Below are 922,746 nucleotides of genomic sequence, written 5' to 3' on the forward strand. Positions count from 1 at the left end.
GTCCGCGCCGCCTACCTGATGCCCACGGTGCACAATCCGCTGGGATGGACCCTGGATTCGACGCAACGGGCACACCTTGTCGAGATCGCCCGACGCCACGACACCCTGCTGATCGAGGATGGCACCTACGCCTTCCTGGACGTCGACGCCCCGGCCGCACTGCAGACCATGGCCCCGGAGCGCACGTTCTACCTGGCCGGCCTGTCCAAGAGTGTCGCGACAGGGCTGCGCTTCGGATATCTGGTCGCACCGAAGGTCTACGCCGCCGGGGTGACGAGCAGTCTTCGGGCAACCGGGTGGGGTGTTCCCAGCGTGGTGACGGCACTGGCCACCGGCTGGATCGCCGACGGGACGGTCGCCCGGCTGGAGACGGTTCGTCGAGACGATGCCCGGGCGCGGCAGGATATCGCCCGGAACGCGCTGCGCGGCCTCGCCTATCGCGCCAACCCCGCATCGATGTTCGGCTGGCTGGAGTTACCCGGCGAGGTCCGCGCGGACCTCGCCGCCGCCCACCTCGCCCGGGCAGGAATCCTGGTGTCGACAGCAGACGCGTTCGACACCACCGGCCACTGGCCGCACGCGCTGCGCCTCGCCCTCGCCACCGCGGCCCTCGACGACCTCGGTCCGGTGCTCGACACCTTGCGCACAACCGTGCTGTCGGTCCCCTGGTGACCCCGGGGCCCGCCAAGGCTCAGCCGTCGGCGGCCAACTCGGCTACTCTGCGCACGGCCCGCTCCAGAGCGAAATCCGCATCGGCCGCCGCGCCCTTGACATCGGCATTGAGCGCGGCAACGACCCGGATGGCCTCGGCCACCCGATCCCGCGACCAGCGTCGGGATTGTTTCTGCGCCTTCTGGATACGCCACGGCGGCATGCCCAGTTCACCGGCGAGCCGGTAGGGGTCTCCGGTGATGGGGCCCACGCGGGCGATGGTGTGCACCGCCTCGGCCAGCGCATCGGCGAGCACGACATGCGGTTCCCCGCTGTGCATCGCCCAGCGCAGCGCCTCGGCGGCGCCGGGAACGTCACCGGCGACCGCCTTGTCGGCGATCTCGAAGCCCTTCACATCGGCTTTGCCGCTGTGATACTGCCGGACCGCGGCGACATCGACCTGCCCGTCGGTGTCGGCGACCAGCTGGGAGCAGACCGCGGCCAGTTCGCGGATATCCGAGCCGACGGCATCGAGGATCGCCGTGACGGTGGCGTCATCGACCTTCATCTTCAGCGTCCGGAACTCACGGCGGACGAAATCGGCACGCTCGGCCGGTTTGGTGATCTTGGCGCACGGATGCACCTCGGCGCCAAGCTTTTTGAGCTGATCGGCCATCGCCTTGGCCCGACCACCGCCGGAGTGCACGACCACGAGCAGGGTGCCCGGCGGCAGGTCGGCGGCGGAGCTGAGGATCAGCGCCACCGCATCCTTGCCCGCCTCGGCAGCGGCCTCCAACACCACCACGCGTTCCTCGGCGAACAGCGAGGGACTGAGCAGTTCGGCCAACTCGCTGGTGCTCACCTCTCCGGCCCGGAGCCGGTCCACCGGGACGTCGACGGTGCCTGCCCGCTTGCGTGCCGCGCGCAGCACTTCGGCAACCGCCCGTTCGACCAGCAGTTCCTCGTCGCCGAGCACCAGATGCAATCCCTCGGTCACCCCGTGATCGTTTCATGCCGAGCCGACGATGCCGGAGACGGTCCACGCCAGCAGGCAGCACAGCCCCGCGATCGAGAGGCCGCGGCCCCACCGCCACCGCCAGGTCACGATCACCGCGATCGTGGCCGCCGCCACCAGGGCCATGCCGGGCGCACCGGCCGGGACGGGCACCGTGGCATCGGGCAGTGCGGCGATCCGCTCGGCAACGACGAGCAGCCACCAGAGCTCGGGGCCGGTGAACCGGACCAGCAGCTCTGCCACGGGTGCGCAGACCGCCGACACTGCGGCGGCCGCGGTCCCGATCAGTGTGATCGGCGGGATGACCGCGCCGACAAGCACATTGGCCACGACCGCGAAGACGCTGACATTGCCCGAGATCCCGGCGACGAGCGGGGCGGTGACCGCCTGCGCCGCCGCCGCGATGCAGACCGCATCCGCCATCGGCTTGGGCCAGCCCCAGCCGACCAACCGGCGCGACCAGCCGGGGGCGATCACCACCAGCGCGGCCGTCGCCGCCACCGAGAGCGCGAAGCCGATATCGACGGCCAGTTGCGGGGCCACCATCATCAACGCGATCACGGCCGAGGACAACACCGGGATCGCCTGCCGCCGGCGGTGCGAGACCACCGCGAACAAGCCGATGCCGCCCATCACCGCGGCACGCAACACGCTGGCCGAGGGTTCCACGACGATGACGAACGCGATGAGCACCACGAGCGCCAGCCCGGCCGCCAGCCGGGGACCCACCAGCGCCGCCGACAGCAGCGCCGCACCGCACACGATCGTGACGTTCGCGCCGGACACCGCGGTCAGATGGGTGAGACCGGCAACCTTGAACGCCGCGGCCGTGGTGGCTGTGACCGCCGAGGTATCGCCGAGCACCAGGGCGGGCAGCATCGCAGCCTGGTCGGCGGGCAGTACCCGGCGGGCCACGGCGGAGAACCGATCCCGGACGTGCCCGGCGAGGCGACGAACCGCGGGCGTCTCCCCCAGGGTGGGGCGACCTGTCGCGGTGAGTACCGCAACGGTCAGGTCGGCGCGCAGCGGGCGTCCGATCCGGGCGGTGAAGGTGGCGGGGCGACCCACGGCCAGGGCGGCGAATTCTGACACCGGCGCGAACACCACCACCATCCCCGCTGACGGCGTGCCGTCCACCTCGCGCAGGCCGGCCCGAAACATCATCCGACCGCGCCCCAATGAGCGTGGAGACTCGGTGGCGGCGATCGTCACGACCGACCGGTCCCCGTATCTCTCGGCGATCGGATGGTGGCGCACCTCGGCACTGCGCAATGCGACCACCACACCGAAAGCGGCACCCATCACCGCGACGGCGGCGACACCGGCCACACCCGCACGAACTGCACCCCTGCGGGTCAGCACGCCGGTGATGGCACAGGCCACCAGCACCACCGCACACGGCGCCAGTCCTGGCCATACGATTCCCGCGGCCGTCACCGCCCAAGCCGTCAGCGCCGCGGGGACCAGTCGCACATCGACCGGACGCTCCTGGGCATCCGCCGTGGCCATTCACGCGACCACCAGATCACGCAGCTTGTCCAGCCGGGCCGGACCGATCCCGTCCACCTCGCCGAGTTGGTCGACACTGCCGAACGGACCGTTGGCATCTCGCCACGCGATGATCGCAGCGGCGGTCACGGGCCCGACTCCCGGCAACGCGTCCAGATCCTCGGCGGTCGCGGTGTTCAGGTTCACCTGACCACCGCCCGCCGAACTCCCCGAACCTGTTGTCGCGGCGGTCGACGCCGGCCCGGGCTGACCAGACGATTCGGCCGCCGCGCGCACCGAGCTACCCATCGGCGACGGTGATCCCGGCGCCGCCGCGAGACCGACGATGATCTGCTCACCGTCGGCCACCCGTCGGGCCATGTTCAGACCGACCAGATCGGCACCGGCGAGCGCTCCCCCGGCGAGTTCCACCGCATCGGCAACCCTGCCGCCGGCCTCCAGGGTGACCAGCCCCGGCTTGTTGACCAGGCCAACGACACTGACCACGACCGGCCCCGGGGGCGCGGGCGAGGGTGAACTCGCCGTCGACACCATCTGCACCGGCGGCAGATTGGCCGCACTCACCGGGTGATCCGGACTCCGCACGACGGTGAACACCGTCACCAGCACGGCCATGACGCCGACGCCGACAAGCGCCATGACCCCGGCCCGTCCCGGATCGGCGCGCAGCGCAGCCATGCGATCGGCGAGGGTTCGCGACGCTGGTCCCTCCGGAAGCCAGCGCGCCAGCGCGGCATCGGACTGCTGATCGGCATCCTCGGGATCGACCGCATCGGCGCCGCGATCGTGGCCGGCGCCGATGCGTCGAGAGAGTCGCTGGGCCGGCGATTCGGTGTCCATGCGCCCGACGGTAGGCCGGACCGATGACCGGAACACCCGGTCACGCCGCCGGAGTCAGTGGGCTGTGGATGAAGGCGGCATTGTGGATAACCGGCGAGTGCCTGCCGTCATTGTCCGTGCGAGGCAAGCACCGCGATCTGTGGGTGCTCGGGACCGTCGACAAGCAGATAGGTCACCGCCACGCGGCCCAACTCGGCACCCTCGACATCACAGCGTACGAATGCCCCGCGGTAGAGGGCCGACGAGGCGTTCAGTTCGGTGACGGCCGCGCTGAGCAGTGTCGTGGACTGATATCGCTGGGACCGCAGCGCGTCGACCTGGCCTTCCATGACCGCGACCACCTGGTCGATGGTGGTGAGGCTGACCGCACCGGCATCGGTGGTCAGCGTGAGCGGTACCGCGTAGCAGTCCACCAGCTCGGCCATCGGCTTCGCACCGCGGACGACGGCGGCGAACACGTCCACATAGCGGTCGAACCATGCCTGCACGGTCGTGGAATCCATTGCCATAGCGAGAGTTTAGGTTGTGTCCCGACGGGAGTCGCGCCTCGACGGGCATCGAAACCGACGAAACCGGCCCGTCGCTGAACATATCGGCAATAGTGTTCACTCCATGTCTGACTCAGCGCGTGCGACCGGCGCCCTCCGCGTCATCCAATGGACCACCGGCAACATCGGGCGTCGCTCACTGCACGCCATCATCGGGCGCGACGACATGGAACTGGTGGGTGTGTACGCCCACGGTGCCGACAAGGTGGGCGTCGATGCCGCTGAACTCGCCGGCTGGCCGACCCCCTCCGGCATCAAGGCCACCAATGACATCGGCGAGCTGATCGCCCTGCGGCCTGACGCCTGCTGTTACAACCCGCTGTGGCCCGATATCGACGAATTGGTGGCCCTGCTCGAGTCGGGCATCAACGTCTGCTCCAGCGCCGGCTGGATCACCGGCGGCAAGCAGACCCCGCACGACCTCGAACGGATCAAAAAGGCCTGCGCCACCGGCAATTCCACCATCTTCGGCAGCGGCGCGCACCCCGGGATGACCAATATGGTCGGGATGGTGCTCTCCGGCTCCTGCGAACGCGTCGACGAGATCCGGATCACCGAATCGGTGGACTGCTCGACCTACGAGTCCGCCGAGACCCAGACCGCGATGGGCTTCTCACAGGATCCCGATACGCCGGGCCTGGCCGAGAGCGTGCGCCGCGAAAGCGAGGTCTTCGCCGAATCCGCCGCCATGATGGCCGACGCCATCGGTGCGAAGCTGGACCGGATGACCTTCGACGTCACCTTCACCGCCGCGACCGGCGACTCGGACCTCGGTTTCATGACGATCCCCAAGGGCACCGTCGGCAGCGTCTACGGCTACCACCGAGGTTGGGTCGGTGACCACAACGTGGTCAGCGTCGGCTTCAACTGGACCATGGGCGACCAGGTCACCCCTCCCAAACCGCTGGAGCACGGCCACGTCATCCAGGTCTTCGGGATGCCCAACATGCGCACCGTCCTGCACTGTCTGCCGCCCAAGGACTGGACCGAACCCGGCTTCATGGGGCTCGGGATGATCTACACCGCGCTGCCGGTGACCAACGCGGTGCCCGCGGTCGTGGCGGCTGCCCCCGGTATCGCCACGCTCAAGGATCTACCCCCGGTGACGGGGCGGTTCAGTCCGCGAGGCTGACGCAGGCACCGACCGCGCCGCCCCCGACATGCACGGCGAGCACCGCCCCCATATCGGTGACCGTCAGCCCCTGCAGTTGCGGTAAGCGGTCGGTCAGCGCCGCGCCCAATGCGGCGGCGGCGTCGTGATTGTCGACGTGGTGCACCGCCACGGTCGCCGGCCGCTCCCCCACCGCCGCGGCGATCGCGTCGACCATCGCGGCATGTGCCTTGGACGTGGTGCGCACCCTCTGCGCCAGCACCAGCCGGCCGTCGACGTCCAGATGCAACAGGGGCTTCAGCGACAAAGCGGTACCCAACCACGATGCACCCTTGCCGATCCGGCCGCTGCGTCGCAGATTGTCCAGGCGGTCCACCACGATGAACACGCGCCCGCGCGGGATCGCTGCTCGCGCGGCGGCCTCCACCGCGTCCAGCTGGGCGCCACCGGCCGCCGTCCGGGCCGCCGCCTGTGCAACGTAGCCGACACCCATCGCCGCCGACCGCGAATTCACCACGCGCACAGCAGAACCGAACTCGCGCGCCGCCGCGACCGCCGTGGAGAAGGTGCTCGACAGCGCCGCGGACAGATGGACGGCAACGACACCGTCACCACCGCTGTCGGCCAGCGCCTGCCGGTAGGCCTGCGCCAGTTCCGCAGGAGAGGCACCGGAGGTGGTCACGTGGTGACGTTCGTGGATGTCGTTGGGGATCTGGTCGATACCATCGCAGAGATCGCTGCCGTCGATCAGCACGTGCAGCGGCACCTGACGGATCGACCACCTTACCAACACATCCGGTTCCAGTCGCGCGGATGAGTCGGTGACCACCTGAACGGTCATGGAAGCGAGCGTTTTTCAGGTTGGTACGCGCCGGCCTCGGCGAGTGCGGTGAGCATCGACTCGGCCACCGCGGCGTGCGCCTCGAAGTTCCAGTGGATGCCGTCCGGGTTGCCCTGCCCGCTCATCACGTATTCACCGACGGCGGCTTTGAGATCGACCACCGGAACCCGGTGCTGCGCAGCCCATCCGGTGATCGCCGCGACGGTGGCATCCCGCCAGCGGTGCGACTTGCCATAGGTCTCGGCGATGTGCACCGAAGGAACTGTCGCCACCACCGGTATCCCCGGCCGGTTGAAGTCGATCGCCGACCGGGTCTGTTCCAGGTACTCGACGCTCAGATGGGGCGGAAGCGCGGGCCGGGCCACCGGCGAGAGCCGCGGCTGTAACCAGCCGTAGCCGTCCCGGGCCCACCGCCGCAGCATCGGCGGGCGCACATAACGGATCAGTTCCCGCAGCGCGGTCGGCAGCGGTGACGGTAGCGAGTCCATCCCGCAGGTCGCGAAGATCACCGCGCCTGCGCGCGGCAGCGCCGCCCACGAACGCGGGTCCTGGGTTGCCGCCCACCACACGTCTCGGCAGGTCCAGCCGATCCTGCCGATCAATTCGACGTCCCAATCCAGTTGCTCGGCAACGATATTGGGCCATATTCGCGGATCGTCGGCGGGTAGCCCGCCGGTGGGTCCGTAATAGGACAGCGAATCGCAGAAGACCAGCAGGGTCCGGCGCTGCTCAGAGGACATCATTGGCCACCTGCGCGGAGGCGTTCCAGACATCCAGGCGCCAGGTGAGCCTGCCGTCGACAGGATGTCCCGACAGCTGCGCCCAACTGGCGTTGCCCATCCCGCCGAGGACGGGCCAGTTGTCGACCGGCAGGTCCAGCAGCGCCCCGGTCAGCGCGGCGATCAGACCCCCGTGCGCCACCAGCACCACCGGTCGGTCGGAACCGTCGGCGCCCCAATCGGGTTCGGCCACCAGCAGCTCGTCGACCAGCGGTACGCTGCGGGCGGCGACATCGACCCTGCTTTCGCCGCCGTGCGGAGCCCACCGGGCATCGTCACGCCAGGCCAGCCGGGCACCGGGAGCGCGCTCGTCGACCTCGATGTGGGTCAGACCTTGCCAATCCCCGAGATGTGTCTCCCGCAACCGCTGATCGACCCGCACCGGCACCCCGGCGCGGTCCCCCAGTGCGGTCGCGGTGTCCAGCGCGCGACGTAGATCCGAGGACACGATGGCCACCGGTTGCCGTTCGGCGAGCACCTCGGCCGCCGCGGCGGCCTGCTGACGTCCGAGCTCGGTCAGGTCGGTATCGAGCTGACCCTGCATCCGGCTGCCGGCATTCCACTCGGTCTGCCCGTGGCGCAACAGGACAAGGCGACGCACCGTCACTGCGCGCCGTCCCGCGGATCACCGAGATCGACCGGGACCGTCGGGCAATCCCGCCACAGCCGCTCGAGGGCGTAGAACTCGCGCTCCTCGGTGTGCTGGACGTGCACCACGATGTCGACGTAGTCCAACAGGGTCCAGCGGCCCTCACGGGTGCCCTCGCGGCGGGCCGGCTTGTGACCGGCCGCGCGCATCTTGTCCTCGATCTCGTCGACGATCGCGTTGACCTGGCGCTCATTGGACGCCGAGGCGATCACGAAGCAATCGGTGATGACCAACTGCTCGGAGACGTCGATCACGACGACATCGTCGGCCAGCTTGTCCGAGGCGGCACGGGCCGCGATCGTGGCCATCTGTACTGCTTCTGCCGTTGCGGTCACGACCTGGCCTCCTCGGCGGTGGGTGTGTAGAGATTGCGTTTGGATACGTACTGGACCACCCCGTCGGGCACCAGGTACCAGATGGGGCGGGACTGCTGGGCGCGCAGCCTGCAGTCACTCGATGAGATCGCCAGGGCCGGGATCTCCACCAGCGACAGCGCGTCGTCGGGGAGCTCCTCCATCGCCGCGGCGATATGCTCCCCGTCGAGTTCGTAGCCGGGCCTGCTCACCCCGACGAACCGGGCAAGGGAGAACAGTTCCTCCCAGTTCTGCCAGGACAGGATCGAGGCCAGCGCGTCGGCACCGGTGATGAAGTACAGATCGGTGTCCGGATTCAGCGCCGCCAGGTCACGCAGCGTGTCCTTGGTGTAGGTGGGGCCGCCGCGGTCGATGTCGACACGACTGACCGAGAATCGCGGGTTGGCCGCGGTCGCAATCACCGTCATCAGATAGCGGTCCTCCGGCGCGGTGACCGCGCGGTCGCGCTTCTGCCAGGGCTGGCCGGTGGGAACGAACACCACCTCGTCGAGGTCGAACTGATCGGCCACCTCGCTGGCGGCCACCAGGTGCCCGTGATGCACGGGGTCGAACGTCCCGCCCATCACTCCCAACCTGCGTCGCGTGGCCACGAACAGGCAGCTTACGGGAGTGATCACCGCGGCCCGCACATGGCGAGCGTGCGCGGAGTCCGCCACCGGACCGGCGTGTCGACGAACGGACACGCACGCTCACCGGAAACGGCGGCGGATCAGACGGGGAGCAGACCGTCGATCACCGAGGCCAGCTGCTTGGCCGACCGGCACTCGTGCATGGGGATCAGGTCCTGGTAGCGCGGCACGGCCGAGTCGCCGCTGCCCCACAGGTGCCTGGGCTCGGGATTGAGCCAGTGTGCATGCCTGCTGGCGTTGACCATCCGGGTCAGCAGCTCGCTCTCGGGGTTGCGGTAGTTGTTGCGGGCGTCACCGAGGATCAGCAGCGACGAGCGCGGCGAGAGCACATTCGGGAAGTTCTGGGTGAACGAGACGAAGGCATGCCCGTAATCGGAATGCCCGTCGCGGGTGTAGACACCGGCCTCCCTGGTGATGCGCTGCACCGCGACGGCAAGGTCGGCCTCCGGACCGAACATGTGGCTGACCTCGTCGGTGGTGTCGATGAAGGCGAACACCCGCACCCGGGAGAACTGCTGGCGCAGTGCGGATACCAGCATCAAGGTGAAGTGACTGAAGCCGGCCACCGAACCGGACACATCGCAGAGCACCACCAGCTCGGGTCGGGCCGGGTGCGGTTTCTTCAACACGACATCGATCGGCACTCCGCCGGTGGACATCGATCTGCGCAGCGTCTTGCGTAAATCGATCTCACCACTGCGCGAGCGGCGGCGTTTGGCCGCCAGCCGGGTGGCCAGCGTGCGGGCCAACGGTTGCACGGTCTTGCGCATCTGGCGCAGCTGTTCGCCGGAGGCCCGCAGGAACTCGACGTTCTCGGACAGTTGCGGCACCCCGTACATCTGCACGTGGTTCCGGCCGAGCTGTTCGGCGGTACGGCGCTTGGTCTCGGCTTCCACCATGCGACGCAGCTGGGAGATGCGTTGCGCCGCCAGCGCCTTGGCGATCTCCTGCTGGGTAAGAGTCGGTTCCTCACCGTAAGGGGCCAACAACCCGGCAAGCAGCCGCCCTTCCAGATCGTCGAGGGCCATCGATTTGAGCGCCTGATACGACGAGTAGGACGGTCCGCGGCTGGAGTTGTACCGGCCGTAGGCCTCCACGATGCGGGCGATCATCGCCGTCAGCCGGTCGTCGAGGTTCTCCAGTTCGGCATCGGAGCCCAGCATGTCGACCAGCGCCTGGCGCATGCTCTCGATATCCGCCTCGGGCGGGCCGGTCGGGTCCTTGGCGTCACGCACGTCGGCGTCGGCCTCGTCGATCACCGTGCGATCGCCCAGCGCCGCGGGCCACCACAGATCGAACAACGCGTCATAGGTATCCCGGTGCTCCGGGCGGCGCAGCACCGCACACGCCAGTCCCTCGCGCAGCGCGCCGCGATCGCCGAGACCGAGCACGTTCATCACCCGGCCGGCGTCGACGGTTTCCGACGGCCCCACCGCAATACCGGACCCGCGCAGCGCCTCGACGAAATCCACCAGGTGGCCGGGGATTCCGTGCGGCGCCAACGGCTGTGGCGGGCGGGTGCGTCGGGACATCAGTTCAGCCTCAGCTCTCCCGCCGCCTTGATCTGATCGGACTGGTTCTTCAGGATGACACCGAGGGTGGCGGCGATCATCTCGTCGTCGATGGTGTCCATGCCGAGCGCCAGCACCGTGCGGCCCCAGTCGATGGTCTCGGCCACCGAGGGCAGCTTCTTGAGCTGCATGCCACGCAGCACACCGATGATGCGAACCAGTTCGGCCGCAATCGTTTCCGGCAACTCCGGGACACGGGAGAGCAGGATGCGCCGCTCCAACTCCGCGTCGGGGAAGTCGATGTGCAGAAACAGGCAGCGCCGCTTGAGCGCCTCGGAAAGTTCGCGGGTGGCGTTGGAGGTCAGCACCACCAGTGGCGCCCGCTCGGCCTTGATGGTCCCCAACTCCGGCACGGTGACCGCGAAGTCGGAGAGCACCTCCAGCAGCAGACCCTCGATCTCGATATCGGCCTTGTCGGTCTCGTCGATGAGCAGCACGGTCGGATCGGTGCGCCGGATGGCGGTCAGCAGCGGCCTGCTGAGCAGGAATTCCTCACCGAAGACATCGGTCTTGGTCTGATCCCAGTCTCCGGCGGCGGTGCCACCCGCGGTGCCCGCCTGGATGCGAAGTATCTGCTTGGCGTGGTTCCACTCGTAGAGCGCCCGGGATTCGTCGACCCCCTCGTAGCACTGCAGCCGGACCAGTTCGCTGCCGGTGGTCTGCGCGATCGCGCGGGCCAGTTCGGTCTTGCCGACGCCGGCCGGTCCCTCAACCAGCAGCGGCTTGCCGAGCCGATCGGCAAGGAACACCGCCGTGGCAGTGGCCTTGTCGGGCAGATACCCGGTCTCGGCGAGTCGCTTGGCGACATCGTCGATATCGGCGAACAGGGGCGCTGGGCGGGCGGGGACGCTCAACATGGTCTCTTTTCTGTCTGGTCCGTGTGATCAGGCCGGACGGGTCTGACCGTCACCCCAGACGATCCATTTGGTCGAAGTCAGTTCGGACAACCCCATCGGGCCGCGGGCGTGCAGCTTCTGGGTGGAGATCCCGATCTCGGCGCCGAACCCGAACTGCTCACCGTCGGTGAACGCCGTCGACGCGTTCACCATGACCGCCGCGGCGTCGACCTGCCCGGTGAAGCGTTGGGCGGCAGCCAATTCGGTGGTGACGATGGCCTCGGTGTGTCCGGTGCCATAGGTGTTGATGTGGTCGATGGCGCCATCGACACCGTCGACGATCTGCACGGCGATGTCCATCGAAAGGAACTCAGCGCGCAGTTCCTCCTCGCTGGGGTCCAGGTGCACCGTCACCCCGGCGTCCTGCAGGGCGGTGACCAGCCGGGGCACCGCGGTATCGGCGACCGCGCGGTCCACCAGCAGGGTCTCGGCGGCATTGCAGACACTGGGCCGACGGGTCTTCGCGTTGAGCAGGATTCGCTCGGCGACGTCGAGATCGGCCGCGGCGTGCACGAACACGTGGCAGTTTCCGACGCCGGTTTCGATGGTCGGCACGGTGGCATCGCGGACCACGGCATCGATCAGCCCGGCACCGCCGCGCGGGATCACCACATCGACCAGACCGCGCGCCTGGATGAGGTGGGTGACGCTCGAGCGGTCCTCACTCGGCAGTAGCGCAACGGCGTCGGCGGGCAGGCCTTCGGCGACCAAGGCCTCGCGCAGCGAACCCACCAGAGCGGCATTGGAACGCGCCGCCGACGAGCTACCGCGCAACAGCACCGCGTTACCGGACTTGAGGGTCAGACCGAAGGCGTCGACGGTGACGTTGGGCCGCCCCTCGTAGACGATGCCGACGACCCCCAGCGGTACCCGCTGCTGGCGCAGCTGCAGACCATTGGGCAGGGTGCTGCCGCGCAGCACCTCCCCGATCGGGTCGGGCAGTCCGGCCACCTGTCGCAGACCGGCGGCGATGCCGTCGACCCGCTGCGGGTTGAGGGCGAGCCGGTCCAGCATGGCCTCGGCGGTCCCGGCGGCGCGGGCGGCATCGAGGTCCTCGGCGTTGGCCGCCAGGATCACCGCGACCTGGGCAAGCAGGCTGTCGGCTGCCGTGTGCAGAGCGCGGTTCTTCTCGGCGGTGCTCAGGGTGGCCAGGCGGCGCGACGCGATGCGGGCCGCGACGGCGGCATCGTGGACCTGCTGCTTGAGATCGAGGACCTGCGCGCTCATTGAGCCAGCGTATCGAGCATCGGCCGAGATGGAGCGGTGGGGGTTACGGTGAGCTCATGACCCGGGTGTGCGTGGTGGGCAGCGTGAACATGGATCTCGTCTTCACCGTCGACACCCTCCCCGAGCCCGGCGCCACCGTGCTCGCCTCGGCGCTGGCGCACTCGCCGGGCGGCAAGGGCGGAAATCAGGCCGTCGCGGCGGCCCGCGCCGGCGCGTCGGTGAGCTTCGTCGGGGCGGTCGGCGAGGACGCCGCGGCCATCGATCTGCTGGCTCATCTGGAGGACAACGGGGTCGACGCCGGCGGCGTGGTCCGCTTGCCGATGCCAAGCGGAACGGCGGGCATCGTCGTCGACGCCCGCGCGGAGAACATGATCGTCGTGGCGCCCGGCGCCAACGCGCACCTGACGCTGGACTCGCCCCGCAGCCGCGAGTTCGTCGCGGGCTGCGAAGTGCTGCTGGTGCAGCTGGAGATTCCGCTGGAGACGGCGTTGGCGGCCGCCCGGATGGCCAAGGACAGTGGCGCGACGGTGCTGCTGAATGCCTCCCCGGCCGGCGGTGACCCGGACCGCCTCGCCCGCATCGCCGAGGTGACCGATGTCGTCATCGTCAATGAAACCGAGGCGCAGCAATGGAACTGGCCGGTCCCGAATCTGGTGACCACGCTGGGCTCGCGGGGTGCGACACTGCGCAGCGGGTCGGGCGAGATCCAGGTGCCCGCCCCCGCGGTCGAACCGGTGGACACCACCGGCGCGGGCGATGTGTTCGCCGGCGTGCTGGCCACCGCATGGCCCCAGGGAGCAGAACGCGCGATGCGGTGGGCGTGCGCGGCAGGCGCGCTGGCCACGACGGTTTCCGGCGCGGGTGGTTGCGCACCGACCGCGGAGGCCATCGAGGACGCACTCGACTGAGCGCAACCCGCTGACGGCCGTCGTCCGGCCCGTCAGCCCTCGGGGATATCGCGTTCGATGGCGGTCAGCCAGATTCGCGCCGACATGTCCGACGGCGCCCGCCAATCCCCACGCGGGGACAGTGCCCCGCCCGCGGAGACCTTCGGGCCGTTCGGCAGCGCCGACCGCTTGAACTGGGAGAACGAATAGAACCGTTGGGCGAACACCGTCAGCCACCGCCGGATCTCGGCCAGCGAGTACTCGGGGCGCTTGTCCAGCGGATAGCCCAGCGGCCAATGTCCCCGTTCGGCGTCATGCCAGGCGTGCCAGGCCAGGAAGGCCACCTTGGCGGGGCCGAATCCGTAGCGCAGCACCTGGAAGAGCGAAAAGTCTTGCAGCACATAGGGACCGACCTTGGCCTCGCTGCTCTGGACCTCCTCGTCCTCGCCGGCCGGGACCAGTTCGGGAGTGATCTCGGTGTCCAGCACCGACTGCAGCACCTCGCCGACGGACTCGTCGAACTCCCCGGAGGAGATGACCCAGCGGATCAGGTGCTGGATCAGCGTTTTCGGTACGCCGCCGTTGACGTTGTAATGCGACATCTGGTCACCGACCCCGTAGGTCGACCACCCCAGCGCGAGCTCGGAGAGGTCGCCGGTGCCCAGCACGATGCCGCCGCGCTGGTTGGCGAGTCGGAAAAGATAATCGGTGCGCAGGCCGGCCTGCACGTTCTCGAAGGTGACGTCGTAAACCTTCTCCCCGCGACCGAACGGGTGGTCCATCTCGGTGAGCATCAGCTGGGCGGTATCGCGGATGTCGATCTCGGCGAAGGTCACACCGAGCGCTTCGCTGAGCGCGATGGCATTGCCCTTGGTCCGGTCGCCGGTGGCGAAACCCGGCATGGTGAAGGCGAGGATATCGCTGCGCGGACGGCCTTCCCGGTCCATGGCACGGGCGGCGACGATCAGCGCGTGGGTGGAGTCCAGCCCGCCCGACACCCCGATGACGACCTTCGGGTAGTTCAACGCGCGCAGCCGCTGCTCAAGCCCAGATACCTGGATGTTGTATGCCTCGTAGCAATCCTGTTGCAGCCGTGCGGCATCCGAGGGAACGAACGGGAAGCGCTCCACCCGCCGGAGCAGGCCGATATCACCGGTCGGCGGGTCGAGGGTGAACTCGATGCGACGGAAGTCCGCTCCGCCGCGGCGAGCTTCGTGTTGCGCGTTGTCGTCAAAACTGCCCATCCGCAACCGTTCGGCCCGCAACAGCGACACGTCGACGTCGGCGGTGCTGCGGCGCTCGCCCTTGGGGAAGCGCTCCGACTCGGCCAGCAGAACCCCGTTCTCGTAGATCATGGTCTGCCCGTCCCAGGCCAGGTCGGTGGTGGACTCCCCCTCCCCGGCGGCGGCGTAGACATAGGCCGCCAGGCACCGCGAGGATGCCGATTTGGCGAGCAGTTTGCGGTCATCGGCGCGGCCGATGGTGATGGGGCTGCCCGACAGGTTGGTCAGCACGGTCGCCCCGGCCAGCGCGGCGCGCGCGCTCGGGGGCACCGGCACCCACATGTCCTCGCAGATCTCGACGTGCAGGACGAAATCGGGCAGATCCGCCGCCTGGAACAGCAGGTCCGGCCCGAACGGCACGGTGGCACCGCGCACCCGTATGTCGCCCGCGAGCCCGTCACCGGGGGCCAGCTGACGTTTCTCGTAGAACTCGCGGTAGTTGGGTAGATAGGACTTCGGCACCACACCCAGGACGGCACCGCGATGGATCACGACCGCGCAGTTGTACACCCGGTTGCGATGGCGCAGCGGCGCACCGATCACCAGCACCGGCAGCAGGTCCACGGATGCGGCGACGACCGTCGCCAGGGCCTCCTCGACGGCGTCGAGCAGGGTGTCCTGCAACAGGATGTCCTCGATCGAGTAGCCGCACAGCGTCAGCTCGGGAAAGACCGCCAGCCCGACGCCGTCATCGTGGCACTCACCGGCAAGCCGCAGTACCGATTCGGCGTTGGCGGCGGGATCGGCGAGCGTGGTGTGGTGCGTGCAGGCGGCCACCCGGACGAACCCGTGCCGGTAGGCGGAGTAGAAGTCCACCGTGCCATTCTGGCATTGTCGGCAAAACCGGAGTTCACATCGCGGGCTGCGTGCGCCAGTCGGCTATCACGGTGGCCAGGCCCTCGGCCAAAACCGGTAGTTGCGGCACCAGAACCACACAGCTGATGAACTGCAGTGTGCGCGCGGTGTCCATCAGGTGTTGGACGGCTGGGTCGGTCCTGCGCAGACCGAGCGCCTCGGCGGCCTCGTCGTATTCGGCGACGGCCTCGGGCCCGAGCATGGCCAGGTCCCACTCGACCGGGCCCACACAGACGTCCTCGAAGTCCGCGAACTTGACTCCGGTGGTGGTGCGGATGACGTTGTGCGACGGCGCATCTCCCTGAAGCGCCTGGACTCCGACATCGGGGTGTCGGGTGGCGAAGGCGGCGGCACTGCCCAACACCGCCGACACATCGGCGAACTGGCCACGGACCCGGTCGATGTCCTTGCTGCTCAGCAAGTCCGAGGGCGCCAGCCGGTCGAACATGCCGGGCGCGGCCTCGGTGAAGGGCGCCAGAAAGGGCAGCGGCGCTGGATAACCGGCGAGCCCGGCATGCAGTTCGGCGCTCTTGGCGATCGGTACGCCGGCATACGGCTGGTGATCGGGTGCGACATCGGCGAGCGTCCAGAACGTCATGCCGAACTCACCGCACCGGACCGGGGCGCGCGGCACCAACGGGCTGGGCGGCACGACCGGCACGCCGTGGGAATCCAGCCAGGCCACGACGTCGAGTTCACGTTGCTGGCGCGCGGTCTGCAGCCCCGGGGTGTAGCCGGGCGGCAGCACCACCGGGACACGGGCCACGACCGGGGCGGGCTCCAGATGCGCCACGACCGAGAAGACGTCGTGCAGGACGGTGGCGCGCTCGACCTCCAGCCCCGCCGCGCGGCCGGCCTCCAGCGCGGCGTCGGCGGCCCGACGGGTGCGGTCGGCGAGCTGGTCGGCGGTGAGCGGGCGCCCCGGCCCCTGGGCGGATCCTGCCGTCATGGGTCCACCCTGCCACGGCGGCCTATCCTCGAATTCATGGAAGCCCCGGAACTGGTCGCCGCGCTGGCAGGTCGTCGGATCGCGGTGCTCACCGGTGCAGGCATGTCGACCGACTCGGGCATCCCCGACTACCGCGGGCCGGACTCCCCGCCGAGCAACCCGATGACCATCGCCCAGTTCCGTTCGGACGCCGTGTTCCGACAGCGCTACTGGGCGCGCAACCACATCGGGTGGCGACATATGGACTGGACGCAGCCCAATGCCGGCCACCGCGCGCTGGCCGCACTGGAGGCTGCGGGGGTGCTGACCGGGCTGATCACCCAGAATGTGGACCTGCTGCACACCAAGGCCGGCAGCCGCACCGTGGTCAACCTGCACGGTACCTATCAGCAGGTGATCTGCCTGCAATGCGGATTCACCATGAGCCGCACAGCGTTGGCCGACGAACTGGAAGCGCTGAATCCGGGTTTCGCCGACCGCGCCGAAGAGGTCGGGGGCATCGCGGTGGCGCCCGATGCCGACGCCGTCGTCACCGACACCTCGAGCTTCCGGTACCTGGACTGTCCGCGCTGTGCCGGCATGCTCAAACCGGATATCGTCTACTTCGGCGAGAGTGTGCCCAAAGAGCGTGTTGGACAAGCCTTCTCGTTGGTCGATGCCGCCGATGCACTGTTGGTGGCGGGTTCGTCGCTGACGGTGTTCTCCGGATACCGCTTCGTGCGGCACGCAGCCGCCGCCCACCTGCCGATCGCGATCATCAACCGGGGGCCCACCCGCGGTGACGATCTGGCCAGCGTCAAGGTCGACGGCGGGTGCTCGGAGCTGCTGACACTGCTGGCCGGTGAGCTGCCGCTGATGATGGCGGCGCGCTGACGATCACGCCCCAGCGCGCCGCCATCGGCTAGAAGCTGCAGGGCAGCGAGCGGACCGCGTGCACGAAGTTGCCCGCGACATAGGACGGTTCGCCGACCTCGAGATCGGGAATCTGGCGCAGCAGTTCGCCGAAGATGGCCCGCAGCTGCGCCCTGGCGACATGGGCGCCGAGGCAGAAGTGCCGGCCACCGCCGCCGAATCCGACGTGCGGGTTGGGGTGTCTGCTGAGATCGAGCCGGTGCGGGTCGGTGAACACCTCGCTGTCCCAATTCGCCGATGAGTAGAACATGACGACCTTGTCCCCGGCGGTGATGGTGCGCCCGCCGAGTTCGTATTCGGTGGCAGCGGTACGCCGGAAGGTCATCACCGGGCTGGCCCACCGCACGAACTCCTCGACCGCGGTGCCGATGCGGTCGTCGAAATCGGCCATCAGCCAGGCGCGTTGATCGGGGTTGTCGGTCAGCGCCTTCATCGCGTGGCTGGTGGTCTGGCGGGTGGTGTCGTTACCGGCGACCGCCAGCAGCACGAAGAACGCCGCGACCTCCTGATCGGTCAGGCGTGATCCCTCCACCTCGGCCTGGACCAGGGCGCTGAGCAGATCGTCGCCCGGGTTCTCCCGCCGCTCGGCAGCAAGCGCGAGTGCCACCTGGTGCAGGTACATCTGGTTGGCCACCAGGACCTCCAGCGGGTGACGGCCCGCCAGGTACTCCGGATCGGCCCAGGAGACCAACGCATCGGCCGCCGCGGCCACCTGGTGGCGCTCGGACTCGGGGATGCCGACCATGTCCGACAGGGTGCGGATGGGCAGTTCCTTGGCGCACAGGTCGACGAAATCCGCACCGCTGCCCGCGGCCTTCAACTCCGAGACGATATCGGCAGCGTTGGCCTTGATGGAGTCTTCGATACGGCGCACCTGACGCGGCGTGAACGCCGAATGCACCACCTTGCGGATCTGGGTGTGTCGCGGCGGATCCATCGCCAGGAAGGACTGCGAGGCCTCCAGCAGTTCCTGCGGCACGTTCTCGAACAGCACCCCCTGCCCGGATAGGAACACCTCGCTGTTGCGGCTGACCTCGACGACGTCGGCATGGCGGGTCACCGCCCAGTACCCGCGGTCTGCCGGGTCGGGCATCAGCGAATCCTCGACCGGCGGATGCCAGCTCACCGGGCGCTCGGCCCGCAGCTCGGCGAACGCGACCTCGCGATCGGCCGCCGTGGTGGCCCAGAACGCGCGGGAGGACAGGTCGATGGGGTCGAAAGCACGCTCGGCCGTTGTGATCGGTGACACAGTCATGCTGGCGACAATAAGTCTAGACAGACCGTCTAGTCAAGGAAGCCGCGCAGCCGATACGCTTACCCCATGGCATCGGTGACGCGGGCAGGTCGCAAGCCCCAGGTCAAACGCCAGGAACGCCGCGAACAGATCGAGCGCCAACTCCTGGAGGCGACGGACCGGCTGATGGCCGACGGCGCCAGCTTCACCGAGCTCAGCGTGGACAAGCTGGCCACCGAGGCCGGTATCTCCCGGGCCAGCTTCTACATCTATTTCGAGGACAAGGGCGATCTGCTGCGCCGGTTGGCCACCCAGGTGTTCGGCGACCTGACCGCCGATGCGGCGCAATGGTGGACGGTGGCCAGCCGGCGCGACCCGACCGATATCCACGCATCGATGACCCGGCTGATCGGAAGCTATCGCACGCACCAACCGGTGCTGGTTGCGCTCAGCGAGATGGCCGCCTATGACGCCCAGGTCGGTGAGACCTACCGCGAGCTGTTGACCGGCATCGCCGCACAGTTCACCACCGTCATCGAAGAGGGCCAGGCCGACGGGTCCATCCGCGCCAACCTGCTTCCCGGCCCGACCGCGAGCAGCCTGGTGTGGATGGTCGAGCGGTCGTGCCAACAGAACCTGCCGAACCAACCGCCGGAATACGATCCTCAGCTGGCGACCGCACTGACCGAGATCATCAGGGGCGCACTGTATCTGGACGGCTGAGCATCAGAAGCGCTCGGGGTGCCAGTAGACATCCTCGGCGGTGCCGGACAGAGCATGGTCGACGGCCTGGCGGCCCTGTAGGTATCCGTAGTCCTGGTTTGACGACTCGTAGCGCCACCCGCCGAACCGGCCGCGACTGTAGATGCCATGCGCCAGCAACAGTTTGTCGGCCTCACGCAGCAGATCATCGCGTCCCAGCGTCGGCACCGGATAACCGAAACCCAGTGTCCTGACGAATCGCGAAGCGATCCGTTCGGGGTCCGCGCCCAGCTTGCACAAGGACTCCACCACACCGTCCACGGCCACCTCGGCAGGCACCGGCTCATGCGCGAAAATCGGTACCTCAGAGAGGATGTTCCACCGCCCCGCACCCGCATTGGACCCGTCGTAATTGCTCAGCATCGTGGCGCGGTACCACGGCACCGTCTCGTCCGGGCAATACAGCCACGTCTTGTCGGCCAGCGCTTCCGGCGGCTGCCCGGTGAAGCCGATACCTACCGCATGCAACCGACTGGCCCGTAGCGATTCAGCGCGATCGATCCGGCCGACCCATCGCAGCGCGCTGGTGATCGGCGCCGTGCTGACGCAGTACCGGAATTCCACGGTCGTCCCGTCATCGAGCCGAGCGACCCGTGCCACCGCATCCACATCGAGCACCGCCGTGTTGAGCCGCACCGAGTTCGGTGTCATCAGCCGATCGTGGACGGCTTGCCACAGCGCACCCGTCCCACCGACGGGATACGGAAATGTCGATGCGGCAGGGGTCGTGGCACCGGCCAGCGCCAGTGTGGGGACATTGCGGGCCGTGCTACCGCTGCGCAGCGAGGTCCATTGGTCGTCGATCTGATCGAGCGGCAGCGTCCACATCTTGCGGTTATAGGGCTCGAAGAATTCGTCGTACAGCCGCCGGCCGAAGTTGTTGCGGTAGTAGTCGGCCAAGTTGTCCACGGGTCCGTCTGGGTCCAGATCCGTTGGCAGCTCGGTGAGTTGCTGCTGGATGGGGGTCGGGACCAGACTCTGGGGACCGTCGCCACGCAGCCATACCCAGCCGTTGCGCCACACATGGTTCAACGCGATCCCGCTGGCCTCGACCGCCCGGTCGAAATCGGGGAAATGACTGTGCAGCACGTGCCCGCCCAGATCCCAGGTGAATCCGGCATCGTCGGTGACCGACGCCGACATCCCGCCGACCTGAGGTCCGGCATCGACGACGAGGTGGTCGATGCCGAGTTCGGTCAACCTGACCGCGGCGCCGATACCGGTGCTACCAGCACCGATGATGAGAAATGTTGGCACAGACTAGAAATCGACGACCTGGCGGATCGGCTCGAATCCCTCGGCGAACGGGCGCCTGCACAGGAATCCGTAATGCTCGGCCGAGCTGCGCACCCATGAGGCGCTGACCTTCTCGCTCGCCTCAGCCTGCGACACATGGCACATCAGCGCCTCGATCTTCTTATCGAGGCAGTCGGAGATGTCGATGAACGAGGTCGGGTTGAACCCCACCGCCGACGGACCGCCGTAGGCCATGATCGTCGACACCCAGCGCGCGGCACCCATGGTGCACCGCGACACGACGCGATGATCCTGGTGACTGTCGTTGGCCATGTGGGTGTAGACCACCGTCGCCGACACCTTGTCGATGGCGTCCTCGATCAGATGCACCAACTCGAATTCCTGCAGCGAGACCCGGCAGTCCAGGAAACCCTCGCCCCAGATCAGCTTGTCGATCCCCAGTGCATCGGCGGCTGCCTGCTGTTCGGCGACCCGCTGCGACGATCTGCCGGGACCCTCTTCGCCACGGGTGACGACGAGCATCGTCACCTGATCCCCCGCAGCAACGTGTTTGGCCAGCGCGCCCCCGCAGCCCAGCTCGATATCGTCGGGATGCGCCCCGACCGCAAGAACCGAACGACGTGTCATGCCCCCAGCTTCCACTTTGCTGACACCAAATTTGTGCGAGCATACCCCGGCGTACGTCCGAATGTCCGACTTAGCTCAAAGGAGGGCGTTTGCGGCGTTTATCCGATCGATTGCGCGAAATGGCAATTTTGACCAAAAGTACCAGCAAGTGAAGTAATTGACGGGTGACCTATTTGCTGAGCGATATTAGCTGACCGGTGCGGATACAGGATCCGGCGTCGGTGCTGCGGCGACGCGTCACACCGCGACCAGGTCGTCGGCGTGCACCGCCGGCCTGCGCAATTCCGGCGGAAGGTCGGGGGTCGACCGGCCGATCATCGCGGCGAGTTCGACCGCGTCATAGGCGACCACCCCGCGGGCGGCGACCGCGCCGTCGGGTCCACGCAACTCCACGACGTCACCGCCGTGAAAACGGCCCGACACCGCGGTGATCCCGGCGGGCAACAGGGAGCGCCGCCGCGTGACGACCGCCCGCACCGCGCCCTCGTCGAGGGTCAGAACACCGGTCGCCTCGGCGGCGTAACGCACCCAGAACCGGCGCGCTGACATCCGCTCCGGTCGTGGCGCGAACACCGTGCCCACCGACGCGTCGGACAGTGCTGCGGCGGCATCGGCGGCCGCGGCCAACAACACCGGCACACCGGCGTCGGCTGCCAGCAGCGCCGAGGACAGTTTGGAGGCCATCCCACCGGTGCCCAGGCTGCTGCCCCGGCCCGCCACGACTCCGTCGAGGTCACCGTCGGCGGCCACCTCGGGGATGAAGCGCGCCGGATCATCGGCGGGTGCCTTACGCGGATCCCCGTCGTACAGCCCGTCGATATCGGAGAGCAACACCAAGGCGTCGGCACCGACCAACTGTGCGACCAGCGCCGAGAGCCGGTCGTTGTCGCCGAACCGGATCTCATTGGTGGCGACGGTGTCGTTCTCGTTGACGATCGCCACCGCGTGCAGCGCGCGCAACCGGTCCAGGGTGCGCTGAGCGTTGTTGTGCTGCACCCGCATCGCGATGTCGTGCGCGGTCAACAGCACCTGGCCGACCGTGCGGTCGAAACGGGCGAACGCCGTGCTCCAGGCATTCACCAGCGCCACCTGACCGACGCTGGCGGCGGCCTGTTTGGTCGCCAGGTCGGTGGGTCGCCGGGACAGCCCCAGTGGCTCGATTCCCGCGGCGATGGCACCGGAGGACACGATCACGACATCGGAGCCCGCCCGCATCCGGCCCTCGATCGCCTCCACGAGGGCGGCCAGCCTGCCTGCGTCGAACACACCGGTGGGCGTGGTCAGCGCGGTGGTACCGATCTTGACGACGACGCTGCGGGCGGTCCTGATGGCGTCCCGATGCACCGAGGGCGTACTACTCATTCCCGGTGCTCCCGACGCGCCTTCCGTGCCGCCTTGCGCTCGTCGGCCGATACCCGCTCGGTCTGCTCGAGGCGCACATCAGTGCCGCGGCCGGACATCATGGTGTCGACACCGGCCGGGGTTTGCGGCTCCCAGTCGAAGGTGACATCGCCGATGGTCACCGCGCACCCAGGAGTGGCGCCCTGCTTGACCAGTTCGTCCTCCACCCCCAACCTGGCCAGACGGTCGCCGAGGTAACCGACGGCCTCGTCGTTGTCGAATGCGGTTTGCGCGATCCAGCGTTCGGGTCGGGTGCCGCGCACCACGAAACCGCCCTGACCGTCCGGGGTGACGGTGAAGCCCGTCTCGTCGACCGCGACGGGGCGGATCACCGGTCGACGGGGTGCCACCTCGGGCTGCGCAGCCCGATACGCCGCGACCATCTCCCACAGCCCGAAGATCAGGGGGCGCAGGCCATCTCGGCTGACAGTCGATATCTCGAACACCGGCCAGCCGTACTTCTCGACGACGTCCTCGCGCACAAACTCGGCGAGCTCACGCGCATCTGGCACGTCGATCTTGTTGAGCACCACCGCCCGCGGCCGGTCGGCAAGATCACCGAGGGTGGTATCGCCTTGCAGGGTGGGCTGATAGGCCGCCAACTCGGCCTCCAGTGCGTCGATATCGGAGATCGGATCCCGGCCTGGTTCCAGGGTGGCGCAATCCACGACATGGACAAGCACGGCACACCGCTCGATGTGGCGCAGGAAATCCAGGCCGAGACCGCGACCGTCCGAGGCGCCGGGGATGAGGCCGGGCACGTCTGCGACGGTGAAGGTGTTCTCCCCCGCCGACACCACACCCAGGTTGGGGACCAGCGTGGTGAAGGGATAGTCGGCGATCTTGGGCTTGGCCGCCGAGATGGTGGACACCAGCGACGATTTCCCGGCCGAGGGGAACCCGACCAGGCCGACATCGGCGACGGTCTTGAGTTCAAGGGTCAGATCGCGGATCTGACCCTTCTCTCCCAACAACGCGAAACCGGGGGCTTTACGGGCACGGGATGCCAACGCCGCGTTGCCGAGTCCGCCGCGGCCGCCCATCGCGGCCTCGAACCGGGTGCCTGCGCCGACGAGATCGGCGATCAACTTGCCGTCGGCGTCGAGCACGACGGTGCCGTCGGGCACATGGACCTCCAGGTCGGCGCCTGCAGCCCCGTCGCGGTTGCTGCCGGCACCGGGCTTACCGGACGGAGCGACGACATGCGGGTGGAAGTGGAAATCGAGCAGGGTGTGCACCTGGGGGTCCACCACCAGGACGACACTGCCGCCCCGGCCGCCGTTGCCGCCATCGGGGCCGCCGAGCGGCTTGAATTTCTCTCGGTGCACCGAGGCGCATCCGTTACCGCCGTTACCGGCCTGGGCGTGGATGACCACACGGTCCACAAACCGAGGCATTGGAGAATCCTTCCGAGAAAACAGTGAAGCTGCTGCGAGCGTTCCCTAGAGAACTCGCAGCAGCTTCACTGTTCGCAGTACGGTCCTTGAAGGCCGTTCTTGATAACTCAGGCCTCCGAGCGCACGAGGCGGACGATGTTCACCGTCCGGCGACCGCGCTTGGCGCCGAATTCGACCACACCGGGGGCGGTGGCGAACAGGGTGTCGTCGCCGCCACGACCGACGTTCACGCCGGGATGGAAATGGGTGCCGCGCTGACGGACGAGGATCTCGCCGGCCTTGACGACCTGGCCGCCGAAGCGCTTGACGCCGAGCCGCTGGGCGGCTGAGTCGCGACCGTTGCGTGAGCTGGATGCGCCCTTCTTATGTGCCATGTCTGACGACCCCTTACTTGATTCCGGTGACCTTGAGCACGGTCAGCTGCTGACGGTGCCCCTGGCGCTTGTGGTAGCCGGTCTTGTTCTTGAACTTGTGGATGCGGATCTTCGGGCCCTTGGTGTGCTCCAGGACCTCGGCGGCGACGGCGACCTTGGCCAGGTCGTCGGCCGAGGTGGTCACCTTGGAACCGGCGACGACCAGGGCGACCGGCAGCGAGACAGAGGCGCCGGGCTCGGACTCCAGCTTCTCGACCTTGACAATGTCACCGACGGCGACCTTGTACTGCTTGCCGCCAGTCTTGACGATTGCGTACGTGGCGTTCTCGGCTGCCATCGTGGATCTACCTCTGCTTCGTTCATCTGGGCGCGCGCATTATGGAGCATGCACGTGCGGGTCTTGGGTGCGGGCCGAGCCAGCAGTTGCGGCTGCAAGCCCCGCGACAACTGGTCAAGGGTACGTGAGCAGCGTGGAGAGGGTCAAACCGGCTGCTCGCCGTCAGTCCTCCCCTACCGGCGGGCCTGCCGGACGTGCCGCAGCACGGCGGCGCGGCCTGCGTGCCGGGGCCGCAACGACGGGCTGGACTTCGTCATCCGAGTCTTCGTCGTCAGAGTCGTCGTCGTTCGAGTCCTCGTCGTCCTCGAAGTCGTCGTCCTCATCCGAGTCGTCGTCCGAATCGTCATCGTCTGAGTCGTCATCGTCTGAGTCCTCGTCGTCGTCGAGGACGTCGATATCGTCGTCGATCCCGACCACGACGTCATCGTCATCGTCGTCATCGGAAGCGTCGTCATCGGAAGCGTCGTCATCATCGGAAGCGTCTTCGGTGTAGTCCGAATCGTCATCGTCCGAATCGTCGTCGTCGGACTCGTCATCATCCGAATCGGCCGATTCCAGGTCGTCTTCGACGGGTCCGCTGTCGAACCCATCGCCGCCCCGGCCCTGATCTTCGGTCTGTTCGGTGCCGTCGACCTCGACCGACTCGTCGGTCTGGTCTTCGTCGCCCTCGTCGCGACCGGCCGCAGCCATCGCCTTGAACATCGGATGCTCACCGGAAGCGTGCGACGGCACCTTGGCCATCTGGATGGATTCCTGCGACTCCTCGGGCTTGCCGCCCTTCTTCCCGCGCTTGCCGCGGCGGCCACCACCGCCACCGTTGCCACCACCGGAGTCCGACTTGCGGCCGTTACCGTTCGGCGCCCCCGAATCGACCGGATCGGCATGCAGCACGATTCCGCGCCCGGCACAGTGGCTACAGGTCGTGGAAAACGCCTCGATCAGCCCGGTGCCCAGCTTCTTGCGGGTCAGCTGCACCAGCCCGAGCGAGGTCACCTCGGAAACCTGATGGCGGGTCCGGTCCCGGGCCAGGGCCTCGGTGAGCCGGCGCAGCACCAGGTCGCGGTTGGACTCCAACACCATGTCGATGAAGTCGATGACGATGATCCCGCCGATGTCGCGCAACCGGAGCTGGCGGACGACCTCTTCGGCCGCCTCCAGGTTGTTGCGGGTCACGGTCTGTTCCAGGTTGCCGCCGGAACCGGTGAACTTGCCCGTGTTGACGTCTACGACGGTCATCGCCTCGGTGCGGTCGATCACCAGCGTGCCTCCCGAAGGCAGCCAGACCTTACGGTCCATGGCCTTGGCGAGCTGCTCGTCGATGCGGTGCACCGCGAACACGTCCGGCCCGTCCGGCGAGCTCGGCTCATACTTGGTCATTCGCGGAACGAGTTCCGGCGCCACCGAATTCACGTAGTCGTTGATGGTGTTCCACGCCTCGTCACCGGAGACGATCAACCCGGAGAAATCCTCGTTGAACAGGTCCCGGATGACCTTGACGAGCACATCGGGCTCTTCGTAGAGGGCCACGGCGGCGCCGGCCTTCTTCGCGGTCACCTCGGCGGCACTCGCCTCGATCTGGGCCCATCGCTCCTGCAGCCGATTCACGTCGGTGCGGATATCGGATTCCTTCACGCCCTCGGACGCGGTGCGGATGATCACGCCGGCACCGGCCGGGACGACCTCCTTGAGGATCTCCTTGAGGCGCTGGCGCTCGGTGTCGGGCAGCTTGCGGCTGATCCCGGTCGATGACGCCCCCGGCACGTAGACCAGGTAGCGACCGGCGAGCGACACCTGGGTCGTCAGCCGCGCACCCTTGTGCCCGACGGGATCCTTGCTGACCTGGACTACGACGTAATCGCCGGGTTTGAGGGCCTGCTCGATCTTGCGCTGGGCGCCGCCGAGGCCGGCGGCCTCCCAGTTGACCTCGCCCGCGTAGAGCACACCGTTGCGGCCGCGGCCGATATCGACGAAGGCCGCCTCCATCGATGGCAGCACGTTCTGGACGATGCCCAGGTAGATGTTGCCGACCAGGGATGCCGACGCGGCCGATGTCACGAAGTGCTCGACGACGACACCGTCCTCCAGCACCGCGATCTGGGTGTACCGCGCGCCCTCGTGCGGCGGTTCGGTGCGGACCTTGTCGCGCACGATCATGGTGCGCTCGACCGCCTCGCGCCGGGCCAGGAACTCGGCCTCGCTCAGGATCGGCGGGCGGCGACGACCGGCATCGCGGCCGTCGCGGCGACGCTGCCGTTTGGCCTCCAGTCGGGTCGAGCCCGAAATGCCCTGGATCTCGTCGGGATCTTTCCCGTCGCGCGATGAGGCCGCCTTGGACCGCGGCGCGCGCTCGTGCACGACGGTGTTGGGCGGATCATCCGGAGAGCCGTTGTCATCGGAATCGGCCGAGCCGGACTTGCGGCGACGGCGACGCCTGCGGCGACGGGTACCCGCCTCGCCGGTGCCGTCCTCACCGTTGTCTTCGTCGGAATCCTCGCCGTCCCCGGCATCACCGGAATCTTCGGCGCCTTCGGTCGCCGACTCCGCGGACTCGCCGTCGGCGTCGGTCTCGGCATCTGCATCGCTGTCATCGCCGTCCTCGGCGTTCTGCTCACCGCGACCACGGCCACGGCCACGGCGACCGCGGCGGCGACGCCGCGCGGCGGGACGTTCGGAATCGTCACCGTCACCGTCGGCATCATCGACGTCGCCGTCGGTATCGGCGTCCTCGGGATCGGCGGCCGGTTCGGCTGCCGCGGGACGCGGTGCGAATTCGACAGGCTGCGGGGCCACGAACAGCGGCATGTAGGCGGCGGGCTCTTCGGCTGGCGGAGAACTGGGCGGCGCTTCGAGCAGCAGCCGGGACTCGGGTTCCTCGACCGTCGGTGCCGCGAACACGGTGTCGGTCGCCGGCACCTCGGTGATGGTCTCCTCGACGACGACCACCTCGGTCGGGGTGCTGACCTCGACGACGGTGTCGGCGACGACGGTCTCAGCGACGGGTGCCGCCTCGGCCGGGCTCTCAACCGCCGGGCTCTCAACAGCGGAGGCGGCCGCCTCGGCGTTGAGCACCTCACGCACCCGCTCGGCCTCTTCACGGGCAACCGTGGAGTGCGGGCTGCGCGCGCGACCGTCGAGCTGGGCCAGCGCGTCCACGATCCGCTTGCTGGTGGTGCCGAGCACCCTGGCCAGGGAGTGGACTCTCAGCTTCGCCGGCAGTTCCTCGCTGGGTGCGGTGTTTTCGGATAGGTCTTTGTTGGGGGCATCTTCGGCCACGAATTCTCCTCAAGCCCCCGGGCGCGTCCGATGACGCGGCCACGCGAGGGCTTCCGCTATGGGTCCGGGGAACTTCTCCCGAACTTGTTATGGTCTCGCCCCGAGGGATCCATGACGAACCCGTTCGGCGCCTGGCTGAATGATGGCTGGACGCTCTGGCGCCGCACCGCTTGCGCGATGGTCGCACTCGTCGAAGTCTTCATCCGGGTTCCCGGCCCCAGTTGGGGCCGGTCTCCCGAGGCAAGTATCCCATATCGCGCGCCCGGATCTGACCAAGGCGGCGAAAGCGGGCGCTAAGCGCCGGTCAGACCGGGGAACCAGAGCGCGATTTCACGCGCAGCCGACTCGGGCGAGTCCGAGCCGTGCACCAGGTTCTCCTGGGTCACCGTGGCGAAGTCGCCGCGGATGGTGCCGGGGGTGGCCTTCTCGACCGGATCGGTGCCACCGGCGATCTGACGGAACGCGGCAATGGCTCGCGGGCCCTCGACGACCGCGGCCACAACCGGCCCGGAGGTGATGAATTCCAGCAGCGATCCGAAGAACGGCTTGCCGTCGTGCTCGGCGTAATGCTGCCGGGCCAGGTCGTCGCTGACGGTCTTGAGTTCCAGCGCCGCAAAGGTCAGGCCCTTGCGCTCGATCCGGCCGAGGACCTCACCGATCAGGTTCCGCTGTACGCCGTCGGGCTTGATCAACACGAGAGTCCGCTCAGTCACGGCGCACAGCCTACCGGGCAGTAACGACTACTCGGCGTCGGGTCGGCGGGCGGCCTGCTGCGAGGGCAGCTGACCTCGATCTTGGCGCCGCTTCACCTCGGCGCGCAGGTAGATGATCAGCGCCCACACCGCGGCGAACACCACGCCGATGAAGCCGATGGCGGCGTGTATCAACGCACCGGCGATCAGCACGAATTGCACCCCGAGGTTGACCCAGATGATGCCGGGCCTGCCCTGCACGCCCGACATGAGCACCAGCACTACGGCGGCACCGATCAGGAAACCGCCGCTGGCCGCGGTCAATCCGGTCGCACCGTTGGCCACCACCGGCAGCGCCAGCAGCGCCACGATGGCCTCCAGGATCAGGGTGCCGGCCATGATGCCGCGGAAACTCTTCCACGGATCGGGCGGAGTGGCGGGTGGGGTCGGACGTTCGTCGGCGTCACTCATATGACGGCCTCGCAGGCTCGGCCGTCACGTGTCCGACTGTCTACTCGCTCGCACGCGTCGCTCATGTCAGGCGGGGTCCTTCCCGAACAGGGTGCGGGCCGCACCGGCGGTGACGACCGAACCGGTGATGACTATGCCGCTACCGGAGAAACCCTCGCCATCGTTGCCGGACTCCTCGACCAGCGCGGTGGCTGCCTCGATCGCGTCCGGCAGCGTGGCGGCGGTGAGCACCCGGTCCGGCCCGAAACGTTCCTCGGCCCGCGCCGCCAGCGTCTCGACATCCAACGCCCGCGGTGAACCGTTGTGCGTCACCACGAGCATGTCGAACGCCGGCTCAAGGGCTGCCAGAACGCCGTCGACATCCTTATCTGCCATCACCGAGATCACACCGACCAGATAACGGAAGTCGAACTCGGCCGCCAGCGCTTCGGTCAGGGCGGTGGCACCGGCCGGATTGTGCGCGGCATCGACGAACACCGTCGGCGCACTGCGGACACGTTCAAGCCGGCCCGGACTGGCCACCGACGCGAATCCGGCCCGCACCGCGTCGATATCGAGCTGACGCTGTGAACCGGCGCCGAAAAACGCCTCGACCGCTGCCAGCGCGAGGACCGCGTTGTGAGCCTGATGCTCACCGTGCAACGGCAGGAACATCTCGTCGTACACACCGCCGAGGCCCTGCAGGGTGAGCAGCTGACCACCTATCGCGATCTGACGATCCAGCACCGCGAATTCCGAATCTTCGCGTGCCACAGCGGCATCGGCACGTACCGTCTCGGCGAGCAACACCTCCATCGCCTCGGGAGGCTGCCGCGCGATGAGGGCCACGGTGTCGGTCGGGATGAGCGCATCCTGCTGCTTGTGGATGATCCCGGCCTTCTCCCCCGCTATCTCGGCGATGGTGTCCCCGAGATAGTCGGTATGGTCCAGCCCGATCGGGGTGATCACCGCGACCGGGGCCTGCACGACATTGGTCGCGTCCCACCGCCCACCCAGTCCGGTTTCGATGACGGCCACGTCGACGGGTGCATCGGCGAAGGCCGCGAACGCCATCGCGGTGAGCACCTCGAACTTGCTCATCTTGGGGCCACCGCCGGCTTCGGACTGCTGGTCGACGAGCTCGACGAACGGCTCGATCTCGCGGTAGGTCGCCACGTATTCGGCTGGGCTGAGCGGCTTTCCGTCGATGGAGATGCGTTCGACCGCGGACTGTAGATGCGGGCTGGTGGTGCGACCTGTGCGCCGGTGCAGCGCGATCAACAGCGCGTCGATGATGCGGGCCACCGAGGTCTTGCCGTTGGTGCCGGCGATGTGGATCGAGGGGTACGCGCGCTGGGGGGCACCCAGCAGTTCCAGCAGCGCGACGATCCGCGTGGTGCTTGGCTCGATCTTGGTTTCCGGCCAGCGCTGATCGAGCAGGTGCTCGACCTGTAGCAGAGCGGCGACCTCATCGGGGGTGGGCTGGCTCATACGCGATCCGCTCCGCTGCTCGCTGGTCTCATTTCAGATCGGCGAGTCGCGCGGTGATCCGCTCGACCTCCTCGGCCGCCAACTGCTGACGTCCCTTGATCTTCTCGACAACGGCCTCGGGCGCCTTGGCCAGGAACTCGGCGTTACCCAGCTTGCCGGTCGTCTGCGCGAGTTCCTTCTGCGCAGCGGCCAGATCCTTCTCCAGGCGGCGCTTCTCGGCGGCCACGTCCACGGTCCCCGAGGTGTCCAGCTCGACGGTCACCGTGCCGTTGGTCAACCGCACCTCGACCGCTGCCGAGGCGGCGAAATCCTCGGCGGGGTCGGTCAGCCACGCCAACGCGGTGACCGCGGGCAGCTGTGACTCGATATCACTGGCATCCAGGCCCGCCAGCCGGGCGGGCACCTTCTGACGGTCGGCCAGCCCCTGATCGCTGCGGAATCGACGCACCTCGGTGACCAGCTTCTGCATATCGGTGATGCGTCGGGTCGCGGTGGCGTCCACGCTGTGCGCCGTGGCCGTCGGCCACTCGGCGATGACCACGGACTCACCGCCGGTGAGGGTCTTCCACAGCGTTTCGGTGACGAACGGCATGACCGGGTGCAGCAGCTTCAGCAGGGTGTCGAGCACCGCGGCCAAAACCGCGCCGGTGTGCGAATGACCCTGCGAGAGCTGAACCTTGGCCAGTTCCAGGTACCAGTCGCAGAACTCGTCCCAGGCGAAATGATAGAGCGCCTCGCACGCCCGACTGAACTCGTAGGCCTCCAGCGCGGCATCGGCCTCGGCACGCACCTCCTCCAGGCGACCGAGGATCCAGCGATCGGCATCGGTGAGCTGATCGGCGCTCGGCAGGTCTGTCAGTTCGGCGCCGTTCATCAGGGCGAACTTGGTGGCGTTGAACAGTTTGGTGGCGAAGTTGCGCGAGGCGCGGGCGTGGTCCTCACCGATGGACAGGTCGCCGCCGGGGCTCGCGCCGCGGGCCAGGGTGAACCGCAGCGCGTCGGCGCCGAACTTCTCCACCCAGTCCAGCGGGTCGATGCCATTGCCCTTGGACTTGCTCATCTTGCGGCCGAACTCGTCGCGGATCAGGCCGTGCAGGAAGACATTCTGGAACGGGACCTGCGGCCTGCCGGTCGACGGGGCCGGTACGGCGTCGTCACCGGAGACGAAGGTGCCGAACATCATCATCCGCGCCACCCAGAAGAACAGGATGTCGTAGCCGGTGACCAGAACCGTTGTGGGATAGAACTTCTGAAGCTCGGGCGTGGCCTCGGGCCAGCCCATCGTCGAGAACGGCCACAGCGCCGAGGAGAACCAGGTGTCCAGGACATCGGGATCCTGTTCCCAACCCGGCGGTGGGGTCTCATCGGGGCCGAGGCAGATCTGCTGACCGTCGGGACCGTGCCAGATCGGTATGCGATGGCCCCACCACAACTGTCGCGAGATGCACCAGTCGTGCATGTTGTCGACCCAGGCGAACCATCGCGGCTCAAGGCTGGCGGGATGGATCACGGTGTCGCCCTTGCGGACCGCGTCACCGGCGGCCTTGGCCAGGGCCTCGACCTTGACCCACCATTGCAGGCTCAACCGGGGTTCGATCGGTTCACCGCTGCGCTCGGAGTGGCCGACGCTGTGCAGGTACGGCCGCTTCTCGGCGACGATGCGCCCCTCGGCGGCCAACGCCTCGCGCACCGCCACGCGCGCGGCGAAGCGGTCCATACCGTCGAAGCGCGTCCCGGTGCCCGTGATGGCACCGGTGGTGTCGAGGATCGACGGCATCGGCAGGTTGTGCCGCAACCCGATCTCGAAGTCGTTCGGATCGTGGGCAGGGGTGACTTTGACTGCGCCGGTGCCGAACTCGGGGTCGACGTGGGCATCGGCCACGATGACGATCTCGCGGTCCAGGTATGGATGCGGCAGCGTGGTGCCCACCAGCGCGCGATAACGCTCGTCATCGGGATGCACCGCCACCGCGGTGTCACCGAGCATGGTCTCCAACCGGGTGGTGGCCACGACGATGTGCGGCTCGTCATCGTTCATCGAGCCGTACCGGAACGAGACCAGCTCGCCCTCGACGTCCTCGTACTTCACCTCAAGATCGGAGATGGCCGTTTGCAGCACCGGCGACCAGTTGACCAGGCGCTCGGCCTGATAGATCAGCCCCGCGTCGTAGAGCCGTTTGAAGATGGTGCGCACCGCCCTGGAGAGACCCTCGTCCATGGTGAAGCGGTCGCGGCTCCAGTCGACACCATCGCCGAGCCGGCGCATCTGCCCGCCGATCGTGCCGCCGGACTCGCGCTTCCAGTCCCAGACCCTCTCGATGAAGAGCTCGCGCCCCAGGTCCTCTTTGGTCTTGCCGTCGGCGGCGAGCTGCTTTTCCACCACCGACTGGGTGGCGATGCCGGCATGGTCCATACCCGGCAGCCAGAGCACCTCGTAGCCCTGCATCCGGCGCCGGCGGGTCAGCGCATCCATCAGCGTGTGATCCAGGGCATGCCCCATGTGCAGACTGCCGGTCACATTCGGCGGCGGCAAAACGATCGAATACGGCGGTTTGTCGCTACCGGGATCGGCGGTGAAGTAGCCGGCGTCGACCCAACCCTGGTACAGGTCGCTTTCTACCGCACCCGGCTCCCAGGATTTGGGCAGGGCATCGGCACGCGAGGAGGGGCTGGCAGTCACCTGGCCATTCTAGGAAGGCCGGTCGGGCAGATGCCGACGGCCCACCTTTGACCCTGGCCGGGCGCGGCCCGGCTCAGTCGAGCCGCGCCGTCTCCAGGGTGACCCCGGCCGCCGGCAGCCGGGTCAACAGCGCCGAACCGGCCGCTGCCGCCGGCGTCAACACACCGCGCAGATCCGAGAGCTGGTCGCGGTCCAACGCCAAGGCCAGCCCGCATTCGGCGAGCAGCACGGCGGTGGCCTTGTACCCGGGATCGCCCTGCTGGGCGATCGTCGCCCGGTACCGGGCACCGGTGCTGGTCGTGGTGTAGGTCTCGATGCGGTAGTGCCCGTTGTCGCGGGTGCGCTCGCTGGGCCCACTGCCCGGCTTCGGCAGGATCCGCTCCAGCAAACCCGCGGGCACCTTGTTGATATACCGGCTGCCGAGGCTGAAGGTCGCCACGCTGGCGGCGGTCTCCAACGCCGCCGCCGCCGGTGCGAGGACCGAGGAGCCCAGGCTCATCTGCTCGGCGTAGCGGAAGTTGCGACCGTAAGCCCAATCGAGCAGCGCATTGCTGCGCCGCACGATGCGCGAGTTCGGCGCGGCCATCGCGAAGGCACCGGTCCAGATGCCGTCGAGTTCGGGCGCGATATCGCGGCCGCGGCGCCACGGGTTGTCGGACTGATGGCCCAGTTCCGGTTCCGCGCCGCGATCGGTGGTCAGCGTGTACGGATCTTCCAGGTCGCGGCGGGCCTGCGGGTCTTCGGCCGCGGTCCGCATGAACTCGATCATCGAGGCCGCGGTCCCGCCGGAGACCCCGCCCGCGAAGGTGCGCAACACCAGGTTGGTCTCGGTGAGCTCACCGGCACCGTCGGCGGTCACCCGGTCGTGCAACGCATACACGCTGATATCCGATGGCACCGAGTCGAATCCGCAGGAATGCACGATCCGCGCGCCGGTGTCGATGGCCTGCTTGTGGAACTGTTCGGCGCTGTCCCTGATGAACAGCGTCTCACCGGTGAGGTCGGCGTAATCGGTGCCGGCAGCGGCGCACGCCTGCACCAATGGCAGCCCGTACTTGGTGTAGGGGCCGACGGTGGTGATGATCACCTGGGTGCGGGCCGCCATATCGGCCAGAGTCGACGGCGAGTCGGCGTCGGCCTCGACGAGCTGCCAGTCGACAGCCTTGGGCCCGAGGCTGTCGCGGACGTCGCGCACCTTGGTCAGCGAACGTCCGGCCAGCGCGATCCGGGCGCCCGAGTCGGCCAGCGCCAGGTACTGCGCGGTGAGTTTCCCCGCAAAGCCGGTGGCGCCGTACAGGACGATGTCGAATTCGCGCTGCGGAGTGGTCGGAGAGGTCGGCGAGGTCATCTACCCGAAGCTACCCGAGGAGCTCGGGCACAAACATGTCCCGCCCGAACAGGTGGTTGCCCAGGAACGCCGAGATCACCTGGTACCAGATCTTCGTGTGCTGCGGAGCTGCGACCCAATGCCCCTCGGACGGGAAGTACAGGAACTGGTGCGGGCTGGTGCCGTCCTCGTCGGCGGGAAGACCGGACCGGCTGAGCAGTTCGTACCACAGTCGCAGACCTTCCCCGATCGGCACGCGGTAGTCCTTGTCACCGTGGATCACCAACATCGGAGTGCGGATCTCGCCGACGTGATGGTGCGGTGAATTCTGTTGTGTCATCTGCTCGGTCATCTCGCGCTCCCACCAGTACGCGCCGTCGGTGGTGGGTCCGAACTGATCCAGTGCCCACAGGCTGGCGTGACTGACGATCGCGGTGAACCGGTCGGTGTGCCCGGCGATCCAGTTGGCCATGTACCCGCCGAACGAGCCCCCCATCGCGCCGGTGCGCTGCCGATCGATGCGGGGGTGCTCACAGGCGGCATCGGTGGCGGCCATCAGATCGGTATAGGGCGGCCCACCCCAGGCACCCCAGCCGCGTTGGATGAAATCCTGGCCGTAGCCGGTGGACAGCGCCGGGTCCGGCAGCAGCACCGCATACCCCTCGGCCGCCAACAGCCACGGGTTCCAGCGCCAGTGCCAGGTGTTCCAGCTGCCCAGTGGACCACCGTGCACCCACAGCAACAACGGCGCCGGCTCGGTCCCGCCGGGTAGCACCAGCCAGGAGTGCACCGAGGCGCCGTCCGGCGACTGGGCGGTCAGTTCCTCCACCGTGCCCGGCAGTTTCGGCAGCTCGACACACGGCAGGACGGTGACGGTCCCGTCGGGATCGATGCGTACCGGGTGCGGGGGCGCCAGGTAGGAGCTGCGCAATGCGAAGATGACCCCGCCCGGGGCGGTGCACACATCGCTGTAGGCGTAGGCGTCATCGGTCAATCGGGTCACCGTGCAGGTCGCGGGGTCGACGGCGAAGATCGGATGCCTGCCGAAGTCATCCGCGGTGACGATGAGCCTGCTCCCGTCGGCGCTCCACGTCACCGAGGCCGGCCACCGGTCCCATTCGGTCAACTCGGTCCATGCTTGTCCGATTTCCGCCCAGCACAGGGTGATCCGCGGCGCCTGCTCGGGTGTCGAAGTGGTTTCGCGCAGAAAGGCCACGCGTCGACCGTCCGGGGCGAGTGCGGGCGCCTCGAGGTCCGCGCCGGCATCCTCGGCGATCACGGTGCGCTGCCCGGTCGCAGTGTCGATACGCACGATCTGCGAGCGCAGCGCCACCCCGGCCACCGGCTCGTTCCAGCTGCTGACCAGGAAGGTGCCATCGGCACTGACGTCCAGTGCGGTGTCCCGCAGCGCCGCGCCGGGCTCGGGTGTGAGATCGCGCTTTCCGTCGGTGTCGAACAGGTGCGGCAGTTCGGGGCCCAGATCGTGATCCCAGTGCCGAACCGGATAGCCGCGGTGCAGAATCGCCGAGACCTTGTTGTCCTTGCGCAGCGTCCGCAACCTCTCGTCCTCATCGATGCCGGCGGCCGAGCGCAGCAGTGAGGTGGTGACCACCGTTCTCGGTGCGTCGCCGGCGACGTGCACGGCCGACACCCCACCGGGCAGCGACAGTTCCTCGATCGCCTCGCCACCCTCTTTGGGCAGTCGCCACAGCGCAGCCGGTGCCGACTCCTCCCCCGACGTGGGGCGGCTGGCAAGGAACAGCAGGTCCCCGTCGGAGGTGAAGACCGGCGCCGACTCACCCTTTCCGCCGCGGGTGAGCCGCCGGGCGGAGCGAATTCCGTCGGGATCCAATTCCCATATCGCCGTGCGATATTCGGTGCCCTCGGCGCTGAGCTCACTGACGGTGGTGACCAGCCGGTCACCGGCGGGGCTGACGGCCAACTCCGCGACCCTTGGCAGGGCGAGATAGCTGTCGAGATCGTCGAACGGTGTCATGCTGCCACCGTAGTGGGCGACTCACACGACGTCGGTGACCGTTCCGGCCAGGTCGGTGCGGATCTGCTTGCTGCTGCGCTGGCCCTGGACGTTGAGCAGGATCTGCACCTCATCGGTGAAGGGCAGGTTGCGCTTGACGACCACGGACTGCACGGTGCCATCGACGATTCCGCTCGCATCGACCGCGCTGTCGATCGCGGTGACGATGGCACTGGTCGGCACCTCGGCGACCGAGAAGAGGTTCTGCCGCAACGCTTCGTCGTCATCGCCGTAGTCGACGGGCCGCAGTGGTCCCACCGCGCCCGCGGTGTAGGTCCACTGATTGAGCTCGGTGGGGGCGGCGGGATCCACGGCCTGCACGGTGACCGACAGCTCGGTGAACACCAACTCCACCACCTGCATCGGGTCGGCACCCACCTTCGCGGCGATGGCCGCCATGGCCTTGTCGATGGACTCGGCTTCCAGCATGTCCTTGCTCGCGGTGTCCCCGAGTTGCTCGACCGCGGTACTGGCGGCGTCGGTGAGTTGTTGTAGCTGATCGATTTTCGCGCAACCGCTCACCAACGTGATGGACAGAACGGCGAGGGCGAGGCCGGCGCCGAGACGCGGGTATCTGGTCATGACGGCGACTGTGCCGCCATCCGTCGGCTACCGATCCCAACTTTGACACACGCGCGGTCTTCACAGGGATTTAACAGCCGATGACCGCCGGGACACATCCGCGCGGTTACTTTCATCTCGGTACACCGTCAGTACCTCACGGCCACTGCGGATAAACCCCGGTTGCCTCTCATCCCCCACACCCGAACGGCGGAGGTTGTTTTGACACCCGAAGTGGAGGACGCCCTCGCGACGATGGCGTCAGTGAACAACGAATTCTTCTACTGGATGTCCATCGCGTTGATGATGCTCATCCACGCCGGCTTCCTGGCCTACGAGGTCGGCGCATCCCGGTCGAAGAATGTCCTGGCCACGGCAATGAAGAACCTGCTCGCCTTCGCGACCATCGTCGCATCGTTCTATTTCGTCGGCTGGTTCCTCTACAACGCCATGCCGAGTGGATTCATCGAGTTCAACGATGCGGCCAAGGCCGCCCTGCCGTGGGGCGACAACATGGGTCCGAACACGGCCGACTCGGCCAGCGGCATCTTCTGGGGCGCCTTCGCCCTTTTCGCGGCGACCACCGGCTCGATCATGTCCGGCGCTGTGCTCGAACGCATCCGGACCAGTGGCTTCCTGGTGCTGACCGTATTGGTCGGCTCGATCACCTGGATCATCGGCGCCGCCTGGGGGTGGCACGGCGCCGGCTGGATGCTCACCAAACTCGGTTTCCACGACGTGGGAGCGGCGGGCTGTGTGCACATGATCGCCGGCTTCGCGACGCTGGGTATCCTCATCAACCTGGGCCCACGGATCGGGCGATTCCTGCCTGACGGCACACCCGTCACGATCCGTCCGCACAATCTGCCGCTCACCATGCTCGGGTTGATGCTGATCTTCACCGGTTTCTTCGGCTTCCTGATGGGCTGCGTCATCTACGCCGGTGACGGCTTCACCACCATCTACGCCAGCCCGACCACGTTGAGCGCCTTCGCCTTCAACACCCTGATGGGTCTGGCAGGTGGGATCATCGGCGCCTATCTGACCTCCCGCGGTGAGCCCTTCTGGACTATCTCCGGCGGCCTGTGCGGCGTGATCGGTGTGGCATCGGGTATGGATCTGTACCACCCTGCGCTCGGGTTCGTCATCGCCTTCGGAGCAGGTGCGCTCGCGCCGTTCATCGGAAAACTGTTGGAACGCTTCAAAATCGACGATGTCGTGGGTGCGGTCTCGGTCCATGGCGGGATCGGGATGTACTCGGTCCTGATGGCCGGTGTGTTCCTGTCCGGATACCCCAACACCGACGGCAACCCGTCAGTGTCGCTGTGGGGCCAGATGGTGGGCGCGGTGGTGTTCGCCACCCTCGGATTCGTCCCGACCTATGTCGTATCGCTACTGCTGAAGAAGGTCGGACTGTTGCGCATTCCGGCCGCGGTCGAAGAACAGGGCCTCGATCTCAGTGAGGTTCCCGCGACGCCGTACCCCGAAGGCATCCCGGTCACCACCATGCCGCTGAACGGCGGCAAGGCATTGCTCATCGCGGAGGTGAAGTAGATGTTCAGTCCCATCGAAAACTACGACGAAGCCGGTGTGGTGTTCACCTTCGGCGGATACTCGATCGGCGTGTGGCTGTTCTTCATCCTGGCCGTGCTGCTGTTCGTCGGGTTCTTCGTCCGGATGATCCAGCACGAGAACAAGGCCTACAAGGCGATCATCGAACATGCTCCGGTGGAGCCCGGACCGGCCGCCGAGGGTGAACCCACGGCGTACTGAGCCCGGCATCTCGACAGCAGAGAATGCCCGGATCGTCAGGCGATCCGGGCATTCTCGTGTGTCCGTCAGCCCGCCGCGCGCAGCCACCCCACCGCGCGGTCACGGTAGCCGATGATGCCCTTGTAGTCGGCCATGTCATCGGGCAGGTCGGCCAGTACGGCAGCGGTGCGCACCCGCCATGGCTCCACCGCGGCGATATCGGCGAGCGGAAGCATGTAAGTGCGGATCAGGAAACAGATCGCGCCGGACTCCGGTAACCGGATCAGATGCTGGACCTCGACCCTCAGATGGACGAGCCTGCCGAACTCCTCGTCCCCCACCTGGGTGATCATGGCCCGGTCCGGTCCCCACTCGGGGTAACGCTCGGTGGAGACGTCAAGGCGACGTCCGATGGTCAACGTCCAGTTGGTGCGCCGGTAGGTTTCGCCGGGCTGTAGCCGCATCAGGAACTCCCTGGCCCGAGAGATCACCCCGGTGGCCCGCAGTCGCGGGACCGGCCCGTGGATCTCCAGGAAGGTCATCCCGACATCGAAGCCGAAAGACCAGTCGGCGGCGAAGGTCACCACTCCCGCGTCGCCGAACAGATCGCCCTCACGCTGGTCCAACAGCACGATGTCCTCCTGGACCTGACCGGCGATATAGGCCAGCGGCTCGGCCGGAAGCGAACTGTCATCGCCGAGCACGAAGGTCTGGTCGATACCCAGTCGCTGGTTGCGCCAACGCCAACGACCTCCGTCACGGCTCAACGACATGCCGTCGGGATAGGCGGCCGCCATCTCGCGCATCAGCGTCAGCATCACATCCCAGCATGCCGGCCGCATGTGCGGCAGCACCGCGTACCGAGACGGATCGGCTGCGAGAACCGCTGCCCGCTCGGCCAATTCGTGTTCGTACTCGCTGTCGATGTCGACAACGCGCTCGCCCCAGCGCCCCGCCGGGGTGGCGACCGGCGCACCCGCCGGTTCCACATTCGTGGTGTAGCGGTAGCTGTCCGCCGAAAACGGATAGGGGAAGTTCTCGATCAGGTCGGTCGACGAGATCATCCCGGTCGTCACAATGCCACCTCCAGTGTTCCGCCGTCACCGCGAGACACACACGCCATCAGCGTGTCGCCCGCTTGCCTGTCTTCGTCGCCGAGGAAGAGGTCCCGATGGGTGATCGCACCACCGGCCACCGGTATCCGGCATTCGCCGCATACGCCCTTGCGGCACAAATTGGGAACGTCGAATCCACGCTGTTCCAACACCTCGAGCAAGGACACCCCCGCCTCGACGGTGAACTGTTCGCCCGTCGAGGCGATCCGCATCGTGAAGGGTTCACCCGGGTCCAGCGCCGCCGAACCGAAGTGCTCGAGGTGTATCCGGCTGTCCGGCCAACCGAGTTCGACGGCCGTTGCCGTGACATCGGCGATGAACGCGGCGGGGCCGCAGACGTAGAGGTGTGTGCCGAACGGCTGGCCGGTGAGGGTGGTGCGCAGTGTCGAGTCGAATCCGGTCCGGCCGGTATGGATCGAGACATCATCGGCGAGCCGGGTGACGGTGTCGACGAACACCCCACGCCCAGGTCGATGGACATAGAGCAACTCGGTGCGTCTGCCCCATACGCGCGACGACCGCAGGTGCGACACCATCGGCGTGATACCGATGCCCGCGGCGATCATCAGGTGCTTGCGGGCCCGCAGCACCGGTGCGAACGCACTGCGCGGCGGGCCGGCGATCAGGGTGTCGCCGAGGACAACCCGTTCGTGTAGCCACATCGAGCCGCCGGACCCGCTGGCACACCGGAGCACGGAAATTTCATAGGAATCCGGCGCAGTGCCGTCCCCGGTCAGCGAGTAGGCGTTGGCGACCGTGCCGCACTCGAGCACGATGTGGCTGCCCGGAGCGAAGGACGGCAGCGGTACGCCGTCGGGATCGCTCAATGTCAGCGTCCGAACGCCCTCGATGCTGTCATCGATGCCGGTGACAACGAGCTTGAGGGTTCTCATGCCGGCAACTCCTCGGCATCGGCCATGAATCCGAGGTAGGTGCCCCGCCTGCGCGAAACGTGATAGTAGACAAGGAGATTACGGCAACAACCGGCACACTGCGTGACATCCTCCAGATCCACCACGACGTGGTTGACGGTCGAACAGTGCACGCACTGCACCGATCGCGCAGCCACCTCGGTACTGGCGAACGTCATCTCGTCATCGGCGACGCCAAGCGCCACCGCCTCGGCCCGCAACGCCAGACAGGCGTGCGCGGGACCTGCCACCATCAGACGCCAGCCAACTCTCGCATCTTCCAGGTCGGTCCGCAGCGCGGTGACGGCGCCGGCCATATCGGCGGCCCGATGCACCCGAACCGCCGATTGCGCTGCCACCGAGGCGATCTGACGCTGCCACTCGCGAGCCACCGCGATGGCCGCACTGTCGAGGGTGATGACGGTCCAGGATCGGCCTCCGGTGTCCGCCGGCGGTGTAGTCGGCACGACGGCCCACCCGGGCACGCTGGTCACGTCCAGATCGGGTTTCATGAGCCCCTTTCGGTACACCATGAGTTGACTTAGTTGCCTTTGAGGAAACCACGTGTGCGTTTCGTCGGTGTGACCCGAATGTCTCGGCTCGTTGACACTTACTCTCGGGCCATGCCACAACGCTTTCTCGTCGTCGGTGCCGGAATCGCGGGCCTGGCCACCGCCGTGGCGCTGCGCAGGGTCGGCCACGACGTAAAGGTCATCGAGGGACGCTCCGACACCGAGACCGGGGCGGGTGCGGGTATCAGCATCTGGCCGAACGCGCTGGCCGCACTCGACAACCTCGGTGTGGGCGACGAGGTGCGCGCCGCCGGTGGACGGGTCGGCGCCGGAGCCGTCCGCTGGTATGACGGTCGGTGGTTGCGGCGTCCGGCTACCGACCGGATGGTGCGAGCACTCGGCGAACCGCTGGTGGTGATCCACCGCCGAACACTGACCGACATCCTGGCCGGCGCGCTGCCCGCGGGCACCGTGACGTATGACTGCACGGCGGTGCGGTTGCAGACGACACCTGGGGCCGCTGGCGTCGTGCTGTCCGACGGCACGACGCTCAGCGCAGACGCGGTCATCGGAGCCGATGGTGTCGATTCGATGGTCGCCCGCCACCTCAACGGAACCCTGGCCAAGCGCTATGCCGGCTACACCGCCTGGCGCGGTATCGCCGAGCACGCACTGGAACCGGAGCTCGCCGGCGAGACGATGGGACCGGGGCTCGAGGTCGGTCACGTTCCGCTGGGCCCCCGTCACACCTATTGGTTCGCCACGCAGCGCGCGCCCAGGGGCGCCGCCGCGCCGGACGGCGAACTGGCCCACCTACAGAAGGTGTTCGGCGGATGGCCGGAGCCCATTCCCGCGCTGTTGGCCGCGACCGACCCTGCGGCGGTGTTGCGCAACGACCTCTACGACCGCGCCCGCGCCCGCCGTTGGTCGAGCGGACGGGTGGTCATCGTCGGGGATGCCGCCCACCCAATGCGCCCCCACTTGGGACAGGGTGGCTGCCAGGGCCTCGAAGATGCGGCAATCCTGTCCGCCATGACTGCCCGGGGTGTCGATCTTCCGGCTGCCTTCACCAGGTTCGCGGCGTTCCGCGGCCGACGGGTACGCGCACTGGTCGGCGAGGCGCGCGCGATCGGGCAGATCGTCAACCTGCGGCCCGCGCTGCTGAGCGCGGCGGCCAGTCGGGCGTCGACGTTGGTGCCGGAGACCCTGCTGGCCCGGCACCTGTCGAGCATCGCGGGGCGCTCGGCATTCGTCATGCCGGTGTAGGTGAACAGACCCGTCGTCAGCGCGGCTGGAACGTGCGTCCCACGTTCTCCAGCGCCATGCACATCTGACGGAAGTCCAGGATTCCCAGCACCGCGCCGCCGCGGATGGCCTGGCATCCCGTGGCCGTTGCCACCGGCGCGGGAGCCTGCGGCAGGGTCGGCGTCCCCCAGACCGCGGGCGCGGCGCCGCGGGAACCGCACTTGGGCCACGCCTTGAGCCCCTGGGTGCGCAGCACGTTCTCGGCAACCCGGATCTGCTCGGCACGTGAGGCACCGGCCGGCGACCCGACGCCACCATTGGCATTCCAGGTGGCCTGCTTGAACTGCAGCCCGCCGTAATGACCATTGCCCGAGTTGACCGCCCAGTTGCCACCCGATTCGCACTGGGCGATGGCATCCCAGTTCACGGTGTCGGCGCTTGCGGTCGCGGTGAGGATCATCGGCGCCACGGACAGGCCCATGGCCGCGGCGATCACCCACAGTGCCTTGGTGACGACGTTTCTGACGGTGCTGCTGAAGCTGATCATTGTGCGGTCCTTCCCCGACCGGTGACACGGACCGCGATTCACGTGGAGAGCATGTGTGCGGCGCGGTTGTACCGTTTGTCGAGTGACGGATATCACCCGTTACGCAGGGGGCGGAAGTTTTAGCAGTTCCTTATGTGACGACCGGTATTTGTGAGAAAACAATGGCGCCGAGCGTAAAGCCCAGCGCCATTGTCGAAAATCGGCTATGTAATTCAGCCCCGGCGGCCGCACGAGGGCCACGCGCCGATGCCCTGGCTGCGCAGGACATTCTCCGCGACGCGGATCTGCTCTTCGCGGCTTGCGGCGTGCGGAGCACCCGATCCGCCGTTGGACTGCCACGTGCTCATGGTGAACTGCAGGCCACCGTAGTAGCCGTTACCCGTGTTGATCGCCCAGTTGCCGCCCGACTCGCAAGCCGCGACGGCATCCCAGTTCACGGAGTCCGCATGTGCGGTTCCGGTCGCCAGCATCAGGGGGGCTGCACTCAGCGCCCCGGCAATGGCGGCCATCCCGAACGTCTTGCGGATATTCTTCAACGTCGATCCTCTCGCGAAGCGCGCGCCAAAGAACACGTCCGCAACGAATGCGAACGCGGCATGCCTGAAGTGTCAGGCGGCGAATTTGGGGCGTGCCGTCTCGGTCAGGCACGACAGTGGGAGACAAATCGGTGTCTTGCCGGATGACTCACCCGACGACCAGCGAGCACTCAGCGGCTCACATCGGCCCACTCACACGCAGATGCTTGGATATGAAATTGTTTGCTCCCAGCGGAGTTGAAAGTGAACGTACAAAAGTCCGATGGCGAAGTCACTTCGGTGTCGAACGTGTCGCGTTCAGATCACGAGATGATCACGACGACCGAAAGCCGATAAGTACGCAGGTCAACCGGGAATTACTAGCGCAAGGCTAAACCGCAGGTCGAGTCGCCATCGGTGGGGTAGATCACACACTTTTTGTGGCCCCGACCACATATATGGACATGCCATGCGCCGGTTGACGGCCTGCGTACCGGCTCGGATACCCGATATCGGCGTTTCGACACCTGCTCCACACGTTGATCCACGGACGATTCGCTACGCACCACCCTATCCCCGAGAATCGGAATGAATGCGTAAAGCATTGCTGCACAAAGTTTTAACTACAACGCGGTGGATACGCCAACCGCGGCCAAACGCAGCAACATTGGAGCTGCGCTGTCCCAATAACTCATCCCCACAACGCTTTTCAATGAATATCAGCCAGCGCCGGAACAGATGGTCGCCGCTCGGCGACACCGGGACGGCGTTCGGCCACTTTTTCACGCACAGGCAACAGAACCGATAGCCTGCGAAACGCGAAATTCGGACTCCAGAAGGCACATTCACATCACCGCTGTGAGCATCGGAATCGACTGCACTGCACGATATTTCGTTCCGGCATACTGTCGACGCCCGGACATGCGGGCACATTCGGCGCTCGAATTATCACACTTTGCGGCACACACTATTGCCGCTGAAAATTCCCGCAAAGGGATATTCGGATGAATTCGGCAGCAAAGCCGTCTTAATTCCGAATTTGCTGGTTGCCGCGATGTGGCTCAGACCGACAGGTCGTAGGGGCTGTTGACATTGGTCAGCGCCCGCTGGGGCTCGGTGACGATGCGCTGGCTGTCGACGGCATCGACAAGTGCCCGCATGCTGCGCTCTCCCCCAGCCACCAGATCATCGGCAACGGTCGCCAACGAGGTGCGGTAGAGCCCAGCAAGATAGTGGTCGCGACCGTCCCACACCAGTAACACAGCGGCCTGGGTAGTCCGAGCGGGCTCCAGCAGCCCGTCGATGAACGCAGCTGTCAGGTGGGGCATATCCACCGCACAGAGAAAGGCCCACTCGGCGCCGGCGTCGGCGGCCGCACGTAGCCCCCTGGCCGTCGCAATCAGCGGACCAAGGCCGCGCACCTCGTCGCGCAGAATCTGGGCGGGCACCGTCGGCAACGCCTGCCCCGGTGCCGCCACGACGAAGACCGGATCGCAGCGAGCGGCCACCGTGTCGACCACGCGCTCGACGAGCGTGCGCCCCTCGAACACCAGGGTGGCCTTGTCGCGGCCCATCCTCCGCGATGCGCCCCCGGCCAGCACAACGGCGGCCGGTGCTGTGCGCGGAGTCACACCAGCAGGTTAGTCCACCGACCAGGTGTCTTTACCGCGAAGCAGCGATTGCAGCGCAGCCGTGTCGTGCACCTTGGCCTCCCGCGCGGCCGCCACCTGCTGGCGAGCAGCGTCGTCATAGGTGGGCTTGTTCACCTGCCGGAAGATGCCCATGACCATGTGATCGAGGTTCTGCTCGCTCAGCCGCGACAGCGCGAAGGCATAGGCGGGATCGTCGATGGTGGCGTCGTGCACCACGATCTGATCGGCAGGCACGTCGGCGGTCTTGGCGATCTCGAGGCCGAAACCGGACTTCACCACGGCGTACTCACCGTCGGCACCGAACGTGATCGGCTCACCGTGGGTGATGTTGATCAGCCGGTCCTCGGCCCCCTCCTTGCGCAGGGCGTCGAAGGAGCCGTCGTTGAAGATCGGGCAGTCCTGCATGATCTCGACCAGGGCGGCACCCCGGTGCTGGGCGGCGCCGCGCAACACCTCGGTCAGACCCTTGCGATCGGAGTCCAGTGCCCGGCCGACGAAGGTGGCCTCGGCGCCCAGCGCCAGCGACACCGGGTTGAACGGATAGTCCAGCGAGCCCATCGGGGTTGACTTGGTGACCTTGCCGACCTCGGAGGTCGGCGAGTACTGGCCCTTGGTCAGACCGTAGATCCGGTTGTTGAACAGAAGGATCGTGATGTTGACGTTGCGGCGCAGCGCGTGGATCAGGTGGTTGCCACCGATGGACAGCGAATCGCCATCGCCGGTGACGACCCACACCGAGAGATCCTCGCGGGCCAACGCCAGGCCGGTGGCGATGGTGGGCGCGCGGCCGTGGATCGAGTGGAACCCGTAGGTCTCCAGGTAGTACGGAAACCGGCTGGAGCAGCCGATACCGCTGACGAACGCGATGTTCTCGCGCCGCAGGCCCAACTCGGGCAGGAAGTTACGGATGGTGTTGAGGATGACGTAGTCACCGCAGCCGGGGCACCAGCGGACCTCCTGGTCGCTGGTGAAGTCCTTGCCCTTCTGCGGCTGGTCCGTGGTCGGCACCAGCGCCGTCTTGCTGAGGGCTTCGGTCAGGCCCAGGTCAGAGCCGATGAACTGGGTCGATGCGCGATCCGCTTCGCTTCTCGCTGTTGTCATGCTCCCGCTCCCACAGATTCCACGGTGGCCGCGGCCAGCCGTGCGAACTTCGCCTTGTCAGTTTCCTTCTCGCGCAATGTGCCGTCCAGCGCCGAATCGATGATGCCCTCGACCTCATCGGCCAGGAAGGCCATGCCCTCGACCTTGGTCACCGACTGGACATCGACCAGGTACTTGCCGCGCAGCAGCAGGGCCAGCTGGCCGAGGTTCATCTCCGGCACAACCACCTTGGGGTACTTGCGCAGTACCTCTTCGAGGTTGGCCGGGAACGGGTTGAGGTGACGCAGCTGGGCGTGCGCGACCTTGATGCCCTTGCGTCGGGCCCGTCGGCACGCCTCACCGATGGGGCCGTACGAGCTTCCCCACCCCAGCATCAGCAGCTCGGCATCGTCGGTCGGGTCGTCGACGACCAGATCGGGCACCGTGATGCCGTCGATCTTGAGCTGACGCAGCCGCACCATCAGGTCGTGGTTCTTGGGTTCGTAGGAGATGTTGCCCGAACCGTTGGCCGCTTCGAGACCGCCGATGCGGTGCTCCAGGCCCGGGGTGCCCGGCACGGCGAACTGGCGGGCCAACGTCTCGGGGTCGCGGGCGTAGGGCTCGAACGGCTCGCCGGACTTGGCGAACTTGTGCTCGATTGCCGGGTAGGTGCTGATGTCCGGGATGCGCCACGGCTCGGAACCGTTGGCGATCGCGCCGTCGGAAAGGATGATCACGGGTGTGTGGTACCCGATGGCGATCCGCACGGCTTCCACGGCGATATCGAAGCAATCCGACGGTGAGCACGGCGCCAGCACCGCGACCGGCGATTCACCGTTGCGGCCGTAGAGCGCCTGCAGCAGGTCGGCCTGCTCGGTCTTGGTGGGCAGGCCGGTGGACGGGCCGCCACGCTGGACATCGATGACGAGCAACGGCAACTCGGTCATCACGGCCAGGCCGATCGCCTCGGACTTCAGCGACACACCCGGACCCGAGGTGCTGGTCACACCGAGCGCGCCACCATAGGAGGCACCGATGGCGGCGCCGATGCCGGCGATTTCGTCCTCGGCCTGGAAGGTCAGCACGTTGAAGTGCTTGTACTTCGACAGCTCGTGCAGGATGTCGCTGGCCGGCGTGATCGGGTACGTGCCGAGCACGACCTGGATACCGGACAGGTGCCCTGCGGCGACCACACCGTAGGCCAGCGCGGTGTTGCCCGAGATCTGGCGGTACTCGCCGGACTTCAACTTGGCCGGAGCCACCTCATAGGTGGTGGCGAACGCCTCGGTGGTCTCGCCGTAGTTCCACCCCGCCTTGAGTGCCAGCACGTTCGCCTCGGCGATCTCGGGCTTACGGGCGAACTTCTCCCGGATGAACGCCTCGCTGGCCTCCAGCTCGCGGCCGTACATCCACGAGAGCAGCCCGAGCGCGAACATGTTCTTGGCGCGCTGGCCATCCTTCTTGGTGGCGCCGATCGCTTCGACGGCACCGAGGGTCAGGGTGGTCATGGCCACCGACTGCACGACGTAATCGGACAGTTCCTCGTTCTCCAGAGGATTGGCGTCATAGCCGACCTTGGCGAGGTTGCGCTTGGTGAACTCGTCGGAGTTGGCGATGATCAGGCCGCCGCGCGGCAGGTCACCGACGTTGGCCTTCAGCGCTGCCGGGTTCATCGCGACGAGGACGTCGGGACGATCGCCCGCGGTCAGGATGTCGTAGTCGGCGATCTGAATCTGGAACGACGACACACCCGGCAGGGTGCCCTGTGGTGCCCGGATCTCGGCGGGGTAGTTCGGTTGGGTCGCGAGGTCGTTGCCGAAAAGGGCGGCCTCCGAAGTGAAGCGATCGCCGGTAAGCTGCATTCCGTCACCGGAGTCGCCGGCGAAGCGGATGACCACTTTTTCCAGCTTCTGCCGCGGAGCGCCGGTGCTGCCGTTCTGACCCACGACTTCCTGCCTTTCACACCCCGGCCGGTGGCGCGTGGCCAGGCGGGCGTTACGTCAAAAACTTTTGGTGTCACTGCGAGTAACCAGTATGGCACTTCTCTTAGGGTGTCCATTGCCACGCTCGTCGGCGACACGCAGGTGGCGACCCGGAAAACTCACTGGTCAGCGACGTGCAACATGTGGCGGTCCACACATCCTGTGGTTTTCGTCACTCCTTGAGTGCGTCATTTCCTAAGGATCTGGTTACCGATCAGTAGCCTTCGGCGATGCGCGGGCCCACCCAAGTTGACACCTGTCAAGTCTGCGCAGGTCAGGCCTTGGTCGACGGTATCTGCGCGCGTTTCTGCAGTTCGCGCGCGACCAGTTCGCTGGCGATCTCCACCGCCCGCACCGGCTCGGCCCCGGCCGCGCGATGCGCCACGTAGCTCGCCGTGAACATGTCGCCCGCACCCGTGGTCTGCACGTCCATCACGCGCCATGCGGCGGGCACCCGAACCACCGCGCCGTCCCGGTAGATATCGCAGCCCTCGGACCCGTAGGTGACCAGGATCTCCGGCACCCCCAGACGGGCCGCGGCCGCCAGGTCGAACGCGCCATCGGCAACGATCACGGCCTCGTCCTCGGCCAGCTTGAGCACGCTGAGGTGACGCAGCAGCTCCGGGGAGAAATCACGGTCCAGCACAAGCGGTCCGACCCGATCCGCGCGCACCAGACCCTGACCGTCATAGGCGATGCGGTGACCGCGCGCCGCCAGATGGGCCAGCGTGTCGGCCGGGAAATCCGTCCGCAGCAGCGGCGCCAGGTGGATCCAGGTGGTGCGCGGATCATCGGCGTCGATATCACCGGGGCGCCACACCGGCCCGATCGCCGAGACGCTCATCTGCCGGTGGTCGGTGTCGTCATAGTCGAGGCTGAATGCGCTGGTGCGATCGGCGGGAAGCAGCCGCACCAGCGCACCGAACCGGTCGAGCACCGGGCCGAAGAGTTCGTGATGACGTTGTTCGCCCATGGCCGCGATATGCGTGCTGCCCGGCGCCGATTGCAATGCCACCCCGGCAAATGATGCGCAGCCCCCCGGACTCGGGGCGGCACCGTTGATGACATCGATGGCGAGGTTCCCCAGCACCGTCACGCCCGGGACCAGCTGTGGCGCCATCAATCCGAATCCCCCGCCTGCGGTATGTCGTGTGGTCGACACACGGGTGACGTGGCCGAGCGGTGAAATGGTAGTCCGCATCGGGCGCTTTCAGCGATTCCGCAGCGCGGCCCCGTCCTCACCGATCCCGAGCCGGACCTTCCCACCCGGGCACGTTATAGGGCGTGATGACCTGGATCGGCGCCGGGCGCACGGCCTCCTCTGGCAGCGCGCGGTGCCGGGACAGGATCACCCGCATGGCGAGGCGGGCGTCGGCCCGCAGATCGTTGTGCAGCACCACCGACAACTTGCCCTGGCGCAGCAATCTGCGGTTGTCGGCGTCGAGATCGTGCGCGACGAAGACCCGGCACGCGCGCCCGAGCTTGTCGAACGCGGCGACCGTCGCGGCGTTACCTCCCCCGGGGGAGTAGACGGCCTCGATACCGGGGTGGCGACGCAGCGCGTCGAGCACCAACGCCTCGGTGCTGGCGTCGATGCCATCCCCCTCGCTGACTTCGACGATCTCACGACGGGATCCCCGCAAGCCGGCCCGAAACCCCACCTCCCGTTCGCCTTCACCACGAAACACCGTGCGACTCAGCGTGATCAGCACACCGGACGGTCGCTCACCCAGCCACTGGTCGACGAGGTAGGCGGCCGTCAGCCCTGCGCCGTGGTTGTCGATGCCGACATAGGCGCTGCGGTCGCTGTTGGCCACATCGGAGGTGTAGGTGACCACCGGCACCCCGGCTGCCACCAGCCGGTCGACCTGTTCGGCAACCTCGGGCTCGTCCTGCGCCTTCAGGATGACACCGTGACTTCCCTTGATACGGCCCAGCACCTCGACCGTGTCCGCGGCCGAGCCGGATTCCCACAGGTGGAAGCGCGCCCGCACCGCCGCAGGCGCGAACGCGGGAAGCTCGGCCTCCACGGCGGCCCGGAACGCGTCGGAGAACCGTTGCGGTGTCTGCATCACGATGTCGATCAGGTAGCGACGGCCGTTGAGTCGCAACTGGGCGCGCTGCTTGTCCAGGTCGGCGATGGCCTGCAGCACCTCGGCTCGGGTGTTCTCCCGGACCCCCGGACGGTCATTGAGGACACGGTCGACCGTCGCTTCACTCAGACCGCACTGCTGGGCGATCTCACGAACCTTGTAACGGTGCATGCCCTACCTCTTCCGCGAGCAGACGTAAACCTGCGCGGTGTGCGCAATTTCAGGCAGTTCTGCGTCTGCTCACCGATATTGGTGATGGTTTTTTGATGGTTTTCTGCTGTTGATTGCGTCCGATGTCACAGCAAGACTAGCCGTGGTGTGCACCTTCGACGCACCGGACGAATGGAGAACCCCATGACCACCATCGGTGTGATCGGACTGGGCCGCATCGGCGCATTCCACACCGAAACCCTTGCCGGACTCGACGGGATCGACAGGCTGGTGATCACCGACGAACGCGCCGACGTGACGGCGGCGGTGGCCGCCAAGCACGGCGCCACGGCAGTCGGGTCCGTCGAGGAACTGTTGGCATCCGGTATCGACGGCGTCGTGGTCGCCGCCGCTACCCCGGCGCATGCCGAACTCACCCTCGCCGCGGTCGAGCGCGGCATCCCGACGTTCTGCGAGAAGCCGATCGCCTCGACCGCCGCCGAGAGCGCTCGGGTCGCCGAGACCATCACACGCACCGGGGTGCCGGTGCAGGTGGGCTATCAGCGCCGCTTCGACGCCGCGTTCGCCGCGGCCAAGGCCGCCGTCGACGACGGCAGCCTCGGCATCCTGCACACCGTCCGCAGCACCACCATGGATCCCGCTCCCCCGCCGCTGGACTATATAAAGGGCTCGGGTGGCATCTTCCGGGACTGCGCCGTCCACGATTTCGACGTCGTCCGGTGGATCACCGGCCAGCAGGCCGTCGAGGTCTACGCGACCGGCTCGGTGCAGGGCGACCCCCGGTTCGCCGAGTACGGCGATGTCGATACCGCCGCGGTGGTCGTCCGATTCGACGGTGGCGCACTGGGAGTCATCTCCAACGCCCGCTACAACGCCCGCGGCTACGACTGCCGTCTCGAGATCCACGGTTTCGACGATTCGGTGGCCGCCGGCTGGGATCAGGGCGCACCACTGCGCAATGTCGACCCGGCCAACAAGTTCCCCACCGGCCCCGCGCACAACTTCTTCATGGACCGTTTCACCGAGGCGTTCCGCACCGAGCTGGCTGCTTTCGTCGAGGTCGCCGAGGGCGGCCCGGTCCGCGGGGCGACGGTCGCCGACGCCGTCGAGGTGGCCTGGCTGGCCGAGGCCGCCACCGAGTCCCTGCGCCGTGGTACGCCGGTGCGCATCGACGACGTCAAGGGGAAGGTGACCGGCGCATGAGCATCAAACTTGCCGGAGCGCCCATTTCCTGGGGTGTCTGCGAGGTTCCCGGCTGGGGCTTCCAGCTCGAACCCGAACAGGTGCTGGCCGAGATGCGCGGTGTCGGGCTGACCGCCACCGAACTCGGACCGGAGGGCTTCCTGCCCACCGACGCCGAGGAACTGAAGTCCGTCCTGGCCGAGCACCAGCTCAGCTGCGTGGGCGGCTTCGTCCCGGTGGTCCTGCACCAAGTGGATCACGACCCGGCCGAAGACCTTGCCGGACCGCTGGATTCGCTGATCGCCGCCGGCGCCGGTGTGGTGGTGCTGGCCGCCGCCACCGGTGCCGATGGCTACGACTCGCGGCCCGTGCTCGACGACACACAGTGGAACACGTTGCTGGCCAACCTGGACCGGCTGGCCGCCATCATCGCCGACCGCGGCCTGTTGGCCGTGCTGCACCCCCATGTCGGCACGATCGTGGAAACCCGCGCCGAAGTCGACCGGGTGCTCACCGGCTCGTCGATCCCGCTGTGCCTGGACACCGGACACCTACTCATCGGCGGCACCGACCCCCTGGAGCTGGCCAAGGCCGTCCCGCAGCGCATCGCGCACGCCCATCTCAAGGACGTCGACGCGGCGTTGGCCGCCAAGGTGCAATCCGGCGAACTCAGCTACACCGCGGCCGTCAAGGCGGGCATGTACACCCCGCTGGGGACCGGCGATGTGGATATCGAAGCCATCGTCGGTGTGTTGCGCGACAACGGGTTCGACGGTTGGTTCGTGATGGAGCAGGACACCATTCTCGACGGCGCACCCGGCGGTGACGGACCGGTGGCCGATGTGCGAGCCAGCGTCGCCTTCCTCAGCGGCATCACGGCCTGATACCGAAAACTCTGAAACGACATCGCGACCCGACAACCGTCGGGTCGCGATGTCGTTCGAGCGGTCAGTGCGTCAGATACCTGTCGGCAAGACCGGTCAACGTCTTCTCGATGCCCTGGGCATTCCGTTTCTGCATGCCGAGTAGCTCGATGACGAACGGCACTTTGGCCGTGGAGTAGTCGAAGGTCTCGGTGACCTTGGTGATGCCCGGACTCACCTCGGCGAACTCCCAGCGCCACTTGTGACCGAGCGGATGCTGCCACTCGACGATCTCGTTCTCCCTGACCGTCGTCACCTTCGATGTGATCTTGTAGGGCAGCCCGTACTGGGTCATGCCGACCGTGAACTTGTCGCCTTCGGACAACCGGTGTGGGCCCTTGACCTCGACGTCGCGAACAGTGCCCGACCCGTCGATCTCGTGGTGCCGGTGCGGGTCGGCGATCTGCTCGAACAGCGTCGCCACCGGTGCGGTGACCTGCACGCTACGGCTGACGGCCTGCTTTCCGGCGTCTTCTGTCTTCAGTGTCGTCGTCATGGCCGTCGTTATACCCGCGCACGCAACGGCCTACACGACGCGGCCGGCGGTACCGGGATGCTTCAGCGGCCGAGCTCGTGGCTGAGCGCCTCGAGCTCGTCACCACCGGCCATCTGCTGGGTCAGATGCTCCAGCGTGATGTCGTCATACGTGCAATCCAGCTTCTGACGGCCGCGGTTGAGCAGCACGAAATGGTCCCCGACCATGTGGGCATGGTGCGGGTTGTGCGTGATGAACACGACGCCGAACCCGGCCTCCTTGGCCGCGGTGATGTATTTGAGCACCACGCCGGACTGCTTGACGCCCAGGGCCGCGGTCGGCTCGTCAAGGATCAGCACCCGCGCACCGAAGAAGACCGCCCGTGCGATGGCGACGCACTGACGCTGCCCGCCGGACAGTGAACCGATCGGTGCGTCGACATCGGGCAGTTCGATGCCCATCTTCGACAACTCGGCCAGGGTGGTGGCCCGCATCGCGTTGGCGTCCAGCGACCACGGGAACGACTTCTTGCGGACCTCTTGGCCCAGGAAGAAGTTGCGCCACACCGGCATCAACGGGACGACGGCCAGGTTCTGGTAGACCGTCGCGATGCCCTTGTCCAGCGCGTCGGCCGGCGAGGAGAACGTGGTGGCCTCGCCATCGACGAGCAGTTCACCCTCGGTCTGCTGATGCAGGCCCGCGATGATCTTGATCAGCGTGGACTTTCCGGCGCCGTTGTCGCCGAGAATGCCGGTGACCTCGCCGGCGTGTACCCGCAGGCTGATGTCCTTGAGAGCGGTGATGTTGCCATAGGACTTGCCGACATTGCGCAGCTCGACCAGCGGCACCTTCTTCCCGTCCGAGACTGCGTTGCTGGGGGTTTCGACTGTTGCGGTCATCAGCTCACTTCTTCGCTGCGTAGTTACGGAAGGCATTGTTGGCGATCACCGCGAACAGCAGCATGCCGCCGAGGAAGAACTTGAACCAGTCCGGGTCCCAGCCCGCATAGACGATGCCCTGGTTGGTCATACCGAAGATGAACGCACCGATGGCGGCGCCGATCGCGGTGCCGTACCCACCGGTGAGCAGGCAGCCACCGATGACCGCGGCGATAATGTAGAAGAACTCGTTTCCGATGCCCTGGCCGGACTGCACGGTGTTGAACGCGAACAACAGGTGCATGCCGACGAACCACGCGCAGAACCCGACGAACATGAACAGCCCGATCTTGACCTTGGTCACCGGAATGCCGATGGCGCGAGCACTTTCGGCGTCGCCGCCGACGGCGAAGATCCAGTTGCCGATCCTGGTCTTGAAAAGCACCCAGGTGGCGACCAAGGTGAACACCAGCCACCACAACACGGTGACCCGGATGCCGACACCGAAAACGGTGAAGCTGGAGGAGAACACCTTCTGTGCAGAGTCCCAGCCGGCCATATCGCTGACGCTCTGAGTGGCCACCTGTCCGGCAACCAGTTTGGTGACGGCCAGGTTGATACCGGCCAGCATGAAGAACGTGCTCAGCGTGATCAGGAAGCTGGGAATCTTGGTCTTCATCACCAGGAAACCGTTGAAGAAGCCCACCACCAACGACAGCACCAGCGCCAGCGCGGCCCCGACCCAGAGGTTGAGGTGCAGGTTGTAGGCGAGCATCGATGCGGCCAGCGAACTGAACGTCACCGCGACACCGGCCGAGAGGTCGAATTCGCCACCGATCATCAGCAGCGCGACACCGCAGGCCATGATGCCGATGGTGCTGCTGGCGTAGAGCACGGTGGCCAGCGACGACGCTTCGCGGAACGGAGCCGCCACGACGAGGAAGGCGACGAAGATTCCGATCGCGCCGATACCGGCACCCATCTCCGGACGGATAAGTATGCGCTGTAGCCGATTTCGTTCCTTGACGCGTTCGTCGCGGACGACCTTGTGGTTCTCGAGGGTCACCTCGGTCTGGGTGGACATCTCTGCTCTTTCCGACACTGCTAGCGAGTTCCGCCCTTGGCCAGTTCGGCCACGGCGTCGATATTGGTGTTGTCGATGAAGGCGGGGCCGGTCAACGTCGGTTTGCCGCCACCGATGACGTTCTTGTTGTTCAGGTAGAGCCACAGCGAGTCGACGGCGAGGTAGCCCTGAAGGTAGGGCTGCTGGTCGACCGCCCACTGGATGTCGCCGCCCTTGATGGCGTCGACCAGCGCCGCGTTGGTGTCGAACGTGCCGATCTTTGCCGAGCTGTTGGCGTTCTTGGCCGAGGTGACCGCGGTCAGCGCGAACGGAGCGCCGAGGGCGACGATCATGTCGATGGCCGGATCCTGCTGGAGCTTGGCGGTGATGGTCGATTCGACCGAGGGCATGTCCTTGCCGTTGACATTGAGGATTTCGGTGGCCCCGAAGGTGTTCTTCATACCTGCGCAGCGGGCCTCGAGGTCGACGTTCCCCTGCTCGTGGATGATGCAGATGGCTTTCTTTGCACCATCTTTGGCCACACGCTCGCCCGCCCCCTGGCCGGCGATGTAGCCGTCCTGACCGAAGAACTCCTGCACACCCATGTCCTGCCAGGTGTCCATGCCCGCGTTGAAGGCCACGACGGGGATTCCCTTGGCCGCGGCGGCCTGGACCGCGGCGCGCATGGCGTCGGGTTTGGCCAGCGTGACCGCGATACCGTCGACATTGGCGTCGACGGCACTTTGGACCAGGTTCGCCTGGTTGGGCGCCTCGGGATCGCTGGAGTAGCGGAGCTCGACGTTGTCCTTCTTCGCCGCCGTCTCGGCGCCCTTGCGAATGAGGTCCCAGAAAGAGTCACCGGGCGCCTCGTGGGTGATCATCGCGATCGTCACGCGCGGGGTGTCGACCGTTCCGCCGCCCGAACCGTTCCCACCCGCGGTGTCCGGGTTGCCGCCTGTCGACGAGCAGGCCGCCATCCCGAGCGCCAGCACGCCCACCCCGGTCAGTGCCGCCCAGCGGCGCAACGACCGGATTCCTCGACTATTCGCGCGAGCGGTCATCCCTAGCTTCTCCTTCGTCCCGCATCCGGGCCTCGTGAACTTCGGCGTTCTGGCGGCCCCGGCCCTACCGGCGGCGTGCCACCGTTGATGTAATACGGCTCACACCCGAAAGTCAACACTTTGTCCTGACATTAGGACTGCAGGTCATTTGCGTGACTGCGCAGAGGTCACCTGTCGACGAGTGTGGTCTCGAAGTAGTACCGCGACGCCCGGTAGCAGTGACTCCCGAATTCGACCGCGCGCCCGGAGTCATCGAAAGCCGTCCGGCTCATGGTCAGCAACGGTGCTCCGACCTTCTCTTCGAGCAGCCGCGCCTCGGTGCGTTGCGCCGGCCTCGCACCGATGCGTTGCCGGGCCAGCCGGATGTGCACACCTCTGCCGCGCAAGGCCTGATACAACCCGCTCGCCTCGAGTTCGCCGGCGTCCGGGGCGATCTCGGCGGGTAGATGGTTGGTCATGATGGCCAGCGGCTCTCCGTTGGCATACCGCAACCGCTGCACGGTGACGATCTCATGGTCGGTGGAAAGATTGAGCTCGGCGGCGATCTCGTCGTCGACGACGCCTCGGCGGTACTCCAACAGTTGCGTTGTCGGATCCTGGCCCGATTTTGCGAGATCGTCGAAGAGGCTGGTCAATTCGACGCGCCGGTGCACGGGGTTCTGCACCACCTGGGTGCCGACACCGCGCTTTCGGACCAGCAGCCCCTTGTCCACCAGCTCCTGGATGGCACGGCGGGTTGTGGGCCGTGACAGCGCCAATCGGCCCGCAAGGGACAACTCGTTCTCGAATCTGTCGCCCGGGGCGAGTTCCCCACTGCGGATCGCCGCCTCGATCGCCTGGGCGAGCTGGTAATAGAGGGGCACAGGGCTTGACCTGTCGAGTTCGACCGCTAGGGGCACGTCCACTCCGATTCCGTCGGCGATGATCAGCAAGACTAACCGACCCTGTCCACTATGACCGAAAGTTCGAATGTCAGGACAAACTGTTGACATTGATAGGCGATCGGGGGCACAGTGCTTTCGACAGAGCCCTGCACCCACTTCGGGAGATCACGTGTCGTCAGCACCGCAGCCATCAGCCGATCCGTTCGATGTCATCGCCGTCGGCCGAAGCGGTGTCGACATCTACCCGCTGCAGACCGGTGTGGGACTCGACGAGGTCGAGACGTTCGGTAAGTTCCTCGGCGGCAGCGCTGCCAACGTCGCCGTGGCCGCCGCGCGACTGGGCAACCGGACCGCCCTGATCTCGGGAACCGGTGATGATCCGTTCGGAAGGTTCGTCCGCAACGAGTTGGGCCGCCTCGGAGTCGACAATCGCTACGTGGGCATCCACGGCCGCTACCCCACGCCGGTGACCTTCTGTGAGATCTTCCCGCCCGACGATTTTCCGCTCTACTTCTATCGCAAGCCCTCGGCGCCGGATCTGCAGATCGAGCCCGGCGAGATCGACACCGATGCCGTGCGCACCAGCCGGTTGTTCTGGGCCACCCTGACCGGCCTGTCCGAAGAGCCCAGTCGCAGTGCGCATTTCCATGCGTGGACCGCACGCGGCCGAAAGCCGCTGACCGTACTCGACCTCGACTACCGGCCGATGTTCTGGGCCGACCCCGCCGCAGCACGCGAGCAGGCCGTGCGTGCCCTCGGCCACGTCACCGTCGCCGTGGGCAATCGCGAGGAGTGCGAGATCGCGGTCGGCGAAACCGTTCCCCATCGCGCCGCCGATGCGTTGCTCGATCTCGGGGTGGAACTGGCCATCGTCAAACAGGGCCCACGCGGCGTGCTCGGCAAGACCAGGCACAGTTCGGTGACCGTCGCACCCAACGACGTCGACGTCGTCAACGGTCTGGGTGCCGGCGACGCGTTCGGTGGCAGCCTCATTCACGGTCTGCTGCGGAACTGGCCGCTGGAGAAGACCCTGCGTTACGCCAACGCCGCCGGTGCCATCGTGGCGTCCCGGTTGGAATGTTCGACGGCCATGCCCACAGCCGCCGAGGTCGCCGAACTCGCCGAGCAGAGCGCCGTGGAGGCCGTCAATGTCTGACGCCCTGTGCCGCGATTACACCGAGGTCACCGAGTTGCGCGCGGCCGATCCAGCCTCGGTGACGAAGGCGTGGCATGCCCGCAGTACCCGCCCCACGGTGCGGGGCGACGGCAGGCTGATGATCGTGGCGGCCGACCATCCGGCACGCGGCGCGCTGTCGGTCGGCGCCAGGGCGACCGCGATGAACAGCCGCATCGACCTACTCGACCGGTTACGGACGGCATTGGCCGATCCCGGTGTCGACGGCGTGCTGGCGACCGCGGACATCCTCGACGACCTGGTGCTGCTGGGAGCGTTGGAGGACAAGGTCGTGTTCTCGTCGCTCAACCGTGGCGGCCTGGCCGGTTCGGTCTTCGAACTCGACGACAGGATGACCGGCGCGACCGCGGCCTCGACCGCCGACGCCCGCATGAACGGCGGGAAGATGTTGTGCCGCATCGATCTCGACGATCCCGGCACCGTCTCGACGCTTGCCGGCTGCGCGCAGGCCGTCGACCAACTGGCCGCCCACGGGTTGATCGCCATGCTCGAACCGTTCCTGTCCACCCGAGTCGACGGCAAGGTCCGCAACGACCTCTCCCCCGACGCGGTGATCAAGAGCGTGCACATCGCCCAGGGTCTCGGCTCGACATCGGCGTACACCTGGCTCAAGTTGCCCGTTGTGCCTGAGATGGACCGGGTGATGGAATCGACGACGATGCCCACCCTGCTGCTCGGCGGTGATCCGACCGACCCGGATGAGGCCTTCGCGACGTGGGCGTCGGCGCTGGCCCTGCCCGCGGTACGCGGTCTGATCGTCGGGCGCACCTTGCTCTACCCGCCCGATGACGACGTGGCCTCCGCGGTCGCCGGTGCCGTCGGATTGGTGCGGTGATGAACAGCTCCTGGTACATCCCGGCGGGGTCGGCCGACACCCCGTACTCCGTGGCCATCACCCCCGAATCGGCGGGCTGGTCCGAATGCGGACTGCACGTCCTCGAGCTGGGCACCGATGGTTCGGTGGCGTTGCAGACCGCCGAGACCGAGGTGATGATCCTGCCGCTGTCGGGCGGGGGCTCGGTCGTATGCGGTGATGACGTGTTCGAACTCGGCGCGCGCACATCGGTTTTCGATGGTCCGGCCGATATGGTCTATCTGGGCACCGGGCAGTCGTATGCGGTGACCGGACACGGGCGCATCGCCGTCTGCGCCGCTCGCGCCGCCCGGGCCCTGCCCAATCGGCGGCTGGCCGCCGCCGATGTACCGGTCGAGTTGCGCGGGGCTGGCAACTGCAGCCGACAGGTGCACAATTTCGGTACCGCGGACACCTTCGAGGCGGATTCGCTGATCGCGTGTGAGGTCATCACGCCCGGCGGTAACTGGTCGAGCTACCCGGCCCACAAACACGATGAGGACAGCGACGTCGAGACCCAGCTAGAAGAGATCTACTACTTCGAGATCGACGACAGCCCCGCCGGCACAACGGGATTCGGCTATCACCGCGTGTTCGGCACACCATCCCGGCCCATCGAGGTACTCGAAGAGGTCCGTTCCGGCGATGTGGTCCTGGTGCCGCACGGCTATCACGGCCCGTCGATCGCCGCACCCGGTCACCACATGTACTACCTGAACGTCATGGCCGGATCCGGCCCCGAGCGGGCGTGGCGGATCTGTGACAACCCCGACCACACCTGGCTGCGCGCCAGCTGGGACCACCAAGAGATCGATCCGCGCCTGCCGATGCGCACGAACCGAGGAGTCTGACCGTGGTGTCCACCGCCCCGAAAGCAGCCGACAAGCTCGCGGATACCGAAGCCACCGTCCGTCTCACCGTCGCGCAGGCCACCATTGCGTTCCTGGCCGCCCAGTACGTCGAGCGCGACGGCGAACGCACGCCATTCTTCGCGGGGTGTTTCGGCATCTTCGGACACGGCAACGTCGCCGGTCTCGGGCAGGCGTTGCTGCAGGACGAGATCGAGGCGCGGGCTGCCGGCCGCGCGCCACGCATGCCCTATGTGCTGGGCCGCAACGAGCAGGCGATGGTTCACAGCGCCGTCGCCTATGCGCGGCAGAAGGACCGGCTGCAGACCTGGGCGGTGACCGCCAGCGTCGGACCCGGATCGACCAATATGCTCACCGGTGCCGCGCTGGCGACCATCAACCGGCTCCCGGTGCTACTGCTGCCCGCCGACACGTTCGCCACCCGGGTCAGCTCACCGGTGCTCCAAGAGCTCGAGCTGCCGTCCTCCGGTGATGTCACGGTCAACGATGCATTCAGGCCGCTGTCACGGTACTTCGACCGGGTCTGGCGCCCCGAGCAGCTGCCGGCGGCCCTGCTCGGGGCGATGCGCGCGCTCACCGATCCCGTCGAGACGGGCACGGCCACGGTGTCCATCCCGCAGGACGTCCAGGCCGAGGCCCATGACTGGCCGCAATCGCTGTTCGCCGAACGCACCTGGCATATCGCACGTCCGCTGCCAGAGCGTGCGGTGATCGCCCGGGCGGCTGCGCTCATCGCCGCGGCACGCCGGCCGTTGATCATCGCTGGTGGCGGAGTGCATTACTCCGGTGCGGAGTCGGCGCTGGCCGCCCTTGCCGAGCAGACCGGCATCCCGGTGGCCGAAAGCCAGGCCGGTAAGGGATCGTTGCACCACGATCATCCGCAGGCCGTCGGGGCCGTCGGCTCCACCGGTAGCACCGCGGCCAACGCGCTGGCCACCGATGCCGATGTGGTGATCGGGATCGGCACCCGTTACAGCGATTTCACCTCCGCCTCGCGCACCGCCTTCAACAACCCGCAGGTTCGTTTCGTCAACGTCAATGTCGCCTCGCTGGACGCGGTGAAGCAGGGCGGCGTGAGCGTTGTGGCCGATGCGCGCGAGGCGATCGAAGCCCTCGACCCCGCGCTGTCGGATTACCGCATACCGGACGACTACCGTTCCCGCGTCACCGAACTGGCCACCGAATGGGATGCGGCGGTTTCGGCTGCCTTTGCCACCGAGGACGGCGCGCAGCTGAACCAGAATCAGGTGATCGGACTGGTCAACTCCCTGTCGGACCCGCGCGACGTGGTGGTGTGCGCGGCTGGTTCGATGCCCGGTGATCTGCACAAGTTGTGGCGGTCACGTGACCGCAAGAGCTACCACGTCGAGTACGGCTACTCCTGCATGGGTTATGAGATCGCCGGTGGTATCGGGGTGCGCATGGCAGCGCCGGATCGCGACGTGTTCGTGATGGTCGGCGACGGTTCGTATCTGATGATGGCCACCGAGATCGCGACCGCGGTGCAGGAAGGCGTCAAGGTGATTCCGGTGCTGGTGCAGAATCACGGATTCGCCTCCATCGGCGGGCTTTCCGAGTCGCTGGGCTCACAGCGCTTCGGCACGGCCTACCGTTACCGCGGCGCCGACGGTCGCCTCGACGGCGAACGGCTGCCGGTGGACCTGGCCGCCAACGCCGCGAGCCTGGGTGCCGATGTCATCAAGGTCTCGACGGCCGCCGAATTCACCGATGCGGTCAAGGTCGCCAAGGCCGCCGACCGGATCACCGTCATCCACGTCGAGACCGACCCGCGGGTCTACGCGCCCGATAGCCAGTCATGGTGGGACGTACCGGTATCCCAGGTGTCGACGTTGGAGTCGACCCAGCAGGCCTACCAGCGCTATGTGGAATGGAAGAGGGTGCAGCGCCCGTTGATCGCGCCGTCGGACGGCTGATCGCCGGGTGCGGGGGCTGCGGTCACCAGAGGCCCGGACAGGCCTGACCCCCACACCCGGCGATGTCTGCGGTCACAGGATGTAGAGCATCTCCTGATAGGTCGGCAACGGCCACAGGTCGTCGGCCACCACACCTTCGAGTGCGTCGGCGGCCGCCCGCACGGCGTCCATCGCCGGCAGCAACACCTTCTGTGCATGGGTGGCCTCGTCGAGCGCAGACCCCGCGGAGTGGTCCGACAGCCCGGCCTTGAGCGCACCGACGGCCGCGGTCAGGTCGGCAATGGGTCCCGAAACCGCCTCCAGCAGCGTGGTATCCGCATCCAGACCGGCCGCCTTCAGGGTGGCGACGTTCTGCGCCAGCTCGGTCTGATAGCGGACGGCAGCGGGCATGATCACCGTGGTGCCGAGTTCCAGTGCCAGCTTGGCCTCCACCGCGATGGTCAGCGCATACTGCTCCAGGCGCACCTCGTAGCGGCTGTGCAGCTCACGTTCGTTGAACACCCCGTACTTCTCGAACACTGCGATGGCCTCCGGGGTGATCAGCTCCGGGATGGCGTCCAGCGTGGTCTTGAGATTCGGCAGACCACGCTCGGCCGCCTCGATCTGCCAGTTCTCCGAGTAGCCGTCACCATTGAAGACCACCGCACCGTGCTCGGTGATGATGTCGGTGAGCAACTGCTGCACAGCGGCATCGAAGTCGGTGCCGTCGGCGACGGCCTTCTCCAGCACAGTCGCCATATAGTCCAACGAGTCGGCCATGATGGTGTTCAACACGATCATCGGCACCGCCACCGTCTGCCCGGAGCCGGGCGCGCGGAACTCGAAACGGTTGCCGGTGAAGGCAAACGGGCTGGTGCGGTTGCGGTCGCCCGGATCGGTGGGCAGCTGGGGCAGGGTGTCGACGCCGATGTGCATGACGCCCTTGCCCTTCGACGAGGTCGCCGCGCCCTTGGCGATCTGCTCGAACACGTCGGCCAGCTGTGCGCCGAGGAAGATCGAGATGATGGCCGGCGGCGCCTCGTTCGCGCCGAGCCGGTGGTCGTTCGTGGCAGACGCCACCGAAACCCGGAGCAGCCCAGGGAATAGGTGGACGGCCCGGATGACGGCGGCGCAGAACACCAGGAACTGTGCGTTCTCGTGGGGGGTGTCACCGGGAACCAACAGGGAACCGAGTTCGGAGTTGCCGACCGAGAAGTTCACGTGCTTACCGGAACCGTTCACACCGGCGAACGGCTTCTCGTGGAACAGACACTCCATGCCGTGTTTGCGCGCGATGGTCTTGAACACGGTCATCAACAGCTGCTGGTGGTCGGAGGCGATATTGGCCCGTTCGAACATCGGCGCCACCTCGAACTGCGCAGGCGCCACCTCGTTGTGCCGGGTCTTGGCCGGGATACCGAGCTTGAACAACTCCCGCTCGGTGTCCATCATGAAGCCCAGCACCCGCTCGGGCACCGCGCCGAAGTAGTGGTCATCGAACTCCTGACCCTTGGGCGGCTTGGCGCCGAACAGCGTACGGCCGGCGTTGATCAGGTCCGGCCTGGCCAGGAAGAAGTGCCGGTCGATCAGGAAATACTCCTGCTCGGGACCGCAGAACGAGACGACCTTCTCCAGGTTCTTGTGCCCGAACAGTGTCAGGATGCGCTCGGCGTGCACACCCATCGCCTGCTGGCTGCGCAGCAGCGGCGTCTTGTAGTCCAGGGCCTCCCCGGTCATCGAGACGAAAACCGTTGGAATGCATAGGGTGTTGCCGTTCGGGTTCTCCAGGATGTAGGCGGGGCTGGTGACATCCCAGCCGGTGTAGCCGCGGGCCTCGAACGTGCTGCGCAGTCCGCCGGAGGGGAAGCTGGACGCGTCGGGCTCACCCTGGATCAGCGTCTTGCCCGCGAACTCGGCCAGCGTCTGTCCATCGGAGACAGGCTCCAGGAAGCTGTCGTGCTTCTCGGCGGTGAGCCCGGTCATCGGGTAGAACACGTGCGCGTAGTGGGTCGCGCCCTTGGACAGCGCCCAGTCCTTCATCGCCGAGGCGACGGCATCGGCGACGGCAGGGTCGAGGGTGGCGCCCTTCTCGATGGTCGCCACGACCGATTTGAACACCGACTTGGGCAGCCGCAGCTGCATCTCGGCCTTGGTGAAGACGTTGGCACCGAAGATCTCTCCGGGAGCCTCGGCGGGGTCGAAGCTGATGGCCGGCGGCACATAGGCCTCGACGTTGTTGATGGCCTGGAGCCGGACTGCGTTACCGCTCAATGTAGTTCCTATCGCTGCACGTGCTTGACCGGCCAACGGTAGGAATATTCGATGCCGATTCTGTTACGCGCGCGTCAACGTCTGAATGCGTGGCTCGCGTCCGCGAATGGTCAGGCTCAGAAAGAACTTCTGCCCCATTGCTCCCTGCTGTCACTTTTCGTCCGAATTTGTCAGACATAGCACGTATGTTCGAATCATGACCACAGCGACGGTGCCAGCGATGAAGGCGGTAGCGGCCTTACGCGCCGCCTACGACGCATTCGCCGCCGCCGATCTCGGGACCTTGTCCCGGGACGATCTGATCGCTGTACTGGATGAGGTCGAGACGCTGACCTGCCGGTTACCCGCGCAGTGGCATCGGATGCTGGCCGCCTTGCAGGCCGAGACGACGGCCCGCGAGATGGGTGCGAAGTCCTGGAACGAGGTGTTACGGATCCGCTGGCGGCTCTCGACCCCAGAGGCCGGCCGGCGTCTGCATGAAGCCGCCGACTTGGGTCCGCGACGATCGTTGACCGGCGAACCCCTACCCCCACTTCTGCCGGTGGTGGCCGTCGCCCAGGCAGCCGGTCTGATCACCGCTGAACACGTCAAGATAGTGCGTGAGGCGGTGCGCGACCTGCCCGGCTCGGTCAGTACCGCCGATCGTGAGAAGTTCGAGGTCGCCCTGGTGCGCGACGCCGTCGGCGTAGGGCCCAAGGCGCTCGCCGCGTCCGCGGCCGACCGGCTGTTTCTGTTCGACCAGGACGGCCCGATGCCCGATGAGCACGAGCGGAAACGCAAGCGCGGGGTGACCGTCGGCACCCAACGCCGCGACGGGACCACACCGGTAGCTGCCAACTTCGATCCGGAAGCGATGGCCGTGTGGGAACCTCTCTTCGCGAAGTTCGCCGCCCCCGGGATGTGCAACACTGCCGATGACGAGCCATGCACTTTCGGCACCCCGAGCCAAGATCAGATCGACCACGACTACCGCACCCACGCTCAGCGTCAGCACGACGCGATGATCGCCATCGGACGTATCGCCCTGATGTCCAACCTCGGTCAACTCAACGGCCTACCGGTGGCGGTGATCATCCGCACCACCCTGCAGGAGTTGCACTCGGTGGCCGGGATCGGCACCTCCGGCGGTGGCACGAAGGTCCCCATCCGCGATGTCATCCGGATGGCCGGACATGCCTCGCACCATCTGGCGGTCTTCGACGGCGTCACCGGTGCCGCCCTGAACTACTTCCGTACCAGGCGAACCGCCAGCCCCGCCCAGCGCATCATGCTGATCGCCCGCGACGGTGGCTGCACCAAACCGTGCTGCACCAACGGTCCGTACTTCTGCCAGGCCCACCACGGAAAGGCCGATTTCGCCCGCGGCGGCAACACCAATGTGGACGAGATGACGCTGGCGTGTGGCTGTGACAACCGGATGGTCGACGAGAATGGCGGCTACACAACGACATTCAACGCTCGCAACGAATGCGAATGGCACCCGCCGCCGGCATTGGATCACGGCCAGGCCCGGGTCAACTACCACCACCGACCGGAACTGCTGCGCCACCCGCCGGACGATGGTTCGGAATGGGCCGACAGGATCGCGCAACTGGACCGACTGCTGTTCCCAGCCGCGTATCCGCCCGAGGATGCGTCCGAGGACCGGTGTGACGACGCCCGCTGGCCCGAAGACGATGGCGACGACCTCACCGAGGAGAGGTTGCTCGAACAGTTCCGCGCAGTCACCGCCGATATCGACTTCTGGGAGATGGTCACCGGCGACCACCATCGCGGCGGTACCGGTCTGCGTGGACCATGACTCACCAGCCGACGAGGTGGTCCTCGATATTCAGTCCGGCGGCCACCTCGACCAGCGCGGCCGCCACGATGGAGGCCGGCACCCGGTCGAGCACCACGAGGCCGATGGCCGGTTCGGCACCGTGCTGCACCATCGGTCGTGCGGAAAAGCCCTGCGGCAGGCCGAGCGTCGGCAACCAGGCCGTCGATGCGATGGTCGCCCGGCCCGAACCAGTGAGATGGGCATACAGCGCGTCGACCGAATCCGCCTCCACGGCAGGGCGATACTGCACACCCTCGGCGGCCATATTGGCGTCCAGGATCCGGCGATTGCGCATGGTCGTGGTCAGCACACACAACTCCAACTTCGCCGCATCCACCCAGGCCACCTCGGGAGCCGCCACCAACGGATGGTCCGCGGGAGCCAGCAGCACATACCGCTCCCGATACAGCTCCACCGAACGGGTGCCCGGCGGTGCCTCGTCATCGAGATACGTCAGCCCCGCGTCGATCTCGAAATCGGCCAACCGCCGAGCGATCTCCCGCGATGACAACGCCTCGATGCGCACCGAGGCCGCCGGGTTGCGCGCCAGGAACTCCGCGGAGATGAATGGGCTGACCGGCACAGCCGTCGGAATTGCGCCGATGCGGGCGGTGACGGTCAACCGCCCGCGCATCCGGTCGATATCGGTGAGCATGTCATCACGCTCGGCCACGATGCGCTGGGCCCAGGCCACCACCCGGCGCCCCTCTTCGGTGAAACCCTCGAAGCGGTGGCCGCGCTGGACGATGACGATGCCGAGGTCCTTCTCCAGCCGGCGGATGGCCACCGACAACGTCGGCTGACTCACGTGGCACCGCGCCGCCGCACGGCCGAAATGCCGCTCGGCGGCCAGCGCCAGCAGGTAGTCCAGATGCTGCAGCTGGATATCGTTACCCATCGATAGCAAGCGTCTATCACTGCATGTGAAATGGCAAATATGATCTGGCCTGCACCGGACGCGGCCGGGTCTAGGTTGGAGTCATGACCGATGTCGACGCCATGTACCACGAGGACGATCTGGTCGTCAGCCCCCCCAAGGACGAGGCCGCCGGCGTCAAGGCCGTGATGGTCAGCATGCAGCGCGCCCTCGAACAGATGGGCCCGCTGCGCACGGCGGCCACCCTGACCAGACTCAACCAGCGGCACGGCTTCGACTGTCCCGGCTGCGCCTGGCCCGAGGAGCACGGCGGCCGCAAGGTCGCCGAATTCTGCGAAAACGGCGCCAAGGCGGTCGCCGAGGAGGCCACCAAGCGGACCGTCACCGCCGATTTCTTCGCCAGGCACACCATCGCCGACCTGTCCGAGAAGCCCGAGTACTGGCTGTCCCAGCAAGGCCGACTGACCGAGCCGATGGTGTTGCGGCCGGGCGACGAGCATTACCGTCCGATCGGCTGGGATGAGGCCTACCGGCTGATCGCCGACGAGATGCGGGCCCTGGACAGCCCGCATGAAGCGGTGTTCTACACCTCGGGACGCACCAGCAACGAGGCCGCCTTCCTCTACCAGCTCCTGGTCCGCAGCTTCGGCACCAACAACCTGCCCGACTGTTCGAACATGTGCCACGAGTCGTCGGGCACCGCGTTGATCGATTCCATCGGTATCGGCAAGGGCTCGGTCACCGTCGAGGACCTCACCGTTGCCGACCTGATCGTCATCGCGGGCCAGAATCCGGGCACCAACCACCCGCGCATGCTCTCCATCCTGGAGAAGGCAAAGGCCAACGGCGCCAAGATCATCGCGGTCAACCCCCTTCCCGAGGCCGGGTTGATCCGGTTCAAGGATCCGCAGAAGGTGCGCGGCGTGGTGGGTGATGGTGTGCCCATCGCCGACGAGTTCGTGCAGATCCGCCTCGGCGGGGACATGGCGCTGTTCGCGGGACTGGGCCGGTTACTGCTCGAGGCCCAGGACGCGGCAGGCGATACCGCACAGATCGTCGACCGCGACTTCATCGCCGCGCACACGGCCGGATTCGAGAGCTACGAACGCCAGACCCGGGCGGTCGATCTGGACACCGTGCTGGCCGCCACCGGTATCGAGCGCGCCCAACTCGAGACGGTGGCCCGCATGATGGCCACCTCCCAGCGCATCATCGTGTGCTGGGCGATGGGCCTGACCCAGCACAAGCACGCCGTGCCCTCCATCGCCGAGATCACCAACCTGCTGCTGATGCGCGGGATGATCGGCAAGCCCGGCGCCGGCCTGTGTCCGGTCCGCGGGCATTCCAACGTCCAGGGCGATCGCACCATGGGCATATGGGAGAAGATGCCCGATTCGTTCCTGGATGCTCTCGACGCCCGGTTCGGCATCGTCAGCCCGCGGGAACACGGCTATGACACCGTGGATGCCATTCGCGCCATGCGCGACGGCCGGGCAAAGGTGTTCATCGCCATGGGCGGCAACTTCGCCTCGGCCACCCCCGATACCGAGATCACCGAGCAGGCGCTGCGCAATTGCGCCCTGACCGTGCAGGTTTCGACCAAACTCAACCGCAGCCACCTCGTGCACGGCCGGACCGCACTGATCCTGCCCTCGCTGGGCCGCACCGATCGCGATGTCCAGGCCGGCGGCAAACAGCTTGTGTCGGTAGAAGATTCGATGTCGATGGTGCATCTCTCCCGCGGCAGCCTGCACCCGCCCAGCGATCAGGTGCGCAGCGAGGTGTCCATCATCTGCCAGCTGGCGCAGGAGCTGTTCGGTCCGGAGCATCCGGTGCCGTGGCGCACGTTCAACGCCGACTACGACACCATCCGCGACGCCATCGCCGCCGTCGTGCCCGGCTGTGAGGACTACAACCGCCGGGTCCGCCAACCGGACGGGTTCCAACTCCCGCATCCACCACGGGATTCCCGCGAGTTCCCGACGATCACCGGCAAGGCCAACTTCGCCACCTACCCGCTGGAATGGGTACCGGTGCCGCCCGGCCGTCTGGTCCTGCAGACCATGCGCAGCCACGATCAGTACAACACCACCATCTACGGTCTCGACGATCGTTACCGTGGCGTGAAGGGTGGCCGCCGAGTGGTGTTCGTCAACCCGGCCGATATCGCCGCGTTCGGCCTGACCGAGGGTGACATGGTCGACCTGGTATCCGAGTTCGAGGGCCAGGAGCGCAGGGCCGAGGCGTTCCGTGTGGTCGCCTACGCCACCCCGGTCGGCAACGCGGCGGCATATTACCCGGAGACCAATCCGCTGGTGCCGCTGGACCACGTTGCGGCCCGGTCGAATACGCCGGTGTCCAAGGCGATCGTGGTGCGCCTGGAGAAGGCGGCCGCCCAGCCCACGGGAGGCGGCCATGGGTAGGGTCACCACCCGGGTGCGGGCCCAACACGTGACCGCCGGCGGCGCCGGCAATCCGGGCGCCGTCGACAGTGCGGTCGCCCGGCCCGAGACACTGGCCGTCGAGGAGCCGCTGGAGATCCGGGTGAACGGCACCCCGCTGACCGTGACGATGCGCACGCCGGGATCCGATGTCGAACTGGCGCAAGGATTTCTGCTCACCGAAGGCTTGATCGGACGCCGCGCCGACATCGCCACCGTGCAGTACTGCAGCGGTGCGGGACCAGACGGACTGAACACCTACAACGTGCTGGACGTGACGCTGGCACCCGGTGTCACGTTGCCCGATGTCGATGTCACCCGAAACTTCTACACGACATCGTCCTGCGGTGTCTGCGGCAAGGCATCGCTGGAGGCGGTGCGGTTGAGCAGCAAGCACGGGCCCGGCGACGATCCGGTGAGTGTCGGCGCCGAAACGTTGGCGGCGTTACCCGACCGGTTGCGCGCACGCCAGAAGGTGTTCGCCGCGACCGGCGGTCTGCACGGAGCGGCCCTGTTCGATATCGACGGCCAGCCGCTGGTGGTCCGCGAGGACATCGGCCGGCACAACGCCGTGGACAAGGTGATCGGCTGGGCGCTGGAGTCCGACCGGGTGCCGCTGACGGGCACCGTCCTACTGGTCAGCGGACGCGCCTCGTTCGAGTTGACCCAGAAGGCGGTGATGGCCGGGATCCCCATCCTCGCTGCGGTATCGGCGCCCTCGTCGTTGGCGGTCGATCTGGCCAGCCAGTCGGGTCTGACGTTGGTGGCGTTCCTGCGCGGGGACTCGATGAACGTCTACACCCGGCCCGACCGGATCGTCTGACCAGCGCCACGGACCGAACGTAAAAGCCCCCGCCGATCCGGCGAGGGCTTTTACGTTATGGCTGCTAGGCGCTCTTGTCGCGACGCTCGCTGCGCGACGGCTTGCGCGGCACGATGGTCGGCAGCACGTTGTCCTGCACGGTCTCCTTGGTGACGACCACCTTGGCGACGTCATCGCGGCTGGGGATGTCGTACATCGCCGGCTGCAGGACCTCTTCCATGATGGCGCGCAGGCCACGGGCACCGGTGCCGCGGTGGATGGCCTGATCGGCGATGGCGTCCAGGGCTTCCGGCGTCATCTCCAGTTCCACGCCGTCCATCTCGAACAACCGGGTGTACTGCTTGACCAGGGCGTTCTTCGGGGTGGACAGGATCTGGACCAGCGATTCCTTGTCCAGGTTGGTCACCGAGGCGACGACCGGGAGGCGGCCGATGAACTCGGGGATCAGACCGAACTTGATCAGGTCCTCGGGCATGACCTCGGCGAAGTGGTCCTGGGTGTCGATCTCGGCCTTGGAGTGCACCTCGGCACCGAAACCCAGGCCGCGCTTGCCGACCCGGTCGGAGACGATCTTCTCCAGGCCCGCGAATGCACCGGCAACGATGAACAACACGTTGGTGGTGTCGATCTGGATGAACTCCTGGTGCGGATGCTTGCGGCCGCCCTGCGGGGGCACCGAGGCCTGGGTGCCCTCCAGGATCTTCAGCAGCGCCTGCTGCACACCCTCGCCGGAGACGTCACGGGTGATCGACGGGTTCTCGCTCTTGCGGGCGATCTTGTCGACCTCGTCGATGTAGATGATGCCGGTCTCGGCGCGCTTGACGTCATAGTCGGCGGCCTGGATCAGCTTGAGCAGAATGTTCTCGACATCCTCGCCGACATAGCCGGCTTCCGTCAGGGCCGTCGCATCAGCGATCGCAAACGGGACGTTGAGCATCTTGGCCAACGTCTGCGCCAGGTAGGTCTTACCGCAACCGGTGGGACCGAGCATCAGGATGTTGGACTTGGCGAGCTCCACCGGTTCGGCACGTGAGTCGCGGGACTTCTCCTGCGCCTGGATGCGCTTGTAGTGGTTGTAGACGGCTACCGCGAGCGTCTTCTTGGCGGTGTCCTGACCGATGACGTAGCCCTCGAGGAACTCGCGGATCTCGGCGGGTTTGGGCAACTCATCGAGCTTGACGTCGTCGGCGTCGGCCAACTCCTCCTCGATGATCTCGTTGCACAAGTCGATGCACTCGTCGCAGATGTAGACACCGGGCCCTGCGATGAGCTTCTTGACCTGCTTCTGGCTCTTTCCACAGAATGAGCACTTCAGCAGGTCTCCGCCATCTCCAATGCGCGCCATGTGGGAGGGTCCTACTTCCTGTTTGCAGTCACTCAAAGGTGGGTTTCCCCGGGTATCAACCCGACGCTACCCGTTCATTCCGTCACGGTGCGACCGAAGGGCCGAATCGCGTCGGTGGTATTTGTTCGCGTGCAGGAGAACATATCTCTCCTGATGCCTTGCCACCCGGCGGCACGCTGACCGTGTCCCTGGCGTGTCGCCGCCGTGACTCGATCGCGGTGAAAACACCCAGGTCGCGCAGTGCAGCGCGCCGGTGTCCACAATACCGTCGGCGGCGACTGGCAAACATCGGCGGTTCGCGGTCAGCGTGGCCCCAGCCCGCCCGGACCCACCGGCCCCGGCCCGACGGGACCCGGTCCCACCGGCCCCGGGCCGACCGGTCCGACACCTACGGGACCGACCACGCCGCCGACGCCGACCGGTCCGGCGGGTCCGACGACGGGGTTCACCCCATAGGGCAGGCACTGCACCACCGCCGGGTTCCAGTACGTGCCGGCCGGGCACACCGGTTCCTCGGCCTGACTCACCGCTGGGTTGGCCACTGTCAGCCCTATCGCGGCGGCGATCCCCGCCACGCCCCATGCCAGCTTGTGCGCACTCATCACAGCCCACTCCCCTCGGTCCTGCCCCGACCTGACGACAGCTTCGCACCGCGCGAGCGTGCGCGCAGCCTTTTTGACGCACACGTCAGTAGACGGCATCGCCGAAAGCACTCACCCCGGTCCGCATCGCGAACCGGGGTGAGTGTGTGCGCTGTGATCAGGCGTTCTGGGCAGACAGCTTGCGGTACTCCAGCACCGTGTCGATGATGCCGTAATCCTTGGCCTCGGCGGCGGTGAGGATCTTGTCCCGGTCGGTGTCCTTGCGGATGACCGCAGGATCCTTACCGGTGTGCCGAGCCAGGGTGGTGTCCATCAGGCTGCGCATGCGCTCGATCTCGGCGGCCTGGATCTCCAGATCCGACACCTGACCCTGGATCGCCCCGCCGACGGCGGGCTGGTGGATCAGAACGCGGGCGTTCGGCAACGCCAGCCGCTTACCGGGGGTACCGGCGGCCAGCAGCACGGCGGCGGCCGAGGCGGCCTGGCCGAGGCAGACCGTCTGGATGTCGGCGCGGACGTACTGCATGGTGTCGTAGATCGCCATCAACGAGGTGAACGAGCCACCCGGGGAGTTGATGTACATGGTGATGTCGCGATCAGGATCGAGCGATTCGAGCACCAGCAGCTGGGCCATGATGTCGTTGGCCGAGGCGTCATCCACCTGGACGCCGAGGAAGATGATGCGCTCCTCGAACAGCTTGTTGTACGGGTTGGACTCCTTGACACCGAAGCTGGAGTGCTCGATGAACGACGGCAGGATGTAGCGCGATTGCATCGGGTTCATTTGATACCTGCTCCTGGTCCCTCGCCGTTGACGCTGACACTGGTGATGATGTGGTCGACGAAACCGTATTCCAGGGCCTCCGAGGAGGTGAACCAGCGGTCGCGATCGGCGTCGGCTTCCACCCGCTCCAAGGACTGACCGGTGAACTGGGCGTTGAGCCGGTTCATCTCCTTCTTGGTCAGTGCGAACTGCTCTGCCTGGATGGCGATATCGGCGGCGCTACCACCGATACCGGCCGACGGCTGGTGCATCATGATCCGGGCGTGCGGCAGGGCGTACCGCTTGCCCTTGGTGCCGGCGGCCAGCAGGAACTGACCCATCGACGCGGCGAGGCCCATGGCGTAGGTCGCCACATCGCACGGCGCCAGCACCATGGTGTCGTAGATGGCCATACCCGCGGTGACCGAGCCACCGGGTGAGTTGATGTAGAGGTGGATGTCCTTGGTGGGGTCCTCCGCGGCCAGCAGCAGAATCTGCGCGCACAACCGGTTGGCGATGTCGTCATCGACCTGGGTGCCCAGGAAGATGATCCGCTCGGCGAGCAGTCGCTCGTATACCGAATCGATGAGGTTGAGCCCCGACGTGCCACCACGCATGTCAGTCACGGCTGGATACCTGCTTTCTTCGAGTTGTCGTACTCGTTCACCGACATTAACGAACGCGCGGCGAAGAGCACGCCCCGACAGGCGCGCTTTCGCTCACAGCGTCACTCCGAGGAGTCGTCGCTCTTCTTGTCGGACTTCTTCTTGGCCTTCTTCTTGTCCTTCTTCTCCGACTTCTCGGCGGCATCCTCATCGGCGGCGGCGTCGGCGTCGGCGGCCGGCGCCTCGACGGCCAGATCCTCGGCTGCCTCGGCCTCGGCGGTCTCCTCGCCACCGGCCGGGCCGAAGAACTCGGCGGTGTCGACGACGTTGCCCTCGGTATCGGTGACGGTGGCACCGGAGACGACGGCGGCGATGGTCAGGCCACGGCGGACATCGGCGAACATCGCGGGCAGCTGGTTGTTTTGCTGCAGCACCTGCAGCAGCTGCTGCGGCTCGATGCCGTACTGCCGAGACATCAGCACCAACCGCTCGGTCAGATCGGCCTGGCCGACCTGGATGTCGAGCTTGTCGGCGACGGCGTCCATCAGCAGTTGGGTCTTGACGGCCTTCTCGGCCTCGTTGCGGGTGTTCGTGTCGAACTCCTCGCGGCTGCTGCCCTGCTCAGTGAGGCTCTCGTTGAACTTGTCCTCATCGTGGTCGAGACCGTGGATGGCGTTGTGCAGGGTGTCGTCGATCTGCGCCTGCACGATCGCCTCGGGCAGCGGCACCTCGACATCGGCGAGCAGGGCCTCGAGGGCCTTGTCACGGATCTGCTCGGCCTGCTGGATGCGCTTGACCCGCTTGACCTGCTCGACCAGGCTCTCCTTGAGCTCGTCGATCGTGTCGAATTCGCTTGCCAGCTGCGCGAACTCGTCGTCGGCCTCGGGCAGCTCGCGCTCCTTGACCGACTTGACGGTAACGGTGACCTCGGCCTCCTGGCCGGCGTGCGGGCCGGCGGCCAGCGTGGTCGTGAAGACCTTGGACTCACCGGCCTTGAGCCCGATGATCGCCTCGTCGAGGCCGTCGATGAGCTGGCCGGAACCGATCTCGTGGGACAGGCCCTCGGTGGCGGCCTCGGGCACCTCGGTGCCGTCGACAGTGGCCGACAGGTCGATGGAGACGAAGTCGCCGTCGGCGGCGGCGCGCTCGACACCGGTCAGGGTGCCGAAGCGGGCACGCAGGTTCTGCAGCTCGGTATCGACCTCGTCATCGGCGATCTCGATCGGGTCGACGGTGATCTTCAGCGCGGTCAGGTCGGGCAGCTCGATCTCGGGGCGGATGTCGACCTCGGCGGTGAACACCAACTCCTCGTTGTCCTCGAGCTTGGTGACCTCGATATCGGGCTGGCCGAGGGGCTGGAGCTCCGCGGAGGTGACGGCCTCGCTGTAGCGGCTGGGCAGCGCGTCGTTGACGACCTGCTCCAGGACCGCGCCGCGGCCGATGCGGGCCTCGAGCAGCTTGCGGGGGGCCTTGCCGGGACGGAATCCGGGCAGCCGCACCTGGCCGGCCAGCTGCTTGAACGCGCGGTCGAAGTCTGGCTCCAGCTCGGTGAAGGGCACCTCCACGTTGATCCGGACCCGGGTCGGGCTCAACTTTTCGACGGTGCTCTTCACTGCGTTACTCCTCGTAGATGGTTCGGTGTTGCTCGTACGGTCGGGGTGACAGGATTTGAACCTGCGGCCTTCCGCTCCCAAAGCGGATGCGCTACCAAGCTGCGCTACACCCCGTGCCTCTTCGTGCCTGTCTTCGGTCGACACGCACGCACGCCGACCACGCGAGATACTACGGGCATGTGTCGCGACGCCATCAATTGGATTTGATCGCGCCTTCGCTAGTACAGTCTCCGATGCACCGCATGCGGGCGTAGCTCAATGGTAGAGCCCTAGTCTTCCAAACTAGCTACGCGGGTTCGATTCCCGTCGCCCGCTCAGACGCAGAACGGTCCTACCGGCGGAAACGCTGGTAGGACCGTTTTTCGTGGGGTTCACGTACGGGTCAGCCGCCGAGCTTGGTGGCCAGCTCGGGGCACTCGTACTTGACGGCCACCGTGACGATCGTGGTCAGCACATCGGGTGACAGCCGGCTGCCCATCTGGATCAGCACATCGACCACATCGGAGACCGAGTCGTTGAAACGGCTCTCACCCATGATGCAGGCCAGTGACAGCTGATCGGCGATCGCGTCGTCGGGCCCGTCGATACCGGCGGCGCGCACCTCGTCCAGGGCCTGTTGCGAGACACCGGGTGTTCTGGTGGGCGGCGCCTTCGTGGTGGTCCGCTTCGGTGCGCTCGACGTGTACGGCGTGAGGTCATCCGGTGCCGTCGCCACCCCGGTGGTGCTGCTGCCGCACCCGGCGATCAGGACCGCCCCGGCCATCCCCCATGCCGCAACCGCCGTCTTGCCCATCGTCGCGTTGCCCATGTTTCCTCCCCCGCCCCGCCGTGCCGATACAACCGTATCGCCGCCGTGAAGGGTCAGCGGTCATCATGGGCGAGATCGTTGACGACGGTGATCGGCAGCAGCACCCGTTCGGTGCGGTGCGCGGAGAACCCGGCATAGAACAACCGGACGTGGACGAACCATCGGATCGACGAGTGCACCGCACTGGCCGACGGAGCCGCCTCGATGGGCACGGGCAGATGGAACGGCAGGACCACCTGACTGTCACGTGCCAGCCGGATCCGGTCGCCGACCAGGACGGCCGGGCCGTCGAGTGCACCGCCGCGCGCGGCCCGAGGTCCCGACGGATGCGACAGCCGGCACTTGCGCCAGCAGACCGCCACGTCACCGTCCGGCAGATCGGCCGTCGGCGCCAACCGCAGCTCACCGCGTATTGTGCTGCCCGCCAGTACGATACGGTCGTTCAGAGTGATGTCGATGACGGTCGCCCCATCGCCGGCGAGCGTCTCCACCGCCCCCTGCTCGGCCGAGACATCGGCCGGTCCCACCAACACGTCGAACTCCCCGTGCGCGTCGATATCGCGGCCGCCGCGCTGCACCACCACGCGGCAGGACCACCGCACCAACTCCGGCGAGGACGGCGGCGCCCACACCGGGACGGTGAAACGTGAGGTCACCGCCAGCGGTCGGGCCGGTTCGACGGTCAACGGCTCCTCGGCGATACCGACCCAGTCGTCGGCATCGCGTTCGCCGCTGCTGTTCGCACCGACGCCGCCGAACAACCAGGCGGCGCTGTCCGCGTCGGCCAGAACGGAGTCGGGCCGCCCGGCCCAGTGATACCGGTAGTAGTTGGTGTAACCCCACTGCAGCACCGCCGTCCGTACCGAACCTAGCGGCCGCCCACTGGACACCACCGCGGTCACGGTCTGCCCCGGTGTCAGTACCGCGGGTGCGATATCGACGTAGACCACAGGCGGGCGCCCGAAGGGGTTCATCAGGGCGGAGCTACTTGGCCTGGCTCGCGGCGTACTCGTCGGGCCTGTTGCGCTTCATCCACGCGCGCACGGGCCAGAAGATCACCCACAGCACCGCGTACCCGGCACCGTAGAAGGCCAAGGCGATCGCCATCCCCACCACCCACGCCGGGTAGACGATGATCAGACAGAACTGCACCACCTGTTTGAGCACCGGCGGCTGACCGTCCGCCATCGCCAGCACCGACCGCGGATGCAGCGCCTGCAGCATCCGTCGCGTCGGTGACACCTGCGGTGTTTCGGGATCATCTGTCGACACGGCCGTCTCCTGCGATCATCTGTATGCCTGCGGCTGGACTACCCGACGCTAGCGCCGTGGGGTTGGATCTTCGTTGGACCCGTCGGGAGGTGTCGGTGCAGTATCAGGTTCTGGGCTCGGTGTCCGTCACCGACGGCGGAGTCGTGCTGTCCCTCGGCGGATTCCGTCAGCGTGCGGTACTGGCGGTCCTGCTGCTGTCCGTCGACCGCACCGTCGATGTCGACACCCTCGTCGAAAATGTCTGGGACGGTGCACCACCGGCCAAACCGCTGACCTCGCTGCGCGCCTATGTGGCCAATCTTCGGCGCATCATCGGCGCGGACCGACTGGTCACCGCCGACCACGGTTACCGCCTACGGCTGGGCTCGGACTCGTTGGACAGCAGGGTCTTCGAGTCACTCGCCGGCCGGGGTCGGCGACTACTCGACAGCGGCGACCCGGCGGCGGCCCACCGTTGCCTGTCGCGGGCCCTGACATTGTGGCGGGGCCAGCCGCTGACGGACTTTCGCAACAGTTCCTGGGCCGAACACGAGATCCAGCGCTTGACGGCGATCCGCGCCGATGCCGTCGAGGCCTGCTATGAGGCCGCCCTTCTGCTCGGCTCGGCCGATGAGCTGATCACCGGTCTGGTGAGCGAGATCGCCACGTACCCGATGCGCGAGCAGCTCTGGGCGCAGCTGATGTTGGCGCTGTATCGCGCCGGGCGACGCTCGGATGCGCTCGCCGAGTACACCCGCCTGTGCCGGCTGCTCGACGAGGAACTCGGCGTGCAACCCAACGCCTCGGTGGTACAGCTGGCAGATGACATCCGCACCGAGTCGGAGGCACTCCTCTGGCGGGTCCCCACACCTCGGCCCGCGGTGCGCCGGCCGGCGGACGGGACCCGAATCTTCGGTCGCACCAGGGAACTGACTCGACTGCACGACATGCTCGGCGCCGGCACGGTGTCGGTGCTCGTGGGTGAAAGTGGTGTCGGCAAGACGGCGCTGGCAGCCGAGCTCGCCCGCTTCGCCGACGAACTCGGGATGCCCGCCGTCTGGGTCGGACACGCTGCCGGTATCCCGACCCCGCCGACGTGGGCCTGGAGCGAAGTGCTGCGTGCCGTGTCACCGGAGCACCCAGCCGAGACGGCCTTTCCGGCCGAAGGTTTCGCCCGCGTCCGCGCCATCGCCGACGCGGTGGCGGGCGCCGTATCCGGCCCCACGGTGATCGTGCTCGATGATCTACATCGCGCCGATGAGACGACCCATCAGGTACTGGAGCTACTCGCGGTCGATGCCCATCGCAGACCACTGTTCGTCCTCGCCACCTGGCAGGACGGTGCACCGGATCAGCCTATGCGCGCAACGGATTTCGACCGGGTGTGGGGACGCAGCGATGTCACCGTGATCAGGTTGCGGGGACTCGACGACACCGCCACCGCCCAGCTGATCGAGAACATCTCCGGCCTGGTGCCCCGGTCCGAGCTGGTCAGCTCCTTCGAAGAGCGCACGGGCGGAAATCCTTTCTATATCAAGGAACTCGCCCGGCTGCTCCATGAGAACGGCCAGTTGAATCCCACCACCGCGAACATCTCGGGATCCGATGTCCCCGATGCCGTGGCCGGTGTCATCCGGCGGCGCACCGCTGCCTTACCCGCCGCGACGCGCTCCGTCCTGGACGTCGCGGCACTGCTCGGTGGTGAGTTCGAGATGGCCGTCGCCGCCGGGGCACTCGGTCTCGATGAGCGCGAGATCACCGTCCGCTTGGACCAGGCGCGCGATGCCGGACTGATCGTCGACGCCGGTCCGGGTCGGCTCAGATTCGGGCACGGCCTGGTGCGCGACGCGCTCGCCGCCCAGCTGCGCGGCTCGGCCCGAGCCGGCATGCACGCGGACATCGCACGCGCCTACGACGGTCTCGGCCGCACCACCTTCGACCATGTACTGGCCGCGGCCGAGCACGCGTGGCATGCGCACAACGCGTTGGATCCCGACGTTGCGATCGCGCTGTTGGATCGTGCACGGTCGGCCGCGTGGTCGAGGTCCGGCTACCGCCAGGTGGCCCAACTGTGTGCGAACGCGCTCGACATATGCGACGCCCTCCCACCTGGCGCCGACCGCCTGGACAAACAGGCCGAGCTGTGGCTGCAACTGGTCGCGGTGCGGGCGGTGACCGAGGGGCAGACCTCACCAGCATTGCGCGAGGCGCTTCGGAACCTGAGCGAATTACGTTCTCAGGAAAGTCAATTCACCTTGGAGGCGGCGTTCAGCTGCCTGGAGGCCAGCGGCGCGGGCCGCTACCGCGAGGCCGGCGCCATCGCCAACGCGCTGATCGCGGTCTATGCCGACAATGCCGAACCGACGGCAGGTTCGGCGGGTTACTACCTGTCGGGCCTGGTGTCGTTCTTCACCGGCGATATCGACGCCGCCGCCACAGCCATCGATATCGTGGTGGACGGGCTGCCGGCCGTCGACTGGCAGCGCCTCGGACATCTGGCCACCTTCGACGTGCGCGGCCACGGAATCGGAGCATGGCTGGCCGCGTTGCGCGGCGACACCGCCGCGGTGGACGTCTGGATCCATCGCGGTATTGCACTGGCCGATGCCCGCAACGATGTGTTCGGGCGGTCGATCGTGCGGATATCTGCGCTGCAGACGCGCGCGATCACCGGTGCTCACGACGGTACAGCCGAGCTGGCCGACGCGGTGCACACCGAACTCCGAGAGCATGGCATCGACCAGTTGGCGGCCTCGGCTCGGGTGATCGGCGCCTGGGCACGCGCACTGGGCCCGGGCAGGCCCGACACCGCCGACGAGCTCCGCGACGCCATTGCCGAACACGCCCAGGACGGTACCCGGATCTTTCTGCCGATGTACTACGCACTGCTGGCCGACGTCGAGAAAGCCTGCGGACGAGTAGACATCGCACACGGTGTGTTGGAGTCGGCATCCTCCACGGCGGCGGCCACCGGGGAGCGCGTTTGGGACGCGCAACTGGCGGCACGCCGTGATGCGCTGCGTACCGCCGTCACATCCTAGGGCGAGATCGTCGTCTGGTTGTCGACCAAATCGGTTGCCGTGGTCAGGATTTCCGACTCGGACTCGGCCGAGTAGGCATTCAGCTGCAGCACATACAGACCGTCCTGGCCGGGTATGACCACCGTCTTCTGGGCGATCATGCCCTGCGTGCCGTCGGCGTCATAGTGACCACCCAACGCGACCGCGTCGAACCCACCCAACGAACTGCGCGCCCCCTGTTCGGGACCGTCGAAGCCGGGGATGTTGTTGAGTTCCCCCGAAGCCAGCTCCAACACCTCTGCGGGATCGACATTCCCGGTCAGCTTGGACAGGATCGCCAAGATTCTCGGCGGATTGTCCGGCACCGCGCTGGAGGTGTAGACGATGGCTCCGTAGGGCGCCACATCACCCAACTCGTCCGTCGGCTCCCAACCGTCGGGCACCGGAAGATCGATCACGGGTCCGGGATCACCACGCCGGATCACGGTCTCGGTGATGCCGTTCTCGGCCACATAGTCGCCGATCGTGCGGTTGGGCCCCGCGACCTCGGACGGCGTGCTCACCGGAGTCTTGGTGGCGGGTTGCGCCTTCGCACTCGTCGACGACGCCGATCCGGACGAGCTGGTGGCCGAGCTGCTCGTCGAGGACTCCGGTGCATCGGACTTGCCCGAACACCCGCTGGCCGCGACGGTGACGGCCACGGACACCAGCACAACGGCGGCGAACTTGTGGGTACTCAGCATGGGCGTGCTCCTATCGATAGATGCTCAGTTGTCGGTGAGACAGGCGTCGGCACCGTTGATGACGCCGTCCCGGAAGTGACGGATCCGTTCGAAGCCGGCGCCCTGACGCTCGGTGTCACCGCTTCCGCGGAACACCAGCAGCGCGGTGATCGCCTCGTCGAGGTCTCCTGGTGATATCTGGTAACTGCTTGTCGCAGAACGGTTACCCATGATGACGCCGGCCGTGTAGGCACCGGCCAGGCAATCGCTGCGCAACGACTGGGTCCGGTCGTCGGAGGTGTCTCCGAGGCGGGTCAGGGCGGCCAGTCCGTACTGGGTTGCCAAGAGTGTGGCGACGGCGTAATCACCACCCTGGCGGTAGATCTCGGGCATCGCATCGACGTTGTCCCAACCCACGTAATCCTCGGGCACGCAGTAGAACAACACGTACCCCTCGGTCGAATTTCCGCCACAGCTCGGCGGATTGGCGGGATCGAAAGCCTCGGCACCCCGCAACGGCACCCACCGCCGGCCCGAGGTCAGTTCGGGGTAGAGCTGAGTCCAGTAGTCCTCCAGGTCGTAGGGCACCCCGTTGACGATGGACTCGTACGGTGCGTCACCGCCGCGGGCCTCGTCCACCTCGTCGGCGAAGGGCAACTCCAGCACCATCGGATCGTCATCGCGGTAGCCCTTGCATGCCGCCAATCCGTTGTCGTAGCCGTCCTGGAACGCACCGACCCTGTCGAAACCGCTGCCGTGGGCATTCGGATCGACCTTGCTGGTGCCGGGGTTGTCCCGCAGCTCAAGGATGCCGGCGACCGCGGTGTCGAGTTGGGCGTCGTCGAGATCGAACACGCCGGTGTCCCTGGCGTGGCGAGCCCACCCACCGGCGAAACAGTCCGCCTGTAGCTCACGGGTGACCGTCCGGGCGGTGAAGTTCGACCGGGCCTGAATGGCGTGACCCCACTCATGGGCCATCACGATCGGGATGACGAAGTCGCCGAACCGCGCCTGCAGGTCCGGCAACAGACCCTCGGCATCCCAGGCGACCACGTCGGCACTGGAGCAGTAGAAGGCGTTTCCGGCGACCTCACTGGCATCATCGGCACACGGTGGCGCCGCGTCGGTCGAGGGCATGACGGCATAGAGGCCGCCTTCCACCGGGGTATAGGCCTCGCCGTACAGCTCGGGGAACTGGTCGGACCAGAACTGCTGCAGGTCGGTGATCGCCTTGATCGCCTGGACGTTGACCGGGGCATCGGGGTCACCGGTGATCGTCACGGCCGGTTCGATCGATGTCGACGGCGCCGACGCCCCACCGCCATCGGACGACGAAGCCGCACATCCGGCGACCATCAGCGCAGCGACCAGCGTCGCCACCCAACTCACCTGCATGGCGGCAAGGTAGCCACGGCGGGTTGGAACCACATTGGAGCCGCCAGGTACATCGTCATCCAACCGCGATGCAACGGCCGTGCGGTCGTCACCTGGGCCGACGGCGCGCGACGTACGGTGGCCGGAGTCATCGGAACCGACTGGAGGTCGAGCTGTGCACCGGTCCCCCGTCGTGTCCGTGCACGGCAGCTGCGTCGACGATTTCGCCGGGGTGCGCGATGCCTTCGAGCGGAACTTCAGCGAGCGCGGTGATATCGGCGCCGCGGTCGCCGTGTGGGTCGATGGTGATCTGGTGGTCAACCTCTGGGGTGGCAGCGCCGACGCGGCGGGCCTGCGACCCTGGCGGTCCGACACGTTGGCGAGCATCTACTCCGGGTCGAAGGGGCTGACGAGTACCTGCATCCACCTGCTGGCCGACCGCGGCGAGCTCGATCTGGACGCCCCGGTCGCCCGGTACTGGCCGGAGTTCGGGCAGGCCGGCAAGGAGAACATCACCGTCGCGATGGTGCTGGCCCATCGCTCCGGGGTGATCGGGCCGCGGCAGCGGCTGCGCCCGGAACAGACGCTCGACTGGGACGGCGTGTGCGCGCGGATCGCCGGGTCGCCGCCGTGGTGGGAACCGGGTACCGCGCAGGGCTATCACATGGTGACGTTCGGGTTCATCCTCGGCGAGCTGGTGCGGCGGGTCACCGGAGGCACCCTCGGCAGCTATCTGCGCACCGAGATCGCCGAGCCGCTCGGTATCGACGTTCATGTCGGACTGCCCGCCGTCGAGCACCACCGGTGCGCCGAGATGATCAACAAGCCGCACATCCGCGATGTACTGGCAGGCGGAGGCGCGCCGGGACAGCCGACCAGTCTGGACGAACACCCGATGGCGGGACTGGCGGTGGCCATGGGATTCGTGCCCGACGACGAGCTGGGATCGACCGATATCGACAGCTGGCGCGCCGCGGAGTTCCCGGGAACCAACAGCCATGTCAGCGCGCACGGTCTCGCGACGTTCTACAACGCACTGGCTCAGGAGAAGCTGCTCAGCCGGGAGTTGATGGAGCGGGTTCGAGTGTCCCAGGGCGGATTCGACACCGATGTCGTCCTCGGCGCCCGGGTCGCCGATCACGGCTGGGGCCTCGGTTACATGCTCAACCAACGGGGTGTGGCGGGACCGAACACCGCGATCTTCGGTCACGGCGGTTCGGGCGGGTCGTTCGCGTTCGTCGACCTGGAACACCGCATCGGCTACTCGTATGTGATGAACCATTTCGACGCCACGAAATGCAACGCCGACCCGCGCACGCTGGCGCTGTCCAACCAGGTCTACTCCGCGCTCGGCGTGAAAACGGCCTGACCGCGCCGGACTTCGCCGCGGGTGAGCTTCGCTGTGATCAGGCACAGGAAGCCCCGTTGGGCTGTCGGTACGCTGGGAACATGAACGGCGTACTCGTCATCCTCATCGTGCTCGTCATCGCGGCGATCGCCTTCGTCGTGTTCAACTCGTCGCAGGCCAACGACCGCAAGTCCGCCGAGTCACTGGCCGATGCCAAGGCCGATGCCCGCCGGGTGATCGAACGCCTCGGCGGACAGGTGCTCAACATCACCGGCAATGACGATGCCTCCAAGCAAGCGATGGCCGACGCATCCGAGCGGTACACCGCCGCGTCCTCGCAGATCGAGCAGGCCACCACCGCCAAGCAGGCCGCACTGGCCAAGGAGAGCGCCATCGAGGGCCTCTACTACGTCCGCGCGGCGCGCACCGCGATGGGGATGGATCCCGGTCCGGAGCTGGAATCCCTTGCCGGACAACGCACCGCCGGTGCCGTCACCGAGGATCGCCGGGTGGAGTTCGAGGGCAGGCAGATCGAGGCTTCCCCGACACCGTCGGAGCGCACCCCGAACTACTATCCGGGCGGGCGCGTCGCGGGGCGTCCGGTGCCCGCGGGCTGGTACTCCGAGCCGTGGTGGAAGCCGGCCCTGGTGGCGGGCGCCTGGGGTCTGGGCTCGGCGATGTTGTTCAGCGCGATGTTCAGCGGGATGTCCGGTGTCGGTTACGACGCCCAGGCCTTCGAATCCGGTTACGGCGACGGATTCCAGGACGGGCTGGCCCAGGGTGAGCTCGGCGACGGTGGCGGTGTCGACCAGAGTGGCTGGGACGGTGGCGATCAGGGTGGCTGGGATTCCGGCGGCTGGGACGGCGGCGGCGATTTCGGTGGTGGCGACTTCGGCGGCGGCGATTTCGGCGGGTTCGACTTCTAGCCGCGGCACGAGATCGTTAGGGTGCTCGGGTGACTCCGAAGACGCATGAGTTGGGGCTGACGGTCCCACCGCCAGCCCCGTAACTCCAGATTCCTGGCACGCGTGTTCACGCACGCGTGCGGGTGCCGGCCGTGGTGACGAGATGAATCCCCATACCTCTCACCGTGGAAGCGTCGATGCCTCGTACCCTCTATCTGCTTGCCCTGGCTGTATTCGCCATGGGCACTTCGGAATTCATGCTCGCGGGCCTGGTGCCCGATATTGCCGCCGACCTCGGCGTCCCGATCGGCGCAGCCGGTCTGCTGACCTCGCTGTTCGCCGCCGGGATGGTGATCGGCGCACCGCTGATGGCTGCCTGCGCGCGCCGGATCCACCTCCGCGCGAGCCTGGCCACCTTTCTGCTGGTCTTCGCGGCCGCCCACGTGGCCGCCGCGACGACGACCAGCTTCGCACTGCTGCTCAGCACCCGGGTGCTCGCCGCACTGGCCAATGCCGGCTTCCTCGCGGTGGCACTCCGGGCGGCCACCGCCTCGGTCGCGGCCGACCGCCGGGGACGTGCGCTGGCAATCCTGCTGGCCGGCACGACGGTCGCGATGGTGTTCGGTGTGCCCGCCGGGGCACTCATCGGAACACTTCTCGGTTGGCGAGCCACGTTCTGGGCGGTGGCACTGTTGTGCATACCCGCGCTCATCGGCATCGTCGCGGGGATCCGCAGCAGGCCGTCACCCGATACCGAACAGGTGTCGCTGCGCACGGAGCTGACCCAACTGCGCTCTCCCACACTGGCTGTGGTGATGGGGCTGACCGCCGCGGTCAACGGCGCGACGTTCGCGGCATTCACGTTCCTGGCGCCCGTGGTGACCGACATCGCAGCGCTGGACCGCTCCTGGATCAGCGTGGCGCTCGTGCTTTTCGGGGCGGGTTCGTTTCTGGGGGTGCGCCTGGCCGGTCTGCTGTCCGATGACCGGCCAGGCACCGTGTTGTTCACCGGCGGGCCACTGCTGGTGCTGGGCTGGGTGTTGCTCGCGGCCTGGGCCGCGCATCCGTGGGCGCTGCTCGCCCTGGTGTTCAGCCAGGGTGTGCTGTCCTTCGCGGTCGGCACCACGCTGATCACCCGCGTGCTCTACGCCGCGTCCGGGGCACCGACCATGGCGGGTTCCTATGCGACCGCCGCGCTCAACCTCGGCGCGGCGTGCGGGCCCGTTATCGCCGGGCTGACGTTGACCGGCCCCGCAGGCACCCTCGGGCCGGTGTGGACGGCGGCCGCGCTGTCCGCGGCCGGGGTCCTGTGCGCATTGCTCGCCCGGAACCTGGTGACCGGATACATCTAGAGGCGGCTCTCCAACCTCGCGGTGACACTGGCCTCCTGCAGATCGAGGCGTTCGAGCATGGCGCGCACGGCCTCGTCCTCGATGCGGCCGTCTTCGAGCTCGGCGATCAGCGCGGCCCGCTGGGCACCGAGCACCGCCCGGTAGACCGTCGAGAACACCTCGGCCCGTTTGGTCGGCGCACCCGGATCGGGCATCTCATCGGCGTCCTGCGCGTGCCGGGCGATCACGGCACGGATCTCGGCGACCAGTTCCTGGTTGATGCCCGCCGGCGGGTGTGCGTGAAAATCGGCCAGCACATCGTCGGCCGCCCGCTGCACCACCTGCTCGGCCTTGATCTCCTCGGCCCGGTCGGCGGCATGATCGTCGTTGAATCGCGACAGGTGCAGGCGCCGGATCAGCCATGGCAGCGTCGAACCCTGGATCAACAACGTCCCGACGCTCACCACAAATGCGATCGCCTGGATGGTGGCGCGCTCAGGAAACGGCTCACCGTCGATCGTGGTGGCCGGGATGGCAGCGGCGGCTGCCAAGGTGACCACCCCGCGCATCCCGGTCCAGGAGACCACCACGTTCTCCTGCCAACTCAGCGAGCGGCGGTCGATCCGGGAGCGCCATCTGGCCAGCGGCCGACCCCGTGTCGGGCCGCGGCCGGTATCGGGCGCCGGCACACTCCATTTCGCCTCGACGTGGCGGGCGAGCTTGCTGCGGCCGAACATCAGGAACACCGATACCGGCCGGACCACCAGGACCAGCACCAGCACGATCGCCGAGGCGACCGCGACCTGGGTCAGCGATTCGTGTGCCTCCTGCAGATCCTCCAGCACGAACCGCAGGTGCAGGCCGATGTAGGCGAAGACGAAGGCCTCCAGCAGCACGTCGACGGAGTTCCACACATAACGTTCCTGGAGTCTGGTCTGGTAGCCGGCCGACAGGGTTCCGCTGCCGACGACGAATCCGGCCACCACGACCGCCAGCACCCCGGAGCCGTGGATCTCCTCGGCCACGATGAACGCGGCGAACGGGACCACCAGCCCCTGCACCGTCTCCAGGCCGGGGTTGGCCAGCCGCCGGCGGATCCACAGGGTGATCCACCCGAGCAGCGCACCGACGGCGGGTCCCACCACGGCGCTGTAGCTGAACAGCAACACGGGATTGTCGATGAAGGTGCGGGTACCGGCCACCTGTGCCACCGCGATGCTGAACAACGTCAGCGCGGCGGCATCGTTGATCAGGCTCTCCCCGGTCAGGATCGCCATCACCTTCTTCGGCAGCCCGAGCTTGCGGCCCACGGCGACGGCGGTCACCGCGTCCGGCGGGGCAACGATCGCCCCCAGCACCAGCGCGGTAGCGAAGGTCAACGGCACCAGCACCAACCACGCCGACACCGCCGCCACGGTGAACGCGCTGATCACCACCAGGCCCACCCCGAGGCCGAGGATCGGTCGGATATTGCGCAGGAATGTCGGGAAGGAGAAGTTCAGTGCCGCCGAATACAACAGGGGTGGCAGCACCACCGTGAGCAGGATGTGCGAGTCGAGCTCGGGCGGTTCGAAATCCGGCGCGAACGACACGGCAATGCCGACCATCACGATGATCAGGGCGGGTTCCAACCCGCGCCGATGCGCGATGGCGGTCACGACGATGGCCCCGACGACCACGAGAATCAACTCCACCGCAACGATTCTCCCTGCCCGCCGGTGTGCCCGCCCGGCAGGCTCAGGTCTGGCAGGTGGGGCACCAGAACACGTTGCGCGCCTCCAGTTCGGCGGTGCGCACCGGTGTCCCACAGACCCGGCACGCTTCGCCCGCGCGGCGATAGACGTAGGTGCGGGGCCTGGCCTCGCGATAGGACGGCGCGCCGCGATCGTGTTCGGGACGGACGACGACGATCTTGCCGCGACGCACCCCGACCTTCATCAGCGAGACGAGGTCGGTCCACATGTCCTCGAACTCGCCACCGCCGATATGGGTGCCGGGCCGGTACGGGTCGATCTGGTGGCGGAACAGCAGCTCGCTGCGGTAGACATTGCCGACCCCGGCCATCACCTTCTGATCCATCAGCAGCCCGCCGATGGTGCGGCGCGACTTGGTGATTCGCTGCCACGCCAACTCGGGATCGGCATCGGAACGCAGCGGGTCGGGGCCGAGCCTGGCCAGCACATCGTCGACTCCCCCGTCGTCGATCACCTCACACGCCGTCGGTCCACGCAGGTCGGTGTAGTGGTCTCTGCCCACCATCCGCATCCGGACCGCGCCCACCGGCGCGGGCACTGCGCCGTCCTCGCCGAGCGCCGCCTCGGTGAAGCTGCCATACAGGCCGAGGTGCACATGCACCACCGCGCCGCCGTTGTAATGGTGGAACAGGTGCTTACCCCAGGCATCGGCGGTGCGCAGCACCCGGCCGGATACGGCGGCCGCGCCCTCGGTGAAGCGGCCCTGTGGGCTGGACACCGTGACCGGGGCCCGGCCGAACCGCTTCTGGTGCAGCCGGGCCAGCCGGTGCAGCGTGTGCCCCTCCGGCATCGGTCAGACCGCGATCAGGCCGGAGCTCCGGGCACCGGCGGTGCGACGTGGTCGACCTCGTAGGCGGCCAGGATGTCGATGCGACGCTGGTGGCGTTCGGCCTCCGACCACGGGGTGGCCAAGAAGGCATCGACGATCGCGAGCGCCTCCTCCTCGCTGTGCATGCGGCCACCGAGGCCGATCAGCTGGGCGTTGTTGTGCTCGCGGGCCAGCTTCGCGGTCTCCACGCTCCACGCCAGCGCACAGCGGGCACCGGGCACCTTGTTCGCGGCGATCTGCTCGCCGTTACCCGATCCGCCGAGCACGATGCCCAGGCTGTCCGGGTCGGCGACCGTCTTGACCGCGGTGTCGATGCAGAACGCCGGATAGTCGTCATCGGCGTCATAGCTGTAGGCGCCGCAGTCGATCGGCTCGTGGCCGGTCTTCCTGAGGTGCTCGATGATGGTCTTCTTGAACTCGAACCCGGCATGGTCGGCACCGATGTAGACGCGCATGGCGGTAACCCTACTAATCGGGCCCCGCGTCCCCTCGGCCCACCTGGTGCGCGGACAACCCGTCGAGCAGCACGCCCAGCAGGCGCGGCGTGCGTTCGGCCCACTCGTCGGCCTCGACGTGGGCCAGGAACCAGGACAGCAGGACGACGTCGCGGGCGTCGACATCTGCGCGCAGGACGCCGGCGTCACGGCCCGCCGCGAGCAGGGCGCCGAGGGCGTCGCCGAGTTTGCCCGGTGTGCGCGAGGCGATGTCTCGCCAGACCGACGCCTCGACCGCGGCCATCACGCCGAACTTCACCCTGGCGTACTCGGCGAGGTGCCCGAACCATTGCCGCAGCGCCGCCACGGGCGGCTGCTGTTCGACCAATGCGTATGCCAGCGCGACCAATTCGTCGATCTCGTCATCGTAGAGCGCGCGCATCAGATCGTCCCGGGTGGCGAAATGGCGGTACAGCGTCGCCTGGCCGACACCGGCCGACCGGGCGACGGCACTGAGCTTCAGTTCCCCGGGTTCCACCACCAGCCGCCGCGCCGCATCGATGATGGCCGACCGGCTGCGGGCGGCGTCGGTGCGCTCGGCCATCTCCACCTCCACCTTGAAAACGGACAACTTGTCCGTTTATATGGAAACGGACAAGTTGTCCGCATTTCCCCGGAAGGCTAAGCCATGAATTCACTCGCCGACAAGGTCGTGGCGATCACCGGAGCCAGCAGCGGTATCGGAGCGGCCACCGCACGGCGGCTCGCCGGCCGCGGGTGCGCCGTCATCCTCGGCGCGCGCCGCACCGATCGGCTCGACGCACTGGCCGCCGAACTGCGTGCCGCAGGCGGGCGAGCCACCACCGTCGATGTCGATGTCACCCGGGCCGAGGATCTGCAACGCCTGGTCACATCCGCGGTCTCCGAGTTCGGCCGCCTCGACGTCCTGGTCAGCAACGCGGGGATAGGCCCGATCTCGCCGATGACCGCGCGGCGTCGCGGCGACTGGGACGCCATGATCGACGTCAACCTGCGCGGCGTGCTGCACGGGATCGATGCCGCGCTACCTGTTTTCGAAGAGCAGGGTCGCGGCCACTTCGTCACCATCGTCTCCACCGCGGGTCTCAAGATCGTGCCGACCATGGCGGTCTACGCCGCCACCAAGAACGCCGTCCGCACCGTGCTGGAGGGGCTGCGTCAGGAGTCCACCGACGGGACGCTCAAGACCACCGCCATCTCACCGGGGTATGTGCGCACCGAGTTCGGCGATTCCATCACCGATCCGGCCATCCGCGCCGAGATCGACACCGGCATGCAGGCTTTCGCGCTCGATCCCGACGCGATCGCCAGAACGGTCGAGTTCGCGATCGACCAGCCTTGGGAGGTCGAGATCGGTGAATTGGTGATCCGTCCGACCGTCCAGGGTTAGCCGACGGTGATCGCGTCCAGTCGTTCCTTGATGAAATCGGCCGACGTCACCGGATCCAGGCCGGCGACCCGCCCGATGGGTGGCTCCAGCGGAGTGACCAACGCATCGTGGTTGGCCTCGTAGAAGTAGATCAGCGACACCAGGTCCTCTTCGGGGGCGTGCGGTTGCGGCGGCAGCACCCGATGCCGGCCCGAGGGCCAGCGCCGCCCGCTCCAGTACTCCAACAGGTCCCCGATGTTGACTGTGAGCGCGCCGGGCTCCCACGGCGCATCCTCCCAGCCGGCCTCCTCCGAATACACCTGCAGACCGCCTGCTCCGGGCTCTCGATCGAGCACGGTGACCGTGCCGAAATCGGTGTGCGGGCCGATCCGGAACTGGCCAGGTTCCGGCTCACCGACCACGCTGACGGGCGGGTAGTGGTTGATGTTCATCGTCCAGGTCGGCGTGCTGGCCAACGCCGCGAACGGGTTCTCGGGCAGCCCGAGGGCGGCCGCGAACAACGCGAGCAGGTCATCGGAGAGCGTGCGCATCGCAGTGGTGTACTCGTCGACTAGCCCCTGCAGATGCGCCACCTCGGCGGGCCAGACGTTGGGCGCGAACCAGATTCGGTCGATCTCGGGATCTCCGGTCGCGGTCTCCGCACCGAGGCTGAAGCTCTCCTTCAGATCCGGCGGCGTCTCGGTGCCCTCGGCGTAGGCATTGGCCTCCGCACCCGGCCCGATCCACCCGTGGCCGCCGACGGGCACCGAATAGCGCTGCTTCACCCCGCTGGGCAGGGCGAAGAACTCGCGGCTGGCGGCACGCACCCGCGTGGCCAGCTCCGGATCGACGCCGTGGCCGGTGACGATGATGAAACCCGCCCGCTGAAGACCCTCGTCCACCTCGGCGGCGAGCGCCCGAGCATCCGCACCACCGGCATACCAGCGGGAAAGGTCAACCGTTGCAATGGCACTCATTCAGCCACTCCGATGTCCTCGTTCCACAGTTCCGGGTGGGCGGCGATGAAGTCCTCCATCATCGACACACACCGCTCGTCTTCCAGCAGCGTCACCTGCACGCCGTTCTCGGCAAGCCAGTCATGCCCGCCGGAGAACGTCTTGGCCTCCCCGATGACCACCGCGCCGATGTTGAACTGACGCACCAGACCGCTGCAGTACCAGCAGGGCGAGAGCGTCGTCACCATCACCGTGGACCGGTAGTCGCGCTGCCGCCCGGCATTGCGGAAGGCATCGGTCTCGCCGTGCACCGACGGGTCGTCGTTCTGCACCCGCCGGTTGTGCCCGCTCCCGAGCAACACACCGTCCCGGGTGAACAAGGCCGCGCCGATCGGAATTCCACCCTCTGCCAAGCCCTTCCGGGCCTCCTCGACGGCGACGTCGAGCATCATCTCCGGTGTCACGCAGGCACCCGCTCGGTGGCGACCTTGGCGCGGCACAGCACCAGATAGCTGCCCGCGGCCAGCAGGAAGCCCACGAAGAATCCGATATCACCCAGGTCGGGCACCGCCCGAACGACAAACCCCACGAACAACTCCTGATTGCAGAACAGCAGGAACGAGACCACCAGACCGATCAGGAACGACAGTAGCCCCGGCCAATTCGAATAGGAGTGGTCATAGAGGAATCCGTCCACGCGCTGCCCGCGGCGCAGGTATTGATCGGCGAAAACCACCCCGAGCCAGGGACCCACCCAGTAGGCGATGAGCAACAAGAACGCCTCATAGCTCGCCGCGGCATCGGCCAACGCCCACCAGGCCACCAGGAACCCCGCGACGCCGAAGAACACCGTCGCCGTCGCCCGCGCGATGTGCGCCGGCAGTTTCACACCGGTGGTGACGAAGGCCATTCCCGCCGAATAGACGTTGATGGCGTTGGCCGCGACGGCACCGATCGCGATGGCCAGCAGGGTGGCCGCGGCCAGCGCACCGGGCAACGAACTGGTGAAGACATCGGCCGGATTGTCCGAACTCGCCTCGGTGATGATGGTGACCGACGCCGCGCCGACGATCGCCAGCACCGAACTGGCCAGGAACAGCCCGCTCGCGGCGAACAGACCGGTGCGCGCCGGTGACACGGTGCTGGGCAGATAGCGGCTGAAATCGGCGGCATAGGGCGTCCAGCCGGCCACGTAGCCGAAGGTGGCACCGACCGTGAGAAGGAAACCGCCGATCCCACCGGCGCCGCCCTCGACAGCGGGCGCGCTCAAATCGGCCTTGCTCATGATGACCACCGCGGTGATCGCGAAGATGACCGCCAGCACCGGGAACGCCCACCGCTCGAAGGCCTGCACCAGGTTGTGCCCGAAGAAGGCCAGCGCGGTCTGCACGACGACCACCAGCACCAGCGCCCACACCGGGGCGATGCCGAACAGCGTCGCCAAGGCGAACGCCGCGCTGATGCTGTTGGTCGCAAACCAGCCGACGCCGGCGGTGATCGCCATCAGTGTCGACGGCACCGCGTTGCCCCGGTATCCGAAGGCCAATCGACCGATGACCATCTGCGGCACCCCGAGCTGCGGGCCGCGCGCGGACAGGAAGAAATGGGCCACCGCGCCGAGCCCGGCACCGACCACGATGCCCGCGACCGCCTGCCAGAACGTCATGCCGAAGTAGGAGACCGCCAGCACGCCCAGGAAGATGGTGGCGAATTCCAGATTCGGTGACGCCCAGGTCCACAGCAGCTGACTGGGCCTGCCGTGCCGGTCGGCCTCAGCGATGAACTCGTTGCCACCGGGTTCGACCGCGACGATCCGGTTCCGGTAGCTACCGTCGGTGGTGGGTTCGGCAGCTGTCATTCTGTGCACTTTGACGGCCCGACCACCGGCGTGCAACCGGAACAACGGAATCTCACACGTACGAATTTCGTTGCCGGACACCTGCCGGACACCTGCGCGCCAACCCGTGTACACCGGCGAAAGCGCTGTCGGACAGGCTGTCTGGTGAGAAACCGCGCGCGCTAGATTGACCTTCGCAATCAGCAGAGATGGAGACTGGCATGGGCAGCACCACCGCGACCGCACTGCGTTCGGCGATCGCGAAACGGGATGTGACCGCCTGGCTGCGATCGGTCAAGGACCCGGCCGAACGCACCCATCAGCTCGCCAAGTGCAGCGCCGACGAGCTGCAGGCCCTCGGTCCGCTGCTCGACTCCGACGGCGCCACCGAGCTGTTCGAATCGATCGACGACGAGTTGTCGGCCTACGTGCTGGCCGCGATGACCGACTCCGAAGCCGCTCGCCTTGTCGATGCGCTGGACCTCGACCATGCCGCCGAGGTGCTGCGCGGTATGAAGGGTGCACCGCGCGAGAAGGTGCTGTCGGTGCTACCCCAGACCCGCGCCGACGTGCTGCGCGGCCTGCTGAGCTGGCCGCCGGATTCGGTGGCCGCACATATGGTGCCCGAGGCGCTGACCGTCCGCCCCGACATGACGGTCGGCGAGGCGGTCGCGTCCATTCGCGGCGATGCCGCGACGCTGCGTAGCGATTCGCGCACCGGCGCCTATGTCTACGTCACCGACGACGGCAACCGACTGCTCGGCGTCGTCGCGTTCCGCGATCTCGTGCTCTGCGATGCGCAGGAGACGGTCGCGGCGCTGACCAACCGCGATGTGCTGTCGGTATCGCCGCTGACCGATGCCGAGGAGGCCGCCCAGGCCCTGGTGGACTACAACCTGGTCGCGGTGCCGGTGGTCGATGCCGATAACCGCCTGCTCGGCATCCTCACCGAAAACACCGCCAACGACATCACCGCCGAGGAGGCCACCGAGGACGCCGAACGCCAGGGTGGCTCCGAGCCGCTGGAGGTGCCCTATCTGCGGGCCTCGCCATGGCTGCTGTGGCGCAAGCGGATCGGCTGGCTGCTGCTGCTGTTCATCGCCGAGGCCTACACCGGCACGGTGCTGCGCCATTTCGAGGAGGAGATGGAGGCCGTCGTCGCGCTGGCCTTCTTCATCCCGCTGCTGATCGGCACCGGCGGTAACACCGGAACGCAGATCACCACGACCCTGGTGCGGGCGATGGCCACCGGTCAGGTACGGCTGCGCGACGTCCCGGCGATCCTGGCCAAGGAGATGTCGACCGGCATGATGATCGCCGGGACCATGGCGTTGGCGGCGCTGATCCGGGCCTGGACCCTCGGTGTCGGACCGGAGATCACCCTGACGGTGACCCTGACCGTGGCAGCCATCGTGCTGTGGTCATCGTTCGTGGCCTCGATACTGCCGCCGGTGCTCAAGAAGTGCCGCATCGACCCGGCCGTGGTGTCGGCTCCGATGATCGCGACCATCGTCGACGGCACCGGGCTGATCATCTACTTCATGATCGCCCACGCCACGCTGTCACAGCTGCAGGGGCTGTAGGTTCATCCCCCGAGTCGCTTCGCTCCTGCCCGCCGGCGCGGTCAGTCGAACTCGGGCGACTCGTGCCGGGTGCGCTTGAGTTCGAAGAAGTGCGGATAGGACGCGAAGATCACCGAGGCGTCCCAGAGCTTTCCGGCCTCTTCCCCGCGCGGGATCCGGGACAGGACCGGACCGAAGAACGCGACGCCGTTGACGTGGATGGTCGGCGTGCCGACATCGTCACCGACCGCGTCCATTCCCGCGTGGTGGCTCTTGCGCAACGCCTCGTCGTATTTGTCGGTGGTCGCCGCCTCGGCGAGTTCGGCCGGCAACCCGGCTTGCGCCAAGGATTTCGCGATCACATCATCGAAATCTTTGTTGCCCTCGTTGTGGATCAAGGTGCCCATCGCGGTGTAGAGCGGGGACAGCACCTCCGGGCCGTGGGCTTGTTCGGCGGCGATCGCCACGCGCACCGGCCCCCAGGCCTTTTTCATCATCTCCTGGTAGTTCTCGGGCAGATCGCGGCCCTCGTTGAGCACGGCGAGGCTCATCACGTGGAAGTTGACCTCGATATCGCGAACCTTCTGTACCTCGAGAATCCAGCGGGAGGTGATCCAGCACCACGGGCACAGCGGGTCGAACCAGAATCCGGCGACATCTTTCTGGGCCATACAGATCGATCCTCTCGATTGCGACGGAGTCCTCTTCTCGACCGCACAACTATTGCCGCCCGGTATATGTTCCCGCCAGGGGACTAGGTTAGACCTCGTGGCTCTCCCCAATCTGACTCGCGACCAGGCCGCCGAGCGCGCCGCCCTGGTGACCGTGGACAACTACCGCATCGACTTGGATCTCACGTCCGGTGAGAAGACCTTCGGGTCGAAGACCACCGTGACGTTCTCCGCGCTGGCCGGTGCGGACACCTATATCGACCTGGCCGCGGCCACCGTGCGCAGCGCGACCCTCAACGGCCACAGCCTGGACGTCTCCGGTTACGACGAGTCGACCGGCATCGCACTGACCGGCCTGGCCGAGCACAACGAACTCGTCGTCGACGCCGACTGCCGGTACTCCAACACCGGTGAGGGCCTGCACCGGTTCGTCGACCCCGTCGACAACGAGGTGTACCTGTACTCGCAGTTCGAGACCGCCGACGCCAAGCGGATGTTCGCCTGCTTCGACCAACCCGATCTGAAGGCCACCTTCGACGTGACGGTCAAGGCCCCGGAGCACTGGCAGGTGATCAGCAACGGCGCCACCGACTCGGTGGACAACGGTGTGCACACCTTCGTCACCACCCCGCGGATGAGCACTTATCTGGTCGCGCTGATCGCCGGGCCGTACGCCCGCTGGGATGATGTCTACACCGACGACCACGGCGATATCCCGCTGGGCATCTTCTGCCGCGCCTCGCTGGCCGAATTCATGGACGCCGAGCGGTTGTTCACCGAGACCAAACAGGGATTCGGGTTCTACCACCGCAACTTCGGCGAGCCATACGCGTTCGGCAAATACGACCAGCTGTTCGTCCCGGAGTTCAACGCGGGTGCGATGGAGAACGCCGGCGCGGTGACCTTCCTGGAGGATTACGTCTTCCGGTCCAAGGTCACCCGGTACAGCTACGAGCGCCGCGCCGAGACCGTGCTGCACGAGATGGCGCACATGTGGTTCGGCGATCTGGTCACCATGGCGTGGTGGGATGACCTGTGGCTCAACGAATCATTCGCCACCTTCGCCTCGGTGCTGTGCCAGGCCGAGGCCACCGAGTACACCCAGGCCTGGACGACGTTCGCCAACGTCGAGAAGTCCTGGGCGTACCGCCAGGACCAGCTGCCGTCCACCCACCCGGTGGCCGCCGACATCCCGGACCTGCACGCGGTCGAGGTCAACTTCGACGGCATCACCTACGCCAAGGGCGCCAGCGTGCTCAAGCAACTGGTGGCATATGTCGGCCTCGAAGCATTTCTCGCCGGGCTGCGCGACTACTTCCGTGACCACAAGTTCGGCAACGCCACCTTCGGCGATCTGCTTGGCGCCCTTGAGAAGTCGTCGGGTCGTGACCTGAGCGGCTGGGGCCGCCAATGGCTCAAGACCACCGGCCTGAACACCCTGCGGGCCAGCTTCGACGTCGACGATGACGGCGCGTTCACCCGGTTCGCGGTGCATCAATCCGGCGCGGCGCCGGGTGCCGGCGAGACCCGGGTGCACCGGCTGGCCGTCGGCATCTACGACGAGGATGACGCGGGCAAGCTGGTCCGGGTGCACCGCGAGGAACTCGACGTCGAGGGCCCGTCCACCGACGTCCCCGGGTTGATCGGCGTCGGGCGCGGCAAGTTCATCCTCGTCAACGACGATGACCTGACCTACTGCTCGCTGCGGCTGGACCCGGCATCCCTGCAGACGCTGCTGAACCGCATCGCCGATATCGCCGAGCCGTTGCCCCGCACGCTGGCCTGGTCGGCGGCCTGGGAGATGACGCGCGAGGCCGAGCTGAAGGCCCGTGACTTCGTGACGCTGGTGATCGCAGGCGTGCACGCCGAGACCGAGGTCGGCGTGGCGCAGCGTCTGCTGATGCAGGCGCAGACCGCGCTGGGCTCCTACGCCGATCCGGCGTGGGCCACGGAGAACGGCTGGCCCGCGTTCGGTGATGCCCTGCTGGACCTGGCCCGTGAATCAGCACCCGGTTCGGACCATCAGCTTGCGTTCGTCAACGCGCTGACCACCTCGGTGCTCTCCCCCAACCATGTGGCCGTGCTGTCCACCCTGCTGGACAACGAGCCCGCGGCGGTGAACCTGAGCGGTCTGGTGATCGACACCGACCTGCGCTGGCGCATCGTCACCGCGCTGGCGCGGGCCGGGGTGATCGACGCCGAGGGCGCCGAGACACCGTTCATCGATGCCGAGGCCGAGAACGACCCGACCGCGGCAGGCAAGCGCAACGCCGCAGCCGCCGCGGCGGCCCGCCCGCAGGTGTCGGTGAAGAACGCCGCGTGGCAGCGGGTCATCGAGGACGACACCCTGGCCAACATCACCACCCGCGCCATCGTCGGGGGCTTTGTGCAGCCGGGTCAGGCCGAGCTGTTGGTGCGGTTCCGCGACCTGTACTTCGCCTCCATCCCCGGCGTGTGGGAACGGCGTTCCAGCGAGGTCGCCCAGACCGTGGTGATCGGGCTGTACCCGTCCTGGGATATCAGTACCGGCGGACTGGGCGCGGCGGACGCATTCCTGTCCGGCCACGATGTCCCGCCCGCGCTGCGCAGGCTGGTGCTGGAGGGTCGGGCCGGCGTGGAGCGCGCCCTCAAGGCACGCGCCTTCGACGCGTCCTGACTCACCCGGCGAGCGTGCGTGTCTGCTGCCCGACACGCCGCTCGCCCACCCGAGTTCTCGCACGCCGGCCGCGCATGATTTCGGTGTGGCCGTCAGCAACTCCCGCAGAGCCCGCGCCGCCCGTCGGCGCACCCGCCGTGTCAAGGCGGCCGTCAACGACCTCACCGCGGCACAGTGGGCGGCGATTCAGGATGCCTGGGGCGGCTGCGCCTACTGCGGGGTGACGGGTGGACCGCTGCAGCGTGATTGCGTCATGGCGATCTCGCGCGGCGGGCGCTACACGATCGAGAACGTGGTGCCGGCCTGTGGGGCGTGCAATGCCAGCAAGTGCAATGACGAGGTCACCGGCTGGATGCGGCGCAAGCGGCTCGACGAGCGCCTGTTCCTGGAGCGCTACGTCGCCATCCGCGCGCAGCTGGCCTGAGACAGCAATCGGCCCCGGTACCAGTGGGCACCGGGGCCGATCGAACAGCGTGGTCAGGCCGGCGAGATGGCCGCAGACATGACGTTGACGGCGCTGACGAGCGCGTCGATAAGGTTGCCGTCGCGCAGCGAGCCGAGTGCTGCGGAGATCCCGAGCGGGGCGGCGGTCTCGGCGCCACGCCCCTTGACCTCGGAACCGTAGACGACCTCGATCGCCTTCTGGTTCGGCGAGACGGCCAGCAGCACCGCATTGTCGGCGGTCGGCACCTTGGCCAAGATCTCGCGGGCGGTGGCCGCGGTATCGGCACCGAGGTCACCGATGAACACCGCGAACCGGGCCTTGGCGTAACGCGATCCGTACTTCAGCGCATTGTCCAGGGCAACGAGGTCCTTCACCGAGAACGGGTAGTGCACCGAGAGTTCACCGGGTTCGGTGACACCGGAGATACGTCCGCTGCTGGTCAGCGCGTAGCCGTAGGGCAGGTCGACATCGGTCGTCGTCCTGGCGATCTCGTTGGTATGGCTACCACTTGCCACTTGCGCCACCTCCCACCGTTACGTGATCGCCATGGCCGCCATGGCCATGATCGGCGGGCTCGTCGGCGGCCCACAGGATCGGATCGTGGGTCCACTCGTCGCCGAGTTTGTATGACTCCGGGTGCGGTCCCTTGTGGCGGTAGGCCAGTGCGGCCAACACCAGAAACAAGACCAGCGGGACCCCACCCAACAGGGAATGGGTAAGTGCTGTGCTCACATGCCAAACCTAGCGCAAGCGTGCGTCAGGCCGCGCCTTCACCCAGATATCTCATCCAGGCCGGATCGAGTTCCTTCACCGAGGACAGCAGCCGCCAGTGCTGTCCCTTGGGCGGCATCGGGACGGCACGCAGCGACCAGCCCAGCTCGGAGAGCAGCCGGTCGGCCTTACGGTGGTTACAGGCCGAGCACGCCGCGACGCAGTTCTCCCAGGAATGTTCGCCGCCGCGGCTCCGCGGGATGACATGGTCGACGGTATCGGCCTTCCCACCGCAATACGCGCACCGGAACCGGTCCCGATGCATCAGCGCCGCCCTCGTCATGGGGATACGCGCGCGGTAGGGCACCCGGACAAAGGTCCGCAACCGGATCACCGAGGGCACCACGATGGTGCGGGTGGCGGAGTGGATGACGGGCCCGCTCGGGTCGTCGTGCACGACATCGGCCTTACCGCACATCAGCATGATGACCGCCCGGCGCATCGGCAGCGCGGTCAGCGGCTCGTAGGTGGAATTGAGCAGCAGGACCCGTCGTCGACCCCACACCGAACCGGGATGGACGGCCGATGCGGCCTCGGCAACCTGCAGGGAGCGCGCGCCGGTAGAACCGACCACGGCCGTGGAGCTCTGGTAGCCCGCTCGTCGAGCAGGGCTTTTCGTGCGCTGCGACATTCGTCCTCCGCAGGACAGTCCACCACGATTTGTCATCGCTCGCACGGCTATTTCGTCGGTGTGCGCTGGTCAGTCGGGTGAACTTCCGGTGACCAGCCCGTTGGCGGCATCATCCGGCGGGGTGCACAGCCTGCGCGAACCGGATCGGGAACAATGGGTGCGGTGACCCAGCCGCAGCATTCGTTCTACGACGACGTCGGTGGCCACGAGACGTTCACCGCGATCGTGGCCAAGTTCTACGAACTGGTGCGCGAGGACGAGATCCTGCTCCCGCTCTATCCCGAGGACGATATCGACGGCGCCGAGGAGCGGCTGCGGCTGTTCCTCGAACAGTATTGGGGCGGGCCGCGGACCTACTCCGATCAGCGCGGGCACCCGCGGCTGCGAATGCGCCATGCACCCTTCCGGATCGGGTTCCTCGAGCGCGACGCCTGGCTTCGGTGCATGCACACCGCCGTCGCCTCGATCGACTCACAAACCCTGGACGACCGGCACCGCAAGGCGCTGCTGGACTACTTCCAGATGGCCGCCGACTCGATGGTGAACTCCGCATTCTGATGGGCAGCCCGAAGTGGTGGTCGCGGGCGGTGTTCTACCAGATCTACCCACGGTCGTTCGCCGACAGCAACGGCGACGGGGTTGGTGATCTCGACGGCATCACCACCCGGATGGACTACCTGGCCGCGCTCGGCGTGCAGGCGCTGTGGCTCAACCCGGTGATGGTCTCGCCGATGGCCGATCACGGCTACGACGTGTCCGACCCGCGCGATATCGACCCGCTCTTCGGTGACCTGGCCGCACTGGACCGGTTGGTGGCGGCGGCCCATGATCGCGATATCCGGGTGACCATGGATCTGGTGCCCAACCACGTCAGCTCGGCGCATCCGTGGTTCGTCGAGGCGCTGGCCGATCCGTCCCGGCGCGACCGGTTCATCTTCCGCGACGGCACCGGACCCGACGGTGCGTCACCGCCCAACAACTGGGTGTCGATCTTCGGCGGTCCGGCCTGGACCCGGGTGCCCGACGGGCAGTGGTACCTGCATCTGTTCGACTCGGCACAGCCCGATCTGAACTGGGAGCACCCCGAGGTGTTCGCCGATATCGAGGCGACGCTGCGGTTCTGGCTGGACCGCGGCGTCGACGGGTTCCGCATCGACGTGGCGCACGGGATGGCCAAACCGGCCGACCTGCCCGATATGGACCTGACCGAGAATCGGTTGCTGCGCAACAAGGCCGATGACCCGCGGTTCGACGACGAGGCGGTGCACGATATCCACCGGTTCATCCGCGGGGTGCTCGACGACTATCCGGATGCGGTGACCGTCGGCGAGATCTGGGTGCACGGCAACGAACAGTTCGCCAAGTACTTGCGGCCCGACGAACTGCACCTCGGGTTCAACTTCCAGCTCGTGCAGGCCGATTTCACCGCCGACGCGATACGTTCGGCCATCGACAACTCACTGGCCGCGGCCGCGCTGGCCGGCGCACCACCGACCTGGACGCTGTCGAATCACGATGTGGTACGCGAGGTCTCGCGCTACGGCGACGGTGCCGCCGGCCTGGCGCGGGCACGGGCGATGGCGCTGGTGACGCTGGCGTTGCCCGGCTCGGTGTTCGTCTACAACGGCGCCGAACTGGCCCTGCCGAATGTCGACCTGCCCGACGAGGTGCTCCAGGATCCGGTCTGGGAGCGCTCGGGCCGCAGCGAACGCGGGCGCGACGGCTGCCGGGTGCCGATACCGTGGAGCGGCTCGCGCCCGCCCTACGGGTTCTCCGACGTTGCGGATACCTGGTTGCCGATGCCCGAGGGTTGGGCGCCGCTGACCGTGCAGGCGCAGTCCGGTGATCCGACCTCGACGTTGGAGCTCTACCGGCGTGCGATCGAGTTGCGCTCCACGCGAACGGAGTTCAGCGGCGACGGTGTCGAATGGCTCGGCCCGCAGACGTTCCGCCGTCCGGGCGGGCTGACGTGCGTGGTCAACACCGGAGATGCTCCACTGCCGCTGCCCGCCGGTGAGGTGCTGCTGACCAGCGGCCCCCTCGCCGAGGGCGCGTTGCCCCCGGACACCGCCGCCTGGCTGGTGTGATTTCGGCGCGCTCGCGATCGCTCAGCGAGCGTCAGCGCGCCGAAATCAACGCAGCACCAGCGCCGGATCGCCGAGCCGCCGGTAGACGCTGCCGAACCGGGCATCGATGCGCAGCCAGGCCGGGTGGGCCCGCACCCGAACGATCTCATCGGAGGCCAGCACATCGGCATTGGGCGGCAGGAATCCCATGGCGGTCAACGCGAAAACACAGCGCATCGGGATGCCGACACTGGACTCGCCCTCGCTGACCGCGAGCACTTCCTGGTCCAGCAACGACGCCGGCGGACCGTGCGCACTGCTGTGCTCCTTGGCCAGCGCGGTCCCCCGTTCGGCGAGGTCGAGGATCGCCCACGCGGGCACATCGTCGTAGTGGGCGAAGCCGGTGTCCGGCGGCAGCACACCGCGCCACGCCGAATCCATCGCGAAGCCCGGTTCGACGAAACCTGTGGCGTCCATGCCGGGCAACATCCGGGACAGCGTGTCGGCGCCGGCGGACAGATCGTTCGGGCGCACGCGGCCGTCGACCACCCGGCAGGCCAGCACGTCGAAGCCGGTCGACACCCACGCCACCACCTTGCCGGTGCCGGTGCGTTCCCGGAACCGGATCACCGCCGCGTCGTCGAGGCGCAGGGCGCGGTCTACGAATGTCGCGAGATCGTCGCGGTGAGAGCCGTTGTCGAGCCAGAGGCCGCGCTCGGGTGAGCTCACCTGCTGTACCGCTCCAGGTACTCGCGGTGATGAGGTAGCAACCGCACCAGTTTCTGTTCGGAGATGTTGAACGCCACCAGCTGGGTCTCGGCGATGACGGCCGGTTTGGAGTCCGGATCGGCGCCCACGGAGCGCACCTCATAACCCAGGGTGAAGTCGACCGTCCGCAGTCGGTTCACCCAGATGGTCACCTGCAGCGGCGAATCCATCAGCCGCACCTGACCCTTGTACTTGACGTTGACCTCGGCGATCAGCAGGCCGATGGTGTCGATGTCGTTGACGAAAGGCTCGTGCAGGAAGGGCACCCGTGCCTCTTCCAGCAGAGTGACCATGGTGGCGTGATTGACATGCTGGTACATGTCGATGTCCGACCATCGCACGGCCACCGGCGTGACGAAACGTTCAGCCACTTGTCCCCGTTCCCGAAGTTCTTGTCATGCTGCGAATTTGGCGGGCGGCCACCGACAGCGTGGCGAGGTCGCGCTGTCCCTCGGACTGGATCTCGTCGAGCGTGCGCTGCGCACGGTCCACCCGGGAGCTGTTGGTGAACTCCCATTCTTCGATCTTCTGCTCACCGGTCTCGTCCGGTTCACCGACGGCGAGCACATCGAAGCACAATGCCCGCAGCGAGCCGTAGATATCATCGCGAATAGCCAGCCGCGCCAACGAATGCCAGCGATCATCGCGTTCCAGGCCCGAGATCGCGGTCAACAGACCGTCGATACCCAGGTGATCCATCAACGCGAAGTAGGTGTCGGCCACCTCCACGGCGTCACGATCGGCGATATCGGCGATATCGATGACGTCGAGCAAGCTGTACCGGTACAGGCCGTTGGCCACCGTGTAGGCGAGCTCCTTGGACACCCCTTGCGCCTCGAACTCACCGGATTCCTTTGCCACGATGGCCTTGTCGTCACCGCGCAACCACTGCGGCATCAGCGGGGTCAGCGTGGCCACCTGCTCGGCGAACCGGTTGATCTCCGCACCGACGGCCAGCGGTTGCGGGCGGTAGTTGACCAGCCAGCGTCCCGCCCGGTCGATGAGCCTGCGCAGATCCAGGGTCATCCGGTCGGTGACCGCGGTGGGCAGTCCGCCGATCCCGGCCTCCTTGATATCCCGCCACACCTCGCCGACCTTGAAGATCGCATCGGTGGCCGCGTAGGCGCGCACCGCGTCGACCGGGCCGACGCCGGTGTCCTCTGTCATCCGGTAGGCGTAGGTGATGCCGCTGGTGTCCACCAGATCGTTGACCAGCATGGTGGTCACGATCTCTCGGCGCAGCTGATGCGAGCGGATCTCCCCGACGAAGCGGTCCCGCAGCTCGACCGGGAAGTACTGCGGTATCCGCGCCGCGAACACCTCCTGGTCGGGCAGATCGGTGCGCAGCACCTCGTCCTTGAGCGTCAGTTTGACGTGCGCCATCAGGGTCGCCAGCTCGGGTGAGGTCAGCCCGATCCCGATCTCGCGGCGGCGCAGGATCTCCTTCTCCGAGGGCAGCGCCTCGAGTTCGCGGTTGAGCCCACGCTCGGTGACGAACTCGCGGATCTGGCGAGCGTGCACGGCCAACAGGCTGGCCGCATTCGCCCGGCTGGTCCCCATCAGGTCGTTCTGGTCGATGTTGTCGGCCAACACGAGTCGGCCGACCTCGTCGGTCATCGACATCAGCAGCTCGGTGCGCTCATCGGCACCGACCTTGCCGGTGGTGACCAGCGAGTCGACCAGGATCTTGATGTTGACCTCGTGATCGGAGCAATCCACCCCGGCGGAGTTGTCCAGCGCGTCGGTGTTGATCCGGCCGCCGGCCAGATCGAACTCGATACGACCGCGCTGCGTCACACCGAGGTTGCCGCCCTCCCCGACGACCTTGACGCGCAACTGGTTTCCGTTGACGCGCACGGCGTCATTGGCGCGGTCGCCCACATCGGCATCGGATTCGGACTCGGCCTTGACGTAGGTGCCGATGCCGCCGTTCCAGAACAGGTCCACCGGGGCGAGCAGGATCGCCTTCATCAGGGCAGGTGGAGTCATCTCCTCCACACCGTCGGGTAGGCCGAGCACCTCTCGCACCTGGGGGCTGATCGGGATCGACTTCTGCGCGCGGCTGAACACCCCGCCGCCCTCGCTGATGAGGCTGGTGTCGTAATCGGCCCAACTGGACCGCGGCAGCGCGAACATCCGCTCGCGTTCGGCCCACGATGCGGCCGGGTCGGGATCGGGGTCCAGAAAGATGTCGCGGTGATCGAAGGCCGCGACGAGCCGGATGTGCTTGGACAGCAACATGCCGTTGCCGAAGACATCACCGCTCATATCGCCGACGCCGACGACGGTGAAGTCCTGGGACTGGGTGTCCACCCCGATCTCGCGGAAGTGCCGCTTCACCGATTCCCAGGCGCCCCTGGCGGTGATTCCCATCGCCTTGTGGTCGTAACCGACCGAACCACCGGAGGCGAAGGCATCGCCGAGCCAGAAACCGTAGGACTTGGCCACATCGTTGGCGATATCGGAGAAGGTCGCGGTGCCCTTGTCCGCGGCGACCACCAGATAGGCGTCGTCACCGTCGCGGCGCACCACGCCGGCCGGGGTGACCACCTCACCGGTGGACTTGTCGACATTGTCGGTCAGGTCGAGCAGTCCCGAGATGAACAACCGGTAGCAGGCCACGCCCTCGGCGCGGGTGGCGTCGCGGTCGGCGGCCGCGTCACCGGTGGGCACCGGCGGCGACTTGACCACGAAACCACCCTTGGCGCCGACCGGAACGATGACGGCGTTCTTGACCGCCTGTGCCTTGACCAGACCGAGGATCTCGGTGCGGAAGTCCTCGCGGCGGTCCGACCAGCGCAACCCGCCGCGGGCGACGAAGCCGAACCGCAGGTGCACACCTTCGACGCGCGGCGAGTAGACGAAGATCTCGAATTTGGGTCGGGGCAGCGGCAATTCGTCGATCAGACCGGGGTTCAGCTTGAACGACAGCACATCCTGAGCACGCGCCGAGTCCGGCGAGCCGACGAAGTAGTTCGTACGCAGGGTGGCCTGCACCAGGCTGGCGAAGGCCCGTAGCACCCGATCGGTGTCCAAGCTGACCAACGCGTCGATATCGGCCGCGACGGCAGCCGCGGCGGCCTGCGCATCCAGCGTCCGGCCGGATTCGGCGAGATCGGCTTCCGGGGTGAACAGCGCCTCGAACAGTTCCACCAGGGACCGTGCGGTGCTGGGATTCCCGTTGAGCACCCCTTCGACGAAGGACTGGCTGTACGGGAAACCCGCCTGCCGCAGGTATTTCGCGTATCCGCGCAGGATGGTCACCTGTTGCCAGGTCAGCCCGGCCCGCAGCACGAGCTCGTTGAAATGGTCGATCTCGGCGCGGCCGTGCCAGATCGCGGTGACCGTGTCGGCGAACCGGCGCGCCACATCCTCGATCTGCGAGTCGGGGGTCGACGGGATCGATTGATGCGGGGACACCCGGAACTGGTAGATCCACACCGGCAGCCCGTCCGGGCGGGTGACCATGAAGGGGCGCTCCTCGAGCACCACCACGCCCATGCACTGCAGCATCGGCAACAGCTCCGACAGTGACGCCGAGCGGCCGCCCAGATACCAGGTCAGCCAATCGACACGGTCCTGACCGCCGTCCCGGAACACCAGCTTGACCGAATTATCCTGCAGTTCCTCGATGATCGCGATGTCATCGATGGCTTCCTGTGGTGTGAACGCCTGCTTGTACACCTCGGGGAAGGCGTTCGCGTAATGCTCCGCCGGCCCCTGGTCCAGGGAGCCGGACTTGACCGATCCGATCAACCGGTCCGCCCAGGTGCGCGCCGCTTCGGTCAGCAGCTGCTGGATCCGGTCCTCGTTCTCCGCCGAGGTGTCGATATCGGAGCGCTGCGCGCCGTCGGGCATCTTGACGGTGAAGTGCACCAGCGCCCACGGTGATTCGCTGACCCTGGCGGCGTAATCGATGCTCGCGCCGCCGAGTTCGCGCACCAGGATGTCCTGCATGGCCAACCGCACCGCAGTGGTGTAGCGATCGCGCGGCAGGTACACCAGTGCCGAGACGAAATGGCCGAGCTGGTCGGCACGCAGGAAAAGCAGGGTGCGCCGCAGCGACCCGAGGTCGACCACGGCACGCGCCATCTCCATCAGATCCGGGGTGTGCAGTGCGAAGAGCTCGGAACGCGGAATGGTCTGGATGACGTCGAGCATCAACTGGCCGGGATGGCTGGGATCCGAATGTGACTGCGCCAGCACCTCGTCGACCCGCCGGGAGATCAACGGGATCTCCAGCACATTGGCGTTCATGGCGGCGATGGTGAACAGGCCGACGAATCGGTGCTCGATGGCCTGGCCGGCCGAGGATCCCGCCGGGTTCTCGCGGACCACCACGATATAGGGATAGGCGCCGTACCGGACGAAACTGGGCATGGTCGCCTGGGCGAGCACCAGCAGGTCGTCGGCGTCGGTGAGTTGGGGCAGCACATCGGTGCGCAGCTTGAGCACACCGAGCCGACTGGCCGGATCGACGGTGGCCGCACCGTGCTGCACCACACACCGCTGATAGCCGAGCAGGACGAAATGACCGTCACCGAGCCAGTGCAGCAGCGCGGCCACATCGCGGCGATCCGGGCCGAGGAAATGCCCGGCGTGATCGGAGTCCAACGCGTTGGCCAGACCGATCAGCGTCGCGTTCAACGCCGCCGAATCGGCGGCCACCTCCCGCGCATCGGCCAGCACCGAGGGCAGCAGCTCGGTCACCCGCGCGACGGCATCGGCATCGGCGGAGGCGGCCAACCGGACGTGCACCCACATCTCGGGCGTTCCGTCGACCGCCGCATCGGGATCTGCCGCGGGTGCGAGCGCCACCAGGTCACCGTCGCTGTTGCGGCTGACCCGCAGCACCGGATTCATCACGCCGACATAGGCCACGCCCAGCCGGTGCAGCAGGACCGTGACCGAGTCCATCAGCATGGCGCTGTGATCGGTGACGATCTGGATGGCTGGACCGAAACCGGCCGGGTCGTCGGCCGGATACACCGCGACGAGGGTCTCCCCCGGTGCGCGGCGGTGACCGAGCGCCGCATGAGCGCTGATCAGTTCCGGGGACACCGGCGTCGTGGTGGGCCGCGCGATCGGCGCGGTGACCGCGGTATCCGCGGACGGCGCGTCACCGAAGGGGCCGTGATGGGTCTCGGCGTAGGCGTCGGACAGCCGCGCCAGGGCATCCCGATCCAGATGCCACTGTTCGGTTGTTCCGGGGTTCACCGTCATGGGCGAAGGCTCCTCACTGAGACTTCTTGGGGACTTCTCGGGGACTTCTGGGGGACTGCTCGGTCGTACTCGTTGCCTGGCACGGCAACCACACGAGCGACCCTATCCCCCTCGCGTGAGCTTTCGTCGCAGTCCCACAGGTTTACCCCCTCCACAACGACGAAATGGTCGCCGGATGTCATCATCCGGCAACCATTTCGTTGTTTTCAGTCCTTGAGACCGAGGTTTTCAGTCGCGAGTCAGCTTGCGGTGCGTGACCCGGTGCGGGCGGGCCGCGTCGGCACCCAAACGGGCGATCTTGTTCTCCTCGTAGGCACCGAAGTTGCCCTCGAACCAGAACCACTTCGCCTCGTTGTCGCTGTCGCCCTCCCACGCCAGGATGTGCGTACAGGTGCGGTCCAGGAACCAGCGGTCGTGGGAGATCACCACCGCGCAGCCCGGGAACTGCTCCAGCGCGTTCTCCAGCGACGACAGCGTCTCGACGTCGAGGTCGTTGGTCGGCTCGTCGAGCAGGATCAGGTTGCCGCCCTCCTTGAGCGTCAGCGCGAGGTTCAACCGGTTGCGCTCACCACCGGAGAGCACGCCGGCAGGCTTCTGCTGATCGGGTCCCTTGAAGCCGAACGCCGACACATAGGCGCGCGACGGGATCTCGTTCTGGCCCACCTCGATGTAGTCCAGCCCGTCGGAGACGACCTCCCAGACGTTCTTCTTCGGGTCGATGCCGGCCCGACTCTGGTCGACATAGCTGAGCTTGACGGTCTCACCGACCTTCACGGTGCCGCTGTCGGGCTCCTCGAGCCCGACGATCGTCTTGAACAGCGTGGTCTTACCGACACCGTTGGGGCCGATGACACCGACGATGCCGTTGCGGGGCAGCGTGAAGGACAGGTCCTTGATGAGAATGCGGCCGTCGAAACCCTTGTCGAGGTGGCTGACCTCGACGACGGTGTTGCCCAGTCGCGGCGGTGCCGGGATCTGGATCTCCTCGAAGTCGAGCTTGCGCGTCTTCTCCGCCTCGGCGGCCATCTCCTCGTAGCGGTCCAGACGAGCCTTGTTCTTCGCCTGACGTGCCTTCGCGCCGGAGCGCACCCAGGCCAGCTCCTCCTTGAGCCGCTTCTGCAGCTTCTGGTCCTTCTTTCCCTGCACCTCAAGGCGCTCGGCCTTCTTCTCCAGGTAGGTGGAGTAGTTGCCCTCATACGGGTAGGCCCGGCCGCGGTCGAGCTCCAGGATCCACTCGGCGACGTTGTCCAGGAAGTAGCGGTCGTGGGTGACGGCCAGGATGGCGCCCTTGTAGTCGGCGAGGTGCTGCTCCAGCCACAGCACGCTCTCGGCGTCGAGGTGGTTGGTGGGCTCGTCGAGCAGCAGCAGGTCCGGCTTGCTCAGCAGCAGCTTGCACAGCGCGACGCGACGCTTCTCACCACCGGAGAGGTGGGTGACCGGCTCGTCGGGCGGCGGGCAGCGCAGCGCGTCCATGGCCTGCTCCAGCTGCGAATCGATATCCCACGCGTCGGCCGCATCGAGTTCTTCCTGCAGCTGGCCCATCTCCTCCATGAGCTCATCGGTGTAGTCGGTGGCCATCAGCTCGGCGACCTCGTTGTACCGGTTGAGCTTGGCCTTGATGGCGACGCCTGCCTCGACGTTCTCCCGGACCGTCTTGGTCTCGTCGAGCTCGGGCTCCTGCATCAGGATGCCGACGGTCGCTCCGGGCTGGAGGAAGGCGTCGCCATTGTTGGGCTGATCAATGCCGGCCATGATCTTGAGGACGCTGGACTTACCGGCGCCGTTGGGGCCAACCACGCCGATCTTGGCCCCCGGCAGGAAGTTCAGGAAGACGTCGTCAAGGATGACCTTGTCGCCGTGCGCCTTGCGCACCTTGCGCATCGTGTAGATGAATTCGGCCATGCCGTCGTCATGCCTTTCGTCTGGCTGCAGATCGCGTAAAACTCGCATCCCATCCTAGGCACCGGCCGAATACCCGGTTACGCCGACAGGGACAGCCCTTGCTCGGCGACCGCATCACGGGCCATATCGGGGATCGCGTCCTCGGCGTCGGATTCATCCTGCGGTGCCGGGTTCCCGACTGCACGGGTGCGTTCCAGCTTGGCGCGGCATCTGCTGAGATCGGGCCCCACCGAGTTGGCCCGCACCTCGACCGAGGTCCGGCGGTTACCGTCCTTGTCCTCGTACTCGTCGGTGTGGATGTATCCGACCACGACGACCGGATCACCCTTGTAGAGCACACTGGTGATCCCATCGGCGACCTTGCCCCAGCAGTTGACGGTGACGAACAGCGAGTTGCCGCTCTCCCAGCTGCCATCGGGCATCTTGCGCCGCGAGTTGCTGACCACCCGGAAGCGGACGAAGTCCTGATCACCGACGCGCCGGGCGACGGGGTCGGTGGCGACGGTGCCGACGACGGAAAACGGGGTCTCGAACATGGCATGCCTTTCGGGTCGTGCGCGGCGCCCGGTGGCACCGGCCTGTGCACCCATTGACCCGGCGCGAACCGACACCGTGGCGCGGCACCCGCACGCCGCGGGCAATGTTGTGGATGAATCCGCAACTGTGGATAACTGCCCGGTTACCGCCCACCAGCCACCCACCGCGAGGCTTTGCGCGATGATCGACGGTGTGGCAGATGAGGGCACCGCAGTGATCGGACGCGCGCAATGACGATGCCGCAACGTCTGACGGACCGCTATGAGCTGGGCGAACTGCTCGGCTTCGGTGGCATGTCGGAGGTGCACCGGGCGCGCGATATCCGGCTGCACCGCGACGTGGCGATCAAGATCCTGCGCGCGGATCTGGCCCGCGACCCGAACTTCTCCCAACGGTTCCGGCGTGAGGCTCGGCACACCGCGGCGCTGAACCATCCGTCGATCGTCGCGGTGTACGACACCGGCGAGGCACAGACCTCGACCGGCAGGTTGCCGTTCCTGGTCATGGAGTACGTCGACGGTATGACCGTCAGCCAGCTGATCCAGCAGCATGGGACATTGCCCCCGGCGCAGGCGATGGCCATCATCGACGGGGTCTGCACGGCGTTGGAGTTCAGCCACAGCCGCGGCATCGTGCACCGCGATATCAAGCCGGCCAACATCATGGTCACCCCGAGCGGTGCGGTGAAGGTCATGGACTTCGGGATCGCCCGCTCCATGAACGCCACCACCGGTGACCGGCTGACGGCCACCTCGGCGGTCGTCGGCACGGCGGCGTACTTCTCCCCCGAACAGGCCCGCGGTCAGCAGGTCGACGCGCGCACCGACGTGTACTCGCTCGGCTGTGTGCTCTACGAGATGCTCACCGGGCAGGCGCCGTTCACCGGCGACACCCCGCTGTCCGTGGCCTACCAGCATGTGCGGGAACGCCCGGTCGCGCCGTCCAAGCGTCACCCCGGCATCTCCCCCGAACTCGATGCGGTGGTGCTGACGGCATTGGCCAAGAAGCCGGGCAAGCGCTATCAGAGCGCCGCCGAGCTGCAGGCAGACCTACGCCGGGTCAGTGCCGGCGGCAGCCCGGTGGCCACGGCACCGCAGGCCGACGAACTCGATCCGCCCGATGCCGGTGAGCCCGCCGGGCCACTCACCCTGCAGATGCCCGCGCAACCGGCCGGCGGCAGGACCCGGCGCTGGGCCATCGCCGGTGCGCTCGCGGCGGTGCTGGCGCTGGTGGCCGGCGGCGTCTACGTCGTCGGCGCACTGAACCGGGTCCAGGTGCCCGATGTCACGGGGCTGGACCGTGCGGCAGCGGTGAGCCAGTTGCAGGACAGCGGACTCAATCCCACGGTCGACACCATGCCCGACGGCACGGTGCAGGCCGGTCAGGTGATCGGCACCGATCCGTCCGCGGGTTCGTCGGTCTCCGAGGGCGGCGATATCACCGTCAACGTATCGACCGGGCCCGAACAGCGGCGGGTGCCCGATGTCGCCTCGATGTCCTACGAGGACGCCGTGCGGGCACTGCGTGAGGCCGGGTTCGACAACGTCCGCCGCCAACCGCAGGCCTCGTCGGCCCAACAGCTCGACCGGGCCATCGGCACCGAGCCCGCCGCCGGTCAGGATTCGGCCACCAGCAACGAGATCGTCATCATGGTCGGGTCGGGCCCGTCCTCGCGACAGCTTCCCGATGTCACCGGCCAGACCGTCGAGCAGGCGACCAAGAACCTCGACACCGCGGGTTTCACCACCATCCTGCAGGCCGATACCGACGGGGTGCTACCCGCAGGTGAGGTGGCGGGCACCGATCCGGCGCCGGGTGCGTCGGTGGCCACCGACGCCCCGATCACGTTGAAGGTCTCTCGCGGGAACCAGTTCCCCATGCCGGACCTCACCGGGCTGTTCTACGCGGACGCCCTGCAGCAGCTACAGGCCCTCGGCTTCACCGGTCGACTGCTCAAGGGCCCCGATGTGGACGCCGGCGGTGACCGGCGCGCCCGAGTGGTGCGCCAGGACCCCGCGCCGCGCGCTGGGGTGAACCGTGACGGGACCATCACGGTGAGCTACGGCAGCTGAGGACGCCGCTAGGAGGTCTTGTTGCGGTTGTCGATATCGGCGAGCTTGGCCAGCATGTTGTTGTAGGCCGCCAGCTCGGCGTCCTCATCGCGGTCGGCGGCGCGGTCGAGCCGTTTGGCCGCACGGTTGTCGCTGCGTCGCCACTGGATCAACAGCGCGAGCATCACCAGCACCAACGGCACCTCACCGGCCGCCCAGGCGATACCTCCGCCGAGCTTCTGGTCGGCGAGCAGATCGGAATTCCACGGCAACTGCAGCGAGCGGTAGAAGTCACCGGCGAGCACGGTGTTCATCCCCATCATGACCACGCCGAAGAATGCGTGCAGCGGCAGTGAGCCGAACACCATGGCGAGCTTGCCGAGCGGCGGAATCGGCCGTGGGGTGGGGTCCACGCCGATGACCACCCAGTAGAACAGGTAACCGCTGAGCAGGAAGTGCACATTCATCGCCAGGTGCGCACCGTGGCTGTCGGCCGCGGCATCGAAGATGCCACCGAAGTACAGGCCGTAGAACCCCGCCACGAAGATCGCGGTCGACACGATCGGATTGGTGAAGAACTGGGACACCTTGCTGTGCAATGCGGCCAGCAGCCACTCGCGCGGACCGGGCGGCCGACCCTTGCCCGCGGTGGGCAGCGCGCGCAGCGCCAGCGTCACCGGTGCGCCGAGCACCAGCAGCACCGGCACCAACATCGACAACAGCATGTGGGCCGTCATGTGCATGCTGAACATCGCGGGCATATAGCGGCCCAGGCCCGAGGACGTCGTGAACAGCAGCGCCGCACATCCCAGTAGCCAGGCAAGGATCCGCCCGGCGGGCCAGCCGTCACCGCGTCGGCGCAGCCGCACCACCGCGAGCACGTAGACGGTGGCCGCGATGATCGCCGCGGTGCCGAAGATGAGGTCGAAACGCCATTCGAACAGGATTCGGGCCAACGTCGGCGGTCCGGCGAGGTCGTAGCCGATGGCGACCTCGGTGATCGACGGCAACCGCACCGGCGGCGGGGGCGGGGTACGGCCGAGCGCGACCGCGAGCCCGAAGGTGATCCCGAAGATGAGCGATTCGACGAAGGCCAACCGGATCAGCGGACCGCGTGCGGTGGGGTCCGCCTCCAGCGCGGTGACGGCGCGCCTGCGCTGCAACCAGCCGAGGACACCGAGGGCCAGCAGCGCGGTCATCTTGCCGACCAGCAGCCATCCGTAGGTCTGGGTGAACAGGTCGGCCGGTTGAATCCGGACCAACGCGTTGCCGACACCGGAGAGCGCCATGGCCAAGAAACACCACACCGCGATCCGCGAGAAACGCCGCGCCGCCAGGTCGGTGTGCTCGCCACCGCGGAACGCCAGTGCCCACAGCGCCAGCAACCCGCCGGCCCACAGCACTCCGGCGACCAGGTGGATGAGCAGGCTGTTGGTGGCGACGTCGTGACTGCCGCCCGAGGAGGAATGTCCGGTCAATGCCAGTGGCAGCAAGGTGATCAGTGATCCGGCCAGCAGCACCGGTGTCCAGGACCAGCGCAGCACCGGGATGCCGGCGAGCGTGACGACGGCCGCGAGCAGCGCCGTCCACCGCCACGTGCCCGCGGTCTCGACCATGCTGGCCACGGTCCAGATATCGACCGGGTTGAGTCGGTCGGCCAGCGGGGCCCCGGTGATATCGGAGACCGTCAGCGGCACCAACAGCACCGCGCACACCGTCCACACGCCGGCGGCGACGGTCCCGGTTCGCAGCGCCCGGTACCCGGCCACGTCCAACACACCGCTGCGTTGCGGCGGGACCAGGAACGCTGCCATCAGGAAGGAGCCGACGGCGACGGCGGCCGCGATCTCACCGGCGGCCCGGACGAAGGGCAGCCCGTAGGTGGTGGCCGGGCCGGGGTCGGGCAGCCCGGTGGCGGCCAGCGCGTCGACCAGCGACAGGCCACCGATACCGGCGGCGACCGCGCCGGCCAGCAATGCGACGCCCCACAGCGTCGGCCAGACGGCACGCACGCGGACCGGGGCCGCAACGGTAGTCATACCGTCAAGGGTAGGCGGGGGTCTCAGCCGGTCGTGGGGCGGCGTGACTCCCGCTCACGCCGGCGGTACTGGCGGAACGCCGTCTTCTCGACGGTGTTCAGGTCGGCGAGAATCCCGCGGATCTCGGTGAGGAAGGCCTGACGCCGTTCGGACAGATCGGGCGCACGACGCAGCAGGTTCTGATCGGCGACCACCTGTCTGGCCGTGGCGAACAGCAGAGCCGAGACCGACTCGGCGCTGCGCACCCTGCCCTGGGCGACGTGCTGACGTCCGACGCCGAGCGCGAGCTTGGTCAGATCGGGTTCGGAGATCTCGGCCGAGGCGTCGCGCAGCACGTCGGCGACGATCTCATAGGCCTCGAAGAACGGCCGCAACATGGCCGCACCCAATAGTGGTTGCTTGACGCGCAGCAGCTCGAGGATCGACTCGGGGCCCTCGGCGATGCGCTCCTCCCAGCCGTCGACCCAGCTCATCTCCCGGGTCACGTTCTCGCGGAAGGCCACCGAATCGGCGAAGTAGAACTCGAACTTGAGCAGGTCGCGCAGGCGCAGCACCTGGGACCAGAACGCGTCGAGCCAATCGGACTCGGCGGTCGCGGCGTGCGCGAGCGCCAATTCGATGATCGAGGTCTCCAAAAACGCGTAGATGATCGAGTTGCGGTAGAACGCCGCCTCATGCTCGTTCTCCGGTGCGATCCGCCAGACCGGTTCACGCCCGCCGTCGACTCTGGTGACCGGATGGCCACCGGAGAGCGCATCCACCGCCGCGCGCACCCCCTCCTTGGTGCGCAACCGCAGCACGCTGTTGGTCATCGGGATCTCGCGGCGCTCAAGGTAATCCAAGGCGTCGGCGAAAGTATGGTGCAACTGGTCGACGGTCAGCGCCACTCCGCGCGCGGCCAGCAGTAGCGCCGAGACTAGCCCGGTGGCGTTGACCGGGGTGACCTGCACGATGCGCCAGGCCACCTCGAAGGCCATCTTCTGCATGGCCAGACGCTTCGCCTCGGGGCTTTGGGCGATGGGACCGTTGGGCTCGCCGAGGTACTGCCGCATGGACACGGCTTCGGGGAAGCGGACGTAGATCTTGCCGTAGTTGCGTTCGCCCTGGGCCTTGATGAAGTTGTAGAGCCAGCTGACGCTTTCGGGCGTCTTCTCCCCGCCACGGGCGTACTCGGCGTATTCGGCGGTCTCGTGCAGCTGGTCGAAGCTGATCGACACCGGCTGCAGCAGGATGTCCTCGCTGCGGCCGTCGAGATAGGCGTCGGCGACGTAGGACAACAGACCGAGCTTGGGCGGCAACATCTTTCCGGTGCGCGACCGGGTGCCCTCGATGGACCAGTTGAGGTTGAACCGCTTTTCCACGATATAGCCGACGAACTGGCGCAGCACGTATTTGTACAGCGGATCGTCGAGTTTGCGGCGCAGGAAGATGACCCCGGAGTGCCGGAAGATCGGCCCCATGAACCCGAAGGACAGGTTGATCCCGGCGAAGGTGTGCACCGGCGGCAACCGGTTCTCCTGCATGGCGACCGGGACGATGACCCCATCGAGATAGGAGCGATGGGAGAACAGCAGAACGGCCGGATGGACCTCCAGCGCCCCGCGCATGGCCTCGATCTCGGCGCTGTCGTAATCGATGTGTGGATCGAAACCACGACTGAAGATCGCCCGTCCCAGGGTGGGGATCAGGTCGACAGAGAACCGGCTCCAGCCGGTGGAGAGCTCGTCGAGCATCTCCCCGGCCTTCTCGATGGTCGCGCCGGGAATCTGGTCCAAACCCTCCCGGAACCGCGATGAGGCCAGCATCTCCGGCTTGACCAACCGCGGCGACTTGTACTCGGGGCCGAGCAGTCGCAGCTCGACCCGTTCGATGGCCAGAATCGCCCTGCGGATGACGAAACGGGCGAATTCGCGCGGGTTCTCGGCGGTGGTGGTGTCCTGCCACTGCTGCCGGAGCTCGGAGACCTTGGCGGGTTCACCGGCAACCACCCGCGCGCGGGCCGGGTTCTTGCGCAGGATTCGGCGCTGCAACAGTTCCGGCGGCCGATAGGTGTCACGGCCGGAGATCAGGGCAACCACCTTTGACCGGGTGGGCAATCCGCCGGGCACCCAGAAGATGCGCACCGGCACGACGGATCGGTCCGGGTCCGCCGAAAGCAGTTGGACCAATCGGGCCATCACGGTGGCGGGTGGATCATCGGAATGATCGGGCAGCAGCAGCACCTCGACACGGGCCTCGGGCCGCTCACGCTGCTGTTGGGCCAGCCAGTGGTCGAGCAACTCCTGCTCGGCGGGCGAGCCGACCGCGGCCAACACCAGGGTGTCCCCGGTCGGACTGAAGGTGGCGAAATCCTCAGCGACCGGTTTCACTGGCGCCCTTTCCGATTGCGATAGACGGCGTGGTCGGGCAGATCACCGACGGGCCACGATGCCAACGTGTCCAGATACAGCTGGCGCACCTCGGCGATCCGCTCCGTGAGATTGTCCTGGTTCCAGTCGTCGACGGGTATCGGCGGGAACACCGCGACGTCGACCTTGCCCGAGTTGAACGTGCTGGAGTCGCGGGCGGCGATGACCTCGGCATTGCGGATGACGATCGGCACGATCGGAATCCCCGCAGCCATCGCGATGCGGAACGGTCCCTTCTTGAACGGACCCACCTCGGTGGTGTCGAGCCGGGTACCCTCCGGCGCGATCAGGATCGAAAGCCCCTTCTTGGCAAGCTCTTCCACCTTGTGCAGGCCCTCGATCGCGGACTGGGTGTCCTCGCGGTCGATGAACGCCGCATCCATCACCTTGCCGAGCGGACCCATCAGCGGGTTGCGCTCCAGCTCCTTTTTCCCCACTCCGGTGAAGTCGGTGTTGACCAGATGGCCGGCGATCATCGGGTCGGCCTGGTTGCGGTGATTGAAGATGAACACCGCAGGCCGTTGTTTGGTCAGATTTTCCTCGCCGAGCACATTGAGACCGATGCCGGTGGTCAGCATCAGCAGCTTGCTCCAGTTGGACGTGAAGAAGTTGACGCCGACCCGTTTGTTGCGTGTCAGCAGCCCCAACCCGATGGCACCGGCGGCCACCGTGGGGATGGTGGCCAGGCTGGCCAGGGTGCGGATCTGCGAGATGGGGCTGCTGCCGCTGCGGCTGGTGAACTTGAGGATCGGCCATCCCCGCTTGGCAGCCACCGCGGCCAGTTTCCCGGCCGGGTTGGTCGGCCGCGGATTACCGACGAGGTACATCAGCGCGACATCCTCGTCGCCGTCGGCATAGAAGTAACTCTTGGCCAGATCGACCCCGTTCTCGGCCGAGAACTTCTGTACCGCATGGGCTTTGCCGGGTCCCCAGATGATCGGCTCGGCAACCTCACCGGTGATCAGTCCGTCGTCGTCGGCGATGAACTTGTTGCTCAAGATGTTGTCGATGCCCAGGAATTTGGCGACGGGCTCGACCTGGACGGTCAACGCACTGGAGCTCAGCACGACGGTGTGTCCGCGGGCCTGGTGGGCACGCACCATCGCACGCATCTCGGGGTAGATGCGATCCCGGACGTGCTGGACGAACAGCCGCTCCCCCAGTTCGTCGAGATCACTGACGGAGTTCCCGCGCAGCATCCGGGCACCCTTGCCGATCAGATCCTCGAACTCCGAGCGACCGAGTTGATGGTTGATACCGGCCTGCACCATCCCGATGAACTCTCCCGCGCTCATCTGCCCGCGGCGCAGCCGGTCCTGGGTCATCAACACGCCCGTGAACCCGGCCACCAACGTGCCGTCCAGATCGAAGAAGGCGCCGACCTCGGGCCCCTCGGGGCTGGCCTCGATCTCGGCGACCGTTCCCGGCAGCCGCATCACCGGCGATTCGCCGTCGGCGGGACTCATTGCGCGGCACTCCCATTCGACGATGTGGTTTCGGACATGCTGAATGATGCGGCCGCGGTGCGACCGTCGCCGCCCAGGGCCAGGACCTCGTCGAAGCCCTGGACAAGGCTGCGTCGCCACAGCTGCGCGTCGTTGATGGCGGCCTTGTCGTAGCGGGTGGTGACCGTGACGTATCCGCCACGCGAGACCAGCACCGCCATCATCGCCACACCAGGTAACGGACCAAGTCCGTAGTGCCGCAGCACCTTCGCCCCGGCGATGAAGGTGTCACCGGGATAGACGGGCACGTTGGAGGCCTGGACATCGGAGTTCACCACCGAACCGGCGACCGATTCGAGGACGGCATCGGGCAGGAAACTCGCGATCGGAGCGATCGAACCGACCATGTCGATCGCTCGTTCCTCGCGCTTGCTGGTCATCTGCGATCGAATGGCCTTGATCCGGCGTTCGGGGTCGGCGATACCGATCGGTGCGGCGAGATTGATACCGGCGAAACGGTTTCCGCCGGCCGGGTCGTCGTCGGAGCGCAGGTTGACCGGTACCGCCATCGGCAAGGTATCGATCGGCATGCCCTTGGCCACGTGGTAATACCGCAGCGCTCCGCACAGGCCGGCCAGGTAGGCGTCGTTGATGGACCCACCGACGGCCTTGGCGGCCGTGTGCAGATCGGCGAACACGATATCGATCGCCTCGCTGTGGGAGCTCAGGCTGCGCCGGCGCAACAACGGCGAGTGGTCGGCCACCGGCCGCGACACCCGGGTGGTCGACAGTGCGTAATCGACGACGCCGCTGACCGCCGCGGCCGGATCCTTGACGACGTTGGTGACCGCGTGCACCGCACCGCCGACCAGACCCAGCACGCTGTTGGTGATCTTCATGGGCATCCGGTTGAGGCCCAGTTTCATCAGGTCGTTGGACGACAGGTCCTGCGGAATCGGCAGCGGCGCAAGCTCCCCGATCTCGACGTCGCGCTCCAGATTGTAGATGTGGGCGAACATCTCGACGGTGCCGACACCGTCGGCGACGGCATGGCTCAGGTGCAGGATGGTGGCGGCACGGCCGTCGGCCAGACCCTCGACGAGGGTGGCGCTCCACAGTGGGCGGGTGATGTCCATCGGCGACTGCAGCGCGATCTCGGCGATGTCGAGGACCTCGCGCAGCGTGCCCGGTTCGGGTGCCCGCACCCTGCGGACGTGGAAGTCGAGGTTGAAATCCGGATCGACCACCCAGCGCGGCGCCGCAGTGGGCAGGGTCGGCATCACCACCTTCTGGCGTAGCCGAAGCACCTTGCGGGATGCCTGCTCGAATACCGCCCGGAACCGCTCCCAATCGGGAGTCGTGTCAAGCAGTTCGACACCCATGATCCCGGACCGCGTCCGCGGATTGGCCTCACCGCGGTGCAGCAGCGTGTCGACGCCGTTCAGTTTCTGGGGCAGCCCCGCCGCATCCAACGGCACTCTGCTCATCGCGCGAACTCTCCTCCTGATAACGCCCCTCGTGCAGCGTCCACGCTAGTCGGCGTCACGGCGACGCGACGCCCCTTTCGCTGGGAGCGCGAAACCTCACAGCCCTCACGCCGGGACGCGCGTATCCGCGGGCGGGTTCGGCAGATCGCGGAACGCCGCAGCCGCCAGGATCCGCTTCTGCTGACCGTTCCTCGGCGCGGCGATCCGCAAGTTCACCGAGACACCGTGATCGGTCGGCCGGATGTAGTAGCACTCGTCGGTGTCGGGGCAGTAGATGCAGATGACGTCGACGGCGTCCTTGTCGATGGGTACCGAATGGACGCCGTGTCGATCCGCCCAAGTCGATCGCAGATTCAGCTTGATGACCCCGGCACGCGCGCATCGGTACTTCACCTGGACCCTGATGAACACGCCCGCCCGGTAGGCGACCAGGTCGAAGGCAGCATGCTCGGTGGCCGGGAAGAGCATGGTGTAGCCCTTGGCCACCAGATCCGAGAAGGCCTTGGCGACGCCCAGATCACCTTTGTCCTTCGTGTGGTGCGAAGCCATCGACCGTCTCCTCCTGAACACCGTTCCACCGACAGGTCGGGCTCGCCGTCGGTTGCTGAAAGGGAGTCGGTGAGGTGTAAATTACGACTGTCCGATCTGCCCCCGTGGCGCAACGGATAGCGCAGCGGGTTTCTACCCCGTAGGTTGCAGGTTCGAATCCTGTCGGGGGTGCTTTTTCACCGTGTGCGGGTCCGCCGGTGCCGACCCCATGTTGTCTGAACGGACCATAGCGCCCACCACCGACAGGTCGCGACGAACAGGCGTCAGTCCTCGGTGGCCCGCAGCTCGTCGAACGCCGCACCCAGATTCGGCCGGATGGTCAGGACATCGGCCAGGCCGACCAGCTCAAGGGGTCGACGGGTGATCGGCCCGTCGGCCACCACCACCAGCGGAACCTCCGGGATCAGCCGCTGATGCGTCTCCACCAGTACCGACATGCCATAGGAGGCGAGCAACTCGGTATCGGTCAGATCCACGATCACGGCCGTCGGTTGTTTCTTCAGCGCGGTCGCGATGACCTGCTGCAACGTCGGTGCGGTCACCATGTCGATGGCACCGGCGCAGCTCACTACCACCGTCGTGTCATGCCACGATTCGGAGCAGACACACGGAGACGGGATGGGCTCAACTCGGTCGGGCATGGACACCTCGCGCAAAAGTCGACTCGGGGCGCAATGTCTCGCGGGGCTGCTTCTTAACCAAACAAGCTAGAACGCCGAGTACCACGAGCCTAACGTAAAGATCCGGTCCCAATAGTGTCGCGGCACCCGAGCGGGCGGCAATCCGCCGACCTGGCACGCTGTGCACCGTAGTCGGGGACAGAACGGGGAGGTCTACCCATTTCGCGTCAAAACGATGATGACGTGGCCGTCGAGGGTCTGCTACCACCCGGCACCGTCATCGACCTGGACAACTGCGCGCGGGAACCCATCCACATTCCCGGAAGTGTCCAGCCGCGCGGTGTACTCGCGGTGGTCCGCGAACCCAGTTTCGAGATCCGCCAGATCAGCGCGAACGTCGACGAGCTGCTCGGACGTTCCGTCGACGAGGTGCTGAACCAGGACCTGTCAACTCTCATCGGGATCGATCAGGCCAACCTCATCAGACAGGCCGCCGCCACCTTCGGGGATCTGCGCCAACGCAACCCTCTCGAGCTGACCATGGAGGTGGGCGGCTACACCCGGCCGTTCGACGCGCTGCTGCACCGCGAACCCGGCGGCATCCTGCTCATCGAGATCGAGATGGCGTACGGCGAGCGCCCCTTCTCGTTCCCCAACACCTACCAGGCCGTCCGCAACTCGGTGGAGGAACTCAACCGCGCCGACGGGCTCGGGCCGCTCTACGACACCGCGGCGCGGGCGGTGCGCGAGCTGACCGGGTTCGACCGCGTCATGGTGTACCGATACGACCGCGACTACAACGGTGAAGTCGTCGCAGAGAACAAGCGTGAAGATCTCAATTCCTTTCTCGGGCTCCACTATCCGGCCAGCGACATACCTGCCCAGGCGCGCGCGATGTACGAGAAGAGCTGGCTTCGCCTGATCTCCGACGTCGATTACACGCCGGCGCCGTTGGTGCCGGCGATGGACCCCGACAGCGGGACACCGGTGGACCTGACCCATGCCACCCTGCGCAGCGTCTCCCCAATTCACATCGAGTACCTGAAGAACATGGGCGTGCGCGCGTCGATGTCGATATCACTGTTGCGGCACGGTCGGCTGTGGGGTCTGATCGCCTGTCATCACTACTCCGGACCGCACCTGCCGCCCTACGGTGCACGCGCCGCCGCCGAGTTCCTCGGCTCGACCTTGTCACTGCGGATGGTCGACCGGTTCGACGAAGACCAGCTGCGCGAGCAACTCGCCGCCCAATCGCTGTTGAGCCATCTGACCGCGGCGACGCACAATGACGCCGAACCGCTGGCCACCACGCTGCTGGGCGTGCCCAGCGTGCTCGACCTGTTGCCCGCCACGGGGGTTGTGGTCAACGTGGGCGGTGAGTACGGAGCGCTGGGTTCACCGCCGGCACCCGAACACGTCGCGGCGATCGCCGCGTGGGCCCGCAGCACCGGTGAAGAGATCGCGGTCACCGAATGCCTTTCGCGTGACGTGCCCGCGGTGCCGGTCGATCCCCAGATCGCGGCCGGGGCGCTGGCGCTGAACCTGCCGGACGACCAGTACGTCATCTGGTTCCGCGATGAGGCTGTGCGCTCGGTGGACTGGGGTGGCGACCCGCACAACAAGGCGATCGCCGTACAAGAGGGAGATCAGGTCCGGCTCAGCCCACGAAAGTCCTTCGATCGCTGGCGCGAGGTGGTCGACAAGTGCAGTGAGCCGTGGGCACCCATCCAACTGGAGTCCGCAGAAGGGTTACGCGTCAACCTCGTCGAAGAGCTCTACCGCCGGACCCGCAGCGCCCTTCGGGTGGCCGAGGTGTTGCAACGCAGCCTGCTACCGGAATCCATCCCGACCGTCGAGGGCTGGGAGTTGTCCGCCGACTACCGGCCCGCAGCAGGCGGCCGGGTCGGCGGCGACTGGTACGACGCGTTCGAACTCCGCGATGGCCGGCTGGTGGTCCTGCTCGGTGACGTGGCCGGCCATGGCCTCGCCGCCGCGGGAACGATGGCCCAGCTCCGGAATGTGCTGCGGGCCAATCTGTTCGCCGGTGCTGCGCCCGGAACGGCGATCGACGAGCTGAACACTTTCAGCGTCCATCTGATGCCCCGCACTTTTGCCACCGTCATCGTCGCCAGGATCGACATCCGCACGGGCCACGTCGAGGCGTCCTCGGCCGGTCATCTCATGCCGTTCATCACCGAGTCGGCGGACGCCACGCCCGCTGCGGCACTGATCAGCCTGTCGCCGCCGATCGGGGTTCGGGGCGCGACGTATGCCACCAGCGAGTTCGTCATCGAGTCCGGTCAATCCATGGTGATGTTCTCGGACGGATTAGTGGAACGGCGAACAGCATCGATAGACGAAGGTCTGCTGCGCTTGGCCACCAAACTCGCGGCATCCCGCGACCGGCGCGCGGCGACCGTTTCTGCGGCGATGACGCCCAACGACACCGACGACGACGTCACCGTCATCGTCTTGGGCCGCCGGTGAGCAACCTCCCGAGGTGTTGGAATCGGTTGATCACTCCGAGGCTTATGGTGGGTCCCGCGTCGGGGCCGGTCAGCTCACCGAACTACCGCCACTATCGAGCGCGCCGACAATGACGGCGCGATAGCTCACATCCGAGGGGCGATGCCGATGGCCGCGACCGAAAACTATTGGAATCACAACACGGCCTACCACCCGTGGCTGCTCACGCTGGCTCGTCGAGACGGTCATATGCTCGACGTGGGATGCGGCGACGGCCTGCTGGCGCAACGACTCGCCGCGGTGTGCCGAACGGTAACCGCCTTGGATCCCGATTCCACGGCGATCACGCGAGCCCGCGAGCGGATGGGAAGCGAGACACGTATCTCGTTGCACAACTGCTCATTCGACGAGTTCGACCCCGATGGCGCACACTTCGACCTGATCACCTTCGTCGCCAGCCTGCATCACATGGACCTACGCACGACGTTGCAGAGGGCCCGCGGTCTGTTGGCGCCCGGTGGCACCATCGCCGTCGTCGGACTGAGCGCCAACACCTCGGTCGGTGACTGGCTGATCTCGGCCCTCACCCTTCCTGCGGTGCGCCTCGGATCACGTTGGCACCGGGAACAATCCGATATCGGCGTGGTCGTCGCAGACCCGCGCGAATCTCTCTCCGAGATTCGGCGCGTGGCCGGCGACGTCTTACCGGGCGTGCGGATCCGCCGAGCCCTCTACTACCGATATCTACTGCACTGGACGATGCGCACCTGACCAGATCACCAGTCGTCGGAGCGAATGCCCGCCGTGGCGTCGGGCATGACGCTGCCGGTACCCGGTGTCGACAAGGACCATCCGCCGACTCCCTCGCACACCAGATCGGTGGGCATCGACACCTGCGAGGGCACCGGGACGCCCAAGCCTGAGATGCCCGGCATGTTCAGCTGCGGGGTGGGCAGCATTCCGGTCACCCCTCCCACGCCCGACGGGGCAGCCAGCGAGGGTTGCGGCAGCATCTCGGCCAACACTCCGGTGACACCGGCCAGTGGCGCCATCACCATGCCTGGAAGACCGGATGCGGCGCCGGCCGCCGGCAGGATCGCACCGGGAATACCGGCGAATGCGGTCCCACCGCCCGCTGCTGCGGCGGGCGCGCCGACTCCGACCGCTCCGGCAGGAGCAGCCGCCTGGACCGCGGCCACCGCGGGTGCGGTCACCGCCTGAACGGCTCCGAGGCCGCCCGTACTGGCCATCAGTGGGCCGACTGCGGCGGCATTCACGCCACCCGCACCGGCACCGCCCGCACCACCACCGGCTGCGCCACCGCCAGCAGCTCCACCGCCACCAGCACCGCCTGCAGCGCCACCGCCACCAGCTCCCGCACCGCCACCAGCACCCGCGCCGCCCGCACCTGCGCCGCCCGCACCGCCAGCACCCGCGCCACCGGCACCACCACCAGCGGCACCGCCGCCGCCACCCGCAGCTCCGCCGCCACCTGCACCGCCAGCACCCGCGCCGCCGGCACCACCAGCGCCACCACCAGCGGCGCCACCGCCGCCACCGGCACCACCCGCGCCGCCCGCAGCTCCACCGCCACCGGCGCCACCCGCACCGCCGGCACCGGGGATCGCCACCGCCGCAGCATCCTCGATCGGTGCACCGATCGGCGCACCTGCTACACGTGCCGCGGCATCGTCTAGGGCCGCGCCGGGCAGTCCACCGGCGCCAGGGGCTGCACCCGCCCCGGGCAAACCGGCTCCGGGTGCACCTGCGGCGCCTGCAGCATCGACAAGCGCCGCGGCCGGACCTTCACCATTGAGTCCGGTGCTGGCCAGCAACGGGCCGACACCTGCACTGTCCATCAGCGGCGCGCCGCCTGCCGCATCGGCCAGCGGTGCGCCCAGGGCTGCGGGTGCTCCCCCACCGACCGGGGCCCCACCACCAACCGGAGCGCCGCCGGCCACGGGGGCACCGCCGCCAACCGGAGCGCCACCCGCCACAGGGGCACCGCCACCGACCGGAGCACCACCACCCACAGGGGCACCGCCACCGGCAGCACCACCCGCCGGAGCGCCGCCACCGGCAGCACCACCCGCCGGAGCGCCACCACCCGCGGCACCACCCGCCGGAGCGCCGCCACCGGCAGCACCACCGGCCGGAGCACCACCGACTGCAGCCGCCGGAGCACCGGCACCACCAGCGCCCGCACCGCCACCAGCCGCGCCAGCACCACCGGCACCGCCGCCGGCACCGCCGCCGGCCGCACCGGCACCGCCGGTACCACCGGCAGCCTGCAGGGCCGCACCGGAACCGCCACCGGTCGCCGCTCCTGCGTCAGCGATCACCGCAGCGGGCGCGCCACCCACAGCCGCGCCCGGAGCGCCGCCAACCACCGCACCGGGTGCACCGCCGCCCGCCACGCCGGGAACGCCGATACCCGGAACGCTGACGCTCGGAACGTCGACATCGATGGGCACCGACAGCTCCACCGGTGGGGACGAGATCTCCGCGGGCGGACCCGACACCTGCACCGGCGGGGCATGCACCTCGACCGGAGGGGCCGCCACTTCGACAGGGGGTGCGTGCACCTCGACGGGCGGGGCAGACACCTGCACCGGCGGAGCATGCACCTCGACCGGAGGGGCCGCCACTTCGACGGGGGGAACAGTGGCGGCAAGTTCAACCGGCGCACCGGCCACCCCGCCGCCCTCGACAACTCCGGCAGCAGGGACGGCTCCTGCGCCGCCGACACCACCGCCACCGGTGGCACCACCACCAGCGGCACCGCCACCAGCCGCACCACCACCGGCCGCGCCACCGCCAGCGCCCGCTCCACCAGCGCCACCGCCGGCCGCACCACCACCGGCACCACCGCCGGCCGCACCACCACCGGCACCACCGCCGGCCGCACCGCCGCCACCAGCTGCACCACCACCGGCACCACCACCAGCGCCACCGGCGTCAGCACCGCCGATTGCCGCGGCAGGTGCCGCACCTTCGCCGCCGCCGACCACCGGCGCGGCGGCTGCCACGGGTGCGGCCGCCCCACCGTCGACCACTGCGGCGGCAGGGACCGGCACCTCGATCGCGGGTGGCGGGGGCACCGCGGCCGCGTCGATCAACTCGCCCGCAGGGGCGCCTGCCGGAGCCGCCACGCCGGCGGCCGGATGAATTGCCGCACCAGGAGCACCACCGGGGGCACCCCCTCCTCCGCCGCCTGCACCGGGAGCTCCGCCGCCACCGGCGGTGGCCGCAGCATCTGCAAGCGGAGCACCACCCGGGATAGCGCCGCCACCGGGCGCCGCACCAGCGGCATCGACGATCGCTGCACCCGGCGCGCCTCCGCCACCAGGAATGCCGCCGGCCAACGGAGCACCCGCCCCCGCGGCGTCGATCAACGGAGCGCCTGCCGCGACAGGAGCACCGGCGCCACCGGCACCTGCTCCACCGCCGCCGCCCGCGCCGCCGGCACCTGCTCCACCGGCACCGCCCGCACCGGCACCGCCCGCACCGCCACCGGCCGCACCAGCACCGCCAGCACCGCCACCGGCCGCACCAGCACCGCCGGCACCGCCCGCACCACCACCGGCCGCACCCGATCCACCAGCTCCGCCGGCGCCACCACCAGCAGCTCCGGCTCCACCGGTTCCGCCACCGGTCACACCCGCCGCCGGGAATGCACCGGCCGCAGTCGCCGGGGGCACGACAACCGGCGCGGCACCGCCGCCGGTGAACGGCGCAGCGATGCCCTGCAGCGACTGGCCCAGATCAGGCGGCGACGCGGCGAGGTTCTGCACCATGCCGACACACGGCACGCCGCCGGCGCTCGACTGCAACGCAGGTTGCGCATCGGCCGTCGCAATCAGCAACAGCGGCGGCGTGCACAGAGCCGCCGCAGCAAAAATGCTGACAGCCAAACGATTTGACCTACTCACCATGTCATCCCCAAGCGTTTTCAAATTGACGTCGCAGTCAGGGAAGAAGGTAAATGACATGCATGAAACTCACAGGCGCGCCAAACGGGACGGTTACCGTTCCGATGCAAAGGAGATCCGGGCCCGTGACAGAAGACCGGCGAAGTCCCAGGAAACCGCCGAAACGCCGCACCACCTGGACACCGACGCGGCCGTCCCGATCCGTAGCCTTGTCGGCATGACCGACCTCGTCCTCGTCGATATCGCCGATCGCATCGCGACCATCACGGTCAACGATCCCGATCGGCGCAACGCCGTCACCGCCGAGATCTCGGCAGGCCTGCGCGCCGCGGTCGAAGCCGTCGAAGCCGACACCGACGTGCATGCGGTGATCGTGACCGGGGCAGGCAAAGCGTTCTGCGCCGGCGCCGACCTGACCGCGCTCGGTGAGGCGGCCGAAGACGGATTGCGCGTCATCTACGACGGCTTCCTGGCCGTGGCCGACTGCGCCCTACCGACCATCGCCGCGGTCAACGGCGCCGCGGTCGGTGCGGGCCTGAACCTGGCACTCGCCGCAGACGTCCGTATCGCGGGCCCGGCCGCACTGTTCGACCCCCGCTTTCAAAAACTGGGTATCCATCCCGGCGGCGGCGCCACCTGGATGCTGCAGCGCGGAGTCGGACCCCAGGTTGCCCGCGCCGCACTGTTGTTCGGCAAACGTTTCGACGCACAGGAGGCGGTGCGGTACGGGCTGGCGCTCGACGTGGCCGACGATCCCGTGGCCGCGGCGCGTGAACTGGCTGCCGCTCCCGCCGGCGCGCCGCGCGACATCGTGATGGCGACAAAGGCCTCCATGCGGGCGACCGCCAATCCCGGTGTCGTCGACAGCGACCAGCACGCGCTCGCTGTCGACATCGAGATCACCCCGCAGGCGCGTTCCATCGAGTCACCGGAGTTCCAGAGCCGGTTGTCCGCGGCCAAGCAACGCTAGAGGTCTGCCAACGCCAACTCCGGTGCCTCCACCAACTCGCGCAGTTCGGTCAGGAACGCCGCAGCCTGCGCGCCATCGATGATGCGGTGGTCGAACGCGCAGCTCAACTCCATCGCCGTGCGCGCCACCACCGCGCCGTCGACAACCACGGCACGCGGCTTCAGCGACCCCATACCGAGGATCGCGGCCTCGGGATAATTGATCACCGGCACACCCGAATCCAGGCCGAGCGCACCGAAATTCGACACCGTGAACGTCGACCCCAGCAGTTCGGCCGGACGCAGTGTCCCGCCACGCGCAGCATCGATGACGCGCGCCACTTCGGCGGCGAGCGCGCGGGTGGTCCGCTGCTGGGCGTCGGTGACCACCGGAACCAGCAGCCCGCGCGGTGTGGCCACACCGATGCCGAGGTGCACCGACGAATGACGGTGGATGCGCGGACCGTCGGCGGTGTCCACCCATGTCGCGTTCAGCAGCGGATGTCGCGTCAGCACCGACGTCAGCAGCCGCAGCGTCAACGCGAATGGCGTGATATCGAGGCGTCGCGAAAGCTGCTGCAGCGCGGAACCATCGACCACCACGGCGGCATGAGCATCGGGAATCGTGCTCCGCGACAACGCCATCCGCTTCGCCATCTCGGCCTGCACACCGGAGAGCGGAACCATGTCCGGGGTCGCCGACGCGGACAGCACGTCATCACGGGTGACAATGCCGTCGGGGCCGGTCGGCGTCACCGAGGTCAGATCGACACCGTTGTCACGTGCCAACTTTCGGACCGAAGGCTTCGCGCGGGCACGCCGGGACGTGTCCATCCGATCATCGGCGCCGTATCCCACCAACACCGGACCGGATCCGGATTTTTCGTCGGCGCCTATGCGCACCAGCATCGCACCCACGGAAAGGGTCTCCCCCGCCGCCCCTCCGAGTTCGACGATCCGGCCGGCGTGCGGACTCGGGATCTCGACCTCGGCCTTGTTGGTCTCCAACGTGCACAACACCTGGTTGAGTTCGACGGTGTCGCCGACCGCCACCGACCAACCGGTGATGGTGGCCTCCGCCAAACCCTCACCCAGGTCAGGCACCCGGAACTCCTGGGCGCTCATTGCGCCATCACCTTGTCGACGCAGTCCAGCAACCGATCCACCCCTGGCAACCACAGCTTCTCCAGCCGTGCCGGTGGGTAGGGGGTGTCGAATCCGGTGGCCCGCAGCACCGGCGCCTCCAGGTCGTAGAACAACTCCTCGGAGATGCGGGCCGCCAATTCGGCACCGAAACCCAGCGTGCGCGGCCCCTCGTGCATGACCACGCATCGACCGGTGCGCCGCACCGAATCGGCGATGGTGTCGAAGTCCAACGGGTTGAGCGTCCGCAGGTCCACGACCTCGACGCCGACACCACGATCGGCCGCCGACTCGGCGGCGTTCAGGGCGACATCGACCAGGCCCCCATAGGTGAGCACCGTGACATGTTCACCGGAACGTCGGACGGCGGCACGCCCGAAGGGCAGCTCGGCGGCCTCGGTGTCGACGGTTCCTCTGGTCCAGTACCGGCGCTTCGGCTCCAGGTAGATCACCGGATCCGGGCAGCTGATCGACTGCCGCAGCAGCCAATACGCATCCGATGGTGTCGACGGGACCACCACCTTCAAGCCCGCGGTGTGCAACCAGTAGCTTTCGGTGGACTCCGAATGATGTTCGACCGCACCGATTCCGCCGAACGACGGGATCCGCACGGTCACCGGCATGTCGACATCACCGTGGGTGCGCATCCGATATTTCGCCAGATGACTGACCATCTGGTCGAACGCCGGGGCGGAGAACCCGTCGAACTGGATCTCCGGCACCGGGACGAACCCGCGGATCGCCATCCCGATCGCGATACCGATGATCGCCGACTCGGCCAGCGGCGTGTCGAAACACCGCCGCTCGCCGTATGTTTCGGCCAGACCGTCGGTCACCCGGAACACACCACCGAGTCGGGCGACATCCTCGCCGAACACCAGGACCCGCTCGTCGGCGGACATCGCGTCATGCAGTCCGTGGTTGACGGCCTGCGCCAGCGTCATGGTCAACAGTGACGGTCGGGGTTCGCCGAACTCACCCATCGGGGGACGTTCGATGATCTGCGTCATCTCAGGCCTCCTTGCCCAGTTCGATGAGTATTTCCTCGCGTTGGCGGGCCAGCTCCGGGGTGATGTCGTGGTAGACGGTGTCGAACACCTCGGTAATATCGGGGTCGGGCGCACCGACCAGCGCCGCCCGCAGGTCCGCACGAAGCCGCGCCGCCTTGGCGGCAACGCGCTCTTCGAGCCGCTCGGTCAGGTCGCCGGTGGCTCGCAGATAGGCGGTGTACCGGGTGATCGGGTCGCGGGCGGCCCAGTCCTGGACGTCGGCGTCGCTGCGGTAGCGGGTGGGGTCATCGGAGGTGGTGTGCGGTCCCATCCGATAGGTGACCGCCTCGATGAACGTCGGGCCGCCGCCGTCGCGGGCACGTTGGGCGGCCTCGGACATGACGGCGAAGCAGGCCAGCACGTCATTGCCGTCGACGCGCACCGCGGGCATGCCGTATCCGGCGGCCCGGTCGGCCAGCGAGGTCGCCGCGTGCTGGCGGCGCTCCGGCGTCGAGATGGCGAACTGATTGTTCTGGATGAAGAACACCGTGGGCGCGGCGAAGACAGCGGCCAGGTTCAGCGCCTCGTGCGCATCACCCTCGGAGGTGGCGCCGTCACCCATGAATGCCACCGTCACCGAATCCTCGTCGAGGCGTTGGGCGGCCATCGCGGCCCCGACGGCGTGCAGCCCGTGGGTGCCGATCTGAATGGAGATCGGCGCGCAACATCTCTCGGTGAACGACAGGCCGCCGTGCCAGGATCCGCGCCATACCGCGCCCATCTGCGCGGGAGAGATACCGCGGGTCAGGAACGCACCCAGCTCGCGGTACTGCGGGAACAGCCAATCGGTCTTGCGCAGGCTTGCCGCCGCGCCGATCTGCGCCGCCTCCTGCCCGCGACAGGAGGCATAGAGCGCAAGCTCACCCTGGCGCTGCAGATTCACGAACTCGGTATCGAGCTCGCGGGTCAACACCATCAGCTCATAGAGCCAGCTCAACGTTTCGGGTGGGAGATCGCGCCGATAGCGCGTCTCGGAGGTCGGGGCGCCATCGGCACCGACCAGTTGTAGGGGTGCAGGAATGACAGCCATACCGCCTCCTTCAGGGTGGCGGCATGTTCGGCCGCCGTTTCCTCGAGGTGCTCGGCACAGAGGCGGTCGTGCGACCCCCTGGTCAGGGGCGTCGGCTAGCTACCGGGGTGAGGCGCAAGCTGGACTATCCGCTCGGCCCGCCGCAGTACCGGGGCATCCACCATTATGCCCTCGAAGGCGAATGCGCCCCGGTGGTTTGCCGCGGCGGCCAGCACGTGTCGCGCCCACTGCACCTGCTCCCCGGTGGGTGCGTAGCCGTCCCGGATCACGCTGACCTGTGTCGGGTGCAGCGCGACCTTGATATCGAAGCCGACGGCGACGGCATCGTCGGTCTCGCGGCGCAGCCCTTCGAGATCCTTGATGTCGATGTACACCGAGTCCAGCGCGAGCTTGCCGTGGGCCTTGGCGGCCAGCAGCGACTGCGACCGGACATGTCTGGCGACGTCCCGGTAGGACCCGTCGGCCACGCGATTGGTGGTACCACCGAGGGCACCGAACAAATCCTCAGCACCCCACATGACGCCGATGGTGTTGGCCGCGGCAGCCGACTCGGCCACGTTGAGCGCGCCCAGCGGGGTCTCCACGATCAGGACCACCTGCAGCGGCGCCAGCGTGGTCACGTGTTCGGGTGACTCACATTTGGGCAGCATGACCGTGGTGTAGCCGGTGCGGCCCAAAGCCTCCAGGTCCAGCCGCTGGTCCTCGGTGCCGTGCGGGTTGATCCGGATGACGGTGCGCGACGGGTCCAGCGGGGTGTCGACGATGGCCTCGCGAGCGGCGGGCTTGTCACCGGCACCGTCCTCGAGGTCGAGGATGACGACATCGGCCGCGGCCGCCGCCTTGGCGAAACGTTCGGGACGATCGGCCGGACAGAAGATCCATGCCGGACCGCTGTTGGCGAAACTCACCTGTCCTCCTGAGGCCTCTTGCGCACCATCGTCTTTCGCGATGCGGTCGCGACGATGTCACCGTGTTGGTTGCGGCCGACGTGGGCGAAGGTGACGATGCCCTCGCCGGGGCGGCTTTTGGACTCTCGCTTGTCCACCACCTCGGACTCGGCGTAGAGCGTGTCACCGTGGAAGAGCGGCTTGGGAAAGGCGATCTCGGAGAATCCGAGGTTGCCGACGATGGTGCCCTGGGTGAGCTGGGCGACCGACAGCCCGACCAGGGTCGACAGGGTGAACATGGAGTTGACCAGTCGCTGGTTGAACGGCGGCAGCGCATCGGCGAAGGCCGCGTCCAGATGTAATGCCTGGGTGTTCATCGTCAAGGTGGTGAACAGGACGTTATCGGCTTCGGTGATCGTGCGGCCCGGGCGGTGCAGGTACAGCACCCCGGTCTCGAACTCCTCGAACCACAGCCCGCGCTGCTCGACCGTTCGCTTCGGGGTCGGGCCATTCATCACAGACCCAACCCCCGCGCGATCAGCATCAGCTGCACTTCCGTTGTGCCCTCGCCTATTTCGAGGATCTTGGAGTCACGGTAGTGGCGAGCCACCGAGTACTCGTTCATGAACCCGTAGCCACCGAAGATCTGGGTGGCATCGCGGGCATTGTCCATGGCCGCCTCGCTGGACACCAGCTTTGCCACCGACGCCGCCTTCTTGAAGGGTTTACCCGCCAGCATCAGCGCGGCCGCGTCGTAGTAGGCGGTGCGCGCGACATGCGCGCGCGCCTCCATCCGGGCGATCTTGAAGGCGATGGCCTGGTAGCTGCCGATGGCCGCACCGAACGCCTCGCGTTCCTTGGCGTATTTCACGCACTCGTCCACGCAACCCTGTGCGGCGCCCACCGACAGCGCAGCGATCGCGATGCGGCCCTCATCGAGGATGCTCAGGAAATTGGCGTACCCGCGCCCTCGGGCACCGAGCAGATTTTCCCGAGGCACCCGCACATCATCGAAGCTCAGCGGATGGGTGTCCGAGGCGTTCCAGCCAACCTTGTTGTACGCCGGTTCGGCGGTGAACCCCGCCGTCGGGACCGGCACCAGGATGGCAGAGATCTCCTTCTTGCCCTCGGTCTCACCGGTGACGGCCGTGACGGTGACCAGTTTGGTGATATCGGTACCGGAATTGGTGATGAACTGCTTGGAGCCATTGATAACCCAGTCCGAACCATCCTCCTTCGCCGTCGTCTTGGTGGCACCGGCGTCGCTACCGCCGCCGGCCTCGGTGAGCCCGAAGGCACCAAGGGCCTTGCCGCTGGCCAGCAGCGGCAGCCACTGCTGCTTCTGCGCGTCGTTGCCGAATCGGTAGACCGGCATGGCACCGAGGGAGACACCGGCTTCCAGCGTGATGGCCACGCTCTGGTCGACCTTGCCGAGTTCCTCCAGCGCCAGGCACAGCGCGAAGTAGTCGCCGCCCATGCCGCCGTATTCCTCGGGGAACGGCAGTCCGAACAGGCCCATCTCGGCCATGCCGTCGACGACCTCATACGGGAAGCTGTGCTCGGCATCGTGTTTGGCGGCCACCGGTGCCACGACGCTCTGCGCGAAGTCGCGGACGGTCTTGGCCAGCTGGGCGTAATCGTCGGGCAGTGTGCCCGTGGACAGGTAATCGGTCATCGTTGGGACTCCTTGCTTGCGGTGATGCGGGCAAGGGGCTGCCCGACCTTGACCTGGTCGCCGACGGCGACAAGTAGCTCCGCGACACCGTCGACGGGTGCCTTGAGCGCGTGTTCCATCTTCATCGCCTCGACGGTCACGACGACCTCCCCGGCGGACACGTCGGCGCCGCTGTCGACACCCACCGCGACCACGGATCCCGGCATGGGGCTGAGCAGTTCGGCATCACCGGCGTGCGCGTCGTCGGCGCGCACCGATGCCTCGCGAACCTCGCGCACCACGATGGTGTGGTCCGGACCTGCCAGCCAGATATCAGCGCCGTCGGCGGCGACCACGAACTCGCTGCGCAGGCCGTCGATGACGAGCGTGAGCACCCGCCCCGTCAGCGTGGCGCTCATCCGATGGCCCGCGCCGTGTTCGACGGTGGCCGTAGCCGATTCGGGTGTGCCGGTCAGGTGTACGTGCTCGATGCGCTCCCCCGCTGCCAGCCGCGCCACGGTCGGGGCATGTGCGCCGGTGCGCCACCCTGAGGGTGCCGACCACGGGTCATCGCCGCGAGTCTGCCAGGCCAGCAGCCAACGGAAGGTCGCCGCAGCGATCAGGTCGGTGTCATCAGCCCGCGGGGCAAGGTAATCGGGTAACCGTCGGTCCAGCAGTCCGGTGTCGAGGCGGCCCGCCTGCACATCGGGATCGGCGAGCAGGAACCGCAGGAAATCGATGTTGGTGGTGACGCCGAGGACAGCGGTGTCGGAGAGTGCACGGTCCAGACCGCGCAGGGCTGCATCGCGGTCCGGCCCGTGGGCGATCACCTTGGCCAGCATCGGGTCATAGTCGCTGCCCACCACCGTGCCGGGATGGATCCCCGAATCGATTCGCGTCGTGCCGTTTCGCCGGTTGCCGCTCGGTTCGACGATATCGAGCACCGTGCCGCCGGTCGGCAGGAATCCGCTGCCGGGATCCTCGGCGTAGACCCGCGCCTCGATGGCATGCCCGTCCAGAGTGATATCGCTCTGCGCAAGGTGTAGCGGGTCTCCGGCGGCGATACGGATCTGCTGTTCGACCAGATCGACGCCGGTGACCATCTCCGTGACGGGGTGCTCCACCTGCAGGCGGGTATTCATCTCCATGAAGAAGAACTCGTCGGGACGGTCGGCCGAGACGATGAATTCCACGGTGCCCGCACCGGTGTAGTCCACGCTGCGGGCGGTATTGCATGCCGCCTCGCCGATCCGGGCCCGGGTGGCCGCATCCAATAGCGGCGACGGTGCCTCCTCGATCACCTTCTGGTGGCGGCGCTGCAAGCTGCATTCACGCTCGCCGAGGTGGATCACGTTGCCGTGGTTGTCGGCCAGCACCTGGACCTCGATGTGCCGGGGGTTCAACACGAACCGTTCCAGGAACAGCGTGTCGTCGCCGAATGCCGATGCCGCTTCGCGCCGCGCCGAGACCAGGGCCGACGGCAGCTCTTCGGCATCGTGCACCACCCGCATGCCCTTGCCGCCGCCGCCCGCGGACGGTTTGACCAAGACCGGAAAGCCGACTTCGGGTGCGCCGGCGATCAGCTCATCGTCGGTCAGCCCGGGCCGCGAGATGCCGGGCACCACCGGGACATCGAACTCCGCGACCGCCGCCTTGGCCGCGATCTTGTCACCCATCGTCTTGATCGCGCGCACCGGTGGGCCGATGAACACGATGCCAGCTTCGTACAGGGCTGCCGCGAAATCCGCGTTCTCGGCCAGGAATCCGTAGCCGGGATGCACGGCCTGCGCACCGGTGCGCCGAGCCGCATCGACGATGGCGTCGATGTTCAGATAACTCTGCCGGGCCGCGGCCGGACCGATCCGCACGCTCGCGTCGGCTTCCAGGACGTGCCGGGCACCGGCGTCGGCGTCGCTGTAGACCGCGACCGACCGGATACCCAGCGCGCGTAGCGACCGGATGACGCGGACGGCGATCTCACCGCGGTTGGCGACCAACACAGTGTCGAAGAGTCGGGTAACCATCTGCATCACATCCTGAATACGCCGTAGGACACCGGCTCCAACGGAGCCTGTGCGGCCACTGACAGGGCAAGTCCCAGAACCGTTCTGGTGTCGGCGGGATCGATCACACCGTCATCCCACAGGCGTGCGGTCGAGTAGTAGGGATTGCCCTGGTGTTCGTATTGCTGGCGGATCGGCGCCTTGAAGGCCTCCTCCTGCTCCGGTGTCATCTCGCCTCGCACGGTGGCCAGCACCGAGGCGGCCTGCTCACCACCCATCACCGAGATGCGGGCATTGGGCCACATCCACAGGAACCGCGGCGAGTACGCCCGTCCGCACATCGAGTAGTTGCCCGCACCGTAGGAGCCACCGATCACCACCGTCAGCTTGGGCACCCGCGCGCATGCGACCGCGGTGACCATCTTGGCGCCGTGCTTGGCGATACCGCCTGCCTCGTAGTCGCGGCCCACCATGAAACCGGCGATGTTCTGCAGGAACACCAGCGGGGTGTTGCGCTTGTCGCACAGTTCGATGAAATGTGCACCCTTGACCGCGGATTCGCCGAACAGCACACCGTTGTTGGCGACGATGCCGACGGGGTGGCCGTGAATGTGAGCGAAACCGGTGACCAGCGTGGTGCCGTATTCGGCCTTGAACTCGGCGAATTCGCCGCCATCGACGATCCGGGTGATCACCTCGTGCACGTCATAGGGCACCCGCGAATCGACCGGCACCACATCGTAGAGCTCGGACTGATCGGCGATCGGATCGACGGCGGGTCGCATCTGCCACGGCGGGTCCTGACGCGGGCCGAAGGTGGACACGATGCGCCGGACGATGCGCAGCGCATCGCGGTCGTCGTTGGCGAGATGATCTGTCACACCGGAGGTCTTGGAGTGCAGGTCGCCGCCGCCGAGTTCCTCGGCGGTGACCACTTCACCGGTCGCGGCCTTCACCAGGGGCGGGCCGCCCAGGAAGATGGTGCCCTGGTTGCGGACGATGACGGCCTCATCGCTCATCGCCGGGACGTACGCGCCACCGGCGGTGCAGGACCCCAGTACCGCGGCGATCTGCGGGATGCCCTTGGCGCTCATGGTGGCCTGGTTGAAGAAGATTCGCCCGAAGTGTTCGCGGTCGGGGAACACCTCGTCCTGGCGTGGCAGGAAGGCGCCGCCGGAATCGACGAGATAGAGACACGGCAGCCGGTTCTGCGCGGCGATCTCCTGGGCGCGCAGGTGCTTCTTGACGGTGATCGGGTAGTAGGTGCCGCCCTTGACGGTGGCGTCGTTGGCCACCACCATGCATTCGCGTCCGCTCACCCGGCCTACACCGGCGATCAGTCCGGCACCCGGGCATTCGTCGTCGTACATGCCGTCGGCGGCCAGTGGCGCGATATCGAGGAACGGGCTGCCCGGGTCCAGCAGGGTGTCCACCCGGTCTCGAGGTAACAGTTTTCCGCGCCCCACATGCCGGTCCCGCGCCTTGTCCGGTCCGCCGCGTGCCGCGGTGGCCAGTTTGGCGCGGAGTTCGGATACCAGCGCGGTGTGCGCTTCACGATGCGTCATCGATGAACCCGTCCATTTGAGTTAATCATGATTAACTCGTGGTATGTTAATCCGAATTAACTCAAATGTCTACGTTCGAGATGGATCCGGGGATGCCCACTGAGACACCGCGCAGCAGAGCCAAATCCGACCGACGTGACCAGTTGATCGCCGCGGCGGAGCGGTTGGTCGCCGAACACGGGTACCTGTCGGTCCGTTTGGAGGACATCGGCGCGGCGGTCGGCGTCAGCGGTCCGGCGATCTACCGTCACTTCGCCAACAAGGAGGCCCTGCTGGTCGAGTTGCTCGTCGGGATCAGCACCAGATTGCTGGCCGGCGGGCAATCCGTCGTCGCCGAGGCAGCCGGGGCCCGCGAAGCGCTGGACGGCCTGATCGAGTTCCACCTCGACTTCGCCCTCGGCGAATCCAATCTCATCCGCATCCAGGACCGCGACCTCAGCCATCTGCCGGCGGCCGCGGCGCGACAGGTGCGGAAAGCGCAGCGTCAGTACGTCGAGATCTGGGTCGACGTACTGCGCCGGATCGACCCCGATATCGACGAGGCCGACGCCCGGGTGATGGCCCATGCCGCATTCGGCCTGCTCAACTCCACTCCGTACAGCCTCAAGGCCCCCAGTACCACGCACTCGTCCAGGCCGGTGCTGCGGGCGATGACGGTCGCGGCGTTGACCGCCGCCCACCGAAATCCGTAGCCGCGCGGGTACCGTGGGGCCCATGAGGTGGGCATGACCGAATATCCCCGTCGGGACGAGCCGACCCGTCGGCTCGACGGTGGCCAGTACGGCTATCCCGGGTACTCCGACCCCGCGTACGCGGGTCAGAACCCCTACAGCGCTCGGCCCACCGAGCAGATCCCGGCCTATCCGGCCTACGGTTACGACCCCTACACCGGTCAGTACGGCGGCACACCACCGCCCCCGCCGCCGGGAGCTCCCGAACCACCGGAGCCGCCGCGCACCCCGCGCTGGTTGTGGGTGGTCGCCGGTATCGCGGTCGTCACCGTCATCGGGTTGGTCATCGCATTGGTGATCGTCAACAGCAGCCAGCAGCAAACCGTGCTGGCGCCCGTGCCCTCGCTGACCGAACCGACCGTCACGCCGGCGCCGACCACCACCACCCGGCGCCCCACCACGACGACCAGCCCACGCACCGCCGCGCCGGCACCCAGCACGACACCGTCGACCACCGCGCCGTCGACCGCCGGCACCACCGAAACCGTCGTCTACACCGTCAGCGGGCAGGGCCGCGCCATCAACATCACCTACGTCGACAACGGCGGCGTCCTGCAGACCGAGTTCAACGTGGTCCTGCCCTGGAGTAAAGAGGTGTCGCTGCCGGGCCCGGCCAACCAATCGGCCAGTGTGAGCATCATCAACGTCGGCCGAGAGGTCACCTGCTCGATCGACATCGAGGGCGCCCAAGTGCAGCAGCGCACCGGCTCCGGCCTGACGATCTGCAGCCCGCTGCCCTAATGCGCGCCGACGCGGGGGGTCTTGACGCCCAGCATCAGGATCAGGCCGAGACCCAACACCGCGCACAGTCCGCCCATCCCGGCCCGGTCGGTGCCGAACGCGTCGATGAAGAGGAAGAACAACCACGGCGCGAGCGGGGCGGCGGCCCGGCCGGTGGTCATGTACAGCCCGAACGCGACGCCTTCCTTGCCCGCGGTGGACATCCGCAGCATCTGGGTGCGCGCCGCCGATAGCGTCGGGCCGATGAACAGACACAACAGCAGCCCGCACACCCAGAACGCCAGCTGACCCGACAACGTCATCAGCGTCAGCCCGACGATGATCATCAGCGACAACGCGCCCAGGATCACCGGCTTGGCCCCGAATCGGTCGTCGAGCAACCCGCCGACCACCGCGCCCAGCGCAGCAACCAAGCAGGCGCACACCCCGAACAGCAGCACGCTGGCCGGGGAGATGCCGTACACATTGACCCCGAGCACCGCGCCGAAGGTGAACACTCCGGTGAGACCGTCGCGGAACACCGCGCTGGCGACCAGGTAATAGACGACGTTGCGGTCACGGCGCCACTCGCTGCGCACCTCGTGCCACAGCTTGCGGTAGGAGGCGATGATGCCGATCGGCCGATGTGCGGCGTCCGCAGGCGGATTCGGCCCCTTGAGCACCAGCGGCAGCGCGAACACCAGGAACCAGGCGGCGGTCAGCAGCATCGCGGCCCGCACATTCTGGCCGTCGTCGGTGGGCAGCCCGAGCAGGCCACCGTCACCGGAGATGAACAGGGCGTAGATGATCAGCAGCAGGCCCACGCTGCCGCCGTAGCCGACCGCCAGCCCGGCCCCGGAGATGCGTCCCGAGGTTGCCGGTGTGGACAGCTGACTCAACATCGCGTTGTAGGGCACGGTCGCCAGGTCGTTGCAGGCGGCGGTGATGGCCAGCAGCGCCAGCCCGGCCCACAGATACGAATAGTTGGTGCCGATGAAGCTCATGCCGGCCACCAGCACCACGACCGCACCCGTGAGCAGTGCCAGGGCGCGGCGGCGACGGTGCGGCGCGTCGACCCAGACACCGGTGATCGGCGCGAGCAGCGCGACGATCAGGCCGGCCACCGTGAGCGCACGACCCAGCCAGCTCGACGGGGAAGTCTCCCCCGGCAACCCGTCGCCGACGGCGTTGGTGAGATAGACGGAGAAGACGAAGGTGACCACGATCGCGTTCACCGAGGTGGCACCGCAGTCGTAGAGAACCCACGATCGGACCTGGGACCGCCGGGCCGTATCGGGCGCCGACCCGGGGCTGCTCATGGCCGTCACCCTAACGGTCCCTACGATTTCTCCCATGCCAGTACCCGCTCCCCATCCCGATGCCCGCGCGGTCGTCACCGGCGCCTCGCAGGGCATCGGTGAGGCCCTTGCCTTCGATCTCGCCGGACGCGGCCACCATCTGATCGTCACCGCGCGCCGCGGTGATGTGCTGACCGACCTCGCCGAGCGCATCACCGCCCGCCATGGTGTGACGGTCGAGGTGCGCGCGGTCGATCTGGCCGACCCGGCCGCCCGTGAGGTGTTCTGCCAGGAGCTTGCCGGGCGCAACATCTCGATCCTGTGTGCCAATGCCGGCACCGCCACCTTCGGGCCGCTGGCCAAGCTCGACCCCGCCGGTGAGAAGGCGCAGGTGCAGCTCAACGCCATCGCGGTGCACGATCTGTGTCTGGCCGTGCTGCCGGGCATGCTGGAGCGGCGGGCCGGCGGGATCCTGATCTCCGGGTCGGCGGCGGGTAACTCCCCGATCCCGAACAACGCCACCTACGCGGCGACCAAGGCGTTCGCCAACACCTTCAGCGAGTCGCTGCGCGGTGAGGTCAAGAAGGACGGCATACACGTCACGCTGCTGGCGCCAGGACCGGTGCGCACCGAGCTGCCGGATATCTCCGAGCAGTCGCTGGTGGAGCGTCTGATCCCGGATTTCCTGTGGATCAACACCGAGTACACCGCCAAGGTGTCACTCGACGCTCTGGAAGCCAACAAGATGCGCATCGTGCCGGGTTTGACGTCCAAGGCGATGTCGGTGGCCAGCGGGTACGCCCCGCGCGCGATCGTCACCCCGATCGTCGGGGCGGTCTACAAGAAACTCGGCGGCGAGTAGCGATTTCGGCGCGCAGACGCTCGGTCAGCGAGCGCGAGCGCGCCGAAATCACCGCCGCCGACGCCGGCCGGTGCCGAAGATGCTGCGGGTGATCTCGCGCCCGATCACCGTGCCCGCCGAGCGCATGGCGCTCTTGAACGCGGGGCTGTCCACCACCTTGTCCAGCAGGCTCGGCTCCATCGGGGCCGGCGGCGGGTAATCGGGGATCGCGACCGGATCCGGATACAGCGGCGGCGGCAGATCAGGCACGGTCGCCGCCGGCGGGACCGGCGGCGGGGGTGGTGCCAGCCGGGCGGTAAGCAACTCGTAGGCCGACTCGCGGTCGATGGTCTGCCCGTACGTCGCCTGCAACGGGCTGGCCTGCGCCGCCGCCCTGATCGCGTCGGGGCCGATGGTGTCCATCAGCGAGCGCGGCGCCCGCATCCGGGTCCAGGCGACCGGGGTGGGTGCACCGCTCTCCGAAAGCACCGTGATGACCGCCTCCCCGATGCCCAACGATGTCAGCGCCGATTCGAGGTCGTAGGTGGTGGTCTTGGGATAGGTGCGGACGGTCTTGGACAGCGCCTTCTGATCATCGGGGGTGAACGCGCGCAAGGCATGCTGCACCCGCGCGCCCAGCTGGCTGAGGACGCCGTTGGGTACATCGGTGGGCAGTTGGGTGCAGAAGAAGACGCCGACGCCCTTGGAGCGGATCAGCTTGACGGTCTGCTCCACCTGGGACAGGAACGCCTTTGAGGCATCCTCGAACAGCAGGTGCGCCTCGTCGAAGAAGAACACCAGCTTCGGCTTGTCCAAGTCGCCCTCCTCGGGCAGCGTCGTGAACAGGTCGGCCAGCACCCACATCAGGAAGGTCGAGAACATCACCGGGCGGGCCGCCTGCGCACCGAGCTCCAGCAGCGTGATGACGCCGCGGCCCTGTGCGTCGAACCGGATCAGGTCCTTGGGCTCCAGCTCCGGCTCGCCGAAGAAGGTGTCCGCGCCCTCGGCCTCCAGGTTGACCAGCGCCCGCAGGATCACCCCGGCCGTCGTGGTCGACACCGCTCCGAGCGCCTTGAGTTCAGGTTTGCCCTCGTCGCTGATCAGGTATTGGATGACCGCCCGCAGGTCTTTGAGGTCCAGCAGCGCCAGCCCCTTCTGGTCGGCGAAGTGGAAGATCAGTCCGAGCGTCGATTCTTGGGTTGTGTTGAGCCCGAGCACCTTCGACAGCAGGATCGGGCCGAAACTGGTGATGGTGGCCCGCACCGGGACACCGATCCCATCGGTGCCCAGGGACAAGAACTCCACCGGGTGGGCGGCAGGCACCCAGGCATCGCCGGTGTCGGCGGCGCGTTGCAGCGTCCGGTCACTCGCCACACCCGGCTGCGACAGGCCCGACAGGTCACCTTTCACATCGGCCATCACCACGGGCACCCCGGCGGCCGAGAGCTGCTCGGCCATCAGCTGCAGTGATTTGGTCTTACCTGTGCCGGTGGCGCCGGCGACCAGACCGTGCCGGTTCACCATCGCCAGCGGGATACGGACCGCCGCGCCCGGGTCGACGACCCCGTCGACGACGACTGCGCCGAGCTCCAGCGCCTGTCCCTGGGTGGCATAACCTGCGGCGATCTGCTGTGCGGGGGTCTGCTCGGGGTGCACCGTCATGCGGCAGACATTACTGAAGCGCACCCCGCCGGGACGGGTTCACGCAGCTGATCATCGGCGGTGGGAATACTGTGGATCGCTGTGCGTGAAGAACTGGTGTGGATCGACTGCGAGATGACCGGACTCGATCTGAAGTCCGACAAGCTCATCGAGATTGCCGCGTTGGTCACCGATGCCGACCTCAACGTCCTCGGCGACGGTATCGACGTGGTGATCCACGCCGAGGCCGAGGACCTGTCCGGCATGGTCGAGGTGGTCGCCAAGATGCATGCGAACTCCGGGCTGGACAAGGAGGTGCTGGCCTCCGACGTCGACCTCGCCACCGCCGAGACGATGGTGCTGGACTACATCCGCAGCCATGTGAAGACAGCCAAAACCGCTCCGCTGTGCGGCAATTCGATCGCGACCGACCGCGGTTTCATCGCCCGCGACATGCCTACCCTGGACAACTACCTGCACTACCGGATGATCGACGTCAGCTCGATCAAGGAACTGTGCAGGCGCTGGTACCCGCGGATCTACTTCGGTCAGCCCGAGAAGGGTCTGGCCCACCGCGCGCTGGCCGATATCCACGAGTCCATCCAGGAGCTCAAGTACTACCGGCGCACCGCATTCGTGGCCGCCCCCGGCCCGTCGACCAGCGAGATCGCCGCGGTCGCCGCCGAGCTGGGCCCCAACTCCAGCGCGCCGAACCAAACCGATTCGGTGTAACGACCCTCATGCGGTTAAGATCGTCAGCGCCGCTCACGCGGCAATGGTGGCTGTAGTTCAGTTGGTAGAGCACCAGGTTGTGATCCTGGCTGTCGCGGGTTCGAGTCCCGTCAGCCACCCGGTAACGGGAACGCCGCCCACTCAGGTGGGCGGCGTTTTCGCGTTCGAGGTCCCGGTTCGGAGAAAAAGCGGCGCGTTTCCAAGATTCCGTCAAGCACCGGCAGGATGATTTGGCAGGTGGGGACCTCCAAGACCGTCGCAGGGCTGGCATGCCTGGCACTGCTGGCGGCCGGCTGCGGCACCGCGGTCTCCAGTGGACCCACCATCGCGCATGACGCACCCACCCGCGTGATCGACCGTGACGTCCCGTGGGCGCAGGTCGGATCGGGTTGGACGCTGGCCACCTGGGCCGAAACGCCCGACACCACCACGCTGACGCTGGTCGGCCCGGCCGGTGACCGGCATCGGATCACCGAACTGCCCGCGACCTATCGACTCACCGACTGGTCCGGTGACGGCAGGCGCGCGCTGTTCAGCTCCAGCGATTACGACGCGGGCGCCTATGGCACCACGACGCTCACCGAACTGGACCTGAGCACCGGTGCCACCACGGTCACCACCATGGAGGGACGCATCGCGGCCCGCTACACCCGGCCCACCGGCAAGGCCCTGTTCGTCACCGACGAGGATCGCCGGACCCTGCGTCGCGTCGACCTCGGCGGCGTCGAACAACTCTCCTACGCCACCGACCGGCTGGGCGCCGCCGGCACGTTCAACGGGCACCACCTGGCCAGCATCGACGGCACCCTGCTGGTGCTCGGCGCCGACAAGGGCCTGGCCGTCGTCGGCAACAACGGCCGGTTACGCGACCACCTCGATCTGCCGGGGCCGAACACCAACTGTGTGCCGGTGCGCTGGTGGAACAGCGGCGCGGTGCTGGCCCGGTGTTCGGACGCTGAGCTGATCGGCAATCAGCTGTGGCAGATCCCGCTGGACGGTTCGACGCCGACCGCGCTCACCGCGTTCAGCTCGGGCCGTCGCGATGACTACGGAGATGTCGCGGCCTGGCGGTTGCCCAGTGGCGCCTACTTCCAGTCACTGGGCCCGTGCGGGGCCACCTCGCTGATGCGTGACACCTCCCAGCGCCGCGACGCGCTGCTGGCCGTACCCGGGGTGGACGCCGGGAGATCCGTGCTGGTCGTCGGCGCCAGCGGCGGGACGCTACTGCTCCGGGTCACCGATTCCTGCGGACCGGGTATCGCCCTGATCGCCTATGACACCGGCGCCGGGACCTCCCGTGTCCTGCTGGGTCCCCCGGCCACTGCTGGTCGGGTGTCGGCGGCGCTGGCGTTCAGCGACGACAGGTAGCGATGAGTTGTGCCCGCAGGGCCGGTCTACACGACGACATACTTCGCGGAGGGAGACAACATGACCGCCAAACCACCGGTGGTGGACCAGGACACCTGGCGCACGGCGTTGGAGGATCTGCGCCGACGGGAGAAGGCCGCCACCCGCGAGCTCGACGCCGTCGCCGCCCAGCGGCGCCGACTGCCGATGGTCAAGCTGCCCGAGTACGTCTTGACCGGTGCCGACGGTCCGATACGGCTGGCCGACGTGTTCGCCGGGAAGTCACAGCTGATCACCTACCACCACATGTGGAGCGACGGGGCGCAGTGGCAGTGCGGCGGGTGCACCGGTTTCACCTCGCAGTTCACCCGGCTGGATTTCCTGGACAACTACGACGCACGCTTCGTCATCGTCACCAACGGGCCGATCGAGGAAGCGCTGGCCTACCGGGACCGGGTCGGTAACGCGATGGAGTGGTACTCCGCGGCCGGCACCAGCTTCGGTGCCGATGTCGATGCCGCGCCCGGGGAGGGTTTCGCGGTGAATGTCTTCATGCGCGACGGGGATACGGTCTATCGCACCTGGCACACCAACGGCCGTGGTACCGAACAACTCAGCCATTCTTTTGCGCTGATCGACCTGTTGCCATGGGGCAGGCAGGAGGAGTGGCTGGACTCCCCCGCAGGTTGGCCGTCGCGTCCGACATACTCCGGATGGTTGGACAGCCCCGATATCGCACGTCTCTACGGAAAGGGTTCCGCGCAGTGAGCACCACCGAGCGTTATGTCGTCACCCGCACCATTCCCGCCGCACCGCAACGCGTCTTCGCCGTGCTGTCCGATCCGGCACGTCACCAGGACACCGAACCGAGCGACTGGGTGCGCGACGCGGTCAGCCAGGATCCCATCACCGAGGCCGGTCAGATCTTCGTGGTCAACATGTTCAAGGATTTCGTCGGCGGGCACTACGTGATGCACAACCTGGTGACCGATTTCGAGCAAGACCGCAGGATCGGTTGGCGGCCAGGCCAGCTCGGCGAAGCGGGTGAGCATCAACCCGGTGGATGGTCGTGGCGTTACGACCTGGCCCCCAACGGGGCAGGCACCGATGTCACCATCACCTACGACTGGTCGGGCACACCGCAGAGCTTCCGTGACCGGATCGGCAGCATGCCGCCGTTCGGGCCGCAGTACCTCGAGCAGTCCCTGGCGGCGCTGGAGGACGCGGTCCGCTAGGTGCTGGCGTTGCCGGCCTTCCACTGCGACCACGGGATGTTCCAGTCCCCGAGTCCGTCGGTGCCGGGAAGCACCGAACCGACCGTGCCCACGACCTCGACGATGTCACCACGTTTGGTGTTCTCGTAGAACCACTGGGCGTTGGCGGTGCTGACGTTGAGGCAGCCGTGGCTGACATTGCTGTAGCCCTGGCTGCCCACCGACCACGGGGCCCCGTGCACGTAGATGCCGCTGTAGGACATCTGCGTGGCGAAGTCCACCTCGGTGCGATATCCGTTGGGCGAGTTGACCGGAACGCCGTAGGTCGACGAGTCCATGACCAGTTCGGCGAACCGGTCCCCGATGATGTAGGTCCCGTTGTTGGTCGGGGTGCTGTCCTTGCCCATCGAGATCGGCATGGTCTTGATGACTTCGCCGTTGCGCCGGACGGTCAGCGTCTTGGTCGAGTCGTCGGCCGTCGCGATCAGCTGGTCGCCGATGGTGAAGTCGGTGCCGGCGTTGTCCTGCCCGAACAATCCGTCGCCCAACTCGACGCCGTAGGTGTTGACGGCCACCTCGACCTTGGTGCCGGGCTTCCAGTATTGAGCTGGGCGCCAACGGACTTCGCGGTTGTTCAGCCAGTAGAAGGCACCTTCGACCTTGGGTGTCGTGGTGACCTTGATGGCCTGCTCCGCGGCGGCCCGGTTGGCGATGTTCTCGTCGAAGCGGATGGCGATGGGCTGGCCGACGCCGACGACCTCGCCCTTGTTGGGCAGCACGTAGGGCATGGTCAGGTTCTTCGGTGAGTGCGTTTCGAAGGTCATCTGCGTCGACGCCGCGCCGGCCAACCCCTGGGAGCTGGCCGTCAGCGTATAGCTGGCGTTGTAGTCCAGCGGATCGGTGGTCGACCAGGTCAGCCCGTCCTTGCTGAGCTGACCGGCCACGGCCGAGCCGTTCTCGTCGACGAGGTTCACCGACCCGAGCACGCCGCCCTCGGTGCTCACCGTTACCGGCTCTTCGACGGTCACCCCGACGGCGCCATCGGTCACCGAAGCGCTCAGCTTGGGCACCAGCAGATCCCCGAAGGGCGTGCCCTTGTCGGCGATAGTCCGCGGTTGTTCGGGGGCCTGTTGAGAGCTGCACGCGCTCAACGCGAGGCTGGCCACCAGCCCCACTGCGATCGCGGTCCCCCACGTCCTTGCTCGACGCACGCCCACCCGCGGCGAATCCTGCACCATCTTCCAGCCCCACCTCATGCCACGGACCCGCTGGGTCACAAACTTCTTGGCGATAGTCTAAGGGAAACCACCGACAACCGGCCGTCCGACGAGCGCATAAACCGGCTCTGTAATGCGGATTTCACCTCTGCGCGCCGGTGCTGTTATTGTTTCACCCGCGCGCCGTTAGCTCAGTTGGTAGAGCAGCTGACTCTTAATCAGCGGGTCCGGGGTTCGAAACCCTGACGGCGCACCACCGCAAAGGCCCTGCTTCGGCAGGGCCTTTGTAGTTTGAGGGCGAGTCGTTTCGGGGCGAGTAGTTTCGGGCGAGTCGTCGGCGCACGTCGTCGGGACCCCGGGCGCTCAGCGCCCCCCGCGCAGCGCCCGGCTGATCCTGGCCGCCGCGTCGCGGACCTTCACCCCGAGATCGTCGAAACGTTCGGCGCAGATGCGGCTGGACGGCCCGGATACCGACAGCGCGGCCACCGGCCCGGAGGGTCCGATGATCGGGGCGCCGAGGGAGGAGATGCCGACCGAGAGCCCGCCCTCGTTCACCGAGTACCCCCGTTCGCGGATCTCGTTGACCACCTTGCGGATCCGGTCCGGGTCGGTGAGCGTGTCCGGCGTCTGGGCCGCAAGCGGTCCGGACAGGTAGCGATCGACATAACCCGGGTCGCACGCGGAGAGATAGGCCAGCCCGGTGGCCGAGGCGTGCAGCGCGATCCGCTCACCGAGCGCCAGGAACGCACGCAACCGGTGCGGGGTGTCCAGGCGCTCCACCAACACCAGTGAGTCCCCGTCGGGCGCGGCGAGGTGGACAGTCTCGGTCGTCGCCAACTGCAGCTCGTTCATCACCGGCAGCGCGATATCGCGCAGGCCCTCCCCGCCGCCGGCGCGGCCGACGACCGCCACCACGCGGTAGGTCAGCTGCCAGCGGGTCGGGGTGGTGTCCGTCGGCCGTAACCAACCCACCTCCTGCAGGGTGAGCAGTGTCCGCTGCACTGTGCTCTTGGGCAGTTCGACCCGGCGAGCCAGGTCGGAGAGCCCCACCGGCTGCGCCTCGGCGACGGCCTCGAGTACCCGAAACGCCGTCACGACGCTTTCTGTGGCCATGGTTGCCTCCTCGCGTTGATGTGAGTTAGGTTACAGCCGTTCGGTCTACTAGGCGAACCATTGGTCCATTCTACGGACCGATGTCAATACCCAACGACCAAAGCCAACAGGAGGTGCTCGCCGTGACGGCACAACTGGTCGCCCTCGGGATCTTCATCGCGGTGTTCGCGATCGCCGCCATCCGCAACGTCAACATCGGCATCGTCATGTTCCCCGTCGCCTGCGTGGTGGGGCTCTGGCTCGCCGACCTGAGCCTGAACCAGGTCATCGGCGAGTTCCCGCTGAGCATCCTGGTGCTCCTGGTCGGGGTGACGTACTTCTTCGGTATCGCGCACAGCAACGGCACCATCGAGTGGCTCATCCAGGCCTCGTTGGCGCGGGTGGGCAACCGCGACGCCCTCTTCCCCGCAGTGTTCTTCGCGCTCACCGCTGTCATCTCGGCGATGGGTGCGCCGCTCGGCGGCCTGGTGATGGCGCCGATGGGCATGAGCATCGCGCACAAGCGCGGCATCGACCCCATGTTGATGGCCCTGGCCATGGGCGCCGGGCTGAGCGCCGGCGCGTTCGCGCCCACCAGCCTCTTCGGCATCATCACCTGGGGCACCGCCAACGAAGCCGGTATCGCGTTGAGCCCGCTGCTGCTCTTCGGTGTCGCGCTGGCACTGAACCTCGTCCTGCTCGCGGTGGCCTACGTGATGTTCGGCCGCAAGAAGGTGATCACCGCCCAGGCCCCTGCCTTCAGCGAGGCCATGGTCGCCCGCGGTGCGGCCCTGCCCCAGTACGGCGGCTCCACACTGGATATCGGGGACGGCGACGCCCCCGACGACGAGCTGCCCGCCCCCGAACGTCCCACCGGCATGCAGATGTTGACCATCGCCATGATGGTGGTGCTCGTCGGCGCGGTCGTGGTGATGTCATTGATGGGCCTGACACCCGATATCGGGGTGCTCGGCTACGGTTTGGGCGCCGTCGCCGCCCTGCTCGACGCCTCCTCGGGCAAGAAGGCGATGAGCCGGATCGATTGGGGCTCGGTGCTTCTGGTCGGCGGCATCATCACCTACGTCGGTGTGCTGACCGAGATGGGCGTGGTCGACATGCTCGGTGAGGGCGCCGTACATCTCGGCTCACCCCTGGTGGCCGCGGTGCTGCTGTGCGCGGCGGCCGGGCTGATCTCCGCCTTCGCCTCCACCACCGGCATGCTGGCCGCCCTTGTGCCGCTGGCCCTTCCGTTGATCGCCGACGGCGGCATACCCGGCTGGGCGTTGATCTGCGCCATCGGCGTATGCGCGTCGATCGTCGATGTCTCCCCGTTCTCGACCGTCGGGGCGACCTATGTGGCGACCACCGTCGATGAGGACGCCCGGCCCCGGATGACCAAGCTGCTCACCCGGTGGGGCCTGTCGATGGTGGTGGTCGGACCGGTGGTCCTGACGCTGGTGCTCATCGTGCCCGGGATGGTCTTCTCATGACCGCACCCCTGCTGCGGGCGTTGCTCGACGACGACCTCGCCGACGATGACCGGATGATCACCGTCGACGGACAATCGTTGTCGCGCAGACGACTTCGTGACATCGCATCGACCTTCGGCGCCGAGCTGCGCGCCGGCGGTCCGGCCCCAGTGGTGGCCGTCGATGCCGAACCGACGCTGCGCACCGTCGTGGCGGTCACCGGCTGTCTGCTCGCCGGCGTTCCGGTGGTCCCGGTGCCACCGGATGCCGGTCCGGCCGAGGTGAACCACATCCTGGCCGATTCGGCGGCCACCGTGTGGGTCGGCAATCCACGCCAGGGCGTCGAGCTGCCCGTCGTCGTGCCCGACCACGACCGCACACCGCCCGGGCCACTGGAACCTGTTGACTCGCAACAGGTTGCGATCATCCTCTACACCTCCGGAACGACCGGCGCGCCCAAGGGTGTGCTGTTGAGCCACCAGGCGATCGCCGCCGGCCTGGACGGCCTCGCACAGGCCTGGGCGTGGACATCGGCGGACACCGTGGCGCACGGCCTTCCGCTGTTCCACACCCACGGCCTGATCCTCGGCGTGCTGGGATCACTTCACATCGGCTCGCGCCTGGTCCACACCGGCAAACCGACCCCGCAGCGTTACGCCGAGACCGCCGCCACCATGTACTTCGGCGTGCCGACGGTCTGGACGCGCATCACCCGCGACGAGCAGTTCGCCACGGCGCTGTCCTCGGCGCGACTGTTGGTCAGCGGCAGCGCACCGTTGCCGGTGCCGGTGTTCGAGCGGCTGCGCGAGTTGACCGGGCACGCCCCGGTCGAGCGGTACGGCATGACCGAGACCATGATCACGCTGAGCACCCGCGCCGATGGTGAACGACGCCCGGGCTGGGTGGGCCTGCCGATCACCGGTGCGCAGACGCGCCTGCGTGCCGATGACGGCAGCCCGGTCCCCCACGACGGCGAATCGATCGGCCGCCTCGAGGTCCGCGGTCCCATGCTGTTCGACGGATACCTCAACCTCCCCGAGGTGACGGCGTCGTGCTGGACCGAGGACGGTTGGTTCGTCACCGGCGACCTGGCCGCGATCGATGAGCGCGGCTACCACCGCATCGTGGGTCGGGAATCGGTGGACCTGATCAAATCCGGCGGCTACCGGATCGGCGCCGGGGAGATCGAGACCTCGCTGCTCGGCCTGCCCGAGGTCGCCGAGGTCGCGGTGATCGGTGCGCCCGATGACGACCTCGGACAGCGCATCGTCGCCTTCGTCGTCACCGACTCCCCGACCGCCGGCGATGCGCTGGCCGAGGAACTCATCGCCCACGTCGCCGAGGACCTGTCCTGGCACAAGCGTCCGCGCGAGATCCGATTCGTCTCCGCCCTGCCGCGCAACGCGATGGGCAAGATCCAGAAGAAAGCACTGATGTGAGCACCCAGGCACCTGTCGACCATTACGCCCGCCACCTCGGCATCGTCGTCGAGAACTTCGACAACGGTTCGGCGACCGCATCGCTGACCGTGGGCCCGGAACACCTGAATCCGCACGGCACGGCACACGGCGCACTGTTGTTCAGCGTTGTCGGCGCCGCGCTGGCGGCCGCGGCGAACAACTCCACCCACAGCGGCGTGGTCAGCTCGATCCATATCGACTATCTGGCCCCGGCACGCGAAGGCGACGCGCTGGTGGCCTCTGCCGCGGTCGACGAGCGGCTTGCCCGGGAGGACATCTTCGTCGTGCGACTCGTGACCGCCGCCGGCGCCACCGTCGCCCGCGCGACCGGCAGGGCCACCCGCCGCGCCAGGTAATTCACTCGCGCCGCAAATGGCCGATAAAGCACGCGCAACACGACACGCCGTGCAAGAATTCAATCCGTTATCGAATTGCAGTGTCCGCTATATTATTTCCCGCTCCGTAAATAAAGTGGCTTGATTCGACGAATTGAAATTTCCCGGCCGAATAGCGGCCGGTGGCGCAGTGAAGATCCGCCGGGGTACCGGGAAGGAGCGGGATGGTGCGCTCGACTCGAACACCTGCTCGCCCATTGCTGCTCTCCGTTCTGGCACTGTCCTGCCTGGGCACCGCCGCCTGCGGCATCCGGGTCGAGAACATCGCCGCGCCGGTGCAGCTCCCCGCGGCGACCGGAACGTCGGCGCTGCGCGATCCGGCCGCAAGCGTGATATTGACACCCTGCATTCCGGGTGAGGGGCGACCGCACGCCGTTTCCGACATCGGTGTCATGCTCCTCGGCACGGACCTTTATGCCGTCGATTGCGAACACCGCGTCAATTCCGGCACCGTTGCGACAACGCGTACCGATAACGGTGTCAACGCCGATCTCGCGATCACCGACGAATTGGTCAGCGCGGTGTTGGTCGGCACCGGCGGATTCGGTTACCAACCGGTCATCGGATTGTCGGGCTGACACCGTTGCCGGTGTTGCGGCCAGTCTGCACACCGTCGTCGAACGACAGCGTCATCCAAAGCGCGCCGAATGTGCTGGGATCGTGCCACCCCGCGCAGTTCGTGACCTGCGGTGGCACCGCGAAGCGAGTTACTGAAGGCAAAAACCCTGGTCGGCGCCGCGAAAACTAGCAAACACAGCTACCGCGATCATGCTAGTCTCAAGTTAGCTGACTTCCGCGAGATCGGGTGTCAGCTATGTGTCGGGGGACGAAACGAGGTATTAGCTGATGCCGAGCGATAGCGCATCAAGGCCGGCGGCCGCCGCAACCGAGGCCGCCGCAGCCATCGAGAGCGCCGTGGATGTCATCAGTTGCAGCCGCCTCGGCCGTACCGCCAATCCGCCGACCCGGTCGTTCCTGGACTGGTGGCGGTCGCGCCGCAACCGCTACGACGCCGTCAGCGGCGCCTGATCCCGCGGATCACCAGCACCACCACGACCGCGCCGACACCGGCCAGCGACACCAACACCGGCGGCTTCGTCACAAACGCCACGACCTTTGCCTTGGCATCGTCGGCGAGACGCTGCGGATTCGCGCGCACGGCCAGTGAGTCCACCGTCGCGGCCAGCTGATCACGAGCCTGGTCGATGTCCTTCTTGATCGCCTCGGGATCCCGATCAGCCACTGTGTCCTCCATGTCGTCGGCGTACCGAATTACCCTAGAGCAGCCGGAGCCGACCACGTTGCCCCGGTCGCGAAAGAAAGGCACATCCACTCATGGCACAGACCCCTCGGCTGGCAGTCGGCGACAAGGCACCCGCTTTCAGCCTTCCGGACGCCGACGGCAACACCGTTGCGTTGTCCGACTTCGCGGGCCGCAAGGTGATCGTGTACTTCTACCCAGCCGCGTCCACCCCCGGCTGCACCAAGCAGGCCTGCGATTTCCGGGACAACCTGGCCGAACTCAACGAGGCGGGTCTGGACGTCGTCGGCATCTCGCCCGACAAGCCCGAGAAACTGGCCAAGTTCCGAGATGCCGAAGGCCTGACCTTCCCGCTGCTGTCGGATCCGGACAAGAAGGTGCTGACCGCCTGGGGCGCCTTCGGCGAGAAGAGCATGTACGGCAAGACCGTGCAGGGCGTCATCCGCTCGACGTTCCTGGTCGACGAGAAGGGTGTCATCGAGGTGGCGCAGTACAACGTCAAGGCCACCGGTCACGTCGCCAAGCTGCGCCGCGACCTATCTGTGTGAACCCAGGGCCTCAAGGAACAGCGCCTCCGATACCGCGGCGCGTTCCAGCACGCCAAGGTCCAGGCTCTCGTTGATGCTGTGAGCCTGGGTGCCGGGATCCTCCACTCCGGTGACAAGGATCTCGGCATCCGGGAAGGCCGCGGCGAACTCGGCGATGAACGGGATCGACCCGCCCATGCCCATATCGATGGGTTCGCGACCCCACGCGGTCCGGAACGCCCGCCGCGCCGCCTCGTACACCGGTCCGGTGGCGTCGATGGCGTAGGGCTGACCGACATCACCTGGGGTCACCGTGACCCGGGCTCCCCACGGCGCGTGCGCCTGCAGGTGTCGGGTCAGCGCCGCGAGGTGTTCGCGAGCGTCTCCGCCGGGGGCCACCCGCATGCTCACCTTCGCCCGGGCGCTGGGCACCAACGTGTTCGACGCCTTGGCGATCGGGGTGGTGTCGATGCCGATCACGGTGATCGCCGGGCGCGCCCACATCCGTTGCACCACCGGACCCGAACCGATCTGCTGCACCCCGTCGAGCAGTCCGGAATCCGCGCGCACCCGTTCGTCGCTGAACTCGACCTCGGCGGCCGCGGCTTCATACAGTCCCTCGACGGCGACGTTGCCCTGGTCATCGTGCAGGCTGGCCAGCAGCCGCACCAGCGCGCTGAGCGCATCGGGCACCACCCCGCCCCACAGCCCGGAGTGCAGACCGTGGTCCAGCGTCGATACTTCCACCACACAGTCGGCCAGGCCGCGCAGTGAGACCGTCAGCGCCGGGATGTCGACCGCCCAGTTGTCGGAGTCGGCGATGACGATGACGTCGGCGGCCAGCAGATCGCGGTGGGCGGCCAACAGGGCCGGTAGAGATGGCGAGCCGGATTCCTCCTCGCCCTCGACGAACACCGTGACCCCCACGGGCAGGTCGTCACCGAAGGCGCGGATGGCCGCCAGATGTGTTGCGATACCGGCCTTGTCGTCGGCGGTTCCGCGACCGTAGAGCCGACCGTCGCGTTCGGTGGGTTCGAACGGCGGCGAGTGCCACTGCGCCGCGTCACCCTCGGGCTGCACATCGTGATGGGCGTACAGCAGCACCGTCGGCGCACCCTCGGGTGCCGGGCGACGCGCGATCACGGCGGGTGCGCCGCCCTCGGCGACAATCTGGATATCGCCGAAACCGGCTTGGGACAACAACTTCGCCGTCAGCTCGGCGCTGCGGTGCACCTCGGGCCTGCGGGCGGGGTCCGCCCACACCGACTCGATGCGGACCAGATCCTCCAGATCGGCCCGCACCGAGGGCAACAGCTCCTTCACCCGGGCCACGAGATCAGTCATGGCACAAGGCTAGCCCGCGGCCGCCGCGCACGAGCGACCGCGAGACCTCACGCCGGCGCAACGTTTCCTGCACCGACACGGCGACTCGCGCACCTGGCCTGGCCTACCAGGCTTCAGCCAGTTCGCGCCCCGGCCGTTCGTCACTGAACCTGCGTAGGTCTCACACGCCGTTTACGTACAACGCTTCAGCTTCACACGGTCCACCCGTAGCCAGACTGAAACCACGTAGGGACGAGTGACCGCGGGGGGAGGTCCAAGCCGCCGGTACGGCCGCTGACCGCGAACCGACACCCAGCGGCGGTGTGTCCTGTGCCGACCTGCACGCTCGCGCAGATCAGGCTTCCAGGATGGCCACCGCCGCAGCGGTATCCGCCTCGTGGGTCAACGACAGGTGGATCGTCACGTCCTTGAGGTGCTCGGCGATCGCACCGGTCAGGCGCACCTTCGGCCTACCCCACATATCGGTGACCACCTCGATATCGCGGTGGATCCCCTCAGGCAGCATCGGCCGCTTGGAGAACCGCGACCCCGACCAGGCCTTGATCACGGCTTCCTTGGCCGCCCACCGCGCCGCGAGGTGACGCGCCGCCGACGAACTCTTGTCCGCGGCGTCGCGCCTCTCCCCCGGTGTGAACGTCTCGGCGAAGACCGTCCCCGGCTGGTCGACCTGCTCGGCGAAATCCGGTATCGAGACCAGGTCGATCCCTACTCCAACGATGCCCATTCCGGAAACGGTATCCGACGTCGGCTCGCTCACTTCGCGTAGTGGTTGTCAGCGCCCAGGCGAGCCTCGGGATCGAGCAGCATCGCCGCTTCCTGAGGCTTCTCCGGGCCGTCGCCGCCGAAGCGCCGATCGGCAGGCTTCTCGTACAGCGCGGGTCCGCCCGCGATGGCCGACGCCAACCGGTGCTGACCGTCCAGCACGCGGGCGTTCGCCCGGGCCTGGTAATCGGCCCGCTGATCGGCGGGCAGGGCCGCCAGCAGCGCCTGCGGGTGCACCAGCGCCACCAGACCGGACACGTGCCCGAAGCCAAGGCTGGTCACCAGGCCTGCCTTGATCGGGAACTTCTCACCGAGGTGCAGTGCCTCGCGCAACCACACGAAGTGCTTGGCGTGATCGAGCTCGCTGTCGACGCAATCCAGGCTGCGGTTCGGCGGGATGACACCGTCACGCAGGATCTGGCACAGGCCCATCATCTGGAACGCCGCCGCACCGCCCTTGGCGTGCCCGGTCAGGCTCTTCTGGCTGACCACGAACAGCGGCGCGCCCTTGGACCTCCCCATCGAGGCGGCAAGCCGCTCATGCAGCTCGGTCTCGTTGGGATCGTTGGCCAGCGTCGAGGTGTCGTGCTTGGAGATGACCGCGATGTCATCGGCACCGACACCCAGTTTGGCCAGTGACCGGGCCAACCGGGACTGCGTGCCGCCGAGACCGGATGCCAGCGCACCGAGCCCGGGAGCCGGGATCGAGGTGTGCACCCCGTCGCCGAAGGAGGACGCATAGCCCACCACGGCGAGCACCGGCAGACCCATCTGCACCGCGAGGTCACCGCGGGTCAGCAGAATCGTTCCACCACCCTGGGATTCGACGAAGCCGAGGCGACGACGATCGTTGGCGCGGGAGAACTTCGAATCGCTGATCCCCTTGGCGCGCATGACCTCGGTATCGGCGGTGGCCGACATGTCACCGAAGCCGGTGACGGCCTCCAGCGTCAGGTCGTCGTAGCCACCGGCGACCACGAAATCGGCCTTGCCCAACTGGATCTTGTCGACACCCTCCTCGACCGACACCGCCGCCGTCGCACACGCCGCAACCGGGTGGATCATCGAGCCGTAGCTGCCGATGTAGGACTGCACGACGTGGCCGGCGAAGACGTTCGGCAGCACCTCCTGCAGGATGTCGTTCGGCTTGCTCTGACCAAGCAGGTTGCCGTGGAACATCCGCTGCATGGACGTGAGTCCACCGATACCGGTGCCCTGCGTGCAGGCCACCAGACTCGGATGCACCCAGCGCATCAGCTCGGCCGGGGTGAAGCCCGCCGTCAGGAACGCGTCCACCGTGGTGACCAGGTTCCACAACGCCAGGCGGTCCACCGAGCTGGCCATGTCCTGGCTCACGCCGTACACGGTCGGGTCGAACCCGGTCGGCACCTGGGCGCCGACGGTGCGGGACATCTTGGCCTTGCGCGGCACCCGGATCTCGGTGCCCGCCTTGCGGGTCACCTGCCAGTCGCCGCTGTTGGGGACCGGCGCGATCACGGTGTGTTCCGGATCCGACTGGGCGAAGGCGCGGGCGTCGCTCTCCGAGGACACCACGAAGCTGAAGTCCTTGTCGAGGAACACCGAAACCAGCAGCGGCGTCGTGTGATCCGCGGTGATGGCCCCGTCGTCGATGAACTCGCGGATGCCGACCTTGGCCACCACGGCGTCGTGGTAGCGCTCGACCAGTTCGGATTCGTCGACCAGGTCACCGGTCTCGGTGTCGTACCAGCCCGGCTTGGGATCGTCCTCCCACTTGACCATTCCGGTGGTCCAGGCCAGCTCCAGGACGCCGGCCGCGGACAGCTCGCCGTCGACCTCCATCTCGAAGCGGGTCCGCGACGAACCGTACGGGCCGAGTTCGGCACCACCGACGATGACGACCATGTCGGCCGGATCGACGTCCAGATCGTCCCAGGCCGGAGCCGGGGCCGCCTGGTAGCCGCGCGGCGGCGAGGGCAGCGCCCGGATGGTTCCGGCCTCGTCCTCGTCATCCTCGTCGGAGCCGGCCGAAGCCATCTCCTCACGAGCCTTGGCGGCCAGCTCGGCCATGTCGATCTCGATCTCACCGAGGCCGCCGGTCATGTCGACCTGGATCGGCTCACGCGCGGCGGCGACCTTGGAGTTGATATCGCACAGCGACAACAACATCGAGGCCATCTCGTCGGTCGTGTAGGTGGTCAGGCCCGCCTCTTCGACCGCGCCGACGATGGCGTCGTTGTGACCCATCAGACCGGTGCCCTTGGTCCAGCCGATCAGCGCGTGCGCCAGCGAAACCCGCTGGCTCCACGAGGATTCGGCCTTCCACCGGGTCACGACGGCGTCGAGGGCGGCCTTGGCCTCGCCATAGGCGCCGTCTCCGCCGAACATGCCGCGGTTGGGCGAACCCGGCAGCACGACGTGCAACCGCGAGGCGATATCACGCTCGGAGCCGATGTGCGACAGGCCGGCGATGAGTCGCTGGACGGCCCACAGCAGGACCTTCATCTCCATCTCGGAGCGCGCGCCCGCCTCCGACAGGTCCCCGCTGACCCGCGGTGCGGCGAACGGGAACAGCAGCGTCGGGTTCTGCGCGTCCTTGAGGTGGATGGCCTTGGGCCCGAGGTTCTCGGTCTGCTCGTTGCCGACCCATTCGACCAACGCGTCGATATCGGCGTAGGAGGCCATGTTGGCGGGCAGCACCCACAGCGTCGCGTTGAAGCGTGCGCTGTCGCGATACAGCTTGCGGTAGAACGCCAACCGGTCGTCGTCCAGCCGTGAGGTGGTCGCGATCACGGTCGCACCACCGGCGAGCAGTTGCGACACCACGGATGCGGCGATCGAGCCCTTGGAGGCACCCGTCACGACGGCCACCTCGTTGGCATAGCCACCCTTGTCGGGGTTCTCCGCACCGGCGGCGGCCCGGCCGTACAGGGCCGCGTGGACGTTGCGGCCGGCAGCCAGGGCCTTGCCCTGCCACCAGCTGGCCTGGGTGCCGACGACGTTGCCCGCACCCTCGAAGCGCTCGGAGAGTCGCTGCCAGTCGGCGTCGATCTCACTCTCGTCGAGCAACCACAGCCGGGCCAGATCCTCACGGGCGCTTGCCCACCGGTCGTCGAACACGACGGCCTTGCGGGCGTCGAACACCGGCGAGACCAGACGCGGCCAGTCCGATCCGAGTTCGGTGGTCACCAGGTCGATCAGATCGGCGTCGCTGACGGTCTCCGGCGCGCTGACCGGGCTGTCGAGCCCCAGCTGGCCAAGGATGGTGCGGGCCGCGTTGGCCAGCACCCCGTTGGGCCCGGTGACCTGCTCGGCGAACTCACCGAGAGCGGCCGAGTCCACCACGCCACCACCGGCGGCGCCCGAGGACGGCAGGCTGACCGGGATGCCCTTGCGTGCACCCACCGCGGCGACCGCGGCATCGATCACCTTGTCGACCGAGGCCGCATCGGCCAGGGCGCCCTCGTGCAGGCCGCCCATGTTGCCACCGCGGACGCTGGAGCCCTCGCGGGTGCCCAGCGCCACCTCGGCGGTCACGTGCTTGGCCCAGCCCGGTCCCAATTCCCAAGTCTTGGCGACACGTTCGGCGATATAGGCCGGACGCTTGCCCGACGGACCGAAAACCGTCCGCAGCTGATCGTTGATCGAGTCCGACAGCACCGGACCGAACGGCTTGTAGGTGCGGGCCAGCTTGGTCACCTGCGCCTTGAGGCCGGACAGATCGGCCTCGGCGGCACCGTCGATGGCACCGAGGTTCAGCTCGGAGCCCAGGTCCACCAGCATCTGGTTACGACGCGAGGACGCACCGTCGGTGATCGACTCGATGGAGTCCAACGGTTCGATCTGGTCGATGCGCATCTTGGCGGCCAGCGCGATGAGCACCAGCGTGGCATCGGCGGCGTCGAAGGCGATGTCGTCCGGACGCGGTCCACCCGACGGCGCGGCCGCGGGAGCCGGAGCGGCGGCCGGCGCCGCTGCCGCGGGCGCCGCCTCGGGCGCCGAGGCAACCGCGGGGATCTCCTCGACCTCGGGCTCGGGATCGGTGTCGGTGGCGAACAGCACCGCGGCGTCGCGCTCGGCGTTGAGCACCTCGGTGGTGTTGTGCGAGTACTCCGGCAGCTTCAGCGTGTTGGTCGCCAGGCCGGCCACCGTCGGCGCGGTCTTGACGCCGATCTCGACGAACCGTTCGACGCCGAGGCCGCCGGCGGCCTCCTCGATGAACAGCAGATCCTGGGTCTCGATCCAGCGCACCGGGCTGGCGAACTGCCAGGCCAGCAGCTCGATGACGACCTTGCGCATCAGCTCACGCGGACGCTCGTTGCGCCAGGTGTCGTAGTCGGCGAGCACCTCATCCAGCGGCTCGGCGGGCACCAGATCACGGATCTCCTGGATGAAGTCACGATCCAGCGTGAACGGACGCGGCACCAGGTTGGGGATGTACTTGCCCACCAACAGTTCCGGGTCGGCATCGGTGGGCATGACCCGCTCCAGCGAGCGCCGGAAGTCGGCGACGCCGACACGCAGCACCTCGGAGTGGAACGGCACGTCGATACCCGGAACCAGGATGAACGACCGCTTGCCGCCGCTGATCTCGCGACGCCGCTCGATCTCCTCCTCCAGGGCCTCCAGGCCGCGGACCGTACCGGCGATGGCGTACTGCGAGCCACGCAGGTTGAAGTTCACGATCTGCAGGAATTCCCCGGTGCGCTCGGAGATCTCGGCGACGAAGGCGGTGACGTCGTCATCGTCGAGGTCGATCTGTGACGGCCGGATCGCGGCGAGCCGGTAGTTGGACCGGCCCTTCTCGTCACGGGGCACGATGTCGTGCATCTTGGAGCCGCGGTGGAACACGACCTCCAGCAGCGCCGGCAGTTCGTAGACGCCAGAAACACAGGCCAGCGCGGTGTATTCACCGACTGAGTGACCGCAGGCGATGGCGCCCTCGACGAAGGCACCCTGCTCACGCATCTCGGCGACCTGAGCGGCCGCCACGGTGGCCATGGCGACCTGGGTGAACTGCGTCAGGTACAGCACGCCCTCGGGGTGGTGGTAGTGCACACCGGAGGCGATCAGGCTGGTCGGGTTGTCCTTGACCACGTGCAGCACCGAGAAGCCCAGTGTGTCGCGGGTGAACTTGTCGGCGGTGTCCCACACCTTGCGGGCGGCCTTGGACCGGGCCCGGACCTCCATGCCCATGCCCTTGTGCTGGATGCCCTGACCGGGGAAGGCGTACACCGTCTTCGGCGCGGCCAGCTGCGCCGAGGCGGCCATCACCAGGTCGCCACCGACCTTGGCGGTCACCTCGATGATCTCCGCGCCGCGGTCGATGCCGACCCGGTCGACGCGGAACTCGATCTCGTCGCCGGGCAGCACCATGCCGAGGAAACGAGAGGTCCAGCCCACCAGGCGGGCGGGCGGAGTGGCGCGACCGTCGGTGGCGGTGACCACGTGCTGCGCGGCGGCCGAGAGCCACATGCCGTGCACGATCGGCCCCTTCAGCCCGGCGAGAAGCGCTGCGGCGCGGTCGGTGTGGATCGGGTTGTGGTCGCCGGAGACCACGGCGAACGCGCTCATATCGGTGGGCGCGGTCATGGTGACGTCACGACGGCGACGACGCGGGGTGTCGGTCGCGTTGTCGGTCATCGCACCACCGGCGCGAATCGGATCCTCCAACTCGACGGCGCCGGTGCGGCCACGGATGGCGAAACGCTCGACCAGACGGGCCAATTCGGTGCCCTCGGAGTCGCTGATGACGACCTCGACCGGCACGACACGGCCGACCTCGGTGTCGATGGCCGCCGAAGCCGTTGCGGTGACCGTCAATTCGGCGGCATCCTTGGGCATCGGCGCCAGCAGGTGGGCGGCGTGATCCAGGTGCACCAGGCTCAGCAGGCCCTCGATCACCGGGAAGCCGGCCTCGGTGACCGCGGCGCCGATGGTGGCGAACACCGCCGGCCAGCACTTGCCGACCAGGGCATCGGGAACCAGGGTCAGCCCGGGGGCCAGCGGGGCGCCGAAGGTGGCGGTGACACCGGTGTGGTCGGCGACCTCCTCGGGATCCCAGCCGACGGTGACGGTGGCGGTGTTGTCCACGACCGCGGGCAGCGCGTCCACCCCGTCGACACCGGCGGCGATGGCCAGCACGGCGCGCATGGCCGCGGCGGCATCCTCGGTGGTGACGACCGGCATACCACCGTTGACGGTGGCGGCGGGCAGCGTGAGCTTGATGTCGATCCAGATATCGCTCAGCGGAACGCTCAGCGTCACACCCTCATCGGTGAGCTCGAGGCGTGACCCGGTGGAAGGGTGCGTCGCGGCCCGGTTCTCGTTGACCTGCCATTCCCCTGGGGCGCCGATCCGGTGCACCGGGTTGATCGCGGTCCGGCCCGCCCACAGCACATCGGGCGAATCCAGCACCACGGCAATGGGTCCGGTGGCACCGGGGTTGGCCTGCCGCCGCGAGACGACCGGAACCGGGGTGGCGCCGGAGGCGACGACCTCGTCGATGGCGGCCTGCTCGAAACGGTCGAGCAGTTCACCGACGGGCTCGTCGACGCGGGTGATACCCGCGACGGCGGCGGTGCCGGGGATGATGCAGACCTGGTCGGCGGTGTAGCGGGCGTCATGTGCCTGCCACAGCGAATCGCTGCGCCACCAGCGGCGGACGTCCTTGTCGATGACCGGCACGAAGTTCACCGGCTTGCCCGGGGTCTTGCACAGCGTGACGAAGAACGGGACGTCGGCCGGGTGCAGCTTGAGCGTCTCGGCGTCCGGGTACCGGTTGAGCAGCGTATCGACCGCGGCGGCCGGATGCTCCAGCAGCGCAACACCTTCGGGAGTCTTGGCGAACAAGGTCTCGATCGGGCCGGAATCCTTGGGATGCAGGCGGGCCTCGGCGCGCTTGAGCATCTCCTCGAACCGGTCACGCCAGGTGATGTCCAGCCACGGCGAGTCCTCGGACTTGGTGTCCGCGGTCGAGTCTCCGTCACCGATGGCCAACTCCACGTAGCGGTCCAGCCACTGCAGGTAGGTCATATCGGCCAGGTCACCGAAGTACGGCTTGGCGGTGTCGGCCATAGCGGCGATGATCTCGTCGCGGCGTTCGGCCACGGCGTCGGCATCGCCGGCGACCTCGTCGAGCAGCCGCCCGCAGCGCGACGCGGTGTTGTCGATCTCGTGAATGTCGGCACCGAGCTGGCTGCGCCCGGATGCCATGCCGCCCTGGGCCTTTCCGGCCCCCACCCAGACATCGGTGCCCTTGGTGTCGACGAGCAGTTGCTTGACCGCCGGGGACGTGGTGGCCTCAAGGGTGGCCATCGCGGCGGTGCCGACGAGGATGCCGTCGACCGGCATCAGCGGGAAACCGTAGCTCTGCGACCAGCGGCCGGCCAGGTAGTCGGCGGCCCGCTCGGGGGTGCCGATGCCGCCACCGACGCAGATGGTGATGTTGGACAGCTTGCGCAGATCGGCGTAGGTGCTCAGGAGCAGATCGTCGAGGTCCTCCCACGAGTGGTGACCACCGGCGCGGCCGCCCTCGATATGGGCGATGACGTCCTTGTCCGGCACCTCGGCGGCGATCTTGATGACCGACTTGATCTGGTCGACGGTGCCCGGCTTGAACACCACGTGGGTGATGCCGATCTCGTTGAGCTCCTCGATCAGCGCGACGGCCTCGTCGAGTTCGGGGATGCCGGCGGTGACAACGACACCATCGATGGGCGCCCCGGACTGGCGCGCCTTCTGCACGATGCGTTTACCGCCGAGCTGCAGCTTCCAAAGGTACGGGTCCAAGAACAGCGAGTTGAACTGGATGGCCCGGCCCGGTTCCAGTAGCTGGCTCAGCTCCGCGACGCGATCCTCGAAGATCTTCTCGGTGACCTGGCCGCCACCGGCCAGCTCGGCCCAGTGGCCGGCGTTGGCGGCCGCGGCGACGATCTTGGCGTCCACGGTGGTCGGGGTCATGCCCGCCAGCAGGATCGGCGACCGGCCGGTGAGACGGGTGAACTTGGTGGACAGTTTCACCGAGCCGTCGGGCAGGGTGACCGTCGACGGGGCGTAGCTGGTCCACGGGGCGGGCACCTCGGGCACGGCGCCCACGGTGAACAGGCTGCGCTGGCCCGCGCGGGTGGCGGCGGGCACGATGCCCATGCCGAGTCCACGGATCACCGGCGCGGTCAGCCGGGTGACGGTGTCGGCGGGGCCGAGATCGATGATCCAGCGCGCGCCCGCGGTGTGCAGGGCCTCGACGTCGGCGACCCAGTCGATCGGGTTGACGAAGATGGACTCCGTCATCGCATGAGCGAGTTCGGTGTCGATTCCGATCTTGGCGGCCCAACGGTCGACCAGCGCGACGCCGTCGGCCAGGCGCGGGGTGTGGAAGCCCACCTCGACCTGGATGGGATTGAAGACCGGAGCGAACACCGCGCCACCGCGCAGCTTGTTCTTGCGCTCGGCCTCTTCCTTCTCGGTGATCTTCGAGCAGTACAGCTCGAAGCGGCCGAGCTGCTCGGGCGTACCCGTGATGACCACCGAGCGGCGGCCGTTGCGGATCGAGAGCACCGGGGGCAGCACGGTGCGCACGTCGGTCGAGAAATCTTCGAGCAGTTCGGCGATCCGGTCCGGGTCGACGTTGGTCACCGAGACCATCGGCGACTTGTCACCGCGGCCGACCATGCCGCGCCGGCGCGAGACCAGCGAACCGGCGGCACCGATCAGCTGCAGCAGAGCGAGCAGCTCCGCGTCGCGGGTGCCCTTCGCCTTGAGCGACTCGACGCCCAGGATGCCCTGGGAATGCCCCGCCATGGCGACCGGCGGGGTGCCCATCAGGTCGAGGCCCTGACGGGTCAGCGCACGGATGGCGGCCATCTGGGTCAGCAGGATGCCGGGCCCGGAGATGGCGGCGGTGGTGAGCTGCTTGGTGTCGGGCAGCGGCTCCTCGGCGGCCAGCGCGCGAACCCACTGCAGCGGCTCGAAGCCGATCGGGCGGACGACGACGAGCTCCCTGGCGACGGGCTCAAGCAGCAGCGCCGCCTCGCCGACGAGTTCGCTCAGCTCGGACTCGATGCCCGCGGAGCTGACCAGCTCCTCCAGGCTCTCCAGCCAGGCGCCGCCCTGTCCGCCGAATGCCACGGCATACGGCTCGCCGGCATTGAGCAGATCGACCAGAGCGTGTGCGCCACCCAACGAACCATCCTTCGAGCCGTTCTTACCGGCTGTCACCCTGTCGTGTTCGTTGATCGTCACGTCGTGTTCTCTCCCTCGGTGCAGTCTTTGTCGCACTCACGCTTGTCGTACCCGTGTGCCGCGCCGTCGCGGCGGGAAGCGGATCGGTCCCCCGCGGTCCGATTCGTCCTGTGGTCTGTGTGGCGATTCAGCTCTGAATCGCCGGCGGGCCGGTGTACGTCCGGGGCTGTCCGGGTATCGAAGGATCCGGTCCTGGACGTGTCCGACGGCCAATCCCGCCCCACTAAGAGTGTCATAAGGATCGGGGTCGTTTTTCGCGTTCAAATGGTTACTGGCGAGTTCTACGCTCGGGTAACCAGATGTCGGGTAACGACGGTCACAACAGTGTTCAAACGCGTCCGGGACAAACGTCCTGCATGCGGGTGGTTACGGTCGAGTAGCTATAACTTCCCAGATCAGCGCGATGCCGTTATCAAATCGTTATCTAAGAATTCCGTGGTCTCCGCCACTGCGCGGCGCGCCGATGGGCAAGCCCCGAAAGAGACACCCTGGCCAAAAGTGTCTATTGTCGCGATCCAGCGAGTTTGCCGAGTTTGCTGAAAATTATTACTGATCGGTAAGTTTTGGTCCGCGCCCGGACGCGGTCGCCCCCGCTTCGGCCACCCGCTCACGCATCAGCCGCTCCACCCGCCCGACCACCAAACCGATCAGATCCTCGGGACTGACGACGCCAGGAACGGCCAGGCGCCAGCCTGTGACAGCGTCGGAAGCCAACGAATCCGCGCTGTCGCGGATGCTCTCGGCGATCGCGGCCACGGCTTGTGCGTACTCACGCGGATCGAGGTGCACATCGCCCGCAGGTTGCCGCGCTCGCAAGATCGCCGCGTCCAGCCCGAGTGCGTCGCCGATATCGCGACCGGCGCGCACGGTCTCGAAGAACTCGGCGATGTGTGCCGAGGTGAAACCCCGCGCGAGCATCCGATTGATGGCCTGCAGCTGACCCAGATGCGCGGCATCGTAATAAGCCGCACGGCCCACCCGGCGCGGTGGATCCAGCAACCCACGTTCGCGGTAAGCGCGAATATTGCGCGCGCTGACCCCGGACGCACGCGCGAGGTCGTGCAGGCGATATTCGGTCAGCGCCAAGCGGCCACCACCGCACCCAAGCCGCCGACAAGCACGGTCATGATCACACTGTAGCGCGCCACCGTGCAGGTTGAGCAAACTGATAAAAGGCTTAGAGACAGCACAGATGTACAACATGGCAACGCGGTGAGAGATGTCACCGGAAAAACATTCGCAATTCATCCCATCAATTTGGGACCATCTACGCAGCCACACTGATACGACCACCCGAGACGACGGAAGGGGCCGGTGCCGTGCGTCCGTGGATCGTCTGGGCCACCGGCCTGCTGGCCTATATCGTGGCCGTGCTCAATCGCACCACCCTCGGCGTCTCCGGCCTCGAGGCGGGCGAACGCTTCCACGCCGGGCCGAGCGTGCTCTCGACATTCGTGGTGCTTCAGATCATCGTCTACGCCGCCGCCCAGGTTCCCGCCGGAGTGTTGCTGGACCGCTACGGGTCCAAGGTGTTGATCATCTCCGGGGCGGCTCTCATGGCGGGTGGGCAGCTCGCCATCGCGCTGACCCAATCCCTTCCGATGGCACTGACCGCCCGCGCCATCGTCGGGCTCGGTGATGCCATCACCTTCATCTCGGTGCTGCGTCTGGTGCCGCACTGGTTCCCCGCGCGGCGGGTGCCTCTGCTGACCCAGCTCACCGGCATCAGCGGTCAATTCGGCCAGGTGCTCTCGGCCGTGCCGTTCCTGGCGCTGCTGGGCATCGCCGGGTGGACCTCGGCATACCTGTCGGTGGCGGCCTTTGCCGTGCTCGCCTTGGTGCTGGCGGCAGCGCTGATCCGCAACACCCCGGACGGCCGGCCGGCCACCACATCTGCCTTGAGCGTCCGGGCCACCCTGGCCAACGTCCGCACCGTCTGGCTGCGTCCAGGTACTCGACTGGGTTTCTTCACCCATATGGGCACCCAGTTCTCGGTGACCGCCTTCGCCCTCATGTGGGGCGTCCCCTATGTCACCACCGCGCAGGGCCAGACCCGCGGCATAGCCGGCATGCTGTTGACCATCTCGGTCCTGACGGCCGTCGCCGCCGGGGTGGTGCTCGGCCTCCTGTGCGGCCGATTCCCGCACCGTCGATCCCGATTCGTGCTGGCGATCATCGGTAGCAACGCCGCCATGTGGACGATCGTGCTCGCCACGCCCGGTCAGGCACCGTTGTGGCTGTTGGTCATCCTCGTCGTGATCATCTCCGTCGGCGGGCCCGGCTCGATGGTCGGTTTCGACTTTGCCCGCACCTTCAATCCCAGCGCCACGTTGGGCACGGCACAGGGCATGGTCAACATGGGCGGCTTTCTGGCCTCCCTGATGCTGATGCAGGCCATGGGCTGGATCCTCGACGTCGCGGGCGGCTACTCCCCCGAGTCGTTCCGGCTCGCCTGGACTGTTCAGTACGTGGTGTGGGCCGTCGCGGTGATCGGCATCCTGGTGACCCGGCGCAAGACCCGGCGGCAGCTGGGTCTGCAGGGCGACGCCTCCGATCGATGGTTGCTGGAAACCTTCGATCCCGAGCCGACCGACATCAGCCGCTGATCCGCGCCGCCACTGCCGCCGTGGTGTGCCGGTGCCCGACCGTCTCATGGCCGACGACCACCACGACCGGCGCCAGCGTGGTCACCAGCAGGCATACCGCGATGGGTACACCGGACGCCGCGAGCGCGATAGAACCTGCCAGCACCACGCTGGCCAGCAGGCTGAGCATCAGATGCACTCGGCTGGTGGCCCGCAACATCAGCACGTGCAGCAGGTAGACCAGCCAGATGTAGACCGCCACCGGAATCGCCACGGTCGCCACGCAGGCCGCCGACCCGAGCTCGGAGTGCTCCTCCAGGTAGTAGGCGGCGAGGTGCAGACCGGCACCGGTGCCGACGATCGCACCGAACAACACGATGGGCAGATAACCGAACCAGAACGACGTCTCACGGTGCGCGTGCAAGAGCTCCCCTGCGGGCACCATGAAGTACATCCACCACATGCCGAATGTCAGCCCGACGCCGGCGACGGCGACCAGGATCGCCTCGGTGCTCCAGCCGTGGTCGGACACCACCGCGGTCAGGGTCGCCACCGTGCCGACCACACCCTCGCCGAGCGCGATGATGGCCATCAACCCGTACCGCTCGGCGATGTGGTGGGCGTGCCACGGTGTACCGCCGGCGCGACGTTCGGCCACCACCGGTCCGGCCATCTCGAAGAGCGTCAGCGCGAGCACCAGCACACCCGTCACCAGCAGCCCGGTGTGCAGGAGAATCACTGCGATCCAACCGATCTGGGCGACCGAGATGATCGCGGCATAGGTCAGGCAGGCCCGCCGTCGCGCCGGATCCTGGCGCGCCGCCCGCAACCATTGCGCCACCATGGCCACACGCATGACCACATACCCGGCCACCATCACCACGTTGTCGACGTGGCCACCGTGCTCCAACGAGGCGAACATGGCGGGCAACCCGAGCGCCAGGATCAACACGCCGACCATCTGCAGCATGGTCGTCAGCCGGTACACCCAGTCATCGGTGTCGTAGGCCGACGCGAACCAGGTGAAGTTGATCCACGCCCAGCACACCGCGAAGATCGCGAAGGCGAATCCGGCCAGCCCCGCACCGACGTGACCGGCGGCGAACGCATGGGCGAACTGCGACGCCGCGACGCCGAAGGCGATGACGAACGTCAGGTCGAACAACAGCTCGAGCGGGGATGCCACCCGGTGCGATTCGTGTGGATCACGCCCGGACATGACCGCTATGCCGCGCGGCCGCCCATCGGCAGTGCTCACCGCAGATTCCCCCTCCCACCGGCGCGCGCCGGTCACCGATAAGATTCAACACGCTAGCGTGGGCGCGTGCCCCCGACCGTTGACGATGCCACTGCCGTCGGCGTCGTGCTGGCCGCAGGCATCGGCTCACGTGTCGGCGCCGACGGCAACAAGGCCTACCTGACGCTGGCCGGCAGACCGATGCTGGCCTGGTCGGTGCGCGCGGTGGCCGATACCCCGGAGATCGGCCGGGTGATCCTGGTCTACCGACGCGGTGAGTTCGATATCGCCGAGGCGATGGTGCACGCTCAGATCCCCGACCGCCGGGTCGAACTGGTCGAGGGCGGCGATACCCGGCACGAATCCGAGTTCAACATGCTCTGCCATATCGCCGCCGATATCGAATCCGGGTCCGTGGACGTCGTTCTCATCCATGACGCCGCGCGTCCACTGGCCGGACCGGAGATGATGCGCGCGGCCCTGGACACCGCGCGGCGCTTCGGCGGTGCGGTCCCGGGAATCGACGCGGTCGGTCTGGCCAGGGTGGACACGGACGGTCTGCATCCGCTCGCCGAATCGGTGGTGCGGGTACAGACCCCTCAGGCATTCCGCGCCGAGCCTCTTCTGGCCGCCTACCGACGCGCCGACGCCGAGGCCTTCGACGGCACCGACACCTCGGCCTGTGTACAGCATTTCACCGATGCCGATGTCCGCGTATTTCCCGGTGCGGCAAGCAATCTCAAGGTCACGTATCCGCCGGACATCCGGCTGGCCGAGCACCTGCTCACCGGCAGGCGATAACGGCTTCCAACAGCGCCGCGTCCGCGGGCAGCTCCGCCGACACCGCGTCGGCGTCGCCGTCGACGATGACCGCCCGCGCCAGGCTGTCGACGGTGACCGGGTCGGCCAGGCGGTCGAGGCGCATCCCCCACGGATACTGCAGCTGCCGCAAGGTGGAGCGGTCCACCGTGGCGGTGAGGGTGCCCCCGGCATCGACGGTCTTCACGGTGTCGGTGACCGGTAGCACCGGCACCACCAGCTCGGCGCCGCGGGCCAGGGCCGCGACCACCCTGTCGATCATGTCCGCCGCCATCAGCGGATGACGACGATCGGCCAGCAGCACGTGGGTGACGTCGCGGCGGCCGGCACGCATCTCGGCCAACGCGCGTCCGGCCAGCGCGAGGCAATCCGCCCGGGTGGCCGAGCCGTCGACGGTAAGGATGTCGACGGTCAGCCCGGCCAGGACCGCATCGATCCGTTCCGCGATCGCCTCGTCGACGACGAGGAGAACCTGCCCGACCACCCGCGACAGCGAGCGCACCATCCGGCACACCGCGGGGTCACCAGCCAGCGGGGTGAGCGCGCCGGATGGGTTCTCCCCCGGTGCGAGCACGATGACGGCGCTGAGTTCCACGGCGGTCAGGGTAGCCCGTTTGCCCAGCGTGATGGCCGGGTAAAGAGCTTGCACGGATCAATGGCGATCCTGTTAGCCTTTTGATCACAAAGGTGTGTAACAAATCAGCCATCCCGTACGACAGAGGGATGTCGCCCGAATCAGTCGGGTGGGGAAAGGTATAAACCACATGCTCAAGGTGTCGCGCACGAAGCTGGCCGTCGTGATCGGCGGGATCGCAGTAGCACTGCCGATGTCGGCCGGGATCGCCTCTGCCCAGCCCGACCTCAGCAATGTCGTCAACACGACCTGCACTTACGACCAGGTGATGGCCGCGATGAACGCCCAGCAGCCGGATCTGGCCGCGCAGTTCAACGCTCAGCCGATGGCCCTGGGCATGCTGCGGAGCTTCCTGTCCTCGGGACCGGTGGAGCGTCAGAACACGGTCAACCAGATCGCTGCCTACCCGGGCGCCGCCAGCTACCTCGGCGCGGTGCAGAACCTCGCGGGTACCTGCAACAACTACTGATCGTCGACTTCTGATCGTCGACTACTGATCGTCCTGGTAACGATCACGCTCGTGGACCGTCCCGCGCTCCGATCCGGAGGGCGGGACGTTTCGTTTGCGGGCGGACGCCGCGAGCACGCTCACACCCACCGCGCAGGCGAACACCCCCACGATTAGGTGCCGTGGCCAGTCGGACGCCGCATAGGCCCACAGCTGCAGGACGCCCGCGCCCAGGGCCAACAGGCCGAACGTGAATCCGGCGATACGCAGCGCCATGAGACGAGTGTGCCAGCGGTCCCCGCTTACAGCCCGAGCGATTTCGCGATGATCACCTTCATGACTTCGCTGGTTCCGGCGTAAATCCGCGCCACTCGGGCGTCGGTGTACAACCGGGCTATCGGGTACTCCATCATGTAGCCGTAACCACCGAACAACTGCAGACAGCGGTCGACCACCCTGGCCTGCATTTCGGTGCAGAACAGTTTGACCCGGGCCGCGTCAGCGGTCGACAGCTCCCCGGCGACATGCAGAGCCACGGCACGGTCGAGCATCGCCTGGCCTGCCTCGACCTCGGCAGAGCAGGCAGCCAGCTCGAACTTCGTGTTCTGGAATGACGAGACCGATGCTCCGAAGATCGTCCGGTCCCTGGTGTAGCGGATGGCCTCCGCTATCGCCGAACGCGCCTGAGCCACCGACCCCACCGCGATGGTGAGCCGCTCCTGTGGCAGGTTCTGCCCGAGATAGCCGAACGCGTCGCCTTCCTGGCCGAGCACATTGCCGGCGGGCACTCGCACATCGACGAACGACAGCTCCGCGGTGTCCTGGACCTTGCAGCCCATCTTCTCCAGCTCCCGGCCTCGGGTGAAGCCGGGCATCCCGTCCTCCACCACGAAAAGCGTCAGACCCTTGCGCCGGTTGTCCGGGTCGGTTGCGGTGCGGGCAACGACGATCACCAGGTCGGCCTGCATGCCGCCGGTGATGAAAGTTTTGGCGCCGTTGAGAATCCAGTCCTCACCATCACGAACCGCCGAGGTCCGCATACCGGCCAGATCGGATCCGGTCCCGGGCTCTGTCATCGCTATGGCAGTCAACAGGGTGCCGTCGGCCAATCCGGGGAACCAGCGGGTGCGCTGCTGCTCATCGGCGTAGTGCAGGAAGTACGGGAGGATCACCTCGAGCTGGGTGCGCACCGTCGACAGCGTCACCAACGCCCGGGCGGCCTCTTCCTGCAGCACCACGTTGTAGCGGTAATCCGGCTCGCCCCCTCCCCCGAACTCCTCGGGGATGGCCATGCCCAACATGCCCAGCGCACCCATCTTCTCGAATACTGCCCGCGGCATACGGCCGGCCTTTTCCCAGTCGGGATATGCAGGCACGACCTCCTTCTCGACGAAGTCGCGGGCCAGTTCACGGAACGCCTCATGGTCTTCGGTGAACAGATCTCGTTGCACTGCATGCTCCTTTTCGCTCAGGCCACGAGCTCGACGAGGGTGGCGTTGGCGGTGCCGCCGCCCTCACACATGGTCTGCAACCCGTACCGAATACCGTTGTCGCGCATGTGGTGGATCATTCGGGTCATCAACACCGCGCCCGATGCCCCGAGCGGATGCCCTAGTGAGATGGCACCGCCGAGTGGGTTGAGCTTGGTCTCCGCCACCCCGGTCTCGGCCAGCCAGGCCAGTGGCACCGGCGCAAAAGCCTCGTTGACCTCGAATACCCCCACCTCGTCGATCCCGACGCCGGACTTGCGCAACACCTTCTCGGTCGCCGGGATGGGAGCGGTCAACATCAGCACCGGGTCGGCTCCGGTGACCGCGCCGGCCCGGTAGCGGACCAGCGGTGTGAGACCCAGATTCAGCGCCTGGTCGGAGCTCATGACCAGCAGCGCAGCCGCCCCGTCGGAGATCTGTGAGGAGTTACCTGCGTGGATGATGCCGTCCTCGGTGAAAGCGGGTTTGAGACCGCCGAGAGTCTCGACCGTGGTGCCGCGTCGGAGGCCCTCGTCGAGGGTGATCACGTCGGATTCGGTGAACACCGGCACGATCTGGTCGATGAACGCACCGGAATCCTGCGCCGCTGCGGCGCGTTCGTGCGACCGCGCGGAATACTCGTCGCAACGCGCCCGGGACAGCCCCCACTGCTGACAGATCATCTCGGCGGACAGACCTTGATTGAAGGCGAAATTGTCATATCGGGCAAGTACTTTCGGGCCGTACGGTTGGCCGGTGGTGCGTGCGGCCCCCAGCGGAACGCGGCTCATCACCTCGACTCCCCCGGCGACCACCACGTCCTGCTGACCCGACATGACGGCCTGCACCGCGAAGTCCAGCGCCTGTTGACTCGATCCGCAGGCGCGGTTCACCGTGGTGCCCGGAATCGACTCCGGCCAGCCGGCTGCCAACACCGCATAGCGCCCGATGTTGCTGGATTGATCGCCCACTTGCGATACGCAACCCCAGACCACGTCATCGACGAGTGCCGGGTCCACACCGGTGCGTTCGGACAGTTCGTTGAGTACCAGGGCTGACAGGTCCGCGGCATGCTGATCGGACAGCGCGCCGTTGCGCTTTCCCACCGGGGTGCGCACGGCTCCTACGATGACGGTCTCGCGCATCAGGTCTGCTCCTTCGTCGTGGGCGGGTGCTCCCCGCTGCCGGTGAACGCCGGCCCTATTGCCCCCATATCGCGCAGGGCGGCCAGTTCGGTTCTGCTGTAACCGAACTCGGTCAGCACGGTGTCGGTGTGCTCGCCGAGTCCCGGAACCGCTCCCATCCCCAGTTCGTGACCGGCGATGATGGGCGGCGGAAGCAACGCGGTGATCTCACCGTGGGGCGTATGGACCGGTCGCCACCGGTCACGCACCGCCAGATGCCGGTGGTTGACGACCTCGCTGGGGGTGTTGAAACGCGAATTCCCTATCCCGGCGGCATCAGCGGTGCGCTGAATATCGTCGAGATCGTTTTGCGCGCACCATGATTCGATCGCCACGTCGATCTCGTCGCGGTGCACGCAGCGCTGGACGTTGGTGGCAAGGCGCGGATCGTCGGCCAGGTCGGGACGATCGATGACGTCCCTGGCGAATCGCTGCCACTCGCGATCATTGGTCGTTCCGAGCACCACCGTCTGTCCGTCGCGGGTGCCGTACGCCCCGTACGGCGCGACAGCCGGCGAACCCATTCCCAATGGCTGCCGGTCGATTCCAGAATGCTGGGCGTAGGTCAGCGGATATCCCATGATGTCGGTCATGGTGTCGAACAAGCTGACCGAGACGGCCGGCGCAGCATCGTCACCGCCACCGGCACGGCCCACCAGAAGCGCGAGAATCGACAGCGCCGAATACAGGCCCGTGGTGATATCGGCAACCGGCGGGCCCGGTTTGGCGGGCATGCCCGGATGGCCGGTCGTCGCGCATGATCCGGACTCCGCTTGCACCAGCAGGTCGTAGGCGCGTTTACCCGAGAGCGGACCACCGGCGCCGTATCCGTCGATCTGGACCGGGATCACGCGAGGGTGTCGCCGCTGCAGATCCTGCGGACCCAAGCCCAACCGGTCCGTGGCGCCGGGGGCGAGATTGCAGACGAAGGCATCGGCGTCATCGAGCAGTCGGTGCAGCACATCCATGCCGGCAGGTGACTTCAGGTTGAGGGTCACCGAGTGCTTGCCCCGGTTCGCCCAGACGAAATGGGCGGCCATGCCGTTGACGACGTCATCGTAGGACCTGGCGAAATCGCCACCGTCGGGATTCTCGATCTTGATGATCCGGGCCCCGAAGTCGGCAAGCACCCTGGTGCACATGGGCGCCGATACCGCCTGCTCCATGGCAACGACGGTGATGCCGGAAAGTGGGCCTGTCACACAAATCACATAACCATGCCGCGGCAGATCGGCGGGACACGACCCGGGCGAAGCGTGTGCAGAATGCAATTCTCAGAATACGAGATCGCAAGTATCCTGGCCGCGTGACCGACACCGAACCCGCCTGGAAGCAGCGCGCCCTGGAGCGCTCGCTCAGGCCGGCCAAGCTACGTGCCGCGCAGCGCGTCCAACGCTTTCTCGAAGCCGCCCAGTCGATCATGGCCGAGAAGGGCAGCACCGACTTCACCGTCCAAGAGGTGGTCGATCGGTCGCGGCAGTCGTTGCGGAGCTTCTATCTGCAGTTCGACGGCAAGCACGAGTTGTTGCTCGCACTGTTCGAGGATGCGCTGGGTCAACTGGCCGATCAGATTCGCGGTGCCGTCAGCGCCCACACCGACCCCGTCCAACGACTAAGGGTCGCCGTCGGATTACTCTTCACGTCCGCACACTCCGATGCGGCCGTGCACCGCCCGCTGTTCACCGATGTCGCGCCCCGGCTTTCGGTATCCCACCCCGCCGAGGTCAGGGTGGCTCAGGCGCCGGTGTTGGACCTGCTGTCGGAATTGATGGCCGATGCCGCAACGGCCGGCAGATTGCGTCCGTCCGTCGATCCCCGCCGGATCGCCGTGATCGCGATGCAAACCGTCATGACCGTCGCGCAGTCCGGCGACGGTGGTATCGGAGACGACGCGATCAGCCCGGACGAGATCTGGGACTTCATCGCGAACGGGGTCACCAACGGCGGCTGACGGTTCGCCTGCCGTCGTAGGCTCCGACGATGACGACGATCGGCAAAGCACGCTCACTGGCGTTGGTCACTTCCGCCTATGTCCTGGCGGTGGCGGCAGCCGCGGTGTGGTTGTGGTGGGGTCCGTCCACCGAGATTCTGTGGCTGGACACCCTGATCGCCGACGTTCTCGCGACCCTGGTGATCTTCGTGTTCAGCAGGGTGTACCGCAATTCGAGCTTCTACGACGCCTTCTGGAGCGTCATCCCGCCCTTACTGCTGTTCTATTGGTGGTACCGATCCGCGCCGGACGTCGATGTGTTGCGCACGTGGCTGGTGACCATCGTCATCGTGTTGTGGGCCGTGCGCCTGACCGCGAACTGGGTGTACGCATTTCCGGGACTCCATCACGAGGATTGGCGCTACCCGATGTTCAAGCAACGGGCCGGGCGATTCGAGATCCTGGCCGATCTGGTCGCCATCCATCTCATTCCCACGCTGCAGGTCTTCCTCGCGATGGTGCCGGTGTACATCGCCATAACCCGCCCCGGTCCGGGTTTGGTCTGGCTGAGCTGGGTCGCCCTGGTCGTCGGCGTGGGAGCGGTGGCGCTCGAACTCGTCGCCGACATGCAGATGCACAGGTTCGTGGCGGGACGCCGGGAGGGCCAGGCGATGGACGAGGGGCTGTGGAGTTGGTCGAGGCATCCGAACTACTTCGGCGAGTTCACTTTCTGGGCAGCACTGACCTTGTTCGGGATCGCGGCCGCGCCCGGGTACTGGTGGTTGTCGAGCCTGGGTGCGCTGGCCATCCTCGCCATGTTCCTCGGAGCCAGCATCCCGATGATGGAGGAACGCAGCCTGGCCCGGAGGCCCTCCTACCAGGACGTCATCGACCGGGTGTCCCGTTTCGTCCCGCGGCCGCCCAAAACCTGACCGATGCGCCGAACGGCTGCCCCATTCAGGGGCAGCCGTTCGGTGAGCAGGTCCGATCAGTAGGTCGGCACGAAGACGTCGTTGATCCACACGCCCCAGTGGTTCCATCCGCTATCCCACACCTGTGGTTGGCCCTGCGCCCATGCCGGGTCCACTGGCTTGGGCGGGGCCCACGCCGGCGGGGTGCCGACCGACGGAGCGGCGGGCGGGGCCGGGGGCATCGGATGAGGCTCGGCGGCGGCGACACCGGCGACAGCGAGCGGTCCGGCGACAAGGCCACCGGCGACGGCTGCACCCGCGATCAGCTTCTTCACATTCACATTCATGACACGTAATCCTGTTCTGTGAGAACACCTACCTGAACGTGCGCTGGGTACCGCCGGTGTCAACGACGTAAACGCTCCCCCCAGGATCTGTGATCTGGCTCATAGCAGGGGCGGACTCTTAGACCTGCGTTGACGCAGGTGCTTCCACTAGCCGAGCGGCTACCCTGGACGGGTGAGCGCAACCGGCGGATCGCTGTCACACGGCTACAGTGGCGCGCAGCAGCGGGTGATCGCCGCATCGCTGGAACTTTTCGGAACGCATGGCGTCAGTGCCACCTCGTTACAGATGATCGCCGATGCCATCGGGGTCACCAAAGCCGCTGTCTACCACCAGTTCAAAAGCAAGGACGAGGTCGTCATCGCCGTCATCGAGAGTGAGCTCGCCGCTCTGCAGCCCGCACTCGAGGCCGCCGAGGCCGAACCCGATGTGCACGTGGCCCGAGACATTCTGCTGACCCGCGTCGTCGACCGAATGGTCGCCCGGCGCAGGCTGACTCGCGTCCTGCAATACGACCCGGTCGTGGTGCGCCTGCTCGACGAGCACCCCCCGTTCGTGCGATTCATGGGCCGGCTGCACCGCGTGTTGCTCGGCGCCGGAACCGATCCCGCGGCACGGGTGAATGCGGCAGTCATGTCCGCGGCCCTGAGCGCAGCCCTTATCCATCCACTGGTCACCGACGTCGATGACGCCACTCTGGGTCGGCACATCCTACGAGTGGCCGGCCGCATCCTGGTGCCCGCCGAGAACTGATCCAGAGCCCGCTCCGCAGTCACTCCGGATCATCTCGGTCGGCACTTCGGCACGTCGGCTTGTTAGCCTTCGACCATGGATCGACGGTTCGCAGGCCGTGGTGCCTGGCTGAGCGGGGTGCTCATGCTCGTTCTGATCCTGTCCGGCTGCGCCTCCACGGTCCTCGACGGGCGCCCGGTATCCATGCTGTACGACCCGCAGCGCGCGGGCGGCCCGCCCGCCCGCGACGGGCCGAGCGGGCCGCGCCCCGACGCTCCGGCGCCGGTGAGCGTCGCCGAGAACAGCGACGGTGGCCCGGTCGACCAGCTGGTGCTACGGGCCGTCGATGATCTCGAGGATTTCTGGTCACAGAACTGGGAGGGCGCCCTTACCGGCACCTACAGCCCGGTGTCGCGACTCGTGTCCTATGACGCAGCCGATCCCGCGTCACCCACCGTCTGCGGTAACGAGCTCTACGATCTGTCGAACGCCTTCTACTGCTTCGGTGACGATGTGATGGCCTGGGACAGAGGGCAGTTCATTCCCGGCGCCGCGCAATACTTCGGGGACATGGGTGTGGTCGGGGTGATTGCCCACGAGTTCGGCCACGCCGTGCAGGCCAAAGCCCATCTGGTCGAGAAGTCGACCCCGGTGCTGGTCAAGGAGCAACAGGCCGATTGTTTCGCCGGCGTCTACCTGCATTGGGTGGCGGCGGGTAAGTCCCCGCGATTCGACCTGAGCACCGGGGACGGGCTCAATCACGTTCTGGCCGGCGCCATCTACATCCGCGACCCGCTCATGACCCAGGAAGAAGCCATCCTGACCGGGGACGCGCACGGGTCAGCCCTGGACCGCATCAGTGCCTTCCAGATCGGGTTCGCCGGTAACGCCGATCAGTGTGCGGCCATCGACATGGCCGAGATCACCGAGCGTCAAGGCGATCTCCCGAAGTTTCTGTCCTATGACGCCTACGGCGATCCGTCGGCCAGTGACAGCCCGATCGACGAACAACTGCTGACCAGCCTGATGGACACCCTTACCCAGATCTATCAGCCGGCCAGTCCGCCGTCGTTGAACCTCGACATGGCCTCCTGCCCTGACGCGCAGACAGTGTCCCCGGCGTCCTACTGCCCCTCGACCAACACCGTGAACGTCAATCTCCCCACGCTGCAGGCGTTGGGGACTCCGAAGGCCGAGGACCAGGGCGTACTGCTCCAGGGCGACAACACCGCGCTGTCGATCGTGACATCCAGATACGCGCTGGCCCTGCAGAAGGAGCGCGGCGACCCGCTGGATACAGCGATCGCGGCGCTGCGCACCGCGTGCCTGACCGGCGTCGCGCAGGGCCGGATGGCCGAACCCGGCGGCACCCTGACGTTGTCCGCCGGCGACACCGATGAGGCGATCTCCGGACTGCTGACCAACGGCCTGGCCGCCAGCGATGTCAACGGAGTGACCGCGCCGGCCGGTTTCACCAGGATCCTGGCGTACCGTTCAGGCCTCGGCGGCGAAGCCGACACCTGCTATCAGCGCTTCGGTCCCGCATGACACGGCCGCCGAACCCCAATCAGCCACCAGGTCAGGCTCAGCCGTGGTGGGCGCGGCCCGGTGGGGCGGCACCGCCCCCGCCACAGACACCTGCGCAGGCACCGCCGCGGATGCCGTACCCGCCCAACCAGGGGCCGCCGCCGCACCGACCTCAACACGGTTATCCGGCGCCACCGGCACCTGCGCGCCAACCCCCGCGGCCAGGACAGCCGGGGCCGAGACAGCCGACACCGCAACCCGCACGACGCCCGCCGATCGACCCGAACCGCTACCTGCTCCGGCCGGAGCAGCAGGCCGGTGGACATCGACGGCAACGGACAACACCGGACCACCGGCGCGCCGCCACCATTGCCGGACTGGCGGGTGTCGCCGTTGTCGGCGTCGGTATCGGCATCTGGCAGTTCGGATTCGACCGTGCTCCGGTGATCAGGGTCGAAACGGCCGAGGCCGGGGTGCGCGCCATCCTGTCTGATCCGATCAACGGATACGGCGCCAACTCCATCAGCGCACTGCGGTGCAACGGCGGCAAGGATCCATCGGCCGCCAAGGGCGACAGCTTCACCTGTGACGTCGAGATCGACGGGGCGATCCGGCAGGTGTATGCCGAGTTCACCGACGACCGCGGCACGTTCGCCGTGGACGGACCGCGGTGATCAGGTACCGGGACGCTTGTGCTGCTGGCCGTGCACACCTTCGGCATACGCCGTTTCGGCGTGCTGGGTGAAGTCGATACCGGATAGTTCGTCTTCGCGGGTTACCCGGAATCCCATGGTCGCGTCGATCACCTTTCCCAGCACGAACGACACGGTGAACGCGAACGCGGCGACCACGACGATGCCCAGAGTCTGCTTGCCCACCTGGGTGATCCCGCCGCCGTAGAAAAGGCCCTCGGGACCGCCCGACACGGCCTCGGCTGCGAGCAGACCGATGAGGAAGGTTCCGACCACCCCGCCGACGAAGTGCACTCCCACCACGTCGAGCGAATCATCGTATCCAGCGGTGAATTTCCACCCGATCGCATACGAGCACACCACGCCCGCAACCAGACCGACCACTACGGCGCCCAGCGGCGAGACGAACCCGCATGACGGCGTGATGGCGACCAGGCCCGCTACGACGCCGGAGGCGGCGCCAAAGGTGGTCGGGTGCCCATCGCGGAAGCGTTCGACTGCGAGCCAGCCCAGCATCCCGAGGCATCCGGCGATCAGCGTGTTGAGGAAGATGACCGCGGCCTTGCCGTCCACCGCGAATGCCGAGCCCGCGTTGAAACCGAACCAGCCGAACCACAACAGGCCGACACCGAGCAGGACGAACGGGAGATTGTGCGGGCGCATGGCCTCGGATTTGAACCCGATACGCGGGCCGAGCACCAGCGCGAGCGCCAAAGCCGAGGCCCCCGAGACGATCTCGACAACCAATCCACCCGCGAAGTCGAGCGCGCCGAAGACGGAGAGCCACCCGCCAGGTCCCCAGACCCAGTGCGCGACGGGCGAATACACGGCCAACGTCCACAGCGCGACGAACAGCGTCCACGCCGAGAATTTCGCCCGGTCGGCGATCGCGCCGCTGACCAGCGCCGCGGTGAGAATGGCGAACGCCAACTGGAACGTCACGAACAGCAGCTCGGGCACATTGGAGCGCACCGCGGACACATCGATACCGGACAAGCCGAGGTGGCCGAGCCCGCCGATGATTCCGCCCCCGGCGTCCGTGCCGAACGCCAGGCTGTAGCCGGCCACGATCCAGGTGACCGTGACGACCGGGATGGCGATGAAGCTCATCATGATCATGTTCAGCACGCCGGTGGAGCGGACCATGCCGCCGTAGAAGATGGCCAGACCCGGGGTCATCAACAACACCATCGCGGTGCTGACGAGCAACCAGGCGGTGGCGGCGGGGTCGATCTGCACGCGGGCTCCTTCGTCAGGGCAAAACGCCCGGACGACTATGACACAGTGGGTGTGCCCGCGATCTCCGGATCGGCCTATTTCAGCTATCTGACAGCGGCGACGATTGCCGGGCGTCACCGAGGCCGCCCGCAGGTGCCCTCCTCGCAACCGCAACACCCGTGCCCCGGTCGGTGGACTTAGCCATCGACGCACCCCGGGGTGGCAAATCTAGGTCATTCGCTCGTCGAAGACCTTCCTGAGGTTTGCCACACTTGCACGACCACGTAAAAACCGTGATTGAACAGCGGATATAGCCCCGCGATGCGTATTGTTCGGTTCGCTCAGCAATTTTTACGTAGGCGTCAAACCAGGAGTGGGGAGCAATCGATGACGGTGGACGGGACACAGGAAGCGCATCCGGACTGCGTGGGTGAACGCCGAGCCCAGCAAGCACGGCTGTGGCTCGGCGCGGGCGCGATGACCCTTGGTATGGGAGCCGCGATGCTCGGCGGCGCGGCCATCGCGGCCGCCGACTCGCCAGATGCACCCTCGGGGACCACCCGCACCGGTTCCTCCGACAGCTCCGATTCCTCGTCGTCCTCCGATGCGGGATCGACCACCGCGGGACCGGTGAAAGGCAGCGGCGGGTCGTCGCGCGAGACTGACAACTCTTCACCGGACGATTCCGAAGACAGCTCCGGAACGCGCGCCAAGGACGACGCGGAGCAGTCCGACGACTCCGACGGCAGCTGGGGCGAAGGGTTACCCACCCGTGGTTCGGGTCTCGACGAGGACGATGCAACCGCCGAGGAGACCATCGGCGGCTCCGAAGAAGTCATCCCCGAGGAGACCGTGGCCGAGGCGGTCACCATCGTCGAGGAGAACAACCCGACCGGCACCTCGAACGAATCCACCGCCACACCGCAACCAGCCGCTGCCAATTCCCCGGTGATCTCGGACGGCTCATCGGCGTCCGCGCCACCCGAACCCGACAGCACTCCCCTCCTCACGCCGGCGGTCAACGACAGTGGGCTGAGCACCATCACCGGATCCGCGGGCGCCAGTTTCTACACGCTGGCCTCCACCTCGAGCGCCGTGGGGCGCGCGGCGGCGCTGTCTCCGGCCGCTGTGCCTGCCGCTGCGGTAGCGCAGGCGAGCAACCCGTTCGGCCTGCCCACTCCCGAAGAACTGCTGCGCGGGCTGCAGGAACTCGGCACCAATGTGTACTTCGCCGTGATGAACCAGCTCTACGGGTTCCAACGCAGTCTGACGGCACTGCGCGACGATGTGATCGGCATCCTCGGGTTCACCCAGGAGGTGATCACCAGGTCGCTGCCGTTCGGTAATCCGACAGGCAATGCCCAGTACTTCGTGCAATCCGGCGACTTCCTTTCAGCCGGGCTGGCGACCGTGGCCATGGCGTACGCGCAGTTGACCGGCACCCCCGTGGATCTAGCGAGCTTCCTCGCCAAGGCAGCGAACACCCCAAGCCTCAGAGTGCCCGGCACGATGGTCTATCTAGGTCCCGGCGCACGGCTCGTCTATTGGACAGACACCTATGAGGTGTTGCAGGACAAGGACGTTCGCATCATCATCCGCAGCTACGGCACCGACCAGGCGAGCAAGGCGTTCGACGACCTCACCAAAGGTCTGCTGGATCCGACCAAGGCCATGATCGTCCCGATCAACGGCCCGGTGTCGGACAGCACTGACGTCAAGGAGAAGACCGTCGTCGTCATCGGAGTCGACAATGTCAACGGGACGGTCACCATCAATGACCCCACCCGGGACGATGGGCAGGGCCTGGTGCTGAGTTATGACGACTTCATGGCGGCATGGGGAGCCCAAAACCACAAGCTGGTCACCACCCAGCTCAGCAGCTCGCCGAACGTGGCACCGGAGGCCACCGAGACCAGATGGGTCTGGTCGTTGCCGTCCATCCAGCAGATCGGCTCGCGGGTCGCGGCGGCATTCGTGCACCAGGTTCAAGTCTTCCAGGAGAGCATGACCTATCTCACCGACGATCTGTCCCGCGCGTTCGGCGTTTCCCAGCCGGAACCCATCGCCCCGCCGTCTGCCGGTGATACCGAGTACGGGAATTACCTTGCCAACTATCAATACTGGAAGTACCAGGGCGAATTCGGCACGTGCGCGCTGATGGCCACCTCCGCTGTCATCGCACAGTTGACCGCCAACGGCATGCCGGTCGACATGGATGCGATCGCCGCCGAAGTGCAGTACCTGGCGGAGACGCTGCCCAGCGGTGTCATCAAAGGCGAACCTATCTACATTGAGAGGGAAGGGCGTGGGACGTTCCGAGAGGACGTCATCACCCTGTTGAACAGGTTCGGCATCAACGCCGACTACACCACGTATCTCAAGACCGAAGGATCGCTGGCACTGGACAACATGACCACCGCACTCGAAAACGGCCAGTCGGTGATCGTCAGCGTCAACAACAGAGTGGTCTACGACGCGTGGAACAAGCAGTTCTTCGGCGACCGCTGGGCGCGGTACCGGGACGGCCTGGACGAGTCCAATCACGCCGTCACCGTGCTCAGCGTCAACATGACCAAGGGCGTCGTCTACCTCAACGACAGCGCATTGCAGCACGGACAAGGCCTCGCCGTGCCGCTCGATCAGTTCATGAAGGCGTGGCAGACAAGCTCCTTCGCCCTCACCACCGCCGAACGCGACAGTAGCGCCGCCGGCTGAGGGTCGAGTATCTCGCAGGCGGGTGATGAGGCTTTCTCGCCGCATCACCCGCCTGATCTCGCAGCCACCCATTACCGGTCAACTCCGACTCCAGCCAAGGATGCTCATGTCTTCCCGCACAGTCCGGCTCACCGCAGCCGCCGCCATCACCGCAACCGCAACACTTTTCGCCGCTCCCGCGGTGGCAGTGGCCGATCCGTTCGACGATGACGAGGGAACCGTTCAAGTCGACTCGCCGCCCGCGGAAGCCGCCGAGGAACCACAACAAGAGCCCGAACCGCAGCCGGAGCCGGAACCCGAGCCTGCCCCGGAGCCGGAGCCTGCTTCAGAGCCGGAGCCAGAACCCGCACCGGAACCCGAGCCCGAGCCGCAACCGGAACCTGCGCTGGGCTCGGCTCCGGATTCTGAGCCGGACCAAACCGGTGAGACCGGTCCTCAGCAGGACGATCCCGGCGCTGCTCCCGACGCTCCCGGTGCTGACGCCGACACATCGACAGGCGCCGATGATCCGGCGTCCCCCGGGCAGGCGTCTGACGGTGACACCACCCCTGATGACACCACCCCCGACATCGCCTCCCCTGATATCGCCGATATCGATGCCGGAGACCTGGAGACGGCATCACGTGCGGAGCCCGAATTCAGCGAGGCCACCGAAGCATCGGCGACACAGATCGAACAGCTACAAAGCCTCGTCGAGTCGGAATACCTCTCGGAGTCCAGTTCGGTCGTCACCCAATGGGACTCGTCCTGGGTTCAGTACACCCAGTGGTATCAACCGATGTTGATCAGTCCATACCGAACCCCGGTGACGATCGCCTACGTGGCAGACGGGCGGCCGTACATCACCGAGCTCGCGCCGCTGCGGCCGACGGTTCTCACCGTGCCGCAGGCGGGCGTGCACAGCTTCACCGCGGTGGTCAACGATCCGGCCGGCCGGGTGACAAACGTGTCGGTGGGTAGCTTCTCCGGTGGCGGCTACGTACCCGCACCCGGTCAACCGCCTCCCCCCAAGCCCGCCGTGCCGACAACCTACGAAAACGTGCTGGTGTCCTTCAAACTCGGCGACGCGTCGTACAAGCCTGTGGTCGTCAAGAAGGTGGTCGACCTCGGTGACGATCCGGCTCGGTCGCTGACCAAGGTGCTGCTCGATGAGGAGACACCGGCCTGGGGCACCTGGGGACCCACCGACTCCGGGCGACGCAGTTTCACCGTCTCGCTGACCGACCGCCTCCCCGGATTGAGCACACCGGGAACCGACCTGCCGCCCGGCTACCGCCTGCAGGCCGAGGAACGCAGCACCGCGGAGAAGGCGGACTCGTCGACGCCGGTGCTCGCCTGGGTCGCTGCTGGACTCGGTGGCATCGCAGTGCTGGCCGTGATCGGCGCCGTGGTGAGCGCTCGGCGACGACGCCAGGGGTGATCGGAGGGCGTGCGAATTCGATTCACCAGCACCGAAAGGTAGTCCGTGTGGGGTGGAGCGATTCAGGGCGTTGACATGCAAGTGGCCGCTTGCATAACATTCGGTGGGTGGGTGATGTCTTCAAGGCACTGGCAGATCCCACACGCCGCACAATCCTCGACGAACTGACCGAACGCGACGGGCAGACCCTCTTCGAGATCTGCGCACGGCTGGCGTCCAAGCATGGACTCGGCTCGTCACGACAGGCGATTTCGCAGCATCTGGATGTCCTGGAAGAGGCCGGTCTGGTGAAGACCAGACGTGAAGGTCGTTACAAACTTCATGACCTCGACACAACTCCGCTCATAACGATCGTCGAGCGATGGCTCGACAAGCCCGATACCCGTTCGACAGCACGGAAAGGATCACCGTGAGAATCACATTGGCCAGCGTTTTCGTAGACGATCAGGACAAGGCGCTGCGGTTCTACACCGAAGTCCTCGGATTCCGACCGAAACACGATGTGCCGATGGGTGACCACCGCTGGATCACCGTGGTGTCGCCGGAGGATGAGGGCGGCACCGAACTCGTCCTCGAACCCGACGAACACCCTGCGGTTCGGCCGTTCAAGGAGGCTCTGGCCGCCGACGGCATCCCGTTCACGGCATTCGCCGTCGACGACGTCCATGCCGAGCACCACCGGCTGAGCGAGATGGGCGTGTCGTTCACCCAAGAACCGGTGAGCATGGGGCCGGTCACCACGGCCGTGCTCGACGACACCTGCGGCAACCTCATCCAGATCCAGCAGACCGCCTGAACCTGTCACGGGCATACCCCTCAGTCGGGGAAGTCCGCGCTGCGCGAGAGGGTCTCGTTCACACGCAGTTCGGCCAGGGTCTGCTCCAGCTCATCGATCACCGCGTCGTATCCGCCGTTGCCCAGCACCAGACGCCGAGGCGGCGGGTCCTGAGCCATTGCAGCGATCACCGCACGGGCACCGCGGTGCGGATCACCGGGCTGAACACCATCCATCTCGACGAAGGTTGCACGGACCTGCTCGAGCATGTCGTGATACTCCGAAATCGGTTCGGTGATCGGCTCGTTGGCGAAACCGGAGTAAGCGTTCGTGCGAAAGGCGCCCGGTTCCACCGCCAACACCGAGATGCCCTGCCCGGCGACCTCGACACGCAGCGCATCGGTGACGGCCTCGACGGCGAACTTCGTCGCGCTGTAGTAGCCGAAACCGGGTGCCGACACCAGCCCTGCCACCGAGGAGACATTGACGATCCAGCCCTTTCCGCGGGCACGCATCCCGGGCAGCACAGCACGCGTCACTAACAGCACCGCAAAGAAGTTCAGTTCGAACATCCCCCGCACGGCGGACTCGTCCATACCCTCGATCGATCCGTACCAACCGCGGCCGGCATTGTTGACCAACACATCGATACCACCGAACCGCTCCTCGGCGGCCTGCACCGCGCGCCGCACCTGCGTGGCATCGGTGAGTTCCAGCGGGACCACGAGAACCCGATCGCCATGACGATCGGCCCAGTCGGCCAGCTCCTGCGGGCGCCGGGACGTGATCGTCACGCGGTCCCCCGCTTCCAGCGCCGCCTCGGCGAACGCCATCCCGAAGTTACCGGGCGTCCCGCCGGTGATGAACCATCGCCTGCTCATGCCTCACACACCAATCGGCTGATCGACTCGCCGTCCACGGTGAAACGGAAGTGCAGGTCGACTACCCCGCCGGGGAAATCGCCCTCCAGATGCTGAATCACGTCAACACCGTTGTCGGTCATGGTCGCCCCGACGAACTCCGCGGTGTAGGTGAACTCACCGGCCGACGCGGCCAGCCAGGCACCGATCTCATCGCGGCCCGTGTAGTCGCGGCCCTCGTCGGTCACCACGGCGTCGGCGGTGAAGGTGGCGACTGCTCGGCCGTCCTCCGGCGTGGCGTGGGTGGTCATGAACGTTCTTACAGGGTCTGGGAGCGCGTTCCATTCGATTGTGGTCATGGCACCACCGTCGGGCTTCCCGTTAGGGGAAAGTCAAGCCCTTGCCGATAGCGCACCGCGGTCTTGACCTTGCCCTAGGGGCAACCTTCAAGATGGCCTTGTCCGCCATCTGGGCGGCCGACGATAGAGGAGGACGCTGTGGGCGCACAGGTCTCGATCGGTGACTTCGCGGTGATGACCAGTCTGAGCAGGAAGGCGCTTCGCCACTATCACGACATCGGGATCCTCGAACCCGCCCACATCGACCCCTACACCGGCTACCGCTTCTACGACACCAGCCAGGTCGATCACGCGCACATCATCCGCCGATTCCGATCCCTGGGCATGTCCATTCCCGATATCAAGGCGCTGTTGAGCACCGAGGATGCCATCGCCCGCACCGAGATCATCACCACCCATCTCGAGCAGATGGAAGCGCAACTGCAGCAGACCCGGGACACCGTCGGTGCGCTACGTGAATTGCTCTCCCCCGTAAAGCCTCCGGCCGAGGTCGCCGTGCGCCAGGAGTCACCGCTCGCTGTGTGGTCGGTCGGCGGCACCATCGATGTCTCCGATATCGATGAGTGGTTCTCGGCATCGCTGCAGCAACTGCGAACGGCCGTCGCCGAGGCCGTGGGCGAACCGATTGCGGTAAGCCCGGGCGGGCTCTATGACCGAGCACTGTTCCTCGAACAGCGTGGCAGTGCAACGATGTTCGTGCCCGCACCACCATCAGCGCAGCCTCCTGCCGGTATCGACGCCACGACCCTGCCGAAGTCTGAGTTCGCGGTGCTGACCCATCAGGGCGGTCACGACGGCATCGACCGCAGTTACGCCGCGCTGGGAATCTATGTCAACGAGCACCTGATCAGCAGCCAGGGACCGATCCGCGAGCACTACATCGGCAGCACCCTGGCAGATCCGACAGCGTTCACGGCCACCGAGATATGTTGGCCGATCTTCCGCACCACCGCGGCGACGGACTGACGGCAGTCATGACCGTAGGCTTTGGGATGGGGAGCCAGAACGTTTCAGCCAGATTCTGACCGATACAAACGCAGGCACGGATCCACGTAATCGACACTGCGCCCAAGTGCGGCGAGTTCGGTAGGGGTGCCCACCACCGCCAGTTCGTCGAACTCGGGCTCGTCGCAGTTTCTGACGAAGTCGCGCACATCGGCCAACTCGCGAACGTCCAAATCGGCGGCCCGGAAGCACACGCCCACATTGTGATGGTCGCCGCGGCACACGGCCCACAACTTCAGGGTTCGGGGCTCCCGCCACAGCCCGGTTTCTTCCAGCAGTTCGCGCGAAGCCTCGGTCGCGAGATGGTCGATATCCAGTGGCGTGCCTGACGGCGGCGGTGTCACAGAGCCTCCGGGAAACTGCCAGCGCCCCGCTTTAGCCGTGAGTGGGCCGGCTCGCCCAACAAGCACCATTCGCCCTGGCGCGGGCACGAGGACAGTCACGAAAAGTGTGGAGATGCGATGCCCAAACCTTCTCAGCGCCAGCGATCGGTAGGTGCTGGGCGACCACCACACAACCATCCGACTCGATACGGCGTCGAACGAGCAGCGATCAACCAACACCAGCGGACCGTCGAACAGTCCCGGATTCTGGTGCGTGGCGGCGGCGAATAAGCGAATCGCCGCCTGCGTCTCCTCATGGGTCACGCGCGGACCATCGCCTCTTTCGAACCGCAAGTCGGATGGCTGCCCGATCCAGACGCGATCATCGCCGATCAGCGAACCTCCTCGGGGTCAGCATCCACGGCAATCGCTTTCAGAAATGACGAGGACGTACGACGATCTGAACGTCATCGTCGTACAGGATCAATCCAGGATCGTCCGCCTGCCGCAGTCTCCACGCGACGTCGTACCGGTCGAGGAGTGCCAAGTATCCCGGGACTCTCTCAAGCACGTCTCTGGCACCGGCCTTGAACCAGCACGCGGTCACTGGGTTGAGAGCACGGTCGAACAGCGTCGGATCAATTGTCGCCGGGTCGTGGTAGGCGGTATTGAGCCAGTCGTTGTTTTCTCGCCACCAAGCTCGGTCGCGGGCACTTAGTCGGTGTGACCTCGCCAGTCCGTTCGCCAGCCCGAAAATCCCGGTGTGGTTGCCGCAACTGTTCGCCACCGCCGATTCATAGCGAAGATAGAGTGACATCGCTTGGACCTTCCTGCTGGTCGGTGCGGCCTGGCAAAGTCTGAAAAGCTCTCGCGTCGAGATCAATTCGCTAAATCTCGTGCAGTCATGCTAAGGCAAACGGCACCGATCATTATCGGTGATCCATACTGACCATGCGATGCAACGAAGACCGAATACTCCGAACGGCGATTACAGCACTCCGCCGCGTCCGGTCGACGTGACCGGACTCGTTCCTGACCTCGCGCGGTTCGCTCGCCCCGCAACCCGACTGCATCCCCGCCCCGCAGCGCCGACGGCACAACAGAATTCGATAGGCGGCCCGATGCTGTGGCCATGCGCGGAGCCATGGCCGACGTGCACAACCCCCTACTTCCACTGGGATCTCGACACCCTCGGGTCCGCGCCCGACGAGCAGCACCCACACACTGGCCCCAACTCCCTGATTCCCGTGTTACAGCTGTTCGCCTCGGACGCACCGACCATTCGTTTTCCCGACGGCGCCGACCTGCTGCAATTGCTCTGGTGTCCGGTGATCCATGCGCACTTGCCCGGCCAGCCCGACGCCTATGCTCCCGCGGTCACGCTCCTGTGGCGCAACTCGGCGGCGCTGTCCGCTGTCGCAGCCACTCCGGCACCACCCGTCGATTTCGAACCAGAATGCACACCTCGCCCGTGTGCACTGCATCCCGAGGTGGTGCCCGAGTATCCGCTGGACCTCCCAGACGCGCTGTGGGATCGGATAGGGACGATAGACGACGCAGGATGGGGACTCGATCTGAACTATGCAGACGACTTGTCGGTGGCACCGGGTTGCAAGGTAGGTGGCTGGCCGAAGTGGCACGCCATGGATCCATATGCCATGCCGTGCCCGGACTGCGGTACCCCTCGTGAGCTTCTCGTCTGCCTCGACACCTACGAACGAGGACATGGCGCAAGGACGTGGAGCGTTCAAGATGGTCTCGGATCGGACATCGACTCGGACCAACCGACGGGGTTGGTGGTCGGCCGCGGCGGTGATGTGCAGATCTTCAGCTGCGCCGAAGATCCCCGCCATCCGATTCACGTTCTTGTGCAGGGATGAGCGCCCCAACCGATTTGGTTCGCGAAGGTGCCGACTTGCCAACGGAGTCGACGAATTCACTCACTGGTGCGCGAGGGGGGACTCGAACCCCCACGTCCGAAGACAATGGCACCTAAAGCCATCACGTATGCCAATTTCGTCACTCGCGCTCTGACGGTCAGACTACCGCCTCCCGTCCGAACGATGTTGTCAGAGGTCTGCCCTAGCGTCGGTGTCAACGAGGGAGGTCTCGACGATGCACACGCAGGACGACTTCACACGAGTCAGACGGCTCATCGATGCGGGCTTGAACGACTGTGCGATCTCCAGACAGACCGGCATCCCCCGTCGCACCGTATGCGACTGGCGCCGCGGCAAGAGCGCGGTGATGCCGCGGTCGACGTGCCGCTACCACGACTACAGCGTGCTTCCGTCCGATGCGTACAGCTATCTGTTGGGGTTGTATCTGGGCGACGGCTACATCAACCGTTCCCGTTACCTGTTCCGGCTGCGGGTGACCCTCGACAAAAAGTATCCGGGGATCATCGAGGGTTGCCGGGACGCGATCGACAAGATCATGCTCGGCCAGCATGCGACGGTGTTTCCTCGGGTCACCGGCTGCGTCGATGTATCGCTGTACTCGAAGCACTGGCCGTGCATCTTCCCGCAGCACGGACCCGGGCCGAAACACCTTCGTCCGATCGTCCTGGAGCCGTGGCAACAGGCCCATGTCGACGCCGCCACCGAGGAGTTCGTCCGTGGCCTCATCCACAGCGACGGGTGTCGGGTGGTCGCCAACGATCGCGGGGTCGCCAGCATCCGCTATCACTTCACCAACCACTCGACCGATATCCGTAACCTCTTCTGCGCGGCCCTCGATCGGCTCGGCATCCCGTGGACCCAGAACAGTCGCTACGTCATCGCCGAGCCGAACCCCGGGTCGCTGCGCTCCTGCCCGCCGATCCATCGCAAGGCGGCGACGGCACGACTCGACCAGTTCATCGGGCCCAAGACCTGAAATCGACGGGCGGTAAAGTTGAGCTATGTCCACTACACGACGTAGGAGACCGGCGCTCATCGCGCTGGCCACCGTCGGTGCCACCGGCTGCATGCTGTTGGCCTGGTGGCAGTGGACCCGCTACGAATCGAACTCGGGCACCTTCCTGAATCTGGGATACGCCCTGCAGTGGCCGATGTTCGCCGCGTTCTGCGTCTACGCGTACTACAAGTTTGTCAGGCTGGAGGACGCGCCGCCGACCTACGACGAGCCCGCGGACACCAGCCGGGCCACCGAGATCCCGGCCGGCCTGCTCCCCGAGCGGCCGGCCGCCGCGTCGACCGTCGAGGACGACCCCACCCTTCGCGAATACAACGCCTACCTGGCCGAGTTGGCCAAAGCGGACACCCCCGAGGACAGGAACACCAGATGAGCACTCCCGAAAGCCAGGAAACCCAGACCCCCGCTGTTCCACTGCCCTCGATCCAGAAGGCGCTGGCCAGCTATCGGGTACTGGCGTGGGCGACGGGCCTGTGGCTCATCGCGTTGTGCTACGAGATGGTCATGAAGTACGGCTTCAACGACGACTCGCTGAGCTGGATCGCGGTCGTGCACGGCTGGGTGTACTTCGCCTACCTGATCGCCACGGCGAACCTGGCCGTCAAGGTGCGCTGGCCGTTGGGCCGCACGCTCGGCACCCTGATCTCGGGCACTGTGCCCGTATTGGGCCTCATCGTCGAGCACTTCCAGACCCAAGACGTGAAGAAGCGGTTCGCTCTGTAACCGCCGTCGGGCGCACCGCGGGTATCAGCAGCGCGCCCACCGCAGACACGGCCGAGACCGCGGCGGCGACGATCAGCGCCGCCCGGAAACCGTCGAGCGTCGGCACCTCGTGACCGCCGGCCGTCATGGTCATCCCCGCCAGGATCGCGCCGATCACCGCGCTGGAGATCGAGGTGCCCAACGAGCGCGCCAGTGCGTTGAGACCGTTGGCCGCGGCGGTCTCCGACAGCGGCACCGCGGCGTTGATCAAGGCAGGCATCGATGCGTAGGCAAATCCCACCCCGACGCTCACCAGGACGTTGAGCACCAGCACCTGCGGGCCGCCGCCCAGGAGCCACAACCCGGCCAGGTACGAACCGGCGATCACCACGCATCCGACGCACAGCGTGAACCTCGGACCGCGGGCTCCGGCCACCCGCGCCGCGAACGGGGCCACGAGCATCATCGCGATCCCACCCGGGGCCATCCACAGCCCGGCCTCCAACATCGACATACCCAACCCGTAACCGGTCTCGGCAGGCAGCTCGAGCACCTGCGGAGCGATCAGTGAGAGCGCGAACATCGCGAAGCCGACCCCGACCGAGGCGATATTGGTGATCAGCACCGGCGGGCGCACCGAGGTCCGCAGGTCCACGACCGGCGAATCGAACCGCAGCTGCCAGGCGACGAAGATTGCACAGACAACGAGCGAGCTGCCGAACATCCCGATCGTCACACCGGAGGTCCAGCCCCAGTCGCGACCCTTGGTGATACCGAGCAGCAGGGTCACCAGTCCCGCCGCAAGCAGGAGCGCGCCCAGCGGGTCGAGGCGGTCGGTCGAACTGGCAGGCACCGCGGGCACCAGCGTGGCGAAGAGCACCAGCAGCACGACTCCGATGGCCGCGGCGAACCAGAACAGCGCATGCCAGGAGAGGTGCTGGGCGATCGCCGCCGACAGCGGCAGCCCGAGTGCGCCGCCGACTCCGAGGGACGAACTCATCAAGCCCATGGCGCTACCGACCCGCTCGGCGGGTACGGAAGCCCGCAGCACGCTGATGCCCAGCGGGATGATGGGGATGCCCAGGCCCTGCATTCCGCGACCGACCACGAACGGGATGAGCGTGGTGCTCGCCGCGGCGATCACCGAGCCGGCGATCAACACCGTCGCGCAGGCGATCAGAATGCGTTTCGGACCGTACAGATCACCGAGCCTGCCGAACACCGGAGTGGCCACGGCCGCGGTGAGCAGGGTCGATGTGATCGCCCACGATGCGTCAGAAGCGCTGGTGTCGAGCAACTTTGGCAGTTCGGGTATCAGCGGGATGAGCAGTGTCTGCATCAACGAGACGCTGATCCCGGCGGCACACAGCACCGCGATCAGCACACCGGGATGAGCCGCCGAAACTATTCGGAAAGGCCGCCGCTGATCGACTGACACCACGCCCGGGAGCATTACACGTTAGCTGCGCTATACAAAATCCCGGCCGCGGTTTGCTCCGGCCCCGCCGGCGGTCAGGCCAGTGCGCGCAACTGCGGCACCAACAACGTCAAAGCTCGGCCACGATGCGAAGCGGCATCCTTCTCGGCCGCGGACAGCTCCGCCGCCGACCGCTCGGAGTCGGCGGGCACGAAGATCGGGTCATATCCGAAGCCGCCGTCGCCGCGCGGCTCCCGGGCGACGGTTCCTGCCCATTCACCGCGTACGACGGTCTCCCCCGCCGCGGAGACGAGCGCACACGCCGAGACGAAGGCCGCACCGCGCCGGTCGTCGGGCACATCGCGCAACTGTCCGAGCAACAGCTCGAGGTTGGCGCGGTCGTCACCGTGCACACCGGACCACCGCGCCGACAGCACCCCGGGCATCCCGTTGAGCGCGTCGACGGCCAGCCCCGAATCGTCGGCCACCGAGGGCAACCCGGTGGCGGCGAACGCATCGCGGGCCTTGGCCAGTGCGTTCTCCTCGAAGGTCGCACCGGTCTCGGGTGCCTCGTCGAATTCGCGGACCTCGGACAGCGATACCAATTCCACGCCGTCGATTCCGGCCGCGTCGAGTACCCGGCGGAGCTCGGTCAGCTTCTTGGCGTTGCGCGAGGCAACCAGTAACCGGCTCAGCTTCCGAACACCTTCTTGGACGGACCGCTGGGCTCGGGCAGCACGCCGGGATAGGGCAGCTCCAGTGCCGCCCGCTGGATGGCGAACAGCTCCTCGCATCCGGCGAGCGCGACATCCAGCATCTTGTCCAGCGTCGTGCGCGGGAAGGTGGCGCCCTCACCGGTGCCCTGGATCTCCACCAGGGTTCCGGTGTCGGTGGCGACGACGTTCATATCGACCTCGGCGCGCGAATCCTCGGTGTAGGGCAGGTCCAACCGGACCCGGCCGTCGACCACACCCACCGACACCGCGGCGATGGCACAGGACAGCGGGCGCGGGTCGGACAACTTGTCGGCCGCGGCCAGGTAGGTCACGGCATCGGAGAGCGCGACGTAGGCGCCGGTGATCGCGGCGGTGCGGGTACCGCCGTCGGCCTGCAGCACATCGCAGTCGATGGCGATGGTGTTCTCACCGAGCGCACCGAGGTCGATGCACGCCCGCAGCGACCGGCCGACCAGCCGGCTGATCTCCTGGGTGCGCCCGCCGACCTTGCCCTTCACCGACTCGCGGCCCGAACGCTCATGAGTGGCCGCCGGCAACATCGCGTACTCGGCGGTCAGCCAGCCCTGTCCGGACCCCTTGCGCCAGCGCGGCACACCCTCGGTCACCGAGGCCGTGCACATGACGCGGGTCTGGCCGAATTCGACCAGTACGGAGCCCGCCGGATGGGAGGTGAAACCGCGGGTGATGACCACTGGCCTCAGCTCGTCGTCAAGCCGGCCGTCTTCTCGTCTGGACACCGTGCAACCCTAACGCGACGGCCCGACGGGAAGCTCAGTGGCGGGTCACGTCGATGACCTCGCCACACACCACCGCATGCACCGGGCCGTCGAACTCGGCCTTGGCCTCGCTGATGACGTCCTCGCGAGACGTCCACGGCGGGATGTGGGTCAGCAGCAGTTTCCCGACTCCGGCACGGGCGGCGATCTGGCCGGCCTCGGTACCCGACAGGTGCAGATTGGGCGGCCGCTCGGGGGAATGGGTCCAGGACGCCTCGCACAGGAACACGTCGACACCACGCGCCAGTTCGACCACCGCATCGCAGATGCCGGTGTCGCCGCTGTAGGCGAAGGTGACGCCATCGCGATCGGTGAAGCGCATGCCGTAGGACTCGGTGGGGTGACACACCAGCCGCGGTTCGACCGTCAGGGCTCCGAGCCGCACCTCTTGACCGTCGACCCAGGGCTGGACGTCGAAAATATCGGAGACATCATCGATCTCGCCGCCCTCGGGCGAGGATGCCGCGCCGAGCCGCTCCCAGGTATGCGAAGGACCGAACAACATGGCCCTCCCCTTGGGCGGGGACGGGTGGTACCGGCGCCACACGAACAGGCCGGGCAGATCCAGGCAGTGATCGGCGTGCAGATGCGACAGCAGGACGTTCACCGATCCGGGGTCGGCGTACCGCTGCAGCGCGCCGAGCACCCCGCCGCCGAAGTCCAGGACCATGGGCGCGGTGTCGGGCTCGGTCAGCAGATATCCGGACGCGGGCGAATCGGGGCCGACAACACTGCCGGAACAACCCAGTACGGTGATTCGCACAGCACTAGCTTGCCACGTCGGTCAGCGGCGCGACGAAAGCACGACCGCATTCAGCGACAAGATTCATTTTGTGTCCGCACCGTGATGCACGACATGGCCCGCGGGCCGGGTCAGGAGCGCAACGCTGCCGGACCCGTGCGCGTGGTGCGGGCCTTGCGCTCCGGGCCGGACAGCACATAGGCGGCGATCAGCCCGGCGATCGCGCCGGACAGATGTCCCTGCCAGGACACCCCCGGCGCACCGGGTAGCACCCCGAACAGGATGCCTCCGTACACCAGCGCGACGGTCACCCCGACGACGATCTCCCAGGCCTTGCGGGTGAAGAATCCGAACACGATCAGAAACGTCAGCCAGCCGAAGATCAGCCCGGACGCGCCGATGTGATTGGTGGTGCACTGCACCCCCACATACGGACAGTGCGCACCGATGTTGCCGATCAGCCAGGTGCCGAACCCGCCGAGCAACCAGATGATGGCGGTGGCGCCGAGGAACCGCCCCATGCCGGCCAGCGTCATCAGGAAGCCGAGCACCAGCGCGGGCACGGTGTTGGCGATCAGATGGGGCCACCCGCCGTGCAACAGCGGCGCCCACAGGATGCCCCACAGCCCGTCGGTCTCCAGCGGGCGAATCCCGTCCTGGTCGAGACGATGGCCGAGAACGGTGTCGATGATCTCCATCACGTACAGCAGCGCCACGAAACCGACGATCGTGAGCCCGCCGACCACCCAGGCCGGCCGATTCTTCGGCGCCCGGGTGTCGGGTAGATTCATGCCCACTCGCTCATGCCCAGAGTTGCCCTTCCAGTGCGTCTTCCGCATCGTCCAGGCTACCGGCGTAGGCACCGGTGGACAGATACTTCCATCCGGCGTCACAGATGGTGAAAGCGATATCGGCGCGCTCGCCGGCCTTGATGGCTTTGGCACCCATACCGAGAGCGGCGTGCAGGATGGCGCCCGAGGAGATGCCCGCGAAGATGCCCTCCACCTGGACCAGCTCACGGGTGCGCTTGACCGCGTCGAAGGCGCCGACCGAGTAGCGGGTGGTCAGGATCTCCGGGTCGTAGAGCTCGGGGACGAAGCCCTCGTCGATATTGCGCAGCGCATAGACGCCTTCGCCGTAGCGCGGTTCGGCGGCCACGATCTGCACCCCGGGCACCTGCTCACGCAGGAACCGACCGGTGCCCATCAGGGTGCCGGTGGTGCCGAGACCACCGACGAAATGCGTGATCTCGGGCAGATCGGCAAGCAACTCCGGACCGGTGGTCTCGTAGTGCGCGGCGGCATTGGCCGGGTTGCCGTATTGGTAGAGCATCACCCACGAGGGATTCTGTGCGGCAAGCTCTTTGGCGTGCGCGACGGCGGTGTTCGAACCGCCCTCGGCGGGCGAGAAGATGATCTTCGCACCATAGAGCTCCAGGAGTTGGCGTCGCTCGATCGACGTGTTCTCCGGCATCACGCAGATCATCCGGTAGCCCTTGAGCAGCGCCGCCATGGCAAGGGAGATTCCGGTATTGCCACTTGTGGGTTCCAGCAGTGTGTCCCCCGGACTGATCAGCCCGTCACGTTCGGCCTGTTCGATCATCCGCAGCGCAGGGCGGTCCTTGATCGACCCGGTGGGATTGCGGTCCTCCAACTTGGCCCACAACCGCACATGCGGTCCGTCGGCGCCGTCCTCCCAGCGCGGTGACAGCCGCTGCAAGCCGACCAGCGGGGTGTTCCCCAGGGCGTGCAGCAGCGAGTCGTAACGCACGCCTAGCCGCCCGCGACAGCGGGCAGGATCGTCACCGAGTCGCCGTTGCCGATCGCGGTGTCCAGGCCACCGGAGAACCGGACGTCCTCGTCGTTGACATAGATGTTGACGAAGCGGTGCAACTTGCCTGCATTGTCGGAGTCGATCAGACGCTCCGATATGCCCGGGTAGTTGGACTCCAGATCGGCGATGACGGCCTGCAGGGTCTCACCGTTGGCTTCGACACGCTTCTCCCCACCGGTGTGGGTGCGCAGGATGGTCGGGATGGACACGGTTACGGACACGGTGGCCTCTCTCAGGATTCGTAGTTCTCGACGATGCTGACTGGTTCTTCGGTGACAACGCCATCGAGGATGCGGTAGCTGCGCAGTTCGTGCGTTTGTGGATCACGCGTCGAGACCAGGACATAGTGCGCGTCCGGTTCGGAGGCGAAGGAGATGTCGGTACGACTCGGGTAGGCCTCGGTCGCGGTGTGCGAGTGGTAGATGACGACCGGGACCTCGTCGTTGTCATCCATCTGGCGCCACACCTTGAGCTGTTCACCGGAATCGAACCGGTAGAAGGTCGGGGACCGCTCGGCGTTGACCATCGGGATGAAACGCTGCGGGCGATCCGAACCCTCCGGCCCGGCGACCACGCCGCAGGCTTCGTCGGGATGGTCGGCGCGCGCGTGGGCCACCATGGCGTCCACCAGGTCGGCGCGGATCACCAGCACGTCAGGACTCCGTCTCTCTTGCAGATGCGAACGCTCCGGGCAACAGGCCACGGTAGGTCGGTATTCCGGCGACCGACTCGGCGGCCAGCACGCCGACCAGGACGGCACGCGCCAGACAGTCGGCCGCGGCCGCCCCCAACGCGGTGACCAGCGCGGTCTCCGGGGACATCGCGACGGGCACCTTCTCCGAGGGCGGAACCTGCACCGCACCGGTGGCCAGCGCGAAGACGGTGTCGCCGTCGACCGGGGTGTGGGCCGGCCTGATGGCATGCGCCAGCCCGTCCTGGGCGGCGATGGCCAGCCGACGGCATCCCGCAGGGCTCAACGCGGCATCGGTGGCCACGACGGCGATGGTGGTGTTCAACGGGCTGCTCTTGGTGTTCAGGGCCGCGAACTCGGCGATCTGTTCCTCCGGCGGGGCGCTCAGGCCGAAGAGCGCGGTCAGATCCGACATCCAGGGCAGCCCGGTGGCCGGATCGATGACATTGCCGCCGGAGTTGACCGTGACGATGGCCCCGACGCTCACGCCCAGGTCGGGCAGCCCGATCGAGGCGGTGCCCAGTCCGCCCTTGAGCACGCCGGCGCGCGCACCGGCACCGGCGCCGACGTTTCCCACCGCGACCCGGTCGCCGGCATCGGCCGCGGATTTCACGGCGGCGTAACCGAATTCGGCGGTGGGCCGGCATCCCCAACCGCCGACCGGCAGGTCGAAGATGACCGCGCCCGGCACGATCGGCACCACGCCGCCGTCCATCGCGACACCGCGGCCCTGTTCCTCCAGCCAGGTCATCACGCCGTCTGCGGCGGCCAACCCGTAGGCGCTGCCGCCGGTGAGCACCACCGCGTCGACGTGTCGCACGCTGTTGGCCGGGTCCAGCAGATCGGTCTCGCGGCTCCCCGGCGCGCCACCGCGACAGTCGACCGCACCTACCGTGCCGGCCGGCGCCAGCACCACGGTGCTGCCCGCAGCCCAGCCCGACCCCAGGGTGACATCGTCGTCGATGCGGTGATGATGCCCGACGCGGATTCCTGCGATATCGGTGATGGCGCCGAACTCGGTCATCGACTCTGTCCCATGAGCCCGAGCACCAGATACTCCTGCAGTACGGTCAGCCACTGGTACACGTCCAGATGCCCGGCCATCGGGTGCCCGACCGGCAGTTGGTCCAACCCGCCGGGGCCGATCTCGAGCATGGAGCCCAGCGCCAACCGCACATCGTTGACCGCCGACGCCCACGCCTGCGCATCGTCCTCGGACAGCTCGAATTTTCCGCCGCCCTCCGGCAACGTCTCCAAGAGGCGTTGCGCGGCTTTCCTTTTCGCAGCGATGATGGTCGGCTCATGCAGGCTGCGCAGCGCGCTGTTGAGACTGTCGGCCGCCGACGAGCCCGCCGGATGCTCGGTGCGGGCCCGGTAGAAATCGGGCAGCAGCCGCTTCATCGTCTCGTCCTCAGGGGGCGTCGAGTGCCCGGTCTTGATCCCGGTCAGGTCGCTGAGTTCGTCGGTCGGAGCGGCGGATTCACGCTCGTCGAGCATCCCGGTGAGCGAGGCGACCAGATTGCGCAGCAGATCTGCTTCGTGCGGGGCCAGCGAAGACCGGAACCGCGGGCCGTCGGCGCCCTCGAGGCGTTTCCATTTGCGCACCGGTCAGCGGTCCTGCTGCATGGTCGCCCACAGGCCCGCCGAGTGCAGCTTGGTGACGTCGACCTCCATCGACTCCCGGCTGCCGGAGGACACCACGGCCTTGCCCTCGGTGTGCACCTGCATCATCAATTTGGTGGCATGCGGTTCGGAGTAGCCGAACAGCTTCTGGAACACGTAGGTCACATACGACATCAGGTTCACCGGGTCGTCCCACACGATCGTCACCCAGGGGCTGTCGGTCGCATCGCGACTCTCGGTGGCCTCGTCCTCACGGGTACCCGGCCGAGTCCGCGCTGGGGTAACCATGCCCGACAGACTACCGGGGTGGCACTTCCCGCCCGAATCGGAACCGGACCGATACGGTTGGGGACGTGAACGACCCCGTGAGCACCGCGCTGCTGACCGACAAGTACGAGCTGACGATGCTCGCCGCGGCACTGCGCGACGGGTCGGCGCACCGGCGCTGCACGTTCGAGGTGTTTGCCCGCCGGCTGCCGGACGGCCGCCGATACGGCGTGGTAGCCGGCACCGGACGCCTGGTGGATGCGCTGGCGCACTTCACCTTCGATGCGGACACCTTGGACACCGTCACCGATTTTCTCGACGAACGGACCCGCGAGTTCCTGGCCGGCTTCCGATTCGGCGGTGATATCGACGGATACCCCGAGGGCGAGCTGTACTTCCCGAACTCGCCGGTGCTCTCGGTGCATGGCAGTTTCGCCGAATGCGTCATCCTCGAGACGCTGGCGCTTTCGGTGCTCAACCACGATTGTGCGATCGCCTCGGCTGCCGCCCGGATGGTCTCCGCGGCGGCCGGCCGCCAACTGATCGAGATGGGGTCGCGGCGCACCCACGAGCAGGCCGCGGTCGCCGCGGCGCGTGCGGCGTGGATCGCCGGCTTCGACGGCAGCTCCAACCTGGCCGCCCAGCACCGCTACGGCGTACCCGCGCTGGGCACCAGCGCTCACGCTTTCACCCTGCTACACACCGGCCCGGAGGGCACCGCCGACCGCACCGCACAGGACGCATCGGAACGCATCGCCTTCGCCGCACAGGTCGATGCCCTCGGCGTGGGCACCACCTTGCTGGTGGACACCTATGACATCACCGCAGGGGTGGCCAATGCCATCGCGGTGGCCGGACCCGAACTCGGAGCCGTGCGCATCGACTCCGGCGACCTCGGCGTGGTGGCCGGGCAGGTCCGGCGCCAGCTCGACGAGCTGGGTGCCCGCAACACCCGCATCGTCGTCTCCGGCGACCTCGACGAGTTCGCCATCGCGGCATTGCGCGCCGAGCCGGTCGACAGTTACGGCGTCGGGACCTCACTGGTCACCGGCTCCGGCGCCCCCACCGCGGGGATGGTCTACAAGTTGGCCGAGGTCGACGGCATCCCGGTACAGAAGCGCAGCGCGCAGAAGGGTTCCCAGGGCGGGGCCAAGGAGTCCATGCGCGTGGCCAAACCGTCGGGGACCATCACCGAGGAGCTGGTCTTCCCCGCAGGCCACCCACCGGCGGTCGAATCCGGGCTCACCGCACGACCGTTGAGCATTCCGCTGGTGCGCGCCGGTGAGCCGGTCGACACGCCCGATCTCGATGCGGCGCGCACGCTGATGGCCGCCGGGCTCACCAGTCTGCCCTGGGACGGACTGAAGCTCTCGCGGGGTGAACCCGCCGTCGCCACCCGCGTGGTTCCCGCCAGGTGACCGCCACCGCCACCGTCACCGACCTGCTGGCCACCGCGGTCGACTCCCTGGGCGGCACCCAGCGCGCCGGTCAGGTCGAGATGGCCCAGGCCGTCACAGAGGCGTTCGAAACCGGCAAGCACCTCGCCGTCCAGGCAGGCACCGGCACCGGCAAATCACTGGCCTATCTGGTCCCCTCGATCGCCCGCGCGGTATCGGCGGGGTCGCCGGTGGTGGTATCGACCGCAACCATCGCGCTGCAGCGTCAGCTCGTCGACCGTGACCTGCCGAGGCTGGCCGATGCGCTGGCCTCGCGGCTGCCCCGCAAACCGACCTTCGCGTTGCTCAAAGGCCGGGGAAACTATCTGTGCCTGAACAAGATCCACAACGGCTCCGCATCCGAAGGGGATGATCTGCCCCAGGAGGAATTGTTCGACGCGGTCGCCGCGACCGCGCTGGGACGCGATGTGCAGCGGCTCACAGCGTGGGCCTCGGACACCGAGACCGGTGACCGCGACGAGCTGTCCCCCGGTGTACCGGACCGATCGTGGAGCCAGGTCAGCGTGTCGGCCCGCGAATGCATCGGGGTGTCGCGCTGCCCCTACAGCGCCGACTGCTACTCGGAGAAGGCACGCGCCAAGGCAGGTACCGCCGACATCGTGGTCACCAACCATGCACTGCTGGCCATCGACGCCATCGCCGACGCCTCGGTGCTGCCCGAACACGAGATGCTGGTCGTCGACGAGGCCCACGAACTCGCCGACCGGGTGACCGGGGTGGCGACCGGTGAGCTGTCGGCCACGGCCTTGGGCGCCGCCCAACGACGGATAGGGCGACTGGTCGCCGATGAGCTCGTCGAGCGCTTCGAGGCGGCCGGGGCCAACCTGGCATCGATGATCCACGACGCAGAACCCGGGCGCATCGATCATCTCGACGACGAACTGGCCACCTACCTGACCGCGCTACGCGATGCGGCATTCGTGATCCGCTCGGCGATCGACACCACCCCATCGGACCCGCAGGCCGCCGCGGCGCGCACCGAGGCCGTCACCGCGGTCACCGAGATCGGCGATATCGCCGCGCGGATGTTGGATTCGTTCGGTCCCGCCATCCCCGACCGGGTGGATGTGGTGTGGCTGGATCACGAGGATAACAGCAGGGCCGCCGCGGGCAAGCGCGCGGTGCTGCGGGTCGCCCCGCTGTCGGTGTCGGGTCTGTTGCGCACCAGGCTGTTTGCCCGCGCCACCGCCGTGCTGACCTCGGCCACCCTGACCCTCGGCGGCAGCTTCGACGGCATGGCGGCCGCTTGGGGCCTCTCCGGCGGCGACCAGCCCGACCGATGGCGCGGGCTCGACGTCGGCTCGCCGTTCGACCATGCGAAGTCCGGAATCCTCTATGTGGCAAAGCATCTGCCGCCTCCTGGCCGCGATGGCACCGGATCGTCGGCGCAGCTCGACGAGATCGAAGCGCTGATCACCGCAGCCGGCGGCCGTACTCTCGGGCTGTTCTCGTCGATGCGCGCGGCCAAGGCCACTGCCGAGGTGATGGCCGAGCGGTTGTCGACCCCGGTGCTGTGTCAGGGCCAGGACACCACCGCGGCATTGGTCAAGCAGTTCGCCGACGACGAGCAGACCTCATTGTTCGGCACGCTGTCGTTGTGGCAGGGCGTCGACGTCCCCGGGCCGACCCTCTCGCTGGTGTTGATCGACCGGATCCCCTTCCCGCGGCCCGATGATCCGCTGCTGACCGCTCGGCAGCGTGCGATCGCCGCCCGCGGCGGCAACGGATTCATGGCGGTGGCAGCCAGCCATGCCGCATTGCTGTTGTCCCAGGGGGCGGGCCGATTGTTGCGCCGGATCGACGATCGCGGCGTCGTCGCGATCCTGGACTCCCGGATGGCAACCGCCCGCTACGGCGGATTCCTGCGCGCCTCGCTGCCGCCGTTCTGGGCCACCACCGACCCGGAACGGGTGCGGGCCGCGCTGATTCGCCTGCGCAACGGCTGATTGTCACTATTCTGCTACCCAGAAACGTGCCCCGCCCGGGCGCACCGGAAAGGCGGGGCAGATGCATTTCGCGACGACGGCGACAGGACGCAGACGCCTGCGACGGTTCCCGGCTGTAGCGCTGGCGCTGGGCACGGCGCTGATGGTCAGCGCATGCTCCGAACCGGTGCAGGGAAGTGCGGTGTCGGTGTTCGCCGACCCGTTCCGGGTGGCGGGGATGCCCGCCACCGACGGACCCACCGGGTTGCGCGATGACGCCACCGACCCCACCCGCGAGGTCAAGGACACCGACGGTGGCGATATCGACTTGCTCGCCGCCAGTTCGATCAGCGATATCGAACAGTTCTGGGAGCAGACCTACGGTGAAACGTTCGACGGTGAGTTCACCCCGGTGTCCGAGATCCTCTCCTGGGATTCAGACGGGTTCGACGGCGCCTTCTGCGGCGAGGACACCTACAACCTCGTCAATGCCGCGTACTGCGATGACGATCGCACCATCGGCTGGGACCGTGGGGTCCTGCTGCCGGCCCTGCGCAGCGCCAACGGCGATATGGCCGTCACGATGGTGTTGGCCCACGAGTACGGTCACGCGATCCAGGCACAGGCGGGCATCGTCTCGGACGACACCCCGACGCTGGTCTCCGAGCAGCAGGCCGATTGCCTTGCCGGCGTGTACATGCGGTGGGTTGCCGAGGACAACTCGCCGCGTTTCACACTGTCCACCGGTGACGGTCTGAACAGCCTGATGACGACGATGATCGGTTTCCGCGATCCGTTGATGACCGTCGATGACTCCGAGGCCGGTGAGGACGAACACGGTTCGGCGTTCGAACGGGTTTCGGCATTCCAGTTCGGGTTCACCGACGGTGCCGGTTCCTGCGCGGCGATGGATCCGGCCGAGATCGCGCAGCGCCGGGGCGACCTGCCGGTGCTGCTCCCCGAGGATCAATCCGGTGAACTCCAGGTCACCGCCGATTCGGTGCGTTCGGTCGTCGACGCGATGAACATCCTGTTCGATCCCGCCGAGCATCCGACCCTCACCTTCGATCGCCCCGACTGCCCCGATGCCGATTCCGACGCGCCGGCGACGTTCTGCCCAGCGACCAACACCATCTCGGTGGATCTGCCCGCGCTGGAGGTGCTGGGAGCCCAACCCGATGACGAGGATGAGAGCGCCGGACTGGCGACCGGCGACAACACCGCCTACTCGGTGGTGATCTCGCGGTACATGCAGTCGGTTCAGCAGCAGCACGGTGGCGTCGCGCTGAATACCGCGCAGGCAGCATTGCGCACCGCCTGCCTGACCGGGGTCGCGACGGCCAAACTCGTCAAGGAGGTCAACACCCCCGACGGCGACACGATTGCGCTCACCGCGGGCGATGTCGACGAGGCGGTATCGGGAATCCTGCTGAACGGATTGGTCGCCAGCGACGTCAACGGTGAGTCGGTGCCGTCCGGGTTCTCCCGTATCGACGCGTTCCGGGTCGGGGTGCTCGGCGATACCGACCGCTGTTTCAAGCGATTCGCCTAAACCGGCCGGCGCGTAACGGTTCTGGGTTGCGCGGACGCGCCGATCAGCTCAGCGGGATCCGCAACACGCTGCCCTGCTCGAGCGCCACCCACAGGGCGGTTCCTGCGGGTCCACGGTCCTCGATCGCCAGTCCATGCGGTTCACTGCCCGCGGGCAGGTCGATGGTGTCGTACTCACCGTCGGCATCGACGCGAGCGATCTGGTCGGCGCCCCACAGGGTGACCCACACCCCGCCGGTCGGGTCGGCCAGGACCGCATGGGGTTTGCCGGGAAGGTCCAGTTCCTGGATTGCCTCGTCGGTCGGGATCCGACCGATCTTGTCGGCCAGGATCTCGGTGAACCAGACCGCGTCGTCATGGGTGGCGGTGATCCCGACCGGACCCGCGGCACGGGTGGGCAATTCGCGGACGGTGAGCGCACCCGTAAGGTCGAGCCTGCCGATGGCACTGCGCTGATTCAGGGTGAACCACAACGCCCCGTCGGGCCCGGCGGTGATCATGGCGGGCATCCCACCGACGGGATGCTCGTCGATCCGCCCGTCGTCGGGATCGAGCCTGCCGATCGTGCCTGCGGTCATCGTGGTGAACCACAGCGCTCGGTCCGGTCCCACACACAGCCCGAAAGGTGCACTGCCGGAGGCGAGTTCGACGGCGCTCTGGGTACCGTCGGTCGCGATCCGGCCGATGCGATCGTCACCGCCGCGGGTGAACCACAGCGCGCCGTCGGGGCCGGTCACGATGATCTGGGGCCTGCTGTCGTCCCCGATGTCGAACACGGTGAGCTCGCCGTCGGGGGTGACCCTGGCGATCTGGCCGGAGTGTGCACACGTCACCCACATCGCGCCGTCCGGTCCTGCGGCCAACGCGTAGGGACCACCGTGGACCTCGACCTCAAGGATCTTGCTCATGCCAGCGTGACGAGGCCCAGTTCGTTGGTCCCCGCCAACAACCGGTGCCTGGGCAACACTCGCACCGTGTAGCCGACCGGTCCGGCCACCGGCAACGGCGTGGTGGTCGAGAAGATCTGCCGTCCGCCGTCGGCACCGCCGGTGTGCTCCATCGGAACGGTCACCGGGTCGCGCAGGTTGTCACCGCCGTCGACACGCCCCAGAACCGCCTGGACCGCAACCTCGTTCGGTTCCAGGCCGGCCAGGTCCACGGTGGCGGTCAGGGTCAGCTCGCTGCCGAGCAGCGGGGTATCGGGCAACCCGTAGCTGTCGACATCGGTGATCTGGACCTGCGGCCACTGCTGTTGCACCCGGGTGCGGTAGGCGGCGAGCTGCCGCGCCGCACCGAAGGGCACATCGTCACTATCGGGTTCCAGGGTGGCGCGCAGCGATTGTGCCGCCGGCGCGTAGTACTTCTCGGTGTAGTCACGCACCATCCGGGAGGCCAACACCTTGGGACCCAGCACCTGCAGGGTGTGGCGCACCATCTCGACCCAGCGCACCGGCACCCCGCGCTCATCGCGGTCGTAGAAACGCGGCGTCACCGAGGTCTCCAGCAGGTCGTAGAGGGCACCTGCCTCGATATCGTCGCGGCGGGTTTCATCGGCCAGACCGTCCGCGGTGGGGATCTCCCAGCCGTTCTCGCCGTCGTACCATTCGTCCCACCAGCCGTCGCGGACGGACAGGTTCAGCCCACCGTTGAGCGCGCTCTTCATGCCCGACGTGCCGCACGCCTCCAGCGGGCGCAGCGGATTGTTCAGCCAGACATCGCAACCCCAGTACAAGAGCCGGGCCATCGACATGTCGTAGTCGGGCAGGAACGCGATCCGATGGCGCACCTCGTGTCGGTCGGCAAAGCGCACGATCTGCTGGATCAGCGACTTACCGCCGTCGTCGGCGGGATGGGATTTGCCCGCGACGATCAGCTGGACGGGACGGTCGGCATCGAGCAGCAATCGCTCCAGGCGCTGCGGGTCGCGCAACATCAGCGTCAGCCGTTTGTAGGTGGGCACCCGTCGGGCGAATCCGACGGTCAGCACCTCCGGGTCGAAAGCCGAAGCAATCCAACCCAATTCGGCCTCCGATGCCCCGCGCTCCAGCCATGATCGGCGCAGCCTGGCCCGGACGTCGTCGATCAGCTGCGATCGCAGTTGCGAACGGATCCACCACAGGTGGCCGGGATCCACCTGCTGCAGCCGTTGCCAGGTTTCGGCCTCGCTGAGCGAACCCAGATCCTCCCCGATGAGTTCACGCGCCAGGTCCACCCACTGCGGCGCCGCCCAGGTCGGTGCATGCACGCCATTGGTGATGGAACCGATCGGTACCTCGGCCGGGTCGAAACCGGGCCACAGCCCGTTGAACATCTCCCGGCTCACCTCGCCGTGCAACAGGGACACACCATTGGCGCGCTGAGCCAACCGCAGGCCCATATGGGCCATATTGAATTTCTCCGGATCCTCCTCGGCACCGAACGCGATGACCCGCTCCAGCGGCACTCCGGGCAGCAACCGGGAGTTCAGGTCCGCTCCGCCGAAGTAGCGGCGCACCATGTCCACCGGGAACCGGTCGATACCGGCCGGGACGGGCGTGTGCGTGGTGAACACCGTGGAGGACCGCACCACGGTCAGCGCGGTGTCGAAGTCCAGCCCCGCCTCGATCAGCTCACGGATCCGCTCGACCCCGAGGAATCCGGCGTGCCCCTCGTTCATGTGGAACACCTCGGGTGCGGGCAGACCCTCGACCTCGGTGTAGGCCCGGATGGCGCGGACACCGCCGATACCGGCGAGCAGTTCCTGTTTGATCCGGTGCTCCTGGTCGCCGCCGTACAGCCGATCGGTCACCCCGCGCAGATCGTGTTCGTTCTCGCCGATATCCGAATCGAGCAGCAGCAGCGGAACACGCCCCACCTGGGCGATGAGCACCTGTGCGTACAGGCGGGCCCCGTCGGGCATCGCCAGGTCGATCAGCACCGGTTGCCCGGCGTGGTCGGTCAAAAGCCGCAGCGGCAGGCCTTGCGGGTCCAGCGACGGATAGTTCTCGTGTTGCCAGCCATCGGCGGTCAGCGACTGCCGGAAGTATCCGGACCGGTAGTACAGGCCCACCGCGATCAACGGAAGGCCCAGGTCGGACGCGGACTTGAGATGGTCGCCGGCCAGGATGCCCAGGCCGCCGGAGTAGTTGGGCAGCACCTCGGCGACGCCGAACTCCATCGAGAAGTAGGCGATCCCGTTGGGAAACTCCCGGCCGTCGGCGATCTGATCCTGATACCACATGGGCCGGCTCAGGTAGTTGTCCAGATCGTCGGCGCACGCGTCGACCTGCCGGGTGAACTCCTCGTCGGTTGCCAGTTCATCGAGTCGCTGCGGGTTGACCTCACCGAGCAGTGCCACCGGATCCGCACCGACCCGCTCCCACAGTGACGGGTCGATCTCGGCGAACAACTTCTGCGTCGGCGTGTGCCAGGACCATCTCAGATTGACCGACAACCGCTCCAGCGCCGAAAGCCGCTCCGGAAGATGGGCTCGGACGGTGAATCGTCTCAGGGCTTTCACGTCGATTCACCTTACTGAAAATCGGCACGGTGGCAGGCAGCTTGGCCGTGAGCAGCCTCCCGACCGCACCGCCCGGAGTTTCGCCATCACGCGCAGCGATGTGTTCCTGACACTAGGTTGGGTACTCAAGGGTCGGTAACGAGCACGTCGCATCAGATAGCGGATCGAGACGGATCGCGGTCACCGAGACGGTCGACCGGATCAGTGAGGAGTTGGTGGGTGGCCGGTCGGATCGAGATCGACGATGTCGCGCCCGTACTGTCCGGTGGCCGATTCCCCGCGAAGGCGGTGGTCGGCGAGGTCGTGCCGATCAAGGCCACCGTGTGGCGTGAGGGCCATGATGCGGTGGCTGCAACGTTGGTGGTGCGCTACCACGGCACCGCGTATCCCCGATTGGTCGACGACCCGCCCGGCATTGCACCCGAGCCGCCCGCGCCGGTGACTCCCCCACGGATCAAGCCGCTCTTGCTGCCGATGAGCCCGGGACGTACGCCCGACGTACTGCACGGCCAATTCACCCCCGATCAGGTCGGCATGTGGACCTACCGCGTCGACGGCTGGGGAGATCCCATCGCGACATGGCGCAAGGGCATCATCGCCAAGCTCGACGCCGGTCAGGGCGAGGCCGAGCTCTCCAACGATCTGATCGTCGGCGCCCAACTGCTGGAACGCGCCGCGGCCGGGATGCCGCGTGAGCACCGGCAGCCGCTGTTCGACGCGGCCGGCGCGCTGCGCCAACCCGGTGATCCGTTCGTCCGGGCCGGCGCGGCGCTGTCCCCCGGCATCGCAGATCTGCTGCATCGCTTCCCGCTGCGCGAGCTGCTGACCCGGGGTCAGCAGTACGGCATCTGGGTCGACCGGCCGCTGGCCCGGTTCGGCGCCTGGTACGAGTTGTTCCCGCGGTCCACGGGCGGTTGGGACGACCAGGGCAGGCCCGTGCACGGCACCTTCGCCACCGCCGCTCGGGAATTGCCGCGGGTGGCCGGGATGGGGTTCGACGTCGTCTACCTCCCGCCTATCCACCCGATCGGCACCGTGCACCGCAAAGGTCGCAACAACACGGTCACCGCTTCGGATGGTGATGTCGGCTCGCCATGGGCGATCGGCAGCAGTGAGGGCGGTCACGATGCCGTGCACCCCGATCTGGGCACCATCTCCGATTTCGACGAATTCGTCGGTGCGGCACGGGATCAGGGCCTGGAGGTGGCACTGGACCTGGCCTTGCAGTGCGCACCGGACCACCCGTGGGCCCAGGCCCATCCGGAATGGTTCACGGTGCTGCCCGACGGCACCATCGCCTACGCGGAGAATCCTCCCAAGAAGTACCAGGACATCTACCCGCTGAACTTCGACAACGATCCGGCCGGGTTGTACGCCGAGGTGCTGCGGGTGGTCCGCTACTGGGTGTCGCACGGAGTGAAGATCTTCCGGGTCGACAACCCGCACACCAAGCCACCGAACTTCTGGGCCTGGCTGATCGGCAAGGTCAAGAACGACGATCCCGACGTGCTGTTCCTTGCCGAGGCGTTCACCCGGCCCGCACGACTGTTCGGTCTGGCGAAATTGGGCTTCACCCAGTCCTATTCGTACTTCACGTGGCGGACCGCCAAGTGGGAGTTGGTCGAGTACGGCCAACAGATCGCCGAGTACGCCGATATCGCGCGGCCCAACCTGTTCGTCAACACCCCGGACATCCTGCATGAGAGCCTGCAGCACGGTGGCCCCGGCATGTTCGCCATCCGCGCGGTGCTGGCCTCGACCTTCAGTTCGGTGTGGGGTGTCTACTCGGGTTACGAACTCTACGAACACCAGGCTGTCCGCGAGGGCAGCGAGGAGTACCTCGACTCGGAGAAGTACGAGTTGCGGCCGCGCGATTACGAGGCAGCGCTGGCATCGGGGAACTCCCTGGAGCCGTTCCTGAGTCGTCTCAACGAGATCCGGCGCCTGCATCCGGCTCTACAGCAACTGCGCACCATCAGGTTCCACCATGTCGACAACGACGCGCTACTGGCCTACAGCAAATTCGATCCGGTGACCGGTGACTGCGTACTGGTGGTGGTGACGCTCAACCCGTTCGGCCCCGAGGACGGCACCGTGTGGTTAGACATGGCGGCGCTGGGTATGGAGCCTTACGACCGGTTCTGGGTGCGCGACGAGATTACCGGCGAGGAATACCACTGGGGACAGAGCAACTACGTCCGCCTGGAACCCGGCCGGGCCGTCGCGCATGTGCTGAACATGCCGCTGATACCGCAGGACGCTCGACTGAACCTGCTGCGTAGGGAGTGAGAACACCGTGACCCGAACCAATCCCGTCTCCGACAGCCATCTGCGACCGTCCGATACGGATCTGGGCCGGCTCATCGCCGGAGAGCACCACGACCCGCATTCCATCCTCGGTGCGCACGAGTACGACGATCACACCGTCATCCGGGCATTGCGCCCGCATGCCGAATCGGTGACCGCGCTGATCGGCGGTCAGCGGCATCCGCTGACCCACGTCGACGCCGGTCTGTTCGCGGTGGCGGTGCCGATCACGAAGCTGATCGACTACCGCCTGGAGGTGCAGTACCCGAACGCGCCGGCGCTGACCGTCGCCGACGCGTACCGCTTCCTGCCGACGCTGGGCGAGATGGACCTGCACCTGTTCGCCGAGGGGCGCCACGAGCGGTTGTGGGAGGTCCTCGGTGCGCACCCGCGGACCTATGACACCCCCGACGGACCGGTCGAGGGTGTGTCGTTCGCCGTCTGGGCGCCAAATGCCAAGGGCGTGACGTTGATCGGCGAGTTCAACCTCTGGGGTGGCAACGAGGCTCCGCTGCGCAGCCTGGGCTCCTCAGGAGTGTGGGAGGTCTTCTGGCCCGGCTTCCCCGCCGACGGTCTCTACAAGTTCCGGGTACACGGGGCCGACGGATCGGTCGTTGACCGCGCAGACCCGATGGCGTTCGCCGCCGAGGTGCCGCCGCAGACCGCATCGAGGGTGACGGTCAGCGAGTACGAATGGAACGACCAGGACTGGATGTCCCAGCGTGCGCTGCAGAATCCGGTGTTCGAGCCGATGAGCACGCTGGAGGTGCACCTGCCGTCATGGCGTCCCGGACTGAGCTATCGCGAACTCGCGGTGGAACTCGTCGACTACGTCACCGAACAGGGTTTCACCCATGTCGAGATGCTGCCGGTGGCGGCTCACCCGTTCGGCGGTTCCTGGGGCTACCAGGTCACCTCGTACTACGCGCCGATGCCCCGCCTGGGCACCCCGGACGACCTGCGGTACCTGATCGACGCGCTGCATCAGGCCGGTATCGGTGTCATTGTCGACTGGGTGCCGGCCCACTTCCCGAAGGACGCCTGGGCGTTGGGCAGGTTCGACGGCACCCCGCTCTACGAACACTCCGACCCCCGCCGCGGTGAGCAACTCGACTGGGGCACCTACGTTTTCGACTTCGGGCGCGCCGAGGTGCGCAACTTCCTGGTGGCCAACGCGCTGTACTGGCTGCAGGAGTTCCACGTCGACGGTCTGCGGGTCGACGCGGTGGCCTCGATGCTCTATCTGGACTACTCACGCCCGGCCGACGGGTGGACCCCCAACGTCTATGGCGGCCGCGAGAACCTGGAGGCGGTGCAGTTCCTGCAGGAGATGAACGCCACCGTGCACAAGGTCTCCCCCGGCATCGTCACCATCGCCGAGGAGTCCACCTCGTGGCCCGGTGTCACCCGCCCGACCAACCTTGGCGGTCTGGGCTTTTCGATGAAGTGGAACATGGGCTGGATGAACGACACGCTGGAGTTCATCAAGCGTGACCCGATCCACCGCAGTTACCACCACCACGAGATCACGTTCTCGATGCTCTACGCCTTCAGCGAGAACTATGTACTCCCCATCAGTCATGACGAGGTGGTGCACGGCAAAGGCACCCTGTGGGGCCGGATGCCCGGCAACGACCACAACAAGGCGGCCGGGCTGCGGAGCCTATTGGCCTATCAGTGGGCACACCCCGGCAAGCAGCTGTTGTTCATGGGCCAGGAATTCGGTCAGCGGGCCGAGTGGTCCGAGGAACGCGGTGTGGACTGGTATCAGTTGTCGGAGAACAGCTTCTCCACCGGAATCTCCCAGCTCGTCACTGATATCAATGCTCTGTACCGCGACCGGCGGGCGCTGTGGTCGCGCGACACCGTGCCGGAGGGATACTCCTGGATCGACGCCAACGACTCGGCCAACAATGTGCTGAGCTTTCTGCGCTTCGGCGACGACGGCTCGATGTTGGCGTGCGTGTTCAACTTCTCCGGTAACGAGCACGCGCAGTATCGGTTGGGCCTGCCGAAGGCGGGTACATGGCGCGAGGTGCTCAACACCGACGCCACGGTCTACAACGGATCCGGAATCGGCAACCTGGGTGCGGTCGAGGCGACCGATGAGCCTTGGCATGGTCGGCCGGCCTCAGCGGTGATGGCGCTTCCGCCACTGTCGGCGCTGTGGTTCGAGCCTGAGAGCTGACCTGCCCGCGAGCAGACGGATATGCCCCCTATTTCCTGCGAAATAGGGGGCATATCCGTCTGCTCGGCTCGCTAGTAGAGCGCGTTGGCCAGCTTGCGGCGAGCGTCGATCACCTCGGGATCGGCCGCGTCGAAAAGCTCGAACAGCTCGATAAGTCGGGTGCGGGCGGCCGTGCGCTCATCGCCGGCGGTGCGTTTGATCAGTGCGATCAGCCGGTCGAACGCGGCGGTGACGTCCTGCTGCAGAATCTCGACATCGGCGGCGGCGAACGCGGCCTCGACATCCCCCGGCGCGGCATCGGCCAACGCCGGCGATTCCGGCGAGCGGGTGGTGGCGCGCTGCAGGAAGGTGATCTGGCGGACCGCACCGGCGGCCTCGGGGTCCTGCGGCTTGGCGGCAAGGATGTCCTGGTAAGCCGCCAGGGCTGCGTCGAACTCTCCGGCGTCGAGGTACGCGCGCGCCTGCTCCAAGGCCGGGTCCACCTCCTCGGCCTGTTCGGGCACCCCGCTGAGCTTCCCGGCGGTGGCGCTCAGCAGGGAATCGATCCACTGGCGCAGTTGGTCGGCGGGCTGCGGCCCCTGGAAGCTCGAGATCGGCTGGCCGCCGGCCAAAGCCACCACCGTCGGCACCGCCTGCACGCCGAACATCTGCGCAACCCGAGGGGTGGTGTCTACGTTGACCGTGGCCAGCGACCACTTACCCGCGTCGGACTGGGCCAGCGCTGCCAGCGTGTCGGCGAGCTGCACGCTGGTATCGCTGCGCGGTGTCCACAGCAGCACCACCACCGGGATCTCACCGGAGCGGACCAGCACCTCGGCTTCCAGGTTGGCCTCGGTCACCTCGACCGCGCCGGCCGGAGCGGCTGCAGCATCCTCGCGGCCCGGCGGGGGTGCCTTGAGTGCGGACAGATCGAATGCGCCGGCAAGCGCCGGTCCGATATTGGGGCGAGGTCGTGTCACGTCCCCAATTTTGTCACGCCGCCGAATGGGGCGTGACTGCGCTATCGGTGAGCTCGGTGGGACCGCTGACGCTGCCGTCGAGGCGGCCCAGCTTGTCGGCCCAGATGACGAAGATCACACTTCCCAGCGGCACGATCGACCCCAGCAACGCCAGCGCCCAGGTGATGACGTTCCACTTCCGGGTGATCCCGACCAGCACGGCCGCCGCGACGAACGCCACGAAGATGCCGCCGTGGATGGGCCCGAAGACCTTCACGCCCACCTCGGTGGTCGTCCCGGCCAGGTACTTGAAGTACATCCCGACCAGCAGGCCCGCCCAGCTGAGCGCCTCGGCGACGGCGACGATCCGGAACAGGCCCGCAGCGCTGCGGACGTCATACTTGTTTGCCATGCCGGCCATTCTGCCCGACCGGCAGGCCAGCTACTACGTGGCGTCGTTGATCACGCTGAGGGCATTCTCAGCGGTCAGGGCCGCCGCAGCACCAGTGCGTCGCCTTGTCCACCGGCTCCGCAGAGCGCGGCCACGGCGTAGCCGGAGCCCTTGCGGGCGAGCTGGAGCGCCGCGTGCAGCGTGATCCGCGCACCCGACGCGCCGATCGGGTGACCGATCGCGATGGCCCCGCCGTTGACATTCACCTTGGCCGGGTCGACGCCCAGTTCCTTCGTGGACGCCAGGGAGACCGCAGCGAATGCCTCGTTGATCTCGACGACATCGAGCTGATCGACGGTGATGCCCTCACGCGCGATGGCCTTCTTGATGGCGTTGGCGGGCTGGCTCTGCAACGTCGAGTCCGGCCCGGCAACCACGCCGTGCGCACCGATCTCCACCAACCACTCCAGCCCCAGCTCCTCGGCCTTGGACTTGCTCATCACGACCACCGCGGCCGCACCATCGGAGATCTGGGAGGCGGAGCCCGCGGTGATGGTGCCGTCCTTGCGGAAGGCCGGCTTCAACCCGCCGAGGGACTCGGCGGTGGTGTTGGCGCGGATACCCTCGTCCTCGGCGAACTCGATCGGGTCGCCCTTGCGCTGCGGAATCTGCACCGGCACAACCTCATCGGCGAAGACGCCGTCCTTCCACGCCGCGGCAGCCTTCTGATGCGACTGCGCCGCGAGCTCATCCTGCTCGGCGCGGGTGAACTGGTCGACGTCATTGCGCTGCTCGGTCAACGCACCCATCGGCTGGTCGGTGAACACATCGTGCAGACCGTCATAGGCCATGTGGTCGACCAGGGTCGTATCGCCGTACTTGAAGCCTTCGCGGCTCTTGGGCAGCAGATGCGGCGCCTGGCTCATCGACTCCTGGCCGCCCGCGACGACGACCTCGAACTCACCCGCGCGGATCAACTGATCGGCCAGCGCGATGGCGTCGATGCCCGACAGGCACATCTTGTTGATGGTCAGAGCAGGCACGTCCCAGCCGATCCCGGCCGCGACGGCGGACTGACGGGCCGGCATCTGGCCGGCGCCGGCGGTCAGCACCTGCCCCATGATCACGTAATCGACGATCCCGGCATCGATACCGGCCTTCTCCAGTGCGCCCTTGATGGCGAAGGCACCGAGGTCGCTACCCGAGAAATCCTTGAGCGACCCCATGAGCTTGCCTACCGGGGTGCGCGCTCCGGCAACGATCACCGAGGTCGTCATGTCATCCTCCAAAGGGTTCTGCATCAGATGTATGTGGCCTATCCCACAGGCTTAAAAACCGCGGAATCAGGTTACCTTTAGCCTATGACCACTGATCACGCCGATGCCCGTCCGGCGCTTGCGAGCGCTCTGGTGACCGCCGTAGATCACGTCGGGATCGCCGTCCCGGATCTGGACGCGGCGGCCAAGTGGTACCACGACCACCTCGGCATGATCGTGTTGCACGAAGAGGTCAACGAGGAGCAGGGCGTGCGCGAGGCCATGCTCTCGGTCCGCGGCGCCCCCAAGGGCAGCGCCCAGATCCAGTTACTCGCCCCGCTGGACGAGAAGTCCACGATCGCCAAGTTCATCGATCGCAATGGGCCCGGACTGCAGCAGTTGGCCTACCGCACCAGCGATATCGAGGCGCTCTCCGAGCGCCTGCGCGCAGAAGGCATCCGCCTGCTGTACGACGCACCGCGGCGCGGCACCGCCGACTCCCGGATCAACTTCATCCACCCCAAGGACGCCGGTGGCGTCCTCATCGAGTTGGTGGAGCCGAGCGCCACCGCCGATCACTAGGACCAGCGTCTGGTCGGGCCACGGTTGGCCCTGTTGGCCCAGCACGCCGTGTGCCAGTGCCTGCGGTCCTCCGCATCGTGCAGCGGGATCGCCACCACATGTGCGGTGCCGGGCCTGATCTCGTGGTCACAACCCGGGCAACGATAGGTTTTGTCCGCGCGCGCCGACGGAACGGGGCGCACCTCATGGTCCCTGCCGTCGGGCCCAGCTTCCACGCGCCCGGTGCCCAAGGCCGGCGGTCGCCGGTCGGGTTCGCGACGGGACCGATTGCGGCGTCCCATCAGCAGCGTCGCACCATCAGAACAGCCGGAACTCGTCGCTGTCGAGCCCCCGCATCTTGTCGTAATCCAGTATGACGCAGCGGATTCCGCGATCCTCGGCAAGCGTGCGCGCCTGCGGCTTGATCTGCTGGGCGGCGAACACGCCGCTGACCGGGGCGATCAGGGTGTCGCGGTTGAGCAGCTCGAGATATCGGGTCAGCTGCTCGACACCGTCGATCTCGCCCCGTCGTTTGATCTCGACGGCCACCGATCGTCCGGTCTCGTCCCGGCACATCAGATCCACCGGACCGATTGCGGTCATGTACTCACGGCGCACCAGGGTGAACCCGGCACCCAACAGCTCGACGTGCTCGGCCAACAGCGCCTGCAGGTGCGCCTCGACACCGTCTTTGACCAGACCCGGATCCACGCCGAGTTCATGGCTGGAATCGTGCTCGATCTCCTCGAGCGTGATGCGCAGCTGCTCGCCGGCCTTGTTCTCGACAACCCACAGCGCGGCGCCGGTGTCATCGGACCGTTCCTCGGTCCAGCACGGCGGGCTCATCCAGTTCAGCGGCTTGTAGGCACGATCGTCGGCATGCACGCTGACCGAACCGTCGGCCTTGAACAACAGCAGCCGGCGGGCCGATGGCAGATGGGCGGTGAGACGGCCGACGTAATCGACGGTGCACTGGGCGATGACGAGGCGCACCGAACCACCATAGATGCCTGCCGCAGTCACTAGGCTTGCGCCACGATGACGGCGAAGAAGAACCGTGCCCAGAAACTCGGCCAGGTGCTGGAAAAGGTCACCGAGCAGAGCGGCCGGGTACCGGACACCCCGGAGTACGGCTCGTGGATCCTCGGCCGTGTCTCGGAGACCCAGCGCCGCCGACGGGTGCGGATCCAGGCGATCCTGACCACCTTCGCCCTCGGCGCCAACCTCATCGGCGTCGGCGTGGCCATCCTGGTCGTCACGGTGACCTTCCCGGTGCCCAGCGTGTTCGACGACAAGGTGCTGTGGATCACCTTCGCGGTCGCACCGTCCTATATCGTGCTGGCCTTCGTCGTCGGGGTCGCCTGGGCGACCAATCGGGTCATCAGGACCGTCCGGTGGGCCATCGAAGAGCGGGTGCCCACCGCCGAGGACCAGAGCAACACGTTCTTCGCCCCGTGGCGGCTGACCCGCGTGCTGCTCGCGCTGTGGGGCGGCGGCACGGTGCTGCTGACGCTGCTCTACGGGCTCCAGGACTCCAACTATGTACCCAAGGTGTTGCTCGGCATCAGCTTTCCCGGCATCGTCGTCTCGGCCAGCTGCTATCTGTTCACCGAGTTCGCCCTGCGCCCGGTCGCCGCCCAGGCCCTGGAGGTCGGTCCCCCGCCGCGCCGGTTCGCCCCCGGCATCATGGGCCGCACCCTGACCGTCTGGGCGCTCGGCTCCGGGGTCCCGGTGCTCGGCATCCTGCTGGCCGCGATCATCACGCTCTCCATCCAGATCGTCTCGCCGACCCAGTTTGCCGTGGCGGTGATGATCCTGGCGTTGTTCGCGCTGGTGTTCGGCTTCATCCTGATGTGGATCCTGGCGTGGCTCACCGCGACGCCGGTGCGTGTGGTGCGCTCGGCGCTCAACCGCGTCGAGCGGGGTGATCTGGAGACCAATCTCGTGGTGTTCGACGGCACCGAGCTGGGACAGTTGCAGCGCGGATTCAACTCGATGGTCGACGGACTGCGTGAACGCGAACGGGTACGCGATCTCTTCGGCAGGCATGTGGGGCGCGAGGTCGCACTGCTCGCCGAGAAGGAACGGCCCGAGCTCGGCGGCGAGGAACGTCATGCCGCAGTCATTTTCATCGACATCATCGGTTCGACACGGTTGGTTGCCAGCCGTCCCGCCGTCGAGGTCGTCGAGGTGCTCAACAGATTCTTCGCGGTCGTCGTCGACGAGGTGGACAACCATCACGGGCTGGTGAACAAGTTCGAGGGTGATGCCGTGCTGGCGGTGTTCGGGGCACCGGTGTCATTGGACAGTGCCGAGGACGAAGCGCTCGCGGCCGCCCGCGCGATGGCCGACCGGCTGCGCGCCGAGGTCCCCGAGGTGGATGCCGGCATCGGTGTCGCCGCCGGTCAGGTGGTGGCAGGCAACGTCGGCGCCAAGCAGAGGTTCGAGTACACGGTGATCGGCGGACCGGTCAACGAGGCGGCCCGACTGTGCGAGTACTCCAAGTCGGTGCCCGGGCATCTGGTCGCCTCTTCGGCCACCGTAGAGGGGGCCTCCGAATCAGAGCGTGCGCATTGGGCATTGGGCGAGCAGATCACCCTGCGCGGCATGGAGGAGCCGACCCGGCTGGCCACCCCGCATCAGCACTCCGACTAGCGGGGCCGCAGTCCCGCGGTGGCGGCCTCGACGGCATCCTCGACGGTGCGGAACCGGATCGCCTCGTACTCCCCGCGGAGCGCCGCGTCCTCGGGAGCCACGATGCCATCGGGATCGACGAGGTAGCTCAGCTTTCCCTGCGCCCGGAGCTCGGCACCCATCCCGGCGAAGATCCGTCGGGCGGCGGAGTCGATATCGTCGATGCGCGAGACATCGAGAATGGCGACCTCGAGGTCGTTGCATGCCCGCTCGATGGTGCGCACCACCTGTTCGGCCCCCGGGAACAACAGGTCACCGTGGGTCTCGAAAACCCGCACGCCAGGACACGGTTCGTAGCTGGCCCGCATGGTGGCCCGCGAGTCACGCGACACCGTAAGGAAGTGCAGGCCCAGCTCCTCGGAAAGCCTGCGGCACAACAGCATCGAGCGGACACTGTTGCCCTTGGGGTCCAACAGCGGCGAGTAGGTCCCGATGCCGAGTTGGCCGGGCAGCACCGCGAGCACGCCGCCGCCCACCCCACTCTTGGCGGGCAGACCCACCTCCGAGACCCAGTCCCCCGCCCCGTCATACATGCCGCAGGTCACCATCACCGACAGCGTGCGCCGGACCACCGTGGCATCGGTGACCCGCCGCCCGGTCAGCGGGTTGACCCCGCTACGGGCCAGGGTTGCCGCCATCCGGGCCAGGTCGACCGCGGTGACCTTCAGCGAGCATTGCCGGTAGTAGACATCCAGCACCTGGTCGGGATCATCGTCGAGCACACCGAAACTGGCCAGCATGTAGGCGATCGCGCGGTTTCGGTTACCGGTCGCCTTCTCCGAGGCGTAGACGTCATGGTCGAGTTCGAGGCGACGCCCGGCAAACGCCGAATAGTAGTCCTGGATCAGGGCGAAACGCTCGTCGGCGGAGGTGGCCGGGACCAGCGACACCGCAGCGATGGCACCGGCGTTGATCATCGGGTTCTTCGGCCGCTTCGTGTCCGGGTCCACGCTGATCTGGTTGAACGCTTCCCCCGAAGGCTCCACCCCGATCCTCGCGTCGACCGCCGCCGCGCCCGATCGGTCCAGCGCCAACGCGTAGGTGAAGGGCTTCGATATCGATTGGATGGTGAATTCCCTTGCCGCATCGCCAGATTGGTACACGTAGCCGTCGGCAGACGAGAGTGCGAGACCGAAACCGGCGGGATCCACCTGGGCGAGCTCAGGAATGTAGTCGGCCAGTTCACCATCGTCGACGCCCTGGTATTCGAGGCGGACGCGGTCGAGATAGTTCTGCACCAGGTGGGACACACCTGGATTCTAGGTGGACACTCTAGGGCTGCGGGTAGGGCGCGAAACGCAGGTCGTATGCCGCTTTGCGGGCGGCCAACTGGGCGGCGCGTTCATCCGCGGTGACCCACCTTGTGCCGGATGGCAATTCGGCGGGCAGATCCTCCAACCGCACCGATCGCGCGTCCACCTCGGGCAGGATCGCAGGGTCGGGGTCCAGGTCCTGGAAGCGGATGGAGATCGTTCCCTGATTCAGCCCACCGGTGGACACCCAGTTCGCCACGCCAGGATCGGTCGGTGACAGCACGAGGGTGTAGGTCGTCCCGTCCGCGTCGTCGGCCACGGCCTGGGCATTGTTCAGGCTGGTCTGCACATTCCAGTAATCGTCGGTGACGGTCCAGTCATCGGTGACCGGGACGACGAAATACCCTGCCCCACCGGGCCGGACGGTGATCACCAGGGCTTGGTCATCGGCGAGTTGGAAGTACCCCCGCGCTCTGCAACTGCGTTGCGAGGAACTCGGCGTTGCGGGCCGGATCCTTCAGGACATTGGGATCGATGCGCTCACCGGTACCCGGGTCGGTGGTGGCGACCCTCATGTAGGTCTCTTCCCGCTGCACGCCCAGCAACATGATCACCGCCGTGACGGTCCCGCGCAGCAGGGTGGGTACGTACGGAAGGGGCGGTATCAGCGACACCAGCGTCGTCAGCGCAGAGTTGCGCACCACCGCGGGGCCGATGCCAGGAATCGCGAATCCTCCGAGTTGGCTGAACAGACTGTTCGGCGGACCACCTACCCGGGTGATCTCCAGACTCATCGGAGCCTGACGCGCCCAGTCCGACAGGGTGTTCCGGGTGGCGATGAGGGTGGTGTCGGCGGTCAACTGCAGGTGGTTCGTGCGTCCGCCCGCCGGCGACGCATCGGCGGTGATGGTGAAGCTGCCGTCGGGTTCGATCACCAACTGGTCCTTGGTCAGTACCGCAGCGGTGTTACCGGTCAGGCCGGTGAGCACGCTGAAGCTGGTGTCGGCAGGCAGGTTGTCCAGGTCGGCGAACGTTCCTCGGATGACATAGGACGAGGCCCCGTTGACGCCCATGAAGCGGTAGATCGTGTCCGGGTTGTCGTACAGGATGCGGGATGCGCCGACGCTCTGGCCGTACCAGGTGTGCGGCGGCGCGACCTGCATGACCACACTCGGCTCGGCGGAGTTCAGGAGTTGCTGCTGAAACGCCGCGCCCATGGCGTACGCGTCCACCGCTGCGTCCAGGCGGCGGAGATTCTCCGGGTCGGGCCCGCCGACACGGTCGAATTGGCGCTGCGCCGCTGAGTGGAAGCCGGCCTTGAGGAACAACCGCGCCAACTGCACCGGAAACGATCCGGCGATGCGCTGGGCCAGCTGTTCGGCGGCCAGTTGCTGCGGTGTGCCCAGCGGGCTGGGTGCCGCGACGGGTGTCGCCTGCGGGGTCGACCGATCGGCCGTCTCCAGCACTGCCGGGGAGACGACCGAGGGCGCCGACCCGACCTCGCGCCGGGCCGCACCGAGGGCCGTCAGCGCGGCCACGTCTGCCGGCGATGGTCCCGGATCGGGCTCGTCATCGGTATCGGCCACGGATAGCTCGCCACGATCGGCCGTGCGCACCGTGAGTGTGCGTGGCAGCCGCGCCGACGGGGTCCGGGCCCCGACCACGGCGTCGCCACCTGTCCGGGTGTCCGGTATGGAAGAGACATCGTTCTCAGTGCTTTCCAGGCCGGTGTCCCCCGGGTCCGGGTCCTGGTCCTGGTCCGTGCGATCGTCGCCGCCGGACTCGGGCGCACCATCGGCCACTCCGGCCGCCGTCGATTCACGTTCCGGTCGGGAGTCGGTCTGCGCGCCACCACCTCCCGATTCGGTGCTCTCGGCCGCGGCAGTCCCCGCCGTACCGGCTATCGCCACCCCGACTCCCAGTGCCACCGCAAGGGCGCCGACCCGCCCGATCAGTACCGCGTTATCGGGCATCGCCGCACCTCCGTGGCCTCAGACCTCGGTTATAGCAGCGTGGGTTCGGTCGGCGGGTCCAAAACCCTCAGCGCGATCCGGATGAGCCAGAATATGTCCATGCGCGTGGTCACGGCGGCTATGTTGGCGACGGCACTCGTCGCGTCGGCATCGGGGTGTGCCCGCGGACTTCCGGAGGTGGGCAAGGTCGAGCCTGCGCCCATGCACGCACCGCCGACGGTGCTCTTGCCGCCCTCCTCGGCGACGTTCTCCCCGCCGTTGACCCAGCAGCCCGACGATCTGCGATCAGACCGTTGATTCGACCGAGAGCTCGCGACGGCTGCGCAGCCGCTTCCAGATGAACCAGCCGACCGCCGTGCAGGCGGCTCCGAGCACGATGTATTGCAGGGTCGCGGCATAGGGGTCGATCAGATGCCAGTTGGCCCCCAGCAGATAGCCCGCCAACACGAAGACCGAGTTCCAGATCAGGCTGCCCACTGCCGTCAGCATCGTGAACACGGCGAAATTCATCCGCTCGATACCCGCGGGGATAGAGATGAAGCTGCGGAACAACGGCAGCATGCGACCGAAGAACACCGCCTTGTGCCCGTGCTTGTCGAACCAGTCGCGCGTCTTGTCCACGTCCTGTGCGTCCATCAGCGGCATCCGCGCGACGATGCGGCGGATCCGGTCATGTCCCAGCCAGGCCCCGAGGCCGTAGAGCATCCACGCCCCCAAGACCGAGCCAAGGGTGGTCCAGAAGATCGCCCCGGCCAGGGACAATTCACCGAGCCGCGCGGCGAATCCCGCCATCGGCAGGATGACCTCGCTGGGAATGGGCGGGAACAGGTTCTCGACGAAGATGGCCAGGCCGGCGCCAGGACCGCCGAGCGCCTCCATCATGTCCACCGACCACCCGGCCACGCCGTCGAGTTCAATGGCCTCTTCTGGGGAGGTCATGCGTGTGCTGCTCCTAGATCTGAGGCGATGGTGGCCGATGGACTTTCATACCGATCCCGGGCGGTGGGCGGCGTCGACCGCGGCAACTGGACCAGTCCAGTGTGCCCACGATGCGCTGAGGACGGGCTCAGGAAAGTCGGCGGCATCGCCACTGCGATGTCGCTTTCCCGCCAGTGATGTCGGTGGCGAGGTGTAAGGCTGACGGGGTGCACGAGGATTTCGACAGCTGCTATCGGGCAGTGCAGTCCAAAGACGCGCGGTTCGACGGCTGGTTCGTGACCGCGGTGCGCTCGACGGGTATCTACTGCCGACCGAGTTGTCCCGCGCGCGCCCCGTTGGCCCGCAATCTGCAGTTCCATCCGACCGCGGCGGCTGCGCAGCGGGCCGGCTTCCGCGCCTGCAAGCGATGCCGGCCCGACGCCTCCCCTGGTTCGCCGGAGTGGAATGTGCGCGGCGACGTGGTCGCCCGCGCGATGCGCCTGATCGCCGACGGCACCGTCGATCGCACCGGGGTTACGGGGCTGGCCGACCGGCTGGGTTATACGACCCGGCAGCTGGAGCGGATGCTGCTCGCCGAGGTGGGCGCCAGCCCGCTGGCGCTGGCGCGTGCGCAGCGAACCCAGACCGCCCGCGTCCTGATCGAGACCACCGATCTGCCGTTCAGCGATGTCGCCTTCGCCGCCGGGTTCAGCAGCATCCGGCAGTTCAACGACACGATCCGGGAGATCTGCGCGCTGCCGCCCACGGCACTCCGCGCACGTGCTCGGGTCCGCGACACCGGTGAATCCGCCGGTGGTCAGGCCTTGTCTCTACGGCTCCCGGTGCGCGCCCCGTTTGCCTACGAGGGTCTGTTCGGGCACCTGGCCGCAAGCGGGGTGACCGGCGTCGAGGAGGTACGCGACGGTGCCTACCGCCGCACCCTGCGGCTGCCGTCCGGCGCCGGCATCGTCGCGTTGACGCCGCACCCCGACCATGTGCAGTGCAGGCTCGTCGTCGACGACTTCCGCGACCTGTCCGCGGCGATCGCGCGCTGTCGCCGAATGCTCGACCTGGACGCCGATCCGGCCGCTGTCGTGGACGCGTTGAGCGCAGATCCGTCGCTCGCCGCGGTGGTGGCCAAGGCCCCGGGACAGCGGATTCCGCGCACCCCGGACGAGGAGGAACTGGCGGTTCGAGTGGTGCTCGGCCAGCAGGTGTCGGTGAAGGCCGCCCGCACGCATGCCGCGCGGCTGGTGCATGCACACGGAACGCCGGTGACCGACCCGGCGGGCGGACTCACCCATGTGTTCCCCACCACCAGCCAGCTGACGGAGATCGACTCCGAGTCTCTGGCGATGCCCATGTCCCGGCGCCGCACCCTGACGACGCTCATCGCGGCGATGGCCGACGGCTCGGTCGTCCTTGACAGCGGTGCCGACTGGAACCGGGCACGAGCACAGCTGACGGCTTTGCCCGGTATCGGTCCGTGGACGACGGAGCTGATCGCCATGCGCGGCCTCGGCGATCCCGACGCCTTCCCGGCGACGGATCTGGGCATCAAGCTCGCGGCCAAGGCACTGGGCCTGCCCGAGAAGCCGGACGCACTGACGACATTCAGTTCCCGATGGCGACCGTGGCGTGCTTACGCCACCCAACACCTGTGGACGACCCTGGACCACGCGGTGAACGTGTGGCCACCTCAGCAGCAGGAGAAGCGATGACAGTCATGCGCGCACGAGTGATCGACAGTCCGGTAGGGCCGCTGACCCTGGCCGGGGTCGACGGTCGTCTTCGGCACCTGCGGATGCAGGACCAGACCTATGAACCGTCCAGGGAGGGGTGGGAGGTCGATGACGATGCCTTCGGAGACGCCGTCGCGCAATTGACCGCCTATTTCGCCGGCACGTTGACCGAATTCGATCTCGATCTCGACCTCGTCGGCACACCCTTCCGGCAACGTGTGTGGCAGGCGCTGTTGAGCATCCCTTACGGCCAGACCAGAACCTATGGCGAGATAGCGCGGCAGGTCGGTTCTCCGACTGCATTCCGGGCGGTCGGACTGGCCAATGGACACAATCCCATCGGCATCATCGTGCCATGTCATCGCGTCATCGGCGCAAATGGAAGTCTGACGGGTTACGGCGGCGGATTGGACCGGAAAAGATCGCTGCTCGATATGGAAAAGCGGCTATCAGAATTGTCATTGTTCGACTGAACGGTATTCGTATTCGACATGTATTCGAATGCACAAATGCCTCGGCCCTCCAACTGTGTTGGAGGGCCGAGGTTAATGTGTGTTCGGCGGTGTCCTACTTTTCCACCCTGTTGGGTAGTATCATTGGCGCTGGTAGGCTTAGCTTCCGGGTTCGGGATGGGACCGGGCGTTTCCCTGCCGCTATGGCCGCCGTAACTTTATTCACCCTTTTCTGGGCGTCCCACTGTGTGTTGTGGGAAATCTTTGTGTTTTGGTGGTGGGGTGCGTCAAAACCATTTCTGGTTTGTGCGTGTCCAATGTGGATGTGTGTGGTTGCGGGCGTCACGTTTGTGTGCGTCATCTTGTTTCTTACACATGGTTGATTTTGTTACCCACCAGGGGTGGGTGTGTGTAAGTTTTCGGCCGGTTAGTGCCAGTTCCCTGCGACTATTACTAGTCTTCTAGGTCTGGTCTATCGATCCCGTGGTCTGCGGGGGGCCTTATCCCTCTAAAAGGGTGAGAAGCCTGGTCTTGGAAGAGGTTTCCCGCTTAGATGCTTTCAGCGGTTATCCTGTCCGAACGTAGCTATCCAGCAGTGCCCCTGGTGGGACAACTGGTAGACCAGAGGTTCGTCCGTCCCGGTCCTCTCGTACTAGGGACAGGTTTCCTCAAGCTTCTGACGCGCGCGGCGGATAGAGACCGAACTGTCTCACGACGTTCTAAACCCAGCTCGCGTGCCGCTTTAATGGGCGAACAGCCCAACCCTTGGGACCTGCTCCAGCCCCAGGATGCGACGAGCCGACATCGAGGTGCCAAACCATCCCGTCGATATGGACTCTTGGGGAAGATCAGCCTGTTATCCCCGGGGTACCTTTTATCCGTTGAGCGACACCCCTTCCACTCAGAGGTGCCGGATCACTAGTCCCGACTTTCGTCCCTGCTCGACATGTACGTCTCGCAGTCAAGCTCCCTTGTGCACTTACACTCAACACCTGATTGCCGTCCAGGTTGAGGGAACCTTTGGGCGCCTCCGTTACATTTTAGGAGGCAACCGCCCCAGTTAAACTACCCACCAGGCACTGTCCCTGAACCGGATATACGGTTCGAAGTTAGAGGCCCAATACGATCAGAGTGGTATTTCAACAACGACTCCCCACACACTGGCGTGCATGCTTCACAGTCTCCCACCTATCCTACACAAACCGTATCGAGCACCAATACCAAGTTGTAGTGAAGGTCCCGGGGTCTTTTCGTCCTGCCGCGCGTAACGAGCATCTTTACTCGTAGTGCAATTTCGCCGAGTCTATGGTTGAGACAGTTGAGAAGTCGTTACGCCATTCGTGCAGGTCGGAACTTACCCGACAAGGAATTTCGCTACCTTAGGATGGTTATAGTTACCACCGCCGTTTACTGGGGCTTAAATTCTCCGCTTCACCCCGAAGGATTAACGGGTCCTCTTAACCTTCCAGCACCGGGCAGGCGTCAGTCCGTATACATCGTCTTGCGACTTCGCACGGACCTGTGTTTTTAGTAAACAGTCGCTTCTCACTGGTTTGTGCCACCCCCTCCCGCTACCCACCGCAAAGGTGTTGACGGTATGGAGGTCCCCCTTCTCCCGAAGTTACGGGGGCATTTTGCCGAGTTCCTTAACCATAGTTAACTCGTACGCCTTAGTATTCTCTACCTGACCACCTGTGTTGGTTTGGGGTACGGGCCGTGTGTGAGCTCGCTAGAGGCTTTTCTCGGCAGCATAGGATCACCGAATTCGCCTCACTCGGCTATGCATCACCTCTCAGACATATGAGACACGGATTTGCCTATGTCTCGTCCTACAGGCTTGCCCCAGTATTACCACTGACTGGTACGGCTACCTTCCTGCGTCACCCCATCGCTTGACTACTACCAGAGAAGGTCCCACGCAGCCGGCGACTTTCCGCTCCCGAAGGATTGGATAGGCCACCATTTGGGTGGTTAGTACCTCTGATTCATCATGGGCGCGCACACACGGGTACGGGAATATCAACCCGTTGTCCATCGACTACGCCTGTCGGCCTCGCCTTAGGTCCCGACTCACCCTGGGCGGACTGGCCTGCCCCAGGAACCCTTGGTCTTTCGGCGGGCAAGGTTCTCACTTGCCTTATCGCTACTCATGCCTGCATTCTCACTCCCACACCCTCCACAGCTCCATTACCAGGCTGCTTCACTGGGTGCAGGACGCTCCCCTACCCAACCAGACATACATCTGATTGCCGCGGCTTCGGCGGTGTGCTTGAGCCCCGCTACATTATCGGCGCACAATCACTTGACCAGTGAGCTATTACGCACTCTTTCAAGGGTGGCTGCTTCTAAGCCAACCTCCTGGTTGTCTTCGCGACTGCACATCCTTTTCCACTTAGCACACGCTTAGGGGCCTTAGCCGGCGATCTGGGCTGTTTCCCTCTCGACGCACGGAGCTTATCCCCCGCCGTCTCACTGCCACGCTTTCACTTACCGGCATTCGGAGTTTGGCTGACGTCAGTAACCTTGTGAGGCCCATCGGCCATCCAGTAGCTCTACCTCCAGTAAGAAACACGCAACGCTGCACCTAAATGCATTTCGGGGAGAACCAGCTATCACGGAGTTTGATTGGCCTTTCACCCCTACCCACAACTCATCCCCTCAGTCTTCAACCTAAGTGGGTTCGGGCCTCCACAACATCTTACTGCTGCTTCACCCTGGCCATGGGTAGATCACTCCGCTTCGGGTCCAGAACACACCACTACACCACACACTCTTGTGCGGATACGCCCTATTCAGACTCGCTTTCGCTGCGGCTACCCCACACGGGTTAACCTCGCGACATGTCCCTGACTCGCAGGCTCATTCTTCAAAAGGCACGCCATCACCCCACGCAAGCGAGGGCTCTGACGGATTGTAGGCACACGGTTTCAGGTACTATTTCACTCCCCTCCCGGGGTACTTTTCACCATTCCCTCACGGTACTAATCCGCTATCGGTCATTAGGAAGTATTCAGGCTTACCGGGTGGTCCCGGCAGATTCACAGCAGATTTCACGGGCCCGCTGCTACTCGGGGAACAGTCTCACAACAGAGTGCATGTTTTCGCCTACGGGACTCTCACCCTCTACGACAGACCATCCCAGGCCCTTCGACTAACACACACTTTTCTCACTGTCGCCCAGCACGGCGGTGCTGAGAAGAAACGCCCCACAACCCCGCACACACAACCCCCGCCGGGTATCACATGCATACGGTTTAGCCATCCTCCGCTTTCGCTCGCCACTACTCACGGAATCACAATTGTTTTCTCTTCCTACGGGTACTGAGATGTTTCACTTCCCCGCGTTCCCCCCTGCACCCTATATATTCAGATGCAGGTAACACGACATCACTCGTGCTGGGTTTCCCCATTCGGACATCCTCGGATCCACGCTCGGTTGGCAGCTCCCCGAGGCATATCGCAGCCTCCCACGTCCTTCATCGGCTCCTAATGCCAAGGCATCCACCATGCGCCCTTAAACACTTACAACACAAAAAACCAGAAAAAGAAAAAAAGAAATTGCACATCAAACACACACAACAACACCCCAACCAACAACACCAGCCAAAAGCCAGCGCCCCCAGTCAGGGTCTCCTTGCGTGCTAGATGCTCGCAACCACTATCCACAAATCAAACACCACACCCCACCACCAAAGCAGGGCGACAACAGCAACCGCCTGACCCCCAACGGGGCACGCACGGCCGGCAACCCCCTTCTCCGTAGAGCGAAGGTCCCGCTGGGCCTGTTGTCTCAAAGCCCAATAGTGTGCCTGGCGGTCATAAAGTTTGTTTGTTGTTGCACCAGACCCCCACCCACTACAGGCGAAGGCCATCCAACGAATCGACCAAGGTCACCGAACTCCCACACGATGTGGGCGGGCCAGGTTCTCGTGGTGCTCCTTAGAAAGGAGGTGATCCAGCCGCACCTTCCGGTACGGCTACCTTGTTACGACTTCGTCCCAATCGCCGATCCCACCTTCGACGGCTCCCTCCACAAGGGTTAGGCCACCGGCTTCGGGTGTTACCGACTTTCATGACGTGACGGGCGGTGTGTACAAGGCCCGGGAACGTATTCACCGCAGCGTTGCTGATCTGCGATTACTAGCGACTCCGACTTCACGGGGTCGAGTTGCAGACCCCGATCCGAACTGAGACCGGCTTTGAAAGGATTCGCTCCACCTCACGGCATCGCAGCCCTTTGTACCGGCCATTGTAGCATGTGTGAAGCCCTGGACATAAGGGGCATGATGACTTGACGTCATCCCCACCTTCCTCCGAGTTGACCCCGGCAGTCTCCTACGAGTCCCCGGCATAACCCGCTGGCAACATAGGACAAGGGTTGCGCTCGTTGCGGGACTTAACCCAACATCTCACGACACGAGCTGACGACAGCCATGCACCACCTGCACACAGGCCACAAGGGAACTGATATCTCTACCAGCGTCCTGTGCATGTCAAACCCAGGTAAGGTTCTTCGCGTTGCATCGAATTAATCCACATGCTCCGCCGCTTGTGCGGGCCCCCGTCAATTCCTTTGAGTTTTAGCCTTGCGGCCGTACTCCCCAGGCGGGGTACTTAATGCGTTAGCTACGGCACGGATCCCAAGGAAGGAAACCCACACCTAGTACCCACCGTTTACGGCGTGGACTACCAGGGTATCTAATCCTGTTCGCTCCCCACGCTTTCGCTCCTCAGCGTCAGTTACTGCCCAGAGACCCGCCTTCGCCACCGGTGTTCCTCCTGATATCTGCGCATTCCACCGCTACACCAGGAATTCCAGTCTCCCCTGCAGTACTCTAGTCTGCCCGTATCGCCCGCACGCCCACAGTTAAGCTGTGAGTTTTCACGAACAACGCGACAAACCACCTACGAGCTCTTTACGCCCAGTAATTCCGGACAACGCTCGGACCCTACGTATTACCGCGGCTGCTGGCACGTAGTTGGCCGGTCCTTCTTCTGCACATACCGTCACTTGCGCTTCGTCTGTGCTGAAAGAGGTTTACAACCCGAAGGCCGTCATCCCTCACGCGGCGTCGCTGCATCAGGCTTGCGCCCATTGTGCAATATTCCCCACTGCTGCCTCCCGTAGGAGTCTGGGCCGTATCTCAGTCCCAGTGTGGCCGGTCACCCTCTCAGGCCGGCTACCCGTCGTCGCCTTGGTAGGCCATTACCCCACCAACAAGCTGATAGGCCGCGGGCCCATCCCACACCGCAAAAGCTTTCCACCACCGACCATGAAGCCGATGATCATATTCGGTATTAGACCCAGTTTCCCAGGCTTATCCCAAAGTGCAGGGCAGATCACCCACGTGTTACTCACCCGTTCGCCACTCGAGTACCCCGAAGGGCCTTTCCGTTCGACTTGCATGTGTTAAGCACGCCGCCAGCGTTCGTCCTGAGCCAGGATCAAACTCTCCAAACAAAAACCCCTCGACCAAACGAGGCAGAATTCGAATCAGAAAAATCCGATCACAAACAAAAGACACCAAAAACTGGCATCAAAAAACAAACCATCCCACGTGGCAGGAAGACGGGGAGTCCCCCACCAAGATGGCCAAAAAACAACAAACAAAAACCACCAAACACACTATTGAGTTCTCAAACAACAGACCAGATTTTCGTGAAGCCATCCGTTTCGGGGCAACCCTGCCAGCTTAAACTATCTTGTCTGGCGAGTCAAGCTTCTCTGTCTCGCGTCTCCGCGGCGACTTCAAAAGATTAGAACTTTGTACCTTTGGAAGTCAAATCCGCTGGTCAGAGCCATAATGTCGCGCTCGACCGGTCTCTTACGAGTGTACCCGCTCGATCCCGGCGCCCAAGCTGACCAGGTTTTCGACGAACATCGGATAGCCGCGATCGATGTGATAGACGTCGTGCACCTCGGTCTCGCCGTCGGCCACCAGGCCGGCGAGCACCAAACCGGCCCCGGCCCGGATATCCGATGCCCACACCGGGGCGCTGGACAACTGCGGGATCCCGCGCACCACCGCATGGTGGCCGTCGGTCCGCGCATCGGCTCCGAGCCGGATCATCTCCTCCACGAAACGGAACCGCGCCTCGAACACGTTCTCGGTGATCATCGAGGTGCCATCGGCGATACAGGCCAGCCCGATCGCCATCGGCTGCAGATCGGTCGGGAATCCGGGGAACGGCAAGGTCGCGACGTTCACCGCCTTGGGCCGTTCGTACTGCACGACCCGGAAGCCGTTGTCGTTCTGGGTGACCGTCGCGCCCGCATCGTGCAGCTTGTGCAACACGAGCTGCAGATGCGCGGGATCTACCCCGGTCACCGAGATGTCCCCCCCGGGTCATCGCGGCGGCGATCCCCCAGGTGGCCGCGACGATGCGATCTCCGATCACCCGATGCTCCGTCGGATACAGCCGGTCCACCCCGGTGATCGTCAAGGTCGACGACCCCGCACCGGAGACCTGTGCACCCATCTGGTTGAGCATCATGCAGATATCGGCGATATCTGGCTCGCGCGCCGCGTTGTGGATGGTGGTCACGCCCTCGGCGAGCACCGCCGCCATGAGGATGTTCTCGGTCGCCCCCACCGACGGGAACTCGAGCTGGATCTCGGCGCCGCGCAGATGGTCGGCTTCGGCAACGACGCAGCCGTGCTCGATATTGCACCGCGCACCGAGTTGGCGCAGGCCGGCCTGGTGCATATCCAGGGGCCGCGATCCGATGGCGTCACCACCTGGCAGCGCAACCTTGGCCCGTCGGCCACGCCCCACCAGCGGACCCAGTACACAGACCGACGCACGGAACTGCCGCACCGCAGCGAAATCCGCGTCGTATTTGACCTCGTCTGGCGAGGTGATCCGCACGGTCGAACCGTCCAGTTCGACGGTGGCACCCAGTCCCCTGAGCACCTCCGCCATCAACGGCACATCCAGGATGTCCGGACAGTTGGTGATCGTGCTGGTGCCCTCGGCCAACAGCGCGGCCGCCATCAGTTTCAGGACACTGTTCTTTGCTCCCCCGACGGCGACCTCGCCAGATAACCGGCTTCCGCCCGTCACCACGAAACGATCGCTCACGCGGTCAGTGTAAGCAGACGATGACCCAGTTTCAGAACGCTGCAGCCGAGACCGGCCGGTACCGTTTAGCCATGGCTGTGCACCTGACCCGCATCTACACCCGGACCGGAGACGACGGCACCACCGGCTTGAGTGATTTCAGCCGGGTCTCGAAGAACGACGCCCGGCTGGAGGCCTACGCCGATTGTGACGAGGCCAACGCGGCGATCGGTGTCGCGCTGTCACTCGGCCAACCCGACGACCACCTCCGGGACGTCCTGCTGCAGATCCAGAACGATCTGTTCGATGCCGGCGCGGATCTGTCGACTCCGGTCGTAGAGAATCCGGAGTACCCGCCGTTGCGGGTTCGACAGGACTACATCGACCGGCTGGAGGGGTGGTGCGATGAGTTCAACGAGGGCCTACCGAATTTGGACTCGTTCATCCTGCCCGGTGGAACTCCGCTGTCCGCGCTGCTGCACGTGGCAAGAACGGTGACGCGTCGGGCCGAGCGTGCGGCCTGGCGTGCGGTCGACGAGCATGGCGATTCGGTCAACGTGTTGCCGGCGAAGTATCTCAACCGGCTCTCCGATCTGCTGTTCATCCTGTCGCGGGTGGCCAATCCGGCCGGCGATGTCAAATGGCAGCCGGGCGGTCAGCGCGCCTAGTTGCGGCGCCGGGCCCGTGGCGACGGTCGTGACTCCAGCCACGAGGTGAATGCGGTCAACGCGCCGCGATCCAGCGCGATCTCGAACCCTCGATCACTGTCGCGCAACTCCAGCACCGCGATCTCGTCGCTCATGATGTCGAACTCGTCACCACGTGGGGATCGGCGCGACACCACTTCCAGGCCCAGCCGGCTCAACCGCCGGTCCGGCCACCAGCGAGCACTCGAGAGTCGATAGAACTCCGCCTCCGACTCCCGGTAGCGCAGCACTCCGTGGCGCCAACCGTGGCCACCGTAGGCGGGAAAGTCTCGAAGGATCGCGGCGGTGCCGCCGACCTGCCGCAGCTTCCACAGCCGATAGCCCAGTGCGGCGACGGCAAGCAGCAAAACGCCGACGAGCGCGACCATGAACACCATGGACGCGCTCATCGGCGTTGCCTACTAGTCGATCTGGCCGACAGCGCGTAGCCGGGCACGGCCCCACGCCGCGGTGGCTTCGTCGTCGGACTCGGAATCCCGCTTGGCGGCGTCGGCATCGATCTCCGACTCGAACTGTGCGTTCTCCACCAGCAGGCTGACCCCGCCCTCGGTCACCGACAGGAATCCGCCGTCGACCGCGATGCGTAGGTCATCCTCGCCCTCACGCTCGACACGCACCATCGCGTCATCGACCAACTGAGCCACCAACGGGATATGCCGCGGAAGGATGCCGATCTCACCCGCGGTGGTGCGGGTGAAGACGAACGTCGCCTTGCCGGACCACAGCTTGCGCTCGACGGCGACGATCTCGACGTCCAGTTCAGCCATGCCACACCACCTTTCGCGCTAGAAACCGAGTCACAGCTTGGCGCCGAGCGATTCTGCCTTCTTCGCCAGGTCGTCGAGACCGCCGATGAGGAAGAACGCCTGCTCGGGCAGGTGATCGAACTCGCCCTTGGCCAGCTTGTCGAAGGCCTCGATGGTCTCCTTGAGCGGAACGGTCGAACCCGGCTGGCCGGTGAACTGCTCGGCCGCCATCATGTTCTGGCTCAGGAAGCGCTCGATCTTACGGGCGCGGTACACCAGCACCTTGTCCTCTTCGGACAGCTCGTCGATACCAAGGATGGCGATGATGTCCTGGAGATCCTTGTAGCGCTGCAGGATCCGGATGACTTCCTGGGCGACGCGGTAGTGCTCGTCGCCGACCACGCTGGGGTGCAGGATCGTCGAGGACGATGCCAGCGGATCCACCGCGGGGAAGATGCCCTTGGAGAACACCGCACGCGAGAGCTCGGTGGTGGCGTCGAGGTGGGCGAACGTGGTGGCCGGCGCCGGGTCGGTGTAGTCGTCGGCGGGCACGTACACGGCCTGCATCGAGGTGATCGAGCGACCGCGGGTCGAGGTGATGCGCTCCTGCAGCTCACCCATCTCGTCGGCCAGCGTCGGCTGGTAACCCACGGCCGAAGGCATCCGACCGAGCAGGGTCGATACCTCGGAACCGGCCTGGGTGAACCGGAAGATGTTGTCGATGAACAGAAGCACGTCCTGGCCCTGCTCATCGCGGAAGAACTCCGCCATGGTCAGTGCCGACAGGGCCACGCGCATACGAGTGCCCGGCGGCTCGTCCATCTGGCCGAACACCAAGGCGGTGTCCTTGAGCACGTTGGCGTCCGCGAGCTCGACCCACAGGTCGTTACCCTCACGGGTGCGCTCCCCCACGCCGGCGAACACCGAGGTGCCGCCGAAGTTGCGGGCGATGCGGTTGATCATCTCCTGGATCAGAACGGTCTTGCCGACGCCGGCGCCACCGAACAGGGCGATCTTTCCACCACGCACATACGGGGTCAGCAGGTCGACGACCTTCAGACCCGTCTCCAGCATCTCGGTGCGGGGCTCCAGGTCGGCGAAGGCCGGCGGCTTGCGGTGGATGGACCAGTGCTCGAAGTCCTTGCCGTAGCCGGGCTCGTCGAGGCAGTCACCGAGGGCGTTGAACACGTGGCCCTTGACGCCGTCGCCGACGGGCACCGAGATCGAGGCACCGGTGTCGGTCACATCCTGGCCGCGGACCAGGCCGTCGGTGGGCTGCATCGAGATGCAGCGCACCAGGTTGTCGCCGAGGTGCTGGGCGACCTCGAGGGTCAGGGTCTTGGCCAGCGCGCCGAAGGTGATGTCGGCGTGCAGGGCGTTGAGCAGTTCGGGCACGGCGCCACGCGGGAACTCGACGTCGACCACGGGGCCCGTGATGCGGACAACGCGACCCGTCGTGGTCTTGGTCTCTACGGCAGTCATATCTCTTCTTCGCTTTCGCTCTTACGTCGGCCTATTTGGCGTCGGCCAGCGCGTTGGCGCCACCGACGATCTCGCTGATTTCCTGGGTGATCTGCGCCTGACGCTCGCGGTTGGCCGCCAGCGTGAGTGCCTTGATCAGATCGTCTGCGTTGTCGGTGGCCGACTTCATGGCACGCCGGCGCGAGGCCGACTCCGAGGCAGCCGCCTCCAGCAATGCGGCGTACACGCGGGTGGCGATGTAGCGCGGCAACAGGGCGTCGAACAGCGTCTCGGCGTTCGGCTCGAACGAGAACAGCGTGCGCGGGCCGTCCTCGGGCTCCTCGTCACCCACGTACTCGACGACCATCGGGGCGACCCGCAGTGCCACCGCGGTCTGCGACAGCATCGAGCGGAACTCGGTCGACACGATGTGGATCTCGTCGACGCCGACGATGCCGTCGGCACCGCCGTCGTCACCGTCATCGTCGGCACCGGACATGAACGCCGCCACCAAGGTGTCGGCGATCTCCTTGGCGTGCTCATAGGTCGGACGCTCGGAGAAGCCGGTCCACGACTCGGAAACCGAACGCTGGCGGAAGTTGTAGTAACCCAATGCCTTTCGTCCCACGACGTAGAGCACCGGATCCTTACCCTCGTCGCGCAGCAACGAGAACAGCTCCTCGGCACGGCGCAGCACGTTGGCGTTGTACCCACCGCAGAGCCCGCGGTCCGAAGAGACCACCAGAACGGCGGCCCGCTTCGGATTGTCCCGCGGGACCAGCAAGGGGTGATCCAGCGCGCTGGCACTGGCCAGCTCGGTGAGCATGTTGGTGATCTCGGTGCTGTACGGCCGGGCCGCATCGACCCGCGCCTGCGCCTTGGCGATCCGCGACGTGGCGATCAGCTCCTGGGCCTTGGTGATCTTCTTGATCGACCCGGCGGAGCGGATACGTCCGCGTAGCTCGCGCAGTGTGGCTGCCATTGGTTACCTAGGCCTTCTTGGGAGCAGGCTTACGGACCTTGACCGATTCCTTCTCCAGATCCTCGGGATCCAGAGCCTCGGAGTCGGCCTCGTTGACGACGACGGAGCTACCGTCGCTCGCCGAGAAGCCCTTCTTGAAGTCGTTGATGACATTGACCAGCTTCTCCTCGGCCTCCTCCGAGAGCTTCTTGCTCTCCCGGATGCAGTCGAGGATGTCGGAGTGGCTGGCCTTCACATGCTCCAGCAGCTCGTCGACGAAGCGCGAAACATCTTCGGCGGGAACCGAATCCAGGTGTCCCTGAGTGCCAAGGAAGATGGCAACGACCTGGTCTTCGACGGCGAGCGGGCTGTACTGGGGCTGCTTGAGCAGCTCGACCAGCCGCACGCCGCGGTCCAGCTGCGCCTTGGAGGCCGCATCCAGATCGGAGGCGAAGGCCGCGAAGGCCTCCAGCTCGCGGTACTGCGACAGGTCCAGACGCAGCGAACCGGCCACCTCTTTCATCGCCTTGATCTGCGCGGCGCCACCGACGCGGGACACCGACACACCGACGTTGACGGCGGGGCGGACACCCTGGTTGAACAGGTCGGACTCCAGGAAGCACTGACCGTCGGTGATGGAGATGACGTTGGTCGGGATGAACGCCGAGATGTCGTTGGCCTTGGTCTCGATGATCGGCAGACCCGTCATCGAACCACCACCGAGCTCGTCGGACAGCTTCGCGCAACGCTCCAGCAGCCGGGAGTGCAGGTAGAAGACGTCACCGGGGAACGCCTCGCGGCCCGGCGGGCGACGCAGCAGCAGCGAGATGGCGCGGTAGGCGTCGGCCTGCTTGGTCAGGTCGTCGAAGACGATCAGGACGTGCTTGCCGTCGTACATCCAGTGCTGGCCGATGGCCGAACCGGTGTAGGGGGCCAGCCACTTGAAGCCGGCGGGATCGGATGCCGGAGCGGCGACGATGGTGGTGTACTCCATGGCGCCACCCTCTTCGAGAGCGCGCTTCACGGAAGCGATCGTGGTGCCCTTCTGGCCGATCGCGACGTACACGCAGCGCACCTGCTGCTGCGGGTCACCGGTCTCCCATGCCTGACGCTGGTTCAGGATGGTGTCGACGCAGACCGCGGTCTTGCCGGTCTTGCGGTCGCCGATGATCAGCTGACGCTGGCCACGGCCGATCGGGGTCATCGCGTCGATGGCCTTGATACCGGTCTGCAGCGGCTCGCCGACGCCCTGGCGCTGCACGACCGAGGGGGCCTGCAGTTCCAGTTCGCGGCGGGTGTCCGAGGCGATATCGCCCTGGCCGTCGATCGGCTGCCCGAGCGGGTTGACCACACGACCCAGGAAGGCGTCACCGACCGGAACCGAGAGAACCTCGCCGGTGCGCTTGACCTGCTGGCCCTCTTCGATCTTGTTGAACTCGCCCAGGATCACGGCGCCGACGCTGTGCTCGTCGAGGTTGAGCGCCACGCCCAGCACGCCGCCCTCGAACTCGAGCAGCTCCTGGGTCATGACCGAGGGCAGGCCCTCGACGTGGGCGATGCCGTCACCGGCATCGACAACGGTGCCGACCTCTTCCCGCTCGGTGTCGGCGGAAAACGAGGATACGTAGTCCTCGATGGCACCTTCGATATCAGAAGCGGAGATTGTCAACTCTGCCATGGTTTTTCGTCTTCCTACCTTTGATCTGGGTGATAAGTCTTCTGGATCAGTCCGGCAGCTGGGTCTGCGCTGCAGCCAAGCGGGACGCGATGGAACCGTCGATCACCTCGTCACCGACGGTGATCGACAGACCACCGAGCAGTTCCGGATCGACATGCAGTTGCACGGACACCGGGTGCCCGTAGATGCGGGTCAGCACGGCGGTGAGCCGCTCTTGCTGGGCATCGGTCAGGTCCGCGGCGGCACTGACATGCGCGACGATCTCACCGCGGCGGGCGACCGCCAGCTCGGCGAGATCGATGACGGCCTCGTCGGCACGCTCGCCACGCAGCAGCGTCACCGTCTGGGCCAGCAGTGCAGCCGCAGTGGAGTTGCTCGCGTCACCGACGACCTTGTCCAGCAGCGCGACTCGGCCTTCGGCGGGAGTCGTGTAATCGCTGAGCAGTGCGCTCAGCCGCGGCTCGGCATCCAGGACGCGGCCGAAGCGGAACAGGTGATCCTCGACCTCGTCCACCTCACCGGCGACGCCGGCGCGCTGCAGCAGGGCCAGCCGCGCGGTGTGCTCGATACCGTCGATCAGGTTGGCCTCCGTGGACCAGCGCTGTGAAACGGCGGTGCGGACGAGCGTGAGGGCGGGGTCGCCGATCTTGCCGCCCAGCAGCTTGTCGGCGAGCACGACCTTGGCCGTCGGATTGTCCGTCGGCTCGGCCAGATGCTTGTTCAACGTCGACTCGCTGAGCAGCAGCTTGGCAACGGCGGTCAGATCATCGGCCAGCGCCGTCAGGCCGTCGGCATCCAGACCGCCTGCCACCGAATCGAATTCGGACACCAGGTTGGCCAGGGCCTCACGGCTGGCGGCCCGCAGGCCCACTGTCGCGCCGGTCTCGATAGTGACTTCCGAAGGAGCCATCTGGTCGAGATCGTCGAGGAAGCGGTCGACCGTGGCTGCCTGCGCGGCCGGGTCGGCGACATGGGCGCGCACCAGTTCGGCGGCCTTGGTCACGGCTTCCTCACCGAGGCCCATCCGCAACTGGCGAACGACCTGCTGGCGCAGGAGCTGCACCTGCTGGCCGCCCTGGGCCTTGATGCGCTCGGCATCCTGGCCGGCCTGCTCGGCCAGCTGCGCTTTGATCCGCTCGGAGTCATGGCGTGCCTCGTCGGTGACGTGGCTGGACTCCGCGGCGGCGTCGGCGAGCGCCTTGGCGTGCATCGCATCGGCATCAGCGAGCTTCTTTGCCGCCTCGGCACTTTCGGCAAGGGCGACGCGGATGGCCTCCTGCTGCTTGACCATCAGCCCCTTGATCAGGGGAACCACCCATTTGCTGAGGATGAACACGATGACGGCAAAGCCGATCAGCTGTCCGATGAATATCGACATCTACCTATTTCCGTCCCGAATTCACGTCGACGCCGAGGATGCGGCTGGCCAGGGCGGCCGAGAGGCCATCCACTGACGAGGACAACTCGGCTTGAGCAGCGGTGCCCTGTTGGGACAGCTGCTCATTGGCCTGGCGTACCGTCTCGGCGACCTCTCCGCTGGCCTCGGCGCGCTTGGCGTCGACGACCTGGCGGCCCTCATTGCGTGCCTCGTCCCGAAGAGCCGATGCCTCGGCGCGTGCGCCGGCCATCGCCTCGTCGTAGTCGGCCTGCGCAGCAGCCACCTGTTCGGCGGATTTGCGGCTGTCGGCCGCGGTCTTGGCCAGCATGGCCTCGCGCTCGGCCAACACCTTGCTGATCGGCGGCACCACCCACTTCCAGATCACGCCCAGCGTGATCAGGAAGATGAGCAGCACTGCGAAGAAGGTGCCGTTGGGGATCAGGAAGTTACTGGTCCCCCCGCCCTCTTCGGCCGCGAGAATGGTCGTGGTGACTTCACCCATGTGGCAGGTTCTTAACCCTGGAGGCCGGGCGTGGCGAAGACGAACAGCGCCATGAAGGCCAGGTTGATGAAGTAGGCGGCCTCGACCAGACCGACGGTGATGAAGAACGGCGTGAACAGCCGGCCCTGCGCCTCGGGCTGCCGGGCGATGCCCGAGATCAGCGCGTTACCGGCGATACCGTCACCGATACCGGCGCCGATGGCACCGCCACCCATGATCAGACCGCCACCGATCAGAGCGCCAGCAGTGATGATGGCGTTGGGATCGAGTTCCATTACTTTCTTCCTCCTTGTAACTGGCGGCGGTGCCACCAGGACTGCTTCATTCGGGTCGTGCGGGTCTCGTTAGTGCGCGTGCTCTTTGGAGTCGTGATCGTCGTGAACTTCCATCGCCTGGCTGAAGTACAGAATGGTCAGCAGGCTGAAGATGAAGGCCTGGATGAGGCCGACGAACAGGTCGAAGGTCTTCCAGATGGCATTGGGCGCCCACTGGATGTACCAGGGGAACATCGCGATCAGGCCCACCAGGATGCCGCCGGCGAAGATGTTGCCGAAAAGACGGAGGGCCAGCGAGATCGGCTTGGCGATCTCTTCGACGATGTTGATCGGCGCCAGGAAGGCCACGTGGCCCTTCACGACGGCCACCGGGTGACCGACGATGCCCCGGCGCCACACGCCTGCCGCGTGGTAGCAGATGAACACGAACAGGGCCAGCGCCAGCACGAAGTTGATATCCGAGGCCGGGGGCTTGTAGATCTCGCCCGCGGCACCGTCGGATCCGCCGTACTGCCACGGGAAGACGGCCAGCCAGTTCGAGATCAGGATGAACGCGAACAGCGTCACGGCCAGCGGTAGGACGAACGGCGCGATCTTCATGCCGATCGAACTCTCGATCTGCTGGCGCATCTGGATGGTCAGGGCCTCCCAGAACAACTGCACGCCTCCGGGAACACCGGTCGAGGTGACCTTGGAGCGCAGATAGAACGCCAACCCGATGATGATCAGCGCCGTGATGGCGGTCGCCATGATCGTGTCGCCGTTGAAGGTCATGCCGAAGAGTTCGAACACCATGACGTGGTGCCCGACGTGGATGGCGGCGCCACCCTCTTCGGCGGCGAGAATGGTTTCAGTCATGCCCGTGCGCTCAGCCCTTCGAATCCGATGCAGGGACGTCTTCGACGTCCAAACCGTTGGCGCGGATCTTCCGCAGTACCGGGATGCTGGTGCTCATCACCAACAACGCCTGGAAGATCGCCAGCCCGAACAGCACGGCGATACCGCCGTGACCCTTGAAAAAGATTGCGATTGCCAGCCCGACCGCCGTGATGACCAACAGACGCGTGGCGGAGTTTACGGCCATCTTCTTCTTCAGCGGATGGTCTTCCATCGTGATCGACTCGACGGCCCGGCGCACCAAGAGCGCGTTGAGCAAACCGAGTCCGAGTCCGATGCCGAAGAAGACGCCGAAGAAGATGTGACCTACGAAACCGGCCGCGCCGACGGCCAAAGCGGTGAGGGCAACGCACACCACCAGCAGACGCACCGGACGGAAAGCGACTGAGGGGAACACCAAGGGCGCATCATGCGCTGGTGTCGTCACCTGGTTCACCTCAATCCCGCGGCGTCGAGGGGCGTGGTCGTCTGGTCTGTCAATAACACTGAAAACTGCAAAATCCCTGTGCGTGCCCGCCGAGAATATCGGAGGGCAGCAGGCTCGCTGAACTCACCCAAGGGGAAGCTCCCTTTGTCGGTCGTGTATCGGCACCGATCGGTCTGCTCAACCGATGGGCCGGGCCGGCAACCCGCGAGGTTTTTCGGGTTATGAGGCGAACGGTACCACAAGGTAGGAGGCACAAAAACAGGCCTACTACTTTTCGTCGTACACCGGCGTTCACGGCTCATCAATCGGACTGTTTCGGCCCCGCAGCAACGGAATCACGGTGACGACGCCGGCGACGATGATCGCGGCGAGCATCACCGCGCCGGTGTAGCGCGGGTCGAAGAAGATCGTGCTTGCGGCGCCGAGGGCGACGATGCCGACCCACATGTAGATCAGCAACACCACGCGGCGATGCGAGTGGCCGATCTGCAGTAGCCGATGGTGCAGATGCATCTTGTCGGGGCTGAACGGGCTCTTACCCGCCCGGGTGCGGCGCACGATGGCCAGCAACATGTCCAGCGCGGGAACGAACATCACCGCGACCACCAGCAGGAACGGCGACAGCAGCGCGAAGACGTCCCGGGCGCCGTAGGCGTTCTGCGATATCGGGCCTGCCGCCGTCGTCGACGCAGCGGCCAGCATCAGACCGATGAGCATCGAGCCCGAGTCGCCCATGAAGATCTTCGCGCGATGGAAGTTGTGCGGCAGGAAGCCCAGACAGGCACCGGCGAGCACCACCGAGATCATCGCCGGCGGGTAGAACAACACGTCACCGCCGTGGTCGCGCAGCAGCCCCACCGAGAAGATGCAGATCGCCAGCGCGGTGATCAGCCCGAGTCCGGCCGCCAACCCGTCCAGGCCGTCGACGAAGTTCATCGCGTTGACGATCGAGACCGTCAGCGCCAACGTCAGCAGGATCGAGGTGACCTGGTCGAGCACGATCGTGCCGACGCCGCCGAACGGTATGTAGAGCACGCTCCAGGCCACGCCCATCGTGACCAGCACACTGGCCGCGGTGATCTGGCCGGCGAACTTGGTCAGCGCATCGAGGCCCCACCGGTCGTCGATCAGACCGACGACCATGATGAGCCCACCGGCGACGACGACGGCCGGCATGCCGGTGGAATAGACGAAACCCCGGTTCAACGCCGGCAGTTGCGAGGCCAGCAACACCGCAGCCACCACCCCGATGTACATGGCGAGCCCGCCCATGCGCGGGGTCGGCTGAACGTGCACATCGCGCGTGCGCGGATAGGCGACCGCACCGGTCCTGATCGCCAGCACCCGTGCCCACCCGGTCGCGAAGTAGGTGATGATCGCCGCGGTCAGGCCCACCAGCGCGAGCTCACGAAGGGGTACGCCGGCACCCCGGTCCGACAGCGCGAGCAGTCCGTCGGCCAGCGGTCGGTCAGCCAGCAGAACCATCGGCGTCCTCGGGCGCGAGGGCGGCCGCGTCGATACCGAGCACGCGGGCGATGTCGGCGACCGGGACCGGGCCCTCGCGCAGCACCCGGGGCTCCGGCCCGGACACGTCGACGATGGTCGACGCGGCGCCCTGCGGCGACGGCCCGGCATCCAGGTAGACCTCGACCCGCTCCCCCAGCTGTGCGTGGGCATCGGCGGCGGTGAGCGCGGCCGGGAAACCCGAGACGTTGGCGCTCGACACCGCCATCGGTCCGACCTCGCGCAGCAGGTCGATGGCGACCGGATGCAGCGGCATGCGCAGCATCACCGTGCCGTTGGCGTCGCCGAGGTCCCACTGCAACGACGGCGCGTGGCGGACGACGAGGCTCAACGCGCCGGGCCAGAAGGCCTGGATGAGCTCGCGCGCGGCGGGCGGCACGGCGTAGACCAGCCCGTCGATGGTGTGCCAGGACCCGACCAGCACCCCGACCGGCATATCGCGGCCGCGGTTCTTGGCCGCCAGTAGCGCGCCCACCGCAGCGTTGTCGAAGGCATCCGCGCCGATCCCGTAGACCGTGTCGGTGGGCATCACGACCAGCCGCCCGCCCTTGGCCGCGCTGATCGCCGAGGCCAGACCGCTGGCACGCTGATCGGGATCGGAGCAGTCGAAGGTTGCGCTCATGACGTTCAGCTTCTCACCGCGGTCACGAAACGCGGACGGCCGGTCAGGTCGCGGCGCGCCGTGATGCCGTCGAACGCGCCGTGTCCGGCGAAAACGTCGGCGGTGGCCGCCGATGTCGTGTCGTCGTGCTCGACGCCGATCTGCCCGCCGGGACGCAGCAGCCGCGCCGCCAGCTCGACGATCGGCCCGATGACGGCCATCCCGTCGGGTCCACCGAACAGGGCCTGGTGCGGATCGTGTTCGGCCACTTCGGGTTCCAGTGCGGCACCGTCGGGGATGTAGGGCGGGTTGGCGACGATCAGTTCGACGGCTCCGTCGAGTTCGGCGAGCAGACCGGGCTCGGTGACGTCGGCGTGCACCAGCTCGACCCCGGACCTTGCGGTGTTCGTCCGCGCATAGCGCAGAGCCTCCGGTGATCGCTCCACGGCGATCACCCGGGCGTCGGGGCGGTGGACGGCCAACGCCAACGCCAACGCCGCCGAACCGGTACAGAGATCGACGATCACGCCGCCGGTCGGCACCGGCACGGTGTGCGCCCACTCCAGCAGGGCCTCGGTCTCGGGCCGCGGGATGAACACCCCGGGGCCCACCGTCAGCGTCACCGGACCGAACGCCGCGGTGCCGATCAGGTGTTGCAGCGGGACACGCTGCGCCCGCCGGTCGACGAGGTCCCGGTACCGGGCTGCGAAATCGGGTTCGGGCTCGACGAACGAGAGCAGGCCGCGGTCCACCCCGGCGATATGGGCGGCCAGCTGTTCGGCATCGGCGCGCGCCGAGTCGATTCCGGCGGCCGCCAGGATGGCAGCAGCGTCGGTGATCTGCCGCCGCAGTCCGCTCATCGGGTCACGCCTGTTGGAGCCGGGCCTGCTTGTCGGCGGCAGCCAGGGCGTCGAGCAGCGCATCCATGTCCCCGTCGAGCACCTGGTCGAGGTTGTGCGACTTGAAGTTGATGCGGTGATCGGCGATGCGGTTCTCGGGGAAGTTGTAGGTGCGGATGCGCTCGCTGCGGTCGACGGTGCGGATCTGGCTGGCCCGGTCCGCCGACGCGTCGGCCGAGGCCTGCTCTTCGGCCAGCGCCTGTAGTCGCGCGGCGAGCACCACCATGGCGCGGGCCTTGTTCTGCAACTGGCTGCGCTCGTTCTGGCAGGTGACCACGATGCCGGTCGGCAGGTGGGTGATGCGCACGGCCGAGTCGGTGGTGTTGACGCCCTGGCCGCCCTTACCGGAGCTGCGGTAGACGTCGATGCGCAGATCGGATTCGTCGATCTGGACTTCCTCGACGTCCTCGGGCTCGGGGTAGACGAGCACGCCCGCGGCCGAGGTATGCACCCGTCCCTGCGATTCGGTGACGGGCACCCGCTGGACGCGGTGCACGCCGCCCTCGAACTTCATCCGCGACCAGACGCCGTCGGCGGAGTCGCCCTTGCTGGCGATCGTGATGGTGGCGTCCTTGTAGCCACCGAGATCCGACCAGGTCTCGTCGAGCACGCTGACCGTCCAGCCGTGGCGTTCGGCGTAGCGGATGTACATCCGGGCCAGGTCGGCGGCGAACAGCGCCGATTCCTCGCCACCCTCACCGGATTTCACCTCGAGCACGACGTCGTCGGCATCGTGCGGATCGCGCGGCGCCAGCAGATCGGTCAGCTTGGCATCCAGGTCGGCGACGGTCTTCTCCAGCTCGGGCACCTCGGCGGCGAACGCCTCGTCCTCGCCGGCGAGCTCACGGGCGGCCTCCAGGTCGCCGCGGGCGGCCTCCAGCTTGCGATAGGTCGACACGATCGGCGAGACCTGGGCGAAACGGCGCCCGACCTTGCGGGCGGCACCGGCGTCAGCGTGCAGCGCCGGGTCGGCGAGTTGGCGCTCGAGGTCGGCGTGCTCGGCGAGCAACGCCTCGATCATGGGCGCGGTATCAGTCACCGGCAAACCTCCCTGCAAACGCAGATCGGCGCCCGGCCTGACACGTGGACAGGAACGGGCGCCGATCGGACAACTAGTTCTCGGCTGCGGCCTTCGTGTTGCGCTTGCCGTAGCGCTTCTCGAAGCGAGCGACGCGGCCGCCGCTGTCGAGGATCTTCTGCTTGCCGGTATAGAACGGGTGGCACTGCGAGCAGACCTCGACCACGATGTGGCCGCTGTCCTTGGTGCTGCGGGTGGTGAAGCTGTTACCGCAACCGCAGACCACGGTGGTCTCGGCATAGTTGGGATGGATACCCGATTTCATGGTTTTCCTCTTCAATCGTTGGCCGCCGGGTCGCCCGAGCCCAGACCTGGGAGTCTTCGAGCGTGAACCGGAACCGAGGGTCGACGGTCCATTATGCCAGGTCAACCGCCAGTTGCGAAAACGCGTGACCAGCGGCGACTATTCCCGGCCCATGGGTACGTACGTAGAGCCCTCCCGACGCCAGATCAACCGGCCCGCCGGCTCGGCGCCGAGGGCCACCAGCTCGCGTTTGAGGATCTTGTTGGTCGCGGTGCTCGGCAGGTCCTCGGCGATCCAGACACAGCGCGGGCGGGCCTTGGTGGACAGGTCGGACTGCGCGGCGAGGAACGCTGCGAAGTCGTCCGGGGTGAGCTCGGCGCCATCCTGCAGGACCACCGCCGCCATCACCTGATCGCCGACATACTCGTCGGGCACCGGGTATACCGCGACGCGGTTGGCCTGCGGAAGCCGCAGCAGGATCCGCTCGATCGGTGCGGTGGTCAGGTTCTCCCCGTCCACCCGCATCCAGTCGGCGGTCCGCCCGGCCAGGTAGATCCAGCCCTCGGCGTCGCGGTAAGCCAGATCCCCCGACCAGTAGATGCCGCCCCGCAGGCGCTCGTCGGTCGCGGCGCGGTCGTTGTAGTAGCCGCGGAACAGGCCGCTGCCGGTCGTGTTGACCAGCTCGCCGGTGGCGGCATCGGCGTTGGTGAGTTTGCCGTTGGCGTCGAACTGCGCGACCGCGCATTCCTGCGCGGTCTCCGGGTCGTAGATGGCCACGCCGGGAAAGCCCTGCCCGATCGAACCCGGCGGGGTCTCCTCGGGGCGGGTGATGATGATCGCCGTCTCGGTCGACCCGAAACCGTCCCACACTGTGCAGCCGAAACGTCGACCGAAGGACTCGATATCGCGGTCGGCGGCCTCGTTGCCGAAGGCGATGCGCAGTGGATTGTCGGCGTCGTCGGGCTGCTCGGCGGTCGCCAGGATGTAGGCCAGCGGCTTGCCGACGTAGTTCATGTAGGTGGCACCGTAGTGACGGATATCGGGCAGGAATGCCGAGGCCGAGAACGTCGCGGGTGCCATCGCGGCCGCGGCGCCGACGGCCACGCTCCAACCCGCGTAGACGGCATTGGAGTGGAACAGCGGCATCGCCAGATAGCAGGTGTCCTCCGGGCCCAGTCCGTACCGCTGTACCAGCGCACCGCCGGCGAACAGCACGGTCGAGTGCGGCACCTCGACGGCCTTGGGCTCACCGCTGGTGCCCGAGGTGAAAATCATCATGAAGGTGTCATCGGGGGCGACCTCGCGATGCGGGCGCAGCGCAGGGGCGGCGGCCAATCGTTTCGCCCACTGTTCGTCGGTGACGTCGTAGACGGTGACCCCGGGCAGGTCGACACCGTCGAGCAGGCCGCGGTGGTCGGCGTCGGTCAACAGGATCTGGGTGTCGACCTTGGCGATATCACGAGCCAACGCCGCACCGCGGCGGGTCGTGTTGAGACCGCACAGCACGTACCCACCCAGGCCGGCGGCTGTCAGCGCGGTGAGCATGGGCGGGGTGTTGCCAAGCAGCACGGCGACGTGCAGCGGGCGCCTCGGATCGGCGACGCCGATGACGGCCGCGGCGTGCCGGGCGGCATCCTCGATATGGGAGCGCCAGCTGGTGGTGGTCTCGGCGTGCTTGACGGCGATGCCATCGTCGTCGGCCCGGCTGCGCAGCAATTGCTGCAGTGTCTCCGCCATGCGCTGGCACCTCCCCTAGTGAACAGATTTTGACAACTGTCTACCATCGCCGACTGCCCCGCGACATCGGCTTGCTTGTTGGCAGAATGCAGCACAACACATGCTCGAAGGACCGAACCCGAGGAGACCACCCTTGCCGACCGCCACGGCCACCGTTCGCGACCGCTTGATCGATGCGGCGGAGGTCTGTCTGCGCGCCAAGGGCATCCGGGCCACCACGGTGTCCGAGGTCGCCGAGACCGCCGGGGTCTCCCGCGGCTGGTTGTATCGGCATTTCCCCGACAAGGTGACCCTGCTGGGCGCGGCCATCGTGCGACTCAACGAGGTGTACTGGTCGCAGGCGCACGCCGTGCTCGAACAGGTGGACGGCCTCGATCAGCAGATTGTGGCGGGCATCCGGCACGGACGGACCGCCTACGACGACCCGGGCGCGTTGCTGATGAAGTTGCGTCTCGACGAGCCCGAGGAATTCGCCGCATGCGCGGGTGCCGGCGTGCAGGGACTGGTGCCGGACCTGGCCGGGTTCTGGTCGCGCTACCTGGTCGCCGCCCGCGATGCCGGTGAGATCCATCCGGACGTCGTCATCGAGGAAGCGTCGGAATGGGTTGCGCGCGTGGTCATTTCGATGGCAACCGTGCCCGGGGACACCCTGGATCCGAAAGATCCGGCCCAGCTGCTCGTGCACGTCCGCCGGTACGTGATCCCGGCGCTGAAGGCCGACCCGAACGTCTGAGAAACGATTTCGGCGCGGTCGCGCTCGCTGAGCGAGCGTTTCCGCGCCGAAATCGTCGGGGTCGATCAGTCGTTGTCCATGCCACCCGGAGTGGTCTTGGACACCTGGACCAGGAACTCGTAGTTGGTCTTGGTCTTGCGCAGCTGGCTCATCAGCAGGTCGATGGCCTGGTGGCTGTCCAGACCGGACAGGACGCGGCGCAGCTTGTGCACGATCGCGAACTCGTCGGCGCCGAGCAGCAGCTCATCCTTGCGGGTACCCGAGGGGTTGACGTCGACAGCCGGGAACACCCGGCGCTCGGCGATCTTGCGGTCCAGCTTGAGTTCGGCGTTGCCGGTGCCCTTGAACTCTTCGAAGATCACGGTGTCACCGGTGGAGCCGGTCTCGACCATCGCGGTGGCGATGATCGTCAGCGAACCGCCGTGCTCGATGTTGCGGGCCGCACCCAGGAACCGCTTGGGCGGGTAGAGCGCGGTCGAATCGACACCACCGGAGAGGATGCGTCCCGAGGCCGGCGAGGCGTTGTTGTACGCACGTCCCAGACGGGTGATCGAGTCGAGCAGGACGACGACGTCCTTGCCCTGCTCGACCAGACGCTTGGCCCGCTCGATGGCCAGCTCGGCGGCCTGGGTGTGATCTGATGGCGGGCGGTCGAAGGTGGAGGCGATGACCTCACCCTTCACCGAGCGCTGCATGTCGGTGACCTCTTCGGGGCGCTCGTCGACGAGCACGACCATCAGGTGACATTCGGGATTGTTCTGGGTGATCGCATTGGCGATGTCCTGCATGATCGTGGTCTTACCGGCCTTCGGCGGGGACACGATCAGGGCGCGCTGGCCTTTGCCGATCGGCATGATCAGGTCGATCACGCGGGTGGTCAGCCGCTCTGGAGTGGTCTCCAGGCGCAGCCGCTGATTGGGATAGAGCGGCGTCAACTTGGTGAAATCGGGCCGGTTCTTGGCGTTCTCGACCGGTCCGCCGTTGACGGTGTCCAGCCGGACCAGCGGGTTGAACTTCTGCCGCGGGTTGTTGCCACCGCTGTTCTCACCCTCGCGGGCCACGCGCACCGCACCGGTGACGGCATCACCGCGGCGCAGGCCGTTCTTGCGGACCATGTTCATGGAGACGTAGACGTCGTTGGGTCCGGCCAGATATCCCGAGGTCCGGACGAACGCGTAGTTGTCGAGCACATCGAGAATGCCGGCCACGGGCTGCACGACATCGTCCTCGCGCAGTTCGGTATCGCGGTCGCCGCCACCCTGGCCGCCGCCCTCGCCGCCACCCGAGCGCTCCCCGCGCCGCCTGCGGTCCCGGAACCGTCGACCGCGACGGCCGCCGCGGCCCTCGTCATCGTCGGCATTGTTCTGATTGTTGGAGTTCTGACTGTTGGCGTTCTGGTTGTTGCCGCCGCTGTTGTTGGCGTTGCGGCTCTGGTTGCCGTCCTGCTGGTCGGCGTTCTCGTTCCGGTTCGAGTTGTCGCGGTTCGCGTTCTCGTTACGGTTGCCCTGCTGGGCACCGCCGGACTTGGCGCTGTCGGCCTCGCCGCCCCTGTCTGCGTTGCCCTTGGCGTCCTTGTTCTCGCCGGCGTCACCGTCCTGCCGGTTGTCCGGCGCACCGGACTGACGGCCGGCACTGCGGCGCTCACGACGCTGCGGGCTCTGCTGCGGCGCGTCACCGCTGTGGTCGGCGGCAGCCTGCGCAGGCTGCTCAGCGGCCGAATCGAGCGTCGGCTGCTCCACCGGAGCGGCCTTGGGTGCCTTCTCCGCCTTCTCGGCGGGGGCAGCCTTCGCGCCGGCGGAATCGCCGCGCTGCTCCCTGATGGCGGCGATCAGATCGCTCTTGCGCATGCCCGAGGTGCCCTTGACACCTACTTCGCTGGCCAGTGCCCGCAAGTCAGGGAGCAGCATCGACGTCAGCGAGCCGGAACGGCTACGGCCGGCGCCTGCGCTCGGCGCGGCACTGGAGGAGTTCACGGCTTCCGAGGGCGCACTGCCGCTGTCGGCTGCCGTGATGAGGTCCGTATCAGTCACGGATTTCCTTTCTTATCCCCCGCATTTGGTGTTGCGCGAGGGGTTCCCCGAAGGTCAGCTGCGCTCGGCCATGCGGCCAGGCGCGTGGTTTCTCGCGACGTCACCACCACGTGCGCGACGGCGATCGTCAGGGTCGGCCGCGGTGCGGCAGACCATGAGTCCACGAGTGAAACACGAGAAGATTGGGTGTCGTCCTAGTGTCGGCGCAGGTAGAAACGCTGCGATTGCTGGACGAAAGCGAGAATAACCCGCATCAGGCGCGGTTGCAAGAAGCGCGACAGTTTGCGTGTTGTCTCGACCGTTACGTCCCTGAACTCCACCGTACGCCGTCGCCGGCGGACATCTCGGTCACGGTGAACCCGTTGGCGGCGCCGTAGTCCAGTGCTTCCGCGGGCAAATCTCGACCATCGGTCAAGGCGATCACCGCAGGTCCGGCACCGGACAGCACCGCTGCCACTCCAAAACGCCGAAGCACGGCGAGGTATTCCGCGGAGGAGGGCATGGCCGGACCACGCTGGGTCTGGTGCAGACGGTCACCGGTCGCCTCCAAGAGCAGGTCCGGTCGCTGGGTCAGGGCCACAACCAACATCGCCGCGCGCGCCACATTGAACCGGGCGTCGGTGTGGCTCACCACATCGGGCAGCAGGCCGCGGGTCGCCGCGGTCGACGATCGGGTTTCCGGCACCGCGGGAAACAACCGGATATCCGGGTGTAGCGGCAATTGCGCCGCGTCGTAACGGGCCGGGTCGCTCCCGTCGACGGTCCACGACACCACTGCCCCGCCGAGAACGGCGGCGGCGGCGTTGTCGGGGTGGCCCTCGAATTCCGAAGACAGTTGCACCAGTTGGTCACGGGTCAGTTCGACTGAATCAACCTGCGCGGCAAACCCGTTGGCGATCGCCAGCCCGCCGACCACCGCGGCTGCGGAGGATCCGAGTCCCCGCGAATGAGGAATGACATTGCGGCACAACACCTTGAGCCCGCCGGCATGCAAACCCGCAGCGTCGAGACCACGCCGGATCGCCCGCACCACCAAGTGGTCGGCATCCAGCGGGACAAGTCCGGCGCCCTCCCCTTCGACGTCGACAATCAACCCGAAATCGGTTGTCTCGACCTCGATTTCGTCATACAGACTCAGCGCAAGACCCAGGCTGTCGAAGCCAGGTCCCAAATTGGCACTGGATGCCGCTACGACGGCTCCGGCCCGCAGTCCGGAGGGCAGGGTGTGGGACACGTCGGATCGCCGCCCGTCAGCCCAGGCCCAGCGCCGCGACGACGGCGGCCGGGTCGACGGGGATCGGGGTGACGTCGGGCATGGTCTTGAGCGCGGTGTCGGGATCCTTGAGTCCGTTGCCGGTCACCGTGCACACCACGGTCGAGCCGGGCTTGACCCAGCCGTCCTCGATCGACTTGAGCAGACCGGCGATGCTGGCCGCCGACGCCGGCTCGACGAACACACCCTCGGCGGCGGCCACCAGGCGATAGGCGGCCAGGATCTCCTCGTCGGTGGCGGCCAGGAAGCGACCGTCGGACTCCTGCTGTGCGGCGACCGCAGAGTTCCAGGACGCCGGCGAGCCGATACGGATTGCGGTCGCGATGGTCTCGGGGTTGGCGACGGGCTCGCCGGAAACCAGCGGCGCGGCACCCGCGGCCTGCGTTCCGAGCATGCGCGGCAACCGATCGGACACTCCGTCGTGATGGTATTCGCGGTAGCCGCGCCAGTAGGCGGTGATGTTGCCTGCGTTGCCGACCGGCAGCGAGTGCACATCGGGCGCGGTCCCCAGCGCGTCGACGATCTCGAAGGCGGCCGTCTTCTGCCCCTCGATGCGGACCGGGTTGACCGAGTTGACCAGCCCGATCGTCGGGTAGTCGGCGGTCAGCTTGCGGGCCAGCTCCAGACAGTCGTCGAAGTTGCCCTCGACCTGGATGATCTTGGCGCCGTGCATGACCGCCTGAGCCAGCTTGCCCATCGCGATCTTGCCCTGCGGAATGAGCACGGCACAGGTCATCCCGGCGACCGCCGCGTAGGCCGCGGCCGAGGCCGAGGTGTTACCGGTCGAGGCGCACAGCACGGCCTGCTGTCCGCGGGCCAGCGCATCGGTGACCGCCATCGTCATACCGCGATCCTTGAACGAGCCGGTGGGGTTGAGCCCCTCGACCTTCAGATGCACGGTGCAGCCGGTCTGCTCGGACAGCCGCTTGGCATGGATGAGCGGAGTTCCACCCTCCAGCAGGGTGATCGGGGTCCAGTGGTCCTCGATCGGCAGCCGATCGCGGTAGGCGGCGATCAGGCCGGGCCAGGGGCGGTGGACGGGGTTGCTCACGAATCCGAACCTTCCATGCGAAGCACGCTGTTGATGTCCTGCACCACGTCGAGCTCGGTGAGTGCCTTGACGGTGTCCGACAGGGCGGCGTCGGTGGCCCGGTGGGTGACGACGACGATGCGCGCGCCGCACGGTTCACCCCCGGGATCGGTCATGCCTTCCTGGCGGACCTCGGCGATGCTGACCTCGTGCCTGCTGAACTCGGCCGCCACCGCCGACAGGACACCGGGCTGATCCTTGACGTTCATGTTCACGTAGTAGCGCGTCGGAATGGCGCCGATGGAGGCGATCGGCAGCTTGGCGTACTTGGACTCGCGCGGTCCGCGGCCGCCCTGAACACGGTTGCGCGCCGCCATCACCACATCGCCCATCACCGCCGACGCGGTCGGGGCGCCGCCGGCACCCTGACCGTAGAACATCAGCCGGCCGGCGGCTTCTGCCTCGACGACCACGGCGTTGAACGCACCGTTGACCGATGCCAGCGGATGATCCAGCGGGACGAGCGCCGGGTAGACCCGCGCCGAGACGCGATGCTTGCCTTTACCGCTGACCAGCCGCTCGCAGATCGCCAACAGCTTGATGTTGCAGCCGAGCGCCTTGGCCGAGGCGAAATCCTCGGCGCTGACCTTGGTGATGCCCTCACGGTAGACATCGTCGGCGGTCACCCGGGTGTGGAAGGCGATCGATGCCAGGATCGCGGCCTTTGCCGCGGCGTCGTAACCCTCCACATCGGCGGTGGGATCGGCTTCGGCGTAGCCCAGAGCGCTGGCATCGGCGAGCGCACTCTCATACGACGCGCCGGTGTCGTTCATCGCCGAGAGGATGTAGTTGGTGGTGCCGTTGACGATTCCGGCCACTCGCACCACCGAGTCACCGGCCAGGGATTGGGTCAGCGGCCGGATGACGGGGATGGCACCGGCCACGGCGGCCTCGAAATAGAGGTCGACGCGGGCCTTTTCGGCGGCCTGCGCCAATTCACCGGTGGACTGCGCCATCAGCGCCTTGTTGGCGGTGACCACCGACTTGCCACGCTCCAGGGCGGCCATGATGGCCTTGCGGGCCGGCTCCACAGGTCCCATGAGTTCGACGACGATGTCGACATCGTCGCGGGAGACCAGCTTTTCGATGTCATCGGTGAGCAGCTCCTCGGCCACCCCGCGGTCCTTGGCGACCCGCCGGACGCCGATGCCGCGCAGCTGCAGCGGTGCGCCGATGCGCGCCTCCAGGTCTGCCGCGCTCTCCTCGATGATGCGCACCACCTCGGTGCCGACATTGCCGAGTCCGAGAACGGCTACTCCGATTGGCTTCTCACTCATTGACCCACCTCCAGGCTCAGAAGATCCTCGACGGTTTCCCGGCGCAGGATCAGCCGCGCGCTTCCGTCTTTGACTGCGACCACGGCCGGGCGCCGCAGCAAGTTGTAGCGACTCGACATCGAGTAGCAGTAGGCGCCGGTGGCGGCCACCGCCAGCAGGTCACCGGGCACCAGGTCATCGGAAACCCAGGTATCGCGCACGATGATATCGCCGCTCTCGCAATGCTTTCCGACGATACGTGCCAGCACCGCCGGCGCATCGCTGCTGCGTGACACCAACCGGGCGTCGTATTCGGCGTCGTAGAGGGCGGGCCGGATGTTGTCACTCATCCCACCGTCGACGCTGACGTAGCGGCGGTGCTCGTCGGCCGAGACGGCGACGTTCTTGACGGTGCCCACCTCGTAGAGCGTGATGGTGCCCGGACCGGCGATCGCGCGACCCGGTTCGACCACCAGCGTCGGGGTCGGCAGCCCGACGGCGGCCGATTCGTTGGCGACGATGGCCTTGAGCTTATCGGCGAGTTCGCGCATCGGCGGTGGATTGTCACTCGGCAGATACGAGATACCCAGTCCCCCACCGAGATCCAGAATATCCATCTGCGCGGTCTTCTCGACGCCGAACTCGGCGACGATATCGGCCAGCAGCCCGAGCAACCGGCGGGCGGCGATCTCGAAACCCGACACATCGAAGATCTGCGATCCGACGTGGCAGTGCAGCCCGACCAGGCGCAGGTTCTCGGTGGCGAACACCCGCCGGACCGCTTCCAGCGCGGCGCCACTGGCCAGTGACAGCCCGAACTTCTGGTCCTCGTGGGCGGTGGAGATGAATTCGTGGGTGTGGGCCTCGACACCGGGCGTGACACGGACCAGGACATCCTGGACAACGGCGGCCGCACCGGCGACGGCCTCCAGGCGCTCGATCTCGATCTCGGAGTCCACCACGATGTGTCCGACACCGGCGGCGACCGCGGCGGTCAGCTCGTCGACCGATTTGTTGTTGCCGTGCACGGTGATCCGCTCGGCCGGGAAGTTCGCGTGCAGAGCCACCGCGAGTTCGCCGCCGGTGGCCACGTCCAGCGACAGGCCCTCCTGGTGCACCCAGCGCGCGATCTCGGCGCACAGGAACGCCTTGGATGCGTAGTGCACATGCTCGCCGCCGCCGAAAGCCGATGCGATCTCGCGGCAGCGGGACCGGAAGTCGTCCTCGTCGATCACGAACAGCGGTGTGCCGAACTCGGCGGCCAACTCGGCGACGCCGACCCCGGCGACGGAGACGACGCCGTCGTCACCGCGAACCAGGTTCTTCGGCCACACCTTCGGGGCAAGCAGCATCACCTCGTCGGCGGTCTGCGGTCGGGGTGGCGCACCGGCGCCGGGGTGGGCGCTCACATCCGCTCCGGCGCGCTGACTCCGAGAATGGCCAGGCCGTTGGCGATCGTCTGCCGGGTGGCCTCGCACAGCGCCAACCGCGCAGCGTTGAGATCGCTGGGATCCTCATCGCCCTGGGGCAGCACCCGGCAGGAATCGTAGAACCGGTGGTAGTCACCGGCCAGGTCCTCCAGGTAGCGGCACACGCGGTGCGGTTCCCGCAGCGTGGCAGCGGTTTTCAGGATCCGGCCGAACTCGCCGATATTGCGCATCAGGGTGGCTTCGCGGTCGTGGGTCAGCAGATCCAGATGCGAGGTATCGGCGGACAGGCCCAGTTCGGCCGCGCTGCGGGCCAATGCCGACAGCCGCGCATGCGCGTATTGCACGTAGTAGACCGGGTTCTCGTTGGATGCGCTGGCCCACAGGCCGAGGTCGATATCGATCGGGCTGTTGACCGAGGACCGGATCAGCACGTAGCGCGCGGCGTCGACACCGATCGCGTCGACCAGGTCGTCGAGGGTGATGACGGTGCCGGCCCGCTTGCTCATCCGCACCGGCTGGCCGTCGCGGACCAGATTGACCATCTGCCCGATGAGCACCTCGACGGTGGCCGGGTCGTCACCGAGTGCGGCGGCAGCGGCCTTGAGCCGTGCGATGTAGCCGTGGTGATCGGCGCCGAGCATGTAGATGCACAGGGTGAAACCGCGCTCGCGCTTGTCCAGGTAGTAGGCGAGATCACCGGCGACATAGGCCGGGTTACCGTCGCTCTTGATGACCACCCGGTCCTTGTCGTCACCGAATTCGGTGGTGCGCAACCAGGTTGCGCCGTCCTTCTCGTAGATGGCGCCGTTGTCACGCAGCCGCTGGATGGCCTGGTCCACGCGGCCGGAGGTGTGCATCGAGTCTTCGTGGGTGTAGACGTCGAAGTCGGTGCCGAATTCGTGCAGGGATTTCTTGATGTGGGCGAACATCAGGTCCACACCGATGGAGCGGAAGGTCTCCTGCTGCGTATCGGTCGGCTGGCTCAGCACATCGGGGGCCTGCGCCACGATCGCGGCGGCGATATCGCTGATGTAGCTGCCTGCGTACCCGTCCTCGGGAGCGGGCTCGCCCTTCGCGGCGGCGACCAGCGAGCGGGCGAACCGGTCGATCTGTGCACCGTGATCGTTGAAGTAGTACTCCCGGGTGACCGCGGCGCCCTGCGTGCTCAGCAGCCGGCCCAGCGCGTCACCGACGGCGGCCCAGCGGGTGCCGCCGATATGGATCGGCCCGGTCGGGTTGGCCGAGACGAACTCCAGGTTGATCACCTGGTCGGTCAGGTCGGTCGAGTTGCCGTAGTCGGCGCCGGCCGCCAGGACGTTGGTGACGACGACACCTTGGGCCGACGCCTCGATGCGCAGGTTGACGAATCCCGGTCCGGCGATCTCGGCGGCGGCGATACCGTCGACGTCGGTCAGCGCGGCGGCCAGCCAGCCGGCGAGCTCGCGGGGGTTGACCCCGACCTTCTTGCCCAGCTGGAGTGCGATGTTGGTGGCGTAATCGCCGTGTTCGGGGTTGCGCGGGCGCTCGACGGTGATGGTGTCGGGCAGCGCGCTGGTGTCGAGGCTGTGCTCGGCCAGGACCGCGGCGGCGGTGGCCTTGAGCAGGGCAGCCAGATCGGCAGGTGTCACGAGGGACCATCCTATGGTGCGGGGTCCTCAGGTCCCGAATCCATTACCGGTTGGAGATGGGTTACGCTATGCACGCCCAACGGCGCAGCACCAGTTGCTCGCGCCCCCGTAGCTCAGGGGATAGAGCGTCTGCCTCCGGAGCAGAAGGCCGCAGGTTCGAATCCTGCCGGGGGCACCACACTTCCACGACACCCCAAGACCGCGATCCCACTTCGGGACCGCGGTCTTTTGCAACCGCGGACTCGGTGATCACCCTGCGCTGCGTCGAGTGTGACTGCGCTGCGGTCCAGCGGCCGATTTTCCGCAGCGAATTCACACTCGGCGCACCGCGCCCACCTCTGCTACCTTTTCTGTAAGGATCATTCCAGACATAGGAGCGGCCGGTGCCCCCGAGTCAGAAGCAACGCCAGGGCGAGAACTCCCGCGAGCAGATCCTGGACGCCACCGAACGGTTGATGTCCACGCAGGGCTACGCCGCCACCTCGATCACCCACATCCGCCGTGCGACCGGCCTGCCTGCCAGCTCGATCTACTGGCATTTCGGCTCGAAGGAGGGTGTGCTGGCGGCCGTCATGGAACGCGGCGCGCAGCGGTACTTCGCCCAGATCCCCAGCGAGAGCCCCGATGTCGAGACCCAACGCGCGGCGGTGGCCAAACTCATGGTGGCCAATACCGACTTCTTCCGGCTGATGTACATGCTGTCGCTGGAACGCAGTGACGATCCCGCGGTGGCCGGCGCAATCCGGCGGGTACGCGACACCGCGATCGACGGATTCGCCTCCGTCATCCGGCCGATGCTGCCCGCCGACGTCCCCGCCGCGCGCGCCGACCGGGTGGTCGCCGAACTCGCCGCGATCGCCACCGCGATGTCCGACGGGATCTTCTTCGCCGACCACCTCGAGCCCGATGTCACCGACGTCGACCGCATGTACGTACGGCTGATCCAGGCCGTCCGGGCCCTGATACCGATCCTGTTGGAGGAACAATGACCACCCGATCCGTCGTCATCACCGGCGCCAGCGCCGGCCTCGGGCTGGAATGCGCGCGCGCCATTCTCGCCACCGACGATTCCTGGCATATCGTGCTGGCCGTCCGCGACACCGGCCGCGGCGAGGCGGCCGTCGCCGATCTCGGCGCACCCGACCGCTGCACCGTACTGACCTGCGATCTCGCGTCACTGCGCTCGGTGCGTGCGTTCACCGCGGCATTCGCGGCGGCCGGTCTCCCGCCGTTGCACGCGATCGTCGCGAACGCCGGTCTGCAGATGGTTTCCGGTCTACACACCACCGAGGACGGAGTGGAGGCCACCTTCGGGGTGAACCATCTCGGTCACTTCGCCCTGATCGAAGGCCTCCGCGAGCACCTTGTCGCTCCGGGGCGAATCATCCTGGTGGCCAGTGGCACCCACGATCCCGAGAAATTCTCCGGAATGCCGCACCCCAACTACACCACTGCCGAGGAGTTGACCCACCCGCAGCCCGGCGCCCCCGTCGACGGGCGACGCCGCTACACCACCTCGAAACTGTGCAATGTGCTGCACGCCTATGAACTCGACCGCCGACTCGACCACGGCGCACACGGCATCACGGTGACCGCGTTCGACCCCGGCCTGATGCCGTCCTCGGGCTTGTCCCGCGACTACACCAGAGGGCAGAAAATGGTGTGGCGCGTCATCTCTCCGCTCCTGCGGATCTTGCCGAACGTGAACTCGGTGGCGACATCTGGAACACGGCTGGCCGCGCTGGCCATCGATGCGCGCTACGACGGGGTGACCGGGACCTACTTCGAGGGCGATAAGGCGATCAGGTCCTCGGCCGAGTCCTACGACACCGCCAAGGCCGACGACCTGTGGGAGACCAGCACGCGCCTGGTCGCGACGAGCGCAGATCGCTCGTGACGCGCCCTAACCCAGCAGCACCCGGTAACTCTGCGGCCAGTCCTTGCCGCTGATCAGATACTCGTCGCCCGCGATGTGCGCGATACCACTGACCACCTGCCTGTTGCGGTCGCGCTGATCGGAGTTCCACAGATTGGACACGTCGGCAACCAGGTTCACCGCGCCGCTGCCGGGATCGATGCGTAGGAAGGTGTCCTGCGGCCAGCCGGCCGCCCACACCTGACCATCCACGCATTCGAGTTCGTTGAGACCCCGCACAGGCTGCCCATCGCGGGTGACCTGGACGCTGCCGATCTCGGTGAACGACGGATCGAAGAAGCGGAGCCGGTCGCTGCCATCGCTGACGACGAACCGGCCGCCGTCGTGGCACAGCCCCCACGACTCGCCTGCCAGCGGGATCTCGCGGCGCACGGTCAGGGTCGCCTTGTCCCATTCGAGGACGACGCCGTCGCGGTACGTCAGCTGCCAGATGGTGTCGCCGACGATCGCGATGCCCTCGCTCCAATAATCGTCGGGCAACGCGGTCGAACGCAGCACCGCCCCGGTGACGGGATCGATCTGGCGCAGCTGGGACTTGCCTGCCTCACCGGTGGCCTCGTAGAGCGCCGGGCCGTCGAACTCCAGACCCTCGCTATAGGCCCCGGGATCATGCGGCATCGTCGAGACGATGGTCGGGACGATCACCGGCACCGCCTCGGCCTGCGCCTGCGGTGACGCGAGCACGCCACCGCCCACCATCACCATGGCCAGCACCAGCGCTCGCATCATGGATCTGTTCTACCCGAGATCACCCACATCCAGGTAGACCATCGTGGCCACCGGATGGCCTCAGCTTCATCCCAGTGTCCTGACATGATTCGCTCTGGCCGACTGGTGTGTGTCCTGGGACACGCCACGGAGGCGCTGAATGCACAGCTTCGGCCCCCAGGTTCGGTGAGAACGTCAAATACCCTGCAGTGAAGGACATTTCACCATAGCGGACGGTCCGTCGAATCGCAGTGGTTCAGTTCTGCCCCCGCCAGAAGCGACGTGGAACACACAGGGAGAACACTGTTTTCTGATCCTTAACCGACGGTTTCTTGCCAGATGCTTGAAAAGCGCCGTCTCGACTCGCTGTGAGCCCATCGGTGTCCGTACTTTCCGTTATCAGTCCCACGACACACGATGATCGGAGCATCAATGACCAAACACCTCGTCCTCTCGGCACTGGGCGTACTGGGTGCGGGCGCGCTGCTCAGCCTCGGTGGCGGCGTGGCCGGCGCCAGCATCAACCAGGTATCGCCCAGCCCCAACGTCACCATCGATACGCCGGCCTTCAAGGGCCAGAACTCGGTACGCAACGCCCCGATCGGCGAAGTGACGGCCCAAGGTTCGGTGATCGACTGCAAGATCGACGTGGTGTGCGCAGACGGCAAGGTCGGCGATACCGTCGAGGCGACCGAGGGCTCGGCGAAGGCCACGCCGTTCGGGGTCGGTAAGAACGCCAAGTTCATGCAGAACCCGCCGATGGGCAACTGGGACGAGACGCAGCACTGACCGATTCGCGGTGCGGTCGCGTCGTGGACGAGCGCCGCGCGACCGCACCGCCTCACATTGCGGCGACGACCTCGGCAACCCGATGCACCTGTTCGATGTCATCGGAGGTCGGGATCAGGTGCACCTCGTCGGTGCCGATGGCCGCGAAACGACGCAAGACTTCCGACAGCTCCTCAGGACTACCCGACCAACCGGTCGTCGGCGCCATCGCATCGACGAACTCGGCCGGGATCCAATTCATATAGCGCAGTAGATGGCGGCGCACCTGTGCACGGGCCGCCTCGGGCTCGCCGATGGCGAACCAGAACGACGTCGCCAGATGGGGTTTGGGCCTACCGGCCTCGGCCCACGCCGCCCTGGCGACGTCGAAGAGTTCGTTCTGCTTGTCGAGGTCGAGGTCCAGGGTGGTTCCGGCCAGACCGGCGGCCCAACCGGCGGCGCTGCGCAACGTCTTCGGCCCGATGGTGCCGACCATCAACTCCGGTCCACCGTCCTGCACCGGGGCCGGGCCGACCGGCAGCACCGAGTCGGTGACCTTCTCTCCCGCCCAGACGCGCTGCATCACCGCGACCCGCTCGTTCATTCCCCGGATGGTCTGGGTCGCCGGATCGGCCCCGGCGGCCAGATAGTCCTCGTGCCGGCCACCCACACCCAGACCGACCGTCAACCGCCCGCCGCTGAGCACATCACCGGTGGCAAGGGCCTTGGCCAGCGCCACCGGATTGTGCAGCTGGGGCACGATCACCGTCGTCACCAGCCGCACCCGCTGCGTCCACGCCGCCACCGCACCGAGCAGCGTCAGCGAATCCGGGTTGTCGAACGCAACGCGTTCACCCCAGCACAGTGACGAGAAGGGGCCCTCGTCGATCACCTCGGCCCACGTCCGCAGGGTGGCCGCATCCAGGTCCGGTTCCATCACCGGCATCGTCATTCCGACTCGCACGTCGGCGATTCTGGCACGCGGTGCCATCCGCCACGGCGAAACCGGGGGTTATCCCCCACCCGGTCGGCGGGGAAACGCGGTGTCCTCCCGGCTCGGCAGTCCATAGGTTGTTCCCATGGTCGCAATAAGCCCTGAGCAACCGGTCGCCGATGTCATCGAACCACCGGCCCGCCGCCGCATCGAGCACATCGGGATCGTCCCGACGGCCTCGATGCTCACCAACGCCTTCCTGGCCATCGTGTGGTTCTGGGTTCCCGTGACGATCGTCATCATCGGGGTGTCATCGATCTTCTCGATCATCGGCTTCCTGATATCGGCGGTCGTCTTCGTCTACCTGATGCGTGCCGTCGAATGGGTCGAGCGGATACGCAGCGAAGCGGTGTTCGGCATGCAGATCCCGGTACCGCCGCGATCGCTGACCGGTTACACCGGAGTCCAGGGCTGGGCACATCAGCTGTGGCTCGATTTCAGCAGCGCCCGCTTCTGGAAGGCCACCGCGCAGCACTTCCTACGCATGACCTACGACCTGATCGCGGTGGGCATGGCCACCGCACTGCTGGGCTTTGCCTTCCTCGGACCCGCGGCCGCCACGGCCGTCCAGCGCAGCGATGACGATGCCGGACTCGGATTCCTCTCCCCCGCGCCGACCTGGGTGCTCGCCATCCTCGCCGCGATAGCGGCGGTGGCCATCCTGGTACTGGCGCCTGCCCTCGATGCGCGTATCGACCGCTGGCTGCTGGCCGCGTCGCCGACCGCAGCGCTCAAACACGAGGTGCGCGCGCTATCGCGAGCCCGGCAGGGGGCACTCACCTCGGCCGAGACCGAACGGCATCGCATCGAGCGCGATCTGCATGACAGCGTGCAACCCCGGCTGGTATCACTGGCGATGACGATCGGGCTGGCGCAGACGAAGCTCGACAGCGATCCTCCGGCCGCCCGCACCCTGATCGCCGAGGCGCATACCGAGGCGATGAGCGCGCTGGCGGAACTGCGCAATGTGGTGCGCGGCATCGCGCCGACCATCCTGTCCGACCGTGGCCTCGATGCCGCGCTCTCCGCGGTGGTGCAGCGCACCGAGATCGCCGGTGTGCCGACCACACTCGATATCAACCTGCCGCACCGCCTGCCCGCCGAAATCGAGGCCTGCGCCTACTTCGTGGTGGCCGAGGCACTGACCAATGTGGCCAAACACGCCGAGGCTGGCCAGGCGGTCGTCACGGTCCGCCTCGACCAGGTATCGAATGCGCTGTACGTCACCGTGTTCGACGACGGGCGTGGTGGCGCCCAGGTCGGTGTGGACGAGGACGCCACCGGGCTGCGCGGCCTGGCCGAACGGGTGCGCGCCGCCCGCGGCACATTCGAGGTGTCCAGCCCCGCAACGGGTCCCACGATCGTGACGGCGGTGCTGCCATGCGCATCGTGATCGCCGAGGATTCGGCGCTGCTGCGGGCCGGGATCGAACGAATCCTCGCCGACGCCGGCCACGAGATCGTCGCCGGGGTGCCCGATGCCACCGAACTGCTGCGCATCGTCAACGAGCACCGTCCGCAGCTGGCCATCCTGGATGTCCGGATGCCCCCCACCTTCACCGACGAGGGAATCCGCGCCGCCGCGCTGCTGCGCTCACAGAATCCGGACTCACCGGTGCTCGTCCTCTCGCACTATGTCGAAGAACGTTACGCCGCCGATCTGATCGCCTCGGATACAAAGGGTTTCGGCTATCTGCTCAAGGACCGGGTCGCCGATGTGCCCGCCTTCCTCGACGCGGTCGAGGTGGTCGGGTCGGGTGGCACGGTGCTCGACCCGGAGGTGGTGTCCCAGATCCTGGTCCGCTCCCGCAAGCGCGCCACCCTGGACGCGTTGACCCCACGCGAACGAGAGGTGCTCCAACTGATGGCCGAGGGCAAGACCAACTCGGCCATCGCTGCGGCCCTGTACATCTCGGTGGGCTCTGCCGAAAAGCACATCGCATCGATCTTCACCAAGCTGGCACTGGCCCCCGATGACAGCGAGAACCGGCGCGTCCTTGCCGTGCTGCGCTACCTGGAATCCTGATCCGCTCAACACAACCCGAGAGGGATATCGTGACCACCACCCTGACCGATCCGCCCACATCCGCCCCACCGCAGTTGTCCCCCGGTGGCCGCACCGCGGTACGTGCCGCGCTGCTGATCACGGGTGTCACCATCATCGCCGGCACCCTGGCACTGCTGGCCACCGGGGCGGCCGGCCTGAGCGCCTTCCGCCTGGTGACCGATCACCAGAGCCTGCCCGCGGGAATGCGGACGCTGACCGTCGACACGGCGGATTCGCCGGTGGCGGTGCGCATCATCGCCGACCGCGACGCCACCGAACCACGAGCCGATGTGCGGATGTTGACCACGGGCCGCGCCGAACGGCAGGAACTGACCGTGACCGACGAGCCGGGCGGCACCGTGCTGCGCGTCGAGGGACAGACGAGCTTTCTGGCCTTGGGCGACCCCGGCGAGGTCACCGTGACCCTGCCTGCGGAGCTGGGACGGCGGTTGGCCGTCACCGTGCGCCAGGACACCGGAATGCTGATGGTCGACGCCGATCTCGACGAACTGACCGCTACCGCCGCAGACGCCACGGTGCGGCTGCGCGGAACTGTGCGGCGCGCGGAGATCCGCACCGAGAATGGTGACATTCTTGCCCGCCAACCGATCTCGGCGTCCGAGTCGTTCGACGCCACCACCGTCGACGGCACGGTGGAGGTCCGGTTCGCCGATGTTCCGCCGCGTGTCGGTGCCAGCACCCGCAACGGTGACGTCACCATCGCGCTCCCGGCGCCAGGCCCCTACCTGGTGCGTGCGCAGTCGGCCAACGGGCCCTGGCGGGTGCGGGTGCCCGAAACCACCGATGCCGCCGCCGCGGTGGCCGAGGTCAACGCCGGCACCGAGAACGGAGCGGTCACCATCGAGACCAACAATGCGCTCCCACCGGCCGACGATCAGCCGTGGCCGCGCTGGGCCTCCTGGTTGAGGTAACTTCCGGCAAGCGCGGAGACATGATCGGGAAGCGCACCCGATGCCACGTCGGCGAGGCTGGTCTCCTCGAGAACCGCACGCATGCTGGCGCGCAGCGCCCGCCACACGTCGGTGAGTTTGGCGGTGGGCCCCGAGTACGGCAGGTCCCCGAGGCCGATATCGCGCACGCTGGCCAGCGGTCCGTCGATGCAGCGCAGTACGTCGGCGATGCTGATCTCGGCGGCCGGGCGCGCCAACTCGTAGCCGCCGTCGCGGCCACGGTGACTGCGCACCAGCCGGTCGGTGCGCAGGTCGGAAAGGATGTCGACGAGGAACTGCGCAGGTATCCCCTGGGCCTTCGCCAGGTCGTCGGTCTTGACCAGCTCACCGGCATCAACGGTCGCCAGCTGGATCATCGCGCGCACGGCGTACTCCGCCTTCGCCGACATCCGCATACCGCGAATTGTGCCATCCGCGCCATCGCTTACTGCGGTTCCCCGACCGCGCCGACCCAGATCTGCTCGGCGTCGATGGGATAACGCTGATCGCGCACCGCCTGCGTGACGAGCAACAGGCCGGTCGAGATCAGGTGAGCGCGCATGGCGCACAGCGCATCCGATGGCCGATTCGCGATGATCGCCTCCACGATCGGCCGGTGCTCGGCGTCGATATCGGACATCGCCCGTTCGGTCGTCGCGCCGAGCAGACGTGTCGTCTCGCGCAGTGAGCGGACGATGGCGCGGGCACGCCCGTTGCGCGCGGCGGCCAGGATGTCGTCATGCAGCAGCTGATCCTGCTGGGCGAAGGTCCGCGCGTCGTCGGCTTCGATGGCCACCTGCATCGCAGCCATCCGGGCGCCTAACCGGCCGGCCAGCGCGTCATCGCATAGGTTCGCGGCGCGGGACGCCGCCGGTGGTTCCAGCGCCAGCCTGATGGCGAAGATCTCGGCGATCTCGCGCGGATCGGGCAGCCGGATGCGGAAGCCTTGTCGCGCTTCGAAACTGATCAGGCCGATCTCTTCCAGGCGCAGCAGCGCATCCCGCACGGGGGTGCGGGACACGCCCAGCGTGGCGGCCAACTGGTACACCGAGTACTTCACTCCCGGCTGCATCACCCCGACGTCGAGCGCCTCCCGGACGGCCTCCATGACCTGCTCGGCCCGACGGCCATCGGAGGCGGGCAGCGGCGCCAGATCCAGCGGTGACGGGCCGGTCACCGGCACCCGGCCATCACCATGTCGTCCCCCGATGGTCCTGTTCGTAGCATGCTAGAGTTTGTAGCATGCTACGGGACGCCCTGCGGGCGGCGGGCATCGCAGACGTCCGTGTCGACAGCACCTCGCGAGCCCTCTACTCCTCCGACGCCTCGCTCTACCGCGTCACACCACAGGCGGTGGTGTTCCCCGCCCACTCCGACGAGGTCGCCGCGGCCCTGTCGGTGTGCCGCGAACAAGGTGTCGCGCTGACCGCGCGCGGCGCAGGTACGTCCATTGCCGGTAACGCCGTGGGATCCGGCGTGGTGCTGGACTTCAGCCGTTACCTCAACAAGATCATCTCGGTCGATCCGGAAAGCCGCACCGCCGTCGTGCAACCCGGGGTCGTCCAGAGCGCACTGCAACGCGCGGCGGCACCACACCGGTTGCGCTTCGGCCCCGATCCGTCCAGCCACACGCGCTGCACCATCGGCGGCATGATAGGCAACAACGCCTGCGGCTCGCGGGCGCTGGGATACGGCCGCACCTCGGACAACATCGCCGGGCTGCGGATGCTCACCGCCGCCGGCGACGAGCTCATCCTCGGCCAGAACCAGTCGACGTCGCCGGTGCTCGACGAACTGACCGGGATCAGCCGCGCCGGCCTGTCGACCATCCGCACGCAGTTCGGCCGGTTCGGCCGTCAGGTCTCGGGCTACGCGCTGGAGAACCTCCTGCCGGAGCGGGGCTTCGACATCGCACGGCTGATTGCCGGCAGCGAGGGCACCCTGACAGTGCTCACCGAGGCCACGGTGCGGCTGGTCGGCGAGCCCGCCCACCGCATGCTCGTCGTGCTGGGCTATCCCGATATCGCGACCGCCGGGGACGCGACACCGGCCATCCTCGAGCACCGCCCCACCGCATGCGAGGGAATCGACTCGCGCATCGTCGACATCGTCAGGGCACGCAAGGGGCCCCGCGCCGTGCCGCCGTTGCCCGACGGGGCGGCGTGGGTTTTCGTCGAGGTGGTGGGGGCCACCCACGCCGAGGTCGAAGATCGTGCCGCGCGCGTGGGAAAGACCTGCGCGGCAACCGAATTCCTGGTGGTCGACGATCCGGTGCAGGCGGCGGCCCTGTGGCGCATCCGTGAGGACGGTGCCGGCCTGTCGGCGCGCAGCGTACGGGACCGACCCGCGCATGCGGGCTGGGAGGATGCCGCGGTCCCACCCGAGCGACTGGGCGCCTATCTGCGGGACTTCGATGCACTGCTGGCCGAGTTCGACGTCACCGGGATGCCGTACGGTCATTTCGGCGACGGCTGCATGCACGTGCGCATCGACCTGCCACTGGACCGCCCCGGCGGCACCGCGGTCTTTCGTCAATTCCTGCTCGCGGCAGCCGATTTGGTGGTTGGCTACGGCGGATCGCTATCTGGTGAACATGGCGACGGGCGGGCTCGTTCGCAACTGCTGGACAAGATGTACTCCCCGGAGGCGCTGGCCTTGCAGGCTGCGGTGAAGCGGGCCTTCGATCCGGGCAACCTGCTCAACCCCGGGGTGATCGTCGATCCGGCACCGCTGGATGCCGACCTGCGCATCCCGGCGGCTCCGCTGGTGCGCCAGAAGCTGGCCTTGGCCTACCGCCACGACGGAGGTGATTTCACCCAAGCCGTGCATCGCTGCACCGGAGTCGGAAAGTGCCGCGCCGACAACACCGGCACCGGCGGTGTCATGTGCCCGTCCTACCTGGCCACCCGTGAGGAGAAGGACTCGACGCGTGGCCGGGCCCGGGTCTTGCAGGAGATGATCAACGGCACCGATGTTCGCGGTGGCTGGCGCGCACCCGAGGTGCACGCCGCACTGGATCTCTGCCTGTCCTGCAAGGGCTGTGCCTCCGACTGCCCGACCGGAGTGGACATGGGCTCCTACAAATCCGAGGTGCTCTACCAGAGCTACAAGGGCCGGGTACGCCCGGCCTCGCACTACTCGCTGGGCTGGTTGCCCCGCTGGGCGGCGCTGGCCCGCGTCGCTCCCGGCCTGGTCAACACCGCTGCCCGCCGGGGCGGCCGGGCGGGCCTGGCCGCCGCCGGCATCGACCATCGCAGGCATATCCCGGCGTTCGCGCGCAGGAGTTTTCGGTCCTGGTTCGCCGCCAACGTGCCCGCCGACGCTCCCGGTGACGAGGTGGTGCTGTTCGTCGACACGTTCACCGACCACTTCACCCCGGAGATCGGAATCGCCACCGTGCGGGTGCTGCAGGACGCCGGTTACTCGCCCCGCCTGACCCGCCGACGGCAGTGCTGCGGGCTGACCTGGATCTCGACCGGTCAACTCGATACCGCGCGCCGCGTGCTGGGACGCACGGTGACGGCACTACAACCCTTCGCCGCCCGCGGTGTGCCGGTGGTCGGCATGGAGCCCTCGTGCACGGCGGTGCTGCGCGCCGATGCCGCCGAACTGCTGGACTCCCCTGGCGCGACCATCGTTGCCGAGGCGACGCGCACGCTCGCCGAGCTACTGACCGCGCGCGGCTGGGCGCCGCCGTCGATGCATGGCACCCGGGTCGTGGCCCAGCCACATTGTCACCACCACTCCGTGATGGGGTGGGCAGACGACGCCGCGTTATTGTCCAACGCCGGCGCCGAGGTGGTCCGGCTTGGCGGATGTTGCGGCCTGGCAGGCAATTTCGGTGTGGAGAAGGGGCACTACGAGGTGTCGGTCGCGGTCGCCGAGCAGCAACTGCTCCCCGCCGTGCGGGCGGCCGACCCCGGCACCGCGGTACTGGCCGACGGCTACTCGTGCCGCACCCAGCTCGCGGACCTGGCCGACCGACGCGGCCTGCACCTTGCGCAACTGTTGGCGGCGCGGCTACCCGACTGACCGCATGTCACACCGGATTGGCCCAGCTGCGCAGCTCGCCGGCCATCGACCGGACCGAAGCGGGCTCGGGGATCCCCGGATCGCAGTCGGGCGCACGCCGCGGAGTGCCGTAGGTCACCGACAGCGGTACCACCCCGGCCCACGCCCCCGCGGCGATGTCCTCGTCCGGATCTTCCGGCCAATCGTCGCTGATCTTCAGCGACCAGTTGTCGGCGGTGATCGGCAGCCGCAGAACCAGACTCGCGGCCAGCTCCCGGCGCGTGCTGACGCGCAGCTCGGAAACCCGGCCCGGGATGAAGGCGTCGGTCAGTGCCTCCAACACCGGCAGTTTGTCGGCATCGACGATCGGCTCGAAGCAGCCGTACAGGGCCGCGCTGCGGTAGTGGAACGAGGATTCGAAACCACTGCGGGCGACCACGACGCCATCGAGCGTCGTCACCGATACAGCGGCCGGTACGCCGGCAGACAGCGCGCGCAGCCACGGCGATCCGGTGGACCCGTGGATCACCAGATCGTCGCCGAGTCGGGCGAATCCGATGGGAAACGCCACCGGGTGTCCGTCGCGGATCAACGCCACCGTGGCCAGCGGTGTGCTGTCGAGCAGTTGGTCCAGACCGGCGCGGTCGGTGCGCTGCTTCTCCCGCAATCTGGTGACGGTGGTGGACGGGGTTTCGGCACTCACGATGGATAGCTTTGCCGGTCCGCGCGGGTTTCGCACCGGGTTTTCTCAGTCGGGTATGGCTGCGGCGTCGGGGACGACGACAGCGAACAGATCGCTCAATGCGGCCAGGCTAGCCGACTGCAGTGCGGCGGCGGGTACGTCCGTGCCGTCGGGGCCCGGCAGCGACCGGGTCGCCGTCGCGGCGGCCACTACCGTCGGGGCGTAACCGAGGTTGAATGCGCCGCGCGCGGTGGAATTGATGCACATGTGCGTCATGAACCCGGCCACCACCAGGTCGGTGGCGCCCACCGCCTTGAGCCGCTCGTCGAGATCGGTCTGGACGAACGAGTTCGGATACTGCTTGACCACCACCGGCTCACCGTCGCGAGGTGCGACCGCGTCGACGATCGCGCCGACCTCGGCGGTGATGTCGTACGGCGAGCCCACCCCGCCGTTGTGCTGGATATGGATCACCGGGATGCCCGCGCTGCGGGCGCGGTCCAGCAGTACCGCGGCCTGCTCGAGCGCGGCCTGCACACCGTCGAGCTCCATCACGCCGTAGGTGTAGGTGTTCTGGCAGTCGACCAGGACCAGCGCCGAGTCCTTCAGCGGCCGCGGTGCGGCGGGCAGATCTTCCAGGTTGCGCAGGGTGGGGCGACTCATGGCCTCAGCCTAGTGAGGTGCGCGCCGCGGTAGTACTCCCTCAACGGCTAGTTTCGCGGCGTTGTCTGCTCGGGCTCTGCAAGACTCGGACGATGACCGATACCCCACCACCGCGCACCGGCGGCAGTGAGATCGAGGTGTTACGGGGGTTCCTCGACTATCTGCGCACCTCCATCGCGGGCAAGGTCGACGGCGCTCCCGAACCGCAGGTGCGCACCGCATTGGTGCCCTCGGGAACCAACCTGCTGGGTCTGCTCAACCACCTGATATTCGTGGAGCGGTGGATCTTCCTCGGCGACAACGTCTCTGATTGGTCGGCGACCTTCACTGCGGCTTCCGATGACACCGTCACCGACGTGTTAAGGCGCTACCGGGCGACAGTGGCGCAGGCCAATGAGGTGCTCGACCAGTGCGCCGACCTCAGCGAACCTGTGATGGCAGGCAAGAAGTCACCCAGCGCGCGATGGGCGCTGACCCACATGATCGAGGAGACCGGCAGGCACGCCGGGCATGCCGACATCCTGCGTGAGCTGATCGACGGTTCGACGGGTCGGTGAACCCCGGAGCACAATGCGTTGCCAAACGTGGTACTACCGGCAGTATCACCGGCGGGCCAGTACTACCGGTAGTACCACGGTTCAACTCGCATTTCTTCCCGGAGAGCGACGCCGCAGGCCCACCCTCACTCGAGCCGGGTGACCGTCAGCACCGCCTCGGCCAGCTCGGGACGGCACACGATGAGGTCGGGCAGCGAGACATCGGACTGGTTGTAGACCAACGGCGAACCGTCGATACGGGACGTGAACAGCCCGGCGGCACGCGCAACCGCGACCGGAGCCGCCGAGTCCCACTCGTACTGTCCGCCGGCGTGCACGTAGACATCGGAGATGCCCTGCACGACCGAGGCGACTTTGGCTCCCGCCGAACCCATTTCGACGAGCACGCCGCCCAGCGCGTCGCGCACCGCCAGCGCCACCGCCGGCGGACGGGTGCGTGAGACCACCACCCGGGGCGGACCCGGCGCGGCGGCCGGGGTGTCCACCGTCGGGGTGGCCAGCGTGACGCCCTGTGCGGGCAGCGCGACCGCGCCGGCGACCAGCTCACCGCCCTCCCAGAGCGCCACGTGTACCGCCCAGTCGGTACGCCCGAGCTCGGAGAACTCGCGGGTCCCGTCGAGCGGGTCGACGATCCACACCCGCTCGGAGTTCAGCCGGACCAAGTCATCAGCGCCCTCCTCGGAGAGCACCGCATCACCGGGCCGGTGCTCGGCGAACGCGGCCATCAGGAAGTCGTGGGACCGCTTGTCCCCCGCGGCCTTCCGCTCCTTGGCCTCGGCGGCGGCGAACTCCTCGCGCACTTGGAGCAGCAGTTCACCGGCTTCGGTGGCGAGCCGGGCCGCCAACTCGTGATCGGTCACGACCGACTGCTTAGCAGGTCGACCACCTGTTGTGCCAACTCCTCCGGCGATTGATCGGGCGTGAGCCGCAGGTCCGGGTTCTTCGGCCGCTGGTAGGGGCTGTCGATACCGGTGAAGTGGGTGATTTCACCACGGCGAGCTTTAGCGTAGAGACCCTTCGGGTCGCGGCGCTCACAGTCCTCCAGCGGGGTGTCGCAGAAGACCTCGAAGAAGTCGAAACCCTGCTCGGCGTGCACGGTACGGGCGAGCTCGCGATGGGCTTCCAGCGGGCTGATCGCCGGCACCAGCACGATCTGCCCCGAGTCCGCCAGCAGCGTCGCGATATGCGCCAGCCGGCGCAGGTTCTCGGCCCGGTCGTCCATCGAGAAACCGAGATCGGCGTTCAGCCCGTGGCGCAGGTTGTCTCCGTCGAGCACATAGGCAGGACGGCCTGCCGCCAACAGCTTCTGCTCCACGAGCATGGCCACCGAGGACTTCCCGGAACCGGACAATCCGGTGAACCAGACCGTCGACCCCTTCGACAGCCGGTCGTCGGCGGTGACCAGGTTCTGGTGGCGCACCGCGTTCGGGCTGGCGGCCCGGTTGGCGGCCGGGGTGGTATCGCGCACCATGCCTGCGCCGACGGTGCCGTTGGTGTCCGGGTCGATCAGGATGAACGAACCGGTCGCCGGATTGCGCGAATACTCGTCGAGCAGCAGCGGCACCTGGGTGCGCAGTGTGACGCGGCCGAGTTCGTTGAGCTTCAACGCCGTTGCGCTCTTGTCCCGGTGCAGCGTGTTGACGTCGAGTCGGTAGTCCAGCGCCGACACCCGGGCTCGCGTGGTGCGGGTGGTGTGCTTGATGATGTAGTCGCGGCCGGGTTCCAATGCCGAGCCGTCGGCCATCCAGCAGACCGTCGCGTCGAACTCGCTGGTGACATCGGGCTGATTGTTGGGCCTGGCGAGCATGTCGCCGCGGGAGATGTCGATATCGTCGGCGAGGCTGATCGATACCGCCATCGAGGCGAACGCCTCGTCCACCGGTCCGGAGGGGCCGGCGATCTCGGTGATGCGGCTGGATTTCCCGGCGGGCAGCACCACGACCTCGTCGCCGACGCGCATGACGCCACCGGCCACGGTGCCCGCGTAACTGCGGTGGTCGGCGTGCTCACGGGTCTGCGGCCGGATGACGTACTGCACCGGGAAACGCACGTCGACCAGGTTGCGATCGCCGGCGACGTACACCTCTTCGAGATGGTTCAGCAGGGCCGGGCCCTCGTACCATGGCGCCACATCGGATTTGCTGACGACATTGTCGCCGTTGAGCGCCGACATCGGGATGGTCGTCACATCGTGGATGTCCAGGCGCGCGGCGAACTCGTGGAAATCATCACGAATCTGGTTGAACCGCTGCTCATCCCAATCGACAAGGTCCATCTTGTTGACCGCGAGCACGATGTGCTGGATACCGAGTAGCGAGGCAAGGAAGGCGTGCCTGCGGGACTGCTCGAGCAGACCGTGGCGGGCGTCGACGAGCACGATAACCAGCTGCGCCGTCGAGGCACCGGTGACCATGTTGCGGGTGTACTGCACGTGGCCCGGGGTGTCGGCGATGATGAATTTGCGCTTGGCCGTGGCGAAATAGCGGTAGGCGACATCGATGGTGATACCCTGCTCCCGCTCGGCGCGCAGGCCGTCGGTCACCAAAGCCAGGTCGGTGTAGTCGTTTCCGCGTTCCTTGGAGGTCCGCTCGACGGCGGCCAGCTGGTCCTCCATGACGGCCTTGGAGTCGAACAGCAACCGCCCGATCAGGGTGGACTTGCCGTCGTCGACCGAACCGGCGGTGGCGATTCTCAACAAAGTAGCCATCAGAAGTAACCCTCCCGCTTGCGGTCTTCCATGCCGGCCTCGGAGATCCGGTCATCGGCGCGGGTCGCGCCGCGTTCGGTCAGCCGGGAGACGGCGGTCTCGGCGATCACCTCGGCCACGGTGCCGGCCAGCGACTCCACGCAGCCGGTGCAGGTGACATCGCCGACCGTGCGGAACCGCACCGTCTTCTCGATCACCGGTTCGTCCTTGCGCGGCTGCATGAACTTGTGCACCGCCAGCAGCATCCCGTCGCGCTCGAACACCTGACGCTGGTGGGCGTAGTAGATGGACGGCAGCGTGATCTTCTCGGCCCCGATATAGGACCAGATGTCGAACTCGGTCCAGTTCGAGATGGGGAAGGCACGGATGTGCTCACCCTTCTTATGCCTGCCGTTGTAGAGATTCCAGAGTTCGGGCCGCTGCGCCTTGGGGTCCCACTGGCCGAACTCGTCACGGAAGCTGAACACCCGCTCCTTGGCGCGGGCCTTCTCCTCGTCACGGCGGGCGCCGCCGAACGCGGCATCGAACTTGTTCTCCCGGATGGCCCGCAGCAGCGTGAACGTCTGCATCGGGTTGCGCGACGGGATGGTCTCCACGACGCGGCCGGCGTCGATATCGTCCTGCACCTTGGCCACCACCAGGCGCACCCCGTGCTGGGCCACCAGCTCGTCGCGAACCTGCAGGACCTCGTCGAAGTTGTGGCCGGTGTCGACGTGCATCACCGGGAACGGCAACCGGCCCGGCGCGAACGCCTTGATGGCCAAGTGCAGCATGACGATCGAATCCTTACCGCCGGAGAACAACAGCACCGGCTTCTCGAACTCGGCGGCGACCTCTCGGATGATGTGGATGGCCTCGGCCTCCAGCGCGCGCAGATGGCTCAGCTCGTACCGGGCGGCGGCCGGGTCGAGGTCGGCGGAGGCCGTCATCGCATCTCCATAAAGTTGGTAGATTTGACCAGAATTGCAAGCATGGTTGAGTATTAAACCGCCGCGATCCAGCGCTGTCAACGCCCGCCACCGTTCAGCTGCCGGTGACGTGAGCCCCCGCCGAGCGGGGCAGCCGCACCACTTCGACAAGCGTCAGCGCCAGCATCAGGCCCAGCACCGGGAACGTCATCGAATAGGACGCCAGCAGGCTGACCAGCAGCGCGGCCACCGCGATGCCCAGCCCAGACGCCAACTCCTGCACCGACGCATTGAGGGTGTTGGCGTGCGTGAGGTCGTCACCGTCCACATCGGCGAACGCCAGACTGTTGTAGGCGGTGAAGCCGATCGAGCGCAGGGCGCCGCTGATATAGACGATCACGGCGATCACCAGGACCGGCATCCCCGGTTGCACCAGACCGAGCACCCCGAAGCACACCACCGAGGCCGCCCCGTTGACCATCAGCACGGTGCGGATGCCGAACCGCCGCATCAGCGGTGTGGTGATCGGTTTGATGGTCAGATTTCCCAGGAACAGCACCGACACCATCAGACCGGCGTGAAACGGGGTCCAGCCGAACTCCAGCACGAATTTCAACGGCAGCAGGAACGGCACGGCCGTGATCACCATGCGGTACAGCGACCCGGAGGTGACGGTGAGGCGCAGGGTGCGCACCCGCAGCACCGGGAGCTTGACCAGCGGCGCCGCACTGGACAGCAGGTGTCGCACCGCCGAGACCAGCAGCACCACCGCACCGAACCCGCAGGCGCCGACCAACAGCCAATCCGTGCCCGAGAGTCGGATGCTCTCCAGCGCGATCAGCGCCGCGGCGATACCGGTGCCGAGCAACAACAGTCCTGGCCAGTCGAGCCTGCCGGGCTCGGCCGCCGGCCCGCCGCGGATCAGCCTGAGCGCCAAAGCGAAACCGATCACACCGAGCGGGATGTTGATGATGAAGATCCACCGCCATCCACCGGCCGTCGCGATGGCACCGCCGATCGCCGGCGCCAGGACCGGCGCCGCGAGGGCGGGCCAGGTGAGCAGCGCGATGGCCCGGACCAGATCCGCCTTCGAACTGGCGCGCAGCACCGCCAGGCGCCCCACCGGGACCATCATCGCGCCGCCCACGCCCTGCAGCACCCGCATCCCGATCAGCATCGGTAGCGATGTGCTCAGCGCGCAGCCGGCCGAGGCCGCGGTGAACACCACGATCGCGGCGAGGAAGACCCGCCGAACACCGAACCTGTCGGCCAGCCATCCCGTCGCCGGGATCAGCACCGCCACGGTGACCAGATACGCCGATATGGCCACGTTGACGTCGACGGCCTCGACCCCGAAAGACGCGGCGATCAGCGGGATCGCCGGCGCGATAATGGTCGCGTCCAGGATCTCCATGAACAGCGTCGCGGCGACCAGCAGCGCCATCGCACGCGGGAAGGGCGGGGCCGTCACGGCAGAAATCTAGCCGCTGTATGCACTCCCCCGCGCGAGCAGACGCAAACCTGCCGATTCTGGTGCTTTATCGGCAGGTTCACGTCTGCTCGCGGGTCAGGGTTGCAGGTCGTACACCTGCACACCGTCGACATCCACCGCGGTGAAGTTCTGCTCCACCCATCCGGTGATCTGGGTCGCCGCGCCATCCTGCTGCTGCCGATGCATTCCGAACGGCTCGGTGAGGAAGTACCGCACCTGCCCGTCGGCCACGTATTGCTGGAACTGCTGCAGGGTGGGCGAGTTGTCCCCGCCGGAGAAGCCGCCGACCGCCATGATCGACGCACCGGACTTGAGTTCCAGGTCACCGGCCAGCATCGAGCCGACCGTCGCGGCGGCCCAACGGTTGTCGAGCCCGGTCACCATCTGCGCGAGCGCGGTGTCGTCGATATCCGCACCCATTCGGCCTGGCCTTCCCGGTCCACCTGTCCCACCCGGTCCACCCGGCCCACCGGGCCCACCCGGGAAGTCCATATCGCGCTGCAGCGCGGGCCCGGCGGTGGCCATCGGTCCCCCGCTGCCGCCGTCGGCGACCGTCGCGACCGACCAGGCGATACTGCCACCCGCTCCGGCCAGCAGTGCCGCCGCCACGACCGCGACGCCGACACGGCCCCACCGCTGCACGCCCACGGCGATGACCACCGCGAGCACCACCGAGACCACCAGCACCGTCCACCGCACCGCAGGCCACCACTCCGCGTGCCGGGACAGCAGCGCGAACGTCCACCCGCCGGTACCCGCCAGCCCGAGCGCCAGGGTGATGCGCGCCGCGGCATGCGCCCGGCGCTGCCACAACTGGGTCACCGAGATCCCCACCAGCGCAGCCACGGCCGGGGCCAGTGCCACGGTGTAATAGGGATGGATGGTGCCGTCCATGAAGCTGAACACCACACCGGTGATCAGCAGCCAGCCACCCCACAGCACCGCGGCGGCGCGCACCGGATCGGTCCGCACGGCCCGTCGCGTAACCCACAGCACGGCGACAAGGCCGAGCAGTGCCGCAGGCAACAGCCAGGACGCCTCGGTACCCATCGCCGAACCGAACAATCTGCTGATTCCCGGCTGGCCGCCGAAGAACTGATGCATCTCGGCACCGGGTCCGCCCGGGCCCGCGTCGTGTCCGCCGCCAGGCTGGCCCCGACCGACGATGCGGTCGATACCGTTGTAACCGAAGGCCAACTGCAGCAGGTTGTTATCGGTCGAACCACCGATGTAGGGCCGGGAATCCGCCGGCCACACGCTGACCAGCGCGATGTACCAGCCCGCGGAGACGATCATGGCTGCCGCCCCGGCGAGCAACGATCTGACGCGCTTCCAGAACGGGATGGGCGCGGCGATCAGGAACATCAGCGCCAGTCCCGGGACCACCAGGAAGGCCTGCAACATCTTGGTCAGGAAGGCGAATCCCAGCGCGGTACCGGATAGCACCACCCAGCGGGTGCTGCCGCCCTCGGTGGCCCGTACCATGCAGTACGCGGCGACCACCAGCAGCAGCACCAACAATGCGTCCGGGTTGTTGTACCGGAACATCGCCACCGCGACCGGGGTGATGGCCAGCGCGGCACCGGCGATCAGGCCGGCGGCCGCACCGGCGCTGCGGCGAACCGTGAAGTAGAGCACCGCGACCGCCGCGACGCCCATCAACGCCTGCGGTAGCAGCATGGTGAACTCGTTGAACCCGAACAGCCTGCCGGACAGCGCCATCACCCACATCGCGGCGGGCGGCTTGTCGACGGTGATGGCATTACCGGCATCGAGCGAACCGAACAGCCAGGCCTTCCAGTTCTGGGTTCCCGCCTGCGCCGCCGCGGCGTAAAAGCTGTTGCCCCACCCGTTGGACCCCAGCCCCCACAGGTAGAGCACCGCGGTGCCGGTCAGCAGGGCCAGCAGGCCCGGACGCTCCCAGCGGGCGCGCGGGCTGTCCGCCTCGGTGGTGGCACTCGGTTCTTCGACGGTCAATGTCATGGGCGGCAGTCCTTCAACTCGTGGAATGGATCAGCGACGGGGGTGGAACACCCAGCCGCGCAACAGGACGAAGCGGGCAGCGGTGGCGATGAGGTTGGCCGCCACCAGCACGGTGGTCTCGACCGCCTTGCCCGGATTCTCGGCGATCGCGTGCAACCCGGCCAGCGAACCGCTGGTGATCGCCAGCGCGATGGCGAAGACGATCAGCCCCTCGACATGATGGCGGGCAACGGCTTTGGATCCCCGGACACCAAAGGTGAACCGCCGGTTGGCTGCGGTGTTGCCGATCGCGGTGATCAGCAACGCCGCGAAGTTCGCCCATTGCGCACCGAGCAGTGGATGCAGCACCAGGAACAGCACCAGGTAGGCCAAGGTGGACAACACCCCGACTCCGGCGAATCGGACCGTTTGGCGCAACAACGACCCCGGTGCCGCGGCGCGGCGCGAACCGAGCTGCGCGGCAAGCGAATTGATCGGAATGCTCCCTCCGGCGAAGCCGCGCAGCAGCCGCCCGATACCGAGCAGGTCGGCCTTCGCGGTCGCCACGATGTCGACGCGGCTGTCCGGGTCGTCGACCCAGTCCACCGGCACCTCGTGGATGCGCAACCCGCTGCGCTCGGCGAGCACCAGCAGCTCGGTGTCGAAGAACCAGCCGGTGTCACGGACATGCGGCAACAGCTGACGAGCGACGTCTGCACGGATCGCCTTGAACCCGCACTGGGCATCCGAGAAGTGCGCCCGCAGTGTCGACTTGAGGATCAGGTTGTAGCAGCGCGAGATGAACTCCCGTTTGGCCCCGCGCACCACCCGCGAACTGCGGTTGAGCCGGGTGCCGATGGCCAGGTCGGAGTGCCCCGATATCAGCGAGGCGATCAGCGGAGCGAAAGCGGCCAGATCGGTGGACAGATCCACATCCATGTAGGCCAGCACGGGGGCATCCGAGAGGGACCAGACGTGGTGCAGTGCCCGGCCACGACCCTTCTCGTCGAGCCGGACGACCCGGACACCGGACAGTTCGGCGGCCAGTGCCGCCGCGATGCTCGGGGTGTCGTCGGTGCTGGCGTTGTCGGCGATGGTGATCCGCACCGGGAAGGTGAAGCTGTCCTGTAGGTGCTGGTGCAGTCTGCGTACCGAACTCTGCAGTGCTGCCTGCTCGTTGTACACCGGGACCACGACGTCGACGACGGGGACGTCGGTATCGCGACCGACCGGGACGGCGCTGGGGAGCGCAATGGAGACGGTGTCTGTCATGTCCCCATCGTCGGATCTCAGGGTGTGCCGCCGGTGGGACCAACCTGTGTGCACGCTATGAGTCCGTCAGGTCGTAGATGACGTTGCCGCCAACGGTAACCGGCGCGTAACTGCGGTGTACCCAGTCGGTGATAGCGGCCGCATCCTGGCTGCCCGCGTGATCGCCATGGCCGCCCATCAGGTGCGCGTCGATGAAGTAGTGGATCCGGCCGTCGGCCACCAACTGCGTGAAACGGTCGAGGGTCGGCGCGGGATCGGTGCCGTTGAAACCCCCCACGGCCAGCACCGGCACGTCGGCGGCCAGTTGGTAACCAGCGGCGTTGGTCGAGCCGACCACCGCGGCCGGCCAGGTGTAGCGGTCGGCATCGTCCCTCAGCCGGGCTACCAGGTCGGGTGGAGGTGTCGGGGCCGCGAACAACCCGCCCGCGAACGCCCCGCCCTCAAACGGCCCGCCCCCGCGTTCGCGACCACCGTCGCCGGGCCCGTTCGGCGGCGGACCCGGGAAGGGGCCGCCGAACGGCGGGCCGGAACGGGCCGGGCCGACCGACGGGATCGCCCCGGTGTGCGGGGTGGCCGCGGTGGCGAGCGAATACGCGACAGGCCCGGCGAGCGCACACGCCACGGCCAGGACGGCCGCCACCGGGGCGAGCGTGCGCGTCATCATCAGCACCACCGCGATCGCACCGACCCCCACGATCATCCACCGCAACCACGGCAGCCAATCAGGCATCCGGGCCAGGAGCACGAAGGCCAGTCCCGCCGTGGCCGCCACCATGGCGGCCGACACCAGCCGGCACGGGAGTTCGGTGCGGTTGCGCCACAACAGATCTGTACCGACGGCGGCGCAGACGGCCACCGCGGGCGCCAGCGCGACGGTGTAGTACGGGTGCACGATACCGTTGGCGAAGCTGAACACCCCGGCCGTCACCACCAGCCAACCGCCCCAGACGATCAGCGCCGTCCGCGCCGGATCGGCGCGGGGCGCGCGTCGGCGCACCACGAATCCCGTGACCATGCCGATCAGCGCCGCGGGCAGCAACCAGCCGATCTCGGCACCCATGCCCGGACCGACCAATCGCGCCCATCCCACATCGAAATTCGGGTTGCCCAATCCGCCGGCCTGCGCGCCGGTCAACCGGCTCACACCGTTGTAGCCGAGGGCGAGTTCGATGATGCTGTTGTGTTGCGAGCCACCGATATACGGCCGCTCGGCGGCGGGCCACAGCTCCACCAGCAGCAGATACCAACCGCCGGCCACCACCAGCGCCACCGTTGCCGCGGCCAGCCGCCGCAGTCGGGTCCACAGCGGCACCGGCGCGCACACAAGGTAAGCGACCGCGAAGGCCGGCAGTACCAGGAATGCCTGCATCATCTTGGCCAGGAAGGCGAACCCGCACAGCACGCCGACGCCGACCAACCACCAGCGCCCGGCATCCGGCTCGCAGGCGCGCTGCACACAGTAGGCCGCGGCCACCAACAGCAGCACCAGCAAGGCATCGGGATTGTCGAAGCGGAACATCAGCGTCGCCACCGGCGTCACCGCCAGCGCGGCACCGGCCAACCAGGCGGCGACCGGGCCACAGACCCGACGCACCGATGCGTATACCAGTGCCACCGAGGCGACACCCATCAACGCCTGCGGCACCAGCAACGAACACGAGTTGAACCCGAAGATCCGCGCCGACAGACCCATCACCCACAGCGCCGCGGGCGTCTTGTCGACGGTGATGGCGTTGGCCGGATCACTGGACCCGAACAGCAACGCCGTCCAGTTCTGGCTACCCGCCTGCACGGCGGCGGCGTAGAACGAGTTGGCCCAGCCGTTGACCGATAGATTCCACAGGTAGAGCGCTGCGGTGAGTCCCAGCAGAGCACCTAGGGCAGTTCGTTGCGGGCCAATTCGTTGCAGGGCAATTCGTTGCGGGGCAAGGCGTTGCGGCGCGATCCGGACGGCAGTCATCACTTTCATCGTGGCGGCAGTCGCTACGCGAACGATTTGAGCCTGCTGTGCCTCAGCTATGAGCCGGCAGAGTGACCACGAAGCGGGTATCGCCCGGCACGCTGTGCAACTCCAACCGACCGCGATGGGCCTTGACGACCGCGGCGACGATGGCCAACCCCAGACCGGTGCTGCCACCACGGCGCGAGCGCGACGAGTCTCCGCGGGCGAACCGTTCGAACACCTCCGGCTGCAACACATCCGGGATACCCGGCCCGTCATCGGCCACGGTCAGCACGACCTCGCCCGTGCCGTGCGTCGCGACCGACGTCGTCACCGTCGTTCCTGCCGGCGTGTGCACCCGCGCATTGGTGAGCAGATTGGTCAACACCTGATGCAGCCTGGCCCGGTCGCCGGTGACGTACACGGGTTCATCGGGCAGGTCCAACGTCCAATCGTGATCGGGGCCTGCGGCATGCGCATCACCCGCGGCATCGAGCACCACCTGGGCCAGGTCCACCGGTTCGCTCTCCAGCGGTCGGCCCTCATCGAGGCGGGCCAGCAGCAGCATGTCCTCGACGAGCGTGGTCAGCCGTCGTGTCTCGGATTCCACCCGGTTCATCGCGTGCGCGACATCGTTCGGTAACTCGGCGCTCTTGCGTTGGGCCAGTTCGGTATACCCGCGGATGGCGGCCAGCGGGGTGCGCAGCTCATGGCTGGCATCGGAGACGAATTGGCGCACCCTGGTCTCGCTGTCATGGCGCGCCCGCAGCGCCGCGGCGATGCGGTTGAGCATCCGGTTGAGCGCCGCGCTGAGCTGACCGACCTCGGTGTGCGCGCTGACCGGGTCCACCGCGACGATCGTCGTCGGCAGGCGCACCTCTCCGGTGTCGAGTTCGAGATCGGCGACATCGCGGGCCGCCGCCGCCACCCGTTCCAGGGGCGCCATCTGGCGTCGGATGATCACGCTGCCGACGATGGTCGCCGCGGCAAGGGCGATCGCCGAGACCGCGCAGAACATCACCAGCACCCACAGCATGGTGTCGTCGACGACGGCGGTGGGCAGTCCGACGATGAGCGTCTGCGGCCCGTGCCGGGCGGGTATCGCGATCACCCGATAGGAGCCCAATCCGTCGATCTTCAGGCTCACGGGCACCTGACTGGGCGGAACCTGCGTCAGTTGTTCTGTCGCGGCAGAGCTGATGTCGGCGGTCGACCCAGACGCGGTGATCACACCCGCATCGACCCGGCCCTCGCCGGTCACCACGCCCACCGTGTGGATGGCCTGACCGGGTGCGTTCAGAAACCCGGGCCCCGGTCCTCGTTCGGGATCGAACCGGAACGGGTTGGGATCTCCGGCGACCGACGGGTCGGGAGGGACGCTTCCCGGCCGCGGTGGATAGCGGAAAAACGGCGGTGGCAGCTCCATGATGGCCGCCGAGCGCTTGGCGGCCTCGACCACCTGACCATCCAACTGGCGCATCAGGAAGCGTTGCAGCGCAAACTCGCTGACCACACCGATGGTGACGCAGACGACCGCCAGCAGGGTCACCAGGGTGACGACCAGACGCGTTCCCAGCGACCAGGCTCGGGGCGTGAACACCCGTTTCATCGCGGCGGGCGCAGGACGTAACCGGCGCCGCGGAGGGTGTGGATCATGGGCTCGCGACCGCTGTCGATCTTCTTGCGCAGGTAGGACACGTAGAGTTCGACGATGTTGGACCGGCCGCCGAAGTCGTAGCTCCACACCCGATCGAGAATCTGGGCCTTACTCAGCACGCGCTTGGCGTTGCGCATCATGAACCGCAACAACTCGAATTCGGTGGCGGTCAGCGTGATCGGTTCGCCACCCCGGCTCACCTCGTGACTGTCCTCATCGAGGACGAGATCGCCGACGACGATCTGGGCATCGCTGGCGTCGTCGGCCACACCGGTGCGACGCAGCAACGCCCGCAGCCGCAGCACCACTTCCTCGATGCTGAAGGGTTTGGTCACGTAATCGTCGCCGCCCGCGGTGAGACCGGCGATGCGGTCCTCGACCGAATCCTTGGCGGTCAGCAGCAACAGTGGCAGCCCGGGCTGGCGTTCGCGCAACGCCTTGAGCACATCGAGGCCACTCATATCCGGCAGCATCACGTCGAGCACCACGACGTCCGGTGGGTTGTCCCGCGCGAGGGCGATCGCCGCGGCGCCATCACCGGCGGTGGCGATGTCCCACCCCTCGTATCTCAGGGCCATCGACACCAATTCGGCCAGCACCGGCTCGTCATCGACAACCAGCACCTGGATCGGCTTGCCGTCGGCTCTGCGCATCGTCGCGCGCACCGGAGCGTCGTGGGCCGACCCGCGGGCTGAGGGGGACATGCCTTCCATTATCGACGCCCGGGTGGGCGCGACATGTGTCGTTCCTGTGAGCCCGCTATGAAAGCTCGGATCAGGGGGCGGGCGGCAGCGTGGTGGTCGTCGTCGGAATCACGGTCTCCTCGGGCACGGGTCCCACCTCGGGCTCCGCACCATCGGTGGGCGGCCACGCGGCCGGCTCCTCGGAACTCGGCGTGGTCACGGCCGTCGGTTCGGTGGGCTCAGCACTCAGGGTCGGCATCTGGGTGGCCACCGTCAGGCCCGCCATCCCGAGCACGGCACCCACCCCCGCACCGGCGAAGATCAGCTTCAGCTTGTTGGATGTCATGTGCGAAGGACTACCCGCAGCCCGGCCCGTAAAAACCTGGTCGGCGCGCCGGATGTGGGCCACCGCGCCTGGACTTGGCAGATCTCCTAACCTGTCGGGATGCAGCACCGCGGCGGAGCCACCGCATGACCCGCTTCCTGATGCGCCGGTTGCTGAACTACGCCATCCTGCTGGCGCTGGCCTCGGTGCTGTCGTTCACGCTGACCTCGCTGACCTTCTCCCCGCTGGACAGCCTGCTGGAGCGCAACCCGCGGCCACCGCAGGCCGTCATCGACGCCAAGGCCGCCGAACTGAATCTGGACAAGCCGATCCCGGTCCGCTATCTGGACTGGGTCTCTGGCGCGGTGCGCGGCGACTTCGGCACGACCGTCACCGGCCAGCCAGTCACCGAGGAGCTGTGGCGGCGCATCGGAGTGAGCCTGCGGCTGGTGTTGATCGGATCGGTGCTGGGCACCGTGATCGGCGTGGTGGTCGGGGCCTGGGGCGCCATCCGGCAGTACCGATTCTCCGACCGCGCCATCACGGTCGTATCGCTGTTGATCCTCAGCGCGCCCACCTTCGTCATCGCCAACCTGCTGATCCTGGGCGCCCTCAAGGTCAACTCGGTGCTGGGTGTGCAGTTGTTCGAATACACCGGGGAGACATCGTCGGACGCGGTGGGCGGATTCGGGAATCAACTCATCGACCGGTTACAGCATCTGGTGCTGCCCACCTTCACCCTCGCGCTGGCCGCCATCGCCGGCTTCAGCCGGTACCAGCGCAATGCCATGCTCGACGTGCTCGGCCAGGACTTCATCAGGACCGCCCGCGCGAAAGGACTCACCCGACGCCAGGCGCTGTTCAAACACGGCCTACGGACCGCCCTCATCCCGATGGCCACGCTGTTCGCCTACAGCGTGGGTGGACTGTTCACCGGCGCGGTCTTCGTGGAAAAGATCTTCGGCTGGCATGGCATGGGCGAGTGGGTGATTCAAGGCATCAGCACCCAGGACACCAACATCGTCGTGGCCATCACGGTGTTCACCGGGGTGACGATCCTGCTGGCCGGTCTGCTCTCGGACATCATCTACGCCGCCCTCGACCCCCGGGTGCGTGTCTCATGACCGATACCGACTATCAGTTCGTCTCACGTCGCACCCTGGTACTACGCCGGTTCCTGCGCAACCGGCCCGCCGTCGTCGCGATCGCCGTGCTGTGCCTACTCTTCGCCGGTTGCTGGCTGCTGCCGCCGCTGCTGCCCTATTCGCATACCGACCTGGACTACTACGCGCTGCAGCAACCTCCCTCCACCACACACTGGTTCGGTACCAACGCCATCGGTCAGGACCTGCTGGCCCAGACCCTGCGTGGGATGCAGAAGTCCCTGCTGATCGGGATGGCGGTCGCGTTCATATCGACGGTCATCGCCGCCACCGTCGGCGCGATCGCCGGGTATTTCGGTGGCTGGCGCGACCGCACCCTGATGTGGATCGTGGACCTGCTGCTGGTGGTGCCGAGTTTCCTGTTGATCGCCATCGTGACACCACGGACCAGGGAATCGGGATCGATCCTGTGGCTGATCGTACTGTTGGCCTGCTTTTCCTGGATGATCAGTTCGCGGATCGTGCGCGGTATGACGATGAGCCTGCGGGAACGCGAATTCGTCGCGGCCGCACGTTATATGGGCGTGTCGAACTGGCGGATCATCGTCCGCCACATCGTGCCCAACGTGGCCTCAATCCTGATCATCGACACCGCACTCAATGTCGGGTTGGCGATCCTCGCCGAAACCGGGCTCAGCTTCCTCGGTTTCGGTGTGCAGCCCCCTGATGTGTCGCTGGGTACCCTGATCGCCGACGGCACCCGGTCGGTGACGACGTTTCCGTGGGTTTTCCTGTTCCCTGCCGGCGTGCTGGTGCTGATCGTGCTGTGCGCCAACCTGGTCGGTGACGGGCTGCGCGACGCGCTGGACCCGGCGGCACGACCCGGGAGGCGACGGGCATGACCCTGCTGGAGGTGCGCGATCTGCGCGTCGAATTCCCCGGTGAGACCGAGACGGTCGCGGCGGTCCGCGGCCTGAACTACACGGTGGCGGCCGGTGAGGTGGTCGCCCTGGTCGGGGAATCGGGAGCGGGTAAGTCCGCAGGTGCGATGGCCGTGGTCGGGCTGCTGCCCGAGTTCGCCGCGGTGTCCGGGTCGGTCCGGTTACAGGGCCAGGAACTGATCGGGCTCGGCGACAATGAGATGTCGAGGATCCGGGGTGCACGCATCGGCACCGTCTTCCAGGATCCGATGTCGGCGCTGACGCCGGTGTACACCGTCGGCGACCAGATCGCCGAGGCACTCCGAATCCACCAACGCACCATGGACGCCAAGACAGCCCGCAGCCGGGCGGTCGAGTTGCTGGAGCTCGTCGGGATCAACCAGCCCGACCGGCGCGCCAGGGCGTTTCCCCACGAACTGTCCGGCGGTGAGCGGCAACGGGTGGTCATCGCGATCGCGATCGCCAACGATCCCGACCTGTTGATCTGCGACGAACCCACCACCGCACTCGATGTCACCGTGCAGGCACAGATCCTCGACGTACTGCGCACAGCGCGTGATGTCACCGGGGCCGGGGTGCTGATCATCACCCATGACCTGGGGGTCGTCGCCGAGTTCGCCGACCGGGCCCTGGTGATGTACGCCGGGCGTGCGGTCGAGACCGCGCCCGTGGACCGACTTTACAGCGGCCGTCGAATGCCCTACACCGCAGGACTTCTCGGATCGGTACCGCGCCTGGACGCGCCACGGGGCGAACGGCTGGTGCCGATACCGGGCGCTCCCCCGTCACTGGCCGCGCTTCCCGATGGATGCCCGTTCGCGCCGCGCTGCCCGCTGGCCGTCGACGAGTGCAGCAGCGCCGAACCGGAATTGGTCACCGTCGGTCCCGCCCATCAGGTCGCCTGCATCAGGCACGAGCAGGTTGCGGGCCGTAGCGCCGCGCAGATCTACGGGGTGTCCACGCCGACCCGGACCGACCCGACGGTGCCTGCCGAGCTCGGCGAGATCGTGTTGTCGGTGCGCGAGCTGACCAAGACCTACACCCTGACCAAGGGGGTGGTGCTGCGCCGACGGATCGGCGAGGTACGCGCCGTCGATAGCGTCAGCTTCGACCTGGAGCAGGGCCGCACGCTGGGCATCGTCGGCGAGTCGGGTTCGGGCAAGTCGACCACCCTGCACCAGATCCTCGACCTGAGCGCACCACAGTCCGGTCGCATCGAGATTCTCGGAACCGACGTCGCCACCCTGGATCGCCGCGGCCGGCGCGCCCTGCGCGGTGACCTGCAGGTGGTGTTCCAGGATCCGGTGGCATCACTGGACCCCCGCATGCCGGTATTCGATGTTCTGGCAGAACCGCTGCGCGCCAACGGCTTCGACAAGGCCGATACCCAGGATCGGGTCGCCGAGTTGCTGGGGCTCGTCGGGCTGCGGCGCGCCGACGCCGGCCGCTACCCGGCCGACTTCTCCGGTGGTCAGAAACAACGCATCGGCATCGCCAGGGCCCTGGCGTTGCAACCGAAGATCCTCGCGCTCGACGAACCGGTGTCGGCACTGGACGTGTCGATCCAGGCGGGCATCATCAACCTGCTGCTCGATCTGCAGGAGCGGTTCGGGTTGGCGTATCTGTTCGTCTCCCACGACCTGTCGGTGGTGCGGCATCTCGCCCACCGGGTGGCCGTCATGCATCGCGGCAGCATCGTGGAGCAAGGTGACAGCGAACAGGTTTTCACCGACCCCCAGCACGAGTACACGCGTCGCCTGTTGTCGGCGGTCCCCCGCCCCGCACCCGATCACCGTTAGAGTCAGATCGCATGAGTGCGATTTCGCGTCTGCTCGCCGTCGCGTCCGTGACGGTGCTGGCCCTGACCGGTTGTTCCAGCCCCGACACCTCGGTGCCCTCGGCGGGCGGGAATGCCGAGCTCGGCGCCACCGCCGATATCAACCCGCAGGACCCGGCGACCCTGCAACAGGGCGGCAACCTGCGTCTTCCGCTGACCGGATTCCCGCCCAACTTCAACTACCTGCACGTCGACGGCAACCTCGGCGAGCTGGGCAGGATGCTGCGCGCCACCCTGCCGCGCGCCTTCGTCATCAAGCCCGACGGTGAGATGACGGTCAACAGCGACTACTTCACCGACGTCGAACTCACCAGCACCGACCCGCAGGTGGTGACCTACACGATCAACCCCAAGGCGGTGTGGACCGACGGCTCCCCCATCACCTGGGAGGACATGGCCGCCCAGATCAATGCCACCAGCGGCAAGGACAAGCGTTTCCTGTTCGCCTCCCCCAACGGTAGCGAGCGCGTCGAGTCGGTGACCAAGGGCGTCGACGACCGCCAGGCCGTCATCACCTTCAGCAGGCATTTCGCCGATTGGCGCGGGATGTTCGCCGGTAATGCGATGCTGGCGCCCAAGTCCGTCACCTCCGACCCGGAGGCATTCAACCGAGGCTTCCTCAACGGTCCCTCGGCATCGGCTGGACCGTTCATGATCAGCACGGTGGATCGCGCCGCGCAGCGGATCGTGTTGACCCGCAACCCGAAATGGTGGGGCACCCCGCCGTTGCTGGACTCGATCACCTATTCCGTGCTCGATGACGCCGCGGTGATCCCGGCCCTGCAGAACAATGCGCTCGACGCCGCCGGGTTGGCTTCACTGGACGATCTGGAGAACGCCAGACGCACCCCCGGTGTCACGATCCGCCGTGCTCCCGCACCGAACTGGTACCACCTCACCATGAACGGCGCCGACGGCGCGATCCTGTCCGACCCCGGCCTGCGCACCGCGATCACCAAGGGGTTGGACCGCCAGGCCATCGCCCAGGTCACCCAGCGCGGGTTGGCCGACACCCCGGCGGCGCTGAACAATCACATCTATCTGGCCGGCCAGGAGGGCTACCAGGACAACAGCATCGGCTTCGACCCCGAGGCGGCCAAGGCCGATCTCGATGCCCTCGGCTGGAAGATGAACGGCCAGTTCCGGGAGAAGGACGGCCGCCAGCTCAAGATCCGCAACGTCTTCTACGACGGGCAGAGCACCCGCGCCGTGGCACAGATCGCGCAGAACCAGCTGGCCCAGATCGGGGTGAACCTGGAGTTGGTTCCCGCCGCCGGTGGCGATCTGTTTCCCAAGTACGTCACCATCGGCAACTTCGACATCGCCCAATTCGCCTGGGGCGGAGATGCTTTCCCGTTGGCGAGCCTCACCCAGATTTATGCCTCCGGCGGTGAGAGCAACTACGGCAAGATCGGCAGCGACGAGGTCGACGCCAAGATCGAGGACACACTCGCCGAACTCGACCCCGCCAAGGCCCGCGAGAAGGCCAACGAGCTGGACAAGTTGATCTGGAACGTCGGGCACAGCCTGCCGCTGTTCCAAGCCCCCGGCAACATGGCGGTCCGCAGCAATCTGGCCAACTACGGCCCGACCGGCATCGGGGATATCAACTATTCGACGATGGGCTTCATGAAGTAGCCAGTCGCGGCACCCCGTCGGGCACGATGCTCTCGGCCTTGGCGGCCAGTTCGACGCCACGCACCAGCAAGCGAATGCTGCGGTTGGCCGGCAGCGCGTCGAGTTCGGCTGCCTGCGCCGCAAGCTCGCGGGTCTGGCCGGTGCTGACGGCCCGGCAGACCTGCAGCGCGGCCCGCTCGCGGGTGTCCAGCATGCTGTGCCCGGCGGTCGGCAACTCCACCAGCGTCGCATCGGGGATGAGTCCGGCGATCCGACGTGCGACCGCCGGGGGTGTGGTGAGATCGCGGCCGCCGGAGAGCACCGCGGTGGGCCAGCAGAAGCCCGGCATCGCCGCGATCAGATCGTAGGGCTCGGCCACGAATTCGGGATCTCCGAGCGCCACCTCGCGCAGTGCGACGGCCGGATCCAACGGGCCGCCGTCGGGCTCGGCGCCGTAGTTGAGCTCGCGGTAGGCGATGCGCTCGACCAGATCGGGCTCGTGGTGGAAGGCCGTCTCACGTTCGACCATCAGCCGGGTTCCCAGGCCGACGGCCGCCCACAACCAATCGTGTCCGGCCACCAGCAGCTCCAGCTGGCGGCCCAGCACATCTGGTCCGGCCAGTTCGTAGAGCCCCGTCGCCCGCAGCACCGCGGTCGGACCGAAGTCACCACGCCCCACCAACTCGCGGATCATGGCCGCAAGCTCCTCGGTACCCGGTTCGCCATCCCACAGCACCGCACGGACGTGGGCCCGCACCTCGACGATGTCATCGGCCGACAGCAGCGGGGAGTCCAGCACCATTCCCACCACCCGTCCCGGGTGGCGAACACCGAATCCGGCGGCCAGATAGGTCCCATAGGACGCGCCGTAGATGTGAGCGGATTCGACCCCGGCGTCGTCGAGCACGGCGGCGATATCGTCGACGGCGGCGTCGACGGTCATCGCCTCCGGCGGCAGGTCGTGGCCGTCATCGCCATGGCGGGACAGGCCGACCCCCCGGTGCTCGACCATGATGACGTCCAGACCTGCGTGGGCAGCCTTCCGGCGGAAGGCCCGGTACAGGGCCACCGAAGCGGCCCCCGGACCACCGGGGATGACGACGATCGGATGCGCGGACTTACGGCCCGCGCGCACATAGTGCAGGTCGAACTGATCTATCGCGCCCGCGACGACGGGCCGTCGGACTGCTCGCACGCCCGGCTGGGCGGCAAGCCTGTCGTGGGCCCGGCGGCGCGCGAGGGAGGTCATCGTCATTCATTGTGCCCCGCCGGGCGTTCATGAGAGTCCGCGGAGCCCGTTCTCAGGATCGCGGTGAGCACAAGCCGTGCGGGCACCGGCGGTCCCTCGGTACTACTGAGGCATGACGACCGTCGAGAACACCCATCACATCCTGCCGGGCACACCGGAATGGACCGATTTGCTGAGCAGTATCGGTGCCGGTTCCCGTGACCGAGACCTCAACGACGAGAATCCTTTTGACCAGGTCGCGGCGTTGAAGCGGGCCGGCTTCGGTACCCTGCGCCTGCCGAGGGAACTCGGGGGCGCGGGCCTGACCGTGCCCCAGCTGTTTTCGGCGGTCATCGATGTCGCCCGCGCCGATCCGATTGTCGCCCACATCTTCCGGGCGCATTTCTGGTTCGTCGAGGAGCGGTTGCGCGCGCAGTCCCGTGCCTGGCTGGACCTGGCCGCCGAAGGCAAGATCTTCGGTAACGCCTTCAGCGAGAAGGGCAGCAATGCCGTCGGCAGCCTGGTGTTCAACACCCGTCTGCTGCCCCACCCCGAGGGCGGCTTCCGACTGGACGGTGAGAAGTACTACAGCACCGGCACGCTGTTCGCCGACTACCTGACCGCGACCGCCACCACCGACCACGACTCGGTCGCCACCGTGGTGGTGCCCGCCGACCGGCCGGGAGTCAAGATCATCGATGACTGGGACGGTTTCGGCCAGCGCCGGACCGGCACCGGGACGACCACGTTCGCCGGTGTCGCGGTGGCCGAGGACGAGGTGCTCGCCGACACTCCCTACGACGCCGAGCCGGTGCCGACCGTGCAGTACGCCTCCCTGCAGCTCTACATCCATGCCGTGGTGGCCGGTGTGCTGGCCAACGTGGTCGACGACGGGGTGGCGCTGCTGCGGTCCCGGGAACGCAGCTTCAGCCACGCCGTCGCCGAGAGCCCGACCAATGATCCGCTGCTACAGCGTCAGCTCGGTGAGCTCGCCAGCACCGCGCACGTGGCACGCATCGCCGTGCTGGACGCCGCCGAGGCCATCGGTGCGGCCACCGATTCGGAGATCGACGGTGTCCCGGACGCCGCACTGGCCACCGAGGCACAACTGCGGGTGGCCAAGGTCAAGGTGCATCTGGACGCCATCGCCCCGGAGGCCGCATCCCGGCTGCTGGAGCTCGGCGGTGCCAGCGCCGCCAGCCGGACCCGCAACCTCGACCGCCACTGGCGCAACATCCGCACCATCACATTGCACAACCCGGTCGGGCTCAAGGCGCGAGCCATCGGGCAGAACCTGCTGCACGACACTGCGCTCCCTGCCAACGCGTACTTCTGATCAGCGACTTGTGGAGCGGCAACCGCACTCAGCGCGGCTGCCGCTCCACCAATCGCGGAAAAAGGTGACCCACTCATGCCCAAGCAGCTGCACCTCGGCGGATTCCAGATCGCATCCCAGGTGACCCACTCCCACGCCGCGTGGCGCCACCCGGGCAGTGACACCGACTTCACCACCCCGGAGTACTACCACCGCATCGGGCGGATACTGGAGCGTGGCAAGTTCGACTTCGTGTTCTTCGCCGACCTGCTGGCCGCCCCGGCCCAGTACGGTCGCGATATCACCGAACCGCTGCGCCGCGGCACCCAGGCGACCGCCACCCTGGACCCCTCGATCGTCGCGGCCAGCATCGGCGCGGTGACCTCCAAGCTGGGCGTGGCGATCACCAAGTCCGCCACCTTCTTTCATCCCTACGAGTTGGCCCGTATCTTCGCCAGCCTCGATCACATCACCCGTGGCCGGGTGGCATGGAACATCGTGACCTCGCTGACGGCCAGTGAGGCGCAGAACTTCGGGCAGGACAGTCACCTCGATCACGAGTTCCGCTATGAGCGTGCCGAGGAGTTCCTGCGCGCCACCCTGGAGTTGTGGTCGTCATGGGATCCCGACGCGCTGGTCGTCGACAAGCACAGCGGTGTGTTCGCCGACCCGGACAAGATCCGTCGCGTCGAGCACGACGGGAAGTTCTTCCGCACCCGCGGGCCGCTGAACGTGCCGCGGTCCCCGCAGGGTCGCCCAGTGCTCATCCAGGCCGGCTCGTCGAACACCGGCCGGGACTTCGCGGCACGGTGGGCCGAGGCCATCTTCGAAATCGACCCGACCCCGGAGGGTCGTCGCGCCTACTATGACGACATCAAGTCGCGGGCAAGCAATTTCGGCCGCAATCCCGACCAGGTCCTGATCTTTCCCGCGTTCATCCCGTTCGTCGGCGAGACCGAGTCGATCGCCCGCGAGAAGCAGGCGTTCCACAACGAGCTGGCCGATCCGATCTCCGGTCTGATCACGCTGAGCGTGCACACCGACCACGACTTCTCCCAGTACGACCTGGACGCACCGGTCGAGGATGTCCAGGTGACCGGGACCCAGGGTTTGTTCGACACCGCACGACGGGTGGCCAACCGGGACAACCTGACCCTGCGCGATATCGGCAAGTGGTACGCCCAGGGGGTGCTACTGCCGCAGTTCGTCGGCACCGCGACCCAGGTCGCCGATCAGATCGAGGAGTCGTTCACCGCGGGCGAAGCCGATGGTTTCATGGTGTCGGCAGCGCAGAGTCCGGGAACCTTCAACGATTTCGTCGACTACGTGGTGCCCGAACTGCAACGGCGCGGGCTTTTCCGCACCGAGTACACCGGTGACACCCTGCGCGAGCACCTCGGCCTGGACACGGCGTCGACCGGTACCACGCGGGTGGAGGCCGTCGCCTAGGCGGTCAGCTCGATCAGCCGGGCGTCGTCGATGGCGGCGTATCGGTCGGGGCTGCACGTCAGCACGATCACCTGACCGTCGCCGCCGACGGCGTCGAACACCGCGGCCATCTTGGTCAGCCGGTCGGGGTCGGTGAAGCCGAGCGCGTCATCGATGACGACGGGCACGGTGTCCTCCTTGGCCACCAGCGAGGCGCAGGCCAGCCGCGCGACGATACCCATCTGTTCCTTGGCGCCGCCGGAAAGGGATTCGTAACCGACGGTGGTGCCCGCCAGCGTACGGCTGCGGATGGTCAGATCGGTGTCGATGTCGACCTCGAAGTCCGGCCCGAACACCAGCCGCCCCAGCCGCTCGATCTCGGTCCGGAATGGCTCGACATAACGCAGCCGGGCCGACTCCCGATGACGCAGCATGACGGTGCGCAACAGCGCCGCCGCACGGGCGCGGCGACCGACCCGCAGGAACTCGCCGTGGGCGTGCTCGCGTTCAGCCTCGGCAGCATCCAGCGCGCCGCGGCGACCCTGGCTGCCGTAGACCTTGAGCGCAGCGGAGATCTCGGCCAGTGCGGTCGCCGCGGTCTCCCGCTCAGCAAGTAGCAACTCCAACGCCGCGGTCGCCGACCGGAGCTCTGCGGCAACGGCATCCGGTTGCGCGGCGGCCAGTTCGCCCTCGAGTCGGGACAGCTCCTCGGCCGCCCGGTTGGCTTTTTCGGCATCGGCCTCGGCCTGCAGGCTCAGCTGCTCGTCGGTCGCAGCCATCCGCGCGACCGCCAATCGCTGGGTGGCCGCATCCAGCTCGGCCTGCACACCTTCGAGCTTCTGGCGCAACATGCCGGCCGCCACGGCGGCGTCATTGCATTTCGCGGTGGCCGCGGCAAAAACGTTGCGCCGCAGGGTGGCCTGCTCGGCCGCCGCGGTGTGCGCGGACACGGTGCCGGCCAGCGCGGCGCGCGCGGCATCAGTATCACCGGGTGCATCGGAACCAGCCGTCGGCAGGCCGGCCGTCAACTCGGCATGGCGGGTGCGCAGCTGCGCCGCGCTCTCGTGGTCGGTGAGCGCCGCGACGGTGGCCTGAGCGGCCGACCGCTGGGCGCGCAACTCGCGGCGGCGTTCGGCGAGGGCGTGGGCGGCCGCCACATCGGCCACTGCGACCTTCTCCAGTAACTCTGCCAGCACCCGGTGCGCGGCATCGAATTCGGCGTGGGTCTGCAGGGCATCGGCCCCCGGCGACAACCGGGCACGCAGTACCCCTGGCACCTCGATCATGGTGGGTTCGGCGATCGCGGCGCCCCAGTCGGTGCCGGCGGCCAGATCGACATCCGTGTCACCGACGCGCACGACGACATCGCCCAGCGCGACGAGTTCCAAGTGCGCCGAGGCCAGTTCGGCCCGGTCGGCGGCGCGCTCCACCGCGCGGGCGGCGGCGTCGATGTCCTTGGCCAGGGCGTCGGTCATCGGATTGGTTGCCAACTCGCGTTCGATATCGGCCAGCTCGCCGGCGACGGTGTCCAGCCTGGCGATCCGCGCGGCGAGCCTGGCAGCCTCGTCACGTGCGACACACGCTGCCAGGTCGGCCCGGGCAGTCTCGACAGCCTGCGCGGCGGCCGCGGCGAGAGCATCGGTCTGCTCGGCGTCGGCCTCGGCGGCCTCGACCACCTCACACGCCAACCGGTGCGCCTGCGCGGATTCGGCCGCGGTCGCCACCAGTTCGGCTGCCACCGTGGACCTTTCGTCGATATCGATGCGCATGCGGCGGCGTTCGGTCACGGCGGCTGCCGCCGCTGCGTGGGCGGCACCGGCAGCCTCGGCCAGCAGCTTGGCGGTATCGCGGGCGGCCGCCAACGCGCGAACCGCCTCGGCGGACTGCACCGCCGCGCCGCGCCGCGCCTCGGCGGCACTGACCCGCTCGGCCAGTCCGGACAACTCCGCGGTGAGCACCGCGTGCCGGGTGACGGCCTGCTCGACCTCGCGCAGCGCCGCCGTGCACTGCGCCACGGCGTCATCGGCCGCGCGCAACCGTGAGTTGGCCGCCGCCCAGACTCCGGTCGGCCTGCCGGTCGCGGTGAAGTACTCCAGGTACTCGCGCTCGATTTTGTCGATCAGCAGCGGATCGGCATCACCGGCCGGCCCGCCCCGGGCATCGGGCGCCGGGGCAGCACCGTCTGCTGCACCGGCGGCCACATCCAGTGCCCGCGACAGGGCATCACAGCCCGAGAGGTCCACCGGTGCGGTCGCCGCAGCCTGCAGCACCCGCTGCGCCTGCCAGAGCGCGGTGTCCACCGTCTCCTCGAGGATCGCCAGCACCCGGTCGTGGGCTTCGTCACCGGTCAGCTGGCGACGCGTCGGCGCCAGCTCGGTGAGAACGGTCTCGGCCTTCTTGTGGAAGCGTTTGCGATAGATGAATCGATAGGGCCCGGTGGAGATCTCGGCGCTCACCTCGGCACCCACGTCGGCGTGGGTCGGCTTGACAGCCTTGACCTCTTTCTTCGACGACCGGTCCTTGACGGTCAACAACAGGTCCAATGCCTCGATCATCGAGGACTTGCCGATCTCGTTGGCGCCGCTGACCACCACGACACCGCGCTCGGGGAACTCGATGTCACGGTGGAGGACGCCGCGGTAGTTGGTGAGGGTGAGCCGGTGCAGCTTCACGCGACGTTCCCCTGCCCGTGCGGCGCGCTGAGTCGCAACAGCAATGCCAGCGCCGACCGCGCGTCATCGGCGTCGGCGCCCTCGGCGCGCGCGGCGGCGACCAACTCCTGTACGGCCCCGGTGGCGAAACCGCCGATCGACAACTCGTCGAACTCACCGTCGGCGGGCAGCACCGCAAGGTCACAGTGCCGATCCCAGGTGCGCAGCGAGGCGAACAACCGGGCATAGCGATCCAGGCAGTCGTCGAGTTCAGCCTTGTGCCCGATGGTCAGCGACCCGGTGAGCACTAGGCGCACCACGGTGCGTTCTTTGTCGGGTAACTGGTCGAGGTTGATGTCCAGACCGGCGATATCACGGTCGTCGTTGACATCGTGGCGCAGTGTGATGAAACGCCACCTGCCCACCCGGCGCGCGGTGACCTGCACGGGGTGCGCGGGATCGTCTTCGTCGATATCGACCACCAGAACATGGCCCGGGTCGGTCTCGACATCGTCGAAATTGGTCACCTCGGGAGCGCCGGAGTACCAGACGCGGCCCGTCGAGCCCACCTTGGTTCGAGAGTGCCTGTCTCCCAGCGCCACATAGTGCACCGCGCCGGCGGCCAGCGTCTCCTCCAGCGCGGCCAACCTGATCAGCGACGGCTTGGACGGATCGGGATCCAGGATGTCCACGCCCCCATGGGCGACCAGCACCCGGACCGTCCCGTCGGCCACGACACCGGTGGTGACGGCTGCGGCCAGATCGGTGGTCGGCGCCTTGGAACGCCATGGGGCAGCGAGGATCTCCACGCCGGGGCGCACCCGGAATACGCCGTCGCGGTCGAGCACCGTGACGTTGGCCGGGCGCTCGGCGGCGAAGAGCGTGCTGGTGTAGACCGAACCGGCGTCGAGCTGATCATGGTTGCCGGGCAACAGGTACACCGGGACCTCGATGGCACGCATGGCCTCCAGCGCCAGGCTGATCTCCCGAGGGGAGAGCTGGTTGTCCTCGAAGACGTCACCGGCCACCACGACGAACTCGGCGCCCACCTCGGCGGCCAACGCACCCAGCCCGGCGACCGCCTCACGCCGGGCGGCACCGTAGCGCGACTGCGCTTCTCCGCCCGCGGCACTGAGGAAGTGCCGCGTCATCCCGAGTTGCCAGTCGGCAGTATGCAGAAAGCGCATCGGTGCACTCCCTTCCGTGTTCGTCTACCGGTCCTGAATGACCCAGCGGTGAGTCTAGGTCGGGCCTCCGACAAGTCCCGGGAGGTGCATCGGCATGGCCCCGCTGTCTTGACCTAGCCTGATTGCGATGAGGACCCTGTTGTTACTGCGGCACGCCAAGTCGGACTATCCGGCCGATACCGTCGATCACCAGCGACCGCTGGCCCCGCGCGGTGAGCGCGAGGCGGGGCTGGCCGGCGAGTGGTTGCGGTCCCACGCGCCGACCGTCGACGCGGTGCTGTGTTCGACGGCCATCAGGACCCGGCAGACGCTGGAGCGCACCGGGATCGACGCACCGGTGAGTTTTGTCGATCGCCTCTATGACTCCACACCCGGGATCGTCCTGACCGAGATCAACGGCATCGGTGACGAGGTGTCCACGCTGCTGGTGGTCGGGCACGAGCCGGTGATGTCCGGGCTCGCACTGGGCCTGGCCGGGGACGACAGCGATCCCGTGACCGTTGCCGAGATCGAGTCGAAGTACCCGACCTCGGCGATCTCACGGCTGGAGGTCCGCTGTTCGTGGCGCGACCTGCGACTCGGCGGCGCACGCCTGGCCGAATTCCAGGTACCCCGCTAGGAGTTGGTGGCCAGCGTCAGTTCCATGAGCTTGATCGCCATCCCGCAGGCATCGATGCCCGGCGCCTGCGGATTGACCCACCAGCCGACGACACCGCTGGCATCGCTGGCCACCCCGCAGGCATTGGCGTCGGTGGGGTTACGCATGACGATCGACTGCACACCGGCGATGCGGCGCTCCTCGACTCCGAACTTCAGATCCTGGGCGACCTGGCGCTCGTAGTCCAGGCTGCCCATCTCGAACCAGAACCGGGTGATGTCGACCAGTCCGTTCGGGTTGGCGGCCTGCCACCGGCACACCGCGCCGACGAAGGTGCTCTGGATGTCGCGCGGGTCGGCGCCCACGGTCTCGGCCAGGATGTCCTCGGTCAGCACATCGCACTCTTTGAGCAGGTTCGGGTAGCTGCGCTGGGAGTCGTTGTTGCGCGGCCCCGCCCCCGAGGACTTGATGGCGGTGCCGTCGACCGCACGTGAGCAGCCCTGCACCCCGAGCACCATCGTCAGCGCAGCCAGCAGCGCGACAACCACCGTCAACGGACGCTTCATCAGGCTCATCGCTGGGCATTCACAATCGATTGGCGGGTCAGTTCTTTGGCCACTTCACAGGCATCGGGGAACGGCTTCTGGGTGTAGCTCACCGACCACTCGATGAAATCGTCACCGAACCCGATGCCGACCTCGCAGAGGTTTCTGCCGAGCACCAGGTCCTCACCGATGCCGACGAAACCGTCGTGGCCTTCGATGCTGACATCCTCGACGCTGGCCCGCGAGAGCTCCATGGTCTTGCGTTCGCGGCCCATCGGACTACCGCGGAAGTGCGTGAACGAGAAGTGCGGGCCGATGATGCCGCCGCCGACGAGCCACTGGCACCCCACGGAGGTACGCGCGGTGTTGACCAGTCCGCGGACCTGGGTCAGCTGGGCGACGGTCTCATCGCTGATGCCACCGCACTCGGGGAACACCGGCCCGTGCTGGGCCTCCGGGGCGGACTCCGTGGTCGAGGGCACCGAGGGCGTACTCGGGCTCTCGGAGTCCGAACACGCGACGACGACCGGCAGCACCGCAGTGGCGACAACCAGCATCTTCGTCGCGCAGCTGAGTCGGCCGTCACCGCGTCGGAAGATCACGACATGCACTGTAGCGGCCGACCCGCACTACACCGTTGACATACGGACTGACCTGCCTTTTCGTGTCTCGACCGCGGAGCGGTCCGGACAGCGTGGTGTGCAAGAGTGACCACATGCTGCTGGCACTGGTACGTCACCACGTGCGGCCCTACCGCGGGCTGCTGGCGGTGGTGGCGGTGCTGCAGGTGATCAGCACCCTGGCATCGCTGTATCTGCCGACCGTCAACGCGGCGATCATCGACGACGGCGTGGCCCAGGGTGACACCGGCCGCATCATCGACCTCGGCCTGGTGATGCTCGGGGTGACCGCACTGCAGGTGGTGTGCGCGGTGGGTGCGGTGTTCTTCGGGTCTCGGGCCGCGATCGGGTTCGGCCGGGATCTGCGCGCCGCCATCTTCGGCCACGTCCTCACATTCTCGGCCACCGAGAGCGCCCGGTTCGGTGCGCCGACCCTGCTCACCCGCACCACCAACGATGTCCAGCAGATCCAGCTGCTGGTGCAGATGACGGCGACCATGCTGATCACCGCGCCGATCATGGGGGTCGGCGGTATCGCCATGGCGATCCACCAGGACGCCGGCTTGTCGTGGTTGCTGCTGGTCAGCGTCCCCGTGCTGGCGGTGGCGAACTGGTGGGTGGTGTCCAAGCTGCTGCCGATCTTCCGTTCGATGCAGCGCCTGATCGACGACATCAACCGGGTGATGCGTGAACAACTCGCCGGTATCCGGGTGGTCCGCGCGTTCGCCAGGGAGCCGCTGGAACGGGAGCGTTTCGCCGAGGCCAATACCGCGCTGACCGATACCGCGCTGGTCGCCGGGCGCTGGCAAGCACTGATGTTGCCGGCGACGACGGTGGTGATCAACATCTCCAGCGTCGCGTTGATCTGGTTCGGTGGCCAGCGCATCGATGCCGGCCAGATGCAGGTCGGCTCGCTGATCGCGTTCCTGGCCTATTTCATGCAGATCCTGATGGCGGTGGTGATGGCCACCCTGCTGCTGGTGCTGCTGCCGCGGGCCTCGGCATGTGCGGAGCGGATCACCGAGGTGCTGTCCACCGTTGCGCAGATCGGCAATCCCGCCGAGCCTGTCGACGGCACCGATGTGCGCGGCGAGGTCACGCTGGACAATGCGACATTCAGCTATCCGGGCGCCGACCGTGCTGTCGTGCAAGGGGTCTCGCTGACCGCCCGACCGGGCACTGTGACCGCGATCGTGGGAAGCACCGGTTCGGGCAAATCGACGCTGCTGTCGCTGATCTGCCGGCTCTACGACGTGACCGGCGGATCGTCCCGCCTAGACGGCGTCGATGTGCGCGACTACGACACCGAAGACCTCTGGGGGGCCGTGGGTTTGGTGCCCCAACGTGGTTATCTGTTCTCCGGCACCGTCGCCGACAATCTGCGCTACGGCAAGGCCGACGCCGATGACGACGAGATGTGGGAAGCATTGCGGGTGGCGGCCGCCGATGACTTCGTGCGCGCTCATCCCGACGGTCTCCAGATGCGGGTGGCCCAAGGTGGCATCAACTTCTCCGGCGGACAGCGGCAACGGCTGGCCATCGCCCGCGCGGTGATCCGCCGGCCCTCGGTGTACCTGTTCGACGATGCCTTCTCGGCCCTGGATACCCGCACCGACGCCAGGGTTCAGTCCGCGCTGCGGCAGGTGTCCGCGTCGGCCACCGTCATCATCGTCTCGCAGCGGATCAGCACCGTGGCGCAGGCCGATCAGGTGATCGTCATCGAGGACGGCGTCGTGGTGGGCAGCGGCACCCACGAATCGCTGTTGCGGACCTGTCGGACATATGTGGAATTCGTGGATTCCCAGTCGGTGGGGATCGGATGACGCGCCCGATGCGCGGGATGCAACCGCCGACCGTCCGCTCCCGCGATTTCACCGGTTCGGCGCTGCGGCTGCTGAAACGGCTGACCCCGCAACGCCTGTTGACCGTGACGGTGATCATGCTGGCCATCGGCGGTATCGCGATTGGTGTGATCGGTCCGCGAATCCTGGGCCACGCCACCGACCTACTGTTCGACGGTGTCATCGGCCGCGGACTGCCGGCCGGGCAGAGCAAGGAGGAGGCGATCGCCGCCGCCCGGGCCCGCGGTGACGACAGCCTGGCCGACCTGTTGTCCGGGATGAACGTCGCCCCCGGCAAGGGGGTCGATTTCACCGCGGTCGCGCACACCCTGCTGCTCGCGCTCGGGCTGTATCTGGTTGCAGCGCTGCTGGTATGGCTGCAGGCACGCATCCTCAACGTGGTGGTGCAACGCACCATGATGACGCTGCGCGCCGAAATCCAGCAAAAGGTGCACCGGCTGCCGCTGTCCTATGTGGACGGCCGTCAGCGCGGCGAACTGCTCAGCCGCGTCACCAATGACGTCGACAATGTGCAGTCCACGCTGGGCATTGCCATCAGCCAGCTGCTCACCTCGGCGCTGACGGTGCTGGCCGTGCTGGTGGCGATGCTGACGATCTCCCCGCTACTGACGGCGCTGACCGTGCTCACCGTCCCGCTGTCGCTGTGGGCGACGCGCGCCATCGCCCGTCGCTCGGCGAAGCTGTTCGCCGAACAGTGGGCCAATACCGGCCGGCTCAACGCCCATATCGAAGAAACCTACAGCGGTTTCACGGTCGTGAAGACCTACGGCCACCGGGCCGCGGCGGCCCGGCATTTCGACACGCTCAACGCCGATGTGCACCGCACCAGCCTTGCCGCGCAGTTCCTTTCCGGATTGGTCGGGCCCGCCACCACCTTCATCGGTAACCTCAGCTACGTCGCCGTCGCGGTGGTCGGTGGCATCCAGGTCGCCACCGGCCAGATCACCCTCGGCAACATCCAGGCCTTCATCCAGTACGTCCGCCAGTTCAACCAGCCGCTGACACAGGTCGCCGCGATGTATAACGCGCTGCAATCCGGGATCGCCAGCGCAGAGCGGATCTTCGAACTGCTCGACGCCGAGGAGCAGCCGGCGGACGCGCCACCGTCCACCCGGTCGGTCGGCCCTGGTCGGGTGCGGTTCGACCGGGTGTCCTTCGGCTACCGGCCCGACTCCCCCGTCATCGACGAACTGTCACTGATCGCCGAGCCCGGCTCCACCGTCGCGATCGTCGGGCCGACCGGGGCCGGTAAGACCACGCTGGTGAACCTGCTGATGCGGTTCTACGATGCCGACTCCGGCCGGATCACCATCGACGATATCGACATCGCCACCATGGCCCGCGCCGATCTGCGTTCGCGGATCGGCATGGTGCTACAGGACACCTGGCTGTTCAGCGGGACCATCTACGACAACATCGCCTACGGGCGGCCCGACGCCGACGCCGACGAGGTACACGCGGCCGCCCGCGCGGCCCACGTCGACCGATTCGTCCAGACTCTGCCGCTGGGCTATCAGACCCGCGTCGGTGATGACGGCGGTGCGATCAGTGCCGGTGAGAAGCAGTTGATCACCATCGCCAGAGCGGTGCTGGCCCGACCCCAGCTGTTGATCCTCGACGAGGCGACCAGCTCGGTGGACACCCGCACCGAACTGCTCATCCAACAGGCGATGGCCGAGTTACGCAGGGACCGGACGAGTTTCATCATCGCCCACCGGCTGTCGACGATCCGCGATGCCGACCAGATCCTGGTGATGGAGGCCGGCCGGATCGTCGAGCGCGGCACTCATGCCGAGCTACTGGCCCGGCGCGGTGAGTACTGGGAGATGGCCAGGGCCTGACGATTCATCGTTTGACGAGCACCGCGACTCCCCCGCCCAGAACCAGTGCCACCAACAGCAGCGCCGCCCACCCGGCGCCGGCGAGCCACCACACCGCGATCAACCCGATGATCGCCGGCGAGGCCAGGAACAACACCATGCCGGGATGCTGCCTGACCACCGCCAACGCGCTTCTCCCCCGGACCCGATCGATTTCGTCAGCTGCCATGCGATCCAGCATGCCAGCGTGAGGTGATTGGATATGTGGCGATCGGATACTGGACGAGACGATTGACGTTGAGGAGCACACGGTGAGTGGTCAGTGGTTGCGGGATCCCGAGGGACGCTACGAGTACCGCTGGTACGACGGGCAGAACTGGACCGACCAGGTATCCCACCAGGGCCAGGTGTTCGCGTCCCCGCTGGGCCCGCCGCCGGGCGCCGGCGGCCACCCGCAGGACGAGCAGCAGGCCGCGCCGGTCCGCCAGGATCCCGCACCGCAGGGCGGCGGTGACGGTTTCAGCGGTATCAGTGGTGACCTGATCGACGGCCGGTTCAGCGAGAAGGAGTCGTCGGCGATCGCGCTGCAGAACGAGCGGCTGCTACGGGTCCGGGTCGGCGAACCGTTCATGGCCCGGCAGGGTTCCATGGTCGCCTACCAGGGCAACGTCGATTTCGCCTTCGAGGGCGGCGGCGCAGGCAAGTTCCTGAAGAAGGCACTGACCGGCGAGGGCCTTCCGCTGATGCGCGTCCAGGGCCAGGGTGATGTGTTCCTGGCCGAGCAGGCCAACTACGTGCACCTGCTGCATCTGACGAACTCGGGATTGTCGATCAGCGGTAAGAACGTGCTGGCCTTCTCGGCGAGCCTGGACTGGAACATCGAGCGCGTCAAGGGCGGCAGCATCGCCGTCGGTGGCCTGTTCAACACCACCCTGCGGGGCAGCGGGTGGGTTGCCCTGACCACCGATGGCCCCCCGGTGGTGCTCAATGCCGCCGAGGCGCCGACCTACGCCGACACCAACGCGGTGGTGGCCTGGTCGGCGAACCTGCAGACCCAGCTCAAGACCAGCTTCAAGGCGGGTGCCCTGATCGGTCGCGGCTCCGGTGAGGCCGTGCAGGTCGCCTTCCACGGCCAGGGATTCGTGATCGTGCAGCCCTCAGAGGGCATCACCATCCCGGTGCAATAGTCAGAGGCTGTTCAGGATCGACTTCATCTCGTCGATCTCTTTCTGCTGACTGTCGATGATGGCGCGGGCCAGGTCGACGGCCTGGGGGTACTGCCCGCCGTCGATCTCGCTCTGCGCCATGGTGACCGCACCCTCGTGGTGTCCGATCATCTGCTGCAGGAACAGCTTGGTGGCCTCCGGGCCGGGTGCCGCGCGCAGTTTCTCGATATCGGCGGGTGCGACCATGCCGTCCATCGAACTGTGGTCCATGGCGGGCATCGGCGGGTTGCCCCATTGATCCAGCCAACCCTGCATCTGCTCGATTTCGGGCGCCTGCGCGGCGCGGATCTGCTCGGCAAGCGTGACCACCCGTGGATCCACGTCGGGCTTGGCCAGCAGGATGTCGACCATCTCCACGGCCTGGCTGTGGTGCGGAATCATGTGCTGGGCGAACGCGATGTCGTCACCGTTGTGGGTGCCGGCGTCGGCGCCGGGACCGGGGTTTGCCCCGCTGCCACCGTGACTGTTGTCGTGACCGGTCTCCTGACCGGCGTCATGGCTGTGGTCGGTGTGACCGTCGGCCGCGGGCTCGGACTGACTGGTACAGCCCGCCAAGAGCAGGACGGCGGCCGCTCCCGTTGCGATTCCCGTTGCGATGGCCATCGCCGATTTCCTCATCGATGTGTTCCTCCCTACAGACGTGGACGTAGACGTTTACCCATACCCCCTACCGGTATATCATGGCGGCATGAACATCGTCCTCAACGTCCACGGTATGACCTGTGGCCACTGCGTAAAGTCCATCACCGCCGCGCTCACCGCCGTCGAGGGTGTGACCTCGGTCGATGTCGATCTGAAGGCCGGCACCGTCAAGGTGGCGGGCAGCGCGGCGACCGAATCCCTCGCGGCCGCCATCGAGGACGCCGGTTACGACGTGGCCGTACCGGCCTGAACCGACCGGGCCGGCAAGCCACACCACAGCCCCAGAGAAACGGAGGCGAGATGAGTACCGTCACCCTCGACGTCGGCGGCATGACCTGCGCATCATGTGCGGCCCGGATAGAAAAGCGGCTCAACCGGATCGATGGTGTGGAGGCCAGCGTCAACTTCGCCACCGAACAGGCACGGGTGGACTACCCCGACACCGTCACGCCGGAGGATCTCGTCGCCGCCGTCGAGGCCACCGGCTACACCGCCGCAGTGCCCGCCGCCCGGAGCGAAGACGGCGAAACCGGCGGCATTGCAACCGAACACGATGAGTCCGCAGCCTGGCGACAGCGACTGCTGATCTCGGCGGCGCTGTCCCTGCCGGTGGTCGCCCTGTCGATGATCCCGGTACTGCAGTTCGACAACTGGCAATGGCTGACCCTCACCCTGGCCTCCCCGGTGGTGGTATGGGGCGCCTGGCCGTTCCACCGGGCCGCCTGGACCAACCTGCGCCACGGGGCGGCCACCATGGACACGCTCATCTCGGTGGGCGTCACCGCGGCCTACCTCTGGTCGGTGTGGGCACTGTTCTTCACCCACGCCGGCATGCCAGGTATGAAGATGCCGTTCGAATTCATCTCGCGCAGCAACGAACCGCATCTCTACCTCGAGGTCGCCGCCGCCGTGACGACCTTCCTGCTGGCCGGGCGATACTTCGAGGCGCGGGCCAAACGACAGTCCGGCGCCGCGTTGCGGGCACTGCTGCACATGGGTGCCAAGGATGTGGCCGTGCTGCGGGACAGCGGTGAAATCCGCATCCCCATCGCGCAACTCGCCGTCGGGGACACCTTCGTGGTACGCCCCGGCGAGAAGATCGCCACCGACGGTGTGGTCACCGCAGGCAACTCGGCCGTCGACGCGTCGATGCTCACCGGTGAGTCGGTGCCGTTCGAGGTCGCCGTCGGCGACTCGGTGGTCGGTGCATGCGTGAACGTGTCCGGGCGCCTGGAGGTGCGCGCCACCCACGTCGGTGCCGATACCCAATTGGCGCAGATGACCCGGTTGGTCACCGATGCCCAGAGCGGCAAGGCCGATGTCCAGCGGCTGGCCGATAGGGTGTCGGCGGTCTTCGTCCCGATCGTGCTCGTGCTGTCGCTGGCCACCCTGGTGGGCTGGTTGTTGGCCGGTGGTGCACCGGCCGCCGCCTTCACCGCGGCGGTTGCCGTGCTGATCATCGCCTGCCCATGCGCCCTCGGCCTGGCCACCCCGACCGCGCTGCTGGTCGGCACGGGCCGCGGAGCCCAGTTGGGCATACTGATCAAGGGACCGCAGATCCTGGAATCCACCCGCCGGGTGGACACCGTCGTCCTGGACAAGACCGGAACCGTGACCACCGGCCGGATGTCGGTGGTCGTCGTGCACGTCGCCGACGGTGAGAACCCCGACGAGATCCTCAGATCGGTCGGTGCGCTGGAGCGCGGCTCCGAACATCCCATCGCGCGCGCCGTGAGCGAATACGCGGCCCAGCGCGGCCCGCTGCCCGCGGTCGAGGAGTTCACCAATCACGGTGGCCTCGGCGTCACCGGGGTGGTCGAGAACCGGGCGGTGGCCGCGGGCCGGATCAGCTGGCTTCGTGCGGACTGGTCACTGGAGGCACCGCAGGGTCTGGCGCAGCTCGCCGATGACGCTGCCGCCCAAGGACATACCCCGATCTGGTTCGCCGCCGACGGACAGATCCGCGCCGTCATCGTGGTGGCAGACACGATCAAGGACACTGCCGCCGAGGCCATTTCCGGATTTCGCGAGCTCGGTCTGACCCCGATCTTGCTGACCGGAGACAACCGCCGCGCCGCGGAATCGGTTGCCGAGCAGCTAAGTATCGAACGTGTGGTCGCCGAGGTCCTGCCCGCAGGCAAGGTCGACGTCATCACCGAGCTGCAGTCCCAGGGCCGTGTCGTCGCCATGGTGGGCGACGGTGTCAACGATGCACCCGCGCTGGCCACCGCCGACCTCGGATTGGCGATGGGTACCGGCACCGATGTGGCCATCGAGGCATCGGATCTGACCCTGGTGCGCGGTGATCTGCGCGCCGCCGTCGACGCCATCCGGTTGTCCCGCGCCACGCTGGGCACCATCAAGGGCAACCTGTTCTGGGCGTTCGCCTACAACGTCGCGGCGCTCCCGCTGGCAGCGGTCGGGCTACTCAACCCGCTGATCGCCGGCGCGGCGATGGCCTTCAGTTCGGTCTTCGTGGTGACCAACAGCCTACGGCTGCGCCGGTTCTCGCCGAGCACGAAGACCGCGGGCAATCGGATGGGCTAACCCGAGCCGTAGCGCGCACGGAACAGCTTGACCTCGTCCTTGATGCCCTTGAGCCGCTTGGCTCCCGCGAAGGACCACTCGATGCCGGCGTCCTCACCGATCGCATCGTGCACCGCCTCGGTCACCAGGACCGCGCCGGGCCGCGCCGCACCGGTGACCCGGCTGGCCAGATTGACCGGACTGCCGAACCAGTCACCGGCCCGGTTGACCGCCATCCCCGAGGCCAAACCCACCCGCAGTCTCGGGAAGTCGTCATCGGCGCCGGCGGCTTCCAGCAGCGCCAGCACCGCCGTCAACAAGGCCACCGGTTCCGGACTGACCAGCATCACCGCATCACCGATGGACTTGACGAATCGCACCGGCGGCGCAACCACGTCATGGGTGGCCTGCACCAGCCGGTTGGCCAGGCCTTCGAGTTCCTCGGGCGGCACCGCCTCGCCCAGCTTGGTGAAGCCCACCAGATCGGCGAACGCGATCGTGACCTCCCGGGCACCCGGCAGCGGCCGCCCCTCCGCACGCTCGCCCGCGGTCACCGCATCGGTCTCCATGGTGCGGCGCAGCTCCAGGCGCAGCATGTCCTCGATCAGCGGGCCGAGCAGCGGGTTGACCTGTCGCAGCAGCGCTTCGGACGCCACCGCGACATCCAGCTCGCTGACCCCGGGAGCCATGACCGCTGCCATCGAGGTGAAGCGCATCGCCTCGGCAGTCTTGGACAATCCGTCGGCAAGCGCCCGGACAACCAGGACGATATTGTCCTCGTCGATACCCAGATCGGCGAATTGCTTTGCATAGCGCGCAATCTCGCCGTCCACGCGTAGGTGGGCAGGCTCATCGACATCATCGACCCGCGGCAGGCCCAGCGCCCGCTGGATGCGCTGCAACAGCTCCAAGTCGATACCGGTGCTCTCGCTGATCTCGCGGGCGGACACATAATCGCCGTCATCGCCCAGAATCCGTCGTGACGCCAACAGGACCGGTTCGTCGCAGTCGCGAATCTGTTCGACGGTCACGCCCTGGTCCAGCAACCACGGGATCAGTTCGGCCCGGTCGGTACGGGCCTGGCCGGTCAACCCGTCGAGCAGGCCGGAGGCCTCGATGTCGAAATCGATATCGGAGTCGCTACCCACCGGCTCAACCTATACCGGCGGCGGGCAAGATCGGGGCGGTGAGCGATGTGCTGAACGGCCTGGCGCCGATCATCGGCGCGCACCCCACCGTCCTGGTGTTGGGGAACATGCCCAGCGTGCTATCCCTGGAGCACCGGCAGTACTACGGCAATCCGCGCAACGCCTTCTGGCGGATCTGCGCCGACATCTACGGTCTCGACCCTGCTGCTCCGTATCCGCAGCGCGTGGCGGCCCTGACCGGCCACGGGGTGGCGGTGTGGGATGTGCTGAAGTCGTGCCGACGGGTCGGCAGCCTCGACTCCGCCATCGAGCCGGCCAGCATGGTCGCCAACGATATCGGCGCGCTGCTGAGCGAGCACCCCGGCATCTGTCGGCTGGTATTCAACGGCAAGGCCGCCGAACGCAACTATCGCCGGCTGGTCACCGACGCGCCGGATCTGCCGATCGTGCAATTACCGTCCACCAGCCCGGCGCACACGATGGGTTATGCCGAGAAGTTGCGGCACTGGCGGGACGCGCTCGGCTGAATACGGGACGGCCGGGACCGGCCGATACCGTGTCTGGCATGTCCTGTGTGTTCTGCGCCATCGTCGCCGGTGAGGCGCCCGCCATCCGCATCCACGAGGATGACGACCTGCTGGCGATCCTCGACATCCGGCCCTTCACCCGCGGCCACACCCTGGTGATCCCCAAGACCCACAGCGTCGACCTGACCGACACCGCGCCGGACACCGTCGCGGCGATGGCCGCACTGGGCCAGCGCATCGCCCGTGCGGCCAGGCGCTCCGGGCTGCATGCCGACGGCAACAACATCGCCATCAACGACGGCAAGGCGGCTTTCCAGACGGTGTTCCACATCCACCTGCATGTCGTGCCGCGCCGCACCGGCGACAAACTGAGTTTCGCCAAGGGCATGCTGGTGCGCCGGGATCCCGACCGCGAGGAGTCCGGGCGCCTGCTGCGCACCGCACTGGCAGAACTCGACACAGCCGAGCAGGATTGACCCATGAGCATGCCGCCCTGGGAGCGATACATCGGCCTTCCGCTGCTGTTATTGCACGACAAGCTGTACAAGGCCACCGACGGCCGGATCGGCCACACGATCCCGTTCGGCCCGAAGGCCCTGATCCTGCACACCGTCGGCGCCAAGACCGGACTGGCCCGAGCGAACGCGCTGACCTATGCCCGCGACGGCGAGGACTACCTGGTGGTGGCCTCCAAGGGCGGAGAACCCAAGGCGCCCGGCTGGTATCACAACCTGAAGGCCAACCCGCAGGTCGAGATCAACATCGGTCCGCGGCGCATCCCGGTGACGGCCAGGGCCGTGTTCCCCGGCGACCCAGATTTCGACCGGCTGTGGCGGATCGTCAACGACATGCGCGGGAACAAGGACCGCTACATCGGATACCAGAAACGCACATCGCGGCCCATCCCGGTGATCGTGTTGAGCCCCTAGAGCAGCTCCTTGGCCAGCAGCTCCAACGTGCGCTCGCGGGCCGGCGCCGTGCCTGCCGCGGTGCCGGCGAATGCCGAGGCGACGGGATTCACCATCACCTCGTCGACGTCGAATTCCGCTGCCAGCGCCCGCATCTGATCGGCCGCGCCGGCGGGATCACCGACGACGGTGCGCGCCACCGACGAGTCGATGATCAACTGCTCCTGCGCCGATACCGAGGTGGCTTCGGCGTCCTCCACCAGATCCAGCGGCCCGAGCGGACGACCGGTGCGCAACCGGCCCATCATCTGCAGATTCGGCAGCAACAACCGGTGCGCCTCCTCAGCGGTGTCGGCCACCGACGCATTGACGGTCAGGAAGGTCCGCGGCGCGGAAAGCTCAGGGCTGGGCCGGAATTCGGCACGATAGGTGGCCAGCGCCTCGGCAGTGCCCTGTCCGGAGAAGTGGTTGGCGAATACGTACGGCAGGCCCTTGGCGGCGGCCAGATGCGCCGAGTACATCGAGGATCCCAGCAGCCACAACGTGCACTCGCCCACCGCCGCCGGCGTCGCCTTGAGGGTGTAGTCCTGCTGGGCCAGCATCCCCCGCGACAGTCCCACCCGCGCACCACCGGTGCTCATCAGGGCCGCGACATGGTCGAGGTACTCGGGAAACCGCTCGATGTCCTCGTCGTTGGCGGCACGCGGCCCGCGCAGCGCCATCGACGTCACCGGATCGGATCCCGGCGCCCGGCCGATACCCAGGTCGACACGGCCGGGGGCCATCGCCTCCAGCAGGGCGAACTGTTCGGCGACCGCCAGCGGCGCATGGTTGGGCAACATCACCCCACCAGAGCCGAGCCGGATCCGCTCGGTCTGGTTGGCCAGATAGGCCAGCAGCACCGGCGGGCTGGTCGCCGCCACGGCAGGCATGTTGTGGTGTTCGGCCACCCAGTAACGGGTGAAGCCCAACCGGTCGGCGGTCTGCGCGACCTGCACGGTCGCCGCCACCGCGTCGGCGGTGCTCTGATCGGTGCGGACAGGTACGAGGTCCAGGACAGATAGACGCATTAATGGTTCAACGTCGCCGCGGTCGGGTTTCGTTCCCGGCGAGCTCGGCCGCGGTGGTGAAGACATCGTCGAGCATCGCCGGCGTGAGCCGGCCGGTGAACATGTTCTGTTGGCTGGGGTGATAACAGCCCAACAGCACCGCGCCGGAGGTCAATGGCGCCTGCACACCGTGGCCGAACACCGGCTTCGGCCCCGCGGCGAGCTCGTCGGCCACCAATCCGGCCGCCACCTGCCAGGCGAATCCGCCGAGAGCCACCACCACCCGCACCGATGGTCTGACCCGCTGCCATTCGGCCGTGAGCCACGGCGCACATGTGGTCCGCTCGTCCGGGGTCGGCTTGTTGGCCGGGGGCGCGCAGCGCACCGGCGCGACGATCCGGACCACCTCGCTGCTCAGCCCATCGGCGGCGTCGACGCTGACCCCGGCGCTGACCAGTCCGGCGCGGAACAACGCGGCGAAGAGCTGATCGCCGGAGCGGTCCCCGGTGAAGACCCGGCCGGTGCGATTGGCGCCGTGTGCGGCCGGGGCCAATCCGACGATCAGCACCCGCGGGCGGCGCGCACCCCAACCGGGGATCGGCCTGCCCCAGTACGGCTGGTCGGCGAACGCGCGCCGCTTCTGCACCGCGACGTCCTCTCGCCACGTGACCAGGCGTGGACATGCCCGGCAGACACTGACCTCGGCGTCCAGCACCGGTAGTGAACGCGCCCCGGCGGCGAGCACCTCGACATCGGCTGCGTCGAGAGCCACCGGTGTGCTGCGCTTGGCGGGATCCCCCGGCCAGCCCGAGCCGGGGGGCACCGGCGAGGAGAAGGGTTGCCCGGTGCGCGGATGCGGGAGTTTCTGCTCTGTTCCAGGCACGGATCCATCCTGCCCGGGAGCCGGTAAATCGGTCGCCGGGACGCCGATACCGCTGCTAGATTCGCCGCGATAACCATGCAGACCCGCAGCCGAGGCCCGGCGTACCTCATCCTGTTCGCCGCATGCGCGGCCGGTGCGGGCAACGGCATCTCCATGGTCGCGTTCCCGTGGCTGGTGTTGCAGCGCAACGGCTCGGCCTGGGAGGCATCACTGGTCGCGATGGCCGGGACCCTGCCACTGCTGGCCTCGACGGTCATCGCGGGTGCGGCGGTGGACTACATCGGCCGCCGCCGGGTCTCGATGATCTCCGATGCGCTGTCGGGGCTGTCGGTGGCCGCCGTACCGGTGATCTCATTGTTGTTCGGGGTGGACGCGGTCAACGTCGCGGTGCTGGCCACGCTCGCGGCGCTCGGCGCGGCCTTCGACCCGGCGGGGATGACCGCCCGCGAGACCATGTTGCCCGAGGCCGCGACCCGCGCCCGGTGGACCCTTGATCATGCTAACGGTGTCTACGAGGCGGTCTTCAACCTGGCCTACATCGTGGGCCCCGGCATCGGCGGCATGCTGATCGCCACCATCGGCGGTATCGAGACGATGTGGGTGACCGCGGCCGCGTTCGGCGCGTCGATCCTGGCCATCTCGGTGCTACGTCTCGACGGCGTCGGGCCGCCGGATCGGTCCGAGTTGCCCGAACAGGTCTGGGCCGGCGTGCTCGAGGGCCTGCGGTTCGTCTGGAACCTCAAGGTGTTGCGCACCCTGGCGCTGATCGACCTCGCGGTGACCGGCCTGTACATGCCCATGGAAGCGGTGCTGTTCCCGAAGTACTTCACCGACCGCAACGAGCCCGCCCACCTGGGCTGGGTGCTGATGGCACTGTCGATCGGTGGCCTGGTCGGCGCGCTCAGTTATGCGGTGCTGTCGAAGTACATGAAGCGGCGCACCACCATGCTGATCGCCGTCATCACCCTGGGCGTGGCCATGACGATCATCGCGTTCCTGCCACCGCTGCCATTGATCCTCGGGCTCTCGGTGATCGTCGGCTTCGTCTACGGACCGATCCAACCGATCTACAACTACGTCATGCAGACCAATGCGCCGACCCATCTGCGGGGCCGGGTGGTCGGGGTGATGGGTTCGCTGGCTTACGCCGCAGGACCGCTGGGGTTGTTGCTGGCGGGTCCGCTGGCCGATTCCGCGGGGCTGCACGCCACCTTCCTCGCGCTGTCGATACCGATGTTGCTGATCGGTCTGGTGGCCATCGGGTTGCCCACGCTGCGCGACCTCGACCGCGACCGGGGCGTCGACCGGTAGCGCGTCCGCGCCCCAACCGGAACTGCCGCAGTGCGCGATATCGATCGCCGACTAGGCTTTGCGGGTGCGGTTGAAGTGGCCACTGGTGGGACGAGCAGCGGAGATCCAGACAATCCGCCAGGCCGTCACGTCACCGGAACTGCGCGGCATCGTGGTGTCCGGACCGGCCGGCGTCGGCAAGAGCCGGCTCACGCGGGATGCGCTGAACGGTAGCTCGGCACGGTGGATCGTCGGCACCACCGCGGCGCGCACCCTGCCGCTGGGCGCCTTTGCCGCATGGGCGCCCGACCCCGATGGTGACCGGCTGCAGTTGGTGCGCGGCGTCATCGACGCGGTGACCGCGACCGCGACCGGTGCGCCGGCAGTCATCGGCGTCGACGATGCCCATCTGCTCGACGATCTCTCCGCCTTCGTGCTGCATCAGATCGTGCAGCGGGGCACCGGCCGCGTGGCGCTGACCGTACGCGACGGCGAACCGGTCCCCGACACCGTCCGCGAGATATGGAAGGACCATCCCTTCGATCGGTTGGAGCTACGTCCGCTGCGCCAGCCCGACAGTTCGGCACTGCTCACGGCGGTGCTGGACGGACCCGTCGATGAGTTCGCGGCGCAACGGCTTTGGGATCTGACCCAGGGAAACGCGCTCTATCTCCGCAATATCGTCGAGCATGAACTCGCCGAGGGCAGACTGGTGTTTCGCGATGACCGCTGGCAGTGGCTGGGGCGCCCGGTCCTGCCGACCGGGCTGGTCGAGCTCATCGAATCACGGTTCCGTGATCTCGAACCGTCGGTCGGGGAGGCCATCGACGCACTCGCGGTCGCCGAACCGCTCGACCTCGCCGTCCTGCAGCGGGTCACCTCCGTGGACGCGGTCGAGGCAGCCAACGTCCGCGAACTGGTGGTGCTACAGGACACCGCCGAAGGCGTGCAGGCCCGAATCGCCCACCCGCTCTACGGCGAATTGCGACGCAACCGTTGCCCGGCGGCCACCCTGCGCCGGTTACGCGGCCGGATCGCCACCGAGCTGACGACGCGCAACCAGGCCGACGATCTGCGGGCGACCGTCCGGCGCGCCACCCTGCTGATCGACTCGGACCTGGCCCCCGATCCCGACCTGCTGGTGCGGGCCACCCGCGGTGCCATCAGGCTTGCCGACCTCGCGCTGGCCGAGCGGCTCGCGGCGGCCGCCCAACAGGCCGGTGCTGGCCCGGAGGCCACCTACCTACGAGCGCACGCGTTGTCCTGGCTGTTCCGTGGCCAGGAAGCCGAGGACATCCTGGCGGCGCTGGACACCGCGGCGCTGTCGGACACCGAACGCGCCGGCTTCGCGCACCTGCGCGCCTCCAACCTGCTCTGGGCACTGCACCGACCGGACGAAGCCAAGGCGCACACCGACACGGTCGCCGCCGACCTCGACGCGGCGGGCAGGCAGTGGCTGGACGCCTTCCGCACCGTGTACTGGTTCGCGATGGACCGACCCGATGACGCCGAGCGGGTCGCCGCATCGGTCGACCTGGACTCCCTGCCGGAAGCGCTGCGCGGGGAGACCGCATGGGCCCTGGCCACCATCGCCGCCGATGCCGGCCGCACGACCTCAGCCTGCGAGCTCGTTGCGCTGGGCTACCGGACGGCGGTGCACGGCGCCTTCGATACACCGCACATCAGGTTCAACCTGGCCGACTCCGAACTGACCGCCCTGATGCTCGCCGGCCGCATCGAGGATGCCGGTCAGGTGGCCGAACGGGTCGCGTCCGAGGCCACCGACCTACCCGGCACCGCCCACTCCCTCGGACCGGCGATAGCCGCCCGCGCCGCGCTGGCGCACGGTGACATCACCGGGGCGACAGCGCTTTTCCGCCAGATCGCCACGGTGATGGCCGGACACGAGAAGGGGTGGGGTTTCCGTTACGGCATCGCCCATGCGACAGCGTTGGCCATGCGGGGTGCCGCCGATGATGCCGAGGCCATCCTCGATCGGCTCGATGCGCTGGACCGCCCCTTCCGTCCCTTGCGTTACGAGCGTGCCGTGGCGCGCGCCTGGGTGGCGGCAGCGCGCGGCTGGATCAGCCAGGCCACCGCGGCACTGTCGACCGCCGCCCACGAGGCCGGCGCCGAGCACAGGTTCGCCGCCGAGGTGTGGTGTCGACAGCTGGCCACCCAGTTCGGCGACCGCGGCCATGTCGATCGGCTGACCGAACTGTGCCACCTGGTGGAAGGCCCGCGGGCCGACCTGGCCGCCCGGTTCGCCACCGCACTGCGCGCCGGCGATGCGGCCGAACTGTGCGCGGTGTCAGAGGAATTCGAGAAGATCGGCGACCGCGTCGCCGCGCTCGATGCCGCCGCCCACGCGGCCACGATCTTCCGCAATCAGGGTAAGCGAGGATCGGGTCTGACCTGTTCGACGCGGGCCGACGCGCTGGCGGCCGAGTGCGGCGTGCGCACCCCGACCAAGGAGTCGGCCAGCGAGGAGATACCGCTGACCGGCCGGGAGCGCGAGGTGGTCGCCGTGCTCGCGGCAGTGACACCGATGCCGAGCAACCGCGATATCGCCGACCGGCTCAGCCTGTCGATCAGGACCGTCGAGGGCCACATCTACCGGGCGATGAACAAGACCGGCACGACGACCCGCGAAGAGCTGGCCGAACTGCTGCGTCGGCGCCGCCCATAGACTCATGAGGTGAGTTCCGCGCTGGACGGCCTGATCGCCGCATTGCCCGAGGGCACCGTCGTCACCGACCCCGATATCGTCGCGTCCTACCGCCAGGACCGCGCCGCCGATCCCGATGCGGGTACCGCGCTGGCGGTGGTCCGCCCCCGCGGCACCGAGGATGTGCAGACCATCGTCCGGTGGGCCGCCGCGAATACGGTGGCGGTGATCCCGCGCGGCGCGGGCACCGGCTTGTCCGGCGGTGCGACCGCGCAGGACGGCAGCATCGTGCTGTCCACCGAACGGATGCGTGATATCACCGTCGACACCGCGACGCGCACGGCCGTGGTGCAGCCGGGACTGCTCAACGCGGAGGTGAAGAAGGTCGTCGCCGAGCACGGCCTCTGGTACCCACCGGACCCGTCCTCGTTCGAGATCTGCACCATCGGCGGGAACATCGCGACCAACGCCGGCGGGCTGTGCTGCGTGAAATACGGTGTCACCACCGACTACGTGCTGGGCCTGCAGGTGGTCCTCGCCGACGGGACCGCGGTGCGACTCGGCGGCCCACGCCTGAAAGATGTTGCCGGACTGAGCCTGACGAAGCTGTTCGTGGGCAGCGAGGGCACCCTCGGCATCATCACCGAGGTGACGCTGCGGCTGCTGCCGCCACAGCACCCCGCATGCACCGTGGTGGCGACGTTCGCTTCGGTGGAGGCCGCCGCGGATGCCGTCGTCACCATCACCGGCAAGATCAGGCCGTCGATGCTGGAATTCATGGACGCCGCGGCCATCAACGCCGTCGAGGACAAACTCAAGATGGGGCTGGACCGCACCGCGGCGGCGATGATGGTGGCCGCCTCCGATGACCGCGGTCCGGCCGGCGCCGCCGACGCGGAGTTCATGGCCGAGGTGTTCACCGAGGCCGGTGCCACCGAGGTGTTCTCCACATCGGATCCCGCAGAGGGCGAGGCGTTCGTGGTGGCCCGCAGGTACGCGATCCCGGCGGTGGAGGCCAAGGGATCGCTGCTGCTCGAGGATGTGGGCGTGCCGTTACCGTCGCTGTCGCATCTGGTCGCCGGGATCGAGAAGATCGCCGCCCAGCACGATCTGCTGATCTCGGTGATCGCACATGCCGGTGACGGCAACACCCACCCGCTGATCGTGTTCGACCCCGCCGACACCGATATGGCCCGCCGCGCCGAGATCGCGTTCGGTGAGATCATGGACCTCGCGGTGTCGCTGGGCGGCACCATCACCGGTGAGCATGGGGTGGGCCGGTTGAAGAAACCGTGGTTGGCCGGTTACCTGGGTCCCGAGGCGATGGAACTCAACCGCCGGATCAAGGCGGCCCTCGACCCGGCCGGGATCCTCAACCCCGGCACCGGGCTCTGATCGAGACGCCGAGTCAGCGGCCGACGATCTGCCAGTCCGACGCGTCGTTCTGCTCGGACCAGAATCGCGCGAACCGGCCATCTGCGGCGAGCAGTTCGTCGATGGCACCGTCCTCGACGATCCGCCCGTCCTCGACGAACAGCACCCGGTCGGCGCCCTGGATGCTGGCCAGCCGGTGCGCGACGATGACCCGGGTGCGGTCGCGTAGATCGGCGGTCAACGCCGCGACGACGGCGGCCTCGTTCTCGGTGTCCAATGCACTGGTGGCCTCGTCGACGAGCAGCACCGGCGCCGGTTTGAGCAGAGCACGAGCGATGCTCACCCGCTGACGCTCTCCACCGGACAGCGCCGAGCCGGCCTCTCCCACCACCGTGCGATCACCATCGGGCAATCGACGGGTGAGCTCGTCGACCCGCGCGAGTGCGGTTGCCGCACGGTAGGACTGCTCCCCCGCGTCCGGATCACCGATCAGGATGTTCTCGCGGAGCGACCCGTCGAAGAGGTAGGGATGCTGGAAGACCATGCTGATCGCCGCGCGACGCGCCGCCGGGTCGAGCTGAGCCAGATCCTGTCCGTCGAACAGCACGCGGCCGCTGCCGGGCTCGTGCAGTCCGGCGATCAGGCCGAGGATGGTGCTCTTCCCGGAACCGGACGGTCCGACGATCGCGGTCGTGGTACCCGGTTCGAGGGTGAAGCTGAGCTCGCCCAAGACCGTCGTTGCGCCGTAACCGAATGACACCCGCTCGAATTCGATGCGGGGTGCGCGGTCGCCGGGCAATACCTCGGTGCCCGCGCTGCGCGTCGGGGCATCGAGCACCTTCTGGATCCGGGCCAGCGTGGCGCGGGTGGACTCCAGCGCCCCGGACAGCTCGCTCAGGACGGTGAACGGCTCCAGATAGCGTGCGATGACCACGATGAGCGCGACGGACTCGGGCACCGTCAAGGCCCCGCGCATCGTGAGAACGGTTGCGGCCGCGGCGAACACGATCAGTGCGAGTTGGCTGGCCAGGCTGAACAGGAGCTGTCCGGGAACCTGCATGGTGAGCAACCGCAGGCCGGCGCCGTGCTGGGCCTGTAGCGCCGAGCCGACCAGACTGCGGGCCGGCTCGACGCGACGCGCGGCGCGCAACGCCTGTTGGGTGCGGGCGAACTCGATGATCCGTTCGGTGAACGCGGTGTTGGCCTCAGCGGCCAGACGATCGGCGCCGCGGGTCAACCGTCCCGATAGCCACAGGGCACCGAGCAGTACCGCGACGCCTGCCAGTGCAGCCAGCCCGAGCGGCACCGAGATCGTCAGCAGGGCAAGCGATATCGCGGCAGGTAGCAGCACCGCACCGATCAGCGGGGTCAGCAGGTTCACCACCAGGCCGACCAATTCGGGCCCGGTGGCCGCGATGGCCGCCCGGGTGGTCGCGGTGTTGTCCTGGGACAGCCAATCCAGTCGGATATCCGGCAGCCGGTCGGCCATATCGTGCTGGGTGTTGTCCAGCACGGCGAAGCCGATATCGAATCCGAGTGCCGCGGTGCGGGTGTCGACCAGCCAGCCGGCCACGGTCAGTGCCGTCAGCCATCCCAGCCAGGCCCAGGCGTGCGCGGGTGTGGCGCTGAACAACGCGGCGATCAGCGGTACCAGCAGCACCACACCGACCGCCCGCAACATCACCGAGACGACGGTCAGCGCGGTGTACAAGCCGACCTTGCGGCGCCGGTCGGCGGGTATCAGAGCCAACAGCGTGCGGATCATCGGGAGACCTCCGCGGTGGGACCGATCCGGTGCGCGGATTCCCACAGCGACCGGTACCGCCCGTCGGCTGCCAGCAGCTGATCGTGGGTGCCGGTCTCGGCGATCGCACCGTCATCGAGGACCACGATCTGGTCGGCGTGGGTGATGGTGTGCAACCGGTGGGCGATGACCAGGACGGTCCGATCCTTGGTCAACCGATTGAGGGCCTGCTGCACAAGGTATTCGGACTCCGGGTCGGCGAAGGCGGTCGCCTCGTCGAGGATCAGCACCGGGGTGTCGGCCAGGATGGCACGGGCGATGGTGAGGCGTTGCCGCTCGCCGCCGGACAGCCCCGCACCGGAGCCGAGCACCGTGTCATAACCCTCGGACATGCCGTCGACGCGGTCGTGGATGCGGGCGTCTCGGGCGGCGGCGACGATCCGGTCGATATCGGCGTCCGGGTCGGCGAGCGCGATGTTGTCGGCCACGCTGCCGTGCACCAGCTGCGCATCTTGCAGCACGAACCCCACCCGCCGGTACAGCTCGTCGGCCGACAGCGCGCGGATATCGGCACCGCCGACGCTGATAGCACCCTGCTGGACATCGTGGAACCGGGCCAGCAGCGCCGCGAGTGTGGACTTGCCCGAACCCGACGGCCCGACCAGGGCGGTGACCGTCCCTGGTGCCAGGGTCAGCGACACGTCTTTGATCACCGGCACTTCGGGTCGGTAACCAAAGCTCACCCGGTCGAAGACGACCGTCGGTGCCGCGCCGTCGGCGCCGGTCGAGAGATCGGCGCGGACGGCCAGCTCGGGTTCGTCGAGCACGCTCTGCACCCGGCGCGCGGCGAGCGTACCGCCCTGGATTCCGGCCAATCCGTAGCCGATCCCCAGCAGCCGCGCGCCGAATGTCGTGCCCAGCAACAGGAACGGCAGCAGATCGACGGGGTCCAGCGCACCGCCGACGACCAGCGGGGTACCGACGGCCATGATCAGCCACAGGAACGTCGTCGGCCTGGTCACCAGGTCCATCAGCGTCTTCTTGCCGATGAACGGGCGCTGCCAATCGACGAGGAACGCGATGTAGTCGTCGAGCCGGTTGCGGAAACTCGAGGACGCGGCACCGCCGAAGACGCGGACGACCGGCTGCCCCTCCAGGTAGGCACCGGCCTCGCCACTCATCCGTTCGGCCCACTTGGGCGCCTGGGTGATCTTGTTGCCGGATTGGATGGTCATCACCGACATCAACACCAGGTAGACCAGCACCGGGCCGAACAGCACCAGCGCGATGCGCCAGTCGACGACGAACAGGTACACCAGCACGGCCACGGGCGCGATGACCGCGGCGACCGCGTCGGGAATGGCATGGGTGATCAGGTAGTGCAGCGACAATGTGTCGTCCTGCACGAGCTGTTTGATCGATCCCGATCCGCGGGCGGTGAACCAACCCAACGGCAGCCGCGAGAGCTTGGTCAACAGCCTGCCGCGAAGGTCCCTGGCGAACGCCGCATCCACCCGGTGCAGCCACAGCGCCAACGCCGCGGTCAGGAAGGTGCCGGTACCCAACAGCACGAGCGCGGCAATACCCAAGTCCCACAACCGGTCCGCGTCGGCGCCTGCGAGTAGCAGCCGGGCCAGCTCGACCAGCAACACGAACGGCGCCAGCTCCACGAGAGTGATCAGCGCCTGCAGGACACCGGAGATGATCATGGTCTTCTTCAGCGGTGCCAACAGCCGTCCCGCCGCCTGCGCCCGCCAGGTACCGGTCGGGACCGGCTGTGGTGTGTGCGCCGGCTCGGGTGCCGCCGCGGGAGTCTCGACAGCGGGCTCGTCACCACGCTTGGTGCCCATGGCCCGGCCCTCGGTCCAGTAGGCCTGGGCGTGGATCTCCTGTTTGGGGAAGCCGAATTCGTCGCGCAGCCGGGTCCGCAGTCCCTTGAGCGTGCCGGCCTCGGGGCCGGCCCAGGCGTACCAGTTGGACCAGTCGCGGCGCTCGATCGCGGCGGCCACCGCGGCGGCATCGGTCCGCGGCACCCGGTGGACCCGCAACCGCGGGTGCTCGACCAAGGGGATCAGCGGGTCGTCACCGTGGTGCTGTTCCAGGTACACCTCGATGGGGATGTCGTGTGGGATGGCGCCGATGATGCCGTTGATGGCCGGCTGCGAGGCGCTGTCGCCGATCAGCAGGTAGCCGGCGGGCCGGTCCACCGGATCCTCGGGGACCGAGAAACCCTTGGATCCCATGACCATCGCCGCGATCGTGGCACCGGGCGTGACGTCGGCGGCCCAGCGGGATGCCGGGCCGGCCGGCTCATGCAGCACCACGTCGATGGCGAAGCGGCCGGTGGCCGGGTCGGATTCCGAAATCGTGTAGGCACGCTGGAATTCGGTGTCGGTGCCGTCCGGGTCGGGGAACCAGAACCGCAGCCAGGAGGTGGGCTCGGTGGCCGAGTCCTCGAAGATGGTCGGGGACACCATCTGGATGCGCACACAGTGCGGGGCCAACCGTTCGGATCCGAGCACGGTGACCTGGTGATCGCGCGCACCGAAACCGCGCATCATCACGCCCTGCAATCCGCGTGCCATCTCGGGGCCTCCTTCTCAGATGCCACCGGTCTGCATCTGTCAGGAGTTTAGGCTAGCCTTACCCGCCGCCGGATTCCGGCGCACCTTGCGCACGCTCAACGGGTGCCGTAGAGCTCCGGGCGGCGCAACCGCAGATAATTCACATGCCCGCCGAGTGCGCTACTCAGTGGAAGGTCGACGGTGAGCACGCCCTCATCGCGCCCTAGCTCGGCCACCACCCGACCATCGGGATCCACCGCCCGGCTGCCGCCACAGAATCGGTGTCCGATCTCGGTACCGCAGCGGTTGGCGTAGACCAGCGGCAGCCGGTTCTCCAGCGCGCGGGACTGTGCGGCGACCAGGTGGTCGTTGTACAGCGGGTCCATATTGGCCGAGCTGACCACCAGCAGCTGCGCCCCGCGGTCGGCCAGGGTGCGGGCCACCTCGGGAAACTCCATGTCGAAGCAGTTCACCAGGCCCACCTGCAGCTCGCCGAGCCGCGCGACGACCAACCGGTCCCCGGAGGCGAACGCCTGCGCCTCCGCGTCGAACAGGTGCGTCTTTCGGTAGTTGGCGACCAACGCACCGGAAGCGTCGATGGCGGCCATCGAGTTGTAGGGCTTGCCGGGACCTGGTTCAAGGTAACCACCCACGAACGCGGTGCCGGCCGCCGCGCAGGCCTCGGCGATCTCGGCCAGTGCCTGCTGAGACGGGGCGGCCAGCTCCTCGAGATCGTCGATCTCGTACCCGGTGAGCGCGAGTTCGGGCACCACCACCAGATCGGCGTCGGCGTGCTCGCGTACGAGTGCGCTGAGCCGGGCGCTGTTGCGCGCGATATTGCGTGCGGCGACGTCGAGTTGAGCGATCGCGACCCGGACGGTGTCAGCACTGTCGGCCATCTGGACAGTCTGCACGATCCGGTGTCGCCGAACCGGCCCGTGCGGGCAGGTGTGCGCCGTTAGGCTCCTGCGCACGGGTGTTTCGCTGGGGAGGCGACGGGGATGGCAGTACGCGGGGGCGACCCTTCATATCTTGTGTGGCGTGCCGGGGCCGTCGCGGCGATGGCTGCCACGGCCCTGCTGTTCGGGGTCGGGATCGCATATGCCGACGAGCCGAGCCCGGCCGCAACACAGCAGGACGTAGCAACCGAATCGACGCCGGCGTCCGACCTGGGTTCGGCACGACTGTCCGATGCCGAAGCGATCTCCGCGCCGCAGCACCGGGACCGCGACGTCGCGGTGGGCACCGATCGCCCGCCCGCGGGCCGGGTCGCGATGCGTGCGCAAGCGCTGGTCGATGACGACGACCCGCTCGCCGAGGCCGCTGCGCGCGCCGAACCGGCGACCGTGCCCGCACCGACCGACGAGATGTCCACGGCGCACGGCGATATCGGCAAGTGGATGCTCACACCCGCGGGGCAGATCTCGGACTGGGGCGGTAAGCAACACGACGGCCGGACGCTGCTGGAGGCGGTGAACGTGATCATCGTCGATCCGCGTTCGACGACGCCGGGTCAGGCCGGGCGCCGGCTCAACCAGGCGATGTTCGCGTCCGGATTTCCGGCCCAGCCGCTGCACAGCTTCGGGTTCGGGGGCCGCATCGACGATGTCACCTACGGCCAGCAGCCGGGCGGGGTGCTGCTGAGCTACTCCGATGATTTCTTCCTGCGCCAGAACGATCACGGTCGGATCTTCGGGCCGGATCCGGTCGAGACGGCGACCGGGTTCGTCTGGAGTGGGGCGTTCTCCATCGAGCGGGTCGAGTTCACCGGGTGGCTGCCCGGCCATGCCTACGTTTCGTCGAATCAGGCGCGCGATTCGCTGGCGACGGCACTGGTCAAGAGCGGGCAGGCCACGTTCGGCGGTCTGGTCTCGTTGGACAATGCTTATCAGAGCTTGACCACGACCACCGGTGACCATGACGGGTTCGCCGTCGTGCTGGTGCTCACCGGGGTCGGTGTGCCGTCGCGGCGCGAAATGCTGGTGAGCACGCGGGGTGCGGCCACCTCCGGGATCGTGGCCGCCTCGGTGACGATCGAGCGGACGTGCCGGGTCCTCCGGTCGACGTCGGCGGGGCCGACGCAATGCCTGCCCGACGACCCGGTTCCCGCCGTATCCGAAGCAGTGCGGATCGCCTGATGCGGATCCTCATGTTCGGCCGCGGTGTGATTGCGACGATCTACGGCTACGCGTTCGACGCGGCCGGACACGATGTCGAGTTTTACGTCCGGCCGGGCCGCGCCAACGAGTACGGCGGCGAGGTCACGATGGAACTGCTCGACGGGCGCCGTGTGCCATGGGGTCGGCGGTCTCATCGCAGTTTCAGCACGCGGCTGCGTGAGTCACTCGAGCCGGGCGACGGGTTCGATCTCATCGTCCTCAGCGTCGGGCATCATCACCTAGGACAAGCTGCCGAGTTCCTGGCTCCCCGTATCGGGGAGGCAACCGTGCTGGTTTTCGGCAATGTATGGGACGAACCACTCGCCGCGGTTGCCCCGCTCCCCGCGGATCGGGTGATGTTCGGGTTTCCGCAAGCCGGTGGGGGCTTCGGAAGCGATGGCGTGCTGCGCGGTGCGTTGATGCGGTCGGTCGTACTCGGGACGGCCTCACCATCACCCGGCCCGCGAGAACTGGACGTGCGTGCGGCCTTTCAGCAAGCAGGATTCGCCATCCGGAGCGAGCAGGACATGCGCGGATGGTTGTGGCTGCACTTCGCCTCGGACGCGGGAATGTTCGCCCAGGCGCTCGACAGCGGAAGCCTGTCGAACATGGTGGGAGATCGCCGTGCGCTGCGGCAGGCGTTCATGACCATCAGGGAGTTGCTGCCGGCTCTCGATCAGCGTGGGGTCGCTCTCGGCAGACACCGCGTCGCGACGCTGCCGCTTCGGCTACCCGGGTTGACTGCCGCCGTGTTGGCATGGGCGACCGCACGCTTTCAGATCGCGCAGGTCAGTCTGGCGGCCCATACCGACCCGAACGCGGCAGAACCCCGCGCCGTCCTCGACGACGCCGTGGGCACGGCCCGACAGCTCGGCATCGCCACTCCGCGTCTGGAAAGGGCGGTCGGCAGAATTTCGCGGAACTGATTCGTCCGCCGCAGGAACACAACCGACAGTCGTCCAGCGGAGTCTCCCAGGGCACCCTTGACATATGAGCTTAACCGTCGTACTCATGAGACATGACAGCACAAATGTCTTACGAGGCGGTCTTCCAACTGGCGACCGCCGAGACCTGGCCCGACCCGTGGCCGATGTACCGGGCCCTGCGCGACCACGATCCGGTGCACCATGTCCGCACCGACAACCCCGGCCACGACTACTACGTGCTGTCCCGGCACGCCGACATCTGGGCCGCAGCCCGCGATCACCGCACCTTCTCCTCGGCCGAGGGCCTGACGGTCAACTACGGCGAGCTGGAGATGATCGGGCTGACCGACAATCCGCCGATGGTCATGCAGGATCCGCCGGTGCACACCGAATTCCGCAAGTTGGTGGCTCGCGGCTTCACTCCGCGGCAGGTGGAGGCGGTGGAGCCCAAGGTGCGCGAGTTCGTCGTCGACCGTATCGAGAGGTTGCGCGCCGATGGCGGCGGCGACATCGTCGCCGAGCTGTTCAAACCGCTGCCGTCGATGGTCGTCGCGCACTATCTCGGGGTGCCCGACGGGGACCGCGGTCAGTTCGACGGCTGGACCGACGCGATCGTCGCCGCCAACACCGCCGACGGGGGCATCGGCGGCGCACTGGAAAGCCTGGGCGACGCGCTGGGCGCGATGATGGCCTACTTCACCGCACTGATCGAGAAACGCCGGGTCGAACCGGCGGATGACACCGTGTCGCATCTGGTGGCCGCCGGTGTCGGCGCCGACGGGGACATCGCCGGGGTGCTGTCCATCCTGGCGTTCACCTTCACCATGGTCACCGGCGGGAACGACACCACGACCGGAATGCTGGGCGGCTCGGTGCAACTGCTGCACCGACACCCCGACCAGCGTCGGTTGCTCGTCGAAAACCCGGACCTGATCGACGATGCGGTCGACGAGTTCCTCCGGCTGACCTCACCGGTACAGGGGTTGGCGCGCACCACGACCTGCGATGCGACGGTGGGCGACACCACGATTCCCGCCGGCCGCAAGGTGCTGCTGCTCTACGGTTCGGGTAATCACGACGAACGCCAATATGGTTCCGACGCAGAGCAGCTCGATGTCCGGCGCCGCCCGCGCAACATCCTGACCTTCAGCCACGGTGCGCACCACTGCCTGGGGGCCGCGGCCGCGCGGATGCAGTCGCGGGTCGCGCTGCAGGAATTGCTGCGCCGGATACCGGAATTCGAGGTCGACCTGGATAAGGTGACGTGGGCCGGTGGCAGCTATGTGCGGCGGCCACTGTCGGTACCGTTCACCGTATGCCGATGAGCGATTGGCTGACCGACCGGCGGACCGAGGCCGCCGCCGAACGCATTCTCGATGCCGCCGAGGAACTGTTCACCCAGTACGACGCGGCCGCCGTGGGAATGAACGAGATCGCCCGCGCCGCAGGCTGTTCGCGCGCCACACTGTACCGCTACTTCGAGAGCCGCGATGCGCTCTACACCGCCTATGTCCACCGCGAAACGCATCGACTGTTCGGTGAGATCGGCGCACAACTCGTCACGATCACCGACCCACGGCAGCGGCTGGTCGAGGGCGCGCTGGGCGCATTGCACCGCGTGCGGAACAGCCCGGCGCTGGCGTCATGGTTCGCTCATTCGGCCCGCCCGATCGGCGGAGAGATGGCCGAACGCTCCGAGGTGATCCGTACGCTGGCCGAGGCCTTTCTGATATCGATGGGCGATGATCAAGCCGGACTCACGCTGCGCGCCCGCTGGCTGGTGCGGGTGCTGATCTCACTGCTGCAGTTTCCCGGCCACGATGACGCCGACGAACGCGCCATGTTGGAAACGTTCGTCGCCCCGACAGTCGGCGGCTTCCTCACGCAGCCCAGTACGCGCGCGCCTTGACCGATTTTCGCGGGATCTTGTAATCCTCGCGCAGCACCTTGGCCACCGCCCTGGTGGTGCGATTGTCACAGGCCACCCAGCCGAAGTGGTCCGGAGCGTCGAAGGCCGCCTCGGCGACGACGCGCACCAACTCGGCGCCGTTGTCGATCCGGTCGACCCAGGTGACATCGGCCCTGCCGGTGGGAATCTCGCGATCATCGGCATGGGACGACTCGAGGAAGACCTGCGCCGGTGCGTCACCGATGGCCGCCAGCAACGAATTGATCGCCGGCAACGAGGCGGCATCCCCGACGATGACATACCCCGCGGGCGCCGGTTCCGGGATGGCGAAATCACTTCCCAGCACCGTCACCTCGAGCGTGTCACCGACTGCGGCATGGCGCGCCCACCTGGTTGCGACACCGTCGTGCATGGCGAAATCGATATCGACGGTGCCCTTTTCGGGGTCCGGGTTGACCAGGGTGTAGCCGCGTTGATGGGAACGCGCGCCGTCGGGAAACCAACCGCGGACCCACATCGTCGGGTGGACGGACTGCTCACTGAGCAGTTCGGGTGCGGCGAAGTGCAACCGCAGGAAGTTCTCGGTGATATCGGTGCGGCCGGTGACGGTCAGCTCGTAATCACCGCCGCGCCACAGCTTGACCAGCACGCCCTCAATACCGCGTGACGGCTTGAGATCGATCATGAGCCCTCCTAAGTCGACGCTTAGGTAAGGGTACCCTAATTTAGAGTCGGGCGGTCCCGCACCCGCGTCAGCCGGTGCAACAGCCAGGCGAACGGGATGGTGGCCGCCATCGTGCCGAAGAACAGCGCCCACATCGAACCCGTGTAGATCGGGAAGCGCAGCACCTCCACCATCACCAGCTCCATCAGGATCAGATGGATCAGGAAGATCTCATAGGAGATCTCACCCAGGAACACCATGGGCCGACTCGCCATCGCCCGGTAGTACCAACCGTTTTCACCCGGCGCCGACCCCGTGAGCGCCGAAGGCGCCGACCCTGTTAGCGCCAAAGGCGCGACCACCAGCGTGGCGATCGCCATGTAGAACACCGTCTTCACCAACGCCTCACTCAGCAGCGCCGGTGAGGTCGTCGGCGCACCGGCCAACGGCGTGGAGGCGATCAGATAACAGATCACCGCCAGCGGCAGACACAGCATCGCGTAGGCGCGGGCACCGGTCGCCTGCCACACCGCCAGCAGCATGCCGCCGACGAACCAGGCCAGATAGGTCGGCAACCACAACGGCGCGGCATCGGGCAGGAAATCGGTGCTGTGCACCAACCACAACCACGCCGGGCTGACCGCGAACAACGCACCCAGCCCGGCCAGCAGCAGACCAGGTCGCCACCGCCGCCGGCGCAGCACCACCAGCAGCAGCCACGCCAGCACCGGCAACACCAGATAGAAGGCCACCTCGACGGCCAGACTCCACATCTGCGTCATGCCCTGATGCAGATAGGAGTACAGATAGTTGTCGGTGTAGATCTGGGTCAGAGTCAGGTTGCGCAACAAGCCTTCCCACGTGTGCCCAGGGTTGGGCCCAGCCTCCCGGAAGTGGTAGACGGCGTAGGCCACCAGCACGGTCACCACATAGGCGGGCATGATCCGGCGCACGCGATGCCAGGCATACCGCCGGACCGACGGGGATGGCAGCCCGGCAGCCGCGGCGCGCACCCACGGCCGGAACAGCAGGAAACCCGACAGCACGAAGAAGATCGGCACACCGATCTCGGCGCGCGACCAGAACGAACCGACGAAGCCCTGCGGGTACTTACCCGTGGTGTACGCCGCGTGCGTCAACACCACCAACAGTGCGGCGACCGCGCGCACACCGGTCAGCGCGTCGACCCGCCCGGTGCCCGAAACCGACTCCAGACCACCCTGGGCTTCGCGCTGCGACGTCACGAGTCCTTGCGGCGCGGCTTGCTGTTGCCGCTCCCGCGGTCGGGTTGCAGGTTGATCAGCACACCCTGGATCCGGGTGTTCTCCAACTTCTTGTACACCTCACGGGGCAACTTGGCAGGCAGCTCGACCAGCGAGTGATCGACCCGAATGGCGATATGCCCGAAATCGCTGCGGTGCAGCCCACCCTCGTTGGCGATCGCACCGACGATTGCACCGGGAGCCACCTTGTGCCGCTTGCCGACCGCGATCCGGTAGGTCGCCAGATCGCTTCGCGTGCTGTGCTTCTTGCGCGGACGGTCCTCGCGGGGTCCCCGATCGTCGCGGTCGGGGCGCTCCCTGCGCTTCTCCGGCGGCGGCTCGGTCATCAGGAACTCTTCGCCGTTGCGCGACTGCAGCGCCAACGCGGCGGCGATATCGGCCAACGGCACATCGTGATCGCGTTCGTAGTCCTCGATGAGACGGCGGAACAGCTCGATCCCGGGGCTGTTGAGCGAATCGGTGATGGAGTCGCGGAACTTGGCCACGCGCTGGGCATTGACATCGTCGACCGACGGCAACTGGATCTCCACCAGCTTCTGCCGGGTGACCCGCTCGATCGACCCCAGCAGGTGCCGTTCGCGCGGCGTGACGAACAGCAGCGCCGTGCCCGAACGCCCCGCCCGGCCGGTGCGCCCGATGCGGTGCACATAGGACTCGGGATCGTGCGGGATGTCGAAGTTCACCACGTGGGAGATGCGCTCGACATCCAGACCGCGGGCCGCGACATCGGTGGCGACCAGGATGTCGATCGTGCCGTCCTTGAGCTGGCTGATGGTGCGCTCACGCACCGCCTGCGGGATGTCACCGTTGATGGCGGCCGCGGCGAAACCGCGGGAACGCAGCTTCTCGGCGACCTCCTCGGTGGCCTGCTTGGTCCGGACGAACACGATCATCGCGTCGCCCTCTTCGACCTCCAGCAGACGGGTCAGCGCGTCCATCTTGCGGGGATAGGAGACCTGCAGATAGCGCTGGGTGATGTTCTCGGCCGTCTGGGTCTTGGACTTGACCGTCACCTCGACCGGATCATGCAGGTACTTGGCGGTGATCTTCTTGATGGCCGGCGGCATGGTCGCCGAGAACAGGGCGACCTGCTTGTACTCGGGGGTGTCGGCCAGGATGCGTTCGACATCCTCGGCGAAACCCATCTGCAGCATCTCGTCGGCCTCGTCGAGCACCAGGTAGTCCAGGTGCGAGAGGTCCAGGCTGCCCTTCTCCAAGTGATCGATGACACGTCCCGGGGTGCCGACGACCACCTGCGCGCCGCGCTTGAGACCGGCGAGCTGCGGCCCGTAGGACGAGCCGCCGTAGACCGGCAGCACGTTCACCGACAGGTGGGCGCCGTACCGGCCGAAAGCCTCCGCGACCTGCAACGCCAGTTCCCGTGTCGGGGCCAGGACCAGGGCCTGGGTGTTACGGCTGCCGACGTCGATCTTGGACAGGATCGGGATGGCGAACGCCGCCGTCTTACCCGTTCCGGTCTGGGCCAGACCGACCACATCGGAGCCCGCCAGCATCGGCGGGATGGTGGCCGCCTGGATCGCCGAAGGCGACTCGTAGCCGACCTCCGTGACGGCCTGCAGTACGGACGGGTGAATCTGCAGGTCAGCGAAGGTCAGTTCGGGCGCGGGGCTGGGTTCATCGGTCGAGGTCATTTCACGAGCAGTCTAATGTGTGCGCGTCGCCACCCCCGACCAGACGTGGCGCACCGGTACGGTGCGGTGTTGTGATGACGAGGTCGCAACCGACGGCCGGCGGTGCGCTGGTACTGGCGGCCGCCTTCGTGCTGACCGGTTGTGGATCCAGCGATTCCACAGTGTCCAAGACCCCCGACGCAACGGCGCCGGTGTCGGCGCCGGCCAGCGCGACGGTGACTGCCGCTCCGCCGCCACCACCACCGGAACCCACCCCGGCCGCCGACCCCTGTGCGGTGAACCTGGCCGCCCCCGAGGTGCTCCGCGCGGTATCCGAGCTGCCGCGCGACCCGCGCAGCAATCAGCCGTGGAACCCGGAACCGTTGGCGGGCAACTACAACGAGTGCGCCCAGCTGTCGGCGGTGATCGTCAAGGCCAACACCAATGCGCAGAACGCCAACACCCGCGCGGTGATGTTCCACCTCGGCAAGTTCATCCCCACCGGCGTACCCGACACCTACGGGTTCAATGACGTGGACACCACCGCCAGCACCGGCGACACCGTCGCGCTGATGTTCACCGGCGGTGTGCCCGGGGTGAACAGCGTGGTGCGGTTCCGCTGGAACGGCGCCGGCGTCGAACTGATCGGCAATACCGGCTGACTCACGTCCGCGGCGGTGTCGGAGTCGTCCCCCTAGCCTGGACGCGTGTTCACCGATCCCGAGACCGAAGGCCTCGTGGTCTACAGCGCCTCCGACCTCGCGGCGGCCGCCCGGTGCGAATACGCGCTGTTGCGCTCGTTCGACGCCCAGCTCGGTCGCGGGCCGAAGATCTCCGGTGACGACGAACTACTCGCCCGCACCGCCGATCTGGGTGACGACCACGAACAGCGCCATCTCGAGGCCCTGCGCGAGGATGTCGAGGTCACGGTGATCGGGCGGCCGCGCTACACGGTCGCCGGCCTCACCGCTGCCGCCGCCCAGACCATGGACGCCATCGAACGCCGGGCACCGGCGATCTATCAGGCCGCCATGTTCGACGGCCGGTTCGCCGGCTTCGCCGACTTCCTGACCCTCGATACCGGCGGGCGCTACCGGCTACGCGATACCAAGCTCGCTCGCTCGGTGAAGGTGGAGGCGCTGCTGCAGTTGGCCGCCTACGCCGACACCCTGGCCGCCGCCGGTGTCCCGGTCGCCGACGAGATCGACCTGCTGCTCGGTGACGGCGCGGTGGCCACCTACCGCGTCGACGAACTGTTACCGGTGTACCGACCGCGCCGCGCCGCACTGGAACGGCTGCTCGACGAGCACCTGGCCGGCGGCAGTCCGGTGTCCTGGACCGACCCGGGGGTGCGGGCCTGTTTCCGCTGCCCGGAATGCAGCGTGCAGGTCAAGGACACCGACGACCTGCTGCTGGTCGCCGGCATGCGGGTCAGCCAGCGGGCCCGGCTGCTGGATGCCGGCATCACCACCGTGCACGAGCTGGCCGGCCACCAGGGCCCGGTCCCGGAACTGTCCGCGCGGGCGGTCACGACGCTGACGGCGCAGGCGCGGCTGCAGATCGCCGAGCGCACCGACGGTAAGCCGCCATACGAGATCGTCGATGCGCAGCCGCTGATGGTGCTGCCCGACGCCGACAAGGGTGATCTGTTCTTCGACTTCGAGGGTGACCCGTTGTGGACCCGCAACGGTGTGGACTGGGGCCTGGAGTACCTGTGGGGCGTGCTGACCGTCAGCGACGAGTTCACCCCGTTGTGGGCCCACGACCGGGCGGCGGAAAAGCAGGCTTTACAGGACTTCCTCGCGTTGGTGCGCAAGCGCCGCAAGCGCTATCCGAACATGCACATCTACCACTACGCGGCTTACGAGAAGAGCACGCTGCTGCGGCTGGCCGGACGCTACGGTGTCGGCGAGGACGATATCGACGACCTGTTGCGCAACGGTGTGCTCGTCGACCTATATCCATTGGTGCGCAAGAGCATTCGGGTCGGGACCGAGAGCTACAGCATCAAATACCTGGAACCGCTCTACATGGGCAACGAGTTGCGCGGCGGCGAGGTCACCACCGCCACCGACTCGATCACCCAGTACGCCAAGTACTGCGCACTGAGCGCCGACGGGCGCAGCGACGATGCCGAGATCGTCCTCAAACAGATCGAGGACTACAACCGCTACGACTGCCGCTCGACCCGGCGATTACGGGACTGGTTGGTGGCCCGCGCCATCGAATCCGCGGTGCCCCCGCGCGGTCCGCAACCGGTGCGCGACAACGGATCCGAGGCTGCCGTCACGGTCGCCGACGCGACCGACCGCGCACTGCTGAAGTTCGCCGGGGACAACACCGGCGAGCGCAGTGCCGAGCAGACCGCGGTGGCCATGGTCGCCGCCGCCCGCGGTTATCACAAACGCGAGGACAAACCGTTCTGGTGGTCGCATTTCGACCGGGTCAACAATCCGGTCGACGAATGGTCGGACAACAGCGACGTGTTCGTCGCCGAGACGGCCGAGATCATCGCCGACTGGCACACCCCGCCGCGAGCGCGCAAGCCGCAGCGACATATTCGGCTCACCGGCGAGCTCGCCAACGGTGCGCTGTGCCGCGAGATGTTCGCCCTCTACGACCCGCCGTCACCTGCCGGATTGTCCGAGGACCCCGACCGGCGCGCCTTCGGCAACGTCGTCGTCACCGAGTGCGACAACCCGGAGGCGCCGACGGCCGTCGTCGTGGTCGAAAAACACATCGAGCCGTTCGACCGACTGCCGTTCGCCCTCACCCCGCCGGGGCCGATCAACACCAAACCGTTGCAGGAGTCGATCGCGGACACCGCGGCGACGGTGGCCACCGGGCTACCCACGTTGCCCGCGACCGCCGTCACCGACATCCTGTTGCGCCGCCCGCCGCGCACTCGCAGCGGCGGCCCACTCCCCCGCACCGAGGACGTCTGCGCCGATATCGCCGCCGCGCTGCTGGATCTCGACTCGTCCTATCTGGCCGTGCACGGTCCACCGGGAACCGGCAAGACCTACACCTCGGCGGCGGTGATCGCCCGGTTGGTCGACGAGCACGGTTGGCGGATCGGCGTGGTCGCCCAGTCCCATGCCGTGGTGGAGAACCTGCTGGGCGGGGTCATCGATGCCGGTGTCGACCCCGAGCGGGTCGGCAAGAAGAAGAGCCCGGACCGACCGTGGCGCGAGATCGCCGAGAAGGACTACCCGGCGTTCATCGCCGAGACGCCGGGATGCGTCATCGGCGGCACCGCATGGGATTTCGCGAACCCATCGCGGATACCGCGCGGGGCGCTCGACCTGCTGGTCATCGAGGAGGCCGGCCAGTACAGCCTGGCCAACACCATCGCCGTCGCCACTGCGGCACGCACCCTGCTGCTGCTCGGCGACCCCCAGCAGCTACCGCAGGTCAGCCAGGGCACCCACCCCGAACCGGTCGACGGATCGGCGCTGGGTTGGCTGGTGGACGGCCACGCCACCCTGCCCGAGGAGCGCGGCTACTTCCTGGACCGCTCCTTCCGGATGCATCCGGCGGTGTGCCGCCCGGTGTCACGACTGTCCTACGACGGGCGGCTGCAGGCTCAGGAGGCGGTCAGCGGGGCCCGCAGGCTGGCCGGCATGCAACCCGGTGTGCATGTGCTGACCGTCGAACACACCGGCAACTCCACCGACAGCCCGGAAGAGGCCGACGCGATCATCGCCGCGATCACGTCCAGGCTGGGCAATGAGTGGACCGACGAAAAGGGCACCACCGCATTGGATCAGCGGCACGTCCTGGTCGTGACCCCGTACAACGCACAGGTGGTGATGCTTCGCCGCAAACTCGACGCGGCCGGGCTGCCGGAGGTCGAGGTGGGCACGGTGGACAAGTTCCAGGGTCGACAGGCGGCGCTGGTGTTCGTGTCGATGACGGCCTCCTCGGCCGACGACGTTCCGCGCGGAGTGTCCTTCCTGCTCAACCGCAATCGCCTCAACGTCGCGATCAGCCGGGCCAAGTACGCCGCGGTGATCGTGCGCTCGGCGACGCTGACGGACTACCTTCCCGCCACCCCGGCCGGTTTGATCGAATTGGGCGCCTTCCTGGCGCTCACCGATCCGGTCTGATACCGGCGCCCGGTCAGTCGCCGCGAGAGTGCCTGCCCCGAGCGGGGCGCGTCACCGCCACGTTCGACCACTCCTCGGCAGGTGCGGACCAGGAGTCCTCGACGCGGTACACGTCGACAGGTCCACCCGGTGCCGCCTCGCCGTTGTCACCGTGGCGGAGGCTCAGCTGATCGGTCACCGAGTCATCCGCCGCGGCACCATCATCGGCGAACGCGTCATCGGTGACGGCAGGCACGATATCGGTGGGCATGTCGTCGCCGGGGTGCGGATCCGAGACCGTCCACTCGATGTACTCGTCGTCGGAATAGTCGTCGTCGTAATCGTCGTAGTGGTCACCATCGGCCCAGTCCTCACCGAGGGAATGCTGGTCGGCCAGCGGCGTCGCCGCGAGCGGATGATCGGGCAGCACGTCCGCGCGCTCCCCGCCGCGCAGGAAGATCGCCCCTACCACCCCGAACAACGCGATGAACGCCGGCAGCAGCAGCGACTGGGCCAGTGCCGCCGAAAACGGTGCCTCCAGGAAGGACGGCAGATCCGGGGCCGGGCCCTCGCCGGAGACCGGTTGTCCGCCACCCAGCTCCGCGCCGATCCGACTTGTCATGAAGGCGGCCATCGCGGCGCTGCCGAGCACCGCACCCACCTGACGGGTGCTGTTGTAGACCCCCGACCCAGCGCCGGCCGAATCGGGCGGCAAATTGCGGGTGGCGGTCGCCGCCAGCGGTGACCACACGAACGCCATGCCGACGCCCATGACCGTCAGCGGTAGCAGCAACCGCCAGATCGCGGTGGACGGCGTCATCTCGAACGACAGCCAGGTCAGACCGATGGCCAGCAGCGAGAAGCCGAATCCGATGATCGGCGTGGGTGGTTTGCGGTCGACCATGCGGCCGACGAAGGGCGCGAGCACCCCCGAGGCGATGGCCATCGGCGCCGTCAGCAGGGCGGAGCGGGTGTAGGACAACCCGAGCACCACCGGGGCGTAGAACATCACCGGCAGGATCATGGCGGTGACGGTGAAGCTGATGACGGCGACTCCGACGGTCGAGAGCGTGAAGTCACGGTCGGCGAAGATGCGCAGCGGGATCAGCGGTTCCCGCGGGTTCACCGACTGCCAGTAGACGAAACCCACCAGGAACGCGCCACCGAGGGCCATCGTCGCCCAGATCCAGGGCGCCCAGTCGTGGGACTGTCCCTCCTGCAGACCGAAGACGATGAAGAACATCGCCAGCCCCGACAGCGCCACTCCGAGCAGGTCGAAATCGTGCCGCTCGGTGGGCAGCGTCGGCACCAGCCACATCGCCAGGCCGAGACCGATGATCCCGATGGGCACGTTGACGAAGAAGATCCACTGCCAGCCCAGGCCGTCGATGAGCACCCCGCCGGCGATCGGACCCACCAGGGTCGCGACCCCTGCCGTGGCGCCCCACACGCTCATGGCGACACCGCGGCGCGCGGCCGGGAACAACCGGGTGATCGTGGACAGGGTTTGCGGGGTCAGCAGCGCCGCGCCCAGGCCCTGCACCACGCGGGCCGCGATCAGCATCTCGATGGAGCCGGCCAGTCCGCACCACAACGATGCGGCGGTGAACACGCCGAGACCGATCAGGTAGAGGTTCTTGGGCCCGAACCGGTCGCCCAGGCGCCCGGACACCAGTAACGGCACGGCGTAGGCCAGCAGGTAGGCACTGGTCACCCAGATGACGCCGTCATAGTCGGTGTTCAGCGCGTCCATGATCGGCTTGTTCGCGATCGCGACAATCGTGGAGTCCACCAGGATCATGAAGAAGCCGACCAGCATCGCCCACAGGGCATGCCATGGGTTGGCAGGGCGGGCCTGCCCGGTCATCCGGGAGGCCGACGGCGATCGGCGATCAGTGGGTTTCTCGAACATCTACTCGTCATCGGGGGTGGTGGCGACCGGACCGACGGTACGGTTCGGCCCGTTTCCCGACAAGTCGGGTTCGGATCGTCGAGATCCTCGGTCAGACCGTATCGGTCGCGATCAGCGCAGGCGATGCCGATCCCTGCTGCCGGGCTGGCGCGCCGACGGTCAACAGACCGGCCAGCGCGACGCCCGATCCCACCAACATCACCAGTGCGAGGGAGAATTCGCTGTTGCCGAGCACCCCGACCAAGGGGGCGACGGCCGCGCCGATGCCGAACTGGGCGGCGCCGAGCAGAGCCGCCGAGGTGCCCGCGGCTTCGGCATGCCGCGACAGCGCGACCGCCGGCGCGTTGGGCAGCACCAGTCCCATCGCACCGAGGATGACCATGACGGGTACCAGGAATCCGGGCAGTCCTGCCACGCCCGTGACCGCCAGCGCGATGAACACGATTCCCGCGACGACCGACACCCCGAGAGCGGCCACCATGATCTGCTGCGGGGCGAACCGGCGCAGCAACACGACGTTGCACTGGGTGGAGCCGATCAAGATGACCGCCCCGCCCGCGAACACCAAGGCGAAGGTCTGTTGGTTCAGCCCGTAGTCACCCTGCAGGACGAAGGGCGCGGCGGAGATATAGGCGAACAACCCCGCCATGCTCAACCCGGCGACGGCGACCAGCGTCACGAAACGTGGGTCGCGCAGGAGCCCGGCATAGGTTCGCGCGATCCCCCGCACCTGTAACGGACGCCGGTGGCTCGCAGGCAGGGTTTCGGGCAGGGCCAGCGCGGCCAGCAGCAGCAGTCCGGCGGCCAGCACCACCAGCACCGCGAAAACCCAGTGCCAGGAGGCGTGCAGCAGTACCGCCGCGCCGAGCGACGGCGCGATCACCGGTGCCACCCCGAGCACCAGGATCAGCCGCGACATCACCGTCGCCGCGACATTGTCGACGTAGAGATCGCCGACCACCGCGACCGCCACCACCGATGCGGCGGCCGCGCCGAAACCCTGCAGCACCCGGCCGGTGCCCAGCACCGCGATGTTCGGGGCGAACAAGCAGATCAGCGAAGCCACGATGTGGATGGCGATACCGGCCATCAGTGGCACCCGACGGCCCAACGAATCCGACAGCGGGCCGATCACCAATTGGCCGATGGCCAGTCCCGCCAGCGTGCCGGTGAGCGTGAGCTGCACCATCGAGGAGGACACCGTGAGGTCCTCGGCGATCCGCGGCAGCGCCGGCAGGTACATGTCGATGGTCAGCGGCCCGAGGGCGACCATGAGCCCCAGCACCGTGATCATCCGCAGTCGATTCGGCGCACCATCGGTTCGGGTCGGCTTTGTCACGGTCGGCGATGGTGTCACGGGTAGGCACAGCAACGCACGTCGGTTTTTTCTTCCCGATCACCACGACTCGCCACTCGGGCGGCCCGGTCGATGGTCCCGGGCGCGCCGGGCACCAGAGCGCCATCTCAGACGTTGAACGCACGTTAGCCTGGGTATTCGACAGGCACCGCGGGAATGACCCGAGGATGCGAAGGGAAGTGCGCCGATGAACGCCCGCTCCAGCAAGAACCTGCCAGCCACCCGCGATCGCGTCGACGATGACCCCAGCGCCGCCGCCAAGGCGCTCTCCCAGATCCTGGAGCGCAGCAACCGCCTGCAGGGACCGGCCGTCACCGCCTACGTGCAGCGGTTGCGCAACCAGCGTCCCGACGCCACCCCTGCCGAGATCATCACCGCCTGCGAGAAGCACTACCTGGCGGCGGTGATGGCCTCCGGTGCCGCGGTCGGGTCGGCCGCCGCCTTCCCCGGTATCGGCACGTTGGCCGCGCTGTCGGCGGTGGCCGGTGAGACGGTGGTGTTCCTCGAGGCGACCGCGGTGTTCGTGCTGGCGGTGGCCGAGGTACACGGCATTCCCGCCGACCATCGCGAGCGGCGACGGGCACTCGTGCTGTCGGTATTGGTCGGTGAGGACGGTAAGGGTGCGGTCGCCGACCTGATCGGCGGTGGCCGGACCAGCGGGGCCTGGATCTCCGACGGCGCGGCCACCCTGCCGCTGCCCGTGGTGTCCCAGCTGAACAACCGGCTGGTCAAATATTTCGTCAAGAAGTACGCGCTCAAGCGCGGAGCGCTGGCGTTCGGCAAGATGCTTCCCGTCGGAGTGGGTGCCGTCGTCGGCGGGATGGGCAATCGGCTCATGGGCAAGAAGATCGTCGGCAACGCCCGGCAGGCGTTCGGAAAACCGCCCGCGCGCTGGCCATCGACACTTCATGTACTTCCTGCGGCTAACTCCGAGTGACAAGTCCCACTCTCATGGTGGGGGTGTGTTGCGAGGCGTAGCCTTTAGGGCGGCAAAACGCGGGTAACCGCATAAATCCAGGGGGCGGGTGGCGTAGCACGACGCCTGCCGTGAGCAGATGGAATCGAGGCGAAAAGCTGCTGTGAGCAGTGCACCTTCACCCTTCGGACAAAATGAGTGGCTCGTCGAAGAGATGTATCGCAAGTTCCGCGAGGATCCTTCGTCGGTGGATTCGAGTTGGCACGAGTTCCTCGTGGACTACGCGCCAGAACCGGTCGACGGGAGTAGCGAGCCCGGCAAGAGCCCAGCACAGACCAGCAAGCCCGCCCCGTCCTCGAACGGATCCGCCCCCAAGCCGGCCGCCTCCACCGACAAGCCCGCTGCCGAGAAGCCCGCCAAGCCCGCGGCCAAGTCGGACACCAAGCCTGCCGAGAAGCCCGCACAGAAGTCGGAGGCGAAGGCCGAGCCGGCCAAGCCCAAGCCGGCACCCGCCGCCCCGGCCACCGATGACCAGACCGCCGTCCTGCGGGGCGCGGCCGCCGCCGTCGTCAAGAACATGAACTTCTCGCTGGAGGTGCCCACCGCCACCAGCGTCCGGGCGATCCCGGCCAAGGCGATGATCGACAACCGCGTGGTCATCAACAACCACCTCAAGCGCACCCGCGGCGGCAAGATCAGCTTCACCCACCTTCTCGGCTACGCCATCGTGCAGGCGGTCAAGAAGTTCCCCAACATGAACCGGCACTTCGCCGAGGTCGACGGCAAGCCCAACGTCGTCACCCCGGCACACACGAATCTCGGCCTGGCCATCGACCTGGCAGGCAAGGACGGCAACCGCTCGCTGGTGGTCGCCGCCATCAAGAAGTGCGAGACGATGGGGTTCGGGCAGTTCATCGCCGCCTATGAGGACATCGTCCGGCGCGCCCGCGACGGCAAGCTGACCGCCGAGGATTTCGCCGGCGTCACCATCTCGCTGACCAACCCCGGCACCATCGGCACCGTGCACTCGGTGCCGCGGCTGATGCGCGGCCAGGGTGCCATCATCGGCGCCGGCGCCATGGAGTATCCCGCCGAGTTCCAGGGTGCCTCCGAGGAGCGCATCGCCGAACTGGGTGTCGGCAAGCTGATCACGCTCACGTCGACCTATGACCACCGCATCATCCAGGGTGCCGAGTCCGGTGACTTCCTGCGCACCATCCACACCTTGCTGCTCGACGACGAGTTCTACGACGAGATCTTCCGCGAACTGGGCATCCCCTACGAGCCCGTACGGTGGCGCACCGACAACCCGGACTCGATCTTCGACAAGAACGCCCGGATCATCGAGCTGATCGCGGCCTACCGCAACCGCGGCCATCTGATGGCCGATATCGATCCGCTGCGGCTGGACAAGACGCGTTTCCGCAGCCACCCCGACCTCGACGTGCTGACCCACGGGCTGACGCTGTGGGATCTGGACCGCGAGTTCAAGGTCGACGGGTTCGCCGGCGCCGAGTACAAGAAGCTGCGCGATGTGCTCTCGGTGCTGCGCGACGCCTACTGCCGCCACGTCGGTGTCGAGTACACCCACATCCTGGAACCGGAGCAACAGCGCTGGATCCAGGAGCGCGTGGAGACCAAGCACGACAAGCCCACGGTCGCCGAGCAGAAGTACATCCTGAGCAAGCTCAACGCGGCAGAGGCCTTCGAGACCTTCCTGCAGACCAAATACGTTGGGCAGAAGCGCTTCTCGCTGGAGGGGGCGGAGACCGTCATCCCGATGATGGATGCCGCGATCGACCAGGCCGCCGAGCATGGTCTCGACGAGGTCGTCATCGGCATGCCGCACCGCGGCCGACTCAACGTGCTGGCCAATATCGTCGGCAAGCCCTACAGCCAGATCTTCAGCGAGTTCGAGGGCAACCTCAACCCGAGCCAGGCACACGGCTCCGGTGACGTGAAGTATCACCTCGGCGCCACCGGCACCTACCTGCAGATGTTCGGCGACAACGATATTGCCGTCTCGCTGGTCGCCAACCCCAGCCACCTGGAGGCCGTCGACCCGGTCCTGGAGGGCCTGGTCAGGGCCAAGCAGGACATGATCGACTTCGCGAACGACAACGAGCATCCGGCGTTCTCGGTGGTGCCGATGATGTTGCACGGCGATGCCGCGTTCGCCGGACAGGGTGTCGTCGCCGAGACGCTGAACCTGGCGCTGCTGCGCGGGTACCGTACCGGCGGCACCATCCACATCATCGTCAACAACCAGATCGGCTTCACCACCTCACCGCACGACTCGCGCTCCAGCGAGTACTGCACCGACGTGGCCAAGATGGTCGGGGCCCCGATCTTCCACGTCAACGGTGACGATCCCGAGGCGTGTGTGTGGGTGGCCAAGCTGGCCATGGACTTCCGCCAGAAGTTCAACAAGGACGTCGTCATCGACATGTTGTGTTACCGCCGCCGCGGCCACAACGAGGGTGACGACCCGTCGATGACCCAGCCCGGTATGTACGACGTCATCGACACCAAGCGCGGTGTCCGCAAGTCCTACACCGAAGCGCTGATCGGCCGTGGCGACATCTCGATGAAGGAGGCCGAGGACGCACTGCGCGACTACCAGGGCCAACTGGAGCGGGTGTTCAACGAGGTCCGTGAGCTGGAGAAGCACGAGATCGAGCCGAGCGAATCGGTGGAGGCCGATCAGCAGACTCCGAAGGGCCTGAACACCGCGGTCGACAAGTCCGTGCTGGCCCGCATCGGCGATGCCCACCTGGCCGTACCGCAGGGCTTCAATGTCCATCCGCGCGTGCAGCCCGTGCTCGACAAGCGCCGCGAGATGGCCTACGAGGGCAAGGTCGACTGGGCGTTCGGCGAGCTGCTGGCCATCGGATCGCTTGTCTCCGAAGGCAAGACGGTCCGGCTGACCGGCCAGGATGTGCGCCGCGGTACCTTCACCCAGCGGCACGCGGTGATCATCGACCGCAAGACCGGCGCGGAGTTCACCCCGATCGATCTGCTGACCACCGATGCTGACGGCAACCCCAACGGCGGCCGGCTCGAGGTGTACGACTCGGCGCTGTCGGAATTCGCGGCCGTCGGCTTCGAATACGGCTACTCGGTGGGCAACCCCGAGGCGATCGTGTTGTGGGAGGCCCAGTTCGGCGATTTCGTCAACGGCGCGCAGTCGATCATCGACGAGTTCATCTCCTCCGGCGAGGCCAAGTGGGGTCAGCTCTCCGACGTCGTGCTGCTGCTGCCGCACGGCCACGAGGGACAGGGTCCCGACCACACCTCCGGGCGTATCGAGCGGTTCCTGCAGGTGTGCGCCGAGGGGTCGATGACCGTCGCGGTGCCGTCCACGCCGGCCAACTATTTCCACCTGTTGCGTCGCCACGCCCTCGACGGCATCCATCGCCCGCTGATCGTGTTCACCCCGAAGTCGATGTTGCGCAACAAGGCTGCGGTCTCCGAGGTCCGCGATTTCACCGAGATCAAGTTCCGCTCGGTGCTCGAGGAGCCGACCTATGAGGACGGCGACGGCGACCGGTCGAAGGTCAAGCGGATACTGCTGACCAGCGGCAAGATCTACTACGAGCTGGTGGCGCGCAAGGCCAAGGAGAAGCGCGACGATATCGCCATCGTGCGTATCGAGCAGCTCTACCCGCTGCCCCGGCGTCGGCTCAACGCGACGCTGGACGAGTACCCGAATGTGGAGCAGTACTTCTGGGTGCAGGAGGAACCGGCCAACCAGGGTGCGTGGCCGACCTTCGGGCTGTCCCTGCCGGAGTTGTTGCCGGAGAAGCTGACCGGCATCAAGCGGATCTCGCGGCGTGCGATGAGTGCGCCGTCGTCCGGGTCGTCCAAGGTCCATGCCGTCGAGCAGCAGGAGATCATCGACGAGGCGTTCGCGCCTTAGCCGTACCGGCCGCCAATCTGAAGAAGATCGCGAGAATCGAGCAGATTCTCGCGATCTTCTTCAGATTCGGCCTGAAAGACTTTGGGTCAGAAGCCGAGCAACCCCAGCGGGAGGGGCGACTCACCGTTGGCGATCGAGGTGACCGCGCCGGGGCAGAATGCCGAGATGGCGAACCCGGTGAACATGGTGGCCGGGCCGATCGGGCGGCCGATGGTCTCGGAGACCCGGCCGGCGACATCGGCCAGGTTCTGGCCACCGTCGGCCAGCATCGGGCAGACGGACTGACCGGCGGCCACGGCATCGGCCGGGTTGAGCGTGCTCAGGCCGGTGCCGTCGAGGGTGTTGAGGAAGTCGCCGGCCGGGTCCGCCTGGGCGGGGGCTGCGGCCAGCAGACCGATGGACAGGGCGGCACCGGCGGCAGCCGCCAATCGCAAACGCATCATGGTGGGGAATCGCTTCCGGGTGCCTGATCATTACAGCCGGATCGCACAGAATGCACCGCGTGCGCCGCGATCGGGTGCGCTTTGCCTCTGGTCAACGGGTAACGGTCATCACATCATGATCGGATGCACGTCGTGAACGTCGACGGCCGCACCGTCCGCGCCCTGACCGCCGGTGATCGAGCCGACACTCCACTGTTGTTGCTGCACGGTATCGGCCGCAGCCTGGAGGACTGGACCGAGCAGATCGAGCGGCTGTCCGGGCGCTTCTACGTGATCGCGGTCGATCTGCCCGGCTTCGGACGGTCCGCACGTCGCGACGGACCGGCCGACCTGGCCACCGTGGCCGACGGCGTGGCCGGCGCGCTGGCCGCGCTCGACGAGGACCGACCGTGCCATGTCATCGGCAACTCACTCGGCGGTGCGGTGGCCATGCAGCTGTTGGCGTCGCACCCGGACCGCGTCGCCAGCCTCACCCTGGTCAACAGCGCCGGTTTCGGTGCCGAGGTCACCGCGCTGCTGCGGATGCTCTCGCTGCCGGGCATCGGACGCCATCTCGCCACCCGCAGCACACCGGCCGGAGCCCGGCTGATGGAACGGCGGCTGTTCGCCGACCCGTCACTGGCCACCCGCGAGCGCATCGACCATGCGCTGCGCATCGCCGCCGAGCCCGGCACCGGCGAGTTCCTGCTCGAGATGGCCAACCACCTCGGGACCATCCGCGGCGTCCGGCCGCAGTGGCGAAGCGAGTTGCTGACCGCCGTCGCCGCGCAGCCCCGGCCCACCCTGCTGATCTGGGGTGACCGTGACCGCATCCTTCCCGCGACGCATCTGGGGGCGGCACACCGCCAGTTTCCGGACGCGCAGGTCCACCTGTTCACCGCGACCGGGCACATGCCGCAGATCGAGCGGGCCGACGAGTTCGCCGACCTCGTCACCGCTTTCGTGGAGAACGGACCGACCCTGTCGGCCTCGGTACCGCCGGTAACGGCTAAGGTCGGACACAATCGCGCAGACAGTCGATCGCAGAGGAGTGCGTGCATGGAGGGCTTCGCCGGAAAAGTTGCCGTCGTCACGGGAGCCGGGTCGGGAATCGGGCAGGCGTTGGCCGTCGAGCTGGGTCGCTCGGGCGCCAAGCTGGCGATCAGCGATGTCGACACCGAGGGCCTGGCCGTCACCGAGGAGCGGCTCAAGGCCATCGGTGCGCCGGTCAAGGCCGACCGCCTCGACGTCACCGAGCGTGAGGCCTTCGAGCTCTATGCCGATGCCGTCAAGGAACACTTCGGCAAGGTCAACCAGATCTACAACAACGCGGGCATCGCCTACCAGGGCGATATCGAGGTCAGCTCCTTCAAGGACATCGAACGCGTCATGGACGTCGACTTCTGGGGCGTCGTCAACGGCACCAAGGCGTTCCTGCCCCACCTGATCGCCTCCGGCGACGGGCACGTCGTGAACGTGTCCAGTGTCTTCGGCCTGTTCGCGGTACCCGGCCAGGCGGCCTACAACTCGGCCAAGTTCGCGGTGCGCGGCTTCACCGAGGCACTGCGCCAGGAGATGGCCATCAACAAGCACCCGGTCCGGGTGACCTGCGTGCACCCCGGCGGCATCAAGACCGCGATCGCGCGCAACGCCACCGCGGCCGAGGGCATCGACGTCGCCGAGATGGCCAAGGCCTTCGACACCAAGCTCGCCCGCACCAGCCCGGAGAAGGCCGCCAAGATCATCCTGGAAGCGGTCCGCAAGGACCGGGCCCGGGTGCTCGTCGGCGCCGACGCCAAGATCCTGGACGTCCTGATCAGGATCACCGGCTCCGGCGGGTATCAGAAGCTGTTCTCGTCGGTCGCCAAAAGCCTGATCCCCAAGTAGGTCGCTAGTGGCCCAGCGGATGGGTGCCCAGCCAGGCACCCGCCACCGCGCCGGGCTCTCCACCAGCGGCGACCTCGGACCGCATCTGGGCCAGTGCATCGGTGCCGAGCACACCGGCCAGCTCGTTGACCGACCGCTGCTGGGTCTGGGTCAGGCCGTTGCGCCGGAACACCGGGACGATGTTCTCGGCCCGGATCAGGGCGGTGCGGTCGGACAACACGTTCAAGTCCGCGGGTTGATCCGGTGCGGCCGCCGTCGTCCAGGCCATGTTGATCCGGCCGCTGCGCAGTGCTGCCTGCATCGCCGCGGCATCGGCGAGCTCGCGCGGTGCGGGCGGCGTGCAAGCACCAAGCGCGGCGGGCACATCCGCGCCGCGTACCGCGCCGGGTTCCAGTTCGGCGCACCGCCCGACGAGGGCCAGCACATCGGTGGCGCCCCAGTCCGCGGCGGTCCGCCCGGTCACGGCGACAGTCGGCTTGTCCGAGGCACTTTCGGTGTAGTCACCGGCACCGAGTCCCTCCGGTAGCGATCCGACCATCGCGCGGTACACCTGTGCCGCCGAGCGGGCGGGCGCATCGGGAGCGAACCGCTGCAACGCCTGACCGGTCAGGGCAGGCACCACATCGACATCTCCGGAATCCAACGCGCCCAACGGGTCCGGGACATCCTTCACATGCGCCGGACTGCCGTAATAGCCCAACGCGGCGACGTAGAGGTGGGCGAGCAGCGCCGATTCGGCATCGGCGCCGGCACCCACCGCCACCGAGGGTGGCGGCGGCACCTGCCCACCGCAACCGGCGACCAGCAGCGCGATCAGCGCAGCTGCCAGAAACCGGATGGCCGAACCGATCTCAGACCCCGGAGGCTGCGGCCACGGCCTTGGCGACCGCGGGTCCGACGCGCGGATCCAACGCGCTGGGCACGATGTGGTCGACGGCGAGATCGTCCCCGACGACGGAGAAGATCGCATGCGCGGCAGCCACTTTCATCTCCTCGGTGATACGGCGGGCACCCGCGTCCAGGGCACCGCGGAACACACCGGGGAAGGCCAGCACATTGTTGATCTGGTTGGGGAAGTCACTGCGGCCAGTCGCGACCACCGCGGCGTACTTACGGGCCGCATCGGGGTGGATCTCGGGGTCCGGGTTGGACAGTGCGAACACGATGCCACCCGGGGCCATGGTCGCGATGAACTCCTCGGGCACTAACCCGGCCGACACGCCGAGGAACACATCGGCACCGTCGAGCGCCTCGGCGACGCCACCGGTGACTCCGCGCGGGTTGGTGCGCTGGGCCAGCTCGGCCTTGAACGAATTCAGGTCGGAGCGACCGCTTTCGACGATGCCCTTGCTGTCCAGCACGATGATGTCGCTGATCCCGCTGTTGAGCAGGATGTTGGTGCACGCCACCCCAGCGGCGCCGGCCCCGGACACCACGACCTTGAGGTCGGTGATCTCGCGGTCGAGGACCTTCACCGCACCCAGCAGGGCCGCCAGCACCACGATCGCCGTGCCGTGCTGGTCATCGTGCATCACCGGACAGTCCAATGCTTCGATGACGCGGCGCTCGATCTCGAAGCAGCGCGGCGCCGAGATGTCCTCCAGGTTCACCGCCCCGAAGGTCGGGCGCAGCCGGATCAGCGTCTCGACGATCTCGTCGGGATCCTTGGTGTCCAGCACGATCGGGATCGAGTCGAGGCCACCGAAGGTCTTGAACAGCGCGCTCTTGCCCTCCATCACCGGCAGCGAGGCGGCCGGGCCGATATCGCCGAGGCCCAGCACGGCGCTGCCGTCGCTGACGACGGCCACCAGCCGGTTGGCCCAGGTGTACTTCTTGGCCAACGTCGCATCGGCGGCGATCGCGCGGCTGACCTGGGCTACGCCCGGGGTGTAGGCGATCGACAGGGCACGCTGGGTATCCAGCGGCGCTTTCAGATCGATCGAGAGCTTTCCACCCTCGTGGGCGGCAAAGATCTCGGCGTCGTCGACGACGACCTGTGGGGTTCGCACCAGTTCGGACATGCGCTCGACGCTACTTCATCCATTCAACTCACCGGCACCCCAACCCCGCTGGTGAGAGGTTGGAAATGCGACTGACGAGTAACATTCTGCCCGGGTTGTCCCGTGATGCTGGGAGGTAGCGATGCCGACGTTCCGCACGCCGTCACCGTCCAAGTTGCGCCCGTCGGCGCGGCGCGCCCCGGCCGAGCCGGACGCCCGCAGCATCCACGTCCCTGTCTCGCAGGCGATGGTCGACTGCGGCGTATACAGCGACGGTGCGCGCCTGCCCGGCAAGTACACCCACGCCGCGGCCCTGAACAAGGTCCGCGAGATCGAGGCCACCGGGACCGCGGCGTTCGTCTGGATCGGCCTGCACGAACCCGACGAACACCAGATGCAGGCGGTGGCGGACGTGTTCGGGCTGCACGAACTGGCGGTAGAGGACGCCGTGCACGCCCATCAACGTCCCAAGCTGGAACGCTATGACGACACCTTGTTCCTCGTACTCAAGACCGTCAACTACGTCGAGCACGAGTCGGTGGCCAATGCCCCCGAGATCGTGGAGACCGGCGAGATCATGATCTTCGTCGGCACCGACTTCGTCGTGACGGTCCGCCACGGCGACCACAGCGGGCTGGCCGGGGTGCGCCGGACGATGGACAACTCACCGGCCAGTTGCGCGCTCGGCCCGTACGCGGTGATGCACGCGATCGCCGACCATGTCGTCGACGGCTATCTCGAGGTGACCGATCGGGTGGAGACCGATATCGACGCCATGGAGGAGAACGTCTTCTCCCCCAGCTCGCCGACCGATATCGAGAGCATCTACATGCTCAAGCGCGAGATCGTCGAGTTGCGCCGCGCGGTCAGCCCGCTGACGACCGCCCTGCAGCGCCTGGGATCCGATCACAACGACCTGATCTCCAAGGAGGTCCGTCGCTACATGCGCGATGTCCTGGACCACAACACCAGCGCCTCGGACCGCATCGCCAGCTACGACGAGGTGCTCAGCTCCCTGGTGCAGGCCGCCGTCGGCAAGGTCGGAATGCAGCAGAGCACCGATATGCGCAAGATCTCGGCATGGGTGGCCATCGCCGCGGTGCCCACCGCGATGGCGGGCATCTACGGGATGAACTTCGAGAACATGCCGGAGCTGAAGGCCACCTACGGCTACCCGGCCGTACTGCTGGCGATGCTGACCATCTGCACGCTGCTGTATCGGCAGTTCCGACGCAACCACTGGCTCTGATTTTCCCGCGACTTGTGGAGTCTGAGCCGTGACCGACGCGGCTGCGGCTCCACAAATCGCAGGAATCAGGACGGTTCGGAGGCCCGGCGGTTCGGGTCGAACACGTCGACGCCGTCGGTGCGCCAGGCCTCACGCATCGCCTCGGCGCCCTTGAGCCGTACCCAGGCCGCCTCGGTCGGGGTGATCGGCGTGGCCTGCAGCACAGTCACCGCCGACAACGGTTCCGGCAACTCGATATCGGGAATCGGGCCGGCACTCAACAGGAATGCTGTGAACGGTGCGGCCTCGAACAGCGGGCCGCTCAGGTCGATCAGAGCGTCGGGTTCGAGCACCAGACCCTCGACGGCGGGGGCCGCGGCGAGTATCGCGATGGACTTGGCCAACCCGACCGGGCTGGGCGGGCGCAACGACACCATCACCTCGGCCCGCGGCCCGCGCACCCCGTCGGCGACCAGATCCGTCGGATCGGCCATCGGATACCGCGAACAGCCGAGCGACACATAATGATTGACGCCCGCACCATCCGGACCGAAGCGCAGGATGTCGATCCGGTCGGCGCCGAGAAAGGTCACACTGGCCTCGCCGGGATCGCCGAGCACACCGGCATCGGTGAAGTGCTTGCGCACCCCCCGGCGCACTTCGGCCAGAACGTCGGTCACTAGCCCGCCGGCGGGATCGACAGATTCACCCCGGAGTCGGCATCGAAGATCAGCAGCTTGGAGGTGTCCACGGCCAGCTCGGCCTTGCCTCCCGCGCGCACCTTCGAATCCGCGGAAACCCGTGCCACGAACTCGTTCTCACCGGTACCGGATTCGGCAGCCAGCTGCTCGAGCTGCGCCGACTTGGCCCCGGACCCCTCGGTACGGAAGTACAGGTACTTGTCGGCGCCCAGCGATTCGACCAAGTCCACGTCGACCTCGAAGGTGACCGCCCGGATACGCGAGTACGTGTCGATCAAGGCGGCATCGTCGAAATGCTCGGGCCGGATACCGGCGATGACGTTGCGGGGCGCGGGATGTTGCTCCAACACGCGCTGCGCCTCGTCGGAGAGCATGACCTCACCGAAGGGCAGTTTGATGCCGCCGTCGGTCAGCGAGGCCGGGAAGAAGTTCATCGCCGGCGAGCCGATGAACCCGGCGACGAAGAGGTTGGCCGGGGTGTTGTACAGCTCCTCGGGCGTGCCGATCTGCTGCGCGACACCGGCCAGCATCACCACGACGCGGTCCCCGAGCGTCATCGCCTCGGTCTGATCGTGCGTGACGTACACCGTGGTGGTGCCCAACCGGCTCTGCAGCCGGGCAATCTCGGTCCGCATCTGCACACGCAACTTGGCATCGAGGTTCGACAGTGGCTCGTCCATCAGGAACGCCTTGGGATTGCGGACGATGGCCCGCCCCATGGCAACTCGCTGCCTCTGGCCACCGGAGAGCTGGGCGGGCTTGCGATCCAACAGGTTCGCCAGATCCAGGATCTTGGCGGTCTCCTCGACCTTGCGGTTGATCTCGTCCTTGCCGACCTTGGCCAGGGTCAGCGGGAAGGCGATGTTCTGCCGCACCGACAGGTGCGGATACAGCGCATAGGACTGGAAGACCATGGCGATGTCGCGGTCCTTGGGCGCCTTGTCGTTGACCCGCTCGCCGCCGATACGCAGTTCCCCGGAACTGATGTCCTCCAGGCCCGCAATCATGTTCAGCGTGGTCGACTTCCCGCAGCCGGACGGCCCGACCAGGATGATGAACTCACCGTCGGCGATGGTCAGCGACAGGTCCTTGACCGCGGTGGCGCCACCGGCGTAACTCTTCGACACGTTTTCCAGCACGATTTCGGCCATGACTTACCCCTTCACCGCGCCGGAGGTCAACCCGGCCACGATCCGTCGCTGAAAGATGAGAACAAAGATGATGATCGGGATGGTGATGACCATCGCGCCTGCCGCGATGGAGCCGGTGGGCTCCTCGAACTGCGAGCTGCCGGTGAAGTTGGCGATCGCGACCGGCGCGGTGATGGCCCGCTCGGTCGCCGTCAACGACAGCGCCAGCAGCAGATCGTTCCAGGCGAAGATGAAGACCAGGATGGCCGCGGTGACGATGCCCGGCGCGGCCAGCGGCGCAATCACCTTGCGGAAGGCCTGGCCCGGCGTGGCGCCGTCCATCTTGGCCGCCTTCTCCAGATCCCACGGGATCTCCTTGAAGAAGGCACTCATGGTGTAGATCGCCAACGGCAGCGCAAAGGTGATGTAAGGGATGATCAGGCCGGGCCAGGTGTCGAACAGCCCGAGCCGGCGCTCGATGTTGAAAATCGGTGTCACCAGCGAGATCTGCGGGAACATCGCGATCAGCAACGCCACCCCGACGAGCAGCTTCTTACCGGGGAAGGCCAACCGGGCTATCGCATAGGCGGCCATGCCGCCGATGGTGACCGCGATCAGTGTGGTGATCAACCCGATGCCGATCGAGTTGACCAGCGCCGAGGTGAAGATATTGCCCTGGAAGATCGCCTTGTAGTTGTCGAAGGTGATCTGCTCGGGGATGAACTTGCCGTCCTTCACCGACGATGTCGGCTTGAGCGACAGCGACAGGATCCACAACACCGGGATCAGTGCGTACAGCACGACGATGACGTTGACGATCGCCCACCCGGTCACGCGGCGGGCATTCACCTGCTCGCTCATCGGATGTCCCTGCTCTTCGCGCAAGCGCTCATCGGACTCATGCTCTTCGCGCAAGCGCTCATCGGCGTGCCTCCTCGTCGCTACCCGGCGCCGCAGCTCCGAAGATCTTGATGAAGATGAACGCGATGATCGCGACGCACAGGAAGATCAGCACGCTGATCGCCGAGCCCAACCCCAGGTTGAACGCCTTGAAAAGGTTGTTATAACCCAAGATCGACACCGACCCGGTCTCATTGGCACCACCGGTGAGCACATAGATGTTGTCGAAGATGCGGAACGCATCCAGCGTGCGGAACAGCAGCGCGACCAGGATTGCCGGTTTGATGAGCGGCAGGATCACCTTCGTCAGCCGCTTCCATGGCCCGGCGCCGTCCATCTGTGCGGCATTGAGCAAGTCCTGGGGCACCAGGGCCAACCCGGCGAGCAGCAGCAGAGCCATGAACGGCGTCGTCTTCCACACCTCTGCCAACACCACGATGGCCAGTGACGGAAGCTGTTCGGTCAGTGGGGCGCTGCCGTCGGGCAGCAGATTGGCCAGATATCCCGTCCCCGGCGTCCATGCGTAGTACCAGCTGTAGGACGCCGCGACGGTCACGATGCCGTAGGGCACCAGGATCGCGGTGCGCACCGTGCCCTTACCGAAGATGGTGCGGTGCATGACCAGTGCAAGCGCCATGCCGAGCACGAACTCGATGGCCACCGAGACGATCGTGATACCGACGGTCACCACGAAGGCCGTCCACCAATACCGGTCGGTGAGGATGGTCTGGTAGTTGCCCAGGCCGATGAACTCGACATCATCGGGCGCGGCCAGGTTGTAGCGCTGCAAGCTGAGCCAGACCGCGTAACCGATCGGGTACGCGGTGACCGCCAGCATCAGAAATACCGCCGGGCTGATCAACCAGAAGGCGAGCCGTCGCTGCGCGGCGAGGTCATCCGTGCCCGTCTTCGCGCTCACGGAATGAGCCCCTTCCCGTCGATCGCCTTCTGCACCTGTTCGGTCAGCTCGTCGGCGGTCCGCTCCGGATCGATATCGGTGATCGGGGCCAGCGTTGCCGAAATCCGGGTCGACAGCGCCTGGTACACCGGGGTCGCCGGGCGCACCGCGGCGTTGGTCAACTGCTGCCGGATGATCTCGTACTGCGGGTACTTCTGCTGGAAGGCCGGGTCGTCGTAGAGCGAAGCCCGCACCGCGGGCAGCCCGCCCTCCACCGAGGTGTAGCGCTGGTTGTCGACATTGCGCAGGCACCGGATGGCCTCGAAGGCCTCGGCCCTGTGCTGGGTGTTCTTGCCGACCGCCAGATTCAACCCGCCGAGGGTGACCTTGGCCGGCTCACCGTCGACCATGCCGGGGAACGGGGCGAACCCGAAAACCTTCTTGCTCGCGTCGTAGGCGACGTTGAACTGCTCGTCGGACGGCGAGAAGCTGCCGGCATCATTGATCGCACTGGTCAGCGACGGGTCCTCGTTCAACGGCAGGAACGGCACCCCGCCTTTGACCGCGTTCTCCAGCATGGATGGCAACACGAACGGCCAGTTGACCTCGAGCGCGGCTTTGCCCTGTTCGAGCGCGAGCCGCGCGGTGCCCTCATCGGTCTGGGTGATCGACGGATCCGCACCCGGGGCGGTGGCAACGTCCTTGATGGTCTGCAGAGCCTTCACCGTCGCCGCACGATGCTCCGGGGTGTCGGTCAGGGTGACGCTCTGACCGTCATCGGAGAGCACCTGTCCCCCGGCGCTTTCCAGCAGCGTGTTGAACCACACGACCAGACCCTCGTACTGCTTGGCCTGCACCGCGATCCAGCTCGGGCCGCCCACGGCGTACTGCCGCTTGGCCTCGGCCACCATCTGATCCCATGTCGTCGGCGGGGCCGGCACCAGATCGGCTCGGTACCAGAGCAATTGGGTGTTCGTGGTGATCGGCGCCGCGTACAGCTTGTCCTGCCACTTGGCGGTCTCCAACGGCCCGGGCAGCGTGTTCTCGGTCGCGTCGGCCTCGGCCTGACCGGCCGGATCGTCCGAGAGGGGAAGTGCCCAACCGGCTTCGGCGAACTCCGCGGTCCACACCACGTCGAGTGCCATCACATCCAACGATTTGTCGTTGCCGGTGAGCCGTCGGGCCAACTGCAGGCGTTGATCGTCGGCACCCTTGGGCAACGACACCTGCCTGATCGTGAATCTCCCGCCGAGTTGCTCATTGCATTTCTGCGCAACCGCGGTGAACGTTGCCATCTCATTGGCGGGTGTGTAATAGCTGATGACAATGCCGTCGTCGGCGGAACCACACGCCGTCATGACCGACCCGGCCGTCAATGCAGCCATCACCGCCGCACAAAGCCGTCGTGTGCGCACTACCGGCCTCCGTTTGCGTCCGATGTCGCCGCCGTTGGCGACCTGCAGGAGAAACCTCCGCGGGGCCAACGTAGAGCCATAGCCGCGTACTATGCAACCACTTGCCGGGCGCGTCGGCCCATCAGATCGTCAAGCGTGCCAGCAGATCCCGCCCCTGTTCGGCGCTACGCGGGTCGCACAGCACGTCGTAGCGGCCGGCGACCAGCTGCAGTGTCGAGCTGAAATCCCGTGTGCCGCGCGCCATTGCGTACGGAATGGCCGAGGTGATCAGACCGAAGAACACACCGGCGATCAGACCCGTGGCCAGCGCACCCCACGGACTGGGGCTGAAGAAGCCGAGGATCAAACCGATGAACAACCCCAGCCACGCCCCGGACAGCACACCGCCGCCGAGCACCTTCGGCCAGGACAGCCGACCGGTGACGCGCTCGACCTGCATCAGGTCGACCCCGACGATGGTGACCTGCTCCACCGGAAATTGTTGGTCGGAGAGGTAATCCACCGCGCGCTGCGCCTCGGCGTAGGTCGGGTAGGAGCCGATGGGCCAGCCCTTGGGGGGTGTCGGCAGCGCGGCGGGCCCGCGAGCACCCGGGTCTTGGCTTGGTCGAAGGGGACCCGTCATGACTCTGCTCTCCTCACGTAGACAAGCCGGTATGCGAACAACCCTATGCCGCTGCGCGCCATCATGGGTACCCGCGTCACGATCGGCGAATCAACAGCACCACCAGCACGTACGCTACGTTTGGGTCATGACCAATCCGGGAGAGGACGCAGCCGCCACCCCGCCGTCGGAGCCGGGTTCGCAGGCCGAGTCGACCACGTCGCCGTCGGGCTCTGGATACGAGGCGCCGCCCATCGAGCGTTCAGCCGAGACCGCGGCCTACCCGGACTACCCCCCGCCACCCGCGTACGGGTACAACCAGCCGTCCGCGGCCGACCAGCCGCCGGGTTATCCGCAGCAGGGGTACTCGCCCGGGTACGCGAACCCCGGATATACGAACCCCGACTTCTCGGCCACCGGATACCCGCCCCCGCCACCCGGGTACGGCGCCCCGCAGGACCTCGGCTCGCCCTATCCGCCGCCGACCGGGTTCGACCCCACCGCGTCCTACCCCGGCCCGGTTCCCGGCAGCTACGCCGGCCCACCGCCGGGATTCGGCCCACCGCCCATGCCGCAGGGCCAATTCGGCGGACCGCCACCCTATGGCGGTCCCGGCGGCTACGCACCGGGCTATCCGGCGCCGTACGGCGCGCCGGTCCCGCAGAACAGCATGGCGGTCGCCTCGCTGGTCTGTTCCGGGCTGGCCGTCCCGCTCTTCTTCCTGTGCTTCATCATGGGGATCCCCGCCACCATCGCCGGCATCGTCCTGGGAATCGTCGCGCTGAACCAGATCAAGCGAACCGGACAGCGCGGCAAGGAGCTCGCCATCTCCGGCATCGTCCTGGGCGGGCTTGTCCTGGCTGCCGGGATAGCACTGGGGATCTTCATCGGTGCGCTCGCCAGCGTCTCCCCATGACCGGCCCGTACGGTCCTCCCGACGATCCGAGCCTTCCGCCGCCGCTGCCCCCGCAGGCCTACCCGCCCGGTCCCGCGGCGCCGTATCCGCCCTACCCGGGCTATCCGCCGTATGCCGGCTACCCGCCCTACCGCCCGCCGGGCACCAACGGCACGGCGATCGCCGCACTGGTCAGCGCACTGGCCGGGTTGGTCTTCTGCGGACTGCCGTCGGTGGCCGGGCTGATCCTCGGCGTGATCGCCATGCGCCAGACCAAGCGGACCGGCCAGGACGGTTACGGGCTGGCGCTGGCCGCCACGATCGTCGGTGCGCTGGCGACCGTCGTCATGACGCTCGGGGTGCTGTTGTGGATCGGACTCATGGCCAGCAGCATGCCCCTCGTTTGAGGCGCTAAGCGGGCGGCCGGTAAGGCTCCCCGGTGCGGGCCATCCCCGCCGCGCGGCCCTTGCCCGCCACCACCAACGCCATCTTTCGGCTGGCCTCGTCGATCATCTCGTCGTCCAGCATCACCGCCCCGCGCGCACCGCCGGCTCGCGAGGTATGCCACGCGTAGGCCTCCAGAATCAGTTCGGCCCGGTCGTAATCGGCCTGACGCGGACTGAACAATTCGTTGCCCGCGGCGATCTGATCGGGATGCAGCACCCATTTACCGTCATAGCCCAGGGCCGCGGACCGGCCCGCGACGCGGCGGAAGCCCTCGACATCCCGCACCTTCACATACGGACCGTCGATGGCGTTGATGCCGTGGGCCCGGGCTGCGACCAGGATCGTCATCAGCACGTGGTGGTGCGCATCGCCGATGTCGTAACCGTCGGGCTGCCCACCGACCTCGAGGGTCCGCATGTTCAGGCTGGCCGCCATGTCACCGGGGCCCAGCACCAGGGCCTGCACCCGCGGCGCGGCGGCGATCGCGTTGATGTTGACCAAGCCCTTGGCGTCCTCGATCTGCGGTTCAATACCGATGCGCCCGACGGGCAGGTCATGCGTCCGCTCCAGCTGGGTCAGCAGCAGATCCAGGGCATGGACGTGAGTAACGTCGGAGACCTTGGGCAGCACGATGAGATCGAGCTGCGCGCCCGCACCGGCGACGACCTCGATCACATCGGCATGCGTCCACGGCGTGGTCCAGTCGTTGACCCGCACCCCGCGCAGCGCCTGATCCGACCAGCCCGGCTCGGCCAGCGCGGCGGCCACCCGCGAGCGCGCCGCGGCCTTGGCGTCGGCCGCGACCGCATCCTCCAGATCCAGAAACACCTGGTCGGCGGCGAGCGTCTTGGCCTTCTCGATCATTTTGTCGCTGCTACCCGGAACGGACAGGCAGGTTCGGCGGGGGCGATACAGGTTGTCCACGGCTCAAGTCTCTACGCTTTGTCCCATGGTTGCGGTCACCCGGGTGTATGCGGCCCGCCTTGCGGGCATGGTCGTGCTGGGCCCGGACGGCGAATCCGTCGGGCGGGTCCGCGACATCGTGGTGAGCATCAGCATCGTCCGCCAACAACCACGCGTTCTCGGCCTCGTCGTCGAATTGCTCACCCGCAAAAGGATTTTCGTGCCGATCCTGCGCGTCACCGCGATAGAACCGGGCACCGTGACGCTGTCCACCGGAAACGTCTCCCTGCGCCGATTCTCCCAGCGGCCCGGTGAGGTGCTGGCGCTGGGCCAGATACTGGAAACCCGGGTGCGGGTCGACGATCCCGATCTGGAGCAGCTGGCCGGGATGGATGTCGTCGTCGTCGATCTGGGCATCGAGCAGACCCGCACCAGAGACTGGATGGTCACGAAGGTGGCCGTCCGCCCGCAACGCAGGCTCGGCCGACGCAGCAATGTCTATTCGGTGGACTGGAAGCACGTGCACGGCCTGACACCGTCCGGTCTGGCGATGCCCGATCAGGGAGTCGCGCAGCTGCTCGAGCAATTCCAGGGTCAACGCCCGGTCCAGGTCGCCGACGCGATCCGGGATCTGCCTGCCAAACGGCGGTTCGAGGTCGTCAACGCACTCGATGACGAACGGCTGGCCGATGTGCTCCAGGAACTGCCCGAAGACGAGCAGGCAACGGTGCTGCGGCAGCTCAAGACCGACCGCGCCGCCGACGTGCTGGAGGCGATGGACCCCGATGATGCCGCCGACCTGTTGGGGTCGATGGCCCCCGCCGACGCCGAACAGTTCCTGCGCCGGATGGATCCCGAGGACTCCGAGGATGTCCGGCGACTGCTCAGCCACTCGCCGAACACTGCCGGTGGTCTGATGACCTCCGAGCCGGTGGTGTTGGCGCCCGATACCACCGTCGCCGAGGCGCTGGCCCGGGTCCGCGATCCGGACCTCACACCGGCGCTGGCCTCGCTGGTGTTCGTGGTGCGCCCGCCGACCGCCACGCCGACCGGCCGCTATCTGGGTTGCGTCCACCTACAGCGGTTACTGCGCGAACCGCCCGCCGCGCTGGTCAGCGGCATCGTCGACACCGATCTGCCGAGCCTGCGCCCCGACGAGCCGCTGGGCGCACTGACCCGGTACTTCGCCGCCTACAACCTGGTCTGTGGGCCGGTGGTGGACGAGGAGAACCATCTGTTGGGTGCGGTGTCTGTCGACGACGTGTTGGACCACCTGCTGCCCGACAACTGGCGAGAGCACGAGGGCGAACCGGTGATCATGACGGACTCCGCGACATGAGCCGGGCCGACACCGCCGCGTCCGGGAAGGTCGTCGGATGAGCGACTCCGCGCGCCAGCGCCTCGACACCCCCCGCCGATCACGCTCCCTTCGCCCCCGCTTCGATGTCGAGGCGGTGGGGCGGGTCAGCGAGAGCATCGCGCGGTTCCTGGGCACCGGCCGCTATCTGGCCATCCAGACCATCGTGGTGATCGTCTGGATCCTGTTGAACGTCGGCGCTTTCGCCTGGCAGTGGGACCCGTATCCGTTCATCCTGCTCAACCTGGCGTTCTCCACCCAGGCGGCCTACGCCGCACCGCTGATCCTGCTGGCCCAGAACCGTCAGGAGAACCGGGACCGGGTGTCGTTGGAGGAAGACCGCCGCCGCGCCGAGCAGACCAAGGCCGATACCGAGTACCTGGCCCGGGAGCTGGCGGCGCTGCGGCTGGCCGTGGGCGAGGTGGTCACCCGCGACTACATGCGTCGCGAGTTGGAGGACCTGCGCGACATGCTGGTCGAACTGGTGCCGCCCAAACCGAAGAAGAACAAGGGCAAACGAGCGGTGGCCGACATCGCCGAGGCGGATGGTTCCGACGAATCCGAACAGGATCAGTGAACCCATTGGCCCACCACGCCGACGTCGCAATGGGTATGGTGACCTGGTTCACAACGGTCGGGTAACGGATTTAGGACGGTTGAGTGGCAAAACGGGGAAGCGCCGCCCTCGCAGCGGCGCGGCGCCACGCTGATCAGGCGCTCCGGTCCGTGGCCGAATCGGCTCCCAGCTCACGCGGGTTGTTGGGTGTCGCCGTGCTCGCCCCGCTGGTGCTGACGCTCGGCGTCGGCGCGTCAGGGCCATCGATCAAACCCGTGCTGGAGGCGACCGTCACCCCGCTGGCCGCGGTGGTGCCCACCCCGGACGAAAGTGCCGGCGCGGTCGTGGTTCCCGTCTACCGGGCGCCGCGGCCGTTCCAGACCGCGGGCACCGCGCTGACCGCTCCCCCGCCCGCCGCGGTGGTCAGCTCGCCGGGCAGCCTGCGTATCCCGACGGTCGCCCTCAACGCCTACCGCAACGCCGAACGGATGATGGCCTCCGCCGCACCGAACTGCGGGATGAGCTGGAATCTGCTGGCCGGTATCGGCCGCATCGAGTCCATGCACGCCAGCAACGGCGCCACCGATATCAACGGCACCGCGGTGCGGCCGATCCTCGGCCCGGCGCTGGACGGCTCGCTGCCCGGTAACGAGGTCATCGTGCAGAGCCGCAACAACGACCGGATCACCTATGCCCAGGCGATGGGCCCGATGCAGTTCCTGCCCGGCACCTGGTCGCGGTACGCCTCCGACGGCAACGGTGACGGCAAGGCCGAGGTGCAGAACCTCTTCGACGCCACCCTGGCCGCAGCCCGCTACCTGTGCAGCGGCGGGCTGAACATGCGTGATCAGAGCCAGGTGATGACGGCGATCCTGCGCTACAACAACTCCGTGGCCTATGCCCGTAACGTGCTGGGGTGGGCGGCGGCCTACGCCACCGGGGTGGTGCCAGTGGATCTGCCGCCGATCACCGGCTCCGTGCCACAGCTGCGTGACGCGAACGTGCACCTCGCGACCAACGCCGAGGGGCTGGGACCGGGCCTGCCGCTCAATGCGCTGGGACTGCCGTCGACCGATCCGATGGCCGTGATGCCGTTCTTCGATCTGGGCCGGGCCAACGTCGCCGACCGGTTGCCGGTGCCGCCAGGGCCGGATCAGCCTGCGGCCGTACCGAATTGCGCCGTCTTCTGCATCGGGGAAAACAAGCCCGTCCCTGCAGCACCGTTCAACCCGTTCGCACCCCCGCCGCCGGCCGCGCCGTTCAATCCGTTCGCCCCGCCCCCGGTCGCGCCGCCCGCGCCGTTCAATCCGTTCGCCCCGCCCCCGGTCGCGCCGCCCGCGCCGTTCAACCCGTTCGCGCCCCCGCCGGCGCCGGCCCCGGTCGCGCCGGTGCTCCCGGCAGCAGTGGGCCCGGCTCCGGGCCCCGCGCCCGGTCCCGCGGCCTGAGCCACCGAGGTAACCAACCGACGAGTCGGCCCGGCGGTCCGATGGTCGACGACAGCGGCCTAGACTCGGTGGCAATGTCCTCGACACATACCGACCTGAAAGCCGCGGTGCGCTCCGCGCTGAGCAAGGTCGTCGACCCCGAACTGCGCCGTCCGATCACCGAGGTCGGCATGGTCAAGAGCGTCAGCATCGCCGACGACCACTCCGTCGCCGTCGAGATCTACCTGACCACCTCTGCCTGCCCGAAGAAGACCGAAATCGTGGACAAGGTCACCGCCGCGGTGACCGATGTGCCCGGCACCGGCGCGGTCACCGTCGCCCTCGACGTGATGAACGACGAACAGCGCGCCGAGTTGCGCAAGCTGCTGCGCGGCGATTCCCGCGAGCCGGTCATCCCGTTCGCCCAGCCGAACTCGCTGACCCGGGTGTATGCCGTCGCCTCCGGCAAGGGCGGTGTCGGCAAGTCCAGCGTCACGGTGAACCTGGCCGCCGCGCTCGCCGCACGTGGGCTGCAGGTCGGTGTCCTCGACGCCGATATCTACGGCCATTCGGTGCCGCGGATGATGGGCATCGTCGATCGGCCCACTCAGGTCGACTCGATGATCCTGCCGCCGATCGCCCATGACGTGAAGGTCATCTCGATCGCGATGTTCACCCAGGGCAACACGCCGGTGGTGTGGCGCGGGCCGATGCTGCACCGGGCGCTGCAGCAGTTCCTCGCCGACGTCTACTGGGGCGACCTGGACGTCCTGCTGCTCGATCTGCCGCCCGGCACCGGTGACATCGCGATCTCGGTGTCCCAGCTGATCCCCGGCGCGGAGATCCTGGTCGTCACGACCCCGCAGTCCGCGGCCGCCGAGGTCGCCGAGCGCGCCGGTGCCATCGCACTGCAGACCCGCCAACGCATCGTCGGCGTGGTCGAGAACATGGCCGGCCTGACGCTGCCGGACGGCACCGTCATGCAGGTGTTCGGCGAGGGCGGCGGCCGACAGGTCGCCGAGTCCCTCACCCGTTCGGTCGGTGCCGAGGTCCCGCTACTGGGGCAGGTGCCGCTGGAACCCGAGCTGGTGTCCGCGGGCGATACCGGGGTGCCGCTGGTGTTGTCGGCCCCAGATTCGCCGGCGGGCAGGGAACTGCGCAAGGTCGCCGACGCGCTCGGTGCGCGCAAGCGCGGCCTGGCCGGCATGTCGCTGGGTCTGGATCCGGCCGGACGCTAGCCGGGTACCGACTCAGGTTGCGTCCGTGTCGAACCTGGTGGGTCCGGGTTCGCGCGGGGCCGGCGGGGTCTCCGGGACGACCGGTGTGGGTGCATCGGGAGATACCGGTTTGACCGGCTTGTCGAAATTGCCGGTCAGGAACGAGTCATCCCCGTCGAGCAGGTGTTTTGTCAGTGCGGCCCGCGGCGTCATGCCGCGAAGCTTCTGCAACTCGCTCAGGGGTTGACGAAGGTCGTCGAACTCGGGGCCGAGGTCCTCGCGCAGTTGGTTGGTGGCGCCACTGAGATACTCGCGCGCCTGGCGTACCGCGTTGGAGGTCCACCGGATCGCTCCGGGCAACCGTTCCGGGCCGAGGATGACCAGACCGGCCACCACCAGGATGAGCATCTCGCCCCATCCGACATTGGCGAACATCTCAGGCCGTGCCGTCGCCGATCGGCGTGACGGTCAACGTGACCGGGCGCCCGTCACGCAGCACCTCGACCGGGGCGGGCTCGCCGATCTTCAGCTGACGGACGGCGACGACGAACTCATCGGCGTCTGCCACCTTCCGGTTGCCGATCTTGATCACCACGTCATTCTCCAGGATGCCCGCCCGCTCGGCAGGCCCGCCGGCCTTGACGTTGGCGATCTGGGCTCCGGAAGCCAGATCATTGCTGACCGAGCGGGCCGTCAGGCCCAGCGACGGGTGCTCGATCTTGCCCGCCTCGATCAGCTTCTGGACGACATCCTTGACTTCGTTTACGGGAATGGCGAAGCCGAGGCCACTGGCGCTGTCGGACAACGACTTTCCTGCCGTGTTGATGCCGATGACCTCGGCGTTCATGTTGATCAGCGGGCCACCGGAGTTGCCGTGGTTGATCGACGCGTCGGTCTGCACACCGTCGATCACGGTGTCGGTGTCCGAACCGTCCCCGGACAGCGGGAGCGGTCGATGTAGCGCGCTGATGATGCCGCTGGTGACGGTGCTGCGCAGACCCAGCGGCGCTCCGGCAGCGATGACTTCCTCGCCGACCTGCAGCTTCTCGGAGTCACCGAGCCTGGCCACGGTCAGGTTGTCGACGTTGTCGACCTTGAGCACCGCGAGGTCGGTCTTGGGATCCCGGCCGACGAGATTGGCCGGCACCGACTTGCCATCGTTGAAGACAACGAACATCTTGAACTTGGCCGGGTTCTTGGCGGCCTCGGAGATGACGTGGTTGTTGGTCACGATGTAACCGCGGCCGTCGACCACCACACCGGATCCCTGGGATCCCGACTGATCGCTGGTGGCCTCGATGGTGACCACCGAGTCGGCCACCGCGGCGGCCACCTCGGCGAGCCGGCCCGCGGGTTGGGCGGGCAGATCGCTGGTCTCCAGGGTCACCTTAGAGGTGGTGAAGGCCTCGACGACCTCGGCGGTCTTGTTGCCGACCAGACCGCCCAGCGCGCCGATCAGCAGGGCGATCAGCGCCAGGATCACCAGCGCGACGACCGAGACCTTGCGACCGAAGAGGACGTCGCGCACCCCGAGCTTGCCCTGCGGCGCCTGCGTCACCACCGGCGCGGAGGCCACCACGGCCGGTGCACCCAGCGCTGCGGCCGCGGCCGGGTCGCGCCACGGGTCGGGGGTGTCGTCCTCATCGGGGAGGTTCTCGGCTTCCAACGCACCGGCATCGGCCGGATGACGCTGCAGCGACTCGCCGCCGGCGTACGGCCGGCCGAACGCCTCGGCCAGCACCGGATCGGGGTTCAGGCTCTTGGGGGTGTACTCGCCCTGATCGATGTGCTTGTCCGCACCGAGGAACGAGCCGGACACGCCGGCGGGTCGACCGAAGGCGCGTTGGGAGGCCGGATCCACCGGCGGACGCGACACCGGGCGGGGAGCCAACCGAGGGTTGTTACCCGATTCGTCCTTGTTGCTCACCCGTGCATCACTCCCCGGTCACAGCACGCATCCGAGACGGGACGCGCGACTACTGGTCTCGATTGCAACCCTACCGGCGCTTACGGCGCGCCCTGGCGACGCCGTCTGCGACGCGCTGAGGGTCTTCGACGGACGGCTGCTCCGGTGGATCCCGGTCCGGGATCTGGGACAACAGGCCGAGCAGCGAGCTGGGCATCGCGATATGGCAGGAATCGCGCAGCGCGGTACGGGCCTGACGCTGTGCCTCCACCTCGTCGGCGCACAGCGGGCACAGCGAGAGGTGGTGACCGGCGCGCAGATGTGCCGTCATCCGGAGTTCACCGTCGACGAACGCGGCGATGGCCTCGGGCGAGAGATGCTCGGTCGAGCCGAACCGGCGTGGACCCACCGGGGCGCTGCTCTGCGAGGCGAACTGGGTGGGCAGCCAGGAGAAAGCACGACGAAATACATCGCCAGGGTCGGCCATCGCCCCGCTCCTTCCGGTTCGCCGCGTCGTCGCACCGACAACACTCACTCGAATGTAGCGCGGCATGCCGCGGTGCACACCAGGACGGCTCAGGCCGAGGCGCTCAGCTGATCGGAGTGCTTGGCCAGGTGCTCGCGCAGGGCCTGGCGACCGCGGTGGATGCGGCTTCGGACGGTGCCGAGCTTCACACCGAGGGTTGCACCGATCTCCTCGTACGACAGACCCTCGATATCGCAGAGCACGACGGCGGCACGGAACTCCGGCGGCAGTGAGTCCAGCGCTGCCTGCAGGTCCGGGCCCAACCGCGAATCGTGGTAGATCTGCTCGGGGTTCGGATCCTCGGCGGGCACCCGGTCATAGTCCTCGGGAAGCGCCTCCATGCGGATGCGGGTGCGGCGACGGACCATGTCGAGGAACAGGTTGGTGGTGATGCGGTGCAACCAGCCTTCGAACGTGCCGGCCTGGTAGTTGTGCACCGATCGGAAGACCCTGATGAAGGTCTCCTGGGTCAGGTCCTCGGCGTCCTGCTGGTTGCCCGAAAGGCGGTAGGCCAGCCGATAGACGCGGTCGGCGTGTTGGCGCACCAGCTCGTCCCAGGACGGCATGGCCGCCTTGTCGCCGGTGGCGTCGAACACCGCGGTGCCGGTCAGCTCGTCGGAGGGCTCAACCCAGTCACCGTCGGTGAACTGCTCCAGATGGGGCATGGTCACGGGGCTGGCAGCTGGGCTGCTCGTAGTGCTGGTTGAAGCGGTGATCGGATCCTCCAAATCGAGATGGCAGGCGGACGTCTGCTCGTTGCTAGGGGCAACGTGGCCGGTGTCGGCCGTATTCCGAAGACGCAAGCTGTCGCCGTGTTCCATGCGTAGTACGTTCTCCCGCCGGGGTGTGCCAGGCATATGAGCAAACTGAACAATTCCTGAGAAAGCAGATACCCCCGGCGCAACCAGGCAAAACGGGCAGATTTTCGATGTGATCTGCGCATCGCGGGCGGGCGTGTCGGCAGGCGTCTGAGCACCTCTGCTCTACGCTGCGGGCATGGCCAGCACCGACGACGCCGCCCAGTCGATCGTCTCGCACGCGGAGGCGTCGATCACCGAGGACGCGGTCACCGCCGCGGCCCGCGAGCGCGCCGTGGACAGCGGGGCCGGCGCCGTCACCCCCGCAGTCGGCGCCCTGCTGTCGGTGTTGGCGAGGTTGACCGGCGCCAAGGCCGTGGTCGAGGTGGGCACCGGCGCGGGCGTCAGCGGGTTGTGGTTGTTGGCGGGTATGCGCGAGGACGGGGTGCTGACCACGATCGACGTCGAGCCCGAGTACCAGCGCCTTGCGAAGCAGGCCTTCACCGAAGCAGGCGTCGGCGCATCGCGCACCCGGCTGATCGGCGGCCGCGCCCAGGAGGTGCTGACCCGGCTCGCCGACGAGTCCTACGACCTGGTCTTCATCGACGCCGCGCCCGCCGACCAACCACAGTTCGTGGCCGAGGGTGTGCGCCTGCTGCGGCCGGGTGGGGCGATCGTGGTGCATCGCGCGGCGCTCGGCGGGCGGGCCGGTGACGCATCGGCCAATGACGCCGAGGTCAGTGCGGTCCGCGAGGCCGCCAGGCTGATCGCCGAAGACGAGCGCTTCACCCCGGTGCTCGTGCCGCTGGGTGACGGGCTGCTCGCCGCCGCCCGCGACTAGCCTTCTCCCGCGAGCAGACGCATATACCCCCAAATCTGAGCGCGGCCAGGGGTACATGGGTCTGCTCGCGGAGTTATCAACAGGCATCATGGTCGATGCCTGGCATCGCCGGACGACGACGGCAAGTATCACGTCATGTCCTTGCACGAGCTCTTCGCCGCCTGCGGCGGAGTCGTGACACGACAACAGATCCTGAGCGTGGCCACACCCAAGCGCGTCGAAGTCATGTTGCGCAAAGACGAGTTGATACGTGTCCGCCGTCGCATCTACGCGTTGCACACCCCCGACACCGCTGCGCGGCTGGCAGCGTTGGACATCTGCGCCGGTGAACGGGTCGTCGCGTGCATGCACACCGCGGCCGAGCTCTATGACTTCAAAACCGAGCCCGACGATCGCATCCACGTGCTCGACCCTGGTATTCGGTTGCGCCCAACTCCAGATGTGATGGTGCATCAACGAATTGGTGCACCGCTGAAGCTCGTCGGTGGCCGGTTGTGCACCGCCCCGGCGTGGACCGCCGTCGAGATCGCGCGTTCGGTTCGGCGTCCAAGAGCACTTGCCGTCCTCGATTCGGCCCTACGCTCACGCACCTGCGATGCGGGCGCTCTCACCGCCGCCATCGTCGAGCAGCGCGGCCGACGCGGCATCGTGCAGGTGCGGGAGATGGTGGCGCTCGCCGACGGTCGCGCGGAATCGCCGATGGAGAGCGAAGCCCGACTGGCATTCCACGATGGCGGTCTGCCGGCACCGGAACTGCAATACGAGATCGTCGACCTGCATGGGCGCTTGTGGCGCGTGGATTTCGCGTGGCCCGAGTTCAGATTGGTCGCCGAGTACGAAAGCATGGAATGGCATGCCAACCCCGTCTCGCTGCGGCACGATCGGATGAAGGTCGCGCGCCTGCAGGAGTGCGGTTGGCTGACCAGCCCACTGGTCGTCGATGACGTCCGATGCCATCCCGACGAATTGGTGAAACGACTCGGACTCCACATGGCGCAGCGCGCGAGCTGAGCAGACGCTTCTACCCCCTTTGACAGCCTTTTCAGGGGGTACATGAGTCTGCTCGCGGGAGATCCTTGACCACCGACTGAACGAGTGTTTAATGTACTGAACATGCGTTCAAACGACGATCTGACAACCGTGGCCCGAATCCGCGACGCGGCGATCGTGCAGTTCGGCACGCACGGGTTCAGCACCGGCGTGCGCGCCATCGCCACCGCGGCGGGTGTCAGCCCCGGCTTGGTCATCCACCACTTCGGCTCCAAGGACGGCTTGCGCAAGGCGTGTGACGACTACATCGCCGAGTACATCCGCACCGCCAAGTCCGAATCCATCCAGTCCTCGGACCCGGCCACCTGGCTCGCGCAGATGGCCGAGATCGAGGAGTACGCCCCGCTGATGGTCTATCTGGTGCGCAGCATGCAGACCGGCGGCGACCTGGCCAAGGCGTTCTGGCACAGGATGCTCGACAACACCGAGCAGTACCTCGACGACGGTGTGCGCGCAGGCACCATCAAACCCAGCGACGACCCGAAGGCGCGGGCACGATTCCTCGGCATGCTCAGCGGGGGCGGTTTCCTGCTCTATCTGCAGTTGCACGACAACCCCACCGATATCCGCGCGGTGCTGCGCGATTACGCCGAGGACATGGTGTTGCCGGCTCTGGAGCTCTACACCCGCGGCCTGCTGACCGATTCCACCATGTACGACGCCTTCATCGCCCAACGCCGACAAGGCATCCCGTTCAGCCATTCCACCGAAGGGAGTCAGTGATGACCGAGGCAGTGCAGATCCAGGGACTGACGAAGCGGTTCGGGCGCAGCATCGCGCTCGACGGTTTGGACCTGTCGGTGGCGCCCGGTGAGGTCACCGGATTCCTCGGCCCGAACGGCGCGGGCAAATCGACGACCATCCGGGTGTTGTTGGGCCTGTTGCGTGCCGACGGCGGACACGTCCGGCTGCTCGGCGGCGACCCGTGGCATGATGCCGTCACCCTGCACCGGCGCATCGCCTACGTCCCCGGCGATGTGACATTGTGGCCCAACCTCACCGGCGCACAGGCGATCGATTTCCTGGCCCGGCTTCGCAACGGCGCCATCGACACCCGCCGCCGCGATGAGCTCATCGAACGCTTCGAACTCGACCCGCACAAGGCGGCACGTACCTACTCGAAGGGCAACCGGCAGAAGGTCGCCATCATCGCCGCGTTCAGCGCCGACTCCGAGCTCTACATCCTCGACGAGCCAACCTCGGGGTTGGACCCGTTGATGGAGAAGAACTTTCAGCAGTGCGTCGCCGAGGTGGCCGGTCGCGGCGCGGCAGTGCTGCTGTCCAGCCACATCCTGGCCGAGGTCGAGCAGCTCTGTGACACCGTCACGATCATCAGGGCCGGCAAAACGGTGCGCTCCGGGGCACTCACCGACCTGCGCCATCTGACGCGCACGACGGTCACCGCGCGTACTCGTCACGCGGGTACCGGGTGGACAGACCTGCCGTTCGTCCACGACTTCGCCGAGCATGACGGGCAGGTCAACTTCTCGGTCGATCGCACCGACCTGGACATCGCGATGGAACACCTCACCGGCCTGGGTATCACCGAGCTGCAGGTCGCCCCGGCGTCACTGGAAGACCTGTTCATGCGCGAGTACCAGGTGGCACCGTGATACCCGCCGTCGCCGAGCGCACCGGCCACCATGGCGGAGCCGGGTCGCTGACCGGTATGACCGTGTTGCTGCGACTTGCCCTGCGCCGTGACCGAATTCGACTGGCGGTGTGGATCGTGCTGTTGACAGCATTGCCCGCGTACACCCCCGCCGCGCTGGCCATGACCTACCCTGGCCGGGAGCAACGGTGGGCCCGCATCGAGTTGATGCAGACCCCCGCCGGAATCATGCTCAGCGGTCCCATGTTCGGGACCGATCCCACCGCGCTGGGCACGATGATCGCCAACGAACTGATGCTCACCCTCATCGTCGCAGCCTCGATTCTGGCCATCCTGACCATGATCCGGCACACCCGCGCCGAGGAGGAGTACGGCGTTGCCGAACTGGTGCAGTCCTCGGTGGTGGGACGCCATGCCCGCACCGTCGCGGCGCTGCTGGTGGTCACCACCACCAATGCGGTGCTCGCGCTCACCATGACCGTGGCCTTGTCCCTCGGCGGGCTCGTCGTGATCGACAGCGCGGCCCTCAGCATCGGTATCGCCGCGACCGCCATGGTCTTCGGTGGCCTCGCCGCCCTCACCGCGCAACTGTGGCGGCAGTCGCGGACCGCCACCGGCGCCGCCATGGGCGGGCTGGCGGCCGCCGTCCTGATCCGCGGTGTCGGCGATGTCATCGACCATTCGGGGAGCGCCATAAGCTGGTTGTCACCCATCGCCTGGGCGCAGCAGATGAGGTCGTTCGTCGAATTGCGTTGGTGGCCTTTGGCGATGCTGATGGTGCTGGCCGCCGCGTTGTTCGCCGGGTCGCTGGCATGCGAGAGTCGCCGCGAGTACGACGCGGGGATCATCGCCTCGACCGATGAGCGCCCCGGCGCCGGGACCATCCCGAACCTGTTCGTGCTGCACCTCGTTCTGCACCGGGGTCAACTCATCGGTTGGGGTGTCGCCCTGTTCCTGGCCGGATTGACGTTCGGGTCGATGACCCGATCCCTGCTCGACGCGGCCGGGGAGAACGAACTACTGGCCCGGATGCTGGCCGACTCCGGCGCCGACGGTGCCTACACCACGATGACGCAATTCCTGGCCTCCGCCACAGGCGCTTTCGTGGTCGCCGCCGTGCTACGCATCTACACCGACGAACAACGCGGTCTGACCGAGCCGATCCTGGCGGCGGCGGTATCGCGGTGGGCCTTGCTGCTGAGCGCGGTGGCCGCCACGCTGGTCAGCACCACGGTTCTGCTGACCGCAGCCGGTCTGGGCAACGGTCTGGGCGCCGCCATCACCACCGGCGCACCTGCCGCAACGTGGCGACTGACCGGCGCCGCTCTGGCACAGCTGCCGGCGATGGCGGTGCTGGCCGGTATCGCCGCGCTTGCCACGGCACTGCGACGACCGCTGATCGGCTGGCTGGCAGTAGGTTTCGTGGTGTCGGCACTGTATCTGGGAGCATTGCTGCGGCTGCCCCGGTGGCTTGTCGAACTGTCACCCGTGAGCCAGACGACGGCACCCAGAGATATGCCCACCGTCACCCTTGCCGTCATGACAGTCGTGGCGGTGGGGTTCACCGCGGCCGCCGGATACCTCTATCGCCATAGGGACGTCTCATGAGATTCGCACTACAGACGGGTGCGGGCCTGCTGTTGTTCGTCGCCGTCCTGTTCTGGCCCGCAGGGACATTCGACTATTGGCAGGCGTGGGTGTTTCTCGCGGTGTTCGTGACCACGACCACGTTTCCGAGCATCTACCTAGCCGTGCGCTACCCGCAGGCGCTGGCGCGTCGCATGCAGGCCGGTCCGACCGCCGAAACCCGCCCGGCGCAACGGATCATCATGTCTCTCATACTGGTGCTGGTGACAGTGACGTTCGTACTGTCCGCGCTGGATCACCGCTTCGGTTGGTCCTCGGTATCGGTGTGGCTCGTCATCGGCGGCAACGTCCTGGTCGCGGTCGGGCTGGGCATCGCGCAACTGGTCGTCGTACAGAACAACTACGCCGCGGCGACCGTGCGGGTGGAGGCCGATCAGCCGCTGGTGTCGAGCGGGCTCTACGCCAGGGTGCGGCATCCGATGTACACCGGCGCCGCGATCATGATGATCGGCACGCCGCTTGCACTGGGCTCGCTGTGGGGTCTGCTGGGCGTCGCCACATCGGCACCGGTGATCGTCGCGCGCATCCGCGACGAGGAGCAGATGCTCACCACCGAGCTCGCCGGGTACCGCGAGTACATGGAAACAGTCCGTTTCAGGCTGATTCCGCACGTGTGGTGAGCGTCGATAGAGTTGCACCCATGGCAGACAGAGCATGCCCGGGCAGCGGCAAGAAGTGGACGGTCGACATCGCCGGTAAGCCGATCTGCCCGAAGTGCCGTCGCTCGCTGGCCACGGTGGCGGGCCGGGGCCGCAAGATCACGGACCTGCCACAGGTACCGCGGCACGACAAGCCCGCTCGCGCAGCCCAGACAGCAAACTAGTCACCGACGTACTAGTGATCGGTGGTGGCGAGCCGACACCCGTTGCGGCCGGCCGCCTTCGCCTCGTACATCGCCCGGTCGGCGGCAAGTAGGAGTTCCTCTGCGTCGTCCGCCGCCCCGCCGATGGCGATCCCCACGCTCAAACCCACGGCACCGGTCCAATCGCCGACCGTCAACGGGGTCGAAACAGTGTTGATGAGCCTGCGTCCCAATGCCATTGCGGATTCGGGTAGCGGTGCGTCACCCAGGATCACCACGAACTCGTCACCGCCCCGGCGCGCCACCGTATCGCCGGTCCGCACCCCTGCAACCAGCCGCTTCGCCACCGTGGTCAGGACGATATCGCCCGTGCTGTGTCCGAGTTGGTCGTTGACCTGCTTGAACCCGTCCAGATCGATGCACAGCAGCGCGAACGGCGTGGCCCGTGCGATGTGTTCGGCGAGACGTTGGTAGAGCAGCGCCCGGTTCGGTAGGCCGGTCAGCGGGTCATGGGAGGCGTTGTGCACCAATTGTTCTTCGAGCTCTTTGCGGCGCGACGTGTCGCGCACCGACACCACGTAACCGTCACGCTCACCGGTACCGGCGTCCCGGGTGACGCGGACGAATGCCTCGATCCACACCCAGCTGCCGTCCTTGTGCCGCATCCGGTGCTCGGTGGTGAAGCTGTCGATCTGGCCCTCTCGCATCGCCAGCATCTTTCGCCCGAAGGCGCCGACGTCATCTGGGTGGGTGATATCGCTGGCCCGCTCACCGACCAATTCGGCGGCCTCGTAGCCCAGCAGCGAGCGGATCGAGGGCGAGACGTAGCGGCGGATGCCGTCCATGCTGCCGCGGATGAGCGTGTCCGCCGAGTTCTCGGCAACCAACCGGTACAGGCCCGCGGCGGCCGTCAGCTGCAGGTGATGGGCTGCCAACGATCCGAACGCCTCGAGTTGGTCCCGCAGACCGGCGGTGATGGTGCGCGGCTGCGGGTCGGCGACCCAGAGTGCGCGCTGGGCGGTCGAATCGATGATCACCGGCACGGCGGCGACGAACCTGGCCTCGCCCAGTGCGCTCGGGACCGGGTATCCCTGACCCGACGCATCGTCGAGGAACACCGCGCTCGGTGGGATATCGGTCCGATCGCTGAGCACCATCGCCTGCCGGCAATTCAGTGCCGTCCGCACCGTTCGGCATAGCGTGTCGAGGAACGACGCGCCCCGGTCGGTCAGATCCACACACCCTTGCCGACGGCCACCACTCCGCCGGAGCTGATGGAGAAGCGCTCGCGGTCCTTGTCCAGGTCGACACCGACCATCTCGCCGGGACCGACGACGACGTTCTTGTCCAGGATCGCCCGCCGCACCACCGCGCCCCGACCGATCCGCACACCGGGCATCAGCACGCTGCCCTCGACGATCGCACCATCTTCGATGGCCACATTCGACGACAGCACCGAGTTGCGCACCGACGCCGCGGAAATGATGCTTCCGGCACCGACCACCGATTCCTGAGCGGAACCACCGTTGACGAATTTGGCGGGCGCCAGATTCTCCGACCCCCCGCGAATCGGCCAGCGCTTGTTGTACAGGTTGAACACCGGATGCACCGAGACCAGGTCCATATGGGCGTCGTAGAACGCGTCCAGGGTGCCGACGTCACGCCAGTAGCCGTGGTCGCGTTCGGTGGCGCCGGGCACCTCGTTGTCGTCGAAGTCGTAGACGCCGGCCATCCCGTCGGCCACCAGTCGCGGGATGATGTCCCCGCCCATGTCGTGGTCGGAATGGTCCTCGTCGGCATCGGCGCGGATCGCGTCGATGAGCACCTTGGTCGTGAAGATGTAATTGCCCATGGAGGCAAAGGTCTGCTCCGGGTCATCCGGGGTGCCCGGCGGGTCGGCAGGCTTCTCGACGAAGCTGCGGATGCGACCCGATTCGTCGGCGTCGATGCAGCCGAAGGCCGATGCCTCCGACCGAGGCACCCGGATACCGGCGACTGTCGCGCCGGCACCGCTCTCGATGTGATGCGCGAGCATCTGTTCGGGATCCATCCGGTAGACGTGGTCGGCACCGAAGATGACGATGTAGTCCGGGTCCTCGTCGTAGATCAGGTTCAACGACTGATAGATCGCGTCGGCCGATCCGGTGTACCACCGCGGCCCCAGCCGCTGTTGCGCCGGGACGGGGGTGATGTACTCACCGGCCAATCCGGACAGTCGCCAGTTCTGCGAGATGTGCCGGTCGAGCGAGTGCGATTTGTATTGCGTGAGTACACAGATGCGGAGGAACCGCGCGTTCACCAGGTTGGACAGCACGAAGTCGATCAACCGATATCCGCCGCCGAAAGGCACCGCGGGCTTCGCCCGGTCCGCCGTCAAAGGGTAAAGGCGCTTACCCTCCCCCCCAGCGAGGACGATGCCCAGCACATGTGGCGCTTCCCTCATGGTCCCAACCTATCGGGCTGGCCGCGGTGCGGCTAGCCAATCGCCCGAACAACACGCTGCATGTCAAGGTGTTTGGGGCCAACGGGACATCCACTCAATGTCCAGAAAGCGCACAGGGGTGCGCTGGTGCGCCCCTGCCCGTTACCGTGCACACCATGCGGGTGGCAATGATGTCTCGGGAGTATCCGCCGGAGATCTACGGTGGAGCCGGTGTGCATGTGACGGAGCTGGTCTCGCAGTTGCGCCGACTGTGCGAGGTGGACGTGCACTGTATGGGCGCTCCGCGCGATACCGCGATCGTCGCCCAACCGGACCCCGCACTGCAGTCAGCCAATCCCGCGCTGTCCACGCTGTCGGCGGATCTGGTGATGGCCAACGCTGCCGCGTCTGCGACGGTGGCGCATTCGCACACCTGGTACACCGGCATGGCCGGGCACCTCGCGGCCCTGCTGCACGGTATTCCGCATGTGCTGACCGCCCATTCGCTGGAACCGATGCGGCCGTGGAAGGCCGAGCAGCTCGGTGGCGGATACCGGGTGTCCTCCTGGGTGGAGCGCACCGCTGTCGAGGCGGCCGACGCGGTGATCGCCGTGAGCTCCGGGATGCGCGACGACGTCCTGTCCACCTATCCGGCGTTGGACCCGGATCGGGTGCACGTGGTGCGCAACGGGATCGATACGGCGGTCTGGTACCCGGCCGCGCCCGAACCTGGCGCCTCGGTGCTCGCCGAGCTCGGTGTCGACCCGTCCCGCCCGATAGTGGCCTTCGTCGGGCGCATCACCAGGCAGAAGGGCGTGGCCCACCTGGTCGCCGCCGCCCACAAGTTCGATCCCGCCATCCAGCTGGTGCTGTGCGCGGGGGCGCCGGATACCCCCGAGATCGCCGCCGAAGTCAGCGCGGCGGTGCAGGAACTGGGCGCCGCACGATCCGGTGTGTTCTGGGTTCGCGAGATGCTTCCTGTACCCAAGATCCGCGAAATTCTCTCGGCATCAGCCGTTTTCGTCTGCCCGTCGGTCTACGAGCCGCTGGGTATCGTCAACCTGGAGGCGATGGCCTGTGGGACCGCCGTCGTCGCGTCCGATGTCGGCGGTATCCCCGAGGTCGTCGCCGACAAGAGCACCGGGCTGCTGGTCCACTACGACGCCGCGGACGCCCGTGGCTTCGAGGACGGCTTGGCCCGCGCGGTCAACGCCCTCGTCGCCGATCCCGAGCGCGCCCGCGGCTACGGTGCGGTCGGTCGACAGCGGTGCATCGAGGAATTCTCCTGGGCACAGATCGCCGAGCAGACGCTTCGCATCTACCAGGCTGTATCGCGCTGACCGCCGGCCAGCGCGATACCGAAGGCGTTGCCTAGCTGGTGACGCCCTTGAGCTCGTCGCCGAGGGCGGCCGCCTCGTCGGGGGTCAGCTCTACGACGAGCCGTCCACCGCCTTCCAGTGGTACCCGCATCACGATGCCGCGCCCCTCCTTGGTCGCTTCCAATGGACCGTCTCCAGTCCGGGGCTTCATCGCCGCCATCGTGTGCTCCCTCCGCGTGAGCCGGTCCGCCATGGAACGGACCCGATCAAGACCGGCGTGTGCCGGCACAGAATTGCCAGTGAACTCATCCTATTGTTCCCTATCGCGACGGCGCGGTGTGAAAAGACCCGGCAAAACTGACGGAACGTGACCGGATCGAGGCGAGCTATCCCACACTCTGCACCCAGCACGTCGCAATATGGTCGTCGACCATCCCGGTCGCCTGCATCAGCGCATAGGCCGTCGTCGGTCCGACGAAGCGAAAGCCGCGGCGCTTGAGTTCCTTGGCCATCGCGGTCGACTCCGCGGTGACCGCGGGGACGTCGGCCATCTCCTTCGGACGCGGCCGCCGATCCGGCGCGAAGGACCACAGCAAATCCGAGAAGTCGACGTCGAGATCGCCGATGACACGCGCATTGTTGATGGTGGCCTCGATCTTCGCGCGGTTGCGCACGATCTCGACATCGTCCATCAGGCGCGCGATATCGGCATCGGTGAATCGCGCTACCTGCTCTGGGTCGAACCCGGCGAAGGCGCGGCGGAACCCGTCGCGCTTGCGCAGGATGGTCAACCACGACAGCCCGCTCTGGAACGCCTCGAGGCTGACGCGCTCGAACAGGGCACGCTCACCGCGCAACGGCACCCCCCACTCGGTGTCGTGGTACTCCCGGTAGAGCACCCCATTCGGTGTCGAATCCGTTGGTACCCAGCCACACCGGATCCGCGTGTCCACCTCGGCGGCGGTCACGGGTGCTCGCTTCTGGCGTGGGCGGCCTCATGCTCGGCCGGGAACGCATTCGGGTCCTCGATGCCGTGGGCGGCCCGCAATGCCGCCAACTCCCCACGCACCGAGTCGAGTTCGGCCCCGAGCCGGTCCAACACCCAGTCGACCTCGCTGGTCTTGTAGCCGCGCAGGGCCTGGGTGAACTTCACCGCGTCGACATCGGCGCCGGTGACCCCCGAGGCCGGCAGAACCGTCGCCGTCGTGGCCTTCGGCAGCGGGGGCAACTGCTCGCCGCGGCCGAACAGCACACTGCCGATGGCAAACAACACCGCGCCGACCAGGATCAGCACCACCAGGTACATCAATATCAGCGTCACGATATCGATACTGCCCTACCGGTGTGACAAGCCCGTTCGACGACTACGGGCGCAGCGTGTTCATCGGAGGTCGGTCCGCCAGCGACACCGTCGACGTGCGGGGCGTGTAGTCGTCACCGTCGGCGAAGAACTGCGTCAGCCCCATCCCGGAGTCCGCGATGCCGCACCGATCGAGCAGCGTGGCGATCACCTGCCGGCTCATGCTGGCCAATTCGGTCAGCGGGCGGTTGCGGTGGGTCCGCACCCCCAGGTTGACCTGCGCGATACCGTCCAGCCCGTACCGGTTGTAGGTGTCGACCAACAGGCCGATCTCCACGCCATAGGCGGGTGCGAACGGCACCGAGGTCAGCAGCTCACGGGTGCCTGCGTACTCGCCGCCCAGCGGCTGCAGCAGACAGGTGAGCTCGGGGCGCAGCGCGGCCAGCAACGGCCGTGCGACCAGTTCGGTGACTCGGCCGCCACCATTGGCGTCCTCGCTGCCGCTGACCTTGAGCGGACGCCGGTAGAAACCCTTCACCAGGTGCACGCCGTCGACCGTCAGCAGCGGACCCAACAGCTTCGGGACGAACATCGGGTCGGGATCGATCAGATCGGAGTCGACGAAGACCACGAGGTCGCCGGTGGTGGCGGCCAGTGAGCGCCACAGCACCTCACCCTTACCGGACCGCGGTGCGAGCTCGGGCAGGGCGACCTCACGGCTGATCACCTGGGCACCCGCGGCGACCGCGCGGATCTCGGTGTCGTCGGTGGAACCGGAGTCCAGCACGATCAGTTCGTCGACCAGGTTGCCCAGCAGCGGGGTGATGGTCTCGACCACCGACGCGACGGTCTCCTCCTCGTTGAGCGCTGGGAGGACCACCGAGACGGTGCGACCCCGTTTGGCCTCGATGAGTTCCTCGACCGTCCACGAAGGACGGCCGAAGCTGTGGTCCGCGAACCACGGGTGTCCCACCACCGCATCAGTCTTGTCGATATCGGTCAGTTCTGGTGTCAGCTCGGATATCAGAGTCATGCGCGATCCGCCTTCGGCTGCTCGCTGAGCGTCATGTGCAATCTCGCGTTCGGCTGCTCGCTGTATGTCATGCCAGTCCCCTCACCGTGCGCGTCGGCGGACGCGATCCCTGTATCGACGCGACCATTTCCAGCACGCGCCGAGTGGGGCCGACCTCATGCACCCGGAACATGGCGGCCCCGTCGGCGGCGGCCAAAGCCGTCGCCGCCAGCGTGCCCTCCAGGCGTTCGGTCAGTCCCACACCCAGAGTCTCCCCGACAAAATCCTTGTTACTCAGGGCCATCAGGACCGGCCATCCCGTGTTTACAAGATCTTTTACGTGGCGCAACAAACTAAGACCGTGATGAGTGTTTTTCCCGAAATCATGGGTCGGATCGATCACGATCCGATCCCTGGCGACGCCGATTGCCTGTGCCCGTTCGGCCGCGGCGGTCACCTCGGAGATGACCTCGTCGACCACGCCCCGCTCGGTGATGCCGTAGTGGACCCGGAACGGCCGGGTGCGGGGAACCGCGCCGCCGGTATGTGAGCAGACCAGTCCGGCGCCGAACTCCGCGGCGACCTCGGGAAGCCCCGGATCGGCTCCGGCCCAGGTGTCGTTGATCAGGTCGGCACCCGCCGCACAGGCCTGTTTGGCCACCGCAGCACGCCAGGTGTCGACGCTGATCAGCTGATCGGGGTAGGCACCGCGCAGCCATTCGATGAACGGCACGACCCTGGCGATCTCCTCGTCGGCATCGACGGTCTGACCGGGCCCGGCCTTCACTCCGCCGATATCGATGATGTCGGCGCCGTCGGCGATCTTGCGGTGGGTGGCCTCCTTGGCCGCATCATCGGAGAACGTGGCCCCGCGGTCGTAGAAGGAGTCGGGTGTGCGGTTGACGATCGCCATGATCAGGGCCCGGTCACCGGCGACCGGGCGGCCGAGGAAGGTCCGCTGCACACGTCCAGGCTAGCCGTGCCGCGTGACTGTCCCCGGCCTACGCGGAATCACCGAGGCCGATTCACCTACTTGGGGCGCTTGCCTTCGACGACCTCGTCGACGTACTCGGGGTAGAACGGCACGTAACCATCGTCCTTGCCGGCCAGCACGTACAACGGGTCCTCGACGTCCTCGCCGTAGCCCTGTTTACGTAGCTCGACCTTCTGGCTCTTGAACGTCGAGGTGTGGGCCAACTCGTCGACGATCCGGACGAACAACGGCACCGCATACCCGGGCAGGTGCGCGTAGACCGATTTGGCCAGTGCCGCACCGTCGAACTCCTGGCCGTCCTTGAGCTGCAGCGCCACCATCCCCGCGCGCCCGCCGGCTCCGGGTACCTCGACGCCGAACACGGTCGCCTCCTCGACCTGGCTGTCGGCCGAGATCGCGGCCTCTACCTCGGTGGTGGCGACGTTCTCGCCCTTCCAGCGGAAGGTGTCTCCGAGCCGGTCGGCGAAGGCGGCGTGGCCGAAGCCCTGCGCACGCATCAGGTCGCCGGTGTTGAACCACACGTCGCCGTCCTTGAAGGCGTCGCGGACCAACTTCTTCTCCGAAGCGGACTTGTCGGTGTAGCCGTCGAACGGCTGAAAACTGCTGACCTTGGACAACAGCAGGCCCGGCTGGCCACGCTTGACCTTGCGCAGCCGCCCGTCGGGACCCCTGGCCGGTTCGCCGGAGTCCAGGTCGTATTCGACATAGGCCACCGGGCTCGGGCAGATGCCGGTGGACTTGGACACGTTGAAGACGTTGACGAAGGCGGTGTTGCCCTCGCTGGCCGCGTAGAACTCGCAGACCCGCGGAATACCGAACCGCTCGACGAACTGGTCCCAGATCGCCGGCCGCAGGCCGTTGCCGACGATGACGCGCACCTTGTGTGCCCGGTCGGTGGGTTTGGGCGGCTGGTTGAGCAGATACCCGCAGATCTCCCCGATGTAGACGAACGCGGTGGCATCGAACCGGATGACGTCATCCCAGAAACGTGATGCCGAGAACGACTTGCCAAGGGCCAGTGCGGCTCCCGCGTTCAGCACCGAACCGACCGACACCGTCAGCGCATTGTTGTGATAGAGCGGCAGGCAGCAGTACAGAGTGTCGCTGCTGTTGAGCCGCAGTCCCAGTCCACCGAAACCGGCCAGCGCGCGCAGCCATCGGTAATGCGTCATGACGCTGGCCTTGGGCATACCGGTCGTTCCGGAGGTGAAGATATAGAACGCTTTGTCACCGGCCAGCACCGCGGCAGTCGTCGCCGGATTGGTGATGGGCGCAGTGGTCGCGGCCTGGCGCATCTCCTCCACGGTCGTCAGACCGGTTGTCTGAACCCCGCTTTCGGTGATCGGCTCGATGAGGTCGGACTCGGCGATGATCGCCTTGGCGTCCAGTAGGCCGATGCTGTGCGCCAACACATTGCCGCGCTGGTGGTAGTTCAGCATGCCTGCGGTGGCACCGCATTTGACCGTTGCCAGCATCAGCAACACCGAGTCGGGCGAGTTGCGCAGCATGATGCCGACCACGTCGCCGTGTCCGACACCCTTGGCCGCCAGGACCGCCGCATATCGGTTGACCGTCTCGTTGGCCTTGCGATAGGTGATCTGCTGGTCGTCGAATTTGATGAACACCCTGTCGCCGTACTGGGCGGCGCGCTCCTGGAACACCTTGCCGATGGAGGTCTTGGCCGAGGGCCGGGCACTCATGCCGGTCAGTACGCCGCGGATGATGGCCGGGGCATCGCGGAGAAAGCCGGGAAGTTTGGTGGCGATTTCCAGCAGTCCCACGCTGGTGCGCGTCGTGTCGTCACTCATGACCACACCTTAGTGATTCGGGCGACATGCGCTGAGAGCCGTCTCAACATCGGCGGTGACCACCAATCGGTCCAGTGCACCTTCGCTGACGTAACCGGTCGCCACCAGCCCACGCAACCAGGTCAGCAAACCGTCGTAGTGACCGAACGGGTCGAGCATGATGATGGGCTTGTCGTGCATGCCCAGGTAGCCGGCCGTCCACGCCTCGAAGAACTCCTCGAGGGTGCCGATCCCGCCGGGCAGCGCGATGAAGGCGTCGGCGCGCTCCTCCATGACCTGCTTGCGTTCCCGCATGGTGTCCGTCACCACCAACTCGTCGGCGTCGACGTCGGCGAGTTCGCGGTGCACGAGTGCCTTGGGGATGACACCGATGGTGGCTCCGTTGTGTTGGCGAGCACCGTCGGCGACGGCGCCCATGGCCGAGACGTTGCCGCCACCGGAAACCAGGGTCCAGCCCCGGTCGGCGATGGACCGTCCGACCTCGCCGGCGAGTTTGAGCAGTTCGGGATGGGTGGGGCCGGATGCGCAGTACACGCAGACGGCCCAGGGTCGGGTTTCGGGCACGGGTAGAAGGTACCGACGGTTTCGCCCAGGTTCCATCCAGATTCGACCTAGACTGCCGCTGTGCCGGATCTGGTCGATGCTGCCGCCGCGGCGCTCGCCCGTGGCGACCTGGCCGCCGCGGAGGAACAGGCGCGCAGCGCCCTGGCCGACGGTGCGTCGCTGCCCGCCCTGTTGACCTTGGCTCAGGCGCTGGCCTGGCAGGGCCGGGGCACCGACGCCGACGCGGTCCTGGCGCAGGTGGATCCCGCCGGTCTTGCCGATGATGAGCTCATCGCCTGGGCCCTGCCGCGGGCGGCCAATCAGTTCTGGATGCTCGATCAGCCAGAACGAGCAACGGCATTCTTACGGGCGATCCGCGGCCGGCTCGCCTCGGCGGTGACGATCGACGCATTGCTGTGTACGTTCGCGATGAACGCCGGGAGCCCACAGCGCGCGTTGGAGATCGCCGAGTCGGTACTGTCCTGCGACCACGCCGAGGACCGTGCGATCGGCTGGGCCGCGGCGGCCGCCGGGCTGTCCGCGGCCAGGATGGGCCGCTTCGATCGGGTCGACGGATTGGCGACCAGGGCTGGTGCCGCCGGACACCCCGGCGTGCTGCGCTTCACCTCGGCCTACGGCCGGATCACTGCACGGCTGATGACCGGCGATATCGGTGCGGCCGACGCAGTGGCCGATGAGTTGGTCTGCGATACCGGCCCATCGCGGGCGATCGGGCTGGTGTTGCGCGCCGATATCGCGATGGCCCGCGGGGCACTCGACGAGGCGGTCGAGGCCTTGCGAGAGGCGGCGCCGGCACTGTCGACGACCGGGTACTCGTGGGGACCGCTGGCGTGGATGTTGTTGGCGCAGGCCCACGCTCAGCAGGGGCGGCCCGTCGATGCGGCGAAGGCGCTGTCGCGGGCCGAGTCCCGGCACGGTTTGAAGTCGATGTTGTTCGCTCCGGAGTTGGCGCTGGCCAATGCCTGGACCGCAGCGGCCCGGCGGGACCAGCAGGGCGCGGTGCGGGCCGCCCGCGACGGGGCGCGCGCAGCGCTGCGAGGCGGGCAGCGGGCGGTCGCATTACGGGCACTGCACGATGCGGTCCGCCTCGGCGACACCCGCGCCGCGGAAGCGATCGCCGGCGCGTCCTGTGAGTGTGTGTTCGGCCGGCTGACCGCCGAGCATGCCCGCGCGCTGTCGATGGGTGATATCGCCGGACTCGAATCGGTGGCTGCACGGTGGGCCGGGCTGGGCTGGGGTGCGGCGGCCCGCGACGCGGCACGGCAGGCTGGTTCGAGCTGAGCAGATTCGTGCAGCTCACCGCCGTGGTGCCGCCATAGAATGATGGCGATATCGAACGGGGGCCGCGCATGACCGATCAGTTTTCTGTCCAGACCGACGGGGTGCGTAACTATGCGCAGACCCATTCGGACGTCAACTCCGGGCTGGTCGGACTGCCCGCGCTCGATGGCACCGGGGTGAACAACAGCCACGGCGCCATCGCCGCATCGGTCAGCACCGCGCTCGGGTCGGCGTTGACCGGGCGTGGCGGCGCGATGGGCGCCACCTCCACCTCGGCATCGACCATCTCGGATCTGTTGCAGCAGGCGGCCAGGGCCTACGCCGGCGGTGACGAGGAGGGCGGCCGCCGGCTGCGGGCCGCAGCCGACGCATTGGACGGCCGCCAGCCCGGTGCCGCCGGGGCGGGTGCCGCCGGTGCGGCGGGTGCCGGTGGGGCCGACGCGATGGGCCAGATGGGGCAGATCATGGGTCAGGTCGGCCAACAGGTCGGCCAGCTCGCCCAGTCCGTCACGGCACCGTTGCAGGGCCTGGCCCAAGGACTGCAACAGGTTCCGCAGCAGATCATGCAGGGTGTCCAGCAGGCCGTCCAGGCGGCCGGCGGTGCGGGTGCTGCCTCGGGTGCTGCCGGTGGCGCGGGCGTGAAACTACCCTCCGGCGACGAATTAAAGGACGCGGAAAAGGCGGTTTCGGAAAACGCCGAGAAAACCGGAGCCGAACCCACCGAACGCCGTGAGACCGGCGAGCGCAGCGACGACACGGAAGCTCGTGGCGGACAGGACGGTTTCGGGCGGGCGCCGGTCGAGGCCCCCGCCCCTGCGCAGCCGGCGCCGACGCGGCCGCAGGTGGACTAGGCCGTCAGCACCCCGTCGGCCAGCCGCAACTGCCGCTGGATGCCGATGGCGTCCAGGAAGCTGGGGTCGTGGCTCACCACGACGAAGGCGCCGCGGTAGGCGTTCAGGGCTGACTCCAGTTGCGCGATGCTGGCCAGATCGAGATTGTTCGTCGGCTCGTCGAGCAGCAACAGCTGGGGTGCTCGCTCGGCGAACAGCACACATGCCAGCGTCGCCCGCAACCGCTCGCCGCCGGACAGCGCGGCGATCGGCAGGTCGATGCGGTCACCACGGAACAGGAACTGCGCCAACAGGTGCCGACGCCGAGTGATCGACAGACCGGGCGCGGATACCGCCAGACTGTCGGCCACCGTGGCCCGCTCGTCGAGGAGGTCCAGACGCTGGGACAGGTAGGCGATCCGCCCGTCGCCACGCTGCACGACGCCGCCACCGGGTTCGAGATCACCGGCGATGATGCGCAGCAACGTCGACTTTCCGGCTCCGTTCCCACCGGTCAGTGCGATGCGCTCCGGTCCACGGATGTCCAGATCGACATCCGCGAAAGCCGGTGAGGACAAGCCGGTTCCGTGGAACAGCACCCGGCCGGCAGGTACCTCGGTGTCGGGCAGGTCGAGGGCGACCACGTCCACCTCGCGCAGCGCCCGTTCGGCGTCCTCCAGGCGGTCACGAGCGTCACCGACACGTCGCGCGTGCACGTCATCGGCCTTGGCCGCGGACTGTTGGGCATCCCGTTTCAACTTGCCCGCAACGATTTTCGGAAGGCCGGCATCCTTGAGATTGCGCTTGGCGGTGGACGCCCGCTTGTCGGCGCGTTCCCTGGCCTGCTGCATCTGCTGCTTATGCCGTTTGAGTTCCTGCTCGGCATTGCGGATGTTGTTCTCGGCCAATTCCTGTGCCGACTGCACCGCGGCCTGGTAGTCGGTGAACCCGCCACCGAAGTGCGACACCTCACCGTCGCGCAGTTCGGCGATACCGTCCATCCGGTCGAGGAGCACCCGGTCGTGACTCACCACGAGCAGGCATCCACCGAAATCGTCGAGAGCCGCGTAGAGACGTTGCCGCGCATCGATATCCAGATTGTTGGTGGGTTCGTCGAGCAGCAGCACATCGGGGTGACGCAGTAGCTGCGCGGTCAGCCCGAGTGAGACCACCTGCCCACCGGAGAGCGTGGACAGCGGCCGGTCCAGCTTTAGGTCCGCAAGACCCAGCCGGTCGAGTTGGGCGCGCGACCGTTCGGCGATATCCCAGTCGTCACCGATCGCGGCGAACACCTGCTCGCTCGCATCACCCGCGGCCAGCGCATCCAGCGCCGTCAGCGCCGCGGTGATGCCGAGGACGTCGGACACCGTGTGCCGGGCCAGGAACGGCAGATTCTGCGGCAGGTAGCCGAGGTCCCCGTGGACCGTGAGGCTGCCGGCGGTCGGCGTCAGTTCACCGGCGATGAGCCGCAGCAGGGTGGTCTTTCCCGCGCCGTTGGGCGCCACCAGGCCGGTCCGGCCCCGGCCGAACGAACAGGACAACTCGTCGAACACGATGGTGTCATCGGGCCAACCAAACGAAAGATGGGACAGCACAACAGACATGCGGGAACTCCACGGAGAGAAAGGATGGTGGACGACAGCAGAAATCTCGGGGACTTACCCGGAGATGTCGTCGATTCCCAGCACGAAGACCATGCTACCCATCGGGTCAAGCGGTTAAATACGCCCGCAACGTCTCGGTGGTCGCGGTGATCGCGGTGATGTCGACATGCTCGTCGACCTTGTGCGCCAGGTTCGGGTCGCCCGGCCCGTAGTTCACCGCGGCGATGCCCAGCGCGGCGAAGCGGGACACATCGGTCCAGCCGTACTTGGCGCGCACCTGTCCCCCGGCCGCGGCGACCAGCGCCGCCGCAGCGGGATTTGCCAGCCCGGGCAGCGCGCCTGCGGCCGCGTCGGTGGTCTCGCAGGTCACGTCGAGGCCCGCGAGCACCTCGTGCACGTGCGCCACCGCCTGCTCGACGCTGCGGTCGGGAGCGAAGCGGAAGTTGATGGTCACCGAGGCGGTGTCGGGGATGACATTGCCGGCGATGCCACCGTCGATGCGCACCGCCGATAATCCCTCGCGGTACACGCAACCGTCGATGTCCACGCTGCGGGCCTGATACCGGGACAGCCTGTCGAGCACGGCGCCGAGTTTGTGGATGGCGTTGTCGCCCAGCCATGATCGTGCCGAGTGCGCGCGGGTGCCGGTGGCCGTCGCCACCACGCGGATGGTTCCCTGGCAGCCCGCTTCGATGAAACCGCCGGAGGGCTCGCCGAGGATCGCGACATCGGCGGCCAGCCATTCGGGCAGCTCGCGCTCGATGCGGCCCAGTCCGTTGGCGCTCGACTCGATCTCCTCGCAGTCGTACATGACCAGGGTCAGATCATGGGCGGGCTCGGCGATCGTCGCGGCGAGGTGCAGGAACACCGCGTCCCCGGATTTCATGTCCGAGGTGCCGCAGCCGTACATCAGGTCACCATCGCGACGGCTTGGCACGTTCTCGGCGGCGGGCACGGTGTCGGTGTGCCCGGCCAGCAGCACCCGGGAGCTGCGGCCCAGGTTGGTGCGGGCCAGCACCGCGTTCCCGGAGCGGATGACCTCGAAGTGCGGGGCCTGCGCCCGGAGCGCGGCTTCGATCTCGTCGGCGATGCGCAGCTCGTGGCGTGACTCACTGGGGATGTCCACCAGGGCAGCGGTCAGTGCGATCGGGTCGGCGCGCAGGTCTAGCCCCATGAGCATTGAGGCTAGTCCAGTAACGTAGGGCGACGTGACTGCCGCATCTGGCGTCGGCCTGGCCACCATCGCCGCCGACGGAACCGTACTGGACACCTGGTTTCCCGCCCCCGAGCTGACAGGCGACGGAAGCGCCGGCACGGTGCGCCTGTCGGTGGCCGAGTTGCCCGAGTCCCTCGGCGCGCTGACCGGCCCGGATGCCGATCGCGATGTCGAGGTCGTGGCGGTGCGCACCAGCATCGCCGATCTGGACGACAAGCCCGTCGACACCTATGACGCCTATCTGCGACTGCACCTGCTCAGCCACCGGCTGACCAAGCCGCACGAGGCCAACCTCGACGGCATCTTCGGACTGCTGGCCAATGTGGTGTGGACCAACTTCGGCCCGGCCGCGGTCGAGGGCTTCGAATTGGTGCGCGCCAAGCTCCGCAGCCGCGGCGCGGTTGCCGTCTACGGGGTCGACAAGTTCCCGCGGATGGTCGACTACGTGCTGCCCGCCGGGGTGCGCATCGCCGACGCCGACCGCGTCCGCCTGGGTGCACACCTGGCCCCCGGGACCACCGTGATGCACGAGGGCTTCGTCAACTTCAACGCAGGCACGCTGGGCAACTCGATGGTCGAGGGACGTATCTCCGCCGGTGTGGTCGTCGACGATGGTTCCGATATCGGCGGCGGCGCCTCGATCATGGGCACGCTGTCCGGTGGCGGCAAAGAGGTCATCTCGATCGGCAAGCGCTGCCTGCTGGGCGCCAACGCCGGGGTGGGCATCTCGCTGGGCGACGATTGCGTCGTCGAGGCCGGACTCTATGTCACCGGCGGCACCAAGGTCACCACCGGCGACGGCCAGACCATCAAGGCTAAGGAGCTGTCCGGGTCGAATAACCTGCTGTTCCGCCGCAACTCGGTGTCCGGCGCGGTGGAGGTCGTCAAGCGCGACGGCACCGGCATCACGCTCAACGAGGCGCTGCACGCCAACTAGTTAGTCCCGCGAGCAGACGTAAAACTGTCGATTTCGCTCTGAAATCTGCAGTTTTACGTCTGCTCGCCGGGGATCAGAGGATGCAGAACTCGTTGCCCTCCGGGTCGGCCAGCACGACCCAGCTCTGCTCGCCCTGACCGATGTCGACATGGGTGGCACCCAGCGCGAGCACTCGAGCCACCTCGGCCGCCTGATCGTCGGGCCGGAAGTCCAGGTGGATGCGGTTCTTGACCACCTTGTCGTCGTCGACCGCCAGGAACAGCCACTTCGGGCCCTGACCGGGTGGCGGGGTCAGCACCACATCACCGTCGGCATCGGTGTGCGCGGGCCAGTCCAGCACCCGCGCCCACCACCGGCCGAGCGCCTCAGGGTCATGGGCGTCGATGCAGATCTCGTCAAAGGTCAAAGACATGGGTCGACTCCCGCGTTCGCTCCGGTCCTCGCTCGTCCCTCGCTGCGATCCTCACTCACGCCCGTCTCCCACGACACCGGTCGACTCCCCCGTTCGCTCCGGTCCTCGCTCGTCCCTCGCTGCGATCCTCACTCACGCCCGTCTCCCACGACACCGGTCGACTCCCCCGTTCGCTCCGGTCCTCGCTCGTCCCTCGCTGCGATCCTCACTCACGCCCGTCTCCCACGACACCGGTCGACTCCCCCGTCACTTCGCCAGCTCCTTCTTGAGCACCTTGCCCATCGCATTGCGCGGCAAGCTGTCGACGATGCGTACCTCACGCGGCCGCTTGTGTACCGAAAGCTGTTCGGCCACAAAGTTGATCACTCCCTGCGGCTCGACATCACCGACGACGAACGCGACGATGCGCTGTCCCAGATCGGCATCGGGAACCCCGACGACCGCCACCTCGTCGATCCCGGGATACCCGAGCAGGACGGTCTCGATCTCACCGGCGCCGATCCGATATCCACCGGACTTGATCAGATCCACCGACTCGCGGCCGACGATCCGATGCATCCCGTCGGGATCGATCACCGCGACATCGCCGGTGCGGAACCAGCCCTCGGGATCGAAGGCCTCGGCGGTGGCATCCGCGCGGTTGAGGTAGCCCGTGAACACGGTGGGGCCCTTGAGCTGCAGGTGCCCGATCGTCGCACCGTCATGCGGCACCAGCGCGCCGTCCTCGTCGACCAGGCGGGTCTGTACCCCGTGCAGCGGCAGTCCGACCCACCCGGGCCGTCGCTCACCGTCGGCCCTGGTGCTCAGCGTGATCAAGGACTCGGTGCTGCCATATCGCTCGACGGGCGCATGCCCGGTCAGCCGGACCAACTCCTCGAACACCGGCACCGGTAAGGCCGCGCTACCCGACACCAGCAGCCGCGCACCCGCCAGCGCACGCGCGGCCTGTTCGTCGGCGGCGATCCGCGACCACACCGTGGGCACCCCGAAGTACAGCGAACCGCGCGCCTCGGCGTAACCGGTCGGTGACGGTTTTCCGGTGTGCACGAAGCGGTTTCCGATCCGCAGCGAACCCAGCAGACCCAACACCAGACCGTGGACGTGAAAAAGCGGCAGCCCGTGCACCAGGGTGTCCTCGGCCGTCCACTGCCAGGCATCGGCGAGTCCGTCGATATCGGCGGCGATGGCCTGCCTGCTGATCTTCACACCCTTGGGCAACCCGGTGGTGCCCGAGGTGTACATGATGATCGCCGTCGATTGCGGCGCCGGCTCGGCGTAGCGGTGCCAGGATCTGGCGTGCATGCGCACCGGAATATGAGGCAGGCCTCCGGTTTCGGCGGGTAGTTCGCCGAGCCAGGCCTGCGCCCCCGAGTCGTTCAGCAGATGCGCGCGTTCGGTGGCACCGACGTCGGGCGGCACGGGGACGAACGGCACCCCGGCGATCAGACAGCCGATGACCGCCAGCACCGTGGTGGCCGTCGGGGTGGCCAGGATGGCCACCCGCTGCGCCCGCGCCACCCGTTCCGCGACCGAGGTGCCGGCCCCCACCAGGTCGCTGCGGCTCAGGCTCACACCATCGATGCGCACGACGTCGGCCAGGTCGTGCCCGGCGGCCACCGCGGCCGGGTCCAGCGAGGTCAGCAACACCCCTGTGAGGTTACTCTTGGGCATGGCCCGCATCGAACGGATGTCCAGTCGTGAGGTATACCGCAACAACTGGATGACGGTGCGCGAGGATGCCATCCGCAGACCCGACGGCAGCGAGGGTATCTACGGCGTCATCGACAAGCCCACCTATGCGCTCGTGATCGCTCGCGACGCGGACCGGTTCCACCTGGTGGAGCAGTATCGCTATCCGATCGGGTTGCGGCGCTGGGAATTCCCCCAGGGCACCGCACCCGATCTGGCCGACCTGGAACCCGAGGTACTCGCCGCCCGCGAGTTACGGGAGGAGACCGGGTTGCGGGCCGAATCCCTGCTGCGACTGGGGATGCTGGACGTGGCCCCCGGCATGAGCAGCCAACGCGGCTGGGTGTTCCTGGCCACCGGATTGCACGAGGGTGCGCACGAGCGTGAGCACGAGGAGCAGGACATGCGCAGCGAGTGGTTCACGGCCGCGCAGATCGAGCAGATGATCCGCGAGGGCGCGATCACCGACGCGCAGACCATCGCCGCGTGGGCCATGGTCCTGCTGTCCGAACGGAATTGACACCGGAATTGCGTCACAATGTGGTCTCTAATTGACGCAGCGGATATGACGATCCGCATTTTTGTCAGAACCCGCAGTTACGGTTGGGGAGAGCTGATTCCACGACTGAAACGGGAAAGGGATGTTGGTCCGTCGACTGTGCGCCGTGCTTGCCGCCCTCCTGGTGGCCGGCCTCATTCCCGCACCCTCGGCCGGCGCGGCCGCCCAGTGGTGGAACGGTCGCTATCAGGTCGTCAGTTACGCCTCGCAGAAGAACGGCACCAGCGTCGCGGCACGCCAGCCCGAGGGTGACCTGACGGCGCTCTACACCTTCGCCACCGCTTGCGGAACCGCTTGTGTGGCGACCGTCGTGGACGGGCCTGCACCGTCGAATCCCACCATCCCGCAACCGCAGCGCTACACCTGGAGCGCAGGCAAGTGGACCTTCAGCTACAACTGGCAGTGGGAGTGCTTCCGCGGTGAGGGGCTGCCGCGGGTGTACAGCCCCGCGCAGTCGTGGGTCACCTACACACCGCAGCCCGACGGTTCGTTGCAGGGCAGTTGGTACACCGACATCCTGAGCGGGCCGTGCCGCGGAAACGTGCTGATCCCGGCCGCCGCCTTCCCTGCTCCCTGACGCCCCTGGCGATCAGTCCCGCAATGCGCGCAGGAAGAACATGAGGTTGGCGGGCCGTTCGGCCAGACGGCGCACGAAGTAGCCGTACCACTGTGAGCCGAAGGGCACGTACACCCGAACGCGCGCGCCGGCATCGGCGAGCCGCCGCTGCTCGTCATCGCGTATTCCATAGAGCATCTGGTACTCGAAGTCACCGTTGCCACGGCCGCATTCGCCGGCCAGACCGGGCACCCGCTCGATGATCGCCGGGTCGTGCGAGGCGACCATCGGATAGCCGCGGCCGTCCATGAGGAGGCGCAGGCACCGTAGATAGGCGTCGGTCACCTCCTCGGCGTCACGGTGGGCCACCGAGGCCGGTTCGTCATAGGCGCCCTTACACAACCGGATCCGGGTATCGGCCAGTTCGGCGCAGTCGGCCGGGGTGCGTTTCAGATACGCCTGCAGGACGGTCCCCACCCATTCGAAGTCGACCCGCAGGTCCCGGACGACTGACAGGGTCGAGTCGGTGGTGGTGTGATCCTCGGCGTCGACTGTCACCCAGACCCCGACAGTGGCAGCCCGCTCGCAGATTATGCGGGCGTTCTCCAACGCGACCTTCTCACCGTCGCGAGCGAGGGCCTGGCCGAGGGCGGACAGTTTGAGAGATACCTCCAGCGGCCTTATCGCAGAGGCATTCTCGGTGCGGTCGCGTAGCGCATCCAGCAGATCGAGATAGGCCCGCACCGTGGCCTGGGCGGTTGCCATATCGGTGACGTCCTCGCCGAGATGGTCGATGGACACCATCCGTCCGGAATCCCGAAGGTCGGCAACCGACACCATGGCGTCGTGCACGGTATCGCCCGGCACGAATCGATGCACCACCTCCCGGGTGATCGGCAGTCGCTGCGCGGTGCGGCGCAGTCCGTCGCGTCGTGCGGCGGCCAGGATCGCCGGGCGGGCCACGCGGGTGAACACGCTCATCACCGAGCTCCCATGTGTGGATACTCATGCCGAGTGGGTGGCACGAACGTCTCCTTGATCGATCTCGGGGACGTCCAGCGCTGCAGATTGAGCGGGGATCCCGCCTTGTCGTTGGTGCCCGAGGCACGTGCACCGCCGAACGGTTGCTGCCCCACCACCGCGCCGGTGGGCTTGTCGTTGACGTAGAAGTTCCCCGCCGTGTACCGCAGGCGATCCTGGGCGGTGACGATCGCAGCGCGGTCATCGGCGATCACTGCACCGGTCAGCGCGTACGGTGCGGTCTCGTCCACGACTGTCAGGATGCGGTCGAACTCGTCGTCGGGGTACACGTGCACGGCCAGGATCGGCCCGAAATACTCCGTGGAGAACGACTCGTCGCGTGGGTCGTCGGCCAGCAGAACCGTCGGCCGGACGAAATACCCTTCGCTGTCGTCACATTCGCCGCCGACAGCGATGGTCAGTCCGGGGGTGCTCTTGGCCCGTTGCAGCGCGCGGGCATTCTTGGCGTAGGCTCGGGCATCGATCACCGCGCCGCCGTAGTTGCTCAGATCGGCGACATCGCCGTAGCTCAGGGCTTCGGTGGCCGAGAGCAGGTCATCGCCCATCTGCTGCCAGACCGACCGCGGCACATAGGCCCGTGATGCCGCCGAGCATTTCTGGCCCTGATAATCGAAGGCGCCGCGGATGAGCGCGGTGCGCAGCACATCCGGCCGAGCGCTGGGGTGGGCCAGCACGAAGTCCTTGCCGCCGGTCTCACCGACCAGCCGCGGATAGCTGCGGTAACGCTCGACGTGGGTACCGACCTCTCGCCACAGGTGCCGAAAGGTCGCCGTAGATCCGGTGAAGTGGATGCCCGCCAGGCGTGGATCGGCCAGCGCCACCTCCGATACGGCCTGTCCGTCGCCGGTGAGAAGGTTGATCACACCGGGCGGCAGTCCCGCCGCCTCCAACAGTTGCATGGTCAGGTACGCCGAGAATGTCTGGGTGGGTGCGGGTTTCCAGATGACAGTGTTGCCCATCAGGGCCGGCGCGGTGGGTAGGTTGGCCGCGATGGCGGTGAAGTTGAACGGGGTGATCGCGTAGACGAACCCCTCCAGCGGCCGGTGGTCGGTGCGGTTCCACACCCCCGGACCACTGACGGGTTGCTGGGCCAGGATCTCCCGCGCGAACGCGACGTTGAACCGCCAGAAGTCGACGAGTTCGCAGGGCGCGTCGATCTCGGCCTGATACGCCGTCTTGGACTGGCCCAGCATGGTGGCCGCCGCGATCTTCTCCCGCCACGGCCCGGCCAGCAGGTCAGCCGCCCGCAGGAACACCGCCGCCCGCTCATCGAAGGGCAGCTGCGCCCACTGCGCCTTGGCATCTTCGGCTGCCTCGATGGCGGCCCGCGCCTCGGCATGCCCGGCGTTGGTCAGGGTCCCCAACCGCGCGCGATGCCGGTGTGGCTGCACCACATCGATGGACTCGCCACCGCCCATCCGATGGACACCCGCGATCACGTGAGGTAGGTCGATTGCGTTGCCGGACAGTTCGTTCAGCGCGTCGGTCAGCCTGGCACGTTCGGGTGAACCGGGCGCATACCCGTGCACGGGTTCGTTGGTGGGTGCGGGCACCTGCGCGATGCCGGTGATGGCGTTCATGGTTGTCAGGATGACGCCGCGACGCGCGGAATCTTTTGTCCGAACGGCCAACGCTCGCGATCGGCGCTAGTACGATCGGACAGTATGGGTGGCGTCCGTCTCGGCCAACTGTTGCTGGCATTGGATGCCACCCTGGTTTCACTCGTCGACGCACCGCGGGGCCTCGATCTCCCGGTGACCTCGGCAGCGCTGTTGGACCGCGATGACATCCAGCTCGGTGTGGCCCCGGCCTTCGGATCCGCCGACATCTTCTTCCTGCTCGGCATCGACAACCCGGACACCATCCGCTGGCTCGACCAGCACGGTCGCTCCCCCGTTGCCATCTTCGCCAAACACCCCAGCGCCGAAGTGATTCGGCGGGCCACCCGCGCGGGTATCGCGGTGGTGGCGGTCGAACCCCGCGCCCGGTGGGAACGGCTGTACCGATTGGTCGACCACGTCTTCGACCATCACGGCGCGGACGCCACACACGACTCGGGCACCGACCTGTTCGGCCTGGCCCAGTCGATCGCCGAGCGCACCCGCGGCATGGTCAGCATCGAGGACGCCGAATCGCATGTGCTTGCCTATTCGGCGTCCAACGAGGAGGCCGACGAATTGCGCAGGTTGTCGATCCTCGGTCGCGCCGGCCCACCTGAGCACCTGGCCTGGATCGCCAGGCGCGGCATCTTCGACGCGTTGCACGCCAAACCCGACCCGGTCCGCGTCGCCGAGCGCCCCGAGCTCGGCTTGCGGCCGCGGCTGGCCATCGGGATCTTCGGCGTCACCGGCGACGCCCGGCGCGCACCGGCGTTCCTCGGCACCATCTGGCTGCAGCAAGGTGATCGACCGCTGGCCGAGGACACCGAGGAGGTGCTGCGCGGCGCCGCGGTGTTGGCGGGGCGCCTGATCACCCGGCTGGCGGCCAAGCCCTCGGGTCACGCGACGCTGATCCAGGACGTGCTGGGTCTCACCGGGGATCCGCCCGATATCGAGACGATCAGTCGTGAGCTCGCAGTCCCGGCCCATGGACGGGCGGCCGTCATCGGCATCGAATCCGCTACCGAGGGCTCCCGACTGGCCGACGTCCTTGCTCTGAGCGCCAGCGCTTTTCGGCCCGACGCCCAGGTGACCGCGGCCGGTGGCCGGGTGTACGTACTGTTCCCGGACGCGAGCAAGGGACTTTCCTCATGGGTACGCAGCACGGTGTCCGCGCTGCGAACCGAGTTGGGTCTGGAGCTACGGGCGGTAACCGCCGCACAACTCGACGGTCTGGCCGGTGTGGCCGCGGCGCGTGGTGAGGTCGATCGGGTGCTCGACAGCGCCGCGCGCAGGCCGGGGAGCCTGGCGTCGATCACGTCCCCGGCCGAGGCACGCACGACCGTTCTGCTCGATGAGATCGTCACGATGATCACCGCCGACGAGCGCCTCGTCGATCCGCGGATCGCGGCGTTGCGCGCCGATGAACCGGTGCTGGCACACACGCTGTCGGCGTACCTGGACAGCTTCGGCGATATCGCATCGGCAGCCGCGGCGCTGCACGTGCACCCCAACACCGTGCGCTACCGGGTGCGCCGCACCGAAGGGATCCTCGGCACTTCCCTGGCCGATCCCGACGTGCGCCTGCTGCTGACCCTGAGCCTGCGTGCCACGGCCTGACCCGACTGCCCGTCATGCGGCAGGATTGCCCGGGTGAGACGTCTCCTGGTCTTGGCCGTGTCGACTTTCGCCGTGTCGACCTCGGCCATATCGATCTTGGCCGTCGGCCCGGCCGCGTCGGCGGCCCCGGCCGCACTCCCGCCGACCACCGGCGGATTCGACTATCAGCTGGGCGGAACGTCGGATACCCCCGGACTGGCGGTCGTGGTGCGGGATTCCACCGCGCTGCCGTTGGAGGGGGCCTACAACATCTGTTATCTCAACGGTTTTCAGACCCAGCCCGGATCGGACTGGGCCGATCGACATGGCTCGGCGCTCTTGCGCGACGAATCGGGCGCACCCGTCGCCGACGCCGACTGGCCCGACGAGTACATCCTGGATCCGACCACCCCGGCGCAGCGCGCCACCATCCTGGAAGTGCTCACCCCCGATCTGAATCGCTGCGCGGACAACGGATTCGATGCCGTCGAGATCGACAACCTGGACACCTTCACCCGTTTTCCGGCCATCGAGGAGGCCGGCGCACTGGAGCTGGCCCGCAGCTATATCGCGCTGGCCCACGCCCGCGGACTGGCGATCGGGCAGAAGAATGCCGCCGAACTCGCCGGGATCGGGCGCCGGCAGCTGGGTTTCGATTTCGCCGTCACCGAAGAATGCGCGGCCTTTGACGAGTGCTCCGCCTATACCAGACCGTACGGACCGCACGTGCTGCAGATCGAATACGTCGATAACCTGCCCGCGCCGTTCGCGGCGGTGTGCGCCTCGCCGGATCGGGCACCGCTGACCATCCTTCGCGACCGCGACCTCGTCCCGCCGGGTGCGGCTGGCCACGTGTATCAGCAGTGCCCGTGAGTCGCGCGCCGAGTGGCCACTTCTGACACGAGATCCGGCCTGCCGCGTGGGATAACTGGCCGCTCGGCGAACGAGGGGCTACTCGCCCAGTCGCTGCACAGCCGCGGCGATGCGCTCATCGGTGGCCGTCAACGCGACGCGCACATACTGGGCACCGGCCGGGCCGTAGAACTCGCCGGGTGCCACCAGGATGCCCCGCTGCGCCAGCCAGGCCAGGGTCTGGCGGCACGGCTCGCCGCGAGTGGCCCACAAGTACAGGCCCGCCTCGGAGTGATCGACGGTGAAGCCGGCCTCCACCAGCGCAGGCAACAGCAGTGCTCGCCGGCGTGCGTAGCGTTCGCGCTGTACGGCGATGTGTTCGTCGTCGGTCAGCGCGGCGACCATGGCCGCCTGCACCGGTCCGGGCACCATCATCCCGGCGTGCTTGCGCACCGCAAGCAGCTCGGTCACCACCGCCGGATCACCCGCGACGAATCCGGCACGATATCCGGCAAGCGACGACGTCTTGGACAACGAGTGGATGGCCAGCAGGCCCGTGTGGTCGCCGTCGCAGACCGACGGATGTAGCACCGAGAGGGGCTCGGCATCCCAGGCCAGGCCGAGGTAGCACTCATCGGAGGCGACCAGCACGCCGCGTTCGCGCGCCCAGCCCACGACCTTGCGCAGGTGGTCGACTCCAAGGACCTTGCCGGTGGGGTTGCTCGGCGAGTTCAGATAGATCAGCGCCGGGGCCTGCGGACCGATCTGGGTCAGCGAATCCGCCGCCATGACCCGCGCACCCGCCAGGCGAGCGCCGACGTCATAGGTCGGATAGGCGAGCTCGGGGATCACCACGGTGTCCTCGGCGCCCAAGCCGAGGAGTGTGGGCAGCCAGGCGATGAGCTCCTTGGTCCCGACCACCGGCAACACAGCCTCGGCCGCGACACCGGTGATACCGAACCGGCGTGTCAGCGCGTCATGGATCGCCGAACGCAACGCCGGCGTACCCGCGGTGGTCGGATATCCGGGGACACCACTGGCCTGGGCCAGCGCATCGCGGATCACCGGAGCCACCTCGTCGACCGGCGTGCCGACCGACAGGTCGACGATGCCGTCCATGTGTGCTTTCGCTGTGGCGGTGACGTCAGCCAGCGTGTCCCAGGGGAACACCGGCAAGTGGGCCGAGATGGCCGATCGTGACGCGGTCACTCGCCCTTGGGCTCGAGGTCCTTGATGGCCTGCGGATCGTTGTCGGTCTGGCCGACCTTCGACGCACCACCGGGCGAGCCGAGCTCACTGAAGAAGTCGGCGTTGCTCTGCGTGTAGCTGCTCCACTGGTCGGGCACGTCATCTTCGTAGTAGATGGCCTCGACGGGGCACACCGGTTCGCAGGCGCCGCAGTCGACGCACTCGTCCGGGTGGATGTAGAGCATCCGGCCACCCTCGTAGATGCAATCGACCGGGCACTCCTCGATGCACGCCTTGTCTTTGACATCGACGCAGGGCTCGGCAATGACGTACGTCACTGATGTTTCTCCTGTCCAGTGGGCTGCTGGTCCGGGCTTCAGTACTGGGTGGGCGCGCTGAGCGAGCGCCCGCGGGCCAGTATGAACGGCCCGTAACTGGACGTGCGTCTCAGTGTGCCCTAACTTCACACGCCGCCCATACCGCGGCGGCGTGCAGTTACTGATACTAGACGTCGCATATACAGAAGGCCTAGTCACCACGCGCAGGTTTCCGCCCTGTGCAACTTATTGCATAGGACCACCGGTACCGTCTAACCTTCGGCCATGGCTCTGCCGCACGCCATCCTCGTATCCCTCTGCGAACAGGTCGGTTCGGGCTACGAGCTGGCTCATCGCTTCGACCGCTCGATCGGGTACTTCTGGTCGGCGTCACATCAACAGATCTATCGGTCGCTGCGCGCCATGGAGGCCGACGACTGGGTGCAGGTCCGCGAGGTCGCGCAGCGCGGTCGCCCGGACAAGAAGGTGTACTCGGTGACACCGACCGGCCGGGCCGAGCTTGCTCGCTGGATCGCCGCACCCCTTTCCGGACGCGGCTCGACCGTCGCCGACCACCGCACCCGCGACCTGGCGGTCAAGATCCGAGGCTGCGAGTACGGCGATATCGACGCCGTCCGCGAGCAGGCGGTCGCGCTGCGCGCCGACCGAATGGACCTGCTGGACACCTACCGCGGCTTCGAGAAACGCCAGTTCCCCGATCCGGCCCGGCTGACCGGCACCGAGCTGCACCAGTACCTGGTGCTGCGCGGCGGCATCCGCGCCGAAGAGGGCGCCATCGAATGGTTGTCAGAAGTCCTGTCGACACTCGGAGGTGTCCAATGACGGATCCAAACACGACGTATCCAAACAAGGCGTATCCGAACCTGCTCTCACCGTTGGATCTGGGTTTCACCACCCTGCGCAATCGGGTGGTGATGGGCTCGATGCACACCGGCCTGGAGGATCGCGCCCGCGATACCGACAGGCTGGCCGCCTACTTCGCCGAACGCGCCCGCGGTGGGGTGGGCCTGATCATCACCGGCGGGTACGCGCCGAATCGGACCGGCTGGCTGTTACCGCTGGCAGCCGAGATGCGCTCGGAGTCCGATGCGCGTCGCCACCGGCGGATCACCGCGGCCGTCCGCGCCGAGGGCGGCAAGATCGCCCTACAGATCCTGCACGCCGGACGCTATGCCTACCATCCGCTTTCGGTCAGCGCCTCCTCGATCAAGGCGCCCATCAATCCGTTCCGCCCGCGGGCGCTGCGCAATGTCGAGGGCACCATCGACGATTTCGTGCGTGCCGCCCTGCTGGCCCGTTCCGCGGGGTATGACGGCGTCGAGATCATGGGCAGCGAGGGCTATCTGATCAACCAGTTCCTCGCGCCGCGAACCAACAAGCGCACCGACGCCTGGGGCGGGACACCCGAAAAGCGGCGACGTTTCGCCGTCGAGATCGTCCGCCGGGTACGCGAGGCGGTGGGCGCGGAGTTCATCATCGTCTACCGGCTGTCGATGGCCGATTATGTCGAGGACGGTCAGACCTGGGCGGAGATCGTCGCGCTGGCGAACGAGGTCGAGGCGGCGGGCGCAACGATCATCAACACCGGGATCGGCTGGCACGAGGCCCGGATCCCGACGATCGTCACCTCGGTGCCATCCGGCGCGTTCGCGGCCACCAGCAGTGCGTTGGCCGAACATGTCGACGTCCCAGTGGTGGCGTCGAACCGGATCAACATGCCCGAGGCGGCCGAGCAGATCCTGGCCGACTCGCATGTGCAGTTGATCTCGATGGCGCGTCCACTGCTCGCCGATCCGGACTGGGTACGCAAGGCCACCGAGGACGCCGCCGACCAGATCAACACCTGCATCGCCTGCAATCAGGCCTGCCTGGACCACGCGTTCGTGCACAAGACGGTGTCCTGCCTGGTGAATCCGCGTGCGGGACATGAGACGACACTGATCCTGGGACCGACGCGGCGGGCGCGCACCGTCGCGGTCGTCGGCGCCGGTCCCGCCGGACTGTCGGCCGCGGTGAGTGCGGCGCAGCGTGGACACCGCGTGACGCTTTTCGAGGCGGGGTCGACGATCGGAGGCCAGTTCGACCTCGCCCGGCGGGTGCCCGGTAAGGAGGAGTTCAACGAGACCGTGCGCTACTACACCCGGATGCTGGAGGTGCACGATGTCGACGTACGCCTGGGAGTGCGAGCGACGGTGGAGACGCTGACCGGTTTCGACGACGTGGTGCTGGCCACCGGGGTGACCGCGCGGATGCCGGGCATTCCCGGCATCGAGCATCCGATGGTGCTGACCTATGCCGAGGTGCTCGCCGGCGCGGCGGTGGGCAACGCGGTGGCGGTGATCGGGGCCGGCGGAATCGGATTCGACGTGAGCGAGTTCCTGGTCACCGACCAGTCCCCCACCCTCAACGTCAAGGAGTGGAAGGCAGAATGGGGCGCCCTCGACCCGTTCGAGGCACCCGCGGTGCGTGGTGCGCTGACCACGCCGATGCCACTCCCGCCCGCGCGCCAGGTGTTCCTGCTGCAGCGCAGCAAGGGTCCGCAGGGCCGAGGATTGGGCAAGACATCGGGCTGGGTGCACCGCGCGTCGCTGAAAGCCAAAGGTGTCGAACAGCTCTCGGGTGTGAACTATGAGCGCATCGATGACGAGGGCCTGCACATCAGCTTCGGGTCCGACCATGCGCGACCCCGGGTTCTCGCCGTCGACAACGTGGTGATCTGCGCCGGCCAGGAATCGGTGCGAGATCTCCAGGACGGCCTGCGGGCCCGCGGTGTCGAACCCCACGTCATCGGCGGCGCGGCCGTGGCCTCGGAACTGGATGCCAAGCGCGCGATCCGTCAGGGCACCGAACTGGCCGCCCGGCTGTAACTCCCGTTCCCCGCGAGCGTGCGTGTCTGCACCCCGACTCGCCGTGTCCGGGGCAGAGTTCACGCACGCTCGCGGCGGGAGTCAGGCCTGCTTGAGCGCTTCGATCTCCAGGGTGACGGTCACCTTGTCACCGACGACGGCGCCACCGGTCTCCAGCGGGGCGTCGAAATCGATCCCGAAGTCCTTGCGGTTCAGCACGACCGACGCCTCGAACCCGGCAACCGCACCGTGCCCCATACCCGGGTTGACGCCGTTGAACCGCAGATTCAGCGCGACGGGCAAGGTGGCACCCTTGAGCGTGAACTCGCCGTCGAGTACGTAGTCGTCACCGTCGGCGCGCACGCCGGTCGAGGTGAACGTCGCGGTCGGAAACTGGTCGGCGTCGAAGAAATCGGGCGCCTTCAGGTGCGCATCACGCTGCTCGTTGCGGGTGTTGATCGAGGCGATGTCGATCGTGGCGGTGACCGACGGGGTGCCGTCCTCGGCGACGGTGATGGCGCCGGCGACCGAGTCGAAGGTGCCGCGCACCTTGCTGACCATGAGATGGCGAACCGAGAAGTTCACCGAGGAGTGCACGGGATCGATCGCCCAGGTTCCGGCGGTCAGGTCGGTGGCTGCGGCTGTGGTCATGATGTCTACTCCTGTGATCGTCGGGCCGGCTTTCCGGACACCTCTCAGCCCAGTTAAACGGACCACGGTCCGATTTCATTCCACGCGATGTGCATCCGCTGGTGTCAGCCACCGGGCGATATTGCGGACATAGTCGAAGAACACGTCGAGCCGAGCCGGGTCGTCCTTGATCCCCCGGCCCGCCCGCTCGGTGACGAAGTCCGGCGCACCGCGGTCGACATCCCAGTTGTAATCGGCGAAATGGTGGAACGTCGAACAGGCCAGAGCCCGGCCGAGCACCGAACCGTCGGCGGCACGCTCACCGTCCAACGCCACCGCAAGGTTGAACACCCGTCCCGTCGTCGCACTGCAGCCCTGCGCCACCACCCGGGCGCCAGGTACCTCGGCGGTCACCAGACCCTCGTGCGGATGCGCAGGGAACCATCGGATCCGGCCCCCGGGCACCGCGTCGGTCCGGAGCAGTTCGTGACCACGGTCCAGTACCGCCTGATAGTCACCGTTGGCACCGGAATGGTAGTTCGGCCAGGAGATCTCGGGATTGTCCACATCATCGCGCAGGCCGGCCGGATCGACGCTCGCATCATGGAACCTGTTCACCGCGCCCAGCGAACCGAGTGCCGACAGACACCTGCCGAGGTCCTGATGATCGCGCGCGGTCAGCACGCCGCCGCCACGGCGCCGGAATCCGGCGATTGCCCGGCACTCACGCTCGGTCAACCCGGCCCCGGTGTCGACGGCCATCAGCCAGAGTTGGTCGAAGTCCGACCGATCCAGCCCGGCGAGCACCGGATCGTCGTCACCGCACGCCCGGTTCCGGGTGACCACCTGGTGCCCGGCGGCCCGCAGCACGTCGCCCAGCAGGCCGAAGCGCTCGACCGACCAATCCTGTGCGTCGAACGGGATCGTGGTCTGGAGCAGGATTCTGGCCATCGACCTCACTCCGTGACGCGCAAATGCGCCCGAGCGGCCAACTCGTCGGTGTCGACGAGCACGAGCATCGGCGTTCCCGGCGTGCAGAACATCGTCACGAGGAACCGGCACGGGATGTCTTCCCGATTGTTTGCGTCGCTGTAATGGATGACATCACCGCCGGGCTCCCAGAACGTCTCACCGGCGCGCACGACGCGGGGCGCCGATCCCTCAAGCTCGAAAAGCACCTCCCCGTCGAGTACATAACCGAACGCGGGTCCGCCGGGATGCTTGTGCGGGGGCGCCCCGGCGCTGCCGGGCGGATACTCGATGATCACCGTCATGGCATGTGCGCCTTGCGGTATGGCCGGCGGTGTCGCCTCGCCCACCACGGTGAGGGCATCTTCCCAACCTGGGTCGTACTTCACGATCTTCACTCCTCGGTAGTCACAGGGCGGCACCGCCGCCGGGTCACAGGGCGGCACCGCCGCCGTCGACGTGCAGTGTCGAACCTGTGATGAAACTCGACCGCGGCGAGGCGAGGAACAACACCGCCTGCGCGATCTCCATCGGGTCCGCGGTACGGCCCAACGGCATCGAGCGACCCAACTCCTCATTGGAATCACCCCACTCCGCCTGTACCCCTTCGGTTCTCGTAGGCCCCGGTGCCACGCTGTTCACCCGGATCCCCGCCGCGCCGAATTCCACGGCCCAGGTACGGGTCAGCGATTCCACCGCCGCTTTCGACGCGCTGTACGCCGACGCCCGAGCGACCCCCTTGGTGGCGACCATCGTGGTGATGTTGACGATGCTGCCGTGGCCGCGGCCCAGCATGCCGTCGGCGATCCCGGCGGTCAGGAAATACAGTCCGCGGACGTTGATTCCGAATGTCGCGTCAAAGGAGCTCAGGTCCTGGTCGACGGTAAGCGCAGCCGGGAAGTAGGCCGCGTTGTTGACCAGGATGTCGACCTCCCCCGCGCTTCGGACCAGCTGCTCCACCCCACTGGGCGTGCCGATATCGGCTTGTACGAATCGCGCCCCGAGCTGATCCGCCGCGGCCACGCCGCGCTCGGCATTGCGCCCGGCGATGACGACGGCGGCACCGGCCTCGACGAGCAACCACGCCGACGCCAGCCCGATGCCCGCGGTGCCCCCGGTGACCAGTGCCCGCTGCCCTGCCAGTTCCATCAGGCGACCTCCTGGTCGCCGGGTGCCAACGCCAGGCGCAGCCGTTGCCGTGCCCGCGACGCGCGCGACATCACCGTTCCCACCGGGATGTCCATGATGGTGGCGATCTCGGCGTAGGTGTAGCCCTCGACGAACGCATAGAACAACACGTTTGTGAACCCGTCCGGCAGCTCGCCGAGGGCATCGCTGAGCTCGGGGTGCGCCAGCGCGCTCAGCACCTCGGCCTCGGCCGACACGTGGGCGGCCGTGCGTGCCAGCATCCGATCGCTAATCCCGTCGACCGGTGTCTCGGTCGGTCGACGTTGTTGGGCACGGTGGTTGCTGACCCACCGGTTGTACATGATCTTGAACAGCCACGCCTTGAGATTGGTGCCGTGCTGGAACCGCGGATATCCCGCATAGGCGTGTAACAACGTGTCCTGCAACAGATCCTCGGCGTCGGCCTCGGACCGGGTCAGCCGGCGGGCACCACGATGCAGCATCTCCAGCAGCGGACGGGTCTCCGCCGCAAAACGTACCGACAGGTGTGGGTCGGGTACTGATGTCAGTGTCATATCGGACCGCCCCTACCGGTGCACCGGCGCGGAATCGGCCAGCCAGTCGGCGAACCGGGTGCCGAAGACCGTCGCCTCGGCACCGGCAACCAGCGTGGTGTCATCGAGCACCACCCCGAAGTAGGGGGCCGCACGGTCGGTGACGACCTCGCGGTCATCGCCGCTCGCCCGCAGCTGCAGGCTCACAAGCTCGTCGAGTCCGATGCGTTCGGGTCCGCACACCTCGACGATGGCATCGGCGGATTGACCTACCGCGACACCGGCCACTGCGGTCGCGACATCGTCGGCGGCCATCGGCTGGCTCGCCGCCGAGGTGATCCGAACCGTCCCGCCGACTGTGGCCGAATCGGCGATGCGGCCGACGAATTCGAAGAACTGGGTGGCCCGCACGATGGTGAACGGGATGCCCCCGTCCCGGATCAACCTCTCCTGGGCAAGTTTCGCCCGGAAGTAGCCGCTGTCCTGGAGCCGATCGGTCCCCACCACCGACAGGGCGACGTAGTGCGATACGCCAACGGCCCTCGCCGCGGCCAGCACGTTGTTTCCGGCACGGGTGAAGAAGTCCAGCGCAGGCCCATCCTCGAAGGACGGCGAGTTCGCGACGTCGACGATGACTTCCGCGCCGGTCAGCGCATCGGCCAGACCATCGCCGGTCAGGATGTCGACCCCCGAGGCCGGGGATGCCGGCAGCACGTCGTGGCCCTGCCTGCCGAGTTCGGTGACCACCCTCGAGCCGATGAGCCCGGTGCCACCGATAACCACGATTTTCACAAGTTCCTCCAGTTCCGAGTCATTCTTCGGAAACCAGCGTGTCCCGGTGCACCACCGCACCGAGCCCTTGAAAGTCCGTAGTCTCTCCGACTACGTGGTCAGCGGGCGACCGTGCGCAACTGCCGGCGCGACCTGATACCCAGCTTCACGAACACCTTGCGCAGATGCCACTCCACGGTGTGGGTGCTGATGAACAGCTGCGCGCCGATCTCGGCGTTGGTCAACCCATCGGCGGCCAGCGCGGCGATCTGTGCCTCCTGCGCGGTGAGCGCATCCCCGGCACCGAACTGTCGGGCACGCACCTTCTCGCCGACCGCCACCAACTCGCGACGCGTCCGTTCCGCGAACGCTTGCGCGCCCATCGCGGTGAACAGTTCGTGTGCGGCACCGAGTTGATGGCGCGCGTCGGTCCGGCGGTTTGCCCGGCGAAGCCACTCACCGTAGGACAGCCGCACCCGGGACAGGAGCAACCGGATACCGACCCGATCCAATCGTTCGATCGCGTCGAGAAACTTCGCCTCGGCAGCGGTGTCATCGGCCACCAGTGCCCGCGCGGCCGATGCCGCACCGTGGCCCCACTGGGTGCCGCCTGCGGTGGCACGTTCGACGAATCTCGGCAGGGCCGCAGTGGCGGTGGTCCGGTCGCCGACGTGCACCGCCGCCTCGATCAGTTCGTACAGACCCCAGCTGTGGAACCCGAGATCCTCGTACTCGCAACAGTGCCGGGCGGCGGCCAACGCTTCGGCATACCGGCCGAGCCCGTTGTTCAGTACCGCGCCACAGAACGCCGCCAGACCGCTCAGCCGACCTTCACCACGAGCCGCCCCCGCGGTGCCGGCACTCTCGATGAGTTCGATGGCCTCCTCGGGCACACCTCGCCAGGCAGCAACATTGAGCGAGTGATATCGCACGGGTACCTGCCCCATGGCGGTACTCATGGCCGCGGCTTCCTCCAGAACATCTGCGGCAACGCCGAACTCACCGCGATAGAAGTGCACGCCGGCCCGGTAGCCCAGCGCCGGCGGCAGCGCGGCCACGGCTCCGAGGTCACGCGCGCGACGCACGGTGTCGGTAGCGATGCGTTCGAGCACCGCGTCGTCCCACAGCTCGTGGGCTGCCGATTCCTGGATCACCGGGGACGGCCAGTACAGCCACCGGGCCGGGTTGTGCTCCGCATCGGCGTTCCACATGTCCAGTGCGGCGATCAGTTCCGTCGATCCGGCACCGGGACCATCGATGATCCGCGCGCACATCCCCGCGAGGAGACGATCGATGGACCGAGCCGGATCGACGGCCTTCCGTGCGGCCTCGGCACCCTCGGTGGCCACCTCCGCCAGCAGCTTCGGCGGGCCCAACCGTCCGGCGTACATCGCCGCCGCGAGCGCCTCCAGATAGGTTTCCCTGGCGAGTTCGTCGTCGAGGCCGTTCAAACCACGGGCGGCGGTCAGTAGTCCCTCGGCGGCCTCGGCGACGGTGGGCGCACCCGCCGCCGCCGTCCGGCTACGGACGAAGTCCATCTGCGCCCGCATCCGCACCACCAGAGCCTTCTGCACCGGCTCCAGCGGCGCGGAGTCCGTCATCGCCAGCAGCGCGTAGGCCGAATCCGGCTCGGCCACCTCACGTTTGGCCTGGGCGGCGGCGATGGCACGCGCTCCGCGAAGGTGCGGATCCCTGGTGAGCACCGCCGCGCGTTCCAGGAAGGCGGCAGCGGCCGCCATGCCGCCGCGTCGCTGTGCGCGACCGGCGGATGCCTCCAGTTCGGCCGCCACCGCATCATCGGGCCCCGCCGCGGCATTGGCGGCGTGCCAGGCCCGCCGGTCCGGATCGGCCTGCGGGTCCGTCGCCCGCGCCAGCGCGCGATGGACGCCGCGGCGTTCGCCGAGGTCGGCGGCCCGGTAGGCCGCCGAACGCATCAGCGGGTGGGCGAACCGGACCCGGGTCCCGAGTTCGATCATGCCCGCCACCTCGGCGGGACCCAGCTCATCGACGGGTATGCCCAAAAGAGCTGCGGCGCGCAGGAACAACGCCGCATCACCGACCGGCTCGGCAGCGGCGAGCAACAGCAGCTGCCGAGTTGGCATCGGCAGCCGTTGGATGCGTGCAACGTATCCGTCCTCGAGGGCGGCTGTCGAGGAACGTCGACCGGAAATCCAGAAGCCACCGGCCAATTCGGCGGCCGAGACACTGCGCGGCACATCGAGGAGCGCCAAGGGCACCCCGCGGGTTTCCGCGACGATACGATCGCGCACCAGCGGATCGATACCGCCGATCATGATCGACTCCAGCAGTTCGCGTGCGGCGGCATCACCGAGTCCGGTGACCGGGTGCTCGGGCAACCCGGCGAGCACGTCGGGGTGACCGTCGCGGATGGCGAACACCATGGCCACCGGCTCTGCCAACAGTCGTCGTGCGACGAACGCCAACACCTGCACCGACACCGTGTCGAGCCATTGCGCATCGTCGATCAGGCACAGGACGGGCTGGGTGGCCGAGGCGCCCGCCAGCAGGCTCAGTACTGCCAATCCCACCAGGAACCGGTCGGGTGGCGGCCCGGTGCCGTATCCGAATGCGACCTCCAGAGCGGCGCGCTGCGGTATCGGCAACGTCGCGATGTCGGCGAGTAGCGGCGTGCACAGCTGTTGCAGCCCGGCGAAGGCGAGTTCCATATCGGACTCCACACCGGCCAATCGGAGCAGGCTGAATCCGGTTGCGTTGCAGGCCATCTGGTCCAGCAGCGCAGTCTTGCCCACGCCCGCCTCACCGCGCAGCACCAGCACCCGGCTCCGGCCCGACCGCGCGTCGAGGGTGAGGGCGTCGAGGATCGCGGCATCACGCTCGCGGCCGCGCAGCCTCTCCGACATAGCCGTCGATGGTAACGACTCCACGCCACTGTCGGATCGGGGATGAGTCCACGGCCGTGCGTGCGTTCGACCGACCAGAAGTGTGCAGCCCGCACCTTCGTGAGCATCGGAGAAATCATGAGCGTGGACAACCTCACCCGCAGCGACAACGGCCTCGACGAGCTGGTGCCGTCGCGGTACGCCCTGAAGATCGGCGATATCGACGTGTTGATCATCAGCGACGGCGTACTGCCGATCACGGCATCCACCATGGCCACCAACGCCGAACCGGCCGAGTACTCGGCGTGGCTGAAGGACATGTTCCTCCCGCCGGAGATCCTGGACTGGCCCCTCAACGTCGCCGTGGTGCGCAGCGGGAGCCGGACCATCCTGATCGATTCCGGTCTCGGCACCGAGTTCCCGGACTTCCCACGGGCGGGCCAACTGGGTATGCGACTGTCCGCGGCGGGGGTCGAACCCTCCTCGGTCACCGATGTGGTGCTGACCCACCTGCACATGGACCATATCGGGGGTCTGCTGGTCGACGGGCTGCGCAACAAGCTCCGTCCCGACCTGCGCGTGCACGTTGCCGCCGCCGAGGCGGAGTTCTGGCAGTCCCCGGACTTCTCCCGCACCGTCATGCCCGCGTCGATACCGCCCGTACTCCGACGGACCGCCGCCCAGTTCCTCGACCTCTATCGCGGGCAACTGCGCACCTTCGAGGACGTCTACGAGGTGGCGCCGGGAGTTGTGTTGCGGCGCACGGGCGGACACACCCCAGGGCACAGCGTCGTGCGTATCGAATCCGGCGGCGAGGCGCTGACGTTCGCCGGTGACGCGGTGTTCCAGCCGGGATTCGACAACCCCGAATGGCAGAACGGTTTCGAACACGACCCCGAGGAGGCGACCCGGGTCCGGATTGCGCTGTTGGCCGATCTGGCGGCCAGTGGTGAACTGCTGGTGGCCACCCACCTTCCGTTCCCGTCGCTGTGCCATGTGTCCGCGCACGGCGGGACATTCCGCTTCGTCCCGGTGACCTGGGACTACTGACGGCCTGGCGCCTGCGGCCGGGTGGGCTACTCGGCGATGACACCCCACTTCGCCTCGGCTCCCGAGTGCCCGATCAGCACCACGCCGACCGTCGAGGACACACCGACCACCACGGCAAGGATCGCCACTCCTACCGCGAGCCCGCGACTCGGTCGCTCCGCGCGCGACTCCCGCACATGCTGAACCGCCTGCAAGATCGCCACGACCAACAACCCGATCGCGAAGTAGATCATCCACTCGCCGCGCTCCTCATGCAGCTCGAGGATCGCGCTGTGCTCAGCTTCGCGGTTGTACAGCCACTCACCCGCTGACGTCGTCAGCGGTGTGAGCACCGTGACGCCGGCAGCCAGGGCCAGCACCAGCCACACCAGACGAGTGCGGGCGGCCCGCCAGAACGCACAGAGGATGAGCAACGCGGCTGTCAACGGGGCCAGCACCACGACACCGTGCACCAGCAGGGCATGAGCGGGAATTCCGGCAAGAGTGGTCATGGTGTCGCTCCTCGGATATGCGCATCCAGAAGATACCCCCTCAGACCGCCGAGCGACGCACCAAACACCTTTTCCGGCAACACGATCCGACACAGGCAAGGCTACGCTCACCCCGCCCGGCCGGGTCGGTGATCACGCCGCCAGCGGGGTGTAGTCGGTGGTGCGCTGCCGGGCCGGCCTACCGATACCCTCGGCGATGGCGACGAGTTCGGCGACGGTCTTGGCCGACCCGTTCTCTGAACCGGCCATCCGCGAGATGGTCTCTTCCATCAGCGTTCCGCCGAGATCGTTCGCCCCGCCGTTGAGCATCACCTGGGTTCGCTCGACACCCAGCTTGACCCAGCTGGTCTGGATGCTGGGAATCCTGCCGTGCAACATGATTCGCGCCAACGCATGCACGGCACGGTTGTCGCGGTGCGTCGGCCCCGGCCGCGCACCACCGGCCAGGTACAGCGGCGAGGACTGGTGCACGAAGGGCAACGGAACGAACTCGGTGAAACCGCCGGTGCGATCCTGGATATCGCGCAACACGTTCAGGTGACCCACCCAGTGCTTGGGGGTGTCGACATGGCCGTACATCATCGTCGAACTCGACCGTAGACCCACCTCGTGCGCGGTGGTGACGACGTCGATCCACTCCGCGGCAGGCAGCTTGCCCTTGGTCAGCACCCAGCGGATCTCGTCATCGAGAATCTCCGCGGCCGTCCCCGGGATCGAGCCGAGACCCGCCGCGCGCAACTCGGTGAGCCACTCACGCACCGACAGCCCGCTACGGGTGACACCGTTGGCGATCTCCATCGGCGAGAACGCGTGCACGTGCATCGAGGGCACCCTGGCCTTGACCGCGCGCACCAGATCCGCGTACCCGGTGACCGGGAGCTCGGGATCGATTCCACCCTGCATGCACACCTCGGTGGCACCGGCGACGTGCGCCTCCCATGCCCGGTCGGCGACCTCGTCGGTGGACAGCGAGAAGGCATCGGCATCGCCCTTGCGCTGCGCGAACGCGCAGAATCGGCAGCCGGTGTAGCAGATATTGGTGAAGTTGATATTCCGGTTGATCACGAAGGTGACGTCATCGCCGACCACCTCGCGGCGCAGCGAATCCGCCAGCGCAGCAACGGCATCCAGCGCCGGTCCGTCGGCAGTGGCCAACGCCAGGTACTCGTCGTCGGTGCAACCGCCCGGGTTGCGTTCGGCCGAGCGCAACGCCGCCAACACATCGGTGTCGATGCGTTCGGGTGCGCGCGCAGCGAGCTCGGACACCTTCTCCCGGATGGACTCCCAATCCCCGAACGCACTGTCGAGGTCACTGCGGGTGTCGGTGCGCCGACCCTCCGAATCGATGGCCGTGTGCAAATCCGTGCGGCCCAACGACTCCGAGGCCTCGTCGGGTTCCTGCCAGGGCCGCCCCGCGGGGTTGACGTCGCGGGCCAGACCGGTGTCCGGGTCGGCCAGCGCGTCGACATGCCCACGCACCCGCGGGTCGATCCATGCCGCGCCCGCCTGCACGTACTGCGGCTGCGCGGTCAACCGCTGCACCAGGTCGTAGCCGGCCTCGGCGGTGACGGCCGCCAGATCGTCGAGATTAGGCCACGGTCGCTCCGGGTTCACGTGGTCCGGCGTCAGCGGGGACACCCCGCCCCAGTCGTCGACACCGGCACCGATCAGTGCCAGGCACTCCGCCGGCGACACCAGATTCGGCGGCGCCTGGATGCGCATCTTGGGCCCGAGTACCAGCCGCGTCACCGCGATGGTCGCCACGAAATCGTCGATGCCCGCATCGGGGGCCCCGGCCATGGCCGTGTGGTCCTTGGCCCGGAAGTTCTGCACGATCACTTCCTGAACGTGACCGAATTCCTTGTGCGACTTACGAATCGCATGCATGGTCTCGGCGCGCTCGGTGAGTGTCTCGCCGATACCAACCAGCAGGCCTGTGGTGAACGGGATGGAGAGCCTGCCGGCGTCATCGAGGGTCCGCAACCGGACCGCGGGGTCCTTGTCCGGGCTGCCGTAGTGGGCCAGCCCCTTGGTCTCGAACAGCCGCCGCGAGGTGGTCTCCAGCATCATGCCCATCGACGGCGCGACGGGCTTGAGCCGGGACAGTTCGGTCCAGCTCATGACCCCCGGATTGAGGTGCGGTAGCAGGCCCGTCTCCTCCAGCACCCGGATGGCCATCGCCCGGACATAGTCCAGGGTGGAGTCGTAGCCGCGCTCGTCGAGCCACTGAGCGGCTTCGTCCCACCGGGCCTCAGGGCGATCTCCCAGGGTGAAAAGCGCTTCCTTACAACCCAGCTCCGCGCCCCGGCGTGCCACGTCGAGGATCTCGTCGGGCTCCATGAACATGCCCTTGCCCTCGGCACGCAACTTGCCAGGCACCGTCACGAAGGTGCAGTAGTGGCATTTGTCGCGACACAGATGGGTGATGGGGATGAAGACCTTGCGCGAGTAGCTGACCGGCAGCCGGCCGGTCCCGCCGCGCCGGCCGGCCGATTCCAGACCGGCGTCACGGACCCGGGCCGCGCTGGCACATAGGTCGGCCAGGTCGTCACCGCGGGCGGTCATCGCGATGGCCGCCTCGTCCACGTTGAGCGTCACCCCGTCGCGGGCGCGGCGCAGTACACGCCGCAGCGCGGACGGATTCGACTTCGGCGGTACCACCGGGCTGGGCAGATCGGAGCCGTGCTGGGGGTTCAGAGCCACTCCGGTGTAACCCCGCTGTCGGCGCGGATCATCCGCGCGTCTCACTATCTGAAACAGCTGCCACTGGCATAGGGGTCACGATAGCCTCCGACGAGACACCCCGACGCGACCCGTCCGCGGAATACCTCCCAGCTTGCTGACTTGCGCGTAAGTTATCCGACGTCGGGACCGATTCTCAGGAGCTGTCATGCGGTTACGCGTTCGTCCTTATCTGATGGCAGGCGTCGCGGTGGTGGCCGCAGGCAGCATCTCCTTCCCGTCATCGGTGACACCGGCGGGCGCACCGGCCGTCCGCCACGACAGCGTCGCGCTGACCGCGCAGGCACGATCCTTCGACGCACTGCCGGCCGCTTTGGTGGCGGTCCGGCCCACGACACCCGATTCCGGCCCGACCGAGCTTCCGAAGCTGCTGGCCGAGGCACTGGACGCCGCACCGCCTGCGCAGGCGAGTGCGCTGGCCCTGCCGGGACTCGGAAACGCGATCATCGATGCCTATTACACGGTGATGCCCTGGGTGGACTGGGGCGTGAACCTTGCGGTGTACGCGACCGAATGGATCCCGCTGGTCAACCTGTTGACCCCGCAGATCGACATCTTCTACTACTCCCTGATCCGGCCGATCATCACCAGCGGCGTGTTCAACTTCGCCTACTGGGTCGGCGGGGCCATCGACTTCAGCCAGGCACTGACGAACTTCTTCAACGAGTCGGTGGCTGCGGCAGGCAACTTCGTCAATACCGAGATCGACTGGTTCCTGAGCTTCCTGCCCCCGCTGCCACCGTTCTTCCCGCTGGCCGCGGCATCCCAGGCCGTGATGGCCGTCGAGGGTGCACGCACCGCGGTGCAGATCCCGGCCGACCCCGAGTCCAGCCCGGAGTCTTCGGACGAGCAACAGAGCGAGCCGAACGAGACCGCGACACCAACCCCCACGCCTGACCCGACGAGCCAGGACCCGACGACACCGGAGCAGACACCCGCACCGCAGGCCCCCGTCGAGACCACCGCGCAGCCCGGTATCACCCCGGAAACATCCGAAGGGGTCCACGAGGAGGGCTTCACCGAGCAGTCCGGCGAGCAGCAGGAAGAGGACCTGCGCGACACGCTGCGCGACGAGCTCCGCAAAGAACTGCGCGAGCAGGCCGCCCAGGAGTCGAGTGACCTCGGCGCGGACGATATCGGCGACACCACCGAGACGGGCAGCAACGCCGGTGGCGTCGTCGAGAACGCCGGCGATGACGGCCCGAAGCCCGCAGACACCACGACCACGCCGGCCGATCGTGCCCCCGGGAACAGCGCGTCGGACACCGGGGGTTCGGAAAGCTGACCTGCGGTCAGAGGTGGCGACGCAGCACTGCCGCCGGCGGCAGTAGGCCGCCGACGATCAGCAGGAGCACCGCGTAGGCCATCACGCCCGCGCCGTCGAACACCACGTCCCCGCCCGGGCCACCGAGCGCCAGCCCCAGCACGGTCACCAGCCAGGCCCACATCGGCGCGGCCGCGAGCCGCGGCGAGGATGTCCACTGCAAGGCCACCCAGACCAGCGCCGCATTGACCGCACCGCTGATCACCACGGTGATCGGGAAGGGCACCGTGCCGATGCGCAGCGGGAGGAAGAACGCCGAAATCAGCGCCGTCAGCACGCCATCGAGGGTGAGCACACCGAGGACGACGGGCGGCAGCCAGGCCGGCCCGTCCGCACGATCGGCCCTCAGGTCGGGATGCTGTCGAGCAGTGCGACCAGCGAGCCGACGACCCACTGGAAGTTGTCGGCGCGATCCTGCTGATGCTGCAGGTTGGGATCCAAGTCCGGGTCCATGACGCTGACCATACCGCGTCCGCGCCCGGCTATTGCAGATTCAGCCCGGCCAACAGATCGGATTCGACACCGTCGGCACCTGGTTCGCCCGCTGCCAGGACGTAATGCTCGATACCCCACAGCGGCAGCGCGATCTTGTTCGACAACGCCAGGGAGTGCCCGTCCGGAGCCACCATCACCTGGGTGGCGTGCGCCCGCAGGGCCGCGGCCTTGGCCGGTAGGTGGTCGGTCGCGTCGATCACGGCGTCGACCTGATCGTCGGGGAATCCGAAGGTGAAGTCCTCGGCCTTGATGACGACCCAATCCTCGGGAGGGGTGCCGATATTGCGGAATCCTTCGATGAATCCGGACACCGCCATCACCGTCCAATAGAACTTCGGCACCGCCCACCCCGCCTCGGCGGACGCGGCGACGGCGGCGGCGCTGACCTCGTGCACCCGGATATGGTCGGGATGGCCGTATCCGCCGTTGGGGTCGTAGCCGACGACCACATGCGGACGGAACTCGGTGATGATCGCGACGAGCTCTGCCACCGGATCGGCCAACGGGGCCGCCACGAAGCTCTGCCTGTGCCGTGCCGGCGTGCCCGGCATGCCGGAGTCCCGCCAGCGGCCCGCTCCGCCGAGATAGTGCGGGGCTCCGACGCCGAGAGCGGCCAGCGCCGCGGTCAACTCGCCGACCCGGTAGCCCCCGAGTTGATCGGCGTGGTCGACCGCCAATCCGGCCCACTCCTCGCCGATGACCTCGCCCTCCTCGCCCATCGTGCAGGTGACCACCCGCACGTCGGCACCGGCGGCGGCATACTTCGCGATCGTCGCTCCGGTGGTCAGCGATTCGTCATCGGGATGGGCATGAACAAAGAGAAGCCGCGGCGTTTCCACTCCCCTAGGTTTACCGTGTGCCGCCACCCGATGCGAGACGCCGAGGTCTGCGGTTCGGATGCGCCATCCTGGCGACCGGCCTGCTCGCCGGTGTGGCGGGGGCGGCGACCACCCTGCTGTTGCACGGTATCGAGCACCTCACCTACCACTATCGGTTCGGCAGCCTGCTCGACGGCGTGAGCGCCAGCCACCCACTGAGGCGCGCCCTCGGACCGGCGATCGGCGGTGCGCTCGCCGGCCTGGGTTGGTGGTGGCTGCGCCGCCGCAGCGCGGTGCCCGGACTGTCCGCCTCGATTGCCTCACACCGACCGCTGGCCCGTGGCCCGCTGGCCATCGACGCCGGATTACAGGTGTTGGTGGTCGGGTCGGGGGCCTCGCTGGGTCGCGAGGGCGCCCCGCGCCAGCTGGCGGCGGTGCTGGCCGACGCGGCCACCGCACGGCTGGCGCTGACTGCCCGGGATACGCAGATCCTGCTGTTCTGCGCCGCCGGCGCCGGGCTGGGCGCGGTGTACAGCGTGCCATTGGGCGGTGCCCTGTTCACCGTCAGCATCCTGGCGCGCAGCTGGCACCCGCGGGTGGTGGGTACCGCACTGATCACCTCGAGTCTTGCGGTGGCCGTCGCCGCCCCGGTCACCCATCTGGACCACTCGCTGCGCTGGCCCGACGCCGACCTGTCCTATCTGTTCGTCGTCTTGGCCATCCTGATCGCGCCGCTGTCCGCCGGCGTCGCCGCGGCATTCGTGCGTGTCACCGCGACCCGCGGCGAACCCCCTGCAGGCTGGTGGCTGGTGCCGGCCATCGCCGGTGCGGGTCTGCTGACCGGCGTCTGTTCGCTGTGGTGGCCACAGCTTCCCGGCAACGGCCACAGCATCCTGGTCGTCAGTATCGACACCCAGCTGAGCATCCCTTCCGCGGTGGCGATCCTGCTGCTCAAACCCGTTCTCACGGCGTTGTTCCTGCGCGCGGGTGCCGTCGGCGGCCTGCTGACCCCGGCGCTGGCCACCGGAGCCGCCGCGGGATGCCTTGTGGCACTTCTGATCAACGAATTCACACCGGTGACGGGAGTCCATGTCAACACCGCAGCGCTGGCGTTGACGTGCGCGGCCGGGGTGCTGGCGATCACCCAACGCTCACCGGTGTTCGCCGCGGTGTTCGTCTGGGAGTTGGCACACCCACCGATCTGGTTACTCGCGGTGTTCGCCCTTGCGGCCTTCGCGGCAACCCAGGTGTGGCACCGCACCGCCGATCGTGGGTGATCGGTACGGTCGAGGACATCGGCCACCCACCGGAAGGACCACCTGATGGGAACGAACTTCTACTCGGCGGTGCCGTCGGCATCCGGGCACGCATTGTCCGCGCTGGCCGCGACCGGTGGCACCCGGGTCGGGGTGCACCTCGACCCGATCTACGCCTGGGCCAGGGACCCCGATCCGGCGCGCCGGGTCGGGCTGGTCAGCGGTGGCGGGGCGGGCCACGAACCGATGCACGCCGGGTTTCTCGGTCGCGGCGGGCTCGATGCGGTCTGTCCCGGTGAGGTGTTCACCTCACCGCACAACCGCCAGATCCATGCGGCCAGTGCGAAAGTCGCCGGCGACGGTGGCGTCCTGCACATCGTCAAGAACTACACCGGCGACGTGCTGAACTTCGCGATCGCCGCCGAACGATTGCGCGCCGACGGTATCGACGTCGATCGCGTGCTCGTCGATGACGATCTCGGTTCGCAGGGTCAGGATGTCGGCAGGCGGGGCACCGGCGCGACGGTGGTGGTGGAGAAGATCCTCGGCGCCGCCGCCGATCGCGGTCTCTCGCTACCTGAGCTCGTCGAGCTGGGTCAGGCGGTCGTCGCGTCATCGCGCTCGCTGGCGGTCGCTCACCGCGCGTGCACCCCGCCCGGCGCGGAGCGCCCCGCCTTCGACGTGGCACCCGGAACGCTGGAGTACGGCGTCGGTATCCACGGTGAGGCGGCCCGCGAGTCGATCGCCCGCCCCGAGTTGGACGCTCTGGTGACCCGGATGGTCGGTGAGCTGCTCGACGATCTCGACATCACCGACGCCGGGGTTGTCGTCCTGGTCAACGGCCTCGGCGGCACCGGAGATCTGGAACTCTGGCATGTGCTGGCCGAGGTCACGCGGGCACTCGCCGATCGCGGGGTGCCGCTGCGCAGCGCGGTGTCGGGCACGTTCGTCTCCGCACTGGACATGGCCGGGTTCTCGATCACCGTGACCGCGGTGCACGACGAGCAATGGCTGCAGGACTGGTGCGCGCCGCATCACACGGCCGCGTTGCCGTCGCCGGTGCCCGCCGACATCGTGATCACCGGGGACCAGGCCGCACGACCGGCGGGTGAACCGTCACCGTGGCTCGGTCAGCTGGCCGACGACGTCGCCAGGATCCGGGAGCCACTCAACGATCTCGACCGGCGGGCAGGCGACGGGGATATCGGCACCAACCTCGACAACGCGCTGCGGGCAGCACTCCGTCGCGGTGCCGGCGCCGATGCCGACCTCCCCGCCGATCTGCACGCATTGGCGACGGCTTTCGCCGAGGACGTCGGTGGTTCCAGCGGACCGCTGTTCGGCCTGGTTCTCGGCAGAGTCGCGGCCAGTGTCCACGCCCAGGGCGCAGCGGGCGCCGCCGAGGGATTGCGTGACGGGGTGGCGGCGATCACCCGGGCCGGCGGCGCGCACGTCGGTGACCGGACCATGGTCGACGCCCTGCACCCGGCCGGCTGGGACGGCGAGGCGCCACGGGAAGCGCTCGACGATGACGCGCTGGCCGCCGCGCTCGACGGTGCGGTAGCGACCAGTTCGATGGTCGGCAAGCGCGGACGGTCCAGCTATGTCGGCGACAAGGCGATCGGCACCACCGATCCCGGCGCCTTGGCCGTCGTCGTGGTGCTCACCGCGATCGTCGAGCGTATCGATGGCCGGCGCCGGGATGCGGTGCGCGCCAAGCTCGCCGAATTGGTCGACGGCTGAGCGTCAGGGCTGCTTCACCCACTTGCCCGCATCGCCGACGATGCCGACCGGTACAGCTCCGCTCAGGCTCACCCCGACGACATGCGGGCCGGCCGCAACGATGGTGGTGTCCTGCAGGATGGGCAGCACCGTGGCCATCTCCCACAGCCGCGGTTCGACGGCATCGATCACCTTGCCGATCTCCTCGGTACCGCGTAGCGCGGCATCGATCCTCGGTTGGATGCTGCGGTCGCAGATCCCGGTCAGGTTACTGGGCGCCTGCACCAATTGGCCTGTGCCGCCGGGGGGTTGGGGTGCGGTGGTACCAGTCGTCGTCGGTGTCGTCGTTGCTGGCGTCGTTGTTGCTGGCGTCGTCGCTGGTGGCGTCGTCGTCGGCGGCTTGGTCGTCGACGGTTTCGGTGTCGGCGTCGGGCCGGCCGGGGTGCCGGATGTGGGCATCGTGGTGGTCACGGTGACGCTGGGGGTCGGTGTGACGGTCGAGACGGCGGTGGCCTCCAGCGCCGGGCAGCCGTAGCGCGAGGCCAGCGCGGTGGCCAGATCGCCGCCCGCATGATGCCAGCCGACGATCGCGTCGACCGAATTGTCGGCCAGCGCATCGCCATACAGCTTCACCGGATCCAGCGCGGACACCGAGGCCGTGATGCCGACACTGCGCAGCTGGTCGGCAGCGGTGTTGGCCACAGCGATCGAGGTGGGGTCGTTGGCGGCCACGCCGAGCACCAGGGTCAGCGGTTCGCCGTCGCGCATGAGCTGGCCACGCGCCTCATCGGGCGCCGGTGTCCCCGGCGTCGCCGTCGCCGTGGGAGATACCGGGGTGATCTGGTACCCGGAGTCGGCGAGCAGCGCCAGCGCATCCTGCTGACTCATCGCCTGCGGGGCGGTGGGCACATAACCCGGATCCGACGGGGAACGCACCTGCGCCTGCGCCAGCGTCACGGTGTTGTCCGAGCCGGCGCCGACGGCGGCCAGCAGATCGACGTCCAGCAGGCCCAGCAGTGCCTTGCGTACCCGCAGATCGGTCAGCTCCGGCTGCTGGGCACGTAGCGTCAGCTGCATCACGCGCGGCGTGACGATTCGGGCGGTGCGCACGTCCGGGATCGCCGACAGCTGGGCGAACGCCGCCTGCCCACCGTGCACCTGAGCCACCTGGGTGTCGCCGTTGCGAATCGAATCGGCCAGGGCCGCAGGCGATCCGCCGCGCCGAAACAGGATCTGGTCGGGGGCGGCGGGCTGACCCCAGTAGCGATCGTTGCGGGCAAGCATGATCTCGTCGCGCTGCGGGTCGATGCTCTCCACCCGGAACTGTCCACCGGTGACCGGCAGGGCGCGCACGAGGCCGGCGCCGAAGCTGCCGGGCATGTCCTTGACGATGTGCGCGGGCAGGATGTTGTTGAACAACTCTCGCCAGGCGGGGTAGGGCTGGGCGAAGGTCACCACCGCGGTCTTACCGCCCTCGACCGATTGGACCCCGGTGATCAGGTCGTAGCCCGCCGGGTCGACAACCCCGGGAACGCTGACCATCTGGCGCCACAGGTACCAGAAGTCGTCGGCCCCGATGGGGGCATTATCGGTCCAGGCCGCTTCCGGGCGGATCTTGTAGGTGACGGTGAACGGCTCCTCATTGGTGACCTCTGCGGAGATCAGCAGGGTGGGATCCATCTCCCAGCGGGACCCGGTGGGAGTGTTCGCGTCAGGGATCGGCCGGAACGAGCTGGGCAGCACCAACGCGGAGACGGCGGCATTCACCGAGGACTGGTCGGAAAGCAGGTGCGGGTTGAAACCGGCGCCGATCGCGTCGATGGCCATGATGATCTGCATGGCCTTCGCCGGCGGTGGTGGCGGGGTCTGCGTCGTCTCTGTGCTCTGCGGGGCCGGCGGCGGGCTGACCGTGCAGCCGGCCACCACCAACGCCGACAGCATGGCCGCAAGCACGGTTACACGGTGTCGGGCTGTCGGCACGAGTTTCAGGGTATCGGTCAGCTGTTCTGCTGCTTGGCGCGCGCCTTGGCACGCGCCCGCAGGCTTGCGGTCAGCTCCACCTTGCGCACCCGCACGATCTCCGGTGTCACCTCGACACACTCGTCCTCGGCGCAGAACTCCATGGCCTTCTCCAGGTCGAGTTCCAGCGGCCGGGCCAGGGTCTCCATCACATCGGCGGTAGAGCTGCGCATATTCGTCAGCTTCTTCTCACGGGTGATGTTGATGTCGAGGTCCTCGGCGCGCGGGTTGATCCCGACGACCTGTCCCTCGTAGGTCTCCTGGCCGGGCTCGACGAAGAACTGTCCGCGGTCGGCCAGCTGGATCATCGCGAACGGCGTGATCTGGCCGCTGCGGTCGGAGACCAGCGAGCCGGTGTGGCGCGCCCGGATCTCCCCCGCCCACGGCCGGTAGCCGTCGAACACCGCGTTGGCGATGCCGGTGCCGCGGGTGATCGTCAGGAAATCGGTGCGGAACCCGATGAGACCGCGGCTGGGGACGATGAAGTCCATCCGCACCCACCCGGCGGCATGGTTGGTCATCTGCTCCATGCGGCCCTTGCGGGCGGCCATCAACTGGGTGATGGCGCCGAGGTGCTCCTCGGGACAGTCGATGGTCAGCGCCTCGAACGGTTCGTGCAGCTTGCCGTCGATGGTCTGGGTGACCACCTGCGGCTTGCCGACGGTCAGCTCGAAACCCTCCCGGCGCATCTGCTCGACCAGCACGGCGAGCGCCAGCTCACCGCGGCCCTGCACCTCCCAGGCGTCCGGACGGCCGATGTCGACGACCTTGATCGACACGTTGCCGATGAGCTCGGAGTCCAGCCGGTTCTTGACCATCCGTGCGGTCAGCTTGTGACCGGAGACCTTGCCCGCCAGCGGAGAAGTGTTGGTGCCCACGGTGACCGAGATCGCGGGCTCGTCGACGGTGATACGCGGCAGGGCGTGAGCGTGCTCGGGGTCGGCCAGCGTGTCACCGATCATGATCTCCGGGATGCCCGCGACGGCGACGATATCGCCGGCGACGGCCTCATCGGTCGGAGTGCGCTCGACACCGACGGTCACCAACAGTTCGGTGATCTTGGCGTTCGTGATGACCGGGTGGCCGTCGACTTCGCGCATCCAGGCAACCTGCTGACCCTTCTTCAGCTTGCCCTTGTAGATGCGGATCAGCGCCAGTCGGCCGAGGAACGCCGACGCGTCGAGGTTGGTGACCAGGGCCTGGAACGGCGCGTCCGGATCACCCTGCGGCGGCGGGATGTGCTCCATCAGCACGTCGAACAGCGGGTCGAGGTTCTCACCGTCGGGGTTCTGTCCGTTGGCCGGCTGGCTGGTGCTCGCGATACCGGCACGACCCGAGGCGTACAGCGTGGGCAGGTCGAGCGCCTTCTCGGCGGCTTCCTGGGCGGCCTCGTCGAGATCGGAGGCCACGTCGAGCAGCAGATCGTGACTCTCCTCGACGACCTCGGCGATGCGGGCGTCGGGCCGGTCGGTCTTGTTGACCACGACGATCACCGGCAGATGCGCCGACAGCGCCTTACGCAACACGAACCGGGTCTGCGGAAGCGGCCCCTCGGAGGCGTCGACCAGCAGCACCACACCGTCGACCATGGACAGGCCGCGCTCGACCTCACCACCGAAGTCGGCGTGCCCGGGTGTATCGATGACGTTGATCACCGTGACGGTGCCGTCGGCGTTGTGCCGGTGCACCGCGGTGTTCTTGGCCAGGATGGTGATGCCTTTTTCTTTCTCAAGGTCACCGGAGTCCATGATGCGTTCGGTCGAATCGTCGCCACGGTGCGACAACGCACCGGACTGCCGCAGCATGGCGTCGACCAGCGTTGTCTTACCGTGGTCAACGTGCGCGACGATGGCTACGTTGCGAAAGTTAGGGCGAGAATCCACGTCAGTGATTGTCGCAGTGTGAGTACCCGATCACGAAAACGACGGGGATCAGTGGAAGGCGTGCGTGAAGAAGCTGCTCTTGGCCAAGCCGAAGAAGAAATGCTGCCGTAGCAAGCCCCGGTGCAAGAAGTGTCCGCTGGTCCTGCACAAGGTGCAGAAGGCTGCGCACAACGGGATACGGGGCAAGGAACTGGAGAAGGTGTACAAGCTCGCCCGAAAGGCGTAGTGAACTGCAGCGATGCAGGTTTGACCCGGGGGCACCACCGCATCGTGACAGCCTTGTCGACGGCATCCGGGCGGCGGTGTGGACACCGTCTCAGGGTGGACCCGGCCACGCCACCAGAGGCGGCCACGACGACGGCCGCAACCCGGCCGCGACGATCCTCCCGGCGGCTCCGCGCACCGCTGAAGGTGTGCCGGATGTCACTACCAGCGAGCTCGTGACCGAATTCGCGGTGGCGACCGACGGCCACCGTCGTCGGCAACCCGACACCCCGCCCGCCGGTGCACATCGGCGTGGGCCCGTTCGCCGCCGAGCAAACCCGGTCGCAGCCGCCTGACCGCCGACCGACGGGCATCCGCACTCGCCCGGCTACTGAGAACCTCTCAGATTTTGAATTACCCTGTTCGTCAATACATCTCGGCCAGCAAAGCCGCCCACGCAACTCGAAAGCACCGATCGGCGAGGCTCTGGATGGTAACGTTCGCCGTTCCTGAGCGACGAGTAGAGCGACCATATTGGTCCGATGTGACGAAGGGTTCGAGCCGATGCCTGAAACCACCAGAAGCGTGTGGCGCCTCGCCACCAAGATGACCGCCATGGGATTGGGCACCGCTGCCGTCGCCGCCGTGTTCGCCACCGTCGGCGCGGCCACGGCCGGCGCGGACGTCAAGGAGATCACCCCGCGACCCAACGTCAGCAGTCGCCAAGCGTCCGAGTTCGACAAGAACGCGTTGCGCCGCTCGGGCCAGGGTGTCGCCCGCGGCGCGCTGGCCGACAACCGTCGCGCCGACGGCGGCGGGATCCAGACCCAGGGTGAGGTCCGCGACGGCGTCATCGCCGTTCCGGGCACCACCTCCAACCCCTTCGGCGTGCGCCCCAACGGACAGTTCCGGCGCGGCGCCCCGCTGGGCAGCTGGTAGCAGCAGCTAGCGCAACACGGCCGTCAGCTCGGGTATCCACGCCCGGTCGGCGGGCACCCAGGCCAGTGCGTCGAGGTCAGCGGCGCGTACCCAGCGCAGCGCCTGATGGTCATGGGGATGGGGACGTCCCGAGCGCAGAGTCACCAGATGGGCGCGCATCGTCATCGTCGGGCTCAGCACCACCTGCGCGGCCAGTGCAGCCTCGACGCTGACCTCGATACCGAGTTCCTCGCGCAGCTCGCGGATCAACGCATCGGCCTCGCTCTCCCCCGGTGCCACCTTGCCGCCGGGAAGTTCCCACAGCCCGCGTAGTTCGGCCGGGCGTTGCCGCTGGGCCACCAGCAGCGCGCCATCGGAAATGAGCGCACCCGCAACGACGATCTGCTCGGTCATCGAGCTCGACGGTATACCGTCGGATTCATGGCTGTATTGAGCGATGACCGCGTCGACGCGGTGCTTGGCGAGCTGAACGGCTGGGAGCGCTCCGACGACGCGTTACGCAGGTCGGTGGAGTTCCCGACGTTCCTGGACGGCATCGGTGCGGTCAGCCGCATCGCTGAACTGGCAGAGCGGAAGGACCACCATCCCGATATCGACATTCGTTGGCGCACAGTGAATTTGGCGTTGGTGACGCACTCCGAGGGCGGGATCACGGACAAGGATGTGGAGCTGGCGAAGGCGATCGATCAGCTGCTGGCCGACTGAGCGGTCGACCGCGGGCCGCCAACCAGCCGAGGGTGAGCACCGTCGCCACCGGGTAGACCAGGCCCGCCCAGGCAAGCTGCCACGGCCTGCCGATCTCCCAGATCGTCGGCTGGGCGAAACTGAGCAGCCAGGGCACCCCGATCAGGGTCAGCACCAGCCAACCCCAGCCGAGGACCCGGGCACCCAGGCTGTTGCGCAGCGGTCCGTGGACCAGCCAGATCATCAGCGGGATCAACCACACCCAGTGATGCGTCCACGAGATCGGCGACAGCAACAGCCCGAACAGCTGCACGATCAGGATGCCGCCGAGGCGATCGCCGGTGCCGACCGCACGCCAGGCGAGAACGGCCAGCACCGCGGTGAGGGCGAGAGCCAGCAGCACGGCGGGCCCGTACCCCGCGTCATGACCGACGATGCGCGAGATGGCACCGCGCCACGACTGGTTGAACGACGTGCCGATGGGTCCGACCCGGCTGGCGTCACCGAGCAGATCGGTGAAGTAGTAGCGGGCCTGCTCCCCGACCACCAGGGCCGACACGCCGATGGTGGCCGCGAACACCACGGCCGAGAACACCGCAACACCCCAGCGCCGCACGCCCACGAAGTACAGGCCCGCCACCGCTGGGGTCAATTTGACGCCCGCGGCGAGCCCGACCAACAGACCCGACAGCCACCAGCGACTGCTGCGCACCGCCCACAGCACGGCCAGCACCAGCACCACGTTGATCTGGCCGTAGTCGAAGGTGCTGCGTAACGGTTCGGTCCAGATTCCCACCGCGGTCCAGGCCATGGCCGGGCGAGTATCGTTGCAGCCCAAGAGGTTCAGGCTAATGCGCACCACACCGTAGAGGGCGGCGAAGATGCCGAGCTGCCAGATGAACGCCACCACCGCAAACGGCAGCAGGCTCAGCGGATAGAAGACCACGGCGGCGAACGGCGGATAGGTGAACGGCAGCGGGAAGTCCGGGGTCTGCTCGGCGTAGACGTAGTCATACAGCGCGCCCGGGGTCTCCAGCGTGTCGGCGCCGCCCACGTAAACGTGCAGATCGACGAAGTTGGCCCCATTGGGCACCAGGTAGGTCCACGCCAGCCGGGCCAGGATGCTCAACACCAATAACAGCGGCGCCCAGCGATAGAGCTGCGCGGTCCGGGAGGCATAGCGGTCGGTGTTTACCGGCCCGACTCTATCGACCGAGATGCGACCGGTGGCGCTGCGCTCCCGCCGAATGTGCATCCCCGACGCCGGCGGACGGCATATCCCGACGAGGTTTCACGCTCGGGACCGAACCGATGACAGCGCCGGAACGCCGTTCCGATCACCGTCGGCGCACGCCTCCGTAACGGTTGAATAAACCACACTCCTGTCACTTGAGTAACACCAGTAACTCGCTACCTTCGGTTTCAGACGTGCCGCCAACGAAACGGGGAGAACCGTGTCATCTTTCAGAAAACTCTTTGCCACCAGCATGATTGCCGGTGCCGGCGCGGCCGTGGCCGCGTTGACCCTGAGCCCGGCCGCGGTGGCCGAGCCGGCTCCCCCGGCGCCCAACCCGCCGGCGATCCCCGGCGCGCCGAACGTGCCGTTCGCGCCGCAGCTGGCCAGCATCCAGACCGTCGCCCCGCAGATCATCCAGGGCGTCGCCTCGGTGCTCACCGGCGGTAACCAGGCCCCCAGCACGCTGCCGGTCGATCCGATCACCCCGGCCGGCGCTCCGCTGAATCAGGCCGCGGCCACCCTGCCCGGTGCCGTGCCTGCCGCGGCAGCTCCCGCCGCCGCTGCCGCCCCCGCCGCCGCGATGGCCGGAATGCAGAACCTGGTTCCCGGCCTCGCCGGCCTGATGCCGGCCGGCACCCCGCTGGCGGGCCTGCTGCCCGCCACCGGCGCCGCCCCCGCCGCTGCTCCGGCCGCGCCGGGTGCCCCCGCAGCTCCGGCCGCGGGCCTGCCCAACGCCTCGGACGCGGCCCAGTCGCTGGTGCCGATGTTCGTTCCGCTTTCGGGCCTGCCCTGATCAGTAGCGCCGCCACCGTAAACACCACCTAGCCAGGGGGAGACATGCCATCGATCCGGACCACGCTCACCAGTGCCACGGCCACCGCGCTCGTGGTGCTGGGCGGGGGCTCGGTGATACCTGCCCACGCCGATCCGGCCGCGCCCATGCCGCTGCCGATCAACAATCTGCAGGCACCGGGACTACCGGCGATGGAGACTCTCGGACCCGCCATCCAGCAGGCCGCTGCCAACCCTGGCGATGCGGCGTCGATGCTGATGGCGGCCGCCGCCGCGTTCGCGGGAAACGCGGCGGCCCCGGCTGATTCGCAGAACCTGGCCACCGCGGTCAACCAGTTCGCCGCCGCGCCGCAGGTACATACGCCTGCGGCCGGCGCCGGAGCCGAGGCTCATCTACCCGCCGGGATCAACCCCGCCTACTCGGTGGGCCCGATCCCCGATGCCCTGCCCGCAGCCCCCGAGGCCGCCGTCGACGCGCCCGTAGTCCCGGCACCCGAAGCGGTACCCCCCTGCCCCGGCGCCAGCGCCCGCCCCGGCCGAACCGCTTGCCGCCGCGGCCGCACCCGCTCCCGCGCCGGGACCCGCGCCGGCGCCCGGCGCGATGCCCGACTTCGGTCCGGACGCGCCCACTACACAAGACTTCATGTACCCGTCGATCAGCAACGGATGCCTCAAGGACGGCGGCAACGTGCTGGCCGCCGCCATCTCGGTCGCCGGCCCGGCGAAGATTCCCGCGCCCGGCCCGGGGCCCGGCCAGACCGCCTACATCTTCACCGCCATGGGCACACCGGGACCGGCCGCCGAGCAGAAGCTGCCGCTCAATGTCACCTGGGTGAACCTGAGCACCGGAAAGTCCGGCACCGCGACGCTCAAACCGCAGGCCGATATCAACCCGGCAGGCCCGACCACGCTGACCGCCATCGCCGACACCGGCTCGGGCAGCATCATGTCGACCATCTTCGGTCAGGTCACCACGACCGAGAAGCAGTGCCAGTTCATGCCCACCATCGGCTCGACGGTGGTGCCCTAGATCGGCTGCCTCAGTAGGCCATGAACAGGATCATCTCGCGGTCGTATTCACGCCCGGGATGTGATTCGGACAGATGCGCCTGCGCCTTGGCGACCAGGTCGTCCTCATCGGCGCCCTGAATGGCTTCTCCGCAGGGGCAGTTCAGATGTGTCTTGGCCATATGTCCACAATCGCATACGCACCAAGATGGTGAGCATGGACACCTACGACGTCATGCGTACCACCGGCGCGGTACGTCAGTTCACCGGGGAACCGCTGCCCGATGAGACGCTGACGCGCATCCTCGACAACGCCCGGTTCGCGCCCAGTGGCGGTAACCGGCAGGGCACCCGCGTCATCGTGATCCGCGACGAGGCCACCAAGTCGGCACTGGCCGATCTGAGCGTGACCGGCGCGCGGCGCTATATCGCCCAGAAGCGCAATGGCGAGAGCCCGTGGAATCCCTTGCACCCCATGGGCGTGTCCGATGAGGAGCTCGCCGCGGTGCAGGTGCCGCGGGCCACCCATCTGCTCGACGCCGAGGTGCTGCTGGCGATCTGCGTCGACCTCGGCGTGGTCGCGGCCTTCGATCAGGACCTCGACCGCATCGGCGTGGTGGCGGGCGCATCGGTCTATCCGCTGGTGTGGAACATCCTGCTGGCCGCGCGGAACGAGGGATACGGCGGTGTGCTGACGACGATGGCGATCGCCGAGGAACCGGCGGTGAAGCAACTGCTGGCGATACCCGATGAGTACGCACTGGCCGCGGTGCTGCCGCTGGGCAAACCCGTCACGCAGGTCCGCAGGCTGACCCGCAAACCGGTCTCGGAGTTCGTCACCCGGGAGCGCTTCGACGGCCCCGCGTTCTGAACTGTCCGCGACGGTGCAATGAGATCGAGAAAACAGCCAGAAGTTCGATCTGCATGCACCGTCGGCGCCCGACCCGTCGTTGACTCTGCGCTGACGGCGCGACCCACTCGCACTTTCGCACCCTGAGCGCAGAGTCAGCGAGTCAGGCCTGCTTCGCAGCCTTCGCGGCGGCCTTCATCTTCTTCTTGTACGCCCGCACCTCCTGCAGCGAGTCAGCGTCGACGACGTCGGCCACCGACATGTGCGTGCCCGCCTTGCCGTAATCCCCCGCCGCGGCGCGCCATCCCTTCGGCGTCACGCCGTACTGCTTGCCCAGCAGCGCAAGGAAGATCCGCGCCTTCTGATCACCGAAGCCCGGTAGCCGCTTGAGCCGACGCAGGACCTCGGCGCCATCGGGATCGCCCTCGGTCCACAGCCGGCTCACGTCACCGTCGTACTCGTCGACGATGGTCTGGGCCAGCGCCTGCAGCCGAGTGGACATCGAACCCGGGAAGCGGTGGATCGCCGGGGTTTCCGAGCACAGCGCGGTGAACTCGTCGGGGTTGTAGTCGGCGATCACACGCGCATCCACGTCACCGATGCGGTCTGCGATCTTCTTCGGCCCGGCGAACGCCACCTCCATCGGGATCTGCTGAGAGGTGTCAACACGATTATGATCTGCCGTTGCTAAACGGTCCGCAATCTTCTTCGGACCCGCAAACGCCACTTCCATGGGTATCTGCTGATCAAGCAACATGCCCGTGAGCAGTGCAAAGGGGCTGGACTCCAATAATGCGTCTGCGTCGGGATCCTGGGCCAGGCACAGTTTGATAGCCACAGCAGAAGCCTACGGTGAGCGGGACGAACTCACAGCATGGTTCAGACACAGGGGCTGCGTTCGCTCGACAATTGCTCTATCGGGACACAAGGCTCGGCCGCGACGACGACGGTTGTTGTACACGACCAGTGCGACTCTGCAGGAGCCACGCACCCGGCGATGTACTCGATTCGAGGACGACGCGCGACTGTATCCGTACGCCAATGTCACGGCGTTCGAGTAATCTCGCAGCGTGGCGGGGTATGGCAAGAACATCGGGCGCATCCACTAGTGATCGACAAACTGAGTGAGCACTACACCTCACTGCAACGCGGGTGGACCGTAACTGATCGCATGAACGACTATGGAGCGTTGGTAGTTCCGATTGGTAACGCCGACGAAGCCTTCCACCGTTGGTTTCGATTTAAAGAAGCGTTTTCAAGCCGCCTGCTCCAACAGCTCGTGAAGGAAGACGGACTCGACACCACAGGTCGACCAACTAAAGTTCTCGATTGCTTTGCCGGCGGCGGCACAACCCTTGTTTCCGCGGGTGATCTGGCGTCGGCCACCACGTTGCAAGTGCACGCGACCGGATTCGAAGCAAATCCCTTTTTACATCTAGTAACCAAGACGAAATCCGCTGCGATGCTTGGAGGCAACGCGCTAGCGATCGAGCTCCAAGGGTTATTGCCAAGGATAATTCGACGGTGCAACCGCGCACTGGCCACAGGGAAGCAAATCGAGCCGCCCGCTCTCGCTACATTTCGAAATCCGAAATATTTCAGCGCTCGGGACCTTCGCAAACTCCTTCTCATCAGGGAGGCGGTGAAGGCTGAGGCAACTGGGGTCGCGCGAGATGTGCTGCTGCTAGCCGCAGCCTCAGTTGTGGAACAATGTAGCCGGCTCCGAAAAGACGGTCGCGCTTTGAGGTTCGAACCTAGTAAGCAGCCCTTGGACCCATTTGCGGCATTTGAAGCTCAGGCTGCCAACTACATATCGGACGTGCAGATGTGCGCTCTTGATAACAAGAGCTTTTCTTTTGAAGCCAAGCTCGGTGACAGCAGAGAACTCTTGAGGCGGAGCAGAGCCGTACACGATCTAATCGTATTCTCGCCTCCGTATCCCAACAACATTGACTATACGGAAGTCTACAAAATGGAGGCCTGGTATCTCGGCCTCTATGGAAATGCTCGCGATATGTCCGCACAAAGGCTAGCAACCATCCGAAGTCACCCCAGTGTTCGATTCCCAGACAGCTATAGTTTTGAGTCCATAGCAGCTGCAAAACAAATCACTCAGATAATCGGCCCTGTGCTGGGTAGCGTTCCACAAGACCGCTACACATCAGGTCGCATCCAGGTGATCAAAGGCTGGGTGGACGATATGGTGCAGATTCTGGCGGGTGCTCGCAAGCGTGTCGACCCAAACGGCCGACTGACATTCATCGTCGGAAACTCTTCTCACGGCGCAGGAGACCAACAATTTGTCATCGCTAGCGACGTCTTGATGTCTGCGGTCGCCGAGCTCCTAGGCTGGCGCGTCGACGAAGTTAGAATCGCGCGAATGACGAAGCGCAGGCTGCCTTCATTGTATTTGCGAGAGTCGGTCGTCGTACTCAGACCTGATAGCGAGGCGTCTACATGAGCGGAGATCGAAATCTCCCGGTGCTGCGGAACGTTGGGCTAAGGTACTTCAGCCTCTACCGCAACCAACGCCGACTAAGCGTCGACATCAATCGCGGAGTCTTTTGCCTAGCTGGAGCCAACGGTCTTGGCAAATCTACCTTTCTGGCGGCGATTAATTTTGGCTTTACCGGAATTGTTGCGAATTCCGGACGCTCTTTCCAGAATGTAGACGAATACTACGCGAAAAGTCTCCCTTACTCAGAAAAATACTTCGACGGCGTTATAGACGAGGAAGATCGCGATCGGGCGCATGTGGAATTATCGTTTTCTGTGGGGCATCGGCACTACAGAATCGCACGCAACCTGTTCTCACCGTCCGCGCTAGAGATCCTCGAAATAACTGAAGGCGACGGTTCCGCGCTTCCCGATGGACCCCTCGGGCCGGAAGAACGTCAACGTGTGTACGCTGACGAAATCGCAAGGGACTGCAATGTTGGTTCGTTCGAATACTTCGTTTTCCTACAACACTTTGTGATGACATTCGATGAGCGTCGGGACCTCCTATTTTGGAATGACCGAACTGCCAACTCCGCTCTTTATCTTGCGTTTGGCCTGGATCCGCAGGATGTCGTCCGGGCTGAACAACTTCGGAGTGGTATTAACGCGGCCGACTCGAACGCACGTAACGCACAGTGGCAAGCGACCCTTGCCCGCCGACGCTTGGATAAAATGCAGCCTGGCGAACTAGCCGATATCGAGCAGATTCGCGGACAACATAATGCCCTGGTCGAGCAGTTTGACACGGTACGAGCGGAGGCCGACCGCGCAGAACGAGCGGCCGCCGACGCACGCCTCGCATTGGCTGAAGCGAGTTCACAACACTTGAGCCTGCGTATGAAGTACGACGACATGTTTTCGGCACGCCTTTCGGGTCACCCAGATCCCAAGTACCACCCGTTGATAATGCGTATCGTTTCCGACGAGTATTGCGAAGTATGTGGCACCGAAGGCAAGCAGGTCGCAGCCGCCGTCAAGGCGGTGCTGAAGTCTGGAAATTGCCCTGTCTGTTCCTCGCAAGTGGCACAACACGGGGCAGGACCCGCGTTTGAAGTTCTCGAAACGCTGGACCGCCAACTAGCCGACGCAGGAGACCAAACCAAAACAGCGCAGACTCGTTTGCAACGACTCGAAGCCGAATCGAAGTCGCTTGCTCAGAAGGCATCCGACGCTGCCGAAGCCTTAGCAGCGTTCGAAGAGGCCAATACCGAGGCAATTGCTCGATTCGATGCGGTCCCCGAGTCTGACGCGCAGCAGAGGCGGGCTACAGAGGAGGAGTACCGCGCCGCGACTGCCCGAAGGAATGACTTCCGCAAGCGCCGAGACGAGTTTCGGGCCGAGCTTGAGCCGATCCAACAGCGACTCGTAACCGCGTATCAAGACGGTGAAGTCGAGTTTGTACCTAGGTTTCGACGGTTGGCGAAGCAATTTATCGGTCTCGACCTAGACGTTCACCTGGAAACTGAGAGCGACACTTTTAAGCTGTCGCTGGAGGTCCAAGGATCAAGACGTCGAACCACCACTTCTTTGTCCGAAAGTCAGCGGTTTTTTCTGGAAATTGCGCTGCGAATGACGTTATTGCAGCATATGGCCAATCCAGAAAGTCCGGGCGCCTTATACATCGACACACCAGAAGGTTCACTCGATATTGCATATGAGGCACGCGCCGGGGACATGTTCGCTTCCTTCATACAGGACGGAGCGAACATTGTGATGACAGCTAACATTAACTCTTCACAACTGCTGTTGCGATTAGCGGCAAAGTGTGGCGCTGAAAATATGAGGCTGCTTCGTATGACCGATTGGACTCCCCTAAGCGAGGTCCAAGCGGAAGAGGAGTCTCTCTTCATCGACGCCTACGGCGCAATCGAGAAGAAATTGCGTGGCGAGAGCGCGACGAATGACGAGACCCACATCTAGTGATAAGACCCGAAGCAGTCTTTGACTGCATGGTGATTTGCAGTCAGCTCGAAGACGTCACGGGTGGCGCCACCGAGTCCGAGATCGCACACCTGGGCTACCTTGCCTGTCTACTCTCGGTCTACAACGGCGCTCCACCTAGCGATTGGGGATACGATTTTGCGGCGACTTCCAGTGCGTCGCCGTTTAGCGTTGCACTTGATTCTGCGATTCAAACTCTGGCCAACAATCACACACTCGAAAGCGGATCGGATGGCCTCCGCCTCTCGCCCACAGGAAAGATGGAACTGGAGCAGTACGGGCGCTTGGTGATGTTTAGGCAAAGGCGGACTATCCTGGACGCTGCCTGCGGCAGCGTTGTAGCGGTTCCTCTGTCGGGTTTAAGTCATTCACTTTCAGCCGAGCCGCAATTACGTCGCGCGCTAGCTCTCTCGAGCACGCGCCCTTTGCTAGACGAAGGAGGCCGGCAAGCAATAATGGCTCACTTCGAAGCACTTGCAGCTGCGGTTCCGACGGCCAATGACTTGTTTGTTCCAGCAGTGGTTTGGTTAAGTTATCTCTCACAGCAAGCCAGCAAGTCCGACAGCCATTCCGGTGAACTATGACGATAAACGTTGATCCAGAGGAAATGGCGGATATCGCGAGGCGGTTATTCATCGCCGAGCTCAGCTCAGATTTAGGTCCAGATTCGGGTGGCATCGTGCGCGAGCTGATTGAAGTTGTACGCCGAGTGCACCGCGCGATAACTACCGAGCGGCTGACTGGCAGACTTGTCGTCGTGAGAGTGCTCGACAGTGAAGATTTTTGGATCGATACAGCATCTGAGTATTTTGATGACTTGGCAAGTCTTGGAACCTATTACGATGGACAAGGCCCTCTGATAGTGAAACTCGAGGGCACTGGAATCCGGGTCTGGAAACTCGACTTTGCTGAACCTGAAGGTCGCGAGTACGTATTCTATGAATACGTAAAGCCCTACGAAGAGTATCTCGCGTGCCATAAACGCAAGCATGAAGTCCCGCGCATTGCCACTTCGCCCAGCTATTTCGGATTGCCCTACTTTCGTCAGCTCCGCGTTGCATTGGAGAAATACGGGCGCATCTGGATTCGCGAATCACAATGCGATACTTTTGCGACTTCTTGGTTCGACCCAAAACGGACTTTGTTCCAACCTGGCCCCGAATACATCATGCGCCGATCGCTTCAGCGGTTTCTGCGTTCTCACCTTCGCGATCAGAACGATGTTCAGATTATGCCCGAACAAAATGTAGACGAGACGAAGCCAGTCGACATAAAGGTTGTGTGGTCCGTCTACAACAGGGTGGCCCTGATCGAAATAAAGTGGTTGGGCAACAGCGCAAGCGCGAGCGGCACAAAGTTGGTTACCTACTCACAGTCCCGGGCAAAAAGCGGCGCTGCCCAATTGGCCGATTATCTGGACCGCTACAGCGTCGAACAGCCGGACGAGGAGGTACGCGGATATCTTGTGGTTTTCGATGCTCGTCGTCGCGGTGTGACTAATCCGCCCACCGAGTTGTCCCGCGAAGAGGCCATTTACTATCGCGACAAAGCGATTGAGTATGACGGTACGATTCTGGATCGCCCTGACTTTGATCCGCCGCATCGCTTTTTCTGCGAACCCGTTGTTTCTACCGGTTAGCCGAACCGGTTAATAATTCTTGGCAAGCGCTGGCGACTAAAGCTCGGAAACCCGTACACAATGGTTCGGCCGCATAACCGACCGGTCAAACGCCCCGGGGCGGGGGCAACCCCCCTGGGGTGCCGGGTCCCCGCAGCGCGCAGTAGCTCCGCACAGGCGGGGTGCGCTCACTCAGCTCGACCTAGTAGCTCACGCGGAGTCTGCTCACCGCATCCCGGTTCCGGTGCCGCGCCTCGGATTTGCTACCGACTCGCTAAAAGAACACGCTAGGGAGATGACGGACTTCGACAGCGCCCAACTAGCCCAACGCCGTCGCGAAGCGCAGGCACGTACCCGTCCCAGGGTTCAGCCGTCCTTGCGTCGGGGCCGAACTCTCCACTCGCTGGGTTTCCGCGACCGGAAAGTCTCACCGGCGAGGATCCGGGAAGGGTCCGGGATTGCAGGACCGTCAGAGGCAGGCTTGTACTCCTTTTCGGGCGGAGCCTGAATGTTCTTCCCGGACGGCTTTGACCCCAGGCCGGCCCTCTCAGCCACCCGCGACTTCTGAGTCTCAGACTTCGGGGTTTTCTCGTCTCTGCTCATCCCGTTCAACGTAACTCTTATCCCCGCCAGCCCGCATGGTTCGCTTGTGATCCAGAGCCTTATCCAGCAGATCGGCGGAGTTGAACGGTTCGCTAGGCGCCGCCCCTGGTGCTGCACACTGCGCCGTATTGGCCCTCTCGCGGCCACGTTGAGGACCGAATGTCCACTTGGGGTACACCCGTGGTGGACAGCGCCCATGCGGGCCTCAGATGTCAATCTAGGGCCAACATCCGCATTGTTTGACATATGTCCACTGGATCCTTAGAGTCCATTTCGACAGTTAAGTCGAGCACAGGAGTTCGGGAACATGGGACAGCGCATCGGATACCAGCGGGTGAGCACCGTCGACCAGAACACGGATCGTCAGCTCGAGGGGGTCGAGCTGGACAAGATGTTCTGCGACAAAGCGAGTGGCAAGGACACTCAGCGCCCCCAGTTGGCCGCGTGCCTTGAGTACGTCCGGGAGGGCGACACGCTCGTCGTTCACTCGATGGACCGACTCGCACGGAACCTCGAAGACCTACGGCGGCTCGTTCGGGAACTCACTCACCAAGGCATCAAGGTCGAGTTCGTCAAGGAGAACCTGATTTTCGCCGGCGATGACTCCCCGATAAACACGTTGCTGCTCTCGATGCTCGGAGCGGTCGCCGAGTTCGAGCGGTCGATGATCCTCGAACGCCAACGCGAAGGAATCGCCCTTGCGAAGGCTGCCGGAAAGTACAGGGGCCGAAAAGCTGCGCTCACCGACGGACAGGCCGACGATCTTCGTGCTCGCCTTGCCGCGGGCGAGTCTGTGACCTCACTCGCCAAGGATTTCGGGATCAGCAGGCAGACCGTCTATAACTACGCAGCGTGAACTCAATGTTGGTTTTCAAGCTCACCCTTACCGCGACTCTGGCGTTGTGCGTAGCGTGCGGGGCACCCGAGCAGAAGCAATCCAACAGCAGCGGCGCATCGGCCACAGGCACCGCCGCAGTCGAAGCGGTGCAACCTCCTCCAGCGACCGCCCAGAGCGTCGCTGAGTCAATCAAGGCGACGATTCCTGAAGTCGCAGAACTCATCGAGATCACCGAGGACAACGACCCGAACGACCTGATCGGCAGACCCAATGGCTATGTCGCTGCCAGCATCCTGGTGGACTCCCGACTGCCACGATGCACGGACCTCGGCACAGACTGCGGGGTAATGATCGAGCAGTGGCCCGATCAGGCCGCTGCTCAGAATCGCGCGGACTACATACAGTCGACGCTGAAGTCGATGCCGATGCTCGGCCAGGAATGGAACACCGTCAACGGTAGCCTGCTCCTGCGGGTGGCCGGTGAGCTCAAGCCATCCGAAGCCAAGGCGTACGAGACCGCCTTCACTGGGTGAAGGCCTGCTAGAGAATCCCCACCTGACGCATTAGTTCCTCGTCTTCCTCGCGGCGACGACGGTCATCCTCGATGTCGTCGTGGATGACTTCAGCGACGGCGACGGGCTCAGCATCACCCCTCGGTCTTGCCCGCTCTTCGGCGATGCGTGCGGCCAGATTCGCTCGTCTGGCCGTACCCCCAAGGTCCACGGCCAACCGGTCGGCAGCCTCGACCACATCGTCCGGCACGGTGTACGCCGTGCCCTCCTTCGCCAATAGTCCGACATCCACCAAAGCCTTCAATGCATCCCGCGCTGCGTCCCGCCCCATGCCACCCGCTGCGGCGACTTGGGAAGCCTTGCGGTATCCGACGTCCACAAGGTCCAAGACATGCGAGTGGCGGCCCGTAAGGCCGCGACTCAACCAGAGATCATGAAGTGGATCAACGAGCAGCGCCCTTATGGGTGCTGCTCCCTTACTAAGAACTGTGGTCATTTCCCCCACTTTTGGGGTGTATTCGCGAGGACCATCGTCAGCGGCCCTAACGACGTGAAGGCGGCCTGTTTCGATCAATCTCGACACTGCCACTGCCACTGTCTTCGTCTCGATGCCTGTCCGGACGGCCAGGTCTCGAAAACTGACTGGTGGCGTTGTCGTTCCACCTATCGCTGAGCACATCGACACGACGGCGAACATCACCCGGCGGTCCGAAGCGTTAATCGACCGCCCGTAGCGCGCGTCCAGTCGAGCCGACTGCAACCACTCGTCCACATACCGCGACCGCAGCCGGGACATCGGCGATCCAGACATTCCGACCTTCTGCATCGCACTTTCAAGCATCCGCTCAAACTCGTCATCGTCGTCGCCTGAGTACGCATACCTGAGCAGATCGGCACCTTCGTCACCTTTGGCACGGAGAACCGGTAGGGCAACCTGGGTAAATATCGGGTTGCGCTCCCCTGGTCCAGCAGCAGCGAACTTCGCCAGCAGCGCCTCAACGATGCCATCTGAATCCCCATGGACAAGCGTAGGACCCCCGTCCGACGCTTCGCCCTTGTCGACGGCCGCGATCAGTGCCAGCGGTGCCGGCGCAGGGTCGACCTCCGCGACCAAAGTGTACGTGCGGTCTATTCGGTCGTCACCGCGATAAACACTGCCAGGGAGCATCACGGCATCAGGAACATCGATGCCGGTACCGAGTGGTCGGTTCGTCGCAACGACAACGTCACGAGGAATCGTGAAGATCAGGTGCACGCCGGGCCCGTCCCGGTGCTGGGTGACGGTATGGACGGTCCGGGTCTCCGGAAGATCAGGAAATCGCTGCCGCAACGACTCGACGGACCCGCCGTTCTTCGGGTCGACGTCGACGATCAACAACCCACCAGTTCCGTTCCGCACCTTGGCATTCTTTTTCAGCCAGTCGACATTGTTCCTTGTGTGCGTCCACGTCCAGTTGCCGCACCCCTTGCGGGTGTTCTTCGTCTTCCCGAAGCCAGGCATGACGACGCACTTCCGGTCCAGGTAGAACTTGAGGTACTTCATCGGGGGCATGCGAAAGCTCTCATCGGGTGTCCACGGTATCCGCTGTTGGCCGCGGGGTCGTCACCGTCACCGGGCGACGATTCGCCCAGGCGAGCGAATACTCCTCCGCACCGATCTAGCCAAATGGGTCCGGTGCCAGCTCAAACGTCGGCACATACCGGTCGAACCTCAACGGGTCTTTCGACACCAGCACGAACCTGACGCCGGCGTCGAGCAACAATTGTCGATGGTCTGCCGTGTCCCAGACCTCTTCGTAGGTCTGGTCGGTGGCCTCGGTGACCCAGCCAGCCGCACGGCTCGGCCTCGCTGCGAGCTGATCGCGTTTCGCTACCTGAGCTTTCATCCGCTCCAGCCACTGCCGTTCATCCTCCGGAGTGGTCAACAGGCCTGCATCAGACTCCATCCGCAACCGCTCAATGGTTGCTTTGACCTGCTCCAGCTCGCCGCTGTGGTCTTCACCTGGCACGAACACTCGCCGGGTGACCTCTTCGTCACCCCACAACGTCAGGAAGTACGCCTCTAGAGCTGAGTCAGCAGTGTCGGCTTTGACGCTCATCCCATTGCAGTTCAACGGAGTTCGACCGCAGCGGTATGACCGCCACTCTCCCATCTCGCCTGATGCGAGAGACCTACGGGTGATCTGCTGCGCCAGCGAGGCTCCGCAGATCGGCTCACCGGAGCCACTGAACCCAGACTGCTTACCCTGACAGGCGGGGCACCCGGTGCAGCCGCAGAACCCGACCCCGAGCATTGGGTTGGCCGTCTTGCTCGGTGTCCGCTGCCCGATCTTTCGGAGCGTGGCAGCCTCCTGAATCTGCTTCCACGTATCGGCGTCGAAGGTCGGAGTCCCCAGCCTGATCGGCTCGCCCTCGGCGTCGAGCACGGTCAACGCCGCCTTCCCTCGACCCGTCATCTTGAGCCCCTGAGTCCGCGGAGAGGTGAGACCATCGATCACTGAGTTGACCGACCACGGTCGAGCCTTCGGCGGCTTTCCGTTCGCTACCCGAGCCCGGTCCATGTTCGTAAGAGCTGGCTCGTCTCGGCACTCGCAGCCCTGGACGTGGCTGCGGCTGCAACGAGGGTCGGTGTACGCCTCGTTCAGCCACGCGGCAATACGAATGAAGCTCCAGCCATCCAGCAGACGGCGAGCCATCGACGCAAGCAGAGCCTTACCGGTCTCGTCGGTGTCGAGCCCCTTGCCCTTGCCGCTCGGGTGATCAACCACCTTGAACCCAAGCGGAGGAACCCCCGAGGCCCACCGGTCCATCTGCCTGATGGCACGGTGGGCGTCCTGCGCCCTGGTCTTGAACCTGTTCAGCTCCAGCTGGGCGAAGAACGAACCGAGGTAGACGAACAGCTCCGCCATCATCTCGTCGATGCATTTGGTCTCCCCTGGCCCCTTCGGCCGGTAGTCCAGCGTCAGCCCGTCGTCGGCGAACGCGACCATCTTGTGCCGCTCCTCGGCCCACCGGGCGAAGTCGACGCAGTGTGCAGTAGAGCGGAAAGCCCGGTCCATCTTCGACCAGACGATCACGTCCCAGGAGGCCGCGCCCTCGTCGGTGAGCCACGGCCCGAGGTCTGGCCGGTCCTCTGGTCGCTTCTCAGCGGATACGCCGAGATCCTCGAACTGGCCGACGATCTCGTAGCCCCTGGCCTCGGCCCACTTCGTAGCCGTTTCTAACTGCACCAGATGCGAGACCTTCTGCGGCCCTTGTACTACTGAGACACGGGCACCCACGAGAGCGCGCAACGCTTGTTTTGCCACGTTCGCAATCGTATCGGGATCTGCTGATCCAGCATCATCCCGACCAGCAGCGCGAACGGGTTCGATTCGAGTAACGCGTCCGACGCTGGATCTTGGGTCAGGCACAGATTCCCGGTCATACCGGCAAGCCTACGACGTCCAATTTGGCCAGAAGCGCCGGCAGCGCGCCGACTCCTGCCAGACTGGCAGACATGAGCGCGGCGACCGCGGTGCTGCAACGGCTCCCCGAGATCAGGGCCTGGCAAGAGGACCTCTACCGCGATCTGCACCGGCACCCCGAGCTGTCCCATCACGAACACCGCACCGCGCAGCTGGTCGCCGACCGATTGCGTGCCGCCGGTTACGACGTGCACGAACGGATCGGAGGAACCGGGGTCGTCGGCATCCTGCGCAACGGCAGCGGCGGGTCGGTGCTGCTGCGCGCCGATATGGATGCGCTACCCGTCCAGGAGTCCACCGGCCTTCCCTATGCGAGCACCGTGCGCAGCGGCGAGGTGCCCGTCATGCACGCCTGCGGTCACGATGTGCATGTCACCTGCCTGCTCGGCGCCGCGACCTTGCTCGCCGGCGCCACCGCACAGTGGTCCGGGACCGTGATCGCCCTCTTTCAGCCCGCCGAGGAGACCGGCGACGGTGCCCGCGGCATGGTCGAGGGCGGCCTGGTCGATCTTCTGCCCCCGGTGGATGTCGCGCTGGCCCAACATGTTTTCCCGATACCGGCAGGCCGGGCCGCCACGCATTCCGGCCCGTTTCTCGCTGCCGCCGACAGCATCCGGATCACTGTCTACGGGCGTGGCGCGCACGGCTCGATGCCGCAGGCCGGGGTCGACCCCGTGGTCCTCGCGGCGATGATCGTGCTGCGCCTTCAGACCATCGTGTCCCGGGAGGTCGCCGCCACCGACACCGTAGTCCTGACCGTCGGCTCCATTCACGCCGGGAGCAAGAGCAACGTGATCTCCGACCGCGCGGTGCTCGAGGTCAACCTGCGGACCTATGACGACGGGGTCCGCGACGCCGTGTTGGCCGCCATCCGGCGCGTCGTCACCGCCGAATGCCAGGCATCGAATTCTCCTCGAGAACCCGATTTCGAGCTGTACGACCGGTTCCCGCCGACCGTCAACGACGAAACGGTCACCGACCGCGTCGGCCACGCCTTCGCCGAGTTCTTCGGCGAGCGGCACGGACCGATCGGGTCCGGCGCGGCCAGCGAAGACTTCAGCGACCTCCCCCGTGCGCTCGGCGCGCCGTATACCCTCTGGGGTATCGGCGGCATCGACGAACGGCTGTACCGCGAGGCGGTCGACTCCGGCCGTGTCGCCCAGGACATCCCGGTCAATCACTCACCGACATTCGCCCCCGTCATCCAGCCCACATTGGACACCGGCACCCAGGCCCTCGTTGTCGCCGCGCTGGCATGGCTGGCGACGTAGGTCCCGTCGGCGCCGGCGCCCGTACTCCATAAAGGCGATTCGGCAGACGATCTCGGCACCTTATGCGACTGTGATGTCCTGACCAGCACACAACCGGAGGAGACGGCCATGAGACGCGGGATCGCACCGCTGCTGACGGTCACCGCGGCCGCCATCGCCGCGGCCGCATCGATCACGTTCGCCGGCAACGCCCAGGCCATCCCTGACCAGGGCACCCCTGCCTTCGACGAGTACATGGCCGGCCTGCAGCGCAACGGCTACAACCTCAACCCCGACACCGCCTGGCGCGCCATGCACCAGGCATGCGTCGGCGGCTTGCCCGGCTACATCGGTCTGGAGCTCGCCGCCCAGGGCGCGGTTGGCCCCGGCGCCCAGGAGCGGGTGTTCGACGTGGCCAGGAAGTACGCCTGCCCCGTTCAGTAGTCCCCACGGCATAGGGTTGGCGCCACCATGTCGGGTCAGCTCACGGTCGCGCTGGCCGCGACGCTGCTGCTGGCGGCGCTCGCGGCGGTGTTCGTGGTGCGCACACCGGCGCGTGGTGGCCACGCCCACCGAGCGGGCCGTGCATGCCGCGCTGCACACCGCCTCGCTCGCCGCACGGGCCCTGCGCCGGGGCCTGGACACCGAATCGGCCGCCACCGCAGCACCGTTCCTTCGCGATCTCACCGGCACCGACGGGGTCGCCCTGTTCGACGGCGACGGACAGCTGCTCGCCGCCGACCCGGAGGACAAGTTCATCTGGCGGCGCAGCGTCGGCGACACCGCGGCGACCGCCGCCGCGGCCTCCATCGCCGGCGAACGCCGGGTTCTCGACGATATCGACACCACGACGGTGGTGGCCCAACCGCTGCTGGCCGAGGCCGGCGATGTCCTCGGGGTGCTGGTCGTCGTCACCACCGGCACACCGGGACCCGGCATGCTCGGCGCCATCGGCGAGGTGGCCCGCTACGCCGCCAGTCAAATCGAATTGGCCGAGCTGGACGCCTCCCGCGCCCGCCTCGACAAGGCCGAGGTGCTGGCCCTGCGCGCGCAGATCAGTCCGCATTTCATCTACAACGCACTCAACACCATCGCCTCATTCGTGCGCACCGACCCGACCCGCGCCCGCGAACTCATCCTGGAATTCGCCGATTTCACCCGCTACTCGTTCCGTGCGGCCGGGCAGTACACCACCCTGGCCGAGGAGCTGCGCAATATCGACCGCTACCTGACGCTGGAGCGCGCACGGTTCGGTACCGCGTTGACGGTGCGCCTGCAGGTGGCCCCCGAGGTGCTCAATGTGGTGGTGCCGTTCCTCGCGTTACAGCCGCTGGTGGAGAACGCGGTCCGGCACGGCCTGGCCGGGCGGGGCGGCGGTTCGGTGGAGATCATCGCCAACGACGCCGGCTCGGACTGCGTCATCACCGTCGAGGACGACGGCGCCGGAATGGATCCCGACACCCTGCGGTCCGGGCCTGGTGACGCGCTGGCCGAACGCACCCCGTCCGTCGGACACGATCAGTCCGCACACGTCGGCCTGACCAATGTCGACCATCGGCTGCGCGCGGCGTTCGGCAACGATTACGGTCTGGTGGTCGAAACGGCGATCGGAGCGGGGACAAAAGTCATCATGCGGGTACCGAAATTCCGGTCCGGCGTACGGGCCGACGGAGGTGGTTTCGGGTGAGCGCCGAGCTGACCGTGCTCGCCGTCGACGACGAGGCGCCCGCCCTGGACGAATTGGCCTACCTGCTGGGCGAACATGGCGATATCGCCACCGTCCACACCGCGTCCGATGCCACCTCCGCGCTGCGCGAGCTCAACGCCCACACCATCGATGCGGTCTTCCTCGACATCAACATGCCGGGCCTGTCGGGTATCGAGCTGGCCGGGGTGCTGACCAATTTCGCCCATCGTCCCGCCGTGGTGTTCGTGACCGCCCATGATGACAAGGCGGTCGCGGCCTTCGATGTCGGCGCGCTGGATTACTTGCTCAAGCCGATCCGGCAGAACCGCCTCGACGAGGCGGTGCGACGGGTGGCCACCGCCAGGACCACCGACGCGCCGGACGAGGACGCCCACGATTCCGATGTCATCCCTGCCGAACTCGGTGGCATCACCCACCTGGTGCCCAGGGAGAGCATCGGCTGGGTGGAGGCCGAGGGCGACTATGCCCGGCTGCACTCGGCCACCGGCGCGCACCTGGTGCGAATACCGTTGAGCACCTTGGAGACCCGCTGGCGCGATCACGGTTTCCAGCGCATCCACCGGTCCTATCTGGTGTCACTGCGGATGGTCACCGGATTGCGCACCGCCGACGGTGCGGTCCTGGTCCGGTTGCGCGCCAACGGGTCCTCACCGGCGGTGGAGCTGCCGGTGAGCCGGCGCCAGGCACGGGAGTTGCGCGACCGGCTGGTCCGCGACCCGATGCGCAACCTGAAACCGGCGGGCGCCGATGAATGAGCGCCCGACGCCCCATACCCGGCCCGCCGGTGCCCGCCAGCGTGTGGTGTTGGCCCACCGGCGCGGCGCGCGGATGGTCCGCACCCGCGTCGAGGTGCAGGAGCAGACCCAGGTCGGTGACGCCCTGGTGCGCGGGTTGGTCCGTGCGCAACTCGGGCTGGCCCTGCGCCTGAGCGTGGTCGTGGTGTGCGCGGTCGGCGGCATCCTGGTGCTCACCGCCGCACTTCCCGACCTGACCGTGCTCGGGATGCGGCTGAATTGGCTGCTGCTGGCCATCCTGGCGTTCCCCATGCTCTACGCGGTCGGCAGCCTCTACGTGCGCCTGGCCGAGCAGGCCGAACGCGATTTCGTCCGCGTCGTCGACAGCGAACCGTGACCGGCTCACCGCTGACGGCGGCCGCGCTGCTGGCCGCGGCGATCGCCACCGTGGCGATCGGCAGCTGGGGGGTGCGGCTGTCGCGCACCACCTCCGATTTCCTGGTGGCCTCGCGCAGCGTCGGACCGCGCTGGAACGCGGCCGCGATCTCCGGTGAATATCTTTCCGCCGCATCCTTTCTGGGTGTCGCGGGGCTGATCGCGAAGTACGGTGCCGATGCACTGTGGTATCCGGTCGGCTTCACCGCCGGTTACCTCGGCCTGCTGTTGTTCGTCGCCGCGCCGCTGCGTCGGTCCGGCGCCTACACCGTGCCCGACTTCGCCGAGTTCCGGCTGGGCTCACCGCGTCTGCGCAAGGTTGCGATGCTCGTGGTGGTCGTGGTCTGCCTGTTCTACCTCGCCCCGCAGTACCAAGGTGCCGGGCTGGCATTGAAAACGCTGCTCGGCATGCCGGTGTGGATCGGCCCGATACTGGTCGGTGCCATCGTCATCACCAATGTGGTCGGCGGGGGCATGCGGTCGATCACCTTCGTGCAGGCCTTCCAGTACTGGCTCAAACTGACCGCGGTCGCCATCCCCGCCTTGGCGCTGCTCGGCCTGTTCCTCAGTGACCGCGGCGAACTCGGCGGGCCGTTGTCACCGAGTGTGGAGCAGCAGACCACCGTGCTGGTCGAGACCGACGTGGTGGTCCAGGTGATCGACCCGGCCGGTATCACCATCACCGGCGAGTTGGACGGTAACGCCGTGCGCGACAGCGGTTTCGGCACCCCAGGGCAGCACACGCTCGGTGCCGACACCCGACTCACCCTGGCCGCCGGCGCGGCAACGCCCGTGGTCGCGGGCACCCCGGGCACCGGCAGCGAATGGATCGCCTCGGGTACCGGACTCGGTGGCGAGCACCCGCTGTATCAGGTGCTGTCGATCATCATCGCGACGTTCCTGGGCACTATGGGTCTGCCGCATGTGTTGGTGCGCTTCTATACCAACCCCGATGGACGCGCCGCCCGCCGGACCGCGCTGGCGGTGATCGCCCTGCTGTCGCTGTTCTACCTGTTCCCCATCCTGCTCGGCGTCTTCTCGCGCCTGTACGTGCCGCAACTGCTCATCACCGGAACCGCCGACGCCGCAGTGCTGTTGGCTCCCGGCGCGGCCATCGGTGGCATCTTCGGCGAGCTGTTGGCCGCCCTGGTGGCCGCGGGTGCCATCGCCGCGTTCCTGGCGACATCCTCGGGACTGCTGGTCAGCATCGCCGGCGCGCTGGCCACCGATGTGCTGCGGGGCCGGGTCCGCGATTTCCGGGTGGCCGCGGTCATCGGCGGGCTCATCCCGATTCCGTTGTCGCTGCTGGTGTCCGACCTGGAACTGTCCCGGACGGTGGGCCTGGCATTCGCCGTCGCCGCCTCCACACTGTGCCCGTTGCTGGTGCTCGGCATCTGGTGGCGCGGCCTGACCGCGACCGGGGCCGCCTGCGGACTGGCCGTCGGCGGCATGGTCTGCGGCGGCGCGGTGTTGGTGGCCATCACCGGGGCCGTCGACGAGCACGCGCTCGGTGGCTGGCCCGCGGTGATGATCGGCTACCCGGCGGCGGTCAGCGTGCCGGTGGCCTTCGCGACGATGATCCTGGTCAGCCGATTCACCAAGGCCACCCCGGGCGTCGCGCAGATCTTCGCCAGGATGCACGTGCCCGAACGTCTGGGCTTGGGAATCGAGCGCCTGCCCGGCGCATGACGCCGGCCCGCCGGGCACCGAACCGCTCATCGTGGTCAGCGCGCCGTTCACCGCAGCGCATCCGGCGTCCGACAGGTTGACCTCGGATGACGCTTCGAATGTGATGTGAGTCTCAATACGCTCTGACCACGCTGCGTAACACACTCGATCAGTCAGGAGCAATACGGTGCCCACCACCGAAAGCCGACCGGCCCCCACCGGTCAAGAGTTCATCGCCATGCAGGCGAGCCCGGAATTCCAGGAGTTGCGCAGTCGGCTGCGCCGGTTCGTCTTTCCCATGACGGCCTTCTTCCTGGTCTGGTACGCGGTTTACGTACTGCTGGGCGCCTTCGCCCACGACTTCATGGCCACCAAGGTCTTCGGTGACGTCAACATCGGGTTGATCATCGGCCTCGGCCAGTTCCTCACCACCTTCGTGATCACCGGTCTGTACGTCCGGTTCGCCAACCGTGAGCTGGATCCGCGCGCCGCCGCGATCCGCGAGGAGCTGGAAGGGCCGGCCCAGTGAACATCGACACCGCAATGACCTATCTGGCCGCCACCGAGTCCGTCGGCAACCCGGTCGCCAACATGGCCATCTTCGGCCTCTTCGTCGTCGTCACGATGGTGGTGGTGATCCGGGCCAGCAAGAAGAACGCCACCGCGGCGGAATTCTTCACCGGCGGCCGCGGCTTCTCCGGCCCGCAGAACGGTGTCGCCATCGCCGGTGACTATCTGTCCGCGGCCAGCTTCCTCGGTATCGCCGGGGCCATCGCCGTGTACGGCTACGACGGATTCCTGTACTCGATCGGCTTCCTGGTCGCATGGCTGGTGGCCCTGCTGCTGGTGGCCGAATTGCTGCGCAACACCGGCAAATTCACCATGGCCGATGTGCTGAGCTTCCGGCTCAAGCAGCGCCCGGTGCGGGTGGCCGCGGCCACCTCCACGCTGACGGTGTCGCTGTTCTACCTGCTGGCCCAGATGGCCGGTGCCGGCGGCCTTGTCGCGCTGCTGATGAACATCAACAGCAAGAGCGGACAGGCCGTCGTCATCGCCGTCGTCGGCCTGCTGATGATCGTCTATGTCCTGGTCGGCGGCATGAAGGGCACCACCTGGGTGCAGATCATCAAGGCCGTGTTGTTGATCGCCGGCGCCGGTTTCATGACCGTCATGGTGCTGACGAAGTTCGGCCTGAACTTCTCCGAGATCCTGACCTCCGCGCAGGCCGCCATCTCCGGGTCCGCCACCGAGGCCGTGGCCAGCCGTGACGTGCTGGCCCCCGGCGCGCAGTACGGTGGTTCGCTGACCAGCCAGATCAACTTCATCTCGCTGGCGCTGGCGCTGGTGTTGGGCACCGCGGGTCTCCCGCACGTGCTGATGCGCTTCTACACGGTGCCGACGGCCAAGGAGGCGCGACGCTCGGTCGTGTGGGCCATCGCGCTGATCGGCGCGTTCTACCTGTTCACCCTGGTGCTCGGCTACGGCGCGGCCGCTCTGGTCGGACCCGACCGCATTCTCGGCGCGGCGGGCGGGGTGAACTCCGCGGCCCCGCTGCTGGCGCTCGAACTCGGCGGCGTGGTGCTGCTGGGCGTCATCTCCGCGGTCGCCTTCGCCACCATCCTTGCGGTGGTCGCGGGTCTGACCATCACGGCCTCGGCCTCCTTTGCCCATGACATCTACGCCTCGGTCCTGAAGTCCCACAAGGTGACCGAGGAGGAGCAGGTGAAGGTCTCCCGCATCACGGCGGTGGTCCTCGGCGTGCTGGCCATCGGCCTCGGCATCCTCGCCAACGGGCAGAACGTCGCCTTCCTGGTGGCGCTGGCCTTCGCGGTCGCCGCGTCGGCGAACCTGCCCACGATCGTCTACTCGCTGTACTGGAAGCGGTTCAACACCCGCGGCGCACTGTGGAGCATGTACGGCGGCCTGATCTCCTGCATCGTGCTGATCGTCTTCTCCCCCGCCGTGTCCGGCAGCAAGACCGCCATGATCCCGGGGGCCGATTTCGCCTGGTTCCCGCTGGCCAACCCCGGCATCGTGTCGATCCCGCTGGCCTTCGCGCTCGGCATCATCGGCACCCTGACCTCCAAGGACACCGGCGATCCGGCGGTCAATGCAGAGATGGAGGTCCGCTCGCTGACCGGTGTGGGCGCCGAGAAGGCAGTCACTCACTAACCGGGCGCACTAGTTCACATCCGGAACTACCGGGACCGGCGGCGGCGTTGTTCACACTCATGGACACCCGCCGCCGGTTCGCGTTCGCCGCCCTGGCCTACGCCTTCGCCGTCACCATGCTCGGGACGACCGTGCCGACCCCGATGTACGCGCTCTACGGCGAACGGATGCACTTCGCGGTGTTCACCACGACGGTGGTGTTCGCGGTGTACGCCCTCGGCGTGCTCGCCGCACTGCTGGTCGCCGGCGGCTGGTCCGATGTCCTCGGCCGCCGGCCGGTGTTGCTGGCCGGTCTGGCCTTCGCGCTGGCCAGTTCGGCGGTGTTCCTGTTCGCCGACAACATCGCGCTGCTGTTGGTGGGGCGCCTGCTGTCCGGGCTGTCGGCAGGGTTGTTCACCGGAACGGCGACGGCGGCGGTCGTTGAATCGGTGCCCGCCCAACGGCGTGACCGGGCGGCCACCGTGGCCACCATGGTCAACATCGGTGGGTTGGGCAGCGGCCCACTGGTGGCCGGGGCGCTGGTCCAGTACGCGCCGCACCCGCTGCTGCTGTCGTTCCTGGTGCACATCGCGCTGTTGGTACTCGCCATTCCCGCGGTGCTGCTGGCCCCGGAGACCTCGGGCGGCACCGGCCGCATCGCGCTGCAACGCCTTGCGGTGCCTGCCGAGGTCCGCGCCGTGTTCCTCACCGCCGCCACCGCAGCCTTCGCGGGGTTTGCGGTCACCGGGCTGTTCGCCGCGGTCGCGCCGGCCTTCCTCGCCGAAGTCATCGGGGTGACCAATCATGCCGTCGGCGGGGCGGTGGCCGGTTCGATCTTCCTGTCCTCGGCGGTGGCACAACTGCTCGGGCGTCGCATCCCGCCCACCCTCGCCGTGGCGGTGGGCTGCGCGATCCTGGTCGTCGGGATGGTCATTCTGGCTGTCGCACTGTCGCACTCATCGCTGCCGGGCATCATCGCCGCGGCCGTCATCGCCGGGATCGGACAGGGCATCAGCTTCAGCCGCGGGCTGGCGGCCGTCGTCGAGCAGGTCCCCGACCGGCAGCGCGGGGCGGTCAGCTCGACCTACTTCGTGGTCGCCTATGTGGCGATCGCGCTGCCGGTGGTCGGCGTGGGCCTTGCCGCCCAGACCTGGGGCCTGCGCACCGCCGGGGAGAGTTTCGCCGCCGCCATCGCGGTGCTCGCCCTCATCTGCCTGGCCGCGGTCCTGGTCCAGGAGCGCCGGGCCCGTCAATTGAGTGGTTCTACTCAGGCCTGACCGGTGCCGGGCACCCTACATTCGGGGCATGCCCGTTTCCGCCTTCCCGAGCGTCGACGATATCGCCGCGGCCACTTCGCCCGGGCGCGACCGCGCACTCGACGTCATCCGGATCACCGCACTGCTCGGGGTGATCGCCGGCCATACGGTGATGGCCACCAGCATCATCCGCGATGACGTCTTCGTCTGGGAGAACCTGCTCACCACATCGGTGGTGTTCCAGGCGCTGACCTGGATCTTCCAGATCATGCCGCTGTTCTTCTTCGCCGGTGTCGCCGCGTCCGCCGGGTCGTATGCCGGCAATTGGGGCGGCTGGTTGCTGAAGCGCTGCACCAGGCTCTACCGACCGGTGTTCTCCTATCTCGCGTTCTGGGCGGTCGCCCTCGCCATCGGCCACCGGGTGTTGCCGAGGCACGTCTACGAGCCGATCGCCGGCATCTCCATTCAGCTGCTGTGGTTCCTCGGCGCCTACGTCCTGGTTCTCGCCGCGGTGCCGCTGCTGCGCTCGGTCACCACAGTCGGCCGGATGGCCGCCTCCGTCGCGTTGATCTACACGATGATCGCCACGATCGACGCCATCCGGGTCAACGCCCCGGGCTGGGAAGCGCTGGGCTACCTGAACCTGGCGGTGTGGCTGATCCCAGGCATCTTCGGGATCGCCTACCGCAACCGGTTGTTGACCGTCTCACAGGCCGCGTTGTTGGGTTTCGGCATGTTGGCGTTGAACGCGGCGTTGCTGCGTTTCGGTCCGTACGAACTGAGCCTGGTGGGCATCGAAGGCCAAGAGCTCAAGAACATGATGCCGCCGTCGCTGTTGCTGGCCGGACACGCAATCATGATGTGCGCGTTCGCGATTGCCGCCGCACCTGCCATCGACCGGTGGGCCCGCCGGCCGCGTGTGTGGTGGTTGACCGCGATCGGCAACAGCGGTGCGATGACACTGTATCTCTGGCACATTCCCGCGCTGCTGGCCGTGCATCTGGTGTTCGACACCGCCGGGTTTCCGCGGTATCCGGGGCAGCCGCACTTCCTGGCGCTGAGCATCGCGCAGGTGCTGATCATGACGGCGGTGGTAGCGGTGTTGTTCGTGGCGCTGCGACCGCTGGAGAACAACCCGCTGCCCCATTGGGATGGCGGCGTGGTCACCGACCGTCGGAGCATCGCGGTCGGGACGCTGCTGTGCACCGCGGGGGCAGCGACGCTGGCCTCGTGCGTGTGGGGCCTGAAGGATCTGGGCCTGTACTGCGTGGCGGCCATGCTGGTGGCACTGGTCGGCGCCCGGGCGCTCGCCTAGCCGCTCTTGCGTCGGAACTCGCGCCGGTTCTCCACCGCACCGTGCGCGCGAGCCTTCTTGCGTCCACCATCAGCGTGCGAAGCGCCCCCGGTGGCCTGCGCCTTCTTGCGCTCCAGCGCTTCCCGGAACTTGCGCTTGGTGTCGTCTTCCGGAGTTTCGTCGGCCATGCGATCAGCCTAGACGCACGTCCTCGACAATTCCGTCAGCGCAGCCCGGGCGGCATTCCGTACAGGTGCGCGATCGGCAGTGTCAGCAGCACGCGACGGTCGTCGACCATCGCACGCCGGTAGTCCGCCCAGTCCGGATGTTCACCGGCGATGTTGCGGTACAACGTAATAAGCCCCTCGACCGTGTCATCGTGCGGGTTGGCCGCCGGCGGGGTCAACACCGCGTCACCCTCGGCCACCGCATAGGACCAGCCGTCGTCGGCGGAGACGTGGATAGAGGCGCGCGGGTCACGACGCAGGTTGCGGGTCTTGGCACGTGGTTCGGTGATGGACACCTGCAACGCGGTGTTGGGCGCGTCGAACCAGTACGACACATTGGACAGCTGTGGCCTGCCGTCGCGCTTGATGGTGGCCAGCACCCCCAGCGCGTTGCCCTTGATCAATGCCAGCAGCTTGTCGTCGAACACCTGACGCCCCATGAGTCGAGCGTACGACTCTACGATCGGGAGCATGAGCCGGATCGACGGAACCAGTCTGGAGGGAGTGTCCGCGACGACGTTGTGGACCCTGCACAACCGCGGCACCGAGGCCAGGCGCTCCGACGGGGTGATCCGCGACCCGTGGGCGGTCAGTCTGCTCGATTCGATCGATTACGACTACCGCAAGTTCGGTAAGCCCAACCAGTCCCATCCGCTGCGCGCGTTGGCCTTCGATGCGGCGGCCACCGAGTACCTGAAAGCTCATCCGAGGGCGTCGGTGGTGGCACTGGCCGAGGGCCTGCAAACCAGTTTCTGGCGGCTGGCCCGTGCCGGCGTTGCCGACGAATTGCACTGGTATTCGATCGATCTGGAGCCGGTGATGCAGCTGCGCCGCCAGTTGCTCCCCCGCGATGACCGGATCACCGAACTGGCCCAGTCGGCGTTGGATCGCAGCTGGATGGACCGGGTGGACGCGCAGGATGGTGTGTTCATCACCGCCGAGGGTTTGCTGATGTACCTGGAGCCCGAGGACGCGCTGGGACTGATCGCCGACTGTGCTGCCCGTTTTCCCGGTGCGCAATTCATGTTCGACTCGATCCCGCACTGGTTCAGTCGCAGGACACTCGGCGGTATGCGGCTGTCCGATCGCTATCTCACGCCGGCCATGCCGTTCGGACTCACCCCCGACGAAGCGGTGTCGCTGGCAGGCACCATCGATGGTGTCCGGTCGGCCCGCGATGTGCCCTATCCACCGGGACGCGGGCTCTGGCGGCTGGCCAAGCCCGCTTTCTGGGACCACGTCGGCGCGTTCCGGCGAAACCGGCCGAGCATCACGCTGCTGGAATTCGCCGGGCGCTGAGTACCCTCGATGTAGTGACCTCCCCGAGAGCCGACGCGCGGTCGCTGACCGGCGTGTCCGAGACCGCACTGTTGACGCTGAAGGTGCGTGCCACCGAGGCCGCCCGAGACGATCGGATCATCGATGATCCGGTGGCCGTCGATCTGGTCGACGCCATCGATTTCGACTTCGCCAAGTTCGGTTTCGTCGGCCGCCAGGACATGGCGCTGCGCGCCCTGGCGTTCGACAAGCAGACCCGCAGGTACCTGCGCGATCATCCGGCGGCGACCGTGGTCGCGCTGGCCGAGGGATTGCAGACCAGTTTCTACCGGCTCGACAATGGCGATGTCGGTCATGAATTCCGTTGGCACACCGTCGATCTGCCACCGATAACGGCGCTGCGCGAGAAGCTGCTCCCACCGTCGGAGCGCATCACCGTCAGCGCGCAGTCGGCGCTGGACTACAGCTGGATGGATGCCGTCGATACCTCCGACGGCGTGTTCATCACGGCCGAGGGGTTGCTGATGTACCTGCAACCGACCGAGGCGATGGGCTTGATCACCGAATGCGCCAGGCGTTTTCCCGGCGGCCAGCTGATGTTCGACCTACCGCCCTACTGGTTCGCATGGTGGGCCCGAAAGGGGTTACTGCGCCCCTCCCTGCGCTACAAGGTACCGCCGATGCCGTTCAGCCTGTCGGTCGCCGCGGCCGCCGATCTGGTCAACACGGTGCCCGGGGTACGCGCCGCCCACGATGTACCGATGCCCACCGGGCGCGGCACCGTGCTCAATGCGCTGCTGTGGGCCGCCCACCGGCTGCCACTGCTGGATCCGGTGCGGCCGGTGCTGACCCGGCTGGAGTTCGGCTGAACTGCAAGCAGTCATCGGTGACCGGACCGTTGCGCAGCACCTGCGCGTCGACGGTGTAGTTCATGGTCATCTGCCACGGCCCGCGGGTGCCCTGGCGTGGTAGGCGGTCGATCGCCCGCTGCACATAGCCGGCCGCGAAGTCCAACAGCGGCAGGGTCGGCATGTCCCGGTCGGTGAGCACCGGGCGCACCTGGTCGACGCCCCGGGCATCCATATGCGACAGGAGTCGGCAGAAATGCTCGCACAGCAGGCCGACCTTGAGCGTCCATGACGAATTGGTGTAGCCGAAGGCGAAGGCGAAGTTGGGCACGCCGCTGAGCATGATGCCCTTGTAGGCGACGGTCTCGGCCAGATCGACCGGCTCTCCGTCCACGGTGAGCGTCACCCCGCCGAACAACTGAATGTTCAGTCCGGTGGCGGTGACGATGATGTCGGCCGCCAGCTCCGCTCCGGATTCCAGCCGGATCCCGGTCTCGGTGAATGTCGTGATCCGGTCGGTCACCACCGAGGCACTGCCATCGCTGATGGCGGCGAACAGGTCGCCGTCGGGCACCGCACACAGCCGCTGATCCCACGGGTCGTAGGCCGGGTTGAAGTGCTCGTCCACCGGATACCCGTCGGGCAGCTTGCCTGCGTTGATCCGGCGGATCAGTCGCCGCGCCAACACCGGATGCTTCTGGCAGAAGGTATAGACGGCGCGCTGTTTGAGGATGTTCTTGCGCCGGGCCAGTGCATAACCACGGTCGTCACCGAGCACTCGGCGCGCCACATTGGCGAACGTGTCCTTGGCCGGGACCGGCATGACGTAGGTCGGCGACCGCTGCAACATGGTGACGTGCGCCGCATCGGCCGCCATGGCCGGCACGAGCGTCACGGCCGTGGCACCGCTGCCGATCACCACCACACGCTTGCCGGCATAGTCCAGGTCTTCCGGCCACAGTTGCGGATGGATGATCCGGCCGCCGAACCGGTCGCGGCCCGGGAAGTCTGGGGTGTAACCCTGGTCGTAGCGGTAGTAGCCGCCGGCGCAGAACAGCCAGCGTGCGCCGAGCTGGATCAGCTCGCCGTCGCGTTCGACGTCGACGATCCAGCGTCCGTCGGCGCTGCTCCAGGCCGCACCGAGTACCTTGTGCCCGAACCGGATTCGCTGGGCCATCCCGTTCTCGTCGACGGTCTCGCGTAGGTAGGCCAGGATCTTGTCCGCGGTGGCGATCGCGTACTCGTCACGCCACGGTTTGAACTCGTAGCCGAAGGTGTGCAGATCGGAATCGGACCGAATACCCGGGTAGCGGAACAGATCCCAGGTACCGCCGGTGGACTGACGAGCCTCCAGGATGGTGTAGTCGCGGCCGGGGTGCGCGCGCTGCAGATAGTAGGCGGCTCCGATACCGGAGATGCCGGCTCCGACGATCAGCACGTCAACTGTGTCCATCAGCCGATGGTGCCGACTGCAGCACCACCCACGATAGGGCGAAATGCCTCAACAATGCGCCGGGACTGGTGCCATGTGCACCCACTGGCTTACGGTGTGATCATGAACCCGCCGGGACCATCACCCGCGGTGCGGGAACTGATCCGCCAATGCGCGCAGATCGTGGTCAACGCGCGCCCCGAATGGCTCGACGAGCTCGACACCACCGTCCTGGCCGGCAGCCCGGCCATCGCCGCCGATCCCGAACTGGCCGCCGCGGTGAGCCGTAGCAACCGCGCCAATCTGGCCTTCTGGGCGACCGCCAACATCCGGGATCCGGGCGGGCCGGTCCCGCCGAACACCGGTCCTGAACCGCTCAGCATCGCCCGCGAACTGGTGCGCCGCGGGGTCAACTCGCTGCCGATGGACGCCTATCGGATCGGCGAGGGGGTGGCGTGGCGGCGCCTGATGGACATCGCCTTCGAGCTGACCTCCGATCCGGCCGAACTACGCGAGCTGTTGCAGGTCTGCTCGCGGTCGATCAGTGCCTTCGTCGAGGCGACCCTGGCCGGTATCACCGCCCAGATCGAGTTGGAGCGTCACGAACTCACCCATGGCACCCACGCCGAGCGACGGGAAACTGTCGCCCTGCTGCTGGAAGGCGCCCCCATCCCCCGCGACCGCGCCGAAGGACGCCTCGGCTATGCCTTGACCGGCACCCACACCGCGGCTGTGCTTTGGGTCGCCGGCACCGATCACAACCTCGCCGAACTCGATCACGCGGCCGAAACGATCGGCCGAGCGGCCGGGGCGCGGCCGCTGAGTGTGCTGCCCAGTAGCGCGACGCGATGGGTCTGGGTGCCCGGCCAGCTGGACGCCGATGATCTGACCGGCTCGATCGGCTCGGTGCGGGTGGCCCTCGGCACCGCCGCCGACGGTGTCGAGGGCTTCCGCACCAGCCATTTCGAGGCGATCACCACCCAGCAGATGGTGGCGCGCCTGCATTCCCGCCAGCAGATCGCGCGGTTCACCGATATCGAATTGGTCGCCCTGGTCACCGCCGATCCCGATCGCGCGGCGCGATTCGTCGAACGGGTCCTCGGCGACTTCGCCCATGCGCCTGCCGATTTGCACACGGCGGTGGGTGTGTTCATCGGGGCGCAGTGCAACGCGGCTCGGGCGGCCACCCAGCTCTACACCCACCGCAATACCCTGTTGCGCCGACTGGCCCGCGCCGAGGAGCTGCTGCCTGCCCCGCTGTCGACGTGCAGTGTGGAGGTGGCTGTCGCATTGGACGTCGTGCGCTGGACCGGTCAGTCCAGCAGCCCGTCCAGATAACGGAGCGCCTGCTCCCTGCCGAGACCTTGGGCCCGCGCCACCTCGGCGAAGGCATGTGCCGCGGCTGCCATCGCGTTGTCGGCCGGATCCACCCGTGCGACGAATGTGCCGAAGCGACCACGGGTTTCGAGCACGCCGGCGGATTCCAGCTCGCGATAGGCGCGTGCCACCGTGTTGACCGCCAGGCCCAGCTGACCCGCCAGGTCGCGTACCGTGGGCAAGCGGGTACCCGGCGCCAGTCGTCCGTCGCGTACCCCGGCGATGATCTGGGTGCGCAGCTGGTCGAACAGCGGCGCGCCCGCATCGGCTTCCAGGTGTATCCAGTCCCCCAGACCTCCCACGACTCCAGTATCACGCACACGCGCTAGTTTGGTGAGGTGCGAGTGACGTTGCTGAGCGGGGCCGGCATGTCCGCCGAGAGCGGTGTGCCGACGTTTCGCGATGTCGAGACCGGTTTGTGGGCCAACGTGGATCCCTACGAGATCTCCAGCAGCGACGGTTGGCAACGCCATCCGGAACGGGTCTGGGCCTGGTACCTGTGGCGGCACTACATGATGAGTGCAGTCGAGCCCAACGCCGGTCATCTGGCTGTCGCTGCTTGGGAGGACTACGCCGAAGTGCACGTGGTCACCCAGAACGTCGACAACCTGCACGAGCGCGCGGGCAGCACCCGGGTCCACCATGTGCACGGCAGCCTTTTCGAGTTCCGCTGCGACCGTTGTGGAACACCGTTCACCGGCGAACTTCCCGCCATGCCCGAACCGGTCGAGGTCGTCGACCCGCCACGGTGCGCGTGCGGCGGCCTGATCCGACCGAACGTGGTGTGGTTCGGCGAAGGCCTTCCCGACGACGCGTGGGACAGCTCGGTGGAGGCGGTCGCGAAGGCCGATGTGGTGATCGTGGTCGGCACGTCATCGGTGGTCTACCCGGCCGCGGGCCTACCGGAGGCCGCCGTGGCCAACGGAATCCCGGTCATCGAGGTCAACCCGCAGCCGACACCGCTGTCGGCCGCCTGCACCGCGGTGCTGCGGGAGACCTCGGCCACCGCGCTGCCCACCCTGCTGCAGCGCCTGCCCCAGCTCCTCTGAACCGGAGGCTATCCGCGCACTGCCCGCCCGATCGCCAACTCCGACACCGGTACCGGAACCCAAGCCGGCACACTCTGTTCGCGCCGCGAACCGGCCACCGTGAACCCGGCGTCGGCGATCGCGGTCTCGGTGTTGCGGTGGGTGTGGCAGTTGCCGAGCAGCCGCGGCCAGATCGTGGCATCGGCGACCCGCTGCAGCGTGGCACGCCAACCGGTGCCTGCGACATGTTCCAGATAGCGCAGCTCACCGCCGGGCTTGAGCATCGAGAACAGCTGCCGCAGAACCATATCCGGATCGTCCACCGAGCAGAGCACCAGCGAGCACACCACGGCGTCGAACGGCTCGCCGGCCTCGAACTCCTCGATGGTGGCGGTGCTGACCGTCACCGGCACCGGCGCGGTGGCGGCGGCCTCCCGGGCAACCTCGGCCAGCTTTCGCTCCGGTTCGAGCGCGACGACCTCGCTGACCGCCCCCGGGTAGTGCACGAAGTTGCTGCCGGTTCCGGCGCCGACCTCCAGCACACGGCCACTGAGACCGGCCAGATTCTCCACGCGCAGCCGCCGCACCGATTCGGGTTCGTGCCCGCTCGTCACGAGCCACACCCGGGCGAAGAACGGATTGTCGACCGCGGCAGTCATGTTCTCAGCGTACCGAGCTTCGCGATGGTCTCTTCCGGCGTGGAATCGGCGCCGACGATGCCATAGACGATCCGGCCGCAACACACCGCGCTGAGAACCCGGTCGGCGAACTCTTCGGCGTCGCCCCACGGCAGGTACGGCTTGGCGATCAGCAGGGCGGCGACGCCGTGCACGGCGGCCCACAGCTCCAGTGCCGCGGCGGTCGAATCCCCCTGCGGGTAGATCCCTTCGGCCATCAATGCCTCGACGGAGGCGCGCATGTGCACAAATGCAGAGCTGGCCAGCGTGACGTCGACATCGCTGTCCGGATTGCCCTCGCCCATGGTGGCGATGCGATACAGCTCGGGGGTCTGCCTGGCGAACCGCACATAGGCCAGCCCCTGAGCCCGCAGCACCTCGATGGTCGAGGTCTGGTCGGCGGCGACGCGCTGCATCTCCTCGTCGAGTTTCTCGTAGTAGCGGGCGCACACGGCGTCGAGCAGGGCGTCCTTGTCGGCGAAATGCAGGTAGATCGACGGCGGGGTGACCCCGACCCGCGCGGCGACGGCCCGGATGGACACCGCCTTGGCGTGACCGGTTTCCAGCAGCAGCTCGGTGGCGGCGTCGAGGACCTCGTCGCGCAGCTGATCTCCGGACCCGCGTGCGGCGCGGCGTCGTCTCAGGCGTGGAGCGGACACGTTATCCAGTGTCCGTCACCGGCGCCGGGATCTTCCGGGCAGGCTCGGGCTCGCCGGATTCGCTGATCCCGATCCGCCGGTGCAGCCGTGCCAGCGGTCGCGGCGCCCACCAGTTCCAGCCGCCGAGGACATGCATGAAGGCGGGCACCAGCACCATGCGCACCAGGGTCGCGTCCACCAGTACCGCCAGCGTGAGCCCCAGCCCGAACATCCGCATGAACGAGACCTCGGCGGCGATCAACGCCGCGAACGAGATCGACATGACCAGTGCCGCCGCGGTGATCACCCGGCCGGTGCGGGCCAGACCGAGCGCCACCGCCTCGTCGTTGTGTACCCGTGCCGAGCCGCCGCCGGCACCCAGGGCCAGCCAGTTCTCCCGGATACGGGCAAGGAGGAATACCTCGTAGTCCATGGACAATCCGAAGGCGATACAGAACAGCAACACCGGCATGTTCGCCACCAGCGTGCCCGTCGGGGTGGTCCCGAGCGCCGAGAGATGGCCGTCCTGGAAGATCCAGACCAGGGCGCCGAAGGCGGCCGTCAACGAAAGCACGTTCAGCACAATCGCTTTGACCGGGAGCACCACACTGCCGGTCATCAGGAAAAGCAACCCGAAGGTGATCACCGCGATCAGACCGAGCACCCATGGCAACCGGTCGGTGATGGCGTCGACACTGTCACGATTGACCTGGGCGGTGCCGGTGAACTGAACGGGACGCTCCCCCGGCCCGGGAACGGCATGCAGCGCATCCAATTGCCGCTCCGAGGCGTCGGAGAACAGCGGCGCGGTGCTGGCCACGGTCAGGAAGGCGCTGCCGTCGGCCTGACCGGTGGCCGCCACCGGTGGACCGGATTTGCGGCCGTCGACGAAGGTGCCCGTCGGGCTCGAGACGGCGGCCACGTCGGGCACGACGGACAAGGCGCCGGCGTACCGCTCGATATCGGCGGGACCGAGACCGTCGGAGTCGGGGATCACGACGGTGACGGCGGTTGCAGAGTTGTCGGCGAAGTCGGTGCGCAGCTGGTCGCCGACCTGGTGGGCCGATGCCGATGCCGGTAACACCCGGTCGTCCGGGAAACCCCATTTCACCCCCAGGAAGGGCGCGCCCAGCATCAGCAGCAGGGTCACCAGCGCGAGTCCGAGCGGTAGCGCGCGACGCATCACGCCATGGGTCCACCGGTACCAGAACTGGGTCTGGACCGGTTTGGGAATGGCGCTGCGACGGAACACGTTCAGGGCGTCCAGCCGGTCGCCGAGCAGCCAGATCGCAGCCGGCGTCACCACGATGGCCGCGAAGGCGGCAAAGGCGACGGTGGCCACCCCGGCATAGGCGAAGGACGTCAGGAAGTACATCGGGAACAGCAGCATCGCGGCCATCGACAACGCGACCGTCGTCGCCGAGAACAGCACGGTCCGCCCGGCGGTGGTCATGGTGCGGGTCAGTGCGCGCTCGCGCGAGAAGCCTTCTGCGCGTTCGTCGCGGTATCGGCTGATGATCAGCAGTGTGTAGTCGATGGCCAAGGCCAGACCCATGGCAATGGACAGATTGAGCGCGAAGACCGACACGTCGGTGGCGAAGGTGATGAGTCGCAGCACCGACATGGAGCCGACGATCGCGAACAACCCGACCAGCATGGGCAACGCGGCGGCGACCAGGCCGCCGAACACCCACACCAGCACCAGGAAGCTGAGCGGGATGGCGATGGACTCCATGCGCAGCAGGTCGCGTTCGGTCTGCGCGTTGATCTGCGCATAGACCATCGCGCTGCCGCCGGTACGCACGGTGACCCCCGGCCGGTCGCGTTCGATGTCGTCGGACAGCGCCGCGGCGTACTTCTGCGCGTCGTTCTCGCCACCGGTGATACCCGCGATGATGAGTCCGGCGGTCCCGTCCTTGCTCAGGAGTTCGGCGGCGGCTTCCGGCGGAGCCGTCCACGCCGAGGTCACCTGCGCGACATGCGGCGACGTCATCAGTCGGTCGGCGATCGCGGCGGCGGCAGCGGTGGCGTTCGGGGCGTGTGCGCCCTGCGGTGAGTCGATGGTGACCAGCAGCTGCATATCGCTCTGATCGAACTTGTCCGCCAGCAAGGCGGCCGCCTGTGACGATTCCGATGTCGGGTCACCGAAGCCGCCCGCGGACAGTGTCGAGGCAACGGGGACGCCGAAGCCGGCGGCGGCGGCGAGCAGAAGCCCCGCGAGGGCCAGCACGCGGCGCGGTGCGGCCATCGAGAGCTGCGCGATTCGATTCAGCATGCTGTCCCCTCCGTTGGCATATCGCCGTTAAGTTAACAGTGATAAGTCATGCGTGGCAATCCCCTGCATGCACCCCCTGCAGCGACCCTCCGGCGTTCCCCTCCACCCGCCCCGCCCGGGTTCCACCGGACCGAACACCTGAGTCACTCCAGTCTCATCAACCCCAGCAACCACATACGCGACACCCTCACACGTCGCTCGACCTACTCGTGAGTAAGAATTTGCTGAGATACCCTCCGAAACCGGTAGTCCCGGCAAACTTCCGAAATCGGGGTTTAGCGTGGTTGAACACCTCATATGACCAGTTCAGAGTGCATTTCTGCGTTTCGGAAAATGCATGTTTAGAACATGTCAGCAGCGGCAACCTACCCGCCGGTAAGAATTGCCACGAAATTGCGAGCGCGGCCTCAAAGAACCCTTAATGAGCGGTCATACGCTCAGTGTCATGTGGATCGACGACACCAGTGCCGATGTCATCAAAGTTGATTTCGACGCCCTGTATCACGGGGACGTCCTGGTCGAGGGTGACACCTCCGAGCAGTTCCCAGATCTCGCTGAAGCTGTCTGACCACAGCCGCTCGACAGCGAGGCCCTGACGCGGCCCACCCGGAGACGTCAGGCTCTCCTCAGTTCTATACGCGCTCACGGTTGTGCTGCGCGCAGCACCGCCCGATCGGCCCATAGCGGGTCCGACCGGGCGGTGTTCTGTCTCTGGAGTCGACGTCGCGGCGCGAGCCACCCGTCGACGGAGAAAGACCGCCCGGTCGATCACCGCGACGCTGCGGTGCCGACCGGGCGGTCTTCGTCTTAAAGCGGGCCGACGCCTACGCGGGGTCGTCCAGCTTGACCATGTCGCCGAGCCGGCCGGTGATGATGTCCTCGGCCTCGTCGACGATGCGGCTGATCAGCTCCGCACAGGTCGGGATGTCGTCGATCAACCCCATCACCGTTCCGACGGTCCAGATGCCGGCATCGATATCGCCATCGTCGAACACCTTGCGACCACGCACCCCGGCTACCAGATCCTTGACGTCCTCGAACTGACCGCCGTCGGCCAGGATCTGCACCACCTCACGGGAGACCACGTTGGATGCCACCCGCGCGGTGTTGTGCAGGCTGCGGAAGATCAGCTCGGTGCCGCGCTCGTTGCCGGCCACGATCGCATCCTTGACGTTCTGGTGGATGCACGACTCGACCGTGCACATGAAGCGGGTGCCCATGTTGATTCCGTCCGCGCCCAGCGCCAGCGCGGCCACCAGGCCGCGCGCATCCGCGAATCCGCCCGAGGCGATCATCGGGATCTCGATCTCCTTGGCCGCGGCCGGAATCAGTACGAGACCCGGTACATCGTCCTCACCCGGATGGCCGGCACATTCGAAACCGTCGATGCTGATGCCGTCCACACCCAGGGTCTGTGCCTTGACCGCGTGCCGAACCGAGGTGCACTTGTGCAGCACCTTGATGCCGTTGTCATGGAACATCGGCAGGTGCGGGCCGGGGTTGGACCCCGCGGTCTCGACGATCTTGACGCCGGAGTCGACGATCACCTGTCGGTACTCGTCATACGGCGGCGGGTTGATCGAGGGCAGGATCGTCAGGTTCACCCCGAACGGCTTGTCGGTCAGATCCCGGGTGCGGGCGATCTCATTGGCCAGATCGGCCGGGGTCGGCTGGGTCAGCGCGGTGATGAAACCCAGCCCGCCCGCGTTGGCCACGGCCGCAACCAGTTCCGCTCGACCCACCCATTGCATACCGCCCTGGGCGATCGGGTGTTCGACACCGAAGGCCTCGGTGAACTTGGTAACCAGAGACATATCGGTTCCTTACTTACCTGGGGGCCATACGGATGGCGCCGTCGAGGCGGATGACCTCACCGTTGAGCATCGGATTCTCCACGATGTGCACGGCGAGAGCACCGTACTCGTCGGGATCGCCGAGCCGGGCCGGATGCGGCACCTGCTGGCCGAGGGACTTCTGCGCCTCTTCGGGCAACGAGCCCAGCAGCGGGGTCTTGAACAGTCCCGGCGCGATGGTGTTGACGCGAATCAGGCTGCGCGACAGGTCACGTGCGATCGGCAGGGTCATGCCCACCACGCCGCCCTTGGAAGCCGAGTAGGCGGCCTGGCCGATCTGGCCGTCGAACGCGGCGACCGAGGCGGTGTTGATGATGACACCGCGCTCCTCGTTCTTGAGCGGCTCTGTCTTCGCGATCCGCTCGGCGGTCAACCGCAGCACGTTGAACGTGCCGATCAGGTTGACCTCCACGACCTTGCGGAAACCGTCCAGCGGGAACGGGCCCTCCTTGCCGAGGGTCTTGATGGCGTTACCGATACCGGCGCAGTTGACGTTGATGCGCACCGGCCCCATCGACTCGGCCACATCGAGCGCCTTGCTGACGGCATCCTCATCGGTGACGTTGGCGGCGACGAACTTCGCGCGCTCACCGAGTTCGGCGACGGCCTCCTCACCCTTGAGATCGATGACGACGACCGAAGCACCGGCGTCGAGCAGCCGCTTGGTGGTGGCCAGTCCCAGGCCCGAGGCCCCTCCGGTGACGACCGCTACCGAATCCTTGATTTCCACGTTGCTGAATGTCCTTTCTGGATGGTGATTTTCGAGATGACTTGCGCTCGGGGAAGGACCGTCAGGCCCAGTCCTCGAGGATGGTGTCGTTGTCGGCACCGATCACCGGCGGCGCACTCGGCACATCGGGCGCCGTGCGCGAGAAGCGCGGGGCCGGCATCGGCTGCAACCCGTCGGCGGTCTCGTAGAAGGTGGAGCGTGCCGTCACGTGTGCCTCGTCGAGGACCTCGCCGAAGCTCAGCACCGGAGTTGCACAGGCGTCGGTGCCGGCGAAGATGGCGGCCCATTCGTCGCGGGTCTTGGTCTTGAACGTTGCGGTGAACACCGAGCGCAGCTCCTCCCAGCGGCTCATGTCGTTCTGCCCCGGCAGCTCGGCGGCATCCAGTCCGAGACCGGTGAGCAGTTCGGCATAGAACTGCGGTTCGATGGCGCCGATCGCGAAGTACTTACCGTCGGCGGTCTCGTAGGTGTCGTAGTACGGGGCGCCGGTGTCGAGCATGTTGGTACCGCGTTCGTCGCTCCACATACCCTGCGCGCGGAACGCCCACATCATCTGGATCAGCACCGAGGAGCCGTCGATCATGGCGGCGTCGACGGTCTGGCCCTTGCCCGAGGTTTGGCGCTCGAACAGTGCCGAGAGGATGCCGAGCAGCAGGAACAGCGAGCCGCCGCCGAAATCGCCCGCGAGGTTCAGCGGCGGAACCGGGCGCTCGCCCTTGCGGCCGATCGCGTGCAACACACCGTTGAGCGATATGTAGTTGATGTCGTGACCGGCCTGCAGTGCCCGCGGGCCCTCCTGGCCCCATCCCGTCATCCGGGCGTAGACCAGCTTCTCGTTGACCTTGGCGCAGTCCTGCGGACCCAGACCGAGGCGCTCGGTGACACCGGGGCGGAAGCCCTCGATCAGCACGTCGGCCTTGGCGACCAGATCGAGGACGAATTGCCGTCCCTCATCGGATTTCAGGTCTGCGGTGACCGAACGGCGGTTGCGCAGCATGGCGTCGTTGCCCGGACTGTTCTTCGACGAGGGGCGGTCCACCCGCACCACCTCGGCGCCCAGATCACCGAGAATCATCGCCGCATGCGGACCTGGGCCGATACCGGCCAGCTCGACGACTCGCAAACCCTGTAATGGTCCTGCCATGGCTACCGTCCTCCGCAGTTTCAAATCCCGATTAGTTGACCGCCGACATAGCTTACTTGTATAACCAAGTCGACCGGCTTCGGGCCACCCGCCCGCCGAACGTGAAGGCAACAGATGACCTATCGCAGCATCGATCAGCTCCTCGTACAGCTCGGCGACGGCGTGCTGTCGGTGACCTTGAATCGCCCCGACACGCTGAATTCGCTGACGGAGGACATGCTCAACGGCATCGCCGACACGCTCGAACAGGCCGCCACCGACCCTGCGGTCCGCGTCGTGAAGTTGTCCGGCGCGGGCCGCGGTTTCAGCTCGGGTGCCAGTATCGGCGCCGAGGACGTCTCCGAGTCCGACACCGACGGCCCCCGCCGAGCCCTCGACGGTGCCAACCGTGCGGTGCGTGCGATCGTCGCACTGCCCAAACCGGTGGTCTCGGTGGTGCAGGGACCCGCCGCAGGCGTCGGTGTCTCGCTGGCCATCGCCTGTGACATCGTCCTCGCCTCGGAGAAGGCGTTCTTCATGTTGGCCTTCACCAAGATCGGTCTGATGCCCGACGGCGGCGCCTCGGCCCTGGTGGCCGCGGCCGTCGGCCGGATCCGCGCGCAGCGGATGGCGCTGCTCGCCGAACGCATCACCGCCACACAGGCCTACGACTGGGGCCTGGTGACCTCGGTGCACGCGCCCGAGGATCTCGACGAGGCGGTGAACAGCGTGATCGCCACGCTTTCCGGCGGGCCCGCGGTGGCGCTGCGTAAGACCAAGCAGGCCATCAACGAGGCGACGCTCACCGAATTGGAGGCGGCAATCGAACGCGAGCGGGAGGGTCAGTTGACCCTGCTCGCCGCCGGCGACTTCGTGGAGGGCGCCAAGGCTTTCCAGCAAGGCAGGAAACCCGCCTTCCGCGACAGTTAAATCAGTGGACTGAGCGCCGGCACTGCGTCACCATCGACCACGTGAGTACGCATGTGGACGCCCGCGGTTGGCGCGTACTCGCACCCTTCAAGATCCGCGATTACCGGCTGCTGATCGCCGCCGTGGCGTGCTCGATCTTCGCCACCGGCATGTGGACCGTCGTGATGGCCCTGCAGGTCATCGCGATCAGCAACGACCCCGCGGCACTGTCCCTGGTGGCCAGCTGCCTGGCCATCGGCCTGGTGGCATTCGTCCTGGTCGGCGGTATCGCTGCCGACCGATTTCCCCAGCGCGCCATCATCATCGTTGTCGAGACGGTCAACACCACCGCGGTGACTGCCGTCGCCGTGCTCGGTCTGCTCGGCGAGCTTGCCCTGTGGCACATGGCCGTCGCGGCCGCGGCGCTCGGCATCGGGGCGGCATTCTTCTTCCCGGCCTACAGTGCCATCCTGCCGCGGCTGTTGCCGGCCGAACAATTGCTGGCCGCCAACGGGATCGAGGGCGTCATGCGCCCGACACTGCAACAGGCGATCGGCCCTGCGGTCGCGGGCGTGTTGATCGGCGCCACCTTCCCCACCGTCGGTGCCGTCGTGTGCGCGGCGCTCTTCGGTCTCGGCCTGTGCCTGCTGATCGCCACCCGTCCGGTCACACAACCCGGCGAGGTCACCCGGGAGAAGACTCACGTCCTCGCCGATCTGCGCGAGGGATTCCGCTTCATGGTGCGCACACCGTGGCTGCTGGCGACCCTGTTGTTCGCCAGCGGTTTCATCCTGTTGATCATGGGACCGATCGAGGTCCTGCTGCCGTTCATCACCAATGCGCGTTTCGAGCACGGCGAGCGCATCTTCGGTTTCGTGCTGGCCGCCTTCGGGCTCGGCAGCGCGATCGGCGCACTCGCGGTGTCCTCGCGAACGCTACCCCGCCGCTATTTGACGGTGATGATGGCGTCCTGGACGGTGGGAAACATCCCGATCGTCGTCATCGGTTACACCACATCGTTTGCCTGGATGGCGGTGGCGTCCTTCGTCGTCGGGGCGACAAGCGGTGCGGCGATGGTCATTTGGGGCACGCTCCTGCAACGCCGGGTACCGCCGTCGATGCTCGGCCGGGTGTCCAGCCTGGACTTCTTCGTCTCGCTGGTGTTCATGCCGGTATCGATGGCGCTGGTCGGCCCGCTGTCCAAGGTGATCGCCGTCGAGACCATCTTCCTGGCGGCCGGGGTGGGCCCGGTGCTGCTCGGTGGTGCTGCGTATCTGATGGCCCAGATGTCGCGCGACGAGATCGAGCACCCGCTCGACAGCTGAGAGCTCAGACCCCGAAGATGGGCGGCAGGGCCAGCACCATCACCAGTCCCCAGAAGAAGTGCACCAGCATGGGGGCCAGCACCCCGCCGGTGGCGCGGCGCAGGAACGCGCAGACGGTCCCGAGGACGATCGCGGCGAAACCGAGCATCGGATTGCCGGTGGTGGCCGCGGTGGCGATCACGTACAACACCGTCGAGGTGAGCACCGGACGGTGCCGCAACAGCGCCGTGTACAGCGACCCTCGGAAGAACATCTCCTCGGCGAGTCCGTTGATCACCGTGATGAAGACGATCAGATACAGCGGCCCGGACTTCGAGTACTCCAGCACATCGCGGATGTAGTCGTTGACACCGGGGATCTCGCGCGCCACCAACCCGCCGACCACGAACACCGCACTGAGCCCGAGTCCGATCGCCGTTCCGGTGATGACGGGGCGACGCATCCGGCCACGAAAATCGACCCGACCCATGTGTAGTGGTCCGGACAGATACGCACCGACGGCCCACACCCCGGCCAACGCGAGCGTGAGCCAGACGAAGGTGTCATCGCCGGGCGGTCGGCTCAGCGAGTAACCGAGCAGCGCGGCACCCACCAGCAGCACCGCGACCACGACGAACTTCCGCCGGCCGACCACGGCGGCCGACTCGTCCGACGGCGGCGCCTTGCGGCCCGCGATCCGGCGAAGCTCTCCGGTCCATTTCGTCCGGTTCGTCACCGCTGGCTCACCTCGGATCCACCTTGGCGGCGATCTCGGCGAGGACCTCCAGACCCGTGCGTACCGTCGCCCGCGCGGGACCGGGCAGCGGGGCCAGGACGCCCAGCGCGGGGCGCACAATCGACGGTGACAGTTCTCGGATGCGGGCCGAATCGCCGCCGGCCCAATCCGGATCGGTGTCGGCCAGATGGTGCGGGTCGGCCAGATCGTTGACCGGGCGACGCCGATGCCGGGTCAGCGAACGACGGATCGACTCGTCGACACCGAGCAGACCCCCGTCGGGGTCGGAGACCCGCTCCCGCAGTCCCGCGTCGGTGGCCACCATCGGGTAGTCCAGGGATGCGGTGAGGTCCGCGGTCAGGCTGCCCGGCACGGGTAAAGCCAGCGCTGACACCTTGGAGGCGAGAACCGTGGGCACCGGGCCCACCGGGATCTCGACCCTGATGTTGCCGGCCAGGCGGGCATAGCTGGCGAGCAGGTCGCGATAGGTGGTTCGCTCCGGGCCGTAGATGTCATACGAGCCGGCGGGAACGCGCTCCGGATCGGCGGCGGCCACCAGGTAGTGCAGGACATCGCGGATGGAGATCGGATCTATCGGGTTGTGCATCCAGCTGGGGATCGGAAGGACCGGAAAGCGATCGCCGACATATCGCAGGATCTCGAATGACGTAGACCCGGCGCCGAAGATCAATGCCGCGCCGAGCCACACCAGCTCCGCACCGCCGGGTTCGGTCAGCGCCTCGGCGACCTCGGCGCGACCGGCCAGGTGGTCGGAGAGCTCCTCGTCACCCGGGACGAATCCGCCGAGATAGACGATGCGGCCCACACCGGCAGCCTTGGCGGCCTTCGCCACGTTGGCCGCGGCGCGATTGTCGACCTCCCGGAATCCGGGATCCCCGATGCCGTGCACCAGGTAGTACACCGTGTCGATCTGCTCGGCGTCGCTGAATGCCTTTGTCGCCGAGTCCTTCTCACGCGCGTCCAGCTGGACGACCGAAACCTCGTCGAACCAGCCGTAATCGCGCAGCCGCTCGGGTTTCCGACTGGTGACCACGACCTGGTGGCCCGCCTCGAGCAGTTCGCCGACCAGTCGGGAGCCGATGTAGCCCGTCGCACCGGTCATCAAGATCCGCATACGCCCCAACGTACCCAGGCCGCGCAGAACTTAAGCGCCGCTAGCGATGGAGCTCGATCAGACCTTGGTAGACCTGCGCATTCAGCTGGTTACCGGCCTTTTCCTCATCACTGAGCTCGCGCCGGACCTTGCCGGGCACACCGGCCACCAGGGACCCCGGGGGCACCACCGTGCCCTGTGGCACCACCGCGCCGGCCCCGACCAGTGAGCCTGCGCCGATGACGGCCCCGTTCAGCACGATGGCGCCCATACCGATGAGGCAGTCGTCCTCGATGGTGCAGCCGTGCAACACCGCGTTGTGGCCGACACTCACCCCGGAGCCGACTCGTACCGGGAAGCCCGGGTCGACATGCGCGGTGACGCCGTCCTGGAGGTTGGAGCCGAAACCGATCTCGATGGGTTCGAACTCGGCCCGTAGGGTCGCCGAGTACCAGACACTGGCCTTCGCGGCCAGGGTGACCTGCCCGATCACGGTGGCATTGGGGGCCACCCAGGATTCGGCGTGCAACTGCGGGGCCCGGCCCTGGATGGGGATGATCAGCGGTTCAGCCATGGCCGTCATGGTAAACGGGCCGCGATCGGCTCCCCTGGTACACCTTGCGGTAACTCGACGGCGACATCCCCACGCCACGGCGCAGATGGTGACGCAGGTTTCCGCCCGTGCCCAACCCCGCGCGGCGAGCAACCTCGTCGATGGACAGGTCCTGCGATTCGAGTAGTTCCCTGGCGCGGTCCAGGCGCCGGTTGCGAATCCAACTCGCCGGTGCTTCACCGGTTTCCGCGCGGAAGCGGCGATTGAAGGTGCGCGCGCTCATATGCGCGTGCCCCGCCAATTGCTCGACGGTCAGCTGCTCGTCCAGATGATCGAGCGCCCACTGCCTGGTCGCCGCCGTCGAGGCGTGATCGGACACCGGCACCTGCCGATCGATGAACTGTGCCTGGCCACCCTCCCGCCACGGCGGCACCACGCAGTGCCGCGCCACATCGTTGGCCACCTGGACACCGTGGTCGGACCGAATGATGTGTAGGCACAGGTCGATTCCGGCGGCCAGCCCGGCCGAGGTGAGCACGTCGCCGTCGTCGACGAACAACACGTTCTCGTCCAATCGCACGGCCGGGTACAGCGCGCGCAGCGCGTCGGCATACCGCCAGTGCGTGGTGGCGGGCCGCCCGTCCAGTACGCCCGCGGCAGCGAGGACGAACGCGCCGGTGCAGATCGACACCAGCCTGGCACCCGGGCGGATTCCGGCCAGTGCTGCGCGCACCGCGGGTTCCAGGGTGCCCTCGACACGTGCCGGGGCATAGCGGGTGCCGGGGACCACGACGGTGTCGGCATCGGCCAACGCCTCCGGTCCGGCAGCGGGCAGGATGGCGAACCCGTTGGTCGAGGGCACCGCACCCGGCGCGACGGCGCAGGTGATCACCTCATACAGCGGATCGCCGCTGATATCGGCGGCGCTGCCGAACAGCGTCGGGGCGATGGTGGCGTCGAAGCCCACCACCGGCGGCAACAGCAGTACAGCGACGCGGTGCATGCGATCCAGTTTGGCACGTTTTTGACGAGTGCTGTCATTTATGCCACTGGTGGACGGCACTCCCTTCGGTGACAGTCATGGCATGACAGTTCTGCGCGCCCCCGGTCGGGTGCACTGGGCCTGGGTGGTCGCCGGCGTCAGCTTCGTCGCACTGCTGGGCGCCGCCGCGTTCCGGTCGGTCCCCGGCGTGTTCATGGTGCCGCTGCACGAGGAGTTCGGCTGGAGCCACGGGACCATCGGGCTGGCGATGTCGGTCAACATGACGCTGTTCGGCGTCACCGCGCCGTTCGCGGCCGCACTGATGGACAGACTCGGCGTGCGCCCGGTGCTGGCCGGCGCGCTGGCGCTGATCGCGGCCGGATCGGCGCTGAGCACCGTGATGACCACCGGCTGGCAACTGGTGCTGCTGTGGGGCGTACTGGTCGGAATCGGCACCGGCGCCATCTCCATGGGCTTCGTGGCCACCGTCGCCACCCGGTGGTTCGAGGCGCGCCGGGGTCTGGTCACCGGGGTGTTGACCGCCGCGAGCGCCACCGGGCAGCTCATCTTCCTCCCCGTGGTGGCCCAGGTGACCACGACGCACGGCTGGCGCTGGGCGGCACTGATCGTCGCGGGAGCGGCGGTGGCGGTGGTCCCGCTGGTGGCGGTGTTCATGCGCAACCGTCCGCAGGACGTCGGACTGACCGCCTACGGCGCGACCTCCGACGAGCCCGCCAGCGTGCCGAACGGTTCGTTCGGCGCCGCATTCGAGGGCTTGCGCATCGGGCTGCGTTCCCGGCCGTTCTGGCTGCTGGCCGCCAGCTTCGCCATCTGCGGCATGACCACCAACGGACTGATCGGCACACACTTCATCCCGGCCGCCCACGACCACGGAATGCCGACAACCCTGGCCGCGGGATTGCTGGCGACCATAGGCGTGCTCGACGTGGTCGGGACCATCTTCTCGGGCTGGCTGACCGACCGCGTCGACCCGCGCATCCTGTTGTGTGTCTACTACGCGGGGCGGGGTCTGTCGCTGGTGTTGCTGCCGTCGCTGCTGTCACCGCACGCCGAACCGAGCACCTGGGTTTTCGTCATCTTCTACGGTCTGGACTGGGTGGCGACCGTGCCACCGACGATCGTGCTGTGCCGGGAATTCTTCGGCGCCCGCGCGCCGATCGTGTTCGGCTGGGTGTTCGCCGCGCATCAGCTCGGGGCGGCCGCCGCCGCGGCCGGTGCCGGCTGGATCCGTGATCTCCAGGGCCAGTATGACCTGGCGTTTTACCTTGCTGCCGGGTTGTGTCTGATCGCGGCACTGCTGTGCGCAGCGGTGCGCCGCCCGGCAGGCTGACGGCTCCGCATTTGGCCTCACCGGGGCCGCCGCATACGATTCAACCGGCGCTGCGGGGACGCCATGGCTCGTCAACATCAGTTAGCTGACGGTGGGCAACGCTGGAGATCTCAGAGTTTCCGCTGCTGCGCGCCGACCAACCCAGGGACACAGACACCCTGTCTTGAGCGGAGGAAAATACGTGCACGCTCGCACCGGAAAGCTCTTCGGCGTCGCCGTCGCATCGGCGGCCATCGTCTTCGCGGGAACCGCGGTCACGGCGCAGGCCGAAGAACCCACGACCCCGAACATGGTGATCCCGGAGCCCAAGGGATCGGGCTGTGAGGCCGTCAAATCCGTGGCGTCCGGCCCCGGATCGCTGGCCGTGCTGTCCAAGGCGCAGTCCTCGACCGCGCTGGCGAGCATCCCGGAGATCTCGACCTTCAGCGAGCTGGTCTCCGGGCAGTTGAACCCGGCCGTGAATGTGGCCGCCGTGCTCGACAACGGCCCCTACATCGTGTTCGCGCCCAGCAATGAGGCCTTCGCCAAGCTCACCCCCGAGCAGCTCGAGACGCTCAAGACCGACCCGGTCGCCGCGACCGCCACCGTCTACTACCACATGGCGCTGGGCATCCTGACCCCCAACGACATCGAGGGCATCATCTACACCCAGCAGGGCAAGCCGGTGACCGTCAAGGGCGACGAGAACAACCTGACCGTCAACGAGCAGGCCAAGGTCACTTGCGGCGGGATCGGCGCCGACCACATGCGGGTGTACATCATCGACACCGTGCTGGACCCGAACACTGCTCCGGCGAGCGTCACGCCGACCACCACGTCGAGCAGCGCGACCACCACGACGAGCAGCTCGGCCGCCGAGACCACCACCTCGGCGACGCCGACCTCCGGTGCCGCCGAGACCCCGGTGACCGTCACGGTGACCCAGACCGCAGCCGGATAGGTCCTCCCTTCTCCGTCGGAACGGCGCCCACTGAAAAGTCGGGCGCCGTTTCTGCGTGCGCGCAGTCGCTCGGCCCTTCCCGATCGTGCGGCTGACGCCAAGTAGGGAAAAGCGCCGTCGGAACCACCCGGCTTCAGTGGCCGCACCGGCCGCCGCCCAGTGACTGAAGCCAGGTAGCCGCAAACACGAAAAACGGCGCCCTCTCCCTGAGGAGTGGGCGCCGTTCTCGTTGTCGGCTCTACAGACCCAGGTCTCGGCCGATGATCTCCTTCATGATCTCGGTGGTGCCACCGTAGATCGTCTGGATGCGCACATCGACATAATCCTTGGCCACCCGGTACTCGTTCATGTAGCCGTAGCCACCGTGTAGCTGCAGGCACTGGTCGACGACCTTCTTGCCCAGCTCGGTGCACCACCACTTGGCCTTGGCGGCTTCCACCGCCGTCAGCTCACCGTCGACGACGGCCTGCAGGCAGCGATCCACATACTGCTCGGCGATGTCGAGTTCGGTCTCCAGCTCGGCCATCACGAAGCGGCTGTTCTGGAAGCTGCCGATCGGCTGCCCGAAAGCCTTGCGGTCCTTGACGTACTGCAGCGTCTCGTCGAAGGTGGCGCGCGCTCCGGCGACGCCGGCGATGGCGATCGACAGCCGCTCGGACGGCAGGTTCTCCATCAGGTGGTAGAAACCCCTGCCCTCCTTACCGAGCAGGTTCGCTGCGGGGACGCGAACGTCCTCGAAGTTCAGCTCGGCGGTATCGGCGGCGTGCTGTCCCATCTTGTCCAGCTTGCGGCCGCGGGTGAAGCCCTCCATGTCGCGCTCGACGACCAGCAGCGAGAAGCCCTTGTGGCCGGCTTCGGGATCGGTTCGAGCCACCACGACCACCAGGTCGGAGTTGATACCGGCCGAGATGAAGGTCTTGGAGCCGTTGATGATCCAGTCGTCACCGTCGCGCACCGCGGTGGTGCGGATACCGGCGAGATCGCTGCCGGCGCCGGGCTCGCTCATGGCGATGGCGCCGATCAACTCACCGCTGGCGAAGCCGGGCATCCAGCGGTCCAGCTGCTCCTTGGTGGCCAGGTTCTTGAAGTACGGGCCGACGATGTCGTTCTGCAGGCTGATGCCCGGGCAGGCCAGTCCGAACTTGGCGAATTCCTCGACGATCACCGCGTTGAAGCGGAAATCGTCGACTCCCCCGCCGCCGTACTCCTCGGGCATGTTGAACCCGATGAGGCCGTAATTGCCTGCGGCAACATAGGCTTCGCGGTCGACCAGACGATTGGCCTCCCACTTCTCCACGTTGGGCAGACACTCCTTCTCCAGGAACTGCTTGGCGGTTTCCCGGAGTTGCTCGTGCTCGGTTTCGAAAACCAGTCTCTTCACTGCTTACTTCGCCTTCCAGACGGGCTCGCGCTTCTGCGCGAAGGCCAGCGGTCCCTCCATGGCGTCCTCGGTCTTCAGCAACGTCGCGAACTCACCGAACGTCTGCTTCCAGAACGGCTCGTCGGCGGCGACGATGCCGTCGACGGCCCCGTAGGACACACGCTTGCTTGCCCGAACCGCCAACGGTGCGTTGACCGCGATGCGTTCGGCCAGTTCCAGTGCCGCGTCGACGACGGTGCCGTCGGGGACGACCTTGTTGATCAGACCCCATTTGAGCGCGTCGGCCGAGGACAGCGGCTCGCCGGTGAACACCAGCTCAAGTGCCAACTTCTGCGGCAACTGCTGCACGATGCGGAAGACCCCGCCCGCACCGGCGATCAGACCGCGCTTCACCTCGGGCAGACCGAATTTCGCGCGCTCCTCGGCAACGACCAGATCACTGGCCAGAGCCAGTTCGGTGCCGCCGCCGAGGGCGGTGCCGTTGACCGCCGCGATCGTCGGCTTGTCGACGAAGTGCCGCACGTAGCCTGCGAAGCCCCACTCCGGGTGCTCAGGGTGAAAGAGGTTCTCCCCGCGCGAGATCGCCTTGAGGTCTGCTCCGGCGCAGAAGGACTTGTCCCCCGAGCCGGTCAGCACGATGGCCCGCACATCCGGGTCGTCCTGGGCCGCCTGCAGGGCGTCGCCAACCGCGGTCGACACCGACGCGTTGACCGCGTTGCGGGCGTCGGGCCGGTTGATCGTGATGATCAGGACGTTACCGCGACGTTCTGTCAGCGCCCCCGGGGCGCTGCCCGGCTGCTCGTCGCTCACAACAGCTCCAGGATGGTCGCGTTGGCCTGGCCGCCACCCTCGCACATGGTCTGCAGGCCGTACTGGATGTTGTTGTCCCGCATGTGATAAAGCAGGGTGGTCAGGATGCGGGCACCGGAACCGCCGAGCGGATGGCCCAGCGCGATGGCGCCGCCGTTGGGGTTGAGCCTGCTCTCGTCGGCGCCGATATCCTTCAACCACGCCATGGGCACCGGCGCGAACGCCTCGTTGACCTCGAACGCACCGATCTGATCGACACTCAGACCCGACTTGGCCAGCGCCTTCTGGGTGGCCGGGATGGGCGCGGTCAGCATGATGACCGGGTCGGCCCCGGCCAGCACCGCGGTGTGCACCTTGGCGATGGGCTTGAGACCGAGGTCCTTGGCCTTGTCCGCCGACATGATCAGCAGCGCGGCCGAGCCGTCGGAGATCTGGCTGGAGTTACCGGCGTGGATCACGCCGTCCTCGCGGAAGGCCGGCTTGATCTTGGCCATCGACTCGACGGTGCCGCCGCGGCGGATGCCGCCATCTTCGAGGACGACGGTGTCATTGCCATCGGCGTCCTTGGTCTTGATACCGACGATCTGGTCCTTGAAGGCACCGGAATCCTGTGCAGCGGCGGCCTTCTCATGCGAGCTCAGCGAGAACTCGTCGAGCTGGGTGCGCGAGAAACCCCACTGTTCGGCGATCATCTCGGCACCGACACCCTGGTTGGGGGTCTGGTCGTAGCGTGCGCGGAACGCGTCGGGGTAGGGGTGCCCGCCGTTGGCCAGCGAGGAACCCATCGGGGTGCGCGACATCGACTCCACGCCGCCCGCGACCACGACGTCGTAATGTCCGGCGATGACGCCGGCGACGGCGAAGTGCAGCGACTGCTGGCTGGAACCGCACTGGCGGTCCACGGTCACACCGGGAACGGTCTCGGGCCAACCTGCGGAGAGCACCGCGGTGCGCGCGATGTCGAGGGCCTGTTCACCGGCCTGCATGACGCAGCCCCAGATGACATCGTCGACCAGGGCGGGGTCCACGCCGGCGCGCTCGACCAGACCGTTGAGCACCTGCGCCGACAGGTCGGCGGCGTGCACACCGGACAGGGCGCCGTTGCGCTTCCCGACTGGTGACCGAACCGCTTCGACAATGACCGCTTCAGCCATGAGCTTCTCCTTCGAAGGTTGTAGGCGCTATATATAGGTGAAGGTAGAGCAGAAGGTTTACTAGGTCAACCTACTGGTTGGTAGACGACCGGTGAACTCGGATACCGGCCGCGCATGCGCCGACATGGTTTACTGAGTTGAACACCTACGACGCACGTTAGCCCAGAGGAGCCCACCGTGGCAGGCAGCACCCCGCTTTCACCGATGATCGGCCGCGATGCCGTTCCCTCGGTGGCCGGTGCGCCCATCCGGAGTCCGAAGACCGCCGAACTGGTCGCGGGCACCCTGCGGCGCATGGTGGTCGACGGCCAGCTCAAGGAGGGCGACTTCCTGCCCAACGAGGCCGAACTGATGGCGCATTTCGGGGTCAGCCGCCCCACGTTGCGCGAGGCCGTGCGGGTGCTGGAGTCCGAGCGGCTCGTCGAGGTGCGCCGCGGTTCGCGCACCGGCGCCCGGGTGCGGGTGCCCGGCCCCGAGATCGTCGCTCGCCCGGTGGGTCTGCTCCTGGAGCTGTCCGGGGCCACCATCGCCGATGTGATGACCGCGCGCGCCGGCATCGAGCCGATGGCGGTGCGACTGCTCACCGAATCGGGGAACACGGCGGCCTTCGACGAACTCGACACGATGATCGCCGAGTATGTCCCGTCCGGACGCGAGACGGGCCGCATGGCGGAGACGACGGGCGATTTCCACCAGCGCATGGTGGAGTTGTCGGGCAACGCGACGCTGACGATCATGGCCGGGATGCTGCACGAGATCACGGTGCGGCACACCGCCTTCGCCATGAAGGAGAATCGCCCGCTGTCCAAGTCGGACTTCGAGATGCTGATGCGGTCCTACAAGCGGCTGATGACGTTGATGCGTTCGGGTGACGGCGGGGCCGCCGAGGCGCACTGGCGCAAACATCTCGACACCGCCCGCGAACTACTGCTCAAGGGCATGGAGACCGTCAAGGTCCGCGATGTCATGGGATAGCTCTTCCCGTTGACTCTGCGGCGAGAGCCTCAGCCACTCGCACTCTCGCGCCCCTGACGCAGAGTCGGTGGGCTGACGACGTCGTAGACCGGCACCGTGTCATCCCACGGCTGACGGGTCACCATATCGGCGACCTTGACGTAGCCGCGTTCGAACTCTCCGGTCGCGGCGTCCACCAGCCGGTACTGCTGGGTCTGGCGATGAATCGGCTGCGCGTCGAGCATGACGATGCGCACCTCGCCGGGCTCGAAATGACAGCGCGCCTGCAGGGCGGCGACCAACTGCTCGTTGCTCATGTGGCCGTCGCCGAAGTTCCACCCGATGGCGGTGGACACGATCCGCTCGCCGTCGGTCAGCGTGTAGTCGTCCTCGTTGTGCCCGGCCATCGCCCGGTGGGCCAGGGTGAACAGGGCACGTCCGTGGGTGTTGAAGGAGCGGAACGCGTATCCCATGTACATCGGGATCTGCGCGGCCTCCTTGCTGCCGTAGAACTTCTCCAGCTGGGCTGCAGGCATGCTCGCGATCGCGACGATGCCCGCGGCGATCTTCGCATCGGCCGACGGTTTGATGCACCACAGCGAGGTGTCCCAGTTCCCGGCGTAGTAACGCATGCCGGGCAGGAAGGACACCTTGCGCGGGAACAGATTTCCCAGCACGACGGTGCCCGCGACGACGGCGAACAGCAGCAGCGGCCACGGGCTGTTCAGGTCGCCGAGCCCGATCGGCGCCTGCCCGACGAACAGCGTCAGCACGCTGAACATCATGAAGACGTTCCACTCCAACGGCACACCCATCGGGATGGAACTCAGGATGCCGAAATGGAAGATGAGCATGATCGCCGCGGCGACCGCCCCGGCCACGCCACCGTGGCTGAAGAACAGCACCAGCGGCACCAGTCCCTCGACGGCGGTGGAGAAGTGTCCGATGAACCGGGAGCGCCAGCCGGGCCGCAGGTCGTCGGGGAAGTGCTCGAAGAACTTCCGCTTGATCGCCGGCGAGCGGAAGATCGGGTTGTTGCTCATCATCGTGGAGATGACGAACGGGAAGTGTTTGTTGAGCTTCGAGGTGGCGGCCCCCAGCCAGATGACCAGGCACACCAGCTTCGCGGCGATGATGATGTCGGCGCCGCTGAACAGGAAGCAGAACGCCAGCGATCCGTACACCTCGCCGCGGGCGGCCAGGAAGATCACCTTGTCGCGCAGCCCGGCCAGCGCCAGCAGGCCGAGGATCGTCGCTGTCTGCCAGACCGGCAGCACCCCGACCTCGGTGCCCAGTTCCGGAATGGGGCCGGTCCCTTGTGAGAACAGCGCGATGACGAGCACCACCAGCAGCGCCGCGTAGAGCACCACGTCGAGCACGGCGCGGCCGTCACCGCGGGTCAGCGGGATGCGGTTGGGCCACGGTGGCAGGCGAATGGTGCCGGGCCGCAACCAATACAGGATCGATCCCATCGGCGGGAAGAAGCGGTTGTTCAGTGGCCCGAACCCGCAGCCGAAGCCGACGACCTCGAAGAGCATCGTGTAGAAGACGACCTTCTGGTACAGGATCGGCTCGGCGTACCAGGACCTGACATCGGTGAAGCCGCCGAGGCCATCGGTCGTGGACAGCACCAGGACCCAGGCCACCAGGATGTAGGCGAGGATCTTCACGACGTAGAAGAGGTGCAGGGCCACCGGTGTGCCGAAGCCGACCTCGGCCCAGTGCCGCGCCATCGGGATGATCCGTTCGGCGCGGGTGCCCTTGCTCCACTCCTCGAAGTCGATCACCGGAGTGTTCTGCTTCAGGAATCCCATGCCGGTCAGATTAGAACGTGTTCTAGTGTGACCGCCAGCACTTCCGCGATCTCACCCGGCGCGCATCATCGGCGGGTGCAACAGCTGCAGGTCTCCCCGCCGGTACAGCTGAGCCGGCCTGCCGCCATCGCGTCCGGTGGTACGGCCCGTGGGCACCAGAAATCCCTCGGCCCCGGTCACCTTGCGATGAAAGTTCCGACTGTCCAGCGTTGTCCCCCAGACGATCTCATAGACACGACGCAGTTCGGCGACGGTGAATTCGGCAGCACAGAACGTGGCGGCCAGCGGCGTGTATTCCAGTTTGGCCCTTGCCCGTTCGACCCCGTCGGCCAGGATCCGATCGTGGTCGAACGCCAGGCCGTCCAGTCCGGCCACCGGTAGCCACTGGGCGCCGTCGGCATCACCGCCGGCGGTGGGCAGCGGCAGATCGGGCGCCAACCCGAGGTAGGCGACGGAAACCACCCGCATCCGCGGGTCACGTTGCGGCGCACCGTAACTACCGAGCTGCTCCAGGTGCAGCCGGTCGGTCGTCAGGCCGGTCTCCTCGGCCAGCTCGCGTGCGGCGGCCGCATCGAGATCCTCGTCGGGGCGCACGAAACCGCCGGGCAACGCCCAGCGATCACGGTACGGCTCCACTCCCCGGCGCACCATCAGCGCACACAGTTCGTCGGAACGGATGGTCAGCGTCACCAGATCGACGGCGACGGCGACCGGCGGATGGTCACCGGAGTCGTAGGACACTCCTGCAGCGTAATCGTCATCTTGACGAAAAGCGACGTCCGGGCTTATCGTCGAAATGACGATAATCAACGAGGAGGTGGCCCGATGGCCGTGATCACCCGATACCCACTGATCCGTCACCTGCGGGTGGCACCGACCGCACACATCCGCGCACTGCGGTCCGGGAAGGTCAACCACGACGGGGCCGGATTGGCGTTCTGGTTCCGCCCGCTCACCGCGGCCCTGTCGGAGATTCCATTGGACGACCGCGAACTGCCGTTGTTCTTCCATGCCCGCACCGCCGATTTCCAGGACGTCACCGTGCAGGCGACGGTCACGTACCGCATCGTCGATCCCGCATTGGCCGCCGCCCGTATCGATTTCGCCATCGACGTCGACACCGGAGCGTGGCGAGCGGCACCGCTGGAGCAGGTGGCCGGCCTGTTGACCGAATCGGCACAGCAGCACGCGTTGGATCTGCTGGCACGCACCGCGCTGACCGATGCACTGGTAGACGGGATCACCGCGGTCCGGGAGCGGATGAGCGGCGGGCTCACCGCCGATCCGCGCCTGGCCGAAACCGGCATCGCCGTGATCGGCGTTCGGGTGGTGGCCATCCGGCCCGAACCCGAGGTCGAGCGTGCCCTGCAGACGCCGACGCGCGAAAAGGTGCAGCAGGATGCCGACAAGGCGACCTTCGAGCGGCGCGCGCTGGCCGTGGAACGCGAGCGCGCCATCGGTGAGAACGAGTTGCAGACCAAGATCGAACTCGCCCGTCGCGAAGAGGAGTTGGTGGCTCAGAACGGTGCCAATGACCGGCTGAAGACCCAGGAGTCCTGGGCCGCCGACGCCATCGCCACCGAGGCCAAGGCGCGACGCGAGGTAGCGCTGGCCGAAGCGCAGGCACAGGCCGCGCGGTTGGTCGGCGCGGCGGAAGCCGATGCCGAGGCCGCGCGGCTGGCGGCCTACCGCGACCTGGACGAGGCGACGCTGATCGGATTGGCCGTCAAGGAGTTGGCGGCGAATCTGCCCAAGGTGGAGCACCTGGTGTTGACACCGGATCTGCTGGCGCCGGTGCTGGCGAGACTGGGGGCGACGTCATGAGCACCGCGAGACGAAGGCGAGCGAGGATCGCAGCGAGGCACGAGCGAGGACCGGAACGAGCAGGAGTCGAGCCATGACATTGCCCCCGCGGGCCGTCATCGTCCACCGCCGCACCGAACTCGACGACGCGCTGGCCCGGCACGGCACGCACGGGCAGGCGGCCTACTTCCTCAGCAGCCGCGGCCAGGACATCGCCGAGCTGGAGCAGCGGCACCGGCTGGTTCAGCAGGCCTTGACCACGGTCGACGCCGCGGTGCCCACGGATTGGCGTCGGGGCCGGGTCGAGCGTGCGGACCTGTCCCGGTTCCTGTTCGAGCCCGAGGACGTGGTGATCGTCGTCGGGCAGGACGGGCTGGTGGCCAACATCGCGAAATACCTGCTCGGACAACCCGTCATCGGGATAAACCCCGATCCCGACCGCAACGCGGGCGTGCTGGTGCACCACCCGCCCGCTGCCGTGGCCGGGTTGTTGCGGGCGGCGGTGCACGCCGACGCCGACGCCGAGTTCCGGGCCATGGTTGCCGCACGAACCGACGACGGTCAGCAGTTGACCGCACTCAATGAGATCTTCGTCGGGCATGCGAGCCACCAGACCGCCCGATACAGCCTGGGGTTGCCCGACGGTCGGGTCGAGCAGCAGGCATCCTCGGGGGTGATCGTCTCCACCGGAACGGGCGCAACCGGGTGGTGCCGCTCGATCTGGCAGCAGCAGGCGCGCAGTGTTCGGCTGCCCGATCCCGAAGAAGCGCGGCTGGCGTGGTTCGTCCGCGAGGCATGGCCATCACCCGCGACGGGGACGGCACTGGTCGAGGGTGAGTTGACGGGTGCGGCAATGAGCCTGCGTGTCGAGTCCGATCGGCTGGTCGCATTCGGCGACGGGGTGGAGTCCGACGCGCTGACCCTGTCCTGGGGTCAGCGGATCACCATCGGGCTGGCGCAGCAGCGGTTGCGGCTGCTGCGCTGACCCCCCTCGTGATTTCGGTGAGGATACGTGCGGTCACCGCCCGCATCCTCACCGAAATCACCGAGAGGTGGGGCTCGGCGGGCGGAAGAAGATGACCAGTTGGCCGATGCCGCCGGCCAACCCGAGCCCGGCCGCGATGGCCAGGCCACCCCAGCCCGACAACCAGCCGACTCCCGGGAACAACAGATGGTCGAGGCTGTAGCGTCCGGGTCCGATGCCGGCGATGGCCACTGCGGCGACCGCGAGCACCAGGTTGTACTCCCAACCTTCTTTGACGATGAAGAAGCCGTTGTGCCGGTGCACGGTCCAGGCCGCGACGAGCATCAGCGCGACAAACCCGGCCGCCGGGATCGGGGTCAACAGGCCCAGCGCAAGACCGATGCCCGCGGCGAGTTCGGTTGTTGCGGCCACCCGGGCGTGGAACAGGCCCGGTTTCATGCCGATGCTGTCGAACCAGCCGGCGGTACCCGGGATCCGGCCGCCGCCGAAGAACTTGTTATAGCCGTGGGCGGCCATGGTCAGGCCGAGGACGACCCGCAGGACGAGGAGCGCTGTATCGGAAGCCACGTGACAAAATGTAGGCCATCTGTCACGTTGCTGCCCATCCCCCGTCCACACTGAGCACCGCGCCGTGGATGTTGGCGGCCTCGTCGGAGGCCAGGAACAGCACCGCCGCGGCGACTTCGTCCGGGGTACTCATCCGTCGGGACGGGATACGTGCGAGCACGGGCGCAACGTGGTCGGCGGACTCGGCAGCACGTTCGGTGGCGATCGGGCCCGGCGCGACGGCATTGACGCGCACCCCCACGGGTCCGTACTCGGCCGCACACGATTTGGTCAGCGAATGCACGGCGGCCTTGGTCGAGTTGTACAGCGCCGACTTGTCACCACCGATCAACCCGGTGATGGATCCGATGTTGACGATCGCACCGTGGCCGCGCCGGACCATCCCCGGTGCCAGCGCGCCGGTCAGCAGGAACGGGGCGATGACATTGGCCCGATAGGACTCCAGCAGGGTGGCCTCCGAGATCCGTTCGGTCGGCTCGGGTGTGGACCAGATCCCGGCATTGTTGACCAGGATGTCGACCTCCCCCGCAGCGGTGACCATGTCCCGCACCGCGCCCTCGCCTGCCGCCAGATCGGCCGCGACGAAGCTCGCCCGACCCCCGCGCGCGCCGATATCGGCAACGACGGAGGCACCGCGCTGCGCATTGCGACCGGTGACGATGACATCCGCGCCCGCCGCGGCAAACGCGCGGGCGATGGCCACCCCGAGACCGGCGGTGGAGCCGGTGATCAATGCTGTGCGACCGGCGAAAAGCGTAGTGTTCGGACTCATGAGTCCATGTGTAGGCCGATGAAAATGGACCTGCAAGTCCAAAATCTGACCCGCAAGGGAGCCGCCACCCGGCAGCGCATCATCGAGGGTGCGGCCGCCGAGATCCGGGATCGCGGGGTGGTGCTGACCACCCTCGACGACATCATGGGTCGCACCGCGACATCGAAGAGCCAACTGTTCCACTACTTCCCCGGCGGCAAGGAGCAACTGCTGTTGGAGGTGGCCCGCCACGAGGCCGAACAGGTGCTCGCCGACCAACAACCCCACCTGGGTGCGTTGACCTCCTGGGCGGCCTGGCAGCGCTGGCGCGACACCGTGGTGGACCGCTACCGCCGCCAGGGCCCGAGTTGTCCACTGAGCACCCTGATGTCCGAGATCGGGCGCAGTACACCGGGAGCACAGGCGGTCACCGAGTCGTTGATGCGGCGCTGGCACGACGAGATCACCGCGGGTATCCGCGCGATGCAGAGCCAGGACAAGGTCGACGTGAGCGTGGACGCCGAACAAGCAGCCGCGGCATTGCTGGCCGGGGTGCAGGGTGGTGTCGGAATCCTGATGGCCACCGGCGATATCGGCTACCTGGAGGCCGCTCTCGACATCGGCATCCGGGGCCTGCGGAGTGCCCGATGACCGATATCGTGCGGGCGTCACCGGAAATCGGCTACCTGAGCCCGCAGTCGTTCGCCGAACTCGGCATCTCGCAGACCGTCGTCGCCGGTGGCACGGTGTATGTGTCCGGTATCGCACCGCTGACGCCCGAATTCGACGTGGTCAGTCCGGATCTCGACGTGCAGTTGCGTTTCGTGCTCGACGTGCTCGATCGCTCACTCATCGCCGCGGGCACCGACCGGACCCGGCTGGTCGCCTGGACCATCTATGCCCGCGACCTGACTGCGCTGTCGGGTTGTCTTCCCATACTGCGTGATTGGGTCGGGGAACACCGTCCCACCAGCACCTGGATCGGCGCGGCCGGGTTCATCCACCCCGCACAGCTGATCGAACTGACCGCCACCGCCGTGATCTGAGGAGCCGCAGCCGCCCTCAGTGCGGGTGCGCCTCCACAAATCTACGAGAAAGCGGATCCCAGCCGCTCCAGGTATTCGTCGACGTCACCGACCGCCGACTCGGCGGCGAACACACTGATCGCGATGGTGTCGCCGACACCGGTCACACAGTGGGTCAGCCCGACCATCGGTGACAGCCCCGGGAACGCCGCCGCCAGCCGCACCGGCCTCCCGCCGAAGGCGAAATCCGCGGGGCCACAATTGACACTGGAGACCACGGTGTTCCCGGTCACCGCCGCCGCCCGCACCGCCGGATCGAACTGGCTCACACCCCATCGCAGCAGCGGCGCCGGGGTGGCCGCGAAGGCACGATCGGAGGCACGCATCGCCGGATGCGCGGCACGGGCGCGACGGTCGGCGAGTTCGCCGGCAATCGCCGCACGGCGTTGGGGCACAGCAAGATCGGGATGCAGGCCGACGCCGACCGTGCCGAAATGGTTGTAGGCACGGCGCGGGCCCGGTTTGGTCATCGTGACCTCGGCGCCGAGCCTGGATGTGTCCTCCCCGAGCGCGGACAAGTGATCGTCCAGCGCCGCCGAGATGGCCGACAGCGCGGCGACGGTCACCGTCGCACCGGCGAGCTCGGCGCGGTCGAACACCAGTGTGCGCATGCTGCGCAGGCCGGCCGGAGTGGCGTTGGTGCGCAGCGGGGGCCTCGGCGGCGCCGGGGCCGGTACGCGCCCAGCCTCGGTGTCGCGCAGCAACTCTCGGTGCGCCTTGGCCGCCTCGATGCTGCGCCACACCAGCAGCGCCGGGTGACCATACCTGGGTCGGATCGATTCCACGACGGCGCGCCTGCCGAACATCACCGCCGCGGGTGCGCAGGTCCGCCCGCCACCGCCGAGGGCGTGGGTGATCTGCAGTACCGCAACGGTTGCCGGTCCTGTGACACCTGGGACATCGGTGATATCGATGAAAAGGTGGATGCGCCAGGGCATCACCCGCGCATCGAGTTGATGGTCGACCAAAGCCACCACGGCCGAAAGGCAGGCGGCCCAATCGCCGGGTGGATAAGTGGTCAACCGGTCCCGATTTACCTCGGCAGGAACCCATTGCGGGTACTGCAGCCGAGATTCGTCGTGCACACGGCGCGACAGATCGACGGAGGCGCGCGCGTTGGCGATCAACTCGTCGACGGCCGTGTCAAGGTCATCGGGCACACCGTCGAAGGCGTAGAGCAGGAACGTGTCGTTGGGGATCTTGGCCGACATCCAGAACATCTGGGCGTCGACCGCGGTCAACCTATCGGTGGACACTTCCGATGAACTCCAGAATGTGGTGCGCGGTGGCGTCGGGCTGGTCGAGCTGCAGAAAATGCCCGCCGCCCTCGACCACCCGCGCGGAGCTGCCCGTCGGCAACACCCGACGCACCCACTCGGTGTAATCGGCTGAGGCACAACCGTCATCGCTGCCGTGCAGATACAACGTCGGCAGCACCGGTGCCTGTAACCAGTGCCGCTGTAGTTCGGCATAGCGGGCCGGGGGCCTCGAGTTGCGCACCATCGCGCGGTAGTAACCCAGCGCCGCCCGCCAGTTGGCCGGCGCGCCGATGGCCTGCAGCACCTGGCCGACATCGTCGGTACCGTCGTATCCCGGAGACCAGTCCCGCCACAATCGCGGGACCACCCGCTCGGCGACCCGCTCAGGCAGCCAAGGCAATTGGAAGAACAGGATGTACCAGCTGCGGCGCAGCTGCCGGGGTAGGCGCGCCATCAGCCGGCCGGCATCGGCGAGACCGGTGCGCGACCGGAACGCCGCCGACGGCGGTACCGACATGATGGTCGCCTTCACGAACGGACTGTTCGGCATGGCTGCCAAACCGGTGGCCGCCATCGCACCCCAGTCGTGGCCGATGATGACATCGCGACCGGTCGGTCCGGCGGCGTCGAGTACCCGCAGCGCGTCATCCATCAACGCGCCGACGTGATAACTGTCCAGTGCCGACAGCGAGGACGGTGCGTATCCGCGCATGAACGGGGCGACCACCCGCCAACCCGCGTCGGCCAACCGCGGCGCCACCTCGCGCCACCCGTTGGCGGTATCGGGGAAACCGTGCAGGCAGACCGCGACCGGGGCGGTCGCGTCGGTCCAGTCGCCCCAGGTCAGCGCGCGCAGCGTGACATCGTCGGTGACGATCTCCAGGGTGCCCGCTGCCACGTGGCTAGACCGGGTCGAAACCGGAGATGAGCCAGCGATCGCCGTGCTTCTCCATGGTCACCCGCACGCTGGAGGCGGTGTCGGTGGGGGCGTCACCTCCGACGACGACGGTCTGGTTGACGAAGACGATCACCACTGCCTTGTTCGGATCCGCCGACACCGAGGCGGCCGCGGGCACCGTCGCCACCGCCGAGATCTGCTTCTCCTTGGCACCGGGGATGACCACGTCGGTGGTCAGGTCGGTGTAGGCCTGGGCGAAATCGCCGGTCAGCAGGGAGCGGGCATCGGTCAGTTGCTGTTCGACGGTGTCGGGCTGGTACGACAGCAGCGCGACGGTGCTGTCCTTGGCCACCTGGACCGATTCGATCCGGGCGAGATCACCGTCGCGTACCGAATTGTCCTGCCACTTAAGGAATCCCGCGACCAGACCGAGGATCAGCGCCAGTCCGGGCAGGATGCCGTAGGCGAGCACACGTCCCCACCGCGTTCCCTGCGCGGCGGATTCACCGGTGGATGCGACCGCGGCCTCGGTGTTTTCCGTGCTTTCGGTGCTTTCCGTGCTCTCGGGCGACTCGACGGTCTCATCGAGTTCGACGGCCGTGGACTCGACGTCCGGAGTGTCGGATTCGGGTTTGTTCTCGGTCACGGCACGAACTCCACGTTGGACACCTTCACCTGGTCATCGCCGACGTCCTGCACGGTCACGCGCATCCGCCACAGTCGGGGTTGTTGTTCGGCAGCACCGGCATTGGAGGTCTGCACGGTCACCGCGACCAGCACGCGCGCCTCGGTATCGGTGTCGGACTCCAGCCCGGCCTCGGTGACCGAACCCACCGATTTCGACTGTGCCTGCTTGACGACGTCGACGAACGGCGCGGCACGCTGTTCGAAATCATCGTAGAAAGAGCCCGTCGCCGAATCGAGGATGCGCTGGACATCACTCTCGGCATGTTCCCAGTCGATGGTGGTCAGGTTGATCGCCCCCTGCCTGCCGACCTGGAGGAACAGCTCACGCTTGGCCTCGAGCTTCTGGGACTCGTAGGTCCGGAACCCCAGCCAGCCGACCAGGCCGGCGAGGGCGAGCACCACGACGAGTCCGACGATGGTGGCCAACCGCAGGTGCGATCCGCTGTCGGCCGTCGCGGCCTTCTCGGCCTCGTCGAAGTCTTCAGCACTCTCGGTGTCTTCGGAGACCTCCGAAGCCATACCCTCGTCGGCACCCTCTGCCGACTCGGCATCCTCGGACTTCGCTGCGGTCTCTGCTGCGGACTCGCTCACCGCCCCGGTGGGGGTAGCAGCATCGTCTGCCATGTTTGCTCCTCGTTCGCGGTGCGACCCAGATTGGACTGTGTGTACACCTTGCCGTCCGGTCCAACGTACGTGCCGCTTGCCGGATCGTATTCGGCGGCCGCGACGGCGGGCGGTTCCGGTGCCGGCGCCGGTACCGTTTCCGCCGGTTGCTGGCCCGGACGCAGTTGGGGAACGGCCTGGCCGGACAGGGTGGCGTTCGGGTCGCCCTTCCAGTTGTTGCCGTCGTTGAGCGGGACGTAGGTCTCGTCACTCTCGCACATCGCCACGGTGGGCGCCCGCTTGCCCGGGACGGTGATACACGGCAGGTTGCGGGCGCCACGGACGTTGTTCGGCGAATCCTGCGGGATGCGGCAGTAGAGATCGCCGGCCGGCCGGTCGGGATAATCCTCCAGCGCCGCGACCCGCTGCTGTTGAGCAGGCAGGAAGCCGGTGGTGCACGCCGGTGGCAGGTTCAGGTTCAGGTTGAAGTTCAGGTACGCGCCCTTGTAGTCCTGCTTGGTGTTGCGGTTGGCGGTACCGGTCGCCTGGGTGGTGGCGGTGCCCTGCGGCAGCAGCACCAGCAGCTGCTCCAGCGCGGGCTGGTAGGCGATGGCCACCTCGTTGATATTGACCAGGTTGGCCAGCACGATCGGCAGCGTCGGCTGCAACCGGTCGAGCAGCGCGCGCACCTCCTCGGCCGCGCCGGGTCCTTGCTGCAGGATCGACCGCACCGCTCCGTCGTGATCGCGCAGTTCGGCGGTGACGGTGGCCAGATTGGATGCCCACGCCCTGATCGAGCCTGCGGTATCGGTCTGGCTGTCCAGCACGGGCTTGGACTGATCGATCAACGCGGTCAGTGGATCCAGGTTGGCGCGCGCGTCGATGGCCAACGCGGTGGAACCCTTGACCAGGCGGTTGAGATCGGGTCCCAGCCCGCCGACGGCCAGGTACGCCTCGTCGACGGCGGTACGCAGGTTGTCACCGGGGATCGCCTGCAGCCCACGGTTGGTGGCATCGAGCAGGGTGTTGACGTCCATCGGCACCGTCGTCCGGTCCAATGGGATGACATCACCGTCACGCAGATCCGGTCCCCCGGAGGTGCGCGGCAACAGTTCGACGAACAATTCGCCGACGGCCGTCTGACTGTGGACGGCCGCATCCAGATCCGCCGGGATGGCCACGCCGGACTCCAGGGACAACACTGCCTCGACGGTGCCGCGTTCGGTCAGGCCGACCTTCTCGACCCGACCCACCTGCGAGCCGCGGTAGGTGACATTGCTGCGTTCGTAGAGTCCACCGGTCTCGGGTAGCTCCAGGGTGACGCGGTAGTGCCCGACGCCGAACAGCAGATTGGGCAGCCGCATATAGCTGAAGGCCATGATGCCGATGGCGACGATGGAGATGGCGATGAAGACCGCCACCTGTATCAGGATTTTCCTGGTCAGCACCATGTCATCGCCCCTGATCCCAACGATACGGCGCCACAAGGGGATTCACCGCGGTGTACGGACTGGGCAGCTGCCCGATCGTGCGACCCCATTGCATCTCCAGCTCGGTGAGGTCGCCCTCCCACCGGGTCCCGGTGAACAGGCCCTGGTCCATCCGGCTCAGGGTCAGGTCGACGACCAGGGTGAGGTTGGCGTAGTCGCCGCGCATCCAGTTGGTGATCGTTTCCTTGGGGAACGGGTAGGTGGTGAGGAAGCTGAGTCCCCTGGTCAGCGCGGGACCGGCATTGGCCAGTGATTCCAGCGTGGGCCCAAGGGCTTTCAGCTCTGCGACGAGCGCGTCGCGGGTCTGGTTGGTCGAGTCGGCGGCCAGCGCACTGAACCGGCCGAGCTGCACCAGGGCCTCGGCGAGGATGTCGCGTTGATCCTTGAGCACCTCGACCGCCTCGGGCAGCGTCTGCAATGCCCTGTCCACCACCGGTTTCTGCTCGGCGACCTGACCGACCAGCGAGTTCAGACTCTCGGCGGCGGCGATGATATCGCCCTTCTGGTCGTTGTTGTAGGCGATGAACCGGTCCAGCTGCTCGATCAGACTGCGCAGGTCGGCCTCGCGGCCGGTGAACGCCTGACTGAAGGCTGCGGTGATGTCCTGCACGTTGCCGAGCCCACCGCCATTGAGCAGCAAGGAAATTGCGGCGAGTGTCTGCTCGGTGGTCGGGTATGCGCCGCTGGATTCCAGCGGTATCACCGCGCCCGCCTGCAACCGGCCCTGCGGATCCGGTGGGGCTGCGAGCTCGATGTGCTGGGATCCGAGCAGGCTGGTCTGACCGAGTTTGGCGGTCGCATTGGCCGGCAGCACCACGTCACCGTTGAGGCTCATGGTGACCAGCGCGTGCCAACCCTGTCGTTCGATACCGGTGACGTTGCCGACGGTCACATCACCGACCCGGACCCGCGAGTTCGGCGAGAGGTGATCGATATCGGGCATCTGGGCCTGGACGGTGTACGAGCCGGGGCCACGTCCCTCCACACCGGGTAGGGCCACCGAATTCAGGCCCTTCCACTGGCATCCGGTGGCAGCCGCCGCGACGATCAGCAGCGAACCGAGTATCCGTGTCCTCACAAGCCGCGCCCTCATGAGCCGGGTCCTGTCGGGACCATCAGTCCGGGCAGCCCGGCGGCCGGGTTGGTCGGCTGCGCGAGTTCGGCGGCCAACGGCGGGCCGGGCACCGGCGCCGCCGGACCGTTCGGATCCACCGGCGCGGGCGGTGGCGGCGGACCGGCGGGCGGGATGTAATCCGGACGCAGCCAATCCTCGCTCCAGGTCAGCTCATTGGGCCGCGCCGAGGCGGTGACACCGAGGTTCTGGCCGATCGGCAGGAAGTTGTACTGCCGGTTCTTGACGATCGGCGCCAGGTACTGCACGCAGAGCTTGGAGGACTGCTCGGCGTTGAGCCGTGAGGCGGCCTGTACCGCGCCGCACAGGAAGCTGATCGGGTTGGCGAAGTTGTTGATCACCGGGACGCTGGACACCGCACCCTGAGCGGGTTGGTAGATGTTGATGTAGTTCTGGAAGCTGGTCGGCGCGACGTGCAGGAACTGTTTCAGGTCGCCGAGGCTCTCGTTCAGCGCCGTGGTCACCCCGGCGAGCTTGTCCGATGTGGTGCCGAGGGTTTCGCGGTTGTCGGCCACGAAATTCTGTACCAGCCCCACCGTCTCGGACAGGTCCTGGACCGCATTGCCCACCTCGGTCGGATTGTCGGCCAGCGTACCGGTCACCGAGGCCAGGTTCTGGTTGAGCGCGCGCATCACATCGGTGCTGTCCTGCAGCGCCGAGACCAGGATCGACAGGTTCTTCACGGTGGCGAACACATCGGTGCTGTGATCGCCGACCGCCGAGATCGCCTGGGACAGCTTGACCAGGGTGGCACGGATATCGGCGCCCTGACCGCGCAAATTGTCCGCCGCGGTGTTGATGAACGCCCCCAGCTCGCTGACGCCGCCGGGTTCGGTGGGCTGCAGCGTCTCGGTGATGCGATGCAGTTGCTCACGGACGTCGTCGTATTCGACGGGGACCACGGTGCGGTCCTGGCCGATGACGGCGTTGTCCTGCAGAACCGGTCCCTCGGAATAGGTCGGGGTCAGCTGAATCGCTCGTGAGGTCACCAGCATCGGCGACAGGATGGCGGCGTTGACGTTCTCGGGCACCTTGTGGCTGCCGTCGTACCAGAACGAGATCTTGACCCGCTCCGGTTCCGGCTCGATCTTCTCGATCCGGCCGACCGGGACACCGAGGATGACCACATCGTCGCCGACGAAGATGCCGTTGCTGCTGTCGAAGTACGCCACCACATTGACGCGGTTGAGCGTCTCGGCGGTACGCACCACGAGATAGACACCGGCGCCGAGGATCGCGACGAGCGCGAGGGCCAGCGTGATGCGGACGGCGTTGTGCCGGGACGGAGCCGAAGATGACGTCACTGGCCTGCTCCCGGTTGTGCGCCGGACCCGTGCGCGACGGGCTCGCCGGGTGCGGGTACGAGCACCGGCCCCGGCGGGGTCGGGGTGGAGGCGATGCCCGGCGGGGCGATCGCCGGCGGACCCGGCGGCGGCCCGCCGGGCGGCGGCGCCGGCGGCGGTTCGCGGTACGGGTAGCAACCGGTCGGTCCGGGCAGCGGGATTCCCGGTGGGCCACAACCTTGGTCGCCCGGATTACCGGTGATGGCGTCGGGCAGGGTCAGGCGGGGCTCACCGCCCTGGCCGGTGCGCGGGTAGGGGTTCGGCATGGCAGGGGTGCCCGGCTGACCGACCTGCGGGTCGGTGCGCTCGGACGGCAGCAGGACATTGGGGTCCAGGCCCAGGTCGGAGAACGCGGCGTCGATGAACGGCTGCACGAACTGACCGGGCAGCAGATTGGCCACATAGGACTTGAAGAACGGTCCGCCCGAGACGGATTCACCGAGGGACATAGCGTAATCACCGATCAGCTTCAGCGAGCGCTGCAGCCGTTGCTTGCGGTTGTCCAGGATGGTCAGCACCCCGTTGAGCTTTTCCAGCGCGGGCTTCATGGTCTCGTCGTTCTCGGCGATGAAGCCCTGCAGCTGGCGGCTCAGTGCCGAGATGTTGCCCGAAATGGCGTCCAGTGCGGCCGTTTGGGTGCGCAGTTCGGCAAGCAGCGCGTTGCTGCTGCGGACCAACGTCACGATCTGCTCACTGCGCTCGGCCAGCACGGTGGTGGCCTTGTTCGCATTGCCCAGCAGGCTGCGCAGTTCGGCATCGCGCTCGTTGAGCGTCTCGGAGAACCGGGACACACCGGCGATGGCCACGCGAAGTTCCGGCGGGGTGTCGGCGAAGGTCTCCGAGAGCACGCGCAGCGAGTCGGAGAGCTGATCGGTGTTCAGACCGCTGATGGTCGAGGCCAGATCGCCAAGGGCATCCGGCAGTTGATAGGCCGGGGTGGTGCGGTCCATCGGGATGGTGCCGTCCTGCCAGCCGTCACCGCGCGGTGTCACCTCAAGGTATTTCGTGCCGAGCAGACTCTTGGTCTTGACCGCGGCCTCGCTGCGGTCACCGATGCGCACATCGTTGTCGACCTTGAACGTGACAAGCACCTGCTGGCCCTGCAGTTCGACACCCGAGACCTGCCCCACCCGCATGCCGGAGACCTGCACGGTGGCGCCCTCGCGGATCCCACCGGCCTCGGCGAAATAAGCCGAATAGTTTCGGCCACCATTGAGGAAGGGCAGCTTGTCGTAGTTCAGGGCGCCGAGAATGATGGCGGCCAGCACCGTCAAACCGATTGCGCCGACCACCAATTGGTTGCGCTCTGCGAAAGATTTCATCGCGGCGTGCACCTCCCGGTGCTCTGCCCCGCGGCCTTCACATAGACCGGCTGACCACCCTTACCGTTGAGCTTGAGCACGATATCGCACAGGTAGAAGCTGAAGAAGTCGCCGTAGATGCCTTGCCGTGCCAGCGCCTGATAGGCGTCGGGCAGGGTGTTGATCAGGTTGTCGAAGTAGTCGGCGTCGGCGACGACGATCCCTGCCGCCCGGTCGGTTTCGGTGATGGTCTTTGCCAGGGGCGGGCGGGCCTGGTCGAGCAGCTCGGCGATACTTCCTGCCGCGGCGCTGGCGTAGGCGACACCGTTGGCGATATCGGTGCGGCGCTGCGCGAGCCCGTCGACAAGCTGGCTCAATCCGTCGACTCCCTTGGCGAACTGCTCGTTCTGGTCGCCCAGCGAGCCCATCACGGTATTGAGGTTGACGATGACCTCTCCGATCAGTTGATCGCGGTCGGCCAGCGTGTTCGTCAGCGCGGCGGTCTGATTGAGGAACGATCCGATGGTGGCGCCCTGCCCCTGCAGAGCGCTGATCAACGTGCCCGACAACGCGTTGATCTGATCGGGCTGAAGGGCTTTGAACAACGGCCGGAAGCCGCCGATGAGCGCGTCGAGATCCAGCGCAGGCGCGGTGCGGGCCAGCGGGATCGTCGAACCGGCTTGCAGGCGTTCGGTGTCACCGGCGCCCTCCTGCAAGCCGAGATAACGCCCGCCGATCAGGTCGTCGTAGCGGATGACCGCACGGGTGCCCTTGGTCAACACCACCGACGAGTCGGCGCTGAAGTTGACCAGCACGGTGCCGTCATCGCGGATCTGCATATCGCCGACCTTGCCGACCTCCACACCGGCGATGCGGACGAAGTCACCGGGCTCCATGCCGCTGACATTGGTGAACTCGGCCTTGTAACCCTGTTCGGTCTCCCCGAATCGCAGCTGCGAGAAGATCGCGAACAGCCCGAAGACACCCAGCAGACACACTGCCAGGAAGATGGTGAGCCGCCAGATGGCGCCTCCCAAGTTGTCTTTCATGACTGACTACGTCTCCTCTGATGCGGGTCGGGATTCAGGACGGCGGGCCGGGTGCGGCCGGTACCGGTAGCGGCTGCGGGGGCAACGGCGTCGGCTGGACACCGGGATTGGTCACGATGAACGGTTCCGAACCCGGCCGCGGCCCGGGGTCACGCGGAGCGCCTGGCGGCGGGGCGGGCGGCAGTCCCGGCCACAACGGTGTGCCGTCGGGGGCGTAGAGCTGTGCGCCGTAGGCCGGGGCGCCCGGGTACGGGATCGGTCCGATTGCCGGGCCGCCGAAGGTGTTCCGGATGCTCGGCGGTTCGGGAACCGCGCGGGTGACGGGCAGCCAGTTTCCGTAGAACGGGAAGGAGATACCCGGGTTGGGCCGCCAGTCCAGACCGCTGCCGAAGCCGGTGTTGGTGACCAGCTGACGCACCGGCCAGTTCTGGTCGACGTTGGGCAGCGAGCCACATCCCGGCTTGCCACCGGGTCCGCCCTTGGCACCGACGATCGGCAGATGGCGCGGGTAGGCATAGGGGTCGTCACCGAGCATCAGCGCGGTATCCAGGATGAACGACTTGCCGTTACCACCGGTGGCGTCGTAGCCACCGTGGTCGAGCAGGAACTTCGCACCGGTCAGCAGACAGGTGTAGGACGGGCTGTACTTGAACAGCAGGTCCGTCGTCGGCTGCAGGGTGTTGATCGCCTTGATCAGGTTCTGCTGATTCGGGGCCAGCAGCTCGATTCCGGTGTTGGACAACCCGGTGGTGGCCAACAGCAGTGCGTCGAGCTGGCGGGAGTTCTCGCTGATGGTGACCGCGGTGGTGCTCGCGGCGTCCAGGGTGGCCAGGATGTCTTGTGCGGCATCACCGTAGGCGGCGCTGAAGCCCTGCAACGCCTGCCAGTCGGCCCGGATGGTGTCACTGCGGTCGTTGAGCGCGATCAGCACCTGGTTGGCATCGGTGGTGGCGCGGCCGATGACCTCACCGCGGCCACGCACGCCCTCGGCCAGTGCCGCGAGCGCACTGTTGAGTTTGGCGGTGTCCACCTGATCGAGGACGCCGACGAGGTTCTCGAAGACGGTGTTGACCTCGGTGGTGACGTTCTGCGACACCAGCACCTGGCCGGCGCTCAGCCGCTCGGATTTCGGATCGGGCGGGTACACCAGGTCGACGAACTTGGCGCCGAAGATCGTGGTGGACCGGATCCTGGCTTCGACATTGGCCGGGATGAACCGGATCTGGTCGGGATCGATGTCGAGGCGCAGCTTCACCGGGGCCGCACTCTCGGTGTCACCACCGCTGATGGCGGCGACCTTGCCGACCTGGACGCCGCGCAGCTTGACCTTGGCGTTGGTTTCCATGACCAGACCCGAACGGTCCGAGGTCAGCGTCACCGGAACGGTGCTGCGCAGGCTTCCGGTGAACAGGGAGAAGGACAACCAGATGGCGGCGATGACGAACACCACCAGCAGCAGCGTCCACCAGCCCGGTGCGATCCCTGAGTTACGTCTCGTGGCTGCCACGGCTAACCCGCCAGGTTGAAGTTGCCGGATTGTCCGTACACCGCAAGCGAAATCATCACGACGACGAACGCGGAGATCACCAGCGAGGTGCGCACCGCTCGACCGACCGCCTCACCCACGCCGGCGGGCCCGCCGCTGGCGGTGAAGCCGTAGTAGGTGTGCACCAGCATGATCACGATGGCCATGGCGATCGACTGGACGAAGGACCAGATGAGGTCGATCGGATTGAGGAAGGTGTCGAAGTAGTGGTCGTAGACACCGCTGGACTGACCGTAGATCACCGTGGTGCCCAGCTTGGCCGCGTAGAACGACATCAGCACACCGACGCAGTACAGCGGAATCACCACGATCACACCGGCGATGACGCGACTGGACGCCAGGTAGGCGATGCTGCGGATGCCGATGACCTCCAGCGCATCGATCTCTTCGTTGATGCGCATGGCGCCCAGCTGTGCGGTGGCGCCGGCCCCGATGGTGGCCGACAAGGCGATTGCCGTGGTGGCAGGCGCGATGAGGCGGACGTTGAAGAAGGCCGACGCGAACCCCGTCAGCGCCTCGACGCCGATCTCGGAGAACTGGTTGTAACCCTGGACGGCGACCAGCGCACCGGTACTGACGGTCAGGAAGCCGACGATCGCCACGGTGCCGCCGATGATGGCCAAAGCCCCGGTCCCCAGGCCCATCTGCGCGATCAGCCGGACCAATTCCTTCGGGTAACGGATGAAGACGTCACCGATGGAGACCAGCGTGCGACCGAAGAACTGGGTTTGCTCGCCGACCTGATTCCAGGAATCGACAACGCTGTTGACGCTTCGTTTGACCCGCAGGCCCACTGTGGTCGTCACATCGTCGCCTTCACACCGACTGCGGTTGCGACCACGTTGATGGCGAACAGCGCCATGAACGTGAACACCACCGTCTCGTTCACGGCGTTACCGACACCGGCGGGCCCGCCACCCACCGAAATACCCTTGTAGCAGGCGATCAGACCGGCCGTCAGGCCGAACAGAGCAGCCTTGACCAGCGCGACCAACACGTCCGACGGACCGGTGATCAGGGTCAGGCCCGCCACGAAGGCACCCGGCGACACGTGCTGGACGTACACGCAGAACAGGTATGCCCCGGTGAGGCCGACCAGCACCACGGTCGCCGACAGCGCCAACGACACCGTCGTGGCGGCCAGCACCCGTGGGATGACCAAGGCCTGAATCGGATTCACACCCATCACGCGCAGCGCGTCGAGTTCCTCGCGGATGGTGCGCGCTCCCAGGTCGGCGCACATGGCCGTGGCGCCGGCCCCGGCGATGACCAAAACGGTGACGATGGGCCCGATCTGGGTGACGGTGCCCAGGGCCGCGCCGGTTCCGGAGAAGTCGGCGGCGCCGAATTCGGTCAGCAGGATGTTGAAGGTGAAGGTGAGCAGCACCGTGTACGGGACGGTCAGCATCAGCGTCGGCAGCAACGAAACCCGTGCGACGAACCAGGACTGGAGGATGTACTCACGCCAGGCGAACGGCGGACGGAACATCAGGGTGAAAACGTCCAGCGTCATCGAGAAGAATCCGCCGAAGGAACGCACGGGTTTGGCGACGACGTTCGGGATGGCGTCCTGCGCAGCCATCAGCGGGTTGCCCCCATGCCGCACAACCTCCGCATGGCCATGAAGTCCCTTCGACGATGCCCGCTGTCCGCGGGGCCGGCATGTCCCGGCCGGTCCGAACACGATATGACCACAGGCGTCGCTATGGATGCGGAAGAACGTACATAAGGATTTTCACAGTCACAACTGGCGGGCTCACCGGCTCGCACCCCCGTCACGGCCCATCACCACCGGAAACGTAGTCCGACACACCGAGCGCGCGCAGTGCGAAACGCTCGACGCGCGCCCGCGCCACCGGGACCTGATCGGCATCGAAGATCCTGGTCGAGGTCAGCTCCCTGCTGACCAGCGCGGCGATCGCGATGGCATCGGAGTCCGGCTCGGCCAGCGGGAACGATCCGTCCGCCCGTCCGGCGGCCAGGATCTCGACCAGCGACGATTCCCGTCGCGAACGGGACAGTTCACGCGCCTGGCGGTACCCCTTCGCCGAGCGCATCTCATCGCAATCGAGCACGGCGAGGTAACGATGCAGGTCGGTATCCACCGCGAGCGTGAACATCTGGTCGAGCCAGGCCCGCAGCCGGTCCAGCGGAGCGGCGCCCTCCTCGGCGGCAATCTCGTCGAGCCGGACCGCCAGGCGTCGGGTGACATCGTCGAGCATCGCCAGGAACAGCTCGTCCTTGGACTGGTAATGCCGATAGAAGGCGCGGCTGGACACCCCGGCCCGGGCCAGGATGGCCGCCACCGAAATGGGACCGTCGTGCGGCTCCGCCAGACACGCGAAGGTCGCCTCGACAATGCTGCCGCGCTCATCCGCTGCGGGGTCGTTGGACAGCACGATGGGGAGTCTAGAGACCGGCCGTCACGGTCAACCCACCGGTCAGTAACGTGGCTCACAGATGCGCGGAACGGCGAGAGGATCCACGTGAGCACTGTCGACAGCACACCGCACACCGTCACCTTTCGCGGTGTCGACGGGCTGGCACTGGTCGCCGACGAGTGGAACCGCGACGGGGTGACCGAACAGGACGGACCCACCATCCTGTTGCTGCACGGCGGCGGGCAGAACCGGCATTCGTGGAAGAACACCGGCCAGATCCTGGCCTCCCGCGGCAAGCATGTGATCGCGATGGACAGCCGAGGCCACGGCGACAGCGACTACTCCCCCACGGCGAACTATGCGGTCGAGACGCTGAGCGCCGACATCCAGCAGGTGCTCCTGCAGATCGGTAGGCCCGTCGTGCTGATCGGCGCCAGCATGGGCGGACTGACCGGCATCCTGGCCGCCCACGAGGCCGGCCCCGACGTCGTGACCAAGCTCGTGCTCGTCGATGTGGTACCACGGTTCGAGAAGGACGGCAGCGCGCGCATCCGCGATTTCATGTTCAACCACGTACACGGGTTCGATTCGCTGGAACAGGCTGCCGACGCGGTGGCCGCCTACCTTCCACACCGGCCACGGCCGCGCAGCGTCGAGGGCTTGAAGAAGAACCTGCGGTTGCGCGACGGCCGCTGGTACTGGCACTGGGATCCGGCGTTTCTCACCAAACCCGGAGACGACCCGTTCACCAGGGTGGACATGCTGGAACAAGCGGCCCAGAATCTGCGTGTGCCGATCCTGCTGATCCGGGGACAGTTGTCCGATGTGGTGTCCGTCGAGGGCGTGCAGAGCTTCCTGGAACAGGTGCCTGCCGCCGAGTTCGTCGAATTGTCCGATGCGGGGCATACCGCCGCCGGGGATGACAATGACGCCTTCACCGAGGCCGTTGTCGCCTTCGTCGACAAGTGAGCGCCAGGACCGCCGGCTCCGGCCGCTCGGGTTGCGCAGGGTTCAACTTCCTGGAGCAGCCCGCTCTGCCCGCGCCCCGGCTCACCGAGGACCAGGCCACCGAGCTGCTGGCCACGCATTACGCGCTGCGCAAGACGGTGCGATCGCTGGGCAGCCAACAGGACTGCAATTTCACCGTGATCGAGGAAGGCGTCCCGGTGGCAGTGCTCAAGATCGCCAACCCGGCCTTCACCGAAGCCGAACTGGTCGCCCAGGACGTCGCGGCAGCGCTGATCGCCCGCGCCGAACCCGACCTACGGGTCGCGGTGCCCCTGGACACCGCCGACGGGCAGAAGTTCGCGGTCGCCGCCCCCGGTTCCGGCGCAGGCCAGATCCGGCTGCTGCCCTACCTGTCCGGTGGGACTCTCAATGCCCGCGGTTATCTGTCGCCGGCGGTGGTGGCCGCACTCGGCGATATCGCCGGCCGCGTCAGCACGGCGCTGGCCGACTTCACTCACCCCGGGCTTGACCGGATCGTGCAGTGGGATCTGCGGTACGGCAAGCGGGTGGTCGATGAGCTGATCACCCATGTCACCCATCGGCGCGACGAGGTCGCCGCGGCCGCACACGCAGCGGCCGAACGCATCTCGGCCGTCGCCGACGAGTTGCCGCAGCAGGCGGTGCATCTGGACCTCACCGACGCCAATGTGATCGTCGGTCCCTCGGGCATTCCCGACGGTGTCATCGATTTCGGCGATCTCTCCCGCACCTGGGCGGTATCCGAGATCGCCATCACCCTGTCCTCGGTGCTCGGCCATCCCGGTGCGGATGCCACGTCGATCCTGCCCGGCGTCAAGGCCTTTCACGCCATTCGGCCGCTGCAGCCAGCCGAGGCCCGCGCACTGTGGCCGCTGCTGGTGTTGCGCACCGCCGTGCTCATCGTCAGCGGCGCCCAGCAGGGTGTACTGGACCCCGACAACAGCTACATCACCGAACAGTCCGATGACGAATGGCGGATGTTCGATACCGCGACATCGGTACCGGCCGATGTCATGACGGCGCTGATCCTCAGTGAACTCGGATTGGCCGAGCCGCAGGCCCTCCCGGAGATCGACAACCGGCTGATCGCGGATCTGGACCCGGAAACCGTCGTGACGCTGGATCTGTCGGACACCCTCGACGACGCCGACGGGCTGGCCGCCGAGGCCGTCCGTGCGGGTAGCACCTTGGTGCTCACCCGATTCGGCAAGCCCCGCCTGGGCCTTGCCCCGCTGTTGTCGGCCGACAGCCCGCAGGTCGTCGAGACCGGTATCTCGTTGTGGTCGGCCACGACCACCCGGGTGTTGGCCCCGTGGGACGGCGAGGTGGTCGACCGGACCGACGACCGGATCACCTTGCGCGGTATCGAGTTCGAATTGACCCTCACCGGGGTGGGTTCGAGTGCCGCACCGGGCCGGGTCCGCGCCGGCGAGCACCTCGGGGTGCTCGAGGCTGACCGGTGGACGCAGTTGGCTGTCCGTCCGGCAGATGCGCCCGTCGCGCCGGCGTTCAGCACCGCCGAGCTGGCACCGGGCTGGTTGGCGTTGTCCTGTGACCCCCGAACCATTTTGGGTCTCGATCTCCTGCACGAGGCACCTCAGCGTGATCTGCTGGACCGCCGTGACGACAGTTTCGCCTCGGTGCAGGAGCGTTACTATCGCAACCCGCCGCGGATCGAGCGCGGCCACCGGCATTACCTGATGTCCACCGCGGGCCGGATCTACCTGGACATGGTCAACAACGTCGCGGTGCTCGGACACGCGCACCCCCGGGTCGCCGACGCCGCATCGCGCCAGCTGCGCAGGCTGAACACCAACTCCCGGTTCAACTACGAAGCCGTCGTCGAATTCAGTGAGCGGATCGCGGCGACCCTGCCCGAGCAGCTGGACACCGTATTCCTGGTCAATTCCGGCTCGGAGGCAAGCGATCTCGCGATCCGGTTGGCGATGGCCGTCACCGGACGCCGTGATGTGGTGGCCGTCCGCGAGGCGTATCACGGGTGGACCTACGCCACCGACGCGGTGTCGACCTCCACCGCGGACAACCCGAACGCGCTGTCCACCCGCCCGGACTGGGTGCACACCGTGGAATCGCCGAACAGCTTCCGCGGCAAGTACCGCGGCGAGCAGGCATACCGCTACGCCGAGGAAGCCGTTGCCCAGATCGAACATATGACGGCCGCCGGACGCCCGCCTGCGGGGTTCATCTGCGAACCGGTGTACGGCAATGCCGGCGGCATGGCGCTTCCCGACCGCTACCTCGAGCAGGTGTACGGCGCGGTGCGCGCCGCCGGCGGCGTCGCCATCGCCGATGAGGTCCAGGTCGGTTACGGCCGTCTCGGACAGTGGTTCTGGGGCTTCCCGCAACAACAGGTCGTACCCGATATCGTCTCGGTGGCCAAGGCGACGGGCAACGGCTATCCGCTGGGCGCGGTCATCACCACCCGCGCCATCGCCGAGGGATTCCGCTCACAGGGGTACTTCTTCTCCTCCACCGGCGGCAGTCCACTGTCATGTGCGATCGGGCTCGCGGTGCTCGACACACTGCGTGACGAGGGTCTGCAGGAGAACGCGTTGCGCACCGGCGGGTATCTGAAGTCACGGCTGGAGTCGTTGGCCGACAAGCATCCGATCATCGGCACCGTGCACGGGATGGGTCTGTACCTGGGTGTGGAGATGGTCCGCGACCCGGTGACCCTGGAACCCGCCACCGAGGAGACGATGGCGATCTGTGAACGGATGCTGGAACTCGGGGTGGTGATCCAGCCGACCGGCGACCACCAGAACATCCTGAAGACCAAACCGCCGCTGTGCATCGATTCCGCCGGCGCGGACTTCTACGTGGACATGCTCGACCGCGCGCTCACCGAGCTCTTCTGAATCCGGCCTGCGCCATCGGCGATCAGGCCTTTTCGGCCTCTTCCAGTCGCTGGTGCAAGCGGGCCCGGATGTCCTCGGGGGTGTACGACCGGCGAATCCGCTGATCCCTGGCGACCAGCACGCCACCGGCCACCACACCGGCGACACCGGCGAGCCCGACCCACTTCCAGATGCTTCGCATGCTGCGATTGTGCCTAAGCTGCCGGGGTGGACGCACACACGGTGGATCTCAGCCGCGCCCTGCAGGAGACCCGCACCGGGGACATCTGGCTGTTCCGGGGTGGTTCGGGACCCGACCGGGCCATCCAGGCGTTGACCAACGCGCCGGTCAACCATGTCGGGATGACGGTGGCCATCGATGATCTGCCGCCGCTGATCTGGCACGCCGAACTCGGTCAGAAGCTGCTGGACCTGTGGACCGGCACCCACCACCGCGGTGTGCAACTCAATGATGCCCGGGAAGTCGTCGAACGCTGGGTCCACGAATACGGGCAGAAGGCCTGGTTGCGCCAGCTGACACCGCCGGCCGACCGGACGCAGGAGGACCGGATGCTCAAGGTCATCGCCCGGATGAACGGCACCGCCTTTCCCTCGACGGCACGGCTGACCGGCCGGTGGCTCCGGGGCCGGCTACCGATCGTCAGCGATTTCACCCGCGGTCTGCCGGTCATCCACCGCAAGGTCCGCGAATCGGCCGAGCGCGACAAGGTCCAGCGCAGGTCGGCGGGGTTGGAGACGGCCTACTGCGCGGAGACGGTGGCCATCACCTATGAGGAGATGGGTCTGTTGACCACCGAAAAGCGGGAGAACTACTTCGACCCCGGCAAGTTCTGGAGCGGGGACACCCTTCGGCTGGCGCCGGGCTACGCGCTCGGCGACGAGATTGCGGTGCGGGTCGACTAGATCGCCGTGAGTTCCGGTGCGGCCCAGGTCCCGTCGATGATCTGCGGGCGCGGCCGGTACAACCGGATGAGGTAGTTCCAGCCGTCCGGGACGATGATCGCGTTCGGCGGCAGCTCGCCGTCGGCCGAGGGCACGAACCGCACCGTCACCGATCCGTCCGCACCACGAACACCGGTCACGCTGTTGACCGAGTACAGACCCGCGACGTTGGGTTCGAAGAACCCCTTCGCGTTGTACACCGACACCGACCAGAATGCGTCGACCGGAACATCGGTGAACACGAGCTGATAGTGCCCCGCAGGCACTTTCGGGTCGACACCGACATAGGCGGCTTCGCCTGTCGGTAGGCCGCCCCAGCCGGCCGCACTGCCGATCAGGTGGCGGACCGGGTCCACCTCGTCGCGGGTGCCGAACGCCCGGTCGAATTTGCGTAGACCGGCGGCCAACGCCAGCAGCGCGTCACGGGTGGCGTCGAGGCCGGCGGTGTCGTAATCGGGCATCACGAACGGCTCTTGTGTGTCGCCGACCAGCCGCAGCGCGTCCTGCAACTGGGCGACGGCCGCGACGTCGTCGGCGCTGGTGGGATCAACGAGGATCCGGACGGCGACGAACACGTATCGGGAGCCGAATTCCTGCGCGGTCAGCACATGCTCGCCGGGCTCGTGCAGGACGCGGTTGACGTAGTGGTCCTCGTTGACGATCATCGCCGACAGATAGCGCCCACCGGCGTCCGGCAACGTCAGCCTGACCGGCTGGGCCAGGTCGACCACCGCGAAGCTGTACAGCGTGTCGCGATTGAGCCGGATGACGGTCTGCTCCTCGATACGCGCCGGTGCCCGGTTGTGCCGGAACCGCCCGATACCGCCGGCAACGGCCTGATTGTCGCGGAACATCCGGTGGGTTTCGGCCCGGACGAAATTGTCGGCGTCGACGTGGATCGGCATGCGTGAATTGTCCACCCTGCGCACGTATCACGGCGCTTGACGGCCGAGATTGCGGGTAACCGATTTCGATGTCGGTCCGCGCATCTCACATCACCGCGGAGGACTTCCTGCCCGACTCCCGCGATCTGGATGCCTTGGCAGAGGCTGCCCGGACCTGCCGTGGATGCGAGCTGTACCGGGACGCCGAGCAGACGGTGTTCGGGGCCGGACCGCGTGCAGCACCGATGCTGCTGGTGGGTGAGCAACCCGGCGACCGCGAGGACCGTGCCGGGCACCCCTTCGTGGGGCCGGCCGGCTACTCGACAAGGCCATGGCCGCCGCCGATATCGATCGCGAGCATGTCTACCTGACCAATGTGGTGAAGCATTTCAAGTTCACCCGCGCGCAAGGTAACGCCCGCCGTATCCACAAGACGCCCAGTCGAACCGAGGTGGTGGCATGCCGCCCCTGGCTGTTCGCCGAATTGGAGTCGGTAGCGCCCGAGGTGGTGGTGCTACTCGGCGCGACGGCCGCGAAGGCAGTGCTGGGAAACGATTTTCGCATCACCGAACATCGCGGTGAGGTGCTCCGGGCGCCCGACGCGGACTTCGAGGTCGTCGCCACCCCACATCCGTCCTCGGTGCTGCGCGGACCTGCGGATCGGCGTGAGAGCGCGTTCGCCGATCTGGTCGCCGACCTGGGCACCGCGGCCGGCTTGTTGTCGAAGGGTCTGCGCTGATGGTGGTCCGGATCGGAACCTCGGGCTGGTCTTACGATCACTGGACCGGGGTGTTGTATCCGCCCAAGCTGACGGCCGCGCGCCGGCTGGCGGTTTACGTCGAGGAGTTCGACACCGTCGAGCTCAACTCCAGCTTCTACCGGTGGCCCACGCCGGCGCGGTTCACCCAGTGGCGCGACCAACTGCCCGACGGCTTCACCATGACGGTGAAGGCGCCCCGCGGACTGACCCACGCCCGCCGGTTGCGCGCCCCGGAACAGTGGATCGAACGCATCGCGGCCGGGTGGGACGCACTGGGCAACCGACGGGCGGCGCTGCTGGTGCAGTTGCATCCCGCCCAGCAGCGCGACGACGAGCGCCTCGACCACTTCTTGTCCGCCATGCCGGATTCGATCCCGGTCGCGATGGAACTTCGCCACCCGAGCTGGGATGACCCCGGGGTGTACGACCTGCTGCGCGGGCATGGCGCGGCCTACGTCGTCATGAGTGGACCCGGCTTGCCGTGCGTCGCGGCAGCGACCGCCGGGCTGGCCTATCTCCGGCTGCACGGCCCCGGCGGGGAGGCCATGTACAGCGGGTCCTATGACACCGAGGAGTTGCACCGCTGGGCCAGGGAGATCCGCGGCTGGGATGCCGAAGGGCGAGATGTGCTGGTGTACTTCAACAATGATCTCGGTGGTCACGCGGTACGCAATGCGCAGGAGTTGCGCAGCATGCTCGTGTGACCGAGAACCTACGCGTACGGTGCAGTACATGCCGTTGCGCTATGTGGATCCCGAGAGGCCTCGAGGTTCGAAATACCACGCCAGTGTGCGCTTCGGGCGCTCGCCGATCGGGCAGTTCATCGCCAAGCACATCGCCCGGCGCACCGACCCGTATCTCTTCCGGTTGACCCGCGGACGCGTCAACATGGGCCCCATCATCAATGCCCCGCTGGTGACGACCGGCGCGAAGTCCGGCAAACGCCGTCAGGTGCAGTTGACCTACTTCAACGACGGTGCGGACGTGATCCTGCTGGCGTCCAATTACGGCGGCGCCAAACACCCGCAGTGGTACTACAACCTGAAGGCCAATCCGGACTGCGAGTTCGGTATGGAACCCTTCACCGCCTCCCAGGTGACCGACCCCGATGAGTACGACCGGCTGTTCGGTCTGGCCGGCCGGGTCTACGCCGGCTATGACGATTACCGGGAAAAGACTGCCCCGGAGGGGCGGACGATCCCGATCTTCCGGCTCACCCCGCGCTGAGCGAACGTGAAAACGCCTCGCCCGCGCTCAGAATCGCGTCGTGGTTGAGTCTGATCTGTATGGGCACACTCATCTACGGTTTCACCACATCGGTGGACGGCTATATCGCCGACGCACACGGGAACATCGACTGGAGCGATCCGAGCGACGAACTCCACCAGTACTGGAATGACTTCGAACGCAACACCGCCATGTCGTTCTACGGCCGGCGAATCTATGAACTGATGGCCGGGCACTGGCCGGCCGTCCACGAGTCGGCGGATGCCGACCCGATAGCCGCCGACTTCGCCGCGGTGTGGTGCACCATGCCCAAGGTGGTGTTCTCCTCCACCTTGGAGTCCGTCGCGTGGAACTCCCGGCTGGAACGTGGCGACCCCGTCGAGGTGGTGCGGCGGCTCAAAGCCGACACCGACGGTCAACTCGAAGTGGCCGGTGCGACGCTGGCGGCACCGATCGTGCGGGCCGGACTGGTCGACGAGTACCGCATGGTCATCTCCCCCACCGCCGTCGGTGGGGGCACATCGTTCTTCCCGACGCTGCCATCCTGGATTTCGTTGCGGCTGCTGGAACATCGGGTGTTTCCCGGCGGCACGATCCTGCTTCGCTATGCGCCGCGGTAGGGGTCAGTGCGCAGCGGGCCGGAACATCGAATACACCACCGGCCCATCGGGTATCGATGTCGTAGCGGTGACGGTGAACCCCGACCGCTCATAGAGCCGGACGTTGCGTTCGTCCGATGTCTCCAGCGCCGTGCCCGCGGCGGCGTCGACCGCTTTCACCGCCGCCAGTCCGGCGTCGACCAGTGCACCGCCCAGGCCCCGGCCCTGGCTGTCCGGATTCACACCGAGGGTCGCCAGGTTCCACGCGTTCTCGGGTTGGACCGGGATGTCTGCCTGTCCGAGGACCTGCAGCCGGTCACCGTGCAGATCGGCCACCTGTTGCTGAAAGTCCGGCGGCGGCGTCGGGGCATCGGGCGGCAGCAGCGCCAGCACGCCGCGCGCCTCGTCGGCGATCAGCACGATGCCGTGCTCGTGTGCGAACTGCAGGTACAGCCGCTGCAGGTGCTCGAGGCGTTCGGCATAGCGGTCCTGCGGAATCGACCACCGTGTCCACGGATACGAGTCGAAGGCCGTAGCCAGGGTGGCGGCCGCCACGTCCAGATCCGTCGCTGCTGCGCGTTGGATGCGGTGGCTCACCGCACACACCTCCATCGTGTCGTCTGCGTGCACGCAATGTTCGGCTGACAGCTTAGCCATGGATATATAGGCGCGGTGAGGCTGTCAGCGGAACATTGCGATCGGCTAGCGGCCGAGAAGCAACCGCACCGACCGGTGGTCGACCCACCGCGGCACATCGCGTACGTACACTTCAAACTCCGGCCCGAACCGCTCGCGCAGGAACTTCTCCTCGACGGGGATCTGGACCCGCTGCATGACCGCCACGAAAAAGGCTACGGGCAGCACAGCCACCCAGGACCGTCGCTGAATGGCCTGGGCCACAAGCAATCCCGCCATGCCGACGTACATCGGGTTTCGGGAGACCCGAAAGACCCCGGTATGTACCAGGGCCGCGGCCCGTTCGACCTCCAGGGGGTTGACCGATGTGTCGTGGCGCCGGAATGAGCCCACCGACGCGAGCAGTATCCCGGCCGACAGCGCCGCGACAACACCTGCAGCTATCCGTGATGCAGTGGACCCGGAAGTGCCACGGCTCGCCCAGATCTGGGCCAGCGCGGCTGCTCCCGCGACACCGACCGGCGGAACGCGCATGGTGCTCACTCCTCGATGTGGATTGTCCCGCCGCGCTAACCGCGGTTGACTCGCACGGCCTCGCGAATCAGGGCCTTGAAGGCCTCGGCGTCCAGTTGATCGTCTTCACGCAAATCGATGGCGCGCCGGACCGACGCGTCGAGACTGGCGTTGAACAGGTGGTCCGGATCGTTGACCGACGCGCCCTTGGCGAAGGTCAATTTGACCTTGTCCTTATAGGTCTCCACAGTGCAGATCAACCCGTCCAGGGAGAACGTGGGCACGCCGTCAGGGTTGGACGGCTTGCGCCACTTGACCTCCTCGACCACATCGGGTTCGGCCTGGGTGATCAGAGACCGGAGCAGCTCGACCCGTTCGTTACGCCAGTCCCCACTCACAGCGCCAATGTACTACCGGGACCTAGACATCGAACCGGAACTCCACCGCCTGCCGCGGCCCGACCCGTCCGCAATGTTCCGCTGACAGCTCCGCCATGGAAATATAGGCGTCGCGGCGCTGTCAGAGGAACATTACGAAAGCCAGATGGCGTAGCTGACCGGGCCTACACGTTGAATCGGAACTCCACGACGTCCCCGTCGGCCATCACGTAGTCCTTGCCCTCCATGCGCACCTTGCCCGCGGCCTTGGCCGCGGCCATCGACCCGGCCTCGACCAGATCATCGAAGGACACGACCTCGGCCTTGATGAAACCCTTCTCGAAGTCGGTGTGGATCACCCCGGCCGCCTTCGGTGCGGTGTCGCCGCGGTGAATCGTCCACGCGCGGGCCTCTTTCGGCCCCGCCGTGAGGTAGGTCTGCAGGTTCAGGGTGTGGAAACCGGCCCGCGCCAACGCATCAAGGCCCGGCTCGGTCTGGCCGATGGACTCCAACAGCTCCGCAGCCGACTCGTCGTCCAGCTCGATCAGCTCGGACTCGATCTTCGCATCGAGGAACACCGCATCGGCCGGGGCCACCAGCTCACGCAGCTCGGCCTTCTTGGCCTCGTCGGTGAGCACCGACTCGTCGGCGTTGAACACGTAGAGGAACGGTTTGGTGGTCATCAGGTTCAGCTCGCGAAGGACCGTCGCGTCCGCCCCCGCCGAGAACAGGGTCTTGCCCGAATCGAGCACCGCCTGGGCGGCCACCGCGGCGTCGAGCAGCGGCTTGCGGTCCTTGTTGTTGCGGGCTTCCTTCTCCAGCCGCGGGACGGCCTTCTCCAATGTCTGCATATCGGCCAGGATCAGTTCGGTCTCGATGACCTCGATATCCGAGCGTGGATCGACCCGACCGTCGACGTGCACCACATCATCATCGGCGAAGGCGCGCACCACCTGGCAGATGGCATCGCACTCGCGGATGTTGGCCAGGAACTTGTTGCCCAGCCCGGCCCCCTCGGAAGCGCCCTTGACGATGCCGGCGATGTCGACGAACGTCACCGGCGCAGGCACGGTCTTCTCCGAGCCGAAGATCTCGGCGAGCTTGTCCAGCCGCGGGTCGGGCAGCGCCACCACACCCTCGTTGGGTTCGATGGTCGCGAACGGGTAGTTCGCGGCCAACACGTCGTTCCGCGTCAGCGCGTTGAAAAGGGTCGACTTGCCGACATTGGGGAGTCCGACGATTCCGAGGTTCAAGCTCACGGACTCCAGAGTCTAGAGGGTGTGACAGGCTCGCCAGCGCGTGCTGGCAGCGCCCACCCAGCGTCAGCCGGTACGGTCAACATGTGTCAGGTCAGCCCGAGCCGACGGAGTCGGTGTCCCACCGCACCGTCCTTCCCCGCATCCCGGGCTGGCCATCGGGACTGCTGCCCTGGTGGGGCGCTGTTCTGGTGGCCGTCACGGCAACCCTGGTCGGCTTCGCGTATCACGCCGGCGCCGGTACCGGCGAGCTCGGTGCGGTGTTCGCCACGTTCTACGTGTTGGGCTGCCTCGCCGCGGTGCTGCTGGTGCGTCGCTCCGGCATCTTCGCCACGGTCATCCAGCCCCCGCTGATCCTGTTCATCTCGGTACCGTCCGCGTATTTCCTGATGCACAGCGGTCAGATCAACGGTCTCAAGGACATCCTGATCAACTGTGGTTACCCGTTGATCGAGCGCTTCCCGCTGATGTTCTTCACCTCGGTGGCGGTACTGGCGATCGGCGTGGCCCGCTGGTACCTGGACAAGCAGAGCGCCGATTCCGCCGAGGTCGCAGAGTCGGCGAATTCCGACGCCCCCGACCTCGCCGAGCGGGTTGCTCGACGACTGCGCCGCTCCCAGGACCCCGACGCCGAGGAGCAGCCGGCACGCCGGCCGCGACGACCCCGCGAGACCCCGGCCCGTGCCCCCCAAGAGCCCCGCCGCACCCGCCAACCGTCGCGTGCCCGGCACAATCGGCCACCGGAGTCGGATATCGCGGCCTCGGCCGCCGCGGCCGACCGGCGCGAGCGGGCTGCCGCGCGGGAGCGTTATGGCCGCCCCCGCCCCGACGATGAGCCGCGCGACACCCCGCCGCGCCGCGCACGCCGAACCCGCGAGGCGTCCGCACGCGATCCACGCGAACCCCGTCAGCCGCGCCGCACACCGCCGCCGAGCCGCAGCCGCGCCGAGGACGCCCCGGATCCCTATGAGCGGCCGCGTCGCCGCCGTGAGTACGACAGCCCCTACGGCGATTACCAGCCCGGCTACCGGTCTCGCTCCGAGGACCGTTATCCGGACTTCCCGGACTATCCGGAGCCGCCGCGCCGCGGCGCCACCGAGGGTGCGCATCACCCGGTATCGCGGGTCCGCTATCGCAGCACCGATGACGAGCGGCGCACCGAGCACCGCACCCGTCCGCGGGCCAGCCACCGCCGCGACGACTGGGACTAGCTAGGGCACGGCGCGCAGGAACGTGCCCGCCGCTTCGACCGCGGGTGCCGAGCTTCCCGCATCGCTGACGAACACCGCCAGCGCCAGGTCACCACGGATGCCGACGAACCAGCCGTGCGCATGCGTGTCGTCGATATATTCGGCGGTCCCGGTCTTGCCGAGCAGATCGGGGATGTCCTGCAGCGCCGTGGCGGTGCCGCCGGTGATCGTCTCTCGCATCATCGCCCGCACCTGCTCGTCGACGGACGGCGGCAACGGCTCGGGCGTGCGGTCGGGCACACCCGGAGAGCCTTGCACGATGGTCGGCGCGGGCACCGCGCCCTTCGCCAGCGTCGCGGCCACCAGCGCCATCCCGAACGGTGAGGCGGTGACCTTGCCCTGCCCGATGCCCTCTTCGACGCGCAGCGCGGAGGTGTCGGCCGTCGGCACCGAACCGGTGACCGTGGTCATCCCTGGTGCGACGAAATCGATGCCGAGACCCAGTTGAGCGGCGGCCTTGGTCAGCCCGTCGGGCGGCAGGTTGACCGCGAGCCTGCCCATCGTGGTGTTGCAGGACCGCGCGAACGCGGTGTGCAGCGGTACCTCACCGAGGTCGAAGTTGTCGTCATTGGGGATCTGGCGGCCCTCGATGTTCTCGGTGCCCGGGCAGCCGACGATGCTGTCCGGGGTCACCTGCCCGTCCTGTAGGGCCGCCGAGACGGTGACGGTCTTGAAGGTCGAACCCGGCGGGTAGAGGCCGGTCAGCGCGATCGGGCCCTGCGCGTCGGCGGGGGCGTTCTGCGCGACGGCCAGTAGGTTGCCGGTCGACGGCTGGATGGCCACGATGGCAGCCGGCGTCGACAACGGTGCCAGCGCCGACTCCCCCGCCAACTGCATGCCGATATCGAGCGTGCTGGTGATATCGCCGACGGCTCCTGGGTCCTGTCCGCCGACGCGGGTGGGTCCAGTGGGAGTCTGCGCGGACACCGCCCAGCCGGCCGCCGCGTCGGTGCGCTGCTGCCACAGCTCGGACAATCCGGACAGGGTCGGCGAGGTCAACGCGCGGTCGGTGGCCAGCAGTCGGGTTTGCGGGCGCAGGGTGACCTCCGGCAGCGCCGCCAGTTGGTCCCGGATCGGGGCGAGGTCCTCATCGCGCAGCGTCACGGCGGTGACGGGCGCACCCTTGGCCAGTTCCCCGCCGAGCCACTCCGGGGTGACCGTCGGCGCGATCGGATTGACCAGTGCCGCAACGGCGTTGACATCGGCGCCGGGAGCGACGTCGACGAGGGTGACGATGTGCTGGGTGAGCAGGTTGGCACCGGTGCGATCGAGCACCCTTGCCGCCGGCTGCGGGGCCAGCGTGCCGAAGGACAGCGGGCCCTTGTCCAGACCGGGCGCGACGGTCGCCGCGTCCCAGCGGATCTTCCAGTCATCACCCTCGGCAGCGGCCGACCCGGTGGTGTCGTAGGTCCACTCGATCGCCTTCTGCGGCCCGAACTTCCAGGTGGCGGCCAACGTGAAGGTCGCCGCGTCCTCCTGGCGCCGCATATCGGAGACCTTGAAGTTCACATCGGTGCCCAGGCTGGCGAAGAGCGCGTCGAGGGCGCCGGACGCTGCCGTGGCATCGGTGGTCAGCGCCGCCGCCGCGGGCGCGTCACCGCGGCTGAGCGCCTCGGCGAACCCGTCGGTGGCATTCTTCAGCCGGTCTTCGCTGTCGCCACAGCCGCCCAGTAGGAGCACGGCCACCAGGGCCACGGGAACGATGCGTCGCAGAGAGCCCACAACGCCCGAACGTACCCGGGTCAGCCGCGCGGCGGACGGATCTCCCGCGGCAGGGCGAACACCAACGTCTCGTTTGCCGTGGTCACGGGCTGCACAGTGGCATAACCGTATTCGGCGAGTCGGTCCAGCACGCCGCGCACCAGGATCTCGGGCACCGACGCACCGGAGGTGACACCGACCGTCGTGACCCCGGAGAACCAGGCGGGATCGACATCGTCGGCGTAATCGACCAGATGGGCGGCCTTGGCACCGGCCAACAGCGCCACCTCGACCAACCGCACCGAATTCGACGAGTTCTTCGAGCCGACGACGATGACGAGATCGCATTCGGGCGCCATCGCCTTGACCGCGACCTGGCGGTTCTGGGTGGCGTAGCAGATGTCGTCGCTCGGCGGATCCTGCAGCGTCGGGAACTTCTCACGCAGCCGGCGCACCGTCTCCATCGTCTCGTCGACGCTCAACGTGGTCTGCGACAGCCAGATCACCTTGTTGGGATCGCGCACCGTCACCTTGTCCACGGCGTCGGGATTGTCGACGACCTGGACATGATCGGGGGCCTCACCGGCGGTGCCGACGACCTCCTCGTGGCCCTCGTGGCCGACGAGCAGGATGTCGTAGTCGTCGCGGGCGAAACGTTTGGCCTCGTTGTGCACCTTGGTGACCAGCGGGCACGTCGCGTCGATGGTCTGCAGGTTGCGGGCGGCGGCCTCCTCGTGCACGGTCGGCGCCACGCCGTGGGCGGAGAACACCACGATGGCGCCCTCGGGCACCTCGTCGGTCTGCTCAACGAACACCGCACCGGCCTTGGCCAGCGTGTCCACCACGTAGCGGTTGTGCACGATCTCGTGCCGCACGTAGATCGGGGCGCCGTGCTTCTCCAACGCACGCTCGACGGTCTCGACGGCCCGGTCGACGCCCGCACAGTAGCCGCGTGGCTCGGCCAGCAGCACGCGCTTGCCGTCAACCCGCGCGGCCACCGAACTGGTGGCACCGGGAATTCCCATGTTGACGGTTGGTGGCATGCATCCAGGGTACTTACCCGCACCCGTCACGGGCCAGCCGTAGGCTGACCCCATGGCAACAGCACCATACGGAGTTCGATTGCTGGTGGGTGCGGCGGTGACCGCCCTGGACGAGACCCGCAAACTCCCCCAGACCATCCTCACCTATCCGATGACGGTGGCCAGCCAGCTGGCGCATCTGGTGATGAAGGTGCAGCAGGACGTCGCCGACCTGGTCAATCGCGGTGACGAGGCACTCGAGGAACTGTTCCCACCCAAGGACGAACAGCCGGAATGGGCGACATTCGACGAGGACGAACCGGGCGACCGCTTCTCCGACACCGCCGATGCCGACGACTCTGAAGACCTCGCGTCGGTGACACGTCTCACCGAGGGTCGCTTCGCGCTGTTCAGCGAGGGCGAGGCTCGTGCCGAGGCACCGGGGGCGGCAACCGCACCGACGAGCACCGGCGAGGTCCCGGCGATCGTGGACAAGATCGGCTATGAGACGCTGACGCTGGCACAGCTGCGCGCCCGGCTGACGTCGCTGAAGCTGACCGATCTGGAGGCACTGCTGGCCTTCGAGGAGGCCAACAAGGCCCGCGCTCCGTTCCAGACGCTGATCGCCAACAGGATCACCCGCGCGTCGGCGAAGTGAGCGAACCCGGCCAGTCCCCGGAGAACCCGTGGCCGGTCCGCGCCGTCGCGACGCGGGTCGCCAAATGGATCGACCGATTGGGCACCGTGTGGGTCGAGGGTCAGATCGCGCAGCTGACCATGCGCCCGGGTTCGAACACCGCGTGGCTGGTGCTGCGCGACCCGGCCGCGGACATGTCGCTGTCCATCACCTGCCCACGGGACCTGGTGGCCAACGCTCCGGTGAAGCTGGCCGAGGGTGTTCAAGTCATCGTCTTCGGAAAACCGCAGTTCTACACCGGCCGCGGGACGTTCTCGCTGCGGGTGACCGATATCCGCGCCGTCGGCATCGGTGAGCTGCTGGCCCGTATCGAGCGGCTGCGCCGGCTATTGGACGCCGAGGGGCTGTTCGACCCGCGGCTGAAACGCCCGATCCCGTTCCTGCCCAACACCATCGGGCTGATCACCGGCCGGGCGTCGGCCGCCGAACACGATGTGATGGCCATCGCGTCGGCACGGTGGCCCGCGGTGCGCTTCGAGGTCCGCAACACCGCCGTGCAGGGGCCCAACTGTGTGCCGCAGGTGGTGGCCGCATTATCGGAGCTGGACGCCGATCCCCACGTCGACGTGATCATCCTGGCCCGCGGCGGCGGCAGCGTGGAGGATCTGCTGCCGTTCTCCGACGAGACACTGTGCCGCGCGATCGCTGCGGCAACCACGCCGGTGATCAGCGCGGTGGGCCACGAGCCCGACAATCCGGTCTGCGATCTGGTCGCCGATCTGCGGGCCGCCACCCCGACCGATGCCGCCAAACGCGTGGTGCCCGACGCCGCCGCCGAGCAGGCCGGGGTGACCGAGATGCGCCGCCGCAGTGCCCAAGCGCTGCGCAATTGGGTGCGGCGTGAGGCGCACATCATCGAGGGGTTGCGATCACGTCCGGTGCTGGCGCACCCGTTGCGAGCACTCGACGCCCGTGCCGAGGAGATCGAGCGGGCCCGAGCCACGGCACGCCGAGACATCAACCGGATGATCGCGGTGCAGGCCGATCGACTCGAGCATCTGTCCGCGCGGCTGAGCACGCTCGGACCGGCGGCGACGCTGGCCCGCGGATACGCGGTGGTGCAGTTGCTCGACGAGGGTGCCGGCGGACAGGTGCTGCGGTCGGCGGCGGACGCACCGGCCGGTACACAACTTCGGGTGCGGGTTGCCGACGGCGCCCTCACCGCAGTCAGCGAGGGAGCAGATGAAGCCCATTAGTAAGTTGGGGTACGAAGAGGCGCGCGACGAGCTGATCGAGGTGGTGCGCCAGCTCGAGCACGGCGGGCTGGACCTCGATGCATCCCTCAAGCTTTGGGAAAGAGGTGAGGAACTGGCCAAACGCTGCGAGGAACACCTGGCCGGGGCCCGCCAGAAAGTCACCGACACGCTGGCCGCGGGCACCCCCGACCAAGAGTGACGACGCAGCCGAATTAGTCGGACTTATCGGCCAGGACTTCAAAACTGGAACACGTTTCAGTTATCCTCGCCACATGGGTGACCCAACTTTGCGTACTGACCTGGGCCGAGTGCTGGTGACGGGCGGTTCCGGCTTCGTCGGCGCCAACCTGGTGACGACGCTGCTCGAACGCGGACACGAGGTGCGCTCCTTCGATCGGGCGCCGTCGCCGCTGCCTGCGCACCCCAAGTTGACGACGGTCGTCGGTGATATCACCAACGCCGAGGACGTCGCGGCCGCCGTCGCGGGCATCGACACGATCTTCCACACCGCGGCCATCATCGACCTGATGGGCGGGGCCACCGTCACCGAGCAGTACCGGCAGCGCAGCTTCTCGGTCAACGTCGAGGGCACCAAGAACCTGGTACACGCCGGTCAGCGGGCCGGGGTGAAGCGATTCGTCTACACAGCCTCCAACAGCGTCGTGATGGGTGGCCAGGACATCGTCAACGGTGATGAAAACCTGCCCTATACAACGCGATTCAACGATCTGTACACCGAGACCAAGGTGGTCGCCGAGAAGTTCGTGCTGAGCCAGAACGGCGAGCAGGGCATGTTGACCTGCTCGATCCGGCCCAGCGGCATCTGGGGTCGCGGCGATCAGACCATGTTCCGCAAGGTGTTCGAGAACGTGCTGGCCGGTCACGTCAAGGTGCTCGTCGGCAGCAAGAACATCAAGCTCGACAACTCGTACGTGCACAACCTCATTCACGGCTTCATCCTGGCTGCCGAACATCTGGTGCCGGGCGGCACCGCACCCGGCCAGGCGTATTTCATCAACGACGGTGAACCGCTCAACATGTTCGAGTTCGCTCGACCGGTTGTGGTCGCGTGCGGTCGCAAGCTGCCCAACATCCGCGTCTCCGGACGGCTGGTACACAAGGCGATGATGGGCTGGCAGTGGTTGCACTTCAAGTACGGCATTCGCGAGCCGCTGGTGGAACCCCTTGCCGTGGAACGGCTTTACCTCAACAACTACTTCTCGATCGCCAAAGCACGGCGCGACCTCGGGTACGAGCCGTTGTTCACCACCGAACAGGCGATGGCCGAATGCCTGCCCTACTACACCGAGCTGTTCGACACGATGGTGGCCCAGGGCGCCCGGCCGGCCGTTGCCGCGGCACCGAAGAGCTGATCCGGCCCGGTGGCATCACACCAGAAGAGGCCCGAGATATGGACAAGGCCGGTGGCGCTGTAGCGCCCCGGCCTCTGGCTTCCCGCGCGGAATCTACAGAACCGGGGAAGCGTGTCTTCCAGGATACGCGACGGCGCACCGCAAAGCCAAACTCAGCCCATCTCTTCGCAGTTCAGGGGATCGCCGCCGACGATCGCGCGTAACCGCCGGACGGTCATGGGTGTCGCCGCCTCGGCAACGGTGGCGAGCAGCGTGCGCGCATCGGCCGCCGGCGTCTGCGGCGGCATCACCCACAGCAGCGCCGTGCGGGAGTGGGAGCCGACCAAGTACAGCGTGTCCGGTGCGACCATGGCATATCGATCCACCGAGATCGCCGCGCCACCACGGATGACGCGCGCGGGCGCCGAAGGAAACACACTGGCGTCGTAGAGAACTCGACGCACGGGGCCCAACCAGCGACCCATCACCGACACCAGGTCCGGCAGACCTGTCCGCAAGTCGTAGTCAGGCGGCCACCACGCACCGTCGACGGTGCCCTGCACGTCGGTGCGCCCGCAGATCGCGAGTCGGGTATCAGGTTGACATTCGGCATCGACCATCGGCGATGCTCCCATCACTATCAGAGCAATCGCAGACGGCAACCGATGAATCGGGCACGCGAGAAACCCACGACTTCGATCAGCCTAGCCCGCGCGAGCCGCAATGATCTGATGCATCGCCGGGCCGGGGACAGTTCCAAAGACTGCCTAACCAACTGCGGTCTTGTTCGCTACTGTGACAGGCGTTCTGTCCAGCGGCTGATGGGGTTGCGATGACCGATACCGTGCTGGTGACCGGGGCCTTCGGGTTGGTCGGTTCCGCTACCGTGCGCCGGCTGGCCGCCGACGGACGCCGCGTCGTGGCCACCGACCTGGACAACGCGCCCAATCGCAAAGCCGCCGAATCGCTTCCCGCCGGGGTGACGGTGCGCTGGGCCGACCTGACCGACCCGGCAGCCGTCGGGGCGTTGGTGACGCAGACCGAGCCGACGGCGATCATCCACCTGGCGGCCGTCATCCCGCCCTTCATCTACCAGCGGCGCGGGCTTGCCGAGAAGGTGAATGTCGAGGCTACCGCCAGTCTGGTGAGATCAGCCGAAAAGCTCTCTCAGCCAGCGCGATTCGTACTCGCCTCCAGCATCGCGGTGTACGGCTCACGCAACCCGCACACCGTCGACGGGGTGCTCACCGCGGACACGCCGGTCAACCCGGCCGATATCTACGGCGACCATAAGGTCAAGGCCGAGAAGATCGTCCGCACCTCGAACCTGGACTGGGTGATCTTGCGTCTGGGCGGGGTGCTGACGGCCGACCCGGGGTCCTACATGAAGCTCGACAACTTCGCCTTCGAGGCAATGCTGCCCATCGACGGCCGGATCCAGACCGTCGACGTGCGCGACGTGGCACGAGCCTTCGCCGCCGCCACCACCGCCGATGCCGTCGGTGAGACCCTGCTGGTCGGAGGGGATGACGCCACCCACCGGCTCGTCCAGGGTGACATCGCACCGGCGATGGCCGCCGCGCTGGGTCTGGTCGGCGGGCTGCCGACCGGGCTCAAGGGCGACCCCGGCAACGATGACGCCTGGTTCAACACCGACTGGATGGACACCACCCGGGCCCAAGAAGTGCTCCGATTCCAACAACATTCGTGGCCGGACATGCTGATCGAGACGGCCGACAACGCCGGCATCAAACGGCCGCTGCTGCGGCTGGTGGCACCGCTGGCCAAACAGATCTTGACCAGGGTGAGCCCCAATCACGGCAGCGGACGCAGATACGCCGACCCGTGGGCGGCCATCACCGAGAAGTGGGGCGATCCCCGACCGGACGGAGCACACGCATGAGCCCAAACAGAACAGCGGTCGTCGTCGGCGGCGCCTCCGGTATCGGCTGGGCGTCCGCGCAGGCGCTGGCGGCCGAGGGCTACCGCGTCGCCATCGCCGACCGTAACGGCGAGGGCGCCGCGGCCCGGGCCGCAGAACTCGGCGACCCACACCTGGCCGCAGAGGTCGACGTCGTCGACGAGACCTCGGTGGCAACGCTTTTCGACAGCGTCGGCCCCGTGCAGGTGGTCGTCAGCTGCGCCGGGTTCTCCACCATCGGCCTCATCGTCGACCTGGCGGTGCAGGACTTCCGCGATGTCATCGACGTCTGCCTCAACGGCGCGTTCATCGTCGCCAAGTACGCGGGCAAGCACCTCACCGAAGGCGGCTCGCTGATTTCGATGTCCTCACTCAACGGTCGCCAGCCCGCCGCCGGGATGAGCGCCTACTGCGCGGCCAAGGCCGGGTTGTCGATGCTCACCCAGGTCGCCGCGCTGGAGTTCGCACCGCGCGGAGTCCGGGTCAACGCGATCGCGCCCGGATTCGTGCACACCCCGCTGACCGAGGGGGCCGCACTGATTCCCGGTGTCGTCGAGGAGTACGTGGAGAACACGCCGATGGGGCGGGCGGGTACGCCTGCGGACATCGCGCAGGCGGTCGTCTTCCTCACCAAGTCCCCGTGGCTGACCGGTGAGGTGCTCGACCTCAACGGCGGTGCGCACATGAAGCGCTACCCGGATCTGCTCGGTCACATCGCGAAGCTCGCGCAGCAGTGAAATAACCGGTCAAATAGAGCCGTGAAAACTGAGTTCACTCTCAGCCAGAAGCGGGCGCTGGCTGTCGCCACCGTCATCGCCCTGGTGTTCGGCGCGTACTTCCTGCGCGGCTTCTTCATCCTGATCGTCGTCGCCGCGGTGGTGGCCTATCTGTTCAACCCGCTCTATGACCGCCTGACCGGCCGGTTCAGTTCCGGCATGTCGGCAACCCTGACGTTGTTGACCGCACTGGCCGTCGTGATCATCCCGATCTGCGGCGCGGTGGCCTTCGGCGTGATGCAGATAAGCAACATGATCCGCAGCGTGGCCGATTGGGTGGGCCGCACCGACCTCAGTGGACTCGGCGACAAGACCCTCAAAGCGGTCAACACGCTGCTCGACAAGGTGCCGTTCATGAAGAGCACCGAGATCACCACCGATCAGGTGCAGCACTGGGTGGTGACCTTCGCCCAACGAGCAGGCGAATGGGGTCTGGATTTCCTGCAGGGCGCCCTCGGCGGCCTGTTCGGCGGCCTGACCGCGGCGATCATCTTCCTCTACGTGTTCATCTCGCTCCTGGTCAACGGCGACGAGCTGCGCATGCTCATCCGCCGCCTCAACCCCCTCGGCGAGGAGGCCACCGATCTGTACCTGGCCAAGATGGCCGCCATGGTCCGCGGCACGGTCCGCGGGCAGTTCGTCATCGCGGTGGTGCAGGGCGTCGCGGGCGCCATCTCGATCTACATCGCCGGCTTCCACGATGGCTTCTTCATCTTCGCCATCCTGCTGTCGGCGCTGTCGGTGATCCCGCTGGGCAGCGGCATCGTGACGATCCCGTTCGGTATCGGGCTCGTCCTGTTCGGCAACGTGATCGGCGGCATCTTCGTCATCGCGTTCCACATCATCGTGGTGACCAATATCGACAATGTGCTGCGCCCGATCCTGGTGCCGAAGGAGGCCAAGCTGGATCCGGCGCTGATGCTGCTGTCCGTCTTCGCCGGTATCACGATGTTCGGGTTCCTCGGCATCGTGATCGGGCCGGTGGTGATGATCGTCATCGTCACCACCATCAGCGTCTACCTGTGGGTCTACCAGGGCGTACCGATGGACCTGGGGTCTGAAGACGATGACGAACCCGACGAACCCGGCCGATTACGGCAACTCATCGCCAAGGCGCGAGCCCGCCGAATGACCCCGACACCACCGCCGACGGTGCCTTCAGATCGCGAAAACGGCTGAGAACTCGATCTGTACGCACCGTCGGCGCGCGGATCAGCGCGTCGGTAGCGGCTGCTGGGTCTGCACGGCCTTGGCCAGCGTGCGGAAGTCCTCGGGCGAACCCGCGCCGGTGATGGCGATCTGGGCCGGACCCGGCAACCGGGTGGTCCAGATCGGCTCGCCCTCACCGGGCTCGTAGACCACCCAGGTCACCCCGTCGACATCCTGGGCACCGGTCGGGACGGCCTCGACGTCGATCGAGCCGACCAGCCGGGCCTCGTCGGCGTTGCTCTGGGTCAGACTTACGTACATCCCGTCGGGCGCCAGATAGCCCACCCGCGATGTCACCGCGCGCACCGACTGGCCGGTCGCCGGATCCGTGCGTCCGCCATCGATGCCGCCGCGCCCGCCGGAGTTGGCCTGCCAGCCCTCCGGAAGCACCGGCAGCCGCACCGCCAACTTCAGCGTCTGGGCATCGGACTTCAGCGCGGTCGGCACATCGAAGCTGGGGACGGCCCCCTGACCTGGACCGCTGGGCTGGAACGAGCACATGCCGAGCAGCCCGGCGAGCACCACACAGGCCACCACGAGCGGCGCCATCGACCAGAACATATCCCGGCCGTCGTGTAACAGCCGGTCCTTGGCCGGTCGCGCGACGGGCACGACCACGGTCTCATCGCGGCCGCCGTCCTGGCCAGGTTCCGGGGTGCTCATGACAGCCAGTATCCCAGTTCCCTCAGTCGACCCCGCTAATGGGACAATCTGCAGCTATGACGCCTACGCGCCGGGAAGCGCCGGACCGCAACCTCGCCCTCGAACTAGTCCGTGTCACCGAGGCCGGTGCCATGGCCGCCGGCCGCTGGGTCGGCCGCGGTGACAAGGAAGGCGGGGACGGTGCCGCCGTCGACGCCATGCGCGAGCTGGTCAATTCGGTCTCGATGAAGGGCGTCGTGGTCATCGGCGAGGGCGAGAAGGACAACGCCCCGATGCTCTACAACGGTGAAGAGGTCGGCAACGGCGACGGCCCGGACTGCGATTTCGCCGTCGATCCGGTCGACGGCACCACCCTGATGAGCAAGGGCATGCCCAACGCCATCTCGGTGCTCGCGGTCGCCGAGCGGGGTGCCATGTTCGACCCGTCGGCGGTGTTCTACATGAACAAGATCGCCGGCGGCCCGGACGTCGCCGACTTCATCGACATCACCTCCCCGATCGCGGCCAACATCCAGCGCATCGCCAAGGTCCGCAAGGCCTCGGTCTCCGATGTCGCGGTCTGCATCCTGGACCGCCCCCGGCACGCCAAGCTGATCGAGGAGGTGCGCTCGGCAGGTGCCCGCATCCGGTTGATCTCCGACGGTGACGTCGCCGGCGCCATCGCGGCCTGCCGGCCCGATTCCGGCACCGACCTGTTGGTCGGCATCGGCGGCACCCCCGAGGGCATCATCGCCGCCGCCGCCATCCGCTGCATGGGCGGGGAGATCCAGGCGACGTTGGCTCCCACCGATGACGAAGAGCGCCAGCGCGCCCTCGACCGCGGCCACGACCTGGACCGGGTGCTGACCACCAAGGATCTGGTGGCCGGCGAGAACGTCTTCTTCTGCGCCACCGGGGTGACCGACGGTGACCTGCTCAAGGGTGTGCGCTACTTCGGCGGCGGCTGCACCACCCAGTCGATCGTGATGCGGTCAAAGTCCGGCACCGTCCGGATGATCGACGCCTACCACCGCCTGTCCAAGCTCAACGAGTACTCCGCGGTCAACTTCACCGGCGACAGCTCGGCCGCGTATCCACTTCCGTAATCGATCACACCTCAACGAAACAGGGAGCACAATGCCCGACAGCGCTGTCGACAACACCGAATACCGCATCGAGCACGACACCATGGGCGAGGTCAGGGTGCCCAAGAACGCCCTGTGGCGCGCCCAGACCCAGCGGGCCGTGGAGAACTTCCCGATCTCTTTCCGGCCGCTGGAGCGCACCCAGATCCGCGCGCTGGGTCTGCTCAAGGGCGCCTGCGCGCAGGTGAACAAGGATCTGGGCCTGCTGGCCGCCGACAAGGCCGACGCCATCATCGCCGCGGCCGCCGAGATCGCCGACGGCCGCCACGACGACCAGTTCCCGATCGACGTGTTCCAGACCGGGTCGGGCACCAGCTCCAACATGAACGCCAATGAGGTCATCGCCTCGATCGCGGCCGCCAACGGCGTGACGGTGCATCCCAATGACGACGTCAACATGTCGCAGAGCTCGAATGACACCTTCCCCACCGCGACGCATATCGCCGCGACCGAAGCCGCTGTGCGCCATCTCATTCCGGCGCTCGAGCTGCTGCACGCCTCGCTCGCGGCGAAGGCCAAGCAGTGGCGGACCACCGTCAAGTCGGGTCGTACCCACCTGATGGATGCGGTCCCGGTGACCCTCGGCCAGGAGTTCGGCGGCTATGCCCGTCAGGTCGAGGCCGGCATCGAACGGGTCAAGGCGACGCTGCCCCGCCTGGGTGAGCTGGCCATCGGCGGCACCGCCGTCGGCACCGGGCTCAACGCGCCCGACGGTTTCGGCGACAAGGTGGTCGAGGTCCTGGTCAACGAGACCGGTATCGCCGAATTGCGTCCGTGCGTCGACCATTTCGAGGCACAGGCCGCCCGCGACGGTCTCGTCGAGGCGTCCGGTGCGCTCAAGACGATCGCCGCATCGCTGACCAAGATCGCCAACGACATCCGCTGGATGGGGTCGGGTCCGCTCACCGGTCTCGGCGAGCTGCAGTTGCCCGATCTGCAACCGGGTAGCTCGATCATGCCGGGCAAGGTCAATCCCGTTCTGCCCGAGGCCGTTACGCAGGTCGCCGCGCAGGTGATCGGCAACGACGCCGCGGTCACCGTTGGTGGTCTGTCGGGTGCGTTCGAGCTCAACGTCTACATCCCGATGATGGCCCGCAACGTGCTGGAGTCGTTCACCCTGCTGGCCAACGTGTCGAAGTTGTTCGCCGAGAAGTGCATCGACGGCCTGGTGGCCAATGACGCGCACCTGCTGCAGCTGGCCGAGTCCTCGCCGTCGATCGTGACGCCGTTGAACTCCGCCATCGGCTACGAGGAAGCCGCCAAGGTCGCCAAGGAAGCGCTGAAGGAGAAGAAGACCATCCGCCAGACCGTGATCGACCGCGGCCTGATCGGCGACAAGCTCTCCGAGGCCGAACTGGACAAGCGCCTCGATGTGCTGGCCATGGCCAAGGTCGCCCCGGGCGAATAACCGACCCCGCGAGCACGCACGTGTGCCCCCGGAAGCCGCGGCTTCCGGGGGCACACGCGTCTGGTCAGCGCTTCGGGGTGTCCACGGTCTCGACCTGCTCGTCGGCGGTGGTGTCGGCGTTGGTGTCTGCGTAGGCCGCGGTGTTGACCGCCGTGCCGCCGATACCCGCTGCGGCAGAGGCGATGTCGAGCACCGAGGAGTGGTTGCTCGGTGGCGGCGGTTCCGGGGCTTGTGGGTGTTCCTCATCGAGCCGGTAGTGTCTGCTGAGCTGGTCGGCCTCATCGACGGTGATGCCCTCGTCGGTCTGGACCGTCGGTGCATCCTTGACCGCGTCCTTGGTCACCGTGACGGTGACGGCGCCTTCACCTCGGCGGGAAGCCTTCAGCGGCACCACCGCGTGGGACATGCCGAGGAACCCGGTGCGCACCAGTGCCCATTTCGGTTCCCTGGTCTTGTCGTCGACGAAAAGCTTGTCGATCTTGCCGATCTTCTCCCCCGCGACGTCGTATACGGTCGCCCCGACATACTGCTCCACCAAAGTCGCCATGCCTTCGGATATCCGATCGCCGAAGTCGGTAAACGTCAGCGCAGCGCGTTGACCGCCGGCCCGTTGTCGACACCGCCGTACAGGGAGCCGGGTGCGCGCGGTCCGAGAAGTTCACCGACGGTCACCACGTGATAGCCGTTCGCCCGCAGCACCGGCAGGAACTGCTCGACCAGATCGACCGTCGAGTCGAAGATGTCGTGCAGCAGCACCACCGACCCGGGCTGCACCTGGCGCATCAGCAGTTCGCGGCTGGCCGCGATGTCCCGGTCGTGAATCCAGTCATACGGCACGACATCCCAGTTCACGACGGCCAGGCCCTGCGCGCCGGCCGCGGCGAGAACCCGGTCGTCGACCTTGCCGAACCCCGGTCGCATGAGCGTGGGCCGCTGCCCCGTCGCCGCGACGATCGCGTCGGTGGCCCGGCCGAGCTGGCCGGCGATTTGATCGGTCGGGATGGTCGTCAGATCGGGATGGCTCCAGGTGTGATTGCCGATCTCCATCCCGGCCGCGGTGATCCGCGCGGCGGCGGCCGGGTCGGCGGCCACCTTGTCCCCGATCAGGAAAAAGGTCGCTGCGGCACCATTGGCGGTCAGCACGTCGAGCAGTCTGTCGGTCGGAGCGGCCGGGCCGTCATCGAAGGTGAGCGCGACACATCTGACCACCGCGCAGTCGACGGTCTGCGCCTCGGCGACTTGCGGAGTCGCAGCCGCCAGCAACACGGCTGCGACTCCACAAATCACTCTCATGGCAGTGCGTTGGGGCTGATCTCCTCAAGCATCTCGGTGACCAGCGCCGCGATCGGCGACCGCTCGCTGCGGGTCAACGTGATGTGCGCGAACAACGGGTGACCCTTGAGCTTCTCGATGACGGCGGCGACCCCGTCGTGACGGCCGACGCGCAGGTTGTCGCGCTGGGCGACATCGTGGGTGAGCACCACCCGCGATCCCGAACCCAACCGTGACAGCACGGTCAGCAGCACGTTGCGTTCCAACGATTGCGCCTCGTCGACGATGACGAACGAGTCATGCAGCGACCGGCCGCGAATATGGGTGAGCGGCAACACCTCCAGCATTCCGCGGGAGAGCACCTCCTCCAGCACGGCCAGGCTGGCCAGCCCCTCCAAGGTGTCGAAGACGGCTTGGGCCCACGGCCCCATCTTCTCGCTCTCGCTGCCCGGCAGGTATCCCAGGTCCTGTCCACCGACCGCGTACAGGGGCCGGAAGACGACGACCTTGCGCTGCGTGCGACGTTCCAGCACGGCCTCCAGGCCGGCGCACAGCGCCAGCGCGGACTTTCCGGTGCCGGCCTTACCGCCGAGGGAGACGATGCCGACGGACTCGTCGAGCAGCAGATCGAGTGCGACGCGCTGTTCGGCGGACCTTCCCCGGAGGCCGAACACTTCGCGATCACCTCGCACCAGCTGCACGCGCTTGTCGGCGTTGACCCGCCCGAGCGCCGACGAGCTCCCGGCGAGCAGGCGAATACCGGTGTGACACGGCAGATCCCGCGCCGCGGCCAGATCCAGGTCGCCCTCGGCGAACAGCGTGTCGATCTCCTCGGCCGAGACGTCGAGTTCACCCATCCCGGTCCACCCCGAGGTCACGACGTCCTGGGCGTGGTATTCATCGGCCGTCAGGCCGACCGCACCGGCCTTCACCCGCAACGGGATGTCCTTGCTGACCAGCGTCACCAACTTGCCCTCGGCGGCCAGGTTGGCGGCCACCGTCAGGATGCGTGCATCGTTGCTGTCGTTGCGGAAGCCCGAGGGCAGCACATTCGGGTCACTGTGGTTCAGCTCGACCTGGAGCGTCCCGCCCTCTGTGCCGATGGGTATGGGCTGGTCCAGGCGGCCGTGATCCAGCCGGAGATCGTCGAGCAATCGTAGTGACTGGCGGGCGAACCAGCCGAGTTCGTGATGGTGCCGTTTGGCCTCCAACTCGCTGATAACCACGAGAGGGACGACCACCTCATGTTCGGCGAACCGTGTAATTGCCCAGGGATCGGACAACAGCACGGAGGTGTCGAGCACGTAGGTCCGGATCGGCGAATCGGTCACGAGGCGCTCCTAGAACCTCCGCGAGCCCCGCGAAGGCGTTTCGGCGGGCGCGCGCGGTACCAGGACCGGGGCCGGTCCTGTTCTCGTGAAGAGATTCGGTACCGCCCGGACAGCAAAGCAATTCGCTAGCCATCGACCTCGACGCTACTCCCGCGGCGTGGCGTCCGCCTGCCAGGCGCGCCGAGCCAACCGGCACAACAGGTTACGCGCCGGTGAACTCTCGTAACTCCGGCACCTCGGACAGCCCCCACGAGCCGATCAGCTCGGCAACCACCGCTTGTTTGGCGGCCTCGTCGAAGATGCCCGCTTCAGCGACCACCGCCCGCTTGTCACCGTAGGCGTCGATATCCCCGCCGACGACGTCGAGGGCCGCGGCCTGTGAGGCGATGGCGGCGATGGTCTCGGCCCGCTTGTCCCCGTCCAGCAGGTACCCGACCAGGTTGGCGAAGAACACGGTGTGGCGTTCCTCGTCGGCGGCGATCCGGCCGAGCAGCCCGCGCAGGACCGGCTCGGGGGTCTGGGCCTCGACGTTGCGGGTGAACACCGCATGCGAGCGCTCGAAGAACGCCATGAACGCCAGCGTCTCGATCTGGGTGAGACGGTCGGCGCGGTAGCCCTTCATGACGTGCTCGACGCGGACGTCCTCGTTGGCGGTGGGGTCCACCTCACGGGTGACCACCAGATAGTTGCGCAGCGCGACGGCGTGCAGGTGCTCCTCGGCGGTCCAGCGGCCCAACCAGCGTCCCCACTTGTCCTCGAGGATGAAGTGCTCGACGAGCTCGCGGTGATAGCCGGCCAGGTTGTCCTTGGTGATCAGCAGGATCTCGCAGGCGTCGGTGACCGGCTTGGGCAGCGTCACATCCGACGGGTCCCAATCCTTGCCACCGAGGAAGGCAAAGTTCTCACCCTGGTCGAACGGCACGTAATCGTGCCCATACCAGGGCTCCTCGGTCGCGAGGTGCCGCGACAGGTTCTCCGCCACGACCGGCTCGAGTTCGAGGGTCAGCGCATTCGCAACGGGTTTCTCAGCCATGAAAGTAACTGTAACCCGTCGACACACGTTCCCCGAAATTCCGTGCCGCGTGTCACGCGACCGTGACTACGACAGCGTCAGACCCGGGTACAGCGGGTTCGCCGCCAGCATCTCCGACGAGGCGGCGTGCACACGGGCGGCGACACCGTCGGCGGTGGCGTACTTCGCCTTGGAGGTGCCCTCGGGTTGGGTGTTGGACAGCACCTCGACCACCAGCTCGGCGACCTTGTCGAACTCGGCCGCCCCGAAACCACGGGTGGTCAACGCCGGGGTGCCGAACCGGATGCCGCTGGTGTACCAGGCCCCGTTCGGGTCGGCGGGGATGGCGTTGCGGTTGGTGACCACACCGGCATCCAGCAGCGCCGACTCGGCCTGCCTGCCGGTCAGCCCGAACGAGGTGACATCGAGCAGGACCAGGTGGTTGTCGGTACCACCGGTGACCAGCCGGGCGCCGCGGGAGGTGAATCCCTCGGCCAGTGACTGGGCATTGTCGGCGACGGCCTGCGCGTAATCACGGAACGCGGGCTGGCGGGCCTCGGCCAGCGCAACGGCCTTGGCGGCCATCACATGCGAGAGCGGTCCGCCGAGCACCATCGGGCAGCCCTTGTCGACGGCCGGTGCGTACTCCTCGGTGGCCAACACCAGACCGCCGCGCGGACCGCGCAGCGACTTGTGCGTCGTCGTGGTCGTGACGTGGGCATGCGGCACCGGATCCTCGTCACCGGTGAAGACCTTGCCTGCGACCAGACCGGCGAAATGCGCCATGTCGACCATCAGGGTGGCACCGACCTCGTCGGCGATCTCGCGCATCTTGGCGAAGTTCACCCGGCGCGGGTAGGCCGAGTAGCCGGCCACCAGGATCAGCGGCTTGAACTCCTTGGCTGCGGCGCGGACGGCGTCGTAGTCGATCAGGCCGGTCTGCGCGTCGGTGCCGTAGCTGCGCTGGTGGAACATCTTGCCGGAGATGTTCGGCCGGAATCCGTGGGTCAGGTGGCCGCCGGTGTCCAGCGACATGCCGAGCAACCGCTGGTTGCCCAGCTTGGCCCGCAGCGTCTCCCAGTCCGCCTCGGACAGGTCGTTGACGTGCTTGGCGCCCAGTTCGGCCAGGCCCGGCGCCTCGACGCGGGTGGCCAGGATGGCCCAGAACGCGACCAGGTTGGCATCGATCCCGGAGTGCGGCTGGGCGTAGGCGTACGGGGCGCCGAACAGCTCGCGGGCGTGCTCGGCGGCCAGCGCCTCGACGGTGTCGACGTTCTGGCACGCCGCGTAGAACCGGTGACCGATGGTGCCCTCGGCGTACTTGTCGGAGAACCAGGTCCCCATGGTCAGCAACACCGCGGGTGAGGCGTAGTTCTCGCTGGCGATCAGCTTGAGCGAATCACGCTGGTCGGCGAGTTCCTGACGGGTGGCCTCGGCGATCCGCGGTTCGACCGATTCGATGACCTTCAACGCGGCGCGGTACGCCTCGCTGGCGTTGGCGGCGTAATCAGTGCCGGGGGCGGCGATCGACGAGTCAGCAGTCATGGGGCAAGCCTATCGCCCCGCCGCAGGCCACAGTTACCGCAGGCTGGACGGGATCAGCGGCTCGTCGAGCAGTGTGGTGAAGCGCTCGGTCAACGACACCTCGGCGGGCCGGTCGTCCAGCCAGGCGCGCAACAGCCGGTAACCCTCCACATAGGTGCTGGTGTAGGCCCGCCACAGCGGCGACGACAGGAACCGCAGCATCTGCCGGGCCCGCTCGTCGGACACCAACAACCACTGGCTCAGGTAGGCGACCACATCGTCGACGTCGCGGTGCTCGTCGTGCAGCATCAGCGCGGCGTCCTGACGGACATCGGCCAGCGCCGCGGCCGCCTCGGACACCGCCGCCGACCGCTCGCCGTCGAACCGCAACCCCAGATCGGCGTAGATCTCGGTCGCCCAGGCGCCCCAGTGCGGTCCCTGCACGGCATAGAGCGCCAGGTCGGCCAACCCCTCGGCCATCAGGCACTGCGGGGTGTTGACCAGGAAGATGGTCTGTTCCTGCTGGTTCTGCCCGGCCACCAGCCCGGCTTCCTTGCGGCAGTGCTCGGTGTGATGCCCGGGGTAGGACTCGTGGGCCACCAGTCGCGGCAGATTGGACATCTGCTGTTTGAGGTCGGCGTTGACCGCCACCGTCGAGGTGTAGTCGCCGAGGTAGTAGTTGAACCCGGACCACGGTTTGTCGGTGACGACCTCGTAGGTGACGGTCTCGGTGTCGGGCAGCGGAAAGGTGGCGCGCACCGTGTCGCGCAGCGCCGAGGAGAACGCGTGGATGCACTCCTCCAGCCGGTTCGGCGGGATCTCCTCGGCCTGTCGGTAGGACTGCAGTCGCTGCGCCAGTGGTCCGCTGCCGCCGAGTGCCTCGTCGAGACGGCGGTGCGCGTCGCGGTAGCGGTCTTGGTCGCCCTTGACGATGTCGACGTCGAAGTACTCGCGGACCTCCTCGACGAACCCGACATCCTCACCGGCGAACTTGCGGCCCGCGCAGGCCAGTGCCTTCAGGTGGGCCGACAGATAGGCGCGCCGCTGTGCATCGAGTCCCTCGGCCGCGGGCACCTCGGCAAGCAGCCGCGCGGCAGTCCTGGCCAGGTCGGCGGGATCGGGTGCCGGCTCGTCGGCGACCTTGCGGCGCAATGCGGGGTCGCCGGTGAACGAGTCGACGTAACCCTCCTCGACCCGGTCGAAGCGCAGCCCGAGCAACAGATATTCATCGATGAGGGTGCTGGCGTTCATGGCGTCAACGGTAGATGCAAGACTTGACGGATGTCGCGGCCCAGCGAGCCGAGCCCGTATGTGGAGTTCAACCGAACCCAGTGGCGTTCGTTGCGCATGTCGACCCCACTGGCGTTGACCGAGGCCGAGCTGGTCGGCCTGCGCGGTCTCGGTGAGCAGATCGACCTGGCCGAGGTCGAAGACGTCTATCTGCCGCTGGCCCGGTTGATCCATCTCCAGGTGGCCGCCCACCAACGGTTGTTCGCCGCCACCGCCGAGTTCCTCGGCGAACAGAACCCGCACCGCCCGGTGCCCTTCGTCATCGGGGTGGCCGGCAGCGTGGCGGTCGGCAAGTCGACCACCGCGCGCGTGCTGCAGGCCCTGCTGGCCCGCTGGGAGCACCACCCTCGCGTCGACCTGGTGACCACCGACGGATTCCTCTACTCCAACGCCGAGCTGACCCGACGGAACCTCATGCACCGCAAGGGGTTTCCGGAGAGTTACGACCGCCGGGCGTTGATGCGGTTCGTGACCGCGGTCAAGTCCGGTGCCGACCTGGCCTGCGCGCCGGTGTACTCGCACCTGATCTACGACATCGTCCCCGGGGACAAACAGCGCATCCGCCAGCCAGACATCCTCATCCTGGAGGGACTCAACGTCCTGCAGACCGGGCCAGCGCTGATGGTGTCGGACCTGTTCGATTTCTCGCTGTACGTCGATGCCCGCATCGAGGACATCGAGAAGTGGTACATCTCCCGATTCCTGTCTATGCGGGCCGGCGCGTTCTCCAACCCGGCGTCGCACTTTCACCATTACGCCACGCTGACCGATGAGCAGGCGGTGTTCGCCGCCCGCGACATCTGGCATTCGATCAACCGCCCGAACCTGATCGACAACATCCTGCCCACTCGCCCCCGCGCGACACTGGTGCTGCGCAAGGATTCCGATCACTCCATCAACCGGTTGCGTCTGCGCAAGCTGTAGCGCCGCCGATTTCGGCGCGTTGACGTTCGGTGGGCGAACGTCAGCGCGCCGAAATCGCGTCTCAGAGGCGTCGTACCCCGACCCACTGCAGCTCGGCCATCACCAGGGTGTACAGCCCGACACCGAGGACCAGCGCGATGCCCAGACCGGTGAGCGGGAACACCCCGGCCACCACCACGCCGACCGCGAGGACGGTGCAGATCGCGTTGGCGACGATGGTCGCGATACCGCCCGGACGCACACGCTGCAGGGCGGCCAGCACCAGCACGACGGCACCGTAGCTGACCGAGAAGATGCCGACCCCGAGTTCCACCGCGTGGGGCAACCCGCTCAGGTCGGCGAACCAGCCGGTCGCGGCCAGCAGGCCGACTCCCGCGAGCCCGACGATGATCGCGTCGACGCGCATGACGAGCCTCAGGAAGGCATCGGATCGGATGGATGTGGCCGAAGCGGTGATAACGGACATGGTGGTTCCTTCCAGCAGTCGTTGGTGAAGGGAGACCGGTGCGGGAGCGCCCCGCAAGCCTCGACACACCGGCACCCGCTCCCGGTGTGTGCGTGACGTCCCCGCACCGGTTGGCCGAAGTTGCTTCTGCCACCTCGAAGACTGCTCGTCGACCGCTGCCAGCTCGACGCCCAACGCTGCCAATTACTGCCAACCGCAGGTCAGGGCCGATTCCGTGGGCCAGGGCGAGCCGGAATCAGGCGGCCGACACCGGCTGGGCGCCGCGCAGATCCGCAGCGATCATCCGGGCCGCGGCGTTCTGCCAGTTGTGCAGTGAGCGCTGCGGGACCTCCGTCACCAGCCATTGCCACGCCTGTCGCGCGACGGGATCGAGACCCGCGGCGGTGGCGTTCTGGGCATAGGCCCGCACGCCGACGACATAGGGGAAATACAGCGAGTTGTAGTGCCGCCACTGCTCCCCGGTGCCGAAGTCCCCGCCGTCGCGCGGTTTGAGCGCGGCAATCCGGTCGGCCAGCAGCGCCCGCAGTTCGTTCGCCCGCTCCAGAGGTTGATCCGGTGCGCCGCGGGCCGCCAGCCGGGCGTCGATCGCCGGCAGCGCGCACAGCGGGCTGGCCACCAGTTTGGACAGATCGCCGTAGTGGCCCAGCGCGCGGCGGGTCAACCGGGTGAAGGTGTCATCGTCGAGTTCGTCGAGCGGGTTGTCCGACCGCAGCGGCAGCGCCGCCTCGGTACCGCGCAGGGTCGCCCGGTCGGCCCGCAGCGACGGGGAGAAGGTGAGCCGGTCCAGCACCCCGGCCAGCGGATCGGCGAGCACGTTGATCGCGATGGCCAACGCCAGGCTGGTGAACAGCAACACGGTCAGCGCAGGTTGGGCCGAATCCCCCGCGACGGCCAGGCCGATCACGGCCTGCCCGCCGAAGACCGTCGCCACCGCGGCCGTCCCGACGAACGACCGCGCCATATCGGCCTTGAGCGCCTGTCCCTCGTCGAAGGCGTCCCACAGCGCGACGGCAACGCCGAGCAGGGCCACGTCGAATCCGGTGGAGGCCAGCGCAAGACCGCTTGGCAGCAGTCCCAGCGGTATGACAAGGATGGCGTTGCCGAGGGCGAAGAACAACGTCGCGACCAGAACGAACCGCACCACCGGGACGGGTTGGGCGGGGCGCAGCATGGTGGTGACCATCGCCGCCAGCGATGGCAGCGAGACCGCCGCGAACATCAGCCAGTGGCCGGCGCGCAGCGGTCCGTCGACACTGCCGGCCAGCGCTGCGCCGGCGAGCGCGATGACGGCAACACCGCAGACACACGCGATCTCACCGACCCGGCTGCGCCAGGTGTCGATCGGCCTGGACAACTCGACGAGGACGGCGAACCAGAAGATGCCCGGCGCCACCACCAGGAATACCTCGATGCGGCTCAGCAGCTCCGAACCCGTCACGGTGCGCACCGCGTCGAGGGCGACGACGGCGGCGAAGCTGGCCAACCCGGCCGCGGCCAGGACCAGCACCGGCTTGCGAGGGTCGCGCGCCAGCAGATACAACCCGAGCCACCAGCTGAGTGCGAAGACGACCGCCGACAGCCCCGACATCGCCGCTACAACCCGTGCCTGCGGTGCCGATTGGTGTAGTCGCGCAACGCGCGCAGGAAGTCGACCCGACGGAACGCCGGCCAGTGCGCCTCGGTGAACCACATCTCCGAGTAGGCGCTCTGCCACAACAGGAATCCGGAGAGACGTTGCTCACCGGAGGTTCTGATGACCAGGTCCGGATCGGGCTGACCCGAGGTGTAGAGATTCTCCGAGATCGCATCGACAGTGACCGATTCGATCAGCTGCTCGGCGGTGGCGCCGTTGGCCAGCTCCTTGCTCAGCAGCCCGCGGACGGCGTCGACGATCTCCTGCCGACCGCCGTAGCCGACGGCGACGTTGACCTGCAGCACGCCGCGGCCGGCCACCCCGGTGCTGCCCACCGTCCGTTCCGTCGCCTCCCGCAACCGGCGGGCCGGCTCCTCGCCGAGCAGCTCCAGATCACCGACCGTGCGTACGCTCCAACGGTTTTCGGGCGCGCAGATCTGTTCGACGATATCGGTGATGATCTCGATCAGCGCCGCCAGCTCATCGGGGTCGCGTTGCAGGTTTTCGGTGGACAGCAGATAGACCGTCGTCAGCTCGATACCGGCGGCCTGGCACCAGCGCAGCATCTCGGCGATCTTGGCCGCGCCCCTGCGGTATCCGTAGCTGACATCGTCGAAGCCCGCGTCGCGTGCCCAGCGGCGATTTCCGTCACACAAGACCGCGATGTGCCGTGGGAGTTCCGACCGGGACTGCGCCAGTTCACGGCGCAACCGCATTTCATACAGCCGGTAGGCCGGCTCCTTGAGTCGCGGCGGAATGATCTCCACAGCGATCCAGACTACTGTGATCGTGGCGTAGTTCTAAGCCACTCAGGGGAGGTGACATGTCCACGCCCATCGATTCCAGCCGGCCCTACCGGTCGGCGGCGGTGCGTCCCGCGGAAGATCTGCCCGAGGCACTCGCCGAAGGCGTCGCGCAGTTCCTCGGCCGACCGCGTGCCCGCGGCTGGATTCACGTCTACTCCGCGGTCGTGGCGTTCATCGCCGGTGCCGCGCTGGTGGCGGTGTCGTGGTCGATGGAGTCCACCCGCGCCGGGGTGGCGACGCTGATCTACACGTTCACCATCGTGGCGATGTTCGCCGTCAGCGGCACCTATCACCGGGTGACCTGGCAGTCGGTCAAGGCACGCACCTGGATGAAACGCCTTGACCATTCGATGATCTTCGTCTTCATCGCCGGCAGCTATACCCCGTTCGCGTTGTTGGCACTGCCATCGCAGAAGGGCATGGTGCTGTTCTGGATCGTCTGGGGCGGGGCCACCGCCGGTGTCCTGCTGAAGATGTTCTGGCCGTCTGCGCCGCGGTGGCTCGGGGTACCGCTCTACATCCTGTTGGGCTGGGTGGCAGCGTGGTTCATCGGCCCGATCATGGACGGCGCCGGTGTGGCCGCGGTGGTGCTGCTGATCGTCGGCGGCGCGTTCTATTCGGTCGGTGGCGTGCTGTACGCACTCAAGTGGCCCAACCCGTGGCCGACGACGTTCGGTCATCACGAGTTCTTCCACGCCTGTACCGCGGTCGCGGCGGTGTGCCACTACATCGCGATGTGGTTCGCGGTCTTCTGATATGCGATTTGTGGAGTCTCACCGGGTGAGACTCCACCAATCGCGTCAGAGCTGGGTGATGTTCGCCGGGCCCCAGTAGGCCTTCATCGAGGTGATCAGGCCCTCACCGTTGAAGGTCATCACCTCGATGGGTTCGATGCGCATGGCCCCGCCGACGGTGATGGCGAAGACGAACGCGGCCTCGGTACCGCCGGCGCGGAACGACAGCAACTCGGTCGAGATCTCGGCGCCCTGAACATTCTTGTAGAAGCCCGCGATGGCCTGCCTGCCGATGTGCACCTCACCGCCGCCCACCGGATCCTCCAGCGTGGCGTCCTCGGCGTAGAGCGCGGCGACATCGTCGGCGCTGCCGCCGGAGACCGTGTCCAGATAGCGCTGGACGAATCCCTGCAAGGCATCAGGCTCGAAGCTCATGATCGGCCACGCTACACGGCACGACGCAGCGCGGTATCGAGATCTTCCACTGTGCGGACCGGCAGGTCGCAGACCCGACCGCGACAGACATAGGCCGCATCGCGACCGCCCACCCGGTCCCGGCCGCGCAACAACTCCCCGGAGTCCGGCGCGCCGCCGACGACCACCGCTCCGCCCGGCGCCAACATCCGGGCGGCGGCCAGCAGATCCGAGTCCGCGGGGTCGCAGGCGACCGCGATCTGGATCGGCCCGCGCACGGCGGCCTCGGCCACCGCCAGCCAATGCCCACCCGAGCGCGGCGCCTTGGTCAACACCGCGGCTCCGGCGGCCAGCGTGGCCTCGGCGGCCGTGCGGTAGCGCGGATCGTCGCTCAGGTGCGCGACGAGCTGGAGCGCCTCGGCGATCGCGGACGCACCCGCCGGTGTCGCACCGTCGAGCGGATCGGCCGGGCGCAGCACCAACGCCTCCGCGTCGTCGGCGGTGTCGAACCAGTGCCCGGGCCGTTGCGGATCGGCGAAATGGTCCAGCGCGGTGTCGATCAGATCGGTCGCCGCGGTGAGCCAGGTGCGTTCACCCGTCTGCTGGTAGACCGCACACAGCCCAGACCCCAGCGCCGCATAGTCCTCCAGGATCGCCGCACTCGCTCCGACCACGCCGCCGAGGCTGGCCCGCCGCAGCCGACCGTCGACCAGATGCAACCGCAACAGTTCGCCTGCACACGTGATGGCGGCATCGAGGTATTCGCGGCGACCGAGCGCCACCGAAGCCTCGATCAGCGCGGTGATCGCCAGCCCGTTCCATGCCGTCACCGCCTTATCGTCACGCGCGGGCTGGGGCCGCAGGGACCGTGCCGCCAACAACGCCGCGCGCACGCGCGCATGACGGACCCAGTCGTCGGGATCGGTCCGCAACTGCAGCACCGAACTCCCCCGCTCGAACGTGCCCGCCGCGGTGACACCGAAAAGCCCTGCGGCCCAGTCGGCATCGCCTCCGAGCACCTCATCGAACTCGGCCGGCGTCCAGGCGTAGGTCAGACCCTCCACACCTGCAGCATCGGCATCCAGCGACGAGGCGAACAGACCGTCGGCGCCGAGACCGTCGATGAGGAACCTCGCCGTCTCGTCGGCGACCCTGCGCGCCAACGCATCCCGACCACGGCGGGCCCAATGCGCGTAGAAGCGCAACAGTAATGCGTTGTCGTAGAGCATCTTCTCGAAATGCGGGACCACCCAGGCGGCATCGACGCTGTAGCGCGCGAACCCGCCGGCCAGCTGATCGTAGATGCCGCCGCGAGCCATCGCGTCACCACTGCGCTGCACCGCGGCCAGCGCAGCGGCCGACCCGGTCCGTTCGTGGTGTCGCAGCAATGCCTCCAGCGTCATCGACGGCGGGAACTTCGGCGCGTGACCGAAGCCGCCACGCTCGGCGTCCTCGTCGCGCAGCACCGCGGCGACCGCGTCATCGCACAATCGCGCATCGGGTGCCGAACCGGAGCCCGGCAATCCGACGCTGATCGCGCGGAGCTCACCGGCGATCTCGTCGGACGCCTGCTCCACCTCGCCACGGCGCTGCAGCCAGGTTTCTCGGACCGCCGAGATCAGCTGCAGGAAGCCGTCTTTGGGATAGTAAGTGCCGCAGAAGAACGGTCGACCGTCCGGGGTGAGGAAGCAGGTCATCGGCCAGCCACCCTGACCGGTCATCGCCACGGTCGCGTTCATGTAGACGGCATCCAGGTCGGGACGCTCTTCGCGATCGACCTTGATACAGACGAAATCGTCGTTGACCGCCGCAGCCACCTCGGGGTCGGCGAAGGATTCGTGGGCCATCACATGGCACCAGTGACAGGCCGCGTAACCGATCGACAGCAGGATCGGCACATCGCGCTCGCCCGCCTCGGCCAGTGCGGCCGGCGTCCACTGCTGCCAGTGCACCGGGTTGTCGGCGTGCTGGCGCAGATACGGGCTGGTCGCCTCGCCCAGGGCGTTACCCCTTGGCGTCACCCTTGAACTCATTCGTCGTGCCCTCGTCGACGGCCTGGTCCGGCTCGGGATGATCGGGGTCGAATGACTCCGGCAGCCGCTTGAGGTGCCGGTTCATCGAGAACACCAGCGCAAAGGTGCCGACCAGCAGCACGATGAGCACCAGCAGGCCGACGGGGCTGGCCTTGCCGAAATCAGGCCCGGTCTGGCGGGGCCCGCCATCTTCGGCGAGCAGGGTGGCGGCGATCAAAATCAGGTCGGTCATGGCTCGATTCCGGCGAACAGATCGGTTTCGGGCAGCCGCACCGGAACCCTGGACCGCGCGAGCTCGAACTCCTCGGTGGGCCAGAGCCGCTGCTGCCACTCCATGGGCGTGGTGAAGAAGAAGCTCTTGGGGTCGATCTGCGTGGCATGGGCCAGCAGCGCATCGTCACGCTGGGCGAAGTATTTGGCGCATTCGATACGGGTGGTCACCCGCTTCTCGATGCTGTCCTCCTCGGCGTCCCAGCTCTCCAGCCACTTCCCAAACGGGCCTTCCTGCCCGTGCTTGCTGAACTCGTCCTGCAGTACCTGCATGCGTTGCCGCAGGAAGCCGTGGTTGTAATACAGCTTGGACACCGCCCAGGGCTCTCCGGCGTCGGGATACCGGACGTGGTCGGCGGCCGCCTCGTAGGCCGCCACGGACACCTCATGGCAACGGATGTGGTCCGGGTGCGGGTAGCCGCCGTTCTCGTCATAGGTGGTCAGCACGTGGGGCCGAAATTCGCGGATCACCCTGACCAGCCGCTCGACCGGCTCCTCCAGCGGGACCAGGGCGAAGCACCCCTCCGGCAGCGGGGGCAGCGGGTCCCCCTCCGGCAGCCCCGAGTCGACGAAGCCCAGCCAGTGGTGCTCGACGCCGAGGATCTGCGCGGCACGCGCCATCTCGTCGCGACGCACCTCGTGGATACGGCCGTGTACCTCGGGGATGTCCATCGCCGGGTTGAGGATGTCACCCCGCTCACCGCCGGTCAGGGTCACCACCATCACTCTGGCGCCCTCATCGGCGTAGCGTGCGGTCGTCGCCGCACCCTTGCTGGACTCATCGTCGGGGTGGGCGTGCACCGCCATCAAGCGCAATTCAGTCATCGTGTCTCTTCAACGAAGGCGTCCCTCTCGCTTATGCCCACGCCCCCTATAGTTCCAGGTCTAAGAGAAGCCACCGACCGACGGGCACCCAAAACCTTGACCATCGAGCGTCCCGCCGCCCGCTACGGGCGCCAGAAGCTGTCCCGCAACGGCAGGCGCGGGCTGGTGATCGGCCTGTTTGTGCTGATCGTGGCGGTCGGGGTGGGCATCGCGATCATCGCCTTCCAGCGCTTCGGCACCGCCGACGCCAAGGGTGAGCTCAGCGGGTATCGGCTCATCGACGACCAGACCGTGGCGGTGACCATCACCGTGACGCGGGCGGATCCGTCGGTGCCCGCGGTCTGCATCGTGCGCGCACGTTCCATCGACGGTGCCGAAACCGGCCGTCGCGAGATCCTGGTGCCGCCCTCGACAGCGGATTCGGTGGTGATCGACGCCGAGGTCAAGTCGACGAAGCCGCCGGTGGTGGGCGATATCTACGGGTGTGGAATCGACGTTCCCGGGTATCTCGTAGCGCCCTGATCCGACCGGCACAACCGACGCGGGGCTGCACAAACATGAAAACCCGGCAACGTGGCGGTGGTAAGCTCAACCCATACACGGTTCCGCACTGGAGCCGTGTATTGCTGCATTTGCGCGCGATCGGCGCCTGCAACAGCGGCGATACACGACCTTTTTCACGCGATTCGTCGCGGGGGAAATGACCAAACGACAGGAGCGCGAGGACATGACCGATACCCAGGTCACCTGGCTGACCGAAGAGGCCTACGACCGGTTGAAGGCCGAGCTGGATCAGCTGATCGCCAACCGGCCGGTCATCGCCGCCGAGATCAACGACCGTCGCGAAGAGGGCGACCTGCGCGAGAACGGTGGCTACCACGCCGCCCGCGAAGAGCAGGGCCAGCAGGAAGCGCGCATCCGTCAGCTGCAGGAATTGCTCAACAACGCCAAGGTCGGCGAGGCCCCCAAGCAGTCCGGCGTGGCGCTGCCCGGTTCGGTGGTCAAGGTCTACTACGACGACGACGAGAAGGACACCGAGACGTTCCTGATCGCCACCCGCCAGGAGGGCGTCAGCGACGGCAAGCTCGAGGTCTACTCCCCGAACTCCCCGCTGGGCAACGCACTGATCGACGCCAAGGTCGGCGAGAGCCGCACCTACACCGTGCCCAGCGGCAACACCGTCAAGGTCACCCTGATCAGCGCGGAGCCCTACCACGCCTGACGTCGGGACGATCAGCTCCAGATGGCCCAGATCGCCGAGGATCTGCTGCTGCTCCTTCTCGACAATGCCGCAGCGCGGCCAGGCATCGAACGACGCCGTAGGCAACGCGTACTCGCGGCCGCGGTGCTGCTTGATCTCGCCTGCGCCTGCCGCGTCCGACCGTCGTCCGACGGGGATCCCATCCCCGCCGGTCGCCTGGTCGCACTGGCCGGTGACGCCACGCTGGACCCCGTCACCGCCCCGGCGTGGACGCTGTTGACGCGGCGTCCACTGAAGGTCGGCGCCGCCGTGGCCAAGCTGAGCCGCGGTGCCGAGGAGAGCCTTCTCGGCCAGCTGGAACGGGCCGGACAAATTCAACGGGTTTCGTTGGGACCCAAGGAGTTCAGTTATCCGCTGCGCACCCGCGCGCGGGTCGAGCCGGCCCGCCAAGCGCTGCTGGCCGCCCTGTTCGACCGCCGACCACCGTCGACGCCGACGGCCGCGGCGATCACCCTGTTGCACGCCGCGGACGGGCTCGGTGCGGTGCTGAGCCTCAACGATCGCGGATGGCGCTGGGTGCACGCCCGCGCCGGCGAGATCGCCCTGGGCAGCTGGCTCGACGAATCACCCTCGGCGCTGCCGGAGATCAACGTCGCGGTGACCGCCGCGGCGCTGCGGCCCGTCCTGCAGTCCTGACCGCGAGCAGACGCTTCTACCCCCAGATTCCCGACGATCCAGGGGTATTGGCGTCTGCTCGCCGGGGGAACCGGACTACCGCAGCGCCTGTTCGATATCGCCGAGCAGATCGGCGATCTCCTCGATACCGACCGACAGCCGCACCAGATCGTCGGGCACCTCCAGCTGGGAGCCCGCGGTCGAGGCGTGCGTCATCGCACCGGGATGCTCGATCAACGACTCCACACCGCCCAAAGACTCAGCGAGAATGAAAATCTCGGTGCGAGCGCAGAAATCGCGCGCCGCGGAAACGCCACCGCGCAGACGCACCGAGATCATGCCGCCGAAACCGGACATCTGCTTGGCCGCCACCTCATGGTTGGGGTGACTCGGCAGACCCGGGTACAGCACCGAATCGATGGCCGGATGCTCGGCGAGGAACTCGGCCACCTTGGCCGCGTTCGCGCTGTGCCGCTGCATGCGCAGCACCAAGGTCTTCAGGCCGCGCATGGTCAGGTACGCGTCGAAGGGGCCGGGCACCGCGCCGGCTCCGTTCTGCAGGAACGCGAACGCCGTGTCGAGTTGCTCGTCGTTGGTCAGCAGCGCGCCGCCGACCACATCGGAATGCCCGCCGATGTACTTCGTGGTGGAGTGCAGCACGATATCCGCACCGAGGGTCAACGGCTGCTGCAACGCCGGGGAGGCGAAGGTGTTGTCCACCAACAACTTCGCGCCGGCCTTACGGGAAATCTCGGCGACGCCCGCGATATCGGCTATCGAGAGCAGCGGGTTGGTCGGCGTCTCTACCCAGATCAGCTTGGTCTCGGGCGTGACCGCGGCCGCGACGGCATCGAGGTCTGCCAACGCGACCGGGGTGTAGCGAATCCCCCACTGCGTGAACACCTTGTCGATCAACCGAAAGGTGCCACCGTAGGCGTCGTCGGGGATGACCACGTGATCACCTGGACGCAGCACCGCGCGCAACGCGCAGTCGGTGGCCGCCATCCCCGAGGCGAAAGCACGGCCGAAATCGGCCTCTTCGACCGCGGCCAGCGAGGCCTCCAGGGCGGCGCGGGTCGGGTTGCCGGTGCGCGCGTACTCGAAGCCACCGCGCAGTCCACCGACACCATCCTGAGCGAAGGTCGAACTGGCATAGATCGGGGCGTTGACGGCACCGGTGGCCGGATCGGGCCGGAACCCCGCGTGGATCGCCCTGGTTGCCAGACCCTGCCACCGGTGTGCGTCGTGAGCACTGCGCTGTTCACCCATGCCGTCCAGGGTAGTGGTGCCCGGACAACGGAAACGGGGTGGACCGGTTCGGTCCACCCCGTTCGGTTGCGCTATGCCCTATTACGGTGTCAGCGGTGCTACCTGTCCACCGGTGAGGCGACGGTAGGCGTACACCTGGAACAGGATCGCCAGCGGCGCGGCGACCAGCAGACCGACGTAGCAGAGGAACGATCCGACGGCCAGGATCACCGAGTACAGCAGCCAACTCAGCAGTACCTGAACGAAATTGTTCTTGGTGACGTCGATGCTCAGCTTGATCGCATCGATGGCCGAGAGGTTGCGATCGATCAGCGCCGGGGTCACGAAGAAGGCGAAGATCGACACGATCAGACCGGGGATGTAGCAGAGCACGCTGCCGATGCTGACCGCGATACCGACCAGCAGGGTCGCGATGATGACCGGGCCGATGAGGCGTGGCTTGAAGAACGAACCCGCCGTGACCGGCACCCCGTTGGCGATGTCCAGGACACCACCGAAGTAGGCCGACGAGATCGCCGCCAGCAGCACCAGCAGCAGGATGAGGCCGATCACCAGCACGAAGATGCTGGCCCCACCGAGGCCCGCGCTGTACTCGTAGCTGAAGCCGCTGTCATAGGAGTCGTAGGTCGTGACCCCGCTCGGTGCCACCGCCGCGGCGATGCCGAAGACGATGCCGCCGAAGATGCCCACCACGAGGGCGTACACCAGGGTGGGGATGATCAGCGCGCCGGCATTCTTGCTGAACTTGTTCCACGCCCAGGAGAACGCGTCGCCGACGCTGTACGGCGCGGGACCGCCCGGGTAACCCGGCTGCGGGTATCCCGGAGGCGGCGGCGCGAAGCCACCCTGCGGCGGCGGGGGCGGCGGGTAACCACCCTGCGGCGGCGGCGGATAGCCACCCTGCGGGGGCGGCGGGAAACCGCCCTGGGGCGGCGGCGGGTAGTTCCCGGGTGGGGGCGGGTAGTCGCCCTGCGGCGGGGGCGGCTGGTAACCACCCTGCGAGGGCGGCTGATAGCCGCCCGGCGGGACGTTCTCGGGTGGCGGGAAACCACCGGGCGGGGTGCTGCCCGGCGGAGGAGGCGGTTGTGTCATTTCACCTTCTCGTGAGAATTGAGTACCGACAAACGCCGCGCCGTCGGCGCGTGAGGTGAGCCTATGTCACGCCGGTGGTCTCGCGGCGCTCAAGATCGACATGAGTTTCAGACGAAGTCTGCGGGGCCGCACTTGGAGAATCCTTGGAACGGGCCCGACGCGCGGGCTTTCCGTCACAACATCGTCACAGCGGCACGCAGACCGTCTTGACCAGCTTGTCGGCCAACGTCTGTCGTTTGGCATCCCAGAGCGGAAACAGGAAGCCGACATAACAGATGGCGGCGTCGACTACATGCGCCACCTGACGCGCCATCGACATGACGAATCCGACTGGCTGCCCGGTCTTCTGACCGACGACCTTGAACTTGAGCACCCCCTTGCCCAGGCTCGAGCCCGTCCTGCCTTGTTGGAATCCGAAGTTCCACACCGCGTACGCGACCGCCAGGATCCATGTGACGGCAAACGCCACCTGCCCGAATGTCGATGCCCCTGCCGCACACGATTCGGCGCGGGCATAGCCCGAATCGCTGGTGCCACACACCGTCTCCCGCGTACCCAACAGCAACGCGTACCCAATGCCCTGCAGCACCGCGAAGGGAATGAGGTCGATGACGAATGCCAACACCCGACTCAGCCACGGGGTGTAGGCATCGGCACCGGGAACGTCGCCGCTCATGGTGCCGGTCATCGGCCCGGGAGCGCGACCGTCTTCGCGATCTTGTCGACCAGCGTCTGCGCCTTGGGATCCCACAGGGGGAACAACACGGCGACAAGCCATGGCAGGAAACAGATCACGTTGGCAACTAAGTAGATGAGCTGGCGGAGTAACGACATGCCGAAGCCGATCGGGCGGCCGGAGGCCTCTCCCACGATCCGGAATCCCATGATGGCCTTGCCGATACTGGAACCCGTTGTCCCCTGCCGGTAGCCGTAGTTCCATACGTAGTAGGCCAGCGCGAGAAGCCCGCACACCGCAACGGCCACCTGCCCCAGTGTGGAAGCCCCTGTGGCACAGAATGCGCCCAGGTCGTATTCCGAAGTCTCGGCGAGGCACACGGTCTCTCGGGTACCGAGCAGCAAACCGTAGCCGATGCCCTGCAGGATCAGCACCGGGACCGCGTCGATCAGGAATGCCAGCACCCGGGTGAACCACGACGTGTAGGCCGATTTGGGCAATGGCGCTATGGGCTCGACGTCCGGGTAACCGGGTGGCGGGGGCGCAAAACCGCCGGCAGGCGGCGGGGGCGGCGGGTAGCCACCGGGCGGTGGCGGCGGATAGTCCCCAGGAGGAGGCGGCGGCGGTTGCTCGGTCATGGGACGCCCTCCTGGTGAGGAATTAGCCTGCTCTGCGGCCAGAACCCTACCGGAGAAGTCGCCGCCCAGGCCGGTCCCGGCACCGACCGATTCCAGCGGTCAGTGCCGGTTTCGACCGCTTCCAGCGGTCAGCGCCCCACCGACCCCTTGGACAGCGAGCCGAGCAGATCATGGCGCGTCAGCACACCAATCGGTTTGCCGTCCTCGACGACCATCACCGCATCGCAGTCCCGCAACGTCTTCGCCGCGGTACCCAGCAGCTCACCGGACCCGATGAGCGGCAACGGCGCACTCATGTGCAGCGACACCGCATCGGCCAGCTTTGCCCGACCCTCGAAAACCGCTGATAGCAGCTCTCTTTCAGAGACGCTGCCGGCGACCTCGCCCGCCATCACCGGCGGTTCGGCACCCACGACCGGCATCTGGGAGACCCCATACTCGCGCAGGATGGTGATGGCGTCGCGCACCGTCTCCGACGGATGGGTGTGCACCAGATCCGGCAGCGCACCGGACTTGTGCCGCAGCACCTCGCCGACGGTGGGCTCGTCGATGGAGCCGTCGAGTCGGCTGCGCAGGAAGCCATACGAGGACATCCACGAATCGTTGAACACCTTGGACAGGTAGCCGCGCCCGCCGTCGGGCAGCAGCACGACCACCACCGCGTCGGGTCCGGCCTTCTCGGCGACCCGCAGCGCGGCGACGACGGCCATGCCGCACGATCCGCCGACCAGCAGCGCTTCCTCGCGGGCCAGCCGACGGGTCATATCGAAGGAATCGGCATCGGAGACGGCGATGATCTCGTCGGGAATGGCCGGGTCGTAGGCGCTGGGCCAGAAATCCTCGCCGACGCCTTCCACGAGGTAGGGCCTGCCGGTACCGCCCGAATACACCGAGCCCTCCGGGTCGGCGCCGATGATCTTCACCCGTCCGCCGGACACCTCCTTGAGGTAGCGACCGGTGCCGGTGATCGTCCCGCCAGTCCCCACCCCGGCGACGAAATGGGTGATCTTGCCGTCGGTGTCGGCCCAGATCTCCGGACCGGTGGTCTCGTAATGGCTGGCCGGACCCATCGGGTTCGAATACTGGTCGGGCTTCCACGCCCCGTCGATCTCCTCGACGAGTCGGTTGGACACGCTGTAGTAGCTCGCCGGATCGTCCGGGGCCACGGCGGTCGGGCAGACCACCACCTCGGCACCGTAGGCGCGCAGCACGTTGCGCTTGTCCTCGCTGACCTTGTCCGGGCAGACGAACACGCAGTGGTATCCGCGCTGCTGGGCCACCAGGGCCAGCCCGACGCCGGTGTTGCCCGAGGTGGGCTCGACGATGGTGCCCCCCGGCTTCAGCTCACCGGACGCCTCGGCCGCGTCGATCATCTTCACGGCGATGCGGTCCTTGGAACTGCCGCCGGGATTGAGGTATTCGACCTTGGCCGCCACTACACCGGCACCCGGTGGGACCACCGAGTTCAGCCGGACCAGCGGGGTGTTACCGATGAGCTCACTGATATGGCTGGCGATGCGCATGACACCTATCGTGTCAGGCTGCGCGCAGACTCACCACGTCGCCTCTCGGATGTACTCGCCGATCTGGCGCAACGAGCGCGTCGCTTCTCCGACGATCGGCGAGCACAGCTGGAAAACGTGGATCTGACCGGGCCAGATGCGCACCTCGACGGGGACCCCGGATTCGGCCAGCATCCGGGCCGCCTTTCGTGCATCGTTGAGCAGAACCTCCGAGCCCGACACGTGGATCAGGGTGCGGGGCAGGCCCGGTTCGATGTGCTCAAGCGGCTCGTAGACCTCCTGGCCGTGCCGCTTGGCTGACTCCTCGACGATGGCGCCGAGGGCCTCGATGGCGCGCGGCGGGAACATCGCATCGGTGCGCGAGTTGGGGTGCTGGGCACGGCTGTCGCTGTTGATCTCGAACAGCGGGGACATTGTCACCACCGCCGCGGGTGCCTCGCCGCCCTCGGCCTGCAAGCGCTGGGCGAGCGCGAGCGCGAGGTAGCCGCCGGCCGAATCACCGGCCAGGACGATGTTGGCGGGGTCATATCCGGTGAGCCGCAGCCATTTGTAGGCGTCGTAGCAGTCGTCGATGGCGCTGGCGATCGAGTGCTTGGGGATCATCCGGTAGTTGACGACGAACACTGGGCTGTCGGCGAACTTGGACAGCTCGGTGACCATGCGGCCGTGGGTGTTGGCACCACAGGTCAGGAACGCCCCACCGTGCAGGTAGAGGATCACCGACCGCTTGCCGTCGGCGGGCAGCACTCCGGCGGCGCGGATCAGTTGCGCGGTGCAGTGCGGTAGCGCGATCGTGGCGCGCACCGTGCCCGGGGCGGGCCGCAGGACGCGGGCGGCGAAATCCACGAGGCCGAACGGCCACGGCAGCTTCGGCACGTGCGATCCGATTGCCAGAGTTGGCTTGATCGTCATCATGGCTACCAGTCCGGCCAGCCTGCCCGCCAGTCCGGCTCCGTCTTCGACGATCTCGACGGGACGCCAGTCGCCAACCGGAAAACGCCGCGACTGACGAGCCCTAGCTGGGCTTATCGCTGCATGCGGGTCTCCTGAGACCCTGCTTGGTGCCGTCATCGCCACCACTTCCTACGCCGTTGTAGTGCCCGTCTGGCCGATAAGTAGTTAGCCAGGGGGTTGAATTTAGCTTGCCAGCCGTCAATTTGTTCAACAATGCCTGATTCATTTTTGATACCGCGTTCGATACCCCAATGTGACCGCGGTTACTCGCGCGCCCGCTGACTTTGTGAAATCGAGACCTAAGATCGTGATCGTGGGTCGTATCACGTCTGTTGCCGTGGCCGCCGCGGCGCTCGTCTCCACCGGTTCGGCCTACGTCGGCGCCCGCAACCTGCTGAGCGGCCAGGCCGACCAGGCCCGCCAGACCATCCCGAAATCCTGGGATGCGCCACCGCGCGCCGACGGTGTCTATGCCCCCGGCGGGGGGCCGGTGCAGCGGTGGACCCGGGACACCCCCGTCGACCTGCACCTGATGATCTTCGGTGACTCCACGGCCACCGGATACGGCAGCACCTGCGGGGACGAGGTGCCCGGTGTGCTGCTGGCCCGCGGGTTGGCCGAGGAGTCCGGTAAGCGGATCCGGCTGAGCACCAAGGCCATCGTCGGCGCCACCTCCAAGGGTCTGTCCGGACAGATCGACGCGATGTTCGTCGCCGGGCCACCGCCGGATGCGGCCGTCATCATGATCGGCGCCAACGACATCACCAAGCCCAACGGCCTGGGTCCGTCGGCCCGGCGGGTCGGCCAGGCGGTGGAACGGTTGCGCAGCGCGGGCGCGGTGGTCGTGGTGGGTACCTGCCCCGATTTCGGCGTCATCAAGGCCATCCCGCAGCCGCTGCGGTGGGTGACCCGCAATCGGGGTTTGCGGCTGGCGCGCGCCCAGGCCGCCGCGGTGCGCGCGGCCGGCGGGGTACCTGTGCCGTTCTCGGACCTGTTGGCCCCGCACTTCTACGAGGCACCCGAGCTGCTGTTCTCCGCCGATATGTTCCATCCGTCGGCAGCCGGCTACGAGCTGGCGGCCAAGCAGCTGCTGCCCGCGCTGTGTCAGGCCCTCGGCGAGTTCAACGCGGAGACGTCTACCGAGGCCGCCCTGGAATCCCGGATGGACGGCAGCGGTTCGCTGCTGGCCCGGATCGGCAATCTCAGCCGATTGTGGCGTCGTTCGACCGGGGTCCCCGCACCCATCGTGGTGACCGCGGGCTAGCGTAGAGCCAACCAAGCACTTGTTCACGGAGGTCAACATGCCCGAAGCCGTCATCGTCGCCACCGCACGCTCACCGATCGGTCGGGCGGGTAAGGGATCGCTGGTCACCATGCGTCCCGATGATCTGGCCGCGCAGATGGTCCGCGCCGCCCTGGACAAGGTGCCCTCGCTGGACCCCCGCGATATCGACGACCTGATGATGGGCAGCGCCCAGCCCGCCGGCGAGGCCGGTTACAACATCGGCCGCGCCGTCGCCGTCGAGCTCGGCTACGACTTCCTGCCCGGTACCACCGTCAACCGGTACTGTTCGTCGTCCCTGCAGACCACCCGGATGGCGTTCCACGCGATCAAGGCCGGCGAGGGTGACGTCTTCATCTCCGCCGGTGTCGAGACGGTCTCCCGGTTCGCCGTCGGCGCCGCCGATGGTGCGCCGAACTCCAAGAACCCCCTGTTCGACGAGGCGCAGGCGCGCACTATCAAGCAGGCCGAGGACGGGTCGACCTGGCACGATCCCCGCGAGGACGGTCTGATCCCGGACGTCTACATCGCCATGGGCCAGACCGCCGAGAACGTCGCCACCTACACCGGCATCAGCCGCGAGGATCAGGACCACTGGGGTGTGCGTTCGCAGAATCGCGCCGAGGAGGCCATCAAGAACGGCTTCTTCGAGCGTGAGATCTCCCCGGTGACCCTGCCCGACGGCACCGTCGTCTCCACCGATGACGGCCCGCGCGCCGGCACCACCTACGAGAAGATCAGCCAGCTCAAGCCGGTGTTCCGCCCGAACGGCACGATCACCGCAGGCAACGCCTGCCCGCTCAACGACGGCGCGGCGGCCGTCATCATCATGAGCGATACCAAGGCCAAGGAACTCGGCCTGACCCCGCTGGCGCGCATCGTGTCCACCGGTGTGTCCGGGCTGTCGCCGGAGATCATGGGCCTCGGCCCGATCGAGGCCATCCGCAAGGCGCTGGCCAAGGCAGGCAAGACGATCTCCGATATCGACCTGGTCGAGATCAACGAGGCGTTCGCGGTGCAGGTGCTGGGCTCGGCCCGTGAGCTGGGCATCGACGAGGACAAGCTGAACGTCTCTGGTGGCGCGATCGCGCTGGGTCATCCTTTCGGGATGACCGGCGCCCGCATCACCGCGACGCTGCTGAACAACCTGGCCACCCACGACAAGACCTTCGGCATCGAGTCGATGTGCGTCGGAGGTGGGCAGGGCATGGCGATGGTGGTCGAGCGCCTCTCCTGATTTTTCACGACGCCTTTCTCACGACGCCGCGGCGGGGGTGCGTACTGCGCCTCCGCCGCGGCGTCGTTGTGCATAAACTCCCTGCCGATGACCACACTCGGAACACCCCTGTCCCCGCACGCCACCCGGGTGATGCTGCTCGGCTCCGGTGAGCTCGGCCGTGAAGTCCTGATCGCGCTGCAGCGTCTCGGCGTCGAGACCATCGCCGTCGACCGCTACCCGAATGCGCCGGGGCATCAGATCGCCCACCATGCGCGCGTGCTCGCGATGACCGATGCCGACGCGCTGCGCGAGCTCATCGAGGCCGAGAAGCCTGATCTGGTGGTGCCCGAGATCGAGGCCATCGCGACCCCGGTGCTCGAGGAGCTCGAGGACGCCGGAGCGGTGCGGGTGATCCCGACGGCGCGGGCGGCCCGGCTCACGATGGACCGCGAGGGGATCCGGCGGCTGGCGGCCGAGACCCTCGGCGTGCCGACCAGTCCGTACCGATTCTGCGATTCGCTGGCCGAGCTTCAGTCCGCGGTCGACGAGATCGGCTACCCGTGCGTGGTCAAGCCGGTGATGAGCAGTTCGGGCAAGGGGCAGAGCAAGATCGACGGTCCCGACGGCGTCGAGCCCGCCTGGGAGTACGCCATGTCGGGCAGCCGGGTCAGCAACACCCGCATCATCGTCGAGGGTTTCATCGATTTCGACTACGAGATCACGCTGTTGACGGTGCGCAGTGTCGACGGGACCCAATTCTGCGAGCCGATCGGGCACCGACAGGTCAGCGGCGATTATGTGGAGAGCTGGCAGCCGCACCCGATGTCGGCCGCGGCACTGGAGTCGGCCCAGCAGATCGCCGCCGCGGTGACCGAAAATCTGGGCGGGCAGGGCATTTTCGGGGTCGAGCTGTTCGTCAAGGGTGACCAGGTGTGGTTCAGTGAGGTCAGTCCGCGCCCACACGACACCGGCATGGTCACGATGATCACGCAGTGGCAGAACGAGTTCGAGCTGCATGCGCGCGCCATCCTCGGCCTGCCGGTGGACACCACACTCAAGACGCCCGGCGCCAGCGCGGTCATCTACGGCGGTGTGGACGCCTCCGGAGTGGTGTTCGACGGGGTGGACGAGGCATTGCGGGTGCCGCGCACCGATATTCGGCTGTTCGGCAAACCGGAGAGCTTCGTCAAGCGCCGCATGGGTGTGGCGCTGGCCTACGACGCCGATGTCGACGCGGCGCGGGCCAATGCCACCGAGGCGGCGAGCCGGGTCACCCCGCGCGTCACCTAGCCGTTGACGGTGCAACCAGACCGGGTTCTCGACCTGATTCTCGGTCTGAGCGCACTGTCGACGACCACATGCGCGCCAGCCGCTGCAGAACGTCGGACCCGGAATGTCGTTTGGTCACACGGATCCGATTCCAGCCGAGTTCGGCGAGATCCTCGGATCGGACGATGTCCCAGGCGTACTGTGCAGGATCGCTCCGGTGGTGGTCTCCGTCGTACTCGACGGCCAGCTTCATGTCCTCCCATGCCATGTCCAGGTAGTACCGCCGCCGCCCGTCGGCGCTGACTACCGGGACCTGGGTCTGCGGCCGCCGATAGCCCGCGCGAATGATCAACAGGCGCAGCCAAGTCTCTCGGGGAGATTCCGAACCCGCATCGTGCAACCGGAGAGCCGTGGCAAGCTGACCCAGGCCCCGCTTCCCGCTGTGCCTGCAGTGCGCCCATTCCAGCACTTCTCGAGCACGGAAGCGTCTGGCGTGTCCCAGCGCGTCGAGTCGGGTGACCGCCTCGTCAAGCGAGCCGCGCCGGCCGAGATCGAAGACCGTACGGACGAGAGTGGTGGTCGGCAGACCCCACCGTCCAGCCTCGGTGATCTCGTCCTCGTGCAGATCGTGGTTGTAGGTCCGGATGCCGAGCGGCGGTCGACGATTGGACCAGATCAGTTCGGCGGGTTGCGAATCCTCTACATACTTCGCGCCGTGCAGCGCCGACGCGGTGAGCCCGCACAGGACGCCACGACGGCCAGACCACAGCCACGCGGCCAACGCCCGCTCGTCGAGGTTGAGTTCGACGTCGGGTGAAACGTAGATGTCGGGATGGATGGCCGTGAATCGGCGACCCAACTGATATTTCGAGATACGCCCGGCAGCGACGGCCTCGCTACCGATGAAGGGCTGCGCCATGTGTCGAGCGTGGTGCCTCGAGCGCCGTCAGCACACCCCCGGCGTCGGAATCTGTGGATAACGCGATGCCGACGGTGCACTCAGATCGACTTCTGAGCCGAAAAGTCGATCTGAGTGCACCGTCGACCGCACAAGGGCAACGAAAAAGGGCGCCCCGTGTGGGACGCCCTTTCTCTGGCCTAACTGCTAGTCGTTGTTGAAGTAACTGAGCAGACGCAGGATCTCCAGGTACAGCCACACCAGGGTGACCATCAGGCCAAGGGCGACGCCCCATGCGGCCTTCTCCGGAGCACCGGCGCGGATCATCTGGTCCGCGGCGTCGAAGTCGATCAGGAAGCTGAACGCCGCCAGCGCGATGCACAGCAGCGAGAAGCCGATCGCGATGGCGCCACCGTCGCGCAGGCCCATGCCCGCACCGCCGCCGACACCGAACAGGCCGAGCACCAGGTTCACCAACATCAGCGCGACCACACCGAACAGGCCCGCGACGATCATGCGGGTGAACTTCGGGGTGACGCGGATGGCGCCGGTCTTGTAGACCACCAGCATGCCGAAGAACACACCGAGTGTGCCGACGATCGCCTGGGCGATCATGCCGACGCCACCGACCGAGGCCAGGTTGGCGATGATGAACGACACCGCGCCGAGGAACAGACCTTCCAGCGCCGCGTAGCTCAGCACGATGGCCGGGTTGTCCTGCTTACGCCCGAACGTGGCGATGAGCACCAGCGCCAGGCCGCCGAGAGCACCCACCAGGGTGAACGGCGTGGCCAGGCTGAGGTTGGTGCTGACCAGGTAGTACGAGACGACCGCCACCGCCGTCAGGATCGCCAGGCTGATGCCCGTCTTGGTGACGACGTCGTCGATCGTCATCGGCCGGGAGACACCGGCCTGCTGCTGATCGGGGTATTGGGTTGCGGCATAAGGGTCCGCATGTACCTGCTGGGCACCGAAGCTTGCGGCTCCGGTACCGAATTGCGCGTATCCGCCCTGCTGCCCCTTGGGCAGGGATCGGAATACCGGGTTGCTGCTTTCGCGCACCGTAGGTCCTCTCCTTCAGTACTGGTGGTTCGATTTCCGAACACACAGTCAACGATCATTGCCGGGAACGGGTTCCCGCGATACCCCTGCACTGAGAGCGCTCTCAGGTATCGGCCGCGACCCCATTCCTGGGATGAAGCTGTGCAAACCCTACCCGTCGCACATCACGCGCGGACCACGAACTAGATTGCATTCGTGGCAGAAAACGAGGACATCCTAGTAACTGTCCGTAACGGTGTCGGCATCGTGACGTTGAACCGCCCCAAGGCGATCAACTCGCTCAACGCCGTCATGGTCGACGGACTGCAGCGGGCGCTGAACGCCTGGGAAAACGACGATGCGATCTCCGCCGTGCTGCTGACCGGTGCCGGTGAGCGCGGCCTGTGCGCCGGTGGTGACGTCGTCGCGCTCTATCACTCGGCACGCGGTGACGGCTCGTATGCCCGAAGATTCTGGTGGGACGAGTACCTGCTCAACGCCCACATCGGCCGCTTCACCAAGCCGTACGTCGCGCTGATGGACGGCATCGTGATGGGTGGCGGTGTCGGCGTGGCCGCGCACGGCAATGTCCGCGTGGTCACCGAGAAGACCAAGATGGGCATGCCCGAGGTCGGCATCGGGTTCATCCCCGACGTCGGCGGCACCTATCTGCTCTCCCGGGCACCGGGATCGTTGGGCCTGCACGCCGCACTGACCGGCGCCCCGTTCTCCGGCGCCGACGCCATCGCCCTCGGATTCGCCGACCACTTCGTCCCCCAGGCCCGCCTGGCCGACTTCGCCGAGGCGGTCGTCACCGACGGGCATCAGGACGCGCTGAACAGCTACGCCGAGGAGCCACCGGCCAGTGAACTTCTGACCCAACGGGATTGGATCGACACCTGCTACGCGGGCAGCACCGTCGCCGAGATCCTCGATGATCTGCGCGGCCATGACGACCCGGCCGCCCGCGCGGCCGCCGAGCTGATCGCCACCCGCTCCCCCATCGCACTGGCCGTCACGTTGACCGCGGTGCGCCGCGCGGCCCACCTGCCCACCCTGGAAGAGGTTCTGCACCAGGAGTTCCGGGTGTCGGTGGCGTCGATGAAGTCGCACGATTTCGTCGAGGGTATCCGCGCCCAGCTCGTCGACAAGGACCGCAACCCGCAGTGGTCGCCGGCCACCCTGGACGCCGTCGACGACGCCGCCGTCGACGCCTATTTCGCCTCCGCCGAACCCGATCTGACATTCCACGAGGAGCAATCATGAGTTTCGAGACCATCCTGGTGACCCGCGACGGCCGGGTCGGCACCATCACCCTGAACCGCCCCAAGGCGCTCAACGCGCTCAACAGTCAGGTGATGCACGAGGTCACCACCGCGGCAGCGGAATTCGACGACGACCCGGGTATCGGTGCGATCATCCTGACCGGTAGCGAGAAGGCCTTCGCCGCCGGCGCCGATATCAAGGAGATGGCCGACCTGTCCTTCGCCGACGTGTTCGGCCAGGACTTCTTCGCCCTGTGGGGCAAATTCGCGGCCACCCGGACCCCGACCATCGCCGCGGTCGCCGGGTACGCACTCGGCGGCGGCTGCGAACTGGCCATGATGTGCGATCTGCTGATCGCCGCCGACACCGCGAAGTTCGGCCAGCCCGAGATCAAGCTCGGTGTGCTGCCCGGCATGGGCGGCAGCCAGCGGTTGACCCGCGCGATCGGCAAGGCCAAGGCGATGGACCTGATCCTGACCGGGCGCACCATCGACGCCGCCGAAGCCGAACGCAGCGGTCTGGTGTCCCGCGTCGTGCCCGCCGACACCCTGCTCGACGAGGCCAACGCCACCGCCGCCACCATCGCCGGGATGTCGCTGTCGGCGGCACGGATGGCCAAGGAGGCGGTCAACCGCGCCTTCGAGTCGACGCTGACCGAGGGGCTGCTCTATGAGCGGCGGATCTTCCATTCGGCCTTCGCCACCGCAGACCAGAAGGAAGGCATGGCCGCGTTCACCGAGAAGCGCGCGCCGAACTTCACCCATCGCTAAGGTCGAGCGGTGACCGCCACCGCCGCACCGCAAGCTCCCGACGCGCCACCCAAGCGCGCGTGGTGGATTCGGCACTACACCTTCACCGGTACGGCGGTCGGCCTGGTTTTCATCTGGCTGTCGCTGACACCGTCGCTGTTACCGCGCGGGCCGTTGTTCCAGGGCCTCGTCAGCGGCGCGGCCGGCGGTATCGGCTATGGGCTCGGCGTTTTCGGTGTCTGGCTGTTCCGGTACATGCTGTCGCGGGACAGCACCCCGCCGCCGCCGAAGCGGGCCTGGCTGATCCTGGTCGTGGTCGGTGTCATCGGGCAGATCGCGGCGATCGTCTACTTCCATGTGTGGCAGGACGATATCCGGGATCTGATGGGGGTGCCGCGGCTCGGGTTCTGGGATCATCCGCTGACCGCCGTGTTGGCGATCGTTTTCCTGTTCGTGTTCGTCGAGCTCGGTCAGCTGGTCGGCAAGCTGATCCGTTACCTGGTGCGCCAACTGGAGCGCATCGCGCCGCCGCGGGTTTCCGGTGTGGTGGCGGTGGCGCTGGTGCTCGCGCTGAGCATCGCGTTACTCAACGGGATCGTGGTGCGCTTCGCGATGACCACCATCAACAGCACGTTCGAGAACGTCAACAACGAGGATGATCCCGACAATGCCGCTCCCACATCGACTTTGCGGTCCGGTGGCCCGCAGTCACTGGTCAGTTGGGAGTCGCTGGGGCATCAGGGTCGCAACTTCGTCGCAGGTGGCCCGACGGTGGAGGAGCTGACCGCGTTCAACGGGGCACCGGCCACCGAACCGATTCGCGCCTACGCCGGGCTGAACTCGGGCGACAATCTCAAGGCCGACGCCGCACTGGCCGCCGAGGAACTGCGCCGCACCGGCGGGCTGGACCGCGCGGTCATCGCGATCGCCACCACCACCGGAACCGGCTGGGTCAACGAGGCCGAGGCCTCCGCGCTGGAATACATGTACAACGGCGACACCGCGATCGTGTCGATGCAGTACTCGTTCCTCCCCAGCTGGATCTCGTTCCTCGTCGACCAGGAGAACGCGCTGCAGGCCGGGCAGGCGCTGTTCGAGGCGGTCGACGCGTTGGTGCGTGAGATGCCGCAGGCCGAACGCCCCAAACTGGTGGTGTTCGGCGAAAGCCTGGGTTCATTCGGCGGCGAGGCCCCGTTCCTGGCACTGAACAATCTGATCGCCCGCACCGACGGGGCGCTGTTCAGCGGTCCAACGTTCAAGAACACCATCTGGACGACACTCACCCGCGATCGCGACGCGGGATCCCCGGAGTGGCTGCCGATCTACGACCGCGGGGAGAACGTCCGGTTCTCGGCCCGCGCCGAACAGGATCTGGGCAGGCCGGATGCGCCGTGGGGGCAACCGCGCGTGGTCTATCTGCAGCATGCGTCGGACCCGATCTCGTGGTGGAACCCGGATCTGCTGTTCGCCAAACCCGATTGGCTCAGGGAACCCCGCGGTTACGACGTCTCACCCCGGATGGAGTGGATCCCGGTGGTGACCTTCCTGCAGGTGTCCGCCGATATGGCGGTCGCGGTGGATGTGCCCGACGGCCATGGCCACGTCTACGTGCGCGATGTCGCCAACGCGTGGGCGGCGATCCTGCAGCCGCCGGGCTGGACGCCGGCCAAGACCGACAAGCTGCGGCCGATTCTGCGCTCAGACGAGAACAGCTGACCGCAGTTCGGCGGGCAGGGCGTGATAACCGCCGATGACGTCGGTGGCCCGGTGTAGACCGAGGTCCTGCAACGCCGCGGCGGCCAGGCTGGAGGTGTAGCCCTCCGAGCACAGCACGATCCATTCCACGTCATCGTCGACGGCCTCGGGGATGCGGGCCTCGCTGGTCGGGTCGCACCGCCATTCCAGATGGTTACGTTCGATGACAAGGACCTGCGGAGACGCGGCGACCTCACCCTCCTGCGCCCGCTGCCAACCCGGCCGGATGTCCACCAGCAGTGCGCCACGGCGCAGCGCGGCAGGAACATCGGCGGCGGGGAGCCGACGCAACCGGGACCTGGCGGCGGCGAGCACCGCGTCGATGCGACTGGGCATGCGTCCTATCCTTCCGGGGCATCGGTCAGTTCGGTGCGGCTGCGACGCAGGGTGTTGCGCTCGGTCACCGAGTAGTACGACATCGCGGTCAGTGGCGGCGAGTAGGCGTGCACACTCAGTGTCGGCGCCGCCGGCACCGCAACCCCGCCCGCCGACACCGACTCGCGCGCCCACACCACATCGTGCACCCAGCCGAGCGGGAATGCGGCCTGATCACCGGCTTCCAACTGACGGTTACGTAATTCGGTGCCATCCCAACGGGTTTCACGCAGCGCACCGGAGACCACCGTCAGCGCACCGAGCGATCCGCCGTGATCGTGCAGTTCGGTCGACTTGTCGGGCACCCAGCTGATCAGCCAGATGTCGAGTTCGTCGTCCCCGTAGAGCCGCCGATACCAACGCTCGTCGACGGGTAGTCGGTCCCTGTCGATCAGCCGGTCGTACCGGCCGGAGAGCACGTCATCAGCGCACCGGTCGGTGGCGGCGAGCAGGTCGGGAAGGCGCAACCGGGTGGGCGCGGACACAGCGGGCGGGGCGAGCAGTGGGGCAACCATGGAAACGGAACTCCAGAAAAAGATAGGGACGGGTCGGCGCACTCAACGAGCGCGACAACAACCCCGCACACCCACGTTCTGAGCCCTCTCGGTCATGGACGCGAGTGTTGCATAGATTGGCCTCATGCGCCGCTACCCGATAGCTCTGCTCGCCACCGCCGCCGTCGCCCTGCTCGCCGGGTGCAGCTCCGCAGAACCCGAGCCGACGGCCAGCGCGACACCCTCGCAGACGCCGGCGAGCGATACGCCCCGACTGCCGGCGGAGGCCGCCGTCAGCGGAGCGGTGCGGGTGTCACCCGATGGGGTGACCACCGTCGTCGACGTCCCATCCGACGCCACCGAATCCGAATACGGCCAGGCCTGCCTGGCTGCCAAGCGGTGGTTCGACGAGCACCGGGAGCCGGTGGAGACCTACCTGAAGACCTTGCAGAGCGGCGGCGCCGCGGGCCCCGGCAGCTTCAACGCCGCGTGGACGGAGCTGACCCCGGCCCGCCAGGCCGGGGTCATCATGGCCGCCAACGCAGCATCGCGCGGCGAGTGCGGCTGAGGTTGCGATCACGGCGAGCAGAAGGCCCGTACCCGCGTGGCATCGTGATCGTCACAGTCCACGCGACCGACGACTCCGGTGCACCAGAATGGGGCCATGCGGATTGCGCTGGCGCTGGGCAGCGGGGGTGCGCGCGGGTACGCGCACATCGGGGTCATCAACGAGCTGCAGGACCGGGGCTATGAGATCGTCGGCGTCGCCGGATCGTCGATGGGCGCCCTCGTCGGCGGTCTGCACGCGGCGGGCAAGCTCGACGAGTTCTCGCACTGGGCGAGCTCGCTGACCCAGCGCGCGGTGCTGCGCCTGCTCGACCCGTCCTTGAACTCCCCTGGCGTGCTGCGTGCGGAGAAGATCCTGGACGCCGTGCGCGATATTCTCGGCGATGTCACCATCGAGGCGCTGCCCATCCCGTACACGTCGGTGGCCACCGATCTGATCAGCGGAAAGGCGGTGTGGCTGCAACGCGGCCCGCTCGATGACGCGATCCGCGCGTCGATCGCAATACCGGGGATCTTCACCCCGCATCTGCTCGACGGGCGGTTGCTGGCCGATGGCGGCATCCTCGACCCGTTGCCGATGGCGCCGATCGCGGCCGTCAACGCCGACCTGACCATCGCGGTGAGCCTGTCCGGTGACGACCCCGCGCCGGGGATCAACACGCCGCAGCCGCGGGTGACCACCGAGTTCCTCGGCAGGATGTGGCGCAGCACAACGGCATTGCTCGACACCGCCACCGCACAGCGGATGATGGACAGCCCGGCCGCCAAATCAGTACTCGGCCGGTTCAGCAGCGCGCTGGACGAGGCACCGGAGGAACCCGCCGAGGGTGTGCCCGCGCTACCGCGGCTCGGCAGCTTCGAGATCATGAACCGCACCATCGATATCGCCCAGGCCGCACTGGCCCGGCACACGCTGGCGACCTATCCGCCGGATCTGCTGATCGAGGTGCCGCGCACGGCCTGCCGCAGCCTGGAGTATCACCGCGCCGAGGAGGTCATCGAGATCGGTCAGGAGCTCGCGGCGGCCGCCCTCGACGCCATGGACTAGTCGCCAAGGAACCCGCTCAGCGCCGCGGCCACCCGGCGGCCCTGTGCGAATCCGGCGACGGCCGACGGCACGCGGCAGGCGGGGTCCAACGGGTTGGCTCCGAACGCGGCCAGCGCGTCGTCATCGGCGAACACCGCGAACGTCGTACCACCGAATGCGGCGATCTCGGTGGCGGCCCCGTCACCGAACGGTGCCGGGGCGTCCGCCCCGGCGGGCACCAGCACCACCGCGCGGCCGCAGTCCGCCGCCACCGGCATGTGCACGGTGCTGAGCACTCCCCCGTCCATATAGCGCGCGGCCCCGATGGTCACCGGGGGCCACACCCCCGGCACCGCACAGCTCGCCGCGACGGCGTCGACCAACGGCACCCCGGAGTCGGCGGTGAACACCGCCAGCTCACCGGATGCGGTGTCGATGGCGGTGATCCGCAGCGCCCGCCGCGGCCAGTCGTGCGAGGGCAACCGGTGCCCGATGATCGCCCGACGTGTCGATTCGGGCACGGTATCGGCGTCCAGCGCGATCTCGCCGATGCGCCGCAGCCGCTCGGCGTTGTCCCTGGTGCCGGTCAGCGCTTGCAGGAAGACCGCCGTGATGTCCTCGATGCTGACGCCGGGATCGAGCTCGTGGGTGTCGGCGGCGACCTGACGGTCGTACAGCCGGGCGATGGCGGTACAGCTGCCGATCTGCGCCGCCACCGCCGATCCGGCCGACGTGCCCACCAGCACGTCGGCACCCAACACGGCGGCGGCGGTCTGCGGCGACTGCTCGGCGATACCGGCCAGCACACCGGTCTCCCAAGCGATACCGGCCAACCCGCCACCGGCGAGCACCAGCGCGAGCTCGGTCATCCTCGATGCAGGCCGGGTGCGGCCTTGGCGCCGAACAACGGCAGGTCCAGATAGGTCGCCACCCCGGGCGGTGCCGCGCACACGGCAGGAATCGAGTTGACGCAGTGCGCGGCGGTGGCCACCACACCCGGCTCGGGCCCCTGCTCACCGACCTCACCCTGGAAGCCGGTGATGACCACCGAGAAGTCCGGGTTGCCCGCGACCTGCATCTCATAACGCTGACCTTGCGGTCCGAAATCCCATGGCGGATCGAGGTTTTCTTCACCCATCAACCAGTTCACCGTCACCCTGACCACCACCTCGTCGCCGACGAGCGCCTCCCAGTGGAACTTCCGGCCGGCCACCTGGCCCGGTTCGATGGTTCCTATCGGCGAGTCGATCGGCGCGGTCGCCACCGCAATCTCCTGCCGGGCAACGATTTTTGAATCCGCCGCGAAGCCGAAGGCGTCGACGCACATCTTCACGGCCTGGATGAACCCGCCGTCGAGCAGTTTCTGCATCGGGCCGGACAGCGCCTTGTCCGGGGTCTCACCGAAACCCATCACGTGCCGCACCACATCGGGCGCATCATAGGTGCGCAAATCGGAGAACTCTTCGGCCCGAACGAAAGTCACGCCGGTGGACATCGCCGAGAACAGGATCGGGAACTTCTCGCTGATACCGCCGGGGGCTATCCCGGTGCCGTGCAGGGTCGCGTTCCCCGCCAGGCCTGCCTCGCGCATCGGCGCGGCCTGCTTCTCGCTGGGATATACCCAGCCCACGGGGGTGACGACGTTCTTGCCGGAGCGCAGCAGGGCGGCTACCTCGTCGGGATTCGGCAACAGCGGCGCATAGACGACGGCGTCGGCATCGAGTGCCAGGATGTCCTCGAGGCTGGTGGTGGCGAGCACGCCGATGGGATCACCGCCGATCAGCTCGCCGACATCACGGCCGTTCTTGTCGGCCGAATGCACCCAGCAACCCACGAGTTCGAGGTCGGGATGGTCCAGGACTCCCTTGATGGCGGCCGTGCCCACTCCGCCGGTGGCCCACTGCACGACTCGCAGCGCCATCGCCGCCCCTTCCGATCACCAGTCCTACGCGAAACTAGAACACGTTCTACCATCTTGCGGGGCGGCGCGAAGGGGCATCCGGGCACAATCGTTGACCATGGACAGCCCTGGACTGGACTTCGGAGTGCTCGGTCCGCTGCAACTGCGCATCGCCGGGGAACCCGTCGCGCTGGGCACGCCCAAGCAGCGGGCGGTGCTGGCCATGCTGGTGATGAGCCGCAACCGTCCGGTCAGCAGCGACGCGTTGGTGACCGCGGCCTGGGAACAGTTCCCCCCGCCGGAGCCCAAGGCCAGCCTGCACTCCTACGTGTCCAACCTGCGCAAACTCATCGGCAGTTCGGGTGCCGACGGCCGGTCCGTGCTGGCCGCCGCCCCGCCCGGGTATCGCCTGAGCGTCGCGGATCCGCACTGCGATATCGGCCGTTTCGTGGCGGCAAAGAACGCGGGCGTGCAGGCTGCCGCCGAAAGCCGCTTCGAGCAGGCGAGCGCTCACCTTGCCGAGGCGCTGGCACAGTGGCGCGGACCCGTGCTCGACGATCTGCGCGACTTCGAGTTCGTCGGCCCGTTCGCGACGGCGTTGACCGAGGACAAAGTCGTCACCCATACCGCGCACGCCGAGGCCGAAATCGCTTGCAACCGGGGCTATGCCGTGATCGGTACGTTGGAGCAGTTGGTGGCCGAGCATCCATACCGGGAGCCGCTATGGGCACAGCTGATCACCGCCTACTACCTCAGCGACCGACAATCCGATGCCCTCGACGCCTATCAGCGGCTGCGCACGACGCTGGCCGACGATCTCGGTATCGACCCGGGCCCGACGGTGCGCCTGCTGGCCGAACGCATCCTGCGTCAGGAGCCGCTCGACGCCCGCCGGAGCGCGCGCACCACCGCGGTGCACCAGATCTCGCGGATCGACCTGCGTACCGCGGTGAGCGCACCGTCCGCGCCCGCCCAGTTGCGCGCCGAATCCGGCCGGGTGCATCCGCTGGCGGCGGCCGCTACCCGCATCGGCCGCCTGCCCGACAACGACATCGTCCTCGACGACGTGCGGGTCAGCCGTCATCACGCCGTGCTGATCGATACCGGCACCAGCTTCGTGATCACCGATCTGCGCTCGGCCAACGGTGTCGAGGTCTGCGGAAGGCGCATCCGGGGCACCGCCACCCTCACCCACGGTGATCGCATCCGGGTATGCGATCACGAGTATGTGTTCGAGATCGTGCGCCACGACCGCGCGACCGGGGGTGAGTCTCCCGCCGACGCACTAGTGTGATGAACCGAATTGCGGACGGGGGCAGGTAGATGAGCGAGCCGACATCGCGGGTCGGAACGGAGTTCGGCAGGTACCGGCTGCGCCGACTGATCGGGCGCGGCGGCATGGGTGAGGTCTACGAGGCCGAGGACACCGAGAAGGACCGCATCGTCGCGCTGAAGTTGTTGCCGCAGGGCGTATCCCACGATCCCGTGTTTCGCAAGCGGTTACAGCGCGAGGCGCACTCGGCGGGCCGGCTGCAGGAACCCCACGTGGTGCCGATCCATGATTACGGCGAGATCGACGGCGTGCTCTATGTCGACATGCGCATGATCAACGGTGCCGACCTACGCAAGATCCTCAAGAGCTATGGCCCGATGACCCCGGCCCGCGCGGTCGCCATCGTGCGCCAGATCGCCTCCGCTCTGGACGCCGCACACGAGAGCGGCATCATGCATCGTGACGTCAAGCCGGAGAACATCCTGATCACCCGCGACGATTTCGCGTATCTGGTGGACTTCGGTATCGCCAATGCCGCCAGCGATGAGAAACTCACCGAATTGGGCACGGCGGTAGGGACTTACGCCTACATGGCGCCCGAGCGCTTCACCGGCGACGAGGTGACCTACCGGGCCGATGTCTATGCGCTGACCTGCGTGCTGCACGAGTGCCTGACCGGTTCACAGCCGTTTCCGGGCGACAGTGTCAGCATGGTCATCACCGCCCACCTGATGCAGCCGGTGCCTGCGCCCAGCACGGTGCGCCCCGGCATCCCCGCCGCGTTCGACCGGGTGATCTCCCGCGGCATGGCCAAGAAGCCAACCGACCGCTTCGCCAGCGCCGGGGACCTGGCCGCGGCTGCTACCGATGCACTCAGCGTGCGCGATCAGGACCAAGCCGCCCATATCGTGCAGCGTGGCGAGGCCGCCACCATGCCCGGTCCGTTGTTCGGGGTGCCGCCGCAGGTGCCCGGTGCCACCCCGCCGCCGGGCGCGACGCCGGGGTTCGGTGTGACGCCACGACCGTTCAGCGCCGCGCCCCCGTACCCGTCCGGGCCGCAGTGGAACGCACCAGGCCCACCACCACCACCACCGCCGAGGAAGAAGAGGACCTGGGTCCCAGTGGCCGCGGTGGCCGGTGTGCTGATCCTGGTGCTGGGCGCCGTCGGCATCTTCCTTTTGGTGCAGCCCGAGGACAATAGGGCCACCGGGCCGAAGACGAGCGCCTCGGCTGCCCCCGACACGTCCTCGACCCGGGCCACCCGTACGACGCGCGCACCGGACCCGGCCGCGATGGCGGACAAACTGTTGGGGATGCTGCCGCAGGGCTACGCGCCGGGGGTCTGCCAGCCGGTGCGTCCGCCCGTGACCGGAGCGCTGGCCACCGTCGACTGCGGGCAGTCCGATCTGCCCGGCGGTCCCACGACGTCGCGGTACTCGCTGTTCACTGATCAGGGCGCGTTGCGCGCGCACTTCGAGGACGCCATCGCCGAGGCTTCCGATCTGTTCCCGTGCCCGGCAAGCGACCTCGACTCGCCCACCACCTGGCACTACACCGAGACCCCCAGCACAGTGGAGGGGTCCATCGCGTGCGGTGTGTACGAGGGCGGCCCTGACCTGACCTGGACCAAGAACGACGGTCTGATCCTCGGCAACGCTCAGGGCCCAACCATCGAAGACCTGCACCAGTGGTGGCTGACCTACGGCTGATCGGCACGCCAAGAATCCGCCAAGTGCGCCGTTGGATCCTGTGGGCACACACCCGGACACGCCGGGTCGGCCTCTGACGGAGATCCACGATGTACAGCACCACACGCCTGCTCCAGCTGACGGGTACCGCCCTGGTCACGGGTGCGATCGCGGTGTTGGTTGCCGCGCCGGCGAGTGCGGTCACCTCGGCGGCGGACTCGGCCTTCCTGGCCGATCTGCGCGCCGAGGGCATCGGTTACGAGTCGGCCGGTGAGGTGATCGCCAATGCATACCAGGTGTGCAGCGAGCTCGACTCGGGAATCAGCGCCACGGCGATCGGGCTGGAAATCATGGACTACATCGGCATCAACGCCCGCCAGGCTGCGGCGTTCTTGGTCAACTCGATCGACTACTACTGCCCGCAGCACGCGGGAGCCTTCGGCTGACGCAGCGGCGGGTTATGTTGACCTGACCGCAAAGCAGCGCGAAAGGGACAGCTATGAACCGGGTGTTCGTCGTCGGGGTCGGGATGACCAAATTCGAGAAGCCGGGCCGGCGGGAGGGCTGGGACTACCCCGACATGGCGCGTGAGTCCGGCACCAAGGCACTCGAGGACGCCGGCATCCCCTACGACCAGGTCCAGCAGGGCTATGTCGGCTACTGCTCCGGGGACTCGACGTCCGGACAGCGCGCGCTCTACGAACTCGGCATGACCGGTATCCCCATCGTCAACGTCAACAACAATTGCTCGACGGGGTCGACGGCGCTCTACCTGGCCGCCCAGTCGATCCGGGGCGGACTTGCCGACTGTGCGATTGCGCTGGGATTCGAGAAGATGCAGCCCGGTTCGCTCGGGGGCGGCGCACAGGACCGCGAATCCCCGCTCGGCAAGCATGTGAAGGCCCTTGCCGAGATCGACGAGTTCGGTTTCCCCGTGGCGCCGTGGATGTTCGGGGCGGCGGGCCGCGAGCACATGAAGAAGTACGGCACCACCGCAGAGCATTTCGCCAAGATCGGGTTCAAGAATCACAAGCACTCGGTGAACAACCCGTATGCGCAGTTCCAGGACGAGTACACCCTCGATGACATCCTGGCCGCCAAGATGATCTCCGATCCGCTCACCAAGCTGCAGTGCTCACCCACCTCCGACGGGTCCGGCGCGGCCATCCTGGCCAGCGAGGCGTTCGTCGACCAGCACGGGCTTGCCGGTCAGGCCGTCGAGATCGTCGGCCAGGCCATGACCACCGATTTCGCGTCGACCTTCGACGGCAGCGCGGCCAACATCATCGGCTACGACATGAATGTGCAAGCCGCACAACAGGTTTACGACCAGTCGGGGCTCGGCCCGCAGGATTTCCAGGTCATCGAACTGCATGACTGCTTCAGCGCGAACGAATTGCTGCTGTATGAGGCGCTGGGTCTGTGCGCACCCGGCGAGGCGCCCACGCTGATCGATAACGATGACACGACCTACGGCGGACGCTGGGTGGTGAACCCATCCGGCGGACTGATCTCCAAGGGCCACCCGTTGGGCGCCACCGGATTGGCCCAATGCGCCGAACTGACCTGGCAACTGCGCGGCTCCGCGGACAAGCGGCAGGTCGACAACGTCACCGCGGCGCTGCAGCACAATATCGGCCTGGGCGGCGCGGCCGTGGTCACCGCCTATCAGCGCGCCGAGCGTTAGTTCCCGGCGACGTCGGGTTCCTCGGCCGCCAGCCGATCGTCGAGCGTTTCCCCAGCCCGCTGCTCCTCGGCAGACATCCCGTATTTGTCTGCCGCGGACCAGGACTGCGGCGGGTCGGGCACCTCGTCTTCGTCGGCGCCCATCTCGTCCGGGTCGGTGGCCTCCACCGGACTCAAAAGCTCGTCGGAGCCACCGAGATCGTTGGCCGAAGTGGCCCCGGCATTGCCGGTGGCATCGGTGTTTTCGGTACCCATGCCACAGGCATTACCGCTCGGCGGGACGCTAAACGGAAATCAGACCTGCGCCAGTTCGCGCATATCGGCGAAAGCCGCCGCGTCGAACGGCGCGTAGGTCGGCGCCGGCGCAGGCACCCGCAGCGCGGTGATCTGGCCGTCCACGTCGGCGATGTACAGCCGGTCACCGGGGGTGTTGAGTGCGATCGAGGTCGCGCGGGCACCCAGGGTGATGGTCTCCACCACCTCGTGGGTCAGCGTGCACAGGACCGAAACCTCGTCGTAGTCCACGACGTAGGCGCGGGCACCGTCGGCGGACAGCACCATGCCGATGGGCAGCGTGCCTGCGGCGAAACCGGCGGTCACGACGAGCCGGGCCGGATCGACGATCTTGATGACGCCGCGGTTTCGCAGGTCAGAGGTCAGCACGTACACGGTGCCGTCGGCCGCGACCGCGAGCTCCCGGATCGGCGCGCCGATGGCCACAGTCCGATGCACCCGTGCGGTCTCGGTGTCGACGACCACGAGCCGACTGCCGGTCGCGGTGCTGACACCGACATACAGGCGTCGACCGGACGGGTCAACGCCGAGTCCGTCGATCGACGTGGCCGCACCGGCGGCGATATCGATGGTGCCGACCCGGTCGGCAGTGGTATCCACGACCGCGATGTCGACATGATCGTCACCGGTGCGGGCCGCGTACGCGCGCTTACCGTCGGGGCTGACCGCGACGGCGGTGACCGTGAATGCCAGCGGATACTCGGCGACCACCGCATTGGTACGGATGTCGACGATGGTCAAACAGTCGGCCTCGGCGGCACTGGTGACCACGAAGGCGCGGTCCTCGGTCAAGCTGACCGCGACCGGAGCACCGTCGAGCTCGACCAGGGCCGGCACGGCGGCGGCATCGGCACGGACGACCGCGATGCTGTCGTCACCGAGGTTGGCCGCCAGGATGGCGCCGGTGTTGGCCGCCACTGCGGCGATGGGGCCGCGGTTGACGGTGACCGAACCCGCAAAAGCGGTTCGTGAGTCGTTCAGCGCTGCGGCGTTGGCACGCACGGAAACACTTGCCATCTCTTCGACACCTCCGCCGGGTGGCTACGCCGGCACTTGATCACGCCACGCGTCCGTAGGTCGGACGCGTTCCTGTGAGCGAGTCTAGCGACGGACGGTGACACCGAAATCGTGATCTTGTCGCCCCGGCCGTTCACCGGCGCGCAACATCTCAGACATCCCTCAGGAAAGGATCGTTATACAGTTGTGACCTGCACACAGCGAACTTAGAACAGGCCGCTAACAGTGCATTTGCCAAATTAGCAAATCGCCTTTCGCAGTCGAACCCCACCCGTCCCACACGAATTCCTCAGGGCTCGTTTCAAAAGTGAGCGCCAGATCACAGCAGCCGCGCCAGCAAACTTTGTGACGGTCGTCACCGGCACCAGCTCCATCGATTCGCGAGCCGACCTCTCGCAGTTTTGCTGACTGCTCCAGCCCGGCTCAGGGCAACAGGATGTAGAGCAACCCCGGCTCGGCCTTGACCGTGCGCCCCGACCAGGTATTGGGTCCCTTGCCCGCGGCATTCATCTCGGTCAGCGCCAGATACGCCCCGTCGGGCCGGGTCGACACCCTGTCCACCCAGGCGATATGCCCGGTATCCGGCGCCGCAAGAACTCCCGGCGGAATCACCACCAGCGATCGCTGCATGGGTTCGTCGACGACGGTCCAACCTGCCGCACTGGCGGCACCGGCCAGCTCGCGCGGTGCGCCGCGCAGAGCCGGGTAGGACCGCTCCCCCGAAGCGAAGAACCACTTCTCCATGGCCCCCCAGGCCGCGCTGCCCTTCTCGGCGGGGTTGGTCGCGACCGAGCGTCCGGTGGCGCGTGCCTGCGACACCGTCATCGACTCGGTGGCGCACGGTGGCACGACCGGGTCGTCCGAGCCGGTATCCAACATGGCGTCAGTGACAAAGCCGCCGTCGGGCAATCGATTCCACAGATCGGTGGACATCCGATAGGGGCCACCGGAGAACACCGCACCGCGGGCGTAGCAGGTGATGACGATGCGTGCACCGTCGGGAAGTGTTCCGATCTTTTGGCTGTCGGCCGACGGTGCCGACCGGATGTTGAGGTCGCGACTACCGGTGTTGACGGTAACCGTGACCGATCCCGACTCGGCCACCGATTCGGGGGCCGCACCGACGACCGGTGCCGCGGCCAGGACCACCGCCGACATCGCGAGCACGACCAGCGGGCCACGCCGCCTGTTCATCAGCACTGTCGTGTGCACAGCAAGCCTTTCGGACACCGGTGCGCACAGCATAAGTTCCCGATTGGTCATTTGCTGGGAGGCCGACGGTCATTTGCCGGGTGTGTTCGGTCGCCGCAACGCGGTCATCGCCACTGATAGCGCGTCTTGGGCCGCCCCGCCTTGCCGTAGTCGGTATGACGGGTCACGGTGCCCTCTTCGGCCAGGCGTTCCAGGTACCGCCAGGCGGTCACCCGGGACACCCCGACCTGCTTGGCCACCGCATCGGCGGTGATCCCTTGTGCCGAATCCCGCACCGCGCGCGCGATCTCGTCATTGGTGCCCGGCGCCACCCCCTTCGGCGCCGCCGTCCGACCGGATCCCACCCGCAACTCGGCCAGCGCCCGGTCGACCTCGTCCTGGCTGGCGGCATCGGTTCCCGCGGGCAGCGCCTCCCGATAGCGCTGATAACGCTCCAGCCGGTCACGGAACGCCGCAAAGGTGAAAGGCTTGAGCAGATACGCCAGGGCGCCGTGGCCGACTGCCGCACGCACCATCTCCAGATCGCGTTCGGAGGTGATCGTGATGATGTCCGGTGGTGGTTGGATACCCGACAGCGCCGAGGCCAGGGTGATACCGCTGGCATCGGGCAGCCCGATATCGAGCAGCACCAGATCGATGGGCACGTCCGAGGCCGCCGCCTCACTGGCCACCCTCATCGCGTCGCGGGCGGTATGCACCGCGGCCGCAACAGAGAATCCGGCGATCCGTCCGAGATAGGTCTTGTGCGCCTCGGCGATCAGGCTCTCGTCCTCGACGATCAACACGTTGATCATCGGCGGGCCACCGTCACCGTCACGACCGAACCGTACGTCACATCGGCGGTCAGGGTCCCATGGTGCTTCTTGACCACCTGCGCCACCAGAGCCAGGCCCAGTCCGTGCGCACCCGCATCATGGTCCGACTTCGTCGAATAGCCGCGCTGCATGGCCTTTTCGAAGGTCCCCGGATCCATCCCCGGCCCGCTGTCGGCAACCCGGATCAGCAATTGCTTCTCGTCCTGGTGCACCGTCACCTCCACCCACGGGTCCTCGGGATCGCAGGCATCCATCGCGTTGTCGATCAGATTGCCCAGCACGGTGACCATCTCCTGTCCGCTGAGCAGCAGATCGTCGGTGCTGGCGGGCAGGCCGGTCTCCTCGGTGATCGTCAGCTCGACTCCGCGCTCGTCCGCCTGCGCCGTCTTTCCGAGTAACAGTGCCACCAGGGCAGGTTCGCCAACGGCCGCCGACAGCCGGTCGACAAGCTGTTGGGACAGTTCGAGTTCGGCGGTGGCGAAGGTGACCGCCCGCTCAGCGTGACCCATCTCGACCATGGTGACGATGGTGTGCAGTTTGTTGGCGGCTTCGTGGGCCTGCGCGCGCAGCGAGTCGGTGAGGACCTTCAGCGAGCTCAATTCGCCGAGTGCGCCCTGCAATTCGGTCCGGTCGCGGATCGTCACCACCTCCGCGGCGTTCGCATCCGACTGCACCGGCGAACGGTTCACCACCAGCACACGGTCATCGGTCACGTGGATCTCGTCGCGGGCGCCAGGGTTGTAGGACCGTAGGAATTCGGGCAGGTCGGCCCGCGCCACTGCACCGTCGGGCAGACTCAACAACCGACGGGCCTCGTCGTTGACCAGCGCCACCCCGTCGCGGTCCAGCACGATCAGCCCCTCCGACACCGAATGCAGGATGGCGTCGTGGTGGTCGTACATGACACGCAGCTCGTCGGGCCGCAATCCCCGCGTCTGCCGCAGCAGGCGGCGTCGGATCCCCCACACCCCGATCAACGAAACGGCAAGCGCGCCAACGGCGACGGTGGCGATCTTCGCCCACTGATCGTGCCACCGATCGGCCAGACTCTGCTGCAGGATGCCGGCGGCCACCAGACCGATGACCCGCCCGTCCGCGTCGGGCACCGGCACGACAGCGCGGATCGACGGACCGAGCGTGCCGGTATACAGCTCGGTGAACGACTCACCGCGCAACGCGGGTGCGATATTGCCCAGGTACTTCCCACCGATCTGGGTCGGATCGGTGTGGGTATAGCGGGTGCGGTCCGGCGCCATGATGGTGATGAAGGCGATATCGGTGTGCCTGCGCACCAGTTCGGTGACCGGTTGCAGGATCTCGGTGGCGTGGCCGGCCACGATCGCGTCGGCGGTCGACGGTGAATCGGCCAGCGCGGTGGCGATGCCGAGCACCTGAGCCCTGGCCGCGGCATCACCGTCGCGCCGGGCATCGACGAGCGCCAGCGCGCTGCCTGCCGCCACGATCAGCGTGATCACCAGGATCTGCAGCGCGATCGACTGACCGGCCAATGACTTGGGCCACCCCGAAGGCCGGCCCCGCGTGCCGCCCACCCGCATTGCGCAACCCTCTCCCGGCTGAACGTAATGAACTAAAACGTGACCTACCTCACGTGCGTGTTCGACCATCCTTTCAGACCCATTTCCGTGCAGTGTTCGAAGGAGAACCCGATGACAACCACGATGGACCGCCCGGCGCCCGAGCCGGCACCGGACGCGCCGAAGAAGAAGCACGACCGCACCCACTGGCTGTTCATCGCCGTCATCGTCTCGGTGATCGCCGGCATCGGCATGGGCATCTACGCCCCGGAGGTCGGCAAGAGTGTCGGCGTGCTGGGCACGATGTTCGTCGCACTGATCAAGATGATGATCGCCCCGGTCATCTTCTGCACGATCGTGCTGGGCATCGGTTCGGTTCGCAAGGCCGCCACCATCGGCAAGGTCGGCGGGCTGGCCTTCGTCTACTTCCTGGCGATGTCGACCTTCGCCCTGGCCATCGGGTTGCTGGTGGGCAATATCCTGCATCCCGGCAGTGGCCTCAAGCTCACCGAGAGCGCCGCGGGTAAGGGTGCCGAGCTCGCCGAGAAGGCACACGAATCCGGCGGCCTGCTCGATTTCGTCCAGGGCATCATCCCGACCTCGCTGTTCTCCGCGCTGACCGCAGGCAGCGTGCTGCAGGCGCTGTTCATCGCGCTGCTGGTCGGATTCGCCATCCAGGGCCTCGGCACCGCCGGTGATCCGATCCTGCGCGGTATCGAGCATCTGCAGAAGCTGGTGTTCAAGGTGCTGGTGATGATCCTGTGGCTGGCGCCGATCGGCGCCTTCGGCGCCATCGCCAACGTCGTCGGCCAGACCGGCTGGGCGGCGGTCGGCCAGCTGGCCGCGCTGATGCTCGGCTTCTACATCACCTGCGCCATCTTCGTCTTCGGCGTCCTCGGCACCCTGCTGCAACTGGTGTCGCGCATCTCGATCTTCAAGCTGCTGCGCTACCTGGCCCGGGAGTACCTGCTCATCGTGTCGACCTCGTCGTCGGAGTCCGCGCTGCCCCGGCTGATCGCCAAGATGGAGCACATCGGGGTGGACCGCTCGACGGTCGGCGTCGTGGTACCCACCGGCTACTCGTTCAACCTGGACGGCACGGCGATCTACCTGACCATGGCCTCGCTCTTCATCGCCAGCGCACTGGGCGACCCGCTGTCGGTGACCGAGCAGATCGGGCTGCTGGTCTTCATGATCGTGGCTTCCAAGGGCGCCGCAGGCGTCACCGGTGCCGGTCTGGCCACTCTGGCCGGCGGCCTGCAGGCCCACCGCCCCGACCTGCTCGACGGTGTCGGCCTGATCGTCGGCATCGACCGGTTCATGTCCGAGGCCCGCGCGGTGACCAACTTCTCCGGCAACGCCGTGGCGACGCTGCTGGTCGGCACCTGGACCAAGACCATCGACCGCGCCAAGGTCGACGCCGTCCTGAGCGGAAAAGACCCCTTCGACGAGCTGACCATGCTCGACGATCACGCCGCTCGCGCCGAAACCGATTCCTCTGCACGGGAAAAGACCGGAGCTGCCGTTCCGGTATAGGGTGCGCGAGAACTGTGGCGCCGGACCTCTGCCGAGGGCCGGCGCCACAGCCTTTTCCGTACCGCCGCACGTGAACTCGGCCGATATGCGACCATCCCGGTATGAACCCGCAGGACGACCCGGAAGCTCGGATCCGTGCACTGGAGCCGACCGAGCTGGGCGCCGAGCAGCCGAGCCCGTCCACCTACGGCACCGACAGCCCCGCCGCGCCGCCGCTGCCACCGCCGACTCAGCCGTGGCCGGAGCCGCCTTATGGACAAGCGCCCCACTCCTCGGATCCGTACGGACTGAACTCCTACGGCCCGAGCAATTACGGCCAGAGTCCGTACGGGGCCGACCCCTATGGCGGCGCCTACGCGCAGCCGTATCCGTCGGCGCCGCAACGTTCCGGGCTGCGACCGTGGATATTGATCGTTCCGCTGGCACTGGTGCTGCTGTTCTTCGGCGGGGCGGCCGCCGCGTTCTGGCTGTTCAGTGCCGATGACTCGGCACCGGATGTGGCCGGCGGCGGTGGTGTGCTGACCGACGAGCCCGCCCGGCCCGCCGCGCCGCAGTTGCCCGAGATACCTGAGCTGCCACCGATCGTCGTCGATCCGGGCGGTCCGAACACCCCCGTCGAACCTGGCGGCACGATCACCATCACCGGCATCGGCACCAACCGGACGGTGGCCTGTGACGATCACATCGTGATCATCAGCGGCGCCAACAACACCATCGACGTGACCGGACACTGCACGGCGGTCACCGTGTCGGGCTTCGAGAATGTCGTCACCGCCCAGTCCACCGACGAGATCACGGTGTCGGGCTTCGAGAATCGGGTCACCTACCGCGACGGGTCACCGACGATCAATCAGTCCGGCAGCGGGAACGCCATCGAACAAGGCTGACCGGCCGCCGCTCAAACCAGCCTGAGCCGCAGGGCCGCCGCGGTGGCGGGTCCGACGATGCCGTCGACGGCGAGTCCGGGGGTGCGCCGCTGGAATTCGCGCACCACGGCCTCGGTCGCGGCACCGTACACGCCGTCGATCTCGAGTTCACCGCCATATCCGGCGTAGGCATATTTCAGTCGGCGTTGCAGTTCGGCGACCTGTGGCCCGGAGCTCCCGCGGAACAGCAGCACGTCGGCGTACTCACCCACCGGCACCGGTGGTCGTGGTGCCGGGCGCGCGGCGACGGCACCGATGCGCGCGGCGATATCGCTGCGCAACACCGTCATGTCGATGGCCCCGGGATCCCACTTGCCTTGCGCTCGTCCCGCGTACTCGCGGTGCCCGATGGTGCGCTCCGACGTCTGTCCCAGGCGCCTGTTGATGGCCGCACAGCAGTCCACCAGTGCCAGATACTGTGCGTCCGGCCAATTCCGGCGATGCGGTGCCGTCGGGCTGGTTCCGCTGTTGGCACACTCGATACCGATCAGATGCCAGTTGCCCATGTTCGTCGGGACCCACGGGTACATGCCGGTACCGGCATGCCAGGCAACCCCGACGGCCACCACGGTCACCGTGCCATCCCTGGCGATGTGCAACTGCGACAGCGGGCCGGGCAGGTCCGGTCGGCCGTAGGCGATGGATGCGGCATCGGCGCTGTCGGATCCGGTGTGGTGCACCATCACCCCGCGGATGTCCTTGAACTCACCGTGCCCGCGGGTACGCCATCCCGGGAACTCGACCGGGCTGAGACCCTCGTTTCTAAGCACGTCGACAAGCCAGACCGGGTCGCCGGTCCACGGTGTGCGCTCAGGCACCGCAGATCACAACACCTTCGACAGAAACTCCTGCAGCCGTGGGTGTTTCGGATTGTCGAAGATCTCCGCGGGCGGACCTTCCTCGACGATGTGGCCGTCGGCCATGAAGATGACCCGGGAAGCCACCTCACGGGCGAAGCCCATCTCATGGGTGACGACGACCATCGTCATGCCCCCGCGGGCCAGCGTGCGCAGCACCTCGAGGACGTCGCCGACCATTTCCGGATCGAGTGCGCTGGTGGCCTCGTCGAACAACATGATCGACGGATTCATCGCCAGCGCACGGGCAATGGCCACGCGTTGCTTTTGACCACCGGACAGGGTGGACGGCTTGACGCCCGCCTTCTCGGCCAGCCCCACCTGCCCCAGGAGTTCGAGCGCTTTCTTCTCGGCGGCCGCCTTGTCCGACTTCTTCGTCAGCAGCGGCGCCAGCGTGACGTTCTGCAACACCGTCATGTGCGGGAACAGATTGAAATGCTGGAACACCATGCCGATGTGCTGGCGCACCTTGTCCAGATCGACCTTCGGATCGGTCAGGTCGAAGCCGTCGACGACGACCTTGCCACCGGTGATGTCCTCCAGCTTGTTCAGACACCGCAGGAAGGTGGACTTACCCGATCCCGACGGACCGATGACGCAGACCACTTCACCATGGCTGACGGTGGTGTCGATGCCGTCGAGCACCACCAGGTCACCGAACGACTTCTTGAGACCCTCGATGCGGATCTTCACCGTGCCTGCCGGCTCGGCAGCCGCGGCTTCGGTTACCAGTTCACTCATTTGACGAGCCGCCTCTCCAGCCGGTCGGACAGTTTGGTCAGCGCCATGATGACGATGAAGTAGATGATGCCGACGATCAGCCACATCTCGAATGCCTTGTAGTTGCCCGCGATGATGATGCGCCCACTCTGGGTCAACTCGGCGATGCCGAGCACCGACAGGATCGAGGTGTCCTTGAGGGTGATCACGAACTGATTGATGTAGGACGGGATCATGGTCCTGATCGCCTGGGGCAGGATGACTTTGCGCATCGTCGGCAGATAGCCGATACCCAGGCTGCGGGCGGCTTCCATCTGGCCCTTGTCCACCGAGAGGATTCCACCGCGGACGATCTCGGTCATGTACGCGCCCGCATTGAGCGAGAGCGTGATGATGCCCGCCGTCACGGCCGACATCTGGAAGCCCATGGTGGCCGGGATGCCGAAGTAGATGAAGAAGGCCTGCACCAGCAGCGGTGTCCCGCGGAAGATGTCGACGAAGGTCGTGCCGATCGCGCGCAACCAGATCGACCGCGACACCCTGGCCAGCCCGAAGATCACGCCGAGGATGAGTGCGAAGAAGATCGACACGACGGTCAGGATGATCGTCATCTTCAGGCCCGCCAACAGCATCGGTGCGGTGCTCTTGACCAGACCGAAGATCGAATCATCGGCGGTGGAGGCCTGCTCGCCGAGGTAGGTCTGCAGGATCTCGTCATAGCGACCCTGAGCCTTCAGATTCTCCAGACCGGCGTTGAACTTCTGCAGCAGTTCGGCGTTCTGGCCCTTGTTGACCGCGAAGCCGTAGCCGGTCGGGTCCTCCTTGGGTGTCACGGTCTTGAATCCGTTGCCTTGGGCAATGCCGTACAACAACACCGGGTAGTCCTCGAAGACCGCTACCGAGTTCCCGGTCTTGACTTCGTCGAACATCGTCGACGAGTCGGCGAAGGAGACGACCTCGAACCCGTACTGATCCTTGATGGAGTTGGCGAAATCCGAGCCCTGGGTGCCGTTCTTCACCGATACCCGCTTACCGCGCAGGTCGTCGTAGGACTTGATGTCCTCGTTGTCCTTGAGAACCGCCATCTGGACGCCGGATTCGAAGTACGGCTCGGAAAAGTCGAAGACCTTCTTGCGTTCATCGGTGATCGACATGCCGGCGATGACACCGTCGACCTGGTTGGCCTGCACCGCTTGGAGTGCGGCATCGAAACCGAGCGGTTTGATGTCGACGTTGAAGCCCTGGTCCTCACCGATGGCCCGGATCAAATCCATATCGATGCCGACGAACTCACCGCTGGCATTCTGGAATTCGAAAGGCGCGAACGTGGTATCAGTGGCGATGGTGTAGGTCTCGCCTTCGGCTGCTGCGGTGGCAGGCATCAGCAGGGTGGCCCCGAACAGGGCGACGAGCAGACCCGCGATCAGCGCGGTGAGCCGATTCCTCCGTCGGGTGGGTGGGTGGGGCCTACAACCCGACGAACTATCGGCTCGCATGTGTTGATCTCCCGTCCGGTGTGCTGTGACGGGTTCACGCTATCGTCCGTTGCCCGCATCTGCGCGCGATCCCGGGACAAGTCGCGCGTCGTCCAGGGTGACGGACGCACCCTGTTGCCGCCGAACAAGAACCAGCCGGGGCGGCAGTCTGGTCTGCCACCCCGGCCGGTATCGCACTGCGGCCGACGAAACTCAGCCGCCGAACAAACCACCGATGTTGCGCACCAGGTTGCCGCCGGCCTCACCGGCGTTGCGGATCAGATCGGCGCCCGACCTGTTGATGTTCTGGGTCAGATCATTGGTGAATCGCCCGCCGTTGACCAGGAGATCGGTGCCGACCTGACCGAGATTGCGCTGGAGATCACTGCCGGCCCGGCCCGCGTTTATCTGCAGATCGCTGCCGAACCTGCCGATATTGCGGACCAGGTTGTCGCCGAACTGCCCGGCTTCCTCGGGGGTCAGTGCCGCTGCCGCCGCCGAACGAGTGGACACGCGGGCGTTCTCCGACGACGAGCCGTCGTCGGCCGCGGCCGTCCCCGCGCCCGCAACGGCCATACCGACGCTTATTGCACCGGCCGCGCCGGTGAGCATCAACGTTTTGAGCATCTTGTCGATCCCCCTGATGTTGCGATCCATGACATGCCTCCCTCCAGCAAACCCCCCACGCACCGCCCGAGACCGACCCGATGAGTGTGGCGTAGATCATATTGACGCTGAGAGAAGTGCCCACGGACACGGAGGTCCAAACCACAAATTTCTTTGCTGATCACAGTGTGCGCGCTAGCTACATGACGCCACAAAAGTCGAAGCATTTCACTCCGACCAGTGCATACGGTGATCATGAACGACAGCAAGAATTTTCGCTGGCGAAAATTGCAGTGTTATCAGGGCCTTTTCGACGTTGCGCGGGTCCCAGTACCGCCGTGGACGCGGGTCGGCCGTCGCCATCGGGGTGGTGCGGGCGCCCGTCCATACCAATTCAGCAAACCCGCCTCGCCGCATTCGACTGCAGGCAGCAAAGCGGGCAGTGGGTATGTCCCCACTGCCCGCTTTCGCGTAGTCGGATCAGCGACCGAAAGACCCGAGCCCGTTGAGCAGATCGGTGCCGACCCGGCCGAGCTGCTGCTGGGCATTGCTGCCGACGGTGCCGCCGTTGATCAGCCCGTCGGTACCCACCCGGCCGAGCCCCTGCTGGGCGTCGGTGCCGACCTGGCCGAGCCCCTGCTGAGCGTCACTACCGAACGTGCCACCGTTGACCAGCACGTTGCTGCCGACTGTCCCGCCGTTGATCTGCAGATTGCTGCCGAACTTGCCGATGTTCTGGGTGAGGTTCGTTCCGAACTGTCCCAGTCGCTGCAACGGCGAGGTGTTCGTGCTCTGCTGCGACGAGGTTTGCCCGGTGTCCGCCTGAGCGGTCGCGGCGGTCACCGTGGCCGCTCCCATGGCAAGTGCGATCCCGCCCCCGGCCGCGATGGTCGCAGCAATCATGCGGACGGACTTCCCCTGACGTCGGTACATGTTGATCTCCCTTTCAGCAAATTCCCCAACCAACAAAGAAAAGTTAACACGAACGTTGCGGACTAGGCCAGACCCCTGATCGATTTTTCCGGAATTCCAGCTTACGCAGCCGCAAATTTCTTTGCTGAACGATATCCGTCCGCGAAGCGAAGTGACATGCGAAGAACGGTAAAGTCGCATGTCAGAAGCGCAAACCCGTCACCCGTCCGCATCGCTGGAACGTTGCCAGCCAGTCGGCCGATCACCACAAGAATCAGCCGAATCACAATTTGCTAACAGCACACTTTCAAGATCAGCAGCCCACCTGCAGCAAAGACCCGGACGAAGCGAACACGGACGGCCGCGAGCCGACGGCTTCAGCTCGCCGCGACGACACCGAACCACAGGGCTCTGCGGCGGTGCCACCGGACGCCGTCCATGCCGAGGCTCAAGCGATCGTTGCTAGCGGCCTCGCGTCATGGTGATCTTGATGCCGACCCACGGCACCCACATCATGTAGCCGTTCTGAAAGTCCACCCGGGTTCCCCCGTAGGTCCATCGCTCGGAGACCGTTGCCAGGCCCAGCGCAGGAACCCAGTTGCGGGCGAATTCGCCGCTGGCCCACCGCGCCCCGGTCGCCGGCGAGTACCAGACACGCATGGGCTGCCAGCCGCCGAAATCCTGGTACCCGTCCTTGAATGTGGTGAGCGGCATCCCGGCATTGCGCGAACGCGCCAGATCGCTGACCGCCGTCGGGGATGCGATGAACTTCCCGGGCGCCGTCTCCCACAACGTGCCCAGTGTCCATTGCTGGGTCCACATCCGCTGCGCGTCGGAGTAGACCGGACTCAGCACCTCGCCGAGGGTCGGATCGGCATGCGCGGCGAATCTGCTGTACACCGCACGCGGACCGGGTCGCGATCGCAGCAGGCGCTGCGCGGGCTTGGGAGTCCAGTCGGAGCGGTAGATACCGAACCGCTCGTCGTCGTTACCGCTACCGCTGTTGAGATCCCGGGTCGTGTAGAGCAGCAGCGGACCGGCGTAGGGCAGCTCCTGCCACGCGCTCATCACATCGGCGATGAAGTCCGCCTGATGGGCGTCGCTGGCCCGGTTGCCCGGTAGTCCGTACTCCGTCACCCAGATCTTTCGGGCACCGTCACCGTTGGCCAGCATCACCCGCCGCATCCGAACCAATTGCTCCACCGGCGAATCCGGCTGCAGCATCCCCTCGGAGAACTTCATCGTGTAGCTGTACGGGTGATATGACAACGCATCGAAGAATGGCTTGGCGCCGTTGGCGTACATCCTGTCCAGAAAGGTGACCGGGTCAATGGTCAACGGCCCCCATGACTTTCCGGAACCGAGGACGCCACCGACAATTACGGCCGCCGGATCGGCGGCCTTGATTCTCGGGTATGCGGCTTTCAACAGTGCGCTATAGCCGGCCGGATCGGGAAATGGCGTGTATCCGGTGAAACCGTTGGGCTCGTTCCACACCTCGTAGGCCGCAATTTTGCCGCGATAGCGTTCAGCGACGCGACCCGTGAACGCGCCGTATGCCTCCGGCGAGGAAGGCCGCCCGTGCGGCGGCAGCGATCCGACGGACATTGCCCACCATGGTGTCGACGTGATGCAGGCGATGATCGCGATCCCTGCCGCCGAGGCCGCCTGCACCACGCGATCGGCACGCGACCAGTCCATCCGGCCCTTGATCGCCTCCACCCCGGCCCACGGGATACCGATACGGACCAGGCGGATACCGTCGGCGACCCACCGCTGCACGGTCTGGGTCACCAGCGGCTCGTCGTAGAAGTAGATCTGGGAGTCAGCGAATCCCACGGTTGTTGCCGAAAAGCTCAGTGGATGTACGTCCTCGGCGATGACCTGCCGGGGCCGCTGCGAGGTCGGGACCGACACCAGTGCGGTGACACAGAGCGCCGAAACAATGGCACCCGCCGCCGTTCGCCACATTTTACGGCGCGGAAATATCCTTTTACGGCGCACCGTAAAACCACTCATTTCGACCTTTCCCGAATTTGTGTTCTTTGTAACGGAAGGCGAGCCATATCGACCGCACCCAATTCGGCGTGTCGAGATCCCGGCGGCACCGCCGCCGCGGCCGTCCGTACCCTGAGGGGCATCATGCGTGTGACAGCCGATGCGGGGCCGCGGGCGCCGCAACGGGTGGCCGCCCTGACCGGTCTACGAGCACCGGCCGCCCTGCTCATCGTCGCCACACACGCCGCGTTCGGAACCGGCCAGCTGACTCACGGTTACCTGGGCGCGCTGTATGCCCGGCTCGAGGTCGGGGTTCCGGTCTTCTTCGCACTGTCGGGATACCTGTTGTTCCGGCCGTGGCTGGAGGCGACTCGCACCGGCGGCCCGGCGCCGTCGGTGACCCGCTACGCCCGCCACCGGGTCCGGCGCATCGCACCGGCATATCTGGTGACAGTGCTGATTGCCTACGCGCTCTACACATTTCGGAACGCCGGCCCCAACCCGGGGCACACCTGGGCCGGCCTGCTGCACCATCTGACGCTGACCCAGATCTATCCGCCCGTGGCGGTGCTGCACCAGGGCCTCACCCAGATGTGGAGCCTGGCGGTCGAGGTGGCGTTCTATGCGGTTCTGCCGCTGTTGGCCGGCGTGCTGCTGACTGTGTTGTGCCGACGAGCCTGGCGGCCGGGCCTGCTGTTGGTCGGGTTGGCCGTGTTGGGTGCGGTGACTCCGGTGTGGCTGTGGGTACAGCATGCGACCGCCTTACTGCCTCCGTCGGCGAACATCTGGTTGCCCGCTCACCTGATCCACTTCGCCGCGGGCATGGCGTTGGCGGTGCTGCACGTCGCCGGGGTGCGCTGCCGTGAGGTGTTCTTGTTACCGCTGGCCCCGGTGGCGCTGCTGATCGTGGCGCTGCCGGTCGCCGGATCGGTGACCGCCGCGCCCGTGCAGCCGAGTGAGGCGATCGTGCGGTCGACGTTGTATGCAGTTGTCGCGGTGGGCCTGCTGGCGCCGCTGGTCCTCGACCCTGGCGGCGCCTTCGCCCGCCTGCTCGGCAGCCGCCCGGTGGTGTGGCTCGGTGAGATCTCCTACGAGATCTTCCTCGTCCACGTGATCCTGATGGAGATCGCGATGTCCTCGGTACTGCGGTGGCCGGTGTTCACCGGTTCGATGGCGGGCCTGTTCCTCACCACACTGGCGCTGTCGGTGCCGGCCGCCTGGCTGCTGCACCGCTGGACCCGAGTGCGGCCAGATTCCGGCCCCGGCCCGGCACCCGCACCATCGGTTCAGCCCGTCTGAGTGGGCGTTTCACCACGCTGCTGCCACGGCCAGCGGCCACTGATCTCCAATTCCAACGACCAGCTCAGGAAGGTTCGGATCAGCACGATTCCGGCGAGCACCGCGACGCTCTCCCAGGTCGGGGTGACCGCCACGGTCCTGATGATGTCGGCGGCGACCAGGAGCTCCAACCCCAACAGGATCGAGCGGCCGAGGCGCTGGCGGAAAAAGCGGTATGCGTCTCCGGTCTTGCCCGCCATCCGCCGAATGGTGGCAGCGGTGGCAATCAGCGCGCCGATCGCGATGACCGCCACGCCGATACCGTCGATCGTCTTGCCGACGATCTCGATGACCTCGTAGAAGCTCATGGCCTCACCGTATTACGGGTCAGCCGCAGTGTTGCGCCGCCGCGCAGCAGGTCTGTCCTCGCCATGCCTGCCTGCCCTCTTTGACCGCGACGGCGGCGATCACCAGCCCCGCGACCGGATCAGCCCAGCTCAGTCCGAACACTCCGTTGAGGACCAAACCCGCCAGTAGCACCGCCGAAAGATAGGTACACAGCATCGTCTGCTTGGAATCGGCTACCGCAGAACGTGATCCGAGTTCACGACCGGCTCGCCGCTGTGCCGACGACAGCACCGGCATGACCGCCAGGCTCAGTGCGGCGAGCCCGATGCCGATGGGAGAGTGCCTGGGCTCGGTACCGCCGGCAAGGCTGCGCGCGGCGTCCACGGCGACGGTGGCGGCCAGCCCGAAGAAGGCCACTGCAATCACCCGCAGCGCCACCTTCTCCCGTGACTGCGGGTCGGAGCCGGCGAATTGCCAGGCCACCGCGGCGGCGGAGGCGACCTCGATGGTGGAGTCCAGACCGAAACCGAACAGTGCTGCCGAGGACACCCGCGCGCCCTCGGTGAGCGCGACGATCGCCTCGATCACGTTGTAGGTGATGGTGATCAGGACGAACAGCCGGATTCGACGGCTCAGTATCGCGCGTCGTGTGGCGCTGACCGGGACGGCCATCAGCAGCACGCGCAGTCGCTGCAACATCCCGGGTCCACCGCGAGAACCAGGCCCATCAGGTTCTCGAGCGCCCAGCCGATGCGAACGTCGGCGAGTTCGTATCGGGTACGTCGCCCCTCGGATACCGCCACCACCAAACCACAACCCCGCAAGCAGCTCAGATGGTTGGACAGTGTCTGTCGCGAAACGCCGAGTCGGTCGGCGAGCTCGGACGGATACCCCGGTCCGCGAAGCAGACTGAGCAGGATGTGGCTGCGGGTGCCGTCGGCGAGAGCGTGCCCGAAGCGGGCCAGCGCATCGATGTGGGTCAGCGTCTGCACGCGCCTGACAGTACATCCATTTCTGTACTATCGGAAGTTCTCCGGTTCCACAGACATCGCGCACTGGGTATACGGTGAGCCATGATCGTCACGGGAGCATTCCTGGCCGAGTCGGCCACGGTGGTCGACAACAAGCTCGATATCGTCGGTGGCGTCGTCGACAGCTGCCACGCCACACCGGAGCGCACGGTGACGCCGGTATTGGTCGTGCTGATCCAGCCCGAGCCAACGGATCAGGCACCGACGATCGAGGTGCGATTCAGCGATCCGACCGCGGCGACGCTGGAGATGCACCTCGACGTTCCGGAGTCCAGCCTTGGCGGCGAAATCGGTTTCGTGTTCTACCCGCTGACCCTGCCGGTGCCGACAAACGGGCGCTATCTGATGACGGTATCGGGGCGCGGCGGCTTCGTCAGCCTGCCACTTCGGGTATTGAGCTAGCCGGAGCGGGTCTTCAGCCAGGACCGTAACCGCTTGCGGGCGTTGGTATATGGCGACGACGTGTTCAAGGAGATCATCCGGCCCAGCGGCCACTTCCCGTACCACGGGGCACCGTAGAGATCATCATCGGTGCTGGCCTCGACCGCGGCCACGATATCGTTCTTGGCGTCCACGAGCTGGGCGCGCAACGAGGTCCACGACTCGTGTCGGTATTCGGCGTAGAACCGTTGGGCCAGTATCCCGAGTTCGTTCCACTTCACCCCGGGCGCGGGGAACTCGTCGGGCAGTCCGTCCGACCGTCGCCGAAGCCAGGTGAGCACCTGCCGATTCCAGCCGACCAGATAGGCCACCAGGTCCGCCGGGCTGATCATGGTGCCCTTGACGTGGCCCTCGATCACCTGACTGCGGACCACGTCCGGTGGCACGCTGTCCAGGGTCGTCGCCAGCGCGTCGAAGGTCTTCGCTATCGCGGACAGCAGCTCTGTTTTCGACGCCGGGACACCCATGCCGATCATCATCCGCGATCCGCCGAGACTGCTCATCGGCACCCTGGTCGGCCGCGCGATGGAAACGACGCGGCCGACCCGGGCAGCACTCAGCCTGCGATGCGGATGAGCTTCTTGTTCACGAACTCATCGATACCGAAGCGGCCGAGCTCGCGGCCGAATCCCGAGCGCTTGACGCCACCGAACGGAAGCTCCGCCCCCTCGGCCCCGACGGCGTTGACGAACACCATGCCCGCGTCGATCTTGTCCGCCACGCGCTTGGCCTGTTCGGCATCGGTGGTGAAGACGTAGGACCCGAGCCCGAACGGGGTGTCGTTGGCCAGTTCGACGGCGGCGTCCTCGTCGGCCACCTTGTAGACCGTGGCCACCGGGCCGAACAGCTCCTCGCGGGCCGACGGCTTGTCCGGCGATACGCCGGTGAGCACGCCCGGCGGGAAGTACGCGCCGTTGCGCTGCCCTTCCGAGGTCAGGGTGGCGCCGTCGGCCACCACTCGCTGCACCTGCTCTTCGAGCCGCTCGGCGGCCGCCACCGACGACAGCGGCGCCAGTCCGTCGCCCTTGGCGAGCACCTTCTGGGTGAACTTGTCGACGAATTCGTCGTAGATGTCCTCGGCGACGATGATGCGCTTGGCGGCATTACATGCCTGCCCGGTGTTCTCGAAGCGGCCGTCGACGGCGGCCTCGACGGCGGAATCCAGGTCATCGGAGGACAGCAGGATGAACGGATCCGAACCACCGAGTTCGAGGACGACCTTCTTCAGGTTGCGCCCGGCGATCTCGGCGACAGCGGCCCCGGCACGTTCGGACCCCGTCAGCGACACCCCCTGCACCCGCGGATCGGCGATCGCCTCGGCGATCTGTTCGTTGGTGGCGTAGACGTTGACGTAGGCGCCCTCGGGATAGCCGGCGTCGAGGAAGATCTGCTGCAACGCCGCCGCAGACTCCGGACACTGCGGGGCATGCTTGAGCACAATCGTGTTGCCCAGCACCAGGTTCGGGCCCGCAAAGCGCGCTACCTGATAGTAGGGGTAGTTCCACGGCATGATGCCCAGCAACACGCCCACCGGGCTGCGCCGGATCAACGCGCTGCCCTCTCCCTCGAGCAGCTCGATGGGCTCGTCGGCCAGGAAGCGTTCGGCGTTGTCGGCGTAGAACTCGTAGATCGACGCACTGAACTCGACCTCACCGACCGACTGATCAAGCGGCTTACCCATCTCGCGCTGGATGATCTTGGCCAGCTCGTCCTTGCGCTCGTTGTGCAAGTCGGCCACCTTGCGGATCAGGTCGGCACGCTGAGCCACCGTGGTGTTCTTCGACCACTCTCCGAACGTCTTGGCCGCGGCGGCCAGCGCCTCCTCGATCTGCGCATCTGTCGCGGTGGGATACTCCCGCACCACCTCACCGGTCGCCGGATCAACCACTGCGTACAGACTCATGTGTCAGACCTTTCTTCGATGTTGTTCGATCACAGCGTGTTTGGCCAGATCAGTTTGGTGCGCGCCTCGCCACGGAATGCCACGCCTGCAGGCACCACGGCTGTTGCACACAGTGGCGCGGCATCGGCCCTCCGGATCAGCAGAAAAGAGCAATCACATCGATCGTACAAGTCAGACGAGCGGGCGTCCGGCGGATCCACGGGAACACCAAACCGCGGTCACATCGACCCCTCGCGCCGACGAAATCCGAAGCAGCGCAGGTCTCCCTATAAATGCTCAAACATACTGTCGCGCTTATCATTAACGGACCTGAGCATCGACCCGCGCGCCGAAGTGCGACGTGGAGTGCCCGCGCACGACGGATTACCGATTTCGACCTTCAGCTCTGGCTCGTCGCCCAGCGCGCGATGCTGTCGGCGTAGCGCGGTGTCTCCACCCGGCAGTGCGCACCCGAGGCCTCCTGGCGCGCGGCCGCGGCGTCGGTGAAGCTCTGACCCTGCGCGGCGATGAACGACAGGAAATCTTCGGTCGGGTGGGACGTCACGGTGTTCGTGTAGCGACACCGACCGTTGTCCAGACGCTCCATCCGCAGTTCCCAGATGACCTGGGTGGTGGTCCAGCCGGCCGGGGTGAGGATGTCGGAGAGCGAGACCATCTTGCAGTAGTGCGGCTCGGCGACCTCGTAACGGTACTGCTGCACGACCAGTCCGGTACCGATCATCTCGACGTTGATGGACATGGGGGTGCCGTCGTCATCGACGGTGTAGCCCGCCGCCTTGTGATCGCCGGGGGCGCACCGCTGGTACTCGTGGGTCGGCAAGGTCTTCAGCCACTGCGCGATATCGATGCGGTCGAAGGGCGCATCGACATCGGCGGTGACGACGGCGTGAGACAGGACCAGATCTAAACGGACGGTGGCGGTCATGACGCACTCCTTCGAGGTGGGATTTCGGGGTCACATCAACCCTGTCCGCACCTGCAGGAACGAACAATCCCGCTGCCGTGACCAGCGTAGGTGGCGCTATCCCCCGCCCGAATATCCGGTTTTCCCGCGCGACCGGCAGTGATCCGCTACGACCCGCTGCGCGAATCGAGTGACCGAACGCCCGTCACAGGATAAAGTCTGCCAAAATTGACGAGGGGGAAAACCGTGACGGCAAAGCATCCGACCCGCGCCGCCAAGCACCGCCGGCGGAACAAGCGCGCAGCCGCGCAACGTCGGCTCGCCGCGGGTGCAGCCTCGCTGAGCTTGACCGCGACGCTGCTGGGCCTCACGGCCGTCGGTCCCGAGATCGCGACGGCCGCGGCCGAAGATGGCGTCTCGTCCAGTTCTGGCAACGCCGAGCGGCCCGACAGAGCCGATTCTGGCGGCACCGACGACCAGAAGCGCACCTCCGGTCTGAGCGGAAGCGACAACGACAGCCAGACCGACCGGCCGACCACGTCTGGAACGGTCGAGGAAACCCGCGAGACCGACCGCGAGAACGACCGGGACACCGAGCTCAAGAAACCCGACACCGCCCCGTCCGAGGATGCCGAGTCCGAGGACCTGTATGAGGCGATCGGTGCGGGCCCAGCATCCCCGCCCGAATCGTCCCTGCCAGAAACGTCCCCGGCAGAAACGCCACCGGTGGCCGAGCCCACGCCGGCGGTCACCGAGGCGGCACACTCCTCGCCGACATCGACCGACAGCGCGGAGCACATCCAGGAGCAGACCTCCGAGGACCACACGCAGCCTGCCGCGCTGACCTACTCGGCGGCTGCCACGACGACAGGCGGCCAGAACACCGCGTCCGAGGCGCCGCTGCCCGACACAGAAACGCTGACGCCGTCGGCCTCGTCGGTCATCTCACTCGATCCACCCAACTACGGGCGCGAGTTCGTCGCGGGTCAGATCGAAGCGCTCATCGGTACCGGTCGGACGATGATCTCCCTGCTGCCGCTGCCCTACGAGTTCAAAGAGTGGCTCTACGCATCGCTGAACGGCACCCGCCGCGCGCTGTTCAACCAGGCGCCGTGGCTCAACCCCACCCAGATCAGCGCCGAAGGCGGGGTGCCGATCTCCGGGACCCTCGGTGCGGTCGACCTGGAGGGCGACGAGATCCGGTACGCGATCGTGACCGGTCCCACCTCGGGCACCGTGGTCATCGCGCCGGACGGGTCGTTCGTCTACACCCCCAATGCCGGGTTCACGGGCGTGGACAATTTCGTGGTGTCCGCCACCGACCTCGGCGAGCACATCAACCTGTTCGACCTGTTCCGCGCCGCCAGCACGCATGCGTCGCTGTTGGTCAACGAGCGCGCGGTGTCGTTCATCTTCAACTACACCACCGGTTCGCAGTACTGGACCAGTGATGCACGTACCGCGCTGTATCGGGCCGCCAACAACGTGATGCGTGAGTTCATCGTCACCAAGCCCGTGATCATCACCTACGAGATCACCGGTGAGAACACCGTCGGCACAAGCCTGGCCTCCGCCGAGAGTGCGCTCATCTCCTCCGGCGCAGGATTCTTCCCGACCGTGGTGCAGCACAAGCTGCTCACCGGAATCGACGCCAACGGCGCCGCCGCCGACGGGCACATCAACTGGAATTTCGCCTACCCGTGGGCATTTGGTGACTATGTCTCGGCCCAGCAGTACGACTTCGACATGGTCGCCATGCACGAGTTCCTGCATTCGCTGGGCTTCATGTCCTATGCGCAACCGTCCAGCACAGGCACGCAGCGCGGGTGGACGCTGTATGACAGCTTTCTGCGCACCGCGGGCGGGTCCAAGCTGATCGGCTCGGACTTCCGGCTGACGTCGCCGATGGCCGCCAGCCTGACCGGCGGTTCGGGCAGCGTCTTCTTCGGCGGTAATGCCGCGCAAGCGGCCTACGGCGGGTTGGTTCCGCTGTATGCGCCCTTGACCTGGGCGGGTGGGAGTTCCATCTCCCATCTGGACAGCACAGTGTTCACCGGGCCCAACCGGCAGTTGATGAATCCCCAGGTTCCCACTGGGCACGGGATACGCGCGCTGAGCGCGGTGGAACGCGCGATCATGCAGGATCTGGGCTACACCCTGGCCCCGATGGACGCATCGTCGATGCTGGCGCTGGTCGGGTTCGTCTTCATCCGGCGTCGCCGCGTCGAGGCCGAATAGCGCACGAGGCCGTCCAGTTCGTCAAATGCTGCCCGAAATTCCTTGTGCAGCAATAGCATTGGTGGCATGACAAAGCTGTTTCTGATGGCCGCGATATTCGCGGCGGGCCTGGTGGTGGCGCCGGGCGCCCAGGCCGAGCCGTGCGATCCGAACTACTCGGGCGCCTGTGTGCCGATCGCCAGCGATGTCGACTGCGCGGGTGGCAGTGGCAACGGTCCGGCCTACGTCCAGGGCCCGGTGACGGTGATCGGAAACGATATCTACGACCTCGACCGCGACGGTAACGGGACCGGCTGCGAGCCCTGAGCGACCCCCACGCACACACCCTGGAGTGAGCGCGCTCACAGGTGGGTACTCCCCCTCGGTCCATTTTCGGCCTGAAAGCGGCGGAGGTACCCATGAGCGAGGCACCAGGTCTCAAGAGGGCGTTGAGCCAGCGGCAGCTGACGATGATCGCGATCGGCGGCGTCATCGGAGCCGGATTGTTCGTCGGTTCCGGCGTCGTCATCGGTGACACCGGCCCGGGTGCATTCCTGACCTATGGGATGGCCGGCGTGCTCATCATCATGGTGATGCGGATGCTCGCCGAGATGGCCGTGGCGAACCCGTCCACCGGATCCTTCGCCGACTATTCGCGCAAGGCTCTCGGGGATTGGGCGGGATTCTCCGTCGGCTGGCTGTACTGGTATTTCTGGGTCATCGTCGTGGGGTTCGAGGCGATCGCGGGGGCCAAGATCATCCAGTACTGGATGGACGTGCCGTTGTGGTTGTCCGCGCTGATCTTCATGGTGCTGATGACTGCCACCAACCTGTTCTCGGTGGCCTCCTACGGCGAGTTCGAGTTCTGGTTCGCCGGTATTAAGGTGGCCGCGATCATCGGATTCATCGGTCTGGGAACGGCTTTCATCTTCGGGCTATGGCCCGGAAAGTCCGCCGACTTTTCCAATCTGACAAGTCACGGCGGGTTCATGCCGCTGGGCTTCGGCGTGATCACCGTCGGCATCGTGACCGTCATCTTCTCGATGGTCGGCGCCGAGATCGCCACCATCGCGGCCGCGGAGTCCGCCGATCCCGAGCGTGCGGTGGCCAAGGCCGCCAACTCGGTGATCCTGCGCATTCTGGTGTTCTATGTGGGCGCGGTGCTGGTGCTCGTGCTGATCGTGCCCTGGAACGACGAGAGCGTCGCCGCCTCACCATTTGTCGCGGCGTTCACTGAGATGGGCATTCCGTACGCCGACCACGTCATGAACGCCATCGTGTTGACCGCGGTGCTGAGCTGCTTGAATTCGGGTCTCTACACGGCCTCCCGCATGTTGTTCGTGCTCGCCAAGCGCCGCGAGGCCCCACCGGCGTTGGTCAAGATCACCAGTCGCGGCGTGCCCGCCAACGCGATCCTGGCGTCCTCGGTGATCGGATTCCTGTGCGTCATCGCCGCGGCCGTCTCCCCCGACACCATCTTCGCGTTCCTGCTGAACTCCAGCGGCGCGATCATCCTGTTCGTCTACCTGCTGATCTCCATATCCCAGATCGTGCTGCGCTACCGCACCCCGGATTCGGAACTGCGGGTCAAAATGTGGCTTTTCCCAGTGCTTTCCGTGCTCACCGCCCTGGGAATCGTCGTCATTCTGGTGCAGATGTTCATCGACACCGCGCTGCGCTCGCAACTGGTTCTGAGTCTGTTGTCGTGGGCGGTGGTCATCATGCTCTACGTCATCAACAAATGGTTCGTGAAACGACGCCCACAGAGCTCGGATGCCCCGACGAAGGCTGATTCGGAGACCGCCGCACCTGAGCGGCACGTACCGTCGTAATCATGGTGCTTGGGCAGGAAATGGGTGCGATCAGGGACCGCCTCGGACGCGCGCTGTTCGGGCTCGTCGCCGGACCCGACGGGCCGCAGAACCGGGCCAGGATCCACGACACACCCGGGCCGCGCTGGTTCGACGAGGACCGTCCCATCCGCCGCGTCCACGCCGACGCCTCGATGTTCGTCGGAGGGCTGCGTGCGCTGCTGTTGCAGTCGCTGCACCCGCTGGCAATGGCCGGTGTCGCCGAGCACTCCGATTACCGCGGTGATCCCTGGGGACGGCTGCAGCGCACCAGTACCTTCCTCGCCGAGACGACGTTTGGGCCGGCCATCGACGCGCAGCGCGCCGTGGACAAGGTGCGCGGTATCCACCGTCGCGTGCGCGGGGTGGCGCCCGATGGCACGCCATACGATGCGTCGGATCCGCATCTGCTCGAATGGGTGCACATCGCCGAGATCGACAGCTTCCTCCTGGCCCATCAGCTCTACGGCGCCGAACCGCTGGATCAGGACGGGCGCGACGGGTATGTCGCCGATACCGCGCGGGTCGCCGAGGCGCTGGGGGTCCCGAATCCGCCGCGCACCGAGCGTGAGTTGCGGGCGCGCATCGAGGCCTATCGAGCGGAGCTGTGCGGGACCGCGGCGGCACGGGATGCGGCCCGTTTCCTGCTGCTGACGCCGCCGTTGCCGCTGCCGGCACGCGCTCCCTACGGGGTGTTGGCCACGACCGCGGTGGCGATGCTGCCCAGCTGGGCGCGAAAGCCGTTGTGGCTGCCGTACTTCCCGCCGCTGGAGGCGACCGTGGTGCGAGTATCCGGGCGGGTACTGGTCGGCGGGATCCGCTGGGTGCTCACGGCGGCTCGTGACCAGCAGGAGCACGCGACGTCGGCGTGACGGGAAGGACGGCGTTGGACAAGAACACCGAGGTCAAGATCTGCCCGGTATGCGGTCGCCCCTTCCACAATCGGAAGAAGTGGCGCTCGCGCGGGCAGTGGGATCAGATCATCTACTGTTCGCGACGCTGCCGAGGTGCCGCCGCGGCTAAGTGAGGGCGGACGCGAGGGCAGCGCCCAATCGCCGGCCCGATAGCCACGCGGACTCCACGCGCGGGGCACCCGAGGGGCACCAGGCGTCGCCGCAGATTCCCACCGGGCGGCCCGAGGTGTCCAAACCGAATTCGGCATCACCGTGGGTGCCGGTCGGCTTCGCGAAAGTCCAGCGGTGTGCGCGCGTCCACAGCGGTGCTGCATCGACGCCTGCGACTCGGCGAAGGGCCGAAAGTACCGGCGCGACCGCATCATCCGGTCGGTCCAGGTGTGTTTGCGCGCGGTCCGCGGTGGTGTGCACGGCGAGGACCGCGGCGCCGTCACCGCGCCGGGAACCGTCGTCGGCAATGAAGGACAGATCAGGGTCGTCGTTGACGAATGCGGCATCGGCGAACGCCCAGCTGCGGTCCGGCCAGCCGGCCGCGACGGCGATCACCGGTTCGTAGGTCACCCATGCGCATGCCTCGGGTGCCAGCCGCGCGGCCTGCGGGTCGGGCATGGCCAGGACCACGGCATCGTGGGCGAGATCGTCGAGGGATTCGACTGCTGATTCCACGCGGACACCATCGGGAAGCTGGTCCCGGACCAGTGACCGCAGGCCGCCCGGAGCCGCGAAGCGCATGGGTCCGGTGGTGACATCGTGGCCTGATGGGGCGAACACGTCGAACGTGTCCGTCCAGGAGCGCGCCAATCCCCGCGCGATCCATCCGTCGGCGATCGCGGTGAACGACGGGTCTTTGACGGTGAAGTATGCGGCGCCCATGTCGACGCGGCGGCCGTGCAGGGTGGGTGAGGCCATCCGACCACCCGGTGCGCGGCCGCGTTCGAAGATCTCGACCTCGATATCGCGTTCCCGCAGGGCATGTGCGCATGCCGCGCCGGAGAGACCGGCCCCGATGACCGCGACGCGTGGTGATGCCATGCTGGCGAGGGTAGCCGCACGCAGGTCGGCCAGCTCCTGCGTGCGGGCGCAGCGTCGGATTACAGCCGGATCCACTGCCCAAGGAACCAGAAACCCCAGCCGTCGCCGTTGCCGGCGCGCATCGGCTCGACGCGTTGACCGTTGTACTGGAACGGTTGGTGGTCGCCACGGGCCTGATCGATACCGCGCTGCTGCCAGTTGTTGTTCTGCGGCCCCGGGGCACACGCAGGTGCATTCGGGGTACCGCATGGGCGACCAGGGTCGGCACTGGCGGTGCCCATGCCGACACCGAACAGGCCGGCCAGCGCGATACCGCCGGCCAGGACCGGCGCGGCTGCGCGACGCGTGATCTTCATGGGGTTACTCCGTTCGTCCGTGTGTGTTGCCGCGGTACCTCACCGCCACACGAATCACGACGTTATGGCCCCCCGTTTGGTCACCCCTGTGGCAACGTTAGGCGCGCGCTGTGCGTCCGGTAACGAATCGAAATAGCGCTGTCGCAGCGTATTTCACTCACCGTGCGCGACCGAATTCAATCCACCGAGCTTGCCGCCGTCAGCAGCAGGGTTGCCTCGTCGTATGGAAACAATCGGTAGAACAGCCGAGAACGAGGCAGCACCAGCTCCGCCGCCTCGTCCTTGCTCACCACCCGTGGGTTGACGAGTTCAATGGGCCGCCCACGCTTGTGCAGCACCGTCGGTCCGCCGGCGAGCACGTTCTTCACCCAGTCCGTCTGTGGGCCGTAACCGATGAGAATGGCGTAGCCGTCGTGCGTCGCGAACACCAGCAGGGGCGTGTGATATCGCTTGCCTGACTTCCGGCCGACGTGCTCGAGCGTCCCGAGGTTCGGAAGCCACGGAGTGATCCTGCGAGCAGCCGGGTTGGTCACTCTCCTGTTAAACTCTGCGAATCGGCGAGGGACGCGCATTCTCGGAGTCTAGGCATGTGGCGACGTCTCTGGGACTGCCCGGGTTGTCCCGGACACTCCAAGTTTCGTAATGACGCTAACCACCTACGCGGACTACATCAACGAGGATAAACAGGCCGCACCTAAGGTTGGACGCGGCATTGTCGAGGCTGCCAAGTCAGCGAGAAAAGTAGTGCCGCTGGAGCGCAAGGCGAATTGACGCTCCGCTTATCTTACTGAGGTGGCAGCATCACTGGCGTGACGTACTCGTTTCGCAACCGACTAGTACTAAGCGGCGCAGTTAGTGCAGGCCTCTTGGGGGAACCCAACCCCGAGACGGGCTTAGTGGACGTGACGACCGTTGTTCTAGCCGACGAGGGCACGAATGGTGTCGTTGAGCTATGCGGTCCAGCCGAAAGTGAACCGATACAAGGTGCACTGGAGCTAAGGCTGACGGGACGGGATTTTCCAACGGCCGAGACTGCCTACGCAGTTGGCGTTGCATGGCGGAACCACCTAACAATCGCGTTCGCTCACTACCTGGTTGGCATCAAGATTGGATCCGCCGGCAACCCAATTCACCAGAGCTTCGGCACGCCGTACTACCAGAGCCCAACGCAGCGGCGTTTGCGGGATGATCCGGGCTTGCTCGTCTTCGAACCCGAGGAGCAAACTGCGTCAGGGGGATTATTCGCCGAAGGCTCCGTCATGCAGGGCATTTACGGGTTGATTACCTACGCGCTGCCCTGGATCACTAGCCGCGACTACGAGTTAAGTTCGCAGCAGTTGTTGGCGTACGGGCTCGTGCACGCCGCGTACTTCGAGGACAACCCCGAAACGAGTTTCATCCTATTAGTCACCGCGATTGAAGCGCTATTACCGCCGCGCGAGGACCAGCCACGCGACATTGCTGAGGTTATTGATGTGCTCAACCAGAGTCTTGCTGAGATGACGGATATCGACGACGGTCTACGGCAAGACGTTGCCCAGGCTCTGGAGGACGACAAATTCGACCCGATTGGGCGGAGAGGCCGTCAGTTGGTCAGCTGCCTCGGCACGGAGCAGTTTGCCGGTCAGAAGCCAAAAGACTACTTCTACGACCGATACAAGGTACGCAGCGACTTGGTGCATGGCAGCGTTGATCGCCTTACCGAGTATCAACTTTTGAAAGAGGTGCCCGAGCTGCGCCGCTTCGTTCTGGGTCTGTTGGGCGTGCTGGTGTTCGGTGTGCGGATGCCCGAACAGTGGACGGCAGAAAGTGTCCAAGGCGCCTAGCGCCCCAGTGTCTTGCCGCACCCGAGCTTGGACGCGAAGCAGTCGAGCCGGGAAAGTAGTGCCGCTACATCGCAAGGCGAACTAGTCGTCTTGATCTCTCCACACCATGCCGTGGTGAGCAAGACCTTCAGGCCACTGCGTGGTTCGGTTCGACAACATGACCTCAACGCCTGGCGTGATATCTGTGAGGACTGCCTCGGTTAAGTCCGCGCCCTGGACCACGGTACCACTTACGGATGCTCCCGAGAGATTTGCGCGATAAAGCGTTGCGTTGGTGAAATTGGCCCAGTCAAGCCGCGTCTTGTCCAAATGTGCGCCGCTAAGATCGGCATTCGTCAGGTTGGCACCCATTAAATAGGCTTCCGTAAAAATCGGCGCTTGAGACATGAAATCACTACCGCGATGGGCTGCTCGCTCATTTTTTGGCCACCGAGAAATAATGTAAGCTTCCGTAAAATCTGCGCCGAATAAAGCTGCCCTGACAAACTTGGTGCGGCGCAGATTTGTACGTTGAGCACTGGCCAACTGCAAACTCGCTGATGTGAGATTCGTTGCCCGTAAATCACAATCATCGATATTTGCCCGCTGAAGGACCGCTTCAGTGAAGTCAGCATCACTGAGGTCCGCTCCAGCCAGCAGAGCACTGTCGAACCAAAATTGCTTCAGCTCAAGCTGTGACAGCGAGACGAAACGAAGATCCACTCCCTGCAAATTCAATTCGCGCCAGTAATATCGAATTCCTTTTCGCTTTGCAAGCTCGGAGATTAAACGAATTACGGTTGCCCGGACGGGCACATCGGGGCATTGAGGCCCTGGATCCTCAAGTGGTGTGCGTATGTAGGTTGCGAGCATAGCAACACACACACGGTGTTGGCCTTCGTCGCCGAAAGCAAGCCAATCATCAGCCAACGCTACAAGTCCATGAGCAGCAGCCTCACGAACAATCGGCTTCGCATCGGAAAGCTGTGCAACCAATTGCGAATATCGGTCGTTCAGCTCGCGCTTTAGTTCACGCTTTGCCTTATCGGACTCATGCTCGGCGCGTTGCCTCCGCTCACGCTCACCGTTCCAGAAAGCGAGACCTGCAGCAAAGATTGCGCCGATACCGACTAATACAGTCGCATAGGGTTGCGCTGCCGTTGACCAAAAGCGTCCCCAATCGGGGGTGTTTGCGCGAACAGCGAATACGAGCGGCGGGACGGCGAGCCCGACCAAGACCAGAGTCAGGGCAACGATGATGAATACACGAGTCCTAGTCTTCATCGTTTGGCCTTACCCTTCGTTCATTCCGGGACGCTACAGCCTCACAACGATATCTAGCCATATTGACGACCTGTGGCTTGGCACGGCAGTCGACGCCCACCGAATTGCTTACGCGACGGCCCCACGAACCGAACCGGGCCGAATTTGGACGCGGTGTGGACGTAGGGAGCCGAAGCGGCCGATGACGGCTCAGGTGTTCGCGGAAAAACCACCTCCAACTGCAACAACACCAGTGCCCCCAGTCGGACTCGAACCGACACTTGGCGGATTTTAAGTAAGGGCTTCCGGGTTTTTCGGCCGTCTCGCGACCTCGGACAATAGTTCGCTAAATCGTGCAAACTTCCTGACAAATACGCATTCTCGACGTAACCAGATCGGGTTCCGGGTGGAACGCGGGCGGGCTCCGATCGGCCCCTGGCCGCCGGTATTTCACCGGTATTTTCGAGTTAGCTAGGGGCTGTGTCGGCCGAAGATCGGACACCGGCGCGTCAGGTGGACCCCGCCTAACTCTGGAGTGCAACGATCCATCGCATGGGTGATCGCATTCGCGAAACTATGGACGGAACACTGGGCCACTTTTGGGCGGAACTCGGCGACGTCTACGACCTGAACAAGTCCCACGACGGTCATGTACGTCTAGTGGATAACGAACTGTTCCATGTCGGCACTCTGCGAACACGCGAATTTCGGGGCGAGTTCGGTCGGAACCGCGACAGGCTGCCACGTCCCGAAGCGGTTTACGGGCTTACATCCGACACCCGCGCGATGTTCTTTGATATAGCAGGGGTTGGGCAGTCAAATGTGATGGGAGAGAGAGCGTCGACACAGACGATTCGCACCCGGGGTGTCGTAGTCGATGTACCATTCCCGCTCCTCCTTGACAGCAACTTCACCGAAGTTGAGATCTGGATACCCGAGGTAACGCAGTGGTCAGGTCTGTACGGGGTTACGGAGCGAGTTACGCAGTATGACGACGAACGTCCAAAGGAATACACCGCTTCCACGGTCAACATCGACACTCTCGAAATCGGCATCCGTCGAGGACTCACGCTGACCCTGGACACCACTTGGTCCGTCGACGGCCCCGATGACAAACGAGTTCTCAGCACACCTTTGGTAGCTGGGACCAGAAGTGACACGCCGAGATCCTGGCGCCAGCATCTTCCAGCGTTGATAGCTGTCCAAGATCTGATCAACTTGGCGTACGAAGGTTTCGTCCCCGCGGAACACGCAACCGTCGAGTTCAAGCGCAAGGAAGACGGCCAGCCCCGCAGCACTCCCCGAATGTGGAACTCCCGACTAATGACGGTGCCGCCGGGGCTGTCGAAGCCGAGGATGACGCAGGTTCCGCTGTTTCACCTGCAGACGATCGGGGGTGTGCGAGGGGTAAGAAACTGGATCCGACTGGACCACTCATATCCTCGGGCAACCGGACCGATCACTAACAGGTACCGGTATGGCAGGACCAGCGTGGAGGTGCGCCTAATCGAAGTCGCGCTCGGCCTTGAGTACTGGACCAAGGTCAACAGAGGACTGGGGCGGGCATGGGCGGCGCCCAGAAAGATACGCAAGAAGATTGATGAACCATTGCCAATGGCAATCGGACGGTATGTAGGCCCAGCGTGGACCGAATTCATCGGCGATCTATACAAATGGAGCGACAAGTTCTGGACCACCTATAACAGCTTGAAGCATGCACCGAACTTTGAGTACGATCCCCACGAGGTCGGCTTGCTCGGAGACTCCGGTGCACTACTGCTCCTCGGCGCGCTTCTTAATCGTGTTGCAGGGAACCGTATTCCGATGAAGGCGATTTGCCAAAGCCACAGGACTCACATGATCGGATACGACATCCGCAAGCTACTGAACTAGTGAACCACCCCTTCTGATTCGCCTGCCTCCGAAATAGATTGACCACATGGTTCGATGGGTTCTCGGCTGGTTTTGTCGCGGCGGGCGGTTCGGGCAGCGTGTTGAGCGCACCGCCGTCCTCCTCGGGGATGTAGTCGCCGTACACGTCCAGAGTCAGGGTAAAAGTGCTGCGCCACAGCCACTTACTGACCTGCATGAAATGTGTACCAGCCGACAGCTGGAACGATGATCTGTTTGACTGGGACGACGTCGATCCCGCAACTAGCCAGTTCCTCGCGAAGGTCTGGAATACCTACGGCGGGATCGCAGCCTGGAAGTTACCGCAACATGACGCATGAGGAAGCCCCATGGATGGACCACTTCGCGCAGGGGGAACGCTTCACCGTGATTCCGCAGGATGAGATTCGCGCATACTTTGAGTCACGCGCCAATAAACCGCGGTGAGCCCCGGAAACGACCACCAGCGTGCAAAAAGGCCGGCATCGTCAGCCGACAAACTTCGAGCCCCGTCAGCGCCGCGCGATACCAACCAGGCGACTGCACCATCTAGTCAACGGGTACGACGTGCAATCTTTAGGGAACAAGGACGGCCAGGCCCAATTTGCCCTTACGCTGCACAAATGCGCACAGTTGCGATGGCAAGACTTTGGCCAGGCCGGCCGCAAGGGTGCCGGAACGGAATTGATCCCGAAAGGTCAGATCAGAGCACCGATCCCTTCCAAGTTCTCCCATCAAGACAGATTCATGGCCTTCCGCTACAAGGGCCAGTTGCCAATGCTTGGCGTCCGGATCAATGAGGTCTTCCACGTTCTGTGGGTGGAACGCCAATTCGGCGACGCATATGACCATGGCGGAAGCTAGCCGCCGCGTCGATGTACGCCCGAACTGTACTCCCCGGGCAAGTTAGCTACGGGAACTTGCCCCCGCCAGGCCACCGGTATTTCACCGGTACTTTCGTGGGTATCTAGTCAAGCTAATCGCTGGAAATAGCCGCTACCAGGCCTTTCTCCGTGCCCCCAGTCGGACTCGAACCGACACTTGGCGGATTTTAAGTCCGCTGCCTCTGCCAATTGGGCTATGGGGGCATCAATCCAACGAACCTACCGCAGAGCATCCGATCAGTTGTTCCGCTGTGTCCTGTGCCGGGCATCATCACGGGGCGGCGACTCCACTCCTGACGGAATCGGGCCAGTCGGACCTGCGTATCGGCGCCGTTCCTGCTCCGAGCGTGCCGACACCGACCCGCGCACGCCAGTGGCGGCATTGCCAACATCCGCAAGGATAGTGATAGCGGCTAGTTATCCGTCCCCGGTGGGGGTTCGGGTTCGAACGGGGTGTACCACATCCATTGGGCTCGCTCCCCCTTCGGACCGCGGCACGGGGGCACATCCGGCGGCGGCCCGGTCGGTGGGCGGGCCAGCGACGCGCCGGTCAACCGGCGACCATCACAGTCGGTGACCACCAGCCGATCCGCCGGACCGACGATCGTGATCTCCCCCTTGTGATGCAACCGATGATGAAACGGACACAACAACACCAGATTGTCCAGTTCGGTGGCACCGCCATGCTCCCAATGCACCAGATGATGAGCATGCAAACCCCGCGTCGCCCCACACCCAGGCACCGCACACATCCCATCGCGATGCTCCAACGCCCGCCGCAACCGACGACTGATCGTCCGCGTACTACGCCCCGCACCCATCGGCGTGCCATGACGCTCCAACCACACCTCACAACTGGCATCACACAACAGGAACTGGCGCTCCCACTCCGCGAGTACCGGCCCCAGATGCAGCGCCGCCGACCCCTTCTCGACGTCGTAATGCACCACCACCGTGGTACTCGCCCCGTGCGGACGCGCCGCCGCTTCGGCGTCCCAGCCGGACTCGACCACGCTCATCAACGCATCCACCATGTCCGGGAACGGCGGCACCTCCACACCATCCCGGGCACCGGCAGCGTCAGGATCATCGTGGTCGCGTCGCCAATCGGCGACCAACCCCTCCTTGTGCGCACCCAACGCCGCATCGAACGTCGCCGCCTCCAACTTCGGCAACCGAATCCGATACGTCGTACACCCATCCTGTTCATGCCTACTGAACGACCGCACCGAACCATCCCGCGGCTCCGGCTGCGGGCGCGGCTCCTGCTTGACCGCCGTACGCAACTGCGTCACCGTCGCGGTCTTGGCCAACTCGGCGTAATGATCATCCGAACCATCCGCGGCATGCTCGGCGATCACCCCGAACTGATCAAGCGACATCTGCCCCTGGCGCAGGTTCGCCGCCAACCGCGGAAACACCTCCAGGCGTTGGGCAATGGCCACCATCACCTGAGCGTTGCGCGGTGACATCCCCAACCGCCACGCCACCAACTCCACCAGCGACCGACACCCCGTATGACCCCACAACGACGGCCCATCACCACCATCGATCTCGGCGACAATCTCCACCAACCGACCATCAAGAGCATTACGCTGACCCACCAACTCAGCAGCCTCGTCATAGAGCGCCGACAACCGATCAGACACCGAATTCACCACATCAGCGGCGTAAGGCGTTGTCGGAGGAGGCATACCACAATTCTAAAGACAGGGTCCGACAAGTAGCGGTCCGCAAGATCGCCGTCAGAAACCCGGCCGGCGCCGTCAAGATTCCGTACAGATCGAGCCTCGTCCCGCCTCCCGGGCGGATCGTGGAGCGGTGACCGACACGATAAGGCAACTGTGCCGACTACTGCTCGATGGTGACACCGTATGGGGTGCAGTGGATATCCGGCCCCAGCGCTGGGGCAGCGTGGTCTACCGGATCGTGCTCTACCCGCCGGGCATCAGCGCCGAGGAGCGCCGCCGCGTCCGGGTCTGGCGGGGGTTCTACGGGTGGGGCGCCGCGTGGTGGCTGGTCGTGACGGCGGTCCTGTCCGGTTTCGCCGAACCCTGGTTCGCGGTCACGGTGGCCTCGCTGACGACACTGCTGTTCGGGACGTGCGCGTACCTTCGCGCCGGATCGGTGCGCAAAGAGGTACGAACAGCGGATATCACTGTGCCACTGCCTAGCTCGGACCGGGCACTGCTTGCCCTCGCCCGTCAGGTACAGGCGGTGGGCACCGCCATGGTGCGGGCTGACCGCAGACTGCGCGAGGGGCAGATCACCGCCGCCGAGCACGAGGTGATCTGGCACCGTGCCTACGAGAACTTATTGCCCACCAGGGCCATACCGGCCGTCGGCCGATACGGAGTAGCCCGATGACCGATCTCGTCGCCGCCCTGACGCTGCTCGGCGCACCGGCCGCAGTGCTCCTTGCCGTCCGGTGCGCCATCCAGCGCCAATTCCGGCGGGAGAAGTGACCGGTCAGCTCGTGGGCGGCTCGTACGGAACCTCGGGATGGTCGCGATGCCAATCAATCTGCTGCTCGGCGACCTTGCGGTGAATGCGGTTAAGCCACAACAATCCACCGGCGATCAACACCACCGCCAGCACCACGCCGACGATGCCGGCAGTCGAGCTGCCATTGGCGAACGCGAACAACCCGCTCACCAATGCCACCACGCCGAGGCCGACCGCGACGATCCCCGGCGCATTCTTACCGGCCTTCATCGCCTCCCCTGCATGCTGCCGATAGGTGCGTGCGTGGTCGACCGGGTCCTTCGAGGTATCAGGCATGGCACCCTCCCGTGAAAATCATTGGTACGACGGATAATGGGATTGCTTCAGCAGCCGCGCCAAGTGCACCGCATTGCGGGCCGCAGCGGCCGTCGTCGACGCGACTTGCTCAGGGATCTCATCGAGGTCGTTGAAGTCCTGGGACCCCATCGCCGGGCCGGTCCAGTACGTACAGCCCTGCGCGGCAATGCTGAAACCCACATCGTTGAGCCCCTGGAAGACATCGGCGACAACCTTGTGCGCGCCGTCCTCGTTGCCCACGACGCTGACCAAGGCGACCTTGCCGACCATAGCGGGGCGTCCCTGCTCGTCGGTGGTGGACAGGTCGGCATCCAGACGTTCGAGGACGCGTTGGGTCACCGACGAAGGATGACCCAGCCAGATGGGGGTGCTCAACAGCAGAATGTCGGCATCCAGAATCTTCTCGCGGATCTGTGGCCACTGGTCACTGTCGCCCATGTCGATCTCGACACCCGGCGCGATGTGAAAGTCCACGCAGCGCACCACTTCACACTGGGCTCCGGCCTTCCGCAGATGGGTGAAGAAGTGCTCGGCCATTGCTTGGCTACTGGATGGGCTGGGACTTGGTTTGAGGCTGCAGACCAACCCAACCACCCGGACGGTCCCCGGATCATTGGTGCTCATGCCCGAGAAGTACCCCGTGCGACACGCACCAAACTGATCGCGCCGGTTTCACAGGTGTACGACGGGGCATCCTTCCGGCCGCCCTCGGCGCGGTGCCCGCGAAGAACGGACGAGCACTACGCCGTCGGCGTCTCCCACACCGACGCATCGACCGGGGTGCCGGTCACCATCTCGACGACACTGAAGATGAACTCGTCCTCGGTCATATCGCCGTCGGCGGCCACCTGCCTGAGCGCCTCGTTGATCAGCGGGAAACCGGCAGCCAGATCGAATGTCCAGCCGGAGTCGGTACGCGCGAACTCCCAGTCCGCGCCCGCGGGCTCGCCGTCGACCAACATCGGTGCATAGGCGCGATCCCCATCGACGCGCACCTCACCGATGGAGTTCCCTTCCAGCGCATCCGAGTCGATCATGCCCTCGTCGATGCCGTAGACCAGCAGACCGGTGCCGTCCATCGTGGCGAAGTCCGGGGGTGTCTCGACCCGCATGCGAGCGATCATCAGGCGGTCCATCATGCCGGCCTTTGCGATCTCGGCCGGTCCTGCCGTCCGCGCCAGGTTCACCACCGTGTCGTAGTGCGCGATGGTGTCGGGGCTGATCAACGCCGGGACCGCCGCACCGTTCTGCGCCGCGGCCTCGTCGCGGTATTTGTCGAAGACCGACTGCACCGCCTTGGCATCGGCCTCGGGATCGACGACGGGTTCAGCGGTGGTGCTCGCGGAGCCGACCGGCGAACCCTCCACCTGCCGGTCTCCGCCGCAACCGCTGAGCAGCGCCGTCAGTGCAAGAAATCCCGCCGCCAGGTGCAGACGCACCGGAACCACCTCCGCGTCACAGATACCGTCACGATGTCGTTGCCATCGCAAACTCTAACGCGTCGTCACATCCCGATGGGTCCCAACATCACCGCGGGCCTCGGCACCCGCCACCGCGCGCACCCGTCGTCGATGGACTCGTCGACCGCCGACGCCATCGCCATCAGCTGGTGTTTGTCCGCGCGCAGCCAGGTCTCGGCCGAACCACCGGCCAGACTCATCCGCGTCACCTCCACACCGTCGCGGCGCAGGCCGGCGATGTGGCCGAGCAGCCGATGCGCGGTGACGGCCCAGGCATCGGGATCGGCGCGGGCGACGGTGGCGTGCATGCCGACCACATCGACATCCGCGGGTGGGCTGGTGGCCAGCAGGCAGTCCGGGTCGAGGTGCACCGACGCCGCCCCGGCGGCCAGGTCGGAAAGGATGGTCAGATGCCGGCGGGTGGACGCCACGAAGCGGGTGACACCACAGGCCAGCGCTCCCGAGATGGCCACGGCGGACGGCCCGCAGCGCCACAACACCTGATCGGCCGGCACACCCCCGGCCCGCACCATTCCCAGTTCAGCGGCGTCTCCGACATGCACCGTCACCCCGTGGGTGCGGACCCACGCCGAGACCAGTGGGTCGATCAACAGGGCCGCAGGCAGCCCGCAACCGGATTTCGGCAGCACTCGTCGCACAGTGCGCACGGCGACCCGCAGCCGGTGCGGATGGCCCGCGTGCGTATCAAGATCGGTCATCAGTCCGGTCTACGCGCGGAGGCTGTCCGCAGGCTGTGCGCAAACCCAGACCACGCCCAGAACGCCGCGGGCGTAGAGACCCCGTAAAGATGCCGGTGCCACCCGTCAAGGAACCGTCAATGCCCAGCTCAGCGGCAGAACACGGTCGTAGCTTTGCCTTCGCCCCCACGCCGGTCCGGCCGGGGGTGTCAACAAAAAACAGGAGTACTGATCCGTCGTGACGACCATCGCGTCCACCCTCGTCTTCCTGGCACTGACCATCGCGATCTTCGCGCTGCTCGGCCTGGTCCAGAAGCTGGTCGAGCGGCTGTGAACCTCGCCAACAGCGTCGGCCTGGTGCTGGCGATCCTGACCGCGGTGTTCCTGTTCGCCGCACTGCTGTTCCCGGAGAGGTTCTAGTGTCCACGACCACCGCGGGGATCGTCTTCCTCGCCGCCCTCATCCTCGTGCTGGCCCTGACCCACGTGCCACTCGGCGACTACATGTATCGCGTCTACACCCGCGCCGAGGACTCCCGCATCGAACGCGGCATCTACCGGCTCATCGGGGCAGATCCGAAAGCCGAACAGACCTGGGGCGCCTACGCCCGCAGCGTGCTTGCCTTCTCCGCGGTCAGCATCCTGTTCCTGTTCGCCTTCCAACTGGTGCAGGGCAAACTGCCGCTGCACCTGAACGATCCGGCGACCGAGATGACCCCGGCCTTGGCCTGGAACACCGCGGTCAGCTTCGTGACGAACACCAACTGGCAGGCCTATTCCGGTGAGACGACCCAGGGACATCTGGTGCAGATGGCGGGTCTGACGGTGCAGAACTTCGTCTCCGCCGCCGTCGGCATGGCCGTCGCCATCGCCTTCGTGCGCGGCCTGGTCCGGCGCAGCACCGGTGACCTCGGCAACTTCTGGGTCGACCTGGTGCGCGGCAGCCTGCGAATCCTGCTGCCGCTCTCCGTGATCGGCGCGATCGTCCTGATCGCCGGTGGCGTGATCCAGAATTTCGCGCTGCATGATCAGGTGGTCGACACCATCGCCGGCGGACAGCAGACCCTGCCCGGCGGCCCGGTCGCCAGCCAGGAGGTCATCAAGGAGCTCGGCACCAACGGCGGCGGGTTCTACAACGCGAACTCCTCGCACCCCTTCGAGAATCCGACGCCGTGGACGAACTGGGTGCAGATCCTGCTGATCTGCCTCATCCCGTTCGCGCTGCCCCGCACGTTCGGCCGGATGGTCGACAACAAGAAGCAGGGTCTGGCGATCGTCGCCGTGATGGCCACCATCGCGACATTGAGCGTCAGCGTGCTGATGCTGGTGCAGCTGCAGGCCCACGGCACCGTGCCCACCGCTGTCGGCGCGGCCACCGAAGGTGTGGAACAGCGTTTCGGCGTGGCCGATTCGGCGGTGTATGCCGCCGCCACGACGTTGACCTCCACCGGCGCGGTCAACTCGTTCCACGACTCGTACACCAGCCTCGGCGGGCTGATCACCATGTTCAACATGCAGCTCGGCGAGGTCGCCCCCGGCGGTGTCGGATCGGGTCTCTACGGCATGCTGATCCTGGCCATCATCACCGTCTTCGTGGCAGGCCTGATGGTCGGGCGCACCCCGGAGTACCTCGGCAAGAAGATCACACCGCGGGAGATCAAGTTCGCCGCAACGTATTTCCTGATCACCCCGCTGCTGGTGCTCACCGGGACCGCGCTGGCGATGGCGATGCCCGGCCAACGCGACGGCATGCTCAACACCGGACCACACGGTCTGTCCGAGGTGCTATACGCCTTCACCTCGGCGTCCAACAACAACGGCTCGGCCTTCGCCGGTATCAGCGTCAACACCGAGTGGTACAACACCGCGCTCGGCCTGGCCATGGTGTTCGGCCGCTTCCTGCCCATCATCCTGGTGCTGGCGCTGGCAGGATCGTTTGCCGCACAAGCCCGCACACCAGAATCCGCAGGCACCCTGCCCACCCACCGTCCGCAGTTCGTCGGGATGGTCACCGGCGTGACACTGATCCTCGTCGCCCTGACCTTCCTGCCGATGCTCGCGCTCGGCCCCCTCGCCGAAGGAATCCACTGATGTCCACCGCGACCGTCGACCCCGCCGCCGCCACCGCGCCGCGCACCCCGAAGAAGTCCGTCCAGAGCGGGTTGCTCGACCCGAAGATGTTGTGGACCTCGGTTCCCGACGCGCTGCGCAAACTCGACCCCCGCACGCTGTGGCGCAATCCGGTCATGTTCATCGTCGAGATCGGGGCCGTCTGGAGCACGCTGCTGGCCGTCACCGACCCATCCTGGTTCGCCTGGCTCATCGTCGGATGGCTCTGGCTGACCGTGGTTTTCGCCAATCTCGCCGAGGCCGTGGCCGAGGGGCGTGGCAAGGCGCAGGCCGACAGCCTGCGCAAGGCCAAGACCGACACCATGGCCCGCCGGGTCACCGCCTCCGGTGGAGAGGAGCAGGTGGCCGCCCCGCTACTGCAACAGGGTGACGTGGTGATCGTCGAAGCGGGACAGACCATTCCGGGTGACGGCGATGTCATCGAGGGCATCGCCTCGGTCGACGAATCGGCCATCACCGGCGAGTCGGCACCTGTCGTCCGGGAATCCGGTGGTGACCGGTCGGCCGTGACCGGGGGCACCACGGTGCTCAGCGATCGCATCGTCGTCAAGATCACCCAGAAGCCCGGCGAGAGTTTCATCGACCGGATGATCGGCCTTGTCGAGGGCACCAACCGGCAAAAGACACCCAACGAGGTGGCGCTGAACATCCTGCTCGCCTCGCTCAGCATCATCCTCGTCTTCGCCGTCGCCACCCTGCAACCGCTGGCCATCTACTCCAAGGCCAACAACCCCGGCGTACCGGACTCGTTGTCGCTCACCGGTGATGGCATCACCGGCATCGTCCTGGTGGCGCTGCTGGTGTGCCTTATCCCGACCACCATCGGTGCGCTGCTGAGCGCCATCGGCATCGCGGGAATGGACCGGCTGGTGCAGCGCAATGTGCTGGCGATGTCCGGCCGCGCCGTCGAGGCCGCCGGTGATGTGAACACCCTGCTGCTCGACAAGACCGGCACCATCACGTTGGGCAACCGGCAAGCCGCGGCATTCCTGCCACTGACCGGTGTCGGCGAGGACGAGTTGGCCGACGCGGCGCAGCTGTCCAGCTTGGCCGACGAGACACCGGAGGGCCGCTCGATCGTGGTGTTCGCCAAAGAGCAGTATGGTTTGCGTTCTCGCACACCCGGTGAACTGAGCCACGCGCACTGGGTCGAATTCAGCGCCACCACACGGATGTCCGGCGTGGACATCACCGATGACGGGTCCGAGCGCAAGTTGCGCAAGGGTGCGGCCGGCTCCCTGGCCGACTGGATCCGCGCCGAGGGTGGCACGGTGCCCGCCGAACTCGGCGAGCTGGTGGAGCAGATCTCGGCGGCCGGTGGCACTCCGCTGTCGGTCGGTGAGGTACGTGACGGCCGGGCCCGCGCGCTCGGCGTCATCCACCTCAAGGATGTGGTCAAACAGGGCATGCGGGAACGCTTCGACGAGATGCGCCGCATGGGCATTCGCACCGTCATGATCACCGGCGACAACCCGACGACCGCCAAGGCCATCGCGGCCGAGGCCGGGGTCGACGATTTCCTCGCCGAGGCGACGCCCGAGGACAAGATGGCGTTGATCAAGGCCGAACAGGCCGGGGGCAAGCTCGTCGCGATGACCGGTGACGGCACCAACGACGCACCGGCGTTGGCCCAGGCCGATGTCGGCGTGGCGATGAACACCGGCACATCGGCGGCCAAAGAAGCAGGCAACTTGGTCGATCTGGATTCCGATCCGACCAAGTTGATTGAGATCGTCGAGATCGGCAAGCAGCTGCTGATCACCCGAGGAGCGTTGACGACCTTCAGCATCGCCAACGATATCGCGAAGTACTTCGCCATCATCCCGGCGCTGTTCGTCGCGGTGTTCCCCGGGCTGGACCTGCTGAACATCATGCGGCTGCACAGTCCGCAATCGGCGATCCTGTCCGCGGTGATCTTCAACGCGATCGTGATCGTCGTGCTGATCCCGCTGGCCCTCAAGGGTGTCCGCTACACCCCGAGCAGCGCCTCGAAACTGTTGAGCCGCAACCTGTTCATCTACGGTCTCGGCGGTGTGGTCGCGCCGTTCATCGGCATCAAACTGATCGACCTGGTCGTCCAACTCTTCCCGGGAATGTGACATGAACTTCGCCAATCTGCTCCGCCAACACACCGCGGCGCTGCGAGCGCTGCTGGTCCTCACCGTGATCCTGGGACTGGCCTATCCGATCCTGATCTGGCTGGTGGCCCAGTTGCCGGGCCTGCGCGACAAGGCCGACGGCTCGCTGCTGGAGATCGACGGAAAAGTACTGGGCAGCAGCCTGATCGGGCAGCCCTTCACCGATGCCGACGGAAATCCGCTGCCGCGGTACTTCCAGTCCCGTCCTGGCGGTTACGACCCGCTGGCCACCGGTGCATCCAACCTGGGGCCCGAGGATATCGTCGACACGGCCACCGGCGCCGATCCCACCGATGGCCGCGCCAGCCTGCTGACCGAGGTGTGCACCCGCAGCCTGGCGGTCGGCGAGCTGGAGGGCGTCAACGGTGCCCGGCCGTTCTGCACGGCCGAGGGTGTCGGGGCGGTGCTGTCGGTCATCGGTCCCCGCGATGCGCGCGGCACCGTCACTCAACCGACCAGGGTGGTCAGCGTGAACCAGGTCTGCCCGGCCGTCCCGTTCGTCGCCACCTACGAGGGGGTCCGCGTCGAGTGCGCCGAACCGGGCGCGGACTATGCGACCGGCCAGATCGTGCCGGTGGCCGGTACCGCGGCCAACCCGGCGGTGCCCGCCGACGCCGTCACGGCCAGTGGTAGCGGACTGGACCCGCACATCTCCCCCGCCTACGCGGCGATACAGGTCGACCGCGTCGCCGCGGCGCGCGGTATCAGCCCCGAGCAGGTGCGCGCGCTGGTCGACGAGCACACCGAGGGCCGCACGCTGGGCTTCCTGGGCGAACCGCGGGTCAACGTGGCGCAGCTGAACCTGGCTCTGGACCGACTGGGGGGATGATGGGCTGGTGACCGACCGACCGAAACGCGGGGAGCTGCGCATCTACCTCGGCGCGGCTCCCGGCGTGGGCAAGACCTACGCCATGCTGGGCGAGGCGCACCGGCGGCTGGAGCGGGGCACCGATCTGGTGGCGGCCGTCGTCGAGACCCACGGCCGGTCCAAGACCGCCGAGCTGCTCGACGGTATCGAGATCATCCCGCCGCGGTTGGTCGAGTATCGCGGCGCCACGTTCGGTGAACTCGACGTCGACGCGGTGCTGGCCCGCCGCCCGCAGGTGGTGCTCGTCGACGAACTGGCCCACACCAACACCCCGGGCAGTGCGAACCCGAAACGCTGGCAGGACATCGAGCAGCTGCTCGCGGCGGGCATCACGGTGATCACCACCGTCAACGTGCAACATCTGGAAAGTCTGAACGATGTCGTCGCCCAGATCACCGGTATCGAGCAGCAGGAAAAGGTGCCCGACGAGGTGGTGCGCGCCGCCGATCAGATCGAGCTGGTCGATATCACCCCGGAAGCCCTGCGCCGCAGGCTTTCCCACGGCAACGTCTACGCACCCGACCGGATCGACGCGGCCCTGTCGAACTATTTCCGGCGGGGCAACCTCACCGCGCTGCGCGAGCTGGCGCTGCTGTGGCTGGCCGACCAGGTCGACGCCGCACTGGCAAAGTACCGCTCCGACAACAAGATCACCGCAACCTGGGAAGCCCGCGAACGCGTGGTCGTCGCGGTGACCGGCGACAAGGAATCCGAGACCCTGGTCCGCCGGGCGTCGCGCATCGCGTCGAAATCCAGTGCCGAACTGATGATCGTGCATGTGGTGCGCGGTGACGGGCTGGCCGGTGTGTCGGCCCCGATGATGGGTGCGGTCCGCGATCTGGCGGCCAGCCTGGGAGCCAGCGTGCACACCGTCGTCGGCGATGATGTTCCCGCCGCGCTCTTGGATTTCGCCCGCGAGATGAACGCCACCCAGTTGGTGGTCGGGACGTCGCGGCGCTCTCGGTGGGCACGCATCCTCGACGAGGGCATCGGCGCCGCGGTGGTGCAGAATTCCGGCACCATCGACGTGCACATGGTGACCCACGAGCAGACCAGGCGGGCCACCGCCCATTCCGGGCATCGGAACTGGCAGCACGTTGCGTCCTGGTTGGCCGCCGTGGTGGTGCCCACGGCACTGGCGGCCGTCGCGGTGCTGTGGCTGGACCGCTATCTGGGGGTCAGCGGCGAGAGTGCGTTGTTCTTCGTGGGCGTGCTGGCGGTGGCACTGCTCGGCGGGGTGGCCCCCGCGGCGCTCTCGGCGGTGCTGTCGGGTCTGCTGATCAACTATTTTCTCGCCGAACCGCGCTACACGTTCACCATCTCCGAACCCGACAGCGCGATCACCATCGCGGTGCTGCTGATGGTCGCCGTCGCGGTGGCCGCGCTGGTCGACAGCGCCGCCAAACGGGCCCGCGAGGCGCGTCGCGCCTCCCAAGAGGCCGAACTGCTCGCGCATTTCGCCGGTTCGGTGCTGCGCGGTGCGGATCCCGCCGCGTTGCTGGAGCGGGTGCGCGAAGTGTACTCGCAGACCTCGGTGAGCCTGCTGCGCGAGCGCGACGGCGATACCGAGGTGGTCGCCTGCGCCGGCACCGATCCCTGCACCGATGTCGACGACGCCGACACCGCCATCGAAGTCGGTGACGACGAGTTCTGGTTGGTGCTGGCCGGCCGGCGGCTGCCCGCCCGGGATCGCCGAGTGTTGGGCGCGGTCGCCAAACAGGCCGCCGGCCTGGTCCGGCAGCGTGAGCTGATCTCCGAGGCGGGCCGCGCCGAGGCGGTCGCGCGGGCCGACGAGCTGCGCCGCTCCTTGCTCTCGGCGGTCAGCCACGACCTGCGCACCCCATTGGCCGCCGCCAAGGCCTCGGTATCGAGCCTGCGCAGCAATGACATCGACTTCTCCCCCGAGGACACCGCCGAGCTGCTGGCCACCGTCGAAGAGTCCGTCGACCAGCTGACCGCACTGGTGGGCAATCTGCTGGACTCCTCCCGGCTGGCCGCCGGGGTGGTCAAGCCCGAACTGCGTCGGGTGTACCTGGAGGAGGCCGTGCAGCGGGCTCTGCTCGGAATCAGCCGCAGCACAAAGGACTCCGGCTGGGATCGGGTCAAGGTGGACGTCGGTGACGCGGTCGCACTCGCCGACGCCGGCCTGCTGGAACGGGTGTTGGTCAACGTGATCGACAACGCGCTGCGGTACGGGGGCGACCATCCCGTGCGGGTGAACGCCGGACGTGTCGGTGAGAGGGTGTTGATCACCATTGCCGATGAGGGACCGGGTATTCCGCGCGGCGCCGAAGAACAACTGTTCGCGCCGTTCCAGCGGCTCGGGGACCAGGACAACACCACCGGTGTCGGGCTCGGCCTGTCGGTGGCCAGTGGGTTCGTCACCGCGATGGGCGGCACCATCTCGGCGACCGACACTCCCGGCGGCGGGCTGACGGTCGTGATCGAGTTGGCCGCAACTCAGGAGAATGACCAGTGACCAGGGTCTTGGTGATCGACGACGAACCGCAGATCCTGCGGGCACTGCGGATCAATCTGTCGGTGCGCGGGTACGAAGTGCACACCGCGGCCACCGGCGCCGAGGCGTTGCGCGCCGCCGCCGATCACCGCCCCGACGTGGTGATCCTCGACCTCGGCCTACCCGATATGTCCGGTATCGACGTGCTGGCCGGGCTGCGCGGCTGGCTGACCGTCCCGGTGATCGTGCTCTCGGCGCGTACCGACTCCTCGGACAAGGTGGAAGCGCTCGACGCGGGTGCCGATGACTATGTGACCAAGCCGTTCGGCATGGACGAGTTCCTGGCTCGGCTGCGCGCCGCGGTGCGACGGGCCAGCGCGGCCACCGAAGATGACCAGCCCGTGGTCGAAACATCCTCTTTCACGGTAGATCTGGCCGCAAAGAAGGTCACCAAGAGCGGTACCGAGGTACATCTGACCCCGACCGAGTGGGGCATGCTGGAGATGCTGGTGCGCCACCGCGGCAAGCTGGTGGGCCGCGAAGAGCTGCTCAAGGAGGTGTGGGGACCGGCCTATGCCAAGGAGACCCACTACCTGCGGGTGTATCTGGCACAGCTGCGCCGCAAGCTGGAGGTCGACCCGTCACGGCCCAAACACCTGATCACCGAGGCGGGGATGGGATACCGCTTCCAGGAGTAGCGCCGCAGGGGATGATGGGTAGGTGAGCATCCTCGGCCGTAAACGCGCGGATCTGCGCATCTATCTGGGTGCCGCGCCCGGCGTCGGCAAGACGTACTCGATGCTCGGCGAGGCGCAGCGCCGGATGAGCCGCGGCACCGACGTCGTGGCCGCGGTGATCGAGACGCACGGCCGCCGCCACACCGCCCAGCAGCTCGCCGGTATCGAGGTGGTCCCGCCGATCCACATCGAGTACCAGGGCGCCTGGCACACCGAGATCGACGTCGAGGCGGTGCTGGCGCGCCGACCCCAGGTCGTCCTCGTCGACGAGCTGGCCCACACCAACACCCCGGGCAGCCGCAACGCCCACCGCTGGCAGGATGTCGAGGAGTTCCTCGATGCGGGCATCACGGTCATCAGCACCGTCAACGTCCAGCACCTGGAGAGCTTGCACGATGTCGTCGGCCACATCACCGGAATCACCGAGCAACAACGCATCCCCGACGAGATCGTGCGCGCGGCCGATCAGATCGAGCTGGTGGACATCACACCGGAAGCGCTGCGGCGCAGGATCACTCACGGCAACGTCGTCGGCCGCGACCGCATCGATGCGGCGCTGGAGGACTACTTCCGCCCCGGCAACTTGTCGGCGCTGCGGCAGCTGGCGCTACTGTGGCTGGCCGACCAGGTCGATGCCGCGCTGGCCAGGTACCGCACCGACAAGAACATCACCGATACCTGGGAGGCCCGCGAACGCGTGGTCGTGGCGGTCTCCGGCGGGCCGGAATCCGAGACGCTGGTGCGCCGCGCCTCGCGGATCGCGTCGCGCTCCGGAGCGGAACTCAAGGTGCTGCACATCGTGCAGGGTGACGGGTTGGTGGCCATCACGCCGCAGCAGAAGAAGATGCTGCGCGAACTGGCAGCCAGCCTCGGCGCGACCATGCACACCGTTGTCGGGGAGGACGTCGCGGCCACCCTGCTGGACTTCGCCCGCAGCGCCAACGCCACCCAGCTGGTGATCGGCACATCGCGGCGCTCGCGCTGGGCGCGGATGTTCGACGAGGGTATCGGCGCCCAGGTGATCGCTCAGTCCGGCAATGTCGACGTCCACATGGTCACCCACCCGGAAGCCCATACCGGCATCTCGTGGTCGCGATCGGCGTTGCCCCGCAAGCGGTTCTGGTCCTGGGCGACCGCGGTGGCCATCCCGGCGATCATCTGCGCGGCCACCACCGGACCGCCCGAGGGTGCCCTCGGTATCGGCGGACAGAGCGCGCTGTTCTTCACCGGCGTGGTCGCGGTGGCGCTGATCGGCGGGATTGCCCCCGCCGCGTTGTGCGCCGTGCTGTCCGGTGTGTTGTTGACCTATTTCCTGGTCAGTCCGGTGCACAGCTTCGCGGTCTACGACGGCGACAGTGTTGTCACCATCGCGGTGCTGCTGGTGGTCGCGGTGGCCGTCGCCATGGTGGTCGACCGTGCCGCCCATCGCGCGGCCGAGGCGCGACGGGCCGCCCGGGAGGCCGAGCTGCTGGCGCTGTTTGCCGATGCGGCGCTGCGGGATGCCGATCTGGACCTACTGCTGGACCGGCTGCGGGAAGCCTACGGGCAGCGCGCGGTGAGCATCGTCTCGGCCGACGGGACGGTGTTGGCCGGTGTCGGGCACGATCCCTGCACCGATGTCGAGTCCGCCGATACCGCAATCGATGTCGCCGATCACGACCATTGGCTGCTGCTGTCGGGAAAGACGTTGACCACCAGGGACCGCCGGGTGCTCAGCGCCGTCGCCGAACAGGCGGTATCGATGGTCAAACGTCAGTCGGCGTAGCGGGCCGCGAACGCCCCCGGTGTCTGTCCGGTGACGCGGCGGAAGTCACGGCTCAGATGGGCCTCGTCGGCATAGCCGAGATCGGCGGCCACCGCCGCCACGGTGGTGGCACCGGTGCGCAGCCGCCAGCTCGCGTCCTGGATGCGGCGCCGGCGCACCAACCACTTCGGGCTCAGCCCGATCCGGTGCCGGGTCAGTCGCTGCAGGCTGCGTTCGGCGATCCCGAAGTGCGCACAGACATCGGCCACCCGGCTCACATCGGGGTTGTCCTCGATATGGGCGACGATGTCGTTGACCACGCCGCCCTGCTCGTCGACCGGCAGGAAGCGGCGCAGGAACTGCGCATAACAGTCGACGGCCGCCGATTGCGCCTGCGGCGCGGCGGGATCGCTCGACATGATGGCGCGGATCTGCCCTGCCAACTCCGCACCCGGAGCACCGAGCAGATCGGCGAGCTCGACGTGGGTATCGGTCCGCCGAGATACCGAGCCACCGGTGATCAGCGCTCCGGCGGCGGGCTCGAACATCACCCCGGCCGCCCAGCCGGCACCGGTCAGCGGGGTTGCAGCCAATCCCGAGGCGGGCCCGTAGAAACGGGCGTAGGCGTCGGTGATCACCATCAGGCACACCGGGTACTGCAGCACCTGCTGGGTGAAGGTCTCCCCCGCAGGCACCCGCCATACCGGAAACCAGAACCGCCGCACCAGACCGTCGAGGTCGGCGGGTGCAGCGGGGCGCACGATGTGGATGGCGGCGCGGTGCGCCGGGTCCAGCAGGTGGGCGGGCTCATCGGCGACGGTGTTGTCCGCCCGATCGGTGCTGTCGGGTCTGTCGGGTTTGTCCAATCCGCTCGCCATCTCGCCGCCTAACGTCTGGCCCATGACGGATTCGAGTGTGGCAGAAACCTACGCGAGCCTGGCCGACGGGATGGCCGGCGTGATCGCCTCGGTTCCCCCGCAGCGATGGGACGCCGCGAGCCCGTGCGAGGGCTGGTCGGCACGCGATGTTCTCGCCCATCTGGTCGACACCCAGCGCGAGTTCTTCGAGCGTCACGAAGTCGCACTGCCGCTGCGACCGGACCTTGCCGATCCGGTGGCCGCCTGGTCCGCACACACCGCCGCGATCCGCGAGATCCTGGCCGATCCGCAGGTACCCGCGCGCACCTTCGACGGCCATTTCGGTCCGACCACCATCGGCGAGACCCTGCTGCAGTTCTACGGTTTCGACCTGATCGCGCACCGCTGGGATATCGCCGCGGCGACCGAGTCCGGCTACCGCTTCACCGACGGCGAACTGGATCGGTTGGAGGACGGCATCGCCGCATTCGGTGATGCCATCCGCATGGAGGGTGTCTGCGGTCCAGCCGTCGAGGTCGGCCCCGACGCGGATCGGCAGAGCCGGGTGCTCGCGGTGCTGGGCCGGCACGGCTGACGGACATGCCACCGGGACGCTTGGGCGAGATCGGCTCCAGGGTCGCCCGTGGAAGGCACCAACGCCGATGCCGCGACCCTCAGGCCGATCTCGGCCAAGCATGCGTGGGGGTATACCGGACCCGTACGCGGTTTCCGACCGTTGCAACCACGTTGCAACGTGACTCAGATTACGGTTCTCCCCATGTCCGGATACCGCGCGATCTTTGACGCCTCCATCTCCGACCCGGAGACGTTCTGGGCCGACGCCGCCAAGGCCGTCACCTGGACCAGGGAACCGCACCGTGTGCTCGACGACAGCAATCCGCCGTTCTACCGGTGGTTTCCCGACGGTGAGCTCAATACCTGCGCCAACGCGCTGGATCGACACATCGACGAACGCGGTGACCAGGCCGCGCTGATCTACGACTCCCCGGTCACCGGGACCAAGCGGACATACACCTACCGCGAGTTGCTCGAGGCGACCGCGCGGTTCGCCGGTGTGCTCAAGGGACTCGGCGTCGCCAAGGGCGACCGGGTGGTCATCTACATGCCGATGGTGCCCGAAGCGGTCATCGCCATGTTGGCCTGCGCACGGCTCGGCGCCGTGCACTCGGTGGTGTTCGGCGGGTTCGCCGGCCATGAGCTCGCGACCCGCATCGACGATGCCCGGCCGACCGTGGTGGTGTCGGCCTCCTGCGGTATCGAGCCGACCCGCACCGTCGAGTACAAGCCGATGCTGGATACCGCGCTGGAGCTGGCCGAGCACTCCACCCCCAAATGCGTGATCCTGCAGCGCGAGCAGCATCCGTGCGAGCTCGTCGAGGGCCGCGATATCGACTGGGCTGAGGCCATGGCTAAGGCCGAACCCGCCGACCCGGTCCCGGTGGCCGCCACCGACCCGCTCTACGTGCTCTACACCTCCGGCACCACCGGCAAGCCCAAGGGCATCGTCCGCGACAACGGCGGGCACGCGGTCGCGCTGCTGTGGACCATGCGCAACATCTACGACCTCAACCCCGGCGAGGTGTTCTGGGCCGCCTCCGATGTGGGCTGGGTGGTCGGGCATTCCTACATCGTCTATGCGCCGCTGTTGTTCGGCGCCACAACGGTTCTCTACGAAGGCAAACCGGTCGGCACCCCCGACGCCGGCGCATTCTGGCGGGTGGCCGCCGAGCACAAGGTCAAGGCATTGTTCACCGCGCCGACGGCGATCCGGGCCATCAAGAAGGAGGACCCGGACGCCCGCCATCTCGGCGACTATGACCTGTCCGGGCTGAAGTACCTGTTCCAGGCCGGTGAGCGGTTGGACCCAGGCACCTATGAGTGGGCCTCGGACAAGCTCGGCATCCCGATCATCGACCATTGGTGGCAGACCGAGACCGGCTGGGCGATCGCCGCCGACCCGATGGGCATCGAGCAGTTGCCCGTCAAACCGGGTTCGGCGACCGTGCCGATGCCCGGCTACGACGTCCGGGTGGTGCGTCCCGATGGGTCCGAATGCGATGCGGGCGAAGAGGGTTCGATCGTGGTGAAGCTGCCGCTTCCGCCCGGCACGCTGCCGACGCTGTGGGGTGAGGACGACCGATTCGTCTCGTCCTACCTACGCGCATTCGACGGCTACTACCTGACCGGCGACGGCGGGCACATCGATTCCGACGGCTATCTGTTCGTGGTCGGCCGCACCGATGACGTCATCAACGTAGCGGGCCACCGGATGTCGACGGGGTCCATCGAGGCCGTGCTGGCGACCCACCCGGCGGTCGCCGAATGCGCGGTGATCGGTGTAGCCGACGATCTCAAGGGGCAGGTTCCGCGGGCGCTGGTGGTGCTCAAGTCCGGGTTCAGCGCCGACGGACTCGATACCGAATTGGTCGAGGCGGTCCGCAACGATATCGGTGCGGTCGCGAGCTTCAAGCTCGTGGATGTCGTTGCCGCGCTGCCCAAGACCCGCTCGGGCAAGATCCTGCGCAAGACCATGCGGGGTATCGCCGACGGCAAGGACGAGCCGGTGCCCTCGACCATCGAGGATCCCTCGGTGCTGGAGGCGTTGAAGCAGACGCTGCGGCCTCACCTCGGATAGGCCAGCACCGGCCCGTCCACCGCGAGTCCGACGCGTTGTCCGGCCGACCAGCTTCGGGTGGCAGGCAGCCGCAACATCAGTGCGGTCCCGTCGCCCAGCACCACGTGTACACCGAGTTCTGCTCCGTAGAAACGACATTCGGTCACCGTGGCCTGCGCACCGTCGGCGGGATCAACGACGTGCACCCGTTCGGGGCGCACCACCACCGTGACCGGCCCATCGGGCGGTGCGACCTGCGGCCGGTGGGTGCCCAAGGCGCAAGTGAGCATGCCGCCGCGGATATCGCCGTCGAGCTCGACGGTGCCTCCGACGAATCGGGCCACCTCGAGGTTCGCCGGCCGGTCATACAGTTGCGCCGGTGGCCCGTGCTGGGCCACCCGCCCGGCGATCAGCAACGCCACCGAGTCGGCGAGCGAGAGTGCCTCGGACTGATCGTGGGTCACCAGCAGCGCGGTGGTCCGTGTCGAGCGCAGAATTGTCGCGATCTCCTCGCGGACGCGTATCCGCAGCCCGGCGTCGAGTGCGGCGAACGGCTCGTCGAGCAGCAGCACGCTGGGTTCTGCGGCCAACGCGCGCGCCAGCGCCACGCGCTGCTGCTGGCCGCCGGAGAGCTGATGTGGCCGAGCATCGGCGAAGCCGTCCAGGCCGACCACACCCAGCCAGTGTTCGGCGATGGCGGTATCGGATCGGCGCGCACGGTCCAGGCCGAAGGTGACATTTCGCCCCACACTCAGCTGCGGGAACAGCGCACCCTCCTGCGGCATCAGTCCCACCCGCCTGCGGTGTGCGGGTACCGAGCCGTCCCGACGGCCGGTGCCCGCACCCACCACCGGCACACCGCCCACGCTCACCGCACCGCCGTCGGGTTCCTCGAATCCGGCGATGATGCGCAACAGCGTGGTCTTACCGCATCCCGACGGCCCGAGAACCGCGGTGATGTGGCCGTTCGCCACCTCCAGATCGATCCCGTCCAAAACGATGCGATCCGCGAAGTGTTTGGTGACACCCTCGACCCTGATGCCACTGGGTGATCCGGTCGCCTGCTCAGTCACGGCCATCTCCGGTACCGATGTTGGCGCTCCACAGACCGAGGACGGCGGTGGGGATGGCGGCGAACACCAGCAGCGCGGCGGCATACGGTGCGGCGGCCGCGTAATCGCTGACGAAGCTGTGTCCCCACAACTGGGTGGCCAGTGTGCTGGTCCCGGTGGGATGCAAGAGCAGGGTGACGGGAAGCTCCTTCATACAGGTCAGCAGCACCAGGGCGGCACCGGCTGCGACGGCGGGTGCCGCGCCGCGGGCGGTGACGGTGCAGAACGCGGACAGGGGGCTGCGGCCCAGCGATCGGGCCACCTCTTCCAGCCGAATGGGTGCGGCTTCCACCGCCGAGCGGATTGACCCGACGGCCAGCGGCACGAACAACACGGCGTAGGCGAGGATCAGCAGCGGCTCGCGCTGATAGATGGGGCGCAGCAACAACACCCCGACCGAGACCATCGCGATCGCCACGACGATCGAGGGCAGCCCGTGGGACAGATAGGCCGCTCCCTCCAGCATCCGGGTGGTGCGGGTGCGGTACCGCGCGGCGAGCACGCCGAGCGGTAAGGCGGCCGCGGTGCACACCACCGCGGCGACGCCGGACAACCAGACCGTCGCGCCGAGTGCCGCCCACCACCGCTGCGCGTCGAAGCGCACGCCACCGGCGAGCAACCATTCCCCCAGCGCGACGAACGGGACGATCAAGGCCGCGGTCAGCACCACCGCCACCGGTAACCACGCGACCACCTTCCAGCGCCCGAGCCGATTGACCGGCGCCGGCCGCGGCGCGCCCGACCCGATCCGCGACGCCGCCGCCCGGCCACGCGCCCGGTGCTCGGCCAGCACCAGTGCGACCGCGAGGACCAACAACACCAGCGACAGCACCGCCGCCCTGGCCGGATTGAATCCCGACCGGTAGGACCCGTAGATGACCCAGGTGAACGCCTCGTACCGCATCGCGGCGACCGCACCGAAGTCACTCAGGACGTAGAGCGCCACCAGCAGTGCACCCGCGGCGATGGCCGCACGCGCCTGCCGAAGGGTGACCCGACTCAGCACGGCAAAACCGTTGAGCCCCAACGATCTCGCCACCTCTTCCTGAGCCGGGTCGCTACGGGCCAGCGCGGCCAGGGTGGGCATCATGATCAGCGGATAGCTCACCAGCGTCAGGACCAGTACGGCGCCCCAGAAACCGGCGATACCGGGGGCGGTGGACACCCACAGATAGCTCAGCAGATAACTCGGCATGGCCAACGGCAACGTCAGGGCGATCGTCAGCGCTCGGCGGGCCGGGATATCGGTGCGCCGGATCAGCACCGCGAATCCGACGCCGAGCACCACACAGGCGACGGTGACCACCACCACCAACAACGCCGACCGCCCCACCAGTGCCGCGGTGCGCGGCTGGATCAGTTCGCGGGCAACGAATCCGAGACCGCGCTCGTTGGCGCGTTGAGCCAGATACCACAGTGGCAACAGCAGCCCGGCCACGACGACGGCGGCCGCGGCCACCAGTGTCAGCGGTGCCCGCGGCCGCCCGTCGCGGCGCGATCTGGTCAGGTTCAGTTGGTGAGCAGCCCGGTCTCGACCAGCAGCTCCTGTGTCGTCTCGACATCGTCGAGTTGCGAGAGATCGACGGCGGGAGGCTGCAATTGGGCCAGCGGGGGCAGCGCCGCGCTGGGCGTGACGCCCTCGACCAACGGGTATTCGGCGGTCTCGGTCGCGAAATACTCCTGCGCGGCGGTGCCGACGAGGTAGGCGGCGAATTCGTTGGCCTGCTCGGCGTGCGGCGCGGACTTCAGCACGCCGACCCCGGCCACGTTCACCAGTCCGCCCGGATCTCCGGCAGCCATGTACTGGTTCTTGGCGACGACGTCGTCGGCGGAGGTGCTGTCGATCAGCTCGTAGAGGTAATAGTGATTGGTCAGACCCATCGGCAGCTCACCGGAGTTGATCGCGTCGCGCATCGGACCGTTGCCCTCGAACGCGCGCGGCTCCTGGGCCGCAAAGGCCTCCAGCCAGTCCTTGGCGCCCTGCTCACCGCGCAGGACCCGCAGGCCGGTGACGAACGACTGCCATGATGCGTTGCTCGGCGCATAGCCGATCTTGCCTCGCCACTGCGGGTCGAGCAGGCCGTCGATCGTATCCGGCACGGCGGGAGCAAGTTCCGGGTTGTAGGTGAGAACGCGCGCGCGGCCCGACACCCCGACCCACGTCCCGTCGGCTGCCGAGTACGCCGCGGGCACCGCCGCCAACGTCTCGGCTTCGATGGGCGCGAACAGTCCGGCCGCCGACACCGCCCCCAACGCACCGGCATCCTGGGACAGGAACACATCGGCCGGTGACGCGTCGCCCTCGGTGATCAGCTGTGCGGCAAGCTCTCCGGATCCGGCGTAGCGCACCTCGACACCGATCCCGGTGGCCTCGGTGAAGCGTTCCAGCAGCGGGCCGACCAGATCCTCACTGCGACCCGAGTACACCACCAGCTGATCGCCCGCGCCGGCCTGCGCACCTTCGGACTGCCCGGAGTCCGACCCACATGAGGTCAGCGCCACGGCGAGCACGGCGGCTCCGGCCAGCGCAGAGGCTTTGGCGGCCAAACGAAATCTCTTCACCGACATATGGGCGCAGTGCCACCTTTCACGGAAGGCCGATCACGGTCAGACTTGGCTAGCCTATCCGAACACGCGATTGGTTCCTGAGCGCATTCTCAGCGAGCCGGCGGCTGCAGAGTCAGGCGCGACAGCGCTTTTCGGCATCACCTCGTGAGTGACGAATCACCGTGAACCAGGCCTTGTCTCGGAGCAGCCGCAGTCCATTGAGAGCGACGATGATGGTGGATCCCTCGTGACCGGCGACACCCAGTGGCAGCGGTAGATGCCAGAACAGGTCCCACACCACGAGTACCGCAATGAAACTCGCGGCGATGACGAGATTGGCGATCACCACGCGTCGCGTCCGCCGGGCCAGCGCCAGTGCGGCGGGGACGGTCGCCAGGTCATCACGCACCGTGATCGCGTCGGCGGTCTGTAGCGTGACATCGGAACCGCTGCGGCCCATGGCAATCGAGACATGCGCTGCCGCCATGGCCGGAGCATCGTTGACACCGTCGCCGACGACCAGCACCCGCTCGGCACGTGCGCGCACCGCGTCGACCTTCTGGTCGGGAAGTAACTCGGCACGAACCTCCATACCGAGTTCATTGCCCAGTCGTTGGGCGGCACAATGGTTGTCACCGGTCAGCAGCAGCGGCGGACGCCCGGTGGACCGATGCAGATCGGTGACGACATCGGCGGCACCCTGGCGCACCGTGTCGCGCAATCCGATCACCCCGGCACACTCACCGTCGACGGCCACCACCACCGCGGTGGCACCCGAGGACTCCAGTTCGGCCACCGAGCCGGGCACCGGGCAGTCAAGCGCGGCCGGGCTGATCACCTCCACGTGCCGCCCGCCCACCAGCGCACTGACACCGCGACCCGGGAGCGCGCGGAACCGGGTCACCGACGCGATCGGCAGTGCCCGTTCGTGCGCCGCTGCCACGATGGCCCTACCCAGAGGGTGCTCGCTGAGTTGCTCGGCGGCCGCCGCGAGCGCGAGCACCGTCTCCGGTGGCTCGCCGATCACCCTTGGACGGCCGGTGGTCAGCGTTCCGGTCTTGTCGAAGGCCACGGCCTGGACGGTGGCCAGCCGCTCCATCACCACGGCAGATTTCACCAGCACCCCGTGCCGGCCCGCAGTGGCGATGGCCGATAGCAGCGCCGGCATGGTCGCCAGCACCAGCGCGCACGGGGAGGCCACGATCATGAACGTCATCGCCCGCAGCAGCGCGCTGCGCAGATCCGCACCGAACAGCAGCGGGACGGTGAACAACGCGAGGGTGGCCCCGACCATGACCATCGAATACCGCTGTTCGATCTTCTCGATGAACAGCTGTGTGCGGGCCTTGGTCGCCGAGGCCTGGCCCACCATCGCCACGATGCGCGCCACCACGCTGTCGGACGGATCGCGGATCACCTCGGCGCGCAGGGCACCCGTGCCGTTCAGCGTGCCCGCAAAGATCTCGTCGCCGACGTGCACCGCCACCGGCAACGGTTCGCCGGTGATACCGGCCTGATCGACATCACTGGCACCGTCGAGCACCGTGGCATCGGCGGAGACCCGTTCGCCGGGCCGGACCAGAATCCGATCCCCGACCCGGAGCTCCGAGACCGGCACCTCGGTCTCGACACCACGCTCTAGGCGCACGGCGCGCTCGGGAGCGAGGTCGAGCAGGGCCCGCACCGAGTCCTCGGTGCGCCGGGTGGCGACGTCCTCCAGCGCACCGGAGGTCGCGAAGATGACGATCAACAGCGCACCGTCGAAGACCTGGCCGATGGCCGCCGCCCCGAGGGCAGCCAGCACCATCAGTAAGTCCACGTCGAGCCTGCGCCGCCCGAGCGCATTGAGCCCGTCAACGGCCGACTGCCAACCACCGGCCAGGTAACACGCCAGATAGGCTGCCCACCAAATGATTTGAGGTGCACCGCCTAGTTGCAGTATCAGCCCGGCGACGAAGAGCGCGAGCGCCCCCGCCGCCCAGCGCACCGACTCCAGCGACCACGCCGAGCGGCGCCGCTGGGCGCCGACCAGCCTTTCCGAATGCTCCACCCCGGTCATCACACATATATACAAACATGTAGAGTTCTACATGTCTAAATGTGCGGGTGACACATGGTTCAATGAGCACATGGGACACGGAGTCGAGGGACGCACACCGCCGGTGGCATCGCTCGACGCCACGTCCGCGGCCAAGGTCGCCGAGACACTGCAGGCGCTGGCCTCCCCCAACCGACTGCTGATCCTCACCCGGCTGCGCCAGGCACCCTGCACGGTGACCGAACTGTCCGGCGCCGTCGGCATGGAGCAATCGGCGGTGTCCAATCAGCTGCGCCTGCTGCGTGCGCTGGGCCTGGTCGCCGGTGACCGCGCCGGGCGCAACATCATCTACCGGCTCTACGACGCACACGTGGCACAGCTCCTCGACGAGGCCGTCTACCACATCGAGCACCTCCGCCTCGGCGCCCGCGACGACACCGCCTGAGCAGATTTGCTCAGCGGCTTCACAGTCCACGCAGAGCCCGCAAACCAACCCCGAGCAAATCCAGATGAGTTTGCGCAAGGCTGCACCGATAATGTGCTGACCTTTGTAGCAAATGCCGGCAATACGGCTGAATTGTTTGCTCCGGTACCGCGTCGCGAGCGCGGGCAGGCATCCCCCCTCACAATTGCGGCCGACCGACCGTGCCGGCGGCGGTTCCCTCACCCCACGCCACCTGCTAACTTCGATCTGTGATGCACCCCATCGGGGGGATGCCGTCTTTTCGACGACTCAGGAGTGGAATCACTGTGAAGACCACGAGCATTGGCGCCGCGTTTGCGGCCGCCGCCATAGCCGCCGCCGGGGCGATCACCGCCTTCACCGCGCCGGCCGCCATCGCCGACGATCACAGCGCCGTCACCACGACCCATCTGGGTAGCCAGGCGCAGCTGCACGACGGCAACATCGTCCAGGGCTGGACCGTCACCGGCCTCAAGGTCAGCACCGACGTCATCCCCGCCCAGATCCACGGCACCTTGTGGGAAGCGACCGCGACCGACGAGGCGCTGCAGGGCAACGCCACCCCGATCGTGTCGAACCTCAACGCCCGCGCCCGCAACGGTGAGACCTACCGCGCGCTGTGGGGCGTCGCGACTCCGCAAGGCGTCAACCCGTCCACCTTGGCCCAGGGCCAGAAGACCACCGGCAAGGTGTACTTCGACGTCACCGGTGAGGCACCCGACAGCGTGGTCTACGCCAACAGTGCTGCCGACCTGATCGTGTGGGTCACCCCGCCGCCGGCGGCCAGCACGGGCACCGGATCCGGTGGCAGCGCGCGCAGCTACCAGGCACCGGCCGCGGCCGAGGCCGCCGAGTCGACCACCGGCACCGAGACCCCGGCACCGGGCGAGCCGGGTGCCGAGACGACCTCCACCCCGGCCACCGCGGCGCCGACCACCGCCCCGGCAGGCAGCCAGGGCACCCCGCTGCCCGCCGGTGCTCCCGAGACCGCTCCGGCTGCCGCCGGCAGCCAGGGCACTCCGCTGCCCGCGGATCAGCCCGGGCTGACGCCGGCCGGTGTCCAGGCCGAACCCGTTCCCGGCGCCGCCGCCGCAGCGGCCGTGCCCGGTGCCCCCGCTCCGGCGGCGGTTCCCGGCGCCCCGGCACCCGCCGCCCCGGCTCCCGGCGCCGTTCCGGCCGCTGCTCCGGCACCTGCCGAGGGCGCGGCTCCCGCGCCCGCCGAGGCCGGCAGCCAGGGCACCCCGCTCCCGGCCGGCGCCGCGCCGACCACCACCCCGGTGATGGCACCGCCCGCCTGATACGTACCAGCTCCAAACGCCGGCGCCCCGGGTCCGAAAAGGACCCGGGGCGCCGGTGTTTGTGTCGCAGAACAGAACTAGGAGTGGGTGCTCCACCACGCGTAGAGATTGTCCAAGGTCGGACCGGCCGGGCGCCCCTGCACCACCGCGAACATCTGGGCGTCGAAATTGGTCCACGCCAGCATCGGGTTGTCGTTCTGGATACCGCACATCAGGGTGCCGCTGACCTCGTGCAGCGACGCATTGTGTCGCCACGGCCCCGGCGACTGGATCCGGCCGGGGCAGTCCACCACGGTCGAGGTGGTGCCCAGGTCGTCGATCGCAGCCTTGAGTGCCGCACTGTCCACCAGCAGCGAGTACGTCGCCGACATGGGTCCGCCGGGATCCTTATTGACGGTGCACGCAATGGTCGCCAATGCCCCGTCGAGGCGGGCCACCGACTTGCACGCCCCGTCGGGGTAACCGCGCGGTAGCACCTTCATCAGACGGTCGTTGTCGTCCTCGCTCTGCTCGGACGTCGGAGCATCCGCTACCTGCGTTGTCTCCGAAGTCTGCTGTCCGGCAGGCTCATCCGGATCCGATGGACTGAGCACAAAATAGGCGACCCCGCCCCCGATGACCAGAACGGCCGCAGCAACACCGGCGATCAGCGCCACGTTCGGACCGCCGCGTGACGGCGGACGCGGGACGATCGGCGGCGGCCCTCCGCCGGAATTCCACGTGCTCACGCCTCTCCCTCCTTCAGCCTCACCGGTACACGCTAGGCGATGGACAGCGCAATACCATCCAGGATGTCGTGCTCGCTGACCACCAGTTCGTCGATTCCGGCTCGGTCTGCCATCACCCGGGCCAGCTCCTGCACCACGATCGCCCCGCCGGCGATCACGTCGGCGCGGCCCTCGTGCATGGGTCCGAGCTCTAGCCGCTGCTGCGCGCTCATCGCGAGCAGGTCCGCGCACACGGTCGACAGGTCACCAAAACCCGTCCTGGACAGATGGATCGCCGCCGGATCGTAGACGGGCAATCGATGCGCCAGCGCCGCCAGCGTCGTGAATGTGCCTGCCACCCCCACCCAGGTGCGCGCCCGTTCCACCGGGACGGCCCGCAATGCCTCGTCCAGCGCTGCGCGCACCACGGTCCGGGCGGCCGCGATCTGCTCTGCGGTGGGCGGGTCCGCGGGCAGGCAACGCTCCTTGATCCGCACGCAGCCGATATTGGCCGAATACGACGCGCTCACCCCGGCACCGTCACCGAGAACGAGTTCGGTGGAACCACCGCCGAGATCGACGACGATGAAGGGCGCACCGGCCGAATCGAGCTCACCGACCGCGCCCCTGAACGACAGCTCGGCCTCCTCGGTCCCGGTGATCACCTCGGCAACCGCGCCGTCGCTGACGGTCCCGAGCAATCGGGCTGTCATGGCGAAGAATTCGTCGCGGTTACCGGCGTCGCGGGCGGCCGATGTGGCGACCATCCGTACCCTGTCCACACCGTGCGCACGCATGAGCGCGACATAGTCGGCCAGTGCGGACTCGGTGCGCGCCAGGGCTTCCGGTGCGAATTCACCGGTGGCGTCGACCCCCTGGCCGAGCCGGACGATGCGCATCTCGCGATGGGTGTCGACCAGTCCGCGTGGACCGCCCTCGGCGATCAGCAGCCGGATGGAGTTGGTACCGCAGTCGATCGCGCCGACCTTCACGCCCACACCTTCCGGTCCAGGATGCCTGCCATCCCTGGTTCGACGGCCAGCACGGCCAGCGCCTCATCCCCGAACGGGTTGAGCCCCGGCCCTTTCGCCAAGGAGTGCGCGATGACCACATGCAGACACTTCACCCGGTCCGGCATCCCGCCGCCGGTGAAATCGGTGCCCAGCGACTCGATGTCGTCGCGCTCGGACAGATAGGACTCGTGTGCGCGCCGGTAGGCGGCCGCCAGCTCCGCATCCTCCGCGAGCCGCTCGGTCATCTCGCGCATCAAACCCGAGGACTCCAGCCTGCTCGCCGCGGCCGTCAGCGCCGGATGGGTCAGGTAGTACAGCGTCGGGAACGGCGTGCCGTCGGGAAGTCTCGGCGCGGTCTTCACCACCGCGGGTTCGCCGTTGGGACAACGGTATGCGATCTCCAGGACACCGCGCGGTTCACGTCCGAGCTGGCGTGCGACGGCGTCCAGGTCGGCCTGCTCAACCACCGGCGGGCACCGGTGCGGGAGCGTTACCGGGCACCGGCGGCGCCGGCGGCGGGGCGGGAGTGATGCCGTGCGGCTGATCGGCGATGGTGTGCCACAGCGAGGTGTACCAGGGATCGGTGTTGATCGCCGTCGGCGCCTCGGGACCGGTATCGGGTTCCACCGCGGCGGTCGGGGGCAGTTGCACCTGGTAGGGAATGTCGCCGGGCATGACGAAGCCCAGCCGTTCGCGTGCCTGCGCGGCGATGAACACCGGGTCGGCGAGCTTGATCTTCTGTTGTTCTAGATCGGCGATCTGTGAACGCAATTGTGCCTCAACCATTTTCAGTTGGTTCATCTCGGTGCGCTGAGCAAAGTAGGTGCGGACGGGTCCGGCGATCGTCAGCGTCAACACACAGACGACGGCGGCCAGGATGGCCGCGCGCCGGGCGGCCGATCCGAAACGCTGTTCGGAATGGGTGTCGGCGGCTTCGGTGACGGAGCGCCGGATGGCGTCGGCAACGGTGTCGGGAGCCCCGGCGTCATCGGCGAAGCCGGCGCCATCCTGGGCCTGGCGGGCGTGGCCACTCTCGATGGCCTTTGGCTCACGGGGTCTGGGCTCGCGAGCCTTGGGCTCACGTCGCACCGACGACCCACGCGGACGGCCCGCTCCGCCCGCCTTGCCCGGCCTGGGGGCAGGGCCGCGGCTTGACTTCCGCTGCGGATCGGGCCGTTTCGCGTCGGGCATGAACCGAAGTTACTGGCTCGCGGGGGTGAACCGCGGGAAGGCCAGGTCACCGGCATAGCGTGCGGCATCACCGAGTGCCTCTTCGATGCGCAGCAGCTGGTTGTACTTGGCCACCCGCTCGCTGCGGGCCGGTGCGCCGGTCTTGATCTGGCCGCTGCCCACGGCGACCGCGAGGTCGGCGATGGTGGTGTCCTCGGTCTCCCCGGACCGGTGACTCATCATGGTGCGGTATCCGCTGTTGTGCGCGAGCGCGACGGCATCGAGGGTCTCGGTGAGCGTCCCGATCTGGTTGACCTTCACCAGCAGTGCGTTGGCCGCACCCTTCTCGATGCCCTCCTCCAACCGTTCCGGGTTGGTGACGAACAGGTCGTCGCCGACGAGCTGCACGCGGTCGCCGATGGCCGTGGTCAGCTCCACCCACCCGTCCCAGTCGTCCTCGGACAGCGGGTCTTCGATCGAGACGAGCGGGTAGGCATCGAGCAGGCCGGCGTAGAAATCGGCCATCTGCGCCGCCGTACGGGTCTCCTTCTCGAAGGCGTAACCCTTGCCCTCGGTGTGGAATTCGGTGGCGGCGACATCCAGCGCCAACGCGACATCGGTGCCCAGCTTCAGCCCGGCTCCCTCGATGGCGGTGGCGATCAGGTCCAGCGCGGCCTTGGTGCCGGGCAGATCGGGGGCGAAACCGCCCTCGTCGCCCAGCCCGGTGGACAGGCCCTGCTTCTTGAGCACCGACTTCAGCGAGTGGTAGACCTCGGCACCCCAGCGCAGCGACTCCTTGAACGTGGGGGCGCCGATCGGGGCGATCATGAACTCCTGAACGTCCACGCCGGTGTCGGCATGTGCGCCGCCGTTGATGATGTTCATCATGGGCACCGGCAGGATGTGGGCGTTCGGGCCACCGACGTAGCGGAACAGCGGCAGCCCGGCCGACTCCGCTGCCGCGCGCGCCACCGCCAGGGACAGACCGAGGATGGCGTTGGCGCCGAGTCGGGACTTGTCCGGGGTGCCGTCGAGGTCCAGCAGCGCCTGATCCACCAGCCGCTGATCGTCGGCCGACAGGCCGATGACGGCGGGGGCGATCTCGTCGAGGACGGCCTCCACGGCCTTCTCGACACCCTTGCCGAGGTAGCGGGGGCCACCGTCGCGCAGCTCGACCGCCTCGTGCTCACCGGTGGATGCGCCGGAGGGCACCGCCGCGCGGGCGACGGTTCCGTCGATCAGGGCCACCTCGACCTCAACGGTCGGGTTACCGCGCGAATCGAGGATCTCGCGAGCTCCGACCTGTTCGATGATGGGCACGGGTTCCTCCTGGAAATCGGTCATGGGCTGGCATGCGAACGGTTAAGAGCCTAAGGGTTGCGCCGCGCCGGTGTGTTCCAGGTCGCCGCAGTTGGCGGTGCCGGGGGCGTGTCGAGACGACATCTAGGACGTCGACGCGTCGGCATAGGTGGTCGCCCAGTCGCGCACATTGCGCGCGTACAGGTTGGACAGGTTGTAGGCCCGCAGCGCCTCCATCCAGCCCCGCGGGGTCGACAGGTCCTTGCCCCGCCAGCACAGGTATCCGGCAGCGGACAGGGCCGCATCGTCGAAGTTGTCGGGGCTGATCACACCGTCGTTGTTGGCGTCGACGCCGTAGAGCCGCCACGTCTCGGGGATGAACTGCATGGGCCCCATCGCCCTGTCCATCGTCGGGTCACCGTCGAGCTCTCCCCCATCGGTGTCCAGGATCTCCATGTTGCCCATGGTGCCGTCGAGTTGGACACCCCGAATGGGCGGTCGCACATCACCATTGGGCGCGATGTCGGCGCCGTTGTAGGTGCCGTGGTGGCTTTCGACCATGCCGATGCCCGCCAGTGTGGGCCAGGCCAGGTTGCATTTGGGATTGACCACCTCGGCAACCCTGGCGGCATAGGCGTAGGCCTGCAGGGCCTGCTCGGGGATGCCCGTCTTGGGCGCCAGTTCGGCGGCCCAGTCCCGCAACTGATCGGCCGGGCGGCCGGCGGCGTTGGTGTCGATGGCAGGCACGGCCGCGCCGCGCGGCGGCGGCACCCCGTCGGGAATGTGTTCCCCGCGGTGCCAGGAACAACTGGAGGCGAGCAACAGCAGCGCTGCAGCGAGGACCAACGCGGCCCGCACCCACCGAGCGCGCCAGAATGCCGTGATCGAGCGGCCGGGGGCCGGCGGCTCCGGGTCGAGCGTCGGCGCCGGGGAGGGCACACTCCCAGCCCCACTCCGCACGTCCGACAAAGCACTCCCTCAAAACCACCCGCTGTGACAACGCAACGGAGTCTCACGCCCCTGGTCAAGAGTAGCGGTGAGGACGCCACCGCTGTTCAATCGTCGACGTTGAGTCAGGTATGCCTACCCAATACTGGTCGAACATGTACTGTGCTCGAAGTCCCACAAGGAGGCCCGATGAAACGGCATTTCGCCTGGCAGCTACCGATCGCCGCGATCGCACTCGTGCTCAGCGCATGTTCGAACGGTGATTCGAACACCGCAACCGAGACCTCGAGCGGCAGTCCGACCTCGGGCGCGTCGACCAGTAGTTCGGCGGCAGCGGCCCCGAATCCGCTGACCGAGAAGGCCGCCGTCGAGTACAAGGCCTACGCCACCGCACAGATCGACGAGCTCGTCGGCGCGGTCAAGGTGTTCACCGACGCGGTCCGCGCCGGCGACCTCAAGGCCGCCCAGGACGCCTACGCACCCTCGCGCGCACCGTGGGAGCGCATCGAGCCCATCGCCGGACTGGTCGAGAAGATCGACGGCAAGATCGACGCCCGCGTCGATGACTTCGCCGGTGTCGACGACCCCGGGTTCACCGGCTGGCACCGGTTGGAATACCTGCTCTTCGAGAAGAACACCACCGAGGGCGGCGCACCCTTCGCCGACCAGCTCGACGCCGATATCGCCGAACTCAAGGCACAGTTCCCGTCCGTCGAGGTCAAGCCGGTCGACGTCGCCACCGGGGCCGCCGAACTGATCGAAGAGGTCTCCGAGGGCAAGATCACCGGCGAAGAGGATCGGTACGCCAAGACCGACCTGTGGGACTTCGACGCCAACGTCCAGGGCGCCCGCGATGCCATCGGCAAGCTCAACCCCGCTCTCGTGCAGGCCGACCCGGCGCTGCTCGGCAAGATCGAGGCCGGTATCAACTCGGTGTACGACACCCTGGGCCCGCTGCGCCGCGGTGATGGCTGGGTGCTGTTCTGCACCGAGAACGACCCGTATCCGTCGGCGCGCTGCCCGGAGGTCACGGTGACCCCCGAGGTGATCGACACGCTCAAATCTGAACTCGCGGGCCTCTCGGAGAACCTCTCCCAGGTCTCGGGAGTGCTCAAACTGCAGTGAGCCGCCGAGGTATCTCGCGGCGCGGGTTCGTGGCCGGGGCGCTGGGCGCCGGTGCGGCCGTCGGCGCGGCCGGCCTGGCGGGTTGCGGCCAGGAACAGGCCGCATCGGTCGACGCGGCGCGGTTCGTCGAATTCGAAGGTGCGCACCAGGCCGGTATCACCGCGCTGCCCATCCCCGAACAGGGGCTGATCGCATCGTTCAACGTGCATGCCAAGAACCGTGCGCAGCTGAAATCGACACTGCAGGAACTGACCGACGAGATCCGCGGTCTGATGGCCGGGCGCCCGCCGGAGCAGCGGGACCCGGCCTACCCGCCGGTGGATTCCGGGATCCTCGGCGAACATCCGCCCCCGGACAACCTGTCGATCGTGGTCGGCGTGGGCGCGTCACTGTTCGACGGCCGGTTCGGCCTCGCCGATCGCAAGCCGCGCGAGCTGGAGACCATGCCGTTCCTGGCCAACGATCGACTCGATCCGAAGCTGTCGCACGGGGACATCTCGATCATCTTCGAATCCGGCCACAACGACACCATGCAGTTCGCGTTGCGTCAGCTCATGCGGCGCACCCGCAGCGATCTGGTGCTCAAGTGGATGATCGACGGCTACGCCCGCGGCATCGGCGCCGGCAAGGCCGCATCCCACGACGGTACGGAGGCGACCACCCCGCGCAATCTGCTGGGTTTCAAGGACGGCACCGCCAACCTCGATGTCAGCGATGGCGCCGTGATGGACCGCCACGTATGGGTGGGTCCCGATGATGTCGGCCCCGGTCGCGAGCCGGAGTGGACGGTCGGGGGCAGCTATCAGGCGGTGCGCATCATCCGCAATTTCGTCGAGTTCTGGGACCGCACCCAACTCGTCGAGCAGGAGGCGCTCATCGGTCGGTCCAAGGTCAGCGGGGCACCGCTGGGCATGTCCGGTGAATTCGACGATCCGGACTATTCCGCCGACCCCGACGGTCTGCGTATCAAGCTCAACGCCCACATCCGGCTGGCCAACCCGCGCACTCCGGAGACCGACGAGAACCTGATCCTGCGCCGTGGGTTCAACTACTCGCGCGGATTCGACGGCGCCGGGCGGCTGGACCAGGGACTGGCCTTCGTCGCCTACCAGCGGAGTCTGCAGAAAGGATTCCTGACCGTGCAGGAGCGTCTCAAGGGCGAGCCGCTGGAGGAATACATCATGCCGGTGGGCGGCGGCTTCTTTTTCGTTCTTCCCGGAGTGACCGGCGCCGACCGCTTCCTCGGCGACACGCTCGTCGACTGAACACCTACTAGGCGTCGTAGTAGAGTCCCGCTGGTGAGCACTCCGACCACACCCGCGCACGGGGTGCGCGCCGTGCTGGTCGGGATCAGTGCCGCCGCCACCACCGTCGGTGCACACGCTGCCGCCGCGGGCACCATCCCGCATGGGGCGGCCCTGATCGCCGCCCTGCTGGTGTGCGCCACCTCTGGTGCCGCCGCGGGCAGCCTCACCGTCGCCGGCCGCTACGCCGGGGTGATCGTGCCGGTGCTGGCGCTGGGTGCCGCACAACTGCTGAGCCACCTGGTGTTGACCGTGGCGGGCGGGCATCACGGCGATATGGGTCTGACACCGTCGATGATCGCGGCGCACGCGTTGGCCGCGGTGCTGCTGGGCAGTGCGATCGCCGCCGTCGAGCATCTGTGCCGGGTATGCGCTTCGGTGCTGTGCTGGCTGCGATTGTTCGCCACCGCGCACGCTCCCGCACCCGCACACCGGGCGCGTCGACGCACCGAGAACGTTGTCGCGCAATCTGTTCTGCTGGCTCCGGGCCTCGGTATGCGGGCCCCGCCGAGGGGTGCCGTCGCGACCGCCTGACGGTCGACGACTCCGACAAATCGAAACGCCCGTGACCGGTCCCCGGTCACGGCGCGCTGCGTGCGTCTGCACACCCCTCTGTCGTTTCCAGCCGAAGGCATGCCATGACCATTCCCGACGACACCGTCGATATCGACCCGACCGACACCACACCACCACCCGCCGCCAAGAACCGAAGAAGTTGGCGCCCCTTCGTGGTTCGCCTGCACTTCTATGCAGGCATCCTGATCGCGCCGTTCATCCTGATCGCCGCGACGACCGGCGGCCTCTATGCCATGGCACCGACGATCGAACGCATCGTCTACGCCGACATCCTGACCGTCACCCCGGCCGGGCAGGCACTGCCGCTGGCCGAACAGGTCACCGCCGCACAGCAGGCATTCCCGGCGCTGACCGTGACCGGTATGCGGCCACCGGCCGCCGCGGACGCATCCACCCGGGTGGAGTTCGCCGACCCCGCACTGGACCCCGAGTTGCTGCGGTCGGTGTTCGTGGACCCCTACACCGGTCGTGTCCTCGGTGACGAGGCCACCTGGCTGGGTTACCTGCCGGTGAGCACCTGGCTCGACGGCTTCCACCGCCACCTCCAGCTCGGCGAACCCGGCCGCGTGTACAGCGAGATAGCCGCCTCCTGGCTGTGGGTGGTGGCCCTCGGCGGGCTCGCACTGTGGCTGACCAAGGCCGCCGCACAGCGACGACAGGGACGGCCTGGCCGCATCCTGCGGGTGGACCGCACCGGCAAAGGCCGCGCCCGCACCATGAATTTCCATGGCGCCACCGGTGTCTGGTTGCTGGCCGGACTGCTGTTCCTGTCCGCCACCGGCATCACTTGGTCCACCTACGCCGGAGAGCATGTCAGCGAGCTGCGCTCGGCGATGGACTGGAAGCGACCGGTGCTGGACACCACGCTGCATCCCGCCGCCGCGGTCGCCGACGGACACACCGGTCACGGTGAGCACCAGGGCCACGGTCAGCACGGCGCCGATATGCCCGCCACCCCGAACGGTGCGATCGACTACGAGGCCGTGCTGCAGGCGGCGGCGACCGCCGGCGTGCACCAGCCCGTCGAACTGGCCCTGCCCACCGAGGCGGGTAACGGGGTGCGGGTGGCCGAGCTGGACAAGCCCTACCGGCTGACCACCAATGTGGCCTCGGTCGACCCGGCCACCAACACGGTCAGCAGCGAGATCGACTACTGGCGCGACTATTCGGTGGTCGCCATGCTGGCCGACTGGGGTATCCGCGGCCATATGGGTCTGCTGTTCGGGTTGGCCAACCAACTGATCCTGCTCGGTGTCGCGGTTGCGCTTATCGCCGTGATCATCGGCGGCTACCGGATGTGGTGGCAGCGCCGCCCGACCCGCGGATCCCGTTGGGCAGTGGGCAGACCACCATTGCGTGGAACGTGGAAGCGACTGTCGCCGTGGGCAATCGGCACCATCGTCGTCGCCGCGGTGGCCATCGGATGGTTCCTGCCGCTGCTGGGGCTCTCGCTGGCCGGCTTCGTCGTGGTCGACGTCCTCGTGGGCGCGGCCAAGGCCCGGAAGGAGAACGCCGATGCGTAAGGCCCTCATCCTCGCCGTGGCCCTGCTGCTGGCGGCGTGCGGCTCCCCCGCCGCGAAGGACTCCCCGATGGCCGAACGCGTGACGGTCACCGACCAGTGGGCCGCCGGTACCGACGGCGGGATGGCCGCGCTGTTCGGCACGTTGTCCAATACCGGCAGCACCGAGGTGCGGATCACCTCGGGCACCTCGCCAGCGGCGGGCATGGTGGAACTGCACGAGGTGACCGGCGCGGCGGGCAGTAAGACCATGCGCCCCAAGGCCGGTGGATTCGTGATCGCCCCGGGTGGCAGCCATGATCTGGCACCGGGTGGCGACCACGTCATGCTGATGGACCTGACCGGGCCGTTGTCACCGGGCAGCGATGTCACCGTCACCCTCGAGTTCGAGGACGGGTCGACGCTGCCGGTCACCGCGCAGGTGCGTGACTTCGCCGGCGCCAATGAGCAGTACCAACCCGGCCACGGCGGCCATGGTTGACGTCAACCGGCGGCGCCTCCTCACCGGAGGCGCCGCCGCCTTGGCCGCCGGTGCCGCGCTGACGCAGTGCAGCGCCGCACATTCGGCGACGGTCGACGGTTTCGGCGGCACGGTGGAGCCCTTTCACGGTGCACATCAGGCCGGGATCGATACGCCGCCGCAGGCACATGCGCTGTTCGTCGCGCTGGATCTGCGCGATGACCCGCACCGCAGCCTGCGCGACACGCTGACCGCCATCCTGCGGTTGTGGAGCGCCGACGCCGCGCGGTTGACCCAGGGCAGGCCGGCGTTGGCCGATACCGAACCCGAACTTGCGCTTCGCCCGGCCCGCCTCACCGTCAGCGTGGGACTCGGCCCTGCGGTGTTCGATCGAATCGGCATGGCGCACAAGCGACCCCCTACGGCGATCGAGATGCCCGCGTTCCGGACCGACCGGCTCGATCCACGGTTCGTCGGCGGCGACATCGTGTTGCAGATCTGCGCCGACGACCCGATGGTGGTCGCCCACACCAGCCGGGTGCTACTGAAGAACGTCCGCGCCATGACGGTGCAGCGTTGGCGGCAGCGCGGTTTCCGCAACGCCCACGGCGCCGACGTGTCCGGGGCGACGATGCGCAATGTCATGGGGCAGGTCGACGGTACCGCGAACCTACGGACCGCGGCCGAGTTGGACCGCTACGTATGGGACGACGGAGCAGCCCAACCATGGTTCGCCGGCGGCACCATCCTGGTGCTGCGAAGGGTGCGCGCCGAGATGGACACCTGGGACGAACTCGACCGCGCCAGCAAGGAATTCGCGGTGGGACGCCGGCTGGACACCGGGGCGCCACTGACCGGAACCCGGGAGAGCGATGTACCCGATCTGGATGCCCGGGTCAACGGAATTCCGGTGATCCCACCGAATTCGCATATCGCGCTGGCACATCACCGCAACGACGATGAGCGGTTCCTGCGTAGGCCGTACAACTACGACGACCCGCCACCAGCAGGTGCGACCACCGACAGTGGGCTGGTGTTCGCCACCTACCTCGCCGATCCGGTGCGCCAATTCATTCCCGTGCAGGCACGGTTGGCCGAGTCCGACGCGATGAATCAGTGGATCACCACGGTGGGTTCGGCGACCTTCGCCATGCTCCCCGGGGTGGACGAGGGCGACTGGCTGGGCTCGGGATTGCTGGCCTGAGCAGACCGTCGAGAAGTGCGCGGGATCGGTCGACGCGTGCGTTCACCGAAGATCATCGGCGGTGAAGCCCCGCTCGAGTCGACCCTTGACGGCCGTCAGATAGCGGGCGGCATCGGCACCGTCGACGGTGCGGTGGTCATAGGACAGTGACAGATAAGCCATGGACCGCACACCGATCTCGAGTTCAGGAGTCTCGCGCCGAATCGGCACCACCCGATCGACCACCGCGCCCACACCGAGAATGGCCGACTGCGGCTGGTTGATGATCGGGGTATCGAACAGTGCCCCTCGACTGCCGGTATTGGTGATGGTGAAGGTGCCGCCGGACAGATCATCAGGTCGTATCGTGCCGAGCCGGACTCGCTCCGCGACCGCGGCAATGCCTTGTGCCAGTTGCACGAGGCTCAAGGCCGCGGCATCGCGGAGCACCGGAACCATCAGCCCTTTGTCGCTGTCGACTGCCATCCCCAGGTGCACGTCGGCGTGGTAGGTGATCTCGGTGCAGTCGGCGTCGAGTGAGGCGTTGAGCACCGGATGCTCGGCGAGCGCTTCCACCGCGGCGGCGACGAAGAACGGCAGGAAGGACAGTTTCACTCCGGCGCGTCGGTGGAAGTCTTCCTTCTCCTGCGAGCGCAGCCAGGCAATGGTGGTGACATCGACCTCGACCACCGTCGTCAACTGTGCCGAGGTCTGCAGTGATTCCAGCATTCGCCGCGCGATCGTCTGACGAATTCGGGGCAGCTTCTGCACCGTCGAGGCCGTGGCCGGCTCCACCGCGACCGATGGTGGCGGATCGACAACCACCGGTGACGGCGCCGGCATCACCTCGGTCGCCGCGGGAACGGGATCCGTGACTTCGGATGCGGCCAGAACGGCCAGCGCCGCCCCGATTTCGACAACCTCATTCTCGGCTGTCAGGATCTCCAGGAGCGTTCCAACGCCCGGCGCGGGGATCTCCGTTTCGACCTTGTCCGTGGACACTTCGAGCAATGGCTCGTCGGGCTCGAAGCGTTCGCCGGCGTTCTTGAGCCACCGGGTGATGGTGACCTCGTTGACGTGATCGCCGAGTGCCGGCAACACCAGCGTGGTGGTGGTTTCTGGATCGGGCATGCCTGTGGTCCCTTTTCTCAGTCGACGAGGTCTAGCGCGGCGCGAACCATGCTGTCCGTGTCGATACCGTGATAGCGGTAGACATCGTCGAGGGATCCGACCTGTCCGAATCGTGTGACGCCGAGCGCCGCGGCCGCAACACGATTGATCCCTGCCAAAAAGGCCAAGGTGTGCGGGTGCCCGTCCAGCACCGTCACCATGGGTACTGCCCTGTCGGGCGGAAACACCTGATCCAGGATCCACGACGGCCCGTCTGCCAGACCGCGGCGCGCTTGCACCGCCTCGAACAACAACCCGGCGCTGGTCACACATACGACGTCGGCATCGAGACCCAACTCCGCCAACCGATCGGCGGCAGCGAGAGTCTCGGTGATCACCGCTCCCACTCCGACCAACATGACCGCAGGCTGCTCGGCCCGGCGGAGCGGATAGGCACCGGCGACAACCTGACGCCGTCGCCGTTCTCGCGCCGCCGGATCCGTCGGAACCCCGGCCAGAGTCTGGTCGACGGGGCGCGTCGAAAGGCGTAGATACGAGGAAGATCCGTCCGGACGGCCCAACCGGGAAATACTGTCGAGCAACGTCCATTCGACATCGACCGCGAAGGCCGGCTCGTAGCTGACACAGCCGGGTTGCTCGATTCCGATCGAGGGGGTCTTGATCGATTGGTGCGCGCCACCCTCGGCAGCGAGGGTGACCCCCGACGGCGTCCCGACCAGGATCGACTGTCCGCCCGCGTAGATGCCGTAGGACCATGGTTCGAGGGCACGCTCGACGAAAGGGTCGTACATCACGCCGATCGGGAACAGCGGCTGCCCCCACCGACTCCAGGTGGCCCCCAGCTCGCCCATCAATCCGACCAGATTCGTCTCGGCGATACCGAGTTCCATGTGTTGTCCGGTGGGCTTCTCCCGCCAGTGCATGATGGTTTCGGCGTCGTCGTCGAACCAGTTTCGCCGTTCGTTCGGCGACCACACGCCCACCTTGTTCAACCAGCCCGCCAAGTTGGTGGTGGACGACACGTCCGGACTGACGGTGACCACACGTTTGGCCGCATCCGGAGCCAGCCGGGACAGGTCGAGCAGCGCTCGTCCCAGCGCGGTCTGCGTCGTCGACACCCCGGCCGGGGTGCGGCCGATGTCCGCGGGAATGACCGGCGCAGTGACCAACTCGACGGACTCTCGGTGCAACCGCTGCGCAGCGGCAGCACAGACCCGACCTGCGATGCTGTCCGGATCGAAGCGCACCCATGGGTGTGCAGGATCCATGCCGAGTTCGGCCGCCAACTGTTCATACTGCTCGATCGTCAACAGTGACGAATGGTTCTGCGGGTGACCCTGGGTGGGCAACCGGTGTCCCTTGATGGTGTAGGCGATGATCACGGTGGGTCGGGTGTCGTCGATCTGTTCGTACGCCCCACGCAGCGTGTCGAGATCGTGGCCGCCGAGATTCCGGATCGCCCGAAGAAGTGTGTCGTCATCGAGGTCGTCCAACAACGACGCAATCTCGCCCGCTTCAGAACCATTGCCGGGCAGACGAACCCGAAGCGCAGCGGCATCACAGCGCAACAAACGCTGGTATTCCGGGTTGGGCATGGTGAGGATTCGGGAGCGTAATGCGCGGCCACCGGCCCGCGTGAACAGGTCCTCCAGGAGTCTGCCGAACATCACGGTGATCACCTGCCACCCGGCGGCCGAGAACATCGCCTCCAGACGGCCTGCCGCGATGTTCGGCACCACGCGGTCCAGAGACTGCCGGTTCAGATCGACGATCCAGACGATTTCGCCGAGTTCGGCCACCGACGTGTCGAGGATCGCCTCCCACACCGCACCCTCATCGAGCTCGGCGTCGCCGACCAGCGAGTACTGCCGACCTGTACCGGCATCACCGAACACGGTGTCCACATAGCGCCGAGCGATCGCTCCCCAGATCGGCGCCGTCGCGCCGATGCCGACCGATCCTGTCGAATAGTCAACCGGATCTGGGTCTTTCGCCCTGCTCGGATACGACTGCAAGCCGCCGAACTCCCGGAGCGTGGCGAGGTATTTCTCCGCCAGCTCACCGAGTAGATAGTTGATGCCGTGCAGAACGGGCGATGCGTGGGGTTTCACCGAGACCCGGTCGCCCGGCCGGAGCTGTTCGAACCACAACGAGGTCATGATCGACACCATCGAGGCACACGATGCCTGATGACCGCCGACCTTCAGACCCGTGGAATTGGGACGGACGCGGTTGGCATGATGAACCATCGCCGTCGACAACCAGAGGACGCGTTTCTCGATCTCCACCAGAGCTTCTCGATCCACGGCGACGGGCGCCTGCAGCGACATGGGTGGGTCGATCGTTCGAACACCGTTCATCATCGTGATCCTTGCCTGTGTGTATCGAGACCGGACCCACCCAGACATCGGTGTGCGTGGGACGGGCCGGAAGTGAGAGGTGCGCGGCCCCTCTGTCGGGCCACATCGCAGTAGCTGTTCGTCGTCGCGGATCTTTTCGGGATCCGTTGCGAGAAATCGTGTTTCAGTTGACCACGGGATCGCACTCCGAACAATACCGATTGCGAGGTTTGAGCATTCTGCGCAACATCGGAGCCCGTCCCCCTACGGGGATTGTCACAATGCCACGACAGTCCACCATCGACCCACCAGGTCGCGCTTTGGACACCGGGCCCGACACGCGTCCGGCCACGTGGATCAAAAGTTAACGCGTATTAACTTCAGAGGAACACGAACGAAGCGATCCACATGTTGCATGTACAGACGTAGCCACCACCCTTCAGCGGCGAAACAAGCTGCTAAATAGCACAATTTCGGTGACAGGAGTCATTGTTCGACGCCAGGATCGACCCCAGTGTTGACAACATCACACCGCGACCCTAAGTTAGTGCTACGTCACATCCGAGGAAAGAGCTCATCGTGACCCACCTACTCATGGTGCCGACACATTCCGCAGTCGCGGAACACGTCTCGACCACGAGCGCCACTCCGTGACGGTGCAACCATCCGAGCGATGCAATCCCCATCCAGGCATCGTTGACCGCGCCGATATGACGAGAAGCGTTCCTGAACAAGCTTTCCCGATGATCTCGTCCGGGTTCGGCAGATCGCTGTTGTCAGCGACCGCCGGAGCATCACGACAGCAGACACGTCACTGCCGCTGACGACGCCGCGCTCAGGCGCAGCGGTTCCAGCGTCGACCGCCCGACACATTCACCCCGTAACTCAATGACCATGACTGACGATGACCATGACTGACGAGGACAAGCTTCATGCATCTACGTGAACTGCGCACCGCGGACCATACGAACGGAGCACGGGCAAGCGCAATCATCGCGACGGCGGTTTCGTGCGTCGCGGCATTCAAGGGCCTCAACGAATCGGTGACACCACCGGCACTGCCCATCTTGCAGAACGAATTCCACGTGCCCAGTTCGACGATCTCTTGGGTCCTCACCGGCGTACTGCTGACCGGAACCATCGCGACACCGATCGTGAGCCGGCTCGGCGAAGTGTGGGACAAGCGCAGGGCATTGTTGGGCGTATTGGCGATCGTCGCCGCGGGTACGCTGATATCGGCGCTGTCGATATCCATCGAGATGTTGATCGCGGGCCAGCTTCTCCAGGGCATCGGGCTGAGCACCGCCCCACTGGCCATCGGCATCATTCGGGACACGCAAGGTGAAGCCAGGACCAAGCATGCCAACGGGTTGATGGTCGGCGCCATCTTCGGCAGCACCGCGGCCGGAACCATGATTGCCGGTCCGATCGCCGATCACCTCTCATATCGCTGGTTGTTCTGGGTGCCGTTCCTTGCCTTGCTGGGGTGCATGACCGCCGTCTGGCTCCTGGTCCCTCCTACACCGCGGACCGGCCGCGACCGGGCGCGGGTGGACCTGGCAGGCGGCGCGCTGCTGGCCTTGGGCCTCGCGGCTGTCTTGCTCGCGTTGACATTCGCACCCGCGTGGGGCTGGTTGTCATCCGGATTCTTCCTCCTGCTCGGCGCCGGGGTTGTCACACTCTTTCTCTTTGTCCTCGTCGAACTGGCCGTTGACGAACCACTCGTCGATCTCCGGTTGATGCGCAGTTTCACCGTGGTGGCCGCATCGGGGCTGATGTTCTTGGCCGGCTACTGCATCAACGCGATTCTGTTCTGTGTTCCCATGCAGATGCAGTTGCCCGCATCGACCGGCTACGGGCTCGGTGCCTCGGCAACGGTGACCGCTCTGCTGCTGGTGTCGGCGATGCTGATAGGCCTCACCGCCCCGTTCATTTCCGCCCTGGACAGAGCCATCGGTTCCCGAATCCCGTCGGCGATCGGTCCGGTCGCGATCATCGCAGGCGCACTGGTGATGCTCATGCTGGGACAAAGCGGCAGCATCACGGTCATCTTCATCGCCACCTTGGCCGTGAACTTCGGGCTGAGCGTCGCGATGACCCAATCCCTGAACCTTGTCATCAATGGCGTCCCAGCCGAAAAAGTCACGCAATTCAACGGATTGAACTTCGCGATTCAAGCCGTTGCGGGGACCGTCGGCGCCCAGGTATCCGGTGCTGTACTCACCGTGGAACCGGATGCGGTGCCGAGTTGGAACGCATTCGGTATATCGTGGGCCGCATCGGGCACACTGGCGATCGCGGTCCTGGCCCTTGTCCTGGCGGTACGCACGCCGAAGACTCCCGAGCGCCGTCCCGACCTCCGGTAGCGCCGCTCTACGGAATTGCGGTGAGCGCCTGAATCGCCGCGTAGGACATCGTCGACACGATGGCCCCGTGGTCGAGACCCTTGTTCAGGGTGGACACCGCATTGAGCATGGAGAACACGGACTGGGTGAGCAGGCGAACCTGTGGTTCGGACAGGTCCGGCCGCAGTGGGGAAACCGTCGAGATCCACTCCTCGGCATAGAGATTCATCTCACGGCGGATCCGGCGGCGATCCGCCTCGGGAAACGCGTGTTCGTTCTTGTGGAAGATCAACGGGGTCGGCGGCGCGTCGATGACGGACAAGATGTGATGCTCGACCATGATCGCCAGGGCCGTCGCCGGATCAGGCTGGGACTCCACCGTCGCGCGCGCAAACCGATGAAGCGATTTCAGGTCCTTTTCCACCACCGCGATGAGCAGCGCCTGCTTGTTCTGAAAATGCCGATAGAGCGCGGGGCCGGAAATGCCGGCCTTCGCGCAGATCATGTCCACGGTGACCGAGTCGTAGCCGTTGTGCAGAAACAATTCTGCGGCAACCGCAAGCAGCTTCTCCCGCCGCGGCGAATCGGTCGCGGTGGCTTCGGCTGCCACCTTCTCAGATGTCATAGCTCCACACGGTAACCCCGGGAACACCGATGCTCCGCATCGTGGGTGCCCCGAATCCCTTTCGACTCCCACTCTGCGTCGCGGGAGCATTCCTCGACGATGTCATCGCGTGACACACGTTAACACGCATTAACATCAATCGCCGCGAGCCCCGGCCCGAGACGACTGCGCTCACACCCGGCCAGGATGTTTCGATTGCATTACATAAATGGGCTTTTAGCTGCCTATATGCGACTCTTTGCCACGCCACACCGCCCCGTTTCACGCTTTCGCCATTGACAGACGGGACCGCTGGATTTAGGTTAATGATCACTCACACGCGGAAGGATCCAACGATGCGGTTCATCTTCATGAGCGAAGCCGAGACGGCGCCGGGCCACACTCACGAGCATCGCTACCGGGAATTGATCGACGAGGTATTGCTGGCCGAGGAAGTGGGTTTCGATGCGTTCGGCACATCGGAGCAGCACGTGGCAATCGGCACGGCCACCACGTCCGCACCCGAGGTCATCTACCCCTACCTGATGGCGCTGACCAGCAGGATCAGATTCGTCCACCTGGTCACACTGTTGCCGACGCGCATCAACCACGCACTCCGGGTCGCCGAGCGACTGGCGACCGAAGACATCCTGTCCAACGGCAGGGTCGAGCTCGGTGTCGGCCGGGGCAACACCACCCTCGCCCTGCGTGCGTTCGAAGTGTCGCCGGCCGAGAACAAGGCGCAGCAGCTCGAAGGCCTCGAGGTGATCCGCCGCGCGTTACACAACGACATCTTCTCCTTCGTCGGCGAGCACTACAAGATTCCGCCGCGCGGACTGGTCCCCAGGGGCATTCAACTGCCGTATCCACCGATTCACATGGCCGCCGGCAGCCCCGAATCCGTAAGAGCTGCAGCCGAACTCGGTGTCGGCGCCATCGTCGGTGGATTCTACCTCGGATTCGATTTCCTGGAGAACATGCTCGGCATCTATGACGAGGCACTTGCCGCCGCCACCCACACCTATCCCCTACAGGCCGAAAAACTGGTGGCCGTTGCCGGCGGCATGCACTGCGCGCAAACGCGCGAAGAGGCCCATCGGTGGGCACGCCACCTGACCGAAACGGTCGCACTGTCGACAGACGCCTATGAGCGTTTGTCGAAGCTCTCGGCGGACTACCAGTACATGGGCGCGGTCAAGAACATCGATTTCAGCGATGAGCGCTACATGTTCGAAGACTCGGCCGGTTTCATCGTCGGGGATCCCGACGACTGCATCGCGCAGGTGCAGCGGTATGTGGATCTGGGTGCCGATGCCCTGGTCATGCGCATCGACGGCCTGCCGCACGCCGAATTGATGAAGTCGATCGAGCTTTTCGGCAAGTACGTCATCCCGAAGTTCAAGAACCCACGTGCCGTGGTTCGTCCCGCCGAGGCAATCCTGGATGACATCCGCGGCCTGCGGCCCGCTCACTACGCCGAGCTCGAAGCGTTCACATCTGCACATGCCATGAACGGCAACACCATCCAGGTTGGAGAAAGCCGATGAACACGACAGCAACCGATGACATCTACAGTCGTTACCCCGATGAGATCCTGATCGAGCGAAAGCCCAACGGGGTGTTGCTGATCACGCTGAATCGCCCGGATCAGTTGAACTCCCTGACGATGCCCATGTTCGAATACATGGCTGATATCTGGATCGATATCGACCGTGACCCCCTGACCAAAGTCGCCGTCATCACCGGCGCCGGCCGCGGATTCTGCACGGGGATGGATGTTTCGCAGCCGGACCCGAGCCTCGATGACGCCATCGCACTGATGGAGGTGGAACGGCGTCGGCTTTCCGCGCTGCTCAACATGGACAAACCGCTCATCTCCGCGATCAACGGGCCCGCCGTGGGCTGGGGCCTATCCATGGGACTGCTTGCCGATATCAGCGTCGCGGCCGAGGATGCAATCCTGATGGACGGCCACACCCGGGTCGGAGTAGTCGCCGGTGATCACTCCTCACTGATCTGGCCACTCTTGGTCGGGATGGCCAAAGCAAAGTACTACCAGCTGACCTCGACACGGCTCACCGGACGAGAAGCCGAGCGCATCGGGCTGGTCAGCATCACCGAACGCCCCGAGGCCGTGCTGGATCGCGCGCTGGCGATCGCCGACGACCTGGCACGCGGATCCCAACAGGCCATCCGCTGGACAAAGCGCTCGTTGAACACCGGTTGGCTCACCAATGCGCTTCCTCAACAGGAGCTCTCAGCGGCACTGGAGACCCTCGGGTTCGCCGGAGCCGATTATCTCGAAGCTCGGCAAGCCTTCCGTCAGGGGCGCACGCCCGTGTTTCCTTCCGCCGGTGGCCAGGGCGTGCAACCCGCCGCAACCGACCGCGCCACCGTCGGCTGAGCAAGCGATGACCAGTCCCGAGGACATGCCACTGACCGGGCTCACCCTCGACGATCACGACGGGGTGCTCGTGGTCACGCTGAACCGCCCGCCGGCCAACGCACTGAACCGCTCCGTCATCGGTGAACTGACGCACCTTTTCGCCAGGCTCACCACATCTGCCGACGCCCCCGCGGTGGTCCTCACCGGCCACGGCGAGCGATTCTTCAGCGCCGGAGGCGATATCAAAGAACTCGAAGGGGTCGCTGCCGATCAGATCGACGGACGGATGCGAGATTTCCACTCGTTGCTGACGGTGCTGGACCGGTATCCTCGTCCGGTGATCGGTGCCATCAATGGGTACTGCGTCGGCGGCGGCGTCGAGATCGCACTCTTCGCCGACACCGTGTTGGCGGTCGAGCATGCACAGTTCGGCTTCCCGGAGATCAAGCACGGACTCCTCCCGGCCGACAAAGGCATCCAGCGCGCCATCCAGATCCTCGGGGTGCGCACCACCCGCGCGATGTTGTTGTCGGGCGAGCTTTTCGGTGTGCAGCGCGCCGCCGCACTCGGTCTCGTCGACACGATCGTCGGCTCAGCACAGCTGCTACCGTCCGCCGTCGCCGTCGCCCAGGAGGCAGCAGCCAAGGCGCCCGTACTCTACCGCGCACTCAAGCGCAGCGTGAACGGTCCGGACGACGCCCAGGACGAGAAGTCTCTGCGCCGTACCCTGGACGACGCCGCCGCCTATTTCGACGATCCCGTCGCCCGCGCCCTGCGCGGGGGTTGGAGCGTCCAGCGCAATCGAGCACGTACGCACGCAGCCACATCACAGCCGCATGTCGAGCGGCCGGCAGAGGAATCACTTTGATGGCATCAGATACTCCCGCTTCATCGCACCCGGTACCGGTACTCCGCGACGTGTCGCGGTTCGAGGCGGTGCCACGAACCTTCGCCCAGCTGCTGCACGACCGAGCCCGACACGAGCCCGACACGGTCGCCTTCTACACCTGGGAATCAGGTGCCCAACAGCCCACCACCTGGGCTGAGTACGCCGACTCCGTGCGTCGGGTCGCGCTCGAACTGGACAGTGTCGGAGTCGGTGCGGGTGACCGGGTAGCCATCATGTCGTCGGCGCGCGCTGAGTGGGTGGTGGCCGCATTGGCCATCCTCAGCGTGAACGCCGTTCTGGTCGGGGTGTATCCGACAAGCTCGCAACAGGAGCTCGCACAGGTACTCGAAACGTGCGGCGTGTCGGCGGTTTTCGCGGAAGGCCAACCTGCTCTCGAAAAGGTGGCCGCGATAGCGCCCCGGCTGGACACCCTGCGCGCGGTGATCGGGTTCGAGACACAGCCCGCAGGCATGCCCGACAACGTCTCGGTCAGCGGGTGGCATTCGCTCCTCGCTGCCGGCGGGGCGCGGGCAGCCGCCGAGCCCACCCGGTTCGCCGATCTGGTGGCGGACGGCGATATCGACCAACCAGCGGTCCTGTTCTCCACATCGGGGTCCACCGGAATTCCCAAGGGGGTCGTGCACACCCACCGCACGCTGCAGTACTCGGTGCTGGCTGTGGCAATGACGTACCCGGATATCGGTCGCACCCGCCACGACCTCGTCGGGTTCCTCGGCCTGTCACACGTAGCTCCCGCCCTCATGGGGGTTTTCGCACCGATCATGACCAAGCTCGTGATCACCTACTGCACGATGGAACAGCGCTTGCCCGCCCTCACCGGGGTGCGCCCGACCGCCGTGGTCTGGCCGCCCCGCATGCACGAGAAGCTGGCCAGCGAGGTTCTGCAGACGGTCACACATTCGGGACGGTTCTTCGGTATCAAGTACGCGGCGGCAATGCAGATCGCCCGACGCGTCGGCGCACACAGATGGGCAGATCGCCGGCCGCCCCGATACCTCGATGTGCTCTATGGCATCTGCCTGAGGGCAGTGTTCCTGCCGCTGCGCGCGAGGGTCGGAATGGACCGGATCAGCGTCAGCTGGACCGCCTCGGGCAGCATGTCCCCCGATGTGGCCGCGCTGTGGCACATGTGGGGCCTCGATCTGCGCGAGCTCTACGGCACGACGGAGACCTGCGGTGCAGTCCTTGCCCAGTGGGACCGGACCTTTCCCAGACCCGGCACCATCGGCAAGAACATGCCGGATCCGCGCTGGGCGGTGCGTGTGTCCCCCGACGGTGAGCTGCAGGTGCGCACGCCGAGTCTGTTCACCGGTTATTGGAACGACCCACAGGCAACATCGGAAGCGGTACACGACGGGTGGTACAGCACCGGGGACCTCGTCGAATTCGACGCAGATGCCGAGGTGAAGATCATCGGCCGGTCCAAGGACCTGATCAAGACCAGCGGCGGTAAATCGGTCAGCCCGCAGCCGATCGAGGTGAAGCTGAAATCCAGTCCGCTGCTGGAAGAAGCCATCGTGGTGGGTGAGGGACGCAAGTACCTCACTGCACTGCTGGCCGTCAGCGCGAAAACCCGGTCGATGAGCGCCGATGAGCGCGATATCCTGCTGCGCCGCTGGATCGAGGGAGTCAACGCTGAACTCTCCCGACCGTTGCAGATCAAGGACTTCCGGGTGATTCCGCGAGAACTGTCGCCCGAAGCGGGTGAGCTCACGCTCAAGGGCACCATCCGCCGCGCCAATGTGGTTGCCTCGTTCGCCGACCTCGTCGACGAGATGTACGACGGGAGCGAACACGACGTCATCGCCGGCCAGGCGCGCTTCATCGGGGGCGACCGTGCCTAGCATCGACACAACCCCGGGTGGGGAAGTACGCATCGAGTACCTCACGAGCCCGGAGATCGGCGATGCCGTGGCGGCGGGATACCGCACGGCGATCCTGCCCTTGGCCGCAATCGAACAACACGGCGGCCATCTCCCGCTGTCCGTGGATGCCGATCATGCAGACGAGCTCGCCGTTCTGATCGCCCGCCGGCTCGGTGATGCATTGGTGCTTCCGACCGTCAGAGTCGGATACTCACCGCATCATCTGGAATTCGCCGGGACGCTGTCCCTTCGAGCGTCGACGCTGGAGTCGATCTGTGTCGATTACACGGCCCATCTCGCCCAGCACGGGTTCGAGCGGGTCATCCTGTTCTCCGGGCACATCGGAAACTACTCTGTGATGCGGGATTTCGAGTCCCGTCTCCAGCAGCAACTGGCTCCGTTGACTGTCATCGTGTTCACCGATGCCGCGGCGATACTGGACTCCTGGCGACTCTGCGCGGCGCGGGTCGCCGGAATGGGTGACAATGTCGGCGGGCACGCAGACATCGCCGAAACCTCGGTGATGCTGGTGCTGGATCCGGGCAAGGTGCGCAGCGAGCGGTTCGCGCCCGGACGCCCCGTCGGCACCGACCGCACCATCGTGGACGCGGCCATGCGAAACGGAGTTCACTCGGTCTCGCCCAACGGCATACTCGGCGATCCGGCCGGATCCTGCGCGGCGATCGGGACCGCCTGCCTGGAGACGGTCTCGGCGTTGATCGCCGATTATGCGCGCGAACGTGGCGCCTGACCTCCACCGGCAGCCATCCGACCGGAAAACACTTGGCCCGAACAGCAAAGGTGCCGTGCCGTGAACAATCTCGAACCCGTCCGAACGGGAGACCCCGCTTTGGACATCTCCAGACTGCGCAGACTCTACGGTCGTTACCCCACCGGTGTCGCCGCGTTGTGTGCGCTACGGGAAGGCGAACCTGTCGGCATCGTCGCGACGTCATTCGTGCCGGTCTCGATGGATCCGGCGCTCGTCTCGGTCTGTGTCCAACACACGTCAACCACCTGGCCGGTGCTCTCCGGCGGGGATCACCTCGGCGTCTCGGTGCTGTCCTCGAAACATCAGGCGGCCTCTCGCCAGCTCTCGGCGAAGAACGCCGACCGGTTCGGCGGCCTGTCCTGGTACAGCACGGATTCGCAGGCCATTCTTCTTCACGACGCCGCAGCCTGGTTCGACTGCAGCATCTCGACCGCCATCCCGGCCGGCGACCACGATGTGGTCATCATGCAGGTGGACTTCGCGGGCATCAACGAGTCGAGCGCTCCCCTGGTATTTCAGGACAGTCGCTATCACAGCCTGATCGCGGCCGACGCGTCATGACAACGACGAGCCTATCGGTCATTACTGCAGCCGGTGACCTCGCCTTGGGCCGCCCCGTCCTGCTCAGCCACGGTCGCCCGGGTGAGGAGCTGACCGATGTCGTGCTGGCGGGGGCCATGGCAACACCCGCATGGACGGCATGGGCGATTCGGCACACCTCGGGATTCCTTTGCGCCGCAATGCACTCAAGCCACGCGGATGCACTGGGCCTACCGCCCATGGTGCCGACGGAGAGACAGAGTCCGAACGTGCCAGTATTCGCCGTCGGGGTGGATGCGGCTGTGGGCATCGGCACCGGTATCAGCGCCGTCGATCGCGCACATACCGGTCGGGTACTGGCCGATCCCCAGACGCGAGCCGAGGACCTGGTCCGGCCCGGGCACGTGATACCGATCAGGGCGGCCGATCACGGTGTGCTGCAGCGACGTGCCGTAGCCGAAGCCGCGATCGATCTATGCGCCAGTGCGGGACTGGTACCGCTGGCGCTGACGGCGACGCTGCTCGACGAACACAGTGGGCGCCTGCTGTGTGGCGACCGATCGGTCGCTTTCGCCCGTGAGCACGGCATCACGCTGGTCACCGTCGAGGACCTCGTCGTCCACCTCATCCATCACGGCACGGGAAAGGCGGGGCGCGTCGAGCGCATCACCCCGTCCGGCCGGCAGATCCGTTGCAGATCAACCCGTGTCATCGACTTCGATGACGAACTGACCGGCGCCCGACACACGGTCATGGTGGGGCGTCTGCCGGCGCGGCGGGTGCCCTCGCTGTACGTGGTCGGCGAATGTGGCCACCGCGATCCGTTCGGGCCGCGCTGTGACTGCAAATCACTGTTCGACGGCTACCGCGACCGGGTGGAAAGCACCGGTGGGATGCTGATCTATCTGCGCAAGGGCCAGGCCGACAGGACCGCTGCCGTGGCCGAACACGATCTGGCGCAGGGGTGCATCACCGCGACCATGCGGCATTTCGGACTCGACAAAGCTCATATCGTGGGATGGCCGGGTGACGCCGCGACAAGCGCTTGCCGTCTGCTGGAGCTGCCGGCCAGCACGGATCCGGCACCCGAATGGGCCGACGCGACCACAAAGAGCGTTCTCGAACAAGCCTACTGATCCACATCTCATCTTGTCGCGATACAGCCGACAGCGTCTTCATCTGGAGGAGAACACCATGGCAGGACTTGACGCCACCCTCACCCCGGTCCGTTTCCTGCAACGTGCGAGCGATGTCATGCCGGACAAAATTGCGATCGTCGACGGCGAGCGCCGGTGGACCTACCGCCAATTCGCCGCCGCAGTGCAACAACTGGCCAAGGCGTTACAAGCGTCCGGCGTCATCGACGGCCAGCGCGTCGCCGTCCTGGCCGCCAACTCGGCGGAGATGTTGATAGCCCACTACGCGATCCCGCTGGCACGAGGAGTGTTGGTCGCCATCAACACCAGGCTCGCACCCGATGAGGTCGGCTACATCTGCCGGCATTCCGGGGCCCGAATCATGTTCGGCGACAGAGATCTCCTGAGCGGACTCGACACCGCTCACCCCGACTTCACCGGGGTCGAGGAATGGGTCGAACTACCGGCGGTCGACGGCACGACATCGGCGGCCGCGCCATCGATCGGCTACCCGCAGTTCCTGACGCGGGCAGACGGCGCCGATATGCCTTGGGAGATCGATGCCGAGACTCGCACGATATCGATCAACTACACCTCGGGTACCACCGGCCGACCCAAGGGAGTCATGTACTCCCACCGCGGCGCCTACCTCTGCGCGCTCGGCGGCATACACCATTCCGGGTTCACCCAGTCGACCAAGTATCTGTGGACGTTGCCCATGTTCCACTGCAACGGCTGGTGCGCGACATGGGGTGTCACCGCCGCCATGGGCACCCACTTCTGCCTGCGGGCGGTCCGCGCCGAGACGGTGTGGACGGCAATCGACGAGCATCACATCACTCACCTCAGCGGAGCCCCAACGGTTCTCACGATCCTCGCCCATGCCGAGCAGTCTCATCCGCTGGGCACCCCTCTGACGATCTCCAACGGAGGTGCCCCGCCGAGCCCCACCATCATTGCCGCGATCCGGAAACTGGGCGCGACCATCGTGCACGTCTACGGGCTGACCGAGACCTACGGCCCCTACAGCGTCTGCGAACCGCAACCCGAATGGGCCGAATACGACGATGACCGACAGGCCGAACTGATGGCACGACAAGGAGTCGGACTCATCACCGGTGAGCGCGTCCGGGTTGTTCGCGAAGAGCTGTCTCCGACAGGTGAATTGGTCGACGTGCTCGCCGACGGCAAGGAGATGGGCGAGATCGTGATGCGCGGCAACGGGGTGATGAAAGGCTACTACGACGACGAGGAGGGCACCCGTAAAGCCACCACGGGTGGCTGGTTCCATTCGGGCGATCTCGGTGTCATGCATGCCGATGGATACGTCCAACTGCGGGACCGCGCGAAGGATATCGTGATCTCCGGCGGTGAGAACATCTCGACCATCGAGGTGGAGCACGCAATCCTCTCGCACCCTGCGGTACTCGAAGCGGCCGTGGTGGGCACACCCGACGACAAGTGGGGCGAGCGACCGAAGGCGTTCGTGGTGGCCAAGAACGCGAAGCGCCTCGAAGAGGGCGATCTCATCGCACATGTCAGGTCGCATATCGCCGCGTACAAAGCACCGAGCGCGGTGGAGTTCGTCGATGCCCTGCCCAAGACATCGACAGGCAAAGTTCGCAAGAACGAGCTTCGCGATGCCGAGTGGCGAGGTTACTCCACCCGCATCAAGGGATAGTCCCCGCCGGCGCCGGCCACCACCGACAGAGAAGAGAAGAAGAGCGTGTCAGGCAAGTCGTCATTCGATCTGTTTCAGCTACCGGAGGAGCACCGGGAACTCCGGGCGGTGATCCGAGGGCTTGCCGAAAGAGAGATCGCCCCTTACGCCGCCGAATGCGACCAAGACTCTCGGTTCCCACGCGAGGCGTCGGAGGCATTGGCGGCTGCGGGTTTCAATGCCGTGCACGTGCCCGATGAGTTCGGCGGCCAAGGCGCGGATTCGGTGGCGGTCTGCATCGTGATCGAAGAGGTGGCCCGTGTCGATGCCTCGGCATCGTTGATTCCCGCGGTCAACAAGCTGGGGACCATGGGGTTGATCTTGCGGGGCAGCGAGGAACTGAAGAAAACGGTCCTGCCCGACCTGGTCGGCGGGGCGCTGGCCTCCTACGCCTTGTCCGAACGAGAAGCCGGTTCCGATGCCGCCGGAATGAAGACCCGCGCCGAACCCGTCGGCGACGACTGGCTCCTCAACGGGACCAAGGCCTGGATCACCAACGGTGGTGAGTCGACCTGGTACACGGTGATGGCGGTGACCGACCCGGACAAAGGCGCCAAGGGCATCTCGGCATTCATGGTGCATCGCGATGACGAAGGTTTCACCGTCTGCCCCAAGGAGCGCAAACTGGGGATCAAGGGTTCACCGACTGTGGAGTTGCACTTCCAGAACTGCCGAATTCCCGGTGACCGGATCATCGGGGAGCCCGGCACCGGTTTCAAGACAGCCTTGGCCACGCTGGACCACACCCGTCCGACAATCGGCGCCCAAGCGGTCGGAATCGCGCAGGGCGCCCTCGACGCGGCGATCGCTTACACCCGGGACCGTCGACAGTTCGGGAAATCGGTGAGCGAGTTCCAAGGGGTGCAGTTCATGCTCGCCGATATGGCGATGAAGGTGGAGGCCGCCCGACTCATGGTCTACAGCGCGGCGGCTCGGGCCGAGCGGGGCGAGCCCGACCTGAACTTCATCTCGGCCGCGTCGAAGTGTTTCGCCTCCGATATCGCGATGGCCGTCACCACGGATGCGGTACAGCTGTTCGGCGGCGCCGGTTACACCGTGGATTTCCCCGTGGAGCGGTTCATGCGTGATGCCAAGATCACGCAGATCTACGAGGGCACCAACCAGATCCAGCGCGTCGTCATGAGCCGCGCCCTGCTGGCCTGAGCTGACCGTCGAATCTGAAGTAGATGGCGCCTCTGCGCGCAGATCTCGCGATCTACTTCAGATTCGGCGTCATGACTACGTGGGCCAGTGCGCACGCCATTCGTCGGCACCGATCGGCTCCGGCGGGGTGTCCCCGATCGGCGCGCCACCGCGCGCCGCCAGCACGTTCTTCTCGGCGGCACGCACGGTGTCCATGAACTCCAATACCGCGGTGCGCAGGGCGTTTTCGGCGTCGGTGTCCGGACCGATCTGCACCTGCCGCAGCCCCGCGGGCACCAGATCGTCGGGCAGGCCGGCACCGGCGACCCGTTCGAGGACCTTCTGGGTCAACGCCAGGGCGGGCTGCCCGGTCGGCACATCGTCCATGCAGGAGGCGCGCACCTTCTCGGTGCGCTTGCGTTCCTCCCACTGGGCCAGTTGCTGTTCCAGGGAGACCGACTCACCGGCGAGCACCCCGGCCGCACGGTGCCCGAGCTTGCGCACCAGCGCGTCGGCGACGTCGTCGATGTCGAAGGCACCGGCGGGGGCATCCTGGGCGATGCGGGCGTGAAACAACACCTGCAGCAACACGTCTCCGAGTTCGGTGCGCAGCTCGTCGAGGTCGCCGCTGCGGACCGCGTCGAACAACTCGTAGGTCTCCTCCAGCAGATACCTGCGCAACGAGTCGTGGGTCTGCTCACTCTCCCACGGGCCGTCGGTGCGCAGCCGGTCCATGACGGCCACGGCGTCGACCAGCCGCTCCCCGACCTGCGGGCCGGGTGCCGCGATCAGGGTGGCCCCGGCGGCCAGACTTGCCTTCACTGCGGGATGCTCGGGATCCGAGGACAGCAGCACCGGGGCCTCATCGGACGCGCTGGGCAGGTACGGGCGGGCCGAAGGCAGCGACCACGGCACCTTGATCGGCATCTCCTCGGTGTAGGCAACCTCGCCGACCAGCAGTGCGACGGCTTCCACCGGCACCAGTGACGGCCGGCGCGGATCGACGAGGACGACCGTCGTCACCGGTCCACTCCTGGCTCGGATGTTGCTGTGCCGCCGGTGATGTCGACCTCATCGGCCGCTCGGCCGTCAAGCGCCAACAGCATCCCCGCCACCGCTTGCAGCAGATCCAGATCGCGGATGCGCGGCGCACCGACCCCACTGCCCGCCCGCGGGATCGGGATCTGGACCGTCGAGGTGGTAGCCCGGTACGCCGAACCCGGGTAGATGCGCTTGAGCCGCAGCTGACCGGAATCCTGCAGCGTCAACGGCGATACCTTCAGGGTGGAATCCGAGACGGTGGACACCTCGGTGACCCCGTACTCGCGGCACAGCAACCGCAATCTGGCCACCGCGACCAGGCGTTGCGCGGGCTCCGGTAGCGGTCCGTAGCGGTCGACGAGTTCGTCGATGACGCGGGCCACTCCGGCATTGTCCGAGGCGGCGGCCAACCGGCGGTAAGCCTCCAGACGTAGCCGGTCACTACCGATGTAATCGGGTGGCAGGTGCGCATCGACCGGCAGGTCGATCCGGACGTCCTTCTGTTCCTCCTGCGAGACAACGGTTTTCCCGTCGACGGCGGCACGGTAGGCCTCGACGGCCTCACCGACCAGCCGCACGTAGAGGTCGAACCCGACACCGGCGACGTGCCCGGACTGTTCGACGCCCAGCACGTTGCCCGCCCCGCGGATCTCCAGATCCTTCATGGCCACCGCCATCCCGGCGCCCAGATCGTTGTTCTGGGCGATGGTCGCCAACCGGTCGTGGGCGGTCTCGGTGAGCGGAACCTCTGGCGGGTACAGGAAGTAGGCGTATCCGCGTTCCCGGCTGCGCCCGACCCGGCCGCGCAGCTGGTGCAGCTGGGAGAGGCCGAAGGTGTCCGCCCGTTCCACGATCAGGGTGTTGGCGTTGGAGATGTCCAGGCCCGTCTCGACGATGGTGGTGCACACCAGGATGTCGAATTCGCGGTTCCAGAAACCCTCGACGGTCTTCTCCAGGGTCTCCTCGGCCATCTGACCGTGCGCCACCACGACCCGGGCCTCGGGCACCATCGCCTGCACCCTGGCGGCGGCCTGGTCGATCGACTTGACCCGGTTGTGGATGTAGAACGCCTGCCCGTCACGCAGCAGTTCGCGGCGCAGCGCGGCGGCGACCTGCTTGTCATCATGCGGGCCGACGTAGGTCAGCACCGGGAAACGCTCCTCGGGCGGGGTGAGGATGGTCGACATCTCGCGGATGCCGGCCAGACTCATCTCCAGGGTGCGCGGGATCGGGGTCGCGCTCATGGTGAGCACGTCGACATGGGTACGCAGGCTCTTGATGTGTTCCTTGTGCTCGACGCCGAAACGCTGCTCCTCGTCGACGATGACCAGGCCGAGATCCTTCCAGCGGACCGCGGTCTGCAGCAGCCGGTGCGTGCCGATCACGACATCGACCGAGCCGTCGACCATTCCGTCCAGCACGGCCCTGGATTCGGCCGGATCGGTGAACCGCGACAGTCCCTTCACGGTGACCGGGAAACCGGCCATCCGCGCGCTGAAGGTCTGCAGATGCTGATCGGCGAGCAGTGTCGTGGGCACCAGCACCGCGACCTGCTTCCCGTCCTGCACCGCCTTGAACGCCGCGCGCACCGCGATCTCGGTCTTGCCATAGCCGACGTCACCGCAGATGACCCGATCCATCGGGACCGGTTTCTCCATATCGGATTTGACCTCGGCGATGGCGGTCATCTGATCCATGGTCTCGGTGAACCCGAACGCATCCTCCATCTCGGCCTGCCACGGGGTGTCCGGGCCGAAGGCGTGGCCCGGTGCGGCCTGCCGCTTGGCGTACAGCGACACCAACTCGCCGGCGATCTCACGAACGGCCTTGCGCGCCTTGGTCTTGGTGTTGGTCCAGTCGCTGCCACCGAGCCGGCTCAACGTCGGGGCCTGACCGCCGACGTAGCGCGACAGCTGATCGAGTGAGTCCATCGGGACGTACAGCTTGTCGGTACCGCCGCCGCGCTTGGCCGAGGCGTATTCGAGCACCAGGTACTCCCGCCGGGCGCCACCGATGACGCGTTCGGTCATCTCGACGAACTTGCCGATGCCGTGCTGATCGTGGACCACCAGGTCACCGGCCGTCAGCGCCAACGGGTCGACGACGTTACGACGCTTGGCGGCAAGGCGTTTGCCGTCGGTGGCGGCGACCCGGTTACCGGTCAGATCGGTTTCGGTGATGATCACCAGGTTGGCGCCCGGGATGACGACACCGTCATGCAGCGGCCCCTTGAGCACCCCGACCACACCGGCGACCGGCTGCGCGCCGGGCTGCAACAACGTTGCGGGCGTATCGGCTTCGGCGAGCTGCTCGACGACGCGGTGCGCGGTGCCGGTGCCGGGGGTGACCACGACGCCGTAACCGCCCGTGGCGACGTGGGCGCGCAGCATCGCGAAGATCTCCTCGACCGCGTGCTGCGAGCGGGCGGACGGCGCGGGCCGCACATCGAGTTCGACCGCCGATTCGTCGTTGAGCTGGCTCAGCGTCCACCAGTGCGCCGCACCGGCACGCACGTCGTCGAGCTCGCGGAAGCCCGAGCCGCCGAGCGCTTCGACGTCCACCGGGGCGGCGCCACCGATGGCCGCCACCGACCAGGACGCCTCCAGGAATTCGCGGCCGGTACGGATCAGGTCCGCGGCACGCGAGCGCACCTTCTCGGGATCGCACACCAGCACCGGGGTGCCCTCGGGCAGATGGCTGGTCAGCAGCGTCAGCTCGGTGGGCTCCAGCACCGGCAGCAGGGCCTCCATCCCGTCGACCGGGATGCCCTCGGAAAGCTTGGCAAGCATATCGCCGATGGATCCGGCGATGGTGTTGTCGGTCTGAGGCTGGGCGTCGACGAGCTGGGCCGCACGTTCCTTGACCTGTTCGGTGATCAAGATCTCGCGGCAGGCCACGGCGTCGACACGGTGGATCTCGATCTCGGTGATGGACCGCTGATCGGCGACCGAGAACATCCGCATCTCGGACACCTCGTCACCCCAGAACTCCACGCGCACCGGGTGTTCGGCGGTCGGCGGGAAGATGTCGAGGATGCCGCCGCGGACCGCGAACTCGCCGCGTTTGGCCACCATGTCCACCCGGGTGTAGGCCAGCTCGACCAGCCGCGCGATCGTCTCGTCGAAATCCGAATCGGCGCCGACGGCCAATGTCACCGGCTCGATCTCACCGAGGCCGGCCAGCATCGGCTGCATCAGCGACCGGGCCGTGGTGACCACCACCTGCAGCGGCGGACCCAGATGCTCGTCGTCGGGTCGGGCCAGCCGGCGCAACACCAACATCCTGGCGCCGACCGTCTCGACCCCGGGTGAGAGCCGCTCATGCGGCAGCGTCTCCCAGGACGGGAACAGCGCGACGGCCTCCCCGAAAACGGCCTTCAGTTCGGCGGTCAGGTCATCGGCTTCGCGACCCGTCGCGGTGACGACGAGCAACGGACCGGTACGAGCCAGCGCGGCGGCGGTGAACAGCCGCGCGCTGGCCGGACCGACCATCGCCAGCGTGTCGGGCCGGCCTTGGGCGCGGTCGATCAGATCCAGGAAGGTGGGCGAGGTGAGCGCCAGGTCGACGAGCCCCGCGATCGGGATTTGGACATGAGTGTGCCCCGGTGCGGTCATGATGACTCCATCGTAGGCGGCGTGCGTCCGGTCCGAAATTCGGTGCGGAATCGCCGGGTCGCCCGGTGTTAGCGTGTTCGGTGGGGTTTCTGGGACCGGGGGTGAGACGGTGACGTTGACGATCCCGGTCGTGGCTGCCAGCAGCCCCGACGCGTTGTCCGGCGCGGCCGCGCAGCTGAAAACCAAGATCGGCCAAGTCGATTCCCTCATCGCCGGCCAGCGGAGCGCCCTGGGCGATCTGGCCGGCGGCTGGCAGGGCACCGCGTCGCGGGCAGCACAAGCCCGGGGTGAACAGAACACCGCCCGGTTGACCGAGCTGCGGGACCGCCTGCAGACCATCGCGACCACGCTCGAGGGCGGCGGTACCAACATGGCACCGCTGCGCCAGGCGATCGTCGACCTCACCAGCCAGGCCGCTGCGCTGGGTGCGATCGTCGGCGCCGACGGCACCGTCGCACCGTCCGGCAGCGGGCCGATGACACCGGAGGTCGCCGCCGCGTACAGCACTGCGCTGAAGACGATGCTGACGCAGTTCGGCGCTGTTGACCAGGCCACCTCCGAGGGCATTCACGGTGCCACTCCGCTGAGCACATCCGGCGAGTTGCCCACCGAGACGCCGACCCGACCCGATATCGAGGAGCTGAAGCCCCCCGAGGGCGCCACCGATACCGAGGTCAATCAGTGGTGGGACGGTCTCAGCCCGCAGGACCAGGCACGCATCATCGCCGAGAAACCCGAGTGGGTCGGCAATCTGGACGGGGTGCCCGGCACCGCGCGCGATCAGGCGAACCGGAATCGGCTGGCACAGTTGCGCAAGGATCCGAACCTCACCGCCGAGGAACGCGGCACCATCGCGGCCGTCGACGATGCGATGTCCAAGCCGGACCGCCAGCTGCTGGTGCTGGACTTCGACGGTGAACATCCGAAGGTGGCGGTGGCCTCCGGCAACGTCGACACGGCCGACCATGTCAGCGTCTACGTCCCCGGCACCGGATCGGTCCCCTACGACAAACCGAATGCCGGCAATGACCTGCCCACCTATATCGAACAATCCGAATGGCTGCGCACCGAGACCGAGCGGGTGCTGGATAACGCCGGCAAGAGCGACGAAACCGTCGCGACCGTCGCCTGGCTCGGCTACGAACCGCCCGCCAACCTGGCTCAGGCCGGCAGCGCCCACTATGCCGACGACAACGCACCCGAACTAGCGTCGTTCATCAACGGCCTGGACAGCTCGCGCGACACCGACCCGCACCTGACCGTGCTGGGCCACTCCTACGGATCGACACTGGCCAGCGAGGCGCTGCAGCGCGGCACCGCCGCGGACGATGTCGTCTTCATGGGTTCCCCCGGACTGGAGACCAACCCGTTGCAGTTCTTCGACAATGTGACTCCCGCGGACCTGCATCTGGCCGAAGGCAATGTCTTCGTCCAGCACGCCGAGAACGATGTGGTGGCCAACCTCGGTAGATACGGCGGCGCCATCCCGTCCTCGCTGCCGGGATTCATCGACCTGTCCACCAACGCCGAGGCCACCCCGCTGGGCCAGCGAAACCAGTCCACCGGCCACAGCGAGTACTCGTTCGTCGACACCACTGCCCTGTACAACCAGGCGGTGGTGGTGGCCGGACTGGGACAGGACGACCGATACGTGAAGGTGGAGGATTGATGTGGCGCACGCTGATCACACTCCTGCTGGCGGTGCTGCTGACGGGGTGCGGGCCGATGTTTGAGTCCGAATACCAGGGCCCGGCCGAGGGCGACAGCGGCCACGGCAGTCCCGCCGAACTCGGCGTCCTGCTGGAACGCCGCGATGCGGAGGAGGTGCTGGCCGACCGGGACCGGATGATCGGTGAGATGACCGCTGAGCTCAGCCGGATCGTGCCGGGATCGCGCTGGCTGCCCAATCGCGACGAACGCAGCACCCACTGCGGCGATTTCGGCTCCACCGACGGCAACATCTATTTCAGTCGCAACTACGTCTCCGAAGTACCTGTCTCGGCCGCCATGTGGCCGCAGGCCGCCCAGGCCGTCATCGATATCGCGGCGCGGTACGGGTTCACCGATGTCACCGGCCGCACCGAGAACCCGACCGACGACCAGGCCAAAGATCTGACCATCAGCGATGCCTACAGCGGACGGGTGGCCTTCGGATCGATGGTGGCCGCATCGCTACAGGTGACCACCGGCTGCTATCTGACGGCCGAGGCCAAGCGCAAGGCGCGCGAGGCCGCGCCGAGTTAGCTCACTCCGCGTGCAGCTGCGGGTCGGCCTCCAGATGGGTGAGCCCGTTCCACACCACGTTCACCACGTGCGCGGCCACCACTTCCTTCTTGGGTTCGCGGACATCGAGCCACCATTGCGCGGTCATCGACACCGACCCGACCAGCGCCTGCGCGTACAGCGGCGCCAGATCGGGATCCAGACCGCGACGGGAGAAATCGCCGGCCAGGATCGAGGCGACCTGGTTGGCGGCGTCGTTGAGCAGTGTCGCGTAGGTGCCCGAGGTGAGCGCCGCCGGCGAATCGCGGACCAGGATGCGGAACCCGTCGGTGTGTTCCTCGACGTAGGTCAGCAGTGCAAGGGCCACCAGTTCGATCCGGACCCGCGACCGGTTCTTCACCAGCGAGGAGGTGATGCCGTCCAGCAGCGTCGACATCTCGCGGTCGACGACGACGGCGTAGAGGCCTTCCTTACCCCCGAAATGCTCGTACACCACGGGTTTGGAGACATTGGCCCGCTGGGCGACCTCCTCGATGGAGGTGCCGTCGAATCCCCGCTCGGCGAACAGCGACTTGGCGATCTCGATGAGCTGCTGACGGCGTTCACTGCCGGTCATCCGGGCGCGCGGCGCACGGACGTCTTTCTCGGGTGCTGCCACGCCCAAGACCTTAGTCGGCTTGCACTAGAGTCTCGGAGTGATCGGTCCGTCGTGGTGTAATCGGCAGCACCTCTGATTTTGGTTCAGATAGTTCAGGTTCGAGTCCTGGCGACGGAGCTCACCAGCCGCGAGCGACCCAAACCACAGCGTCGACGGTGTGTCCGCGGGTAGGCACTCCTCGGTCGCGGAGGAGGAATACGTGTCCACCGAAACAGCCGTGATCGTCCTCGCCGCGGGCGCGGGCACCAGAATGCGCTCAGCCATCCCGAAGGTTCTTCACCCCCTCGGGGGCCGCACCATGCTGGTCCACACCCTGCACGCCGTCACCGCACTGAACCCACAGCATGTCGCCGTCGTCATCGGCCACGGCCGCGACCAGGTCAGCGCCGAGATCGACCGGTTCACCGGCGGCACCGTCACCGTCACCGCGGTGGTCCAGGAGGAGCAGCTGGGCACCGGCCACGCCGTCGGCGTCGGGCTGACCGGGCTGCCCGACGATTTCGCCGGGACCGTCATCGTCACCACCGCCGATGTGCCCCTGCTCGACGGTGCGACGCTGTCCGCCCTGGCCACGGCGCATGCCGGCGCGGGTGTGACGATCCTGACCACCACCCTCGACGATCCGACCGGCTACGGCCGGATCATCCGCGACGGCGACGGCAGCGTCACCGCGATCGTCGAACATGCCGACGCCGACGCCGCCCAGCGCGCCGTCGCGGAGATCAACTCCGGGGTGTACGCCTTCGACGCCGCGGCACTGCGCGCGGCGCTGACCCAGCTGCGCACCGACAACGCCCAGGGTGAGCTCTATCTCACCGATGCGATCGCGCTGATCCGCCACCAGGGTCTGCCCGTCCAGGCCGAACATGTCGCCGACACCGCGCTGGTCTCCGGCGTCAACGACCGGGTTCAGCTCGCCGCGCTGGGCGCCGAGTTGAACCGCCGGATCATCGAACGCCACCAGCGGGCCGGGGTCACCGTCACCGACCCGGCGACCACCTGGATCGACGTCGATGTCGAAATCGGCCCGGACACCGTCATCGCGCCGGGCACCCAGCTGCTGGGCGTCACCTCGATCGGCGCCGACTGCACCATCGGGCCGGACACCACCCTGACGTCGATGGAGGTCGGCGACGGCGCCACCGTGATCCGCACCCACGGTGAGCTCTCGGTGATCGGTCCGGGTGCCACCGTCGGCCCGTTCACCTACCTGCGGCCCGGGACCACCCTGGGCACCGACGGCAAGCTGGGTGCGTTCGTCGAGACCAAGAACTCGACCATCGGGGCCGGCACCAAGGTGCCGCACCTGACCTATGTCGGCGATGCCGATATCGGCGAGTACAGCAACATCGGCGCATCCAGCGTCTTCGTCAACTATGACGGTGAGACCAAACAGCGCACGACCATCGGATCGCACGTCCGGACCGGCTCGGACACCATGTTCGTCGCGCCGGTGAGCGTCGGCGACGGTGCCTACACCGGGGCGGGCACGGTGCTGCGCGATGACGTCCCGCCGGGTGCCCTCGCGGTGTCGGACAACACCCAGCGGACCATCGAGGGATGGGTGCTGCGTAAGCGCCCGGCGAGCGCGTCCGCCGAGGCGGCCCGCAAGGCCGGGGCGAGCGAACCCGACGCCTGATGTTGGCAATCTGGTAACCGGTGCACGACCGCCAGGAAAAGCTACGTACGATTGGCGCGTAATCGACCCCCGACTGGCAGGGCACAACAGATGAGCCACGACTGGACCGACAATCGCAAGAACCTGATGCTCTTCGCCGGCCGGGCGCACCCAGAGCTGGCCGAGCAGGTGGCCAAGGAACTCGACGTCCCGGTGACCGCGCAGACCGCGCGTGATTTCGCCAACGGTGAGATCTTCGTCCGGTTCGACGAGTCCGTGCGCGGTTGCGACGCGTTCGTCCTGCAGTCCCACCCGGCCCCGCTCAACCAGTGGCTGATGGAACAGCTGATCATGATCGACGCCCTGAAGCGCGGCAGCGCCAAGCGCATCACCGCGATCCTGCCGTTCTACCCCTACGCCCGGCAGGACAAGAAGCATCGCGGCCGCGAGCCGATCTCGGCCCGCCTGGTCGCCGATCTGCTGAAGACCGCCGGCGCCGACCGCATCGTCACCGTCGATCTGCACACCGATCAGATCCAGGGCTTCTTCGACGGCCCAGTGGACCACATGCGCGCCCAGAAGCTGCTCACCGGCTATATCGCCGAGAACTACGCCGATGATGACAAGGTCGTGGTCTCCCCCGACTCCGGCCGCGTCCGGGTCGCCGAGAAGTGGGCCGATTCGCTCGGCGGCGTCCCGCTGGCCTTCATCCACAAGACCCGCGATCCGCTGGTCCCCAACCAGGTCAAGTCCAACCGCGTCGTCGGCGATGTCAAGGGCAAGACCTGCATCCTGACCGACGACATGATCGACACGGGCGGCACCATCGCCGGCGCGGTCAACCTGCTGCGTCAGGACGGCGCCAAGGATGTGATCATCGCTGCGACGCACGGCGTGCTGTCCGACCCGGCCGCTCAGCGGCTCGCCGACTGCGGCGCCCGCGAGGTCATCGTCACCAACACGCTGCCGATCGGCGAGGAGAAGCGCTTCCCTGCGCTGACGGTGCTGTCCATCGCGCCGTTGCTGGCCAACACGATCCGGGCGGTCTTCGACAACGGATCGGTGACCGGACTGTTCGACGGGTCGGCCTAGCGTCGCGCGAGGAGTGATTCACACATGACGGCCCGCATCTTCCACAACCCGAAATGCTCGACCTCACGCAAGACGCTGGATCTGTTGCGTGAGAACGGGATGGAACCCGAAGTCGTGCTGTACCTGAAGACGCCGCCCAGCCGGGCCGAGTTGGCGACGATGATCGCCGATGCCGGTATCGAGGTGCGCGATGCGGTGCGCAAACGCGAATCCCTCTACAAGGAACTGAATCTGGCCGATGCCGGCGATAACGAACTGCTCGATGCGCTTGTCAAGCACCCGATCCTGATCGAGCGTCCGTTCGTGATCACCGACAAGGGCACCCGGCTGGCCCGCCCGATCGAGAACATCCGCGAACTGTTGTGAGGAAGATCGCCGCGGGGGTGTTGGCGTGCCTGGCGCTTGCCGGCTGCGGTGACGCCACCCCCGACTACCAGTCGCTGTTGGCCACCACCCCCACCCGCCCAACGTCGCAGCCCACCTCCGACGAGACGGTCCCGCTGTCGGCCTATCTGGAGAGCGTCGGCGTGGAGGGCAAGCCGGTCGCGCCGGAAAAGCTGACCGACCTGGCCGTGACGGTGCCGCGCCCCGAAGGGTGGCGCGACTACACCAACGCCAACCTGGCGGCGGGCACCCGGGTGATCGCCGACGGTGACACCTACCCCACCGCGATGCTGATGGTCTTCGCCCTCAACGGCGATTTCGACACCGCCGAGGCACTCAAGCACGCCGACGTCGACGCCGAGGTGTCACCGAACTTCAAGAAGCTCAACGGTTCCCGCGATGACTTCAAGGGCTTCCCGTCGTCGATGATCGAGGGCACCTACGAACTGAGCGGGCAGCTGATGCAGAGCTACAACCGCATCGTGTTCGCCACCGGGACCATGCCCGACAAGCCCGCACCCGGCAAGCTCGAGCCGGAGGCCCAGAAGTACCTGGTGCAACTGACCATCACCAGTTTCGCCGATGATGCCGAGCAGCACGGCCCGGACATCGAGAAGATCATCTCCGGGTTCGACGTCACGGCCAAGTAGCTACTGTGGCTGCCATGAGTTCATGGACCGCCGCGGATCTGCCCTCCTTTGCCGGTCGTCGTGTCATCGTCACCGGCGCCAACAGCGGTCTGGGCCTGGTGACCGCGCGCGAGTTGGCCCGTGCCGGTGCGGCCGTCACCCTGGCAGTGCGCAACACCGACAAGGGCACCGCGGCCGCCGCACAGATGACCGGCGACGTCGACGTGCGACGCCTGGACCTGCAGAGCCTGGCGTCGGTACGTGAGTTCGCCGACGCTACCGACGCCGTCGACGTGCTCATCAACAACGCCGGCATCATGGCCGTGCCCTATGCCAGGACCGATGACGGTTTCGAAAGCCAGATCGGCACCAACCACCTCGGCCATTTCGCACTGACCAACCTGCTGCTCCCCAAGATCACCGACCGGGTGGTGACGGTGTCCTCGATGATGCACCTGCTCGGCGTCATCAGCCTCAAGGATCTGAATTGGCGGGCCCGGCCCTATTCGGCGTGGCTGGCCTACGGACAGTCCAAGCTGGCCAATCTGTTGTTCACCACCGAGTTGCAGCGGCTGCTGAGCGGCGCGGGCTCCCCGGTGCGCGCGGTGGCAGCCCATCCCGGTTACTCCGCGACCAACCTGCAGGGCCAGACCGGCAACGCGACCGGCGACAAGATCTTCAAGGCGGCCAACGCGCTGGCCACCGACGCCGACTTCGGGGCCCGCCAGACGCTCTACGCGTCGGCCGCCGACATCCCCGGCGACACCTTCATCGGTCCGCGCTTCGGCATGCGCGGGCCCACCGGTCCGAGCCCGCGCAGCCCGCTGGCCCGCAACACCGCGACGGCGTCGGCGCTGTGGGCGCTGTCCGCGCAGCTTACCGATACCGAATTTCGGATCTGAGGGTTCCGTCGGCTACCCTTGGCGACGTCACGGCGAGGGTGGTTACCAAAACACCGTTATCGACGGGAACCCATTTCGTTGGACCCTGGCCGTGTGTGAACCGGCTACAGGAGAGACAACATGGCTGCCAAGAACTCGGCCCCCAACAAGCTGACCGCTACCGTGCGCACCCGCACCGGCAAGGGTGCCTCGCGCCAGGCCCGCCGCGACGGCAACATCCCGACCGTGCTGTACGGCCACGGCACCGACCCGCAGCACCTGGAGCTCAACGCGCGTGACTTCGCCGCCGTGATGCGCCACTCCGGCACCAACGCCATCCTGACCCTGGACATCGACGGCACCGAGCAGCTCGCGCTGACCAAGGCCCTCGACATCCACCCGGTGCGCCGCAACATCCAGCATGTCGACCTGCTCGTCGTGAAGCGCGGCGAGAAGGTCGAGGTCGACGTGCCCGTCGTCGTCGAGGGTGACGCCGCGCCCGGCACCCTGGTCACCCAGGAGGCCAACACCATCGCCGTCGAGGCCGACGTGCTGTCCATCCCCGAGCAGCTGACCGTGTCGGTCGAGGATGCCGAGATCGGTACCCAGATCACCGCCGGCCAGATCGAGCTGCCCAGTGGCGTCAGCCTGTCCGTCGACGCCGAGACCCTGGTGGTCAACATCGTCGCCGCCCCGACCGAGGAAGACCTCGAGGCCGAGGGTGCCGGCGAGGCCACCGAGGGTGAGGCTGCCGCCGAAGAGTCCGCCGATGAGGGCGAGGCCGCCGAAGCCGAAGCCGCCGAGTAACAGGCGCAGCCGCCGTCATGGCCGAGCCCCTGCTGGTGGTCGGCCTGGGAAATCCCGGGCCCAACTACGCCAAGACCAGACACAATCTCGGTTTCATGGTGGCCGACATCCTGGCCGCACGCATCGGATCAGGATTCAAGGTGCACAAGAAGTCCGGTGCCGAGGTGACCACGGGTCGCCTCGGCCACCGGCCTGTTGTGCTCGCCAAGCCCCGGGTCTACATGAACGAGTCGGGGCGTCAGGTCGGCCCGTTGGCCGCCTTCTATTCGATCGCCCCCGCCGATGTGGTGATCCTGCACGACGAACTCGATATCGACTTCGGCCGTATCAGGCTCAAGCTCGGCGGTGGCGAGGGCGGCCACAACGGATTGAAGTCGGTGGCGGCGGCGTTGGGTACCAAGAACTTTCAGCGGGTGCGTATCGGTGTCGGCCGCCCACCCGGGCGCAAGGACCCGGCCGCCTATGTGCTGGAGCCGTTCAGCTCCGTCGAACGGCCCGAGGTTCCGATCATCTGTGAACAGGCCGCCGATGCGACCGAGCTGCTGCTCGAGCAAGGCCTGGAGCCCGCGCAGAACATCGTGCACGCCTGGTAGGTCCCGTTCCCGGCGAACGGGCGTGTCTGCAGCCCGACACACCTCCTTTCAGCCCGAAGTCGACGCACGCTCGTCGCGAAACTGCCCGCGGATCAACCAGATTCCCAAGGCGATGACGGCCGCGACCTCGAAGGCGACGATCCCCCGCTCGACGATGCCGAGCGGGATGATGCGATACCACCGCAGATCGGTGACCATGCTCACCGCGATCGCCCCGAACAACACCGCGAGCCACCCGATCGATCCGTAGGCCAACCAGCTCGCGTGCCGGGCACTGCGACGTCGGCGGGAGATGGCCAGCACCGCCGCGGGTAGCGAGACGAATGCCAGCAGGGTGGCCATCCGATGGATGGATCCGCTTGTGCTGGGCCCGATCTCCCAGTTGTGCTTGGGAAATGCGGCGATCCCGACCAGCCCGATCACCCACAGCGACATCAGGATCGAGCCGGGCGACAGCGGTGCGACCAACCCCGCGTGGAGGAGGCCGATGAGTAGCAGGACCGAACCGAGGGCGAGCGCCAGCACGCCGGTCAGGAACGCCCAGTCACCGCTGGTGTAGATGTACTCGGAGATGGTCGCCATGCGCAGCGTGCGGCCGGGCCGGTGCGACTGGCCGCCGATGATCGCGTCCAGAGACAGGATGGCGGCCACCGAGACGGCGGCACCGAGAACACCGAACCAGCCGAGCAGGACGTGCGTGGACCGCTGCATCACACCAGGATACGGACGAGCCGGGTGGACCAAGCGTGCGAGAACTCGGCGGGCGGAGCGGAGCTAGCCCGTGACGAGGGCGACCGAGTTGGCCCGGCGCAACTTGCCCGACGGCGTCTTCGGGATGGTGCCCGGCCCGAGCACGACGACATTGCGCGGGCGCACGTCGACCTCGGTCACCACCTCATGGGCAACCTGGTGTTCGATGCGACGCACCGCTGCCGGATCCTGGTAGGCGTTGGATTCCACTGCGACGGCGAAGGTTTCGCGCGAGTGACCGGCGTCGAGACGCACCGCGACGGCACAGCCGGGGCGGACGCCCTCGACCCGGCCGGCGGCCCGTTCGATATCGGTCGGGTAGATGTTGCGCCCGGCCATGATGATGACGTCCTTGACGCGGCCGCACACCACGACGTTGCCCTCTTCGGTGATGTAACCGAGGTCGCCGGTGTCATACCAGCCGTTCTCGTCCTGGGTCGGCAGGAAGCCGGCCATCGTGATGTAGCCCGGGGTGACCGATTCACCACGCAGCTGGATGACACCCACCCCGCGGGTCGGCAGCACGGCACCGTCCTCGTCGACGACGCGGGCGTCCAGGTCGCGCAGCAGCGGGCCGAGCGAGGCCAGCCGGCGGGTGTTGCCCTTGCTCGACGGCACCGCGCGGCGCAGCGCGGCCAGCAGGTCCGCGTCGACCTCGTCGACGACCAGACCGGCGTTGCACGGGGAGAACGACACCGCCAGGCAGGTCTCGGCCATGCCGTAGGCGGGCAGGATCGCCGAGGCCTTGAGTCCGAATGGCTTGCCCGCGTCGATCAGGTCCTCGACGTCCGCGGGCTCCACGGGCTCGGCGCCCGAGAGCGCGAAGCGCAGCGTCGACAGGTCGAACTCGCCCGGCTTGGCCTGGCGGCGGAGTCGCTTGGCGAACAGCGCGTAGGCGAAGTTCGGGGCCGCGGTCATGGTGCCCTTGTACTTGTCGATCAGGCGCGCCCACAGCAGGGTGTCGCGCAGGAAGTCCATCGGGGTGACCTTGACCAACTCGGCACCGAAGTACATCGGGATGGTCAGGAAGCCGACCATGCCCATGTCGTGGAAGCAGGGCAACCAGCTGACCATGACATCGGTGTCGACGTCGTACTCGGCGCCGATGAACATGGCCTCGGCGTTGGAGTGGATGTTGCGGTGGGTGATCTGCACAGCCTTCGGGGATCCCGTCGACCCGGAGGTCAGCTGCATCAACGCCAGATCGTCCTCACCGGTCTCGACGGGGTCGATCGGGTCGGCGGCCAGCAGGTCGGCCACCTTGAGGACCTTGATGCCCTTTTCCTCGAGGACCGGGATGGCGGCGATGAACGGCTCGGAGACGATCACGGCCTTGAGTTCGATCATGCCGATGACGGTCATGGTGTCCTCGGCCCAGACGGCGAGGTCGGTACGCGGGGTCGGCTGGTGCAGCATGGTGAGGCTGCCGCCGCGCATCCACACGCCCTGGGCGGTGGGCGCGATCTCCACCGGGAAACCGGCCAGCACGCCGACGGAGTCGCCGTGTCCGATACCGGCGGCGGCCAGTCCACCGGCCACCCGGCGGGCGCGTTCGTGGACCTCGGCCCAGGTGTGCCGCACCGGCTCGTAGGGTTCGCCGGTGACCATGCCCCGCGTGCTCTCCTTGGCGCTGCGGTACATCTTGTCGGTAAAGCGGCTCACGGCAACCTCCTGGGGTGACTGGGGCCGAAGCGACGTCGTCGTCGGCTCCAGGTTCCTCGCGCGTTTCCCTATATTCCGCCTGCAGGTGCACTCTTCAGGAGAGGCGCGCACACACAATTGGGACGCAGTTGTGTCTCATTCCGGTGGTCACCGGCCTTTTGTGGACAGGCCAGTTTCCACCGCACCCATCTTAAAGAACCCTTAAGTAACTGCCAAACGGATGCGCCGATTGAGGCATGTGTCACACCGCGCGTAGGTTTGATTTCCCGCGGACCGTCCTTACCGCGCGGGTTCGGAGATGACCCGGGCTCCTGGCACGGGCCCGCTGGCCACGCGCACCGTCCGGCAGACACCCGCACCCGACAGCGCGGTGCCCACATCGACCGCGTGCGTGGCGGAGGCACATAGGAATGCGCAGGTGGGGCCGGACCCGGAGACAATCCCCGCCAGGGCGCCGGCGTCCTGGCCTGCCCGCAGGGTGCGCCGCAGATCGGAGCGCAGGTTCAGCGCCGCCGGTTGCAGGTCGTTGCCGAGCAACGGAGCCAGGACGTGCGGGTCACCGGTCGCCAGGGCGGCAAGCAGGGGTTCGGCATCGGCGAGGCGGGGCGGGCCACTCCACTGCGGATCGGCGCGCAGCCGGTCGATCTCGGCGAACACCGCGGGCGTGGACAGCCCGTCATGGGCGAAGGCGAAAACCCAGTGGAAAGTGCTGCGAGCCAAGACCGTGGCGAGTTCCTCGCCGCGGCCGGTACCGAGGGCGGTTCCGCCATGGAGGGCGAACGGCACATCGCTGCCCAGCTGCGCGGCCATCGCATGCAGATCGCGGCGCGGCACACCGACATCCCAGAGCGCGTTCATGGCCACCAGGACGGCCGCGGCATTCCCGCTACCGCCCGCCATTCCGCCGGCCACCGGGATCGACTTGGTGATCGAGATGGACACGTCAGGGGCGCGGCCGACGTGTTCGGCCATCAGCTCGGCGGCACGCCAGGCCAGGTTGCGGTCATCGACGGGCAGCGCCTCGGCCCCCTCGCCGAACATCGTCAGCGCCAGGGCGTCGGCGTCGCGAACCGTGACCTCATCGGCGAGCGAGACGGCGTGGAAGACGGTGGTCAGCTCGTGGTAGCCGTCGGCACGCGCATCACCGACGGCCAGGTACAGGTTGACCTTGCCGGGACCCCGGACGGTGACTGAACCGACTGACTCGGTGCCAGTCCACTCGGTGGCGGCATCCCCTGAAGAAGCAGACACCGCACGAACCTACCGCTGCGCCGGTGAAATCAACACCGACACCGACCGCTCACGTGGTGAGATACCCCTCGTCGATCCCGCCGCTGACGCCGACAATAACGTTTGCCAACGTAGTGTGTCAAGGATCACACCGAGGGCAACGGGAAGGTCACCAACGGCCACTTTGACTACCGGCCAGCGGCTTGGGCCTCAGCTCAGTAAGTTAGCCGCAGAAGCCGCTTCGAGCCGAGATTCGGCCGGCGCCGGGGCGGGTGCCGGGGTGAACTCGCCCGAACGCTGCAGCAGCCGGACGAAGTCCGCGATGCTCAGCGTCTCGCCACGACGGGCCGGATCGATACTGGCCGCCAGCAGACGCTCGGCGGACTCGTTTCCGGAACCTGCCCACTCGGCGAAGGCGTTGCGGGAGGTCTTGCGGCGCTGCGCGAAACCGATGTCGATCAGCTCGAAGACCTGCTCACGGAAGGCGGCGTCGGTGGGCCACGGCGAATTCTCGTAGCGGTCGATACGCACCAGACCGGAGTACACCCGCGGGATCGGCCAGAACACCGTCGGCGAGACCATTCCGTAGCGGCGCACCTCGCCGTAGAAACGGACCTTCGCGCTCGGCACGCCGTAGTCCTTGCCCCCGGGCTCGGCGGCGAGCCGCTCGGCGACCTCGGCCTGCACCATCACCATGACGGTCTTGATGGACGGGAACTCGGCCATCAGATGCAGCAGCGCGGGGACTGCGATGTTGTAGGGCAGATTGGCGACCAGTGCGGTCGGCTGCTCTTCGAGATCACCGGACTTCAACGTGAGGATGTCGCGATTGAGCACCGTCAGCCGACCGATCTCGCTGTGCGAGTGGTTGGCGATCGTCTTGGGCAGCTGCCTGGCGAGCACGGGATCGATCTCGACCGCGGTCACGCGGGCGCCGCGGTCCAGCAGACCGAGGGTCAGCGAACCGAGGCCGGGACCGACCTCGACGACACAGTCCTGCCGGTGAATCCCGGATGCGGACACGATTCGGCGTACGGTGTTGGCATCGTGCACGAAGTTCTGCCCGAATGCCTTCCTGGGACGGAAGTCGATCTCCCGTGCCAGATGCCTGATCTCGGTACGCCCGAGGAGCCGGATGGTCATCTTGACCCCAATCTCGCGCTACATGTCGGCCAGGCACCCCAACCCTGGCGCGCCCTCGTTACTTCAGCTATTGCGATCTGCTCTTCTCGAGTTGCCAGATCCGCGCGCTGAGCATAGCGCAAACCACCCTGTCGCTCCCAGGTGTTTTGATCAAATTGGACGCCACCGTAAAATCCGTTACCTGTGTTGATGGCCCAATTACCTCCGGATTCGCATCCGGCGAGGGCGTCCCAGACGTGGCCGTTGGACACCGGCGGCACCTCGGTGCCCGGTTTCGTCCCGACTCGCAGCACCGCTTCGCGCGCGGGATTGACGACGACATTGGCTACTGGCAGCCTGCCGGTCTCCTGTCCGTTGACGCGCGCGACAGCAAAGGTGACGTCCTGCAGGCCCGGGGTACCCGGGTCCTCGACGATCTGGCGGCTCTGATTCAGAGTGGGATCCTCGATCCGCTCGCTGGCCGGCGGCAGCGGGATCTGCTCGGTGATCTTCTCGATCCGCATCCTGGTCACATCGATGCGCATGCCGTCGACCACCGGTGACGTCGCCGCCGGCACCACGGTGTCGCGCTGTTGCAATGGCGCACCGGCGGCCTCCAACAGGCTCCCGACAGTGGGCGCAGCCAGCCGCACGGTCCTGAGGTTGCCGCCATCATTGATCTGCACGGTCTTGGCGCTCACCACCGGCAAAGACATGCCCGCCAACGGAACACGGCTGCCGCGCGAGGCCGCGGCGGGAGCGGTATCGGTCATCGACAGCTGGGCCAGCGCCTCCTGGACGGTGGCCGCGGTGGTCCAGACCTCGGTGCTTCCCTGCCCGTCCATCGAGATCTGCAGGGGCCTGCTGCGCCGCAGCACGATGGTGTCCGCATCGTGGACCTGGGCATCGGCCACCGGGAACAGATCGTCGCGGTCACCGACGGTGAAACCGTTCTCTTCGACGACGTCGATGACCCGGTTCTTCATGGTCGCGACGGTGATCGGCGCGCCGTCCACACTCAGGGTCACGGTCTTGTGGGAGGCCACCGCCACACCCCCGGCAAACACCAGGGTGAGCAGCAGCGCACCGACCAGAAGGTGTAGCGCGGGCGAGCGCGTTTCATGCAGTTTGTTCAGAACGTTCAATGCTGTGTTTCCCGACTAGTTGAGCGCGGCATCTGCGTCAGCCCAACCGGCCCACCGCGTTCGATAACAGGACGGTAACGAAGTTACGTCAACCGCGCCAACTCGTGAGGGTACCGAAGCCGTAGGTCCGGACCGCATTCTCGAAGGTCGCGCGGGCCAGCTCGGCGGCCGGCCGGTCCAGGATGTCGGCCAGCGCGCGCACCGTGTACGGCAGACAGTAGGACTCATTGGGCGCCCCGCGGTACGGGTGCGGGGTCAGGAAGGGGGCGTCGGTCTCCACGAGAAGCAGCTCCTGGGGGATGACGGCGGCAGCGTCGCGCAGGGCGTGGGCATTGCGGAAGCTCACCGTCCCGGACAGGCTCATCAGCCAGCCGTTGCGGGCACAGGTGCGGGCCATCTGGGCGTCGGAGGAGAAACAGTGGAAGATCACCGTCTCGGGAGCGCCCTCGGCGGCCAGCACGTCGAGCACCTCGGCGTCACCGTCGCGGTTGTGGATCATCAACGGCTTGCCGGTCCGCTTGGCCAGGTCGATATGCCAGGCGAAGGCCTCCCGCTGCTGATCCGGGGTTGCGCAGCCGTCGAGGCGGCCAGGCCAGTACATGTCGATACCGGTCTCCCCCACCGCCACCACCCGCGGATGCGCGGCCAGCACCGCCAACTCGGCCCTGGCGGCGTCGTCGAGGGTGTGCGCCCGGGTCGGATGCAACGCCACGGCGGCGTACACCCGTGGGTCCCAGTCGGCGGCCCCGGCCGCCCAGCGGGCCGCGTCGAGGTCGTCGGCGATGGTGACGACGGCCTGGACACCGACCGCACCGGCGCGGTCCAGGATCGCGGTCACGTCCTGCGCGGTCTGTGCACCGCAGGCGTCGAGGTGGGTGTGTGCGTCGATCAGCGGGGCCAGCGGCTCGGGGGCGGGCGGCTTCTCTCTCTTCGCGCTCACCACAGACACCTTAAGGTGATAGCCAAATGACTACGTCCTTCCCCGGCGCGGGGACGCGCACCCCAGGCGCCCCTTTCTACATCACCACTGCCATCGCCTACCCCAACGGCGATCCGCACATCGGGCACGCCTACGAGTACATCGCCACCGACGCCATCGCCCGGTTCAAGCGTCTCGACGGTTACGACGTGCGCTACCTCACCGGTACCGATGTGCACGGCCTGAAGATGGCCGAGACGGCCGCCAAGCTCGGCATCACCGCCGCCGAGCTGGCCACCCGCAACTCCGATGTCTTCGAGCGCATGCAGGAACGCCTCGGCGCCTCCTACGACCGCTTCATCCGGACCTCCGATGCCGACCACTACGAGGCCTCCCGAGAGATCTGGCGCCGGATGAACGAGGCGGGCGACATCTACCTCGGCAGCTACCAGGGCTGGTACTCGGTGCGCGACGAGCGCTTCTTCGCCGAGGACGAGACCGAGGTGGCCGAGGACGGCACGCGCACCGCCATCGAGACCGGTACCGAGGTCACCTGGACCGAGGAGCAGACCTACTTCTTCCGGCTGTCGGCCTACACCGATCGACTGCTGGCGCTCTACGCCGAGCACCCCGAGTTCATCGGACCCGATGTGCGCCGCAACGAGATCGTCAGCTTCGTCTCCGGCGGGCTGCGCGACCTGTCGATCTCGCGCACCACCTTCGACTGGGGCGTCCCGGTGCCCGATCACCCCGACCACGTCATGTACGTCTGGGTGGATGCGCTGACGAATTACCTCACCGGGGTCGGCTTCCCGGACACCGCGTCCGAGGCGTTCGAGAAGTACTGGCCCGCCGATCTACACATGATCGGCAAGGACATCATCCGGTTCCACACCGTCTACTGGCCCGCGTTCCTGATGTCGGCCGGGCTGGCGCTGCCGAAGCGGATATTCGCCCACGGGTTCATCAACGTCAAGGGCGAGAAGATGAGCAAGTCACTGGGCAATGTGGTCGATCCCCTGGTGCTCGTCGACGAGTTCGGGGTGGACGCGGTGCGTTATTTCTTCCTGCGCGAGGTGCCCTTCGGCCAGGACGGCAGCTACAGCGAAGAGGCGATCATCGGCCGGATCAACGCCGATCTAGCCAACGAACTGGGCAACCTGGCACAGCGGTCGCTGTCGATGGTGAACAAGAACCTCGACGGCGTGGTTCCCGTCCCCGGGGCGTTCACCGCCGAGGACAACGAACTGCTGGCCGCCGCCGATGCGCTGCTGGGCCGGGTGCGCGAGTGCTATGACCAGCAGGCCATGCATCTGGCGCTGGACGCCATCTGGTCGGTCCTCGGCGCGGCCAACCGCTACTTCTCGGCACAGGAACCGTGGGTGCTGCGCAAGACCGAAACCCCGGAAGCGCAGCAGCGTTTCGGCACGGTGCTCTACACCACGCTGGAGACCGTGCGCATCGCCACCCTGCTGACCCAGCCGGTGATGCCGACCGCGACCGCCAAACTGCTCGACCTGCTCGGCCAGCCGGCCGAGGCACGCGATTTCGGTGCGATCGGCGCCCGGCTCACCCCGGGTGTCACGTTGCCCAAACCCGAAGGCGTGTTCCCCCGCTATCAGACGGATGTGTGATGACCAGCCTGCACGAGAAGCTCCACGACATCTATGACGAAGTGGCCCAGCGCAATCCGGGCGAGACGGAATTTCACCAGGCCGTCTACGAGGTGCTCACCAGTCTCGGACCGGTGGTCGCCAAGCATCCGGAGTACGCCGACAACGCGGTGATCCGCCGGCTCTGCGAGCCGGAGCGCCAGATCATCTTCCGGGTGCCGTGGGTCGACGATTCCGGTGCCGTGCAGATCAACCGGGGATTCCGGGTCGAGTTCAACTCCGCCCTGGGCCCCTACAAGGGCGGGCTGCGGTTCCACCCGTCGGTGTATCTGGGCATCGTGAAATTCCTCGGCTTCGAACAGATCTTCAAGAACTCGTTGACCGGTCTGCCGATCGGCGGCGGCAAGGGCGGGTCCGATTTCGACCCGAAAGGTCGCTCGCCCCAGGAGGTCATGCGGTTCTGTCAGTCGTTCATGACCGAGCTCTACCGCCACATCGGTGAATACACCGATGTGCCCGCCGGTGATATCGGCGTCGGCACCCGCGAGATCGGTTATCTGTTCGGCCAGTACAAGCGGATCACCAACCGGTGGGAGGCCGGCGTGTTCACCGGAAAGGGCCTGACGTGGGGCGGCTCCCAGGTCCGCACCGAGGCCACCGGATACGGGACGGTGTTCTTCGTCGACGAGATCCTGCGAGCCGCCGGCGATTCATTCGACGGTAAGCGGGTCGTGGTGTCGGGGTCGGGCAACGTGGCCGTCTACGCCATCGAGAAGGTGCAGTCCCTCGGCGGAATCGTGGTGGCCTGTTCGGATTCCGGCGGCTACATCGTCGACGACGCGGGCATCGACCTCGATCTGGTCAAGGAGATCAAGGAGGTGCGCCGCGGCAGGATCGACGAGTACCCCGACGCCCGCGGCAATGGCGCGCACTTCGTGGCGAAGCGGAGCGTGTGGGAGGTGCCCTGCGATATCGCCATGCCATGCGCCACCCAGAACGAGTTGACCGGCACCGACGCCGGCGCCCTCATCGAATCGGGGTGCCGCATCGTCGCCGAGGGCGCCAACATGCCGTGCACCCCCGATGCCGTCAAGTATTTCAGCGAGGCGGGGGTGACGTTCGCTCCCGGCAAGGCCGCCAACGCCGGTGGGGTGGCGACCAGCGCTCTGGAGATGCAGCAGAATGCGTCACGCGATTCCTGGACGTTCGAGGAGACCGAGGCGCGACTGGCCGAGATCATGGGTCGCATCCACCACACCTGCCTCACCACGGCCGACGAATACGGACAGCCCGGCAACTACGCGGCCGGCGCCAATATCGCCGGATTCATCAGGGTGGCCGATGCGATGGCGGCGCTGGGCCTGGTCTAATCGCGCGGCCGGTCGAGCAACGGACCGAGCCGGTAATCCACCAGCCGCCGCATGACCAACCCGGTGGTGGTCTTCTCGACGCCGTCGATATCGAGGATCTGCCCGGCGAGCCGATAGAGGTCGTCGGCGTCACGGGCGACCAGTTGTACCAGCAGGTCGGTGACGCCGCTGAGACCATGCACCTCGAGCACTTCGGGGATGTCGGCAAGAGCGTCGCCGATGGCCCGTAATCGGCGTTGGGTGACCGTCACCATGATGAACGCGGTCAACGGATATCCCAGTGCCGCCGGATCGATCCGCCGCTCGAATGACTGCAGCACGCCGTCGGTCTCGAGGCGCACCAGCCGCGAGTGCACGGTGTTTCTGGCCAATCCGGTGGCCTCCGCCAAGGCGACCGTGGTGGCCCGCGGCTCACGGACGAGCGCGCGCAGGATCCGCATGTCGACATCGTCGACGACCCGGCCGGGATTGGTCATCATGCGCAGCTCCACTCCTCGCCGTCATCCCCGGAAACGCAGAGTGCTCAATCCGGGGTGACCTTGTTGACCCAAATTACAACAGGTGCTGCACTGGATGAACTATCTGCGCAAATCAACCGTGAGTAGGTCCCTGTGAACACCACTGCCGCCGATACCGACGGAGACCTCGGCACCGCCGATGCACTGGAGCGCGTCGCCGAACGCGTGCTGTGGCTGTCCACCTCGATCGTGCACCACGCCAATCGCGTCAGGCCGAACGTCTCGGGACTCAAGGTCGGTGGGCATCAGGCCTCCAGCGCGTCGATGGTCGCGATCATGACGTCGCTGTGGTTTCGGCAGCTGCAATCCGGTGACCGGGTCTCGGTCAAACCCCATGCCTCGCCGGTGCTGCACAGCATCAACTACCTGCTCGGCGAACTGGACGAGAAGTATCTGACCACCTTGCGCGAGTTCGGGGGTCTGCAGTCCTACCCGAGCCGGTCCAAAGATCCTGACCCGGTGGACTATTCGACCGGATCCGTCGGTATCGGAGCCACCGCGCCGATCTGGGGGGCGATGGCGCGCCGCTATGTGAACACCCATCTGGGCGCCGGTGGCACCGGACGCCAGTACTCCCTGGTCGGCGATGCCGAACTGGACGAAGGTGCGGTCTGGGAAGCGATCCTCGATCCGGGTATCGCCGAACTGGGCGAGGTGGTCTGGATCGTCGACATGAACCGTCAATCGCTGGACCGGGTCGTGCCCAATATCGCCGCGCGCCGACTGGAAACCATGTTCGCCGCGGCCGGTTGGCAGGTCCTCACGATCAATTTCGGTCGCCTGCTGCAATCGCTGTTCACCCGGCCCGGCGGAGAGGCGCTGCGCCACCGTATCGTCACGATGGAGAACCCGGAATACCAGCGGTTGCTGCGCTGCGATGCGCACGAGATCCGGCAACGCCTACCCGGCGACGGTCCGTCGGCCGCCGAGATCGCGATACTGCTGGACACCCTCGACGACACCACCCTGACCGCGGCGATCCGCAACCTCGGCGGTCACGACCTCACCACGCTGGCCGAGGCGTACCGGCAGATCGACGACACGCGGCCCACGGTCATCCTGGCGTACACCATCAAGGGTTACGGCCTTCCGACAGAAGGACATCCGCAGAACCACTCGGCGCTGTTGAGCAATGACGAATACGCATCGCTGGCAGCGCGACTCGATATGGACGTCGCCGACCCATGGCGCCGATTCGACGCGGACAGCGCGATGGGCAGATTGTGCGTCGAGACCGCGGCCCGCCTGCGGCGGAATCCCACGCCGTCCGCACCCATGCCGGACATTCCCACCGATATCGGCCGTACCCCGAAGGGCACCTCGACCACTCAAGCCGCGCTGGGACGCCTACTGCTGGATCTGACGCGAGAGGCGCCCGACGCGGCCAAGCGGGTCGTCACCGTCAGCCCGGATGTCAGCTCGACCACCAACCTGGCGGGCTGGGTCAACAAGGTCGGGGTGTGGTCATCCGACGAGCGGCGCAACTGGTTCGCCGACGACGCCCAGACCCTGATGCACTGGAACGAACGGCCCAGCGGACAACACATGGAGCTCGGTATCGCCGAGACCAACCTGGTCGGGCTGATCGGGGAACTGGGTGCCACCTGGAGCCGATGGGGCGAGCCGCTGTTCCCGATCGGCGTGCTGTACGACCCGTTCGTCGAGCGGGCCCTGGAACCCTGGTCGTTCGGCATCTACGCCGGCGGCCAGTCCATCCTGGTCGGCACCCCGTCGGGGGTGAGCCTGGCCGCCGAGGGCGGTGCGCACCAGTCCATCAAGACGCCATCGATCGGCCTGGAGCAGCCCGGCTGCATCAGCTACGAACCGGCTTTCGCGATCGACGTCGAATGGACCCTGTTGGCCAGCATGGCGCGACTGGGCCGCCCGGACGGATCCTCGGCGTACCTGCGGCTGTCGACCCGGCCGGTGGACCAGACGCTCGCCGACGTGCCGACGGATCCGGCCGCGCGCGAGCGACGCCGCCGACAGGTGGTCGCGGGCGGCTACCCGCTGCGTCGATCACCGGCAACGGAGGTGAAGGTGACCATCGCCACCATGGGCACCATGGTCACCGAGGCGCTCGCCGCGGCAGATCGATTGGACCAGGTCGGCATCCCCGCCGACGTGGTGTGCGTGACCAGCCCGGGCTTGCTGTTCGAGGCGTGGCAGGCGCAGCAGGGCAGGCGCTCGGCGGACACCTGGATTCTCGATCAGCTGTTCCCCACCGACCGGCCGACCCCGATGGTGACCGTGCTCGACGGGCACCCGCACACCCTGGCGTTCCTGGCCAGCATCCGACAGGTCCGGTTGACCGCGCTGGGGGTGTCCGGCTTCGGGCAGGCCGGCGATCTGCCGGACGTCTACCGCTATCACGGCATCGATGCCGACAGCATCGTCAGAGCGGCCCTCGACATCACCAACTGACTCGTTACCTCGATGATGCAGGCCATGAGAACGGCTCCCCCACAGCCGTTCCGAACGACCAGCGGAAGCAAGAGCGTGATCTGCGTCACGTAGTGTCACATTGTCGGGCGCACCGGTGTCTTGAGGGCATCACTGGCCCACACAAGGAGACATCATGACCGAGACCGTGGCTCGCATCGTCGTCATCGGCGGTGGATACGCCGGCGCACTGGCCGCCAACCATCTACTCCAACGCGATGACCTGGAGATCACCCTGGTCAACGCCCGCCCGCAGTTCGTCGAGCGGATCCGGCTGCACCAGCTGGCGATCGGCAACGACGACGCCGTCGCCGATTACGCCGAATTGCTCGGGGCGCGTGTGCGACTGGTCGTCGACACGGCCAACCGGATCGATACCGCGGCCCGGCGCGTGGAGCTCGCCTCGGGTGCCGCACTGGACTATGACCATCTGATCTATGCCGTGGGCAGCACCGGGGGCGTCGCACCCGAATTCGCCTACCGAATGGGCGATTTGGAGGACGCACAACGCCTGGCCGGGCGCCTGCAGGAGCTACCGGCCGACGCGCCGATCGTCGTCGTGGGCGGCGGATTGACCGGTATCGAGGCCGCGGCGGAGTTCGCCGAAGCCGGCCGCGCGGTCACGCTGGTCGCCGGGGCGACACTCGGGCCCTCGCTGAGCGTTCCGGGTCGGCGGTCGGTGACCAGGCGACTGCGCAAGCTCGGAGTGACGGTCATCGAAGGGCCGACCGTCACCGCCGTCGGCGCACTGGACGTGACGCTGTCCGACGGGCACACTTTGCCCGCGGCCGCCACCGTCTGGACCGCCGGATTCGGGGTGCCCGCGCTGGCCGCCGCGAGCGGACTGCGCACCGACGCATTGGGCAGGTTGATCACCGACGAGACTCTGACCAGCGTCGACGATGACCGTATCGTCGCCGCCGGGGACGCGGCCGCGCCGTCCGGAGTGCCGCTGCGGATGAGCTGCCAGGCAGCGCTGCCATTGGGCGCCCAGGCCGCCAACACCGTGCTGGCCCGCATCGCCGGGACCGAGCCTGCCCCGATCAGCCAGGCCTTCACCGGCCAGTGCATCAGCCTGGGCCGCGCCGGGGGCACCATCCAGCTGGCGCGCACCGATGACACCCCGATCCGGTTGTACCTCGGCGGCCGGGCCGCGGCAGTGGTGAAGGAACAGGTCTGCAAGGGCACCCTGGCGTTCCTGCGCAAGGAGGCCCGCAAACCCGGCGCCTACTTCTGGCTCAAGAGCAGCAAGCGGGCCAAGGCGCTGCAGCTGGAGACGGCATGAGCGAAGCTTGCGAGCGAATCATCGGTACGGCACGCGGGAGCCGAGCCTGCGAGGCAACCGCGTGAGCACCGGTGAGCACGCCGAGCGCTTCACGGCACTGCGCCCATTGCTGTTCACCATTGCCTACGAAATTCTGGGCTCGGCAACGGAATCCGACGATGTCCTACAGGAGAGCTATCTGCGGTGGGCCGAGGTGGATCTGGACACCGTACGCGACACAAAGTCCTATCTGGCCCAGTTGGTGACCCGGCAGTCACTCAACGCGCTACGCGCACAGGCCCGCAGGCGCGAGGAGTATGTCGGGCCGTGGCTGCCCGAGCCGCTGCGGGTGCAGGACACCGATGCGAGCTCGGATGTCGTGCTGGCCGAATCGGTGTCGATGGCGATGATGGTGGTCCTGGAGACGCTGTCACCGGACGAGCGCGCCGTGTTCGTGCTGCGCGAGGTGTTCGGATTCGGCCACGACGAGATCGCCGCTGCGGTCGGCAAATCCGCGGCTACGGTCCGCCAACTGGCGCACCGGGCCCGGGAACACGTGCACGCCCGGCGCAGACGCTACGAGCCGGTCGACAGTGCGGTCAACGAGCAGCTGACCGCACAGTTCCTGCTCACCGCGGCCACCGGCGATATCGCCGGACTGGTCGAGATGCTGGCCCCCGATGTGGTGTGGACCGCCGACAGCGCAGGCAAGGTCAGCGCCGCCCGCCGGCCGGTGCACGGTGCGGACCGGGTGGCGCGGCTGATCATCGGCCTGTTCCGGATGTCCGGCGAGCAGGGCCGGGTCGAATACACCACCTACAACAACGCGCCCGCGCTCAACCTCTACCTGGGTGAGAGCTTCGAGGGCGTCATCACCGTCGAGTTCACCGCGGGCAAGATCTCGCACTTCTACGCCATGCGCAATCCGGACAAGCTCACCACCGCGGCCATCCCGAGAGCCATCGGCCGCTAGCTTCTGGAAAGCTGAACCGGTGCGCATCGACCGGCTCGGCAACCTCGGCAACGCCCCCGAGGTGTTGCGGTGGATCGCCGATGCGGCGGCGCGCCACGGAAAGGCGGCGCCGGCCGCGCTGATCGGTGACTGGTTCGGGTCACGTGCCGTGATCGCGCCCTCGCTGGCGGCCGAACCTGTCCCCGGGCTCTTCGATGCCTACCCCGGTACCTCGACGGCGGTCGGTGGCGGATGGTTCGGCTACCTGTCCTATCCCGACGGACCGGGGCGCCCGCGCATCCCCGAAACCGCGGGCGGTTGGACGGACTCGGTGCTGCGGCAGGACGCAGACGGCCAGTGGTGGCATGAAAGCCTGACCGACACAACACTTCCCGACTGGCTGTCCGGGATCGCGACGGCGCCCGCCCGGCCGTACCGGTTGGCGTGGAGTGCACCCGACCGCGACCGCCACCTCGCTGGTGTGACCGCCTGCCTGGACGCGATCGGCGCCGGCGAGGTCTATCAGGCCTGCGTGTGCACCCAGTTCCGCGGCAGGCTCACCGGGGACCCCCTGGACTTCTTCGTCGACGCCGTCACGCGTACCGCACCGGCGCGCGCGGCCTATATCGCGGGCAGTTGGGGGGCGGTGGCCTCGTTGTCGCCGGAGCTGTTCCTACGCCGCCGTGGCGAGGCGATCTCGTCGAGCCCCATCAAAGGCACACTGCCGCTGCATGAGTCGCCGGCGCTGCTGCGCGCCTCGGCCAAGGACGTCGCCGAGAACATCATGATCGTCGACCTGGTGCGCAACGACCTCGGCAGGCTCGCTGTCACCGGGTCGGTGTCGGTCCCGGAGCTGCTGCGGATCCGGCCCGCGCCCGGGGTGTGGCATCTGGTGTCCACCGTCGCCGCGCGCATCCCGGTCGCGACACCGATGTCAGCCGTGCTGGATGCGACATTCCCGCCGGCGTCGGTGACCGGCACACCCAAGGGCCGTGCCCGTGACCTGCTCAGCGACTGGGAGCAGCATCGTCGCGGAATTTACTGTGGCACAGTGGGCCTGGCTTCACCATCGGCGGGTACCGAGTTGAACGTGGCCATTCGCACAGTCGAATTCGACGCTGTCGGTAACGCGGTGCTCGGCGTCGGCGGCGGTATCACCGCCGATTCGGACCCGAGCGCCGAGTGGCAGGAGTGCCTGCACAAAGCGGCCTCCATCATCGCGCTGGGTCGGGGCGGCGAACTTCAGGACGGAGCCTGCAACTTGGACAGTGCGGTGACCCAGGCCGCGTTGCCGGAGAAGACGTAGAACGCGATCTCCCCGGCGGCGGTCTCGACGATCAGGTGCGTCTGACCGCCCACCGCCGAACCCTTGAACCCGGTCGCCTCCCGGACCCCGGTGATCTCGGCGACCGGAACCTCGATCGTCGTACCGGTCGGCGTCCGAAACACCAGCCGGCGCGCTGTCAACGCGATGAACCCGGCGTTCTTCACCGTCGGATAACCGGGCGCGGTGGCCCCACGGTAGGACCCCTTCTCCGGTCCACGCACCATGGGTTCACCGGCCAGCTCGGCGGCGAACTGTGCGGCGGCGGCCTCGCTGCGCCGCGGCAACCACCACAGCAGTGGGATGGCGATCAGCGCGCCGACCGCGACCAGGATCCCGACGACAAGCAACACCACGAACATCGTCGTACTCATACCGAACACCCCCGCAGGCTCAGTCGCGCGACTTCAACACCGCATCGTAGAGCTCACGCTTGGACGGTGCGCCCGGATTGGCGGCAATGACCTGGGCACATGCGTCCTTGACGCGCATCCCGTCGTCGACCAGATCGCCCACCTGAGCCACCAGGGTGTCCAGATCGGCCGTCGGCGTCGCCCCGGCCAGCACCACCGTGATCTCGCCGAGCACCCCGCCTGCGGCCCAGTCGGCCAATTCGGCCAGCGTCCCGCGCCGGATCTCTTCGTGGGTCTTGGTCAGCTCCCGGCACACCACGGCGCGCCGGTCACCGCCGAGGGTGTCGACGGCGTCGGTCAACGTGTCGGCCAGCCGTCGCGGTGACTCGAAGAAGACGCAGGTGCGCGCCTCGGCGGCCAGGCCGGTCAACCAGTTACGCCGGGCGACCTGCTTGCGCGGGGAGAACCCCTCGAAGCAGAACCGGTCGGCAGGCAGCCCGGACACCGCCAGCGCCGTCGTCACCGCCGAGGGACCCGGCAGACAGCTCACCGTCAGCCCGGCCTGCACGCAGGCGGTCACCAGCCGGTAGCCGGGATCGTTGATCAGCGGCATCCCGGCGTCGCTGATCAGCAGCACGGTGGCCCCGGCGGAAATCTCGTCGACCAGCATCGGCACCCGCGAGGCCTCGTTCTGGTCGAACAGGCTGAGCACCCGCCCGGCCGGTGTCACCTCCAGCGCCGAGGCCAGCGTCCGGGCACGCCGGGTGTCCTCGGCGGCGATGACATCCGCGGTGGCCATGGCGCGGACCAACCGCGCCGACGCATCGCCGGGCTGCCCCAGGGGAGTGGCCCCCAGCAGCAATCGACCGTCGGACTTTTCGGCGGGTGCGGGCGTAGCGAGCGGGGGTTGCACAACTGCAAAGCCTACGATCGTCGGTGATGACCGCTCCTGACACCGTGCAACCGGAGCGCGCCGCACCCATGATCAGTCCGGGACCGCTCGTCCCGGTTCCCGACTTCGGGCCCGTCGACCGGCTGCAGGGCTGGGTGATGACCGCGATCATCGGGGCGCTGGCCGCGCTGACCCGGTTCCTGAACCTAGGTTCGCCGACCGACGCCGGCACCCCGATCTTCGACGAGAAGCATTACGCGCCGCAGGCCTGGCAGATGCTGCACAACAATGGCATCGAGGACAACCCCGGTTACGGCCTGGTGGTGCACCCGCCGATGTCGAAGATGCTGATGGGCATCGGTGAATGGCTTTTCGGTTACACCGGGCTGGGCTGGCGGTTCAGCGGCGCGGTGTGCGGCGTCATCATCGTCATCCTGGTCGCGCGGATCGTCCGGCGGATCAGCCGGTCCACGCTGATCGGCGGGATCGCCGGGCTACTGATCATCGCCGACGGCGTCAGCTTCGTCTCGGCGCGTACCGCGCTGCTGGACGTGTATCTGGTGGTGTTCGTGGTCGCGGCGTTCGGGGCGGTGATCGTCGACCGGGATCAGGTCCGGGAGCGGATGCACATCGCCCTGTTGGAGGGCCGCATCACCGATACCCCGTGGGGACCGCGCCTGGGTGTGCGGTGGTGGCGGTTCGGGGCCGGCGTGCTGCTGGGGTTGGCATGCGCGACGAAATGGTCGGGGCTGTACTTCGTCGCCTTCTTCGGGTTGCTGACGCTGGCCTTCGATATCGCCGCGCGACGGCAGTACCGGGTGCAGCGGCCGTGGCTCGGTGCGGTACGCCGCGACGTCGGGCCGTCGCTGTACGCGTTGGTGCTCATTCCCTTCGCGGTGTACCTGGCCTCCTACGCCCGCTGGTTCGCCTCAGAGACCGGGGTGTACCGCCACGAGGTGGGCCGCACCATCGGAGAGGGCGGCTTCCTGCCCGATGCCATCCGCTCGCTCTGGTACTACACGGCCTCGGTGTACCGCTTCCATTCCGGGCTGACCAACGCCGCGGGCAACCATCACCCGTGGGAGTCCAAGCCGTGGACATGGCCGATGTCGCTGCGCCCGGTGCTCTACGCCATCGACCAGCAGAACGTGCCCGGCTGCGGCGCCGAGTCGTGTGTGAAGGCCGTGATGCTGGTCGGCACCCCGACCATGTGGTTCATCGCGGTGCCGGTGCTGCTGTGGGCGTGCTGGCGGACATTCGTGCGGATGGACTGGCGGTACGCCGCCGTGCTGGTCGGCTACTGCGCGGGCTTCCTGCCGTGGTTCCTGGCCATCGACCGGCAGATGTACTTCTTCTATGCCACCGCGATGGCGCCGTTCTTCGTGATGCTGATAGCGCTGATCCTGGGCGACATCTTGTATCAGCCGCGGCAAAACGCCGAAAGACGAACGCTGGGCGTGATCGCGGTGAGCTTCTACGTGGCGCTGGTGATCACGAACTTCGCCTGGCTGTACCCGATCCTGACCGGACTGCCGATCTCGCAGACGACCTGGCATATGCAGATCTGGTTGCCCAGCTGGCGGTGACGCAGGTCGCGTTGATCACAATCGCGTATTCCGACGTTGAATTTTGGACCCTCTCCGATTTGAGCTGGCTAGCTCAAATCGGCTAAAGCCAGCTTTCCAGAGACAGGTAAAGGTCGGCCTGGCGCCGCCGAAACTGCGTACGCAGATGAGTTGAGTGCTCGTCGACTACTTTGAGCACGATCGCTATTGGAATTTGCCTGCTTCAAGCAGCAGGCCCGGTCATCGCGCTCGCCTGTGCGCCCGTACCACGCTGCTGTCCGGCTCGCAACGAGGAGTTCATGACGGCTCCGTCGGGGATGTTGACCAAACTTAAGACATCGACGTGGATCGACGCTCCAATCTTGGCATGTGGGTAGCGGCGCAGCTGTTCGCCTGTGATTCAGTTTCATACGAGACAGGCCAGTGATGCGGCAACGGGTGAGCACCCGTGCTCCGTCGAGGCCGGCACACCAATGAGCCCGGCTGAGCTACTCCGAACCGATTTCCTCGCGTTATCGTGAGTCCATGTGATGGAGTAGGCCTGCGGTTGTGAGCGTCCCTAAGAATCACCGTAAGTCCGTCCGAGACTGTGTGCGCCATCACACTCGGTCGATTCGCGTTTCCCGGCCATAATCAATCAGCCTAAGTTATTGTTCGGCAGAATTGGCCATCCCGGGGGGCAGTGACTGTGTCTACTAGTGCCGTCTTTCTTGCGTCCACGCAGGATATCTATGAAAACTGCAAGTCGGAGACAATGCCTTGGAGTGTAATCACGTCGTCTCCACCGAATGCGGCGTTATGCGCCGTTCTTGCCGGTTTTATGATGACGGCGACCGCTTTTCTTCTCCGCCGGGAGAGCGCTCCTCAATCAGAACAGACTCCTGTGTCTTTCGAAGGCAAAACTAGCGGGATACAGACACACACCCTTGCACTGTTCGGTTCGGGCGTACTGGTACTCGGGCTCGACGCGTATCTATTCGGCAATATCGCATCATTAGCTCCTGTTGTGGGTAGTGACCGAAAAGTACCCGATGGGCGCGCATTCCCCTGCGCGTCAGCTTGGACTCAAGCAATGCCAGCTAGCAGCATGTTGGCAGTCGGCGGCTGCCTTATGATGGCCGGCCTGGCTTGGATGTTAACTCTCTACTTCTTCTCCACCGACACACCCAGTAAGGCAATAATCGCACTCCCAGGGTGCTTGGTCGGTATTGTTATCGCCACGTCATCATTACTTCTCATACGAACTGCCACACTCTACTTGAAGATTATGGATGAACAATTCAATATGCATACGCCCACTTTTATCATCGAGCCGCTGTCTTGGACGCTTTGGATATTACTCGTAGTATTCTTGATACTGCTCATTACATATAGATTTGGCGAATTATCACACGCAGCAGAAAAAGAAGGCCCACTGACTCTACAGCCACAGTTTGGCTCGCTTGCCACCGCCGCACTTTGTACCGCAGCACTAGCCGGGCTGGGACCGATATTCGCCAGCCTGGTAGGCGAGGAGCGCCTGTTAGTGCACGCCAACACTGGCGTACCCACCTTAGTCGCTGTATATATCGCTCTCGCCCTCGTAGTGCTACCGATAGTTCTGGTTATGGTGCCCATCGCTCTAGCAGTTCCAGCGGCAGCTAAGGGATCCCGCCATCGCCGCTCCAATGAACCGTCCACTGGAAACTCCGAGCCCACTACATAGGCTTACTACGAGACAATCTCGCTGTCGCTCGGAAACCCGCGCATCAGGGCCCTAGGTTTGGCCTAGAAATCTCGAACTTCTTTAGCGCCCCACCCCGACGAGCGTGCGCGTTCTCCGCCGCGAACCCGGCGTGTCGAGGTGCAGACACGCACGCTCGCCGGGAACGGGAGCTAGCGGATTGCGTCGTAGCGGCGCAGCGCCTCCTTGCGCTCGGCGCTGTGGTCGACCATCGGCTCGGGGTAGTCGTCGCTGCCGTACTCGGGCACCCAGCGCCGCACATACGCGCCGTCGGGGTCGAACTTCTTGCCCTGGGTGTCGGGGTTGAACACCCGGAAGTAGGGGGCGGCGTCGGTGCCGCAGCCGGCGGCCCACTGCCAGCCGTGCTGATTGCTGGCCATGTCCCCGTCGACCAGCTGCTCCAGGAACCAGCGCGCGCCCCACTGCCACGGCAGGTGCAGATCCTTCACCAGGAATGACGCGGTGATCATCCGGACCCGGTTGTGCATGAAGCCAGACTCGGCGAGCTGGCGCATCCCGGCATCGACGATCGGGAAACCGGTCTTACCAGCCTTCCAGGTCTCGAACCGCCGCGTGGCGTCCGCGTCCTCATCCACCGCGATGGCGTCGAAGGCCTTGTTCCAGTTCCACCAGACGCTGCGCGGCCAGGAATCCAGCACCGTGGCATAGAAGTCGCGGAAGGCCAGTTCCCGCAGATAGGCCTGCGGGCCCTCCCCCGACTTCAGATCGGCGGCCATGGTGCGCGGATGGATAGCGCCGAACTTCAGGTGCGCCGACATCCGGCTGACGCCCTCGATATCGGGGCGGTTGCGGTCATCGCCATAGTCGGCAATTTTGTTCCTGACGAACGATTTCCACGCCTTGCGTGCGGCGGTCTCCCCCGCCGGCAAGTCCAGCTCCGCAACCCCGTCGGGGATGTCGGTGGCCTTGGCGGCGCGCCCGACATCGCTCGGGTCGATCCACGTCGCGCTCTTCGGCCCGGTCTTGGCCGGTGCTCGCCAGCCGTGCTCGCGCCACGCGCGAAAGTACGGGGTGAAGACCTTGTAGGGGGTCCCGTCATCCTTGGTGACCCGCCCCGGGGAAACCAGATACGGCGAGCCGCTTTCCTCCAGCGGGATATCGCCGAGCGCGTCGCGCACCGCATCGTCCCGGCGCTTCCCGTAAGGCGAGAAATCACCGGAGACATGCACCGCCGAGGCGTCGATCGCCTTGGCCAGGGCGGGGATACGCTCCTCCGCGCGCCCCTCGGTGACCAGCAGCCTGCCATCGAGCTGGTCGTGGACATCGCGCAGCGCGTCGTAGAGGTACTGCAACCGGCGCGGGCCCGAACTGGCGTGCAGTCGCGGATCCAGCACGTAACAGGCCAGCACGTCGCCGTCTTCTTCAGTGGCGTCGAGCAGGGCGGGCAGATCGTGCAACCGCAGGTCGCGCCGGAACCACAGCAACGTAGGCATGCCCTTCATGCTGCCCCGTGCACGGTCGCGGCAAACCTCGCGCTACAGCGGATCACGTGCCGCCGGGCACGACATGCAGCGCGGCCCACCTCGGCCGGTGCCGAGCTCTGATGCCGCGATGGGCAACACCTCGATACCGGAGTCGGCGAGCCGGGTGTTGGTCTCGGTGTTGCGTTCGTAGGCCACCACCACACCGGGCGCCACGGCGAGGGTGTTGTTGCCGTCGTCCCACTGTTCGCGTTCGGCGGTCACGGGATCCAGCCCGGTGTCGATGACGCGCAGCTTGCCGATGCCCATCGCGTCGGCAGCGGCCTCGACGAACGGAGCTGCCCGGTCGATCTTCACACCGCCGGCATCGACCTTGTGAATGGTGAACGCGGACAACGAGTCCACGATGTTCGGATACATGACGACGGCATCGGCGTCGACCATGGTGCAGACGGTGTCCAGATGCATCTGGGCCCGTTCCTGCGCGATCGGCACGGCCAGAACGGTGTGCGCCAGATCATCGTCGAACAGGCTGCGGGCCAGGGCCTCGGCACCCGCCGGGGTGGTGCGCTCACCGACGCCGACGGCGACCACCCCCGGCGCCAGCAACAGCACGTCACCACCCTCGACCGGGGCCGATCGCGATTCGTAGGCCCGCCGTACGCCGAGGAAGCGCGGATGGTGGGCATAGATCAAGTCGGTCAGCGAGGTCTCGCGGACCCGCGCCGGCAACGCCAGCGAGGTGATCGCCACCCGCGGCCCGATCCAGAATGACGAGTCGCGGGTGAACAGCAGATTGGGCAGCGGGTCGATGACGAAGTCGCCGCCGTGGTGCATGCGACGCACCAGGGAGAACTCGGTGGAGGCGAACGGCAGTTCGTCGAAGGTCATGCCCGCCATCAGCACGTGCGCCAACGCGTCCGGTTCCAGGGTACGAAGATATGCCGAAAGCTCCTGGGCCAGCGGGATTCCCAGGCGTCGCGGGTCGACGGCGGCGGAGATGCCGTGCATCCGGGCGGCGCCGGAGGCCAGCGCCTGGGCCAGCAGATCGCCCAGCAGCAGAACCTCGACCCCGCGCGACGCGAGCAATGCCGCGAACGCGTCGTGCTCCTCCTGCGCCTTGGCGACCCAGGGCAGTCCGTCGAACAGAAGGGTGTCGTTGTTGCGCGGGGTGAGCCGCTGCAACTCCGCGCCGGGACGGTGCAGGATCACCGTCCGCAGCCTGCCGACCTCCGAATTGGATCCCAGCGGTATCGCTTCCACATTCAGAACGTTAACTCAACTATGGTTGAGGTGTATGGAGACACATGAGCTCACACCCGGTGAGATGGCCCTCCGCAGCGGGGTGGCCGTGTCTGCGCTGCACTTCTACGAGCGCGAAGGTCTCATCGTGTCGCGGCGCACATCGGGTAATCAGCGTCGCTACCGGCGCGAGACACTGCGCCGGGTGGCCTTCATCCGGATGTCGCAGCGCCTGGGCATCCCACTGGCCCGCATCCGCGACGCACTGGCCACCCTGCCCGAGGACCGGGTGCCCACCAGCAAGGACTGGGCGCGGTTGTCGGCGGGCTGGCGCGAGGACATCGACGCGCGGATCCTGCATCTGCAGCGGTTGCGCGACAATCTCGCCGGGTGCATCGGGTGCGGATGCCTGAGCCTGAAGGCGTGCCGGCTGGCCAACCCAGACGACGTGCTGGCAGATCAGGGGCCCGGCGCGGCCAACCTGTGATATCGAACGTCTGTGCGATAGTCTTGGTTCGTGTCACTGGCCGTTCAGGGGTCGCTCTTCGACCACTCGGAACGTCGGAGCCTGGGTGCCGGCGCCTGGATCGACGTGCGCGCGGGCTGGCTCAACGGCTGGCTGGACGATGACAAGACGCTGTTCGACGAGCTGCTGACCGCCATCCCGTGGCGCGCGGAGCGCAGGCAGATGTACGAACGGGTGCTCGATGTGCCGCGCCTGGTCAGCTTCCATGACCTGACCGCCGCCCCCGCCCCGCATCCGGCGATCGCCAGGCTGCGGGTCCGGCTCAACGACATCTACGCGGGCGAACTGGGCGAACCGTTCACCAGCGCGGGGCTGTGCCTGTATCGCGACGGTAACGACAGCGTGGCCTGGCACGGTGACACCGTCGGGCGCAGCAGCACCGAGGACACCATGGTGGCCATCGTCAGCCTCGGCGCCCGGCGGGTGTTCGCGATGCGACCGCGCGGCGGCGGACGCAGCCTGCGATTACCCCAGGCCCATGGCGACCTGCTGGTGATGGGCGGCTCAGCGCAGCGGACCTGGGAGCACGCGGTACCCAAGACCGCCCGGCCCACCGGGCCGCGGATCAGCATCCAGTTCCGCGTGCGCGATGTGCGCTAACTGCGACCGGCGCGGACGTCCTCGACCGCGGCGGTGAGCATCTCGCGGGCTTTCTCGGTGTCCACCGGCGCCACCGGGGTGTTCGGCACCACGAGCGGATTGGCCGTCACGATGACCATGAAGGTGTCGAAATTCGCGACGTAGTTGAACAGTTCGCCGCTGCGTGGCTTGCCGTCGACGGTGGTCTGCACGACGCGATGGGTGCCGAGCACGCGAGCACCCTCGATCTGCGGAGACTCCACGACTTCGACCAGGCCGCGCACCCCCGGCCCGCCGAAGGCGACCTTCTGGCAGTCGGGGCCGGGATCGTTGGGCGGCACCGGCTCGGAGGTCTGCACCGCGATCGCGATGAACCGGTTGCCCTTGCCCTCTGCGGTGGTGGCGGCCATATTGCCCTGCGCGCCTTCGGGAATCGCGAGGCCCCCCGCGAACTTCGCGCAGGCCGCCGGCTCGATCGCCACCCCGGCGGGCACGGTCTGCGGTGCCAACATCTTCGGGTCGATACCGGTCGGTCCCGTGGTGGTGACCTGGAAGCCCGAGTCGAAGACCGACTTCACCGCGAAGACACCGGCAATATCGGCCTTCGACGAGTCGCCGGAGGAGCACGCCGTCAAGGCGGCAGCACAGGTAACCAGGGCCAGCGCCCGTGACGTCAGCATCGCCGCCAATCTACCCGGCCGGCTCCACGCTCCCGGAGATCTCGTCGGTCGCCGAGCGCAACAGCCGACCGGCGACATCCGGCCCGAGCTCCGGCAGCGCCGAGCCGGGGTCGGTGACGACGGTGACGGTCACGACGTAGCCGGAGCTCGGGTAGGCGATGGCGGTGTCGGCGTGCGAACGGGTCTCGGTACCGCCTTCCACGACGGTGGTGGCCACGGTGGACATCGCCGCGGTGGGCGTGCCGGGGATATCGGGGGCGGCCGCCGCGGTGACCGTCGCGGTGGTGCGCCCACCCCGCAGCGTCCAGGCCTCACAGCCGGACGGGATGGCGGCCACGGTTCCGGGACCGGCCACCACGGCGTGAATGATGCCTCCGGGCCCGGAGGCCGACCAACCGTGCGTCGGCGCACCGGCGCCCGGATCGGCCAACGCCGCGCATTGCCCGGGTTCGGCGGCCCAGCCCGCCGTCATCCCCCAGAAACCGGCCGGCGCCGCATTGCCGGCGAGTGGCGTGACCTCGTACCCCGGCGGGAGGTCGGACTGAACCCGCTGCACCGCAGCAGGATTCACCACTTTTACCGCACGCGTGTCCGAGCCGCCGGCCCGGTCGGTCGGCGGGGCCGGCGCAGGGGCGGAACAACCGCTGATCACCAGCACCGCGCCAAGGCCGATCGCGTAGCCACGCACACCGCCTGTGTTACCACACCGACGCCCAGGTTTCCCCGGCGAAACGCGTCTCACGACATGCCGTCGGTTTCCCTCCGGCCCTGTAACGTCCGATCCGAGATTCGACGGACAGGAGAACCGATGAACAAGCAGACCACAGCCCGAGGCGCGGCCGTTGCGGTCGCGGTGCTCAGCCTCGCCCTGGCCGGCTGCGGATCCGACACCAAGACCGACACCAGCTCCAGCGCCGAGGAGACCTCCACCTCGGCCGCTGCCGCGCCGGAGACCGACGGTGACGCGCCGGCCGGTACCGGCGAGAATCTGACCATCGCCCAGTACATCCAGCAGAACGGCATCACCGAGGCGCAGGTCAAACGTGGCACCCCCGGGGCACCGTCGGTGAATCTGCCTGCCCCGCAGGGCTGGGTCGATGCCGGTCCGGCCACCCCGGAATGGGCGTGGGGCCAGCTCGTGTACGCCGACCCGAGCATGCCGCCGCCGCCGCCGACCATCACCGCGATCCTGTCCAAGCTGACCGGTGATGTCGAGGGTGCCAAGATTCTGGAGTACGCACCCAACGAGCTGAAGAATCTCCCCGACTACAACGGCGGCAACGAGGGGCAGCCGGGCAAGCTCGGCGGATTCGACGCCGTGCAGGTCGGCGGAACGTACGTCAAGAACGGCAAGACCCTGCTGGTCGCGCAGAAGACGACGGTCATCCCTGCCGACGACGGGCTGTTCGTCCTGCAGATCAACGCCGAAGGCACCGAGGAACAGATGGGCCCGCTGATGGACGCCACCGCGGCCATCGACGAGCAGACGACCATCACGCCCAGCTGATCACGCCCGCGATATCTCCGACGCCGCCGCGATCTGCGCCGGGCTGGGGCGCACCCCGGTATAGCGCTCGAACTGCTCGGCCGCCTGCAGCGCGATGACCTCAGCCCCGGTGATCACCGGGATGCCCGCGGCACGGGCGGCGATGATCAACGGTGTTTCCGAGGGCAGGGCCACGACGTCGAACACGGTCGCCGCGGCGTTGATCGCGTCCTCGTCGAACGATCGGGCGGACTCCTCGGGACCGCCGGCCATCCCGATCGGGGTGACGTTGACCAGGATCGGTGCCCGCACACCGTCCGCGGAAGTGGTGTGCTCCCAACCGATCCGGTCGGCGAGTGCGCGACCGGTCTCGGCATTCCTGGCGACGACGACCCCGCGGGTGAATCCCGCTCCGACGAACGCGGCGGCCACGGCGTTGGCCATCCCACCGCTGCCGCGCAGCACCAGCGCATCGTCGGGATCGAGCTCGTGCTGGGCGATGAGTTGTTGTACCGCAAGGTAATCGGTGTTGGAGGCGGTGAGGTGACCGTTGTCGTTGACGATGGTATTCACCGATTCGATGACCCGCGCCGACGGCTCGATATCGTCGACCAGCGCCATCACATCGGTCTTGAAGGGCATCGAGACCGAGCAGCCGCGGATGCCCAGGGCCCGCACCCCGCCGATGGCGGCCGCGATATCGGTGGTGGTGAAGGCCTTGTAGAGGAAATCCAGGCCCAGTTCCTCGTACAGATAATTGTGGAACCGCGTGCCGATGTTGCTGGGCCGCGCGGCAAGCGAGATGCACAGCGTGGTGTCCTTGTTCAGCGGCGGCCGGCCGGCACTGCGCGCGGGTTGGGACATCAGCCCACCGATCCCATCACTCGCCGCGCCAGGGCGGCGATCTCGTCGTAGATTTCCGGACGCAGCGATAACGCGTCGGCCGGCGGGACGTCGATCTCGGTGACCACCACGTTGAGATCATCGCGCACCCAGTGCGCACCGGCGCGGTCCAGGATGGCGCGCATCGCATAGTTGTCGGTCAACACCCGTGCCGAGAAGCGGGTGACGCCGCCGACGTGCGCGGCCACGGCCAACGCGTCCATGAGGAATGTCCCGATGCCGTGACCCTGATAGATGTCGGCGACGATGAACGCCACCTCCGCGGTACTCACCCCATGCCCCTCCCGGACGAACCGGGCGTCGGCGACCACCGGACCGTCCGGTCCCGCGGTCATCACCCAGACGAAGTGATCGACATAGTCCACCTCGAACAGGTAGGCCATCAGCGATGGCGTCGGGACCCGGGTGCTCTGGAACCGCCGATACAACGTCTCGGCCGAGAACTCGATGGGTCCGTCGATCGTGCGCACGTTGTCACCGGGCAGCACCGGACGCAGATGCAGGACGAGGTGGTCTCGCAGCGCGATCTCGATCGGCGTCAGATAGGCGGCCAGCCGCTGGCGGGCGGTGCGCACCAAACGTGGCATCACCCCCGGCAGTTCGACAAGGGCGGCAAAGGCTTCGGGTCCGCCCACCCAACCGGTCAGCGCCGTGGCGGCCACCACGGTGGCGCTGCGTGGGGTGTGCCGCAGCAGGGCGATCTCACCGATCACGAGGCCTGGATCGACGGTGATCGTGACGACCTCACCACGGTCGCCGACGTGGGTCACCTCGGCCCGTCCGGTAGCGATCAACAGGAAGGTCAGCGCCGTCTCGCCCTGTCGCATGAGAACCTGTCCCGGGTCGGCGACCAGCGGTTGCAGCTGGGACGCCAGGGGACGCAGTGACTCGGGCGCGCACCCGGCGAAGAACTCAAGTGCAGCCAGTTCGTCGGCACGGTCAGCGGTCACTCCGGACACCTCACGAGGCTACGGCGCGGTCGTCGGGGTCGGCAACAACGGTCAAGATCACGTTTGCTATAGACGTGGGCACATGCCCGTTGGAAAAGTTTTCTACGCACCGGTCAGTAATTTGTGGCAAACTCCGCATATGACACAAGCGCTGCGCCGCACTCGGGGGCGCCCACGAGCAGCTAACGGAGCGGAAACCCGCGAACGGATCATCTTCGCGGCTCGTCAAGTTTTCAGCGAGCTTGGCTACGATGCGTCGACATTCCAGGAGATTGCCGAGCGCGCCGATCTGACCCGCCCAGCAATCAATCACTACTTCTCCAACAAGCGCGATCTGTACCAGAACGTGCTGGATACGACCCACACCGGACTCATCGAAGCCGGGATCGCCGCAGCCGCCGGCCAGACCACTCTGCTGGACAAACTGACCGCGTTGATGAGCGGCATGCTGGCCGCGCACCGCGAGATCGACTCCGCCGCAGCTTTCCTTGTCACCTCGATGCTGGAGGCCCATCGCCACCCCGAGTTGAAGAACGAGCAATATGCCCCGCGCGACGGAATCCGCGCCTTTCTAGCCAAAGCCGTCAGCGACGCGATCGCAAATGGTCAATTGACCGACGAAACCGATGGCAACGCCCTCATCGAGATGTTGCTGGTGCTCATGTTCGGTATGGGTTTCTACGCCGGCTTCGTCGGCACCGACGATGAGGTGGCCGCCGTCATCGACAGGCTGCGCAGACTGTTGTCCAACGACCTGTGGGCGCTGCGGGAGCCTGCCGCCAGTTGAGCCGGCCTTCGGTCGTGCCGCGAGGGTGCGGCACCTAGCCGCGCGGCTGTTGCAGCACGGTGACGAACTCTCGCAGTGGATCGGCCGAGGTCGCCGCGTCCCCGATGAACGGGTGGGACAGCTGCGCCACCAAGAACAGGTTGGTCGCCACCAGCACACCGACGATCGCGACCATCGGGTAATGCATCGAGGACCGCTCGACGCCGTAGATGATGGTGGTGCCCAACACCAGCGTGCTGGTCAAGAAGATGACACCCCACAGCGGCCACGGCGCCCCGTCGTCATCGCGCGCCTGCAGCAGCCGCACCGTGCGGGCCTGGCTCATCTTGTCCAGGTTGCTCAGCGATGTGGTCAGCCGGCTGCGCTGGGCATCGGTGGCCGGTTGGAGCTCACCGTACGCCCGGTACACCGCGTCCAGCGCCCGGTCGGCCTCGGGTGTGGTGGTCGCATTCCCGCCGGGCCACTCCCGTAACGCCGCCTGACCGTAGTCGAGCAGGGCACCGCGCAGCCGTTGGGCGTCCGGATCGGCGAAAGCCACCGTGTCCCTGGCCAATTGCACCGCCGCCGCGCCCTCGGCCCTGACGTTGGTATCCGCGGTGTTGATATGCCCCCACATGGATGACACGACGAACCCGATGAAGAAGGCGTAGACGAAACCGATCACCCCGTAGGTGAACCGGACGACGTCGTTGTGGTCATCACCCTGCAGTCCCGGGAATCGTCGGCGCACCAGCATCTGCAACAGCACCGCGCCGCCGGCGATCAGCACAACCAGGAGGACCAACAGGACACCCGCGGGAACGTGCTCGACCAGCCAAGCGCTCATCGGCTGACTCTAGAGCGATCCGGTCACGGCGTCGATGCGGTCGTCTAGGGTCTGGGCCGTGACGACCTATCACACGTCGAACGATGAACGCGTCCGGGAGGGCGAGTGGGCCGGCGGGATCGCCGATGAGCCCGCAGCGGTCCCCACCATCCGGATAGGGCGCCGCTGGATCAGCACGGCGTGGCTTGTGCCGCTGACGATCGCCGCACTGATCGTCGGCGTCGCCATCGCCCAGCACCTACGGCAGCACGAATGGATGCAGGAATTCATCCTGCGCTATCCGGGAACATCGGCGCCTCGCGGCGGTATCGAACCCGGACTGCCGGCTTGGCTGCGCTGGAGTCACCTGTTCAACATCGTGTTCATGATGTTCATCATCCGGGCCGGTCTGCAGATCCTGGCCGACCACCCTCGGCTGTACCTGAACTCGGGTAGCACGCCGGGAACGGCGTGGCTGCGACTACGTGGGCCGATCCCCGCCGATCGACTCAATCCGGCCGACCCGGCACGGGTGTGGACCGCCAAGGACGACTCGGTGTCCTTGCCGAAATGGCTGGGCATACCGGGAGTCCGGCACACCATCGGCCTTGCCCGCTGGTGGCACTTCACCTTCGACACCCTGTGGCTGCTCAATGGGATTGTCTTCTATGTCCTGTTGTTCGCCACCGGCCAGTGGCGTCGCATCGTCCCGCAGTCCTGGGATGTCATCCCCAACGCGGCCTCGACGATGGTGCAGTATCTTTCCCTGGACTTTCCGGTCAATGACGGCTTCGTCGCCTACAACGCACTGCAGTTGACCGCCTACTTCCTCACGGTCTTCGTCTTCGCGCCATTGGCTTTCCTCACCGGCATCCTGCAGGCGCCGGCGATCGCCGCCCGATTCGGCTTCGGCGCCGGTCCCGCCAACCGTCAGGTCGCGCGCTCGGTGCACTTCCTGGTTCTGGTGTGGATGGTGTTCTTCATCGCCATCCACACGATCATGGTCTTCACGACCGGCCTGGTGGGCAATCTCAATCACATCGTCTTCGGCACCGATATCCAATCCCCATGGGCACTGGTCGTCTATCTCGTCGCGATGGGGGTGATCATCGCGCTGTGGATGCTGGCGTCCCCGGTAACCCTGCGGTACCCGCGCGTCGTGCAGCGAGTGGGTCGATTCGCGGTCGGATGGATCAAGGGCCTCATGGAGTGGGTACACCCCAAGGCCGAGTACTCCGAGAGGGACATCTCCCCGTATTTCTGGCCCAACGGAACCCTGCCGGCATCATCGACCTATCGGGAGTTGGCGGCCGGAAACTGGTCCGGTTACACCCTGCGGGTGGGCGGTCAGGTGGAGAACCCGACCGAACTCAGCTATGCCGATCTGCTCGCGATGCCCAAACACGATCAGATCACCCAGCACTACTGCATCCAGGGCTGGTCTGGCGTGGCCAAATGGGGCGGAGTCCGCATGGCGGACATCCTCGGTATCGTCCGGCCGCTGCCGTCGGCACGCTGGGTGGTGTTCTACTCGATGGCCGACGGTTCCGAGCCGGGCGGCGGACGCTATTACGACTGCCACAAGATCGGCCACATGCGCCATCCGATGGCCCTGCTGGCCTATGAGATGAACGACGCCCCCCTCACCGAGACCCATGGCGCACCGCTGCGTTTACGCAACGAGGTCGAGCTCGGGTTCAAGCAGGTGAAGTGGATCGAATCCATCGAGTTCGTCGACAGTTTCGAACATATCGGCAAGGGACAGGGCGGCTACAACGAAGACCACGAGTATTTCGGCTTCCGGATGCCCATCTGATGTTCCGCAGCGGCGGCCTGTTCGCCGCGACGGTCAACCCGTCGCCAGTACCGACAGCAGTTGCAGTTTCTCGTAACTCGTGCTGCCCGGCGCGGCGGTGTAGACCAGCAGCGTGTGCGACTCCTCGGGGTCCAACAGGATCTGACAGTTCAGTTCGAGCTCGCCGACCTCGGGGTGCACATAGCGCTTGAGCTCGCGGGGTTTGATGCCGATCTCGTGACGATCCCAATGGGCACGGAACTCGGCGCTCTGTTCGGCCAGCAGTGCCGCCAACTCGGCCGCGCGCGATTGCGGCCCGCGCATGCCGAGCAGTACCCGCAGGCCGGAAACATACATGCGCGAATAGAATTCGTGATCCTCTTGCGGGTACAGATCGCGTGCGGCCGGATCGGTGAACCACCGGTACCCGCTACTGCGCGCGGCACCGGTATGCCGGGTCAGGTCCCCCACCAGCGCCACACCCATCGGCGTCTGGCGTAGCGTCTCCCCAAGCTCGGTGACGATCTCGGCGGGAGTATCGGCCAGCCGGTCGAAAATCCGCAACATGCCGGGTCCCACATGGTCGGTTCCCGTGCCACGCGGCGGCGGCCGATGGCCGGCCAGCCGGAAGAGGTGATCGCGTTCATCGCGGGTCAGATGCAAACCCTGCGCGATCGCGGCGATCATCTGCTCCGACGGCTGGGGGCCGCGTTCCTGTTCCAGCCGCGAGTAGTAATCGGTGGACATATGGCACAGCGCGGCCACCTCTTCCCTACGCAGACCAGTGGTGCGGCGGCGCGGCCCACGGGGTAGCCCGACGTCCTCGGGCTGCAGCGCATCGCGCCGGCTTGTGAGGAAGTCCGCCAGCGCCCTTCTATCGATCATGTCCGCCATTGTGCTGCCGCCCGGCCGGCTCAACCACGGATTGACCGTCCGTGGTTGAGCCACGCCTTCGCAGGCAGTGTCGTCTGCATGACCCGCGAACGATACGAACTTCCACTCCCCGATCTCACCGGACGCCGTGCCGTCGTGACCGGCGCCAGCGACGGTATCGGGCTCGGCATCGCCACCCGGCTGGCCGGCGCCGGCGCGGAGGTGGTCATGCCCGTCCGCAATCCGGTGAAGGGCGAGGCGGCCGCCGCCACCATCCGATCCCGGCACCCGGCGGCACGATTGCGACTGGAATCGCTCGATCTTGCCTCGTTGGAGTCGGTGCGCGCGCTCGGCGAACGTCTGTGCAGCGAGGGCGCTCCGATCCATCTACTGATCAACAACGCCGGGGTGATGACGCCACCACGGCGCGAGCGCACCGCCGATGGATTCGAATTGCAGTTCGGCACCAACCATCTCGGCCACTTCGCCCTCACCGGCGCACTGCTGCCGGTGCTGCGGGCCGGCCGGGCGCGTGTCACCTCGCAAACCAGCATCGCCGCCCGCGGCGGGCAGATCAACTGGACCGACCTCAATTGGGAGCTCACCTACGACGCGATGTCTGCCTACCGGCAGTCCAAGATCGCCTGCGGGCTGTTCGGATTGGAGCTCGCACGCCGCAGCGCTGCAGCCGGCTGGGGGCTCAGCAGCACCATCTCCCATCCCGGGGTCGCCCCGACCAGCCTGCTGGCCGCGCGGCCCGAGATGGGCAGAACTGCGGACACCACCCAGGTTCGGCTCATCCGCTGGCTCTCGGCACGCGGGTTACTTGTGGGGACCGTGGCGACCGCGCAGCTCCCGGCCATGATGGCGGCGACGGCCGCCGATCCCGATGAGTTCTACGGCCCCCAGTGGCCGGGGAACGCCGGCGGGCCGCCCGGTGTGCAGAAGCTGTGGAAACCCTTGCGTGACAGCACCGCCGCGGACCGGTTATGGGATCTTTCGGAACGATTGACCGGCGTGCGGTTCGGCTGAGCCGCGGTACGGCCTCAACCGATCGACGGTATCGGCCTATTCTGTCGACATGCCGTCGCGGGTGGACCTGCTGCCGACCGCCGGACGCTGGCATCAGTGGGGGGCCGCGGCCTATCTGGCCATGCTCGCGCTCTATGCCGGAGCCGCGACATCACACGATGCCGGGTCCGCCGGCGTGCACCAGCTGTACGCGGTGCTGGCCGCGGCGGCTGCCGTTGCCGTTGCCGTCCTGTTCACCGGGCACCTGCTCGGTCTCGGGCGACGCCGCGAGCTGCTGCTCGGCTGGCCGATCGCCGCGCTGGTCACGACGACGGTGGCCGGCCTGATCGAACCCGCCGCCACACGCGACCTCCCCGGCACGATCACCATCACCTTTGCCTACGCCGGGCTGACCAACCCACCTCGGCGATCGTTGTTGTTGGCGCCCTTGGGTGTGCTGGCCTTCATCGTCGGTGGCCAACACCCCCTCCCCGCCGCGATACCGAAAGTCGCCGCTGCGGCCGTGATGTGGGTGCTCATCGCCGAAGTGCCTGCGTGGCTGATCGCGCGCCTCGACCAGCAGAGCAGACAACTGCGCGTGATAGCCCTGACCGGCTTGCTCGACCGGACCACGCTGGCACCGCAATTGGACGCCCACAACGCTGATTCGGCGGTGTTACTGATCGACCTCGACGGTTTCAAGCGCTACAACGACGCCCACGGGCACCACGCCGGTGACGAGGTACTGGTGCGATTCGCGGATACACTGCGCGCCTCGATCCGCACCGGCGACATCGGTTTTCGGATCGGTGGCGATGAATTCCTGGCAATCCTCGTCGGCGCCGATGACGACGAGGCCCAACGGGTGATCGATCGCATCCGCAGTCGATGGTCGGTGGCCGGAGCGCCGGTGTCCTTCAGCGCCGGTACCGCGACGGGGCCGACCGATCTGCTCAAGCTCGCCGATGAGCGGATGTACCAGCAGAAGCGACTGCGCCGGGAGCAGCGCGACTGAGCGCTGGATTCCGGTTTACGGGGGATTTCCCCCTGGTGGACCCGTCGGCCGCACAGCAGAGTTGCTCGCGTGTTCACACTCTCCGATCGATCGGTCGCGGCGCTGTCCATGATGGTGTCGGTCGTCTTGGTGGCCGCATTCGTCCGAGGGCCCGCCGCGCTGTTGCACCGGTCGTTTCCCGAGTACGCGGACGTCGACGGGATGCCCGACGCGGTGACCTCTGCGGTGAGACAGTTCCTGAGTTCACCCACTGCCGCCCTGCCACCGGAATTGGCTCGGCTGACCGACTATTGGTTTCAATGGCACGCCATCAAGATCGGGATCAGCGTTGCGCTGGTGATGTCCTTCGCGATCCTCGCCGCCGCATGCTGGACGCGCTACCTGAGCCAGCAGGGCCGACGTGCCGTGTCATACGGGTTGGCAGCCAACCTCGCCGGCATCCTGGCCTTCTTGGCCGGCTGGCTAGTGGCCATCAATGTCCAGGCGACTGCCGTGCCGCTGGTCGCACTGTTGCCGTGGATACCGCCGGGCACACTGTCGATCGACACACTGGTCGACAGTCCCGCAATGACCGAATTGCTGGAGCAGGTGAGTCGGTATCACTGGGTGCTCGTGGTTGGCACCGGCGCGCTGGCGGCACTATCCGTAGCGGGTTCGGTGGCGTTGTGGCGCCGACGCACCGCCGCGGGCAGCCGCGACCGGCGCATGTTCTCAGCGCTGCTGACCCTCACATCGATGAACGCGGTGGCCGGGGTGTTGGTCAGCACCTACAGCATGATCTCAGCGATGGATCCCGCCGCGTCACTGCGCGCGATCCTGGAAATGGGTTAGAGCAATCTTTGTCACGCACGCTGGGTGAGTGCCGGTGCCAAGAAGTCCTCGAGTAACCGGCGTTCGACTGCGGGATCACTGGCGGGAAAACTGAGCAGGGATACGAAGATTCGTACGATCCATTGTGCGGCAAGCGGATTCTGCGTGGTGAGACCCGTGAGCTCACCCGCGAAAAGCCCGAGTCGCGGGGACTCGATCAACGACTCGGCCAAGCGAGTATCCCGGAACGACTGGACGATATCGTCGCTCAACGGGTCGGCGCGCACTCGGTCGAGCGCGACGAGAAAGGCGACCACCAGCCGTTCGGATCCTTCCAAAGGGGCGACGGCCTCTCGCACGGCGTGCATGATCCGCTCACCGGCGACGGAGAACACCGCCTCGCGGATCTGAGCTTTGCCGCCGACGTTGCGATAGATCGTCGCCCGCGAGCAGTGTGCTCGCGCAGCGAGGCTGTCGATATCGAAGTTGTCCCAGCCGTGACAGGCGACCATCTCGGTCGCGACCGACACGATGCGCCGCGTTGCCAGCGCCCGGCGATCTGCGCCGACGAGCCAGTCACCACCCGACACTTTCGACTCCTCTGACATCAGCCGGCCTCCTCCGTCGACTACTTCTGCGCGGTTCTCATCGTGCGACAGAATCTCGCCTGAGAGAGTCCATTCGCCCTGTTCGGATCGTCGTTCTGAGACAACGGTAGCCCCGGATGCACGCTGCCCATTTCAAGTTTCCTCCTATCGTTGACGCGACTTGTGCAGGCCGCTCAGTATTTGCCCGGTGACGTCCACATCGAGCCAACTCGGAATCGGACTGCTTGCCGACGACGCGATCCAAAGCCCACACCCACTGTATTCACGCATGCATAGCGAGGGCCCTGTGCATCGCGTGGGCGATTCCACGTTCTACGCGGTGTCCGGCTGGGACGCGATACAGGACGCCGTGTCACGGCCCGAAGACTTCTCGTCGAACTTGACCGCCACGATGACCTATCAAGACGACGGCACTGTCGGCACCTTCACCATGGACCCGATCGGTGGCCCCACCCACGTCCTCGCCACCGCCGATGATCCGTCACACAACGTTCACCGCAAGATGATCGTGCCTCAACTCGCTGCGCGGCGAATCCGAGCCCTGGAGCCCTTTATTCGCGATGTCACGACTCAACTGTGGGACCGCGAATTTCGCGGCTCACACGTCGAGTGGATGGGATCGATGGCCAATCGGCTGCCGATGATCGTGGTGTGCCGGCTCATCGGGGCTCCAGAGGAAGACATCGATCGGCTCGTCGATTGGGGCTACGCCGGCACGCAGATGCTGGAAGGTTTTGTCAGCGACGATCAGCTCAAGGAAGCGGGGATCGCGGTGATGGAGCTCAGTGGTTACATCACGAAGCGCTTTCAGGATGCGGCCGGCAGTCCTGAAGACACCCTCCTCAGCGACTTGGCCGCCGCGTGCGCTTCGGGGACCCTAGACGAGCTGAGCGCACAGATCATCATGATCACTCTCTTCAGTGCGGGTGGTGAGTCGACCGCATCTCTCATCGGTTCCGCGGCTCACATCCTGGCGACCATGCCCGATGTCCAGCGCCAGCTTCGTGATCGCCCGGAACTGCTGGGCGCCTTCATCGAAGAAGTGCTGCGCTATGAGCCGCCGTTCCGCGGTCACTATCGCCACGTACTGCGCGACACCACCTTGGCCGGAGTGCCTTTGGAGGCGGATTCCCGACTCCTTCTGCTGTGGGGAGCCGCCAATCGAGACCCCGCCAAGTTCGAGTATCCCGACCAGTTCCGCCTCGATCGGGACAGCGCGCGTGGACATCTCGCGTTCGGAAAAGGAGCCCACTTCTGCGTCGGTGCCGCACTGGCCCGTCTGGAGGCGCGCATAGTGCTGGAATCGCTGCTGGCACATACCGCCAACGTGGAGGCCGCCGGCGTAGGTCGCTGGCTGCCCAGCCTGCTTGTTCGCCGTCTTGAGCGACTAGAACTCGCAGTGTCCTGAGCAGGAACGTGATGGACGCTAGAAAGAGTTATGGCACAAACATTTTGATACGAGCCAGTCTCAATCCGCGGCTTCCAGGTAGGAAACCAGTGCGTTGGTCAACCCACGGCGCGCGAGGTCCAGGTCCGAATATGAGCCGAGCTGACGCTCCGAGACCAGACCGCGCATAGCCCCAGGGATCAGCGTGGCGACCTCACGCACGCGATCCGGGTCGGCGCCGAGATCCTCGAATGCGTTGCGGCAGATCTCCAGCCATGACCGACCCCAGGAGTACAGCTCGGCCGCGGTCTGCGGATACAACCGCTCCAGTTCGGCATGATCGCGTGGCAATGCCGCACGCAGGTTCTCGATGGCCCGGGAATCCGGCGAATCGAGACCCTCGAAAAGGGTGTCGATGATGTTGGCGACGCGCTTGCTCAAGACGGGGTCGGTGCTGAACGATGCGAACACATCGGCTCGGCGTTGTGCCGTGCGATGAAGCACGGCGGCCCAGAAGCCGTCGGCGTCACCGAATTGGTACTGCACGGCGCCCCAGGTGGCGCCGATGTCCTTGGCTATCCGGTTGGCCGATACCGATGCGGGATCACCCGAGGCCAGCGCCTTCAACGCGGCCTCCAGCATGTTCTCGCGGGTCGCCTGGCCGCGCCGATTCGGGCGTCGTGCCGGCATGGAGGCCTCGGCCGTGTCGGTCATCAGCCGAGGATATCGCGCATCGGGCAAAATCATAAAGGCCACTATGCAAGTTTCATTGATTGTTCTATGCTTCCCGCATGGCCAAGCCGCCCCTGTCCATGAAGCCCACCGGCTGGTTCCAGGTCGCCTGGTCCGACGAGGTCGGTATCGGCGCCGTCCACCCCATGAAGTACTTCGATCGAGAGCTGATCGCGTGGCGCTCGGAGTCCGGGCAGGTCACCGTGATGGACGCCTACTGCGAGCACCTCGGTGCCCACCTCGGATACGGCGGCACCGTCCATGGCGAGGTGCTGCAATGTCCCTTCCACGGCTGGCAGTGGAATCAGCAGGGCCGTAACGTCTGCATTCCCTACGAGAATCGGCCCAACCGCGGACGTCGCATCAAGACCTATCCGGTGACCGAACGCAACGCGTCGATCTACATCTGGCATGACATCGAGGACCGGGAGCCGTTCTTCGACGCCCCCGACGTGTTCGCCAGCTTCGGCGACGGCACCAGCGAGGCCGACTACTACCCGCAGCAGCGACTGTTCGAGCCCGGGCGTGAGATGCATCCACAGTACGTGCTCGAAAATGGCGTGGATTTCGCACATTTCAAGTACGTGCACGGCACGCCCATCAACCCGATCTTCACCCGGCACGACTTCGACGAGCCGGTGTCCTATGTCGATTTCACCATCACCTTCGAGGGTGACGATGGTCAGCGGATCGAAGACATCAACAGTGGCGTCGAGGCGATCAACGGCGGCCTGGGTGTCGCCGTGACCAAGAGTTGGGGAATGATCGACAACCGCACCATCTCGGCCATCACGCCGGTCGACGAGCGCACCTCCGACATCCGCTTCATGGTCTACATCGGACGGCCGAAAGGCGAGGTGCGCAACCCCGAGCGCGCCCGCGTCAAGGCCGAGGAGTTCGGCGCCGAGGTCATCCGACAGTTCCGCCAGGACATCCATATCTGGTCCCATCAGCGCTATTCCGACCCTCCCGCGCTCGCCAGTTCGGAGATGAAGGGGTTCACCGCGATCCGCAACTGGGCCCTGAAGTTCTACCCGGATGGCAAAGGCGGCAGCGCCGCCGACCTGGCTGCCCGAGCCACACACTGACCAAATGATCTGACCCAGAAAGGTTTTCGATGGCAATCAAGGTATTCCAGGTCGCGACCGGCAACGTCGGCTCCGAGATGATCAAGCGGATAGCCGATGAACCCGATCTCGAACTGATCGGTGTGCACTGCTACTCGCCGGACAAGATCGGCAGGGACGCCGGCGAGCTGGCCGGGATTGCGCCCAACGGGGTGATCGCCACCGGCACCGTCGAGGAGATCATCGCCGCCAAGCCCGATGTGCTGACCTTCCACGGTGTGTTCCCCGATGAGGACCTGTATGTCAAAATCCTTGAGGCCGGGATCAACATCGTCACCACCGCCGACTGGATCACCGGGTTCCACCGCGACACCAACCACCCGCACCCGTCGGGCAAGCTCGTCAGCCGGCTTCTCCAGGAGGCGTGCGAGAAGGGCGGTGCGACGTTCTACGGCACCGGGATGAATCCGGGTGTGAACCAGATCCTCGGCGTGGTGTGCTCGGCCGATGTCGCCGAGATCGAGAACGTCACCACCATCGAATCCGTCGACGTGTCATGCCATCACTCCAAGGACACCTGGATCGAGGTCGGCTATGGGCAACCCGTCGACGATCCCTCGATCCCGGACAAGCTGCGCAAGTACACCGAGGTGTTCGCCGACTCGGTGTACATGATGGCCGACTGCTTCGGACTCGAGCTCGACGAGGTGAAGTTCGAGTACGAGCTGGGGGCATGCACCAAGGATGTCGACCTGGGCTGGTACCAGCTCCCCAAGGGATCCCTCGGCGGCAACTACATCAAGTACGTCGGCACGGTCGACGGCGTACCACGGGTGGAAACCCATCTGGAATGGCAGATGACCCCGCACACCGATCCCAGCTGGGATATCAAGGGCTGCTACATCACTCAGATCAAGGGCGACCCCAACATCTACAACAAGCACATGATCTTCCCCAAACCCGGAGTCGACCTGTCGAATCCGGACAACTTCGCCTCCATCGGGATGACGGTGACGGGGATGCCCGCACTGCACTCCATCAAATCCGTGGTCGCGGCCGCACCCGGCATCATCACCAGTGCCGACCTTCCACTGCGCGGCTTCGCCGGCCGCTTCAAACTCTAGCGGCACCGAATCATCAGGAGGCCGCATGACGCTGCCACACCCCGAACCCGTTCTGCGCGTGGTGCAATGGACAACGGGCAACGTCGCGGCCGAAACGGTACGCGCGGTGCTCGCCCGCCCCGATCTACAGCTGGTCGGCGCCTACGCCTACTCCCCTGAGAAGGTCGGGGTGGACGTCGGACAGTTGTGCGGGCTGGGCGAGGACTTCGGTGTCCGTGCCACCGATGACGTCGGCGCTTTGCTCGATCTGCGGCCGGATTGCACCATCTACAACCCGCTGCACTTCAATGTTGCGGAGGTGCAGAAGATCCTGCGCGCCGGTGTCAACATCGTCACCAGCGCCGAGTTTCTCACCGGTCGCAACCTCGCCGATGACGAGCGCGCGGATATCGACGCCGCGGGCCAGGCGGGCGGAGCGACACTGTTCGGCAGCGGGATGAACCCGGGCTTCGCGCAGCTGGTGGCGGCCATCTCCAGCGGGGTGTCGACCGACGTGCGGCGGGTGTCGATGACCGAATCGGTCAACGTCGCCGAATTCATAGGTGATGCCAACTTCCAAGCGGTGGGTTGGGGTCGCCCCAAGGATGATCCGGGCCATGTCGAGGATGTTCGCCGCGGCACCGCCGTGTTCGCCGAGGCGGTCGATGTCCTCGCCCACCTCACGCGGGTCGAGCTCGACAGCATCGACTGCACAGTCGATTTCGCCTATACGACCCGAGACGTGGTGGCCGATGGAGTGTCCCTGCCCCAGGGACACGTCGGCGCCATGGACGTTCGGTGGTTCGGCGTGGTCGGCGGTCGCGAGGTCCTCACGGTCACACAGCGCTGGGTCGCCACCGAAGCACTCGACCCGCCGTGGACCGTCGAGCACGGTTACCGCATCGAGGTGGTCGGCGACCCGAACGTGCACGTTCGGGTCGATCTGATGCCCACCGACGCCGATCTCGCCGACCTCACCCCGCAGCGGATGCGCAGCATCGGCCTGCGCATCACCGCGGGTCCGTTGATCAACGCCATTCCCGCGGTGTGTGCAGCTGCCCCCGGTATCGCTACCTACGCCGATCTGCCCGCGATCGCAGCGCACATTCCGGCCGCGCTCGCCACGCAGAAGAATCTCTGATCGGCAAGCCCGGATCGGGAAAGAACCGGTGACCGGTGCGCTCACCGAACACGCCACGTGAAGTGGAGCTAAAGGGAGACTTGTCGAACCCTGATACTGCTGACCGAACACAACGTCTATGCGGGTCAGATATCCACCGGCGGTTCGGAACCAGACCGACCCAGACTTCGAGACACGCAAGATGCACCGACCAGCGCGCAAAGAAACGGGAACACTCGCTGTTGTCGATGTTGGCGAGTCACCTGGAATCTGTCGACGCGGGGGACACGTCCCCGTTCTTGTCTCCTCGGTGTCACCCTTGTTGTCGAGTCATGGTCCGGGTCAGAGACCCTTGCCTCGGCCGCCTGGCGAGCCTAGGAATACCGTGAGCAGCTGACGCAACCACTCGCGGGCAGCTGGGAGGTCGTCGTCGAGCAGCAATTGGACGGTCACGCCATCGTAGACGGCGATGGCAGCCCGTGCTGCGTCTGATGGTGTGGCCAGTGACTGGATTGGTCGCGCGTCGAGTTCGGCCAATCGGTGCTCGATAGCATTACGCAATCGCTGTCGGTGCTCGATGAGCAGGCTGGCAACATCGGGATGGCGCGCCGCGTGCAGCAGAAAATCCGTTTTGATGAGAAGCCAATCTCGTTCCAACAGAAGCGTTTCCGAGACGCGATCCAGTGCTGGCTCGACGTCCACCCCACCTCCGACTCTGGCGATGGCATCGGCGACCTGCTCGGTGATGACATGAGCCTTCTGCTCGTAGAGGGTGAAGAACATCGCATCGAGGCTGTCGAACTGCGAGTAGAACGCCCCACGCGTGTAACCCGCGGCCGCGCATACGTCCTCGATGCGGGTACGCCCGAACCCCTTCTCAGCGAAGACCCGATAGGCAGCATCGAGCAGACGTGCCCGTGTCTCGGCTCGCCGCTTGGTGACGCGCACCCGCTTGGCCGGCGCGCTCTCGGTCTTCACTGTCATGTCCCCCACAACTCTATTGCACAGCGCATCTGATTCAGTATCGTATTCGATACACGAACGTTTCAGATTTGAGGAGGCGATATGGACGCCGATGTGATCGTGGTAGGCGCCGGACTGGCCGGGTTGGTCGCGACACACGAACTGACCCGACGAGGCAAGAGGGTGGCCCTGGTGGACCAGGAGAACGCCGCCAACCTGGGCGGCCAGGCCTTCTGGTCGTTCGGCGGCATCTTCCTGGTCGACAGCCCCGAGCAGCGCAGGATGGGCGTGAAGGACTCCTTCGAATTGGCTTGGAACGACTGGCAGGGCAGCGCCGCGTTCGACCGGCTCGACGATGAAGATATATGGGCCGCCCGTTGGGCCAGGGCTTACGTCGAATTCGCCGCCGGAGAGAAGCGCTCCTACCTGCATGAGGACGGCGTCACCTTCCTGCCGACGGTCGGATGGGCCGAACGCGGCGACCTCACCGCAAACGGGCACGGCAACTCCGTCCCCCGCTTTCACGTCGCCTGGGGCACCGGAACCGGTGTCGTGGAACCCTTCGCCAACTCGGCACTGGCGGCAGCGGCCCGCGGGCTGGTGAGTTTCCATCACCGCCACCGCGTCGACGAACTGATCTACAGCGACGGCGCCGTCGTCGGGGTGCGCGGGGCGGTGCTGGCACCCGACAGCGCGGTGCGCGGTGCACCGTCCAACCGCGACGAGACCGGCGAGTTCGAACTCTCCGCCCAGGCGGTGGTCATCACCACCGGTGGTATCGGCGCCAACCACGACATCGTGCGCAAGTACTGGCCCGAACGGATGGGCACACCGCCGAAGACGATGATTACCGGAGTTCCTGCGCACGTCGACGGGCGCATGCTAGACATCGCCGCCGATTCGGGTGTGCGCCTGGTCAATCGGGACCGCATGTGGCATTACACCGAGGGCATCATCAACTGGAACCCGATCTGGCCCCAACATGCCATCCGCATCCTGCCCGGACCATCGTCGATGTGGTTCGACGCCCTGGGCCGCCGTCTGCCCCAGCCGTTCCTGCCCGGCTACGACACCCTGGGGACGTTGCGCTACCTGCGCACCACCCCTGATATCGCCCAGTACGACCATTCGTGGTTCATCCTCACCCAGAAGATGATCGGCAAGGAGTTCGCGCTGTCGGGCTCGGAACAGAATCCCGACATAACCAACAAGGATAAGAAGGAATTCCTCAAGGAACGCCTGCTGAACAAGGGTGCGCCGGGTCCGGTCGAGGCGTTCAAGGAACACGGCGTCGACTTCGTCGTCGCCCACAACCTCGAAGAGCTCGTCGGCCGGATGAACGCCCTGACCGAGCAGCCGCTGCTCGACCCAGCTGACATCCGCCGCCAGATCGAAGCCCGGGACCTGCAGATGGCCAACCCGTTCAGCAAGGACGCCCAAATCCAGGGTATCCGCAACTCGCGCAAGTCCCTGGGCGACCGACTCGGTCGCACCGCCGCCCCGCACCGCATCCTCGATCCCGCCGCGGGCCCGTTGATCGGGGTGAAGTTGCACGTGTTGACGCGAAAGACGTTGGGCGGCGTTCAAACCGACCTCGCCTCCCGCGCGCTCGGCCACGACGGACAACCCATTCCCGGGCTGTACGCCGCCGGTGAGGTCGCCGGCTTCGGTGGCGGTGGCGTGCACGGCTACAACGCACTGGAGGGCACCTTCCTGGGCGGGTGCATCTTCTCCGGGCGCACCGCCGGCCGCACCCTGGCCGACATCCTGTAAAACGCCCACACCGATAGTGAGAGGAGGTCCGACGTTGTCCTGGCAGATGCACGCCATCGCGGCCTACGCCCGGCTGTGGCGCCGCCCCCGCAGCTACCGCTCAGCCGCCAGCACCGCGGCCTTCCTGCGCCGCCCCAAACACAGCGCCGCGCCACCTGATCGGCTAAGGAAGTTGCGCAGCTTCCGGATCAGCGAAACCCGTTACGGCGACTACACCTGTTACACCGTGCACCCACCCGGGAAGCCTGACGTGCCCGACGGCCTCGGAAGTACCGTCTACCTGCACGGCGGCGGGTACGTCAGCGAGATCACCGTCGAGCACTGGAGTTTGGTAGCCGACATCGCCACCACCACGGGCCGACCGGTCCACGTACCGATCTACGGACTGGCGCCGAACCACAACGCCGTGGACGCCCACACGTTCCTGCGCCAGGTACTCAATGATGTGGCTTCCCCGGGCCCGGTCTATCTAGCCGGTGATTCCGCCGGCGGAGGACTGGCGTTGGCAGTGACCCAGCAATGGCTCGCCGCCGGCGGCGCCCCGCCAGTGGGTCTGACCCTGATCAGTCCCTGGCTCGACGCGACGGCAAGCAACCCGGCAATCCCCACCGTCGCCCACCTCGACCCCTGGTTAACCGTCGAAGCCCTCCACGTCATCGCCAAAGTCTGGGCGGGCGCTCTCGACCTCCGCGACCCGCGAGTCAGCCCCATCTACGGTGACCTCGCCACGCTGCCCCCAGTCGACCTCTACATCGGCACCCGCGACATCCTCCAACCCGACTGTCTACGGCTGCGCGACGGTGCCCCCACTGGGCGGGTGTCCTACACCCAACAATCGGGGGCCATTCACGTCTACCCCTTGCTGCCCGTGCCGGAGGGGCGCCGAGCCCGCGCAGTACTGCTCAATCGTCTGAGCGCACAATTCAATTCGTGAAGCTGGAGCTGTTCGTTGCCAGGGCATATGACCTGAGCGCCTCAGGTCGGCGATGCGCAGCTGCGCGGCGAACCGCCGCAACAGCCCATCGGCTCCGATGTTCGACTTCGCTACGACTAGTTCCTCTCGAAGAACCGCCTCATCCACATCTTGGGGGGGGGATTGCAACGCCGAGTACTTTTGCTGAGGTCGTGATGCGGCGATCTTCCCACGCACGCAATTCGGCACGAGGTATGCGCCGGCCGGCGATGAGCGCGTCGATGTCGATGGTCACGTCCATCACGCCCTGTCTGCCGCGACCGCAGCCTCGAGCCAATTGGAGAACTCACACGCCAGGTGCCAACGATGGCCGCGAATGACGGTCCAGATCATGGGCAAAGGGAACTCGACCACCAGACGTGCATGCAGGCCGCATGCAAGGTCGCGAAACTGGTGTCGGACACTGCCGATCGGTGCCCCACTGCTCCCGATCGCAACACCGTCGAGTCGGTACGGGAACTGAGGATCGATTGGTGTGGTGATCGAGGAGACGTCGTCGTAGTCGATGGTGAAAGAGGCGGCGAACGGGCTGCCGCCGTTGGTCTCCAAAACCTGTTGCTTTCCGTCGAGGAAACGAAGTACGAAATGGTCCGGGCACGCGCGTTCCATCTCGTACTGATTCGAGGAGATGGTGATGTCGTTGAACCAATCGGTGAACATCTTCGCCGAGCCGTCTGGGACGAAAAGCTCAGTCACACAGATGCGCCGGCGGTCGCTGAGGCGGGCCTGCGCCCGTGCCATCCGGTCGGCAATCCTGGCATTGCCGGCCAATCGACGAAGGAGTTCCTCGCTCCCAAGTGCGCGTTTGATGCCGAGAAATTCTTCGCGACGGACAGCGACGGCGCCGGCTGCCGGTGCAGCCACACCGATCTTGCGAGCGGCGGCGTCGATCCGATTGTTCTCCCACGCCAATACATCAGCGCGGGGGTAGGACTTGCCACCAACGGCCGCGACTATCGCCAACTCCGTAATCGACATCACCCTCCTAACGCAATACTGTCTAGCGTTAACCGACGCTAAGCTACTACTTCGCTTCCGTCAACGGTCGCGGCCCGGCGGCGTCGAGGATCTGGCGGAGTTGCGAGGGGAGGATGCAGGGGTGGACGAATCCAAAACCACGCGGCGACGCCTCGGCGGCCGATCGGCCCGGGTGCAGGATGCCGTCGCGCAAGCCGCGTTGGATCAACTATTGGAAGTCGGATATCAACGGCTGACATTTCGGGGGGTGGCCCAGGCGGCGGGCGTAGCCGAGACGACGGTGTATCGCAGATGGCCCACCATCAACCATCTGACTGCGGCTGCACTACTCAAGCTCGCCCAAGTGGACAATCCGTTGCCGGACACTGGAACGCTCGGTGGCGATCTTCGGGCCCTGTTGCATCAGATCGTTGCTCTACTGAGCCGGCCTGAGGTGCTTCGAGTAGTCCGCAGCTCGGCAGCGATCGACCCCGGAGATGATGGCGACGGTTCGGTGCTGGCCGGCAAATCAGCCTTCTTCGAGACACGGTTCGCCGAAGCCAGCCTCATCGTCGATCGTGCGGCCAAGCGGGGCGAAATCGCAAGCAATACCGACGCCTACCTGGTCATCGAGGCGCTGGTCGCGCCGGCATACATGCGAGCGCTTCTGGACAATCGGCCCTTGGACCAGAATCTGGTCGATTCGTCCGTCGCCATGGTGCTGGGAGCGCTGAAGGCCGGGAGCATCCCGGAGCGTGCGTGATTGCTTATCCGAGTGGGGAACATCAGCTGTTCAGTTGAGTGGCCAGCCAGTGCACGACGTCGCGCCGAACGGCATCTCCATGCTCGGTGAACAACTCGAAATGCGACTCGGGATAGGAGCGGTATTCAACCTGGCGAGCCGCTGCCAACGCCTTGCGCACCCGGCCGGGCGGGGTGATCGAATCAGTCTCGGCCAAGATGACCAGCGCGGGAACCGCCAGGTTTCCGACCGTAGAGCGTGTCGACCATCGCAGCATCTTCGGCAACGACGCCACCGTGACCTCATTGCGATAGGTCTCCGCGCCAGCGGCCATGTCCGCGGCCCACTCGTAGGCCCCGTCGGAGTTCATCGCCGCGATCTCCCCCGGCCGGCCGGCCGCTGGAATTTTCCTTCGCGACCGAACAATCGCAACACCGTGTCCTTAATCAACACCGGCGCGAGTTGGATGTTCGCCGTGGGCGTCAGGTAGATGAAGGGGATCACCGCGGCGACAGCCGCGATGCGCGAATCGGTTGCAGCGATCTTCAGTGCGTGGCCACCAGACAGACTCGTTCCCCAGACCCCGATTCGGCTGCCATCGACCCGCGGGTTGGCCGCCAGCACGTCGAGCGCGGCGCGGAACGCGCGGAACTGTTGGGGCGGATCAACCTGCTGACGAGGGTGCCCAGCACTTTCGCCGAATCCGGCATAGTCGAACGTCAGCGACATGATGCCCCGCTCGGCCAGATCCCGGTGGTAATCCGGCATGATCATCTCTTTGACGCCGGCAAAACCTGAGGCGCTGAACACCGTCGGCAGCAGTCGGTTCGAATCCTGGTCAGGAATCGTCCATGTCGCTGCGCAGGCGACTCCGTCCACCACGAGCGTGTCCTGCTCGATCTTCATAACGCCACCTTCGTCGTATCTGGCAGTGCCCCAAGAGAAGCCATGACCTGCGTCGGGGATCTCACGATCGGCTGCGGCCGGCGACGCGATCCGGCTCAAAAATGCCGACAGCCTCGGCGTCAGCCGTTGGTCGCGTGGCTGTAGAGCTGCGGGAGGATATCTTCGGAGCGTCCCGTTTCTTCGATGTTGTGCTGTATCCAGTTTTCGGCGGTGCGCGCCGAGTAGAACAGTGGGCGTCCGACATTGGCGATCCGCGCCGGCCCGGAGTCGAAGCCGATCGTGGTCTCGGCGTAGAACCGCAGTCCGCCAGGGACCGGGCCGTAGAGGTGCACGATTCGACCAACCCGCACACCGGCTTTGATGATGTCGAAGGTGAACTCTTCCTCGTCGAGGCGAGTCGTGGTCACGGTGGCGTGGATGCGGTCGTGGAAGTCGTTGAAGATCTCGTCGATGGTGAACGTGGTGCCGACGGTGATTTCAGCGCCCGGCGCGGACGTCGACGAGCGAGGCGTGACAGCGATGTGATCGCGGTGATGCCACAGGTGGTAATGACTGACCTGCGGGCCGGTGAAATCGACGCCATTCCACGTCGTCGAGCCGGCCAGGTTCTCGAACCACCAACGCATCATCTGCGGGGTCACCCCCCGCAATGTGTCGTGCTCGATCTGCACCCGAATTGCACCGGATCGAAGGGTCTGCACATTAACCCATTGCGCCGATGACACCGGCTTGAACGCCAACGTCCCTGCTCTTTCGAGCGCTGCCCGGGCCCGAAGGCGTCGCTCACGCAAGTCCGCCAGTATCCCCTCGCCCATAGGCCGCCCTTCACTCGCGCTCTACAGATGTAGAATTTTTCTACAAATGTAGAGTAGTTGTGTGAACCGAACAAGCGGCGCTTCAGGCGGCCGCCGTAGCGCGATCGCCGATGCCGCGATCACAGTGCTGGCCACCAGCGGTTCACGGGGCCTGACGCATCGGGCCATCGACAAAGAACTGGGGTTGCCGGAAGGCTCGACGAGCGCCTATCTGCGCACCCGGGCCAGCCTGTTCATCGCCGCCACACAGCGCCTGGCCGAACTGGACCGTGAGGCGCTGGATGCTCTCTACTCGAAGCTGAGAGCAGCTGACGGCAATGCGACACCGGCCCAGCTGGTCGCCGCGATCGTCGACGACTGGACCACACCGCAGGCAGCGCCCCGACAACTGGCCCGCATCGAGCTGCAACTGGAAGCAACACGCAACCCCGCCGTCGCCGAGGCGCTGGCAACCCAACGACTCGCCTTCATCGGCCTGGCGCACACCATGCTTGAAACCTGGCACGGCGCAGACGCCGTGCAGGACGCTGACACACCCGGTGCGGTTGCCGGACTGCTTATCGCCCTCGTCGATGGGTTGATCGCAGACCGGCTGCTGCACAACCGAACCGCCATACCCACCGAGCACCTCACCCAGGCCTTGGCCGAGCTGCTAAGCACCCCGGGATCGGCGGCCGCGTCAACGCTTCCTGTCACGCTATACAGGCCAGCACGGTCATCTCCGAAATGACTTTCAAAGCTCACCGCACGTACCGACGAACACACCCAGTCAAAGTTCCACCCCTCGGGAAGCCCGGCGTGCACGCCGGTTGCGCGGCTTGAACCACTGCGCGAAATCGGTATCGGCCTGTTCAGCATCGAGCACCGACGTATCCACCCACGTGGGCAGCGATGGGTCTGAATCGCCGGGGTTGCTTCCAATTCGGGGGTAACCCGCCGTGAGAATTAGTTCATACATTCGGTCGGCGGCAAGTACTGGTGGCAGTTGTCGCAACGTGGTTGAAAACGACATGACAAACACGTTTGAGAAGCCAGTTGTTTTCTCAAGCTTGGTGAACGATGGTCATTCGGAGGTCACTTCCGAAAGGTTTTGTTCACGGAGTACGAGAGGTCACAGCAGCAGCAATCTCAGCAGGTTCAGCTGATGGCGACCGTGATCGTCCGAGTTGGGACATGCCGTCCATTCATGGGATAACGGCGATTGACAGTGGGACCAGGATCGAGAGCCTGGCGCCAGATACCTAGCCAGGGTTCGATCCTCAGAGTTCAGATGTCCGGAAGTGGAGCTAAGGGGAATCGAACCCCTGACCTTCTCGATGCGAACGAGACGCGCTACCAACTGCGCTATAGCCCCTTGACCGGTTAGGAGGCTACCAGGAAGACCCTCGGCAACCGAAACCGGCTGCTACTGACCGGCCGCGCGCGGCAGATCGTAATGCCGCGCGAACGATGCGTAGTCCAGGTGCTCGAAGATCGGGTCCTCGTCGTCGATGTCCAGGACGGCCGCCCCGGGGCGGCGCAGCCGTGCGGGCACCACGTCGAACTCGCCGTCCTCGGTGTTCTCCACACCCAGCCGCGACCGCATCATCCGCTGGGCGCGGCGGCGGCGCAGCTGCTCCTCGATGCGCGTCTGACGTCGCAGGTACGCCAGGTAGAGCACGGTGACCGCACCGGCCATGCCCGCCAGCCACCACAGGCTGGGCGAGACGATCAAGGCCAGCAGCGTCGAGATCATCAACGTCACCGACATGCCCAGCAGCATCCGCTTGCGGAAGGTGTACTTGCGGGCACTGACAGCCTGCGCCGTCTTGGACTCGTAGCGGTTGCGGCGAGCGCTGGCCATCGATTCGGCGAGCTCCGGGTCTCCGGCGACCTCGTCGTCCTCGACCTCAAGCCCCGCAGTGTCCTCGACATACTCGTAGTCATCGGTGACCGGATCCTCGGACGCCGGCTTCTCGGCAGCGTCCTCGGTGGCCTGCTCGGCGGTCGGTTCCGCCTTCGCCTCGGCACCGCCGAAGTCGAGGGTCAGTTCCTCGGTCACCGGCGCCTCGGGATCTTCGACACGCAGGGAGCCCATCGGCAGTGCACCGGAGTCCTCGTCGACGATGTCGACATCCAGATACGGCGATTCGGCGGGCTCCTCGGCGGCCGCGGCGAGCACGACGGCGCGCTTGCGCTGTCCGGTCTGCTCGTCGAGTTCGGCCTCCAAGTCGGCGTCGAATTCGTCGTCGGCGGCGGGTTTCCAGTCCGGGTCGCTGTGGTGCCCGGCGCTGGCTCGCGGCCGGCGCAGGCGCGCATTGCGACCCGAGTTGAGCACCCGAGTCGCCAGAGCGACGTCACTGGTGCGCCGGACATTGTCGCGTTTGCTCACCAACATCGGCACCAGCACGAAAAGCCAGAGAACGACGAGGGAGATCCACAACAGAGATTGGGGGATGCTTGGCATGTCGCCTGCTCCTTTCCCATCAGGCTAGGTCGGTGACCTGCGCATCCATGTGCGGCGCGCCGATGTCAATTACACACCTGTAATTCAACAGATACAAGCACCATTAGTCACTTAAGTCACATCAGTAACAATTGTCGTCTCTGAGTCGCGAATTTTCGGAGCGCCGGGAGCCCCAGCACCCGGATACGCGCATTTCACCAGTCAGGTCCAGCTGGCCCGGCCGGCGCGCACCAGGGTCGCGGCGACCGAACCCTGGACCTCCTCGATGGTCAACGCCACCAGCAGATGGTCGCGCCACCCGCCGTCGACGTCGAGGTAGCGCTTGAGCAGCCCCTCCTCGCGGAATCCCGCCTTCGCCAGCACCGCCCGACTCGCCGCGTTCTCCGGCCGCACGGTGGCCTCCACCCTGTGCAACATGACCGGCCCGAACGCATGATCCAGACCGAGCGCCAACGCCGCGGTCGCCACCCCCGCACCATTGGACTGTTTGGTCACCCAGTAACCGATCCACGCCGAGCGCAACGCCCCGTGCGTGACGTTTCCTATCGTGAGCTGGCCGGCGAACTGACCGTCCAACTCGATGACGAACGGCAACATCCGCCCCCGCCGGGCCTCACCCCGCAGACCCGAGCACACCGCCGGCCACGACGAAAGGGCATGGCGCGCTTCCCAACTCACCTCCGAGCTGGGTTCCCACGGTTCGAGGTGGGCACGCTCGGCCAACCGCAATCGGCTCCACTGGGCGCCGTCACGCAACCGCACCGGGCGCAGGGTCACCACCCCGCCGGGCACGCGCAGCGGCCCCACCGGAACCGGCCAGCCGGGGTGTGCGGGGCTGGTGCGCCAGCGAGTCACGCGTTTAACCGCGTTGTGCCAGGAAGGCGACGTCGACGACCTCGCCGGTACGGATCTGCTCGGCCTCGCTGGGCACGATCACCAGACAATTCGCTTCGGCGAGGGTGGCCAGCAGATGCGAGGACGCGCCGGGCGCGCCGCCGAGCGCCTGCACCAGGTACTCCCCGGTGTCCTGATCGCGCATCAACTGGCCGCGCAGATAGCCCTTGCGGCCGGCGACCGAGGTGATCGGCGCCAACGTCCGCGCCTGGATGACCCGACGCAGCGGTTGCCGCTTACCCAGCGACATCCGGATCAGTGGGCGCACCATCACCTCGAAGACCACCAGCGCGCTCACCGGATTGGCCGGCAGCAGGAACACCGGCACCCCGTCGCGCCCCAACTGCCCGAAACCCTGGACCGAACCGGGGTGCATCGCGATGCGCGCCACCTCCATCTCGCCCAGTTCGGCGAGCACCGCCCGCACCGACTCGGCCGCCGCTCCCCCGACCGCCCCGGCGATCACGACGACCTCGGATCGGCTGATCTGTCCCTCGACCACCTCGCGCAGAGCCGCCGGATCGGTGTCGACGATGCCCACCCGGTTCACCTCGGCACCGGCATCGCGGCCGGCCGCGGCCAATGCGTAGGAGTTCACGTCGTAGACCTGGCCGTTGCCCGGCGTGCGCGATACGTCGACCAGTTCGCCGCCGACCGACAGCACCGTCATCCGGGGCCGCGGATGAACCATCACCTTGTCGCGTCCGACAGCTGCCAGCAGACCCACCTGCGCCGGACCGATGATGGTGCCCGCCCGCACCGCGACGTCACCGGGCTGCACATCATCACCGGTGCGCCGCACATACGCCCCGGAGCGGACACCGCGCAGCACGCGCACCCGGGACTGCCCGCCGTCGGTCCAGCGCAGCGGCAACACCGCGTCGGCCAGCGTCGGCATCGGCGCGCCGGTCTGCACCCGGGCGGCCTGCCGTGGCTGAAGGCGGCTCGGGGTTCGCGCACCCGCCTCGATCTCACCGACGACCGGAAGGCTGACCTCCCGGTTCAACCCGTCGTCATCGGTCCCGCCGACCGACAGCACATCGACACTGCGCACGGCGTAGCCGTCGATGGCGGCCTGGTCGAATCCCGGTAGGGGTCGTTCGGTGACGACCTCCTCGGCACACATCAGCCCCTGGGATTCGGCGATGGCGACGCGCACCGGCCGCGGAGCCACCGCAGCGGCCGCTACTCGAGCCTGCTGCTCCTCAACCGAACGCACTGCATGCCTTTCTCCTCTTCGAAGACCCGCCGTGCGTCGTCAGTTCTCGGCCAGGCCCAATCGCTCGACCAACCAGCGCCGCAGCTCCGGTCCGTAGTCGTCGCGTTCTAGCGCAAAGTCAACCGCAGCCTTGAGGTACCCGCCGGGATTTCCCAAGTCGTGTCGGGAGCCGCGGTGCACCACCACATGCACCGGATGCCCCTCGTCGATCAACAACTGGATGGCATCGGTGAGCTGGATCTCCCCGCCGACGCCGCGGTCGACGCGCCGCAGCGCATCGAAGATCGCGCGGTCCAGCACGTAGCGGCCGGCCGCGGCATAGGGCGACGGCGCATCCTCGGCCTTGGGCTTCTCGACCATGCCGTTGACCTTGAGCACATTCGGATTGGCCGCATCGGGTACCACCTCGACGTCGAAGACGCCGTAGGCGCTGATCTCGTCCTGGGGCACCTCGATGGCGCACAGCACCGAACCGCCGCGCTTGGCACGGACTTTCGACATGGTTTCCAGCACCCCGGTCGGCAGCACCAGATCATCGGGCAGCAGGACCGCGATGGCGTCCTCGTCGGGAAGCAGCTTCTCCTCGACACAACCGACGGCGTGGCCGAGGCCCAGCGGCTCGGCCTGCACGACGGCTTCGACCTTGATCAGTGCCGGTGCGCGGCGCACCTTCTCCAACATCACATGCTTGCCGCGGGCCTCCAGCGTGCCCTCCAGGATGAGGTCCTCGACGAAGTGCGCGACGACACCGTCTTTGCCCTCGGAGGTCACGATGATCAGCCGCTCACCGCCGGCCTCGGCGGCCTCGGCGGCCACCAGCTCGATACCCGGGGTGTCCACCACCGGCAACAGTTCCTTGGGGACGGTCTTCGTGGCGGGAAGAAAACGCGTCCCCAGACCAGCCGCCGGGACGACGGCCGTCCGCGGAATCGGTACCTCTGCCTGTGTCATCGTTGACACATTAATCCCCATCGGAGGTTGAGGCGAAGGGTGTCGACGCAAAGGTGGCAATGTTGACGAAACCGGCCTTGCGACGGCGGATTCTGGCGGCTCGCCGCGCACTGCCCGCCGCGGTTCGCGAGCACGAGACACGGTCACTGCAAACGCACATTGCGCGGTTGGCCGCCGATGTCCAGACCATCGCCGCCTACATTCCAGTCGGCTCGGAGCCGGGTGCCGATCCGTACTCGGTACCGCTACTCGACGACCTGGTGTGCTCGCGCATCCTGCTGCCGATCGCCCGAGCCGGCCAGTCGATGCAGTGGGCCGTCTACCGCCGCGGCGCGCTGGTGTCTGCGCCCTTCGGTCTCCAGGAACCGGCACCTCCGTGGCTCGCCCCGGAGACCATCGCGCAGGCCGAACTGGTCTTGATCCCGGCGCTGGCGGTGGCCCGCGACGGCACCCGACTGGGCCGCGGCGCGGGCTTCTACGATCGGGCGTTGCACCTCGCCGATCCGTCGGCCCCGCTGGTCGCGGTCGTGCGTGATGACGAACTGCTCGACGCGATCCCCGCCGAACCGCACGACGTGCCGGTGACGCACGCGCTGACCCCTGGCGCCGGACTCACCCCGCTTGGTGAGCGGGAATGACCGGGCCCACATAGCGGTTCTGGCACTTGAGCCGGTAGAGTGCCAAATAGTTTGACTGTCTCGGAGGTTGTCGTGCCTACCTATTCCTACGCGTGTACCGAGTGTGACAATCGGTTCGACGTGGTTCAGGCGTTCAGTGATGATGCCCTGACCGCATGCCCCAAATGCAACGGACGGCTGCGCAAGCTGTTCGGCAAGGTCGGCGTGGTCTTCAAGGGCAGCGGCTTCTACCGCACCGACAGCCGCGACTCGTCCAAGTCATCGAGCTCGAGCTCCAAGAGCAGCAGCGGTGACAGCTCCTCGAGCAGCTCCTCGGACTCCGGATCTTCCTCGAGTTCGACCTCGAGCTCCTCGTCCTCGAGCTCGTCATCCACCAGCACGTCATCGTCGAGCTCGTCGACCCCGGCCGCCGCCTCCAGCTGATCCCGTAAGGGTTATCCACAGGCCCGCCGACGCCATCTTCCGCCGTCCGGTCCGCCGTCCTAGCGTGACCGGATGGGGGAATCGCTTGATCCGACGGTCCTGACCCGCGTGCGCGCAGCTCTACGCCCCGACTGGACGCGGACCGTCGCTGCGCGTCGTGCCGCCGCCGGCGTACTCGTCGTGCTGGCCGCCGTGATCGCCCTGCGTCCCGACCCTGCCGGTGAGCGCATCGATGTGGTCATCGCCGCCGCCGATCTCGCCCCCGGTTCTCCACTGGAAGCCGTCGACCTGACGGTCGAGTCGCGGTTGACCACCACCGTGCCCGACGGCGCGCAGACCGATATCGGCGATGTCGTCGGTGCACACCTGACCGCACCGGCACGCCGCGGTGAGGTACTCACCGACGTCCGCCTGCTCGGCACCCGCCTCACCGAGGCGACGGCTGGTCCCGACGCAAGGGTGGTGCCGATACCGCTGACCGACGCGGCCGTGGTCGAGCTGATCCGCCCCGGTGACGTGCTCGACGTGCTGGCTGCCCCCGATTCCGGCTCCCCGCCCGAGCTGATCGCCACCCGTGCGGTGGTGGCGATGGTGTCCGCCGAAACGGACGGACCGTCTCCGGGAACGCAGCGCGTCGTCATGGTGGTGTTGCCGCGGCAGGCCGCCACCGCGGTCGCGGGCGCGGCCCTGACCGGACACCTCACCGTGACGTTCCACTGATCCGCCACCGGCCCAGCGCTGCCATACTGTGTGCGGAAATTGGCTGAACCACGAACTGCTGGAAGGGTCCCCGCATGCTCAAGGGTTTCAAGGAGTTCCTGCTCCGCGGCAACATCATCGATCTCTCGACCGCGGTCGTCATCGGTACCGCGTTCACCGCATTGGTCACCGCGTTCACCGACAGCATCATCCAGCCGCTGATCGATCGGATCGGCGCCGGCGGCGACTCCGATTACGGAATCCTGCGCATCCCCATCGGCGGCAATCAGACCATCGATCTGAACGTGCTGCTCTCGGCGACCATCAACTTCGTCCTGATCGCCGCCGTCGTGTACTTCGTGATCGTCTTGCCGTTCAGCAAGTTCCGGAAGCAGAAGGAAGAGACCGTGGAGGCGGAGGTGGTGCTGCTGACCGAGATCCGCGATCTGCTCGCCGAGCGTCCGGGCCCGACGGCCGAACAGCGTCTGGATCCCGACGCACCCAAACCCACCATCTGACCGACGTCAACACGCGAGAATGCCCGACCGGATGCCGGTCGGGCATTCTTGTACGCCCTGTCCGGCAGCCGCGAATGCAGAGAGCCCCGCCTCGCCGGGAATCGGCGAGGCGGGGCTGTCAGTGCGTCGAGAGCGGAGCGGACCTACTGCAGGCCGCGGCCGGTGGCGCCGGGGGCACGCACCAGCGTGCACTGCGGGCCGGTGTTGGCGCCGTTGAAGAACGAGGCGTTCCACGGGCTGGAGGGGTTCACGTTGATCGCGATCCAGCCGTTGGAGCCGACCTCCGTGGGCCCCTTCTCGTCGACCGTCTGCTTGGGGGTGTTGCCGTCGGGCACATACACCGACGCGGTGCTCAGGGTGCCCGCGCTGGTCTCGCACCGCTTGGCCGCCGCGGTGGCTGCCGACTGCGGCGAGGACACGACACCCTGCGATCCGACCTCGGTCGGCGCGGGTCCGGTGTCATCATCGGCCATCGCGGTGCCGGCCCCGAAGGTCAGCAGTGCGCAGGACGCGGCAAATGCACCGATGCCGACGATTCCGGCTTTCTTGACGCGATCAATGGCTTCGGCCATCAGTGAAACACCTTCCATTTCCGAGACACGCACGGACTGCGGCCCGAGCCGTTAATTGCAATAGGAGAATAGCAGGATTCCCCCCGTTGCGCTTGCCAAACAAGCACCCTTCACAGCGCGGGAATGCCGTCGGCTCGCGACGTCAAGGACGTCGAAACATCAAGTCGCCAAGACGATTTCACAAGCCACGCGGTCCTGGCGACGGATACGACCGCAACGGCTGGACGCCGAACTGAAGATCGGCCCCCGGTATACACCGGGGGCCGATCGTCAGCGTGAGAGAAACGACGTCAGTTCATGTTCCACGGTTCACCGTAGGTGGTGACGCTGTCGCCCAGGCTCGACACCAGTCGAGCAAACGGACGGAGCAGCACACCGCCGGCGGCACCGGTGACGGTTCCGTGAGCATTGGACACCGCGACAGCACCCTCGGGGCCGGCGACCTCGGTGGAGAAGGTCGCGACTTCCTGGATACCCGGGCCGTTGCCGAGGTCGGCGCTGATCGAGGCACCGGGCAGCAGCGGCGGGGTCGCGATCTCACCGACGAGCGGCAGCGCGCCGACGCCGATGACACCGAAGCCCGGGTCACCGCTCAGGGCGACGTTGGGGGTGGTGTAGCTGAAGTTGATACCGACGCCCAGCGACCACGGGAAGCCAACCTGGTAGCCCAGCTCCAGGACACCTTCGAAGTCCTCGGCGCCCGGGCCGGCGACCATGTACTTGGCCTTGCCGGAGTGGAACCACTCACGGGTCAGGCGGTTGCGGTCGAGGGGGAACACACCGTTGAGGAAGGTGTCCCACTGCTGGATCGTGAGGGTGCGATCCTTGCCATCGACGAGGCTGAGCTCGTTGTCGAGGCCTGCGTTCGAGGTGCCAGTGCTCACGAACATCGCCGCGATAGCCGCGATCATCGCGAGAAACACCCGACTGATTGTCTTCATGTTCTCCCTAAGCTGTGCCGACGGTTTTGTCCACCGTGTTGTTGATGTGCCACCCCGGCCCTAAGCCGGAACTTCACACCCCGCAAGAGCTTCATGTGACCGGAATTAGAAACTTCACATTTAGTTCTTACGGATTGCTCATCGTTGACCAGAGCAACATAACGGTGCGGCATCCACCCGGCAACGCGTACGTCCAATTGAGCGGACAGCGAGCGGAGGCATCGAGAAGTTTGCTGGCGCCGCCGATCGCCTACCGGCTGGGCGGCGGGAAGGCCGAAGCAAGATAACGCGACCGATGTTGCTCCGCACCCGGGGGTGAATACCAAGAACGGCTGGAATCAGGACGATTCCAGCCGTTCAGGATGAAAGCACTGCTCAGCCGTGGTGCGGCGGCACGTTGTCGCGGAGCCACCGATCGCGGTCGGTGTAGCCCTCGCGGTGATCGCTGTCGCGCTCATCGCTCGTGGTACTCGGAAGTTCTTCTCCGAAGACAGCGTTAACTGCATCCCGCGAGGCCCGCCTCGATTCGGTCACAGCCAGGCACCACCTGTGACCAAGATCACTTTTTGGCCGGGAATTCTGTTCACTTGACCGTAACCTTCCGGACTCGAAAAGAATGCGCCGACCTGCATGATTGCGCTTTGGCGACCATCCACGGGAGGGTCAGATGTCCAACCGGGACAGCTGGCCGATCACCTGGACCGCAAGCGGAGACAGCGTCGCCATACCGTCGCGGACAGCGGCCCGCGAGCCGGCGATGTTGACCACCAGCGTGCTTCCCGAGATGCCGGCCAGCCCGCGCGAGACACCCGCATCGACGATGCCCGCCGACAGACCCGATGCCCGCAGCGCCTCCGAAATGCCCAGCAGCTCGCGGTCCAGCAGATCCACCGTGGCCTCCGGGGTGACATCGCGTGGGCTGACTCCGGTGCCACCGACCGAGATGACCAGGTCCACACCTCCGATCACCGCGGTGTTGAGCGCGTTGCGGATCTCCACCTCGTCGGCAGCGACGACCACGACGCCATCGACCAGAAACCCGCTCTCCGCGAGTAGCTCGGTGACCAGCGGCCCGCTGTGGTCTTCTTCGTCCCCGTGTGCCGTCCGATCGTCGACGACGACGACGAGCGCGCGGCCGACCATGTCCCCTGGTTTCTCCATGCCTGTCACCGTATATCCGGCCGACGACAGCGACGCAGACAAGGTGGCCGCCAGCTCGGTCACCATTGCCGGTGCCAGGTCGATCTCGTTGGTCACTTGTCGGCCTTGCCTAGGGTCACGTCCATGGTCTGGGATCCGCCGGGACCATCGAAGGTCAAGGTCACCTTGGTGCCGGGAGCCTTGGACCGCACGGCGGCCACCAGCGCATCGGCACTGTTGATCACCCGGCCGTCGACCTTGGTCACCACCACGCCGCTGGGCAACCCGGCCGCGGCGGCCGCCCCGCCCTGGGTGACCTCGACGATCTTCGCGCCGTCGACCGAGGCGTCGTTACCCACCTGAACACCCAGCGAGGCGTGCGAGGCGGTGCCGTTCTGGACCAGCTCATCGGCGATGCGCTTGGCCTGGTCCACCGGGATGGCGAAGCCCAGGCCGATCGATCCGCTCTGCGAGCCGCCGGAGGAGCTACCGAGGGTGGCGATCGCCGAGTTCACACCGACCAGCTCGCCGTTCATGTTGACCAGCGCGCCACCGGAGTTGCCGGGGTTGATCGCGGCATCGGTCTGGATGGCGTCGAGCACGGTGTTCTGATTTTTGCTGTCGCCGCCGGCGGCCACCGGACGGTTGAGCGCGCTGACGATACCGACGGTGACCGTGCCCTCCAGGCCGAGAGGTGAACCGATGGCGACGACGTCCTGGCCGACGCGCAGGTCCGAGGACGAGCCGAGCGTGATCGGCGTCAGGTCCGAAACCCCCTCGGCCCGGACCACGGCGATATCACTGCTCGGGTCCGTACCGACCACGCGGAACGGCGCGGTGCGGCCGTCGGCGAAGGTCACCTTGGTCTCAGCGCGCCCGCCCGGTGCGTCACCCGTGGCCACGACGTGGTTGTTGGTCAGGATCAGCCCATCACTGGACAGGATGATGCCCGATCCCTCCTCGGAGGCCCGGCCCAGGTTCGTCTCCAGCTTGACCACGCTGGGGACCACCTTGGCCGCGACCTGCTCGACCGATCCGGCCGGGACGCTGGCTGCGGGTTGGCCCGGGGTGGCTCCGCTGCTGCTGGAGAAGCTGGTGGTCGGCTGGTCGGGAGTGGCCAGCACCGCCACGCCACCACCGATACCGGCCGACACCACCGCGATCGCGAGCGCGCCCGCGAGCAGACCGCCCGTGCGTGACCGCTTTTGGCCACCGACGCCCGGACCCTGCGCGGGTCGGTATGGGTCGTACTGCGGACGGGGCTGTTGGCCGTGCTGCTGCTGGCCGTGCTGTTGGGACTGCTGCGGATGGGCTTGCCGTGCGTAACGCCAGTCGTAGGGCTGCGTGTAGCCGCCGGGGTATCCGGTGGCCCGCCCCTCATAGCCGGACTCGTATCCACTCGGGCCGCTACCCGCTTGGGACGGAGGCGGGGTGTACCTCGGGTGGTTCGTCATAGGTCTGGTCGCTCTCTCTACTCAGCGGATCAGTTACTTCGTACAACGCGTTACGCACGCTCACAGTGCCGAACTGGGCTGAGAATCCACTTAGAGAAGTACCCGGTGGTCCCCTATGAATTCGCACAGAGTTCCCCCGCGGATCGCCCGCGCCGTCAATTGTGGGTGTCGGCGGCGACGCGGTCCACGATCACTCCCCGCGTGTCGCCGCCGGTGCCATCGCGCCGACGGCATCGTCACCGTCGGGCAACACCCGCCGGCCCGGCAGCACGATCCGGACCGTCGTCCCCGTCGGGTCGCCACCGGGGACGGCCTCCTCCACGCCGATCGTGCCGCCGTGCTTGAGAACCACCTGTTTGACGATGGCCAGCCCGAGCCCCGACCCGGGCATCGCGCGCGCCGAGGTGGACCGATAGAACCGCTCGAAGACCAGGTCCCGCTCGTGCGGCGGGATGCCGGGTCCGAAATCGGTGATGGCCAGTTCGGCATGCATTGCGTCGCGTTGCCACAGCCGCACCACGACACGGCCGTCGGGCGGGCTCCACTTGGCGGCGTTGTCGAGCACGTTGAGCACGGCGCGCGACAGCCCCGCGGGGTCACCATCGACCTGCCAGTCGATCAATTGCACGTCGAACTCGATATCGTTGCGGCGCCGCCGGACTCGCTCCAGCGCCCGGTCCACCACGTCGGGCAGGTCAACCTTCTCCCGGACCGTCACGCCGGCATCGTCACGGGTCAGGTCGACCAGATCGCCCACCAGGGTGGACAATTCCTCGATTTGGGCGATCACATCGGCCTGCAGTTCGGTCATCTCACCGTCGGGGAGCCGCGGTGCCCCGGGGGCCATCGCCGCCATGAGCAGTTCGACATTGGTGCGCAGCGAGGTCAACGGCGTACGCAACTCGTGACCGGCGTCGGTGACCAATCGCGCCTGCCGCTCCCGGGATTCGGCCAGTGCCCGCAGCATCATGTTGAAAGAATGGGTGAGCCGGGCCAGCTCGTCGGTGCCGACCACCGGGATCGGGCGTAGGTCGTCGGTGCGCGCCACCCGCTCGGCAGCTCTGGTCAACCGGGCCACCGGTCGTAGTCCGGCGCGGGCCACCATCCCGCCGGCGATGGCGGCCACGGCCATACCCGAGGCGCCGATGATCGCCAGCGCCGTTCCCAGCCGGTTCAGCAGCGCGATCGTGGCGGCCAGGCTCTTGGAGATCAGCAACGAATTGCCGTCGGCCAGGTGCACCGCGAGCACCCGCTGGTTGTTGGTGGTGCGCAGCGACATCAGCAGCTCACCTTGCACGACGGCCTTCTCGGGCGGCCCGAGCGGCAACGTCTGCCCCTGCTGGTTGGCGGTGTAGATATAGCGGCCGGGGCTCACCAGCATCGCGTTCACATCTGAGTAGGCGGTGCCCTCGATGGCCTTGCCCGGATCGGCTGCCAGCGAACCGCTTTCGATGAGCAGCTGGGCTCGGCTGTGCAGCTGGGTGTCGATATCGTCGTAGACCGATCGCGACACCACGGCGTACACCGCGACAGCCATGAGCACGACCACCATGGCCACCATCGACATCGCCAACAGCATCACCCGCCAACGCAACGAGACGGTGCTGACATTGCGGCTGTAGCGCCGCTGCGTGGTCTGCCCGGAATCCCGGCTCTTCGGCCGGCGCAGCCGCAGTCTCACGGCGGGGTTTCGCGCAGCACGTACCCGACACCGCGCACGGTGTGGATCAGCCGCGGCTCACCTTCGGCCTCGGTCTTGCGGCGCAGGTAGCCGACATAGACCTCAAGGGCATTGCCCGAGGTCGGGAAGTCGAACCCCCAGACCTCTTCCAGGATCCGGCTACGGGTGAGCACGCGCCGGGGATTGGCGATGAGCATCTCCAACAGCGAGAACTCGGTGCGGGTCAGGCTTATCGACCGCTCACCACGGGTGACCTCCCGGGTCACCGGGTCCAGACTCAGATCGGAGAACGTCAGCGCCCGGTTGTCCACGGTCTCCTCGGGGGTGGCCCGGCGGCGCAGCAGCGCACGCATCCGGGCCAGCAACTCCTCCAGCGCGAACGGTTTGGGCAGGTAATCGTCGGCCCCGGCATCGAGCCCGGCCACCCGTTCGGACACCGAGTCACGCGCGGTCAGCACGAGGATCGGCAGATCATCACCGGTGCTGCGCAGATGTCGACACACCTCAAGCCCGTCGAGCCTGGGCATCATGACATCGAGAACGACAGCATCCGGTCGATCACTCGAAATGGCCTCGAGGGCTTCGACACCGTCCTGGGCCAGGTCGACGGAGTAACCATTGAACGACAGCGACCGGCGCAGGGATTCGCGCACAGCGCGGTCATCGTCAACGACAAGAATGCGCACAGCCACAGTGTCATCCCTCCATCTGAGAGCGACCTGAGAGGCGCGCCGACCTACTTACGGTCGAGGTCGACCAGGCCCAGGCGCGCGGCCTTGAGCAGGCGACGCGGCACCTTGCGCTGCTGGCCGGCAACGGACACGGTGACCAGGCCGGTAGCCTCGGCCTTCCACTGCGCGCGGCGGCTACGGGTGTTCGAGCGCGACATCCGGCGCTTGGGCACAGCCATGATCGAGATCTCCTCTTGCGGGGTTTCCGCCGCGCAGTAAACAGCGACGGCAATGTGCACCACAGAATAGCCCGCACCGCCGGATGCCTCCAAACCGCCCAACGTCGGGCGTTGGCTGGGCAAGACTGGACCGCGGCGACGGATCCGGCCCGACCCCTTGACGCGATACCGTCGGTACCGGTTAACCTACTGACCGGTTGGTCGAAATTCGATGGGAGTGTGGGTGGCCTCGGAAGCGGTACGGATCGGCAACTGCTCGGGCTTCTACGGGGACCGGATGTCGGCCATGGGCGAGATGCTCGCCGGCGGCGAGCTCGACTACCTGACCGGCGACTACCTCGCCGAACTGACCATGCTCATCCTGGCCCGCGACCGTGCACGCAACGCCGATCTGGGTTACGCCAAGACCTTCCTCCGTCAGCTCGAGACCAATCTGGGCCTGGCGATGGATCGCGGCGTGAAGATCGTCGCCAACGCCGGCGGGCTCAATCCGGCGGGCCTGGCCGCCGCCATCCGCGAACTCGCCGACCGGCTCGGGCTCAGCGTCAACGTCGCGCACGTCGAGGGCGACGATCTGGTGGCGCGTGCCGACGAACTGGGCTTCCCAGGCGTGTTGTCGGCCAACGCCTACCTGGGCGCGTTTGGGATCGTCGAGTGCCTGAACGCCGGGGCCGATGTCGTCGTGATGGGTCGGGTCACCGATGCGTCGGTCATCGTCGGCCCGGCCGCTGCCCACTTCGACTGGTCACCCACCAACTACGACGCGCTGGCAGGCGCCGTCGCCGCAGGACACATCATCGAATGCGGCACCCAGGCCACCGGCGGCAACTACGCCTTCTTCCCGCCCGACCTCGACCACCCGGGTTTCCCGATCGCCGAGATCTCCGCCGACGGCTCGTCGGTCATCACCAAACACCCCGGCACGGGCGGCCTGGTCGACACCGGCACCGTCACCGCCCAACTGCTCTACGAGATCACCGGCGCCCGGTATGCCAACCCCGACGTCACGTTGCGCATGGATTCGGTGATGCTGCACCAGGACGGGCCCGATCGGGTGCGGGTGTCCGGCGTGCGCGGCGAGGCGCCGCCACCGACGTTGAAGGTGTCGCTGAACAGCATCGGCGGATTCCGCAACGCGACGACGTTCGTACTCACCGGGCTGGACATCGAGGCCAAGGCCGCGTTGGTGCGCCGCCAGCTCGAAGCCGCGTTGACAACCCGCCCGGCCGAACTGGAGTGGACGCTGGCGCGCACCGACCATGCCGATGCCGACACCGAAGAGACGGCCAGCGCCTTGCTCCATTGTGTGGTCCGCGATCCGGACCCGGCGGTGGTCGGCCGGCAATTCTCCGCCGCCGGAGTCGAACTCGCGTTGGCCAGCTATCCCGGCTTCACCGCGACCGCTCCTCCCGGTGACGGTCAGGTGTACGGATTGTTCACCCCCGGGTATGTCGACGCGGCCGAGGTGCCGCATACCGCGGTGCACGCCGACGGCACCCGCGTCGACATCGCCCCGGCGGCGGACACCCGCGAGCTCGCACCGGTCGAGGATCCCGGCCTGCCCGCCCCACCCGCCGCCGGTCCCACCGTGCGCGCACCATTGGGCCGCATCGCCGGCGCCCGCAGCGGCGACAAGGGCGGATCGGCGAACGTCGGTGTCTGGGTGAATACCGATAGCGAATGGTCTTGGCTGGCAAACTTTTTGACCGTCGACGCGTTGCGCGAGCTGTTACCCGAGGCCGCGGACTTACCGGTCACCCGGCATCTGCTACCCAATCTGCGCGCCGTCAACTTCGTCATCGAGGACATCCTCGGCCGAGGTGTCGCCTACCAGGCGCGGTTCGATCCCCAGGCCAAGGGGCTCGGCGAATGGCTGAGATCCCGACACGTCGACATCCCGGAGGAGTTGTTGTGATGAGGACGAGCTTGTGACGAGCACCTGGAATGCGCCCGAACGCGACGACTTGCGAAAGACGGTGCGTACGTTCGCCGAACGCGAGATCCTGCCGCATGTCGACGAATGGGAACGCGCCGGCGAACTGCCCCGCGAGCTGCACCTGGCAGCGGGCGCCGCAGGACTGCTCGGTGCGCCCTACCCGGAATCGGTGGGCGGCGGGGGCGGCGACAGCGCCGACGCGGTGATCATCTGCGAGGAGCTGCATCAGGCCGGCGTGCCCGGCGGGGTGTTCGCCTCGCTGTTCACCTGCGGCATCTCGGTTCCACACATGATCGCCTCGGGCGACCAACGGCTCATCGACACCTACGTGCGCCCCACCCTGAGCGGTGAGCTCATCGGATCGCTGGCCATCACCGAACCCGGCGGAGGGTCCGACGTCGGGCACCTGACGACGAAGGCGGTCCGGGACGGTGACGATTTCATCGTCAACGGTGCCAAGACCTACATCACCTCCGGTGTCCGCGCCGACTACGTGGTGACGGCGGTGCGCACCGGCGGGCCGGGTGCGGCCGGCGTGTCGCTGCTGGTGGTCGACAAGGAGTCAGAGGGCTTCGCGGTGAGCCGCAAGCTGGAGAAGATGGGCTGGCGGTCCAGTGACACCGCCGAACTGTCCTACACCGATGTACGGGTGCCCGCCGCGAATCTCGTCGGCGCGGAGAACACCGGGTTCCTCCAGATCGCCGGAGCGTTCGTCAGTGAGCGGGTCGGGCTTGCCGCGCAGGCCTACGCCAGCGCCCAGCGCTGCCTGGACCTCACGGTGCAGTGGTGCCGCGACCGTGAGACCTTCGGCAGACCACTGATCTCCCGGCAGGCCGTGCAGAACACGCTGGCCGATATGGCCCGTCGCATCGACGTGGCGCGGGTGTACACCCATCAGCTCGTCGAGCGCGAGATGGCGGGTGAGACCAACCTGATCGCCGAGGTGTGTTTCGCCAAGAACACCGCCGTCGAGGCCGGCGAGTGGGTGGCCAACCAGGCGGTGCAATTGTTCGGCGGGATGGGCTATATGGCCGAATCCGAGGTGGAACGCCAATACCGCGATATGCGCATCCTCGGTATCGGCGGCGGCACCACCGAGATCCTGACCTCGCTGGCCGCCAAGACACTGGGATTCCAATGACCCGCCTGAAATCCGCCCTCGACCCGCGGACGCCGACCTACACCGAGGCCGCCGACGCCATGGCTGCCAAGTTGGCCGAACTGGCCGCCGAGCACGAGCGCAGCCTCGCCGGCGGTGGCCCCAAGTACGTCGACCGTCACCATGCCCGCGGCAAGCTCACCGCGCGGGAACGCGTCGAGCTACTGGTCGACCCCGATTCTCCGTTCCTGGAGCTGAGCCCGCTGGCCGCCTGGGGCAGCGATTTCACCGTAGGCGCCAGCGTCGTCACGGGTATCGGGGCGGTCGAGGGCGTGGAATGCCTGATCGTCGCCAACGATCCGACGGTCAAGGGCGGCACCAGCAACCCCTGGACGCTCAAGAAGATCTTGCGCGCCAACCAGATCGCGATGGAGAACCGGCTTCCGGTCATCTCCCTCGTCGAGTCCGGCGGCGCCGACCTGCCCACCCAGAAGGAGATCTTCATCCCGGGCGGGCAGATGTTCCGTGACCTGACCCGGCTCTCGGCGGCCGGTATCCCTACCGTCGCCCTGGTGTTCGGCAACTCCACCGCGGGTGGCGCCTACGTGCCCGGCATGTCCGACCACGTGGTGATGATCCGTGATCGCTCGAAGGTGTTCCTGGCCGGCCCGCCGCTGGTCAAGATGGCCACCGGCGAGGAATCCGATGACGAGTCCCTGGGCGGAGCCGAGATGCACGCCCGCACATCGGGTCTGGGCGACTACCTGGCCAACGATGAACTGGACGCAATCCGGATCGGCAGACGTATCCTCGCGCGGCTGAACTGGCGCAAGCAGGGCCCGGCACCACTACCGGTGCGCGAACCCGAATACGACGCCGAGGAACTGCTCGGCATCGTCGGGGCGGACCTGCGCATCCCCTTCGACCCGCGCGATGTGATCGCCCGCGTCGTCGACGGTTCCGACTTCGACGAGTTCAAGCCGCTGTACGGTTCGTCACTGGTCACCGGCTGGGCGACGCTCTACGGGTATCCGGTCGGGATCCTGGCCAATGCCCGCGGGGTGCTGTTCTCCGAGGAGTCCCAGAAGGCCACCCAGTTCATCCAGCTGGCCAACCGATCCGACACGCCACTGCTGTTCCTACACAACACCACTGGATACATGGTGGGCAGGGCATACGAGGAGGGCGGCATGATCAAACACGGATCGATGATGATCAATGCCGTCTCGAATTCGACGGTGCCGCACATCTCCCTGTTGATCGGCGCTTCCTACGGTGCGGGCCACTACGGTATGTGCGGGCGCGCCTACGACCCACGCTTCCTGTTCGCCTGGCCCAGTTCCAAATCGGCGGTGATGGGTGGCACCCAGCTCGCCGGGGTGCTCTCGATCGTCAGCAGGGCGGCCGCCGAGGCCCGCGGCCAGCAGGTCGACGAGGCCGCCGACGCCGCGCTGCGCGCCGCCGTCGAGGCGCAGATCGAGGCCGAGTCACTGCCGATGTTCCTGTCCGGGCGGCTCTACGACGACGGGGTGATCGATCCCCGCGACACCCGCACCGTGCTCGGAATGTGCCTGTCCGCCATCGCCAGTGGACCGATCGAGGGGACGTCGAACTTCGGCGTCTTCCGGATGTGACTGTGATTTCGGCGCGCTCGCGTTCGCTGACCGAGCATCAACGCGCCCACATCGCGGAGGGAGTTCGATGATCAGCAGAGTCCTCGTGGCCAACCGGGGCGAGATCGCCCGCCGGGTGTTCACCACCTGCCGTCGTCTCGGGATCGGCACCGTCGCGGTGTACACCGATCCCGACGCCGGCGCCCCGCACGTCGCCGAGGCCGACTTCCGGGTCCGGCTCGAGGGCCGCAACGGCTATCTGGACAGCGCCCAACTCATCGCCGCGGCGCGTGCTGCCGGCGCCGACGCGGTACATCCCGGTTACGGGTTCCTGTCCGAGAACCCCGAATTCGCGGCCGCGGTGGCCGATGCCGGCCTGACCTGGATCGGCCCACCGGTGGCCGCCGTGCAGGCCATGGGTTCCAAGATCGAGGCCAAGAAGTTGATGGCCGCGGCCGGCGTACCGGTGCTGGCCGAACTGGTCCCGGACACCGTCACAGCCGACCAGTTGCCGGTCCTGATCAAGGCGTCCGCCGGTGGTGGCGGCCGCGGTATGCGGGTGGTTCGGGAGCTGTCCGAACTGCCCGCCGAGGTGGCCGCGGCCCAACGCGAGGCGCAGTCGGCGTTCGGCGATCCCACCGTGTTCTGCGAGCGCTACCTGGCCGCCGGTCATCACATCGAGGTGCAGGTGATGGCCGATCGGCATGGCACCGTGTGGGCCGTCGGGGAACGCGAGTGCTCCATCCAGCGCAGGCATCAGAAGGTCATCGAAGAGGCACCGTCCCCGCTGGTGGAACGGACTCCGGGCATGCGCGACAGGCTCTTCGAGGCCGCCCGACTGGCCGCCGAGGCGATCGGTTACACCGGGGCGGGGACCGTCGAGTTCATGGCCAGCTCTGATCCGGGGGCCAATGGTGACTTTTACTTCCTGGAGATGAACACCCGTCTGCAGGTGGAACACCCGGTCACCGAGGAGACCACCGGTCTGGACCTGGTGGCGCTGCAGATCGACGTGGCCGACGGCGTCCGCCTCGATGCCCGACCCCCGGCGACCCGCGGACATTCGATCGAGGCCCGGCTCTATGCCGAGGACCCGGCCAGGGGCTGGCAACCACAGGCCGGAACATTGCACCGGTTCGCCGTCCCGGCCGCTCGCACCGAGTTCGACACCCTGGGCCGCAGCGGGATTCGGCTGGATTCCGGTGTACTCGACGGATCGGTCATCTCGGTGTTCTACGACCCGATGTTGGCCAAGGTGATCTCGTTCGCCGATACCCGAGAACGGGCCGCCGCCGCACTGGCCGAGGCGCTGGGCCACGCGGTCATTCACGGCCCCGGCACCAACCGCGACCTGCTGGTCAACGCGTTACGACACCCGGCATTCGTCGCCGGGGACACCGACACCGCGTTCTTCGACACCCACGGACTCGACCGACTGGCCGCGGTCGCGGACATCGCCGCGACATCGGCGCTGGCCGCCGCGCTCGCCGACGCCGCGCACAATCGTTCCACGGCAACGGCATTCGGGCCCGCACCGAGCGGGTGGCGCAATCTGTTCTCCGGGTATCAGACCCGCGTCTTCCGCGATGGCGACGACCGGGAGCACCTTGTTCGCTACCGGGTGGGACGCGATGGTATCGAGCTGCCCGACAGCGATGATGTCGACGTGGTGTCCACCAGTCCGGGACAGGTGGTGTTGTCGGTCGGCGGTGTCGAGCAGACCTTCGCGGTGGCACGCTACGGCGCAGAGGTTTTCGTCGATTCGCCGCGCGGTGCCGTGCGCCTCACCAGCCTTCCCCGGTTCCCCGATCCAGACTCGGCGGTGGCGCACGGATCGCTGCTGGCCCCGATGCCGGGCTCGGTCGTCCGGGTCGGCGCCGCCGCCGGTGATGCCGTGACCGCCGGACAACCGTTGATCTGGCTCGAGGCCATGAAGATGGAACACACGATCGCCGCACCGAGCGACGGTGTGCTCGCCGAACTGAACGTGCAGGCAGGCCAGCAGGTCGAGGTCGGCGCGGTGCTCGCCCGAATAGAAGGAGAACAGTCATGACCGGCTTCATCGAAACCGAGGAGCAGCAGGCGCTGCGCAAGGCCGTCGCCGCGATGGCCGCCAATTACGGGCAGGACTACTACCTGGAGAAGGCCCGCGCCGGTCAGCACACCGACGAACTGTGGTCGGAGGCAGGCAAACTGGGCTTCATCGGGGTCAATCTGCCCGAAGAGTACGGCGGCGGTGGCGCCGGCATGTACGAGCTGTCGATGGTGATGGAGGAGATGTCGGCAGGCGGTTGTCCACTGTTGATGATGGTGGTCTCCCCCGCGATCAATGGCACCATCATCAGCAAGTTCGGCACCGAGGAGCAGAAGAAGCACTGGGTCACCGGTATCGCCGACGGGTCGATCACCATGGCCTTCGCGATCACCGAACCCGATGCCGGCTCCAACAGCCACAGGATCACGACCACCGCGCGCCGTGACGGCAGCGACTGGATCCTCTCGGGTCAGAAGGTGTACATCTCCGGTGTCGACCAGGCCCAGGCCATCCTGGTCGTCGGCCGCACCGAGGATCACAAGACCGGCAACCTGAAACCCGCACTGTTCGTCGTGCCGACCGATACCCCCGGCCTGTCCTGGACCAAGATCGAGATGGAGATCCTCAGTCCCGAGTACCAATTCCAGGTCTTCCTCGACGAGGTCCGGCTGCCCTCGGATGCACTCGTCGGCAGCGAGGATGCCGCCATCGCCCAGTTGTTCGCCGGGTTGAATCCCGAGCGCATCATGGGGGCGGCGAGTGCGGTCGGGATGGGTCGTTTCGCCATCAACAAGGCAACCGAGTACGTCAAGACCCGCCAGGTGTGGAAGACCCCGATCGGCGCGCATCAGGGCATCGCGCATCCGTTGGCCCAGAACCATATCGAGATCGAACTCGCGAAGCTGATGATGCAGAAGGCCGCGGCGCTCTACGACAGCGGTGACGATTTCGGCGCTGCGGAGTCGGCGAACATGGCCAAGTACGCCGCCGGTGAGGCGTCGGTGCGCGCGGTCGATCAGGCCGTGCAGTCCCTCGGCGGTAACGGATTGACCAAGGAGTACGGCATCGCCTCGGTGCTGACCGCCTCGCGGCTGGCGCGTATCGCGCCGGTCAGCCGGGAGATGATCCTCAACTTCGTCGCACAGACCTCGCTGGGTCTCCCCCGGTCGTACTGACGATGCCGGTCGACTACACGGTCGAGGGCCGGATCGCCCGCCTGACGCTCAATTCCCCGCACAACCACAACGCGCTGTCCACCGCGCTGGTCGAACAGTTACATCAGGGCTTCGCCGACGCGGCGGCCGCCGATGTGCGCGCGGTGGTGCTGGGCCACACCGGTCCCACGTTCTGCGCGGGCGCCGACCTGTCCGAGGCGGCCGGCCGGGACCCGGGAGACGTGGCGGTCGATCGGGCCCGGGAGATGACACGCCTGCTGCGCACGATCCTGGAGCTGCCGGTGCCGGTGATCGCCGCGGTCGACGGGCACGTGCGCGCCGGCGGTATGGGGCTGGTCGCCGCCTGCGATATCGCGGTGGCCGGACCCGCGAGCACCTTCGCGCTCACCGAGGCTCGGATCGGGGTGGCTCCGTCGATCATCTCGCTGACCCTGCTGCCGAAGCTGACCGCGCGGGCCGCGGGCCGGTACTTCGTCACCGGGGAGAGGTTCGGACCTGCGGAGGCAGCGCAGATCGGGCTCATCACCGCCGCCGCCGATGACGTCGCCGCGATGGTCGCCGATCTCACCGCGAGCATCGCGAAGGCTTCGCCGCAAGGACTCGCGACCTCCAAGGCGCTCACCACCGCGTCGGTGTTGGCCGGCTTCGACGAACGTGCCGAGGTACTCACCGAGCAATCGGCGCGGCTGTTCGTGTCCGAGGAGGCGCACGAAGGCATGCTCGCTTTCCTGCAGAAACGCAGGCCGTCTTGGATATGAGGAGGTAGCTGTCGTTTGCCAGCGAGGCGTCCGAGCGGCGAAGTTTGCCATAAAAGTTTTGCCCACGAGCTTGCATTCGTGAGCATGAGTCGTAGGCTCGTCTGCGATGAGCACCTCAGCCGCCGAACCCGGCTCGACCCGAGCCGGTGATGCCGAGCGCGCGCAGGCTGCCCAGCTCCTCACCGACGCCGCCGCCCAGGGCCGGCTCACTGTCGACGAGTACGAGCAGCGACTGGCCAAGGCCTATGCGGCCACCACCCGCGGTGAACTCGCCCGACTCTCGTCCGATCTGCCGGACTTTGCGACGACCTCACAGTGCGGACCGCGCCGGCCTGCACCATCGACCCTGCTCCTGGCGATCTTGAGCGGGTTCGAGCGGCGCGGTCGCTGGAACGTCCCGAAGCGTCTGACATCCTTCGCACTGTTCGGTGGCGGCGTCATCGATCTGCGTTATGCCGATTTCACCTCCCCCGATGTGGACATCCACACGATCTCCATCTTCGGCGGTCAGACGATCCTGGTGCCGCCGGAAGTCAACGTCGCGGTCCGAGGACACGCTGTGATGGGGTCGTTCGACCATGTCGGCGAGCCGGGAACGCCCGGCGCCCCGCGGGTGACCATCCGCGGGTTCTCGCTGTGGGGCAGCGTCGGCGTCAAGCGCAAGAAACGTAAGAACAGCTGACCGTCGTTTGCTGGAAATCGCGCTTCTGCGCCATTTGTTTTGCTGAACAGCGCACCGATCAACGGCGCCGAGCGCGCAGATAGTCGCCGACCACTGCCGCGCCGAGCCCGTCGAGATCGGGCACCACGACGCGCCCACCGACCCGGCGGGCGACCTGGTCGATGAACCGGGCCAGTCCCGGATCGCTGCCCAGCCGGAAGATCGTCAACTGCGCGCCGAGAGCGGCAAGGTCGTCGAAACCCTTCACGGTCAGTCCGATCGTGCGCGGATGCGGCGGGTAGTAGAAGAACGCTTCGGCACCGTCGCCGAAATCCTCCAAGTGGGCGGTCGGCTCACCGTCGGTGACCACCAGCACGACCGGCTGGGCGTTGGGATGCCTGCGCAGATGCCGCGCCGCCAAGGCCAGCGCATGGTGCAGGTTGGTGCCCTGGTCCCGCACCCCTTCCAATGCCGTCAGCTCGGCCGCACTGACGGTGCGCGCATGCCGCCCGAACGCGATGATCTCCAGCGCATCGGAGCGGAACCGGGTGCTCACCAGATGGTTGAGCGCCAGCGCGGTGCGCTTCATCGGCAACCACCGGTTCTCCATGACCATCGAGAAGCTGGTGTCCACCAGCAGCGCGACGGCCGACTGGGTGCGGGTCTCGGTCTCGGAGATCTCGACATCCTCGACGCCGATCCGCACCGGCCCGTCGATGGTGCCGGTACCGGCTTGTCTGAGGACGGCATTGGTGATCGTGCGGGTGACGTTCCACGGCTCGGTGTCCCCGAACGCCCACGGCCGGGTCGCACCGGTCAGCTCACCGGCTGCACCGGCGCGGCGGGTCTCCCGCTCGCCATGCCGACCGGACAACCGCTGGGCGACATCGCGCAGCGCGGTCTGCCCGAGCTGGCGCATCGCTTTCGGCGACAGCCGGAACTGGCCATCGGACCCGCGGTCCAGGAACCCCTGTTCAGTGAGTGCTCGTTCCAGATCGGCCAGTGTGCGCGCGTTGACGGCGGCCTCGTCGCCGAGCTGGCGGGCCAGCATGTCCAGGTCGACGTCCTCCATGGTGGCTCCGGCGTAGCCCTGCGAGAGTTGTTCGGCCAGCTGTTCCAGCTCGGCGATATCGGCGAGTGCCTGCGCGCCCTGGCCCATGCCCAGCGGATCCTCGCCACGGAACTCCTGCGAACCGTTCCAGTCCTCACCGGGACGGGCGGCCTGCAGGTTGGCGTCCAGCCGGCTCAGCGCATTCATCAGCGACGGGGAACCGAAGGCCTGTTGGGCCAACGCATCCAACTCCGCGCGCTGGGATTCGGACAGGCTGTTGCGGAACCGTTGGGCGGCCGCGGAGCGCTTGGCCAACGAATCCATCAGCTCGTCGACATTGCGCGGGTTCTCCGGGAAGTGTTGGCCGTGTTCGGCCATGAACTTCTCGAAATCCTCGTCGGTGTCCTCTCCCCTGGCGTGCTTTTCCAGGAGGTCGTTGAGGTCGTCGAGCATCTTGTTGATGGCGGCGCGGTCTTCGTCGGTGGCGTTCTGCAGTGCGTCCTTCATCCCGGCGAACCGCTGGTCGAGCATCTCGCGGCCGAGCAGATCCTGGATCTGGTCGTACTTCTGCCGGGCTTCGGCCGAGCGCCAGTCGTAATCGGCGAGCTCCTGGACGGCCTTGGCCGGTGACGGCGACAGCGCCTCCATCTGCATCTCACCGAATCGGGCGTCGTCGTCCAGCGCCCGGGCCAGTTCCTTGCGCTCGGCCAGCACGGCCTCGTCGAGCAACTTCTTGACCTCGGCGAGGGTGCCGTCGAGGTTGTTGCGCTGTAAGAGTTCCCGGCGCCTACGGTGGGCCTCGGCGGCCAGCTTGTCCGCGCCCGGCATCGAGGCGGTACCGCGTCGCATCAGCTCCTGCAAGGCCCTCCGCGGGGACGCGCCGGACATCACGTCCTCACCGATCTGATCCAGCGCCTCACGAAGATCGACCGGCGGCGCCAACGGGTCCGGCCCGCCGGTATAGCGCGAATACCGCGAATTGTGTTTAGCCATAGACGGTTTCACCATCATCGGAGGTCTTGTCGATCCGCTTGGCCAGATACAGGCCTTCCAGCGCCAGCTCCACCGCGGCGGCGCGCTGCCCTTCGGTGCGGGCGTCGAGGCGTTCGGCGATCTGGTCGATGACCTCCAGCTCCGGCAGCGCGGCGAGCACATCCTTGGCACTGACCCGCTCACCGGTGGTCACCGGCGAGCCCTCTTCGACCGCCGCGACCAGCGGCCCCACGTCCAGCCCGCCCAGCGCCCTGGCCGCGGTGTCGGCTGTGGCGCGGCGCAGCAGGTGCTCCATCACCGCCTGCTCGCGGCCCTCCTCACCGGACTCGAACTCCAGCTTCCCGCGCAGCACGTCGATGACGGTGCCGAGGTCGACGACGCGTGCCACCGGATCCTGCTCGCCGAGGATGGCGGCGCGGTGGCGCGCCGAGGCCGCGACGGTCTCGGCCGCGGCGATGGCGAACCGGGCCGACACCCCCGAGCGCTGGTCGACGGCCGTGGACTCGCGCAACGCCCTGGCGAATCGGGCCACCACGGCGAGCAGATACTCCGGGACCTCGGCGCTCAGATGCGCCTCCTGGGCGATGACGGCGACCTCGGCGTCGAGTTCGAGTGGGTAATGGGTGCGGATCTCGGCGCCGAAGCGGTCCTTGAGTGGGGTGATGATCCGGCCGCGGTTGGTGTAGTCCTCGGGGTTGGCGCTGGCGACCACCAGCACGTCCAGCGGCAGCCGCAGGGTGTACCCGCGTACCTGGATGTCGCGCTCCTCCATCACGTTGAGCATGGACACCTGGATGCGCTCGGCCAGATCGGGCAGTTCGTTGACGGCGACGATGCCGCGGTGTGCGCGCGGGATGAGGCCGTAGGCAATGGTTTCCGGATCGCCGAGACTGCGCCCCTCGGCCACCTTGATGGGGTCGATATCGCCGACGAGGTCGGCGACGCTGGTGTCGGGGGTGGCCAGCTTCTCGGTGTACCGCTCGCTACGGTGCACCCAGGCGACCGGCAGATCGTCACCGGAGGTGGCGGCACGCCGGATCTGCTCGGGTGTGATCGGCGAGTACGGGTGCTCGTGCAGCTCGGAGCCCTCGATCACCGGGGTCCATTCGTCGAGCAGTCCGACCAGCGAACGCAGCAACCGGGTCTTGCCCTGCCCGCGCTCGCCGAGCAGGACGAAATCGTGGCCGGCGATCAGGGCGCGTTCGACCTGAGGCAGCACCGTGTCCTCGAACCCGAAAAGCCCGGGCCAGATCGCGGTGCCCTCTTCGCCATCGGACAACCGGGCCAGCAGGTTGGCCCGGATCTCGTCCTTGATCCCGCGCTCGACGTGGCCGGAGGCGCGCAGTTCGCCGAGAGTGCGGGGCAAGTCGTTAGGTGACGTCACGACCTCCACGCTACGACTGCTGTCGACCGCAGGCATGGTCACCGGGCGAATGCCGGTTTTCGCTTGCCGCGAACTACCCAGTACCCTCGGTACCGTGAACTTGCTCGAATGGCATGACCGGCCGATGACGACGCACTTCGGGCCCGCGTCCTGGCAGTCGCGGGTGCTGGGTGTGCTCACCGCGCTGACCCTTCGCCCCGTGCTCGGGTTGTCCACCCTGATCGGCCTGCTGGTCAATCGACTCTGGCCCGCGGGCCTGCAGCGGGCGCATCTGGACGTCATCGACCGGCCGATGCGGGTGATCTCCGCCCTGCCCGGAACCACGGTCACCCGCGAATCGCTGCCGCACTGTCCGGCCGAATGGGTGAGCGCTCCCGGCGCCGGCACGTCCACCGACCTGATCATCTACTTCCACGGTTCGGCGCTGGTCACCCTCGGGCTGAACTCACATCGCCGGTTCGTCTCAAAGTTGTCGGCAGCCACCGGTGCCAAGGTGCTCAACGTGGGCTACCGCCTGGCACCCCAGGCCGCGATCGAGGAGGCCGTCGAGGACGGGGTGGATGCCTACCGGCGCGCCCTGGACCTCGGCTTCGCACCGAACCGCATCGTGCTGGCCGGCGACTCGGCGGGCGGTCTGATCGCGGCCGACACCGCACTGGCCGTGCGCGATGCCGGACTACCGGTACCAGCCGGCCAGATCCTGTTGTCGGCGTTGACCTCTGCCGATATGGATCTGAAATACCAGGCACTCAAACAACATCGGGATGTGCTCTTCCCGTTCATGACGGTCAAGTTCATCTATGACGTCTTCGCGACGGTGAACGGCACCCGCCCGGTGCCGATCATGCCCGCCGAGGCCAACGCCAAGGGCCTGGGCCCGTTCCTGTTGCAGATCGGCACCAACGAGATGCTGCGCAACGACACCTTCGTGCTGGCCGATCAGCTCAAGGCCGCCGGGGTGCCTGTCTGGGTTCAGGTGTGGGACAAGGCGATGCACATGTTCCAGCTGACCTTCGACGTCAACCCCGACGCCCGCCGGGCCATCGACGAGATCGCCTCGTTCGTCGAACACGTCACCACCGAGGCCAGCAAGGCCGCCTGACCTCAGTCCCGCCGAGGGGCCACTTGTGGCACGCATTCTCGGGGCGGTTTCAAGGGGTCGTTGCAACAGTGGGTTAATCGGTCGGGTTGCAGAGTAGTTCGTGGAGTGCTTCGGCTGGTGTTTTCCAGCCCAGTGTCTGGCGGGGTCGGTTGTTGAGTTTGGTGGCGACGTAGTCGAGGTAGTCGGGGGGAAACACCGATAGGTCAGTGCCTTTGGCAAACCATTGGCGCAGCAGACCGTTGGTGTTTTCGTTGGTTCCGCGCTGCCATGGTGAGTGCGGGTCGCAGAAATAGATGTCGAGATCTGTCGCCTCAGCGATGGCCAGATGGTTGGCCAATTCGCTGCCCTGATCCCAGGTCAATGATTTACCCAGCAGCGCCGGCAACTGGCCCATCTTGGCCACGATCGCCTCTTGCACGGTCGCCGCGGTGTGATCACCGGGCAGGTGCAACAAGAGGGTGAACCGGGTGCTGCGTTCCACCAGAGTGCCGATCGCCGACCCGGAGGCGGTGCTTCCGATGATCAGATCCCCCTCCCAGTGCCCGGGGATGGCGCGGTCCTCGACCTCGGCAGGCCGTTCACTGATGCTGACCATGCCAGGGATACGTGCGCGGCGCTGCCCGGGTCGTCTGCGCGGGTGGCGTATCGCACGCCCGGTCCGCAGGTAGGTGTGCAGATCGCGCCGCAGATTGCCTTTGCCTTGGACGTATATTGCCTGGTAGATCGCTTCGTGTGACACCCACATCTCCGCAATATCAGGGAAGTCCAGCCGCAACCGGGCAGCGATCTGGGCCGGACTGTGAAACTCGTCGGTGAGTCGAGTCTGCACCACCTCACGCAGGGTCGTGCACAGATCCAGCTTGCGCGGCTTCGGTCGCGCGGCGCGGGTGACGCTGCGGTCGTGCGCGACAGTGGCCTTGTAGCGGGGACGCGGATCATGCCCACCGCGCCATGACGCACCGAAGCGATATCGGGACCGATAGCCCGTACGACCTCGGCATCCGCCGTTGACAGCGATCTCCCGCGAGATCATCGACGGCGCCCGGCCAAGGCGTTGAGCGATACACCGAATTGATTCTTTGGCCGCCACTCCTAACGCGATTTCCTCGCGCTCTTCAAAGGACAGTCGCGGCCGCCGGCGAGGTTGACCATCGGGTAACTGAGGTCTCACCCCGCCAGCATCGGCAAACCACCGCAAACCCGAGTTCAGCGACACGCCGACTGCCACAGCGGCTTCACTCACGATCAACCCGCTACGGATTTCCTCCCAGAACCGACGACGAAGACGAGACGATTTGGACGGGCGCACAACAGCTCCTCACAGGGACCTGTTGCAACCACCCCTTGAAACCGCCCGGCGGAACCGTGTCATAAGTGGCCACTCGGCCAGAGACCTAGTGGGCGAAGTGCCGGGCCCCGGTCAGGTACAGCGTGATCCCGGCGGCTGTGGCGGCGGCGGTCACCTCGTCATCACGCACCGAACCACCCGGGTGCACAACAGCTTTCACCCCGGCATCGATCAGAGTCTGCAGCCCATCAGGGAACGGGAAGAACGCATCGGAGGAGGCCACCGCGCCCTGGGTGCGCTCCCCCGCCCGCTCGACGGCCAGCCGGGCGGCGTCCACCCGGTTGACCTGCCCCATGCCGACCCCGACGGTGGCGCCGTCCTTGGCGATCACGATCGCATTGGATTTGACTGCCCGGCCGGCCCGCCAGGCGAAGACCAGATCGGCCAGTGTCTGCGGATCGGCCGCCTCGCCGGTGGCCAGCGTCCAGTTGTTCGGATCGTCACCCTCGGCATCGAGGGCATCACGCTGCTGGACCAGCAGGCCACCACTGATCGGGCGCAACTCGGTGGCGGTGCCCTCGGGTTCACCGGCGACCAGGATGCGGATGTTCTTCTTCTTGGACAGCACCTCGACCGCGCCGGGCTCATACGCCGGCGCGACGATCACCTCGGTGAAGATATCGGCCACCGTTTCGGCCATCTCCACGCTGACGGTGGTATTGGTGGCGATCACCCCGCCGAACGCCGAGAGCGGATCGCAGGCATGCGCCTTGGCATGCGCATCGGCGACCGACGTCGTCGACACCGCGATGCCACAGGGGTTGGCGTGCTTGATGATCGCCACACAGGTCTGCTCATGGTCGAACGCCGCGCGCCATGCCGCATCGGCATCGGTGTAGTTGTTGTAGGACATCTCCTTGCCGTGCAGCTGCTCGGCCTGGGCCAGGCCCGGCCAGGCCGAGGCGTCCCGGTAGAGGGCCGCGCGCTGATGCGGGTTCTCGCCGTAACGCAGCACTGCGGTGCGCCGCGAGGTGGACCCGACCCAACGCGGCAGGGCCGACGCATCGTCTTCGGGGGCCAGCACCGAGACCATCCAGCTCGCCACCGCGACGTCGTACTCGGCGGTGTGCTGGAAGGCCAACGCGGCCAGCTTCTTCCGCTCGGCCAAGGTGAAGCCGCCATCGCGCACGGCGGCCAGCACACCGTCATAGCCGAGCGGGTCTACCACGACGGCCACGCTCGGGTGGTTCTTGGCCGCGGCGCGCACCATCGACGGGCCGCCGATGTCGATCTGCTCGACGCACTCGTCGGGCGCGGCGCCGGAGGCCACCGTCTCGCTGAACGGATACAGGTTCACCACGACGAGCTCGAACGGGGCGATCCCCAGCTCGGTCAGCGCGCTCTCGTGTTCGGGCTTGCGCAGGTCGGCCAGCAGACCGGCGTGCACCTTGGGGTGCAGTGTCTTGACCCGGCCGTCGAGCACCTCGGGGAAGCCGGTGACATCCTCGACCGGGGTCACCGGAACACCGGCGTCGGCAATGGTTTTCGCGGTCGACCCGGTCGAGACAATGCTCACCCCCGCGGCGTGCAGCCCACGGGCGAGATCGGCCAGACCGGTCTTGTCGTACACACTGATCAACGCCCGCCGAATCGGCTTACGTTCGCTCATCCCAGGATTGCCTTTCGTCCGCTCCAGGTCAGGCCGCGCGTCGCCAGCGCGGCCAGCACGTCCACCAACAACGCCCGTTCGGCGGTCTTGATGCGCTCGTGCAAGGTCTCTTCGGTGTCATCGTCGCGTACCGGTACCGCCTGCTGCGCCAGGATCGGCCCGGTGTCCACCCCGGAGTCCACCAGGTGCACGGTGCACCCGCTCACCCGCACCCCGTGCTCCAGGGCGTCGGCGACGGCGTGGGCGCCGGGAAACGCGGGCAGCAACGCCGGATGGGTGTTGACCACCCGGCCGTGGAAGCGCTCGAGGAACTGCGGTCCCAGGATCTTCATGAACCCTGCACTGACCACCAGATCGGGCTCGTGCTCGGCGACAGCCGCGGTGAGCGCGGCATCCCAGGCGCTCCTGTCGGCATGATCGCCGACGCGCAGCCGGAACGACGGGAGTCCGGCGTCCTCGGCGATCTGCAGCGCCGGACAGGTCCGGTCGGTCCCGACGGCGACGACGCGCGCCGGGTAGTCGCCGACCGCGGCGCGCACCAGTGCCTCGAGCAGGGAACCGGTCCCCGACGCCAGCACCACCAGCCGAGCCGGTGCGCTGGGCGGCACTCGGAACGGTGGCTGCGACACGCGCAGCAGCCTAGTCGTCCTGCTCGCGTCGCTTTTCGGCGACCACGTCGGGAATGTCACCGTCGACCATGAAGTGTTCCTCGGGATCCAGCAGCGGGTCGTCGTCACCGGGGGCCGGTGCCTCGACGATCTCGGCGTCGAGATAGTCGGGGTCGCCGAGCACCTTGTCGTCATGGACCGCGAAGTCACGGACCGCGGAGTCATCGATCTCGGCATCGATGATCACCTCGGCGTCGATGACATCGTCGGGATGCTCGGAACGCCATTCGCCGTCGACGATGACCTCGGTGATCGCGTCCTCGTCGACGGGGTCTGGTTCGGGAGCGGGAACGGGTTTCACCGGCTTGGGTCGCCGTGTCAGGCCGCCTGCCATGACCACGGTCAGCCCGCCGATCACGGTGAACCACAGGAATACAGCCGGACCGAAGGTGGTCTGGTCTACCCCGACGTCACCGAAGTTGCCCAGCCGACCGCCGCCGGCATAACCGAGCAGTGCCATGGTCAGCGCTGCGGCCGCCGCGGCGACGCCGAGCTTGGCCAGCGCGATCGGCCATGGTGCGGGGCGGCGGGCGCACTGCTGCCCCAACGCGACGGCCGCCACGGCCGCCACGATCAGCAGCGCCACCCAGACCGGGCCGAGCGGTGGCGTCGGCAACGCTGCCAGCACCGGTACCGCCGGGATGTCACCACCCAGCACGGTGAACGAGCTGAATGTCGCCAGCCCGATGTGGGCGCTGGAACCGACGGCCACGGCCGCCGTGCCCACCAGCACGTTCGGGATGTACAGCACTGAAAGCAGGGCGAGGCTCAGCTGACCGAACATCGAGTCGGTGATCCCGAAGAGGTCGTGCATGGTTCCCCAGTGCACGACGATCGAGCCGACGGCCACCACACCGCACAGTCCGAGCAGGGCGAGCACACCGGTGGCCGCGGCGCGCAGCGCCTCGGGCAGCCAGCGCGGTAGCCACGGCAGGCCGGCCAGGCGTCCGGTCATTCCGACGCCGACCAGCACACCGAAGAGGTGCACCAGGAAGACGCCGGCGAAGGCACGCGTCGCGTCGGGCGTCTGCAGCTGGGTGATGACCGAGGATGCGTCGTGGATCACGGCCAGCGCGATCGCCGCGATGAGCAGCGGTCCGCCGAGCGCCGAGGCCGCCACCCAGCGGATGACGAACCACGACGATCGCGCCGAGGCGGCCGCGGTGGTGCGCGCGGTGGCCCACACCATCAGCAGGACCGGCAGCAGCGGCATCACGCCGAGCTCCCGGCCGCCGATCGACACCGGGACCTGGTGCACACCGAGCCACATGCTGGCGATGGCGCCGAACGCGCCGGTCATATCGCTGTTGGCAATCAACAGCTGCAGCAGCGTGATCGCGGCGATGATGCCCAGCGCGGCAACCGACGGCCCGAACGCCACCCGCAGCAGGTCACGGGCCTGCCGGGTGCCGACCGATCGGTTGTCCACTAGCTGGGTCGCTCCTCGCACGCTGGTATCACGCATGCCCGATCCCCGCTGCCCGGGCACGCGACGCCCAGACTACGACGACGGCGGCCCGGATTGCGGCGTGGACTCGGACTGCGTGGGCGGTGTCGGCGATTGGGTCGGCACCGCGGTGGTCGGCGCTGACGATCCCTGCTGCTGCGGCTGTCCGAAGGCCGGGAAACCGGTAGGCGGGGTGGGCGGTCCGGAGTGCCCACCCGCGGCGTGCGAGTCGGTGTTGGCGTCGCTGTAGGAACCGGCCGATCCGGCACCGGAGAAACCGCCGGTGGACGGGCCGCCGGGGTAGGAGCCGTACGGCGTCGGATAGCCCGGACGCTGCTGGGGCTGGCCGTACTGCTGGGGCTGCCCGTAACCGTAGGGAGGCTGACCGTACTGGCCATAGGGCTGCTCATAGCGCGGCTTGGGCGCCGGCGGGGTGAGCACCTCGGCGTCGAACAGCAGTGCCGCGATCGCCGCACCGGCCTGGAACAGCGTGGTGGCGATGATCAGGTACAGCCCCCAGCCGATCGACAGACCGGTCGGGGCGTTGATGACCTCGGAGAGCACCAGCAAGAAGGACAGCGTGGCTACCACGGCCACCAGGCCCGCCCGTGTCTTCTGCTTGGGCAGCAGGCCGATGGCGGCCAGCAGAGCGGCCAGCACCGACGCCGCGACGGCGAGGCCGAGGCCCGGGGTGCTGCCGCTGGCACTGCCGAACTGCGGGAAATCGGAGTTGCTGATGGTCAGCAGCGGTCCGAAGTTGAAGACGTAGGTGCCCAGACCGAACACCGCCACCGCCGCGCTCAGGTACGCGGGCAGCTTGCTGGGTCCGGTCTGCTCGGGCTCCCCTACCTTGCCGAACTGCTGCGTCGGCGCGATGTACTGGTTGCCCTGCTGTGCAGGCGAATATCCGGGGCTACCGGGTGGGTAGGTCATGACTCTCCTGTGTGGGCGATTTCGACCCACGCTAGCGCACCGGCCTGGGAGCCGGCTCAGGCCGATACGAGCACCGGGCTGTCGGCGACCGCACTCTCGGAGGCCTCGATTTCGCGGACGAGCGGCAGCACTTTGGCGCCGAAGTACTCGATTTCCTCCTGGAAGTGGAGGAACCCGCCGAGGATCAGGTCGACGCCGCGCTTGCGGTAGGCGGCGATGCGTTCGGCGATCTGTTCGGGGGTGCCGATGAGCTGGGTCCGGAATCCGTCGTTGTACTGGACCAGGTCCTCGAAGGAGGAATCGGCCCACATGCCCTTCTTGTCCCCGGTGGAGTTTCCGGCCTGCTGGACCGCCGACCGGAATCCCTCGACGGCCGGCGTGTTGGCCTTGGCGATGATCTCCCGCAGGGTCTCCTTCGCTTCCTTCTCCGTGTCCCGCGCGATGATGAATCCGTTGAGGCCGACCTTGACTTCGCGACCGGCGTTGCGGGCGTGGTCGCGCACCTCGACGACCTGCTCAGTGATGCCGTCGAAATCCTTTCCGTTGGAGAAGTACCAGTCCGCGTAATAGCCGCCGTTGCGCCGGGCGGCGGTGGAGTTGCCGCCCTGGAACAGTTCCGGGTTGGGCCGGGCCGGGGTGTTCAGCGGTTTGGGCTTGAGGGTGAAATCGTGGATGCGGTAGAAGTCACCACGGAAATCCACATCGTCCTCGGTCCAGATCTTGCGCAGCACCTGCAGGAATTCCGCGCTGCGTCGGTAGCGCTCGTCGTGTTCGAGCCACGGCTCGCCCAGATGGGTGAACTCGTCCTTGAACCATCCGGAGACGACGTTGACCGCGAACCGGCCGCCGGAGAGTTGGTCGGCGGTGGCACCGAGTTTGGCCAGCACTGCCGGTTGCCACAGGCCGGGGTGGACGGCCGCGATCACCTTGAGGCGCTCGGTGGCCAGCAACAGCGCGAGGCTGAAGCTCGTCGACTCGTGCTGGTACTCCGCCCCGTAGCTGGCCTCGTAGCGGACCTGGGACAGCGCGTACTCAAAACCGTTGTTCTCCGCGGTCTGGGCCAGCTTCTTGTTGTACTCGTAGTTCCAGTCGGTGCGCTGCTCGATATCGCTGGTGACCAGGCCACCGCTGACGTTGGGCACCCAGTAGGCGAACGTGGTGTGATCGGCGATGCGTTCGGTCGTCATGGTTGCCATGGCAGCATTCCGGGCCCTCGCCCGTCACCGGTAAGGATCGTGCTGAGCGTAATGATCGGGCGTCGGCCTTGCGCCGACGGACTAGAACACGTTCTAATTCTGGTCATGGACTACGGGCTCGTTCTCTTCACCAGTGACCGCGGCATCGCCCCGGCAGCTGCGGCCAAGCTGGCCGATGACCACGGCTTCACCACCTTCTACGTGCCTGAGCACACCCACATCCCGATCAAGCGCCAAGCCGCGCACCCCACCACCGGTGATGAATCGCTGCCCGACGACCGGTACATGCGCACCCTGGATCCGTGGGTGTCACTGGGCACCGCCGCGGCGGTCACCAGCCGGGTGCGACTGTCCACCGCGGTCGCGCTGCCCGTCGAGCATGATCCGATCACGCTGGCCAAGTCGATCGCGACGTTGGATCACCTCTCCGGCGGCCGGGTCAGCCTGGGTGTCGGATTCGGTTGGAACACTGACGAATTGGCCGATCACAAGGTTCCGCCGGGGCGGCGGCGCACCATGCTGCGCGAGTACCTGGAGGCGATGCGCGCACTGTGGACGCAGGAGGAGGCGGAGTACGACGGCGAATTCGTCAACTTCGGCCCGTCCTGGGCGTGGCCCAAGCCGGTGCAGTCGCATATCCCGGTGCTGGTCGGGGCCGCGGGCACCGAGAAGAACTTCAAGTGGATCGCCCGATCGGCCGATGGGTGGATCACCACCCCGCGCGATTTCACCATCGACGAGCCGGTCAAGCTGCTGCAGGACACCTGGGCCGCTGCCGACCGGGACGGTGCCCCGCAGATCGTTGCATTGGACTTCAAGCCCGATCCCGAAAAGCTGGCCCACTGGCGGGATCTCGGGGTCACCGAGGTGCTGTTCGGCCTGCCGGACAAATCCGAGGCCGAGGTCGGCGCCTATGTGGAGCGGCTGGCCGGGAAGCTCGCCCAGCTGGTGTGAGCAAGCGGGTCACGCCAGCGTGGCGTGGTTCTCCTTCTCCCCTGCGGTCACCGCGATCGCGGCTCCCAGCGGATCGCCGTCGGCCATCAGGGCGAGCAGATTCGCGTCGGTGGTCAGCGCCATGAACCGGCTGCCGTCGGCATCGAGCCTTCCGATGATGACCCCGGTGGTCGTCGGCCAGTCGTAACGCACCGAATACGTTTCGATCGTGCCGCGACCTTCGGGGTGCCGGGTGACCGCGACCCTCGGCTGCCCGTCGATGCTGGCCTGCAGTTCCCGACTGCGGTCGGTACGCCATTCGACCGGCGCGGTCGAGTACACCCCGACCGAATACTTGCTCATCACACCGCCATTGGCGCCGACGAGCCCGAATCGGCCCGGTTGTTCCCTCGCGCTGCACACCGTCTCGGCGATGCCGTGCAGCGAGTAACTGTTGCCGGGGCCGCCGAAGAACGGCAGCCCTCCGGTGAGCGTGAGACCGCGCGGATCGTCGGTGGCCAGCCCGGCCGAATCGCACACCGAGAACACCGGGAACGGGAAGCAACTGTAGAGATCGAAGGTGGATATCTCCGACAGCTTCACGTCGGCGACCCGAAGCGCTTCTGCCACCGCTATTTCCGCTGACAGGCTGGCGCTCAGGTCGGCGCGGTCGAGCAGTGATTGCTCGACGAGGTCGGCATGGCCGTGCAGATAGACCCATTTGTCCTCGGGTACCGAGAGCCGGCGGGCCGCCGCGACCGACATCAGCAGCACCGCGGCGCCCTGGTTCACCTGATCGCGGGCCACCATCAGCCGCGGGTAGGGATCGCAGATCATCCGGTTTTCGGCTGTGACGGTGGCGAGTTCGTCCACCGTCCGTTCCACCGGCGACGACGCCAACGGGTTCTTGGCGGCCACCTCCGAGAACGGCGCGAACAGTTCGGCCATCTGACGGCGGTAGTCGGCCACCGTGACGCCCAGGCGCGCCCGGCGGGCGTTGTCCAGCAGGCCGTACTGCACCGGAGCGCCCGTCAGACCGTGCGTGGCGGTGTATTCGTTCATGTACTGGTCGAAACCGTAGCCACGATCCTCCAGCTGGCCGCCGACCGTCTCGGAGTGATCCGGCTTATCGTCTCGGCCAGCGAAATAGCGCAGTGTCGAACCGTTTTCGGATCCCAGCACCAGCACCACCTCGGCATCGCCTGCGGCGATGACGCCGGCGAATTCGGTGGTCACCTTCTGCGATCCGTGCCCGCCGAGCGGCTCGAGCACGGCGCGGGCCGGGTCGGCGCCGATACGTGCGGCAACCGAGCGCGGGTAGTTGTCCGAACAGCCCAGCGGGGCCTGCGAGAACGGGGTGCAGATCTCGAACTGACGCAGCCCGACGAAGACCTCGATGGCGGAGGCGACCGCGGCCGGGTCGGCACCGGTATCGACCACCGCCGCCCGGGCCGCCTCGGTGGCCAGCTCCACCGAGGACATTCCCCGATAGCCGTCGTCGTCGATGCGTTCGGTGAACTGTCCGACGCCGACGATCACCGGGGTACGTGGATCCACCATCACTGACCTCCTGGCAGGTGTTAGTTCGTCAGGCTAACCGACGACACATCGACAACCTGGCGCGGAGGGCGACTTGACCTCGATGTCACTTAGTGACACCGTGGTGATGTCACTAAGTGACACGGAAGGGGTGTATCACCATCGACGACAAGGCAGCGACCGCGCGCCTGCGGGTATCCCGACATGCCGCGGAATTGTTCTGGGAACGGGGCGTGTCGGGCACCAGCGGTGACGACATCGCCGCCGCGGCGAACCTGTCGACCCGCACCATCTGGCGGTACTTCCGCTCGAAGGAGGCGTGTGTCGAACCACTGCTCGCCAAGTCCACACACCGGTTCATCGGGGTGCTGGACAGGTGGCCCGCCGAACTCTCCCTGGGACAGCACATGCGGGCCGACGCCATCGCCCACCCGTTCTCCGAACAGGACCTCGCCGACGAGACGGCCGCGATGCGGATCGCGGCCATGTCGGCCACCGAACCCGCCTTGCGCACCGCATATCTCATGGTCCACGACGAGATGGAGCGCGGGTTCATCCCGGTGATCGCCAAACGGCTGGGCCTGCCCGCCCAGGATCTGACGGTGCGGCTGTGCGCGGCCGCCACCACAGCGGCATTGCGGGTGGTCGACGAGGACGTCAGCACCGCCGTCGTCGTGCACGGACGAACCTTCGAAAGCCAGGACATTTTGACGCTGATCGACCGCGCCGTCCTCGATGCGACCAACGGCCGCATCGGCGCGCCGGTCGGCCCATAGAGAGGACACCGTGGCCAACCACAGCACCGAAACCACACTCCCACCGCACATCTCGGTCGAGCAGTTCTTCAATCCGCCGGAACGCGCCGGCGCCACCATCTCCCCCGACGGCACCCGGATCGCCTACCTGGCGCCCTGGCGCAATCGACTCAACATCTGGGTGCAGGACCTCGACGGCGCGCTCGAGCCGCGATGCGTCACCGCCGACGACGTCCGCAGCGTCTACCTCTACAGCTGGACCCACGATTCTCGGCACCTGTTGTACATGCAGGACGGCGGGGGTGACGAGAATTGGCACCTGCACCGTGTCGACCTCGACGCCCCGGGAAGTGTCGCAGTCGATCTCACTCCCTTTCCGAACACCCGGGTCAGCTACGAACTGCTGAAGGCCCGGCCGGGAAAGGCCGTCGTGCAGCACAACGCACGCAATCCCGAGCTGGTCGACGCCTACGAACTGGACATCGCCACAGGCGAACTCACCATGCTCGCCGAGAATCCCGGCAATGCCATCGGCTGGGTCACCGGACCGAACGGGGACCTTTTCACCAACACCCTCACCTCCGACGGCGACGTCGAGATCTCCCGGTGGGATCCGAACACGCGCACCCTGCGGCCGATCAAGCTGTACGACGGGCGCGACTATCCACTGGGAATCCACCCCATCGCGCCCACACCCGACGGCACCGGAATCTGGCTCGGCTCCTACGCCGGCGGTGACCGGATGCGGCTGATGCGCTTGGACGTCGCCACCGGCACCGAGACCGAGGTGGACAGCCACCCCCGCTTCGACCTCGGGGCGCAGATCACGTTGCCGTCCCCGTTCATCCTCAGTGAGCAGACCGGCGAGCTGATCGGCGCCCGCTATTACGGTGAGCGGCAGGTGATTCACGCGCTCGATGCCGATTTCGCCGACGTGCTCGACAGGCTGACCGGCCTGTCCGATGGCGACCTGTGGACCATCTCCTGCGATGACAGCGGGCAACGGTGGGTGGTCAGTTTCCAACACGACCGCGAGCCGGGCGTCACCTATTTCTACGACCGCAGCACCGATGAGAGCCGGCTGCTGTTCCGACCCTATCCCGCACTCGATCCCGCCGCGCTGGCGTCGATGCGGCCGGTACGCCTACCGTCCCGCGACGGACTCGACCTGCACGGTTACCTGACCCTTCCGGTCGGGGTGGAGCCCAGAGATCTGCCGATGGTGCTGCTGGTACACGGCGGACCCTGGGCGCGCGACGTCTGGTCCTATCAGCCCGACGTGCAGCTGCTGGCCAACCGCGGATATGCGGTGCTGCAGGTCAACTTCCGCGGCTCGACCGGGTACGGCAAGTCCTTCACCCAGGCCGCCATCGGGGAGTTCGCCGGCCGGATGCACGATGATCTGATCGACGCGGTCGACTGGGCCGTCGAGCAGGGATACGCCGACCGCGAACGGGTCGCCATCTTCGGCGGGTCCTACGGGGGTTACGCCGCACTGGTCGGGGTGACGTTCACCCCGGACGTCTTCGCCGCGGCCATCGACTACGTCGGGATCTCCAGTCTGCCGAACTTCATGAAGACTTTGCCCAATGTCGGCAGGCGCTTCCTGGCCACCAATTGGCATCTGTACGTGGGTGATCCGTCGGATCCACGGGCCGAGGCCGATATGCTGGCCCGCTCCCCGATCACCCGGGTGGACCGGATCCGCACGCCGCTGCTGGTGGTGCAGGGCGCCAACGACTCTCGTGTCGTGCAGGCCGAGTCCGACAACATGGTCGCCGCCCTGCGCGCCCGCGGCGTCGAGGTGGAGTACATGGTCAAGGAGGACGAAGGGCACGGGTTCGTCAACCCGGACAACAACATCGACATGTATCACGCCGTGGAGCGGTTCCTGGCCGAATACCTGGGCGGCCGCCCCTGACCCGGCGAGCAGACACTTATACCCCCAATTCCGCGAGGAAGAGGGGGTATAAGTGTCTGCTCGTGCAGGGAAATTACAGCTTGTTGAACAGCTCGCGCGCCTTGGCGGCGGTCTCCGACGGCGTCTTGCCGACGGCCACGCCTGCAGCCTCGAGAGCCTCCTGCTTACCGGCCGCGGTGCCCGCACCGTCGGAGACGATGGCGCCGGCATGGCCCATGGTCTTGCCCTCGGGAGCGGTGAAGCCCGCCACGTAGCCGACGACCGGCTTGGTGACGTTGGCCTTGATGTAGGCGGCGGCCTTCTCCTCGGCGTCGCCACCGATCTCACCGATCATCACGATCAGCTTGGTCTCGGGATCGGCCTCGAACGCCTCGAGGGCGTCGATGTGGGTGGTGCCGATGACCGGGTCGCCGCCGATGCCGATGGCGGTCGAGAAGCCGAGATCGCGCAGTTCGTACATCATCTGGTAGGTCAGCGTGCCGGACTTGGAGACCAGTCCGATCGGGCCCTTGCCGGTGATGTTGTTCGGCGTGATGCCGACCAGCGACTCACCGGGGGTGATGATGCCGGGGCAGTTGGGGCCGATGATCCGGGTCTTCTGGCCCTTCTCGACGTTATAGGCCCACGCATAGGCGCTGTCCTGCACCGGGATTCCCTCGGTGATCACGACCAGCAGCGGAATCTCCGCGTCGATGGCCTCGATGATGGCGTCCTTGGAGAACGCCGGCGGCACGAAGGCGATCGACACGTCGGCGCCGGTCTCCTTCATGGCCTCGGCGACCGAACCGAAGACGGGCAGCTCGATCTCGTTGCCGTCCTTGTCCTCATGCTTGACGGTCGTGCCGGCCTTGCGGGCGTTGACGCCACCGACGATCTGGGTGCCGGCCTTGAGCATCAGCTTGGTGTGCTTGGTGCCCTCGCCACCGGTGATGCCCTGGACGATGACCTTGCTGTCCTTGTTCAGGAAGATTGACATTCTTGTTGGCTCCCTTACTTGTTGGCCAGCTCGGCGGCCTTGTCGGCGCCGGCGTCCATGGTTTCGGCCTGTACGACCAGCGGATGATTGGCTTCGGCCAGAATGCGGCGGCCCTCGTCGACGTTGTTGCCGTCCAGACGCACCACCAGCGGCTTGTTGGCCTCGTCGCCGAGGATCTCCAGCGCCTTCACGATGCCGTTGGCGACGGCGTCACACGAGGTGATGCCACCGAAGACGTTGACGAACACGCTCTTGACCTGGCTGTCGCCCAGGATCACGTCCAGACCGTTGGCCATCACCTCGGCCGAGGCGCCGCCGCCGATGTCGAGGAAGTTGGCGGGCTTGACGCCGCCGTGCTTCTCACCGGCGTAGGCGACGACGTCGAGGGTCGACATGACCAGACCCGCGCCGTTACCGATGATGCCGACCTCGCCGTCGAGCTTGACGTAGTTGAGGTCGTTCTCCTTGGCCTTGAGCTCGAGGGGATCGGTGGCGTCCTTGTCCTCGAACTCGGCGTGGCCGGGCTGCCGGAAGTCGGCATTGGCGTCCAGGGTGACCTTGCCGTCCAGCGCCAGGATCTGGTCATCGGGGGTACGCACCAGCGGGTTGACCTCAACCAGCGTGGCGTCCTCGCCGATGAACACCTCCCAGAGCTTCTGGATGGTCACGGCGGCGGCGTCGAGCACCTCGGCGGGCAGGTGGCCCTTCTCGGCGATCTCGCGGGCGAAGGCCAGGTCGACACCCTTGACGGCGTCCACGGGCACCTTGGCCAGGCGGTCGGGCTTGGTCGCGGCGACCTCTTCGATCTCCATGCCGCCCTCGACCGAGCACATGGCCAGGTAGGTGCGGTTGGACCGGTCCAGCAGGAAGGAGATGTAGTACTCCTCGGCGATGTCACTGGCCTCGGCAACCAGCAACTTCTTCACGACATGGCCCTTGATGTCCAGGCCCAAGATGTTGTTGGCATGCTCCAGCGCGTCGGCGGGGGTGGCTGCGTACTTCACGCCGCCGGCCTTGCCGCGGCCGCCGACCTTCACCTGAGCCTTCACCATGACCGGCTTGCCGATCTCCTCGGCGATGGCCTTGGCGTCCTCGGCGGACTCGGTGACCCGGCCCGGCGTGGTCGGTACGTTGTGCTTGGCGAAGAGTTCCTTCGCCTGGTACTCGAACAGATCCATGAGTTTCCTAAAAGGGTGTCTGTCTAGGTGACGTTTCGAACTGACTTCACAGGTAGTGGGCCGGACAGACCGATGGCCGTGACTGGCTCGCTGGCACTGTATCCACCCGTCTGGCAGGCACCCGCACCGCCCACCGTTCATGTGGTACATCTCACCGACGCCCATTGGTGATACAAGTCACATTCCCCCTGGGAATGAGCTCATAAGTTGCCACCAACATTGGGATTTGGTTAACGTGCCTCTTGGTCTCGGTAACGGTCAGGTCACGGCGCTAAGGAATTTTCAGGTTGGCTGAGCACAGTTCGTCCCGATCCCCACGGGGAGCAGCGACGAAGGGACGGCGCAGCCCCCAGCAGCCCGAGAACCCGGCAGCGGTCACCGACATCATCCCCTTCAACGAGTTTGGCGATCTGTGCGAACTCGACTTCCGGGACAGCTCCGCGTTCGACAAAGAACAGCGCGTGATCGCCGCCCCCGAACTCGATGACCTGCACGACACCGACGACCTGGCCCCGCTGCGGCTGGTCATTCCCAGCGAATTCCAGTCCGACAGCGAGCCGTCGGCGCACGCCTACCGCGACAGCCACGTCGATCTGAGCGATGGCACCGCGCTGACCGATGTCATCGACATGCGCGCGCACCGCAGCGGCGGGGCGCACCGCAAGCAGACCGTCGGCGCGGTCAAGAGCCGGCTGATGATCGCCGCCATGGCCGCCGGTGCGACCGCGTCCGGTGCCTACTCGCTGTCCACGGCAAACGAAGCGACTCCCGCGCCGGACACCGTGCTCGCCGCCGACGGCACCCTGATCGAGGGCGCCTCGACCACCGGATCGGCCGACGGTGTGCAGATCGTCGCCGTGCAGCCGGTGGCCTCCTCCGCGGTGCACGCCGAAGAGATCAGCAAGGCCGCCGCCTTCGCTCAGGAGCGCGCCGACCGCGAGGCCCGGTTGACCCGGCCCATGTTCGTCATGCCCACCAAGGGCGTGTGGACGTCCGGGTTCGGCTACCGCTGGGGTGTCCTGCACGGCGGTATCGATATCGCGGGTCCGATCGGCACACCGATCCTGGCCGCCAGCGATGGCGTCGTCATCGACGTCGGTCCCGCCGCCGGTTACGGCGCGCTGGTCAAGCTGCGGCATTCCGACGGCACCGTCACGCTGTACGGACACATCAACACCTGGTTGGTCAGCAAGGGTCAGCGCGTGATGGCTGGCGACCAGATCGCCACCATGGGCAACCGCGGCAACTCGACCGGTCCGCACCTGCACTTCGAGGTGCTGATGAACGGCTCCAACCGGATCGACCCGGTGCCGTGGCTGGCTCAGCGCGGGCTCTCCCCCGGCAATTACGTCGGTTAACTACCGTGGTCGGGGTGACGGCAGAACCTCCGGTGCCACCCGCCGACCAACCCCGCATCATCCGTCGGCACCCGACGGGCTCCTTTCCGGCGCTCGCCGCCGATCCCGCTGAGGACCGCACATCGCTGGTTTCTGCGGCGCTGGTTCCTGCGGCCGCCGACAGCACGCAGACCGCCTACATTCCGCGACCGGTTCCGGTGGCCGTCCCCGGCCGCCCCGCCGCCGGGCCCGCCACCGCAATCTCAGCCGCCATTGCGAGCATTCTCAGCGGATGGGCGACCGCGGTCATCGCCACCGATCTGATCGCCGGCTGGTGGAACACCGATCTGCTGTTCTGCATCGCGATCGGGTTCCTGACCGCGATCTCGGCAGGCGCCGGTATCGCCGGGCTGATCGCGCTGTTGCTGCAGCGCCGGATGGGCCGGTTGCTGATCATCGTCGGGGCCGCCATCGGATTGCTCATCTTCGGCAGCCTCTTCCTGGCCGGGGCCAAACTTCACCCGGTGGTCTTCGCGATGCCGGTGCTGCCACTGGCGACGGTGGTACTGACACTGCTACCTGCCACCCGGCGGTGGTCCCGGGGCCCGGGCCGCTAGAGCTTCTGCACCGGCGCGTGGTTGTGCATCAACTTGACCCGCCCCGCGCTGCCGAAGTCGATCAGCGACATGGCCGATTCGCCCATCCCCGAGACCTCTTCGACGCGGCCGAGTCCGTACTTGTCGTGGCTGACCCGGTCGCCGGGTTCCAACGTGATGATCGTGCGGTTGCGCGCCTTACCCGGTGCGGGACGGGCGTTCTCGGCAAAGCGGCCGACCCGCGGCGCGCTCAGCGCCGCCGAGGGTGCCTCCACGCGCCGCCAGTTGACCAGGTCCTCGGGAATCTCGCGCAGGAACCGTGATTCGGGGTTGAGCATCGGCTGTCCCCATGACGAGCGCACCTTCGCGCGGCTCAGGTACAACCGCTGGCGCGCCCGCGTGATACCCACGTAGGCCAGCCGGCGTTCCTCACTGAGCTCGGTGGGGTCACCGAGTGCCCGCATGTGCGGGAACATGCCGTCCTCCCAGCCGATCACGAAGACCACCGGGAACTCCAGACCCTTGGCGGTGTGCAGCGTCATCATGGTGACCACGCCGGAGCCGTGCTCGGGGATCTCGTCGGCGTCGGCCACCAGCGAAACCCTTTCCAGGAACTGGGCCAGCACCCCGGTATCGGGGATGTCCTCGTCGCGGTCCTCCTCTTCGGCCAACGCCTGCCGGTTGGCAAGGTCGATGCTGAATTCGTGAGCGACGCTGACGAGTTCGTTGAGGTTGTCCAGCCTGGCCAGATCCTTTGGGTCACTGGATGATTCGAGTTCACGCCGGTATCCGGTGCGTTCCAGCACCGCCTCGACGAGGTCGCCGAGTTCACCGTCGAGTCGGCCGCGCAGCTCGTCGAGCATCTGCACGAAGGACGCGATGGCCTTCTCCGAGCGGGTGTTGAGCATCGGCACCCTGCCCTCCGCGGCGGCCTGCAACGCATCGTTGAAGCTGCCACCGCTGTTCTCGGCGTACACCGCGACGCAGGCCTCGGCCCGGTCTCCGATCCCACGCCGCGGGGTGTTGAGGATGCGGCGCATGCTCACCGAGTCCCCCGGGTTGTCGAGCACACGCAGGTAGGCGACGATATCGCGAATCTCTTTGCGCTCGTAGAAGCGGACACCGCCGACGACCTTGTAGGGGATGCCGGACCTGATGAAGACCTCTTCCAGCGCGCGCGAGGAATTGTTGGTGCGGTAGAAGACCGCGACGTCGTTGTACGAGATCTGCTCCTGGTCGGCCAGCGCATCGATCTCACCGGCGACGAACCGCGCCTCGTCGTGCTCGTTGTCGGCGACATAGCCGACGATCAGCTCACCCTCGCCGGAGTCGGTCCACAGTCGCTTCTCGCGGCGTCCGGCATTACGGGCGATCACGGCATTGGCGGCGTTCAGGATCGTTTGCGTCGAACGGTAGTTCTGTTCCAGCAGAATCGTTCTGGCGTTGGGATAGTCGCGCTCGAAGTCCTCGATATTGCGGATGGTGGCCCCGCGGAACGCGTAGATCGACTGGTCGGCGTCACCCACCACACACAATTCAGCCGGGGTGACGCCATCCGGGGTGGTCTCCAGACCGACCAGTTCGCGGACCAACACGTACTGCGCGTGGTTGGTGTCCTGATATTCGTCGACGAGGATGTGGCGGAACCTGCGCCGGTAGTACTGGGCGATCTGCGGGAAGGCCTGCAGCACCGCCACCGTCTCGCCGATGAGATCGTCGAAGTCCAAGGCGTTCGCGGCCCGCAGCCGGCGCTGGTACTCGCCGAACACCGCGGCGATGGTCTTGGACATGTCATCGGAGCTGTCGGTCAGGTCGGCGAGCGCCTGATCGGGATCGATCAGCTCGTTCTTCAGGTTAGAGATGCCGTTGGCCAGCAACCGCGGCGTGTACCGCTTGGTGTCCAGGCCCATGTCCTTGGCGATCATCATGAGCAGCCGACGCGAATCGTCGGAGTCATAGATCGAGAAGTTCGAGTTCAGCCCGGGCAGCAGTGAGGCCTGGTTGCGCAGGATGCGCACGCAGGTCGAGTGGAAGGTGGACACCCACATGTTGCGGGCCCGCGGGCCGATCAACCCGACGACGCGTTCGCGCATCTCGGCGGCGGCCTTGTTGGTGAAGGTGATGGCCAGCACCTGCCCGACGCCGACATCGCGGGCCGCCAGCAGGTAGGCGATGCGCCGAGTGAGCACCGCGGTCTTTCCCGATCCCGCGCCGGCCACGATGAGCAGCGGGGATCCTTCATGCAGCACAGCTTGGCGCTGCTGTGGGTTGAGCCCGTCGAGCAGCTGTTCGGTATCTGAACCCTGGGCCGGCGCGTCAAAAAGAGATGTCATTTCGGTCTCGAATCTACCGCCGATGGGTGACAGCCGGGTCATGCCCCGCGTGCTGGGGTGCGGTCACCTTTGCGTCGAATCGGCCGTCGGTGGCACACTCGATTCGTGCTCCATCGGCAGCGACGATTTTTCTACGGGTACCGGTCCGCGGTGCCCGTGGTCTAGCTGCTTCCCTTCCAGCCCCGCGGTCCGCATCTGCGATCCGGGGCTCTGTTGTGTGAGGCCCCGAACCGGATGAACCAAGACGCCACCAACAGCGAGGAGAACCCCGTGAGTGCCGAAACACAGACTGCCGCAGATATCGACGAACTCCGCCTGGAGATCGACCGCCTCGACGCGGAGATCCTGGCTGCGGTGAAGCGCCGCGCCGAGGTGTCGCGCATCATCGGCAAGGCGCGGATGGCCTCCGGCGGCACCCGGTTGGTGCACAGCCGCGAGATGAAGGTCATCGAGCGCTACAGCGAGCTCGGCCCAGAGGGCAAGGACCTGGCCATGCTGCTGCTGCGCCTCGGCCGCGGCCGCCTCGGCCACTAGTCAACCTGCGATTTCGGCGCGGATACGTTCGGTCAGCGAGCGTATCCGCGCCGAAATCACTACGGGGTGAAGGCGATGTACTTGGTCTCCAGGTACTCCTCGATGCCCTCGGAGCCGCCTTCACGGCCGAACCCGGACTCCTTGATCCCGCCGAACGGCGCCGCGGCATCCGAGATGACCCCGCGGTTGACACCCACCATGCCCGCCTCGACGGACTCCGCGACGCGCAGCGCGCGGTCGAGGGACTGCGTGTAGATATAGGACGCCAGCCCGTACTCGGTGTTGTTGGCGGCAGCGATGCCCTCCTCCTCGGTATCGAAGCCGGTGATCGGCGCGACGGGCCCGAACACCTCCTCCTTCAGGATGCGGGCCTCGGCCGGGACGTCGGCCAGCACGGTGGCGGGGTAGAAATGTCCGGGACCGTCCGGGGCCACTCCGCCGACGGCCACCTCGGCGCCGCGGGACACCGCGTCGGAGACCAGGTCGGCGACGATGCCGAGTTGCTTGGCCGAGATCAGCGGGCCCAACGTCGACGAGTCCTCAAGGCCGTTGCCCAGCGAGTACTCGCTCATCCGCTTGACGAGCTTCTCGGTGAACTCCGCGCGCACCGCATTGGCGACGTGGAAGCGGTTGGCCGCCGTGCAGGCCTCACCGCCGTTGCGCATCTTTGCCAGCAGCGCACCCTCCACCGCGGCGTCGACGTCGGCGTCGTCGAACACCACGAACGGGGCGTTGCCACCGAGTTCCATCGAGGTGCGCAACAGCTTGTCGCTGGACTGTTTCACCAACGCCTTGCCCACCCCGGTCGAGCCAGTGAACGTCAGCTTGCGCAGTCGGCCATCGTCGATCAGCGCGGCGGTGAGGTCGCCGGGCTTGGTGGTCGGCAGCACCGAGAGCACACCCTTGGGCAGACCCGCCTCGTCGATCAGCTTGGCCAGCAGCAGCATGGTCAGCGGGGTCTCCTGCGCCGGTTTGACCAGCATGGTGCAGCCGGCCGCGAGGGCGGGGCCGATCTTGCGGGTCCCCATGGCCAACGGGAAATTCCACGGCGTGATGGCGTAACACGGGCCGACCGGCATCTTGGTCACCAGGATGCGTCCGGTACCCGCCGGGCTGTGGGTGTAGCGCCCGTCGATGCGGACGGCCTCCTCGGCGAACCAGCGGAAGAACTCCGAGCCGTACTTGACCTCGCCCCGGCTCTCGGCCAGCACCTTGCCCATCTCCAGGGTCATCAACGTCGCGAGGTCTTCGCTTCGCGCGGTGAGGGTTTCGAACACCGAGCGCAGGATCTCACCACGCTCGCGCGCCGGGGTGGCGGCCCAGTCGGCCTGCACGGCGGTGGCGGCGTCCAGTGCGGCGATACCGTCCTCGGGCGTCGCGTCGGCCACCGAGGTGATCACCTCGTCAGTCGCGGGGTTGAGCACGTCGAACTTCTGGGAGGAAGCCGAGCCCCGCTCCTCACCACCGATCCACAGACCGGTGGGCACGGATGAAATCAACTCTGCCAACTTTTCGGTGCGCATACATCCATCATGTACACCCTCGATCCCGGCACCGCACTAAGGTCGGAAGAATGAGTGCTGACATCACCGGGACGGCCGCATGGCATTCGTTGCAACGTCACCACGAGGCGGTGGCGCCGAAGAATCTTCGGGAACTCTTCGACGAAGATCCGACCCGCGGCACCGATCTCACGCTGACCGTCGGCGATCTCTACATCGACTACAGCAAGCACCGGGTGACGCGCGAGACGTTGGCACTTCTGGTCGAGCTGGCTGTGGCGGCCGGGCTTGAGGATCGCCGCGATGCCATGTACTCCGGTGCGCACATCAACACCTCGGAGGACCGTGCCGTTCTGCACACGGCGCTGCGGCTGCCAAGGGGTGCCGAACTCAGCGTGGACGGCCAGGATGTGGTCGCCGATGTCCACGAGGTACTCGACGCGATGGGCACGTTCACCGACCGGTTGCGCTCTGGAGAGTGGACCGGCGTCACGGGTGCGCGGATCACCACGGTGGTCAACATCGGTATCGGTGGCTCGGACCTGGGACCGGTGATGGTCTACGACGCGCTGCGCCACTACGCCGACGCGGGCATCTCGGCACGCTTCGTCTCCAACGTCGATCCGGCCGACCTCGTCGCGAAGCTGGACGGATTGGACCCGGCCACAACGCTTTTCATCGTGGCGTCAAAGACATTCTCCACGCTGGAGACGTTGACCAACGCGACGGCGGCGCGGCGATGGCTGACCGCCGCGCTCGGCGATGACGCGGTGTCCAAGCACTTCGTCGCGGTGTCGACGAACAAGAAGTTGGTCGACGAATTCGGTATCGACACCGCCAACATGTTCGGGTTCTGGGATTGGGTGGGCGGCCGCTACTCGGTGGACTCGGCGATCGGGCTGAGCGTGATGGCGGTCATCGGTCGCGAGCGCTTCGCCGAGTTCCTCGCCGGGTTCCATCTGGTCGACGAACACTTCCGCACGGCACCGTTGGCTCAGAATGCGCCGGCCCTGCTGGGGCTGATCGGCCTCTGGTACAACAACTTCTTCGGCGCGCAGTCCCGCGCGGTGCTTCCGTATTCCAATGATCTGTCCCGGTTCGCCGCCTATCTGCAGCAGCTGACCATGGAATCCAACGGCAAGTCGGTGCGTGCGGATGGCACACCGGTCAGTACCGACACCGGCGAAATCTATTGGGGCGAGCCGGGAACCAACGGCCAGCATGCGTTCTATCAGCTGCTGCACCAGGGCACCCGACTCATCCCGGCAGACTTCATCGGTTTCTCCCAGCCGACCGACGATCTACCGACGGCCGACGGCACCGGCAGCATGCACGACCTGTTGATGAGCAACTTCTTCGCCCAGACCCAGGTGCTGGCCTTCGGCAAGACCGCCGAGGAGATCGCGGGCGAGGGCACCGACGCCGATGTCGTCCCGCACAAGGTGATGCCGGGCAACCGCCCGAGCACCTCGATCCTGGCCACCAAGCTGACCCCGTCGGTGGTCGGCCAACTGATCGCGTTGTACGAGCATCAGGTGTTCACCGAGGGCGTGATCTGGGGCATCGATTCGTTCGACCAGTGGGGTGTCGAGCTGGGCAAGACCCAGGCGAAGGCGCTTCTCCCGGTGCTGACCGAGGACGCCTCACCTGCGAAGCAGACCGATTCGTCCACCGATGCACTGGTGCGCCACTACCGAACGGAGCGCGGTCGATCGGCGTGACCCCTCGGCGCCGAGAGTGACGTAATAGCTGCTCCGGACACGTCGGGGGCAGCCATTACGTCACTCTCGGCGCAGGGCCGAAAGCGGGGTCAGGCCCGAAAAGCGCGTACCCGCTGTGCCTTTCGGCGAGCAGCGGGTACGCGTCGTATCGAGATGCTGTGTTACGGGGCGGGAATGGTTGCGCATCCCACATTCGGGATGCAGCCGCTTGCGCCACCGGGGCCTGCGGTGCCACTCGGGCCGCCGGGTGCGAGCGAGCCGCTCGCGCCACCGGGGCCGGCCTCACCCGCGGGACCACCGGGAATGGCGCCGCTGGCACCGCCGGGTCCGGCCTCGCCGCCCGGACCACCAGGGATCACGCCACTGGCGCCGCCGGGTCCGGCCTGGCCTGCGGGTCCGCCGGGTGCGATGGCGCCGCTGGCACCACCGGGTCCGGCCTCGCCGCCCGGACCACCAGGGATCACACCACTGGCGCCACCCGGTCCGGCCTCACCAGCCGGTCCGCCGGGAATGGCGCCGCTGGCGCCGCCCGGGCCCGCGGTGCCGTTGACCGCACAGGGCGTGCCGTCGGCGTTCCAGCACGGCGGTGGGGCGGGGGTTGCACCGGCGACAGGCGCGAACGCGATGGCCGCACCCGCAGCACCGGCAAAGAGGAACGGGGTCATCTTCGTCAGTTTCACCATCATGAAATGAGAGTTACCACTGACTAAGTCGGGCTAAACATCGCCCGGATCGCAATCCTTTCGAGATCACGCGAAGCGTTTGGTGTACTTGGGCGGCAGCAGCCGCATGATCTGGGTCAGCGGCGCCCATGGCCAGCTAGGCACCACCGCGCGGCCATTCTCCTTCTCGATGGCCGCGACCATCGCGCGCACACCGGTCTCGTTGTCGACCATCAACAGGGTGTTCGCCGCCTGCGCCGTCATCTCCGATTCGATGTAGCCCGGTTCGATCACGGTGACCCGGATCGGACCCTTGTCGTACTCGGCGCGCAGGGACTCGCCAAGGGAGGTCATGCCCGCCTTCGACGCGGCGTAGGCGGCCTTGGTACCGGGCACACCGGTATTGCCGAGCACCGAGGAGATGAGCACCAGATGCCCGCCACCGGCCTTCTGGAACAGCTGCAGCGCGTACTCGATCTGCACCAGCCCGGAGACCAGATTGGTGGTCAGCGTCGCGGAGTTGTGCCAGGGCTTGCCGCCACCGATCTGGTAGCCCTTGCCGATGCCCGCGTTGACGATCACGCGGTCGATACCGCCCAGTTCGTCGGACAGTTGCCCGAAGACCTGCGGGATGGCCTCATGATCATCGACGTCGAGTGCGGCGATGGCGACCTTGGCATACGGGTGCTTGTCGAGAATCTCGGCACGCAGTTCTTCCAGCCGATCGAGGCGGCGCGCGCACAGCGCCAGGTCACGGCCCATGGCCGCGAAGGCACGAGCCATCCCGGCACCGAGGCCCGAGCTCGCACCGGTGATGAGTATCTTCTGGCGGGTCATGGCAGCAGGATAACCGAGTTAGATAGCTGGCCGGAAACCCTCAGAGTTCGGTCGCGGTATCGGAGCCCGCGCCTCGGCGTGCGAACGCATTCCACATGGCGTATCCGGTGGTGAAGCCCAAGGCGATCGACATCATCGACACCAACATCACCGTGACCGCCGCGCTGCCCTGCCCCGACGCGAGCTCGGTGAGGCCGATCATCCCGATCGAGCTCGGTACCAGCAGCCAGAAGCCGGGTGCCAGCATGACCTGGGCCACCGGCGTCATGGACAGCCTGCTCAGGGCCAGCGCGCTCAGGATGAGGATCAGTCCGCCGCCGAAACCGCTGACGTAACCACCGAAGACGGCGTTGGTCAGCAGCTGAGCACCGTAGGCGGTGAACAGCACCAACGTCAGCCACGGCGCGAACCCGCGCGGCGGACCGAGATGCAGGATGATCCCGACGGCGTAGACCGCCACCCCGAGCCACGGCGCCCAGCTGCCCAGGGTGTTCACCGGCACATCGGCGAGCTCGGACCAGGTCAGCCCGAGCAGCTGGACGGCCAGCAGGATGCCCAGAGCCAGCTGGGCCAGGCGCATCAGTCCCGCCATCAGTCGTGCCGATCCGGAGACCACCTCGCTGGTCGACGATTCGATGACGGCCAGGGTGATGGCCACCCCCGGCAGGAACAGCGTCAGCGGCGCGATCAGCACCCGCAGGCTGTCGTGGCCCATGTGCAGGAGCCGGCCGAGGCTGAAGGCCACATAGGTCACCAGGAACGCGCTCAGGACGGGGAGCAGCTGGCGCAACGCCGGATTGCGGCGGGTGAGCAGTTCCAGCAGTCCGACCACCAAACCGAAGCCGGTCGCGGCGATCAGCGACACCACCGTCGGCTGCAGGATCAAAGCGTATGCCGCACTCTGCAACCCGTAGCCGATGACGTTGACCCCACCGCTGAAACGGCGTGGCATGGCATGGATCCGGTCCAGCTCGGCCAGCCCCTCGGCCGGGTCCAATCTTCGCGTCTGGGCCTGTTCCACCAGCTCGCCCAGCGGGAAGGTCTGGTCATAACGCAACGCGGCCCCGCGGGCCACCGTCGTGTGGTGACGGTCGCCCGCTTGGATGAAGTTCGGCAACACGAGCACCGGACAGTCCGTTCCCTGCCGGGCAGCGACCCGCTCCAGCGTGTGGCGCACCATCGTCACCGGATAATCGGCGCTGAGCATCGCCGACCCGAGCCGGGCGATGAACTCGACGGTGGTTGTCGTATCAGACATGCTGCGTTCCTTGCTTTTTGGATGGTCGCAAGAACGCCAGCGCCACCGCGATCGCCAGTATGGGCACGGCTGTCAGCAACCATCCCAGCGTGTGGATGGCTTCGATCATGGCGATGTGCACACCATCGACGACCTCGCGGGCGCGCAGCGGGTCCAGCACGTTGTGCCCCTGCGCCGACTGCAGCGCCTCACGCGCCTGCTCGACGTCGATTCCCGACGAGTGCAAGAAGGCTGTGGTGCCGACGAGCGCGAACACGGCCGGGCCCATCGAGTAGGCCGCCTGCCCGACAGCGCTTTTCACCGCAGCGACCGCTCCGCTCAACTGCACGGGCGCGGCCTGCAGCATGACCGTCGCCTCGATGGTCTCCACCACCGCCGCGCCCACGGCGTTGAAGCCGACCACCGCGAAGAGCACCCACAGCGAACTGTCCTCGCCGAGCCGGGTCAGCACCAGCAGCCCGACGAGCAGCAGCACCAGTCCGCCGAGCAGTACGGCGCGCTGCCCGAACCGCACGGCAGCGCGCCCGGCGGCCGCCGCCGCAACAGCCGAAAGCAGTGCCGCAGGCGCCATCAGGACACCGAGCAACGTGGGTGATTCACCGCGCACGGCGACGAGATAGAACGCCAACAGCACCGTCACACCGCCGGACAGGAAGTTGAAGGCCATCCCGGCCACGACGGCGGCGTCGAAGGGCCCGGACCGGAAGAGCCGCAGATCCAATGCGGGACTGGGAGCGCGCCGCTCGAAGAGCACGAAGGCGATACCGGCGACCAGGCCGATGCCCAGTACACCCAGCACACCCGCGCTGAGCCCGGTCTGTAGCCGAGACAGCCCGTAGACGATGGCAAGCAGCGCGACGGCCACCAGCAGCAGACCGATCACATCGAGGCGCCGGTCACCCCTCGGCGTCTCGGGCACGTATCTGCGCACCATGACCAGCGCCACGACGGCGAGCACCGGGCCTACCAAAAATGCTGCGCGCCAACCGATGTGCTCGACCAGCAGCGAACCGATGACCGGCATCGGCACCGCGACGGCAAACCCAGCCCCCAGGTGCAGCGAGATGGCCGCGGCTCGTCGCTCGGGCGGGAACACGACGTTGACGATCGCCAGCGCCAGCCCGAGCTGCAACGCGAAGGCCAGTCCGACACCGGCCCTGGCGACCACCAGCACTCCGGCATTGGGTGCCAGTGCCGCGAGTGTCCCGAACAGCATGGTGCCCAGCAGTCCCAGCGAATACATACGTTTCATGCCGTACTTGTCGCCGAGAGCCCCCGCTCCCAGCACCCCGGCGGCCAGGGCCAGGGTCGCCACGCTGGCGACGAAGCTGGCGGTGCTCGCCGACAGCTGCAGTCCGTGCCGCACCGCCGAAATGTTGGCCGACAGGATCACCGGATCAGCGGAGGTGATGCTCGATCCCAGTCCGGTGGCCAGGATGGTCATCGTCGCGGCGGGACCGGACACCACGGTCGGACTGGCCACCGGCCTCCTCGCTGCTACTTGAGCAAACGCGACATTCTCCGGTCGGCGAGCTTCTTACCACCGGTCTGACAGGTGGGACAGTACTGGAAGGACTTGTCCACGAAGGAGACTTCGGCAACAGTGTCACCGCACACCGGGCACGGCAACCCGGTGCGTGCGTGCACGCGCAGCCCGGACCGTTTCTCCCCCTTGAGCGTCGCCGCCTGCTGCCCCACCGACCGTGCCACCGCATCGGTGAGCACCGCGGACATCGCATCATGCAGATCGGCCAGCTGCGCCTCCGACAGCTTGTTGGCCGTCGCGAACGGTGACAGCTTGGCCACGTGCAGGATCTCGTCGCTGTAGGCATTGCCGATTCCGGCGATGATCTTCTGGTCGGTGATCACCGTCTTGATCCGGCCGCCATGGGCGGTGAGGACCTCCGTGAGCTCCTGTGGTCCCAACGCCAAGGCGTCGGGGCCCAGCGCGGCGATCTGCGGGACGTCCGTGGGGTCTCGCACGACCCAGACGGCCAGCCGTTTCTGGGTGCCGGCCTCGGTGAGATCGAAGCCCACGGTCTGACCCGGCTCATCACCGGTCATATGCACCCGCAGCGCGATCGGGCCCTTACCGGGCTTCAGCGGTGCGGGCGCGAGCTTGTCCGACCAGCGCAGCCAGCCGGCTCGTGACAGGTGCGTGATCAGGTACATCTCACCCATCACCAGCCCCAGGTACTTCCCCCATCGCTGGGACCCGGTGACCGGCCGGCCGGCCAGCGCGGTCACGGGCGGATCGAAGGTCTTCAGAACCGACAACGCGGAGATGTCGACCCGCACGATCTCGCGGCCGACGGCGTGGCGGCGCAGATGGTCGGCGAGCGCCTCGATCTCGGGAAGCTCGGGCATGGGTCCAGTGTGCCGGACAGGCACCGATATCGTCTCTGATGTGCTGGCGGCGGTGCGTCGATTCCTGGTGATCAACCCGGCGCCGGGCCGGTGGCAGTTCGCGGTGCGCGCCGCCATCTGCATGGCGGTTCCGGTACTGGTGGGTTGGCTATTGGGCGACACCGGTGCCGGGCTGATCGCCGTGATCGGCGGATTCACCTCGCTCTATGGCAGCGGAAGGCCCTATCGGAACCGAGCCGGATACCTGGCGACGATCGCGGTGTGTTTCGCGGCCGCGGTGACCCTCGGCGACTGGGCCGCGGCCATTCCGTGGCTCGGACTGGCGACCATCACCCTGATCGCGATGGTGGCCGTCCTGGTCTGCCACGCGCTCGGTGTGGGCCCGCCCGGCGCGTTCATGTTCGTCCTCGGCTGCGCCGCGGGCACCGCCACCGCGGCGACCCATCTGCCGCCTTGGCATATCGGCCTGCTGGTGCTCGCCGGTGGCGCCTTCTCCTGGGTCGTGCACATGCTCGGGGCGTTGTCGGAGGCGCTACTGGGCAACGGGGGAAAGCACGGTCCAGAAGTGCGCGCCGTCGCGGCCGCCCGCACCGCCGTCGAGCGCTATCGACGCAGTGGCGACAACACCGACCGTCATCTGGCCGCCAAGGCGTTGCATCAGGCGTGGACGACGCTGGTCAATTATCAGCCGACGCGCACCGAACCCGATGAGGTGGTCACCCGCCTACGCGCGGAGAATCTGCAGCTGCACAGGGTGTTCGGCGCCATCGTCAACGGCGCGCCGCTCCCAGCCACCCCACCTGCCGACCGCGGTGCGCGGCTGCCACTGGGCAGGCCGGGAAATGCGGCCCTGCTGCGGCGGGCGTTGACGCCGGGCTCGGAGTCCGTCCGGGTGACGCTGCGTGTCGGGGTGGCGGTGGCACTGTCCGGCATGTCGGCGCTGCTGTTGACCGCCGACCATTCCTATTGGGCGATGGCCGCCGCGGTGCTGGTGCTCTACCAGGGTTTCGATTGGTCGCGCACGGTGCAACGCGGTGCCGAACGCATGGTGGGCACGCTGCTCGGACTGGGGCTGGCGGCCGCGATTCTGGCCTGGCAGCCGCAGGGTTGGTGGTTGGTGGCGGTGGTCTCCGTGCTCCAGTTCGCCATCGAGATGTTCGTGGTGCGCAACTACACCATCGCCGTCATCTTCATCACCCCGCTGGCACTGACCATTGCCGCCGGCGGGCGTCCTGTCGCCGACCTCGGTCACTTCCTGCTGACCCGGGGCCTGGATACCGTGATCGGTTGTGTGATCGCACTTCTGGTGTATCGGGTGGCACTGCGTCGACATGGGCCGGCTCCGCTGAACGCCGCGCTGGCCAGAACCGTCGCGGCGACCCATCGGACCGAGGTACACCTGCAGGCGGGTGCGGTCAGCAGCGCACCGGCTCGAGCCGCACGCAGGGATCTGCAACTGAGCGCGCTGGCGCTGCTGGAGACCTATCAGGCGGCGATCGGCGGTTCGTCCGCGCAGCGCGCCGAGGCCGAACGATTGTGGCCGACGGTGGCGGCCACCGAACAGGACGCGTATCGGACGTTGGCGACATGCTGGGCGCTGGAGCACCCGGAGAACTATTAGCGCTCAGACCTTTTCAGATCACCGGCCAGCACCGACAGCAACCAGCTGACGATCGACAGCACGATGGCGGCCCAGATGGCGGTCCACCAGAACTCGTCGATCTGCAGACCCCAGTGGGTGGTGTTCTCGGTGATCCAGGAGGTGATCCAGAGCATCCAGGCGTTGATGACGATATGGATCAGGCCCAGGGTCAGGATGTAGAGCGGGATCGAGATGAACTGCACGATCGGCTTGATGATCGCGTTGACGAACCCGAACACCACGGCGACGATGAAGATGATGCCGACCCGCTGCAGCGTCGAGTCACCACCGACGATGCTGATCCCGGGAACGAGCATCGTCACCACCCAGAGCGCGACGCCGGTCAGCGCGGCCCGCAGCACGAAACCCATGGCCGTCAGTCTGCCGCGCGTAACAGGTAGATGTCCATGATCCAGCCATGCCGTTGCCTTGCCGCGGCGCGGATTTCGGCGATCTGGTCGGCCACCTCCCCCACGGTGCCCGCCACCAGCAACTCGTCCGGCGTTCCGAGATAGGCGCCCCACCAGATCCGGGTGCCGGGTGGGCAGCCACGAAAGGAGCAGTCCCCGTCGAGCATCACCACGGCCGCGCCGGTGAGCCCGTCGGCACGCAGCCGGCGCCCGGTCGTGATCAGCACGGGCTCACCAATATCGTTGAGCGGGATGCGATGCCGCGCGGTCAGCGACTGGATGGCGGTGATGCCGGGTATGACATCGAACTCGAAGTCCACGTGTTCGGCGACGCGGTCGAGGATGCGCAGGGTGCTGTCGTAGAGCGACGGGTCACCCCAGGCCAGGAAGGACCCGCTCGCGCCGTCGGGCAGTTCGGTCTCGATGGCACGAGCCCACAGTTTCGCCCTGGCCGCATGCCAGTCGTCGACGGCTTGCTCGTAGGGCACGTCGGCGGCCCGGGTGGGATCGGGCAGGGTGACGAACCGGTATCCGGGTTTCTCGATGAAGCGATCGCAGATGAGTCTGCGCAGCGCAACCAGGTCATCCTTGGCCTCACCCTTGTCCATCGCGAAGAAGACCTGGGTGTCGTTGAGTGCCGAGATGGCCTGCACCGTCACGTAGTCGGGGTCGCCTGCTCCGATGCCGATCACATGAATGGTGCGCACCCGCAAAGGTTAGTCGATCGGATTTACCCGGTACCGCAGGTATTGACTACCGCCGGTATCGGGCTTACCGTCGAAAACCTCGGACCGCTCAAGGGAGAGTCGACGATGACCGCTTCGGTGAAGGCATCCACCACACGCGCAGAGTTCGCCGAGCGCCTGCTCAAGGGCTCGGTGCGCAAGTCCTACGAGCCGATCGTCGACATCGACTGGGACGCACCCCTGGATCCCGACAAGTTCTACCTGCCACCGAAGGTCGTCTCGCTGTACGGCACCGAGCTCTGGGATTCGATGAGCCGGGCCGAGCAGATCGAGTTGTCCCGTCAGGAATTGGTCAACACCTTGTCGGCGGGCATCTGGTTCGAGAACATCCTCAACCAGTCGCTGCTGCGCAAGATGATGCATGCCGACCCGACCGCGGCGACCACGCACTACGAGCTCACCGAGCTCGGTGACGAGACCCGACACATGGTGATGTTCGGCAAGGCCATCGCCAAGGTGGGCGCCAAACCCGTGCGTCCGCGGCTCTACCAGCGGATCATCATCAACGCCCTGCCGTTCGCATTCCGCGGCTCGGTGTTGTGGGTCGCTGCATTGATCGGCGAGGAGATCTTCGATTCGCTGCAGCGCCAGATGATGGACGATGACGAGTTACAGCCGATGGTCCAGCGACTCATGCGCATCCACGTCACCGAGGAGGCCCGCCACATCCAGTTCGCGCGCGACGGCCTACGCAAGCGCACGCCGGAGATGTCGCGCGCCAAGCGGATCTGGGTGGGCAACCTCAACGGGCTCGGCGGGCCGTTCTTCCGCCACCTGTTCACCAATGCGGTGCAGTACCGCCGGGTGGGTCTGGACGGCAGGGCCGCGCGCCGGATGGCCCGTCGTTCACCGCACCGCAGGCAGGTACAGATCGCCGGGTTCGCGCCATTGGCGTCATTCCTCGACGAGGTCGGCTTGATGGGCCCGATCGCCCGGCGGATGTGGCGGCGCAGCGGGTTCCTGCCGAGCGGCACGGCCTCGATCGAACCCGCAGCCCGGGTGACGGAACGCCCCGACGACAGCGCCAACGATGATGACCTCTACAGCGGCCCCGCGACGGTCGACGGCCGCGAGGTCCAGGTCCTACTGGCCGGCCATCTGGACCCCATCGACGGTCGATACCATTGGCGCGGAACGGTTTTGGCCCCGCCGCCCGATGGCGCCGGAAATCTGGTCTCGATCACCATCGGCGAGCGCACCGCATCGGCGAAGTTCACCGAGCGCAGCCAGCAGGGCGGTTACTCGATCGCCGGGGTGGGCACACCGCCCTTCCCGAGGTAGACCTTCCGCCGTCACCGAAATTCGACCTCGGCGATTGGTACCGAAAAACTAGAACGTGTTCTAGTATCGGGCCCATGCGGTTCACCTATGCGGAAGCCATGACCGATCCGAAGTACTACATCCCGTTGGCGAAAGCCGCTGACGAGGCCGGATACCACGGGATGACGATCGCGGACAGCGTCGCCTACCCCGAAGTATCGGACTCGAAATATCCCTACACCGAGGACGGCAACCGGGAGTTTCTCGACGGCAAGTCGTTCATCGAGACGTTCGGACTCATCGGCGCGCTGTCGGCCGTCACCACCCGCCTGCACTTCAACGTGTTCGTCCTGAAGCTACCGATCCGCCCGCCTGCCCTGGTGGCCAAGCAGGCCGGTTCGTTGGCCGCGATGTTCGACAACCGCCTCAACCTCGGCGTCGGCACCAGCCCGTGGCCCGAAGATTACGAGATCATGGGCGTCCCGTTCGCCAAGCGCGGCAAGCGGATGGACGAATGCATCGACATCGTCCGGGGCCTGACCTCCGGGGACTACTTCGAGTACCACGGCGAGTTCTACGACTTCCCGCGCTTCAAGATGACGCCTGCCCCGACCAAGCCCATCCCGATCCTGATCGGCGGGCATGCCGATGCCGCGCTGCGCCGCGCCGCGCGCAACGACGGCTGGATGCACGGTGGCGGCGATCCTGAGGAACTCGACCCGCTGCTGGCCAAGCTCGCCAAGTTCCGCGAGGAGGAGGAACGCATCGGCAAGGCCGACGAGTTCCAGATCCACGTCATCTCGATCGACGGGTTCACCCTCGACGGCGTGAAGCGCCTCGAGGACAAGGGCGTCACCGACGTCATCGTCGGTTTCCGGATCCCCTACATCATGGGCCAGGACACCGAGCCGCTCGACGACAAGATCCGCAACCTCGAGTGGTTCGCCGAGAACGTCATCGCCAAGGCCTGATATCGACGGCCTGATACCGACGCCGAGTCACCCCGGCTTGACGGCCTGCACGGTATAGGTGAGCGGCAGTCGTTCGGGGTGCTCAACGAGCACGTACTCGCCGTCGTATTCGGCGCTTTCGACCATGCTCGCGAGCGCTTTCCACGGCGCGTCGCGGTGTTCTTCCAATGCCGTCACGAGGAGACCGGCCGCGGTGAGGGCGGTGAAGACCTCGCCGAGACCGTGATTGAAGGACACACCGGCCGATGCGCTGAGCGTCCCCTGCCCGGCATAGCTGCTCGCCTCGTCGAACGCGGTCCCGGCCGTCTCGAAATACGGATAGTGCACCACCAGCAGATCGTCTTTGCGGGTGTCGCTGAGCGTATCGAGCATGGGGTGGCCTTCCCGCATGAACAACCGTCCGCCGGGACGCAGGAGTTCGGCGACCACCGTCGCCCATCGCCGGATGTCGGGCAACCAGCACAACGCGCCGATACCGGTGTAGACCAGATCGCAGCACTGCACACCGATAGCGCCGACCGCGTCATAGACATCGGACTCGACGAATGCGACAGGGTTGCCGGCGCGCTCGGCCAGGGCGATGCCCGCGGCGATGGCCGACGGCGAGAAGTCCAGTCCGGTCACCGATTTCGGCCCGAGCCTGGCCAAGGACACGGTGTCGGTGCCGATATGGCATTGCAGGTGCACCACGTCGAGTCCGCTGATGTCCCCGAGCCGGGGAAGGTCGTAGCGCACCACACCGGACAGGTACCGCGGGTCGGCGAAACCGTCGAGCTCGTAGCCACCCGGCCCCAGATGTATCGGAACCCGGGACTCCCAGTTCGCCAGATTCAGCGCCCGCCAGTTCTCGGTCATGGCAGATCATTCTGGCATCGCCAATGCCGGCCGCGTGGCGGTGTCAGAAACGCGCGTCGATCGCAGCCACGCTGAGTACATGTTCGAGAACCAGCATCGCCGTTCCGATCGTGGCGGAACGGTCGCCGTGCACCGCGGGACGCACCTGTAGAGCCCCGGTCGCTTCGGCGGTGGCGTTGCCGTACAACGACTCTCGCAGGCCGGCCACGAACATCTCGTACACCCCGGCCATATCGCCTGCGATCACCACGGCCGCCGGGTTGAGCAGGTTCACGGCGGGCGCTATCCCCACACCCACGGTGCGACCACTCTCGCGCACCATCCGGCGCGCCTCGGGGTCACCGTCTGCGGCCAGCTCGGCAACATCACGCAGGTGCCGGACGGATACGCCCTGCTGCTGCAGCGCCCGCACGATCGCCCATCCGCCCGCAACGGCCTCCAGGCAACCGGTGTTTCCGCAGCGGCACCGGATGCCCTCTGCGCCAACAACCTTGTTGTGACCGAATTCGCCAGCGGCCTGATTGGCACCGCGCAACAGCACGCCCCCGGCGATGATCCCCGCACCGAGACCGCTGGAGGCCTTGACCACCAGCACATCGTCATCGCCGCCGCGTTCGGCCAGCGCGATGGCATTGGCATCATTGTCCAGCACGACGGGCGCGGATCCGATGCGCGGCAAAGCCTCCAGATAGGGGCGCAGCGGGACACCGTCCCAGCCACGCAGGATCGCCGATCCGCAGCTGCAACCACGTTCGGCATCGACGGTGCCCGGCAGGGTCAGCCCGACACCGTGGATGTCGATGCCCGGAAACTGCTCCAGCAGGACGTCGAGCCCCTTGCCGATATCGGGCATCAGATCGGCGGGACCGAGCGCGACCTCGGAGTCGATATCGGAGAGCGCCAACACCGCGCCGGCCAGATCACAGACCGCCAGCCGGGTGCGGCTGAGTCCCACTGCCACCGAGAGCACGATCCCGGCATCGGTATCGACGCTCAGTTGGGTGGCCGGACGCCCACCCGTCGAGGGGGCCGGCTGGCACTCCTTGATCAGTCCGGCGCCCAGCAAGGTCGCCAACCTGGCACTGACCGCGGTCCTGGACAGGCCCGTCAGCGCAGTGATCTCGGCACGCGTCATCTCCCCCTTGGCCCTGATCAGGGCAAAGATCTCACCGACGGTGGCCATACCTCATTGCAGCACAGTTGCGTAAGATTGACCACTTTCGCCCGAAAAAGACATAAATAGGTTGATTGCCGAGCCGAAGTATCCGTAGGCTCCGTTCGGTGAGTCCGAGCACCCAACGCCCCACCACCCCGCAGTCGGTCGTGGCCGCCGATCCAGCGGTGCGCGCGCTCGCTGTCCTCGCGCTCGCCCTCGGCGGCTTCGGGATCGGCACCACCGAGTTCGTGGCGATGGGCCTGTTGCCCGATATCGCGAGCGGTTTCGGCGTCTCCGAACCCACGGCCGGGCACGTCATCTCCGCCTATGCGCTCGGGGTCGTCATCGGCGCGCCGACCATCGCTGCGCTGACCGCCCGCGTCCCGCGACGGGCGCTGCTGCTGGGTTTGATGGCGGTCTTCACCCTCGGCAACCTCGCCAGCGCGCTCGCGCCCTCCTACGCCACCCTTGTCATCGCACGATTCGTCGCCGGATTGCCCCACGGTGCCTTCTTCGGCATCGCGGCGCTGGCCGCGGCGCATCTGATGGGTCCGCGCAACCGGGCCAAGGCGGTGGCCTATGTGCTGTCCGGCCTGACGGTCGCCACCGTCCTAGGCGTCCCGCTGGCCTCCTGGTTGGGGCAGGCGTTCGGCTGGCGCAGTGCCTTCGCCCTGGTGGTCGGCATCGGCTTGATCACGCTGACGGCGCTGTGGTTCTGGTTGCCCGCCCAACTGAGGACCATGCATGTGACCAGCCCACTGACCGAACTGGGCGCCCTGCGGCGCCCGCAGGTCTGGTTGGCGGTGATGGTCGGGATGATCGGCTTCGGTGGGATGTTCGCCGTCTACACCTACATCAGCACGACGATGACCGATGTCGCCGGACTGCCGAGAGCACTGGTCCCGGTGGCGCTCATGATGTTCGGCCTGGGCATGGTGGTCGGCAATCTCGTCGGCGGCCGATTGGCCGATATCTCGGTGGTCCGAGCGCTGTACCTGTCCCTGGGGTCACTCGGCGTGGTGCTGCTGGTGTTCGTGGCCGCGGCCCACAATCCCTGGACAGCCCTTCCGGTGCTGTTCCTGATCGGCACCGCGGGCTCGGCCGTCGGACCGGCGTTGCAGACCCGGTTGATGGACGTGGCGCACGATGCGCAGACGCTCGCGGCGGCACTGAACCACTCGGCTCTCAACATCGGCAACGCGGCAGGTGCCTGGGTCGGCGGACTGGTGATCGCCGCCGGACTCGGCTACACCGCCCCGGCCGCTGCGGGATCGATCCTGGCCGTGTGCGGCCTGCTCGTGTTGACGGTGTCGGTGTTGCTGGGACGCGCTACTCGTCGATGATGTGCACGGCGGCCTCCTCGGCGGATGCCGCACCACCATCGATGCCGACATCACTGCCGAGCAGATCCTTTTCGGTGTCCACCCCGGAGCCTTCGTCGGGTGCCACCAACCGACCTGAGCGCCGGTCGCCCACCTCGTCATCACCGGCCTGCTCATCGGGACGGTAGCTCTCATCGAAGGCGGGATCGGGCTGCTCATCGGCCAGCCGCTCATCGAGGCTCTCGTGTTCGCGCGGCTCCTGCCAGCGCTCGGGCGGTGAATAACCTTCGTCGAGCAAATCATCGACACCGCGGTCGAGCAGGGTGTCCTCAGCCGTGAGTTGGTCTTCTTCTTCCGGGCTGTACCCCTGGTCGTCTTCGGGCAGTTCTGCGGTCATGACGACAACGCTACTCATCGCACCGGTCGTGCGCGGCCGATCACCGAGCCGACCGCCGGGACGCTGCGAGCAGGAACGCGTCGGCGCGAATAGGCTTGTCACGGTGGACCACCGTTCTGATGTCGTCGGGTTGGACTCCGCCCCGCGCAACGGCGCGGATGCAGCGGATCAACCCCCGGTGGGACCTGGTCAGTTCCACCGGCAGAAACGTTCCCCCGGCAGGCATGAAAACACCGACAAACGGGTACGTACCCCCGCGATGGCTTCAGGCATGCAGGCTGCGATTCACGCACGCAGCGATCCACGTCCTGCGTGGCTTTTTTCGCTGCGCGCAGACGTCCTCGACGCGGTCTCGAAATTTCTGGACGAGATCTGCGCCGACGCCCTGCATGGCAGCCATGTCGACATCACCGAACGCGTGCTGCGCGACATGCTCGCCGAGGGCAAATGCCTGCGTTCGACCTATCTCTACCTGGGCTGGCGTGCCGGCGCGGAGAGCAGTCAGGCCGCCGTGCGGGCGGCGGGCAGCTTGGAGTTCCTGCACGCCTTCGCCCTGTTCCAGGACGATGTGATGGATGAGTCGTCGATACGACGCGGGCGCCCGAGTGCCCACCGGGCCTTCGAGGACTGGCATCGCGAGCGCGGACTGCCCGGTTCTTCCGCCCGTTTCGGGGAGTCGGCCGCGGTGCTACTCGGCGACCTGTGCCTGGTGTGGGCCGAGCAGATGTTGCGGCAAAGCGGGCTGCCCGCCGAGGCGCTGGCCCGGGCCTGGCCGCATTATGACGATATGCGCACCGAACTGGCCGTCGGGCAGTTCGCCGATCTGGTCAACGACACCGCGGGCTTCCCTACTTTGGACGACGTATTGGACGTGGCGCGACGCAAGTCCGGTAACTACACCGTGCGCAGGCCTCTTGAGATCGGGGCAGCACTGGCCGGTTGTGACGATGCGGTATCACAGGCCTTGAGCCGCTACGGCGAGAACATCGGTGAGGCTTTCCAATTGCGCGATGATTTGCTCGGCGTGTTCGGCGCCCCGTCGACCACCGGTAAGCCGATCGGCACCGACCTGGTGGCCCGCAAGGCGACGACCGTCGTGGTCGCCGCCTACGAACTGGCCACGGGTGCCCAACAGCGTCAGTTCAAGGAATTCATGACCGCCGAGCGACTCGGCGATGACGACATCACTCGCTGGCAGAGCTTGATCTCGGAGGTGGGAACGGTGCAGCGGATCGAAGATCTGATCCATTCCAGGTTCACCGCGGCAACCGCGGCGTTGGACGGCGTGCCCGGCGGTGCGCTGGCGCCCGAGGTGCGCGCGGCCCTGGTCGCCACCGCCGCGGCGTGCACCGAGCGGACCGCCTGATGCGCACGGTGGGTGGTCGTACCGACCACGTGGTCGTCGTCGGCGCCGGACTGTCGGGACTCTCGGCGGCGCTGCACCTGGCCGGCAGGGGTCGCCGGGTCACCGTCGTCGAACGCGGGTCGGATCCCGGCGGCCGGATGGGCCGCGCCGATATCTCCGGCTATCGCATCGACACCGGGCCGACGGTGCTCACCATGCCCGACATCATCGACGAGACCTTTGCCGCGGTCGGTGAAATCACCGCCGACCGGCTGGAGCTGCACCAGATCGACCCCGCGTACCGAGCGTCCTTCGCCGACGGCAGCAGCATCGACGTGCACAGTGACGCGGCCACCATGGCTGCCGAAATCGAACGCTTCGCCGGCCGCACTCAGGCCGAAGGCTATCTGCGCCTGCGTGATTGGCTGACCACGCTGTACCAGGTGGAGTTCCAGGGCTTCATTTCGTCGAACTTCGACTCGCCGTTGTCGCTGCTGACCCCGCAGCTGGCGAAGCTGGCCGCCATCGGCGGTTTCCGCGGCTGGGAAACCATGGTCCGTCGTTTCATCACCGACGAGCGTCTGCTGCGCGTCTTCACCTTCCAGGCTCTCTACGCCGGCGTGCCCCCGCGTCGGGCGCTGGCCGCCTACGCGGTGATCGCCTATATGGACACGATCTCAGGGGTGTACTTCCCCAAGGGCGGAATGCGCGCGCTGCCCGACGCGCTGGCTGCTGCCGCCGCCGACGCCGGAGTCGAGTTCCACTATGACGCAACAGTTTCCGATCTGGAGCGCACCGGCGACCGGATCACCGCGGTGCGCACCGCGAACGGCGCCCGATTCACCGCCGACGCCGTGGTGTTGACCACCGAACTGCCGGATACCTATCGCCTGCTCGGCCGAACTCCTCGCCGGCTGGCGAAGCTACGGCCTGCGCCCTCGGCGGTGGTCGCCCATATCGGTTGCCGCGCGATCGATCCGGGCGTCGGCGCCGCTCACCACAACATCCTCTTCGGCAACGAATGGGCCCGCACCTTCGAGGAGATCATCGACGAGGGTGTGCCCATGGCGGATCCCTCACTGCTGGTGACACGTCCCACCGCAGCGGATCCCAGCCTCGCCCCCGACGGCAGGGACCTGCTCTACGTCCTCGCCCCGACGCCCAACCTCGAAGTCGGGGAACGCGATTGGGACGGCCAGCGCGATCAGTACACCGCGCATATGCTCGACACCTTGGCCGCCCGGCTGCCGAGCGTGGCGACCGACCCGCAGGTGCTCGACGTGGTGACCCCGCAGGATTGGGCCCGTCAGGGCATGATCGCCGGAACACCGTTCGCTTTGGCGCACACCTTCGGGCAGACCGGACCGTTCCGCCCCGCCAACACCGTGCGTGGGATCGCCAACGCCATCCTTGCCGGTTCCTCGACCGTTCCCGGCGTGGGAATCCCGACCGCCATCGTCTCGGGCCGCCTGGCCGCCGACCGAATCACCGGAGCCGAATCCTCGGTCCGTCCCCGAATTTTCACCCGATGAGGAGGACCAGATGATGCTCGGCTCGGAGCTGGACGCAGCGGGTGTACAGGGCAGGGAACTGCGGCAGGCGTATCAGCGCTGCCGGGCGCTCAACGCCGCACACGGTAAGACCTTTTTCCTGGCGACGCGGTTGCTCGCCCCTGGCCAACGCCCAGCGGTGCACGCGCTGTACGGCTTCGCCCGTCGCGCCGACGACGTGCTCGACGGATTCGACGATCGCACCGCAACCGAACGTGAAGAGGAGTTGCGTGAACTCTCGGATGCGTTGCACAGCAGACTGGTAGAGAACCGGATGGCGGGTGACGACCCGGTGCTGGACGCAGTCGTCGACACCGCGCGTCACTATGGTCTGCCTTGGCAACTGTTCGACGATTTTCTGGCCTCGATGCGTATGGATCTCACGATCAGCGACTACCCGGACCGGGCTGCGCTGGACCGCTATGTGTACGGGTCAGCGGAGGTCATCGGTTTGCAGTTGCTACCGATTCTCGGCACCGTCGTCCCCACCACCGAGGCGGCTCCGCATGCGGCGGCGCTGGGAAAAGCGTTTCAGCTCACCAACTTCCTGCGGGATATCGACGAGGACCTCACCCGCGGCCGGGTGTACCTGCCCGCCGACGAGCTTGCCGCACACGGTGTGGACCGCGAGGTGCTGTATTGGTGCCAGCGCAATCGGCGGACCGACGCGCGGTTGCGGGCGGCGTTGGTCGAGCAGCACGCGATCACCAGGGACATCTATCGGCAGGCCGAACTCGGCATCCCGATGCTGCGGCCACAGTCGCGGCCGTGTATCCGCGCCGCACTGACGCTGTACTCCGAGATCCTGGATCGCATCGAGGAGATCGACTTCGAGGTGTTCACGCAGCGGGCCACGGTGTCCAACGGGCGCCGTCTGCAGGTCGCCGCCCGAGGGCTTGCCGCCGCGTGGCGTGCCCGTATCCGGCAGGCGGCGTGAGCACATACGACGTCCCCGAGGCCTTCGACGCCGGTGCGGCCGCCTATGACGGCCTGGTCGGTGCCAATCCCGGATACCATCGCCATCTCCGCCTCTCTGCGCAGCGCATGGGGATCCGCGACGGCGGACGTGGGCTGCGGCTGCTCGATATCGGTTGCGGTACCGGTGCGTCGACTGCCGCCCTCCTGCACGTCGCCCCGCATGCCGAGATCATCGGCGTGGACGGTTCGGCAGGCATGCTCGACCAGGCCCGCGCGAAGCGCTGGCCGTCCACGGTGACCTTCGTGCACAGCCGGGCCGAGGACCTGGCACAGGCGGGGGTGCAGGGTCCGTTCGACGGGATCCTGGCGGCCTACCTGGTGCGCAATCTGCCCGACCCCGATCCGGTGCTGCGTATGCTGCTTGGCATGCTTTCCCCGGGGAGTGTCTTCGCCGCCCACGAGTACTCGGTCCGTGACTCGCGAGCTGCCGGCATCCTCTGGAACGCAGTGTGCGCCGCGGTCATCATCCCTGCGGGCCGAGTCCGGACCGGTGATGCCGACCTCTACCGCTACCTGCGCCGCAGCGTCAACGACTTCGACGGTGTGACCCAATTCCGGGAGCGGCTGCAGCGCAACGGCTTCACCGATGTGCACAGCATGACGATGCCCGGCTGGCAGCGCGGCATCGTGCACACCTTCCTCGGCAGGGCGGCATCATGACCGACCGTCGCCGCGTCCGCCATCGCGCCGGATCCGGCCAACCCCACACCGCGTACCTCGCCGAACGTCCCGCTGTCGCGGTGATCGGCGGCGGTATCGCCGGCCTGAGTGCGGCCACCGCACTGGCCGATCGCGGGGTCGCCGTACACCTGTTCGAGCGCGAGCAGTACCTCGGTGGTCGCGTCGGCGGGTGGACCGAAACCGCGCCCGACGGTTCGCGTCTGGCGATGAATCGCGGCTTCCACGCGTTCTTCCGGCAGTACTACAACCTGCGCAATGTGCTGCGCCGGGTCGACCCCGAACTGTCCATGTTCACCCCGCTGGACGACTACCCGCTCGTCGACGGCCAGGGCCGACGCGACACCTTCCGCGGGCTGCCGAGTACACCACCGCTGAACGCGATGGCCTTCGCATTGCGCAGTCCCACCTTCCGGCTGCGCGACCTGATCCGCCTCGATGCCAAGGCGGCAGCCCCGTTGGCGTCCGTATCGGTGCCCGAAACATACTGGCAGCTCGATGATTCCGATGCCGAGACATTCCTGAGGGATATCAACTTCCCCACCGCGGCACAGCATCTTGCGTTCGAGGTGTTCTCCCGCAGCTTCTTCACCCGACCGGACGGCCTGTCGGCGGCCGAACTGGCGACCATGTTCCACATCTACTTCCTCGGCTCCAGCGAGGGTCTGGTGTTCGACGTGGCCGCCGAGAACTTCGACGTCGCCCTGTGGAAACCGTTGGAGCGCTATCTGTTGCGGCACGGAGCCGATGTTCATACCGGGATCGCCGTGACCACGGTGACCGCCGACGACGCGGGTCGCTTCCTCGTCGCCGGCGAATCCGGTGAGGTCCTGCACTGCGACGGCGTGGTCCTGGCGACCGAGGTGCCTGCGCTGCAACGCATCGTCGCCGACTCGCCCCGTCTCGGTGATGCGCAATGGCGTTCTGCGGTCGCCGATCTCGGCACCGCCGCACCGTTCCTGGTCCGCCGCCTCTGGCTGGACCGACCGGTCCGCTCCGAGCGGCCCGCGTTCCTCGGCACCGGCGGCCTGCCTCCGCTGGACAACATCAGCGTGCTGGAACGCTACGAGCGGGAAGCCGCGGAGTGGGCCGACCAGCACGGCGGGTCCGTGGTGGAACTGCACGCCTACTCGATCACCGAGGACAGCCCGGAAGTGCGCAAAGCACTGGACAGTCGGTTGTACGAGCTCTTCCCCGAGACCGCCGATGCCCGGGTGGTCCACGAGATCACGCTGTGCCGCAACGACTGCCCGCGACTGGCCCCCGGTGACTTCGCCGGCAGACCGGGTGTACGCACGCCTCAGAACGGGCTGGCGCTTGCCGGTGACGGGATCCGCATCGATCTTCCGGTGGCGCTGATGGAACGGGCCGCGACGACCGGCGTGGTTGCTGCCAATACCCTGCTCGAGCGATTCGGGGTGCGCGGACACGACATCTTCACGGTGCCGGTGCGCGGCAGGTCGGCGGTACTGCGGCATTTTGCCGAACGGGTCGAAGGGCGGGTGTGGACATGAAAGCGTGGCCGTTTCAACTACTCCCGCGCACTCCGTGGAGCCAGCAGAAGCCGACCTTCCGACAGGCCGACCCTGCGGTGATCGATGCCGCGCTGAAGCGATCGCAGAATCGGCCGAGCGGCAACTGGTATGTGGTGGGCGCGAGTACCGACATCACCGCCAAACCCTTCGCCGCGACCGTCGCCGGTGCCGAACTGGTCTGCTGGCGCGGCGGCGACGGCGAACTGCGCGCCGGACCGGCGCGTTGCCCGCATCTGGGAGCCGATCTGTGCACCGGCGTGGTCGAACGCGGCAACCTGATCTGCCCCTGGCACGGACTGCAGTTGACGGGTCGGTCCCGCGCGGACTGGTCGGCAGTTCCGATCCACGATGACGGTGTGCTGGTCTGGGTTCGGCTCGACCGCATCGGCGGTGAAACGCCCACCGAGGCACCGATTCTGCCGGCGCGGCCCGGGCTGCCGCGGATTTCTGCCGTCGCCGCCATGACCGGTGACTGCCGACCCGAGGACATCATCGCCAACAGGATGGATCCCTGGCACGGTGCCTGGTTCCATCCGTACTCCTTCACCCGGCTCGAGGTGCTCAGCGCGCCGCCCACCGATCTGGACCTGCCCGAAGAAGAGGACCGCTTCCTCGTCGCGGTCACCTTCCGGCTGGGCCGGTTGGGCATTCCGGTCATCGCCGAGTTCACCAGCCCGGAGCCACGCACCCTCACGATGCGCATCATCGAAGGTGAAGGATGCGGCAGCGTCGTGGAGACCCACGCAACCCCGTTGCACCATGGTCCGCACCGCGAACCGCAGAGCAGGGTCATCGAGGCCGTCATCGCCCACTCCGACCGACCGGGTTTTGCGCGTGCCGGACGCGTGCAGGGACTGATCACCCCGTTCATGCGCCATGCCGCCCACCGGCTCTGGCGCGACGACCTGGAGTATGCCGAGCGGCTTCAGCAGGTCCGTCGACAGGACGCCGACGGCACCACTGACCTGCTCACGCCGCCGAGCGCCGCGCCCACGACGGAAGGTCGGCCGCGTCGAGCAACGGAACCTGAGTCCGCGCCCACGGGCTGATCGCCCACCCCAGCTCTGCGGCCGTGCGGATCTCGGGCCAGTACACCCACGCGGTGTCCATCACTTCCTCGGGCACCACGTGCAGCGGTCCGTCGATCAGGGCGCAGAACACCGGACAGAGCTCGTTCTCCACCGTCCCGTCGGCCGCGGTCGCGCGATACCGGAACTCGGGAAGGATGCAGTGCACGTCGCGCACCGTGGTGCCGAGTTCTTGTTGGGCGCGGCGATGCACCGCGTCCACCGTCGGCTCGTGCGGGCCGGGGTGCCCGCAGAACGAGTTGGTCCACACCCCCGGCCAGGTGCGCTTGGTCAGCGCCCGTCGGGTCAGCAGCACGCGGCCGTCATCATCGAAGAGATAACACGAGAAGCCGAGGTGCAGCGGGGTGTGTGCGTGATGAACGGTCGCCTTGTCGGCACTGCCGATCGTCCTGCCCGCATTGTCAAGTAGGACCACCTGCTCGTCGTTCACAGCGGAACTGGTTACCCGCCGCCGGCGCCGTCAAACGCACAGCTCGGCCGTGGGTGCGGACACACCACATCAGTGCGCCACCCCGTGGTGATACCTGTTGCCGCCGGCGCGTTTTGCCTCGTACATCGCATCATCGGCCACACCAACAAGCTGATTCACCCGGGCCTGCAGGTGCCCGGGGCCCCGGCGCAGCGAACGAATCGGCACCGACGCGGTCCCCACACTGGCGGTGATCGACATCGGCAAGGCGGCTATTCCGTCACAGAATCGCTGGGCCAGCGGACCGGGGTCTTCGGCATGCCACTCGGCGGCGACGACGAACTCCTCACCGCCGGTACGGGCGACGATGGCGACGATATCGACGACGGCTTGGCCGAGGGCGCGCCCGACCGCCACCAGTGCGTCATCACCGGCCTGATGGCCACGGGTGTCGTTGAGCCGCTTGAAATTGTCGAGATCGATCATCACCACCACCAGATGCGCCTCGGGATCTATATCGCTCTCGTCGAGCATCCGCGCGGCGTACCGATCGAAGGACCGTCGGTTCAGCAATCCGGTCAACGGGTCTCGACCGGCGCGTTCCAGATCCACCCCCAGCGACCGGATGAGCAGGTGGATGGCGATGGGCATGACGATGTTGATCTGAGTGACCAGGAACAGGTCTACCACGGCCAAACCGACGTGCCCGGTCGCGACGATCCGCGACGCGATGACGATCGCGACCGTCGAGGCAACCACGAAGTTGTAGATGACCAGACCTGTGGAATGGAAGAAGCCGATATAGGCGGCACAGGTGGCGAACGCGACGCAGCCGAGCAGTGCGCCCTGGGGGTCGGAGAAGGACAGACACGCCAGTGCCACAGAGGCATTGGTCACCAGGGCGAAAGCCAGGGATTGGCGCCGCGACGGCCACCGGGAGGCCCACAGGATGGATCCGGCCACCCCGCCGCAGAATGCCGTCCACATCATGGCGGAGTGCACGCCCGGTCGCGGGGCGTCGATACTGCGCAACAAGACCAGCAAGCAGATCGCCAAGGACGCCGGGATGATCGTCATGACGACCCGCACCGCACCGGTGGCGCCGCGCGCCGCAAGGTAATCGGTGATCCACTCGTAGTGATGGGTCCGCGCCAACCACTGCCTCGATGGAGTCCCGACCACCGTCATCGCTCCGTTCAGGGTGTTGAGCAAATCCACCCGAGGCTACCAATGCTTCGGCGCCGCCGTCAGGGAACCGGCGAGCGAGCCACCCCGGCACCAGCAAACGAAGCGAACCCTACGCCCCGCCGACGGCACCGCACCGGGCAAGATCTTCAGGCGTGGCACTCACCATCGACGAAATCCTGGTCGCCGACCCCGCGGCCGCATGGGCCGCCGCCGGCTTCGACGTGGATGCCGACGGCATCTGCCGGGTGGGGTCCGTGCGGATACGCCTGGTCGGGCGAGACCGTGGCACCGGCATCATCGGCTGGTCGCTGCGCGACTTCGACGGCACGGATATCGACGGCATACCGAGCACACCGTCGCGAACCGACCCGCCGCTGCCCGGTGCACACCCCAACGGCGTCGTCGACATCGACCACGTCGTGATGATGTCGCCCGATCTGGGACGCACCGTCGCGGCCCTAAGTTCGGCAAGCGTGCAGCCGCGCCGAGAACGCGATACCGAACTCGGCGGACGCCCCGTCCGGCAGATCTTCTATCGACTCGGCGCGGTCGTCCTGGAGGTCATCGGTTCGCCCGAGACACGCGCCGACGGGCCGGCGACCCTGTGGGGAATCACCTATACCGTCGCCGATATCGACGAGGCCACCACCTTCCTCGGCGGGTTGACCTCGCGGGTCAAGGACGCTGTGCAACCCGGGCGCCGGATCACCACGCTGCGCCACCAGCGCCTCGGCATGTCGGTTCCCAGTGCGTTCATCTCGGCACCTATTCTCGGCAGATGACCGACGAGCCCGTCATCATCCACACCGACGGTGGCTGCCGGCCCAACCCCGGACCGGGTGGGTGGGGCGCGGTGCTGCGCCAGCGCCATCACGTCCGGGAGATATTCGGTGGCGAGCCGGACCGGACCAGTAACAACCGGATGGAGCTCACCGCGCCCATCATGGCGTTGGAGGCGCTCACCCGGCCGGTGACGGTGCACCTGTACACCGACAGCACCTACGTGCGGAACGGAATCACCACCTGGGTACGCGGCTGGGAGCGCAACGGCTGGATGACCGCGGCCAAGGAGCCGGTGAAGAACGTCGACCTGTGGCAGCGGTTGCAGGCCGCGTGCGCGCGCCATCAGGTCGAATGGTTCTGGGTGAAGGGCCATTCCGGCATCGCCGACAACGAGTTGGCCGATGTGTTGGCCACCCGAGGGCTGGAAGCCGCTGTGGCCGCGGCAGCCACCCGCTGATCATCTCCGCTGTGGCACAACAACTCTAACTGACCATCATGGCAACAGACGCAGACTGGACCATACGACCCCGGCTGGGATTGGGCCGACTCGAATTCGGCATGTCCCCGGTGCAGGTGGATGCGCTGACGTCAACCTACGGCGCCCGCACGGGTCGCGGTGCCGATCGCGTGACCGACGATATGTTGCGCGAGACCCTGGCGATGTTCGGTGACGCCATGACCGACGACGAGAAACGGGCATTCATCGCCGAGTACACCGGCGGCGGTCCGTCGTCGGACAGTGTGACCGAAACACGCGGCAACGTGGTGTTGCGGTACGAGGCAGATCGGCTCTGCGAAATCATGCATTCACGGCGCCCGTTGTTCCTCGACGGAAGAGACCTTTTCGCGCTTTCCGGGCTCGACGCGTTGCGACTGCTGCAACGGCTCAATGCCGGTCCAGGTCGGTATGCCGATACCGAAGCGGCGTTCGACGAACTCGCCATCTCGGTGGACGGGTTCAGCGTGCATGATCCGACCGCCGGGGTGCTGGCGCTCGATGATGGCGACGAGCGTTTCCGGCAACGGACGGTCACTCTGCGGGACCTCCCCTACCAGCAGGACGCACATCGCTACACCGTGTATTCGTTGCCGCCTGCCACCGATCGGTAGCTCTACTCCCAGACCACCTCATCCGGCGATTTGTCCGGCCGTAATCCCCGCCAGCTGGGCTGACGCAGCCGATTGTCCGATGTCCGCTCGCTGTAGCGGACCTCCCCCACAAGTTCGGGCCGTACGAAGGTGACGCCCTTGGCATCCGGTCCGGAAAGCCGCGCGGTGAAGGGAGAATCCGGAGTCTCCAGCGGTGCCAGTGTCGTCCGCAGATCTTTGAGCATCTTCTCGGTGAAGCCGGTACCCACCCGGCCGACGAACTGCAGCCCGTCCCCCTCCGGCACACCGACCACCAGTGCGCCGATCCCGCTGGTGCGGCCACCCTCACCGGCCCGCCAGCCCCCGATGACGACCTCCTGGGTGAGCCAGAGCTTGTCCTTGATCCAGGACTGCGAGCGTCGCCCGGGTTGGTAGGTCGAGTCCCATTTCTTGGCGATCACACCCTCATAGCCGTGCTCGCGCACGTACTCCAACGCGGCGGCGCCGTCACCGTCGAGCAGATCCGGCACGATGAGCGCGCCATCCCGGCCCAGCAGCTCCAGCAGCTGGCGGCGGTCACGATACTTCGCGCGCAGCAGCGAACGGCCATCCAGAGCAAGCAGATCGAATGCCCAGAACTCGATGTTGCTGCCGGACGCGCGGTTCTGCATGGCACCGAAACTCGGCACGCCATCGGCATCCAATGCCACGACCTCACCGTCGATGATCAGCCGATGATCGGCGAGATCGGCTGCCAGCGAACGCAACTGCGGGAATTCCGCAGTGATGTCACGACCGCTGCGCGACCGCAACATCAACTCCCCGTGGTCGATCTCGACAAGCATCCGGTACCCGTCCCACTTGCCCTCGAACGCCCAGCCGGCCGGTTTCAGCCCGGCCACCGAACCGTGGGTCGCGAGCATCGGTTTCAGGTCGGCCACGGTCGTGACGGGCTGCTCCTTCATCCGGTGCGCCAGCCAGTTCTTGCCGCCGGTCTGGATCAGCGCGTAACGCCCGCGCACCTTGGCGCCGTGCAGCGTCACGATCACCTCCCCTTTCCCGGCTTTTCCCTGTCCCTTTCCGCCCGTGTCGATCGGCTTCTCACCGTCCACACCGGGATCTCGGAACTTCTCGGCCTCATAGGTCCCGGAGTCCCAGATGATCACCTTTCCGCCGCCGTACTCACCGGCCGGGATGTCCCCCTCGAAGGTTGCGTACTCCAGCGGGTGGTCCTCGGTGTGCACTGCCAGATGGTTGACCGATGTCGTCTCGGGCAGGTTTTTCGGGATCGCCCAGGACACCAGCACCCCGTCGCGTTCCAACCGGAAGTCATAGTGCAGCCGGCGCGCGTGGTGCTCCTGGATGACGAAGGTGTTGTCATGCCCCACCGCCGGCGGTGCCGTCGGGACCGGCTCGGGAGTCTTACCGGCATCGCGCATGGTGCGGTAGGTGCTCAGCCGGTCCTCGACGGGCAGCGGATCGTCCAGATCCGCGAGCAGATCGCCATCGCGTTCCAGTCGGTCCAGCACCTCTTCGAAGGTCAACTGCCGCAGGCCGGGATCGGCGAGTTCCGCCCAGCTGCGCGGCGCGGCCACGGTGGGCTCAGCGCGACCACGCATCGAGTAGGGCGCGATGGTGGTCTTGGCCGCGCTGTTCTGACTCCAGTCCACGAACACCTTCCCGTCGCGCACGCTGCGCGCCATGGTGGCGGTGACCTGGGTCGGCATGCCCTTCTCCAGCGCCAGCGCGATCCGCTTGGCCAGCACCGACGCTCCCTGGGAGCTGATCGGATCCGCCAGCGGCACGTAGAGGTGCACGCCCTTGCTGCCACTGGTCAGCGGATAGGCGTTCAGGCCGATGTCCTCGACGTAGCCGCGCACCTCATGGGCGACCTCACAGAGCTGCCGGAAGGTCACCCCCTCACCCGGGTCCAGGTCGAACACGATGCGGGTGGCCGGTCCGGGCGCGCCGTGGTGGTCGAAACGCCACTGCGGAACATGCACCTCCAGCGACGCCTGCTGGGCGATCCAGGCCAATCCCTCGGCAGTGTCGATGATGGGATAGGTCGTGGTTCCGGACCGGTGCGTCACCGATCCGCGGCGCAACCAGTCCGGTGCCGATGACGCCAGCTGCTTTTCGAAGAAATCCGATTGGCCAACACCATTGGGCCACCGCTTGCGCGTGACCGGGCGACCGGCGATATGCGGCAGCATCGCCGCCGCGACCGCGACGTAGTAATCGAACACCTCGGCCTTGGTCGTGCCGGTCTGCGGATACAGCACCTTGTCCGGATTCGTCAGCTTGACCCGGCCCACACGCTCCATCACCGAATGATATTTCCCGGCAACCACCAGATCGGAATGCCCGCTGCTACCGTTGCCTATGCGGTCGATCTGGAAAGGTTCGGTCTCCTTCGGTCTGGTCAATGTGCCGGTCAAGGTCTACAGCGCCACCGAGGACCACGACATCAAGTTCCACCAGGTGCACGAGAAGGACAACGGGCGCATCCGCTACAAGCGCACCTGCGAGGTGTGCGGTGAGGTGGTCGAGTACCGCGATATCGCCCGCGCGTACGACTCCGAAGACGGCCAGACGGTCATCATCACCGATGAGGACATCGCCACCCTGCCGGAGGAACGCAGCCGCGAGATCGAGGTCGTGGAGTTCGTGCCCGCCGATCAGCTCGACCCGATGATGTACGACAAGAGTTACTTTCTGGAACCGGACTCCAAGTCGACGAAATCTTATGTGCTGCTTGCCAAGACACTCGCCGAGACGGATCGGGTGGCCATCGTGCACTTCGCGTTGCGCAACAAGACTCGCCTGGCCGCGTTGCGGGTCAAGGATTTCAGCAAGCGCGATGTCATGGTGATCCACACGCTGCTGTGGCCCGACGAGATCCGCGACCCGGACTTCCCCTCCCTGGACAAGGATGTCGATATCAAACCGGCCGAGCTCAAGATGGCCGGCCAAGTCGTCGAATCCATGACCGACGACTTCAAGCCCGACCAGTTCCGCGATGATTATCAGGAGCAGCTGCACGAACTGGTACAGGCCAAACTCGAAGGCGGCGAGGCGTTCACCGTCGAGGAACAGCCGACCGATCTCGACGAGACCGAGGACGTCTCCGACCTGCTGGCCAAGTTGGAGGCCAGCGTGAAGGCCCGCGGATCCGGATCGTCGGGCAAGGACGAGCCCAAGAAGGCACCGGCCAAGAAAGCGCCGGCCAAGAAGGCACCGGCGAAGAAGGCGGCCGCCAAGAAGGCACCTGCGAAGAAAGCACCGGCCAAGAAAGCCGCCGCCAAGAAATAGTGCGACCGAGATTCACACCTGGGACCGATCTCGTTCCGAGAATGTCCCCGATGTGAAACTCGCGCCACCGGAGCCACGAATTCACATCCCGAGGGTGTTGCATCCCAGTGGTTTCCGTGACCCTCCTATCTCGACCCCGAATCGGGGCTGCCGCCAGATCTGTCAGCCGCCGTCAAATTAGAACGTGTTCCAGAAATCGCTTCCGGGGCTCCGCCATGCTTGTTACCGTGGCGCCGAGCACAGAAATGAGGGCAGGCATGATTCTGGACAGGTTCCGACTCGACGATCAGGTGGCCGTGGTCACCGGCGCCGGTCGCGGATTGGGCGCCGCCATCGCGGTGGCCTTCGCCGAAGCGGGTGCTGACGTGCTGATCGCAGCGCGTACCGAGTCCCAGCTGCAGGAGGTCGCCGCACAGGTGGAGGCGACCGGTCGGCGCGCGCACATCGTGGTCGCCGACCTGGCACATCCCGAGGCGACGGCGGCACTCGCGGGGCAGGCCGTCGAGGCCTTCGGGAAACTAGACATCGTCGTCAACAATGTCGGGGGAACCATGCCCGGCCCCCTGCTGAACACCTCCACTAAGGACCTCAAAGACGCCTTCACGTTCAACGTCGGCACCGCCCACGCGCTGACCACCGCGGCGGCGCCGCTGATGCTGGAGCATTCCGGCGGCGGGTCCATCATCAACATCACCTCGACGATGGGCAGGCTGGCCGGGCGCGCCTTCGCGGCGTACGGGACCGCCAAGGGGGCGCTGGCGCACTACACCCGCCTCTCGGCGCTGGACCTCTGCCCGCGCATCCGCGTCAACGCCATCGCGCCGGGATCGATCCTCACCTCCGCACTGGACGTGGTCGCGTCCAACGAGGCGCTGCGCGACCCGATGGAGAAGGCGACGCCCATGCGCCGGTTGGGCGACCCGGCCGATATCGCGGCGGCGGCAGTCTATTTGGCCTCCCCTGCCGGCAGCTACCTGACCGGCAAGACCCTGGAGGTCGACGGTGGCCTCACCTTCCCCAACCTCGACCTTCCCATCCCGGACCTGTGAGGACGCCCATGACCGACACATCAGCTTCGCCGCCCACCCCGATCCGGGTCGCCGCCATCGGTACCGGGAACGTCGGCCGCCACGCCCTGCGCCAGCTCATCGAGGATCCGCAATACGAACTCACCGGTGTGTGGGTGTCCTCGGCAGCCAAGACCGGCAAGGACGCCGGAGAGCTTGCCGGACTGGACGTTTCGACCGGCATCACGGCGACGGACAATCTCGACGACATCCTGGCCACCGCACCGGACTGCGCAGTCTACACGGCGATGGCCGACAACCGGCTGCCCGACGCACTCGAGGATTACCGGCGCCTGCTGGCCGCAGGCATCAACGTCGTCGGCAGCGCGGCGGTGTTCCTGCAGTACCCGTGGCAGGTGCTGCCCGCCGAACTGGTCACCCCGATCGAGGAGGCGGCCCGCACAGGATCGTCGAGCATCTTCGTCAACGGCATCGATCCCGGTTTCGCCAACGACCTGCTGCCGCTGGCGCTCGCCGGGACCTGCCAGAGTGTCGAGCAGATCCGCTGTATGGAGATCGTCGACTACGCCACCTACGACAGTCCCACCGTCATGTTCGACGTGATGGGTTTCGGCAAGAGCATCGACGAGCTGCCGATGCTGCTGCAGCCCGGTGTGCTCAGCCTGGCCTGGGGCTCGGTGGTGCGTCAATTGGCCGCCGGCCTGGGCATCGAACTCGACGAGGTCACCGAAACCCACACCCGGATCCCGGCCCCCGAGGACTTCCGGATCGCCGCCGGACCGATTCCCGCGGGCAGCACCGCCGCCATGCGTTTCGAGGTGCGCGGCATGGTCGACGGACATCCCGCCGTGGTGCTGGAGCACGTGACCCGGCTGCGCGCGGACCTCTGCCCGGACTGGCCCCAGCCCGCCCAGGAGGGCGGTTCCTACCGAGTCGAGGTCACCGGCGAGCCGTCCTACGCGCTGGACCTGTGCCTGAGCAGCCGCAAGGGCGACCACAATCACGCCGGTTTGGTGGCTACCGCCGCACGAGTGGTCAACGCCATCGCGGCGGTGGTCGCGGCCGAACCGGGCATCACGACCACACTCGATCTCCCGCTGATCACCGGCAAGGGGTTGTACGCCGCACCCTAGGCTGGACCGGTGGCCGACCATCTCTACTTCGCCTACGGCTCCAACCTGTGCAACGACCAGATGGCCGCACGCTGTCCGGATGCCCGCGGTCCGGTCCGGGCGATGCTGGCCGATCACGACTGGCTGATCAACGAGCGGGGCGTGGCCACCATCGAGCCCGCCGCGGGTGCCGAGGTGCACGGGGTGGTGTGGCGGATCAGCGATGCCGACCTGGCCGTGCTCGACCGTGCCGAAGGGATCCCGGTCCGCTATCGGCGTGATCGCGCGACGGTCCGTACCGACGACGGCCCCCGCGACGCCTGGATCTACATCGATCACCGCATCGAACCGGGCGCACCGCGCCCCGGCTATCTGGAACGCGTCATCGCCGGGGCCTCGCACCACGGACTTCCGCAGCGCTGGCTGGATTTCCTGGACCGCTGGCATCCCGCGAACTGGCCACGGGCACTTGCTCCCTCCGAGAAGCCGGGACCGCGGCCCCTCACCGAGTTGCTGTCGGACCCACTGATCTCGGAGTATTCGATTCTGCGTGGGCCGTTCGCCTTCCTTGCCATCCACGGCGGCGGGCTGGAACGGATGACCGATGTCATCGCCGAGCGCGCCGCGGAGCTGGCCGGGGCGTCGGTGTACGTCGTGCGCCACCCGCCGGACTACCCGCACCATCTGTCCTCGGCGGCCTATCGTGCCGCCGAATCCGAACGCCTGGCCGAGTTCCTGGACCACGCCGAGCACGTCGTCTCCCTGCACGGCTACGGTCGCGTCGGGCGCAGCAACGACCTGCTCGCCGGCGGCGGAAATCGCGAACTGGCCGGGCACGTGGCCGCGCATCTCGACATCCCAGGGCATCGGGTCATCACCGATCTGGACGCGATCCCGCGTGAACTGCGTGGACTGCACCCGGACAATCCGGTCAACCGAACCCGCGGCGGCGGTGTGCAATTGGAACTGGCACCGCGGGTGCGCGGGATCAGCCCGCGTAGCGGACCGCTCGGCGAGGACGGGCTGAGCCGACCGACCCGCGCCTTGATCGCCGGACTGGTCTCGGCGGCCCGGGCCTGGCCCCGAATCTGAAGACGATCGCGCCGATTCGACGAAAAGCCGCCACCTTCTCCAGATTCGACGCGACCACTACTCCTTCATGTCGAGCACCGGCGTCGGCCGCCGGAAACCGTGGGTGACCACCAGCAGCCAGATGAATCCGACGGCCAGCCAGATCAGCCCGAGCCGCAACGCGTCACCGGACAGACTTGTCCACAACCACACCGTCAGCGCGAAACCGATACCGGGCAGGATCAGGTTGTTCAGCACGTTCTTCTCACCGGCGTCGACGAAGTAGTGCTTGATCACGGTCAGGTTCACCGCCGAGAAGGCCACCAGGGCACCGAAACTGACCACCGATGCCAGCAGCGCCAGGTCGATCACCAACGCGAGCAGCGAGATCACCGATACCGCCAGGATCGCCCAGGTCGGGGTGCTGAACTTCACCGAGACGTGCCCGAACACCTTGCGCGGCAGCACGCCATCGCGGCCCATCGCATACAGGATGCGCGCCACCGAGGCCTGCGAGGTGAGCGCCGATCCGGTGGCACCTGCCACATAGGCCGCGGTGAAGAACGCCGAGAGGAACGCGCCGCCGGCGGCGACCATGACATCCACCGACCCGGTGTCGACACTCTCGAACGCATTCGACGGGAAGACCAGCTGCGAGGCGTAGGACAGCACGATGAACAGCACACCGCAGATCACGGTGGCCAGCATGATGGCCTTCGGCACATCGCGCCGGGCATCCTTGGCCTCCTCGGAAAGTGTTGACACGGCGTCGAACCCGAGGAACGACAGGCACAGGATGGCCGCACCGGCCAGTACCGGCGCCATGCCCCCCGCGGTGCCGTCACCGGTGAACGGCGCCATGATGTCGACCGTCCCGGAACCGGAGATCGTCGCCACCGCCATGACGAGGAACACCACGATGAAGACCGCCTGCACCGCGATGATCACCGCGTTGGCGCGGGCCACCGAGACGATGCCGACGATGTTGAGGACCGTCACCAGCACGATGGTCACCAGCACGATCACCCACTGTGGGATCGACGGCACCGCGGCGTTGAGGTACAGCCCGATCACCATGTAGTTCAGCATCGGCAGGAACAGGTAATCCAAGAGCAACGACCAGCCGGCCAGGAATCCCACCGGCGCCCCGAAGGTCTTCTGGGTATAGGCATAGGCCGACCCGGCCACCGGGTACGCCGTCGCCATCCTGGCATAGGAGCGGGCCGTGAAGATCATCGCGGCCAGCGTCACCACATAGGCCAGCGGCACCCGGCCCCCGGACTCGACGGTGACGATGCCGTAGGTGGTGAACACGGTGAGCGGCACCATGTAGACGAGGCCGAAGAGCACCAGCGAGGGCACTCCGAGGGCGCGTTTGAGCCTGCCCTCGTTCGGATCTGCCGAGATACCGACAAGCGGCTCCGAAGTCGACATGTGCACTCCCTCTTTACGGTGATGTGGACGCGACGAACCCGGGCTCGCCCCGGAGGTAGGTGGCCCGCACCTCGATGCCGGGCAGTTCGAGCGGCGGGGTCGATCGCGGGTCGCGGTCCAGCCAGACCAGGTCGGCGCTGGCGCCGGGCGCCAGCCTGCCCCAGATCCGTTCGGCGAAGGCCTGATCGGCGACACCGGCGGTGTAGGCGGTCAGTGCCCGTTCGATGGCCAGGGTCTCCTGCGGGGTCCAGCCCCCGGCCGGTTGTCCCTCGGCGGTCTGCCGCGATACGCCCACGGCGATACCGTCGAGCGGAGCTCCCGAGGAGACCGGCCAGTCCGAACCCAGCGCCAGCGGGGCGCCGGAGTCGGCCAACGAGCGCATCCGGTACTGCTTGTCGGCCCGTTCCCTGCCGAGTCGGGGCACGGTCAGCACGTTCATCAGCGCATCCTCCTGCGCCCACAGCGGCTGCATGCACGGGATGACGCCCAAGGCGGCGAAGCGGTCCAGATCGGCGTCGTCGACCAGCTGGACGTGGGCGATCACGGGCCTGCGGTCGCGGGACCCGTTCTGGGCCACGGTGTACTCGATCGCGTCGAGGGCCTGGCGGACGGCAGCATCCCCGATGGCGTGGATGTGGATCTGCAAACCGAGTTCGTCGACGCGTTGGCAGGCCCGGGCCAGCGAGTCTCCCTCCCAGACGGTCATGCCGTGGGAATGCAGGCCCGAGCAGTACGGCTGGAGCAGCGCACCGGTTTCGTTCTCGACCACCCCGTCGGCGAAGAACTTCACTGTCTGCGCGGTCAGCATGGGCGAACCGAGTTCGCTCACCTGCCGACGGGCATCGGCGAAATGCGCCACCTGCTCGTCGAAATGCCGCGGGTCGGCGTAGAGGGCCAGGTTGAATCGCACCCGCAGGGCATCGCGCCGGGCGGCCTCCAGGTAGGTCTGCACGTCGGCGGGTTCCACCCAGGCGTCCTGCACCCAGGTCACGCCGTGGGCCAGGTAGTAATCGGCCGCGGTGCCGAGGGCGGCAACCCGCACGTCCTCGTCGCGGGCCGGCATCACGGCGGTCACCAGGTCGACCGCGCCCCATTCGCGCAGGGTGCCCAGTACCGATCCGTCGGGACGGTGCGGAATCTCGCCGAGTTCGGGATCGGGGGTGTCGCCGGTGATGCCGGCGCGCTCCAACGCGGCGGTGTTGCACCACACGGTGTGATAGTCCCAGGCCCGCAGCACCACCGGTCGATCGGCGACGGCCTCATCGAGCCAGCGCGCGTCGAACAGACCGTCGGCTGCCAGGCTGCCGTCGTAGGACGCTCCGACGATCCACTCCTGGTCGGGATGGTCCTCGGCGTAGCGGCGCACGGCCGCCACGATCTGGTCCACCGACGTGCACGGCCGCACCGCAGGGCCGACGAACTCCAGGCCGCCGAGTAGCGGGTGGGCGTGGCCGTCACCGAAGGACGGCATGAGGAAACCACCCTCCAGGTCGACGATGTCGCAACCCTCCGGTGCCCCGGTCACCGCGGCGGGTCCGATGGCGGCAACCACCCCGTCGGTGACCAGCAATGCGTCGGTGGGCGGTTGGCCGGGCACGCCGGCCCACACGGATCCGTTGCGAAACAAGGTCGACACCACGGATTTGCACCTTACGCGGGGTTGGGAGTTTAGCAATCCGAATGTCACCCATCCGTTAGGCGAACGGTCCCGAATCACCATCGTGCAGTATCAGAGGAGTCGGTCCATTGCCGTCATCGGAAGCGGCATCGCCGGGTTGACGGCTGCATATCTGCTGTCCGCGCACGACCACGTGACGCTGTTCGAGGCCGAAGACCAGCTCGGCGGCCACCGGCGCGACCATCGTGTCGACGACGGCTCCGGCGGCACGGTCGCCGTCGACTCGGCCTTCCTGATCCACGACGACACCCAGCCGACGTTGTGTCGCTTGTTCGTCGATCTCGGCATCGACACCGTCGCCACCGACCTGTCGCTCTCCATGCGCGATGACCGCATCGGCCTGCAGTACGCGCTCATGCGCGGCCTCGGCGGACTGTTTCCCTCCTGGTCGAACGTCGCTCGGCCCCGATATCTGCGCATGCTGGCCGAGATCAACCGGTTCCACCGGGCCGCCGCCACCCTGCTGGCCACCGGCGACGCCGAGGACACCGGCACACTGGGCGCCTTCCTCGCCGTGCACAAGTTCTCGAAATACTTCGCCGAACACTTCGCGACACCGCTGGTGGCCACCGTCTGGTCCGGCGGGCCGCACACGACCTTGCAGATTCCCGCGCGCTACCTGTTCGCATTCCTGCAGCAGCACGGGCTGCTCTCAGGATCTGAGTCGGCGGCCACGCGCACCGTCGTCGGCGGGTCTGCCGGCTATGTCGACGCCATCGCCGCCCACGTCGACGAGGTGCGCACCGGCACCCCGGTCGGCGCCGTGCGGCGCATCGCCGACGGAGTCGAGTTGCAGGCCGGCGGGACGTTGCGCGAGTTCGACGCCGTGGTCATAGCGACCCGGTCCGATCAGGCACTGCAGGCGTTGCACCAACCCACCGATGCCGAACGGGCAGCGCTGGGTGCCATACGGTACTCGACCGAATACGCCTGCGTGCACACCGACACCTCGGTGTTGCCGACCCGGCCCGCCGCCAGGGCGCTGCGGAACTATCTGTTGCCCGAGAGCGGCCGCGACGCGCTGATCACCTACGACATCAGTCGGTTGTTGGGTCTGACTGGCGCGCACCGTTACCTGATGACCCTCGGGGGTTCCGGGCGGGTGAACCCGGCCGCCGTGATCACCGAGATGACCTACCAACGTCCGCTATACACGACGGAATCCATTGCTGCCCAACGATTGTTTCCGATGCTGAACGATGACAGGGTGGTTTTCGCGGGCGCCTATCACGGTTGGGGATTCCGCGAGGACGGCGCCGCCTCCGGTGTGTGTGCCGCCGAGCGGTTGGGAGCACAGTGGCCGGCGGCACGGGAATCCGAGGCGATGCCATGTTGATTGCCTTCGGCGTCGTCAGTGCGTCTCGGGCGCAAGCCATTTCGGACCGGCCGAGCAGCCAGGGACGGCGGTTCACGCAGATGGGAGGTCGCAGATGAAACGGGGCATTCCGTGACGCTGCTGGACGAGCCCGCTATCCTACGGAACGTGACGTCAGACCTCGACGCATTGCTGCGCCGGGTAGCGCAACGCGATGTGGACGCCTTCGCCGCGTTCTACGACCACACCAGAGCCAGGGTGTTCGGTCTGGTCCTGCGGGTGCTGCGGGATCCCGGGTACAGCGAGGAAACCACTCAGGACATCTATCTCCAGGTCTGGCGCAACGCCGGGGACTACAACCCGGCGGCGGGAACACCGCTTTCCTGGCTGATGACCTTGGCGCACCGCCGCGCCGTGGACCGGGTGCGCTCCGAGCAGGCCGGCGCCGACCGCGAATCCCGCTACGGTGCCGCGACCGTCGAACCTCCGGTCGACCAGGTCGCCGACCGGGTGCTCGACAACGAGGATTATCGCCAGGTGACCCATTGCCTGGGGGCGCTGACCGACAAACAACGCGAGTGCATCGAACTCGCCTATTACGACGGACTGACCTATGTCCAGGTCTCCGACCGGCTGTCGGCGAACCTGGCGACTATCAAATCGCGGATGCGCGACGCGATCCGCGGACTTCGTAATTGCCTGGGGGCAGCATGACCAGCCCACATGATGATCTGCTGGCGTTGGCAACCGCCTACGCCCTGCACGCGGTCGACGACGCCGAGCGTGCCGATATCGACCGGCGCCTGAGCGCGGCGCCTACGTCCGTCGCCGAGGCGTTCGCCACCGAGGTCCAGCAGGTCCGCGAGGCGATGGCTCTGGTCTCGTCGGCCACCGCGACCGAGCCGTCCGATGAATTACGCGACCGGGTGCTGGCTGCCGTCAGCGCCGATCCGGTGCGTCAGCTGCGCTCCCGCCAACCCCGGCGGTGGACGACGCTGCTCACCGCCGCCGCGGCCGCCGTGGTGGTCGGTGTCGCCACCTTCGGGATCGGCTGGTCATTGCGCCCCGTGCCACAAGCCACCACGGCCGAACAGATCTTCGCCGCGCCGGACGTCCGCACGGTATCCGGTGACATCCCGACCGGCGGCACGGCGACCGTGGTGTTCTCCCGCGAACGCAACGCCGGCGTACTGGTGATGAACAACGTCGCCCCGCCCGCGAACGGCACCGTCTATCAGATGTGGTTGATCGACGACGCCGGGCCGCACTCGGCGGGCACCATGAACGCCAAGGCGATCGCCCCGTCGACGACGGCCGTGCTGCCCGATCTCGGCGACTCGATCACACTGGCCTTCACCGTCGAACCCGGTGAGGGTTCGGCCGCGCCCACCAGCACGCCGTTTGCCTCCCTGCCGCTGACGTAGGTGCCTACCATCGGGCCCATGTTCCGATTCGGATTGGGCCTGCGCGACACCTCGTCGGCGGCCAAGGTGCGCTCGGCGGCCCGTCGTGCCGAGGACCTGGGCTACGACATCGTTCTGGTGCCCGACCACCTCGGCGCACCCGCGCCGTTCCCGGTGCTCTCGACCATCGCCGCGGTCACCGAGACACTGCGGCTGGGCACCTTCGTTCTCAACGCCGGGTTCTACAAACCGGCCCTGCTGGCCCGTGACGTCGCGGCACTGCACGAGCTGTCGGCGGGTCGTTTCGAGGTGGGCTTGGGCGCCGGTTACGTGCGCGCGGAGTTCGAGGCCGCCGAACTGCCTTTCCCCTCCGCGAGGCAACGGGTCGAGTATCTGGAGCATGTCACCGCGCACCTGGCCGAGCATGTCCCCGACGTGCCGATCATGATCGCCGGTGGTGGGGACCGACTGCTGACCGCGGCCGCCCGGTGGGCATCGATCGTCGGCGTCACCGGCGGCAGCGGAGCGGATCCACTTGCCGAACGGATCGCCTTCCTGCGCTCCGTTGCCGGTGCGCGCTTCACCGATATCGAACTCAACATCGCCATCACCGCGGTGCCCACCGACGGCTCCGGGGTCCCAAACCTGGCCATGACCCGGCACTACGCACCCGACCTGACCGATGAACAGCTGCTGACCCTGCCCGGCGTACTGTCCGGATCGGTCGACGAGATGGCCGCCAAGGTGCGCCGGCTGCACGACGAGTACGGTGCGCGCTACCTGGTGATACAGGAGGCCCATGCCGAGGCGTTCGGGCAGGTCATCGCCGCGCTGCGCTGATATTAGATTGTGCTGCAACATAATTGAGCTGATCTACGGCCATGTGGCCGGATCGTGACGCGCGCCACTGCAGACCGGAGGTTTTCGGTAGCGACGGGCTGGGCATCCACTTCTCGCAGACGATTGGTGGGGTTGAGAACACAGCACACCGTTCACGCGACCAGCAAGGGAGCCGACATGGGTGACAGCAATGGAGCAGCAGAGGGCATTTCGGGCGTCGTCGAGGGTGCCAAGGGCAAGCTGAAGGAGGCGGCCGGCGCCGTGACCGGCAACGACGACCTCCGCCGCGAGGGCGAGGCCCAGCAGGACAAGGCCGACGCCCAGCGCGACGTGGCCAAGAAGGAAGCCGAGGCCGAAGCCGCACGCGGTGCGGCCGAGACCAATGAGGCCCGCCAGAGGGCCGCCGAAGAATCCAAGTAGATCTTTTTCCAGAAGGGGACGGTTCGCGCAGAACCGTCCCCTTCTGCGTGCCCGGAGTATGGCCCGCGCGATCCTGCGGACACCTGCGGCGGGGAGTCAATTAGACTTCTGCAGGTCTGCCTCGGCAGGTGCCGCCCCCGTAGCTCAGGGGATAGAGCACGGCTCTCCTAAAGCCGGTGTCGCAGGTTCGAATCCTGCCGGGGGCACTCGTGTGATGTCGCAAGACATCGGAATAGCCGCGGACCTACTTCAGGTCCGCGAATTTTGTCGTCTGTGGGCCTGAAGGGGAGGCGACAGGTTCGGTCGCGGCGTCGTCTGCGGCACCACCAAGTCAACAACCGCCGGACTGCACAGAATCGGGTCTCGCACCCCGTCCGCTGTGCCTATGCTCCCACGATGAAGAAGGTTATCGGCGCGCGTATCGGGATGTCGCTCCTAATGACGGTGATGGGGCTGGCGACGTTCGCGCCGCACGCCGCCGCCAATCCTTACTCCGGGGCGGACGACGCGCACGTTCAGTTCTTCAGGTCGCCGACGGGCAACATCCAATGCGAAATCAACTTCGGACGCGCCCCCGCCGCCGCAGGCGCGGAATCTCTTCCCGACGGGGTCTACTGCATGTCCCAGCAGCCGCTGCAGAGCGTACAAATCCGCGCCGATGGGTCGCTGACAGACGTCTGCACGGGCCCGACGTGTGGCAGTGACGGGCCGACAGATCAGGGCGTCCTCGCTTATGGCCAGAGCGCAGTCCTCGGGCCGTTCACCTGTCTGTCGGAGGAATCGGGGATGACCTGCACCGCCAATGGCCGGGGATTCGAGATCTCGACCGCCGGCATCTTCGCGGTGTAGCGACCCGCTTCGGTCACTGCACCGCCAGGTCGTCACACCACCGGCGCGCCCGCTGCTCCACGAACTGCCGAGCCTTCTCGATATCGGGGTGCTGGTAGCGGTCCTGGTCCAGATAGCTCACCTCGGAACGGAACTCGTTGAACAGCTTCGCCGTCTCCGGTGAGAGCCGCAGCCCCTCGTTGAGGTCGATGGCCTGTGCGGCCGTCAGCAATTCGATACCCAGGATGTAGGTCAGGTTGTCGATGACCTGCATCAGCTTGTAGGCCGACGTCCCGCCCATGCTCACGTGGTCCTCCTGCAGCTGGCAGGTGGCGATGGTGTCGACACTGGCCGGGGCCGACAACACCTTGTTCTCGTTGACCAGGGCGGCCGAGGTGTACTGCGGGATCATCAATCCAGAATCCAGGCCGGGCTTGGCCACCAGATAGTCGGGCAGGCCGTGCTGGCCGGACAACAGTTGGTAGGTGCGGCGTTCGGAGATGCTCGACAGATCCGTCAAGGCGATCGCCAGCAGGTCCATCACCATCGCCGACGAGGCGCCGTGCAGGTTACCCGCGCACAGTTCGGTGCCCTCCTCGTAGAAGAAGACCGGGTTGTCCGAGACGGTATTGCATTCCTGTTCGATGATCTGGGTGGCGAAGTTGATCGCCTGACGCGCCGCGGCATGCACCTGCGGCACGCAGCGATACGAGTACGGATCTTCGTGGGCGATATTGCACTGCGGCAGCTCGTGGTGGTTGCTGCCCGCCAGCAATGTCTCCAGGTTCTTGGCGACGGTGACGCGCTCGGGATGCCGCCACGTCTTTTCCAGCAGCGGCTGATAGAAGCTCTTCGCCGTGCTGAAACCCTGAATGCTCAACGCCGTCACCAGATCCGCGAACCGGATCAGGGTGCGGGCGCGCAGCAGGCAGTCGACGGCGATCGCGTTGATGTACTGGACGCCATTGGTCAGCGCCAGCCCCTCCTTGGGGCGCAACCGCAGCGGCTCGAAGCCCTCGCCCGCCAGCATCGTGGCGGCGTCGACGAGTTCGCCCCGGTAGTAGACCTTCCCCTCACCGATCAGCGGCAGTGCCAGATGCGCCAACGGCGCGAGATCGCCACTGGCACCGACGGTTCCCTTCTTCGGAATGGCCGGCACGATACCGCGGGCCCAGAAGTCGAGCATCCGGTTCACGGTGTTCGGCGTGATACCGCAGTACCCGCTGCGGAACGTGAGCAGCTTGATGACCGTGGTGATCCGGCTGATCCGGGCGGGCATCGGCTCCCCCACCCCGCAGGCATGCGACAACAGATGGCGGTGCTGCAGTTCGGACTGCTCGTGTTCCTCGATGCGCCGCACGCACAGCGAGCCGAAGCCGGTGTTGATCCCGTAGATGTGGCGATCCTCGCCGGCGATGCTGGCGATGTAGTCCGCACCACGGCCGATGCACTCCTGCACCTCACCGTCGAGGGTGAGTTCCTCTGCGTTGTCGACGATGTCGGCGATATCGTCGAGGCGGTAGAAGTCCAGCGAGATACTACGAGTTTCTGTCATCACTTCGTCTTTCTGATCTTCGATGGTGGCGCGGCAGCCGGTGATTCAGCGAGCCGCCGCGGAACAACGGTCTTTCACCGTGGCGAGCCGTTCGATACTTCTCAGAGCCTCGTGGGCGTCGACGCCGAAATCGACAAGACAGGCGATATCGTCGACACCGATCTCGGCGAATCGTCCAGCGACATCGACGCATTGATCGATATCGCCGAGCAGGCCGACACCGTCGAAGTACCGTTCGACGCGCAGGTCGAGGAGTTCTTCGAGGATGTCATCGTCATAGCCGTCACCGTCGGCGGACGCGGCCGCCGCCTTGATGTCGAGCTGCAGGGCCGAACCCAGATAGTGGCGCAAGGGCGCGGCGGCCACCGCCCGTGCATGGTCGGCATCCGCACCGACGAAGGTGTGCAACATGACGGTGACGCAGCCGGTTTCGGGATCGTGACCGGCCGAACCCCTGGCCTGGCGATACTGGCCGATCAGCTCGGCCAGCTCCGCGAAATCCTGAGTGATCATATGGGTCAGCAGGTTGGCTCCCGCGGCACCGGCGCGCACGAACGTCTCGGCGGTGCCACCCGTGGTGATCCATACCGGTAACTGCGGTTGCACCGGCCGCGGGGTCAACTCGACGTCGATCTCCGTACCGACGCCGTTGGTCCGCCGGATCCGCTCCCCGCGCCACAGCGCGTGCACCGTGTCGATCTGCTCCCACATCAGATCCTTGCGACCACTGAACTGCCTAGGCGCCAAGGTGAAGTCATTCGGATTCCACCCGGAGCCGAACGACACCGCGGCCCGGCCGCCCGACAGGTTGTCGATCATCGACCAGTCCTCGGCGATCAGCACCGCATCGTGCAACGGCGAGATGACGCTGCCCGCCCGCAACTGGATGTTCTCGGTCACCGCGGCCAGCGCCGCGTTCGTGACAACGGGATTCGGGAAGACACCACCGAATTCGTCGAAATGTCGCTCGGGGGTCCAGATTCCGGCGAAACCCTGCCGGTCGGCGATTCGCGCGGCATCCAGCAGCAGCTGGTAGTGCCGCTGCGCGTCACCGGTGGCCAGGCTGGCGAAGAACATCAGGGAGAACTTCATCGCGCGGCGCGCACCCCTGCCGTGCCACCGATCACCGGACTGGCCGGCGCCGATGCCGCGGCGATGGCCAGACCTTGGATCGTCGGATCGTCGATGAACGTGCCCAAGCTGATGCGCACCCCGAACTGTTTGCGCACCCGCGACAGGATCCGGGTTGCCACCAGAGAATCTCCACCGATGCGGAAGAGGTTCGCCGATCGGGAGATTCCCTGTTGTTTGAGCAGGTCCTGCCAGATCTCGGCGATGGCCTGTTCCATCTCACCGGCGGGTTGGTCGCCGTCATCCTCGTCGGGCTTCGGTGCGGCCAACTGGGCCACCGCGGCTCGGTCGATCTTGCCGTTGGCGTTGCGCGGCAGGTGCTCCACCGCGATGACGACCGCGGGGACCATGTACGCCGGCAGCGCGGTGGCGAGTTGTTCCCTGACGGACTCGGGATCGAAATCGTCCGCCCGCTGCGCCACGGCGAAGACCACCAGCGTCATCGCCCCGGTCGGCGAGGTCCGCACATCGGCTGCGGCCGCGAGCACCGCACCGGTGTTCATGACCGCGGCTTCCACATCCTCCAACTCGACGCGCTGACCGTTGATCTTCACCTGATTGTCGGTGCGGCCGACGAAAAGCAGTTCCCCGCTGGGCAATCGGCGAGCGCCGTCGCCGGTGCGGTAGATCACCTCGTCGGTATCGGGCAGGGTGACGAATCGGCTCTCGGTCGCCGCGTCGTCGTTCAGGTATCCCTTGGCCAGATAGGAACTGGCAATGCAGATCTCGCCCTCGTCGACCACGGCCCCGTCCTGATCACGCAGGGTGATCGTCCGACCGGGAATGGCATGCCCGATCGGGACGGTTCCCAGGTCGGGCGGTAGCTCCCCGATCGGGTAGAAGGTCGCAGCCACCACCTCGGTGGGGCCGTAGACGTTGACCAGTTTCGTCGTGGCTGACAGCAACTGGCGCGATCGCGCCACCACCGACGGTGACAATGCTTCACCGACGAACAGCACGGTGGCCAGATGCGGCAGGTCGGCACCGGTCTGCTCGATCTCGGCGAGCAACGTCGCCCAGTGCCCAGACACGATCTGCAGCAGCGAGATACGTTCTTCCCGCAGCCACTGCACCAGCGCGGCTGGATCGTTGCGGATCTCGTCGGAGACCAGGTGCACGGAGGCACCGCGGGTCAACGCCCCGAAGATCTCACAGAACGACACGTCGAACCCGGGTGGCGCCAGCGCCGCGACCCGGCTGCCCGAGGACACCCCGAACGCCACCGCCTGCCAGTCGACGAACTGCTGCAGCGTGGCATGCCGGTGCGGGATGCCTTTGGGCAAACCCGTGGATCCCGATGTGAAGGCGATATAGGCCGGGTCGTTGCAGGTCACGTCCGGTCGGTCGAGTCGCGTGGACGTCGATGCGGCGGGAGTGGTCGACAGGTGCGGCAGGTGGGCGAACTCCTCCTCGACGAGTCGGCGGTGCTCCTGCGGCGCATCATCGTCGATCAGGATGGCCCCTGGCCGCGCCGCGTTGATGACATGGCGAACCCGGTCGACGGGGTGAGCCGGGTTGGCAACGACGAAAACGCCACCGGCGGTGAGCGTTCCGAACATCGCGATGACCATCGACGGACCGCGATCGGCGATGATCACCACCGGCGTCCGCGGCGGCAGACCGGTGTCGGCGAGGGCGTCGGCCATCCGCCGGGACGCTTTTTCCAGCTCGGCGTAGCTCAGTTCAGACCGCCCCGCCTCGGTCACATGCGACAGCGCCAGCGAACCCGGAAGCCGCTCGGCGTGGCGCCAGAACATGTGATGGAGTACCTGTTCGGCCATCGTTTCGTGCGTCTCCTTCGCAAATGCAGACCTTGCCGGCGTCACCGCCCGCCGAGACTATCCCACGACAAGTTAAGTTAGCCTAAGCTGCCGTCAGGAGAAAGACGTCCGGTGCCCGGTGCGCTATCGGCCCTGCGTGGGTGCACTTCGCATCGGTGAGCCGCCTCAACCACCAGACCCGGGAGCGCATACATGCATGCTGTCGACGAGCGCGAAGCGTCCTACGGCGAGGCTCGGCTGTGGTCGCTGTATCGCCTGGACGGCCCGACTGCAGCGAACAACGTGCCATTGGCTGTCGAGTTCCGCGGACCCCTGGACGTCGACGCACTGAACAACGCGGTGATCGCCGTGGCGCGGCGCCACGTTCCGTTGCGCACGGTGTATGCCGAGGTCGACGGGCGGCTGAACCCGACCATCGTCGATCCGACGGCCGCCGCCCTGCAGGTCATCGACTGCCGCCGGGAAGATCTGCTGCGCGTGCGGGCCGACCTGGAGAACTGGGCCTGCGACCTGGGGACCGAGATTCCGTTTCGCGCCCGGTTGCTGCGGGTGTCCCCCGACGAACACGTGCTGTCGCTGGTGATCCACCACATCGCCATCGACGGCAACTCGATCGGTCCCCTGTTCGACGACCTGCAAAAGAGCTATCGCGCACACCGCGACGGTGCAGGTGACGCGGCGCAACGGCCGGCGGCCCACTACCACGACTACGTGCGCTACCACCGTGAACTTCTGGCGACCCCGGGCCTGCAGGACGAACAGCTCGAACATTGGCGCGGGGTGCTCGACGGCGCCCCTGCCGAGGTGGCGCTACCGCTGGACCGGCCGCGCCCGGCGGTGCGCAGCTACCGCGGCGACTCGGTGCTGATCCCGCTGCCCGACGATCTGTCGAGGCGGGTGACCGATATCGCGCGGGCAGCCGATGTGACACCGTTCGTCGTGCTCTCCAGCACGGTGGCCGCCGTGTTGTCCCGGCTCGGCGCCGGTGACGACATCTCGCTCGGCACGCCGGTGGCCGGCCGACTCGAAGAGGACTTCGACGACCTGGTCGGCTTCTTCATCAACATGCTGCCGCTGCGGCTCGACCTCAGCGGTCATCCGCGGTTCTCCGAACTCCTACACCGGGGCCGTCGCACGCTGTTCGCGGCACTGAGCAACCAGGAGGTCCCGTTCGAGAAGATCGTCGACGCCGTCAACCCGGTCCGTTCACCGAACCGCAACCCGCTGTTCCAGACGATGGTGTCGCTGCAGCCGGCGGATCCGGAACGCCTCGACCTCCCCGGCGTCCAGGGCCGCCTCCTCGACCCCGTGGTCACCCCGGCCGCATTCGACATCGCCTTCGAATTCTTCGACCTGCCCTCCGGGGGACGGCGACTGCGGATCATCTACAGCACCGACATCTTCGACCGTGCGGGCGTCGAATCACTGGGCCGCCGGCTGCTCCGCGCGCTGGCTGCGGTGACCGCCGACCCCGACATCCGACTCGGCGATATCCCTCTGGTCGACGACGCCGGCCGCTGGTCCGCCGTGGGCTTCGGACCGGCTGGCCTGCGCGCGACGGTCACCGACCTGTTCGACGCGCAGGTACGCCGCACCCCGCGCGGCATCGCACTGCGCCATGGCGACAACGAGATCCGCTACGACGAACTGTCCGACGCCGCCGACCGACTCGCCGGCGCACTGGTCGATGCCGGCGTGTGCCGCGGTGACACCGTGGCCATCGCGCTCGCCAGGGGCACCGATCTGGTGATCGCACTGTTGGCGGTATTACGCGCCGGCGCAGCGTATCTGCCCATCGATCGGCGCTACCCCACCCAGCGTGCGCAGTACATGTGGTCCGACGCGCAACCCCGCGTCATCATCGTCGACGACACGACTGCGCCGGACTGGTCCGACCATCCCTCGGTGCCCGTCACCGCCCGAGTGCAACAGCGCACCGCCGTACCGCTCGGCCCCGATGATGCGGCCTACGTCGTCTACACCTCCGGGAGCACCGGGCGACCCAAGGGAGTGGTCGGCACCCACGGTGCACTCGCCAACCGGCTGTGGTGGGCCGCCCGATCATGGTCGGCGCGTGCCGGAGCAGACATCCGGATTGCCAAGAGCTCCATCGGGTTCATCGACGGCAGCACCGAAATACTCGGTGGGCTGTTGGCCGGCGCACTGGTCGTCATCGCCGATGACGACACCGCGGGCGACGGTGACGCCCTGACCGAACTGATCGAACATGCCGGTGCCACACAGATACTCGCGGTCCCCAGCCTGGCCGGCGCCATCGCCGATGCCGCACCCGAGCGGCTCGGGTCCGTCGCGCGGTGGATCTGCAGCGGCGAGCGGCTCGACTCCTCGACCGTATCGGCACTGCGGGCGGTGTCCCCCACCGCCGAACTCGTCAACTCCTACGGCTCGACCGAGGTTGCCGGTGATGTGCTGACCGCCATCGTCGATGATGGCCGGATATCGTTGGGGCGCCCCGTCCCCGGTGTCACCATCCACATTCTGGGCCCGCACCTGGAGGTCGTACCACCAGGTGTCGCGGGTGAGATCTATGTCAGCGGACTCCAGCTGGCGCGCGGCTATATCGGCCAACCGGGCATCACCGCCACCCGTTTCGTCGCCAACCCGCACGGCGGAGCCGGGGAGCGGCTGTACCGCACCGGCGACATCGCCAGGTGGACACCCGATCATCAGGTCGAGTACCTGGGCCGAGCCGATGATCAGGTGAGCCTGCACGGCTTCCGCATCGAGCTCGCCGAGGTGGAAGCCGCCCTCGCCGAGCTACCCGGTGTGCACAACGCCGCCGCGGCGGTGCGGGAGAACCCGGCCGGGGGCCGGCGACTGATCGGCTACGTCACCGCCGAGGACAGCGTCGACCCGGAACGCAGCCGGGCCGCACTGGCACGCAGACTGCCCGACTACATGGTCCCGGCCATGCTGGTCCAGCTTCCCGAAATACCGCGTGGCGCAACCGGAAAAATCGATCGCCGGGGGCTGCCCGATCCCGAATTCACCACCGCATCCGGCGGTCGCGCGCCCCGCACCGAGTTCGAGACGGTGCTCTGTGAAGCGATGGCCACGGCCGTCGGGATCCCGGTCGTCGGCGCCGATGACCAGTTCTTCGCCATGGGTGGTGACTCGATGTCGGCCATCCGCGTCGCATCGCTGGCCCGCGGCCATGGCGTCGCAGTCACGCCCCGGCAGGTGCTCGAGCACCCCACACCCGCGGCACTGGCCACCGTCGCGCGCAGCGTTGCGATCCACGGCCAGTCCCCCGATACAGAAACCACGTCCGCCGCCATCGAACTCAGTGCCGCCGACCGAGCCGAACTAACCGCACTCGGGCCGATCCACACGGTCCTGCCACTGCTACCCCTGCAATACGGGATGTACCTGCATTCGGCATATACCGAGCCGGAGACCGATCTTTACCGCATCCAACAGATCGCCCACCTGAGCGGTCCGCTCGATCCCGATGCACTGCACGAGGCCGTCCGGACGGTCATTGCACGCCACCCCGCCCTGCGGGTGGCCATTCACACGCTGGTCGACGGATCACCGGTGCAGGTCGTCCTCGATGAGGTCGAACCTCGTTGGCGCAGCCTCGATCTGCGCGATATTGACCCGGATGAGGCACAGGCCGAACTCCTGCGCATCGCCGCCGCCGAACGCAGCGCGCCGCTGACCCTCGACCGGCCTCCGTTGCTTCGCCATGTCCTGGTATCGCTGGCCGACGACGACCACCGGTTGGTCCAGTCGATGCACCACATCCTCGCCGACGGTTGGTCGCTGTCCTCGATGTTCGACGAGATTGCACGGGTCCACAACGCGATCGTGGCCGGCTCCTCGCCGGACATCGCCGTCGATCGCTTTACCGACTTCGTCGCACACACCGAGCGTCGGGCCGAAAAGGCCTCGCGGGCATGGGAGAAAATCCTGGTCGAGGCCCGGCCCACCCTGCTCGCCGCGAACGACTCGCACGCGGTCGCGAGCCAAGACCACCGGGACGTGACCACCAGTCTGTCTCGCGATCGTGCCGAACGCCTCTACGCGGCCGCCCGGCGCGCAGGTGTCACCGCGGCCACCGCCGTGCACGCGGCGTGGGGCCTGGCACTCGGTCGTCGACTCGGGATCGACAGCGTCGTCTTCGGCTCGCTGGTCTCCGGGCGCGGCACAGGCTATCCCGGTGTCGAATCGATCGTCGGCCTGCTCATCAACACGGTACCGGTGCCGCTGTCGTGGCAACCCGCGGACAGCCTGAGCGCAGTGGCCGCCCGGCTGCAGCAACAGCAGAATCGCGTGCTGGAGGCCCAGCACGCGCGGCTCACCGACCTGACCCGGTCCGCCGGCACCCGCACCCTGTTCGACAGCGTGGTGGTGATGGAGAACTTCCCGGACACGAGCGCCACCGACGGTGGTCCAAACACGCTGACCTACCGGGGATTCGACGGATCCAGCGTCATGACCGATTATCCGGTCGCGTTGGTCGCCGACGCCGCCGACGACCTGCAACTCCGACTCGACTACGACCCCGGGCTGATCGGCACCGCACCCGCCGGTGATCTCCTCGGCGATGTCGTGACCATTCTCGAGACCTTCGCGGCCGACACCGCCACGACGATCGCGGCGCTGCCGCCGGTCGACACGCTACCCGCATCACCGACCACCGGGGCCGTCGCAGCCGGTACCCCCGCCCGCACCGCCGATGCCGCGGTCGTGGCGCAGCTGACGGGACTGTACACCGACCTCCTCGGCGTCCCGGCCGGCGCAGACGACGATTTCTTCACCCTCGGTGGTGACAGCGTGCTGGTGATCCGCCTCGCCGGACGCGCGCGCCGCAGCGGACTGCCGCTCAAGCCGCAGCTGGTCTTCGCCCACCGGACGCCCGCCGCGGTGGCGGCCGCCCTTAACGTCGATTCTGCGCCGCACGAAGCGGCCCCCCTCGCCGACGGGCCGCTACTGACACTGTCCGAGTCCGAGCGCGACAGGGTGGTCGCGGCGACCGAACGCACCGTCGTCGACGTGTGGCCGCTGTCGCCTCTGCAGGCCGGGATCTACTTCCAGGCCCGCTACGCCGAGAACGCCGCGGTCTACATCCTGCAGAACGTCATGGAGCTGCGCGACAACGTCGACATCGCCGCCATGCAGTGGGCGTATGCGCTTGTGCTGGAACGCAACCCGGTACTGCGCTCGGGATTCGTCGCCGATGATCTGCCACACCCGGTGGCCTTCATCGCCGGCGACCCGTCCTGCCGCGTGCGGCTCGTCGATCTGTCCGAGAAGGACCGGGACAGTGCCGTGGCCGATACGCAACGGCTGATCGAGCAGGACCGCCACGTTCCGTTCGACATGACGGCGCCGCCGTTGTCGCGGCTCACCGTCATTCGCAGGCCCGGCGGTGACGCGCTGATCCTGAGCTGCCATGTGTTGCTGATGGACGGTTGGTCACGCGAGCTGCTGATGCGCGACCTGCTCAGCGCCTACGCGATGGCCACACAGGGACGCCTGAGCCCGCCGCGTGGTCCCGCGCACGGCTACCAGGATTATCTGCGCTGGCTCGGCGCCCAGGACAGCGCCGCCGCCGCCGACTATTGGGCACACGTCCACGACGGACTCACCGAACCGACCCTGCTGCTGCCCGAGGCCGCGGGTGCCGAACCGGCGATGACCGCGCGGGTCGACCTCCAGCTGTCCGACGACTGCGCACACGCACTGCGGGAGACCGCGCAACAACTCGGCGTCACCCTCAACGCGCTGCTCACCACCGCACTCGGCATCGTCCTTGGTTACGAGACGGGCCGCGACGACGTGGTTTTCGGCACCACCGTCGCCGGCCGACCCACCGAAGTCGACGGCTCCGACGCAGTCATCGGATTGTTCCTCAACACCGTTCCGGTGCGCCTGCGCCTCGACCCGGCCGCATCGGTGGCCGATACCGTGCGTGGTGCACAGGCCGACCGCCTGCGGGCACTCGACCATGAGTTCCTCGGCCTCGGTGATATTCAGCGCGCGGTGGCCGACGCGCACCGCGGCGCCGGTCTGCTCTCCGGCGGCGGCGCGTTGTTCGACAACCTGTTCGTGCTGCAGAACTTCTGGAGCGATGAGGCGTTCGCCGATGCCGAGAGCGAGTTCGGCATCCTCAGCCATGACACCTTCGACGCGTCCCACTATCCCCTGACGTGGGTGGTGGCTCCCGGGGACACCCTCGCGGTGAAGCTGGAGTACCGGCCCGATTTCGTCACCGAATCGGCCGCCCGACGCCTGCTCGACCGCTACCGCACCGTCGTCGAATTCCTCGCCACCCGACCCGATGCCGCCCTCTGCTCCGTCACGGTCCAGCTCCCCGACGAACGCGACGGCCGTGCCCACCGAAGCAGCCAGGCCCATCACGATGTGCCCGACCTGACCATCGCCGAGATGCTCGCCGACTATTCCGACGGAGACAGCACGGCGCTGGTGTACGGTTCCGCCTCGGTGACCCGCACCGAACTCGACCAGCGGGTCAGCCGCTTGGCGGGTCTGCTTGTCGCCGAGGGCATCACCGGTGAGGATACCGTCGCGCTGGCCATCCCGCGCTCCATCGACACCGTGGTCGCCCTGTTCGCGGTGCTGCGCGCCGGTGCTGCCTACTTGCCTCTGGAGCTGGACTATCCCGACGAGCGCCTGGCCGTGATGCTCGACGATGCCCGTCCGCGGATCCTGCTCACCACGACGGCGGTGCGCGAACGCATCGCATCCATCACCCCGCCGGACTGCCTGCGGATCACCGTGGACGACCCCGAGACCCGCAGTGCGCTGGATGCGTTGGCGCCGAACTGGGCCGGCGAACGACCCGCACCGGATCGCCCGGCGTATGTCATCTACACATCCGGGTCCACCGGCAAGCCCAAGGGTGTCGTCACGCCCTACCGCGGTCTGACCAATATGCACTTCAACCACCGGGAAGCCATCTTCGCTCCCGCGATCGCCAAGGCCGGCGGTCGGCGCCTGCGCATCGCCCATACGGTGTCCTTCGCGTTCGACATGTCCTGGGAAGAACTGCTGTGGCTGGTCGAGGGACACGAGGTGCACATCTGCGACGAGGTGTTGCGCCGCGACGCGGCCGCACTGGTCGCGTACTGCCGAGCACACCTGATCGACGTCATCAATGTGACGCCGACCTATGCCCAGCTGTTGTTCGAAGAGGGCCTGCTCGACGACGGGGAACACCACCCCGTACTCGTCCTGCTCGGGGGTGAGGCGGTGCCGCCGTCGGTGTGGGACCGGCTCCGCGACGACCCCACCACCTACGGCTACAACCTCTACGGACCCACCGAATACACCATCAACACCCTGGGCGGTGGCACCGACGACAGTGCCGAACCCACCGTCGGACAGCCGATCTGGAATACCGATGCGCATATCCTCGATCCGTGGCTGCGCCCCGTCGCCGACGGCCATCCCGGCGAGCTCTATATCGCCGGCGCCGGCCTGGCCCGCGGTTACGCGCACCGATTCGGTCTGACGGCGCAGCGTTTCGTCGCCAATCCCTACCCCACCGCCACCGCGCCGGCCGGCACCCGGATGTACCGCACCGGTGACCTGGTCCGCCGCGGCGCCGACGGCAATATCGAATTCCTCGGCAGGACCGACGAGCAGGTCAAGATCCGCGGCCACCGCGTCGAGCTCGGCGACGTGGAATCAGCGATCGTCGCCCATCCGAGCGCCGCACAGGCCGCGGTGATCGCCACCGCCGACCCGCGGGTGCCCGGCACGCAGCGCCTCGTCGCCTATGTGGTGCCCGCCGCCACCCCCGAGGCCGACCGGACGGCCGCCGAAAGCGCTCATGTGGGCGAATGGGAACAGATCTACTCCGACGAATACTCGACGATCTCCACCGCGGTGTTCGTCGAAGACTACGCCGGCTGGGATTCGAGCTACGACGGTGCACCCATTCCGTTCGAGGAGATGTCGGAGTGGCGGGCCACGACGGTGGCCGCCATCGCCGATCTGTCCCCGGCACGGATCCTCGAGATCGGCGTCGGTACTGGGCTTTTGCTCGGACAGCTCGCGCCACGGGTCGACGAGTACTGGGGTACCGATCTGGCCGCACCGGTGATCGAGGCGCTGAACAACGAACTGGGCACCGATCTGGAGCTGAGCGATCGGATCCATTTGACCGTGGCCCCCGCCGATCGACTCGGTGAGATCCCCACCGGCCATTTCGATGTGGTCGTCATCAACTCCGTGATCCAGTACTTCCCGTCGGTGCGCTACCTGGCCGATGTGGTCGAGAGTGCGGCCCGACACCTGCGGCCCGGCGGTGCGCTCTTCATCGGCGATGTGCGTAACAGGTTGCTGCTGGACACCTTTCACACCGCGATCGCACTGTCGCGAAGTGACTCCGACAGCACCGACGCCGAGCAGGTGCGCCGTGCCGCCGAGCGGGGCGTGGAGCTGGAGAAGGAACTGCTGCTCGATCCCGACTTCTTCGTCGCGCTCGCACACCGTCTGGGCATGACGGTCGAGATCAGACTCAAGACCGGCGCATTCCACAACGAACTCACCCGGCACCGCTACGACGTGATCCTGCGCGCTGATGCGCCCGCCGCACCGACGCACCGCACGACACTGCACTGGCCAGGTGACCTGGGGACGGTGAAAGCCGCGCTCGCGGAGGCGGGTCCGGACGGGCTACGGGTCACGGCCATCCCCAACGGCCGACTGGCCGGCGAGATCGCCGCGACGGCCCACCTCGCGGCGGGCGATATCGCGGAGGCCAGGACCGCGCTGAGCGCCCCCGCCGGAATCGACCCGGCGCACCTGCACGCGCTCGCCGGTGAGACCGGCTGGACTGTCCGGTTGACCTGGCATCCCGGCGACCCGGCGTTGATGGACGCCGTGTTCACCACCACGGACGAGCCACTCGGTGACCTGTACAGCTCGGCTACCGTCGACCGCCCGTTGGAGGAGCTCGGCAACAACCCCGCCGGGTCGCGCGAGCGCTCGGCGACCGTCGCAGCGTTGCGCCGCCACCTGCGCGACACCCTGCCCGACTATATGGTGCCGTCGGCCTTCGTTGCGCTGGAACGGATTCCGTTGACCGATAACGGCAAATTGGATGTCCGAGCGCTCCCCGATGCCGACGCAGTGGCACCGGTCTCCACCAGCCGCGCTGCCCAGAATCCCGTCGAGGAACTCTTGGCCGAGTTGTTCGCCGAGGTGCTCGGCATCGACGAGGTCGGCGTCGAGGACAACTTCTTCGACATCGGTGGCCATTCGCTGCTGACCATCCGGCTGATGAGCCGGGTGCGCAGCGCGATGGGCGCCGAACTCACCATCCGCGATGTGTTCGACGCCCCGACCGTCGCCCAGCTGGCCACCAAGCTCCGGCTCGACGGCCCCTCCCGACCGGAGCTGACCGTAGCGACACGCCCCGAGCGGCTGCCGCTGTCGGCAGGGCAGGAACGCCTGTTCATCCTCGAACAGCTCGGGGAAACCGGTGCGGCATACAACTATCCGCTGACCTTCCGGCTCCGCGGACCGCTCGATACGGACGCGTTCACCGCTGCGCTGACCGATGTGGTGGACCGCCACGAGGTGCTGCGCACGGTCTTCACAACGCAGGATGGCACCCTGCAGCAGACCATTCTGCCCGCCGGTGCGCGGGTGCCGGTGAGGGTGCTCGATTGCGACGAATCCGCCGTCGGTGGCCTCGTGGACGCCGCGGCGGACCACCGCTTCGATCTGAACACCGATATCCCCCTGCGTGCGACGATCATGCGGGTCGCCGAAGACGATCATGTTGTCGCGCTGATCCTGCACCACATCGCCGTCGACGAATGGTCGGATGCGCCGCTGCTCGACGACCTGGCCACCGCCTACCGGGCCCGACGGGCCGGACGGGCACCCGCGTGGTCACCGCTTCCCCTGCAGTACGCCGATTACGCGCTGTGGCAACAGGATCTGCTGGCTTCCGTCGCCGACGAGCAGACCGCGTTCTGGACTGCGACGCTGGCGGGCGCACCGGATGAGCTGGCGTTGCCCACCGACAGGCCGCGCCCGGCCAAGCCCAGCGGCGCAGGCAGCACGCTGCAACTGGACCTGCCGGCCCCGGTGGTCGCGGGCCTGCGTCGGATGACCGCTGAGCATCAGGTCAGCACGGTGATGTGCTTCCACGCCGCCGTCGCCGCGTTGATGCACCGGCTCGGCGCGGGCGAGGACATCGTGGTCGGGACACCGGTTGCCGGGCGCACCGAGGCGGAGTTGAACCCGCTGGTCGGGTTCTTCGTCAACACCGTAGTGCTACGCGTCGACGTGTCGGGTAATCCCACGTTCGTGGAACTGCTCGATCGGGTTCGCGATGTCGACCTGGCGGCCTTCGACCACCAGGATCTGCCGTTCGATCGAGTGGTCGAGGCGCTCAACCCGCCGCGGGCCGCGGGGCGTAACCCGCTGTTCCAGACCTTCGTCGGCTACCACTACCGCGATGATGCGACCGCCGATGTACTGGACCTGCCGACAGAGTGGTTGTCGCCCAACGTCACCGCCGCCATGTTCGACCTCGGCTTCACCCTGATCGACAACATCGCCCGCGGGCGGATGACGGTCCTGGCGGAGTTCGCCACCGACCTGTTCGATCCCGAGACCGTCGAGCGCTTTACCGAACGCCTGCTGACGCTGCTCACCCAGGTGGTCGCCGAACCCGACACCCGCATAGCGGATTCCGCGGTGTTCCTGCCCGGTGAACGTCAGTGGCTCGACGAAGTCGGCACCGGACCGGCCACCCCGATATCACCGGACGACCTGGCCACGATGGTGATCCAGCAGGCGCTGCGCAGCCCCGATGCCGTTGCCGTGCGCGGTGACGAGACGGACACCGCGCTCACCTACGCCGAGCTCGACGAGTGGTCCCGCAGGCTCGCCGCCGACCTGGCCGGCCAGGGTGCCGGGCCCGGCACCCTCATCGGGCTGGCGGTACCGCGGTCGGTCGAGCTGGTCGTCGCCCTGGTGGCGATCGCCCGCTGCGGTGCGGCATTCCTGCCGCTGGACAGTGACTTCCCCGCCGATCGACTGCAGTTCATGCTCGATGACGCGCAGCCGGTGACCGTCCTGCGGGACCGCGAACGGATCCGTGCCGCGCGACACGGTGAAAAAGCCCTTCCGACAAACGGATCCGAAAACGCTGCCCGGGGTGAGAACTGGGCGTATGTGCTCTATACGTCGGGGACCACGGGACGGCCCAAGGGTGTGCCCGTGCCTCACCGCGCCATCGCCAACCGGATCGCCTGGCTGCAGGAGGCCTACCCGCTGGCGGTGAGCGACCGGATGCTGGTCAAGACGCCGATCAGCTTCGACACCTCGGTGTGGGAGGTCTTCTGGCCCCTCAGTGTAGGTGCGACGCTTGTGCTCGCCCGCCCAGGCGGGCACCGCGAACCCCGCTACCTCGCCGAGACCATTGCCGCCCATGGCGTCACCGCCGTCGACTTCGTCCCGTCGGTGCTCGAACTGTTCCTCGACGAACTCGATATCGACACCGCAGGCACACCCGATCTGTCCAGCCTGACCCGGGTCACCGTGGGTGGTGAGGCCTTGTCCCGGGACCTCGCCGAGCGAACCATCCGGCGATTGGGCGTACCCCTGCACAACCTGTACGGACCCACCGAGACCGCTGTGGACGTTCTGGGCTGGACCGCCGACGGTGGTCCCGTCGCGATCGGCGTCCCCGGTGCCAACGTCCGTGCCTACGTCCTCGACAGCCGCTTGCGGCCCACCCCTCCAGGCATTCCCGGTGAGCTCTACCTGGCCGGCGTGCAGTTGGCGGACGGGTATCTGGGCAGGCCCGCGCTGACCGCGGAGCGATTCGTCGCCGATCCCTGGGGCCCGGCCGGTGCCCGCATGTACCGCACTGGCGACGTGGTGCGGTGGCGGTCGGACGGACAGCTGGAGTATCGCGGCCGCGACGACGACCAGATCAAGGTCCGCGGCGTGCGCATCGAACCCGGTGAGATCGAGACGGTGCTCGCCCGGCACCCGGCCGTCAGCTCGGTCCGTGTGCTTCTGCGCGGAGGTGCGCTCGTCGCCTATTACGTATGTGCTGGCGCGGATTCACCCACCGCCGAGCAACTCCGGCGCTTCGGTGCGCAATCGCTGCCGATGCACATGGTGCCCGCCGCGTTCGTCGAGCTCGACGCGCTGCCGGTGACGGCGACCGGCAAGCTCGACCGTGATGCGCTACCGGACCCGCACCCCTCCGCCGGGTCCGGCAGGCCACCGGTCACGCCGACCGAGATCACATTGTGCGATCTGGTCGGCGACATCCTCGGCGTGGACGCCGTCGGCCTCGACGACGACTTCTTCGCCCTCGGTGGGCATTCGCTGTCGGCGATCAGGCTGCTCGGCAGGATCCGCGCGGTCCTGGGCACCGAGTTCAGTCTTCGTGAGCTGTTCGACGCCCCCACGGTCGCCGAACTCGCGGCCCGGGTCGACCAGGACAGCGGTGTCGCGGCGGTCCGGCCGGCATTGAGCGCGCGGCCCAGGCCCGACCGGGTGCCATTGTCGCCCGGACAGTCCAGCATGCGACTGCACTACGCCCTGGAGGGGCCAAATCCGACCTACAACGTGCCCATGGTGTGGCGGGTCGACGGTCGGTTCGATATCGCGACACTGGAACTCGCACTGCACGACGTGATCGGGCGCTACGAGATCTTGCGGACCATCTATCCCGACCGGGACGGTGTTTTCGAGCCGCGTGTCCTCGACCCTGCCGAGGTGGATCTGCACGTCACGCTGATCGCCGACCACGAGCTGCGCGACGCGGCACGGTACTGCTTCCGCCTCGACGAGGAGATACCGGTCAAGGTGTTCCTCGCCGAATTGGGCACCGGGAGCGTGCTGTTGGTCAACATCCACCACATCGCCACCGACGAATGGTCCGATGAACCGCTGCTGCGCAATCTGCGCACAGCCTATGAGGCACGTCGTTGCGGGCTGGCACCGCAATGGCCGGAGTTGTCGCTGCAGTACGCCGACTATGCGATGTGGCACGCCGAATTGCTCGACGCTGTGGCCGAGAAGCAGCTGCGGTACTGGCAGGACACGCTGGCCGGGGTTCCCGAAGAGACCGGCCTGCCGACCGATCACCCACGCCTGCCGACGAATACGTTCCGCGGTGGCACCGTGACGACATCGCTGCCGCCCAGTACCGTCAGCGCGCTACGCGGACTCGCGCGTGACAACCAGGCGACGATGTTCATGGTCGCCCACTCCGCCGTGGTTACGTTGTTGAACCGGATGGGCGCCGGCGACGATATCGTCGTCGGCACGCCGGTGTCGGGACGATCGGATGTGCTGTTGCACGACCAGATCGGCTATTTCCTGAACACGGTCGTGTTGCGCTCCCAGGTGCACGCCGGGCAGACCTTCGCCGAGTTGTTGGCCGACAACCGGGCGGGCGTTCTGCAGGCATTCGACCACCAGGACATCCCCTTCGACCGGATCGTCAAGGAAGTGAATCCCCTTCGCGTCCGCGGCCAGCACCCGCTGTTCCAGATCATGATGATGTACCTGGTGAGCGGTGACACCGAGCGCGTCGAGATCGACGGGATGACGCTGTCCGCCGATGAGGTCGACACCGGGACGGCGAAGTTCGACCTGTCGATCGACTTCGTCGAGCACGCCGACGAATCGGTCACCCTCACCATGGAATACAACGCCGACCTGTTCGAGGCGTCGACCATCGACGCGCTGTCGGCCCGCCTGCTGGCGGTGTTCGACCGGGTGTCGGAGGACGCGGGCGTCCGGCTGGCCGATCTCGACATGCTCATCGAATCCGAGTCCGATCGGATCGCCGAATGGGAGCGCGGCGCCGAACTGTCCGCGCCGGCGACGACGCTGACGGCCCTGTTCGAGGCGCAGGTGCGCGCCGCACCTACCGCCGTGGCGATCATCGACGGTGCGCGGGAACTGACGTTCGACGAGGTGAACCGTCGGGCGAACCGGCTCGCGCGCCACGCGATTGCCCGCGGTCTCGGGGCCGACGATATCGCGGCGCTGGATCTGCCCCGTTCGGCCGATGTGCTGATCGCAATCCTGGCCGTGCACAAGGCGGGTGGGGCATATCTGGCCCTCGATGCCGAATACCCCACCGAGCGGATCACGCATATGCTCGCCGACGCCCGGCCGGTGCTCACCATCACGGCCGAGACGATGGACGAAGCAGACGGTGACCCGATGCTCTCCGATGCCGACGTCACCGATGCCGAGCGCCGCATCCCGGTGCGTCCGGATCATGCTGCCTACCTGATCTATACCTCGGGCAGCACCGGCAAGCCCAAGGGTGTCGTCGTGCCACAGCGCAGCATCGTCAACCTGTTCGCCAGCCACCGCGAACGCCTCTACCGGCCGACGATGGCGACCGCGGGCCGAGACCGGCTTCGGGTCGGGCACGCCTGGTCGTTCGCGTTCGACGCGTCGTGGCAACCGCAGTTGTGGTTGTACGACGGACACACCATCTGCCTGGTATCGGACGAGACACGTCGCGATCCTGCGCTGCTGGCCGCCCAGCTCGACGACCAAGAATTCGACTTCGTCGAGCTGACACCGTCGATGTTCGACAGCGTCGCGCGCGCCGGGGCCGTCCGCGACGGGGCGTGCCGATTGTCCGCGATCGGCGTCGGCGGCGAGGCCGTCCCGCCGGAGCTGTGGGCCGAACTGGGCGCGATGCCGTCGACCCGGGCCTACAACCTGTACGGGCCGACGGAGACCACCGTCGACGCCCTGGTCGCCGAGCCCGACGGTTCGTTCGAGGCGAAGATCGGCACCCCGGTGGCGAACTCGACGGTCTACGTACTCGATCAGTGGTTGCGCCGCGTTCCGCCCGGGGTGCGCGGTGAGCTGTACGTCGCGGGAGCGGGGCTGGCGCGCGGCTATCTCGGCCAATCAGCCAACACCGCACAGCGTTTCGTCGCCAACCCCTACCGCGACGGTGAGCGGATGTACCGGACCGGTGATCTGGTCAGCTGGTCGGTCGACGGGCAGTTGATCTACCACGGCAGGGCCGACGAGCAGGTCAAGATCCGCGGCTATCGGGTGGAACTCGGTGAGATCGAGTCCGCGCTGCGGGCAACACCCGACGTCGCGGACGCGGCCGTCGTGGCCCGCCACGACACTGCCAATCATGCTGTGCTCGTGGGGTATGCCGTGCGGGCCCCTGGTTGTGCACCCGACCCCGCCGAGCTCAAACGTCACCTGTCCACCCGGCTGCCGACCTATATGGTCCCGGCGGCGGTCGTGCTCGTCGAAGCCATTCCGTTGCTGCCCAACGGCAAACTGAATCGGGCCGGTCTACCGATGCCCGATCTGGCCACCGCCCCGGCGGTGCCACCGCGCAACGAGCTGGAGGCCGCGCTGTGCGATGCGGTTGCCGCGGTCATCGGGTGTGACGACATCGGTATCCACGACGACTTCTTCGAGCGCGGCGGTGACAGCGTCGCCACCATGCGTCTGGTCGCCGCCGCCCATGCCGCCGGGATCGCCGTCAGTGCCCGTCAGATCTTCGAGCACCGCACGGTCGCCGAACTGGCGACCGTCTGCGCCGCCAGCTCAACCGCTGGTCACGAAAGCTGAGATGAGCCGATGAGAATGGCTACCGGCGGGCCGATCCCGTGAACACAACACACCGCGAAGCGGCCCGCGGTCGGCGCACTGCGTTCGCGGTGTGTGGGGTCAGCTGACGATTGCCGGGACGGTGTCCGGGTTGCCGTCGAGTGCCACGGCGAGCTGCGGGGCCAGCCGATCCAACAGGTACGGGATCGACAGCACCGAGGCGAAGTAGTAGGCGCAGCTGGCGTCGGAGCCGCCCTGGATGAAAACCGAACGGTCTTCGCGGGCGACCCGCAGCCGGGAGAAGATCGGGTCAGCGGCCAGTTCGGCCTTCAGCGCCGGGACATCCTTGGGCTCCCAGACCAGAACATCGGCATCGATCAGGTCGGCGCGCTCGAAACTGATGGTGGCGTCGAAGTTCTCGCCCAGCGCGTCCTTGACAGCAGCGGACTGGGTGAAACCGAGCATCTGCAGGAATTGGCCGCGCGGATCGGTCGCCGCGGAGACGCTGTAACCGTCCTCATTGCGGTAGACCGACAGCCCGGTCTTGCCCTCGAATTGCGGGTAGGTGGACTTGGTCTCGGCGATCTTCTCGCGGGTCTGGGCCAGCAGCTGGTCACCCTTGGCCTTTTCGTCGAGAGCCTGCGCGAGGATGGGGGTGATCTGTTCCCAGGTCGCGGCGTAATCGTTGGTGTCCTTCGGCTGGGCCAACGTCGGCGCGATCTGCGAAAGGCGCGCGTACTGCGTATCGGTCAGGTCGGAGTACAGGCCGACGATCAGATCGGGTTTGAGGTTGGCGATCTCCTCGTACGGCGGCGCACCGTCGGCGGCGAAGGACAACTCGGCGGGCGCCTGCCGGTCCCCGAGCAGGTCCTTCGACCACGGGCCGAGCACGCCGGTGGTGAAGTATCCGTCCCAGGTCATGACGGCGACAGGCACGGTCCCGAGTGCGATCAGGGTGTCCTGCTCCTGCAGCCCGATCACCACGACGCGGCTGGGCTTCTGCTCAAGCGTGGTGCTGCCGTAGCGATGGTCGATGGTGACCGGGTAGGACCCCGACTGCTGGGCCGAGGTGGTCGAGGAGTCGGTTCGGCTGCTCGAGCAACCGGCAGCGACCAGGGCGAACAACATCACGAAGAGCATCAATACCCGGCCGCGCGCCCGCTTGCCGCCACGGCGGTCCGTGCTGGTCTGTCGCTCGGGCATGGTTGCCGCGATGGTCATCACAAAAGTTCCTCCGATGGTCGAATTTGGTGAGCCTAACCTCGCACAGGTGGCCGGTTCAAGCGGTACGGGCGCACCATCCGGACGCCTCCGACCGCTAGCCTGTCCGGGTGCCTGACGACCGCGATGCGCAGATCTCATACCTGCCCCGTGCACTGCGGCCACTGCGCAACCGCGACTACCGCCTGCTCACACTCGGGCTCTCGACCACCCTGCTGGGCAACGGGCTGTGGTCGGTCGCGCTGGTGTGGCAGGTCATCGCGATGGGAGGCGGTGCCGGGCAAGCGGCGATCGTGATGACGATGTTCAGCGCGGGCTTGCTGGTCAGTGTGCTGCCTGCCGGGGTGGCAGCCGACCGGCTACCCAAACTGGTCGTCATGCGCGCCTCGCTGTGGGTGCAGGCGGCGCTGCTGATCATTGTCGGCGTCCTCGCCGTCGGCGAGGAGGTTCAGATCTGGCATCTGGCGTTGGCCGGCTTCGCGTTCGGGATCGCCGAGGGGTTCTACATCCCCGCCTACACCGCGCTGTTGCCGACCATCTTGGCGCCGGAGGAACTGCTGGCCGCCAACGGGATCGAAGGGGTCTTGCGTCCCGGCCTGCAATTCGCGCTCGGCCCCGCAATCGGAGCGCTCCTGGTGCAACTGTGGTCGCCAGGGTGGGCGATCCTGACCCAGGGCGCGATGTTCGTGCTCGCCGCGATCATCCTCGGGTTCATCAGGCCTCCTTCGGCCATCGCCCCCGACGGCGAGGACGACGAACCGGAATCGGCGCTGGGTGATCTGCTGGCCGGCTTGCGCTACATGTATCGCACCAAGTGGTTCTTCGCGACACTGTTGTTCGCCGTGGGCAATGTGCTCGTCGTCGTCGGCCCCATCGAGGTGCTGTTGCCTTTCGTGATCCGCGATATCGGCGGGGCCCCTGGACATCACGCGACCGTGCTGGCGGTGTTCGGGGTGGCCGGCGCGGTGGGCGCGCTGCTGGTGGCCTCGCGCCCACTGCCACGCCGCTACATCACCGTCATGCTGGTGCTGTGGGGATTGGGCGCGCTGCCGCTTGCCCTGATCGGCTACACCGACGCGATCTGGATGATCGCCGCGGTGATGGTGGTTGTCGGCGCCACTTCCGAAGCGGGTCAGGTCATCTGGGGAACGCTGCTGCAGCGGCGCGTGCCGGCCGAGATGCTCGGCCGCGCCTCAAGTCTGGACTTCTTCGTGAGCCTGGTGATGATGCCGGCGTCGCTGGCGCTGGCGGTCCCCGCCGCGCATCTGATCGGGACGACCGGTGTGTTCATCGTCGCGGGCGTGGCACCGGTGGTGTTCGCGGTGATCGCGCACCTCGCCGCCCGGCTGGGCCGCGATGAACTCGACCATCCGCTGGATGACCGGACATGACGGGCTGTCACGCCGATGAGTGCTGAAGCCGTCCAGTCCCCGTCCCCCGTCGCGCGGGAATCGCGCGCCACGAACACCCGGACTCGCCTGGCCTGGCTGGCCGTCTTCTGTCTCGTCCTGCTTCTCGCCTGTATCGCCAGCGCCGCCGTCGGCACCCGCGACATCCCGATATCGACGGTCATGCGGGCGCTTTTCGACTACCAGGGATCCGACAACGAAGTCGTGGTCCGTGCGGCCCGCATTCCCCGAACGGTGCTGGGCCTGGTGGTCGGCGTGGCGATCGGCGTCGGCGGCGCGATGATCCAGGCCGTCACCCGCAATCCGCTGGCCGATCCCGTCGTGTTGGGCATCACCCCCGGCTCGATGTTCAGCGTGGCAGTTGCGGTCGGCGTGTTCGGGTTGCGGTCCATCCACCAATACCTGTGGTTCGCACTCATCGGATCCGCCGTGGCCATGGCGATGGTCTACGCCATCGGCCGCTCGGGGCGCTGGGGCGCGACACCGATCCGGCTGACGTTGTCCGGAATCGCCATCGGCGCCGTCTTCACCGCGTTCACCTTGGCCCTGACCCTGTTGAACCCGTCGGCATTCGACCAGATGCGCGCCTGGGACGCCGGATCGATCGCCGGACGCGGCTGGGATGTCACCATCGCGGTGCTGCCGTTCGTCCTCGTCGGACTGGCGATCACCGCATCGGTGGCCCGTGGGTTGGACGCGATCGCCCTCGGTGACGATATGGCGCGCGCACTGGGTACTCAGCTGGCCCGGACGCGCACCCTCGGCCTCATCGCCATCACCTTGCTGTGCGGCGCGGCGGCCGCCGCGGCCGGCCCGATTGTCTTCGTGGGGCTGATGATCCCGCACATCGCCCGCTGGCTAGTCGGCGCGAACCAACGGTGGATCCTGCTCATCTCGGCGATCGCGGCCCCTGCGCTGGTGCTGGCCGCGGACGTCCTCGGCCGGATTGCGTTGCGCCCGGCGGAACTGCCCGTCGGGATCGTCAGCGCATTCCTGGGCGCACCCGCCCTGATCTGGTTGGTCCGGCGCAAGACGGCGATCCAACCGTGACCCCGCCCGTGACTACGGGGACCGATCACGTCGATTTCGGGCGCCCCACGTTGAGATGGCGAAACCTACGCATCGACGTCATCTCCGTGGTCACCACCGCCGTGCTGATTCTCGCGGCGCTCGTGGTGTCGATCTTCAGCCTCGGTGCCGGCGATTACGACATCGCTCCATGGGACGTGCTGCGCGCGGTGTTCGGCAGCGGGGCACCGTTCGACATCGTGGTGGTCCGCGAGTGGCGAGCGCCGCGGGTGTTGATGGCGCTGATACTCGGTGCGCTGCTGGGTATCTCGGGTGCCATCTTCCAATCGCTCACCAAGAATGCGCTGGGTAGTCCCGATGTCATCGGCTTCAATTCGGGTTGCTACTTCGGCGCGCTCGTGGTGATCCTGTTCGTCGGTGCGCACTCGAGCGCGCTCCTCGCCGTCGGCGCGGTCGCCGGCGGCTTCGCGACCGCCGCCATCGTGTATCTGCTTGCCTTCAAACGCGGTATCGCCGGTTTCCGGCTGATCATCGTGGGCGTGGCGGTCGCGATCATGATCGAGGCGGTCAACACCTGGATGATCCTCAAGGCCAATCTGCAGGTCGCCATATCGGCCGCGGCATGGGGTGCGGGCACCCTCGCCAATGTCACCAACGGCCAAGTTCTGGTGGTCCTCGCCGGAACTGCCGTGTTGGTCGTGCCGATTGCCATGATCGCCCGGCGGATGCCGGTGGCGCAGCTTGGCGATGACGTCGCCGCCGCGCTCGGCCTGCGCATGGAGGCCACGCGGGTGCTGATGCTGGCCGTCGGTGTTGGATGCGTCGCCATGGCAACCGCTTTCACCGGACCCATCAGCTTCGTGGCGCTGGCCGCACCGCAACTGGCCGCCCAGATCACCCGCGGCGGAGGGCTGCGGCTGGCCCCGTCGGCGGCGATGGGCGCGGCGATCCTGGCCGCCTCCGATGCCGCGGCCCAGCACCTGCTGCCCGGCCAACTGCCGGTCGGCGTGATCACCTGGGGTATCGGCGGCGCGTATCTGGTGTGGCTGCTGATCAGGCAGTCGGGCTGACACCGGCGGTATCAGTACGCCGCGAGGATCGGCTCCAGCTCCGTCGGCGTGGCGCCGTGCAGGATCACCCCGTCGGCACCGAGCGCCAGTTGCTCACGAATGGTGGTGACGCACTCCTGCGGACTTCCGGTGGCCGCCGGTGCCGTCCACTCCGGGGGCAGCAAGGTCGCAATATGCTCGAGTTTCTCGACGGGGGTGGTGGGGCTGTCGATCGCCTGCAGCCCACCGACGTAGAAGCTCTGCACCACCTCGTCATCGCGAAAGCGCTGCAGGACAGCGGGATCCCATTGATTGGTCCGCACCAGCAGGTCGCCGTAGGCCTGCAGGTAGGTGGCCAATCGGCCGACGAGCTTACGCAGCCGCATCTCCTCGGGAAGGTGGTCCCCGATGGTCGCCAGGCATGACCACACCTTCACGTCGTCCGGGTTTCGGCCGGCCCGCTCGGCCGCGGATTTCACCGTCTTCACGCAGCGCGCCAGTGTCTCGTCGGTGAAGAAGGTGTGCAGGATGACCTGATCCATGACGCGACCGCCCAGTTCCAGGGAGTTCGGCGCGAAGGCGACCATGCCCATCGGGATGTCGACGTCGTAGTCCTGGCCGAGCCGCAGCAACGGAAACCTGCCCATCGGGCCCTCGTGGCCGACGATGGTCTCACCCCGGAACAGTCGGCGCATCACCCCGACGAAGTCCTCCATCTGCGCGGTGGTGATGCGCGACATCCCGAACGCATCCTGCAGTGGCGGCACACCCCGGCCGATACCGAGGGTGAAGCGGCCCTCGCTGAGGCGCGACATGGTGAGCGCGTAGGCGGCGGTGACGATGGGGTGTCGGGTGTTGTGATTGGTGGCGCCGGTGGCGATGCCGATCCGGTCGGACACCGCGGCCGCGGCCCCGGACAGGGTGCACGCCTCCTTGGTGTTGAAGCGCTCGGAGATGAATACGTGGCCGAGCCCCAGTTCTTCGGCGCGGCGGATCTCGTCGATCATCACGCGCGGTGATTCCGGCTGCCCGCCAAGGGTGTAGAAGCCCAGCTCGGGTATCTGGGTCACGGTCACAGCGTTGCCTCCTCGGCGAGTTCGGGCCATCGGTCATGGTCGTAGATGCAGGGATTCCATACCTCGACGATGCGTCCCGCGACGACCCGGTAGACCTCGATCGATGAGATGACATCGCATGTTCCGTCGCGATTGACGATGTCCGCTTGGTAGACAATCGAACACAGCTCATCGTCGGCGACGATATGCGGCAGTGTGAAGTGCACACTCTGCACGCTCGCCCACAGATCGCGCACCCGCTGGACCGCCTCGTCATGGGTCAGCACGGTGCGCCCACCCGGTGTGTTCCGGATGATCCGATCACCGATGATCTGCTCGCCGATGGCGTAGTTCTGTGCATTCCACAGCTCGAAGTTGTATAGCTCAACGATGCTGCGCGGATCGGCCATCGGCGCACTCGGTGTCGGCGCGGTCGGCTGTGGTGTAACCATGACCACATTTTTACTTGCTTGCACACAAGTTAACAACTAGATTTCGAATATGACCTCGATTACATCGCTCTTCCCGCGCGCGGCATCCGAGCTGACGACGGACTGGCTCATCGAGATCCTCACGGCATCCGGTGCCATCGCACCGGGTACACGCGTCACCGATCTGCGCGCGCAGCGCATCGCCGAGGGCGTCGGCTTCGCATCGTTCCTGTACCGGGTGCACCTCGTTCTCGACGGCGCGGGCCCGGCCAGCGTGATCGCCAAGTTCCCCACCGACTACCCCGATTACCAGCTACTGGCCGCCTCGATCCGGCTCTACGAGCGAGAGGTGACGTTCTACAACGAGGTCACCACGTCGGCGCCCCTGCGCTCCCCACGCGCGCACGCCGCCGAGTTCGATTCCGCCACCGGCGAGTTCGTCATCGTCATGGAGGACGTAGGCGCTCTCGAAAATGCCGACCAGGTGGTCGGATTGAGTTTCGACCGGGCCCGTGCAGTGCTTGCAGAAACGGCCCGCTTCCATGCCTGGGGTTGGGATACGACGCCCCAGGCCACCCGCCACCCAGCCTTCCTGAACCTCGATGACGCGCGGATGGCCGGCCTCTTCAGCGCAGGCACCGCCGCCGGTTGGGCGGTGTTCGCCCGGCATGGCCGCGCCGATGTGCCGGCCGATCTCGCGACGTTGATCGACGACTACACCACGTCGGCACCCCACCTGCTGTCGGCACTCACCACGCCCACGACGCTGGTCAACGGTGACCTGCGCGCCGACAACCTGTTCTTCGCCGACGATGGCTCACATGTCACCGTCGATTTCCAGTTCGCCGGTCGCGGATGCGGCATCTGGGATGTCGCCTACCTTGTGGGCCAAGGTATGTCGCCGGCGGAACGGGACGGGCGGGAAATCGAACTGGTCCGCCATTACCTCAGCACCCTGGCGGGACTGGGTATCGACTACCCGTTCGACCAGGCCTGGCAACAGTTCCAGATCGCCACGGTCATACAGATCGCGTTGCCGCTGGCAGCGATGATGTCCTGGGACAACGTCAACGACCGCGGGCGAGAACTTTTGCAGGTTCTGATGGAGCGCAGCGTTGCGATCATCGCCGACTGCGATGCGGTCAGCGCGGTCCGCGCCGTGATCGGCTGATCGCCGCAGTCATCGATGACCGTCCGTCAGCCGTGTGAACAATCGGTCGTGCAGACGACTCAACGTCTCGACGAAATCCGTCGATTCCGGATTCAGCAGCCACGCATAGGAGTATCCGATGGCTGCGGCGGTCAGCTCCGATGCGATCTCGTCGGCGTCACAGTCCGGCGCCACCGAACCATCAGCCTGCCCGTCGAGAATCGCCTGGCGAAGTCCGGTGCGCGTCCGCGCGAGCCATCCCTCGATGCGCGGCCGGAGGATGTCGTGGTCATGCAAGGCCTCGAAATTCAGCGTCAGCGCCGCGCGCAACAACCGTGGGTCCTCTGCGGCGAATTCACGCAGCGCCATCACCGGTGCGAGCACTCTCTGCAGACCCGATGCATCCGGCTCGGGCCCGACCTCGATGCGCCGCTCGTACTCCTGGAGCACCGTCTCCAGCAACGCCTCCTTGGACCCGAACCGTTCGCGCACCATGGCCCGGCTGTAGCCCGCCCTGATGCCGATCTCCTGGGCTGTCGCGTTGTTGTATCCCTTCTCGGCGATGAGTTCGATTGCGGCTTCGGCAAGTCGGCGCGAGGACTCCTCGACGCGTTGCCGCTGCGAACGGCGCGACTCGGTGCTCATCGCCTCACCTGGACGGTTCTGCAGAGATACATCCGCGAGATTCTAGCCACCTGCCACGACCCCGCGGACGGAGCGAGCGCGCTGCGCACCGGCTCTACATGTCCAGCACCACAGCCCCGACCGGGCGCGCGCAGCACGGCAACACATTTCCGTCGGCGGGTGGTTCGAGCGGGTCCGGGTCATAGCTGACCTCACCGGCGAGCAGGCCCGTTTCGCAGGTGTGGCAGACCCCGGTGCGACATGACCATCTGGTCGGCACGTCACAGGCCTCGGCGATCTCCAGCAGACTGTTGTAACGCCGACTCCAGGGCACGGTCAACGCGCTACGGGCGAAGGACACCGCAGGACCCGAGCCGGTCTCGGCGGGCGGGTGCACACCGACCGACCCCACCCCCGCCACGCCGGGATTGACCGCGGCGGCGGCGCCGAAGGTCTCGGTGCGCAATCGCCCGGTGCCGACACCGAATTGCTCCAGTCCGGCCACCAGATCCTTCATGAAACCGGTTGGACCACAGGCATATATGTCTCCGCTCAGCGGAACACCCAGTCCGCGCAGTGTTTCCACGGATATCCGTCCGGCGCCGTCATAGTCGACACCCAGACGATCCGACGCACCCGGGCGGCTGTAGAACGTGTGGCTGTGCGCACCGAGCAGTCGCTCGATCAACGTCCGGATCTCCTCGGCGAAGACGTGTTCCCCACCGTCACGCGACCCGTGAATCCACCAGATCTCGCGCGCCGAACGGTGTTCGGCGAGCATATGCAGCATCGACAACAGTGGTGTCACACCGATACCGGCCGACAGCAGCACCACCGGGTCCGCACCGTCGTTGAGGCTGAACGCACCACGCGGCGCGGCCACATCCACGACATCGCCCACCCCCACCCGAGTGTGCAGGTATTCCCCGGCTGCGCCACCGGTGAGGCGTTTGACGGCGACTCGGAACTCCGATGACCCCGGCAGATTGGACAGTGAATAGCTGCGGATGACCGGCGGCCCGACCTGCGGCATCAGGCGCACGGTGATGTATTGCCCCGGCCGCCATACCGGCAGTGTGTCCCCGTCGCGATCGCCCAACGTCAGCACGACGATATCGGCGCCCGCAGGTTCCAGGGTGCGCACCGTGAGTCCACGGAACCCGGTCCATGCCTGGGGCGAAGCCGCGGCCGAGGTCAGGCCGGGGTTACCGGTGGAATGGGGCCGCTGCTCGGCCCGCTCGGCGAGCGCGCGCAGTGACCGTTGCCAACCCGGGCTCAGCGCAGGGATCCGCAGCGCCCGCGCGAGCAGTTCGGGGGAATGGCCGGGAAGGTAGAGCAGGGCATCGATCTCGGCCACCGACACCTGCTCGGGATCGGCAGCGACCTTGGTGATCAGCTGCCCGGCCTGCACCTCGCCCTCCTCGATGACGCGGCAGTAGAAACCCGGGCGGCGGTCGGCGACCAGCAGCGCCGCCATGCGTGGCTCACCGAGTCGGAGCCCGACGCGGTAGCAGGTGACCCGCGGTTGGGTGACCTCCAGCACCACCGCCCCGACGCGGAATCTGTCCCCGATGCACACCTCGTCGTCGGCGAGGCCCGAGACCGTGAAGTTCTCACCGAAATGCCCCGGCCGCAAGTCATCTCGATCCAGCACCGTCGACCAGTGCTCATATGATCCGAGCTGATACACCAGGACCGCACGCTGTTCGCCACCGTGCCCGACCAGGTCACCCTGCCCATCACCGTCGATATTGAACCTGCGCACCGTGACCGGCCCAGACACCGGCGTCTTGTACACCGCGGTTCTCACAACCCTGCCCTGCCACGGCACATCCTGGGGCATACCGACATTGATCGACACCAACCTCGGATCCCGCGCGGTGTCCGGCATGACGGGCCATCAACCCTGCCGGCGTGCCATCGCCGCCACGATCTCGGCGGTGTCCGGTACCGCATGCGCGAGATAGGCGAAATTCACCAGTGCGGCCTGATATCCGTCACCACGCACCGGATGTCGCGGACCGGCGGTCGCATCGCGGACGACGGCAACCTCGAAACCCTGCTCCAGCAGATCTCGCAGATGCGACTCGACGCATATGTTGGCGAGCATCCCGCACAGGATCACCCGCTGCACTCGCCGCTTGCGCAACTGCAGAACCAGATCGTTGGTCTGCGGACCCCACACCTTGTGCGGACTGACCACGGTGGTCGCCGCGTCCTCGATGAACGGTGCGAGCTCGGCGACCCAGTCGGCACCCGAGCCCGCCAGGCCCTCCAGGTTCAGCACCCCGGTGCGGCCGAAGGTGCCCGAGCTCAACTCGTCATCCTCCAGCGGTCCATTGAAAGCCCAGCGGTGGTCGTGCGGATAGAAGTAGTGCGGTGAGACGAACACTCCGAAACCGTTGTCCCGGGCGGTACCGAGAATCTGCGCGAGGTGTGCCACCACATCGTTCTCGGTGACGCTTGCGCCGAGCACAGCCCAGTTCTTCCCCGCCGGGCTCAGGACATCGTTCTGCGGGTCGATGACGACCACGGCGGTGTCGTCGGGGCGATAGTGCACCGGTAGCTCCTGGGGTGTGGATCTGGACGGATCGACCGGTCGAACGCTACGCGCCGAAGCGCGTCGGCTCGTCCGATTCTCACAGCTCGTGGCCCCTGGCGGGTGACCGCACCGTCGACGAGCGTGTTCGGCCAATCAGCGACGAACAAGATCAGCCTGGCGTCCCTGTGGGGTGACTTATGGGTAGGGTCATGAGTGTTGTCAGTAAGCAGGAGATTCAGCGAGACCGGGGCCGGGGCCTCAGGTGGGGGACGTTCACCTTTCATGCCCGCACCGCAGCGTCCGCTGGCTTCACCCGGGCTCAATGTTGCCTCGCCTATAGGGCGAGCGCCGTTGTCCCTGCTACTGGTCGAGGATGACCGTGGCGACGCGTTGCTCGTCGAGGAGCTGATCGAAGATGCCGGCGCCGGATTCCAGTTCAACTGGTCGCAGTCGATCGGCGATGCCGAACGCGCTGTCGCCCAGAATCGACCGGACTGCATACTTCTCGACCTGAACTTGCCCGACGCCAACGGCATGGACGCCGTTCATCGCATCGGCAGCCTGGACTCGTCGATCCCGATCATCGTGCTCACCGGGCACTCCGATGAGCACTTCGGAGTCAACGCGATGACCTCCGGCGCACAGGACTACCTGGTCAAAGACCGTGTGGACCCGGAGATGCTGCGGCGCGCGGTGCTCTACGCCATCGAGCGCAAGCGCGCCGAGATCGCCACCGTCGACCTGCACGCCAGCCAGATGCGCGCCATGGAGAACGCCCGGCTGGAGCGCGGCCTGCTCCCCTCGCCCGTCCTGCTGGACTCACCGGGGGTCAGCATCGTCACCCGATCCCGCCCCAGTCGCCAGGACGCCCTGGTAGGAGGCGACTTCTTCGACGTCGTACAGACCCCCAACAGAACCGTGCACGTCATGATCGGCGATGTCGCGGGTCACGGCCCCGACGAAGCCGCCCTCGGCGTAGCGCTGCGTATCGGCTGGCGGGCCCTCACGTTCGCCGGATTGCGCGGAAACGAAAGAATGCGCGAATTGGACCGCATCCTGGTCAGCGAACGCCCACACAAGGGCATCTTCGCCACGTTGTCGAGCGTGGCCCTCGAACCGGATACCGGGGCGTTCACCATCCTCCGCGCCGGCCATCCCGGAATGTTGCTGCAGGGCGGCGGCACGGTGGAGTGGCTCGAGCCCGTCGCGGGTAAGGCGCTCGGTCTGGGTGCCACCGAATGGCCGGTCAACGAATATCAGCTGCCCGAGGATCACGGACTGCTGCTGTTGACCGACGGCCTCTTCGAAGGGCATTCCGGTCCTGGCGAGGAGCGGCTCGGCGAACAGGGGCTGCTCTCCATCGCGCGTTCCCTGGCCGCCCTGCCCGATGCCGAGTTCGTCGAGGCACTCATCGAACATGCGGAGGCCCGCGCGCAGCAACACGGCGGCCTCACCGACGACATCGCCGTCATCCGAGTGGAGCGATCACGGACATGAAGCTGACGGTTCAGGGTTGGCAGAACCTGGTGCTCGCGGTCATCGGTACCGCCGTGCTGGCCTGCGCGGTGGCTACGACGATCCTGGTGAGCCAGGCCGACAAGGTGTCCAACCGGCTTCGCGACGGCGTCCAGCCCGCCCGCGTCGCGGCCTACCAACTCCAGGCCGCACTGCGCGACCAGGAGACCGCCGTCCGGGGCTACCTGATCACCGCCGACCGCCGCTTCCTGGACCCCTACAACGACGGCCGTACCGCCGAGGCCGCCGCCGTGGAGGAGATCCGGGACACCATCGGCGAGTATCCGGACCTGCTCGACGACCTCGACAACATCGAGGCCGCCGCGCAGACTTGGCGTGTCGAATACGCCGATCCCCTACTGGCCAGTGCGGCGCCGACCCGGGCCACCGAAGAGGCCGGGATCGAGGAGGGCAAGGCCCTCTTCGATCGGCTGCGCTCGTTGTTCGCCGTTCAGAACGATCATCTGAGCGAAGCCAGGGAGGCCGGCCTTGCCCACCTGGAGCAGATCCGCCAGTGGCGCGACGCCACCCTGGTGGCCATGATCCTGGCGTTCGTCACCACCGCGGTGCTGCTGGCGGTGGTCATGCGCGCGGCGGTGAACCGACCGTTGTCGCAACTGGCCGCGGCGTGCCGACGGATCACCGAGGGCAACTTCGCTGAACGCATCATCCCGAGTGGGCCCAGGGATATCCGTGCGATGGCCACCGACGTCGAGAACATGCGCCAGCGCATCGTCGACGAGCTGGAGATTTCCCGTGCCGCCCGCAGCGCCCTTGACGAACAGGCCGACGAATTGCGGCGTTCCAACGCCGAGCTGGAGCAGTTCGCCTACGTCGCATCCCACGACCTTCAGGAACCGCTACGCAAGGTGGCCTCTTTCTGCCAACTGCTGGAGAAGCGCTACGGCGACAAACTCGACGAACGGGGAACCGAATACATCGCTTTCGCCGTAGACGGTGCGAAACGGATGCAGATCCTCATCAACGATCTGCTGACCTTCTCTCGGGTCGGCCGGCTCAACGCCACCATCACCGAGGTCGCGTTGGATGCCACCGTGGACGCCGCGATGCACAACCTCAGCAGCACCATCGAGGAGTCCGGCGCCGCGATCGTCCGCCCGAACGAACCGCTGCCCACCATCGACGGCGACCCGACGCTGCTGACCATGGTGTGGCAGAACCTCATCGGCAACGCCGTGAAATTCCATCGCGACGGGGTCACGCCCCGGGTACTGATCGAGTGCCACGAAGGTACCGGTGAGAATGCCGAGAATTGGGTTTTCACCGTGTCGGACAACGGTATCGGGATCAGCGCCGAGTTCATCGAGAAGGTGTTCGTCATCTTCCAGCGCCTGCACGGCCGCGACGCGTATGCGGGCACCGGCATCGGTTTGGCGTTGTGCAAGAAAATCATCGAGCATCACGGCGGCACCATCGGCATCGATACCGACTACACCGACGGCACCCGCTTCGTCTTCACCCTGCCCAAGACTCCGGTCACCGAACCCAATCTGGCGCCCGGCAGGGCGCCAGATGCCCAGTTGGAAGGAACCAACCGATGAAGCTACCCGAGGGGCGCGCAATCGACATCCTGTTGGTGGAGGACGACCCGGGTGACGAACTGATCACACGGGAAGCGTTCGAGCACAACAAGATCAAGAACAATCTGCACGTAGCGCACGACGGTCAGGAGGGGCTGGACTTCCTCTACCGACGCGGCGAGTACGCCGATGCGCCGCGGCCGGATCTGATCCTGCTCGACCTCAACCTGCCCAAGTACGACGGTCGGCAGCTGCTGGAGCAGATCAAGAACGACGAGAGTCTGTGCCACATCCCGATCGTGGTTCTCACGACGTCCTCGGCCGAGGAGGACATCCTGCGCAGCTACAAGCTGCACGCCAACGCCTACGTGACCAAACCGGTGGACCTGGACCAGTTCATGAGCGCGGTGCGGCAGATCGACGAGTTCTTCGTCCAGGTGGTGCGGCTACCGCAGTTCTGAGCTGTGGTTGGGGGTGATGTGATCCCACTCCAACCGGACGCTGGTGCCGGTCGGAGTGGTGTCGATTTCGGCTCGGTCGCTGAGCGCGTGGATCAGCGGTAGCCCCCGCCCGCGCGCGGAATCGACCATGGTCTCGTCTTTCGTCCGCCACACACCCTCATCGGTGATCGTGACCTGCAGACTGCCGTCGCCGGAATCGAAGGCGGCGTGCATGTGCATGCGACCTGGCTCCGGTGCGCCGACATAGGCGAACTCGGCGGCATTGGCCAACGCTTCATAGACCGCCAGGAGCACGTCGCTCGACTTCTCCGGATCCAGCTGAAAATGATCCCGTAACCACGCCGCGAACTCCTCCCGCACCTGGGCGGCGAGTTGCGGATCGGCGGGGACGCCGACCTTGGCGAAGCTAGCGGAGGCGCCTTGCTCTGTCATGTCGGACTGCTGGCTACCCGTTCGCCGACTTTTCTAACTCTGCAACGCTGCCAGCGCTTCGTCCAGCGTGGCGTAGAGGTCGACGATATCGGCGATGCCCACCAATTTCAGCGGTCGGCTGGTCGCCGGTCCGTCGGCCACCACGCTCAGTTTCACGCCCGGCGAGAGGTCACCGTGAGCCGCGACCAGGACTCCCATCCCGGCGGACGCCAGGAACTCCACGGCGGTGAAATCGACGACGACCGCCGACGGCGAGCTCTGCGCCGCTGCCGCGATGGCCGCTTCCAGCTTCGGAGCCGTCAACATGTCGACCGTTCCGCTCACAGCAACCACGCTGATATCGCCGACACGACGTTCCTCGACCTCGCCGACAGCCGCTGCACGGCTGGGACTGGGGTCTTGCTGGCTACTCATCGATACCTCCGAACATCTTTACCCACCCGAAGGTGGCAACGGCCAGAGTCTATCCGCACAACACGGGCAGACGACGAACCCGGTATCCGAGGTCAGCTGCAAGGACTGGCCATCGTGCGCAGCCGCCGTCGTTCACACAGGTCAGTGCGGTGTAGTCCATCCCAGGTTGGGGTACAGGTTTCCCATGCGGACCCTGGCTGCCCTCATTGCGGCCGTGCTCGTGGTGGCCTGCGTGGCGTGTTCGCCGGGCCGAGGAGTGGACCTGGGGCAGGGCTCGGGGAACCTGATCGCCGCCATCGCCGGCGAGCCCGACCAGCTCGACCCCCACAAGACCAGCGCCTACTTCTCCTTCGAGGTGCTGGAGAACGTGTTCGACACGCTGGTCGAACCCGATGCCGACCTCAACATGGCACCGGCGTTGGCCGAGTCATGGGAGACCGCGCCAGACCAGCTCAGTTGGACGTTCCACCTGCGCCCCGGGGTGAGTTTCCACGACGGCAGCCCGCTGACCGCCGATGACGTCGTCTACTCCTACCGGCGAATCATCGACGAGAAACTGTCCACCGTCGACAAGTTCATTGCGGTCACTGCTGTCGACGCGATCGACCCCGGCACCGTCCGGATCAGCCTCTCCCGGCCCACCCCGAACCTGCTGACCAACCTCGGCGGATTCAAGGGAATGGCGATCGTCTCGCGTCGCAACGTCGAGGACGGCTCCATCGCGACCCACCCGATCGGCACCGGTCCGTTTGCCTTCGCCGGGCGGCAGAGCGGTGACTCGATCACCCTGACGGCCAATCCGAAGTTCTGGGGCGGGGCCCCGAAACTGCCGGGTGTCACCTTCCGGTTCATCAGCGAGACCTCCACGGCGCTGGCCGCGCTGCAGGCCGGCGAGGTCGACTGGACCGATGCGGTGCCCCCGCAGCGAGTACCTCAGTTGGAGGGTGATGACTCCCTGCGACTGGCCCGCACCCCGAGCAATGACTACTGGTACTTCGCGCTCAACGCCGCTCGCCCACCGTGGAATGACGTCCGGGTCCGCCAGGCCATCGCCTACGCCGTCGACCGGCCCTCGATAGTGCAGGCCACCAGTTACGGCACCGCCGAGGCGAACCAGTTGGCGATCCCGCAGGGCAACCCGTGGTTCACTCCCTACGACCGGTACACCCGCGATATCGACCGGGCCAAGCAATTGCTCGCCGAGGCGGGTGCGACCCCGGACCGCATGGACATGCTGGTCACCAGCGAGTATCCGCAGACGGTGACCGCGGCACAGGTGGTCGCCGACAATCTGGAACCACTGGGCATCACGGTCAACATCCGCACGGTGGACTTCGCCACCTGGCTGGACGAGCAGAACAACGGCAATTTCGACATGCTGATGATGGGTTGGCTCGGAAACATCGACCCGGACGACTTCTACTACGCCCAGCACCACACCGACGGTGCGAACAACGCGCAGAAGTTCTCCGATCCGCGCGTCGACGCCGCACTGGATGCCGGACGCTCGGAGGTCGATCCGCAGGCACGCAAACGCGATTACGCCACCGCGGCCACCCTGATCGCCGACGGGGTGAGCTACATCTTTCTGTACAACCCCGCGGTGCTGCAGGCGTGGACACCGAACCTGCACGGATACGAGGCCCGTCGGGACAAGGCCATCCGATTCCGGGACGCGTCACTGGGTGGTGAGCCGTGACGATCGTGAAGTTCCTGGCCCGCCGGTTGGCCTATTCGGCGGTGGTCCTCATCGGTGTCGTGATCCTGGTCTTCACCCTGGTGCATCTGGTTCCCGGTGATCCGGTGCGCATCGCGCTGGGCACCCGCTACACCCCGCAGGCCTACGACGCCCTGCGCGCAGCGAGCGGATTGGACCAGCCGCTGCTGACCCAGTTCTTCCAGTATCTGGGGCGCGCGGTGACCGGCGACCTCGGCGTCAGCTTCCGTAACGGTGCCCCGGTGACCGAGGTCCTGATGGAACGCCTGCCTGCCACCGTCTCGCTGGCCCTTGTGGGTATCGCGCTCGCCCTGCTGATCGCGTTGCCCGCAGGCACGTGGGCGGCCCTGAACGAGGGCCGGGCGAGCGATGCGCTGGTGCGGGTCACCAGCCAATTCGGCGTGTCGGTCCCGGACTTCTGGCTGGGCATCCTGCTGATATCGCTGTTCTCCACGACATTGGGTTGGTTGCCCACCTCGGGATATCGACCGCTGCTGGAGGATCCCGCCGGCTGGTTGCGACACATCATCCTGCCCGGCCTGACGGTGGGGGTGGTCGCCGCGGCCATCATGACCCGCTATATCCGTTCTGCCGTACTGGAAGTGGCGGCCATGGGCTATGTGCGCACCGCCCGATCGAAGGGTTTGCCGCCGCGCACCGTGACACTGCGACACACGGTGCGCAACGCTCTGGTGCCCATCCTGACCATCACCGGAATCCAGCTGGGCACCATTCTCGGCGGCGTCATCGTGGTCGAGGTGGTGTTCGCCTGGCCAGGTATCGGCAGGCTCGTCTACACCTCGGTGGCCGCCCGCGACTACCCGGTGATCCAGGGCGCGGTGTTGCTGATCGCCGTGCTGTTCCTGACGATCAACCTGCTGGTGGATCTGTTGTACGCCATCGTCGACCCGAGGATCCGGCTGTCATGACCCGAGTGAACGCCTGGCGGCTGCTGGCCGGCAACCCGGTGACGCTGATCAGCGCAGCCGTGCTGGCAGCAGTCATCGTGATCAGCGTTGCCGCTCAATGGATCGCGCCGTACGGCGTCAACGATATCGACGTGCCGCAGGCCCTCCGACCGCCCAGCGGCGCACATTGGTTCGGCACCGACGAACTGGGCCGCGATCTGCTCTCGCGGGTGATGGTCGCCGTTCAGGCCTCGATGAAGGTCGCGGTGGTCAGCGTCGCCTTCGCCGCCGTCATCGGTGTGACGGTCGGCGTGATAGCCGGATACCTGGCAGGCCGCCAGGGCGGCTGGGTGGACACCGTGCTGATGCGCATCGTCGACGTGATGTTCGCGTTCCCGGTGCTGCTGCTGGCGCTGGCGATCGTCGCGGTGCTCGGCCCGGGGATCGGCACCACCATGCTGGCCATCGGGGTCGTCTACACCCCGATTTTTGCCCGGGTGGCGCGCGCCAGCACACTGTCGGTGCGGGTGGAACCCTATGTGTCCGTGTCGTACACGTTGGGCACCGGCTCGCGGTATATCTTGACCCGTCACATCCTGCCGAATATCAGCGGACCGCTGATCGTGCAGACCTCACTGTCACTGGCGTTCGCGATCCTGGCCGAGGCCGCGCTGTCCTTTCTCGGGCTGGGTATCCAGCCCCCGCAACCCTCACTGGGTCGGATGATCTTCGACGCACAGGGTTTCGTGACGTTGGCCTGGTGGATGGCGGTGTTCCCGGGTCTGGCGATCTTCCTGATCGTGCTGGCGCTCAATCTTCTCGGCGACGGGCTGCGCGACGTGCTGGACCCCAAGCAGCGCACCATGATCGAGGCCCGGAGAGCTCGGTGAACATTCTGACGGTAAGTGATCTCTCGGTGCGGATCGGACGCCGTGAGATCGTGCGCGGAGTGTCGTTGGCGGTGGAGCCCGAACAGACCGTCGGCATCGTCGGGGAGTCAGGATCTGGCAAGTCGATGACCGTACTGGCGGCCACCGGCCTGTTGGATGCACCCGGTGCGGTGGTGAATGGATCGAGTGTCCTTGCCGGAGAACAGGAACTCATCGGCGCCTCGGCCCGGACGCTGCGCGGAGTGCACGGCGGTCGGATCGGTTTCGTCTTCCAGGATCCAGGCACGTCGCTCAACCCGTTGCTGACCGTCGAACGCCAGATCACCGAATCGCTGGAAACACACCGCAGGATGACGCGCCGGGCAGCCCGGCAGCGCGCGCTGGAACTGCTGACCGCCGTGGGGCTTCCGGACCCGCAGAAGCGGCTGCAGTCCTATCCGCACCAACTCTCGGGCGGTCAGCGGCAGCGGGTGATGGTGGCGATCGCGCTGTCCTGCGACCCGGGACTGCTGGTCGCCGATGAGCCGACCACCGCACTGGATGTCACCACCCAGGCCCAGATCATCGATCTGGTGCGCGAATTGCAGCGCGACTTCGGCACCGCGGTCATCTGGATCAGCCACGATCTGGGCGTCATCGGGGAGGTGGCCGACACCGTGACCGTGCTGCGCGACGGGAGCGTCGTTGAGCAGGGCACGATCGACCAGATCTTCGACGCACCCGGCCAGGACTACACCCGCGAACTACTGGCGGCGCGCCCGCTACTCGACGGCACCGGCCCACCCGAGCCCGCGGCCGACACCGATGTGCTCCTCGACGTCCGGGGCCTCGCGGTGCGCTACGGCGGTGTGCGCGCGGTGGACGATGTGTCGTTCCAGATCCGCCGCGGCACGACGCTGGGTCTGGTCGGCGAATCAGGATCGGGGAAGTCGACGGTGGCGGCCGCGCTGACCGGATTGGTGAAACCCGATGCCGGCAGCGCGGTACTCGGCGGTATCGATGTGTTGGCCCGCAAGGCCGATCGGCGGCGTATCGGCATGGTGTTCCAGGATCCGTTCGCTTCGCTGAATCCCCGGATGGCGGTGGGTGTGTCGATCGCGGAGCCGCTGGTGGTGCATCGACTGGTCGATGGTCGCGCGCAGCGCCGCGCCCGCGTTGCCGAGCTGCTGGAGATGGTCGGGTTGGATGCGGATTTCGCCGGGCGCTATCCGCACGAGCTGTCCGGTGGTCAGCGCCAGCGCATCAGTATCGCCCGTGCGCTGGCCGCAGAGCCGGATCTGCTGATCCTCGACGAGGCGACCGCTGCTCTGGATGTGTCCGTGCAGGCGACGGTGCTCGAGCTGTTGGCCCGTCTGCAGCGCGAGCTGGAGCTGACCTACCTGTTCATCGGGCACGATCTCGCGGTGATCGAGCGGATGAGCCATGACGTGTTGGTGCTGCAGGGCGGTCGAACGGTGGAATATCGCAGTGCGGACGAGCTTTTCAGCGCACCCGAGCAGGACTACACCCGAGCTCTGTTGGCGGCAGTTCCCCCGGCGCGGCCGACGCGTTCCTGACCTCGCGGAAATGGCCGAGCTCAGAGGCAAGCAGAGCGATCAGGATGGAGCCGGCCGCGGCAGCCAGCAGGACCGCGAAACCGTAGGGCAACGCCGCCGCACCGATCAGCGGGGCGATGGAGATGCCGATGTACATCGCCGTCGAGTACCAGGCCAGTGCCACACCGGCGTACCGGGCGTCGATGACGGCGAGCCGGTACTGGATGGCCACCGATGCCGCGGTCCCGGCCAGACCCGAGCAGGCGAAGACCGCCGCGGTGGCGACCACGGAATGATGTGCCGGTATCAGCGTGAGGAACGCCGCGCACTGCACGGTGAGCACCGCTTGCAGGGTGCGGCGGCTACCGATGCGGTCGGTGAGCCTGCCGCCCAGGACGTTGCCCGCGATGCCGGCCATGCCGTACACCAGCAACAGCACGGCGGTCTTCGAACTGTCACCACCGGTCGCGTCGTGGGTGATGACCGCGCTGAAGATGTAGACCATGTTGAACGCCAACATCATCAACAGCGATGCGGCGGTCGCGAAGACGATGTGCCGGTTGCGCATCACGGCCACCCGGTCGCGCAGGCGCACCCCGTCCCCGACGGGAACGTCGCGCACCACCAGGAGCAGTACCGGAGCCAGCACGGCGGCCAGGCCGGCCAGCAGGGCCAGCGGCAACCGCCAGCCGCCGATATCGGCCAGTGCGGTCCCGATCGGTGACCCGATCGCCATGGCCAGGGTGAATCCCATGCCGACGAAGGCGATGGCGCGACCACGCACCGCCGCAGGCACCAGCACGGGTGCGGCCGCGATGGCCGTCGGGACCAAGGCGGCACCACCGAATGCGGCGACCACCCGGCCCGCGGTGAACACCGCGAAGGTGTCGGCCGCAGCGGCCAGGAAGGTGCCGATAGCGATCAGGACGAGTCCACCCGCCATGACCCGCTGTTGGGGCATGCGTCCACAGGCGACCGACACGACGGGAGAGGCCACCGCGACGACGGCGGCGTAGACGGAGATGGCGTACCCGACGGTGCCCGGCCCGACGCCGAGTCCCTCACCGATCTTGGGTAGCAGGCCGGCGATCACGAAGGCGTTGGTCCCGACAATGAACAGGGCCAGCGCGAGCAGCGTCAACCGCACGGTGTTCACCCTGCCCAGACGCGCCACGACAACCCCTTAGTTTCGGTACCAAAGCGTACCGGGCTCCGGGTTACCCGTTTACCGCCGACGGTGCACGCAGATCGTGATCTCGGCAATACTCACGATCTACACGCACGGTCGGCGCGAACGTCGCGTTCTTGCAGGCACGAGCTCAGGCCGTCTCCAGCGCCAGCAGGGTCGCCTTGACCTCCGCACCGCCGGCGTACTGTCCGATGGAACCGTCGGTGCGGACCACCCGGTGACACGGGATGACCAGAGGCAGCGGATTGTTCCCGCAGGCGCTGCCCACCGCGCGCACCGCATTCGGGTTCCCGACGGCCGCGGCGACATCGGCGTAGCTCGCGCGGCGGCCGTAGCCGATATGCCGCAGGTGTTCGACCACCTGCCGCCTGAATCCGCCGGTGAGCTGCAGATCCAGCGGCAGATCGAAGGCGGTCCGGCCGCCCGCCAGATATTGCTCGATCTGGACGGCGGCATCGTCGAGGCGGGCCGGGGCGCGAAGCACCCGCGGGCTGACCTTGGCCGCCAGCCTGCTGAGCTCGGTCTCCTCGGGATCGTGGGCGAGGAACGCGACCCGCACCAACCCGGCCGGCGTCGCCGCGAGCAGCAGGGGTCCGACAGCGGTATCGATGGTGCGGTAGGCCACGTCGAGCGTGCCGGCGCGTTCGGCATCCTGGGCCAACCGGTCGCGTAACCGGCTCAGCGCGCTGTCGTCGGCCGGCAGCCGATCGAAGATCTCGGTCATCAGGACTCCCTCGGATAACTGGTGCGCAGGGTCTTGAGGCCGTCGGCGGCGGCCCGGCGGGCGGCCTCGGGCGAACCGCCCAACAACTCGGCGATCTCGCCGTACGGCAGGCCCGCCAGGTAGCGGTAGGCCAGGGTGCGCCGTTGCTTGTCGGGAAGGGCCGCCAGCGCGCCCCACAGATCCGGGTCGAAACCGTCGACGCGCGCCGTCTCCGGGATCTGGGCGACCGGTGCGGGAGCCCGGGTCTGCGAGCGGCCGATATCGATGGCCCGCCGATGCGCGATGGTCACCAGCCAGGCCTGCACATTGGCCTCCGGGTCGAGATCCGGATAGCCGCGCATCGCCGACAGGAAGGTCTCCGACCAGGCGTCCTCGGCATCGATGGGACCGAGCACGGCCCGACACACCCGCAGCACCATCGGGCCGTACTCGGTCACGATGCTCTCGAAGGGACGCACGCTCACATTGTGTAGACGTCGGCGGCGGGAGAAACGTGAGATCACCCCGAGTCACTCTCTTAGTTGTAGTACCGTCGGTCGGCATGACCACCAACGTGTGGATACTCGGGGGTTACCAGAGCGACTTCGCCCGCAATGTGCAGCGCGAAGGCGGTGATCTCGGCACGCTGACCGGCGAGGTGGTCCGCGAGACCCTCGCCGCCGCGCACACCCGCGGTGCCGATATCGGAGTGCTCCACATGGCCAACGCCTTCGGGGAGTTGTTCGCCAACCAGGGCCACCTCGGCGCGATGCCCGCCAGCGTCGAGCCCGATCTGTGGGGCACTCCCGCCACCCGGCACGAGGCGGCCTGCGCATCGGGCAGCGCCGCAGTGTTGTCCGCCATCGCCGATCTGAAATCGGGTGCCTACGCCAGCGCCCTGGTGCTGGGGGTGGAGCTGGAGAAGACGGTGCCCGGCGATATCGCGGCACGTCACCTCGGCGCGGCCGCCTGGACCGGACACGAAGGCACGGATGCGACGTTCATGTGGCCGTCGATGTTCTCGCGGGTGGCCGACGAGTACGACCGCCGCTACGGCATCGACGCCATCCACCTCGACGCCATCTCCGCGCTGAACTACGCCAACGCCCGGTCCAACCCCAACGCCCAGACCCGGTCCTGGCGGGTCGATCCGGAGTCCAACCCGGTCGTCGAGGGCCGGATCCGGCGGCTGGACTGCAGTCAGATGACCGACGGCGGCGCGGGCGTGGTGCTGGTGTCCGACGCATATCTGCGGGCCCATCCCAACGCACGCCCCATCGCGGTGATCGCGGGATGGGGCCACCGCACCGTCGGCCTCGGGCTCGCGCAGAAGCTGGAACGCTCCGACGAGTACGTCTTTCCACATGTGCGTCGGGCCGTCCAGGACGCCTTCGCCCGCGCCAGGGTCGATCTCGACACGCTCGAAGGGTTCGAGGTGCACGACTGCTTCACTCCCAGTGAGTATCTCGCCATCGACCACATCGGCCTGACCGGACCCGGCGAATCGTGGAAGGCCATCGAGAACGGTGAGATCGCGCGCGGAGGCCGGTTGCCCATCAATCCCAGCGGCGGCCTGATCGGCGGTGGGCATCCGGTAGGGGCGACGGGTGTCCGGATGATCGTCGACGCCGCCCGCCAGGTCTCCGGCACCGCCGGCGAGTATCAGGTCGACGGCGCACAGACCTTCGGCACCCTGAACTTCGGTGGTAGCACCGCCACCACCATCAGCTTCGTGATCGGCTCTGCCGAGGAGGTTTCGTGAACACCGATGTGGTCGCCAAATACCTGTCGACATTGCCCGAGGATGACGATCATCCCTACCGCACCGGACCCTGGCGACCGCAGACCTGCGAATGGGACGCCGACGACCTGACCGCCGTCGAAGGCGAGATTCCCAACGATCTGGACGGGATCTATCTGCGCAACACCGAGAACCCGTTACACCCGGCGTTCAAGGCCTATCACCCCTTCGACGGTGACGGAATGTTGCACATCGTCGGCTTCGGTGACGGTAAGGCGTTCTACCGCAACAGGTTCGTCAAGACCGAGGGATTCCTGGCCGAGTACGAAGCCGGTGGACCACTGTGGCCCGGTATCGCCGAACCCGTCGAGCTGGCCCAGCGCGATCACGGCTGGGGTGCGCGCACCCTGATGAAGGATGCGTCGAGCACCGATGTCACCGTGCATCGCGGGGTGGCGCTGACGAGCTTCTACCAGTGCGGCGATCTGTACCGCATCGACCCGCGCACCGGAGACACCCTCGGCAAGCAGCCATGGACGCCCGCCGGGCTCGGGGTGTCGGCACATCCCAAGGTCGACGATGCCACCGGCGAGCTGCTGTTCTTCAACTACGGCAAGGACGCGCCCTACATGCACTACGGCGTGGTCGACGAGACCGACACCCTGGTGCACTACGTCGACGTGGAACTGCCGGGACCGCGCCTGCCGCACGATATGGCGTTCACCGAGAACTACGTGATACTGAACGACTTTCCGCTGTTCTGGGACGCGGAGTTCCTCAAGCACAACGCTCATCTCCCCAGGCTGCACCGCGACCTGCCGTCGCGGTTCGCGGTGATCCCGCGCCGCGGATCGGAGGTGAAATGGTTCGAGGCCGACACCACCTATGTTCTGCACTTCACCAACGCCTACGAGGACGGCGACGAGATCGTGCTGGACGGCTTCTTCCAGGGTGATCCCGAGCCGGTCACGGGTATCGACAACGGGATGAATCCGAAGTGGCAGCGCATCTTCCGCGGATTGTCCCTCGACGGGATGCAGACCCGCCTGCACCGCTGGCGGTTCAACCTCGTCACCGGTGCCACCCGCGAGGAGCAGCTGTCCGACAGCCTGACCGAGTTCGGGATGATCAACTGCGGGTACGCCGGCCGCCCGTATCGCTACGCCTACGCCGCCACCGGCAAGCCGGGTTGGTTCCTGTTCGACGGGCTGGTGCGCCACGATCTGCACACCGGAGCCGAGGAGCGTTTCTCGTTCGGCGAGGGTGTGTACGGCAGTGAGACCGCCATGGCTCCGCGGGTGGGTAGCCGCGGTGAGGACGACGGCTACCTGGTCACCATCACCACCGATATGACCGCCGACGCGTCCTACTGCCTGGTGTTCGACGCTGCCCGGGTGTCCGACGGCCCGGTGTGCAAGCTGCTGCTACCCGAACGGGTCTCCAGCGGAACGCATTCCACCTGGGCGCCCGGGTCTGAACTGCGACGGTTCCGGCCAGAGGGATCCACGTCGGCCCGGTGACCCCTACCCGACTGGCCGCCGGTGACGTCAATGCCGTCGGCCGCATGCTCGGTGTGCTCGCCGACGAATGGACGCTGTTGATCGTGCAGCAATCGCTGCTGGGTGCCACCCGGTATGCCGAGTTCGCCGCGCGCCTGCCCATCTCACATTCGGTGCTGAGTCGACGCCTTTCGGCGATGACCACCGACGATCTGCTCGAACGTGTTCGTTACCAGGACAACCCGCCCCGTTTCGAGTACACCGCCACCGAGCGTGCGCAGAGCCTGTGGCCGGTGCTGACGAGCATCTGGCACTGGGAACGAAGCTGGGTGCCCGACCATCCCGAGCCGTTGCCGGTGATTCGGCACGCGGTGTGCGGTGCGGCCTGTTCTCCGGCGTTGACGTGCCGCAACTGCCGCCGCCGTGTGTCGACCGGCGACCTCACCGCGCACTGGGGACCCAGCGGATCATGGCCACGCTCGATACCCGAGGTCGCCACCCGGCGCCGGTCCCACCGCGACCGCGCCGGCGGAGCCTCGGATCTGTTCCCGCACACGATGAGCATCCTCGGCAACCGGTGGGCCTTCGCCATCATGGTGGCCGCCTTCGTGGGAACCACCCGGTTCTCCGGGTTCGCCGAACAGCTCGGCGCTCCCCCCGCTTCGCTGGTCGACCGGCTACAGCTCCTGGTGAGCAATGGCGTGCTCGACGGTGAGTACCGGCTGACACCGAAGGGGGATGCCGTCCTGCCGATCATCGTCACCGCCCTGGACTGGGCGCAGCGGTGGTTCGTCGCCGATGAGGGGCCGGCGGTGATCGTGACCCACATGGGCTGTGGCTCAGGCTTTGTCGCCACGCTGACCTGTGACCGATGCAACGCCCCCCTGCGCGGAAATCAGATCACAAGGGGCTAGCACTCAACGCGCTCGAGTGCTAAATTCGGTGCTGCACAGTGATTGGCTGCCCGCCAGGGTGGTGGGCTCTTGATCGACGAGGAGGTGGATTGCTGTGCTCCGTTTCGATCCGTTCAGCGACCTTGATTCCATGACCCGCAACCTGCTGACCGGTCAGACCGGTTCGAATCGCACGCCGAGGTTCATGCCGATGGACCTGTGCAAGATCGACGACCACTACGTCCTCACCGCAGACCTGCCCGGTATCGATCCCGGATCGGTGGACATCAGCGTGGACAACGGCACGCTCACGATCTCCGCCCACCGCACGGCCCGCTCCGAGGACTCGGTGCAGTGGTTCGCCAACGAGCGATTCTTCGGCAGTTACCGCAGGCAGCTCTCGCTCGGTGAAGGCATTGACACCGCGGCCATTTCGGCGACCTACGAGAACGGGGTGCTGACCCTGACCATCCCGCTGGCCGAACGTGCGAAACCACGCCGCATCGAGATCGCACACAACACCCAGAAATCCGTCGAGGCGCCGACCGTCGACGCCGATTAGTTCGCGGCGGTGCGGTCCAATCGGTGGTTCAGATTGGACCGCACCGCCGGCCACTCGATATCCAGGATCGAGTACACCACGGTGTCCCGGCGGGATCCATCGGGCAGGATCTGGTGGCTGCGCAACACGCCATCCAGCTTCGCCCCGAGGCGTTCGATAGCCGCACGGCTGTCCGCGTTCAGGAAATGCGTACGGAATTCCACTGCCACACAACCGAGCTCGTCGAACGCATGGGTCAGCAACAACAACTTCGTCTCGGTGTTCACCCCGGTGCGCCGCGCGGCGGCCGTGTACCAGGTGGCGCCGATCTCCAGCCTGCGGTTGGGTTCGTCGATGTTGAGGTAGCTCGTCGACCCCACCAGCGTCCCGTCCAGTCGGCGCACCACGAACGTGCTGCCTCGCGCGTCGGCCAGTCTGGTCTGCACCCAGTCCTTGGCCGTCTGCGGTGACGGGGCCGAGGTGAACCACAGATCACCCGCATCGGCGACGGCCGCGATCTCGTCGACGTGTTCGCAGGCCAGCGGCTCCACGACGGCCCAACGCCGCCCGGTCAGCACCACCGGCGCCCGGAAACTCATCCGCTTGCCCGTCCCCATGCCACCACCATGGCCGCCACCGAGAGCAGCACTGCCACCGCGGTGACTCCGGCCGCCAGGTACATGCCGTAGCCGACCGCCACCGGATCGTGGACGTAGAGTCGGAAGTACCAGGCGATCAACGCGCCGATGATCATCGAAACCGACAGCGCCGCAGCAGAAGCCAACCGCGCGGACAGCTCCCGGGCCGCCATCGCTGCCGCGACCGTCAGCAGCGCCGAGAGCAGCACGATCAGCTGGCCCACCCCGAAACCCGGCGGCGGGACGTCGATGCTGCCGACCTTGCCGCCGATCGCGTTGGCCCTCCCCGTTGCCGTGGTCAACCACGGCAGCCAGGCGCTCACCGCAAGCACCAGCGCACAGAAGGCGACCAGCCAGCCGGGACGCAATCGAGCCATGCGCCACAGATTATCGGGTGGGTCTGCGTAGGCTGAACTGCCATGACGGAACTGCCCGACTGGGCCCGCGAGCTCGACCTCTCCCCGCATCCCGAGGGCGGGTGGTATCGCGAGACCTGGCGCAGTGATCTCACCATTCCGCAGTCGGCGCTGCCGCAGGATTACTCCGGGCCACGCCAGGCCGGTACCGCGATCCTGTTCCTCCTGATGCCCGGTCAGCAGTCTGCGTGGCACACCGTGCGCAGTGCCGAACTGTGGCTGTTCCACCGAGGCAGCCCGCTGGTGCTGGAGGTGGGCGGCGAGCAGCACGACGCCGACAGCGTGGTGCTGGGGCCCGATATCGCCGCCGGTGAGCAGCCGCAGTTCGTGGTGCCACCCGGATACTGGCAACGCGCAACCCCTCGCGACCAGGCGCCCACGCTGGTCAGCTGCGTGGTGGTCCCCGGTTTCGACTTCGCCGATTTCGCGCTCAGCGCGGGGGCAGCGACGACAGGTTGAACCCGGCGCCGGTCGAGTCGGCGACCGAGGCCAGCCGGCCGTACGGGGTGTCCTCCGCGGCACGGACGATCGCACCGCCGTGCTCGACGATCAGCTCGATCGTCTTGTCGACGTCGTCGGCGCCGAGGAAGAAGAACCAGCTTGACGGTTCGTCGACGGCCATGAACGCGGCGCCGTCCATCACGCCGATGCGTGGCTCACCGCCGAAGGTCACGGTGCTGTAGCGGAATTCGTCGCTGTCGGCCTCCACCTGGGTCTGCCACCCGAACACCGTGCGGTAGAAGTTCACGGTCGCCGCGAAGTCCCGCGTCGTCACCTGATGCCATACCGGGGCGCCCGCGACACCGGTCGCCTCGAAACCCAGGTGCCCGGCCGGCTGCCAGAGCCCGACCATCCCGCCGGTCACATCGGAGACGACGGCCATCCGGCCCTTTGCCGGGATGTCCATCGCTCCACCACAGCTGAAACCACCGGCGCCGATCACCGCCTGCAGCGTCGCGTCGACATCGGCGGTGTGCAGATAGGTGGTCCAGCCATCGGGCATGTCCCACTGCGGATCGTTGGACATCAGCCCGGCAACCTGGACACCGTCGACGAACGCGCTGACGTAGCCGCCGTATTCAGGTCCGGCGGACTCGAACGTCCAGCCGAACACCGCACCGTAGAAGCGTTGCGCGCCGTCGATATCGGAGGTCGACAGGTCGATCCAGCAGGGGGCACCGAGCGGATGTGAATTGGTCATGCCCATACCGACCCGACCCGGCGCCTAAACTCATCGCCGGCCGCCCGACCCCCTGCCGAGAGTGACGCTGTGGTCGCCCGCGGACTCGCCGCGGCAACCACAACGTCACTCTCGCGCCAAGCTAGGAGTAGACCTTCTTGAACTGCTCCAGCGACTGCTTGATATCGCTTTTGAGCGCACCGGCCACGATCATGCCGATCGGCCCGAACAGTGCGGGCCCACCCAGATGGATGTCCAGCTGCACCGAAGCACCCTCGGTGACGGGTTTCACCCGCGCGATCAGCTTGATCTTGACCCCACCGACGCCGTCGCCGTTGAGCGTCATCGACTCCGGCGGCTTGTAGTTCACGATCGTCCAGTCGACCCGGTTGTTCATCCCCTTGACCTCGACGATGGACGAGATCTTGGTGCCCTTGTCCAGGGTCTCGGGCAACTTCGAGCGCCACACCCGGTGGATCGTCAGCCACTCGTCGAACCGGGACAGATCCGATGCCGCTTCCCAGGCCTGCTCCGGTGACAGCGGAACGTCGATGGAAACCGATAGCTTGGCCATCTACGGCGCCGCCGGAGGCGGGGGCGAACCAGCCGGCGGCTGACCCGACTGCTGGTTGGGCGGCACCTGCGGCGGTTGCTCGGCGCCGGTGTGTTCGCGGGCAGCCTTCTTCGCGGCCTCCTGCACCTTGTCGACATGCTGGGCGTATTTGCCCTGGGTCTTCTTGTCGACCAGGTCACCGGCCTTCTCGATCACGGTGTCGACCTTGTCGGTGTTCTTCGCCACCAGGCCCTTGATCTTGTCCAAGAAACTCATGCCCCAACCCTAGCGCCACAGTTTCCGCGGTTCACCGGACAGTTTGCCCTCCACCCACCAGGCGATCTCGACCAGCATCGCCCCGACGGCACCGATCAGCAGGCCCATCGAGGTGAGCGTGAGGTTCGACGGGTCGAGCAAGAAGGTCCGCTGGGCCAGCGGCAGCGCGAAGATCACCACATAGGCCAATCCGGACATCGCCACCAGCGCGACCCGCCACCACTCGTAGGGGCGCGCCACCACCGCCAACACCCAGACCGAGGCCACCAGCAGGGTGATCAAGGCGGTCGTCGACGCCTGGGTCTGCTGCTCGGCCGTGGCACCACGCCCCTCATAGGCGAGCAGGTAGGAGACGAACGTGCTGACCCCGACGATCACGCCGGCAGGCAGCGCCGAGGTCATGACCCGGCGCACGAACCCCGGTTTGGCACGCTCATGATTGGGCGCCAACGACAGAATGAACGCGGGGATGCCGATGGTGAACCAGGCCGCGATGGTGACGTGGATCGGCTGGAACGGATAGAGCAGCGGATCGGTGCCGAACAGCGTGGACGTCAGGCCGCCGATACCGACCAGGGCGGCGAGCAGCACCGAGTACACCGTCTTGGTGAGGAACAGGTTGGAGACCCGCTCGATATTGCCGATCACCCGGCGCCCCTCGGCCACCACATAGGGCAGGGTGGCGAACTTGTTGTCCAGCAACACGATCTGGGCCACCGCCCGCGACGCCGAGCTCCCCGACCCCATCGCCACACCGATATCGGCATCCTTGAGCGCCAGCACGTCGTTGACGCCGTCGCCGGTCATGGCGACGGTGTGCCCACGGGACTGCAGCGCGTGCACCATGGCGCGCTTCTGGTCGGGACGAACCCGCCCGAAGGTGGTGTACTGATCCAGCGCGTCGGCCATCTCCTCGGTCTGCTCGGGCAACCGCCGGGCGTCCAGAGTCTCACCGTGCAGGCCCAGCGTGCCGGCGACCGCGCCGACCGACTTGGCGTTGTCCCCGGAGATCACCTTGACCGTGACCCGTTGGGAGGCAAAGTATTCGAGGGTGTCCTTGGCATCGGGCCGCACCCGCTGCTCGAGGATCACCAGCGCGACGGGACTGACGGTGCCCGGTGCGTTCGCAGCATCGACGGCCGTGTCACAGGACCCGAGCAGCAGCACCCGCAGCCCACGCGAACCGATGCGCTCGGCCTCGGCGGCCTCGGGTGACTGCGGGTCGAGCAGGACGTCGGGGGCGCCGATCACCCAGTTGCCGTGTTCGCCATAGGAGCTGCCGCTCCATTTGGTGGCGGATTTGAACGGGGCGTTGGCGGTGGCGGTCCAACCGGGCGGGTCGGCGTAGGCCTCGGCGATGGCCGCCATGCTGGCATTGGGCCGGGTGTCGTCGGCGGCCAACTGGGCCAGCACCGCGGCGGCGTCGGATTCACCGAACGCCGCCAGATCGCTGACCCGCATTCCGTTCTCGGTCAGGGTCCCGGTCTTGTCCGCACACACCACGTCGACGCGGGCCAGTCCCTCGATGGCGGGCAGTTCCTGCACCAGGCACTGACGCTGGCCCAACCGCACCACGCCCACGGCAAACGCTATCGAGGTCATCAGCACCAGGCCCTCGGGCACCATCGGCACCAGCGCGCCGACCATCCGCAGCACCGATTCTCGCCACCCCGCGTCGGTGGTGAACAGCTGGGTGTAGATGATCAACGCACCGGCAGGCACCAGCAGGTAGGTGATGAACTGCAGGATCTTGTTGATACCGCTGCGCAGTTCGGATTTCACCAGCGTGAACTTGCTGGCCTCCTCGGCCAACTGCGCGGCGTAGGCCTCGCGACCCACCTTGGTGGCGCGGTAGGCACCTGTCCCCGCGACGACGAAGCTGCCCGACATCACCTTGTCGCCACGATCCTTGGGCATCGGATCGGCCTCGCCTGTCAGCAGTGACTCGTCGACCTCAAGGTTGTTCTCCTCCAACACCTCTCCGTCGACGGTGATCTGGTCGCCGGGACCGACCTCGATGATGTCGTCGAGGACGACCTCGCTCGGCGCCACGGCCCGGGTACCGGACTGCCTGCGCACCACCGGTTTCGCCTGCCCGACGATGGCCAGCTTGTCCAGGGTCTGCTTGGCCCGCAGCTCCTGGATGATGCCGATGGCGCTGTTGGCCACGATGAGCAGTCCGAAGAGCCCGTTGATCAGCGATCCGGTAGCCACCACGATGGCAAACAACACACCGAGGATCGCGTTGATACGGGTGAAGACGTTGGCGCGCACGATCTCCGCGACACTGCGGGCGGCCCGGGTCGGTACGTCGTTGGTCTTACCCTCGGCGACCCGCTGGGCGACCTCGGCATCGGACAGACCGGTGATGATCGCTGTCATCTCGTAAATACTCCGTCGTCGTAGTACTCCAACGTCAGCTTCGCACCGTCGAAGGTGGCCTTCGATATCGTCCCCGGCGGTGCGTTCTCGGTGACGAAGGAGAAGGTGAACACGTCGCCGTCCCAATGGGTCAGCTCGAAGGAGTCCCCGCGCGGACCCATCCCGAGGAACAGTGTGCCGTCCCGCTCGGTCACCGTCGCCGGACCCCAGAAGTCATTGCGGTAGGTACCCACATAACTCGAAAGCGGCCGGGCCGGAGCAGGATCGGCCGGCGGCGTCTTGCCGACCAGCGATCCGACCGGGTCACTCATCGGCAACATCCGGGAAGAGTACAGGTCATACCAGGGCTCGCGGACCTCGCCGAACTGCACCAGATCGGCGAACTGTGCGGTCAGCGCCTCCGGCACGCCGGAGATCGTCCCGTTGGTCAGCGCGATGATCCCGACATCGGCCGAGGGCAGCAACAGGACATTGGTACCCGCCCCGAGTTGGAAGGCACCCGAATGGCTCGCCTCGGTGCGGGCGGCGGCGGTGGTGCTCAGGTTGAATCCGTAGCCGTAGAACCCCGAGCGCATGGCCGGCTCGCTACCGGGACTGGACACGATCTGCGGGGTCAGCGCGGGCAGCAGCGATGCCGGCTGCATCAGCGGTTGCCCCTCGGCCAGCACCATCGACATCCAGCGCGCCATATCGTTCACCGATGAGCTCACCCCGCCGGCCGGGGACTGTGCATCGGGATCTCTGGTATAGCGCGGTTGATAATCGCCGGGCCCGACCCGAATATGCCCGACTGCCCGGTTCTTCCGCGCCTGGTAATCGGCGAACCGGTAGCTCGTCGAGGTCATGCCCAGCGGGCCGAACAGCGACTCCTGGGCCAGCTGCTCCCAGGGTTCGCCGGCGGCCGCGGCGACCGCCTCGGCACCGGCGGTCAATCCGAAATTGGTGTAGGCGTAGGAGATCCGGAACGGGTCCAGCGGCAGCTGCCGGAGCTTCTCCAACACCGCGCGCCGGTCGTAGCCGATGTCCTCGAGTTGGTCACCGGCGTGATCGGGAAGCCCGGACCGGTGCGAGAACAGGTCACCGATGGTGAGCATGCGGGTGACGGCCGGGTCCGATAGGGCGAACCACGGCAGCTTCTCGACCACCGGGGTGTCCCACCCGACGGTCTTGGCGTCGACGGCGCGCGCGGTGACCGTCGCGCTCACCGGTTTGGACAGCGAGGCCAGTTGGAACACCGTGTCGGGATCGACCGATTCACCCGTGCGCGTGTCACGCACCCCGAACCCCTTGGCGTAGATGGTTTTTCCCCCATGCACCACGGCCACCGCCATACCGGGCACGCCGGAGGTCTGCAGCAGCTGTTCGGCGATACCGTCCAGCTTGGCGACGGCGTTGTCCACCGCGTTCTCCGGCAGCGGCATGGCCGGGACCAGCGGCGGCGGAACCGGTGCCCCGGTTGCACCGGGAGCGGCACCGGGAGAGGTCGTGGAGGTCTCCGGCGCACCGGAGTCCGTGGCACAACCGGCCAGCACCAGGACCGCCGCGGCACAGGTCAAGATCAGTCTCACGGCATCAACGCTATAGGTTCAGCCGCGCCACCATGTTTGATTCTCCGGCGATCGGGCCGTGTCCGCAGACACCTGCTCCCCCGGGCGCGGGGTCGCCACCGCGACCCCTTCGGCGGCCGCCGCGGTCAACATCCGCTCCACCGGCTCCGACCAGGGGTGCGGCGCAAGCCGGAAGGTCGCCCAGTGGATCGGCACCAGCAGCCCGGTGTCGCTGACATCGCGATGCGCACGCACCGCCTCCTCCGGGTTCATGTGGATGTCCGGCCAACCGGGGTGGTAAGCGCCGATCGGCATCAAGGTCAGGTCGAACGGCCCATGGGCGTCGCCGATCCCCGCGAATCCCTCGGTGTAGCCGGTGTCACCGCCGAAGAACACCCGATGCCGAGGGCCGATGACCGCCCACGACGACCACAGCGTCACGTTGCGGGTGAGGAACCGGCCGGAGAAATGCCGCGCCGGTGTGCACACGATGGTCAGCGACCCCAGCTGTGCGCTCTGATCCCAATCCAGTTCGACGATGCGCGCTGCCGGTATCCCCCAGGTGCGCAGGTGAGCCCCGATGCCCAGCGGAACATAGAACTTCGCGCGCTGAGTGCGGGCCAGCGCCATGATGGTGTCGATGTCGAGATGGTCATAGTGATCGTGGCTGATGATGACCGCATCGATCGCGGGTAGCTCGTCGATATCGACCGGCACCGGGTGCAGCCGCTGCGGGCCGATCACCCGGGAGGGCGAACAACGCTGACTCCACACCGGATCGGCCAGCACCCGGTATCCGTCCACCTCGATCATCACCGAGGAGTGCCCGTACCAGGTCGCGGCGAGATCGGCCGGTGCGGTGTCCGGCGCCGGGCGGACCAGCGGGATCTCCCGCGGCGGGTGCTGCTGCCTACCGCCGGTGAGCAGGTCGCGCACGAGCGCGAACTGGTCCTCCCGACTCAGCTGCACCTCCGAGGCCGGTTCGCGGTTGACGAAGACACCGTCGCGCCAGTTCGGCGACCGTTTCGCCGCGGCTCCGATATCGGCGGCGCCCAGCGCGGCGGGCGTGCCCTGCGCGGCACGCAGCAGCCACCCGCCCGCGGCCACCGCCGCGGTTCCACCCAGCACCCGGGCCGCCGCGCCGAACATCAGACGCCTTGGAACTTCGGTACGCGCTTCTCGATGCGCGCGACCTGGGCCTCGATGACGTCCGGGCTCGCCCACGCCCGGTCGAAGCCTTCCTTGTGGGCCGGCCATGGCTCCTCGTAGGCGCCGTCGTCGTTGAGCACGCGCTTGGAGTGCGCCACCGACAGCGGCGCGTATCCGGCGATCTCGGCGGCCCAGCTCTGCGCGTCGGCCAGATCGCCCAGCCGGTTGACCATGCCGGTCTGCACCGCGGTGTCCAGATCCAGGCGTTCGGCGGCGATCAGCATCGCCCGCGCCCGACCATGCCCGACAAGTGACACCAACCGTCGGATCGACCAGTTGTCCAGCGCCAGGCCGTACTTGGCGATCGGGAACTGGAAGAAGGTCCCGGGCACGGCGACCCGCAGATCACAGATCATCGACAGGATGACGCCGGCCCCGATCGCCGGACCGTTGAGGGCGGCGATGATCGGCAGTGGGCTGGCGTCGATGGCCAGGTTGAGGTCTCGGGCCTTGTCCGGCAGTTCCTTGGCCACCCCTTCGGCATCGGACAGATCGGCGCCCGCGCTGAACACCGTGCCCTGCCCGGTGAGCACGATGGCCCGCACTCCGGTGGACGCGGCGTCTCCACTGGCCTTCTCGATCTCCTCGCGCAGGCCATCGACCAGTGCGGCGTTCAGCGCGTTGCGGCGCTCGGGCCGCTGCATCTCCAGGGTGAGGACGTTGCCGTCCCGGGTCACTCCAATCATGAGACCAGCCTATTAGCCTTCTCGTGTGAGCAGTGCGCTGGCACTACGTGATGCCGTCCTGGACGAGGGTTCCTTCCGCAGCTGGGACACCGCCCCGCTGCAGGTGGCGACCTCCGAGCAGTACCGGGCCGAGTTGGCCGCCGCCGCCGAGAAGTCCGGCCTCGACGAGTCGGTGCTGACCGGTGAGGGCACCGTGTTCGGACGCCGGGTGGCCGTGTTGGCCTGCGAGTTCGACTTCCTCGCCGGATCCATCGGGGTGGCCGCCGCCGAGCGGATCACCACAGCGATCACCCGCGCGACGGCCGAGCGGCTGCCTTTGGTCGCCTCGCCGGCCTCGGGTGGCACCCGCATGCAGGAGGGCACCGTGGCCTTCCTGCAGATGGTCAAGATCGCCGCCGCGGTGCAGCTGCACAAGCGCGAGCACCTGCCCTACATCGTCTACCTGCGCCACCCCACCACCGGCGGGGTCTTCGCGTCCTGGGGTTCACTCGGCCACGTCACCGCCGCCGAACCGGGCGCGCTGATCGGATTCCTCGGGCCACGGGTGTACGAGCACCTGTACGGCGAGAAGTTCCCGGAGGGGGTGCAGACCGCCGAGAACCTCTACCGACACGGGGTCATCGACGGGGTGGTGGCACTGCCACAGCTCCGGTCGGTGCTCGACCGCACCCTGGCCGTGCTGTGCGACCCGCCCGGCCCCGCGCCCGCGGCGCCCGAGACCGATCCGATTCCCGACACGCCGGCCTGGGATTCGGTGTTGACCTCCCGGCGCCCGGACCGGCCCGGCTCGGAGTTCGTGCTACGGCACGGCACCACCGACCCCGTGCAGCTGTCCGGTAACGCGACGCAGATGCTGCTGGCGTTGGCCCGGTTCGGCGGCCAACCCGCGGTGGTGCTCGGTCAGCGCCGGCTCGGGATGCTCGGTCCGGAAGCGCTGCGCGAGGCACGACGCGGGATGGCGTTGGCAGCGGGTTTGCGGTTGCCACTGGTCTCGATCATCGACACCGCGGGGCCGGCACTTTCGGCCGAGGCCGAGCAGGAGGGGCTTGCCGGTGAGATCGCCCGGTGTCTGGCCGAATTGGTGACGCTGGAGGTGCCGACGGTGTCGGTGCTGCTGGGTCAGGGCAGCGGCGGACCGGCATTGGCGATGGTGCCCGCCGACCGGGTTCTGGCCGCCCAGCACGGCTGGCTGGCGCCGCTTCCGCCCGAGGGGGCCAGCGCCATCGTCTACCGCGACACCGACCATGCGCCGGAACTGTCGGCCGCGCAGGGTGTCCGGTCCGCCGATCTGCTGCGCGCCGGCATCGTCGACGCGATCGTCGCCGAGCATCCAGACGCCGCCGACGAACCCCGCGCGTTCACCGAGCGACTCGCGGCGACCATTGCCGTCGAGCTACACCGGCTGCGGACGATGTCCGATCTGGAACGGGTCGGCACCCGGCTGCACCGGTACCGCAGGATCGGGTTGTAGCACCGGCAGCCGGATCACGAAAGCCGTTGCGCCGGGCTCGGACCGGGCTGTGATGGACCCACCGTGGGCCTCGATGATCGAGGCTGCAATCGACAGCCCCAGTCCGAAGCTGCCGGCGTCGCGCGCCCGGGACTTGTCGGCACGGACGAACCGTTCGAACAGGTGCCCCAGCAATTCGGCGGGGATACCCGGACCGTCGTCGGCGACGGTCAGCTCCGTACAGCCGTCCGTCACGACGATCCCTGCTGTCACCGACGTCCCGTCCGGGGTGTGCACGCGGGCGTTGTTGAGCAGGTTGGACAACGTCTGGTGCAGCCGGGCGCGATCCCCGCGCACCCACACCGGATGTCCAGGGAGCTCGAGGCGCCATCGGTGCTGAGGTGCCGACACCGTGATGTCGTTGACCGCGTCGGCCAGGAGTTCGGTCAGATCGACGGCGGCCATGTCGAGGTCCTGCCCCTCGTCCAGGCGGGCCAGCAGGAGCAGGTCGGCGACAAGGGAATTCATCCTTCGCGTCTCGGATTCGATTCTGGCCAGCGAGTACTCGGTGGTCTCGGGTAGCACGGCGGCATCCTGACGGGTCAGCTCGGCGTAGCCGTGGATCGCGGCCAGCGGGGTGCGCAACTCGTGGCTGGCGTCGGTGATGAACTGGCGCATCCGCCGGTCGGAGGCGGCGACATCGGACAGCGCGCCCTCGACATGGTCGAGCAACCGGTTCAGCGTGTGGCCGACGAGTCCGACCTCGGTGCGCGGGTCGGTGTCGCCGGCGGGTACCCGCGGGGTGATGGTGTGGTTGTCACGATCCAACGGCAGCGCCGCCACCTCGGCGGCCGTCGCGGACACCCGGTGCAACGGGCGCAGCGCGAATCGGACGATGACCAGCGTGCTCAGGGCGGTGACCACCAGTGCCAGCAGGGTCAGACCGGATACGACCGCCGTCTCGCGCATCATCGCCTCCCATGCCGGGGTGCGCGAGACCCCGGTGACCAGCATCTCGCCGTCCTCGCCGAGTTGGCCGACCATCCGGTACCAGCCCAGCCCAGGCAGTTCCACGGTGCGGATCTCACCATCGGCCCACGGGATGCGGGCAATGGTCGACACCGCTTCCGGTGGGGCGGGCACGGCGTCATCGGGCAGGAAGTGCGCCGAATCGACGACCTGCCCGCCCTGGATGAGCGCCACCACGTTGCCCTGCGCCTGCCCGATGAGGTTCACCAGGGGTTTCATCTCCCCGGGTCCCGGCAGTTGCCCATCGGCACCGGGGGTCGCGCGGTACTTGACCACCGAGGTGACGCAGCCCTGCAGCGCACCGGCCAACTGGGTGTCGATGATGCCGAGCACCGAGGACCGCAGCGTCAACACCGACATGGCGCCGATGGTGGCCACCGCGACCATCACCATCAGCGAGAGACCGACGACGAGCTGCTTGAGTAGGGTCCAGCTGCGCCACATCCGCCTCACGGCGCGGCCCGCAGCAGGTAGCCCACGCCGCGGACGGTGTGGATCATCGGGTCCCGGTCGCTGTCGATCTTCTTACGCAGATACGACACGTAGAGGTCGACGATGCTGGTCTTGCCGCCGAAATCGTAGTCCCATACCCGTTGCAGGATTTCCATGCGACTCAGCGCCTTTCGCGGATTGCGCATCATGAACCGCAGCAGGTCGAATTCGGTGGATGTCAACGCGATCGGTTCACCACCCCGGGTCACCTCCCGGCTGGCGGCGTCCAGGCAGAGGTCCCCGACGATCAACGACTCCTCGTCGGCCGGCGTCAGATAGGCGGTGCGACGCAGCAATCCACGCAACCTGGCGACCAACTCCTCCAACGAGAACGGCTTGGTCATGTAGTCGTCACCGCCCGCGGTCAGCCCGGTGACGCGATCGGCGACCGAATCGCGCGCGGTGAGGAACAACGTCGGGGTGTAGGGACCCGACTCGCGGAGTTTGGCCAGCACACCGAGGCCGTCCAGGTCGGGCAGCATGATGTCCAGAACCAGCAGATCCGGGGTGTTGGCGTGATACTTCTCCACCGCCTCGGCGGCATCATGGGCGACGTCGATCTCCCAGCCCTCGTACTTCAGCGCCATCCGGATCAGGTTGGTCAGGGCGCGTTCGTCATCGACGAGCAGCACCCGGATCGGGGAACCGTCGGCGCGGTACATCTTCGGCAACTGGCCGAGGATGGCCCGCCGCGGTCCTTGGTCGTCGACAGGTGCGGTGCTCACGGCTCCATTGTTGCCGTAGTTCACAGCGAAAGTTCATGTGAATCGTCTATGAGAGTGACGGCCTCGGCTCGGCCTGCCAGAAGACTTGGGGGCACACCGATCTGGCCATCCACCGAAAGGGTGAACCACGTGTCCATCTCGAAGTCCACCGTCACGACGCCTGCCGCCCCGGCAGTCGATGATCGCCTGTCCGCCAATGCACCGATCGTGCTCGGAGTGTTCCGAATCCTGGTCGCGCTCATGTTCGCCATGCACGGCACGATGAAGCTGTTCGGCTTTCCCAGCGGTTCGCCCGCAGCGGTGGGAACCTGGCCCAGTTGGTGGGCGGGCGTGCTGGAGATCGTGCTCGGGCTGTTGATCGCCGTCGGATTCTTCAGCCGCGCGGCGGCGTTCGTCGCCTCCGGGATGATGGCCGTCGCCTACTTCTGGATGCACTTCCCGGAAGCGTTCTGGCCCATCGACAACGGCGGTGAGAGCGCCGCGCTGTACAGCTTCTTCTTCCTGCTGTTGGTGTTCACCGGCCCGGGAGCGCTGTCGATCAACCGGAGGTAGGTAGCCCCCACTTTCCGGTACGTGCGTGCCAACATCTGGATCCATGACCACTTCGACAGTCGATACCGTTGCACGCTTGCAGGATCCGCTGACGGCCCGGGCTCCGCTGGCCATCGGTGTGTTCCGGATCCTCGTCGGTCTGATGTACGCCATGCACGGCACGGTCAAACTGTTCGGCTTCCCCAACGGGCCGACGGTCACCTTAGGCGCCTGGCCGAGTTGGTGGGCGGCGGTGTTGGAAGTGGTGTTCGGCCTGCTCATCGCGGTCGGGTTCGCCACCCGGTTGTCGGCGTTCATCTCCTCGGGCGTGATGGCCGTCGCCTACTTCTGGAAGCACTTCCCCGACGGTTTCTGGCCCATCGCCAACGACGGCGAAACCGCGGCGCTGTACAGCTTCATCTTCGCCCTCCTGGTGTTCACCGGCCCGGGGGCTCTGGCGCTGCGACGGAACGGCTGAGGCGGGTTCAGACCTCGATCGGCGGGTTCAGCCGCTCCATCGTGTACTGCCGGTCCCGCCGGGCCGCCCACGAGCTGGCGGCCAGTGCGGCGACCAGCAGCCCACCGAGCACCGCGATGGCGATCCACATCCGGTGATCGACCCCGCCGGCGATGGTCTGCCGCAACCCGTTCACCGCGTAGGTCATCGGGTCGAACGGGTGCAGGATCTGGAAGGGTTTGGCGGTGGTCTCCACCGGATAGATGCCACCGGCCGAAACCAGTTGCAGCATCAGGAAAGCCAGCGTCACCACCCGTCCCACCGACACGCCGAAGACGGCGTTGAACGCCTGGATGACCGCGAGGAAGGTGGCCCCGATCAGAAGTAGGAACGCCACCGTCGCCAGCGGATGCTTGGCCTGCAGACCGACACCGAAGTGCACCACCACGTACATCACCGCGACCTGGCACACCACGATCAGCAGCGCGGGCCAGTAGGAAGCCAGCGCCACCCGCAAGGCGCCGAGCCCGTGTACGACGGGCCGGGACTGTATCGGTTTCAGCAGCATCCAGATGATCAGCGCGCCGATGAACAGGGCCAATGGCAGGAAGAACGGCGCGAACCCGGTGCCGAACGTGGCCGCCGGGTTATCGGTGCGCAGGTCCAGTTGCACCGGGGTGGCGATCGTGCGCGCCACGTCGGTACGTTGCTGCGGCGTCCAGGACGGCACCTGGGCCGAGCCTTCCTTGAGCTTGCTCGCCAGCTCCGCACTTCCGTCGGCGAGTTTCTCTGTGCCGTCGGCGAGTTGGTCGGCACCATCGGTGAGCTGACGCCCACCGGCGGCGAGCTGGACCAGTCCGCTGTTGAGCTGATGGGCACCGTTGTTGAGCTGGTCGACACCGTTGCGCAGTTGGGCCACGTCATCACGCAGGCCACCGTTGAGCGCGCGGGTGATGAACAACCGCAACTTGCTGTTCGGGTCGCCGAGTTCGCCCTCCAGCCGGGATGCGCTGTCGCGCAGCTTGAGCAGGCCGTCATCGGTCGTGGGGTCGATCCCGTTGGCCCGCAGCAGTCGTTGCGCACCGGCCAGGACGTCTCCGGCGTGCCGCACCGTCGGGTCCGGGTTGGTTTGCAGGATGCCCAGGGTCTGGTCGACGATCGCCGCGGCCTGCGCCTGATCGATGTTCAGCGCCGCCACCCGATCCGTCGTGGAGCGCACCGCCGCACTGAGCCGCTGGGCAAGCAGGCCCACCTCGTTCGGGTCGAGCTGCAGCCCACCGACGCGGTCCAGCATCTCCAACAGCGGACCGGTGGCCGTGTCCACCTTCGACGCCAGCTGCTGGGTGCCCGCCATCAGCTGTGCCGACCCGTCGCGCGCGGTCACAAGACCGGTGGTCAATTCGCCGGCCCCGGCGGCCAACCGTTGAGCACCGTTGTTGGCCTGGGCATTACCGTCCGCCAATCGTTGGGCGCCGTCGGCGGCCTGCACCAGTCCGGCCCCGGCATCGGTCAGGCCGGTCAGCACCGTGCCCACCGTCTGCTGGCCGATGCTGGCATTGACCTGGTTGATGACCTCGCGGGCGGCGTTCTGCCCGATGATGGAGCCCAGGTAGTTGTTGGCATCGTTGAACGCGAAGTCGATCTGCGCCTGCTGCGGCGAACCGCCCGAGGGGGAGGCGATATCGGCGCTGAAATCCGCGGGCAGGGTGACCGTGAAGTAATACCTGCCGCTGCGCAGCCCGTCGGCCGCCTCAGCGGCCGAAACCTCGTGCAGTTGAAGCTGTCCGGAGCTGATCAGGGCGTCGGCGACCTGTCTGCCCGCATCCAGGGGCTTACCGTCGACCTCGGTCCCGGTGTCCTCGTTGACCAGCGCCACCGGCACCTTGTTGACGGCATCGAACGGATTCCAGAACGCCCACAGGTACATCGCGCCGTAGAGCAATGGCATCAGCACCACCGTCACCAACGCGATCCGCGGCATCGCCCCGCGGGAGAAGCGCTTCAGGTCCGTGCCCAGCGACATTCCGGCAAGCATCGTCACTCACTCACTTTCAGCTCGGCTTTGACGCCGGGAACGGGATTTGCCGATGCGGTGACCACCGTCTGGTTCTCACCCAGCGCGAGCAACCGGTCCAGCACCACCGCGCGGTTGTTGTCGTCGGTGATGCCGTCGAGGTCACCGACCACCAGCAGCGGCGGGACGCCGGTATTGGCCAGTGCGATACGCAGCAGAACCTGGTTGAGCTCACCGATCTGGTCGAAATAGGCGTCCATATCGGGCAGCGGCACATCTCCGAATGTCGACGCGCAGAGGGCGTTGAGATCGGAGACGCCGGCCTTGCCGATGAACCGGTACCAGGGTGCATCCCAACGCAGCTGTTCGGTGATCAGATCGGCGACGGTGACCGATTCGGCGATCTTGTCCAGCGCGTCGATATTGGCCAAAGCCGACACGGCGAAGATCTTGCGGGCCTCGCTGTGCCCGAAGACGGTGATGGTGCCCGACTGTGCACGCATCCGGCCGGCCAGCGTCAGCAACAGGGCGGTGCGACCGGTGCCGGCCGGATGGATCAGGGCCGTCACGCCACCGGCGTCGATATCCAGGTCTACCGGGCCATAGACCGGGCCCCACGGGCCTTTGACTCGTATTGCCCTGGCGACGACGGCCGGTTCTGGATCTGCCACCGACCAATCTCAGCACACACCTCAGCTCAGGTGCAGATACCCGCCGAACATCTCCAGCAGTTGTGCTGTCCGCCACCAGATGAGAAAGCAGAACAGCACCAGCAGCCCACCCGCCACCGCAGCCTGCACCAGGTTTCGTTGCGCCCGCGGCGCGTAGACGAAGCCGGCGGCCACCAGGCCGCCCGCGACCAACCCACCGAGGTGCCCCTGCCAGCTGATGGCCCCGGCGCCGATCAGCGGAGCGGCGAAGGTGAACACAACGTTGATCACAATCAGGCCGATGACCCACTTGACGTCGAGGTTCAGCTTGCGCGACACCACGAAGATCGCGCCGAACAAGCCGAACACCGCACCCGATGCGCCCGCCGTGGCGGTGTTCAGCGGGGAGATCAGGTACACCAGCACCGACCCGCCGAGGGCACTCAACCCGTAGAGCGCGCCGAACCGAAGCCGGCCGAGGAGGCGCTCCAGCGACGGGCCGATGACGTACAGGGCGTACATGTTGAACAGGATGTGGGCGATCCCGTAGTGCAAGAACGCCGAGGTCACCAGCCGGTAGTACTGGCCATCGGCCACCGCGGGCGGCCACAGCGTCAGCTCGTTCTCCAACCGCCCCGACGCCATCTGAAGGACGAACATGACGATGTTGACGGCGATCAACGCGTAGGTGATCACTGGAGTGTCGCCGGCGACCTTTCCGCCGAACCGCCCCTGGACCGGCCGGACGGTCGCCGCGCCGGCGGCCACACATTCCGGGCATTGATGACCGACGGCTGCCGACTGCATACAGTCCCCGCAGATGTAGCGACCGCAGCGGGTGCAGGAGACGTAGGTCGGGCGGCCCGGATGGCGATAGCAGGCCGGGGCCGGCGGTGGCGGCGGCTGCTGGGGGTACGTCATGTCACCCATCATTCCCGATGCGCTACAGACCCAGGATCTGCACACTCTCCTCGCGCATCTGGACCTTGCGGATCTTGCCGGTGACGGTCATCGGGAACTCCTCGACCAGATGCACGTAGCGCGGGATCTTGTAGTGCGCCAGCCTGCCCTCGGCGAACGTCCGCAGCGCCGCGGCATCGAGGGGTTCCGCCCCCGGCTTCATCTTGATCCAGGCGCAGATCTCCTCGCCGTACCGCTCGTCCGGTACGCCGACCACCTGGGCGTCCTCGATGCCGGGGTGGGTGTAGAGGAATTCCTCGATCTCGCGCGGATAGATGTTCTCGCCGCCGCGGATCACCATGTCCTTGATCCGGCCGACGATGGTGCAGTAGCCGTCCTCGCGCATCACCGCCAGGTCGCCGGTGTGCATCCAGCCGTCGTCATCGATGGCCTGGGCAGTCTTGTCGGGATCGTCCCAATATCCGAGCATCACCGAGTAACCACGGGTGCAGAACTCGCCCGGTTGTCCGCGGTCGACGAGCTCGCCGGTGTTCGGGTCGACGATCTTTACCTCGACATGGGGGTGCGCCCGGCCGATGGTCGCGGTCCGGCGCTCCAGGTCGTCATCGTGCAGGGTCTGGCATGACACCGGCGAGGTCTCGGTCATGCCGTAGGCGATGGCCACCTCGGCCATATGCATCTCGTTGATGCAACGTTTCATCACCTCGACCGGGCAGACCGCGCCCGCCATGATGCCGGTGCGCAGGCTCGACAGGTCACGGTCGGCGAAGCTCGGGTGGTTCTGCATGGCGATGAACATGGTCGGCACGCCGTACACGCCCGTACAACGTTCGGCCTCAACGGCTTTGAGGGTCAACCCGGGATCGAATCCCGGCGCCGGGATGACCATGGTGACGCCGTGGGTGGTGCAGCCGAGATTGCCCATCACCATGCCGAAGCAGTGATAGAACGGCACCGGGATGCAGAGCCGATCACCAGGGGCGAAGTTGATGCCCTCGGTGACGAAGAACCCGTTGTTCAGGATGTTGCGGTGCGACAACGTCGCACCCTTCGGGAAACCTGTTGTGCCCGAGGTGTACTGGATGTTGATCGGATCGGTGTTGGACAACATCGCCTGGCGTTCGGCCAGTTCGCCGGCGGGCACCGCGGCGGCGCGCAGTTCCTCCCAGTCGCCGGTGCCCAGGAAGATCACCTCGCTCAGCGAGGGCGCCTCCGTGCGTACCTCGGCGACCATCCCGACGTAGTCGCTGGTCTTGAACTCGGTGGCCGAGATGAGCATCCGCACTTGCGCCTGGTTGAGCACATAGGCCAATTCGTGTGTGCGGTAGGCGGGGTTGATGTTGACCAGGATGGCGCCGATCTTGGCGGTCGCGTACTGGACGATGGTCCACTCCGACCTGTTCGGAGACCAGATTCCGACCCGGTCGCCCTTGGCAATACCTTTACCGATCAAACCTCGCGCGATGATGTCGATCTCATCGTCGAGTTCGCGGTAGGTCCACCGCGTTCCCTGCGCGACGTCGACAAGCGCCTCGATATCCGGGTGGGCGGCGACCGTGCGTTCGAAGTTGGCACCGATGGTCTCTTCGATCAACGGTGTCGTGGTCGGCCCGCGTCATAGCTTTGCATCCGGCCCATTCGACTACTCCCCGTCGCTTCGCTCGCCCACCGGCCTATTTCCCGTCGCTTCGCTCGCCAAGGAGATCCTCGTAGCGATGCTCGGTGTCGATCGGCTTGCCCGACTTGTGCGCCTCATCCTCGCGCCTGCGCAGTTCGACGCGCCGGATCTTGCCGGAAATGGTCTTGGGAAGTTCGAAGAACTCGACGCGACGCACCTTCAGGTACGGCGCCAGATGGTCCCTGGCGTATTCCATGATGCCCCTGGCCGTCTCGGCATCGGCCGGCCACCCCTGTGCCAGTGCGACATACGCTTTCGGCACGGCCAGCCGGGTCTCGTGCGGCTGCGGGACGATGGCGGCCTCCATCACCGCGGGATGCTCGATCAGCACACTTTCCAGTTCGAACGGTGACACCTTGTAATCACTGGATTTGAAGACATCGTCCGTGCGACCGATATAGGTGATGTACCCGTCGGCGTCCCGACTGGCCACATCACCGGTGTGGTAGTAGCTGTCGGCCATCACCGCCGCGTTGCGTTTGGGATCGTCGAGGTATCCGGTCATCAGATTCAGCGGCCTGGCAACGAGATCCAGACAGATCTCCCCCTCGTCGGCCTGATCACCGGTCAGCGGATCGACCAGCACCACCGGCACACCGGGCATCGGGCGGCCCATCGAACCGGGCTTCACCGGCTGGCCGGGCGTGTTGCCGATCTGCAGGGTGGTCTCGGTCTGCCCGAAGCCGTCCCGGATCGTCAATCCCCACGCCCGCTCGACGGCGCCGATGACTTCGGGGTTCAGCGGCTCGCCGGCGCCGAGGATCTCGCGCAGGCCGTCGGGCTTATCCCCGAGGTCGGCCTGGATGAGCATCCGCCATACCGTCGGCGGCGCGCAGAACGTGTTGACGCCAACCCGACGGATCTGGTGCAGCAACTCGGCGGCATCGAAACGGCTGTAGTTGTAGACGAAGATGGTCGCCTCGGCGATCCACGGCGCGAAGAAGCAGCTCCAGGCGTGCTTGGCCCAGCCCGGCGAGCTGATGGCCAGATGCACGTCACCGGGCGTGACGCCGATCCACGCCATCGTCGACATATGCCCCACCGGATAGGACACCTGGGAGTGCTCGACCAGCTTCGGCTTGCTGGTGGTGCCCGAGGTGAAGTAGATGAGCAGCGGGTCGCCCGTCGTCGTCACCGCCTCAAATGTCTGCGGGGTCACCGCGTAGGCGTCGGTGTAGGAGTGCCAGCCGTCCACCTGTCCAATGCTGATCCGCGCGTAGTCCCCCGGCACCTCGTCGAACTTGCCGGCATCGGCGGCGTTGACGATGACGTACTGAGCCGCACCGCGGGCGATGCGATCGGCGAGGTCCTCGGCCCCCAGCGCACCGGTCGTCGGCATGATCACCGCGCCGAGTTTCGCGATCGCGAGCATCGCTTCCCACAGTTCGACCTGGTTGCCGAGCATCAGGATGACGCGGTCACCCTTGCCGACGCCCAGGCTCTTCAGCCAGGTCGCGACGCGATCGGAACGCTGCGCCATCTCGGCAAAGCTGATCTTGGTCTCGGTGCCGTCCTGCTCGACGATCCACAGCGCCGGGCGCGTGTTGTCGCGCGCGATCACGTCGAACCAGTCGATCGCCCAGTTGAACGTGCCCTCGATATGTGGCCATTCGAAAGTGCCGACCGCCTTGTCGTAGTCGCTGATCACGGCCACCAACTGGTCGCGGGCGGCCCGATAACGCTCGGTGTTGATGCTCATGACGACTAGGATCCAGGTCACACTTATCCGCCCGCTACCCCCGGAAGAGGGGATACCCGTGTCGTCCCTGTTGCGTCCCCGCGACACCGACGCCGTGCGCGCCGCGCTCCGCCAGGTCGCCGCCGATGGCGATGTGCCGGTCCTGTTCGGCGGTGAGGTGCACGAGGACGCGCTGTTGTTGACCGAGTTCGTCGGCACCCGGACCGCCGGGCTGCGGGGCCTGGTGGTGCGGTCCAATTCCGGGCTGGGCGGGGCGACCATGGTCGCCGGACGGCCGCTGGCGGTCTCGGATTACCGCAATGCCGCATCGATCACCCACGATTACGACGCCCCGGTGCTGAACGAGGGCATCCGGTCGGTGCTGGCGGTGCCCGTCGTGGTCGACGGATCAGCGCGCGCGATCCTGTACGGCGCGTACCGGTCGGGGGCACCGTTCGGTGGGCTGGCCGCGGATCTGATGGTGGGGTCGGCACGCCGACTGGCACACGAGTTGCGAGTACGCGACGAGGTGGACCGCCGGATGCGATTGCTCGAAGCACGGATGACCGGTGCGGCGAATCCGGAAACCATCCGCGAGGTGTACGCCGGACTGCGCACGCTGGCCGCCGGCGCCGATACCGACACCGCCACCGAACTGCACCGGTTGGCCGACCTACTGTCCGCACCCGCGGCATCGGAGTTCCATCTGAGTCCGCGGGAGCTCGACGTGCTGGCCCAGATCGCGCTGGGATGCACCAATGCCGAAGCCGCCGAAAGACTTTCCCTGAAAACCGAGACCGTGAAGAGCTATCTGCGCAGCGCCGCCGGGAAGCTGGGCACCAAGACCCGGCACGAGGCCGTGTCGAAAGCACGCCGGGCCGGGCTCATTCCGTAAAGACCGCCGGACCGGCGTTCAGTCTCCGACCAACTCGGCGATACCACCGGTGACGAACACCACCAACGCGCGGTGCCGTTCATCGACGTCATCGCCGCGGACGCGACCGCGGCTCAGACTGTGCATGCGCAGGTTGTTGGAGTACGTGTGCAGCGCGGCCGCCACCATGTGGAGATAGGCGTCGTAGATTGCGGCCTCCGCGGCATGGGGGAACAGCGTTTGCAGCGCCGCGATGAACTCGGCGGCAATCGCATTGAAATCCTCGGCGAAGAGCACGCGAATCGGCTGCCCGGCATTGGCTTGCTGGGCAATCAGACGAAAGTAGTTGTCCCAGCCGGGATCACCGGCACGCTCCCGCATCGGCTCGACGAACGCCTCGACCAACGCGCGCAGACTCCCGGCGCGGTTGCCGGCTGCCGGCCAGACCGCCAGACGCTGACGGCGATCCTCATTGAGGGGCCGGATGCGGCGCAGGATGACGGCTCGGAACAGTTCGTGTTTGCCCTCGAATTCCTCGCTGACAGCCGCCAGCCGGGTGCCCGCATGGTCGGTGATCTCCCGAACGCTCACACCGAAGTAGCCGCGGTTGGCAAAGAGCTCCTCGGCACTGTCGAGCAGGCGTCGCCTGCGGTCCTGCCTGCCGGCCGCACGACGTCCGCCGACCGCGGGGGTTTGCACCATGGGTAGCTTCGCCTGGTCGATCTCCCACACCACCTCTTGACGGGCGTCTTCGTGGGCTCACGCTACGCCAGCTGCTAAAGTCGGAACAAGTGTTCCAAAATGCGGGTGTCGGCGAGAGGATCGCAGCGTGGTCAGGACCCGACTGCCTCAGCGCCTTTTCGTGACCGCGTGCGCTCTCAGCGGAACCACCAACCTGGCAACCCGACGTTTCGGCGCAAAGCCGTTCCTGCCGAAACTTTTCGTACTCCGTTACGCGAACATGGGCGGTCTCGATCCTGCCGAGTTCGAAAGCCAGATCGACGCAGCGCGTTCCTTCAGTGACGATCGGTGGAGCGACCACTGGAACCGCGTCGCGGCGGGATATGTCGCCGAGACCGAAGCCCTGATGCACGAGCTCGCCGGTCCGCGACCGGCCCCACTGGCCGGATCGGCACCATTCACCGATTCCGATGTCGCGGCACTGACCGGCCTGATCACCCCGGCCGCCGCATCGTTCGCCGAGCACGGCCCGCAGCCGCGGCACACCGATATCGCCAGCATCGTCGGCACGCCTCCGCAGAACGTAGACAGGGAGCGAATGACGAAGGCCTTCAAGGTCATCGACTCGCTGACCAAGGCCATCACCTATTACCAGGTGAGCGCCTTTCCCGGCCACAGCCCACACCGGATGGACGCCTACCGGCGCTCCCAGCGGTTGTTCGAACTCCTTATCCGTGCGCTCGCACCGGCCATCGATCTATGGGTCGAGCGCTATGACATCCCCTGCGCCGACGGGGACACCGTGCGCGGGTGGCTCGTCATGCCGCCAGGCGACGGCCCCCACCCGGTGGTCCTGACGACCAACGGACTGGAGGGAACCGTTGCCGAGCTCGCGCTCGGGCTGCTGCGCTATCGGGATACCGGCATGGCGACGTTCATGATGGAGATGCCCGGAAGCTACGGCTACACCCATCCGATGAGTCCACACTCCGAGGTCGTCTACCGGCGCGTCATCGACCGACTCAGCGCCGACCCGCGGTTGGATGCCCGCCGGTTGGCGATGGTGGGGGTGAGCTTCGGCGGTTACTGGGCGGTGCGCATGGCCGCCACCGACGCCCGCCTGGCCTGCGCCGTCGCCTGCGGAGCACCGACCCATCGCTCGTTCCATGGCGGCCTCGGCATGCCCGATGTGATCATCAGCGCGCTGGCCGACACCCTCGGCGCCAGGAACCCGGTTCAGCTTCTCCGGGCGTTGCGGGCACTGTCGATCCGGGACCTCTACTCGCACATCACGATTCCGCTTCTGGTCATCAACGGTGACCGCGACACACTGCTGAGCACCCAGGACAGTGCCGACATAGCCGACGCTGCCCCACACGCGACGTTGCTGCTCTACCCCGACGATGATCACTGCGCCATGCGTCACTACCGCGACTGGCTCGACCACTCTCAGCATTGGCTGCGCACGACGCTCCGGACCGACGATCCCTAGGCCAACGACTCCACCCACGCCCGGTGCAGCCCGGCGAACCGCCCACCGGCATCGACCAACTCGCTGGGCGGCCCGTCCTCGACGACCTCGCCATGCTCGAGCACCAGCACCCGGTCGGCACTGAGCACCGTGGAGAGCCGGTGTGCGATCACCACCGCGGTGCGGTCGGCCAGGACCGTGGTCATGGCGCGCTGCACCATCCGCTCGCTCGGGATGTCCAGTGATGACGTCGCCTCGTCCAGGATCAGCACCGCCGGATCGGCCAGGAACGCCCTGGCGAACGCGATCAGCTGACGCTGCCCCGCCGAGAGTCGGCCGCCACGCTTGGCGACATCGGTGCCGAAGCCCTCGGGCAACCCGTCGATGAAGCGATCGGCACCGACCGCCGCCGCGGCCGCGCGTACCTCGGCATCGGTGGCCGTCGGCCTGCCGAACCGGATGTTGTCGGCGATGGTCCCCTCGAACATGAAGTTCTCCTGGGTCACCATCACCACCTGCTCACGCAGCGCGCTCTGGGCGATGTCACGCAGGTTGATCCCGTCGAGGGTCACCGCACCGCTGACCGGGTCATAGAACCGTGCCAAAAGCTTGGCGATCGTCGTCTTTCCCGCCCCGGTGGTGCCGACCAGCGCGACGGTCTGCCCGGCCGGGATATCCAAGGTCAATGACGGCAGCACCGGACGATCCGGCACATAGGAGAACTGCACCTCGTGAAAACCGATATGCCCCTTCACGTCCGACAGCGGCACCGGGTGTGCGGGATCTTGGATGTCCGGATCCTGGGCCAGCACACCCGCGACCTTCTCCAACGCCGCCGAGGCGGACTGGAAGGTGTTGAAGAACTGCGAGATCTCCTGCATCGGCTCGAAGAAGATACGCAGGTACAGCAGGAACGCGGTCAGCGTGCCCAGCGTCATCTCGTCGTGCAGCACCAGGTACCCGCCGAACAACAGCACCGCACCGGTGGTGAGGTTGCCGGTGAGCCGCACCGCGGGCATGAAGATCGCCAGCAGTTTGAAGGCCCGCTCGTTGATCGACTTGTACTGGTCGGCAACGTCTTCGAAGATCTGCTGGTTACGCGGTTCGCGGCGGTAGGCCTGCACGGCCTTGATACCGGTCATGGTCTCGACGAACTGCACGATGACCAGTGCGGCGGCCTCGCGCACCTTCAGGTACGTCTTGGACGACTCGCTGCGGAACCACCACGTCAACAGCACCAGGATCGGGAACGCCGTCAGGCAGACCAGCCCGAGCCGCCAGTCCAGCACCACCAGCAGCACGGCGGTGCCGAACATCGTGAGCACCGCGGTGATCAACCCGTCGAAGCCGGTGGCCAGCATGTCCTGGATGGCGTCGACATCGTTGGTGGAGCGCGCGACCACCCGACCGGAGGTGTAACGGTCGTGGAACGCCACGTCGAGGCGCTGGAAATGGCGGAACAGCCTGCGCCGCAGTTCGATCAGGATCTCCTGACCGATCCGTCCGGACCGGCGCAGGAAGTACATCCGGCTGATGGCCTGCACCGCGACCACACCGCACAGCGCGGCCAGGATCAGGATGAGTTCGTGCGCGGTGCCACCGGCGACGATCGGCGGGATGCCGTGGTCGATTCCGCGCTGCACCAGCAGCGGCACCGACAGCCGAGCGGCGTTCTCCACCACCACCACGACCGCCAGCACCGCGAGCATCGCCTTATAGGGGCGCAGCAGCGAACCCAGCAGCGAACGGGCCTCGCGCCGCCGCGACACCGACTCGTCGATGGGCAGGTTCTCGTCATCGGCGCTGACCGCCTGGCCGCGCCAATCCGTGTTCGCCGTCATTGCTCGGCCCCGGCGAATTCGTCGTCGGCGGCCAGCAGGTACCGGTATTCGGGCGCGTCGGCCAACAACTCGGCGTGGGTGCCGACGCGGGTGACCGTCCCGTTCTCCAACAGCGCGACCCGGTCGGCCAGCAGCACCGTCGAAGCGCGGTGGGCCACCACGATGCCGGTGACATCACGCAACACCCGGCCCAGCGCCTCGGTGACCTCGGCCTCGGTGTGCACGTCGAGGGCGGACAGAGTGTCGTCGAGGACCAGGATGCGCGGCTCGGCGATGATCGCGCGGGCCAGCGAAAGCCGTTGCCGCTGGCCACCGGACAGGCTCATGCCCTGCTCACCGATGCGGGTGTCGAGTCCGAACGGCAGGTCGTAGACGAACCCGGCCGAGGCCACCTCGATACCGCGGGCCAGGTCCTCCCTCGTCGCGTCCGGATTGCCAAGGCGCAGGTTCTCGGCGACCGACATCGAGAACAGGGTCGGATCCTCGAACGCGGTGGCCACGGTGTGCCGCAGCGCGGGCAGCGACAAGTCCCGGATATCGGTGCCGTCGACCAGGATGGCACCCTCGCTGACATCGTGCAGCCGCGACAACAGCGAGGCCAGAACCGACTTCCCGGATCCGGTCGCACCGACCAGCGCGACCGTCTCCCCTGGCTCGACGGTCAGATTCACGTGCTGGAGGGCCCACTCTTCGGAGTCCGGGAAACGGAAGCCCACGTCGACCAGTTCCAGCCGGCCGCCTCGAGGCAACTCGGACACCGCCCCGTCGGTGATGGTGCGCGGCTCGTCGAAGATTTCGACGACACGGTTGGCCGCCGTCATCGACTCCTGGGTCATGGACAGCAGGAAACCCAACGAGGCGATGGGCCACACCAGCGACAGCATCATGGTGATGAACGCCACCAACGTGCCCATGGTGACCAGTCCGTGGCCGGCGGCATAGGCGCCGAAGCCCAGCACGATGATCAGGGTGATGTTCGGGATGACCTCAAGCAGTGTCCAGAACTTCGCCGACACCCCGACCTTGCGGATCTCGGTCTCGAACAGGCTGGTCGCGCGATCGTCGAAACCGCGGTAGGCGTGCTCCTCGCGGCCGAAAGATTTGATGACCCGCAACCCCAGCGCGGACTCCTCGACATGGGTGGCCACGTTGCCCGCCTGGTCCTGGGACTGCCGCGACAGCATGGTGAACTGGCGCTGGAAATGCAGGATCGTGAGCGTGATGGGCACGATCGCGACCATCACCACCACACCCAGCGGCCAGTACATCGTCAACAGGATCGTGGTCACCACGATGATCTGGACGATGTTGAGCATCAGGAACAGCAGCCCGAAGGACAGGAACTGCCGGATCGCTGACAGGTCGTTCATCACGCGGGAGAGCAGCTGACCGGACTGCCAATTGCCGTGGAAAGACATCGGCAGCACCTGCAGCCGCGCATAGAGGTCCTTACGAATATCGGCCTCGACGCCCATCGTCGCGCGGGCCACCAGCCAACGCCGGACGAACCACAGCACGGCCTCGGTGACCAGCAGCGCCATCGCCGCCAACCCCAGCGTCCACAGCCCGGCCGAATCCTTCTGCCGCACCGGCCCGTCGATGACGGCCTTGGTGAGCAGCGGTACCGAGACGGTCGCGCCGAGGCTGACGAAGGCCGCGATCACCATCGCGATCCAGCGCACCCGGTAGGGCTTCAGGTAGGGCAGCAACCGCAGGATGTCCGAGGAGGAACGGATGCGACGCGGCGGTGCGGCGATGGCGGGTGCCGACGCCAGCCCGTTACGCGCGCTCGACATACGACATCACCTCCTCCCCCCGACCATCTTGAGTTCTACGGCACGGGTCCGACAACCCGATTAACGCTGTGTACCCAACGTAAAACCTGAACAATGGATGAGGTCAAACTGTTTCCGCGCGGCGCCGACCGGGGAAAGTACCTGGTTTCAGCCGGATAGCTGCCGAGCGCGACGAAGCTGAAGCAGTGTAGGAAAAAGCACCCCCCCACCGACACCGGTTCTGCCGGTTCCCCGATACCCGTGCCGAGACTGAAGCCAGGTAGGAATGCGGGCAACCGAACCCGGCGGCGCGTGCGCTGCCCCACCTCCGCGCAGCGCCGACCGGCCAGCATCCCCCAGCCACCGGGCCGTTTGGGGCAGTATTGGCGGCATGGAAAGTGGTTCCTCGACCTCGCCTCGGGTCCTCGTCGTCGACGACGATCCCGACGTCCTCGCATCGCTGGAACGCGGTCTGCGGCTGTCCGGCTTCGAGGTCTCCACCGCCGTCGACGGCGCCGAGGCCCTGCGCAGCGCGACCGAGACCCGCCCGGACGCGATCGTCCTGGACATCAACATGCCGGTGCTCGACGGTGTCAGCGTGGTGACCGCGCTGCGTGCCATGGACAACGACGTCCCGGTGTGTGTGCTCTCCGCGCGCACCAGCGTCGACGACCGGGTCGCCGGTCTGGAGGCCGGCGCCGATGACTACCTGGTGAAGCCGTTCGTCCTGCAGGAGCTGGTCGCGCGGGTCAAGGCGCTGCTGCGCCGTCGTGGGTCGACGGCGACGTTCTCCTCGGAGACCATCTCGGTCGGCCCGCTGGAGGTCGACATCCCCGGCAGGCGCGCCAGGGTCAACGGCGCCGACGTCGACCTGACCAAGCGGGAGTTCGACCTGCTCGCGGTGCTGGCCGAACACAAGACCGCGGTACTCTCACGCGCCCAGCTCCTGGAGTTGGTCTGGGGCTACGACTTCGCCGCCGACACCAACGTCGTCGACGTGTTCATCGGTTACCTGCGCCGCAAGTTGGAGGCCGGTGGCGCGCCCCGGCTGCTGCACACCGTGCGCGGTGTGGGCTTCGTGCTGCGGACGCAATAGCCCGTGGACCTGTACGACCGGCTGTACCGACTGCTCGGGCTGCCCAAACGCATCGTGTCGCTGCGCACGATCGTGTTGGCCGCGGCGCTCGGCGTCGTCACCACCGTCATCATCATCGGGACCTGGGTGTGGATCGGCGTCACCAACGAGCAGTACAGCCAGCTCGACCGGCGGCTCGACTCGATCAGCAGCCTCGGCGATGTCAGCACACTGCTGTCCGACGCGATGAAGAACGACGGTGACGCCCCCGTGGTCGACCCCGATCTGGTCCGCACCGCGCGCATCGGCGGTGCGACGGTGTCGGTGCCCACCGATGTGGTGCTACCGGAGTTCCCAGACGGTTTCCAGACCACCACCATCAACGGTGTCCAGTACCGGGTGCGGACCTTCACCGCGGGTCAGGCGTCGATCGCGTTGGGCTCGACGCTGACCGACACCGAGCGTCAGATCGACAACCAACACCGCCGGGTGCTGCTCATCAGCGGCGGTGTCATCGGCGGCACCATGGTGGTCGGGTGGATCATCTCGGCGATCATGATCACCCCGTTCCGGCGGCTGGCCCAGCAGGCGCGCGCCATCAACGCCCAGTCCAACCCGGACGAGGTGAACGTGCGCGGGGTGTGGGAGGCCAGCGAGATCGGTGAGGCCGTCGAGGGCATGCTGGCCCGCATCGGTGACGAACAGCAGCGCACCAAGGCGGCACTGGAGTCGGCGCGTGACTTCGCTGCGGTCGCCTCCCACGAACTGCGCACACCGTTGACGGCGATGCGCACCAACCTCGAGGTGTTGGCCACCCTCGACATGCCCGAGGACCAGCGCGCCGAGGTACTCGGCGATGTCATCCGCACACAATCGCGGATCGAGGCCACCCTCTCGGCGCTGGAACGACTGGCCCAGGGGCAGCTGGCCACCTCCGACGATCACGCTCCGGTCGACCTGACCGATCTGCTCGACCGCGCCGCCCACGACGCGATGCGGGTCTATCCCGACCTCGACGTCTCCCTGGTGCCCGCGCCCACGGTGCTGATCCTCGGCTTAGCGGCCGGGCTGCGGTTGGCCGTCGACAACGCGATCGCCAACGCGGTCAAGCACGGTGATGCGACCAGGGTCCAGCTGTCGGCGGTCAGCTCACGCGAGGGTGTGGAGATCGCCGTCGATGACGACGGTTGTGGCGTCCCCGAGGAGGAACGCACCAAGGTGTTCGAACGGTTCTCCCGCGGTTCGACGGCGTCGGCGTCGGGTTCCGGGCTGGGGCTGGCGCTGGTGGCACAGCAGGCCGAGTTGCACGGTGGGACCGCTTCGCTGGAAGCAAGCCCGCTGGGTGGGACCCGGTTGTTGTTGCGGTTGCCCGCCCCGCATTAGGGCATGCCGGCAGCTAGGGCAACCGGCGCAGGCTGAGCGCCAGCGTGCACACCACGCCGGCGAGGAAGGACACGAGCAGCAGGCCAGTGTTCACGATCGATCCTCGGTCTCCTGCGGGCGCGGCTTGACCGCCATCACCAGCACGATCCAGGTCAGTGCCGAGCCAAGTACGAATGCCAGCAAGCAGCCGAACCACTGCATCAGAAAATCCACGGCCGCCTCCTGACTATTCCGGCACCGGCGGCGCGGTCGAGAGCACCGCGATATCGTCGATCACCTTGAGGTCCGGCCACGCCGTGCTCACCGCCTGCTGTAACCGGAGTTTGACGGTATCGGACTGCGCCGTGCCGAACAGCGTGATGGTGGCACCTTCGATACTGAATCCGAAGTCCGACAAGGGCGCGCCGGCCTTGAGGACACCGTCGAACCGGGTGAGATCGGCGGCCGTCACACCGGCGATGGGGGTCAGCAGGTCGAGCACGGTGGTGCCGGGCAGGTTGGTGCGCACCTGATCCATGGCAAATGCCACGGACGCCGGATCGGGCAGCTGACCGGACAGGACGACGTCATTACCCTTGCGCCGCAACGAGAACGGCGCCACCATCGCGTCCGGCCGGGCGGCGTCGGTATCCGTGGCGGTGGTGGCTATGGCGGGAAGGTCGGGCAGGGCCTCGTGTTCGGGCGCACCCGCCCAACCGATCAATCCCAGGCCCAGCGGCACCACGATCAGAGCCGCCAACCAACCGGCCCCCGGCGCGCGCCGGTAGTAGCGCATCGCCGGGCGCCGGTCGGAAGTGACCATCGACGCTCGCTCAGCGGGCGCCGAGTAGATCGATGACGAAGATCAGCGTCTTGCCCGAGAGGCGGTGGCCTCCGCCCGCGGGACCGTAGGCCTGCTCCGGCGGGATGGTGAGCTTGCGGCGGCCGCCGACCTTCATCCCCGGAATACCGTCCTGCCAGCCCTGAATCAGTCCGCGCAACGGGAACTCGATGGATTCACCGCGATTCCACGAACTGTCGAACTCCTCGCCGCTGTCGTATTCGACGCCGACGTAGTGCACCTCGACGGTGCCGCCGGGCACCGCTTCCGCACCGTCACCGACGGTGATGTCTTCGATGGTCAGCTCGGTGGGCGCCGGGCCATCGGGAAATTCAATCTCAGGTTTCGTTGCCACGATTTACAACCGTAGTCGGGCAGACTGACTTTGTGGCCTTGGACGCGGACACCGATCTGGACATCGTCATCGTCGGCGGCGGACACAACGCGTTGGTCGCCGCCGGCTATCTGGCCCGCGCGGGCCGCCGCGTCAGGGTGCTCGAACGGTTGGACCATGTCGGCGGCGCAGCGGTCTCCGCGCACGCCTTCGACGGCGTCGATGCCCGGCTGTCGCGGTACTCCTATCTGGTGAGCCTGCTCCCGCGACGCATCATCGACGACCTGGGCGCCCGGCTGCGGCTGGTGCGTCGCCGTCATTCGTCGTACACGCCCGACCCCGCGACCGGCGGGGCCACCGGACTGCTGATCGGTCGCGACAGCACGTTCGGCGCAGTCGGTGCCGGCGCCGACGAGGCCCGGTTCGCCGAGTTCTACCGCCGCGTCCGCCTGGTCACGACGGCGTTGTGGCCCACCCTGCTTTCCCCGCTGACGACCCGCACGGCGGCGCGCGACCGCGTGGTGTCCGGTGGCGATCCGGCGGCAGCGGCGGCCTGGCACGCGCTCATCGACGAGCCGATCGGCCACGCCATCAGAGAGGCGGTGAGCAGCGACCTGGTCCGGGGTGTGCTGGCCACCGACGCATTGATAGGGACGTTCGCCGCCACCGATGATCCCTCGCTGATCCAGAACATCTGCTTTCTGTATCACCTGCTGGGCGGGGGCACCGGCGACTGGGAGGTGCCCGTCGGCGGCATGGGGGCGGTCAGCGGTGCGCTGACCGCGGCCGCATGCGGCTTCGGTGCCGAGATCGTGACCGGCGCCGACGTGTACGCGATCAGCCCAGATGGCGAGGTGCGTTACCGCACAGGTGAAGTCGATAACGTCGTGCGGGGTCGTCACGTGCTGGCCGGCGTGACGCCCGCAACGTTGTCCCGGCTGCTGGGCGAACCGGAGCCCACGGTGGCGCCCGGTGCGCAGATCAAGGTGAACCTGATGCTCACCCGGCTACCGCGACTCCGCGACCCCGGCGTGACCTCGGAGCAGGCTTTCGGAGGCACCTTTCATATCAACGAGACACTGCACCAGCTGGATTCGGCGTACGCTGCGGCGGCGTCCGGAACCCTGCCCGAGCCGCTGCCGTGTGAGATCTACTGCCATTCGCTCACCGACCCGAGCATCCTCTCCGAATCGTTGCGCCGGTCGGGTGCACACACCCTGACCGTGTTCGGCCTACACACCCCGCATCGCCTGTTGGACGGGCTGGACGCCGACACCGCCCGGCTCCGGCTGACCGCGGCCGCCCTGCATTCGTTGAATACCGTTCTGGCCGAACCGATCCAGGACGTCGTGATGCGGGACCGGCATGGTCGCCCCTGCGTCGAGGCGAAAACCACCGGCGATCTTGAGCAGGCGTTGGGGATGACCGCGGGCAATATCTTCCATGGCGCCCTGAGCTGGCCGTTCGTCGAGGACACCGAAGAACTGGACACCCCGGCGAAGCGCTGGGGTGTGTCCACCGCTCATGAGGCGATCATGTTGTGCGGCTCGGGAACCCGCCGCGGCGGCGCGGTGTCCGGGATCGGCGGACACAACGCCGCGATGGCGGTGCTGGAGAGCTAGCCGCGCGCCGCCTTCCGCAGAATCTCCTGTATCGCCGCCAGATCCGTTTCACTGAGCGAGCGCATCAGGTCGGGAGCAGGATTGTCGACGCTGTCGATGGCGGCCAGCAATTCGCGCCCAGCCTCGGTGAGCGAGACCTTCTTACAACGCCTGTTCGCGGGATCGGTCTCTCGGATCACCAAACCACGGTTTGCGAGATCGTTGACGGCGACGGTGGCCGCGGGCGCATCGATGGTGGCCGCGTCGGCGATCTCCTTGACCGACAGAGCCCGATTGGCCAACCGGCTGATGATGCGGATCCGACTGAACGGCAGCCCCGTTCGTTCGACGACGGCACGTTTCCAGGTGTCCTGGTTGTTGATGACAATCGCGGACATCAACCGCCACACGTCGTCGGCGAGGTCAGACATCGGCGCGCACCTTCGGACCCTCGATCAGCGGCGCCAGCCGGCGTGCCGACTCCATCGCCCGCGACGAGGTCGACACCAGACCGAGCACGGCGATCAGGACACCGAGCACCACACACGTCGACCAGAGCGGGCGGGCGGCGTCGGCGAAGTTCACGGCCGACGCCCCGCCGGGCGATCCGGCCGCCGCCAGCGCCGCGCCGGCGATCGAACCGCACAGCGCCACACCGATACTCACCCCGATCTGTCGACTGGTGCTGGTGACCGCGGACGCGGCACCCGCCCGGTCCAGCGGCATCCCACTGACGGCCGCATTGGTGATCGGCGCGTTGACCATCGAGAAACCGATGCCGAAGACGGCGAAGATCACCATCAGCATCCACACCGCGGCGTTCTCCGGCAGCAGCACCAGCACGGTCGAGGCCACCGCGATCATCAATCCCGAGATCACCAGTGACGGCCGGGCCCCGTACCGCCCGACCATGCGGCCCGACAGCGGCGAGAAGATCAACGCGCCGACCGCGATCGGCAGATAGATCAATCCGGTCTGCACGGCCGAGAATCCGCGCGCACCCTGCAGATACAGCGACATCATGAACAGCAATGCACCCCAGGACGCGAAGGCGCAGATGGCGATCACGGTCGCCGAGGCGAACGGCACGCTACGGAAGAAGCGCAGATCGATGAAGGGGTCCGCGCGCCGGGATTCGAAACGCAGGAATGCCGCGAAGGCCACCAGCGCCGCTGCGGCGGCACCGATCACGCGGTAATTGTCCCAACCCAGCGCCGGCCCCTCGATGAGAGCGAACACCGTGCCGAACAAGAACAGCACGGCCAGCATCTGGCCGATCGGATCGACATTGCGCATGGTCGCGGACTTCGTCTCCGGCACGAACAGGGCCGTCAAGACGATGGCAGCCAGACAGATCGGCAGGTTGATCCAGAACACCGCGCGCCAGCTGATCAGGTGGATGAGCAGCCCGCCGACGGTGGGACCGAGGGCCATCGCGATGCCGACGACGGCTCCCCAGACACCGATCGCCCTGGCCCGTTCGACCGGTCCGGTGAATACCTGCGAGATGATGGACAGCGCAACAGGATTGAGCATCGACCCGCCGATGGCCTGCAGGAAGCGCGCGGCGATCAACGCGTCGATACCGGGGGCCAGGCTGCACAACAGCGAACCGACGGCGAAGACGGTGAGCCCGATCTGGAACACCCGGCGCCGCCCGAAGCGGTCCCCCATCGCCCCCGAGAGCATCAGCAACGAGGCCAGCACCAGGGTGTAGATGTCGATCACCCATTGCAGCTGGGAGGCAGTCGCCCCGAGGTCTGCGCGGATCGACGGAATCGCCACGTTGACGATGGTGGCGTCCATCGACACGATCAGCAGACTCAGGCAGCACGACGCCAGAATGATGCGCTTACGCGCCGGCGTCATGGCCGCCACCGCGTCGCGACCGAGACCGGGAACAGTTGTATTCACACAACTATTGTGAAACTACAACCGTCTAACCGTCAAGTGTTCAGCGGGCGCCGAGGTCGACGTAGTCGCGCTCGGTGTAGCCGGTGTAGATCTGGCGCGGACGGCCGATCTTGCTGGGCTCGGAGTGCATCTCCTGCCAGTGCGCGATCCAACCGGGCAGCCGGCCGAGGGCGAACAACACGGTGAACATGCGGGTCGGGAAGCCCATCGCCCGGTAGATCACGCCGGTGTAGTAGTCGACGTTCGGGTAGAGCTTGCGCTCGACGAAGAAGTCGTCGGTGAGCGCGATCTCCTCGAGCTGCTTGGCGATGTCGAGCAGCGGATCCTCCACACCCAGCTTGCCGAGGATCTTGTCGGCCTGCTCCTTGACGATGCGGGCGCGTGGGTCGTAGTTCTTGTACACGCGGTGACCGAAGCCCATCAGCTTCACGCCATCCTCGCGGTTCTTGACCTTCTTGACGAAGGTGGCCACATCGTCGCCGCCGTCGCGGATCTTGGTCAGCATCTCCAGCACAGCCTGGTTGGCGCCACCGTGCAGCGGACCCCACAGCGCGTTGATGCCGCCGGAGATCGAGGTGAACAGGTTGGCCTGGGAGGAACCGACCAACCGCACCGTGGAGGTCGAGCAGTTCTGCTCGTGGTCGGCGTGCAGGATCAGCAGCATGTCGAGCGCGCGGACGATCTCGGGATCGACCTCGTAGGGCTCGGCGGGGAAACCAAAGGTCATCCGCAGGAAGTTCTCGACCAGGGTCAGCGAGTTGTCCGGGTAGAGGAAGGGCTGTCCCTCGGACTTCTTGTACGCGTAGGCGGCGATGGTCGGCAGCTTGGCCAGCAGTCGAATGGTGGACAGCTCGACCTGCTTGCGGTCCAGCGGATCCAGCGAGTCCTGGTAGTAGGCGCTCAAGGCGTTGACCGCCGAGCTCAACACCGGCATCGGGTGCGCGTTGCGCGGGAATCCGTCGAAGAACCGCTTCAGGTCCTCGTGCAGCAGGGTGTGCCGCTGGATCTGGTTGGTGAACGACTCCAGCTGCTCGGCGGTCGGCAGCTCCCCGTAGATCAGCAGATAGCTGACCTCGATGAAGGTCGACTGCTCGGCCAGCTGCTCGATCGGGTAGCCGCGGTAGCGCAGGATACCGGCGTCGCCGTCGATGTAGGTGATCGCGCTCTTGGTGGAAGAGGTGTTGACGAACCCACCGTCGAACGTGGTGTAACCGGTCTTGGAGAGCAGCGGCCCGAGGGCGATTCCGTCGGAGCCCTCCGTGGCCTTGACGATGTCGAGGTCGATCTGACCGCCCGGATACGACAGAGTTGCTGTCTCGTCAGGGCTGGAGTTTTCGGCCACTTGAACCCCTTCTGTGGTCTGGGCTGCGCGTCACTACTGGACGGTAGTCGCTTAGGTTACGTCGCGCCTGCGCGGGGTTCATCCTCGGGTGCCGCCGTCGACTGCACCTCCGGACCCCATGGCCGCCAGGTGCGGACCAGCAGCTCGTAGGCAGCTTGGATGCGGGCGGCGACGATCTCAGGCTCGATCGGCGGGTACCCGGGCGTGCCGAGACCGTGACACGCTGTGTTCATCACCACAGTCCAAGTCTCCAGCACCAGGTAGACCGCATCGTGGTCGGTCGACAGACCCATCCGCTGAGCGACGGCCCGCACCGTGGGAAACCGATCCTTCTGTTCCCGGTACGGAATCGCGGTCACGTTCAGACTCGCCGACGAGTTCACGATCTGGATCAGCGCAGCCATCCGCTTGAAGATCGGCGTCTGCTCACCGCCCGGCCCGGGCCGCAGGGCAACCAGATGCGCCCGCAGCATCGCTTCGTACTCGGTGATGTCGCGCGGCAGCGCCGACAATTCCGCCGCGACGTAGGCGGCGGTGTCCTCGACGATCGCGATCACCACCGCGTCCTTGGTCGGGAAATAACGGCTGAAGGTGCGCGGGGAGACTTCCGCCGCCGCGGCAATCTGTTCCACCGTGGTGTTGTCGTAACCGTGTCGCTGGCACAGCTCGGCCGCGGTGGAGATCAAAGTGGCCCGGGTCCGCAGCTTCTTGCGCGCCCGCAGCCCCTCCGGCTGATCAGACATTCGTGGGTAGATCGGTTTCGGTCAGGACCGCAGCGGTCACGATCGGATTCACCGGAGCCGGCACGTCCGCCGGAGGGCCATCGGAGGTGAAGAGTTCACCGGCGAACCCGGCGACATGCCGGCACGCGCGGTTGAGGCGATCAGCCATCACCAGTGGCCCGAGCGCCGCGCCGTCGTCGTCGGCGACGAGGTCACCACAGGCAGCGATGATGATCGCCGAGAACAGTGAAAGGCCGAGCAACATCCCCTGGTCGTCGGCGGGCACACCCATCTGGTCGGACAGTGCGGCGATGACACTGTCGTTGCGGAAATCGAATGCGCTCTGGCGCAGCGCATCTGCGCTGTTGATGATCCGCAGGATCAACACGACACGCTCACTGGTCAGCCGACCGACACTGCCGGCAGCGGTGCGCGTGAGCACCGAAACATGCGCGGCCCGCAATGCTTCCAAAGGTCCGACACCGCGCGGAAGTCGACGCAGTTCCAGCGCTATCTCTTCGGACAATTCCTCGAGCAGGGTCAGGAACACCGCTTCCTTCGAGGCGAAATATCGGCTGTAGGTCCGCGGGGACACCTCGGCCAGCGCGGCGATCTGGTCGACGGTGGTCGTCTCGTACCCCTGCCGCAGGCATAGATCCAGCGCGGCGTCGATCAACGTCGTGCGGGTCCGCTGCTTCTTCCGTTCGCGCAAACCGAGATCGGTTTCCCTGTTCGCAGCAGCCACCCGAGGATGGTAACCCGTGCGACCGAGACTGCACGGTAGGTTTCCGGTGGGCTTCGCCACGCGGACACGACCGCTACGGCTGCAGCCGCGCGATACGTGCCCCGGCATCGGTGACCCGAATCCTGTTATGCACCCGGTTTTCCCGTCCCTGCCAGAACTCGACCACCTCGGGCGCGATCAGATAGCCACCCCAGTTCGGGGGCACCGGAACCGCTTCCGTTTCGGCGAAACGTGCCGTGACGTCGACGAGTTGGTCGAGCAGCACGGCCCGCGAAGCGATCGGGTGCGATTGGCGCGACGCCCACGCCCCGAGCTGAGACCCGCGCGGCCGCTTGGCCCAATAGTCGGCCGTGTCGGCCTCGGACACTTTTTCGACCGGGCCGCGAATGTGTACCTGCCGACCGAGTCCGTACCAGGGGAAGGTCGCCGAGGCATACGGCTGTACTGCCAGCTGCTCGCCCTTGTCGGATTCATAGTTGGTGAAGAACGTGATACCGGCCGCTGTCGCCCCCTTGCACAACACGGTCCTGGTGGCCGGTCGCCCCTGCGCATCGACGGTGCCCACGACCATGGCGTTGGGTTCAGCCAGCCCTGCGGTACGCGCATCGGAAAGCCACCTGTCGAACAGCGGCAGCCAACCATCGGCCAGCCAGTCGGCGTCGAGGTCGGCACTGCCGTCCTTCTCCACCGATCCGTACTCGGCGCGCATCCGGGCCAGTTCCTCGGGTTCCATTTGCATGACGGTACGCCCACGCCGCACCTCCCCGGCGAGTGCGAGAATCTCCGATATGGCGCAGGAGTCGATGGTTCCACCCGATCGTCCCGACGGGTTCACCGCCGGACTGGAAGGCGTTGTCGCGTTCACCACCGAGATCGCCGAACCCGACAAGGACGGCGGCGCGCTGCGCTACCGCGGTGTCGACATCGACGACCTGGTATCGGACCGGGTCACTTTCGGTGATGTCTGGGGCCTGCTCGTCGACGGTGACTTCGAGCGCGGACTGCCACCGGCCGAGCCATTCCCGTTGCCGATCCACTCCGGCGATGTCCGCGTCGACGTCCAGGCCGGGTTGGCGATGCTGGCGCCCATCTGGGGCTTTTCACCGATACTCGATATCGACGATCACACTGCCCGTGAACAACTCGCACGCGCATCGGCCATGGCGCTGTCCTATGTCGCCCAGTCGGCCAGGGGAATCCACCGGCCCGCGGTGCCACAGCAGTCGATCGATCAATGCCCGACTGTCACAGCACGTTTCATGACTCGATGGCAGGGTGAACCGGACCCGCGCCATATCGAGGCCATCGATGCGTATTGGGTGACGGCGGCCGAGCACGGGATGAACGCCTCCACCTTCACCGCCCGGGTCATCGCCTCCACCGGCGCCGACGTGGCCGCCGCGCTGTCCGGGGCGGTCGGTGCGATGAGCGGCCCGTTGCACGGCGGCGCGCCCGCGCGCGTGCTGCCGATGATCGAGGAGGCCGAACGCACGGGCGATCCCGCTGCCGTGGTCCGCGGCATCCTGGACCGCAGGGAAAAGCTCATGGGCTTCGGGCATCGGGTGTACCGGGCCGAAGATCCGCGAGCCCGGGTGCTGCGCGCCACCGCAGAACGACTGCGCGCGCCGCGCTTCGAGGCGGCGGCCGCCTTCGAGCATGCCGCGCTGGCGGAGCTGCGTGAGCGCCGCCCCGATCGCGCGATCGAGACCAATGTCGAGTTCTGGGCCGCGGTCATCCTCGACTTCGCGCAGGTGCCGGCATCGATGATGCCCGCCATGTTCACCTGTGCGCGGACCGCCGGCTGGTGCGCCCACATCCTGGAGCAGAAGCGACTGGGCAAACTGGTGCGCCCTGGCGCGGTCTACGTTGGCCCTGCTCCGCGCTCACCCGAATCCGTACCGGGCTGGGACCGGATCCGGCCATGACGGGGCTCGATCCGTCGGTGACGGTGTTCGGCTCGGCGGCGCGCTCGTTCGAGCAACTGGTACGTCGGCTCGGCGCTACCGACTGGGACGGGCCGGGTCTGGGCGACTGGAATCTGCGATCCCTGGTCGGGCACACGTCGCGATCACTGGTGACGGTGATCGAGTACCTGAAACAGCCCGCGCCCACCGGCGAGCTGGTCGATGCGCCGGGTTACTACCTCGCGGTCCGTGAATTCGGCGTCGCTGCCGGCGCCGAGGCGATCATCGAGCGCGGCAGGCAGGCCGGTCGCGATCTGGGCGATGATCCCGCCGCGGCGGTCTCGGCACTGGTCGCCACCGCACTGTCCGATGTGGAACAAGCGGGCGACCCGGCGATCGCCGTGATCGGCGGCATGGGCATCAGGTTGTCCGAGTATCTGCAGACCCGCATCTTCGAACTGGTGGTGCACGGGCTGGATATCGCCCGCGCGACAGGCTTTGACCACCAGCCCTCCGAGCAGATGCTGGAAGCCGCGAACGTCCTGGCCGCCAGGATCGCGACCCGATCGGGCCGTGGCGCGCCGCTGCTGCTCGGCCTCACCGGGCGCGCGGAGTTGGGTGACGACTTTTCGGTCGTCTGAGGCCGTCCCGCTGACAGGTACGCGCTGTCGCGATGAGAATTGCCGTGCCGCCAGGTCCATATGACGACCCAATCCGACGTCCCATCAGAGGAGCACCATGGCCATCGACATCACCCCCGCCGTCATCCCGCACCTGGTCGTCAACGACGGCGCGGCAGCCATCGATTTCTATGTCAAGGCGTTCGGCGCCACCGAGCTGGGCAGGTTGCCCGGTCCGGACGGCCGACTGGTACACGGTGCCGTGCAGATCAACGGATCGACGGTGATGCTGGCCGACGACTATCCCGAATACTGCGACGGCCAGTCCGAGACGCCGAAGAATCTCGGTGGCACTCCGGTGACCATCCACCTGGTGGTCACCGATGTCGATGCCGCCTTCGCGCGTGCCACCGAGGCCGGGGCCGAGGTGGTGATGCCGCTGGAGGACATGTTCTGGGGCGACCGGTACGGCGTCGTGCGGGATCCGTTCGGGCACAAGTGGTCGCTGGGACAGCCGATGCGTGAGGTCAGCGACGAAGAACTGTCCAAGGCTATGCAGGAATTCCCGTGACCCTGGGCAGGTAGAGCTCCAGCAGGTCCGTCGGCAAGCCGTTGGCCCCGATGATCTGACTGATCGCCGAGATGCTGGCCGGCTTGGGGGTGCGCTCGAGCTCGGGGGTGCTGGGGTCGGAACCGTACAGGCCGAACTGCAGGTGGTAGCCGTCGGCCCACTCCAGGTTGTCCACGAACGACCAGTAGGTGTATCCGCGGATATCGGTGCCGTGGGACACCAGATCCTGCACCACCGCGATGTGGTTGACGATGTAACCGGGCCGCTTGGTGTCGTCATCGTCGGCGACGCCGTTCTCGGTGATCCACAGTGGTTTTCCGTAGGACGCCGCCACCTCGAGCACCTCCCGGAAGCCGCCGGGATCGATGGGTTGGTTGAAATCGCTGCAGGTCTGCTCGGATGCCTGGCAGCGCAGCGGGATGCCCTGCAGGAAGTTGAATCCCGGCACAGGCGCGAAACCGAAGCCGACCATCGGCTGCGAGCCGTAATACTGCACGCCCATGAAGTCGACCTTGTCGGCGAAACCGGGACGCACCTCATCGGCGTCCTTGTGCCCGTCGAAGTTCAGGTCGACCCAGCCGTCGATGACGGCATTGGGGAACCATTCGTTGAACACCCGGTTCCAGGCATCGGCGGCCGCCACATCCTGTGGGTTCACCGGATCGGACGGGCGGGCCGGGACCATGTTGTTGGCGAATCCGACCGACGCCGTCGCGTCGTACTTGTGGATGGCGTCGTAGGCGGCCACATGCCCGCGGGCCTCGTTGACCAGGAAATGCACGGCGAGATCGGGACGCAGCACGCCGGGCGGCCAGGCCGGGACGATGCCCGGGATGGACAGGAACTGGGTCATCACCGGCGGGACCGGCTCGTTGATGGTGACCCAGTTGTCCACCTGATCGCCGAACGTCCACGCCAGATAGGCGGCGTACTTCTCGAATTCGACCGGGGTCTGCGCCGACAGCCACCCGGCACGCTCGACGGGCAGACCCAACTGGATCAGCGGACGGGCCGCGACCGGGTCGTGTATCCAGATCGGCAACGTGAAGTGGTTGACGGTCACCAGCGGTTCCAGTCCGTGCGCACGCAGCGCCGCGAACACCGCCCGGTAGTGGGCGACCTCCGCCTGATCGGCCAACGCATCGAGTGCCTGCAGATCGGCGAGGCTGACCCCGCCGCCTTCGTCACCGATATCGATGGCGGCCGTCGAGTTCGGGAAGATCCGGCTCCATTCGATGGACATCCGGAAGGTGTTCATCCCCAACTCGTTTCGGGCCAACTCGGCGTCGGACTCATAGGACACGTAGGTGCCGGGCCCGTTCTCGGGCAAGCCCTTGGTCAGCCCGAGAGCTTGGTTGAGGGGATCGTGCACCCAGGCGTACCAGTCCGAGTTGGGGTCGATCGGCGAGCCGGGACCGCCCTCGGCCTGGAATCCGGCATGCGCCACGCCCCAATGGAAGTCGTCGGGAAAGGACAGGTCGATCCCCTCGACCGGAGTGACGGTGACGGTGATCGTCTTGGCCACCGCATGACCGCCGCCGGGATTGAGCAGCTGCCCGATGATGGGGATGTGCTGGAGGAACCCGAGCGGGCCGTGCCAGTGCACACCGGAGTGCTCATCGGACACCACCACGGTGAAGCTGTCGGTGCCCCCGACGGCGGCCATCGCATTCATCGGCCGGTAGATGAAGGCACCGGTGTTCTTGTCGATCACGACCGAACCACCGTTGCTCGGCCGTCCCACCACCGTGTAGGTCAGCGCGTCACCGTCGGGGTCGGATGCGCCGACATTGCCTGTCACCAGACCGGTGCTGGTCTGGGTGGTCTCACCGGTGTAGTCGATGCGGGGACCGGAGTTGAAGAACTCACGACGGACGAAGGCAAGTACTGCCCACAGCGACGGCGGACCGGTCGGGCCGGCAGGCAGGCCCGCGGCGAAGGGGGCCAACACCGCTCCGACGAAGCTGCGGATCACGTTGGCCACGTAGCGGATGGCGGTCACCGGGTTGGGCAGCGTCGGCGTCCACGCCGTGGTGGCCGCCGCCGTGGGCAGCGCGGCAGCGGACATCGCCGTGACCTCGGGGAGCGGCGCCGTGGTGCTGCCCGACCGTTCGACGGCGCCCGGGCGCGAGTCCTGTTGGGGCTCGGCGGGTTCCGGTGCATCCCGGGTAACCCGGGTCTCGCTTGCCTCGAACGCGTTGCGCGTGGCGGTTCGATCCGATGGCCGCAACGGTACGTCACTCGCCGGCGCGGCGATTTCCTCGGCTTCCTCAACAGCGACGGCCTCACCGTCTTCGGCCGGCTCGTCGTTGTCGAGCTCCTCGGTCGCCTCTTCCTCGACGTCATCGACCGGGGACTGTGCACCGTCGGTCGCGGGATCGTCACCGGCGGGGTCGGCGCCGATCGTGTCGTCGTCGGCGTCCGAGCTCACCGACTCGCGACTGTCCGGCGCGTCCTGAGAGCTCGGCGCGTCGCGTGGGTCCGTGGCGGGCGGGTCAGCCCATGCCAGGCCCGGTGAACCCGTTCCGACAGCGGTCCAAATACCGACCGCCATTGCCAATCCCGCCACCCGACCACAACGCATGCATTTCCGTATACACGCTCGGGCTCGCCGGCGACCGCGTTTTGGCGGGTCTTCAGCGCCGCAGTCCCGCGAGCAGCCGCTTGCCCAGTGGCGGACGCGGCGCGGCGGCTGCGGCGGCGAGCATATCCGGCACCTGGGTGAACTTGCCCCGCGGTCGCACCCCACCCCCGCGGGCGATCTCGGCCGCGTCGATGGCACGCCAGCCCGCGGCGTCAACGACCGCGGGCTGGCGGCCTCGGACGAGCTTGTCCAGCGCCGCCGGCCTGTGATCCGGGTCGCCGAGCCGTCCTCGGTTGTAGTCTTCGACCAGTTGGCGCACCGTCTCGGCCGCACACGACTTGTTGGTGCCGATGAAGCCCGTGGGGCCACGCTTGATCCAGCCGGCCACGTAGGTACCAGGCGAATCGGCCACCCGGCCCCCGTCGTTGGGGACGACGCCCGTGGCTTCGTCGAAAGGCAGATCCGCGATAGCCCTGCCCCGATACCCGATCGAGGTGAGCACCATGCCTGCGTCGAGCACGGTGGCGCCGGCGCCGGTGAACTCGATCCCGGTGACCCGTTCATCGCCGAGCACCCGGTACGGTGTCACGTTGTAGGCCAATCGGATTCGCGGCCGGGTGATCGGCGCAGACGCGTCCCCGAGTTTGGTCAGGATCTCCAGCTTGTTCCTGGTCAACGGATCGGTCACGGTAGCCAGGTCGGCGATCACCTGCTGATGATCGGCCGCATCCAGGACCACGTCACAGGTGGCCGTCAGGCCGATGAGTTCGGGGAGGGTGAAGGCGGAGAACTGCGGGCCGCGCCGAGCCGCGATCACCACCTCCTGGATGTGGGAAGACCGCAAGGCACGCAGTGCGTGATCGGCGATATCGGTGCGCGCCAACTGATCCGGATCGGAGGTCAGGATGCGGGCGACGTCGAGTGCGACATTGCCGTTGCCGATGATGACGACCCGCTCACCGCTGAGGTCCACCGCAAGATCGGTGAATTCGGGATGACCGTTGAACCACGCCACCACCTCGGTCGCGGTGCCGGTACCCGGCAGATCCATCCCTTCGATGTCGAGTCGACGATCATTGGGCGCGCCGACGGCATAGAGCACCGCGTGATGGTGCTCCAGCAGGTCGTCGTGCGAAAGATGCTTGCCCACCTCGACATTGAGATAGAGCGTCAGGCCGTTCTGCTCGACCATCCGGTCGAAAAGTCTGGTGACCCGCTTGGTGCTCTGGTGGTCGGGAGCGACCCCGGCCCTCACCAGGCCGTAGGGCGTCGGCAACTTCTCGAACATGTTCACCCGGACCCCTCGCTGGGTGAGCAGCTCGTCGGCCGCGTACATGGCCGCCGGCCCTGACCCGACGATCGCGACCGTCAGCGGAGCGTTGCGCGGTTCGATGCGCGGCGCCTCGATCACCGGAGCCAGCTTGGAGGTCGGCGGAATCCGACCCTCCCGCTTTGGATAGAACGCCGCGTTGAGCTCTATGAACGGCAGCTGGTTATCGGTCAGCTTGGTATCCGGCGAGATCGCCCCGACCGGACACGCGCTGACACAGGCACCACAGTCGACACACGCGAGCGGGTCGATGTAGAGCATTTCCGCGGTCGCGAAACCCGGCTCATCCGGTGAGGGATGGATGCAGTTGACCGGGCACGCATAGACACAGGACCCGTCGCTGCAACACGACTGGGTGACGACATGCGGCATGACCGGCGCTAGGCCACGCTGACCAAGTGCTCACGCGCAGGTTCACTGCGGTAACGGGCGGGCGGCCCGTCGATCTTGCAGAGCTTCCAGATGAGCTTCGCGATCGGATTCATCAGACCGGTGTCGTGGCAGAGCATGCGCACGTCGGAGAACATGTTGCGCAGGAACATCCGGGATTCGGGCGCAGCGAAGAAGATCTCCTTGCGCACCGAGCGCGGGATGTCGAATTCCTTCCAGAACTCACGCGGCGGCACCACGATCGCCGAACACAGGATGCGCATGGTGAGCGGGACGAAGATCGACAGCATCCAGCGCTGCTTGCGGCGCAGCGTCGGCACCCGCTTGTGCAGATACTGGTGCGCGAAGGAGATGTGCCGCGCCTCCTCGGCGACGTGAATCGCCATGACGCGCTCCATGATCGGATGCAGGGACTTACCCTCGCGCAGCACGTTCTTCTGGGTGTGGTCGATGGGCTCCTCGCCGGCCAGGACGCCGAAGAAGAACGGGATCGGGAACGGGCCGGCGGCCAGCGGGATGATCGGCTGCAGCCACTTCAGCAGCTTGGGCATACCGGGGACGTCCACGCCCATCCGGTTCACCATCTCCTGGAACATCAGGGTGTGGTTGCACTCTTCGACCGACTCGTGCAGGCAGTAGCGGTATTCCGGTGAGCCGTTGGGCACCCAGAACGAGTACTCCATGAGGCCGCGGATGAGGATGTTCTCGAAATGCAGACCGACCTTGGCCACGTTGGCCTGGCGCCACATGCCGATCTCGATCTGCCGATCGACGGGCTGGGCCTGGTACCACGGGTGGCCGCCGATCGGGTCGGTGGCGGGCAGGATCCAGCGCTCGTCGTTGGGGATCACGGCGAATTCGGGCGAATCCCATTCGATGTCGTTGAAGGGGTTGAAGCTGCGGCGGACGGAGCCCTCGGAGAGGGTCTGCAACATCTCGACGTACTCGGTGTCATCCCGGACATCCATATTCTTGCGCCACCGCTGGATCACGCGTGTCCTGGCTTCTTTGACCGCCATGTCGAGGCCTCCTCGCCTTGCCCGTGGGGTTTACATTCGATCACTCGATGTCTAGGAACAGTACCCGCGGTCCCAGTAAATAAACAGGGCTTTTGCCCAGCTGTGGGGCAGCCGGGTTACCTGGGTCACATGTGATCCACTTCACTCCGACCAGCCGGCTTGTCCGGCAAAAATGTCACTTCCGTGGCTAAAATTCGCCCGTCACTCTCGGCGGACGGGGAAGCTCATGAGTACACGCAAGCGCGTCGACATCACCGTCGGGACGGGTTCTGAATCCGGCGGCAAGAGGAAAAAGTTCGTCCTCATCGGCGTCGCCGCGGTGTTCGTCGTCATCGGCGCGATCATCCTGTCCTCGTGCGCCACCCAGATCGGGCCCGGGCAGACCGCGGTCAAGGTCGACGACTACTGGCTGATCCCCGCCGACCCGAGGGTCGATGGCTGCATCGAACCGGAAACCTCGGCGTTCAATCCGCCCGGCGGTTTCAAGGCCTACCGCTACCCGTCCCGGCAGATCAGCTGGGATGCCACCGGCAGCCCCGATTCCGAAGCCGACCCCACGATCGTGGTCTCCAACGCCACCGCGCCTGCCGAGCTGCGGGTTCCCGTCGTCATCACCTTCGACCTGACCAGCGACTGCGCCATGCTGATGGATTTCCACCGCGATTTCGGCACGAAGTACCAGGGTTGGCTGGACGACGACGGGCTGGCCACCACCGGCTGGGTGAACCTGCTGCGCTATGTGATCGGCCAGCCGGCCGAACAGGTGCTGATCAGCGTTGCCCAGAAATACACCTGGCGCGAGATCTGGAATGACGAGAAGGTGCGCATCGAATTCCAGAACGCGCTGCGTGACGCGCTGCCCGGCGCATCCAAGGCCCGCACCGACGGCCGAGAGTTCTTCACCAACTTCCAGGTCACCGTCATGAAACCGGATCCCGTGGACCAGGGCCTCAAGGACGCCATCATCGCCGAGCAGAAGGCCATCGCAGATGCCCGCGCCGCCGAGGCCAAGGGCGTCGCCGATGCCAACGCCGCGCGCGCGAAGGCCGAGGCCGACCGGGCCGCCGCCCAGGCGCAGACCGAACTCGCCCGCCAGGTCGCGTTGCAGAAACAGGCCGAGATTGCCGGTTATCCGAATGTCGAGGCGTATCTACGGGCGCTCGCCATCGAGCATGGGCAGAACCCGTACCAGCCGACCTATGTGGTGCCCCAGGCCCAAGGTTGACCCAGCGGTAAAAACCATGTGCGCAGACCGATAATCTTGGCGGCATGGCCGAACTGACGATCCCCGCCGATATCAAGCCGAACGACGGACGATTCGGCTGTGGACCGTCAAAGGTCCGTCCCGAGCAGCTGGCCGCCCTGGCCGCAGCAGGTGACCTGTTCGGCACCTCGCACCGGCAGGCGCCGATCAAGAATCTGGTCGGGCGCGTCCGCGACGGACTGCGTGAACTGTTCTCGGTGCCGGAGGGGTACGAGGTCGTCCTCGGTAACGGCGGATCGACCGCGTTCTGGGACGCGGCGGCATTCGGCCTGGTCGACAAGCGCTCACTGCACCTGACCTATGGCGAGTTCAGCGCGAAGTTCGCATCATGCGTGGCCAAGAACCCGTTCGTCGGCGACCCGATCATCGTCAAGACCGACCCGGGCACCGCGCCGGAACCCACCTCGGATCCGTCGGTGGACGTGGTGGCCTGGGCACACAACGAGACCTCGACCGGTGTCGCGGTGCCGGTGCAGCGCCCCGCGGGTGACGCGTTGGTGCTCATCGACGCCACCTCGGCCGCCGGCGGACTGCCCGTCGACATCACCGATACCGATGCCTACTACTTCGCGCCGCAGAAGAATTTCGCCGGTGACGGCGGTCTGTGGCTCGCAGTGTTGTCGCCGGCGGCGCTGGCCCGTATCGAGGCGATCGCCGCGAGCGGACGCTGGGTGCCGGACTTCCTGTCCCTGCCGATCGCGGTCGAGAACAGCCTGAAGAATCAGACCTACAACACTCCCGCCGTCGGCACGTTGATCCTGATGGCCGAACAACTGGACTGGCTCAACGGCAACGGCGGCCTGGACTGGGCAGTGAAGCGGACCGCCGACTCGTCGCAGCGGCTGTACTCGTGGGCCGAGGCATCGGAGTTCGCGACGCCGTTCGTCGCCGATCCGGCGCTGCGCTCGCAGGTCGTGGGCACCATCGACTTCAACGCTGACGTCGACGCCGCGGCGGTGGCCAAAGTGCTACGCGCCAACGGCATCGTCGATACCGAGCCCTACCGCAAATTGGGCCGTAACCAGCTGCGCATCGCGATGTTCCCCGCCGTGGACCCCGAGGACGTCAGCGCCCTCACCCAGTGCGTCGATTGGGTGGTCGCCAACCTCTGAGCCTGCCGACCCCAGCGTGTCTGCGCGGTAACGGACGGATAACAACGTAGGGTGCGCGAAGGAGGTCACTATGCGGGAACTCAAGGTCGTCGGACTCGATGTGGACGGCAAACGAATCATCTGCGAGGCTCCCGACTCCGGTGACAACTTCGCCATCCGTGTCGACAATCGCCTGCGCGCTGCGGTGCGCGGTGACAAGGCAACCTCAAATCAAACCGAGATCGAGGTCGAGGTGACCCAAGGCCTGCGCCCCAAAGAGATCCAATCCAGGATTCGGGCAGGCGCATCCGTGGAACAGGTTGCCGCGATCGCCGGTGAGGACATCGAGCGGATCCGCCGCTTCGCCAACCCGGTGCTGCTGGAGCGGGCGCGTGCGGCCGAGCTCGCCACCGCCGCACATCCGGTGCTGGCCGACGGACCGTCGGTGCTGACCCTGCTGGAGACCGTCACCACCGCGATGATCAACCGGGGTCTGGATCCGAACGCGACGAACTGGGATGCCTGGCGCAACGAGGACGGCCGCTGGACCGTTCAGCTGTCCTGGAAGGCCGGCCGCTCGGATCTGCAGGCACATTTCCGCTTCACTCCCGGATCGCACGGGGGCACCGTGGCGGCCTTCGACGACAGTGCCTCCGAGCTGATCGATCCGAACTTCGCGCCAAGGCCGCTGCGGCCGGTGGCCGCGGTCGCGCAGCTGGACTTCGAGTCCCCCGCAGCCGCCCCCGTGGCCGGTCCTGTGACGCCGCCGGTGCCCGCGCCGGCCGCCGTCGTGCCGCCGGTCGCCCAGTCCGCTCCGCTGCCTCCCGTTGCGGCGCCGACTCCCCCGCCGATGGCTCAGCCCGAGCCGGCGGTGGCCCAGACGTCCGAGGACACCGTCGCGGCGGCTGAGCCCGAGCCCTCGGCGCCCAAGCCGCGTCGCGCCCGCAAGGCGAAGCCGTCCGTCCCCGCGTGGGAGGACGTGCTGCTGGGCGTGCGGTCCGGGACCCAGCGCTGAGCTTTCGCTAGAACGGCGGGTCGCCGTCGAGCGCGATCTGTAACGCGTTGCGAGCCCGTTCGGCATTGACGCGGTATTCACGGTCCTGTTTTCGGGTGCGCTGTCGGGTGGGAAGGATAGGTTCGCGGTCGTGCTGATCGATGAGGCTGATGCGTCGTGTTCTCGGTACGCCGGCGCGAATGGTGTTGTGAGGGAACAGAACTGCGGCCAACGGCCTGGTGGTGTACGCATGGCCGGTGGGTGCCGTCCAGGTGGTCGATCCGTCGGGGTGGGCGGTGGGGGTCCAGCCGGTGTTCAGTGTCTTGATGAGGTGGTGCTCGCGGCAGTACGGGCGCAGGTTACCGGGGTGAGTGGCGCCGGCGGGCCACGGGGTGAGGTGGTCGATGTCAGCTTTGTGCGCGGGGCGTCCGCAGCCGGGGAAGGCACAGGTCATGGCAGTCATACGGACGTATGCCGAGAGCTTGGCCGACGGACGGTATCGGATTTCGGAGCCCAACTCGGCGGGATTACTCAGGGGCCGGACTTTCGCTCCGGTGTTGATGAGTTCGGTGAGTAGGTGGGCCGGGATGATGACGCCGTCCAGGGAGATGCCCGCTCCGGCGCCGGGCGGGGTGTACTGCGCGGCAGGTGCGGCCGGGGGCGCGGGTTCCTTAGCCGCGGCCGGCTTCTCAGCTGACTGATCCTCGTCGGATGCGTCGCCCGGCCCGCCATCGGGTTCCACCGGCCCCGACCCTGGTCCGCCCTTCGGCCCAGGTCCCGTCGCGGGCTCGGCGCCCTCCTCAGCGTCGGGATTCTGACCGGTGAGCACGTAGATGTTGACGGCGCTGGAGCGCGGGTCTTTGCCCGAGCCGGCGCAACTGCTGTCACCGCATAGGCAGGTGAGTTGGTCGGCCCCGGCTGCCAGCGCGGCGATGGCATCGACGCGGCGCTCCCGCTTGGTGCGCGGATCATTGGCGCAGACACCGTCGGCCAACTCATCGGCGCGAGCGTCGGTGATCTTCGCGTCCGTGGTGCGCATCCGGCCCCAGAAGGACACGACACCGTCGGGGTCATCGCGGTCACCGAATTCGAGGTAGCGGTCCTTGGCCGCAGCCTTCGACCGGATGACCGCCAGCGGATCGTATTTGTGGACCCAGAAGTCGACGGCCGCGGTCAGCGCGTTCTCCGACAACGCTCCGAACCCGTGGGCGTTCTCGGCGATGCCGGCATCGATCAAGGCCAACGCGGCGGGGTCGGTGACCAGGTGGGTGCGCCAGGTGATCGCGTTAATCACCTTGGCCGATATCGCCCCGCTACCGAACACGGCGGCGGTCCGCGGGAGCCGTTCGCGCAGGGCGACTCCGATACGCATCTGAGTGTTCGCGGCGTGCGGGCCGAGGTTGCAGGCCGCGCCGACCTGGGCCTTCGCCTGAGCCCAGCCGTCGATCAACTTCAGCGCCGAAGCGTCGTCCTCGTCATCGCACCAGCGCGAGGTGACTTCGGCGATGAAGGCCAGCCGGCGAGCGGCGGCGGCGGACTCCTCCCGGGTGGCGGCCGCAACTGCGTCGATGAGCGCCTCATCGCTCATCTCTGACAGTTCCAACCGTTCGAACATAATTTCGATACTACCGAGGGGGTGTGACACGCCACGGCATCGAGCACGGCATCAAAAAAGGGAGGGCATCACGCCTTCCCACTCTCAATTTATAGCGCACCCCGGGGCTTGCGGCAAGGCCCGGGGGATGCCGCAGAATCACTGTCCTCGAACGAGATTCAGGGGGAACAGTGCGAGTTTTGCTCTACACATTCGGGTCGCGCGGGGATATCGAGCCGCTGCTCGCGTTGGCCATCGCGCTGCGCGACCGGGGTGGCGAAGCAATCTTCTGCGCACCGCCGGACTTCGCGGATCTGCTCGCGGCCAACGGCATGGAGCACGTGCCCACCGGCCCGTCGGTGCACGAACTGGTGCACGTCCGCAAGGCCACCCACGCGGACGCGCCGGCGCTGGCCGCGGAACTGGTCGCCACCCAGTTCGGCACGCTGCGGACAGCCGAGCGGTGTGACGCCGTCGTCGGGACCGGCCTGATGCCGGCGGGCATGCGTTCGGTGGCCGAGTTGGTCGGAATTCCGTACATCTGCGCGGTGTTGACCCCGCACGTGTTGCCGTCACCGCATCACCGTCCGTTGCCGCGGCCGGGTAAGCCGTTCCCGGAGGGCCTGACCGACAACACCCGACTGTGGGAACTGGATGCCGAGAAGGTCCAGGTCCTCTACGGACCGGCACTCAACGAGCACCGCGCGAGAGCCGGCCTCGATGCCGTCACCGACGTCCGCGACCACACGTTCACCGACACCCCGTGGTTGGCCGTCGACCCGGTGATCAGTCCCTGGCCACCGGCACCGAACATCCAACCGATCCAGACCGGCGCCTGGATCACACCGGACTGCCGGCCGCTGCCCGATGATCTACAGGCGTTCCTGGACGACGGGCCCGAACCCGTCTACGCCGGATTCGGCAGCGTCACCGCGCCCCAGGATGCCGCCCGCACCGCCATCGAGGCCATCCGCAGCCACGGCCGGCGCATCGTGCTGGGTAGCGGCTGGGCCGGCCTGACGAGTACCGACGCGGACTGCTTCGTGGTCGGCGAGGTCAATCAGCAGGCCCTGTTCGGTCGCGTCGCTGCGGTCATCCATCACGGCGGTGCGGGTACCACCACCACGGCCGCAGCGGCCGGTGTCCCGCAGGTGGTGGTGCCACAGATCGTCGACCAGCCGTACTTCGCCCGCCGTGTCGCCGCTCTCGGGATCGGCGTCGCCCACGACGGACCTGCGCCGACGGTGAACACACTCGCCGAAGCGCTTACGCTGGTACTGCAGCCCGAGATGCCCACCCGCGCGAGCGTCCTGGCCCCCACCATCACGACCGACGGGGCGGGCACAGCCGCGGCGATGCTGCTCGACGCATGACATAGACCACCAAGGCCGACCATCCGAATCAACAAGGGGCACATGACTTCCCACGAGTACGAAGCAGAGCTGCTCGCCGAGCGCGAGTATGTCGCCGCGCTCTACGCACGTCTGGACAACGAGCGCAAGCGGGCCGACGAGCGCTACCGTGCCGCGCTGCGCGGCGATATCGACAAACAGGACGGTGCCACCCTGGTGCAACGCGACGCCGATGTGCGCGCGCTGGCCGGTGAGGTCAGCCGCCTCGACGTCGCCGACAGCGGGCTGTGCTTCGGCCAACTGGAGAGCGTCGAGGGTGAGCGGTCCTACATCGGCCGGATCGGATTGTTCGACAACCAGAACGATTACGAACCGCTGCTGCTGGACTGGCGTGCGCCAGCGGCCCGCGCCTTCTACGTCGCGACCGCCGCCAACCCCGAGGGCATGCGACGGCGGCGCCAGTTCCACACCAGAGGGCGCAACGTGCTCGACTTCACCGACGAAGTCCTGGGCAAGCCGGGGCCCGACGGCGCGCTGGAAGCATCCAGCGATGCCGCGCTGCTGGCCGCGGTCAACGCCCCGCGTGCCGAGGGCATGAGCGATATCGTCGCGACCATCCAGGCCGAGCAGGACGAGATCATCCGGCTGGATCATCCCGGTGTCCTGGTCATCGAGGGCGGGCCGGGCACCGGAAAGACCGTCGTCGCACTGCATCGCGTCGCCTATCTGCTCTACACCCAGCGGGAACGGATGGAGCGCCACGGCGTCCTCGTCATCGGACCGAGCCCGGCGTTCCTCAACCATGTCGGCCGGGTGCTGCCCTCCCTCGGCGAGACCAACGTGGTGTTCCTGACCACCGGTGAGCTCTTCCCCGGCATCCGCACCACCGCCGAGGACAGCCCGGAGGCCGCCCGAATCAAGGGCTCGTTGAAGATGCTTAACATCCTCAAAGCCGCGATCGCCGACCGGCAACGCACCCCCGAGGAGCCGCTGGAGATCAAGCTGGCCGATGTCACGGTGGCCATCAACGCCGAGACCGCGGAGTGGGCCATCCAGGAGGCACGCGAGACGGGGTTGCCGCACAACGATGCCCGCACCACCTTCGTCGACGTCATCACCTGGGTGCTGACCGAGCGGGCCATCGCCCGGATCGGCAAGGGCTGGCTGAGCCGCGAGGACAAGCAGGCCTGGGAACATCTGCGCTCCGAGCTGCTCGACGAACTCGACGACCACGAAGGTCTGGCCAAGGCGCTGAACCAGTTGTGGCCCGAGCTGACCCCGCAGGCGCTGCTCTCCGGTCTCTACGAGTCCCCGGAACGGCTCACCGCCGCCGGCGCCGACCAGGCGCTCTACCGCGCCGACGGTGCCGCGTGGACGGTCGCCGATGTTCCGCTGCTCGACGAACTGGTCGACCTGCTGGGCGGTATCAAGGTGGACAAGGCCGCCGAACGGGAACGCCAGGAGGAACAGGCCTACGCCGCAGGCGTATTGGACCTGATGGTGGCCCGTGAGGACCTGATGGACGACGAGGACCACCTGATCGCCGCGGACCTCATCGATGCCGAGGAACTGGCCGACCGATTCACCGAACGCGACACCCGCGATCTCGCCGAACGAGCTGCGGCCGACCGCGAATGGACTTACCGGCACGTCGTCGTCGACGAGGCACAGGAGCTCTCCGAGATGGACTGGCGGGTCCTGATGCGCCGCTGCCCGAGTCGGTCGTTCACGATCGTCGGCGACCTGGCGCAGCGTCGCAGCGCGGCGGGCGCCACCTCGTGGGCGAAGATGCTGAAGCCCTATGCCGCCGACCGCTGGGTGTACCGGCCACTGACGGTCAACTACCGCACCCCCGCCGAGATCATGGCCGTCGCCGCCGCGGTGCTCGCCGAGTTCGCACCGACCGTGCAACCCCCCGAGTCGGTGCGGTCCTGTGGCGTATCACCGTGGGCCAAGCAGGTCTCCGAAGACGAACTCGACTCGGCGATAAAAGCTTTCGAGGAGGACGAGGCAGCCCGGGAGGGCACCAGCGTCGTGATCGGGCCACCAGGTGTGCCCGGCACGGTGACCGCCGCGCACACCAAAGGCCTGGAATTCGACGCCGTCCTGGTGGTGGCACCCGAACAGATCCTGGCCGACGGGCCGCGCGGTGCGGCCGAGTTGTACGTGGCGCTCACCCGGGCAACCCAGCGGCTCGGGGTGCTCCATCTGGGGCCGCTGCCGCCCGCGCTGCAGATGTTGGCCTGAGATCGCCTATTGGGACAGGGCAATCGCCAACAGGACAACCCATCCCACGGACACCCCAACCGCCGAACCGAGAACGAACCAGCGCCGCACCGGAATCCGGCGCCAACCCCAGACGGTCGGGGCCAGCCCGCCGACGGCCACGACGTTGAGCCCGACCGCGAGCAACGGGTGGATGCGCAGCAGGCCGAGACCGAGCACCACGATGGCGGTGCCGACCACACCGGCCACGAACGCCGCCACGGTCAGCCCGGTACCCCAGGGTGTCGACTCGGTCATACCCATCGATTCGCTCCGCAAGCGTCGCCCATCACTGCAATCTAGCCCGCTCGTAAAACGCCAGCGCCGCAGCGGTGGCCACATTGAGCGAGTCGGTGCCACGCGACATCGGGATGCGCACCCTGATGTCGGCGGCCCGCATCGTGTGTTCCTTCAGCCCCGGACCCTCGGCACCGACCATCATCGCGATCTTCGTCTCCCCGAGCCCAGCCATCGCCGAGGCGAGCGTCGGCGCGGCCGGATTCGGCGTCATTGCCAGCACCCGGAATCCGTTGTCGCGCAGCGTATCGAGCTCAGCGGGCCAGGCCGGCGCCCACGCATAGGGCACCAGTAGGGCGTGTCCCATCGAGACCCGCACCGCGCGCCGGTACAGCGGGTCGGCGCACCCGGTGCCGAAGAGCACCGCGTCCACCCCGAGGCCGGCAGCATTGCGGAAGATCGACCCCAGATTCTCGTGGTCGTTGACACCCTCCAGGACCGCCACGGTGCGGGCACCGTCGAGCACCTGCTCGACGGTCAGCTCGACAGGTCGGGGGGCGGCGGCCAGCACACCGCGGTTGAGATGAAAGCCGATCACCTCGGCCATCACCTCGGCGCCGGCGCGGTAGAACGGCACGTCCACGCCCTCCAGATCGGCCGCCAGTTCACCGAGGCGCCGGTCGGTGCCCAACATCGCTCTCGGGTGGAACCGTGAGGCGATCATCCGCTGCACCACCAGCACACCCTCGGCGATCACCAGACCCTTGCCGCTGGGCAGGTCCGGGCGGCGGTCCACACTGTTCAGATCGCGGAAATCGTCGAGGCGAGGGTCGGCCGGGTCCGCGATATCGATGACGTCGGCCAGCTCAGGCACCCTCGTCGACGATGGCGAGCATCAGATCGGCGGCGGCCAACAAGGTGGCGCGCTCGTCGGCGGTCAGCTCGTCGAGCCGCTGCTGCAGCCATTCCCGGCTGGCCCGGCGTTCGGCGTCGATCAGCTCCATGCCGGCCCGCGACACCGACACCAGCACCTGGCGCCGGTCATCCGGGTGTGCGATGCGGTCCACGAATCCGAGGTCGACAAGCGACGCGATCACCCTCGTCATGGACGGCGGCCGAACCCGCTCCCGGGCGGCCAACGCACCCGGGGTGATCGGACCCTCCTTGGCCAACGTGGCCAGCGCGGAGAGCTGGGACAACGACACCGGGGAATCCGGTCGACGGAACCGGAGTTGGCGCGCCAACCGGATCACGGCCAGCGACAGATCGCTCGGCAGCCGGGCGTCGACGTCGTCTGTCACAGGTCCGAACAATACCCAGCGGGCATCGGCTAGGTTGTCAACCGATGCCCGACAACAGCCCCGCCGCCGCACCGCAACCGCCCGCATTGCCGGCGCGGTTGCTCGACCCGGTCCCGGTGATCGTGGTGATCGCGACCGCCTGGCTGATCGCGGTGTTGCTCGCCTTCACCGTCCCTGCCCTGCACGAGTGGCGGCCGATCACGGTGGCCGGCCTCGGCGTCGGTGTCCTCGGCACGTCGATCTTCCTGTTGCAACGGCGCTCGGCCCGACGTGGCGACCGCGGTGCGCAACAGGGCCTCACCTGAGAAGGAGAAAACGTACATGGGAGCCCCGCTGCTACAAGCCCAGATCGATATCGACGCCCCGCCGGCGAAGGTGTGGGCGCTGATCTCGGACCTGAGCCGGATGCCCGAATGGAGTCCGCAGACCCGCAAGATGAAGTTGCTCGGCAGCATGCGGGTCGGTGCCAAGACGGTGAACGTCAACCGGCGAGGTCTGCAGGCGTGGCCGACGACGAGCACCATCATCGCCATCGAGCCCGAGCGCAAGCTGGCGTTCCGGGTGGACCTGAACGGGACCGAGTGGAGCTACGAGCTGGAGCCCACCGAGGGCGGCACCCGGGTCGTCGAGAGCCGCCGCGCACCCAATGGCGTCAAGAAGGTGTCGACGGTACTGGTCAACGCCATGATGGGCGGTGTGCCCAGCTTCGAAGAGGAGTTGGTCGACGGCATGAATCAGACGCTCGCGCGCATCAAGGCCGCCGCAGAGCGCGGCTGAGCGACCCGGGTCAGGTCAGGTCGAGCACGCCGTCGTCGAACGGCACGTACATCGGCGAGCCGGACCCGGCGGGCACCGGGGTATCCGAATGCGCGCCGCAGCCGTACGTGCTCTCGACCACACGGCCGTCGGCGGACATCTCGTTGCAGCAGACCCCGAACAGGGTGCCCAACGACCCGGACAACTGCACGTAGAAACCACATTCCCGGCACACCCGCTTGGTGGCTCGCGCCATCGCCGACGCGGGGCCGAATTCGCCTTCATGCCAACGCTCTGCCGCGTCCAGACGCCCCTCCAGGCTCAGCACACGACGTCGGCCGAGGCCGATCTCACCGGCCAGCTCGTCGAGTTCGGGGTCACCGCTGGACAGGTAGCCGGGCACCAACCGGGGATCATCGGGCGGGGTGGCCAACAGATCGCCAGGGCTCAGATCGCCGGGCTGGACGCGCTCCTCCCAGGGCACCCATTGCGGTGCGAGCAGGGCAGTCGGACCCGGCACCAACACGACCTCGCTGATGGTGACGTGCTCGGCTCCGGGGTAGGCGGCGACCACCACGGCCCATTGCCAACCCTGGTAGCCCGGTTGCACGGCCAGGAAGCGATGGGTGGCCGCCGTCTGATCGTCGAACACCGCGCCGAGGTACTCGCCGATCGAGTCCGGGCCGCTGACCTCTTCGATCGCCTCGCGCGCAGGCCCGACGGCGCCCATCAGCAATGCTTCCAGGGCGGGCGCGCGCTCGGGCGCCACCTCGGTGTCCGGGGCGGATTTCTCGGCTTCGGTCATGCTGTCCATCGGCGTCCATATTGCCTGACCCGACCCGTCGGAGCCACACCGGTGGCCTGCACGCGGACGCGCACGTCGTGAGGGACAATCGAGCACGTGTCTTCCCGGGATCCCCGCTACCACCCGCCGCGGCCACCCTCGGCCGATGAGCACCCGGGCATGGCCAACTATCCCAGCGACGCCGACATGCCCCGGCAACGCAGGCAGCAGACACCAAGCGCCAACCGGTGGCTGCCGCCATTGGACGACCAGACCACCTCGCACCGACGCGCCGATCCGCCACCGCGCGGCAGCACCGTCGGCGGCGAGCGCATCACCGTCACCCGCGCCGCCGCCCAGCGCAGCCGCGAGATGGGATCGCGGATGTACGGCCTGGTGCACCGCGCCGCCACCGCCGATGGCGCCGACAAATCCGGGCTGACGGCGCTGACGTGGCCGGTGGTGGCCAATTTCGCGGTGGACGCGGCGATGGCGGTGGCGCTGGCCAACACCCTGTTCTTCGCGGCGGCCTCCGGGGAGAGCAAGAGCAAGGTCGCGCTGTATCTGCTGATCACCATCGCGCCGTTCGCGGTGATCGCACCGCTGATCGGCCCGGCTCTCGACCGTCTGCAGCACGGCCGCCGCGTCGCGCTGGCGTGCTCGTTCGCCGCCCGCACCGTGCTGGTCATCGTGCTCATCGCGAATTACGACGGCGCGACGGGCAGCTTCCCGTCCTGGGTGCTGTACCCGTGTGCGCTCGGAATGATGGTGCTGTCCAAGTCTTTCAGCGTGTTGCGCAGCGCGGTGACCCCACGCGTGCTGCCACCGACGATCGACCTGGTGCGGGTGAACTCCAGGCTGACGACATTCGGGCTCATCTTCGGCACGATGATCGGCGGCGGTATCGCCGCGGGCTCGGAGTATCTGTTCAACATGTTCGAGCTCCCCGGCGCGCTGTATGTGCTCGTCGCAGTGACGGTCGGCGGCGCCGTCCTGGCCATGCGCATACCGAAGTGGGTAGAGGTCACCACGGGTGAGGTGCCCGCCACACTGAGCTATCACGGCGGTACCGATCAGCTGCGCAGGCGCCCGGATCGCAGCGCCGCCCGGCAACCGCTGGGGCGCAACATCATCACCAGCCTGTGGGGAAACTGCACCATCAAGGTGATGGTCGGGTTCCTGTTCCTGTACCCGGCCTTCGTGGCCAAGGCCCACGGCGCCGGTGGTTGGGAGCAGCTGCGCATCCTCGGTCTCATCGGCGCCGCCGCGGCGATCGGGAACTTCGCTGGGAACTTCACCGCCGCACGGCTCAAGCTCGGCAGGCCCGCCCTGCTGGTGGTGCGGGCGGCCATCGTCGTGACGGCCGCGGCACTGGCGGCCGCGGTCACCGGCAACCTGCTGGTCGCCGCGGCGGCGACGCTGATCACCTCCGGGTCCAGCGCCATCGCCAAGGCATCGCTGGACGCATCGTTGCAGGACGACCTGCCCGAGGAATCACGGGCCTCGGCCTTCGGCCGCTCCGAGTCGGTGCTGCAGCTGGCCTGGGTGCTCGGCGGGGCGACCGGCGTGCTCATCTACACCGAACTGTGGGCCGGATTCACGACCATCACCGCCATCCTGATTCTGGGCTTGGCCCAGACATTGGTCAGTTACAACGGCGCATCACTCATCCCGGGATTGGGCGGTAACCGTCCCGTCCTGGCCGAAACCGAAGGCGGCATCCTGAACTCCCCCGATCCCACCGTCCGGAGCCACCGATGAAGCGCGGCCTGGCAGCGCTCGCCATCGTCGCCCTGCTGGCCACCGCAGGCACCGTCGCGTTGGTGATGCAGCTGCGCAAACAGCCGCACAGCCCGTTCCCGCGCATCAGCGCCTACTCCCACGGAGAGACCGTCCGCATCGGACCGTACTTCTACTGCAGTGTCGACAATCTCGACGATTGCGAGAACCCGGAGACCACAGGCGAACTCACGCTCACCTCGCGTAGCGCACTGCAGCTGTCCGTCGAGCCGGCGATCGCGAGAGCACCGTGGTGGCTGGCGCGCACGTACGAGGGCGCCGATGCCGCGATCGTGCAGGAGTTCCGCCCGAATACCAGGACGGCGGTGACGATCCCGCCGATCGACGCGCGGTACGGCAAGCTGACCGGCGTGGTGGTGCAACTGCCAACCCTGGTACGGGACGAGTTCGGCAACGAGTTCCCGCTACCACACGCCGAATGGTCGGTGCGCACGGTGTGGGAGCCCTCGGCGCAGTATCCGGAATCGGTGTCGGACTATCCAGGTCACTGACCGGCCGTGTGCCCGGCCGGGACCCGCTCGCTCTCCCGTGTCGGACCGGGCGGGGTGCCGTCACCGAACGGCCTGCCCCCCAAGGCTTCCCGGCCATGCGGTGTCAGCCAGCCGCCCAGCTCGGGCCCCTTGGGCACGACCCGGGTGGGGTTGATGTCGGTGTGCACGATGTAGTAGTGCTGTTTGATCTGCACGAAATCGGTCGTGTCACCGAAGCCCGGCGTCTGGAACAGATCACGCGCATACGCCCACAGCACCGGCATCTCCGAGAGCTTGGACCGGTTGCACTTGAAGTGGCCGTGGTAGACGGGGTCGAAGCGGGCCAAGGTGGTGAATAGCCGGACATCGGCCTCGGTGATGGTGTCGCCGACGAGATACCTTTGCGCGGAGAGCCTTTCGGTCAACCAGTCCAGCGCGGTGAACAGGCGGTCATAGGCCTTCTCGTAGGCGTCCTGGGATCCGGCGAACCCGCAGCGGTAGACCCCGTTGTTGACCTCGGTGTAGATGCGCTGGGCCACCTCGTCGATCTCATCGCGCAGCTGCTCGGGATACAGCTCGGGCGCACCCTCGCGGTGATACTGCGTCCACTCGGTGGAGAAGTCCAAGGTGATCTGGGGAAAGTCATTGGTGACCACCGCTCCGGTGGTCACGTCGACGATGGCGGGCACCGTCACGCCCTTGGGGTAGTCCGGGACGCGCTTGTTGTAGGCATCGCGCAGATAGTGGATGCCCAGCACCGGGTCGACCCCGCCGGGGTCGAGATCGAAGGTCCAGCTGCGCTCGTCGTGGGTGGGTGCGCAGAAACCGATGGACAGCACGTCCTCCAGGCCCAGCAACCGGCGCACGATGATCGCGCGGTTGGCCCACGGGCACGCCCGCGCCACCACCAACCGGTAGCGGCCGGGCTCGACGGAATAGCCGTCGGCACCGTCGGCGGTGATGCGGGTGTCGATGTACTTGGTGTCGCGGCTGAACTCACCCTCGGGGTTCACATAGCTCATGGCACCAGTGTTCCCAATTTCGGGCCCAAACTACGGTTTGTCGCGCCAAATCGGCGGATCTACGCCAAAACCCGCAGTCTCGGCGCGAGGTGGTTCAGGCGTCGAGCTCGCGCGCCACTGCCTTGACGACCTCGGAGACCCGACGAGCGACCTTGCGATCGGGGGTACTTGCCCTTACGCAGCTCCGGCTGGATGGTGCTCTCCAGCAGCGTGATCAGGTCACCGATCATGCCGTGCAGCTCGTCGGGGGTGTGCTTGTGCTCGACGGTGGCCGCCTCGCGGCGCGTACGGGACAGGCTCGGCGGCGGATCGATCAACTTGACCTGCAATGCCTGCGGGCCGCGGCGGCCTGCGGCGATACCGAACTCGACCTTCTGGCCGGCCTTGAGCCCCTCGACACCCGAGGGCAGCGCTGAGGAACGCACATAGACGTCTTCGCCTTCCTCCTGGGAGAGAAAGCCGAAGCCCTTCTCGGAGTCGTACCACTTCACCTTGCCGGTCGGCACTGCTGTCACCCGTTCACTCGGTAGATCACATAATTAATGCGTCCCGCCTGCGCAGGACGCAATGGCTTTGATCCTAACAAGTAGGCTGGGAGGACAGCCCGGAGGAGACCATGCGCCTGATCCTGAACGTCATCTGGTTGATCTTCGGCGGGCTCTGGCTGGCACTGGGCTACTTCCTCGCCGGGATCATCTGCTTCATCCTGATCGTCACCATCCCGTTCGGCTTCGCCGCCTTCCGCATCGGCGTCTACGCCCTGTGGCCGTTTGGTTATAAGGTCGTCGACAAGCCCGGGGTGCGGCCCGGCGCGGCCATCGGCAACATCATCTGGCTGATCGTCGCCGGCATCTGGCTGGCGATCGGTCACGTGCTCTCCGCGATCGCGTTCGCCATCACCATCATCGGGATCCCGCTGGCCATCGCGACGCTCAAGCTGATCCCGGTCTCGCTGATGCCGCTGGGTAAGGAGATCGTGCCGACCGACGAACCGTTCGCCGGAGTCGCGCGGTGACCGTGACCAATCTCGGGCTGCCCATGCCGACCCGGCGGAACACCCCCGGCATGCCGACCAGCGGACCGCTGGTGGACACCTTCGGCCGTATCGCCACGGATCTGCGCGTCTCGCTGACCGACCGCTGCAATCTGCGCTGCACCTACTGCATGCCCGCCGAGGGGCTGGACTGGTTACCCGACGACCAGCTACTGCGCGCCGACGAACTGGCCCGGCTGTTGCGTATCGCCGTCACGCGGCTCGGCATCACCAGCATCCGGTTCACCGGAGGGGAGCCGCTGGTGTCACGCAACCTCGAGGCCACCATCGCCGCCGCCGCGGCGTTGCGTCCCCGCCCCGAGATCGCCGTCACCACCAACGGCCTCGGTCTCCAGCGGCGCGCCAGGGGACTCAAGGAAGCCGGCCTGAACCGGGTGAACGTCTCGCTGGACACGGTCAACGCCGAGCATTTCGCCCAGATCACCCGGCGCGACCGGCTCGCTGATGTGTTGGCGGGCCTGGCGGCGGCCGCCCAGGCCGGGCTGGGACCGGTCAAGGTCAACGCCGTCCTGGATCCGCGGACCGGCCTCGATGATGTGGTGCCGTTGCTGCGCTTCTGCCTGCAACACGGCTATCAGCTCAGGATCATCGAACAGATGCCGTTGGACGCCGGCCACGAGTGGTCGCGTGCGAAGACCATCGACGGTCAGACGGTCCTGGACACCCTGCGCCGGCATTTTGATCTCCGGCCCGACCCGGCCCCGCGTGGCTCGGCACCGGCCCAGCTGTGGCGGGTGGACGGCGGAACCGGCACCGTCGGCGTCATCGCCTCGGTATCGGAGTCGTTCTGTGCAGCGTGTGACCGAACCCGGCTGACCGCCGACGGACAGATCCGCAACTGCCTGTTCGCGACGACGGAGACGGACCTGCGCCGGCTGCTGCGCGATGGCGCCGACGACGACGCGCTCGAGACGGCCTGGCGTTCGGCAATGTGGGCGAAGGCGGCCGGACACGGCATCAACGACCCCGGATTCATCCAGCCGGCGCGGCCGATGAGCGCCATCGGCGGGTAGTTATGGACGACATACAGATCGTGGTTCGGTATTTCGCGGCCGCTCGGGCCGCGGCGGGAACCGAGACCGAGACGCTGCGACTCCCGACCGGCACCACGGTGCTCGACGTCGTCGGCGAACTTGCCGAGCGCGGCCCCGAGCTGGCCAAGGTGCTTGCACGTTGCTCGTATCTGGTCGACGGTCTGGCGGTGCGCGATAAAAGCGTTCCGCTCTCAACGTCCGAGACGCTCGACGTGTTACCCCCTTTCGCCGGCGGATAGCCGTGATTTGCGTCACATGGTGAACTGGTCACCGGGTATATACCTGCGGTTTGCGTCCCGAAAAAACCTGCGGAAACGCCCGAGCTCCCTGCGCCTTTAATGTCCTCTCATAGTTCTTAAGCACGGGAAACGCCGATAGCTGACCAAGGTGACGCTCCAAGGTTCACGGGCTACCGTCTTGCCAAGCCTTTCGACCCAAATCGGTTGGCCCGCCTTGACTGATTGCGCCGAGCTCCATCCATCAGTCAAGGGACACACCAACAAATTGGATGGAGGCGGGGGACCCACCGGTCCGCCGAACAAGCAGACCAGGGACCGCAAGGTTCCTTGGGGTGAAGCTCTGGTCACGACGACAGAGCCGGGCAACCTCTCCAGCCCGAACCCGACAGCTGACCTCGTGGGCGCTGATGAGAGGACCTTCTAGCTACATGAGTGGACGGCACCGTAAGCCCACGTCATCGTCAATAAGCGTCGCGAAGATCGCCTTCACGGGTGCAGTGATCGGCGGCGGCAGCATCGCACTCGCCGGTCACGCCGGCGCCGCCACCGATGCCGAATGGGACACCGTCGCGAACTGCGAGTCCAGCGGCAACTGGGCGATCAACACCGGCAACGGCTACCACGGTGGATTGCAGTTCTCGCCGAGCACCTGGGCCGGTCACGGTGGTGGCGAGTTCGCCCCGGCTGCCTACCTGGCCACCAAGGAAGAGCAGATCGCCGTCGCCGAGCGCGTGCTCGCCAGCCAGGGCAAGGGCGCCTGGCCCACCTGCGGTCGTGGCCTGTCGGGTCCGACGCCGCGCAACGTCCTCCCCGAGCCGGCACCGCTGGACAACCCGTTGGTCAATCCGCAGCTGCCGCCCCCGCCGCCCGCTCCGCTCCCCCCGGCACCTCTGCCGCCTGCCCCGGCCCCGGTCGACGCGCTCGCCGCTCCGCTGCCGCCGGCACCGCTGCCGCCCCCGCCCGCTCCCCTGCCTCCGGCCCCGATCGACGCCGTCCCGCTGGCCGCCCCGGCACCGCTTCCCCCCGCCCCGGCACCTCTGCCGCCTGCACCGGCCCCCGTCGATGCCGTCGCGCTCGGCGCCCCGGCACCCCTGCCGCCCGCGCCGATCGACCCCGCTGCCCCGCTGCCGCCCGCCCCCGTGGACGCCGTCCCGCTGGCCGCCCCGGCTCCCCTGCCCCCCGCACCCGCTCCCTTGCCGCCGGCACCGGCCCCCGTCGATGCCGTCGCGCTGGCCGCTCCGGCCCCGCAGGCTCCTGTCGACCCCGCTGTGCCGCTGCCCGGCGCCCCGGTCGACGCGCTGCCGCTGGACGCGCCGCTGCCGCCGGCCCCGGCCGTCAATGCCGCGAACTGGGACACCGCCGACGCCGCGCCCAACCAGCCACAGCTGTGGTCGCTGGAGGCCCCGCTGCCGATGGAGCCCGCCCCGGCGGTCCCCGCGCCCGTCCCGGCACCGGTACCCGCGCCAGGGGCACCCGTCGCGCCGCCGGTTGCGGATCCCGCCGCCCAGCCCGTCTCAGCCGAGCAAGCCGTCCCGGCCGAGGGCGTGCCGCATCTGGTCAGCCCGGAGAACCTTCCGCCGGGAACCACCCTCAATCCGAGTGCGCTCCCGAACGAGGGCCCGAACGTCAGCTACCTGCGTCAGATCTGGAACGCGGTGCAGCAGCAGCAGATCACCGGCCGCGACGCCCTGCTGGCGATCACCACCCAGCGCTCGCTGGCCGGCGAGGCTCCCGGACCGCAGGTGCCACAGGCTCCGCCGGCTCCCGGCGCACCGCTGCCCCCGCCGACCCCGGGTGCACCGGTCCTCACCCCGGTTCCGCCCGCCCCGCTGCCCTGACATAACACGTCAAGAAGCCCGCATCCCAGAGGATGCGGGCTTCTTGAGTTCTGGGTGTCGCGCCGATCGGCGCGGAAATCCTTCCGCGTCTAGGCCGAATTGACCCACTCGTCGGAGCCGTCGCCGAAATGCTGATGCTTCCAGACCGGCAGCCGCTCCTTGACGATGTCCACCATTCGCGCGCACGTCGCGAATGCCGCGCCACGATGATCGGCGGCCACCGCCACTACGAGGGCGGCATCACCGATACTCAGATTGCCGATGCGGTGGCTCACGGCCACGGCACGGACGCCCTCGGCGCCGGCAGCGACCTCGTGCACGACATCGGTGAGGGTCTCCAGCGCCGATGGGTGCGCCGAGTACTCCAGCCGCGTGACCGTGCGCCCGCAGTCATGATCGCGGACCACCCCGGCGAACCCGACCACCGCGCCCGCCGCGGCGTGGGCCACCAGATCCTCATGTTCGGTCAGCGAGATCGGGTCCTCGGACAGCCCGACCCGCAGGACGTCAGCGCCCATGGTCACCCCCGGCGAGTTGATCGAGTGCGTGCTCCAGCACATCGGCCAGGACAGCGAGGCCGTCGCGCACCCCGCCCGACGAGCCGGGCAGGTTCACGATCAAGGTCGAGCCACTGACCCCGCAGATGCCGCGGGACAGCACCGATGTCGGCACCTTGGGCAGGCCCGAGCGGCGGATGGCGTCGGCCAGGCCGGGAATTTGATAGTCCACGGCAGCCGCCGTGATATCGGCGGTGCGGTCGGTCGGTGAGATGCCGGTACCGCCGGAGGTGATGATGACCGACACCCGTTCGGCGACGGCGTGGCGCAGTGCGGTCTCCACATCATCACCGTCGGCCACCACCACCGGGTCGCCGGCGGCGAAGCCGCGCTCGCCCAGCCAGGCCGTGATGATCGGGCCGGTGCGGTCGGCGTAAACACCGGCGGCCGCCCGGGTCGAGGCGATGATGACCCGCGCGGTCCTCATGGGGTCCAGGTGCCCGTTTTGCCGCCCTCTTTGCGCAGCACGTGCACGTCGTCGATGCGGGCGGCGGGATCGACGGCCTTGATCATGTCGTAGACGGTCAGCGCGGCGATGCTGACCGCCGTCAGCGCCTCCATCTCCACGCCGGTGCGGTCGGTGGTGCGGACGGTGGCGGTGATCGTCACGTCCGTTGCTCCGATGCCGAACTCGACGTCGACACCGGTCAGCGCCAGTTGATGACAGAGCGGGATGAGATCACTGGTGCGTTTGGCCGCCATGATGCCGGCCACCCGCGCGGTGGGCAGCGCGTCCCCCTTGGGCAAACCGCCCGAGGCGATCAGTTCGATGACATCGGCCCGGGTGTGCACGCTCCCACGGGCGACGGCTGTGCGCTTGGTCGTGGACTTGGCTGTCACGTCGACCATGTGCGCCGCGCCGGCCTCGTCGAGGTGCGAAAGGCCGCTCACCGCTACTTGTTGACGACGGTGACCGGGTGCACGTACGGCAGTTCCTCGGCCGGCAGCGGGAAGGTGACGTCGCCGAACGGGGACAGCGATCCGGTGCGGTCGCTGACAAGCTCGCTGACTGCGTGGTCACCCTCGGCCACCTCGGGCCAGCCGTTGTCTACGTATTGGTTCTTCTTGTCTGCCACACCCGACATTGTGGCAGGTACTACGCGCGGTGGCGAGACCGGGACGCTGCTTTACGCTGGTCAGCAATGAGCCGGGGAATCAAGAGCGTGCCGCTGGGCGTCTGGTTGGCAGACCTGCCCGATGAGCGCCTGGTACGGCTGCTCGAGCTGCGGCCCGACCTCACAGCGCCACCGCCGAGCACGATCGCTGCCTTGGCCGCGCGGGCGCAGGCCCGACAGTCGGTGAAGGCTGCCACGGACGCGCTTTCCTTCCTGCACCTGGCCGTCCTGGATGCGCTGTTGGTACTGCACGCCGACGCCGCCCCGGTGCTCAGGGATGCGGTGGCCGATTTCATCGGCGCTCGGGCCGACCGGGCCGACGTGGACCACGCTCTGGAAGATCTGCAGGACCGCGCGCTGGTGTGGGGTGACGAGAGCCTGCGTGTGGTGGCCGAGGTGAGCGCGGGCGTGCCCTGGTATCCGGGGCAGGCGGTGCACGACGGCCCCACCCTGACCGCCGACGAGATCCGGCGGCTGATCGACGGGCTCGATGAACCGAGCCGAGAGCTGCTGACGCGGCTGGTCGAAGGCTCTCCGGTCGGGCGCACCAGGGACGCGATCCCCGGGGCGCCCGCCGACAGACCCGCCCAGCGACTGCTCGCCGAGGGGCTGCTGCACCGCATCCCCAGCGATACCGATGACACCGTGATCCTGCCGCGGATGGTGGGCCAGGTGCTGCGCGGCGACCTGCCGGGGCCGATCGGTCTGCGCAAACCCGACCCCGCGGTACACACCACGACCCGGGCGGAGGTGGATTCGGTGGCCGCCGGTGCCGCCATCGACCTGCTGCGCGAGATCGACCTGGTGATCCAGACACTGTCCGACGCCCCGGTCTCGGAGCTGCGCAGCGGCGGCCTCGGTGTCCGCGACGTCAAGAAGCTGACCAAGCTCACCGGTATCGACGAACAACGCCTGGCGCTGATCCTGGAACTGTCCGCGGCGGCCGGGCTGCTCGCACCGGGAACCCCCGACCCGGAGCCCGCCGCGGGTAACTCGCCGTACTGGGCACCGACCGTCGGTGCCGACCGATTCATCGAGATGTCCACGGCGGCGCGCTGGCAGCTGATCGCGTGGACCTGGTTGAATCTGCCGGCCCGGCCCAGCCTCGTGGGTCAGCGAGGTCCCGATGGCAAGCCCTACGGCGTGCTGTCCGATGCGCTCTATTCGACTGCGGCCCCCCTGGACCGTCGGCTGCTGTTGACGGTGCTGGACGCACTGCCCGAAGGTGCCGGGGTTGATGCGGAGTCGGCGGCACTGGCCATGATCTGGCAGCGCCCACGGTGGGCGGCCCGGCTTCAACTGGGCCCGGTGACCGATCTGCTGCGCGAGGCGCATGCGGTCGGATTGGTGGGCCGCGGCGCCATCGCGACGCCGGCGCGGGCCATGCTGGCCCAGCAGTCCGAGGACGCCGCCGATGCCACCATCGCCGCGATGGACAAGGTGCTGCCCGCGCCGCTGGATCATTTCCTGCTGCAGGCCGACCTGACCGTGGTGGTGCCAGGCCCACTGTTACGTGAGCTCGCCGAGCAACTCGACGTCGTCGCCACCGTCGAGTCCGCGGGTGCGGCGATGGTCTACCGCATCAGCGAGGCGTCCATCCGGCGCGCGCTCGACGCCGGTCGCACCGCGGGCGGGTTGCACGCGTTTTTCGAGAAGTACTCCAAAACCCCTGTCCCACAAGGCCTGACGTACCTCATCGATGATGTGGCCCGGCGGCACGGCCAGCTCCGGGTCGGAATGGCGGCATCATTCGTGCGCTGCGAGGATCCGGCGTTGTTGGCCCAGGCGGTGGCGACCCCGGCGGCCGAACCGCTGGAGCTGCGCATCCTGGCGCCCACGGTGGCGGTCTCGCAGGCACAGATCGGCGACGTACTTGCTGCGTTGCGCGCCGGTGGTTTCGTCCCGGCGGCCGAGGACGCCTCCGGGGCGGTGGTCGACATCCGCGCCCGCGGGGCCCGGGTGCCCACCCTGAGCCGGCGCCGGGTCTTCCGGCCACTGACGGCGCCGACGAACCAGACCCTCGGCGCGATCGTCGCGGTGATGCGCAGCGTGGCCGCCTCGCCGCGGTCCAACGAGCGGCTGGATCCGGCGGTGCTGATCGCGCTGTTGCAACAGGCGGCCGTCGAGCAGACCTCGGTGGTGATGGGTTATGTCGACCCGGCGGGGGTGGCCACTCAGCGGGTGGTGGCGCCGATCAACATCCGCGGCGGCCAGTTGACGGCGTTCGACCCGGCTGCGGGACGGGTCCGGGAGTTCGCCATCCATCGCGTGACATCCGTGGTGTCGGCCGACTCTGGATAATGGATGGGATGAGTACCGAGGGCCCGCTGATCGTCCAGTCCGACAAGACCGTGCTGCTCGAAACCGATCACGAACTCGCCGGCGCCGCGCGCGCCGCGATCGCGCCGTTCGCCGAACTGGAACGCGCGCCCGAGCACATCCACACCTATCGCATCACCCCGCTGGCGCTGTGGAACGCCCGTGCCGCCGGGCATGACGCCGAGCAGGTGGTCGACGCGCTGGTCAGCTTCTCCCGGTACGCGGTGCCGCAGCCGCTGCTGGTCGACATCGTCGACACCATGGCGCGCTACGGACGTCTGCAACTGGTCAAGCACCCGGCCCACGGGCTGACGCTGGTCAGCCTGGACCGCGCGGTGCTCGAAGAGGTGCTGCGCAACAAGAAGATCACCCCGATGCTCGGGGCGCGCATCGATGACGACACCGTCATCGTGCACGGCAGCGAACGCGGCCGGATCAAACAGATGCTGCTGAAGATCGGCTGGCCCGCCGAGGACCTGGCGGGCTACGTCGACGGCGAGGCACACCGCATCGACCTCGCCCAGGACGGCTGGGCGCTGCGCGACTACCAGGAGATGGCGGCCGAATCGTTCTGGGCAGGCGGCTCCGGTGTGGTCGTGCTGCCGTGTGGCGCCGGTAAGACGATTGTCGGGGCGGCCGCGATGGCCAAGGCCGGTGCCACCACGCTGATCCTCGTCACCAACACGGTCGCCGGCAGGCAGTGGAAGCGCGAGCTGATCGCACGCACCTCGCTCACCGAGGAGGAGATCGGCGAGTACTCGGGCGAGCGCAAGGAGATCCGCCCGGTCACCATCGCCACCTATCAGGTGATCACGCGGCGCACCAAGGGCGAGTACAAGCACCTGGAGCTCTTCGACAGCCGCGACTGGGGCCTGATCATCTACGACGAGGTGCACCTGCTGCCCGCGCCGGTGTTCCGGATGACCGCCGATCTGCAATCGCGCCGCAGGCTCGGGCTGACCGCCACCCTGATCCGCGAGGACGGTCGCGAGGGTGATGTGTTCTCGTTGATCGGGCCGAAGCGTTACGACGCGCCATGGAAGGACATCGAGGCCCAGGGCTGGATCGCTCCGGCCGAGTGCATCGAGGTCCGGGTCACCATGACCGACAACGAGCGGATGATCTACGCGACGGCCGAACCGGAGGAACGCTACAAGCTGTGCTCGACGGCGCACACCAAGATCGCCGTGGTGAAGTCGATCCTGGAGAAGCACAAGGACGAGCCGACGCTGGTGATCGGCGCCTATCTGGATCAGCTCGACGAACTCGGCCAGGAGCTCGGTGCGCCGGTGATCCAGGGCTCGACCAAGAACGCCGAGCGCGAGGAGCTCTTCGACCAGTTCCGGCGGGGCGAGATCCGCACCCTGGTGGTCTCCAAGGTCGCCAACTTCTCCATCGACCTGCCCGAAGCCTCAGTGGCCGTTCAGGTTTCGGGAACGTTCGGGTCGCGCCAGGAGGAGGCGCAGCGGTTGGGCCGGTTGCTGCGGCCCAAGGCCGACGGTGGCGGCGCGATCTTCTATTCGGTGGTCAGCCGCGACAGCCTGGACGCCGAGTACGCCGCGCACCGGCAGCGGTTCCTCGCAGAGCAGGGGTACGGCTACCTCATCAAGGACGCCGACGACCTGCTGGGCCCGGCGATATGACCGTCGGCCGGGTGGTGCCGATCTTGACCGTGCCCGATATCGACGCCGCCCGTGCGGCGTATATCGCGACGCTCGGGCTGAGCGAGGTGATGAATCACGGCTGGATCGTCACCCTCGCCGATGCCGACCACCGCCACCAGCTGAGCCTGATGACAAAGGATCAGACGGCGGCGGTGAATCCGACGGTGTCGATCGAAGTCGACGATGTCGATGCCGCACATGCGGCCGCGGTGGGCGCGGGATTGCAGATCGTGCATCCGCTGTCCGACGAGGAGTGGGGCGTGCGCAGGTTCTTCTTCGCCGACGGCGCGGGCAATATCGTCAACGTGCTGTCACATCGCGGCTAGGAATCCAGCGCGCCGGCCGCCACGGCGGCCAGGTTGATCCGGGTGAGCACGGAGTGCAGCTGCTCAAGTTCGGCCATGTCGACGCCGAGCCGGGCCACCACCGCCGGCGGGATGGCCAGCGCCTGGCGTCGCAGCGCGGAACCCCCCTTGGTCAGGGTGACCAGCGTGGTGCGCTCATCGGAGACGCTGCGGGTGCGGCTGATGAATCCCAGCGCCTCGAGGCGTTTGAGCATCGGTGAGACGGTGGCCGAGTCCATCTGCAGCAACCCGGCGATCTGCTTGACCGACAGCGCATCGCCGCCCGCCTTGTCGTTGTCCCACAGCGCCAGCATGACGAGGTACTGGGGATGGGTCAGGCCCAGCGGTTCCAGGAGTGGGCGGTACACCGCCAGCACTGCGCGGTTGGTGACCGCCAGCGCGAAACACACCTGACGTTCCAGGGCGAGGGGGTCGAGGTCTTCGGTCACAGCGGCCACCATCACACTGTACTACTTGCTTGGCCTACTAATAATTAGGGTACTATCTAAATATGGCCGCAACACCGAGTTTCTTCCAGCGGGTGCTCTACGCATATGGGCGCCGCCTACCCGACTCCATGCGCGACTGGGTGACGGCCGACCTGACCGGCAAGGGCGCGGTGCGCAGACACATGCTGCGTTACGCGATCCCGCCGGCCGTCATCCTTGCTCCGCTGTGGTTGTTGCCGGCGTCACTGTACGTCCACTTGGAGATGACCGTGCCCATTTACACCTGGGCGTTGGTGATGGCCTTCGTGCTCAACAAGGTGTGGCGCAGGCACCGACTTTCCCAGCACGGGCTGGACCCCAAACTGATCGACACCATGAACCGGGAGAAGAACGCCCGCCTGCACGAGGACTACGCGCGCCGCTATGGCGCCCGTCCGCAGGAGGCAGAATGGCAGTCCAACCCGAGCCCGTTCTAGACGTGCGGGCCGACGGTCTTCGCGACCGTCAACAGCACCACCGAATCCTCGAGCGCCGACACCCCGTGCCGGACCGTCGGCACCACCAGATGATCGCCGGCCGAGCCCTCCCAGTTCGCCTCGGCCGTCGTGAGCCGGACACGACCATGCAGCACCTGCAGCGTGGCCTCCCCAGGGCTCTCGTGATCGTCGAGTCCGTGACCCGCCGACAGCGCCAACAGGGTCTGCCGCAGGGCGTGTTCGTGTCCCCCGTAGACGGTGTGCGCACTGCGGCCACTGTTGTGCGAACGCGCAGTCTCCAGATGCTCGCGAGCCAGGGCGGTCAGTGAGATCTTTTCCATACCTGCCACTATCTCACCCCTGACAAGGCCGCCTTCGCCTGTCGCGCCGTATCATCGGCCAGGACCTCCACCGCACCGGCCAGCAGGCCGTCGACGGCCCGCTGGGCAATCGCTGCCGGATCCGATTTCTGTTCGGCCGGAACGTAACTGACCATATCGGTATCCATGTAGCCGACATGCAAGGCGGTGACGGTGACGCCGCGCGGAGCGAGGTCGTCACGGACCGCGTCGGTCAACGCCCACGCCGCGGCCTTTGCAGCGGCATAAGCACCCGAGGTCGCGGGATGAGCCCAGGACAGCACCGACAGCACATTCAGAATCATTCCGCCGCCGTTGTTTTCGAGTACCGGCGCAAACTCTCTGATGACATTCAGGGTGCCGAAATAGTGCGTTTCCATCTCGGACCGGATGTCCTCGATCGACCCCGACAACAGGTTGGCGCGCGTGGAGATACCGGCGTTGTTGACCAGAACCGTGATATCCGACGCCTTTTCGGCTGCTCGTCGGATCGATTCCGGGTCGGTGATGTCGATCCGGACGGGAATCGCGCCGGGGATGTCGACCGTCTCGGGACGCCGCGCACCGGCGTACACCTTGGCCCCGCGGGCGAGGAATTCTTCGGCTATCCGGCGGCCGAGGCCGCGATTGGCGCCGGTGATCAGCACGGTGATGGTGTCGTTCATGATGGGCTCCTTCGGTATGCCCTGATCAACACCTCCCGTGCGGTCTTTTATCCCATCGCTTGGAAGGCACAATCTCCCAGCTGGGAGAGTGTGCGTCGTGGCCCGCGGTGCGTCCGGGCGGTGACCATCGTCTGATGCTGCTGAAATCTCTCTGGCCGGTGGCGCGTTCGATGACGACGTTGGCGGCCGCGATGGGCATCGGCCGTTTCGCCTATACCCCGATCATGCCGTTGATGACGGCCCAGACCGCTTTGGGTCCGCACACCGCGGGGCAACTGGCGACGGCAAACTACACCGGATACCTGGCCGGCGCGGTGGCCGCCACGGTGGTGCCGCGGCTCGCCCACTCCCGCACGGTCTTGCTCACCTCGTTGACGGTGATCACGGTCAGCCTGCCCGCAATGGCACTGACCACGACGGTGCCGATGTGGTTGGCGCTGCGCACGATTGCCGGGCTCGGGAGCGCGCTGGCATTCGTGGTCGCCGTGAACGGCCTGCTCGATGTGGCACCGCGACACGCCGGATGGGGTTTGGGCGGGGTGGGTGTCGGCATCGCATCGTCGGCGGCACTGGTGTTGGCACTGCCCGCGGACTGGCGCCTGGCGTGGTGGTCGGTCGGCGCACTGGCCGCCCTGCTGAGTGTGCCCGCCGGGCGGACGCGCCCTGGACCGCGCCCGGCAGCAGTCGGGTCGACCCGGCCCGGGGACGGGTCCCGGTTCTGGTTGCTTTTCGGCGGTTACACGTTGGAGGGCATCGGCTACATCATTGCCGCCGCATTCCTGGTCGCCGCCATGGCCCAGCGCTCCCCCGGTCCCATCGGCGGGATGGCATGGCTGATGGTCGGTCTGTCCGTCATTCCCTCGGCCGTTGTGTGGGATCGCGTGTCGGCGCGGTGGTCGCATCCGGCGCTGTTGACCATTGCCCTGCTGCTGCAGACGGGCGGGATTGCGTTGGCCTGCTTCGGTACCGCCGTCGCGGCGACGTTGGCGGCAGTTCTGTTCGGCGGGACCTTCATCGGGGTCAGCTCACTGGCCTTGGCCTACGGCCGCCGGCTCGGCGTGCCGGGCGCGGTGGCGGTGTTGACGGCCGGCTATTCAGCCGGTCAGATCGTCGGTCCGCTGATGGTCGGCCCGCTGCTGCACGGCGATTTTCGCATCGTGCTCGGCGCGGGTGCGGCGACCGTGTCAGTCGCCGCGCTGGTCTGCGCCGTGATATGGATCAGCGGGCGGAAGCCAGTGCCTCCCAGCACCGTTGTCGAGAACGACGGGCTCTCGGGTGAACGCGTCCACGACGGCCAACACCGAAGCCCTGTCCTCCGAGTTTCGCCAGACCAGTGACCACGTCCACAGCGGTTCCGGATTGTGCACGGGCCGGCGGGTCAGGTCACCGGCGCCGGTGTCATTCTGCCCCTTGGGATTGTTGAGCACCGGGCGGCCGATTCGGCGGACATGCTCGAAGAATGTCGGTCCGGTGACACCACCGTCATCGGTGCGCATGACGCGCGCCCCCGTGGCCGCCGCGTACTGCTCGGCGTATCGATTCCACGACAACCAGCTCGCAGTGTCGGTATCGACAAGCACCACAGTGTCTTTCGCCTCGACGGGCCCGGACTCAGCGCCGGCCGACAGGGCATAGAGCCGGTCGATGCCCACCAAGCGCGCGGACAGGTCCAACTCGGCAAGGTCGGTGTTCTGTACCCAGCAGATCGCCAGATCCAGGCTACCGTCGGCCACCCGGGCGGCCTGGGCGTGCGAGGGCATCACCCAGGTGTCGACCCGCAGGGTGGCCACCCCGGCCGCGCGTTCGGACCAGTCCACCGGGCACCAATTCACACAACCGATCCGCACCGGGTCGTCGGCCGCCAAACCCGTTACCCGCCTGCGCAACTCGTCGGCCTGACGGACCAGCGACCGCGCGTCGGGCAGCAACGCCGCTCCGGCCGCCGTCAACGCCACCGACCGGCGGTCGCGGTCGAACAGCTGCACCTTCAGATCACGTTCGAGCGCCTTGATCTGCTGGGACAGCGACGGTCCCGCGATACGCAGCCGTTCGGCCGCCCGGCCGAAGTTAAGTTCCTCGGCGACGGTCACGAAGTACCGCAGCTGACGCAACTCCACCGGCCCAGCGTAGTAGCCACCGGCTCGCACCAGCGAGCTTTCCGGTCCTATCGGCCGGGACGGGCGTCGAGTGCAATGCCGTTGTGCGGTGCAGACCCAGCAGAAAGGCACGATCATGAACTACCCCACCCGCGTCGCCGTCATCACCGGCGCATCCCAGGGCATCGGCGAGGCACTGGTCGCCGGCTACCGCGGCCTCGGCTACGCCGTCGTCGCGAACTCACGCAACATCGTGGCCGGTGACGACCCGTCGGTCCTGGCCGTCGCAGGGGACATCGGCGTACCCGGTGTCGGACAGCGCATCATCGATGCGGCCATCGAGCGGTTCGGCCGCGTCGACACCGTCGTGAACAACGCGGGCATCTTCATCGCCAAGCCGTTCACCGACTACACCGACGCCGATTACGACGCCATCACCGGGGTGAACCTGCGCGGCTTCTTCGAGGTGACCAGGGCGGCCCTTGCGGTGATGCCCGCCGGCGGGCACATCGTGAACGTGTCCACCAGCCTGGTCGACCAGGCCACCAAGGCCGCGCCGTCGGTGCTGGCATCGCTGACCAAGGGCGGCCTGAACGCCGCCACCCGGTCACTGGCCGTCGAGTACGCCGAACGCGGTATCCGGGCCAACGCCGTCGCGTTGGGCATCATCCGCACCCCGATGCACGCCGAGGATGACTATCCGGCGCTGGCGACACTGAACCCGCAGCAGCGGATCGGTGAACTCGACGATGTCGTGGACGCGGTGTTGTATCTGGAGCGTGCCGGCTTCGTGACCGGTGAAGTCCTGCACGTCGACGGAGGCCAGCATGCCGGGCACTGAACGCGATGACACCGCGACGATCCTGGCCGGTGTGCTCGACGAGTGGAAGGCCGGGATCGACACCCACGATCCCGACCGGACCGCCGCGGTGTTCACCGAGGACACCGTCTTCCAGGGGCTCAAGCCCTACAGCGTCGGTCGCGACGGTGTGTACGCCTATTACGCGGGGCAGCCGGCGGGGCTCACGGTCGACTATTCGTTCCTGCAGACGCGACGCCTGGCGGCCACCGTGGTCTCGGGCTACCTTCGTGCGGACTTCGCCTTCGCCGACGGTACGGGGGTGAGCCTGAACCTCGGGGTTGTCCTCACCGATACCGCCGAGGGCTGGCGCATAGCGCAGTACCAGGTCAGTGCTGTCACCGACTCAGCGCAGGAATGACCTCACGCTCGAAGAGTTCTATGCCGGAGCGGTCGTAGGCCGCCTCGGGGAAGTACATGATGGCGTACTCGCACCCGAGGTCGCGCAGCCGGGAAAGGCGTTCGATGACCTGCTCGGGGGTGCCGGTGGCCGAGTCCGGGGAGGCGACGTTGGCGAGCATGGCGTCGATGGCGGGTGCGGCGTCCTCGCCGACGGCGCCGACCTGGCGCTCCCGGATGCGCTCCAGTCGCCGGCGCACCTCGTCCTCGGAAGCGCCGAGGACGCAGTTGAAGTTCGCCGAGCGGATGATGGCGTCGAAGTCGGTGCCCACCGTTCGGCAGTGCTCGGCCAGGACGTCGGACTTGTGCCGGAAATCCTCCGGTGCGCTGCTGAAGTTCGTGTAGCGGGCGTATTTCGCAGCGATCTTGAGTGTCACCTTCTCGCCGCCGCCGGCGATCCACAGCGGCGGCCCGCCCTGCTGCAGTGGCTTCGGGGCGACGATCGCATCGTTGACCTGATAGTGCTTGCCCTCCAGGGTGACCCGGCCGTCACGCCAGGCGTCCCGCATGATCTGCACACCCTCGTCGAGACGACCGAGCCGCTCGCCTGCCGAGGGGAAACCGTAGCCGTAGGCGCGCCACTCGTGTTCGTACCAGCCGCCACCGATACCCATCTGGACGCGGCCGCCGGAGATGATGTCGGTGGTGGCGGCGACCTTTGCCAGGTAGGCCGGGTTGCGGTAGCTCATGGCGGTGCACATCTGACCCAATTTCACCCGTTCGGTGATCGCTGCGAATGCCGCCATCAACGTCCAGGCCTCATGGGTGGCCTCGTCGGTGGGCAGCGGAACCGTGTGGAAGTGGTCGTACACCCACACCGAGTCCCACGTGCTGTTATCGGCGTGACGAGCCAGTTCATTCATCACTGACCAGTGGTTTTCGGTGGGGATGTCGACGAGATCGAGTCGCCAACCCTGCGGGATGAACAGTCCGAAGCGCATAGCCCTCGACTTTAGGCCCACGCGCCACTTTCTTACATCGTCTACACTGTGACGGGATCGTTGCTGTACCTCAATCGTTGCTGCATCACATGAAGGACATGGTCATGACTGCCCTCCGACGTCGCATCGCGAATGCCGCGCTGGCGGCCGCGCTGCCGCTGACCGCCATGACCGTGGCCTTCGCACCCCCGGCGCTTGCCGAGCAGTGCTCGCGCGGCCAGGTTTCCTACAACGGCAACTGCGTCGACACCTGCAATGACTCGCAGGTCCGCAACTCCGACACCGGCGAATGCCAGTCGCTGATCTCGGCCGCGGTCCAGAAGGCCCGCACCCCCGCCGTCGCTAAGCTGACCCCGGATCAACTGGGTGGTGTGGTGCAGTTGGCCCGCAACGTCGGCGCAATCCCCGAGATCAACTCGACCATCGGTACGTCGTTCGGTATCGCCAACACCATCGTCGGTTGGCCGGCCGTGCTCGCCGGCGCCGCCGCCGACACCGCAGCCGTGCTGGCGCTGTTCGGCCTGCTGCCCGGTGAGGTCACGCCCATCGGCGGTGCCCTGGGTGCCGTTCAGGCCACCGGCCAGACCTTCTCGGCGGTCTCCGATGTGGCGCGAGTGTCGACGGCGCTGCCTGCGCTGGGTCTGCCCAGCCTTCCGCCGCCGCCCGCCGGGCTTCCCGGCCTGCCGCCGCCGCCACCGATCGGTCTGCCCGGTCCCCCGCAGCTGCCGCCCCCGCCGCCGATCGGGCTGCCGGGCCTGCCGCCGCCTCCGGGATTGCCGGGTCCGCTGCTCGGCTGTGGTCCGCGACTGCTGTTCTTCACCCCCTGCATCTGACATGCCGCTGGCCAGGGAAGAGCGTGAGGCATTCCTGGCCGAGCCGCATGTGGCTGCGCTCTCGGTAGCGGCCGGCCCGCACCGTGGGCCGTTGACACTGCCGATCTGGTACCAGTACGTCCCCGGCGGACAGCCGTGGTTCCTCACCGGGGTCGGGTCGCGCAAGCACAAGCTGATCGAGGCAGCCGGGCATCTGTCGCTGATGGTCGATCGCGTCGAACCGACGGTCCGATACGTCAGCGTCGACGGTGCGGTAGCGCGGATGGACGACGCCACCGACGATCAGCTCGTCGAGATGGCCAGGCGTTACCTGCCTGCAGAGGCGGTCGAACCGTATCTGGAGATGGCCCGGCGAGAGCACGGGTCCAGCGTGGCCGTGTATCTGCGGCCGCAGCACTGGTTTTCCGCCGATATGGGTGCGTTCTAGCCGGAGTCTGACACCTCGCGCAGCGGCCGGCCGCGTCCGCGGTACAGATCGGCGTCCGCGCGGGCATAGAGCTCGCCGATACCGGCAGGAGCCACCGCATCGGTGGCGGTGCCGATACTGACCCCCGGGGTCTTCGATCGGATGGCGTCGAGCAGTCGCTCGCGCTCGGCGGTGGCCGCGCCCGCGAGACAGATCGCGAACTCGTCGCCGCCCAACCGCGCCAGCACCGCACCGCGCGGCACCAGCCTCGACCACGAGGTTGCATAGTCGGTGATGCGCCGTTCACCCGCGGAATGTCCCTGGGTGTCGTTGATCGCCTTGAGTCCGTCGATATCGAGCGCGATCACGGTGACCGGCCGCGCACCCGCCCGCGCGACCAGATCCGCGGTCGCCATCTCCCAGCCTGCCCGATTCGCCAGTCCGGTGAGCGGATCGGTGCACGCGGCGGTGAACATGGCACGCATCAGCAGTCCAAAGGATTCCGCCGCTCCCGTGATCGCGACCGCGATGATCAGGTAGGTGATGACCCCGACGTGCGGTGCCGGAGCCACCGCAACCGCGCCGAGGCAGCAGATGACCAGTACCGCGATCCACGTCCAGGCTCGGCGGGTGGGATAGAAGGCCCGTAGGTACATCGCCAGGAACATCGGCGCGATGAGGCACATGTATTCGGCGGTCAGGGTGACGTGGAATGCCATCACGGCCGGGGTCGCCATGACGGCGGCGGCGGTCGCGGGCAGGGTGTGGCCCGGGCGGACGGCCAGCTGGATCAGCCCCACTGCGCTGAGCGCAACCGCGATGATGCCGCCGACGGGGTTGGCGTACTCCAGGTCGGTGCGCACCGGGAAGATCGTGAACACGACGCCGTAGGTGTAGAGAAAACCGGTGGCGCACAGGTAGATGCGCAGCAGCCGGACCCTCTGGTCGGCCATCGCCGGGAACTTCGCTGCCGAACGCGAGGCGAAGTGGGTCATCCGCCCAGCCTGCTCTACCGGGTCGGTGGATACAACGTGATCACTATCCGGCGAAGCACCCACGATACTCGCGCGGCGTGGTCCGCATCTGCCGGACGAAGTGATGGCGGAAGGTCACCGGTGATTCGAAGCCGACCCGCGTCGCGATCTGTTCGACGCCGAGGTCCGAGGATTCCAGCAACGCAAGGCTGGCCTGGATGCGTTGCTCGATAAGCCATTTGATGGGCGTGGTCCCAGTGGCCTTGGCGAACTGGCGCAGGTAGCTGCGCCTGGACAGCGACGACCGCTCGGCGAGTTCGTCGAGGGTGATGGGGCGGTCGAGATGTTCCAGGGCCCAGGCCATCCCGGCGGCGATCCGGCCGTCGACCGCGGGTTCGGGAACCGGGTTTTCGATGTACTGTGCTTGCCCGCCGGCACGGTGCGGCGAGACGACGAGCCGACGCGCGACATCGTTGGCCACCCGCACGCCGTGGTCGCGGCGCACGATGTGCAGGCACAGATCCAACCCGGCCGCACAGCCCGCACTGGTGAGTACCCGCCCGTTGTCGACGTAGAGCGGCGCCGGATCCACCTCGATCGCCGGATACCGCTGCCCCAACAGGTCGGCATAGATCCAGTGTGTCGTCGCGGTGTGCCCGTCGAGCACGCCGGCCGCGGCCAGCGCGAAGGCGCCGGAGCAGATGGAGACCAGCCGGGCGCCACGCGAATCGGCGGCGCGGATGGCGTCGAGCAGCGCATCCGAGGGCTCCTGCTCGACATCGCGCACGCTGGGGATCAACACCGTATCCGCGCTCGCCAGATCCGCGATGCCGTACGAGGTGCGCACCACGGCCCCGCCCAACATCCGGAACTCGGGTTGTTCCGAGCACAGCTTGACCTCGTATCCACCGGGGGCGACCCCGGCGGAGAACCGTCCCGGCAATTCGGCCATCCCGAAGATCTCGGCGGCAAGACCCGATTCGAATCCGGTCATCCCGTCGTAGGCCAGGATGGCGACAGTGTGCATGTCACTATCTTATCGTTAGATGGCATCAGTGCCGGTGTGCCTCCGTCCCCCGACCCGGCATCGTCGTCGATATGACCCAGCTCGATAGGACGCACCAGGGCCCTTTTCTCCGCTTCTGGTCCGCCCTGAAGGCGTTCGCCGCCGGGATCCACGCCGCCAACGGGCTCGCCCATGGCCTCACCCCCGCCGCGGAGTCCCCAGCACGCACGAGAAAACCCCC

837 protein-coding genes, 11 tRNA genes, 3 rRNA genes, 14 pseudogenes and 1 riboswitch (1 of these 866 cut by a window edge) are annotated in these 922,746 nt (G+C 67.0%); of the genes and pseudogenes, 379 read left to right on the plus strand and 486 right to left on the minus strand.

The features are described from left to right. Positions 1 to 672, plus strand: partial view of an aminotransferase-like domain-containing protein gene (locus tag PGN27_RS06005; RefSeq protein WP_335325343.1) — the 3' portion only. The gene continues 663 nt to the left of window position 1, outside the view; 672 of the gene's 1,335 nt are visible here — the last part of the coding sequence; its start codon lies beyond the left edge, outside the window; the stop codon is at positions 670 to 672. A gap of 19 nt (positions 673 to 691) precedes the next feature. On the opposite strand, the gene holA is transcribed toward PGN27_RS06005, so the two are convergent. From holA to PGN27_RS06025, 4 genes are all read right to left on the minus strand, one after another. Continuing rightward, positions 692 to 1,648: a DNA polymerase III subunit delta gene (gene holA, locus PGN27_RS06010; RefSeq protein ID WP_335325344.1), complete on the minus strand. Its 957-nt coding sequence runs from the start codon at positions 1,646 to 1,648 to the stop codon at positions 692 to 694. A 12-nt stretch (positions 1,649 to 1,660) separates the two neighbouring features. Continuing rightward, on the minus strand, positions 1,661 to 3,175 hold the full coding sequence (locus tag PGN27_RS06015) for a ComEC/Rec2 family competence protein (RefSeq protein WP_335325345.1): 1,515 nt from the start codon (positions 3,173 to 3,175) through the stop codon (positions 1,661 to 1,663). After that, positions 3,176 to 4,015 (minus strand): ComEA family DNA-binding protein, encoded by an 840-nt coding sequence (locus tag PGN27_RS06020; RefSeq protein ID WP_335325346.1) that lies wholly within the window; start codon positions 4,013 to 4,015, stop codon positions 3,176 to 3,178. A gap of 107 nt (positions 4,016 to 4,122) precedes the next feature. Then, on the minus strand, positions 4,123 to 4,524 hold the full coding sequence (locus PGN27_RS06025) for a DUF6841 family protein (protein ID WP_335325347.1): 402 nt from the start codon (positions 4,522 to 4,524) through the stop codon (positions 4,123 to 4,125). Positions 4,525 to 4,627: 103 nt separating this feature from the next. Here PGN27_RS06025 and PGN27_RS06030 point away from each other — a divergent pair, with 103 nt between their 5' ends. Next, positions 4,628 to 5,695: an NAD(P)H-dependent amine dehydrogenase family protein gene (locus tag PGN27_RS06030; RefSeq protein WP_335325348.1), complete on the plus strand. Its 1,068-nt coding sequence runs from the start codon at positions 4,628 to 4,630 to the stop codon at positions 5,693 to 5,695. On the opposite strand, the gene PGN27_RS06035 is transcribed toward PGN27_RS06030, so the two are convergent. The 8 genes from PGN27_RS06035 to PGN27_RS06070 form a co-directional block, all read right to left on the minus strand. Beyond that, positions 5,679 to 6,515: a DegV family protein gene (locus tag PGN27_RS06035; RefSeq protein WP_335325349.1), complete on the minus strand. Its 837-nt coding sequence runs from the start codon at positions 6,513 to 6,515 to the stop codon at positions 5,679 to 5,681. The genes PGN27_RS06030 and PGN27_RS06035 overlap by 17 nt on opposite strands. After that, a complete protein-coding gene (octT, locus tag PGN27_RS06040; RefSeq protein ID WP_335325350.1) occupies positions 6,512 to 7,255 on the minus strand; it encodes a diglucosylglycerate octanoyltransferase in 744 nt (247 codons plus the stop codon). Before octT ends, PGN27_RS06035 begins: the two co-directional genes overlap by 4 nt. Further along, entirely contained in the window at positions 7,245 to 7,901 is a 657-nt protein-coding gene (gpgP, locus tag PGN27_RS06045) for a glucosyl-3-phosphoglycerate phosphatase (RefSeq protein ID WP_335325351.1), read from the minus strand. Before gpgP ends, octT begins: the two co-directional genes overlap by 11 nt. After that, on the minus strand, positions 7,898 to 8,278 hold the full coding sequence (gene rsfS, locus PGN27_RS06050; protein WP_335325352.1) for a ribosome silencing factor: 381 nt from the start codon (positions 8,276 to 8,278) through the stop codon (positions 7,898 to 7,900). Before rsfS ends, gpgP begins: the two co-directional genes overlap by 4 nt. Continuing rightward, positions 8,275 to 8,907 carry a nicotinate-nucleotide adenylyltransferase gene (gene nadD / locus PGN27_RS06055; RefSeq protein ID WP_335325353.1) on the minus strand — a complete coding sequence of 211 codons (633 nt, stop codon included), beginning with the start codon at positions 8,905 to 8,907 and terminating at the stop codon, positions 8,275 to 8,277. The genes rsfS and nadD overlap by 4 nt, the downstream gene beginning before the upstream one ends. Before the next feature lie 119 nt (positions 8,908 to 9,026). After that, entirely contained in the window at positions 9,027 to 10,481 is a 1,455-nt protein-coding gene (locus PGN27_RS06060; protein WP_335328644.1) for a vWA domain-containing protein, read from the minus strand. Next, positions 10,478 to 11,371: an AAA family ATPase gene (locus tag PGN27_RS06065; RefSeq protein WP_335328645.1), complete on the minus strand. Its 894-nt coding sequence runs from the start codon at positions 11,369 to 11,371 to the stop codon at positions 10,478 to 10,480. The genes PGN27_RS06060 and PGN27_RS06065 overlap by 4 nt, the downstream gene beginning before the upstream one ends. A gap of 30 nt (positions 11,372 to 11,401) precedes the next feature. Beyond that, positions 11,402 to 12,640 (minus strand): glutamate-5-semialdehyde dehydrogenase, encoded by a 1,239-nt coding sequence (locus tag PGN27_RS06070; RefSeq protein WP_335325354.1) that lies wholly within the window; start codon positions 12,638 to 12,640, stop codon positions 11,402 to 11,404. 56 nt (positions 12,641 to 12,696) lie between these two features. On the opposite strand from PGN27_RS06070, the gene PGN27_RS06075 reads away from it, so the two are divergent. Beyond that, positions 12,697 to 13,548, plus strand: coding sequence for a ribokinase (locus PGN27_RS06075; RefSeq protein WP_335325355.1), 852 nt, complete (start codon positions 12,697 to 12,699; stop codon positions 13,546 to 13,548). Between the two features lie 32 nt (positions 13,549 to 13,580). Here PGN27_RS06075 and PGN27_RS06080 read toward each other — a convergent pair whose 3' ends face one another. Further along, entirely contained in the window at positions 13,581 to 15,626 is a 2,046-nt protein-coding gene (locus PGN27_RS06080) for an NAD(+) synthase (protein ID WP_335325356.1), read from the minus strand. Positions 15,627 to 15,660: 34 nt separating this feature from the next. Next, on the minus strand, positions 15,661 to 16,614 hold the full coding sequence (locus tag PGN27_RS06085) for a phosphotransferase (protein ID WP_335325357.1): 954 nt from the start codon (positions 16,612 to 16,614) through the stop codon (positions 15,661 to 15,663). 36 nt (positions 16,615 to 16,650) lie between these two features. On the opposite strand from PGN27_RS06085, the gene PGN27_RS06090 reads away from it, so the two are divergent. Then, positions 16,651 to 17,487, plus strand: a complete 837-nt coding sequence (locus tag PGN27_RS06090; protein ID WP_335325358.1) for an NAD-dependent protein deacetylase — start codon at positions 16,651 to 16,653, stop codon at positions 17,485 to 17,487. Between the two features lie 28 nt (positions 17,488 to 17,515). Here the strand turns inward: PGN27_RS06090 and PGN27_RS06095 are convergent, their stop codons facing one another. Beyond that, positions 17,516 to 18,781 carry a cytochrome P450 gene (locus tag PGN27_RS06095; protein ID WP_335325359.1) on the minus strand — a complete coding sequence of 422 codons (1,266 nt, stop codon included), beginning with the start codon at positions 18,779 to 18,781 and terminating at the stop codon, positions 17,516 to 17,518. Between the two features lie 66 nt (positions 18,782 to 18,847). Between PGN27_RS06095 and PGN27_RS06100 the strand changes: the two genes are divergently transcribed. Further along, positions 18,848 to 19,483 (plus strand): TetR/AcrR family transcriptional regulator, encoded by a 636-nt coding sequence (locus PGN27_RS06100; protein ID WP_335325360.1) that lies wholly within the window; start codon positions 18,848 to 18,850, stop codon positions 19,481 to 19,483. Between the two features lie 3 nt (positions 19,484 to 19,486). On the opposite strand, the gene PGN27_RS06105 is transcribed toward PGN27_RS06100, so the two are convergent. The 14 genes and pseudogenes from PGN27_RS06105 to PGN27_RS06170 all read right to left on the minus strand — a co-directional run bounded on the left by PGN27_RS06105 (position 19,487) and on the right by PGN27_RS06170 (position 37,445). Beyond that, positions 19,487 to 20,779, minus strand: a complete 1,293-nt coding sequence (locus tag PGN27_RS06105) for a protoporphyrinogen/coproporphyrinogen oxidase (RefSeq protein WP_335325361.1) — start codon at positions 20,777 to 20,779, stop codon at positions 19,487 to 19,489. Positions 20,780 to 20,782: 3 nt separating this feature from the next. Next, entirely contained in the window at positions 20,783 to 21,406 is a 624-nt protein-coding gene (locus tag PGN27_RS06110; protein WP_335325362.1) for a PIG-L deacetylase family protein, read from the minus strand. Positions 21,407 to 21,643: 237 nt separating this feature from the next. Beyond that, positions 21,644 to 22,768, minus strand: a complete 1,125-nt coding sequence (gene proB, locus PGN27_RS06115) for a glutamate 5-kinase (RefSeq protein ID WP_335325363.1) — start codon at positions 22,766 to 22,768, stop codon at positions 21,644 to 21,646. Further along, the gene (gene obgE / locus PGN27_RS06120) at positions 22,765 to 24,204 is read right to left on the minus strand and encodes a GTPase ObgE (RefSeq protein WP_335325364.1); all 1,440 of its coding nucleotides are present in this window, start codon (positions 24,202 to 24,204) and stop codon (positions 22,765 to 22,767) included. Before obgE ends, proB begins: the two co-directional genes overlap by 4 nt. Before the next feature lie 107 nt (positions 24,205 to 24,311). Continuing rightward, positions 24,312 to 24,578 (minus strand): 50S ribosomal protein L27, encoded by a 267-nt coding sequence (gene rpmA / locus PGN27_RS06125; RefSeq protein WP_019513236.1) that lies wholly within the window; start codon positions 24,576 to 24,578, stop codon positions 24,312 to 24,314. Between the two features lie 13 nt (positions 24,579 to 24,591). After that, positions 24,592 to 24,915 (minus strand): 50S ribosomal protein L21, encoded by a 324-nt coding sequence (gene rplU / locus PGN27_RS06130; RefSeq protein ID WP_335325365.1) that lies wholly within the window; start codon positions 24,913 to 24,915, stop codon positions 24,592 to 24,594. Between the two features lie 162 nt (positions 24,916 to 25,077). Further along, positions 25,078 to 28,188 carry a ribonuclease E gene (gene rne / locus PGN27_RS06135; RefSeq protein WP_335325366.1) on the minus strand — a complete coding sequence of 1,037 codons (3,111 nt, stop codon included), beginning with the start codon at positions 28,186 to 28,188 and terminating at the stop codon, positions 25,078 to 25,080. Between the two features lie 293 nt (positions 28,189 to 28,481). Next, positions 28,482 to 28,901 carry a nucleoside-diphosphate kinase gene (gene ndk, locus PGN27_RS06140; RefSeq protein ID WP_030133691.1) on the minus strand — a complete coding sequence of 140 codons (420 nt, stop codon included), beginning with the start codon at positions 28,899 to 28,901 and terminating at the stop codon, positions 28,482 to 28,484. A gap of 27 nt (positions 28,902 to 28,928) precedes the next feature. Then, positions 28,929 to 29,351, minus strand: a complete 423-nt coding sequence (locus tag PGN27_RS06145; protein ID WP_335325367.1) for a DUF4233 domain-containing protein — start codon at positions 29,349 to 29,351, stop codon at positions 28,929 to 28,931. Positions 29,352 to 29,417: 66 nt separating this feature from the next. Beyond that, positions 29,418 to 30,830, minus strand: a pseudogene (folC, locus tag PGN27_RS06150) (bifunctional tetrahydrofolate synthase/dihydrofolate synthase); the annotation flags it as partial. Between the two features lie 19 nt (positions 30,831 to 30,849). Further along, positions 30,850 to 33,501 carry a valine--tRNA ligase gene (locus PGN27_RS06155; RefSeq protein WP_335325369.1) on the minus strand — a complete coding sequence of 884 codons (2,652 nt, stop codon included), beginning with the start codon at positions 33,499 to 33,501 and terminating at the stop codon, positions 30,850 to 30,852. A gap of 73 nt (positions 33,502 to 33,574) precedes the next feature. Next, the gene (locus tag PGN27_RS06160) at positions 33,575 to 34,849 is read right to left on the minus strand and encodes a saccharopine dehydrogenase family protein (protein WP_335325370.1); all 1,275 of its coding nucleotides are present in this window, start codon (positions 34,847 to 34,849) and stop codon (positions 33,575 to 33,577) included. A gap of 10 nt (positions 34,850 to 34,859) precedes the next feature. After that, on the minus strand, positions 34,860 to 36,824 hold the full coding sequence (locus PGN27_RS06165) for a prolyl oligopeptidase family serine peptidase (RefSeq protein ID WP_335325371.1): 1,965 nt from the start codon (positions 36,822 to 36,824) through the stop codon (positions 34,860 to 34,862). Positions 36,825 to 36,845: 21 nt separating this feature from the next. Continuing rightward, complete coding sequence (locus tag PGN27_RS06170) at positions 36,846 to 37,445, minus strand: hypothetical protein (protein ID WP_335325372.1); 600 nt, start codon at positions 37,443 to 37,445, stop codon at positions 36,846 to 36,848. A gap of 201 nt (positions 37,446 to 37,646) precedes the next feature. Between PGN27_RS06170 and PGN27_RS06175 the strand changes: the two genes are divergently transcribed. Both PGN27_RS06175 and PGN27_RS06180 read left to right on the plus strand, forming a co-directional pair. Continuing rightward, positions 37,647 to 38,978, plus strand: coding sequence for an ammonium transporter (locus PGN27_RS06175; protein WP_335325373.1), 1,332 nt, complete (start codon positions 37,647 to 37,649; stop codon positions 38,976 to 38,978). Further along, entirely contained in the window at positions 38,979 to 39,197 is a 219-nt protein-coding gene (locus tag PGN27_RS06180; RefSeq protein ID WP_335325374.1) for a hypothetical protein, read from the plus strand. It begins immediately after the preceding gene. A gap of 65 nt (positions 39,198 to 39,262) precedes the next feature. Here the strand turns inward: PGN27_RS06180 and PGN27_RS06185 are convergent, their stop codons facing one another. Genes PGN27_RS06185 through PGN27_RS06195 form a run of 3 tightly spaced genes read right to left on the minus strand, consistent with a single transcriptional unit; the run spans position 39,263 to position 41,714 of the window. After that, positions 39,263 to 40,240, minus strand: a complete 978-nt coding sequence (locus PGN27_RS06185) for a heme-dependent oxidative N-demethylase family protein (RefSeq protein WP_335328646.1) — start codon at positions 40,238 to 40,240, stop codon at positions 39,263 to 39,265. An 8-nt stretch (positions 40,241 to 40,248) separates the two neighbouring features. Continuing rightward, positions 40,249 to 41,184, minus strand: coding sequence for a PDR/VanB family oxidoreductase (locus PGN27_RS06190; protein ID WP_335325375.1), 936 nt, complete (start codon positions 41,182 to 41,184; stop codon positions 40,249 to 40,251). Then, the gene (locus PGN27_RS06195) at positions 41,181 to 41,714 is read right to left on the minus strand and encodes a dimethylamine monooxygenase subunit DmmA family protein (RefSeq protein ID WP_335325376.1); all 534 of its coding nucleotides are present in this window, start codon (positions 41,712 to 41,714) and stop codon (positions 41,181 to 41,183) included. Before PGN27_RS06195 ends, PGN27_RS06190 begins: the two co-directional genes overlap by 4 nt. 111 nt (positions 41,715 to 41,825) lie before the next feature. Here PGN27_RS06195 and PGN27_RS06200 point away from each other — a divergent pair, with 111 nt between their 5' ends. Continuing rightward, entirely contained in the window at positions 41,826 to 42,980 is a 1,155-nt protein-coding gene (locus PGN27_RS06200; protein WP_335325377.1) for an FAD-dependent monooxygenase, read from the plus strand. A gap of 16 nt (positions 42,981 to 42,996) precedes the next feature. Here the strand turns inward: PGN27_RS06200 and PGN27_RS06205 are convergent, their stop codons facing one another. From PGN27_RS06205 to PGN27_RS06235, 7 genes are all read right to left on the minus strand, one after another. Continuing rightward, on the minus strand, positions 42,997 to 43,506 hold the full coding sequence (locus tag PGN27_RS06205) for a transglycosylase family protein (RefSeq protein ID WP_335325378.1): 510 nt from the start codon (positions 43,504 to 43,506) through the stop codon (positions 42,997 to 42,999). A gap of 212 nt (positions 43,507 to 43,718) precedes the next feature. Continuing rightward, entirely contained in the window at positions 43,719 to 44,042 is a 324-nt protein-coding gene (locus PGN27_RS06210; RefSeq protein WP_030133704.1) for a transglycosylase family protein, read from the minus strand. Between the two features lie 1,040 nt (positions 44,043 to 45,082). Beyond that, a complete protein-coding gene (gene mobA / locus PGN27_RS06215; protein WP_335325379.1) occupies positions 45,083 to 45,652 on the minus strand; it encodes a molybdenum cofactor guanylyltransferase in 570 nt (189 codons plus the stop codon). A gap of 9 nt (positions 45,653 to 45,661) precedes the next feature. After that, positions 45,662 to 46,774 carry a 2-oxoacid:ferredoxin oxidoreductase subunit beta gene (locus tag PGN27_RS06220; RefSeq protein ID WP_335325380.1) on the minus strand — a complete coding sequence of 371 codons (1,113 nt, stop codon included), beginning with the start codon at positions 46,772 to 46,774 and terminating at the stop codon, positions 45,662 to 45,664. Continuing rightward, positions 46,771 to 48,699, minus strand: a complete 1,929-nt coding sequence (locus PGN27_RS06225; protein WP_335325381.1) for a 2-oxoacid:acceptor oxidoreductase subunit alpha — start codon at positions 48,697 to 48,699, stop codon at positions 46,771 to 46,773. The genes PGN27_RS06220 and PGN27_RS06225 overlap by 4 nt, the downstream gene beginning before the upstream one ends. A 310-nt stretch (positions 48,700 to 49,009) precedes the next feature. Beyond that, positions 49,010 to 49,855 (minus strand): carbohydrate kinase family protein, encoded by an 846-nt coding sequence (locus tag PGN27_RS06230; RefSeq protein ID WP_335325382.1) that lies wholly within the window; start codon positions 49,853 to 49,855, stop codon positions 49,010 to 49,012. Positions 49,856 to 49,973: 118 nt separating this feature from the next. Further along, positions 49,974 to 50,999: a LacI family DNA-binding transcriptional regulator gene (locus PGN27_RS06235; protein WP_335325383.1), complete on the minus strand. Its 1,026-nt coding sequence runs from the start codon at positions 50,997 to 50,999 to the stop codon at positions 49,974 to 49,976. A 183-nt stretch (positions 51,000 to 51,182) separates the two neighbouring features. Here PGN27_RS06235 and PGN27_RS06240 point away from each other — a divergent pair, with 183 nt between their 5' ends. Both PGN27_RS06240 and PGN27_RS06245 read left to right on the plus strand, forming a co-directional pair. After that, positions 51,183 to 52,202 (plus strand): Gfo/Idh/MocA family protein, encoded by a 1,020-nt coding sequence (locus tag PGN27_RS06240; RefSeq protein WP_335325384.1) that lies wholly within the window; start codon positions 51,183 to 51,185, stop codon positions 52,200 to 52,202. Continuing rightward, the gene (locus PGN27_RS06245; RefSeq protein ID WP_335325385.1) at positions 52,199 to 53,065 is read left to right on the plus strand and encodes a sugar phosphate isomerase/epimerase family protein; all 867 of its coding nucleotides are present in this window, start codon (positions 52,199 to 52,201) and stop codon (positions 53,063 to 53,065) included. The genes PGN27_RS06240 and PGN27_RS06245 overlap by 4 nt, the downstream gene beginning before the upstream one ends. Positions 53,066 to 53,129: 64 nt before the next feature. On the opposite strand, the gene PGN27_RS06250 is transcribed toward PGN27_RS06245, so the two are convergent. The 5 genes from PGN27_RS06250 to PGN27_RS06270 form a co-directional block, all read right to left on the minus strand. Beyond that, positions 53,130 to 53,600: an SRPBCC family protein gene (locus PGN27_RS06250; RefSeq protein ID WP_335325386.1), complete on the minus strand. Its 471-nt coding sequence runs from the start codon at positions 53,598 to 53,600 to the stop codon at positions 53,130 to 53,132. Positions 53,601 to 53,662: 62 nt separating this feature from the next. Continuing rightward, positions 53,663 to 54,478, minus strand: coding sequence for an ATP-binding cassette domain-containing protein (locus tag PGN27_RS06255; protein WP_335325387.1), 816 nt, complete (start codon positions 54,476 to 54,478; stop codon positions 53,663 to 53,665). Positions 54,479 to 54,482: 4 nt separating this feature from the next. Next, complete coding sequence (locus PGN27_RS06260; protein ID WP_335325388.1) at positions 54,483 to 55,541, minus strand: ABC transporter permease; 1,059 nt, start codon at positions 55,539 to 55,541, stop codon at positions 54,483 to 54,485. 20 nt (positions 55,542 to 55,561) lie between these two features. Next, complete coding sequence (locus PGN27_RS06265; protein ID WP_335325389.1) at positions 55,562 to 56,581, minus strand: substrate-binding domain-containing protein; 1,020 nt, start codon at positions 56,579 to 56,581, stop codon at positions 55,562 to 55,564. A 167-nt stretch (positions 56,582 to 56,748) separates the two neighbouring features. Continuing rightward, complete coding sequence (locus PGN27_RS06270) at positions 56,749 to 57,486, minus strand: GntR family transcriptional regulator (RefSeq protein WP_335325390.1); 738 nt, start codon at positions 57,484 to 57,486, stop codon at positions 56,749 to 56,751. 148 nt (positions 57,487 to 57,634) lie between these two features. On the opposite strand from PGN27_RS06270, the gene iolC reads away from it, so the two are divergent. Genes iolC through iolD form a run of 4 tightly spaced genes read left to right on the plus strand, consistent with a single transcriptional unit; the run spans position 57,635 to position 62,316 of the window. Continuing rightward, entirely contained in the window at positions 57,635 to 58,621 is a 987-nt protein-coding gene (iolC, locus tag PGN27_RS06275) for a 5-dehydro-2-deoxygluconokinase (protein WP_335325391.1), read from the plus strand. Then, the gene (locus tag PGN27_RS06280; RefSeq protein WP_335325392.1) at positions 58,614 to 59,495 is read left to right on the plus strand and encodes a Cgl0159 family (beta/alpha)8-fold protein; all 882 of its coding nucleotides are present in this window, start codon (positions 58,614 to 58,616) and stop codon (positions 59,493 to 59,495) included. Before iolC ends, PGN27_RS06280 begins: the two co-directional genes overlap by 8 nt. After that, positions 59,495 to 60,364 (plus strand): 5-deoxy-glucuronate isomerase, encoded by an 870-nt coding sequence (gene iolB, locus PGN27_RS06285; RefSeq protein ID WP_335325393.1) that lies wholly within the window; start codon positions 59,495 to 59,497, stop codon positions 60,362 to 60,364. The genes PGN27_RS06280 and iolB overlap by 1 nt, the downstream gene beginning before the upstream one ends. A gap of 2 nt (positions 60,365 to 60,366) precedes the next feature. Next, on the plus strand, positions 60,367 to 62,316 hold the full coding sequence (iolD, locus tag PGN27_RS06290; RefSeq protein WP_335325394.1) for a 3D-(3,5/4)-trihydroxycyclohexane-1,2-dione acylhydrolase (decyclizing): 1,950 nt from the start codon (positions 60,367 to 60,369) through the stop codon (positions 62,314 to 62,316). Positions 62,317 to 62,388: 72 nt separating this feature from the next. Here iolD and PGN27_RS06295 read toward each other — a convergent pair whose 3' ends face one another. Next, positions 62,389 to 64,566, minus strand: a complete 2,178-nt coding sequence (locus PGN27_RS06295; RefSeq protein ID WP_335325395.1) for a glutamine synthetase III family protein — start codon at positions 64,564 to 64,566, stop codon at positions 62,389 to 62,391. A 196-nt stretch (positions 64,567 to 64,762) separates the two neighbouring features. On the opposite strand from PGN27_RS06295, the gene PGN27_RS06300 reads away from it, so the two are divergent. Further along, positions 64,763 to 66,367 carry an HNH endonuclease signature motif containing protein gene (locus PGN27_RS06300; protein ID WP_335325396.1) on the plus strand — a complete coding sequence of 535 codons (1,605 nt, stop codon included), beginning with the start codon at positions 64,763 to 64,765 and terminating at the stop codon, positions 66,365 to 66,367. Position 66,368: 1 nt separating this feature from the next. On the opposite strand, the gene PGN27_RS06305 is transcribed toward PGN27_RS06300, so the two are convergent. Then, positions 66,369 to 67,286, minus strand: a complete 918-nt coding sequence (locus tag PGN27_RS06305) for a LysR family transcriptional regulator (protein WP_335325397.1) — start codon at positions 67,284 to 67,286, stop codon at positions 66,369 to 66,371. 83 nt (positions 67,287 to 67,369) lie between these two features. Between PGN27_RS06305 and PGN27_RS06310 the strand changes: the two genes are divergently transcribed. Both PGN27_RS06310 and fdhD read left to right on the plus strand, forming a co-directional pair. Further along, positions 67,370 to 69,688 (plus strand): FdhF/YdeP family oxidoreductase, encoded by a 2,319-nt coding sequence (locus PGN27_RS06310; protein WP_335325398.1) that lies wholly within the window; start codon positions 67,370 to 67,372, stop codon positions 69,686 to 69,688. Next, entirely contained in the window at positions 69,681 to 70,529 is an 849-nt protein-coding gene (fdhD, locus tag PGN27_RS06315) for a formate dehydrogenase accessory sulfurtransferase FdhD (RefSeq protein WP_335325399.1), read from the plus strand. The genes PGN27_RS06310 and fdhD overlap by 8 nt, the downstream gene beginning before the upstream one ends. A gap of 64 nt (positions 70,530 to 70,593) precedes the next feature. Here the strand turns inward: fdhD and clpX are convergent, their stop codons facing one another. From clpX to PGN27_RS06345, 6 genes are all read right to left on the minus strand, one after another. After that, positions 70,594 to 71,874, minus strand: coding sequence for an ATP-dependent Clp protease ATP-binding subunit ClpX (gene clpX / locus PGN27_RS06320; RefSeq protein WP_019511799.1), 1,281 nt, complete (start codon positions 71,872 to 71,874; stop codon positions 70,594 to 70,596). 302 nt (positions 71,875 to 72,176) lie between these two features. After that, complete coding sequence (locus PGN27_RS06325; RefSeq protein WP_335325400.1) at positions 72,177 to 72,476, minus strand: hypothetical protein; 300 nt, start codon at positions 72,474 to 72,476, stop codon at positions 72,177 to 72,179. Between the two features lie 157 nt (positions 72,477 to 72,633). Then, the gene (locus tag PGN27_RS06330; protein WP_030133728.1) at positions 72,634 to 73,260 is read right to left on the minus strand and encodes an ATP-dependent Clp protease proteolytic subunit; all 627 of its coding nucleotides are present in this window, start codon (positions 73,258 to 73,260) and stop codon (positions 72,634 to 72,636) included. Next, positions 73,257 to 73,856, minus strand: a complete 600-nt coding sequence (locus PGN27_RS06335) for an ATP-dependent Clp protease proteolytic subunit (RefSeq protein WP_030133729.1) — start codon at positions 73,854 to 73,856, stop codon at positions 73,257 to 73,259. The genes PGN27_RS06330 and PGN27_RS06335 overlap by 4 nt, the downstream gene beginning before the upstream one ends. A 110-nt stretch (positions 73,857 to 73,966) precedes the next feature. Continuing rightward, positions 73,967 to 75,457 (minus strand): trigger factor, encoded by a 1,491-nt coding sequence (gene tig / locus PGN27_RS06340; protein WP_335325401.1) that lies wholly within the window; start codon positions 75,455 to 75,457, stop codon positions 73,967 to 73,969. A 40-nt stretch (positions 75,458 to 75,497) separates the two neighbouring features. After that, a tRNA-Pro gene (locus PGN27_RS06345) sits at positions 75,498 to 75,571 on the minus strand. A 130-nt stretch (positions 75,572 to 75,701) separates the two neighbouring features. On the opposite strand from PGN27_RS06345, the gene PGN27_RS06350 reads away from it, so the two are divergent. Next, positions 75,702 to 75,772: transfer RNA gene (locus PGN27_RS06350), tRNA-Gly, on the plus strand. 67 nt (positions 75,773 to 75,839) lie between these two features. Here the strand turns inward: PGN27_RS06350 and PGN27_RS06355 are convergent. Genes PGN27_RS06355 through PGN27_RS06365 form a run of 3 tightly spaced genes read right to left on the minus strand, consistent with a single transcriptional unit; the run spans position 75,840 to position 77,537 of the window. Next, positions 75,840 to 76,265, minus strand: a complete 426-nt coding sequence (locus PGN27_RS06355; protein WP_335325402.1) for a hypothetical protein — start codon at positions 76,263 to 76,265, stop codon at positions 75,840 to 75,842. A 53-nt stretch (positions 76,266 to 76,318) separates the two neighbouring features. Then, positions 76,319 to 77,239: a hypothetical protein gene (locus PGN27_RS06360; protein WP_335325403.1), complete on the minus strand. Its 921-nt coding sequence runs from the start codon at positions 77,237 to 77,239 to the stop codon at positions 76,319 to 76,321. A gap of 10 nt (positions 77,240 to 77,249) precedes the next feature. Then, positions 77,250 to 77,537, minus strand: a complete 288-nt coding sequence (locus PGN27_RS06365; protein ID WP_335325404.1) for a hypothetical protein — start codon at positions 77,535 to 77,537, stop codon at positions 77,250 to 77,252. A 56-nt stretch (positions 77,538 to 77,593) separates the two neighbouring features. Here PGN27_RS06365 and PGN27_RS06370 point away from each other — a divergent pair, with 56 nt between their 5' ends. Then, complete coding sequence (locus PGN27_RS06370) at positions 77,594 to 80,557, plus strand: ATP-binding protein (protein WP_335325405.1); 2,964 nt, start codon at positions 77,594 to 77,596, stop codon at positions 80,555 to 80,557. Here the strand turns inward: PGN27_RS06370 and lpqN (PGN27_RS06375) are convergent. Together lpqN (PGN27_RS06375) and PGN27_RS06380 are read right to left on the minus strand one after the other, a co-directional pair. Then, on the minus strand, positions 80,554 to 81,279 hold the full coding sequence (gene lpqN / locus PGN27_RS06375; RefSeq protein WP_335325406.1) for an envelope biogenesis lipoprotein LpqN: 726 nt from the start codon (positions 81,277 to 81,279) through the stop codon (positions 80,554 to 80,556). The two genes, PGN27_RS06370 and lpqN (PGN27_RS06375), sit on opposite strands and share 4 nt — an antisense overlap. A 24-nt stretch (positions 81,280 to 81,303) precedes the next feature. After that, complete coding sequence (locus PGN27_RS06380; RefSeq protein WP_335325407.1) at positions 81,304 to 82,653, minus strand: neutral zinc metallopeptidase; 1,350 nt, start codon at positions 82,651 to 82,653, stop codon at positions 81,304 to 81,306. 154 nt (positions 82,654 to 82,807) lie between these two features. Here PGN27_RS06380 and PGN27_RS06385 point away from each other — a divergent pair, with 154 nt between their 5' ends. The 3 genes from PGN27_RS06385 to PGN27_RS06395 all read left to right on the plus strand — a co-directional run bounded on the left by PGN27_RS06385 (position 82,808) and on the right by PGN27_RS06395 (position 86,237). Then, the gene (locus tag PGN27_RS06385; protein ID WP_335325408.1) at positions 82,808 to 84,001 is read left to right on the plus strand and encodes a serine hydrolase domain-containing protein; all 1,194 of its coding nucleotides are present in this window, start codon (positions 82,808 to 82,810) and stop codon (positions 83,999 to 84,001) included. Positions 84,002 to 84,081: 80 nt separating this feature from the next. Further along, a complete protein-coding gene (locus tag PGN27_RS06390; protein ID WP_335325409.1) occupies positions 84,082 to 84,906 on the plus strand; it encodes a DUF1542 domain-containing protein in 825 nt (274 codons plus the stop codon). Positions 84,907 to 85,082: 176 nt separating this feature from the next. Further along, positions 85,083 to 86,237: a Cmx/CmrA family chloramphenicol efflux MFS transporter gene (locus tag PGN27_RS06395; RefSeq protein WP_335325410.1), complete on the plus strand. Its 1,155-nt coding sequence runs from the start codon at positions 85,083 to 85,085 to the stop codon at positions 86,235 to 86,237. On the opposite strand, the gene PGN27_RS06400 is transcribed toward PGN27_RS06395, so the two are convergent. The 4 genes from PGN27_RS06400 to PGN27_RS06415 are packed head-to-tail and all read right to left on the minus strand — an operon-like array spanning position 86,234 to position 89,864. Next, on the minus strand, positions 86,234 to 87,910 hold the full coding sequence (locus PGN27_RS06400; RefSeq protein WP_335325411.1) for a cation:proton antiporter: 1,677 nt from the start codon (positions 87,908 to 87,910) through the stop codon (positions 86,234 to 86,236). The two genes, PGN27_RS06395 and PGN27_RS06400, sit on opposite strands and share 4 nt — an antisense overlap. A gap of 43 nt (positions 87,911 to 87,953) precedes the next feature. Beyond that, positions 87,954 to 88,760 (minus strand): Fpg/Nei family DNA glycosylase, encoded by an 807-nt coding sequence (locus PGN27_RS06405; RefSeq protein ID WP_335325412.1) that lies wholly within the window; start codon positions 88,758 to 88,760, stop codon positions 87,954 to 87,956. Between the two features lie 14 nt (positions 88,761 to 88,774). Then, positions 88,775 to 89,254: a ribose-5-phosphate isomerase gene (locus tag PGN27_RS06410; RefSeq protein ID WP_335325413.1), complete on the minus strand. Its 480-nt coding sequence runs from the start codon at positions 89,252 to 89,254 to the stop codon at positions 88,775 to 88,777. 13 nt (positions 89,255 to 89,267) lie between these two features. Then, a complete protein-coding gene (locus PGN27_RS06415) occupies positions 89,268 to 89,864 on the minus strand; it encodes a TetR/AcrR family transcriptional regulator (protein WP_335325414.1) in 597 nt (198 codons plus the stop codon). A gap of 57 nt (positions 89,865 to 89,921) precedes the next feature. Between PGN27_RS06415 and PGN27_RS06420 the strand changes: the two genes are divergently transcribed. Beyond that, on the plus strand, positions 89,922 to 90,662 hold the full coding sequence (locus tag PGN27_RS06420; protein ID WP_335325415.1) for an SDR family oxidoreductase: 741 nt from the start codon (positions 89,922 to 89,924) through the stop codon (positions 90,660 to 90,662). Here PGN27_RS06420 and PGN27_RS06425 read toward each other — a convergent pair. From PGN27_RS06425 to PGN27_RS06435, 3 genes are read right to left on the minus strand one after another with little or no spacing between them, the layout of a single operon-like run. Then, complete coding sequence (locus PGN27_RS06425; RefSeq protein WP_335325416.1) at positions 90,659 to 91,618, minus strand: isopenicillin N synthase family dioxygenase; 960 nt, start codon at positions 91,616 to 91,618, stop codon at positions 90,659 to 90,661. The two genes, PGN27_RS06420 and PGN27_RS06425, sit on opposite strands and share 4 nt — an antisense overlap. Next, positions 91,615 to 92,061: a nucleoside deaminase gene (locus PGN27_RS06430; RefSeq protein ID WP_335325417.1), complete on the minus strand. Its 447-nt coding sequence runs from the start codon at positions 92,059 to 92,061 to the stop codon at positions 91,615 to 91,617. Before PGN27_RS06430 ends, PGN27_RS06425 begins: the two co-directional genes overlap by 4 nt. After that, positions 92,058 to 93,455, minus strand: coding sequence for a purine-cytosine permease family protein (locus PGN27_RS06435; protein WP_335325418.1), 1,398 nt, complete (start codon positions 93,453 to 93,455; stop codon positions 92,058 to 92,060). The genes PGN27_RS06430 and PGN27_RS06435 overlap by 4 nt, the downstream gene beginning before the upstream one ends. A gap of 200 nt (positions 93,456 to 93,655) precedes the next feature. Between PGN27_RS06435 and mgtE the strand changes: the two genes are divergently transcribed. Continuing rightward, positions 93,656 to 95,017, plus strand: a complete 1,362-nt coding sequence (gene mgtE / locus PGN27_RS06440; RefSeq protein ID WP_335325419.1) for a magnesium transporter — start codon at positions 93,656 to 93,658, stop codon at positions 95,015 to 95,017. Between the two features lie 41 nt (positions 95,018 to 95,058). Here the strand turns inward: mgtE and PGN27_RS06445 are convergent, their stop codons facing one another. After that, entirely contained in the window at positions 95,059 to 95,667 is a 609-nt protein-coding gene (locus PGN27_RS06445) for a mycothiol-dependent nitroreductase Rv2466c family protein (RefSeq protein WP_335325420.1), read from the minus strand. A gap of 97 nt (positions 95,668 to 95,764) precedes the next feature. Between PGN27_RS06445 and pepN the strand changes: the two genes are divergently transcribed. Together pepN and PGN27_RS06455 are read left to right on the plus strand one after the other, a co-directional pair. Beyond that, positions 95,765 to 98,323: an aminopeptidase N gene (gene pepN, locus PGN27_RS06450; RefSeq protein ID WP_335325421.1), complete on the plus strand. Its 2,559-nt coding sequence runs from the start codon at positions 95,765 to 95,767 to the stop codon at positions 98,321 to 98,323. An 85-nt stretch (positions 98,324 to 98,408) separates the two neighbouring features. Continuing rightward, positions 98,409 to 98,747: an HNH endonuclease gene (locus PGN27_RS06455; RefSeq protein ID WP_335325422.1), complete on the plus strand. Its 339-nt coding sequence runs from the start codon at positions 98,409 to 98,411 to the stop codon at positions 98,745 to 98,747. A 53-nt stretch (positions 98,748 to 98,800) separates the two neighbouring features. Here PGN27_RS06455 and PGN27_RS06460 read toward each other — a convergent pair whose 3' ends face one another. The 3 genes from PGN27_RS06460 to PGN27_RS06470 are packed head-to-tail and all read right to left on the minus strand — an operon-like array spanning position 98,801 to position 100,170. Beyond that, the gene (locus PGN27_RS06460) at positions 98,801 to 99,283 is read right to left on the minus strand and encodes a DUF5130 domain-containing protein (protein ID WP_019512156.1); all 483 of its coding nucleotides are present in this window, start codon (positions 99,281 to 99,283) and stop codon (positions 98,801 to 98,803) included. After that, positions 99,270 to 99,500 carry an aa3-type cytochrome oxidase subunit CtaJ gene (gene ctaJ / locus PGN27_RS06465; protein WP_335325423.1) on the minus strand — a complete coding sequence of 77 codons (231 nt, stop codon included), beginning with the start codon at positions 99,498 to 99,500 and terminating at the stop codon, positions 99,270 to 99,272. The genes PGN27_RS06460 and ctaJ overlap by 14 nt, the downstream gene beginning before the upstream one ends. A 25-nt stretch (positions 99,501 to 99,525) precedes the next feature. Beyond that, positions 99,526 to 100,170, minus strand: a complete 645-nt coding sequence (locus tag PGN27_RS06470) for an HNH endonuclease (RefSeq protein WP_335325424.1) — start codon at positions 100,168 to 100,170, stop codon at positions 99,526 to 99,528. Between the two features lie 153 nt (positions 100,171 to 100,323). Between PGN27_RS06470 and PGN27_RS06475 the strand changes: the two genes are divergently transcribed. Beyond that, positions 100,324 to 100,728 carry a globin gene (locus tag PGN27_RS06475; RefSeq protein ID WP_335325425.1) on the plus strand — a complete coding sequence of 135 codons (405 nt, stop codon included), beginning with the start codon at positions 100,324 to 100,326 and terminating at the stop codon, positions 100,726 to 100,728. Then, positions 100,728 to 102,257, plus strand: coding sequence for a glycoside hydrolase family 13 protein (locus PGN27_RS06480; protein ID WP_335325426.1), 1,530 nt, complete (start codon positions 100,728 to 100,730; stop codon positions 102,255 to 102,257). Before PGN27_RS06475 ends, PGN27_RS06480 begins: the two co-directional genes overlap by 1 nt. A gap of 45 nt (positions 102,258 to 102,302) precedes the next feature. On the opposite strand, the gene PGN27_RS06485 is transcribed toward PGN27_RS06480, so the two are convergent. The 5 genes from PGN27_RS06485 to PGN27_RS06505 all read right to left on the minus strand — a co-directional run bounded on the left by PGN27_RS06485 (position 102,303) and on the right by PGN27_RS06505 (position 110,665). Then, complete coding sequence (locus tag PGN27_RS06485) at positions 102,303 to 102,965, minus strand: DUF8185 domain-containing protein (protein ID WP_335325427.1); 663 nt, start codon at positions 102,963 to 102,965, stop codon at positions 102,303 to 102,305. Continuing rightward, positions 102,962 to 103,375 (minus strand): acyl-CoA thioesterase, encoded by a 414-nt coding sequence (locus PGN27_RS06490; protein ID WP_335325428.1) that lies wholly within the window; start codon positions 103,373 to 103,375, stop codon positions 102,962 to 102,964. Before PGN27_RS06490 ends, PGN27_RS06485 begins: the two co-directional genes overlap by 4 nt. Then, complete coding sequence (locus PGN27_RS06495) at positions 103,368 to 108,227, minus strand: NAD-glutamate dehydrogenase (protein ID WP_335325429.1); 4,860 nt, start codon at positions 108,225 to 108,227, stop codon at positions 103,368 to 103,370. Before PGN27_RS06495 ends, PGN27_RS06490 begins: the two co-directional genes overlap by 8 nt. A 228-nt stretch (positions 108,228 to 108,455) precedes the next feature. After that, positions 108,456 to 110,129, minus strand: coding sequence for an energy-dependent translational throttle protein EttA (ettA, locus tag PGN27_RS06500; protein ID WP_335325430.1), 1,674 nt, complete (start codon positions 110,127 to 110,129; stop codon positions 108,456 to 108,458). A gap of 77 nt (positions 110,130 to 110,206) precedes the next feature. Then, positions 110,207 to 110,665: a single-stranded DNA-binding protein gene (locus PGN27_RS06505; RefSeq protein WP_335325431.1), complete on the minus strand. Its 459-nt coding sequence runs from the start codon at positions 110,663 to 110,665 to the stop codon at positions 110,207 to 110,209. 231 nt (positions 110,666 to 110,896) lie between these two features. Between PGN27_RS06505 and pknB the strand changes: the two genes are divergently transcribed. Continuing rightward, positions 110,897 to 112,738 carry a Stk1 family PASTA domain-containing Ser/Thr kinase gene (pknB, locus tag PGN27_RS06510; RefSeq protein ID WP_335325432.1) on the plus strand — a complete coding sequence of 614 codons (1,842 nt, stop codon included), beginning with the start codon at positions 110,897 to 110,899 and terminating at the stop codon, positions 112,736 to 112,738. Positions 112,739 to 112,746: 8 nt separating this feature from the next. Here the strand turns inward: pknB and PGN27_RS06515 are convergent, their stop codons facing one another. From PGN27_RS06515 to PGN27_RS06535, 5 genes are all read right to left on the minus strand, one after another. Further along, a complete protein-coding gene (locus PGN27_RS06515; protein ID WP_335325433.1) occupies positions 112,747 to 114,756 on the minus strand; it encodes a bifunctional copper resistance protein CopD/cytochrome c oxidase assembly protein in 2,010 nt (669 codons plus the stop codon). A 23-nt stretch (positions 114,757 to 114,779) separates the two neighbouring features. Next, positions 114,780 to 117,125 (minus strand): glycerol-3-phosphate 1-O-acyltransferase, encoded by a 2,346-nt coding sequence (locus PGN27_RS06520; protein ID WP_335325434.1) that lies wholly within the window; start codon positions 117,123 to 117,125, stop codon positions 114,780 to 114,782. Continuing rightward, positions 117,122 to 118,630: an HAD-IB family hydrolase gene (locus tag PGN27_RS06525; RefSeq protein WP_335325435.1), complete on the minus strand. Its 1,509-nt coding sequence runs from the start codon at positions 118,628 to 118,630 to the stop codon at positions 117,122 to 117,124. The genes PGN27_RS06520 and PGN27_RS06525 overlap by 4 nt, the downstream gene beginning before the upstream one ends. Next, entirely contained in the window at positions 118,627 to 120,096 is a 1,470-nt protein-coding gene (locus PGN27_RS06530; RefSeq protein ID WP_335325436.1) for a wax ester/triacylglycerol synthase family O-acyltransferase, read from the minus strand. The genes PGN27_RS06525 and PGN27_RS06530 overlap by 4 nt, the downstream gene beginning before the upstream one ends. Positions 120,097 to 120,201: 105 nt before the next feature. Beyond that, positions 120,202 to 120,645, minus strand: coding sequence for a group I intron-associated PD-(D/E)XK endonuclease (locus PGN27_RS06535; protein WP_335325437.1), 444 nt, complete (start codon positions 120,643 to 120,645; stop codon positions 120,202 to 120,204). Between the two features lie 98 nt (positions 120,646 to 120,743). On the opposite strand from PGN27_RS06535, the gene PGN27_RS06540 reads away from it, so the two are divergent. Further along, positions 120,744 to 120,816 (plus strand) — tRNA-Arg (locus tag PGN27_RS06540). A gap of 92 nt (positions 120,817 to 120,908) precedes the next feature. Here the strand turns inward: PGN27_RS06540 and PGN27_RS06545 are convergent. Continuing rightward, on the minus strand, positions 120,909 to 121,286 hold the full coding sequence (locus tag PGN27_RS06545) for an STAS domain-containing protein (RefSeq protein WP_335325438.1): 378 nt from the start codon (positions 121,284 to 121,286) through the stop codon (positions 120,909 to 120,911). Between the two features lie 222 nt (positions 121,287 to 121,508). Here PGN27_RS06545 and PGN27_RS06550 point away from each other — a divergent pair, with 222 nt between their 5' ends. After that, entirely contained in the window at positions 121,509 to 123,752 is a 2,244-nt protein-coding gene (locus PGN27_RS06550; RefSeq protein ID WP_335325439.1) for a SpoIIE family protein phosphatase, read from the plus strand. A 141-nt stretch (positions 123,753 to 123,893) separates the two neighbouring features. Further along, positions 123,894 to 124,502 (plus strand): class I SAM-dependent methyltransferase, encoded by a 609-nt coding sequence (locus tag PGN27_RS06555; RefSeq protein WP_335325440.1) that lies wholly within the window; start codon positions 123,894 to 123,896, stop codon positions 124,500 to 124,502. 5 nt (positions 124,503 to 124,507) lie between these two features. Here the strand turns inward: PGN27_RS06555 and PGN27_RS06560 are convergent, their stop codons facing one another. The 4 genes from PGN27_RS06560 to PGN27_RS06575 all read right to left on the minus strand — a co-directional run bounded on the left by PGN27_RS06560 (position 124,508) and on the right by PGN27_RS06575 (position 126,195). Further along, entirely contained in the window at positions 124,508 to 125,008 is a 501-nt protein-coding gene (locus PGN27_RS06560; RefSeq protein ID WP_051644274.1) for a hypothetical protein, read from the minus strand. Beyond that, on the minus strand, positions 125,005 to 125,388 hold the full coding sequence (locus tag PGN27_RS06565) for a hypothetical protein (protein ID WP_335325441.1): 384 nt from the start codon (positions 125,386 to 125,388) through the stop codon (positions 125,005 to 125,007). Before PGN27_RS06565 ends, PGN27_RS06560 begins: the two co-directional genes overlap by 4 nt. Before the next feature lie 201 nt (positions 125,389 to 125,589). Further along, positions 125,590 to 126,045, minus strand: a complete 456-nt coding sequence (locus tag PGN27_RS06570; RefSeq protein WP_335325442.1) for a hypothetical protein — start codon at positions 126,043 to 126,045, stop codon at positions 125,590 to 125,592. A gap of 24 nt (positions 126,046 to 126,069) precedes the next feature. Continuing rightward, positions 126,070 to 126,195 (minus strand): hypothetical protein, encoded by a 126-nt coding sequence (locus PGN27_RS06575; protein ID WP_335325443.1) that lies wholly within the window; start codon positions 126,193 to 126,195, stop codon positions 126,070 to 126,072. Positions 126,196 to 126,352: 157 nt separating this feature from the next. On the opposite strand from PGN27_RS06575, the gene PGN27_RS06580 reads away from it, so the two are divergent. Both PGN27_RS06580 and PGN27_RS06585 read left to right on the plus strand, forming a co-directional pair. Next, positions 126,353 to 127,654, plus strand: a complete 1,302-nt coding sequence (locus tag PGN27_RS06580; protein WP_335325444.1) for a hypothetical protein — start codon at positions 126,353 to 126,355, stop codon at positions 127,652 to 127,654. 226 nt (positions 127,655 to 127,880) lie between these two features. Further along, the gene (locus tag PGN27_RS06585) at positions 127,881 to 128,633 is read left to right on the plus strand and encodes an enoyl-CoA hydratase (RefSeq protein WP_335325445.1); all 753 of its coding nucleotides are present in this window, start codon (positions 127,881 to 127,883) and stop codon (positions 128,631 to 128,633) included. Here the strand turns inward: PGN27_RS06585 and PGN27_RS06590 are convergent. The 8 genes from PGN27_RS06590 to PGN27_RS06625 form a co-directional block, all read right to left on the minus strand. Further along, positions 128,630 to 129,736: a dihydrolipoamide acetyltransferase family protein gene (locus PGN27_RS06590; protein WP_335325446.1), complete on the minus strand. Its 1,107-nt coding sequence runs from the start codon at positions 129,734 to 129,736 to the stop codon at positions 128,630 to 128,632. The genes PGN27_RS06585 and PGN27_RS06590 overlap by 4 nt on opposite strands. Next, positions 129,733 to 130,764 carry an alpha-ketoacid dehydrogenase subunit beta gene (locus PGN27_RS06595; RefSeq protein WP_418888557.1) on the minus strand — a complete coding sequence of 344 codons (1,032 nt, stop codon included), beginning with the start codon at positions 130,762 to 130,764 and terminating at the stop codon, positions 129,733 to 129,735. The genes PGN27_RS06590 and PGN27_RS06595 overlap by 4 nt, the downstream gene beginning before the upstream one ends. A gap of 1 nt (position 130,765) precedes the next feature. Continuing rightward, positions 130,766 to 131,833, minus strand: coding sequence for a pyruvate dehydrogenase (acetyl-transferring) E1 component subunit alpha (gene pdhA / locus PGN27_RS06600; protein ID WP_335325447.1), 1,068 nt, complete (start codon positions 131,831 to 131,833; stop codon positions 130,766 to 130,768). A 95-nt stretch (positions 131,834 to 131,928) separates the two neighbouring features. Beyond that, positions 131,929 to 132,741 carry an HpcH/HpaI aldolase/citrate lyase family protein gene (locus PGN27_RS06605; RefSeq protein WP_335325448.1) on the minus strand — a complete coding sequence of 271 codons (813 nt, stop codon included), beginning with the start codon at positions 132,739 to 132,741 and terminating at the stop codon, positions 131,929 to 131,931. Continuing rightward, the gene (locus tag PGN27_RS06610) at positions 132,738 to 133,235 is read right to left on the minus strand and encodes a MaoC family dehydratase (protein ID WP_335325449.1); all 498 of its coding nucleotides are present in this window, start codon (positions 133,233 to 133,235) and stop codon (positions 132,738 to 132,740) included. Before PGN27_RS06610 ends, PGN27_RS06605 begins: the two co-directional genes overlap by 4 nt. After that, entirely contained in the window at positions 133,235 to 134,395 is a 1,161-nt protein-coding gene (locus PGN27_RS06615; RefSeq protein WP_335325450.1) for an acyl-CoA dehydrogenase family protein, read from the minus strand. The genes PGN27_RS06610 and PGN27_RS06615 overlap by 1 nt, the downstream gene beginning before the upstream one ends. Further along, on the minus strand, positions 134,392 to 136,398 hold the full coding sequence (locus tag PGN27_RS06620; protein ID WP_335325451.1) for an ATP-binding protein: 2,007 nt from the start codon (positions 136,396 to 136,398) through the stop codon (positions 134,392 to 134,394). Before PGN27_RS06620 ends, PGN27_RS06615 begins: the two co-directional genes overlap by 4 nt. 5 nt (positions 136,399 to 136,403) lie before the next feature. After that, positions 136,404 to 137,942, minus strand: coding sequence for a carboxyl transferase domain-containing protein (locus tag PGN27_RS06625; protein ID WP_335325452.1), 1,539 nt, complete (start codon positions 137,940 to 137,942; stop codon positions 136,404 to 136,406). An 80-nt stretch (positions 137,943 to 138,022) separates the two neighbouring features. On the opposite strand from PGN27_RS06625, the gene PGN27_RS06630 reads away from it, so the two are divergent. Continuing rightward, positions 138,023 to 138,634: an SACE_7040 family transcriptional regulator gene (locus PGN27_RS06630; protein WP_335328648.1), complete on the plus strand. Its 612-nt coding sequence runs from the start codon at positions 138,023 to 138,025 to the stop codon at positions 138,632 to 138,634. Positions 138,635 to 138,667: 33 nt separating this feature from the next. Then, positions 138,668 to 139,414, plus strand: coding sequence for an MmpS family transport accessory protein (locus PGN27_RS06635; protein WP_335325453.1), 747 nt, complete (start codon positions 138,668 to 138,670; stop codon positions 139,412 to 139,414). On the opposite strand, the gene PGN27_RS06640 is transcribed toward PGN27_RS06635, so the two are convergent. Continuing rightward, a complete protein-coding gene (locus PGN27_RS06640) occupies positions 139,411 to 140,712 on the minus strand; it encodes an MFS transporter (RefSeq protein WP_335325454.1) in 1,302 nt (433 codons plus the stop codon). The genes PGN27_RS06635 and PGN27_RS06640 overlap by 4 nt on opposite strands. Positions 140,713 to 140,746: 34 nt before the next feature. Between PGN27_RS06640 and cmrA the strand changes: the two genes are divergently transcribed. After that, the gene (gene cmrA, locus PGN27_RS06645; RefSeq protein ID WP_335325455.1) at positions 140,747 to 141,553 is read left to right on the plus strand and encodes a mycolate reductase; all 807 of its coding nucleotides are present in this window, start codon (positions 140,747 to 140,749) and stop codon (positions 141,551 to 141,553) included. A 48-nt stretch (positions 141,554 to 141,601) separates the two neighbouring features. Here cmrA and PGN27_RS06650 read toward each other — a convergent pair whose 3' ends face one another. Then, positions 141,602 to 143,194 (minus strand): helicase HerA-like domain-containing protein, encoded by a 1,593-nt coding sequence (locus PGN27_RS06650; protein ID WP_335325456.1) that lies wholly within the window; start codon positions 143,192 to 143,194, stop codon positions 141,602 to 141,604. An 81-nt stretch (positions 143,195 to 143,275) separates the two neighbouring features. Between PGN27_RS06650 and orn the strand changes: the two genes are divergently transcribed. The 5 genes from orn to PGN27_RS06675 all read left to right on the plus strand — a co-directional run bounded on the left by orn (position 143,276) and on the right by PGN27_RS06675 (position 146,487). Continuing rightward, positions 143,276 to 143,905, plus strand: coding sequence for an oligoribonuclease (gene orn, locus PGN27_RS06655; protein ID WP_335325457.1), 630 nt, complete (start codon positions 143,276 to 143,278; stop codon positions 143,903 to 143,905). A 46-nt stretch (positions 143,906 to 143,951) separates the two neighbouring features. Then, positions 143,952 to 144,024 (plus strand) — tRNA-His (locus PGN27_RS06660). A gap of 118 nt (positions 144,025 to 144,142) precedes the next feature. After that, positions 144,143 to 145,273, plus strand: a complete 1,131-nt coding sequence (locus tag PGN27_RS06665) for a hypothetical protein (RefSeq protein WP_335325458.1) — start codon at positions 144,143 to 144,145, stop codon at positions 145,271 to 145,273. Positions 145,274 to 145,333: 60 nt separating this feature from the next. Then, positions 145,334 to 146,020, plus strand: a complete 687-nt coding sequence (locus PGN27_RS06670) for a DUF899 domain-containing protein (protein ID WP_335325459.1) — start codon at positions 145,334 to 145,336, stop codon at positions 146,018 to 146,020. Beyond that, complete coding sequence (locus PGN27_RS06675; RefSeq protein ID WP_335325460.1) at positions 146,017 to 146,487, plus strand: SRPBCC family protein; 471 nt, start codon at positions 146,017 to 146,019, stop codon at positions 146,485 to 146,487. The genes PGN27_RS06670 and PGN27_RS06675 overlap by 4 nt, the downstream gene beginning before the upstream one ends. Here the strand turns inward: PGN27_RS06675 and PGN27_RS06680 are convergent. Continuing rightward, positions 146,484 to 147,722 (minus strand): L,D-transpeptidase, encoded by a 1,239-nt coding sequence (locus tag PGN27_RS06680; protein ID WP_335325461.1) that lies wholly within the window; start codon positions 147,720 to 147,722, stop codon positions 146,484 to 146,486. The two genes, PGN27_RS06675 and PGN27_RS06680, sit on opposite strands and share 4 nt — an antisense overlap. Before the next feature lie 141 nt (positions 147,723 to 147,863). On the opposite strand from PGN27_RS06680, the gene PGN27_RS06685 reads away from it, so the two are divergent. After that, positions 147,864 to 147,939 (plus strand) — tRNA-Lys (locus PGN27_RS06685). Between the two features lie 107 nt (positions 147,940 to 148,046). Here PGN27_RS06685 and PGN27_RS06690 read toward each other — a convergent pair. After that, a complete protein-coding gene (locus tag PGN27_RS06690; protein ID WP_335325462.1) occupies positions 148,047 to 148,796 on the minus strand; it encodes an IclR family transcriptional regulator in 750 nt (249 codons plus the stop codon). A gap of 122 nt (positions 148,797 to 148,918) precedes the next feature. Between PGN27_RS06690 and PGN27_RS06695 the strand changes: the two genes are divergently transcribed. From PGN27_RS06695 to PGN27_RS06715, 5 genes are all read left to right on the plus strand, one after another. Then, the gene (locus tag PGN27_RS06695) at positions 148,919 to 150,265 is read left to right on the plus strand and encodes an SLC13 family permease (protein ID WP_335325463.1); all 1,347 of its coding nucleotides are present in this window, start codon (positions 148,919 to 148,921) and stop codon (positions 150,263 to 150,265) included. Continuing rightward, the gene (locus PGN27_RS06700) at positions 150,262 to 151,683 is read left to right on the plus strand and encodes an acyl-CoA synthetase (protein WP_335325464.1); all 1,422 of its coding nucleotides are present in this window, start codon (positions 150,262 to 150,264) and stop codon (positions 151,681 to 151,683) included. The genes PGN27_RS06695 and PGN27_RS06700 overlap by 4 nt, the downstream gene beginning before the upstream one ends. Continuing rightward, positions 151,680 to 152,060 carry a PaaI family thioesterase gene (locus PGN27_RS06705; protein ID WP_335325465.1) on the plus strand — a complete coding sequence of 127 codons (381 nt, stop codon included), beginning with the start codon at positions 151,680 to 151,682 and terminating at the stop codon, positions 152,058 to 152,060. Before PGN27_RS06700 ends, PGN27_RS06705 begins: the two co-directional genes overlap by 4 nt. A 203-nt stretch (positions 152,061 to 152,263) precedes the next feature. Continuing rightward, positions 152,264 to 152,677, plus strand: coding sequence for a hypothetical protein (locus PGN27_RS06710; RefSeq protein ID WP_335325466.1), 414 nt, complete (start codon positions 152,264 to 152,266; stop codon positions 152,675 to 152,677). Positions 152,678 to 152,945: 268 nt separating this feature from the next. Beyond that, complete coding sequence (locus PGN27_RS06715; RefSeq protein WP_335325467.1) at positions 152,946 to 153,128, plus strand: hypothetical protein; 183 nt, start codon at positions 152,946 to 152,948, stop codon at positions 153,126 to 153,128. Here PGN27_RS06715 and PGN27_RS06720 read toward each other — a convergent pair. Next, positions 153,115 to 153,342, minus strand: coding sequence for a DUF3618 domain-containing protein (locus PGN27_RS06720; protein ID WP_335325468.1), 228 nt, complete (start codon positions 153,340 to 153,342; stop codon positions 153,115 to 153,117). The two genes, PGN27_RS06715 and PGN27_RS06720, sit on opposite strands and share 14 nt — an antisense overlap. Positions 153,343 to 153,434: 92 nt before the next feature. Here PGN27_RS06720 and bcp point away from each other — a divergent pair, with 92 nt between their 5' ends. Next, positions 153,435 to 153,908, plus strand: coding sequence for a thioredoxin-dependent thiol peroxidase (gene bcp / locus PGN27_RS06725; protein ID WP_335325469.1), 474 nt, complete (start codon positions 153,435 to 153,437; stop codon positions 153,906 to 153,908). Here the strand turns inward: bcp and PGN27_RS06730 are convergent. From PGN27_RS06730 to PGN27_RS25715, 4 genes are all read right to left on the minus strand, one after another. Further along, a complete protein-coding gene (locus PGN27_RS06730; RefSeq protein WP_335325470.1) occupies positions 153,897 to 155,231 on the minus strand; it encodes a dipeptidase in 1,335 nt (444 codons plus the stop codon). The genes bcp and PGN27_RS06730 overlap by 12 nt on opposite strands. 334 nt (positions 155,232 to 155,565) lie before the next feature. Continuing rightward, on the minus strand, positions 155,566 to 155,955 hold the full coding sequence (gene acpS, locus PGN27_RS06735; RefSeq protein ID WP_019511614.1) for a holo-ACP synthase AcpS: 390 nt from the start codon (positions 155,953 to 155,955) through the stop codon (positions 155,566 to 155,568). Positions 155,956 to 155,984: 29 nt separating this feature from the next. Continuing rightward, positions 155,985 to 165,215, minus strand: a complete 9,231-nt coding sequence (locus PGN27_RS06740) for a fatty acid synthase subunit beta domain-containing protein (RefSeq protein ID WP_418888558.1) — start codon at positions 165,213 to 165,215, stop codon at positions 155,985 to 155,987. A 546-nt stretch (positions 165,216 to 165,761) separates the two neighbouring features. Continuing rightward, entirely contained in the window at positions 165,762 to 166,301 is a 540-nt protein-coding gene (locus PGN27_RS25715; protein WP_418888559.1) for a MerR family transcriptional regulator, read from the minus strand. A 233-nt stretch (positions 166,302 to 166,534) separates the two neighbouring features. Between PGN27_RS25715 and PGN27_RS06750 the strand changes: the two genes are divergently transcribed. Next, positions 166,535 to 167,821 (plus strand): MFS transporter, encoded by a 1,287-nt coding sequence (locus PGN27_RS06750; RefSeq protein ID WP_335325471.1) that lies wholly within the window; start codon positions 166,535 to 166,537, stop codon positions 167,819 to 167,821. Here PGN27_RS06750 and PGN27_RS06755 read toward each other — a convergent pair. Continuing rightward, complete coding sequence (locus PGN27_RS06755) at positions 167,811 to 169,019, minus strand: low temperature requirement protein A (protein ID WP_335328650.1); 1,209 nt, start codon at positions 169,017 to 169,019, stop codon at positions 167,811 to 167,813. The two genes, PGN27_RS06750 and PGN27_RS06755, sit on opposite strands and share 11 nt — an antisense overlap. Positions 169,020 to 169,124: 105 nt before the next feature. On the opposite strand from PGN27_RS06755, the gene PGN27_RS06760 reads away from it, so the two are divergent. After that, positions 169,125 to 169,838, plus strand: coding sequence for an IspD/TarI family cytidylyltransferase (locus PGN27_RS06760; protein ID WP_335325472.1), 714 nt, complete (start codon positions 169,125 to 169,127; stop codon positions 169,836 to 169,838). On the opposite strand, the gene PGN27_RS06765 is transcribed toward PGN27_RS06760, so the two are convergent. Beyond that, positions 169,822 to 170,505, minus strand: coding sequence for a 2-C-methyl-D-erythritol 4-phosphate cytidylyltransferase (locus tag PGN27_RS06765; protein WP_335325473.1), 684 nt, complete (start codon positions 170,503 to 170,505; stop codon positions 169,822 to 169,824). The two genes, PGN27_RS06760 and PGN27_RS06765, sit on opposite strands and share 17 nt — an antisense overlap. 115 nt (positions 170,506 to 170,620) lie before the next feature. Between PGN27_RS06765 and PGN27_RS06770 the strand changes: the two genes are divergently transcribed. Next, positions 170,621 to 170,959: a hemophore-related protein gene (locus PGN27_RS06770; RefSeq protein ID WP_335325474.1), complete on the plus strand. Its 339-nt coding sequence runs from the start codon at positions 170,621 to 170,623 to the stop codon at positions 170,957 to 170,959. Positions 170,960 to 170,980: 21 nt separating this feature from the next. Here the strand turns inward: PGN27_RS06770 and PGN27_RS06775 are convergent, their stop codons facing one another. From PGN27_RS06775 to PGN27_RS06790, 4 genes are read right to left on the minus strand one after another with little or no spacing between them, the layout of a single operon-like run. After that, entirely contained in the window at positions 170,981 to 171,214 is a 234-nt protein-coding gene (locus PGN27_RS06775; RefSeq protein WP_335325475.1) for a hypothetical protein, read from the minus strand. A gap of 26 nt (positions 171,215 to 171,240) precedes the next feature. Next, complete coding sequence (locus PGN27_RS06780; protein WP_335325476.1) at positions 171,241 to 172,389, minus strand: acyl-CoA dehydrogenase family protein; 1,149 nt, start codon at positions 172,387 to 172,389, stop codon at positions 171,241 to 171,243. Positions 172,390 to 172,406: 17 nt separating this feature from the next. Then, positions 172,407 to 173,552, minus strand: a complete 1,146-nt coding sequence (locus PGN27_RS06785; RefSeq protein ID WP_335325477.1) for a thiolase family protein — start codon at positions 173,550 to 173,552, stop codon at positions 172,407 to 172,409. Continuing rightward, complete coding sequence (locus tag PGN27_RS06790) at positions 173,552 to 174,799, minus strand: CaiB/BaiF CoA transferase family protein (protein ID WP_472850857.1); 1,248 nt, start codon at positions 174,797 to 174,799, stop codon at positions 173,552 to 173,554. Before PGN27_RS06790 ends, PGN27_RS06785 begins: the two co-directional genes overlap by 1 nt. Before the next feature lie 98 nt (positions 174,800 to 174,897). Here PGN27_RS06790 and PGN27_RS06795 point away from each other — a divergent pair, with 98 nt between their 5' ends. After that, positions 174,898 to 175,542 carry a TetR/AcrR family transcriptional regulator gene (locus PGN27_RS06795; RefSeq protein ID WP_335325479.1) on the plus strand — a complete coding sequence of 215 codons (645 nt, stop codon included), beginning with the start codon at positions 174,898 to 174,900 and terminating at the stop codon, positions 175,540 to 175,542. Positions 175,543 to 175,571: 29 nt separating this feature from the next. Further along, positions 175,572 to 176,453 carry a DUF1295 domain-containing protein gene (locus PGN27_RS06800; protein WP_335325480.1) on the plus strand — a complete coding sequence of 294 codons (882 nt, stop codon included), beginning with the start codon at positions 175,572 to 175,574 and terminating at the stop codon, positions 176,451 to 176,453. 56 nt (positions 176,454 to 176,509) lie between these two features. Here the strand turns inward: PGN27_RS06800 and PGN27_RS06805 are convergent, their stop codons facing one another. Then, the gene (locus tag PGN27_RS06805; RefSeq protein ID WP_418888560.1) at positions 176,510 to 176,779 is read right to left on the minus strand and encodes a hypothetical protein; all 270 of its coding nucleotides are present in this window, start codon (positions 176,777 to 176,779) and stop codon (positions 176,510 to 176,512) included. A 172-nt stretch (positions 176,780 to 176,951) separates the two neighbouring features. Between PGN27_RS06805 and PGN27_RS06810 the strand changes: the two genes are divergently transcribed. From PGN27_RS06810 to PGN27_RS06820, 3 genes are all read left to right on the plus strand, one after another. Further along, the gene (locus PGN27_RS06810; protein ID WP_335325481.1) at positions 176,952 to 177,530 is read left to right on the plus strand and encodes a TetR/AcrR family transcriptional regulator; all 579 of its coding nucleotides are present in this window, start codon (positions 176,952 to 176,954) and stop codon (positions 177,528 to 177,530) included. Between the two features lie 75 nt (positions 177,531 to 177,605). After that, positions 177,606 to 179,057 (plus strand): neutral zinc metallopeptidase, encoded by a 1,452-nt coding sequence (locus PGN27_RS06815; RefSeq protein WP_335325482.1) that lies wholly within the window; start codon positions 177,606 to 177,608, stop codon positions 179,055 to 179,057. Next, entirely contained in the window at positions 179,054 to 179,710 is a 657-nt protein-coding gene (locus PGN27_RS06820; RefSeq protein WP_335325483.1) for a DUF4333 domain-containing protein, read from the plus strand. The genes PGN27_RS06815 and PGN27_RS06820 overlap by 4 nt, the downstream gene beginning before the upstream one ends. On the opposite strand, the gene PGN27_RS06825 is transcribed toward PGN27_RS06820, so the two are convergent. Continuing rightward, the gene (locus PGN27_RS06825; protein WP_030137292.1) at positions 179,711 to 180,967 is read right to left on the minus strand and encodes an ammonium transporter; all 1,257 of its coding nucleotides are present in this window, start codon (positions 180,965 to 180,967) and stop codon (positions 179,711 to 179,713) included. A 366-nt stretch (positions 180,968 to 181,333) separates the two neighbouring features. On the opposite strand from PGN27_RS06825, the gene PGN27_RS06830 reads away from it, so the two are divergent. The 4 genes from PGN27_RS06830 to PGN27_RS06845 all read left to right on the plus strand — a co-directional run bounded on the left by PGN27_RS06830 (position 181,334) and on the right by PGN27_RS06845 (position 185,877). Then, positions 181,334 to 183,661, plus strand: a complete 2,328-nt coding sequence (locus PGN27_RS06830) for a hypothetical protein (protein WP_335325484.1) — start codon at positions 181,334 to 181,336, stop codon at positions 183,659 to 183,661. 106 nt (positions 183,662 to 183,767) lie between these two features. Then, entirely contained in the window at positions 183,768 to 185,081 is a 1,314-nt protein-coding gene (locus PGN27_RS06835; protein WP_335325485.1) for a hypothetical protein, read from the plus strand. A 107-nt stretch (positions 185,082 to 185,188) separates the two neighbouring features. Further along, entirely contained in the window at positions 185,189 to 185,494 is a 306-nt protein-coding gene (locus tag PGN27_RS06840) for an ArsR/SmtB family transcription factor (protein ID WP_030137289.1), read from the plus strand. Next, positions 185,491 to 185,877 (plus strand): VOC family protein, encoded by a 387-nt coding sequence (locus PGN27_RS06845; RefSeq protein WP_241473957.1) that lies wholly within the window; start codon positions 185,491 to 185,493, stop codon positions 185,875 to 185,877. The genes PGN27_RS06840 and PGN27_RS06845 overlap by 4 nt, the downstream gene beginning before the upstream one ends. Before the next feature lie 20 nt (positions 185,878 to 185,897). On the opposite strand, the gene PGN27_RS06850 is transcribed toward PGN27_RS06845, so the two are convergent. Both PGN27_RS06850 and PGN27_RS06855 read right to left on the minus strand, forming a co-directional pair. Then, positions 185,898 to 186,737, minus strand: coding sequence for an SDR family NAD(P)-dependent oxidoreductase (locus PGN27_RS06850; protein ID WP_335325486.1), 840 nt, complete (start codon positions 186,735 to 186,737; stop codon positions 185,898 to 185,900). Continuing rightward, positions 186,734 to 187,027 (minus strand): nuclear transport factor 2 family protein, encoded by a 294-nt coding sequence (locus PGN27_RS06855; protein WP_335325487.1) that lies wholly within the window; start codon positions 187,025 to 187,027, stop codon positions 186,734 to 186,736. The genes PGN27_RS06850 and PGN27_RS06855 overlap by 4 nt, the downstream gene beginning before the upstream one ends. Before the next feature lie 186 nt (positions 187,028 to 187,213). Here PGN27_RS06855 and PGN27_RS06860 point away from each other — a divergent pair, with 186 nt between their 5' ends. Then, complete coding sequence (locus PGN27_RS06860) at positions 187,214 to 188,041, plus strand: MerR family transcriptional regulator (RefSeq protein ID WP_335325488.1); 828 nt, start codon at positions 187,214 to 187,216, stop codon at positions 188,039 to 188,041. Positions 188,042 to 188,085: 44 nt separating this feature from the next. Here the strand turns inward: PGN27_RS06860 and PGN27_RS06865 are convergent, their stop codons facing one another. Together PGN27_RS06865 and PGN27_RS06870 are read right to left on the minus strand one after the other, a co-directional pair. Continuing rightward, complete coding sequence (locus tag PGN27_RS06865) at positions 188,086 to 188,727, minus strand: NUDIX hydrolase (RefSeq protein ID WP_335325489.1); 642 nt, start codon at positions 188,725 to 188,727, stop codon at positions 188,086 to 188,088. A gap of 109 nt (positions 188,728 to 188,836) precedes the next feature. Continuing rightward, a complete protein-coding gene (locus PGN27_RS06870; RefSeq protein WP_335325490.1) occupies positions 188,837 to 189,220 on the minus strand; it encodes a hypothetical protein in 384 nt (127 codons plus the stop codon). 304 nt (positions 189,221 to 189,524) lie between these two features. On the opposite strand from PGN27_RS06870, the gene PGN27_RS06875 reads away from it, so the two are divergent. Continuing rightward, complete coding sequence (locus PGN27_RS06875; RefSeq protein WP_335325491.1) at positions 189,525 to 190,283, plus strand: hypothetical protein; 759 nt, start codon at positions 189,525 to 189,527, stop codon at positions 190,281 to 190,283. A gap of 64 nt (positions 190,284 to 190,347) precedes the next feature. Here the strand turns inward: PGN27_RS06875 and PGN27_RS06880 are convergent. Further along, positions 190,348 to 190,432 (minus strand) — tRNA-Leu (locus tag PGN27_RS06880). 86 nt (positions 190,433 to 190,518) lie between these two features. Between PGN27_RS06880 and PGN27_RS06885 the strand changes: the two genes are divergently transcribed. The 3 genes from PGN27_RS06885 to PGN27_RS06895 are packed head-to-tail and all read left to right on the plus strand — an operon-like array spanning position 190,519 to position 192,042. Continuing rightward, a complete protein-coding gene (locus PGN27_RS06885) occupies positions 190,519 to 191,280 on the plus strand; it encodes a helix-turn-helix domain-containing protein (protein ID WP_335325492.1) in 762 nt (253 codons plus the stop codon). 25 nt (positions 191,281 to 191,305) lie between these two features. After that, a complete protein-coding gene (locus PGN27_RS06890) occupies positions 191,306 to 191,692 on the plus strand; it encodes a hypothetical protein (RefSeq protein ID WP_335325493.1) in 387 nt (128 codons plus the stop codon). Next, positions 191,689 to 192,042 (plus strand): DUF3817 domain-containing protein, encoded by a 354-nt coding sequence (locus PGN27_RS06895; RefSeq protein ID WP_335325494.1) that lies wholly within the window; start codon positions 191,689 to 191,691, stop codon positions 192,040 to 192,042. The genes PGN27_RS06890 and PGN27_RS06895 overlap by 4 nt, the downstream gene beginning before the upstream one ends. On the opposite strand, the gene PGN27_RS06900 is transcribed toward PGN27_RS06895, so the two are convergent. From PGN27_RS06900 to clpS, 11 genes are all read right to left on the minus strand, one after another. Next, a complete protein-coding gene (locus tag PGN27_RS06900) occupies positions 191,990 to 193,474 on the minus strand; it encodes an MFS transporter (protein WP_418888561.1) in 1,485 nt (494 codons plus the stop codon). The genes PGN27_RS06895 and PGN27_RS06900 overlap by 53 nt on opposite strands. Positions 193,475 to 193,533: 59 nt before the next feature. Then, entirely contained in the window at positions 193,534 to 194,133 is a 600-nt protein-coding gene (gene rdgB / locus PGN27_RS06905; RefSeq protein WP_335328652.1) for an RdgB/HAM1 family non-canonical purine NTP pyrophosphatase, read from the minus strand. Then, positions 194,130 to 194,912, minus strand: a complete 783-nt coding sequence (gene rph, locus PGN27_RS06910; RefSeq protein ID WP_030137277.1) for a ribonuclease PH — start codon at positions 194,910 to 194,912, stop codon at positions 194,130 to 194,132. Before rph ends, rdgB begins: the two co-directional genes overlap by 4 nt. Before the next feature lie 34 nt (positions 194,913 to 194,946). Further along, positions 194,947 to 195,714 carry a cyclic nucleotide-degrading phosphodiesterase gene (locus PGN27_RS06915; RefSeq protein ID WP_335325496.1) on the minus strand — a complete coding sequence of 256 codons (768 nt, stop codon included), beginning with the start codon at positions 195,712 to 195,714 and terminating at the stop codon, positions 194,947 to 194,949. Positions 195,715 to 195,824: 110 nt separating this feature from the next. Continuing rightward, positions 195,825 to 196,484: a rhomboid family intramembrane serine protease gene (locus PGN27_RS06920; protein WP_335325497.1), complete on the minus strand. Its 660-nt coding sequence runs from the start codon at positions 196,482 to 196,484 to the stop codon at positions 195,825 to 195,827. Between the two features lie 10 nt (positions 196,485 to 196,494). Then, the gene (locus PGN27_RS06925; RefSeq protein ID WP_335325498.1) at positions 196,495 to 197,463 is read right to left on the minus strand and encodes a cysteine synthase; all 969 of its coding nucleotides are present in this window, start codon (positions 197,461 to 197,463) and stop codon (positions 196,495 to 196,497) included. Between the two features lie 2 nt (positions 197,464 to 197,465). Beyond that, a complete protein-coding gene (locus tag PGN27_RS06930) occupies positions 197,466 to 197,747 on the minus strand; it encodes a MoaD/ThiS family protein (protein WP_335325499.1) in 282 nt (93 codons plus the stop codon). An 11-nt stretch (positions 197,748 to 197,758) separates the two neighbouring features. Continuing rightward, the gene (locus tag PGN27_RS06935) at positions 197,759 to 198,178 is read right to left on the minus strand and encodes a M67 family metallopeptidase (protein WP_335325500.1); all 420 of its coding nucleotides are present in this window, start codon (positions 198,176 to 198,178) and stop codon (positions 197,759 to 197,761) included. 1 nt (position 198,179) lies between these two features. Next, on the minus strand, positions 198,180 to 199,241 hold the full coding sequence (locus PGN27_RS06940) for a P1 family peptidase (protein ID WP_335325501.1): 1,062 nt from the start codon (positions 199,239 to 199,241) through the stop codon (positions 198,180 to 198,182). Continuing rightward, a complete protein-coding gene (aosR, locus tag PGN27_RS06945; protein ID WP_335325502.1) occupies positions 199,238 to 199,822 on the minus strand; it encodes an oxidative stress transcriptional regulator AosR in 585 nt (194 codons plus the stop codon). Before aosR ends, PGN27_RS06940 begins: the two co-directional genes overlap by 4 nt. Before the next feature lie 3 nt (positions 199,823 to 199,825). Beyond that, on the minus strand, positions 199,826 to 200,128 hold the full coding sequence (gene clpS / locus PGN27_RS06950; RefSeq protein WP_023986089.1) for an ATP-dependent Clp protease adapter ClpS: 303 nt from the start codon (positions 200,126 to 200,128) through the stop codon (positions 199,826 to 199,828). A gap of 65 nt (positions 200,129 to 200,193) precedes the next feature. Between clpS and PGN27_RS06955 the strand changes: the two genes are divergently transcribed. The 3 genes from PGN27_RS06955 to PGN27_RS06965 all read left to right on the plus strand — a co-directional run bounded on the left by PGN27_RS06955 (position 200,194) and on the right by PGN27_RS06965 (position 205,041). Beyond that, positions 200,194 to 201,525, plus strand: coding sequence for a nicotinate phosphoribosyltransferase (locus PGN27_RS06955; RefSeq protein WP_335325503.1), 1,332 nt, complete (start codon positions 200,194 to 200,196; stop codon positions 201,523 to 201,525). Further along, entirely contained in the window at positions 201,522 to 203,510 is a 1,989-nt protein-coding gene (locus PGN27_RS06960) for an ATP-dependent DNA helicase (protein WP_335325504.1), read from the plus strand. Before PGN27_RS06955 ends, PGN27_RS06960 begins: the two co-directional genes overlap by 4 nt. A gap of 61 nt (positions 203,511 to 203,571) precedes the next feature. Beyond that, positions 203,572 to 205,041 carry a neutral zinc metallopeptidase gene (locus PGN27_RS06965; protein WP_335325505.1) on the plus strand — a complete coding sequence of 490 codons (1,470 nt, stop codon included), beginning with the start codon at positions 203,572 to 203,574 and terminating at the stop codon, positions 205,039 to 205,041. A gap of 43 nt (positions 205,042 to 205,084) precedes the next feature. Here the strand turns inward: PGN27_RS06965 and PGN27_RS06970 are convergent, their stop codons facing one another. Together PGN27_RS06970 and PGN27_RS06975 are read right to left on the minus strand one after the other, a co-directional pair. Continuing rightward, positions 205,085 to 205,948 carry a Vgb family protein gene (locus PGN27_RS06970; protein ID WP_335325506.1) on the minus strand — a complete coding sequence of 288 codons (864 nt, stop codon included), beginning with the start codon at positions 205,946 to 205,948 and terminating at the stop codon, positions 205,085 to 205,087. After that, complete coding sequence (locus tag PGN27_RS06975) at positions 205,945 to 208,539, minus strand: glycosyltransferase family 1 protein (RefSeq protein ID WP_335325507.1); 2,595 nt, start codon at positions 208,537 to 208,539, stop codon at positions 205,945 to 205,947. The genes PGN27_RS06970 and PGN27_RS06975 overlap by 4 nt, the downstream gene beginning before the upstream one ends. 219 nt (positions 208,540 to 208,758) lie before the next feature. Here PGN27_RS06975 and PGN27_RS06980 point away from each other — a divergent pair, with 219 nt between their 5' ends. The 3 genes and pseudogenes from PGN27_RS06980 to glgB all read left to right on the plus strand — a co-directional run bounded on the left by PGN27_RS06980 (position 208,759) and on the right by glgB (position 213,034). Then, positions 208,759 to 210,828: an alpha-1,4-glucan--maltose-1-phosphate maltosyltransferase gene (locus PGN27_RS06980; protein WP_335325508.1), complete on the plus strand. Its 2,070-nt coding sequence runs from the start codon at positions 208,759 to 208,761 to the stop codon at positions 210,826 to 210,828. Between the two features lie 7 nt (positions 210,829 to 210,835). Continuing rightward, positions 210,836 to 211,135 (plus strand): annotated as a pseudogene (locus tag PGN27_RS25720) (GlgB N-terminal domain-containing protein); the annotation flags it as partial. A 36-nt stretch (positions 211,136 to 211,171) separates the two neighbouring features. Further along, positions 211,172 to 213,034 (plus strand): 1,4-alpha-glucan branching protein GlgB, encoded by a 1,863-nt coding sequence (glgB, locus tag PGN27_RS06985; RefSeq protein ID WP_418888645.1) that lies wholly within the window; start codon positions 211,172 to 211,174, stop codon positions 213,032 to 213,034. Positions 213,035 to 213,105: 71 nt separating this feature from the next. Here the strand turns inward: glgB and PGN27_RS06990 are convergent, their stop codons facing one another. The 3 genes from PGN27_RS06990 to PGN27_RS07000 all read right to left on the minus strand — a co-directional run bounded on the left by PGN27_RS06990 (position 213,106) and on the right by PGN27_RS07000 (position 215,640). Further along, positions 213,106 to 213,993, minus strand: a complete 888-nt coding sequence (locus tag PGN27_RS06990) for a tetratricopeptide repeat protein (RefSeq protein ID WP_335325510.1) — start codon at positions 213,991 to 213,993, stop codon at positions 213,106 to 213,108. Positions 213,994 to 214,006: 13 nt separating this feature from the next. After that, a complete protein-coding gene (locus PGN27_RS06995) occupies positions 214,007 to 214,393 on the minus strand; it encodes a DUF3817 domain-containing protein (RefSeq protein WP_335325511.1) in 387 nt (128 codons plus the stop codon). A gap of 65 nt (positions 214,394 to 214,458) precedes the next feature. Then, on the minus strand, positions 214,459 to 215,640 hold the full coding sequence (locus tag PGN27_RS07000) for an acetyl-CoA C-acetyltransferase (RefSeq protein ID WP_335325512.1): 1,182 nt from the start codon (positions 215,638 to 215,640) through the stop codon (positions 214,459 to 214,461). An 84-nt stretch (positions 215,641 to 215,724) separates the two neighbouring features. On the opposite strand from PGN27_RS07000, the gene mce reads away from it, so the two are divergent. Next, positions 215,725 to 216,201: a methylmalonyl-CoA epimerase gene (gene mce, locus PGN27_RS07005; protein WP_019511565.1), complete on the plus strand. Its 477-nt coding sequence runs from the start codon at positions 215,725 to 215,727 to the stop codon at positions 216,199 to 216,201. On the opposite strand, the gene PGN27_RS07010 is transcribed toward mce, so the two are convergent. Then, complete coding sequence (locus tag PGN27_RS07010) at positions 216,198 to 216,482, minus strand: Rv1322 family protein (RefSeq protein WP_335325513.1); 285 nt, start codon at positions 216,480 to 216,482, stop codon at positions 216,198 to 216,200. The genes mce and PGN27_RS07010 overlap by 4 nt on opposite strands. 16 nt (positions 216,483 to 216,498) lie before the next feature. Continuing rightward, complete coding sequence (gene nucS / locus PGN27_RS07015; protein WP_023986092.1) at positions 216,499 to 217,173, minus strand: endonuclease NucS; 675 nt, start codon at positions 217,171 to 217,173, stop codon at positions 216,499 to 216,501. A 45-nt stretch (positions 217,174 to 217,218) separates the two neighbouring features. On the opposite strand from nucS, the gene PGN27_RS07020 reads away from it, so the two are divergent. After that, positions 217,219 to 218,835 (plus strand): adenylate/guanylate cyclase domain-containing protein, encoded by a 1,617-nt coding sequence (locus PGN27_RS07020; RefSeq protein ID WP_335325514.1) that lies wholly within the window; start codon positions 217,219 to 217,221, stop codon positions 218,833 to 218,835. Here the strand turns inward: PGN27_RS07020 and glsA are convergent. Genes glsA through PGN27_RS07035 form a run of 3 tightly spaced genes read right to left on the minus strand, consistent with a single transcriptional unit; the run spans position 218,832 to position 222,100 of the window. Further along, on the minus strand, positions 218,832 to 220,124 hold the full coding sequence (glsA, locus tag PGN27_RS07025; protein ID WP_335325515.1) for a glutaminase A: 1,293 nt from the start codon (positions 220,122 to 220,124) through the stop codon (positions 218,832 to 218,834). The genes PGN27_RS07020 and glsA overlap by 4 nt on opposite strands. A 22-nt stretch (positions 220,125 to 220,146) precedes the next feature. After that, entirely contained in the window at positions 220,147 to 220,560 is a 414-nt protein-coding gene (locus PGN27_RS07030) for a hypothetical protein (RefSeq protein WP_335325516.1), read from the minus strand. Between the two features lie 10 nt (positions 220,561 to 220,570). Beyond that, positions 220,571 to 222,100: a hypothetical protein gene (locus PGN27_RS07035; protein ID WP_335325517.1), complete on the minus strand. Its 1,530-nt coding sequence runs from the start codon at positions 222,098 to 222,100 to the stop codon at positions 220,571 to 220,573. Between the two features lie 99 nt (positions 222,101 to 222,199). On the opposite strand from PGN27_RS07035, the gene PGN27_RS07040 reads away from it, so the two are divergent. Continuing rightward, positions 222,200 to 222,397 carry a hypothetical protein gene (locus PGN27_RS07040; RefSeq protein ID WP_141772489.1) on the plus strand — a complete coding sequence of 66 codons (198 nt, stop codon included), beginning with the start codon at positions 222,200 to 222,202 and terminating at the stop codon, positions 222,395 to 222,397. Here PGN27_RS07040 and PGN27_RS07045 read toward each other — a convergent pair. Continuing rightward, positions 222,386 to 223,039: a DedA family protein gene (locus tag PGN27_RS07045; protein ID WP_030137251.1), complete on the minus strand. Its 654-nt coding sequence runs from the start codon at positions 223,037 to 223,039 to the stop codon at positions 222,386 to 222,388. The genes PGN27_RS07040 and PGN27_RS07045 overlap by 12 nt on opposite strands. Before the next feature lie 206 nt (positions 223,040 to 223,245). Between PGN27_RS07045 and PGN27_RS07050 the strand changes: the two genes are divergently transcribed. Then, positions 223,246 to 224,739, plus strand: coding sequence for an AlkA N-terminal domain-containing protein (locus PGN27_RS07050; RefSeq protein ID WP_335325518.1), 1,494 nt, complete (start codon positions 223,246 to 223,248; stop codon positions 224,737 to 224,739). Then, complete coding sequence (locus tag PGN27_RS07055) at positions 224,736 to 225,233, plus strand: methylated-DNA--[protein]-cysteine S-methyltransferase (RefSeq protein ID WP_036463921.1); 498 nt, start codon at positions 224,736 to 224,738, stop codon at positions 225,231 to 225,233. Before PGN27_RS07050 ends, PGN27_RS07055 begins: the two co-directional genes overlap by 4 nt. An 81-nt stretch (positions 225,234 to 225,314) precedes the next feature. Here the strand turns inward: PGN27_RS07055 and rrf are convergent. The 4 genes and pseudogenes from rrf to murA all read right to left on the minus strand — a co-directional run bounded on the left by rrf (position 225,315) and on the right by murA (position 232,295). Further along, a 5S ribosomal RNA gene (rrf, locus tag PGN27_RS07060) occupies positions 225,315 to 225,427 on the minus strand. Positions 225,428 to 225,619: 192 nt separating this feature from the next. Further along, a 23S ribosomal RNA gene (locus tag PGN27_RS07065) occupies positions 225,620 to 228,740 on the minus strand. Between the two features lie 415 nt (positions 228,741 to 229,155). Continuing rightward, positions 229,156 to 230,673: ribosomal RNA gene (locus PGN27_RS07070) — 16S ribosomal RNA — on the minus strand. Together the 16S, 23S and 5S rRNA genes form the textbook arrangement of a ribosomal RNA operon. Positions 230,674 to 231,037: 364 nt before the next feature. After that, positions 231,038 to 232,295, minus strand: a pseudogene (gene murA / locus PGN27_RS07075) (UDP-N-acetylglucosamine 1-carboxyvinyltransferase). A gap of 71 nt (positions 232,296 to 232,366) precedes the next feature. Here murA and PGN27_RS07080 point away from each other — a divergent pair. Next, the gene (locus PGN27_RS07080; protein WP_335325519.1) at positions 232,367 to 232,942 is read left to right on the plus strand and encodes a cob(I)yrinic acid a,c-diamide adenosyltransferase; all 576 of its coding nucleotides are present in this window, start codon (positions 232,367 to 232,369) and stop codon (positions 232,940 to 232,942) included. Here the strand turns inward: PGN27_RS07080 and PGN27_RS07085 are convergent. From PGN27_RS07085 to fadD1, 16 genes are all read right to left on the minus strand, one after another. Further along, the gene (locus PGN27_RS07085; protein ID WP_030136028.1) at positions 232,939 to 233,370 is read right to left on the minus strand and encodes a DUF2550 domain-containing protein; all 432 of its coding nucleotides are present in this window, start codon (positions 233,368 to 233,370) and stop codon (positions 232,939 to 232,941) included. The genes PGN27_RS07080 and PGN27_RS07085 overlap by 4 nt on opposite strands. Before the next feature lie 12 nt (positions 233,371 to 233,382). After that, positions 233,383 to 233,748, minus strand: coding sequence for a F0F1 ATP synthase subunit epsilon (locus tag PGN27_RS07090; protein ID WP_030136029.1), 366 nt, complete (start codon positions 233,746 to 233,748; stop codon positions 233,383 to 233,385). A 30-nt stretch (positions 233,749 to 233,778) separates the two neighbouring features. Further along, positions 233,779 to 235,209, minus strand: a complete 1,431-nt coding sequence (gene atpD, locus PGN27_RS07095) for a F0F1 ATP synthase subunit beta (RefSeq protein WP_213449281.1) — start codon at positions 235,207 to 235,209, stop codon at positions 233,779 to 233,781. A gap of 31 nt (positions 235,210 to 235,240) precedes the next feature. Beyond that, positions 235,241 to 236,170 (minus strand): F0F1 ATP synthase subunit gamma, encoded by a 930-nt coding sequence (locus PGN27_RS07100; protein WP_213449280.1) that lies wholly within the window; start codon positions 236,168 to 236,170, stop codon positions 235,241 to 235,243. Positions 236,171 to 236,177: 7 nt separating this feature from the next. Beyond that, complete coding sequence (gene atpA, locus PGN27_RS07105) at positions 236,178 to 237,827, minus strand: F0F1 ATP synthase subunit alpha (RefSeq protein ID WP_335325520.1); 1,650 nt, start codon at positions 237,825 to 237,827, stop codon at positions 236,178 to 236,180. A 46-nt stretch (positions 237,828 to 237,873) separates the two neighbouring features. After that, positions 237,874 to 239,205, minus strand: a complete 1,332-nt coding sequence (locus PGN27_RS07110) for a F0F1 ATP synthase subunit B/delta (RefSeq protein WP_335325521.1) — start codon at positions 239,203 to 239,205, stop codon at positions 237,874 to 237,876. A gap of 4 nt (positions 239,206 to 239,209) precedes the next feature. Then, positions 239,210 to 239,707: a F0F1 ATP synthase subunit B gene (locus PGN27_RS07115; RefSeq protein ID WP_335325522.1), complete on the minus strand. Its 498-nt coding sequence runs from the start codon at positions 239,705 to 239,707 to the stop codon at positions 239,210 to 239,212. Positions 239,708 to 239,718: 11 nt separating this feature from the next. Next, entirely contained in the window at positions 239,719 to 239,982 is a 264-nt protein-coding gene (locus tag PGN27_RS07120) for a F0F1 ATP synthase subunit C (RefSeq protein WP_019512447.1), read from the minus strand. A gap of 69 nt (positions 239,983 to 240,051) precedes the next feature. Further along, a complete protein-coding gene (gene atpB, locus PGN27_RS07125) occupies positions 240,052 to 240,840 on the minus strand; it encodes a F0F1 ATP synthase subunit A (protein WP_036461945.1) in 789 nt (262 codons plus the stop codon). A 10-nt stretch (positions 240,841 to 240,850) separates the two neighbouring features. Beyond that, the gene (locus tag PGN27_RS07130; RefSeq protein WP_335325523.1) at positions 240,851 to 241,306 is read right to left on the minus strand and encodes an ATP synthase subunit I; all 456 of its coding nucleotides are present in this window, start codon (positions 241,304 to 241,306) and stop codon (positions 240,851 to 240,853) included. A gap of 291 nt (positions 241,307 to 241,597) precedes the next feature. Beyond that, positions 241,598 to 242,791, minus strand: coding sequence for a glycosyltransferase family 4 protein (locus tag PGN27_RS07135; protein WP_335325524.1), 1,194 nt, complete (start codon positions 242,789 to 242,791; stop codon positions 241,598 to 241,600). After that, positions 242,775 to 243,452: an L-threonylcarbamoyladenylate synthase gene (locus PGN27_RS07140; RefSeq protein WP_335325525.1), complete on the minus strand. Its 678-nt coding sequence runs from the start codon at positions 243,450 to 243,452 to the stop codon at positions 242,775 to 242,777. The genes PGN27_RS07135 and PGN27_RS07140 overlap by 17 nt, the downstream gene beginning before the upstream one ends. Positions 243,453 to 243,457: 5 nt before the next feature. Next, complete coding sequence (gene prmC, locus PGN27_RS07145; protein WP_335325526.1) at positions 243,458 to 244,291, minus strand: peptide chain release factor N(5)-glutamine methyltransferase; 834 nt, start codon at positions 244,289 to 244,291, stop codon at positions 243,458 to 243,460. Between the two features lie 4 nt (positions 244,292 to 244,295). After that, a complete protein-coding gene (gene prfA, locus PGN27_RS07150) occupies positions 244,296 to 245,369 on the minus strand; it encodes a peptide chain release factor 1 (protein WP_335325527.1) in 1,074 nt (357 codons plus the stop codon). A 73-nt stretch (positions 245,370 to 245,442) separates the two neighbouring features. Next, positions 245,443 to 245,673 carry a 50S ribosomal protein L31 gene (gene rpmE / locus PGN27_RS07155; RefSeq protein WP_019512454.1) on the minus strand — a complete coding sequence of 77 codons (231 nt, stop codon included), beginning with the start codon at positions 245,671 to 245,673 and terminating at the stop codon, positions 245,443 to 245,445. A gap of 138 nt (positions 245,674 to 245,811) precedes the next feature. Then, a complete protein-coding gene (gene fadD1, locus PGN27_RS07160; protein ID WP_335325528.1) occupies positions 245,812 to 247,389 on the minus strand; it encodes a fatty-acid--CoA ligase FadD1 in 1,578 nt (525 codons plus the stop codon). Between the two features lie 100 nt (positions 247,390 to 247,489). On the opposite strand from fadD1, the gene PGN27_RS07165 reads away from it, so the two are divergent. Next, positions 247,490 to 248,122, plus strand: coding sequence for a TetR/AcrR family transcriptional regulator (locus tag PGN27_RS07165; protein ID WP_418888562.1), 633 nt, complete (start codon positions 247,490 to 247,492; stop codon positions 248,120 to 248,122). A 65-nt stretch (positions 248,123 to 248,187) separates the two neighbouring features. On the opposite strand, the gene rho is transcribed toward PGN27_RS07165, so the two are convergent. From rho to argS, 6 genes are all read right to left on the minus strand, one after another. After that, positions 248,188 to 250,152 (minus strand): transcription termination factor Rho, encoded by a 1,965-nt coding sequence (gene rho / locus PGN27_RS07170; protein WP_335325530.1) that lies wholly within the window; start codon positions 250,150 to 250,152, stop codon positions 248,188 to 248,190. A 301-nt stretch (positions 250,153 to 250,453) separates the two neighbouring features. After that, a complete protein-coding gene (thrB, locus tag PGN27_RS07175; RefSeq protein WP_335325531.1) occupies positions 250,454 to 251,386 on the minus strand; it encodes a homoserine kinase in 933 nt (310 codons plus the stop codon). Between the two features lie 16 nt (positions 251,387 to 251,402). After that, a complete protein-coding gene (gene thrC, locus PGN27_RS07180) occupies positions 251,403 to 252,476 on the minus strand; it encodes a threonine synthase (protein ID WP_019512459.1) in 1,074 nt (357 codons plus the stop codon). Next, positions 252,473 to 253,792 carry a homoserine dehydrogenase gene (locus tag PGN27_RS07185; protein WP_335325532.1) on the minus strand — a complete coding sequence of 440 codons (1,320 nt, stop codon included), beginning with the start codon at positions 253,790 to 253,792 and terminating at the stop codon, positions 252,473 to 252,475. Before PGN27_RS07185 ends, thrC begins: the two co-directional genes overlap by 4 nt. Beyond that, on the minus strand, positions 253,789 to 255,123 hold the full coding sequence (gene lysA / locus PGN27_RS07190) for a diaminopimelate decarboxylase (protein WP_335328653.1): 1,335 nt from the start codon (positions 255,121 to 255,123) through the stop codon (positions 253,789 to 253,791). Before lysA ends, PGN27_RS07185 begins: the two co-directional genes overlap by 4 nt. Positions 255,124 to 255,176: 53 nt before the next feature. Then, positions 255,177 to 256,829 carry an arginine--tRNA ligase gene (argS, locus tag PGN27_RS07195; RefSeq protein ID WP_335325533.1) on the minus strand — a complete coding sequence of 551 codons (1,653 nt, stop codon included), beginning with the start codon at positions 256,827 to 256,829 and terminating at the stop codon, positions 255,177 to 255,179. A 102-nt stretch (positions 256,830 to 256,931) separates the two neighbouring features. Here argS and PGN27_RS07200 point away from each other — a divergent pair. The 3 genes from PGN27_RS07200 to PGN27_RS07210 all read left to right on the plus strand — a co-directional run bounded on the left by PGN27_RS07200 (position 256,932) and on the right by PGN27_RS07210 (position 258,726). Continuing rightward, positions 256,932 to 257,007 (plus strand) — tRNA-Arg (locus PGN27_RS07200). 205 nt (positions 257,008 to 257,212) lie between these two features. After that, the gene (locus PGN27_RS07205; RefSeq protein ID WP_335325534.1) at positions 257,213 to 257,818 is read left to right on the plus strand and encodes a TetR/AcrR family transcriptional regulator; all 606 of its coding nucleotides are present in this window, start codon (positions 257,213 to 257,215) and stop codon (positions 257,816 to 257,818) included. Next, positions 257,815 to 258,726, plus strand: a complete 912-nt coding sequence (locus tag PGN27_RS07210) for an SDR family NAD(P)-dependent oxidoreductase (RefSeq protein ID WP_335325535.1) — start codon at positions 257,815 to 257,817, stop codon at positions 258,724 to 258,726. The genes PGN27_RS07205 and PGN27_RS07210 overlap by 4 nt, the downstream gene beginning before the upstream one ends. 6 nt (positions 258,727 to 258,732) lie before the next feature. Here the strand turns inward: PGN27_RS07210 and PGN27_RS07215 are convergent, their stop codons facing one another. Further along, positions 258,733 to 259,494: a glutaminyl-peptide cyclotransferase gene (locus PGN27_RS07215; RefSeq protein ID WP_335325536.1), complete on the minus strand. Its 762-nt coding sequence runs from the start codon at positions 259,492 to 259,494 to the stop codon at positions 258,733 to 258,735. 411 nt (positions 259,495 to 259,905) lie between these two features. On the opposite strand from PGN27_RS07215, the gene PGN27_RS07220 reads away from it, so the two are divergent. After that, positions 259,906 to 260,262: a hypothetical protein gene (locus tag PGN27_RS07220; RefSeq protein ID WP_335325537.1), complete on the plus strand. Its 357-nt coding sequence runs from the start codon at positions 259,906 to 259,908 to the stop codon at positions 260,260 to 260,262. 52 nt (positions 260,263 to 260,314) lie between these two features. Here the strand turns inward: PGN27_RS07220 and PGN27_RS07225 are convergent, their stop codons facing one another. Further along, positions 260,315 to 261,193, minus strand: coding sequence for an LLM class flavin-dependent oxidoreductase (locus PGN27_RS07225; RefSeq protein ID WP_335328654.1), 879 nt, complete (start codon positions 261,191 to 261,193; stop codon positions 260,315 to 260,317). 127 nt (positions 261,194 to 261,320) lie between these two features. Here PGN27_RS07225 and PGN27_RS07230 point away from each other — a divergent pair, with 127 nt between their 5' ends. From PGN27_RS07230 to PGN27_RS07240, 3 genes are read left to right on the plus strand one after another with little or no spacing between them, the layout of a single operon-like run. Continuing rightward, on the plus strand, positions 261,321 to 262,628 hold the full coding sequence (locus PGN27_RS07230; protein ID WP_335325538.1) for a sensor histidine kinase: 1,308 nt from the start codon (positions 261,321 to 261,323) through the stop codon (positions 262,626 to 262,628). Beyond that, a complete protein-coding gene (locus PGN27_RS07235) occupies positions 262,616 to 263,260 on the plus strand; it encodes a response regulator transcription factor (protein WP_335325539.1) in 645 nt (214 codons plus the stop codon). The genes PGN27_RS07230 and PGN27_RS07235 overlap by 13 nt, the downstream gene beginning before the upstream one ends. Before the next feature lie 29 nt (positions 263,261 to 263,289). After that, positions 263,290 to 264,213 carry a DUF4097 family beta strand repeat-containing protein gene (locus tag PGN27_RS07240; protein WP_335325540.1) on the plus strand — a complete coding sequence of 308 codons (924 nt, stop codon included), beginning with the start codon at positions 263,290 to 263,292 and terminating at the stop codon, positions 264,211 to 264,213. On the opposite strand, the gene PGN27_RS07245 is transcribed toward PGN27_RS07240, so the two are convergent. Both PGN27_RS07245 and PGN27_RS07250 read right to left on the minus strand, forming a co-directional pair. Beyond that, positions 264,177 to 264,647 carry an Rrf2 family transcriptional regulator gene (locus PGN27_RS07245; RefSeq protein ID WP_335325541.1) on the minus strand — a complete coding sequence of 157 codons (471 nt, stop codon included), beginning with the start codon at positions 264,645 to 264,647 and terminating at the stop codon, positions 264,177 to 264,179. The two genes, PGN27_RS07240 and PGN27_RS07245, sit on opposite strands and share 37 nt — an antisense overlap. 29 nt (positions 264,648 to 264,676) lie before the next feature. Next, positions 264,677 to 265,414: a GntR family transcriptional regulator gene (locus tag PGN27_RS07250; RefSeq protein WP_335325542.1), complete on the minus strand. Its 738-nt coding sequence runs from the start codon at positions 265,412 to 265,414 to the stop codon at positions 264,677 to 264,679. A gap of 59 nt (positions 265,415 to 265,473) precedes the next feature. On the opposite strand from PGN27_RS07250, the gene PGN27_RS07255 reads away from it, so the two are divergent. Beyond that, positions 265,474 to 268,263: an FAD-binding and (Fe-S)-binding domain-containing protein gene (locus PGN27_RS07255; protein WP_335325543.1), complete on the plus strand. Its 2,790-nt coding sequence runs from the start codon at positions 265,474 to 265,476 to the stop codon at positions 268,261 to 268,263. A 7-nt stretch (positions 268,264 to 268,270) separates the two neighbouring features. Here the strand turns inward: PGN27_RS07255 and PGN27_RS07260 are convergent, their stop codons facing one another. Both PGN27_RS07260 and PGN27_RS07265 read right to left on the minus strand, forming a co-directional pair. After that, positions 268,271 to 268,945, minus strand: a complete 675-nt coding sequence (locus PGN27_RS07260; RefSeq protein ID WP_335325544.1) for a pyridoxamine 5'-phosphate oxidase family protein — start codon at positions 268,943 to 268,945, stop codon at positions 268,271 to 268,273. A gap of 45 nt (positions 268,946 to 268,990) precedes the next feature. Beyond that, a complete protein-coding gene (locus PGN27_RS07265; protein ID WP_335325545.1) occupies positions 268,991 to 269,587 on the minus strand; it encodes a cysteine hydrolase family protein in 597 nt (198 codons plus the stop codon). Positions 269,588 to 269,679: 92 nt separating this feature from the next. Between PGN27_RS07265 and PGN27_RS07270 the strand changes: the two genes are divergently transcribed. Further along, positions 269,680 to 270,144: a DinB family protein gene (locus PGN27_RS07270; protein WP_335325546.1), complete on the plus strand. Its 465-nt coding sequence runs from the start codon at positions 269,680 to 269,682 to the stop codon at positions 270,142 to 270,144. A 125-nt stretch (positions 270,145 to 270,269) separates the two neighbouring features. On the opposite strand, the gene PGN27_RS07275 is transcribed toward PGN27_RS07270, so the two are convergent. From PGN27_RS07275 to PGN27_RS07320, 10 genes are all read right to left on the minus strand, one after another. Beyond that, positions 270,270 to 271,004: a 3'(2'),5'-bisphosphate nucleotidase CysQ gene (locus PGN27_RS07275; protein ID WP_335325547.1), complete on the minus strand. Its 735-nt coding sequence runs from the start codon at positions 271,002 to 271,004 to the stop codon at positions 270,270 to 270,272. Continuing rightward, positions 271,001 to 272,851, minus strand: a complete 1,851-nt coding sequence (gene cysN, locus PGN27_RS07280; protein ID WP_335325548.1) for a sulfate adenylyltransferase subunit CysN — start codon at positions 272,849 to 272,851, stop codon at positions 271,001 to 271,003. Before cysN ends, PGN27_RS07275 begins: the two co-directional genes overlap by 4 nt. Next, entirely contained in the window at positions 272,851 to 273,780 is a 930-nt protein-coding gene (gene cysD / locus PGN27_RS07285; RefSeq protein ID WP_036461926.1) for a sulfate adenylyltransferase subunit CysD, read from the minus strand. Before cysD ends, cysN begins: the two co-directional genes overlap by 1 nt. Before the next feature lie 94 nt (positions 273,781 to 273,874). Further along, positions 273,875 to 275,203, minus strand: a complete 1,329-nt coding sequence (locus PGN27_RS07290) for an MFS transporter (RefSeq protein WP_335328655.1) — start codon at positions 275,201 to 275,203, stop codon at positions 273,875 to 273,877. A 123-nt stretch (positions 275,204 to 275,326) separates the two neighbouring features. Beyond that, on the minus strand, positions 275,327 to 277,234 hold the full coding sequence (locus PGN27_RS07295) for an ArnT family glycosyltransferase (RefSeq protein ID WP_335325549.1): 1,908 nt from the start codon (positions 277,232 to 277,234) through the stop codon (positions 275,327 to 275,329). Positions 277,235 to 277,264: 30 nt separating this feature from the next. Beyond that, on the minus strand, positions 277,265 to 278,485 hold the full coding sequence (locus PGN27_RS07300; protein ID WP_335325550.1) for a bifunctional glycosyltransferase family 2/GtrA family protein: 1,221 nt from the start codon (positions 278,483 to 278,485) through the stop codon (positions 277,265 to 277,267). A gap of 55 nt (positions 278,486 to 278,540) precedes the next feature. Then, positions 278,541 to 280,445, minus strand: coding sequence for a glycosyltransferase family 39 protein (locus tag PGN27_RS07305; protein WP_335325551.1), 1,905 nt, complete (start codon positions 280,443 to 280,445; stop codon positions 278,541 to 278,543). 52 nt (positions 280,446 to 280,497) lie between these two features. Beyond that, positions 280,498 to 282,036: a sensor histidine kinase gene (locus PGN27_RS07310; protein ID WP_335325552.1), complete on the minus strand. Its 1,539-nt coding sequence runs from the start codon at positions 282,034 to 282,036 to the stop codon at positions 280,498 to 280,500. Then, a complete protein-coding gene (locus tag PGN27_RS07315; RefSeq protein ID WP_335328656.1) occupies positions 282,033 to 282,737 on the minus strand; it encodes a response regulator transcription factor in 705 nt (234 codons plus the stop codon). The genes PGN27_RS07310 and PGN27_RS07315 overlap by 4 nt, the downstream gene beginning before the upstream one ends. 121 nt (positions 282,738 to 282,858) lie before the next feature. Beyond that, positions 282,859 to 283,113 carry a hypothetical protein gene (locus tag PGN27_RS07320; RefSeq protein WP_335325553.1) on the minus strand — a complete coding sequence of 85 codons (255 nt, stop codon included), beginning with the start codon at positions 283,111 to 283,113 and terminating at the stop codon, positions 282,859 to 282,861. Positions 283,114 to 283,238: 125 nt separating this feature from the next. Here PGN27_RS07320 and PGN27_RS07325 point away from each other — a divergent pair, with 125 nt between their 5' ends. The 4 genes from PGN27_RS07325 to PGN27_RS07340 are packed head-to-tail and all read left to right on the plus strand — an operon-like array spanning position 283,239 to position 288,611. Next, positions 283,239 to 284,216, plus strand: coding sequence for an oligopeptide ABC transporter permease OppB (locus tag PGN27_RS07325; RefSeq protein WP_335325554.1), 978 nt, complete (start codon positions 283,239 to 283,241; stop codon positions 284,214 to 284,216). Continuing rightward, complete coding sequence (locus tag PGN27_RS07330) at positions 284,213 to 285,097, plus strand: oligopeptide ABC transporter permease OppC (protein WP_036461919.1); 885 nt, start codon at positions 284,213 to 284,215, stop codon at positions 285,095 to 285,097. Before PGN27_RS07325 ends, PGN27_RS07330 begins: the two co-directional genes overlap by 4 nt. Next, complete coding sequence (locus tag PGN27_RS07335; protein ID WP_335325555.1) at positions 285,094 to 286,935, plus strand: oligopeptide ABC transporter ATP-binding protein OppD; 1,842 nt, start codon at positions 285,094 to 285,096, stop codon at positions 286,933 to 286,935. Before PGN27_RS07330 ends, PGN27_RS07335 begins: the two co-directional genes overlap by 4 nt. An 11-nt stretch (positions 286,936 to 286,946) precedes the next feature. Then, complete coding sequence (locus tag PGN27_RS07340; protein WP_335325556.1) at positions 286,947 to 288,611, plus strand: oligopeptide ABC transporter substrate-binding protein OppA; 1,665 nt, start codon at positions 286,947 to 286,949, stop codon at positions 288,609 to 288,611. On the opposite strand, the gene PGN27_RS07345 is transcribed toward PGN27_RS07340, so the two are convergent. Then, positions 288,601 to 289,839: an alpha/beta fold hydrolase gene (locus PGN27_RS07345; RefSeq protein WP_335325557.1), complete on the minus strand. Its 1,239-nt coding sequence runs from the start codon at positions 289,837 to 289,839 to the stop codon at positions 288,601 to 288,603. The two genes, PGN27_RS07340 and PGN27_RS07345, sit on opposite strands and share 11 nt — an antisense overlap. Positions 289,840 to 289,951: 112 nt before the next feature. On the opposite strand from PGN27_RS07345, the gene PGN27_RS07350 reads away from it, so the two are divergent. Together PGN27_RS07350 and PGN27_RS07355 are read left to right on the plus strand one after the other, a co-directional pair. Beyond that, complete coding sequence (locus PGN27_RS07350; protein WP_335325558.1) at positions 289,952 to 291,154, plus strand: acyl-CoA dehydrogenase family protein; 1,203 nt, start codon at positions 289,952 to 289,954, stop codon at positions 291,152 to 291,154. Between the two features lie 75 nt (positions 291,155 to 291,229). Beyond that, the gene (locus tag PGN27_RS07355; protein WP_335325559.1) at positions 291,230 to 292,582 is read left to right on the plus strand and encodes an LLM class flavin-dependent oxidoreductase; all 1,353 of its coding nucleotides are present in this window, start codon (positions 291,230 to 291,232) and stop codon (positions 292,580 to 292,582) included. On the opposite strand, the gene PGN27_RS07360 is transcribed toward PGN27_RS07355, so the two are convergent. Both PGN27_RS07360 and PGN27_RS07365 read right to left on the minus strand, forming a co-directional pair. Then, on the minus strand, positions 292,579 to 295,233 hold the full coding sequence (locus tag PGN27_RS07360) for an AAA family ATPase (protein ID WP_335325560.1): 2,655 nt from the start codon (positions 295,231 to 295,233) through the stop codon (positions 292,579 to 292,581). The two genes, PGN27_RS07355 and PGN27_RS07360, sit on opposite strands and share 4 nt — an antisense overlap. Beyond that, a complete protein-coding gene (locus PGN27_RS07365) occupies positions 295,230 to 296,399 on the minus strand; it encodes a metallophosphoesterase family protein (protein WP_335325561.1) in 1,170 nt (389 codons plus the stop codon). The genes PGN27_RS07360 and PGN27_RS07365 overlap by 4 nt, the downstream gene beginning before the upstream one ends. Before the next feature lie 127 nt (positions 296,400 to 296,526). Between PGN27_RS07365 and PGN27_RS07370 the strand changes: the two genes are divergently transcribed. Then, positions 296,527 to 297,018, plus strand: coding sequence for a SixA phosphatase family protein (locus PGN27_RS07370; protein WP_418888563.1), 492 nt, complete (start codon positions 296,527 to 296,529; stop codon positions 297,016 to 297,018). Here PGN27_RS07370 and PGN27_RS07375 read toward each other — a convergent pair. Together PGN27_RS07375 and PGN27_RS07380 are read right to left on the minus strand one after the other, a co-directional pair. Further along, positions 297,015 to 297,572, minus strand: coding sequence for a DUF3558 domain-containing protein (locus tag PGN27_RS07375; protein ID WP_418888564.1), 558 nt, complete (start codon positions 297,570 to 297,572; stop codon positions 297,015 to 297,017). The two genes, PGN27_RS07370 and PGN27_RS07375, sit on opposite strands and share 4 nt — an antisense overlap. Then, complete coding sequence (locus PGN27_RS07380; protein WP_036462012.1) at positions 297,569 to 298,099, minus strand: DUF3558 domain-containing protein; 531 nt, start codon at positions 298,097 to 298,099, stop codon at positions 297,569 to 297,571. Before PGN27_RS07380 ends, PGN27_RS07375 begins: the two co-directional genes overlap by 4 nt. A 158-nt stretch (positions 298,100 to 298,257) precedes the next feature. Here PGN27_RS07380 and PGN27_RS07385 point away from each other — a divergent pair, with 158 nt between their 5' ends. Beyond that, the gene (locus PGN27_RS07385) at positions 298,258 to 299,985 is read left to right on the plus strand and encodes an ABC transporter ATP-binding protein (RefSeq protein WP_335325563.1); all 1,728 of its coding nucleotides are present in this window, start codon (positions 298,258 to 298,260) and stop codon (positions 299,983 to 299,985) included. Then, positions 299,982 to 301,865: an ABC transporter ATP-binding protein gene (locus tag PGN27_RS07390; protein ID WP_335325564.1), complete on the plus strand. Its 1,884-nt coding sequence runs from the start codon at positions 299,982 to 299,984 to the stop codon at positions 301,863 to 301,865. Before PGN27_RS07385 ends, PGN27_RS07390 begins: the two co-directional genes overlap by 4 nt. 4 nt (positions 301,866 to 301,869) lie before the next feature. Here the strand turns inward: PGN27_RS07390 and PGN27_RS07395 are convergent, their stop codons facing one another. Further along, a complete protein-coding gene (locus PGN27_RS07395; protein ID WP_335325565.1) occupies positions 301,870 to 302,073 on the minus strand; it encodes a hypothetical protein in 204 nt (67 codons plus the stop codon). An 82-nt stretch (positions 302,074 to 302,155) separates the two neighbouring features. Between PGN27_RS07395 and PGN27_RS07400 the strand changes: the two genes are divergently transcribed. Then, a complete protein-coding gene (locus PGN27_RS07400; RefSeq protein ID WP_335325566.1) occupies positions 302,156 to 303,031 on the plus strand; it encodes an AIM24 family protein in 876 nt (291 codons plus the stop codon). Here PGN27_RS07400 and PGN27_RS07405 read toward each other — a convergent pair whose 3' ends face one another. Beyond that, on the minus strand, positions 303,032 to 303,673 hold the full coding sequence (locus tag PGN27_RS07405; RefSeq protein ID WP_335325567.1) for a DUF305 domain-containing protein: 642 nt from the start codon (positions 303,671 to 303,673) through the stop codon (positions 303,032 to 303,034). Between the two features lie 85 nt (positions 303,674 to 303,758). On the opposite strand from PGN27_RS07405, the gene PGN27_RS07410 reads away from it, so the two are divergent. Both PGN27_RS07410 and PGN27_RS07415 read left to right on the plus strand, forming a co-directional pair. Continuing rightward, positions 303,759 to 303,962 (plus strand): cation transporter, encoded by a 204-nt coding sequence (locus PGN27_RS07410; protein WP_335325568.1) that lies wholly within the window; start codon positions 303,759 to 303,761, stop codon positions 303,960 to 303,962. 50 nt (positions 303,963 to 304,012) lie between these two features. After that, positions 304,013 to 306,259 (plus strand): heavy metal translocating P-type ATPase, encoded by a 2,247-nt coding sequence (locus PGN27_RS07415; protein ID WP_335325569.1) that lies wholly within the window; start codon positions 304,013 to 304,015, stop codon positions 306,257 to 306,259. On the opposite strand, the gene PGN27_RS07420 is transcribed toward PGN27_RS07415, so the two are convergent. Continuing rightward, positions 306,256 to 307,386, minus strand: a complete 1,131-nt coding sequence (locus tag PGN27_RS07420; protein WP_335325570.1) for an adenylate/guanylate cyclase domain-containing protein — start codon at positions 307,384 to 307,386, stop codon at positions 306,256 to 306,258. The two genes, PGN27_RS07415 and PGN27_RS07420, sit on opposite strands and share 4 nt — an antisense overlap. Positions 307,387 to 307,424: 38 nt before the next feature. Between PGN27_RS07420 and PGN27_RS07425 the strand changes: the two genes are divergently transcribed. Genes PGN27_RS07425 through PGN27_RS07435 form a run of 3 tightly spaced genes read left to right on the plus strand, consistent with a single transcriptional unit; the run spans position 307,425 to position 308,842 of the window. Then, positions 307,425 to 307,913 (plus strand): DNA-deoxyinosine glycosylase, encoded by a 489-nt coding sequence (locus PGN27_RS07425; RefSeq protein WP_335325571.1) that lies wholly within the window; start codon positions 307,425 to 307,427, stop codon positions 307,911 to 307,913. A 38-nt stretch (positions 307,914 to 307,951) separates the two neighbouring features. Continuing rightward, positions 307,952 to 308,389 (plus strand): HIT family protein, encoded by a 438-nt coding sequence (locus tag PGN27_RS07430; RefSeq protein WP_335325572.1) that lies wholly within the window; start codon positions 307,952 to 307,954, stop codon positions 308,387 to 308,389. A gap of 9 nt (positions 308,390 to 308,398) precedes the next feature. Next, a complete protein-coding gene (locus PGN27_RS07435; RefSeq protein ID WP_418888646.1) occupies positions 308,399 to 308,842 on the plus strand; it encodes a nitroreductase family deazaflavin-dependent oxidoreductase in 444 nt (147 codons plus the stop codon). On the opposite strand, the gene PGN27_RS07440 is transcribed toward PGN27_RS07435, so the two are convergent. Next, a complete protein-coding gene (locus PGN27_RS07440; RefSeq protein ID WP_335325574.1) occupies positions 308,839 to 309,891 on the minus strand; it encodes an LLM class flavin-dependent oxidoreductase in 1,053 nt (350 codons plus the stop codon). The genes PGN27_RS07435 and PGN27_RS07440 overlap by 4 nt on opposite strands. A 7-nt stretch (positions 309,892 to 309,898) precedes the next feature. Continuing rightward, complete coding sequence (locus PGN27_RS07445; protein ID WP_335325575.1) at positions 309,899 to 310,753, minus strand: uracil-DNA glycosylase; 855 nt, start codon at positions 310,751 to 310,753, stop codon at positions 309,899 to 309,901. Between the two features lie 75 nt (positions 310,754 to 310,828). On the opposite strand from PGN27_RS07445, the gene tap reads away from it, so the two are divergent. The 3 genes from tap (at position 310,829) to PGN27_RS07460 (ending at position 316,106) form a co-directional block, all read left to right on the plus strand. After that, positions 310,829 to 312,064, plus strand: a complete 1,236-nt coding sequence (gene tap, locus PGN27_RS07450; RefSeq protein WP_335325576.1) for a multidrug efflux MFS transporter Tap — start codon at positions 310,829 to 310,831, stop codon at positions 312,062 to 312,064. Positions 312,065 to 312,128: 64 nt separating this feature from the next. Next, complete coding sequence (locus PGN27_RS07455; RefSeq protein WP_335325577.1) at positions 312,129 to 314,732, plus strand: ATP-binding protein; 2,604 nt, start codon at positions 312,129 to 312,131, stop codon at positions 314,730 to 314,732. A gap of 9 nt (positions 314,733 to 314,741) precedes the next feature. Then, positions 314,742 to 316,106, plus strand: a complete 1,365-nt coding sequence (locus PGN27_RS07460; protein WP_335325578.1) for an FAD-binding oxidoreductase — start codon at positions 314,742 to 314,744, stop codon at positions 316,104 to 316,106. A gap of 13 nt (positions 316,107 to 316,119) precedes the next feature. Here the strand turns inward: PGN27_RS07460 and PGN27_RS07465 are convergent, their stop codons facing one another. The 3 genes from PGN27_RS07465 to PGN27_RS07475 form a co-directional block, all read right to left on the minus strand. Beyond that, positions 316,120 to 317,850, minus strand: a complete 1,731-nt coding sequence (locus PGN27_RS07465) for an ABC transporter ATP-binding protein (protein WP_335325579.1) — start codon at positions 317,848 to 317,850, stop codon at positions 316,120 to 316,122. Then, complete coding sequence (locus PGN27_RS07470) at positions 317,847 to 320,414, minus strand: ABC transporter ATP-binding protein/permease (RefSeq protein WP_335325580.1); 2,568 nt, start codon at positions 320,412 to 320,414, stop codon at positions 317,847 to 317,849. The genes PGN27_RS07465 and PGN27_RS07470 overlap by 4 nt, the downstream gene beginning before the upstream one ends. A gap of 95 nt (positions 320,415 to 320,509) precedes the next feature. Further along, the gene (locus PGN27_RS07475; RefSeq protein WP_335325581.1) at positions 320,510 to 321,292 is read right to left on the minus strand and encodes a nitrilase-related carbon-nitrogen hydrolase; all 783 of its coding nucleotides are present in this window, start codon (positions 321,290 to 321,292) and stop codon (positions 320,510 to 320,512) included. Positions 321,293 to 321,454: 162 nt separating this feature from the next. Between PGN27_RS07475 and PGN27_RS07480 the strand changes: the two genes are divergently transcribed. The 4 genes from PGN27_RS07480 to PGN27_RS07495 all read left to right on the plus strand — a co-directional run bounded on the left by PGN27_RS07480 (position 321,455) and on the right by PGN27_RS07495 (position 325,387). Further along, positions 321,455 to 322,531 (plus strand): hypothetical protein, encoded by a 1,077-nt coding sequence (locus PGN27_RS07480; protein ID WP_335325582.1) that lies wholly within the window; start codon positions 321,455 to 321,457, stop codon positions 322,529 to 322,531. Next, complete coding sequence (locus tag PGN27_RS07485) at positions 322,531 to 323,478, plus strand: ketopantoate reductase family protein (protein WP_335325583.1); 948 nt, start codon at positions 322,531 to 322,533, stop codon at positions 323,476 to 323,478. Before PGN27_RS07480 ends, PGN27_RS07485 begins: the two co-directional genes overlap by 1 nt. Positions 323,479 to 323,570: 92 nt before the next feature. Then, entirely contained in the window at positions 323,571 to 324,803 is a 1,233-nt protein-coding gene (locus PGN27_RS07490; protein WP_335325584.1) for a cytochrome P450, read from the plus strand. Further along, positions 324,794 to 325,387, plus strand: coding sequence for a TetR/AcrR family transcriptional regulator (locus tag PGN27_RS07495; RefSeq protein ID WP_335325585.1), 594 nt, complete (start codon positions 324,794 to 324,796; stop codon positions 325,385 to 325,387). The genes PGN27_RS07490 and PGN27_RS07495 overlap by 10 nt, the downstream gene beginning before the upstream one ends. Here PGN27_RS07495 and PGN27_RS07500 read toward each other — a convergent pair. Genes PGN27_RS07500 through PGN27_RS07510 form a run of 3 tightly spaced genes read right to left on the minus strand, consistent with a single transcriptional unit; the run spans position 325,359 to position 328,986 of the window. After that, a complete protein-coding gene (locus PGN27_RS07500; RefSeq protein ID WP_335325586.1) occupies positions 325,359 to 326,072 on the minus strand; it encodes a siderophore-interacting protein in 714 nt (237 codons plus the stop codon). The two genes, PGN27_RS07495 and PGN27_RS07500, sit on opposite strands and share 29 nt — an antisense overlap. A gap of 35 nt (positions 326,073 to 326,107) precedes the next feature. Next, positions 326,108 to 327,295: an acyltransferase family protein gene (locus PGN27_RS07505; RefSeq protein ID WP_335325587.1), complete on the minus strand. Its 1,188-nt coding sequence runs from the start codon at positions 327,293 to 327,295 to the stop codon at positions 326,108 to 326,110. Next, positions 327,292 to 328,986, minus strand: a complete 1,695-nt coding sequence (locus tag PGN27_RS07510) for a DEAD/DEAH box helicase (protein ID WP_335325588.1) — start codon at positions 328,984 to 328,986, stop codon at positions 327,292 to 327,294. The genes PGN27_RS07505 and PGN27_RS07510 overlap by 4 nt, the downstream gene beginning before the upstream one ends. 74 nt (positions 328,987 to 329,060) lie before the next feature. Here PGN27_RS07510 and PGN27_RS07515 point away from each other — a divergent pair, with 74 nt between their 5' ends. Both PGN27_RS07515 and PGN27_RS07520 read left to right on the plus strand, forming a co-directional pair. Further along, complete coding sequence (locus tag PGN27_RS07515) at positions 329,061 to 329,627, plus strand: LppP/LprE family lipoprotein (protein ID WP_335325589.1); 567 nt, start codon at positions 329,061 to 329,063, stop codon at positions 329,625 to 329,627. 45 nt (positions 329,628 to 329,672) lie between these two features. Then, on the plus strand, positions 329,673 to 333,074 hold the full coding sequence (locus tag PGN27_RS07520; protein ID WP_335325590.1) for a TM0106 family RecB-like putative nuclease: 3,402 nt from the start codon (positions 329,673 to 329,675) through the stop codon (positions 333,072 to 333,074). A 13-nt stretch (positions 333,075 to 333,087) separates the two neighbouring features. Here the strand turns inward: PGN27_RS07520 and PGN27_RS07525 are convergent, their stop codons facing one another. Next, positions 333,088 to 334,965, minus strand: coding sequence for an MFS transporter (locus tag PGN27_RS07525; protein ID WP_418888565.1), 1,878 nt, complete (start codon positions 334,963 to 334,965; stop codon positions 333,088 to 333,090). Positions 334,966 to 335,056: 91 nt separating this feature from the next. Next, positions 335,057 to 336,259, minus strand: coding sequence for a multidrug effflux MFS transporter (locus PGN27_RS07530; RefSeq protein WP_335328659.1), 1,203 nt, complete (start codon positions 336,257 to 336,259; stop codon positions 335,057 to 335,059). Positions 336,260 to 336,509: 250 nt separating this feature from the next. On the opposite strand from PGN27_RS07530, the gene PGN27_RS07535 reads away from it, so the two are divergent. Both PGN27_RS07535 and PGN27_RS07540 read left to right on the plus strand, forming a co-directional pair. Continuing rightward, positions 336,510 to 337,259 carry a hypothetical protein gene (locus tag PGN27_RS07535; protein ID WP_335325591.1) on the plus strand — a complete coding sequence of 250 codons (750 nt, stop codon included), beginning with the start codon at positions 336,510 to 336,512 and terminating at the stop codon, positions 337,257 to 337,259. 142 nt (positions 337,260 to 337,401) lie between these two features. Next, a complete protein-coding gene (locus tag PGN27_RS07540) occupies positions 337,402 to 341,157 on the plus strand; it encodes a multifunctional oxoglutarate decarboxylase/oxoglutarate dehydrogenase thiamine pyrophosphate-binding subunit/dihydrolipoyllysine-residue succinyltransferase subunit (RefSeq protein WP_335325592.1) in 3,756 nt (1,251 codons plus the stop codon). 86 nt (positions 341,158 to 341,243) lie between these two features. Here PGN27_RS07540 and PGN27_RS07545 read toward each other — a convergent pair whose 3' ends face one another. Next, positions 341,244 to 341,600 carry a DUF732 domain-containing protein gene (locus tag PGN27_RS07545; protein ID WP_036461890.1) on the minus strand — a complete coding sequence of 119 codons (357 nt, stop codon included), beginning with the start codon at positions 341,598 to 341,600 and terminating at the stop codon, positions 341,244 to 341,246. 123 nt (positions 341,601 to 341,723) lie between these two features. Between PGN27_RS07545 and PGN27_RS07550 the strand changes: the two are divergent. Beyond that, positions 341,724 to 342,515: pseudogene (locus tag PGN27_RS07550) on the plus strand (alpha/beta fold hydrolase); the annotation flags it as partial. A 123-nt stretch (positions 342,516 to 342,638) separates the two neighbouring features. Further along, positions 342,639 to 343,466 (plus strand): SDR family NAD(P)-dependent oxidoreductase, encoded by an 828-nt coding sequence (locus PGN27_RS07555; RefSeq protein ID WP_335328660.1) that lies wholly within the window; start codon positions 342,639 to 342,641, stop codon positions 343,464 to 343,466. Positions 343,467 to 343,470: 4 nt separating this feature from the next. Here the strand turns inward: PGN27_RS07555 and PGN27_RS07560 are convergent, their stop codons facing one another. Continuing rightward, on the minus strand, positions 343,471 to 344,247 hold the full coding sequence (locus PGN27_RS07560) for a glycine betaine ABC transporter substrate-binding protein (protein ID WP_418888566.1): 777 nt from the start codon (positions 344,245 to 344,247) through the stop codon (positions 343,471 to 343,473). 70 nt (positions 344,248 to 344,317) lie between these two features. Then, positions 344,318 to 345,487 (minus strand): NAD(P)-dependent malic enzyme, encoded by a 1,170-nt coding sequence (locus tag PGN27_RS07565; RefSeq protein WP_335325593.1) that lies wholly within the window; start codon positions 345,485 to 345,487, stop codon positions 344,318 to 344,320. A gap of 121 nt (positions 345,488 to 345,608) precedes the next feature. On the opposite strand from PGN27_RS07565, the gene corA reads away from it, so the two are divergent. Continuing rightward, positions 345,609 to 346,715 carry a magnesium/cobalt transporter CorA gene (gene corA, locus PGN27_RS07570; RefSeq protein WP_335325594.1) on the plus strand — a complete coding sequence of 369 codons (1,107 nt, stop codon included), beginning with the start codon at positions 345,609 to 345,611 and terminating at the stop codon, positions 346,713 to 346,715. Positions 346,716 to 346,780: 65 nt separating this feature from the next. Here corA and PGN27_RS07575 read toward each other — a convergent pair whose 3' ends face one another. From PGN27_RS07575 to PGN27_RS07600, 6 genes are all read right to left on the minus strand, one after another. Beyond that, complete coding sequence (locus PGN27_RS07575; RefSeq protein ID WP_335325595.1) at positions 346,781 to 347,374, minus strand: suppressor of fused domain protein; 594 nt, start codon at positions 347,372 to 347,374, stop codon at positions 346,781 to 346,783. Further along, positions 347,374 to 348,546 (minus strand): ABC transporter ATP-binding protein, encoded by a 1,173-nt coding sequence (locus PGN27_RS07580; RefSeq protein ID WP_335325596.1) that lies wholly within the window; start codon positions 348,544 to 348,546, stop codon positions 347,374 to 347,376. The genes PGN27_RS07575 and PGN27_RS07580 overlap by 1 nt, the downstream gene beginning before the upstream one ends. A gap of 3 nt (positions 348,547 to 348,549) precedes the next feature. Next, positions 348,550 to 349,386, minus strand: coding sequence for a carbohydrate ABC transporter permease (locus tag PGN27_RS07585; protein ID WP_335325597.1), 837 nt, complete (start codon positions 349,384 to 349,386; stop codon positions 348,550 to 348,552). 58 nt (positions 349,387 to 349,444) lie between these two features. Further along, positions 349,445 to 350,344, minus strand: coding sequence for a carbohydrate ABC transporter permease (locus tag PGN27_RS07590; protein ID WP_335325598.1), 900 nt, complete (start codon positions 350,342 to 350,344; stop codon positions 349,445 to 349,447). After that, positions 350,341 to 351,708, minus strand: a complete 1,368-nt coding sequence (locus PGN27_RS07595; RefSeq protein WP_335325599.1) for an ABC transporter substrate-binding protein — start codon at positions 351,706 to 351,708, stop codon at positions 350,341 to 350,343. The genes PGN27_RS07590 and PGN27_RS07595 overlap by 4 nt, the downstream gene beginning before the upstream one ends. Before the next feature lie 151 nt (positions 351,709 to 351,859). Continuing rightward, complete coding sequence (locus PGN27_RS07600; RefSeq protein ID WP_335325600.1) at positions 351,860 to 352,360, minus strand: YflT domain-containing protein; 501 nt, start codon at positions 352,358 to 352,360, stop codon at positions 351,860 to 351,862. A gap of 127 nt (positions 352,361 to 352,487) precedes the next feature. Between PGN27_RS07600 and PGN27_RS07605 the strand changes: the two genes are divergently transcribed. Continuing rightward, complete coding sequence (locus PGN27_RS07605; protein ID WP_335325601.1) at positions 352,488 to 353,255, plus strand: DUF4190 domain-containing protein; 768 nt, start codon at positions 352,488 to 352,490, stop codon at positions 353,253 to 353,255. Then, on the plus strand, positions 353,252 to 353,641 hold the full coding sequence (locus PGN27_RS07610) for a DUF4190 domain-containing protein (RefSeq protein WP_335325602.1): 390 nt from the start codon (positions 353,252 to 353,254) through the stop codon (positions 353,639 to 353,641). Before PGN27_RS07605 ends, PGN27_RS07610 begins: the two co-directional genes overlap by 4 nt. 4 nt (positions 353,642 to 353,645) lie before the next feature. Here PGN27_RS07610 and PGN27_RS07615 read toward each other — a convergent pair whose 3' ends face one another. Further along, positions 353,646 to 354,605 carry an HpcH/HpaI aldolase/citrate lyase family protein gene (locus PGN27_RS07615; protein WP_335325603.1) on the minus strand — a complete coding sequence of 320 codons (960 nt, stop codon included), beginning with the start codon at positions 354,603 to 354,605 and terminating at the stop codon, positions 353,646 to 353,648. 25 nt (positions 354,606 to 354,630) lie between these two features. Here PGN27_RS07615 and PGN27_RS07620 point away from each other — a divergent pair, with 25 nt between their 5' ends. The 4 genes from PGN27_RS07620 (at position 354,631) to PGN27_RS07635 (ending at position 359,159) form a co-directional block, all read left to right on the plus strand. Then, entirely contained in the window at positions 354,631 to 355,923 is a 1,293-nt protein-coding gene (locus PGN27_RS07620; RefSeq protein ID WP_335325604.1) for a magnesium transporter MgtE N-terminal domain-containing protein, read from the plus strand. A gap of 37 nt (positions 355,924 to 355,960) precedes the next feature. Next, the gene (locus PGN27_RS07625) at positions 355,961 to 356,518 is read left to right on the plus strand and encodes a DUF1003 domain-containing protein (protein ID WP_335325605.1); all 558 of its coding nucleotides are present in this window, start codon (positions 355,961 to 355,963) and stop codon (positions 356,516 to 356,518) included. A gap of 149 nt (positions 356,519 to 356,667) precedes the next feature. Next, the gene (locus tag PGN27_RS07630; protein WP_335325606.1) at positions 356,668 to 357,942 is read left to right on the plus strand and encodes a lytic transglycosylase domain-containing protein; all 1,275 of its coding nucleotides are present in this window, start codon (positions 356,668 to 356,670) and stop codon (positions 357,940 to 357,942) included. A 74-nt stretch (positions 357,943 to 358,016) separates the two neighbouring features. Continuing rightward, a complete protein-coding gene (locus PGN27_RS07635; protein ID WP_335325607.1) occupies positions 358,017 to 359,159 on the plus strand; it encodes an Mrp/NBP35 family ATP-binding protein in 1,143 nt (380 codons plus the stop codon). Between the two features lie 12 nt (positions 359,160 to 359,171). Here PGN27_RS07635 and tatB read toward each other — a convergent pair whose 3' ends face one another. From tatB to sigE, 4 genes are all read right to left on the minus strand, one after another. Further along, positions 359,172 to 359,573 carry a Sec-independent protein translocase protein TatB gene (gene tatB, locus PGN27_RS07640; protein ID WP_335325608.1) on the minus strand — a complete coding sequence of 134 codons (402 nt, stop codon included), beginning with the start codon at positions 359,571 to 359,573 and terminating at the stop codon, positions 359,172 to 359,174. 1 nt (position 359,574) lies between these two features. Further along, positions 359,575 to 361,065 carry a serine protease HtrA gene (gene htrA, locus PGN27_RS07645; RefSeq protein WP_335325609.1) on the minus strand — a complete coding sequence of 497 codons (1,491 nt, stop codon included), beginning with the start codon at positions 361,063 to 361,065 and terminating at the stop codon, positions 359,575 to 359,577. Positions 361,066 to 361,135: 70 nt separating this feature from the next. Beyond that, positions 361,136 to 361,531, minus strand: coding sequence for an anti-sigma E factor RseA (rseA, locus tag PGN27_RS07650; protein ID WP_335325610.1), 396 nt, complete (start codon positions 361,529 to 361,531; stop codon positions 361,136 to 361,138). 89 nt (positions 361,532 to 361,620) lie between these two features. Next, positions 361,621 to 362,391 (minus strand): RNA polymerase sigma factor SigE, encoded by a 771-nt coding sequence (sigE, locus tag PGN27_RS07655; protein ID WP_335325611.1) that lies wholly within the window; start codon positions 362,389 to 362,391, stop codon positions 361,621 to 361,623. A 175-nt stretch (positions 362,392 to 362,566) separates the two neighbouring features. Here sigE and PGN27_RS07660 point away from each other — a divergent pair, with 175 nt between their 5' ends. From PGN27_RS07660 to PGN27_RS07690, 7 genes are all read left to right on the plus strand, one after another. After that, positions 362,567 to 363,208, plus strand: a complete 642-nt coding sequence (locus PGN27_RS07660) for an O-methyltransferase (RefSeq protein WP_335325612.1) — start codon at positions 362,567 to 362,569, stop codon at positions 363,206 to 363,208. 135 nt (positions 363,209 to 363,343) lie between these two features. Then, positions 363,344 to 364,219: a type IV toxin-antitoxin system AbiEi family antitoxin gene (locus tag PGN27_RS07665; protein ID WP_335325613.1), complete on the plus strand. Its 876-nt coding sequence runs from the start codon at positions 363,344 to 363,346 to the stop codon at positions 364,217 to 364,219. Between the two features lie 102 nt (positions 364,220 to 364,321). Continuing rightward, positions 364,322 to 364,981, plus strand: coding sequence for a TetR/AcrR family transcriptional regulator (locus PGN27_RS07670; RefSeq protein WP_335325614.1), 660 nt, complete (start codon positions 364,322 to 364,324; stop codon positions 364,979 to 364,981). After that, on the plus strand, positions 364,981 to 365,871 hold the full coding sequence (locus tag PGN27_RS07675; protein WP_335325615.1) for an ABC transporter ATP-binding protein: 891 nt from the start codon (positions 364,981 to 364,983) through the stop codon (positions 365,869 to 365,871). Before PGN27_RS07670 ends, PGN27_RS07675 begins: the two co-directional genes overlap by 1 nt. 56 nt (positions 365,872 to 365,927) lie before the next feature. Beyond that, positions 365,928 to 367,478 (plus strand): ABC transporter permease, encoded by a 1,551-nt coding sequence (locus PGN27_RS07680; RefSeq protein ID WP_335328662.1) that lies wholly within the window; start codon positions 365,928 to 365,930, stop codon positions 367,476 to 367,478. Continuing rightward, a complete protein-coding gene (locus PGN27_RS07685) occupies positions 367,475 to 368,137 on the plus strand; it encodes a methyltransferase family protein (RefSeq protein WP_335325616.1) in 663 nt (220 codons plus the stop codon). Before PGN27_RS07680 ends, PGN27_RS07685 begins: the two co-directional genes overlap by 4 nt. A 20-nt stretch (positions 368,138 to 368,157) precedes the next feature. After that, entirely contained in the window at positions 368,158 to 368,340 is a 183-nt protein-coding gene (locus PGN27_RS07690) for a hypothetical protein (RefSeq protein ID WP_335325617.1), read from the plus strand. Between the two features lie 11 nt (positions 368,341 to 368,351). Here PGN27_RS07690 and PGN27_RS07695 read toward each other — a convergent pair whose 3' ends face one another. Continuing rightward, positions 368,352 to 369,557 (minus strand): diguanylate cyclase domain-containing protein, encoded by a 1,206-nt coding sequence (locus PGN27_RS07695; RefSeq protein ID WP_335325618.1) that lies wholly within the window; start codon positions 369,555 to 369,557, stop codon positions 368,352 to 368,354. Further along, positions 369,548 to 370,762 (minus strand): glucose-1-phosphate adenylyltransferase, encoded by a 1,215-nt coding sequence (gene glgC, locus PGN27_RS07700; RefSeq protein ID WP_335325619.1) that lies wholly within the window; start codon positions 370,760 to 370,762, stop codon positions 369,548 to 369,550. Before glgC ends, PGN27_RS07695 begins: the two co-directional genes overlap by 10 nt. 155 nt (positions 370,763 to 370,917) lie before the next feature. Between glgC and glgA the strand changes: the two genes are divergently transcribed. Beyond that, positions 370,918 to 372,081: a glycogen synthase gene (gene glgA / locus PGN27_RS07705; RefSeq protein ID WP_335325620.1), complete on the plus strand. Its 1,164-nt coding sequence runs from the start codon at positions 370,918 to 370,920 to the stop codon at positions 372,079 to 372,081. A 31-nt stretch (positions 372,082 to 372,112) separates the two neighbouring features. Here glgA and PGN27_RS07710 read toward each other — a convergent pair whose 3' ends face one another. The 7 genes from PGN27_RS07710 to PGN27_RS07740 form a co-directional block, all read right to left on the minus strand. Next, entirely contained in the window at positions 372,113 to 372,280 is a 168-nt protein-coding gene (locus PGN27_RS07710) for a DUF3117 domain-containing protein (protein WP_003406247.1), read from the minus strand. 166 nt (positions 372,281 to 372,446) lie between these two features. Next, positions 372,447 to 373,028, minus strand: coding sequence for a DNA-3-methyladenine glycosylase I (locus PGN27_RS07715; protein WP_418888567.1), 582 nt, complete (start codon positions 373,026 to 373,028; stop codon positions 372,447 to 372,449). Beyond that, a complete protein-coding gene (locus PGN27_RS07720) occupies positions 373,025 to 373,381 on the minus strand; it encodes a DivIVA domain-containing protein (protein ID WP_335325626.1) in 357 nt (118 codons plus the stop codon). The genes PGN27_RS07715 and PGN27_RS07720 overlap by 4 nt, the downstream gene beginning before the upstream one ends. A gap of 43 nt (positions 373,382 to 373,424) precedes the next feature. Then, positions 373,425 to 374,333 carry a glucosyl-3-phosphoglycerate synthase gene (locus tag PGN27_RS07725; protein WP_335328664.1) on the minus strand — a complete coding sequence of 303 codons (909 nt, stop codon included), beginning with the start codon at positions 374,331 to 374,333 and terminating at the stop codon, positions 373,425 to 373,427. A gap of 127 nt (positions 374,334 to 374,460) precedes the next feature. Then, the gene (folP, locus tag PGN27_RS07730) at positions 374,461 to 375,336 is read right to left on the minus strand and encodes a dihydropteroate synthase (protein WP_335325627.1); all 876 of its coding nucleotides are present in this window, start codon (positions 375,334 to 375,336) and stop codon (positions 374,461 to 374,463) included. Between the two features lie 65 nt (positions 375,337 to 375,401). After that, positions 375,402 to 377,174: a long-chain-acyl-CoA synthetase FadD6 gene (gene fadD6, locus PGN27_RS07735; RefSeq protein WP_335325628.1), complete on the minus strand. Its 1,773-nt coding sequence runs from the start codon at positions 377,172 to 377,174 to the stop codon at positions 375,402 to 375,404. A 9-nt stretch (positions 377,175 to 377,183) separates the two neighbouring features. Continuing rightward, positions 377,184 to 377,774: a cytokinin riboside 5'-monophosphate phosphoribohydrolase gene (locus tag PGN27_RS07740; RefSeq protein ID WP_472850850.1), complete on the minus strand. Its 591-nt coding sequence runs from the start codon at positions 377,772 to 377,774 to the stop codon at positions 377,184 to 377,186. 24 nt (positions 377,775 to 377,798) lie between these two features. Here PGN27_RS07740 and PGN27_RS07745 point away from each other — a divergent pair, with 24 nt between their 5' ends. Then, complete coding sequence (locus PGN27_RS07745; RefSeq protein ID WP_335325630.1) at positions 377,799 to 379,019, plus strand: tetratricopeptide repeat protein; 1,221 nt, start codon at positions 377,799 to 377,801, stop codon at positions 379,017 to 379,019. A 68-nt stretch (positions 379,020 to 379,087) separates the two neighbouring features. Continuing rightward, positions 379,088 to 379,870, plus strand: a complete 783-nt coding sequence (locus PGN27_RS07750) for a type VII secretion target (protein ID WP_335325631.1) — start codon at positions 379,088 to 379,090, stop codon at positions 379,868 to 379,870. Here PGN27_RS07750 and PGN27_RS07755 read toward each other — a convergent pair. Together PGN27_RS07755 and dapE are read right to left on the minus strand one after the other, a co-directional pair. Next, complete coding sequence (locus tag PGN27_RS07755) at positions 379,867 to 381,453, minus strand: ABC-F family ATP-binding cassette domain-containing protein (protein ID WP_335325632.1); 1,587 nt, start codon at positions 381,451 to 381,453, stop codon at positions 379,867 to 379,869. The two genes, PGN27_RS07750 and PGN27_RS07755, sit on opposite strands and share 4 nt — an antisense overlap. Before the next feature lie 106 nt (positions 381,454 to 381,559). Continuing rightward, positions 381,560 to 382,627: a succinyl-diaminopimelate desuccinylase gene (dapE, locus tag PGN27_RS07760; RefSeq protein ID WP_335325633.1), complete on the minus strand. Its 1,068-nt coding sequence runs from the start codon at positions 382,625 to 382,627 to the stop codon at positions 381,560 to 381,562. A gap of 34 nt (positions 382,628 to 382,661) precedes the next feature. Between dapE and dapD the strand changes: the two genes are divergently transcribed. Continuing rightward, positions 382,662 to 383,606, plus strand: coding sequence for a 2,3,4,5-tetrahydropyridine-2,6-dicarboxylate N-succinyltransferase (gene dapD / locus PGN27_RS07765; protein WP_335325634.1), 945 nt, complete (start codon positions 382,662 to 382,664; stop codon positions 383,604 to 383,606). 73 nt (positions 383,607 to 383,679) lie between these two features. Here the strand turns inward: dapD and PGN27_RS07770 are convergent, their stop codons facing one another. After that, positions 383,680 to 384,018 (minus strand): VOC family protein, encoded by a 339-nt coding sequence (locus tag PGN27_RS07770; protein WP_335325635.1) that lies wholly within the window; start codon positions 384,016 to 384,018, stop codon positions 383,680 to 383,682. 246 nt (positions 384,019 to 384,264) lie between these two features. After that, positions 384,265 to 385,665, minus strand: coding sequence for an acyl-CoA synthetase (locus PGN27_RS07775; RefSeq protein WP_335328665.1), 1,401 nt, complete (start codon positions 385,663 to 385,665; stop codon positions 384,265 to 384,267). Between the two features lie 22 nt (positions 385,666 to 385,687). Between PGN27_RS07775 and PGN27_RS07780 the strand changes: the two genes are divergently transcribed. Together PGN27_RS07780 and PGN27_RS07785 are read left to right on the plus strand one after the other, a co-directional pair. Beyond that, complete coding sequence (locus PGN27_RS07780) at positions 385,688 to 386,227, plus strand: NUDIX domain-containing protein (protein WP_335325636.1); 540 nt, start codon at positions 385,688 to 385,690, stop codon at positions 386,225 to 386,227. 121 nt (positions 386,228 to 386,348) lie between these two features. Next, entirely contained in the window at positions 386,349 to 386,843 is a 495-nt protein-coding gene (locus tag PGN27_RS07785) for an Rv2253 family sensor-like surface protein (protein ID WP_335325637.1), read from the plus strand. Between the two features lie 12 nt (positions 386,844 to 386,855). Here PGN27_RS07785 and PGN27_RS07790 read toward each other — a convergent pair whose 3' ends face one another. Further along, positions 386,856 to 387,803, minus strand: coding sequence for a proline dehydrogenase family protein (locus PGN27_RS07790; protein WP_335325638.1), 948 nt, complete (start codon positions 387,801 to 387,803; stop codon positions 386,856 to 386,858). Beyond that, positions 387,803 to 389,443, minus strand: a complete 1,641-nt coding sequence (gene pruA, locus PGN27_RS07795) for an L-glutamate gamma-semialdehyde dehydrogenase (protein WP_335325639.1) — start codon at positions 389,441 to 389,443, stop codon at positions 387,803 to 387,805. Before pruA ends, PGN27_RS07790 begins: the two co-directional genes overlap by 1 nt. Before the next feature lie 84 nt (positions 389,444 to 389,527). Between pruA and PGN27_RS07800 the strand changes: the two genes are divergently transcribed. Both PGN27_RS07800 and PGN27_RS07805 read left to right on the plus strand, forming a co-directional pair. After that, entirely contained in the window at positions 389,528 to 391,081 is a 1,554-nt protein-coding gene (locus PGN27_RS07800) for a PucR family transcriptional regulator (RefSeq protein ID WP_335325640.1), read from the plus strand. Positions 391,082 to 391,114: 33 nt separating this feature from the next. Continuing rightward, complete coding sequence (locus PGN27_RS07805) at positions 391,115 to 391,933, plus strand: endo alpha-1,4 polygalactosaminidase (RefSeq protein ID WP_335325641.1); 819 nt, start codon at positions 391,115 to 391,117, stop codon at positions 391,931 to 391,933. A gap of 78 nt (positions 391,934 to 392,011) precedes the next feature. On the opposite strand, the gene dapC is transcribed toward PGN27_RS07805, so the two are convergent. Both dapC and fdxA read right to left on the minus strand, forming a co-directional pair. After that, positions 392,012 to 393,100: a succinyldiaminopimelate transaminase gene (dapC, locus tag PGN27_RS07810; protein ID WP_335328666.1), complete on the minus strand. Its 1,089-nt coding sequence runs from the start codon at positions 393,098 to 393,100 to the stop codon at positions 392,012 to 392,014. A 17-nt stretch (positions 393,101 to 393,117) separates the two neighbouring features. Then, positions 393,118 to 393,438 carry a ferredoxin gene (fdxA, locus tag PGN27_RS07815; protein WP_019510504.1) on the minus strand — a complete coding sequence of 107 codons (321 nt, stop codon included), beginning with the start codon at positions 393,436 to 393,438 and terminating at the stop codon, positions 393,118 to 393,120. A gap of 264 nt (positions 393,439 to 393,702) precedes the next feature. Here fdxA and PGN27_RS07820 point away from each other — a divergent pair, with 264 nt between their 5' ends. Together PGN27_RS07820 and PGN27_RS07825 are read left to right on the plus strand one after the other, a co-directional pair. Then, positions 393,703 to 394,260: a PadR family transcriptional regulator gene (locus tag PGN27_RS07820; protein WP_335325642.1), complete on the plus strand. Its 558-nt coding sequence runs from the start codon at positions 393,703 to 393,705 to the stop codon at positions 394,258 to 394,260. Beyond that, positions 394,257 to 396,305, plus strand: coding sequence for an FAD-dependent oxidoreductase (locus PGN27_RS07825; protein ID WP_335325643.1), 2,049 nt, complete (start codon positions 394,257 to 394,259; stop codon positions 396,303 to 396,305). Before PGN27_RS07820 ends, PGN27_RS07825 begins: the two co-directional genes overlap by 4 nt. 81 nt (positions 396,306 to 396,386) lie before the next feature. On the opposite strand, the gene PGN27_RS07830 is transcribed toward PGN27_RS07825, so the two are convergent. The 7 genes from PGN27_RS07830 to PGN27_RS07860 form a co-directional block, all read right to left on the minus strand. Beyond that, positions 396,387 to 396,935, minus strand: a complete 549-nt coding sequence (locus tag PGN27_RS07830) for a YceI family protein (protein ID WP_030136166.1) — start codon at positions 396,933 to 396,935, stop codon at positions 396,387 to 396,389. Between the two features lie 75 nt (positions 396,936 to 397,010). Next, positions 397,011 to 397,865 (minus strand): hypothetical protein, encoded by an 855-nt coding sequence (locus PGN27_RS07835; RefSeq protein WP_335325644.1) that lies wholly within the window; start codon positions 397,863 to 397,865, stop codon positions 397,011 to 397,013. 5 nt (positions 397,866 to 397,870) lie between these two features. Next, entirely contained in the window at positions 397,871 to 398,272 is a 402-nt protein-coding gene (locus tag PGN27_RS07840; RefSeq protein WP_335325645.1) for a cupin domain-containing protein, read from the minus strand. 43 nt (positions 398,273 to 398,315) lie between these two features. Beyond that, positions 398,316 to 399,032, minus strand: coding sequence for an SDR family NAD(P)-dependent oxidoreductase (locus PGN27_RS07845; protein ID WP_335325646.1), 717 nt, complete (start codon positions 399,030 to 399,032; stop codon positions 398,316 to 398,318). Beyond that, positions 399,032 to 399,586 (minus strand): sigma-70 family RNA polymerase sigma factor, encoded by a 555-nt coding sequence (locus PGN27_RS07850; RefSeq protein ID WP_030136170.1) that lies wholly within the window; start codon positions 399,584 to 399,586, stop codon positions 399,032 to 399,034. The genes PGN27_RS07845 and PGN27_RS07850 overlap by 1 nt, the downstream gene beginning before the upstream one ends. Before the next feature lie 12 nt (positions 399,587 to 399,598). After that, positions 399,599 to 400,357: an SDR family oxidoreductase gene (locus PGN27_RS07855; protein ID WP_335325647.1), complete on the minus strand. Its 759-nt coding sequence runs from the start codon at positions 400,355 to 400,357 to the stop codon at positions 399,599 to 399,601. A gap of 98 nt (positions 400,358 to 400,455) precedes the next feature. Continuing rightward, positions 400,456 to 403,218: a helix-turn-helix transcriptional regulator gene (locus PGN27_RS07860; protein WP_335325648.1), complete on the minus strand. Its 2,763-nt coding sequence runs from the start codon at positions 403,216 to 403,218 to the stop codon at positions 400,456 to 400,458. Positions 403,219 to 403,335: 117 nt separating this feature from the next. Here PGN27_RS07860 and PGN27_RS07865 point away from each other — a divergent pair, with 117 nt between their 5' ends. After that, positions 403,336 to 404,247: an MBL fold metallo-hydrolase gene (locus PGN27_RS07865; protein WP_335325649.1), complete on the plus strand. Its 912-nt coding sequence runs from the start codon at positions 403,336 to 403,338 to the stop codon at positions 404,245 to 404,247. Between the two features lie 26 nt (positions 404,248 to 404,273). On the opposite strand, the gene PGN27_RS07870 is transcribed toward PGN27_RS07865, so the two are convergent. Continuing rightward, entirely contained in the window at positions 404,274 to 404,738 is a 465-nt protein-coding gene (locus PGN27_RS07870) for a DUF2231 domain-containing protein (protein ID WP_335325650.1), read from the minus strand. Positions 404,739 to 404,870: 132 nt separating this feature from the next. Then, a complete protein-coding gene (locus PGN27_RS07875; RefSeq protein WP_335325651.1) occupies positions 404,871 to 407,441 on the minus strand; it encodes a bifunctional FO biosynthesis protein CofGH in 2,571 nt (856 codons plus the stop codon). Positions 407,442 to 407,628: 187 nt separating this feature from the next. On the opposite strand from PGN27_RS07875, the gene PGN27_RS07880 reads away from it, so the two are divergent. Then, entirely contained in the window at positions 407,629 to 408,765 is a 1,137-nt protein-coding gene (locus PGN27_RS07880; RefSeq protein ID WP_335325652.1) for a hypothetical protein, read from the plus strand. 7 nt (positions 408,766 to 408,772) lie between these two features. Here the strand turns inward: PGN27_RS07880 and PGN27_RS07885 are convergent, their stop codons facing one another. Together PGN27_RS07885 and mshB are read right to left on the minus strand one after the other, a co-directional pair. Then, a complete protein-coding gene (locus PGN27_RS07885; protein WP_418888568.1) occupies positions 408,773 to 409,198 on the minus strand; it encodes a hypothetical protein in 426 nt (141 codons plus the stop codon). An 88-nt stretch (positions 409,199 to 409,286) separates the two neighbouring features. Continuing rightward, positions 409,287 to 410,138 carry an N-acetyl-1-D-myo-inositol-2-amino-2-deoxy-alpha-D-glucopyranoside deacetylase gene (gene mshB / locus PGN27_RS07890; RefSeq protein WP_335325653.1) on the minus strand — a complete coding sequence of 284 codons (852 nt, stop codon included), beginning with the start codon at positions 410,136 to 410,138 and terminating at the stop codon, positions 409,287 to 409,289. Between the two features lie 17 nt (positions 410,139 to 410,155). Between mshB and PGN27_RS07895 the strand changes: the two genes are divergently transcribed. Both PGN27_RS07895 and PGN27_RS07900 read left to right on the plus strand, forming a co-directional pair. Continuing rightward, complete coding sequence (locus tag PGN27_RS07895) at positions 410,156 to 411,394, plus strand: chloride channel protein (RefSeq protein WP_335325654.1); 1,239 nt, start codon at positions 410,156 to 410,158, stop codon at positions 411,392 to 411,394. Between the two features lie 45 nt (positions 411,395 to 411,439). Continuing rightward, a complete protein-coding gene (locus tag PGN27_RS07900; protein ID WP_335325655.1) occupies positions 411,440 to 413,116 on the plus strand; it encodes a dihydroxyacetone kinase subunit DhaK in 1,677 nt (558 codons plus the stop codon). Positions 413,117 to 413,119: 3 nt separating this feature from the next. Here PGN27_RS07900 and PGN27_RS07905 read toward each other — a convergent pair whose 3' ends face one another. Continuing rightward, positions 413,120 to 415,036, minus strand: coding sequence for an ABC transporter family substrate-binding protein (locus PGN27_RS07905; RefSeq protein ID WP_335328668.1), 1,917 nt, complete (start codon positions 415,034 to 415,036; stop codon positions 413,120 to 413,122). 56 nt (positions 415,037 to 415,092) lie between these two features. Then, positions 415,093 to 416,997, minus strand: a complete 1,905-nt coding sequence (typA, locus tag PGN27_RS07910) for a translational GTPase TypA (protein ID WP_030136183.1) — start codon at positions 416,995 to 416,997, stop codon at positions 415,093 to 415,095. 64 nt (positions 416,998 to 417,061) lie between these two features. On the opposite strand from typA, the gene PGN27_RS07915 reads away from it, so the two are divergent. Next, positions 417,062 to 417,223, plus strand: coding sequence for a hypothetical protein (locus PGN27_RS07915; protein WP_090559211.1), 162 nt, complete (start codon positions 417,062 to 417,064; stop codon positions 417,221 to 417,223). Between the two features lie 542 nt (positions 417,224 to 417,765). Further along, entirely contained in the window at positions 417,766 to 418,140 is a 375-nt protein-coding gene (locus PGN27_RS07920; RefSeq protein ID WP_335325656.1) for a hypothetical protein, read from the plus strand. 6 nt (positions 418,141 to 418,146) lie between these two features. Here PGN27_RS07920 and PGN27_RS07925 read toward each other — a convergent pair whose 3' ends face one another. After that, positions 418,147 to 418,533: a (deoxy)nucleoside triphosphate pyrophosphohydrolase gene (locus PGN27_RS07925; protein WP_335325657.1), complete on the minus strand. Its 387-nt coding sequence runs from the start codon at positions 418,531 to 418,533 to the stop codon at positions 418,147 to 418,149. Positions 418,534 to 418,560: 27 nt separating this feature from the next. On the opposite strand from PGN27_RS07925, the gene PGN27_RS07930 reads away from it, so the two are divergent. Beyond that, entirely contained in the window at positions 418,561 to 418,845 is a 285-nt protein-coding gene (locus tag PGN27_RS07930) for a 4a-hydroxytetrahydrobiopterin dehydratase (RefSeq protein WP_335325658.1), read from the plus strand. On the opposite strand, the gene PGN27_RS07935 is transcribed toward PGN27_RS07930, so the two are convergent. Next, positions 418,790 to 420,079: a mannosyltransferase gene (locus tag PGN27_RS07935; RefSeq protein WP_335325659.1), complete on the minus strand. Its 1,290-nt coding sequence runs from the start codon at positions 420,077 to 420,079 to the stop codon at positions 418,790 to 418,792. The two genes, PGN27_RS07930 and PGN27_RS07935, sit on opposite strands and share 56 nt — an antisense overlap. A 199-nt stretch (positions 420,080 to 420,278) precedes the next feature. Between PGN27_RS07935 and PGN27_RS07940 the strand changes: the two genes are divergently transcribed. Then, complete coding sequence (locus PGN27_RS07940; protein WP_335325660.1) at positions 420,279 to 420,854, plus strand: hypothetical protein; 576 nt, start codon at positions 420,279 to 420,281, stop codon at positions 420,852 to 420,854. Between the two features lie 44 nt (positions 420,855 to 420,898). Next, positions 420,899 to 421,883 (plus strand): annotated as a pseudogene (locus PGN27_RS07945) (Rv1157c family protein). A gap of 10 nt (positions 421,884 to 421,893) precedes the next feature. Here the strand turns inward: PGN27_RS07945 and PGN27_RS07950 are convergent. Next, positions 421,894 to 422,043 carry a DUF1059 domain-containing protein gene (locus PGN27_RS07950; RefSeq protein ID WP_019510838.1) on the minus strand — a complete coding sequence of 50 codons (150 nt, stop codon included), beginning with the start codon at positions 422,041 to 422,043 and terminating at the stop codon, positions 421,894 to 421,896. 35 nt (positions 422,044 to 422,078) lie between these two features. On the opposite strand from PGN27_RS07950, the gene PGN27_RS07955 reads away from it, so the two are divergent. Next, positions 422,079 to 422,732, plus strand: coding sequence for a nitroreductase family protein (locus PGN27_RS07955; RefSeq protein ID WP_335325661.1), 654 nt, complete (start codon positions 422,079 to 422,081; stop codon positions 422,730 to 422,732). A gap of 142 nt (positions 422,733 to 422,874) precedes the next feature. Here the strand turns inward: PGN27_RS07955 and PGN27_RS07960 are convergent, their stop codons facing one another. Then, the gene (locus PGN27_RS07960) at positions 422,875 to 423,549 is read right to left on the minus strand and encodes an HhH-GPD-type base excision DNA repair protein (protein WP_335325662.1); all 675 of its coding nucleotides are present in this window, start codon (positions 423,547 to 423,549) and stop codon (positions 422,875 to 422,877) included. Between the two features lie 270 nt (positions 423,550 to 423,819). On the opposite strand from PGN27_RS07960, the gene PGN27_RS07965 reads away from it, so the two are divergent. From PGN27_RS07965 to PGN27_RS07985, 5 genes are all read left to right on the plus strand, one after another. Then, the gene (locus tag PGN27_RS07965) at positions 423,820 to 425,172 is read left to right on the plus strand and encodes a hypothetical protein (RefSeq protein WP_335325663.1); all 1,353 of its coding nucleotides are present in this window, start codon (positions 423,820 to 423,822) and stop codon (positions 425,170 to 425,172) included. Continuing rightward, entirely contained in the window at positions 425,169 to 427,130 is a 1,962-nt protein-coding gene (locus tag PGN27_RS07970) for an AAA family ATPase (RefSeq protein WP_335325664.1), read from the plus strand. Before PGN27_RS07965 ends, PGN27_RS07970 begins: the two co-directional genes overlap by 4 nt. A 601-nt stretch (positions 427,131 to 427,731) precedes the next feature. Continuing rightward, positions 427,732 to 428,790, plus strand: a complete 1,059-nt coding sequence (locus PGN27_RS07975; protein ID WP_335325665.1) for a hypothetical protein — start codon at positions 427,732 to 427,734, stop codon at positions 428,788 to 428,790. Between the two features lie 889 nt (positions 428,791 to 429,679). After that, positions 429,680 to 430,228, plus strand: a complete 549-nt coding sequence (locus PGN27_RS07980; RefSeq protein ID WP_335325666.1) for a recombinase family protein — start codon at positions 429,680 to 429,682, stop codon at positions 430,226 to 430,228. Between the two features lie 5 nt (positions 430,229 to 430,233). After that, the gene (locus PGN27_RS07985; protein WP_335325667.1) at positions 430,234 to 430,743 is read left to right on the plus strand and encodes a hypothetical protein; all 510 of its coding nucleotides are present in this window, start codon (positions 430,234 to 430,236) and stop codon (positions 430,741 to 430,743) included. Positions 430,744 to 430,750: 7 nt separating this feature from the next. Here the strand turns inward: PGN27_RS07985 and PGN27_RS07990 are convergent, their stop codons facing one another. The 3 genes and pseudogenes from PGN27_RS07990 to PGN27_RS08000 form a co-directional block, all read right to left on the minus strand. Next, positions 430,751 to 432,265 (minus strand): bifunctional DNA primase/polymerase, encoded by a 1,515-nt coding sequence (locus tag PGN27_RS07990; protein WP_335325668.1) that lies wholly within the window; start codon positions 432,263 to 432,265, stop codon positions 430,751 to 430,753. Positions 432,266 to 432,380: 115 nt separating this feature from the next. Continuing rightward, positions 432,381 to 434,030 carry a recombinase family protein gene (locus PGN27_RS07995; protein ID WP_335325669.1) on the minus strand — a complete coding sequence of 550 codons (1,650 nt, stop codon included), beginning with the start codon at positions 434,028 to 434,030 and terminating at the stop codon, positions 432,381 to 432,383. Positions 434,031 to 434,041: 11 nt separating this feature from the next. After that, positions 434,042 to 434,149: pseudogene (locus tag PGN27_RS08000) on the minus strand (HhH-GPD-type base excision DNA repair protein); the annotation flags it as partial. A 72-nt stretch (positions 434,150 to 434,221) separates the two neighbouring features. Here PGN27_RS08000 and PGN27_RS08005 point away from each other — a divergent pair. The 10 genes and pseudogenes from PGN27_RS08005 (at position 434,222) to PGN27_RS08050 (ending at position 444,706) form a co-directional block, all read left to right on the plus strand. After that, a complete protein-coding gene (locus tag PGN27_RS08005; protein WP_335325670.1) occupies positions 434,222 to 435,460 on the plus strand; it encodes an amidohydrolase in 1,239 nt (412 codons plus the stop codon). 108 nt (positions 435,461 to 435,568) lie between these two features. Continuing rightward, the gene (locus PGN27_RS08010; RefSeq protein WP_335325671.1) at positions 435,569 to 435,883 is read left to right on the plus strand and encodes a DUF732 domain-containing protein; all 315 of its coding nucleotides are present in this window, start codon (positions 435,569 to 435,571) and stop codon (positions 435,881 to 435,883) included. A 27-nt stretch (positions 435,884 to 435,910) separates the two neighbouring features. Beyond that, a pseudogene (locus PGN27_RS08015) lies at positions 435,911 to 437,126 on the plus strand (sensor histidine kinase). After that, positions 437,123 to 437,902 (plus strand): LytR/AlgR family response regulator transcription factor, encoded by a 780-nt coding sequence (locus PGN27_RS08020; protein WP_335325672.1) that lies wholly within the window; start codon positions 437,123 to 437,125, stop codon positions 437,900 to 437,902. Before PGN27_RS08015 ends, PGN27_RS08020 begins: the two are co-directional and overlap by 4 nt. Further along, the gene (locus tag PGN27_RS08025) at positions 437,895 to 438,278 is read left to right on the plus strand and encodes a hypothetical protein (RefSeq protein ID WP_036461847.1); all 384 of its coding nucleotides are present in this window, start codon (positions 437,895 to 437,897) and stop codon (positions 438,276 to 438,278) included. Before PGN27_RS08020 ends, PGN27_RS08025 begins: the two co-directional genes overlap by 8 nt. Further along, on the plus strand, positions 438,275 to 440,005 hold the full coding sequence (locus PGN27_RS08030; RefSeq protein ID WP_335325673.1) for a sodium/solute symporter: 1,731 nt from the start codon (positions 438,275 to 438,277) through the stop codon (positions 440,003 to 440,005). The genes PGN27_RS08025 and PGN27_RS08030 overlap by 4 nt, the downstream gene beginning before the upstream one ends. A gap of 217 nt (positions 440,006 to 440,222) precedes the next feature. Then, positions 440,223 to 440,513 (plus strand): DUF485 domain-containing protein, encoded by a 291-nt coding sequence (locus PGN27_RS08035; RefSeq protein ID WP_081843489.1) that lies wholly within the window; start codon positions 440,223 to 440,225, stop codon positions 440,511 to 440,513. Positions 440,514 to 440,527: 14 nt separating this feature from the next. Next, the gene (locus PGN27_RS08040; protein ID WP_030136199.1) at positions 440,528 to 442,156 is read left to right on the plus strand and encodes a monocarboxylic acid transporter; all 1,629 of its coding nucleotides are present in this window, start codon (positions 440,528 to 440,530) and stop codon (positions 442,154 to 442,156) included. A 59-nt stretch (positions 442,157 to 442,215) separates the two neighbouring features. Then, positions 442,216 to 443,412 (plus strand): MFS transporter, encoded by a 1,197-nt coding sequence (locus PGN27_RS08045; protein WP_335325674.1) that lies wholly within the window; start codon positions 442,216 to 442,218, stop codon positions 443,410 to 443,412. Between the two features lie 28 nt (positions 443,413 to 443,440). Beyond that, a complete protein-coding gene (locus tag PGN27_RS08050; protein WP_335325675.1) occupies positions 443,441 to 444,706 on the plus strand; it encodes an acyltransferase family protein in 1,266 nt (421 codons plus the stop codon). On the opposite strand, the gene PGN27_RS08055 is transcribed toward PGN27_RS08050, so the two are convergent. Continuing rightward, complete coding sequence (locus PGN27_RS08055; protein ID WP_019510851.1) at positions 444,703 to 444,873, minus strand: DUF5302 domain-containing protein; 171 nt, start codon at positions 444,871 to 444,873, stop codon at positions 444,703 to 444,705. The genes PGN27_RS08050 and PGN27_RS08055 overlap by 4 nt on opposite strands. 35 nt (positions 444,874 to 444,908) lie before the next feature. Continuing rightward, a complete protein-coding gene (locus PGN27_RS08060) occupies positions 444,909 to 445,352 on the minus strand; it encodes a PPOX class F420-dependent oxidoreductase (RefSeq protein WP_030136202.1) in 444 nt (147 codons plus the stop codon). Between the two features lie 31 nt (positions 445,353 to 445,383). Here PGN27_RS08060 and PGN27_RS08065 point away from each other — a divergent pair, with 31 nt between their 5' ends. Together PGN27_RS08065 and PGN27_RS08070 are read left to right on the plus strand one after the other, a co-directional pair. Continuing rightward, entirely contained in the window at positions 445,384 to 446,211 is an 828-nt protein-coding gene (locus tag PGN27_RS08065; RefSeq protein ID WP_335325676.1) for a class I SAM-dependent methyltransferase, read from the plus strand. Positions 446,212 to 446,225: 14 nt separating this feature from the next. Then, positions 446,226 to 447,059, plus strand: a complete 834-nt coding sequence (locus PGN27_RS08070; RefSeq protein ID WP_335325677.1) for a class I SAM-dependent methyltransferase — start codon at positions 446,226 to 446,228, stop codon at positions 447,057 to 447,059. On the opposite strand, the gene PGN27_RS08075 is transcribed toward PGN27_RS08070, so the two are convergent. Beyond that, complete coding sequence (locus tag PGN27_RS08075; protein ID WP_335325678.1) at positions 446,977 to 448,491, minus strand: flavin-containing monooxygenase; 1,515 nt, start codon at positions 448,489 to 448,491, stop codon at positions 446,977 to 446,979. The genes PGN27_RS08070 and PGN27_RS08075 overlap by 83 nt on opposite strands. A gap of 102 nt (positions 448,492 to 448,593) precedes the next feature. Here PGN27_RS08075 and PGN27_RS08080 point away from each other — a divergent pair, with 102 nt between their 5' ends. Continuing rightward, entirely contained in the window at positions 448,594 to 449,808 is a 1,215-nt protein-coding gene (locus tag PGN27_RS08080; protein ID WP_335325679.1) for a PucR family transcriptional regulator, read from the plus strand. Here the strand turns inward: PGN27_RS08080 and PGN27_RS08085 are convergent. Beyond that, positions 449,784 to 450,149 carry an Rv1152 family transcriptional regulator gene (locus PGN27_RS08085; RefSeq protein WP_335328669.1) on the minus strand — a complete coding sequence of 122 codons (366 nt, stop codon included), beginning with the start codon at positions 450,147 to 450,149 and terminating at the stop codon, positions 449,784 to 449,786. The two genes, PGN27_RS08080 and PGN27_RS08085, sit on opposite strands and share 25 nt — an antisense overlap. 36 nt (positions 450,150 to 450,185) lie before the next feature. Between PGN27_RS08085 and PGN27_RS08090 the strand changes: the two genes are divergently transcribed. After that, positions 450,186 to 450,896 (plus strand): NAD-dependent deacylase, encoded by a 711-nt coding sequence (locus PGN27_RS08090; RefSeq protein ID WP_167305500.1) that lies wholly within the window; start codon positions 450,186 to 450,188, stop codon positions 450,894 to 450,896. 8 nt (positions 450,897 to 450,904) lie between these two features. Here PGN27_RS08090 and PGN27_RS08095 read toward each other — a convergent pair whose 3' ends face one another. Genes PGN27_RS08095 through PGN27_RS08105 form a run of 3 tightly spaced genes read right to left on the minus strand, consistent with a single transcriptional unit; the run spans position 450,905 to position 454,465 of the window. Then, on the minus strand, positions 450,905 to 451,534 hold the full coding sequence (locus PGN27_RS08095) for a class I SAM-dependent methyltransferase (protein ID WP_030136209.1): 630 nt from the start codon (positions 451,532 to 451,534) through the stop codon (positions 450,905 to 450,907). Next, complete coding sequence (locus PGN27_RS08100) at positions 451,531 to 452,211, minus strand: TetR/AcrR family transcriptional regulator (RefSeq protein WP_030136210.1); 681 nt, start codon at positions 452,209 to 452,211, stop codon at positions 451,531 to 451,533. The genes PGN27_RS08095 and PGN27_RS08100 overlap by 4 nt, the downstream gene beginning before the upstream one ends. 1 nt (position 452,212) lies before the next feature. Beyond that, positions 452,213 to 454,465, minus strand: a complete 2,253-nt coding sequence (locus PGN27_RS08105; RefSeq protein ID WP_335325680.1) for an MMPL family transporter — start codon at positions 454,463 to 454,465, stop codon at positions 452,213 to 452,215. Positions 454,466 to 454,910: 445 nt separating this feature from the next. Here PGN27_RS08105 and PGN27_RS08110 point away from each other — a divergent pair, with 445 nt between their 5' ends. Beyond that, positions 454,911 to 455,033 (plus strand): hypothetical protein, encoded by a 123-nt coding sequence (locus PGN27_RS08110; RefSeq protein ID WP_019510862.1) that lies wholly within the window; start codon positions 454,911 to 454,913, stop codon positions 455,031 to 455,033. Between the two features lie 256 nt (positions 455,034 to 455,289). Here PGN27_RS08110 and PGN27_RS08115 read toward each other — a convergent pair whose 3' ends face one another. The 3 genes from PGN27_RS08115 to PGN27_RS08125 form a co-directional block, all read right to left on the minus strand. Beyond that, complete coding sequence (locus PGN27_RS08115) at positions 455,290 to 456,279, minus strand: NAD(P)H-dependent flavin oxidoreductase (RefSeq protein ID WP_036461837.1); 990 nt, start codon at positions 456,277 to 456,279, stop codon at positions 455,290 to 455,292. Between the two features lie 13 nt (positions 456,280 to 456,292). Beyond that, the gene (locus PGN27_RS08120) at positions 456,293 to 457,048 is read right to left on the minus strand and encodes a 3-hydroxyacyl-CoA dehydrogenase (protein ID WP_030136212.1); all 756 of its coding nucleotides are present in this window, start codon (positions 457,046 to 457,048) and stop codon (positions 456,293 to 456,295) included. 61 nt (positions 457,049 to 457,109) lie between these two features. Next, on the minus strand, positions 457,110 to 458,192 hold the full coding sequence (locus tag PGN27_RS08125) for a CaiB/BaiF CoA transferase family protein (protein WP_335325681.1): 1,083 nt from the start codon (positions 458,190 to 458,192) through the stop codon (positions 457,110 to 457,112). Positions 458,193 to 458,306: 114 nt separating this feature from the next. On the opposite strand from PGN27_RS08125, the gene PGN27_RS08130 reads away from it, so the two are divergent. Continuing rightward, positions 458,307 to 459,101, plus strand: a complete 795-nt coding sequence (locus PGN27_RS08130; protein WP_335325682.1) for an enoyl-CoA hydratase — start codon at positions 458,307 to 458,309, stop codon at positions 459,099 to 459,101. A 41-nt stretch (positions 459,102 to 459,142) separates the two neighbouring features. Next, on the plus strand, positions 459,143 to 460,405 hold the full coding sequence (tet(V), locus tag PGN27_RS08135) for a tetracycline efflux MFS transporter Tet(V) (protein WP_335325683.1): 1,263 nt from the start codon (positions 459,143 to 459,145) through the stop codon (positions 460,403 to 460,405). A 4-nt stretch (positions 460,406 to 460,409) separates the two neighbouring features. On the opposite strand, the gene PGN27_RS08140 is transcribed toward tet(V), so the two are convergent. From PGN27_RS08140 to PGN27_RS08155, 4 genes are read right to left on the minus strand one after another with little or no spacing between them, the layout of a single operon-like run. After that, positions 460,410 to 461,120, minus strand: a complete 711-nt coding sequence (locus tag PGN27_RS08140) for a CPBP family intramembrane glutamic endopeptidase (RefSeq protein ID WP_036461834.1) — start codon at positions 461,118 to 461,120, stop codon at positions 460,410 to 460,412. Positions 461,121 to 461,127: 7 nt separating this feature from the next. Then, positions 461,128 to 462,255, minus strand: coding sequence for an NAD(P)H-binding protein (locus PGN27_RS08145; protein WP_335325684.1), 1,128 nt, complete (start codon positions 462,253 to 462,255; stop codon positions 461,128 to 461,130). A gap of 40 nt (positions 462,256 to 462,295) precedes the next feature. Then, positions 462,296 to 462,817 carry a gamma carbonic anhydrase family protein gene (locus PGN27_RS08150; RefSeq protein ID WP_208545017.1) on the minus strand — a complete coding sequence of 174 codons (522 nt, stop codon included), beginning with the start codon at positions 462,815 to 462,817 and terminating at the stop codon, positions 462,296 to 462,298. Continuing rightward, positions 462,801 to 463,790 carry a GlxA family transcriptional regulator gene (locus tag PGN27_RS08155; RefSeq protein WP_335325685.1) on the minus strand — a complete coding sequence of 330 codons (990 nt, stop codon included), beginning with the start codon at positions 463,788 to 463,790 and terminating at the stop codon, positions 462,801 to 462,803. The genes PGN27_RS08150 and PGN27_RS08155 overlap by 17 nt, the downstream gene beginning before the upstream one ends. Before the next feature lie 82 nt (positions 463,791 to 463,872). Between PGN27_RS08155 and PGN27_RS08160 the strand changes: the two genes are divergently transcribed. Further along, positions 463,873 to 465,120 (plus strand): MFS transporter, encoded by a 1,248-nt coding sequence (locus PGN27_RS08160; RefSeq protein WP_335325686.1) that lies wholly within the window; start codon positions 463,873 to 463,875, stop codon positions 465,118 to 465,120. Between the two features lie 181 nt (positions 465,121 to 465,301). Beyond that, positions 465,302 to 466,060 carry a fasciclin domain-containing protein gene (locus PGN27_RS08165; RefSeq protein WP_335325687.1) on the plus strand — a complete coding sequence of 253 codons (759 nt, stop codon included), beginning with the start codon at positions 465,302 to 465,304 and terminating at the stop codon, positions 466,058 to 466,060. 238 nt (positions 466,061 to 466,298) lie between these two features. Here PGN27_RS08165 and PGN27_RS08170 read toward each other — a convergent pair whose 3' ends face one another. From PGN27_RS08170 to PGN27_RS08180, 3 genes are read right to left on the minus strand one after another with little or no spacing between them, the layout of a single operon-like run. Beyond that, positions 466,299 to 467,441, minus strand: coding sequence for an acyl-CoA dehydrogenase family protein (locus tag PGN27_RS08170; RefSeq protein ID WP_030136222.1), 1,143 nt, complete (start codon positions 467,439 to 467,441; stop codon positions 466,299 to 466,301). Positions 467,442 to 467,444: 3 nt separating this feature from the next. Continuing rightward, complete coding sequence (locus tag PGN27_RS08175; RefSeq protein ID WP_030136223.1) at positions 467,445 to 468,251, minus strand: crotonase/enoyl-CoA hydratase family protein; 807 nt, start codon at positions 468,249 to 468,251, stop codon at positions 467,445 to 467,447. Further along, entirely contained in the window at positions 468,248 to 469,405 is a 1,158-nt protein-coding gene (locus tag PGN27_RS08180; RefSeq protein WP_030136224.1) for a thiolase family protein, read from the minus strand. The genes PGN27_RS08175 and PGN27_RS08180 overlap by 4 nt, the downstream gene beginning before the upstream one ends. 177 nt (positions 469,406 to 469,582) lie before the next feature. On the opposite strand from PGN27_RS08180, the gene PGN27_RS08185 reads away from it, so the two are divergent. Next, on the plus strand, positions 469,583 to 470,380 hold the full coding sequence (locus PGN27_RS08185; protein WP_036461829.1) for a FadR/GntR family transcriptional regulator: 798 nt from the start codon (positions 469,583 to 469,585) through the stop codon (positions 470,378 to 470,380). Positions 470,381 to 470,409: 29 nt separating this feature from the next. Here PGN27_RS08185 and PGN27_RS08190 read toward each other — a convergent pair whose 3' ends face one another. Both PGN27_RS08190 and PGN27_RS08195 read right to left on the minus strand, forming a co-directional pair. Beyond that, the gene (locus tag PGN27_RS08190) at positions 470,410 to 472,173 is read right to left on the minus strand and encodes a DUF3556 domain-containing protein (RefSeq protein ID WP_335325688.1); all 1,764 of its coding nucleotides are present in this window, start codon (positions 472,171 to 472,173) and stop codon (positions 470,410 to 470,412) included. A 51-nt stretch (positions 472,174 to 472,224) separates the two neighbouring features. After that, a complete protein-coding gene (locus tag PGN27_RS08195) occupies positions 472,225 to 472,914 on the minus strand; it encodes an NUDIX hydrolase (protein WP_335325689.1) in 690 nt (229 codons plus the stop codon). 84 nt (positions 472,915 to 472,998) lie between these two features. On the opposite strand from PGN27_RS08195, the gene PGN27_RS08200 reads away from it, so the two are divergent. Beyond that, entirely contained in the window at positions 472,999 to 473,997 is a 999-nt protein-coding gene (locus PGN27_RS08200) for an SPFH domain-containing protein (RefSeq protein WP_335325690.1), read from the plus strand. Positions 473,998 to 474,070: 73 nt separating this feature from the next. Beyond that, positions 474,071 to 474,961, plus strand: a complete 891-nt coding sequence (locus PGN27_RS08205) for an NAD(+)/NADH kinase (protein ID WP_335325691.1) — start codon at positions 474,071 to 474,073, stop codon at positions 474,959 to 474,961. Positions 474,962 to 475,018: 57 nt separating this feature from the next. Here the strand turns inward: PGN27_RS08205 and PGN27_RS08210 are convergent, their stop codons facing one another. Together PGN27_RS08210 and PGN27_RS08215 are read right to left on the minus strand one after the other, a co-directional pair. Further along, a complete protein-coding gene (locus PGN27_RS08210) occupies positions 475,019 to 475,528 on the minus strand; it encodes a DoxX family protein (RefSeq protein ID WP_036461824.1) in 510 nt (169 codons plus the stop codon). Between the two features lie 22 nt (positions 475,529 to 475,550). Beyond that, a complete protein-coding gene (locus PGN27_RS08215) occupies positions 475,551 to 476,300 on the minus strand; it encodes an SDR family NAD(P)-dependent oxidoreductase (protein WP_335325692.1) in 750 nt (249 codons plus the stop codon). A gap of 24 nt (positions 476,301 to 476,324) precedes the next feature. On the opposite strand from PGN27_RS08215, the gene PGN27_RS08220 reads away from it, so the two are divergent. Together PGN27_RS08220 and PGN27_RS08225 are read left to right on the plus strand one after the other, a co-directional pair. After that, on the plus strand, positions 476,325 to 476,930 hold the full coding sequence (locus tag PGN27_RS08220; protein ID WP_335325693.1) for a TetR/AcrR family transcriptional regulator: 606 nt from the start codon (positions 476,325 to 476,327) through the stop codon (positions 476,928 to 476,930). Continuing rightward, a complete protein-coding gene (locus tag PGN27_RS08225; protein ID WP_335325694.1) occupies positions 476,927 to 477,325 on the plus strand; it encodes a RidA family protein in 399 nt (132 codons plus the stop codon). The genes PGN27_RS08220 and PGN27_RS08225 overlap by 4 nt, the downstream gene beginning before the upstream one ends. 41 nt (positions 477,326 to 477,366) lie before the next feature. Here PGN27_RS08225 and PGN27_RS08230 read toward each other — a convergent pair whose 3' ends face one another. The 13 genes from PGN27_RS08230 to PGN27_RS08290 all read right to left on the minus strand — a co-directional run bounded on the left by PGN27_RS08230 (position 477,367) and on the right by PGN27_RS08290 (position 491,071). Then, positions 477,367 to 478,620 carry a WS/DGAT domain-containing protein gene (locus PGN27_RS08230; protein ID WP_335325695.1) on the minus strand — a complete coding sequence of 418 codons (1,254 nt, stop codon included), beginning with the start codon at positions 478,618 to 478,620 and terminating at the stop codon, positions 477,367 to 477,369. After that, positions 478,607 to 479,521: an alpha/beta fold hydrolase gene (locus PGN27_RS08235; protein WP_335325696.1), complete on the minus strand. Its 915-nt coding sequence runs from the start codon at positions 479,519 to 479,521 to the stop codon at positions 478,607 to 478,609. The genes PGN27_RS08230 and PGN27_RS08235 overlap by 14 nt, the downstream gene beginning before the upstream one ends. Before the next feature lie 4 nt (positions 479,522 to 479,525). Continuing rightward, a complete protein-coding gene (locus PGN27_RS08240) occupies positions 479,526 to 480,167 on the minus strand; it encodes a hypothetical protein (protein ID WP_335325697.1) in 642 nt (213 codons plus the stop codon). Further along, positions 480,164 to 480,832: an Rv1363c family protein gene (locus tag PGN27_RS08245; RefSeq protein WP_335325698.1), complete on the minus strand. Its 669-nt coding sequence runs from the start codon at positions 480,830 to 480,832 to the stop codon at positions 480,164 to 480,166. Before PGN27_RS08245 ends, PGN27_RS08240 begins: the two co-directional genes overlap by 4 nt. Further along, positions 480,796 to 482,262 carry an MCE family protein gene (locus tag PGN27_RS08250; RefSeq protein WP_335325699.1) on the minus strand — a complete coding sequence of 489 codons (1,467 nt, stop codon included), beginning with the start codon at positions 482,260 to 482,262 and terminating at the stop codon, positions 480,796 to 480,798. The genes PGN27_RS08245 and PGN27_RS08250 overlap by 37 nt, the downstream gene beginning before the upstream one ends. 1 nt (position 482,263) lies before the next feature. After that, complete coding sequence (locus PGN27_RS08255) at positions 482,264 to 483,394, minus strand: MCE family protein (protein WP_335325700.1); 1,131 nt, start codon at positions 483,392 to 483,394, stop codon at positions 482,264 to 482,266. Beyond that, on the minus strand, positions 483,391 to 484,737 hold the full coding sequence (locus PGN27_RS08260) for an MCE family protein (protein WP_335325701.1): 1,347 nt from the start codon (positions 484,735 to 484,737) through the stop codon (positions 483,391 to 483,393). Before PGN27_RS08260 ends, PGN27_RS08255 begins: the two co-directional genes overlap by 4 nt. Beyond that, on the minus strand, positions 484,734 to 486,098 hold the full coding sequence (locus tag PGN27_RS08265) for an MCE family protein (RefSeq protein ID WP_335325702.1): 1,365 nt from the start codon (positions 486,096 to 486,098) through the stop codon (positions 484,734 to 484,736). Before PGN27_RS08265 ends, PGN27_RS08260 begins: the two co-directional genes overlap by 4 nt. Then, entirely contained in the window at positions 486,095 to 487,126 is a 1,032-nt protein-coding gene (locus tag PGN27_RS08270; RefSeq protein ID WP_335325703.1) for a virulence factor Mce family protein, read from the minus strand. Before PGN27_RS08270 ends, PGN27_RS08265 begins: the two co-directional genes overlap by 4 nt. A gap of 34 nt (positions 487,127 to 487,160) precedes the next feature. Further along, positions 487,161 to 488,633, minus strand: a complete 1,473-nt coding sequence (locus PGN27_RS08275; RefSeq protein WP_335325704.1) for an MCE family protein — start codon at positions 488,631 to 488,633, stop codon at positions 487,161 to 487,163. A 2-nt stretch (positions 488,634 to 488,635) separates the two neighbouring features. Next, on the minus strand, positions 488,636 to 489,478 hold the full coding sequence (locus PGN27_RS08280) for an MlaE family ABC transporter permease (protein WP_019511863.1): 843 nt from the start codon (positions 489,476 to 489,478) through the stop codon (positions 488,636 to 488,638). Next, positions 489,475 to 490,254, minus strand: a complete 780-nt coding sequence (locus PGN27_RS08285) for an MlaE family ABC transporter permease (RefSeq protein WP_023986154.1) — start codon at positions 490,252 to 490,254, stop codon at positions 489,475 to 489,477. Before PGN27_RS08285 ends, PGN27_RS08280 begins: the two co-directional genes overlap by 4 nt. 193 nt (positions 490,255 to 490,447) lie before the next feature. Beyond that, positions 490,448 to 491,071: a TetR/AcrR family transcriptional regulator gene (locus PGN27_RS08290; RefSeq protein WP_335325705.1), complete on the minus strand. Its 624-nt coding sequence runs from the start codon at positions 491,069 to 491,071 to the stop codon at positions 490,448 to 490,450. Positions 491,072 to 491,158: 87 nt separating this feature from the next. Here PGN27_RS08290 and PGN27_RS08295 point away from each other — a divergent pair, with 87 nt between their 5' ends. Then, positions 491,159 to 492,022, plus strand: coding sequence for an alpha/beta fold hydrolase (locus PGN27_RS08295; RefSeq protein WP_335325706.1), 864 nt, complete (start codon positions 491,159 to 491,161; stop codon positions 492,020 to 492,022). Beyond that, entirely contained in the window at positions 492,019 to 494,919 is a 2,901-nt protein-coding gene (locus tag PGN27_RS08300; RefSeq protein WP_335325707.1) for an aminotransferase, read from the plus strand. Before PGN27_RS08295 ends, PGN27_RS08300 begins: the two co-directional genes overlap by 4 nt. A gap of 22 nt (positions 494,920 to 494,941) precedes the next feature. Here PGN27_RS08300 and PGN27_RS08305 read toward each other — a convergent pair whose 3' ends face one another. Continuing rightward, positions 494,942 to 495,100, minus strand: coding sequence for a hypothetical protein (locus PGN27_RS08305; protein WP_090559205.1), 159 nt, complete (start codon positions 495,098 to 495,100; stop codon positions 494,942 to 494,944). Between the two features lie 26 nt (positions 495,101 to 495,126). Between PGN27_RS08305 and PGN27_RS08310 the strand changes: the two genes are divergently transcribed. After that, positions 495,127 to 495,822 (plus strand): guanylate cyclase, encoded by a 696-nt coding sequence (locus tag PGN27_RS08310; RefSeq protein WP_335325708.1) that lies wholly within the window; start codon positions 495,127 to 495,129, stop codon positions 495,820 to 495,822. Here the strand turns inward: PGN27_RS08310 and PGN27_RS08315 are convergent. Further along, complete coding sequence (locus tag PGN27_RS08315) at positions 495,819 to 496,766, minus strand: DUF1214 domain-containing protein (protein WP_335325709.1); 948 nt, start codon at positions 496,764 to 496,766, stop codon at positions 495,819 to 495,821. The genes PGN27_RS08310 and PGN27_RS08315 overlap by 4 nt on opposite strands. A gap of 68 nt (positions 496,767 to 496,834) precedes the next feature. On the opposite strand from PGN27_RS08315, the pseudogene PGN27_RS08320 reads away from it, so the two are divergent. From PGN27_RS08320 to PGN27_RS08335, 4 genes and pseudogenes are all read left to right on the plus strand, one after another. Next, a pseudogene (locus PGN27_RS08320) lies at positions 496,835 to 497,484 on the plus strand (UdgX family uracil-DNA binding protein). Next, entirely contained in the window at positions 497,484 to 498,209 is a 726-nt protein-coding gene (locus PGN27_RS08325) for a DUF72 domain-containing protein (protein ID WP_335325710.1), read from the plus strand. Before PGN27_RS08320 ends, PGN27_RS08325 begins: the two are co-directional and overlap by 1 nt. Before the next feature lie 28 nt (positions 498,210 to 498,237). Further along, on the plus strand, positions 498,238 to 498,732 hold the full coding sequence (locus PGN27_RS08330; protein ID WP_335325711.1) for a nitroreductase/quinone reductase family protein: 495 nt from the start codon (positions 498,238 to 498,240) through the stop codon (positions 498,730 to 498,732). 59 nt (positions 498,733 to 498,791) lie between these two features. After that, positions 498,792 to 499,352 (plus strand): dihydrofolate reductase family protein, encoded by a 561-nt coding sequence (locus tag PGN27_RS08335; RefSeq protein WP_335325712.1) that lies wholly within the window; start codon positions 498,792 to 498,794, stop codon positions 499,350 to 499,352. 3 nt (positions 499,353 to 499,355) lie between these two features. Here PGN27_RS08335 and PGN27_RS08340 read toward each other — a convergent pair whose 3' ends face one another. The 4 genes from PGN27_RS08340 to ychF form a co-directional block, all read right to left on the minus strand. Continuing rightward, the gene (locus PGN27_RS08340; RefSeq protein ID WP_335325713.1) at positions 499,356 to 499,928 is read right to left on the minus strand and encodes a GNAT family N-acetyltransferase; all 573 of its coding nucleotides are present in this window, start codon (positions 499,926 to 499,928) and stop codon (positions 499,356 to 499,358) included. Positions 499,929 to 500,033: 105 nt separating this feature from the next. Then, positions 500,034 to 500,501, minus strand: a complete 468-nt coding sequence (locus PGN27_RS08345; protein ID WP_335325714.1) for a methyltransferase family protein — start codon at positions 500,499 to 500,501, stop codon at positions 500,034 to 500,036. A gap of 35 nt (positions 500,502 to 500,536) precedes the next feature. Continuing rightward, the gene (locus tag PGN27_RS08350) at positions 500,537 to 500,878 is read right to left on the minus strand and encodes a DUF1801 domain-containing protein (RefSeq protein WP_335325715.1); all 342 of its coding nucleotides are present in this window, start codon (positions 500,876 to 500,878) and stop codon (positions 500,537 to 500,539) included. 164 nt (positions 500,879 to 501,042) lie between these two features. Next, positions 501,043 to 502,116 carry a redox-regulated ATPase YchF gene (gene ychF / locus PGN27_RS08355; protein WP_019511848.1) on the minus strand — a complete coding sequence of 358 codons (1,074 nt, stop codon included), beginning with the start codon at positions 502,114 to 502,116 and terminating at the stop codon, positions 501,043 to 501,045. A gap of 83 nt (positions 502,117 to 502,199) precedes the next feature. On the opposite strand from ychF, the gene PGN27_RS08360 reads away from it, so the two are divergent. Next, positions 502,200 to 503,324 (plus strand): DUF6542 domain-containing protein, encoded by a 1,125-nt coding sequence (locus PGN27_RS08360; protein WP_335325716.1) that lies wholly within the window; start codon positions 502,200 to 502,202, stop codon positions 503,322 to 503,324. On the opposite strand, the gene PGN27_RS08365 is transcribed toward PGN27_RS08360, so the two are convergent. Further along, positions 503,325 to 505,085, minus strand: a complete 1,761-nt coding sequence (locus PGN27_RS08365) for a penicillin-binding transpeptidase domain-containing protein (protein WP_335325717.1) — start codon at positions 505,083 to 505,085, stop codon at positions 503,325 to 503,327. It abuts the gene before it with no gap. 20 nt (positions 505,086 to 505,105) lie between these two features. Then, a complete protein-coding gene (locus PGN27_RS08370; RefSeq protein WP_030136270.1) occupies positions 505,106 to 506,107 on the minus strand; it encodes a 4-hydroxy-3-methylbut-2-enyl diphosphate reductase in 1,002 nt (333 codons plus the stop codon). A 52-nt stretch (positions 506,108 to 506,159) separates the two neighbouring features. On the opposite strand from PGN27_RS08370, the gene PGN27_RS08375 reads away from it, so the two are divergent. From PGN27_RS08375 to PGN27_RS08390, 4 genes are all read left to right on the plus strand, one after another. Beyond that, on the plus strand, positions 506,160 to 506,744 hold the full coding sequence (locus PGN27_RS08375) for a lipid droplet-associated protein (protein ID WP_335325718.1): 585 nt from the start codon (positions 506,160 to 506,162) through the stop codon (positions 506,742 to 506,744). Next, complete coding sequence (xseA, locus tag PGN27_RS08380) at positions 506,741 to 507,979, plus strand: exodeoxyribonuclease VII large subunit (RefSeq protein WP_335325719.1); 1,239 nt, start codon at positions 506,741 to 506,743, stop codon at positions 507,977 to 507,979. Before PGN27_RS08375 ends, xseA begins: the two co-directional genes overlap by 4 nt. Beyond that, positions 507,966 to 508,178, plus strand: a complete 213-nt coding sequence (locus PGN27_RS08385; protein WP_335325720.1) for an exodeoxyribonuclease VII small subunit — start codon at positions 507,966 to 507,968, stop codon at positions 508,176 to 508,178. Before xseA ends, PGN27_RS08385 begins: the two co-directional genes overlap by 14 nt. Positions 508,179 to 508,251: 73 nt before the next feature. After that, positions 508,252 to 509,352 (plus strand): 3-beta-hydroxysteroid dehydrogenase, encoded by a 1,101-nt coding sequence (locus tag PGN27_RS08390; RefSeq protein ID WP_335325721.1) that lies wholly within the window; start codon positions 508,252 to 508,254, stop codon positions 509,350 to 509,352. Positions 509,353 to 509,504: 152 nt separating this feature from the next. Here PGN27_RS08390 and PGN27_RS08395 read toward each other — a convergent pair whose 3' ends face one another. After that, complete coding sequence (locus PGN27_RS08395) at positions 509,505 to 509,966, minus strand: DUF5994 family protein (RefSeq protein ID WP_335325722.1); 462 nt, start codon at positions 509,964 to 509,966, stop codon at positions 509,505 to 509,507. Between the two features lie 197 nt (positions 509,967 to 510,163). On the opposite strand from PGN27_RS08395, the gene PGN27_RS08400 reads away from it, so the two are divergent. From PGN27_RS08400 to PGN27_RS08410, 3 genes are read left to right on the plus strand one after another with little or no spacing between them, the layout of a single operon-like run. Then, positions 510,164 to 511,234 (plus strand): NAD-dependent epimerase/dehydratase family protein, encoded by a 1,071-nt coding sequence (locus PGN27_RS08400; protein ID WP_335325723.1) that lies wholly within the window; start codon positions 510,164 to 510,166, stop codon positions 511,232 to 511,234. Beyond that, positions 511,231 to 511,989: an SDR family NAD(P)-dependent oxidoreductase gene (locus PGN27_RS08405; protein WP_335325724.1), complete on the plus strand. Its 759-nt coding sequence runs from the start codon at positions 511,231 to 511,233 to the stop codon at positions 511,987 to 511,989. Before PGN27_RS08400 ends, PGN27_RS08405 begins: the two co-directional genes overlap by 4 nt. 21 nt (positions 511,990 to 512,010) lie before the next feature. Continuing rightward, positions 512,011 to 513,207 (plus strand): AI-2E family transporter, encoded by a 1,197-nt coding sequence (locus PGN27_RS08410; RefSeq protein ID WP_335325725.1) that lies wholly within the window; start codon positions 512,011 to 512,013, stop codon positions 513,205 to 513,207. A gap of 33 nt (positions 513,208 to 513,240) precedes the next feature. Here the strand turns inward: PGN27_RS08410 and PGN27_RS08415 are convergent, their stop codons facing one another. After that, entirely contained in the window at positions 513,241 to 513,900 is a 660-nt protein-coding gene (locus PGN27_RS08415; protein WP_335325726.1) for a DUF4245 domain-containing protein, read from the minus strand. A gap of 56 nt (positions 513,901 to 513,956) precedes the next feature. On the opposite strand from PGN27_RS08415, the gene glpX reads away from it, so the two are divergent. Together glpX and PGN27_RS08425 are read left to right on the plus strand one after the other, a co-directional pair. Then, on the plus strand, positions 513,957 to 514,985 hold the full coding sequence (gene glpX / locus PGN27_RS08420) for a class II fructose-bisphosphatase (RefSeq protein ID WP_036461797.1): 1,029 nt from the start codon (positions 513,957 to 513,959) through the stop codon (positions 514,983 to 514,985). Between the two features lie 31 nt (positions 514,986 to 515,016). Continuing rightward, positions 515,017 to 516,432, plus strand: a complete 1,416-nt coding sequence (locus PGN27_RS08425; RefSeq protein ID WP_036461796.1) for a class II fumarate hydratase — start codon at positions 515,017 to 515,019, stop codon at positions 516,430 to 516,432. 64 nt (positions 516,433 to 516,496) lie between these two features. On the opposite strand, the gene PGN27_RS08430 is transcribed toward PGN27_RS08425, so the two are convergent. The 6 genes from PGN27_RS08430 to PGN27_RS08455 all read right to left on the minus strand — a co-directional run bounded on the left by PGN27_RS08430 (position 516,497) and on the right by PGN27_RS08455 (position 522,822). Continuing rightward, a complete protein-coding gene (locus PGN27_RS08430) occupies positions 516,497 to 516,979 on the minus strand; it encodes a PRC-barrel domain-containing protein (RefSeq protein WP_335325727.1) in 483 nt (160 codons plus the stop codon). A gap of 35 nt (positions 516,980 to 517,014) precedes the next feature. Beyond that, positions 517,015 to 517,725: a polysaccharide deacetylase family protein gene (locus PGN27_RS08435; protein WP_335325728.1), complete on the minus strand. Its 711-nt coding sequence runs from the start codon at positions 517,723 to 517,725 to the stop codon at positions 517,015 to 517,017. Continuing rightward, on the minus strand, positions 517,722 to 519,035 hold the full coding sequence (locus PGN27_RS08440; protein ID WP_335325729.1) for an RNA 5'-3' helicase PhoH2: 1,314 nt from the start codon (positions 519,033 to 519,035) through the stop codon (positions 517,722 to 517,724). Before PGN27_RS08440 ends, PGN27_RS08435 begins: the two co-directional genes overlap by 4 nt. A 202-nt stretch (positions 519,036 to 519,237) precedes the next feature. Further along, a complete protein-coding gene (locus PGN27_RS08445) occupies positions 519,238 to 520,068 on the minus strand; it encodes an acyl-ACP desaturase (protein ID WP_335325730.1) in 831 nt (276 codons plus the stop codon). 66 nt (positions 520,069 to 520,134) lie between these two features. Then, complete coding sequence (locus PGN27_RS08450) at positions 520,135 to 521,592, minus strand: glycine hydroxymethyltransferase (RefSeq protein ID WP_335325731.1); 1,458 nt, start codon at positions 521,590 to 521,592, stop codon at positions 520,135 to 520,137. A 33-nt stretch (positions 521,593 to 521,625) separates the two neighbouring features. Beyond that, the gene (locus tag PGN27_RS08455) at positions 521,626 to 522,822 is read right to left on the minus strand and encodes a DUF885 domain-containing protein (RefSeq protein WP_335325732.1); all 1,197 of its coding nucleotides are present in this window, start codon (positions 522,820 to 522,822) and stop codon (positions 521,626 to 521,628) included. Positions 522,823 to 522,852: 30 nt separating this feature from the next. On the opposite strand from PGN27_RS08455, the gene coaA reads away from it, so the two are divergent. Further along, complete coding sequence (gene coaA, locus PGN27_RS08460) at positions 522,853 to 523,785, plus strand: type I pantothenate kinase (RefSeq protein ID WP_335325733.1); 933 nt, start codon at positions 522,853 to 522,855, stop codon at positions 523,783 to 523,785. Positions 523,786 to 523,846: 61 nt separating this feature from the next. Here the strand turns inward: coaA and PGN27_RS08465 are convergent, their stop codons facing one another. From PGN27_RS08465 to PGN27_RS08475, 3 genes are all read right to left on the minus strand, one after another. Further along, on the minus strand, positions 523,847 to 524,251 hold the full coding sequence (locus PGN27_RS08465) for a hypothetical protein (protein ID WP_335325734.1): 405 nt from the start codon (positions 524,249 to 524,251) through the stop codon (positions 523,847 to 523,849). A gap of 235 nt (positions 524,252 to 524,486) precedes the next feature. Then, positions 524,487 to 525,839 (minus strand): hypothetical protein, encoded by a 1,353-nt coding sequence (locus tag PGN27_RS08470; protein WP_335325735.1) that lies wholly within the window; start codon positions 525,837 to 525,839, stop codon positions 524,487 to 524,489. 5 nt (positions 525,840 to 525,844) lie between these two features. Next, positions 525,845 to 526,651 (minus strand): (2Z,6E)-farnesyl diphosphate synthase, encoded by an 807-nt coding sequence (locus PGN27_RS08475; protein WP_335325736.1) that lies wholly within the window; start codon positions 526,649 to 526,651, stop codon positions 525,845 to 525,847. Between the two features lie 56 nt (positions 526,652 to 526,707). Here PGN27_RS08475 and trhA point away from each other — a divergent pair, with 56 nt between their 5' ends. Beyond that, on the plus strand, positions 526,708 to 527,445 hold the full coding sequence (gene trhA, locus PGN27_RS08480) for a PAQR family membrane homeostasis protein TrhA (protein WP_335325737.1): 738 nt from the start codon (positions 526,708 to 526,710) through the stop codon (positions 527,443 to 527,445). A gap of 45 nt (positions 527,446 to 527,490) precedes the next feature. Here the strand turns inward: trhA and PGN27_RS08485 are convergent, their stop codons facing one another. The 4 genes from PGN27_RS08485 to mca are packed head-to-tail and all read right to left on the minus strand — an operon-like array spanning position 527,491 to position 530,966. Continuing rightward, entirely contained in the window at positions 527,491 to 527,859 is a 369-nt protein-coding gene (locus tag PGN27_RS08485; protein WP_019511370.1) for a nuclear transport factor 2 family protein, read from the minus strand. Positions 527,860 to 527,870: 11 nt separating this feature from the next. Next, the gene (locus tag PGN27_RS08490; RefSeq protein ID WP_335325738.1) at positions 527,871 to 529,859 is read right to left on the minus strand and encodes a thioredoxin domain-containing protein; all 1,989 of its coding nucleotides are present in this window, start codon (positions 529,857 to 529,859) and stop codon (positions 527,871 to 527,873) included. Beyond that, the gene (locus tag PGN27_RS08495; protein ID WP_335325739.1) at positions 529,843 to 530,103 is read right to left on the minus strand and encodes a hypothetical protein; all 261 of its coding nucleotides are present in this window, start codon (positions 530,101 to 530,103) and stop codon (positions 529,843 to 529,845) included. The genes PGN27_RS08490 and PGN27_RS08495 overlap by 17 nt, the downstream gene beginning before the upstream one ends. Further along, positions 530,100 to 530,966 carry a mycothiol conjugate amidase Mca gene (gene mca, locus PGN27_RS08500; protein WP_335325740.1) on the minus strand — a complete coding sequence of 289 codons (867 nt, stop codon included), beginning with the start codon at positions 530,964 to 530,966 and terminating at the stop codon, positions 530,100 to 530,102. Before mca ends, PGN27_RS08495 begins: the two co-directional genes overlap by 4 nt. A gap of 96 nt (positions 530,967 to 531,062) precedes the next feature. On the opposite strand from mca, the gene PGN27_RS08505 reads away from it, so the two are divergent. From PGN27_RS08505 to PGN27_RS08515, 3 genes are all read left to right on the plus strand, one after another. Next, entirely contained in the window at positions 531,063 to 531,488 is a 426-nt protein-coding gene (locus PGN27_RS08505; RefSeq protein WP_335325741.1) for a DUF4307 domain-containing protein, read from the plus strand. A 205-nt stretch (positions 531,489 to 531,693) separates the two neighbouring features. Further along, a complete protein-coding gene (gene greA / locus PGN27_RS08510) occupies positions 531,694 to 532,188 on the plus strand; it encodes a transcription elongation factor GreA (RefSeq protein WP_030136296.1) in 495 nt (164 codons plus the stop codon). 21 nt (positions 532,189 to 532,209) lie between these two features. Further along, the gene (locus tag PGN27_RS08515; protein ID WP_335325742.1) at positions 532,210 to 532,863 is read left to right on the plus strand and encodes a GOLPH3/VPS74 family protein; all 654 of its coding nucleotides are present in this window, start codon (positions 532,210 to 532,212) and stop codon (positions 532,861 to 532,863) included. Positions 532,864 to 532,938: 75 nt separating this feature from the next. Here PGN27_RS08515 and PGN27_RS08520 read toward each other — a convergent pair whose 3' ends face one another. From PGN27_RS08520 to PGN27_RS08545, 6 genes are all read right to left on the minus strand, one after another. Further along, positions 532,939 to 534,111 (minus strand): cystathionine gamma-synthase, encoded by a 1,173-nt coding sequence (locus PGN27_RS08520; protein WP_335325743.1) that lies wholly within the window; start codon positions 534,109 to 534,111, stop codon positions 532,939 to 532,941. A gap of 81 nt (positions 534,112 to 534,192) precedes the next feature. Next, complete coding sequence (locus PGN27_RS08525) at positions 534,193 to 535,203, minus strand: DUF2189 domain-containing protein (protein ID WP_335325744.1); 1,011 nt, start codon at positions 535,201 to 535,203, stop codon at positions 534,193 to 534,195. Between the two features lie 184 nt (positions 535,204 to 535,387). Beyond that, positions 535,388 to 535,879: an Rv1078 family RDD domain-containing protein gene (locus tag PGN27_RS08530; RefSeq protein ID WP_335325745.1), complete on the minus strand. Its 492-nt coding sequence runs from the start codon at positions 535,877 to 535,879 to the stop codon at positions 535,388 to 535,390. An 8-nt stretch (positions 535,880 to 535,887) separates the two neighbouring features. Next, positions 535,888 to 536,517: an Rv1078 family RDD domain-containing protein gene (locus PGN27_RS08535; protein WP_335325746.1), complete on the minus strand. Its 630-nt coding sequence runs from the start codon at positions 536,515 to 536,517 to the stop codon at positions 535,888 to 535,890. A 128-nt stretch (positions 536,518 to 536,645) separates the two neighbouring features. After that, positions 536,646 to 538,040: a cystathionine beta-synthase gene (locus tag PGN27_RS08540; RefSeq protein WP_030136301.1), complete on the minus strand. Its 1,395-nt coding sequence runs from the start codon at positions 538,038 to 538,040 to the stop codon at positions 536,646 to 536,648. Between the two features lie 30 nt (positions 538,041 to 538,070). Further along, positions 538,071 to 539,111 carry an alpha/beta hydrolase gene (locus PGN27_RS08545; protein WP_335325747.1) on the minus strand — a complete coding sequence of 347 codons (1,041 nt, stop codon included), beginning with the start codon at positions 539,109 to 539,111 and terminating at the stop codon, positions 538,071 to 538,073. Between the two features lie 190 nt (positions 539,112 to 539,301). Between PGN27_RS08545 and PGN27_RS08550 the strand changes: the two genes are divergently transcribed. From PGN27_RS08550 to purT, 3 genes are all read left to right on the plus strand, one after another. Next, positions 539,302 to 540,258 carry an SGNH/GDSL hydrolase family protein gene (locus tag PGN27_RS08550; RefSeq protein ID WP_335325748.1) on the plus strand — a complete coding sequence of 319 codons (957 nt, stop codon included), beginning with the start codon at positions 539,302 to 539,304 and terminating at the stop codon, positions 540,256 to 540,258. Positions 540,259 to 540,295: 37 nt separating this feature from the next. Then, positions 540,296 to 541,513: an acetyl-CoA C-acetyltransferase gene (locus tag PGN27_RS08555; RefSeq protein ID WP_335325749.1), complete on the plus strand. Its 1,218-nt coding sequence runs from the start codon at positions 540,296 to 540,298 to the stop codon at positions 541,511 to 541,513. An 87-nt stretch (positions 541,514 to 541,600) separates the two neighbouring features. Then, positions 541,601 to 542,785, plus strand: a complete 1,185-nt coding sequence (purT, locus tag PGN27_RS08560) for a formate-dependent phosphoribosylglycinamide formyltransferase (RefSeq protein ID WP_335325750.1) — start codon at positions 541,601 to 541,603, stop codon at positions 542,783 to 542,785. On the opposite strand, the gene PGN27_RS08565 is transcribed toward purT, so the two are convergent. After that, a complete protein-coding gene (locus tag PGN27_RS08565; protein WP_335325751.1) occupies positions 542,778 to 543,683 on the minus strand; it encodes a hypothetical protein in 906 nt (301 codons plus the stop codon). The genes purT and PGN27_RS08565 overlap by 8 nt on opposite strands. A gap of 186 nt (positions 543,684 to 543,869) precedes the next feature. Next, positions 543,870 to 544,724, minus strand: a complete 855-nt coding sequence (locus PGN27_RS08570) for a Bax inhibitor-1/YccA family protein (RefSeq protein WP_019511387.1) — start codon at positions 544,722 to 544,724, stop codon at positions 543,870 to 543,872. A gap of 195 nt (positions 544,725 to 544,919) precedes the next feature. On the opposite strand from PGN27_RS08570, the gene PGN27_RS08575 reads away from it, so the two are divergent. Genes PGN27_RS08575 through PGN27_RS08585 form a run of 3 tightly spaced genes read left to right on the plus strand, consistent with a single transcriptional unit; the run spans position 544,920 to position 548,434 of the window. Next, positions 544,920 to 545,969: an enoyl-CoA hydratase/isomerase family protein gene (locus tag PGN27_RS08575; RefSeq protein ID WP_335325752.1), complete on the plus strand. Its 1,050-nt coding sequence runs from the start codon at positions 544,920 to 544,922 to the stop codon at positions 545,967 to 545,969. Next, positions 545,966 to 546,739 carry an enoyl-CoA hydratase gene (locus PGN27_RS08580; protein ID WP_335325753.1) on the plus strand — a complete coding sequence of 258 codons (774 nt, stop codon included), beginning with the start codon at positions 545,966 to 545,968 and terminating at the stop codon, positions 546,737 to 546,739. The genes PGN27_RS08575 and PGN27_RS08580 overlap by 4 nt, the downstream gene beginning before the upstream one ends. Positions 546,740 to 546,748: 9 nt before the next feature. After that, positions 546,749 to 548,434, plus strand: coding sequence for an alpha/beta hydrolase (locus PGN27_RS08585; RefSeq protein ID WP_335325754.1), 1,686 nt, complete (start codon positions 546,749 to 546,751; stop codon positions 548,432 to 548,434). Here PGN27_RS08585 and PGN27_RS08590 read toward each other — a convergent pair. Both PGN27_RS08590 and PGN27_RS08595 read right to left on the minus strand, forming a co-directional pair. Next, positions 548,417 to 548,809 (minus strand): rhodanese-like domain-containing protein, encoded by a 393-nt coding sequence (locus tag PGN27_RS08590; protein WP_030136310.1) that lies wholly within the window; start codon positions 548,807 to 548,809, stop codon positions 548,417 to 548,419. The two genes, PGN27_RS08585 and PGN27_RS08590, sit on opposite strands and share 18 nt — an antisense overlap. 5 nt (positions 548,810 to 548,814) lie before the next feature. Beyond that, positions 548,815 to 549,363 carry a cysteine dioxygenase gene (locus tag PGN27_RS08595; protein ID WP_335325755.1) on the minus strand — a complete coding sequence of 183 codons (549 nt, stop codon included), beginning with the start codon at positions 549,361 to 549,363 and terminating at the stop codon, positions 548,815 to 548,817. 124 nt (positions 549,364 to 549,487) lie between these two features. On the opposite strand from PGN27_RS08595, the gene PGN27_RS08600 reads away from it, so the two are divergent. Together PGN27_RS08600 and PGN27_RS08605 are read left to right on the plus strand one after the other, a co-directional pair. After that, complete coding sequence (locus PGN27_RS08600; protein ID WP_335325756.1) at positions 549,488 to 549,910, plus strand: lipoprotein LpqV; 423 nt, start codon at positions 549,488 to 549,490, stop codon at positions 549,908 to 549,910. Positions 549,911 to 550,006: 96 nt separating this feature from the next. Continuing rightward, positions 550,007 to 550,957 (plus strand): patatin-like phospholipase family protein, encoded by a 951-nt coding sequence (locus PGN27_RS08605; protein WP_335325757.1) that lies wholly within the window; start codon positions 550,007 to 550,009, stop codon positions 550,955 to 550,957. Here the strand turns inward: PGN27_RS08605 and PGN27_RS08610 are convergent. Then, positions 550,954 to 551,805, minus strand: a complete 852-nt coding sequence (locus PGN27_RS08610; protein ID WP_335325758.1) for a patatin-like phospholipase family protein — start codon at positions 551,803 to 551,805, stop codon at positions 550,954 to 550,956. The two genes, PGN27_RS08605 and PGN27_RS08610, sit on opposite strands and share 4 nt — an antisense overlap. Next, positions 551,802 to 552,857, minus strand: coding sequence for an NAD(P)H-dependent amine dehydrogenase family protein (locus PGN27_RS08615; protein ID WP_335325759.1), 1,056 nt, complete (start codon positions 552,855 to 552,857; stop codon positions 551,802 to 551,804). Before PGN27_RS08615 ends, PGN27_RS08610 begins: the two co-directional genes overlap by 4 nt. Positions 552,858 to 552,954: 97 nt before the next feature. Between PGN27_RS08615 and PGN27_RS08620 the strand changes: the two genes are divergently transcribed. The 4 genes from PGN27_RS08620 to PGN27_RS08635 all read left to right on the plus strand — a co-directional run bounded on the left by PGN27_RS08620 (position 552,955) and on the right by PGN27_RS08635 (position 557,484). Next, on the plus strand, positions 552,955 to 554,130 hold the full coding sequence (locus tag PGN27_RS08620; RefSeq protein ID WP_335325760.1) for a BTAD domain-containing putative transcriptional regulator: 1,176 nt from the start codon (positions 552,955 to 552,957) through the stop codon (positions 554,128 to 554,130). A gap of 29 nt (positions 554,131 to 554,159) precedes the next feature. Next, positions 554,160 to 555,818 carry a serine/threonine-protein kinase gene (locus tag PGN27_RS08625; RefSeq protein ID WP_335325761.1) on the plus strand — a complete coding sequence of 553 codons (1,659 nt, stop codon included), beginning with the start codon at positions 554,160 to 554,162 and terminating at the stop codon, positions 555,816 to 555,818. Positions 555,819 to 555,907: 89 nt separating this feature from the next. Next, a complete protein-coding gene (locus PGN27_RS08630; RefSeq protein ID WP_335325762.1) occupies positions 555,908 to 556,243 on the plus strand; it encodes a DUF732 domain-containing protein in 336 nt (111 codons plus the stop codon). Positions 556,244 to 556,296: 53 nt separating this feature from the next. Continuing rightward, positions 556,297 to 557,484 carry a lipid-transfer protein gene (locus PGN27_RS08635; RefSeq protein ID WP_335325763.1) on the plus strand — a complete coding sequence of 396 codons (1,188 nt, stop codon included), beginning with the start codon at positions 556,297 to 556,299 and terminating at the stop codon, positions 557,482 to 557,484. Here the strand turns inward: PGN27_RS08635 and PGN27_RS08640 are convergent. The 5 genes from PGN27_RS08640 to PGN27_RS08660 form a co-directional block, all read right to left on the minus strand. Then, positions 557,481 to 557,738, minus strand: a complete 258-nt coding sequence (locus tag PGN27_RS08640) for a hypothetical protein (RefSeq protein WP_335325764.1) — start codon at positions 557,736 to 557,738, stop codon at positions 557,481 to 557,483. The genes PGN27_RS08635 and PGN27_RS08640 overlap by 4 nt on opposite strands. 39 nt (positions 557,739 to 557,777) lie before the next feature. Next, positions 557,778 to 558,794 carry an MmpL3/TtfA transport complex stabilizer gene (locus PGN27_RS08645; RefSeq protein WP_335325765.1) on the minus strand — a complete coding sequence of 339 codons (1,017 nt, stop codon included), beginning with the start codon at positions 558,792 to 558,794 and terminating at the stop codon, positions 557,778 to 557,780. A gap of 423 nt (positions 558,795 to 559,217) precedes the next feature. Continuing rightward, positions 559,218 to 559,988, minus strand: a complete 771-nt coding sequence (locus PGN27_RS08650) for an amidase (RefSeq protein WP_335325766.1) — start codon at positions 559,986 to 559,988, stop codon at positions 559,218 to 559,220. 122 nt (positions 559,989 to 560,110) lie between these two features. Further along, positions 560,111 to 560,800, minus strand: coding sequence for a response regulator (locus PGN27_RS08655; protein WP_335325767.1), 690 nt, complete (start codon positions 560,798 to 560,800; stop codon positions 560,111 to 560,113). Beyond that, complete coding sequence (locus PGN27_RS08660) at positions 560,797 to 562,371, minus strand: sensor histidine kinase (RefSeq protein WP_335325768.1); 1,575 nt, start codon at positions 562,369 to 562,371, stop codon at positions 560,797 to 560,799. Before PGN27_RS08660 ends, PGN27_RS08655 begins: the two co-directional genes overlap by 4 nt. 117 nt (positions 562,372 to 562,488) lie before the next feature. On the opposite strand from PGN27_RS08660, the gene PGN27_RS08665 reads away from it, so the two are divergent. Both PGN27_RS08665 and PGN27_RS08670 read left to right on the plus strand, forming a co-directional pair. Then, a complete protein-coding gene (locus PGN27_RS08665; protein ID WP_335325769.1) occupies positions 562,489 to 563,892 on the plus strand; it encodes a cation:dicarboxylate symporter family transporter in 1,404 nt (467 codons plus the stop codon). A gap of 101 nt (positions 563,893 to 563,993) precedes the next feature. Next, positions 563,994 to 564,779: a DUF3060 domain-containing protein gene (locus tag PGN27_RS08670; protein ID WP_335325770.1), complete on the plus strand. Its 786-nt coding sequence runs from the start codon at positions 563,994 to 563,996 to the stop codon at positions 564,777 to 564,779. Positions 564,780 to 564,790: 11 nt separating this feature from the next. On the opposite strand, the gene PGN27_RS08675 is transcribed toward PGN27_RS08670, so the two are convergent. From PGN27_RS08675 to PGN27_RS08700, 6 genes are all read right to left on the minus strand, one after another. After that, positions 564,791 to 565,636, minus strand: a complete 846-nt coding sequence (locus tag PGN27_RS08675) for a peptidoglycan recognition protein family protein (protein WP_335325771.1) — start codon at positions 565,634 to 565,636, stop codon at positions 564,791 to 564,793. A 6-nt stretch (positions 565,637 to 565,642) separates the two neighbouring features. After that, a complete protein-coding gene (locus PGN27_RS08680) occupies positions 565,643 to 566,416 on the minus strand; it encodes an amino acid ABC transporter ATP-binding protein (RefSeq protein ID WP_335325772.1) in 774 nt (257 codons plus the stop codon). Next, positions 566,413 to 567,891 (minus strand): amino acid ABC transporter substrate-binding protein/permease, encoded by a 1,479-nt coding sequence (locus PGN27_RS08685; RefSeq protein ID WP_418888569.1) that lies wholly within the window; start codon positions 567,889 to 567,891, stop codon positions 566,413 to 566,415. Before PGN27_RS08685 ends, PGN27_RS08680 begins: the two co-directional genes overlap by 4 nt. Before the next feature lie 192 nt (positions 567,892 to 568,083). Then, positions 568,084 to 568,527 (minus strand): hypothetical protein, encoded by a 444-nt coding sequence (locus tag PGN27_RS08690; RefSeq protein WP_030136329.1) that lies wholly within the window; start codon positions 568,525 to 568,527, stop codon positions 568,084 to 568,086. Between the two features lie 429 nt (positions 568,528 to 568,956). After that, the gene (locus PGN27_RS08695; RefSeq protein WP_335325773.1) at positions 568,957 to 569,379 is read right to left on the minus strand and encodes a hypothetical protein; all 423 of its coding nucleotides are present in this window, start codon (positions 569,377 to 569,379) and stop codon (positions 568,957 to 568,959) included. A gap of 471 nt (positions 569,380 to 569,850) precedes the next feature. Beyond that, positions 569,851 to 571,359: a cellulase family glycosylhydrolase gene (locus tag PGN27_RS08700; protein WP_335325774.1), complete on the minus strand. Its 1,509-nt coding sequence runs from the start codon at positions 571,357 to 571,359 to the stop codon at positions 569,851 to 569,853. Positions 571,360 to 571,530: 171 nt separating this feature from the next. Between PGN27_RS08700 and PGN27_RS08705 the strand changes: the two genes are divergently transcribed. Continuing rightward, positions 571,531 to 572,685 (plus strand): acyltransferase family protein, encoded by a 1,155-nt coding sequence (locus PGN27_RS08705; RefSeq protein WP_335325775.1) that lies wholly within the window; start codon positions 571,531 to 571,533, stop codon positions 572,683 to 572,685. On the opposite strand, the gene PGN27_RS08710 is transcribed toward PGN27_RS08705, so the two are convergent. Genes PGN27_RS08710 through PGN27_RS08720 form a run of 3 tightly spaced genes read right to left on the minus strand, consistent with a single transcriptional unit; the run spans position 572,673 to position 574,004 of the window. After that, the gene (locus PGN27_RS08710; protein ID WP_030136333.1) at positions 572,673 to 573,032 is read right to left on the minus strand and encodes a DUF1622 domain-containing protein; all 360 of its coding nucleotides are present in this window, start codon (positions 573,030 to 573,032) and stop codon (positions 572,673 to 572,675) included. The genes PGN27_RS08705 and PGN27_RS08710 overlap by 13 nt on opposite strands. 19 nt (positions 573,033 to 573,051) lie before the next feature. After that, complete coding sequence (locus PGN27_RS08715) at positions 573,052 to 573,711, minus strand: cation efflux transmembrane domain-containing protein (protein ID WP_335325776.1); 660 nt, start codon at positions 573,709 to 573,711, stop codon at positions 573,052 to 573,054. After that, on the minus strand, positions 573,684 to 574,004 hold the full coding sequence (locus PGN27_RS08720; protein WP_335325777.1) for an ArsR/SmtB family transcription factor: 321 nt from the start codon (positions 574,002 to 574,004) through the stop codon (positions 573,684 to 573,686). The genes PGN27_RS08715 and PGN27_RS08720 overlap by 28 nt, the downstream gene beginning before the upstream one ends. A gap of 81 nt (positions 574,005 to 574,085) precedes the next feature. On the opposite strand from PGN27_RS08720, the gene PGN27_RS08725 reads away from it, so the two are divergent. Then, entirely contained in the window at positions 574,086 to 574,445 is a 360-nt protein-coding gene (locus PGN27_RS08725) for a hypothetical protein (RefSeq protein WP_335325778.1), read from the plus strand. Here PGN27_RS08725 and PGN27_RS08730 read toward each other — a convergent pair. The 3 genes from PGN27_RS08730 to PGN27_RS08740 form a co-directional block, all read right to left on the minus strand. Continuing rightward, positions 574,442 to 574,987, minus strand: a complete 546-nt coding sequence (locus PGN27_RS08730; protein WP_335325779.1) for a ClbS/DfsB family four-helix bundle protein — start codon at positions 574,985 to 574,987, stop codon at positions 574,442 to 574,444. The two genes, PGN27_RS08725 and PGN27_RS08730, sit on opposite strands and share 4 nt — an antisense overlap. A 53-nt stretch (positions 574,988 to 575,040) precedes the next feature. After that, complete coding sequence (locus PGN27_RS08735; protein ID WP_335325780.1) at positions 575,041 to 576,387, minus strand: NAD-dependent succinate-semialdehyde dehydrogenase; 1,347 nt, start codon at positions 576,385 to 576,387, stop codon at positions 575,041 to 575,043. Between the two features lie 379 nt (positions 576,388 to 576,766). After that, on the minus strand, positions 576,767 to 577,312 hold the full coding sequence (locus PGN27_RS08740) for a hypothetical protein (protein WP_335325781.1): 546 nt from the start codon (positions 577,310 to 577,312) through the stop codon (positions 576,767 to 576,769). Between the two features lie 225 nt (positions 577,313 to 577,537). On the opposite strand from PGN27_RS08740, the gene PGN27_RS08745 reads away from it, so the two are divergent. The 5 genes and pseudogenes from PGN27_RS08745 to PGN27_RS08765 all read left to right on the plus strand — a co-directional run bounded on the left by PGN27_RS08745 (position 577,538) and on the right by PGN27_RS08765 (position 582,385). After that, positions 577,538 to 579,529, plus strand: coding sequence for an Ig-like domain-containing protein (locus tag PGN27_RS08745; RefSeq protein WP_335325782.1), 1,992 nt, complete (start codon positions 577,538 to 577,540; stop codon positions 579,527 to 579,529). Between the two features lie 66 nt (positions 579,530 to 579,595). Then, complete coding sequence (locus tag PGN27_RS08750) at positions 579,596 to 579,835, plus strand: hypothetical protein (protein ID WP_418888570.1); 240 nt, start codon at positions 579,596 to 579,598, stop codon at positions 579,833 to 579,835. A gap of 92 nt (positions 579,836 to 579,927) precedes the next feature. Next, positions 579,928 to 581,271 (plus strand): annotated as a pseudogene (locus tag PGN27_RS08755) (amino acid permease); the annotation flags it as partial. Positions 581,272 to 581,342: 71 nt separating this feature from the next. Then, positions 581,343 to 582,230: an oxygenase MpaB family protein gene (locus PGN27_RS08760; RefSeq protein ID WP_335325783.1), complete on the plus strand. Its 888-nt coding sequence runs from the start codon at positions 581,343 to 581,345 to the stop codon at positions 582,228 to 582,230. Continuing rightward, positions 582,227 to 582,385 (plus strand): DUF2256 domain-containing protein, encoded by a 159-nt coding sequence (locus PGN27_RS08765; RefSeq protein ID WP_335325784.1) that lies wholly within the window; start codon positions 582,227 to 582,229, stop codon positions 582,383 to 582,385. The genes PGN27_RS08760 and PGN27_RS08765 overlap by 4 nt, the downstream gene beginning before the upstream one ends. Here PGN27_RS08765 and PGN27_RS08770 read toward each other — a convergent pair. The 3 genes from PGN27_RS08770 to PGN27_RS08780 all read right to left on the minus strand — a co-directional run bounded on the left by PGN27_RS08770 (position 582,378) and on the right by PGN27_RS08780 (position 584,232). Next, the gene (locus PGN27_RS08770) at positions 582,378 to 583,304 is read right to left on the minus strand and encodes an NAD(P)/FAD-dependent oxidoreductase (protein ID WP_335325785.1); all 927 of its coding nucleotides are present in this window, start codon (positions 583,302 to 583,304) and stop codon (positions 582,378 to 582,380) included. The two genes, PGN27_RS08765 and PGN27_RS08770, sit on opposite strands and share 8 nt — an antisense overlap. A 59-nt stretch (positions 583,305 to 583,363) precedes the next feature. After that, the gene (locus PGN27_RS08775; protein ID WP_335325786.1) at positions 583,364 to 583,660 is read right to left on the minus strand and encodes a hypothetical protein; all 297 of its coding nucleotides are present in this window, start codon (positions 583,658 to 583,660) and stop codon (positions 583,364 to 583,366) included. Between the two features lie 176 nt (positions 583,661 to 583,836). After that, positions 583,837 to 584,232: a nitroreductase family deazaflavin-dependent oxidoreductase gene (locus PGN27_RS08780; protein WP_335325787.1), complete on the minus strand. Its 396-nt coding sequence runs from the start codon at positions 584,230 to 584,232 to the stop codon at positions 583,837 to 583,839. Between the two features lie 330 nt (positions 584,233 to 584,562). Between PGN27_RS08780 and PGN27_RS08785 the strand changes: the two genes are divergently transcribed. Continuing rightward, positions 584,563 to 585,486: a hypothetical protein gene (locus PGN27_RS08785; protein ID WP_335325788.1), complete on the plus strand. Its 924-nt coding sequence runs from the start codon at positions 584,563 to 584,565 to the stop codon at positions 585,484 to 585,486. An 81-nt stretch (positions 585,487 to 585,567) separates the two neighbouring features. Here PGN27_RS08785 and PGN27_RS08790 read toward each other — a convergent pair whose 3' ends face one another. After that, positions 585,568 to 586,749, minus strand: coding sequence for a pentapeptide repeat-containing protein (locus tag PGN27_RS08790; protein WP_335325789.1), 1,182 nt, complete (start codon positions 586,747 to 586,749; stop codon positions 585,568 to 585,570). Positions 586,750 to 587,280: 531 nt separating this feature from the next. Here PGN27_RS08790 and PGN27_RS08795 point away from each other — a divergent pair. Continuing rightward, positions 587,281 to 588,621, plus strand: coding sequence for an ApeA N-terminal domain 1-containing protein (locus PGN27_RS08795; RefSeq protein ID WP_335325790.1), 1,341 nt, complete (start codon positions 587,281 to 587,283; stop codon positions 588,619 to 588,621). Between the two features lie 1,011 nt (positions 588,622 to 589,632). Here PGN27_RS08795 and PGN27_RS08800 read toward each other — a convergent pair. Together PGN27_RS08800 and PGN27_RS08805 are read right to left on the minus strand one after the other, a co-directional pair. Next, positions 589,633 to 589,706, minus strand: a tRNA-Leu gene (locus PGN27_RS08800). 209 nt (positions 589,707 to 589,915) lie between these two features. Then, positions 589,916 to 591,196, minus strand: a complete 1,281-nt coding sequence (locus PGN27_RS08805; protein ID WP_335325791.1) for an HNH endonuclease signature motif containing protein — start codon at positions 591,194 to 591,196, stop codon at positions 589,916 to 589,918. A 127-nt stretch (positions 591,197 to 591,323) separates the two neighbouring features. Between PGN27_RS08805 and PGN27_RS08810 the strand changes: the two genes are divergently transcribed. Continuing rightward, the gene (locus PGN27_RS08810; RefSeq protein ID WP_335325792.1) at positions 591,324 to 591,869 is read left to right on the plus strand and encodes a DUF6611 family protein; all 546 of its coding nucleotides are present in this window, start codon (positions 591,324 to 591,326) and stop codon (positions 591,867 to 591,869) included. Between the two features lie 102 nt (positions 591,870 to 591,971). On the opposite strand, the gene PGN27_RS08815 is transcribed toward PGN27_RS08810, so the two are convergent. The 4 genes from PGN27_RS08815 to PGN27_RS08830 form a co-directional block, all read right to left on the minus strand. After that, positions 591,972 to 592,283: a hypothetical protein gene (locus PGN27_RS08815; RefSeq protein ID WP_335325793.1), complete on the minus strand. Its 312-nt coding sequence runs from the start codon at positions 592,281 to 592,283 to the stop codon at positions 591,972 to 591,974. An 18-nt stretch (positions 592,284 to 592,301) separates the two neighbouring features. Beyond that, complete coding sequence (locus PGN27_RS08820) at positions 592,302 to 592,928, minus strand: flavodoxin family protein (RefSeq protein WP_335325794.1); 627 nt, start codon at positions 592,926 to 592,928, stop codon at positions 592,302 to 592,304. A gap of 116 nt (positions 592,929 to 593,044) precedes the next feature. Beyond that, positions 593,045 to 593,743, minus strand: coding sequence for a hypothetical protein (locus tag PGN27_RS08825; protein WP_335325795.1), 699 nt, complete (start codon positions 593,741 to 593,743; stop codon positions 593,045 to 593,047). Between the two features lie 65 nt (positions 593,744 to 593,808). Further along, on the minus strand, positions 593,809 to 594,483 hold the full coding sequence (locus PGN27_RS08830; RefSeq protein ID WP_335325796.1) for a hypothetical protein: 675 nt from the start codon (positions 594,481 to 594,483) through the stop codon (positions 593,809 to 593,811). A 217-nt stretch (positions 594,484 to 594,700) separates the two neighbouring features. Between PGN27_RS08830 and PGN27_RS08835 the strand changes: the two genes are divergently transcribed. The 8 genes and pseudogenes from PGN27_RS08835 to PGN27_RS08870 form a co-directional block, all read left to right on the plus strand. Next, positions 594,701 to 594,796 carry a potassium-transporting ATPase gene (locus tag PGN27_RS08835; protein ID WP_090558791.1) on the plus strand — a complete coding sequence of 32 codons (96 nt, stop codon included), beginning with the start codon at positions 594,701 to 594,703 and terminating at the stop codon, positions 594,794 to 594,796. Continuing rightward, positions 594,793 to 594,882, plus strand: a complete 90-nt coding sequence (locus PGN27_RS08840; RefSeq protein ID WP_090558789.1) for a potassium-transporting ATPase subunit F — start codon at positions 594,793 to 594,795, stop codon at positions 594,880 to 594,882. Before PGN27_RS08835 ends, PGN27_RS08840 begins: the two co-directional genes overlap by 4 nt. Next, positions 594,882 to 596,552, plus strand: coding sequence for a potassium-transporting ATPase subunit KdpA (kdpA, locus tag PGN27_RS08845; RefSeq protein ID WP_335325797.1), 1,671 nt, complete (start codon positions 594,882 to 594,884; stop codon positions 596,550 to 596,552). Before PGN27_RS08840 ends, kdpA begins: the two co-directional genes overlap by 1 nt. Continuing rightward, a complete protein-coding gene (gene kdpB, locus PGN27_RS08850) occupies positions 596,552 to 598,690 on the plus strand; it encodes a potassium-transporting ATPase subunit KdpB (protein ID WP_335325798.1) in 2,139 nt (712 codons plus the stop codon). Before kdpA ends, kdpB begins: the two co-directional genes overlap by 1 nt. A gap of 1 nt (position 598,691) precedes the next feature. Then, positions 598,692 to 599,558 carry a potassium-transporting ATPase subunit C gene (locus tag PGN27_RS08855; protein ID WP_335325799.1) on the plus strand — a complete coding sequence of 289 codons (867 nt, stop codon included), beginning with the start codon at positions 598,692 to 598,694 and terminating at the stop codon, positions 599,556 to 599,558. A gap of 4 nt (positions 599,559 to 599,562) precedes the next feature. Further along, entirely contained in the window at positions 599,563 to 602,076 is a 2,514-nt protein-coding gene (locus tag PGN27_RS08860) for a DUF4118 domain-containing protein (RefSeq protein WP_335328672.1), read from the plus strand. Next, the gene (locus tag PGN27_RS08865) at positions 602,073 to 602,753 is read left to right on the plus strand and encodes a response regulator (protein WP_030137548.1); all 681 of its coding nucleotides are present in this window, start codon (positions 602,073 to 602,075) and stop codon (positions 602,751 to 602,753) included. The genes PGN27_RS08860 and PGN27_RS08865 overlap by 4 nt, the downstream gene beginning before the upstream one ends. Before the next feature lie 22 nt (positions 602,754 to 602,775). Continuing rightward, positions 602,776 to 604,548 (plus strand): annotated as a pseudogene (locus tag PGN27_RS08870) (sensor histidine kinase); the annotation flags it as partial. Here PGN27_RS08870 and PGN27_RS08875 read toward each other — a convergent pair. Further along, positions 604,545 to 605,438: a helix-turn-helix domain-containing protein gene (locus PGN27_RS08875; protein WP_335325800.1), complete on the minus strand. Its 894-nt coding sequence runs from the start codon at positions 605,436 to 605,438 to the stop codon at positions 604,545 to 604,547. The pseudogene PGN27_RS08870 and the gene PGN27_RS08875 overlap by 4 nt on opposite strands. On the opposite strand from PGN27_RS08875, the gene PGN27_RS08880 reads away from it, so the two are divergent. After that, on the plus strand, positions 605,437 to 605,988 hold the full coding sequence (locus tag PGN27_RS08880; protein ID WP_335325801.1) for a TIGR03086 family metal-binding protein: 552 nt from the start codon (positions 605,437 to 605,439) through the stop codon (positions 605,986 to 605,988). The genes PGN27_RS08875 and PGN27_RS08880 overlap by 2 nt on opposite strands. Positions 605,989 to 606,036: 48 nt before the next feature. Beyond that, positions 606,037 to 608,049, plus strand: a complete 2,013-nt coding sequence (locus PGN27_RS08885) for a propionyl-CoA synthetase (protein ID WP_418888571.1) — start codon at positions 606,037 to 606,039, stop codon at positions 608,047 to 608,049. On the opposite strand, the gene PGN27_RS08890 is transcribed toward PGN27_RS08885, so the two are convergent. The 4 genes from PGN27_RS08890 to PGN27_RS08905 form a co-directional block, all read right to left on the minus strand. Next, positions 608,037 to 609,107 (minus strand): ABC transporter ATP-binding protein, encoded by a 1,071-nt coding sequence (locus PGN27_RS08890; protein WP_335325802.1) that lies wholly within the window; start codon positions 609,105 to 609,107, stop codon positions 608,037 to 608,039. The two genes, PGN27_RS08885 and PGN27_RS08890, sit on opposite strands and share 13 nt — an antisense overlap. Then, entirely contained in the window at positions 609,094 to 610,608 is a 1,515-nt protein-coding gene (locus tag PGN27_RS08895) for an ABC transporter permease (RefSeq protein WP_335328674.1), read from the minus strand. The genes PGN27_RS08890 and PGN27_RS08895 overlap by 14 nt, the downstream gene beginning before the upstream one ends. Before the next feature lie 41 nt (positions 610,609 to 610,649). After that, complete coding sequence (locus PGN27_RS08900) at positions 610,650 to 611,708, minus strand: iron ABC transporter substrate-binding protein (RefSeq protein ID WP_335325803.1); 1,059 nt, start codon at positions 611,706 to 611,708, stop codon at positions 610,650 to 610,652. Positions 611,709 to 611,820: 112 nt separating this feature from the next. Next, positions 611,821 to 613,746, minus strand: a complete 1,926-nt coding sequence (locus PGN27_RS08905) for a heavy metal translocating P-type ATPase (protein WP_335325804.1) — start codon at positions 613,744 to 613,746, stop codon at positions 611,821 to 611,823. 70 nt (positions 613,747 to 613,816) lie between these two features. Here PGN27_RS08905 and PGN27_RS08910 point away from each other — a divergent pair, with 70 nt between their 5' ends. Further along, positions 613,817 to 614,170, plus strand: a complete 354-nt coding sequence (locus tag PGN27_RS08910) for an ArsR/SmtB family transcription factor (RefSeq protein ID WP_335325805.1) — start codon at positions 613,817 to 613,819, stop codon at positions 614,168 to 614,170. 305 nt (positions 614,171 to 614,475) lie between these two features. Further along, a complete protein-coding gene (locus tag PGN27_RS08915) occupies positions 614,476 to 615,486 on the plus strand; it encodes an MPT63 family protein (RefSeq protein WP_335325806.1) in 1,011 nt (336 codons plus the stop codon). A gap of 77 nt (positions 615,487 to 615,563) precedes the next feature. On the opposite strand, the gene PGN27_RS08920 is transcribed toward PGN27_RS08915, so the two are convergent. The 6 genes from PGN27_RS08920 to PGN27_RS08945 form a co-directional block, all read right to left on the minus strand. Further along, positions 615,564 to 616,214 (minus strand): flagellar basal body-associated FliL family protein, encoded by a 651-nt coding sequence (locus PGN27_RS08920; protein ID WP_335325807.1) that lies wholly within the window; start codon positions 616,212 to 616,214, stop codon positions 615,564 to 615,566. Between the two features lie 32 nt (positions 616,215 to 616,246). Further along, positions 616,247 to 617,191 carry a Ppx/GppA phosphatase family protein gene (locus PGN27_RS08925; RefSeq protein ID WP_335325808.1) on the minus strand — a complete coding sequence of 315 codons (945 nt, stop codon included), beginning with the start codon at positions 617,189 to 617,191 and terminating at the stop codon, positions 616,247 to 616,249. Further along, on the minus strand, positions 617,182 to 617,673 hold the full coding sequence (locus PGN27_RS08930) for a DUF501 domain-containing protein (RefSeq protein WP_335325809.1): 492 nt from the start codon (positions 617,671 to 617,673) through the stop codon (positions 617,182 to 617,184). Before PGN27_RS08930 ends, PGN27_RS08925 begins: the two co-directional genes overlap by 10 nt. Next, a complete protein-coding gene (locus PGN27_RS08935) occupies positions 617,666 to 618,397 on the minus strand; it encodes an FtsB family cell division protein (protein ID WP_335325810.1) in 732 nt (243 codons plus the stop codon). The genes PGN27_RS08930 and PGN27_RS08935 overlap by 8 nt, the downstream gene beginning before the upstream one ends. 9 nt (positions 618,398 to 618,406) lie before the next feature. Continuing rightward, the gene (gene eno, locus PGN27_RS08940; RefSeq protein WP_335328675.1) at positions 618,407 to 619,696 is read right to left on the minus strand and encodes a phosphopyruvate hydratase; all 1,290 of its coding nucleotides are present in this window, start codon (positions 619,694 to 619,696) and stop codon (positions 618,407 to 618,409) included. Positions 619,697 to 619,819: 123 nt separating this feature from the next. Then, positions 619,820 to 620,560 carry a lytic transglycosylase domain-containing protein gene (locus PGN27_RS08945; protein ID WP_335328676.1) on the minus strand — a complete coding sequence of 247 codons (741 nt, stop codon included), beginning with the start codon at positions 620,558 to 620,560 and terminating at the stop codon, positions 619,820 to 619,822. A gap of 252 nt (positions 620,561 to 620,812) precedes the next feature. Between PGN27_RS08945 and PGN27_RS08950 the strand changes: the two genes are divergently transcribed. From PGN27_RS08950 to PGN27_RS08975, 6 genes are all read left to right on the plus strand, one after another. After that, the gene (locus PGN27_RS08950; RefSeq protein ID WP_335325811.1) at positions 620,813 to 621,748 is read left to right on the plus strand and encodes an EfeM/EfeO family lipoprotein; all 936 of its coding nucleotides are present in this window, start codon (positions 620,813 to 620,815) and stop codon (positions 621,746 to 621,748) included. Beyond that, entirely contained in the window at positions 621,745 to 623,013 is a 1,269-nt protein-coding gene (locus PGN27_RS08955; RefSeq protein WP_335325812.1) for a Dyp-type peroxidase, read from the plus strand. Before PGN27_RS08950 ends, PGN27_RS08955 begins: the two co-directional genes overlap by 4 nt. Before the next feature lie 33 nt (positions 623,014 to 623,046). Next, entirely contained in the window at positions 623,047 to 623,586 is a 540-nt protein-coding gene (locus PGN27_RS08960; protein WP_335325813.1) for a hypothetical protein, read from the plus strand. Positions 623,587 to 623,690: 104 nt separating this feature from the next. Further along, on the plus strand, positions 623,691 to 625,151 hold the full coding sequence (locus PGN27_RS08965) for a PepSY-associated TM helix domain-containing protein (protein WP_335325814.1): 1,461 nt from the start codon (positions 623,691 to 623,693) through the stop codon (positions 625,149 to 625,151). Continuing rightward, entirely contained in the window at positions 625,144 to 625,629 is a 486-nt protein-coding gene (locus PGN27_RS08970) for a copper chaperone PCu(A)C (RefSeq protein ID WP_335325815.1), read from the plus strand. The genes PGN27_RS08965 and PGN27_RS08970 overlap by 8 nt, the downstream gene beginning before the upstream one ends. Continuing rightward, a complete protein-coding gene (locus PGN27_RS08975; RefSeq protein ID WP_335325816.1) occupies positions 625,592 to 626,812 on the plus strand; it encodes a Dyp-type peroxidase in 1,221 nt (406 codons plus the stop codon). The genes PGN27_RS08970 and PGN27_RS08975 overlap by 38 nt, the downstream gene beginning before the upstream one ends. Before the next feature lie 42 nt (positions 626,813 to 626,854). Here PGN27_RS08975 and PGN27_RS08980 read toward each other — a convergent pair whose 3' ends face one another. Together PGN27_RS08980 and PGN27_RS08985 are read right to left on the minus strand one after the other, a co-directional pair. Continuing rightward, positions 626,855 to 627,922 carry a 2-oxo acid dehydrogenase subunit E2 gene (locus tag PGN27_RS08980; RefSeq protein ID WP_335325817.1) on the minus strand — a complete coding sequence of 356 codons (1,068 nt, stop codon included), beginning with the start codon at positions 627,920 to 627,922 and terminating at the stop codon, positions 626,855 to 626,857. A 17-nt stretch (positions 627,923 to 627,939) separates the two neighbouring features. Then, on the minus strand, positions 627,940 to 630,282 hold the full coding sequence (locus PGN27_RS08985) for a thiamine pyrophosphate-binding protein (RefSeq protein ID WP_418888572.1): 2,343 nt from the start codon (positions 630,280 to 630,282) through the stop codon (positions 627,940 to 627,942). Between the two features lie 911 nt (positions 630,283 to 631,193). Between PGN27_RS08985 and PGN27_RS08990 the strand changes: the two genes are divergently transcribed. Continuing rightward, entirely contained in the window at positions 631,194 to 632,627 is a 1,434-nt protein-coding gene (locus tag PGN27_RS08990; RefSeq protein ID WP_335325818.1) for an MFS transporter, read from the plus strand. Between the two features lie 7 nt (positions 632,628 to 632,634). Here PGN27_RS08990 and PGN27_RS08995 read toward each other — a convergent pair whose 3' ends face one another. Beyond that, a complete protein-coding gene (locus tag PGN27_RS08995) occupies positions 632,635 to 633,231 on the minus strand; it encodes a TetR/AcrR family transcriptional regulator (protein ID WP_335325819.1) in 597 nt (198 codons plus the stop codon). A 335-nt stretch (positions 633,232 to 633,566) separates the two neighbouring features. Here PGN27_RS08995 and PGN27_RS09000 point away from each other — a divergent pair, with 335 nt between their 5' ends. From PGN27_RS09000 to PGN27_RS09040, 9 genes are read left to right on the plus strand one after another with little or no spacing between them, the layout of a single operon-like run. After that, positions 633,567 to 634,757: an LLM class flavin-dependent oxidoreductase gene (locus PGN27_RS09000; protein ID WP_335325820.1), complete on the plus strand. Its 1,191-nt coding sequence runs from the start codon at positions 633,567 to 633,569 to the stop codon at positions 634,755 to 634,757. Beyond that, positions 634,754 to 635,614, plus strand: coding sequence for an enoyl-CoA hydratase-related protein (locus tag PGN27_RS09005; protein WP_335325821.1), 861 nt, complete (start codon positions 634,754 to 634,756; stop codon positions 635,612 to 635,614). Before PGN27_RS09000 ends, PGN27_RS09005 begins: the two co-directional genes overlap by 4 nt. A gap of 7 nt (positions 635,615 to 635,621) precedes the next feature. Beyond that, the gene (locus PGN27_RS09010; RefSeq protein ID WP_335325822.1) at positions 635,622 to 636,464 is read left to right on the plus strand and encodes an enoyl-CoA hydratase/isomerase family protein; all 843 of its coding nucleotides are present in this window, start codon (positions 635,622 to 635,624) and stop codon (positions 636,462 to 636,464) included. Then, on the plus strand, positions 636,464 to 638,350 hold the full coding sequence (locus PGN27_RS09015; RefSeq protein WP_335325823.1) for an AMP-dependent synthetase/ligase: 1,887 nt from the start codon (positions 636,464 to 636,466) through the stop codon (positions 638,348 to 638,350). The genes PGN27_RS09010 and PGN27_RS09015 overlap by 1 nt, the downstream gene beginning before the upstream one ends. Next, a complete protein-coding gene (locus PGN27_RS09020) occupies positions 638,343 to 639,122 on the plus strand; it encodes a creatininase family protein (RefSeq protein WP_335325824.1) in 780 nt (259 codons plus the stop codon). Before PGN27_RS09015 ends, PGN27_RS09020 begins: the two co-directional genes overlap by 8 nt. A 60-nt stretch (positions 639,123 to 639,182) precedes the next feature. Further along, entirely contained in the window at positions 639,183 to 639,704 is a 522-nt protein-coding gene (locus tag PGN27_RS09025) for a flavin reductase family protein (RefSeq protein ID WP_335325825.1), read from the plus strand. Continuing rightward, complete coding sequence (locus tag PGN27_RS09030) at positions 639,701 to 640,819, plus strand: 3,4-dihydroxy-2-butanone-4-phosphate synthase (protein WP_335325826.1); 1,119 nt, start codon at positions 639,701 to 639,703, stop codon at positions 640,817 to 640,819. The genes PGN27_RS09025 and PGN27_RS09030 overlap by 4 nt, the downstream gene beginning before the upstream one ends. 58 nt (positions 640,820 to 640,877) lie before the next feature. After that, positions 640,878 to 642,500 carry an AMP-binding protein gene (locus PGN27_RS09035; protein WP_335325827.1) on the plus strand — a complete coding sequence of 541 codons (1,623 nt, stop codon included), beginning with the start codon at positions 640,878 to 640,880 and terminating at the stop codon, positions 642,498 to 642,500. 45 nt (positions 642,501 to 642,545) lie between these two features. Then, a complete protein-coding gene (locus PGN27_RS09040) occupies positions 642,546 to 643,703 on the plus strand; it encodes an acyl-CoA dehydrogenase (protein WP_335325828.1) in 1,158 nt (385 codons plus the stop codon). Positions 643,704 to 643,778: 75 nt separating this feature from the next. Here PGN27_RS09040 and PGN27_RS09045 read toward each other — a convergent pair whose 3' ends face one another. Continuing rightward, positions 643,779 to 644,705 carry a nucleoside triphosphate pyrophosphohydrolase gene (locus tag PGN27_RS09045; RefSeq protein WP_335325829.1) on the minus strand — a complete coding sequence of 309 codons (927 nt, stop codon included), beginning with the start codon at positions 644,703 to 644,705 and terminating at the stop codon, positions 643,779 to 643,781. Next, on the minus strand, positions 644,702 to 648,337 hold the full coding sequence (gene mfd, locus PGN27_RS09050) for a transcription-repair coupling factor (RefSeq protein WP_335325830.1): 3,636 nt from the start codon (positions 648,335 to 648,337) through the stop codon (positions 644,702 to 644,704). Before mfd ends, PGN27_RS09045 begins: the two co-directional genes overlap by 4 nt. A 130-nt stretch (positions 648,338 to 648,467) precedes the next feature. Here mfd and PGN27_RS09055 point away from each other — a divergent pair, with 130 nt between their 5' ends. Both PGN27_RS09055 and PGN27_RS09060 read left to right on the plus strand, forming a co-directional pair. Further along, entirely contained in the window at positions 648,468 to 650,006 is a 1,539-nt protein-coding gene (locus PGN27_RS09055) for an alpha/beta hydrolase (RefSeq protein ID WP_335325831.1), read from the plus strand. Beyond that, on the plus strand, positions 650,006 to 650,581 hold the full coding sequence (locus tag PGN27_RS09060; protein ID WP_335325832.1) for an LppA family lipoprotein: 576 nt from the start codon (positions 650,006 to 650,008) through the stop codon (positions 650,579 to 650,581). The genes PGN27_RS09055 and PGN27_RS09060 overlap by 1 nt, the downstream gene beginning before the upstream one ends. A 1-nt stretch (position 650,582) precedes the next feature. Here the strand turns inward: PGN27_RS09060 and PGN27_RS09065 are convergent, their stop codons facing one another. Next, positions 650,583 to 651,176, minus strand: coding sequence for a TetR/AcrR family transcriptional regulator (locus tag PGN27_RS09065; RefSeq protein WP_335328678.1), 594 nt, complete (start codon positions 651,174 to 651,176; stop codon positions 650,583 to 650,585). Between the two features lie 87 nt (positions 651,177 to 651,263). On the opposite strand from PGN27_RS09065, the gene PGN27_RS09070 reads away from it, so the two are divergent. The 8 genes from PGN27_RS09070 (at position 651,264) to pth (ending at position 657,222) form a co-directional block, all read left to right on the plus strand. Next, positions 651,264 to 651,335, plus strand: a tRNA-Gln gene (locus tag PGN27_RS09070). Between the two features lie 133 nt (positions 651,336 to 651,468). Next, positions 651,469 to 652,857: a bifunctional UDP-N-acetylglucosamine diphosphorylase/glucosamine-1-phosphate N-acetyltransferase GlmU gene (gene glmU, locus PGN27_RS09075; RefSeq protein WP_418888647.1), complete on the plus strand. Its 1,389-nt coding sequence runs from the start codon at positions 651,469 to 651,471 to the stop codon at positions 652,855 to 652,857. A gap of 90 nt (positions 652,858 to 652,947) precedes the next feature. Further along, on the plus strand, positions 652,948 to 653,928 hold the full coding sequence (locus PGN27_RS09080; protein WP_019511911.1) for a ribose-phosphate diphosphokinase: 981 nt from the start codon (positions 652,948 to 652,950) through the stop codon (positions 653,926 to 653,928). A gap of 24 nt (positions 653,929 to 653,952) precedes the next feature. Beyond that, positions 653,953 to 654,294, plus strand: a complete 342-nt coding sequence (gene arsC, locus PGN27_RS09085) for an arsenate reductase (glutaredoxin) (RefSeq protein WP_335325834.1) — start codon at positions 653,953 to 653,955, stop codon at positions 654,292 to 654,294. Then, positions 654,291 to 654,962 (plus strand): LpqN/LpqT family lipoprotein, encoded by a 672-nt coding sequence (locus tag PGN27_RS09090; RefSeq protein ID WP_335325835.1) that lies wholly within the window; start codon positions 654,291 to 654,293, stop codon positions 654,960 to 654,962. Before arsC ends, PGN27_RS09090 begins: the two co-directional genes overlap by 4 nt. A gap of 14 nt (positions 654,963 to 654,976) precedes the next feature. Continuing rightward, a complete protein-coding gene (locus tag PGN27_RS09095; RefSeq protein ID WP_335325836.1) occupies positions 654,977 to 655,843 on the plus strand; it encodes an oxidoreductase in 867 nt (288 codons plus the stop codon). Between the two features lie 120 nt (positions 655,844 to 655,963). Continuing rightward, complete coding sequence (locus PGN27_RS09100; protein ID WP_335325837.1) at positions 655,964 to 656,629, plus strand: 50S ribosomal protein L25/general stress protein Ctc; 666 nt, start codon at positions 655,964 to 655,966, stop codon at positions 656,627 to 656,629. 17 nt (positions 656,630 to 656,646) lie between these two features. Next, positions 656,647 to 657,222, plus strand: coding sequence for an aminoacyl-tRNA hydrolase (gene pth, locus PGN27_RS09105; protein WP_019511916.1), 576 nt, complete (start codon positions 656,647 to 656,649; stop codon positions 657,220 to 657,222). Positions 657,223 to 657,270: 48 nt separating this feature from the next. Here pth and PGN27_RS09110 read toward each other — a convergent pair whose 3' ends face one another. The 6 genes from PGN27_RS09110 to PGN27_RS09135 form a co-directional block, all read right to left on the minus strand. Then, positions 657,271 to 657,933 carry a DUF998 domain-containing protein gene (locus PGN27_RS09110; RefSeq protein WP_335325838.1) on the minus strand — a complete coding sequence of 221 codons (663 nt, stop codon included), beginning with the start codon at positions 657,931 to 657,933 and terminating at the stop codon, positions 657,271 to 657,273. Positions 657,934 to 657,996: 63 nt separating this feature from the next. Continuing rightward, entirely contained in the window at positions 657,997 to 659,634 is a 1,638-nt protein-coding gene (locus tag PGN27_RS09115) for a fatty acyl-AMP ligase (RefSeq protein ID WP_335325839.1), read from the minus strand. A 279-nt stretch (positions 659,635 to 659,913) separates the two neighbouring features. Further along, positions 659,914 to 660,885, minus strand: coding sequence for a 4-(cytidine 5'-diphospho)-2-C-methyl-D-erythritol kinase (locus PGN27_RS09120; protein WP_335325840.1), 972 nt, complete (start codon positions 660,883 to 660,885; stop codon positions 659,914 to 659,916). Between the two features lie 189 nt (positions 660,886 to 661,074). Further along, complete coding sequence (gene rsmA, locus PGN27_RS09125; RefSeq protein WP_335325841.1) at positions 661,075 to 662,007, minus strand: 16S rRNA (adenine(1518)-N(6)/adenine(1519)-N(6))-dimethyltransferase RsmA; 933 nt, start codon at positions 662,005 to 662,007, stop codon at positions 661,075 to 661,077. Next, positions 662,004 to 663,131 (minus strand): resuscitation-promoting factor, encoded by a 1,128-nt coding sequence (locus PGN27_RS09130; RefSeq protein ID WP_335325842.1) that lies wholly within the window; start codon positions 663,129 to 663,131, stop codon positions 662,004 to 662,006. The genes rsmA and PGN27_RS09130 overlap by 4 nt, the downstream gene beginning before the upstream one ends. Before the next feature lie 88 nt (positions 663,132 to 663,219). Next, a complete protein-coding gene (locus tag PGN27_RS09135) occupies positions 663,220 to 664,071 on the minus strand; it encodes a TatD family hydrolase (protein WP_335325843.1) in 852 nt (283 codons plus the stop codon). 26 nt (positions 664,072 to 664,097) lie between these two features. On the opposite strand from PGN27_RS09135, the gene metG reads away from it, so the two are divergent. Together metG and gdhA are read left to right on the plus strand one after the other, a co-directional pair. Continuing rightward, positions 664,098 to 665,684: a methionine--tRNA ligase gene (gene metG / locus PGN27_RS09140; RefSeq protein WP_335325844.1), complete on the plus strand. Its 1,587-nt coding sequence runs from the start codon at positions 664,098 to 664,100 to the stop codon at positions 665,682 to 665,684. Further along, positions 665,684 to 667,033, plus strand: coding sequence for an NADP-specific glutamate dehydrogenase (gdhA, locus tag PGN27_RS09145; protein WP_335325845.1), 1,350 nt, complete (start codon positions 665,684 to 665,686; stop codon positions 667,031 to 667,033). Before metG ends, gdhA begins: the two co-directional genes overlap by 1 nt. On the opposite strand, the gene PGN27_RS09150 is transcribed toward gdhA, so the two are convergent. Next, on the minus strand, positions 667,030 to 667,512 hold the full coding sequence (locus PGN27_RS09150) for an Lrp/AsnC family transcriptional regulator (protein ID WP_335325846.1): 483 nt from the start codon (positions 667,510 to 667,512) through the stop codon (positions 667,030 to 667,032). The genes gdhA and PGN27_RS09150 overlap by 4 nt on opposite strands. Before the next feature lie 132 nt (positions 667,513 to 667,644). Between PGN27_RS09150 and PGN27_RS09155 the strand changes: the two genes are divergently transcribed. From PGN27_RS09155 to PGN27_RS09170, 4 genes are all read left to right on the plus strand, one after another. Beyond that, positions 667,645 to 669,975, plus strand: a complete 2,331-nt coding sequence (locus tag PGN27_RS09155; RefSeq protein WP_335325847.1) for a thiamine pyrophosphate-binding protein — start codon at positions 667,645 to 667,647, stop codon at positions 669,973 to 669,975. A 154-nt stretch (positions 669,976 to 670,129) separates the two neighbouring features. Continuing rightward, positions 670,130 to 671,278 (plus strand): NAD(P)/FAD-dependent oxidoreductase, encoded by a 1,149-nt coding sequence (locus PGN27_RS09160; RefSeq protein WP_335325848.1) that lies wholly within the window; start codon positions 670,130 to 670,132, stop codon positions 671,276 to 671,278. A gap of 61 nt (positions 671,279 to 671,339) precedes the next feature. Then, complete coding sequence (locus PGN27_RS09165; protein WP_335325849.1) at positions 671,340 to 672,230, plus strand: RNA polymerase sigma-70 factor; 891 nt, start codon at positions 671,340 to 671,342, stop codon at positions 672,228 to 672,230. Between the two features lie 19 nt (positions 672,231 to 672,249). Further along, a complete protein-coding gene (locus tag PGN27_RS09170) occupies positions 672,250 to 673,515 on the plus strand; it encodes an aminodeoxychorismate synthase component I (RefSeq protein ID WP_335325850.1) in 1,266 nt (421 codons plus the stop codon). Here PGN27_RS09170 and PGN27_RS09175 read toward each other — a convergent pair. Then, positions 673,452 to 673,907: a hypothetical protein gene (locus PGN27_RS09175; RefSeq protein WP_335325851.1), complete on the minus strand. Its 456-nt coding sequence runs from the start codon at positions 673,905 to 673,907 to the stop codon at positions 673,452 to 673,454. The genes PGN27_RS09170 and PGN27_RS09175 overlap by 64 nt on opposite strands. 19 nt (positions 673,908 to 673,926) lie before the next feature. Continuing rightward, on the minus strand, positions 673,927 to 674,799 hold the full coding sequence (rsmI, locus tag PGN27_RS09180) for a 16S rRNA (cytidine(1402)-2'-O)-methyltransferase (RefSeq protein WP_335325852.1): 873 nt from the start codon (positions 674,797 to 674,799) through the stop codon (positions 673,927 to 673,929). Between the two features lie 26 nt (positions 674,800 to 674,825). On the opposite strand from rsmI, the gene PGN27_RS09185 reads away from it, so the two are divergent. Continuing rightward, positions 674,826 to 676,364, plus strand: coding sequence for a dolichyl-phosphate-mannose--protein mannosyltransferase (locus PGN27_RS09185; protein ID WP_335325853.1), 1,539 nt, complete (start codon positions 674,826 to 674,828; stop codon positions 676,362 to 676,364). 1,854 nt (positions 676,365 to 678,218) lie between these two features. On the opposite strand, the gene PGN27_RS09195 is transcribed toward PGN27_RS09185, so the two are convergent. Beyond that, a complete protein-coding gene (locus tag PGN27_RS09195; RefSeq protein WP_335325854.1) occupies positions 678,219 to 679,520 on the minus strand; it encodes a cryptochrome/photolyase family protein in 1,302 nt (433 codons plus the stop codon). 42 nt (positions 679,521 to 679,562) lie between these two features. Next, complete coding sequence (gene arcA, locus PGN27_RS09200; RefSeq protein ID WP_335328679.1) at positions 679,563 to 680,762, minus strand: arginine deiminase; 1,200 nt, start codon at positions 680,760 to 680,762, stop codon at positions 679,563 to 679,565. Between the two features lie 43 nt (positions 680,763 to 680,805). Here arcA and soxR point away from each other — a divergent pair, with 43 nt between their 5' ends. Further along, positions 680,806 to 681,237 (plus strand): redox-sensitive transcriptional activator SoxR, encoded by a 432-nt coding sequence (soxR, locus tag PGN27_RS09205; RefSeq protein ID WP_335325855.1) that lies wholly within the window; start codon positions 680,806 to 680,808, stop codon positions 681,235 to 681,237. 30 nt (positions 681,238 to 681,267) lie between these two features. Next, complete coding sequence (locus PGN27_RS09210) at positions 681,268 to 681,876, plus strand: alpha-ketoglutarate-dependent dioxygenase AlkB (RefSeq protein ID WP_030133433.1); 609 nt, start codon at positions 681,268 to 681,270, stop codon at positions 681,874 to 681,876. On the opposite strand, the gene PGN27_RS09215 is transcribed toward PGN27_RS09210, so the two are convergent. Both PGN27_RS09215 and PGN27_RS09220 read right to left on the minus strand, forming a co-directional pair. After that, positions 681,873 to 682,535, minus strand: coding sequence for a DUF5642 family protein (locus PGN27_RS09215; protein ID WP_335325856.1), 663 nt, complete (start codon positions 682,533 to 682,535; stop codon positions 681,873 to 681,875). The two genes, PGN27_RS09210 and PGN27_RS09215, sit on opposite strands and share 4 nt — an antisense overlap. 10 nt (positions 682,536 to 682,545) lie before the next feature. Next, positions 682,546 to 683,223: a DUF5642 family protein gene (locus PGN27_RS09220; protein ID WP_335325857.1), complete on the minus strand. Its 678-nt coding sequence runs from the start codon at positions 683,221 to 683,223 to the stop codon at positions 682,546 to 682,548. 120 nt (positions 683,224 to 683,343) lie between these two features. Between PGN27_RS09220 and lpqN (PGN27_RS09225) the strand changes: the two genes are divergently transcribed. Beyond that, positions 683,344 to 684,042: an envelope biogenesis lipoprotein LpqN gene (gene lpqN / locus PGN27_RS09225; RefSeq protein ID WP_335325858.1), complete on the plus strand. Its 699-nt coding sequence runs from the start codon at positions 683,344 to 683,346 to the stop codon at positions 684,040 to 684,042. Here the strand turns inward: lpqN (PGN27_RS09225) and PGN27_RS09230 are convergent, their stop codons facing one another. Together PGN27_RS09230 and PGN27_RS09235 are read right to left on the minus strand one after the other, a co-directional pair. Beyond that, the gene (locus PGN27_RS09230; RefSeq protein ID WP_335325859.1) at positions 684,043 to 684,885 is read right to left on the minus strand and encodes a shikimate 5-dehydrogenase; all 843 of its coding nucleotides are present in this window, start codon (positions 684,883 to 684,885) and stop codon (positions 684,043 to 684,045) included. It abuts the gene before it with no gap. Then, positions 684,885 to 685,883, minus strand: a complete 999-nt coding sequence (locus PGN27_RS09235; protein ID WP_335325860.1) for an acetyltransferase Pat — start codon at positions 685,881 to 685,883, stop codon at positions 684,885 to 684,887. Before PGN27_RS09235 ends, PGN27_RS09230 begins: the two co-directional genes overlap by 1 nt. Positions 685,884 to 685,956: 73 nt before the next feature. On the opposite strand from PGN27_RS09235, the gene PGN27_RS09240 reads away from it, so the two are divergent. Further along, a complete protein-coding gene (locus PGN27_RS09240; protein WP_418888573.1) occupies positions 685,957 to 686,661 on the plus strand; it encodes a TetR/AcrR family transcriptional regulator in 705 nt (234 codons plus the stop codon). 34 nt (positions 686,662 to 686,695) lie between these two features. Here PGN27_RS09240 and PGN27_RS09245 read toward each other — a convergent pair whose 3' ends face one another. Further along, on the minus strand, positions 686,696 to 687,487 hold the full coding sequence (locus PGN27_RS09245) for a bestrophin-like domain (RefSeq protein ID WP_335325861.1): 792 nt from the start codon (positions 687,485 to 687,487) through the stop codon (positions 686,696 to 686,698). Between the two features lie 34 nt (positions 687,488 to 687,521). Here PGN27_RS09245 and PGN27_RS09250 point away from each other — a divergent pair, with 34 nt between their 5' ends. Beyond that, a complete protein-coding gene (locus PGN27_RS09250) occupies positions 687,522 to 689,282 on the plus strand; it encodes a molybdopterin-dependent oxidoreductase (protein ID WP_335325862.1) in 1,761 nt (586 codons plus the stop codon). A 33-nt stretch (positions 689,283 to 689,315) separates the two neighbouring features. Here PGN27_RS09250 and PGN27_RS09255 read toward each other — a convergent pair whose 3' ends face one another. After that, positions 689,316 to 690,146 (minus strand): helix-turn-helix transcriptional regulator, encoded by an 831-nt coding sequence (locus PGN27_RS09255; protein WP_335325863.1) that lies wholly within the window; start codon positions 690,144 to 690,146, stop codon positions 689,316 to 689,318. A gap of 87 nt (positions 690,147 to 690,233) precedes the next feature. Here PGN27_RS09255 and PGN27_RS09260 point away from each other — a divergent pair, with 87 nt between their 5' ends. From PGN27_RS09260 to PGN27_RS09270, 3 genes are all read left to right on the plus strand, one after another. Beyond that, complete coding sequence (locus PGN27_RS09260) at positions 690,234 to 691,166, plus strand: SDR family oxidoreductase (protein WP_335325864.1); 933 nt, start codon at positions 690,234 to 690,236, stop codon at positions 691,164 to 691,166. A gap of 49 nt (positions 691,167 to 691,215) precedes the next feature. Then, positions 691,216 to 692,160, plus strand: coding sequence for a GGDEF domain-containing protein (locus tag PGN27_RS09265; RefSeq protein ID WP_335325865.1), 945 nt, complete (start codon positions 691,216 to 691,218; stop codon positions 692,158 to 692,160). Between the two features lie 69 nt (positions 692,161 to 692,229). Then, a complete protein-coding gene (locus tag PGN27_RS09270; RefSeq protein ID WP_335325866.1) occupies positions 692,230 to 692,991 on the plus strand; it encodes a hypothetical protein in 762 nt (253 codons plus the stop codon). Positions 692,992 to 693,002: 11 nt separating this feature from the next. On the opposite strand, the gene PGN27_RS09275 is transcribed toward PGN27_RS09270, so the two are convergent. Continuing rightward, positions 693,003 to 693,578, minus strand: coding sequence for a TetR/AcrR family transcriptional regulator (locus PGN27_RS09275; protein ID WP_335325867.1), 576 nt, complete (start codon positions 693,576 to 693,578; stop codon positions 693,003 to 693,005). Between the two features lie 187 nt (positions 693,579 to 693,765). On the opposite strand from PGN27_RS09275, the gene PGN27_RS09280 reads away from it, so the two are divergent. Continuing rightward, entirely contained in the window at positions 693,766 to 694,986 is a 1,221-nt protein-coding gene (locus tag PGN27_RS09280) for a cytochrome P450 (protein WP_335325868.1), read from the plus strand. 60 nt (positions 694,987 to 695,046) lie between these two features. Here PGN27_RS09280 and PGN27_RS09285 read toward each other — a convergent pair whose 3' ends face one another. Next, positions 695,047 to 695,679, minus strand: coding sequence for a TetR/AcrR family transcriptional regulator (locus PGN27_RS09285; RefSeq protein WP_335325869.1), 633 nt, complete (start codon positions 695,677 to 695,679; stop codon positions 695,047 to 695,049). Positions 695,680 to 695,756: 77 nt separating this feature from the next. Between PGN27_RS09285 and PGN27_RS09290 the strand changes: the two genes are divergently transcribed. From PGN27_RS09290 to PGN27_RS09300, 3 genes are read left to right on the plus strand one after another with little or no spacing between them, the layout of a single operon-like run. Next, positions 695,757 to 696,785, plus strand: coding sequence for a Rieske 2Fe-2S domain-containing protein (locus PGN27_RS09290; protein WP_335325870.1), 1,029 nt, complete (start codon positions 695,757 to 695,759; stop codon positions 696,783 to 696,785). A gap of 29 nt (positions 696,786 to 696,814) precedes the next feature. Then, a complete protein-coding gene (locus tag PGN27_RS09295; protein ID WP_335325871.1) occupies positions 696,815 to 697,888 on the plus strand; it encodes an NAD(P)H-dependent amine dehydrogenase family protein in 1,074 nt (357 codons plus the stop codon). A 25-nt stretch (positions 697,889 to 697,913) separates the two neighbouring features. Further along, positions 697,914 to 699,008, plus strand: coding sequence for an NAD(P)H-dependent amine dehydrogenase family protein (locus tag PGN27_RS09300; RefSeq protein ID WP_335325872.1), 1,095 nt, complete (start codon positions 697,914 to 697,916; stop codon positions 699,006 to 699,008). 321 nt (positions 699,009 to 699,329) lie between these two features. Here PGN27_RS09300 and PGN27_RS09305 read toward each other — a convergent pair whose 3' ends face one another. After that, positions 699,330 to 699,971, minus strand: coding sequence for a TetR/AcrR family transcriptional regulator (locus PGN27_RS09305; protein WP_335325873.1), 642 nt, complete (start codon positions 699,969 to 699,971; stop codon positions 699,330 to 699,332). A gap of 81 nt (positions 699,972 to 700,052) precedes the next feature. Here PGN27_RS09305 and PGN27_RS09310 point away from each other — a divergent pair, with 81 nt between their 5' ends. Together PGN27_RS09310 and PGN27_RS09315 are read left to right on the plus strand one after the other, a co-directional pair. Further along, positions 700,053 to 701,723 (plus strand): FAD-binding dehydrogenase, encoded by a 1,671-nt coding sequence (locus PGN27_RS09310; RefSeq protein ID WP_335325874.1) that lies wholly within the window; start codon positions 700,053 to 700,055, stop codon positions 701,721 to 701,723. Between the two features lie 34 nt (positions 701,724 to 701,757). After that, positions 701,758 to 702,657 carry an alpha/beta hydrolase fold domain-containing protein gene (locus PGN27_RS09315; RefSeq protein ID WP_335325875.1) on the plus strand — a complete coding sequence of 300 codons (900 nt, stop codon included), beginning with the start codon at positions 701,758 to 701,760 and terminating at the stop codon, positions 702,655 to 702,657. A gap of 279 nt (positions 702,658 to 702,936) precedes the next feature. On the opposite strand, the gene PGN27_RS09320 is transcribed toward PGN27_RS09315, so the two are convergent. Further along, positions 702,937 to 703,467, minus strand: a complete 531-nt coding sequence (locus PGN27_RS09320; RefSeq protein ID WP_335325876.1) for a hypothetical protein — start codon at positions 703,465 to 703,467, stop codon at positions 702,937 to 702,939. A 379-nt stretch (positions 703,468 to 703,846) separates the two neighbouring features. Here PGN27_RS09320 and PGN27_RS09325 point away from each other — a divergent pair, with 379 nt between their 5' ends. Further along, complete coding sequence (locus PGN27_RS09325; RefSeq protein ID WP_335325877.1) at positions 703,847 to 704,416, plus strand: TetR/AcrR family transcriptional regulator; 570 nt, start codon at positions 703,847 to 703,849, stop codon at positions 704,414 to 704,416. A gap of 22 nt (positions 704,417 to 704,438) precedes the next feature. On the opposite strand, the gene PGN27_RS09330 is transcribed toward PGN27_RS09325, so the two are convergent. The 3 genes from PGN27_RS09330 to PGN27_RS09340 all read right to left on the minus strand — a co-directional run bounded on the left by PGN27_RS09330 (position 704,439) and on the right by PGN27_RS09340 (position 706,116). After that, positions 704,439 to 704,765: an alpha/beta fold hydrolase gene (locus PGN27_RS09330; RefSeq protein ID WP_335325878.1), complete on the minus strand. Its 327-nt coding sequence runs from the start codon at positions 704,763 to 704,765 to the stop codon at positions 704,439 to 704,441. After that, on the minus strand, positions 704,762 to 705,301 hold the full coding sequence (locus tag PGN27_RS09335) for an alpha/beta hydrolase (RefSeq protein ID WP_335325879.1): 540 nt from the start codon (positions 705,299 to 705,301) through the stop codon (positions 704,762 to 704,764). Before PGN27_RS09335 ends, PGN27_RS09330 begins: the two co-directional genes overlap by 4 nt. Before the next feature lie 119 nt (positions 705,302 to 705,420). After that, positions 705,421 to 706,116 carry a DAPG hydrolase family protein gene (locus tag PGN27_RS09340; RefSeq protein WP_335325880.1) on the minus strand — a complete coding sequence of 232 codons (696 nt, stop codon included), beginning with the start codon at positions 706,114 to 706,116 and terminating at the stop codon, positions 705,421 to 705,423. A 61-nt stretch (positions 706,117 to 706,177) separates the two neighbouring features. Here PGN27_RS09340 and PGN27_RS09345 point away from each other — a divergent pair, with 61 nt between their 5' ends. Next, the gene (locus tag PGN27_RS09345; protein WP_335325881.1) at positions 706,178 to 706,846 is read left to right on the plus strand and encodes a TetR/AcrR family transcriptional regulator; all 669 of its coding nucleotides are present in this window, start codon (positions 706,178 to 706,180) and stop codon (positions 706,844 to 706,846) included. Between the two features lie 551 nt (positions 706,847 to 707,397). Here PGN27_RS09345 and PGN27_RS09350 read toward each other — a convergent pair. The 5 genes from PGN27_RS09350 to PGN27_RS09370 form a co-directional block, all read right to left on the minus strand. Beyond that, positions 707,398 to 707,470 (minus strand) — tRNA-Ala (locus PGN27_RS09350). Between the two features lie 51 nt (positions 707,471 to 707,521). Further along, positions 707,522 to 708,562, minus strand: coding sequence for a divisome protein SepX/GlpR (gene sepX, locus PGN27_RS09355; RefSeq protein ID WP_335325882.1), 1,041 nt, complete (start codon positions 708,560 to 708,562; stop codon positions 707,522 to 707,524). Positions 708,563 to 708,763: 201 nt separating this feature from the next. Beyond that, the gene (locus PGN27_RS09360; protein ID WP_030133413.1) at positions 708,764 to 709,417 is read right to left on the minus strand and encodes a GNAT family N-acetyltransferase; all 654 of its coding nucleotides are present in this window, start codon (positions 709,415 to 709,417) and stop codon (positions 708,764 to 708,766) included. Positions 709,418 to 709,421: 4 nt separating this feature from the next. After that, positions 709,422 to 710,675, minus strand: a complete 1,254-nt coding sequence (gene glp, locus PGN27_RS09365) for a molybdotransferase-like divisome protein Glp (protein ID WP_335325883.1) — start codon at positions 710,673 to 710,675, stop codon at positions 709,422 to 709,424. A 39-nt stretch (positions 710,676 to 710,714) separates the two neighbouring features. Further along, a complete protein-coding gene (locus PGN27_RS09370; protein WP_030133411.1) occupies positions 710,715 to 711,626 on the minus strand; it encodes a UTP--glucose-1-phosphate uridylyltransferase in 912 nt (303 codons plus the stop codon). A 59-nt stretch (positions 711,627 to 711,685) separates the two neighbouring features. On the opposite strand from PGN27_RS09370, the gene PGN27_RS09375 reads away from it, so the two are divergent. The 4 genes from PGN27_RS09375 to mscL all read left to right on the plus strand — a co-directional run bounded on the left by PGN27_RS09375 (position 711,686) and on the right by mscL (position 713,904). Beyond that, the gene (locus PGN27_RS09375; protein ID WP_418888574.1) at positions 711,686 to 712,264 is read left to right on the plus strand and encodes a 5-formyltetrahydrofolate cyclo-ligase; all 579 of its coding nucleotides are present in this window, start codon (positions 711,686 to 711,688) and stop codon (positions 712,262 to 712,264) included. A gap of 72 nt (positions 712,265 to 712,336) precedes the next feature. Continuing rightward, a complete protein-coding gene (locus PGN27_RS09380) occupies positions 712,337 to 712,687 on the plus strand; it encodes an FmdB family zinc ribbon protein (RefSeq protein WP_335325885.1) in 351 nt (116 codons plus the stop codon). 72 nt (positions 712,688 to 712,759) lie between these two features. Further along, positions 712,760 to 713,407 carry an SAF domain-containing protein gene (locus PGN27_RS09385; protein WP_335325886.1) on the plus strand — a complete coding sequence of 216 codons (648 nt, stop codon included), beginning with the start codon at positions 712,760 to 712,762 and terminating at the stop codon, positions 713,405 to 713,407. 74 nt (positions 713,408 to 713,481) lie between these two features. Continuing rightward, a complete protein-coding gene (gene mscL / locus PGN27_RS09390) occupies positions 713,482 to 713,904 on the plus strand; it encodes a large-conductance mechanosensitive channel protein MscL (protein WP_335325887.1) in 423 nt (140 codons plus the stop codon). Between the two features lie 143 nt (positions 713,905 to 714,047). On the opposite strand, the gene PGN27_RS09395 is transcribed toward mscL, so the two are convergent. The 7 genes from PGN27_RS09395 to rpmF form a co-directional block, all read right to left on the minus strand. Then, a complete protein-coding gene (locus tag PGN27_RS09395; RefSeq protein ID WP_335325888.1) occupies positions 714,048 to 714,476 on the minus strand; it encodes a hypothetical protein in 429 nt (142 codons plus the stop codon). Positions 714,477 to 714,766: 290 nt separating this feature from the next. Then, complete coding sequence (locus tag PGN27_RS09400; RefSeq protein WP_335325889.1) at positions 714,767 to 715,417, minus strand: porin MspA; 651 nt, start codon at positions 715,415 to 715,417, stop codon at positions 714,767 to 714,769. 663 nt (positions 715,418 to 716,080) lie between these two features. Further along, positions 716,081 to 716,644 (minus strand): MogA/MoaB family molybdenum cofactor biosynthesis protein, encoded by a 564-nt coding sequence (locus PGN27_RS09405; RefSeq protein WP_335328681.1) that lies wholly within the window; start codon positions 716,642 to 716,644, stop codon positions 716,081 to 716,083. A gap of 26 nt (positions 716,645 to 716,670) precedes the next feature. Continuing rightward, positions 716,671 to 718,011 (minus strand): S1C family serine protease, encoded by a 1,341-nt coding sequence (locus PGN27_RS09410; protein ID WP_335325890.1) that lies wholly within the window; start codon positions 718,009 to 718,011, stop codon positions 716,671 to 716,673. 190 nt (positions 718,012 to 718,201) lie between these two features. Then, entirely contained in the window at positions 718,202 to 719,680 is a 1,479-nt protein-coding gene (locus PGN27_RS09415; RefSeq protein ID WP_418888648.1) for a HAMP domain-containing sensor histidine kinase, read from the minus strand. An 8-nt stretch (positions 719,681 to 719,688) separates the two neighbouring features. After that, on the minus strand, positions 719,689 to 720,378 hold the full coding sequence (locus PGN27_RS09420; protein ID WP_335325891.1) for a response regulator transcription factor: 690 nt from the start codon (positions 720,376 to 720,378) through the stop codon (positions 719,689 to 719,691). A 50-nt stretch (positions 720,379 to 720,428) separates the two neighbouring features. Then, the gene (gene rpmF / locus PGN27_RS09425; RefSeq protein ID WP_023986216.1) at positions 720,429 to 720,602 is read right to left on the minus strand and encodes a 50S ribosomal protein L32; all 174 of its coding nucleotides are present in this window, start codon (positions 720,600 to 720,602) and stop codon (positions 720,429 to 720,431) included. 211 nt (positions 720,603 to 720,813) lie between these two features. On the opposite strand from rpmF, the gene PGN27_RS09430 reads away from it, so the two are divergent. The 7 genes from PGN27_RS09430 to PGN27_RS09460 all read left to right on the plus strand — a co-directional run bounded on the left by PGN27_RS09430 (position 720,814) and on the right by PGN27_RS09460 (position 729,900). Beyond that, a complete protein-coding gene (locus tag PGN27_RS09430) occupies positions 720,814 to 722,517 on the plus strand; it encodes an acyclic terpene utilization AtuA family protein (RefSeq protein ID WP_335325892.1) in 1,704 nt (567 codons plus the stop codon). Positions 722,518 to 722,530: 13 nt separating this feature from the next. Next, positions 722,531 to 723,679, plus strand: a complete 1,149-nt coding sequence (locus PGN27_RS09435) for an acyl-CoA dehydrogenase family protein (RefSeq protein ID WP_335325893.1) — start codon at positions 722,531 to 722,533, stop codon at positions 723,677 to 723,679. Beyond that, positions 723,676 to 725,271: an acyl-CoA carboxylase subunit beta gene (locus PGN27_RS09440; RefSeq protein ID WP_335325894.1), complete on the plus strand. Its 1,596-nt coding sequence runs from the start codon at positions 723,676 to 723,678 to the stop codon at positions 725,269 to 725,271. Before PGN27_RS09435 ends, PGN27_RS09440 begins: the two co-directional genes overlap by 4 nt. Positions 725,272 to 725,338: 67 nt before the next feature. Further along, a complete protein-coding gene (locus PGN27_RS09445; protein ID WP_335325895.1) occupies positions 725,339 to 727,303 on the plus strand; it encodes an acetyl/propionyl/methylcrotonyl-CoA carboxylase subunit alpha in 1,965 nt (654 codons plus the stop codon). Beyond that, on the plus strand, positions 727,300 to 728,460 hold the full coding sequence (locus tag PGN27_RS09450; protein WP_335325896.1) for an acyl-CoA dehydrogenase family protein: 1,161 nt from the start codon (positions 727,300 to 727,302) through the stop codon (positions 728,458 to 728,460). The genes PGN27_RS09445 and PGN27_RS09450 overlap by 4 nt, the downstream gene beginning before the upstream one ends. Before the next feature lie 2 nt (positions 728,461 to 728,462). Continuing rightward, positions 728,463 to 729,218 (plus strand): enoyl-CoA hydratase family protein, encoded by a 756-nt coding sequence (locus PGN27_RS09455; protein ID WP_418888575.1) that lies wholly within the window; start codon positions 728,463 to 728,465, stop codon positions 729,216 to 729,218. A gap of 106 nt (positions 729,219 to 729,324) precedes the next feature. Beyond that, a complete protein-coding gene (locus tag PGN27_RS09460; RefSeq protein WP_335325897.1) occupies positions 729,325 to 729,900 on the plus strand; it encodes a DUF1707 SHOCT-like domain-containing protein in 576 nt (191 codons plus the stop codon). 58 nt (positions 729,901 to 729,958) lie between these two features. Here the strand turns inward: PGN27_RS09460 and PGN27_RS09465 are convergent, their stop codons facing one another. Next, positions 729,959 to 731,923: a vWA domain-containing protein gene (locus PGN27_RS09465; protein WP_335325898.1), complete on the minus strand. Its 1,965-nt coding sequence runs from the start codon at positions 731,921 to 731,923 to the stop codon at positions 729,959 to 729,961. Beyond that, positions 731,916 to 733,307 carry a sigma 54-interacting transcriptional regulator gene (locus PGN27_RS09470; RefSeq protein WP_335325899.1) on the minus strand — a complete coding sequence of 464 codons (1,392 nt, stop codon included), beginning with the start codon at positions 733,305 to 733,307 and terminating at the stop codon, positions 731,916 to 731,918. The genes PGN27_RS09465 and PGN27_RS09470 overlap by 8 nt, the downstream gene beginning before the upstream one ends. A gap of 94 nt (positions 733,308 to 733,401) precedes the next feature. On the opposite strand from PGN27_RS09470, the gene PGN27_RS09475 reads away from it, so the two are divergent. Further along, entirely contained in the window at positions 733,402 to 734,409 is a 1,008-nt protein-coding gene (locus PGN27_RS09475; protein ID WP_335325900.1) for an alpha/beta hydrolase, read from the plus strand. Positions 734,410 to 734,482: 73 nt separating this feature from the next. Here the strand turns inward: PGN27_RS09475 and PGN27_RS09480 are convergent, their stop codons facing one another. The 6 genes from PGN27_RS09480 to sfnG form a co-directional block, all read right to left on the minus strand. Beyond that, positions 734,483 to 735,718, minus strand: coding sequence for an IS30 family transposase (locus PGN27_RS09480; protein ID WP_418888576.1), 1,236 nt, complete (start codon positions 735,716 to 735,718; stop codon positions 734,483 to 734,485). Between the two features lie 85 nt (positions 735,719 to 735,803). Then, positions 735,804 to 737,366, minus strand: a complete 1,563-nt coding sequence (gene purH / locus PGN27_RS09485) for a bifunctional phosphoribosylaminoimidazolecarboxamide formyltransferase/IMP cyclohydrolase (RefSeq protein WP_335325901.1) — start codon at positions 737,364 to 737,366, stop codon at positions 735,804 to 735,806. Further along, positions 737,363 to 737,995, minus strand: a complete 633-nt coding sequence (gene purN, locus PGN27_RS09490; RefSeq protein ID WP_335325902.1) for a phosphoribosylglycinamide formyltransferase — start codon at positions 737,993 to 737,995, stop codon at positions 737,363 to 737,365. The genes purH and purN overlap by 4 nt, the downstream gene beginning before the upstream one ends. Before the next feature lie 10 nt (positions 737,996 to 738,005). Further along, positions 738,006 to 739,463 carry a cell division protein PerM gene (locus PGN27_RS09495; protein ID WP_335328685.1) on the minus strand — a complete coding sequence of 486 codons (1,458 nt, stop codon included), beginning with the start codon at positions 739,461 to 739,463 and terminating at the stop codon, positions 738,006 to 738,008. Between the two features lie 72 nt (positions 739,464 to 739,535). Beyond that, entirely contained in the window at positions 739,536 to 740,414 is an 879-nt protein-coding gene (locus PGN27_RS09500; protein ID WP_335325903.1) for a DUF5336 domain-containing protein, read from the minus strand. A 56-nt stretch (positions 740,415 to 740,470) separates the two neighbouring features. Beyond that, complete coding sequence (gene sfnG / locus PGN27_RS09505) at positions 740,471 to 741,601, minus strand: dimethylsulfone monooxygenase SfnG (RefSeq protein ID WP_335325904.1); 1,131 nt, start codon at positions 741,599 to 741,601, stop codon at positions 740,471 to 740,473. Positions 741,602 to 741,715: 114 nt separating this feature from the next. Between sfnG and PGN27_RS09510 the strand changes: the two genes are divergently transcribed. After that, positions 741,716 to 742,564, plus strand: a complete 849-nt coding sequence (locus PGN27_RS09510; protein ID WP_335325905.1) for an LLM class F420-dependent oxidoreductase — start codon at positions 741,716 to 741,718, stop codon at positions 742,562 to 742,564. A 9-nt stretch (positions 742,565 to 742,573) separates the two neighbouring features. Here the strand turns inward: PGN27_RS09510 and PGN27_RS09515 are convergent, their stop codons facing one another. Continuing rightward, the gene (locus tag PGN27_RS09515; RefSeq protein ID WP_335325906.1) at positions 742,574 to 744,106 is read right to left on the minus strand and encodes an acetyl-CoA acetyltransferase; all 1,533 of its coding nucleotides are present in this window, start codon (positions 744,104 to 744,106) and stop codon (positions 742,574 to 742,576) included. Between the two features lie 113 nt (positions 744,107 to 744,219). Here PGN27_RS09515 and PGN27_RS09520 point away from each other — a divergent pair, with 113 nt between their 5' ends. Together PGN27_RS09520 and PGN27_RS09525 are read left to right on the plus strand one after the other, a co-directional pair. Then, positions 744,220 to 744,858 (plus strand): TetR/AcrR family transcriptional regulator, encoded by a 639-nt coding sequence (locus PGN27_RS09520; protein WP_418888577.1) that lies wholly within the window; start codon positions 744,220 to 744,222, stop codon positions 744,856 to 744,858. Between the two features lie 10 nt (positions 744,859 to 744,868). Next, complete coding sequence (locus tag PGN27_RS09525; protein WP_335325907.1) at positions 744,869 to 746,758, plus strand: S9 family peptidase; 1,890 nt, start codon at positions 744,869 to 744,871, stop codon at positions 746,756 to 746,758. Positions 746,759 to 746,831: 73 nt separating this feature from the next. On the opposite strand, the gene sucD is transcribed toward PGN27_RS09525, so the two are convergent. Together sucD and sucC are read right to left on the minus strand one after the other, a co-directional pair. Further along, positions 746,832 to 747,734, minus strand: coding sequence for a succinate--CoA ligase subunit alpha (gene sucD / locus PGN27_RS09530; protein ID WP_335325908.1), 903 nt, complete (start codon positions 747,732 to 747,734; stop codon positions 746,832 to 746,834). A 14-nt stretch (positions 747,735 to 747,748) separates the two neighbouring features. Beyond that, positions 747,749 to 748,912 (minus strand): ADP-forming succinate--CoA ligase subunit beta, encoded by a 1,164-nt coding sequence (sucC, locus tag PGN27_RS09535; RefSeq protein ID WP_335325909.1) that lies wholly within the window; start codon positions 748,910 to 748,912, stop codon positions 747,749 to 747,751. A gap of 287 nt (positions 748,913 to 749,199) precedes the next feature. Here sucC and PGN27_RS09540 point away from each other — a divergent pair, with 287 nt between their 5' ends. Continuing rightward, a complete protein-coding gene (locus tag PGN27_RS09540) occupies positions 749,200 to 750,270 on the plus strand; it encodes a M23 family metallopeptidase (protein ID WP_335325910.1) in 1,071 nt (356 codons plus the stop codon). Between the two features lie 14 nt (positions 750,271 to 750,284). Further along, positions 750,285 to 750,866 carry a hypothetical protein gene (locus tag PGN27_RS09545; RefSeq protein WP_335325911.1) on the plus strand — a complete coding sequence of 194 codons (582 nt, stop codon included), beginning with the start codon at positions 750,285 to 750,287 and terminating at the stop codon, positions 750,864 to 750,866. Here the strand turns inward: PGN27_RS09545 and pcrA are convergent. Then, the gene (gene pcrA / locus PGN27_RS09550; RefSeq protein WP_335325912.1) at positions 750,863 to 753,178 is read right to left on the minus strand and encodes a DNA helicase PcrA; all 2,316 of its coding nucleotides are present in this window, start codon (positions 753,176 to 753,178) and stop codon (positions 750,863 to 750,865) included. The two genes, PGN27_RS09545 and pcrA, sit on opposite strands and share 4 nt — an antisense overlap. Before the next feature lie 234 nt (positions 753,179 to 753,412). Between pcrA and PGN27_RS09555 the strand changes: the two genes are divergently transcribed. After that, on the plus strand, positions 753,413 to 753,712 hold the full coding sequence (locus PGN27_RS09555) for a chorismate mutase (protein WP_042509872.1): 300 nt from the start codon (positions 753,413 to 753,415) through the stop codon (positions 753,710 to 753,712). 59 nt (positions 753,713 to 753,771) lie between these two features. Here the strand turns inward: PGN27_RS09555 and PGN27_RS09560 are convergent, their stop codons facing one another. Beyond that, a complete protein-coding gene (locus tag PGN27_RS09560; protein WP_335325913.1) occupies positions 753,772 to 755,235 on the minus strand; it encodes an NAD-dependent succinate-semialdehyde dehydrogenase in 1,464 nt (487 codons plus the stop codon). 50 nt (positions 755,236 to 755,285) lie between these two features. Here PGN27_RS09560 and pgi point away from each other — a divergent pair, with 50 nt between their 5' ends. Beyond that, complete coding sequence (gene pgi, locus PGN27_RS09565; RefSeq protein WP_335325914.1) at positions 755,286 to 756,935, plus strand: glucose-6-phosphate isomerase; 1,650 nt, start codon at positions 755,286 to 755,288, stop codon at positions 756,933 to 756,935. Between the two features lie 161 nt (positions 756,936 to 757,096). Here the strand turns inward: pgi and PGN27_RS09570 are convergent, their stop codons facing one another. The 5 genes from PGN27_RS09570 to PGN27_RS09590 all read right to left on the minus strand — a co-directional run bounded on the left by PGN27_RS09570 (position 757,097) and on the right by PGN27_RS09590 (position 762,059). Beyond that, positions 757,097 to 757,621: a hypothetical protein gene (locus PGN27_RS09570; RefSeq protein ID WP_335325915.1), complete on the minus strand. Its 525-nt coding sequence runs from the start codon at positions 757,619 to 757,621 to the stop codon at positions 757,097 to 757,099. Between the two features lie 63 nt (positions 757,622 to 757,684). Next, the gene (locus PGN27_RS09575) at positions 757,685 to 758,434 is read right to left on the minus strand and encodes an SDR family oxidoreductase (RefSeq protein ID WP_335325916.1); all 750 of its coding nucleotides are present in this window, start codon (positions 758,432 to 758,434) and stop codon (positions 757,685 to 757,687) included. Positions 758,435 to 758,474: 40 nt separating this feature from the next. Further along, positions 758,475 to 759,692, minus strand: a complete 1,218-nt coding sequence (locus PGN27_RS09580; RefSeq protein ID WP_335325917.1) for a threonine/serine exporter family protein — start codon at positions 759,690 to 759,692, stop codon at positions 758,475 to 758,477. Next, complete coding sequence (locus PGN27_RS09585; protein ID WP_335325918.1) at positions 759,685 to 761,175, minus strand: MFS transporter; 1,491 nt, start codon at positions 761,173 to 761,175, stop codon at positions 759,685 to 759,687. Before PGN27_RS09585 ends, PGN27_RS09580 begins: the two co-directional genes overlap by 8 nt. A gap of 14 nt (positions 761,176 to 761,189) precedes the next feature. Then, a complete protein-coding gene (locus PGN27_RS09590; protein WP_335325919.1) occupies positions 761,190 to 762,059 on the minus strand; it encodes an Fpg/Nei family DNA glycosylase in 870 nt (289 codons plus the stop codon). Here PGN27_RS09590 and PGN27_RS09595 point away from each other — a divergent pair. Further along, a complete protein-coding gene (locus tag PGN27_RS09595) occupies positions 762,058 to 763,680 on the plus strand; it encodes an FUSC family protein (RefSeq protein ID WP_335325920.1) in 1,623 nt (540 codons plus the stop codon). The genes PGN27_RS09590 and PGN27_RS09595 overlap by 2 nt on opposite strands. Here the strand turns inward: PGN27_RS09595 and PGN27_RS09600 are convergent. Together PGN27_RS09600 and cobF are read right to left on the minus strand one after the other, a co-directional pair. Then, positions 763,677 to 764,072: a phage holin family protein gene (locus tag PGN27_RS09600; protein ID WP_335325921.1), complete on the minus strand. Its 396-nt coding sequence runs from the start codon at positions 764,070 to 764,072 to the stop codon at positions 763,677 to 763,679. The two genes, PGN27_RS09595 and PGN27_RS09600, sit on opposite strands and share 4 nt — an antisense overlap. Positions 764,073 to 764,077: 5 nt before the next feature. Beyond that, positions 764,078 to 764,818, minus strand: coding sequence for a precorrin-6A synthase (deacetylating) (gene cobF, locus PGN27_RS09605; protein ID WP_335325922.1), 741 nt, complete (start codon positions 764,816 to 764,818; stop codon positions 764,078 to 764,080). A gap of 105 nt (positions 764,819 to 764,923) precedes the next feature. Between cobF and PGN27_RS09610 the strand changes: the two genes are divergently transcribed. Together PGN27_RS09610 and PGN27_RS09615 are read left to right on the plus strand one after the other, a co-directional pair. After that, entirely contained in the window at positions 764,924 to 766,138 is a 1,215-nt protein-coding gene (locus PGN27_RS09610) for a diiron oxygenase (protein WP_335325923.1), read from the plus strand. 74 nt (positions 766,139 to 766,212) lie between these two features. Next, a complete protein-coding gene (locus tag PGN27_RS09615; protein WP_335325924.1) occupies positions 766,213 to 767,088 on the plus strand; it encodes an LLM class flavin-dependent oxidoreductase in 876 nt (291 codons plus the stop codon). A gap of 27 nt (positions 767,089 to 767,115) precedes the next feature. Here PGN27_RS09615 and PGN27_RS09620 read toward each other — a convergent pair whose 3' ends face one another. Beyond that, positions 767,116 to 767,943, minus strand: coding sequence for a class I SAM-dependent methyltransferase (locus PGN27_RS09620; RefSeq protein WP_335325925.1), 828 nt, complete (start codon positions 767,941 to 767,943; stop codon positions 767,116 to 767,118). A gap of 43 nt (positions 767,944 to 767,986) precedes the next feature. Next, positions 767,987 to 769,126, minus strand: a complete 1,140-nt coding sequence (locus tag PGN27_RS09625; RefSeq protein ID WP_335325926.1) for an ROK family transcriptional regulator — start codon at positions 769,124 to 769,126, stop codon at positions 767,987 to 767,989. A gap of 98 nt (positions 769,127 to 769,224) precedes the next feature. Between PGN27_RS09625 and PGN27_RS09630 the strand changes: the two genes are divergently transcribed. Beyond that, complete coding sequence (locus tag PGN27_RS09630) at positions 769,225 to 770,442, plus strand: MFS transporter (RefSeq protein WP_335325927.1); 1,218 nt, start codon at positions 769,225 to 769,227, stop codon at positions 770,440 to 770,442. On the opposite strand, the gene PGN27_RS09635 is transcribed toward PGN27_RS09630, so the two are convergent. Then, complete coding sequence (locus PGN27_RS09635) at positions 770,429 to 770,818, minus strand: DUF5709 domain-containing protein (RefSeq protein WP_335325928.1); 390 nt, start codon at positions 770,816 to 770,818, stop codon at positions 770,429 to 770,431. The genes PGN27_RS09630 and PGN27_RS09635 overlap by 14 nt on opposite strands. Before the next feature lie 271 nt (positions 770,819 to 771,089). Between PGN27_RS09635 and PGN27_RS09640 the strand changes: the two are divergent. The 6 genes and pseudogenes from PGN27_RS09640 to PGN27_RS09665 all read left to right on the plus strand — a co-directional run. Next, positions 771,090 to 771,989, plus strand: a pseudogene (locus tag PGN27_RS09640) (polyprenyl synthetase family protein); the annotation flags it as partial. 20 nt (positions 771,990 to 772,009) lie between these two features. After that, the gene (gene crtI / locus PGN27_RS09645) at positions 772,010 to 773,695 is read left to right on the plus strand and encodes a phytoene desaturase family protein (RefSeq protein ID WP_335328687.1); all 1,686 of its coding nucleotides are present in this window, start codon (positions 772,010 to 772,012) and stop codon (positions 773,693 to 773,695) included. A 13-nt stretch (positions 773,696 to 773,708) separates the two neighbouring features. Beyond that, positions 773,709 to 774,650, plus strand: a complete 942-nt coding sequence (locus PGN27_RS09650) for a phytoene/squalene synthase family protein (protein WP_335328688.1) — start codon at positions 773,709 to 773,711, stop codon at positions 774,648 to 774,650. Beyond that, positions 774,647 to 775,351 carry a class I SAM-dependent methyltransferase gene (locus PGN27_RS09655; protein WP_335325929.1) on the plus strand — a complete coding sequence of 235 codons (705 nt, stop codon included), beginning with the start codon at positions 774,647 to 774,649 and terminating at the stop codon, positions 775,349 to 775,351. The genes PGN27_RS09650 and PGN27_RS09655 overlap by 4 nt, the downstream gene beginning before the upstream one ends. Then, positions 775,348 to 776,883 (plus strand): FAD-dependent oxidoreductase, encoded by a 1,536-nt coding sequence (locus tag PGN27_RS09660; RefSeq protein ID WP_335325930.1) that lies wholly within the window; start codon positions 775,348 to 775,350, stop codon positions 776,881 to 776,883. Before PGN27_RS09655 ends, PGN27_RS09660 begins: the two co-directional genes overlap by 4 nt. Further along, entirely contained in the window at positions 776,880 to 777,953 is a 1,074-nt protein-coding gene (locus PGN27_RS09665) for a DUF5914 domain-containing protein (protein ID WP_335325931.1), read from the plus strand. Before PGN27_RS09660 ends, PGN27_RS09665 begins: the two co-directional genes overlap by 4 nt. On the opposite strand, the gene idi is transcribed toward PGN27_RS09665, so the two are convergent. Then, the gene (gene idi, locus PGN27_RS09670; RefSeq protein WP_335325932.1) at positions 777,874 to 778,422 is read right to left on the minus strand and encodes an isopentenyl-diphosphate Delta-isomerase; all 549 of its coding nucleotides are present in this window, start codon (positions 778,420 to 778,422) and stop codon (positions 777,874 to 777,876) included. The two genes, PGN27_RS09665 and idi, sit on opposite strands and share 80 nt — an antisense overlap. A gap of 69 nt (positions 778,423 to 778,491) precedes the next feature. After that, positions 778,492 to 779,619, minus strand: coding sequence for a GGDEF domain-containing protein (locus PGN27_RS09675; RefSeq protein ID WP_335325933.1), 1,128 nt, complete (start codon positions 779,617 to 779,619; stop codon positions 778,492 to 778,494). A 122-nt stretch (positions 779,620 to 779,741) separates the two neighbouring features. On the opposite strand from PGN27_RS09675, the gene PGN27_RS09680 reads away from it, so the two are divergent. Genes PGN27_RS09680 through PGN27_RS09690 form a run of 3 tightly spaced genes read left to right on the plus strand, consistent with a single transcriptional unit; the run spans position 779,742 to position 781,482 of the window. Beyond that, the gene (locus PGN27_RS09680) at positions 779,742 to 780,371 is read left to right on the plus strand and encodes a VOC family protein (RefSeq protein ID WP_335325934.1); all 630 of its coding nucleotides are present in this window, start codon (positions 779,742 to 779,744) and stop codon (positions 780,369 to 780,371) included. After that, a complete protein-coding gene (gene rnhA / locus PGN27_RS09685; RefSeq protein ID WP_335325935.1) occupies positions 780,368 to 780,829 on the plus strand; it encodes a ribonuclease HI in 462 nt (153 codons plus the stop codon). The genes PGN27_RS09680 and rnhA overlap by 4 nt, the downstream gene beginning before the upstream one ends. A 38-nt stretch (positions 780,830 to 780,867) precedes the next feature. Next, positions 780,868 to 781,482, plus strand: a complete 615-nt coding sequence (locus tag PGN27_RS09690; RefSeq protein ID WP_335325936.1) for a hypothetical protein — start codon at positions 780,868 to 780,870, stop codon at positions 781,480 to 781,482. A 2-nt stretch (positions 781,483 to 781,484) separates the two neighbouring features. Here the strand turns inward: PGN27_RS09690 and PGN27_RS09695 are convergent, their stop codons facing one another. After that, entirely contained in the window at positions 781,485 to 783,785 is a 2,301-nt protein-coding gene (locus PGN27_RS09695) for an ATP-dependent DNA ligase (RefSeq protein WP_418888578.1), read from the minus strand. 58 nt (positions 783,786 to 783,843) lie between these two features. On the opposite strand from PGN27_RS09695, the gene ku reads away from it, so the two are divergent. The 4 genes from ku (at position 783,844) to PGN27_RS09715 (ending at position 788,005) form a co-directional block, all read left to right on the plus strand. Next, positions 783,844 to 784,773, plus strand: coding sequence for a non-homologous end joining protein Ku (ku, locus tag PGN27_RS09700; protein ID WP_030133344.1), 930 nt, complete (start codon positions 783,844 to 783,846; stop codon positions 784,771 to 784,773). A gap of 257 nt (positions 784,774 to 785,030) precedes the next feature. Then, the gene (locus PGN27_RS09705) at positions 785,031 to 785,822 is read left to right on the plus strand and encodes an SDR family oxidoreductase (protein WP_030133343.1); all 792 of its coding nucleotides are present in this window, start codon (positions 785,031 to 785,033) and stop codon (positions 785,820 to 785,822) included. Positions 785,823 to 785,830: 8 nt separating this feature from the next. Continuing rightward, complete coding sequence (locus PGN27_RS09710) at positions 785,831 to 786,934, plus strand: NAD(P)H-dependent amine dehydrogenase family protein (protein ID WP_030133342.1); 1,104 nt, start codon at positions 785,831 to 785,833, stop codon at positions 786,932 to 786,934. Between the two features lie 9 nt (positions 786,935 to 786,943). Beyond that, on the plus strand, positions 786,944 to 788,005 hold the full coding sequence (locus PGN27_RS09715; RefSeq protein ID WP_335325938.1) for a poly-gamma-glutamate hydrolase family protein: 1,062 nt from the start codon (positions 786,944 to 786,946) through the stop codon (positions 788,003 to 788,005). Between the two features lie 57 nt (positions 788,006 to 788,062). Here the strand turns inward: PGN27_RS09715 and PGN27_RS09720 are convergent, their stop codons facing one another. Further along, positions 788,063 to 789,418, minus strand: coding sequence for an APC family permease (locus PGN27_RS09720; protein WP_213449000.1), 1,356 nt, complete (start codon positions 789,416 to 789,418; stop codon positions 788,063 to 788,065). A 13-nt stretch (positions 789,419 to 789,431) separates the two neighbouring features. Next, complete coding sequence (locus PGN27_RS09725) at positions 789,432 to 791,057, minus strand: amidohydrolase (RefSeq protein WP_335325939.1); 1,626 nt, start codon at positions 791,055 to 791,057, stop codon at positions 789,432 to 789,434. An 82-nt stretch (positions 791,058 to 791,139) separates the two neighbouring features. On the opposite strand from PGN27_RS09725, the gene PGN27_RS09730 reads away from it, so the two are divergent. From PGN27_RS09730 to PGN27_RS09760, 7 genes are all read left to right on the plus strand, one after another. Next, entirely contained in the window at positions 791,140 to 792,432 is a 1,293-nt protein-coding gene (locus PGN27_RS09730; protein WP_335325940.1) for an NAD(P)/FAD-dependent oxidoreductase, read from the plus strand. 111 nt (positions 792,433 to 792,543) lie between these two features. Further along, positions 792,544 to 793,125 (plus strand): sigma-70 family RNA polymerase sigma factor, encoded by a 582-nt coding sequence (locus PGN27_RS09735; RefSeq protein ID WP_335325941.1) that lies wholly within the window; start codon positions 792,544 to 792,546, stop codon positions 793,123 to 793,125. Beyond that, a complete protein-coding gene (locus tag PGN27_RS09740) occupies positions 793,122 to 793,835 on the plus strand; it encodes an anti-sigma factor (protein WP_335325942.1) in 714 nt (237 codons plus the stop codon). The genes PGN27_RS09735 and PGN27_RS09740 overlap by 4 nt, the downstream gene beginning before the upstream one ends. A gap of 18 nt (positions 793,836 to 793,853) precedes the next feature. Continuing rightward, entirely contained in the window at positions 793,854 to 794,654 is an 801-nt protein-coding gene (locus PGN27_RS09745; RefSeq protein WP_418888579.1) for a TIGR03621 family F420-dependent LLM class oxidoreductase, read from the plus strand. Between the two features lie 177 nt (positions 794,655 to 794,831). Then, complete coding sequence (gene mbp1 / locus PGN27_RS09750; RefSeq protein ID WP_335325943.1) at positions 794,832 to 795,074, plus strand: microaggregate-binding protein 1; 243 nt, start codon at positions 794,832 to 794,834, stop codon at positions 795,072 to 795,074. 133 nt (positions 795,075 to 795,207) lie between these two features. Next, positions 795,208 to 795,280 (plus strand) — tRNA-Arg (locus PGN27_RS09755). 190 nt (positions 795,281 to 795,470) lie between these two features. Next, a complete protein-coding gene (locus tag PGN27_RS09760; RefSeq protein WP_335325944.1) occupies positions 795,471 to 795,923 on the plus strand; it encodes a hypothetical protein in 453 nt (150 codons plus the stop codon). Between the two features lie 13 nt (positions 795,924 to 795,936). On the opposite strand, the gene PGN27_RS09765 is transcribed toward PGN27_RS09760, so the two are convergent. From PGN27_RS09765 to PGN27_RS09775, 3 genes are read right to left on the minus strand one after another with little or no spacing between them, the layout of a single operon-like run. Next, positions 795,937 to 797,457, minus strand: coding sequence for an HAL/PAL/TAL family ammonia-lyase (locus tag PGN27_RS09765; protein ID WP_335325945.1), 1,521 nt, complete (start codon positions 797,455 to 797,457; stop codon positions 795,937 to 795,939). A 45-nt stretch (positions 797,458 to 797,502) separates the two neighbouring features. Continuing rightward, positions 797,503 to 798,549: a MupA/Atu3671 family FMN-dependent luciferase-like monooxygenase gene (locus PGN27_RS09770; protein WP_335325946.1), complete on the minus strand. Its 1,047-nt coding sequence runs from the start codon at positions 798,547 to 798,549 to the stop codon at positions 797,503 to 797,505. After that, entirely contained in the window at positions 798,546 to 800,369 is a 1,824-nt protein-coding gene (locus PGN27_RS09775) for a non-ribosomal peptide synthetase (protein WP_335325947.1), read from the minus strand. The genes PGN27_RS09770 and PGN27_RS09775 overlap by 4 nt, the downstream gene beginning before the upstream one ends. A gap of 192 nt (positions 800,370 to 800,561) precedes the next feature. Between PGN27_RS09775 and PGN27_RS09780 the strand changes: the two genes are divergently transcribed. Further along, complete coding sequence (locus PGN27_RS09780; RefSeq protein WP_335325948.1) at positions 800,562 to 815,972, plus strand: non-ribosomal peptide synthetase; 15,411 nt, start codon at positions 800,562 to 800,564, stop codon at positions 815,970 to 815,972. Positions 815,973 to 816,071: 99 nt separating this feature from the next. Here the strand turns inward: PGN27_RS09780 and PGN27_RS09785 are convergent, their stop codons facing one another. Next, entirely contained in the window at positions 816,072 to 817,172 is a 1,101-nt protein-coding gene (locus PGN27_RS09785) for an iron-siderophore ABC transporter substrate-binding protein (protein WP_335325949.1), read from the minus strand. 164 nt (positions 817,173 to 817,336) lie between these two features. Between PGN27_RS09785 and PGN27_RS09790 the strand changes: the two genes are divergently transcribed. The 3 genes from PGN27_RS09790 to PGN27_RS09800 are packed head-to-tail and all read left to right on the plus strand — an operon-like array spanning position 817,337 to position 820,680. Then, positions 817,337 to 818,563 carry an MFS transporter gene (locus PGN27_RS09790; protein WP_335328690.1) on the plus strand — a complete coding sequence of 409 codons (1,227 nt, stop codon included), beginning with the start codon at positions 817,337 to 817,339 and terminating at the stop codon, positions 818,561 to 818,563. 15 nt (positions 818,564 to 818,578) lie between these two features. After that, complete coding sequence (locus PGN27_RS09795) at positions 818,579 to 819,631, plus strand: iron chelate uptake ABC transporter family permease subunit (RefSeq protein WP_335325950.1); 1,053 nt, start codon at positions 818,579 to 818,581, stop codon at positions 819,629 to 819,631. An 8-nt stretch (positions 819,632 to 819,639) separates the two neighbouring features. Then, the gene (locus tag PGN27_RS09800) at positions 819,640 to 820,680 is read left to right on the plus strand and encodes a FecCD family ABC transporter permease (protein ID WP_335325951.1); all 1,041 of its coding nucleotides are present in this window, start codon (positions 819,640 to 819,642) and stop codon (positions 820,678 to 820,680) included. 11 nt (positions 820,681 to 820,691) lie between these two features. On the opposite strand, the gene PGN27_RS09805 is transcribed toward PGN27_RS09800, so the two are convergent. Both PGN27_RS09805 and PGN27_RS09810 read right to left on the minus strand, forming a co-directional pair. Continuing rightward, positions 820,692 to 821,765, minus strand: coding sequence for a TIGR03857 family LLM class F420-dependent oxidoreductase (locus PGN27_RS09805; RefSeq protein ID WP_418888580.1), 1,074 nt, complete (start codon positions 821,763 to 821,765; stop codon positions 820,692 to 820,694). Continuing rightward, positions 821,732 to 822,166, minus strand: a complete 435-nt coding sequence (locus PGN27_RS09810; RefSeq protein WP_335325953.1) for a nuclear transport factor 2 family protein — start codon at positions 822,164 to 822,166, stop codon at positions 821,732 to 821,734. The genes PGN27_RS09805 and PGN27_RS09810 overlap by 34 nt, the downstream gene beginning before the upstream one ends. A 49-nt stretch (positions 822,167 to 822,215) precedes the next feature. Here PGN27_RS09810 and PGN27_RS09815 point away from each other — a divergent pair, with 49 nt between their 5' ends. Further along, complete coding sequence (locus PGN27_RS09815; protein WP_335325954.1) at positions 822,216 to 823,316, plus strand: phosphotransferase; 1,101 nt, start codon at positions 822,216 to 822,218, stop codon at positions 823,314 to 823,316. 9 nt (positions 823,317 to 823,325) lie between these two features. On the opposite strand, the gene PGN27_RS09820 is transcribed toward PGN27_RS09815, so the two are convergent. The 3 genes from PGN27_RS09820 to PGN27_RS09830 all read right to left on the minus strand — a co-directional run bounded on the left by PGN27_RS09820 (position 823,326) and on the right by PGN27_RS09830 (position 826,479). Beyond that, entirely contained in the window at positions 823,326 to 823,940 is a 615-nt protein-coding gene (locus PGN27_RS09820; RefSeq protein ID WP_335325955.1) for a TetR/AcrR family transcriptional regulator, read from the minus strand. A 94-nt stretch (positions 823,941 to 824,034) separates the two neighbouring features. Next, complete coding sequence (locus PGN27_RS09825; protein WP_335325956.1) at positions 824,035 to 825,810, minus strand: MOSC domain-containing protein; 1,776 nt, start codon at positions 825,808 to 825,810, stop codon at positions 824,035 to 824,037. Between the two features lie 9 nt (positions 825,811 to 825,819). Next, positions 825,820 to 826,479 carry a cysteine hydrolase family protein gene (locus tag PGN27_RS09830; protein WP_335325957.1) on the minus strand — a complete coding sequence of 220 codons (660 nt, stop codon included), beginning with the start codon at positions 826,477 to 826,479 and terminating at the stop codon, positions 825,820 to 825,822. Between the two features lie 264 nt (positions 826,480 to 826,743). Here PGN27_RS09830 and PGN27_RS09835 point away from each other — a divergent pair, with 264 nt between their 5' ends. The 3 genes from PGN27_RS09835 to PGN27_RS09845 are packed head-to-tail and all read left to right on the plus strand — an operon-like array spanning position 826,744 to position 829,978. Beyond that, positions 826,744 to 827,958 carry a PP2C family protein-serine/threonine phosphatase gene (locus tag PGN27_RS09835; RefSeq protein WP_335325958.1) on the plus strand — a complete coding sequence of 405 codons (1,215 nt, stop codon included), beginning with the start codon at positions 826,744 to 826,746 and terminating at the stop codon, positions 827,956 to 827,958. After that, entirely contained in the window at positions 827,955 to 829,538 is a 1,584-nt protein-coding gene (locus PGN27_RS09840; RefSeq protein WP_335325959.1) for a sensor histidine kinase, read from the plus strand. Before PGN27_RS09835 ends, PGN27_RS09840 begins: the two co-directional genes overlap by 4 nt. Next, on the plus strand, positions 829,535 to 829,978 hold the full coding sequence (locus PGN27_RS09845) for a response regulator (RefSeq protein WP_335325960.1): 444 nt from the start codon (positions 829,535 to 829,537) through the stop codon (positions 829,976 to 829,978). The genes PGN27_RS09840 and PGN27_RS09845 overlap by 4 nt, the downstream gene beginning before the upstream one ends. Here the strand turns inward: PGN27_RS09845 and PGN27_RS09850 are convergent. Continuing rightward, complete coding sequence (locus PGN27_RS09850; protein ID WP_335325961.1) at positions 829,964 to 830,410, minus strand: ATP-binding protein; 447 nt, start codon at positions 830,408 to 830,410, stop codon at positions 829,964 to 829,966. The genes PGN27_RS09845 and PGN27_RS09850 overlap by 15 nt on opposite strands. Before the next feature lie 33 nt (positions 830,411 to 830,443). Then, positions 830,444 to 830,824, minus strand: coding sequence for an STAS domain-containing protein (locus PGN27_RS09855; protein ID WP_335325962.1), 381 nt, complete (start codon positions 830,822 to 830,824; stop codon positions 830,444 to 830,446). 184 nt (positions 830,825 to 831,008) lie between these two features. On the opposite strand from PGN27_RS09855, the gene PGN27_RS09860 reads away from it, so the two are divergent. The 4 genes from PGN27_RS09860 to PGN27_RS09875 are packed head-to-tail and all read left to right on the plus strand — an operon-like array spanning position 831,009 to position 835,895. Continuing rightward, the gene (locus PGN27_RS09860; RefSeq protein WP_335325963.1) at positions 831,009 to 832,523 is read left to right on the plus strand and encodes an ABC transporter substrate-binding protein; all 1,515 of its coding nucleotides are present in this window, start codon (positions 831,009 to 831,011) and stop codon (positions 832,521 to 832,523) included. Then, on the plus strand, positions 832,520 to 833,470 hold the full coding sequence (locus PGN27_RS09865) for an ABC transporter permease (RefSeq protein ID WP_335325964.1): 951 nt from the start codon (positions 832,520 to 832,522) through the stop codon (positions 833,468 to 833,470). Before PGN27_RS09860 ends, PGN27_RS09865 begins: the two co-directional genes overlap by 4 nt. After that, complete coding sequence (locus PGN27_RS09870) at positions 833,467 to 834,339, plus strand: ABC transporter permease (protein WP_335325965.1); 873 nt, start codon at positions 833,467 to 833,469, stop codon at positions 834,337 to 834,339. The genes PGN27_RS09865 and PGN27_RS09870 overlap by 4 nt, the downstream gene beginning before the upstream one ends. Further along, positions 834,336 to 835,895, plus strand: a complete 1,560-nt coding sequence (locus tag PGN27_RS09875; RefSeq protein ID WP_335325966.1) for an ABC transporter ATP-binding protein — start codon at positions 834,336 to 834,338, stop codon at positions 835,893 to 835,895. Before PGN27_RS09870 ends, PGN27_RS09875 begins: the two co-directional genes overlap by 4 nt. Here the strand turns inward: PGN27_RS09875 and PGN27_RS09880 are convergent. The 3 genes from PGN27_RS09880 to PGN27_RS09890 form a co-directional block, all read right to left on the minus strand. Further along, entirely contained in the window at positions 835,822 to 837,048 is a 1,227-nt protein-coding gene (locus tag PGN27_RS09880; protein ID WP_335325967.1) for an MFS transporter, read from the minus strand. The two genes, PGN27_RS09875 and PGN27_RS09880, sit on opposite strands and share 74 nt — an antisense overlap. A 145-nt stretch (positions 837,049 to 837,193) precedes the next feature. Continuing rightward, the gene (locus PGN27_RS09885; protein WP_335325968.1) at positions 837,194 to 837,787 is read right to left on the minus strand and encodes a methylated-DNA--[protein]-cysteine S-methyltransferase; all 594 of its coding nucleotides are present in this window, start codon (positions 837,785 to 837,787) and stop codon (positions 837,194 to 837,196) included. Continuing rightward, positions 837,787 to 838,245, minus strand: coding sequence for an RNA polymerase sigma factor (locus PGN27_RS09890; protein WP_418888581.1), 459 nt, complete (start codon positions 838,243 to 838,245; stop codon positions 837,787 to 837,789). The genes PGN27_RS09885 and PGN27_RS09890 overlap by 1 nt, the downstream gene beginning before the upstream one ends. 83 nt (positions 838,246 to 838,328) lie before the next feature. Between PGN27_RS09890 and PGN27_RS09895 the strand changes: the two genes are divergently transcribed. From PGN27_RS09895 to PGN27_RS09910, 4 genes are all read left to right on the plus strand, one after another. After that, positions 838,329 to 839,528, plus strand: a complete 1,200-nt coding sequence (locus PGN27_RS09895; RefSeq protein WP_335325970.1) for an acetyl-CoA acetyltransferase — start codon at positions 838,329 to 838,331, stop codon at positions 839,526 to 839,528. Further along, positions 839,525 to 841,027 (plus strand): carotenoid oxygenase family protein, encoded by a 1,503-nt coding sequence (locus tag PGN27_RS09900; protein ID WP_335325971.1) that lies wholly within the window; start codon positions 839,525 to 839,527, stop codon positions 841,025 to 841,027. Before PGN27_RS09895 ends, PGN27_RS09900 begins: the two co-directional genes overlap by 4 nt. A 44-nt stretch (positions 841,028 to 841,071) precedes the next feature. Next, the gene (locus PGN27_RS09905; RefSeq protein ID WP_335328691.1) at positions 841,072 to 841,920 is read left to right on the plus strand and encodes a winged helix-turn-helix transcriptional regulator; all 849 of its coding nucleotides are present in this window, start codon (positions 841,072 to 841,074) and stop codon (positions 841,918 to 841,920) included. A gap of 94 nt (positions 841,921 to 842,014) precedes the next feature. After that, complete coding sequence (locus PGN27_RS09910) at positions 842,015 to 842,461, plus strand: Hsp20/alpha crystallin family protein (RefSeq protein ID WP_030133303.1); 447 nt, start codon at positions 842,015 to 842,017, stop codon at positions 842,459 to 842,461. On the opposite strand, the gene PGN27_RS09915 is transcribed toward PGN27_RS09910, so the two are convergent. Then, the gene (locus tag PGN27_RS09915; protein WP_335328692.1) at positions 842,458 to 843,039 is read right to left on the minus strand and encodes a GNAT family N-acetyltransferase; all 582 of its coding nucleotides are present in this window, start codon (positions 843,037 to 843,039) and stop codon (positions 842,458 to 842,460) included. The genes PGN27_RS09910 and PGN27_RS09915 overlap by 4 nt on opposite strands. Continuing rightward, entirely contained in the window at positions 843,036 to 843,455 is a 420-nt protein-coding gene (locus PGN27_RS09920) for a hypothetical protein (protein ID WP_335325972.1), read from the minus strand. The genes PGN27_RS09915 and PGN27_RS09920 overlap by 4 nt, the downstream gene beginning before the upstream one ends. A gap of 42 nt (positions 843,456 to 843,497) precedes the next feature. On the opposite strand from PGN27_RS09920, the gene PGN27_RS09925 reads away from it, so the two are divergent. Further along, on the plus strand, positions 843,498 to 843,953 hold the full coding sequence (locus tag PGN27_RS09925; protein WP_335325973.1) for a cupin domain-containing protein: 456 nt from the start codon (positions 843,498 to 843,500) through the stop codon (positions 843,951 to 843,953). Here the strand turns inward: PGN27_RS09925 and PGN27_RS09930 are convergent. The 7 genes from PGN27_RS09930 to PGN27_RS09960 form a co-directional block, all read right to left on the minus strand. Continuing rightward, a complete protein-coding gene (locus PGN27_RS09930; protein WP_335325974.1) occupies positions 843,925 to 844,701 on the minus strand; it encodes a VOC family protein in 777 nt (258 codons plus the stop codon). The genes PGN27_RS09925 and PGN27_RS09930 overlap by 29 nt on opposite strands. 115 nt (positions 844,702 to 844,816) lie before the next feature. Continuing rightward, positions 844,817 to 845,248 (minus strand): type II toxin-antitoxin system Rv0910 family toxin, encoded by a 432-nt coding sequence (locus PGN27_RS09935; protein WP_335325975.1) that lies wholly within the window; start codon positions 845,246 to 845,248, stop codon positions 844,817 to 844,819. Further along, on the minus strand, positions 845,249 to 845,503 hold the full coding sequence (locus tag PGN27_RS09940; protein ID WP_030133297.1) for an antitoxin: 255 nt from the start codon (positions 845,501 to 845,503) through the stop codon (positions 845,249 to 845,251). A gap of 9 nt (positions 845,504 to 845,512) precedes the next feature. Next, on the minus strand, positions 845,513 to 847,885 hold the full coding sequence (locus PGN27_RS09945) for a cation-translocating P-type ATPase (protein WP_335325976.1): 2,373 nt from the start codon (positions 847,883 to 847,885) through the stop codon (positions 845,513 to 845,515). Then, positions 847,882 to 849,453 carry a serine hydrolase gene (locus PGN27_RS09950; protein WP_335325977.1) on the minus strand — a complete coding sequence of 524 codons (1,572 nt, stop codon included), beginning with the start codon at positions 849,451 to 849,453 and terminating at the stop codon, positions 847,882 to 847,884. The genes PGN27_RS09945 and PGN27_RS09950 overlap by 4 nt, the downstream gene beginning before the upstream one ends. A gap of 18 nt (positions 849,454 to 849,471) precedes the next feature. Then, positions 849,472 to 850,581: an MBL fold metallo-hydrolase gene (locus tag PGN27_RS09955; RefSeq protein ID WP_335325978.1), complete on the minus strand. Its 1,110-nt coding sequence runs from the start codon at positions 850,579 to 850,581 to the stop codon at positions 849,472 to 849,474. Further along, entirely contained in the window at positions 850,581 to 851,327 is a 747-nt protein-coding gene (locus PGN27_RS09960; RefSeq protein WP_335325979.1) for an enoyl-CoA hydratase, read from the minus strand. The genes PGN27_RS09955 and PGN27_RS09960 overlap by 1 nt, the downstream gene beginning before the upstream one ends. A 25-nt stretch (positions 851,328 to 851,352) precedes the next feature. Between PGN27_RS09960 and PGN27_RS09965 the strand changes: the two genes are divergently transcribed. Continuing rightward, complete coding sequence (locus PGN27_RS09965) at positions 851,353 to 852,798, plus strand: carboxyl transferase domain-containing protein (protein ID WP_335325980.1); 1,446 nt, start codon at positions 851,353 to 851,355, stop codon at positions 852,796 to 852,798. Here the strand turns inward: PGN27_RS09965 and PGN27_RS09970 are convergent. Both PGN27_RS09970 and PGN27_RS09975 read right to left on the minus strand, forming a co-directional pair. Then, the gene (locus tag PGN27_RS09970) at positions 852,721 to 854,250 is read right to left on the minus strand and encodes a sensor histidine kinase (RefSeq protein ID WP_335325981.1); all 1,530 of its coding nucleotides are present in this window, start codon (positions 854,248 to 854,250) and stop codon (positions 852,721 to 852,723) included. The genes PGN27_RS09965 and PGN27_RS09970 overlap by 78 nt on opposite strands. Before the next feature lie 5 nt (positions 854,251 to 854,255). Beyond that, positions 854,256 to 854,960 (minus strand): response regulator transcription factor, encoded by a 705-nt coding sequence (locus PGN27_RS09975; RefSeq protein WP_335328693.1) that lies wholly within the window; start codon positions 854,958 to 854,960, stop codon positions 854,256 to 854,258. Positions 854,961 to 855,152: 192 nt separating this feature from the next. On the opposite strand from PGN27_RS09975, the gene PGN27_RS09980 reads away from it, so the two are divergent. Next, positions 855,153 to 855,575 carry a DoxX family protein gene (locus PGN27_RS09980; protein ID WP_335325982.1) on the plus strand — a complete coding sequence of 141 codons (423 nt, stop codon included), beginning with the start codon at positions 855,153 to 855,155 and terminating at the stop codon, positions 855,573 to 855,575. A gap of 43 nt (positions 855,576 to 855,618) precedes the next feature. Beyond that, the gene (locus tag PGN27_RS09985) at positions 855,619 to 856,032 is read left to right on the plus strand and encodes a DoxX family protein (RefSeq protein ID WP_335325983.1); all 414 of its coding nucleotides are present in this window, start codon (positions 855,619 to 855,621) and stop codon (positions 856,030 to 856,032) included. A gap of 7 nt (positions 856,033 to 856,039) precedes the next feature. Here PGN27_RS09985 and PGN27_RS09990 read toward each other — a convergent pair whose 3' ends face one another. From PGN27_RS09990 to PGN27_RS10010, 5 genes and pseudogenes are all read right to left on the minus strand, one after another. Further along, a complete protein-coding gene (locus tag PGN27_RS09990) occupies positions 856,040 to 858,046 on the minus strand; it encodes a YhgE/Pip family protein (RefSeq protein WP_335328694.1) in 2,007 nt (668 codons plus the stop codon). Between the two features lie 2 nt (positions 858,047 to 858,048). Beyond that, positions 858,049 to 858,696 carry an ATP-binding cassette domain-containing protein gene (locus tag PGN27_RS09995; protein ID WP_335325984.1) on the minus strand — a complete coding sequence of 216 codons (648 nt, stop codon included), beginning with the start codon at positions 858,694 to 858,696 and terminating at the stop codon, positions 858,049 to 858,051. 21 nt (positions 858,697 to 858,717) lie between these two features. Continuing rightward, positions 858,718 to 859,596 carry a rhomboid family intramembrane serine protease gene (locus PGN27_RS10000; RefSeq protein WP_335325985.1) on the minus strand — a complete coding sequence of 293 codons (879 nt, stop codon included), beginning with the start codon at positions 859,594 to 859,596 and terminating at the stop codon, positions 858,718 to 858,720. Positions 859,597 to 859,618: 22 nt separating this feature from the next. Next, positions 859,619 to 861,225: pseudogene (locus PGN27_RS10005) on the minus strand (AMP-binding protein). 44 nt (positions 861,226 to 861,269) lie between these two features. Beyond that, a complete protein-coding gene (locus PGN27_RS10010) occupies positions 861,270 to 862,973 on the minus strand; it encodes an AMP-binding protein (RefSeq protein WP_335325987.1) in 1,704 nt (567 codons plus the stop codon). 58 nt (positions 862,974 to 863,031) lie between these two features. On the opposite strand from PGN27_RS10010, the gene PGN27_RS10015 reads away from it, so the two are divergent. After that, positions 863,032 to 863,847, plus strand: coding sequence for a helix-turn-helix transcriptional regulator (locus tag PGN27_RS10015; protein WP_335325988.1), 816 nt, complete (start codon positions 863,032 to 863,034; stop codon positions 863,845 to 863,847). An 18-nt stretch (positions 863,848 to 863,865) separates the two neighbouring features. Here the strand turns inward: PGN27_RS10015 and PGN27_RS10020 are convergent, their stop codons facing one another. Next, on the minus strand, positions 863,866 to 864,528 hold the full coding sequence (locus PGN27_RS10020; protein WP_335325989.1) for a TetR/AcrR family transcriptional regulator: 663 nt from the start codon (positions 864,526 to 864,528) through the stop codon (positions 863,866 to 863,868). Between the two features lie 127 nt (positions 864,529 to 864,655). Here PGN27_RS10020 and PGN27_RS10025 point away from each other — a divergent pair, with 127 nt between their 5' ends. Continuing rightward, the gene (locus PGN27_RS10025; RefSeq protein ID WP_335325990.1) at positions 864,656 to 865,999 is read left to right on the plus strand and encodes an alpha/beta hydrolase family protein; all 1,344 of its coding nucleotides are present in this window, start codon (positions 864,656 to 864,658) and stop codon (positions 865,997 to 865,999) included. On the opposite strand, the gene PGN27_RS10030 is transcribed toward PGN27_RS10025, so the two are convergent. Both PGN27_RS10030 and PGN27_RS10035 read right to left on the minus strand, forming a co-directional pair. After that, on the minus strand, positions 865,996 to 867,819 hold the full coding sequence (locus tag PGN27_RS10030; RefSeq protein ID WP_335325991.1) for an ABC transporter ATP-binding protein: 1,824 nt from the start codon (positions 867,817 to 867,819) through the stop codon (positions 865,996 to 865,998). The genes PGN27_RS10025 and PGN27_RS10030 overlap by 4 nt on opposite strands. After that, on the minus strand, positions 867,816 to 869,615 hold the full coding sequence (locus PGN27_RS10035; RefSeq protein WP_335325992.1) for an ABC transporter ATP-binding protein: 1,800 nt from the start codon (positions 869,613 to 869,615) through the stop codon (positions 867,816 to 867,818). Before PGN27_RS10035 ends, PGN27_RS10030 begins: the two co-directional genes overlap by 4 nt. A gap of 361 nt (positions 869,616 to 869,976) precedes the next feature. Here PGN27_RS10035 and prrA point away from each other — a divergent pair, with 361 nt between their 5' ends. Both prrA and PGN27_RS10045 read left to right on the plus strand, forming a co-directional pair. Continuing rightward, positions 869,977 to 870,690: a two-component system response regulator PrrA gene (gene prrA, locus PGN27_RS10040; protein ID WP_023986252.1), complete on the plus strand. Its 714-nt coding sequence runs from the start codon at positions 869,977 to 869,979 to the stop codon at positions 870,688 to 870,690. Between the two features lie 3 nt (positions 870,691 to 870,693). Next, positions 870,694 to 872,052, plus strand: a complete 1,359-nt coding sequence (locus tag PGN27_RS10045) for a sensor histidine kinase (protein WP_335325993.1) — start codon at positions 870,694 to 870,696, stop codon at positions 872,050 to 872,052. A 90-nt stretch (positions 872,053 to 872,142) separates the two neighbouring features. Here the strand turns inward: PGN27_RS10045 and arfB are convergent, their stop codons facing one another. From arfB to PGN27_RS10060, 3 genes are read right to left on the minus strand one after another with little or no spacing between them, the layout of a single operon-like run. Beyond that, the gene (gene arfB, locus PGN27_RS10050) at positions 872,143 to 872,265 is read right to left on the minus strand and encodes a channel accessory protein ArfB (protein ID WP_335325994.1); all 123 of its coding nucleotides are present in this window, start codon (positions 872,263 to 872,265) and stop codon (positions 872,143 to 872,145) included. Between the two features lie 13 nt (positions 872,266 to 872,278). Further along, complete coding sequence (gene arfA, locus PGN27_RS10055) at positions 872,279 to 872,854, minus strand: channel-forming protein ArfA/OmpATb (RefSeq protein WP_335325995.1); 576 nt, start codon at positions 872,852 to 872,854, stop codon at positions 872,279 to 872,281. A gap of 10 nt (positions 872,855 to 872,864) precedes the next feature. Then, positions 872,865 to 873,227, minus strand: coding sequence for an FKBP-type peptidyl-prolyl cis-trans isomerase (locus tag PGN27_RS10060; protein ID WP_335325996.1), 363 nt, complete (start codon positions 873,225 to 873,227; stop codon positions 872,865 to 872,867). 38 nt (positions 873,228 to 873,265) lie between these two features. Between PGN27_RS10060 and PGN27_RS10065 the strand changes: the two genes are divergently transcribed. Next, complete coding sequence (locus tag PGN27_RS10065; protein ID WP_335328695.1) at positions 873,266 to 874,828, plus strand: phytoene desaturase family protein; 1,563 nt, start codon at positions 873,266 to 873,268, stop codon at positions 874,826 to 874,828. On the opposite strand, the gene PGN27_RS10070 is transcribed toward PGN27_RS10065, so the two are convergent. From PGN27_RS10070 to pdxH, 6 genes are all read right to left on the minus strand, one after another. Beyond that, a complete protein-coding gene (locus PGN27_RS10070) occupies positions 874,825 to 875,238 on the minus strand; it encodes a MarR family winged helix-turn-helix transcriptional regulator (RefSeq protein WP_335325997.1) in 414 nt (137 codons plus the stop codon). The two genes, PGN27_RS10065 and PGN27_RS10070, sit on opposite strands and share 4 nt — an antisense overlap. Then, a complete protein-coding gene (locus tag PGN27_RS10075; protein WP_335328696.1) occupies positions 875,231 to 876,676 on the minus strand; it encodes an MFS transporter in 1,446 nt (481 codons plus the stop codon). Before PGN27_RS10075 ends, PGN27_RS10070 begins: the two co-directional genes overlap by 8 nt. An 85-nt stretch (positions 876,677 to 876,761) precedes the next feature. Then, on the minus strand, positions 876,762 to 878,063 hold the full coding sequence (locus tag PGN27_RS10080; protein WP_335325998.1) for a citrate synthase: 1,302 nt from the start codon (positions 878,061 to 878,063) through the stop codon (positions 876,762 to 876,764). A 56-nt stretch (positions 878,064 to 878,119) separates the two neighbouring features. Beyond that, positions 878,120 to 878,806: a TetR/AcrR family transcriptional regulator gene (locus PGN27_RS10085; RefSeq protein ID WP_335325999.1), complete on the minus strand. Its 687-nt coding sequence runs from the start codon at positions 878,804 to 878,806 to the stop codon at positions 878,120 to 878,122. Then, positions 878,799 to 879,530: a TetR/AcrR family transcriptional regulator gene (locus tag PGN27_RS10090; protein WP_335326000.1), complete on the minus strand. Its 732-nt coding sequence runs from the start codon at positions 879,528 to 879,530 to the stop codon at positions 878,799 to 878,801. The genes PGN27_RS10085 and PGN27_RS10090 overlap by 8 nt, the downstream gene beginning before the upstream one ends. 73 nt (positions 879,531 to 879,603) lie before the next feature. Beyond that, the gene (gene pdxH / locus PGN27_RS10095; protein ID WP_335326001.1) at positions 879,604 to 880,263 is read right to left on the minus strand and encodes a pyridoxamine 5'-phosphate oxidase; all 660 of its coding nucleotides are present in this window, start codon (positions 880,261 to 880,263) and stop codon (positions 879,604 to 879,606) included. A gap of 55 nt (positions 880,264 to 880,318) precedes the next feature. Between pdxH and PGN27_RS10100 the strand changes: the two genes are divergently transcribed. The 3 genes from PGN27_RS10100 to PGN27_RS10110 all read left to right on the plus strand — a co-directional run bounded on the left by PGN27_RS10100 (position 880,319) and on the right by PGN27_RS10110 (position 882,625). Continuing rightward, a complete protein-coding gene (locus tag PGN27_RS10100) occupies positions 880,319 to 881,455 on the plus strand; it encodes a citrate synthase 2 (protein ID WP_418888649.1) in 1,137 nt (378 codons plus the stop codon). After that, on the plus strand, positions 881,452 to 882,075 hold the full coding sequence (locus PGN27_RS10105) for a maleylpyruvate isomerase family mycothiol-dependent enzyme (RefSeq protein ID WP_335326002.1): 624 nt from the start codon (positions 881,452 to 881,454) through the stop codon (positions 882,073 to 882,075). Before PGN27_RS10100 ends, PGN27_RS10105 begins: the two co-directional genes overlap by 4 nt. Positions 882,076 to 882,172: 97 nt before the next feature. After that, positions 882,173 to 882,625, plus strand: a complete 453-nt coding sequence (locus PGN27_RS10110) for a VOC family protein (RefSeq protein ID WP_335326003.1) — start codon at positions 882,173 to 882,175, stop codon at positions 882,623 to 882,625. On the opposite strand, the gene PGN27_RS10115 is transcribed toward PGN27_RS10110, so the two are convergent. The 3 genes from PGN27_RS10115 to PGN27_RS10125 form a co-directional block, all read right to left on the minus strand. Then, complete coding sequence (locus PGN27_RS10115; RefSeq protein WP_335326004.1) at positions 882,606 to 885,179, minus strand: family 1 glycosylhydrolase; 2,574 nt, start codon at positions 885,177 to 885,179, stop codon at positions 882,606 to 882,608. The two genes, PGN27_RS10110 and PGN27_RS10115, sit on opposite strands and share 20 nt — an antisense overlap. An 82-nt stretch (positions 885,180 to 885,261) precedes the next feature. Next, the gene (locus PGN27_RS10120; protein ID WP_335326005.1) at positions 885,262 to 886,911 is read right to left on the minus strand and encodes an FAD-dependent oxidoreductase; all 1,650 of its coding nucleotides are present in this window, start codon (positions 886,909 to 886,911) and stop codon (positions 885,262 to 885,264) included. 8 nt (positions 886,912 to 886,919) lie between these two features. After that, on the minus strand, positions 886,920 to 887,948 hold the full coding sequence (locus PGN27_RS10125; RefSeq protein ID WP_335326006.1) for an AurF N-oxygenase family protein: 1,029 nt from the start codon (positions 887,946 to 887,948) through the stop codon (positions 886,920 to 886,922). Between the two features lie 226 nt (positions 887,949 to 888,174). Between PGN27_RS10125 and PGN27_RS10130 the strand changes: the two genes are divergently transcribed. The 3 genes from PGN27_RS10130 (at position 888,175) to sepH (ending at position 891,318) form a co-directional block, all read left to right on the plus strand. Beyond that, positions 888,175 to 889,173 carry a membrane protease subunit, stomatin/prohibitin gene (locus PGN27_RS10130; RefSeq protein WP_335326007.1) on the plus strand — a complete coding sequence of 333 codons (999 nt, stop codon included), beginning with the start codon at positions 888,175 to 888,177 and terminating at the stop codon, positions 889,171 to 889,173. 44 nt (positions 889,174 to 889,217) lie between these two features. Next, a complete protein-coding gene (gene serC, locus PGN27_RS10135; protein ID WP_335326008.1) occupies positions 889,218 to 890,324 on the plus strand; it encodes a phosphoserine transaminase in 1,107 nt (368 codons plus the stop codon). A 70-nt stretch (positions 890,325 to 890,394) separates the two neighbouring features. Next, positions 890,395 to 891,318, plus strand: a complete 924-nt coding sequence (gene sepH, locus PGN27_RS10140) for a septation protein SepH (protein ID WP_335326009.1) — start codon at positions 890,395 to 890,397, stop codon at positions 891,316 to 891,318. Positions 891,319 to 891,325: 7 nt separating this feature from the next. Here the strand turns inward: sepH and PGN27_RS10145 are convergent, their stop codons facing one another. Further along, a complete protein-coding gene (locus PGN27_RS10145) occupies positions 891,326 to 892,912 on the minus strand; it encodes an HNH endonuclease signature motif containing protein (RefSeq protein WP_335326010.1) in 1,587 nt (528 codons plus the stop codon). Between the two features lie 170 nt (positions 892,913 to 893,082). Between PGN27_RS10145 and PGN27_RS10150 the strand changes: the two genes are divergently transcribed. After that, complete coding sequence (locus tag PGN27_RS10150) at positions 893,083 to 894,264, plus strand: glycosyltransferase (RefSeq protein ID WP_335326011.1); 1,182 nt, start codon at positions 893,083 to 893,085, stop codon at positions 894,262 to 894,264. A 42-nt stretch (positions 894,265 to 894,306) separates the two neighbouring features. Then, positions 894,307 to 896,490: an RNA polymerase recycling motor ATPase HelR gene (gene helR, locus PGN27_RS10155; protein ID WP_418888582.1), complete on the plus strand. Its 2,184-nt coding sequence runs from the start codon at positions 894,307 to 894,309 to the stop codon at positions 896,488 to 896,490. A gap of 6 nt (positions 896,491 to 896,496) precedes the next feature. On the opposite strand, the gene PGN27_RS10160 is transcribed toward helR, so the two are convergent. The 3 genes from PGN27_RS10160 to PGN27_RS10170 are packed head-to-tail and all read right to left on the minus strand — an operon-like array spanning position 896,497 to position 898,046. Further along, positions 896,497 to 896,766: a DUF2537 domain-containing protein gene (locus PGN27_RS10160; RefSeq protein ID WP_335328699.1), complete on the minus strand. Its 270-nt coding sequence runs from the start codon at positions 896,764 to 896,766 to the stop codon at positions 896,497 to 896,499. A 31-nt stretch (positions 896,767 to 896,797) separates the two neighbouring features. After that, positions 896,798 to 897,619 carry a TrmH family RNA methyltransferase gene (locus tag PGN27_RS10165; RefSeq protein WP_335326012.1) on the minus strand — a complete coding sequence of 274 codons (822 nt, stop codon included), beginning with the start codon at positions 897,617 to 897,619 and terminating at the stop codon, positions 896,798 to 896,800. Continuing rightward, positions 897,612 to 898,046 (minus strand): Rv0880 family HTH-type transcriptional regulator, encoded by a 435-nt coding sequence (locus PGN27_RS10170; protein WP_335326013.1) that lies wholly within the window; start codon positions 898,044 to 898,046, stop codon positions 897,612 to 897,614. Before PGN27_RS10170 ends, PGN27_RS10165 begins: the two co-directional genes overlap by 8 nt. Positions 898,047 to 898,090: 44 nt before the next feature. On the opposite strand from PGN27_RS10170, the gene PGN27_RS10175 reads away from it, so the two are divergent. Then, on the plus strand, positions 898,091 to 898,351 hold the full coding sequence (locus tag PGN27_RS10175; RefSeq protein ID WP_335326014.1) for a DUF2530 domain-containing protein: 261 nt from the start codon (positions 898,091 to 898,093) through the stop codon (positions 898,349 to 898,351). Between the two features lie 16 nt (positions 898,352 to 898,367). Next, the gene (locus PGN27_RS10180) at positions 898,368 to 898,823 is read left to right on the plus strand and encodes an SRPBCC family protein (RefSeq protein WP_335326015.1); all 456 of its coding nucleotides are present in this window, start codon (positions 898,368 to 898,370) and stop codon (positions 898,821 to 898,823) included. Between the two features lie 10 nt (positions 898,824 to 898,833). Here PGN27_RS10180 and PGN27_RS10185 read toward each other — a convergent pair whose 3' ends face one another. Then, positions 898,834 to 899,607, minus strand: coding sequence for a DUF3027 domain-containing protein (locus tag PGN27_RS10185; RefSeq protein ID WP_418888650.1), 774 nt, complete (start codon positions 899,605 to 899,607; stop codon positions 898,834 to 898,836). Between the two features lie 159 nt (positions 899,608 to 899,766). On the opposite strand from PGN27_RS10185, the gene PGN27_RS10190 reads away from it, so the two are divergent. Both PGN27_RS10190 and PGN27_RS10195 read left to right on the plus strand, forming a co-directional pair. Beyond that, positions 899,767 to 901,347, plus strand: coding sequence for an MFS transporter (locus PGN27_RS10190; RefSeq protein WP_335328700.1), 1,581 nt, complete (start codon positions 899,767 to 899,769; stop codon positions 901,345 to 901,347). Continuing rightward, positions 901,344 to 901,877 (plus strand): DUF2771 domain-containing protein, encoded by a 534-nt coding sequence (locus tag PGN27_RS10195; RefSeq protein WP_335326017.1) that lies wholly within the window; start codon positions 901,344 to 901,346, stop codon positions 901,875 to 901,877. Before PGN27_RS10190 ends, PGN27_RS10195 begins: the two co-directional genes overlap by 4 nt. Here the strand turns inward: PGN27_RS10195 and PGN27_RS10200 are convergent. Further along, on the minus strand, positions 901,871 to 902,878 hold the full coding sequence (locus PGN27_RS10200; RefSeq protein ID WP_335326018.1) for a glutathione S-transferase family protein: 1,008 nt from the start codon (positions 902,876 to 902,878) through the stop codon (positions 901,871 to 901,873). The two genes, PGN27_RS10195 and PGN27_RS10200, sit on opposite strands and share 7 nt — an antisense overlap. A gap of 94 nt (positions 902,879 to 902,972) precedes the next feature. After that, positions 902,973 to 903,384, minus strand: a pseudogene (locus tag PGN27_RS10205) (cold-shock protein). Positions 903,385 to 903,494: 110 nt separating this feature from the next. On the opposite strand from PGN27_RS10205, the gene PGN27_RS10210 reads away from it, so the two are divergent. The 4 genes from PGN27_RS10210 (at position 903,495) to PGN27_RS10225 (ending at position 907,043) form a co-directional block, all read left to right on the plus strand. Beyond that, positions 903,495 to 903,893, plus strand: a complete 399-nt coding sequence (locus PGN27_RS10210; RefSeq protein WP_335326019.1) for a YccF domain-containing protein — start codon at positions 903,495 to 903,497, stop codon at positions 903,891 to 903,893. Then, positions 903,890 to 904,945 (plus strand): GTP 3',8-cyclase MoaA, encoded by a 1,056-nt coding sequence (gene moaA / locus PGN27_RS10215; protein WP_335326020.1) that lies wholly within the window; start codon positions 903,890 to 903,892, stop codon positions 904,943 to 904,945. Before PGN27_RS10210 ends, moaA begins: the two co-directional genes overlap by 4 nt. 2 nt (positions 904,946 to 904,947) lie before the next feature. After that, positions 904,948 to 905,205, plus strand: a complete 258-nt coding sequence (locus PGN27_RS10220; protein ID WP_335326021.1) for a MoaD/ThiS family protein — start codon at positions 904,948 to 904,950, stop codon at positions 905,203 to 905,205. A gap of 245 nt (positions 905,206 to 905,450) precedes the next feature. Beyond that, a riboswitch (cyclic di-AMP (ydaO/yuaA leader) is annotated at positions 905,451 to 905,624 on the plus strand. 9 nt (positions 905,625 to 905,633) lie between these two features. Next, positions 905,634 to 907,043 (plus strand): transglycosylase family protein, encoded by a 1,410-nt coding sequence (locus PGN27_RS10225; RefSeq protein WP_335326022.1) that lies wholly within the window; start codon positions 905,634 to 905,636, stop codon positions 907,041 to 907,043. Between the two features lie 89 nt (positions 907,044 to 907,132). Here the strand turns inward: PGN27_RS10225 and PGN27_RS10230 are convergent, their stop codons facing one another. The 4 genes from PGN27_RS10230 to PGN27_RS10245 are packed head-to-tail and all read right to left on the minus strand — an operon-like array spanning position 907,133 to position 908,685. Then, on the minus strand, positions 907,133 to 907,561 hold the full coding sequence (locus PGN27_RS10230) for a molybdenum cofactor biosynthesis protein MoaE (RefSeq protein WP_335326023.1): 429 nt from the start codon (positions 907,559 to 907,561) through the stop codon (positions 907,133 to 907,135). Next, complete coding sequence (locus PGN27_RS10235; protein WP_335326024.1) at positions 907,551 to 908,027, minus strand: MogA/MoaB family molybdenum cofactor biosynthesis protein; 477 nt, start codon at positions 908,025 to 908,027, stop codon at positions 907,551 to 907,553. The genes PGN27_RS10230 and PGN27_RS10235 overlap by 11 nt, the downstream gene beginning before the upstream one ends. Then, the gene (gene moaC / locus PGN27_RS10240; RefSeq protein ID WP_335326025.1) at positions 908,024 to 908,491 is read right to left on the minus strand and encodes a cyclic pyranopterin monophosphate synthase MoaC; all 468 of its coding nucleotides are present in this window, start codon (positions 908,489 to 908,491) and stop codon (positions 908,024 to 908,026) included. The genes PGN27_RS10235 and moaC overlap by 4 nt, the downstream gene beginning before the upstream one ends. Positions 908,492 to 908,493: 2 nt before the next feature. Continuing rightward, positions 908,494 to 908,685, minus strand: a complete 192-nt coding sequence (locus PGN27_RS10245) for a hypothetical protein (protein ID WP_019511177.1) — start codon at positions 908,683 to 908,685, stop codon at positions 908,494 to 908,496. A gap of 57 nt (positions 908,686 to 908,742) precedes the next feature. Here PGN27_RS10245 and PGN27_RS10250 point away from each other — a divergent pair, with 57 nt between their 5' ends. From PGN27_RS10250 to PGN27_RS10260, 3 genes are read left to right on the plus strand one after another with little or no spacing between them, the layout of a single operon-like run. Beyond that, a complete protein-coding gene (locus PGN27_RS10250; protein ID WP_335326026.1) occupies positions 908,743 to 911,016 on the plus strand; it encodes a helicase-associated domain-containing protein in 2,274 nt (757 codons plus the stop codon). A gap of 8 nt (positions 911,017 to 911,024) precedes the next feature. After that, a complete protein-coding gene (locus PGN27_RS10255) occupies positions 911,025 to 912,677 on the plus strand; it encodes a DNA repair helicase XPB (RefSeq protein WP_335326027.1) in 1,653 nt (550 codons plus the stop codon). Next, on the plus strand, positions 912,674 to 913,024 hold the full coding sequence (locus tag PGN27_RS10260) for a VOC family protein (protein ID WP_335326028.1): 351 nt from the start codon (positions 912,674 to 912,676) through the stop codon (positions 913,022 to 913,024). The genes PGN27_RS10255 and PGN27_RS10260 overlap by 4 nt, the downstream gene beginning before the upstream one ends. On the opposite strand, the gene PGN27_RS10265 is transcribed toward PGN27_RS10260, so the two are convergent. After that, entirely contained in the window at positions 913,021 to 913,500 is a 480-nt protein-coding gene (locus PGN27_RS10265) for a MarR family winged helix-turn-helix transcriptional regulator (protein ID WP_030133238.1), read from the minus strand. The two genes, PGN27_RS10260 and PGN27_RS10265, sit on opposite strands and share 4 nt — an antisense overlap. Before the next feature lie 53 nt (positions 913,501 to 913,553). Between PGN27_RS10265 and PGN27_RS10270 the strand changes: the two genes are divergently transcribed. After that, a complete protein-coding gene (locus PGN27_RS10270; RefSeq protein WP_335326029.1) occupies positions 913,554 to 913,967 on the plus strand; it encodes a DUF5313 domain-containing protein in 414 nt (137 codons plus the stop codon). Here PGN27_RS10270 and PGN27_RS10275 read toward each other — a convergent pair. Together PGN27_RS10275 and PGN27_RS10280 are read right to left on the minus strand one after the other, a co-directional pair. Beyond that, the gene (locus PGN27_RS10275) at positions 913,964 to 914,308 is read right to left on the minus strand and encodes a cupin domain-containing protein (protein WP_335326030.1); all 345 of its coding nucleotides are present in this window, start codon (positions 914,306 to 914,308) and stop codon (positions 913,964 to 913,966) included. The genes PGN27_RS10270 and PGN27_RS10275 overlap by 4 nt on opposite strands. Positions 914,309 to 914,316: 8 nt before the next feature. Then, on the minus strand, positions 914,317 to 914,991 hold the full coding sequence (locus PGN27_RS10280; protein ID WP_335326031.1) for an SDR family oxidoreductase: 675 nt from the start codon (positions 914,989 to 914,991) through the stop codon (positions 914,317 to 914,319). Between the two features lie 191 nt (positions 914,992 to 915,182). On the opposite strand from PGN27_RS10280, the pseudogene PGN27_RS10285 reads away from it, so the two are divergent. Further along, positions 915,183 to 916,133 (plus strand): annotated as a pseudogene (locus PGN27_RS10285) (YbfB/YjiJ family MFS transporter); the annotation flags it as partial. Between the two features lie 42 nt (positions 916,134 to 916,175). On the opposite strand, the gene PGN27_RS10290 reads toward PGN27_RS10285, so the two are convergent. Beyond that, complete coding sequence (locus PGN27_RS10290) at positions 916,176 to 917,108, minus strand: LysR family transcriptional regulator (RefSeq protein WP_335326032.1); 933 nt, start codon at positions 917,106 to 917,108, stop codon at positions 916,176 to 916,178. A gap of 115 nt (positions 917,109 to 917,223) precedes the next feature. Between PGN27_RS10290 and PGN27_RS10295 the strand changes: the two genes are divergently transcribed. Next, entirely contained in the window at positions 917,224 to 917,928 is a 705-nt protein-coding gene (locus PGN27_RS10295) for an SDR family NAD(P)-dependent oxidoreductase (protein WP_335326033.1), read from the plus strand. Continuing rightward, positions 917,915 to 918,307, plus strand: coding sequence for an SgcJ/EcaC family oxidoreductase (locus PGN27_RS10300; RefSeq protein WP_335326034.1), 393 nt, complete (start codon positions 917,915 to 917,917; stop codon positions 918,305 to 918,307). Before PGN27_RS10295 ends, PGN27_RS10300 begins: the two co-directional genes overlap by 14 nt. On the opposite strand, the gene PGN27_RS10305 is transcribed toward PGN27_RS10300, so the two are convergent. Continuing rightward, complete coding sequence (locus tag PGN27_RS10305; protein WP_335326035.1) at positions 918,285 to 919,286, minus strand: LLM class F420-dependent oxidoreductase; 1,002 nt, start codon at positions 919,284 to 919,286, stop codon at positions 918,285 to 918,287. The two genes, PGN27_RS10300 and PGN27_RS10305, sit on opposite strands and share 23 nt — an antisense overlap. Before the next feature lie 104 nt (positions 919,287 to 919,390). Here PGN27_RS10305 and PGN27_RS10310 point away from each other — a divergent pair, with 104 nt between their 5' ends. Then, positions 919,391 to 920,119, plus strand: a complete 729-nt coding sequence (locus PGN27_RS10310; RefSeq protein ID WP_335326036.1) for a hypothetical protein — start codon at positions 919,391 to 919,393, stop codon at positions 920,117 to 920,119. A gap of 1 nt (position 920,120) precedes the next feature. Beyond that, positions 920,121 to 920,546, plus strand: a complete 426-nt coding sequence (locus tag PGN27_RS10315; RefSeq protein WP_335326037.1) for a pyridoxamine 5'-phosphate oxidase family protein — start codon at positions 920,121 to 920,123, stop codon at positions 920,544 to 920,546. On the opposite strand, the gene PGN27_RS10320 is transcribed toward PGN27_RS10315, so the two are convergent. Together PGN27_RS10320 and PGN27_RS10325 are read right to left on the minus strand one after the other, a co-directional pair. Continuing rightward, on the minus strand, positions 920,543 to 921,520 hold the full coding sequence (locus tag PGN27_RS10320; RefSeq protein WP_335326038.1) for a GGDEF domain-containing protein: 978 nt from the start codon (positions 921,518 to 921,520) through the stop codon (positions 920,543 to 920,545). The genes PGN27_RS10315 and PGN27_RS10320 overlap by 4 nt on opposite strands. A 43-nt stretch (positions 921,521 to 921,563) precedes the next feature. Continuing rightward, positions 921,564 to 922,526, minus strand: coding sequence for a helix-turn-helix domain-containing protein (locus tag PGN27_RS10325; protein WP_335326039.1), 963 nt, complete (start codon positions 922,524 to 922,526; stop codon positions 921,564 to 921,566). Positions 922,527 to 922,746: the final 220 nt, after the last annotated feature.

Origin of the sequence: Mycolicibacterium neoaurum, from assembly GCF_036946495.1 — a bacterium.
Classification (GTDB): domain Bacteria; phylum Actinomycetota; class Actinomycetes; order Mycobacteriales; family Mycobacteriaceae; genus Mycobacterium; species Mycobacterium neoaurum_B.

Coding starts and splice junctions, on each gene's coding strand:
- PGN27_RS06015 (WP_335325345.1), bottom strand. CDS start 3,175: ATGGCCACGGCGGATGCCCAGGAGCGTCCGGTCGATGTGCGACTGGTC.
- PGN27_RS06020 (WP_335325346.1), bottom strand. CDS start 4,015: ATGGACACCGAATCGCCGGCCCAGCGACTCTCTCGACGCATCGGCGCC.
- PGN27_RS06025 (WP_335325347.1), bottom strand. CDS start 4,524: ATGGCAATGGATTCCACGACCGTGCAGGCATGGTTCGACCGCTATGTG.
- PGN27_RS06030 (WP_335325348.1), top strand. CDS start 4,628: ATGTCTGACTCAGCGCGTGCGACCGGCGCCCTCCGCGTCATCCAATGG.
- PGN27_RS06035 (WP_335325349.1), bottom strand. CDS start 6,515: ATGACCGTTCAGGTGGTCACCGACTCATCCGCGCGACTGGAACCGGAT.
- octT (WP_335325350.1), bottom strand. CDS start 7,255: ATGTCCTCTGAGCAGCGCCGGACCCTGCTGGTCTTCTGCGATTCGCTG.
- PGN27_RS06070 (WP_335325354.1), bottom strand. CDS start 12,640: ATGAGCGCGCAGGTCCTCGATCTCAAGCAGCAGGTCCACGATGCCGCC.
- PGN27_RS06075 (WP_335325355.1), top strand. CDS start 12,697: ATGACCCGGGTGTGCGTGGTGGGCAGCGTGAACATGGATCTCGTCTTC.
- PGN27_RS06085 (WP_335325357.1), bottom strand. CDS start 16,614: ATGACGGCAGGATCCGCCCAGGGGCCGGGGCGCCCGCTCACCGCCGAC.
- PGN27_RS06090 (WP_335325358.1), top strand. CDS start 16,651: ATGGAAGCCCCGGAACTGGTCGCCGCGCTGGCAGGTCGTCGGATCGCG.
- PGN27_RS06095 (WP_335325359.1), bottom strand. CDS start 18,781: ATGACTGTGTCACCGATCACAACGGCCGAGCGTGCTTTCGACCCCATC.
- PGN27_RS06100 (WP_335325360.1), top strand. CDS start 18,848: ATGGCATCGGTGACGCGGGCAGGTCGCAAGCCCCAGGTCAAACGCCAG.
- PGN27_RS06110 (WP_335325362.1), bottom strand. CDS start 21,406: ATGACACGTCGTTCGGTTCTTGCGGTCGGGGCGCATCCCGACGATATC.
- proB (WP_335325363.1), bottom strand. CDS start 22,768: ATGAGTAGTACGCCCTCGGTGCATCGGGACGCCATCAGGACCGCCCGC.
- obgE (WP_335325364.1), bottom strand. CDS start 24,204: ATGCCTCGGTTTGTGGACCGTGTGGTCATCCACGCCCAGGCCGGTAAC.
- rpmA (WP_019513236.1), bottom strand. CDS start 24,578: ATGGCACATAAGAAGGGCGCATCCAGCTCACGCAACGGTCGCGACTCA.
- rplU (WP_335325365.1), bottom strand. CDS start 24,915: ATGGCAGCCGAGAACGCCACGTACGCAATCGTCAAGACTGGCGGCAAG.
- PGN27_RS06145 (WP_335325367.1), bottom strand. CDS start 29,351: ATGAGTGACGCCGACGAACGTCCGACCCCACCCGCCACTCCGCCCGAT.
- PGN27_RS06160 (WP_335325370.1), bottom strand. CDS start 34,849: ATGACCTCGCCGACCTCTCCGACCACTCCGCAGCGCGAATTCGACATC.
- PGN27_RS06165 (WP_335325371.1), bottom strand. CDS start 36,824: ATGACACCGTTCGACGATCTCGACAGCTATCTCGCCCTGCCAAGGGTC.
- PGN27_RS06170 (WP_335325372.1), bottom strand. CDS start 37,445: ATGACCAGATACCCGCGTCTCGGCGCCGGCCTCGCCCTCGCCGTTCTG.
- PGN27_RS06180 (WP_335325374.1), top strand. CDS start 38,979: ATGTTCAGTCCCATCGAAAACTACGACGAAGCCGGTGTGGTGTTCACC.
- PGN27_RS06185 (WP_335328646.1), bottom strand. CDS start 40,240: ATGATCTCGTCGACCGACCTGATCGAGAACTTCCCCTATCCGTTTTCG.
- PGN27_RS06190 (WP_335325375.1), bottom strand. CDS start 41,184: ATGAGAACCCTCAAGCTCGTTGTCACCGGCATCGATGACAGCATCGAG.
- PGN27_RS06195 (WP_335325376.1), bottom strand. CDS start 41,714: ATGAAACCCGATCTGGACGTGACCAGCGTGCCCGGGTGGGCCGTCGTG.
- PGN27_RS06200 (WP_335325377.1), top strand. CDS start 41,826: ATGCCACAACGCTTTCTCGTCGTCGGTGCCGGAATCGCGGGCCTGGCC.
- PGN27_RS06205 (WP_335325378.1), bottom strand. CDS start 43,506: ATGATCAGCTTCAGCAGCACCGTCAGAAACGTCGTCACCAAGGCACTG.
- PGN27_RS06220 (WP_335325380.1), bottom strand. CDS start 46,774: ATGACAACAGCGAGAAGCGAAGCGGATCGCGCATCGACCCAGTTCATC.
- PGN27_RS06230 (WP_335325382.1), bottom strand. CDS start 49,855: ATGGCGCCACAGCTGGTCCCGGGCGTGACGGTGCTGGGGAACCTCGCC.
- PGN27_RS06235 (WP_335325383.1), bottom strand. CDS start 50,999: ATGCACCGTTACAAGGTTCGTGAGATCGCCCAGCAGTGCGGTCTGAGT.
- PGN27_RS06240 (WP_335325384.1), top strand. CDS start 51,183: ATGACCACCATCGGTGTGATCGGACTGGGCCGCATCGGCGCATTCCAC.
- PGN27_RS06245 (WP_335325385.1), top strand. CDS start 52,199: ATGAGCATCAAACTTGCCGGAGCGCCCATTTCCTGGGGTGTCTGCGAG.
- PGN27_RS06250 (WP_335325386.1), bottom strand. CDS start 53,600: ATGACGACGACACTGAAGACAGAAGACGCCGGAAAGCAGGCCGTCAGC.
- PGN27_RS06255 (WP_335325387.1), bottom strand. CDS start 54,478: ATGACCGCAACAGTCGAAACCCCCAGCAACGCAGTCTCGGACGGGAAG.
- PGN27_RS06260 (WP_335325388.1), bottom strand. CDS start 55,541: ATGTCCACCCAGACCGAGGTGACCCTCGAGAACCACAAGGTCGTCCGC.
- PGN27_RS06265 (WP_335325389.1), bottom strand. CDS start 56,581: ATGACCGCTCGCGCGAATAGTCGAGGAATCCGGTCGTTGCGCCGCTGG.
- PGN27_RS06280 (WP_335325392.1), top strand. CDS start 58,614: ATGTCTGACGCCCTGTGCCGCGATTACACCGAGGTCACCGAGTTGCGC.
- iolB (WP_335325393.1), top strand. CDS start 59,495: ATGAACAGCTCCTGGTACATCCCGGCGGGGTCGGCCGACACCCCGTAC.
- PGN27_RS06300 (WP_335325396.1), top strand. CDS start 64,763: ATGACCACAGCGACGGTGCCAGCGATGAAGGCGGTAGCGGCCTTACGC.
- PGN27_RS06305 (WP_335325397.1), bottom strand. CDS start 67,286: ATGGGTAACGATATCCAGCTGCAGCATCTGGACTACCTGCTGGCGCTG.
- PGN27_RS06310 (WP_335325398.1), top strand. CDS start 67,370: ATGACCGATGTCGACGCCATGTACCACGAGGACGATCTGGTCGTCAGC.
- fdhD (WP_335325399.1), top strand. CDS start 69,681: ATGGGTAGGGTCACCACCCGGGTGCGGGCCCAACACGTGACCGCCGGC.
- clpX (WP_019511799.1), bottom strand. CDS start 71,874: ATGGCGCGCATTGGAGATGGCGGAGACCTGCTGAAGTGCTCATTCTGT.
- PGN27_RS06325 (WP_335325400.1), bottom strand. CDS start 72,476: ATGAGTGCGCACAAGCTGGCATGGGGCGTGGCGGGGATCGCCGCCGCG.
- PGN27_RS06330 (WP_030133728.1), bottom strand. CDS start 73,260: ATGAACCCGATGCAATCGCGCTACATCCTGCCGTCGTTCATCGAGCAC.
- PGN27_RS06335 (WP_030133729.1), bottom strand. CDS start 73,856: ATGCGTGGTGGCACGTCGGGGCTCAACCTCATCGATTCGGTATACGAG.
- PGN27_RS06355 (WP_335325402.1), bottom strand. CDS start 76,265: ATGGGCAACGCGACGATGGGCAAGACGGCGGTTGCGGCATGGGGGATG.
- PGN27_RS06360 (WP_335325403.1), bottom strand. CDS start 77,239: ATGAACCCCTTCGGGCGCCCGCCTGTGGTCTACGTCGATATCGCACCC.
- lpqN (WP_335325406.1), bottom strand. CDS start 81,279: ATGCTGAGTACCCACAAGTTCGCCGCCGTTGTGCTGGTGTCCGTGGCC.
- PGN27_RS06380 (WP_335325407.1), bottom strand. CDS start 82,653: ATGCAGGTGAGTTGGGTGGCGACGCTGGTCGCTGCGCTGATGGTCGCC.
- PGN27_RS06390 (WP_335325409.1), top strand. CDS start 84,082: ATGAACGGCGTACTCGTCATCCTCATCGTGCTCGTCATCGCGGCGATC.
- PGN27_RS06395 (WP_335325410.1), top strand. CDS start 85,083: ATGCCTCGTACCCTCTATCTGCTTGCCCTGGCTGTATTCGCCATGGGC.
- PGN27_RS06405 (WP_335325412.1), bottom strand. CDS start 88,760: ATGCCGGAGGGGCACACGCTGCACCGGCTGGCCCGGCTGCACCAGAAG.
- PGN27_RS06410 (WP_335325413.1), bottom strand. CDS start 89,254: ATGCGCGTCTACATCGGTGCCGACCATGCCGGGTTCGAGTTCAAGAAG.
- PGN27_RS06420 (WP_335325415.1), top strand. CDS start 89,922: ATGAATTCACTCGCCGACAAGGTCGTGGCGATCACCGGAGCCAGCAGC.
- PGN27_RS06425 (WP_335325416.1), bottom strand. CDS start 91,618: ATGAGTGCCATTGCAACGGTTGACCTTTCCCGCTGGTATGCCGGTGGT.
- PGN27_RS06435 (WP_335325418.1), bottom strand. CDS start 93,455: ATGACAGCTGCCGAACCCACCACCGACGGTAGCTACCGGAACCGGATC.
- mgtE (WP_335325419.1), top strand. CDS start 93,656: ATGGGCAGCACCACCGCGACCGCACTGCGTTCGGCGATCGCGAAACGG.
- PGN27_RS06445 (WP_335325420.1), bottom strand. CDS start 95,667: ATGGCCCAGAAAGATGTCGCCGGATTCTGGTTCGACCCGCTGTGCCCG.
- PGN27_RS06470 (WP_335325424.1), bottom strand. CDS start 100,170: ATGTCGCAGCGCACGAAAAGCCCTGCTCGACGAGCGGGCTACCAGAGC.
- PGN27_RS06475 (WP_335325425.1), top strand. CDS start 100,324: ATGGGTGCGGTGACCCAGCCGCAGCATTCGTTCTACGACGACGTCGGT.
- PGN27_RS06480 (WP_335325426.1), top strand. CDS start 100,728: ATGGGCAGCCCGAAGTGGTGGTCGCGGGCGGTGTTCTACCAGATCTAC.
- PGN27_RS06495 (WP_335325429.1), bottom strand. CDS start 108,227: ATGACGGTGAACCCCGGAACAACCGAACAGTGGCATCTGGATCGGGAT.
- ettA (WP_335325430.1), bottom strand. CDS start 110,129: ATGGCCGAATTCATCTACACGATGCGCAAGGTGCGCAAGGCGCACGGC.
- PGN27_RS06505 (WP_335325431.1), bottom strand. CDS start 110,665: ATGTTCGAGACCCCGTTTTCCGTCGTCGGCACCGTCGCCACCGACCCC.
- pknB (WP_335325432.1), top strand. CDS start 110,897: ATGACGATGCCGCAACGTCTGACGGACCGCTATGAGCTGGGCGAACTG.
- PGN27_RS06515 (WP_335325433.1), bottom strand. CDS start 114,756: ATGACTACCGTTGCGGCCCCGGTCCGCGTGCGTGCCGTCTGGCCGACG.
- PGN27_RS06525 (WP_335325435.1), bottom strand. CDS start 118,630: ATGAGTCCCGCCGACGGCGAATCGCCGGTGATGCGGCTGCCGGGAACG.
- PGN27_RS06530 (WP_335325436.1), bottom strand. CDS start 120,096: ATGAGCAGAGTGCCGTTGGATGCGGCGGGGCTGCCCCAGAAACTGAAC.
- PGN27_RS06535 (WP_335325437.1), bottom strand. CDS start 120,645: ATGGCTTCGCACCACACGAAGGACAAAGGTGATCTGGGCGTCGCCAAG.
- PGN27_RS06545 (WP_335325438.1), bottom strand. CDS start 121,286: ATGCCCGACCGAGTTGAGCCCATCCCGTCTCCGTGTGTCTGCTCCGAA.
- PGN27_RS06555 (WP_335325440.1), top strand. CDS start 123,894: ATGCCGATGGCCGCGACCGAAAACTATTGGAATCACAACACGGCCTAC.
- PGN27_RS06575 (WP_335325443.1), bottom strand. CDS start 126,195: ATGTCGACGTTCCGAGCGTCAGCGTTCCGGGTATCGGCGTTCCCGGCG.
- PGN27_RS06580 (WP_335325444.1), top strand. CDS start 126,353: ATGCACCTCGACCGGAGGGGCCGCCACTTCGACGGGGGGAACAGTGGC.
- PGN27_RS06585 (WP_335325445.1), top strand. CDS start 127,881: ATGACCGACCTCGTCCTCGTCGATATCGCCGATCGCATCGCGACCATC.
- PGN27_RS06590 (WP_335325446.1), bottom strand. CDS start 129,736: ATGAGCGCCCAGGAGTTCCGGGTGCCTGACCTGGGTGAGGGTTTGGCG.
- PGN27_RS06595 (WP_418888557.1), bottom strand. CDS start 130,764: ATGACGCAGATCATCGAACGTCCCCCGATGGGTGAGTTCGGCGAACCC.
- pdhA (WP_335325447.1), bottom strand. CDS start 131,833: ATGGCTGTCATTCCTGCACCCCTACAACTGGTCGGTGCCGATGGCGCC.
- PGN27_RS06610 (WP_335325449.1), bottom strand. CDS start 133,235: ATGAATGGCCCGACCCCGAAGCGAACGGTCGAGCAGCGCGGGCTGTGG.
- PGN27_RS06615 (WP_335325450.1), bottom strand. CDS start 134,395: ATGACCGATTACCTGTCCACGGGCACACTGCCCGACGATTACGCCCAG.
- PGN27_RS06620 (WP_335325451.1), bottom strand. CDS start 136,398: ATGGTTACCCGACTCTTCGACACTGTGTTGGTCGCCAACCGCGGTGAG.
- PGN27_RS06625 (WP_335325452.1), bottom strand. CDS start 137,942: ATGACGCATCGTGAAGCGCACACCGCGCTGGTATCCGAACTCCGCGCC.
- PGN27_RS06630 (WP_335328648.1), top strand. CDS start 138,023: ATGGATCCGGGGATGCCCACTGAGACACCGCGCAGCAGAGCCAAATCC.
- PGN27_RS06635 (WP_335325453.1), top strand. CDS start 138,668: ATGACCGAATATCCCCGTCGGGACGAGCCGACCCGTCGGCTCGACGGT.
- PGN27_RS06640 (WP_335325454.1), bottom strand. CDS start 140,712: ATGAGCAGCCCCGGGTCGGCGCCCGATACGGCCCGGCGGTCCCAGGTC.
- cmrA (WP_335325455.1), top strand. CDS start 140,747: ATGCCAGTACCCGCTCCCCATCCCGATGCCCGCGCGGTCGTCACCGGC.
- PGN27_RS06650 (WP_335325456.1), bottom strand. CDS start 143,194: ATGACGGTGCACCCCGAGCAGACCCCCGCACAGCAGATCGCCGCAGGT.
- PGN27_RS06670 (WP_335325459.1), top strand. CDS start 145,334: ATGACCGCCAAACCACCGGTGGTGGACCAGGACACCTGGCGCACGGCG.
- PGN27_RS06680 (WP_335325461.1), bottom strand. CDS start 147,722: ATGAGGTGGGGCTGGAAGATGGTGCAGGATTCGCCGCGGGTGGGCGTG.
- PGN27_RS06690 (WP_335325462.1), bottom strand. CDS start 148,796: ATGGCCACAGAAAGCGTCGTGACGGCGTTTCGGGTACTCGAGGCCGTC.
- PGN27_RS06700 (WP_335325464.1), top strand. CDS start 150,262: ATGACCGCACCCCTGCTGCGGGCGTTGCTCGACGACGACCTCGCCGAC.
- PGN27_RS06710 (WP_335325466.1), top strand. CDS start 152,264: ATGGTGCGCTCGACTCGAACACCTGCTCGCCCATTGCTGCTCTCCGTT.
- PGN27_RS06715 (WP_335325467.1), top strand. CDS start 152,946: ATGCCGAGCGATAGCGCATCAAGGCCGGCGGCCGCCGCAACCGAGGCC.
- bcp (WP_335325469.1), top strand. CDS start 153,435: ATGGCACAGACCCCTCGGCTGGCAGTCGGCGACAAGGCACCCGCTTTC.
- PGN27_RS06730 (WP_335325470.1), bottom strand. CDS start 155,231: ATGACTGATCTCGTGGCCCGGGTGAAGGAGCTGTTGCCCTCGGTGCGG.
- acpS (WP_019511614.1), bottom strand. CDS start 155,955: ATGGGCATCGTTGGAGTAGGGATCGACCTGGTCTCGATACCGGATTTC.
- PGN27_RS06755 (WP_335328650.1), bottom strand. CDS start 169,019: ATGTCCGGGCGTGATCCACACGAATCGCACCGGGTGGCATCCCCGCTC.
- PGN27_RS06770 (WP_335325474.1), top strand. CDS start 170,621: ATGCTCAAGGTGTCGCGCACGAAGCTGGCCGTCGTGATCGGCGGGATC.
- PGN27_RS06775 (WP_335325475.1), bottom strand. CDS start 171,214: ATGGCGCTGCGTATCGCCGGATTCACGTTCGGCCTGTTGGCCCTGGGC.
- PGN27_RS06785 (WP_335325477.1), bottom strand. CDS start 173,552: ATGCGCGAGACCGTCATCGTAGGAGCCGTGCGCACCCCGGTGGGAAAG.
- PGN27_RS06800 (WP_335325480.1), top strand. CDS start 175,572: ATGACGACGATCGGCAAAGCACGCTCACTGGCGTTGGTCACTTCCGCC.
- PGN27_RS06805 (WP_418888560.1), bottom strand. CDS start 176,779: ATGAATGTGAATGTGAAGAAGCTGATCGCGGGTGCAGCCGTCGCCGGT.
- PGN27_RS06815 (WP_335325482.1), top strand. CDS start 177,606: ATGGATCGACGGTTCGCAGGCCGTGGTGCCTGGCTGAGCGGGGTGCTC.
- PGN27_RS06820 (WP_335325483.1), top strand. CDS start 179,054: ATGACACGGCCGCCGAACCCCAATCAGCCACCAGGTCAGGCTCAGCCG.
- PGN27_RS06830 (WP_335325484.1), top strand. CDS start 181,334: ATGACGGTGGACGGGACACAGGAAGCGCATCCGGACTGCGTGGGTGAA.
- PGN27_RS06835 (WP_335325485.1), top strand. CDS start 183,768: ATGTCTTCCCGCACAGTCCGGCTCACCGCAGCCGCCGCCATCACCGCA.
- PGN27_RS06850 (WP_335325486.1), bottom strand. CDS start 186,737: ATGAGCAGGCGATGGTTCATCACCGGCGGGACGCCCGGTAACTTCGGG.
- PGN27_RS06855 (WP_335325487.1), bottom strand. CDS start 187,027: ATGACCACCCACGCCACGCCGGAGGACGGCCGAGCAGTCGCCACCTTC.
- PGN27_RS06870 (WP_335325490.1), bottom strand. CDS start 189,220: ATGTCACTCTATCTTCGCTATGAATCGGCGGTGGCGAACAGTTGCGGC.
- PGN27_RS06875 (WP_335325491.1), top strand. CDS start 189,525: ATGCTGTGGCCATGCGCGGAGCCATGGCCGACGTGCACAACCCCCTAC.
- PGN27_RS06885 (WP_335325492.1), top strand. CDS start 190,519: ATGCACACGCAGGACGACTTCACACGAGTCAGACGGCTCATCGATGCG.
- PGN27_RS06890 (WP_335325493.1), top strand. CDS start 191,306: ATGTCCACTACACGACGTAGGAGACCGGCGCTCATCGCGCTGGCCACC.
- PGN27_RS06895 (WP_335325494.1), top strand. CDS start 191,689: ATGAGCACTCCCGAAAGCCAGGAAACCCAGACCCCCGCTGTTCCACTG.
- PGN27_RS06900 (WP_418888561.1), bottom strand. CDS start 193,474: ATGCTCCCGGGCGTGGTGTCAGTCGATCAGCGGCGGCCTTTCCGAATA.
- PGN27_RS06920 (WP_335325497.1), bottom strand. CDS start 196,484: ATGAATCTACCCGACACCCGGGCGCCGAAGAATCGGCCGGCCTGGGTG.
- PGN27_RS06940 (WP_335325501.1), bottom strand. CDS start 199,241: ATGACCGAGTTCGGCGCCATCACCGATATCGCAGGAATCCGCGTCGGG.
- clpS (WP_023986089.1), bottom strand. CDS start 200,128: ATGGTTACCCCAGCGCGGACTCGGCCGGGTACCCGTGAGGACGAGGCC.
- PGN27_RS06965 (WP_335325505.1), top strand. CDS start 203,572: ATGCATTTCGCGACGACGGCGACAGGACGCAGACGCCTGCGACGGTTC.
- PGN27_RS06970 (WP_335325506.1), bottom strand. CDS start 205,948: ATGAGCAAGATCCTTGAGGTCGAGGTCCACGGTGGTCCCTACGCGTTG.
- glgB (WP_418888645.1), top strand. CDS start 211,172: ATGGACCTGCACCTGTTCGCCGAGGGGCGCCACGAGCGGTTGTGGGAG.
- PGN27_RS06995 (WP_335325511.1), bottom strand. CDS start 214,393: ATGGCCGGCATGGCAAACAAGTATGACGTCCGCAGCGCTGCGGGCCTG.
- PGN27_RS07000 (WP_335325512.1), bottom strand. CDS start 215,640: ATGACGACCTCGGTGATCGTTGCCGGAGCGCGCACCCCGGTAGGCAAG.
- mce (WP_019511565.1), top strand. CDS start 215,725: ATGACCACTGATCACGCCGATGCCCGTCCGGCGCTTGCGAGCGCTCTG.
- PGN27_RS07010 (WP_335325513.1), bottom strand. CDS start 216,482: ATGGGACGCCGCAATCGGTCCCGTCGCGAACCCGACCGGCGACCGCCG.
- PGN27_RS07020 (WP_335325514.1), top strand. CDS start 217,219: ATGACGGCGAAGAAGAACCGTGCCCAGAAACTCGGCCAGGTGCTGGAA.
- PGN27_RS07035 (WP_335325517.1), bottom strand. CDS start 222,100: ATGCCCGATAACGCGGTACTGATCGGGCGGGTCGGCGCCCTTGCGGTG.
- PGN27_RS07040 (WP_141772489.1), top strand. CDS start 222,200: ATGCGCGTGGTCACGGCGGCTATGTTGGCGACGGCACTCGTCGCGTCG.
- PGN27_RS07045 (WP_030137251.1), bottom strand. CDS start 223,039: ATGACCTCCCCAGAAGAGGCCATTGAACTCGACGGCGTGGCCGGGTGG.
- PGN27_RS07055 (WP_036463921.1), top strand. CDS start 224,736: ATGACAGTCATGCGCGCACGAGTGATCGACAGTCCGGTAGGGCCGCTG.
- PGN27_RS07080 (WP_335325519.1), top strand. CDS start 232,367: ATGGCTGTGCACCTGACCCGCATCTACACCCGGACCGGAGACGACGGC.
- PGN27_RS07085 (WP_030136028.1), bottom strand. CDS start 233,370: ATGAGCGCGTCCATGGTGTTCATGGTCGCGCTCGTCGGCGTTTTGCTG.
- PGN27_RS07090 (WP_030136029.1), bottom strand. CDS start 233,748: ATGGCTGAACTGGACGTCGAGATCGTCGCCGTCGAGCGCAAGCTGTGG.
- atpD (WP_213449281.1), bottom strand. CDS start 235,209: ATGACTGCCGTAGAGACCAAGACCACGACGGGTCGCGTTGTCCGCATC.
- PGN27_RS07100 (WP_213449280.1), bottom strand. CDS start 236,170: ATGGCAGCCACACTGCGCGAGCTACGCGGACGTATCCGCTCCGCCGGG.
- atpA (WP_335325520.1), bottom strand. CDS start 237,827: ATGGCAGAGTTGACAATCTCCGCTTCTGATATCGAAGGTGCCATCGAG.
- PGN27_RS07110 (WP_335325521.1), bottom strand. CDS start 239,205: ATGTCGATATTCATCGGACAGCTGATCGGCTTTGCCGTCATCGTGTTC.
- PGN27_RS07115 (WP_335325522.1), bottom strand. CDS start 239,707: ATGGGTGAAGTCACCACGACCATTCTCGCGGCCGAAGAGGGCGGGGGG.
- PGN27_RS07120 (WP_019512447.1), bottom strand. CDS start 239,982: ATGGAACTCGATCCCAACGCCATCATCACTGCTGGCGCTCTGATCGGT.
- atpB (WP_036461945.1), bottom strand. CDS start 240,840: ATGACTGAAACCATTCTCGCCGCCGAAGAGGGTGGCGCCGCCATCCAC.
- PGN27_RS07135 (WP_335325524.1), bottom strand. CDS start 242,791: ATGGTTCTGCTGGCTGACCGACCGCTGGCCGACGGACTGCTCGCGCTG.
- PGN27_RS07140 (WP_335325525.1), bottom strand. CDS start 243,452: ATGAGCGCAACCTTCGACTGCTCCGATCCCGATCAGCGTGCCAGCGGT.
- prmC (WP_335325526.1), bottom strand. CDS start 244,291: ATGAGCGGACTGCGGCGGCAGATCACCGACGCTGCTGCCATCCTGGCG.
- rpmE (WP_019512454.1), bottom strand. CDS start 245,673: ATGAAATCGGGTATCCATCCCAACTATGCCGAGACCACCGTGGTCTGC.
- fadD1 (WP_335325528.1), bottom strand. CDS start 247,389: ATGGCGGAGACACTGCAGCAATTGCTGCGCAGCCGGGCCGACGACGAT.
- PGN27_RS07165 (WP_418888562.1), top strand. CDS start 247,490: ATGCTCGAAGGACCGAACCCGAGGAGACCACCCTTGCCGACCGCCACG.
- PGN27_RS07185 (WP_335325532.1), bottom strand. CDS start 253,792: ATGAGTGAGAAGCCAATCGGAGTAGCCGTTCTCGGACTCGGCAATGTC.
- lysA (WP_335328653.1), bottom strand. CDS start 255,123: ATGCTGCTTGCCCCGAAGGTGTGGCCGAAGAACCTGGTTCGCGGTGAC.
- PGN27_RS07210 (WP_335325535.1), top strand. CDS start 257,815: ATGACCACCCGATCCGTCGTCATCACCGGCGCCAGCGCCGGCCTCGGG.
- PGN27_RS07215 (WP_335325536.1), bottom strand. CDS start 259,494: ATGATGCGAGCGCTGGTGCTGGCCATGGTGATGGTGGGCGGTGGCGTG.
- PGN27_RS07220 (WP_335325537.1), top strand. CDS start 259,906: ATGACCAAACACCTCGTCCTCTCGGCACTGGGCGTACTGGGTGCGGGC.
- PGN27_RS07225 (WP_335328654.1), bottom strand. CDS start 261,193: ATGACGATGCCGGTGATGGAACCGGACCTGGATGCGGCCACCCTGCGG.
- PGN27_RS07230 (WP_335325538.1), top strand. CDS start 261,321: ATGGTCGCAATAAGCCCTGAGCAACCGGTCGCCGATGTCATCGAACCA.
- PGN27_RS07235 (WP_335325539.1), top strand. CDS start 262,616: ATGCGCATCGTGATCGCCGAGGATTCGGCGCTGCTGCGGGCCGGGATC.
- PGN27_RS07245 (WP_335325541.1), bottom strand. CDS start 264,647: ATGCGGATGTCGGCGAAGGCGGAGTACGCCGTGCGCGCGATGATCCAG.
- PGN27_RS07255 (WP_335325543.1), top strand. CDS start 265,474: ATGCTACGGGACGCCCTGCGGGCGGCGGGCATCGCAGACGTCCGTGTC.
- PGN27_RS07265 (WP_335325545.1), bottom strand. CDS start 269,587: ATGAGTCGCCCCACCCTGCGCAACCTGGAAGATCTGCCCGCCGCACCG.
- PGN27_RS07270 (WP_335325546.1), top strand. CDS start 269,680: ATGACCGATACCCCACCACCGCGCACCGGCGGCAGTGAGATCGAGGTG.
- cysN (WP_335325548.1), bottom strand. CDS start 272,851: ATGGCTACTTTGTTGAGAATCGCCACCGCCGGTTCGGTCGACGACGGC.
- cysD (WP_036461926.1), bottom strand. CDS start 273,780: ATGACGGCCTCCGCCGACCTCGACCCGGCCGCCGCCCGGTACGAGCTG.
- PGN27_RS07290 (WP_335328655.1), bottom strand. CDS start 275,203: ATGGCGCTGCTGGTCGCCGCGACGCTGTTCATGGAGATCCTGGACGCG.
- PGN27_RS07295 (WP_335325549.1), bottom strand. CDS start 277,234: ATGACATTGACCGTCGAAGAACCGAGTGCCACCACCGAGGCGGACAGC.
- PGN27_RS07300 (WP_335325550.1), bottom strand. CDS start 278,485: ATGACAGACACCGTCTCCATTGCGCTCCCCAGCGCCGTCCCGGTCGGT.
- PGN27_RS07305 (WP_335325551.1), bottom strand. CDS start 280,445: ATGACTGCCGTCCGGATCGCGCCGCAACGCCTTGCCCCGCAACGAATT.
- PGN27_RS07310 (WP_335325552.1), bottom strand. CDS start 282,036: ATGAAACGGGTGTTCACGCCCCGAGCCTGGTCGCTGGGAACGCGTCTG.
- PGN27_RS07315 (WP_335328656.1), bottom strand. CDS start 282,737: ATGCGCAGAGCCGACGGCAAGCCGATCCAGGTGCTGGTTGTCGATGAC.
- PGN27_RS07320 (WP_335325553.1), bottom strand. CDS start 283,113: ATGACATCCAACAAGCTGAAGCTGATCTTCGCCGGTGCGGGGGTGGGT.
- PGN27_RS07325 (WP_335325554.1), top strand. CDS start 283,239: ATGACCCGCTTCCTGATGCGCCGGTTGCTGAACTACGCCATCCTGCTG.
- PGN27_RS07330 (WP_036461919.1), top strand. CDS start 284,213: ATGACCGATACCGACTATCAGTTCGTCTCACGTCGCACCCTGGTACTA.
- PGN27_RS07335 (WP_335325555.1), top strand. CDS start 285,094: ATGACCCTGCTGGAGGTGCGCGATCTGCGCGTCGAATTCCCCGGTGAG.
- PGN27_RS07340 (WP_335325556.1), top strand. CDS start 286,947: ATGAGTGCGATTTCGCGTCTGCTCGCCGTCGCGTCCGTGACGGTGCTG.
- PGN27_RS07345 (WP_335325557.1), bottom strand. CDS start 289,839: ATGACCTCCCTCGCGCGCCGCCGGGCCCACGACAGGCTTGCCGCCCAG.
- PGN27_RS07350 (WP_335325558.1), top strand. CDS start 289,952: ATGACGACCGTCGAGAACACCCATCACATCCTGCCGGGCACACCGGAA.
- PGN27_RS07355 (WP_335325559.1), top strand. CDS start 291,230: ATGCCCAAGCAGCTGCACCTCGGCGGATTCCAGATCGCATCCCAGGTG.
- PGN27_RS07365 (WP_335325561.1), bottom strand. CDS start 296,399: ATGCGCTTTCTGCATACTGCCGACTGGCAACTCGGGATGACGCGGCAC.
- PGN27_RS07370 (WP_418888563.1), top strand. CDS start 296,527: ATGAGGACCCTGTTGTTACTGCGGCACGCCAAGTCGGACTATCCGGCC.
- PGN27_RS07375 (WP_418888564.1), bottom strand. CDS start 297,572: ATGAGCCTGATGAAGCGTCCGTTGACGGTGGTTGTCGCGCTGCTGGCT.
- PGN27_RS07380 (WP_036462012.1), bottom strand. CDS start 298,099: ATGCTGGTTGTCGCCACTGCGGTGCTGCCGGTCGTCGTCGCGTGTTCG.
- PGN27_RS07385 (WP_335325563.1), top strand. CDS start 298,258: ATGCTGCTGGCACTGGTACGTCACCACGTGCGGCCCTACCGCGGGCTG.
- PGN27_RS07390 (WP_335325564.1), top strand. CDS start 299,982: ATGACGCGCCCGATGCGCGGGATGCAACCGCCGACCGTCCGCTCCCGC.
- PGN27_RS07395 (WP_335325565.1), bottom strand. CDS start 302,073: ATGGCAGCTGACGAAATCGATCGGGTCCGGGGGAGAAGCGCGTTGGCG.
- PGN27_RS07405 (WP_335325567.1), bottom strand. CDS start 303,673: ATGGCCATCGCAACGGGAATCGCAACGGGAGCGGCCGCCGTCCTGCTC.
- PGN27_RS07410 (WP_335325568.1), top strand. CDS start 303,759: ATGAACATCGTCCTCAACGTCCACGGTATGACCTGTGGCCACTGCGTA.
- PGN27_RS07415 (WP_335325569.1), top strand. CDS start 304,013: ATGAGTACCGTCACCCTCGACGTCGGCGGCATGACCTGCGCATCATGT.
- PGN27_RS07430 (WP_335325572.1), top strand. CDS start 307,952: ATGTCCTGTGTGTTCTGCGCCATCGTCGCCGGTGAGGCGCCCGCCATC.
- PGN27_RS07435 (WP_418888646.1), top strand. CDS start 308,399: ATGCCGCCCTGGGAGCGATACATCGGCCTTCCGCTGCTGTTATTGCAC.
- PGN27_RS07440 (WP_335325574.1), bottom strand. CDS start 309,891: ATGCGTCTATCTGTCCTGGACCTCGTACCTGTCCGCACCGATCAGAGC.
- tap (WP_335325576.1), top strand. CDS start 310,829: ATGCAGACCCGCAGCCGAGGCCCGGCGTACCTCATCCTGTTCGCCGCA.
- PGN27_RS07465 (WP_335325579.1), bottom strand. CDS start 317,850: ATGATCCGCACGCTGTTGGCTCTGATACCCGCCGACCGGCGCCGCAAG.
- PGN27_RS07470 (WP_335325580.1), bottom strand. CDS start 320,414: ATGGCACGCGGATTGCAGGGCGTGATGATGCGCGGTTTCGGTGCGCGC.
- PGN27_RS07475 (WP_335325581.1), bottom strand. CDS start 321,292: ATGGCCGACAGTGCTGACACCGTCCGGGTCGCGATCGCTCAACTCGAC.
- PGN27_RS07480 (WP_335325582.1), top strand. CDS start 321,455: ATGGCTGCCACGGCCCTGCTGTTCGGGGTCGGGATCGCATATGCCGAC.
- PGN27_RS07485 (WP_335325583.1), top strand. CDS start 322,531: ATGCGGATCCTCATGTTCGGCCGCGGTGTGATTGCGACGATCTACGGC.
- PGN27_RS07490 (WP_335325584.1), top strand. CDS start 323,571: ATGACAGCACAAATGTCTTACGAGGCGGTCTTCCAACTGGCGACCGCC.
- PGN27_RS07495 (WP_335325585.1), top strand. CDS start 324,794: ATGCCGATGAGCGATTGGCTGACCGACCGGCGGACCGAGGCCGCCGCC.
- PGN27_RS07500 (WP_335325586.1), bottom strand. CDS start 326,072: ATGATCGATCTCAAGCCGTCACGCGGTATTGAGGGCGTGCTGGTCAAG.
- PGN27_RS07510 (WP_335325588.1), bottom strand. CDS start 328,986: ATGACCTCGACCGATGAACCCAGCCCCGCGCCCGAACTGACCTTCGCT.
- PGN27_RS07515 (WP_335325589.1), top strand. CDS start 329,061: ATGACGAGGTCGCAACCGACGGCCGGCGGTGCGCTGGTACTGGCGGCC.
- PGN27_RS07525 (WP_418888565.1), bottom strand. CDS start 334,965: ATGTTCGAGAAACCCACTGATCGCCGATCGCCGTCGGCCTCCCGGATG.
- PGN27_RS07530 (WP_335328659.1), bottom strand. CDS start 336,259: ATGATCACGGTGCTGGGGCTCATGGTCGCCCTCGGGCCGCTGACCATC.
- PGN27_RS07535 (WP_335325591.1), top strand. CDS start 336,510: ATGAACGCCCGCTCCAGCAAGAACCTGCCAGCCACCCGCGATCGCGTC.
- PGN27_RS07545 (WP_036461890.1), bottom strand. CDS start 341,600: ATGATGCGTTTGCGATTGGCGGCTGCCGCCGGTGCCGCCCTGTCCATC.
- PGN27_RS07555 (WP_335328660.1), top strand. CDS start 342,639: ATGGAGGGCTTCGCCGGAAAAGTTGCCGTCGTCACGGGAGCCGGGTCG.
- PGN27_RS07565 (WP_335325593.1), bottom strand. CDS start 345,487: ATGTCCGAACTGGTGCGAACCCCACAGGTCGTCGTCGACGACGCCGAG.
- corA (WP_335325594.1), top strand. CDS start 345,609: ATGCCGACGTTCCGCACGCCGTCACCGTCCAAGTTGCGCCCGTCGGCG.
- PGN27_RS07580 (WP_335325596.1), bottom strand. CDS start 348,546: ATGGCCGAAATCGTGCTGGAAAACGTGTCGAAGAGTTACGCCGGTGGC.
- PGN27_RS07585 (WP_335325597.1), bottom strand. CDS start 349,386: ATGAGCGAGCAGGTGAATGCCCGCCGCGTGACCGGGTGGGCGATCGTC.
- PGN27_RS07595 (WP_335325599.1), bottom strand. CDS start 351,708: ATGGCTGCATTGACGGCCGGGTCGGTCATGACGGCGTGTGGTTCCGCC.
- PGN27_RS07600 (WP_335325600.1), bottom strand. CDS start 352,360: ATGACGGGTCCCCTTCGACCAAGCCAAGACCCGGGTGCTCGCGGGCCC.
- PGN27_RS07605 (WP_335325601.1), top strand. CDS start 352,488: ATGACCAATCCGGGAGAGGACGCAGCCGCCACCCCGCCGTCGGAGCCG.
- PGN27_RS07610 (WP_335325602.1), top strand. CDS start 353,252: ATGACCGGCCCGTACGGTCCTCCCGACGATCCGAGCCTTCCGCCGCCG.
- PGN27_RS07620 (WP_335325604.1), top strand. CDS start 354,631: ATGGTTGCGGTCACCCGGGTGTATGCGGCCCGCCTTGCGGGCATGGTC.
- PGN27_RS07625 (WP_335325605.1), top strand. CDS start 355,961: ATGAGCGACTCCGCGCGCCAGCGCCTCGACACCCCCCGCCGATCACGC.
- PGN27_RS07635 (WP_335325607.1), top strand. CDS start 358,017: ATGTCCTCGACACATACCGACCTGAAAGCCGCGGTGCGCTCCGCGCTG.
- tatB (WP_335325608.1), bottom strand. CDS start 359,573: ATGTTCGCCAATGTCGGATGGGGCGAGATGCTCATCCTGGTGGTGGCC.
- rseA (WP_335325610.1), bottom strand. CDS start 361,531: ATGGCCGACCCTGGCGATGTATTTCGTCGTGCTTTCTCCTGGCTGCCC.
- sigE (WP_335325611.1), bottom strand. CDS start 362,391: ATGGAACACGGCGACAGCTTGCGTCTTCGGAATACGGCCGACACCGGC.
- PGN27_RS07660 (WP_335325612.1), top strand. CDS start 362,567: ATGGCCAGCACCGACGACGCCGCCCAGTCGATCGTCTCGCACGCGGAG.
- PGN27_RS07665 (WP_335325613.1), top strand. CDS start 363,344: ATGTCCTTGCACGAGCTCTTCGCCGCCTGCGGCGGAGTCGTGACACGA.
- PGN27_RS07670 (WP_335325614.1), top strand. CDS start 364,322: ATGCGTTCAAACGACGATCTGACAACCGTGGCCCGAATCCGCGACGCG.
- PGN27_RS07675 (WP_335325615.1), top strand. CDS start 364,981: ATGACCGAGGCAGTGCAGATCCAGGGACTGACGAAGCGGTTCGGGCGC.
- PGN27_RS07680 (WP_335328662.1), top strand. CDS start 365,928: ATGACCGTGTTGCTGCGACTTGCCCTGCGCCGTGACCGAATTCGACTG.
- PGN27_RS07685 (WP_335325616.1), top strand. CDS start 367,475: ATGAGATTCGCACTACAGACGGGTGCGGGCCTGCTGTTGTTCGTCGCC.
- PGN27_RS07690 (WP_335325617.1), top strand. CDS start 368,158: ATGGCAGACAGAGCATGCCCGGGCAGCGGCAAGAAGTGGACGGTCGAC.
- glgC (WP_335325619.1), bottom strand. CDS start 370,762: ATGAGGGAAGCGCCACATGTGCTGGGCATCGTCCTCGCTGGGGGGGAG.
- glgA (WP_335325620.1), top strand. CDS start 370,918: ATGCGGGTGGCAATGATGTCTCGGGAGTATCCGCCGGAGATCTACGGT.
- PGN27_RS07710 (WP_003406247.1), bottom strand. CDS start 372,280: ATGGCGGCGATGAAGCCCCGGACTGGAGACGGTCCATTGGAAGCGACC.
- fadD6 (WP_335325628.1), bottom strand. CDS start 377,174: ATGAGTGACGACACGACGCGCACCAGCGTGGGACTGCTGGAAATCGCC.
- PGN27_RS07740 (WP_472850850.1), bottom strand. CDS start 377,774: ATGGAACCTGGGCGAAACCGTCGGTACCTTCTACCCGTGCCCGAAACC.
- PGN27_RS07750 (WP_335325631.1), top strand. CDS start 379,088: ATGACCGATCAGTTTTCTGTCCAGACCGACGGGGTGCGTAACTATGCG.
- PGN27_RS07755 (WP_335325632.1), bottom strand. CDS start 381,453: ATGTCTGTTGTGCTGTCCCATCTTTCGTTTGGTTGGCCCGATGACACC.
- dapE (WP_335325633.1), bottom strand. CDS start 382,627: ATGGGGCTAGACCTGCGCGCCGACCCGATCGCACTGACCGCTGCCCTG.
- PGN27_RS07770 (WP_335325635.1), bottom strand. CDS start 384,018: ATGTCTTTGACCTTTGACGAGATCTGCATCGACGCCCATGACCCTGAG.
- PGN27_RS07780 (WP_335325636.1), top strand. CDS start 385,688: ATGGCCCGCATCGAACGGATGTCCAGTCGTGAGGTATACCGCAACAAC.
- PGN27_RS07785 (WP_335325637.1), top strand. CDS start 386,349: ATGTTGGTCCGTCGACTGTGCGCCGTGCTTGCCGCCCTCCTGGTGGCC.
- PGN27_RS07790 (WP_335325638.1), bottom strand. CDS start 387,803: ATGAGCGTGTTCACCCGCGTGGCCCGCCCGGCGATCCTGGCCGCCGCA.
- pruA (WP_335325639.1), bottom strand. CDS start 389,443: ATGAACGCCATCACCGGCATCGCGCAGGTGCCCGCACCCACCAACGAA.
- PGN27_RS07800 (WP_335325640.1), top strand. CDS start 389,528: ATGGGTGGCGTCCGTCTCGGCCAACTGTTGCTGGCATTGGATGCCACC.
- PGN27_RS07820 (WP_335325642.1), top strand. CDS start 393,703: ATGGCTCTGCCGCACGCCATCCTCGTATCCCTCTGCGAACAGGTCGGT.
- PGN27_RS07825 (WP_335325643.1), top strand. CDS start 394,257: ATGACGGATCCAAACACGACGTATCCAAACAAGGCGTATCCGAACCTG.
- PGN27_RS07830 (WP_030136166.1), bottom strand. CDS start 396,935: ATGACCACAGCCGCAGCCACCGACCTGACCGCCGGAACCTGGGCGATC.
- PGN27_RS07835 (WP_335325644.1), bottom strand. CDS start 397,865: ATGGCCAGAATCCTGCTCCAGACCACGATCCCGTTCGACGCACAGGAT.
- PGN27_RS07845 (WP_335325646.1), bottom strand. CDS start 399,032: ATGGAACTGGCAGGGCAGCGGGCACTGGTCACCGGGGGCACCGCGGGC.
- PGN27_RS07850 (WP_030136170.1), bottom strand. CDS start 399,586: ATGACACTGACATCAGTACCCGACCCACACCTGTCGGTACGTTTTGCG.
- PGN27_RS07860 (WP_335325648.1), bottom strand. CDS start 403,218: ATGTCGGAGAGGCTGCGCGGCCGCGAGCGTGATGCCGCGATCCTCGAC.
- PGN27_RS07865 (WP_335325649.1), top strand. CDS start 403,336: ATGAGCGTGGACAACCTCACCCGCAGCGACAACGGCCTCGACGAGCTG.
- PGN27_RS07870 (WP_335325650.1), bottom strand. CDS start 404,738: ATGACCACTCTTGCCGGAATTCCCGCTCATGCCCTGCTGGTGCACGGT.
- PGN27_RS07880 (WP_335325652.1), top strand. CDS start 407,629: ATGCGGTTACGCGTTCGTCCTTATCTGATGGCAGGCGTCGCGGTGGTG.
- PGN27_RS07900 (WP_335325655.1), top strand. CDS start 411,440: ATGGGAACGAACTTCTACTCGGCGGTGCCGTCGGCATCCGGGCACGCA.
- PGN27_RS07905 (WP_335328668.1), bottom strand. CDS start 415,036: ATGCTGTCGGCGTTGGTGGTGGCCGGCTGCACGGTCAGCCCGCCGCCG.
- PGN27_RS07920 (WP_335325656.1), top strand. CDS start 417,766: ATGCCTGAAACCACCAGAAGCGTGTGGCGCCTCGCCACCAAGATGACC.
- PGN27_RS07925 (WP_335325657.1), bottom strand. CDS start 418,533: ATGACCGAGCAGATCGTCGTTGCGGGTGCGCTCATTTCCGATGGCGCG.
- PGN27_RS07930 (WP_335325658.1), top strand. CDS start 418,561: ATGGCTGTATTGAGCGATGACCGCGTCGACGCGGTGCTTGGCGAGCTG.
- PGN27_RS07935 (WP_335325659.1), bottom strand. CDS start 420,079: ATGCACATTCGGCGGGAGCGCAGCGCCACCGGTCGCATCTCGGTCGAT.
- PGN27_RS07950 (WP_019510838.1), bottom strand. CDS start 422,043: ATGGCCAAGACACATCTGAACTGCCCCTGCGGAGAAGCCATTCAGGGC.
- PGN27_RS07955 (WP_335325661.1), top strand. CDS start 422,079: ATGGACACCTACGACGTCATGCGTACCACCGGCGCGGTACGTCAGTTC.
- PGN27_RS07970 (WP_335325664.1), top strand. CDS start 425,169: ATGAGCGGAGATCGAAATCTCCCGGTGCTGCGGAACGTTGGGCTAAGG.
- PGN27_RS07975 (WP_335325665.1), top strand. CDS start 427,732: ATGACGATAAACGTTGATCCAGAGGAAATGGCGGATATCGCGAGGCGG.
- PGN27_RS07980 (WP_335325666.1), top strand. CDS start 429,680: ATGGGACAGCGCATCGGATACCAGCGGGTGAGCACCGTCGACCAGAAC.
- PGN27_RS07985 (WP_335325667.1), top strand. CDS start 430,234: ATGTTGGTTTTCAAGCTCACCCTTACCGCGACTCTGGCGTTGTGCGTA.
- PGN27_RS07990 (WP_335325668.1), bottom strand. CDS start 432,265: ATGAAGTACCTCAAGTTCTACCTGGACCGGAAGTGCGTCGTCATGCCT.
- PGN27_RS08005 (WP_335325670.1), top strand. CDS start 434,222: ATGAGCGCGGCGACCGCGGTGCTGCAACGGCTCCCCGAGATCAGGGCC.
- PGN27_RS08010 (WP_335325671.1), top strand. CDS start 435,569: ATGAGACGCGGGATCGCACCGCTGCTGACGGTCACCGCGGCCGCCATC.
- PGN27_RS08025 (WP_036461847.1), top strand. CDS start 437,895: ATGAATGAGCGCCCGACGCCCCATACCCGGCCCGCCGGTGCCCGCCAG.
- PGN27_RS08035 (WP_081843489.1), top strand. CDS start 440,223: ATGCAGGCGAGCCCGGAATTCCAGGAGTTGCGCAGTCGGCTGCGCCGG.
- PGN27_RS08040 (WP_030136199.1), top strand. CDS start 440,528: ATGACCTATCTGGCCGCCACCGAGTCCGTCGGCAACCCGGTCGCCAAC.
- PGN27_RS08045 (WP_335325674.1), top strand. CDS start 442,216: ATGGACACCCGCCGCCGGTTCGCGTTCGCCGCCCTGGCCTACGCCTTC.
- PGN27_RS08050 (WP_335325675.1), top strand. CDS start 443,441: ATGCCCGTTTCCGCCTTCCCGAGCGTCGACGATATCGCCGCGGCCACT.
- PGN27_RS08055 (WP_019510851.1), bottom strand. CDS start 444,873: ATGGCCGACGAAACTCCGGAAGACGACACCAAGCGCAAGTTCCGGGAA.
- PGN27_RS08060 (WP_030136202.1), bottom strand. CDS start 445,352: ATGGGGCGTCAGGTGTTCGACGACAAGCTGCTGGCATTGATCAAGGGC.
- PGN27_RS08065 (WP_335325676.1), top strand. CDS start 445,384: ATGAGCCGGATCGACGGAACCAGTCTGGAGGGAGTGTCCGCGACGACG.
- PGN27_RS08075 (WP_335325678.1), bottom strand. CDS start 448,491: ATGGACACAGTTGACGTGCTGATCGTCGGAGCCGGCATCTCCGGTATC.
- PGN27_RS08080 (WP_335325679.1), top strand. CDS start 448,594: ATGAACCCGCCGGGACCATCACCCGCGGTGCGGGAACTGATCCGCCAA.
- PGN27_RS08095 (WP_030136209.1), bottom strand. CDS start 451,534: ATGACTGCCGCGGTCGACAATCCGTTCTTCGCCCGGGTGTGGCTCGTG.
- PGN27_RS08105 (WP_335325680.1), bottom strand. CDS start 454,465: ATGCTGAATCGAATCGCGCAGCTCTCGATGGCCGCACCGCGCCGCGTG.
- PGN27_RS08110 (WP_019510862.1), top strand. CDS start 454,911: ATGTGGATCGACGACACCAGTGCCGATGTCATCAAAGTTGATTTCGAC.
- PGN27_RS08115 (WP_036461837.1), bottom strand. CDS start 456,279: ATGTCTCTGGTTACCAAGTTCACCGAGGCCTTCGGTGTCGAACACCCG.
- PGN27_RS08125 (WP_335325681.1), bottom strand. CDS start 458,192: ATGGCAGGACCATTACAGGGTTTGCGAGTCGTCGAGCTGGCCGGTATC.
- PGN27_RS08130 (WP_335325682.1), top strand. CDS start 458,307: ATGACCTATCGCAGCATCGATCAGCTCCTCGTACAGCTCGGCGACGGC.
- PGN27_RS08145 (WP_335325684.1), bottom strand. CDS start 462,255: ATGCGGATCTTGATGACCGGTGCGACGGGCTACATCGGCTCCCGACTG.
- PGN27_RS08150 (WP_208545017.1), bottom strand. CDS start 462,817: ATGACGGCCATGGCTGAACCGCTGATCATCCCCATCCAGGGCCGGGCC.
- PGN27_RS08155 (WP_335325685.1), bottom strand. CDS start 463,790: ATGCACCGCGTCGCTGTACTGCTGTTGCCGCCGGTGGTGGGCTTCGAC.
- PGN27_RS08160 (WP_335325686.1), top strand. CDS start 463,873: ATGACAGTTCTGCGCGCCCCCGGTCGGGTGCACTGGGCCTGGGTGGTC.
- PGN27_RS08180 (WP_030136224.1), bottom strand. CDS start 469,405: ATGGCTGAAGCGGTCATTGTCGAAGCGGTTCGGTCACCAGTCGGGAAG.
- PGN27_RS08190 (WP_335325688.1), bottom strand. CDS start 472,173: ATGGGATTCCTGAAGCAGAACACTCCGGTGATCGACTTCGAGGAGTGG.
- PGN27_RS08200 (WP_335325690.1), top strand. CDS start 472,999: ATGGCCGTGATCACCCGATACCCACTGATCCGTCACCTGCGGGTGGCA.
- PGN27_RS08205 (WP_335325691.1), top strand. CDS start 474,071: ATGACATTGCCCCCGCGGGCCGTCATCGTCCACCGCCGCACCGAACTC.
- PGN27_RS08215 (WP_335325692.1), bottom strand. CDS start 476,300: ATGAGTCCGAACACTACGCTTTTCGCCGGTCGCACAGCATTGATCACC.
- PGN27_RS08220 (WP_335325693.1), top strand. CDS start 476,325: ATGGACCTGCAAGTCCAAAATCTGACCCGCAAGGGAGCCGCCACCCGG.
- PGN27_RS08225 (WP_335325694.1), top strand. CDS start 476,927: ATGACCGATATCGTGCGGGCGTCACCGGAAATCGGCTACCTGAGCCCG.
- PGN27_RS08245 (WP_335325698.1), bottom strand. CDS start 480,832: ATGGCAGACGATGCTGCTACCCCCACCGGGGCGGTGAGCGAGTCCGCA.
- PGN27_RS08250 (WP_335325699.1), bottom strand. CDS start 482,262: ATGGTGCTGACCAGGAAAATCCTGATACAGGTGGCGGTCTTCATCGCC.
- PGN27_RS08255 (WP_335325700.1), bottom strand. CDS start 483,394: ATGAGGGCGCGGCTTGTGAGGACACGGATACTCGGTTCGCTGCTGATC.
- PGN27_RS08265 (WP_335325702.1), bottom strand. CDS start 486,098: ATGAAATCTTTCGCAGAGCGCAACCAATTGGTGGTCGGCGCAATCGGT.
- PGN27_RS08270 (WP_335325703.1), bottom strand. CDS start 487,126: ATGAAAGACAACTTGGGAGGCGCCATCTGGCGGCTCACCATCTTCCTG.
- PGN27_RS08285 (WP_023986154.1), bottom strand. CDS start 490,254: ATGGCTGCGCAGGACGCCATCCCGAACGTCGTCGCCAAACCCGTGCGT.
- PGN27_RS08305 (WP_090559205.1), bottom strand. CDS start 495,100: ATGCGAAGCATCTGGAAGTGGGTCGGGCTCGCCGGTGTCGCCGGTGTG.
- PGN27_RS08315 (WP_335325709.1), bottom strand. CDS start 496,766: ATGCCGATCCACGTCGACGCCGACAATTTCGTCCGGGCCGAAACCCAC.
- PGN27_RS08325 (WP_335325710.1), top strand. CDS start 497,484: ATGGTGGTCCGGATCGGAACCTCGGGCTGGTCTTACGATCACTGGACC.
- PGN27_RS08330 (WP_335325711.1), top strand. CDS start 498,238: ATGCCGTTGCGCTATGTGGATCCCGAGAGGCCTCGAGGTTCGAAATAC.
- PGN27_RS08335 (WP_335325712.1), top strand. CDS start 498,792: ATGGGCACACTCATCTACGGTTTCACCACATCGGTGGACGGCTATATC.
- PGN27_RS08345 (WP_335325714.1), bottom strand. CDS start 500,501: ATGCGCGTTCCGCCGGTCGGTGTCGCGGGAGCAGCCGCGCTGGCCCAG.
- PGN27_RS08370 (WP_030136270.1), bottom strand. CDS start 506,107: ATGCCACCAACCGTCAACATGGGAATTCCCGGTGCCACCAGTTCGGTG.
- PGN27_RS08375 (WP_335325718.1), top strand. CDS start 506,160: ATGGCAACAGCACCATACGGAGTTCGATTGCTGGTGGGTGCGGCGGTG.
- PGN27_RS08385 (WP_335325720.1), top strand. CDS start 507,966: ATGAAGCCCATTAGTAAGTTGGGGTACGAAGAGGCGCGCGACGAGCTG.
- PGN27_RS08390 (WP_335325721.1), top strand. CDS start 508,252: ATGGGTGACCCAACTTTGCGTACTGACCTGGGCCGAGTGCTGGTGACG.
- PGN27_RS08395 (WP_335325722.1), bottom strand. CDS start 509,966: ATGGGAGCATCGCCGATGGTCGATGCCGAATGTCAACCTGATACCCGA.
- PGN27_RS08400 (WP_335325723.1), top strand. CDS start 510,164: ATGACCGATACCGTGCTGGTGACCGGGGCCTTCGGGTTGGTCGGTTCC.
- PGN27_RS08405 (WP_335325724.1), top strand. CDS start 511,231: ATGAGCCCAAACAGAACAGCGGTCGTCGTCGGCGGCGCCTCCGGTATC.
- PGN27_RS08415 (WP_335325726.1), bottom strand. CDS start 513,900: ATGAGCACCCCGGAACCTGGCCAGGACGGCGGCCGCGATGAGACCGTG.
- glpX (WP_036461797.1), top strand. CDS start 513,957: ATGACGCCTACGCGCCGGGAAGCGCCGGACCGCAACCTCGCCCTCGAA.
- PGN27_RS08425 (WP_036461796.1), top strand. CDS start 515,017: ATGCCCGACAGCGCTGTCGACAACACCGAATACCGCATCGAGCACGAC.
- PGN27_RS08430 (WP_335325727.1), bottom strand. CDS start 516,979: ATGGCGACTTTGGTGGAGCAGTATGTCGGGGCGACCGTATACGACGTC.
- PGN27_RS08435 (WP_335325728.1), bottom strand. CDS start 517,725: ATGAGAGTGATTTGTGGAGTCGCAGCCGTGTTGCTGGCGGCTGCGACT.
- PGN27_RS08445 (WP_335325730.1), bottom strand. CDS start 520,068: ATGGCTGAGAAACCCGTTGCGAATGCGCTGACCCTCGAACTCGAGCCG.
- PGN27_RS08450 (WP_335325731.1), bottom strand. CDS start 521,592: ATGACTGCTGACTCGTCGATCGCCGCCCCCGGCACTGATTACGCCGCC.
- PGN27_RS08455 (WP_335325732.1), bottom strand. CDS start 522,822: ATGAACGCCAGCACCCTCATCGATGAATATCTGTTGCTCGGGCTGCGC.
- coaA (WP_335325733.1), top strand. CDS start 522,853: ATGTCGCGGCCCAGCGAGCCGAGCCCGTATGTGGAGTTCAACCGAACC.
- PGN27_RS08465 (WP_335325734.1), bottom strand. CDS start 524,251: ATGTCCGTTATCACCGCTTCGGCCACATCCATCCGATCCGATGCCTTC.
- PGN27_RS08470 (WP_335325735.1), bottom strand. CDS start 525,839: ATGTCGGGGCTGTCGGCGGTCGTCTTCGCACTCAGCTGGTGGCTCGGG.
- trhA (WP_335325737.1), top strand. CDS start 526,708: ATGTCCACGCCCATCGATTCCAGCCGGCCCTACCGGTCGGCGGCGGTG.
- PGN27_RS08485 (WP_019511370.1), bottom strand. CDS start 527,859: ATGAGCTTCGAGCCTGATGCCTTGCAGGGATTCGTCCAGCGCTATCTG.
- PGN27_RS08495 (WP_335325739.1), bottom strand. CDS start 530,103: ATGACCGACCTGATTTTGATCGCCGCCACCCTGCTCGCCGAAGATGGC.
- mca (WP_335325740.1), bottom strand. CDS start 530,966: ATGACTGAATTGCGCTTGATGGCGGTGCACGCCCACCCCGACGATGAG.
- greA (WP_030136296.1), top strand. CDS start 531,694: ATGACCGATACCCAGGTCACCTGGCTGACCGAAGAGGCCTACGACCGG.
- PGN27_RS08515 (WP_335325742.1), top strand. CDS start 532,210: ATGGCCCAGATCGCCGAGGATCTGCTGCTGCTCCTTCTCGACAATGCC.
- PGN27_RS08520 (WP_335325743.1), bottom strand. CDS start 534,111: ATGGGTGAACAGCGCAGTGCTCACGACGCACACCGGTGGCAGGGTCTG.
- PGN27_RS08525 (WP_335325744.1), bottom strand. CDS start 535,203: ATGACACAACCGCCTCCTCCGCCGGGCAGCACCCCGCCCGGTGGTTTC.
- PGN27_RS08530 (WP_335325745.1), bottom strand. CDS start 535,879: ATGAGCGGCGACGTTCCCGGTGCCGATGCCTACACCCCGTGGCTGAGT.
- PGN27_RS08535 (WP_335325746.1), bottom strand. CDS start 536,517: ATGACCGAGCAACCGCCGCCGCCTCCTCCTGGGGACTATCCGCCGCCA.
- PGN27_RS08540 (WP_030136301.1), bottom strand. CDS start 538,040: ATGCGCATCGCCAGCCATATCAGTGAGCTCATCGGTAACACCCCGCTG.
- PGN27_RS08545 (WP_335325747.1), bottom strand. CDS start 539,111: ATGACGGCACCAAGCAGGGTCTCAGGAGACCCGCATGCAGCGATAAGC.
- PGN27_RS08555 (WP_335325749.1), top strand. CDS start 540,296: ATGCCCGAAGCCGTCATCGTCGCCACCGCACGCTCACCGATCGGTCGG.
- purT (WP_335325750.1), top strand. CDS start 541,601: ATGACCACACTCGGAACACCCCTGTCCCCGCACGCCACCCGGGTGATG.
- PGN27_RS08565 (WP_335325751.1), bottom strand. CDS start 543,683: ATGGCGCAGCCCTTCATCGGTAGCGAGGCCGTCGCTGCCGGGCGTATC.
- PGN27_RS08580 (WP_335325753.1), top strand. CDS start 545,966: ATGAGTTTCGAGACCATCCTGGTGACCCGCGACGGCCGGGTCGGCACC.
- PGN27_RS08590 (WP_030136310.1), bottom strand. CDS start 548,809: ATGCCCAGTCGCATCGACGCGGTGCTCGCCGCCGCCAGGTCCCGGTTG.
- PGN27_RS08595 (WP_335325755.1), bottom strand. CDS start 549,363: ATGGTTGCCCCACTGCTCGCCCCGCCCGCTGTGTCCGCGCCCACCCGG.
- PGN27_RS08600 (WP_335325756.1), top strand. CDS start 549,488: ATGCGCCGCTACCCGATAGCTCTGCTCGCCACCGCCGCCGTCGCCCTG.
- PGN27_RS08605 (WP_335325757.1), top strand. CDS start 550,007: ATGCGGATTGCGCTGGCGCTGGGCAGCGGGGGTGCGCGCGGGTACGCG.
- PGN27_RS08610 (WP_335325758.1), bottom strand. CDS start 551,805: ATGACCGAGCTCGCGCTGGTGCTCGCCGGTGGCGGGTTGGCCGGTATC.
- PGN27_RS08615 (WP_335325759.1), bottom strand. CDS start 552,857: ATGGCGCTGCGAGTCGTGCAGTGGGCCACCGGCGGAGTGGGCACGGCC.
- PGN27_RS08620 (WP_335325760.1), top strand. CDS start 552,955: ATGGACAGCCCTGGACTGGACTTCGGAGTGCTCGGTCCGCTGCAACTG.
- PGN27_RS08625 (WP_335325761.1), top strand. CDS start 554,160: ATGAGCGAGCCGACATCGCGGGTCGGAACGGAGTTCGGCAGGTACCGG.
- PGN27_RS08630 (WP_335325762.1), top strand. CDS start 555,908: ATGTACAGCACCACACGCCTGCTCCAGCTGACGGGTACCGCCCTGGTC.
- PGN27_RS08635 (WP_335325763.1), top strand. CDS start 556,297: ATGAACCGGGTGTTCGTCGTCGGGGTCGGGATGACCAAATTCGAGAAG.
- PGN27_RS08640 (WP_335325764.1), bottom strand. CDS start 557,738: ATGGGTACCGAAAACACCGATGCCACCGGCAATGCCGGGGCCACTTCG.
- PGN27_RS08645 (WP_335325765.1), bottom strand. CDS start 558,794: ATGGCAAGTGTTTCCGTGCGTGCCAACGCCGCAGCGCTGAACGACTCA.
- PGN27_RS08650 (WP_335325766.1), bottom strand. CDS start 559,988: ATGAACAGGCGGCGTGGCCCGCTGGTCGTGCTCGCGATGTCGGCGGTG.
- PGN27_RS08655 (WP_335325767.1), bottom strand. CDS start 560,800: ATGATCAACGTGTTGATCGTCGAGGACGAGAGCCTGATCGCCGAGGCG.
- PGN27_RS08665 (WP_335325769.1), top strand. CDS start 562,489: ATGACAACCACGATGGACCGCCCGGCGCCCGAGCCGGCACCGGACGCG.
- PGN27_RS08670 (WP_335325770.1), top strand. CDS start 563,994: ATGAACCCGCAGGACGACCCGGAAGCTCGGATCCGTGCACTGGAGCCG.
- PGN27_RS08680 (WP_335325772.1), bottom strand. CDS start 566,416: ATGAGTGAACTGGTAACCGAAGCCGCGGCTGCCGAGCCGGCAGGCACG.
- PGN27_RS08685 (WP_418888569.1), bottom strand. CDS start 567,891: ATGCGAGCCGATAGTTCGTCGGGTTGTAGGCCCCACCCACCCACCCGA.
- PGN27_RS08690 (WP_030136329.1), bottom strand. CDS start 568,527: ATGGATCGCAACATCAGGGGGATCGACAAGATGCTCAAAACGTTGATG.
- PGN27_RS08695 (WP_335325773.1), bottom strand. CDS start 569,379: ATGATTGCTGCGACCATCGCGGCCGGGGGCGGGATCGCACTTGCCATG.
- PGN27_RS08700 (WP_335325774.1), bottom strand. CDS start 571,359: ATGTGGCGAACGGCGGCGGGTGCCATTGTTTCGGCGCTCTGTGTCACC.
- PGN27_RS08705 (WP_335325775.1), top strand. CDS start 571,531: ATGCGTGTGACAGCCGATGCGGGGCCGCGGGCGCCGCAACGGGTGGCC.
- PGN27_RS08710 (WP_030136333.1), bottom strand. CDS start 573,032: ATGAGCTTCTACGAGGTCATCGAGATCGTCGGCAAGACGATCGACGGT.
- PGN27_RS08715 (WP_335325776.1), bottom strand. CDS start 573,711: ATGTTGCAGCGACTGCGCGTGCTGCTGATGGCCGTCCCGGTCAGCGCC.
- PGN27_RS08725 (WP_335325778.1), top strand. CDS start 574,086: ATGATCGTCACGGGAGCATTCCTGGCCGAGTCGGCCACGGTGGTCGAC.
- PGN27_RS08730 (WP_335325779.1), bottom strand. CDS start 574,987: ATGAGCAGTCTCGGCGGATCGCGGATGATGATCGGCATGGGTGTCCCG.
- PGN27_RS08735 (WP_335325780.1), bottom strand. CDS start 576,387: ATGAGTCTGTACGCAGTGGTTGATCCGGCGACCGGTGAGGTGGTGCGG.
- PGN27_RS08740 (WP_335325781.1), bottom strand. CDS start 577,312: ATGACCGCCACCGTCCGTTTAGATCTGGTCCTGTCTCACGCCGTCGTC.
- PGN27_RS08750 (WP_418888570.1), top strand. CDS start 579,596: ATGACAAAGCTGTTTCTGATGGCCGCGATATTCGCGGCGGGCCTGGTG.
- PGN27_RS08760 (WP_335325783.1), top strand. CDS start 581,343: ATGGTGCTTGGGCAGGAAATGGGTGCGATCAGGGACCGCCTCGGACGC.
- PGN27_RS08770 (WP_335325785.1), bottom strand. CDS start 583,304: ATGGCATCACCACGCGTCGCGGTCATCGGGGCCGGTCTCTCCGGCGCG.
- PGN27_RS08775 (WP_335325786.1), bottom strand. CDS start 583,660: ATGAAGATCACGCGTCGCGCAGCCGCGCCGGTCCTGGCCGGCGGTATC.
- PGN27_RS08780 (WP_335325787.1), bottom strand. CDS start 584,232: ATGCGCGTCCCTCGCCGATTCGCAGAGTTTAACAGGAGAGTGACCAAC.
- PGN27_RS08790 (WP_335325789.1), bottom strand. CDS start 586,749: ATGAAGACTAGGACTCGTGTATTCATCATCGTTGCCCTGACTCTGGTC.
- PGN27_RS08795 (WP_335325790.1), top strand. CDS start 587,281: ATGGGTGATCGCATTCGCGAAACTATGGACGGAACACTGGGCCACTTT.
- PGN27_RS08805 (WP_335325791.1), bottom strand. CDS start 591,196: ATGCCTCCTCCGACAACGCCTTACGCCGCTGATGTGGTGAATTCGGTG.
- PGN27_RS08815 (WP_335325793.1), bottom strand. CDS start 592,283: ATGCCTGATACCTCGAAGGACCCGGTCGACCACGCACGCACCTATCGG.
- PGN27_RS08820 (WP_335325794.1), bottom strand. CDS start 592,928: ATGAGCACCAATGATCCGGGGACCGTCCGGGTGGTTGGGTTGGTCTGC.
- PGN27_RS08830 (WP_335325796.1), bottom strand. CDS start 594,483: ATGACCGATCTTGATACGCACGCGGGCCATCCGCACCGGCTGCGGGTC.
- kdpB (WP_335325798.1), top strand. CDS start 596,552: ATGTCCACCGCGACCGTCGACCCCGCCGCCGCCACCGCGCCGCGCACC.
- PGN27_RS08855 (WP_335325799.1), top strand. CDS start 598,692: ATGAACTTCGCCAATCTGCTCCGCCAACACACCGCGGCGCTGCGAGCG.
- PGN27_RS08880 (WP_335325801.1), top strand. CDS start 605,437: ATGACGGATTCGAGTGTGGCAGAAACCTACGCGAGCCTGGCCGACGGG.
- PGN27_RS08875 (WP_335325800.1), bottom strand. CDS start 605,438: ATGGGCCAGACGTTAGGCGGCGAGATGGCGAGCGGATTGGACAAACCC.
- PGN27_RS08890 (WP_335325802.1), bottom strand. CDS start 609,107: ATGGCCGTGACTGAGCAGGCGACCGGATCACCCAGTGGCATCAGGGTC.
- PGN27_RS08900 (WP_335325803.1), bottom strand. CDS start 611,708: ATGTCGGTGAAGAGATTTCGTTTGGCCGCCAAAGCCTCTGCGCTGGCC.
- PGN27_RS08905 (WP_335325804.1), bottom strand. CDS start 613,746: ATGACCGGGGTGGAGCATTCGGAAAGGCTGGTCGGCGCCCAGCGGCGC.
- PGN27_RS08910 (WP_335325805.1), top strand. CDS start 613,817: ATGGGACACGGAGTCGAGGGACGCACACCGCCGGTGGCATCGCTCGAC.
- PGN27_RS08935 (WP_335325810.1), bottom strand. CDS start 618,397: ATGCCCGACGCGAAACGGCCCGATCCGCAGCGGAAGTCAAGCCGCGGC.
- PGN27_RS08950 (WP_335325811.1), top strand. CDS start 620,813: ATGAAACGGCATTTCGCCTGGCAGCTACCGATCGCCGCGATCGCACTC.
- PGN27_RS08965 (WP_335325814.1), top strand. CDS start 623,691: ATGACCATTCCCGACGACACCGTCGATATCGACCCGACCGACACCACA.
- PGN27_RS08970 (WP_335325815.1), top strand. CDS start 625,144: ATGCGTAAGGCCCTCATCCTCGCCGTGGCCCTGCTGCTGGCGGCGTGC.
- PGN27_RS08975 (WP_335325816.1), top strand. CDS start 625,592: ATGAGCAGTACCAACCCGGCCACGGCGGCCATGGTTGACGTCAACCGG.
- PGN27_RS08980 (WP_335325817.1), bottom strand. CDS start 627,922: ATGCCCGATCCAGAAACCACCACCACGCTGGTGTTGCCGGCACTCGGC.
- PGN27_RS08985 (WP_418888572.1), bottom strand. CDS start 630,282: ATGAACGGTGTTCGAACGATCGACCCACCCATGTCGCTGCAGGCGCCC.
- PGN27_RS08990 (WP_335325818.1), top strand. CDS start 631,194: ATGCATCTACGTGAACTGCGCACCGCGGACCATACGAACGGAGCACGG.
- PGN27_RS08995 (WP_335325819.1), bottom strand. CDS start 633,231: ATGACATCTGAGAAGGTGGCAGCCGAAGCCACCGCGACCGATTCGCCG.
- PGN27_RS09000 (WP_335325820.1), top strand. CDS start 633,567: ATGCGGTTCATCTTCATGAGCGAAGCCGAGACGGCGCCGGGCCACACT.
- PGN27_RS09005 (WP_335325821.1), top strand. CDS start 634,754: ATGAACACGACAGCAACCGATGACATCTACAGTCGTTACCCCGATGAG.
- PGN27_RS09010 (WP_335325822.1), top strand. CDS start 635,622: ATGACCAGTCCCGAGGACATGCCACTGACCGGGCTCACCCTCGACGAT.
- PGN27_RS09015 (WP_335325823.1), top strand. CDS start 636,464: ATGGCATCAGATACTCCCGCTTCATCGCACCCGGTACCGGTACTCCGC.
- PGN27_RS09030 (WP_335325826.1), top strand. CDS start 639,701: ATGACAACGACGAGCCTATCGGTCATTACTGCAGCCGGTGACCTCGCC.
- PGN27_RS09035 (WP_335325827.1), top strand. CDS start 640,878: ATGGCAGGACTTGACGCCACCCTCACCCCGGTCCGTTTCCTGCAACGT.
- mfd (WP_335325830.1), bottom strand. CDS start 648,337: ATGACCGCACCGGGGCACACTCATGTCCAAATCCCGATCGCGGGGCTC.
- PGN27_RS09060 (WP_335325832.1), top strand. CDS start 650,006: ATGTGGCGCACGCTGATCACACTCCTGCTGGCGGTGCTGCTGACGGGG.
- PGN27_RS09065 (WP_335328678.1), bottom strand. CDS start 651,176: ATGACCGGCAGTGAACGCCGTCAGCAGCTCATCGAGATCGCCAAGTCG.
- glmU (WP_418888647.1), top strand. CDS start 651,469: ATGCGCTCAGCCATCCCGAAGGTTCTTCACCCCCTCGGGGGCCGCACC.
- PGN27_RS09080 (WP_019511911.1), top strand. CDS start 652,948: ATGAGCCACGACTGGACCGACAATCGCAAGAACCTGATGCTCTTCGCC.
- arsC (WP_335325834.1), top strand. CDS start 653,953: ATGACGGCCCGCATCTTCCACAACCCGAAATGCTCGACCTCACGCAAG.
- PGN27_RS09095 (WP_335325836.1), top strand. CDS start 654,977: ATGAGTTCATGGACCGCCGCGGATCTGCCCTCCTTTGCCGGTCGTCGT.
- PGN27_RS09100 (WP_335325837.1), top strand. CDS start 655,964: ATGGCTGCCAAGAACTCGGCCCCCAACAAGCTGACCGCTACCGTGCGC.
- pth (WP_019511916.1), top strand. CDS start 656,647: ATGGCCGAGCCCCTGCTGGTGGTCGGCCTGGGAAATCCCGGGCCCAAC.
- PGN27_RS09110 (WP_335325838.1), bottom strand. CDS start 657,933: ATGCAGCGGTCCACGCACGTCCTGCTCGGCTGGTTCGGTGTTCTCGGT.
- rsmA (WP_335325841.1), bottom strand. CDS start 662,007: ATGACCATCCGGCTCCTCGGGCGTACCGAGATCAGGCATCTGGCACGG.
- metG (WP_335325844.1), top strand. CDS start 664,098: ATGACTACGTCCTTCCCCGGCGCGGGGACGCGCACCCCAGGCGCCCCT.
- gdhA (WP_335325845.1), top strand. CDS start 665,684: ATGACCAGCCTGCACGAGAAGCTCCACGACATCTATGACGAAGTGGCC.
- PGN27_RS09150 (WP_335325846.1), bottom strand. CDS start 667,512: ATGATGACCAATCCCGGCCGGGTCGTCGACGATGTCGACATGCGGATC.
- PGN27_RS09160 (WP_335325848.1), top strand. CDS start 670,130: ATGACCGAGACCGTGGCTCGCATCGTCGTCATCGGCGGTGGATACGCC.
- PGN27_RS09175 (WP_335325851.1), bottom strand. CDS start 673,907: ATGAGTACGACGATGTTCGTGGTGTTGCTTGTCGTCGGGATCCTGGTC.
- PGN27_RS09185 (WP_335325853.1), top strand. CDS start 674,826: ATGACCGCTCCTGACACCGTGCAACCGGAGCGCGCCGCACCCATGATC.
- PGN27_RS09195 (WP_335325854.1), bottom strand. CDS start 679,520: ATGCCTACGTTGCTGTGGTTCCGGCGCGACCTGCGGTTGCACGATCTG.
- soxR (WP_335325855.1), top strand. CDS start 680,806: ATGGAGACACATGAGCTCACACCCGGTGAGATGGCCCTCCGCAGCGGG.
- PGN27_RS09215 (WP_335325856.1), bottom strand. CDS start 682,535: ATGCTGACGTCACGGGCGCTGGCCCTGGTTACCTGTGCTGCCGCCTTG.
- lpqN (WP_335325858.1), top strand. CDS start 683,344: ATGAACAAGCAGACCACAGCCCGAGGCGCGGCCGTTGCGGTCGCGGTG.
- PGN27_RS09230 (WP_335325859.1), bottom strand. CDS start 684,885: ATGTCCCAACCCGCGCGCAGTGCCGGCCGGCCGCCGCTGAACAAGGAC.
- PGN27_RS09240 (WP_418888573.1), top strand. CDS start 685,957: ATGCCCGTTGGAAAAGTTTTCTACGCACCGGTCAGTAATTTGTGGCAA.
- PGN27_RS09245 (WP_335325861.1), bottom strand. CDS start 687,487: ATGAGCGCTTGGCTGGTCGAGCACGTTCCCGCGGGTGTCCTGTTGGTC.
- PGN27_RS09250 (WP_335325862.1), top strand. CDS start 687,522: ATGCGGTCGTCTAGGGTCTGGGCCGTGACGACCTATCACACGTCGAAC.
- PGN27_RS09255 (WP_335325863.1), bottom strand. CDS start 690,146: ATGATCGATAGAAGGGCGCTGGCGGACTTCCTCACAAGCCGGCGCGAT.
- PGN27_RS09260 (WP_335325864.1), top strand. CDS start 690,234: ATGACCCGCGAACGATACGAACTTCCACTCCCCGATCTCACCGGACGC.
- PGN27_RS09265 (WP_335325865.1), top strand. CDS start 691,216: ATGCCGTCGCGGGTGGACCTGCTGCCGACCGCCGGACGCTGGCATCAG.
- PGN27_RS09275 (WP_335325867.1), bottom strand. CDS start 693,578: ATGTCAGAGGAGTCGAAAGTGTCGGGTGGTGACTGGCTCGTCGGCGCA.
- PGN27_RS09285 (WP_335325869.1), bottom strand. CDS start 695,679: ATGACCGACACGGCCGAGGCCTCCATGCCGGCACGACGCCCGAATCGG.
- PGN27_RS09290 (WP_335325870.1), top strand. CDS start 695,757: ATGGCCAAGCCGCCCCTGTCCATGAAGCCCACCGGCTGGTTCCAGGTC.
- PGN27_RS09295 (WP_335325871.1), top strand. CDS start 696,815: ATGGCAATCAAGGTATTCCAGGTCGCGACCGGCAACGTCGGCTCCGAG.
- PGN27_RS09300 (WP_335325872.1), top strand. CDS start 697,914: ATGACGCTGCCACACCCCGAACCCGTTCTGCGCGTGGTGCAATGGACA.
- PGN27_RS09305 (WP_335325873.1), bottom strand. CDS start 699,971: ATGACAGTGAAGACCGAGAGCGCGCCGGCCAAGCGGGTGCGCGTCACC.
- PGN27_RS09310 (WP_335325874.1), top strand. CDS start 700,053: ATGGACGCCGATGTGATCGTGGTAGGCGCCGGACTGGCCGGGTTGGTC.
- PGN27_RS09330 (WP_335325878.1), bottom strand. CDS start 704,765: ATGAACTCCGACGGGGCCTACGAGTGGGCCGCGGACATGGCCGCTGGC.
- PGN27_RS09335 (WP_335325879.1), bottom strand. CDS start 705,301: ATGAAGATCGAGCAGGACACGCTCGTGGTGGACGGAGTCGCCTGCGCA.
- PGN27_RS09340 (WP_335325880.1), bottom strand. CDS start 706,116: ATGGGCGAGGGGATACTGGCGGACTTGCGTGAGCGACGCCTTCGGGCC.
- sepX (WP_335325882.1), bottom strand. CDS start 708,562: ATGCCAAGCATCCCCCAATCTCTGTTGTGGATCTCCCTCGTCGTTCTC.
- PGN27_RS09370 (WP_030133411.1), bottom strand. CDS start 711,626: ATGACACAGGCAGAGGTACCGATTCCGCGGACGGCCGTCGTCCCGGCG.
- PGN27_RS09375 (WP_418888574.1), top strand. CDS start 711,686: ATGTTGACGAAACCGGCCTTGCGACGGCGGATTCTGGCGGCTCGCCGC.
- PGN27_RS09385 (WP_335325886.1), top strand. CDS start 712,760: ATGGGGGAATCGCTTGATCCGACGGTCCTGACCCGCGTGCGCGCAGCT.
- mscL (WP_335325887.1), top strand. CDS start 713,482: ATGCTCAAGGGTTTCAAGGAGTTCCTGCTCCGCGGCAACATCATCGAT.
- PGN27_RS09395 (WP_335325888.1), bottom strand. CDS start 714,476: ATGGCCGAAGCCATTGATCGCGTCAAGAAAGCCGGAATCGTCGGCATC.
- PGN27_RS09400 (WP_335325889.1), bottom strand. CDS start 715,417: ATGAAGACAATCAGTCGGGTGTTTCTCGCGATGATCGCGGCTATCGCG.
- PGN27_RS09405 (WP_335328681.1), bottom strand. CDS start 716,644: ATGGTGACCGAGCTGGCGGCCACCTTGTCTGCGTCGCTGTCGTCGGCC.
- PGN27_RS09410 (WP_335325890.1), bottom strand. CDS start 718,011: ATGACGAACCACCCGAGGTACACCCCGCCTCCGTCCCAAGCGGGTAGC.
- rpmF (WP_023986216.1), bottom strand. CDS start 720,602: ATGGCTGTGCCCAAGCGCCGGATGTCGCGCTCGAACACCCGTAGCCGC.
- PGN27_RS09430 (WP_335325892.1), top strand. CDS start 720,814: ATGGGAGTGTGGGTGGCCTCGGAAGCGGTACGGATCGGCAACTGCTCG.
- PGN27_RS09440 (WP_335325894.1), top strand. CDS start 723,676: ATGACCCGCCTGAAATCCGCCCTCGACCCGCGGACGCCGACCTACACC.
- PGN27_RS09445 (WP_335325895.1), top strand. CDS start 725,339: ATGATCAGCAGAGTCCTCGTGGCCAACCGGGGCGAGATCGCCCGCCGG.
- PGN27_RS09450 (WP_335325896.1), top strand. CDS start 727,300: ATGACCGGCTTCATCGAAACCGAGGAGCAGCAGGCGCTGCGCAAGGCC.
- PGN27_RS09455 (WP_418888575.1), top strand. CDS start 728,463: ATGCCGGTCGACTACACGGTCGAGGGCCGGATCGCCCGCCTGACGCTC.
- PGN27_RS09460 (WP_335325897.1), top strand. CDS start 729,325: ATGAGCACCTCAGCCGCCGAACCCGGCTCGACCCGAGCCGGTGATGCC.
- PGN27_RS09465 (WP_335325898.1), bottom strand. CDS start 731,923: ATGGCTAAACACAATTCGCGGTATTCGCGCTATACCGGCGGGCCGGAC.
- purH (WP_335325901.1), bottom strand. CDS start 737,366: ATGAGCGAACGTAAGCCGATTCGGCGGGCGTTGATCAGTGTGTACGAC.
- PGN27_RS09500 (WP_335325903.1), bottom strand. CDS start 740,414: ATGACCTACCCACCCGGTAGCCCCGGATATTCGCCTGCACAGCAGGGC.
- sfnG (WP_335325904.1), bottom strand. CDS start 741,601: ATGACGACCGAACGCATCGCCGATCACACCACGTTCGCCTACTGGGTG.
- PGN27_RS09510 (WP_335325905.1), top strand. CDS start 741,716: ATGGACTACGGGCTCGTTCTCTTCACCAGTGACCGCGGCATCGCCCCG.
- sucD (WP_335325908.1), bottom strand. CDS start 747,734: ATGTCAATCTTCCTGAACAAGGACAGCAAGGTCATCGTCCAGGGCATC.
- sucC (WP_335325909.1), bottom strand. CDS start 748,912: ATGGATCTGTTCGAGTACCAGGCGAAGGAACTCTTCGCCAAGCACAAC.
- pcrA (WP_335325912.1), bottom strand. CDS start 753,178: ATGACATCTCTTTTTGACGCGCCGGCCCAGGGTTCAGATACCGAACAG.
- PGN27_RS09555 (WP_042509872.1), top strand. CDS start 753,413: ATGAACCAAGACGCCACCAACAGCGAGGAGAACCCCGTGAGTGCCGAA.
- PGN27_RS09560 (WP_335325913.1), bottom strand. CDS start 755,235: ATGCGCACCGAAAAGTTGGCAGAGTTGATTTCATCCGTGCCCACCGGT.
- pgi (WP_335325914.1), top strand. CDS start 755,286: ATGAGTGCTGACATCACCGGGACGGCCGCATGGCATTCGTTGCAACGT.
- PGN27_RS09570 (WP_335325915.1), bottom strand. CDS start 757,621: ATGATGGTGAAACTGACGAAGATGACCCCGTTCCTCTTTGCCGGTGCT.
- PGN27_RS09575 (WP_335325916.1), bottom strand. CDS start 758,434: ATGACCCGCCAGAAGATACTCATCACCGGTGCGAGCTCGGGCCTCGGT.
- PGN27_RS09580 (WP_335325917.1), bottom strand. CDS start 759,692: ATGTCTGATACGACAACCACCGTCGAGTTCATCGCCCGGCTCGGGTCG.
- PGN27_RS09595 (WP_335325920.1), top strand. CDS start 762,058: ATGGGTCCAGTGTGCCGGACAGGCACCGATATCGTCTCTGATGTGCTG.
- PGN27_RS09590 (WP_335325919.1), bottom strand. CDS start 762,059: ATGCCCGAGCTTCCCGAGATCGAGGCGCTCGCCGACCATCTGCGCCGC.
- PGN27_RS09600 (WP_335325921.1), bottom strand. CDS start 764,072: ATGGGTTTCGTGCTGCGGGCCGCGCTGACCGGCGTCGCGCTCTGGGTG.
- PGN27_RS09610 (WP_335325923.1), top strand. CDS start 764,924: ATGACCGCTTCGGTGAAGGCATCCACCACACGCGCAGAGTTCGCCGAG.
- PGN27_RS09615 (WP_335325924.1), top strand. CDS start 766,213: ATGCGGTTCACCTATGCGGAAGCCATGACCGATCCGAAGTACTACATC.
- PGN27_RS09620 (WP_335325925.1), bottom strand. CDS start 767,943: ATGACCGAGAACTGGCGGGCGCTGAATCTGGCGAACTGGGAGTCCCGG.
- PGN27_RS09625 (WP_335325926.1), bottom strand. CDS start 769,126: ATGGCCACCGTCGGTGAGATCTTTGCCCTGATCAGGGCCAAGGGGGAG.
- PGN27_RS09635 (WP_335325928.1), bottom strand. CDS start 770,818: ATGACCGCAGAACTGCCCGAAGACGACCAGGGGTACAGCCCGGAAGAA.
- PGN27_RS09650 (WP_335328688.1), top strand. CDS start 773,709: ATGCTCGGCTCGGAGCTGGACGCAGCGGGTGTACAGGGCAGGGAACTG.
- PGN27_RS09660 (WP_335325930.1), top strand. CDS start 775,348: ATGACCGACCGTCGCCGCGTCCGCCATCGCGCCGGATCCGGCCAACCC.
- PGN27_RS09665 (WP_335325931.1), top strand. CDS start 776,880: ATGAAAGCGTGGCCGTTTCAACTACTCCCGCGCACTCCGTGGAGCCAG.
- rnhA (WP_335325935.1), top strand. CDS start 780,368: ATGACCGACGAGCCCGTCATCATCCACACCGACGGTGGCTGCCGGCCC.
- PGN27_RS09690 (WP_335325936.1), top strand. CDS start 780,868: ATGGCAACAGACGCAGACTGGACCATACGACCCCGGCTGGGATTGGGC.
- PGN27_RS09695 (WP_418888578.1), bottom strand. CDS start 783,785: ATGGAGCGTGTGGGCCGGGTCAAGCTGACGAATCCGGACAAGGTGCTG.
- ku (WP_030133344.1), top strand. CDS start 783,844: ATGCGGTCGATCTGGAAAGGTTCGGTCTCCTTCGGTCTGGTCAATGTG.
- PGN27_RS09705 (WP_030133343.1), top strand. CDS start 785,031: ATGATTCTGGACAGGTTCCGACTCGACGATCAGGTGGCCGTGGTCACC.
- PGN27_RS09710 (WP_030133342.1), top strand. CDS start 785,831: ATGACCGACACATCAGCTTCGCCGCCCACCCCGATCCGGGTCGCCGCC.
- PGN27_RS09720 (WP_213449000.1), bottom strand. CDS start 789,418: ATGTCGACTTCGGAGCCGCTTGTCGGTATCTCGGCAGATCCGAACGAG.
- PGN27_RS09740 (WP_335325942.1), top strand. CDS start 793,122: ATGACCAGCCCACATGATGATCTGCTGGCGTTGGCAACCGCCTACGCC.
- PGN27_RS09745 (WP_418888579.1), top strand. CDS start 793,854: ATGTTCCGATTCGGATTGGGCCTGCGCGACACCTCGTCGGCGGCCAAG.
- mbp1 (WP_335325943.1), top strand. CDS start 794,832: ATGGGTGACAGCAATGGAGCAGCAGAGGGCATTTCGGGCGTCGTCGAG.
- PGN27_RS09760 (WP_335325944.1), top strand. CDS start 795,471: ATGAAGAAGGTTATCGGCGCGCGTATCGGGATGTCGCTCCTAATGACG.
- PGN27_RS09765 (WP_335325945.1), bottom strand. CDS start 797,457: ATGACAGAAACTCGTAGTATCTCGCTGGACTTCTACCGCCTCGACGAT.
- PGN27_RS09770 (WP_335325946.1), bottom strand. CDS start 798,549: ATGAAGTTCTCCCTGATGTTCTTCGCCAGCCTGGCCACCGGTGACGCG.
- PGN27_RS09775 (WP_335325947.1), bottom strand. CDS start 800,369: ATGGCCGAACAGGTACTCCATCACATGTTCTGGCGCCACGCCGAGCGG.
- PGN27_RS09780 (WP_335325948.1), top strand. CDS start 800,562: ATGCATGCTGTCGACGAGCGCGAAGCGTCCTACGGCGAGGCTCGGCTG.
- PGN27_RS09785 (WP_335325949.1), bottom strand. CDS start 817,172: ATGACCATCGCGGCAACCATGCCCGAGCGACAGACCAGCACGGACCGC.
- PGN27_RS09795 (WP_335325950.1), top strand. CDS start 818,579: ATGAGTGCTGAAGCCGTCCAGTCCCCGTCCCCCGTCGCGCGGGAATCG.
- PGN27_RS09805 (WP_418888580.1), bottom strand. CDS start 821,765: ATGGCCCGAACTCGCCGAGGAGGCAACGCTGTGACCGTGACCCAGATA.
- PGN27_RS09810 (WP_335325953.1), bottom strand. CDS start 822,166: ATGGTTACACCACAGCCGACCGCGCCGACACCGAGTGCGCCGATGGCC.
- PGN27_RS09815 (WP_335325954.1), top strand. CDS start 822,216: ATGACCTCGATTACATCGCTCTTCCCGCGCGCGGCATCCGAGCTGACG.
- PGN27_RS09820 (WP_335325955.1), bottom strand. CDS start 823,940: ATGAGCACCGAGTCGCGCCGTTCGCAGCGGCAACGCGTCGAGGAGTCC.
- PGN27_RS09825 (WP_335325956.1), bottom strand. CDS start 825,810: ATGCCGGACACCGCGCGGGATCCGAGGTTGGTGTCGATCAATGTCGGT.
- PGN27_RS09835 (WP_335325958.1), top strand. CDS start 826,744: ATGCCCGCACCGCAGCGTCCGCTGGCTTCACCCGGGCTCAATGTTGCC.
- PGN27_RS09840 (WP_335325959.1), top strand. CDS start 827,955: ATGAAGCTGACGGTTCAGGGTTGGCAGAACCTGGTGCTCGCGGTCATC.
- PGN27_RS09845 (WP_335325960.1), top strand. CDS start 829,535: ATGAAGCTACCCGAGGGGCGCGCAATCGACATCCTGTTGGTGGAGGAC.
- PGN27_RS09850 (WP_335325961.1), bottom strand. CDS start 830,410: ATGACAGAGCAAGGCGCCTCCGCTAGCTTCGCCAAGGTCGGCGTCCCC.
- PGN27_RS09855 (WP_335325962.1), bottom strand. CDS start 830,824: ATGAGTAGCCAGCAAGACCCCAGTCCCAGCCGTGCAGCGGCTGTCGGC.
- PGN27_RS09860 (WP_335325963.1), top strand. CDS start 831,009: ATGCGGACCCTGGCTGCCCTCATTGCGGCCGTGCTCGTGGTGGCCTGC.
- PGN27_RS09870 (WP_335325965.1), top strand. CDS start 833,467: ATGACCCGAGTGAACGCCTGGCGGCTGCTGGCCGGCAACCCGGTGACG.
- PGN27_RS09885 (WP_335325968.1), bottom strand. CDS start 837,787: ATGACCGAGATCTTCGATCGGCTGCCGGCCGACGACAGCGCGCTGAGC.
- PGN27_RS09895 (WP_335325970.1), top strand. CDS start 838,329: ATGACCACCAACGTGTGGATACTCGGGGGTTACCAGAGCGACTTCGCC.
- PGN27_RS09905 (WP_335328691.1), top strand. CDS start 841,072: ATGCTCGGTGTGCTCGCCGACGAATGGACGCTGTTGATCGTGCAGCAA.
- PGN27_RS09915 (WP_335328692.1), bottom strand. CDS start 843,039: ATGAGTTTCCGGGCGCCGGTGGTGCTGACCGGGCGGCGTTGGGCCGTC.
- PGN27_RS09920 (WP_335325972.1), bottom strand. CDS start 843,455: ATGGCTCGATTGCGTCCCGGCTGGCTGGTCGCCTTCTGTGCGCTGGTG.
- PGN27_RS09925 (WP_335325973.1), top strand. CDS start 843,498: ATGACGGAACTGCCCGACTGGGCCCGCGAGCTCGACCTCTCCCCGCAT.
- PGN27_RS09930 (WP_335325974.1), bottom strand. CDS start 844,701: ATGGGCATGACCAATTCACATCCGCTCGGTGCCCCCTGCTGGATCGAC.
- PGN27_RS09935 (WP_335325975.1), bottom strand. CDS start 845,248: ATGGCCAAGCTATCGGTTTCCATCGACGTTCCGCTGTCACCGGAGCAG.
- PGN27_RS09940 (WP_030133297.1), bottom strand. CDS start 845,503: ATGAGTTTCTTGGACAAGATCAAGGGCCTGGTGGCGAAGAACACCGAC.
- PGN27_RS09945 (WP_335325976.1), bottom strand. CDS start 847,885: ATGACAGCGATCATCACCGGTCTGTCCGATGCCGAGGTCGCCCAGCGG.
- PGN27_RS09955 (WP_335325978.1), bottom strand. CDS start 850,581: ATGTTCGGCGCGGCGGCCCGGGTGCTGGGTGGAACCGCGGCGGTGGCC.
- PGN27_RS09960 (WP_335325979.1), bottom strand. CDS start 851,327: ATGATTGGAGTGACCCGGGACGGCAACGTCCTCACCCTGGAGATGCAG.
- PGN27_RS09970 (WP_335325981.1), bottom strand. CDS start 854,250: ATGTGGCGCAGCTGGACCCTACTCAAGCAGCTCGTCGTCGGTCTCTCG.
- PGN27_RS09975 (WP_335328693.1), bottom strand. CDS start 854,960: ATGTACCGCGCCGACGGTTCCCCGATCCGGGTGCTGCTCGTCGATGAC.
- PGN27_RS09985 (WP_335325983.1), top strand. CDS start 855,619: ATGACCACTTCGACAGTCGATACCGTTGCACGCTTGCAGGATCCGCTG.
- PGN27_RS09990 (WP_335328694.1), bottom strand. CDS start 858,046: ATGCTTGCCGGAATGTCGCTGGGCACGGACCTGAAGCGCTTCTCCCGC.
- PGN27_RS10000 (WP_335325985.1), bottom strand. CDS start 859,596: ATGACGTACCCCCAGCAGCCGCCGCCACCGCCGGCCCCGGCCTGCTAT.
- PGN27_RS10010 (WP_335325987.1), bottom strand. CDS start 862,973: ATGAGCATCAACACCGAGCGTTATCGGGCCGCCCGCGACCAGTTGGTG.
- PGN27_RS10020 (WP_335325989.1), bottom strand. CDS start 864,528: ATGGTGCAAACCCCCGCGGTCGGCGGACGTCGTGCGGCCGGCAGGCAG.
- PGN27_RS10030 (WP_335325991.1), bottom strand. CDS start 867,819: ATGACGGCGAACACGGATTGGCGCGGCCAGGCGGTCAGCGCCGATGAC.
- PGN27_RS10035 (WP_335325992.1), bottom strand. CDS start 869,615: ATGTCGAGCGCGCGTAACGGGCTGGCGTCGGCACCCGCCATCGCCGCA.
- arfA (WP_335325995.1), bottom strand. CDS start 872,854: ATGGTCACTTCCGACCGGCGCCCGGCGATGCGCTACTACCGGCGCGCG.
- PGN27_RS10070 (WP_335325997.1), bottom strand. CDS start 875,238: ATGTCTGACCTCGCCGACGACGTGTGGCGGTTGATGTCCGCGATTGTC.
- PGN27_RS10075 (WP_335328696.1), bottom strand. CDS start 876,676: ATGACGCCGGCGCGTAAGCGCATCATTCTGGCGTCGTGCTGCCTGAGT.
- PGN27_RS10085 (WP_335325999.1), bottom strand. CDS start 878,806: ATGTCTGATCAGCCGGAGGGGCTGCGGGCGCGCAAGAAGCTGCGGACC.
- pdxH (WP_335326001.1), bottom strand. CDS start 880,263: ATGGAACCCGAGGAACTGGCCCGGATGCGCGCCGAGTACGGATCGGTG.
- PGN27_RS10100 (WP_418888649.1), top strand. CDS start 880,319: ATGGCGCAGGAGTCGATGGTTCCACCCGATCGTCCCGACGGGTTCACC.
- PGN27_RS10105 (WP_335326002.1), top strand. CDS start 881,452: ATGACGGGGCTCGATCCGTCGGTGACGGTGTTCGGCTCGGCGGCGCGC.
- PGN27_RS10110 (WP_335326003.1), top strand. CDS start 882,173: ATGGCCATCGACATCACCCCCGCCGTCATCCCGCACCTGGTCGTCAAC.
- PGN27_RS10115 (WP_335326004.1), bottom strand. CDS start 885,179: ATGGCGGTCGGTATTTGGACCGCTGTCGGAACGGGTTCACCGGGCCTG.
- PGN27_RS10120 (WP_335326005.1), bottom strand. CDS start 886,911: ATGCCGCATGTCGTCACCCAGTCGTGTTGCAGCGACGGGTCCTGTGTC.
- PGN27_RS10125 (WP_335326006.1), bottom strand. CDS start 887,948: ATGGCGGTCAAAGAAGCCAGGACACGCGTGATCCAGCGGTGGCGCAAG.
- PGN27_RS10130 (WP_335326007.1), top strand. CDS start 888,175: ATGAGTACACGCAAGCGCGTCGACATCACCGTCGGGACGGGTTCTGAA.
- serC (WP_335326008.1), top strand. CDS start 889,218: ATGGCCGAACTGACGATCCCCGCCGATATCAAGCCGAACGACGGACGA.
- sepH (WP_335326009.1), top strand. CDS start 890,395: ATGCGGGAACTCAAGGTCGTCGGACTCGATGTGGACGGCAAACGAATC.
- PGN27_RS10145 (WP_335326010.1), bottom strand. CDS start 892,912: ATGTTCGAACGGTTGGAACTGTCAGAGATGAGCGATGAGGCGCTCATC.
- helR (WP_418888582.1), top strand. CDS start 894,307: ATGACTTCCCACGAGTACGAAGCAGAGCTGCTCGCCGAGCGCGAGTAT.
- PGN27_RS10160 (WP_335328699.1), bottom strand. CDS start 896,766: ATGACCGAGTCGACACCCTGGGGTACCGGGCTGACCGTGGCGGCGTTC.
- PGN27_RS10175 (WP_335326014.1), top strand. CDS start 898,091: ATGCCCGACAACAGCCCCGCCGCCGCACCGCAACCGCCCGCATTGCCG.
- PGN27_RS10180 (WP_335326015.1), top strand. CDS start 898,368: ATGGGAGCCCCGCTGCTACAAGCCCAGATCGATATCGACGCCCCGCCG.
- PGN27_RS10185 (WP_418888650.1), bottom strand. CDS start 899,607: ATGACCGAAGCCGAGAAATCCGCCCCGGACACCGAGGTGGCGCCCGAG.
- PGN27_RS10190 (WP_335328700.1), top strand. CDS start 899,767: ATGGCCAACTATCCCAGCGACGCCGACATGCCCCGGCAACGCAGGCAG.
- PGN27_RS10195 (WP_335326017.1), top strand. CDS start 901,344: ATGAAGCGCGGCCTGGCAGCGCTCGCCATCGTCGCCCTGCTGGCCACC.
- PGN27_RS10200 (WP_335326018.1), bottom strand. CDS start 902,878: ATGAGCTATGTGAACCCCGAGGGTGAGTTCAGCCGCGACACCAAGTAC.
- PGN27_RS10210 (WP_335326019.1), top strand. CDS start 903,495: ATGCGCCTGATCCTGAACGTCATCTGGTTGATCTTCGGCGGGCTCTGG.
- PGN27_RS10220 (WP_335326021.1), top strand. CDS start 904,948: ATGGACGACATACAGATCGTGGTTCGGTATTTCGCGGCCGCTCGGGCC.
- PGN27_RS10225 (WP_335326022.1), top strand. CDS start 905,634: ATGAGTGGACGGCACCGTAAGCCCACGTCATCGTCAATAAGCGTCGCG.
- PGN27_RS10230 (WP_335326023.1), bottom strand. CDS start 907,561: ATGGGCGCTGACGTCCTGCGGGTCGGGCTGTCCGAGGACCCGATCTCG.
- PGN27_RS10235 (WP_335326024.1), bottom strand. CDS start 908,027: ATGAGGACCGCGCGGGTCATCATCGCCTCGACCCGGGCGGCCGCCGGT.
- PGN27_RS10245 (WP_019511177.1), bottom strand. CDS start 908,685: ATGTCGGGTGTGGCAGACAAGAAGAACCAATACGTAGACAACGGCTGG.
- PGN27_RS10250 (WP_335326026.1), top strand. CDS start 908,743: ATGAGCCGGGGAATCAAGAGCGTGCCGCTGGGCGTCTGGTTGGCAGAC.
- PGN27_RS10255 (WP_335326027.1), top strand. CDS start 911,025: ATGAGTACCGAGGGCCCGCTGATCGTCCAGTCCGACAAGACCGTGCTG.
- PGN27_RS10260 (WP_335326028.1), top strand. CDS start 912,674: ATGACCGTCGGCCGGGTGGTGCCGATCTTGACCGTGCCCGATATCGAC.
- PGN27_RS10270 (WP_335326029.1), top strand. CDS start 913,554: ATGGCCGCAACACCGAGTTTCTTCCAGCGGGTGCTCTACGCATATGGG.
- PGN27_RS10275 (WP_335326030.1), bottom strand. CDS start 914,308: ATGGAAAAGATCTCACTGACCGCCCTGGCTCGCGAGCATCTGGAGACT.
- PGN27_RS10280 (WP_335326031.1), bottom strand. CDS start 914,991: ATGAACGACACCATCACCGTGCTGATCACCGGCGCCAATCGCGGCCTC.
- PGN27_RS10295 (WP_335326033.1), top strand. CDS start 917,224: ATGAACTACCCCACCCGCGTCGCCGTCATCACCGGCGCATCCCAGGGC.
- PGN27_RS10300 (WP_335326034.1), top strand. CDS start 917,915: ATGCCGGGCACTGAACGCGATGACACCGCGACGATCCTGGCCGGTGTG.
- PGN27_RS10305 (WP_335326035.1), bottom strand. CDS start 919,286: ATGCGCTTCGGACTGTTCATCCCGCAGGGTTGGCGACTCGATCTCGTC.
- PGN27_RS10310 (WP_335326036.1), top strand. CDS start 919,391: ATGACTGCCCTCCGACGTCGCATCGCGAATGCCGCGCTGGCGGCCGCG.
- PGN27_RS10315 (WP_335326037.1), top strand. CDS start 920,121: ATGCCGCTGGCCAGGGAAGAGCGTGAGGCATTCCTGGCCGAGCCGCAT.
- PGN27_RS10320 (WP_335326038.1), bottom strand. CDS start 921,520: ATGACCCACTTCGCCTCGCGTTCGGCAGCGAAGTTCCCGGCGATGGCC.
- PGN27_RS10325 (WP_335326039.1), bottom strand. CDS start 922,526: ATGCACACTGTCGCCATCCTGGCCTACGACGGGATGACCGGATTCGAA.